794 protein-coding genes, 12 tRNA genes, 3 rRNA genes, 11 pseudogenes and 1 riboswitch (2 of these 821 only partly in view) are annotated in these 922,746 nt (G+C 71.7%); of the genes and pseudogenes, 418 read left to right on the top strand and 402 right to left on the bottom strand.

What is annotated here, in order from left to right; genetic code table 11:
• The 4 genes from rplU to proB form a co-directional block, all read left to right on the top strand.
• Positions 1 to 240 carry the 3' portion of a 50S ribosomal protein L21 gene (gene rplU, locus JYA75_RS20720; RefSeq protein WP_006937230.1) on the top strand. Its footprint begins 72 nt before the window's first position, so 240 of the gene's 312 nt are visible here — the last part of the coding sequence; its start codon lies beyond the left edge, outside the window; its stop codon occupies positions 238 to 240.
• 36 nt (positions 241 to 276) lie between these two features.
• Complete coding sequence (gene rpmA, locus JYA75_RS20715) at positions 277 to 540, top strand: 50S ribosomal protein L27 (RefSeq protein ID WP_006937229.1); 264 nt, start codon at positions 277 to 279, stop codon at positions 538 to 540.
• Between the two features lie 199 nt (positions 541 to 739).
• Entirely contained in the window at positions 740 to 2,197 is a 1,458-nt protein-coding gene (gene obgE, locus JYA75_RS20710; protein WP_203329293.1) for a GTPase ObgE, read from the top strand.
• A 32-nt stretch (positions 2,198 to 2,229) separates the two neighbouring features.
• Positions 2,230 to 3,330: a glutamate 5-kinase gene (gene proB / locus JYA75_RS20705; RefSeq protein ID WP_203329292.1), complete on the top strand. Its 1,101-nt coding sequence runs from the start codon at positions 2,230 to 2,232 to the stop codon at positions 3,328 to 3,330.
• Positions 3,331 to 3,340: 10 nt separating this feature from the next.
• On the opposite strand, the gene JYA75_RS20700 is transcribed toward proB, so the two are convergent.
• The 6 genes from JYA75_RS20700 to JYA75_RS20675 all read right to left on the bottom strand — a co-directional run bounded on the left by JYA75_RS20700 (position 3,341) and on the right by JYA75_RS20675 (position 9,739).
• Positions 3,341 to 4,174, bottom strand: coding sequence for an NAD-dependent protein deacetylase (locus JYA75_RS20700; RefSeq protein WP_203329291.1), 834 nt, complete (start codon positions 4,172 to 4,174; stop codon positions 3,341 to 3,343).
• Between the two features lie 21 nt (positions 4,175 to 4,195).
• Positions 4,196 to 5,131: a D-isomer specific 2-hydroxyacid dehydrogenase family protein gene (locus JYA75_RS20695; protein ID WP_165040652.1), complete on the bottom strand. Its 936-nt coding sequence runs from the start codon at positions 5,129 to 5,131 to the stop codon at positions 4,196 to 4,198.
• 49 nt (positions 5,132 to 5,180) lie between these two features.
• On the bottom strand, positions 5,181 to 5,576 hold the full coding sequence (locus JYA75_RS20690) for an ectoine synthase (protein WP_006937217.1): 396 nt from the start codon (positions 5,574 to 5,576) through the stop codon (positions 5,181 to 5,183).
• A 55-nt stretch (positions 5,577 to 5,631) separates the two neighbouring features.
• A complete protein-coding gene (ectB, locus tag JYA75_RS20685) occupies positions 5,632 to 6,912 on the bottom strand; it encodes a diaminobutyrate--2-oxoglutarate transaminase (RefSeq protein ID WP_203329290.1) in 1,281 nt (426 codons plus the stop codon).
• Between the two features lie 43 nt (positions 6,913 to 6,955).
• Complete coding sequence (gene ectA / locus JYA75_RS20680) at positions 6,956 to 7,387, bottom strand: diaminobutyrate acetyltransferase (protein WP_165040654.1); 432 nt, start codon at positions 7,385 to 7,387, stop codon at positions 6,956 to 6,958.
• A 249-nt stretch (positions 7,388 to 7,636) separates the two neighbouring features.
• On the bottom strand, positions 7,637 to 9,739 hold the full coding sequence (locus JYA75_RS20675) for a RecQ family ATP-dependent DNA helicase (protein WP_203329288.1): 2,103 nt from the start codon (positions 9,737 to 9,739) through the stop codon (positions 7,637 to 7,639).
• A 566-nt stretch (positions 9,740 to 10,305) separates the two neighbouring features.
• Between JYA75_RS20675 and JYA75_RS20670 the strand changes: the two genes are divergently transcribed.
• Entirely contained in the window at positions 10,306 to 11,859 is a 1,554-nt protein-coding gene (locus JYA75_RS20670) for an acetyl-CoA hydrolase/transferase family protein (protein ID WP_029543155.1), read from the top strand.
• A gap of 20 nt (positions 11,860 to 11,879) precedes the next feature.
• Here JYA75_RS20670 and JYA75_RS20665 read toward each other — a convergent pair whose 3' ends face one another.
• Positions 11,880 to 12,479, bottom strand: coding sequence for a DUF3515 domain-containing protein (locus JYA75_RS20665; protein ID WP_102800180.1), 600 nt, complete (start codon positions 12,477 to 12,479; stop codon positions 11,880 to 11,882).
• A gap of 91 nt (positions 12,480 to 12,570) precedes the next feature.
• Between JYA75_RS20665 and JYA75_RS20660 the strand changes: the two genes are divergently transcribed.
• From JYA75_RS20660 to JYA75_RS20650, 3 genes are read left to right on the top strand one after another with little or no spacing between them, the layout of a single operon-like run.
• Positions 12,571 to 13,536 carry a thiamine-phosphate kinase gene (locus tag JYA75_RS20660; RefSeq protein WP_157127620.1) on the top strand — a complete coding sequence of 322 codons (966 nt, stop codon included), beginning with the start codon at positions 12,571 to 12,573 and terminating at the stop codon, positions 13,534 to 13,536.
• A gap of 10 nt (positions 13,537 to 13,546) precedes the next feature.
• A complete protein-coding gene (locus tag JYA75_RS20655; protein ID WP_006938031.1) occupies positions 13,547 to 14,068 on the top strand; it encodes a gamma carbonic anhydrase family protein in 522 nt (173 codons plus the stop codon).
• Positions 14,069 to 14,085: 17 nt separating this feature from the next.
• Positions 14,086 to 14,763, top strand: a complete 678-nt coding sequence (locus tag JYA75_RS20650; protein WP_006938032.1) for a uracil-DNA glycosylase — start codon at positions 14,086 to 14,088, stop codon at positions 14,761 to 14,763.
• Positions 14,764 to 14,774: 11 nt separating this feature from the next.
• Here JYA75_RS20650 and JYA75_RS20645 read toward each other — a convergent pair whose 3' ends face one another.
• Together JYA75_RS20645 and rpmB are read right to left on the bottom strand one after the other, a co-directional pair.
• Positions 14,775 to 15,566, bottom strand: coding sequence for an enoyl-CoA hydratase-related protein (locus JYA75_RS20645; RefSeq protein WP_029543161.1), 792 nt, complete (start codon positions 15,564 to 15,566; stop codon positions 14,775 to 14,777).
• 114 nt (positions 15,567 to 15,680) lie between these two features.
• Positions 15,681 to 15,872 carry a 50S ribosomal protein L28 gene (gene rpmB, locus JYA75_RS20640; RefSeq protein ID WP_003939060.1) on the bottom strand — a complete coding sequence of 64 codons (192 nt, stop codon included), beginning with the start codon at positions 15,870 to 15,872 and terminating at the stop codon, positions 15,681 to 15,683.
• Between the two features lie 195 nt (positions 15,873 to 16,067).
• On the opposite strand from rpmB, the gene JYA75_RS20635 reads away from it, so the two are divergent.
• The 5 genes from JYA75_RS20635 to coaD all read left to right on the top strand — a co-directional run bounded on the left by JYA75_RS20635 (position 16,068) and on the right by coaD (position 24,732).
• Positions 16,068 to 17,708, top strand: coding sequence for a DAK2 domain-containing protein (locus tag JYA75_RS20635; protein ID WP_006938035.1), 1,641 nt, complete (start codon positions 16,068 to 16,070; stop codon positions 17,706 to 17,708).
• A gap of 60 nt (positions 17,709 to 17,768) precedes the next feature.
• Positions 17,769 to 20,066: an ATP-dependent DNA helicase RecG gene (gene recG, locus JYA75_RS20630; protein ID WP_006938036.1), complete on the top strand. Its 2,298-nt coding sequence runs from the start codon at positions 17,769 to 17,771 to the stop codon at positions 20,064 to 20,066.
• Positions 20,067 to 20,250: 184 nt separating this feature from the next.
• Complete coding sequence (locus JYA75_RS20625; protein WP_006938037.1) at positions 20,251 to 23,652, top strand: pyruvate carboxylase; 3,402 nt, start codon at positions 20,251 to 20,253, stop codon at positions 23,650 to 23,652.
• Complete coding sequence (gene rsmD, locus JYA75_RS20620) at positions 23,555 to 24,241, top strand: 16S rRNA (guanine(966)-N(2))-methyltransferase RsmD (protein WP_255326740.1); 687 nt, start codon at positions 23,555 to 23,557, stop codon at positions 24,239 to 24,241. Before JYA75_RS20625 ends, rsmD begins: the two co-directional genes overlap by 98 nt.
• Positions 24,238 to 24,732 carry a pantetheine-phosphate adenylyltransferase gene (coaD, locus tag JYA75_RS20615; protein ID WP_006938042.1) on the top strand — a complete coding sequence of 165 codons (495 nt, stop codon included), beginning with the start codon at positions 24,238 to 24,240 and terminating at the stop codon, positions 24,730 to 24,732. Before rsmD ends, coaD begins: the two co-directional genes overlap by 4 nt.
• Here the strand turns inward: coaD and JYA75_RS20610 are convergent.
• Positions 24,642 to 25,019, bottom strand: coding sequence for a hypothetical protein (locus JYA75_RS20610; RefSeq protein WP_203329287.1), 378 nt, complete (start codon positions 25,017 to 25,019; stop codon positions 24,642 to 24,644). The two genes, coaD and JYA75_RS20610, sit on opposite strands and share 91 nt — an antisense overlap.
• 97 nt (positions 25,020 to 25,116) lie before the next feature.
• Between JYA75_RS20610 and JYA75_RS20605 the strand changes: the two genes are divergently transcribed.
• The 9 genes from JYA75_RS20605 (at position 25,117) to JYA75_RS20565 (ending at position 35,503) form a co-directional block, all read left to right on the top strand.
• Complete coding sequence (locus JYA75_RS20605) at positions 25,117 to 25,878, top strand: DivIVA domain-containing protein (RefSeq protein ID WP_165042270.1); 762 nt, start codon at positions 25,117 to 25,119, stop codon at positions 25,876 to 25,878.
• A gap of 124 nt (positions 25,879 to 26,002) precedes the next feature.
• Positions 26,003 to 26,617 carry a DUF177 domain-containing protein gene (locus tag JYA75_RS20600; RefSeq protein WP_338109686.1) on the top strand — a complete coding sequence of 205 codons (615 nt, stop codon included), beginning with the start codon at positions 26,003 to 26,005 and terminating at the stop codon, positions 26,615 to 26,617.
• Positions 26,618 to 26,619: 2 nt separating this feature from the next.
• Positions 26,620 to 26,802, top strand: a complete 183-nt coding sequence (rpmF, locus tag JYA75_RS20595; RefSeq protein WP_003939052.1) for a 50S ribosomal protein L32 — start codon at positions 26,620 to 26,622, stop codon at positions 26,800 to 26,802.
• A gap of 20 nt (positions 26,803 to 26,822) precedes the next feature.
• Positions 26,823 to 27,578: a ribonuclease III gene (gene rnc, locus JYA75_RS20590; RefSeq protein ID WP_203329286.1), complete on the top strand. Its 756-nt coding sequence runs from the start codon at positions 26,823 to 26,825 to the stop codon at positions 27,576 to 27,578.
• 6 nt (positions 27,579 to 27,584) lie between these two features.
• The gene (mutM, locus tag JYA75_RS20585; protein WP_185712699.1) at positions 27,585 to 28,454 is read left to right on the top strand and encodes a bifunctional DNA-formamidopyrimidine glycosylase/DNA-(apurinic or apyrimidinic site) lyase; all 870 of its coding nucleotides are present in this window, start codon (positions 27,585 to 27,587) and stop codon (positions 28,452 to 28,454) included.
• Positions 28,455 to 28,545: 91 nt separating this feature from the next.
• Entirely contained in the window at positions 28,546 to 29,025 is a 480-nt protein-coding gene (locus tag JYA75_RS20580; protein WP_185712700.1) for a hypothetical protein, read from the top strand.
• A 194-nt stretch (positions 29,026 to 29,219) separates the two neighbouring features.
• Positions 29,220 to 30,446: a Na+/H+ antiporter NhaA gene (gene nhaA, locus JYA75_RS20575; RefSeq protein ID WP_037201635.1), complete on the top strand. Its 1,227-nt coding sequence runs from the start codon at positions 29,220 to 29,222 to the stop codon at positions 30,444 to 30,446.
• A 171-nt stretch (positions 30,447 to 30,617) separates the two neighbouring features.
• Positions 30,618 to 33,632, top strand: coding sequence for a UPF0182 family protein (locus JYA75_RS20570; RefSeq protein WP_185712701.1), 3,015 nt, complete (start codon positions 30,618 to 30,620; stop codon positions 33,630 to 33,632).
• Between the two features lie 860 nt (positions 33,633 to 34,492).
• Complete coding sequence (locus tag JYA75_RS20565; RefSeq protein WP_185712702.1) at positions 34,493 to 35,503, top strand: alpha/beta hydrolase; 1,011 nt, start codon at positions 34,493 to 34,495, stop codon at positions 35,501 to 35,503.
• Between the two features lie 686 nt (positions 35,504 to 36,189).
• On the opposite strand, the gene JYA75_RS20560 is transcribed toward JYA75_RS20565, so the two are convergent.
• From JYA75_RS20560 to pcaH, 11 genes are all read right to left on the bottom strand, one after another.
• Positions 36,190 to 38,955: a cation-transporting P-type ATPase gene (locus JYA75_RS20560; RefSeq protein ID WP_029543184.1), complete on the bottom strand. Its 2,766-nt coding sequence runs from the start codon at positions 38,953 to 38,955 to the stop codon at positions 36,190 to 36,192.
• A 50-nt stretch (positions 38,956 to 39,005) separates the two neighbouring features.
• The gene (locus tag JYA75_RS20555; protein WP_185712704.1) at positions 39,006 to 40,073 is read right to left on the bottom strand and encodes a potassium channel family protein; all 1,068 of its coding nucleotides are present in this window, start codon (positions 40,071 to 40,073) and stop codon (positions 39,006 to 39,008) included.
• Positions 40,074 to 40,289: 216 nt separating this feature from the next.
• Positions 40,290 to 41,069, bottom strand: a complete 780-nt coding sequence (locus JYA75_RS20550; protein WP_006933641.1) for an ABC transporter permease — start codon at positions 41,067 to 41,069, stop codon at positions 40,290 to 40,292.
• Positions 41,066 to 41,800 (bottom strand): ABC transporter ATP-binding protein, encoded by a 735-nt coding sequence (locus JYA75_RS20545; RefSeq protein ID WP_006933645.1) that lies wholly within the window; start codon positions 41,798 to 41,800, stop codon positions 41,066 to 41,068. The genes JYA75_RS20550 and JYA75_RS20545 overlap by 4 nt, the downstream gene beginning before the upstream one ends.
• Positions 41,797 to 42,375 carry a TetR family transcriptional regulator gene (locus JYA75_RS20540; protein ID WP_161995753.1) on the bottom strand — a complete coding sequence of 193 codons (579 nt, stop codon included), beginning with the start codon at positions 42,373 to 42,375 and terminating at the stop codon, positions 41,797 to 41,799. Before JYA75_RS20540 ends, JYA75_RS20545 begins: the two co-directional genes overlap by 4 nt.
• Positions 42,376 to 42,449: 74 nt before the next feature.
• Positions 42,450 to 44,051: a hypothetical protein gene (locus JYA75_RS20535; RefSeq protein ID WP_185712705.1), complete on the bottom strand. Its 1,602-nt coding sequence runs from the start codon at positions 44,049 to 44,051 to the stop codon at positions 42,450 to 42,452.
• Entirely contained in the window at positions 44,048 to 44,962 is a 915-nt protein-coding gene (locus JYA75_RS20530; protein ID WP_029543193.1) for an ABC transporter ATP-binding protein, read from the bottom strand. Before JYA75_RS20530 ends, JYA75_RS20535 begins: the two co-directional genes overlap by 4 nt.
• A gap of 30 nt (positions 44,963 to 44,992) precedes the next feature.
• Positions 44,993 to 45,697: a TetR family transcriptional regulator gene (locus JYA75_RS20525; RefSeq protein ID WP_029543194.1), complete on the bottom strand. Its 705-nt coding sequence runs from the start codon at positions 45,695 to 45,697 to the stop codon at positions 44,993 to 44,995.
• Positions 45,698 to 45,762: 65 nt separating this feature from the next.
• Positions 45,763 to 47,001, bottom strand: a complete 1,239-nt coding sequence (locus JYA75_RS20520; RefSeq protein ID WP_029543196.1) for a cation:proton antiporter — start codon at positions 46,999 to 47,001, stop codon at positions 45,763 to 45,765.
• A 109-nt stretch (positions 47,002 to 47,110) separates the two neighbouring features.
• Positions 47,111 to 47,776: a protocatechuate 3,4-dioxygenase subunit alpha gene (gene pcaG / locus JYA75_RS20515; protein WP_006933660.1), complete on the bottom strand. Its 666-nt coding sequence runs from the start codon at positions 47,774 to 47,776 to the stop codon at positions 47,111 to 47,113.
• Entirely contained in the window at positions 47,773 to 48,525 is a 753-nt protein-coding gene (gene pcaH / locus JYA75_RS20510) for a protocatechuate 3,4-dioxygenase subunit beta (protein ID WP_006933662.1), read from the bottom strand. The genes pcaG and pcaH overlap by 4 nt, the downstream gene beginning before the upstream one ends.
• 114 nt (positions 48,526 to 48,639) lie before the next feature.
• On the opposite strand from pcaH, the gene JYA75_RS20505 reads away from it, so the two are divergent.
• From JYA75_RS20505 to trmD, 16 genes and pseudogenes are all read left to right on the top strand, one after another.
• Complete coding sequence (locus JYA75_RS20505) at positions 48,640 to 49,587, top strand: LysR substrate-binding domain-containing protein (protein ID WP_185712706.1); 948 nt, start codon at positions 48,640 to 48,642, stop codon at positions 49,585 to 49,587.
• Positions 49,588 to 49,606: 19 nt separating this feature from the next.
• Positions 49,607 to 50,044 carry an OsmC family protein gene (locus JYA75_RS20500; RefSeq protein ID WP_006933666.1) on the top strand — a complete coding sequence of 146 codons (438 nt, stop codon included), beginning with the start codon at positions 49,607 to 49,609 and terminating at the stop codon, positions 50,042 to 50,044.
• Positions 50,045 to 50,070: 26 nt separating this feature from the next.
• Positions 50,071 to 50,997: a hypothetical protein gene (locus tag JYA75_RS20495; RefSeq protein ID WP_006933668.1), complete on the top strand. Its 927-nt coding sequence runs from the start codon at positions 50,071 to 50,073 to the stop codon at positions 50,995 to 50,997.
• On the top strand, positions 50,994 to 51,284 hold the full coding sequence (locus JYA75_RS20490) for an acylphosphatase (protein WP_006933673.1): 291 nt from the start codon (positions 50,994 to 50,996) through the stop codon (positions 51,282 to 51,284). The genes JYA75_RS20495 and JYA75_RS20490 overlap by 4 nt, the downstream gene beginning before the upstream one ends.
• A gap of 25 nt (positions 51,285 to 51,309) precedes the next feature.
• Positions 51,310 to 54,897, top strand: a pseudogene (gene smc, locus JYA75_RS20485) (chromosome segregation protein SMC); the annotation flags it as partial.
• On the top strand, positions 54,877 to 56,544 hold the full coding sequence (gene ftsY, locus JYA75_RS28885; protein WP_346778220.1) for a signal recognition particle-docking protein FtsY: 1,668 nt from the start codon (positions 54,877 to 54,879) through the stop codon (positions 56,542 to 56,544). The pseudogene smc and the gene ftsY, both read left to right, overlap by 21 nt.
• Positions 56,545 to 57,015: 471 nt before the next feature.
• Entirely contained in the window at positions 57,016 to 58,323 is a 1,308-nt protein-coding gene (locus tag JYA75_RS20480) for an ammonium transporter (RefSeq protein ID WP_029543203.1), read from the top strand.
• Between the two features lie 43 nt (positions 58,324 to 58,366).
• Positions 58,367 to 58,705, top strand: a complete 339-nt coding sequence (locus tag JYA75_RS20475; RefSeq protein ID WP_006933679.1) for a P-II family nitrogen regulator — start codon at positions 58,367 to 58,369, stop codon at positions 58,703 to 58,705.
• Positions 58,695 to 61,208, top strand: coding sequence for a [protein-PII] uridylyltransferase (locus tag JYA75_RS20470; RefSeq protein WP_050036343.1), 2,514 nt, complete (start codon positions 58,695 to 58,697; stop codon positions 61,206 to 61,208). Before JYA75_RS20475 ends, JYA75_RS20470 begins: the two co-directional genes overlap by 11 nt.
• A gap of 102 nt (positions 61,209 to 61,310) precedes the next feature.
• Positions 61,311 to 62,891, top strand: a complete 1,581-nt coding sequence (gene ffh, locus JYA75_RS20465; protein WP_006933683.1) for a signal recognition particle protein — start codon at positions 61,311 to 61,313, stop codon at positions 62,889 to 62,891.
• A 6-nt stretch (positions 62,892 to 62,897) separates the two neighbouring features.
• A complete protein-coding gene (locus tag JYA75_RS20460; RefSeq protein ID WP_065922647.1) occupies positions 62,898 to 63,992 on the top strand; it encodes an amidohydrolase family protein in 1,095 nt (364 codons plus the stop codon).
• Complete coding sequence (locus JYA75_RS20455; RefSeq protein WP_006933689.1) at positions 63,989 to 64,735, top strand: type II CAAX endopeptidase family protein; 747 nt, start codon at positions 63,989 to 63,991, stop codon at positions 64,733 to 64,735. The genes JYA75_RS20460 and JYA75_RS20455 overlap by 4 nt, the downstream gene beginning before the upstream one ends.
• 176 nt (positions 64,736 to 64,911) lie before the next feature.
• A complete protein-coding gene (gene rpsP / locus JYA75_RS20450; protein WP_006933690.1) occupies positions 64,912 to 65,352 on the top strand; it encodes a 30S ribosomal protein S16 in 441 nt (146 codons plus the stop codon).
• Positions 65,352 to 65,594, top strand: a complete 243-nt coding sequence (locus JYA75_RS20445; protein WP_006933693.1) for an RNA-binding protein — start codon at positions 65,352 to 65,354, stop codon at positions 65,592 to 65,594. The genes rpsP and JYA75_RS20445 overlap by 1 nt, the downstream gene beginning before the upstream one ends.
• A gap of 10 nt (positions 65,595 to 65,604) precedes the next feature.
• Positions 65,605 to 66,162: a ribosome maturation factor RimM gene (gene rimM, locus JYA75_RS20440; RefSeq protein ID WP_029543205.1), complete on the top strand. Its 558-nt coding sequence runs from the start codon at positions 65,605 to 65,607 to the stop codon at positions 66,160 to 66,162.
• A 6-nt stretch (positions 66,163 to 66,168) separates the two neighbouring features.
• The gene (trmD, locus tag JYA75_RS20435) at positions 66,169 to 66,870 is read left to right on the top strand and encodes a tRNA (guanosine(37)-N1)-methyltransferase TrmD (protein ID WP_006933695.1); all 702 of its coding nucleotides are present in this window, start codon (positions 66,169 to 66,171) and stop codon (positions 66,868 to 66,870) included.
• Between the two features lie 10 nt (positions 66,871 to 66,880).
• On the opposite strand, the gene JYA75_RS20430 is transcribed toward trmD, so the two are convergent.
• Positions 66,881 to 67,837 (bottom strand): hypothetical protein, encoded by a 957-nt coding sequence (locus JYA75_RS20430; RefSeq protein ID WP_006933696.1) that lies wholly within the window; start codon positions 67,835 to 67,837, stop codon positions 66,881 to 66,883.
• A 116-nt stretch (positions 67,838 to 67,953) separates the two neighbouring features.
• On the opposite strand from JYA75_RS20430, the gene JYA75_RS20425 reads away from it, so the two are divergent.
• The 14 genes and pseudogenes from JYA75_RS20425 to JYA75_RS20360 all read left to right on the top strand — a co-directional run bounded on the left by JYA75_RS20425 (position 67,954) and on the right by JYA75_RS20360 (position 82,659).
• Positions 67,954 to 70,311, top strand: a complete 2,358-nt coding sequence (locus tag JYA75_RS20425) for a Tex family protein (protein ID WP_006931083.1) — start codon at positions 67,954 to 67,956, stop codon at positions 70,309 to 70,311.
• A gap of 147 nt (positions 70,312 to 70,458) precedes the next feature.
• Entirely contained in the window at positions 70,459 to 71,364 is a 906-nt protein-coding gene (locus JYA75_RS20420; protein ID WP_006944315.1) for a hypothetical protein, read from the top strand.
• A gap of 85 nt (positions 71,365 to 71,449) precedes the next feature.
• Positions 71,450 to 71,791, top strand: coding sequence for a 50S ribosomal protein L19 (gene rplS / locus JYA75_RS20415; RefSeq protein WP_003939017.1), 342 nt, complete (start codon positions 71,450 to 71,452; stop codon positions 71,789 to 71,791).
• Between the two features lie 108 nt (positions 71,792 to 71,899).
• Positions 71,900 to 72,658 carry a signal peptidase I gene (lepB, locus tag JYA75_RS20410; protein ID WP_044476372.1) on the top strand — a complete coding sequence of 253 codons (759 nt, stop codon included), beginning with the start codon at positions 71,900 to 71,902 and terminating at the stop codon, positions 72,656 to 72,658.
• Positions 72,655 to 73,353: a ribonuclease HII gene (locus JYA75_RS20405; protein ID WP_006944319.1), complete on the top strand. Its 699-nt coding sequence runs from the start codon at positions 72,655 to 72,657 to the stop codon at positions 73,351 to 73,353. The genes lepB and JYA75_RS20405 overlap by 4 nt, the downstream gene beginning before the upstream one ends.
• A 37-nt stretch (positions 73,354 to 73,390) precedes the next feature.
• On the top strand, positions 73,391 to 73,705 hold the full coding sequence (locus JYA75_RS20400; protein WP_003939014.1) for a DUF2469 domain-containing protein: 315 nt from the start codon (positions 73,391 to 73,393) through the stop codon (positions 73,703 to 73,705).
• A gap of 218 nt (positions 73,706 to 73,923) precedes the next feature.
• Positions 73,924 to 74,280 (top strand): YraN family protein, encoded by a 357-nt coding sequence (locus JYA75_RS20395; protein ID WP_203329285.1) that lies wholly within the window; start codon positions 73,924 to 73,926, stop codon positions 74,278 to 74,280.
• Positions 74,280 to 75,704 (top strand): annotated as a pseudogene (locus JYA75_RS20390) (YifB family Mg chelatase-like AAA ATPase); the annotation flags it as partial. The gene JYA75_RS20395 and the pseudogene JYA75_RS20390, both read left to right, overlap by 1 nt.
• Before the next feature lie 35 nt (positions 75,705 to 75,739).
• On the top strand, positions 75,740 to 77,155 hold the full coding sequence (locus JYA75_RS20385; protein WP_203329284.1) for a recombinase family protein: 1,416 nt from the start codon (positions 75,740 to 75,742) through the stop codon (positions 77,153 to 77,155).
• Positions 77,156 to 77,741: 586 nt separating this feature from the next.
• Positions 77,742 to 79,262, top strand: a complete 1,521-nt coding sequence (locus JYA75_RS20380) for an AAA family ATPase (protein WP_203329283.1) — start codon at positions 77,742 to 77,744, stop codon at positions 79,260 to 79,262.
• Positions 79,263 to 79,539: 277 nt separating this feature from the next.
• Positions 79,540 to 79,830 (top strand): hypothetical protein, encoded by a 291-nt coding sequence (locus JYA75_RS20375; protein ID WP_203329282.1) that lies wholly within the window; start codon positions 79,540 to 79,542, stop codon positions 79,828 to 79,830.
• 534 nt (positions 79,831 to 80,364) lie between these two features.
• On the top strand, positions 80,365 to 80,682 hold the full coding sequence (locus JYA75_RS20370) for a hypothetical protein (protein WP_203329281.1): 318 nt from the start codon (positions 80,365 to 80,367) through the stop codon (positions 80,680 to 80,682).
• Positions 80,675 to 81,157, top strand: a complete 483-nt coding sequence (locus tag JYA75_RS20365) for a phage terminase small subunit P27 family (RefSeq protein WP_203329280.1) — start codon at positions 80,675 to 80,677, stop codon at positions 81,155 to 81,157. Before JYA75_RS20370 ends, JYA75_RS20365 begins: the two co-directional genes overlap by 8 nt.
• A gap of 269 nt (positions 81,158 to 81,426) precedes the next feature.
• A complete protein-coding gene (locus JYA75_RS20360) occupies positions 81,427 to 82,659 on the top strand; it encodes a phage major capsid protein (protein WP_203329279.1) in 1,233 nt (410 codons plus the stop codon).
• A 130-nt stretch (positions 82,660 to 82,789) separates the two neighbouring features.
• Here JYA75_RS20360 and JYA75_RS20355 read toward each other — a convergent pair whose 3' ends face one another.
• Positions 82,790 to 83,014, bottom strand: a complete 225-nt coding sequence (locus JYA75_RS20355) for a hypothetical protein (protein ID WP_203329278.1) — start codon at positions 83,012 to 83,014, stop codon at positions 82,790 to 82,792.
• A 147-nt stretch (positions 83,015 to 83,161) separates the two neighbouring features.
• Here JYA75_RS20355 and JYA75_RS20350 point away from each other — a divergent pair, with 147 nt between their 5' ends.
• Complete coding sequence (locus JYA75_RS20350; protein WP_203329277.1) at positions 83,162 to 83,371, top strand: hypothetical protein; 210 nt, start codon at positions 83,162 to 83,164, stop codon at positions 83,369 to 83,371.
• A gap of 44 nt (positions 83,372 to 83,415) precedes the next feature.
• On the opposite strand, the gene JYA75_RS20345 is transcribed toward JYA75_RS20350, so the two are convergent.
• Positions 83,416 to 84,363, bottom strand: a complete 948-nt coding sequence (locus JYA75_RS20345) for a DUF2971 domain-containing protein (protein ID WP_203329276.1) — start codon at positions 84,361 to 84,363, stop codon at positions 83,416 to 83,418.
• Positions 84,364 to 84,780: 417 nt separating this feature from the next.
• On the opposite strand from JYA75_RS20345, the gene dprA reads away from it, so the two are divergent.
• Positions 84,781 to 85,905: a DNA-processing protein DprA gene (dprA, locus tag JYA75_RS20340; protein WP_006937456.1), complete on the top strand. Its 1,125-nt coding sequence runs from the start codon at positions 84,781 to 84,783 to the stop codon at positions 85,903 to 85,905.
• A 3-nt stretch (positions 85,906 to 85,908) separates the two neighbouring features.
• Here the strand turns inward: dprA and JYA75_RS20335 are convergent, their stop codons facing one another.
• Positions 85,909 to 86,145 (bottom strand): hypothetical protein, encoded by a 237-nt coding sequence (locus tag JYA75_RS20335; protein WP_231385896.1) that lies wholly within the window; start codon positions 86,143 to 86,145, stop codon positions 85,909 to 85,911.
• 133 nt (positions 86,146 to 86,278) lie between these two features.
• On the opposite strand from JYA75_RS20335, the gene JYA75_RS20330 reads away from it, so the two are divergent.
• Positions 86,279 to 87,073 carry a siderophore-interacting protein gene (locus JYA75_RS20330; protein WP_037200801.1) on the top strand — a complete coding sequence of 265 codons (795 nt, stop codon included), beginning with the start codon at positions 86,279 to 86,281 and terminating at the stop codon, positions 87,071 to 87,073.
• Between the two features lie 6 nt (positions 87,074 to 87,079).
• On the opposite strand, the gene JYA75_RS20325 is transcribed toward JYA75_RS20330, so the two are convergent.
• Positions 87,080 to 88,240, bottom strand: coding sequence for a multidrug effflux MFS transporter (locus JYA75_RS20325; RefSeq protein ID WP_029543234.1), 1,161 nt, complete (start codon positions 88,238 to 88,240; stop codon positions 87,080 to 87,082).
• Between the two features lie 97 nt (positions 88,241 to 88,337).
• On the opposite strand from JYA75_RS20325, the gene JYA75_RS20320 reads away from it, so the two are divergent.
• Both JYA75_RS20320 and JYA75_RS20315 read left to right on the top strand, forming a co-directional pair.
• Entirely contained in the window at positions 88,338 to 89,264 is a 927-nt protein-coding gene (locus tag JYA75_RS20320) for a tyrosine recombinase XerC (protein WP_006937450.1), read from the top strand.
• A gap of 216 nt (positions 89,265 to 89,480) precedes the next feature.
• Positions 89,481 to 90,881 (top strand): AAA family ATPase, encoded by a 1,401-nt coding sequence (locus tag JYA75_RS20315; protein ID WP_152103937.1) that lies wholly within the window; start codon positions 89,481 to 89,483, stop codon positions 90,879 to 90,881.
• Positions 90,882 to 91,015: 134 nt separating this feature from the next.
• Here the strand turns inward: JYA75_RS20315 and JYA75_RS20310 are convergent.
• Positions 91,016 to 91,495, bottom strand: a pseudogene (locus JYA75_RS20310) (M23 family metallopeptidase); the annotation flags it as partial.
• A gap of 321 nt (positions 91,496 to 91,816) precedes the next feature.
• Here JYA75_RS20310 and rpsB point away from each other — a divergent pair.
• The 6 genes from rpsB (at position 91,817) to JYA75_RS20280 (ending at position 96,833) form a co-directional block, all read left to right on the top strand.
• On the top strand, positions 91,817 to 92,671 hold the full coding sequence (rpsB, locus tag JYA75_RS20305) for a 30S ribosomal protein S2 (RefSeq protein ID WP_161995301.1): 855 nt from the start codon (positions 91,817 to 91,819) through the stop codon (positions 92,669 to 92,671).
• A 159-nt stretch (positions 92,672 to 92,830) separates the two neighbouring features.
• Positions 92,831 to 93,655: a translation elongation factor Ts gene (gene tsf, locus JYA75_RS20300; RefSeq protein ID WP_006937446.1), complete on the top strand. Its 825-nt coding sequence runs from the start codon at positions 92,831 to 92,833 to the stop codon at positions 93,653 to 93,655.
• 162 nt (positions 93,656 to 93,817) lie between these two features.
• Entirely contained in the window at positions 93,818 to 94,546 is a 729-nt protein-coding gene (gene pyrH / locus JYA75_RS20295; RefSeq protein WP_006937445.1) for a UMP kinase, read from the top strand.
• A 28-nt stretch (positions 94,547 to 94,574) separates the two neighbouring features.
• The gene (frr, locus tag JYA75_RS20290) at positions 94,575 to 95,132 is read left to right on the top strand and encodes a ribosome recycling factor (RefSeq protein ID WP_006937444.1); all 558 of its coding nucleotides are present in this window, start codon (positions 94,575 to 94,577) and stop codon (positions 95,130 to 95,132) included.
• A 2-nt stretch (positions 95,133 to 95,134) separates the two neighbouring features.
• Positions 95,135 to 96,097 (top strand): phosphatidate cytidylyltransferase, encoded by a 963-nt coding sequence (locus JYA75_RS20285; protein WP_006937443.1) that lies wholly within the window; start codon positions 95,135 to 95,137, stop codon positions 96,095 to 96,097.
• Positions 96,098 to 96,134: 37 nt separating this feature from the next.
• Positions 96,135 to 96,833, top strand: coding sequence for a class I SAM-dependent methyltransferase (locus JYA75_RS20280; RefSeq protein WP_065922643.1), 699 nt, complete (start codon positions 96,135 to 96,137; stop codon positions 96,831 to 96,833).
• Positions 96,834 to 96,855: 22 nt separating this feature from the next.
• Here JYA75_RS20280 and JYA75_RS20275 read toward each other — a convergent pair whose 3' ends face one another.
• Together JYA75_RS20275 and JYA75_RS20270 are read right to left on the bottom strand one after the other, a co-directional pair.
• On the bottom strand, positions 96,856 to 97,719 hold the full coding sequence (locus JYA75_RS20275; protein WP_006937439.1) for an aldolase/citrate lyase family protein: 864 nt from the start codon (positions 97,717 to 97,719) through the stop codon (positions 96,856 to 96,858).
• Positions 97,720 to 97,896: 177 nt separating this feature from the next.
• A complete protein-coding gene (locus JYA75_RS20270) occupies positions 97,897 to 98,265 on the bottom strand; it encodes a lipopolysaccharide assembly protein LapA domain-containing protein (RefSeq protein ID WP_006937437.1) in 369 nt (122 codons plus the stop codon).
• Between the two features lie 87 nt (positions 98,266 to 98,352).
• On the opposite strand from JYA75_RS20270, the gene rlmN reads away from it, so the two are divergent.
• Positions 98,353 to 99,462 carry a 23S rRNA (adenine(2503)-C(2))-methyltransferase RlmN gene (gene rlmN / locus JYA75_RS20265; protein WP_065922642.1) on the top strand — a complete coding sequence of 370 codons (1,110 nt, stop codon included), beginning with the start codon at positions 98,353 to 98,355 and terminating at the stop codon, positions 99,460 to 99,462.
• Positions 99,463 to 99,538: 76 nt separating this feature from the next.
• Here rlmN and JYA75_RS20260 read toward each other — a convergent pair whose 3' ends face one another.
• Positions 99,539 to 99,784 (bottom strand): DUF2631 domain-containing protein, encoded by a 246-nt coding sequence (locus JYA75_RS20260; protein ID WP_006937434.1) that lies wholly within the window; start codon positions 99,782 to 99,784, stop codon positions 99,539 to 99,541.
• A 142-nt stretch (positions 99,785 to 99,926) separates the two neighbouring features.
• Between JYA75_RS20260 and dxr the strand changes: the two genes are divergently transcribed.
• From dxr to JYA75_RS20235, 5 genes are all read left to right on the top strand, one after another.
• Positions 99,927 to 101,090 carry a 1-deoxy-D-xylulose-5-phosphate reductoisomerase gene (gene dxr / locus JYA75_RS20255; RefSeq protein ID WP_065923488.1) on the top strand — a complete coding sequence of 388 codons (1,164 nt, stop codon included), beginning with the start codon at positions 99,927 to 99,929 and terminating at the stop codon, positions 101,088 to 101,090.
• A gap of 15 nt (positions 101,091 to 101,105) precedes the next feature.
• Positions 101,106 to 102,323 carry a site-2 protease family protein gene (locus tag JYA75_RS20250; RefSeq protein ID WP_006937432.1) on the top strand — a complete coding sequence of 406 codons (1,218 nt, stop codon included), beginning with the start codon at positions 101,106 to 101,108 and terminating at the stop codon, positions 102,321 to 102,323.
• Positions 102,324 to 102,368: 45 nt separating this feature from the next.
• Positions 102,369 to 103,523, top strand: a complete 1,155-nt coding sequence (gene ispG, locus JYA75_RS20245) for a flavodoxin-dependent (E)-4-hydroxy-3-methylbut-2-enyl-diphosphate synthase (RefSeq protein WP_006937431.1) — start codon at positions 102,369 to 102,371, stop codon at positions 103,521 to 103,523.
• Between the two features lie 84 nt (positions 103,524 to 103,607).
• Positions 103,608 to 104,444 carry a GNAT family N-acetyltransferase gene (locus JYA75_RS20240; RefSeq protein WP_102800115.1) on the top strand — a complete coding sequence of 279 codons (837 nt, stop codon included), beginning with the start codon at positions 103,608 to 103,610 and terminating at the stop codon, positions 104,442 to 104,444.
• A 67-nt stretch (positions 104,445 to 104,511) separates the two neighbouring features.
• A complete protein-coding gene (locus JYA75_RS20235) occupies positions 104,512 to 106,353 on the top strand; it encodes a penicillin-binding transpeptidase domain-containing protein (RefSeq protein ID WP_180987038.1) in 1,842 nt (613 codons plus the stop codon).
• A 55-nt stretch (positions 106,354 to 106,408) separates the two neighbouring features.
• On the opposite strand, the gene JYA75_RS20230 is transcribed toward JYA75_RS20235, so the two are convergent.
• Positions 106,409 to 107,269: a LuxR C-terminal-related transcriptional regulator gene (locus JYA75_RS20230; RefSeq protein WP_102800117.1), complete on the bottom strand. Its 861-nt coding sequence runs from the start codon at positions 107,267 to 107,269 to the stop codon at positions 106,409 to 106,411.
• Positions 107,270 to 107,375: 106 nt separating this feature from the next.
• Here JYA75_RS20230 and JYA75_RS20225 point away from each other — a divergent pair, with 106 nt between their 5' ends.
• The 3 genes from JYA75_RS20225 (at position 107,376) to JYA75_RS20215 (ending at position 110,579) form a co-directional block, all read left to right on the top strand.
• A complete protein-coding gene (locus tag JYA75_RS20225; RefSeq protein ID WP_065922641.1) occupies positions 107,376 to 109,034 on the top strand; it encodes an AMP-binding protein in 1,659 nt (552 codons plus the stop codon).
• A gap of 72 nt (positions 109,035 to 109,106) precedes the next feature.
• Positions 109,107 to 109,964: a type I methionyl aminopeptidase gene (map, locus tag JYA75_RS20220; protein WP_065922640.1), complete on the top strand. Its 858-nt coding sequence runs from the start codon at positions 109,107 to 109,109 to the stop codon at positions 109,962 to 109,964.
• Positions 109,965 to 110,012: 48 nt separating this feature from the next.
• Entirely contained in the window at positions 110,013 to 110,579 is a 567-nt protein-coding gene (locus JYA75_RS20215) for an alpha/beta hydrolase (protein ID WP_029543250.1), read from the top strand.
• 66 nt (positions 110,580 to 110,645) lie between these two features.
• On the opposite strand, the gene mtr is transcribed toward JYA75_RS20215, so the two are convergent.
• Positions 110,646 to 112,019 carry a mycothione reductase gene (gene mtr / locus JYA75_RS20210; RefSeq protein ID WP_102800118.1) on the bottom strand — a complete coding sequence of 458 codons (1,374 nt, stop codon included), beginning with the start codon at positions 112,017 to 112,019 and terminating at the stop codon, positions 110,646 to 110,648.
• A 31-nt stretch (positions 112,020 to 112,050) separates the two neighbouring features.
• Positions 112,051 to 113,058, bottom strand: a complete 1,008-nt coding sequence (locus JYA75_RS20205) for an alpha/beta hydrolase (protein ID WP_029543255.1) — start codon at positions 113,056 to 113,058, stop codon at positions 112,051 to 112,053.
• A gap of 234 nt (positions 113,059 to 113,292) precedes the next feature.
• On the opposite strand from JYA75_RS20205, the gene mqo reads away from it, so the two are divergent.
• The 5 genes from mqo (at position 113,293) to JYA75_RS20180 (ending at position 120,744) form a co-directional block, all read left to right on the top strand.
• Entirely contained in the window at positions 113,293 to 114,822 is a 1,530-nt protein-coding gene (mqo, locus tag JYA75_RS20200; protein WP_072635112.1) for a malate dehydrogenase (quinone), read from the top strand.
• Between the two features lie 135 nt (positions 114,823 to 114,957).
• Positions 114,958 to 116,640 (top strand): long-chain-fatty-acid--CoA ligase, encoded by a 1,683-nt coding sequence (locus tag JYA75_RS20195; protein ID WP_029543258.1) that lies wholly within the window; start codon positions 114,958 to 114,960, stop codon positions 116,638 to 116,640.
• Positions 116,641 to 116,788: 148 nt separating this feature from the next.
• Positions 116,789 to 118,039 carry a uroporphyrinogen-III C-methyltransferase gene (gene cobA / locus JYA75_RS20190; protein ID WP_006937417.1) on the top strand — a complete coding sequence of 417 codons (1,251 nt, stop codon included), beginning with the start codon at positions 116,789 to 116,791 and terminating at the stop codon, positions 118,037 to 118,039.
• Between the two features lie 11 nt (positions 118,040 to 118,050).
• A complete protein-coding gene (locus JYA75_RS20185) occupies positions 118,051 to 119,532 on the top strand; it encodes an MFS transporter (protein WP_006937416.1) in 1,482 nt (493 codons plus the stop codon).
• Positions 119,533 to 119,592: 60 nt separating this feature from the next.
• Entirely contained in the window at positions 119,593 to 120,744 is a 1,152-nt protein-coding gene (locus JYA75_RS20180) for an FUSC family protein (protein WP_168579554.1), read from the top strand.
• Here the strand turns inward: JYA75_RS20180 and yaaA are convergent.
• Positions 120,715 to 121,458: a peroxide stress protein YaaA gene (yaaA, locus tag JYA75_RS20175; RefSeq protein WP_185712709.1), complete on the bottom strand. Its 744-nt coding sequence runs from the start codon at positions 121,456 to 121,458 to the stop codon at positions 120,715 to 120,717. The genes JYA75_RS20180 and yaaA overlap by 30 nt on opposite strands.
• A 53-nt stretch (positions 121,459 to 121,511) precedes the next feature.
• Between yaaA and JYA75_RS20170 the strand changes: the two genes are divergently transcribed.
• Positions 121,512 to 123,245 (top strand): proline--tRNA ligase, encoded by a 1,734-nt coding sequence (locus JYA75_RS20170; RefSeq protein WP_006937413.1) that lies wholly within the window; start codon positions 121,512 to 121,514, stop codon positions 123,243 to 123,245.
• A 59-nt stretch (positions 123,246 to 123,304) separates the two neighbouring features.
• The gene (locus tag JYA75_RS20165) at positions 123,305 to 123,961 is read left to right on the top strand and encodes an O-methyltransferase (RefSeq protein WP_029543269.1); all 657 of its coding nucleotides are present in this window, start codon (positions 123,305 to 123,307) and stop codon (positions 123,959 to 123,961) included.
• Between the two features lie 54 nt (positions 123,962 to 124,015).
• Here the strand turns inward: JYA75_RS20165 and JYA75_RS20160 are convergent, their stop codons facing one another.
• On the bottom strand, positions 124,016 to 124,462 hold the full coding sequence (locus JYA75_RS20160) for a ferritin-like domain-containing protein (RefSeq protein WP_006937411.1): 447 nt from the start codon (positions 124,460 to 124,462) through the stop codon (positions 124,016 to 124,018).
• Positions 124,459 to 124,971 carry a hypothetical protein gene (locus tag JYA75_RS20155; protein WP_029543274.1) on the bottom strand — a complete coding sequence of 171 codons (513 nt, stop codon included), beginning with the start codon at positions 124,969 to 124,971 and terminating at the stop codon, positions 124,459 to 124,461. Before JYA75_RS20155 ends, JYA75_RS20160 begins: the two co-directional genes overlap by 4 nt.
• Positions 124,972 to 125,135: 164 nt before the next feature.
• Between JYA75_RS20155 and rimP the strand changes: the two genes are divergently transcribed.
• From rimP to truB, 11 genes are all read left to right on the top strand, one after another.
• The gene (rimP, locus tag JYA75_RS20150) at positions 125,136 to 125,744 is read left to right on the top strand and encodes a ribosome maturation factor RimP (protein WP_006937409.1); all 609 of its coding nucleotides are present in this window, start codon (positions 125,136 to 125,138) and stop codon (positions 125,742 to 125,744) included.
• On the top strand, positions 125,741 to 126,769 hold the full coding sequence (gene nusA, locus JYA75_RS20145) for a transcription termination factor NusA (RefSeq protein ID WP_006937408.1): 1,029 nt from the start codon (positions 125,741 to 125,743) through the stop codon (positions 126,767 to 126,769). Before rimP ends, nusA begins: the two co-directional genes overlap by 4 nt.
• A gap of 44 nt (positions 126,770 to 126,813) precedes the next feature.
• Complete coding sequence (locus JYA75_RS20140; RefSeq protein ID WP_080688557.1) at positions 126,814 to 127,134, top strand: YlxR family protein; 321 nt, start codon at positions 126,814 to 126,816, stop codon at positions 127,132 to 127,134.
• Positions 127,135 to 127,284: 150 nt separating this feature from the next.
• Positions 127,285 to 130,209 (top strand): translation initiation factor IF-2, encoded by a 2,925-nt coding sequence (gene infB, locus JYA75_RS20135; RefSeq protein WP_185712710.1) that lies wholly within the window; start codon positions 127,285 to 127,287, stop codon positions 130,207 to 130,209.
• A 105-nt stretch (positions 130,210 to 130,314) separates the two neighbouring features.
• A complete protein-coding gene (locus JYA75_RS20130; protein ID WP_029543284.1) occupies positions 130,315 to 130,605 on the top strand; it encodes a DUF503 domain-containing protein in 291 nt (96 codons plus the stop codon).
• Between the two features lie 60 nt (positions 130,606 to 130,665).
• A complete protein-coding gene (gene rbfA, locus JYA75_RS20125) occupies positions 130,666 to 131,124 on the top strand; it encodes a 30S ribosome-binding factor RbfA (RefSeq protein WP_029543285.1) in 459 nt (152 codons plus the stop codon).
• A 7-nt stretch (positions 131,125 to 131,131) separates the two neighbouring features.
• On the top strand, positions 131,132 to 132,115 hold the full coding sequence (locus tag JYA75_RS20120) for a bifunctional oligoribonuclease/PAP phosphatase NrnA (protein ID WP_037200813.1): 984 nt from the start codon (positions 131,132 to 131,134) through the stop codon (positions 132,113 to 132,115).
• An 86-nt stretch (positions 132,116 to 132,201) separates the two neighbouring features.
• The gene (locus tag JYA75_RS20115) at positions 132,202 to 133,536 is read left to right on the top strand and encodes an MATE family efflux transporter (RefSeq protein WP_051359251.1); all 1,335 of its coding nucleotides are present in this window, start codon (positions 132,202 to 132,204) and stop codon (positions 133,534 to 133,536) included.
• Positions 133,533 to 134,489, top strand: a complete 957-nt coding sequence (locus JYA75_RS20110) for a metallophosphoesterase (RefSeq protein WP_006948334.1) — start codon at positions 133,533 to 133,535, stop codon at positions 134,487 to 134,489. Before JYA75_RS20115 ends, JYA75_RS20110 begins: the two co-directional genes overlap by 4 nt.
• A complete protein-coding gene (npt, locus tag JYA75_RS20105; RefSeq protein WP_037200816.1) occupies positions 134,486 to 135,193 on the top strand; it encodes a 4'-phosphopantetheinyl transferase Npt in 708 nt (235 codons plus the stop codon). Before JYA75_RS20110 ends, npt begins: the two co-directional genes overlap by 4 nt.
• 38 nt (positions 135,194 to 135,231) lie before the next feature.
• Complete coding sequence (truB, locus tag JYA75_RS20100) at positions 135,232 to 136,140, top strand: tRNA pseudouridine(55) synthase TruB (RefSeq protein WP_029543293.1); 909 nt, start codon at positions 135,232 to 135,234, stop codon at positions 136,138 to 136,140.
• Positions 136,141 to 136,197: 57 nt separating this feature from the next.
• Here truB and JYA75_RS20095 read toward each other — a convergent pair whose 3' ends face one another.
• The 4 genes from JYA75_RS20095 to JYA75_RS20080 are packed head-to-tail and all read right to left on the bottom strand — an operon-like array spanning position 136,198 to position 139,468.
• Positions 136,198 to 136,872, bottom strand: coding sequence for a metal-dependent transcriptional regulator (locus JYA75_RS20095; protein ID WP_029543295.1), 675 nt, complete (start codon positions 136,870 to 136,872; stop codon positions 136,198 to 136,200).
• Between the two features lie 36 nt (positions 136,873 to 136,908).
• On the bottom strand, positions 136,909 to 137,796 hold the full coding sequence (locus JYA75_RS20090; protein ID WP_043798236.1) for a metal ABC transporter permease: 888 nt from the start codon (positions 137,794 to 137,796) through the stop codon (positions 136,909 to 136,911).
• The gene (locus JYA75_RS20085; RefSeq protein ID WP_043798232.1) at positions 137,793 to 138,560 is read right to left on the bottom strand and encodes a metal ABC transporter ATP-binding protein; all 768 of its coding nucleotides are present in this window, start codon (positions 138,558 to 138,560) and stop codon (positions 137,793 to 137,795) included. Before JYA75_RS20085 ends, JYA75_RS20090 begins: the two co-directional genes overlap by 4 nt.
• Positions 138,557 to 139,468 carry a metal ABC transporter substrate-binding protein gene (locus JYA75_RS20080; protein ID WP_006948318.1) on the bottom strand — a complete coding sequence of 304 codons (912 nt, stop codon included), beginning with the start codon at positions 139,466 to 139,468 and terminating at the stop codon, positions 138,557 to 138,559. The genes JYA75_RS20085 and JYA75_RS20080 overlap by 4 nt, the downstream gene beginning before the upstream one ends.
• 95 nt (positions 139,469 to 139,563) lie before the next feature.
• On the opposite strand from JYA75_RS20080, the gene JYA75_RS20075 reads away from it, so the two are divergent.
• The 4 genes from JYA75_RS20075 (at position 139,564) to JYA75_RS20060 (ending at position 145,079) form a co-directional block, all read left to right on the top strand.
• Positions 139,564 to 140,535, top strand: a complete 972-nt coding sequence (locus JYA75_RS20075) for a bifunctional riboflavin kinase/FAD synthetase (protein WP_006948316.1) — start codon at positions 139,564 to 139,566, stop codon at positions 140,533 to 140,535.
• 46 nt (positions 140,536 to 140,581) lie between these two features.
• On the top strand, positions 140,582 to 142,009 hold the full coding sequence (locus tag JYA75_RS20070) for a wax ester/triacylglycerol synthase domain-containing protein (protein ID WP_006948315.1): 1,428 nt from the start codon (positions 140,582 to 140,584) through the stop codon (positions 142,007 to 142,009).
• 133 nt (positions 142,010 to 142,142) lie between these two features.
• On the top strand, positions 142,143 to 142,412 hold the full coding sequence (rpsO, locus tag JYA75_RS20065; RefSeq protein ID WP_003935677.1) for a 30S ribosomal protein S15: 270 nt from the start codon (positions 142,143 to 142,145) through the stop codon (positions 142,410 to 142,412).
• A 369-nt stretch (positions 142,413 to 142,781) separates the two neighbouring features.
• Positions 142,782 to 145,079, top strand: coding sequence for a polyribonucleotide nucleotidyltransferase (locus tag JYA75_RS20060; protein WP_043798228.1), 2,298 nt, complete (start codon positions 142,782 to 142,784; stop codon positions 145,077 to 145,079).
• Between the two features lie 90 nt (positions 145,080 to 145,169).
• Here JYA75_RS20060 and JYA75_RS20055 read toward each other — a convergent pair whose 3' ends face one another.
• From JYA75_RS20055 to JYA75_RS20045, 3 genes are all read right to left on the bottom strand, one after another.
• Entirely contained in the window at positions 145,170 to 147,896 is a 2,727-nt protein-coding gene (locus JYA75_RS20055) for a LuxR C-terminal-related transcriptional regulator (RefSeq protein WP_239010472.1), read from the bottom strand.
• A gap of 91 nt (positions 147,897 to 147,987) precedes the next feature.
• A complete protein-coding gene (locus tag JYA75_RS20050) occupies positions 147,988 to 148,176 on the bottom strand; it encodes a hypothetical protein (RefSeq protein WP_043798223.1) in 189 nt (62 codons plus the stop codon).
• A gap of 50 nt (positions 148,177 to 148,226) precedes the next feature.
• Positions 148,227 to 148,466 carry a hypothetical protein gene (locus JYA75_RS20045; protein ID WP_043798219.1) on the bottom strand — a complete coding sequence of 80 codons (240 nt, stop codon included), beginning with the start codon at positions 148,464 to 148,466 and terminating at the stop codon, positions 148,227 to 148,229.
• A 258-nt stretch (positions 148,467 to 148,724) separates the two neighbouring features.
• On the opposite strand from JYA75_RS20045, the gene JYA75_RS20040 reads away from it, so the two are divergent.
• From JYA75_RS20040 to JYA75_RS20000, 9 genes are all read left to right on the top strand, one after another.
• Complete coding sequence (locus tag JYA75_RS20040) at positions 148,725 to 149,939, top strand: nitrate/nitrite transporter (RefSeq protein ID WP_080688487.1); 1,215 nt, start codon at positions 148,725 to 148,727, stop codon at positions 149,937 to 149,939.
• A gap of 24 nt (positions 149,940 to 149,963) precedes the next feature.
• Positions 149,964 to 153,653, top strand: coding sequence for a nitrate reductase subunit alpha (locus JYA75_RS20035; protein WP_203329275.1), 3,690 nt, complete (start codon positions 149,964 to 149,966; stop codon positions 153,651 to 153,653).
• A 40-nt stretch (positions 153,654 to 153,693) separates the two neighbouring features.
• The gene (gene narH / locus JYA75_RS20030; protein ID WP_006948304.1) at positions 153,694 to 155,370 is read left to right on the top strand and encodes a nitrate reductase subunit beta; all 1,677 of its coding nucleotides are present in this window, start codon (positions 153,694 to 153,696) and stop codon (positions 155,368 to 155,370) included.
• On the top strand, positions 155,367 to 156,065 hold the full coding sequence (gene narJ, locus JYA75_RS20025) for a nitrate reductase molybdenum cofactor assembly chaperone (RefSeq protein ID WP_203329274.1): 699 nt from the start codon (positions 155,367 to 155,369) through the stop codon (positions 156,063 to 156,065). The genes narH and narJ overlap by 4 nt, the downstream gene beginning before the upstream one ends.
• A 2-nt stretch (positions 156,066 to 156,067) precedes the next feature.
• Entirely contained in the window at positions 156,068 to 156,799 is a 732-nt protein-coding gene (gene narI / locus JYA75_RS20020) for a respiratory nitrate reductase subunit gamma (protein WP_203329273.1), read from the top strand.
• Positions 156,800 to 156,883: 84 nt separating this feature from the next.
• Positions 156,884 to 158,251, top strand: a complete 1,368-nt coding sequence (locus JYA75_RS20015) for a pitrilysin family protein (RefSeq protein WP_203329272.1) — start codon at positions 156,884 to 156,886, stop codon at positions 158,249 to 158,251.
• An 83-nt stretch (positions 158,252 to 158,334) separates the two neighbouring features.
• Positions 158,335 to 159,090 carry a 4-hydroxy-tetrahydrodipicolinate reductase gene (gene dapB, locus JYA75_RS20010; protein WP_170914074.1) on the top strand — a complete coding sequence of 252 codons (756 nt, stop codon included), beginning with the start codon at positions 158,335 to 158,337 and terminating at the stop codon, positions 159,088 to 159,090.
• A complete protein-coding gene (locus JYA75_RS20005) occupies positions 159,087 to 159,563 on the top strand; it encodes a hypothetical protein (RefSeq protein WP_006948299.1) in 477 nt (158 codons plus the stop codon). Before dapB ends, JYA75_RS20005 begins: the two co-directional genes overlap by 4 nt.
• A gap of 157 nt (positions 159,564 to 159,720) precedes the next feature.
• A complete protein-coding gene (locus tag JYA75_RS20000; protein WP_006948298.1) occupies positions 159,721 to 160,203 on the top strand; it encodes an NAD(P)H-dependent oxidoreductase in 483 nt (160 codons plus the stop codon).
• A gap of 40 nt (positions 160,204 to 160,243) precedes the next feature.
• On the opposite strand, the gene JYA75_RS19995 is transcribed toward JYA75_RS20000, so the two are convergent.
• On the bottom strand, positions 160,244 to 160,681 hold the full coding sequence (locus JYA75_RS19995; protein ID WP_006948297.1) for an SRPBCC family protein: 438 nt from the start codon (positions 160,679 to 160,681) through the stop codon (positions 160,244 to 160,246).
• A gap of 60 nt (positions 160,682 to 160,741) precedes the next feature.
• Positions 160,742 to 161,269, bottom strand: coding sequence for a toxin-antitoxin system HicB family antitoxin (locus JYA75_RS19990; protein WP_185712713.1), 528 nt, complete (start codon positions 161,267 to 161,269; stop codon positions 160,742 to 160,744).
• A gap of 116 nt (positions 161,270 to 161,385) precedes the next feature.
• Between JYA75_RS19990 and thyX the strand changes: the two genes are divergently transcribed.
• The 6 genes from thyX to JYA75_RS19960 all read left to right on the top strand — a co-directional run bounded on the left by thyX (position 161,386) and on the right by JYA75_RS19960 (position 169,573).
• Positions 161,386 to 162,141, top strand: a complete 756-nt coding sequence (gene thyX / locus JYA75_RS19985) for an FAD-dependent thymidylate synthase (RefSeq protein ID WP_006948294.1) — start codon at positions 161,386 to 161,388, stop codon at positions 162,139 to 162,141.
• Between the two features lie 49 nt (positions 162,142 to 162,190).
• The gene (gene dapA / locus JYA75_RS19980) at positions 162,191 to 163,099 is read left to right on the top strand and encodes a 4-hydroxy-tetrahydrodipicolinate synthase (protein ID WP_006948292.1); all 909 of its coding nucleotides are present in this window, start codon (positions 162,191 to 162,193) and stop codon (positions 163,097 to 163,099) included.
• A complete protein-coding gene (locus JYA75_RS19975) occupies positions 163,096 to 164,913 on the top strand; it encodes a ribonuclease J (RefSeq protein ID WP_006948291.1) in 1,818 nt (605 codons plus the stop codon). Before dapA ends, JYA75_RS19975 begins: the two co-directional genes overlap by 4 nt.
• A gap of 76 nt (positions 164,914 to 164,989) precedes the next feature.
• Positions 164,990 to 165,613, top strand: a complete 624-nt coding sequence (locus JYA75_RS19970) for a TIGR03085 family metal-binding protein (RefSeq protein ID WP_029543318.1) — start codon at positions 164,990 to 164,992, stop codon at positions 165,611 to 165,613.
• Between the two features lie 90 nt (positions 165,614 to 165,703).
• The gene (locus JYA75_RS19965; RefSeq protein ID WP_185712714.1) at positions 165,704 to 168,376 is read left to right on the top strand and encodes a DNA translocase FtsK; all 2,673 of its coding nucleotides are present in this window, start codon (positions 165,704 to 165,706) and stop codon (positions 168,374 to 168,376) included.
• A gap of 210 nt (positions 168,377 to 168,586) precedes the next feature.
• Positions 168,587 to 169,573 (top strand): TerC family protein, encoded by a 987-nt coding sequence (locus tag JYA75_RS19960; protein ID WP_006948285.1) that lies wholly within the window; start codon positions 168,587 to 168,589, stop codon positions 169,571 to 169,573.
• A 26-nt stretch (positions 169,574 to 169,599) separates the two neighbouring features.
• Here the strand turns inward: JYA75_RS19960 and JYA75_RS19955 are convergent, their stop codons facing one another.
• The gene (locus tag JYA75_RS19955; RefSeq protein ID WP_050035110.1) at positions 169,600 to 169,884 is read right to left on the bottom strand and encodes a YciI family protein; all 285 of its coding nucleotides are present in this window, start codon (positions 169,882 to 169,884) and stop codon (positions 169,600 to 169,602) included.
• 40 nt (positions 169,885 to 169,924) lie between these two features.
• Complete coding sequence (locus tag JYA75_RS19950) at positions 169,925 to 170,452, bottom strand: amino-acid N-acetyltransferase (RefSeq protein ID WP_170914076.1); 528 nt, start codon at positions 170,450 to 170,452, stop codon at positions 169,925 to 169,927.
• A 60-nt stretch (positions 170,453 to 170,512) separates the two neighbouring features.
• On the opposite strand from JYA75_RS19950, the gene pgsA (JYA75_RS19945) reads away from it, so the two are divergent.
• The 5 genes from pgsA (JYA75_RS19945) (at position 170,513) to JYA75_RS19925 (ending at position 174,150) form a co-directional block, all read left to right on the top strand.
• Entirely contained in the window at positions 170,513 to 171,241 is a 729-nt protein-coding gene (gene pgsA, locus JYA75_RS19945) for a CDP-diacylglycerol--glycerol-3-phosphate 3-phosphatidyltransferase (RefSeq protein WP_102799888.1), read from the top strand.
• Between the two features lie 4 nt (positions 171,242 to 171,245).
• Positions 171,246 to 171,746 carry a CinA family protein gene (locus JYA75_RS19940; RefSeq protein ID WP_050035111.1) on the top strand — a complete coding sequence of 167 codons (501 nt, stop codon included), beginning with the start codon at positions 171,246 to 171,248 and terminating at the stop codon, positions 171,744 to 171,746.
• Between the two features lie 145 nt (positions 171,747 to 171,891).
• Positions 171,892 to 172,290 (top strand): helix-turn-helix transcriptional regulator, encoded by a 399-nt coding sequence (locus tag JYA75_RS19935; protein ID WP_006948280.1) that lies wholly within the window; start codon positions 171,892 to 171,894, stop codon positions 172,288 to 172,290.
• A 194-nt stretch (positions 172,291 to 172,484) separates the two neighbouring features.
• Positions 172,485 to 173,300 (top strand): PspA/IM30 family protein, encoded by an 816-nt coding sequence (locus JYA75_RS19930; RefSeq protein WP_003935651.1) that lies wholly within the window; start codon positions 172,485 to 172,487, stop codon positions 173,298 to 173,300.
• Between the two features lie 40 nt (positions 173,301 to 173,340).
• A complete protein-coding gene (locus JYA75_RS19925; RefSeq protein ID WP_029543323.1) occupies positions 173,341 to 174,150 on the top strand; it encodes a hypothetical protein in 810 nt (269 codons plus the stop codon).
• A gap of 15 nt (positions 174,151 to 174,165) precedes the next feature.
• Here the strand turns inward: JYA75_RS19925 and JYA75_RS19920 are convergent, their stop codons facing one another.
• The 3 genes from JYA75_RS19920 to JYA75_RS19910 are packed head-to-tail and all read right to left on the bottom strand — an operon-like array spanning position 174,166 to position 176,067.
• The gene (locus tag JYA75_RS19920) at positions 174,166 to 174,771 is read right to left on the bottom strand and encodes an energy-coupling factor transporter transmembrane protein EcfT (protein ID WP_006948278.1); all 606 of its coding nucleotides are present in this window, start codon (positions 174,769 to 174,771) and stop codon (positions 174,166 to 174,168) included.
• The gene (locus tag JYA75_RS19915; RefSeq protein ID WP_029543325.1) at positions 174,768 to 175,448 is read right to left on the bottom strand and encodes an ABC transporter ATP-binding protein; all 681 of its coding nucleotides are present in this window, start codon (positions 175,446 to 175,448) and stop codon (positions 174,768 to 174,770) included. The genes JYA75_RS19920 and JYA75_RS19915 overlap by 4 nt, the downstream gene beginning before the upstream one ends.
• A 22-nt stretch (positions 175,449 to 175,470) precedes the next feature.
• A complete protein-coding gene (locus tag JYA75_RS19910; protein ID WP_006948276.1) occupies positions 175,471 to 176,067 on the bottom strand; it encodes a biotin transporter BioY in 597 nt (198 codons plus the stop codon).
• 217 nt (positions 176,068 to 176,284) lie between these two features.
• On the opposite strand from JYA75_RS19910, the gene JYA75_RS19905 reads away from it, so the two are divergent.
• Positions 176,285 to 176,458, top strand: a complete 174-nt coding sequence (locus JYA75_RS19905; RefSeq protein WP_029543328.1) for a hypothetical protein — start codon at positions 176,285 to 176,287, stop codon at positions 176,456 to 176,458.
• A 15-nt stretch (positions 176,459 to 176,473) separates the two neighbouring features.
• On the opposite strand, the gene JYA75_RS19900 is transcribed toward JYA75_RS19905, so the two are convergent.
• Both JYA75_RS19900 and JYA75_RS19895 read right to left on the bottom strand, forming a co-directional pair.
• Entirely contained in the window at positions 176,474 to 178,990 is a 2,517-nt protein-coding gene (locus JYA75_RS19900; protein ID WP_185712715.1) for a DUF2156 domain-containing protein, read from the bottom strand.
• Positions 178,987 to 180,321 carry an alpha/beta hydrolase-fold protein gene (locus JYA75_RS19895; protein WP_029543331.1) on the bottom strand — a complete coding sequence of 445 codons (1,335 nt, stop codon included), beginning with the start codon at positions 180,319 to 180,321 and terminating at the stop codon, positions 178,987 to 178,989. Before JYA75_RS19895 ends, JYA75_RS19900 begins: the two co-directional genes overlap by 4 nt.
• A gap of 57 nt (positions 180,322 to 180,378) precedes the next feature.
• On the opposite strand from JYA75_RS19895, the gene JYA75_RS19890 reads away from it, so the two are divergent.
• On the top strand, positions 180,379 to 181,098 hold the full coding sequence (locus JYA75_RS19890) for a PIG-L deacetylase family protein (protein ID WP_006948272.1): 720 nt from the start codon (positions 180,379 to 180,381) through the stop codon (positions 181,096 to 181,098).
• Here JYA75_RS19890 and JYA75_RS19885 read toward each other — a convergent pair.
• Together JYA75_RS19885 and JYA75_RS19880 are read right to left on the bottom strand one after the other, a co-directional pair.
• A complete protein-coding gene (locus JYA75_RS19885) occupies positions 181,080 to 181,985 on the bottom strand; it encodes a diacylglycerol kinase (RefSeq protein WP_006948271.1) in 906 nt (301 codons plus the stop codon). The two genes, JYA75_RS19890 and JYA75_RS19885, sit on opposite strands and share 19 nt — an antisense overlap.
• Positions 181,982 to 183,604, bottom strand: a complete 1,623-nt coding sequence (locus JYA75_RS19880) for an FAD-binding oxidoreductase (protein ID WP_044476648.1) — start codon at positions 183,602 to 183,604, stop codon at positions 181,982 to 181,984. The genes JYA75_RS19885 and JYA75_RS19880 overlap by 4 nt, the downstream gene beginning before the upstream one ends.
• A gap of 20 nt (positions 183,605 to 183,624) precedes the next feature.
• Here JYA75_RS19880 and JYA75_RS19875 point away from each other — a divergent pair, with 20 nt between their 5' ends.
• The 3 genes from JYA75_RS19875 to JYA75_RS19865 all read left to right on the top strand — a co-directional run bounded on the left by JYA75_RS19875 (position 183,625) and on the right by JYA75_RS19865 (position 187,399).
• Entirely contained in the window at positions 183,625 to 184,242 is a 618-nt protein-coding gene (locus tag JYA75_RS19875; RefSeq protein WP_065922631.1) for a TetR/AcrR family transcriptional regulator, read from the top strand.
• Positions 184,239 to 185,774, top strand: a complete 1,536-nt coding sequence (locus tag JYA75_RS19870; RefSeq protein WP_050035117.1) for a glycerol-3-phosphate dehydrogenase/oxidase — start codon at positions 184,239 to 184,241, stop codon at positions 185,772 to 185,774. The genes JYA75_RS19875 and JYA75_RS19870 overlap by 4 nt, the downstream gene beginning before the upstream one ends.
• Positions 185,775 to 185,857: 83 nt before the next feature.
• Entirely contained in the window at positions 185,858 to 187,399 is a 1,542-nt protein-coding gene (locus JYA75_RS19865) for a serine/threonine-protein kinase (protein ID WP_185712716.1), read from the top strand.
• A 117-nt stretch (positions 187,400 to 187,516) separates the two neighbouring features.
• On the opposite strand, the pseudogene JYA75_RS19860 reads toward JYA75_RS19865, so the two are convergent.
• Positions 187,517 to 187,941 (bottom strand): annotated as a pseudogene (locus tag JYA75_RS19860) (DUF427 domain-containing protein).
• A 160-nt stretch (positions 187,942 to 188,101) separates the two neighbouring features.
• On the opposite strand from JYA75_RS19860, the gene JYA75_RS19855 reads away from it, so the two are divergent.
• The 4 genes from JYA75_RS19855 (at position 188,102) to recX (ending at position 191,327) form a co-directional block, all read left to right on the top strand.
• Complete coding sequence (locus JYA75_RS19855) at positions 188,102 to 189,256, top strand: nucleotide disphospho-sugar-binding domain-containing protein (protein ID WP_044476646.1); 1,155 nt, start codon at positions 188,102 to 188,104, stop codon at positions 189,254 to 189,256.
• Positions 189,257 to 189,319: 63 nt separating this feature from the next.
• The gene (locus JYA75_RS19850; protein ID WP_029543347.1) at positions 189,320 to 189,514 is read left to right on the top strand and encodes a DUF3046 domain-containing protein; all 195 of its coding nucleotides are present in this window, start codon (positions 189,320 to 189,322) and stop codon (positions 189,512 to 189,514) included.
• 185 nt (positions 189,515 to 189,699) lie between these two features.
• Positions 189,700 to 190,740: a recombinase RecA gene (gene recA / locus JYA75_RS19845; protein WP_006948259.1), complete on the top strand. Its 1,041-nt coding sequence runs from the start codon at positions 189,700 to 189,702 to the stop codon at positions 190,738 to 190,740.
• 8 nt (positions 190,741 to 190,748) lie between these two features.
• Entirely contained in the window at positions 190,749 to 191,327 is a 579-nt protein-coding gene (gene recX / locus JYA75_RS19840) for a recombination regulator RecX (RefSeq protein ID WP_006948258.1), read from the top strand.
• A 4-nt stretch (positions 191,328 to 191,331) separates the two neighbouring features.
• On the opposite strand, the gene JYA75_RS19835 is transcribed toward recX, so the two are convergent.
• From JYA75_RS19835 to JYA75_RS19820, 4 genes are all read right to left on the bottom strand, one after another.
• Complete coding sequence (locus JYA75_RS19835; RefSeq protein WP_203329271.1) at positions 191,332 to 192,261, bottom strand: amino acid ABC transporter permease; 930 nt, start codon at positions 192,259 to 192,261, stop codon at positions 191,332 to 191,334.
• On the bottom strand, positions 192,258 to 192,938 hold the full coding sequence (locus JYA75_RS19830; protein WP_006948253.1) for an amino acid ABC transporter permease: 681 nt from the start codon (positions 192,936 to 192,938) through the stop codon (positions 192,258 to 192,260). The genes JYA75_RS19835 and JYA75_RS19830 overlap by 4 nt, the downstream gene beginning before the upstream one ends.
• Before the next feature lie 82 nt (positions 192,939 to 193,020).
• Positions 193,021 to 193,854, bottom strand: a complete 834-nt coding sequence (locus tag JYA75_RS19825; RefSeq protein ID WP_006948252.1) for a glutamate ABC transporter substrate-binding protein — start codon at positions 193,852 to 193,854, stop codon at positions 193,021 to 193,023.
• Between the two features lie 59 nt (positions 193,855 to 193,913).
• Positions 193,914 to 194,642 (bottom strand): amino acid ABC transporter ATP-binding protein, encoded by a 729-nt coding sequence (locus JYA75_RS19820; RefSeq protein ID WP_029543348.1) that lies wholly within the window; start codon positions 194,640 to 194,642, stop codon positions 193,914 to 193,916.
• Between the two features lie 260 nt (positions 194,643 to 194,902).
• Between JYA75_RS19820 and miaB the strand changes: the two genes are divergently transcribed.
• Positions 194,903 to 196,453, top strand: a complete 1,551-nt coding sequence (gene miaB, locus JYA75_RS19815; RefSeq protein WP_006948250.1) for a tRNA (N6-isopentenyl adenosine(37)-C2)-methylthiotransferase MiaB — start codon at positions 194,903 to 194,905, stop codon at positions 196,451 to 196,453.
• A complete protein-coding gene (locus tag JYA75_RS19810) occupies positions 196,450 to 197,058 on the top strand; it encodes a hypothetical protein (RefSeq protein WP_006948249.1) in 609 nt (202 codons plus the stop codon). Before miaB ends, JYA75_RS19810 begins: the two co-directional genes overlap by 4 nt.
• A 74-nt stretch (positions 197,059 to 197,132) precedes the next feature.
• Here the strand turns inward: JYA75_RS19810 and JYA75_RS19805 are convergent, their stop codons facing one another.
• Entirely contained in the window at positions 197,133 to 198,491 is a 1,359-nt protein-coding gene (locus JYA75_RS19805; protein ID WP_072635137.1) for a DUF349 domain-containing protein, read from the bottom strand.
• 151 nt (positions 198,492 to 198,642) lie between these two features.
• Here JYA75_RS19805 and JYA75_RS19800 point away from each other — a divergent pair, with 151 nt between their 5' ends.
• The 5 genes from JYA75_RS19800 to JYA75_RS19780 all read left to right on the top strand — a co-directional run bounded on the left by JYA75_RS19800 (position 198,643) and on the right by JYA75_RS19780 (position 203,741).
• Positions 198,643 to 199,359, top strand: coding sequence for a hypothetical protein (locus JYA75_RS19800; protein WP_029543353.1), 717 nt, complete (start codon positions 198,643 to 198,645; stop codon positions 199,357 to 199,359).
• Positions 199,347 to 200,282: a tRNA (adenosine(37)-N6)-dimethylallyltransferase MiaA gene (gene miaA / locus JYA75_RS19795; RefSeq protein WP_102799286.1), complete on the top strand. Its 936-nt coding sequence runs from the start codon at positions 199,347 to 199,349 to the stop codon at positions 200,280 to 200,282. Before JYA75_RS19800 ends, miaA begins: the two co-directional genes overlap by 13 nt.
• A 10-nt stretch (positions 200,283 to 200,292) precedes the next feature.
• Positions 200,293 to 201,159 (top strand): diaminopimelate epimerase, encoded by an 867-nt coding sequence (gene dapF / locus JYA75_RS19790; RefSeq protein WP_029543356.1) that lies wholly within the window; start codon positions 200,293 to 200,295, stop codon positions 201,157 to 201,159.
• Between the two features lie 102 nt (positions 201,160 to 201,261).
• The gene (gene hflX, locus JYA75_RS19785; RefSeq protein WP_102799287.1) at positions 201,262 to 202,710 is read left to right on the top strand and encodes a GTPase HflX; all 1,449 of its coding nucleotides are present in this window, start codon (positions 201,262 to 201,264) and stop codon (positions 202,708 to 202,710) included.
• Positions 202,710 to 203,741: a hypothetical protein gene (locus tag JYA75_RS19780; RefSeq protein WP_029543362.1), complete on the top strand. Its 1,032-nt coding sequence runs from the start codon at positions 202,710 to 202,712 to the stop codon at positions 203,739 to 203,741. The genes hflX and JYA75_RS19780 overlap by 1 nt, the downstream gene beginning before the upstream one ends.
• 2 nt (positions 203,742 to 203,743) lie before the next feature.
• Here JYA75_RS19780 and JYA75_RS19775 read toward each other — a convergent pair whose 3' ends face one another.
• Genes JYA75_RS19775 through JYA75_RS19760 form a run of 4 tightly spaced genes read right to left on the bottom strand, consistent with a single transcriptional unit; the run spans position 203,744 to position 207,881 of the window.
• Positions 203,744 to 204,001: an HPr family phosphocarrier protein gene (locus tag JYA75_RS19775; RefSeq protein ID WP_006935073.1), complete on the bottom strand. Its 258-nt coding sequence runs from the start codon at positions 203,999 to 204,001 to the stop codon at positions 203,744 to 203,746.
• A gap of 38 nt (positions 204,002 to 204,039) precedes the next feature.
• Positions 204,040 to 206,085, bottom strand: a complete 2,046-nt coding sequence (locus JYA75_RS19770) for a fructose-specific PTS transporter subunit EIIC (RefSeq protein ID WP_029543363.1) — start codon at positions 206,083 to 206,085, stop codon at positions 204,040 to 204,042.
• A gap of 9 nt (positions 206,086 to 206,094) precedes the next feature.
• Positions 206,095 to 207,117 (bottom strand): 1-phosphofructokinase family hexose kinase, encoded by a 1,023-nt coding sequence (locus tag JYA75_RS19765; RefSeq protein WP_185712717.1) that lies wholly within the window; start codon positions 207,115 to 207,117, stop codon positions 206,095 to 206,097.
• Positions 207,114 to 207,881 (bottom strand): DeoR/GlpR family DNA-binding transcription regulator, encoded by a 768-nt coding sequence (locus tag JYA75_RS19760; RefSeq protein ID WP_029543365.1) that lies wholly within the window; start codon positions 207,879 to 207,881, stop codon positions 207,114 to 207,116. The genes JYA75_RS19765 and JYA75_RS19760 overlap by 4 nt, the downstream gene beginning before the upstream one ends.
• A gap of 139 nt (positions 207,882 to 208,020) precedes the next feature.
• On the opposite strand from JYA75_RS19760, the gene ptsP reads away from it, so the two are divergent.
• From ptsP to JYA75_RS19745, 3 genes are all read left to right on the top strand, one after another.
• Positions 208,021 to 209,706: a phosphoenolpyruvate--protein phosphotransferase gene (gene ptsP / locus JYA75_RS19755; protein WP_006935064.1), complete on the top strand. Its 1,686-nt coding sequence runs from the start codon at positions 208,021 to 208,023 to the stop codon at positions 209,704 to 209,706.
• 73 nt (positions 209,707 to 209,779) lie between these two features.
• The gene (locus tag JYA75_RS19750) at positions 209,780 to 211,090 is read left to right on the top strand and encodes a solute carrier family 23 protein (RefSeq protein WP_185712718.1); all 1,311 of its coding nucleotides are present in this window, start codon (positions 209,780 to 209,782) and stop codon (positions 211,088 to 211,090) included.
• An 80-nt stretch (positions 211,091 to 211,170) separates the two neighbouring features.
• Complete coding sequence (locus tag JYA75_RS19745; protein ID WP_029543369.1) at positions 211,171 to 212,313, top strand: acyl-CoA dehydrogenase family protein; 1,143 nt, start codon at positions 211,171 to 211,173, stop codon at positions 212,311 to 212,313.
• A 92-nt stretch (positions 212,314 to 212,405) separates the two neighbouring features.
• On the opposite strand, the gene lexA is transcribed toward JYA75_RS19745, so the two are convergent.
• Positions 212,406 to 213,119, bottom strand: a complete 714-nt coding sequence (gene lexA / locus JYA75_RS19740) for a transcriptional repressor LexA (protein WP_006935055.1) — start codon at positions 213,117 to 213,119, stop codon at positions 212,406 to 212,408.
• A gap of 251 nt (positions 213,120 to 213,370) precedes the next feature.
• Between lexA and JYA75_RS19735 the strand changes: the two genes are divergently transcribed.
• On the top strand, positions 213,371 to 214,054 hold the full coding sequence (locus JYA75_RS19735) for a LysM peptidoglycan-binding domain-containing protein (RefSeq protein ID WP_203329270.1): 684 nt from the start codon (positions 213,371 to 213,373) through the stop codon (positions 214,052 to 214,054).
• A gap of 192 nt (positions 214,055 to 214,246) precedes the next feature.
• Positions 214,247 to 214,720 carry a transcriptional regulator NrdR gene (gene nrdR / locus JYA75_RS19730; RefSeq protein ID WP_029543374.1) on the top strand — a complete coding sequence of 158 codons (474 nt, stop codon included), beginning with the start codon at positions 214,247 to 214,249 and terminating at the stop codon, positions 214,718 to 214,720.
• A gap of 42 nt (positions 214,721 to 214,762) precedes the next feature.
• On the opposite strand, the gene hrpA is transcribed toward nrdR, so the two are convergent.
• Positions 214,763 to 218,683 (bottom strand): ATP-dependent RNA helicase HrpA, encoded by a 3,921-nt coding sequence (gene hrpA, locus JYA75_RS19725; protein WP_185712719.1) that lies wholly within the window; start codon positions 218,681 to 218,683, stop codon positions 214,763 to 214,765.
• 68 nt (positions 218,684 to 218,751) lie between these two features.
• On the opposite strand from hrpA, the gene JYA75_RS19720 reads away from it, so the two are divergent.
• Positions 218,752 to 220,014 carry an aminotransferase class III-fold pyridoxal phosphate-dependent enzyme gene (locus JYA75_RS19720; protein ID WP_006935041.1) on the top strand — a complete coding sequence of 421 codons (1,263 nt, stop codon included), beginning with the start codon at positions 218,752 to 218,754 and terminating at the stop codon, positions 220,012 to 220,014.
• Between the two features lie 49 nt (positions 220,015 to 220,063).
• Here the strand turns inward: JYA75_RS19720 and JYA75_RS19715 are convergent, their stop codons facing one another.
• From JYA75_RS19715 to JYA75_RS19700, 4 genes are all read right to left on the bottom strand, one after another.
• Positions 220,064 to 220,327, bottom strand: a complete 264-nt coding sequence (locus JYA75_RS19715; protein WP_006935037.1) for a hypothetical protein — start codon at positions 220,325 to 220,327, stop codon at positions 220,064 to 220,066.
• 111 nt (positions 220,328 to 220,438) lie between these two features.
• Positions 220,439 to 221,536, bottom strand: coding sequence for an MBL fold metallo-hydrolase (locus tag JYA75_RS19710; RefSeq protein ID WP_230304461.1), 1,098 nt, complete (start codon positions 221,534 to 221,536; stop codon positions 220,439 to 220,441).
• 52 nt (positions 221,537 to 221,588) lie between these two features.
• Positions 221,589 to 222,176, bottom strand: a complete 588-nt coding sequence (locus JYA75_RS19705) for a cysteine dioxygenase family protein (protein WP_006935034.1) — start codon at positions 222,174 to 222,176, stop codon at positions 221,589 to 221,591.
• Positions 222,177 to 222,287: 111 nt separating this feature from the next.
• Positions 222,288 to 223,337 carry an alpha/beta fold hydrolase gene (locus JYA75_RS19700; RefSeq protein WP_203329269.1) on the bottom strand — a complete coding sequence of 350 codons (1,050 nt, stop codon included), beginning with the start codon at positions 223,335 to 223,337 and terminating at the stop codon, positions 222,288 to 222,290.
• A 140-nt stretch (positions 223,338 to 223,477) separates the two neighbouring features.
• On the opposite strand from JYA75_RS19700, the gene JYA75_RS19695 reads away from it, so the two are divergent.
• Complete coding sequence (locus JYA75_RS19695) at positions 223,478 to 224,134, top strand: hypothetical protein (protein WP_029543381.1); 657 nt, start codon at positions 223,478 to 223,480, stop codon at positions 224,132 to 224,134.
• Positions 224,135 to 224,229: 95 nt separating this feature from the next.
• Positions 224,230 to 224,607, top strand: coding sequence for a VOC family protein (locus JYA75_RS19690; RefSeq protein ID WP_006935029.1), 378 nt, complete (start codon positions 224,230 to 224,232; stop codon positions 224,605 to 224,607).
• Positions 224,608 to 224,642: 35 nt separating this feature from the next.
• Here JYA75_RS19690 and JYA75_RS19685 read toward each other — a convergent pair whose 3' ends face one another.
• From JYA75_RS19685 to JYA75_RS19665, 5 genes are all read right to left on the bottom strand, one after another.
• A complete protein-coding gene (locus tag JYA75_RS19685; protein ID WP_050035129.1) occupies positions 224,643 to 225,395 on the bottom strand; it encodes a LysR substrate-binding domain-containing protein in 753 nt (250 codons plus the stop codon).
• Positions 225,396 to 225,399: 4 nt separating this feature from the next.
• The gene (locus JYA75_RS19680; protein ID WP_168579574.1) at positions 225,400 to 226,842 is read right to left on the bottom strand and encodes an amidohydrolase family protein; all 1,443 of its coding nucleotides are present in this window, start codon (positions 226,840 to 226,842) and stop codon (positions 225,400 to 225,402) included.
• A 3-nt stretch (positions 226,843 to 226,845) separates the two neighbouring features.
• Positions 226,846 to 229,350, bottom strand: a complete 2,505-nt coding sequence (locus JYA75_RS19675) for a DEAD/DEAH box helicase (RefSeq protein ID WP_168579575.1) — start codon at positions 229,348 to 229,350, stop codon at positions 226,846 to 226,848.
• 185 nt (positions 229,351 to 229,535) lie between these two features.
• On the bottom strand, positions 229,536 to 230,573 hold the full coding sequence (locus tag JYA75_RS19670) for an alpha/beta hydrolase (protein ID WP_006935025.1): 1,038 nt from the start codon (positions 230,571 to 230,573) through the stop codon (positions 229,536 to 229,538).
• 182 nt (positions 230,574 to 230,755) lie between these two features.
• On the bottom strand, positions 230,756 to 231,712 hold the full coding sequence (locus tag JYA75_RS19665; RefSeq protein WP_006935021.1) for a PAC2 family protein: 957 nt from the start codon (positions 231,710 to 231,712) through the stop codon (positions 230,756 to 230,758).
• A gap of 139 nt (positions 231,713 to 231,851) precedes the next feature.
• On the opposite strand from JYA75_RS19665, the gene JYA75_RS19660 reads away from it, so the two are divergent.
• Together JYA75_RS19660 and JYA75_RS19655 are read left to right on the top strand one after the other, a co-directional pair.
• Complete coding sequence (locus JYA75_RS19660) at positions 231,852 to 232,619, top strand: hypothetical protein (protein ID WP_065923484.1); 768 nt, start codon at positions 231,852 to 231,854, stop codon at positions 232,617 to 232,619.
• Positions 232,620 to 232,768: 149 nt separating this feature from the next.
• Positions 232,769 to 233,902 (top strand): DUF4192 domain-containing protein, encoded by a 1,134-nt coding sequence (locus JYA75_RS19655; protein WP_006935014.1) that lies wholly within the window; start codon positions 232,769 to 232,771, stop codon positions 233,900 to 233,902.
• A gap of 19 nt (positions 233,903 to 233,921) precedes the next feature.
• On the opposite strand, the gene galE is transcribed toward JYA75_RS19655, so the two are convergent.
• Both galE and JYA75_RS19645 read right to left on the bottom strand, forming a co-directional pair.
• On the bottom strand, positions 233,922 to 234,914 hold the full coding sequence (galE, locus tag JYA75_RS19650; protein ID WP_029543387.1) for a UDP-glucose 4-epimerase GalE: 993 nt from the start codon (positions 234,912 to 234,914) through the stop codon (positions 233,922 to 233,924).
• Positions 234,915 to 234,967: 53 nt separating this feature from the next.
• Positions 234,968 to 235,654, bottom strand: a complete 687-nt coding sequence (locus tag JYA75_RS19645; protein ID WP_006935008.1) for a metal-dependent transcriptional regulator — start codon at positions 235,652 to 235,654, stop codon at positions 234,968 to 234,970.
• Positions 235,655 to 235,804: 150 nt separating this feature from the next.
• On the opposite strand from JYA75_RS19645, the gene JYA75_RS19640 reads away from it, so the two are divergent.
• Together JYA75_RS19640 and JYA75_RS19635 are read left to right on the top strand one after the other, a co-directional pair.
• Positions 235,805 to 237,076 (top strand): acetoin utilization protein AcuC, encoded by a 1,272-nt coding sequence (locus JYA75_RS19640; protein WP_029543391.1) that lies wholly within the window; start codon positions 235,805 to 235,807, stop codon positions 237,074 to 237,076.
• A 184-nt stretch (positions 237,077 to 237,260) separates the two neighbouring features.
• Complete coding sequence (locus JYA75_RS19635; RefSeq protein ID WP_075288601.1) at positions 237,261 to 239,879, top strand: bifunctional GNAT family N-acetyltransferase/acetate--CoA ligase family protein; 2,619 nt, start codon at positions 237,261 to 237,263, stop codon at positions 239,877 to 239,879.
• A gap of 103 nt (positions 239,880 to 239,982) precedes the next feature.
• Here the strand turns inward: JYA75_RS19635 and JYA75_RS19630 are convergent, their stop codons facing one another.
• From JYA75_RS19630 to JYA75_RS19620, 3 genes are all read right to left on the bottom strand, one after another.
• Positions 239,983 to 240,945: a sigma-70 family RNA polymerase sigma factor gene (locus JYA75_RS19630; protein ID WP_006935004.1), complete on the bottom strand. Its 963-nt coding sequence runs from the start codon at positions 240,943 to 240,945 to the stop codon at positions 239,983 to 239,985.
• Positions 240,946 to 241,126: 181 nt separating this feature from the next.
• Positions 241,127 to 242,608 (bottom strand): methyltransferase, encoded by a 1,482-nt coding sequence (locus JYA75_RS19625; protein ID WP_050035133.1) that lies wholly within the window; start codon positions 242,606 to 242,608, stop codon positions 241,127 to 241,129.
• A gap of 54 nt (positions 242,609 to 242,662) precedes the next feature.
• Positions 242,663 to 243,022: a DUF3099 domain-containing protein gene (locus JYA75_RS19620; protein WP_006935000.1), complete on the bottom strand. Its 360-nt coding sequence runs from the start codon at positions 243,020 to 243,022 to the stop codon at positions 242,663 to 242,665.
• Between the two features lie 72 nt (positions 243,023 to 243,094).
• Between JYA75_RS19620 and JYA75_RS19615 the strand changes: the two genes are divergently transcribed.
• Positions 243,095 to 243,331 carry a DUF3039 domain-containing protein gene (locus tag JYA75_RS19615; protein WP_029543394.1) on the top strand — a complete coding sequence of 79 codons (237 nt, stop codon included), beginning with the start codon at positions 243,095 to 243,097 and terminating at the stop codon, positions 243,329 to 243,331.
• Here JYA75_RS19615 and JYA75_RS19610 read toward each other — a convergent pair.
• Positions 243,304 to 244,485 carry a YihY/virulence factor BrkB family protein gene (locus tag JYA75_RS19610; protein ID WP_029543396.1) on the bottom strand — a complete coding sequence of 394 codons (1,182 nt, stop codon included), beginning with the start codon at positions 244,483 to 244,485 and terminating at the stop codon, positions 243,304 to 243,306. The genes JYA75_RS19615 and JYA75_RS19610 overlap by 28 nt on opposite strands.
• Positions 244,486 to 244,742: 257 nt before the next feature.
• Here JYA75_RS19610 and JYA75_RS19605 point away from each other — a divergent pair, with 257 nt between their 5' ends.
• Positions 244,743 to 246,467, top strand: a complete 1,725-nt coding sequence (locus JYA75_RS19605) for a DEAD/DEAH box helicase (RefSeq protein ID WP_203329267.1) — start codon at positions 244,743 to 244,745, stop codon at positions 246,465 to 246,467.
• A gap of 118 nt (positions 246,468 to 246,585) precedes the next feature.
• Here the strand turns inward: JYA75_RS19605 and JYA75_RS19600 are convergent, their stop codons facing one another.
• Positions 246,586 to 246,786, bottom strand: coding sequence for a hypothetical protein (locus JYA75_RS19600; protein ID WP_003935586.1), 201 nt, complete (start codon positions 246,784 to 246,786; stop codon positions 246,586 to 246,588).
• A gap of 255 nt (positions 246,787 to 247,041) precedes the next feature.
• Between JYA75_RS19600 and JYA75_RS19595 the strand changes: the two genes are divergently transcribed.
• The 3 genes from JYA75_RS19595 to JYA75_RS19585 are packed head-to-tail and all read left to right on the top strand — an operon-like array spanning position 247,042 to position 249,138.
• Positions 247,042 to 247,386 (top strand): DUF952 domain-containing protein, encoded by a 345-nt coding sequence (locus JYA75_RS19595; RefSeq protein ID WP_006938152.1) that lies wholly within the window; start codon positions 247,042 to 247,044, stop codon positions 247,384 to 247,386.
• A gap of 45 nt (positions 247,387 to 247,431) precedes the next feature.
• Positions 247,432 to 247,914, top strand: a complete 483-nt coding sequence (locus tag JYA75_RS19590) for a cation:proton antiporter regulatory subunit (protein ID WP_029543402.1) — start codon at positions 247,432 to 247,434, stop codon at positions 247,912 to 247,914.
• A 3-nt stretch (positions 247,915 to 247,917) separates the two neighbouring features.
• Positions 247,918 to 249,138: a cation:proton antiporter gene (locus JYA75_RS19585; protein ID WP_029543404.1), complete on the top strand. Its 1,221-nt coding sequence runs from the start codon at positions 247,918 to 247,920 to the stop codon at positions 249,136 to 249,138.
• Positions 249,139 to 249,148: 10 nt separating this feature from the next.
• Here the strand turns inward: JYA75_RS19585 and JYA75_RS19580 are convergent, their stop codons facing one another.
• Positions 249,149 to 250,507, bottom strand: a complete 1,359-nt coding sequence (locus JYA75_RS19580; RefSeq protein WP_203329265.1) for an RNA polymerase sigma factor — start codon at positions 250,505 to 250,507, stop codon at positions 249,149 to 249,151.
• Between the two features lie 134 nt (positions 250,508 to 250,641).
• Entirely contained in the window at positions 250,642 to 251,427 is a 786-nt protein-coding gene (gene ppgK, locus JYA75_RS19575) for a polyphosphate--glucose phosphotransferase (protein ID WP_006938148.1), read from the bottom strand.
• Positions 251,428 to 251,549: 122 nt separating this feature from the next.
• Between ppgK and JYA75_RS19570 the strand changes: the two genes are divergently transcribed.
• Entirely contained in the window at positions 251,550 to 252,446 is an 897-nt protein-coding gene (locus JYA75_RS19570) for an inositol monophosphatase family protein (protein WP_185712722.1), read from the top strand.
• A 15-nt stretch (positions 252,447 to 252,461) separates the two neighbouring features.
• Here JYA75_RS19570 and cei read toward each other — a convergent pair whose 3' ends face one another.
• A complete protein-coding gene (gene cei / locus JYA75_RS19565; RefSeq protein WP_006938142.1) occupies positions 252,462 to 253,145 on the bottom strand; it encodes an envelope integrity protein Cei in 684 nt (227 codons plus the stop codon).
• Positions 253,146 to 253,512: 367 nt separating this feature from the next.
• Between cei and JYA75_RS19560 the strand changes: the two genes are divergently transcribed.
• Complete coding sequence (locus JYA75_RS19560; RefSeq protein WP_029543409.1) at positions 253,513 to 253,815, top strand: DUF4193 domain-containing protein; 303 nt, start codon at positions 253,513 to 253,515, stop codon at positions 253,813 to 253,815.
• Positions 253,816 to 253,901: 86 nt separating this feature from the next.
• On the opposite strand, the gene JYA75_RS19555 is transcribed toward JYA75_RS19560, so the two are convergent.
• Entirely contained in the window at positions 253,902 to 254,411 is a 510-nt protein-coding gene (locus JYA75_RS19555; protein WP_203329264.1) for a DUF3093 domain-containing protein, read from the bottom strand.
• Between the two features lie 19 nt (positions 254,412 to 254,430).
• On the opposite strand from JYA75_RS19555, the gene dut reads away from it, so the two are divergent.
• Together dut and JYA75_RS19545 are read left to right on the top strand one after the other, a co-directional pair.
• Complete coding sequence (gene dut, locus JYA75_RS19550; protein ID WP_029543411.1) at positions 254,431 to 254,901, top strand: dUTP diphosphatase; 471 nt, start codon at positions 254,431 to 254,433, stop codon at positions 254,899 to 254,901.
• 1 nt (position 254,902) lies between these two features.
• Positions 254,903 to 255,706 (top strand): DUF3710 domain-containing protein, encoded by an 804-nt coding sequence (locus JYA75_RS19545; protein ID WP_006938137.1) that lies wholly within the window; start codon positions 254,903 to 254,905, stop codon positions 255,704 to 255,706.
• A gap of 18 nt (positions 255,707 to 255,724) precedes the next feature.
• Here the strand turns inward: JYA75_RS19545 and JYA75_RS19540 are convergent, their stop codons facing one another.
• The gene (locus JYA75_RS19540) at positions 255,725 to 256,453 is read right to left on the bottom strand and encodes an alpha/beta hydrolase (protein WP_203329263.1); all 729 of its coding nucleotides are present in this window, start codon (positions 256,451 to 256,453) and stop codon (positions 255,725 to 255,727) included.
• 135 nt (positions 256,454 to 256,588) lie between these two features.
• Here JYA75_RS19540 and JYA75_RS19535 point away from each other — a divergent pair, with 135 nt between their 5' ends.
• Together JYA75_RS19535 and JYA75_RS19530 are read left to right on the top strand one after the other, a co-directional pair.
• Positions 256,589 to 256,966, top strand: coding sequence for an OB-fold nucleic acid binding domain-containing protein (locus JYA75_RS19535; RefSeq protein ID WP_006938133.1), 378 nt, complete (start codon positions 256,589 to 256,591; stop codon positions 256,964 to 256,966).
• Between the two features lie 69 nt (positions 256,967 to 257,035).
• Positions 257,036 to 257,716 (top strand): DUF3159 domain-containing protein, encoded by a 681-nt coding sequence (locus JYA75_RS19530; RefSeq protein WP_006938132.1) that lies wholly within the window; start codon positions 257,036 to 257,038, stop codon positions 257,714 to 257,716.
• A gap of 4 nt (positions 257,717 to 257,720) precedes the next feature.
• On the opposite strand, the gene JYA75_RS19525 is transcribed toward JYA75_RS19530, so the two are convergent.
• Together JYA75_RS19525 and JYA75_RS19520 are read right to left on the bottom strand one after the other, a co-directional pair.
• Entirely contained in the window at positions 257,721 to 258,374 is a 654-nt protein-coding gene (locus JYA75_RS19525; protein WP_006938125.1) for a TrkA family potassium uptake protein, read from the bottom strand.
• A 61-nt stretch (positions 258,375 to 258,435) separates the two neighbouring features.
• Positions 258,436 to 259,101 (bottom strand): TrkA family potassium uptake protein, encoded by a 666-nt coding sequence (locus JYA75_RS19520; RefSeq protein WP_006938124.1) that lies wholly within the window; start codon positions 259,099 to 259,101, stop codon positions 258,436 to 258,438.
• 185 nt (positions 259,102 to 259,286) lie between these two features.
• Here JYA75_RS19520 and JYA75_RS19515 point away from each other — a divergent pair, with 185 nt between their 5' ends.
• From JYA75_RS19515 to JYA75_RS19500, 4 genes are all read left to right on the top strand, one after another.
• On the top strand, positions 259,287 to 261,281 hold the full coding sequence (locus JYA75_RS19515) for an APC family permease (RefSeq protein WP_006938123.1): 1,995 nt from the start codon (positions 259,287 to 259,289) through the stop codon (positions 261,279 to 261,281).
• Positions 261,278 to 262,546, top strand: a complete 1,269-nt coding sequence (locus JYA75_RS19510) for a TRAM domain-containing protein (RefSeq protein WP_072635150.1) — start codon at positions 261,278 to 261,280, stop codon at positions 262,544 to 262,546. Before JYA75_RS19515 ends, JYA75_RS19510 begins: the two co-directional genes overlap by 4 nt.
• Before the next feature lie 114 nt (positions 262,547 to 262,660).
• Positions 262,661 to 263,119, top strand: a complete 459-nt coding sequence (locus tag JYA75_RS19505; protein ID WP_203329262.1) for a MarR family winged helix-turn-helix transcriptional regulator — start codon at positions 262,661 to 262,663, stop codon at positions 263,117 to 263,119.
• 59 nt (positions 263,120 to 263,178) lie between these two features.
• The gene (locus tag JYA75_RS19500; RefSeq protein WP_029543427.1) at positions 263,179 to 264,714 is read left to right on the top strand and encodes an MDR family MFS transporter; all 1,536 of its coding nucleotides are present in this window, start codon (positions 263,179 to 263,181) and stop codon (positions 264,712 to 264,714) included.
• On the opposite strand, the gene JYA75_RS19495 is transcribed toward JYA75_RS19500, so the two are convergent.
• Positions 264,715 to 265,554 carry an ABC transporter permease gene (locus JYA75_RS19495; protein WP_185712723.1) on the bottom strand — a complete coding sequence of 280 codons (840 nt, stop codon included), beginning with the start codon at positions 265,552 to 265,554 and terminating at the stop codon, positions 264,715 to 264,717. It lies immediately after the preceding gene.
• Positions 265,551 to 266,525, bottom strand: coding sequence for a daunorubicin resistance protein DrrA family ABC transporter ATP-binding protein (locus JYA75_RS19490; RefSeq protein ID WP_006938116.1), 975 nt, complete (start codon positions 266,523 to 266,525; stop codon positions 265,551 to 265,553). Before JYA75_RS19490 ends, JYA75_RS19495 begins: the two co-directional genes overlap by 4 nt.
• Positions 266,526 to 266,810: 285 nt before the next feature.
• Between JYA75_RS19490 and dxs the strand changes: the two genes are divergently transcribed.
• Complete coding sequence (gene dxs, locus JYA75_RS19485) at positions 266,811 to 268,784, top strand: 1-deoxy-D-xylulose-5-phosphate synthase (protein WP_006938100.1); 1,974 nt, start codon at positions 266,811 to 266,813, stop codon at positions 268,782 to 268,784.
• A 46-nt stretch (positions 268,785 to 268,830) separates the two neighbouring features.
• Here dxs and JYA75_RS19480 read toward each other — a convergent pair whose 3' ends face one another.
• The 7 genes from JYA75_RS19480 to JYA75_RS19450 form a co-directional block, all read right to left on the bottom strand.
• The gene (locus JYA75_RS19480; protein ID WP_006938099.1) at positions 268,831 to 270,270 is read right to left on the bottom strand and encodes a sugar porter family MFS transporter; all 1,440 of its coding nucleotides are present in this window, start codon (positions 270,268 to 270,270) and stop codon (positions 268,831 to 268,833) included.
• Positions 270,271 to 270,408: 138 nt separating this feature from the next.
• A complete protein-coding gene (locus JYA75_RS19475) occupies positions 270,409 to 272,514 on the bottom strand; it encodes a 3-hydroxyacyl-CoA dehydrogenase NAD-binding domain-containing protein (protein ID WP_006938096.1) in 2,106 nt (701 codons plus the stop codon).
• A 2-nt stretch (positions 272,515 to 272,516) separates the two neighbouring features.
• Positions 272,517 to 273,725 carry a thiolase family protein gene (locus tag JYA75_RS19470; protein ID WP_006938095.1) on the bottom strand — a complete coding sequence of 403 codons (1,209 nt, stop codon included), beginning with the start codon at positions 273,723 to 273,725 and terminating at the stop codon, positions 272,517 to 272,519.
• A gap of 375 nt (positions 273,726 to 274,100) precedes the next feature.
• Positions 274,101 to 275,339 (bottom strand): ribonuclease D, encoded by a 1,239-nt coding sequence (locus tag JYA75_RS19465; RefSeq protein WP_006938094.1) that lies wholly within the window; start codon positions 275,337 to 275,339, stop codon positions 274,101 to 274,103.
• A gap of 119 nt (positions 275,340 to 275,458) precedes the next feature.
• Positions 275,459 to 276,835, bottom strand: a complete 1,377-nt coding sequence (locus tag JYA75_RS19460; RefSeq protein WP_006938093.1) for a wax ester/triacylglycerol synthase family O-acyltransferase — start codon at positions 276,833 to 276,835, stop codon at positions 275,459 to 275,461.
• A 118-nt stretch (positions 276,836 to 276,953) separates the two neighbouring features.
• A complete protein-coding gene (locus tag JYA75_RS19455; protein WP_029543440.1) occupies positions 276,954 to 278,366 on the bottom strand; it encodes a wax ester/triacylglycerol synthase family O-acyltransferase in 1,413 nt (470 codons plus the stop codon).
• A gap of 76 nt (positions 278,367 to 278,442) precedes the next feature.
• The gene (locus JYA75_RS19450; RefSeq protein WP_006938090.1) at positions 278,443 to 279,018 is read right to left on the bottom strand and encodes a DUF3000 domain-containing protein; all 576 of its coding nucleotides are present in this window, start codon (positions 279,016 to 279,018) and stop codon (positions 278,443 to 278,445) included.
• A 116-nt stretch (positions 279,019 to 279,134) separates the two neighbouring features.
• Between JYA75_RS19450 and hemE the strand changes: the two genes are divergently transcribed.
• From hemE to hemQ, 3 genes are read left to right on the top strand one after another with little or no spacing between them, the layout of a single operon-like run.
• Positions 279,135 to 280,232, top strand: a complete 1,098-nt coding sequence (hemE, locus tag JYA75_RS19445) for a uroporphyrinogen decarboxylase (protein ID WP_006938085.1) — start codon at positions 279,135 to 279,137, stop codon at positions 280,230 to 280,232.
• Positions 280,229 to 281,593, top strand: coding sequence for a protoporphyrinogen oxidase (locus JYA75_RS19440; RefSeq protein WP_043798168.1), 1,365 nt, complete (start codon positions 280,229 to 280,231; stop codon positions 281,591 to 281,593). The genes hemE and JYA75_RS19440 overlap by 4 nt, the downstream gene beginning before the upstream one ends.
• A gap of 5 nt (positions 281,594 to 281,598) precedes the next feature.
• The gene (gene hemQ / locus JYA75_RS19435; RefSeq protein WP_006938082.1) at positions 281,599 to 282,294 is read left to right on the top strand and encodes a hydrogen peroxide-dependent heme synthase; all 696 of its coding nucleotides are present in this window, start codon (positions 281,599 to 281,601) and stop codon (positions 282,292 to 282,294) included.
• 49 nt (positions 282,295 to 282,343) lie between these two features.
• On the opposite strand, the gene JYA75_RS19430 is transcribed toward hemQ, so the two are convergent.
• A complete protein-coding gene (locus tag JYA75_RS19430) occupies positions 282,344 to 283,288 on the bottom strand; it encodes a lactate dehydrogenase (RefSeq protein WP_185712724.1) in 945 nt (314 codons plus the stop codon).
• Between the two features lie 147 nt (positions 283,289 to 283,435).
• On the opposite strand from JYA75_RS19430, the gene JYA75_RS19425 reads away from it, so the two are divergent.
• Positions 283,436 to 285,721, top strand: coding sequence for a molybdopterin-dependent oxidoreductase (locus tag JYA75_RS19425; RefSeq protein WP_080688482.1), 2,286 nt, complete (start codon positions 283,436 to 283,438; stop codon positions 285,719 to 285,721).
• 90 nt (positions 285,722 to 285,811) lie between these two features.
• On the opposite strand, the gene JYA75_RS19420 is transcribed toward JYA75_RS19425, so the two are convergent.
• A complete protein-coding gene (locus JYA75_RS19420) occupies positions 285,812 to 286,777 on the bottom strand; it encodes an L-lactate dehydrogenase (RefSeq protein WP_029543449.1) in 966 nt (321 codons plus the stop codon).
• A gap of 66 nt (positions 286,778 to 286,843) precedes the next feature.
• Between JYA75_RS19420 and JYA75_RS19415 the strand changes: the two genes are divergently transcribed.
• Positions 286,844 to 287,569, top strand: a complete 726-nt coding sequence (locus tag JYA75_RS19415) for an HAD family hydrolase (RefSeq protein ID WP_006938076.1) — start codon at positions 286,844 to 286,846, stop codon at positions 287,567 to 287,569.
• Here JYA75_RS19415 and msrB read toward each other — a convergent pair.
• The 3 genes from msrB to JYA75_RS19400 are packed head-to-tail and all read right to left on the bottom strand — an operon-like array spanning position 287,532 to position 290,881.
• Complete coding sequence (gene msrB, locus JYA75_RS19410) at positions 287,532 to 287,960, bottom strand: peptide-methionine (R)-S-oxide reductase MsrB (protein WP_037201669.1); 429 nt, start codon at positions 287,958 to 287,960, stop codon at positions 287,532 to 287,534. The genes JYA75_RS19415 and msrB overlap by 38 nt on opposite strands.
• Positions 287,961 to 287,970: 10 nt before the next feature.
• The gene (locus JYA75_RS19405) at positions 287,971 to 289,278 is read right to left on the bottom strand and encodes a glycosyltransferase family 87 protein (protein ID WP_006938070.1); all 1,308 of its coding nucleotides are present in this window, start codon (positions 289,276 to 289,278) and stop codon (positions 287,971 to 287,973) included.
• Positions 289,279 to 289,324: 46 nt separating this feature from the next.
• Entirely contained in the window at positions 289,325 to 290,881 is a 1,557-nt protein-coding gene (locus tag JYA75_RS19400; RefSeq protein WP_180987016.1) for an alpha/beta fold hydrolase, read from the bottom strand.
• Between the two features lie 153 nt (positions 290,882 to 291,034).
• Between JYA75_RS19400 and zapE the strand changes: the two genes are divergently transcribed.
• The gene (gene zapE, locus JYA75_RS19395) at positions 291,035 to 292,051 is read left to right on the top strand and encodes a cell division protein ZapE (protein WP_043798161.1); all 1,017 of its coding nucleotides are present in this window, start codon (positions 291,035 to 291,037) and stop codon (positions 292,049 to 292,051) included.
• Between the two features lie 43 nt (positions 292,052 to 292,094).
• Here zapE and JYA75_RS19390 read toward each other — a convergent pair whose 3' ends face one another.
• Complete coding sequence (locus tag JYA75_RS19390) at positions 292,095 to 292,655, bottom strand: GNAT family N-acetyltransferase (protein ID WP_006938062.1); 561 nt, start codon at positions 292,653 to 292,655, stop codon at positions 292,095 to 292,097.
• Between the two features lie 366 nt (positions 292,656 to 293,021).
• Between JYA75_RS19390 and JYA75_RS19385 the strand changes: the two genes are divergently transcribed.
• Positions 293,022 to 293,531: a hypothetical protein gene (locus JYA75_RS19385; RefSeq protein WP_006938061.1), complete on the top strand. Its 510-nt coding sequence runs from the start codon at positions 293,022 to 293,024 to the stop codon at positions 293,529 to 293,531.
• Positions 293,532 to 293,586: 55 nt separating this feature from the next.
• Here JYA75_RS19385 and JYA75_RS19380 read toward each other — a convergent pair.
• From JYA75_RS19380 to JYA75_RS19350, 7 genes are all read right to left on the bottom strand, one after another.
• A tRNA-Val gene (locus JYA75_RS19380) sits at positions 293,587 to 293,661 on the bottom strand.
• A 6-nt stretch (positions 293,662 to 293,667) separates the two neighbouring features.
• Positions 293,668 to 293,743 (bottom strand) — tRNA-Gly (locus JYA75_RS19375).
• Positions 293,744 to 293,804: 61 nt separating this feature from the next.
• Positions 293,805 to 293,879: transfer RNA gene (locus tag JYA75_RS19370), tRNA-Val, on the bottom strand.
• Positions 293,880 to 293,885: 6 nt separating this feature from the next.
• A tRNA-Gly gene (locus JYA75_RS19365) sits at positions 293,886 to 293,961 on the bottom strand.
• 61 nt (positions 293,962 to 294,022) lie between these two features.
• Positions 294,023 to 294,097, bottom strand: a tRNA-Val gene (locus tag JYA75_RS19360).
• A gap of 1 nt (position 294,098) precedes the next feature.
• Positions 294,099 to 294,169 (bottom strand) — tRNA-Cys (locus JYA75_RS19355).
• Between the two features lie 25 nt (positions 294,170 to 294,194).
• Positions 294,195 to 294,267, bottom strand: a tRNA-Gly gene (locus JYA75_RS19350).
• A gap of 305 nt (positions 294,268 to 294,572) precedes the next feature.
• Between JYA75_RS19350 and JYA75_RS19345 the strand changes: the two genes are divergently transcribed.
• From JYA75_RS19345 to JYA75_RS19225, 25 genes are all read left to right on the top strand, one after another.
• A tRNA-Val gene (locus JYA75_RS19345) sits at positions 294,573 to 294,644 on the top strand.
• A 168-nt stretch (positions 294,645 to 294,812) separates the two neighbouring features.
• Entirely contained in the window at positions 294,813 to 295,379 is a 567-nt protein-coding gene (locus JYA75_RS19340; protein ID WP_050035141.1) for a DUF742 domain-containing protein, read from the top strand.
• Between the two features lie 196 nt (positions 295,380 to 295,575).
• Positions 295,576 to 297,657 carry a threonine--tRNA ligase gene (thrS, locus tag JYA75_RS19335; RefSeq protein ID WP_065922612.1) on the top strand — a complete coding sequence of 694 codons (2,082 nt, stop codon included), beginning with the start codon at positions 295,576 to 295,578 and terminating at the stop codon, positions 297,655 to 297,657.
• Positions 297,654 to 298,202 carry an HIT domain-containing protein gene (locus tag JYA75_RS19330; protein ID WP_006943832.1) on the top strand — a complete coding sequence of 183 codons (549 nt, stop codon included), beginning with the start codon at positions 297,654 to 297,656 and terminating at the stop codon, positions 298,200 to 298,202. Before thrS (JYA75_RS19335) ends, JYA75_RS19330 begins: the two co-directional genes overlap by 4 nt.
• 124 nt (positions 298,203 to 298,326) lie before the next feature.
• Positions 298,327 to 298,980: a phosphatidylinositol phosphate synthase gene (gene pgsA, locus JYA75_RS19325; protein WP_006943830.1), complete on the top strand. Its 654-nt coding sequence runs from the start codon at positions 298,327 to 298,329 to the stop codon at positions 298,978 to 298,980.
• A complete protein-coding gene (locus JYA75_RS19320) occupies positions 298,977 to 299,882 on the top strand; it encodes a phosphatidylinositol mannoside acyltransferase (RefSeq protein WP_006943828.1) in 906 nt (301 codons plus the stop codon). The genes pgsA (JYA75_RS19325) and JYA75_RS19320 overlap by 4 nt, the downstream gene beginning before the upstream one ends.
• A complete protein-coding gene (locus JYA75_RS19315; RefSeq protein ID WP_065922611.1) occupies positions 299,879 to 301,006 on the top strand; it encodes a glycosyltransferase family 4 protein in 1,128 nt (375 codons plus the stop codon). The genes JYA75_RS19320 and JYA75_RS19315 overlap by 4 nt, the downstream gene beginning before the upstream one ends.
• Before the next feature lie 40 nt (positions 301,007 to 301,046).
• Entirely contained in the window at positions 301,047 to 302,066 is a 1,020-nt protein-coding gene (locus JYA75_RS19310) for an NUDIX domain-containing protein (RefSeq protein ID WP_006943826.1), read from the top strand.
• Between the two features lie 246 nt (positions 302,067 to 302,312).
• Positions 302,313 to 303,215, top strand: a complete 903-nt coding sequence (pdxS, locus tag JYA75_RS19305) for a pyridoxal 5'-phosphate synthase lyase subunit PdxS (protein WP_006943825.1) — start codon at positions 302,313 to 302,315, stop codon at positions 303,213 to 303,215.
• Between the two features lie 116 nt (positions 303,216 to 303,331).
• Positions 303,332 to 304,147 carry an acyl-CoA thioesterase II gene (locus JYA75_RS19300; RefSeq protein WP_006941032.1) on the top strand — a complete coding sequence of 272 codons (816 nt, stop codon included), beginning with the start codon at positions 303,332 to 303,334 and terminating at the stop codon, positions 304,145 to 304,147.
• 112 nt (positions 304,148 to 304,259) lie between these two features.
• Positions 304,260 to 304,880 carry a pyridoxal 5'-phosphate synthase glutaminase subunit PdxT gene (gene pdxT / locus JYA75_RS19295; protein WP_006941031.1) on the top strand — a complete coding sequence of 207 codons (621 nt, stop codon included), beginning with the start codon at positions 304,260 to 304,262 and terminating at the stop codon, positions 304,878 to 304,880.
• A 64-nt stretch (positions 304,881 to 304,944) separates the two neighbouring features.
• Positions 304,945 to 305,697, top strand: a complete 753-nt coding sequence (locus JYA75_RS19290; protein WP_006941030.1) for a YebC/PmpR family DNA-binding transcriptional regulator — start codon at positions 304,945 to 304,947, stop codon at positions 305,695 to 305,697.
• Positions 305,698 to 305,798: 101 nt separating this feature from the next.
• Positions 305,799 to 306,377, top strand: a complete 579-nt coding sequence (gene ruvC, locus JYA75_RS19285) for a crossover junction endodeoxyribonuclease RuvC (protein WP_185712725.1) — start codon at positions 305,799 to 305,801, stop codon at positions 306,375 to 306,377.
• Positions 306,374 to 306,967: a Holliday junction branch migration protein RuvA gene (gene ruvA, locus JYA75_RS19280; protein WP_006941026.1), complete on the top strand. Its 594-nt coding sequence runs from the start codon at positions 306,374 to 306,376 to the stop codon at positions 306,965 to 306,967. The genes ruvC and ruvA overlap by 4 nt, the downstream gene beginning before the upstream one ends.
• Positions 306,964 to 308,058: a Holliday junction branch migration DNA helicase RuvB gene (gene ruvB / locus JYA75_RS19275; protein WP_006941025.1), complete on the top strand. Its 1,095-nt coding sequence runs from the start codon at positions 306,964 to 306,966 to the stop codon at positions 308,056 to 308,058. The genes ruvA and ruvB overlap by 4 nt, the downstream gene beginning before the upstream one ends.
• 117 nt (positions 308,059 to 308,175) lie before the next feature.
• Positions 308,176 to 308,517, top strand: coding sequence for a preprotein translocase subunit YajC (gene yajC, locus JYA75_RS19270; protein WP_050035146.1), 342 nt, complete (start codon positions 308,176 to 308,178; stop codon positions 308,515 to 308,517).
• Positions 308,518 to 308,642: 125 nt separating this feature from the next.
• Positions 308,643 to 310,397 (top strand): protein translocase subunit SecD, encoded by a 1,755-nt coding sequence (secD, locus tag JYA75_RS19265; RefSeq protein ID WP_168579588.1) that lies wholly within the window; start codon positions 308,643 to 308,645, stop codon positions 310,395 to 310,397.
• Positions 310,398 to 310,399: 2 nt separating this feature from the next.
• The gene (gene secF, locus JYA75_RS19260; RefSeq protein WP_006941022.1) at positions 310,400 to 311,602 is read left to right on the top strand and encodes a protein translocase subunit SecF; all 1,203 of its coding nucleotides are present in this window, start codon (positions 310,400 to 310,402) and stop codon (positions 311,600 to 311,602) included.
• A gap of 1 nt (position 311,603) precedes the next feature.
• Positions 311,604 to 313,358, top strand: a complete 1,755-nt coding sequence (locus JYA75_RS19255) for an ABC transporter substrate-binding protein (RefSeq protein ID WP_006941021.1) — start codon at positions 311,604 to 311,606, stop codon at positions 313,356 to 313,358.
• Positions 313,355 to 313,912: an adenine phosphoribosyltransferase gene (locus tag JYA75_RS19250; protein ID WP_168579589.1), complete on the top strand. Its 558-nt coding sequence runs from the start codon at positions 313,355 to 313,357 to the stop codon at positions 313,910 to 313,912. Before JYA75_RS19255 ends, JYA75_RS19250 begins: the two co-directional genes overlap by 4 nt.
• Positions 313,913 to 314,003: 91 nt before the next feature.
• Positions 314,004 to 316,310: a RelA/SpoT family protein gene (locus tag JYA75_RS19245; RefSeq protein ID WP_006941018.1), complete on the top strand. Its 2,307-nt coding sequence runs from the start codon at positions 314,004 to 314,006 to the stop codon at positions 316,308 to 316,310.
• A 147-nt stretch (positions 316,311 to 316,457) separates the two neighbouring features.
• Entirely contained in the window at positions 316,458 to 316,613 is a 156-nt protein-coding gene (locus tag JYA75_RS19240; protein WP_006941017.1) for a putative ATP-grasp target RiPP, read from the top strand.
• A 95-nt stretch (positions 316,614 to 316,708) separates the two neighbouring features.
• On the top strand, positions 316,709 to 317,734 hold the full coding sequence (locus JYA75_RS19235) for an MvdC/MvdD family ATP grasp protein (protein ID WP_239010469.1): 1,026 nt from the start codon (positions 316,709 to 316,711) through the stop codon (positions 317,732 to 317,734).
• A complete protein-coding gene (locus tag JYA75_RS19230) occupies positions 317,731 to 318,810 on the top strand; it encodes a TIGR04500 family putative peptide maturation system protein (protein WP_168579591.1) in 1,080 nt (359 codons plus the stop codon). The genes JYA75_RS19235 and JYA75_RS19230 overlap by 4 nt, the downstream gene beginning before the upstream one ends.
• Entirely contained in the window at positions 318,807 to 320,951 is a 2,145-nt protein-coding gene (locus JYA75_RS19225; RefSeq protein ID WP_168579592.1) for a peptidase domain-containing ABC transporter, read from the top strand. The genes JYA75_RS19230 and JYA75_RS19225 overlap by 4 nt, the downstream gene beginning before the upstream one ends.
• 28 nt (positions 320,952 to 320,979) lie before the next feature.
• On the opposite strand, the gene JYA75_RS19220 is transcribed toward JYA75_RS19225, so the two are convergent.
• From JYA75_RS19220 to JYA75_RS19210, 3 genes are all read right to left on the bottom strand, one after another.
• Positions 320,980 to 321,774: a peptidylprolyl isomerase gene (locus tag JYA75_RS19220; protein WP_006941010.1), complete on the bottom strand. Its 795-nt coding sequence runs from the start codon at positions 321,772 to 321,774 to the stop codon at positions 320,980 to 320,982.
• Between the two features lie 112 nt (positions 321,775 to 321,886).
• Positions 321,887 to 322,681: a peptidylprolyl isomerase gene (locus JYA75_RS19215; protein ID WP_050035152.1), complete on the bottom strand. Its 795-nt coding sequence runs from the start codon at positions 322,679 to 322,681 to the stop codon at positions 321,887 to 321,889.
• The gene (locus JYA75_RS19210; RefSeq protein ID WP_043798139.1) at positions 322,681 to 323,556 is read right to left on the bottom strand and encodes a peptidylprolyl isomerase; all 876 of its coding nucleotides are present in this window, start codon (positions 323,554 to 323,556) and stop codon (positions 322,681 to 322,683) included. The genes JYA75_RS19215 and JYA75_RS19210 overlap by 1 nt, the downstream gene beginning before the upstream one ends.
• A 167-nt stretch (positions 323,557 to 323,723) precedes the next feature.
• On the opposite strand from JYA75_RS19210, the gene JYA75_RS19205 reads away from it, so the two are divergent.
• Genes JYA75_RS19205 through JYA75_RS19190 form a run of 4 tightly spaced genes read left to right on the top strand, consistent with a single transcriptional unit; the run spans position 323,724 to position 327,115 of the window.
• The gene (locus tag JYA75_RS19205; RefSeq protein WP_006940999.1) at positions 323,724 to 324,407 is read left to right on the top strand and encodes an MBL fold metallo-hydrolase; all 684 of its coding nucleotides are present in this window, start codon (positions 323,724 to 323,726) and stop codon (positions 324,405 to 324,407) included.
• A 53-nt stretch (positions 324,408 to 324,460) separates the two neighbouring features.
• A complete protein-coding gene (gene hisS / locus JYA75_RS19200; protein WP_203329259.1) occupies positions 324,461 to 325,735 on the top strand; it encodes a histidine--tRNA ligase in 1,275 nt (424 codons plus the stop codon).
• A gap of 49 nt (positions 325,736 to 325,784) precedes the next feature.
• On the top strand, positions 325,785 to 326,366 hold the full coding sequence (locus tag JYA75_RS19195; protein WP_043798132.1) for a hypothetical protein: 582 nt from the start codon (positions 325,785 to 325,787) through the stop codon (positions 326,364 to 326,366).
• Positions 326,367 to 326,410: 44 nt separating this feature from the next.
• Positions 326,411 to 327,115 (top strand): phosphodiesterase, encoded by a 705-nt coding sequence (locus tag JYA75_RS19190; protein WP_168579594.1) that lies wholly within the window; start codon positions 326,411 to 326,413, stop codon positions 327,113 to 327,115.
• A 71-nt stretch (positions 327,116 to 327,186) separates the two neighbouring features.
• On the opposite strand, the gene JYA75_RS19185 is transcribed toward JYA75_RS19190, so the two are convergent.
• Entirely contained in the window at positions 327,187 to 327,681 is a 495-nt protein-coding gene (locus tag JYA75_RS19185) for a hemerythrin domain-containing protein (protein WP_168579595.1), read from the bottom strand.
• A 98-nt stretch (positions 327,682 to 327,779) separates the two neighbouring features.
• Positions 327,780 to 329,528 carry a cytochrome c oxidase subunit I gene (gene ctaD, locus JYA75_RS19180; protein WP_168579596.1) on the bottom strand — a complete coding sequence of 583 codons (1,749 nt, stop codon included), beginning with the start codon at positions 329,526 to 329,528 and terminating at the stop codon, positions 327,780 to 327,782.
• Positions 329,529 to 329,829: 301 nt separating this feature from the next.
• Between ctaD and JYA75_RS19175 the strand changes: the two genes are divergently transcribed.
• Together JYA75_RS19175 and JYA75_RS19170 are read left to right on the top strand one after the other, a co-directional pair.
• The gene (locus JYA75_RS19175; RefSeq protein WP_029543498.1) at positions 329,830 to 330,246 is read left to right on the top strand and encodes an HSP20 family small heat-shock protein; all 417 of its coding nucleotides are present in this window, start codon (positions 329,830 to 329,832) and stop codon (positions 330,244 to 330,246) included.
• A gap of 610 nt (positions 330,247 to 330,856) precedes the next feature.
• Positions 330,857 to 331,201, top strand: a complete 345-nt coding sequence (locus JYA75_RS19170) for a J domain-containing protein (RefSeq protein WP_185712726.1) — start codon at positions 330,857 to 330,859, stop codon at positions 331,199 to 331,201.
• A gap of 65 nt (positions 331,202 to 331,266) precedes the next feature.
• Here the strand turns inward: JYA75_RS19170 and JYA75_RS19165 are convergent, their stop codons facing one another.
• The 7 genes from JYA75_RS19165 to JYA75_RS19135 all read right to left on the bottom strand — a co-directional run bounded on the left by JYA75_RS19165 (position 331,267) and on the right by JYA75_RS19135 (position 341,189).
• Positions 331,267 to 332,430: an amidohydrolase gene (locus tag JYA75_RS19165; protein WP_065922605.1), complete on the bottom strand. Its 1,164-nt coding sequence runs from the start codon at positions 332,428 to 332,430 to the stop codon at positions 331,267 to 331,269.
• Positions 332,431 to 332,460: 30 nt separating this feature from the next.
• Positions 332,461 to 334,350, bottom strand: a complete 1,890-nt coding sequence (locus JYA75_RS19160) for a prolyl oligopeptidase family serine peptidase (protein ID WP_203330199.1) — start codon at positions 334,348 to 334,350, stop codon at positions 332,461 to 332,463.
• Between the two features lie 14 nt (positions 334,351 to 334,364).
• A complete protein-coding gene (locus tag JYA75_RS19155) occupies positions 334,365 to 336,149 on the bottom strand; it encodes an N-acetylglutaminylglutamine amidotransferase (RefSeq protein WP_050036351.1) in 1,785 nt (594 codons plus the stop codon).
• A gap of 30 nt (positions 336,150 to 336,179) precedes the next feature.
• Positions 336,180 to 338,795, bottom strand: a complete 2,616-nt coding sequence (locus tag JYA75_RS19150) for a carboxylate--amine ligase/circularly permuted type 2 ATP-grasp protein (RefSeq protein WP_050035156.1) — start codon at positions 338,793 to 338,795, stop codon at positions 336,180 to 336,182.
• A gap of 116 nt (positions 338,796 to 338,911) precedes the next feature.
• Entirely contained in the window at positions 338,912 to 340,132 is a 1,221-nt protein-coding gene (locus JYA75_RS19145) for a hypothetical protein (protein ID WP_050035157.1), read from the bottom strand.
• Positions 340,129 to 340,476: a type VII secretion target gene (locus JYA75_RS19140; protein ID WP_168579600.1), complete on the bottom strand. Its 348-nt coding sequence runs from the start codon at positions 340,474 to 340,476 to the stop codon at positions 340,129 to 340,131. The genes JYA75_RS19145 and JYA75_RS19140 overlap by 4 nt, the downstream gene beginning before the upstream one ends.
• 35 nt (positions 340,477 to 340,511) lie before the next feature.
• Complete coding sequence (locus JYA75_RS19135; protein WP_050035159.1) at positions 340,512 to 341,189, bottom strand: TetR/AcrR family transcriptional regulator; 678 nt, start codon at positions 341,187 to 341,189, stop codon at positions 340,512 to 340,514.
• A 199-nt stretch (positions 341,190 to 341,388) separates the two neighbouring features.
• On the opposite strand from JYA75_RS19135, the gene JYA75_RS19130 reads away from it, so the two are divergent.
• From JYA75_RS19130 to JYA75_RS19115, 4 genes are read left to right on the top strand one after another with little or no spacing between them, the layout of a single operon-like run.
• Positions 341,389 to 342,933, top strand: coding sequence for an amino acid permease (locus tag JYA75_RS19130; protein WP_037200858.1), 1,545 nt, complete (start codon positions 341,389 to 341,391; stop codon positions 342,931 to 342,933).
• Position 342,934: 1 nt separating this feature from the next.
• The gene (locus JYA75_RS19125; protein WP_050035160.1) at positions 342,935 to 343,774 is read left to right on the top strand and encodes an urea amidolyase associated protein UAAP1; all 840 of its coding nucleotides are present in this window, start codon (positions 342,935 to 342,937) and stop codon (positions 343,772 to 343,774) included.
• A 2-nt stretch (positions 343,775 to 343,776) separates the two neighbouring features.
• On the top strand, positions 343,777 to 344,433 hold the full coding sequence (locus JYA75_RS19120; protein WP_006930633.1) for an urea amidolyase associated protein UAAP2: 657 nt from the start codon (positions 343,777 to 343,779) through the stop codon (positions 344,431 to 344,433).
• The gene (locus JYA75_RS19115; protein WP_006930635.1) at positions 344,430 to 346,400 is read left to right on the top strand and encodes a 5-oxoprolinase/urea amidolyase family protein; all 1,971 of its coding nucleotides are present in this window, start codon (positions 344,430 to 344,432) and stop codon (positions 346,398 to 346,400) included. Before JYA75_RS19120 ends, JYA75_RS19115 begins: the two co-directional genes overlap by 4 nt.
• Positions 346,401 to 346,460: 60 nt before the next feature.
• Here the strand turns inward: JYA75_RS19115 and JYA75_RS19110 are convergent, their stop codons facing one another.
• Positions 346,461 to 346,820, bottom strand: a complete 360-nt coding sequence (locus JYA75_RS19110) for a RidA family protein (RefSeq protein WP_029543516.1) — start codon at positions 346,818 to 346,820, stop codon at positions 346,461 to 346,463.
• Between the two features lie 74 nt (positions 346,821 to 346,894).
• Between JYA75_RS19110 and JYA75_RS19105 the strand changes: the two genes are divergently transcribed.
• Positions 346,895 to 347,914: an Rv2578c family radical SAM protein gene (locus tag JYA75_RS19105; protein ID WP_006930639.1), complete on the top strand. Its 1,020-nt coding sequence runs from the start codon at positions 346,895 to 346,897 to the stop codon at positions 347,912 to 347,914.
• A gap of 82 nt (positions 347,915 to 347,996) precedes the next feature.
• Here JYA75_RS19105 and JYA75_RS19100 read toward each other — a convergent pair whose 3' ends face one another.
• The 6 genes from JYA75_RS19100 to JYA75_RS19075 form a co-directional block, all read right to left on the bottom strand.
• Complete coding sequence (locus JYA75_RS19100; RefSeq protein WP_203329258.1) at positions 347,997 to 349,412, bottom strand: amino acid permease; 1,416 nt, start codon at positions 349,410 to 349,412, stop codon at positions 347,997 to 347,999.
• A 301-nt stretch (positions 349,413 to 349,713) separates the two neighbouring features.
• A complete protein-coding gene (locus JYA75_RS19095) occupies positions 349,714 to 350,139 on the bottom strand; it encodes an ATP-binding protein (RefSeq protein WP_050035161.1) in 426 nt (141 codons plus the stop codon).
• Entirely contained in the window at positions 350,129 to 350,467 is a 339-nt protein-coding gene (locus tag JYA75_RS19090; protein WP_050035162.1) for an STAS domain-containing protein, read from the bottom strand. Before JYA75_RS19090 ends, JYA75_RS19095 begins: the two co-directional genes overlap by 11 nt.
• The gene (locus JYA75_RS19085) at positions 350,464 to 352,428 is read right to left on the bottom strand and encodes a glycosyltransferase (RefSeq protein WP_065922600.1); all 1,965 of its coding nucleotides are present in this window, start codon (positions 352,426 to 352,428) and stop codon (positions 350,464 to 350,466) included. The genes JYA75_RS19090 and JYA75_RS19085 overlap by 4 nt, the downstream gene beginning before the upstream one ends.
• Positions 352,425 to 353,666, bottom strand: a complete 1,242-nt coding sequence (locus tag JYA75_RS19080; protein WP_203329257.1) for a SpoIIE family protein phosphatase — start codon at positions 353,664 to 353,666, stop codon at positions 352,425 to 352,427. The genes JYA75_RS19085 and JYA75_RS19080 overlap by 4 nt, the downstream gene beginning before the upstream one ends.
• 1 nt (position 353,667) lies before the next feature.
• Positions 353,668 to 354,552, bottom strand: coding sequence for a glycosyl hydrolase (locus JYA75_RS19075; protein ID WP_037201674.1), 885 nt, complete (start codon positions 354,550 to 354,552; stop codon positions 353,668 to 353,670).
• A gap of 296 nt (positions 354,553 to 354,848) precedes the next feature.
• On the opposite strand from JYA75_RS19075, the gene JYA75_RS19070 reads away from it, so the two are divergent.
• The gene (locus tag JYA75_RS19070) at positions 354,849 to 356,669 is read left to right on the top strand and encodes an NAD(P)/FAD-dependent oxidoreductase (RefSeq protein ID WP_203329256.1); all 1,821 of its coding nucleotides are present in this window, start codon (positions 354,849 to 354,851) and stop codon (positions 356,667 to 356,669) included.
• A gap of 107 nt (positions 356,670 to 356,776) precedes the next feature.
• Here JYA75_RS19070 and JYA75_RS19065 read toward each other — a convergent pair whose 3' ends face one another.
• The gene (locus JYA75_RS19065; protein ID WP_006930655.1) at positions 356,777 to 357,214 is read right to left on the bottom strand and encodes an SRPBCC family protein; all 438 of its coding nucleotides are present in this window, start codon (positions 357,212 to 357,214) and stop codon (positions 356,777 to 356,779) included.
• Between the two features lie 143 nt (positions 357,215 to 357,357).
• Between JYA75_RS19065 and JYA75_RS19060 the strand changes: the two genes are divergently transcribed.
• The gene (locus JYA75_RS19060) at positions 357,358 to 357,657 is read left to right on the top strand and encodes a protease inhibitor I42 family protein (RefSeq protein WP_029543529.1); all 300 of its coding nucleotides are present in this window, start codon (positions 357,358 to 357,360) and stop codon (positions 357,655 to 357,657) included.
• Here JYA75_RS19060 and JYA75_RS19055 read toward each other — a convergent pair.
• Positions 357,644 to 358,102 carry a hypothetical protein gene (locus JYA75_RS19055; protein ID WP_006930659.1) on the bottom strand — a complete coding sequence of 153 codons (459 nt, stop codon included), beginning with the start codon at positions 358,100 to 358,102 and terminating at the stop codon, positions 357,644 to 357,646. The genes JYA75_RS19060 and JYA75_RS19055 overlap by 14 nt on opposite strands.
• A 154-nt stretch (positions 358,103 to 358,256) precedes the next feature.
• Here JYA75_RS19055 and JYA75_RS19050 point away from each other — a divergent pair, with 154 nt between their 5' ends.
• Entirely contained in the window at positions 358,257 to 358,640 is a 384-nt protein-coding gene (locus JYA75_RS19050; RefSeq protein WP_203329255.1) for a VOC family protein, read from the top strand.
• 112 nt (positions 358,641 to 358,752) lie between these two features.
• Here the strand turns inward: JYA75_RS19050 and JYA75_RS19045 are convergent, their stop codons facing one another.
• The 4 genes from JYA75_RS19045 to JYA75_RS19030 all read right to left on the bottom strand — a co-directional run bounded on the left by JYA75_RS19045 (position 358,753) and on the right by JYA75_RS19030 (position 362,260).
• A complete protein-coding gene (locus JYA75_RS19045; RefSeq protein WP_203330198.1) occupies positions 358,753 to 359,754 on the bottom strand; it encodes a MerR family transcriptional regulator in 1,002 nt (333 codons plus the stop codon).
• Positions 359,754 to 360,419 carry a HEAT repeat domain-containing protein gene (locus JYA75_RS19040; RefSeq protein WP_203329254.1) on the bottom strand — a complete coding sequence of 222 codons (666 nt, stop codon included), beginning with the start codon at positions 360,417 to 360,419 and terminating at the stop codon, positions 359,754 to 359,756. Before JYA75_RS19040 ends, JYA75_RS19045 begins: the two co-directional genes overlap by 1 nt.
• A 189-nt stretch (positions 360,420 to 360,608) precedes the next feature.
• Positions 360,609 to 360,776, bottom strand: coding sequence for a hypothetical protein (locus JYA75_RS28880; RefSeq protein ID WP_231772855.1), 168 nt, complete (start codon positions 360,774 to 360,776; stop codon positions 360,609 to 360,611).
• Positions 360,777 to 361,012: 236 nt separating this feature from the next.
• Positions 361,013 to 362,260 (bottom strand): amidohydrolase, encoded by a 1,248-nt coding sequence (locus JYA75_RS19030; protein ID WP_203329253.1) that lies wholly within the window; start codon positions 362,258 to 362,260, stop codon positions 361,013 to 361,015.
• 466 nt (positions 362,261 to 362,726) lie between these two features.
• Between JYA75_RS19030 and JYA75_RS19025 the strand changes: the two genes are divergently transcribed.
• The 4 genes from JYA75_RS19025 (at position 362,727) to JYA75_RS19010 (ending at position 367,368) form a co-directional block, all read left to right on the top strand.
• Positions 362,727 to 364,055 (top strand): cyclopropane-fatty-acyl-phospholipid synthase family protein, encoded by a 1,329-nt coding sequence (locus tag JYA75_RS19025; RefSeq protein ID WP_203329252.1) that lies wholly within the window; start codon positions 362,727 to 362,729, stop codon positions 364,053 to 364,055.
• Positions 364,056 to 364,249: 194 nt separating this feature from the next.
• The gene (locus tag JYA75_RS19020; protein WP_203329251.1) at positions 364,250 to 364,852 is read left to right on the top strand and encodes an LppP/LprE family lipoprotein; all 603 of its coding nucleotides are present in this window, start codon (positions 364,250 to 364,252) and stop codon (positions 364,850 to 364,852) included.
• A gap of 111 nt (positions 364,853 to 364,963) precedes the next feature.
• On the top strand, positions 364,964 to 366,865 hold the full coding sequence (locus JYA75_RS19015; RefSeq protein ID WP_203329250.1) for an ATP-binding protein: 1,902 nt from the start codon (positions 364,964 to 364,966) through the stop codon (positions 366,863 to 366,865).
• Between the two features lie 65 nt (positions 366,866 to 366,930).
• Positions 366,931 to 367,368, top strand: a complete 438-nt coding sequence (locus tag JYA75_RS19010) for a nucleoside deaminase (protein WP_029543547.1) — start codon at positions 366,931 to 366,933, stop codon at positions 367,366 to 367,368.
• Positions 367,369 to 367,390: 22 nt separating this feature from the next.
• Here the strand turns inward: JYA75_RS19010 and JYA75_RS19005 are convergent, their stop codons facing one another.
• The 3 genes from JYA75_RS19005 to JYA75_RS18995 all read right to left on the bottom strand — a co-directional run bounded on the left by JYA75_RS19005 (position 367,391) and on the right by JYA75_RS18995 (position 371,046).
• Positions 367,391 to 368,566: a glutamate--cysteine ligase gene (locus JYA75_RS19005; RefSeq protein ID WP_203329249.1), complete on the bottom strand. Its 1,176-nt coding sequence runs from the start codon at positions 368,564 to 368,566 to the stop codon at positions 367,391 to 367,393.
• A 96-nt stretch (positions 368,567 to 368,662) separates the two neighbouring features.
• Positions 368,663 to 369,127, bottom strand: coding sequence for a hypothetical protein (locus JYA75_RS19000; protein WP_239010468.1), 465 nt, complete (start codon positions 369,125 to 369,127; stop codon positions 368,663 to 368,665).
• Positions 369,128 to 369,339: 212 nt separating this feature from the next.
• Entirely contained in the window at positions 369,340 to 371,046 is a 1,707-nt protein-coding gene (locus JYA75_RS18995; RefSeq protein WP_203329248.1) for a GAF domain-containing sensor histidine kinase, read from the bottom strand.
• 211 nt (positions 371,047 to 371,257) lie between these two features.
• On the opposite strand from JYA75_RS18995, the gene JYA75_RS18990 reads away from it, so the two are divergent.
• The 3 genes from JYA75_RS18990 to JYA75_RS18980 all read left to right on the top strand — a co-directional run bounded on the left by JYA75_RS18990 (position 371,258) and on the right by JYA75_RS18980 (position 373,833).
• Positions 371,258 to 371,680, top strand: coding sequence for a pyridoxamine 5'-phosphate oxidase family protein (locus tag JYA75_RS18990; RefSeq protein ID WP_029543553.1), 423 nt, complete (start codon positions 371,258 to 371,260; stop codon positions 371,678 to 371,680).
• A gap of 75 nt (positions 371,681 to 371,755) precedes the next feature.
• Positions 371,756 to 372,406, top strand: coding sequence for a response regulator transcription factor (locus JYA75_RS18985; protein WP_029543555.1), 651 nt, complete (start codon positions 371,756 to 371,758; stop codon positions 372,404 to 372,406).
• Between the two features lie 44 nt (positions 372,407 to 372,450).
• On the top strand, positions 372,451 to 373,833 hold the full coding sequence (locus JYA75_RS18980) for a wax ester/triacylglycerol synthase family O-acyltransferase (RefSeq protein ID WP_203329247.1): 1,383 nt from the start codon (positions 372,451 to 372,453) through the stop codon (positions 373,831 to 373,833).
• Between the two features lie 479 nt (positions 373,834 to 374,312).
• On the opposite strand, the gene JYA75_RS18975 is transcribed toward JYA75_RS18980, so the two are convergent.
• Both JYA75_RS18975 and JYA75_RS18970 read right to left on the bottom strand, forming a co-directional pair.
• Positions 374,313 to 375,752, bottom strand: a complete 1,440-nt coding sequence (locus JYA75_RS18975; RefSeq protein ID WP_065922588.1) for a lipase maturation factor family protein — start codon at positions 375,750 to 375,752, stop codon at positions 374,313 to 374,315.
• Between the two features lie 88 nt (positions 375,753 to 375,840).
• Positions 375,841 to 376,755, bottom strand: a complete 915-nt coding sequence (locus tag JYA75_RS18970) for a neutral zinc metallopeptidase (RefSeq protein ID WP_065923478.1) — start codon at positions 376,753 to 376,755, stop codon at positions 375,841 to 375,843.
• 144 nt (positions 376,756 to 376,899) lie between these two features.
• On the opposite strand from JYA75_RS18970, the gene aspS reads away from it, so the two are divergent.
• The 5 genes from aspS to JYA75_RS18945 all read left to right on the top strand — a co-directional run bounded on the left by aspS (position 376,900) and on the right by JYA75_RS18945 (position 384,539).
• Entirely contained in the window at positions 376,900 to 378,678 is a 1,779-nt protein-coding gene (gene aspS / locus JYA75_RS18965) for an aspartate--tRNA ligase (RefSeq protein ID WP_006930709.1), read from the top strand.
• A gap of 135 nt (positions 378,679 to 378,813) precedes the next feature.
• Positions 378,814 to 381,399: a circularly permuted type 2 ATP-grasp protein gene (locus JYA75_RS18960; protein WP_102799126.1), complete on the top strand. Its 2,586-nt coding sequence runs from the start codon at positions 378,814 to 378,816 to the stop codon at positions 381,397 to 381,399.
• Positions 381,396 to 382,346, top strand: coding sequence for a transglutaminase family protein (locus JYA75_RS18955; RefSeq protein ID WP_065922586.1), 951 nt, complete (start codon positions 381,396 to 381,398; stop codon positions 382,344 to 382,346). The genes JYA75_RS18960 and JYA75_RS18955 overlap by 4 nt, the downstream gene beginning before the upstream one ends.
• Positions 382,339 to 383,364: a putative zinc-binding metallopeptidase gene (locus JYA75_RS18950; RefSeq protein ID WP_006944841.1), complete on the top strand. Its 1,026-nt coding sequence runs from the start codon at positions 382,339 to 382,341 to the stop codon at positions 383,362 to 383,364. Before JYA75_RS18955 ends, JYA75_RS18950 begins: the two co-directional genes overlap by 8 nt.
• Before the next feature lie 35 nt (positions 383,365 to 383,399).
• Entirely contained in the window at positions 383,400 to 384,539 is a 1,140-nt protein-coding gene (locus tag JYA75_RS18945) for a kinase (RefSeq protein WP_168580570.1), read from the top strand.
• Between the two features lie 45 nt (positions 384,540 to 384,584).
• On the opposite strand, the gene JYA75_RS18940 is transcribed toward JYA75_RS18945, so the two are convergent.
• The 3 genes from JYA75_RS18940 to JYA75_RS18930 all read right to left on the bottom strand — a co-directional run bounded on the left by JYA75_RS18940 (position 384,585) and on the right by JYA75_RS18930 (position 388,038).
• Entirely contained in the window at positions 384,585 to 385,010 is a 426-nt protein-coding gene (locus JYA75_RS18940) for a CBS domain-containing protein (RefSeq protein WP_006944843.1), read from the bottom strand.
• Between the two features lie 86 nt (positions 385,011 to 385,096).
• Complete coding sequence (locus JYA75_RS18935) at positions 385,097 to 386,395, bottom strand: nucleotide pyrophosphatase/phosphodiesterase family protein (RefSeq protein WP_185712730.1); 1,299 nt, start codon at positions 386,393 to 386,395, stop codon at positions 385,097 to 385,099.
• On the bottom strand, positions 386,392 to 388,038 hold the full coding sequence (locus tag JYA75_RS18930; RefSeq protein WP_185713471.1) for an alkaline phosphatase D family protein: 1,647 nt from the start codon (positions 388,036 to 388,038) through the stop codon (positions 386,392 to 386,394). Before JYA75_RS18930 ends, JYA75_RS18935 begins: the two co-directional genes overlap by 4 nt.
• 148 nt (positions 388,039 to 388,186) lie before the next feature.
• Here JYA75_RS18930 and JYA75_RS18925 point away from each other — a divergent pair, with 148 nt between their 5' ends.
• The 9 genes from JYA75_RS18925 (at position 388,187) to JYA75_RS18885 (ending at position 398,201) form a co-directional block, all read left to right on the top strand.
• Positions 388,187 to 389,596 (top strand): replication-associated recombination protein A, encoded by a 1,410-nt coding sequence (locus tag JYA75_RS18925; RefSeq protein ID WP_006947018.1) that lies wholly within the window; start codon positions 388,187 to 388,189, stop codon positions 389,594 to 389,596.
• A gap of 225 nt (positions 389,597 to 389,821) precedes the next feature.
• A complete protein-coding gene (alaS, locus tag JYA75_RS18920; RefSeq protein ID WP_050035198.1) occupies positions 389,822 to 392,488 on the top strand; it encodes an alanine--tRNA ligase in 2,667 nt (888 codons plus the stop codon).
• Complete coding sequence (gene ruvX / locus JYA75_RS18915; RefSeq protein WP_170914086.1) at positions 392,488 to 393,012, top strand: Holliday junction resolvase RuvX; 525 nt, start codon at positions 392,488 to 392,490, stop codon at positions 393,010 to 393,012. The genes alaS and ruvX overlap by 1 nt, the downstream gene beginning before the upstream one ends.
• Positions 393,009 to 394,817 (top strand): endolytic transglycosylase MltG, encoded by a 1,809-nt coding sequence (mltG, locus tag JYA75_RS18910; RefSeq protein WP_185712731.1) that lies wholly within the window; start codon positions 393,009 to 393,011, stop codon positions 394,815 to 394,817. The genes ruvX and mltG overlap by 4 nt, the downstream gene beginning before the upstream one ends.
• The gene (locus tag JYA75_RS18905; protein WP_050035200.1) at positions 394,807 to 395,640 is read left to right on the top strand and encodes a shikimate dehydrogenase; all 834 of its coding nucleotides are present in this window, start codon (positions 394,807 to 394,809) and stop codon (positions 395,638 to 395,640) included. The genes mltG and JYA75_RS18905 overlap by 11 nt, the downstream gene beginning before the upstream one ends.
• Before the next feature lie 86 nt (positions 395,641 to 395,726).
• On the top strand, positions 395,727 to 396,167 hold the full coding sequence (locus tag JYA75_RS18900; RefSeq protein ID WP_006947010.1) for an SRPBCC domain-containing protein: 441 nt from the start codon (positions 395,727 to 395,729) through the stop codon (positions 396,165 to 396,167).
• Positions 396,160 to 396,501: a metalloregulator ArsR/SmtB family transcription factor gene (locus tag JYA75_RS18895; RefSeq protein ID WP_006947009.1), complete on the top strand. Its 342-nt coding sequence runs from the start codon at positions 396,160 to 396,162 to the stop codon at positions 396,499 to 396,501. Before JYA75_RS18900 ends, JYA75_RS18895 begins: the two co-directional genes overlap by 8 nt.
• 112 nt (positions 396,502 to 396,613) lie before the next feature.
• Positions 396,614 to 396,967 (top strand): YciI family protein, encoded by a 354-nt coding sequence (locus tag JYA75_RS18890; RefSeq protein ID WP_006947008.1) that lies wholly within the window; start codon positions 396,614 to 396,616, stop codon positions 396,965 to 396,967.
• A gap of 7 nt (positions 396,968 to 396,974) precedes the next feature.
• Positions 396,975 to 398,201: a sigma-70 family RNA polymerase sigma factor gene (locus tag JYA75_RS18885; RefSeq protein ID WP_185712732.1), complete on the top strand. Its 1,227-nt coding sequence runs from the start codon at positions 396,975 to 396,977 to the stop codon at positions 398,199 to 398,201.
• On the opposite strand, the gene JYA75_RS18880 is transcribed toward JYA75_RS18885, so the two are convergent.
• Positions 398,194 to 398,568, bottom strand: a complete 375-nt coding sequence (locus JYA75_RS18880) for a DUF1622 domain-containing protein (protein WP_006947006.1) — start codon at positions 398,566 to 398,568, stop codon at positions 398,194 to 398,196. The genes JYA75_RS18885 and JYA75_RS18880 overlap by 8 nt on opposite strands.
• A gap of 162 nt (positions 398,569 to 398,730) precedes the next feature.
• Here JYA75_RS18880 and JYA75_RS18875 point away from each other — a divergent pair, with 162 nt between their 5' ends.
• The 5 genes from JYA75_RS18875 (at position 398,731) to thrS (JYA75_RS18855) (ending at position 403,911) form a co-directional block, all read left to right on the top strand.
• A complete protein-coding gene (locus tag JYA75_RS18875) occupies positions 398,731 to 399,336 on the top strand; it encodes a prepilin peptidase (protein WP_049904244.1) in 606 nt (201 codons plus the stop codon).
• A gap of 47 nt (positions 399,337 to 399,383) precedes the next feature.
• On the top strand, positions 399,384 to 400,571 hold the full coding sequence (gene aroC, locus JYA75_RS18870) for a chorismate synthase (RefSeq protein WP_006947004.1): 1,188 nt from the start codon (positions 399,384 to 399,386) through the stop codon (positions 400,569 to 400,571).
• Positions 400,572 to 400,575: 4 nt separating this feature from the next.
• Positions 400,576 to 401,160 carry a shikimate kinase gene (locus tag JYA75_RS18865; protein WP_006947003.1) on the top strand — a complete coding sequence of 195 codons (585 nt, stop codon included), beginning with the start codon at positions 400,576 to 400,578 and terminating at the stop codon, positions 401,158 to 401,160.
• Positions 401,157 to 402,266: a 3-dehydroquinate synthase gene (gene aroB, locus JYA75_RS18860; RefSeq protein WP_006947002.1), complete on the top strand. Its 1,110-nt coding sequence runs from the start codon at positions 401,157 to 401,159 to the stop codon at positions 402,264 to 402,266. Before JYA75_RS18865 ends, aroB begins: the two co-directional genes overlap by 4 nt.
• Before the next feature lie 415 nt (positions 402,267 to 402,681).
• Positions 402,682 to 403,911: a threonine--tRNA ligase gene (gene thrS, locus JYA75_RS18855; protein WP_275408363.1), complete on the top strand. Its 1,230-nt coding sequence runs from the start codon at positions 402,682 to 402,684 to the stop codon at positions 403,909 to 403,911.
• A 45-nt stretch (positions 403,912 to 403,956) separates the two neighbouring features.
• On the opposite strand, the gene JYA75_RS18850 is transcribed toward thrS (JYA75_RS18855), so the two are convergent.
• The 6 genes from JYA75_RS18850 to JYA75_RS18825 all read right to left on the bottom strand — a co-directional run bounded on the left by JYA75_RS18850 (position 403,957) and on the right by JYA75_RS18825 (position 409,222).
• Positions 403,957 to 405,918 (bottom strand): cation-translocating P-type ATPase, encoded by a 1,962-nt coding sequence (locus JYA75_RS18850; RefSeq protein ID WP_203329245.1) that lies wholly within the window; start codon positions 405,916 to 405,918, stop codon positions 403,957 to 403,959.
• The gene (locus JYA75_RS18845) at positions 405,915 to 406,295 is read right to left on the bottom strand and encodes a metalloregulator ArsR/SmtB family transcription factor (protein ID WP_161996562.1); all 381 of its coding nucleotides are present in this window, start codon (positions 406,293 to 406,295) and stop codon (positions 405,915 to 405,917) included. Before JYA75_RS18845 ends, JYA75_RS18850 begins: the two co-directional genes overlap by 4 nt.
• A 39-nt stretch (positions 406,296 to 406,334) precedes the next feature.
• Positions 406,335 to 406,895 carry a hypothetical protein gene (locus JYA75_RS18840; RefSeq protein WP_102800060.1) on the bottom strand — a complete coding sequence of 187 codons (561 nt, stop codon included), beginning with the start codon at positions 406,893 to 406,895 and terminating at the stop codon, positions 406,335 to 406,337.
• 163 nt (positions 406,896 to 407,058) lie between these two features.
• Positions 407,059 to 407,202 (bottom strand): hypothetical protein, encoded by a 144-nt coding sequence (locus tag JYA75_RS18835; RefSeq protein WP_006937614.1) that lies wholly within the window; start codon positions 407,200 to 407,202, stop codon positions 407,059 to 407,061.
• Between the two features lie 166 nt (positions 407,203 to 407,368).
• The gene (locus JYA75_RS18830; RefSeq protein ID WP_006937615.1) at positions 407,369 to 408,589 is read right to left on the bottom strand and encodes a patatin-like phospholipase family protein; all 1,221 of its coding nucleotides are present in this window, start codon (positions 408,587 to 408,589) and stop codon (positions 407,369 to 407,371) included.
• 72 nt (positions 408,590 to 408,661) lie between these two features.
• Complete coding sequence (locus JYA75_RS18825) at positions 408,662 to 409,222, bottom strand: B-4DMT family transporter (protein ID WP_050035206.1); 561 nt, start codon at positions 409,220 to 409,222, stop codon at positions 408,662 to 408,664.
• Positions 409,223 to 409,255: 33 nt separating this feature from the next.
• On the opposite strand from JYA75_RS18825, the gene JYA75_RS29135 reads away from it, so the two are divergent.
• The 19 genes and pseudogenes from JYA75_RS29135 to JYA75_RS29130 form a co-directional block, all read left to right on the top strand.
• A complete protein-coding gene (locus JYA75_RS29135; protein WP_006937617.1) occupies positions 409,256 to 409,384 on the top strand; it encodes a hypothetical protein in 129 nt (42 codons plus the stop codon).
• A 4-nt stretch (positions 409,385 to 409,388) separates the two neighbouring features.
• On the top strand, positions 409,389 to 410,483 hold the full coding sequence (locus JYA75_RS18820) for an aminopeptidase P family protein (RefSeq protein WP_203329244.1): 1,095 nt from the start codon (positions 409,389 to 409,391) through the stop codon (positions 410,481 to 410,483).
• Positions 410,484 to 410,518: 35 nt separating this feature from the next.
• Complete coding sequence (gene efp / locus JYA75_RS18815) at positions 410,519 to 411,082, top strand: elongation factor P (protein ID WP_006937620.1); 564 nt, start codon at positions 410,519 to 410,521, stop codon at positions 411,080 to 411,082.
• Positions 411,083 to 411,592, top strand: coding sequence for a transcription antitermination factor NusB (nusB, locus tag JYA75_RS18810; protein WP_006937621.1), 510 nt, complete (start codon positions 411,083 to 411,085; stop codon positions 411,590 to 411,592). It begins immediately after the preceding gene.
• Between the two features lie 191 nt (positions 411,593 to 411,783).
• Positions 411,784 to 412,383 (top strand): bifunctional pyr operon transcriptional regulator/uracil phosphoribosyltransferase PyrR, encoded by a 600-nt coding sequence (gene pyrR / locus JYA75_RS18805; RefSeq protein WP_006937623.1) that lies wholly within the window; start codon positions 411,784 to 411,786, stop codon positions 412,381 to 412,383.
• On the top strand, positions 412,380 to 413,324 hold the full coding sequence (locus tag JYA75_RS18800) for an aspartate carbamoyltransferase catalytic subunit (protein ID WP_006937625.1): 945 nt from the start codon (positions 412,380 to 412,382) through the stop codon (positions 413,322 to 413,324). The genes pyrR and JYA75_RS18800 overlap by 4 nt, the downstream gene beginning before the upstream one ends.
• Before the next feature lie 65 nt (positions 413,325 to 413,389).
• Positions 413,390 to 414,709 carry a dihydroorotase gene (locus JYA75_RS18795; protein WP_006937633.1) on the top strand — a complete coding sequence of 440 codons (1,320 nt, stop codon included), beginning with the start codon at positions 413,390 to 413,392 and terminating at the stop codon, positions 414,707 to 414,709.
• The gene (locus JYA75_RS18790; protein WP_029543596.1) at positions 414,709 to 415,215 is read left to right on the top strand and encodes a hypothetical protein; all 507 of its coding nucleotides are present in this window, start codon (positions 414,709 to 414,711) and stop codon (positions 415,213 to 415,215) included. The genes JYA75_RS18795 and JYA75_RS18790 overlap by 1 nt, the downstream gene beginning before the upstream one ends.
• A 96-nt stretch (positions 415,216 to 415,311) precedes the next feature.
• Entirely contained in the window at positions 415,312 to 416,475 is a 1,164-nt protein-coding gene (gene carA / locus JYA75_RS18785; protein ID WP_006937638.1) for a glutamine-hydrolyzing carbamoyl-phosphate synthase small subunit, read from the top strand.
• The gene (gene carB / locus JYA75_RS18780; protein WP_203329243.1) at positions 416,476 to 419,865 is read left to right on the top strand and encodes a carbamoyl-phosphate synthase large subunit; all 3,390 of its coding nucleotides are present in this window, start codon (positions 416,476 to 416,478) and stop codon (positions 419,863 to 419,865) included.
• Positions 419,862 to 420,686 carry an orotidine-5'-phosphate decarboxylase gene (pyrF, locus tag JYA75_RS18775; RefSeq protein ID WP_006937640.1) on the top strand — a complete coding sequence of 275 codons (825 nt, stop codon included), beginning with the start codon at positions 419,862 to 419,864 and terminating at the stop codon, positions 420,684 to 420,686. The genes carB and pyrF overlap by 4 nt, the downstream gene beginning before the upstream one ends.
• A gap of 423 nt (positions 420,687 to 421,109) precedes the next feature.
• The gene (gene mihF / locus JYA75_RS18770) at positions 421,110 to 421,430 is read left to right on the top strand and encodes an integration host factor, actinobacterial type (protein WP_003935409.1); all 321 of its coding nucleotides are present in this window, start codon (positions 421,110 to 421,112) and stop codon (positions 421,428 to 421,430) included.
• Between the two features lie 67 nt (positions 421,431 to 421,497).
• On the top strand, positions 421,498 to 422,145 hold the full coding sequence (gmk, locus tag JYA75_RS18765; protein WP_050035209.1) for a guanylate kinase: 648 nt from the start codon (positions 421,498 to 421,500) through the stop codon (positions 422,143 to 422,145).
• Entirely contained in the window at positions 422,142 to 422,444 is a 303-nt protein-coding gene (gene rpoZ, locus JYA75_RS18760; RefSeq protein WP_003935406.1) for a DNA-directed RNA polymerase subunit omega, read from the top strand. The genes gmk and rpoZ overlap by 4 nt, the downstream gene beginning before the upstream one ends.
• The gene (gene coaBC, locus JYA75_RS18755) at positions 422,441 to 423,724 is read left to right on the top strand and encodes a bifunctional phosphopantothenoylcysteine decarboxylase/phosphopantothenate--cysteine ligase CoaBC (protein WP_050035210.1); all 1,284 of its coding nucleotides are present in this window, start codon (positions 422,441 to 422,443) and stop codon (positions 423,722 to 423,724) included. The genes rpoZ and coaBC overlap by 4 nt, the downstream gene beginning before the upstream one ends.
• Positions 423,725 to 423,895: 171 nt before the next feature.
• Entirely contained in the window at positions 423,896 to 425,110 is a 1,215-nt protein-coding gene (gene metK, locus JYA75_RS18750) for a methionine adenosyltransferase (RefSeq protein WP_006937654.1), read from the top strand.
• 21 nt (positions 425,111 to 425,131) lie between these two features.
• On the top strand, positions 425,132 to 427,150 hold the full coding sequence (locus tag JYA75_RS18745) for a primosomal protein N' (protein ID WP_203329242.1): 2,019 nt from the start codon (positions 425,132 to 425,134) through the stop codon (positions 427,148 to 427,150).
• Positions 427,151 to 427,394: 244 nt separating this feature from the next.
• Positions 427,395 to 428,372, top strand: a complete 978-nt coding sequence (locus JYA75_RS18740) for an alpha/beta fold hydrolase (protein WP_006937662.1) — start codon at positions 427,395 to 427,397, stop codon at positions 428,370 to 428,372.
• 152 nt (positions 428,373 to 428,524) lie between these two features.
• Positions 428,525 to 429,403, top strand: a pseudogene (locus JYA75_RS29130) (phosphatase PAP2 family protein); the annotation flags it as partial.
• 37 nt (positions 429,404 to 429,440) lie between these two features.
• On the opposite strand, the gene JYA75_RS28870 reads toward JYA75_RS29130, so the two are convergent.
• On the bottom strand, positions 429,441 to 429,851 hold the full coding sequence (locus JYA75_RS28870) for a rhodanese-like domain-containing protein (protein ID WP_230304554.1): 411 nt from the start codon (positions 429,849 to 429,851) through the stop codon (positions 429,441 to 429,443).
• A 290-nt stretch (positions 429,852 to 430,141) separates the two neighbouring features.
• Here JYA75_RS28870 and fmt point away from each other — a divergent pair, with 290 nt between their 5' ends.
• From fmt to JYA75_RS18720, 3 genes are all read left to right on the top strand, one after another.
• Entirely contained in the window at positions 430,142 to 431,065 is a 924-nt protein-coding gene (gene fmt, locus JYA75_RS18730) for a methionyl-tRNA formyltransferase (protein ID WP_006937666.1), read from the top strand.
• Positions 431,062 to 432,507: a transcription antitermination factor NusB gene (locus JYA75_RS18725; protein WP_006937668.1), complete on the top strand. Its 1,446-nt coding sequence runs from the start codon at positions 431,062 to 431,064 to the stop codon at positions 432,505 to 432,507. The genes fmt and JYA75_RS18725 overlap by 4 nt, the downstream gene beginning before the upstream one ends.
• 91 nt (positions 432,508 to 432,598) lie before the next feature.
• Positions 432,599 to 433,528: a 1-phosphofructokinase family hexose kinase gene (locus JYA75_RS18720; protein ID WP_006937670.1), complete on the top strand. Its 930-nt coding sequence runs from the start codon at positions 432,599 to 432,601 to the stop codon at positions 433,526 to 433,528.
• A gap of 87 nt (positions 433,529 to 433,615) precedes the next feature.
• Here the strand turns inward: JYA75_RS18720 and ppsA are convergent, their stop codons facing one another.
• Positions 433,616 to 435,895: a phosphoenolpyruvate synthase gene (gene ppsA / locus JYA75_RS18715; protein WP_050036356.1), complete on the bottom strand. Its 2,280-nt coding sequence runs from the start codon at positions 435,893 to 435,895 to the stop codon at positions 433,616 to 433,618.
• A 174-nt stretch (positions 435,896 to 436,069) separates the two neighbouring features.
• Here ppsA and rpe point away from each other — a divergent pair, with 174 nt between their 5' ends.
• From rpe to JYA75_RS18635, 16 genes are all read left to right on the top strand, one after another.
• A complete protein-coding gene (gene rpe / locus JYA75_RS18710) occupies positions 436,070 to 436,753 on the top strand; it encodes a ribulose-phosphate 3-epimerase (protein ID WP_050036357.1) in 684 nt (227 codons plus the stop codon).
• A complete protein-coding gene (ribD, locus tag JYA75_RS18705; RefSeq protein WP_235431209.1) occupies positions 436,750 to 437,793 on the top strand; it encodes a bifunctional diaminohydroxyphosphoribosylaminopyrimidine deaminase/5-amino-6-(5-phosphoribosylamino)uracil reductase RibD in 1,044 nt (347 codons plus the stop codon). Before rpe ends, ribD begins: the two co-directional genes overlap by 4 nt.
• Positions 437,794 to 437,804: 11 nt before the next feature.
• Positions 437,805 to 438,413 carry a riboflavin synthase gene (locus JYA75_RS18700; protein WP_006937678.1) on the top strand — a complete coding sequence of 203 codons (609 nt, stop codon included), beginning with the start codon at positions 437,805 to 437,807 and terminating at the stop codon, positions 438,411 to 438,413.
• A gap of 60 nt (positions 438,414 to 438,473) precedes the next feature.
• Complete coding sequence (locus tag JYA75_RS18695) at positions 438,474 to 439,724, top strand: bifunctional 3,4-dihydroxy-2-butanone-4-phosphate synthase/GTP cyclohydrolase II (RefSeq protein WP_006937680.1); 1,251 nt, start codon at positions 438,474 to 438,476, stop codon at positions 439,722 to 439,724.
• On the top strand, positions 439,725 to 440,207 hold the full coding sequence (ribH, locus tag JYA75_RS18690) for a 6,7-dimethyl-8-ribityllumazine synthase (RefSeq protein WP_006937682.1): 483 nt from the start codon (positions 439,725 to 439,727) through the stop codon (positions 440,205 to 440,207).
• A complete protein-coding gene (locus JYA75_RS18685) occupies positions 440,204 to 440,677 on the top strand; it encodes a PH domain-containing protein (protein WP_082120243.1) in 474 nt (157 codons plus the stop codon). The genes ribH and JYA75_RS18685 overlap by 4 nt, the downstream gene beginning before the upstream one ends.
• A 9-nt stretch (positions 440,678 to 440,686) precedes the next feature.
• Positions 440,687 to 442,840 (top strand): excinuclease ABC subunit UvrC, encoded by a 2,154-nt coding sequence (gene uvrC, locus JYA75_RS18680; RefSeq protein ID WP_185712740.1) that lies wholly within the window; start codon positions 440,687 to 440,689, stop codon positions 442,838 to 442,840.
• A 71-nt stretch (positions 442,841 to 442,911) separates the two neighbouring features.
• On the top strand, positions 442,912 to 443,766 hold the full coding sequence (rapZ, locus tag JYA75_RS18675) for an RNase adapter RapZ (RefSeq protein ID WP_170914089.1): 855 nt from the start codon (positions 442,912 to 442,914) through the stop codon (positions 443,764 to 443,766).
• The gene (gene yvcK, locus JYA75_RS18670) at positions 443,763 to 444,830 is read left to right on the top strand and encodes a uridine diphosphate-N-acetylglucosamine-binding protein YvcK (RefSeq protein WP_029543623.1); all 1,068 of its coding nucleotides are present in this window, start codon (positions 443,763 to 443,765) and stop codon (positions 444,828 to 444,830) included. The genes rapZ and yvcK overlap by 4 nt, the downstream gene beginning before the upstream one ends.
• Entirely contained in the window at positions 444,827 to 445,804 is a 978-nt protein-coding gene (gene whiA, locus JYA75_RS18665) for a DNA-binding protein WhiA (RefSeq protein WP_170914087.1), read from the top strand. The genes yvcK and whiA overlap by 4 nt, the downstream gene beginning before the upstream one ends.
• A gap of 177 nt (positions 445,805 to 445,981) precedes the next feature.
• Positions 445,982 to 447,001 (top strand): type I glyceraldehyde-3-phosphate dehydrogenase, encoded by a 1,020-nt coding sequence (gap, locus tag JYA75_RS18660; protein ID WP_006937692.1) that lies wholly within the window; start codon positions 445,982 to 445,984, stop codon positions 446,999 to 447,001.
• A 20-nt stretch (positions 447,002 to 447,021) separates the two neighbouring features.
• Positions 447,022 to 448,233, top strand: a complete 1,212-nt coding sequence (locus JYA75_RS18655) for a phosphoglycerate kinase (RefSeq protein ID WP_006937693.1) — start codon at positions 447,022 to 447,024, stop codon at positions 448,231 to 448,233.
• Position 448,234: 1 nt separating this feature from the next.
• The gene (gene tpiA, locus JYA75_RS18650; protein ID WP_050035214.1) at positions 448,235 to 449,017 is read left to right on the top strand and encodes a triose-phosphate isomerase; all 783 of its coding nucleotides are present in this window, start codon (positions 448,235 to 448,237) and stop codon (positions 449,015 to 449,017) included.
• 73 nt (positions 449,018 to 449,090) lie between these two features.
• Complete coding sequence (secG, locus tag JYA75_RS18645; protein ID WP_003939471.1) at positions 449,091 to 449,324, top strand: preprotein translocase subunit SecG; 234 nt, start codon at positions 449,091 to 449,093, stop codon at positions 449,322 to 449,324.
• A 70-nt stretch (positions 449,325 to 449,394) separates the two neighbouring features.
• Positions 449,395 to 452,166, top strand: a complete 2,772-nt coding sequence (gene ppc / locus JYA75_RS18640) for a phosphoenolpyruvate carboxylase (RefSeq protein WP_006936580.1) — start codon at positions 449,395 to 449,397, stop codon at positions 452,164 to 452,166.
• Between the two features lie 94 nt (positions 452,167 to 452,260).
• Positions 452,261 to 452,671 (top strand): nuclear transport factor 2 family protein, encoded by a 411-nt coding sequence (locus JYA75_RS18635; protein WP_006936582.1) that lies wholly within the window; start codon positions 452,261 to 452,263, stop codon positions 452,669 to 452,671.
• Positions 452,672 to 452,708: 37 nt separating this feature from the next.
• Here the strand turns inward: JYA75_RS18635 and JYA75_RS18630 are convergent, their stop codons facing one another.
• From JYA75_RS18630 to JYA75_RS18620, 3 genes are all read right to left on the bottom strand, one after another.
• Positions 452,709 to 454,595, bottom strand: coding sequence for an alkyl sulfatase dimerization domain-containing protein (locus JYA75_RS18630; protein WP_203329241.1), 1,887 nt, complete (start codon positions 454,593 to 454,595; stop codon positions 452,709 to 452,711).
• A 160-nt stretch (positions 454,596 to 454,755) separates the two neighbouring features.
• Positions 454,756 to 454,950 (bottom strand): hypothetical protein, encoded by a 195-nt coding sequence (locus JYA75_RS18625; protein ID WP_203329240.1) that lies wholly within the window; start codon positions 454,948 to 454,950, stop codon positions 454,756 to 454,758.
• A gap of 11 nt (positions 454,951 to 454,961) precedes the next feature.
• Entirely contained in the window at positions 454,962 to 455,450 is a 489-nt protein-coding gene (locus JYA75_RS18620; protein ID WP_006936589.1) for an SRPBCC domain-containing protein, read from the bottom strand.
• A gap of 150 nt (positions 455,451 to 455,600) precedes the next feature.
• On the opposite strand from JYA75_RS18620, the gene JYA75_RS18615 reads away from it, so the two are divergent.
• Entirely contained in the window at positions 455,601 to 455,762 is a 162-nt protein-coding gene (locus JYA75_RS18615; RefSeq protein WP_006936590.1) for a hypothetical protein, read from the top strand.
• Positions 455,763 to 455,765: 3 nt separating this feature from the next.
• Here the strand turns inward: JYA75_RS18615 and pgl are convergent, their stop codons facing one another.
• From pgl to tkt, 5 genes are read right to left on the bottom strand one after another with little or no spacing between them, the layout of a single operon-like run.
• Positions 455,766 to 456,533 carry a 6-phosphogluconolactonase gene (gene pgl, locus JYA75_RS18610; protein ID WP_006936592.1) on the bottom strand — a complete coding sequence of 256 codons (768 nt, stop codon included), beginning with the start codon at positions 456,531 to 456,533 and terminating at the stop codon, positions 455,766 to 455,768.
• Positions 456,526 to 457,428, bottom strand: coding sequence for a glucose-6-phosphate dehydrogenase assembly protein OpcA (gene opcA / locus JYA75_RS18605; protein WP_006936594.1), 903 nt, complete (start codon positions 457,426 to 457,428; stop codon positions 456,526 to 456,528). The genes pgl and opcA overlap by 8 nt, the downstream gene beginning before the upstream one ends.
• Positions 457,429 to 457,430: 2 nt before the next feature.
• A complete protein-coding gene (gene zwf, locus JYA75_RS18600) occupies positions 457,431 to 458,972 on the bottom strand; it encodes a glucose-6-phosphate dehydrogenase (protein WP_006936597.1) in 1,542 nt (513 codons plus the stop codon).
• A gap of 4 nt (positions 458,973 to 458,976) precedes the next feature.
• A complete protein-coding gene (tal, locus tag JYA75_RS18595) occupies positions 458,977 to 460,113 on the bottom strand; it encodes a transaldolase (protein ID WP_029543636.1) in 1,137 nt (378 codons plus the stop codon).
• A gap of 5 nt (positions 460,114 to 460,118) precedes the next feature.
• Complete coding sequence (gene tkt, locus JYA75_RS18590) at positions 460,119 to 462,221, bottom strand: transketolase (protein WP_029543638.1); 2,103 nt, start codon at positions 462,219 to 462,221, stop codon at positions 460,119 to 460,121.
• A gap of 184 nt (positions 462,222 to 462,405) precedes the next feature.
• Between tkt and JYA75_RS18585 the strand changes: the two genes are divergently transcribed.
• A complete protein-coding gene (locus tag JYA75_RS18585; protein WP_050035221.1) occupies positions 462,406 to 463,383 on the top strand; it encodes a heme o synthase in 978 nt (325 codons plus the stop codon).
• A gap of 87 nt (positions 463,384 to 463,470) precedes the next feature.
• Here the strand turns inward: JYA75_RS18585 and JYA75_RS18580 are convergent, their stop codons facing one another.
• Positions 463,471 to 464,436, bottom strand: a complete 966-nt coding sequence (locus tag JYA75_RS18580; protein ID WP_168579638.1) for a quinone oxidoreductase — start codon at positions 464,434 to 464,436, stop codon at positions 463,471 to 463,473.
• A gap of 22 nt (positions 464,437 to 464,458) precedes the next feature.
• Here JYA75_RS18580 and JYA75_RS18575 point away from each other — a divergent pair, with 22 nt between their 5' ends.
• Complete coding sequence (locus tag JYA75_RS18575; RefSeq protein WP_029543642.1) at positions 464,459 to 464,800, top strand: hypothetical protein; 342 nt, start codon at positions 464,459 to 464,461, stop codon at positions 464,798 to 464,800.
• Between the two features lie 79 nt (positions 464,801 to 464,879).
• Here JYA75_RS18575 and JYA75_RS18570 read toward each other — a convergent pair whose 3' ends face one another.
• Genes JYA75_RS18570 through mptB form a run of 4 tightly spaced genes read right to left on the bottom strand, consistent with a single transcriptional unit; the run spans position 464,880 to position 469,302 of the window.
• On the bottom strand, positions 464,880 to 465,845 hold the full coding sequence (locus JYA75_RS18570; protein WP_006939252.1) for a heme A synthase: 966 nt from the start codon (positions 465,843 to 465,845) through the stop codon (positions 464,880 to 464,882).
• A 54-nt stretch (positions 465,846 to 465,899) separates the two neighbouring features.
• On the bottom strand, positions 465,900 to 466,697 hold the full coding sequence (locus JYA75_RS18565) for an ABC transporter permease (RefSeq protein WP_203329239.1): 798 nt from the start codon (positions 466,695 to 466,697) through the stop codon (positions 465,900 to 465,902).
• Positions 466,694 to 467,638 carry an ABC transporter ATP-binding protein gene (locus JYA75_RS18560; RefSeq protein WP_203329238.1) on the bottom strand — a complete coding sequence of 315 codons (945 nt, stop codon included), beginning with the start codon at positions 467,636 to 467,638 and terminating at the stop codon, positions 466,694 to 466,696. Before JYA75_RS18560 ends, JYA75_RS18565 begins: the two co-directional genes overlap by 4 nt.
• The gene (mptB, locus tag JYA75_RS18555; RefSeq protein WP_230304555.1) at positions 467,635 to 469,302 is read right to left on the bottom strand and encodes a polyprenol phosphomannose-dependent alpha 1,6 mannosyltransferase MptB; all 1,668 of its coding nucleotides are present in this window, start codon (positions 469,300 to 469,302) and stop codon (positions 467,635 to 467,637) included. Before mptB ends, JYA75_RS18560 begins: the two co-directional genes overlap by 4 nt.
• 137 nt (positions 469,303 to 469,439) lie before the next feature.
• Between mptB and JYA75_RS18550 the strand changes: the two genes are divergently transcribed.
• The 8 genes from JYA75_RS18550 (at position 469,440) to JYA75_RS18515 (ending at position 476,465) form a co-directional block, all read left to right on the top strand.
• Positions 469,440 to 470,219 carry a metalloregulator ArsR/SmtB family transcription factor gene (locus JYA75_RS18550; protein WP_203329237.1) on the top strand — a complete coding sequence of 260 codons (780 nt, stop codon included), beginning with the start codon at positions 469,440 to 469,442 and terminating at the stop codon, positions 470,217 to 470,219.
• A gap of 89 nt (positions 470,220 to 470,308) precedes the next feature.
• Positions 470,309 to 471,754, top strand: a complete 1,446-nt coding sequence (gene sufB, locus JYA75_RS18545; RefSeq protein WP_006939262.1) for a Fe-S cluster assembly protein SufB — start codon at positions 470,309 to 470,311, stop codon at positions 471,752 to 471,754.
• Positions 471,755 to 472,990: a Fe-S cluster assembly protein SufD gene (sufD, locus tag JYA75_RS18540; RefSeq protein ID WP_043798812.1), complete on the top strand. Its 1,236-nt coding sequence runs from the start codon at positions 471,755 to 471,757 to the stop codon at positions 472,988 to 472,990. It begins immediately after the preceding gene.
• A gap of 44 nt (positions 472,991 to 473,034) precedes the next feature.
• Positions 473,035 to 473,835 carry a Fe-S cluster assembly ATPase SufC gene (gene sufC, locus JYA75_RS18535; protein WP_006939265.1) on the top strand — a complete coding sequence of 267 codons (801 nt, stop codon included), beginning with the start codon at positions 473,035 to 473,037 and terminating at the stop codon, positions 473,833 to 473,835.
• Positions 473,836 to 473,849: 14 nt separating this feature from the next.
• Positions 473,850 to 475,103 carry a cysteine desulfurase gene (locus JYA75_RS18530; protein WP_006939266.1) on the top strand — a complete coding sequence of 418 codons (1,254 nt, stop codon included), beginning with the start codon at positions 473,850 to 473,852 and terminating at the stop codon, positions 475,101 to 475,103.
• Positions 475,103 to 475,600, top strand: a complete 498-nt coding sequence (sufU, locus tag JYA75_RS18525; RefSeq protein WP_006939267.1) for a Fe-S cluster assembly sulfur transfer protein SufU — start codon at positions 475,103 to 475,105, stop codon at positions 475,598 to 475,600. The genes JYA75_RS18530 and sufU overlap by 1 nt, the downstream gene beginning before the upstream one ends.
• On the top strand, positions 475,600 to 475,980 hold the full coding sequence (locus JYA75_RS18520) for a metal-sulfur cluster assembly factor (protein ID WP_006939268.1): 381 nt from the start codon (positions 475,600 to 475,602) through the stop codon (positions 475,978 to 475,980). Before sufU ends, JYA75_RS18520 begins: the two co-directional genes overlap by 1 nt.
• Positions 475,981 to 476,072: 92 nt before the next feature.
• Positions 476,073 to 476,465: a MarR family transcriptional regulator gene (locus tag JYA75_RS18515; protein ID WP_050036359.1), complete on the top strand. Its 393-nt coding sequence runs from the start codon at positions 476,073 to 476,075 to the stop codon at positions 476,463 to 476,465.
• Positions 476,466 to 476,528: 63 nt separating this feature from the next.
• On the opposite strand, the gene JYA75_RS18510 is transcribed toward JYA75_RS18515, so the two are convergent.
• Genes JYA75_RS18510 through JYA75_RS18500 form a run of 3 tightly spaced genes read right to left on the bottom strand, consistent with a single transcriptional unit; the run spans position 476,529 to position 479,460 of the window.
• Positions 476,529 to 477,506 (bottom strand): Ku protein, encoded by a 978-nt coding sequence (locus JYA75_RS18510; RefSeq protein ID WP_029543658.1) that lies wholly within the window; start codon positions 477,504 to 477,506, stop codon positions 476,529 to 476,531.
• 52 nt (positions 477,507 to 477,558) lie between these two features.
• Entirely contained in the window at positions 477,559 to 478,668 is a 1,110-nt protein-coding gene (locus tag JYA75_RS18505; RefSeq protein WP_029543659.1) for a lycopene cyclase family protein, read from the bottom strand.
• A gap of 3 nt (positions 478,669 to 478,671) precedes the next feature.
• Positions 478,672 to 479,460 carry an SDR family oxidoreductase gene (locus JYA75_RS18500; protein ID WP_043798805.1) on the bottom strand — a complete coding sequence of 263 codons (789 nt, stop codon included), beginning with the start codon at positions 479,458 to 479,460 and terminating at the stop codon, positions 478,672 to 478,674.
• A gap of 125 nt (positions 479,461 to 479,585) precedes the next feature.
• On the opposite strand from JYA75_RS18500, the gene JYA75_RS18495 reads away from it, so the two are divergent.
• Both JYA75_RS18495 and JYA75_RS18490 read left to right on the top strand, forming a co-directional pair.
• Entirely contained in the window at positions 479,586 to 481,214 is a 1,629-nt protein-coding gene (locus JYA75_RS18495; protein WP_006939277.1) for an ABC-F family ATP-binding cassette domain-containing protein, read from the top strand.
• 154 nt (positions 481,215 to 481,368) lie between these two features.
• Positions 481,369 to 481,614 carry a helix-turn-helix domain-containing protein gene (locus tag JYA75_RS18490; RefSeq protein WP_006939279.1) on the top strand — a complete coding sequence of 82 codons (246 nt, stop codon included), beginning with the start codon at positions 481,369 to 481,371 and terminating at the stop codon, positions 481,612 to 481,614.
• A gap of 5 nt (positions 481,615 to 481,619) precedes the next feature.
• On the opposite strand, the gene JYA75_RS18485 is transcribed toward JYA75_RS18490, so the two are convergent.
• A complete protein-coding gene (locus JYA75_RS18485; protein ID WP_006939281.1) occupies positions 481,620 to 482,192 on the bottom strand; it encodes a TetR/AcrR family transcriptional regulator in 573 nt (190 codons plus the stop codon).
• Positions 482,193 to 482,289: 97 nt separating this feature from the next.
• Complete coding sequence (gene acnA, locus JYA75_RS18480) at positions 482,290 to 485,094, bottom strand: aconitate hydratase AcnA (RefSeq protein WP_065922572.1); 2,805 nt, start codon at positions 485,092 to 485,094, stop codon at positions 482,290 to 482,292.
• 257 nt (positions 485,095 to 485,351) lie between these two features.
• Here acnA and JYA75_RS18475 point away from each other — a divergent pair, with 257 nt between their 5' ends.
• From JYA75_RS18475 to JYA75_RS18440, 8 genes are all read left to right on the top strand, one after another.
• A complete protein-coding gene (locus tag JYA75_RS18475; protein WP_006939285.1) occupies positions 485,352 to 485,897 on the top strand; it encodes a DUF6676 family protein in 546 nt (181 codons plus the stop codon).
• A 344-nt stretch (positions 485,898 to 486,241) separates the two neighbouring features.
• The gene (locus tag JYA75_RS18470) at positions 486,242 to 488,062 is read left to right on the top strand and encodes an NlpC/P60 family protein (protein ID WP_006939287.1); all 1,821 of its coding nucleotides are present in this window, start codon (positions 486,242 to 486,244) and stop codon (positions 488,060 to 488,062) included.
• A gap of 153 nt (positions 488,063 to 488,215) precedes the next feature.
• Positions 488,216 to 489,376 carry a MoxR family ATPase gene (locus JYA75_RS18465; RefSeq protein WP_006939288.1) on the top strand — a complete coding sequence of 387 codons (1,161 nt, stop codon included), beginning with the start codon at positions 488,216 to 488,218 and terminating at the stop codon, positions 489,374 to 489,376.
• Positions 489,373 to 490,326, top strand: a complete 954-nt coding sequence (locus JYA75_RS18460; protein WP_029543665.1) for a DUF58 domain-containing protein — start codon at positions 489,373 to 489,375, stop codon at positions 490,324 to 490,326. Before JYA75_RS18465 ends, JYA75_RS18460 begins: the two co-directional genes overlap by 4 nt.
• The gene (locus JYA75_RS18455) at positions 490,323 to 491,303 is read left to right on the top strand and encodes a VWA domain-containing protein (protein WP_006939291.1); all 981 of its coding nucleotides are present in this window, start codon (positions 490,323 to 490,325) and stop codon (positions 491,301 to 491,303) included. The genes JYA75_RS18460 and JYA75_RS18455 overlap by 4 nt, the downstream gene beginning before the upstream one ends.
• Positions 491,304 to 491,382: 79 nt before the next feature.
• Entirely contained in the window at positions 491,383 to 492,132 is a 750-nt protein-coding gene (gene fabG1, locus JYA75_RS18450) for a 3-oxoacyl-ACP reductase FabG1 (RefSeq protein ID WP_029543667.1), read from the top strand.
• A gap of 52 nt (positions 492,133 to 492,184) precedes the next feature.
• Positions 492,185 to 492,997 carry an NADH-dependent enoyl-ACP reductase InhA gene (inhA, locus tag JYA75_RS18445; protein ID WP_006939295.1) on the top strand — a complete coding sequence of 271 codons (813 nt, stop codon included), beginning with the start codon at positions 492,185 to 492,187 and terminating at the stop codon, positions 492,995 to 492,997.
• A gap of 9 nt (positions 492,998 to 493,006) precedes the next feature.
• Positions 493,007 to 494,068 carry a ferrochelatase gene (locus JYA75_RS18440; RefSeq protein ID WP_185712746.1) on the top strand — a complete coding sequence of 354 codons (1,062 nt, stop codon included), beginning with the start codon at positions 493,007 to 493,009 and terminating at the stop codon, positions 494,066 to 494,068.
• 85 nt (positions 494,069 to 494,153) lie between these two features.
• Here the strand turns inward: JYA75_RS18440 and JYA75_RS18435 are convergent, their stop codons facing one another.
• A complete protein-coding gene (locus JYA75_RS18435) occupies positions 494,154 to 494,963 on the bottom strand; it encodes a hypothetical protein (RefSeq protein ID WP_050035229.1) in 810 nt (269 codons plus the stop codon).
• Positions 494,964 to 495,070: 107 nt separating this feature from the next.
• Between JYA75_RS18435 and JYA75_RS18430 the strand changes: the two genes are divergently transcribed.
• The 3 genes from JYA75_RS18430 to JYA75_RS18420 all read left to right on the top strand — a co-directional run bounded on the left by JYA75_RS18430 (position 495,071) and on the right by JYA75_RS18420 (position 497,625).
• Positions 495,071 to 495,892 carry a DUF3097 domain-containing protein gene (locus JYA75_RS18430; RefSeq protein ID WP_029543669.1) on the top strand — a complete coding sequence of 274 codons (822 nt, stop codon included), beginning with the start codon at positions 495,071 to 495,073 and terminating at the stop codon, positions 495,890 to 495,892.
• 62 nt (positions 495,893 to 495,954) lie between these two features.
• Complete coding sequence (locus JYA75_RS18425) at positions 495,955 to 496,386, top strand: NfeD family protein (RefSeq protein ID WP_029543671.1); 432 nt, start codon at positions 495,955 to 495,957, stop codon at positions 496,384 to 496,386.
• Complete coding sequence (locus JYA75_RS18420) at positions 496,387 to 497,625, top strand: SPFH domain-containing protein (RefSeq protein WP_006939305.1); 1,239 nt, start codon at positions 496,387 to 496,389, stop codon at positions 497,623 to 497,625. It abuts the gene before it with no gap.
• 12 nt (positions 497,626 to 497,637) lie between these two features.
• Here the strand turns inward: JYA75_RS18420 and JYA75_RS18415 are convergent, their stop codons facing one another.
• Genes JYA75_RS18415 through JYA75_RS18405 form a run of 3 tightly spaced genes read right to left on the bottom strand, consistent with a single transcriptional unit; the run spans position 497,638 to position 499,448 of the window.
• Positions 497,638 to 498,174, bottom strand: a complete 537-nt coding sequence (locus JYA75_RS18415; protein ID WP_050035231.1) for a hypothetical protein — start codon at positions 498,172 to 498,174, stop codon at positions 497,638 to 497,640.
• On the bottom strand, positions 498,171 to 498,752 hold the full coding sequence (locus tag JYA75_RS18410; protein WP_185712747.1) for a hypothetical protein: 582 nt from the start codon (positions 498,750 to 498,752) through the stop codon (positions 498,171 to 498,173). Before JYA75_RS18410 ends, JYA75_RS18415 begins: the two co-directional genes overlap by 4 nt.
• 39 nt (positions 498,753 to 498,791) lie before the next feature.
• On the bottom strand, positions 498,792 to 499,448 hold the full coding sequence (locus tag JYA75_RS18405; protein ID WP_185713472.1) for a TVP38/TMEM64 family protein: 657 nt from the start codon (positions 499,446 to 499,448) through the stop codon (positions 498,792 to 498,794).
• A 224-nt stretch (positions 499,449 to 499,672) separates the two neighbouring features.
• On the opposite strand from JYA75_RS18405, the gene mutA reads away from it, so the two are divergent.
• Genes mutA through meaB form a run of 3 tightly spaced genes read left to right on the top strand, consistent with a single transcriptional unit; the run spans position 499,673 to position 504,811 of the window.
• Positions 499,673 to 501,538 (top strand): methylmalonyl-CoA mutase small subunit, encoded by a 1,866-nt coding sequence (mutA, locus tag JYA75_RS18400; protein WP_185712748.1) that lies wholly within the window; start codon positions 499,673 to 499,675, stop codon positions 501,536 to 501,538.
• Positions 501,539 to 503,785, top strand: coding sequence for a methylmalonyl-CoA mutase (scpA, locus tag JYA75_RS18395; protein ID WP_185712749.1), 2,247 nt, complete (start codon positions 501,539 to 501,541; stop codon positions 503,783 to 503,785).
• A 6-nt stretch (positions 503,786 to 503,791) separates the two neighbouring features.
• A complete protein-coding gene (meaB, locus tag JYA75_RS18390) occupies positions 503,792 to 504,811 on the top strand; it encodes a methylmalonyl Co-A mutase-associated GTPase MeaB (protein WP_006939329.1) in 1,020 nt (339 codons plus the stop codon).
• On the opposite strand, the gene JYA75_RS18385 is transcribed toward meaB, so the two are convergent.
• From JYA75_RS18385 to JYA75_RS18360, 6 genes and pseudogenes are all read right to left on the bottom strand, one after another.
• Complete coding sequence (locus JYA75_RS18385; protein ID WP_029543678.1) at positions 504,756 to 506,186, bottom strand: CoA transferase; 1,431 nt, start codon at positions 506,184 to 506,186, stop codon at positions 504,756 to 504,758. The two genes, meaB and JYA75_RS18385, sit on opposite strands and share 56 nt — an antisense overlap.
• Positions 506,187 to 506,207: 21 nt before the next feature.
• The gene (locus JYA75_RS18380; protein ID WP_006939331.1) at positions 506,208 to 507,152 is read right to left on the bottom strand and encodes a sulfite exporter TauE/SafE family protein; all 945 of its coding nucleotides are present in this window, start codon (positions 507,150 to 507,152) and stop codon (positions 506,208 to 506,210) included.
• A gap of 284 nt (positions 507,153 to 507,436) precedes the next feature.
• Positions 507,437 to 508,682 (bottom strand): annotated as a pseudogene (locus tag JYA75_RS18375) (saccharopine dehydrogenase NADP-binding domain-containing protein).
• A 10-nt stretch (positions 508,683 to 508,692) separates the two neighbouring features.
• Complete coding sequence (locus JYA75_RS18370; protein WP_006939334.1) at positions 508,693 to 509,079, bottom strand: DUF2784 domain-containing protein; 387 nt, start codon at positions 509,077 to 509,079, stop codon at positions 508,693 to 508,695.
• A 47-nt stretch (positions 509,080 to 509,126) separates the two neighbouring features.
• Entirely contained in the window at positions 509,127 to 509,525 is a 399-nt protein-coding gene (locus tag JYA75_RS18365; protein WP_185712751.1) for a universal stress protein, read from the bottom strand.
• 141 nt (positions 509,526 to 509,666) lie between these two features.
• Positions 509,667 to 511,109, bottom strand: a complete 1,443-nt coding sequence (locus JYA75_RS18360; protein WP_006939337.1) for an SDR family oxidoreductase — start codon at positions 511,107 to 511,109, stop codon at positions 509,667 to 509,669.
• A 146-nt stretch (positions 511,110 to 511,255) separates the two neighbouring features.
• Between JYA75_RS18360 and JYA75_RS18355 the strand changes: the two genes are divergently transcribed.
• Positions 511,256 to 511,480 (top strand): PLDc N-terminal domain-containing protein, encoded by a 225-nt coding sequence (locus JYA75_RS18355; protein WP_006939339.1) that lies wholly within the window; start codon positions 511,256 to 511,258, stop codon positions 511,478 to 511,480.
• Positions 511,481 to 511,556: 76 nt separating this feature from the next.
• On the opposite strand, the gene JYA75_RS18350 is transcribed toward JYA75_RS18355, so the two are convergent.
• Positions 511,557 to 511,642: transfer RNA gene (locus JYA75_RS18350), tRNA-Leu, on the bottom strand.
• A gap of 225 nt (positions 511,643 to 511,867) precedes the next feature.
• A tRNA-Leu gene (locus tag JYA75_RS18345) sits at positions 511,868 to 511,953 on the bottom strand.
• Positions 511,954 to 512,066: 113 nt separating this feature from the next.
• Here JYA75_RS18345 and JYA75_RS18340 point away from each other — a divergent pair.
• Complete coding sequence (locus tag JYA75_RS18340; RefSeq protein WP_050035234.1) at positions 512,067 to 513,428, top strand: M20/M25/M40 family metallo-hydrolase; 1,362 nt, start codon at positions 512,067 to 512,069, stop codon at positions 513,426 to 513,428.
• 29 nt (positions 513,429 to 513,457) lie between these two features.
• Positions 513,458 to 513,991, top strand: a complete 534-nt coding sequence (locus tag JYA75_RS18335; protein ID WP_006939343.1) for a YbhB/YbcL family Raf kinase inhibitor-like protein — start codon at positions 513,458 to 513,460, stop codon at positions 513,989 to 513,991.
• A gap of 110 nt (positions 513,992 to 514,101) precedes the next feature.
• Here JYA75_RS18335 and JYA75_RS18330 read toward each other — a convergent pair whose 3' ends face one another.
• The 3 genes from JYA75_RS18330 to JYA75_RS18320 are packed head-to-tail and all read right to left on the bottom strand — an operon-like array spanning position 514,102 to position 516,481.
• Positions 514,102 to 515,172, bottom strand: coding sequence for a quinone-dependent dihydroorotate dehydrogenase (locus tag JYA75_RS18330; RefSeq protein ID WP_050035235.1), 1,071 nt, complete (start codon positions 515,170 to 515,172; stop codon positions 514,102 to 514,104).
• 41 nt (positions 515,173 to 515,213) lie between these two features.
• Positions 515,214 to 515,474 carry a DUF5703 family protein gene (locus JYA75_RS18325; protein WP_006939347.1) on the bottom strand — a complete coding sequence of 87 codons (261 nt, stop codon included), beginning with the start codon at positions 515,472 to 515,474 and terminating at the stop codon, positions 515,214 to 515,216.
• Complete coding sequence (locus JYA75_RS18320; protein WP_050035236.1) at positions 515,474 to 516,481, bottom strand: hypothetical protein; 1,008 nt, start codon at positions 516,479 to 516,481, stop codon at positions 515,474 to 515,476. Before JYA75_RS18320 ends, JYA75_RS18325 begins: the two co-directional genes overlap by 1 nt.
• A 138-nt stretch (positions 516,482 to 516,619) precedes the next feature.
• Between JYA75_RS18320 and JYA75_RS18315 the strand changes: the two genes are divergently transcribed.
• Positions 516,620 to 516,967, top strand: a complete 348-nt coding sequence (locus JYA75_RS18315; RefSeq protein WP_050035237.1) for a hypothetical protein — start codon at positions 516,620 to 516,622, stop codon at positions 516,965 to 516,967.
• Here JYA75_RS18315 and JYA75_RS18310 read toward each other — a convergent pair.
• The 5 genes from JYA75_RS18310 to JYA75_RS18290 form a co-directional block, all read right to left on the bottom strand.
• On the bottom strand, positions 516,920 to 517,822 hold the full coding sequence (locus JYA75_RS18310) for a heme ABC transporter ATP-binding protein (RefSeq protein WP_239010467.1): 903 nt from the start codon (positions 517,820 to 517,822) through the stop codon (positions 516,920 to 516,922). The genes JYA75_RS18315 and JYA75_RS18310 overlap by 48 nt on opposite strands.
• Positions 517,819 to 518,898: an iron ABC transporter permease gene (locus JYA75_RS18305; protein ID WP_185712752.1), complete on the bottom strand. Its 1,080-nt coding sequence runs from the start codon at positions 518,896 to 518,898 to the stop codon at positions 517,819 to 517,821. The genes JYA75_RS18310 and JYA75_RS18305 overlap by 4 nt, the downstream gene beginning before the upstream one ends.
• Positions 518,895 to 519,905 carry an ABC transporter substrate-binding protein gene (locus tag JYA75_RS18300; RefSeq protein WP_006939356.1) on the bottom strand — a complete coding sequence of 337 codons (1,011 nt, stop codon included), beginning with the start codon at positions 519,903 to 519,905 and terminating at the stop codon, positions 518,895 to 518,897. The genes JYA75_RS18305 and JYA75_RS18300 overlap by 4 nt, the downstream gene beginning before the upstream one ends.
• Positions 519,902 to 520,576 (bottom strand): biliverdin-producing heme oxygenase, encoded by a 675-nt coding sequence (locus JYA75_RS18295; protein WP_006939358.1) that lies wholly within the window; start codon positions 520,574 to 520,576, stop codon positions 519,902 to 519,904. Before JYA75_RS18295 ends, JYA75_RS18300 begins: the two co-directional genes overlap by 4 nt.
• A 108-nt stretch (positions 520,577 to 520,684) precedes the next feature.
• On the bottom strand, positions 520,685 to 521,623 hold the full coding sequence (locus JYA75_RS18290) for an aldo/keto reductase (protein WP_029543698.1): 939 nt from the start codon (positions 521,621 to 521,623) through the stop codon (positions 520,685 to 520,687).
• Positions 521,624 to 521,814: 191 nt separating this feature from the next.
• On the opposite strand from JYA75_RS18290, the gene JYA75_RS18285 reads away from it, so the two are divergent.
• From JYA75_RS18285 to JYA75_RS18260, 6 genes are all read left to right on the top strand, one after another.
• Entirely contained in the window at positions 521,815 to 522,660 is an 846-nt protein-coding gene (locus JYA75_RS18285) for an undecaprenyl-diphosphate phosphatase (RefSeq protein WP_170914091.1), read from the top strand.
• Positions 522,661 to 522,716: 56 nt separating this feature from the next.
• Complete coding sequence (locus JYA75_RS18280) at positions 522,717 to 523,397, top strand: histidine phosphatase family protein (RefSeq protein ID WP_006939362.1); 681 nt, start codon at positions 522,717 to 522,719, stop codon at positions 523,395 to 523,397.
• A 42-nt stretch (positions 523,398 to 523,439) separates the two neighbouring features.
• Positions 523,440 to 524,024 carry a DUF3090 domain-containing protein gene (locus JYA75_RS18275; protein WP_006939363.1) on the top strand — a complete coding sequence of 195 codons (585 nt, stop codon included), beginning with the start codon at positions 523,440 to 523,442 and terminating at the stop codon, positions 524,022 to 524,024.
• Between the two features lie 4 nt (positions 524,025 to 524,028).
• Positions 524,029 to 524,832 (top strand): SCO1664 family protein, encoded by an 804-nt coding sequence (locus JYA75_RS18270; protein WP_050035239.1) that lies wholly within the window; start codon positions 524,029 to 524,031, stop codon positions 524,830 to 524,832.
• A 51-nt stretch (positions 524,833 to 524,883) separates the two neighbouring features.
• Positions 524,884 to 526,125 (top strand): cysteine--1-D-myo-inosityl 2-amino-2-deoxy-alpha-D-glucopyranoside ligase, encoded by a 1,242-nt coding sequence (mshC, locus tag JYA75_RS18265; RefSeq protein WP_006939365.1) that lies wholly within the window; start codon positions 524,884 to 524,886, stop codon positions 526,123 to 526,125.
• A 460-nt stretch (positions 526,126 to 526,585) separates the two neighbouring features.
• A complete protein-coding gene (locus JYA75_RS18260; protein ID WP_158507569.1) occupies positions 526,586 to 526,777 on the top strand; it encodes a hypothetical protein in 192 nt (63 codons plus the stop codon).
• 150 nt (positions 526,778 to 526,927) lie between these two features.
• On the opposite strand, the gene JYA75_RS18255 is transcribed toward JYA75_RS18260, so the two are convergent.
• The 9 genes from JYA75_RS18255 to JYA75_RS18215 all read right to left on the bottom strand — a co-directional run bounded on the left by JYA75_RS18255 (position 526,928) and on the right by JYA75_RS18215 (position 537,516).
• Positions 526,928 to 528,274, bottom strand: coding sequence for an NAD(P)/FAD-dependent oxidoreductase (locus tag JYA75_RS18255; protein WP_144415024.1), 1,347 nt, complete (start codon positions 528,272 to 528,274; stop codon positions 526,928 to 526,930).
• Positions 528,271 to 528,966 carry a hypothetical protein gene (locus tag JYA75_RS18250; protein ID WP_050036361.1) on the bottom strand — a complete coding sequence of 232 codons (696 nt, stop codon included), beginning with the start codon at positions 528,964 to 528,966 and terminating at the stop codon, positions 528,271 to 528,273. Before JYA75_RS18250 ends, JYA75_RS18255 begins: the two co-directional genes overlap by 4 nt.
• 77 nt (positions 528,967 to 529,043) lie before the next feature.
• Positions 529,044 to 530,342 carry an FAD-binding oxidoreductase gene (locus tag JYA75_RS18245; RefSeq protein WP_185712753.1) on the bottom strand — a complete coding sequence of 433 codons (1,299 nt, stop codon included), beginning with the start codon at positions 530,340 to 530,342 and terminating at the stop codon, positions 529,044 to 529,046.
• Entirely contained in the window at positions 530,339 to 530,719 is a 381-nt protein-coding gene (locus JYA75_RS18240) for a hotdog domain-containing protein (RefSeq protein WP_050035242.1), read from the bottom strand. Before JYA75_RS18240 ends, JYA75_RS18245 begins: the two co-directional genes overlap by 4 nt.
• Positions 530,716 to 532,380 (bottom strand): NAD(P)/FAD-dependent oxidoreductase, encoded by a 1,665-nt coding sequence (locus tag JYA75_RS18235; protein WP_050035243.1) that lies wholly within the window; start codon positions 532,378 to 532,380, stop codon positions 530,716 to 530,718. Before JYA75_RS18235 ends, JYA75_RS18240 begins: the two co-directional genes overlap by 4 nt.
• 112 nt (positions 532,381 to 532,492) lie before the next feature.
• Positions 532,493 to 533,950, bottom strand: coding sequence for an aldehyde dehydrogenase family protein (locus tag JYA75_RS18230; protein WP_050035244.1), 1,458 nt, complete (start codon positions 533,948 to 533,950; stop codon positions 532,493 to 532,495).
• A 44-nt stretch (positions 533,951 to 533,994) separates the two neighbouring features.
• Positions 533,995 to 535,089 carry a Zn-dependent alcohol dehydrogenase gene (locus JYA75_RS18225; protein WP_185713474.1) on the bottom strand — a complete coding sequence of 365 codons (1,095 nt, stop codon included), beginning with the start codon at positions 535,087 to 535,089 and terminating at the stop codon, positions 533,995 to 533,997.
• A complete protein-coding gene (locus JYA75_RS18220; protein WP_050035246.1) occupies positions 535,089 to 535,883 on the bottom strand; it encodes an enoyl-CoA hydratase/isomerase family protein in 795 nt (264 codons plus the stop codon). Before JYA75_RS18220 ends, JYA75_RS18225 begins: the two co-directional genes overlap by 1 nt.
• 10 nt (positions 535,884 to 535,893) lie before the next feature.
• Positions 535,894 to 537,516: an AMP-binding protein gene (locus JYA75_RS18215; protein ID WP_231772830.1), complete on the bottom strand. Its 1,623-nt coding sequence runs from the start codon at positions 537,514 to 537,516 to the stop codon at positions 535,894 to 535,896.
• A 488-nt stretch (positions 537,517 to 538,004) separates the two neighbouring features.
• Here JYA75_RS18215 and JYA75_RS18210 point away from each other — a divergent pair, with 488 nt between their 5' ends.
• Positions 538,005 to 538,685, top strand: a complete 681-nt coding sequence (locus JYA75_RS18210; protein WP_050035249.1) for a TetR/AcrR family transcriptional regulator — start codon at positions 538,005 to 538,007, stop codon at positions 538,683 to 538,685.
• Positions 538,686 to 538,752: 67 nt separating this feature from the next.
• Here JYA75_RS18210 and JYA75_RS18205 read toward each other — a convergent pair whose 3' ends face one another.
• The 3 genes from JYA75_RS18205 to JYA75_RS18195 are packed head-to-tail and all read right to left on the bottom strand — an operon-like array spanning position 538,753 to position 541,542.
• Positions 538,753 to 539,526 carry a gamma-glutamyl-gamma-aminobutyrate hydrolase family protein gene (locus tag JYA75_RS18205; protein ID WP_050035250.1) on the bottom strand — a complete coding sequence of 258 codons (774 nt, stop codon included), beginning with the start codon at positions 539,524 to 539,526 and terminating at the stop codon, positions 538,753 to 538,755.
• Positions 539,523 to 540,878, bottom strand: a complete 1,356-nt coding sequence (locus JYA75_RS18200; RefSeq protein WP_050035251.1) for a glutamine synthetase — start codon at positions 540,876 to 540,878, stop codon at positions 539,523 to 539,525. The genes JYA75_RS18205 and JYA75_RS18200 overlap by 4 nt, the downstream gene beginning before the upstream one ends.
• Positions 540,871 to 541,542 (bottom strand): hypothetical protein, encoded by a 672-nt coding sequence (locus JYA75_RS18195; protein ID WP_050035252.1) that lies wholly within the window; start codon positions 541,540 to 541,542, stop codon positions 540,871 to 540,873. Before JYA75_RS18195 ends, JYA75_RS18200 begins: the two co-directional genes overlap by 8 nt.
• A gap of 158 nt (positions 541,543 to 541,700) precedes the next feature.
• Between JYA75_RS18195 and JYA75_RS18190 the strand changes: the two genes are divergently transcribed.
• On the top strand, positions 541,701 to 542,666 hold the full coding sequence (locus JYA75_RS18190; RefSeq protein WP_185712755.1) for an alpha/beta hydrolase: 966 nt from the start codon (positions 541,701 to 541,703) through the stop codon (positions 542,664 to 542,666).
• Positions 542,667 to 542,943: 277 nt separating this feature from the next.
• Here JYA75_RS18190 and JYA75_RS18185 read toward each other — a convergent pair whose 3' ends face one another.
• The 5 genes from JYA75_RS18185 to JYA75_RS18165 form a co-directional block, all read right to left on the bottom strand.
• On the bottom strand, positions 542,944 to 547,095 hold the full coding sequence (locus JYA75_RS18185) for a TIGR02680 family protein (RefSeq protein ID WP_006939366.1): 4,152 nt from the start codon (positions 547,093 to 547,095) through the stop codon (positions 542,944 to 542,946).
• On the bottom strand, positions 547,092 to 548,462 hold the full coding sequence (locus tag JYA75_RS18180) for a DUF2398 family protein (protein WP_006939367.1): 1,371 nt from the start codon (positions 548,460 to 548,462) through the stop codon (positions 547,092 to 547,094). Before JYA75_RS18180 ends, JYA75_RS18185 begins: the two co-directional genes overlap by 4 nt.
• Complete coding sequence (locus JYA75_RS18175; RefSeq protein WP_185713475.1) at positions 548,459 to 549,925, bottom strand: TIGR02677 family protein; 1,467 nt, start codon at positions 549,923 to 549,925, stop codon at positions 548,459 to 548,461. The genes JYA75_RS18180 and JYA75_RS18175 overlap by 4 nt, the downstream gene beginning before the upstream one ends.
• Before the next feature lie 183 nt (positions 549,926 to 550,108).
• Positions 550,109 to 551,113, bottom strand: coding sequence for a hypothetical protein (locus tag JYA75_RS18170; protein ID WP_006939375.1), 1,005 nt, complete (start codon positions 551,111 to 551,113; stop codon positions 550,109 to 550,111).
• Between the two features lie 528 nt (positions 551,114 to 551,641).
• Complete coding sequence (locus JYA75_RS18165) at positions 551,642 to 552,247, bottom strand: XRE family transcriptional regulator (RefSeq protein ID WP_006939377.1); 606 nt, start codon at positions 552,245 to 552,247, stop codon at positions 551,642 to 551,644.
• 80 nt (positions 552,248 to 552,327) lie between these two features.
• Between JYA75_RS18165 and JYA75_RS18160 the strand changes: the two genes are divergently transcribed.
• Positions 552,328 to 553,347, top strand: a complete 1,020-nt coding sequence (locus tag JYA75_RS18160; protein WP_185113654.1) for an NAD(P)/FAD-dependent oxidoreductase — start codon at positions 552,328 to 552,330, stop codon at positions 553,345 to 553,347.
• Positions 553,348 to 553,571: 224 nt separating this feature from the next.
• Positions 553,572 to 554,630, top strand: coding sequence for a tyrosine-type recombinase/integrase (locus tag JYA75_RS18155; protein ID WP_202917443.1), 1,059 nt, complete (start codon positions 553,572 to 553,574; stop codon positions 554,628 to 554,630).
• 6 nt (positions 554,631 to 554,636) lie between these two features.
• Here the strand turns inward: JYA75_RS18155 and JYA75_RS18150 are convergent, their stop codons facing one another.
• On the bottom strand, positions 554,637 to 555,722 hold the full coding sequence (locus JYA75_RS18150; protein WP_029543732.1) for a hypothetical protein: 1,086 nt from the start codon (positions 555,720 to 555,722) through the stop codon (positions 554,637 to 554,639).
• A 365-nt stretch (positions 555,723 to 556,087) separates the two neighbouring features.
• Between JYA75_RS18150 and JYA75_RS18145 the strand changes: the two genes are divergently transcribed.
• Positions 556,088 to 556,984 (top strand): DUF4436 family protein, encoded by an 897-nt coding sequence (locus JYA75_RS18145; protein WP_231385904.1) that lies wholly within the window; start codon positions 556,088 to 556,090, stop codon positions 556,982 to 556,984.
• Here JYA75_RS18145 and JYA75_RS18140 read toward each other — a convergent pair.
• The 4 genes from JYA75_RS18140 to JYA75_RS18125 all read right to left on the bottom strand — a co-directional run bounded on the left by JYA75_RS18140 (position 556,971) and on the right by JYA75_RS18125 (position 561,933).
• Entirely contained in the window at positions 556,971 to 557,306 is a 336-nt protein-coding gene (locus JYA75_RS18140) for a Rieske (2Fe-2S) protein (protein ID WP_006931155.1), read from the bottom strand. The genes JYA75_RS18145 and JYA75_RS18140 overlap by 14 nt on opposite strands.
• Positions 557,303 to 559,813: a nitrite reductase large subunit NirB gene (nirB, locus tag JYA75_RS18135; RefSeq protein ID WP_050035254.1), complete on the bottom strand. Its 2,511-nt coding sequence runs from the start codon at positions 559,811 to 559,813 to the stop codon at positions 557,303 to 557,305. Before nirB ends, JYA75_RS18140 begins: the two co-directional genes overlap by 4 nt.
• A 90-nt stretch (positions 559,814 to 559,903) precedes the next feature.
• Positions 559,904 to 561,043: an MFS transporter gene (locus tag JYA75_RS18130; protein ID WP_050035255.1), complete on the bottom strand. Its 1,140-nt coding sequence runs from the start codon at positions 561,041 to 561,043 to the stop codon at positions 559,904 to 559,906.
• Positions 561,040 to 561,933, bottom strand: a complete 894-nt coding sequence (locus JYA75_RS18125) for a PAC2 family protein (protein ID WP_006931159.1) — start codon at positions 561,931 to 561,933, stop codon at positions 561,040 to 561,042. The genes JYA75_RS18130 and JYA75_RS18125 overlap by 4 nt, the downstream gene beginning before the upstream one ends.
• 51 nt (positions 561,934 to 561,984) lie before the next feature.
• Here JYA75_RS18125 and metH point away from each other — a divergent pair, with 51 nt between their 5' ends.
• The 6 genes from metH (at position 561,985) to hisG (ending at position 569,343) form a co-directional block, all read left to right on the top strand.
• Positions 561,985 to 565,554, top strand: a complete 3,570-nt coding sequence (gene metH, locus JYA75_RS18120) for a methionine synthase (RefSeq protein WP_029543737.1) — start codon at positions 561,985 to 561,987, stop codon at positions 565,552 to 565,554.
• Positions 565,547 to 566,236 (top strand): HAD family phosphatase, encoded by a 690-nt coding sequence (locus JYA75_RS18115; protein ID WP_029543739.1) that lies wholly within the window; start codon positions 565,547 to 565,549, stop codon positions 566,234 to 566,236. The genes metH and JYA75_RS18115 overlap by 8 nt, the downstream gene beginning before the upstream one ends.
• A gap of 1 nt (position 566,237) precedes the next feature.
• Positions 566,238 to 567,098 carry a rhodanese-related sulfurtransferase gene (locus JYA75_RS18110; RefSeq protein WP_006931162.1) on the top strand — a complete coding sequence of 287 codons (861 nt, stop codon included), beginning with the start codon at positions 566,238 to 566,240 and terminating at the stop codon, positions 567,096 to 567,098.
• 2 nt (positions 567,099 to 567,100) lie between these two features.
• Positions 567,101 to 567,988 carry a pseudouridine synthase gene (locus JYA75_RS18105; RefSeq protein WP_185713476.1) on the top strand — a complete coding sequence of 296 codons (888 nt, stop codon included), beginning with the start codon at positions 567,101 to 567,103 and terminating at the stop codon, positions 567,986 to 567,988.
• 77 nt (positions 567,989 to 568,065) lie between these two features.
• Complete coding sequence (locus JYA75_RS18100) at positions 568,066 to 568,329, top strand: phosphoribosyl-ATP diphosphatase (RefSeq protein ID WP_003937712.1); 264 nt, start codon at positions 568,066 to 568,068, stop codon at positions 568,327 to 568,329.
• Between the two features lie 150 nt (positions 568,330 to 568,479).
• Complete coding sequence (gene hisG, locus JYA75_RS18095) at positions 568,480 to 569,343, top strand: ATP phosphoribosyltransferase (protein WP_006931171.1); 864 nt, start codon at positions 568,480 to 568,482, stop codon at positions 569,341 to 569,343.
• A 22-nt stretch (positions 569,344 to 569,365) separates the two neighbouring features.
• Here hisG and JYA75_RS18090 read toward each other — a convergent pair whose 3' ends face one another.
• The 3 genes from JYA75_RS18090 to JYA75_RS18080 all read right to left on the bottom strand — a co-directional run bounded on the left by JYA75_RS18090 (position 569,366) and on the right by JYA75_RS18080 (position 572,952).
• Entirely contained in the window at positions 569,366 to 571,162 is a 1,797-nt protein-coding gene (locus tag JYA75_RS18090) for an alpha/beta fold hydrolase (protein WP_185712756.1), read from the bottom strand.
• Positions 571,163 to 571,252: 90 nt separating this feature from the next.
• Entirely contained in the window at positions 571,253 to 572,074 is an 822-nt protein-coding gene (locus JYA75_RS18085) for a thioesterase family protein (RefSeq protein WP_006931174.1), read from the bottom strand.
• Entirely contained in the window at positions 572,071 to 572,952 is an 882-nt protein-coding gene (locus JYA75_RS18080; RefSeq protein ID WP_168579662.1) for a RecB family exonuclease, read from the bottom strand. The genes JYA75_RS18085 and JYA75_RS18080 overlap by 4 nt, the downstream gene beginning before the upstream one ends.
• 70 nt (positions 572,953 to 573,022) lie before the next feature.
• On the opposite strand from JYA75_RS18080, the gene JYA75_RS18075 reads away from it, so the two are divergent.
• Positions 573,023 to 573,874 carry a tRNA (adenine-N1)-methyltransferase gene (locus JYA75_RS18075; protein ID WP_029543751.1) on the top strand — a complete coding sequence of 284 codons (852 nt, stop codon included), beginning with the start codon at positions 573,023 to 573,025 and terminating at the stop codon, positions 573,872 to 573,874.
• A gap of 60 nt (positions 573,875 to 573,934) precedes the next feature.
• Here JYA75_RS18075 and JYA75_RS18070 read toward each other — a convergent pair whose 3' ends face one another.
• On the bottom strand, positions 573,935 to 574,408 hold the full coding sequence (locus JYA75_RS18070) for a nuclear transport factor 2 family protein (protein ID WP_185712757.1): 474 nt from the start codon (positions 574,406 to 574,408) through the stop codon (positions 573,935 to 573,937).
• A gap of 174 nt (positions 574,409 to 574,582) precedes the next feature.
• On the opposite strand from JYA75_RS18070, the gene arc reads away from it, so the two are divergent.
• The 6 genes from arc to prcA all read left to right on the top strand — a co-directional run bounded on the left by arc (position 574,583) and on the right by prcA (position 580,337).
• Positions 574,583 to 576,358: a proteasome ATPase gene (gene arc / locus JYA75_RS18065; RefSeq protein ID WP_029543755.1), complete on the top strand. Its 1,776-nt coding sequence runs from the start codon at positions 574,583 to 574,585 to the stop codon at positions 576,356 to 576,358.
• A gap of 73 nt (positions 576,359 to 576,431) precedes the next feature.
• Positions 576,432 to 576,863, top strand: coding sequence for a nitroreductase family deazaflavin-dependent oxidoreductase (locus tag JYA75_RS18060; protein ID WP_006931181.1), 432 nt, complete (start codon positions 576,432 to 576,434; stop codon positions 576,861 to 576,863).
• Between the two features lie 10 nt (positions 576,864 to 576,873).
• Entirely contained in the window at positions 576,874 to 578,367 is a 1,494-nt protein-coding gene (gene dop / locus JYA75_RS18055; RefSeq protein WP_006931182.1) for a depupylase/deamidase Dop, read from the top strand.
• A 139-nt stretch (positions 578,368 to 578,506) separates the two neighbouring features.
• Positions 578,507 to 578,698 carry a ubiquitin-like protein Pup gene (locus JYA75_RS18050; RefSeq protein ID WP_003937722.1) on the top strand — a complete coding sequence of 64 codons (192 nt, stop codon included), beginning with the start codon at positions 578,507 to 578,509 and terminating at the stop codon, positions 578,696 to 578,698.
• A 44-nt stretch (positions 578,699 to 578,742) separates the two neighbouring features.
• Positions 578,743 to 579,561, top strand: a complete 819-nt coding sequence (gene prcB, locus JYA75_RS18045; protein ID WP_174824802.1) for a proteasome subunit beta — start codon at positions 578,743 to 578,745, stop codon at positions 579,559 to 579,561.
• Positions 579,558 to 580,337, top strand: a complete 780-nt coding sequence (gene prcA / locus JYA75_RS18040; protein ID WP_006931185.1) for a proteasome subunit alpha — start codon at positions 579,558 to 579,560, stop codon at positions 580,335 to 580,337. The genes prcB and prcA overlap by 4 nt, the downstream gene beginning before the upstream one ends.
• On the opposite strand, the gene JYA75_RS18035 is transcribed toward prcA, so the two are convergent.
• Positions 580,325 to 581,866 (bottom strand): phosphatase PAP2 family protein, encoded by a 1,542-nt coding sequence (locus JYA75_RS18035; RefSeq protein WP_239010466.1) that lies wholly within the window; start codon positions 581,864 to 581,866, stop codon positions 580,325 to 580,327. The two genes, prcA and JYA75_RS18035, sit on opposite strands and share 13 nt — an antisense overlap.
• Before the next feature lie 31 nt (positions 581,867 to 581,897).
• Here JYA75_RS18035 and pafA point away from each other — a divergent pair, with 31 nt between their 5' ends.
• The 7 genes from pafA (at position 581,898) to JYA75_RS18000 (ending at position 590,509) form a co-directional block, all read left to right on the top strand.
• Positions 581,898 to 583,256 (top strand): Pup--protein ligase, encoded by a 1,359-nt coding sequence (pafA, locus tag JYA75_RS18030; protein WP_006931187.1) that lies wholly within the window; start codon positions 581,898 to 581,900, stop codon positions 583,254 to 583,256.
• Between the two features lie 66 nt (positions 583,257 to 583,322).
• Positions 583,323 to 584,462: a YafY family protein gene (locus JYA75_RS18025; protein WP_239010465.1), complete on the top strand. Its 1,140-nt coding sequence runs from the start codon at positions 583,323 to 583,325 to the stop codon at positions 584,460 to 584,462.
• Positions 584,459 to 585,433: a YafY family protein gene (locus tag JYA75_RS18020; RefSeq protein ID WP_050035262.1), complete on the top strand. Its 975-nt coding sequence runs from the start codon at positions 584,459 to 584,461 to the stop codon at positions 585,431 to 585,433. Before JYA75_RS18025 ends, JYA75_RS18020 begins: the two co-directional genes overlap by 4 nt.
• 95 nt (positions 585,434 to 585,528) lie before the next feature.
• Positions 585,529 to 585,789, top strand: a complete 261-nt coding sequence (gene tatA, locus JYA75_RS18015; protein ID WP_006945773.1) for a Sec-independent protein translocase subunit TatA — start codon at positions 585,529 to 585,531, stop codon at positions 585,787 to 585,789.
• Between the two features lie 86 nt (positions 585,790 to 585,875).
• Complete coding sequence (gene tatC, locus JYA75_RS18010; RefSeq protein ID WP_185713477.1) at positions 585,876 to 586,835, top strand: twin-arginine translocase subunit TatC; 960 nt, start codon at positions 585,876 to 585,878, stop codon at positions 586,833 to 586,835.
• 9 nt (positions 586,836 to 586,844) lie between these two features.
• A complete protein-coding gene (locus JYA75_RS18005) occupies positions 586,845 to 589,574 on the top strand; it encodes a DEAD/DEAH box helicase (RefSeq protein WP_029543767.1) in 2,730 nt (909 codons plus the stop codon).
• A gap of 107 nt (positions 589,575 to 589,681) precedes the next feature.
• Positions 589,682 to 590,509: a DUF4333 domain-containing protein gene (locus tag JYA75_RS18000; protein WP_006945769.1), complete on the top strand. Its 828-nt coding sequence runs from the start codon at positions 589,682 to 589,684 to the stop codon at positions 590,507 to 590,509.
• A gap of 19 nt (positions 590,510 to 590,528) precedes the next feature.
• On the opposite strand, the gene JYA75_RS17995 is transcribed toward JYA75_RS18000, so the two are convergent.
• The gene (locus JYA75_RS17995; protein WP_044476482.1) at positions 590,529 to 591,512 is read right to left on the bottom strand and encodes a 5'-3' exonuclease; all 984 of its coding nucleotides are present in this window, start codon (positions 591,510 to 591,512) and stop codon (positions 590,529 to 590,531) included.
• 27 nt (positions 591,513 to 591,539) lie between these two features.
• Here JYA75_RS17995 and JYA75_RS17990 point away from each other — a divergent pair, with 27 nt between their 5' ends.
• Complete coding sequence (locus JYA75_RS17990; protein WP_006945767.1) at positions 591,540 to 592,670, top strand: Xaa-Pro peptidase family protein; 1,131 nt, start codon at positions 591,540 to 591,542, stop codon at positions 592,668 to 592,670.
• A 6-nt stretch (positions 592,671 to 592,676) separates the two neighbouring features.
• Here the strand turns inward: JYA75_RS17990 and JYA75_RS17985 are convergent, their stop codons facing one another.
• Positions 592,677 to 593,075 (bottom strand): TIGR03618 family F420-dependent PPOX class oxidoreductase, encoded by a 399-nt coding sequence (locus JYA75_RS17985; protein ID WP_006945766.1) that lies wholly within the window; start codon positions 593,073 to 593,075, stop codon positions 592,677 to 592,679.
• A 77-nt stretch (positions 593,076 to 593,152) separates the two neighbouring features.
• Between JYA75_RS17985 and JYA75_RS17980 the strand changes: the two genes are divergently transcribed.
• A complete protein-coding gene (locus JYA75_RS17980; RefSeq protein WP_185712760.1) occupies positions 593,153 to 593,899 on the top strand; it encodes an SDR family NAD(P)-dependent oxidoreductase in 747 nt (248 codons plus the stop codon).
• A 9-nt stretch (positions 593,900 to 593,908) separates the two neighbouring features.
• Here JYA75_RS17980 and JYA75_RS17975 read toward each other — a convergent pair whose 3' ends face one another.
• Together JYA75_RS17975 and JYA75_RS17970 are read right to left on the bottom strand one after the other, a co-directional pair.
• Positions 593,909 to 595,375 carry an NAD(P)/FAD-dependent oxidoreductase gene (locus JYA75_RS17975; RefSeq protein WP_185712761.1) on the bottom strand — a complete coding sequence of 489 codons (1,467 nt, stop codon included), beginning with the start codon at positions 595,373 to 595,375 and terminating at the stop codon, positions 593,909 to 593,911.
• 77 nt (positions 595,376 to 595,452) lie between these two features.
• Positions 595,453 to 596,283, bottom strand: a complete 831-nt coding sequence (locus tag JYA75_RS17970; RefSeq protein WP_203329235.1) for a precorrin-3B synthase — start codon at positions 596,281 to 596,283, stop codon at positions 595,453 to 595,455.
• Positions 596,284 to 596,347: 64 nt separating this feature from the next.
• On the opposite strand from JYA75_RS17970, the gene JYA75_RS17965 reads away from it, so the two are divergent.
• Positions 596,348 to 596,776, top strand: coding sequence for a PPOX class F420-dependent oxidoreductase (locus JYA75_RS17965; RefSeq protein WP_102799909.1), 429 nt, complete (start codon positions 596,348 to 596,350; stop codon positions 596,774 to 596,776).
• A 70-nt stretch (positions 596,777 to 596,846) separates the two neighbouring features.
• Here JYA75_RS17965 and ugpC read toward each other — a convergent pair whose 3' ends face one another.
• From ugpC to JYA75_RS17950, 3 genes and pseudogenes are all read right to left on the bottom strand, one after another.
• The gene (ugpC, locus tag JYA75_RS17960) at positions 596,847 to 597,926 is read right to left on the bottom strand and encodes a sn-glycerol-3-phosphate ABC transporter ATP-binding protein UgpC (RefSeq protein ID WP_029543775.1); all 1,080 of its coding nucleotides are present in this window, start codon (positions 597,924 to 597,926) and stop codon (positions 596,847 to 596,849) included.
• 77 nt (positions 597,927 to 598,003) lie between these two features.
• Positions 598,004 to 598,960 (bottom strand): annotated as a pseudogene (locus JYA75_RS17955) (glycoside hydrolase family 68 protein); the annotation flags it as partial.
• A 16-nt stretch (positions 598,961 to 598,976) separates the two neighbouring features.
• On the bottom strand, positions 598,977 to 600,059 hold the full coding sequence (locus tag JYA75_RS17950) for a LacI family DNA-binding transcriptional regulator (protein WP_239010464.1): 1,083 nt from the start codon (positions 600,057 to 600,059) through the stop codon (positions 598,977 to 598,979).
• A gap of 102 nt (positions 600,060 to 600,161) precedes the next feature.
• On the opposite strand from JYA75_RS17950, the gene JYA75_RS17945 reads away from it, so the two are divergent.
• From JYA75_RS17945 to JYA75_RS17930, 4 genes are read left to right on the top strand one after another with little or no spacing between them, the layout of a single operon-like run.
• Entirely contained in the window at positions 600,162 to 601,511 is a 1,350-nt protein-coding gene (locus tag JYA75_RS17945) for an extracellular solute-binding protein (RefSeq protein ID WP_203329234.1), read from the top strand.
• Entirely contained in the window at positions 601,508 to 602,455 is a 948-nt protein-coding gene (locus JYA75_RS17940; RefSeq protein WP_050035269.1) for a sugar ABC transporter permease, read from the top strand. Before JYA75_RS17945 ends, JYA75_RS17940 begins: the two co-directional genes overlap by 4 nt.
• A gap of 2 nt (positions 602,456 to 602,457) precedes the next feature.
• On the top strand, positions 602,458 to 603,282 hold the full coding sequence (locus JYA75_RS17935) for a carbohydrate ABC transporter permease (protein WP_029543784.1): 825 nt from the start codon (positions 602,458 to 602,460) through the stop codon (positions 603,280 to 603,282).
• 50 nt (positions 603,283 to 603,332) lie between these two features.
• Entirely contained in the window at positions 603,333 to 604,982 is a 1,650-nt protein-coding gene (locus JYA75_RS17930) for a glycoside hydrolase family 13 protein (protein ID WP_006945752.1), read from the top strand.
• A gap of 164 nt (positions 604,983 to 605,146) precedes the next feature.
• Here JYA75_RS17930 and JYA75_RS17925 read toward each other — a convergent pair whose 3' ends face one another.
• From JYA75_RS17925 to JYA75_RS17915, 3 genes are read right to left on the bottom strand one after another with little or no spacing between them, the layout of a single operon-like run.
• Positions 605,147 to 606,514: a metallopeptidase TldD-related protein gene (locus JYA75_RS17925; RefSeq protein ID WP_050035272.1), complete on the bottom strand. Its 1,368-nt coding sequence runs from the start codon at positions 606,512 to 606,514 to the stop codon at positions 605,147 to 605,149.
• A complete protein-coding gene (locus JYA75_RS17920; protein WP_168579668.1) occupies positions 606,511 to 608,022 on the bottom strand; it encodes a TldD/PmbA family protein in 1,512 nt (503 codons plus the stop codon). Before JYA75_RS17920 ends, JYA75_RS17925 begins: the two co-directional genes overlap by 4 nt.
• A gap of 30 nt (positions 608,023 to 608,052) precedes the next feature.
• Complete coding sequence (locus tag JYA75_RS17915) at positions 608,053 to 608,820, bottom strand: TSUP family transporter (protein WP_161994704.1); 768 nt, start codon at positions 608,818 to 608,820, stop codon at positions 608,053 to 608,055.
• Positions 608,821 to 608,931: 111 nt separating this feature from the next.
• Here JYA75_RS17915 and JYA75_RS17910 point away from each other — a divergent pair, with 111 nt between their 5' ends.
• From JYA75_RS17910 to JYA75_RS17895, 4 genes are read left to right on the top strand one after another with little or no spacing between them, the layout of a single operon-like run.
• On the top strand, positions 608,932 to 609,480 hold the full coding sequence (locus JYA75_RS17910; RefSeq protein WP_006942494.1) for an FxsA family protein: 549 nt from the start codon (positions 608,932 to 608,934) through the stop codon (positions 609,478 to 609,480).
• Between the two features lie 19 nt (positions 609,481 to 609,499).
• Positions 609,500 to 611,110: an amidohydrolase family protein gene (locus JYA75_RS17905; protein ID WP_050035275.1), complete on the top strand. Its 1,611-nt coding sequence runs from the start codon at positions 609,500 to 609,502 to the stop codon at positions 611,108 to 611,110.
• Positions 611,107 to 612,684, top strand: a complete 1,578-nt coding sequence (gene lnt / locus JYA75_RS17900; RefSeq protein WP_050035276.1) for an apolipoprotein N-acyltransferase — start codon at positions 611,107 to 611,109, stop codon at positions 612,682 to 612,684. The genes JYA75_RS17905 and lnt overlap by 4 nt, the downstream gene beginning before the upstream one ends.
• Positions 612,685 to 612,719: 35 nt before the next feature.
• Positions 612,720 to 613,499, top strand: a complete 780-nt coding sequence (locus JYA75_RS17895; protein ID WP_006942500.1) for a polyprenol monophosphomannose synthase — start codon at positions 612,720 to 612,722, stop codon at positions 613,497 to 613,499.
• Between the two features lie 60 nt (positions 613,500 to 613,559).
• Here the strand turns inward: JYA75_RS17895 and JYA75_RS17890 are convergent, their stop codons facing one another.
• The 7 genes from JYA75_RS17890 to JYA75_RS17860 all read right to left on the bottom strand — a co-directional run bounded on the left by JYA75_RS17890 (position 613,560) and on the right by JYA75_RS17860 (position 619,699).
• Positions 613,560 to 613,985: an Hsp20/alpha crystallin family protein gene (locus JYA75_RS17890; protein WP_006942502.1), complete on the bottom strand. Its 426-nt coding sequence runs from the start codon at positions 613,983 to 613,985 to the stop codon at positions 613,560 to 613,562.
• A gap of 174 nt (positions 613,986 to 614,159) precedes the next feature.
• Complete coding sequence (locus tag JYA75_RS17885) at positions 614,160 to 614,654, bottom strand: hypothetical protein (protein ID WP_029543794.1); 495 nt, start codon at positions 614,652 to 614,654, stop codon at positions 614,160 to 614,162.
• Between the two features lie 110 nt (positions 614,655 to 614,764).
• Positions 614,765 to 615,748: a diiron oxygenase gene (locus JYA75_RS17880; RefSeq protein WP_029543796.1), complete on the bottom strand. Its 984-nt coding sequence runs from the start codon at positions 615,746 to 615,748 to the stop codon at positions 614,765 to 614,767.
• Positions 615,735 to 616,643, bottom strand: coding sequence for a prephenate dehydrogenase/arogenate dehydrogenase family protein (locus JYA75_RS17875; RefSeq protein WP_029543798.1), 909 nt, complete (start codon positions 616,641 to 616,643; stop codon positions 615,735 to 615,737). Before JYA75_RS17875 ends, JYA75_RS17880 begins: the two co-directional genes overlap by 14 nt.
• Positions 616,640 to 618,739, bottom strand: coding sequence for an aminodeoxychorismate synthase component I (pabB, locus tag JYA75_RS17870; protein WP_029543800.1), 2,100 nt, complete (start codon positions 618,737 to 618,739; stop codon positions 616,640 to 616,642). Before pabB ends, JYA75_RS17875 begins: the two co-directional genes overlap by 4 nt.
• Before the next feature lie 8 nt (positions 618,740 to 618,747).
• Positions 618,748 to 619,113: a chorismate mutase gene (locus JYA75_RS17865; RefSeq protein WP_006931064.1), complete on the bottom strand. Its 366-nt coding sequence runs from the start codon at positions 619,111 to 619,113 to the stop codon at positions 618,748 to 618,750.
• A 247-nt stretch (positions 619,114 to 619,360) separates the two neighbouring features.
• Positions 619,361 to 619,699, bottom strand: a complete 339-nt coding sequence (locus JYA75_RS17860; RefSeq protein WP_006931066.1) for an RNA polymerase-binding protein RbpA — start codon at positions 619,697 to 619,699, stop codon at positions 619,361 to 619,363.
• Between the two features lie 212 nt (positions 619,700 to 619,911).
• On the opposite strand from JYA75_RS17860, the gene JYA75_RS17855 reads away from it, so the two are divergent.
• Positions 619,912 to 620,244 (top strand): hypothetical protein, encoded by a 333-nt coding sequence (locus JYA75_RS17855; protein WP_006931067.1) that lies wholly within the window; start codon positions 619,912 to 619,914, stop codon positions 620,242 to 620,244.
• A gap of 28 nt (positions 620,245 to 620,272) precedes the next feature.
• Here the strand turns inward: JYA75_RS17855 and JYA75_RS17850 are convergent, their stop codons facing one another.
• Positions 620,273 to 620,881, bottom strand: a complete 609-nt coding sequence (locus JYA75_RS17850; protein ID WP_006931068.1) for a hypothetical protein — start codon at positions 620,879 to 620,881, stop codon at positions 620,273 to 620,275.
• A gap of 442 nt (positions 620,882 to 621,323) precedes the next feature.
• Between JYA75_RS17850 and JYA75_RS17845 the strand changes: the two genes are divergently transcribed.
• Positions 621,324 to 643,397 (top strand): non-ribosomal peptide synthase/polyketide synthase, encoded by a 22,074-nt coding sequence (locus JYA75_RS17845; RefSeq protein ID WP_239010463.1) that lies wholly within the window; start codon positions 621,324 to 621,326, stop codon positions 643,395 to 643,397.
• A 223-nt stretch (positions 643,398 to 643,620) separates the two neighbouring features.
• Here JYA75_RS17845 and JYA75_RS17840 read toward each other — a convergent pair whose 3' ends face one another.
• A complete protein-coding gene (locus tag JYA75_RS17840; RefSeq protein WP_006936832.1) occupies positions 643,621 to 643,974 on the bottom strand; it encodes a VOC family protein in 354 nt (117 codons plus the stop codon).
• A 215-nt stretch (positions 643,975 to 644,189) separates the two neighbouring features.
• On the opposite strand from JYA75_RS17840, the gene JYA75_RS29190 reads away from it, so the two are divergent.
• The 4 genes from JYA75_RS29190 to JYA75_RS17820 all read left to right on the top strand — a co-directional run bounded on the left by JYA75_RS29190 (position 644,190) and on the right by JYA75_RS17820 (position 648,832).
• Positions 644,190 to 644,558, top strand: coding sequence for an HNH endonuclease (locus JYA75_RS29190; RefSeq protein WP_029543807.1), 369 nt, complete (start codon positions 644,190 to 644,192; stop codon positions 644,556 to 644,558).
• A 1,147-nt stretch (positions 644,559 to 645,705) separates the two neighbouring features.
• Entirely contained in the window at positions 645,706 to 646,158 is a 453-nt protein-coding gene (gene soxR / locus JYA75_RS17830) for a redox-sensitive transcriptional activator SoxR (RefSeq protein WP_006936821.1), read from the top strand.
• Positions 646,159 to 646,281: 123 nt separating this feature from the next.
• Complete coding sequence (locus JYA75_RS17825) at positions 646,282 to 647,313, top strand: tyrosine-type recombinase/integrase (RefSeq protein ID WP_006936819.1); 1,032 nt, start codon at positions 646,282 to 646,284, stop codon at positions 647,311 to 647,313.
• A 145-nt stretch (positions 647,314 to 647,458) separates the two neighbouring features.
• Positions 647,459 to 648,832, top strand: coding sequence for an NAD(P)/FAD-dependent oxidoreductase (locus JYA75_RS17820; protein ID WP_050035279.1), 1,374 nt, complete (start codon positions 647,459 to 647,461; stop codon positions 648,830 to 648,832).
• 88 nt (positions 648,833 to 648,920) lie between these two features.
• Here JYA75_RS17820 and JYA75_RS17815 read toward each other — a convergent pair whose 3' ends face one another.
• Positions 648,921 to 649,367, bottom strand: a complete 447-nt coding sequence (locus JYA75_RS17815; RefSeq protein WP_006936807.1) for a PaaI family thioesterase — start codon at positions 649,365 to 649,367, stop codon at positions 648,921 to 648,923.
• A 213-nt stretch (positions 649,368 to 649,580) separates the two neighbouring features.
• A complete protein-coding gene (locus tag JYA75_RS17810) occupies positions 649,581 to 650,300 on the bottom strand; it encodes a hypothetical protein (protein WP_050035280.1) in 720 nt (239 codons plus the stop codon).
• Between the two features lie 142 nt (positions 650,301 to 650,442).
• Between JYA75_RS17810 and JYA75_RS17805 the strand changes: the two genes are divergently transcribed.
• The 18 genes and pseudogenes from JYA75_RS17805 (at position 650,443) to JYA75_RS17725 (ending at position 674,615) form a co-directional block, all read left to right on the top strand.
• A complete protein-coding gene (locus tag JYA75_RS17805; protein ID WP_029543814.1) occupies positions 650,443 to 651,861 on the top strand; it encodes an iron ABC transporter permease in 1,419 nt (472 codons plus the stop codon).
• A gap of 98 nt (positions 651,862 to 651,959) precedes the next feature.
• On the top strand, positions 651,960 to 652,955 hold the full coding sequence (locus JYA75_RS17800) for an iron chelate uptake ABC transporter family permease subunit (RefSeq protein WP_231386020.1): 996 nt from the start codon (positions 651,960 to 651,962) through the stop codon (positions 652,953 to 652,955).
• Positions 652,952 to 653,875 (top strand): ABC transporter ATP-binding protein, encoded by a 924-nt coding sequence (locus tag JYA75_RS17795; RefSeq protein WP_006936802.1) that lies wholly within the window; start codon positions 652,952 to 652,954, stop codon positions 653,873 to 653,875. The genes JYA75_RS17800 and JYA75_RS17795 overlap by 4 nt, the downstream gene beginning before the upstream one ends.
• A 9-nt stretch (positions 653,876 to 653,884) precedes the next feature.
• Positions 653,885 to 654,307 carry a BlaI/MecI/CopY family transcriptional regulator gene (locus tag JYA75_RS17790; protein WP_006936801.1) on the top strand — a complete coding sequence of 141 codons (423 nt, stop codon included), beginning with the start codon at positions 653,885 to 653,887 and terminating at the stop codon, positions 654,305 to 654,307.
• Positions 654,308 to 654,324: 17 nt separating this feature from the next.
• Positions 654,325 to 655,278: a M56 family metallopeptidase gene (locus JYA75_RS17785; protein WP_006936800.1), complete on the top strand. Its 954-nt coding sequence runs from the start codon at positions 654,325 to 654,327 to the stop codon at positions 655,276 to 655,278.
• A 70-nt stretch (positions 655,279 to 655,348) separates the two neighbouring features.
• Positions 655,349 to 656,800 carry an NADP-dependent phosphogluconate dehydrogenase gene (gene gndA, locus JYA75_RS17780; protein ID WP_029543818.1) on the top strand — a complete coding sequence of 484 codons (1,452 nt, stop codon included), beginning with the start codon at positions 655,349 to 655,351 and terminating at the stop codon, positions 656,798 to 656,800.
• A 42-nt stretch (positions 656,801 to 656,842) separates the two neighbouring features.
• The gene (locus JYA75_RS17775) at positions 656,843 to 657,712 is read left to right on the top strand and encodes a DMT family transporter (protein ID WP_029543820.1); all 870 of its coding nucleotides are present in this window, start codon (positions 656,843 to 656,845) and stop codon (positions 657,710 to 657,712) included.
• A gap of 10 nt (positions 657,713 to 657,722) precedes the next feature.
• The gene (locus JYA75_RS17770; protein ID WP_006936796.1) at positions 657,723 to 659,162 is read left to right on the top strand and encodes a GuaB1 family IMP dehydrogenase-related protein; all 1,440 of its coding nucleotides are present in this window, start codon (positions 657,723 to 657,725) and stop codon (positions 659,160 to 659,162) included.
• Positions 659,163 to 659,476: 314 nt separating this feature from the next.
• Complete coding sequence (locus JYA75_RS17765; protein ID WP_029543823.1) at positions 659,477 to 660,853, top strand: hemolysin family protein; 1,377 nt, start codon at positions 659,477 to 659,479, stop codon at positions 660,851 to 660,853.
• Positions 660,850 to 661,935 (top strand): hemolysin family protein, encoded by a 1,086-nt coding sequence (locus JYA75_RS17760; RefSeq protein WP_029543826.1) that lies wholly within the window; start codon positions 660,850 to 660,852, stop codon positions 661,933 to 661,935. The genes JYA75_RS17765 and JYA75_RS17760 overlap by 4 nt, the downstream gene beginning before the upstream one ends.
• A 91-nt stretch (positions 661,936 to 662,026) precedes the next feature.
• Positions 662,027 to 662,917 carry a hypothetical protein gene (locus tag JYA75_RS17755; RefSeq protein ID WP_006936790.1) on the top strand — a complete coding sequence of 297 codons (891 nt, stop codon included), beginning with the start codon at positions 662,027 to 662,029 and terminating at the stop codon, positions 662,915 to 662,917.
• Positions 662,918 to 663,034: 117 nt separating this feature from the next.
• Entirely contained in the window at positions 663,035 to 666,139 is a 3,105-nt protein-coding gene (locus JYA75_RS17750; RefSeq protein ID WP_029543828.1) for an AAA family ATPase, read from the top strand.
• Between the two features lie 97 nt (positions 666,140 to 666,236).
• Positions 666,237 to 667,655: an FAD-binding oxidoreductase gene (locus tag JYA75_RS17745; protein ID WP_029543830.1), complete on the top strand. Its 1,419-nt coding sequence runs from the start codon at positions 666,237 to 666,239 to the stop codon at positions 667,653 to 667,655.
• A 34-nt stretch (positions 667,656 to 667,689) separates the two neighbouring features.
• Positions 667,690 to 669,090 (top strand): NAD(P)-binding protein, encoded by a 1,401-nt coding sequence (locus JYA75_RS17740; protein ID WP_029543832.1) that lies wholly within the window; start codon positions 667,690 to 667,692, stop codon positions 669,088 to 669,090.
• 39 nt (positions 669,091 to 669,129) lie between these two features.
• Positions 669,130 to 669,322, top strand: a pseudogene (locus tag JYA75_RS28865) (3-methyladenine DNA glycosylase); the annotation flags it as partial.
• 77 nt (positions 669,323 to 669,399) lie between these two features.
• On the top strand, positions 669,400 to 671,592 hold the full coding sequence (locus tag JYA75_RS17735; RefSeq protein WP_203329232.1) for a malate synthase G: 2,193 nt from the start codon (positions 669,400 to 669,402) through the stop codon (positions 671,590 to 671,592).
• Between the two features lie 109 nt (positions 671,593 to 671,701).
• Positions 671,702 to 673,456, top strand: coding sequence for a VWA domain-containing protein (locus JYA75_RS29125; RefSeq protein WP_084648630.1), 1,755 nt, complete (start codon positions 671,702 to 671,704; stop codon positions 673,454 to 673,456).
• A 4-nt stretch (positions 673,457 to 673,460) separates the two neighbouring features.
• Positions 673,461 to 674,615, top strand: a complete 1,155-nt coding sequence (locus JYA75_RS17725) for a metallophosphoesterase (protein WP_203329231.1) — start codon at positions 673,461 to 673,463, stop codon at positions 674,613 to 674,615.
• 149 nt (positions 674,616 to 674,764) lie between these two features.
• Here the strand turns inward: JYA75_RS17725 and gcvP are convergent, their stop codons facing one another.
• The 11 genes from gcvP to JYA75_RS17670 form a co-directional block, all read right to left on the bottom strand.
• On the bottom strand, positions 674,765 to 677,617 hold the full coding sequence (gcvP, locus tag JYA75_RS17720; RefSeq protein ID WP_203329230.1) for an aminomethyl-transferring glycine dehydrogenase: 2,853 nt from the start codon (positions 677,615 to 677,617) through the stop codon (positions 674,765 to 674,767).
• Between the two features lie 170 nt (positions 677,618 to 677,787).
• Positions 677,788 to 677,882: riboswitch (glycine riboswitch) on the bottom strand.
• A 73-nt stretch (positions 677,883 to 677,955) separates the two neighbouring features.
• Positions 677,956 to 678,582, bottom strand: a complete 627-nt coding sequence (locus tag JYA75_RS17715; protein WP_006936775.1) for a MerR family transcriptional regulator — start codon at positions 678,580 to 678,582, stop codon at positions 677,956 to 677,958.
• 259 nt (positions 678,583 to 678,841) lie between these two features.
• Positions 678,842 to 679,315: a bifunctional nuclease family protein gene (locus JYA75_RS17710; protein WP_029543844.1), complete on the bottom strand. Its 474-nt coding sequence runs from the start codon at positions 679,313 to 679,315 to the stop codon at positions 678,842 to 678,844.
• A 113-nt stretch (positions 679,316 to 679,428) separates the two neighbouring features.
• On the bottom strand, positions 679,429 to 680,166 hold the full coding sequence (locus tag JYA75_RS17705) for a MerR family transcriptional regulator (protein WP_050035286.1): 738 nt from the start codon (positions 680,164 to 680,166) through the stop codon (positions 679,429 to 679,431).
• The gene (gene garA, locus JYA75_RS17700; protein WP_006936772.1) at positions 680,166 to 680,633 is read right to left on the bottom strand and encodes a glycogen accumulation regulator GarA; all 468 of its coding nucleotides are present in this window, start codon (positions 680,631 to 680,633) and stop codon (positions 680,166 to 680,168) included. Before garA ends, JYA75_RS17705 begins: the two co-directional genes overlap by 1 nt.
• A gap of 174 nt (positions 680,634 to 680,807) precedes the next feature.
• Positions 680,808 to 681,212, bottom strand: a complete 405-nt coding sequence (gene gcvH, locus JYA75_RS17695; RefSeq protein WP_050035287.1) for a glycine cleavage system protein GcvH — start codon at positions 681,210 to 681,212, stop codon at positions 680,808 to 680,810.
• 43 nt (positions 681,213 to 681,255) lie between these two features.
• Entirely contained in the window at positions 681,256 to 681,996 is a 741-nt protein-coding gene (locus tag JYA75_RS17690) for a DUF881 domain-containing protein (protein WP_044475986.1), read from the bottom strand.
• Between the two features lie 4 nt (positions 681,997 to 682,000).
• Positions 682,001 to 682,357: a DUF1290 domain-containing protein gene (locus JYA75_RS17685; RefSeq protein WP_029543853.1), complete on the bottom strand. Its 357-nt coding sequence runs from the start codon at positions 682,355 to 682,357 to the stop codon at positions 682,001 to 682,003.
• A gap of 5 nt (positions 682,358 to 682,362) precedes the next feature.
• Positions 682,363 to 683,229 carry a DUF881 domain-containing protein gene (locus tag JYA75_RS17680; RefSeq protein WP_065922544.1) on the bottom strand — a complete coding sequence of 289 codons (867 nt, stop codon included), beginning with the start codon at positions 683,227 to 683,229 and terminating at the stop codon, positions 682,363 to 682,365.
• Positions 683,226 to 683,843, bottom strand: coding sequence for a CDP-alcohol phosphatidyltransferase family protein (locus JYA75_RS17675; RefSeq protein ID WP_006936765.1), 618 nt, complete (start codon positions 683,841 to 683,843; stop codon positions 683,226 to 683,228). The genes JYA75_RS17680 and JYA75_RS17675 overlap by 4 nt, the downstream gene beginning before the upstream one ends.
• A 76-nt stretch (positions 683,844 to 683,919) precedes the next feature.
• The gene (locus JYA75_RS17670; protein WP_006936763.1) at positions 683,920 to 684,537 is read right to left on the bottom strand and encodes a CoA pyrophosphatase; all 618 of its coding nucleotides are present in this window, start codon (positions 684,535 to 684,537) and stop codon (positions 683,920 to 683,922) included.
• A gap of 131 nt (positions 684,538 to 684,668) precedes the next feature.
• Here JYA75_RS17670 and JYA75_RS17665 point away from each other — a divergent pair, with 131 nt between their 5' ends.
• Positions 684,669 to 685,607: a MoxR family ATPase gene (locus JYA75_RS17665; protein WP_050036365.1), complete on the top strand. Its 939-nt coding sequence runs from the start codon at positions 684,669 to 684,671 to the stop codon at positions 685,605 to 685,607.
• 24 nt (positions 685,608 to 685,631) lie between these two features.
• Complete coding sequence (locus JYA75_RS17660; RefSeq protein ID WP_203329229.1) at positions 685,632 to 686,600, top strand: vWA domain-containing protein; 969 nt, start codon at positions 685,632 to 685,634, stop codon at positions 686,598 to 686,600.
• 604 nt (positions 686,601 to 687,204) lie between these two features.
• Here the strand turns inward: JYA75_RS17660 and JYA75_RS17655 are convergent.
• The 43 genes from JYA75_RS17655 to infC form a co-directional block, all read right to left on the bottom strand.
• Positions 687,205 to 687,420, bottom strand: coding sequence for an SMP-30/gluconolactonase/LRE family protein (locus JYA75_RS17655; protein ID WP_082120245.1), 216 nt, complete (start codon positions 687,418 to 687,420; stop codon positions 687,205 to 687,207).
• A gap of 43 nt (positions 687,421 to 687,463) precedes the next feature.
• Complete coding sequence (locus JYA75_RS17650) at positions 687,464 to 687,901, bottom strand: SRPBCC family protein (protein WP_006936756.1); 438 nt, start codon at positions 687,899 to 687,901, stop codon at positions 687,464 to 687,466.
• The gene (adhE, locus tag JYA75_RS17645) at positions 687,891 to 690,551 is read right to left on the bottom strand and encodes a bifunctional acetaldehyde-CoA/alcohol dehydrogenase (RefSeq protein ID WP_006936755.1); all 2,661 of its coding nucleotides are present in this window, start codon (positions 690,549 to 690,551) and stop codon (positions 687,891 to 687,893) included. The genes JYA75_RS17650 and adhE overlap by 11 nt, the downstream gene beginning before the upstream one ends.
• Before the next feature lie 261 nt (positions 690,552 to 690,812).
• A tRNA-Pro gene (locus JYA75_RS17640) sits at positions 690,813 to 690,886 on the bottom strand.
• A gap of 83 nt (positions 690,887 to 690,969) precedes the next feature.
• Complete coding sequence (der, locus tag JYA75_RS17635) at positions 690,970 to 692,391, bottom strand: ribosome biogenesis GTPase Der (protein ID WP_006936753.1); 1,422 nt, start codon at positions 692,389 to 692,391, stop codon at positions 690,970 to 690,972.
• The gene (gene cmk, locus JYA75_RS17630; RefSeq protein WP_044475988.1) at positions 692,388 to 693,050 is read right to left on the bottom strand and encodes a (d)CMP kinase; all 663 of its coding nucleotides are present in this window, start codon (positions 693,048 to 693,050) and stop codon (positions 692,388 to 692,390) included. Before cmk ends, der begins: the two co-directional genes overlap by 4 nt.
• A gap of 17 nt (positions 693,051 to 693,067) precedes the next feature.
• Positions 693,068 to 694,072 carry a pseudouridine synthase gene (locus JYA75_RS17625; protein WP_006936744.1) on the bottom strand — a complete coding sequence of 335 codons (1,005 nt, stop codon included), beginning with the start codon at positions 694,070 to 694,072 and terminating at the stop codon, positions 693,068 to 693,070.
• A 12-nt stretch (positions 694,073 to 694,084) separates the two neighbouring features.
• The gene (gene scpB / locus JYA75_RS17620) at positions 694,085 to 694,714 is read right to left on the bottom strand and encodes an SMC-Scp complex subunit ScpB (RefSeq protein ID WP_202917622.1); all 630 of its coding nucleotides are present in this window, start codon (positions 694,712 to 694,714) and stop codon (positions 694,085 to 694,087) included.
• A gap of 53 nt (positions 694,715 to 694,767) precedes the next feature.
• Complete coding sequence (locus JYA75_RS17615) at positions 694,768 to 695,607, bottom strand: segregation/condensation protein A (protein WP_065922542.1); 840 nt, start codon at positions 695,605 to 695,607, stop codon at positions 694,768 to 694,770.
• Positions 695,608 to 695,610: 3 nt separating this feature from the next.
• A complete protein-coding gene (locus tag JYA75_RS17610; protein WP_006936740.1) occupies positions 695,611 to 696,576 on the bottom strand; it encodes a ParA family protein in 966 nt (321 codons plus the stop codon).
• Between the two features lie 100 nt (positions 696,577 to 696,676).
• Positions 696,677 to 697,594 carry a site-specific tyrosine recombinase XerD gene (xerD, locus tag JYA75_RS17605; RefSeq protein WP_006936739.1) on the bottom strand — a complete coding sequence of 306 codons (918 nt, stop codon included), beginning with the start codon at positions 697,592 to 697,594 and terminating at the stop codon, positions 696,677 to 696,679.
• A gap of 4 nt (positions 697,595 to 697,598) precedes the next feature.
• Positions 697,599 to 698,228, bottom strand: coding sequence for an NUDIX hydrolase (locus tag JYA75_RS17600; RefSeq protein ID WP_006936732.1), 630 nt, complete (start codon positions 698,226 to 698,228; stop codon positions 697,599 to 697,601).
• A gap of 6 nt (positions 698,229 to 698,234) precedes the next feature.
• Positions 698,235 to 700,001 carry a CTP synthase gene (locus JYA75_RS17595; RefSeq protein ID WP_006936731.1) on the bottom strand — a complete coding sequence of 589 codons (1,767 nt, stop codon included), beginning with the start codon at positions 699,999 to 700,001 and terminating at the stop codon, positions 698,235 to 698,237.
• A 159-nt stretch (positions 700,002 to 700,160) separates the two neighbouring features.
• A complete protein-coding gene (locus tag JYA75_RS17590; protein WP_006936730.1) occupies positions 700,161 to 701,111 on the bottom strand; it encodes a copper transporter in 951 nt (316 codons plus the stop codon).
• On the bottom strand, positions 701,108 to 702,292 hold the full coding sequence (gene steA, locus JYA75_RS17585) for a putative cytokinetic ring protein SteA (RefSeq protein WP_050035290.1): 1,185 nt from the start codon (positions 702,290 to 702,292) through the stop codon (positions 701,108 to 701,110). Before steA ends, JYA75_RS17590 begins: the two co-directional genes overlap by 4 nt.
• Before the next feature lie 55 nt (positions 702,293 to 702,347).
• Positions 702,348 to 704,138, bottom strand: a complete 1,791-nt coding sequence (gene recN / locus JYA75_RS17580; protein ID WP_029543875.1) for a DNA repair protein RecN — start codon at positions 704,136 to 704,138, stop codon at positions 702,348 to 702,350.
• Position 704,139: 1 nt separating this feature from the next.
• Positions 704,140 to 705,084 carry an NAD kinase gene (locus JYA75_RS17575; RefSeq protein WP_006936725.1) on the bottom strand — a complete coding sequence of 315 codons (945 nt, stop codon included), beginning with the start codon at positions 705,082 to 705,084 and terminating at the stop codon, positions 704,140 to 704,142.
• The gene (locus JYA75_RS17570) at positions 705,081 to 705,905 is read right to left on the bottom strand and encodes a TlyA family RNA methyltransferase (protein WP_029543877.1); all 825 of its coding nucleotides are present in this window, start codon (positions 705,903 to 705,905) and stop codon (positions 705,081 to 705,083) included. The genes JYA75_RS17575 and JYA75_RS17570 overlap by 4 nt, the downstream gene beginning before the upstream one ends.
• 1 nt (position 705,906) lies before the next feature.
• The gene (locus JYA75_RS17565; RefSeq protein WP_029543879.1) at positions 705,907 to 706,131 is read right to left on the bottom strand and encodes a hypothetical protein; all 225 of its coding nucleotides are present in this window, start codon (positions 706,129 to 706,131) and stop codon (positions 705,907 to 705,909) included.
• Positions 706,132 to 706,186: 55 nt separating this feature from the next.
• Positions 706,187 to 707,182 carry an HAD-IIA family hydrolase gene (locus JYA75_RS17560; protein WP_072635315.1) on the bottom strand — a complete coding sequence of 332 codons (996 nt, stop codon included), beginning with the start codon at positions 707,180 to 707,182 and terminating at the stop codon, positions 706,187 to 706,189.
• Positions 707,179 to 708,444 carry a hypothetical protein gene (locus tag JYA75_RS17555; RefSeq protein WP_185712766.1) on the bottom strand — a complete coding sequence of 422 codons (1,266 nt, stop codon included), beginning with the start codon at positions 708,442 to 708,444 and terminating at the stop codon, positions 707,179 to 707,181. The genes JYA75_RS17560 and JYA75_RS17555 overlap by 4 nt, the downstream gene beginning before the upstream one ends.
• Positions 708,445 to 708,520: 76 nt before the next feature.
• Positions 708,521 to 708,637, bottom strand: a 5S ribosomal RNA gene (gene rrf, locus JYA75_RS17550).
• A gap of 146 nt (positions 708,638 to 708,783) precedes the next feature.
• A 23S ribosomal RNA gene (locus tag JYA75_RS17545) occupies positions 708,784 to 711,921 on the bottom strand.
• Positions 711,922 to 712,214: 293 nt separating this feature from the next.
• Positions 712,215 to 713,736, bottom strand: a 16S ribosomal RNA gene (locus JYA75_RS17540).
• Together the 16S, 23S and 5S rRNA genes form the textbook arrangement of a ribosomal RNA operon.
• A gap of 463 nt (positions 713,737 to 714,199) precedes the next feature.
• Positions 714,200 to 715,477 (bottom strand): tyrosine--tRNA ligase, encoded by a 1,278-nt coding sequence (tyrS, locus tag JYA75_RS17535; RefSeq protein WP_029543887.1) that lies wholly within the window; start codon positions 715,475 to 715,477, stop codon positions 714,200 to 714,202.
• Between the two features lie 7 nt (positions 715,478 to 715,484).
• Complete coding sequence (locus JYA75_RS17530) at positions 715,485 to 716,102, bottom strand: DNA-3-methyladenine glycosylase (RefSeq protein WP_006936476.1); 618 nt, start codon at positions 716,100 to 716,102, stop codon at positions 715,485 to 715,487.
• A 2-nt stretch (positions 716,103 to 716,104) separates the two neighbouring features.
• Positions 716,105 to 716,338, bottom strand: a complete 234-nt coding sequence (locus JYA75_RS17525; protein ID WP_006936479.1) for a Trm112 family protein — start codon at positions 716,336 to 716,338, stop codon at positions 716,105 to 716,107.
• Between the two features lie 43 nt (positions 716,339 to 716,381).
• Positions 716,382 to 719,345, bottom strand: a complete 2,964-nt coding sequence (locus JYA75_RS17520) for an AMP-binding protein (RefSeq protein ID WP_203330197.1) — start codon at positions 719,343 to 719,345, stop codon at positions 716,382 to 716,384.
• A 127-nt stretch (positions 719,346 to 719,472) separates the two neighbouring features.
• The gene (argH, locus tag JYA75_RS17515; RefSeq protein WP_043799656.1) at positions 719,473 to 720,894 is read right to left on the bottom strand and encodes an argininosuccinate lyase; all 1,422 of its coding nucleotides are present in this window, start codon (positions 720,892 to 720,894) and stop codon (positions 719,473 to 719,475) included.
• A 74-nt stretch (positions 720,895 to 720,968) separates the two neighbouring features.
• The gene (locus JYA75_RS17510) at positions 720,969 to 722,168 is read right to left on the bottom strand and encodes an argininosuccinate synthase (RefSeq protein ID WP_006936483.1); all 1,200 of its coding nucleotides are present in this window, start codon (positions 722,166 to 722,168) and stop codon (positions 720,969 to 720,971) included.
• A 59-nt stretch (positions 722,169 to 722,227) separates the two neighbouring features.
• Positions 722,228 to 722,743, bottom strand: coding sequence for an arginine repressor (locus JYA75_RS17505; protein ID WP_006936485.1), 516 nt, complete (start codon positions 722,741 to 722,743; stop codon positions 722,228 to 722,230).
• A gap of 11 nt (positions 722,744 to 722,754) precedes the next feature.
• Positions 722,755 to 723,684 carry an ornithine carbamoyltransferase gene (gene argF, locus JYA75_RS17500; protein WP_006936487.1) on the bottom strand — a complete coding sequence of 310 codons (930 nt, stop codon included), beginning with the start codon at positions 723,682 to 723,684 and terminating at the stop codon, positions 722,755 to 722,757.
• Between the two features lie 4 nt (positions 723,685 to 723,688).
• Entirely contained in the window at positions 723,689 to 724,876 is a 1,188-nt protein-coding gene (locus JYA75_RS17495) for an acetylornithine transaminase (protein WP_006936489.1), read from the bottom strand.
• The gene (gene argB / locus JYA75_RS17490) at positions 724,873 to 725,817 is read right to left on the bottom strand and encodes an acetylglutamate kinase (RefSeq protein ID WP_043799644.1); all 945 of its coding nucleotides are present in this window, start codon (positions 725,815 to 725,817) and stop codon (positions 724,873 to 724,875) included. Before argB ends, JYA75_RS17495 begins: the two co-directional genes overlap by 4 nt.
• Positions 725,814 to 727,070, bottom strand: coding sequence for a bifunctional glutamate N-acetyltransferase/amino-acid acetyltransferase ArgJ (argJ, locus tag JYA75_RS17485; RefSeq protein WP_203329228.1), 1,257 nt, complete (start codon positions 727,068 to 727,070; stop codon positions 725,814 to 725,816). Before argJ ends, argB begins: the two co-directional genes overlap by 4 nt.
• Positions 727,067 to 728,140 carry an N-acetyl-gamma-glutamyl-phosphate reductase gene (gene argC / locus JYA75_RS17480; protein WP_043799637.1) on the bottom strand — a complete coding sequence of 358 codons (1,074 nt, stop codon included), beginning with the start codon at positions 728,138 to 728,140 and terminating at the stop codon, positions 727,067 to 727,069. Before argC ends, argJ begins: the two co-directional genes overlap by 4 nt.
• Positions 728,141 to 728,200: 60 nt before the next feature.
• Positions 728,201 to 728,587, bottom strand: a complete 387-nt coding sequence (locus tag JYA75_RS17475; protein ID WP_043799634.1) for a hypothetical protein — start codon at positions 728,585 to 728,587, stop codon at positions 728,201 to 728,203.
• Between the two features lie 28 nt (positions 728,588 to 728,615).
• On the bottom strand, positions 728,616 to 731,105 hold the full coding sequence (gene pheT / locus JYA75_RS17470) for a phenylalanine--tRNA ligase subunit beta (protein WP_050035296.1): 2,490 nt from the start codon (positions 731,103 to 731,105) through the stop codon (positions 728,616 to 728,618).
• A 53-nt stretch (positions 731,106 to 731,158) separates the two neighbouring features.
• Positions 731,159 to 732,229 carry a phenylalanine--tRNA ligase subunit alpha gene (pheS, locus tag JYA75_RS17465; protein ID WP_006936501.1) on the bottom strand — a complete coding sequence of 357 codons (1,071 nt, stop codon included), beginning with the start codon at positions 732,227 to 732,229 and terminating at the stop codon, positions 731,159 to 731,161.
• Positions 732,230 to 732,337: 108 nt separating this feature from the next.
• Entirely contained in the window at positions 732,338 to 733,150 is an 813-nt protein-coding gene (locus tag JYA75_RS17460) for an RNA methyltransferase (protein WP_043799626.1), read from the bottom strand.
• Positions 733,151 to 733,206: 56 nt separating this feature from the next.
• A complete protein-coding gene (gene rplT, locus JYA75_RS17455) occupies positions 733,207 to 733,593 on the bottom strand; it encodes a 50S ribosomal protein L20 (protein WP_003937964.1) in 387 nt (128 codons plus the stop codon).
• Positions 733,594 to 733,657: 64 nt separating this feature from the next.
• Entirely contained in the window at positions 733,658 to 733,852 is a 195-nt protein-coding gene (rpmI, locus tag JYA75_RS17450; RefSeq protein ID WP_006936506.1) for a 50S ribosomal protein L35, read from the bottom strand.
• An 89-nt stretch (positions 733,853 to 733,941) separates the two neighbouring features.
• Positions 733,942 to 734,601 carry a translation initiation factor IF-3 gene (gene infC / locus JYA75_RS17445; RefSeq protein WP_029543898.1) on the bottom strand — a complete coding sequence of 220 codons (660 nt, stop codon included), beginning with the start codon at positions 734,599 to 734,601 and terminating at the stop codon, positions 733,942 to 733,944.
• 357 nt (positions 734,602 to 734,958) lie between these two features.
• Here infC and JYA75_RS17440 point away from each other — a divergent pair, with 357 nt between their 5' ends.
• Positions 734,959 to 735,312: a DUF1844 domain-containing protein gene (locus tag JYA75_RS17440; protein ID WP_006936509.1), complete on the top strand. Its 354-nt coding sequence runs from the start codon at positions 734,959 to 734,961 to the stop codon at positions 735,310 to 735,312.
• 22 nt (positions 735,313 to 735,334) lie between these two features.
• Here the strand turns inward: JYA75_RS17440 and JYA75_RS17435 are convergent, their stop codons facing one another.
• On the bottom strand, positions 735,335 to 737,146 hold the full coding sequence (locus tag JYA75_RS17435) for a pyruvate kinase (RefSeq protein ID WP_203329227.1): 1,812 nt from the start codon (positions 737,144 to 737,146) through the stop codon (positions 735,335 to 735,337).
• 117 nt (positions 737,147 to 737,263) lie between these two features.
• On the opposite strand from JYA75_RS17435, the gene JYA75_RS17430 reads away from it, so the two are divergent.
• The gene (locus JYA75_RS17430) at positions 737,264 to 737,980 is read left to right on the top strand and encodes an alpha/beta hydrolase (RefSeq protein WP_006936513.1); all 717 of its coding nucleotides are present in this window, start codon (positions 737,264 to 737,266) and stop codon (positions 737,978 to 737,980) included.
• 12 nt (positions 737,981 to 737,992) lie between these two features.
• Here JYA75_RS17430 and JYA75_RS17425 read toward each other — a convergent pair whose 3' ends face one another.
• The gene (locus JYA75_RS17425) at positions 737,993 to 739,081 is read right to left on the bottom strand and encodes a lipase family protein (RefSeq protein WP_044475966.1); all 1,089 of its coding nucleotides are present in this window, start codon (positions 739,079 to 739,081) and stop codon (positions 737,993 to 737,995) included.
• A gap of 100 nt (positions 739,082 to 739,181) precedes the next feature.
• A complete protein-coding gene (gene uvrA, locus JYA75_RS17420) occupies positions 739,182 to 742,115 on the bottom strand; it encodes an excinuclease ABC subunit UvrA (RefSeq protein WP_006936517.1) in 2,934 nt (977 codons plus the stop codon).
• Between the two features lie 173 nt (positions 742,116 to 742,288).
• On the opposite strand from uvrA, the gene JYA75_RS17415 reads away from it, so the two are divergent.
• A complete protein-coding gene (locus tag JYA75_RS17415; RefSeq protein WP_006936519.1) occupies positions 742,289 to 742,978 on the top strand; it encodes an MBL fold metallo-hydrolase in 690 nt (229 codons plus the stop codon).
• Between the two features lie 134 nt (positions 742,979 to 743,112).
• Here JYA75_RS17415 and JYA75_RS17410 read toward each other — a convergent pair whose 3' ends face one another.
• On the bottom strand, positions 743,113 to 753,672 hold the full coding sequence (locus JYA75_RS17410) for a type I polyketide synthase (RefSeq protein ID WP_203329226.1): 10,560 nt from the start codon (positions 753,670 to 753,672) through the stop codon (positions 743,113 to 743,115).
• 515 nt (positions 753,673 to 754,187) lie between these two features.
• Between JYA75_RS17410 and JYA75_RS17405 the strand changes: the two genes are divergently transcribed.
• The 4 genes from JYA75_RS17405 (at position 754,188) to JYA75_RS17390 (ending at position 757,952) form a co-directional block, all read left to right on the top strand.
• Complete coding sequence (locus tag JYA75_RS17405; RefSeq protein ID WP_203329225.1) at positions 754,188 to 755,570, top strand: aldehyde dehydrogenase family protein; 1,383 nt, start codon at positions 754,188 to 754,190, stop codon at positions 755,568 to 755,570.
• 237 nt (positions 755,571 to 755,807) lie between these two features.
• Complete coding sequence (locus JYA75_RS17400; RefSeq protein WP_203329224.1) at positions 755,808 to 756,308, top strand: DUF427 domain-containing protein; 501 nt, start codon at positions 755,808 to 755,810, stop codon at positions 756,306 to 756,308.
• Positions 756,309 to 756,612: 304 nt separating this feature from the next.
• Positions 756,613 to 757,068 (top strand): universal stress protein, encoded by a 456-nt coding sequence (locus tag JYA75_RS17395; protein ID WP_080688533.1) that lies wholly within the window; start codon positions 756,613 to 756,615, stop codon positions 757,066 to 757,068.
• A gap of 239 nt (positions 757,069 to 757,307) precedes the next feature.
• On the top strand, positions 757,308 to 757,952 hold the full coding sequence (locus JYA75_RS17390) for a hypothetical protein (RefSeq protein WP_006936531.1): 645 nt from the start codon (positions 757,308 to 757,310) through the stop codon (positions 757,950 to 757,952).
• Positions 757,953 to 758,035: 83 nt separating this feature from the next.
• Here JYA75_RS17390 and JYA75_RS17385 read toward each other — a convergent pair whose 3' ends face one another.
• The gene (locus tag JYA75_RS17385) at positions 758,036 to 758,875 is read right to left on the bottom strand and encodes an alpha/beta hydrolase (protein ID WP_203329223.1); all 840 of its coding nucleotides are present in this window, start codon (positions 758,873 to 758,875) and stop codon (positions 758,036 to 758,038) included.
• 662 nt (positions 758,876 to 759,537) lie between these two features.
• Here JYA75_RS17385 and JYA75_RS17380 point away from each other — a divergent pair.
• Entirely contained in the window at positions 759,538 to 761,004 is a 1,467-nt protein-coding gene (locus JYA75_RS17380; RefSeq protein ID WP_203329222.1) for a CHAD domain-containing protein, read from the top strand.
• Between the two features lie 364 nt (positions 761,005 to 761,368).
• Here JYA75_RS17380 and JYA75_RS17375 read toward each other — a convergent pair whose 3' ends face one another.
• Positions 761,369 to 762,721: a nitroreductase/quinone reductase family protein gene (locus JYA75_RS17375; RefSeq protein WP_161995975.1), complete on the bottom strand. Its 1,353-nt coding sequence runs from the start codon at positions 762,719 to 762,721 to the stop codon at positions 761,369 to 761,371.
• Entirely contained in the window at positions 762,718 to 763,434 is a 717-nt protein-coding gene (locus tag JYA75_RS17370) for a hypothetical protein (protein ID WP_006936541.1), read from the bottom strand. The genes JYA75_RS17375 and JYA75_RS17370 overlap by 4 nt, the downstream gene beginning before the upstream one ends.
• A 646-nt stretch (positions 763,435 to 764,080) precedes the next feature.
• Between JYA75_RS17370 and JYA75_RS17365 the strand changes: the two genes are divergently transcribed.
• The 3 genes from JYA75_RS17365 (at position 764,081) to JYA75_RS17355 (ending at position 770,075) form a co-directional block, all read left to right on the top strand.
• Positions 764,081 to 765,355, top strand: a complete 1,275-nt coding sequence (locus JYA75_RS17365) for an IS110 family transposase (protein ID WP_203329221.1) — start codon at positions 764,081 to 764,083, stop codon at positions 765,353 to 765,355.
• A gap of 703 nt (positions 765,356 to 766,058) precedes the next feature.
• On the top strand, positions 766,059 to 769,529 hold the full coding sequence (locus JYA75_RS17360; RefSeq protein ID WP_203329220.1) for a serine/threonine-protein kinase: 3,471 nt from the start codon (positions 766,059 to 766,061) through the stop codon (positions 769,527 to 769,529).
• A gap of 357 nt (positions 769,530 to 769,886) precedes the next feature.
• Complete coding sequence (locus JYA75_RS17355) at positions 769,887 to 770,075, top strand: hypothetical protein (RefSeq protein ID WP_203329219.1); 189 nt, start codon at positions 769,887 to 769,889, stop codon at positions 770,073 to 770,075.
• 477 nt (positions 770,076 to 770,552) lie between these two features.
• Here the strand turns inward: JYA75_RS17355 and JYA75_RS17350 are convergent, their stop codons facing one another.
• The 4 genes from JYA75_RS17350 to JYA75_RS17335 form a co-directional block, all read right to left on the bottom strand.
• A complete protein-coding gene (locus JYA75_RS17350; protein WP_043799585.1) occupies positions 770,553 to 771,749 on the bottom strand; it encodes an adenylate/guanylate cyclase domain-containing protein in 1,197 nt (398 codons plus the stop codon).
• A 326-nt stretch (positions 771,750 to 772,075) separates the two neighbouring features.
• Positions 772,076 to 772,357, bottom strand: coding sequence for a hypothetical protein (locus JYA75_RS17345; RefSeq protein ID WP_050035304.1), 282 nt, complete (start codon positions 772,355 to 772,357; stop codon positions 772,076 to 772,078).
• Between the two features lie 154 nt (positions 772,358 to 772,511).
• Positions 772,512 to 772,730: a helix-turn-helix transcriptional regulator gene (locus tag JYA75_RS17340; protein WP_043799578.1), complete on the bottom strand. Its 219-nt coding sequence runs from the start codon at positions 772,728 to 772,730 to the stop codon at positions 772,512 to 772,514.
• Between the two features lie 162 nt (positions 772,731 to 772,892).
• The gene (locus JYA75_RS17335) at positions 772,893 to 774,470 is read right to left on the bottom strand and encodes an alkaline phosphatase D family protein (RefSeq protein WP_185712770.1); all 1,578 of its coding nucleotides are present in this window, start codon (positions 774,468 to 774,470) and stop codon (positions 772,893 to 772,895) included.
• A 263-nt stretch (positions 774,471 to 774,733) separates the two neighbouring features.
• On the opposite strand from JYA75_RS17335, the pseudogene JYA75_RS29185 reads away from it, so the two are divergent.
• Positions 774,734 to 774,850, top strand: a pseudogene (locus tag JYA75_RS29185) (hypothetical protein); the annotation flags it as partial.
• Between the two features lie 102 nt (positions 774,851 to 774,952).
• Here JYA75_RS29185 and nuoN read toward each other — a convergent pair.
• From nuoN to JYA75_RS17240, 18 genes are all read right to left on the bottom strand, one after another.
• A complete protein-coding gene (gene nuoN, locus JYA75_RS17325) occupies positions 774,953 to 776,602 on the bottom strand; it encodes an NADH-quinone oxidoreductase subunit NuoN (protein ID WP_203329218.1) in 1,650 nt (549 codons plus the stop codon).
• Positions 776,599 to 778,233, bottom strand: coding sequence for an NADH-quinone oxidoreductase subunit M (locus tag JYA75_RS17320; RefSeq protein ID WP_203329217.1), 1,635 nt, complete (start codon positions 778,231 to 778,233; stop codon positions 776,599 to 776,601). Before JYA75_RS17320 ends, nuoN begins: the two co-directional genes overlap by 4 nt.
• Positions 778,233 to 780,218, bottom strand: a complete 1,986-nt coding sequence (nuoL, locus tag JYA75_RS17315; protein ID WP_203329216.1) for an NADH-quinone oxidoreductase subunit L — start codon at positions 780,216 to 780,218, stop codon at positions 778,233 to 778,235. Before nuoL ends, JYA75_RS17320 begins: the two co-directional genes overlap by 1 nt.
• A 122-nt stretch (positions 780,219 to 780,340) precedes the next feature.
• On the bottom strand, positions 780,341 to 780,640 hold the full coding sequence (nuoK, locus tag JYA75_RS17310; protein ID WP_050035308.1) for an NADH-quinone oxidoreductase subunit NuoK: 300 nt from the start codon (positions 780,638 to 780,640) through the stop codon (positions 780,341 to 780,343).
• Positions 780,637 to 781,443, bottom strand: a complete 807-nt coding sequence (locus tag JYA75_RS17305; RefSeq protein WP_170914106.1) for an NADH-quinone oxidoreductase subunit J — start codon at positions 781,441 to 781,443, stop codon at positions 780,637 to 780,639. The genes nuoK and JYA75_RS17305 overlap by 4 nt, the downstream gene beginning before the upstream one ends.
• A 33-nt stretch (positions 781,444 to 781,476) precedes the next feature.
• Positions 781,477 to 782,070 carry an NADH-quinone oxidoreductase subunit NuoI gene (gene nuoI, locus JYA75_RS17300; RefSeq protein WP_029543953.1) on the bottom strand — a complete coding sequence of 198 codons (594 nt, stop codon included), beginning with the start codon at positions 782,068 to 782,070 and terminating at the stop codon, positions 781,477 to 781,479.
• A complete protein-coding gene (gene nuoH, locus JYA75_RS17295) occupies positions 782,063 to 783,418 on the bottom strand; it encodes an NADH-quinone oxidoreductase subunit NuoH (protein ID WP_203330196.1) in 1,356 nt (451 codons plus the stop codon). Before nuoH ends, nuoI begins: the two co-directional genes overlap by 8 nt.
• Before the next feature lie 43 nt (positions 783,419 to 783,461).
• Positions 783,462 to 785,933 carry an NADH-quinone oxidoreductase subunit G gene (locus JYA75_RS17290; RefSeq protein WP_203329215.1) on the bottom strand — a complete coding sequence of 824 codons (2,472 nt, stop codon included), beginning with the start codon at positions 785,931 to 785,933 and terminating at the stop codon, positions 783,462 to 783,464.
• On the bottom strand, positions 785,930 to 787,255 hold the full coding sequence (gene nuoF / locus JYA75_RS17285; protein WP_006931004.1) for an NADH-quinone oxidoreductase subunit NuoF: 1,326 nt from the start codon (positions 787,253 to 787,255) through the stop codon (positions 785,930 to 785,932). The genes JYA75_RS17290 and nuoF overlap by 4 nt, the downstream gene beginning before the upstream one ends.
• Before the next feature lies 1 nt (position 787,256).
• Positions 787,257 to 788,120, bottom strand: coding sequence for an NADH-quinone oxidoreductase subunit NuoE (gene nuoE / locus JYA75_RS17280; RefSeq protein WP_050035311.1), 864 nt, complete (start codon positions 788,118 to 788,120; stop codon positions 787,257 to 787,259).
• Entirely contained in the window at positions 788,117 to 789,421 is a 1,305-nt protein-coding gene (gene nuoD / locus JYA75_RS17275; RefSeq protein ID WP_170914107.1) for an NADH dehydrogenase (quinone) subunit D, read from the bottom strand. The genes nuoE and nuoD overlap by 4 nt, the downstream gene beginning before the upstream one ends.
• An 8-nt stretch (positions 789,422 to 789,429) precedes the next feature.
• Positions 789,430 to 790,113: an NADH-quinone oxidoreductase subunit C gene (locus JYA75_RS17270; RefSeq protein WP_231386022.1), complete on the bottom strand. Its 684-nt coding sequence runs from the start codon at positions 790,111 to 790,113 to the stop codon at positions 789,430 to 789,432.
• Between the two features lie 110 nt (positions 790,114 to 790,223).
• Positions 790,224 to 790,790, bottom strand: a complete 567-nt coding sequence (locus JYA75_RS17265; RefSeq protein WP_006931008.1) for an NADH-quinone oxidoreductase subunit B — start codon at positions 790,788 to 790,790, stop codon at positions 790,224 to 790,226.
• A 67-nt stretch (positions 790,791 to 790,857) separates the two neighbouring features.
• The gene (locus JYA75_RS17260; protein ID WP_003937927.1) at positions 790,858 to 791,217 is read right to left on the bottom strand and encodes an NADH-quinone oxidoreductase subunit A; all 360 of its coding nucleotides are present in this window, start codon (positions 791,215 to 791,217) and stop codon (positions 790,858 to 790,860) included.
• Between the two features lie 292 nt (positions 791,218 to 791,509).
• Positions 791,510 to 791,932, bottom strand: a complete 423-nt coding sequence (locus JYA75_RS17255; protein WP_050035312.1) for a response regulator transcription factor — start codon at positions 791,930 to 791,932, stop codon at positions 791,510 to 791,512.
• A gap of 179 nt (positions 791,933 to 792,111) precedes the next feature.
• Positions 792,112 to 793,914, bottom strand: a complete 1,803-nt coding sequence (locus JYA75_RS17250; protein ID WP_203329214.1) for a SulP family inorganic anion transporter — start codon at positions 793,912 to 793,914, stop codon at positions 792,112 to 792,114.
• 82 nt (positions 793,915 to 793,996) lie between these two features.
• Complete coding sequence (locus JYA75_RS17245) at positions 793,997 to 794,356, bottom strand: metalloregulator ArsR/SmtB family transcription factor (protein WP_029543966.1); 360 nt, start codon at positions 794,354 to 794,356, stop codon at positions 793,997 to 793,999.
• A 129-nt stretch (positions 794,357 to 794,485) separates the two neighbouring features.
• Positions 794,486 to 795,013 carry a hypothetical protein gene (locus tag JYA75_RS17240; RefSeq protein WP_203329213.1) on the bottom strand — a complete coding sequence of 176 codons (528 nt, stop codon included), beginning with the start codon at positions 795,011 to 795,013 and terminating at the stop codon, positions 794,486 to 794,488.
• A gap of 127 nt (positions 795,014 to 795,140) precedes the next feature.
• On the opposite strand from JYA75_RS17240, the gene JYA75_RS17235 reads away from it, so the two are divergent.
• The 3 genes from JYA75_RS17235 (at position 795,141) to JYA75_RS17225 (ending at position 799,102) form a co-directional block, all read left to right on the top strand.
• A complete protein-coding gene (locus tag JYA75_RS17235) occupies positions 795,141 to 796,187 on the top strand; it encodes a DoxX family protein (RefSeq protein WP_029543972.1) in 1,047 nt (348 codons plus the stop codon).
• 166 nt (positions 796,188 to 796,353) lie between these two features.
• Complete coding sequence (locus JYA75_RS17230) at positions 796,354 to 798,594, top strand: ATP-binding domain-containing protein (protein WP_155948287.1); 2,241 nt, start codon at positions 796,354 to 796,356, stop codon at positions 798,592 to 798,594.
• A 94-nt stretch (positions 798,595 to 798,688) separates the two neighbouring features.
• Positions 798,689 to 799,102 (top strand): DUF732 domain-containing protein, encoded by a 414-nt coding sequence (locus tag JYA75_RS17225; RefSeq protein ID WP_232334186.1) that lies wholly within the window; start codon positions 798,689 to 798,691, stop codon positions 799,100 to 799,102.
• Positions 799,103 to 799,110: 8 nt separating this feature from the next.
• Here JYA75_RS17225 and JYA75_RS17220 read toward each other — a convergent pair whose 3' ends face one another.
• The 3 genes from JYA75_RS17220 to uvrB all read right to left on the bottom strand — a co-directional run bounded on the left by JYA75_RS17220 (position 799,111) and on the right by uvrB (position 802,769).
• Positions 799,111 to 799,563: a universal stress protein gene (locus JYA75_RS17220; RefSeq protein WP_006948093.1), complete on the bottom strand. Its 453-nt coding sequence runs from the start codon at positions 799,561 to 799,563 to the stop codon at positions 799,111 to 799,113.
• Between the two features lie 169 nt (positions 799,564 to 799,732).
• Complete coding sequence (locus tag JYA75_RS17215; protein ID WP_006948091.1) at positions 799,733 to 800,605, bottom strand: hypothetical protein; 873 nt, start codon at positions 800,603 to 800,605, stop codon at positions 799,733 to 799,735.
• A 10-nt stretch (positions 800,606 to 800,615) separates the two neighbouring features.
• A complete protein-coding gene (gene uvrB / locus JYA75_RS17210; protein ID WP_006948089.1) occupies positions 800,616 to 802,769 on the bottom strand; it encodes an excinuclease ABC subunit UvrB in 2,154 nt (717 codons plus the stop codon).
• Positions 802,770 to 802,987: 218 nt separating this feature from the next.
• Between uvrB and JYA75_RS17205 the strand changes: the two genes are divergently transcribed.
• Both JYA75_RS17205 and JYA75_RS17200 read left to right on the top strand, forming a co-directional pair.
• Positions 802,988 to 803,581 (top strand): DUF3267 domain-containing protein, encoded by a 594-nt coding sequence (locus JYA75_RS17205; RefSeq protein WP_050035313.1) that lies wholly within the window; start codon positions 802,988 to 802,990, stop codon positions 803,579 to 803,581.
• Between the two features lie 49 nt (positions 803,582 to 803,630).
• Positions 803,631 to 804,143 carry a DUF402 domain-containing protein gene (locus JYA75_RS17200; RefSeq protein ID WP_006948072.1) on the top strand — a complete coding sequence of 171 codons (513 nt, stop codon included), beginning with the start codon at positions 803,631 to 803,633 and terminating at the stop codon, positions 804,141 to 804,143.
• 24 nt (positions 804,144 to 804,167) lie between these two features.
• Here the strand turns inward: JYA75_RS17200 and coaE are convergent, their stop codons facing one another.
• A complete protein-coding gene (gene coaE / locus JYA75_RS17195) occupies positions 804,168 to 805,385 on the bottom strand; it encodes a dephospho-CoA kinase (protein ID WP_029543986.1) in 1,218 nt (405 codons plus the stop codon).
• Between the two features lie 216 nt (positions 805,386 to 805,601).
• On the opposite strand from coaE, the gene JYA75_RS17190 reads away from it, so the two are divergent.
• Positions 805,602 to 805,817, top strand: a complete 216-nt coding sequence (locus JYA75_RS17190; protein ID WP_006948069.1) for a hypothetical protein — start codon at positions 805,602 to 805,604, stop codon at positions 805,815 to 805,817.
• A 168-nt stretch (positions 805,818 to 805,985) separates the two neighbouring features.
• Here JYA75_RS17190 and rpsA read toward each other — a convergent pair whose 3' ends face one another.
• The gene (rpsA, locus tag JYA75_RS17185) at positions 805,986 to 807,449 is read right to left on the bottom strand and encodes a 30S ribosomal protein S1 (protein WP_029543987.1); all 1,464 of its coding nucleotides are present in this window, start codon (positions 807,447 to 807,449) and stop codon (positions 805,986 to 805,988) included.
• 221 nt (positions 807,450 to 807,670) lie between these two features.
• On the opposite strand from rpsA, the gene JYA75_RS17180 reads away from it, so the two are divergent.
• From JYA75_RS17180 to JYA75_RS17170, 3 genes are all read left to right on the top strand, one after another.
• A complete protein-coding gene (locus JYA75_RS17180; protein WP_006941153.1) occupies positions 807,671 to 808,519 on the top strand; it encodes a class I SAM-dependent methyltransferase in 849 nt (282 codons plus the stop codon).
• Between the two features lie 75 nt (positions 808,520 to 808,594).
• Positions 808,595 to 809,296: a TMEM175 family protein gene (locus JYA75_RS17175; RefSeq protein WP_006941151.1), complete on the top strand. Its 702-nt coding sequence runs from the start codon at positions 808,595 to 808,597 to the stop codon at positions 809,294 to 809,296.
• A gap of 97 nt (positions 809,297 to 809,393) precedes the next feature.
• Positions 809,394 to 812,189: an AMP-binding protein gene (locus JYA75_RS17170; protein ID WP_006941149.1), complete on the top strand. Its 2,796-nt coding sequence runs from the start codon at positions 809,394 to 809,396 to the stop codon at positions 812,187 to 812,189.
• A 13-nt stretch (positions 812,190 to 812,202) separates the two neighbouring features.
• On the opposite strand, the gene JYA75_RS17165 is transcribed toward JYA75_RS17170, so the two are convergent.
• The 5 genes from JYA75_RS17165 to JYA75_RS17145 form a co-directional block, all read right to left on the bottom strand.
• Positions 812,203 to 812,964, bottom strand: coding sequence for an amino acid ABC transporter ATP-binding protein (locus tag JYA75_RS17165; RefSeq protein ID WP_006941148.1), 762 nt, complete (start codon positions 812,962 to 812,964; stop codon positions 812,203 to 812,205).
• On the bottom strand, positions 812,961 to 813,947 hold the full coding sequence (locus JYA75_RS17160; RefSeq protein ID WP_006941147.1) for an amino acid ABC transporter permease: 987 nt from the start codon (positions 813,945 to 813,947) through the stop codon (positions 812,961 to 812,963). Before JYA75_RS17160 ends, JYA75_RS17165 begins: the two co-directional genes overlap by 4 nt.
• 14 nt (positions 813,948 to 813,961) lie before the next feature.
• Complete coding sequence (locus tag JYA75_RS17155) at positions 813,962 to 814,879, bottom strand: ABC transporter substrate-binding protein (protein WP_006941146.1); 918 nt, start codon at positions 814,877 to 814,879, stop codon at positions 813,962 to 813,964.
• Positions 814,880 to 814,957: 78 nt separating this feature from the next.
• On the bottom strand, positions 814,958 to 815,287 hold the full coding sequence (locus JYA75_RS17150; protein WP_239010462.1) for an antibiotic biosynthesis monooxygenase: 330 nt from the start codon (positions 815,285 to 815,287) through the stop codon (positions 814,958 to 814,960).
• A 49-nt stretch (positions 815,288 to 815,336) separates the two neighbouring features.
• Complete coding sequence (locus JYA75_RS17145) at positions 815,337 to 816,431, bottom strand: isocitrate/isopropylmalate family dehydrogenase (protein ID WP_006941144.1); 1,095 nt, start codon at positions 816,429 to 816,431, stop codon at positions 815,337 to 815,339.
• A 19-nt stretch (positions 816,432 to 816,450) separates the two neighbouring features.
• On the opposite strand from JYA75_RS17145, the gene JYA75_RS17140 reads away from it, so the two are divergent.
• The 3 genes from JYA75_RS17140 to trxA all read left to right on the top strand — a co-directional run bounded on the left by JYA75_RS17140 (position 816,451) and on the right by trxA (position 818,727).
• The gene (locus JYA75_RS17140; protein ID WP_029544002.1) at positions 816,451 to 816,969 is read left to right on the top strand and encodes a 2'-5' RNA ligase family protein; all 519 of its coding nucleotides are present in this window, start codon (positions 816,451 to 816,453) and stop codon (positions 816,967 to 816,969) included.
• 238 nt (positions 816,970 to 817,207) lie between these two features.
• Positions 817,208 to 818,215 carry a helix-turn-helix domain-containing protein gene (locus JYA75_RS17135; RefSeq protein WP_029544004.1) on the top strand — a complete coding sequence of 336 codons (1,008 nt, stop codon included), beginning with the start codon at positions 817,208 to 817,210 and terminating at the stop codon, positions 818,213 to 818,215.
• Positions 818,216 to 818,355: 140 nt separating this feature from the next.
• Positions 818,356 to 818,727 carry a thioredoxin gene (gene trxA / locus JYA75_RS17130; protein WP_203329211.1) on the top strand — a complete coding sequence of 124 codons (372 nt, stop codon included), beginning with the start codon at positions 818,356 to 818,358 and terminating at the stop codon, positions 818,725 to 818,727.
• A gap of 65 nt (positions 818,728 to 818,792) precedes the next feature.
• On the opposite strand, the gene polA is transcribed toward trxA, so the two are convergent.
• The gene (polA, locus tag JYA75_RS17125; RefSeq protein WP_050035317.1) at positions 818,793 to 821,516 is read right to left on the bottom strand and encodes a DNA polymerase I; all 2,724 of its coding nucleotides are present in this window, start codon (positions 821,514 to 821,516) and stop codon (positions 818,793 to 818,795) included.
• 200 nt (positions 821,517 to 821,716) lie between these two features.
• On the opposite strand from polA, the gene JYA75_RS17120 reads away from it, so the two are divergent.
• The 4 genes from JYA75_RS17120 to JYA75_RS17105 are packed head-to-tail and all read left to right on the top strand — an operon-like array spanning position 821,717 to position 825,912.
• A complete protein-coding gene (locus tag JYA75_RS17120) occupies positions 821,717 to 823,063 on the top strand; it encodes a branched-chain amino acid ABC transporter permease (RefSeq protein ID WP_006941135.1) in 1,347 nt (448 codons plus the stop codon).
• A gap of 5 nt (positions 823,064 to 823,068) precedes the next feature.
• Complete coding sequence (locus JYA75_RS17115; RefSeq protein ID WP_006941132.1) at positions 823,069 to 824,058, top strand: branched-chain amino acid ABC transporter permease; 990 nt, start codon at positions 823,069 to 823,071, stop codon at positions 824,056 to 824,058.
• Positions 824,051 to 825,091: an ABC transporter ATP-binding protein gene (locus JYA75_RS17110; protein ID WP_050035318.1), complete on the top strand. Its 1,041-nt coding sequence runs from the start codon at positions 824,051 to 824,053 to the stop codon at positions 825,089 to 825,091. The genes JYA75_RS17115 and JYA75_RS17110 overlap by 8 nt, the downstream gene beginning before the upstream one ends.
• 29 nt (positions 825,092 to 825,120) lie before the next feature.
• Positions 825,121 to 825,912, top strand: coding sequence for an ABC transporter ATP-binding protein (locus JYA75_RS17105; protein WP_037201731.1), 792 nt, complete (start codon positions 825,121 to 825,123; stop codon positions 825,910 to 825,912).
• Positions 825,913 to 825,974: 62 nt separating this feature from the next.
• Here the strand turns inward: JYA75_RS17105 and JYA75_RS17100 are convergent, their stop codons facing one another.
• Together JYA75_RS17100 and JYA75_RS17095 are read right to left on the bottom strand one after the other, a co-directional pair.
• Entirely contained in the window at positions 825,975 to 827,300 is a 1,326-nt protein-coding gene (locus JYA75_RS17100; protein WP_029544011.1) for an ABC transporter substrate-binding protein, read from the bottom strand.
• A 154-nt stretch (positions 827,301 to 827,454) separates the two neighbouring features.
• The gene (locus JYA75_RS17095) at positions 827,455 to 828,069 is read right to left on the bottom strand and encodes a response regulator (RefSeq protein ID WP_006941125.1); all 615 of its coding nucleotides are present in this window, start codon (positions 828,067 to 828,069) and stop codon (positions 827,455 to 827,457) included.
• A 110-nt stretch (positions 828,070 to 828,179) separates the two neighbouring features.
• Here JYA75_RS17095 and JYA75_RS17090 point away from each other — a divergent pair.
• A tRNA-Leu gene (locus JYA75_RS17090) sits at positions 828,180 to 828,253 on the top strand.
• Positions 828,254 to 828,456: 203 nt separating this feature from the next.
• Positions 828,457 to 829,239: a serine protease gene (locus tag JYA75_RS17085; RefSeq protein WP_203329210.1), complete on the top strand. Its 783-nt coding sequence runs from the start codon at positions 828,457 to 828,459 to the stop codon at positions 829,237 to 829,239.
• A 4-nt stretch (positions 829,240 to 829,243) separates the two neighbouring features.
• On the opposite strand, the gene JYA75_RS17080 is transcribed toward JYA75_RS17085, so the two are convergent.
• A complete protein-coding gene (locus JYA75_RS17080; RefSeq protein ID WP_065922516.1) occupies positions 829,244 to 829,564 on the bottom strand; it encodes a hypothetical protein in 321 nt (106 codons plus the stop codon).
• 52 nt (positions 829,565 to 829,616) lie between these two features.
• Between JYA75_RS17080 and JYA75_RS29120 the strand changes: the two genes are divergently transcribed.
• Positions 829,617 to 829,748: a hypothetical protein gene (locus JYA75_RS29120; protein ID WP_256997108.1), complete on the top strand. Its 132-nt coding sequence runs from the start codon at positions 829,617 to 829,619 to the stop codon at positions 829,746 to 829,748.
• 14 nt (positions 829,749 to 829,762) lie between these two features.
• On the opposite strand, the gene JYA75_RS17075 is transcribed toward JYA75_RS29120, so the two are convergent.
• The 10 genes from JYA75_RS17075 to acsA all read right to left on the bottom strand — a co-directional run bounded on the left by JYA75_RS17075 (position 829,763) and on the right by acsA (position 844,012).
• Positions 829,763 to 830,146 (bottom strand): hypothetical protein, encoded by a 384-nt coding sequence (locus JYA75_RS17075; protein ID WP_203329209.1) that lies wholly within the window; start codon positions 830,144 to 830,146, stop codon positions 829,763 to 829,765.
• Between the two features lie 138 nt (positions 830,147 to 830,284).
• A complete protein-coding gene (locus JYA75_RS17070; RefSeq protein ID WP_239010461.1) occupies positions 830,285 to 834,826 on the bottom strand; it encodes a cation-translocating P-type ATPase in 4,542 nt (1,513 codons plus the stop codon).
• A gap of 177 nt (positions 834,827 to 835,003) precedes the next feature.
• Positions 835,004 to 836,791, bottom strand: coding sequence for an ABC transporter ATP-binding protein/permease (locus JYA75_RS17065; protein ID WP_203329208.1), 1,788 nt, complete (start codon positions 836,789 to 836,791; stop codon positions 835,004 to 835,006).
• 409 nt (positions 836,792 to 837,200) lie between these two features.
• On the bottom strand, positions 837,201 to 837,641 hold the full coding sequence (locus tag JYA75_RS17060) for a DUF4383 domain-containing protein (protein ID WP_050035322.1): 441 nt from the start codon (positions 837,639 to 837,641) through the stop codon (positions 837,201 to 837,203).
• Positions 837,642 to 837,809: 168 nt separating this feature from the next.
• Positions 837,810 to 838,571, bottom strand: coding sequence for a GAF and ANTAR domain-containing protein (locus JYA75_RS17055; protein ID WP_065923456.1), 762 nt, complete (start codon positions 838,569 to 838,571; stop codon positions 837,810 to 837,812).
• A 97-nt stretch (positions 838,572 to 838,668) separates the two neighbouring features.
• Positions 838,669 to 838,947 (bottom strand): phosphopantetheine-binding protein, encoded by a 279-nt coding sequence (locus tag JYA75_RS17050; protein WP_006946663.1) that lies wholly within the window; start codon positions 838,945 to 838,947, stop codon positions 838,669 to 838,671.
• 9 nt (positions 838,948 to 838,956) lie between these two features.
• Positions 838,957 to 840,180 carry a dihydrolipoamide acetyltransferase family protein gene (locus JYA75_RS17045; RefSeq protein ID WP_161995610.1) on the bottom strand — a complete coding sequence of 408 codons (1,224 nt, stop codon included), beginning with the start codon at positions 840,178 to 840,180 and terminating at the stop codon, positions 838,957 to 838,959.
• 9 nt (positions 840,181 to 840,189) lie between these two features.
• Complete coding sequence (locus JYA75_RS17040) at positions 840,190 to 841,164, bottom strand: pyruvate dehydrogenase complex E1 component subunit beta (RefSeq protein ID WP_029544022.1); 975 nt, start codon at positions 841,162 to 841,164, stop codon at positions 840,190 to 840,192.
• The gene (pdhA, locus tag JYA75_RS17035) at positions 841,161 to 842,180 is read right to left on the bottom strand and encodes a pyruvate dehydrogenase (acetyl-transferring) E1 component subunit alpha (protein WP_029544024.1); all 1,020 of its coding nucleotides are present in this window, start codon (positions 842,178 to 842,180) and stop codon (positions 841,161 to 841,163) included. Before pdhA ends, JYA75_RS17040 begins: the two co-directional genes overlap by 4 nt.
• Positions 842,177 to 844,012 (bottom strand): acetate--CoA ligase, encoded by a 1,836-nt coding sequence (gene acsA / locus JYA75_RS17030; RefSeq protein ID WP_051359192.1) that lies wholly within the window; start codon positions 844,010 to 844,012, stop codon positions 842,177 to 842,179. The genes pdhA and acsA overlap by 4 nt, the downstream gene beginning before the upstream one ends.
• Before the next feature lie 484 nt (positions 844,013 to 844,496).
• On the opposite strand from acsA, the gene JYA75_RS17025 reads away from it, so the two are divergent.
• On the top strand, positions 844,497 to 844,979 hold the full coding sequence (locus tag JYA75_RS17025; protein WP_185712776.1) for an adenosine-specific kinase: 483 nt from the start codon (positions 844,497 to 844,499) through the stop codon (positions 844,977 to 844,979).
• Positions 844,980 to 845,118: 139 nt separating this feature from the next.
• Here the strand turns inward: JYA75_RS17025 and JYA75_RS17020 are convergent, their stop codons facing one another.
• Together JYA75_RS17020 and JYA75_RS17015 are read right to left on the bottom strand one after the other, a co-directional pair.
• Positions 845,119 to 845,778: a uridine kinase gene (locus JYA75_RS17020; RefSeq protein ID WP_185712777.1), complete on the bottom strand. Its 660-nt coding sequence runs from the start codon at positions 845,776 to 845,778 to the stop codon at positions 845,119 to 845,121.
• A 65-nt stretch (positions 845,779 to 845,843) separates the two neighbouring features.
• Positions 845,844 to 846,797, bottom strand: coding sequence for an NAD(P)-dependent alcohol dehydrogenase (locus JYA75_RS17015; protein ID WP_029544032.1), 954 nt, complete (start codon positions 846,795 to 846,797; stop codon positions 845,844 to 845,846).
• Positions 846,798 to 846,877: 80 nt separating this feature from the next.
• Between JYA75_RS17015 and JYA75_RS17010 the strand changes: the two genes are divergently transcribed.
• On the top strand, positions 846,878 to 847,528 hold the full coding sequence (locus JYA75_RS17010) for a TetR/AcrR family transcriptional regulator (protein ID WP_029544034.1): 651 nt from the start codon (positions 846,878 to 846,880) through the stop codon (positions 847,526 to 847,528).
• A gap of 117 nt (positions 847,529 to 847,645) precedes the next feature.
• Here the strand turns inward: JYA75_RS17010 and JYA75_RS17005 are convergent, their stop codons facing one another.
• Both JYA75_RS17005 and pyk read right to left on the bottom strand, forming a co-directional pair.
• Entirely contained in the window at positions 847,646 to 848,518 is an 873-nt protein-coding gene (locus JYA75_RS17005) for an acyl-CoA thioesterase II (RefSeq protein WP_029544036.1), read from the bottom strand.
• Positions 848,515 to 849,936 carry a pyruvate kinase gene (pyk, locus tag JYA75_RS17000; RefSeq protein ID WP_006947055.1) on the bottom strand — a complete coding sequence of 474 codons (1,422 nt, stop codon included), beginning with the start codon at positions 849,934 to 849,936 and terminating at the stop codon, positions 848,515 to 848,517. The genes JYA75_RS17005 and pyk overlap by 4 nt, the downstream gene beginning before the upstream one ends.
• A gap of 465 nt (positions 849,937 to 850,401) precedes the next feature.
• Here pyk and JYA75_RS16995 point away from each other — a divergent pair, with 465 nt between their 5' ends.
• Entirely contained in the window at positions 850,402 to 850,824 is a 423-nt protein-coding gene (locus JYA75_RS16995; RefSeq protein ID WP_006947052.1) for a MerR family transcriptional regulator, read from the top strand.
• A 118-nt stretch (positions 850,825 to 850,942) separates the two neighbouring features.
• Here JYA75_RS16995 and JYA75_RS16990 read toward each other — a convergent pair whose 3' ends face one another.
• Positions 850,943 to 851,482 (bottom strand): DNA starvation/stationary phase protection protein, encoded by a 540-nt coding sequence (locus JYA75_RS16990; RefSeq protein WP_006947051.1) that lies wholly within the window; start codon positions 851,480 to 851,482, stop codon positions 850,943 to 850,945.
• 425 nt (positions 851,483 to 851,907) lie between these two features.
• Between JYA75_RS16990 and JYA75_RS16985 the strand changes: the two genes are divergently transcribed.
• A complete protein-coding gene (locus tag JYA75_RS16985; RefSeq protein ID WP_006947050.1) occupies positions 851,908 to 853,350 on the top strand; it encodes a trehalose-6-phosphate synthase in 1,443 nt (480 codons plus the stop codon).
• Positions 853,351 to 853,497: 147 nt separating this feature from the next.
• Here JYA75_RS16985 and JYA75_RS16980 read toward each other — a convergent pair whose 3' ends face one another.
• The 11 genes from JYA75_RS16980 to JYA75_RS16930 form a co-directional block, all read right to left on the bottom strand.
• Positions 853,498 to 853,647 (bottom strand): hypothetical protein, encoded by a 150-nt coding sequence (locus JYA75_RS16980; protein ID WP_164528073.1) that lies wholly within the window; start codon positions 853,645 to 853,647, stop codon positions 853,498 to 853,500.
• A 28-nt stretch (positions 853,648 to 853,675) separates the two neighbouring features.
• The gene (locus JYA75_RS16975) at positions 853,676 to 854,137 is read right to left on the bottom strand and encodes an SRPBCC family protein (RefSeq protein ID WP_006947046.1); all 462 of its coding nucleotides are present in this window, start codon (positions 854,135 to 854,137) and stop codon (positions 853,676 to 853,678) included.
• A 44-nt stretch (positions 854,138 to 854,181) separates the two neighbouring features.
• Positions 854,182 to 855,675: a glutamate synthase subunit beta gene (locus JYA75_RS16970; protein WP_185712778.1), complete on the bottom strand. Its 1,494-nt coding sequence runs from the start codon at positions 855,673 to 855,675 to the stop codon at positions 854,182 to 854,184.
• Complete coding sequence (gene gltB / locus JYA75_RS16965; protein WP_203329207.1) at positions 855,668 to 860,149, bottom strand: glutamate synthase large subunit; 4,482 nt, start codon at positions 860,147 to 860,149, stop codon at positions 855,668 to 855,670. The genes JYA75_RS16970 and gltB overlap by 8 nt, the downstream gene beginning before the upstream one ends.
• A 228-nt stretch (positions 860,150 to 860,377) precedes the next feature.
• Entirely contained in the window at positions 860,378 to 861,229 is an 852-nt protein-coding gene (locus JYA75_RS16960) for a TM2 domain-containing protein (RefSeq protein ID WP_185712780.1), read from the bottom strand.
• Positions 861,226 to 862,296 (bottom strand): prolipoprotein diacylglyceryl transferase, encoded by a 1,071-nt coding sequence (lgt, locus tag JYA75_RS16955; protein ID WP_065922511.1) that lies wholly within the window; start codon positions 862,294 to 862,296, stop codon positions 861,226 to 861,228. Before lgt ends, JYA75_RS16960 begins: the two co-directional genes overlap by 4 nt.
• On the bottom strand, positions 862,293 to 863,102 hold the full coding sequence (gene trpA, locus JYA75_RS16950; RefSeq protein ID WP_006936959.1) for a tryptophan synthase subunit alpha: 810 nt from the start codon (positions 863,100 to 863,102) through the stop codon (positions 862,293 to 862,295). Before trpA ends, lgt begins: the two co-directional genes overlap by 4 nt.
• Positions 863,099 to 864,358 (bottom strand): tryptophan synthase subunit beta, encoded by a 1,260-nt coding sequence (gene trpB, locus JYA75_RS16945; RefSeq protein WP_044475995.1) that lies wholly within the window; start codon positions 864,356 to 864,358, stop codon positions 863,099 to 863,101. The genes trpA and trpB overlap by 4 nt, the downstream gene beginning before the upstream one ends.
• A gap of 124 nt (positions 864,359 to 864,482) precedes the next feature.
• Positions 864,483 to 865,292, bottom strand: coding sequence for an indole-3-glycerol phosphate synthase TrpC (gene trpC, locus JYA75_RS16940; protein WP_006936963.1), 810 nt, complete (start codon positions 865,290 to 865,292; stop codon positions 864,483 to 864,485).
• A 79-nt stretch (positions 865,293 to 865,371) separates the two neighbouring features.
• Entirely contained in the window at positions 865,372 to 866,061 is a 690-nt protein-coding gene (locus tag JYA75_RS16935; RefSeq protein ID WP_043798941.1) for a TIGR02234 family membrane protein, read from the bottom strand.
• Complete coding sequence (locus tag JYA75_RS16930) at positions 866,058 to 867,641, bottom strand: anthranilate synthase component I (RefSeq protein WP_176603628.1); 1,584 nt, start codon at positions 867,639 to 867,641, stop codon at positions 866,058 to 866,060. The genes JYA75_RS16935 and JYA75_RS16930 overlap by 4 nt, the downstream gene beginning before the upstream one ends.
• Before the next feature lie 58 nt (positions 867,642 to 867,699).
• Between JYA75_RS16930 and JYA75_RS16925 the strand changes: the two genes are divergently transcribed.
• Entirely contained in the window at positions 867,700 to 868,170 is a 471-nt protein-coding gene (locus tag JYA75_RS16925; protein ID WP_043798939.1) for a peroxiredoxin, read from the top strand.
• Between the two features lie 3 nt (positions 868,171 to 868,173).
• Here JYA75_RS16925 and JYA75_RS16920 read toward each other — a convergent pair whose 3' ends face one another.
• The gene (locus JYA75_RS16920) at positions 868,174 to 868,941 is read right to left on the bottom strand and encodes a class III extradiol ring-cleavage dioxygenase (protein ID WP_037200939.1); all 768 of its coding nucleotides are present in this window, start codon (positions 868,939 to 868,941) and stop codon (positions 868,174 to 868,176) included.
• A 122-nt stretch (positions 868,942 to 869,063) separates the two neighbouring features.
• Between JYA75_RS16920 and JYA75_RS16915 the strand changes: the two are divergent.
• Positions 869,064 to 870,123: pseudogene (locus tag JYA75_RS16915) on the top strand (NAD-dependent epimerase/dehydratase family protein).
• A gap of 79 nt (positions 870,124 to 870,202) precedes the next feature.
• Entirely contained in the window at positions 870,203 to 870,697 is a 495-nt protein-coding gene (locus JYA75_RS16910; RefSeq protein ID WP_043798936.1) for a MarR family transcriptional regulator, read from the top strand.
• A 51-nt stretch (positions 870,698 to 870,748) separates the two neighbouring features.
• On the opposite strand, the gene pepN is transcribed toward JYA75_RS16910, so the two are convergent.
• Positions 870,749 to 873,241, bottom strand: a complete 2,493-nt coding sequence (gene pepN, locus JYA75_RS16905; protein WP_185712782.1) for an aminopeptidase N — start codon at positions 873,239 to 873,241, stop codon at positions 870,749 to 870,751.
• 85 nt (positions 873,242 to 873,326) lie between these two features.
• Positions 873,327 to 873,506, bottom strand: coding sequence for a 2-hydroxymuconate tautomerase family protein (locus JYA75_RS16900; RefSeq protein ID WP_029544072.1), 180 nt, complete (start codon positions 873,504 to 873,506; stop codon positions 873,327 to 873,329).
• A gap of 122 nt (positions 873,507 to 873,628) precedes the next feature.
• Between JYA75_RS16900 and JYA75_RS16895 the strand changes: the two genes are divergently transcribed.
• Positions 873,629 to 873,778, top strand: a complete 150-nt coding sequence (locus tag JYA75_RS16895) for a hypothetical protein (RefSeq protein ID WP_006936980.1) — start codon at positions 873,629 to 873,631, stop codon at positions 873,776 to 873,778.
• A 72-nt stretch (positions 873,779 to 873,850) separates the two neighbouring features.
• Here JYA75_RS16895 and hisI read toward each other — a convergent pair whose 3' ends face one another.
• The 11 genes and pseudogenes from hisI to hisD form a co-directional block, all read right to left on the bottom strand.
• A complete protein-coding gene (gene hisI / locus JYA75_RS16890) occupies positions 873,851 to 874,198 on the bottom strand; it encodes a phosphoribosyl-AMP cyclohydrolase (RefSeq protein ID WP_006936996.1) in 348 nt (115 codons plus the stop codon).
• Positions 874,195 to 874,968, bottom strand: coding sequence for an imidazole glycerol phosphate synthase subunit HisF (gene hisF / locus JYA75_RS16885; RefSeq protein WP_006936998.1), 774 nt, complete (start codon positions 874,966 to 874,968; stop codon positions 874,195 to 874,197). The genes hisI and hisF overlap by 4 nt, the downstream gene beginning before the upstream one ends.
• The gene (locus tag JYA75_RS16880; protein WP_185712783.1) at positions 874,965 to 875,792 is read right to left on the bottom strand and encodes an inositol monophosphatase family protein; all 828 of its coding nucleotides are present in this window, start codon (positions 875,790 to 875,792) and stop codon (positions 874,965 to 874,967) included. Before JYA75_RS16880 ends, hisF begins: the two co-directional genes overlap by 4 nt.
• Before the next feature lie 4 nt (positions 875,793 to 875,796).
• The gene (priA, locus tag JYA75_RS16875) at positions 875,797 to 876,531 is read right to left on the bottom strand and encodes a bifunctional 1-(5-phosphoribosyl)-5-((5-phosphoribosylamino)methylideneamino)imidazole-4-carboxamide isomerase/phosphoribosylanthranilate isomerase PriA (RefSeq protein ID WP_029544076.1); all 735 of its coding nucleotides are present in this window, start codon (positions 876,529 to 876,531) and stop codon (positions 875,797 to 875,799) included.
• A 182-nt stretch (positions 876,532 to 876,713) separates the two neighbouring features.
• A pseudogene (locus JYA75_RS28845) lies at positions 876,714 to 876,953 on the bottom strand (hypothetical protein); the annotation flags it as partial.
• Positions 876,950 to 877,585: an imidazole glycerol phosphate synthase subunit HisH gene (gene hisH / locus JYA75_RS16865; RefSeq protein ID WP_029544081.1), complete on the bottom strand. Its 636-nt coding sequence runs from the start codon at positions 877,583 to 877,585 to the stop codon at positions 876,950 to 876,952. The pseudogene JYA75_RS28845 and the gene hisH, both read right to left, overlap by 4 nt.
• A 10-nt stretch (positions 877,586 to 877,595) precedes the next feature.
• Entirely contained in the window at positions 877,596 to 878,735 is a 1,140-nt protein-coding gene (locus JYA75_RS16860) for an MFS transporter (protein WP_029544083.1), read from the bottom strand.
• 29 nt (positions 878,736 to 878,764) lie between these two features.
• The gene (locus JYA75_RS16855) at positions 878,765 to 878,920 is read right to left on the bottom strand and encodes a hypothetical protein (protein ID WP_006937015.1); all 156 of its coding nucleotides are present in this window, start codon (positions 878,918 to 878,920) and stop codon (positions 878,765 to 878,767) included.
• Positions 878,920 to 879,552 (bottom strand): imidazoleglycerol-phosphate dehydratase HisB, encoded by a 633-nt coding sequence (hisB, locus tag JYA75_RS16850; RefSeq protein WP_185712784.1) that lies wholly within the window; start codon positions 879,550 to 879,552, stop codon positions 878,920 to 878,922. The genes JYA75_RS16855 and hisB overlap by 1 nt, the downstream gene beginning before the upstream one ends.
• Complete coding sequence (locus JYA75_RS16845; RefSeq protein WP_185712785.1) at positions 879,549 to 880,673, bottom strand: histidinol-phosphate transaminase; 1,125 nt, start codon at positions 880,671 to 880,673, stop codon at positions 879,549 to 879,551. Before JYA75_RS16845 ends, hisB begins: the two co-directional genes overlap by 4 nt.
• Entirely contained in the window at positions 880,670 to 882,037 is a 1,368-nt protein-coding gene (hisD, locus tag JYA75_RS16840) for a histidinol dehydrogenase (RefSeq protein WP_029544087.1), read from the bottom strand. Before hisD ends, JYA75_RS16845 begins: the two co-directional genes overlap by 4 nt.
• A gap of 130 nt (positions 882,038 to 882,167) precedes the next feature.
• Between hisD and JYA75_RS16835 the strand changes: the two genes are divergently transcribed.
• From JYA75_RS16835 to JYA75_RS16810, 6 genes are all read left to right on the top strand, one after another.
• Positions 882,168 to 882,551, top strand: coding sequence for a helix-turn-helix transcriptional regulator (locus JYA75_RS16835; RefSeq protein ID WP_029544089.1), 384 nt, complete (start codon positions 882,168 to 882,170; stop codon positions 882,549 to 882,551).
• A 176-nt stretch (positions 882,552 to 882,727) separates the two neighbouring features.
• Positions 882,728 to 884,416, top strand: coding sequence for an alpha/beta fold hydrolase (locus tag JYA75_RS16830; protein ID WP_050035341.1), 1,689 nt, complete (start codon positions 882,728 to 882,730; stop codon positions 884,414 to 884,416).
• A gap of 84 nt (positions 884,417 to 884,500) precedes the next feature.
• Positions 884,501 to 884,917 carry a hypothetical protein gene (locus JYA75_RS16825; RefSeq protein WP_006941283.1) on the top strand — a complete coding sequence of 139 codons (417 nt, stop codon included), beginning with the start codon at positions 884,501 to 884,503 and terminating at the stop codon, positions 884,915 to 884,917.
• A gap of 76 nt (positions 884,918 to 884,993) precedes the next feature.
• A complete protein-coding gene (locus JYA75_RS16820) occupies positions 884,994 to 886,118 on the top strand; it encodes an alpha/beta fold hydrolase (protein WP_050036371.1) in 1,125 nt (374 codons plus the stop codon).
• Positions 886,115 to 887,401 carry a family 1 glycosylhydrolase gene (locus JYA75_RS16815; RefSeq protein ID WP_185712786.1) on the top strand — a complete coding sequence of 429 codons (1,287 nt, stop codon included), beginning with the start codon at positions 886,115 to 886,117 and terminating at the stop codon, positions 887,399 to 887,401. The genes JYA75_RS16820 and JYA75_RS16815 overlap by 4 nt, the downstream gene beginning before the upstream one ends.
• Positions 887,402 to 887,430: 29 nt before the next feature.
• Positions 887,431 to 888,066 carry a LysE family transporter gene (locus tag JYA75_RS16810; protein WP_006941286.1) on the top strand — a complete coding sequence of 212 codons (636 nt, stop codon included), beginning with the start codon at positions 887,431 to 887,433 and terminating at the stop codon, positions 888,064 to 888,066.
• 7 nt (positions 888,067 to 888,073) lie between these two features.
• On the opposite strand, the gene JYA75_RS16805 is transcribed toward JYA75_RS16810, so the two are convergent.
• From JYA75_RS16805 to nadA, 5 genes are all read right to left on the bottom strand, one after another.
• A complete protein-coding gene (locus tag JYA75_RS16805; protein WP_050035342.1) occupies positions 888,074 to 888,370 on the bottom strand; it encodes a DUF2470 domain-containing protein in 297 nt (98 codons plus the stop codon).
• Between the two features lie 16 nt (positions 888,371 to 888,386).
• Complete coding sequence (locus tag JYA75_RS16800; protein ID WP_072635393.1) at positions 888,387 to 889,790, bottom strand: wax ester/triacylglycerol synthase family O-acyltransferase; 1,404 nt, start codon at positions 889,788 to 889,790, stop codon at positions 888,387 to 888,389.
• Positions 889,791 to 889,952: 162 nt separating this feature from the next.
• Positions 889,953 to 890,822, bottom strand: coding sequence for a carboxylating nicotinate-nucleotide diphosphorylase (gene nadC, locus JYA75_RS16795; RefSeq protein ID WP_006941300.1), 870 nt, complete (start codon positions 890,820 to 890,822; stop codon positions 889,953 to 889,955).
• Positions 890,823 to 892,421 carry an L-aspartate oxidase gene (locus JYA75_RS16790; RefSeq protein WP_006941302.1) on the bottom strand — a complete coding sequence of 533 codons (1,599 nt, stop codon included), beginning with the start codon at positions 892,419 to 892,421 and terminating at the stop codon, positions 890,823 to 890,825.
• Positions 892,422 to 892,423: 2 nt separating this feature from the next.
• The gene (nadA, locus tag JYA75_RS16785) at positions 892,424 to 893,458 is read right to left on the bottom strand and encodes a quinolinate synthase NadA (protein WP_050035344.1); all 1,035 of its coding nucleotides are present in this window, start codon (positions 893,456 to 893,458) and stop codon (positions 892,424 to 892,426) included.
• A 79-nt stretch (positions 893,459 to 893,537) separates the two neighbouring features.
• On the opposite strand from nadA, the gene JYA75_RS16780 reads away from it, so the two are divergent.
• A complete protein-coding gene (locus tag JYA75_RS16780; RefSeq protein WP_006941309.1) occupies positions 893,538 to 894,242 on the top strand; it encodes an NUDIX domain-containing protein in 705 nt (234 codons plus the stop codon).
• An 83-nt stretch (positions 894,243 to 894,325) separates the two neighbouring features.
• Here the strand turns inward: JYA75_RS16780 and JYA75_RS16775 are convergent, their stop codons facing one another.
• The 5 genes from JYA75_RS16775 to bioB form a co-directional block, all read right to left on the bottom strand.
• On the bottom strand, positions 894,326 to 894,649 hold the full coding sequence (locus JYA75_RS16775) for a hypothetical protein (RefSeq protein WP_203329206.1): 324 nt from the start codon (positions 894,647 to 894,649) through the stop codon (positions 894,326 to 894,328).
• Between the two features lie 114 nt (positions 894,650 to 894,763).
• Entirely contained in the window at positions 894,764 to 895,465 is a 702-nt protein-coding gene (locus JYA75_RS16770; RefSeq protein WP_006941310.1) for an MspA family porin, read from the bottom strand.
• Between the two features lie 252 nt (positions 895,466 to 895,717).
• Positions 895,718 to 896,974 carry a patatin-like phospholipase family protein gene (locus JYA75_RS16765; RefSeq protein ID WP_043798931.1) on the bottom strand — a complete coding sequence of 419 codons (1,257 nt, stop codon included), beginning with the start codon at positions 896,972 to 896,974 and terminating at the stop codon, positions 895,718 to 895,720.
• 125 nt (positions 896,975 to 897,099) lie between these two features.
• A complete protein-coding gene (locus JYA75_RS16760) occupies positions 897,100 to 897,294 on the bottom strand; it encodes a hypothetical protein (RefSeq protein WP_006941314.1) in 195 nt (64 codons plus the stop codon).
• Between the two features lie 9 nt (positions 897,295 to 897,303).
• On the bottom strand, positions 897,304 to 898,317 hold the full coding sequence (gene bioB / locus JYA75_RS16755; RefSeq protein WP_044476206.1) for a biotin synthase BioB: 1,014 nt from the start codon (positions 898,315 to 898,317) through the stop codon (positions 897,304 to 897,306).
• 132 nt (positions 898,318 to 898,449) lie between these two features.
• On the opposite strand from bioB, the gene JYA75_RS16750 reads away from it, so the two are divergent.
• A complete protein-coding gene (locus tag JYA75_RS16750; protein WP_050035347.1) occupies positions 898,450 to 899,112 on the top strand; it encodes a TetR/AcrR family transcriptional regulator C-terminal domain-containing protein in 663 nt (220 codons plus the stop codon).
• 80 nt (positions 899,113 to 899,192) lie between these two features.
• On the opposite strand, the gene JYA75_RS16745 is transcribed toward JYA75_RS16750, so the two are convergent.
• The 4 genes from JYA75_RS16745 to JYA75_RS16730 are packed head-to-tail and all read right to left on the bottom strand — an operon-like array spanning position 899,193 to position 903,013.
• Complete coding sequence (locus JYA75_RS16745; protein WP_006946166.1) at positions 899,193 to 899,939, bottom strand: succinate dehydrogenase/fumarate reductase iron-sulfur subunit; 747 nt, start codon at positions 899,937 to 899,939, stop codon at positions 899,193 to 899,195.
• Positions 899,940 to 899,941: 2 nt separating this feature from the next.
• Entirely contained in the window at positions 899,942 to 901,858 is a 1,917-nt protein-coding gene (locus JYA75_RS16740; RefSeq protein ID WP_006946168.1) for a fumarate reductase/succinate dehydrogenase flavoprotein subunit, read from the bottom strand.
• A 58-nt stretch (positions 901,859 to 901,916) separates the two neighbouring features.
• Positions 901,917 to 902,732 (bottom strand): hypothetical protein, encoded by an 816-nt coding sequence (locus JYA75_RS16735; protein ID WP_029544101.1) that lies wholly within the window; start codon positions 902,730 to 902,732, stop codon positions 901,917 to 901,919.
• Positions 902,729 to 903,013, bottom strand: coding sequence for a hypothetical protein (locus JYA75_RS16730; protein ID WP_006946170.1), 285 nt, complete (start codon positions 903,011 to 903,013; stop codon positions 902,729 to 902,731). Before JYA75_RS16730 ends, JYA75_RS16735 begins: the two co-directional genes overlap by 4 nt.
• Positions 903,014 to 903,281: 268 nt before the next feature.
• Here JYA75_RS16730 and JYA75_RS16725 point away from each other — a divergent pair, with 268 nt between their 5' ends.
• Both JYA75_RS16725 and JYA75_RS16720 read left to right on the top strand, forming a co-directional pair.
• Entirely contained in the window at positions 903,282 to 903,434 is a 153-nt protein-coding gene (locus tag JYA75_RS16725) for a hypothetical protein (protein WP_006946171.1), read from the top strand.
• A gap of 35 nt (positions 903,435 to 903,469) precedes the next feature.
• A complete protein-coding gene (locus JYA75_RS16720; RefSeq protein ID WP_029544103.1) occupies positions 903,470 to 903,898 on the top strand; it encodes a hypothetical protein in 429 nt (142 codons plus the stop codon).
• 108 nt (positions 903,899 to 904,006) lie between these two features.
• Here the strand turns inward: JYA75_RS16720 and JYA75_RS16715 are convergent, their stop codons facing one another.
• The 6 genes from JYA75_RS16715 to JYA75_RS16690 form a co-directional block, all read right to left on the bottom strand.
• The gene (locus JYA75_RS16715) at positions 904,007 to 904,456 is read right to left on the bottom strand and encodes an ATP-binding protein (protein WP_006946173.1); all 450 of its coding nucleotides are present in this window, start codon (positions 904,454 to 904,456) and stop codon (positions 904,007 to 904,009) included.
• Between the two features lie 175 nt (positions 904,457 to 904,631).
• Positions 904,632 to 905,021 carry an STAS domain-containing protein gene (locus tag JYA75_RS16710; RefSeq protein WP_006946175.1) on the bottom strand — a complete coding sequence of 130 codons (390 nt, stop codon included), beginning with the start codon at positions 905,019 to 905,021 and terminating at the stop codon, positions 904,632 to 904,634.
• A 62-nt stretch (positions 905,022 to 905,083) separates the two neighbouring features.
• Complete coding sequence (locus JYA75_RS16705) at positions 905,084 to 906,370, bottom strand: GAF domain-containing SpoIIE family protein phosphatase (protein WP_043798925.1); 1,287 nt, start codon at positions 906,368 to 906,370, stop codon at positions 905,084 to 905,086.
• Positions 906,371 to 906,615: 245 nt separating this feature from the next.
• Positions 906,616 to 907,311, bottom strand: a complete 696-nt coding sequence (bioD, locus tag JYA75_RS16700; RefSeq protein WP_043798923.1) for a dethiobiotin synthase — start codon at positions 907,309 to 907,311, stop codon at positions 906,616 to 906,618.
• A complete protein-coding gene (locus JYA75_RS16695) occupies positions 907,308 to 908,447 on the bottom strand; it encodes an 8-amino-7-oxononanoate synthase (protein ID WP_043798921.1) in 1,140 nt (379 codons plus the stop codon). Before JYA75_RS16695 ends, bioD begins: the two co-directional genes overlap by 4 nt.
• 129 nt (positions 908,448 to 908,576) lie before the next feature.
• The gene (locus JYA75_RS16690) at positions 908,577 to 909,857 is read right to left on the bottom strand and encodes an adenosylmethionine--8-amino-7-oxononanoate transaminase (RefSeq protein ID WP_029544114.1); all 1,281 of its coding nucleotides are present in this window, start codon (positions 909,855 to 909,857) and stop codon (positions 908,577 to 908,579) included.
• A gap of 103 nt (positions 909,858 to 909,960) precedes the next feature.
• Here JYA75_RS16690 and glgX point away from each other — a divergent pair, with 103 nt between their 5' ends.
• Positions 909,961 to 912,360 (top strand): glycogen debranching protein GlgX, encoded by a 2,400-nt coding sequence (gene glgX, locus JYA75_RS16685; protein ID WP_050035349.1) that lies wholly within the window; start codon positions 909,961 to 909,963, stop codon positions 912,358 to 912,360.
• On the top strand, positions 912,357 to 914,717 hold the full coding sequence (treY, locus tag JYA75_RS16680; protein ID WP_044475875.1) for a malto-oligosyltrehalose synthase: 2,361 nt from the start codon (positions 912,357 to 912,359) through the stop codon (positions 914,715 to 914,717). Before glgX ends, treY begins: the two co-directional genes overlap by 4 nt.
• Before the next feature lie 78 nt (positions 914,718 to 914,795).
• Here treY and JYA75_RS16675 read toward each other — a convergent pair whose 3' ends face one another.
• From JYA75_RS16675 to JYA75_RS16650, 6 genes are all read right to left on the bottom strand, one after another.
• Positions 914,796 to 915,041: a hypothetical protein gene (locus tag JYA75_RS16675; RefSeq protein ID WP_155948131.1), complete on the bottom strand. Its 246-nt coding sequence runs from the start codon at positions 915,039 to 915,041 to the stop codon at positions 914,796 to 914,798.
• Between the two features lie 698 nt (positions 915,042 to 915,739).
• Entirely contained in the window at positions 915,740 to 915,997 is a 258-nt protein-coding gene (locus tag JYA75_RS16670; protein WP_006935401.1) for a chorismate mutase, read from the bottom strand.
• Between the two features lie 133 nt (positions 915,998 to 916,130).
• On the bottom strand, positions 916,131 to 916,922 hold the full coding sequence (locus JYA75_RS16665; protein ID WP_029544126.1) for an ABC transporter permease: 792 nt from the start codon (positions 916,920 to 916,922) through the stop codon (positions 916,131 to 916,133).
• Complete coding sequence (locus JYA75_RS16660; protein ID WP_006935399.1) at positions 916,919 to 917,704, bottom strand: ABC transporter permease; 786 nt, start codon at positions 917,702 to 917,704, stop codon at positions 916,919 to 916,921. The genes JYA75_RS16665 and JYA75_RS16660 overlap by 4 nt, the downstream gene beginning before the upstream one ends.
• Positions 917,701 to 918,663 carry a daunorubicin resistance protein DrrA family ABC transporter ATP-binding protein gene (locus JYA75_RS16655; protein WP_006935398.1) on the bottom strand — a complete coding sequence of 321 codons (963 nt, stop codon included), beginning with the start codon at positions 918,661 to 918,663 and terminating at the stop codon, positions 917,701 to 917,703. The genes JYA75_RS16660 and JYA75_RS16655 overlap by 4 nt, the downstream gene beginning before the upstream one ends.
• Positions 918,664 to 918,695: 32 nt before the next feature.
• Positions 918,696 to 922,746: the end of a non-ribosomal peptide synthetase gene (locus tag JYA75_RS16650; RefSeq protein WP_239010460.1), read on the bottom strand. The gene runs 10,709 nt beyond the window's last position; only the last 4,051 of its 14,760 coding nucleotides appear in the window; its start codon lies off the right edge, out of view; it ends in the stop codon at positions 918,696 to 918,698.

Below are 922,746 nucleotides of genomic sequence, written 5' to 3'. Positions count from 1 at the left end.
GAGAAGATCGAGGGTGAGCCCGGCACTGCTGTCTCGCTTGCTCCGGTCCTCGTCGTCGACGGAGCCGAGCTGACCACCGACGCCGACAAGCTGGCGAAGGTCACGGTCACCGGCGAGATCGTCGAGCACACCAAGGGCCCGAAGATCCGCATCCACAAGTTCAAGAACAAGACCGGCTACCACAAGCGCCAGGGTCACCGTCAGAAGCTGACGGTCCTGAAGGTCACCGGCATCAAGTAATTCGGGCTTCCGCTTCAAACCCCAGGAGGGTTCGTCATGGCACACAAGAAGGGCGCATCCAGCTCCCGTAACGGTCGCGATTCGAACGCCCAGCGTCTCGGCGTCAAGCGCTTCGGCGGCCAGGCCGTCAACGCCGGTGAGATCCTGGTGCGCCAGCGCGGCACCCACTTCCACCCCGGCGTGAACGTCGGCCGTGGCGGCGACGACACGCTGTTCGCCCTCGCTGCCGGTGCCGTCGAGTTCGGCACCAAGCGTGGTCGCAAGACGGTCAACATCGTTCCGGTCGCGGCAGACGCCTGATCTGCCGTCCGAATCGGACACCGCGGAGGTTCCCTTCGCACATACTCCCAGTAGGGGCGGACCAGGGTCGCACACCCGGGTCCGCCCCTACTGTTTTCGGGGCGACCGGTAGCGGTCGTTCCGGCACAACCCCGGTAGTCCCGGCCCAGTCGGGCTACCGGTCGACACAACAGTTCCACCATTCGACGGAGGTCCACCCATGTCCCGCTTCATCGACCGGGTGGTGCTGCACGTCACCGCCGGCAAGGGTGGCAACGGCTGCGCCTCCGTCCATCGCGAGAAGTTCAAGCCGCTCGGAGGCCCCGACGGCGGCAACGGCGGCAACGGCGGCAACGTCGTGCTCGAGGTGGACGAAGGTGTCCACACCCTCCTCGACTTCCACTTCCACCAGCACGCGAAGGCCACGAACGGCACGCAGGGCGCCGGCAGCAACCGCGACGGCGCCAACGGCGGCGACCTCGTGCTCAAGGTGCCCGACGGCACCGTCGTGCTCGACAAGGACGGCCGGATCCTGGCCGACATGGTCGGCGCCGGCACCCGCTTCGTCGCCGCCCACGGCGGCCGCGGCGGCCTCGGCAACGCGGCCCTGGCGTCGAAGGCCCGCAAGGCCCCCGGCTTCGCCCTGCTCGGCGAGGAGGGGGAGGAGCGCGAACTCGTCCTCGAACTCAAGTCTGTCGCCGACGTCGGGCTGGTCGGGTTCCCGTCCGCCGGTAAGTCCTCCCTGGTGTCGGTGCTCTCCGCGGCCAAGCCGAAGATCGCCGACTACCCGTTCACCACACTCGTCCCCAACCTCGGGGTCGTGCAGTCGGGCGACACCACGTTCACCGTCGCCGACGTGCCGGGCCTGATCCCCGGCGCCAGCCAGGGCCGCGGTCTCGGCCTGGACTTCCTGCGTCACCTCGAGCGCTGCGCCGTGCTCGCGCACGTCGTCGACTGCGCGACGCTCGAGCCGGGGCGCGATCCCGTCTCCGACATCGACGCACTCGAGGCCGAGCTGGCCGCGTACCAGCCGGCGTTGTCCGGCGACAGCAGCCTGGGCGACCTCGCCGATCGTCCCCGCATCGTCATCCTCAACAAGGTCGACGTGCCGGACGCCGCCGAACTCGCCGATTTCGTCACCGCCGAGCTCGAGGAGCGGGGCTGGCCGGTGTTCCGGATCTCCGCCGTCAGCCGGGAAGGGCTGCGTCCGCTGACCTTCGCGCTGGCGCGGATGGTGGAGGAGTACCGGAAGGCGCATCCGCCGGCCGCGCCGCGGCGGCCGGTCATCCGGCCCGTCGCCGTCGACGAGACCGGCTTCAGCGTCGTCGCCGACCCCGAGACGCCGGGCGGCTTCATCGTGCGCGGCACCCGGCCCGAGCGCTGGGTGCGTCAGACGGCGTTCGACAACGACGAGGCCGTCGGCTACCTCGCGGATCGGCTCGCCCGCCTCGGTGTCGAGGACGAACTCGTCAAGCAGGGCGCCGAACCGGGTGCCTCCGTCACCATCGGCGACGTCTCGTTCGAGTGGGAGCCGCAGACCCAGGCCGGCGTGGACGTCGTACCCACCGGCCGCGGCACCGACGCCCGGCTCGACCAGGTCGATCGGGTCGGCGCCGCCGAACGTCGCCACGCCAAGCGGGTCCGCCGCGGCCTCGCGACCGACGACGACGAGTTCTGACCGCCGCACAACGAGCCCAGAAGCAGGAGATCGTGAGCGATACCCGGGAGGCCGTCGCCGGCGCGCGCCGCGTCGTGGTGAAGATCGGCTCGTCCGCCATCACCAGCCTGGTCGGCGGCCTCGACCGGGACCGTCTCGACGGCCTGGTCGACGCCCTCGAAGAGCGCATGCGCTCCGGCTCGGACGTGGTGGTGGTGTCCTCCGGCGCGGTCGGCGCCGGCCTGGCCCCGCTGGGCCTGACCATCCGGCCCCGCGACCTGGCCACCAAGCAGGCCGCGGCCAGCGTCGGACAGCTTGCCCTGGCCCACGCATGGGGCACCTCCTTCGCGCGGTACGGCCGCACCGTCGGGCAGGTGCTGCTCACGGCCGACGACATCGCGCGGCGCACCCAGCACCGCAATGCCCAGCGCACCCTCGACCGGCTGCGCGCGTTGCACGCCGTGCCCGTGGTCAACGAGAACGACACCGTCGCGACCACCGAGCTGCGGTTCGGCGACAACGATCGTCTCGCCGCGCTCGTCGCGCACCTCGTCGGCGCCGACGCGCTGATCCTGCTCTCCGACGTCGACGGCCTCTACGACGGCGATCCCCGTAAGGGCGACGCCCACCTCATCGCGGAGGTGACGAGCCCGGAGGACCTCGACGGCGTCGTCGCCGGGTCCGGGGGCGCCCTCGGCACGGGCGGGATGGCGTCGAAGCTGTCCGCCGCGCGGCTGGCCGCGGATTCGGGTGTGCCGGTGCTGCTCACCGCCGCGTCGCAGGCCGACCGCGCCCTCGGTGCCGCGGACGTGGGCACCGCGTTCGCGGCGCGGCCCGACCGGATGTCGGCGCGGCGGTTCTGGGTGCGGCACGCCGCCGACACCCACGGCACCCTGCACCTGGACGCGGGCGCGGTACGGGCGGTGGTGGAACGGCGCCGCTCGCTGCTCGCGGCGGGCATCACGGGAATGAGCGGGCGCTTCCACGGTGGGGACGTGGTGGCGCTGGTCGGTCCGGACGGCCGCACGGTGGGGCGCGGCGTGGTGGCCTACGACGCCGCCGAGCTGGACTGGATGATCGGGTTCTCCACGCGGCAGCTGCCGGCGGACCTGCAGCGGCCGGTGGTGCACGCGGACGATCTCGTGACGCTGTAGGCGCGGGCGGTCACCGGCCGGACGTGGCCGCCGGTGTCGCGCTGAGCAGGGCCGTGAGCACCTCCGAGCAGCCCGCGTCGACCTTCACGGTGGCGAGGGGATCGCCGCGGGTGACACCACGGTTGACCACGGCCACGGGCATGCGGCGCTTGGCGGCGTGCCGCACGAACCGCAGTCCGGACATCACCGTCAGGGAGCTGCCGACCACGAGCAGGGCCTCCGCCGCCTCGACGAGGGCGAAGGCGCGGTCGACGCGCTCGCGTGGCACCGATTCACCGAAGTAGACGATGTCCGGTTTGAGCATTCCTCCGCACCGCTCGCAGTCCACCATTCGGAAGCTGCCGGTGTCGTCGACGACCGCGTCGGCGTCGGGCGCCACCTCGAGACCGGTCGTCCCCCGAACCCGTTCGAGGAAGCCCGGATTGGCGGCGGTGAGCCGCTCGGCGAGGGTGAAGCGCGAGATCCGGTGGTCGCACGCCAGGCAGCGCACCTGCGCGTAGCAGCCGTGCAGGTCGATCACCCGCCGGCTGCCGGCCTTGGTGTGCAGCAGGTCCACGTTCTGGGTCAGGACGCCGAGGACGGTGCCGCGGCGTTCGAGCGCGGCGAGGGCGCGGTGCCCGGCGTTCGGCCGTGCGGAGTCCATGTGCCGCCACCCGACATGGTTGCGCGCCCAGTAGCGGCGGCGGAACTCCGGATCCCCGACGAACTGCTGGTAGGTCATCGGGTTGCGGGGTGGCGCGCCGGGGCTGCGGTAGTCCGGGATGCCGGAGTCGGTGGAGATGCCCGCGCCGGTGAGCACGCACAACCGCCGGCCGTCGAGCAGGTGGTGCAGCGGTTCGATCACCCCGTCCAGGGTAGCGGCGGGTCAGTACCCGGCGCTCGGGTCGACGACCGCGGCGAGATCGAGGCCGGCCGCGAAGCGCGTGACGTTCTCGGTCACGTGCTCGGCGAACGCGGGGATGCGCAGTGCCGGGGGATTGGAGTCGTGCGGCGTGATCATGGCGTTGCGCAGCGACCACAGCGGGTGCCCGTCCGGCAGCGGTTCCGGATCTGTGACGTCCAGACCGGCGCCCGCGATGACGCGGCGGCTCAGGGCGTCCACCAGCGCGTCGGTGTCGACGAGGCTGCCGCGGGCAACGTTGATCACCCAGGCGGTGGGCTTCATCGCGGCCAGCTCGTCGGCGCCCACCAGTTGCTCGGTCTCGGCCGTGGCCGGGGCGGCGATCACGAAATGGTCTGCGCGGGGCCATACTTCGTCGATCCGTGCGACGGGGACGGTCTCCACGGCGCCGGGGACGGGGCGGCCGCTGCGGGTGACCGCGAGCGCCTGGGCGCCGAGCGAACCGAGCATGGGGATCAGGGCCCGGCCGATGCCCCCCGCCCCGATGATCCCGACGGTGGCGCCGCGCAGGGTGCCCAGCTGAGGATAGAACACGTTCGGCGTCCACGACGTGGCCGCCAGGTGGTCGGGGAGCGCCCGCACGCCGGCGAGCAGCAGCATGAGCGCGTGTTCGGCGACCGTCGCGGCGAACGCCCCGGCGGCCGACGTCCACGTCACCTGGGGGTGCGCGCGGATGACGCCGGCGTCGAGCCAGTCCTCCACGCCGGCGGCGGGCAACTGAACCCACCGCACCGACGCCGGCAGCACCGCGGGGAACTCGTCCGGTCCGGCGGTCCAGACCACGGCGTCGGGGCGGTCGTCGAACCCGCACACGCGACCGCCGCCGGCCCCGATCGCCCGGTCGAACACGATGTCCGGGGCGGGGCCGACGGCGATGCGCGGCTGTCGCTCGTAGGTCATGGCTCCGACTCTAGGCGCGAACGCCCGGCCGGTCACTCGCTGCGGGCTCTCAGACGACCTCGACGAGGGGGTACACGCCGTTCTCGTCGTGGACCTCCCGGCCGGTGACCGGCGGGTTGAACACGCAGAACATGCGCATCCGGGTGTCCGGCTCGACGCGGTGCCGCTCATGGCCGTTCAGCAGGTACATCGTGCCGGGCGCGAGCGGGTACACCGTGCCGGTCTCGAGGTCGGTGAGGGTGCCGGTGCCCTCGATGAGCCACACCGCCTCGATGTGGTTCGCGTAGTGGAACTCGTTGACGGTGCCGGCCTCGATCGTGGTCTCGTGGAACGAGAACCCGACCTTGTCGCCGCCGAGCACGATGCGCTTGCTGCGCCAGTTGCCGTTGTCCGACGTGATGTCGCGCTCGGTGCCGGTGATTTCCTCGGTGGTACGGACGATCATACGTAAGTCCTTCTGAAGCGTGTCTTTTCGTACGTGGTTCGACGGCGGTCGGGACTCAGGCCCGGACCACCGAGGTGGCCTCGCACAGGATGTTCAGACCGTGCTCGAGCTCGTCGTCGCCGATCGTCAGCGGCGGAAGCAGCTTGACGACCTCGTCGGAGGGGCCGGAGGTCTCCGCGAGCAGGCCTTGCTCGAACGCGAGGGCGCACACCTTCTGTGCGTCGTTCGGCTCGTCGAACACCAGGCCCTGAACCATGCCGCGACCGCGGGTGGAGACGCCGTCGAACATGTCGGACAGGTTCATGAAGGTCTGCCGGATCCGCTCGCCCTTGCGCAACGTCTCGCGCTCGAGGCGGTCGTCGGCCCAGTAGTGCTGCAGCGCCTTCGCCGCGGTGACGAACGCCGGGTTGTTGCCGCGGAACGTGCCGTTGTGCTCGCCCGGGCCCCACACGTCGAGGTCGCGCTTGAACAGCGTGAGCGCCAGCGGCAGGCCGTACCCGCCGATCGACTTCGACAGGGTCACGATGTCCGGGGTGATCCCCGCGACCTCGAACGAGAAGAACGGGCCGGTGCGGCCGCAGCCCATCTGCACGTCGTCGACGATGAGCAGGATGTCGCGCTCGGCGCACAGATCGGCGAGGGCACGGAGCCATTCGGGGCGGGCGACGTTCACGCCGCCCTCGCCCTGCACGGTCTCCACGATGACCGCCGCCGGGCGGTTCAGGCCGCTGCCGGAGTCGTCGAGCACGCGGGAGAACCAGTGGAAGTCCTCGGTGACACCGTCGAAGTAGTTGTCGAACGGCATCGGGGTGGCGTGCACCAGCGGCACGCCGGCCCCGGCCCGCTTCATCGAGTTGCCCGTCACCGACAGCGCACCCAGGGTCATCCCGTGGAATGCGTTGGTGAAGTTGATGATCGACTCGCGGCCGGTGACCTTGCGGGCGAGCTTGAGCGCCGACTCGACCGCGTTGGTGCCCGTCGGGCCGGGGAACTGGACCTTGTAGTCGAGGCCGCGCGGGGCCAGGATGTGGCTCTCGAACGTCTCGAGCAGCTCCCGCTTGGCGACGGTGGACATGTCGAGGCCGTGGGTGATGCCGTCACCCATGATGTAGTCCACGAGCGCGGTCTTCAGGACCGGGTTGTTGTGCCCGTAGTTGAGGGCTCCCGCGCCGGCGAAGAAGTCGAGGTAGTCCTTGCCGTTCTCGTCGCGGAGCCACGATCCGGACGCCGTGTCGAACACGGTCGGCCAGCCGCGGCTGTAGCTGCGCACCTCGGATTCGAGGTAATCGAAAACGCTGTGCTTGGCGGGGGTTTCGGGGTGCTCCAGGATGGTCATTCCTCGTCCTCCTGCGGCGAATTCGCTTTCGCCGGTCGTGTATTCATTCGCCGATCGTGTAGAGATCCTCGGCCATGTGTGAATCGGGAAAATCCGAAGGGGTGAACAATTCGCTCCGGGTGATGCGCAGTCCGCGTCGCCGGGCGAGCGCCGTGAACAGCGCGATGGACGCCTCGTTGTCCGGGCTGACGGTCGTCTCGAGCCGGTTCACGCCGGCGTCGGCGAGCCGGTCCCACAGGCTGTCGAGCATCCGGCCCGCGATGCCGCGGCCACGTTGGGCCTGGTCGACGGCCACCTGCCAGACGAACAGCGTGTTCGGCGACTCGGGACGGCGGTAGCCGCTGACGAAACCCACCGCCTCGTCGTCACCCGCGGTGGCGACGACCGAGGTCGCCGCGAAATCGCGGCACCACAGCACGTATGCATAACTGGAATTGACGTCGAGCACTTTCGAGTCGCGCGCGATCTGCCACATGCGAATTCCGTCGGAAATACGCGGTGTGCGGAAATTCGGCTCGGTCGGCGCGCTCGCCGTTTCGGCGGGCACACGGGGCGGGGTACTTCTCTGCGTCACAGGCGTCATAAGCGGTCTCGAACCTAACAACTTCGTGGGCGGGATTCACCCGCCTTGTCGGGATCCGTCGCCGAGTACCCCGCCTCCGCGCAGGTGAGACACCCATGTGAGAAGGGTCACTTCGCGTAGCGCCCGGGCCGAGCGCGGCGATTATTTCGGGCTCGCCAGAGCCAGCGGCAGCACCGCGGAGGCCCCGGCCCGGATCAGGGTCCGTGCCGCCATCGTCATCGTCCAGCCGGTGTCGGTGACCGCGTCGACGAGCAGGATCGGTCCCCGGGTTTCGCGGAGGTCGGGGCTCTCCCACGCGTCCACGAGGCCGGCGATCCGGTACGCCGAGTTCGCTGCCGTCACCGGGGGCCGGCCGGGCCGGGCACGCAGCACGCCGAGATCCTCGAGCCGGCCGAGCTGCGCCAGCCGCGCCGCCAGGGAACCGACCAGGCGAGGGTGGGTCGCCGACTCCACGGCCATCACCGCGGTCGGGCGGTGCGACCAGTCCCAGGCCTTGAGCACCTCCACGGCGGCCTGCACCACCGCGTCGGGCACCGGCGCGTCGGGGCCGTCCAGCAGCGCCCGCAGCCGCGGTCCCCACCCGAGGTCCGACAGCCGGCCGAGTACCCGGCCCGGCTCGGGCCCGTCGGTGATCTTCCCGGACAGTGCCACGCCGAGCTTGGCCATTCCCGTCGGCCACTGCCGCCGCGGCGGCAGGTCCACCCCCGGCCGGTCCAGCCGGGCCCGCACCCGGCCCAGCTCGGCGTCGTCGACGTCCGCCGGCCACCGCGCCCCGCAACAGTTGTCGCACCGCCCGCAGCCCGGGGTGTCGGACGTCAGGTCGGGATCGTCGAGCTGGGTGCGCAGGAACACCATCCGGCACCGGGTGGTCCGCTCGTACTCGAGCATCGCCTCCTGCTCGGCCTCGCGGGCCCGCTCGAGCGTCGCGTACCGGGCGGCGTCGTACTCCCAGGGCACGCCGGTGGCGATCCAGCCGCCCTTCACCCGGCGTACCGCACCGTCCACGTCGAGCACCTTGAGCACCATCTCCAGCCGGGACCGGTTGAGGTCGACCAACGGCTCGAGGGCCTGCGTGGACTGCGGCCGCTCCGGCTCGAGCACCTCGATCACCCGCCGCACCACCTCCTCCCCCGGGAAGGCCACCGACGCGAACCAGCTCCAGATCTGCCGGTCCTCGGGACCCGGAAGCAGGATCACCTCCGCCCGCTCGGTCGCACGGCCCGCGCGACCGACCTGCTGGTAGTAGGAGATGGGTGAGGACGGTGCTCCCAGGTGCACCACGAACCCGAGGTCCGGCTTGTCGAAACCCATGCCCAGGGCCGAGGTGGCGATCAGGGCCTTGACCCGGTTGGCGAGGAGGTCCGCCTCCAGCTGCTCCCGCTCGGCCGGATCGGACTGCCCCGTGTATGCCGCGACGGTGTGACCGTGCTCGGAGAGCAGCGCGGCCAGGTCGTGCGCGGCCGACACGGTGAGGGTGTAGACGATCCCGGAACCGGGCAGCTCGTCGAGGTGCTGGGCGAGCCACGCCGCCCGGCGCGCGGGTTCGTCGATCCGCAGCACCGACAGGTGCAGCGACGGCCGGTCGAGACCACCGCGCAGCACCAGGGTCTCGCCCGTGCCCTCCCCGACGCCGAGCTGCGCGGCCACGTCCGCCACGACCCGGTCGTTCGCGGTCGCGGTGGTCGCGAGCACCGGAATGCCCTCGCCGATTTCGGTGACGAGGGTGCGGATGCGCCGGTAGTCCGGCCGGAAGTCGTGTCCCCAGTCCGAGACGCAGTGCGCCTCGTCGACCACCACCAGTCCGGCGTCGCGGGCGAGCGCCGGCAGCACCTGGTCGCGGAAGTCCGGGTTGTTGAGCCGCTCCGGGCTGACGAGCAGGACGTCCACCGCGCCCTCGGCGACCTGCCGGTGGATCTCCTCCCACTCGGTGACGTTGCCGGAATTGATCGTGGCCGCGCGGACGCCCGCGCGCTGCGCCGACTCGACCTGGTTGCGCATCAGGGCCAGGAGCGGGGAGACGATCACGGTCGGCCCGTGCCCGTGGGCGCGGAGCAGCTTGGCGGAGATGAAGTAGACGGCCGACTTGCCCCAGCCCGTGCGCTGCACGACCAGCGCTCGCCGGCGATGCACCACCAGTGCCTCGATGGCGCTCCACTGGTCCTCCCGCAACCGGGCGCCGGGTCCCGCCAGGTCGCGGAGCAGTCGTTCGGCTTCGTCGCGCAGATCCGTGGTGGCGGTGCTCATGGGACCTATCGTGCCGGACCGCGCCGACACCGTCCGTGCCGGACGAGGACGACACCGTCCGTGCCGGACGAGGACGACACCGTCCGTGCCGGACGAGGACGACACCGTCCGTGCCGGACGAGGACGACACCGTCCGTGCCGGACGAGGACGACACCGTCCGTGCCGGACGAGGACGACACCGCCGCGCCGCCGCGAGGGGCGTCCGCGCCGGCCGTGGCGTTCGCTTCGGGGACGAACGTGCCGTGTTGCGCGACGAACGGGGTCGTTCCATCGGCGAACGACCCGTCGGTCCCGTCGGGCCGCCGCCGCCCGGCCCGGCGGCGGCGCGGCACGTCGGTCGCGCCGGAGTCGTCGGCGCCACGGTCGCCCCGACCCGGAGCCGCTGCGCTCGTTGCAATCGAACCGACTGCGAGACAGTTGCTTTCGAGGACCGGTGGGACGGCGGTTCGTTCGGCCGGGGGCCGTGGGTGCGGCACGCGGCGGGGTGAGTGGTCCGCGCCCCATCCGGTCCGCCGCTGTGACGGAGGCGTCGTCGGCCGCCGGGCGTGCTCGTACCCTGTTCGTTATGCAGACGCAGTTCCTCCGCCCCGCATCCGACTCCTCTCCGAGCCGAATCGACCATCCGGCGTTCCGGCAGAAGGTCGTGTCGGCGGAGGAAGCCGTCCGCTGGATCCAGCCCGGCCACACCGTCGCCATCAGCGGTTTCGCCAGTGCCGGCACGCCGAAGGCGATCACCCCGGCGCTCGCGGAACGCATCGGGGCCGCGCGCGCCGCCGGCACCGACTTCACGGTCAACCTCCTCACGGGCGCGTCGGTCTCCGCCGAGACCGAGCGGATGCTGTCGGAGGTGGCCGGCATCTCCCTGCGGATGCCGTACCAGGCCGAGCCCACCGCCCGCCGCAACATCAACAACGGCCGCATGGACTACGTGGACATCCACCTGTCCCACGTCGCCCAGCAGGTCTGGGAGGGCTACTACGGGCACGTCGACGTCGCGGTCGTCGAGGTCTCCGGCGTCACCGAGACCGGTGAGCTGATCCCGTCCGCGTCGATCGGCAACAACAAGACCTGGCTCGACGTCGCCGAGAAGGTGATCCTCGAGGTCAACTCGTGGATTCCGGCCGCGATGACGGGCATCCACGACGTGTACTACGGCACCGCGCTGCCGCCGCACCGCAAGCCGATCATGCTCACGGACGTCGAGGACCGCATCGGCCAGAGCACGTTCCGCGTCGACCCGGACAAGGTCGTCGCCGTCGTCGAGACCCACGCCCGCGACAGCGCCAGCCCGCTGACCCCGCCGGACGCGGTGAGCCAGGCGATCGCCGCGCACGTGCTCGACTTCTTCGAGCACGAGATCTCCCGCGGCCGGCTGCCCGCGGACACGCTCCTGCCGCTGCAGTCCGGCATCGGCAACGTGGCCAACGCCGTCCTCCAGGGTCTCGATGCCGGTCCCCACAAGGGTCTGACCTGCTACTCCGAGGTCATCCAGGACGGGATGCTGCACCTGATCAAGCACGGCACGGTCCGCTTCGCGTCCGCCACGTCGCTGGCGCTGAGCGAGGCCGGAATCGACGAGCTGGTGTCGAACATCGACTTCTACCGCGAGCACATCGTGCTGCGCCCTCAGGAGATCAGCAACCACCCCGAGATCGTGCGCCGCCTCGGCATCATCGCGATGAACGGCATGCTCGAGGCCGACATCTACGGCAACGTCAACTCCACCCACGTCATGGGCACCAAGATCATGAACGGGATCGGCGGATCCGGCGACTTCGCCCGCAACGGCTACCTGTCGATGTTCCTGAGCCCCTCCACCGCGAAGGGCGGCAGCATCTCGTCGATCGTGCCGATGGTGCCGCACGTGGACCACACCGAGCACGACGTGCAGGTCCTCGTCACCGAGCAGGGACTTGCGGACCTGCGCGGATTGTCGCCGCGGCGCCGCTCCCGGGTCGTCGTCGACAACTGCGCCCATCCGGACTACCGGGACATGCTGCACGACTACGTCGACCGGGCCGAGGCCGTGCCCGACGCCGGGCACACCCCGCACCTGCTCGGCGAGTCCCTGTCCTTCCACCAGCGTTTCCTGGAGTCGGGATCCATGCTGGCACAGTAGGTTCCGAGGGGCCGGCGCCGTCAGCCGCCGGCGACCGGCGCGGGGTCGATCGGCTGTTGCGGGAGCGACCGCGTGACCGCCGCCGATATCGTTTGCAGCGGAGTCGGACCCGAGCCGTTCGGCACTGTCAGCGCCACGTACACCGGGCGGTCCACGACGAACCACGTGCTCGCATCGATGCCCTCCGCGGCGCCGGACACCTCGAACCACTGGACGCCGTCGACCACCTGCAGCGCCGCCGCCTGATCGAACTCCGCCGGTCGCTCGAGCCCGCACCGCAGCACCACCGGCTCGCCCTCGACGGGCTGCCAGGCCGCGGCCCCCACCGGGGCCGGGTCGGCCAGCTCCGCGCGGCGGAGGTCGCCGACCTCCTCGGGCAGCGCCCCCAGCAGCGCCGCGCACTCCGGGGACTCGGCCTGCGGCGCCACCACCGGCCCCAGTGCCACGGGCGCCAGCTCCGGGGTGCGGTTCGCCAGCACCGCCGCCACCACGATGCCGATCAGCAACGCCACCGGCAGCGCGACGGCCGTGGCGATCAGGGCGGGACTGCGGTGGTGTTCGGCGTCGCCGGCGGGGGCGGGGTCGGGGTCGGGGTCGGGGGAGACTGTCGGCTCGGTCATAATCTCTCGAATTTGCGGGGACGGTAGCGTGGTCGAAACTACCGTGACCACCGACGCCCGCACCCCACCGACCCACGAACGGGAGGACCGCATCACCGCGCCCGACCGCACCGGCCCCACCGTCGCCGACCTCGGCGAGTTCCCCGTGATCGACCGTGCGGTCGCCGGGCGTCGCCAGCCCGCCACCACGCTCGTCGGACCGGGCCACGACGCGGCCCTCGTCGCCGCCGCCGACGGGCGCGTCGCCGTCTCCACGGACATGCTCGTCGAGGGTCGGCACTTCCGGCTCGACTGGTCCACCCCCCGCGACGTCGGGCGCAAGGCCGTCGCCCAGAACGGCGCCGACGTCGCCGCGATGGGCGCGCGCCCCACCGCCTTCCTCGTCGGGCTCGGCTGCCCGCCGGACACCCCGGTCGACGTGCTCGACGGTGTCTCCGCCGGGATCGGCGAGGCCGCGGAGGCGCTCGGCGCCGGCGTCGTCGGCGGCGACCTGGTGCAGGCGTCGCAACTGATCGTCGCGGTGACCGTCCTCGGCGACCTCGACGGGCGCGCGCCGCTCCTGCGGTCTGCGGCCCGGCCCGGCGACACCGTCGCGCTGGCCGGATCCACCGGGCGCTCCGCCGCCGGGCTGGCCGTGCTCACCGCCGGCCTCGCCGGCCACCCGGACCTGGTGGCCGCCCACCAGGTGCCGGCGCCCCCGTACGCCGCGGGACCCGCGGCGGCGGCCGGCGGCGCCCACGCCGCGACCGACATCTCCGACGGCCTGCTCGCCGACCTCGGGCACATCGCCGCCGCATCCGGCGTCGCGATCGACGTCTCGCGCGAGCTGCTCGAACCCGGCGCCGAGCTGCGGGCCGCCGCCGCGGAACTCGGGGCCGACGTATGGGAGTGGGTGCTCACCGGCGGCGAGGACCACGCCCTTGCCGCGTGCTTCCCGCCGCACGTGCCGCTGCCGGCGGGCTGGCGGCCCGTCGGCACGGTGCGCGAGGGCGGCGGCGTCACCGTCGACGGCCACGGCCGGCCGGGTCCCGGAGGCTGGCAGAGCTTCTCGAGATAGGTTTCACAGCATGGCTGTGTATGCGCTCGGCGACCGTGTGCCCGATATCCATCCCGACGCCTGGGTCCACCCCGATGCGGTGGTCATCGGCAACGTCACCCTCGGCGCCCGCGCCTCGGTGTGGCCCACCGCGGTCCTGCGCGGTGACTACGGCCGGATCGTCGTCGGCGCCGAGAGCAACATCCAGGACGGGACGATCATCCACTGCACCGCCGTCGACGCCACCGTCATCGGCGCCGGCACCGTGGTCGGCCACAACGCCCACATCGAAGGCTCCACCATCGGCGACGGCTGCCTGATCGGGTCCGGTTCGCTCGTACTCAACGGCTCCGCCGTCGGCGACGGGGCGATCGTCGCGGCCGGCGCGCTCGTGGCCCCGCGTTTCCAGGTGCCGCCGCGGTCCATGGCGATCGGCGTACCCGCGAAGATCCGGGAGGGTTACGAGGTGCCGGAGGGCCACGTCGACGCCAACGCCAAGATGTACGCGGCGAACGCCGAGTACTACCGCAGCGCGCTGCGCAGGATCGACTGAGGGGCCGGGCACCACCGATGGCTGTACGACCCCTGCCGGAGATCGTCGAGGAAGGCTGGGCGCGGGCGCTGGCTCCCGTTGCCGCCGACATCGCCGCGATGGGCGACTTCCTGCGCGCCGAGAACGCCGCCGGACGCGGCTACCTGCCCTCCGGCGCGAACGTGCTGCGGGCCTTCACCCAGCCGTTCGACCGGGTGAAGGTGCTCATCGTCGGCCAGGACCCGTATCCGACGCCGGGTCATGCCGTCGGACTGAGCTTCTCGGTCGCGCCGGAGGTGCGTCCGGTGCCGCGCAGCCTGGCCAACATCTACCGCGAATACAGCGACGACCTCGGCCTGCCGACACCACCCAACGGCGACCTCACACCGTGGTCGGCACAGGGGGTGCTGCTGCTCAACCGCGTCCTGACGGTGCAACCCGGCCAGCCGGCGTCGCATCGGGGCAAGGGCTGGGAGAGCGTGACCGAGCAGGCGATCCGGGCGCTCGTCGCGCGCACCGCGCCGCTCGTCGCGATCCTGTGGGGCCGCGACGCGGCCACCCTCGAACCGATGCTCGGCGACGTGCCCACCGTGAAGTCGGCGCACCCGTCGCCGCTGTCGGCCTCCCGCGGGTTCTTCGGGTCCCGCCCCTTCAGCCGCGCGAACGCGCTGCTGACCGAGCAGGGCGGGGACCCGGTGGACTGGCGCCTGGCCTGAACGGGCGTGGCTCAGCCGCGGCGAATCGACTCGAAGTCGGGGCGCCGCTTCTCGACGAACGCGTCGACACCCTCGATGCCGGTCGGGCCGTTCGCGGCCGCCGCGATCGCCGCGGCCTCCGCGTCGAGCTGCTCGGACAGCGACCGCCCCGCCGAATCGGCGAGCAGTTGCCGGATCCCGGCGTAGGCGGCGGTGGGGCCGTTCGCGAGGGTGCGGGCCACCCGCATCGCCTCGCCGGGCACCTCGTCGTCGGCGACGAGGCGGCTGAGCACCCCGAGCCGCACGGCCTCGTCGGCGTTCAGGACACAGTCGGTGAGGATGATCTCCCGCGCCCGGGCGACTCCGACGATGCGCGGCAGGGTCCACGACATGCCGCCGTCGGGGGTGAACCCGATCGACGGGTAGGCCGGCCGCAGCTTCGTCGAGGGGCCCCCGAGCGCGATGTCGGCGTGCAGCACGATGCTCATGCCCGCGCCCGCCGCCCAGCCCTGGACGGCGGCCACCACGGGCACGCGGGCCGCGTCGAGGGCGCGGACGAAGTCGTGGAACAGGCGTGCGACGTCGCCGACGAACTCGCCGCGGTCGGGCGCGGAGGCGAAGGCGCGGACGTCGCCGCCCGCGCAGAAGTTGGCACCCTCACCGACGAGCAGGACGGCGCCGACCTCGGGGCCGGCGGTGCGCAGGGCCTCGATGCCCTGGGCCATGCCCGCGGGGGAGAGGGACGTGCCGCGCTCGGCGGTCGCCACGGCGATGCGCAGGACGCCGTCCTCGAGGCGGACGTGGGACAGTACTGATTCGGTCACCCGGGGCACCCTACCGGTCGCCCCGCCCGGCGGGTACGGGGTCACGGCGACGATGGCGGAACACGACGAGGCCCCGGCGTCGCAACGCCGGGGCCTCGTATGCCGAACCGGGGATCAGCCGCGAACGACCTTGCCCGCCTTGAGGCAGGAGGTGCACACATTGACCTTACGCGTGTTGCCCGGGGCAACCTGAGCGCGCACGCTCTGGATGTTCGGGTTCCAACGACGGTTGGTACGCCGGTGCGAGTGCGAGACCGACTTACCGAAGCCGGGGCCCTTGGCGCATACGTCGCAGACGGCAGCCATAGTCGCGAACTCCTTGGTGAGTAGTGGATATTTTCGTGTCTTCGTCGGCCTGCGAACACGAGGAGGCGTCCGCCATCCGTGCGAGGCAACCCTGCAAGCGTAGCGGGTGGGGGTGGCAATGGCCAAACCGGCCGTCCGACGGGGGCACCGCTACCCTTGCGTCACCGGTTGCGTGGTGGCGAAGGGGGGAAGCAGGTGCTCGAGGTCGGGGAAGCAGTCGACGGGACTGCCCTGCGCCGATGGGTGGATCTCGGGTTGCGGGCGCTCGCCGAGCGCCGCGACGAGATCAACAGCCTCAACGTCTTCCCCGTCCCCGACGGCGACACCGGTACCAACCTGCTCGTCACCCTGCGCTCCGCGGCGGCCGAACTCGACACCTCCGCGGCGGACGCCGAGGACGTCGCCACGATCGTCGGCGCCCTGGCGCGCGGCGCGTTCCACGGCGCCCGCGGCAACTCCGGTGTCCTCCTCGCGCAGATGCTGCGGGGCCTGGCCGACGCCCTCGACGGGGCCGTGGTCGTCGACGGCGCCGCACTCGGGCGCGCCTGGCGGCACGCCGCAGACCTCGTCACCCGCGCGCTGAGCTGCCCCGCCGAGGGCACCATCGTCAGCGTGCTGCACGCGGCCGCCGACGGCGCGCACGCGGCCGGCCGCTCCGGTTCGCTCGTGACGGTGGCGACCGCAGCGGCCGACGCCGCCGCCGAGGCCCTGCAGCGCACCACCGCGCAACTCGACGTGCTGGCCGAGGCCGGCGTCGTCGACGCAGGGGGCCTCGGTCTGCTCCTGCTGCTCGACGCGTTCGTCGAGACGGTGTCGGGCCGGCGTCCGGACCGGGCACCGATCGCGACGTCGAAGCCCGGCGCTCCCGCCCGGCACGGCGGGCACAACGGGCACGAACCCCGCCACGGCGGCGATCAGGACTTCGAGGTCATGTACTTCGTCGAGGGCTCCGACACCGCCCGCATGGACACCCTGCGTACCCGCCTCGACGCCCTCGGGGACTCGGTCGCCGTCGTCGGCGACGGCGCCGGCACCTGGTCCGTGCACGTGCACTGCTGCGACGCGGGCGCTGCCGTCGAGGCCGGCCTGGAGGCCGGGCGGCTGCACCAGGTCACCGTCACGTGCTTCGCGCTGGAGGCACAGCAACGGATCGGCGTCGGCCCGGTGGCTTCCGGGGCCGGAAGCCGCTCGGTGCTCGCCGTCGTGGCCGGCGACGGGGCAGCGGAGCTGTTCGAAGCCGAGGGCGCGGCGATCGTGCGGGCGGACGATCCGATCACCCGCCGGCACCTGCTCGACGCGATCCGCCGGCTGGGCAGCCGTGACGTGATGGTCCTGCCCAACGGTGCGCTGCCCGCCCAGGAACTCGTCGCGGTCGGCGCGGCGGCCCGCGACCACCGGCGCGAGGTGATGTTCCTGCCCTGCTCGTCGATGGTGCAGGGACTGGCGTCGCTTGCGGTGCACGACCCGGGCCGCGAGGCCGCCGACGACGCCTTCGCCATGTCCGAAGCGGCCGCCGCGACCCGGTGGGGCTCGCTGCGCATCGCGAACGAGCGGGCCCTGACCTGGGTGGGAACGTGCGAGCCGGGGCACAGCCTGGGCCTGTCGGGTCATGATGTCGTAGTCATCGAGCATGATCTGGTGACGGCGGGAGCGTCGCTGCTCGACAAGGTGCTCGCCGCGGGCGGAGAGCTCGTGACGATGCTCGTCGGCTTCGACGCGCCCGACGGACTCGCCGAGCGGCTGACCCGGCACGTCAACGACCGCCACCCCGAGGTGGAGGTGCTGGTGTACCACGGGGGACAGCGCAGCGACCTGCTGCAGCTCGGTGTGGAGTAGCCGGCACAGGAACAGTCGGACGCCGGCCCCCCGGCGTCGATCGGAGCGGAGAGGACGGCAGTGGCGACACTCGCGGACCGACTCGATCATCTTCTCGGCCGCAAGACCGCGGATGCACTCGCCGACTCGTTCGGCATGACCACCGTCGAGGACCTGCTGCGCCACTATCCCCACCGGTACGCCACCCAGGGCGCCGAGCTCGGCGACTCGCAACCGGTCGAGGGCCAGCACGTGACGATCATCGCGCGGGTGGCCAGGGCCGACGAGGTGCGGATGAAGAGCCGGCCCGGCACCCGGCTCGCCGTCGTGCTCGAATCGGACCGGCAGAAGATCGACGTGACCTTCTTCAACCCGCAGAAGGTCAAGTACAACATCAAGCCCGGGGTGCGCGGCATGTTCTCCGGCACCGTCAAGTACTTCCGCGACAAGTGGAGCCTGGCCCACCCGAGCTACATCATCCTGCCCGAGCCTCGCGGCCCCGAGATCGGTGGCGCGGCCCCGCGGCCCACCCGGGTGCGCGGCGCCGGCGCGCTCGCCGGCATGGCCCGCAGTGCCCAGGGCGACGGCGGCATCGACATGTCGATCTTCGATCGGGCCCTCATCCCGATGTACCCCGCAACCCGCGACGTCGAGTCGTGGACCGTGATGCGCTGCGTGCGGCAGATCCTCGATCAGCTCGAGACCGTCGACGACCCGCTGCCCGAGTGGGTGCGTGGCGAGCACGGCCTGATCGGGCTGGACGAGGCGCTGCGCCGCATCCACCTGCCCGACGACCGGGACGACGTCACCGCCGCCCGGGAGCGCCTGCGGTTCGACGAGGCCGCGGCGGTGCAGCTCGTCCTCGCCCGGCGCCGCCACGACGTCGCGGTGCGCACGGCCCCGGCGTGCCCGCGCCGCAGCGGCGGTATCGCCGACGAGTTCGATCGCCGGCTGCCGTTCGAACTGACCGCCGGGCAGCTCGCGGTCGCCGACGAGATCGCGGCGGACCTCGCCGGATCGCACCCGATGAACCGGTTGCTGCAGGGCGAGGTCGGCTCGGGCAAGACGATTGTGGCGCTGCGGGCGATGCTGCAGGTCATCGACGCGGGACACCAGTGCGCACTGCTCGCGCCGACCGAGGTGCTCGCCGCCCAGCATGCGCGCTCGCTGGCGAAGATGCTCGGCGATCTCGCCGCGGCGGGCGAACTCGCCGCCCACGAGCTGGCCACCAAGGTCACCCTCGTGACGGGCTCGATGAGCGCGGTCCGCAAGCGGCAGGCCCTGCTCGACATCGTGAGCGGCGACTCGGGGCTCGTGATCGGCACCCACGCGCTGATCCAGCAGGGCGTCGAGTTCTACGACCTCGGCCTCGTCGTCGTCGACGAACAGCACCGGTTCGGCGTGGAGCAGCGCGACGTGCTGCGCAACCGCGGCCGCGACGGTGCCAGCCCGCACGTGCTGGTCATGACGGCGACACCCATCCCGCGCACCATCGCGATGACCGTCCTCGGCGACCTCGAGGTGTCCACATTGCGGGAACTGCCCCGCGGCCGGTCGCCCATCACCAGCCGGGTCGTGGCGGCGAAGGTGCATCCCAGCTGGGTGGCGCGCGCGTGGGAACGCATCGGCGAAGAGGTCGCGGCGGGCCGCCAGGCGTATGTGGTGTGCTCGCGCATCGGCGACGGCGACAGCGACGAGGACGCCGACCTGGTCGGCTTCGACGAGGCGGAGACGACCGGCGGGCGCGGGGGCAGGGGCAAGCCGCCCGAGACGAAGTCGGTGCTCCAGCAGTTCGAGGAGCTCGCGGGCGGCCCGCTGGCCCACCTGAGGGTCGGGTTGCTGCACGGGCGACTGCCCGCGGACGAGAAGGACGCGGTGATGCGCGACTTCGCCGCCGGAGACATCGACGTGCTGGTGTGCACCACCGTCGTCGAAGTCGGCGTGGATGTGCCCAACGCGACGGTGATGGTGATCGTGGACGCCGACCGGTTCGGGGTCAGCCAGCTGCACCAGCTGCGCGGCCGGGTGGGCCGGGGCGGGCATCCGGGGCTGTGCCTGCTCGTGTCGGATTCGAAGCCCGGCGCGCCCGCCATGGCCCGCCTCGAGGCCGTCGCCGCGACCACCGACGGATTCGCGCTCGCCCAGCTGGACCTGCAGCAGCGCCGCGAGGGCGATGTGCTCGGTGTCGCCCAGTCGGGCACCACCTCGACGCTGCGGATGCTCTCGCTCGTCGACGACGTCGAGGTCATCGCGGCCGCGCAGGACTTCGCCCGCGCCGTGACCGACCGCGATCCGCGGCTCGAGGAACACCCCGGTCTGGCCCGCATGGTGTCGGCCGCGCTCGACACCGAACGGGTCGCGTACCTCGAGAAGTCGTGAGGTTACGTTCCGCGCACGCCGGGCGCGGCGCCGTTGTGAGGTGACGCCCGCCGCACCCGCGACGTTTCCGGCACGTTAAGGATCCCTCGACCTGCATCGTTTCAGTCGGACAAAGACGTGCATCCGTCCCACGATCTGGGATGCGGACGCCGAACGGAGTGTTACGTCGCGGTACCGTCGTCCAATGTTCTCCAAAGTGCTTGTCGCCAACCGAGGCGAGATCGCGATCCGCGCGTTCCGCGCCGCCTATGAACTGGGTGCCGGGACCGTCGCGGTGTTTCCGTACGAGGACCGCAATTCCCTGCACCGGCTCAAGGCCGACGAGGCCTACCAGATCGGGGAGCAGGGACATCCGGTCCGTGCGTACCTGTCCGTGGCGGAGATCGTCGCCGCCGCGAAGAAGGCCGGCGCCGACGCGGTCTACCCCGGCTACGGTTTCCTGTCCGAGAACCCGGACCTGGCGGCGGCGTGCGCGGCGGAGGGCATCACCTTCATCGGTCCGTCGGCGCACGTGCTGGAGCTGACCGGAAACAAGGCGCGGGCGATCGCGGCGGCCAAGGCGGCGGGTCTGCCGGTGCTGGCGTCGTCGGAGCCGTCGGCCGATCTCGAGCAGTTGCTCGCGGCTGCCGAGTCCATGGAGTTCCCGATCTTCGTCAAGGCCGTCGCCGGCGGCGGCGGGCGTGGCATGCGGCGCGTGGCCGAGCGTGGCCAGCTGCGGGAGGCGATCGAGGCGGCGTCCCGGGAGGCGGATGCGGCGTTCGGCGATCCCACGGTGTTCCTCGAGCAGGCGGTGGTCGATCCCCGGCACATCGAGGTGCAGATCCTGGCCGACGGACAGGGCAATGTGATGCATCTGTTCGAGCGGGACTGCTCGCTGCAGCGCCGCCACCAGAAGGTCATCGAGCTGGCCCCGGCACCGAACCTCGCCCCCGAGCTGCGCGAGCGGATCTGCGCGGACGCCGTCGCGTTCGCGAAGCAGATCGGTTACAGCTGCGCCGGCACCGTCGAGTTCCTCCTCGATTCCCGCGGCAACCACGTCTTCATCGAGATGAACCCGCGCATCCAGGTCGAGCACACGGTCACCGAGGAGATCACCGACGTCGACCTCGTGCAGGCGCAGATGCGCATCGCCTCCGGTGAGTCGCTGACCGACCTGGGCCTGTCGCAGGACAAGGTCGCGATCCGCGGGGCGGCGCTGCAGTGCCGCATCACCACCGAGGATCCGGCCAACGGCTTCCGGCCCGACACCGGGCGCATCAGCGCGTACCGCACGCCCGGCGGCGCCGGGATCCGACTCGACGGCGGCACCTCCGTCGGCGCCGAGGTCTCCGCCCACTTCGATTCGATGCTGGTCAAGCTCACGGCCCGCGGCCGCGACCTGCCCACGGCCGTCGCCCGCGCCCGCCGCGCGGTCACCGAGTTCCGCATCCGCGGCGTGTCGACGAACATCCCCTTCCTGCAGGCCGTGCTCGACGACCCGGACTTCCGGGCCGGGAACGTCACCACGTCGTTCATCGACGAGCGGCCGCAGCTGCTGACCGCCAAGACCTCCGCCGACCGCGGCACGAAGATCGTCGAGTACCTCGCCGACGTGACGGTGAACAAGCCGCACGGCGAGCGCCCGACGACGGTGTACCCGCACGACAAGCTGCCGAAGATCGACCTCGACGTCGCCCCGCCGGAGGGTTCGCGGCAGCGGCTGCTCGCCCTCGGCCCGGACGGCTTCGCGAAGGCGCTGCGCGAGCAGAAGGCCCTCGCCGTCACCGACACCACCTTCCGCGACGCGCACCAGTCGCTGCTCGCGACGCGCGTGCGCAGCAAGGATCTGCTCACCGTCGCCGGGCACGTCGCGCGGATGACCCCGCAGCTGCTGTCGATCGAGGCGTGGGGCGGCGCCACCTACGACGTCGCGCTGCGGTTCCTGCACGAGGACCCGTGGGAGCGTCTGGCGGCGCTGCGGGAGGCGATCCCGAACATCAACCTGCAGATGCTGCTGCGCGGCCGCAACACGGTCGGCTACACCCCGTACCCGGAGATGGTCACCCGCGCGTTCGTGCGGGAGGCCACCGACACCGGCATCGACATCTTCCGCATCTTCGACGCGCTGAACAACGTCGACCAGATGCGGCCGGCGATCGACGCGGTCCGCGAGACCGGCACCGCCCTGGCCGAGGTCGCGATGTCCTACACCGGGGACCTCTCCGATCCCGGCGAGACGCTCTACACCCTCGACTACTACCTGCGCCTGGCGGAGCAGATCGTCGAGGCCGGGGCCCACGTGCTGGCGATCAAGGACATGGCCGGGCTGCTGCGCGCACCCGCGGCCGCCACCCTGGTCTCGGCGCTGCGCAGCAACTTCGACCTGCCGGTGCACGTGCACACGCACGACACCCCCGGTGGTCAGCTCGCGACGTACCTCGCGGCGTGGCAGGCCGGCGCCGACGCCGTCGACGGCGCCTCCGCCGCGCTGGCCGGCACCACCAGCCAGCCCGCGCTGTCGGCGATCGTCGCCGCGGCCGCGCACTCGGAGTACGACACCGGTCTGGACCTGCAGGCCGTGTGCGACCTCGAGCCGTACTGGGAGGCGCTGCGCAAGGTGTACGCGCCGTTCGAATCGGGCCTGCCCGCCCCGACGGGCCGGGTGTACACCCACGAGATCCCCGGCGGGCAGCTGTCGAACCTGCGGCAGCAGGCCATCGCGCTGGGTCTGGGCGACCGGTTCGAGGAGGTCGAGGCCAAGTATGCCGCGGCCGACCGGATGCTCGGCCGGCTGGTCAAGGTCACTCCGTCGTCGAAGGTGGTCGGTGACCTCGCCCTGCACCTGGTGGGTTCCGGCGTCGCCAGCGACGAGTTCGCGGCCGACCCGGCCCGCTACGACATCCCGGACTCGGTGGTCGGATTCCTGCGCGGCGAGCTCGGCACCCCGCCCGGCGGGTGGCCCGAGCCGTTCCGCTCCAAGGCCCTCGAGGGCCGCGGCGCCCCCAAGCCCGAGGTGCCGCTGACCTCCGAGGAGGAGAAGGCGCTCGACGACACCTCCAGCGAGCGGCGCGCCACCTTGAACCGGCTGCTGTTCCCCGGTCCGACCCAGGCGTTCCTCGAGCACCGGGACCGCTACGGCGACACCTCGGAGCTGTCCGCCAACCAGTTCTTCTACGGTCTGCGCCGCGGTGAGGAACACCGGGTGCGCCTGGACAAGGGTGTCGAGCTGCTGATCGGGCTGGAGGCGATCTCCGAGCCGGACGAGCGCGGCTTCCGGACCGTGATGTGCATCCTCAACGGGCAGCTGCGCCCGGTCTCGGTGCGCGACAAGTCCGTCGCCAGCGAGGTTCCGGCCGCGGAGAAGGCCGACCGCAACAACCCCGGGCACGTCGCCGCGCCGTTCGCCGGCGCCGTGACCCTCCTCGTCGCCGAGGGCGACCGCGTCGCGGCCGGTGACACCGTCGCCACCATCGAGGCGATGAAGATGGAGGCCGCGATCACCGCGCCGCGTGGCGGCACCGTCACCCGCGTCGCCCTCGCCGGCGTGTCCCAGGTGGAGGGCGGCGACCTGCTGGTCGTCGTGTCCACCGAGGAGAGCGCGGAGTGATCGGACGGTTCTCCGGGACGGTGCGATGACCCGGATCGTGGCCGGCCGGGCCGGGGGGCGGCGCCTGAAGGTGCCGCCCCGCGGGACCCGGCCCACCTCGGAGCGGGTCCGCGAGGCGCTGTTCAGTTCGCTCACGGCCCGGATGGAGCTCGACGGCGCGTCGGTGCTGGACCTGTACGCCGGCTCCGGCGCGCTCGGGCTCGAGGCGCTGTCCCGGGGCGCCGTCCACGCCTTGCTCGTCGAGTCCGACGCGCAGGCCGCCGCCGTGATCCGCCGCAACATCACCGAACTCGGTCTGCCGGCGGTGCTGCGGGCTGCGCCGGTCGCCGCCGTGCTCGGCGGTGCCCCGGACCGGGTCTACGACCTCGTGCTCGCCGATCCGCCGTACGCGGTGACCGAGCAGGCGGTGTCCGCGATGCTCACCGCCCTCGTCGACGGGGGCTGGGTGGGGGAGGGCTCGGTGGTGGTGCTCGAACGCTCCTCCCGCTCGCCGGAGACGGTGTGGCCGCAGGCCCTCGAACCGGACCGCGTTCGCAAGTACGGCGAGACCCGGATCGAGATCGCTACCTGCTACGGTTCGGACTCATGAGCAGTGCGGTCTGCCCCGGTTCGTTCGACCCCGTGACCAACGGCCACCTCGACGTCATCTCTCGGACTGCCGTGCAGTTCGACGAAGTGACGGTGACCGTCGTGATCAACCCCAACAAGCAGGGAATGTTCTCGGTTCCCGAGCGCATCGAGATGCTCACCGAAGCCACTGCCCACCTGGGCAACGTGCGCGTCGACTCCTGGCAGGGCCTGCTGGTGGACTATGCACGCGCCCACGGCATCACGGCCATCGTCAAGGGCCTGCGCGGCGCCAACGACTTCGACTACGAGCTGCAGATGGCGCAGATGAACCACAAGCTCACCGGCGTCGACACCCTGTTCGTCGCGACCAACCCGGCCTACAGCTACCTGTCGAGCTCTCTCGTCAAGGAGGTCGCCACCTACGGCGGCGACGTCGCCGACATGCTCCCCGCGACGGTGCACAAGCGGCTGCTCGCGCGGATCGCGGAGCGCACAGCGGCGAAGCGCTGATCCGGCACAGCGGCGAAGCGCTGATCCGGCACAGCGGCGAAGCGCTGATCCGGCACAGCGGCGAAGCGCTGATCCGGCACAGCGGCGAAGCGCTGATCCGGCACAGCGGCGAAGCGCTGATCCGGCACAGCGGCGAAGCGCTGATCCGGCACAGCGGCGAAGCGCTGATCCGGCACAGCGGCGAAGCGCTGATCCGGCACAGCGGCGAAGCGCTCATCCGGCACAGCGGCGAAGCGCTGATCCGGCACAGCGGCCGAGGCTGACCCCGCCTGTTCGATCGCCGACACACCGGGTCCGCGATGCGCGACTCCGGCGGCACCTGCGGCAGACTTGCATCCGGCGGCGGTCGCACCGGCCGCGCCGGGACGATGATTGGGGTTGGGCGTGTACCGGGTATTCGAGGCACTCGACGAGCTGGTCGCGATCGTCGAGGAAGCACGCAGTGTCCCGATGACCGCGAGTTGCGTGGTCCCGCGCGGCGACGTACTGGACCTGCTCGACGACGTCCGCGATGCGTTGCCTGCGGAACTGGACGACGCGCAGGACGTCCTGGACCATCGGGACAAGCTCATCGGCGACGCGCGGACCCAGGCCGACAAGACCGTCGCGGACGCCGACGCGGAGGCCCGCGAGACCCTCGACAACGCCCGCGCCGACGCGGACCGCATGCTCGCCGACGCGAAGGCGCAGGCGGACCGGATGGTGCAGGAGGCCCGTGCCCACGCCGACGATCTGCTGCGCGACGCCCAGGCCGAGGCCGACGACACGATCGCCGACGCCAAGGAGCAATACGAGTCCGTGACGGCCCGCGCGCAGGCGGAGGCCGACCGCATGATCGAGTCGGGCAAGGCCTCGTACGAGCGGTCGGTCGCCGACGGCGAGGCCGAGCAGGCCCGTCTGGTGTCGCAGACGGAGGTCGTGCAGGCCGCCCACGCCGAATCGGCGCGGGTCATCGATGCCGCCCACGCCGAGTCGGATCGGCTGCGGTCGGAATGCGACGAGTACGTCGATTCCAAGCTCGCCGAGTTCGAGGACGTGCTCGGCACGACCTTGCGGTCGGTCGGTCGCGGCCGGCAGCAGTTGCGGACGGGCGCCGGTGTGCCCGACTACACGGACGCCGAACGCCGGTCCGAGCGACGTCGCTGACGCATCCGGCACCCCCACGCCGGGCGATTTCGTCCCGTCCGGGTCCGTCGCGTATCGTGGAGTGGTTGCCCAGTCGCCCCGTGGGGGCGACGTCCGTCACCTGGAAAGAGGAAGAAGCATTCCCGTGTCTGCCCGCCGTCACAGCTCCCAGCATCCCGACCGGGATTCGGGTCTCGTGCTGGACGTACTCTCGCTCGGACGCCGTCCGGGCTCCATGCGCACGGTCCACACGGTGGTACCTGCGCCGTTGCGGATCGGACTCGACGCGATCGCGATCGAGGAAGGCACGGATGTGGAGCTCGATCTCCGGCTGGAAGCGGTGTCCGAGGGGGTCCTCGTCACCGGGACCGTGCGTGCCGATACAGTCGGCGAGTGCTCGCGCTGCCTCGAGCCCTTCGAGGACTCGGTGGAGCTGTACCTGACGGAGCTGTTCGCCTACCCGGACAGCGTGACGGAGCAGACCACCGACGAGGACGAGGTCTACCGCCTGGTGGACGACACGATCGACCTCGAGCCGGTCATCGTCGACACCGTCGGGCTGGAGCTTCCGTTGCGGCCGTTGTGTAGTGACGACTGCGCGGGACTGTGCCCCGAATGCGGCATTCGCCTGGCGATTGCGGAATCCGGGCACGGGCATGAGAGAATGGATCCTCGCTGGGCTGGGTTGGCAGCCGCTTTCGGCGCAGGCTCCGAAGAACCCAGCAGTGCATCCGACAGCAAGAACAACGAGGAGAAGTAGACGTGGCCGTCCCCAAGCGCAGAATGTCGCGTTCGAACACCCGGTCGCGGCGGAGCCAGTGGAACACCACTGCGCCGACGCTCGTCACCTGCCCGAACCGCGGCTGCGGCGAGAAGAAGCTGCCGCACGTGGCGTGCCCGTCGTGCGGCACCTACAACGGCCGTCAGGTGACCGCCGCCGTCTAGTTCTCGAATTCTGAGACATCGTGACGAGCGATTCGACCACCGCATCCGAGGGCGGCGAAGGGGAACACGCGTCCCTTCTCGCCGCCCTCGGTGTCGATGTGGATCCGGAGCTGCTGACGCTTGCGCTCACGCACCGCTCCTACGCGTACGAGAACGGCGGCCTGCCGACCAACGAGCGTCTCGAGTTCCTCGGCGACGCCGTCCTCGGCCTCACCGTCACCGAGAAGCTGTACCTGTCGCATCCGGACAGGTCCGAGGGTGAACTCGCGAAGATCCGGGCTTCGGTGGTGAACATGCACGCCCTCGCCGAGGTCGCGCGGTCCCTCGGTGACGGCGGTCTCGGCCCGCACCTGCTGCTCGGCAAAGGTGAGGAACTCACCGGTGGCCGCGACAAGCCCAGCATTCTCGCGGACGGCATGGAGTCGCTGCTCGGCGCCGTCCACCTGCAGCACGGCATCGACGTCGCACGCACCGTCGTGCTGCGTCTGTTCGCCGAACTCCTCGAGCGGGGTCCGCGCCTCGGCGCCGGTCTCGACTGGAAGACGAGCCTGCAGGAGCTGACCGCGGAGCGAGGCGTCGGCGTGCCGGCGTACAAGATCACCGCCACCGGCCCGGACCACGACAAGGAATTCACCGCGACCGTGATCGTCGCGGGCGACGCCCGCGGTGTCGGCGTGGGACGGACGAAGAAGGAAGCCGAGCAGAAGGCCGCCGCCTCGGCCTGGCAGAGCCTGTCCGACACCGATGCCACCCCCGCCGGCGCCGACCAGAACTGACCCGACGTGCCCGAACTGCCCGAGGTCGAGGTCGTCCGCCGCGGCCTGGACGCGCACGTCCGTGGCGCCACCATCGAGTCCGTCCAGGTGCTGCACCCGCGTGCGGTACGCCGTCACGAACCCGGCCCGCGGGATCTCGCGCTGCGGCTGACCGGGCAGACCGTGGCTGCCGTCCAGCGCCGCGGCAAATACCTGTGGCTCGTCTTGGGGCCCGCCGACGTCGCACTGGTCGTCCATCTCGGGATGAGCGGGCAGATGCTGGTCCAGCCGCCGGCGGTGCCGGACGAGAAACACCTGCGCATCCGCGCCGTTCTCGACAACGGCGCCGACCTGCGGTTCGTGGACCAGCGCACCTTCGGAGGCTGGGCCCTCGCCCCGCTCGTCGAGGTCGACGGTGCCGTCCTGCCGGAGCCCGTCGCGCACATCGCCCGCGACCCCCTGGATCCGGCGTTCGACGCGGCCGCCGTGGTGAAGGTGCTGCGCGGCAAGCACACCGAGATCAAGCGCGTCCTCCTCGACCAGACCGTCGTGTCCGGCATCGGCAACATCTACGCCGACGAATCGCTGTGGCGGGCCGGCGTGCACGGCAACCGCGCGGCCGACCGGCTCGGGGGGCCGACCCTGCGGTGGCTGCTCGACGCGGCCCGCGACGTGATGGGCGAGGCGCTCGCCCAGGGCGGTACCTCGTTCGATGCCCTCTATGTCAACGTCAACGGCGAGTCCGGATACTTCGACCGGTCGCTGAACGTCTACGGCCAGGAGAACCTGCCGTGCCCACGGTGCGGGACGCCGGTGCGGCGGGAGAAATTCATGAACCGCTCGTCGTTCAGCTGCCCCCGGTGCCAGCCGCCGCCACGGGGCGCACGGCGAGCCTGACTTCGGCCGTCCTCCGCGGCCGTCGAAGCGGTGAATCCGTCCCGCGATCCCTGCCGACCGTGCACAGTGGGAACGGCGGAGGAGGACGCACATGCGAACATCGAGGAGAGTCGTACCGGCTGCCGCGGCGGCGCTGGTAGTGGCACTCGCGGTCGTCGGATGCGGCACCGACGACTCGTACCCGAGCGAGTCGGCGCAGACGACCACCGAGGCAGCCCGGGAAACGGCCCCGCCGACCGGCACGGCCGAGTCCGAGCCGGCGGGTACCGAGACGCAGGGCACCGAGGCACAGGGCACCGAGACGACGGATGGAATCCCGGCCTATCAGCCGTCGACGCTCGTCAGCCGGGCGATCGGCTCGGCCGTCCTGACGACGTCCGACCCGATCGAGCAGGTCAGCACCTTCTACCTCGACTTCGTGGACCGGGAGGGCTGGCAGACGGTCTCCGAGAGCGTCACTCCCTACAGCACGAGTCTCACGATCAGGAAGCCGGGGAAGGGCGCCTCCATCTCGGTGTCCTCGGGCGGGGACGGGACGCTGGTCTCGATCAGCACCTATCCGTCACCCTGATCCGTCGCCCTGACGGGGCCGCCCGGCTGCCTCGGCTCGGATCCGCGCGCCGGGTGGGATACGGTGGAACCGGTGCGCCGGGAAGTCTGGTCGGCAGACGACGACTGCTGCCCGACATCCGAGGACATTCGATGACGACACCCTTCGCCCGCCTGCCGTTGCTCTCCCGTGGATCGTGGGAGGAATCCAAGCGGGTGGCCGAGATTCTCCGCAAGGAGACCGTCGGTGGTGTCCTGCTGCTCATCGGCGCGCTCGCGGCCCTGGTCTGGGCCAACACCCCGTGGTCCGACGCCTACCACAGCCTCCGCGACACCACGGTGGGGCCGTCCGCGCTGCACCTGGACCTGTCACTCGGGACGTGGGCGGCCGACGGTCTGCTGGCCATCTTCTTCTTCGTCGTCGGCCTGGAACTCAAGCGTGAGTTCGTCGCCGGCGACCTGCGGGACCTGCGGCGCGCCGCCGTGCCGATCACCGCAGCGGTGGGAGGGATGGCGGTACCCGCGGCGGTGTTCGTCGCGGTGAACCTGCGCGGCGGAGCGGACGCGCTGACCGGATGGGCGGTGCCCACCGCCACCGACATCGCCTTCGCCGTGGCCATCCTGGCCGTCATCGGGACGCATCTCCCGGCGGCCCTGCGCACCTTCCTGCTCACGCTCGCCGTCGTCGACGACCTGCTCGCCGTCACCGTGATCGCGGTGTTCTACACCGATGAGCTCGACCTGGCGTATCTCGGGCTCGCGATGCTCCCGCTGCTCGCGTTCGCCGTGGCGGTGCAGCGCGGCATCCGGGCCTGGTGGCTCCTGGTGCCGCTGGCGGTGCTCACGTGGTTCCTGGTCCACGAATCCGGTGTCCACGCCACCGTGGCCGGCGTCCTGCTCGGTTTCACCGTGCCCGTCGCCCGCAGGACGCGCACCGGCACGGAGGCCATGGCCGAGCAGTTCGAGCATCGGCTCCGGCCGCTGTCGGCCGGGGTCGCCGTCCCGATCTTTGCGTTCTTCGCCGCCGGCGTGACGATCGGTGGCCTCGACGGCCTGGGTGAGGCGCTCCGCGATCCGATCTCGGTCGGTGTCGTCGCGGGCCTCGTGCTCGGCAAGGTCGTCGGGATCTTCGGCGTCACCTACCTGATGGCCCGGTTCACCCGCGCCCACCTGGACGAGGGACTGAGCTGGCTGGACGTGCTCGGCGTCGCGCTGCTCGGCGGCATCGGCTTCACCGTCTCCCTGCTGATCGGAGACCTCGCCTACGGCGCCGGCACCGTCGCGGCCGACCACGTGAAGGTTGCGGTCCTCGTCGGCTCCCTCACCGCGGCGCTCGCCGCGTCGGTGGTGCTCCGCTCCCGGAACCGCGCCTACCGCAGGATCGCGGAGCTCGAGTCTCTCGACGAGGACCAGGACGGGATCCCGGACGTCTACCAGCACTGAACCCGGCGGGGCCTGCACGACCCAGTTCTGTGCGGGAGGAATCGGCGCCGGTCGGCGATTCCCTGGGCGGAGTGATGTCCCCCACCTAGAATGGGTGGACGGACATCGCGGCCGCATCGTGTGGACCCGGCCCCGTCCACCGGCCGCCGCGGTGTATGCGGGCGATCGGAGGTGGACGTGCATCCCTCCGAACCAGGGCGGTTGCTGCCGCGCCGGGCGCGTCGGGCGATCGTCGCCCTTCTGGTCCTCTTCGCTCTGCTGATCGCCGGACCCCGGCTGATCGCGGTGTACACCGATTGGCTCTGGTTTGGAGAGGTCGGCTACCGGGAAGTGTGGGGCACCATCATCGTGACCCGGTTGGTGCTGTTCGCCGCGGTCACGCTGGTGGTGACCGGTCTGCTCTTCGGGGTGACGGCGTGGGCGTACCGAGCGCGACCGTTGTTCGCCGTCGGCCCGGACGATCCGATCGAGCGGTACCGGATCGTGGTGCTGAGGCGCCCGAAACTGTTCGCGATCGGTATCCCGTTGCTGCTGGGACTGTTCTTCGGCCTGAGCGCACAGAGTCAGTGGGCCAGAGTGCAGCTGTTCCTCCACGGCGGATCATTCGGTAGCGTCGACGCGCAGTTCGGGTACGACGTCGGGTTCTACGTCTTCGACCTGCCGTTCTACCGGCTCGTGCTGACATGGGCGTTCCTCGCGCTGTTCCTGGCACTCGTGCTCTGCACGGCCACCCACTACCTTTTCGGGGGACTACGGCTGCCGTTCGCAGCCGGCGCCGGGGACCGTCGTGGTGCCACCGGCGCGGCGGGTGCGACGACGCGCGCCGCCCGAATCCAGATCGCCGTGCTCGCCGGGAGTTTCGTCGCGCTCAAGGCGGTCGCGTACTGGTTCGACCGCTACCAGCTGCTGTGGAGCGGCCGGAAGGAACCGACGTTCACCGGGGCCGGATTCACCGACATCAACGCGGTGCTGCCGGCTCGCCTGATCCTCGTGGCGATCGCCGTGCTGTGCGCGGCAGCGTTCTTCGCTTCGATCCTGCTGGACGACCTGCGGGTGCCGTTGATGGCAACCGCGCTGCTGGTCCTGTCGTCGATCGTCGTCGGCGGGATCTTCCCGGCCCTCACGGAGCAGTTCTCGGTGCGCCCGAACGCGGCCGATCGCGAGAGCCCGTACATCGAGCGCAACATCGCCGCGACCAGGCAGGCGTACGGGATCGAGGCCGATCGCGTCGAGTACCTCGACTATCCCGGGGTCGGAACCCGGCCGCCGCGCGAGATCCCGGCCGACGTCACCACGATCGCCAACGCCCGGCTGCTGGACCCGAACGTGCTCTCGAGGACCTTCACCCAGCAACAGCAGCTGAAGAACTTCTACGGTTTCACTCCGCAACTGGACATCGACCGGTACACCATCGACGGGGAGGTCGGCGACTACATTGTCGCCGCCCGGGAACTGTCCCCGAAGAGCCTGAGCGGCAATCAGACCCAATGGATCAACCGGCACACCGTCTACACCCACGGCAACGGATTCGTGGCGGCGCCGGCGAACCGGGTCAACGCCGCCGTCCGGGACGCAGCCGCGGCCGGAAGCGGCAGCGACAGTGGATACCCCATCTACACGGTCAGTGACATCGCTTCCCAGGCCTCCGGTCGGCAACTGATCCCGGTCGAGCAGCCGCGCATCTACTTCGGCGAGCTGATCGCGGCGTCGGACCCGGACTACGCGATTGTCGGCGGGTCCGCCGGTGCGGCGCCGCGCGAGTACGATACGGATACCTCGCAGTACACCTACACCGGCAGCGGGGGCGTGCCGATCGGAAGCTGGATCAACCGGCTGGCGTTCGCGGTCCGGTACGGCGAGCGCAACATCCTGTTCTCCGGCGCCATCGGAGCGGACTCGAAGATCATCTTCGATCGCGATCCGAAGACCCGCGTGGAACGGGTCGCGCCGTGGCTCCGCACCGACGGCAATCCGTACCCGGCGGTCGTGGACGGACGGATCGTCTGGATCGTCGACGGGTACACCACCCTGGCGCACTACCCGTACGCCCAGGCCGGCGCGTTGCCCGACGCCCACGTCAGCGATACCGGCCGGCTGCTTCCGGGTGAGCCCGTCTCCTACATCAGGAACTCGGTCAAGGCCACCGTGGACGCCTACGACGGCACCGTCACCCTCTACCAGGTGGACACGGACGACCCGGTGCTCGCGGCGTGGATGGGGGCCTTTCCCGGCGCCGTGCAACCGCCGGAATCGATCACCCCGGAACTGCGCTCCCACTTCCGTTACCCCGAGGACCTCTTCGGTCTTCAACGGGACCGGCTCGCCAAGTACCACGTCGACGACCCGCGGGAGTTCTTCACCAACAACGCGTTCTGGTCCGTCCCCAGCGACCCGACCTCCGAGGCCGTGGGGTCGCAGCCGCCGTACTACGTGCTGGTCGGTGACCGGGAGAGCTCGGCACCGTCGTTCCGTCTCGCCAGCGCGATGGTCGGGTTCAACCGCGAGTTCCTCTCCGCCTACATCTCGGTGAACTCCGACCCGGACGGCTACGGCCGGATGGAGGTGCTGCAGCTGCCGACCGACACGCAGACCCAGGGGCCGCAACAGACCCAGAATTCGATGATCTCCGACACCCGGGTGGCCTCCGAACGCACCCTGCTCGAGCGGTCCAATCGGATCCACTACGGCAATCTGCTGACGCTGCCGATCGCGGACGGCGGGGTGCTCTACGTCGAGCCCCTGTACACCGAACGCCTCACCAGCACCGCCGACGGTTCGACCTTCCCGCAACTGTCGCGAGTGCTGGTCAGCTATCGCGAACCCAGCGCCGGCGGCGTCCGCGTCGGATACGCACCCACCCTCGCCGAGGCCCTCGACCAGGTCTTCGGTGCGGGGACGGGCCGGATGGCGACGGCGCCCGGCGGCGACGCCGCGACCCCGCCACCCCCCGATCCTGCGGCGACCGCTCCGCCACCCGAGGAGGGCGCGACGGTGCCGCCACCCACCGCGCCGCCCGCAGAGCCGACCCCGGAGCAGCTCACCGCTGCCGTCCTCGAACTGAACAGCGCCCTGGCTGATCTGCGCGACGCCCAGCGCACCGGCGACTTCACGTCGTACGGCGCCGCACTCGACCGGCTCCAACGTGCCATCGACAACTTCCTGGCCGCCGGGGGCAGCCTCAACTGAGGTGTTGCTGTCCGACGCTTCTAACCTGTCAAGCGGCCGCGGTGCGCCGTGAGTCGGTCCGTGCGGTCTCTTCGTCGTAGGTGGTGTGATGAGCAGGGCAACCGTGGAGAATGCCGACGAGGCGGTTCGTCAAAGCACGATGTGGCGGGTGGCGCCGCCGGCACGGTGCCGGCCGTAGTAGGGGCGGGCGCCCGGCAGAGGCCTTGAGTGCAGCGAAGGCCTGCGGATTGAGCGCATCACCCAACCGTCGGTTCCGGGCGAGCACGACCCGTTTGATGCCGGAGGCTCGGGTCACCGGCGCCATGCCAGAGTAGTTTCCTCCGGGCTCGGACATCGGCCCAGCGTCCCGGATCATCCCCAATTTCTGCGAGCACCCAGGCACCGAGAACCACTCCCAGACCAGGCGGGCTCAGGTAGATCTCGGCGCCCGGGTGTCGACCAGAACCCGCCTTCACCTGTTCCTCCAGTCCGGCGATCTGTCGGGCCATCTCAGTAGTGACGGCGACCAATGCCGAGACGGCGGCGGCGTAGGTGTCGCCCGCACCGGCTCGGGCCGGCAGTTGCTCACTGCGCAAGCAGCGACGATCTCGGTGGCGCGAGTTCGGACGTATCGCTGTCGGCCGACTCTGCGGACCAGGGCCTCGACTCGCGTGACGGTGAATGCGAACCCCTGCTCCGGGCTGGGTGCGACGGACAGCACGGCGTGGGCATCACGTCCGGCCAAGTCGTCGAAAGCAGCCACCGCGACCGGGTAGTACTCGCGCAGCATCGACCCGGTCATGGACGTGTTGCGCTGCCGGGTCCAAATCGTCGCCCTCCATCCAGCCTCCGAATACCCTGGGAAAGAGGGAGGGATCACCGTGCGATACGACGACTGGGGCGCCCGGTCGCCGCAGTGGGCGGGGTTGCGCAGCGTGTCGACGAGCGTGTGCGGCGTGCCCGTGCACTATGTCCGAGCGGAGCCCGCGTCGACCGCGCCTCCCGACGCGCCGGTTCACCTGCTGGTGCCCCCGATGACCGGTAGCGCGAGCATGTGGCTCGATCTCGTTCCTCCCCTGCGCCGGCTCGGGCCGGTGATTTCCGTCGACCTCCCGGGGACGATTGTCGGCCACACCGGTGATCCGTATCGGCATGGGCCACGCGCGGACCTGGACGCTCGCTTCGTGGCGGCCTTCGCCCGGCAGCTCCGCCTCGAGAGCCAGGTGCTGCTGCACGGCTGGTCGACGGGTGGCCCGGTGGCGGCGCTGGCCGCCACGATGATGCCCGAGAAGACTCGGGGAGTCGTCTTGGTGGCTCCGGCGCTGCCGTGGCGCCGGACGTCACCAGCCGAGGCATTCGGGTGGCAGACGCTGGGACGTCTCGTCGTCGCAGCCGGCCCGCCCACGACACGCCTGGTGCTGCGACTGGCGGGCCGGCGCATACTGGACGCCAAGCGAACCGCGATCGAAGACGCGGGCTCCATCTCCGGTGGCCGGACCGACCTCCTCGGTGGAAACCGGGGCCGTGTCTCACGAGCACAGGTCGACCTGTGGCTCGATGACCTCGAGGCGGCCCGCGAGCACCCGGAACGGCTCGCGGGCACGGCCACGGCGTTCGCGTCGATCGTCAAAGCCATGTTCATCACGCAGAAGCCGACGAACGAGGCTCTCGATTCCGTGCAGATGCCCGTACTCGTGCTGTGGGGAAGCGACGATCACCTTGTCGACCCCACGTCGCTCATGCAGCACGCCCGACGGCCGGGCTGGACACCCCGCCCCATCGAGGACGTCGGCCACCTGCTTCCCGTCGAGGCGCCCGACCTCTACGCGCAGGCAGTCTGCCAGTGGCTCTCCAACAGCCTCGAGATTCCCGGATTCGGGCGTCCTACGTAGATCGGTGTCTTCCCGACCCCAGCAGAACGGCACCGCGGAGACCAGTCCCTCACGGCTCGGGGATCGGCCTACGCGAATCAGGCACTGACACGCCGTTGAGAACCCGCAGCTCGGAAGCACCGATAAGTGACACCGAGCAGTGGAACCTACATGAGGGCCCTGCCGTCGTCCGGCCCGCGGCCCGCCCGTCGTTCAGCCGGAGCCGCGCCCCATAGCCGCCCTCCGGCCTCCGTCAGGCGGCCGCCCGACGCGGTGGTCGCCGGGCAAACCCGTTCGGCGAGGTCCGTCTTGCCCCGATGCAGGCGATGCACGTCCTCTAGGGCGCATCCGCCGCGGCGCAGCGGCGCTTCGGGTGGGTCGCCGAACGCGCAAGGTGCCGGTGGGATCCGGCCGCGACGAGCGACCCGTGCTTGTCAACCGTCCGGTTGCTTGTTGTCGGCGATGCCGACGAGCCGGTCCAGTGCGTCGGTCGTGGTGGCCGCCAGTTCGAACGGGTCGAGAACGAGGTCGGCGCCGGCGGTGAGGAGCCGTTCGGAGTCCTGGCTGCCGTGGGCGGTGACGGCGACCTTGCCGTGGAACCCGTGGTGACTGCCGCAGCCGGGTCGCGAGCAAGCCTGCCAGTGCAGCGAGGGCGAGGATCGTGGCGACGAGCGGGAAGGAGTGCAGGTCCATGAGAGGTCACCTACTCACGACTCGTCCGGCGGGGCGAGGGTCCCGGCCACCGGAAGGTCCGCGCTCCCTCGTGCGGCCCGGGCGCGCAGGGACTTGTCGACGGCGACGACGAGCACCGCGAGCGTGGCGAGGCCGACGATGCGCAACCATGCTTGCGCGTCGATCGGAGCGGTCTGGAAGAGGGTGTTCATGGCGGGCACATAGGTGATGGCGAGCTGCGCGACTGTCTGGGCGAGCACCCCGACGAGGATCCACCGGTTGCCGAAGAACCCGATCCGCCATACCGACGCCGTGAGCGAGCGGCAGCTGAAGAGGTAGAACAGCTCCACCGCCACGACGAGGTTGACGGCCGAGGTTCGTGCCTCGGCGAGGTCGGCACCGATGCCGAGCTCCCACTCGAACAGCCACCACGCGCCGCCCACGATGAGGCCGGACACCAGCAGGATCCGGGTGACGAGCGCGCCGGTCAGCAGCGGCCGCGTGGGATCCCGTGGGGGCCGGGTCATCGTGTCGGGTTCCTTCGGCTCGAACGCCAGCATGAGACCCAGTGCGACGGCGGTGGTCATGTTGATCCACAGGATCTGGGTGGGCAGGATCGGCAGGGTCGTCCCGAAGACGATCGCGGCGAGGATGACCAGGCCCTGACCGAGGCTGGTGGGAAGCACCCACACGATGAACTTCGTGAGGTTGTCGAAGACGCCGCGGCCCTCCTCCACGGCGGCCTCGATGGTGGCGAAGTCGTCGTCGGTGAGCACCATGTCGGCGGCCTCCTTGGCCACTTCCGTTCCACCGTGGCCCATGGCCACCCCGATGTCGGCCTGCCGCAGGGCGGGAGCGTCGTTGACGCCGTCGCCCGTCATGGCGACGACGTGGCCACGTTCCTGCAGGGCCCCGACCAACCGGAGCTTCTGTTCGGGGGAGACCCGTGCGAACACCCGGGCCCGGTCGACCGCGTCCGCGAGTTCCTCGGCCGGGATCGCGTCGAGATCCTGTCCGGTGAGCACGAGTCCGTCGTCGGCCTCGCCGATCAACCCGAGCTGCCGGGCGATCGCCGCTGCGGTGGCCGCATGGTCGCCGGTGATCATCTTGACCGCGATGCCGGCGACGTGGCACGCACGTACGGCGTCCACGGCGGCCTGCCGGGGCGGGTCGAGCATCGCGTGCAGGCCGGCGAACACCATCTCGCCGGAGACCACCGACAGGTCGAACTCCGCCTCCGCATCGATCGCGCGGACGGCCGTGGCCAGCACACGCAGCCCTTGCCGCGCCAGGTCCTCGGCGGCCCCCTGGACCGAGTCCCGGTCCAGGGGAAGGAGGCTGCCGTCGGAACCCATGCCGTAGCGGCAACGTTCGAGGATCCGCTCGACGGCCCCCTTGGCGAGCACGACCCGCTCACCCGTGCGGGGCTCGGCGTGCAGCGTCGCCATGAACTGGCGTTCGGAACTGAAGGGGATGGTGCCGATGCGGGGGTGCCCGGCGCGGACGTCCTCGGGTGCCAGGCCGGCCTTGCCCGCGACGACGAGCATCGCGGCCTCGGTGGGATCACCGACGACGGACCACCGCCCGTCCCGCCGGTCGAGGTGTGCGTCGTTGCATCCGGCACCCGCCACGATCGTCCACCGCAGGGCCTCGTCCGAATCGGGTGCGGCCACGGCGCCGGCGGAATCGTGGACCACGCCCTCGGGCGCGTATCCCGAACCGGTCACGGAATACAGGGAGTGCACCGTCCACAGGTGGCGCACCGTCATCTGGTTCGCGGTGAGTGTTCCGGTCTTGTCCGAACAGATGACGGTCGTGCTGCCGAGCGTCTCGACGGCGGGCAGCCGGCGGATCACCGCCCGGCGCCGGGCCATCCGGGCCACACCGATGGCCATCGTGATGGTGACGACCGCGGGAAGCCCTTCCGGGATGGCGCCGACCGCAAGCGCCACCGCGGCGGTGAACGTTTCCGGCGCATCCTGACCGCGGACGAGACCGATCGCGAAGGTCGCCGCCGCCAGCACGACGATCGCCACGGTCAGAACCCTGCTGAACGAGGCCAGTTTGGCGGTGAGCGGCGTGGCCAGCACGTCCGCGGCCCCGACGAGGCGATGGATCTCCCCGAGTTCGGTCCGGTCGCCGGTCGCAACGGTGACCCCGGCGCCCGCCCCGGCCGTCACCAACGTGCCCGAGTGCACCATGTTGCGGCGATCCGCCACCGGCGTGGCAGGCGGCAGTACCACCTCGTCCTTGACGACCGGAACGGACTCCCCGGTCAGGGCGGACTCGTCGATCTGCAATTCGGCGACGCGGATCAGGCGCAGGTCTGCGGGAACCTTGTCGCCGGCCTCGAGGACGACGAGATCGCCGGGTACGAGGTCGTCCGACGGCAGGGTCTGCTGGCGTCCACCGCGGATCACGCGTGTCTGTGTGCGCACCATGGACCGGAGTGCGTCGAGCGCCGCTTCGGCCTTGGACTCCTGGACGAAGCCGACGGTGGCGTTGACCAGGACGACCGCGAGGATGACGGCCGAGTCGACGTATTCGTCCAGCCACAGCGTGATCGCCGCTGCGGACAGCAGCACATAGATGAGGGGATTGTGGAACTGGCGCAGAATCCGCCGCAGCAACCCGTGGCCCGAGGCCGCCGGCAGCACGTTGGGCCCGAATCGTTCCAGCCTGCGGGTGGCCTCGTCCGCGTCGAGGCCGCGATGCGGATCGGTCTCGTGCAGGAGGACGACCTCGTGGACCGACAGGTCGTGGTGCGTATTGACGGGCGACGGATCGACGGGCAGGACCATGATGCGACCTCCGGCATCGGTTGCGGGCGCGACGGGGGGCAGGAACGGGATCAGTCCGGCACGCGCCGGACGCAGAGCAGTCGGTCGTCGGCTCCGATGGTGGCGGCCTCCGGTGATCCGACGTGCAGCCGCCGGCCGTCACGGACGATCCCGAGCACGATGTCGGTCAGGTGGCGGGGGGATTCGCCGATCTCGGCGGCCTCGGCCGCCCGTTCGGTGATGGCGAACCCGGCCTCGGGGGTGAGCAGGTCTTCGACCATCTGCACCACGCCGGGTGTGGCCGTCGCGACGCCCAGCAGCCGCCCGGCGGTTTCGGAGGAGACGACCACGGTGTCGGCCCCGGACCGGCGGAGGACGTGGGTGTTCTCGGACTCGCGAACGGCGGCGACGATCTTCGCAGCGGGCGCGAGTTCGCGGGCGGTGAGGGTGACGAGCACCGCGGTGTCGTCGCGATCGGCGGCAACGACGATCGAGGTGCAGTGCGGAACCCCGGCCAGGCGCAGCACGTCCGATCTCGTGGCCGAGCCCTGCACCGTCACCAGACCCTGTCCGGCGGCGGCCTCGAGTATCAGTGGGTCGGTGTCGACGACCACGATCTCGGACGGCGGGACGCCGTCCCCGAGCATCGCGTCCACTGCGGCACGGCCCTTGGTGCCGTAACCCACGACGACCGTGTGGTTGCGCGCCCGGCGTCGCCACTGCTGGATACGGAACGCCTGCCGCGAGCTCTCGGTCAGAGCCGAGAGCGTGGTGCCGACCAGGACGATGAGGAAGAAGACCCGTAGCGGAGTGATGATCAGGATGTTGACCAGGCGAGCCTGTTCGGTGATCGGAGCGATGTCGCCGTAGCCGGTGGTCGACAGCGACACCGTCGCGTAGTAGATGCAGTCCAGCAGGGACAGCTCGTCGTCCTGGCTGTCGGTGTAGCCGTCGCGGTCCAGGTAGACGACGAGCACCACCAGGGCCAGGGCGATCAGGGCGTAGCCGATCCGGCGGACGATGGCCCGGCCGGGACTGGTCTGCAACTGCGGGACCCGCAGGACGCCCACCAGCGCGAAGCCCGGGCGTTCGGTGAGCACGTCGGCGCCCGTCAACCGAGCACGCCACCTAGCCGGCATCGTGAAACCTGTGCATGCGTGGTCGCGCGATGTTCGATGTGCTCATCCGCCGAGTACCCGGCTCGGAACCCGACCTGCGAACGTACCCTGGTCCACGGTGCCCTCCCTGGTCGTGAAATGCGAACGCCACTCGCCGACCAGACTTCCCGGCACTCCGGGCATCACCCTCTCGTGCGGGCGGTCCGGATCGACGGGACTTCGGCCCCTTGGGGAGTCCTAGTGCACGAGGGCGAGCCGGCGCCACGACCACAGCGTCAGGCCCGCCGAGACGGCAGGAACGACGAGGGCGAGCGCGAGTTGCGGACCGGTGACGGAACCGGCCTGCGGTCCCGCCGCCCACAGGCCCGGAGCCGAGAACGGGAACCAGCCGCCCGCTCCGGCCATGACCGCCATCTGGGCGACGACCACCACGGCGATGATCGTCCCGACCGCGGGCAGGTATCCCCGCGCAACGGTGGCGACCCAGGCGCAGGGGAATGCGAGCCCCGCGGTGAGCAGGGCGACGGCGAGGAATCTGCCCACGAGCGCCGGCGTCCCCGGGTCGAGGGGCTCGTCGTCGACGAGCGTTCCCGCCACCACCGCCAGTGCGGCGCCCAGCGCGAGGCTGGTGGCGGCCGCCCACGACAGCAGGATCAGCAGCTTTGCGGCGGCGAGGGCCGGGCGGGAGACCGGCGCGGCCCACAGACCGGTGATCGTTCCGTCGGTGAACTCGCGGCCGAAGACCCAGCCGATGACCACACCGAATCCGAGAAGCCCGCCCACCGAGACGATGGTGTCGGCTGCGGCGAACAGTCCCGCTCGGCCGCCGTCGCCGACGATGGTCTGCGCCTTACCCGCCATCACCGCGTTGGCACCGTGCACGGACTGCAGGGTCAGCACGCACATGGCCACCACCCCCGTCGTGAGAAGGGCGGTGGTGACCCATACGGGGCGTGCCCGCCGGAACTTGGCCCACTCGACCGCCAGCGCGGCCCGGATCTGCTCGGAGGTGGTCATCGTCGCGCCTCGCTGTCGCGGTACACCAGGTCGAAGAACTGCCGCTCGAGATCGATTCCGTCCGGGTCGAGGGAGCCGACGACGCGTCCCTCGTTGACGGCTGTGATGCGGTCGGCCACGCGGGCGACCTCGTCGAGATGGTGGCTGGACACCAGCGTCGCCGCGCCGCGCTCCCGGCTGCGCTGCAGCAGCGTGCGCAGCAGCATGATCCCGGCCGGATCGAGCGCATTGGTCGGCTCGTCCAGGATCAGCACATCCGGGTCCGCGATCAGCGCCGCGGCCAGACCCAGCCGCTGCCGGTTGCCGAGGGAGAGTTTCCGTGCGCTGGTCCGCGCCCACCGGGACAGGACCAGTTCCTCGATCCACCGGTCGGCCGCGGCGGTGGCGCCCGCCGCGGACAGGCCGGCGAGGCGGCCCGCGATGCGCAGGTTCTGCGCGACGGTCAGTTCGGGATAGGCCAGCGGTGTTTCGACCAGGTGCCCGACGCCCGTCCAGTGCCGTGCCGGCATCGTCGACGGCGCCAGGCCCCGCACGCGCACGATTCCGTCGTCGGGCTCGATCATGCCGAGGAACAGGCGCATCAACGTCGTCTTTCCCGCCCCGTTGAGGCCCACGAACGCGTGTACCTCGCCCGCCCGCACCTCGGTGGTGACGCCCTCGAGTACCGGCGCGGAGCCGTAGCGTTTGCACACGTTCCGGCACTCGAGCACGACGTCGCCGACCTCGGTCACGGCACCTCCCGTGACTGCCGTGAGGGACTGGCCTCCGGTGCGAGCTGGTGCAGGGCCGACGCAATCCGGTTGCCGAGAGCCTCGTCGCCGGTTTCTGCCCAGTCCGTCAGCGCCGCCATGAGTGCGCCCATGCAGGCCCCGGCGGCCACTGCGGCCTCGAGTCGTCGTGTCCCCGGTTCGGCGAGCGCGGCGGCGACGGCCTCCTGGGTGCGCAGGGTGTTCTCCCACATCCGCGCGCGCAGCCGGGGGTGTGCCGCGACGATCCGCAGGCGAGTGCGCACGTCCCCGAGATCCGTCTCGGGAATCAGCGCCCAGGCGTCGAGGATCCCCCGGCACGCCCGTTCCAGCGGGCTCCGGTCCGCCGGCTGCGCGGCCACGGCGTCCGCAATGACAGGGTCGTAGGGATCATCAAGCAGAACAGCGTCTTTGGATGGAAAGTACCGGAAGAAGGTCATGTGCGACACCCCGGCGGCGGAGGCGATCCGGTCGACGGTGACGGCGTCGTAGCCGTCCTCGGTGAACAGCTGCACCGCCGTTGCCTGGATGCGCTGCCGGGTCCGCTCGGACTTGGACACCCCATAATGTTAGCCACTAACAGTTCGGGCGATCAAGGGGTGTGCCGCCACTGCCCGGTCCACCCGGCGGGTTCTCACGTACTCACGACGTCGCGCTTCCGGAACGCGGCCAGCCCTGCCGCCGTGACGAGCGCGGTGAGAACGACGAGAGCGACGAAGGAGCCCGCGGCGAACGGTTCGAGCGGCATCTGCCGGACATGGTTCAGCGGGGAGAGGACGCCGGCGCTGTCGGGCAGGTCGAGGATCGGTCCGAAACTGCCCACCAGGTAGCCGTAGACGACCAGCACCCAGACCAGATCGAAGGCGCGGGGGGCGAGACCGAACAGCGCCGCTCCGATCGCCGCGATGCCGAGGACGGCGGGGGCGTATCCGAGATGCGCCCATACCGATGCGGGCACCCGAGTCGGCTCCCCGGTGGACGCCGCGGCCCCGAGCCCGGTCCCCACGCCGGCGAGTGCGAGGAGTGCCACCACGCCCAGAGCGGTCACGGACAGCCCCGCTGCCATCCATCCGGCACGGCTCGTAGCTGTCGCCAAAACGGGCTCGATCCGGCCCGACTGCTCCTCGCCCCGCAGGCGGCGGACGGACAGGATCGCGAAGCAGGAGGCGAGGAAGGCCGTCGTGTATCCGGTCAGGCCCAGGAAGCCGTCGACGAGATTCGCGGCCGAACCACCCATGAGCGCAAGAATGTCCTCGGGCAGGTTCGCAAAGCTCTCGGCGATCGAGCCGGTCAGGGAGCCGTAGAACGACCCCATCAGCGCCAGGCCCGCGCCCCACCCGGCGATGCTGCCGCGCTGCTGCCGTAGCGCCAGGGCGAACGGGTTCGCCAGCGCCGGTGCCGCCTCGGCCCGGCCCGGCCGTGGCGGCACCAGTCCGGCCCCGAGGTCGCGACGGTCCACGACACGGTACGCGGCCGCCGCGGCGGCCGCCGCGAACCCCAACGACAGGGCCAGCGGGCCCCATCGCGGATCGACGAATGCTCGCGTCTGCTGCGACCAGGCGATGGGGGACAGCCAGGACACCGCGCTGCCGTGCCGCTCCAGGACGTCGCCGACGCCCCGCACGACGAAGGCCGTTCCCAGCGCCGCTGCGGCCAGTCCTGTGGCGGTGCGCCCGTGTTCGCACACCTGGCACACCAGGGCGGTGAGCGCGGCGAAGAACAGCCCCAGCGCCGCGAACCCGGCCGTGAACAGCACCGCCCCGCCGGCGTCCGCCCCGGCGGCCGTCATTGCCGCGCTGCCCGCCACGACGAGGGCGGCGTTCGCGACGACTGCGGTCGCCAGGGCCGCGGTCAGCGGGGCGCGCCGGCCCACCGCGCCGGCCAGGACGAGTTCGGTGCGACCGTTCTCCTCCTCGCCCCGTGTGTGCCGGACGACGAGGAGAATGTTCATGAACGCGGCGGCGACCAGCAGGTACAGCCCGTACTGGTTCGCGACGAACGCCTCGAGCGTGGGGTCGTCCATGCCGTAGCCGGGACCCGACATCATCACCCCTGCCGGGTTGTCGGCGAAACCGGCCACGCCGCGGAGGTCCTCGGCGACCGGGTACGCCAGCTGCAGGGCGGCGACGAAGTACGCCGCCAGGGCCGAGATGCCGATCACCCACAGCGGCAGCTTGATTCGATCCCGGCGCAGGCCGAAGCGGACGAGGGACGCGGTCCCGGTGAAGGTGTTCATCGCACGCCGCCCACGCCGGCGATCTGTCGATCGCTGCCGTAGTGGCGCAGGAACAGCTCCTCGAGCGACGGCGGTGCGCTCTCGAGGCTGCGGACGCCGTACTCCGCGAGCCGGCGGACCACCTCGTCGAGGTGAGCGTTGTCGACCTCGAACACGGTGTGCCCGTGCTCGTTTCGCAGCGCGTGCACGCCCTCGGCCTGCGCCAGGCCGGACGTGTCGAGGTCGGTGCGGACCGTGATCGTCGACCGGGTGAGATGCCGCAGCTGGGCCAGCGACCCGGATTCCACGGTACGTCCGTCCCGGATGATGGTCACGGTGTCGCAGAGCTTTTCCACCTCGGCGAGGATGTGACTCGACAGCAACACCGACGAGCCGCGCTGCTTCGCTTCGGCAACACAGTCCTGAAACACCCGTTCCATCAACGGGTCGAGGCCGGACGTCGGTTCGTCGAGGACGAGGAGCTCCACGTCCGAGGCGAGTGCCGAGATCAGCGCCACCTTCTGGCGGTTGCCCTTGGAATAGGCGCGGCATTTCTTGCGAGGGTCGAGTTCGAAGCGTTCGACCAGCTCGGTGCGGCGCGCACGGTCGGCCCCTCCCCGCAGGCGGCACAGGAAGTCGATGGCCTCGCCGCCGGTGAGCGACGGCCACAGGTCGATGTCGCCCGGGACGTACGCGAGGTGCCGGTGCACTTCGACGGCGTCGCGCCACGGATCGAACCCGAGCACGGATGCGGAGCCGCCGTCGGCGCGCAGAAGCCCGAGCAGGATCCGGATGGTCGTGGACTTGCCGGCACCGTTGGGGCCGAGGAAGCCGGCCACTTCACCGCGGCCGACGTGCAGGCTGAGACCGTCCAGCGCGGTCGTGGCGCCGAACGTCTTGGTGAGGTCGTGGACCTCGACGATCGTGTTCATGATTGTGTCCTGGGGTAGGCGGGTTCCGGATCAGGAAGGGGGAGCGGCGGATTCGCCGCCCCCGGCGCCCGCCGGCGGGTCCGGGACGTACATCAGGTAGTCGTCGAGCAGCTTGCGGCTGGTGAGCAGACCCTCGGAATACAGCTCGAGGGCCGGTGCGGTGACGGTCTCGGTCAGGTGCCGGAAGAACCCGGTGAAGTCTCCGCCCCGCAGGAGTTCCGGGTGCAGGGTCATCTGCAGCAGCATCGACCCCACGCTCATGCCGGTGAGCAGGCGGGCCCGGGCGCGGTTGTCCCGGGAGGGCCGGATCAGCCCGTTGCGTTCGCCCTCTGCGAGGTAGTCGACCACGTCGTCGACCAGGTGATCGAAGAACTCCGCCGCGCTTTCGCCGCCGGCCTGGAAGGTGCGGGCGACGTAGACGGCGAGCGGGGCGTACTGCTCGGCCCGCCCGAGTTGCGCCAGCCACGGACCGGAGTCGCCGGTGGCGAGGGTCGTCCGCTTGGAATCGCGGATCTGTCCCAGGACCCACTCGTCGCACGCACGTCGCAGGTCCTTCTTGGACCCGAAATGGTGCACGATCAACGCCCCGCTCACCCCCGCGTCCGCGGCGATGGTCCGCAGGCTCGCGTCGAAGCCGTCGCGAGCGAAACGGAGGATTGCGGCCTCCCGGATGCGCGCCGCGGACGTGAGGTCCCGGCGATCGGCTGCCGAGAGGCGACCCGGCGTTGAACGCATGGTCAGTATATTAACCGCGTGTTCAATCGTCGGCAAGAGCCGGGAGGAGGCCCGCCCCGAGGCGCCTACGGCGGACCCTTCACGCGGGCGTTGTCGAGCATGCGCATCACCCTCGTCGCGCTCACCCCGTGCACGAGGACGGAGAGGACGACGGTGAAGGCGACGGCGGCCCACAGCTCCTGCTCCTGCGCGATGTCGAGCTCCGCCGCCGCGTACGCGAGGTAGTAGACGGAGCCGATCCCGCGCACGCCGAAGAAGGCCGTGACGCGGCGTTCGCGGACATCCATCTCGTCACAGCCCAGGAGCGAGACCCAGCCGACCACCGGCCGTATCACGAGGACCAGGGCGGCGCCGACGAGAACCGACCCCCACGACAACTCGGCGAGCAGGCCGGTGGTGAGGCCCGCCCCCAGCAGGAGCAGGACCGCCAGCGTGAGGACGTGCTCGAGCTGCTCGATCAGGCTGTGCATCTCGGCGTGGTACTCGTGTGCGCGTTCGATGCGCCGCATGGCCACGGCACACACGAACACGGCCAGGAAGCCGTAGCCGCCGATCAGTTCGGCGATTCCGTACACCGCGAACGTGGCGGCGAGCGCGACGATCGGTTCGCCCCGGTCGGCCAGCCGGACGTGCTCGACGGGGAAGTGGAACACCGCCCGCCCGACGAGATGGCCCGCCAGCCCTCCCACCACGGCGCCCAGGACGATCTTGCCGAGCAGCTCCCACAGCACCCAGGAGATGATCCAGTCCTCGATCGGTCCCTTCGTGAACAGGAACAGCGCGAGGTAGACGAACGGGAACGCCAGCGCATCGTTGAGGCCGGCCTCGGAGGTGAGCGCGAACCGCACTTCGTCGTCTTCGCGGTGGGAACCCTCCCCGGACGTGGGGCCCTCGACCTGCACGTCGGACGCCAGCACGGGATCGGTGGGAGCCAGGGCGGCCCCGAGCAGTACCGCGGCCGCGGGGGTGAGGGCCGCGGCCCACCAGCCCAGCACCGCGACGGCCGCGATGCCGAGGGGCATCGCGATCAGCAGCAGCCGCCGGGTGGACTTCCACGACCGCCACCCGAGGGGACGGTCGATCGCGAGGCCCACGCCCATGAGCGCGACGATCACGCAGACCTCGCTGAGGTACTCCGCCACGGCCGGGTGCCCGCCGGGAGTGAGGGCTTCGGCGTTGTCGAACAACAGCCCCAGCACCGCGCCGGCCACCAGCACGATCATGGGTGCCGAGATCGCCCGGTTGTGGAACAGCCGCGGCACGGTGACGGCGAGAAGCAGCGCGAGCCCGGCGGAAACGTAGATGATCGCGGTGTCCAGTGCCGTGGCCTTCGTTCGCTGCGACGTGGTCGGCGCAAGGATGCCCAGGCGACCGTCGTCCGAAACGCGCGCCCCCGCGCCACCCGGGTCCCGGTCAGATGTCGAAGAACACGGTCTCGATCCCGCCTTCCGGGGTGTCCTGCAGACGCACGTCGAAGGTGTAGACCACCTTGCCGTCGCGTTCGGAGCGCTTCGCGATCAGCGTGTCGCGGCGGACCTCCCACTCGATCCCGTCGAGTACGGGGTCGGCGGCGTTGGCATCGGCCTCGTCGTCGAAGTAGACCCGGGTGTGCAGGCCGATGTTGATGCCCCGTGCGAACAGCACCATGAGGATGTGCGGGGCCTGGAACCCGCCGACGTTCGCCGGCACCGGTCCCGGTTTGATCGTCTCGAAGGTGTAGACGCCGGTGTCGAAGTCGCCGCCCGTGCGGCCCCAGCCGCGGAAGGTCGGATCGATCGCCCTGTCCTGGGCGTGTCCGTCCTGGGTGTCGCCGGGGTGGGCGTACCTGCCCGCGGCGTTGGCCTGCCAGATCTCGATCAGCACGTCGCGCACGGGCGTGCCGGTGCCGTCGAAGACGCGGCCCTCGAGGGTGATGTGCTCGCCCTTCGTCTCCGGGGCGGTCAGCACGTTGCCGAAGTTGTTGTCGAAGATGTCGAACCCGGCCTGCTGCGGTGCGAGCCCGATGTGGACGTACGGGCCGCCGGTCTGCGAGGGGGTCTCCGGGCGGCGCTCGATCATGCTGTGCGGGGAAAGGCTCATCGGGGGGCTCCGGGGAGGTTGGCGTTGTCGAAGAAGGTGGCGCGGCGGCCGCGCAGGGTGAGGTCGAAGCGGTAGGTACGCGCGTCGAAGGGGGCGTTGTTGGCGGGATCCTCCTGCGCGATCAGGCTGCGCAGCTGGTCCAGCGTCGGGATGGTCTTCGCGATGGGGCAGCGCTCGATGAGCGGGTCGCCCTCGAAGTACATCTGGGTGATCAAGCGCTGCGCCCAGCCGGTGCCGTGGATCGAGAAGTGGATGTGGGCGGGCCGCCAGGCGTTGGTGCTGTTGGCCCACGGGTACGGCCCGGGCTTGATGGTGCGGAAGAAGTAGTAGCCGTTGTCGTCGGTGATCATGCGGCCGCAACCGCCGAAGTTCGGGTCGATCGGCGCGAGGTAGCGGTCCTTCTTGTGGCGGTAGCGTCCGCCGGCGTTGGCCTGCCACGCCTCGACCAGGGCGCCCTTCACCGGGTTGCCGAACTCGTCGCGGACGTAGCCGTGCACGATCAGGCGCTCGCCGATCGGCAGGCCGTCCTTGGCGAAGTTGAGGATGAGGTCGTTGTCCTTCTCGCCCAGCTCGCGACGGTCGAAGACCGGCCCGGTCGTCTCCGAGAGCGTGTTGCGCGGCGCGATCAGGGCATTGCGCGGGGAGCGCAGCACCGACGTGCGGTATCCGGGGGTGAGGGCGGGCGGGTGCTGAGTGTGGTCGCGTTCGACGAATTCGCCGGACGCGGCGCCGGGGGCGGCGATGATCATGAGGCGGTACTCCTGGGGACTGTCGCACTGCGACGGACTGGATGTGATCCACGTTATGGGTGAGCATGAGTCATGTAAATTGACGGTTTCGGCCGAATTTCATAACCTGCAGTGATGGAACGCGGTTTCGTGCCCCCGGTCGACCGGGCGTCGCTGCTCCTGGATCGCATCCGGTTGCGCCACCTCACGTGCTTCGTCGCCGTCGCCCAGGAGGGCAACCTCGGCCGGGCCGCCGGCCGGCTGCATCTGAGCCAGCCGGCGGTCACCAAGACCCTCAACGAACTCGAATCCCTGGCCGGCCTGCGCCTGGTGGACCGCGGGCGGCACGGCGCCCGGCTCACCCCCGCCGGCGAGGAGTTCCTGGGCCACGCCGTCGAGGTCACCGACGCGTTGGCGTCCGCCGCCCGCGCCCTCTCCGGGACCGGGCAGCCGGCCGTCGCCCCCGTGCGGGTCGGCGCCCTGCCCACCGTCGCGAGCACCCTGCTGCCCGGTGCGGTCACCCGGCTGCGGGACCGGCGTCCGCACGTCGGCGTGCAGATCCGCACGGCCCCGAACACCGCACTTCTGGGCGCGGTGCGCGCCGGCGAGCTCGACTTCGTCCTCGGCCGGATGGCCGACCCGGAGACCATGCAAGGGCTCTCGTTCGAACTGCTGTACGCCGAGTCGCTGGCCCTGATCGTGCGCCCGGGGCATCCGCTGGCCGGGGGTCCGGTATCGGTGCCGGCGGTGCTGAACCACCCCCTCGTCGTCGCCACCGCCGGAACCGTGCCGCGGCACCACACCGAGGGCTTCCTCGCCCGGCACGGCCTGCGGCTGCCGTCCGGCAGCGTCGAGACCCTCGACGTCTCGGTCGCGCGCGGGCTGGTGCGCGCCGGCGACGCGGTGTGGCTGACACCCGAGCGAGTGCCGCAGGACGACCTCGACGACGGCACGCTCGTGCGGCTGCCGGTACCGACCCCGGGCACCGCCGAACCCGTCGGACTGCTGCGCCGCAGCAGCGCGGACACCCCCGTCGTCGCGGACGAGCTCATCGGGATCCTGCGCGAACTGGCCGTCGGGTGATCATGGCAGGATCTCCCGCATGGCTGAACAGACTTCCGACACGCCGACGACCGAACTGTGGGTCGAGCGCACCGGCACCCGCCGCTACACGGGCCGCAGCTCCCGAGGTGCCGAGGTCCTGATCGGGTCGGAGACCGTCGAGGGTGTCTTCACCCCCGGCGAGCTGTTGAAGATCGCGCTGGCGGCCTGTTCGGGGATGAGCTCGGACTTCCCGCTGTCGCGCCGGCTCGGCGACACCTACGACGTCACGATCCGTGTCTCCGGCGCCGCGGACCGGGAGAACGAGGTGTACCCGCACCTCGTCGAGGAGATGGCGCTGGACCTGAGCGAACTCGACGAGGAGGCGCAGCAGCGCCTCGTCGCGCTCGTCGAGCGATCCGTCGACAAGGTGTGCACCGTCGGCCGTACGCTCGAGGCCGGCACCGAGGTGACGCTGAAGATCGTTCCGGACGCGTGAGCGGTGGATCTCGGCAGGGAGGGCGGATGATTCGTACAGCGGCCGGACTCGCGCTCGCCGTGGGGTTCCTGGCGGGCGGGGCGCCGGCGACGGCCGCGCCCGCTCCGGCGGACTGCGCGCCGTGGCGGGTGGACGTCGTCGCGTCCGGGCTCGGCGTGCTCGAGAATCTCGCGTTCGACGGTCGCGGCCGGCTGCTGGCCTCGGCGTCCACCCCGGCCGGCGGCGGGTCGCTGCTGGCGCTCACGCCCGAGGGACGGGCCGACGCCGTGGTGGCCGAGGTCCCGGCGCCCGGCGGCATCGTCGTCGACGACGGCACGGCGTACTTCACGACCGGCAACGGCACCGTCTCCGGACTGCTCGGCCGCACCGACGGCACCCTGGAGGCCGTCGACCTCGACACCGGGACGCGGCGCACCGTCGCGTCGGGTCTGACCATGCCCAACGGTCTCGTCCGCCTGCCCGACGGGGACTTCCTCGTCAGCCGGAACCTGGGCAGCCCCCCGGGCCTGACGCGCGTCCCGGTCGAGGGTGGGGCCCCGGAAACGATCCGCACCGACCTCGGCTCCGTCAACGGACTCGCGGTCGACGGCGAAACCGTTTATGCAGCTACGACTTTCGATCCGACTACCCGAATTCACGCGTTGAACGCCGGCGACCTCACCGGTCCGGTCCGGACCCTGGACCCGTCCGGGCCCGGGCCCCTCGAGACCGCCGACGATCTCGACGTCGGACCCGACGGCGCGTTGTACGTCCCGCTCAACGTCGCCGGGAAGATCCTGCGGGTCGACCCGGTCACCGGCACCGGCTGCGCGGTCGCCACGGGGGTGCCCTTCGTCTCCGCGGTCGCGTTCGGCGAGGGCCCCGGCTGGGACCCGGACGTCCTCTACACCACCGGCTTCGACGGCGCCGTCCACGCCGTCCGTCCGGTCCGCAGTTCGGGGGAGCAGCCATGACGCAGTCGCCGCCGGACGCCGTCCGGCTCACCGCCTGGGTGCACGGGCGCGTGCAGGGTGTGGGGTTCCGCTGGTGGACGCGGTCGCGAGCCCTCGAACTCGGCCTCGCCGGTCACGCCACCAACCATCCCGACGGGCGCGTGCTCGTCATCGCCGAGGGCCCCCGCGACGCCCTCGAACGACTCCTCGCCGCGCTGCGCTCGGGCGAGACCCCGGGAGAGGTGCGGCTCGTGGTGGAGAGCTGGGAGCCGACGCGCGGTGACCTGACCGGCTTCGTCGAGCGGTGACGGCCCGCCGGTAAGGTTTTCGCACATGTATTTGAAGGGTCTGACGCTCAAGGGCTTCAAGTCTTTCGCGTCCGCGACGACTCTGCGGTTCGAACCGGGCATCACGTGTGTCGTGGGGCCGAACGGTTCCGGCAAGTCCAACGTCGTCGACGCCCTCACCTGGGTGATGGGGGAGCAGGGCGCCAAGGCGCTGCGCGGCGGCAAGATGCAGGACGTCATCTTCGCCGGGACCGCCGGCCGGCAACCCCTCGGCCGTGCCGAGGTCACCCTCACCATCGACAACTCGGACGGCGCGCTGCCCATCGAATACTCCGAGGTGTCCATCACCCGGCGGATGTTCCGCGACGGGGCCGGCGAATACGAGATCAACGGGAACTCGTGCCGGCTGATGGACGTGCAGGAACTGCTGTCCGACTCCGGCATCGGCCGCGAGATGCACGTCATCGTCGGTCAGGGCCGCCTCTCCGCCATCCTCGAGTCCCGGCCGGAGGACCGCCGCGCATTCATCGAGGAAGCCGCCGGAGTCCTCAAGCACCGCAAGCGCAAGGAGAAGGCGGTCCGCAAGCTCGACGCGATGCAGGCCAACCTCGCGCGCCTGACCGACCTCACCGCCGAGCTGCGCCGGCAGCTCAAGCCGCTCGGCCGCCAGGCCGAGGTGGCGCGCCGCGCCCAGACCATCCAGGCGGACCTGCGCGACGCCCGGCTGCGGCTCGCCGCCGACGACCTCGTGACCCGGCGCTCCGAGTTCGCCGACCAGGACGAGCAGGAACGCGTCCTGCGCGAGCGACTCGATCACGTCTCCGCCGAGCTCGACGACGCCAACGCCGAACTCGCACGCCACGAGGAGGCGGTCGCGCGACTCACTCCCGGCGCCGAGGCCGCGTCACAGACCTGGTTCCGGCTCTCCGCGCTCGCCGAACGTCTCGGCGCCACCGTGCGCATCGCCCAGGAACGCGCCCGCCACCTCGACACCGCCCCGGCGGTCCGCGACGGCCAGGATCCGGACGAGATGGAGGCCCGCGCCGACCGCATCGCCGAAGAGGAGGCCGAACTCCTCGAGGCCGTCGAGGTCGCCCACGGCACCCTCGAGGCCGCGAAGGAGCAGCTCGCCGTCCAGGAGGAGGCCGCCGCGGCCGCCGAGCGGGCGCACCTGGCCGCAGTGCGGGCCGTCGCCGACCGGCGGGAGGGACTCGCGCGCCTGGCCGGACAGGTCGACACCGTGCGCACCCGCGCCGAGTCCATCGACGCGGAGGTGGCCCGGCTGACCGTCGCCATCGAAGAGGCCCGGCTGCGCGGTGTCGCCGCCCAGGCCGAGTTCGAGACGGCCCAGGCCCGCATCGACGACCTCGACGCCGGCGAGATCGACGCCGACGCACAGCACGAACGCGCCCTCGAGGCGCTGCGACTCGCCGACGCCCGCCTGAAGGAACTGCAGGACGCCGAGCGCGCGGCCGGCAAGGAGGTCGCCTCCCTCGGGGCGCGCATCGAGGCGCTGGCGATGGGTCTCGAACGCAAGGACGGCGCCGCCTGGCTTCTCGAGCACCGCCCCGACCTGGGATTGTCGGGTCCCCTCGCGGAACGCGTCCGGGTCGAGGCCGGCTACGAGGTCGCCGTCGCAGCGGCGATGGGCCCGGCCGCGGAGGCGCTGGCCGCGGATTCGGTCCCGGCGGCCGCCGCGGCCGTCGCCGCGCTGGTGGACGCCGACCAGGGCCGGGTCGCGTTCGTCGCCGGGGGCACCACCGCGCCGGCCGAGCCGGCGAGCCTGCCCGACGGGACGCGCTGGGTGCGGGACGTGATCGACTGCCCGCCGGAACTGCGCGGCGGACTCGACGCGCTGCTGGCGCGCACCGTCGTCGTGGACGACCTGCGCTCCGCGATCGAACTGTGCCACGTGCGCCCCGAACTGCGGGCAGTGACCCGGAGCGGTGACCTCGCCGGCTCGGGCTGGGTCGTCGGTGGATCCGGGCGCGCGCCGAGCACCCTCGAGGTCCAGGCCGCGATCGACGCGTCCCGCGCCGACCTCGACCGCGCGGTCCGGCGCTCCGAGGAACTCTCGGCGGCTCTCGCCGGCGCCCTGGCCGAACAGGCGGCCCGCGCCGAGGTGGCCGAACAGACCCTCGCGGCCCTCAACGAATCCGACGCCGCAATGTCCGCGGTGTACGAGCAGCTCGGCCGGCTCGGGCAGGCCGCGCGCGCCGCCCACGCCGAGTCCGAGCGCCTCGCGGCGCAGCGCACCAACGCCGAGACGGAGCGTGACACGGCCCGCCGCGAGGTCGTCGAGCTCGAGGAGCGGCTGCGACTGGCCGAACAGGAACAGAGCGACGCGGGCGCCGATCCGGGCACCGACTCGACGGCAGTCGACCGAGAGGTCGCCGCCGCTGCCCTCGCCGAGGTCCGGGCCGTCGAGATGGAGGCGAGGCTCGCGGCCCGCACCGCGGAGGAGCGCGCCCAGGCGCTGCGCGGCAAGGCGGACTCGCTGCGCCGCGCAGCCCAGGCCGAGCGCGAGGCGCGGGCCCGGGCCGAACGGGCACAGCGCGCCCGCAAGCAGGCCGCGGCCGTCGCCGCGGCCGTGGCCGAGTCCGGCGCCCGGGTCGCGGCCCACCTGGACGAGGTGGTCGCCGCGGCCTCCGCCCACCGGGACGAGCTGACCCGTCAGCGCGCCGAGCGGGCCGAACAGCTCGACAAGGTCAAGGAGCGGGTGCGCGACCTCTCCGCGCAGCGGGCCCAGCTCACCGACGCGGTGCACCGGGACGAGGTCGCCCGCGCGCAGGCCGCGCTGCGGATCGAACAGCTCGAGCAGGCCGTCGTCGAGCAGTACGCCATCGCGCCCGACGATCTGGTCGCCGAGTACGGCCCCGAGGTGCCGCTGCCACCGTCCGACCTCGAGATCGCCGAGTTCGAACAGGCGCGGGAACGCGGAGAACAGGTCGTCGCGCCGCAGCCGCAGCCGTACGACCGCGCCACCCAGGAGCGGCGCGCCAAGCGCGCGGAGAAGGACCTGACGACCCTCGGCAAGGTCAACCCGCTGGCGCTCGAGGAGTTCGCCGCGCTCGAGGAGCGGTACAACTTCCTCGCCACGCAGCTCGAGGACGTCAAGAACGCCCGCAAGGACCTGCTCGGCGTGGTCGCCGACGTCGACGCCCGCATCCTGCAGGTGTTCACCGAGGCGTACGCGGACGTCGAGCGCGAGTTCGAGCAGGTGTTCGCCAAGCTCTTCCCCGGCGGCGAAGGCCGCCTCGTGCTGACCGATCCGTCGGACATGCTCACCACCGGCATCGAGGTCGAGGCCCGGCCGCCGGGCAAGAAGGTCAAGCGGCTGTCGCTGCTCTCCGGCGGCGAGAAGTCGCTGACGGCGGTGGCCATGCTCGTCGCCATCTTCCGGGCCCGGCCGTCCCCGTTCTACGTCATGGACGAGGTGGAGGCCGCTCTCGACGACACCAACCTGCGCCGGCTCATCGGGCTGTTCGAGCAGCTTCGGGAGAAGTCCCAGCTCATCGTCATCACCCACCAGAAGCCGACGATGGAGATCGCCGACGCCCTGTACGGGGTCAGCATGCGCGGCGACGGCATCACCCGCGTCATCTCGCAGCGGATGCGTGGTCAGGATCTTTCTCGCCCAGAGCTGAGCGCGGCCGTTGCGCCTGACAGTATGGGGGGCGTGAGTACCGGAGCCTGGATAGCCATCGCGGCGGCACTTGCCGTCCTCCTCGTCGCGCTCGTCGTCGGCCTGACCCTGTACCGGAGACGGCGGGTGTCGCTGACGGCCGAGCAGACGCCGCAGCTCGGCACCGCCGAGCAGAAGGATCGTTCCGGCGGTTACAAGGCCGCGGGCGGCTTCAGCTTCACCCAGGGGGCGACCGCGACCGCGCCGCCCCAGCCGGTCGAGCGGCCGGTTCCGAGACCGCCGGTGGTCCCGGAACCGCCCGCGTCCCCCAAACCGCCGGTCGCTCCGGAATCGACGGTGGTGCCGGAACCGAAGGTCGTGCCGGAACCGAAGGTCGTGTCACTGCCCCAGGAGGTGTCGGAGGCTCCGGCGCCGACGGTCGAACCCCGGGTGGAGCCCGAGCGGGCCCCGGAGGCCGGTGCCGCCCCCACCGTGGAACCGGCCCCCAGGGTCGAGCCCGTCCCGGGCATCGAGCCGGAGACCGCCCCGGCGCCGTCCGAGGTCGTCCCGCCGGTCGAGGAAGTTGCGCCGGTCGAGGAAGTTGCGCCGGTCGAGGTCGTCCCGCCGGTCGAGGAAGCTCCGCCGGCACCCGCCGTCGAACCCGAGGTGGCCCCGCCGCCGACCGCCGAGCCCGAGGTAGCGGCTGTCCCGCTCGTTCCCCCGATCGAGGAGATCGCCCCGACCGAGGGCCGGCTGGACCGGTTGCGCGGCCGACTTGCCCGGTCGCAGTCGGCGGTGGGCAAGAGCCTGCTCGGCCTGCTCGGCGGCGGCGACCTCGACGAGGACTCGTGGGAGGAGATCGAGGACACCCTGCTGATCGCCGACCTCGGTGCCGCCACCACCACCCAGATCGTCGAGCGGCTGCGGGTGCAGATGGCCGCCCGCAGTGTGCGCACCGAGGCCGAGGCCAGGGCCGTCCTGCGGGACGTGCTGGTCGAGGCGCTGCACCCGGAGCTGGACCGGTCGATCAGGGCGCTGCCGCACCAGGATCACCCGGCGGTGCTGCTCGTCGTCGGGGTCAACGGCACCGGTAAGACCACCACCACCGGCAAGCTCGCCCGGGTCCTCGTCGCCGACGGCCGCCGCGTCCTGCTGGGCGCCGCCGACACCTTCCGTGCGGCCGCCGCCGACCAGTTGCAGACGTGGGCCGAGCGGGTCGGCGCCGAGGTCGTGCGCGGCAAGGAGGGAGGCGACCCGGCCGCGATCGCCTTCGACGCCGTCGCCAGGGGCACCGATCAGGGTGTGGACGCCGTGCTCATCGACACCGCCGGCCGGCTGCACACCAAGACCGGTCTGATGGACGAGCTCGGCAAGGTCAAGCGGGTCGTGGAGAAGAAGGCCGCGGTCGACGAGGTGCTGCTCGTGCTCGACGCGACGATCGGGCAGAACGGCCTGATGCAGGCGCGCGTGTTCGCCGAGGTCGTGGACATCACCGGCGTGGTGCTGACCAAGCTCGACGGCACGGCCAAGGGCGGGATCGTCTTCCAGGTCCAGCACGAGCTCGGGGTCCCCGTGAAACTCGTCGGTCTCGGTGAGGGCGCGGACGACCTCGCGCCGTTCGAGCCGGGCGCATTCGTCGACGCCCTGCTGGGCTGATCCACCGCACCACCGCCAGCTCACCACCGGCCACCCGGCCTCCGACCGGGTGGCCGGTTTTGGTCACGGAAAGGTCACAAATCGTCACTCGGTTCCCATCTGCCACTCCGGTTCGGTAGAAACAGGTGCCGGACGGATCCCGCGGGGCGGGTGGCGACGGGGAAGCAGCGACGAGAGGCTCCTGCGGGAGCTCGCCGCGCTGGCCACCCGGCCCCGCCGGGTCCGTCCCGGCTCGGGTCGCGATCCGTCCCGATCCACCCCCTCCCGGCTCGCGGGAGCACCGCCGCGAAACGCCGTGCGAGGGACCCGGTTCGGCCGCCGGCGCCGGTGGATGCGCCGCGAAACAGGAACGAAACACATGTCCGATTTGCGTTCACTCCGCCGAAACAGCGCGGCGCTCCGGCCGAAACATCACCACAGCATTCTTCTCTCGACGACGCGCTGACCGGCGCGGCCAACAGGGAGGTTGCAGTGGAGGAAGTGGTGAACACCGGCGACGCGGCATGGATGCTGATATCGGCGTCCCTGGTGCTGTTGATGACGCCCGGTCTGGCGTTCTTCTACGGCGGCATGTCGCGCACCAAGGCCGTCCTGAACATGATGATGATGTCCTTCGGGGCAATGGCGGTCATCGCGGTGATCTACGTGCTGTGGGGCTGGTCGATGTCCTACGGCACCGAGGACATCGGGGGCATCTTCGCCAACCCGTTCCAGATGTTCGGTCTGCAGGGTGCCATCTACGACGACGCCGGTGAGTTCCTGCCCGGCCTCGGCGACTACCCGCAGATCATCGACATCGGCTTCCAGGTCACGTTCGCGGTCATCACCACCGCTCTCATCAGCGGTGCCCTCTCCGAACGCGTGAAGTTCGGCACCTGGCTGGCCTTCTCCGGAATCTGGGTCACCCTCGCGTACTTCCCCCTCGCCCACATGGTGTGGGGCGGCGGCCTGCTCTCCGGCTCCGCGGACGGCCTCGCCGCCAAGATCTTCGGCACCTCCGACGACGGAGAAGGCGGGCTCGTCGCGACCGTGGCGCCCATCGACTTCGCCGGCGGCACCGTCGTGCACATCAACGCCGGCATTGCCGCGCTCGTCCTGGCGCTGATCATCGGCAAGCGCGCGGGCTTCGGCCGCACCGCCTTCCGTCCGCACAACCTGCCGTTCGTCATGCTCGGTGCCGCCCTGCTGTGGTTCGGCTGGTTCGGCTTCAACGCCGGTTCCGCGTTCGCCGCCGACGGTGTGGCCGGCCTGGCCTGGGTCAACACCACCACCGCCGCGGCCGCCGCGATCCTCGGCTGGCTCCTCACCGAGCGCATCCGCGACGGCAAGGGCACCAGCCTCGGTGCCGCCTCGGGTGCCGTCGCCGGCCTCGTCGCCATCACTCCGGCCGCCGGTGCGCTCAGCCCGGTCGGTTCGATCGTGCTCGGCGCGATCGCCGGCGTCCTGTCCGCCCTGGCGGTCGGCCTGAAATACAAGTTCGGCTACGACGACTCGCTCGACGTCGTCGGCGTGCACCTCGTCGCGGGCCTGTGGGGCACCATCGCGATCGGGTTCCTCGGCACCGAGACGGGCCTGTTCTACGGCGGCGACTACAAGCAGCTCGTGATCCAGATCGTCATCGCAGTCTTCGCCCTGGTCTACACCGGCATCATCACCGCGATCGTCGCCTTCGCGCTCAAGCCGCTCGGCTGGCGGGTGTCGGAGGAGGAAGAGGCGCGCGGCATCGACGAGGCCGAGCATGCGGAGTCGGCATACGACTTCGCCGCCGCCCTCAAGTGATAAGAAGACATCAGGGCACTGGAGACTGGGAAGGGATGAGGATATGAAGCTGATCACGGCAATTGTCAAGCCGTTCACCCTCGAGGACGTCAAGGCAGGCCTCGAGCAGGCGGGTGTGCTTGGCATGACCGTCAGCGAGGTGCAGGGATACGGTCGCCAGAAGGGCCACACCGAGGTCTACCGCGGAGCCGAGTACTCCGTCGACTTCGTTCCCAAGGTCCGCGTCGAGGTCGTCGTCGACGATGCCGCCGTCGACAAGGTGGTCGAGACCATCGTCGAGGCCTCCCGCACCGGCAAGATCGGCGACGGCAAGGTGTGGGTCACCCCGGTCGAAACGGTCGTCCGAGTGCGCACCGGTGAACGAGGCGCCGATGCACTCTGACCCGAAGGGGTCCGGAACTCGCGGCCCTGGTCCCGCTGCCTCCGCGGCGGGATCGGGGCCGCCGGTGTCTCCGGGGCCGGCCGGATCCGGCACCGCCGCCACCGACCTCGCCCGGGCTCGTACCCAGTTGCTCGCCGGCGGCACCCGCAACCGCCGGCTCGACGCCCCCGCCCTCCGTCACGCCCTCGTCGATCTCCACGAGTTCTGGCTCGTCACCAAGGGAACCGAACTCGGAATCAAGCCCGACTGCGGCTTCGCCATCGTCGCCGTCGGCGGCCTCGGCCGCCGCGAGATGCTCCCCTACTCCGACCTGGATCTGGTCCTGCTGCACGACGACATGGACCCCGCTGTCGTGTCCCGGGTCGCCGACCGGCTCTGGTATCCGCTATGGGACGCGCACATCAAGCTCGACCACAGCGTCCGGACCGTCCCGCAGGCCCTGCAGGTCGCCGCGTCCGACCTGACCGCCGCGCTCGGCCTGCTCGAAGCCCGGCACATCGCCGGCGACCTCGAATTGAGCAATCTGCTGATCGGCGGCGTGCGGCGGCAGTGGCGCACCGGCATCCGCAGCCGGTTCGAGGAGCTCATCGCCCTGACCGAGGCCCGGTGGGAACGCAGCGGGCAGATCGCGCACCGGGCCGAACCCGACCTCAAGAGCGGCCGCGGCGGGCTGCGGGACGTGCAACTGCTCAACGCACTGTCCGTCGCGCAGCTCACCGACGGCATGCCCGGGCTCGGGCCCGACGTTCCCGGCGGCGGGCTCGCGGCCGCGCACCGCCGCCTGCTGGACGTTCGCACCGAGCTGCACCGCGTCGCCGGCCGGGCCCGCGACCAGCTGCGCGCCCAGGATGCCGACGAGATCGGCGCCGCCCTGCGCATCGGGGACCGGTTCGACCTGGCCCGCGTGCTGACCGAGGCGGCCCGGACCGTGAGCTACTCGGTGGAGGTCGGGGTACGCACGGCAGGAAACTCGCTGCCCCGCAAGGGCCTGTCCCGGCTGCGCCGCGTCCCCGTCCGGCGCCCGCTCGACGAGGGTGTGGTGGAACACGGCGGCGAAGTGACGCTGGCCCGCGACGCGCACCCGCGCAAGGACCCCGGCCTGATCACGCGGGTCGCCGCGGCCGCAGCGCAGCACGATCTGCCGATCTCCGCGTCCACCCTCGGCCGCCTGGCCGACAGCGCCCCCGAACTGCGGGAACCGTGGCCGCGCACCGCGCTGAACGACCTGCTCGTGCTGCTCGGCTCGGGAACCCGCGCGATCGACCCGATCGAGGCGCTCGACCGGACGGGACTGTGGGGCCGGCTGCTCCCCGAATGGGGGGCGGTGCGGGATCTGCCCCCGCGTGATGCCGTGCACACCTGGACGGTGGACCGGCACCTGGTGGAGACCGCGGTGTACGCCGGCGGGCTGACCACCCGCGTCGCACGCCCCGACCTGCTGGTGCTCGGGGCGTTGCTGCACGACATCGGCAAGGGTCGCGGCGGCGACCACAGCGTCGTCGGCGCGGAACTCGCCACCCAGATCGGCCGCCGGATGGGCCTGTGGCCGTCCGACGTCGCCGTGCTGTCCGCGCTGGTCCGCCACCATCTGCTGCTTCCGCACACCGCGACCCGCCGTGACCTCGACGACCCCGCCACGGTGGAGTCCGTCGTCGAGGCCATCGACGGCGACCCGGTGCTGCTCGAGCTGCTGCACGCCCTCGCCGAGGCGGACTCGCTCGCGACGGGCCCGGGGGTGTGGGGCGACTGGAAGGCGGCGCTCATCCGGGAGCTGGTCCGGCGCTGCCGGCTGGTGATGGCGGGGGAGGAGCTGCCGAGACCGGACCCGATCGACCCCCAGCTCGCCGAGCAGGCGGAACAGGGCGGCATCCACGTCGAGCTCCAACCCGGCGAGAACCCGCACGCCTACACGGTGACGGTGGTCGCGCCCGACGAGCCGGGCCTGCTGTCCGACGCCGCCGGGGTGCTGGCCCTGCACGGCCTGCGCGTGCTGTCCGCCTCGGTGGGCAGCCACGCCGGTAGTGCCGTCAACAGCTTCGCCGTCGCGCCGCTGTTCGGGGCCCCGCCGCCGGCGGGTCTGCTGCGGCAGGAACTCATCCGGGCCCGCGCCGGGGACCTCGACCTGCTCGCCACGCTCGACGCGAAGGAGCAGGCGGCGAGGGAGGCGCAGCTGCCCGAACGCCCGGAGCGGGCCGTGCCGGGCACCTACGCGCAGGCGCCGCCGCACCTGATCTGGATCGACGCCCCGGATCCGGGGCAGGCGATCCTCGAGCTGCGCGCCGAGGACCGGCTGGGCATGCTGTGCCGGCTCGCGGACGCGTTCGAACGGTGCGGCACCGACGTGCGCTGGGCCCGGGTTTCCACCCTCGGCCGCACCGTCGTGGACGCGTTCTGCATCGATCTGGGAGGTTCCGACACCCGGGAGAACCGGGAGCGGGTCGAGCGGGCGGTGCTCGCAGTGGTGCCCGCTCCGGAGCCGAAGAATCCCGAGGACAAGGGCTGAGGGCGGGGCGGCCGCTCGTGCACGTGCGAGAACTCGTGCCGCGAGCGGCTACCCTGGAGCGCAGAACTGTCCGCATCTTCGCCAGACCCAGGAGCGCATTCGGTGTTCGAATCCCTTTCCGACAGGTTGACCGGAGCCCTCAAGGACCTGCGCGGCAAGGGGCGCCTCTCCGACGCCGACATCGACGCGACCGCCCGGGAGATCCGCCTGGCGCTGCTCGAGGCCGACGTCGCCCTGCCCGTGGTGCGCTCGTTCATCGCCAAGATCAAGGAACGAGCCAAGGGCGCCGAGGTACACGGCGCGCTGAACCCCGCCCAGCAGGTCGTCAAGATCGTCAACGAGGAGCTCGTCGGGATCCTCGGCGGCGAGACCCGGCGGCTGCAGTTCGCCAAGACCCCGCCCACGGTGATCATGCTCGCCGGCCTGCAGGGTTCCGGTAAGACCACCCTCGCCGGCAAGCTCGCCAAGTGGCTCAAGGACCAGGGCCACACCCCGCTGCTGGTCGCCTGTGACCTGCAGCGGCCCGGCGCGGTCACCCAGCTGCAGATCGTCGGTGAACGCGCCGGTGCGTCCGTGTTCGCCCCGCACCCCGGCACCTCCATCGGCGGCGGCGAGAACCCGCTCGGCATCACCGCCGCCGACCCGGTGAACGTCGCCCGCGACGGCGTCGCCGAGGCCCGCGCCAAGCACTACGACGTGGTCATCGTCGACACCGCCGGCCGCCTCGGCATCGACGAGGAGCTGATGGCCCAGGCCGCCGGCATCCGCGACGCCGTGCAGCCCGACGAGACGCTGTTCGTGCTCGACGCGATGATCGGCCAGGACGCCGTGAGCACCGCCGAGGCGTTCCGCGCCGGTGTCGGCTTCACCGGCGTGGTGCTCACCAAGCTCGACGGCGACGCCCGCGGCGGTGCCGCGCTCAGCGTCCGCGAGCTGACCGGTCAGCCGATCCTGTTCGCGTCGACCGGTGAGAAGCTGGAGGACTTCGACGTCTTCCACCCCGAGCGCATGGCCAGCCGCATCCTCGGCATGGGCGACGTGCTCACCCTCATCGAGCAGGCCGAGCAGGTCTTCGACGCCGAGCAGGCCGAGGCCACCGCCGCGAAGATCGGCTCCGGTGAACTCACCCTCGAGGACTTCCTCGAGCAGATGATGGCCGTACGGAAGATGGGCCCGATCGCGAACCTGCTCGGCATGTTGCCGGGTGCGGGACAGATGAAGGACGCCCTCGCGAACGTCGACGAGAAGCAGCTCGACCGGATCCAGGCGATCATCCGCGGCATGACGCCGGCGGAACGCGCCAACCCGAAGATCATCAACGCCTCCCGGCGGCTGCGCATCGCCAACGGCTCCGGCGTCAAGGTCTCCGACGTCAACCAGCTCGTCGACCGGTTCTTCGAAGCCCGCAAGATGATGGCCGCGATGGCCGGGCGCATGGGCATGCCCGGGTCCCGCAAGCCGCAGCGCGCGAAGAAGGGCAAGAAGGGCAAGAAGGGCGGCCGCGGGCCGACCCCGCCGAAGATCAAGGGCGGATTCCCCGGTGGCATGCCCGCCGGCATGCCCGGCATGGGCGGGATGCCCGCCGGGTTCCCGGACCTGTCGAAGATGCCGAAGGGCCTCGACGAGCTGCCGCCCGGTCTCGAGAACTTCGACCTCTCGCAGCTGAAGTTGCCGAAGAAGTAGTCCGCCGTGGCGTTCACCCTGCGCGGACGGTCCCTGCCGGACGGCGAACCGATCGAGCTGTGGATCGGCGACGACGGCACGTTCGCCGGCGAGCCGATCCCCGGGGCCGAGCTGCTCACCGCCGACGGCTGGATCCTGCCCGGTCTCGTCGACGCCCACTGCCACGTCGGGATCCGCTTCGGCGGCGGCGCGGAGGACGCGGACGGGCTGATCGCGCAGGCCGTCACCGAGCGCGACGCCGGGGTGCTGCTGCTGCGCGACGCGGGATCCCCGGTCGACACCCGGCACCTCGACGAGCGGGCCGACCTGCCGCGGATCGTGCGCGCGGGACGGCACATCGCCGCCCCCAAGCGCTACATCCGCGGGCTGCCCGTCGACCTCGAAGACGAATCGCAGCTGCCGGACGAGGTGGTTCGCCAGGCCCGCGCGGGGGACGGCTGGGTCAAGCTCATCGGCGACTGGATCGACCGCGGCACCGGCGATCTCGCGCCGCTGTGGTCGGACGGGATCCTCGTCGAGGCGATCGCCGCGGCCCACCGCGCGGGAGCGCGCGTGACCGCCCATGTGTTCGGGGAGGACGCGCTGCCCGGCCTGCTCGCCGCCGGCATCGACTGCCTCGAACACGGCACCGGGCTGACGGACGACACGATCGCCACCATGGCCGCGCAGGGCACGGTCCTCGTGCCGACCCTGGTCAACATCGAGAACTTTCCCGAGATCGCCGACTCGGCCACCCGGTTCCCGGTCTACGCGGCGCACATGCGGGACCTGCACGCCCGTGTCGCGGACACCGTCGGCGCCGCCCACGACGCCGGGATCCCGATCTACGCCGGCACCGATGCCGGCGGCTCGGTGCGGCACGGTCGCATCGCCGACGAGGTCGCCGCCCTCGGCAAGGTGGGGCTGACCCCGACCGAGGCGCTCGGCGCCGCCAGCTGGACGGCCCGGGCCTGGCTGGGGCATCCGAGCCTCGAGCCGGGCGCCCCCGCCGACCTGACGGTGTACGAGCTGGATCCGCGGACCGGGCCGGACGTGCTGGCCCGGCCGGGCCTGGTGATGCTCCGGGGTGCCGTCGTCACCCGCCGCGCCGCCTTCGCATGACCGTCCCCGAGCCACCCGACCCGGAGACCGCTGCGGCCCCGCCCCGGCCCGCGCCCTCGCCCCCCGCGCACCGGTGGGGCCTCCCGGCCGCGCTGGTGGTGCTGGCCGTGAACCTCGCCGGCTTCACGCTGGGACCGGTCCTGGCCGGGGAGGGCTTCGTCGCCGAGACATACGTGCTCGCCATCATGGCCCCCACCCTGCTCGCGGGGGCGGCGGCCGTGGCGTTCAGCGTGTGGCGTGGCTGCGGACCCGTCGCCGACTTCGGACTGCCGCGGTCGTGGCCCGAGTTCCGCAACCAGCTCGGAATCGGTCTGCTCGGCGGGGGAATCGCGCTGCTCGGCGCGCTGATCCTGGCAGCGATCCTCGTCGTCGCCCTCGGCATCGACGCCGCCGATTCCCCGCTCACCGCCCTGGTCGGGTTGCCCACGGTGTGGAAACTGCTGCTCGTGGCCTGGGTGTGGTTCGGCGCCCCGCTCGGCGAGGAGCTGATGTTCCGCGGCATGCTCTGGGGGGCGCTCGAACGCCGGCCCGAGCGATGGTGGGGACGCCCGATCGGCGTCCTGACGATCACCACCGTCGTGTTCGCCATGTGGCATCAGGAGTGGTGGCGGCTGCCGGTCCTGTTGTGGGGCGGAGCGGCGATGGGGTTCGCGCGGCTGCGCGGCGGGTCGGTGTTCTCCTCCTGGGTGGCGCACTCGCTCAACAACACCCTGCCCGCGCTGAGCCTGCTGTTTCTGCTCTGACCTCCCGTTTTCGTCCCGGCGGGCGGATCTGGCAGAATGGATCGCTGTCGTCGCATCCGGTTACGTACCGCGCGGCGGTCACAGGATAGAGGCAAAACCGGACGTGCCAGAAGGGCACGTCGTCCGAATTGCACGTGACAGGCGTATTTCGCATGCGCCGAAGGAGATTCACAGCAGTGGCTGTCAAGATCAAGCTCACCCGTCTCGGCAAGATCCGCAACCCGCAGTACCGCATCGTGGTTGCCGATTCGCGCACCCGCCGCAACGGCCGCGCCATCGAGACCATCGGCAAGTACCACCCGAAGGAAGAGCCCTCGCTGATCGAGATCGACTCGGAGCGGGCCCAGTACTGGCTCGGCGTCGGTGCGCAGCCGACCGAGCCGGTCGAGAACCTCCTCAAGATCACCGGCGACTGGCAGAAGTACAAGGGTCTCCCCGGCACCGAGGGCACCCTGCGTAAGGCCGAGCCGAAGCCGTCCAAGCTCGAGCTGTTCCAGGCCGCCCTCGCGCAGGCCGAGAACGCGCCGGCTGCCGAGGCCGTCACGCCCAAGAAGAAGAAGGCCGCCAAGGAAGACACCGCGGAGGAGTCCTCCGTGTCCACCGAGGCTGCCGAGTAATGAGCACCGTTGTCGCCGATGCCGTCGAGCATCTCGTCCGTGGGATCGTCGCCAACCCCGACGACGTGCGCGTCGAGCTGATCACGGGCCGTCGGGGGCGCACCGTCGAGGTGCACGTGCACCCCGACGATCTCGGCAAGGTCATCGGCCGCGGCGGCCGCACCGCGACCGCCCTGCGGACCCTCGTCTCCGGCATCGGGGGCCGTGGGATCCGCGTCGACGTCGTCGACACCGACCAGTAGGCGCGCCGCGGTGGAGCTCGTGGTGGGCCGTGTCGCCAAGTCGCACGGCATCAAGGGTGAGGTGGTCGTCGAGGTTCGCACCGACGAACCCGAGGAGCGCTTCGCCGTCGGCGCCGTGCTGCACGGCCGCAAGCCCCGCGAGCAGACCCTGCAGACGTACACGGTGGAAGCCGCCCGGGAACACTCCGGGCGGCTTCTGCTGCGCCTGCGGGGGATCGCCGACCGCAGCGCCGCCGACGCCCTGCGCGGCACCCTGTTCCTCGTCGACAGCGCCGACCTGCCGCCGTCCGACGACCCGGACGAGTTCTACGACCACGAGCTCGAGGGCCTGGCCGTACGCATCGTCGCGGGACGGCCCGACGCCGGCACCGAGATCGGTACCGTTCGCGAGGTGCTGCACACCGCCGCCGGCGAACTGCTCGCCGTCCGCCCGGCCGGCGACGAACGGCGCGAACTGCTGATCCCGTTCGTCACCGCGATCGTGCCGACGGTGTCGCTCGCGGGCGGCGTCATCGAGATCGACCCGCCGGAGGGTCTGCTCGACCCCGACTTCGGCTCGGAGACATAACCTCCCGTGCGATTCGACGTCGTCACCATCTTCCCCGAATACCTCGAGCCGCTGCGCGTCGCGCTGCTCGGCAAGGCCATCGACAAGGGCCTCGTCTCCGTCGGGATCCACAACCTGCGGGACTGGACCCACGACGTGCACAAGGCCGTCGACGACTCCCCGTACGGCGGGGGACCGGGCATGGTCATGAAGCCCACGGTGTGGGGGCCCGCCCTCGACGACGTGCTCGCCGGCCCCGACGGCGAACCCGACCCCGACGTGCTGCTCGTCGTCCCCACCCCGGCCGGCGTGCCGTTCGACCAGGCCACCGCGCAGCGCTGGGCCGGCGAGAAGCGCATCGTGTTCGCCTGCGGCCGCTACGAGGGCATCGACCAGCGCGTCTTCGACGACGCCGCCCGCCGGGTCCGGGTCGAAGAGGTCAGCATCGGCGACTACGTCCTCATCGGCGGCGAGGTCGCCGTCCTCGTCATGACCGAGGCCGTCGTGCGACTGCTGCCCGGCGTTCTCGGCAATCAGCAGTCCCACCAGGAGGACTCCTTCTCCGACGGCCTCCTCGAGGGCCCCAGCTACACCCGCCCCGTCAGCTGGCGCGGCCTCGAGGTGCCGCCGGTGCTGCTGTCCGGGGACCACGCCAAGGTCGCCGCATGGCGCCGGGAGCGGGCGCTCGAGCGCACCCGCGAACGCCGACCCGACCTGCTCGCCGACTGACCGGTCACGGTCAGTGCGCGCCGGCGCCGCCGAACACCGTGCGGACCACCTCGGTGACCGTGTCCCGCGCGTGCTGCGCACTCGCATCCCCGGTCACGTCGAACAGCGCCGTGTCCGGCAGATCGGCCCACCGGTCGTCGCCGTCGTCGTAATGCACGAGCTCGCGGGCGAGCACCACCAGCACATACCGCTCGTCCTCGCCGACGAACCCCGTGGACAGGTGGATCCAGCGCCCGTCGAGGCAGCACATCCAGCCCTGCTTCACGCCGAGTCCCGTCGTGTCGACCAGCCCGTCCGGCAACCCGAAATGCTGGTCGTACCCGTCGGCGCCGACCGGAGCGGCGGCCCGCAGGTGCCCGACGATCGTCGCGCGGCCCCACTCGTCCAGCCCGCCCGTGCCGTCGAGCAGGTCCGCGTACCAGGTGAGCAGGTCCGACGCGGTGGTGACGGTGTTCCACCACAGCCCGTCCGCGGGCGCGACGGTGCCGGTGAACGCGTGCCGTGCGGCGGTGCGCTCGACGATCTCCGAGTCGCCGTGCCGGAACCACAGGTCGTTCGCCGCCGAGTCGTCCGACGACTCGAGCATCGCGGTGATCCGGTCGTAGTCACTGCCGCCGAGCGGCAACTCGCCGGTCGCCGCCCGGTACAGCAGGTCGTCGGCGATGAACAGCTTGGCCACCGACGCGGTCTCGATCGGCGCGTCGACGCCCCCGACGACCCGGCGCCCGGTCCGACGATCGAGCGCGGCGATCGTCACGTCGGCGCCGCGTCCGGCGGCGGTCGCCGCCGCGGCCGTCATCCGGTCGGGCAGCGAACCGAACGGTTCCAGCGGGCCCGGGGACTCGACGGCGGCGGACGGCAGGGCGACCGGCGACACGACCGGCTCCGGGCCGCACGCACCCACCGTCGCCGCCGTCAGCAACGACAGCGCCAGCACCGCCCAGCGGCCGCCGCGCACCCGGGACATTCCCACGCTCCTGTAGTCGATTGTCCGGCGAGCTCGCCCCACCGTCCACCTCGGAGACGGGCGCGCCCACGCGCGTCACCGAGGGCGGAGGAAGGATAACGGTAGGGTCGACCGCTGTGACGACCGCTCTCAAGACCGTGAATCAGCGCATCGCCGAGGAACTCGACGTCCGGGAAGGTCAGGTCGCCGCGGCGGTCGACCTGCTCGACGGCGGCGCAACGGTGCCGTTCATCGCGCGCTACCGCAAGGAGGTCACCGGCGCGCTCGACGACGCCCAGCTCCGGCAGCTCGAGGAACGCCTGCGATACCTGCGTGAGCTCGACGAGCGCCGCACCGCGGTGCTCGAATCCATCGAGTCGCAGGGCAAGCTCGACGACGAGCTGCGCACGCAGATCCTCCTCGCCGACACCAAGGCCCGGCTCGAGGACATCTACCTGCCGTTCAAGCCGAAGCGGCGCACCAAGGCGCAGATCGCGCGGGAGGCCGGCCACGAGCCCGTCGCCGACGCCCTGATCGGCGACCCCACCACCGATCCCGCGCAGTACAGCGCCGAACAGCTCGACGGCGCCCGCGCCATCCTCGTCGAACGCTTCGCCGAGGACGCCGACCTCGTCGGCGAACTGCGTGACGCGATGTGGACCCGCGGACAGCTGAAGTCCACCGTGCGTCCCGGCAAGGAAACCGAGGGCGCCAAGTTCGCCGACTACTTCGACTTCTCCGAGCCCTTCACCGACCTGCCCTCGCACCGCATCCTCGCGGTGCTGCGCGGCGAGAAGGAGGAGGTACTCAGCCTGTCGCTCGAGCCGGACACCGAGGAACCCGAGCCCGGGCAGCGCACCTACTTCGAAGGCCGCATAGCCGCCCGCTTCGGCATCGCCGACGAGGGCCGGCCCGCCGACAAGTGGCTCCTCGACACCGTCCGTTGGGCGTGGCGCACCAAGCTGCTGGTCTCCCTGGCCCTCGACACCCGTATGCGGCTGCGGCAGTCCGCCGAGAAGGACGCCGTCGACGTGTTCGCCGCCAACCTGCGCGACCTGCTGCTCGCCGCCCCCGCCGGCACCCGGCCGACGATGGGACTCGACCCCGGCTTCCGCACCGGCACCAAGGTCGCCGTCGTCGACGCCACCGGTAAGGTCGTCGCGCACGACACGATCTACCCGCACCAGCCGCACAACAAGTGGGACCAGGCCCTGGCCACCCTCGCGCGGCTCGTCGCGCAGCACGGGGTGGAACTGATCGCGATCGGGAACGGCACCGCCTCCCGCGAAACCGATGCCCTCGCCACCGAGCTGATCGCCAAGTCCGGTGCCACGAATCTCACCAAGATCGTGGTGTCCGAGGCCGGCGCGTCCGTGTACTCGGCGTCGGCGTACGCGTCGAAGGAACTGCCGGATCTCGACGTGTCGATCCGCGGTGCGGTGTCCATCGCCCGGCGCCTGCAGGACCCGCTCGCCGAGCTCGTCAAGATCGATCCCAAGTCCATCGGCGTCGGCCAGTACCAGCACGACGTGTCCGAGACGATGCTCGCCCGCTCCCTCGGCGCGGTCGTCGAGGACGCGGTGAACGCCGTCGGCGTGGACGTCAACACCGCCTCGGTGCCGTTGCTCGCCCGGGTGTCGGGCATCGCCTCGTCCCTCGCGGAGAGCATCGTCGCCCATCGAGACCAGCACGGCCCGTTCCGCACCCGCAAGGCCCTCACGGACGTGCCGCGCCTCGGTCCGAAGGCGTTCGAGCAGTGCGCCGGCTTCCTGCGGATTCCCAACGGCGACGACCCGCTCGACACCTCGAGCGTGCATCCCGAGGCGTACCCGGTGGTGCGGCGTATCGTCGAACGGAACGGCGGCGACGTGCGCGAGCTCATCGGCAACACCGCGGTGCTGCGCCGGCTGCGGCCGGCGGAGTTCGTCGACGACCGCTTCGGCCTGCCCACCGTCACCGACATCATCGCCGAGCTCGAGAAGCCGGGCCGCGACCCGCGCCCGGAGTTCAAGACCGCGACGTTCGCCGCCGGCGTGGAGAAGGTCGCCGACCTGAAGCCCGGCATGGTGCTCGAGGGTGTGGTCACCAACGTCGCGGCGTTCGGCGCGTTCGTCGACGTCGGGGTGCATCAGGACGGCCTCGTGCACGTGTCCGCGATGTCCCGCAGCTTCGTCCAGGACCCGCACGACGTCGTGAAGTCCGGCGAGGTGGTCAAGGTCAAGGTGCTCGACGTGGACGTGCCCCGGCAGCGGATCAGCCTGACGCTGCGCCTCGACGACGAGATCCCCGCCCCCGGTGCCCCCGCCGGCGGTGCCGACCCGGGCGGTCCGCAGGACCGCGGCGGGCGCCGGCCCGGCGGCCAGCGGCAGGGTGGGAAGCGGCAGGGCGGACAGCGGCAGGGGCAGGGCGGCCGCCGCGGCGACCGTCGCCAGGACGCCGCGCCCGCCGCCGGATCGATGGCGGACGCGCTGCGGCGTGCCGGATTCGGCAAGTAGATGCGCCCCGGGCCGCGCCGACTACCGGCGCGGCCCGGTTCCTGACATCCTCGGGAGCATGCAGCCCACCGTGACGACCGGCCGCGCGCCGAAGGACCCGCTCCGCCTCGTCGACGGCGTTCCGAGGGCGATTGCGCGGTGACTGCGGTGACCGAGTGGCTGCAGCGCGAGATCATCGAGCGCGGGCGACTGCCGCTGCTGTTCTTCCTGCTCGGATTCCTCCTCGCGTTCCTCTTCATCCGATTCAGCGTCCGCATGATCCGCGCCCAGGTGCGCTGGTGGCCCGGCAATGTCACCCCCGGCGGGCACCACGTGCACCACGTGGTGTTCGGCGTGGTCACCATGGTGATCGCGGGCGGGTCCCTGATCGCGGTCTACGAGGACGGCACGCAGACCACCGGAGCGGCCCTGGCCACGCTCTTCGGCATCGGGACCGCGCTCGTGCTCGACGAGTTCGCCCTGATCTTCTATCTCAACGACGTGTACTGGGAGCAGGAGGGACGCGTCTCGGTGGATGCGGTCTTCGTCGCGATCGCCGTCACCGGCCTGGTGTTGCTCGGCCTGCAGCCCCTCGAGTTCGCCGACGTCACCAACTTCCGGGAGGACCCGTCGTGGGTCACCCGCACGCTGATCGCCCTCTCCGCGCTCGCAAATCTCGCCCTCGCGGCGGTCGTGCTGGCCAAGGGCAAGATCTGGACGGGCCTGATCGGCCTGTTCGTCTTCCCACTGCTGCTGATCGGCGCGGTGCGCCTGTCGCGGCCCGGCGCCCCCTGGGCGCGGTGGCGCTACAGCGGCAAGGTCCGCAAGATGCGCCGCGCGATCGAGCGGGAGAGGCGCTATCGGCGCCCGGTGATCCGGGCGAAGATCTTCGTGCAGGACCTCGTCGCGGGCAAACCGACGATGGACACCGTGCACGGGGCCGTCGAGCACTCCCGCGTCGCCGCCGAAGCCGAACTGGCCCGCACGGTGCACGCCGCGCCCCCGCCGATTTCCGCCACCCCGGCACCGTCTGGCACAATTGACGGGTTGCCCGGCTCGGGCACGCATACCTGACCTGGGCACGAACCAGTCGAGCACCGCCTTCCGGCGGCTGCCGCTCGGTTCCTCTGCTCATGCGAACAAGCGAGGATGACAACCGATGAACACCCTGGACTTCCTGGACGCCAAGTCCCTGCGCGACGACATTCCGGACTTCCGTGCCGGCGACACCCTGAACGTGCACGTGAAGGTCATCGAGGGCTCCAAGGAGCGCGTGCAGGTCTTCAAGGGCGTCGTGATCCGTCGCCAGAACGGTGGCATCCGCGAGACCTTCACCGTGCGCAAGGTGTCGTTCGGCGTCGGCGTCGAGCGGACCTTCCCGGTGCACAGCCCCAACCTCGCCAAGATCGAGGTCGTCACCCGCGGTGACGTGCGTCGCGCCAAGCTGTACTACCTGCGCGAGCTGCGGGGCAAGGCCGCCAAGATCAAGGAAAAGCGCTGACCTCGTCGCGCTGACCGCCAGGCCCCGAGTAGCCCGGTCCGGATTCGTTCCGGGCCGGGCTACTCTGATTCGGTGGCAGATTCATCGCGAGACCCGGCCGTGCCGGAGATGCAGCAGCGCAGCACCGACGACACCCCCGAACGCGATCGGAAACAGGACAAGAAGGAGAAGTCGTTCCTGCGGGAACTGCCCGTCCTGATCCTCGTCGCACTCGTGCTGAGCTTCCTGCTCCAGACCTTCGTCGCGCGGGTCTACCTCATCCCCTCGGAGTCGATGGAACCCACGCTGCACGGCTGCCCCGGCTGCACCGGCGACCGGATCGTCGTCGAGAAGATCGGCTATCGCTTCGGCGACCCCCGGCCCGGCGACGTCGTGGTCTTCCGTGGCCCCGACTCCTGGTCCACCGGCTACGTCTCCACCCGCTCCGACAACGTCGTGATCCGCGGCGTGCAGGAGGTCGGATCCCTCGTCGGACTCGTCCCGCCCGACGAGAACGACCTCGTCAAGCGTGTTATCGCCGTCGGCGGGCAGACCGTCGAATGCTGCGACGACCAGGGCCGCGTCCTCGTCGACGGCAAGCCCCTCGACGAGCCGTACATCGAGATGGACTTCCCGTTCACACCCGGCGTGGTCACCTGCGAGACCGAGGTGCGCTCGGGCCGGTGCTTCGGGCCGGTCACCGTGCCGGACGGTCACCTCTGGGTCATGGGCGACAACCGCTCGAACTCCGCGGACTCCCGTTACCACGTCGCCGACGAGAACCAGGGCACCATCCCGATCGACAACGTGATCGGCAAGGCCCGGTTCATCGTCCTGCCGCCGTCGCGGTGGGGCACCATCGATTCCCCGGAGATCCAGCAACCGTGACGTCGTGGCCGCCGCGTGCCGTGATCCGCAGGTCCGCGGGCCTGCGCACCATGGAGTCGACGCTCGTGCGGTGCGGGCTCGGGCCGGTCGCGGGTGTCGACGAGGCCGGCCGCGGCGCCTGCGCCGGGCCGCTGGTCGTCGCCGCCTGCATCCTCGATCCCAAACCGCACCCGTCGCTCGCGCGCCTCGACGACTCCAAGAGGCTCACCGAGAAGACCCGCGAGGAGTTGTTCCCGATCATCCGCCGTCGCGCGGTGGCGTGGAGCGTGGTGATCGTGCCGGCGGCCGAGATCGACGTCATCGGCGTGCACGTGGCCAACATCGAGGGCATGCGCCGCGCGGTGATGCGGCTGTCCGTCGCGCCCGGGTACGTCCTCACCGACGGCTTCCGCGTGCCCGGCCTGCCGGCGCCGTCGCTGCCGGTCATCGGCGGCGACGCCGCGGCGGCCTGCATCGCGGCGGCGAGCGTGCTCGCCAAGGTCACCCGGGACCGGATCATGGTCGACCTCGACGGCGAACTGCCCGGCTACGGCTTCGCCGTCCACAAGGGCTACAGCACCCCCGCGCACATGGCGGCATTGCGGGACCTCGGCCCCAGCCGGGAGCATCGGCTGCGGTACGCCAACGTTGCCGCCCTCCTCGGCGACGACGCCGGCCCCGGCCGATTCGGCTCCGACGAGGCGGATGCGGGATGATGGATCAACACACCAGAACGGGAGGACACCGAGACCGATGAGTGCCGAGGATCTCGAGAAGTACGAAACCGAGATGGAGCTCTCGCTGTACCGGGAGTACCGGGACATCGTCGGTCAGTTCGCGTACGTCGTGGAGACCGAGCGACGGTTCTATCTCGCCAATGCGGTCGAGCTGCTGCCGCACAACTCCGGCGGCGAGGTGTACTTCGAAGTGCGCATGTCCGATGCGTGGGTGTGGGACATGTACCGCCCCGCCCGCTTCGTCAAGCACGTCCGGGTCATCACCTTCAAGGACGTCAACATCGAAGAGCTCGACAAGCCGGACCTGCGCCTGCCCGACAAGCTGGGGTAGCGCCCCTACGACCTCCCGTACGTGGCCGAATGTCACATTCCTTCGATCTGATCGAAGCGGTGTGACATTCGGCCACGTGCCGTTCCGGGCCTCCTCCGCGTCGGCCGAAGTTGTCCACACCCGGCGAGTTCATCCACAGATTTCGTGATCCGGCCCGGTGCGGACCGCGGAGGACCTTCGCGTGGCGCACAGTGGTCGCCACACAGGGAGGGACGGGGATGGGACGCAATCAGCAGGTGGGGGCGCTGGGGGAGGACCTGGCGGCCGAGTTTCTCGAGTCGGCGGGCATAGTGGTGCTCGCGCGCAACTGGCGCAGCCGGTACGGGGAACTCGATCTGATCGCCGAGGACGGCGACACGGTGGTGTTCGTGGAGGTCAAGACCCGCACCGGCCTCGGATACGGCACGCCCGCCGAGGCGGTGACCGCGGTGAAGGCGGACCGGATCCGCCGACTGGCCGCGTTGTGGTTGTCCGGCCGGCAGCAACGGTGGCGGCGGGTGCGGGTCGACGTGGTCACGGTGCTGCTTCCACAGCGGGGCGAACCCTTGATCACCCACCGGCGGCAGGTGCTGTGATGGCGCTGGGGAAGGCGTACTCGGTGGCCGTCACGGGGGTGGACGGGCAGGTCGTGGAAGTCGAGGCCGACATCGGCCGCGGCCTGCCGGGAGTGAAGATGGTGGGCCTGCCCGACACCGCGCTGCAGGAGTCCCGGGATCGGGTGCGCGCGGCGGTGACGAATTCCGGTGGTGAATGGCCGGATTCGCGCGTGGTGCTGGCCCTGTCGCCGGCGACGCTGCCGAAGGTGGGCAGCGTGTACGACCTCGCCCTCGCGTGTGCGGTGCTCAACGCCGCCAAGTCGATTCCGCCCGAGGGTGTTTCGCGGACGGTTCTGCTCGGAGAGCTGGCGCTCGACGGCCGGGTGCGGTCGGTGCGCGGGGTACTGCCGGCGGTGCTGTCCGCCAAACGCGCCGGGTGGGAGCGGGTGGTGGTCCCGGCCTCCACGATGTCCGAGGCCGGGCTGGTCGACGGCATCGACATCTACGGGGCGGACACCCTCACCGAGGTGGTGCTGTGGCTGCGCGGAGACGGCCCCCTCGAGCGGCCCGGTCCCCGGCCGGTGGGGGAGCGGCCGGGGCGGGCGGACATGAGCGAGGTGGTCGGTCAGCACGAGGCGCGACGGGCCATCGAGATCGCCGCCGCCGGCGCGCACCACCTGATGCTCACCGGCCCACCCGGAATCGGGAAGACGATGCTCGCCCAGCGGCTTCCCGGCGTGCTGCCGGCGCTGACGGAGGAACAGGCGCTCGAGGTGACCGCGATCCACTCCGTCGCCGGAACCCTGTCGGCGGACCGGCCGCTCGTCACCGACCCGCCGTTCATCGCTCCACACCACACCGCCTCGGTCAGCTCGCTCGTCGGTGGGGGCAGCGGCATGGCCAAACCCGGCGCGGTCAGCCGTGCACACCGGGGCGTGCTGTTCCTCGACGAGGTCGCCGAGATGGGCACCAAGGCGCTCGAGGCGCTGCGGACCCCGCTCGAGGACGGCGAGGTGCGGATCGCCCGCCGCGACGGCGTCGCGCGCTATCCGGCGCGGTTCCAGCTGATCCTCGCCGCCAATCCGTGCCCGTGTGCCCCGCCGCGCGACGCCGACTGCGTGTGCCCGCCCACCGCCCGACGTCGCTACCTGGGCAGGCTGTCGGGTCCGCTGCTGGACCGAGTGGACCTGCGGGTCCGGATGGAGACGGTGGCCACCGGCGCCCTCATGGGGGAGGCGGGGGAGAGCACCGAGGACGTCCGCGCCCGAGTGGCCCGCGCCCGGGCCGCGGCGGCCGAGCGGTGGGGGGTCCACGGCTGGAGCACCAACGCCGAGGTGCCCGGCCCTGCACTCCGGCAGAAGTTCCGCCTGCCCGCCGCGGCGCTCAAGCCGGTCGAATGGGCGCTGCGGAAGGGCGCGATCACCGCCCGCGGGGCCGATCGGGCGTTGCGCGTCACGTGGACGCCACTATAGCGGAATAGATGCCTAGAATGGCAAGCATGACCCAGCGCGTAGCCGTGTATCTCCGCCAGTCACAGGACCGGGACGGTACGGAGTACGGCATCCAACGCCAGCGGGAGGACGTTCTCCGCCTCGTCCAGGGTCGTGGCTGGACCGTGGCGGCGGAGTACGTCGATAACGACACCTCCGCCACGAGCCGGAAGCCGCGGCCCGGGTTCGAGGCCATGATGGAGGCGGTGGACCGGGGAGAGGTGGACGTCATCGCCGCCCGTCACGTGGACCGCCTCGTTCGTCGTCTCGTGGACCTTGAGGGCGTCCTGGAGCGGTGCCACGCCCACGGGACCACGGTTGTCACCGCGTCGGATGGAGTGGACACCGCCACGGACGGAGGCCGCCTCGTCGTCCGGATCCTGGGGTCCGTGGCCCAGGGGGAGATGGAACGTAAGTCCGCCAGGCAGAAGTCCGCCATGGCCCAGGCCGCGGCCCAGGGGCGTTACGTAGGTGGGCGGCGGGCGTTCGGGTACGAACAGGACGGCGTGACGATCCGGCCCGACGAGGCCGCCCTCATCGTCACGGGCTACGAGGCGGTCCTGGCGGGGGAGTCGCTGGCGGCGGTGGCCCGTATGTGGAACGAGTCCGGTATCGGCACGACCCAGGGCGGGACGGAGTGGGAGCGGTCCGCGGTGAAGGACGTTCTCATCAACGCCCGGAACGCCGGTCTCCGCCGACACCGCCCGGAAGGCACTCACGCCACCTATCGGCAGGATCCCACCTCGTTCGTCGTGGGACGGGCCGTGTGGGAGCCCATCGTCCCGGAGGACACCTGGCGGGCCGTCGTGGCCATCCTCACGGACCCATCGCGGCGGAAGCCATCCCAGCGTGGCCGGAACCTCCTCACGAGCGTGGCGTTGTGCGGCGTGTGTGAGGAGGGAAACCGTCCCACGGTCCACGCCGGGGGAGCCCGCCGCCATTACCGGATCTATCGGTGCCGGGACCACCACCACCTCCAGCGGATGGCGGAGCCGGTGGACGAGTACGTGGAGGCCCTCATGGTGGCCCGTCTGTCCCGTCCCGACGCCCTGGCCGTGTTCGCTCCCAGGGTGGAGGAGGACACGCGGGACCTCTCCGCGGAGGCCGACGTACTCCGCCGCCGCCTCGAGGACCTGGCCGCGGACTACATGCACATGACCCGGGAACAGTTCCGTATCGCCAACGAGAGCGTCCGGTCCCGTCTGGCGGAGGTGGAGGCGGAGATAGCCGCCGCCGGGGCCGCGGACGTTATCGCTCCGTTGGTCACCTCCGGCGACGTGGCGGCGGCGTGGAGCGAATTGTCTACGGCCCGTAAGCGTTCCGTCATCGACACGTTGGTGACCGTGACCCTCTACTCACCGGGTCGCGGCCGGCGGGCGTTCGACCCGGAAACTGTAGGCATCGACTGGAAAACCACGGAGTAAAGCAGTCAAATTAACGGGGCCGCAACGGGTTCCAAAGCTGTCATTGTTGCCTGGTCCAAGGTGACCGTGTACCTTGGCGTCCACGGGGTTACGCGGCCCTTGCATACCGGGTGGTGATTCGTCACCACCGAAACGACGCCTTTTGGTGGATCGTGAGGTCCATCCCCAGGGGATACGTGAAGTTGAAAGCCCGATGGCCGCGCGGGAGTCCTTCCATCCGCCTGGGTCAATCTTCCGTTGACCCAGGAGCCCTACATGGCTATCTCTGTTCGATCCCGCAGCATCTCCGGCCATATCGGCGTTGCCCTCAAGCGGGACCCCAGTGCGGACTTGACGGACCTCCGTCGTGACCTGGCCGCTTCTCGGATACAGGACCACATAGAGGAGGTCCTGGCCAAGGCTCCGCCGCTCACTCCTGCCCAGGTGGACCGTTTGACCGTGATTCTCCGGGGCGGTGGCGTGGCATGAGCACAAAGAGAAACGGCCCCACCGGTAAGGGTGAGACCGCCTCCGACGTACTGGAATCCGTCACGGCCCAGCATACCGGATCCCGGCCTGGCCGTGAGGATCCCGTGGCGGTGGCGTCATGACCGCCGCGTGGGATGACGACGAGGACCTCCGGGCCAACGAGCCGCGGGCGTACGACCCCGCGGAGCCGTGGGACCTCATCGACGTGGACCCGGACGCCGTGGCCATGTTCGAGGCGGCCCTCGAGGCGGTGGACGGGGATATCGACCGTGTATCCGCCGCCGCTCTCCATGCCCTCGTGGACGGCCTGGAGCTGGACGAGTGGCTGGAGGTCCAGCTCCCCGCGGACCATCCCGTCAACCTCTGTAGGACGGAGCTGGAGTTCCGGGACCACTACCAGGAGGCCAAGGCCAGGGAACGGGCCAAGCGGGAGGAGCGGGCAGAGGCCCAGGCGGAGGCAGACCAGCGCACCGCGGAGGAGGAGGCGGAGGCCAAGGCCAAGGCGGCGGACGACTATTTCCAGAGACTCGTCAAGGCGGAGACCCAGAAACTCCGGGCCCGCCGGGATGCCCAGGAGATTCTCCGCCGTGAACAGGAGGGGGAGGCACCCCCGTTCGATGACGGCCTCCTGGAGGAGGTCCTGGCCCGTCCTCCGGAGCCTCCGTACCGGATTGAGGGCCTCATCCCGTCCGACGCGGGAACCGTCATTGTGGCCCAGCGCAAGGCCGGCAAGACCACGTTGATGCTCAACCTGGCCCGGTGTCTGCTCACCGGGGAGGAGTTCCTGGGCCGGTTCCCCGTCGTCCCGCTCACGGGCCGTCTGGGGTTCCTCAACTACGAGGTGTCCGCCGCCCAGTTGGCACGATGGGCCGACGACGCGGGCGTGGACCGCCGCCGCCTGTACCTGGCCAACCTCCGTGGCCGCCGAAACCCGTTGGGCCACAAACAGGACCGGGCGGAGCTGGCCGGGAGGATGAAGGCCCACGGCGTGGAGGCCGTGATCGTGGACCCGTTCGGGCGGGCCTACACGGGCACCAACCAGAACGACGCCGGGGAAGTTGGCGCGTGGCTTACGGACCTGGACTCGTTCGTCCGGACGGAGGTGGGAGCCCGGGACCTGTTCCTCACCGTTCACGCCGGATGGAACGGGGAACGGACCCGCGGCTCCTCCGCCATTGAGGACTGGGGAGACGCCCTCGTGTTCCTCACCAAGGACGACATGGACCGCCGGTATCTCAAGGCGGAGGGCCGGGACGTGGAGCTGGACGAGGACGCCCTGGACTACGACCCCGCCGCCCGCCGACTCATGTTGTCCGGGGCCGGGAACCGGAAGGCGGCGGCCAAGCGGGTGAAGGCGGACAAGCTCATGCCGGTGGTGGAGCGGATCGTCACGGAGACGCCCGGACTCAACTGGTCCGCTCTCCTCAAGGCGGTACGCGCCGCCCCGGACGCTGGGGAGTTCCAAGACGGGGACGTGACCCTGGCCGTCCAGCTCCTGGGCGGGACCGGACGTATCCGCCGGGAGGTTGGCGGCCCCGGAAAGCCGACGCTCCACTACCCGTGGGAGCCGTTCGACCCCGCCGCCGGGGCCTCCGATGACACCGCCCCGGCAACCTCTGCCAAGGGTTCCGATGGGTAAGGGGCGTTTGGCAGAGGTGGCAGAGGTTCACCGCCGCCCAAAGTCCCAGGTCGTAACCTCTGCCAACCTCTGCCAAACCTCTGCCAGGCAGAACTCCCCGACCTCTGCCAACCCCTATATATGGGGTTGGCAGGGGTTGGGCGGTGGTTTCGACGATTCACGTCGTCGGGGCGGCGTCCAGGAAATGGGGCGGCGGTGTCTACCTTGTCGGCCCCGTGATGGACCCGGGGCGGTGTCTGCCCTTTCCTCATCCCTTCCCCAGAACAGGACTCACCTCATGACCGCGTACCCACTTCTCCCTCTCGGATCCGTCGTCATCCCTACGACCGCGGATCTAGCACTCCTGCACTACAACGACGCCGGGGACCAGTACCGGTGTTATTCCGTCGTGGCCATGGCCTCCATCCCGGAGGCCGGCGGTGTCCGCGTCGTCCCCCTCGTCGTCAAGGGCTACCGCATCGTCCGGGCCGACGAGGTGGGCCGTCCGGATCGTTGTCTCCTCGCGGCAGACGGCCTCCCGGCCCCGGCCCGTATCGCTCCTGCCACCAGGACCGGGGCGGCGTCATGACCACGGCACCCTGGGCGGGGGAAGGTGGGAAGGCGGCGGACAACGCCAAGGCCGCCGCCGCCCTGCTCTCCCGCTCCACCACCCGCGACGAGGCCCCACTCCCACCGTGTGTGGACCGGCCCCACCTGTTCGACCATCACGAGACCAGGGCCGCCCTCGTGGACGAGCTCCCTCGTCTCCTCGAGGCCGAACGCCTCTGCCTCCAGTGCCCCCTCCTGGCCTCGTGTGAGGTCCTGGCCGATGGGTTCAAGGGCGTGGCGGCGGGGAGGCTCTACGGGTTCCCTCACGTGCCCGATGGGATCCCGCCCTCGTCGGTCCAGACCAGGCGGACGAGGCAGAGGAGGGCGGCGTAATGGCCGTCCGCTCGTCCTCGTCCGTCTCCGTGGCGTACGGAGCCGGGACGGGGCCACCCAGGGGGAGGGGGGCCGCTCCGCTCCAGGCGGTGGGGCCCTGGACACCGGCCACTCAGGTCGGCACACGCGGGCTCAGGTTGGGCCCCAATTTGACCCATCATCTGTACCAACAGGAGGAAATATGACCATCCACGATGAGCTCACCAAGGCGGAGGCCACGCTCACGGTCTCCATGGCTCTCTACGCGGCGGCGGTGGGAGACGATGAACGAGTGGCACAACTGGCCGCCCACGATGACCCCGCCGTGATACGCCAGGCGTTCGCCATGTTGGCCTCGTGGACCGCGGCCACGGTCCGGGCGGCGGTGGGGTCCCGCTCCGCGACCATTGCGCTCCTGGCGGACTCCGCGGAGGCGGCGTATCTGGAGGCGGCGTATGCCGTCCCGGAGACCGGGGCCTACGCGGTCCTCCAGGACGAGAACGGAGAAGATCATGGGTAAGGGACCGGCTCCGCGTCCGCCCGCGTTGAAACTCCTCAACGGACGCCGGGAGGGTTACGACTCCGGAGGCCGGAAGATCAACCCGGGCCCCGGATTTAAGCGGGAGCCGCTGGGACCGCCTCCGCCGGGCCTCCCCGACGTGGCGGCGGCGGAATGGGCGGCGGTGGCTCCGGAGCTGGACCGCCTCGAGCTCTCCAAGGCCATCGACCGGACGGCCTTCCGGACCTACTGCCTGGCCGTCCAGAGGCTCCACGACGCTCAGGAGGCGGTGGACCGCGACGGGCTCACGGTCTCCGGCTCCACGGGGTCCCTCGTGAAGCATCCGGCGGTGGCCATCCTCGAGGCGGCGGAGCGGTCCGTGAGGTCCTGGGCCCAGGAGTTCGGGCTCACTCCGTCCGCGGAGGGGCGGATCCACGCCCAGGCCGCCAACCCGGACGACGAGGACAACCCGTTCGCGGACGGCTCCACCGCGTAGCCGACGAGGGCAGGGGCGGCGGGAACATCGTGTCCCGCCGCCCTTCTCGTGTCACGTGACGTAATGTGAACGATGAGGTACCGGTCCGGCGTCGGGCTACAGCCGTCCGTCTCGTCACGAGGCCAGCGGAAACCACGCTCCGGTCACCCACGGGCCAGCGGTCACCAGTCCGCGGGAGCCGTCACCGCCCAGAGGCGGTGGCCATGCCCCGGACCCTCAACCCGTCCGTCCGGGAAACTAACCAATCCCGTTGAAACGGAGCACATCTCATGTACACACTCAAGGAACGCAAGGCCGCCGCCGCCAAGGCCGCCCAGGCCCAGGTGGAGACCGCCAAGGCCATTTCGGCCAAGGCCCAGGCGGAGCGTCGGGACCTCACCGCCGACGAGCGCAAGGGCTACGACGAGGCCATGGCCAAGGCCAAGGGCCACCTGGAAACCCTCAAGACGATGAACTCGGACGAGAAGATCCTGGCCGACACCAAGGCCCTGGCTGCCCAGATCGGGGACCCGGTGGACGAGCACGGTAACCGTATCGACGGGTTCACCTCCCCGGCCTCGTCCGGCGGCGTGAAGCGTCGCGGTCTGCCGTTCACCCGGAAGTCCGGGGCGGGGACTCTCGCAAAGTCCATCGCCAAGACGATGGCGTCCTCCGGCAACGGATCCAAGGCCCTGGCCCCGGCGGGGACCGCGTTCACGCCTACGCCCGTCGTCGCGGACCTCGTGGCCCTGGCGGATCCCGGAGCCACGCTCCTGGACGCGCTGGGCGTTCTCGTGGCGGCGGAACCCACCTACCGTTACCTCCGCCAGACCACCCGCGACAACAACGCCGCGGTGGTGGCCCAGGGACAGACCAAGCCCACGAGCACCATGGGTCTGGAACAGATCGACGATCGGCTCCGGATCGTGGCCCACCTCTCGGAGGGGATACACGAATACTGGCTCCGGGACTCCGCCTCGTTGAACCGGTTCGTGGAGGACGAGCTCGTTCTGGGCGTCCTCCGGGCCCTGGAGGACGAGGTGGTCAACGGTGACGGCACCGGGGAGCACTTCACCGGGTTGGCCAACGTCTCCGGTATCCAACTCCAGGCGTTCGCGGTGGACGGCCTGACAACGATCCGTAAGGCCATCACCAAGTTGGAGGTGGCAGGTCACGCCGCCGGCCTCATCGCGGTTCACCCGACCGACTGGGAAACCCTCGAACTCTCCCGGACCTCCGGAGACGGAAACCTCGAGCTCGTGGACTCCCCGGTGGACCGGGCCGCCCGCCGCCTCTGGGGCGTCCAGGTCGTGCCGTCCGTGGCGGTGGAGCTGGGTACCGCCTTCGTCCTCGACACCGCGGCGGTGGAGGTCCGGACGGACGGGGCGGTGGAAACCAAGTGGAGTGAGGCAGACGGCCTGTTCGAGAAGAACGAGACGCGGGCTCGTACGGAGACGCGGGCCAACCTGGACGTGTTCCAGCCTCTGGGCATCGTCAAGGCGTCCCTGGCCTCCACGCCGTAAGACTCCTCCGGGGCGGAGTGGTTACCCGCCCGGAGGTACGCGGTCCTCCTGCCAGGAACTCCAGGACCGCACACAAGAGGCCCCGTCCGGTTCATCGGTCCGGACGGGGCCTCTCTCGTGTTTGCGGTGGCTACTCGTTGTCGGCCTGGGCCACCATCTCTTTTTCGTCGTACGCAGCGGTCCACTTGCCTGGCGGGTACGCGCCGATGGCCCTGGAATCTGCCGCACCGGTCCCCTTGGTCGCCACCAAGAGCGTGCCGTCTGGCTGGACTTTCACGGAGTAACCGCGTTCGTAGTCGTGGACGACCTGCGCCGCGTTCTCGTCGGCGTCAAATGTATGCACACGGATAGCCATGCTCGGACCGTACCGCTGGGGACTCTCGTATATCTGGAAACGGAGCGGCTCCGCCGAACTCCCCCGGCAACGAGAGGCCCCGCCCCAGTTGGTTACTCCTGGGCGGGGCCTCTGGCATGTTCGCGGACGTGGCTACGCTTCCAGTCCATGACCGAAAACGAACCCGTCAACCTCGAACTGATCGCGCGCCAGAAGGGGCTTGAAATCATGACTAGCGGGCCGAATCCCACGGACCCAGCAGTCACGTATCACGTCTACAAGCCGATCCGTCGGGAGGACGAGCCAGACTTGTTGGCCTCGCAGTTGAACCGGGATGAGGCAATCAAGTTCGTGGTCGCGTACGAACCGAACGTGTAATCCTCCGAGCACGTCAAGCGGCCCCGTCGAACCGGCGGGGCCGCTCAACCTCGAAAAGGTGCATCCGACAGACGAATTCTCGTATCCGGAGAGCCAATCGACCCGAGGAGTCGCTCCAGGGATTCTCTGCGTAGTTCGCGTTCGCCGCCTGGTCCTACAACAATCTCCGTGATTGTGGGCCGTCCTCCGAGAGTGAGAGGGAAGTGGAGTTTTACGTAGGGGATCAGTCCGACCCCTCCCACCCGGAAATGTGTGTCCCTGCTCTGTGTATGGCGGTGAACCAACCGCCACTCCGCCTCTGCTTCGAATGCTCCGTGCTTGACCTCTGCAAGCCACCTTGCGCATACGGCGCGGAACACGTTCGGCCATTCGTAAGACTTCTTGCCCGCTGCAACGTCCTCCAAGTTCTGGGCCAGCTCCGCGGCGCATTCCTCCAGGAAAGAGTCCGAGTCTGTCGGGCCGTACTTCACGTGTACCGGCTCTTGGAGCGTCGTCATCGCAAGGTCTGGGGTGCGTTCGTAAGACTCGGTATCCAGCACTGCAAACTTTCTGAACACCTCTCGGTCGAACCCGATGGCGTACCCGCCGCCATATCCGCGCCACTGGCTCAATAAGTCTCCGGACTCACAGAAACAGGTGACGTGTGGAAGGGTCCGCTCGGTGTCGGTGCCATAGGTCAATTCGAAACGGCCGTCCCTCACGGTTGCCGCCAACTCTCGAAGACGTTCGATCACTTCCGGAGTCCGTGATTCCTCCGCGTGCCGTTCCAGTTTCTCTGCCAATGCGGCGGCCCCGAATGTCAGCTCGTGGGCGTCGTTGAGGTACCGCGCATCGGTAGCCCAGAGCGTTCCGAAGGACGCGCCCTTCTCAAAGCCGAACGGGGAACCTTCTGTCCCAGGCAAGGACAGGGGACTTCCGATTATGCCGAGTAGACCAGTGGAGTCCGTGTAGTGGTACAGAATTTCCGGCGGTGTACGCAGCGTTGTAGACATCCGGGGAATGTACTGGACGGTCCCGACAAGATGAAGCGGAGCGGGCTACGCCCGTGCTGCCCTGACCGAGCGGAGCACCCAGGGGTGCCGGTGTCGAATGCCCCATCACCGGATCCCACGGACCAGTCCCCCTAACCGCGTCGGGCCAACACGAGTAGCCCGACCGCTACATGCGGACGAGCTCGGTTGGACTCTCCACGCCATCTGGCCAGACCTACCGGGAGAGCGCCCCGCCGGTTCGGGGAGATGACCGGGCGGGCTGGGTAACGTCAAGCTCCGCGATAACGACGACGGAAACCACGTCCGCTACAAGGCGGCGTTCGGTGTCGCCTGGACGTTGGCGGACCTGGCCGAACTGGACGCACCGGGTGAGGTGCAGGTGGCGGCGGCGCTGGATTTCCGGGATCGGGGGACGGCGTGAGCGCGGCGGAGCCGCGCCGGCTGGCGTGGGCGTACCTGTCGACGGTCGCCCAGGGTGCGTCGCGGATGCTGAATGCTGCGATCGAGGCGGACGGCCCGGAGGCGGTCGCCGCGGCCGTGCGCGACGGCTCGATCGGCGGCGCGTTACGCCGTCGCACCGTCGCACGTGCCCATCTCGACTCGGCGGCGCAGGATCTCGAGCTCGTCGCGCGGCTGGGTGGACGGTTGGTGACGCCGGACGACGCGGAGTGGCCGGCGTGGCAGTTGCTGGCGTTCGACGGCCTCGACGGCGCGGACACCGATGCGGCGCCGGTGGCGCTGTGGGTGGTGGGTCGGCGGCGCATCGACGAGCTGGTCGAGCGGTCCGTCGCCGTGGTCGGCACGCGTGCGGCGAGCGGCTACGGGGAGAACGTGACCGCGGAGATCGCCGGGGACCTGGCGATGGACGGGTGGGCGGTGCTGTCGGGGGCGGCTTTCGGGGTCGATGCCGCGGCGCATCGGGCGGCGCTGGGGGTCGGCGGCGCGACGATGGCGGTGCTCGCGTGCGGGGTGGACCGGGCGTATCCGGCGGCGCACACCGGGTTGCTGCGGCAGATCGCCGAGCACGGGGCGGTGGTCAGCGAGTATCCGCCCGGGACGGTGCCGGCGCGGTTCCGGTTCCTGGCCCGCAATCGGCTGGTCGCCGCGCTCGGCGGAGGTGTGCTGGTGGTGGAGGCGGGGTGGCGCAGCGGGGCGCGGAACACGGCGGCGTGGGGCCGGCGGCTGGGGCGTCCGGTGCTGGCGGTGCCGGGGCCTGTGACATCGGCGGCGTCGCAGGGCTGTCATCGGATGATCCGGGAGCAGGAGGCGCGGCTGGTGGGCACCGCGCGCGAAGTCGTCGAGGAGATCGGCCCGATGGGCGTGAGCGACGACGGCGACGGGCGGTGGGCGCGTGCGCTCGACGGGCTCTCGGGCGACATGGCGTCCGTGTACGAGGCCCTGCCGGCGGTGGGGGCGGTGTCGGTGCAGCAGCTGTCGGAGGCGTCGGGGCTGCTCGTGGAGCGGGTGCGGGCGGCGTTGCCGCTGCTCGAGCTGGAGGGACACGTGCAGCGGGAGGGGGCCGGCTGGGCGCGCAGCGTGTGACGGTCAGGACTGCTCGTGCCCGCGCAGCTCCTCGGCCTTGGACAGGATCGGCTTGTAGTACCTGTCGCCGAGTACCTTCGTCACCTGGGCCGCGAGCTCGGTCTCTCCGGTCTGGAGCAGGACGTACTCGAGTTCGGCCAGCTGTGCGCCGATCGTTTCGCGCCGGCGGTCGGTGTCCTCGAGGGCGCCGACCAGGCTGGTCAGGTACTGCGACGTGACGGTGTTCATCGTTTCTCGCATACCGCAACGATGGCGGAATTCCGTCGTGATTTCGGCGGATCGGGCGATCCCGGTGGTGCCACGGCGAGGCGGTGCTGTGGCTGCGGCCGGACCGCACGCGTAGGCTGCCATGGTTAGGTAAGCCTGAGCAAATATGGAGGTGGGCGTGGCCCCGAAGACCCCGCGATCGACGACCCTGACAGTGACGGGCAGCGAACGCCTGACCCCGCACCTGGTGCGGGTCCACTTCGGCGGTCCCGGATTCGACGAGTTCGAACCCGGCCCGTACACCGACTCGTACGTCAAACTCGAACTGGAGGCGGGCGGCGGGACGGTCCTGCGCACCTACACGGTGCGAGCAGTGAACCCGCGGTCCAGGCAGATCGCGATCGACTTCGTCGTCCACGGCGATCACGGTGTCGCCGGACCCTGGGCGGCATCCGTCCGGCCGGGGCAGACCGTCGTGGTCCGCGGGCCGGGCGGCGCCTACCGGCCCGATCCGGAGGCCGACTGGCACCTGCTCGCCGGTGACGACACCGCGATACCGGCCGTCGCTGCGGCGCTCGAGGCGCTGGCGCCGGACGCAGTGGGCCGGGTGTTCCTCGAGGTCACCGACGCCGCCGACGCGATCGACCTCGCGGCGCCCCCCGGCGTCGAGGTCACCTGGCTGCACCGCGGCTCCGGTGCCGGGGCCGTCGGGCCGGACCTCTCCGGCGCGAACGCGCCGCTCGTCGCCGCGGTGACCGGCGCCGAGTGGCTTCCGGGAGATCCGCACGTGTTCATCCACGGCGAGGCGGAGACCGTCATGCACCACCTGCGGCCGTACATCCGCAAGACCCGCGGGGTTCCGGCGGCACGCGCGTCGATCTCCGGGTACTGGCGGCGCGGCCGCAGCGAGGAGGGCTTCCGGGAGTGGAAGCGCGAACTCGCGACGGTCGAGGCGCGGTGACGGTGCTCAGGCGCGCTCGCGGGTGAGGGTGAGCAGCGCGGTCATGGAGAGCGCGGCCGAGATCGCTATCGCCAGCGCCATCGGCAGCGCGGTGTCCTCCCCGCCGAGCCCGACCAGCGGCGACACCAGGGCGGCCAGGCCGAACTGGGACGCGCCCATGACCGCGGAACCGGTGCCCGCGGCCTTCGGTACCTGCCCCTGCGCCAGCGCCGTCGCGTTGCCCATGACGAAGCCCAGGCTGGAGACGACGAGGAACAGCAGCGGCAGCACCAACCAGCGGTTCGTGTCGGCCACCAGGACGGCGAGCACCAGCAGCACCCCGGCGGTCAGCATCTGGGTCACGCCGTAGCGCAACAGGTCCCGCACCTCGAAGCGGCCGATGAGCCGGGTGTTGACGATGTTGCCTGCGACGAGGCCCACCGAGTTGGCGGCGAAGATCAGGGAGAACTGTCCCGGCGTCATGCCCAGGACCTCCTGGACCACGAACGGTGACGCGGAGATGTACGAGAACATCGCGCCGAAGCCGAGCGCGAACGTCGCGGCATAGCCCACGAACCGTCGGTTGCCGATCACCGTGCCGAAGTTGCGGGCGAGCATCGCCAGGCCCCCGCTGTGGCGTCGCTCGGGCGGCAGGGTCTCCGGGACGACCGTGAGCACCGCGACGATCATCAGCACGGCCAGGCCCGTCAGGACCCAGAAGATGCCGCGCCAGCCGATGGGCCCCAGGAGGACGCCGCCCAGCAGGGGCGCGACGATCGGTGCCACACCGCCGATGATCATCATGACGCTGAACAGGCGGGCGGCCTCGTTGCCGCGGGCGCGGTCCGCGATCACCGCGCGCGCCAGCACGATTCCTGTGCCGCCGCTGAAGCCCTGGATCAACCGGGCCGCGATGAGCACCTCCACCGTCGGTGCCGTCGCGCACAGGGCGCTGCTCAGGGCCAGGACGACGGTGCCCGCCAGCAGCAGGCGGCGCCGGCCCCACCCGTCGGAGAGCGGGCCCACGATCAGCTGCCCGACACCCAGGCCGGCCATGAACGTGGTGAGAGTGAGCTGGATACCGACCGTGCTGGTGCCGAGGCTCTCCGACATGACCGGCAGTCCGGGCAGATACATGTCGGTGGCCAGAGGCGCGGTGGCGGAGAGCAATGCCAGTCCGAACAGCATCGGCAACGGAATCGTTTTACTCACGAACTAACCTTAGTGTGCCCTCGGTCGGCGTGTTCGGTTGCGTGGGCGGTGCCCACGGCGCACGGTGACGGCCATGGACACCGCGCTGCCGCCGCCCCTCGCCGTGCACCTCGAGGAGTTCGTCGAGCACCTCGACCTGCAGGGCGGCCGGTCGGCCCACACGATCCGCGCGTACACCACCGACATCCGCACCCTCCTCGCTCACCTCGAGGCCGGCCACCCGGATGCGCGGATCGCCGACCTCACTCTCGAGGTGCTCCGCTCCTGGCTCGCCGGCCAGGTGACGAGTGGCGCCGCCCGCACGACCCTGGCGCGGCGCACCTCGTCCGCCCGCACCTTCTGCGCGTGGCTGGCTCGCACGGGCCGGCTCGACCACGATCCCGCGGCGCGGCTGGCATCGGCCCGCACCCATCGCACTCTCCCGCCGGTACTGCGTGCCGACCAGGCCTGTGAGGTGATGACCGCTGCGGAAGCCGGTGCGCGCGAGATGGAGCCGGTGGCACTGCGGGATCGGCTCGTGCTGGAACTGCTGTATGCGACGGGTATCCGGGTCGGTGAGCTGTGCGGACTCGACGTCGACGACGTCGACACCGAGCGCAGGGCGCTGCGCGTGGTCGGCAAGGGCAACAGGGAACGGACCGTGCCGTACGGGGCGCCCGCGGCCGCCGCGCTCGACGCGTGGCTGCGCACCGGGCGGCCCGCCCTCGCGCGCCCGGATTCGGGGCCCGCCCTGCTGCTCGGCAAACGCGGCGGTCGGCTGGGCCCGCGCCAGGTCCGTACCGTGGTCCACGAGACCGTGGCCGCCGTCCCTGGCGCGCCGGATCTCGCGCCGCACGGGCTGCGGCACAGCGCCGCAACACACCTGCTCGAGGGGGGCGCCGACCTGCGGGTGGTGCAGGAGCTGCTGGGGCACTCGAGCCTGGCGACGACCCAGCTCTACACCCATGTCTCGGTAGCACGGCTGCGTGCGGCACACGAACAGGCGCATCCGCGGGCGTGACCTGTACGCGGCGACGGCCGCGGCGCGGTTTGGTACGGTCGCCGCCGCATCTGCTGTGCAATCCGGGGGGATAAGTGGCATACGACGAGTCGACGCACGCTCTGCCGGCCTGGCTTCGGGACGAGCCGGCGCCCGACCCGGCGCCGACCGGTCGCCGGGGCAGGCGACGGGGGAGTGACCGGACGGTCGGGGGGGCCCGTCGAGGCCGAGCCGCCCGTGCAGCCGCCGGCGGCTGCCGAGCCCGTTCGCCTCCCGGCTCCGGTGCCGTCGATTCCGTTCGGCATGCCACCACGACGCCGTCCCGACTCCGTGCCCGAATCGCCGGTCGTCGAACCCGCGATTCCCGAACCCGCGATTCCCGAGCCGGCGACGACCGAGCCGGCGACGACCGATCCGGCGGCGACGGAACCGGTGGTCGCCGAACCACCGGTAGCCGAAGCCGCGGTCACCGGGCCGGTAGCCGCCGAGGGTCCGGAAGAGGCCGTGCCGCCGAGTGATCCGGCGGGGCGTCGCCCCGCCGAGCCCGTGCCGGCTTCGCCGGAGTCCGGCTCGGAACCCGACGAGGTGCACCCGCGAATGTCGGAAGATGATGCGGGGCAGCGTTGTTCGACCATATCCGCGTCGTCCCGAGGGGTCTCGTCGGAGCTCGACGCGTCGGAGCCGCGGCCGTCGAACCTGGACCTGACCTCCGGTGCGCTCGTCCGGCGGTCCCGTCGCACCCCGGTGACCGGCTGGCGGCGCGGCGTGCACCGGCTCACCGGGGGAATCCTCGCGCCCGGCGAATCGGCCGACGAGGCACACAGGCGCGAGCTCGTCGACCGGGTCCGGCAGCCGATCAGCGGCGACTACCGGATCGCCGTGCTCTCCCTCAAGGGCGGTGTCGGAAAGACGACGACCACCGTCGGGCTCGGCGCCACGTTCGCCTCGTTGCGGGGCGACTGCGTGATCGCGGTGGACGCGAATCCCGACTTCGGCACGCTCGCACAGCGGGTGCCGCAGCAGACCGAGTCCACGGTGCGCGACCTGCTCGCCGCGGCCCCGCGGATCTCCCGCTACTCCGATGTCCGCGCGCACACTTCCCAGGCACCGAGCCGCCTCGAGGTGCTTGCGAGTGAACGCGACCCGGCCGTGTCGGAGGCGTTCAGCGAGGACGACTACCGCCGGGTCGTGGACATCCTGCGGGTGTACTACAACGTCGTCCTCACCGATTGCGGCACGGGCATCATGCATTCGGCCATGCGTGGTGTGCTCGCCCTCGCCCACGCCCTTGTGCTGGTCGCGTCCCCGGCGATCGACGGCGCCCGGAGCGCCGCGGCGACCCTCGACTGGCTGCAGCACCACGGGTTCGGGGCGCTCGTCGAACGCACCGTCGTGGTGATCAGCGCCGCCCGGCCCGGGGCCACCAACATCGACATGGAGGCTGTGACGGGCCACTTCCTCGCGCGGTGCCGGGCCGTGCAGGTGGTGCCGTTCGACGAGCACCTCGCCGAGGGGGCCGAGATCGACCTCGGCCTGCTCCGCCCGGCCACCCGCCGGGCCTTCCTCGAGCTCGCCGCCATGGTCGCCGACGACTTCGCGACGGTGTCGGGGCGTCACGCCGCCGGCCGTCGCGCGTAGCGGAGCGGAGCCGCGACCTGATGGGCCGTCGCGCGTAGCGGAGCGGAGCCGCGACCTGATGGGCCGTCGCGCGTAGCGGAGCGGAGCCGCGACCTGATCGGCCGTCGCGCGTAGCGGAGCCGCGGCCTACGGGAAACCGGCTGGAGACGGATCACCGACCGCACGAGCGGCAGAGGGTCGAGGTAGTCGTCGCGGTCCCGGCGCAGACCCCAGTGCAGGCAGGCCGGGGCGCGGCAGCCCTCGTGGCCCGGTTCGAGGGTGCCGAGCGGATCACCCCGTTCCACGCGCCGGCCGGCCGTCACCGTCGCGGTCACCGGCTCGTAGGTGGTGCGCAGCCCGCCGGCGTGCGCCACCGAGACGACGGGTTTGCCGGCGACGGTCCCGGCGAACACCACCACCCCGGCGCCGGCGGCGAGCACCGGCTGACCGGGCCGGCCGGTGAGGTCGGCGCCGCGGTGTCCGGGAAGCCAGTCGTGCTCGGGACCGTCGAAGGGGCGGGCCACGGTCGGCCGTGGATGCAGCGGCCAGCCGAACTCGCGCGGGGCGGCCGCGGCGGGAACCGAACCCGCGAGCGCGGTGAGCGCGGTCAGGACGGCGATCCCGGCGATCTTCATCCGCCCAGCGTGCCGGGCGGCGCCGGCGTGCGACAGGGCCTCGTCGACATTGTGGACAACCACCCGATCCATCCACAGATCGGCCGAACCGGCCTGCTGATCAGGCAGTTGTGGTTCCCGCGGGGCAAGGCCGTACACTGTTCGAGCGGTCTGTGTTCGCAGATCGACTTCGCGCGTCCGCGCGCTGATCGCCGCCCGGTGTGCCGGGCGCCATCGGAAAATGGCCGTCGGCCGGTCCCGCAAGGGTCCGACGGGCATGCGGACGCCAGGGCGGGGATCACCCGATCTCCCGCGGCAACCGAACCGAAAGAGAGAACAGCCATGGCTGTCGTAACAATGAAGCAGCTGCTCGACAGCGGCGCCCACTTCGGCCACCAGACCCGTCGCTGGAACCCGAAGATGAAGCGGTTCATCTTCACCGACCGCAACGGCATCTACATCATCGACCTGCAGCAGACCCTGACGTACATCGACAAGGCGTACGAGTTCATCAAGGAGACGGTCGCCCACGGTGGCACCGTGCTGTTCGTCGGCACCAAGAAGCAGGCGCAGGAGTCCATCGCGGAAGAGGCCACCCGGGTCGGGATGCCTTACGTGAACCAGCGCTGGCTCGGCGGCATGCTCACCAACTTCTCCACCGTCCACAAGCGCCTGCAGCGCCTGAAGGAGCTGGAGTCGATGGAGCAGACCGGTGGCTTCGAGGGTCGCACCAAGAAGGAAATTCTCATGCTCACGCGTGAGAAGACCAAGCTCGAGCGCACCCTCGGCGGCATCCGCGACATGGCCAAGGTGCCGTCGGCGATCTGGGTCGTCGACACCAACAAGGAGCACATCGCCGTCGGCGAGGCCCGCAAGCTGAACATCCCGGTCGTTGCGATCCTCGACACCAACTGCGATCCCGACGTCGTCGACTACCCGATCCCGGGCAACGACGACGCGATCCGGTCGGCCGCGCTGCTGACCAAGGTCGTCGCCTCCGCCGTCGCCGAGGGCGTGCAGGCCCGTGCCGGCCAGAGCGCCGACAAGGACGCCAAGCCGGAGTCCGGCGCCGGCGAGCCGCTCGCCGAGTGGGAGCAGGAGCTGCTCGCGCAGGCCACCCCCGCCGCCGAGGCCGAGGCTCCGGCCGCCGAGGCCGAGGCCCCCGCCGCCGACGCGGCGCCCTCCGCCGAAGCCTGATCCGATGCGCGGCCCCGACCGGTAGATCCTGAGATCATGGTCGGGGCCGTCGCACGCGACCGCGCCGCATCAGTGCACACGCACGCGACCGAGCCGCATCAGAGGAAACTCCCGCGCGAGCACCCATCGCGCACAACAGACACAGGAGGCTCGCTTCCCATGGCGAACTACACCGCCGCCGACGTCAAGCGTCTGCGTGAGCTCACCGGCTCCGGAATGCTGGCGTGCAAGAACGCGCTCGCCGACAACGACGGCGACTTCGACAAGGCCGTCGAGCAGCTGCGCATCAAGGGCGCCAAGGACGTGGGCAAGCGCGCCGAGCGCTCCACCGCCGAGGGCCTGGTCGCCGCGAAGAACGGCGTGCTCATCGAGCTCAACTCCGAGACCGACTTCGTCGCCAAGAACGACGAGTTCCAGGCTCTCGCCGAGAAGATCGTCACCGCTGCGGCCGAGGCCAAGCCCGCCGACCTCGAGGCCCTCAAGGCTGTCGAGGTGGACGGCAAGACCGTCGACACCCTGGTGCAGGAGCTCTCCGCCAAGATCGGCGAGAAGCTCGAACTGCGCCGCCTCGCCGTGTTCGACGGCCCCGTCGCCGTGTACCTGCACAAGCGTGCGTCCGACCTGCCGCCGGCCGTCGGCGTGCTCGTCGAGTACTCCGGTGAGGGCGACGCCGCCGCCGAGGCCGCCCGCGCCGCCGCGATGCAGGTCGCCGCGCTGAAGGCGAAGTACCTCACCCGCGACGAGGTCCCGGCCGACACGGTCGAGAACGAGCGCCGCATCGCGGAGGAGACCGCCAAGAACGAGGGCAAGCCGGAGGCCGCCCTGCCGAAGATCGTCGAGGGCCGTCTCAACGGCTTCTTCAAGGACGTCGTGCTGCTCGAGCAGGCCTCGGTGACGGACTCGAAGAAGACCGTCAAGGCGCTGCTCGACGAGGCCGGCGCCACCGTCTCGCGCTTCGTGCGTTTCGAGGTCGGCGCCAGCTAGATCTCTCGATTCCTCGACCCCGTCGGCGCTCGCCGGCGGGGTCGAGGCGCGTCGGCGGCTCGATATCCGGGCCGATCGGACACTCGCGCCCCCGTCTCGGTTCCACGGGGTCGGATGAGGCAGGATGAAAGGGCCGATCCACCGCTCGATCCGAGGAGAACCATGTCCGAACACGCCCAGGAACGTCCCGGTTTCCGTCGGGTGCTGCTCAAGCTCGGCGGGGAGATGTTCGGCGGGGGCAAGGTCGGTCTCGACCCGGACGTGGTGACGACCGTGGCCGAGGAGATCGCCGAGGTCGTCCGCTCCGGGGTGGAGGTGGCTGTGGTCATCGGCGGCGGCAACTTCTTCCGCGGCGCGGAACTGCAGCAGCGCGGCCTCGACCGCGCCCGCTCCGACTACATGGGCATGCTCGGCACGGTGATGAACTCTCTTGCGCTGCAGGACTTCCTGGAGAAGCAGGGCGTGGACACCCGGGTCCAGACCGCCATCACGATGGGGCAGGTCGCCGAGCCGTACCTGCCGCTGCGGGCCCGCCGGCACCTCGAGAAGGGCCGCGTGGTGATCTTCGGCGCCGGCATGGGAATGCCCTACTTCTCCACCGACACCACGGCCGCGCAGCGCGCCCTCGAGATCGGCGCCGAGGTGGTCCTGATGGCCAAGGCCGTCGACGGTGTCTACTCGGCCGATCCGCGGATCGACCCCGACGCGACCCTGTTCACCGAGATCACCCACCGCGAGGTCATCGAGAAGGGGCTCAAGGTGGCGGACGCGACCGCGTTCAGCCTCTGCATGGACAACGACATGCCGATCATGGTCTTCAACCTGCTCACCGAGGGGAATATCGCTCGGGCCGTCGCCGGTGAGAAGATCGGAACACTCGTACGGTCATGAACGGACAACGGAACATGGAGGAACTGCCGTGATCGATGAAGCTCTCTTCGAGGCCGAGGAGAAGATGGAGAAGGCCGTCACGGTGGCCAAGGACGATCTCGGATCCATCCGCACCGGCCGCGCGAATCCCGGCATGTTCTCCAGGATCGTCGTCGACTACTACGGCGCGCCCACCCCGGTCACGCAGATGGCCAGCATCAACGTCCCCGAGGCGCGCATGGTGGTCGTCAAGCCCTACGAGGCATCGCAGCTCGGTCCGATCGAGACCGCGATCCGCAACTCCGACCTGGGCGTCAATCCGACCAACGACGGGTCCCTGATCCGCATCTCCATCCCGCAGCTCACCGAGGAACGCCGCCGCGAGCTGGTCAAGCAGGCCAAGGCCAAGGGCGAGGACGCCAAGGTGTCCGTGCGCAACGTGCGACGCAAGGCGATGGAGGAGCTGCACCGCATCCAGAAGGACGGCGAGGCCGGCGAGGACGACGTCACCCGCGCGGAGAAGGAACTCGACAAGACCACGGCGAAGTACGTGGCGCAGATCGACGAACTGGTCAAGCACAAGGAAGCCGAGTTGCTGGAGGTTTAACCGTGGGTACAGCCGCCGGGTCGTCCGACCCGCAGCTCCCCTTGGGCGTCACCGACGCCGACTCGGCGGCCGAGGCCGCGAAGGCGGACCCCGAGGTCCCGCCGGTGCGGCCCGATGCCACCCCCACCGCGGAGCCGGCGAAGAAGTCCTCCCGGGCGGGCCGGAACCTGCCCGCGGCCGTGGGCGTCGGCGCCGGTCTCGGCGCCCTCGTCATCGTGGTGCTCGCATTCGCTCCCAAGGCGTGGCTCGTCGTCGTCGCGGTGGCCATCGCGATCGCCACGTGGGAGGTCACCAAGCGCCTGCGTGAGGCGGACGTCCTGGTTCCCCGGATCCCGCTCCTGGTCGGGGGGCAGGCGATGATCTGGCTCGGCTGGCCCTACGGCACCACCGGTGTGCTCGGCGCCTTCGCCGGCACCACGGTCGTGTCGATGCTGTGGCGGTTGTTCGACCGTGGACTGCGCGGCCGGCCCCGCAACTACCTGCGCGACACCGCGGTCACCGTCTTCACCGCGGCGTGGGTGCCGTTCCTCGCGTCGTTCGCGACGCTGATGGTCCTCGACGACAACGGCGCCGCACGCGTGTTCTGCCTGATGATCGTGTGCGTCGCGTCCGACGTCGGCGGGTATGCGGCGGGGGTGCTGTTCGGCAAGCACCCGATGGCGCCCGCGATCAGCCCGAAGAAGTCCTGGGAGGGCTTCGGTGGCTCGGTCCTCGCCTGCACCGTCGCCGGAATCCTCACGGTGACCCTGCTGCTCGACGCCGCCTGGTGGATCGGTGCGCTCCTCGGCGTCGTCCTCGCCGCCACGGCCACGGCGAGCGACCTGATCGAGTCACAGGTCAAGCGCGACCTCGGCATCAAGGACATGGGCACCCTGCTGCCCGGCCACGGCGGCATCATGGACCGGCTGGACTCGATCCTGCCGTCCGCGTTCGTCACCTGGCTCGTCCTCGGCGCCTTCGTCTAGGCCGGTGGCGAGGAGACAGCGGTCCGACGCGCACGGGGTGGTCCCCAGCCCCAACATCTGGCACTGGCCGGAGGTCTACGAGGAAGAGAACCGCGCCCAGGACGTCCACGGCGTGGTGTACGCGGCGCTGCGCGAGGCGTGCGACTGGGCCGGTCGCGACGTCCTCGACGTGGGCTGCGGCACCGGCTTCCACCTGCCGATGTTCGCGGCCACCGCGCGCACCGTGACCGGCATCGAACCGCACCCGCCGCTGGTGGAGCTGGCCCGCCGACGTGTGCGGGACCAGCCGGGCGTCCGGGTGGAGGCCGGTTCGGCCGAGCAGTTGCCGCTTCCGGACGGCACCGTCGACGTCGTGCACGCGCGCACCGCCTACTTCTTCGGGCCCGGGTGCGGGGCGGGCATCGCCGAGGCCATGCGCGTGCTGCGGCCCGGCGGCGCGCTCGCGATCGTCGACCTCGACGCGACCGCCCATCCGTACGGCGAATGGATGCGCGCGGACCTGCCGCACTACGACCCGGCGGCGGTGGAGGCGTTCTTCGCCGCCCAGGGCTTCGACCTGCGCCGGGTCGACACCGAATGGCGCTTCCCGGACCGTGCGACCCTCGAGCGCGTACTCGGCATCGAGTTCGGCCCGCGCGTCGCCGAGCGAGCGGTGCACGGCACCCCGGGCACCACCCTCACGGTGCGCTACCGGCTGCATGTGCGCCGCAAGCCCCGGGGCCTGGAGATCCCCTGAGCGTGCGGCGCGTGCCGCGTACCTAGCGGTGGTGGTGGGTGCCGCGGATGCGGAACACCCGCGCCAGTTCGCTGATCCTCTTCGCCTTGGCCAGGCGGGGCAGGTCGCTGCCGTCGCGCACCCCGCGGCCGTCCTCGCCGAGCGTGTCGATCACCTCGTGTGCCCAGCCGACCTCGTCGGAGCTGGGGCTGAGGGCGGCGTTGACGAACGGTGCCCGGGCCGGAGTCATGCACAGCTTCCCGGTCATTCCCATCGAGGCGGTCAGCTTCGCCTCCCGCTCGAGGACCTCGGGGTCGTCGGTCAGCGACGGCCCGTCGACGGGACCGGGCAGGCGGGCCGCCCGGCTCGACACCACCAGGCGGGAACGCGGGTAGGCCATGGCGAGGGGGGAGTCGTCCATCCCGGTGTCGCGGCGGAAGTCGCCGCTGCCGAACGCCAGCCGGAACGTACCGTCGGCGCGGGCGATCTCGGGTGTGGCCTCGAGGCCCACCGCCGATTCGATGAGCACGAGGATGCGGGTGCCGGCCGGCAGCTGAGCGGCCGTGGCGTCGACCTGCTGGCCGCTCTCGGTCTTGGCGAGCATCACGCCCTGCAGGCCGGGCACCCCGGCGAGCGCGGCGAGATCGTCGGCCCAGTGCACAGTGGTGGCGTCGTTGATCCGCACCCAGGCACGGCCACCACCGCGCAACCATTCGACGACGTCATCGCGCGCGGCGGCCTTACCGGCCGCCGGTACGGCGTCCTCGAGGTCGAGGATCACGGCGTCGGCCGGGGACGCGGCGGCCGCGGCGAACCGCTCCGGGGCGTTGCCCGGAACGAGCAGCCAGGATCGGGCGAGCTCGGGTGCGACGGTGGCGGAGGCGGGGGCATCCAGGTGGGCGGTCACGTCAGGCTCCTCGGGTGAAGGTCTTGTCTCCAGGGTGCCCTGTTGTCGCCGCCTTGGGGAAATTGGGTGCGTTGTGTTCGTCACCCGCCGCCGGGCGGCACGGTGTTACCGCCGCTGCGCGGCGCGGTGTTACCGCCGCTGCGCGGCGCGGTGTTACCGCCGCTTCGCGGCGCGTTGTTACCGCCGCTTCGCGGCGCGTTTGATCTGCAGGATCCGCACACCGCCCGCCAGTGCCATGACGAGGGCCCCGGCGATGGCCGACAGGAGCAGGCTCACCCCGAGCGGCAGGGTGAACTCCCACACGAACATTTCCATGGTGACCGGGTCGAGGTTCTGCAGGATGAACACGAGCAGCAGGATCAGCACCAGAACACCGATGACCAGGCCGGTCCACGTGGAGGCCGCCCGGCTGCGGTCGAGGGGAATCTCCGGTGCCGGGCGGACGTTGGACTCGGGCGTGGCCTTCGTCGCCCCCTGAGGCTCGAGCTGGCCCCGGACCGGAAGGTCCGGTGGCGGTTCGGGGAGATCCGCAGGGCGTTCGGTCATGGCTCGATCATCTCGCTCCGGCCGCCGGTGCACACCGCATTCGGCGAGGAAAACCGGCGTTGCCGCCCTGATGGATAATGGTTCATTATGCCCTCCTCTCTTCCCCTGGTTTTCGACGCGCCCAAACGCGGCATGCCGCCGCGCCACCTCGCCGATCTCGATGCCGAGCAGCGCCGCGAGGCCGTGCGCGAACTCGGCCTGCCGGCCTTCCGCGCCGATCAGTTGGCCCGGCACTACTACGGGCGCCTCGAGGCCGATCCGGAGAAGATGACGGATCTGCCGGCGAAGGTGCGCGAGCAGGTCGGGGCCGCGTTCTTTCCCGCGTTGCTGACCCCGGTCAAGCACGTGGCCTGCGACGGCGGCGAGACCCGCAAGACGCTGTGGCGCGCCGGGGACGGCACCCTCCTCGAGAGCGTGCTCATGCGCTACCCCGACCGTGCCACGCTGTGCATCTCGAGCCAGGCCGGCTGCGGTATGGCCTGCCCGTTCTGCGCGACGGGCCAGGGCGGCCTGAACCGGAACCTGTCGACCGCCGAGATCGTCGACCAGGTGCGCGCCGCCGCCGCGGCCCTGCGCGACGGTGACGTCGCCGGGGGACCGGGCCGGCTGTCCAACGTGGTGTTCATGGGCATGGGGGAGCCGCTGGCGAACTACAAGCGTGTGGTGGCCGCCGTGCGGCGCATCACCGCGCCGCCCCCGGAGGGACTGGGCCTGTCGCAGCGGTCGGTCACCGTCTCCACCGTCGGCCTCGCTCCGGCCATCCGCCGGCTGGCCGACGAGGATCTGAGCGTGACGCTCGCCGTGTCGCTGCACACCCCGGACGACGAACTGCGCGACACGCTGGTGCCGGTCAACAACCGCTGGCCCGTCGCCGAGGTGCTCGACGCCGCGCGCTACTACGCCGACCGGACCGGTCGCCGCGTCTCCGTCGAGTACGCCCTGATCCGCGACGTCAACGACCAGCCGTGGCGGGCGGACATGCTGGGCAAGAAGCTGCACAAGGCGCTCGGCCCGCTGGTGCACGTGAACCTGATCCCGCTCAATCCGACGCCGGGCAGCGAATGGGACGCCAGCCCGAAGCCGGTCGAGCGCGAATTCGTCCGTCGCGTCCAGGCGCAGGGGGTCTCGTGCACCGTGCGGGACACCCGGGGGCAGGAGATCGCGGCCGCGTGCGGTCAGCTCGCCGCCGAGAACTGAGCGCCACCCCCCCGGGACGCGAAGGGCCCGTCCGGACGAACCGGGCGGGCCCTTCGACGCTGCTGCGGGGGTGCGGCTACCGCCGGCGCCGCCGCTGGACGATGTCGCGCACCAGGATGGCGACGAGCGCCGCGGCGAAGCCGATCAGGAACCAGTTCTCGACGTTGCCGTTGTGGTTGCCGATGATCATCGCCAGCAGGAACAGTGCGACGAGCCAGCCCATGACGCGGAACAGGCGGGGGGCTTCGCCACTCCAACCCCACTCCGCCGACGGCACCTCGGCCGTGTCGACGCCAGTGGTCTTCAACTCGGTACCGGCCACCGCTTGTCCTCCTGCTCGCAAAGATCTTCGCTGTTGGGCCAATCGTGACATACGACCGTCCGTCGTACGAAGTGGGGGCGCTCTCGCGCGCGCCGGACGGGTGATTCAGCATCCCCTCAGGACGGTCGGGGACAATGTCGGCGTGGTCGACTCGCAACCCAGCTCCCGCACCCGTGTCCTGCTGCTCGGCAGCACCGGCTCCATCGGCACCCAGGCCCTCGAGGTGATCGCCGCCAACCCCGACCGGTTCGAGGTGGTCGGTCTCGCCGCCGGTGGCGGCAACATCGATCTGCTCGCCGAGCAGATCCGCGTCACCGGTGTCGCCGAGGTGGCCGTCGCGAACGCGCAGGCCGCCGCGCGGCTCGACGTCCCGGGTCTGCAGGTGCGCAGCGGGCCCGACGCGGTCACGCGGCTGGTGCGCGACGTCGAGGCCGACGTGGTGCTCAACGCCCTCGTCGGGTCCCTCGGCCTGGAGCCGACGCTGGCCGCATTGGCGACGGGCGCGCGCCTGGCGCTGGCCAACAAGGAATCGCTCGTCGCCGGCGGCGCGCTGGTCACCGCGGCCGCGGCCCCGGGCCAGATCGTGCCCGTCGACTCGGAGCACTCGGCGCTGGCCCAGTGCCTGCGCGGCGGCAGCCCCGACGAGGTGGCCCGGCTCGTGCTCACCGCCTCGGGCGGACCGTTCCGCGGTTGGCCGGCCGAGCGGCTCGAGTCGGTCACCCCCGAGCAGGCCGGCGCCCATCCCACCTGGTCGATGGGCCCGATGAACACCCTGAACTCGGCGACGCTGGTGAACAAGGGCCTGGAGCTGATCGAGACGCACCTGCTGTTCGGCATCGGTTACGACCGGATCGACGTCACCGTGCACCCGCAGTCGATCGTGCACTCGATGGTCACCTTCACCGACGGCTCCACCCTGGCCCAGGCGTCACCGCCGTCGATGAAGCTGCCCATCGCACTCGCGCTGGGCTGGCCGCACCGGATCGCGGACGCGGCGCCGGCCCTCGACTTCGCGACCGCCTCGACCTGGGAGTTCGAACCGGTGGCGCACGAGGTGTTCCCCGCGATCGAACTGGCGCGGGCCGCCGGGGTGGGCGGCGGATGCCTGACCGCGGTGTACAACGCCGCCAACGAGGTGGCCGCGGAGGCCTTCCTCGCCGGCGCCCTGCCGTTCCCGGGGATCGTGCGCACGGTGGCGGCGGTCCTGTCCGACGCCGACGACTGGTCCGCGGCACCCGCTACCGTGGAAGATGTGCTCGCCGCCGACGGCTGGGCTCGGGACCGAGCCCGCGCGCTCGTGAAGTAGGAGGACCGGCCACCGATGATGTTCGTTCTGGGCGTCGTGCTGTTCGCCCTCGGCATCGCCGTATCCATCGCCCTGCACGAGGCCGGGCACATGTGGACCGCGCAGCGCCTCGGGATGAAGGTGCGGCGCTACTACATCGGGTTCGGGCCGCGGCTGTACTCGTTCCGTCGCGGCGAGACCGAGTACGGCCTCAAGGCGATCCCTGCGGGCGGCTTCTGCGACATCGCGGGCATGACGGCGCTCGACGAACTGGCCCCCGACGAGCACGAGCGCGCCATGTACAAGCAGAAGGCGTGGAAGCGCGTCGTGGTGATGTCCGGCGGCATCGCGATGAACTTCGTCCTCGGCATGGTGCTGATCTTCGGGCTCGCCGTGGCGTGGGGTCTGCCCCGTCTGGGGGAGACCCCGGCGGAGATCGGGGAGCTCTCGTGCGTCGCACCGACTCAGGCCGGTGAGGCCGGGGGCTACGAGCTGGCGCCGTGCAGCGGGCCGGGTCCCGCCGCGGCCGCGGGCCTCGAGGTCGGGGACGTCGTGGTCTCCGTCGGCGGCACCGAGGTAGCGACGTTCGGGGACCTGGTCGAGGCCACCCGCGCCGCGACCGGGACGGTGGATTTCGTCGTCGAACGCGACGACCGCACGCTGACGATCCCGGTGCCGGTCGAGTCCGCCCAGCGGTGGGTGCAGGATCCCGAGACGGGCGAGATCACCTCGGAGACCGTCAGCGCAATCGGCGTCGCTGCACCGCCGTCCGTCACCGAGTACACCGCGTTCACCGCGGTGGGTGGCACGCTGCGGTTCACCGGTGACATGTTCGTCCTGACCGCGCAGGCCCTCGCCGACCTGCCGAGCAAGGTGGGGGCGCTGTGGGAGTCGGTGACGGGCGGCGAACGCGATCCCGACACCCCGATCAGCGTCGTCGGCGCGTCCGTCATCGGCGGGCAGGTCGCCGAGCGGGGCATCTGGCAGATGTTCGTCCTGCTGCTCGCGCAGCTCAACTTCTTCCTGGGCATGTTCAACCTGCTCCCGCTGCTGCCGCTCGACGGCGGCCACATCGCCGTGGTCGCGTACGAGAAGGTCCGCAACTGGATCCGGGGGCTGCGCGGGCTGCCGGTCGGGGGTCCGGTCGACTACACGAAGCTGCTGCCCGTCACCTACGTGTTCGTTCTCATCGGCGGCGCGTTCATGCTGTTGACACTCACCGCGGACATCGTCAACCCCATCCAGCTGTTCTGACCCGCATCGCTAGAATTGCCGCGTAGCTACGAAAGAAGGCGAAACGTGACCAGCCCCGTCGGTTTGGGCATGCCCGAAGTCCCCGCCGTCCTTGCGCCCCGGCGCAAGACCCGTCAGCTGATGGTCGGCGACGTCGGCGTAGGCAGCGACCACCCGGTGTCGGTGCAGTCGATGTGCACCACCAAGACGCACGACATCAACGCGACGTTGCAGCAGATCGCCGAGCTCACCGCGTCCGGCTGCGACATCGTCCGCGTCGCATGCCCGCGGCAGGAGGACGCCGACGCGCTCGCCGCGATCGCGAAGAAGAGCCAGATCCCGGTCATTGCGGACATCCACTTCCAGCCGCGCTACATCTTCGCCGCCATCGATGCCGGGTGCGCCGCCGTGCGCGTCAACCCCGGCAACATCAAGGAGTTCGACGGCCGCGTCAAGGAGGTCGCCAAGGCGGCCGGCGAGGCAGGCATCCCGATCCGTATCGGCGTCAATGCCGGCTCGCTGGATCCGCGCATCCTGAGCAAGTACGGCAAGGCCACGCCGGAAGCGCTCGTCGAGTCCGCGCTGTGGGAGGCGAGCCTGTTCGAGGAGCACGGCTTCGGCGACATCAAGATCTCGGTCAAGCACAACGACCCGGTCGTGATGGTCGAGGCCTACCGCCAGCTCGCCGCGCAGTGCGACTACCCGCTGCACCTGGGCGTGACCGAGGCCGGGCCCGCCTTCCAGGGCACGATCAAGTCGGCCGTCGCGTTCGGTGCGCTGCTGAGCGAGGGTATCGGCGACACCATCCGGGTGTCGCTGTCGGCGCCGCCGGCCGAGGAGATCAAGGTCGGCACCCAGATCCTGCAGTCGCTGAACCTGCGGCCCCGCAAGCTCGAGATCGTCTCGTGCCCGTCGTGCGGCCGGGCGCAGGTCGACGTGTACACCCTGGCCAACGAGGTCACCGCCGGCCTCGAGGGCATGGAGGTGCCCCTGCGGGTCGCGGTCATGGGGTGCGTCGTCAACGGCCCCGGTGAGGCCCGCGAGGCCGACCTCGGTGTCGCCTCCGGCAACGGCAAGGGCCAGATCTTCGTCAAGGGCAAGGTCGTCAAGACCGTCCCCGAGGCCCAGATCGTCGAGACGCTGATCGAGGAGGCCATGCGCATCGCCGAGGAGATGGAGGGTGACGCCGGCACCGGAAACCCGGTGGTCTCCGTCGGCTGAACCGGTTCGGCGGGCGCAGGACTCCCGCGCGGCCCCGGCTTCTGGCAGTCTGATTGCGTATCCGCAGTCGACAGGTGGTGGGACGTGCTCAAGCTTCTGGGAGTCCGGTCTCTCGGTGGCCGTGACACCGCACACGTGTTGCGGGTGCTGGCCCACGATCCGGTGGCGGCGTGCATGGTGGCCGGCCGGATCGAGGAGTACGGCCTCGATTCCCGCGCCGTCGGCGGCGACATGTGGAGCCGGGGCGGACCCGACGACTCGTTGTGCTTCTCGGGGGCGAACCTCGTTCCGCTGCTCGGCGACCGCGACGATCTGCACGCCTTCGCGGACCGCGCCGCCCGCGGCCCCCGCCTGTGCTCGTCGCTCGTCGGCCGGGCCGAACTCGCGTTGCCGATGTGGGAGGTCCTCCAGCCGGAATGGGGTCCCGCGCGCGAGGTGCGGGCCGAGCAGCCGCTGCTGGTACTCGACCGGGAACCGTGCGTCGTCCCCGACCCGCTGGTGCGCCGCGTGCGGCCGGAGGAGATCGACGCCTACATGCCGGCCGCGATCGCGATGTTCCGTGAGGAGGTCGGCGTCGACCCGTGCGCGGGCGACGGGGGCTCCGGCTACCGCCGCCGGGTGCAGAGCCTGATCGCCACCGGACGGGCGTGGGCCCGCTTCGAGCACGGCCGGGTCGTGTTCAAGGCCGAGATCGGCTCCCAGTCCTCGTCGGTGGGGCAGATCCAGGGCGTGTGGGTGGATCCCGGCAGGCGCGACGCCGGCCTCGGCTCGACCGGCACCGCGGCCGTCGCCGCCGCCGTCACCGCCGGCGGCCGGCTGCCGAGCCTGTACGTCAACAGCTTCAACCACCGGGCCCGCGCGGCCTACGCCCGCATCGGTTTCCGTCAGGTCGCGACGTTCTGCACCGTGCTGCTGGACTGAGGGGCCGCTCCGCCCGGCCCGTGTCGCCTCCCCGATCCGCGTGGCCGCCGGTCCTACGATGACGGCGATGAGAACTCGATCCGCCCGCGTCTCGGCCCCGCTCGTCCCGGCACCGCGTCGACTGCTGCGGCGCGGGGCGGTCCTGGTGGCCGCCGTCGCGCTGGCCGGCGGTGTCGTCGCGTGTACCCCGAAGCCGGCCGGACCCGAGCCCGCCGCACAGGAGTTCCTCACCGACTTCGCCGACCGGGACTTCGCCGCGGCCGCCGCCCTGACCGACCGTCCCGAGCCGGCCGAGGAGGCGCTGGCGGAGACGTGGAACGGACTACAGGCGGAGACGCTGGCGGTGGACACCGACGGCGTGCGGATCGACGGGGACACTGCGACGGTCACCTACGTTTACGAATGGGGCCTGCCCGGTGAGCGCGTGTGGCGGTACTCCGGCGAGATGAACATGGGCCGCAGCGGGAACGACTGGGTGGTCCGCTGGACCCGGTCGAACCTGCATCCCCAGCTCGGCGATCGGCAGCGGATGCAGCTGCGGACCAATCCCGCCCCCCGCGCGCGCGTCAACGAGCATTCCGGCTCGGATGTGCTCGTTCCGGGCATCGTCTACGGTGTCGGTTTCGACGCCACGGCGGCCGGCGACGTCCGGGGTGCAGCGCGGGCGTTGTCGGCGGCGCTGACACAGTTCGACCCGTCGCTGACCGCGCAGTCGATCGCCGAGACCGCCACCGCCGCCGAGGGCGCCCACTCGGTGGTGCGGCTGCGTGAGGAGGACTACGAACGCGTCGCCGGCACCCTCGCGGCGATTCCCGGCGTCACGATCACCGAGCAGGCCGACCTCGTCTCCACCGACCGCAGCTTCGCCCCCGATCTGGTCGGCCAGATCAAGAAGACCGTGATCGACGAGGTGGACGGCAAGGCCGGGTGGAGCGTGGTCGCCGTCAACCAGAACGGCGTCGACACCGGTGTGCTCACCGAGACCCCGCCCGAGCCGGCGCCGTCGTTCTCCATCAGCCTGGACCGTCCCATCCAGGTGGCGGCGCAGGCCGCCGTCGACGCCCGCGCGGAACAGGCGATGATGGTGGTGATCGAGGCGTCCACCGGCGCGGTCCTCGCCGTCGCCCAGAACAAGGCGGCCGACCGCGACGGACCGGTCGCGCTGGCGGGGCAGTACCCTCCCGGCTCCACCTTCAAGATCATCACCTCGGGCGCCGCCATCTCCAGCGGTCTCGCCACGCCCGGCACCATGGTGGCCTGCCCGGGACGGATCACGATCGGCGAGCGCAGCGTCCCCAACTACAACGAATTCTCGGTCGGCACCGTGCCGATGGCGACGGCGTTCGCGCGCTCGTGCAACACCTCGTTCGCCAAACTCGCCTCCGAGATGGCGCCCGACGCCCTCACCGTCGCGGCCGCGCAGTTCGGCATCGGACCCGAGTACGAGGTGGTGGGCATGCCCACGTTCTCCGGGTCGGTGCCGCCGGCCGAGGACCTGGTCCAGCGCGCCGAGGACGGCTTCGGTCAGGGCAAGGTCGTCGTCAGCCCGTTCGGGATGGCCCTGGCCGCCGCGACCGTCGCGCACGGCAGCGCACCCGTGCCCTACCTGTTGCAGGGACGCGAGACAGCCGTCACCGGCGACCGGCCGCCCGTCACCCCGGAGATGATCGACGGCCTGCGCGGCATGATGCGGCTGGTGATCACCAGCGGCACCGCCGACCGCATCCGCGACCAGGGCGAGGTGTACGGCAAGACGGGTGAGGCCGAGGTCGAGGGTGGCTCCCACGCGTGGTTCGTCGGCTACCGCGGCGACCTGGCCTTCGCCACGCTCGTCGTGCGCGGCGGCAGCTCCGACAACGCCGTCGCCGTCACCCGCGACATGTTCGCGGCCCTCCCGGAAGGGTACTGACCGGCCCGGGCGGGGGTTGCCGGCCGGCACCCGGACGAGCCACCGGCCGGGTCGCTCAGGGCAGCAGACCCAGGCGCCGCGCGGACACCACCGCCTCGTGCCGGGTGTGGGCGTCGAGCTTGCCCATTGCGCTGCGCAGGTAGCTCTTGACCGTCTCCGGGCCGACCGACAGCCGGTCGGCGATCTCGGCATTGGTGCATCCCAGTGCCACGTGCGCGAGCACGTCGGTCTCGCGCGGCGAGAGCACCACGTCGGTCGGTTGCGGGGCCGGGCCGCCGAGCGCCCCGGCCAGCCGGTCCGACAGCGCCCGCAGCTTGCGCTGCAGGCCGGCGTCGTCCACGGACTGGGCGAGGCCGCGCAGTTCCGCGTGCACGTCCCGGATCTGGGCCGCCGCGACCGGGTTCTCGGACGGCCGATCGAGGGAGCCGAGCAGCGCCAGCCGCCGGTCCACCTCGTCCCGGATGGCGATCTCGCTGCTGAGCCGGCGCGCCGCCTGCACGAACGCCCCCACCGCGCGATCGCCGAGCGGTGAGCACTCACGGATCGCGCCGTAGAGGACGGCGCGGGCCGCCCCTCCCACCATCACCGGCACCGCGAGGATCGACCGCAGCCCCTCGCTGAGCACGGGCCGGTCGAAGTGGTGGGTGATCGACGACGACCGGCCGTAGTCGGGCACCGTCGCCGGCCGGGCCCGGTCCACCACGAGGCCACCCAGGCCCGCCCGCGGCGGCACCACGACCCCCTCGAGGCCGTTCGTGCGGGTGCCGAAGAACTCGGTCAGGTGCAGGTTCCCGTCGCGGACCTCCCCGGCGAACACGACGGGAATCAGTGCCTCCGCCGCGGTGCGGCGGAGCTCGCCGCGCAGTGCGTCGCTGTCACGGGGACGAAGGAGAGGCGAGGTGCCGGCCGGCGCCATCGGTCACCCCTTTCCGGGGGTATCGGGACGTACTTGTGACTTGGATCATAAAGGAATCGATCCTCGGGACGTTCACCCCGGGGCGCTTCACGAGAGGACGGATTCGATGACCACCGAGACCACCGCGCGTGCGTATTCCGAGCAGGAGGCACGAGTGCGGGAACTGCTGGACCGCTACGACACCGCCGACGCGTGTGCCGCACAGCTGCTGTGCGACGGGCATCCCGCGGACGCCGTCGCGTTCACGGTGGTCGAGGCGGACCTGAGCGCGACCGATCTGACCTTCGGTTACCTGCGCGAGCAGTCCTCCCGCTTCGCCGCGGCCCTGGCCGACCTCGGCGTCGAGCCGGGCGACCACGTCGCCACCCTGATGGGCAAGTCCGCGGACCTGGTCGTGGCGCTGCTCGGCATCTGGCGCCGCGGTGCCGTGCACGTGCCGCTGTTCACCGCGTTCGCACCCCCGGCGATCGGTTTCCGGCTGCAGGCAAGCGGCGCGAAGGTGGTGGTCTCGGACGCCGACCAGGTGGGCAAGCTCGCGCCCGGCGAGGACATCCCCGCCGACGCGCCCTGGCAGATCGTCGTCGCAGGTCACACCGAGGGCGGTGCCGCCGGCATCGGAGTGAGCTTCGCCGACCTGGTGGCCTCGCACGACGCGGACGATCCGCGCGGTGCCGCGGTCGCCGTCGGCGGGCACGGCGGACTCGTGCAGCTGTTCACCTCCGGCACCACCGGCACTCCGAAGGGCGTGCCCGTGCCGGTACGGGCGCTCGCGTCGTTCCACGCCTACCTGGACTTCGGCCTCGACGTGCGTGAGGACGACGTGTTCTGGAACGCCGCCGATCCCGGCTGGGCCTACGGGCTGTACTACGCGCTGCTCGCGCCGCTGGCCGCCGGGGTGCGCAGCCTGCTGCTGCATGCCGGGTTCTCCGCCTCCCTCACCTGGCAGGTGATGGAGAAGTTCGGGGTCACCAACTTCGCGGCCGCGCCCACCGTCTACCGCAGCCTGCGAGCGGACTCGGCGCCCGTGCCGGAGTCGATCTCGCTGCGCCGCGCGTCCTCGGCCGGCGAGCCGCTCACGCCCGACGTCGTGGCGTGGTCGGAGCAGACCCTCGGCGCGGTGGTGCGCGACCACTACGGGCAGACCGAGCACGGCATGTTCGTCGTCAACGCGTGGGCCGACGGGCTGCGCGAGGAGGTGCGGCCCGGGTCGATGGGCAAGCCGCTGCCCGGTTGGTCCTGCGCCGTGCTGTCCGACGACTCCGACGAGATCGCCGCCCCCGGCGTGCCCGGGCGCGTGGCGATCGACACCCACGCCAGCCCCCTGCTGTGGTTCACGGGTTACGTGGACGCCCCGGAGAAGACCGCGCAGCGGTTCACGGAGGACGGCCGCTGGTACCTCACCGGCGACGCCGGGCAGGTCGACGAGGACGGCTTCTTCTACTTCTCGGCCCGCGACGACGACGTGATCATCATGGCGGGCTACCGGATCGGCCCGTTCGACGTCGAGAGCGTGCTGGTGATGCACGAGCACGTCGTCGAGGCCGCCGTCGTCGGCATGCCCGATCAGCTGCGCGGTGAGGTGCTCGAGGCGTTCGTGGTGCTGCGCGACGGTGTCGACGGCACCGACGAGCTCGAGGCGGAGCTGCAGCAGCTGGTCAAGCGCAAGTTCGCGGCGCACGCCTACCCGCGGACCGTGCACTTCGTGCCCCAGCTGCCGAAGACGCCCAGCGGCAAGATCCAGCGCTACATCCTGCGCCAGGGCTGAGCCCCCGGGTGGGGGGCGGTGCGGCCGCCGGGCCGCGTCGCCCCCCGCTGCGCGGGGCCTATTCTGGTGGGCATGCCTGTTCGCACCGCACTCGTCCCCGGAACCGTCTCGCCTGTCCGTGCCGTCCCCAACGGGATCGAGCGACCGGAGTACGCGTGGAAGCCGACGGCGAAGGAAGGTCACGAGCCGTGGGTGCAGACCCCGGAGACCATCGAGAAGATGCGGGTCGCCGGCCGCATCGCCGCGCAGGCACTGGCCGAGGCGGGCAAGGCCGTCTCGCCGGGCGTGACCACCGACGAGCTGGACCGCATCGCCCACGAGTACATGTGCGACCACGGCGCGTACCCGTCCACGCTGGGCTACAAGGGCTTCGCCAAGTCGTGCTGCACGTCGCTGAACGAGGTGATCTGCCACGGCATTCCGGATTCGACGGTGATCGAGGACGGGGACATCGTCAACATCGACGTCACCGCCTACATCGGGGGAGTGCACGGCGACACCAACGCCACGTTCCTGGCGGGGAACGTCTCCGAGGAGCACCGCCTGCTGGTCGAGCGGACCCGTGAGGCGACGATGCGGGCGATCAAGGCCGTCAAGCCGGGCCGGGCGCTCAACGTCGTCGGCCGGGTCATCGAGGCCTACGCGAACCGGTTCGGGTACGGGGTGGTGCGCGACTTCACCGGTCACGGCATCGGCGAGACGTTCCACAACGGGCTGGTGATCCTGCACTACGACCAGCCGTCCGTCGACACCGTGCTCGAACCGGGAATGGTGTTCACGATCGAGCCGATGATCAACCTCGGCACGGTGGACTACGAGATCTGGGACGACGGCTGGACCGTGGTCACCAAGGACCGCAAGTGGACCGCCCAGTTCGAGCACACCATCGTGGTCACCGACACGGGGGCGGAAATCCTCACGCTGCCGTGACTCGGCCGGGTGCCGGCGGCGGCGCCGTGTCGCGTACCGTGCTTCGGCATGGAACCGACTGACGTGGCGATCCCGGCCGGCACCTTCACCGTTCGCATCGACGGCCCCGAGAGCCGGCACGCGGTGCTGTTGCTGCCCGGCGCCGGGGAATCCGCCGACGTCTACGACGCGGTGTGCGAGCGGCTGCACCATTCGGATCTACGCACGTTCGTGCCCGAGACCATCGAGGGTCTCGACGTCGCGGGCGTGCACGCCCTGCTCGACGCCCTGAAGCTGCCGTGGGTGCACCTCGTCGGCAGCGGCGCCGGGGCGGAGCTGGCGTGGGCCGTCGCGTCGGGCCGGTTCGGCCGGTTCGCCAGCCTCGTCGTCGCCGACCGGGGCCATCCGGCGGTGCCGGACGCCGAGGGCGTCGTGCGGGACGCGAACGCCGCCCCCGCCGAGGTGCCCACCACCGTGCTCGTGGGCAGCGCTGCGCGGCGCGCGGAGGCCGACGCCTCGATGCGGTACGTCCTGTCGGAGTTCCGCGTCGTCGAGCTGAGCGGGGTGGGCAACATCCCGGCCGAGGCGCCGGCGGAGCTGGCCAGCGCGATCGCCCTGCGCACCGGCAGCTGGTAGCAGCGGGCGGCTTCGCCGCCGGTGTGTCCTTCGGGAGGCCGGAACCGCCCGAAGGACGCACGCGGCCTACAGACCCAGCAGCGCGTTCTCGACCAGTTCCGGCAGGGCCGGGTGGATCCAGTACTGGCCGGTGGCCGTCTCTCGCGCGGTGAGACCGAAGCTCATCGCCTGGATCAGCGGCTGGATCACCGACGACGCCTGGGCGCCCAGGATGTGCGCGCCGAGCAGCTTGCCCGTGGCGCGGTCGGCGATCACCTTGCAGAAGCCCTCGGTGTCCTCCATCGCCCAGCCGTAGGCGACGTCGCCGTAGTACTGGATCTTCACCGCGACGTCGTAGCCCTGGGCGCGGGCCTGCTCCTCGGTCAGCCCGACCGTCGCGATCTGCGGGTCGGTGAACACCGCGGACGGCACGAAACGGTGGTCCGAGCGGCGCAGCGCGGAGGTGTCCCCGCCCCACGCGTCGTGGAGCAGGTTGTGCTGCACGACCCGGCCCTCGTGGTTCGCGACGTGCTTGAGCTGGTGCGACGACGAGACGTCACCGAGCGCGAAGACCCCGCGCGCGGTGGTCCGCTGGAACTCGTCCACGACGATCCGGCCGTCCTCGTGCAGCGCGAGCCCGCCGGCGGCGGCGTCCAGTGCGTCCCCGTTGGGCGTGCGTCCCACCGCGACGAGCAGCGCGTCGCCGCTGACGGTGGTGCCGTCGGCCAGGTCCACCTCGACGCCGTCGCCGACGGCGCGGAAGGCGGTCGCGGGGTTGGACAGGTGCACGTCCCACCGGTCGGTGGCCAGACCGGTGAAGTGCTCGGCGAGGTCGTGGTCGAGGTGCCGCAGCAGCTGACCGGTGCGGGCCAGCACCGACACCCGGGTGCCGAGGGCGGAGAAGACGTGGGCGAACTCCATCGCGATGAACCCGGAGCCGAGGATCACGAGCGACTCGGGCAGCTTCGGCAGCCGCATGATGTCGTCGTTGGTGTAGTAACGCACCCCGCCGTCGAGTACCTCCTGCGGGATCACGGGCCGCGCGCCCGCCGCGACGACGACCTGGTCGGCGGTGATGATCTCCCCGGTGCCGGTGTCGAGGGCGCGCTCGCCGACGAACCGGGCGTGCCCGCGGTGGACGGTGACGTTCGCGCAGTCCTCCGTGCGGTAGCGCTCTCCGCCTGCCGCGATCGGGTCGATCCGGCCGAACACGCGGTCGACGATGTCGTTCCACCGGACCCCGTCGACCGTCGCGTCCACCCCGTACTTCGCGGCCTTGCGCACGGTCTGCGCGACCTCCGCCGCGTAGACGTACATCTTGGTGGGGATGCAGCCGACGTTGAGGCAGGTGCCGCCGAAGGTGCCCTGCTCGAGGATGGCCACCTTCTTGCCGTCGTATCGCTCGTCGACGATCGAGTTTCCGGATCCGGTGCCGATGATGGCCAGGTCGTAGTGGCTCACTGTTCTCCCGTAGTCAGGTTCGCGCGGACGGTCACAGGGTTCTGCTGTGACCGTCCAACCAGTCCAGCCACAGATCCAATTCCCGGAATGCCACCTCGAGGACCTCCGGTGTGGAGAGGAACACATCGTGGCGGGCACCGGTGATCGGGACGATCGTCGTGCGGTCGCCCAGGCACCCGGCCCAGCGGGCGATCTGCTTGACGTCGAGGACCGCGTCGGCGGTGTCCACCGCGGGGTCGTACGCCGGGGCCCAGCGCGTGTCCTTCGACCGCAGGATCAGCGACGGGACCCCGACGTCGAGGCCGCGGTGCAGCCGCGCGTGGCCGCGACGGACCGCGCGGAGCCAGCCGAACGTGACGGGGAACCCGGCCAGCGGCTTCCAGTCCAGGTCGTACTCCCACTGGCCGTTGGCGTTCCTGTGCAGGCTCATCCCGTAGGTGTCCAGGCTCTGCCCCGGGATGACGGCTCGGCTGCGGACCCGGCCGACGGTGTCGACGGCGACGGTGCCGAGGCTGCGCAGGATCGAGGGCCCCTGCAGGTCGAACCACGGGCTGTTGAGGATCAGGCCCTGGATCCCGGCGCCGCCTGTGCCGCCGGGCCGGCGGTTCAGCCGGTCGAGCCACAGCGGCAGGACCAGCCCGCCGGTGGAATGCGCCACGAGGAGGATGCCGCCGCCGACCTCGCTCCGGACGACCCGCAGCGCCTCCTCGAGCTCGGCGTCGTAGTAGGTCAGGTCGGTGACGAAGTGCGGCGTCTGCTCCGGTTGCCGGGAGCGGCCGCACTTGCGCAGGTCCAGGGCGAAGAAGCGGTACCCCTGGGCCGCGAAGTGCTCGGCGAGGTGCTGCTGGAAGAAGTAGTCGGTGAATCCGTGCACGTAGATCACGGCACGGTCCGGGGCGGACTCGCCGCCGGGGTAGACGGACGGCTGATAGCGGACGAGGGTGGCGGTGACCTCGCCCTCGCCGTCCGGATCGGGGCCGAGAGGCAGCGTGAGCTGCTCGTATCCGTCGCCGAGGATATCGGGCATCCAAGTAGTCACGATCACACTGTATTGGTCACTACGCGGACCTGTCGTGGGGGCACAATTGGGTGAAGACAAACGCCGGACAACGCGCGGGTAACCTGTTCGTCGCAGTCGGCGCGGCCGCGACGTCGCCGGGATCCGCGAGTGCAGCGAGACCCGGCCGACGAGCACGGACGTGCACGGGACACTCACGCGGAGCAGTGCGGAACGCAACGGCGCGTGCGAACAGACAAGGAAGTCGATCCTCCAGTGTCAGAGAACGTGGTAGAGGCCAAGACCGATGTAGTGCTCGTGGGTGCGGGCATCATGAGCGCGACGCTCGGCGCAATCCTGCGCCGGCTGCAGCCCGACTGGTCCATCACCGCCTTCGAGCGGCTCGACGCCGCCGCGGCGGAGAGCAGCGATCCCTGGAACAACGCAGGCACCGGTCACTCGGCGCTGTGCGAGCTGAACTACACGCCCGCCAAGCCGGGCGGTGGCGTGGACATCACCAAGGCGATCAACGTCAACGAGCAGTTCCAGGTCTCGCGCCAGTTCTGGGCGTTCGCGGTGGACAACGGCATCCTCACCGATCCCAAGAACTTCATCAATCCCGTTCCGCACGTCAGCTTCGTCCACGGCGCCGACAACGTGAAGTACCTGCGTGCCCGCTACGACGCGCTGGCCGGGCACCCGCTCTTCGCCGGCATGGAGTACTCGGAGAGCCCCGAGTACTTCTCCGAGCGGTTGCCGCTGATGGCGCAGGGCCGTGACTTCTCCGAGCCCATCGCGCTGAACTGGACCCAGGACGGCACCGACGTCGACTTCGGTGCCCTCACCAAGCAGCTGCTCAACAACGTCGCCGCGTCGGGCGGCACCGTGCACTTCGGCCACGACGTGACCGACCTGGACAAGCAGTCCGACGGCAGCTGGATCGTCAAGGTCCGCAACCGCCGCACCGGCCAGGCCCGCAAGGTGCATGCCCGGTTCGTGTTCGTCGGTGCCGGCGGCGGAGCGCTGCACCTGCTGCAGAAGTCGGGTATCGCGGAGGCCAAGGGCTTCGGCGGTTTCCCCGTCTCCGGCCAGTTCCTGCGCTGCACCAACCCGGAGCTGATCGCCATGCACAGCGCGAAGGTGTACGGCAAGGCGGCCGTGGGTGCGCCACCGATGTCGGTCCCGCACCTCGACACCCGCGTGATCGGCGGCAAGCAGGGCCTGCTGTTCGGCCCGTACGCCGGCTGGTCCCCGAAGTTCCTCAAGAACGGCAAGCTCACCGACCTGCCCGGCTCGGTCAAGCCCAACAACCTGCTGTCGATGATCGGCGTCGGCCTCACCGAGATGGGTCTGACCAAGTACCTGATCGGTGAGCTGATGCAGTCGCCGCGCGACCGCATCGGCACCCTCGGCGAGTTCGTGCCGCGGGCCCGCATGGCGGACTGGGAGCTCATCACCGCCGGTCAGCGGGTGCAGGTGATCCGCCGCAAGGGTGCGGGTGGAGTGCTCGAGTTCGGCACCGCCGTGGTCAATGCCGGCGACGGCACGATCGCCGGTCTGCTCGGCGCGTCCCCCGGCGCCTCGACCGCCGTTCCGGCGATGCTCGACGTCCTCGAGCGCTGCTTCCCCGACCGGTGGACGGCGTGGCAGGACACCCTCAAGGAGATGGTGCCGTCCCTCGGGGTCAAGCTCTCGGACGACACCGCGCTGTTCGACAAGGTCTGGCGCTGGGGCACCAAGTCCCTGCAGCTCGATGTCGCCTCCGCGGTGGAGGCCACCGCCCCGGCGGAGCCGGCGACGGTCTGACCGCCCGTCCTCCGATGCGGCCTGCGAGGGTCTCGGCCGGGTCCGGCCCTCGCGGGCCGCGCCGTCCGCCGGAACGCCGTGGCGCCCGCGCCCCGGCGGGATACCCTGATCCCAGTCGCTGAGAGGGGCGGGGCTGTGGGCACCGGTATGGAACGGATCTGGCTCGACAGCTACGCCGAGGGGGTGCCGTCGGACATCGCACCCCCCGAGCACTCGCTGGTCGACATGCTGGAGGCGTCGGTCGCTCGGTTCGGGCCACGTCCGGCGCTCGAGTTCTTCGGCGCGGAACTGACCTATTCGCAACTCGGCGACCGGGTGCACCGTGCCGCGGAGGGGCTGCGACGGCTCGGCGTGCGCCCCGGCGACCGGGTGGCGCTCGTCCTGCCGAACTGTCCGGAGCACGTGATCGCGTTCTATGCGGTCCTGCGGATCGGCGGCGTGGTGGTCGAGCACAATCCGCTCTACACCGGCGAGGAGATGGCCCACCAGTTCGCGGACCACGGCGCCACGGTGGCGGTCGCCTGGGACAAGGTCTGTCCGCTGCTGCAGCGGATCGCCGGGGACACGGCCGTCGAGCACATCGTGGCGGTGAACATCACTCGTTCGATGCCGTGGTCCAAGCGGCTCGCGCTCACCCTCCCCGTCCCGAGAGCGCGCGCGTTGCGGGACGCGCTGACGGGGCCGGCGCCGGGGACGATTCCGTGGCAGCGGTTGCTGGCCGACGGACCCCTCGACCCGGAGCATCCGCGCCCCTCCGTCGGCGATCTGGCGGTCGTCCAGTACACGAGCGGCACCACCGGCACCCCGAAGGGCGCGATGCTCACGCACTCGAACCTCGGCGCCAACGCCGCGCAGGGCCGCGCCTGGGTGCCGGGGCTGGTCGACGGCGCAGAGGTCGTCTACGCGGTGCTGCCGATGTTCCACGCCTACGGGCTCACCCTGTGTGTGACCTTCGCGATGAGCATCGGCGCCCGTCTGGTGCTGTTCCCCAAGTTCGACGTGGATCTGGTGCTCGCCGCCGCGAAGAAGCACCCACCCACGTTCATGCCCGCGGTGCCGCCGATCTACGAGCGCCTCGCCCGCGCGGCCCGGGAGCGGTCGGTGGATCTGACGTCGGCGCGCTGGTCGATTTCCGGGGCGATGCCCTTGCCGACGGAGACACTGGAACTGTGGGAGGCGGTCACCGGGGGCGTGCTGGTCGAGGGGTACGGGCTGACCGAGACGTCGCCGGTCGCGGTCGGCAATCCCATCGGACTCGCCCGCCGGCCCGGTGCGGTCGGAGTTCCCTTCCCGAGCACCGAGATCCGGGTGGTCGATCCGGCCGACCCTGAGCGCGACGTCGAACCCGGGCAGCGGGGAGAGCTGCTGATCCGCGGACCGCAGGTGTTCTCCGGATACTGGAACAAGCCCGAACAGACGGCGGAGGCGCTGCTCGACGGCGGCTGGTTCCGGACCGGTGACATCGTCCAGGTCGACCGCGACGGATTCGTCACGGTCGTGGACCGGATCAAGGAACTGATCATCACCGGTGGCTTCAACGTCATGCCGTCCGAGGTCGAAGCGGCGCTGCGGCTGTTCCCGGGAGTAGTCGACGCCGCCGTGGTGGGTCTGCCGACCCCTGACGGCAGCGAGGAGGTGGTGGCGGCGGTGCTGGTCTCGGGCGACGACTTCGACCCCGAGGCGGCGCGGGAGCACTGCCGTTCGCGCCTGGCCGCCTACAAGGTCCCGCGGCGTGTGGTGGTGGTGGACGACCTGCCGCGGTCCCTGATCGGGAAGGTGCTCCGCCGGCAGGTCCGCGAGTCCCTCCTCGTCGGCTGAGTCCTTCGGACGCCGTGCGTGCCGGGCCTGCGGCGTCCCTCACGATGTTCGTACGGCGGATGGCGCCGCGATCGGCCCGGCCCGTAGTGTTTGTGCGTTCCCCGCAGCGTGATGCGCGTTGCACAGTGCCGAAAGATGGGAAGTGCCGGTGTCCAGTGCTGCCGATGACGAGACCAACTACCTGGTCGGGCTCAATTTGCGGGGCCGGCGAGTAGTGGTGGTCGGGGGCGGTACCGTCGCACAGCGACGGCTCGGTCTGCTCGTGGCCGCCGGTGCCCACGTGCACGTGATCACCCGTGCGGCGACGCCCGCGGTCGAGGGCATGGCCACCGCCGGGCAGGTCACCCTGGAACTGCGCGACTACCGTGACGGGGATCTCGACGGCGCCTGGTACGCCATCGCCTGCACCGACGAACCGGACACCAACGCCGCGATCGTCGCCGAGGCCGAACGTCACCGCATCTTCTGCGTCCGGGCCGACAACGCCCGCCGCGGCACGGCCGTCACCCCGGCCACCGCCCACTACGACGGGATGACCGTCGGTGTGCTGGCCGGCGGCGACCACCGCCGCTCCGCGGCCGTGCGCACCGCGATCCGCGAGGCCCTGCAGTCCGGTGCCGTCGTCGCCGACGCCGAGCCCGCCCGCCCCGGGGTCGCGCTGGTCGGTGGCGGCCCGGGCGATCCCGACCTGATCACGGTCCGCGGGCGGCGCCTGCTGGGTCGCGCCGACGTCGTCGTCGCCGACCGGCTGGCCCCGCCGGAACTGCTCGCCGAGCTCGGCCCGCACGTCGAGGTGATCGACGCGGCCAAGATCCCCTACGGCCGGGCGATGGCGCAGGAGGCCATCAACCAGGCGCTGATCGACGGCGCCAAGGCCGGAAAGTTCGTCGTCCGGCTCAAGGGCGGCGACCCGTACGTGTTCGGCCGCGGCTACGAGGAACTCGAGGCGTGCGTCGCCGCCGGAGTGCCCGTGACCGTCGTCCCCGGCATCACCAGCGCCATCTCGGTGCCGTCCGCGGCCGGGATCCCCGTCACCCACCGCGGCGTCACTCACGAGTTCGTCGTGGTCAGCGGCCACGTGGCGCCCGACCACCCGGATTCGCTCACCGACTGGGGTGCGCTCGCGCGCCTGCGCGGCACGCTCGTGCTGCTGATGGCGGTCGAGCGGATCGAGCAGTTCGCCGCCGCCCTGCTCGAGGGCGGCCGGCCCGCGCAGACCCCGGTCACCGTGATCCAGGAGGGCACGCTGCGCACCCAGCGGGTGCTGCGCGCCGACCTGAAGACCGTCGCCGCCCGCGTCCGGGAGGAGCAGATCCGCCCGCCGGCCATCATCGTGATCGGGCCGGTGGCCGGGTTCGACATCGGGCCGGTGGCCGGGGTCGCCCCGGGCGCTCGGTAACGTTGATCCACATGGCCGAAACCTCCTCGCCCGTGAGCTACCCCGTCACCACGCGTGCGCTGGGCCTGGCGATCATCGTCCTCAGCGGTCTGCAGTTGATGGTCGTGCTCGACGGCACGGTCGCCAATCTCGCGCTGGCGCCGCTGCAGGAGGACCTCGGTCTGAGTGACGCGGGCCGCAACTGGGTGCTCACGTCGTACGCCCTGAGCTACGGGGGGCTGATGCTCCTCGGCGGACGTCTCGGCGACGCCTTCGGCCGCAAACGCATGTTCATCGCCGGCGTCGGCCTGTTCACCGTCGCGTCGCTGCTGTGCGGCCTCGCCGTCAACGAGGGCACCCTCGTCGCGGCCCGCGCGCTGCAGGGCGTCGGCGCCGCCGTGGCCTCGCCCACGGCCCTGGCGCTGGTCGCCACCACCTTCGCGCCCGGACCGGCACGCAACCAGGCGATCGCCATCTTCGCGGCCATGACGGGCGTCGGATCGATCGCGGGGCTGATCATCGGCGGCGCCCTCACCGAGGTGTCCTGGCGCTGGATCTTCCTGATCAACGTGCCGATCGGGATGCTGATCGTGAGCCTGGCGGTGGTCGCGCTGCGCGAGACCGCGGCCGAGCGGCTGCCGCTGGACGTGCCGGGCGCGGTGCTCGCCACACTCGGCTGCACCGGTCTCGTCTTCGGGCTCACCGAGGGCCCGGAGATGGGGTGGACCAGTCCTGCGGTGGTCGGCGCGCTGATCACCGGTACCGCGCTGCTCGCGGTGTTCCTCGTCGTCGAGCGCCGCGCCGAGAACCCGCTGCTGCCGTTCGTGCTGTTCCGCAACGCGGACCGGGTCGCGACGTTCGTGTCCATCTTCTTCGCCGGTGCCGTCATGTTCAGCCTCGCCGCGTTCGTCGCCCTGTTCGTGCAGGACATCCTCGGCTATTCGCCGCTGCAGGCCGGCCTGGCGTTCGTGCCCTTCGCCTTCGGCCTGGGCGCCGCCGCGGCGGTCGCGTCGAAGCTGGCGGTGCGGGTGCGGCCCCGCTGGCTGGTCGTCACCGGGGCGCTGATCATGGCGGTCAGCCTCCTGTACGGCTCGACGATGTCGCACACCGTCGCCTACCTGCCGACGCTGTTCGTCCTGGTGCTCGTCGTCGGGTTCGGGGTGGGCCTGGCCGTGGTGCCGCTGCCGCTGTGCGCGATCGCCGGCGTCGGCTCGCACGAGATCGGCCCGCTCGCGGCGATCGCCCAGGTGGCGCAGACCCTCGGCGGCCCCATCGGCCTGGCCGTGATCGGCGCGATGGCCACGTCGCGGACCCTGTCGCTGGGCGGCACGTCCGGCGCCGTCGCCGACATGGATCCCGGCCAGCTCTACGCGCTGGGGGAGGGCTACCTCTTCGCCCTCGTCGGCTGTGCGGTGTGCGCCGTGATCGCGGGTGCCGCGGCGCTGTTCATCCGCTTCACCCCCGAGCAGGTGGCGCAGGCCCAGGTGGCGGAGAAGGCGGCGCAGGGCGCGTAGCCCCGTACCGGCCCTGCCGCCGAGGTGTGCCCGGCCCCAGCGGCGGGGTAGCCGACGGACATGTTGTCGACCATCACCGAGTGGATGCGGTTCCCGGCGACGTGGACCGCACGCGCGGTACGCGTGCGCGGGCACGAGCGGTACGTCGCCGCGCAGGCGCTGAAGTCGGCCCTCGCGGCGGTCCTCGCGTGGCTCGTCGCCGCCGAGTGGCTGACGCTGCCGCAGGCCTTCCTCGCCCCCTACGTCGCGGTGTTCCTCGTCGAGACCACGGTGTTCAGGTCCCTCCGGCAGGCGGTGGTGCAGATCGGAACGGTCGTCGCCGGCGTGCTGCTCGCGGCAACGGCGGAATGGCTGGTGCCGGGGCAGACGGCGGCGATCGGCGTCGTGGTGCTCGTCGGCTGGTTCGTCGGCCGCTGGCGGCGGTTCGGTTCGAACGGGATCTGGGTGGCGATCACCGCGTTGCTGGTGATCGCGACGGGCGCCGCCGGCAGCCCCGTGATGCTGGGGGAGCGGCTGCTCGAGACGGCGATCGGGGCAGCGTGCGGACTCGTGGTGACCGCGGTGCTGTTCCCGCCGGTCTACCCGGTCGGGGACGAACTCGGGGTACTCGCCCGTGAGGCCCGATCCCTGCTGTGTGACATGGCCGCCGGGCTGGGCGACGAGGCGGGTCCGGGGCCCGGGGGCTGGGTGCGTCGCACGGGGGAGATCGACCGGATGATGGACCGCGCGGCGGAGTCGTCGCAGTGGGCACGAGAGAGTGTGCGGCTCAATCCGCGCCCGATCGCGGCCCGGGTCCGGGATCAGGCCTCGGCCTCCGACGACGTCCTCGACCGGCTGTGGTACGCCGTGCCGGCGCTCCGCGAACTCGCCCGCGTGGCGGAGGCGGCGTCGGACGGCGTTCTCGACGGGGCGGACGATGCGGCGCGCTGCTCGGTGCCTGCTCTCCTGACAGCCCTGGCCGAGCTCGTGGACCGGATCGGGGACACCGCTGCCGACCCCGTCCGATTCGCCGAACCCGTCCGATTCGACGACGCCTGCGGCGAGTGCGCCGACCGGCTGGCCGAACTGCAGCGATCGGCCGCCGGGTCCGCCGATCCTCGGGTGGCGGCCGTGCTCGGTAGCTTCTGGCACCCGGCGCACCGGTTCCTCACCGCGGTGCAGGACACCCGGCGCGTGCCGCAGTCAGGTCAGGATCACCAGTTCGGTGGCTGACGCCACCTCGACCCGCAGGCCCGCCCGGGCCGCGACGCGGGCGGCACCGTCGACGTCGGCCGGCTCCGCGCGGGTCAGTACGAGCGCGCGGGCCAGCAGGCCCTTGTGGTGCTTGTTGAAGTGACTGACCACCTTGCGGCTCCCGTCGGGCTGCTCGGTGAGCACGGTCGCGGTGACCGCGCCGGGGACGGGCCCGAGCTCCCGGTACACCCCCGACCGCAGGTCCACCACGAGCTGCCCGGCGGCCTCGGCGGCCAGGGCGCCGCTCAGCTCCGGCCGCCACAGCGACGCGAGGGTCCCGACGCCGGGCAGCTTCGATCCGCCCGACAGGCGATAGGCCGGGATGGGATCGCCCGCGCGCACCGCGCCGAACAGGGCCGATCCGATCGCGAGTCGCCGGTGGGCCTTCTCCCGCTGCGCCCGGGTGAACGAGCCGGCGTCGAGGGCGTCGAACAGCACCCCGGTGTAGCGCGCGAGAGCCGGCCGGGTGGGCGAGACCCACAGCTTGGCGTTGCGTTCGATCTCGTCCGCCTGCGTGGGACCCAGGCCCAGGGCGAGGCTCGACGCCTCCGGATCCGCGGCCAGGTCGACGAGCGCCTGCACCAGCTCCTCGCGGGTCGCGGTCAGTTGCGGCATCGACAGCTCGCCCAGGTCGAGGGGCGCACCGTCGCCGCCGTCGGACTTGGTTTCGGAGGGAGGCAGAAGCACCAGCACAAGCGGTAACCGTACCGAGGTCGGTTCCGGGGCGGCAGGTAGGCTGCTCTCCCGTGATCACCCGCATGTCGCACCTGTTTCTCCGCACCCTCCGCGACGACCCGGCCGACGCCGAGGTCGCCAGCCACAAGCTGCTCGTGCGCGCCGGCTACGTCCGCCGCATCGCCCCGGGGGTGTACTCGTGGCTGCCGCTGGGTCTGCGGGTACTGCGGCAGGTCGAGCGTGTCGTGCGCGAGGAGATGAACGCGATCGGTGGGCAGGAGATCTCGCTGCCGGCGCTGCTGCCGCGCGACCCCTACGAGACCACGAACCGGTGGACCGAGTACGGCGACGGGTTGTTCCGGCTCCAGGACCGCAAGGGCGCCGACTACCTGCTCGGCCCCACCCACGAGGAGATGTTCGCGCTCACCGTCAAGGGTGAATACAACTCGTACAAGGATTTTCCGGTCACCCTGTACCAGATCCAGACGAAGTACCGCGACGAGGAACGTCCCCGTGCCGGCATCCTCCGCGGCCGCGAGTTCGTGATGAAGGACTCCTACAGCTTCGACCTCACCGACGAGGGCCTGGCCGAGTCGTACCGGGCGCATCGTGACGCCTACGAGCGGATCTTCGCCCGACTCGGCGTGAAGTACGTGATCGTCTCCGCGACGTCGGGCGCCATGGGCGGCAGCGCGTCGGAGGAATTCCTCGCCGAGAGCGACGCCGGCGAGGACACGTACGTGCGCTGCCTCGAGTCGGGCTACGCCGCGAACGTCGAGGCCGTCGAGACCCTGGCCCCCGAGCCGGTTCCGTTCGACGGGCTGCCCGAGGCGGTGGTGCACGACACCCCGGACACCCCGACCATCGACACTCTCGTCGAGTGGGCCAACGGTGCGCTCGACCGCCCGGTGACCGCCGCCGACACCCTCAAGAACATCCTCGTCAAGACGCGGCGACCCGGCGGGGAGTGGGAACTGCTCGGCATCGGCATCCCCGGCGACCGGGAGGTCGACGACAAGCGGCTCGGCGCGTCGCTCGAGCCGGCCGAGTACGAGCTGCTCACGGACGCCGACTTCGCGGCCAACCCGTTCCTCGTCAAGGGGTACATCGGTCCGAAAGCGTTGCTCGACAACGGAGTTCGTTACCTCGTCGATCCGCGCGTCGGAAACGGCACGTCGTGGATCACCGGCGCCGACGAGCCCGGCAGGCACGTCGTCGGACTCGTCGCCGGGCGCGACTTCACCCCGGACGGGACCATCGAGGCCGCCGAGGTGCGCGACGGTGACCCGTCCCCGGACGGTGCGGGCCCGCTCGTGTCGGCGCGCGGCATCGAGATCGGCCACGTGTTCCAGCTCGGCCGCAAGTACACCGACGCCTTCGCCGTCGACGTGCTCGGCGAGAACGGCAAGCCGGTGCGCCCGACCATGGGTTCCTACGGCGTCGGTGTCTCCCGGCTCGTCGCCGTGATCGCCGAGCAGCAGCACGACGACAAGGGCCTGCGGTGGCCCGCCGAGGTCGCCCCGTTCGGGGTGCACCTGGTGATCGCGAACAAGGACGAGGCGGCCCGGGAGGGTGCCGAGAATCTGGCCGCCGAGCTCGACAAGGCGGGCGTCGAGGTGCTGCTCGACGATCGCAAGGCCTCGCCCGGCGTGAAGTTCAAGGACTCCGAGCTGCTCGGCGTGCCGCTGGTCGTCGTCGTCGGCCGCGGCTGGGCCGACGGCAAGGTCGAGCTGCGCGACCGGTTCAGCGGCGAGTCCCGCGAGGTGCCGGCCGATGCGGCCCTGAAGGAGATCCTCGGCGCGTAGTAGCACCCCCGGTGGCCCTCGGGATCGCGTGCGGGCCACCGGGGCACCACACTGATGCCATGGACGACTGGGAGCGCACCGACGCCTACCTGACCGACACCCTGATCGGGGCCGACCCTCAGCTCGAGGACGCGCTCGCGGCGAACGCCGCGGCGGGCCTGCCGCCGATCGACGTCGCACCCGTGCAGGGCAAGTTCCTGCATCTGCTGGCGCGGATCCGCGGTGCGCGGCGCATCCTCGAGATCGGCACGCTCGGCGGGTACTCCACCATCTGGCTCGCGCGGGCCGTCGGCGACGACGGGCGCGTGGTCACCCTCGAGTACGAGCCCCGGCACGCCGGGGTCGCGCGCGCCAACCTCGATCGCGCCGGCGTGGGGGAGCGGGTCGACATCCGGGTGGGCGCCGCCCTCGACACCCTGCCGTCCCTCGAGGGCGGGGCCCCGTTCGACCTGGTGTTCGTCGATGCGGACAAGGAGAACAACCCGCACTACGTGCGGTGGGCGCTGCGGCTCGGCCGCCCCGGCACCGTCATCGTCGTCGACAACGTGATCCGCGGCGGTTCGGTCACCAACGCCGATCTCGACGACGAGCGGGTGCGCGGCGCCCGAGAGGTGCTGGAACTCATGGCCACCGACCCTCGGCTCGACGCGACCGCGCTGCAGACCGTCGGCGCAAAGGGCTGGGACGGCTTCGCGATAGCGGTCGTGACCGACTGAGCACTTCGCCCGCGGCGGTCGGCGCGAGCGGATGCCGCGGCGTCCCGGTCGAGGTCAGGGCTGCCCGGGCAGCGCGACGGACGGCGGGACGACCCCGAGGTTCGCGCGCCACCGGGCCGCCCGCATCGCGGACTCGGTGAGGGCCTCGATCGCCGCCCCGCGGGTGTGCTCGCTGCGTGCCCGCTCGACGACGGAGCGCCACGCCACCGCGACATCGGTCTCGATCTGCACCGCCAACTGTGCGGCGGAAACCGCGTCGGTCACCGGGAAGGGCGTCGTGTACCCGGCGGCCGCGGTGGGCGGGGTGACGGCGGCGGCCCGCAGCGCGTCCGTGGTGGCGTCGCGCCGGGCCCGGTGGGCGGCGGTGTCCGCCGACACCTCGGCCGCGCGGGCGGGATTGGAGAACGCGGCGACGATGCCGTAGCCGAACACCGCGGCGTACTCGGCGTTCAACGCGTCCACGAGGGCCTGCTGCTCGACGCCCAGCGACTGTGAACTCACGGCAGCAGCACCCCCTTGTGCACGGCGCACGCGGCGCTGATCGAGGCGAGCAGGCCCGCCCGGTAGCCCTGCAGGGTGCGGGCCAGGTCCGCGGCGGCCCGCTGGGAGCCGTTCAGTCGCTCGCGCAGCAGGTCGAGGGTGGGTGGATCCGCGGCCGGGGCCACGGTCGTCGTCGTGGTGGTCGACGCCGTGGTGGTCGACGCCGGGTCGGCCCCGGCGAGCCGGGCCACCTCGGCGTCGAGGACCTGGGCGTGGGTCGTGCGCTCGGCGCCGACGGCATTCAGGGCGCCCGCCCGGTCGGGGAGCAGCGCGACGAGCAGACCGGCGGTCGCGGCGTCGACGCGCGCCCGCTCGGCCTGGGCGATCAGGGGATCGACCTCCCCGGCGCCGTCGTCCGTGCCGGCGCCGCACCCGGCGACGGCGAGCGCACCGACGCCGCCGAGCGCGGCGCCGGACCAGCGCAGCACGGTGCGTCGGGACACGGGCGGTGAGGATGCGGGCGTCGGCACCGCACCATCGTGCCAGCCCGGTCCGGGCGGATCCGACGGTGGTCGGGCCGCGGGGGGTTGGTCACGGGAGCGCCGGATGCGCGATACCCTTGAATACCTGCCGGTCCGCTCGTGCGCCGGCATGACGTCCGCTGCGATCACAACTGAACGAGGAGCCTGTCGCGATGCCGGTGCCGCCCCCGGAGAGAATTGCCGAACTCGTCTCCGGCCCGATCGAGCGCGAGGGATACGACCTCGAGGACGTGGTGATCACGTCTGCGGGCAAGCACAGCACGGTGCGGCTGTTCGTCGACAGCGACGCCGGGTTGAGCCTCGACGAGGCCGCCCGCCTGAGCACCCTGGTCTCCGAGGCGTTCGACGCCGTCTCCGATTTCGGCGAGTCGCCCTACGTGCTCGAGGTGACCAGCCCCGGCATCGGCCGCCCGCTCACCCGCGAGCGGCACTGGCGCCGGTCCCAGGCCCGCAAGGCCCGGATCGAACTGGACGACGAGACGATCGTCGGCCGCATCGGCGAGCTCGTCGGGGACGAGGTCCGGATCGTCGTTCCCGGCCGCAGTGGGCCCTCGGTGCGGGCGATCCCGCTCGCGGAGGTGCGCCGCGCCGTCGTCGAGGTGGAGTTCAACGCGCCGAATCCGCGCGAACTCGAGCTCGCGGGCGGCCTGCCGGACGGCCGGGTGCGTGCCGGCGAGATCGCCGAGGGCGACGGCGACGACCCGGACGACGAGAGCGGCACGGACTACAACGGCACGGACGAAGTGAAGGTGGACAAGTGAATATCGACATCGCAGCCCTGAAGGTCCTCGAGGCCGACAAGAACATCCCGTTCGATGCGCTGATCGAGACGATCCAGACGGCCCTGCTCACGGCCTACCGGCATACCGACGGGCACCAGCCGCACGCGAGCGTCGACGTGGACCGCCGGACCGGTGCCGTGCGGGTGATGGCGCAGGAGTTCGACGCGGACGGCAACCTCGTCTCCGAGTGGGACGACACCCCGGAGGGCTTCGGTCGCATCGCGGCGACCACCGCCCGCCAGGTGATCATGCAGCGCATCCGCGATGCCGAGCACGAGCAGCGGTTCGGGGAGTTCGCGACGCACGAGGGCGAGGTCGTCGCCGGCGTGGTCCAGCGCGACACCCGCGCCAACGCCCGCGGCATGGTCGTGGTGAAGATCGGCGCCGAGACCACCGGCACCGAAGGGCTGATCCCGCCGGCCGAGCAGGTGCCCGGCGAGACGTACGAGCACGGCGACCGGATCCGGTGCTACGTCGTCGGGGTGTCGCGGGGGCAGCGCGGCCCGCAGATCACCCTGTCGCGGACGCACCCCAACCTGGTGCGCAAGCTCTTCGCCCTCGAGGTGCCGGAGATCGCGGACGGGTCGGTGGAGATCGTCGCCGTCGCGCGGGAGGCCGGCCATCGCTCCAAGATCGCCGTCCATTCGCGGGTGCCGGGACTGAACGCCAAGGGCGCGTGCATCGGCCCGATGGGGCAGCGGGTGCGCAACGTCATGCGCGAACTCGGTGACGAGAAGATCGACATCATCGACTTCGACGAGGATCCGGCGAAGTTCGTCGGTAACGCGCTGTCCCCCTCGAAGGTGGTATCCGTCACAGTCGTCGACCCCGACGCGCGCGCCGCGCGGGTCGTCGTTCCCGACTACCAGCTGTCCCTCGCGATCGGCAAGGAAGGGCAGAATGCCCGGCTGGCCGCGCGGCTGACCGGGTGGCGGATCGACATCCGCAGCGATGCCGCGGCCGGCGGTCCGGCGTCGGCGGGATCGCCCGCGACAGGCAGATAGGCGTGGAATGCACGGTTCCGGCCCGATCAGCGGTAGAGTGGTCGATGGCTCAGCATGAGCTGCCCTCGGTCGACCGAGAGCGCACCGGTCCGGTGCGCACCTGTGTCGGGTGTCGGCAGCGGGTGCTGGCTGCCGATCTGCTGAGGGTTGTGGCGCGGGCGACGGAGCCGTCAGGCTTCGTGCTGGTGCCGGACCCGGGGCGGAGGATGCCCGGTCGGGGCGCGTGGATGCACCCCGATCCGGAATGCCTCGGTCAGGCGGAACGGCGTCGAGCATTCGGCAGAGCGCTGCGGGTGTCGGGAACAATCGACCCGTCTGCGCTTGTTCAGCTGGTCGGGGTCCGGAACGAGGAGGACTCGGCGTAGCGATACGCGCCGGACCGGGGACACCAACTCTGAGAAGAACAGGTACAAGCACTCATGAGCACACCGTGAAGCACCAGCGATGAACGTCCATCGGAGATAACCCGAGGTCGTGCGGGCACCAGCCGCTCGACCTCATCAGTGAGGAGAGCAGTGGCAGGCAAGGCCCGTGTACACGAGTTGGCCAAGGAACTCGGTGTCACCAGTAAGGAACTTCTCGCCCGTTTGAAGGAACAGGGCGAATTCGTGAAGTCGGCGTCCTCGACGGTCGAGCCGCCGGTCGCGCGTCGACTGCGCGAATCTTTCGCGAAGGCGAACGGCGACGGCGCAGCTCCGTCGGCGGCAGCCCCCAAGCCCGGGGCGCCGCGCCCCGGTCCCCGTCCGGCAGCGCCCGCCCAGGCCGCGCCGGCACCCGCCCCGGCCCCGAAGTCCGAGGCCGCAACCCCCGCGCCGAGTCCGGCTCCGGCTTCGCGCCCCGCCGCACCCGGCCCCAAGCCCGGCGCTCCGCGCCCGGCTGCCCCGAAGCCGGCCACCCCGCAGGCTCCGGCCGCGCAGGCCGCGCCGCAGGCTCCGGCCCCGCAGGCTCCGGCCCCGCAGGCTCCGGCCCCGCAGGCTCCGAGCGCCGGCCCCAAGCCGGGCGGTCCCCGTCCCGGCCCGAAGCCGCCGCGCGTCGGCAACAATCCGTACTCGTCCGCACCCGCGGAGCGGCCCGCGCCGCGTCCGGGCGCGCCGCGTCCGGTTCCCGGTCAGGGTCGCCCCGCGGCCGGTCCCGGCGGTGCCCGTCCGGCTCCCGGTCAGGGTCGCCCCGCGGCCGGTCCCGGCGGTGCCCGTCCGGCTCCCGGTCAGGGTCGCCCCGCGGCCGGTCCCGGCGGTCCCCGTCCGGCTCCCGGCCAGGGCGGTCCCCGCCCGTCCCCCGGCTCGATGCCCCCGCGTCCGAACCCGGCCGCGATGCCGCAGCGTGCTGCGCGTCCCGGCCCGACCGGTCGTCCCGGCCGTCCCGGCGCGCCCGGCGGACGTCCGGCCGGCGCTGGTGGCGGCGGCGGTTACCGCGGTGGCGGTGGCGGTGCTCCCGGCGCCGGTGCCGGTGCCGGTGCCGCCGGTGGTTTCCGCGGTCGTCCCGGTGGCGGTGGCGGTGGCGCCGGCCGTGGTGGCCGCGGCGGAACCGCGGGTGCCTTCGGTCGTCCCGGTGGCGCTCCGCGCCGTGGCCGCAAGTCGAAGCGGCAGAAGCGGCAGGAATACGATTCGATGCAGGCACCGTCGGTCGGTGGTGTGCGGCTGCCGCGCGGCAACGGCGAGACCATCCGTCTCGCCCGTGGCGCGTCGCTGTCCGACTTCGCGGAGAAGATCGACGCGAACCCGTCGGCCCTGGTCCAGGCGCTGTTCAACCTCGGTGAGATGGTCACGGCCACTCAGTCGGTGAACGACGAGACCCTCGAGCTGCTCGGCTCGGAGATGAACTACAACGTTCAGGTCGTCAGCCCCGAGGACGAGGACCGCGAGCTGCTCGAGTCGTTCGACATCACCTACGGCGAGGACGAGGGCACCGAGGAAGACCTCGTGCAGCGTCCGCCGGTGGTGACCGTCATGGGTCACGTCGACCACGGCAAGACCCGCCTGCTCGACACGATCCGCAAGGCCAACGTCCGCGAGGGCGAGGCCGGCGGCATCACCCAGCACATCGGCGCCTACCAGGTGATGACCCACCTCAACGGCGAAGACCGGCTGATCACCTTCATCGACACCCCGGGTCACGAGGCGTTCACCGCCATGCGTGCCCGCGGCGCGAAGTCGACCGACATCGCGATCCTCGTGGTCGCGGCCGACGACGGCGTCATGCCGCAGACGGTGGAGGCGATCAACCACGCGCAGGCTGCGGACGTGCCGATCGTGGTCGCGGTGAACAAGATCGACAAGGAGGGTGCGAACCCCCAGAAGATCCGCCAGCAGCTCACCGAGTACGGACTGGTCACCGAGGAGTACGGCGGCGACACCATGTTCGTCGACATCTCGGCGAAGCAGGGCCTGAACATCGACCAGCTGCTCGAGGCCGTGCTGCTCACCGCGGACGCGTCCCTCGACCTGCGGGCCAACCCGGACATGGAGGCGCAGGGCGTCGCGATCGAGGCGCACCTCGACCGCGGCCGCGGCCCCGTGGCCACCGTCCTGGTCCAGCGCGGCACGCTGCGCGTGGGCGACTCGATCGTCGCGGGCGACGCGTACGGCCGTGTCCGCCGAATGGTGGACGAGCACGGCGACGACGTCCTCGAGGCGTTCCCGTCGCGTCCGGTCCAGGTCATCGGCTTCACGTCGGTGCCCGGCGCCGGTGACAACCTCGTCGTCGTCGAGGAGGACCGCATCGCACGGCAGATCGCGGACCGCCGCAATGCGCGCAAGCGCAACGCGCTGGCCGCCAAGAGCCGCAAGCGGATCAGCCTCGAGGACCTCGATGCCGCGCTCAAGGAGCACAACGAGCTCAACCTCATCCTCAAGGGCGACAACGCCGGTACGGTCGAAGCCCTCGAGGAGGCCCTCATGGGCATCGAGGTCGGCGACGAGGTGCGCCTGCGGGTCATCGACCGCGGTGTCGGTGGTGTCACCGAGACCAACGTCAACCTGGCCGCCGCGTCGAACGCCGTGATCATCGGCTTCAACGTCCGCGCCGAGGGCAAGGCCACCGAGCTCGCCAACCGCGAGGGCGTCGACATCCGCTACTACTCGATCATCTACCAGGCGATCGACGAGGTGGAGAAGGCCCTCAAGGGCATGCTCAAGCCGATCTACGAGGAGGTCGAGCTCGGCCGCGCCGAGATCCGGGCGATCTTCAAGTCGTCCAAGGTCGGCAACATCGCGGGCTGCATGGTCCAGTCGGGTGTCGTCAAGCGCAATGCGAAGGCCCGTCTGCTCCGCGACAACAACGTGGTCGCCGAGACGGTCACCATCTCGTCGCTGCGGCGCGAGAAGGACGATGTGACCGAGGTGCGGGAAGGCTTCGAGTGCGGTCTGACGGTCACCTACTCCGACATCAAGATCGGTGACGTGATCGAGGCGTACGAGCTGCGCGAGAAGCCGCGCGACTGACGCAGCCGGACACAACCGACGGCCTCGTCGGCGGCGGTGGGCGAGATGATCGCCCGCCGCCGTCGGCGTGCCGGAGGACCGGCACCGGACGACACCGGAGGGTGGATGTATCTCGGGGCACTGGAACTGGACGTCCTGCTCGGTGACGTGCGCTCGCTCAAGCAGAAGCGGTCCGTGATCCGGCCCGTCCTCGCCGAGCTGCGGCGGATGGCGGTCAGCGCCGCCGAGACCGGCGACCAGGACCTCTACCGTCGCGCCGAGATCGGCGTGGCGGTGGCCGCATCGGCGGTGCCCTATCTCAACGAGGTGCTCGACACGTGCGAGCGGCTCGTCGCCGGCCGCCCGGAGTTGCAGCTGCTCTCCGTGCGGCGAAGAATTTTCGGTCCGGAGGACTGACCGGACCGGTGGAACAAACATGTGGTCGCCGCCGGCGGCCGGGGAGAGGAACCGACTGACATGGCCGATCCAGCACGGGCACGTCGACTGGCCAAGCGCATCGCCACGATCGTCGCCACGGCCATCGATCACGAGATCAAGGATCCGCGGCTGGCGTTCGTCACCGTGACCGATGCGAAGGTCACCGCAGATCTGCACGACGCCACCGTCTACTACACGGTCCGCGGCGAGGACCTGGACACCGAACCCGACCTGGCCGCGGCCGCCGCAGGCCTGGAGAAGGCCAAGGGCGTGCTGCGCTCGAAGGTCGGGGCGGGCACCGGGGTGCGGTTCACCCCCACCCTGACCTTCGTCACCGACACCGTGCCGGACACCGCCCGGCACATGGAGGAACTCCTCGAACGGGCACGGGCCGCCGACGAGGAACTCGCCAAGGCCCGCGAGGGCGCCGCTCCCGCCGGCGAGCCGGATCCCTACAAGGAACCACGGGTGCGTCCCGACGACGGTGACGACCTGTAGCGCACCGATGGCCGAGTCGATCCAGGCCGCCACGGCGGTCGATCTGCGCGACGCCGTCGCGCTCCTCGAGGACGCCACCTCGGTGACGATCCTCTGCCACGTCCAGCCCGACGCCGACACCTTCGCCAGCGGCCTGGCACTCGGCACGGTGCTCGAGCGGCGCGGCATTCCGGTGCAGGTGGCGTTCGCGTCGCCGGCCGCCGTCCCGGCGTCGATGCGCGACCTGCCCGGCGGGCACCTGCGGGTGCCCGCCGGGCAGGTGCGCCGCGAGGTCGACCTGCTCGTCACCGTGGACTGCGGCACGGCCGGCCGGCTCGGGCATCTCGCGGACCGGCTGGCAGGCGCGAAGCACACCCTGGTGATCGACCACCACCGCTCCAACACCCGGTTCGGCACCCACAATCTGATCGACGAGGCCGCCGAATCCACCACCGCCGTGCTCGCCGAGCTGTTCGACGAGTGGGGCGTGGAGATCGACGCGGACCTCGCCCACTGCCTGTACGCGGGGCTGGTCACCGACACCGGCTCGTTCCGGTGGGGACGCGCCGGGGGACACCGTCTGGCCGAGCGCCTGCTGGCCACCGGCATCGACGGGGCCGCCATCACGCGACGGCTCCTCGACACGCACCCCTTCGGGTGGCTGCCGATGCTGTCGCGGGTGCTCGCGTCGGCGACGCTCGTTCCCGACGCCGCCGGCGGACGCGGACTCGTCCACGCGACGGTGCTGCGCGCCGATTCGGCGCACCTCGGCGCCGAGGAGGTCGAAAGCGTCATCGACATCGTCCGGACCACCGCCGAAGCGGAGGTCGCCGCCGTGTTCAAGGAGTGCGGCCCGGACGTGTGGACGGTATCGCTGCGCTCGAAGAACGCCGTCGACGTCTCCGTCGCCGCCACCGCCCTCGGCGGAGGTGGGCATCGGTTCGCATCCGGATACACCGCGTACGGCGACCGCGACCGGGTCGTCACGGCGCTGCGCGCGGCCCTGGACTGACGGTGCCGGCGCCGCAACCGCGGGACACCGCCGGCCCGGAACCGGACGCGCCCCCGCACGTCGTCCCCGAGGCCACCGCCCGGCGCATCCTCGGGCTCGCGGTGCCGGCCCTCGGGGTGCTCGCCGCCGAGCCGCTGTACCTCCTGTTCGACATCGCCGTCGTCGGCCGGCTCGGCGCGCTCGCGCTCGCGGGCCTCGCCATCGGCGGCCTCGTCCTCGCCCAGGTCAGCACCCAGCTGACCTTCCTGTCCTACGGGACCACGGCCCGCGCCGCCCGCCTCCACGGCGCCGGCCGGCGTGACGCCGCCGTCGCCGAGGGTGTGCAGGCCACCTGGCTCGCGCTCGGTGTCGGCACCGCGATCCTGCTCGTCGGGCAGGTACTGGCGGAACCGGTGGCCGCGCTGATCGCCGGGGACCCGGAGATCGCCGACGCCGCAGTGTCGTGGCTGCGGGTCGCCCTGTTCGGCGCACCGCTGATCCTCGTCGGGCTCGCCGGCAACGGCTGGATGCGAGGCGTGCAGGACACCGCCCGCCCGCTGCGGTACGTGCTCGCCGGGCTCGCGCTCTCGGCGGTGCTGTGCCCGGTGCTCGTGCACGGCCTGCTCGGCGCCCCCCGCTGGGAACTCGCCGGTTCCGCCGTCGCCAACGTCGCCGGACAGGGTGTCTCCGCGGCCCTGTTCGTCGGGGCACTGCTCCGGGCCGGTGTGCCGCTGCGGCCTCGTCGCGCGGTGATCGTGGCGCAGTTGCGCCTCGGCCGCGATCTGATCGCCCGCAGCCTCGCCTTCCAGGCGTGCTTCCTGTCCGCGGCCGCGGTGGCGGCCCGCTTCGGTGCCGCGGCCGTCGCGGCGCACCAGGTGGTGCTGCAGCTGTGGAACTTCGTCGCGCTCACCCTCGACTCGCTCGCCGTCGCCGCGCAGGCCCTGGTGGGTGCGGCGCTCGGGGCGGGGGCCCGGTCCGGCGCGAAGCGCCTGGCCTGGCGGATCACCGCCTGGTCCACGGTGTTCGCCGCCGGCCTGGCCCTGGCGTTCCTGCTCGGCGGCGACGTGATCCCGGCGCTGTTCACCGACGACCCGGCGGTCCTCGAGCAGATCGACGTCGCCTGGTGGTTCTTCGTCGCGCTCATGCCCGCCGCCGGAGTGGTGTTCGCGCTCGACGGGGTGCTGCTCGGCGCCGGTGACGCCGCCTTCCTGCGCACCGCCACGCTCGCGTCCGCGCTGTTCGGCTTCCTGCCCGTCGTCTGGTGCTCGCTGGTGTGGGGCTGGGGGCTCGCGGGTATCTGGACGGGGCTTACGGTGTTCATCGTGTTCCGCATGGCGGCCGTGGTCTGGCGGACCCGGTCGGGGCGGTGGGCCGTCGCCGGTGCGGACCGGCAGATCCGGCGCGAGACGGTACGGGACGAGACAGAAGGGCAGGACCGGTGACGGGGAAACTCTGGGCGGTCAGCGACATCCACGTCGGGCATCGAGGCAATCGCCCCGTCACCGAGGATCTGCACCCCGAATCCCCGGACGACTGGTTGATCGTCGCCGGCGACGTCGCCGAGAAGTCCGACGACATCCGCTGGGCGCTGTCGCTGCTGCGCAGCCGTTTCGCCAAGGTGATCTGGGTTCCCGGCAACCACGAGCTGTGGACCACCGCCAAGGACCCGGTGCAGATGCACGGCGCCGCCCGGTACGACTACCTCGTGACGATGTGCCGCGAACTCGACGTGCTCACCCCGGAGGACCCGTATCCCGTGTGGCACGGGGAGGGCGGGCCGGTGACGCTCGTGCCGATGTTCCTGCTCTACGACTACTCGTTCCTGCCCGAGGGCACCACGACGAAGGCCGAGGGCCTGGCGCTCGCCCGCGAACGCAACGTCGTCGCCACCGACGAGTTCCTCCTCTCACCCGACCCGTACGTCACCCGCGACGTGTGGTGCCGCGTGCGGCTCGACGACACCCGCAAGCGCCTCGACGCCCTCGACCCGGCGCTGCCGACGGTGCTGATCAACCACTTCCCACTGGTCCGCGAACCCACCCGGATGCTGTTCTACCCGGAGTTCTCCCTCTGGTGTGGCACCACCGAGACCGCCGATTGGCACCTGCGCTACCGCGCGTTGTGCGCCGTGTACGGACACCTGCACATCCCGCGCACCACGTACTACGACGGCGTCCGCTTCGAGGAGGTCTCCCTCGGCTACCCACGGGAATGGCAGCGCCGGGGTCTGCCCGAGCCGCTGCTGCGCCAGATCCTGCCGGTGCCGGAGTATCCGCCGGGATCGCTGAACAAGTGGGGCGGGCACTTCCGGGTGACCCCCGAGATGGAAGCCGAAGTCGAGAAGATGCGCGCTGAGCGCGCTGCACAGAACACGCGCACTGGGGAGCTGCGATGACCGACCCGACGACCTCGACCCGCACCGGGCTGATCACCCGGATCCTGCCCGACGGCATCGCCGCCGCGGAGTTGTTCGAGGACCCGCCCGGCCTGCGACCGCACCCGCAGGAGGAGGCGCTCGTCGCCCGTGCGGTGGACAAGCGGCGACGGGAGTTCGCGGGGGCGCGGCACTGCGCGCGGCTCGCCATGCGGCAGCTCGGGATGGAGCCCGGGCCGGTGCTCAAGGGCGACAAGGGGGCGCCCGTATGGCCGCGGGGAGTCGTCGGCAGCCTCACCCACTGCGACGGTTACCGCGGCGCCGTCCTGGCCTACGCGCTGCAGGTGCGGTCGCTGGGGATCGACGCGGAGCCGCACGGTCCCCTGCCCGACGGGGTGCTCGAGGCGGTGTCCCTGCCGCAGGAGCGCACCTGGCTCGCCGGCACCGAGCCGAGCCTGCACTGGGACCGCCTGCTCTTCTGCGCGAAGGAGGCCACCTACAAGGCGTGGTTCCCGCTCACCGGGCGCTGGCTGGGCTTCGAGGACGCCCACATCACGTTCGAGCGCGACGGCGCGGCCGCCGTACCGAGCGCGGCCGCGTCGGGCACGTTCCGTTCCGACCTGCTCGTACCCGGCGACACCCGCGACGGTGCGCCGCTGTCGGCGTTCGACGGGCGGTGGTTGATCGCCGACGGGCTGGTGCTCACCGCGATCGTCGTGCACTGACACCGGGGCCGCCGCGGCAGGTGGCAGAATCGGGCCCCGTGTCTGCCTCCGAGAACCCCGCCCTCGCCCGTGCCGGCCTGCTCGTCGTCGACAAGGACCCGGGTATGACCAGCCACGACGTGGTGGCCCGCTGCCGGCGGCTGCTCGGCACCCGCAAGGTCGGTCATGCCGGCACCCTCGACCCGATGGCGACGGGCGTGCTCGTGCTCGGGGTGGAGCGCGCGACGAAGATGCTGGGCCTGCTCGCCCTCACCACCAAGGCGTATTCGGCGACGATCCGGCTCGGGCAGAGCACCGTCACCGACGACGCCGAGGGTGAGGTGCTCGCGACCACCGACGCCTCCGCCGTCGCGGACGAGGCGATCGCGGCGGCCGTTGCCGCGCTCACGGGGGAGATCTCCCAGGTGCCTGCCAGCGTCAGCGCGATCAAGATCGACGGCAAGCGCGCCTACGCCCGGATGCGCGAGGGGGAGACCGTCGAGCTCGCGGCCCGGCCGGTCACGGTCTCGCGGTTCGAGGTGCTGTCCCGGCGGACCACCTCGGACGGGTTCGTCGATCTCGACGTCGAGGTGGAGTGCTCGTCCGGCACCTACATCCGGGCGCTGGCCCGGGATCTGGGGGCCGCCCTGGGCGTCGGCGCGCACCTGACGGCGCTGCGGCGCACCCGGGTCGGCCCGTTCGGGCTCGAGCACGCCCGCACGCTCGCCCAGCTCGAGGAGAGCCCGACCGTGAGCCTGGACATCGATGCAGCCGTCCGCACCGCGTTCCCGTGCCGCGACGTCACCGCGGCGGAGGCGGAACTGCTGGCGAACGGCCGGTGGCTGGATCCGGTGGGGATTCCCGGCGTGTACGCGGCGATCGACCCGTCCGGCCGGGCCGCGGCGCTGCTGCAGGAGAAGGGCAAGCGGGCCTCGGCAGTGTTCGTCGTGCGCCCGGCCACCATGTAGCGGTGTGTCCTTCGGGCTGCTCCCGCCGCTCGAAGGACACACCGGCGGCGCAGCCGCCTACACCAGCCAGATCGCGTCGGCCGCGGGATGCCCGAGGTCGACCGTGGTGCCGCCGTCGCCGCCGATGCGGACCGAGACGGTGCCCGCGAAGTCGCGGCGTTCGACGACCCGGATGTCGGTGTCGAGGGCTATGCCCACGTCGTCGAAGTAGCGCAGCATCGCCGGGTCCGCGTCCGAGATACGGGCGACGCGGCCGTGCTCGCCGTCGACGAACGCGCTGAGCTGCCGGGCCGGGGGAGTGGGGATCGTGCCGTCGTCCGCCGGGATCGGGTCGCCGTGCGGGTCCCGCTCGGGATGGCCGAGCTTGGCGTCGATGGCGGCGACGAGCCGGTCGGAGACGGCGTGCTCGAGGACCTCGGCCTCGTCGTGCACCTCGTCCCAGCCGTAGCCGAGTTCCTGGACCAGATACGTCTCGAGCAGACGGTGCTTGCGGACCATGGCCACGGCGGCGGCGCGCCCGGAGTCCGTGAGGGAGATCGCGCCGTAGCGGGCGTGGTCGACGAGGCCCTGATCGGCGAGCTTGCGGACGGCCTCGGAGACGGTCGACGCCGACACTCCGAGCTTCTCCGCGAGCAGCTTCGTCGAGACCTTCTCCCCCGACCATTCCCGCACGGTCCAGATGATCTTGAGGTAGTCCTGCGCGACCGGCGTCAGCGTGTCCGCCGTCGCCACCTCGGTCGTCCCGCTTCTCTCGCCCACGGGGACAGCTTAGGCAAGTCTCACCGCGGATTCATCCGCGTCGCGCAGCCGTGCCCGCCGCCGCAGCGCCCCGGTGATCAGTCCCTGGTGCGGCGAGAAGAGGTAGGCCACCGTGAACACGACGGCCTGCGCCAGGACGACGACACCGCCGGTGGAGGCGTCGGTGTAGTAGCTGACGTACACCCCGGCCGCCGATGTCAGCGCGGCCAGGGTGGGGGCGAGCACCAGCATCCGCGACAGCCGTTCGGTGAGCAGGTACGCCGTCGCACCGGGGATGATCAGCATCGCCACGACGAGGATCACCCCGACGGCCTGGATGGCGGCGACGATGGTGACCGCGAGGAGAGCGAGCAACAGGGCGGACAGCCGGGCCGGGGAGATCCCGAGGGCGTGGGCCTGCCCCCGGTCGAACGCGAACAGGGTCAGGTCGCGGCGCTTGGCGATCAGCACGACGAGCACCGCCACCGCGAGGGCGGTGACCTGCCACATGTCCTCGGTGGCCAGGCCCAGCAGGTTGCCGAAGAGCACGTGGTGCAGGTCCACCTGGCTCGGGTTCTTGGAGATCAGGACGACGCCGAGGGCGAACAGCGTCGTGAACACCACGCCGATCGCGGCGTCCTCCTTGACCTTGGTGGTGCTGCGCACGAGCCCGATCAGGGCGACGGCGGCCCCGGCGAACAGCAACGCGCCCAGGGCGAACGGTGCCCCCACCAGGTAGGCCAGCACCACCCCCGGCAGCACGGCGTGGGAGACGGCGTCGCCCATCAGCGACCAGCCGATGAGGACGAGCCAGCAGCTGAGCAGGGCACACACGACCGTGGCGGCCACCGCGACGACGAGCGCACGCTGCATGAAGCCGTACTGCAGCGGTTCGACGATCAGTTCGACGAGGTTCACCGCGCCTCCTGGGGAACGTAAGGGGTCGGCACCAGCGGGTCGACGCCGAAGGCGCGGGCGAGGTTCTCCGGCCGGAGCACCTCCTCCGGGGCGCCGTGCACGAGGATGCGACGCTGCAGCAGCGCGGCCTCGTCGCACAGCGTCGACAGCCCGGCGAGGTCGTGGGTGGCGACGAGGATCGTGTGCCCGGAGCCGGCGAGGTCCCGGATCACGCCGGTCAGCGCCGCCTCGGTGCGCTTGTCCACCCCGGCGAACGGCTCGTCGAGCAGCAACAGGGGAGCGCCCTGGGCGATGGCGCGGGCGACGAAGACCCGCTTGCGCTGACCGCCCGAGAGCTGCCCGATCTGCCGCTGCTCGTAGCCGGCCATGTCGACGCGTTCGAGCGCGGCCCGGACCGCGGCGTGGTCGGCAGGCCGCGGCCGGCGCAGCCAGTTCTGGTGGCCGTAGCGGCCCGTCATCACGACTTCGCCCACGCTGATGGGGAAGTCCCAGTCGACGGCCTCGCTCTGCGGCACGTACGCGACGGCTCCGGCCTTGCGGGCGGTGACGGTGTCGGCGCCGCCGATGGACACGGTGCCGGCGCTCGGCCGCACGATGCCCATGATCGCCTTGAAGAGGGTCGACTTGCCCGAGCCGTTGGTGCCGACGAGCCCGCACACCCGGCCGGTGGCGAGGGTCAGGTCGACGCCGTCGAGCGCGGTGACGGTGCGGTAGTGCACGCTCAGGCGGGAGACGGCCAGTGCGGGGGCGGGTGTCGCGGTCATGGGCGCAGCCCTTCGGTGATGGTGCGGACGTCGTGCCGGAGCAGCTCGAGGTAGGTCGGCACGGGGCCGTCCGGCTCGGAGAGCGAGTCGACGTACAGGGTTCCGCCGAACCGGGCACCGGTGTCCTCGGCGACCTGCCGCTGGGCCTTGTCCGAGACGGTGGACTCACAGAACACGGCGGGCACGGCGTTGGCCCGGACGAAGTCGACCGTACGGGCGATCTGCTGGGGGGTGCCCTGCTGGTCGGCGTTGACCGCCCACAGGTACGCCTCGCTCAGGCCGGCGTCGCGGGCCAGGTAGCTGAAGGCGCCCTCGCAGGTGACCAGCGCTCGGTGATTCGGCGGCAGCACGGCCAGGTCGGCGACGAGCTGTTCGTGCACCGCCTGCAGTTCGGCGCGGTACGCCGCGGCGTTGGCGGCGTAGTCGGAGGCGTGCTCGGGGTCGAGCTCGGCGAACGCGGCGGCGATGTTGTCGACGTACGTCTGGGCCGCCAACGGGGACATCCACGCGTGCGGGTTGTGCCGCCCCGCGTAGGCGTCCTCGCCGATCGGCAGCGGCGGCACGCCCTCGCTGAGGACGGCGTGGGCGGCGTCGGTGTCGGCGAGGAACTGTTCGAACCAGCGCTCGAGGCCCAGGCCGTTGTCGAGGACGAGGTCGGCCCGGGTGGCGTAGCGCAGGTCGCCCGGGGTGGGCTCGTAGCCGTGGACCTCGGCACCGACCTTGGTGATCGACTCGACCCGCAGGTGTTCCCCGGCGACGTTGCGGGCCATGTCCGCGAGCACCGTGAAGGTGGTCAGCACCAGGGGGCGGTCGTCGTCGGAACTCTGCGCCGAGCTGCAGCCCGCCAGGATCGCCGTGGCCGCGAACGCCACGGCGATTTTGCGGAGTCCAACGAAAATGTTCGGCATACCGAAATTATGGCGGTGTGCCGTCGGCGTTGTCCATGCGACGCCCCGGGCGAGCCGGAGATGACCGTCCGGCCGCCGGGTCGTAGGCTGCGCTTGTGCAGAGATGGCGAGGTCTCGACGAAATTCCCGCGGATTGGGGTCGTTGTGTCCTGACGATCGGGGTGTTCGACGGTGTGCACCGCGGGCACCAGCAGCTGATCGCGCGGGCAGTGAAGTCGGCGAAGGAACGCGGCACAGCCAGCGTCCTGATGACGTTCGACCCGCACCCGATGGAGGTCGTGCGGCCGGGCAGTCACCCGGCGCAGCTCACGACCCTCGCGCGGCGGGCAGAACTGGCCGAGGAGCTCGGCATCGACGTCTTCTGCGTCATGCCGTTCACCCCCGAGTTCATGAAGCTGTCCCCGGAGCGGTACGCCCACGAGATCCTCGTCGAGCGGCTCCACGTCGCCGAGGTCGTCGTGGGCGAGAACTTCACCTTCGGCAAGAAGGCCGCCGGCAACGTCGACCTGCTGCGCACCATCGGCGAGCGCTTCGGCTTCGCCGTTCAGGGCCTGACCTTGCTCAGCGAACATGCGGTGACGTTCTCCTCCACCTACATCCGCTCGTGCGTCGACGCCGGCGACGTCGCCGCCGCGGCCGACGCGCTGGGCCGCCCGCACCGCGTCGAGGGCGTCGTGGTGCACGGGGACGGCCGCGGCCGCGATCTCGGCTTCCCCACCGCGAACGTCGCGCCGCCCATGTACTCGGCCATCCCCGCGGACGGCGTCTACGCCTGCTGGTTCACCGTCCTCGGCCCGGGCACCGGGGGGCTCGGCACCGTCACGCCGGGGGAGCGGTACCTCGCGGCGGTGTCGGTGGGCACCAATCCGACCTTCTCCGGGCGCACCCGCACCGTGGAGGCGTTCGTCCTCGACGAGGAGGCCGACCTGTACGGCCAGCACGTCGCGGTCGACTTCGTCGAGCGGCTGCGCGGCATGGAGCGGTTCGAATCGGTGGAGGCGCTCATCTCGGCGATGCACCGCGACGCCGAGCGGGCCCGCGAGGTGCTCGAGCGCACTCGCGGCTAGGGCCGTTCCGGTCCGGGCCCCGCCCGGATCGGGGACAATTCCCGGTGTGTCGATACGTCAGTGGCGACACGCGCGCCTGACCTGGGCGGACGCCGCGAACTATCACGAGTCGAAATCGGACCGGCCGACCGACTGGTCCGCCTTCGTCGTGTTCGACGAGCGGGACGGTGCGATCCGCGGCCCCGAGGACGCGTCCGCTCACCTGCGCTCCCGGGCGCATCTGCTGACCGTGCTGGACCGGCGGATCGTCGAGGCGCCCGGCCGGCTGGACTATCCGTACTGGGTGCGGGCGCAGCTGCCGCCCGAGGAGCGCATCGAGTACCACGAGTGGGCCGGCGGCTCGTTCACCGCGTGCATCGACGCCATCGCCGACCTGTGCGCGGACCCGCTGGACGTCCGGCGGCGCGCGTGGTGCCTGCACGTCTTCGTCGCGGTGTCCGACCCGGACGATCCGGGCGCGACCGTGACGGTCGTCGTGCTGCAGGTCAGTCACGCCGTGATGGCAGGCTCGGCGCTGCCCGCCTTCCTCGGCGCGCTGTTCGGCGCGGACGGGCAACCGCTGCGCGTTCCCGGCCTGCCGCCGGCCGCGGCGCGACCGCAGCACGTCGCCGCAGCGGTCTCGGGTGTGGCGCGCTTCGCCCGCTGGTACCTGCGGCTCGGCTACCTGACGCTCGGCGCGGTCCTGGTGCGGCGCGCGGCGTCGGCGCGGTCCGCGGACGCCCCGACGGTCCCGTCCCCGGCGGCGCGGCCCGCAGCGGTGCTCGCCGGGGCGCCCGGCCCCGACCGGGTGATCCGGATCGTGCGGCCCGACCTGGGCAGTCTCGTCGGCCGGACCTACACCGTGACGGCCATGGGCCTGGCGGCGGTGTCCCTCGCGATGCAGCGTTACTTCGGCGAGCGCGGCCGGCCCGTCGTGGGCGCCCACGTCGCGGTTCCGGTCGCGGTCGGCGCGGCCGGTGCCGCGCTGGGCGTCAATCGGCTGACCGCCGCGATCGTTCCGTTGTGTACCGAGGTCGCCGATCCCCGCGACCGGGTGGCGGCCGTGGCCGACGCGCTCGCCGGCGAACGGCGGGTCGCGACGTCCCCCGAGGTGCTGCACCGCCTCGCGGGTGCGGGCGCGGTGCCGTATCCGCTGTACCGCCGGGCGGCGGACCGGCGCGACCGTGCGGCGGCGGCGGGCGGGTTCGCGGCACCCGCCGAGACCGCGGTCACCAGTGTCGACTGTGGCGCCGACACCGGCTGGACCTACCACGGCGGAACGTTCCGTTTCGTCGCGGGCATCCAGTCCCTCCGCCCGGGGATGGGTCTGGTGCACTCCTTCAGCCGGGCCGGCGAAGCGTTCGCCGTCACGGTCATGAGCTCGCCGCTGCTGATGCCGGATCTCGATCGGTACGCGACCCTCCTCGAGGAGGCGTTCGCCGAGGTGATCGAAGCCACCGGAGGCCGCCGATCCGGCACCGGATCCCGCGGCTGAGGGTGGCCGGGGCCGGCACCTGCCCCTCTGGTACGCTCATCCGCTGGTGTGTGCTGCGGTTCGCGGTGGCCGCACCGACGGGCATCGGCCCGTTCCACGAAGCGCGCGGACGTCATCGATCAGGAGTATCCCAGTGGCATTGACCACCGAGCAGAAGAAGCAGATCCTCGGCGAGTACGGCCTCCACGAGACCGACACCGGATCGCCCGAGGCGCAGGTCGCGATGCTCACCAAGCGCATCCAGGACCTGACCGAGCACCTGAAGCAGCACAAGCACGACCACCACTCCCGCCGCGGCCTGCTGCTGCTGGTCGGTCGTCGTCGCCGGCTGCTCAAGTACGTCGAGAAGGTCGACGTCAACCGCTACCGTTCGCTGATCCAGCGTCTGGGTCTGCGCCGATAGGAGCGCGGCGAAGCGACGACGCGATCTGCGTTCGCTGATCTTTCCGATAGCCAACGAGGCAATGCTTAGACTGAGCCTCGTTGGCTATCGGTGTTTGGCCGCTGCGCGGCCGGAGGTGGGTGACGTGCCCACCGGACACCGGCAGCGGCACCCGCGGACGGCGACACCGCCCGCGGAACCGTATGCACCGACGGTGTCGGTCTTCGGTAGTGACCTTCCGGACCCGGTCCGGACGGTTTCGATCGACGACCGCCTCCGCACGCTCGGCCCGTGAGACGCGGGCACGGGCGATCGGTGCGCAGCCGCAGCCACGAGGGTTGTGGCGCCCGCGCGGGTACGGCGAAGACGAGAGGGAAGAGAAGAGTAGAGATGACCAGCAATTCAGCAGTCGAGGTCGACGAGGGCGTGTTCGAGTCCGTCGCAGTCCTCGACAACGGGTCCTTCGGCACCCGCCAGATTCGTTTCGAGACCGGCCGCCTCGCCCAGCAGGCCGCCGGCTCCGTCGTCGCGTACCTCGACGACGAGACCATGCTGCTGTCGGCGACGAGCGCCAGCAAGCAGCCCAAGGAGCACTTCGACTTCTTCCCGCTGACGGTGGACGTCGAGGAGCGCATGTACGCCGCGGGCCGCATCCCCGGCTCGTTCTTCCGTCGCGAGGGCCGGCCCTCCACCGACGCGATCCTGACCTGTCGCCTCATCGACCGGCCGCTGCGCCCGTCCTTCGTCGACGGCCTGCGCAACGAGATCCAGGTCGTGGTGACGGTGCTCAGCCTGAACCCGAACGACCTGTACGACGTCGTCGCGATCAACGCCGCGTCGGCGTCCACCCAGATCGCCGGCCTGCCGTTCTCCGGCCCGGTCGGCGGCGTGCGGGTCGCGCTGATCACCTCCGAGGAGAACAAGACCGGCCAGTGGGTCGCGTTCCCGACGGTCGAGCAGCTCGAGAACGCCGTGTTCGACATGGTGGTCGCGGGTCGCATCGTGGGTGGCGGCGACAACCCCGACACCGCCGACGTCGCGATCATGATGGTCGAGGCCGAGGCCACCGAGAACGTCGTCGAGCTGGTCGCCGGCGGTGCGCAGGCGCCGACCGAGACCGTCGTCGCCGAGGGTCTCGAGGCCGCCAAGCCGTTCATCGCGCGGCTGTGCGTCGCCCAGCAGCAGCTTGCCGCCGCGGCCGCGAAGCCTACCGGTGACTTCCCGCTGTTCCCGGCCTACGAAGCCGACGTGTACGAGGCCGTCGAGGCCGCCGCGTCGACCAAGCTGGCCGAGGCGCTGACCATCGCCGGCAAGCAGGAGCGCGACGAGCGGACCGACGAGGTCAAGGTCGAGGTCCTCGAGCAGGTCGCCCCCAACTTCGAGGGCCGTGAGAAGGAGATCGGCGCGGCGTTCCGCTCGCTCACCAAGAAGCTGGTCCGCCAGCGGATCCTGCGGGACAAGTTCCGCATCGACGGCCGCGGCATCACGGACATCCGCGCCCTGTCCGCCGAGGTCGCGATCGTGCCCCGGGCCCACGGCTCGGCGCTGTTCGAGCGTGGCGAGACCCAGATCATGGGTGTCACCACGCTGGACATGGTGAAGATGGCGCAGCAGATCGATTCGCTCGGTCCCGAGACCAGCAAGCGGTACATGCACCACTACAACTTCCCGCCGTACTCCACCGGTGAGACCGGCCGCGTCGGCTCGCCGAAGCGCCGCGAGATCGGCCACGGCGCCCTCGCCGAGCGGGCCCTGATCCCGGTCCTGCCCAGCCAGGAGGAGTTCCCCTACGCGATCCGTCAGGTCTCCGAGGCGCTCAGCTCGAACGGCTCCACCTCGATGGGCTCGGTGTGTGCCTCGACGCTGTCGCTGCTCAACGCCGGTGTGCCGCTCAAGGCCCCGGTCGCGGGCATCGCGATGGGCCTGGTCTCCGACGAGGTCGACGGTGAGACCCGCTACGTCGCGCTGACCGACATCCTCGGCGCCGAGGACGCGTTCGGTGACATGGACTTCAAGGTGGCCGGCACGAAGGATTTCGTCACCGCGCTGCAGCTCGACACCAAGCTCGACGGGATCCCGTCGCAGGTGCTCGCCGGGGCGCTGTCGCAGGCGCACGACGCCCGCGCCACCATCCTCGAGGTGATGGCCGAGGCCATCGAGACCCCGGACGAGATGAGCCCGTTCGCGCCCCGGATCACCACCATCAAGGTGCCGGTCGACAAGATCGGCGAGGTCATCGGCCCCAAGGGCAAGATGATCAACTCGATCACCGAGGAGACCGGCGCGAACATCTCCATCGAGGACGACGGCACGGTGTACGTCGGTGCCGCCGACGGCCCGTCCGCGCAGGCCGCGATCGACAAGATCAACGCCATCGCGAACCCGCAACTTCCGAAGGTGGGCGAGCGCTTCCTGGGCACCGTGGTCAAGACCACGGCGTTCGGCGCGTTCGTCTCGCTGCTGCCGGGCCGCGACGGCCTGGTGCACATCAGCAAGCTCGGCAACGGCAAGCGCATCGCCAAGGTCGAGGACGTCGTCAACGTGGGCTCGAAGATCCGCGTGGAGATCGCCGACATCGACAACCGGGGCAAGATCAGCCTGGTGCCGGTGCCCGACGAGGACACCGCCGACGCTTCGGGCGAGACACCCGCGGCTCCGGCCGAGTCCGGCGACATCGCCGAGAGCTGACACTCGGCCTCCGACCGCCCGCGTCTCCGTCTGTCCTTCGGGTGGACGGGGCGCGGGCGGTCGCGCGTCCTCCCGCCGGTGCGGCGCGTGCTACGGCCCCCCTGGTGTCGTCCGGGTGCCGGCGCCCGACAACAGTCCGAGTTCCCGCGCCCGCACCACCGCCTGGCGGCGACTCGTGGCACCGAACTTGCGGTACAGAGACTTCAAATGTGCCTTGACGGTGTTCACGGACACGAAGAGCTCGTCGGCGATCTCGGCATTGCTCATCATGGTGGGCAGGAGCAGGAGGACAGCCCGTTCGCGATTGGTCAACGGCTCGAGCAGTTGCGGAGCCTCGGATCGGTCGGCAGTCCCGCCCAGCTTGCCGACCAGCATCGAGACGAATTCGTGGTGGGCGTCGTCGACGCGGTTGTGTCGTTCCAGCAGTGCTCGGACCCGGTCACCGGCCAGTAGAAACGGCCGTGCGATTCCTTCGGGTGCGGACACCGCGAGGGCATGTGCCAGGGCAACCTCGGCTTCGCCCTCCCCGCGTAGCCGGTCGTGTGCGAGTGCGGCCAGCAGCCAGGCATCGACGGTGGGCCCGTTGTCGATCGGCGCTCCCCCGAGCAGCGGTGCCACCAGTTCCAGGCATCGGCGCGGTTCGTCCGTCGCCAGGTACGACCGCGCCAGAAGGACCACACGGTGCGCACCGGGGCGCGCGAGGTCCGGTGGTCCCTTTTCGGCGGACAGCAGCGCCGCAACCTCGTGGGCCCGTCCTTCGGCCAGCAGAATCTCTGCCTCGACGAGTTCGTACCACTCGGCAAGGAAGCGCGGGATGACCCAGTCGGACATGCGCTGCCGCAACTGCCCCAGGTGCGCCCGTGCCGCCGGCGGGTTGTCCGCCGAGAGAGCGAGCCGTGCCTGTACGAGCCCGAAGCTGGTTTCGGTGTAGCGGTCGCGGAACTCGCCCAGGCTCGTGTGTCCCCGCTCAACCGCAACCGAACAGGCCTCGATGTCCGCCTCGAGCAGGCGGATCATGGACTCGGCCAGCAGCACCGTGGCCGACGGCGGCAGGAAGGTCCATCCCAGCTCGTCGGCGACGGCCAGCCCGAGATCGACCTCTCTGCGTGCCGCCCGCAACCGGCCGGCCATCGCCATGAGCACGGCTGTGTTGCCGTGCAGATGCAGCGCGAGTACCGGAGTCATCGCCGACCTGGCGGCCAGCGCCGATATCGTGGACGCGAGCATCGCCTCGGCGGCGTCGAGTTCTCCGGACCACAGCTTTCCCATCGCGAGGACGGTGCCGGCGGCGATCCGGTACACGGGCGCGGCCGGCATGTCCGCCGGTGAGACCCCCTCGAGTTGTCGGATCGCTTCTCGTGCGGCACCGACCTGCCGCGACGGATCTGCCTTCATCCAGGCGAGCACCGCATCGAGAGTGACAAGGACCGTCTCGGTGAGCCGCGCGTCGGCGGGCGGGAGAGGATCGAGCAACTCGCGGGCGCGGGCCATGTGGGTGGCGACGCCGACCGGATCGTACTCCGCATACGCGGCGACCGCGGCGGCCGCCGCCACCTCGGCATGCCCCCCGACCAGGTCGGCGGGTGCGTCCCGCAGCAGTGCCACCAGCGCCGGACGTTCCGGACCCAGGATCTCTGCTCCCGCCGCTCGCAGGACGAATCGGGCAAGTCCGAGCCAGTCCTCGGCGGCGCGCAGGTGGCGCGCCGCCTCGAGGAGTTCGCCGTGGTCTGCGAACCACCGGGCGGCACGCCGGTGCAACACGCGGCGGCGCTCGGGATCCTGGGTCTTGAGGCGGTGTCGCAGCAGGTCTCCGAATAGTTGGTGATAGCGGTACCACGCCCGCCGGTGGTTCAACGCGACGACGAACAGGTTGTCCCGTTCGAGCCGGACCAGAAACTGCTGGCCGTCAGTACGCCCGGTCAGGGCGTCGGCCAGTTCGGCGGAAATCCGTCCTACGACGCACGTGTCGAGCAGGAACCGGCGCAGTGCCGGATCCTGGTTGGCCAGCACCTCTTCCGCGAAGTAGTCGGCGACCGACCGTTCGTCCCCCGCAAGTGCCTCCACGGTGGCCTCCACATCGTTCGAGGTCCGGAGCGACAGGGCCGCGAGCCGCAGGCCGGCCGCCCATCCCTCGGTCTTGGCGAGGAGGGTCTGCATCTGAGCGGGTTCGAGGATGACATCGTGGTCGGCCAGAAGCTGTTTCGCCTCGGCGGCATCGAACCGCAACGCTTCCGAACGGATCTCGGTCAGCTGACCGCTCAGGCGGAGTCGTTGCAGTGGCAACGCCGGATCGCTGCGAGTGGCGATCACCAGTCGCACGTTGCCGAGCCCCCTGCGGACGGCCGCCGCGAGCGACTGCACGGCCGGCGTCCCGGCGAGCAGATGCATGTCGTCCAGCACCAGGACGACGGGATGGGGAAGGCGGCCACACGCATCGGCGAACACGGAGACGAACCGGGGGTCGAAACTGGGTGGGACCCGCATCGTCGCCAGCAACGAACCGGCGGGGAACCCGCCGACGGCGCGGAGCGAGTCCAGGACCCGGCTCCAGAACTGCGTCGGTTCGGCGTCCTCACATTCCACCGAGAGCCATGCCACAGGCCCGGGGTGTGACGCTGCCCAGGATGCCAGCAACAGCGTCTTGCCCGACCCGGCCGGCGCCGACACGAGCACGGTGCCGGCGTTCACCCCGTCTTCGAGGATGCGTTCGAGACGCGCGCGCCGCACCACCCGGCCGGGAAGCCGAGGCACGAGGGAGCGCACCATCGACAACGTGGGAGCATACTCGTCCTGCGTGCCGGCCGGTGGCCCCGTCATGGGGCGAGAGTAGTCCTGCGCGGCGGCCGGTGCCCTCGTCATGGGACAAGTTCGGTGATCCGCGGTGAACGGACGCGGATCGGAAGCCGGGTCACGCGCCCGGCGACCCGGTGACGGATCGACCGCGCTCCAGCGCCCGCGACGGTTCCTCCGCCGCGCGGTCGGACCCGGGAACGGTGTCGTTCCCGTAGTCGAACATCGCGGTGATCCGGGTCTTGATCTCTTCGGTGGTCATCGTGCCGGTCGGGGTGAGGCCACCCGCGGCCTGTCGTGTCCTCATGGGGTCCTTCACGAGTTACTGGTAGAGGTCGTCGAGTGCCGAGGGTCGGGTCAGGCCCGGATCATCAACGCGGCGGACGCCAGGGCCGCAGTCGTCGCCGCCGCAGTGAGGACGCCGGCGAGAACGGAGCCGGTGTACGCTCCCACGGGTGCCGAGGCGACCGCTGCGGCGCCGAGGACGATGGCGGGAATCGGCAGCGGCCAGGGCATGTCGTGGCCGGACGCCCCGACCCTGCGTGATGTCGCGTTCTGCGAGCGGGTCCGGACGGTGGGGCGAGTATGTGCGGTCATCGTCGATCCACTTCGTTCGATCGGGACGCGGGTACGCCTGACATTTGGCCGCGAGTGACTCCGCGGTCGATTCCGACGGTAGGTCGCGCCCCTGTGCGGCGCCTCACCCCTGGAGGGTGAAACCGCAGGCCGAGGGTGAATATCCGGCCGCGAACAGGAGAGGAGCACCCGTTCCTGCCGCGGCTCCGGGCGGAACGGACCGTCGGCATTTTTCCTCGAATTCACCCCGCGTGCGCGTGTCGATGATTCGCTGGAGCCGTGACAGCTTCAGCGGGTGTTACCGGAACGCGGCGGAGCTCGAACCTCGCGCTGGCAACGTGGGTCTCGGCGATCAACTTCTGGGCATGGAACATGATCGGCCCCTTGTCCACGACGTATGCGGGCGACCTCTCGCTCAGCAGTACGCAGGCCTCGATCCTCGTCGCGACGCCCATCCTCGTAGGATCTCTCGGGCGCATCGTGGTGGGCTCGCTCACCGATCGTTACGGCGGCCGCGTCATGTTCATCGCGATCTCGCTGGCCTCGATCATCCCGGTGCTCGCTGTCGGTGTGGCCGGCAGCGCAGGCTCCTACCCTCTGCTGCTCGTCTTCGGCTTCTTCCTCGGCATCGCCGGAACGATCTTCGCGGTGGGTATCCCGTTCGCGAACAACTGGTACGAAGCGTCCAGGCGGGGCTTCGCGACCGGTGTCTTCGGGGCCGGCATGGTGGGGACGGCCCTGTCCGCGTTCTTCACTCCGCGGTTCGCACAGTGGTTCGGGCTGCTGGCCACCCACGTCATCGTCGCCGCGGCGCTCGCCGTCACGGCGGGGGTGTGCCTCCTCGTGATGCGTGATTCGCCGCAGTTCCGCCCGAACACCGACGCGGTCGCGCCCAAGCTTGCTGCTGCGCTGAAACTCCCCGTGACCTGGGAGATGTCGTTCCTCTATGCGGTGGTCTTCGGTGGCTTCGTGGCCTTCAGCAACTACCTCCCCACCTACATCAAGACGATCTACGGTTTCTCTGCTGTCGACGCCGGCGCGCGGACAGCGGCCTTTGCTCTGGCCGCAGTGCTGGCCCGGCCGATCGGGGGTGCCCTGTCCGACCGCATCGCCCCGAAGTACGTCGTGCTCGTGTCGTTCGCCGGGACGGCAACGATGGCCGCGATCGCGATCACCCAGCCGCCGCCGGATGTGTGGTCCGCGGCGACGTTCATCCTGCTCGCGATCTTCCTCGGCATCGGCACCGGTGGTGTCTTCGCATGGGTGGCGCGCCGCGCGCCCGCCACGTCCGTGGGATCGGTCACCGGCATCGTTGCGGCTGCCGGCGGGCTCGGCGGGTACTTTCCGCCGCTCGTCATGGGCGCCACCTACGACTCCGTCGACAACGACTACACCGTCGGTCTGCTGCTGCTCGTGGCGACCGCGCTCATCGCGCTCGTCTACACCGCGGTGAAGCTGCACGCGCACGAGTCCGTGCAGGCCGACAGCCGCTGACGATTCCGTCCCGAAGGAGTGCATGTGACCATCCACCACACCGGCGGCCCGGTCGAGGACCTGCTGCGGCGCAGCGGGCGGTTCTTCGTCCCGGGTGACGCCTCCGACGACGGCCGGACCGTCACCCGCCGCGGCGGACGCGAAGGCGACATCTTCTACCGGGACCGGTGGAGTCACGACAAGGTGGTCCGGTCCACCCACGGCGTCAACTGCACCGGTTCGTGTTCGTGGAAGATCTACGTCAAGGACGGGATCATCACGTGGGAGACGCAGGAAACCGACTACCCCACGGTGGGCCCCGACCGCCCCGAGTACGAACCGCGCGGCTGTCCCCGCGGCGCTGCGTTCTCGTGGTACACGTACTCGCCGACGCGGGTGCGCTACCCGTACGCCCGCGGCGCGCTCGTCGAGATGTACCGCGAGGCCAGGGCGCGGCTCGGCGATCCCGTTCTGGCGTGGGCCGACATCCAGGGCGATCCCGAACGGCGCCGCCGTTACCAGCGGGCCCGCGGCAAGGGCGGCCTGGTCCGGGTGACGTGGGCCGAGGCGACCGAGATGATTGCGGCGGCGCACGTGCACACCGTCCGGGAATACGGACCCGACCGGGTGGCCGGCTTCTCGCCGATCCCCGCGATGTCGATGGTGTCCTTCGCTGCCGGTTCCCGGTTCGTCGAGCTGATCGGCGGCGTCATGACGTCCTTCTACGACTGGTACGCCGACCTTCCCGTCGCCTCTCCGCAGGTGTTCGGGGACCAGACCGACGTGCCCGAATCCGGCGACTGGTGGGACGCGGCCTACCTCATGATGTGGGGATCGAACGTGCCGGTCACGCGCACACCCGACGCGCACTGGATGGCCGAGGTCCGCTACCGCGGCACGAAGGTCGTGACCGTGAGTCCCGACTACGCCGACAACACGAAGTTCGCCGACGAATGGATGCCGTGCGCGGCGGGCACCGACGGCGCGCTGGCGATGGCGATGGGCCACGTGCTGCTGACCGAGTTCTACGTCGAGCAGCGGGTCCCCTTCTTCGTCGACTACGTCCGGCAGTACACCGACCTGCCGTTCCTCGTGAAACTCGAGGAACGCGACGGCCGGCTCGTCCCGGGCAAGAACCTCACCGCGGCCGACCTCGGTCGGGACGTGGAGAACGCGGCGTTCAAGCCGGCGCTGCTCGACGGTGCGACCGACACCGTGGCGGTTCCGCACGGTTCGCTCGGCTACCGGTACGGCGACGACGGCATCGGCAAGTGGAACCTCGATCTGGGCGACCTCGTGCCGGCACTGACCGTCGCGCATCCCGGCGGCATCGCCGGCGAGGACGCGGTGACGGTGCACCTGCCGAGCTTCGACACGGTCGACGGGCACGGGGCGAGCATCGAGCGCGGAGTGCCGGTGCGGCGCGTCGGAGGACACCTGGTGTGCACCGTGTTCGACCTCATGCTTGCGCAGTACGGCGTCTCCCGTCCGGGCCTACCGGGCGTGTGGCCGACCGGCTACGACGATCCCGCCGTCCCCTACACCCCGGCGTGGCAGGAAGGCATCACGGGAGTTCCCGCCGCCCAGGCGATCCGGATCGCGAAGGAGTTCGCGCGCAACGCGGAGGAATCCGGCGGCCGGTCGATGATCATCATGGGTGCCGGCATCTGCCAGTGGTTCCATGGTGACGCGACCTACCGGGCGGTGCTGGCGTTGCTCCTTCTCACCGGGTCGATGGGCCGCAACGGGGGTGGCTGGGCCCACTACGTCGGGCAGGAGAAGTGCCGGCCCGTCACCGGCTGGGCTGCGATGGCGATGGGCACCGACTGGAGCCGGCCGCCGCGGCAGATGGCCGGTACGTCGTACTGGTACGTCCACACCGACCAGTGGCGCTACGACGGGTACCGCGCCGACGCGCTGGCGAGCCCGCTGGGCCGCGGCCGGTTCCGGGACAAGCACACGATGGACGTGATGACCTCCGCGGTCGCGATGGGGTGGACTCCGTTCTACCCGCAGTTCGACCGCAACACCCACGAGATCGCCGACGAGGCGCGGGCTGCGGGCGTGGACATCCCCGCGTACGTCGCCCGGAAACTCGCGAGCGGCGAGGTGAAACTGTCGGTCACCGACCCGGACAACCCGCGCAACTGGCCGCGGGTGCTCAACGTGTGGCGGTCCAACCTGCTCGGCTCGTCCAGCAAGGGCAACGAGTACTTCCTGCGGCACCTGCTCGGGACCGACTCGAACATCCAGGGCGTGCCGACCGGTCCGGACCTGCGCCCGCACGACGTCGCCTGGCCGGACGACCTGCCCGAGGGCAAGCTCGACCTGCTGATGTCGATCGACTTCCGGATGACGTCGACCACGCTGTTCTCCGACGTGGTGCTGCCTGCCGCGACGTGGTACGAGAAGGGCGACCTGTCGAGCACCGACATGCACCCCTACATCCACGCCTTCAGTCCCGCGATCGACCCGCCGTGGGAAACGCGTTCCGACTACGAGGCCTTCGGCGCCATCGCGAAGGTGTTCAGCGCGCTGGCGGCGAAGCATCTCGGAACCCGCACCGACATCGTGCTCGGCACACTGCAGCACGACACGCCGGGCGCGATGGCGTATCCGTCGGGCACGGAGAAGGATTGGCGCGTCACCGGGGAGGTGCCGGTGCCGGGCCGGACCATGGGCCCGCTCGCGGTGGTCGAACGGGACTACACCGCGATCGCCGACAAATGGTCGACCCTCGGGCCGCTCGTCGACACCCTCGGCCTGACCACCAAGGGCGTCACGACACGTCCGGTGCAGGAGGTCGCGGAGCTCGCCGCGACGTTCGGTGTGATGAATTCCGGTGCCGGGGAAGGCCGCCCGGCGGTCACGAGCGCCGAACGGATGGCCGATGTCATCCTCGCGCTGTCGGGCACCTCGAACGGCCGGCTCGCCGTCGAGGGCTTCCGTGAACTCGAGAAGCGCACCGGCCGCCGGCTCGTGCACCTCGCCGAGGGCAGCGAGGAACGCCGCATCACCTACGCCGACACCCAGGCCCGGCCGGTCCCGGTGATCACCAGCCCGGAATGGTCCGGCAGCGAGACCGGCGGGCGCCGCTACGCGCCGTTCACGGTGAACATCGAGGAACTCAAACCGTTTCACACGCTCACCGGCCGCATGCACTTCTACGTCGATCACGACTGGATCGAGGAACTCGGCGAGCAGTTGCCGACCTACCGTCCGCCGCTGGACATGTCGCGCCTGTTCGGCGAGCCCGCCGTGGGCAGCGGCGACGGCGTCGGACTGACCGTGCGGTACCTCACCCCGCACTCGAAGTGGTCGATCCACTCCGAGTACCAGGACAACCTGTTCATGCTGTCCCTCTCGCGGGGCGGTCCGACCATGTGGATGAGCCCGGGGGACGCGGCGAAGATCTCGGTGCGTGACAACGACTGGGTCGAGGCCGTCAACCGCAACGGCGTCGTGGTGTGCCGCGCGATCGTCTCGCACCGCATGCCCGACGGCGTCGTGTACGTCTACCACGCGCAGGAACGCACCATCGACGTGCCGCTCACCGAGACCACCGGCACCCGCGGCGGCATCCACAACTCGCTCACGAGGATCCTGATCAAGCCCACCCACCTGGCGGGTGGCTACGCGCAGACGTCGTTCGCGTTCAACTACCTCGGCCCCACCGGAAATCAACGCGACGAGGTGACGGTCGTACGCCGCCGGTCGCAGGAGGTCACGTACTGATGTCGACACCCACGACCACGATCCGGGAAGCGAGGCCGGCATGAAGGTGATGGCCCAGATGGCAATGGTCATGAACCTCGACAAGTGCATCGGCTGCCACACGTGCTCGGTCACCTGCAAACAGGCCTGGACCAACCGCTCCGGCACCGAATACGTGTGGTTCAACAACGTCGAGACCCGGCCCGGCCTGGGATATCCCCGTATGTACGAGGACCAGGAACGCTGGCGCGGCGGATGGATCCGCGACCGGAACGGCCGGCTGCGGCTGCGCGACGGCGGCCGGTGGAACAAGCTGTTCCGGATCTTCTCGAACCCGAAGATGCCGGCGATCGGCGACTACTACGAACCGTGGACCTACGACTACGAGAACCTCACCACCGCGCCGCTCGGCGACCAGATCCCCGTGGCGCCGCCGCGCAGCCTGATCAGCGGCAAGCCGATGAAGGTCGAATGGTCGGCGAACTGGGACGACGACCTCGGCGGCTCGCCGGAGATCGTCCCCGCCGACCCGGTGCTGAAGAAGGTCGGCGAGCAGGTCCGGCTCGAACTCGAACAGACCTTCATGTTCTACCTGCCGCGTATCTGCGAGCACTGCCTGAATCCGTCGTGCGTCTCGTCGTGCCCCTCGGGAGCGATGTACAAGCGTGTCGAGGACGGCATCGTTCTCGTCGACCAGGACCGCTGCCGCGGCTGGCGGATGTGCGTGTCCGGCTGCCCCTACAAGAAGGTGTACTTCAACCACAAGACCGGCAAGGCCGAGAAGTGCACGCTGTGCTACCCGCGCGTGGAGGTAGGCCTGCCCACCGTGTGCGCGGAAACCTGCGTGGGCCGGCTGCGGTACATCGGGCTCGTGCTCTACGACGTCGACCGGGTGCTCGAGGCCGCGTCCGTCGAGGACGAGAAGGATCTCTACGAGGCACAGCGGCAGGTGCTGCTCGACCCCCACGACCCGGAGGTGATCGCCGGCGCCCGCGCCGAGGGCATCTCCGACGAGTGGATCGAGGCCGCCCAGCGGTCGCCCGTGTACGCGCTGATCAACACGTATCGGGTTGCGCTGCCGCTGCACCCGGAGTACCGCACGATGCCGATGGTCTGGTACGTGCCGCCGCTCTCGCCGGTCGTCGACGCCGTGACCCGCGACGGCCACGACGGCGAGGACATCGGGAACCTGTTCGGTGCGCTCGAATCGCTGCGCATCCCGATCGAGTACCTGGCGGGACTGTTCACGGCGGGCGACACCGACGCCGTCGAAGCGGTGCTGCACCGGCTCGCCGCGATGCGCTCGTACATGCGCGACATCAACCTGGGCCGGGACACGCGGCCGGACATCCCCGACGCCGTCGGCATGACCGAGGAGCAGATGTACGAGATGTACCGATTGCTCGCCCTTGCCAAGTACGACGAGCGGTACGTGATCCCGACCGCCTACGCGGCCGAAGGCCACCAGCTCGAGGAATCCGCCACCGACTGCGCGTTGTCGTTCGAGGGCGGCCCCGGCATGTACGACTCCGGGCCGTTCGGCGAGGCCAGCGGAGGTCCCGTTCCCGTCGCGGTGGAAACCTTCCACGCGCTCCGGCAGCGGCAGACCTCCGAGGGGATGGCGGCGAACGCGTCGAATCCCTCCCGCGTGAACCTGCTCAACTGGGACGGCAAGGGCGTGCCCCAGGGCCTGTTCCCGGCCGGGCATCGAGTCGAGAACCGGGGGAGCGGGCGATGAGGGGGCTGCTGCGCCGTGGCGCGCGCGACACCGCATCGCGGCACCTGCAGCACCGGCTGATCCGGCAGGCGGCGTCGCTGCTGTTGGCGTACCCCGACGAGCGACTGCCGTCCCGTCTCGCGACCGTCGACCGGCTTCTCGGGCACATCACCGGGGAACCGGCGGAGCTGCTGGGCCGGACCCTCGCCGCCCTGCGCGACGGCGATCCCTTCGCCGCGCAGGCCAACTACGTCGACACGTTCGACATGCGCCGGCGCTCGACGATGTACCTCACGTACTGGACCGGCGGCGACACCCGCAACCGGGGCGCGGCGATCCACGCGTTCGCGCAGGCCTACCGCGACGCCGGCGCGGAGCCGCCGCCCGGGGAGGCGCCCGATCACCTCCCGGTGGTGCTCGAATTCGCCGCGACCGTCGACCCGGACGCGGGGGAGCAGCTGCTCGCCGCGCACCGCATCCCGATCGACGTGCTCCGGGTCGCGCTCGGCGAACGCGATTCCCCGTATGCGGCGACGATCGAGGCGGTGTGCGCGACGTTGCCCCCGGTCGGCGATCAGGAAGAGCGCCGCGCCCGGCAGCTCGCGGAGGCCGGGCCGCCGGCCGAGGCGATCGGCCTCGAACCGTTCACCCTCACCGTCCCACCGCGCCGGACCGCAACCGTCTCGGCCCAGACCCGAGCCGAAGGAGTCGACTGACCATGTCCGCAGGGGAGATCTTCTGGGACGTCGTGCCGTACGTCACCATCGCCGTGGTGGTCGTCGGCACGTGGTGGCGCTACCGCTACGACAAGTTCGGCTGGACCACCCGCTCGTCGCAGCTCTACGAGAGCAAGCTGCTGCGCATCGCCAGCCCGACGTTCCACTTCGGCATCCTCGTGGTGATCGTGGGGCACGTCATCGGTCTGCTCATCCCGCAGTCGTGGACCGATGCGATCGGTCTGAGCCAGCACGCGTACCACGTGCAGGCGGTGACGCTGGGCACCGTCGCCGGGATCGCCACCCTCGTCGGGATCCTGTTGCTGATCTACCGCCGCCGCACCCGCGGACCGGTCTTCATGGCCACCACCGCCAACGACAAGCTGATGTACGTGGTGCTCGTCGCCGCGATCGTCGCGGGACTCGCCACGACCCTGATGGGCTCGGGTGTGGTGGGGGAGGAGCACAACTACCGCGAGACCGTCTCGCCGTGGTTCCGCTCCATCTGGATCCTGCAGCCGCGCGGCGACCTCATGGTGCAGGCACCCCTGTCGTTCCAGCTCCATGCGCTGATCGCCCTGGCCCTGTTCGCGCTGTGGCCGTTCACCCGCCTGGTGCACGCCTTCAGCGCACCCGTCGGATACCTGTTCCGCCCCTACGTGGTCTACCGCAGCAGGGACGTCACCCCCAAGGGGCAGCTGGTCGGGTCGCGGCCGCACCGCCGCGGGTGGTGACCGGAAGGGGTGCGCGGCGGCGCGTGTAGTGTGAGATGTTCCGTCCAGCACACCCACTCGCCTGTAGGACCGTCGAACATCTTCATGGCCGCCACCCGCCGCTCCGCCGCCGCTCCGTCCGCCGCCGTTTCGTCCGTCGTCGCCTCCGCGTCGGCACCCACCGAGCCCGACTCCGGAGTTCGGCGCACCCACCTGCCCGGGGGGCTCCGCGTCGTCACCGAGCACGTGCCCGGCGTGCGCTCGGCCGCCGTCGGCGTCTGGGTGGGCGTCGGCTCCCGCGACGAGCAGCCCTCTGTCGCCGGTGCCGCCCACTTCCTCGAGCACCTGCTGTTCAAGGCCACCCCGACCCGGACCGCGCTCGACATCGCCGAACTCGTCGACGGAGTCGGCGGCGAGCTCAACGCGTTCACCGCGAAGGAGCACACCTGCTTCTACGCCCATGTGCTCGACGACGATCTGCCCCTGGCCGTCGACCTCGTCGCCGACGTCGTGCTGCGCGGCCGTTGCCGCAGCGCCGACGTCGATGTCGAACGGCAGGTCGTCCTCGAGGAGATCGCAATGCGCGACGACGATCCCGAGGATCTGCTCGGCGACGCGTTCCTCACCGCCCTGTACGGCGACCACCCGATCGGCCGTCCGATCATCGGCTCGGTCGAATCGATCGAGGCGATGACCCGCACCCAGTTGCACTCGTTCCACGTGCGGCGGTACACGCCGGACCGCATGGTCGTCGCCGTCGCCGGTAATGTCGATCACGACCACACCGTGGAACTGGTCCGTCGCGCGTTCGCCGGGCACCTCGACCTCGCCACGACCGCCGCCCCGCGCCGCGAGGGCAGTCTCCGCCTGCGTACGACGCCGACGCTGAGCATCACCGACCGCGACGGCGAGCAGGCCCACCTGGCGGTCGGCGTGCGATCCTTCGGCCGCCACGACCACCGGCGCTGGGCACTGTCGGTGCTCAACACCGCCGTCGGCGGCGGCTTGAGCTCACGGCTGTTCCAGGAGATCCGGGAGAAGCGCGGCCTCGCCTACTCGGTGTACTCGGGTGTGGACACCTTCGCCGACACCGGCGCGTTCTCCGTCTACGCCGGCTGCCAGCCCGAGAACCTCGGCGAGGTCGCCGCACTCGTCCGCGAGGTGCTCGCCGATGTCGCCGAGAACGGCGTCACCGAGGCCGAGTGCGCCCGCGCCAAGGGTTCGCTGCGCGGGGCTCTGGTCCTCGGCCTCGAGGACACCGGGGCCCGGATGAACCGGATCGGACGCAGCGAACTGAGCTACGGCACGCACTGGAGCGTCACCGAGACGCTCGAGCGGATCTCGTCGGTGAGTGCGGCGGAGGTCCGCGCCGTCGCCGCCGAGCTGCTGCACCGGCCGTTCGCCGCGGCTGTCGCCGGACCGTACCGCCGGCCCCGGGACCTGCCCGCCTCGGTGCGCGTCCTCGTCGCGTGACCGCGGGCTGAGCACGGTCGAGGTCGTCCGGTTGCGTAGGCTGCTGCGGGACGGCGATCGGACGAGGAAGCGTGGAGAGTCAAGTGAACGCAGCAGCAATTCGGGTGGGTGTGCTCGGCGCCAAGGGCAAGGTCGGGCAGGCGATCTGCGCGGCCGTCGAGGCGGCCGCCGACCTCGAGCTCGTTGCTGCGGTCGACCGGGGCGACAGCCTCGACGACTTCGTCGCCTCCCGGGCGCAGGTGGTGGTGGACTTCACCCACCCCGATGTGGTCATGGGCAACCTGCAGTTCCTCGTCGAGCACGGCATCCACGCCGTCGTCGGCACTACCGGATTCGACGACGCACGACTGGACCGGGTCCGCGGCTGGCTGGCCGCGCAGCCGGAGGTCGGCGTCCTGATCGCGCCGAACTTCGCGATCGGTGCCGTGCTGTCGATGCGCTTCGCGCAGGCCGCCGCGCGGTTCTTCGACTCCGTCGAGGTCATCGAGCTGCACCACCCCAACAAGGCGGACGCGCCGTCGGGCACGGCCTACCGCACCGCGGCGCTCATCGCGCAGGCCCGCGCCGCGGCCGGTGTGGGCCGCAGCCCCGACGCCACCAGCACCGAACTCGAGGGTGCCCGCGGCGCCGACGTGGAGGGGGTGCGGGTGCACTCCGTGCGTCTGGCCGGGCTCGTCGCACACCAGGAGGTGCTGCTCGGCACCCAGGGCGAGACCCTGACCATCCGCCACGACTCGATCGACCGGTCCTCCTTCGCGCCCGGCGTGCTGCTCGGCGTGCGCGAGATCGGGGGCCGGCCCGGCCTCACCGTCGGCATCGACCCCCTCCTCGACCTGTGAGGGGCGACCTGGTCAAGGTCCTCGCGCCGATCGCCTTCATCGTCGTCGCGCTGGGGTTCTACTTCGTGCTGCTCGGCGGGCGCGGGCTCGAACTGGTGCGCTCCGGCAACGCCGCGGCCGTCGGGCTCGGCATCGGCGTGCTGCTGCTGCCGTTGGTGGGCGTGTGGATCGTCTACGCCACCGTGCGGGCCGGTTTCCAGCACCAGCACCTGTCCCGGCGGATCCACGAGGAGGGCCTCGAACTCGACGTGCGCGACCTGCCGCGCCGGCCGTCGGGCCGGATCGACCGCGACGCCGCCGACGCCCTGTTCGAGCGGGTCAAGAAGGAGTGGGAGGCCGACCCGGACAACTGGCGCAACTCCTACCGTCTCGCCCGCGCGTACGACTACGCCGGCGACCGCGGCCGGGCCCGGGAGACCATGCGCCGGGCCGTCGCGCTCGAGAAGCTCGAGCGCACGCAGTCCGCCGATTGATCATGCGCCCCGGCGTCGAGCGAATGTATCGTTCATCTCCTCAGCGGTAGCGGGCGATACATTCGCTCGGTCCACGCCCCGGCCGAAGCCTGATCGCGGTTGCGGTTGTCGTTGCGGGGCAGGGACACCGATCGGTCGGCGACGTACCCTGCAGGGTGTGACCGAGGCCCCCGCCGACGGTGAGCGCACTCTGCTCGTCGTCCACCACACTCCGTCCCCGTCGACCCGCGAACTGCTCGAGGCGGTGCTGGCCGGGGCGCGTGACCCCGACATCGTGGGCGTGCGGGTGCGGACGGTGCCGGCGCTGGGTGCGACCGTGCCGGACGTGCTCGCCGCCGACGGTTACGTGTTCGGCACCACCGCGAACTTCGGATACATGTCGGGGGCACTCAAGCACTTCTTCGACACCGTCTACTACCCGTGCCTCGACGCCGTCGCGGGCCGGCCGTACGGGTTGTGGGTACACGGCAACAACGACACCGCGGGCGCCGTCGCCTCGGTGCGCAAACTCGTCACCGGACTCGCCTTGGCGCAGGTCACGGAGGATCTCGAGATCACCGGGCCGATCGACGCAAAGGTCCGTGAACGCTGCTACGAACTCGGGGCGACCGTCGCGGTGTCCGTGTCGGAGGAGTGCTGACCGTCCGGGACGTCGCAGGCACCGGACACCGCGCGGTGCGTCAGAGCTGCTGCTCGACGAACTTCGTCAGGCCCCGCTCGGCGGTCTCCATCGCCATCTTCTGCGCCTTCTTGACCATGAAGCCGGGCAGCGGGATCTTCGGATCGATCGTGAGGGTGAAGTCGACGCGGGTGCCGCTCTCGGTGGCGGTGAGGGTGTAGGTGCCGTCCTGCTGGTGCTGCTGGTGGCTCTCGACCAGGGTCCAGGACATCGATTCGTCGCCGTTCCAGTAGTAGTCCACCACCTGCTCGTCGTGGAGACCGATGATGGAGACGGTCATGCGCACGCGGTGCGGGCGGCCGTCCGGGTGGGTGGTCTCGACGACGACGGTCTTGTGGGGCCCGGACCACTCCGGCAGCCGGTCGACCGCGGCGATTCCCGCCATCACGCGACCCGGGTCGGCCTTGATCTCGAAACTGCTGGAACTGCTGACGGCCATGGGCTCACTTCCTCGTCTTTCGGGTGACGTGCGTCGGCAATGTACCGCACGGCCTCCCGCTCAACCGTCCTCGCGCTCGGACGGTTCCGACGTAGCGGACGGGCCGGGCCCGGTCTCCTCGGCGCGACGCGTCGCGGCGCGCTCGTCGGCGCGGCGCTGATACCGCATCTGCTCGCGCAGCGCCCCCTGGACGGCCTGCGACACCCACGAGTTCAGTGACACGCCGTTCTGGGCCGCCGCCTCCTCGGCGCGTGCCTTGATCTGCTCGACGAGGCGCAGCGTCACCCGGCTGATGTCCCCGGTGACGTCCTCGAAAGTCGTTGTGGTGCCTGTGGTTTCGGTGGGCGCATCCGTGTGCACCTCGAGCACCGCCGCGCTGCCGTCGAGACGCACGGTGACCACCCGGTCGCCGAGCTCCTTCGAGACCTCCGCCGCCATGTCCGACAGTGCCCGCAGCACGGCCAGGCGGGCGGGCGCGGCGACCGCTGTGGCGAGGGCTGCCGCGGTCCGGCGGGTCTGTTCGTCGCCGAGCTCCGCGGCGGCGACGAGGGACTCGGTGATCGCGTCCAGGTACGGGTCCAGGTTCATGACGCCATACTGATGTCAACGATGATGTCAGTCAAGACGTCAACACGCGGCCCGCGTCCGGTGCCGCCCGCGGCGGCGCTACGGTTCGACTGGATCGACAACCTGGAGGAGAACCGATGGCGCCCGAGCCCGTCACGCTGAAGGTCAGGCTGGTGGCCAAGACCGAGTTCGTCCCGCCCGCCGACGTGCCCTGGGAGACCGACGCCGACGGCGGGGAGGCACTCGCCGAGTTCGCCGGCCGGGCCTGCTACCAGAGCTGGTCCAAGCCCAACCCGCGCACGGCCACGAACGCCGGGTACCTACGCCACCTGCTCACCGTCGGGCACCTGTCCGTGCTCGAGCACGGTTCGGTGAGCTTCTACATCACCGGCATCTCCCGGTCGTGCACCCACGAACTCATCCGGCACCGGCACTTCTCCTATTCCCAGCTGTCCCAGCGGTTCGTCCGCGGCAGCGACGCGCCGGTCGTGGTCCCGCCGGCCGTGGCGGGGGATCCGCGGCTCGAGGAACTGTTCCTCGCCGCCGCCGAGTCCAGCCGGGCCGCGTACATCGAACTGCTCGACGCGCTCGACGCGAAACTGTCCCACCTGCCCGAGGGGCCGATCCGCGCGAAACAGGCCCGCGAGGCCGCGCGATCGGTGCTGCCCAACGCCACCGAGACCCGCGTCGTCGTCACCGGCAACTACCGGTCCTGGCGGCACTTCGTGGCCATGCGCGCGACCGAGCACGCCGACGTCGAGATCCGCCGCCTCGCCGTCGAGTGCCTGCGTCAGCTGCAGGACGCCGCGCCGAACATCTTCGGCGACTTCACCATCACCCGCCTGCCCGACGGCTCCGAGGTCGCCGCCAGCGCCTTCGCCGCCGACACCTGACCGGCAGGTGTGTGTGGAACAGCCCCCGTCACGCGGTAGCCTTCTGACCATGACCAACGGTGATTCCGCTTCTGCTGTCGAGCTTCCGTTCGGCACCATCGCCACAGCGATGGTGACCCCGTTCACCGCCGACGGCAAGCTCGACGTGGACGCGGGTGTGCGTCTTGCCGCCTACCTGGTCGACGGCGGCTGCGATGCGCTGGTTCTCGCGGGCACCACCGGCGAATCGCCGACCACCACCGAGAACGAGAAGCTCGAGCTGATGCGCGCCGTGCTCGCCGCGGTGGGGGACCGCGCGAAGATCATCGCCGGCGCCGGCAGCAACGACACCGCCCACAGCGTCGAACTCGCCCGCGACGCCGCGCGGGCCGGCGCCCACGGCCTGCTCGTCGTCACTCCGTACTACTCGCGGCCGCCGCAGGCCGGGCTCTACGCCCACTTCACGGCCGTCGCGAACGCCACCGACCTGCCGGTCATGCTCTACGACATCCCACCGCGCTCGGTCGTGCCGATCGAAACGGAGACGCTGCGCCGGCTCGCGGAGCATCCGCGCATCGTGGCGGTCAAGGACGCCAAGGGCGACCTCAACGCCGGTGCCGAGCTCATCGGCACCACCGACCTGAAGTTCTACTCCGGCGACGACCCGCTGAACCTGCCGTGGCTGTCCGTCGGCGCCGTCGGATTCGTCAGTGTCATCGGGCATCTCGTTCCCGGCCGGCTGCGCGAGCTGTACGACGCCTTCCAGGCCGGCGACCTCGTCCGCGCCCGCGCGGTCAACCTGAGCCTCATGCCGATCCTGCGCGCCGTCTCCCGCCTCGGCGGGGTGAGCGCGTCGAAGGCAGGTCTGCGGTTGATGGGTCTCGACGTCGGCGAGCCGCGCCTGCCCCAGGTGGCGCCGACCTCTGCGCAGATCGACGCGCTCGCCGCGGATCTGCACGCCGCGGGGGTGCTCGCGTGAGCCGCCCGTCGCGCGGCCGGGGCCGCGCCACCCGCAACGCCGGACCGCCCAGCGGCCGGCCCGCGCGCCGGACCGTGCAGACCTCGGCCAACACCCAGCGGCCCGATCCGCGCAAGGTGGCGGACATGTCGGGGCGCCTCGGCACCCCGCCGAAGGCGCCGCCGAAGGGCCTGCGCGTCGTCGCGCTCGGCGGCATCGGCGAGATCGGCCGCAACATGACGGTCTTCGAGCATCAGGGCCGGCTCCTCGTCATCGACTGCGGCGTGCTCTTCCCCGAGGACCAGCAGCCCGGCGTCGACCTGATCCTGCCGGACTTCCGGCACATCGAGGACCGCATGGACGACGTCGAAGCCGTCGTCCTCACCCACGGCCACGAGGATCACATCGGGGCGGTGCCGTTCCTGCTGCGCCTGCGTCCCGACATCCCGGTCGTGGGCTCGAAGTTCACCCTCGCGCTCGTCGCCGCGAAATGCCGCGAGCACCGGCTGCGGCCCAACCTCGTCGAAGTCGTCGAGGGGGACAAGACCACGCACGGCCCGTTCGAGTGCGAGTACTTCGCCGTCAACCACTCGATCCCGGACGCGCTCGCCGTCGCCGTCCGCACCGAGGCCGGGCTCGTGCTGCACACCGGCGACATCAAGCTCGACCAGTTGCCGCTCGACGGCCGCCTCACCGACCTCGCCGGATTCTCCCGGCTCGGCGACGAGGGCGTCGACCTGTTCCTCGTCGACTCCACCAACGCCGAGGTGCCGGGCTTCGTGATGCCCGAACGCGAGATCGGCGGCGTCCTGGACAACGTCATCGGCAAGGCCACCCAGCGCGTGATCGTCGCGTCCTTCGCCAGCCACGTGCACCGCATCCAGCAGGTCGTCGACGTCGCCGGGCGGTACAACCGCCGCATCGCCTTCGTCGGACGGTCGATGGTGCGCAACATGCAGATCGCGCAGGACCTCGGCTACCTGCGGGTGCCGGACGGGCTCGTCGTCGATCTCGACACCGCCGCGACATTGCCCGACAACCGGCTCGTGCTGATCTCCACCGGCTCGCAGGGTGAACCGCTGTCCGCGCTGTCGCGCATGGCGCGCGGCGAGCACCGCCAGATCAACATCAAGGCCGATGATCTCGTCATCCTGGCTTCCTCCCTGATCCCGGGCAACGAGAATTCGGTGTTCGCGGTCGTCAACGGCCTCGCCAAGCGAGGCGCCACCGTCGTCACCCAGCAGAACGCGAAGGTGCACGTCTCCGGCCACGCCTCCGCGGGCGAGCTGCTGTACCTGTACAACGCGGTGCGCCCGACGAATGCGATGCCGGTGCACGGCGAATGGCGGCACCTGCGGGCCAACGCGGCGCTGGCCGAGGCGACCGGGGTGCCGCGGGACCGGATCGTGCTCGCCGAGGACGGCGTGGTCGTCGACCTCGTCGACGGGCTCGCGGAGATCGTCGGACAGGTACCCGTCGGCCACGTCTACGTCGACGGCCTGTCCGTCGGTGACGTCGGCGAATCGACCCTGTCGGACCGGTTGATCCTCGGCGAGGGCGGCTTCATCTCCATCTCCGTCGCCGTGGACGAGAACGGTCGCGCCGTGAGCACCCCGGGGGTGTCCGGCCGCGGCTTCTCCGACGACCCGGGAGCGCTCTCCGAGGCCGCGCAACTCGTGGACAAGGTCCTCAACGAGCTCGCCGCCGAGGGTATCGACGACGCCCACCGCATCGCCCAGGCGATCCGCCGTGTCGTCGGGCGCTGGGTGTCCGACACCTACCGTCGCCGGCCGATGATCGTGCCGACGGTGATCACCGTCCCGGGCCCGGCGTAGCCGCGCCGGCGCAACCGCACCCTGCCGTGCCGGACGGTCCGGCGCTACCGGACGGTCCGGCACTACAGTGGGCCGCGTGAGCCTCGCCCGTGACGAACGACACGCACTCGTCCGCACCATGACACAGACCGGTCCCGACGCCCCCACCCTGTGCGGGGACTGGACCGCCCGGGACCTCGCCGCCCACCTCGTGGTCCGCGAACGCCGGATCGACACGATGCCGGGCATCGTCCTGCCACCCCTGGCCGGGCACACCGAGCGGGTGCGCGCCGAGGCGGCGGGAGGGTCGTGGGAGCAACTGCTCGCCGACATCGAGTCCGGACCGCCGATCTGGTCGCCGCTGTACCTCGTCGACGGACTCGCCAATGCCGCGGAGATGTTCGTCCACCACGAGGACGTGCGGCGCGCCGCGCCCGGGTGGGAGCCGCGACCGCTCGACCCGTCGACCCAGGACCGCCTGTGGCAGATGGCCCGGCAGGTCGGCCGGCGCGGCTATCGCGGCACCGACGTCACGGTGGTGTTCGAACGCCCCGACGGCACCCGCGCGACGGTCCGGCGTCGCGGGCCGCGCACCGTGGTCCTGCGCGGCGAACCCGCCGAGCTGCTCCTGCATGCGTTCGGCCGTGACGAGGTGCGCGTCGAGACGTCCGGGGAGGCGGCCGACGTCGCGGAGGTCGCCGCATCCGGTCGCGGCATCTGATCCGTCCCGGCGCCGGTGTGACCACCGCGTGCGGCTGATGCCGGTGTTGCGGATGGTTCGGTTGTGGACATTGCGACTAACCTGACGGGTATGGCAGGAAAGTCGGGTGCCCGCGGATCGTCGTCAACGACCTCACGGTCGAGGTCGGGCGCGCGCGGCTCGTCCGCCGCCGCGGGCTCGTCGTCGCGGACGAAGAGCAGCACCCGCAAGCCCGCCACAACGACCCGCCGGCAACCGGCCGCGCGGCGCCCGGCCCGCGCCACCACCCCCCGGCGCAAGGCGCCCGCCCGCTCGTCGCGGGGCAGCGTCCTGCACACGCTCGGTCGCGGGATCGGGAGCGGCTGGACGATGATCGCCCGCGGTGTGGGCGCCACCACCCGCACGATGGGCAGGGTGACGGAGGTCGAGCACGGCCACCGCCGCGACGGCATCGCCCTCGGGCTCATCGCCGCGAGCGTCGTCGTCGCCGGCACCGTCTGGTTCGCGGTCGGTGGCCCGCTCGGGGGCTGGCTCGAGACCGCAGTCCGCGCGGTCGTCGGCGGCGCCAGCGCGGTGCTGCCGCTGGCCGGCCTCGTGATCGCCGTCGTCCTCATGCGCACCGAGCCGCGGCCGGAGATCCGGCCCCGGCTCGTCCTCGGGTCGCTGCTCGTCGCGCTTCCCGCACTCGGCCTGTGGCACATCGCCTCGGGTATGCCGGACGACGGCCCGGGCCGCGAGGGCGGCGCCGGGTTCGTCGGCTACCTGGTGGGCGGACCCCTCACCGACGGTCTGACGGTGTGGCTGTCGGTTCCGTTGCTGCTGATGGCGGCCGGCTTCGGGATCCTGCTGCTCACCGGCACGACGATCCGGGAACTGCCCGGCATGTTCCGCGACTACTTCGGTCTGCACTACCGAGCCGACGACGAGTACGGCGAGTACGACCCGGACCCTGCCGGCGGCTACGACCCGGAGCGCGACCCGACCCTGTTCGACGCCGACGGCTATCCCGTCGAGCGGCGCACCCGGACCCGGCGGCGCACCCCGGTCGAGAACTACCCCACGGACGAGTTCGACGGCGACGCCCGCACCGAGGTGCTGCCCCTGTGGGAGCCGGATCCGGCGCCCGCCACGTCGCCGGCACCCGAACCCGAACCGGCGCCGGAACCGGCGCCGGAACCGCCGCGGGCCCGCACCCGGCCCAAGGCGGCCCCCGCACCGGTCCCGCCGGCGGAGGAGCCACCCGCCGACGACAAGCTCGAGCCGCTCGTGCCCGATCGGGTGGTCGAGGGCGACTACACCCTGCCGTCGCTCGGGCTGCTGCTCGAGGGCGACCCACCCAAGCAGCACAGCTCGGCGAACGATCAGATGATCGAGGCCATCACCGAGGTGCTCGAGCAGTTCAAGATCGACGCCGCCGTCACCGGCTTCACCCGCGGCCCGACGGTCACGCGGTACGAGGTGGAACTCGGCCCGGGTGTGAAGGTCGAGAAGATCACCGCACTCGCCCGCAACATCGCCTACGCCGTGGCCACCGACAACGTGCGACTGCTCGCGCCGATCCCCGGCAAGTCCGCGGTCGGCATCGAGGTCCCGAACTCGGATCGTGAGCTGGTGCGTCTCGCCGATGTGCTCGCCGCACCGTCGACCCGCAAGGACCACCACCCGCTGGTGATCGGGCTCGGCAAGGACATCGAGGGCGACTTCGTCTGCGCGAACCTGGCGAAGATGCCGCACCTGCTGGTCGCCGGCTCCACCGGCTCCGGCAAGTCGAGCTTCGTCAACTCGATGCTGGTGTCGCTGCTCGTGCGCGCCACGCCGGACGAGGTCCGGATGATCCTCATCGACCCGAAGATGGTCGAGCTCACGCCCTACGAGGGCATCCCGCACCTGATCACGCCCATCATCACCCAGCCGAAGAAGGCGGCCGCCGCCCTCGCGTGGCTGGTGGAGGAGATGGAACAGCGCTACCAGGACATGCAGGCCAACCGGGTGCGGCACATCGACGACTTCAACACCAAGGTCAGGTCCGGCGAGATCACCGCGCCGCTCGGCAGCGAGCGCGTCTACCGGCCCTACCCGTACATCCTGGCGATCGTCGACGAGCTCGCCGACCTGATGATGACGGCCCCGCGCGACGTGGAGGACGCGATCGTGCGGATCACCCAGAAGGCCCGCGCCGCCGGCATCCATCTGGTGCTCGCCACGCAGCGGCCCTCGGTGGACGTCGTGACCGGCCTGATCAAGACGAACGTGCCGTCGCGGCTCGCGTTCGCCACGTCGTCGCTGACCGACTCCCGGGTCATCCTCGACCAGCCCGGTGCCGAGAAGCTCATCGGCATGGGCGACGGCCTGTTCCTGCCGATGGGCGCCGGAAAGCCGATCCGGATGCAGGGCGCGTTCATCACCGACGAGGAGATCGCGGCCGTCGTCGACTTCGCCAAGAACCAGAAGGAACCGGAGTACACCGAGGGCGTCACGACGGCGAAGGCGGGCGAGAAGAAGGACGTCGACCCCGACATCGGCGACGACCTCGACGTTCTCCTGCAGGCGGTCGAGCTGGTGGTGTCGAGCCAGTTCGGTTCGACGTCGATGCTGCAGCGCAAGCTGCGCGTCGGCTTCGCGAAGGCGGGTCGGCTGATGGATCTGATGGAGACCCGCGGCGTCGTCGGTCCCAGCGAGGGGTCCAAGGCGCGGGAGGTCCTGGTCAAACCGGAGGAACTCGACGGCCTGCTGTTCTCGATCCGCGGCGGCGGGGACGGGGCGGCGCCGGCGCCGGCGGAGTAGGGCCGGCGGCACGGTTCGATGCCGCGACCCGCGTGTGGTTGAATGGGAGACGTGGAGGGGAGTATCCCCTAACCCGCGGCAGTTCCGTCAACACGTGCGACACCGATGTCGTTCCGGGGCTGCCGACCTCGAAGCCGCACCGTCGAGCTGCGATCCGAGGTGGGAGAGACCTCCGGTGGTTAGCTGTACCTACCGGAGGAATATCTGCCGATGCATGTCACCCCGCTCACCTGGATCGTCACCATCCTGGTGATTCTCGGGCTCTTCGTCTTCGACTTCTACGCCCACGTCCGCAAACCGCACGCGCCGTCGCTGCGCGAGTCAGGCTTCTGGTCGGCGGTGTTCATCGGCCTCGCCGTGGTGTTCGGCGTCGTGGTGTTCGCGATCTGGGGGCCGACGTACGGCGGTGAGTACTTCGCCGGTTACGTCACCGAGAAGGCCCTCAGCGTCGACAACCTGTTCGTGTTCGTCATCATCATGTCGACCTTCGCGGTGCCGCGCGAGTACCAGCAGAAGGTGCTCACGATCGGCATCGTCCTGGCGCTCGTGATGCGCGGGGCGTTCATCGCCGTGGGTGCCGCGGCCATCAACGCCTACAGCTGGGTGTTCTACCTGTTCGGGGCATTCCTCATCTACACCGCGATCAAGCTGATCCGCGAGCACGGAGACGAGGTCGAGCACGAGAAGGAGCGGGAGAACCGCATCGTCTCGCTGGTCCGCAAGGTGTACCCGACCACCGACGAGTACCACGGCGACAAGCTGTTCACCCGGATCGACGGCAAGCGCTTCGCCACCCCGATGCTGCTCGCCCTCGCCGCCATCGGCTTCACCGACATCCTGTTCGCGCTCGACTCGATCCCGGCGATCTACGGCCTCACCAGCGAGCCCTACCTGGTGTTCACCGCCAACGCGTTCGCCCTGATGGGCCTGCGGCAGCTGTTCTTCCTCATCGGCGGTCTGCTCGAGCGGTTGGTCTATCTGTCCTACGGCCTGTCCGTGATCCTCGCGTTCATCGGTGTCAAGCTGGTGCTGCACGCGCTGCACGAGAACACCCTGTCGTTCGTCAACGGCGGTGAGCACGTCGCGGTGCCGGAGATCTCGACCTGGCTGTCGCTGGGCGTGATCGTCGGCGTGCTGGTGGTGACGACCGTCGCGAGCCTGCTCAAGACGCGCAGCGAGAAGGCCGACCTCACCTGACCTTCCCGCCGCGCCGGTGACGGGCGTCAGTCGTTGAAGACGCCCATCACCGGGAGCCACTGCGTGATCCGGACCTCGTCGAGCAGCCCCTGACGGGCGAACGGATCCTGAGCCATGACCTCCCGCACCGCGGGCTCGTCCGCGGCCTCGACGAGGATCAGTGCGCCGGACCCGTCGGCCCACGGGCCGGTCGCGCGCACCGTCCCGGCCTCGACGAGTTCGCCGAGCCAGCCGCGGTGGGCGGGCCGGTGCTCGTTGCGGCCGCTCGCGGTGGCCTCGGAGTAGGTGTACTCGACGGCGAACAGGGGCATGGGTCCTCGCATTCGTGACAGGTGGGCGGAAGGGGGCGGCTCAGAGCGTGAGCAGCATCCGGGTGTTTCCGAGGGTGTTCGGTTTGACGTAGCTCAGATCCAGGAACTCGGCGACACCGGTGTCGTACGAGCGGCACATCTCCGCGTACACCTCGGCGGTGACGGGTGTGCCGTCGATCTCGGTGAATCCGTGCCGGCCGAAGAACTCGACCTCGAACGTGAGCACGAACAGCCGTTCGAGTTCGAGTTCGCGGGCGACGTCGATCAGGCGGGACACCACGAGATGGCCGACCCCGCGACCCTTGACCCGGGGATCCACCGCGACGGTCCGGATCTCGCCCAGGTCGGACCACAGCACGTGCAGGGCCCCGCAGCCGACCACGGTGCCCGCCGTCTCGGCCACCCAGAACTCCTGCACGGCCTCGTACAGCGTGACGAGGTTCTTCTCCAGGAGGATCTTGCCCGAGTAGATGTCGACCAGCCGCTTGATCTCCGGAATGTCGCCGGTTCGCGCACGTCGTACGAGGATGCGGTCGTGAGTCTCCTGGTCCGTCGTCCGCGAAGTCATAGTGGTGAACAGTAGCCGGTCGCTCTACCGATATTGTGTCCGTGTGCCGGTCGGATCCCCATGCTCACGTGTCGCCCCGGCGGACCCGGGTCCGCCTCGTCCTGCGGCGACGTCCGTGGCGCGGAGGCCGGCGTGAGCGCGCCGCATCCGGAGGTGGCCGGAACCGGCGGTGCGGCGGCGGCTCCCGGGCCGCATGCCCCCGCGGCCGCGGAGCCGGTCCCGCTGTGGAACATCGCCAACATCCTCACCATGCTGCGGATCGTTCTGGTGCCGGTCTTCCTTCTGGTGCTGTTCGTCGGCGACGGTCACGACGTCGCGTGGCGCATCGCCGCGACGGGTGTGTTCGCCGTCGCGGCGATCACGGACCGCATCGACGGACAGCTCGCCCGCAAGTACGGACTCGTGACCGATTTCGGCAAGCTCGCCGATCCGATCGCCGACAAGGCGCTCATCGGCGCCGCCCTCGTGGGCCTGTCGCTGCTCGGTGACCTGTCGTGGTGGGTGACCGGCATCATCGCGGCCCGCGAGCTCGGCGTCACGGCGCTGCGCTTCTTCGTGCTGCGGCACGCGGTGATCCCCGCCAGCCGCGGCGGGAAGGCCAAGACCCTGGTCCAGACGCTCGCGATCGTGCTGTACCTGCTCCCGCTGCCGGAGGCGGCGATGCCCTTCGCCGTCGCCCTCATGGGACTCGCGGTGATCCTGACGGTGGGCACCGGCATCGACTACGTGGTCCAGGCGGCGCGACTGCGCGCCGGGGTGCACCGCGTCGAACAACAGCACGGGGAGTGAGGCGGTGCCCGACCCGCTCGTTCCCGGCACCGCGGCCGCGGAACTGGTCGCGACCCTGGCCGCGCGGCGGCAGACGGTGGCCACGGCCGAATCACTCACGGCCGGGCTGATTGCGGCGACGATCGCCGGGGTACCCGGCGCCAGCGTGGTGCTGCGCGGGGGGCTGATCGTCTACGCCACCGACCTCAAGTCCACCCTGGGCGGCGTGGACCCGGAACGGCTCGTGGCGGACGGGCCGGTCTCCGAGTCCACCGCCGCGGCCCTGGCCGAGGGCGCAGCGGCTCGCTGCGGAGCGACGTGGGGCGTGGGCATCACCGGCGTGGCCGGACCGGACCCGCAGGACGGGCACCCGCCGGGCACGCTGTATCTCGGGATCGCCGGGCCGGGCGGCACGGTGGTCACCCGCCCGCCGGTGCGCGGGGACCGGTGGGACATCCGGGCCGGGGCTGCCCGTGCCGCCGTGTCGGGCCTACTCACCCGCGTGCGCGGCGCCGCGGGGATGTAGTGTCTTGACACCGCGGTACCGGTGGCAGCCGGACCCGTGCGGAGCCGCGCCCGGCAGGGTTTTCGTGCCCGGGCGGGGAGCCGGGAACCCGGCGACGTGCGTCGTGCGTTGACGGGTTGAGCGACGACGGACGAAGGAGGATGGGATGGCGCTGTTGTTGCGTGAGGCAATCGGTGACAGTCTTCGGCGCACCCGCGTTTCGCAGAGCCGCACCCTGCGTGAGGTCTCCAGCAGCGCCCGGGTCAGCCTCGGCTACCTCTCCGAGATCGAACGCGGGCGCAAGGAGGCGTCGAGCGAACTGCTCGCCGCGATCTGCGACGCCCTCGACGTCCCCTTGTCCGACGTGCTCTTCGACGTCAGCGAGTCGCTTGCCGATGCGGTTCCCGCCCGCGGCCGGACCCCGGTCGGGGCGGCGGCAGGTCTCGGGGCCGAGCCGAAGTCCCGGGACTCGGACGCCCGCGCCGCCGAGCACGCGGCGCTCGTGGCGCAGGACACGCGTGTGGTGATCCCGCCGCCGGCGGCACGCGCGCTGGCCGCCGCATAACATGGAGGACGGACCGCGCCGGCCTGGCCGGACGCGGCCGAAAGCGACACAATTCGGGTCACCACCGGGGGGTGGCTCGGGACACACGGCGGCCGGGTACGCGGGGATCACACGGCCGACCGGAAACGGTGCGCGAGGGCCGCGCACCGGGTCGCGTTCGCCGCGGCGTACCAGATGGAGGCAGGATCACTCCCATGGCTAATCCGTTCGTCAAGGGTTGGAAGTACCTGATGGCGCTCTTCAACTCGAAGATCGATGAGAAGGCCGATCCGAAGGTCCAGATTCAGCAGGCGATCGAGGACGCGCAGCGCCAGCACCAGGCACTGTCCCAGCAGGCCGCGTCCGTCATCGGCAATCAGCGTCAGCTCGAGATGAAACTCAACCGTCAGCTCGACGAGGTCGAGAAGCTCAACGCGAGCGCGCGGCAGGCCGTGCTCATGGCGGATCAGGCCAACGCCGCCGGCGACACCGAGAAGGCCATCCAGTACACGAACGCCGCGGAGGCGTTCGCGGCCCAGCTGGTGACCGCCGAGCAGTCCGTCGAGGATCTGAAGGTGCTGCACGATCAGTCCCTGCAGGCCGCGGCGCAGGCGAAGAAGGCCGTCGAGCAGAACGCGATGGCTCTCCAGCAGAAGGTGGCCGAGCGCACCAAGCTGCTCAGCCAGCTCGAGCAGGCCAAGATGCAGGAGCGCGTGAGCGAGTCCCTGCGCTCGATGGACTCGACGCTCGCCGCGCCCGGCACCACGCCGAGTCTCGACGCGGTCCGCGAGAAGATCGAGCGTCGTTACGCCACCGCGCTCGGATCCGCCGAGCTCGCGCAGAACTCGGTGCACGGCCGGATGCTCGAGGTCCAGCAGGCCACCGTCCAGATGGCCGGCCACAGCCGTCTCGAGCAGATCCGGGCCTCCATGAAGGGCGAGGCGCTGCCCGGCGCGGCGGCACCCGCGACCCCCGCGGTCAACCCCACCAAGGAACCGCCGTCGGCGGCGGGAAGCGCCGGCTCGCAGTAGCGCCGGGGTCGATGGCAGACGGCAGAAACGCGGCAACGCAATGAACACACCCGCACGCGGCCGGACCGGACAGTTCCCCGGTCCGGCCGCGGCTGCGCTCCGGGACATGACCGGCAGCGTGGTCGAGGCGGCGCGCCGCTGGAACGACCCCGCGGCCCGGGTGCGCCGCAAGAAGCGCCGCGCCCGCCGGCGTGCCCGCCTGTTCGGCGCAGCCTCCGGAATGAGCGGTGTCGGCACCGCGACGCTGGTGGCCGCGTCGGCCCCCGACTGGACCATCGTCGCCACCGGCGGGACGACCGCCGCGCTCGTCGTGCCCGCCGTGCTGGCGGTGCGTACCTTCCGGCGCCTCGACGCCGTGCCGCTGCCGCCGCCGGCACCCGCCCGCCGGGCCCTGCCGCCGTCGGGTTCCGTCGCGCGGGCCCCGATGGCCCGGCTGGCGAGCGACGAACAGAGCCTCGCCCAGCTGCTGTCGGTGCTGGCTCGTTCCCGCACCGTCGCCGCCGACGACCTCGAGGAGATCGCCGCGGCCGCCCGGGAGGCCTCCGACGCGCTCGAGGCCGTCGCGGTGGATGTGGTCGCGCTCGAATCCGCCGCCCGGGACAGCGCCGCCGCCGGGGCGCACCTCGGGGCGGCCGTCGCGGCCGCCGGACAGCGACTCGACACGGGCGTCGACCAATTCGAGGAACTCGTCGCCGCCGCGGCCCGGCTCGCGGCGGCCCCCGACGGAACCCGTTCGATGGCCCTGCTCGACCGGCAGCGCGCCGAGCTGATCTCGGCCTCGGACCGGCTCGAGAGCTGGGCCCAGTCGTGGCGGGAGATCCGGCAGATCGAGGGCCGCTACCGGTACTGACGTCGCCCCGGTGGCTCAGTCGTCCAGGCCGCGGGCGACGAGGGCCTCGCCCATCGCCTCCGCGGTCAGCAACGCCCCCACGACGACGGGCACCGCCAGGGCCCGCAGCGAGAAGCCGAGCCCGCGGGCCTTGCGTGCCTCGGTCACCTGCGCGACGATCCCGCCGAGCATCGGGACGGCCCGGACGGTCATCACCAGCACGAGGCCGACCCGCTCCGGATCCACGCCGACCCGCCGGAACGGGCCCAGCCCCGCCACGATCGCATCGAGCATGTCGCTCACCCGGGTGGTCAGCGTCACCAGCGCGGCGAGGGCCACGGCAACCAGCAGCTGACCGGACACCACCACCGCCCGCTCCCAGCCGGCGAGCAGCACCTGGAACGCCGCGATCACCACGAGCATCCACAACAGCGGCCGGAGCTGTCGCAGCGCGGGCCGGGGCGGGATCCGCGCCAGCAGGTAGAGCCCGAGCACGACCGCCCCGGCCACCGGCACCTGCCACGGTTGCCGCATCCACACCGTGAGCGCGACGATGAGCACCGCGGTGACCAGCAGCTTCGGGCCCGCGGGCGCCCGGTGCAACGGCGACGCCGCGCGATGGTACAAGCCCAGGGTGCTCACGCGACCAGCCTGCGGTAGTAGTCGATCGCCGGGCCGGGTGTGTCGTCGGCGACGACGCGCCCACCGTCGACGACGAGCACCCGGTCGAAGCCGGTCAGCAGGTCCAGATGGTGGGTGACCACCACCAGTTGCTGCTCGAGGGCGGCGAAGGTCCGCGCGATCAGCCGGGCGTTGCGCAGATCCAGCAGCGTGGTGGGCTCGTCCGCCACCAGCACCTGCGGATCGGTGACCATGATCGCCGCGAGGGCCAGGAGCTGCTTCTGCCCGCCGGAGAGCAGGTGACTCGGGTGGTCGTGGTGCCCGGCCAGCCCGAAGTCGGCGAGCACCCGCCGTACCCGCTCCGCGCGCTCGGCCTTGCTCAGTCCGCTGCGGCGCAGGGAGAAGGCGACGTCTTCCGCGACCGTGGGCATCACGATCTGATGGTCGGGATCGGTGAAGACGAATCCCACGCGCCGGCGCACCTCGCGGGCCTTGCGGGCGGTGTCCAGGCCGTCCACCGTGACCGTGCCGGAGGTCGGGATCACCAGACCGTTGATCATCCGGGCCAGGGTGGACTTGCCGCTGCCGTTGGCGCCGACGATCCCGACGCGGCGCTCGGTGAGGGTCACGTCGATGCCGTCGAGGACGGTGCGCTCACCGTAGGCGTGGCCCACCTGCCGGAAGCGGATCTCGCTCATGCGGTCGTGCCCGGCCCGGCGCTCAGCGCGCGGGGTCGGTGGCCGGGCGTGCCGGTGCGCTCGGGCTGAGCAGGGCCGGGTAGGCGCGGTGCACCTGGGCGGCGACGACCGCCGCGACGACGGCCTTGAGCAGGTCACCGGGCAGGAAGGTGGCGTTCGCGCTCAGCGCCGCCCACAGCGTGAGATCGGTGCGTGCGAGCATGCCGGCGATACCGAAGACGTAGAGCACGACGATGCCACCGAGGACGTTGACGGCGATGCCCGGCAGCACCCGGTAGCGGGGCAGCATGCGCGCCGAGAGCCAGCCGATCACCGCGACGGCGGGAAGCCAGCCGAGCAGGAAGCCGACCGTCGGGCCGGCCAGCGCCGTGAGGGTCGTGCGTCCCCCGGCGAGCACCGGCAGCGCCAGGCCCAGCACGATCACCGTGGCCACCGACAGCACGCCCTTGCGGACGCCGAGCAGCGCCCCGGCGAGCATCACGCCCAGCGTCTGCAGCGTGATCGGCACGCCCGACGAGCCGACGGTGATCTGCCCGGGCAGACCCAGAGCGATGATCAGGGCGGCGAACACGGCGATCTGCGCCAGGTCGCGGGCGGGCGTGCGGCGGGTCGAGGACACGATTCTCAGCCTTCTGACGAGGGGACCGAACCTGTCGAGGGTATGTCGCCGCGGCGTGCTCCTTCTCACCACCCCGCTCCGGGCCGGCCCCCGAACAGGGCCGCACCGGCCTCCGGGTAACCACCCATCTTTCCCTGATCTCTGCGTTGACCTGGTGTTTTTCCGACCGTGGGGTGTCACGATCGACAACGAACGGCAACGACGCAAGGAGAAGACGATGTTCTGGAAGATCGTGGGTGTGGTGGCGCTGGTGTGGATCGCCCTCGTGGTGGTCGGGGCGCTCGCGGAGCACCTGTTCGGGATTCTCGTGGTGAGCGCGCTGATCTTCGGCGGCTACATGCTGTACAAGGCCGTGGCCGGCAGCAAGGACGACCACATCACCCACGTGTGATGTGGTCGCGGCGGCTCAGCGCCGCAGCAACTGTGCGAGCAGCCGGCGACCCTGCCCGAGCGACACGTCGGGCAGGTACGCATGACCGACGGCGATGCCGATCGTGGGCAGGGCCGCGGCGTCCGGGAACACCATGTACATGGGCCGGTGCTGCGGCTGGAACTTCGCCTTGAAGGCGAGCAGCGACCGGAAGCCGTAGACCGGCTCGAGGGTGCGGCCCAGCAGGTCGAGCAGCGCGTCGAGCGCGCCGCGGTCGAGCGCGCCGCGGTCGAGGGCGCCGCGGTCGAGGGCGCCGGCCGACGGGTCGGCGCCGGCGAGCGGCGCGCCGGACAGGCTGAGGAACTCGAGGCCCTGTTCCTGCGCGGACATGGCGGCCGAGGCGATGAGGAACTCCATCGCGGGACGGAAGCCGTCGGAGCGGCGGCGCATGAAGTCGAGGGTCAGGCCGACCAGGGCGCCGTCCCGGTAGACCGGCATCCACGACGTCACGGCGTGCACGTGGTCGTCCGCGTCGATCGCCAGGAGCAGCCGCACCTCGGGGTCGCGCAGTTCCTCGAGCCCACCGAGGGTGAAGCCCATCTCGGGGAGGCCCTTGTCGGCGACCCATTCCTCGGAGATCTCGACGATCTGCTCCGTCATCGGCAACGGCGCCTCGGTGAACGTCGTCCACCGCGCCTCCACGCCGTCCTTGGCGGCGCGGTTGAGGGCGGTGCGGACGTCCTGGAACTTCTTGCCCTTGAACGCGAGGCCGGGAAGCGCGACGACCGTCTCCTCGGCCACCCGCAGACAGCTCCAGCCGTGGTCCCGGGCGATCGCGGCGGTGTCCTCCCCGACGGAGTAGAAGCACGGGGTCCAGCCGTTGCCGAGGCAGTACGCGGCGAACTCGTCGATCGCGTTCTCCAGGCCGGCCGGATCACCCACCGGGTCGCCCGTGGTCAGGGCGACACCCGAGTGCACGCGGTAGGCCACGGCGTGCCGGCCGTCCTCGCCGAACCAGTAGTGGTTGCCGGGCCACGTCGTCATCCACGACAGCGAGGTGCCGCCGGGGGAGTGCAGCAGTGCACGCACCCGGTGTTCGTCGCCGGGATCGTGTCCGAGAGCGGGGACCAGGAAGCTCCGGACCATCAACAGGCAGAACGCGGCCCACACCAGCACCCCCACCCACTCGAACAGCAGCGTGGCGGCCGGGGTCAGCGGCAGTACCGGCGGCTCGAACAGCTGCAGATACACGGGTGGGACGAGACGTCGCGGCGCGTCGCGCACCAGCGTGGCGGCGCCGGGGTCGCGGTCGAAGCCGTCGGCGAGCAGCGCCCCCACCACCACGTAGGTGACGAGCGCGGCACCCGCCGCGGCGGCGGTGCCCAGCCACACCCGCGGATACGTCCCGCGCGGGGCGCGCACCCCGAACAGCCGGCGGGTCATCAGCAGCAGCACGAGCACCGCGACGAGGGCCAGCAGCGGAGCGAGTTCCATGTACACCGAGCTGGTGCGGCGGGTGCCGTACAGCAGCGACCGGGTCTCCTCCTGCTCGGTGATCTGCACGACCGCGCTGACGGCGGCCACCGCGATCAGGGCGACGTGCCCCCACACCGAGAGCAGCCACGCGGCGCGGCGGCCCCGGCGCAGTCCCTCCGCTCCCACGAGCAGCACCGCCGACGGCATCAGGTTCATCACCAGCGGTCCGATCCCGGACAGGCGCAGCGCCTGCCGCCCCTTGCGGCACTCGTCGCGCAGGGCCGGGTCGGCGCAGATGTCGACCAGTTCCCGTGCGCTGTACGGGACCTGGTCGAACAACTCCCGCAGCGCCGAGAGCGGCCCGATGGCGTGGGGGGAGAACGCCGCCAGGATCGGGCCGAGGACGCTGGCGGCGACCACCAGCGCCACGAGGGTGCGACGCTCCCGCACGGTGCCGCCGAGCGCCGGGCCCCGGGCCGCGCGGCCGAACAGCACGGGTCCGAGGAACAGGCCTGCCAGCGCCGCGCAGAGCCGCACCACGTCCTGCAGGTGCCCCGCGAACAGGGCGCTCGTCACGAGGAACACCAGCACCAGGGTGCGGATGCGGCGCCGCCACAGCGTGCCCATCGCCGCGGTGGCGGCGAGCAGGGTGCCGAGCACCCACGGCAGGGGATCCTCGGTCAGGTGCCCGTGCAGCTCGAAGCCCCACGAGTTCGGCACGGTCGACGCCAGCAGCGCCACCAGCAGGGCGAGCGCGGCACCCGCACCCTGCGAGAGCGCCGCGGCGAGTGCGAATCTGCGGCTGCCGAGGCGGTTCTCCACCGGCACCGCGACGGCGAGGATCGCCACGCTCGACAGGACGTACTCGCCCAGGCCGGACGCGAAGAGCCCGGACGTCCAGAGCACCCACGGATGCCCCTCGCCGAAGCTACGGGTGCCGAGGGAGACGTCGAGGGCCAGGTCGTGGGACGGCCCGCGCCACACGGACCCGGTGGCGATCGCGAGCACCCACATCGCCGCGAGCAGGGTCAGAGCGACGGGGGCCCGGCGCAGCGCCGCGCCGCTGCGCGCGATCACGGGGCGACGAGGCCGAGTCGGCGGCTGAGCCACGGCAGCTCCTTCTCGAGTCCGGCGGACCACACCGCGAAGCTGTGCGCTCCCGGCAGTTCCGTGAGGTGGACGTCCATGCCGGCGGCCCGGGCCGCCGTCGTGAGTTGTTCGATTCCCGAACGGTATTCGCTGTCGTCGAGGCCCACGACGAACGCCCCTGCCGAGCCGGGGTAGCGGTTGCGGGCCAGCAGGTCGGCAGGGTTGTTCCGCGCGAACGCCTCCGTGTCGCCGCCGAACACCTCGCGGATCGTGCGGTCCCGATCGCCGAGGGTCGGCTCGGCCTGGCCGGAGAAGTCGAGGAACGTGGGGTACACCTCGGGGCGGGCGGTCGCGAGCTGCAACGCGCACGTGCCTCCGTACGAGAGCCCGCCGATCGCCCAGCCCGCCGGATCGTCGTCGACCTGCAGGTGCTCGCGGACCCAGGCGGGCACGTCGAGCGCCAGGTAGGTCGCGGCGTTGCCGAGGCGGGAATCGGCGCACAGCGGGTTGTCGAACTGGCCGCCGGTGCCGTCGGCGAGCACGACGACCGGTGCCAGCCCCTCGTGCCCGGCCGCGAACGCGTCCATGATCTGCGGCAGCCGGCCCCCGATCAGCCAGTCGTCGGTGCTGCCGGGCTGGCCGGCGAGCAGCACCAGCACCGGGAGTTCGGGGCGCGGGTCGGCGAAGTAGGCGGGTGGCAGGTAGATCCGCGCGTCGCGGGCGCGGAATCCCGAGACTGCGCCGGGGATCGGGGTGGTCGTCACCGCGCCGGTCGCGGGCAGATCGGCCGGGGGCGACCAGGTCTCGGACAGCGGCCGCCGAGCGACCGTCGCCGTGGCCGGTGCCAGGGCCGCGTCGAGCGGCACGGTGCGGTAGTCGGTCATGCCGAGGGCGGAACGCACGGTGGGGTAGGCGTCGAACACCGCGTTGATCCGCCCCGCGCCCGCCACCACCACCGCCAGTGCGGCGACGACGAGGCCGGCCGCGACGAGCGGACGCGCCCGGTCCCGGCGGCGGACGAGCCACCGGCCGGCCAGGAGCGCGACGGCGAGGACGGCGACGGCGGTCCACGCGTACACATCCCGAGGCAACCGATCCGGGAACGGTCGCCACACCTGCTCGACGAGCACGGCGGCGAGCACCACCAGCACCAGGGTCAGCGCGACGGCCGTCGGAATCCCCGTCAGGAGCCAGCGGCGGTGCCGTCGCGCGGCCAGGGCGGCCAGGCCCGCGACGGTGAGGACGGTGAACACCACGGCCGCCGCCGTCGTCGTCAACCGCACGTCGAGCGCTGCTTCGACGAGCCCGGACCACGACACGCCGTCCAGTATGCGCGAGGCCCCCACCCCCGCATCGTGATCGGCGATAGTGGACGAATGGAACCGGTACCGGAGGACTGGCAGCGGGCGCTCGTGATCGCCGCGCACCCCGACGACATCGAGTACGGCGCGGCGTCCGCGGTGGCGCGGTGGACCCGACAGGGCAAGGAGGTGCGCTACGTCCTGGCGACCAGCGGCGAGGCCGGCATCGCGGGCCTGCCGCCGGCGGCGTGCGGGCCGCTGCGCGAGCAGGAGGAGCGGGCATCCGCCCGGGTCGTCGGGGTCGAGGTGGTCGAGTTCCTCGGGCATCCCGACGGCCGCCTGGTGGCGGGGCCGGACCTGCGCCGCGATCTTGCGGCGGCGATCCGGCGGCACCGACCCGAGATGGTGGTGACCGGCAATTTCGGGCTCACGTGGTTCCCCGGCGTCCTCAACAGCGCCGACCACCGTGCCCTGGGGCTGAGCGTGCTCGACGCGGTCACCGACGCGGCGAACGAGTGGATCTTCCCGGACCTGGCCGAGCAGGGTCTGCCGCCGTGGCCGGGGGTGCGGTGGGTGGCGGTGAGCACCACGTCTCCCACTCACGGAGTGGACGTCACCGACACCGTCGAGGACGGCGTCGCGTCCCTCGCCGAGCACCGCCGCTATCTCGAGGCACTCGCGCCCACCCCCGTGCTCGACCAGGCCCGGGCGCAGGTGGAGTCGGCCACGGCCGCTCTGCCCGGGTTCGCGGCGGAACGGGCCGCCGGGTTCGAGCTCTACACGTTCGGGGGCTGACCGCCGGGTACGAGGACGACTCCGGCACCGGGCACGGCCTCGACGTCCACGGGCAGCGGTCCGAGCGGTTCGCCGTCCGCGTAGGCGGAGATGCCGGGACACTCGAGCCGCACCCGCCGGGCGCGGTGCACCCTCACCTCGTCCAGGTCGACGTGGGTGCCGCGGTAGACGGTGGGGAACAGGCGCAGCAGGCGGGTCCGGTTGGCCGAGGTCACGATCACGACGTCGAGGAGGCCGTCGTCGAGACGCGCGTCCGGCGCGATGCGCATGCCGCCCCCGTAGGTGGAGGCATTGCCCACGGCCACCATCGTCGCCGCCACGTCGAGGTCGTCGCCGTCCAGCGTGATGCGATACGGCAGCAGGCGGAGATTCGCCAGTTCCGCGACCATCGCGACGTTGTAGCGCAGCCGGCCGCGCGGCCGGCGCATCCGGTTGGCGCGGTCGGTGACCAGGGAGTCGAATCCGCTGGCGAGCACGGTGCCGAACCAGTGGTCCGGCCGCCCGGGCGCCCGGACCCTTCCGAGGTCGATCGTCCGCGTGGCCCCGTCGGCGATCACGTCGGCCGCCGCCACCGGATCCGACGGCACGTGCAGGACGCGGGCGAGGTCGTTGCCGGTCCCGGCCGGGACGATGCCGAGCGGAATCCCGGTCTGCGCGAGCGCCTGCCAGGCGAGCCAGACGAGCCCGTCCCCGCCGACCGCGACGAGTGCCCCGGTTCCCTCGCCGACGGCGTGGCGCACCAGTTCGAGGGAGTGTTCCGGGGTGTCGCCGGCGATCTCGGTGACGCGCAGGCCCCGTTCGCGCAGCCGGGCCGTGGCGGACCTCGTCGCGCGCGCGGTGTGCGGGCCCGCGGCCGGGTTCGTCAGGACGGTGACGGATTCGATCACGGCAGCAGCTTTCCAGGGTTGAGGATGCCGAGCGGGTCGAGTGCGTCCTTGACCGCGCGGAGCAGGCCGGTGCCCAGAGTCCCGATCTCGTCGGCCATCCACGGCCGATGGTCGCGCCCGACCGCGTGGTGGTGGGTGACGGTGCCGCCGGCCGTCATGATCGCGTCCGTGGCGGCGCGCTTGGCCGCCGACCACTGCGTGAGGGGATCGTCCGTCTGCGCGCACACGACGGTGAAGTACAGGGACGCGCCGGTGGGGTAGGTGTGCGAGATGTGGCACAGCACCAGTGGCGGGGTGCCCTGTTCCTGCAGGGAGGCGGTGAGCGCATCGGTCACCGCCGTCCGCAGCCGCGCCAGATTGCTCCACGTGGTGGCGGTTTCGAGGGTCTCGGCGAGTGCCCCGACCCGCAGCAGGGCGTCGCGCAGGTGCGGCGCGTCGAACCGTCCCTGCTCCCAGGCGCGGGCCGGCTCTTCTCCGAGGTCGGTGCCGCCCAGGGTCGAGAGCAGGGCGTCGACCTCCGCGGCGCGGGCTCGTACGTGTTCGGCGGTGCCCTCGACGGTGGTCACGGCCAGGCATCCGGTGGGGGCGGTCGCACCGATGTGTTCGTGCAACGCGAGGTTCGTCGCGGTCTCGGTCTCGTCCGACAGGCGCAGCACGGTGGGGACGGCGCCGGTCTGCACGAGGGTGCGCAGGGCGTCCGCACCCGTGGCGAAGTCGGGAAACGACCAGGCGCGGTGGGCGGTCGCGGCGGGAATCGGGTGAATTCGCACGCCGACCTCGGTGACGATGCCGAACAGGCCCTCGGACCCGAGGAACAGTTGCCGCAGGTCCGGGCCCGCGGCCGAGGCCGGGGCGCGGCCCGCCCGGACGGTACCGCGCGGGGTGGCGACGACGAGGTGCTCGACCATCTCGTCGAACCGGCCGTGGCCCGCGGAGGCCTGGCCGGAGGATCGGGTGACGGCGAACCCGCCCACGGTCGCGTGGCGGAAGCTCTGCGGGAAGTGCCCGAGCGAGAAGCCGTGGGCACCGAGCAGCTCCTCGGCCTGCGGTCCGGTCGCGCCGGCCTGCAGCGTCGCCAGACCGGAGACCGGATCGAGATCGGTGAGCGCGTTCATCCGTTGCAGGTCCACTGCGACGACGGCCTCGAAGCCGTCGCGCACCGGATCCAGCCCGCCGACGACGCTGGTGCCGCCGCCGAACGGCACGACGGCGATCCCCTCGCCCGTGCAGTAGTCGAGTACGGCGAGCACCTCGTCGTGGCTGCCGGGCCGCAGCACCGCGTCGGGACCGTCCTGCGGGCCGGGGTTCTGTCGCCGCAGCAGGTCGAGGGTGCTCTTGCCGCCGGCGTGACGGAGCCGGGCCGCGTCGTCGTCGGCGACGTGTTCCGGACCGACGATGCGCCGCAGGCCCTGGTGGTGCCGGGTGCCCAGCCGGGACGGGGTGAGCCGCACGGCGGTCTCGGGCAGCGAACGGGCGCGCTCGGTGTCCACGCCGAGAGCCTGTCGAAGCAGTGTGCGGACGCCCTCGCCGAGTTCCTTCCGGCGGTCCGCCGTGCCCCACGCGTCCCACTCCATCTCGGCTGCGGCGGTGGGGTGTTGCGGTGTGAACCTCACAGTCATGCGTTACAGTGTTACATACAATGTCTATTCGTAACGATGAGATCCGGTCTTCCGGCCCGCCGGCGGCAACCGTCGAGAACCAGATCCTCGACGCCACCCGCTCGTGCCTGCTCGACTTCGGACTGCGGCGCACCACCCTCGCCGAGGTGGCGCGGCGCGCCGGTGTCAGCCGCCCCACGGTCTATCGTCGCTGGCCCGACACCCGTGCCCTGGTCGCGGACCTTCTCACCCGTGAGATCCGCGCCGTCCTGCCCGATCTCCGCGAAGAGGGGCCCGTCCGGCCGCGCGTCGTGCGGGCCGTCGTGACGGCCGTCGACGAGATCGGCACACATCCGCTGTTCGAGAAGATCCTGCGGTCGGACCCGGACCTGCTCATGACGTACATCGTGGACCGGCTCGGGACCAGCCAGCACGCAGTGCTCGAGGTGCTGACCGGGGCGCTCGTCCTCGGCCAGCGCGACGGCACCGTCCGCGCCGGCGACGTCCGCGCGCTCGCCGCGTTCGTGCTGCTCACCGCCCAGTCCGTGGTGCAGTCCGCCGGGATGGTCACCGAGGTGGTCGACCGGGCGGCCCTGCTGGCCGAGCTGGCGCACGCCGTCGACACCTATCTCGCACCCTCCGGGGAGGATCGCCCGTGACCGGACCCGCCTCCAGTGCCCTCGACGCCGCCCGCCGCCGCCGGGAACTCGACGACCTCGCCGCCCGGCCCACCGTCGACGTGCTCGTCGTCGGCGGCGGTGTCACCGGCGCCGGCGCCGCGCTCGACGCCGCGTCGCGCGGCCTGAGCGTCGTCCTCGTCGAACGGCACGATCTCGCCTTCGGCACCAGCCGGTGGAGTTCGAAGCTCGTCCACGGCGGCCTGCGCTATCTCGCCACCGGGAACATCGGTATCGCCCGCGAAAGTGCCGTCGAGCGGGGAATTCTCATGACCCACACGGCGCCGCACCTGGTGCGCGCGATGCCGCAGCTGGTGCCGCTGCTGCCGTCGGTCGGCCGCGGCGAGGCCGCGCTCGTGCGCACCGGGTTCCTCGCCGGCGACGCCCTGCGGGTCTCCGCGCACACGCCGTCCGCGGTGCTGCCGCGCTCGCGCCGCATCGGCGCGGGGCGCGCCGCCGACCTGGTCCCCGCCGTCCGGCGCGACGGGCTGCGCGGGGGACTGCTCGCCTACGACGGCCAGCTCGTCGACGACGCCCGGCTCGTCGTCGCCCTCGCCCGCACCGCCGCCTCCTACGGCGCCCGCATCCTCACCCGCGTCGACGCCCACTCCGTCACGGCCGACGGCGCCGCCCTGCGCGACACCCTCACAGGCACCGAGGTGCGGGTGACGGCCCGCGCCGTGATCAACGCGGCGGGCGTGTGGGCGGGACAGGTGGATCCGTCGATCCGGCTGCGACCGAGCCGCGGCACCCACCTCGTGCTCGCCGCCGCCGCCCTCGGCAACCCCACGGCCGCGCTCACCGTGCCGATTCCCGGCGCCACCAACCGGTTCGTCTTCGCGCTGCCCGCCCAGCTGGGCCGCATCTATCTGGGACTGACCGACGAGGAGGCGCCCGGCGCGCTGCCCGACGTCCCGCAGGCCACCGACGGTGAGATCGACTTCCTCCTCGACACCGCCAACACCGCCCTCGCCGTGCCCCTGACCCGCAACGACGTCCTCGGCACCTTCGCGGGACTGCGGCCGCTGCTCGACTCCTCCGCGCCGGGTACCGACACCGGCGGCGGCACCGCGGACCTGTCGCGCCGGCACGCGGTCGTGCGCTCCGAGTCCGGTCCGATCGGCATCGTCGGCGGCAAGCTCACCACCTACCGGCGGATGGCGCAGGACGCCGTCGACGCGGCCGTCGAGACGGCCGGACTGCGTGTCGGGCCGTGCCGCACCCAGCGGCTCCCCCTCGTCGGCGCCGCGACTCCTGCCGTGCTGCGCACCGTCGCCGCCCCGGCGAACCTGGTGCGGCGCTACGGCACCGAGGCGGCCCTGCTCGCCGCGGACCCGCGCCGGCTGGAACCGATCGTCCCCGGGCTCGACATTAGCCGCGCCGAACTGGAATTCGCCGTCACCCACGAGGGCGCCCTCGACGTCGACGACATCCTCGACCGCCGCACCCGGATCGGGCTCGTGCCCGGCGACCGGGCCCGGGCGCTCGACGCCGCCGGGGATGTGTCGGCCTGACCGCCGGAGCGTCCGGCCCGGCACTCTTCACGTGCGCGATATTCTGAGACGGCTGTCGGGCGGGCGCCGCGACGGACTCGGGAGTGGACGACACCGTGGGAGAACTGCAGACCGGCTCCGTGTTCGCCGGGTACCGTATCGAACGCCGCCTCGGCACGGGAGGGATGGGCAGCGTCTACCTGGCGCGGCATCCGAACCTGCCGCGTTTCATCGCGCTGAAGCTGCTCGACCCGTCGGCGACCGCGAACCCGGGAAACCGCAGCCGGTTCCTCCGGGAGGCCGACCACGTGGCGCGGCTCGAACATCCCAACATCGTCACCGTGTACGACCGCGGCAATGTCGGCGACCAGTTGTGGATTGCGATGCAGTACGTGGACGGCACCGACGCGGTGGGTGCACTGCGCAGGGGACCGATGCCTCCGGGGCGCGCCGTGCATATCGTGTCCGAGACCGCCCGCGCGCTCGATTACGCGCATGCACACGGGATACTGCACCGCGACGTCAAGCCCGCGAACATCCTGCTCACGCCGAGCGGGGCGAGCGAACCCGAGCGCGTCCTGCTCGCGGACTTCGGGATCGCGAAGAGCCTCGACAGCACGGCGGTCACCGAGACCGGCATGCTCGTCGCCAGCCTGCAGTACGCGTCCCCCGAACAGATCGAGGGGCGGCCCCTCGGCCCCCGGACCGACGTCTACGCCCTCGGGTGCACGCTCTATCAGCTGCTCACGACGCGGCCACCGTATCCGGGGTCCGAGCCGGCCCATCTGGTCCACGCGCATCTGCATCTGCCCCCGCCGCGCCCCACCGCGGCGCGGCCGGACCTGCCGTCCGCGTTCGACGATGTGATCGCCCGCGCGATGGCCAAGCGCCCCGAGGACCGCTTCCCCACGTGCGGTGCGCTGGCCGCGGCCGCGCGTGCCGCTCTCACCGAGCCGGTCACCGAGCCCGTCACCGCGCCGACCCGGGCGTTCACCGCCGCCGAACCCGCCCCCGTGTCCGCCGGTCCGACCGCCCCGCCCGGACACCCGACGTCGCGTTCCCGTCGGCCGCTGCTCGTGCTGCTGGGCGCCGCGATCGTGGGCCTCGCGCTCGTCGGATCGCTGACGTGGATCCTGCCCGGCCGCGGCGAGGCGCCGGAGCCGGATGTGCGGGCCGACACCTCGGCCACCGGGCAGATCGACAGCCCCGGTCCGGTGGTGCCGCCCCCCGCGACGGTCACGGCGGAGGTCACCGACCTCCTCACCACTTCGTCCGCACCGACGACCACGGCCCCGCCGCAGAGCCGCCCGGACCGCATCCCGGTCGCGCAGGCGGACACCCGGGGCTTCGACGACGACATCGGGCCGCGCTGCAACTCGACCGACGAGGCCGTCGCGGTGGCGCGCACGTCGGAGTCGCGGGTCCTGGTGTGCCGCAACGACTTCGATCGCCTCTACTACAAGGGCCTGCGGCTCAGCGACGGTGCCGACATCGAACTGGCCGACGCCGCCCCGGCCGCCGCCGGATTCACCGTCGTGGCCGGACCTGTTCGCTACACGTTCGACGAGGACGAACTGCTGATCATCGACAACGGAACGGTCACCACCCGCGAGCAGGTGCTCCAGTTCTGGTCGGCGTATCCGTGACCGCCGGCGCCGCGGAACGGCCACGCCGTGGGACTGTTGCCGCCGATCTCCGCGCCGATCGGTGGCCGTCCCCGGATTCGGGCCCGTCGCCGCGGCCGTGCCCGCCCCTCCCTGCGATCACCAGTAGCGACTGCCGGGCCCGCCTTTGAAGGGGCCGACCACCCGATCGGTGATCCAGCCGCCGTAGAAGCCCCCCGCCTGGGGACGCACCCGCTCGCCGTCGACGAAACAGCCGTCCATCGGACCCGGCATGACTGCCACATGCCCGACGAGTGCCTCGTATCCGGCAACCGGCCGGGGATAGTGCCACGCCGCACGCTCGGCGACGTGTCCGCCTGCCACGACGTCGAAATAGTCGGCCCGTCCCTTCCACTCGCACACCGTGCTCCCGGGAACCGGCCGCAGGACCCCTTCGGCGAAGCATGTCCGAGCCACACCTCGACCAGCTCGTCGCTCCGTCGGACCACGGGCGGCCGTGGGTAGTCCCACACCGACTCCTGCCCCGGACCGACGGGGTCCGGCACCGGATGGCCGCTCCTCACGGGACACCTGCCGACATCGTCATGCTTCCAGGCTCGCACGTACGACGCGGTGGGCACAGCCCGGGCGAGCCCCACCGCCGAGGCGCTGCAGCGGCGGCCGGTACTCCCGGCGTCGCCTCCACAACCGGGCAGCGCGGAGCGGGTGTGGCAGTCTGAGCCGATGCGAGTGGCGGTGGTGGCCGGGCCCGACGCCGGGCATGCGATCCCGGCGATAGCCCTGAGCCTGCGTCTGGCCGAGGCGGGCGACGAGCCCGTCCTCTTCACCGGCGAGCGGTGGCTCGGCCTCGACCTGGACGGGGTGACGCTCGCGCCACTCGCCGGGCTGGCCCCGCGTCCGGAGGACGACGATGCCGATGCCGGTGCCCGCATCCATGCCCGCGCCGCCCACATCGCGTCCGAGATGCTGCCCGGGCTCAGCGCCTTGCTGCCCGACCTCGTCGTCTCCGACGTGCTCACCGCGGGCGGCGGCATGGCCGCCGAACGCCTCGGTATCCCCTGGGTGGAGCTGTCGCCCCATCCGCTGTATCTGCCCTCGCGGGGGCTGCCCCCCATCGGCAGCGGTCTCGCCGCAGGCACCGGGCTGCGCGGGCGCGCGCGGGACACGGTGCTGCGCGCGGCGACCGCCCGGTCGATCCGGCAGGGGGAACGCGAACGGTCCGCGGCGCGCGTCGGGATCGGCCTGGCCGCCCGGGATCCGGGGCCGGCGGCCCGGCTCGTCGCCACCCTGCCCGCCCTCGAGGTGCCGCGACCGGACTGGCCCGCCGGGGCGCACGTCGTCGGGCCGCTGCTGTGGGAGCCCACCGGCGACGTCCTGGCGCCGCCCTCCGGCGACGGACCGCTGGTGATGGTGGCCCCGTCCACCGCGGCTACCGGCGTGCCCGGCCTGCTCGACGCCGTGTGCACGGGCCTCGGCGGATCCGGGATGCGGATCGTCGTCGCGATGCTCGAGCCGCCCGAGCGGGACTGGCCGGACGGCGTCGTGGCCGGGCACGGCCGGCAGGACCTGCTGCTCGAGCAGGCCGACGTGGTGGTGTGCGGCGGCGGCCACGGGATGCTCGCCAAGGCCCTGCGCGCCGGGGTGCCCGCGGTCGTGGTGCCCGGCGGCGGCGACCAGTGGGAGCTGGCCAATCGGGCCGCCCGGCAGGGCAGCGCGGTGGTCGTGCGGCCACTCGACTCCGACGCGCTGCGGGCGGCCGTGGACACCGTGCTGACCGAGCCACGCTTCACGCGCGCGGCCCGCCTGGCCGCCGCGACGGCAACGCAGGTCGAGGACCCGGTGACCGTCTGCCGCAGCGTCGTGGCGCCGATGCGGTGACGTGCCCCGCGTCCGCGCCACCGGCCGCTGTCGGGGGTCCGGGAAGCGACTACCGTGGCGCAGGTGCGACTGACGGAATTTCACGAGTGTGTCCGCAACGAGTTCGGGCAGCTGCGCGGCGACGCCCTGCTACGTGACCACGTGCTGCTCTCGCTCGGCGGGCGGACCGCCGCCGCGGCCATCGAGGCCGGCCGGGAACCCCGTGAGGTGTGGCGGGCCCTGTGCGAGGAGTTCGACGTCCCGCCCGCGCGCCGGTGAAACCGCCGCGCCCGTTCCGTTCGAACAGTTGTTCGCCTATGCTGGTCCGCGGGTGGTGAAGAAGTAGTCCACAGGCGTCCGATTCATCCACAGATCCGGCCGCTCGCCGGTCGGGACGGCGAACTTGTCGGTGCCGGACTCTAACGTCATCGGCAAGCAAGACGAGACTCGAAAAGGGGACCACGATGGCACCACAGGCACACGATCGCGACAAGGCGCTCGAGCTGGCGCTCGCGCAGATCGACAAGAGCTTCGGCAAGGGCTCGGTGATGCGCCTGGGGGAGGAGTCCCGCCAGCCCATCGCCGTGATCCCGACGGGCTCGATCGCGCTCGACGTCGCGCTCGGCATCGGCGGCCTCCCGCGCGGCCGGGTCGTCGAGATCTACGGCCCGGAATCCTCCGGTAAGACGACGGTCGCGCTGCACGCCGTGGCCAACGCCCAGGCCGCCGGCGGCATCGCCGCCTTCATCGACGCCGAGCACGCGCTCGATCCCGAGTACGCGCGCAAGCTCGGTGTCGACACCGACGCCCTGCTCGTGTCGCAGCCGGATACCGGTGAGCAGGCGCTCGAGATCGCGGACATGCTGATCCGTTCCGGCGCGCTCGACATCATCGTGGTCGACTCGGTGGCGGCCCTGGTGCCGCGCGCCGAGATCGAGGGCGAGATGGGTGACAGCCACGTCGGCCTGCAGGCCCGCCTGATGAGCCAGGCGCTGCGCAAGATGACCGGTGCGCTCAACAACTCGGGCACCACCGCGATCTTCATCAACCAGCTGCGCGAGAAGATCGGTGTGATGTTCGGCTCGCCCGAAACGACCACCGGCGGCAAGGCTTTGAAGTTCTACGCCTCGGTGCGCCTGGACGTGCGCCGTATCGAGACCCTCAAGGACGGCTCCGACGCGGTGGGCAACCGCACCCGCGTCAAGGTCGTCAAGAACAAGGTGTCGCCGCCCTTCAAGCAGGCCGAGTTCGACATCCTCTACGGCCACGGCATCAGCAAGGAGGGCTCGCTCATCGACATGGGGGTCGAGCAGGGCTTCATCCGCAAGTCCGGCTCCTGGTACACCTACGAGGGCGACCAGCTCGGTCAGGGCAAGGAGAACGCCCGCAAGTTCCTGCTGGAGAACACCGACGTCCGGGACGAGATCGAGAAGAAGATCAAGGAGAAGCTCGGCATCGGGGCGGACGTCACCGCCGAGCCCGCCGACGAGCCCGCCGACTTCTGAGTCGAGCGTTGGGCAGCGACTCCCGTCGCGGTGACCGGCGCGGCGGCGACCTGCCCGGCGGCGGAACGGAGGCACAGGCCAAGGACCTGTGCCTCCGTCTGCTGACCGACCGGGCTCGCAGCCGCGCCGAACTCGCCGCGAAACTCGAACAGAAGGGCTTCGCCGCGGACGTCGCCGAGCGGACCCTCGACCGGCTCACCGAGGTGGGCCTCGTCGACGACGCCGAGTTCGCCCAGCAGTGGGTGCGCTCCCGTCATCGGCATGCCGGCCGGGGCAAACGTGCTCTGGCAATGGAACTGCGCCGCAAGGGGATCGGGCAGCACGAGGCGGCTGAGGCGCTGGAGCAGATCGACGGCGACGACGAACGCGCCCGCGCCGCCGAACTGGTGCGCAAGAAGCTGCGCACCCAGCCCCCGCTGCCCACGGAGGGGGATCGGCGCGAGATCGCCGCGGAACGGGACAAGGTGGTGCGACGGCTGGTCGGCATGCTCGCCCGCCGTGGTTACCCGCAGGGCGTGGCCTTCGACGTGGTCCGCGGCGAACTCGCCGGGCTCGATCCCGAGCCCGGCGACGTCGCCACCGACTGACGGGTTACCGGCGCTTGTCGTGATCGCTGGTGATGTCCACCCCCGGGACGGTCATGCCGGAAAGCACGTTGTCGGGGGCGTTCTCGTCGGCCTCCGGCATCGCGGCACGGTTCTTGCGTCCGGTCCGCAGACGCCGCTCGAGCCGCGTCGTGACGACCGTCAACGCGCCGTTGAGCACGATCATGATCGCGGCCACCACGAGCAGCGACGGCAGGTAGTTGCCGAAGAACGCGCCGAGCTGCTGACCGGCGCGCACGACTTCGACGTACCCGATGAGATAGCCGAGCGCGGAGTCCTTCAGGGCCACCACCATCTGCGAGACGATCGCCGGCAACATCGCCGTGACGGCCTGTGGCAACAGGATCAGACGCATGATCTGGCCCTTGCGCATGCCCAGCGCCGCGGCGGCCTCGGTCTGCCCGCGGGGCAGCGACCGGATGCCGGCGCGGACGATCTCGGCGATCACCGAGCCGTTGTAGAGGGTCAGGCCGGTGACCACCGCCGCCAGCGCCAGGTACTTCGACCGGAAGACCTGGTATTCGGCGAACAGCTGGTAGGCGAAGATCATCAGGATCAGTACCGGGATGGCCCGGAACAGTTCGACGATGAAGCCGCACACCGCGCGCACGGGCCGGTGATCGGAGAGCCGGCCGATGCCCAGCGCGGCCCCGAGGATCAGGGCGAGCACGATGGATACCGCGGCCGCGATGAGGGTGCCCCGGATGCCGGGGATCAGATACGTGGTCCACGAGCTCGATTCCAGGAACGGCTCCCACTTCGCGGTGGTGAGCTGCCCCTTGTCGTCGAGAGCCCGGTAGACGAAATAGCCGACGGCGACGAGCAGCACGGCCACCGCCGCCGAGGCGACGTGGTAGATCGTTCGCGCCCGGGGGCCGGGGGCGTCGTAGAGGACGGTTGCGCGGCCGGTGCTCACCGGGACACCTCGAATCGCGTGCTCAGCCAGCCGAACAGCAGGCCCGTGGGCAGGGTCAGGATCACGAAGCCGAGGGCGAAGATGCCGCCGATGACGAAGATCTGCGCCTCGTTCTCGATCATGGTCTTCATCAGCAGGGAGGCCTCCGAGACGCCGATGACGGACGCGATCGTCGAATTCTTGGTCAGGGCGATCAGCACGCTGCCGAGGGGTGCGATCACCGCGCGGAACGCCTGCGGCAGCACGATCAGGCGCAGATTCTGGCCGAAGGTCAGCCCGAGGGAGCGGCCCGCCTCGGCCTGCCCGACGTTGACGGTGTTGATGCCCGAGCGCAGCGACTCGCAGACGAACGCCGCGGTATAGACGCTCAGGCCCAGCACCGCGAGCCGGAAGTTGTTGTCCACCAGGAACGTCGGCGACGACTGGGGGGCAAGGCTGATGCCCAGCGTCTGTGACAGGCCGAACAGGCAGAAGATGATGATCAGCGTCAGGGGGGTGTTGCGGAAGATCCCCACGTACACGGTGCCGACCGCCCGTGCCACCGGCACCGGGGACACGCGCATGCCGGCGAGGATCGTTCCGAGGATCAGCGCGCCGATCGCCGAGAACACCGTCAACTGCACGGTGGTCCAGAAGGCGTCGATCAACTGATCGCCGTACTTGCTCAACAGATCCACAGGTCAACTCCACCGATCGGGGACTGGGATCCGGCCGGCCCGTGACGAGTCGTCGAACGGGCCGGCCGGACGGCGGGGACGGTCAGTAGCGGTCGACCTGCGGCGGTTCCGGCAGGGGGTATCCGGACGGGCCGACAGTGGATTCGAGGGCGGCCTGCCAGGCCCCGCTCGAGATCATCTCTTCGATCGCGTCGTTGATCTGGTTGCGGGACTCGGTGTCGCCCTTGGCCAGACCGATACCGTAGCGCTCTTCCGTGAACGGCTCGCCCACGACCTTCAACTGGCCCGGGTACTGGGCCGCGTAACCGGCGAGAATGATGTCGTCGGTGGTCACGGCGTCGACCGCACCGTTGCGCAGCGCCTCGACGCAGGCGGAGTAGGTGTCGAACTCCTGCAGCTGCACGTCCTGCGCGTAGGTGTCCTTGACCTTCTGTGCGGGGGTGGAGCCGGCCACCGAGCACAGCCGCTTGCCGCCGTTGAGCGACTCCGGTCCGGTGATGTCGGTGTTGTCGGCACGCACGAGCAACGACTGGCCGGCGACGAAGTACGGCCCGGCGAAGTCGACCTTCTCCTTGCGCGTGTCGGTGATCGAGTAGGTGGCGACGATGTAGTCCACCTCACCGTTCTCGATGAGGGTCTCGCGCTGCGGGGACGGGGCTTCCTTGAACTCGATGTTCTCCGGCGCCACTCCCAGCTGCTGCCCGACGTACTTCGCGACCTCGACGTCGAACCCGCTGAAGGTACCGTCGGGGTTGCGCAACCCGAGCCCGGGCTGGTCGAACTTGATGCCGACGACGAGGGAGCCGCTCTCGGCGGACTGCGACACGCTGCGCTGCTCGTCTCCGCCACACGCGGTGGCGAGCACGGCGACGGCGATCGCGCCGATGCCCAGGCGAACCGAGCGGGTGATTCTCATCGAGTACCTCCGTGTTGTGGGTGATGCCGCCCCGGTTCCGGTGCGGCAGCGACGCCGGATCAGTGACTGAGGATCTTGCCGAGGAAGTCCTGGGCGCGGGCGGACTTGGGTGCGGTGAAGAACGTGTCGGGGTCGGTGTCCTCGATGATCTGCCCGTCCGCCATGAACAGCACGCGGTTGCCGGCCTTGCGGGCGAAGCCCATCTCGTGGGTGACGACGAGCATCGTCATGCCCTCCCGGGCCAGCGACGTCATGACGTCGAGCACCTCCTGGACCATCTCGGGGTCCAGCGCCGAGGTCGGCTCGTCGAACAGCATGACCTTCGGGTTCATCGCCAGTGCCCGCGCGATCGCGACGCGCTGCTGCTGGCCGCCCGAGAGCTGCGCGGGATACTTTTCCGCCTGATTGGCGATGCCGACGCGGTCGAGAAGTTGCAGCGCCTGCTCCTTGGCCTCGGTCCTGCCCTTGCGACGGACCTTTACCGGGGCGAGCATGACGTTCTCGAGGATGGTCTTGTGCGCGAACAGGTTGAACGACTGGAACACCATTCCCACGTCGGCTCGCAGCGCCGCGAGCGCCTTACCTTCTGCGGGAAGCAGCTTGCCGTCCACCCGGATCTCGCCCGAGTCGATCGGCTCGAGCCGGTTGATGGTCCGGCACAGGGTGGACTTGCCGGACCCGGACGGCCCCACCACGATCACGACCTGACCCGCCGATACTTCGAGGTTGATGTCCTGCAGCACGTGCAGGGCTCCGAAGTGCTTCTCCACCGCCGACATCGAGATCATCGGGGGTGCGCCGCCTGCCGAGCCGGAGGGCTTCTCGAATTCGACCGCCGCTGGTGTCATGGACAGAACCCTATGCTGCCCGCGCCGCCGTGCCGCAATTTTCGCAAGCCGAGTTCGGACTGCGTAATGGAAAATTTACGGTCGGCCCCGAAAGGCCGGTTCCGGTTCGCCCCGCCGGGTCGCGCGATGGACTAGTTTGTCTCTCTCGGCCCACTTCAGGAGCGGTCCGGCCCCGTGAGCTAGGCTGGGACGTGTCATCGATGGACCATGAACCCCCCAGCGCCCCGGCCGCCCTCGACGCGACCGCCGAGGTCGGCGCCCGCACCTACGAGGTGCGCACCTATGGCTGCCAGATGAACGTGCACGACTCGGAGCGCCTGTCCGGGCTGCTCGAGGACTCCGGGTTCACCAAGGCAGGGCCGGGTGCGCCCGCCGATCTCGTGGTCTTCAACACCTGCGCGGTGCGGGAGAATGCCGACAACAAGCTCTACGGCAACCTGAGCCATCTGCGGCCCGTCAAGGACGCCAACCCGAACATGCAGATCGCCGTCGGTGGGTGCCTTGCCCAGAAGGACCGCGAGGTCGTCGTGAAGAAGGCGCCGTGGGTCGACGTCGTGTTCGGGACGCACAACATCGGCAACCTGCCGGCGCTGCTCGATCGTGCCCGGCACAACCGCCGCGCCGAGGTCGAGATCCTCGAATCGCTCGAGGCGTTCCCCTCGACCCTGCCCGCCCGGCGCGAGTCCAGCTACGCCGGCTGGGTGTCGATCTCCGTGGGCTGCAACAACACCTGCACCTTCTGCATCGTGCCGTCGCTGCGTGGCAAGGAGGTGGACCGCCGGCCCGGTGACATCCTCGCCGAGGTCCGCGCGCTCGTCGACGAGGGCGTCCTCGAGGTGACCCTGCTCGGGCAGAACGTCAACTCCTACGGCCGCTCCTTCGCCGATCCGGAGCAGCCCCGCGACCGCGGCGCGTTCGCCGCGCTGCTGCGCGCCTGCGGCGGTATCGAGGGTCTCGAACGGGTCCGCTTCACCTCCCCGCACCCCGCGGAGTTCACCGACGACGTCATCGAGGCGATGGCGCAGACCCCGAACGTGTGCCCGCAGCTGCATATGCCGCTGCAGTCCGGCTCGGACCGCGTCCTGCGCGCGATGCGCCGCTCGTACCGCAAGGAGCGGTTCCTCGGGATCATCGAGAAGGTGCGCGCGGCCATGCCGCACGCGGCGATCACCACCGATATCATCGTCGGGTTCCCCGGCGAGACCGAGGAGGACTTCCAGGAGACCCTCGACGTCGTCGAGAAGGCCCGGTTCACCAGCGCCTTCACCTTCCAGTACTCCAGGCGACCCGGCACGCCGGCCGCGGAGATGGACGGCCAGCTGCCCAAGGCGGTGGTGCAGGAACGGTACGAACGGCTCATCGCGCTGCAGGAGCGGATCACCCTCGAGGAGAACCTCGCGCTCGTCGGCAGGGAGGTCGAGTTGCTCGTCGCCGCGGGGGAGGGCCGCAAGGACTCCGAGACCGCCCGGATGAGCGGCCGCGCCCGTGACGGCCGGCTCGTGCACTTCCGGCCCGAGGGCAACATCGACCGTGCGGTTCGCCCGGGCGACGTCGTCACGATCGTGATCAGCGAGGCCGCCCCGCACCATCTGGTCGCGGACACCCCGATCCTGACTCATCGGCGCACCCGCGCCGGCGACCGGTTCGAGCAGGGCCGCACCCCCAAGACGCCCCCCATCGGGGTGGGGCTCGGTCTCCCGCAGATCGGTGTGCCCGAGCCACTTCCGGCACAGACGGGATGTGACGCATGACCGCGAGCGGCCCCGACGAGGGCAGGACGCCCGGCGACGACGCCGGGGACGACGGAAGGGATCCGATGGACGAAGTCCGCGCCGACCTCGAGGCAGCCGAACGCAAGATCGCCGGCGAGATCGACCCCGGAGCCCGCGCGCTCGTCGTCGCGGTCGCGGTGCTCGTGCTGCTCGGCTCGTTCAGCCTGCCCCATGCCGGGGCGGCCAACGGGTGGGAGGTGCTGTCCTTCGCCCCCGACGCGACCGCCGAGTCCATCGCGCTGCCCTCCCGCATCTTCGTGTGGCTCGCTCTGGTGTTCGGCGCGATCTTCTCCATCCTGGCGCTCGTCACCCGCCGGTGGGTGCTGGCGTGGCTGGCGCTGGCCGGCTCCGCGGTGTCGATCGTGTTCGGCATGCTCTCGATCTGGTCGAGGCAGACCCTGCCGGTCGGCGACCCGGGCGCGGGACCGGGCATCGGCCTGATCCTGGGCTGGATCACCGTCATGGTGCTCACCTTCCACTGGGCGAAGGTGGTGTGGACGCGCACCGCGCTTCAGCTCGCCGCCGAGGAGGAACTCCGCAACGCGGCCGCCCAGCAGGAGAACAAGGGCCTGCTCGACGACTGACCGCCCGGGACCGGACGAACGACGGTGCCCCCGGCTCGAACGAGCCGGGGGCACCGTCGTGTCCGGAGGGGCGCTCAGCGCTCCCCGACGGCTCCTTCCGCGGCGTCGGCCCATTCCCGCCACTGCTGCGCCTGCGCGAGCGCACTCTCGGCGTCCTTCGGGCGGCCCGCGGCGGTGGCCTTGGCGGCCTGCTCCTCGAACTGGCGCACGCGCTCCCGGAACTGGGCGGCACGGGCGAGCGCCTCCGGGTCGGTGCGCCGCCATTCGGACTCGGCAGCCTCGCGGACCCGCTTCTCGATCGCCCGCAGACGGCTCTCGAGGTCGTGCATCCGCTCCCGCGGGACCTTGCCGATCTCCTCCCACCTGTCCTGCAGCTCGCGCAGCCGGGCCCGGGCGGCGTCGATGTCCGCCGCCGGATCGATCGACGCCGCCGACTGCAGCAGCGCCTCCTTCGCCTGCGCGTTCTCCTCGAACTCCGCGTCCCGCTCCGAGGCGGCCGCGTTGCGGGCGGCGAAGAACACGTCCTGGGCGCCCTTGAACCGCTTCCACAGCTGATCGTCGGCCTCGCGCGGCGCCCGACCGGCCGCCTTCCACTCGGCGAGAAGTTCCCGGAACGCGGCCGCCGTCGCACCCCAGTCGGTCGAGTCCTGCAGTTCCTCGGCCTGCGCCACGAGATCCTCCTTGCGGGCCCGGGCGGCGGCGCGCTCGCGGTCCAGTTCGGCGAAGTGCGCGCCGCGCCGGCGGTTGAACGCCTCGCGGGCCTTCGAATAGCGCCGCCACAGGGCGTCGTCGACCTTACGGTCCACGCCGCGGATCGTCTTCCACTCCTCGAGGATCTCCCGCAACCGGTCGCCGGCAGCCTTCCACTGGGTCGACTCGGCGCCGATCTGCTCGGCCTCGGCCGCGAGGGCCTCCTTGCGGGCGGTGGCCGCCGCCCGCTGGTGCTCCTTCTCCTGTTTCGCGGCGACCGCCGCCTTCTCCGAGTCCGCGACGATCGCCGCGAGCCGCTCGGCGAGGGTGTCGAGGTCACCGATCACGGCGGCGGTGGGCAAGGACTCCGCGAGCGCCTGGGCGGCCGCCCGGGTCTTCTTCGCGTCCCCGGTGCCCGAGCTCAGCCGCGACTCGAGGATCGCCACCTCGGTCGCGAGGTCGTCGTACCGGCGGCCGAAGTGGGCAAGCCCCTCGGCGGCGTCGCCCGCCTGCCAGGACCCGATGCACCGCTCGCCCTCGGCGGTCTTCACCCACGCCGTGCCGTCCTCGTCGACGCGGCCCCACCGGCTCGGATCGCTGGCCGGGACCGTGGGCTGCGGATGGGGATGGGCGGCCGGGTGCGGCTTGGGTGCCGACGACTCGGGGGCCGGCCGCTGCCGACCCGGTTTGGGAGCGCCCGGCTTCGGAGCGCGGGATTCCTGCGTTGCGTTCGGGTCGGTCATCGGTCCTCATCTCTGCCGCGCGGCACGGCTGCCTGGTCGCACTGGTTCGCGTGGTCGGGCCGCGGAGGTCGCTCCGAGACCACGCCCGCCCACTATTGAAACAGGTCGCACGGCCGGGAGGCGGCGGGTCGGGTCGACTACGGTGGCCCGTGTGTTGATCGCCGCGGCGTTCGTGCCGTCCCCACCCCTGCTCGTTCCCGAGTTGACCGGCTCCGCGGCCGCCGAGACCGCCGACCTGCGCGCCGCCGTGCTCGACGTCGGGGCGGAACTGCGCGCCGCGGCGCAGTGGGTCGTCGTCGGTACGGGCACGGAGGCTGCGCACCTCCCGGACACGGCCGTCGGAACGTTCCGCGGCTTCGGTGTCGACCTGGCCGTATCGCTCGGGCCGGCGACCGCGGGGACGCCCGATCCGCAGCTGCCGCTGCCGGCCCTGATCGCGGGCTGGTTGCGCGACCGGACGGCGCCGGTCGTGCGCGCCACCACGCACGTCGTGCCGGCCGACACGACCCCGCAGGACTGCGCCCGCTTCGGGCGGCGGCTGCGCGGCGCCCTGGACGCGGACCGCACCCCGACGGCCCTGCTCGTGGTCGCGGACGGCCCGGCCACGCTCACCGCGAAGGCACCCGGGGCCTACCACCCCGGGGCGCAGGAGGTGGACGAGGCGCTCGGCGCCGCCCTCGCGGTCGGCGACGCCGCCGCGCTCGCCGCGCTCGACCCGGCGCTCTGCACCGAACTGGTCCTCGACGGCCGCGCCGCATGGCAGGTGCTGGCCGCGGTGTTCGGCTCCGACGGACCGGCGGCGGCCGCCACGACCCACAGCAGCGCGCCGTACGGCGTGGGATACCACGTCGGGATGTGGCGACCGTGACCCGTGAGCCCCTCCCTCCGGTGGCCGTCGTCGGCCCGACGGCCACCGGCAAGTCCGATCTGGGTCTCGATCTCGCCGAGGAGCTCGGCGGGGAGATCGTCAACATCGATGCGATGCAGCAGTACCGCGGCATGGACATCGGCACCGCCAAGCTGCCCGTCGACGAGCGGCGCGGCATCACCCACCATCAGCTCGACGTCCTCGATGTCACCGAGACCGCCACGGTCGCCCGCTACCAGCAGGCCGCGACCGCCGACGTCGAGGCGATCCGGGACCGCGGCGCCGTGCCGATCATCGTCGGCGGCTCGATGATGTACGTGCAGGCCCTCCTCGACGAGTGGCAGTTCCCCGCGACGGATCCGCAGGTACGGGCCAAGTGGGAGGCGCTGCTCGCCGACGAGGGGGTGGCCGCGGTGCACGCGGCGCTGCAGCGGGCCGACCCGGTCGCCGCGGCGACCATCCTCCCCACCGACGGCCGCCGCATGGTCCGCGCCCTCGAAGTGGTCGAGCTCACCGGGGCGCCGTTCGCGGCGTCGCAGCCGCAGATCGGCGATCCCAGGTGGGGGACCGTCGTGCTGGGGGTGGACCGGGACACCGTGGCCCTCGACGACCGGATCGCTCGGCGCACGGACCTGATGTTCGAGCGCGGACTGGTCGACGAGGTGGCGGCGCTGTGCGAACAGGGGCTGCACGAGGGGGTAACCGCCCGTCGGGCGATCGGGTACGCGCAGGTGCTCGAGTACCTGGCCGGTGAGTGGGACCTCGCCCACGCCCGCGAGCGCACCTTCATCGGGACGCGGCGCTACGTGCGCCGGCAACGCTCGTGGTTCCGCCGGGATCCGCGGGTGCACTGGCTCGACGGTGCCGATCCGGCGTTGCGGGACACGGCGCTGCGGGTTCTCGCCGATGCGAACCGTCGTTAAGGTGACGGGCATGGACTTCAGCAAGGGCCACGGCACCGAGAACGACTTCGTGATCCTCCCGGATCCCGACGTGCGGATCTCCCTCGAGCCGAAGCGGGTGGCGGCGCTGTGCGATCGCCGTCGCGGCCTCGGGGCGGACGGGGTCCTGCGCGTCGCGCGCGCCGGGGCGCTGGTCGACGCCGGGGTTCTGCCGGCACTGCCCGAGGGGACGGACGCCGACGACTGGTTCATGGACTACCGCAACGCCGACGGCTCGATCGCGGAGATGTGCGGCAACGGGGTGCGGGTGTTCGCGCACTTCGTCACCGCCAGCGGGCTCGAGTCGCGCGGCGAGTTCGTCGTCGGCAGCCGCGCCGGCGGCAAGCCGGTGCAGGTGCACAGCGCCGACGCCACCCACGGCGAGGTCACCGTCGACATGGGTGTGGTGCGGGAGCTGGGGGAGTCGACGGCCACCATCGAGGGCCGGGTGTACCGCGGGCTGGGCATCGACGTCGGCAACCCGCACCTGGCCTGTGTCGATCCGCACCTGACCGCGGCGACCCTGGCCGCCCTCGACCTTTCCGGTCCGGGTTTCGACCCCGGCTTCTTCCCGCAGGGGGTCAACATCGAGTTCCTCACGCCCATCTCCGCGGGCGCGGTGGACATGCGGGTGTACGAGCGGGGCGTGGGGGAGACCCGGTCCTGCGGCACCGGCACGGTCGCGGCCGCCGCCGCGGCGTTGCGTTTCGACGGGTCCGGCTCCGGTACGGTCCAGGTGCACGTCCCCGGCGGGACCGTGCAGGTGCGCCTCGAGGACGGCCGGGCCGCGTTGCGCGGCCCGTCGGTGCTGGTGGCGTCGGGCACGATCGGCGACGACTGGTGGGGCGGCCTGGACTGACTCCCGGCCCGGCGGCGCCGGTGCGCCGCGCGGGTTTCGCCCTGCGCGGACACCCGGAAAGTCGCATGCGTCGGCGCGTCCGACGTGGGACGATGGTCGTGTATGACGAACACACGACGAAACGAATCGGCCACCGACGACGCGGACCGCGTCGCGGGCTGGGTCCCCGCCGACCCGTCGGTCGGCGAGATGCAGCTCGAGGACCGCAGCGCCCTGCGCCGCGTCGCCGGGTTGTCCACCGAACTCGAGGACATCACCGAGGTCGAATACCGGCAGCTCCGCCTCGAGCGGGTCGTGCTGGTCGGGGTGTGGACCGGCGGCACCGCGGCCCAGGCCGAGGCCAGCCTCGCCGAGCTCGCCGCACTGGCCGAGACCGCGGGCTCCGAGGTACTCGAGGGCCTGATCCAGCGCCGGGACCGTCCCGACGCCGCGACCTACATCGGCTCCGGCAAGGCCGAGGAACTGCGCCAGGTGGTGCTGGCCACCGGTGCCGACACCGTCATCTGCGACGGCGAGCTCACCCCTGCGCAGCTGACCGCCCTGGAGAAGATCGTCAAGGTCAAGGTCATCGACCGCACCGCACTGATCCTCGACATCTTCGCCCAGCACGCCACCTCCCGTGAAGGCAAGGCGCAGGTATCGCTCGCGCAGATGGAGTACATGCTGCCGCGACTGCGCGGCTGGGGCGAGTCGATGTCGCGGCAGGCCGGCGGCCGTGCCGGCAGCAACGGCGGCGTGGGCCTGCGCGGTCCCGGCGAGACGAAGATCGAGACGGACCGTCGCCGCATCCGCGAACGGATGGCCAAGCTGCGCCGCGAGATCAAGGCGATGAAGTCCGTTCGCGACACCAAGCGCACCCGGCGCATGCGCAACCGCATCCCGTCGGTCGCCATCGTCGGCTACACCAACGCCGGCAAGTCCAGCCTGCTCAACAAGCTCACCGGTTCCGGTGTGCTGGTGCAGAACGCGTTGTTCGCGACGCTCGACCCGACCACCCGCCGGGCCGAACTGCCGGACGGACGGGAGTACGTGCTCACCGATACCGTCGGCTTCGTGCGGCACCTGCCGACCCAGCTCGTCGAGGCGTTCCGCTCCACCCTCGAGGAGGTCACGGACGCGGACCTGCTGCTGCACGTGGTGGACGGGTCCGATCCGTTGCCGACGGACCAGATCAAGGCCGTGCGCGAGGTGATCACCGACGTGCTGCGCGAGTCCGACGCTCCGCCGCCGCCCGAGCTGATCGTGGTGAACAAGGTCGACGCCGCCGACCCGCTGACCCTCACCGAGCTGCGCGCCCTGCTGCCCGACGCGGTGTTCGTCTCGGCGCGCAGCGGCGAGGGACTCGACGAACTGCGCGAGCACCTCGCCGCGCTGCTCGAGCACCCGGACGTCGAGGTGAAGGTGCTGCTGCCGTACACGCGGGGCGACCTGCTCGCGCGGATCCACTCGGACGGGCAGGTCCTGAACTCCGCGCACGAGGTGGACGGTACGCGCGTGCATGCCCGCGTGCCGCAGGCGCTCGCGTCGGCCCTGGTCGAGTACGCCGCCTAGTGCGCGGGGCCCTCGTCGGCCTGGTGGCCTCGGCGGCCGTCGTGTCGGCGCCGGCCGCCGCGGCGCAGACCTCCACGGTCCCGATCGCCGAGGTCGACGGTGGCGTGCTGTGCACCCCCACCGATCCCGCCCTCGCGGAGCTGTCGGGCCTCGTCGCCTCCGGTGATCGCGTGTTCGCGGTGCCGGACGCCGGGGCCGACGAGGCGGTGTTCGAGCTCGGGGCCGACTGCGCGGTGGTGCGCCGCATCCCGCCGCCCGTCGACCCGTACGACGTGGAGGACCTCGCCGCCGGTCCGGACGGCCGGCTGTGGCTCGGCGACGTCGGCGACAATCGCGCCGCGCGCGACACCGTCGCGCTGATCTCGGTCGACCCGCAGACCGGCGCGGGCAGCCTGCACCGGCTCACCTATCCCGACGGCCCACGCGACGCGGAGACGCTGCTCGTCCCGCGCGACGGGGTGCCGCTGATCGTCTCCAAGCCGCTGTTCGGCAGTGCCGGGATCTACCGGCCGGCGGGCGGGCGGAGCGTGGACGACCTGCCCGACCCGGGGCCGGTCCCGCTCGAACGCGTCGGATCCCTGACCCTCGGCCCCACGGACACCCCCGGCGGACCCGTCGGCGGGGCCTCCTCCGCGCTGGTCACCGGTGGCGCGGTCAGCGCCGACGGCACCGTCGCCGCAGTGCGCACGTACACCGATGTCTACCTCTTCCACGCCCCCGACGGCGACGTCGCGGCGGCGCTCGCGGCGGGCCCGGCCCTGCGGGTGCCGGTGCCCCACGAACCCCAGGGCGAGGCGGTGGCCTTCACCGCGAGCGGGGACCTGCTGACCGCTTCCGAATCCGCCGACGGCGCCCTGCCGGGAGTGCGGGTGTGGCGCGACGTGGTGGGCCTGTTCCGGCCCACGCCTGCGGAGGAGCCGGCGCAGACCCCGGACGGGGCGATGCCCGCGGCGATCGCCGCGGGCATCGTGGTGATCGCAGCCGCCGCAGGCGGGCTGTGGCGACGGGCCGCGCGCCGCCGCCGGGGCTGACGTCAGGCGTCGAGGTCGGCGGCCACCAGCTCGGCGACCCGGGCGAGCACGTCGGTGTCGTCGCTGGTCACGGTGACCTCGGTGCCCTGGGTGGCGCCGAGCGTCATGATGAGCAGCGCCGAGCCCGCGTCGACGGGTTCGCCGCCGTCCACGGCCAGGGTCACCGGGACTCCGGAGGCGACCACGGCTTCGGCGATGATGCCGGCCGGCCGGGCATGCAGGCCGATGGACGAGCCGACGGTGACGGTGGTGCTGGGCATGGGAACTCCTTCGGGGTAGGGACGGTCGTCGGATCCGATCAGGCGACGGCGGGCTGGGCCGCGGTGTCGCTGCTGCGCAGGTGGGCGGGCCGGTGCACCTCCTTGGCGAGGGTCACGCACAGCGCACCCACGACGGTGCCGGCGGCGAGGGCGACCAGGAACCACAGCAGGTTGCCGATGGCGAAGAACACGAAGATGCCGCCGTGCGGGGCGCTGAGGGTCGTCCCGGTGGCCATCACGATCGCGCCGGTGACGGCGCCGCCGGCCATCATCGACGGGATCACCCGCAGCGGGTCCGCCGCCGCGAACGGGATCGCTCCCTCGGAGATGAACGAGGCACCGAGCAGCCATGCGGCCTTGCCGTTCTCCCGTTCGGCGGTGCTGTAGATGCCCGGCCGCAGCGTCGACGACAGTGCCATCGCCAGCGGCGGCACCATGCCGGCGGCCATCACGGCCGCCATGATCTGCAGCGAGGCGTTGTTCGAGACGTCGAGCCCGGCGACGGCGAAGGCGTAGGCGGCCTTGTTGACCGGGCCGCCGAGGTCGAAGCACATCATCAGGCCGAGGATCACGCCGAGGATGACGACCGAACTCCCGGACAGGCCGTTGAGCCAGTTCGTCAGGCCCGTGGTGATCGCGGCGAGGGGCTTGCCGAGGACGAGGAACATGAGGGCGCCGACGATGAGGGTGGCGAACAGCGGGATGATCACCACCGGCATCAGCCCGCGGGCCCACACCGGGACCGGGATGCGACCCACCCACAGCGCTGCGAAGCCTGCGATGAGGCCGCCGACGAGGCCACCGATGAAGCCGGCCCCGACGAACACGGCCACCGCGCCGGCGGTGAAGCCGGGCGCCAGGCCGGGCCGGTCCGCGATCGCGAAGGCGATGAAGCCCGCCAGGGCGGGCACCAGGAAGGAGAACGCCAGCGAGCCGAGCTGGAACAGAACCGCGCCGAGATAGGTGGTCAGGCCGCCGTCCGGGAGGTCGGTCAGCGAGTTGCCGACCACGATGTCGGCGGCGGGCTCGGTGATCTCGTACCCGCCGAGCAGGAATCCGAGGGCGATGAGCAGGCCGCCCGCGGCGACGAACGGGATCATGTAGCTCACGCCGGTCAGCAGGATCTGACGCAGCCGGGTGCCCCAGCCGACCTCGCCCGCCGAGGGTTCGTCGGCGGCCGCAGCCACGGCGGCCGCGTCGACGGTGCCCGCGGACGGGTCCTTCGCCGCGCGCATCGCCTCGGCGACCATCACGTCGGGCTCGTTGATCGCCCGCTTGACGCCCGAGGCGACCACCGGTTTGCCGGCGAACCGTTCGCGGTTCTTCACGCCGACGTCGGTGGCGAAGATGACGGCGTCGGCGCCGGCGATCACGGACGCCGGCAGGGGGGTGCTGCCGCTCGAACCCTGGGTCTCGACCCGCACCGTGACCCCGGCGCGTTCGCCCGCGGCCTTGAGGGCATCGGCGGCCATGTAGGTGTGGGCGATTCCCGTCGGGCAGGCGGTGACAGCGACGATGGTGCGCTCGGCGGCCGGGGTGGGTTCGGGCGCCGGGGTGGCCGGCGCGGACTCGGCGGCCGGGGCCGCGGTGGTGGCCGGGGCCGGTTTCGGCAGAACCCCCTCGACCAGCGCGATCACGTCCGCGGGTGTGGCCGCGTCGCGCAGTGACCCGACGAAGTCCGGCCGCACGAGTGCCCGGGCGAGCGACGAGAGCAGCTTCATGTGCTCGGCTCCGGCCCCCTCCGGGGCGGCGATGAGGAACACGAGGTCGGCGGGTCCGTCGGGGGCGCCGAAGTCCACCTTGGGGGACAGTCGCGCGAAGCCGAGCGACGCGGTGGCGACGGCGTCGGCGCGGCAGTGCGGGATGGCGATCCCACCGGGCAGGCCGGTGGCCGACTTGGCCTCCCGGTCCAGGGCGGCGGCCGTCAGTGCCGCCGCGTCGGTGGCGCGGCCGGCGGCGGCCAGCCGCGAGGCCAGCGCGGCGATGACCGACTCCTTGTCGGCGCCGAGGTCTGCGTCGAGCGCGATCAGGCCGTCGTCGATGATCGCGGGCCCGGAGGTGGCGCCGGAAGCGATGTCTGGCATGGCGTGTCCTTACTGGTGGTGAGGGAGGGCTGGGGACGGGGTGTCCAGGGGAACGGGGTGGAGCGGAGCGACCTCGACGGCGCCGGTGTCGACGTCGTCGGGTCCGGGAAGCGTGGTGCCGGGCAGGGCTACGGCCGCCGAGCCGTACGCGACGGCGTGGCGGAGGCGCTCGGCGGGACCGAGCCCGGCCAGCTCCGCGACGAGATAGCCGGCGAGGGAGGAGTCGCCGGCGCCGACAGTGCTGCGCGCGGTCACGGGTCCGGGCACCGCGTGCCAGGCACCCTCGGCGGTGATCAGCACCGCGCCGGCCGCGCCGAGCGTGGCCAGCACCGCCCCGACGCCGCGCTCGACGAGCCGGCGCCCGGCGGCGACGACGGGTCCGGTGTCGCCGGCCGCCGCCGCGGATTCCAGGGCGGCGGCGTCCGCGCCGGTGAGCTGGGCGAGCTCGTCCGAGTTCGGTTTGAGCAGGTCGGGGGCGGCGTCGGGGAACCGGGCCGCGAGCGACAGCAGGGGAGACTCGGAGGTGTCCACCGCGATGCGGCACGCGACGGACCCGTCGACGGCGGCCGCGCGGACGGAGCGGACGAGATCGGCGTACCAGTCGGCGGGCACGCCGGGCGGCAGCGATCCGGATATCACCACCCAGCGGGCGTCGGCGGCGGCATCGACGACGGTCCGGCGCAGCGCATCGAGTGTCCCTTCGGTATACGCCGGGCCGGGCTCGTTGAGCTTGGTGGTGGTGCCGTCGGGCTCGGCGACGGTGATGTTGCTGCGCGCGAAGCCCCCGGTCGGAACGGCGCGGTAGCCGATGCCGTGGTCGTCGAGCGCGGCGAGCAACGGGTCGCCGGTGTTTCCCGGCAGGACGGCCAGGACCGGCCGGCCGGCCGCGCGGAGCACGCGGGCGACGTTGACGCCCTTGCCGCCCGGGTCCACGCGGGTGGCGGCGGCGCGGTGCACGGCGCCGCGGACGAGCGGGCCCGTCAGTGCGACCGTCCGGTCCAGGCTGGGGTTGGCGGTCAGCGTGACGATCATGCCGTCACCACCTCGATTCCGTTGTCGGTGAGCTCTTTGCAGTCGGTGTCGTCGATCTCGGTGTCCGTGACGAGCACGTCCACGGCGTCGACGGGGGCGAAGCTGATCAGGTGCTGTCGGCCGATCTTGGAGGAGTCGGCGACGACGACCACCCGGTCGGCGCATCGGACCATCGCGCGCTTGACGGCGGCCTCGTCCGGGTCGGGAGTGGACAGGCCGTGGCCGACGCTGAGCGCGTTGGTGCCGATGAAGGCGACGTCGACGTGCAGAGCCCGGAGGAATCGCAGCGCGTCCTCGCCCACGCTGGCCTGCGTGATCCCGCGGACCCGGCCGCCGAGCATGTGCAGGCGCACCGATCCGAGGCCGGCGAGCCGCGCGGCGATCGGAACCGAGTTGGTGACCACCTCGAGGTCCACGTCGGCGGGCAGCGCCGCCACCAGCCGGCCGGTGGTGGTGCCGGCGTCGAACACCACACTGCCGCCGGCGGGGGGAAGGTACCGGGCCGCCGCGGCGGCGATCCGGTCTTTCTGTGCGGCGTGGGTGTGCTCGCGCTCGCTCAGCGCGGGTTCGGTCACCGTGAGCGCTGCGGTGGGGATCGCGCCGCCGTGCACCCGGCGCACATGGCCGAGCCGCTCGAGCAGGGCGAGGTCCCGGCGGACGGTCTCGGTGGTGACGCGGAAACGGGTGGCCAGATCGGCGACGGACATCCGTCCCCGTCGGCCGATCAGCTCGGCGATCGCCTGCTGCCGTTCCTCTGCGTACACGCCGGGCTCCTCACCGCCGAAATGTTGGTTTATGTTGTTTTACGCCCGTATGTGTTGACATGTCAATGGTTCGGAGTAATCTCGATCACAGAATTACCCCGGAGGCCCATCCCGACACACCGGGCGGCGAGGAGGAGACATGGAGAAGGTGATTCCCGCAGCGGCGGAGATGTCGATCGTTCGGGGCACGCCCGTCGTGCCCGGGGTTGCCTACGGCCCAGTCGTGCGCCCCGCGCCGCGGCCGCAGATACCCGCCACGTTCGAGAGCATCCCGGACACCGCGCGCGACGCCGAGGCGGAGCGTTTCCGGGCGGCCGCCACCACCGTCGCGGACCGGCTGCGCAGCCGCGCCGGCCAGGCCTCGGGCGCCGCCGCCGAGGTCCTGCTCGCCAACGCCCAGCTCGCCGAGGACCGCGGCTGGCTCGGTGCCGTCGCCGCGAAGATCCGCAGCGGAGCCGGCGCGGTCGAGGCCGCCGTCGGCGCCACCGACCAGTTCGCCGACATGTTCACCAAGCTCGGCGGGCTGATGGCCGAGCGCGTCACCGACCTCCTCGACATCCGCGACCGCGTGCTCGCCGAGCTCAGCGGCCACCCCGAACCCGGTCTCGACCTGCCCGAGGAACCGTCGATTCTCTTCGCGGAGGACCTCGCCCCCGCCGACACCGCCGGCCTCGATCCGACCCGCGTGATCGGGCTCGCCACCACCCTCGGCGGGCCCACCAGCCACACCGCGATCATCGCCCGGCAGCTCGGCATCCCCTGCGTGGTCGCGGCGGCCGACCTGGACACCGTTCCCGCCGGCACCCGCGTCCTCCTCGACGGGGCCGCCGGTGAGATCCGTCTCGACCCCGACCCCGAAGGCGCGGCCGCTGCGGTCGCAACCGACCGCAGCGAGCGTGCGCGCATCGCGTCCTGGGCCGGCCCCGGCACCACCGCGGACGGTCATCGTGTCGAGATCCTCGCGAACGTGCAGGACGGCGCCGGTGCCCGTGCCGCCCGCGAGACCCCGGCCGAGGGGGTCGGCCTGTTCCGGACCGAGCTGTGCTTCCTGGACCGGGAAACCGAGCCGACCGTCGAGGAACAGGCCGTGATCTACGCGGAGGTCTTCACCGCCTTCGCCGGCCGGAAGGTCGTCCTGCGGACCCTCGACGCGGGCTCCGACAAGCCGCTGCGCTTCGTCAACCACCCCGACGAGCACAACCCCGCACTCGGGTTGCGCGGCATCCGGATCGCGACCGCCACCGAAGGACTGCTCGACCGGCAGCTCGACGCCGTCGCCGCCGCGGCCGCCCGCACAGGCGCCGCGCCGTGGGTGATGGCGCCGATGATCGCGACCGTCGCGGAGGCCGCGCACTTCGCCGCCGCCGTCCGCGCCCGCGACCTCGTGCCGGGGGTGATGGTGGAGGTGCCGGCTGCCGCGCTGCTCGCCGAACGCCTCCTCGAACACGTCGACTTCCTGTCGATCGGCACCAACGACCTCGCGCAGTACACGATGGCCGCGGACCGCATGTCGCCGCACCTCGCGGCCCTCACCGACCCGTGGCAGCCGGCCGTGCTGGCCCTGGTCGCCCGCACCGCCGCCGCCGGGCGCGCGGCCGGCAAGCGGGTCGGGGTGTGCGGGGAGGCGGCAGCCGACCCGTTGCTCGGCTGTGTCCTGACCGGCATGGGGGTCACCTCGTTGTCCTGTGCGGCAGCAGCCGTCGCCGGCGTCGGCTCCCGCCTGGCCACGGTCACCCTCGATCGGTGCCGCGAGGCCGCGGACGAAGTGCTCCGCACCGTCGACCCCGGCGAGGCGCGCGAGGCGGCGGCCCGCGTGCTCGCCTGACCGAGGTGATCCGCGTCGGGAGCGACCCCCGCGACCTGCTCCCGGAGCCGGCCGGCGCCTACCATTCCCCGTTGTGAACGAACAACTGAGGACGCGGACGGCCGGGTTCGGCTGGACCCTGCACGGCGACGGACGTCGCGTTGCCGACGGCGAGGTCGTCGCCCCGGACGAACGACTGTCCTGGCCCCGCACCGTGGGCATCGGCATGCAGCACGTGATCGCGATGTTCGGCGCCACGCTGCTCGTGCCGACGATCACAGGCTTCCCGGTCACCACGACGCTGCTCTTCTCCGGTGTCGGCACCGCCCTGTTCCTGCTGATCACCCGCGGCCGGGTGCCCAGCTATCTCGGCTCGTCGTTCGCGTTCATCGCGCCGCTGGCGGCCTCGGCCGGCGAGGGCCCCGCCGCCCAGCTCGGCGGCATCGTCGCCGTAGGAGTCGCCCTCGCGCTCGTCGGTCTCGTCGTCAAGGCGCTGGGGTCCCGCGTCGTCGACGCGCTGATGCCGCCCGTCGTGACCGGCGCGATCGTCGCCCTCATCGGCCTGAACCTCGCGCCGGTCGCGGTCGGATCCTTCGAGGCCCAGCCGCTCGTCGCGGCGATCACGCTGGCCGCGATCCTGCTCGTCACGGTGCTCGGCCCCGGCCTCGTCGGCCGCCTCGGCATTCTCGTCGGCGTGATCGTCGGCTGGCTCTTCGCCGCCGTCTCCGGCGGCCTCGCCGAGGAACGCGTCGCGGCCCTGCGCAACGCGGCGTGGTTCGGCCTGCCCGAACTGCGCGCCCCCGCGTTCGAGCTGTCCGTGGTGCTGATCGCCCTGCCCGTCGTGGTGGTTCTCGTCGCCGAGAACGTCGGCCACGTCAAGGCCGTGGCGGCCATGACCGGCCGCAATCTCGACGACGTCGCCGGCGACGCGCTGCTCGCCGACGGCCTGGCCACGACGCTCGCCGGGGTCGGTGGCGGCTCGGGCACCACCACCTACGCCGAGAACATCGGCGTGATGGCCGCGACGCGGGTGTACTCGACCGCGGCGTACTGGGTGGCCGCCGCGACGGCCGTGGTCCTCGCCTTCTCCCCGAAGTTCGGTGCCCTCGTCTTCACCGTCCCGGACGGCGTGCTCGGCGGCGCCACCCTGGTCCTGTACGGCTTGATCGGCATCCTCGGCGTGCGGATCTGGATGGAGGCGAAGGTCGACTTCACCGATCCGGTCAACCTCACGGTGGCCGCCGCCGCGCTCGTGGCCGGGATCGGCGACCTCACCCTCACTGTGGGCTCCGTCGAACTCGGTGGCATCGCGTGGGGCTCGATCGGCATCCTGATCGCCTACCCGCTCCTGCGGCGATCGGCGGACCTGCGCCGCCGGCCGCCCGGCGTGTCCGGTCACAAATAACGCTCGTTCCTGTCAGCGTCAGACCCGTCCTCCGATGTCTACCGTGAGCGTGACGTACGTCATCGGATACAGGAGCGCACATGGAACGCACCCTCTTCGAGCCCGAGCACGAACTTTTCCGCGAGTCGTACCGGAAGTTCCTCGAGCAGGAGGTGGCTCCCTTCCACGAGCAGTGGGAGCAGGACAAGATCGTCGACCGTGAGGTCTGGAAGAAGGCAGGCGCGCAGGGCTTCCTGGGCATGGCCGTGCCCGAGGAGTACGGCGGCGGCGGTGTCGAGGACTTCCGCTACAACACGATCGTCACCGAGGAGACCACGCGCGGAGGTTTCAGCGGCATCGGTTTCATGCTGCACAACGACGTCGTGGCGCCGTACCTGCTGAAGCTGGCGAACGAGGAGCAGAAGCGGCGATGGCTGCCGGGATTCTGTTCCGGCGAGATCATCACCGCGATCGCGATGACCGAGCCCGGCACGGGCAGCGACCTGCAGGGCATCAAGACCCGCGCGGTGCGGGACGGCGACGAGTGGATCCTCAACGGTTCCAAGACCTTCATCACCAACGGCATCAACGCGGACCTGGTGATCGTCGTCGCCTGCACCGACCCGGACAAGGGGGCGCAGGGCTTCTCGCTCCTCGTCGTCGAGCGCGGGATGGCCGGCTTCGAGCGCGGCCGCAATCTCGACAAGATCGGCCTCGCGGCGCAGGACACCGCCGAGCTGCACTTCACCGACGTGCGGGTGCCCGCCGCCAACCTCCTCGGTGAGGAGGGCCTGGGCTTCATCTACCTGATGCAGAACCTGCCGCAGGAGCGCCTGTCGATCGCCGTGGTGGCGGCGGCGGCGATGGAGGCCGTGCTCGAGGACACGATGCAGTACTGCCGCGACCGCAAGGCGTTCGGCAAGTCGATCGGCAGCTTCCAGAACACCCGGTTCGAGCTGGCGGAGCTGGCCACCGAGACCACCCTCGCGCGCGTGTTCGTCGACAGGTGCATCGAGCAGCTCAACGCCGGAACCCTGAGCGTGCAGGAGGCGGCGATGGCCAAGTACTGGACCACCGACAAGCAGGTCGAGCTGATCGACCGGTGCCTGCAGTTGCACGGCGGTTACGGCTACATGCGCGAATACCCGGTCGCGAAGGCGTATCTCGATGCCCGCGTGCAGAAGATCTACGGCGGCACCAACGAGATCATGAAGGACATCATCGGCCGCGGCCTGAATCTCTGACCGGCCCCGGGGCACCGGTCCCGGCCCGGAACGAGCACGGGCGGCGCCGCGGATCGCGGCGCCGCCCGTGCTCGTTCCGGGGAGGAGCGAGGTCAGAGCTTGCGGATCACGGTGACGACCTTGCCCAGGATGACGGCGTCGTTGCCCGGAATCGGTTCGAACATCGGGTTGTGCGGCATCAGCCACACGTCCTTCTTCACGCGCTTGAACGTCTTCACGGTCGCTTCGCCGTCGAGCATCGCGGCGACGATATCGCCGTTGTCCGCGACGTTCTGCTGGCGCACCACCACCCAGTCACCGTCGCAGATGGCGGCATCGACCATCGATTCGCCGACCACCTTGAGCAGGAACAGCGAACCCTGCCCCACCAGTTCTCTCGGGAGCGGGAACACGTCCTCGACGGACTCCTCCGCCAGGATCGGACCGCCCGCCGCGATCCTGCCCAGCACGGGAACCATGGCGGCCGGCGTGGCGGACTCGGCGGCGGTGTCGACCCCCTCCGCCGGCTGCGCCTGCGGGGCCGCAGGCTGCGGATCGTCGAGGCCGCGCACGTCCACTGCCCGGGGGCGGTTCGGATCGCGCCGGAGGAAGCCCTTGCGTTCGAGGGTGCGCAACTGGTGCGCCACCGACGAGGTGGAGTTGAGGCCCACCGCGTCGCCGATCTCGCGGATGCTCGGAGGGTAGCCCCGTTCGGTGACCGATTCGCGGATCACTTCGAGGACGCGGCGCTGGCGTTCGGTCAGGCCGGCGGCCGGATCGGCGGTGGTCGTCCGGCTCCGCCCGGCCCGGGGATGGCCGTCCGTCATGATCGTGACCTCCGTGCGTCGTGTGTCGGATGTGCTGGATGTGATGGATCGAATCTAGCTCTCCGATGGCCGGTTATCAAACATCTGTTCGAGATTTTCGGCCGGTAGTGCTGACTTTGTCGGAGCGGCGTGGTACACATCGAACACACGTTCTTTCGAACAGGTGATCGAATTACTCTCGCCGTCGATCGAGCGGTGACCGAAGTTCCGCCGCGGGCCCCGTCCCGCGGACGAGCGACACGGAGGCCTCGATGAGGACATCAGCAGTTCGCCGCACCGAATGGAACGACACCCGGCACCACCCAGGCCAGTGCGACGACACCGGGCAGTACGACACGGGACACTACGACGACACCGGGCAGTGCGACACAGGGCCGTGCAACGACACCGGGCAGTTCGAGGACCCAGGGCAGTTCGAGGACCCAGGGCAGTTCGAGGACCCAGGGCAGTTCGAGGACCCAGGGCAGTACGACACCGGACGGGACGGCGAGGGCCGGGCACGACGCTCCGCGGCGACGCACCTCGCCCGGCGGCCGCACGAGGCGCCGGACCGGCGGCTGCCGGTCCGCCCGGATCCGGGGGTGGTGGACTATCGGCGCGCTCCGGTCCGGGTCTCGCGCGTCCCACACCGGCCCGCCGGGACCGCGCAGCCCGGCCTGCGCACCGTACTGGCGACGGCCCTGCTGACCGCGGTCGCGACCGCGGGACTGCTCGGGATTGCCCACCTGCGCACCAGCCAGGTTGCGGCCGGGGCCGCACGTACCGACGTCACCGTCGTGCAGGCGGGGGAGTCGCTCGGCGACGTCGCGGCGCGGGTGACTCCGGGTTTGCCCCGCCCCGAGGCGATCGAGCGGATCCTCGAACTCAATGCCATGTCGGACGGCCGTCTGCGGGACGGCCAGACCCTGCTCGTTCCGGCCTCCGCGCCGCGGTGAACCGGCATGGACGGGCGGGTACCGGATCCGGCCGACGATCCGGGTATGCAGGTATTGTCGACTCTTGTCAGTCACACCACCTCGTGTGGTCGCGCCGAGAGCGATTCGCCTGCCGGTGAGTCCGGTCTCGGGAGGACGGCATCGGTTCGACGCCGACGTCGCGGCCAGCACGGCTACGACGAAGGAATCGACATGTACTGCCCGTATTGCCGGCACCCCGATTCCCGCGTCGTCGATTCCCGCGAAGCCGACGAGGGGGCCGCGATCCGTCGCCGAAGGGCATGCCCCCAGTGCGGCAGGCGTTTCACCACCGTCGAGACGGCGGTGCTGTCGGTCGTCAAGCGCAGCGGCGTCACCGAACCGTTCAGCCGGGAGAAGGTGGTGCGCGGGGTGGCCCGTGCCTGTCAGGGCCGCGACGTCGACAACGACGCCCTCAACCTCCTCGCCCAGCAGGTCGAGGACGCGGTGCGGGCCAAGGGTTCCCCGGAGATTCCGAGCAACGAGGTCGGTCTGGCCATCCTCGGCCCGCTGCGGGACCTGGACGAGGTGGCGTATCTGCGATTCGCCTCCGTCTACCGGTCCTTCAGCTCCGCAGAGGATTTCGAGCGCGAGATCAAGGAACTGCGCGAGCACCAGCACCGACGCGAGACCGAGTCCCCGGACTGAGCGCCGCGCCGTTCGGCGCGCGCCGGGATCCTCGTCGCCGGATCAGCGAATCGCCGCGACGGCCTTGAGGATTCGCGTCTCCGAGATCGGCCCGCGGGTGCCGAGGTGCTGCGCGAACAGGCTGACCCGCAACTCCTCGATCATCCACGAGACCTCCACCACGTCGGCAGCCGTGGCCCGCTCCTCCGGCAGCCGGGCGAGCAGTCGGTCGTACTCGGCGTAGACCCGGTCCAGCACGTCCATGCCCTGCCGGTCGCGAAGCGCGCTCGCCGGCAGCGATTCGAGCCGGTGTGCCGCCGCCGCCAGGTAGCGGGGCAGGTCGGCCAGCCGGGCACTGCCGAGTTCGGCGACGAAACCCCGGAACAGCAGCGAGGTCAGCTGTTCACGCACGTCCTCGGCGGCCTCGCCGCGCACCCGTTCGAGCAGCACCTCCACCTCGTGTGCCCTGGCCAGGGCGGGGACGACGAGCTTCAGCAGCGCCGCCACCCGGCCCGGCAACTGGGCCCGCACCACCTTCGCCAGCGCGGTGAACTCGTCCGGTGTGCGCACCGGCTTGCCGTGCCGGGCGATCAGCTCGTCCACGGCGCACGCCCGGCAGTCCTCGAGCAGATCCTCGAACGAGCCGTCCGGATTGCGGCCGAGCGCCAGCCGTTCGCCGTTGCTCAGGCCCGACGTCGCGGCGCGCGCCTGCATCGGGACCGCCTCGAGCAGCAGAGCCCGCAGCCCGGTGCGCATCGCGGCCTGCTGCGCGTGCGGGGTGCTGAGCACCCGCACGGCCACGCCACCATCCTCGGCGACCAGCGTCGGATATCCGGTCACCTGCTGGCCGGCGACGGTGCGTGTGACCGTGGGCTCGAGGGTGCCGAGCGTCTCGGCTGTCCATACCAGTGCCGGCGCGCGCTCGGTGCTCGACGCCGCCCGGGAGACCTCGGCCTCGACACGGTTCGCCAGCTGCCTGCGCAGCGCGGTCAGGCTCTTGCTGCGCGCGAGTACGGCGCCGCGTTCGTCGACGGCCGCGAACGTCATCCGCAGGTGGTCCGGCAGGGCGGTCGGGTCGAAGTCGCTCGGCTCGATCCGCGCCGCGCCGAGCCGCGACAGCTCCCGCGCCATCGCGTTGACGAGCGGCTCGGAGCGCGGCTGCACGGACGCGAGGGCTGCCGCAGCGAAGTCCGGTGCCGGAACGACTTGGCGGCGAAGATGCTTGGGAAGCGTCTTGATCAGGGCGGTGACCAGCTCGACCCGCATACCGGGTACCGACCAGTCGAAGCCGACCGGCCGGACCCCGGCCAGCAGCGCGACGGGAATGCGGACGGTGACGCCGTCCTCCTCGGTGCCGGGCTCGAACTGGTAGGTGAGGGGGAACTGCAGATCGCCCTGCCGCCACGCGTCGGGGTAGTCGCCGCCGAGGACGGTGGGCGCCTCCTGGTTGACCACCGTTTCCGGGGTGAAGGTCAACAGGTCGGGATTCTTCTGCCGCTCCTTCTTCCACCACGCGTCGAAGTGCCGCGCCGAGACGACCTCCGGTCCGACGCGCTGGTCGTAGAACTCGAACAGGGTCTCGTCGTCGACGAGGATGTCGCGCCTGCGGGCCCGGTGCTCGAGCGCCTCCACGTCCTCGAGCAACTCACGGTTGGCGTGGAAGAACCTGTGGCGCGTCCGCCATTCGCCTTGGACGAGGGCATGCCGGATGAACAGCTCGCGTGAGGCCTCGCGGTCGATCGGGCCGTACTGCACGGGCCGTTGCGCGACCAGGGGAATGCCGTAGAGCGTGACCCGCTCGTAGGCCATGGCGGCCTCGCGCCTGGTGGACCAGTGCGGTTCGGAGTAGGTGCGCTTGACCAGGTGCGGGGCGAGCTTCTCGGCCCATTCGGGTTCGATCCGCGCGGTGACCCGAGCCCACAGCCGCGACGTCTCGACCAGCTCGGCGGCCATCACCCAGCGCGGCGGCTTCCTGGACAGCGACGAGCCGGGGAAGATCGCGAACCGGGTCCCGCGCGCGCCGAGGAAGTCCCGCTTCTCGCCCTCACGCACGCCGACGTGCGAGAGCAGCCCGGCCAGCAGCGACTGGTGGATCGCGTCGTGGCCGACGTCCTGATGCCGCGTCTCCCACCCGAGGTTGAGGGTGATCTGGCGCAGCTGGCCCTGCAGATCCTGCCATTCCCGGATCCGCAGCCAGTGCAGGAACTCGTCGCGGCACATCTTGCGGAACCGGCTGGACGACAGTTCCTTCCGCTGCTCCTTCAGGTAGTCCCACAGCTTCAGGTACGCAAGGAAGTCCGAGCCCTCGACGGCGAACCGGGCGTGCTTCTCGTCCGCCGCCTGCTGGAACTCGGCCGGCCGTTCGCGCACGTCCTGGATCGACAGCGCCGCAACGATGATCAGGACCTCGCGCAGGCACCCGTTGCGGTGACCCTCCACGATCATCCGCGCCATGCGCGGATCGACCGGCAACAGCGCGAGTTCGCGTCCGGTGCCGGTCAGTTTCGGTGGTTCGTCCTTCGACGGCGGTTCGAGCGCACCGAGTTCCTCGAGCAGCGCGACACCGTCGCGGACGGCCCGCGGGTCGGGGGCCTCGACGAATGGGAACGAGGCGAGGTCGCCGAGCCCGAGCGCCGTCATCTGCAGCACGACCGAGGCGAGGTTGGTGCGCAGGATCTCCGGTTCGGTGAACTCGGGGCGGGCCTCGAAGTCCTCCTCGGAGTACAGCCGGATACAGATGCCGTCGGCGACGCGGCCGCAGCGGCCGGACCGCTGCCGGGCGGAGGCCTGCGAGATCTCCTCGATGGGCAGTCGCTGGACCTTGGTGCGCACCGAGTAGCGGGAGATCCGCGCGGTGCCGGGGTCGACGACGTAGCGGATACCGGGCACGGTGAGCGAGGTTTCGGCGACGTTGGTGGACAGCACCACTCGCCGGCCGGTGTGTGGGGTGAACACCCGGTGCTGCTCGGCGGCGGACAGCCGCGCGTACAGCGGCAGGATCTCGGTGCCCCGTAGCTTGCGGTCGCGCAGCGCGTCGGCGGTGTCGCGGATCTCGCGTTCACCGGAGAGGAACACGAGGATGTCCCCGTCTCCCTCGGCGCAGAGTTCCTCGACCGCCTCACAGACGGCATCCACCGGGTCGCGGTCGACGAGCGCGTCGCCCACCTCGACCGTCAGGGGACGGTACCGGATCTCGACCGGATAGGTGCGGCCGGAGACCTCGACGATGGGCGCGGGCGTGCCGTCGGCCGCTGCGAAGTGGTTCGCGAACCGTTCCGGGTCGATGGTCGCCGAGGTGATGATCACCTTCAGGTCCGGCCGCCGGGGCAGCAGTTCCTTGAGGTAGCCGAGGATGAAGTCGATGTTGAGGCTGCGTTCGTGGGCCTCGTCGATGACGAGGGTGTCGTAACGGCGCAGCAGCCGATCGCGCTGGATCTCGGCGAGGAGGATGCCGTCGGTCATCAGCTTGATCAGCGTCGAGTCCGACACCCGGTCGGTGAACCGGACGGTGTAGCCGACGGTGTCGCCGAGTTCGGAGTCGAGTTCCTCGGCGATGCGCTCGGCGACCGCCCGGGCCGCGATGCGGCGCGGCTGCGTGTGCCCGATCAGGCCGCGGACGCCGCGGCCGAGTTCGAGGCAGATCTTCGGGATCTGCGTGGTCTTGCCGGAGCCGGTCTCGCCGGCGACGATCACCACCTGGTGGTCGCGGATCGCGGCGGCGATGTCGTCCCTGCGCTGCGAGACCGGGAGGTTGTCGGGGTAGGTGACCGTCGGCACGCCGGCCGCCCGCGCCGCGAGCCGCAACCGCGCCTGCTCGATCTCGTCGGCGATCTTCGCCAGCGCCTCGGGTCCGCGGGCGCGGTCGAGCCGCCGGCGGATGCGGTGCTCATCGCGCAGCGATACCTCGGTGAGGCCTGCCTTCAGGTCGCGACGGGTCGCCCCGGGCGGGGCGGGGGAGCGCGGGGTCTCGGGTGAGGTGGACATGCTGAATCAACAGCCTAGCGAAGCGCGGACCGTCGCCGCGCGGCACCCGCGGACCGTCGCCGCATAGGATGGCAATTTCATCGCCGTTCGTGGAACAGGAGCAGATCGTGGGCGCGTTGTGGCACGGGTTCGCAGACATGGGTGTCGTCGAGCGGGACGGTGCGTTCGTCGTCGCGCGCGGAGAGGGCGCCTACATCTGGGATTCCGCCGGCACCCGCTATCTCGACGCGACCGCCGGCCTGTGGTTCGCGAACGTCGGCCACGGCCGCTCCGAGATCGGTGACGCGGTGGCGGCGCAGCTGGCGAAGGTGGCGCACTACTCCAACTTCGGTGACCTCGCCGCGGAGCCGACCGTCGAGCTGGCCGAGCGGCTCGCGACGATCGCTCCCGTTCCCGGCAGCAAGATCTTCTTCACCTCGGGCGGTTCCGATTCGATCGACACCGCGGCCAAGCTGACGCGCCGCTACTGGCAGGAGATGGGCCGGCCGGAGAAGACCCTCGTCGTCAGTCGCGAGAAGGCTTACCACGGCATGCACGTCGGAGGCACGTCGCTCGCCGGGATCCCCGTCAACGCCGAGGGGTACGGGAACCTGTGGGACGACGCCGCGAAGGTGGCCTGGGACGACGCGAAGTCGTTGCTCGCCCTCATCGAGCGGGTCGGCGCGGACCGGATCGCGGCGTTCTTCTGTGAGCCGATCATCGGCGCGGGTGGGGTGTACCTGCCGCCGGAGGGCTATCTCGCCGAGGTCCGCGACATCTGCCGCGAGCACGACGTGCTCTTCGTGGTCGACGAGGTGGTCACCGGCTTCGGCCGCATCGGCGGGTCGTGGTTCGCCTCTGGCCGGTTCGGACTCGAACCCGACCTGATCACCACGGCGAAGGGCCTCACCTCGGGGTACGTGCCGATGGGCGCGGTGTTCGTGGCGCCGAAGGTGGCCGAGCCGTTCTTTGCCGGCGGGGTGTGGTGGCGGCACGGCTACACCTACGGCGGGCACGCCGGTGCCGCCGCGGCTGCCCTGGCGAACCTGGACATCATCGAGCGCGAGAACCTGCTCGACGAGTCGGCGCGGTTGGAGCGGACCCTGCACGAGAAGCTGTCCCCGCTGGCCGAGCACCCGCGCGTCGCGGAGGTCCGCAGTGGTCTCGGCGCCGTCGCCGCAGTGCAGCTCGCCGACCCGGGTGAGGCGCTGGAGTTCGTGAAGGCGCTTCGGCGGCACGGGGTTTCGAGCCGGGCGGCGGGACAGGGTGCGCTGCAGATCTCGCCGTCGTTCGTGATGACGGACGAGCAGGTGCAGGGCCTCGTGGACGGGTTCTCCTCGGCCCTGGGTTGATCGACGATCGAGCGGCGCCGACCGTTCGGCACCGGCACCGCGGGTCGCGTCAGCGGCGGGGGCGGAGCCGTTGCAGCACAGTGCAGATCCGCTCGCGCAGTCCCGTGGGCACGTCGTCCAGCGGTACCGCGCCCTGCGTGTCGTGCGCGGCGGCGACGCGGGCGTAGCGGTCGTGGAGCACCGTGCGTACCTCGTCGGGCGTGTGGGCGCGTCGTCTGCGCTCGTCGCGCGCGACGACTGCGCCCGTCGCCGCGACGCCGACCACACCGGCGAGTCCGACGAGCTTCCACCACTGCCTGCCCTTCAATGCCATGGACGCGAGCCTAGACGGTAGGGATTGGGCTGGGGCCGCGCTCACCTGGGACCGATGCTCGCCACCGTCGACCGGCGCGATCGCCCGGACGCTCCGGCCGAACAGTGTGCCTCAGGGCCTGTCCGGTACTCCGTTGCGTCCCTGCGCGGCCGTATCCGGCTGCGGGCTTGTCCGGAATTCGAATCGGCTGCCGACGGCATTGGGGTGGAAGGCGTCCGGGAGGGCGGTGAACAGCGCGTGCTGCGCCTTCCACGACGTGCAGTGGGCGGGCACGACCACGGCCGGATCCGCCGCGGCGAGGGCGGTCACCGTCCGGGGGACGATCGGGCCGTCGCGGAGATGGAACCCGCCGAGGACGGCATGGAGCCGGCCGACCCCGGTGAGCCGCTCGGCGTGCTCGAGGATGTTGATCAGCCCGGCGTGCCCGCATCCGGTGAGCACGACGAGTCCCCGGTCGCGTAGGTGCAGGACGACGGCCTGGTCGTCGTGGATGAGCGGGTCGGGCCGCCAGCGGCCGTGCCGGTGGGCTTGATGGCCCGGCATGCCGGTCTCGTACTCGGTGGTCCGGGCGATCCGGCCGGTCACCAGGAGCATTCCGTCCAGCAGGAAGGAGGGGCGCCGGTTCTCGACGACGACGAATCCCGCGCCCTCGATCGCCGCGCGGCTCGGCGTCGGTAACTCGAAGGCGCCGTCGGGACCGACGATGCGCCGCCTCGTCCAGAAGTCGGGGTGCACGAGGATCGGCAGGTGCCGGGAACCGAGCCGGCGGGCGAGGCCCTGCAGACCCATGACGTGGTCGAAGTGGCCGTGGCTGAACACGATCGCCTCGATGCCGTCCGGGGAGATCGCCAGCCGATCGAGATTCGCCATCAGACCGTCCGGCGTGGCCCCCGCGTCGTAGAGCACGCGGTGCGTGGTTTCGCCGACCCGGACCTCGATCAGTACGGAGAACCCGTGCTCCGCTCGGAGGAGGTCGACAGTCCGGAATCCGACCGCCAGATCGCTGGGGACGATCGGGAGCGGACCTGCCGATCCGGCCGGCCCCCAGCGGCGGACGGGCCCCACGTCGGGCAGCAGCACGTCGGAGGAGTTGTCCACCAGCGTCGTCACATCGACCGCGTCGACCGGCCGGAGCTCCACCCGTACCGGGTCCCGCTCCGGCAGCTGTCCGGCGGATCGTCGATCGCGGGTCTCCGCTCCCGTCCTCACGCCCTCCTCCTTCCGGTGGATACGGTGAAACAGCCTTCGGCCGGCCGGGCCGTCAGTGCTCGGGGCCGAGGTCGGTGAAATCGGGACGGAAGGGCGCCTCGCTGCCCGTCCGCAGATCGAACGTGCTGCGGTTCTGCGTGAGAATGTCCGTGCCGTAGACGTGGATCGAGATCGCATCGGTCCCGTCGAGTGCCTCCACCGAGTGGATCGTTCCGTCGGGAACGACGGTCACCGTGCCCCGCGGGTTCACGAAGGTGTCGGCAACCTGGAGCCGGGCCCTGCCCGGCACACTCCCGTCGTCGAGCCGGCGATACCACGTCTCCCGTTCCCGGCCCCGATACACGCCGACCACGGCCCACGCGCCGTGATTGTGCGCCGGAGTGCTCACTCCGGCCTTGAACACCGCCACCAGGATCGACAGGTGCCCGTCCGAGGCCCGGTAGAGGGGGTACAGCACCCAGTCCCGCGTCTCGGGACGCTCCTGGTACTGCGGGTCCAGCCAGTCGCTGTCGTCGGCGACTGCTGCGGCCAGAACCGCACGGACCGCCTCCGGTCCGTCGCGCAGTGCGGACGCCTGTCGGAGGCGGGGGATCAGATCGTGGATCGACTGCCGGTGGCCGACTTCGGTGTGCCTGTTCATGATGCACCTCCTGCAACCGCTCTCGAAGAGAACGGTATGCGCACAACAGTGATGAATGCATCGGTACCAGTACGGACGTCGCGCGCCGTCCCGGTGGTGCCGGGCGTCGGCTCACAGACCGAATTCGACCGCCCGCCGCACCAACTCCACCCTCGAGTTGATGCCGAGCTTCGCGTAGATGTTGGCGAGGTGGGTCTCCACGGTTCGCTCGCTGATGAACAGGCGCCGGCCGATCTCGGGGGAGCTGAGTCCGGCGACCGCCAGCGCGCCCACCTCCCGTTCGCGGGTGCTCAGGGCCTCCGGCCCCCAGGCCGGGCGGTCCCGGCGGCCCCGCCGTACCCCCGTCAGGAAGGCCTCGATCTCGATCAGCACCGCGTCCATGTCGCCGATCCAGGGCCAGTGATCGATCCCGGGCAGTTCGACGAGTGTCGCGCCCGGAACGCGCGCCGCGACGTAGCGGGAATGCTCGACCGACAGCCACGGATCGTCGACGTGGTGGAGCAGGAGCGTCGGCACCCGAATCTCGTGCAGCCTCGGACGAAGATCGGTCGCGGCGCAGAGCCGGAACAGGTCCCGTGCCTGCGCCGGGCCCGCCGCCCCCAGGGCGTGACGCGCGAACCAGGATCGATACCGCTCGTCCCCGGCCAGGGTCGGATTCATCGACGCGATGCCGGAGCCCGTCGCCCACCCCTCGTCGATGCCGGCCAGGACCGACGAGAAGAACTCCTCGCTCCACCCCGCCGCATACCCGTCGTCCTCCAGGAGCCGGGCATGGGCGTCCCACAGGATCATCGAACGTGTGCGGCCGGGGTACTTCAACGCGAACGAGGTGCAGATCCCGGCGCCGACGGCGACCCCGAACAGGGTCGCCCGCCGGGACCCGGCGGCGTCCATCACGGCGCGGATGTCCTCGACGCAGGCGTCCATGGACACCTCCTCCCGCGGCACGTCCGACAGGCCGGTGCCCCGCTTGTCGAACCAGATCAACCGGGCGAACGACGCCAGGCCGCGCAGGAAACGCGCGAAGAACCGCTCCTCCCAGGCGAGGTCGAGGTGCGAGACGAATCCCGGAACGAAGACGAGGTCGGGTCCCGCCTTGCCCAGCACCTGGTACGCGATGCTGACATCCCCGCTGGCGGCGTACCGGACCTCGTGGTCCATCCCTGCACCGTAGCGCCGTCTGCCGCGCTGTCAACCTCGGGTGAGGCGCAGCGAGGCGGGGCAGCGACGGCGGGCCGGCCACCACCTCCCGTGCTCGGCGGCCGGATCCCGTTACCTCCCCGCGTGAGAGGCTGTCGGTCATGCAGCAGCGGAGCTCAGCGCAGTCCCGGATCACCCTCGACGAGGCGGTGGAACTGACCCGCACCGGCGACCTCTGGATCTTCCGCGGCAGCAGCCACGCCGACCGGGCGATCCAGACGCTGACCAACGCCCCCGTCAACCACGTCGGCATGGCGGTGGTCCTCGCTGATCTGCCACCGCTGATGTGGCATGCCGAGCTGGGCAGGAGCCTGCCGGACATGTGGACCGGCCGGCACCACCGCGGTGTGCAGCTGCACGACCTGCGCGAGGCGGTGCAGGTGTGGAGTGCCCGGTACGGGCAGCGCGGCTGGCTGCGCCAGCTCGGCGTCGAGGTGACGCCGGAGCAGGAGGATCAGCTGCTGCGCACCGTCGCCCGGCTGGACGGCACGCCGTTCCCCTCGACGGGCCGGCTGGCGGGGCGCTGGTTCGCGGGCCGGCTGCCGTGGCGGAAACGCACGTCGGATGCGGGTCTCGAGCGCGCGTACTGCGCCGAGGTGGTGGGCGCGACCCTGGAGGCGATGGGGCTGCTCGAGCAACGCGGGCGCGGCAGCAACTGGTACGACCCCGGACGGTTCTGGAGCGGGGACCGGTTGCCGGCCGCGCCCGGGGTCGCATGGGGGCGCGAGATCGAGGTCGTGCCTCCCGAAAACGGGTGAGGGGCTGGTGCGCTCGGTCGCCCCGCCGAAGGCCCACGCCGCCGGATAGGCCCGTTTGCCGGGCCCGCGCGACGACTTCGCGGGATCATGAGCCCATGTCGCGTCCCGCCATCGCACTGCAGGTCTACGTCCTCGACACGCCGGACCCGTCCGGGCTGGCCTCGTTCTACGCCGTGCTGCTCGGCTGGGACATCGACGACGCCGCCACCGACGACGACTGGGTCCAGTTGCGCGCCCCGGCCGGCGGGGGCCTGGCGTTCCAGCTGGCCCCCGAGTTCACCCCGTCGACGTGGCCGGACGACCGGGTCGGGCTGCAGGCACACCTGGACCTCGAGGTCGACGACCTCGACGCCGCGGAGGAGTGGGTGCTGCGGCACGGCGCAACCCGCGTCGTCGGGCCCAACCCCAGCCCGACCTTCCGCACCTACCGGGATCCGAGCGGCCACCTCTTCTGCCTGGTGCGGTCCGCGTGAGCGGTCCGTGTTCCGGCCCGGGGCCTCCCGGGCGGCTACCGGCGCCGGCGCGCCCGTCCGGCGCTCTTCGGCCGGCCCGCGTTTCCGCGGCGGGTCTTCGGCTTCTTGTCGCCGACCACCTTCTTCGGCTGCGATCCCTGCCGCTCCCCGCGCCGTTTCTGCTTCGGCTGGGACTCGTCCTGCCGGCCGCGGGAGCTGTTGGCGGTGCGGCCGCGCACGATCCCGACGAACTCCTCGACCAGATCGGTGGTCCGCTCCGAAAGCCACACCAGGCCCACCTGCGACTGCGGGGCATCGGTCACCGGCCGGTACGTCAGATCCTTGCGGTGGTACAGCCGGGCCAGCGACTGCGGCACGACCAGCACCCCCACCTCGGAGGCGACGTACGACACGGCCGTCTCCGTCGTGGCCGGGCGCTCGAACGCCGCCTCTCCCGGCAGGCGCGCCCAGTCCAGCACGTCGTCGCGCGGATGCAGCACCGTTTCCTCCGCGAGATCGGCGACGCTCAGTTCGTCGACGGCCGCGACGGCATGCTCCTCGGGTACCACCACCACCGATACCTCGGTGTAGAGATTGATCACCGACAGCCCCTCGCGCGGCAGCGGCAACCGCAGCACCGCCGCGTCGACCGTGCCGTCGCGCACCGCGGCCTCGCCGTCGGCGGCGTCCACGGGCACCAGCTCGAGGGGGACGTCGGGTATCCGCTCCGCCCACACCCGCACCCATTTCGCGGGGGTGACCCCGGGGACGTAGGCCAGCCGGAACACCGGGGCGGACTCTTCGCTCACCCGCTCAGGCTAGCGGCCCGTGCGTCCAGCGTCCGCCGAGCATCGTGCCCCACACCGGCATCGCGGCCAGCTCCGCACCGGAGCGGGGCAGCGTGTCCGCGTCGAGCACCACCAGGTCGGCGACGTCGCCGACGGCGACGCGGGCACGACCACCGGTGGACGCGGCCAGCGCCACCTGCAGGTCCAGTTCGTGCTCGCGGTGCCAGACCCGGCCGTCGGGCAGCGTGCGGTCGATCGCGGCGGCCAGCGTCCGCCACGGATCCAGGGGCGCGACCGGCGCGTCGGAGCCCAGTACCAGCCGCGCCCCGGCCGCGTGCAGCGTCCCGTACGGGAAGGCGCGGTGCGTGCGGCCGGGCCAGTACCGTTCGGCCAGGTCCACGTCGTCGTACACGTGCGCCGGCTGGATGCTCGCCGTGACACCCGACCGGGCGAACCGCGGGAAGTCGCGCTCGGCCACGAACTGGGCGTGCTCGACGCTGCCGCGCGCCCCGGTGGCGGCGAACGCGTCGAGCACGTGCTCGCAGGCGTGGTCACCGATCGCGTGGATCGCGCTCTCGACCCCGTGTTCGTGGGCGTGGCGCATCAGCGGCTCGAGCCGTTCCGGCGGCACCGACAACACCCCGTGCCCGCCGTCGGGATACGGGTCGTGACAGTAGGCGGTGCGGGTGCCGAGCGATCCGTCGACGATCACCTTCAGCGGACCCACCGTCGCCAGCCCCGCGGTGCCGGGTACCACGTCGCCGGTGCGCATGCCCGCCGCGATCGCCGCGTCCAGCCACCGGGGCCAGATCCCGCACCGCACACGCAGGTGCCGCGTCCCGGCGCCGATGCGGCGCCTCCACGCGGCGAGAGTGTCCGCGATCTCGAAGTCGACGACGCCCACCACGCCGCGGGCGGCGGCCGCCCGGGCCGCGGAGTCCACGAGGCGATCGCGCACCTCGGGGTCGACGCGCTGGATCTCGTTCATCAGCGGCATGAACTCGGTTTCCCGCAGCAGCCCCGTGGGGTGTGGATGCAGCGAGAAACGCTGTAGCGCAGCAGTATTGAACCAGGCGCTGTGCAGGTCCGCGCTGAACGCGACGACCGGCCGGGCGGGGGCGATCGCATCGAGCGCCGCAGCGGTGGGCGTGTCCGGCCACAGCCCGTCGCGGAAACCGTGCGCGACCACGACGGGGGCGGGGTCACCGGCCAGGCGGGCGGCCACCAGCGCGACCGCGTGCGCGGCCGACGTCGCGCCCGACAGGTCGAGCGCGGCCTGCGCGAGGGTCCACTGGTCGAAGTGCACGTGCGCGTCCCACAGGCCCGGCAGCACCAGTCGCCCGCCGGCGTCGACGACCTCGGTGCTGCCCGCGATGTCACCGCCGATGCGGTCGCCGGTGATCGGCAGGTCGACCGGGCCGGCACCGGGCGCCGTGCGGGCGCCACGCAGGACGAGGGACGGCGGCACCGCTCAGCCCTCGACGATCTCGAACTCGTCGAACACCACCTCGCCGGCCGCGTCGGACTCGGCGAGGTTCACCTCGCCGAGCAGCGCCCAGCCGTGGTCCCCGGCGGGGTCGGCCAGGGTCTGCCGGACCCGCCACAGATCCTTCTCCTCGACCACGGTGAACAGCTGCGGGCCCCGCGCGTCGGGGCCGGTGCCGATCTCGTCGTACTCCTCGAAGTACAACTCGAGCAGGTCGGCCCAGTCCTGGGCCTCGAGCCCGTCGCCCAGCTCGGCGAGCTCGTTCCACCGTCGCCGCGACGCCAGTTCCACCCGCTTGAACATCGCATTGCGCACCATCACCTTGAACGCCCGCGTGTTCGCCGAGATCGGTTTGGGCACATCCGCGCCGAATGCCACCTGCTGATCGTCGGATTCGACGCCGGGGTTGGTGAGCGACTCCCACTCGTCGAGCAGGCTCGAATCGACCTGGCGGATCAGCTCGCCCAGCCACTCGGTGAGGTCTTCGAGTTCCTCGGTGCGGGCCGCGTCCGGAACCGTCTGGCGCAGCGCCCGGTAGGCGTCCGCGAGGTAGCGCAGCACCAGTCCCTCCGAACGGGTCAGGCCGTAGTGACCGACCAGTTCGGCGAACGTCATGGCCTTCTCGACCATGTCCCGCACCACCGACTTGGGGGACAGCGGGAACTCCGAGACCCACGGATGCCCGGCGCGGTACGTCTCGAACGCCGGCTCGAGGAGTTCCGCCAGCGGCTTCGGCCAGGTGATCTCCTCGAGCAGCTCCATGCGCTCCTCGTACTCGATGCCGTCGGCCTTCATCTGCTGCACGGCCTCACCGCGCGCGGCGTGCTGCTGCGCCATGAGGATCTGCCGCGGATCGTCGAGCGTGGACTCGATCACCGACACCACGTCCAGCGCATAGGCGGGGGAGTCGATGTCGAGCAGCTCGATCGCGGCGAGCGCGAACGGCGACAGCGGCTGGTTCAGCGCGAAGTCGCGCTGCAGGTCCACGGTCAGCCGCGCCGTCCGGCCGAACTCGTCGGGCTCGTCGAGCTGCTGCACCACCCCGGCCTGCACCAGCCCCCGGTACAGCGAGATCGCCTTGAGGATGTGCCGGCGCTGGGCGGGGCGCGCTTCGTGGTTGTCCTCGAGCAGATGGCGCATCGCCTCGAAACAGCTGCCGGGGCGGGCGATCACGTTCAGCAGCATCGAATTGCTCACGGAGAAGCGCGAAGTGAGCGGCTCGGGGGATGCGGCGACGAGCTTGTCGAACGTGCCCTCGCCCCACGAGACGAATCCCTCGGGCGGCTTCTTGCGCTGCACCTTGCGGCGCTTCTTCGGGTCGTCACCGGCCTTGGCGAGGGCCCGCACGTTCTCGATCTCGTGCTCGGGCGCCTGCACCACGACGGTGCCCATCGTGTCGAATCCGGCACGGCCGGCGCGGCCGGCGATCTGATGGAACTCGCGGGCCTTGAGCTGCCGGGTCCGGGTGCCGTCGAACTTCGTCAGGCCGGTCAGCAGCACCGTCCGGATCGGCACGTTGATGCCCACCCCGAGGGTGTCGGTCCCGCAGATGACCTTCAGCAGCCCGTCCTGGGCCAGCCGCTCGACGAGCCGCCGGTACTTCGGCAGCATCCCGGCGTGGTGCACGCCGATGCCGTGCCGCACCAGCCGCGACAGCGTCTTGCCGAAGCCGGTGGAGAACCGGAACGCGCCGATCGCCTCGGCGATCGCGTCCTTCTCCCCGCGCGAGCACATGCTCACGCTGGTCAGGGCCTGCGCCCGCTCCAGGGCGGCGGCCTGGGTGAAGTGGACGACGTAGACGGGGGCCTGGTGCGTGGTGACCAGTTCCTCGATCTCTTCGCCGATCGGCTTCTGGGAGTAGGTGAACGACAGCGGCACCGGCCGCTCGGAGCCGGACACCTCGGTGGTGGTGCGGCCGGTGCGCCGGGTCAGGTCCTTCTTCAGGAAGGTGACGTCGCCGAGGGTCGCCGACATCAACAGGAACTGCGCGCGGGGCAGTTCCACGAGGGGCACCTGCCACGCCCACCCGCGGTCCGGCTCCGAGTAGAAGTGGAACTCGTCCATCACCACCTGGCCGATGTCCGAGCCGGCGCCCTCCCGCAGCGCCAGATTGGCGACGATCTCGGCGGTGGCGCAGATGATCGGGGCACCGGGGTTCACCGAGGCGTCGCCGGTCATCATCCCGACCCGATCGGCGCCGAACACCTCGCACAACGCGAAGAACTTCTCGCTGACCAGCGCCTTGATCGGGGCCGTGTAGAAGGTGCGCGTACCGGTGGCCAGGGCGAAGAAGTGCGCGCCGAGCGCCACCATCGACTTGCCCGACCCGGTGGGCGTCGCGAGGATCACGTTCGACCCGGAGACCAGCTCCAGCAGCGCCTCCTCCTGCGCCGGATACAGCGAGAGGCCGCGCCCGGTCGTGAAGGTGGTGAAGGCGTCGAACAGCGAGTCCTCGTCGACGATGTCGGGGGTCAGATCCGGAAGCAGCACCGCTCCAGGCTAGTTGTTGCCGCCGTGACCGCGCCGACGCGCCGTGTGCGGCAGGCCGGCGCGCGGCGGCCGACGGGTCCTGCCGCCCGCGCCGGTCTCGACGGCTGCACCTGCCGGAGCGGGCCGACGGCGACGTGTGACGGCGTTCGAGGACTCGGCGCGGGACGTCGTGGGCGGCGGGTCGCTCAGGTGGCGCTGCGTTCGTCGGCGCCCATCGCGCCGAGCACGGCCCTGCGGGTGGCCGGACCGCCCGTGATCTGGTTCTCGCTGACGCCGTTGATCAGCAACTCGCGCCAGCGTTGCTCGTCGAACACGAGGGGTGCGGTCGAGTCGAGGAACTCCTCGACGACCCGCAGGAACCGGATGGGGTCGTCCCGGAACGGGAAATGGCCGGCGCCGCGGAAGACGTCGAGCCGGGAGTTGGGCATCGCCGAATGCGCCAGGTAACCGTGACTGACCGGGATCACGCTGTCGTGATCTCCCCAGATCAGCTGCACGGGCAGGTTCTCGGTCAGGTAACAGCGGTCGAGCATCGTCACCACCTGGCCGCGCCAGTCCACGACGGCCCGCAGCGTGCGCAGGAACGCCTCGTACGCGGTGGGATCGGGCAATCCGCTCAGGACCCGGATCAGATCCGAGGTGTCGTGCAGGAAGGGGCCGGGCCGCAGCGGCGTGTCGTGCAACTGTCCGAGCAGGCCGCCGGCGATGCGTACCGCGGGCAGGGCGCCGGGCAGCCGCAGCAGCTTGAGGACCTCGCTCAGGCCGGGCATGGACAGCAGGCGCAGCGCCGGGTGGACGTCCTTGGTGACGCCGCCGGCCGAGACCAGGATGAGCCGGTCGACCATCTGCGGGAACTGGTACGCGAACTGCATCGCGACGCCGCCGCCGAGGGAGTGCCCGACCACGGTGACGTGCTCGATGTCCAGGACCGAGAGCAGGTCGCGGACGCCGTTGGCGTACGCGGCGACCGAGTAGTCGGCGCGCGGCTTGTCGGAGCGGCCGTGGCCGAGCAGGTCCGGTGCGATGACCGTGTACTTGCGGGCCAGGTGCGGGATGACCTCCTGCCAGGTCGAGGAGTTGTCGCCGATCCCGTGGATCAGCAGCAGCGCGGGGCCCTCGCCGGCGAGTCGGAAGGCGCGACGGTAGCCGTGGATGGTGCGGAAGACCATCCGCGTCTCCGCGTCCGGCACCGGCCGGAGCGTGCGTGTGCGCGGTGTACCCATGTGCGTCTCCTGACCGCCGGTTCCTCGTCTACCTGTGGTGTCCGAGGCGCCGGACCGTCTCCGGCCCGACCCTTCAGCTCAACTCGTCGAACTGAGCGTACTGACTGTATGTGACCTGCACAACGCGAAGTGTAACGAGAGAGTAATGATCCGGGGTCGGACAGGCGGCGATTCGAACCCGGTCAGGCGGAGGGGTCCGCGTCGCCGGGCTGTCCGTTCCCGCCGCGATCCTCGTATTCGGCGAGGAAACGCTCGAACTCGGCACCGATCTCCTCGCCGGTCGGCAGGTTCTCGTCCGTCGGCAGCTGGGCGGCCTGCTGCTCCTGGGCCGCCACATAGCTGTCGTACTGCCGCTCGAGTCCGCGGACCACCGCCTGCACCTCCTCGTTCTGGGCGATGTGCTCGTCGATCTGCTCACGCACCCGTGCGGCGGCCTCGCCGAGCGCGGCCAGCGGCAACCCGAGGCCCCCGGCTTCGGCGACGTTCTCGAGCAAGGTCTCGGCAGCGCCCGGGTACTCGGTCTGCGCCAGGTAGTGGGGCACGTGGACCGAGAACCCCACCGACTCGTGCCCGTGCTGCGCCATCCGCAGCTCGAGCAGCGACGACACCCCCGCCGGCACCTGCAGCTCGCCCGTCCAGCGGTGGTGGTCGGCGATCAGGTCCTTGTTCGTCGAGTGCGCCGTCACGCCCAGCGGACGGGTGTGGGGGATCGCCATCGGGATCGCGCTGATCCCGATCGTGCGCCGGACCCCGAACTGCTCGGCGAGCAGGCGCACCGCCGTGATGAACCGCTCCCATTTCAGGTCCGGTTCCGCGCCGGCCAGTAACAGGAAGGGGGTTCCGGCCGTGTCGATCAGGGCGTACAGGTTGAGTTCGGGGGCGGCGTAGTCGGAGAAGTGATCCGCCTTGAACGTCATGGTCGGCCGCCGGGACCGGTAGTCGATCAGCTCGTCCACGGCGAACGACGCCACGAGTTCGCTTTCGAGGCTCTCGCGCAGGTGCGTGGTGGCGAGCCGCACCGCATGCCCGGCGTCGGCGAACCCCTCGAGACCGTGCACCAGCACGGGACCCTCGCCGTCGGCAGACGTCAGCTGCGGAGCGGGGAACTCGAGCTCGTACATGCGGGACTGGTCGTCCATGCGAACATCCTCCGTTCGATCCGGGGCGCCGTGATACCGCCGGGTCACCGGCGTGGCATGGTGGAGTTCGAGTCTAGTTGAACTGGTGATCAGCTTCCGCCGGGGCACGACCCCGGCGGGACGCGACAGCGGAGGTCCGGTGGCAACCCACAGCGCAGGAGACGACGTCCGGACGCCGCGCCGCCCCCGGACCCCGCCGGTGCCCTTCCGCCGGCTGGGCGCGACCGTGATCGGGGGCGCGTTGCTGCTCGCCGCCGGGTGCTCGTCGACCGTCGACGGCACGCCACAGCCCGAGCCGGCTGCACTGGCCACGACGGACGAGGCCGGCACCGCGGGCCGGCCCCTCGCCGAACTGCTGCTGCCGCCCGAGCAGTTCCCCGAGCCGTACGACGCGGTGGTGCTACCGCCGCAGGCGGTCGCCCAGGCCGCTCCCGACCTCACCGGAGTCCCGGAGGGGGCCAAGGTGGATCCACCCGGATGCCTGCCGCCGCCGCAGAACTACGGCCCGGACGGGACCGCGATGGTGGTCGGCACGGACAACGACAGCCGGGCCACGATCTCGGTCGAACTCGTCGCTGTCACCGACGACCTGGCCGCCTACCGCGACCGTCTCGTCGAATGTCCCGTCGTCGCGGCGACCCGCCGGGGCGTCACCGCCACGGTGACGACCACGGTCGACCCGTCGGCGCCGCCGGCCGCCGCGGGGGTGGCGACCCTCGCGTTCACCCGCACCGTCCGCTCGGGCGAGGGCCGGGAGGTGGTCACCCAGTCGATGACCAGCCGGATCGCCCAGGTCGACGACGTGCGGGTGCTGGTGACGTACATGTCCTTCGGTGCGGGGCCCGCCGACACCGCCACCCTGGGCCGGGTGTTCGAGGCGAGCGTGGAGCGCGTGCGCGTCGGCTGACGCGGCACGCTACCAGCCGGCACCGACATCGGGCGGCCGGAACTCCTGCGGCCGCAGTACTTGTCCACAACCGGAGCGCTCGTCCCCAGATTCCGCGGATCCGGGTCGCGCGGCCCCCGAGGGCACCGGTCGTCGGGGACAGTCGGCGCATGACCACATCGACTTCCTCGCCCCGGCCGCTGCGACTCACCGATCCGGGGGATCTGATCGCCGCCGTGCCGGCCATGCTCGGCTTCCTGCCCGCACGGTCGCTGATCGTGCTGAGCCTCGCGTCCGATGCCGGCGGCGGGCGCGACGGTGCCCGGTCCGCGACCGTCGGCGCCGTCATGCGCCACGACCTGATCCTGCCGCCCGGCGAGGACGATCCGGTGCCGGCTGCGATGCGCGACGTCTTCGACCGATTCGGTGCGCTCTGCGATCGGGAGGGCGCCGACGCCGTGCTCGTCGTCCTCGTCGACGACCGTCTCGACCACCCCGACGCCCCCGCCGTCGCCGCGGCCTGCCGACTGCTCGACGACTTCGCCGTCCGCCTCGACCGGCGCGGGGTTCGCATCGCCGGAGCACACGCCGTTTCCGAGGTCGCTTGCGGCAGAACATGGTTTGCGCTCGTCGGCGGTGCGCGCGGGACGGTCCCGGACCCGCAGGCCTCGCCCGTCGCCGCCGCCCGCGTCTTCGAGGGCGGGGCGATCCGGCGGTCCCGCGCCGAACTCGCCGATCTGCTCACCCCGCTGCCGATGCCCGGGCGCATGCAGGTTGCCGACCACATCGACGAGGCGATCGACGCGCGTGACCTCGCCTACGAACTCGCCGTCCGCGCCGGCGGCCGCGACCGCGCCGACCGTCAGGAACTCGAGGCCGTGCTGGCCCACATCGCCCGGCACGACGACGGCGCCGAGCTGCTCGCCCCCGAGCTTGCCGAACTCGCCGTCCTGCTGTCCAATTCGACCGTGCGCGACGCCGTGATGGCCCTCGCGGCGGGCGCCGAGGCCGACACCGCCGAACGGTTGTGGGTCACGCTCACCCGGCGTCTCCCGGACCCGGAACGAGCCGAGGCCGCCGCCCTCGTCGGCTACAGCGCGTACGTTCGGGGCGACGGACCGCTCGCCGGGGTGGCCCTGGGGGTCGCACTCGAGTCCAACCCGCGGCACCGGCTCGCCGACCTCCTCGACCAGGCCCTGCAGGCCGGGCTGCGGCCGCACACCGTGCGCGGCCTCGCCGACACCGGCTACGAGATCGCCGCGCGGCTCGGGGTGCGAATGCCCCCGCCCGCACCGGCGGCGTGACCGCCGGGACGGCGCCGGCTCAGCGCCGTGCCGCGTGCGACCGGTCGCCGAGTTCCTGCAGGTAGACCCACGCGTCGGCGACGATCTCGTCGAGGCTCGTGTGCTGCGGCTTCCAGCCCAGTTCCTCGACGGCGCGGCGGCTCGACGCGATCAGCACGGCCGGATCCCCGGCGCGCCGGGGTGCATCGACCACCGTGATCGGCAGGCCCGTCACTCGGCGGCACGCCTCGATGACCTCCCGGACGGTGAAACCCTCGCCGCTCCCGAGGTTGTAGACGGCGTGCTCGCCGGGCCGGGCGGCCGCCAGTGCCAGCAGGTGGGCGTCGGCGAGGTCCTTGACATGGATGTAGTCCCGCACCGCCGTGCCGTCCTTGGTCGGCCAGTCGGTGCCGAACACCGAGATGTGCTCGCGCTGGCCGAGAGCCACCTGCAGCACGAGCGGAATCAGGTGCGTCTCGACCACGCGGTTCTCGCCGGCACCGTGGTATGCGCCCGCGACGTTGAAGTAGCGCAGGCTCGTCGCGGCCAGACCGTACGCCCGCGTGTACGACGAGATCGCATGGTCGATGGCGAGTTTCGTGGCGCCGTACGGGTTGGTGGGCCGGGCGGGTGCATCCTCGGTGATCGGTACCCGGTCCGGCTCGCCGTACGTCGCCGCCGTCGACGAGAACACCAGCCGCGGTGTTCCCGAGGCGCGGATCGCGTCCAGCAGGGCGAGGGTCGCGACGACGTTGCCGTGCCAGTACTTGTCCGGATGCTCGACGGACTCGCCGACCAGGGACTGGGCCGCGAAGTGCAGTACCCCGTCGAACCGGGGCTGTGCACCGCCGCCGAGCACCTCCGCGGCCGCGGTCGCGATGTCGCCCTCGACGAACTCCGCGCCGGCCGGGACGGCGTCGGCGTTGCCGGTGGACAGATCGTCGAGGATCACCACCTCGTGACCCTGCTCGAGCAGCACCGTGCTGCAGACGCTGCCCACATAGCCGGCACCGCCGGTAACCAGAAGCCTCACGCTGGGACCCTTCTTCGCCGGCCCGCGCGGGGCCGGCGAAGAAGGGGCCTGTCTCAGACCTGCTTCACCTGCACCGCGTGGGCCATCTCGTCGGAAAGTTCGAAGCCGTCGTGGCCGGGCACGTTGATGACCACCGACCCCGGCTTCGTCTCGACTGTAACGCGTGCGTCGGGGACGATCCCCGCCTCACGCAGCCGCCCGATCACCTCGTGATCGGACTGCACGTACTCCGCCAGCCGGCGCACGACCACGGCGGTCGGCTTGCCCGGCGGGATCTCGGTGAGCCGCACCAGCCGCTCGTCCGCCGCGGCCGGGCGGTCCAGGCCGAGCTGGTCCAGTCCCGGAATCGGATTGCCGTACGGCGAGGTCGTGGGGTTGTGCAGCACCTCGACGAGGCGGCGCTCGACCTCCTCGCTCATCACGTGCTCCCAGCGGCATGCCTCGGCGTGCACGTTCTCCCAGTCGAGACCGATCACATCCACGAGCAGCCGCTCGGCGAGCCGATGCTTGCGCATGACCGACACCGCCAGGTCGCGGCCCTTCTCGGTCAGCTCGAGGTGCCGGTCGCCTGCCACGCGCAGCAGCCCGTCCCGCTCCATCCGGGCGACGGTCTGGCTCACGGTCGGTCCGCTCTGTTCCAGGCGTTCGGCAATGCGCGCACGCAGCGGCACGACGCCCTCTTCCTCCAAGTCGTAGATCGTCCGGAGGTACATCTCCGTGGTATCGACCAGGTCCTTCACTCTCACACCCCTTCGTCTGCGGCCGATTCTAACCGGGCGAAACCCCCGGCGGGCGCACCTCGCGCGGCGCCGCCCGGCGGGGCCTGCGGCAGGCGCGCCGGGGCCCTGCGGCACTCGCATCGCCCCGGACGGCGCAGTAGCTTTGTGGCCATGACCACGACCTCCGCCGCGACGGGCGATCCGACACATCCGAGCGGCGACCGAGTGGTGGTGTGGAGCCCGGACTTCCTCGACTACCGGTGGGGCCCGACTCATCCCATGAATCCCACCCGGCTCGATCTCACGATGGCACTGTCCCGCGGCCTCGGCCTGCTCGAGGGGGTGGAGACCCTGCGTCCGCCGGCCGCGACCGACGCCGAGCTGCTGCGCATCCACACCCCTGCCTACGTCGAGGCCGTCAAGCACGCCGGCAGCCTGCCGCCAGGTTCGACCGCCGGGGCGGAGGCCCCGCACGGTCTCGGCACCGAGGACAATCCGATCTTCCCGCGCATGCACGAGGCCAGTGCCGTCCTCGCAGGCGGCACCCTCGCCGCCGCCCGGGAGATCGCCGCCGGCCGCACCCGGCGGGCGGTGAGCATCGGCGGTGGGATGCACCATGCGATGGCGGACTGGGCCGCCGGATTCTGTGTGTACAACGACGCCGCCATCGCCATCTCGTGGCTCCTGGACAACGGCTTCGACCGGATCGCCTACATCGACGTCGACGCCCACCACGGCGACGGGGTGCAGCACGCCTTCCTGAGCGATCCCCGGGTGCTCACCGTCTCCATCCACCAGCACCCCGCGACGCTGTGGCCGAACACCGGCTGGTCCAGCGAGGTCGGCACCGGCGCCGCCGAGGGGACCGCGATCAACCTGCCGGTCCTGCCCGGCACCGTCGACGCGCTGTGGCTGCGCGCATTCCACGCCGTCGTCCCCGCCGCGGTCGCGACGTTCCGGCCGCAGATCATCATCAGCCAGTGCGGTGCCGACAGCCACCGGGAGGATCCGCTGGCCGACCTCTCGTTGACCGTCGACGGCCAGCGCGCGGCGTATCTCGCCATGCGCGAGCTCGCGGACCGGCACTGCGAGGGCCGGTGGCTCGCGGTGGGCGGAGGCGGCTACGGGCTGGTGCGGGTGGTGCCGAGATCCTGGACCCACCTGATCGCAGCCGTACTCGACCGCGAGATCGACCCCGCCACCCCGATCCCCGACGAGTGGCGCGAGCGGGTCGCCGCGATGGCGCCGGGGGTCGATCTGCCGACCGTGATGGGGGAGGGCGGCGACGTGGCGTATCTGCCGTGGGACGGCCCCGGCGGTACCCCCGAGACCGGCGTCGCATCGTTCGATCGTGCCCTCAGCCGCGTCGACTCGGCCATCGTCGCCACCCGCCGGGCCTGCTTCCCGCTGCTCGGCCTGGACCCGGAGGACCCGCGTGACTGAATCCGAGAACACGGCCCACGGCCCCGCGGTCACCGCGGGGCAGACCCCCGACGGCGACGCCGCCGGCGGGCCGGCCGACGCGGCCGCCGGCGAGCCGGTCGATGCCGCCGCCCGCGCACAGGCGGAGAAGGAGGCCGCCCGCGAGCGCGCACTCGCTGTCGCCCGCAACTACCCCAAGCACTGGGTGGCGGACGTCCTCGCCGCCGACGGCAAGGCCGTGCACCTGCGTCCCATCGTCCCCGAGGACGCGGACCTGCTCGTGGACTTCCACAGCAAACTCTCCGAGCGCACCCGCTATCTCCGCTACTTCGGCCCCTACCCGACGATGTCGAAACGGGACCTGTTCAACTTCACCGTCGTCGACCACCACCGGCGGGTCGCGTTCGTGGCCCTGCTCGGCGGGGAGATCATCGCGGTCGGCCGCTACGAGGGTCTGCCCGAGGGCGACGGCCTGTCCGCCGAGGTCGCATTCACCGTCGCCGACGCGCACCAGGGCCGCGGCCTCGGTCCGATCCTGCTCGAGCACCTCGCCGGGGCCGCCGCCGAGAACGGCCTCCACACCTTCGTCGCGGAGGTGCTGGCCGAGAACCGCAACATGGTGACCGTGTTCCGGGAGGCCGGCTACCAGGTCAGCCGCAGTTTCGAGGGCGGCGTGGTGCGACTCGAGTTCGCCATCGACCCCACCGAGGCGCTGGTGTCGGTGCGCAACGCCCGCGAACGCGCCGCCGAGGCCCGCAGCGTCCGCAACCTGCTCAGCCCGGGCAGTGCCGCCGTCATCGGCGCGTCCACCGACAGCCGCAAGGTCGGCAACGCGGTCCTGGTCAACATGCTGCGCAGCGGCTTCACCGGCCCGGTCTATCCGGTCAACGCCGAGCACCGCTCGGTGCGTGGCGTGCGGGCCTATCCGACCGTCCGTGACATCCCCGACGACATCGACCTCGCGATCGCGGCGGTCCCGGCCGACGCCATCGACGCGGTGCTCGACGACTGCCTCGCCAAGGGCGTCAAGGCGTTGCTCGTCGTGTCGTCCGGCTTCGGCGAGACCGGTCCGGAGGGCCGGGTCGCGGAACGCCGCCTCGCCCACGCGGCCCGGGCGCACGGCATGCGGCTGATCGGGCCGAACGCGCTCGGCGTCGCCAACAACGATCCGGAGATCCGCCTCAACGCCACCCTCGCGCCCGTGCTGCCCGCGGCCGGCAACGTCGGCTTCTTCTGCCAGTCCGGCGCGCTGGGCATCGCGATCCTCGACGAGGCGGCCAAGACCGGCGTCGGCCTGTCCTCGTTCGTCTCTGCCGGCAACCGCGCCGACCTGTCGGGCAACGACCTGCTGCAGTACTGGGACACCGATCCGGCCACCGAGGTGGTGCTGCTGTATCTCGAGAGCTTCGGCAATCCGCGCAAGTTCTCGCGTATCGCGCGGCGCGTGGCCCGCAGCAAGCCGATCGTCGCCGTCAAGAGCGGCCGCCACGCCGTGCCCCCGGTCCTCGCGGCCCGCACGGGGGAGATGGACGACACCATCGTGCGGGACCTGTTCGAGCAGGCCGGCGTCGTGCAGGTGGGTTCGATCGCGCAGTTGTTCGACTCCGCCCTGTTGTTCGGCTACCAGCCGCTGCCCGCCGGCCCCCGCGTCGCGGTGGTGGGCAACTCCACGGCCCTCGGCGTGCTCGCCGTCGACGCCGCCCGCAGCGAGGGCCTGCACGTCGGTGAACCCGTCGATCTGGGGGCGGCGGCCTCGCCGGAACAGTTCGCGGCAGCCGTCGCCCACGCGCTCGAGGCGGCCGATGTCGACGCGGTGATCGCGGTGTTCGTGCCCCCGGTCGCCGTGACGGTCGAGCCGTACGCGCAGGCCCTGCGCGACGCCGTCGCCGGCACCGACAAGCCGGTGCTGACGACGTTCCTCGCCACCGAGGGCCTGCCCGACGTGCTCGCCGTGCGCGGACCGGACGGCCACCCCACCCGGGGTTCGGTGCCGTCGTATCCGGGGCCCGAGCGGGCGGCGCTCGCGCTGGCCCGGGCGTGGCGGTACGCCAAGTGGCGCAGCCGTCCGGCGTCCCAGGTCGTCCGTCCGGCGGGTATCGAAGCCGACAAGGCCCGCACCCTGGTCGAAGGGTGGCTGGCGACGTCGCCGGAGGGACGCTGGCTCTCGGACACCGAGGCGGCGCTGCTGCTCGCGTGCTACGGCGTGCACATCGCCGAATTCCGGGCGGTGACCACGGCCGACGAGGCCGTCGCCGCCGCGGAGGAGATCGGGTTCCCCGTCGCGGTGAAGGCGACCGGCGCCCACTGGCGGCACCGGCCGGACCTGAGCGGGGTGCGGCTGGATCTGCTCGGGCCCGAGGCGGTGCGGATCGCGTACCGTGACCTCGCCGCGGTCTCCGGGGAGCCGTTGCTGCACGTGCAGAAGATGGCCACCAAGGGCATCGGTTGCGTCGTGCAGGTGCAGGACGACCCGTCGTTCGGGTCGCTGATCTCGTTCGGTCTCGCCGGGGTCATCTCCGACCTGCTCGGCGACCGCGCTTTCCGGGTCCTGCCGGTCACCGAGGACGAGGCGGTCGAGCTGATAGACGCACCCAAGGCGGCGCCGCTGCTGTCCGGCTACCGCAACACCGAGCCGGTCAGCAAGGCCGCGCTCGTCGACCTGGTCCAGCGCATCTCCGCTCTCGCCGACGATCTGCCGGAGGTGCGGGAGATCGCGTGCGAACCGGTCCTCGCGTCTCCCACGGGCGCGGAGATCACCGACGCGCACCTGCGGATCGGCCCCGAGCCGCACCCCCTAGACCTCGGCCCCCGCCGGCTGCGCTGACCTCGGCCCCCGCCGGCTGCGCTGACGGCCGCGGCGGTCCGCGGACGCGAAGATCCCCGAGAACCCAGCCCGGTTCTCGGGGATCGTCCGGCCGACTGCCCGGTCAGCTGGCGTAGGCGCGGAGGCGTTCGGCGCGATCGCCCTCGCGGAGCTTGCCCATCACTTCCCGCTCGATCTGGCGGACCCGCTCACGGGAGAGGCCGAACAGCTTGCCGATCTGGTCGAGGGTGCGGGGCTGGCCGTCGTCGAGGCCGTAGCGCAGCCGGATCACCTGCTGCTCGCGCTCGTCCAGGGTGGCTAGGACGCTGCGCACGTCGCTGTGCAGCAACCCGGCGATCACCGCGTTCTCCGCGGACGTCGCCTCGGCATCCTCGATGAAGTCGCCGAGCGGGGCCTCCTCGTCGTTGCCGACCGGCATGTCCAGGCTCACCGGGTCGCGGCTGTGGTCCAGCAGGTCGCCGATCTTCTCGACCGGGATACCGGACTCCGCGGACAGTTCCTCGTCGGTCGCCTCCCGGCCGAGCTGCTGATGCAGTTCCCGCTTGATCCGGGCCAGCTTGTTGACCTGCTCGACGAGGTGGACGGGGAGCCGGATCGTGCGGCTCTGGTCGGCCATGCCGCGGGTGATGGCCTGCCGGATCCACCAGGTGGCGTAGGTCGAGAACTTGAAGCCCTTGGCGTAGTCGAACTTCTCCATGGCGCGGATCAGGCCGAGGTTGCCCTCCTGGATCAGGTCCAGCAGGGGCATGCCGCGGCCGGTGTAGCGCTTGGCCAGGGACACGACCAGACGCAGATTCGCCTCGAGCAGGTGACTGCGGGCGGCCTGACCGTCACGCACGACGATCGCCAGGTCGCGCTTCTTCGCGGCGGTGAGCCGCTTCTTGGTCTCCAGCAGATGCTGGGCGTACAGGCCGGCCTCGATCCGCTTGGCCAGTTCCACCTCGTCCGCAGCGCTCAGCAGGGCCGTGCGGCCGATCCCGTTCAGATAGACGCGGACCAGGTCCGCGGCCGGGCTCTGGCTGTCGAGGTCGGAATCGACGCGGGCGGTGGTATCGGGGCGTGCCATGACGTGCCTCCTCATCGGTGGTGTCTCGATGCGTTCAACGCGCAGGACCCCTGGGAAAGTTCCCGGAGTTCCTCCGTGGGAACCGCCCTGACCTGCGTATATGGCGAACAGGTCCTGAGAAGTTGCTGAGAACACACCACCGGGGGAACCGGCGGGTAACTTTCCGGCCCGCCGGGCCGCCCTACCGGACGGGTTCGACGAGTCCGTGCCGGACGAGCGCCTGCACCAGGGGGACCGCCTGCCCGGCCAGCGCCTGCTCGTCCTCGTCGTGCGCGGCGGCGAGCAGCGCCACCAGCTCCGACAGCGGCAGGCCGTCGGCCCGCATCCCCGCCAGCAGGGCCGCTGCGGGATCGTCCACCTCGTGCTGCCAGTTCGGGCCGCCGCCGCGGTGCACGCGCGTCACCACCTGCCGCCAGCCGTCCGCACCCGGCAGGTACACGCGCTCCAGGGCGGTGTCGGGCCGGACGACGAACCGCGCCTCGAGGACATCGTGGTCGCGCAACCACGCCAGCCGCTCGAAGTAGCCGACGGCCTCCGCCCCGAGCGGGTCGGTGAAGCCGTGCCGCAGGTCCTCGGCGAGCACGTCGCTGGGCGCGTCGGTGCGCCGCAGGTAGACGAACCCGAAGCCGATGCCCTCGACCCGGTGCCGCTCGAAGTGGTCCAGCCAGGCCTCGGCGCGCGCCGCCACCGCCGGATCCCGCGGGTCGGCGTCGCCGTCACGCAGCCACGTCCCCACGTAGAGGGCCGGGTCGGCGACGTCGCGCTGCACGATCCACGCATCGACCCCGTGGGCGGGCAGCCAGGAGGCGATCCGGCGTCGCCAGTCCTCGTCCTCGACGTGCACCCACGAGGCCAGCATCGCCGCGGTCCCACCCGGGTTCAGGTGCTCGGCGGCGCGGGAGACCATCAGCTCGCTCGCGCCGTCGAGGTCCAGGCCCGAGTCCCGGTAGGTGTGCTCGACCCGTCCGGTGCTCACCACGAACGGCGGGTTCGCGATGATCCGGTCGAAGCGGCGGCCGGCCACCGGCTCGAACCACGATCCCTCGAGCAGTTCGACCTCGACCTCGTTGAGCGCGGCCGTGGCGGCGGCCAGATCCAGTGCCCGCGGGTTGACGTCGGTGGCGGTGACGGTGCCGGCGAAGTCGGTGGCGCGCACGGCCTGTACGCCGCAGCCGGTGCCCAGGTCCAGCACCGAGCCGACCGGGTCGGTGGGCATGGCCTGCAGCAGCGACAGCGAGGCGTGCCCGACCCCGAGCACGTGGTCCTCGCGGGTGGGCCGGGGGCGCATCGCCCCGTCGAGGTCCGACAGCATCCAGCGGGTGCCGGTGCCGGCGTCGAGCGGTCGCAGATCCAGCGCCGCGCGCACGCCGTCGCCGTCGCGTTCGAGCAGCCCGGCCGCGATCGCCGTCGCCACGTCGACCGGGGCGAGCGCCGCGGCCACCTCCGCGGCAGGCAGCGTGTCGCACACCAGGAACAGGCGCACGAGGGTGCCGAGATCACCACCGCCCGTCGCGGCCCGCCGCACCGGCACGGGCTCGCCCCGGCCGAGCGCGGCGTGCGCGTCGGGGCCGAGCAGCTCGAGCAGCGTGTCGGTGTCGAACCGGGCGCGCGTCAGCGCCGTGCGCAACGGGGGGCAGATCGAAAGCAGCAGGTCGCGGTCCACCCCCGCATTCTGGCAGCACCCCGAGGCCGCGTCGCCGGGGACCGGGGAGCCGGGTCAGCCCTCGATGATGCGGGGCTGCGGGCCCTCCAGGGCGGTGGTCCCGTCCCCGCGGCCGTCCCAGCGGCTGGGCTCGTCCTTCGACCGCGGTGGCCGATCGTTGGCGATGAGCACCGCCACCCACGGCAACGGGACGGACAGGGCGAGGATGCCCACCGAGAGCCAGGGATTGGCGAACGCCGCGTACGCGAGGGCGGCGAGGATCATGGCGGGGATGCGGAAGGACATGAGCGTGAGGTACTTGCGGACCCGCGCACGGTGCTGGTCCTCCAGCGACAACGCCGCCTCGGTGATCAGAACCGGTTTCTCGGGTGACCCGTCGTCGTAGTCCCCATTGAAACCCGGAGTTCTCGACATCCCTCTACTGTCCCACTCGCGCGCGCGGAATGCACATGCGCATCTGCACCGGGGGTGCGGCATCATGTAACGGTGAGCACCGACATCAAGGAACGGCCGGATACCACCACCGACGAAACCACCGACGACGACACTCCCAAGTTCTTCCACTACGTCAAGAAGGACAAGATCGCCGAGAGCGCGGTCATGGGCACCCACGTCGTCGCGCTGTGCGGCGAGGTCTTCCCGGTGACGCGCTCCCCGAAACCGGGGTCACCGGTGTGCCCGGAGTGCAAGAAGGTCTACGAGGGCCTGCGCAGGGGCGACTGATCGACGGTCTCGTCCGGAGCCGCCGGGACGTGTTCGCCGGCGGCCTTCTCCGCTGCGCGCGGGTGCGGAGCGTCCACGGGGCACGACTCCGGTTCCCGCTGGTCCGGCCGCATGATGTCCGGTAGCCGGATCGGGATCGGCGCCGTCCCGAGCCGCCGGGTCAGGCCGGTCACTGCGGCCGCCGCCGGCGAGGGCGCCGCGGCGGCCCGTTCGGCCAGCCACCGGCGCATCTGCTCGATGCGGGTCTCGCGGGCGGGCCAGAACTCCTGCACGGTCGCGTTGAACTCGGCACCCAGCACGACGGCGAAGCCGAGGAAGAAGGTGAACAGCAGGAACGCGATCGGGGTGGCGAGCGCGCCGTAGGTGTAGCCGGTCCCGGAGACCCACCGCAGATACCAGCGCAGTCCCGCGCTCGACGCCATGAAGAACGTGCCCGCGAGGATCGCGCCGCCCAGCAGCCGATGCCACGGCAGCGATCTCGGCAGCGCCACCTTGTACAGCGTCGTCAGGCCCACGAGCAGCAGCAGTCCCACGCCGGGGTAGTAGAACGTGTCCAGCAGCCGGGTGCCGAGGTCGTACCACGCCGCCGGCAGCGCGCGTCCGATCATGGTCGGCCCGAGCGCGACGAGTGGCAGCGTGAACACCGCCAGCACGAGGAACACCACGTACAGCAGCAGCGCGAAGAACCGCTGCCAGACGGGATGCCGGTGATCGTGCTGGTCGTGTGCCTCGTCGATCGAGTCCACGAACGTCGAGATCGCCGACGAACCCGCCCAGAGCGACAGCAGGAACCCGAGGGACATCACGTCGGCGCGTCCCCGCAGCAGCACGTCCTGCACCGTGGGCCCGATGATGTCGTCGACGACGCTCTCGCTGAACATCGTGCGGCTGAACGTGACGATCTTGGACTGGATGATCTCCACCGTGTCCGGCCCGAACCACCCGGCCACGTACCCGAGACTGCCCAGCAGGCCCAGCAGCAGCGGGGGCAGCGACAGCGTCTGCCAGAAGGCGGCGGCTGCGGCCTTGCTGAAGATGGAGTCGTCCCACGCCTTGGTCGCCGTGCGGGCGATCACCTGTAGGCCGCGATGCACCGGCCGCCGTCGCGGGCTCGATGCGGCGGTGGATCCGGCCGGTGGGGATATCTCGCTCATGGGTACTTCCAGCATTCCTGACGACACGCCGCGGTGCGCGGCGGCGGGCCGACGGGACCGCGAATTCTGTCATGATCGTCTCCTGTCGCCCGCGTCACGGACGGCGGTTCGGATGCGGGCCGGGCTCGCGGGCCGGGATAGGCTGCTCGACGGCCGTCGCCCGCCCGGCGACCGCACGGCGGTGCCCGTTCGCCGCCCGGCGACGTCGCCGTAGAGCGAAACCACCTGCACGACCGGAGAAGGAGCACGAGTAGCCGGTGAGCACCGAGACCCTCGGAACAGCGTCCTCCGCCCCCGCCGGACAGCTGCGCGCCTGGCAGCGCCGGGCCCTCACGAAGTACCTCGCGACGGGTCCGCGGGATTTCCTCGCCGTCGCGACCCCGGGCGCCGGTAAGACCACGTTCGCGCTGCGCGTCGCGAGCGAGCTGCTGCGCGACCGCACCGTCGACCAGGTGACGGTCGTCGCCCCGACCGAGCACCTCAAGCACCAGTGGGCCGCCTCGGCCGCCCGCTCCGGCATCGCGCTGGACTCGAACTTCACCAACTCCACGGGCCAGACGTCGAGCGACTTCCACGGCGTCGTGGTGACCTATGCACAGGTCGCCTCGCATCCGTTCAAGCATCGGGTCCGCACCGAGGCGCGCCGCACCCTGGTGATCCTCGACGAGATCCACCACGGCGGCGACGCCAAGAGCTGGGGCGAGGGCATCCGGGAGGCGTTCGGCGACGCCACCCGCCGCCTCGCCCTGACCGGAACACCGTTCCGCAGCGACGACAGCGCCATCCCGTTCGTGGTGTACGAACCGAACGCCGACGGTCTCATGCAGTCCAGGGCCGACCACGCGTACGGCTACGCCGACGCACTCGCCGACGGCGTCGTGCGCCCGGTGGTGTTCCTCGCGTACTCCGGTGAAGCCCGGTGGCGCAACAGCGCGGGGGAGGAGTACTCGGCGCGGCTCGGCGAGCCGCTCAGCGCCGAGCAGACCGCCCGGGCGTGGCGGACCGCGCTCGATCCCGCCGGCGACTGGATCCCGGCCGTCCTCACCGCCGCCAACACGCGGCTCGAGCAGCTGCGCCAGGGCGGGATGCCCGACGCGGGCGGATTGGTCATCGCCAGCGACCAGACGGTGGCCCGCGCGTATGCCAGGATCCTCGAGCAGCTCACCGGCGAGGCGCCCGCACTCGTCCTGTCCGACGACCCGACGGCCTCCGGGCGCATCTCGGAGTTCGATGCGAGCACCCAGCGCTGGATGGTGGCGGTGCGAATGGTGTCCGAAGGCGTCGACGTGCCGCGGCTCGCGGTGGGCGTGTACGCCACCAGCGCGTCGACGCCGCTGTTCTTCGCCCAGGCCATCGGCCGGTTCGTGCGATCGCGCCGCAAGGGCGAGACCGCGAGCGTGTTCCTGCCGTCCGTGCCGGTGCTGCTCGATCTCGCCAGCCAGCTCGAGGCCCAACGGGACCACGTGCTCGGCAAGCCCCACCGCGAGAAGGAGGGCTTCGACGACAACCTGCTCGCCGACGCCAACCGGCGCAAGGACGAACCCGGCGAGGAGGAGAAGGCGTTCACCGCGCTCGGCGCCGACGCCGAGCTCGACCAGGTGATCTACGACGGCTCCTCGTTCGGCACGGCGACGTTCGCCGGCAGCGAGGAGGAAGCCGACTACCTGGGGCTTCCCGGGCTGCTCGACGCCGAACAGATGCGGGCGCTGCTGCGCCGCCGCCAGCAGGAGCAGCTGGACAAGCCGGCCTCCCCGCCCACCCCCGTCCCGCCGCCGCAGGTGGCCGAGCGGGTGGCGACCGCCGACTCGCTGGCCCGGCTGCGCAAGGAACTGAACTCGCTCGTCGCCATGCACCACCACCGCACCGGCAAGCCGCACGGGGTCATCCACGGGGAGCTGCGGCGGCAGTGCGGCGGCCCGCCGACCGCGATCGCCACCGCCGAGCAGCTCGGCGACCGCATCGCCCTGCTGCGTCAGTGGTGAGCCGGCCGACGGTGAACCGGCCGACGGCACACTCCCGGAACGGCGAAACGGGCGACCACTCGCGGTGGTCGCCCGTTTCGGGTCGGGTCTCGGAGTCGGTCGGCTCCGGAACGGTGGATCAGACGGCGGCTTCGGCGTCGGACTCGGTCACGATCGTGGCGCCGAGTTCACGCAGCCGGTCGGTGTGCTCCTTGGCGTGGTGGCCGCAGAAGAGCAGCTCGCCACCGGTGGCAAGGACGGCACGGACGCGAGCGGCTGCACTGCACCGATCGCAGCGGTCTGCGGCGGTCAACTTCGGGCTGGTCAACGTTCCGGGCATGACTCCTCCAAACTGGCCACCACTGTCGTCGGTTGCCTGGGGTCTGGTCCGCCGCACCGGGCCGGCGCGGTGGATCTACTGTGTCAGACGATTCCCGTTCATGCGTTGTTCCAATCCTCCGGAAATCGTGTCGCGTTTCACCCCGGAACCGGCCGAATGCCGACGACGTGCGGTTTCGCGGCTGCGGGTGTTCGCTCACAGCGCAGAGCCCTCGGCGCCGTCGCGGGCCCGGAACGGCCGTCGAGAGGGGTCGCGGTGACGGATCGGCTGGTACACATCTGCGCGCGGGCCGACTGGGAGCGGGCGCAGCACAGCGGGGCGTTGACCCCCGAGTCGCTCGCCGCGCAGGGGTTCGTGCACCTGTCGGCCCCGGAACAGGTGCACCTGCCGGCGAACCGGTTGTTCGCCGGCCGCACGGACCTGGTGCTGTTGCACATCGACCCGGCCCGGCTCGTGGACGAGGTGCGGTTCGAGCCGGGCGTGCCGGGCGATCCGGCGGGGATGGCGTTCCCGCACCTCTACGGCCCCCTCCCCGTTGCCGCGGTCACCGCAGTCGTCGACTACCTCCCCGACGAAAACGGACGGTTCGGACATCTCTGACGGTGCGCCGTCACCCGTGTCCGCCGTGAGCCCTACTCTGGCGGCATGAACGTCGAAGTGACGCCGCTTCCCGGGATCGGTGTGCGCAAGGACTTCGAGCTGGCGTCGGGTCGTCGGATCGGGGTCATCACGCATCGGGACGGCCATTCGGACCTGATCATCTCGAAGGCGGACGATCCCGACGCCTGCGCCGCCTCGCTGCCGCTGACCGTCGAGGAGGCGGCCACACTGAGCAACCTGCTCGGCGCGCCCCAGCTCGTCGCCCAGCTCCAGGAGGACCACCGGGAGCTGCCCGGGATCATCACCCGGCAGCTGCACATCCACGACGGCTCCCGCTTCGACGGGGCGGTGCTCGGGGACACGGCGATGCGGACCCGCACGGGCGTGTCCGTCGTCGCGGTGATGCGCGCGGGGCAGGTGACGCCGTCGCCGGGACCGGACTTCGTGCTCACCGGGGGAGACATCCTCGTCGCCGTCGGCACCGCCGACGGGCTGGACGCCGCGGCCAGGATCCTGCGCAACGGCTGACGGATGAACTCGACCACGCTCGCCCTGATCGAACTGGGGGCGGTGTTCTTCGCCCTGGGGGTGCTCGGACGGGTCGCCGCGCGATTCGCCATGTCGCCGATCCCGTTCTACCTCCTCGGCGGTCTGGCGTTCGGCACCGGCGGCTTCGTCCAGCTCGGCGACATCAGCGAATTCAGTCACGTCGCCAGTGAGATCGGCGTGGTCCTGCTCCTGCTGCTTCTCGGGCTGGAGTACACGGCCTCCGAGCTCATGACCGGGCTCAAACGTTCCCGCGCGGCGGGTCTGCTCGATCTCGTGCTCAACGCCGCGCCGGGGGCGGCGATCGCGCTGCTGCTCGGTTGGGGTGCGACGGGGGCGTTCGTCCTCGGGGGCATCACCTACATCTCGTCCTCGGGCATCATCGCCAAGACGCTGACCGACCTCGGCCGTCTGGGTAACCGGGAGACTCCCGTGGTGCTGTCGATCCTCGTCTTCGAGGACCTCGCGATGGCGGTGTACCTGCCGATCCTGACCGCGGTGCTCGCCGGGGTCAGCCTGATCGGTGGACTCGAGGCCGTCGCGATCGCCCTGGGCCTGGTCACGATCGTGCTCGTGCTGGTGCTGCGATACGGGCGTTACGTCTCCGCGGTGCTCGACAGCCCGGACAGCGAGACGCTGCTGCTCAAGCTGCTCGGGGCCGCGCTCCTCGTCGCGGGCGTCAGCTCGGCGATGCAGGTGTCGGCGGCGGTCGGTGCGTTCCTGCTCGGCATCGCGATCTCGGGGTCGACCGCCCACAATGCGGCTCGCGTCCTCGAGCCCCTGCGGGACCTGTTCGCGGCGATCTTCTTCGTGTTCTTCGGCCTCAACACCGATCCGACCGCGATCCCCCCGGTGCTGGGGTGGGCGGTGCTGCTCGCCGTCGTCACGGCGCTGACGAAGATCGCCACCGGCTGGTGGGCGGCCCGCCGGCACGGCATCGGCACCATGGGCCGGGCCCGCGCGGGCGCCGCACTCATCGCCCGCGGCGAGTTCTCCATCGTCATCGCCGGACTGGCCGTCACCTCCGGCCAGGTGGACGCCGAGCTCGCCGCCCTCGCCTCGGCGTACGTGCTGATCACGGCGGTGCTCGGACCCGTCGCGGCACGGATCGTCGAGCCCGTCACCCGCACCGTGGTGCCCCGGCTACGCGAACGGCCGTCGGCTGCGGAGCCGACGGCCGATCGCCGTGAAGCGGAAGAGTTCTAGACGTCGATCCTCAGTCGAGGTAGTCGCGCAGCACCTGCGACCGCGACGGGTGCCGCAGCTTCGACATGGTCTTCGACTCGATCTGCCGGATCCGTTCGCGGGTGACCCCGTAGACCTGCCCGATCTCGTCGAGGGTCCGGGGCTGACCGTCGGTCAGGCCGAACCGCAGCCGGACGACGCCGGCCTCGCGCTCGGACAGGGTCTCGAGCACCGACTGCAGCTGGTCCTGCAGCAGCGTGAACGACACCGCGTCGACGGCGACCACGGCCTCGCTGTCCTCGATGAAGTCGCCGAGCTGGCTGTCGCCCTCGTCGCCGATGGTCTGGTCGAGGGAGATCGGCTCACGCGCGTACTGCTGGATCTCCAGCACCTTCTCCGGCGTGATGTCCATCTCCTTGGCCAGTTCCTCCGGGGTGGGCTCGCGCCCGAGGTCCTGGAGCAGCTCGCGCTGGATGCGGCCGAGCTTGTTGATCACCTCGACCATGTGCACCGGGATGCGGATGGTGCGGGCCTGATCGGCCATCGCGCGGGTGATCGCCTGGCGGATCCACCACGTGGCATACGTGGAGAACTTGTAACCCTTCGTGTAGTCGAACTTCTCCACCGCACGGATCAGACCGAGGTTGCCCTCCTGGATCAGATCCAGGAATGCCATGCCACGGCCGGTGTAGCGCTTGGCGAGCGAGACGACGAGACGCAGGTTGGCCTCGAGCAGGTGGTTCTTGGCGCGGTTGCCGTCGCGGCAGATCCAGTTCAGGTCGCGGCGCTGCGCGACCGGCAGCTTCTCGCCCTTGTCGGCGTACTCCTGCAGCCGGTAGGTGGCGTACAGGCCGGCTTCGATGCGCTTGGCGAGCTCGACCTCCTCCTCGGCGTTGAGCAGCGCGACCTTGCCGATCTGCTTGAGGTAGGCGCGCACCGAGTCGGCGGAGGCGGTCAGCTCGGCGTCCTTGCGGGCCTGCCGCAGCGCCTCCGACTCCTCCTCGTCCCAGACGAAGTCGCCCGACGCCTTGTCCTTGTCGCTGGGCTCGTCGTCGGCTTCCGTCACCTCCACGACCACGTCCTCGGCACCTTCGAGGTCGGCCTCGGCGACGTCGAGATCCTCGAGCTCGGCTTCCTCGCCCTCGAACTCGTCGCCGGCAGGCTTGCCCGCCTTCTTGGCGGCGGCCTTCTTGGCGGCGGCCTTCTTGGCGGCGGCCTTCTTGGCCGGGGCCTTCTTGGCGGCCGCCTTCTTCGCCGGGGCCTTCTTGGCCGCGGCCTTCTTCGCCGGCCGCTTCGTGGCGGGTGCGGTACCGGTCGTGGTATCCGCGGCGTCCGCGGAGGCTGCCGATTCGTTCGGGGAATCAGCCGTGTGGATTTCGGTGGCTGCCACGTACGCCCTTTCGTGACGAGGTAGTGCGGCGTCGCGCCAGAGTGGTTCCGGCGGAGAGGTCTGTCGGGATCAGGCCGGTTCGCAGCCGGCTGTGCACCATTGTAACGATCGCCGCCGCGCGCGATGTGCAGGACTCAGGGGAGTACACCTGTTTTCGCAGCATAGGCGGCCCCGATGATGCCGGCCGCGTTGCGCAATGCGGCCGGAACGACGGGTGTGCGGTTGGTCAGCAACGGGATCCACTTCTCGTGCTTGCGGCTGATCCCGCCACCGGCGATGAACAGGTCGGGCCACAACAGGGCCTCGAACCGCGACAGCACCAGCGAGACCTCCTTCGCCCACCGCTTGTACGTCCACTCGTTGTTCTCCTTGACCGACGACGCCGCGCGGTGCTCGGCCTCCATCCCGTCGATCTCCATGTGCCCGAACTCGGTGTTCGGCAGCAGATCGCCGTTGTGCAAAACCGCCGAGCCGATCCCGGTCCCGAACGTGAGCAGGATGACCACCCCGGACGCGTCCTTGGCCGCACCGAAGCGGTCCTCGGCGAGGCCGGCGGCGTCCGCGTCGTTCAGGACACTCACCGGGCGGTCGCCCAGAACCGACGAGAACAACGTCCGGGCGTCGGTGCCGATCCACGCCGGATCGATGTTCGCGGCCGTGCGCGCCACGCCGCCCGTCACCACGCTCGGCAGGGTGACCCCCACCGGTCCCGTCCACTGCGCCTCGTCCACGATCCGGGCGACCGTGTCGGCGACGGCCTGCGGGGTGGACGGCTGCGGGGTCAGGATCTTGATGCGCTCGCCCACCAACCGGCCTGTGGACAGATCGACGACGCCGCCCTTGATGCCGCTGCCGCCGACGTCGACACCGAATCCGAGAAGGTCCGGGTCCGGCGTGGCCGGGTGCATCGTCTGCGTCATCTCGCGCTCCCTCTCGTCACCGGAACAGTCACCGCGGGCGACCGCTGTCGTGACGTCACCCTAATCCGAACGTGGCCGCCGCGCGGGTGGTGCCGTGCCGCACAGTGTGTTCGGATACTCGGGTGCCCGACACCCCGGACTCCCGCCCCTCTACGCTGTCCCCCGACGTCACCACGGACCCGGCCCTGCTGCGCGAGATCGCCGTGTCCGTCGCGGCCGAGGCCGCCGGTCACGTGCGCGCCCGGCGGCCCGACCTGTTCCCACCCGCCGACACGGGTACCGGCCGCGTCGGCGCGGTGCGGACGAAGAGCACCGACACCGACCCCGTGACGGTGGCGGACACCGAGACCGAGGACCTGATCCGTCGGCTGCTGACCCGGTTGCGGCCGGGCGACGCGATCCTCGGGGAGGAGGGCGGCGCCCACACCGGATCGAGCGGCGTCCGCTGGGTCGTCGACCCCATCGACGGCACGGTGAACTTCGTCTACGGCATCCCGGCCTACGCGGTGTCGGTGGCGGCCCAGGTCGGGGGGCGGTCCGTGGCGGGAGCGGTGGTCGACGTCGCCGCCGGGGACGTCTACTCGGCCGCGCGCGGGCGCGGAGCCACCCGCACCGACGTCGGCGGAGCGGTGACGCGCCTGCGCTGCAACCCGGTCGACGACGTCGCCCGCGCCCTCGTCGCGACGGGCTTCTCCTACGCGCCGCACCGTCGCGAACGGCAGGGCGCGCTGGTGGCCGGGCTGCTGCCGAGGGTGCGGGACATCCGCCGCATCGGTGCGGCCGCCCTGGATCTGTGCATGGTGGCGTCGGGGCGCGTCGACGCCCATTACGAACACGGCCTGCAACCGTGGGACTGGGCCGCCGGTGCGCTGATCGCCGCGGAGGCGGGCGCGTGGGTGCAACTCCCGGCCGGAGCCGGCGACGCCGGCGAGATCACCGTCGCCGCCGCGCCCGGCATCGCGACACAGCTCGCGGACCTGCTCGCCGCGCTCGGCGCCGACGCGCCGATCCCGGCCTGACGGTCCGCGGCGCGCTCAGCAGCGGGCGTCGCGGGCCGCGGCCAGCAGGTCGATGTCGAGCGGCGCGGCGGCCGCGCCCACCGGCGCCTCCCGCAGCGACTGCAGCACCTCCTCGGCGTCGGCGTTGGGCGCGATCTCCTTGGAGTAGGTGCCCAGGGCCAGGTCGACGGTGTCGTCGGCGCGGTCGTCGCGGACGAGTTCGGCGCACGGCGCGACCAGCCACACCGTGCTCGCCGCCGCGGTCCCGGCCGCCCCGAACCTGATCTGGCCGTGACACTGCATGTTCTGGTCGATGTAGACCGGGTCGTTGCCGGCCTGCACATCCGGTGCGCTCGCGAATCCGTATTCGGCCAGCTGGGTTGCCACGTGGGTGGCCTGGCCACGTTCGCCGTTGGCGTTGAACACCCGTACCCGCGTCGCCGCCAGGGGAGCGGGCTCCACGTCGAGCAGGACGGAACGGTCGACCACCTCGCCGAGGGGGGCCGGTTGGGGTCCGCCGGGCTCCGACGGGACGGTCGGCGGGGCGTTGCACGCCACGGTCCGGGACACCGGGTCCGAGCCGGCGAACACCGACGTCCACACCACGATCCCGATCGTCGCCAGGACCGCGAACAGGGCCGCGGCGGGCACGACGCGGCGCCGTGGGAACGGCCGGCCGCGTTCGTCCCGCGCGCGGCCTTCGGTGATCAGGGAAACCACGGCGCCCTGCCTCTCGCATCTCCAAGGGTTGTGTGCGACCACTGTAGAGGGCATCCCGGTGGGGTCCGGGAAGGTGGGCGACCGGTGGAATGTCTCGAGTTGCTGTGGTGTTGGTGACAATTGACCGACAATTCCCCGGACCGGGTGTATCGGTTACGGCTTCCGTGGGTACTTCCGCTATTGTTCGGCGGCCCAGGTCGTCGAAAGAGGCGACGGCGAGGCTTTCGACAGCGGAAGGCCCGGGTCGTGTCCGGGACCCGGATACGGCCGGTGGGAACTTCCGGAGACGGTCGGGCGTTGCCCGGGCCGAAGGACATGAACAGTGTCCTTCGGCAGGGCACCTGCACGAGGACTAGAGGTAGAGGAAATGGCGACTGACTACGACGCACCGAGGCGAACCGAAACCGATGATGTGTCGGAGGATTCACTCGAAGAACTGAAGGCGCGACGCAACGAGGCGCAGTCCGCCGTCGTGGACGTCGACGAGTCGGACACCGCGGAGTCCTTCGAGCTGCCCGGGGCGGATCTGTCCGGCGAGGAGCTGTCGGTGCGGGTGGTGCCGAAGCAGGCCGACGAGTTCACCTGCTCGAGCTGCTTCCTGGTGCACCACCGCAGCCGGCTCGCGAGCGACGAGAACGGAGTGATGATCTGCCGGGACTGCGCGGCCTGAGTCCCGGAGGGACGGCGCGGCCTGAGTCCCGGAGGGACGGCGCGGCCTGAGTCCCGGAGGGACGGCGCTGACCGGCCGCCCCCGGTTCAGCGTTCGGTCTTGTCGGCACACCTCAAGGCGGCCAGCAGCTCTGCCGGCCGCCTTGTGCTGATCAGCCAGTAGGGGGTGGGGTCGTCCGGGTCGTCCAGCACGACGAGCACCATCGTCCCGATCCACGGGCGGTGCTGGACGTACGCCGCCGGGTCGAGCTGGCGCCCCAGGGCGGCGCTCTTCGCCGACGCCGGCACCACGACACCGCGGGAGATCACCTCGAGCGGCAGGTGCGCCCGGCCGACGATCAACTCCCCGCCCGTCACCTCCAGCCGCAGCCGGGACAGCCACACGAGCGCCCAGACAGGGAACGGCAACAGCAGCACGTACGGCAGCCAGGCGTACAGGCCGGGCGCCCCCATGTGCAGTTCCGCGGCCAGCAGCGCCGCGACGCCCAGGCCGAGGGGCCACCACCACAGCGGCACCCACATCCGTTCGGAATAGACCGGTGCGCCGGTCGTCTGCTGCGCATCCGCATCGGGTCGAGAGGTTCGAGACACGTCCATCAGAGTAGTCTCGGTGCACGTGACCGATCTTCCAGCCGTCCCCCTGCTCCGCCTGGACCCGGGGATTCCCTTGCCCGCGCGGGCACACGCCGGCGACGCCGGTGTGGACCTGTGCACCACGGTGGACGTGACCATCGAGCCCGGGCGGCGAGCGCTGGTGGGGACCGGCATCGCGGTGGCCCTGCCCGTCGGCACGGTGGGTCTGATCCATCCGCGCTCCGGTCTGGCCGCGAAGTACGGGCTCTCCGTGGTCAACACTCCCGGGACGGTGGATGCGGGCTACCGCGGGGAGATCAAGGTGTGCCTGATCAACCACGACCCCGACCGCGCGGTCGAACTGCGTCGTGGTGACCGCATCGCGCAACTGCTCGTGCAGAGGGTCGAGCTCGTCGACTTCGTCGAGGTCGGCTCCCTCGACGACACCAGCCGCGGCGCCGGAGGATACGGGTCGAGCGGTGGGCACGCCGGTCTGGTGAAGGAAGGTTCCTGACATGTTCGGACGACGCCGGAAGAACCGGGACGCCGAGGCTCCGGGCCTCGCGGACGAGGGCGACTTCGACTCCGCGCCCGTGGACGACGAGGTTCAGGCGGCCGAGGGCGGTCCCTACGACATCGACGACATCGGCGAGGACGCGGTCGGTAGCCGGCTCGACCTCGGGTCGGTGCTCGTCCCGCTGCCACCGGGCGGGCAGATCCAGGTGGAGATGGCACCGAACGGCCAACCGCAGGCCGTGCATCTGGTGACCCAGCACGGCCGGATCACGGTCTCCGCGTACGCGGCACCGAAGTCCCCGGGGCAGTGGCGGGAGGTGGCCGCCGAGCTGGCCGAGTCGCTGCGCCGCGACAACGCGACGGTGAGCATCGAAAGCGGACCGTGGGGCCGGGAGCTGCAGGGCAGCACCCCGAACGCGGACCTGCGCTTCCTCGGTGTCGACGGCTACCGATGGATGATCCGCTGCGTCGTCGCCGGACCGGCAGGTTCGGTGACGGCCGACTCGCCGCTGGTGGAGACGGCCCGTGCCATCGTCGCCGAGACCGTCGTGCGGCGCGGCCAGGATCCGCATCCGGTGCGGACGCCGCTGCCGGTGGTGCTCCCGAAGGCCCTCGCGGAGCAACTGGCCGCCGCGCAACAGCAGGCGGCAGCCCAGCAGGCGGCCCAGCAGGCGGCGGCCCAGCAGCCCCTGCCGCCGCAGCAGTCCGCGCAACAGCAGCAGCCCGCGCCGCCCCAGCAGCCCGCGCCGCCCCGGCCGCGGCACGGCGAGTCGGGTTCGGCGATGCAGCAGCTCGGCTTCTGACGGTCCGGTCCGCCGGGGTCAGTCCCCGACGCGGCGCAGTGCCTCCAGACAGGTGGCTCCGAGCACGGCGGGATCGGCGCCGATCCCGGCGAGGGTGACGGTGCCCAGCGCGGCCCGCCTCAGGTGCGCACACCATTCCTGCGCGACCGCGAGGGGATGGACCGGGTCGTCCACGGCGGCGGCGATGCCGACCGGCACCTCGACGGTCCGCAGCTCGTCCCGGTCCGGCGCCCGGTAGCGGGACGCCTCGTCGAGCGCCGCCGGCAGGCCCGGCCACTGCGACCGCCAGGAGCGGGCCAGTTCGACCCCGAGCCAGGCGGGGCTGGACGCCACCATCGCCGCGGTGACCGCAGCAAGTCCGTGGGCGCGCAGCTCGCCGGCCGTCCAACGGGCGCTCGCCGCCGCCGGCGCGGCCTCCGGCGAGCCCGTCCACGCCGGCAGGGCTGCGAGCACGCCGACGGTGCGCCCCGGGTGCTCGGCCGCCCACCGCAGCGCGACGGCCGCCCCGAGCGACACCCCGCCCACCAGCACGGGACCGTCGGCGGCGGCGCGGTCGAGTGCATCGACGTAGCTGCCGACCACGCGTGCCGGGTCCGGGTCGACCGCGACGGTGCGTATTCCGGCAGCGGCGAGCGGACCGCCGAACGCCCGCTCCACGAAGCGGGCGTCGGAGCCCGTCCCGGGCAGGACGACGGCGACGAAAGTGCTGGCCCCGGCGTGTTCGGGGGACGTGTTCGCGGAGCGCATGGTCCGATCCTGCCGGACCCGTCCGAGCAGGTGGGAACCCGAGTGGTTGCCCTGTGCGGATAGGTCTACAGTGGCCCTCAGGAAAGCCCCATGCGCGGCCCGCGATCCGTGCCGCGCCCTTCTCAGGAGCACGCTATGGCACCCGCCGCAGCCGGTTACTTCCGCCGACTCACCCGTCGGCTCACGGAAGATCTCGAGCAACTCGACGCCGAGGAGATCGCCGAAACCGCCCAGGCGACGGGTGCCCGCCGCGCCTGCGACTGTGCGCGCGGCGAAGAGGTGACCATGTTCGGTCGTCTCCGCAGTGTCGAGGCGTGCCCGAAGGCCGCCAGCGCCGCCGTCGAGGCGGAACTGTTCGACGGCACCGAGGCCGTCAAGCTCGTGTGGATCGGACGTCGCCGCATTCCGGGCATCGAGCCGGGCAAGACCCTGCTGGTGCGCGGGCGCGTCGGCGAGCGTGACGGCTCGAAGGTCATCTACAACCCGTATTACGAACTGCGCGAGCGGGCCTGACCCGAGCGCCGGTGCCCCAGCGCCCGGCGCCGCCCCGCGCCCGCGTGGGGCTGTGGCACCCTCGTAGGAGTGAGCGACAAGCAGCAGACGGTCCTGGAACAACTCGGTGGACTCAGCGGGTTGGTCTACTCGACCGTGCCCGTGCTGGTGTTCGTTCCGGTCAACAGCATCTGGGGCCTGACCGCCGCGATCTGGGCGGCCCTCGCCGTGGCCACCGTCATCCTCGTGTGGCGGCTCGTCCAGCGCACCCCCGTCCAGCCGGCGGTCTCGGGGCTCCTCGGTGTGGGCGTGTGTGCGTTCATCGCCTACCGCACCGGCGACGCCAAGGGCTACTTCCTCTTCGGCATCTACACCAGCCTGCTCTATGCCGCCGGTTTCGTCCTGTCCATTCTGGTGCGGCGGCCCCTGGTCGGCGTCATCTGGGGCATGCTCAACGGGCAGGGATCGTCCTGGCGGCGGCATCGCGTCGCCGTGCGCGCCTACGACATCGCGACCGCGGCGTGGGCGCTGGTGTTCGCGGCCCGCTACTTCGTGCAACACGAGCTGTACGACGCCGACCGGACCGGCTGGCTCGCCGTGGCCCGGATCGGTATGGGATGGCCGCTGACCGCGGTGGCGTTGCTCGTGACCTTGTGGGCGGTCCGCCGCGCCGATCGGCTGGTCGAGCCGGCGCCCGAGGCTGTCGACGAGCCTGTCGAGACCGGCCCGGGCCGGGCCGCCGAAGCCGGCCCCGACCAGGACGCGCGGTGACCTGCTAGAGGCCGATGGCCGCCCGCAGTTCCTGCTCCACCTCGGCCGCGGCGACGAACAGCAGTTCGTCGCCGCCTTCGAGCGGATCGTCGGGCTGCGGGACGATGACCCGGCCGCCGCGCAGGATCGTCACCAGGGCCGCGTCCCGGGGCAGTTGCAGCTTGCGCACCGGCTTGCCGGCCAGCACGGTGGTGTCCGGCAGCGTGATCTCGACCAGGTTCGCGCCCTTGCGCAGCGTCATCAGCCGCACCAGGTCGCCGACCGAGACGGCCTCCTCGACCAGCGACGCCAGCATGCGCGGCGTGGACACGGCGACGTCGACGCCCCAGGACTCGTCGAACAGCCACTCGTTGCGCGGATCGTTGACGCGGGCGACGACGCGGGCGACGCCGAACTCGGTGGTGGCGAGCAGGCTCAGCACCAGGTTGGCCTTGTCGTCGCCGGTGGCGGCGATCACCACGTCGTACTGCTCGAGCTGTGCGGCCTCGAGCAGGCTCAGCTCGCACGCGTCGGCGTGCACCCACTTGGCGTCGGGCACGGATTCGGGCTCGACGTGCTCGAGCTTGCGTTCGAGCAGCATCACTTCGTGGTTGTTGCGGATCAGTTCGCGCGCGATGGAGCGCCCGACGGCTCCCGCTCCCGCGATGGCCACCTTCATCGGCGTTCCTCTCGGTGATTCCGGGTCGTGTGTTGCGGCTGCGCCTGCGGGCGCGGCACGGTCAGTCGTCGGCCGCGGGGGGCTGTTCGGCGAGGGCGATCGCCTCGGCGACGGTGCCCGAGACAGCCGCGATGTAGACCTGGTCGTCCGCCTGCAGCACGGTCTTGCGGTCGGGTAGGACCCCGGTGCCGAATCGGATGATGAACGCGACCCTCGAGTGGGTCGCGGCCTCGAACTCGGTGACGTTGCGGCCGATCCAGTCCTCGTGCACCGACACCTCCGCGACGGCGACGGTGCCGGTCGGATCCCGCCACTTGGCGGTCTGGCTCTCATGGGTGAGGTTGTGCAGGAACCTGTCGGTCGTCCACGGCACCGTCGCGACGGTCGGGATCCCGAGTCGCTCGTACACCGCGGCGCGCTTGGCATCGTAGATGCGGGCGACGACGCGCTCGACGCCGAAGGTCTCCCGGGCCACACGGGCGGAGATGATGTTCGAGTTGTCCCCGGAGGAGACGGCGGCGAACGCGTCGGCCCGCTCGATGCCGGACCGCACCAGCACGTCCCGGTCGAAGCCCATGCCCACGATCGTGTGCCCGGGAAAGTCCGGACCCAGCCGCAGGAACGCGCTCGGGTCGCGGTCGATGACGGCCACCTCGTTGCCCAGCCGGACGAGCGCCGCGGCCAGGGAGGAACCCACCCGGCCACAGCCCATGACCACCACGTACACCGTTCGCTCCGTTCCGCTTCTTTCCGTGTCGCCGCGCGTCCCGATCGCGACGCGCAGAACCGAACCGTACCGCCCGCGCAGGACCGGCGTGCGGTGCCGGCCGAACGGGCTCCCCGCAGAGGTGCATTTCGGACACGGCCACGGGTGCCCGGCGGGTGGCCGGTGGGACGGCTTAGGCTTTGCGAGTGTCCAAGCTCTCGACCGCCACGAAGCGGTTGTTGTTGGGTAGGCCGTTCCGCAGCGACACGCTCGGTCACACGTTGCTACCCAAGCGAATCGCCCTGCCGGTGTTCGCATCCGACGCGTTGTCGTCGGTGGCGTACGCCCCGGAGGAGATCTTCCTCGTCCTGTCCGTCGCGGGTCTGTCGGCGTACGTGTTCACGCCGTGGATCGGCGTCGCGGTGGCGCTCGTCCTCGCCGTCGTCGTCGCCAGCTACCGGCAGAACGTGCACGCGTACCCCTCCGGCGGCGGCGACTACGAGGTTGCCACCGTGAACCTCGGTCCGACCGCGGGATTGACCGTCGGCAGCGCCCTGATGGTCGACTACGTGCTCACCGTCGCGGTGTCGATCTCCTCGGCCGCGGCGAACATCGGATCGGCGGTGCCGTTCGTGGCGCAGCACAAGGTGCTGTTCGCGATCTCCGCGATCGTCGTGCTGACCGCGGTCAACCTGCGTGGCCTGCGGGAAGCCGGCACCGCGTTCGCCGTCCCGACCTACGCCTTCATGATCGGCATGATCGTCATGCTGGGGTGGGGTCTGGTGCGCGTCTTCGTGTTCGGGGACGACGTCAAGGCCGAGTCGGCCGGGTTCGAGTTGGTCGCCGAGCAGTCGGATCTGGCCGGGATCGCGTTCGTGTTCCTGCTGGCCCGTGCGTTCTCGTCCGGGTGTGCCGCGCTGACCGGCGTCGAGGCGATCAGCAACGGGGTGCCTGCGTTCCGCAAGCCGAAGTCCCGCAACGCCGCCACGACCCTGCTCATGCTCGGCGGGATCGCGATCGTCCTGCTCCTCGGCATGATTCTGCTCGCGAACAAGCTGGGGGTGGTCATCGCCGAACATCCCGAGACCCAGTTGCGCGGTGCCCCGGAGGGCTACCAGCAGAAGACGCTCGTGGCGCAACTCGCGCACGCGGTCTTCGACGACTTCCCGCTCGGGTTCCTGCTGATCACCATCGTGACCGCGTTGATCCTGGTGCTGGCCGCCAACACGGCGTTCAACGGCTTCCCGGTGCTGGCCTCGGTGCTGGCGCAGGACCGCTACCTGCCCCGGCAGCTGCACACCCGGGGCGACCGGCTGGCGTTCAGCAACGGCATCCTGTTCCTGTCGGGCGTGGCGATCGTCTTCGTGTGGGCCTTCGATGCCGAGGTCACCAAGCTGATCCAGCTCTACATCGTCGGGGTGTTCGTCTCGTTCACCCTCAGTCAGACCGGCATGATCCGGCACTGGACGCGGCATCTGGCGTCCGAGACCGACCCCGAACAGCGGGCCCGCATGCGACGGTCGCGGATCGTCAACACGATCGGCCTGATCATGACCGCATCCGTCCTGGTGATCGTGCTGGTGACGAAGTTCGCGGCGGGCGCGTGGATCGCGATCGTGGCGATGGTCGCGATCTTCGGTGTGATGAAGGCCATCCACCGTCACTACGACAGCGTGGCCGAGGAACTGGAGAACACCGAATGGGACGGTGTGCTGCCCAGCCGCACCCATTCGATCGTGCTGGTGTCCAAGCTGCACATGCCGACCCTGCGGGCGCTGGCGTACGCGCGGGCCACCCGGCCGGACACGCTCGAGGCGGTCACCGTCAACGTCGACGAGGCCGACACGCGGATGCTGGTGCGCGAATGGGAACGCAGCGACATCACCGTCCCTCTCAAGGTCGTCGAGTCGCCGTACCGGGAGATCACCCGCCCCGTCCTCGAATACGTCCGGCGGGTGCGACGGGACTCGCCGCGCGACGTGGTGACCGTGTTCATCCCGGAGTACGTGGTGGGTCACTGGTGGGAGCAGATCCTGCACAACCAGAGCGCGCTGCGGCTGAAGAGCCGGCTGCTGTTCCAGCCCGGTGTCATGGTCACCAGCGTCCCGTGGCAGCTGAGCTCGTCGGCCCATGCCCGCGGCGAACGATTGGACTCCGCGCCGGGATCGGTGCGGCGGGGATTCGAGGAGGAGGAGCGGTGAGCATCGACTGGTCCGGCCGTCGGCTCGAGGTGACGCTGGGCAACCCGGCGCACGGGGGCTTCTGCGTCGCCCGGCACGAGGGGCGGGTCGTGTTCGTCCGGCACGGTCTGCCCGGGGAGCGCGTCGTCGCGCTGGTCACGGAGGACCGTGGCGGCTCGTTCTGCCGCGCCGACGCCGTCCACATCCTCGAAGCGTCGCCGGACCGGGTGGAGCGGGTGTGTCCCATCGCCGGTCCCGGCGGATCGGGGTGCTGCGACCTGTCCCACGCGACGGTGCCGGCCCAGCGGGCATTCGGGGCTGCGGTGGTCGCGGAGCAGTTGCGCCGTCTCGGCGGCATCGAGCGCGAGGTGGTCGTCGAGGAGGTGCCGGGCGGGGCGGCGAACGGCACCCGCTGGCGCACCCGGGTGCGGCTGGCCGTCGACGCCGCCGGGCGAGCGGGGTATCGGCGCTACCGGAGCCACGAACTGGAGACCGAACTGGCGTGTCCGCAGATCGAGGCGCGCGCCTACGAGGGGCTGGCCGAGCGGGTGTGGCAGCCCGGTTCCGAGGTCCAGGTGGTCCTCGATGCGGACGGGACGCGGCACGTGGTCGAGATCGCACCGCCGCCGGTCTCCCGCACGGGACGTCGCAGTCCGGGCCGGCGGGGAGCGTCCGCCCGCCGCGCGGCGGCCGGTGCGCCCCGCGCCGAGAAGGTGATCGAGGGCTCGGGGCGGGCGGTGGAGCGGGTCGGCGGCCGGGACTGGCACCTGGCCGCGACCGGCTTCTGGCAGGCACACCGCGGCGCGGCGCAGACCTATTCGGACACCGTGGGGGAGTGGGCCGCGGCGTCGCCGGGGGCGACGGCGTGGGACCTCTACGGCGGTGTCGGGGTGTTCGCGGCCGTCCTGGCCGATCAGGTCGGCGACGGTGGCCGGGTCGAGTCTGTGGAACTGTCGCGCCGGGCGGTGCAGGACGGCGCGGAAGCGCTCTCGGATCTCGGGCAGGTGCGGTTCCATGCGGGCCGGGTGGAACGGCTGCTGCCGGATCTCCCCGCCCCGCAGGTCGTGGTGCTCGATCCGCCTCGGGCCGGCGCCGGGCGCGAGGTGGTGGCGGCCGTCGCGGCGGCCGGGCCGGAGCGCGTCGTGCACGTCGGATGCGATCCGGCGTCGTTCGGCCGGGATGTCGGCCTGTACCGGGAGCACGGGTTCGAGCTGGCCGAGCTGCGCGTCTACGCGGCGTTCCCGTCGACGCATCACGTGGAGTGCCTGGCGTTGTTCACCCGCTGAGCAGGCCGATCACGGATTCAGGGCGTCTCGCGCGTCCTCCGCGGTTGCTTGCGGCATGCAACTAAATGTATAGTTGCGTGTCGCAAGCAAATAATTTCGATTCGGAGGTGTTCCGTGGCTGTCCAGCCCGACACCGCGCACGCGCTCGTCGACGCGATCTTCCTGTTCAGTCGCACGCTGCGCACGACCCTGGCCAACTCGACGGGTGACCCGTTGCCCAACGCGCTGACCGGCGTCCTGTTCGTCCTGTGGCGAATGGGGGAGTGCCGCCCCACCGAACTCGCCGCGGAGCTGTGCATGAGTCAGTCCGCGTTGAGCCGGCAGCTGGGGGAGCTCGTCGAACGGGGGATGGTGGACCGCCACCGTGACCCGGACGACAGGCGTGCCCACCGCGTCAGCGTGTCCGAGACCGGGCAGAAAGCCCTGCGCGAGATCCGCGACCGGCGCGCCTCCCGATTGCACGAGCTGCTCGGCGGCTGGGACCAGGCGCAAGCCGAATCCGCCCTCGACGCGCTCGCGCACCTGAACCACACCCTTTCCGTACACGAACCCCCCGGAAGGAACTGCCTGTGAGTGCCGCAGCTGTCAGTCCCCCCTCCTCGGCGAGCGGACCCGGCGCCGCCGAGACCACCATGACGCACCGCGAGATCCTCGAGGCTCTCGCCGGCCTGCTCGCCGCCCTCTTCACGGCGCTGCTCAGCAGCACCATCGTGGCGGTTGCGCTCCCCACGATCATCGCGGACCTGAACGGCACCCAGACCCAGTTCGCGTGGATCATCACCACCGCGCTGCTCGCCAACGCCGCCTCGACGCCGATCTGGGGCAAGCTCGCCGACCTGTTCAACAAGAAGCTGCTGGTGCAGACGGCGATCGTCGTCTTCGTGGCCGGCTCGATCCTCGCCGGCTTCGCCACCAACGTGCCCGTCCTGCTCGCCGCCCGCGTGATCCAGGGCATCGGCATGGGCGGTCTCACCGCGCTCGTCGTCGCGGTCATCGGCAGCATCATCCCGCCCCGCGAACGCGGCCGGTACTCCGGCTACATGGGCGCGGTGATGGCCGTGTCGATGTCGGGCGGACCGATCCTCGGCGGCATCATCGTCGACAGCCCGCTCGGCTGGCGCTGGTGCTTCTTCATCTCGATCCCGATCGCCGTCGCGGCCATGCTGTTGCTGCAGCGCACCCTGCACCTCGTGACCGAACGCAAGCAGAACGTGAGCATCGACTGGCTGGGCGCCACCCTGCTGACCGCCGGTGTCAGCGTCCTGCTGATCTGGGTGTCGTTCGCCGGCAAGGCCGGCTACTACGAGTGGCTGTCGTGGGAGACCCTCGCGTACGTCGGCGCCGGCGTCGGACTGCTCGCCGCCACCGTCGTGGTCGAGTCCAAGGTCGCCGACCCGATCATCCCGCTGAAGATCGTCACCGAACGCACCACTGCGCTCGCGATCATCGCGTCCGTCGCCGTCGGCGTCGGAATGTTCGGTGCCACCGCGTTCCTCGGCCAGTACTTCCAGACGGCCCGCGGCTACAGCCCGACGGCCGCCGGCCTGCTCACCATCCCGATGGTGCTCGGCTCGCTCGTGGCCTCGGTGGTCTCCGGCCAGCTGATCACCCGCTTCGGCCGGTGGAAGCCGTTCCTGGTGCTCGGCGCCGTACTGCAGGTGATCGGTTTCGGGCTGCTCGGGTTCCTCGACCACGCCACCCCGATGTGGCTGATCGGGGTCTACATCGCGATCGTCGGCCTCGGCACCGGCATGCTCATGCAGAACCTGGTGCTCGCCGTGCAGAACACCGTCAGCGTCCGCAACATCGGAGCCGCGAGCAGCTCGGTCGCGTTCTTCCGTACCTTCGGCGGCGCGATCGGAGTGTCCGTGCTCGGATCGATCCTCGCCACACGCGTGACGACGCTGTCCGCGGACGGCTTCGCCGCCCTCGGCATCGACACCGGCTCGGCCGGCGGCGGAGGCAACCTCGACCTCGCGGCCCTGCCCGAACCGGTCGCGGAGATCATCCGCCACGCCTACGGCGACGCCACCGGCCTGCTGTTCCTCGTCGCCGCGATCATCGCGCTGGTCACCGTCGCGGCGGTCGCGTTCATCCCGAACCGCCCGCTGCGCAAGACCATCGACATCGTCACCGAGGAGAAGGTGCCCGCGCCGGCGGAGCACTGATCAGGACCGGCGGTTGTACAACCACATCGTCGCCGGCCCGAACAGCACGATCAGCGCCGCGCACCACGCGAACACGATCGCGAGGTGCGCGGCGTCCGGCGTGCCCGCCGTCAGATCCCGGATGGCGGTGACGAGCCGGCTGATGGGATTGACCGTCACGAAGCCCTGCAGCCAGCTCGGCATCGTCGCGGGGTCGACGAACACGTTCGACGCGAAGGTGAGCGGGAACAGGATGGTCATGGACACACCCATCACCGCCTGCTCGGTGCGCAGCAGCATCGCCAGCATCGTCCAGACCCACGAGAGACTGAACGCGAACAGCAGCACGAGCGCCACCGGCCCGATCGTGCCGATCGGGCCGCCCGTGGGCCGGAACCCGAGCATCATCCCGAGGGCCAGCACGATCACCGACGCCAGCGTGTAGCGGGCGAGATCACCGAACAACGCGCCGACGAGGGGAGCGGGCCGCCACACCGGCATCGAGCGGAACCGGTCGAACACGCCCTTCTCGATGTCGCGGTTGAGCGTCATGCCCGTGTACATCGTGATGGTGCACACCGTCTGCACCAGGATGCCGGGGATCAGGAACTGCACGTACGCGGTGGTCGAACCGGCCAGCGCCCCGCCGAACAGGTACGTGAACAACAGCGTGAACATCAGCGGGAAGACGGTCACGTCGAACAACTGCTCGGGAACGTGCTTGATCCGCAGCAGTGCCCGCCACCCGAACGACAGCGACGCGGCGAACGCGGACGCCGGCGTCGGACGCGGCCCGGGGACGTGGAGGACGTCCACGACGGCGGCGGGGGTGCCCGCCCGTCGGTCGGCGGTCGAGGTCACGACGCGATCTCCTCGTCTTCGTCGGGAACTTCCGTGGGATGGCCGGTGAGCGCGAGAAAGACCTCGTCCAGGCTCGGCTGCCCGAGGGCGAACGTCGTGACCGGGATGTCCGCCGCGGCGAGGGCCGTCAGCGCCCCCGCCGCGGCCCGCGGATCGTCCACCCGCGCGGTCAGCGCGGCCGGATCGGACGCGGCCGTCACCGCCACCCCCAGCGCGGCGCCCAGCACCGCCGCCGCCTCGTCCCGGCGCGCGGGATCGACCACCCGCACGTGCAGCGAACCCGACCCGACGGACGCCTTGAGCTCGCCCGGGGTGCCCTCGGCGATCACCCGGCCACGGTCGATGACCGCGACCCGGTCGGCGAGCTGGTCCGCCTCGTCGAGGTACTGCGTCGTCAGCAGCACCGTCGTCCCCGCGGCCACGAGCGCCCGCACGATCTCCCACACCTGGTTACGGCTGCGCGGGTCGAGCCCCGTCGTCGGCTCGTCCAGGAAGATCAGTTCGGGAGCGACGATGATGCTCGCGGCGATGTCGAGGCGCCGCCGCATGCCCCCCGAGTACAGCTTCACCTGACGGCCCGCGGCCGGCTCCAGATCGAACGCCGCCAGCAGCTGTCCGGCCCGGGACCGGGCACCCGCCCTGGAGAAGCCCAGCAGCCGGGCGAGCAGTACCAGGTTTTCCGCGCCGGTCAGATCCTCGTCGAGCGACGCGAACTGGCCGGTGAGCGAGACCCGGCGCCGCACCAGCTCGGGCTGAAGACGCACGTCGTGCCCGAGTACGGTCGCGGTCCCGCCGTCCGGTGCGAGCAGGGTGGCCAGCATCCGGATCGTGGTCGTCTTCCCGGCGCCGTTCGGGCCGAGGACGCCGTAGACGCCGCCGGCGGGGACGGCGAGGTCGATTCCGGCCACGGCGGTCTCCGCGCCGAAACGCTTGATCAAGCCCGAGGTCTCGATGGCCAGTGCAGGGGGCATGGGTCCAGCCTCGCCCACGGTGCCGGGCCCGGCAATCGGTTTTGTCGGATTCGACCGGCCTGGGGTCGCCCCGCGCAGTGCCCACCGCCCGCTCGGCGGGGTCAGGCGCGCCACACCGGCGCCACCGTGGGCGACGTCACATCATCGGCATAATGAGGTGAGGGACACGGTGTGAGACGGGGCGGCGGCACGACGAAGCGAGTCGACCACCTCCGACGCTCCGTAGACTGGGTGGAACCGCTCGCGCGGAGACGCGCGGGTCCGAGCCGGAGGGAGCAATTCCAGTTGGGTGTCCTGTCCCGCATCGAGTCGCCCGAGGACCTGCGTCGGCTCAGCCAGCCGGAGATCAGGGAACTCGCCGGGGAGATCCGGCAGTTCCTGGTCGAGAAGGTGGCGGCGACCGGGGGACACCTCGGCCCCAACCTCGGCGTCGTCGAACTGACCATCGCCATGCACCGGGTCTTCGACTCCCCCCACGACCCGATCATCTTCGACACCGGGCATCAGGCGTACGTCCACAAGATCCTGACCGGTCGTAAGGACGGCTTCGACACGCTGCGCAAGCAGGGCGGCCTGTCGGGCTACCCCTGCCGCGCCGAGAGCGAGCACGACTGGGTCGAGTCCTCGCACGCCTCGGCCGCCCTGTCCTACGCCGACGGCCTCGCCAAGGCCTACGAGCTGTCGGACCAGCAGGACCGGACCGTGGTCGCCGTGGTCGGCGACGGCGCGCTCACCGGCGGGATGTGCTGGGAGGCGCTGAACAACATCGCGGCCGGCAAGGACCGGCGGCTCGTGATCGTCGTCAACGACAACGGCCGCTCCTATGCCCCCACTATCGGCGGACTGGCCGAGCACCTCGCGGCGCTGCGGCTGCAGCCCGGCTACGAGCGTGTCCTCGACAACGGCCGCCGCTTCGTGAAGCGGCTGCCGTGGATCGGTGCGGCCGCGTACTCCGTGCTGCACGGGATGAAGGTCGGCATCAAGGACGCGGTCAGCCCGCAGGTGTTGTTCACCGACCTCGGCCTGAAGTACCTCGGACCGGTCGACGGCCACGACGAGGCCGCTCTCGAGGCCGCCCTCCGCCGCGCCAAGTCTTTCGGCGGACCGGTGATCGTGCACGCCGTCACCCGCAAGGGCGCCGGGTACGCCCCGGCCGAGAACCATGTCGCCGATCAGATGCATGCCACCGGTGTCATCGACCCGGTCACCGGCCGCGCCACCGCGGCGGCGTCGGCTCCGGACTGGACGTCGGTGTTCTCCGACGAACTGCTCGTGCAGGGCGGCCGCCGCAAGGACGTCGTGGCGATCACCGCGGCGATGCCGGGACCGACCGGGCTGTCGGCCTTCGGCGAACGCTACCCCGACCGGATGTTCGACGTCGGCATCGCCGAGCAGCACGCCGTCACCTCCGCCGCCGGCCTCGCGCTCGGCGGAATGCACCCGGTGGTCGCGGTGTACTCGACGTTCCTCAACCGCGCCTTCGACCAGTTGCTGATGGACGTGGCGCTGCTGAGACTGCCCGTGACCGTGGTGCTCGACCGGGCCGGCATCACCGGTGCCGACGGCGCCAGCCACAACGGTATGTGGGACTTCTCCCTGCTCGGCGTGATCCCGGGGATCCGGGTGGCGTCGCCGCGCGACGGCGCGACCCTGCGCGAGGAGTTCGGCGAGGCGCTCGCCATCGCCGACGGCCCGACCGTACTGCGGTTCCCGAAGGGCGCGGTCGGCTCCGACATCCCTGCGGTGGAGCGCATCGACGGCACCGTCGACGTGCTGCGGATGCCGTCCGAGCGTCGCGGTGACGTGCTGATCGTCGCGGTCGGCGCGTTTGCGGGCCTGGCGCTCGACGCAGCGGAGCGGCTCGAGCAGCACGGCCTCACCGCCGCCGTCGTCGACCCGCGCTGGGTGCTGCCCGTCCCGGCGGCCCTCGCCCGGCTGGCGCGGGACTTCCGGCTCGTCGTCACCGTGGAGGACGGCGGCATGCACGGCGGTGTGGGTTCGGCGGTCTCGTCGGCCCTGCGGGCGGCCGGAGTCGACGTTCCCACCCGTGAACTCGGTGTGCCGCAACGGTTCCTGGATCATGCGTCGCGGGAACAGATCCATCGTGAGCTGGGGCTGACCGCGCAGGACGTCGCGCGTCAGGTGACCGGCTGGGTCGTCGGGCTCGGTGCCGCGCAGAAGGCGGAGCAGGCCGTGGACGGGACCGCCGGGGAGGAGTCCGCGGGCGACGTCGTCGTCCGGCGGGACCCCGGCCTCTGACGCTGCGACGACGGGCCGGCCGCACGTGCGGCCGGCCCGTCGTCGCTCAGCCGGCTTCCTCGAGGGTCCGTCCGCGTGTCTCGGGCACGAACTTGATCACCACCAGCAGAGACAGCGCGGCCATCACCGCGTAGCCGGCATAGGTGAACGACAGGTTCCAGTCCGCCAGCGCCGGGAACGTCGCGGACACGAGGAAGTTCGCGATCCAGTTGGAGGCGGTCGCGATGCCGACGGCGACGGCACGCACCCGGTTCGGGAACATCTCGCTGATGAGGACCCACACCACCGGACCCCACGACAGGGCGAAGAAGAACACGAAGGCGTTGGCCGCGAGCAGGGCGATCATGCCGTAGGTGTCGGACAGCGTCGCGACCTTCTCCCCGTCCTCGTTGACGACGAAGGTCGCCGAGTGGAAGCACACGGCGGCGGTGCCCAGCGACGCCGCCATCCCGACGGATCCGACGAGCAGGAGCGGCTTGCGGCCGATCTTGTCGATCACCGCGATGGCCACGAAGGTACCGACGATGTTGACCAGTGCGCTGACGACGCTGATGAGCAGGGACCGGTCTTCGCCGAATCCGACCGCCTGCCACAGCGTCGACGAGTAGTAGAAGATCACGTTGATGCCCACGAACTGCTGCAGCGCGGCCAGGGCGATGCCCACGTAGATCAGCGCAGCCACGCCCAGCCGCCGGGAGAACACGTCCCGCACACCCGGCCGGGCGGACTCGAGGTGCAGGGTCTCGCGGATCGTGGCGATCCGCTCGGCGACGGCGACCTCGTCGCCGCCCTCGACCGTGGCGATGATGCGGCGCGCGGCGTCCTCCCGGCCGATCCGCACCAGGTACCGCGGCGATTCGGGGATGGGGAAGGTCATGATCAGGTACAGGGTCGCGGGGACCGCGCCGAGTGCGAGCATCCACTGCCAGGCCTCGATGCCGAGCAGCTCTTCGCTGGCCCCGCCGGCGGCCGCGGCGAGGGCGTAGTTGACGAGCTGGGAAATTGCGATGCCGAGGACGATCGCGAGCTGGTACATCGAGCCGAGTCGGCCACGTATGGCGGCGGGCGAGATCTCGGCGATGTAGGCCGGGGCGATGACCGAGGCGAAGCCGACGCCCACGCCACCTATGGAGCGCCAGAACGTCAGGTCGTAGATGCTGAAGGGGAACGCCGACCCGAGTGCGCCGACAAGGAACAGGACCGCGGCGATCTGCATGACCCGGATCCGGCCCAGCCGATCGGCGATGCTGCCGGCGATCCACGCACCGAGCGCCGCGCCGACCAGCGTCAGCGACACGGACAGGCCGATGGCCCCGGCGCCGACCTCGTAGCGCTCGCGGATGGCGCCGACGGCGCCGTTGATGACGGCGGTGTCGTATCCGAACAAGAATCCGCCGAGCGCGGCCACGGCGGCGAACAGCACCGCGCGGGCCACCGTGTGCTGCTGCTCGATCCTCGAATGGGGGAGGTGGGAACTGTCGGTCACAGGCTGGACGGTACGCCTGACACCGCGTCGGGGGGGCCGCTTCGGTGGGCACCGTGGCCGGGGTGATACGCACGGACGCGCCCCAGGGCCCACGACGGTTACGCGGGTCCCGGGGCGCCGTGCGGAGCTACCGGTTCGTCAGACGCCGGCCACGCCGGGGGCGAGGAAGCGTGTGCCGTTGACGGCCTCCGAGGTGCCGGTGCGATCGAGGTACGGCGTGATGCCGCCGTTCCAGAATCCGAAGCCGCCGCCGAGGATCAGGCACAGGTCGATGTCCTCGGGGGCGGCGACGACGCCCTCCTCGAGCATGATCCGGATCTCCTCGGCGAAGGCGCGACGGGTCCGCTCGAGCACCTCCTCGGCGGTGGAGGGCTTGTCGCCCTGCGGCCACAGCGCCGCGACCTCCGGGTCGACGACCTGCTTGCCGTCCGCGTACGTCCACACGCCCGGCTTGCGGGCCTCGACGAGCGCCTCGAGTCCGGGGGAGGACACGAAGCGGTCGGGGTAGGCGGCCTGCAGGGTCTCGCCGGTGTGTAGCGCGACGGCCGGGCCGACGAGTGCGAGCAGCGTGAAGGGGCTCATCGGCATGCCCAGCTCGCCGACGGCGTTGTCCGCGACCTCGAACGGGGTGCCCTCGTCCACGGCGGTCATCACCTCGCCGAGGGTGCGGGTGACGAGCCGGTTGAACACGAAGCCCGGCAGGTCCCCGCACAGCACGGCCGACTTCTTCAGCGCCTTGGCGGTGGCGAAGGCCGTCGCAAGGGTCGCGTCGTCCGTCTGCGCGCCCCTGATGATCTCGAGCAACGGGAGCACGGCGACGGGGTTGAAGAAGTGGAAGCCGACGACGCGCTCGGGGTGCTTCAGGTCCGCGGCCATCGTGGTGATCGACAGCGACGACGTGTTGGTCGCCAGGACGGTTTCCGGCGAGACGTACTGCTCGATCTCGGCGAACACCTGCTTCTTGACGTCCATGTTCTCGAACACAGCCTCGATGACGAAGTCGGTGTTCGCGAACGCGGCCTTGTCGAGGGAGCCCGACACGAGCGCCTTGAGGCGGTTCGCGGCGTCGGGCGACAGCCGGCCCTTGCCCTGCAGCTTGTCGATCTCGGTGTGCACGTAGCCCACACCCTTGTCGATGCGCTCGGAGTCGACGTCGGTGAGGATCACCGGCACCTGCAGCTGGCGCACGAACAGCAGCGCGAGCTGGCTGGCCATCAGGCCCGCCCCGACGATGCCGACGCCGGTGACCTTGCGGGCCAGGGACTTGTCCGGCGCACCGGCGGGACGCTTGGCACGCTTGTTGACCAGGTCGAAGGCGTAGAGCCCGGCCCGCAGCTCGTCGGACATCAGCAGGTCGGCCAGCGCCTCGTCCTCGGCGGCGAAGCCCTTCGACAGCGACTCGGGATCGGCGATGTCGGTGTTACGGGCCAGCTCGAGCAGCTCGACCGCCCGGGCCGCTCCGGGCGCGAAGCCGCGGGTCTTGGCCGCGACGAGCGCCTTCGCGCGGCCGAGCGCCGCGTCCCAGCCGGCGCCGCGGTCGATCTCGGGGCGGGCCGGGGTGATGTCCCCGGCGAGGACCTTCGCAGCCCAGGCGAGGGACTGCTCGAGGAAGTCGGCCGAGCCGAACACCGCGTCGGCCAGGCCGAGTTCGGCGGCCTGCTTCGCGCGGATGACCTTGCCGTTGTTGAGCGGGTTCTCGAGGATCAGCGTCACCGCGTGGTCGGGCCCGATCAGGTTCGGCAGCAGCTGGGTGCCACCCCAGCCGGGGACCAGACCCAGCATCGTCTCGGGCAGGCCGAGCGCCGGCACGTTGTCGGCGTAGGTCCGGTAGTGGCAGTGCAGCCCGACCTCGAGGCCGCCGCCGAGGGCGAGGCCGCCCACGAAGGCGAACGTCGGCACCTGCGAGTCGCGCAGGCGGCGGAACACGCGGTGGCCGAGGCGGCCCAGCTCGAGCCCCTGCTCGCGGCTGGTGATCGAGGGAACGCCCTTCAGGTCGGCGCCGGCGGCGAAGATGAACGGCTTGCCGGTGACCGCGACAGCAGCGGGGTTCGCGGCGAAGGCCTCGTCGAGGGCCTTGTCGAAGGCCTCGAGGCCGGCGGGGCCGAACGAGTTCGGCTTGGTGTGGTCGAACCCGTTGTCGAGGGTGATCAGCGCGACGGGGCCGTCGATGCCGGGCACCTCGACGAGCTTGGTGTAGGCGTTCGTGACGACCTCGTCGGCGAACAGGGACGAAAGCTCGCTCATGACTACTTGTCTCCCTCGAAGTTGGGGTTCTCCCAGATCACGGTGCCGCCCATGCCGAGGCCGATGCACATCGTGGTCAGGCCGTAGCGCACCTCGGGGTGCCGGGCGAACTGCCGGGAGAGCTGGGTCATCAGGCGCACGCCGGACGACGCGAGCGGGTGGCCGCAGGCGATGGCGCCGCCCCACTGGTTGACCCGCGGGTCGTCGTCGTCGATGCCGAAGTGTTCGAGGAACGCGAGCACCTGCACGGCGAAGGCCTCGTTGATCTCGAACAGACCGATGTCGTCGATGGTCAGGCCGGTGCGGGCGAGAACCTTCTCGGTCGCCGGCACCGGGCCGATGCCCATCACGGCCGGGTCGACGCCCTGGAAGGCGAAGCCGACCATGCGCATGCCGATCTGCAGACCGAGTTCGCGGGCGGTGTCCTCGCCGGCGAGGAGGCAGGCCGTCGCGCCGTCGTTGAGGCCGGCGGCGTTGCCGGCGGTGATGCGGCCGGCGGGGCGGAACGGCGTCTTGAGCTTCGCGAGATCCTCGAGCGTGGTGCCCGGGCGCGGCGGCTCGTCCTCGGTGGCCAGGCCCCAGCCGGTCGCCGACCGGGTGGCGACGGGCACGAGGGTCTCGGCGATGTAGCCGGCCTTCTTCGCGGCGTCGAACTTGTTCTGGCTGGCGACGGCGTAGGCGTCGGTGCGGGCCTTGGTGATACCGGGGAACCGGTCGTGCAGGTTCTCGGCGGTGTTGCCCATCACCAGGGCGCTGGGGTCGACGAGTTTGTCGGCGAGGAACCGGGGGTTCGGATCGGCGCCCTGACCCATCGGGTGGCGGCCCATGTGCTCGACGCCGCCGGCGATCACCACGTCGTACTGACCGAAGCCGATTCCGGAGGCGGTGGTGGTGACTGCGGTCATCGCGCCGGCGCACATGCGGTCGATCGCGAAGCCCGGCACGGTCTCCGGTAGGCCGGCGAGGATCGCGGCAGTGCGGCCGATGGTCAGGCCCTGGTCGCCGGTCTGGGTGGTCGCGGCGACGGCGACCTCGTCGATGCGCGCGGGGTCGAGCTGCGGGTTGCGGCGCAGCAGCTCCCGGATGGTCTTGACGACGAGGTCGTCGGCGCGGGTCTCCGCGTAGATGCCCTTCGGGCCCGCTTTCCCGAACGGGGTGCGTACGCCGTCGACGAAGACGACATTGCGTTGAGTTGTGGTGGTTGACGCCACGCGTATTCCTCCCGATGGAGCGATGCTCGCCGACGCCGGCGAGGCCAGGGTTCCGGGAACATCCCGGCGCCGGGCAGCCCGGACGCCAGCGTGTTACCGACCAGTAACTTACCATCCGCGCCGGGCGTCACCGGAGGGGTGCGCGCGCCGGGCAGCCACCGGTCTCGCCGGCGGTCGGGGCGTCCTGCGGCGAGGCCGGTGGTCGCCGGGGTTGCGGGGCGCGCTCGTGACCATCAGGGGAACTCGCCGCGCTGGTCCCGAGTACGTTGCTCTGAACAGCGGGTATGCGGAAGCGCTCGACACCGAGGCGGTGGCGAATGCAGGGATCGGGCGTGACGCGACCGTGGGTCCGCGGGCCGGGACGGTGGGAACGGGTCAGTCCGCGGTCAGCGCCTTCGCCAGGCGCGGCGCCGTCAGCTCCCGCTGCCAGGGCCGTGCCCCGTCGGTGGCGAACCGTTCCTCGATGTACGCGACGACGTCGGTATCCGCCGACACCCGCCACTCCCAGCACAACCGGCGCACCAGTTCGGGGCCGACGAGATTCTCCACCGGCACCTGGACCTGCTCGCTGAGCTCGGCGAGCGCGGCACGGGCCGCGGTGAGCCGCGCGGCGGCGTCGGGATCGTGCCGGGCCCAGCGGTTGGCCGGCGGCGGGCCGGTGAACGGCTGTGTAACGGGTGGCAGCTCCGATTTCGGCAGCGCCCGGGCCCGCTCGATCGCTCCCAGCCACACCCGCGACGACCGGCGCTGCCGCGGCCCCCCGAAGACCGGCAGGGCGCGCAGCTCGTCGACGGTACGGGGGGCGGCCTCGGCTGCGGCGACGATCGCGGAGTCCGGCAGCACCCGGCCCGGGGCGATGTCCCGGCGTGCCGCGAGTTCGTCTCGCGCCGTCCACAGCTCGCGCACGATCGCGAGCCGCCGCGGATCCTTGAGGGTGTGGATGCGGGAGGTGCGGCGCCAGCGGTCGGGCTTGGGGGCCGGAGGCCCGGCGCGACGGATGTGCTCGAACTCCTGCGCGGCCCACTCCGACTTGCCCTGCTGCTCGAGCTCGGCCGCCATCGCGTCCCGCAGCTCGACGAGGATCTCGACGTCGAGAGCCGCATAGTTCAGCCAGGCGTCGGGGAGCGGCCGGGTGGACCAGTCGGCCGCCCCGTGGCCCTTGCGCAGCTCGAAACCGAGGGTGCGTTCGACGATGGCGGCCAGCCCCACCCGATCGAAGCCGGCGAGACGCCCGGCCAGTTCGGTGTCGTAGAGCACCGCGGGCCGCAGGCCCAGCTCGTCGAGGCCGGGCAGGTCCTGGTCGGCGGAGTGCAGCACCCACTCGAGATCGTTGATCGCCGCCGCGAGCGGCGCGAGCGCGTCGGCCGTCGGGATCGGGTCGAGCAGCACCGTGCCGGCGCCGGCGCGACGCAGCTGCACCAGATAGGCGCGCGCGGAGTACCGGAAGCCCGAAGCCCGCTCGGCGTCGACGGCGAGCGGCCCGCTGCCCGCGGCGAGCGCTTCCGCCGCCGCGGCCACCCCGGCTGCCGTGGTGACGACCTCGGGGACGCCGTCACGCGGGGTCAGCAGCGGGACCGTCGCCCCTGCGGGCTCGTGTTCGTTGGCTACCGACATGGTTCGTGACTCTATCCGGGTGGCGGTGGTCTGGGCGTCGACCCGGTCAACCGCGCGGTCGACGTGCCGATTCCCGGTGTGACGAGTGGCACACGACCGCGCGGGCTGCTGCGCGGATTCTACGGTGCGGTGTCGAGTTCGTCGAGCGCCGAAGGGAAGGCGTCGACGAGCGCCCAGACGTCGGGAACAAGTTCGGGGCACGTGAGCACGCCGACATCGAGCGCGCCGTCCAACGACATCACGGTGATGTTGAGTCCGACCCCGTGGAAGATCGGTCCCAGCGGGTACATGGCCCGGATCCGGGCCCCGAGGAAGTACAGGGGCATCGCAGGGCCGGGCACGTTCGAGACCACCAAGTTGTGGACCACGGGGTGGCGTTCCGCGAGCCGCAGCGACGCGTACGTGCGCATCGCCGCGCCGAACACCGCGGGCGCCATGAACTGCGTCCAGTCCTGCAGCAGGCTTGCGCCCAGGGCCGAATTATGTTCTTTGGCACAGGCATTCGCATCCGCGATCGCGTGCAGTCGCTCGATCGGATCGGCGATGTGGGTGTGCAGGCTCGCGAACATCGGCGAGACCTGGTTGCGTCCGGGCCGGTCCGACTTGCCGCGCACCGACACCGGGACCATGCCGATCAGCGGAGAGTCGGGGAGCTCGTCGCGGTCGGCGAGGTAACGGCGCAGCGCACCGGCGCACACGGCCATGACCACGTCGTTGACCTTCACCCCGTGCTCGTCCTTCACGGACTTGACCCGGCCCAGGTCGAACTGCGCGAATCCGACGCTGCGGTGGCCGGTGATCGTGCCGTTGAAGGAGGTGCGCGGAGCGGTGAACGGTGCCGGCATGGCCTCGCCGCGACGGGCCCGGGTGATCCACCGGGGCACCAGCTCCACGGTCTTGGGCAGCGCCCGCACCAGCCCCAGCGGGCGGGTGGCGACGTTGAACAGGCCGCCGAGGGCGATCCCGAGCGCCGAGCCGCCGCCGGCCCCGTCGGTGACGGGCTCGGGCCGTGGCGCGTCCGGTTCGAGGCTGCACAGCTGCGCCACGAGGTCCGCGCCGGTGACGCCGTCGGCGCCGGCGTGGTGGATCTTCGTCATCACCGCGACCGATCCGTCCTCGAGGCCCTCGATCACCACCATCTCCCACAGCGGCCGGGAGCGGTCGAGCGGCTGTGCGGCGATGTGCCCGCACAGGTCCGCGAGCTCCTCCCGGCGCCCGGGCGCCGGGACCGCGACCCGGTGCAGGTGGCGGTCGAGGTCGAAGTCCGGATCGTCCACCCATACCGGATGGTCGAGGTTGAACGGGCTGTCGGCGATCTTCTGGCGGAACAACGGTACGGCCGTGAGGCGGGCCGCGAGTTCCGCGCGCAGTGCCTCGTAGCGGTACCCGTCCGGAACGGTCGTCGTGTCGAGGACGATCAGTCCGCACACGTGCAGCAGCTGCGTCGGCGTCTCGAGGTACAGGAATCCGGCGTCGAGGCCGCTGAGTCGATGCATGGCCACATTCTAGAACAGGTTCTAGTATCGGCGGGGGAACCTGGTCCACCTGCCCGAGCGGGTCTTCGTCGCCCCGGCGGTCCGGAACCCGTTCCCCGGGCGCCGCGACGGGCGCCGGTCAGCTCGGCGCGGCGAGCGGGGCCGGCGGAGCGCCCGGCACCCGGTCGGCCAGCTCCGCGAGAGCAGCCGGGAAGCCGTCGGCCAGCCGCCACAGGTCCGGCAGCAGGTCGGGGCACGACTGCAGGCCGAAGTGCAGGCCGCCGTCGAGCGACAGGACGGTGATGTTCAGGCCCGCGCCGTGGTAGATCGGCCCGAACGGGTACAGCGCGGTGATCCGCGCGCCGAGGTAGTACAGCGTGTCCGTCGGCCCGGGGATGTCGGAGACCACGAGATTGTTCAGCACCGGGAGCACGTTGGGCAGCCGCAGCGCCGAATACAACCGCAGGGCCGCCCCGAACGCCGCGCCCGGAGCCACCTGGCCCCAGCTGCCGAGCAGGTCGGGGTCGAAGGTGGCGTGGTGGGCCTTGGCCGCAGTCTCGTCCGCCGCGACGGCGTGCAGCCGCACGACGGGATCGGCGATCTCGGTGTGCAGCCGCCCCATCAGCACCGAAATCTGGTTGCCGGCGTCCCCCCGGGCGCGTCCGTGCACCGAGACCGGGACGGCGGCCACCAGGGGAGAGGCCGGCAGTTCGCCGCGGGCGGCGAGATATCGGCGCAGAACCGAGGCGCACAGGGCCAGCACGACATCGTTGACCGTGACGCCGAACGCGCGCTTGACCGCCTTCACGGCCGCGAAATCCAGCGTCACGAACGCGACGTTGCGACGGCCGGTGACGCGGCGGTTGAACGACGTCCGCGGCGCCGTGAGCGGCACCGCCATCGCCTCCCCTCGCCGCGCCCGGCCCACCCACCGGGGCACCATGGCCGCGCTGGACCGCACCGCGCGGGCGAGGTCCAGCGGCCGGGTGGCGAGATCGGCAACGCCGCCCGCGGCGACGGTCAGGCGGTTCGCCCCACCGACGCCGGGCGACTCGGGCCGCGGTGGCGGGGCGCCGGGTTCGCGGTCGCACAGCTGCGCCAGCAGGGTCGCCCCGGCGAGGCCGTCCACGACGGCGTGGTGGATGCGCGTCAGCACCGCGACCGAGCCGTCGGCCAGTCCCTCGAACACCGCGGTCTCCCACAGCGGCCCGGACCGGTCGAACCGCTGGGCGAAACGCTGCCCACAAAGCACGGCCAGTTCGGCCGCGGTGCCCGGGGGCGGCACGGTGAACCGGCGCACGTGCCGGCCGACGTCGAAATCGGGGTCGTCCACCCACACGGGATGGCCGGGATTGAGCCGGGAGTCGACCACTCGCCGGCGCAGCAGCGGCACCGCCGCAACGCGCGCCTCCAGGTCGGAGCCGAGCCGTTCGAAGGAGTAGCCGCCCGGCACGGTCGAGACGTCGAGCAGGGCCAAGCCGCCGATCTGCACGGGCAGCCCCGGCGAGTCGGTGTAGAGGAGCGCGGCGTCGAGCCCGCTGAGCCGACGCATGCCTCGATCATAGGACCGCGGGGTGCGCCGGTGCACCGCTCTCCGTGCCGTCGGCGACTCGGGACTCGGCGACGGCTCAGTGCTGCAGGCGCGTCACGCCCGCCGGGGGCAGGCCCGCCGCATACGCGAGCACCTCGCAGAACGCCTCCACGTGCGGTCCGAGCTCGCCGGACTGTGCGGTCCACGACGCCCGTAGCTCCAGCTGATGCGCCCGCGCCGGGCCGGCGATGTCGCCGAAGCGCACCGAACTCGTCGACGTCACGGTGCCGCCGAGCGCCGTCAGCGGCTCGCCGTGCGCGTCGAGCGCATCGACCAGCCAGCTCCAGGCCACCTCCGGCAGCAGCGGATCGGCAGCCAGGGTGGCGTCCACGTCGGCCTGGATGTAGGCGACGAGCCGCATGGTGCCGTTCCAGGCCTCGTCGCCCTCCGGGTCGTACAGCAGGATCAGCCTGCCGAACGCGTCGCCCTCCGATTGCTCGGGCACCAGGTCGGTGTCCGGATGGAGCACCTCCGCGCCCAGCGCATAGCTGTACGGAGCCAGCCGCTGCGGCGGCCGGATCGGACCCACCTCGATCTCCGGCCGCACGGTGGCCGCGTTCATCGAGTCGATGGCAGCGCGGAACTGGGCCGGCTCGGCGGGCGAGGTGGTCACGACAGCGGACGTTAGACCGGGTGACCGGGACCACGCGGGAGGCGCGCCGATTCCGGAGGGGTGGCCGGGCGTGGCAGCATGGGCAGCGACCCGTGCCCTTGGACGAACGAGGATCAATGACCGGCCTGGAGAACACGAACGTCGGCTCCACCCCGCGTGTGGATTACCCGACGCGGCGCCAGCTCCCGCAGGCGCCCCTGCTCGCCGCCGCGCGGGGACTCGAGCCGGCGCACCGGCCCGTGTGGTTCATGCGGCAGGCCGGCCGGTCGCTGCCGGAGTACCGCGAGATCCGGGCGAACATCGGCATGCTCGAGTCCTGCTTCGATCCCGAACTGGTCTGCGAGATCACCCTGCAGCCGGTGCGCCGGCACCGGGTGGACGCCGCGATCCTGTTCTCGGACATCGTCGTTCCGCTCAAGGCCGCCGGGATCGACCTCGACATCGTGGCCGGGACCGGACCGGTGATCGCGAACCCCGTGCGCACCGCGGCGGACGTCGCGAAGCTGCCCACCCTCGAACACGACGAGGTCGGTGCCGTCGCACGGGCGGTGGGGCTGCTCACTCGCGAACTCGGCGACGTCCCGCTCATCGGCTTCGCCGGGGCGCCGTTCACCCTCGCCTCCTACCTCGTCGAGGGCGGACCCAGCCGCAACCACGAGCGCACCAAGGCCCTCATGCACGCCGATCCGCGCACCTGGCACGCCCTGCTGGGGCGGCTCGCCGACATCACGATCGCGTTCCTGCAGGCTCAGCTGCACGCCGGCGTCGACGCGATCCAGCTGTTCGACTCGTGGGCCGGCGCGCTGTCGCTGGCCGACTACCGCGAATTCGTGCTGCCCCATTCGGAACGCGTGTTCGCCGAGGTCGAGTCCGCCGGCGTGCCGCGCATCCACTTCGGTGTCGGCACCGGCGAACTGCTCGGCGCCATGGGCGAGGCCGGCGCCGATGTGGTCGGCGTGGACTGGCGGGTGCCGCTGGACGTCGCCGTCACCCGGGTGGGGGCCGGAAAAGCGTTGCAGGGCAATCTCGATCCCGCGATCCTGTTCGCCGGACCCGAGGTGGTCCAGGCCGAGGTGCGCCGCATCGTCGCCGAGGGTGACCGCGCCCGCGCCGCGGGGGCGACCGGGCACATCTTCAACCTCGGGCACGGCGTCCTGCCCGACACCGATCCGGACGTCCTCACCGCCGTCGTCGAACTGGTGCACTCGCTGTGAGCGGTGCAGGAGCACCGAGCGTCGCCGTCGTCGGCGGCGGCATCACCGGGCTCGTCGCGGCGTACCGGTTGCGTCGCCTGCTCGGCGCGCACGCCCGGATCATCCTCCTCGAGGGCTCCGAGCGGCTCGGCGGGAAGCTGCGCACCGTGCCGCTCGCCGGGGATCCGGTCGATGTGGGGGCGGAGGCGTTCATCGGCCGCCGCCCCGAGGTCCCCGCGCTGCTCGAGGAGCTGGGCCTGAGCGACCAGCTCGTGCACCCGTCCGGGGCCCGGCCGCTGATCTACGCCGGTGCCGCGCTGCATCCGCTGCCCAGCGGCACCCTGATGGGGATCCCCGCCGACGCCGGGTCGCTGACCGGTCTCGTCGACGCCGACACCCTTGCGCGGATAGCGGCCGAGCCCACCGTCCCGCTGTACTGGGACCGCGCCGGCGACGTCTCGGTGGCCGACCTGGTCGCCGACCGGTTCGGCGAGCAGGTGGTGCGCCGCTCCGTCGACCCCCTCCTCGGCGGCGTCTACTCCGGGCTCTCCGACACCGCGGGCGTGCGGGCCACCCTGCCGACCCTGGCCACAGCCCTCGACGCGGGTGCCCCGAGCCTGAGCGAGGCGGTCACCCGTGCGCTGCCGGAGCCCTCGGACGCGCCGGTGTTCGGCACCCTGCGCGACGGCTACGGCACGCTGCTCGACGCGCTGGAGAAGGCCGCCGACGCCGAGATCCGGCACGCCGCCGCGAGCGGTCTGCGCCGCGCCGGCGGCCGCTGGAACCTCGACCCGATCGGACCCGTCGACGGTGTCGTACTCGCGGTGCCGGCCGACCGTGCCGCCGAGCTGCTCGCCGACGCCGTCCCGGCGGCGGCCGCGCAGGCGTCCCGGATCCCGCTCGCCTCGTCCGCGGTGGTGGCGCTGGCACTGCCGAGCGGTGCCGCGTTGCCGCAGAACTCCGGGATCCTCGTCGCCACCGGTGAGGACCTGTCCGCCAAGGCGTTCACCCTGTCGAGCCGCAAGTGGCCCCACCTGGCCGGGCGCGACGTCGCGCTGGCCCGCGCGTCGTTCGGCCGTTACGGCGAAGCCGCGATCGTCGACGCCCCCGACGACGAGCTGATCGCCCGCGCTCGCGCCGACCTCGCCACCGTCACCGGGGTCACCGACGAGCCCGTGGCCACGTTCGTCCAGCGCTGGCACGGCGGCCTGCCCCAGTACCGGGCCGGGCACCTCGACGTGGTCGCCGTCCTCGAGGACGCGATCGCTACCGTCGACGGCCTCGAGGTCGCCGGCGCGATGCTTCACGGCGTCGGAGTCCCCGCCTGTGTCGCATCAGGCACGACGGCCGCGACGCGGCTCGCTACGCGAGTGGCAGGATGAGCGGCATGGCACGTCTCGACTTCGACAAGCTCAACTCCACCCTCCGCTACGCGATGTTCTCGGTGTTCCAGGTCCGGCCCGGTGTCCTCGGCGAGGACCGCACCGCGGCGATCGAGGACGCGCAGAAGTTCTTCGCGTCCTTCGAGAACACCGATGTGATCGTCCGCGGCATCTACGACGTCGCCGGCGTCCGCGCCGACGCCGACTTCATGATCTGGACCCACGCCGAGCGGCTCGAGGATCTGCAGAAGCTCTACTCCGATTTCCGGCGCACCACCGTCCTCGGCCGCGCCAGCGCTCCGGTCTGGTCGAACGTCGCGCTGCACCGGCCGGCGGAGTTCAACAAGAGCCACGTCCCGGCCTTCATCGCCGGCGAGGACCCCGGCAACTACATTTGCGTCTACCCCTTCGTGCGGTCGTACGAGTGGTACCTGCTGCCCGACGCCGAGCGCCGCAAGATGCTCGCCGACCACGGCAAGGCCGGCCGTGGCTACCCGGACGTGCGCGCCAATACCGTCCCCGCGTTCGCGCTCGGCGACTACGAGTGGATCCTGGCGTTCGAGGCGCCCGAACTGGACCGCATCGTCGATCTCATGCGTGACCTGCGCGCCACCGAGGCCCGCATGCACGTCCGGGAGGAGACCCCGTTCTTCACCGGTCCTCGCGTCGACGTCGAGAAGCTGATCACCGCGCTGCCCTGACCCGCGCCGCGGCGCCGCCACCGGGGACGGCGCCGCAGCCCGGGCGTGCTCAGGCGGGCAGCCCCGCGATCCGCTCACCGATCCGTTTCGCCGCCTCGCGCAGCAGTTCCAGTTCCTCCGGTGTCAGGTCCAGCTCGACGATGCGCCGCACGCCGCGGCGCCCCAGGACCACCGGGAGACCGACGAACACGTCGCCGATGCCGTACTCGCCGTTCGGGCGCACCGTCGCCGACACGACCGTTCCCGAGTCGGCGACCATCGCCAGCACCATGTGCGCGGCGGCGGTGCCGGGACCGAAGAACGCGCTGCCGGACTTCAGCAGCCCCAGAACCTCCGCGCCCGAGGTGCGGGTGCGGTCGACCAGCTCGTCGAGGCGCGCGGCGTCGAGACGCGCGGCGATCTCCGGTGCCTGCGACAGCGGGATCACCATCTCCTCGCCGTGGCTCCCGAGCGCCACGGCGCCGAGCTCCCGCGCCGCCCCGGCCCCGTCCGCGACGGCCAGCGCCCGGAACCGCCCCGCGTCGAGCAGCCCGGCCATGCCCAGCACCTGCTCCGCCGGCAACCCCGAGCTGCGCCACGCCTGGTACGTCATCTCGTCCAACGGGTTCGTCACCACGACGAGCACCACGTCGGGGGAGACCGCCGCCGCGCGCCCGGCCACGTCGCCGACGATCCGGGCGTTCGTCGCGGTGAGGTCGCTGCGACTCATCCCCGGCCGGCGGGCCTTGCCGGCGGTGATGATCACGTAGTCCGCGGGACCGGCCTCCTCCAGCGACACCGCCCCCCGTACCCGCGTCCCGGAGCCCGTCAGCGCGCCGGTGTGGGTCAGGTCCAGAGCGATCCCCGCCGCCAGGCCGGGTTCGAAGTCGACGAGCACGACCTCGTCGAACACGTCCGCGTCGGCCAGGCGCATCGCCGAGATCATGCCGACGTGCCCGGCTCCGACCACCACCGCGCGGGCCGGGGCCCCGCCGGATTCGACACCTTCCGCCATCAACGCCTCCCTCTCGTCGGGTACGGCTGTCGCCGTCCGTCGATGCCCACGCTAGGTCCCCGGGCGCCGCTCGGCTCGCCGATCGGACGCTGCGCGCCCACTGGCAGACTGTGCCCCATGAGTTCTCGAGCCGTGCGACACCAGCACATGGCGCACTGGGGGATGTTCGAGGTCGAGACGGACGAGGGCGACGTCACCGCCGTGCACCCCTTCGAAGGCGACACCGATCCGTCGCCGATTCTCGCCAACGCCGTCGGCTCGGTGCGGCACCGGTCGCGCGTGGCCGGACCTGCGGTGCGCCGGGGCTGGCTCGAAGCAGGACCGGGCCCCAGCGACCGACGTGGGGTCGACGAGTTCGTCGCGGTGTCCTGGGACGAGCTGACCGAGCTGCTCGCCGGTGAGCTGCGGCGCGTGGTCGACACGCACGGCAACCGGGCGATCTTCGGCGGCTCGTACGGCTGGTCGTCGCCGGGCCGGTTCCACCACGCGCAGAGCCAGGTCCACCGGTTCCTGAAGATGCTCGGCGGTTACACCCGATCGGTGCACAGCTATTCGCTCGGCGCGACCGGCGTGATCATGCCGCGCGTGGTCGGCACGCACTGGAAGTTGTTCGCCCGCGCCACGAACTGGGACGTCATCGCCCGCGAGACCGACCTGATGGTGTGCTTCGGTGGGGTGCCGCTGAAGAACACGGCGGTCAACGACGGCGGCACCAGCCACCACCCCACCCGCGGCGCGCTCGACGCCCTGCGCGCCCGCGGCGGGACCGTGGTGTCGATCAGCCCCCTGCACGACGACCTGCACGGCGCCGCCGAGCGGCTCGCGCCGCGGCCCGGCACGGACGTCGCGGTCATGCTCGCCCTCGCCTACGTGCTCGCCACCGAGGACCTCGCCGACCGCGACTTCCTCGACCGCTACTGCGTCGGCTACGACCGGTTCGAGGACTATCTCCTCGGCCGCACCGACGGCGTCGCCAAGACCCCGCGGTGGGCAGCCGGCCTGTCCGGCCTGCCCGCAGAGGCCATCGCCGCGCTGGCCCGGCGCATGGCCGCGGGCCGCACCCTGATCACGGTCACCTGGTCGCTGCAGCGGGTCCGGCACGGCGAGCAGGCGCCGTGGGCGGGGGTGACCCTCGCCGCGATGCTCGGCCAGATCGGTCTGCCCGGCGGCGGCTTCGGGCACGGCTACGGCTCGATGAACGAACCCGGCATCGCGCCCGTCCCGTATCCGCTGCCGACCCTGTTCCAGGGCGACAACCCGGTCGACGACCTGATCCCGGTGGCCGCGATCTCCGACCTGCTGCTGCGGCCGGGGCAGGAGTACGACTTCGACGGCCGGCGCCTGACGTACCCCGACATCCGGCTCGTGTACTGGGCCGGCGGCAACCCGTTCCACCACCACCAGGACCTGGGCCGGCTGCGCCGCGCTCTGACCCGGCCGGACACGATCGTCGTGCACGACCCCTACTGGACCGCGACGGCCAAGCACGCCGACATCGTGGTGCCGTCCACCACGTCTCTCGAACGCGAGGATCTCAGCTGCACCCGCAACGACCCGCTGCTCGTCGCGATGCACGCCGCCGCCCCCCGATTCGCCGACGCCCGCGACGACTACGACACGTTCGCCGCCCTGGCGCACCGGCTCGGCTTCGGTGAGCGGTTCACGGAGGGTCGCAGCGCCCGCGAGTGGCTCGAGCACCTGTACGGGCAGTGGCGTGGCTTCGTTCTCGCCGACGAGAACCGCGTCGAGACACCGCCCGAGTTCGACGAGTTCTGGCGGCGCGGCCACGTGCGGATGCGCAGCGAGGACGGGCTCACCCTGTTCGAGGAGTTCCGTGCCGACCCGCAGCGCAATCCGCTGGGCACCCCCAGCGGGCGCATCGAGATCTTCTCCGCCGATATCGACGGCTTCGGATACGACGACTGCGCCGGGCATCCCGCCTGGTTCGAGCCGGAGGAGTGGCTCGGGGGCCCGCGGGCGCAGCATTACCCGCTGCACCTGATCGCGAACCAGCCGAAGACCCGCCTGCACAGCCAGCTCGACCACGGCGCCACCAGCCAGGCCTCGAAGATCCGCGGGCGTGAGCCGATCCGGATGCACCCGGACGACGCGGCGGCACGCGGCGTGGCGGCCGACGACGTTGTGCGGGTCTTCAACGATCGGGGCGCCTGCCTGGCCGGCGCCGTCCTCGACGACGGCCTGCTGCCCGGCGTGGTGCAGCTGGGCACCGGCGCCTGGTACGACCCCCTCGACCCGGCCGACCCCGGCTCGATGTGCGTGCACGGCAACCCCAACGTGCTCACCGCCGACATCGGCACGTCCCGTCTCGCACGCGGTTGCACGGGCCAGCACGTGCTCGTGCAGATCGAGCGCTTCGACGGGGAACTGCCGCCGGTCCGGGCCTTCGACCCGCCGGTGATCCGCACGCGCTGACCCTCCCGGCTTCCCGTGCGCCGAGCGAATGTATCGCTCGCTACCGCTACGGAGATCGACGATACATTCGCTCGGAGCCGGGCCCGGCGGTCACAGCCCCAGCGAGCGCTGCACCTCCCGCAGCGTCTGCGCCGACGCCCGCAGCCCGGCGGCCTCGTCGGGCGACAGCGGGATCTCGAGCACCCGGCCGGCCCCGCGGCCGTCGACGATCGTCGGCAGCGACAGGCACACCCCGTCGATCCCGTGCACGCCGCGCTGCAGCGTCGAGACCGGCAGCACCCGGTGCTGGTCCCTCAGCACCGCCTCCACGATCCGGGCGGTGGACAGGCCGATGGCCAGGTTGGTGGCCCCCTTGCCCAGGATGATCTCGTAGGCGCTGCGGACCACCCGCGTGGAGATCTGCTCCCGGATCGCGGCGTCGAACGCCGCCGCACCGTTCTCGTCCCGGTACTCCGTGGCCGGCACCCCGCCCACCGTCGCGCTCGACCACAGCGTGATCTCGGAGTCGCCGTGCTCGCCGACGATGAGGGCGTGCACGTTCTCCACCGCGATGCCGACGTGCTGCGCGACGAGGAAGCGCAACCGCCCGGAGTCGAGAACCGTGCCGGACCCGAGGATCTGTCCGGCGGGGGCGTCGGTCGCGCGGATTGCCGCATACGTCACCACGTCGACCGGGTTGCTGACGAACAGCACCACGGCGTCGGGGGAGAGCGCGAGGAGGGCGGGCGTGAGCTCCTGCACGATGCGCACGTTCGCCGCCGCCAGCTCGAGCCGTGACTGGCCCGGCTTCTGCTTGGCGCCCGCCGTCACGACGATCAGGTCGGAGCCGGCGGTGACGGCGAGGTCGTCGGCGCCGTCGATGCGGCACGCCGGGGCGAACTGGGTGCCGTGGTTCAGGTCGAGCACCTCGGCCCGCACCTTGTCGGTGTTCGGATCGAACAGGGCCAGCGAATCCGCGGAGCCACGGATCAGGCACGCGTAGGCGACGGCGGTGCCGACGCTGCCGGCACCGACGATCGAAACCTTGGACTTGCGGGACGCACGGGTCGTCGACATGGACTCGATCGTCGTCGCTCCGCGCGCGATCCGCAGCCCGACCCCGCGGCCGCTAGCCTTCGAACCATGAGCGTTCCACCGTTCGACGCCGTGCTGTTCGACTTCTCCGGCACGTTGTTCCGGCTCGAGGAGGACGAATCCTGGCTGGCCGACGTCACCGACGACCGGGGCCGACCGTTCGACGTGCACCGGCAGGCCGAGCTGATGCGCCGGATGACCGCCCCGACCGGCCAGCCCGTCGAGATGGATGCCGCCGAGCATCACGCCTGGATCAACCGCGACCGGGATCCCCGCTGGCACCGCGACGCCTACCTCACGGTGCTGCGCCGCTCCGGGGTCGCCGACGAGGAGCAGGCCCTCGGCCTGTACGCGAAGCTGACCGATCCGCGGTGCTGGACGGTGTACCCGGACACGGTCCCGGTGATCGAGGCCCTCGCCGGCGAGGGCCTCGCCGTGGCGGTGCTGAGCAACATCGCCTTCGACATCCGGCCGGCGTTCGCGGCGCTCGGCATCGACGACCTGGTGTCGGAGTTCGTGTTGTCCTTCGAGGTCGGCGCGGTCAAGCCGGAGCCGGAGATCTTCCGCCACGCCGTCGATGCGCTCGGTGTGTCCCCGGAGCGCACGCTGATGGTGGGCGACAGCGAGGAGGCCGACGGCGCGGCCCGACGCATCGGCTGCTCGTTCGCCCTCGTGGAGCCGCTGCCCACCGCCGAGCGTCGCCGGGGGTTGTGGCGGGCCCTGTTCGCGGCCGGCCTCAGTCCTTCGGAACCAGGCGCAGGGAGATCGAGTTGATGCAGTACCGCTGATCGGTCGGGGTCGGGTACCCCTCGCCCTCGAACACGTGCCCGAGGTGGCTGTGGCAGGACGCGCACAGTACCTCCACCCGGCGCATGCCGAGGGAGTCGTCGGACCGCAGGATCACCGCGTCGCTCGTCGCCGGATCGAAGAAGGAGGGCCACCCGCAGTGCGAATGGAACTTCTCGGTGCTGCGGAACAGTTCGGTCCCGCAGGCGCGGCACTCGTACACGCCCTCGGTCTCCGTGTCGGTGTACTCGCCGACGAAGGGCCGCTCGGTGCCGGCCTGCCGCAGCACCGCGTACTCCTCGGGGGTGAGGCGCGCGCGCCATTCGTCGTCGCTCAGGGACACCTTCGGCGCGGGTTCGGTCGGGACAGGGTCAGCCATGCGCTCCACGCTAGCCCTCACCACGGTTCGTCGCCACGAGCTCGGCCTGCGGCGCGGTCTTGCGTTCCGGCAACAGGAACGACGGCTCGATGCCGTCCGCCAGCCGGCCCTCCCGCCGGGCGGCCAGATACCGGTCGAGCAGCACCGCGAAGATCACGATGAGCAGCAGCGACCAGCCGAACGTCGTCTTCATGTACTCGGCGGCGCGCCCGGCCTCCGGCCACCGCCCCGACAGCCAGCTGTCGTAGCTCATGAAGCCGTAGACCGCGAGCCACGCCGGCCAGTTCCGCATCACCGAGTTGGGCAGCACCACCGTCATCAGCAGCGGGAACAGCATCATCGAGTAGTACATCTGGCCGAGCGAACCGAGCAGGAACGACGCGGTGAGCAGCACCCCGGTGCTCGTGCCGACGAAGAACAGCTCGTCGTGGCGGCAGTACCGGTACAGCAGCCACAGCGAGACGACGACCATGACACCCAGCACGACGCGCAGCGCGAGGATCAACCACGCCGGCAGGCCGTAGTACATGCCGTTGCCGACGATCGCGCTGTTGAAGTAGTCGCGCGCCTCGAACAGGTACGGCGTGGTGCGCTCGACGAACGCCCACGCATCCACCGAGAGCGGCCACGCGACGAGCGTCAGTCCGAGGGGGACCGCCGCGGCGGTGGCGAACACCTTCCACTGCCGCCGCACGAACGGAATCAGCAGCAGCGGCGCGAGGATCGGTTTGACCGCGAACGTCAGCCCGATCGCGACGCCCGCCCACAGGTCGCGCCGCCGGAGCAGCAGCGCCAGGAAGGTGACCTCGCCGAGCAGGACGAGGCCGTTGATGTTGGTGAACACCAGGGTGTTCGTCACCGTCTCGGAGCTGAACGCCGCGAGCAGCAGGATCGGCGCGAGCACCGAGTCGAGGCCGTAGCCGAACATCCGCAGCAGCAGGTACAGCGCCACGATGATCGCGATCGCGTTGGCGATGATGAACAGCCACCGCGATCGCTCCGGGTCGATCACCGCGATCGGGGAGATCAGCAGGGTCCCGGACGGCGGGTACAGGTAGTGCGGGTCCACCCACTCGAAGTTCGCGGTGTACACGGGCCGGCGGTTGAGAAACGCCAGGGCCGCGTTGTAGACGGGGGTGAAATCGTCGGTGCGGAATCCGTTGACGGCCTTGACCGCCACACGGTGCAGCACCGTGAGCACGGCCAACGGCCACACAACGCACTTGACCACCTCCGCGGTGGTGCGGGCGGTGCGGGGCTCGAGGCGGCTGAGGAACACTACGGCACGGTACACCGGGAGCCGGTGGTGGCCACCCACCGTCCCCTCCTCGCGGCGCCGGGCCCGGGCCACGTCGGACGCGGGGTCACGCCGGGCACAGGCTGCCGTTCGGCGGTAGCGCACCGGTGTCGAGATACTCCGCCACCCGTGTCTGGATGCAGCCGGAGTGCAGGGCCGCGGAGTATCCGGCGCCCTGCCACGACAGCGCCGCCCACCGCGCCGAGACGGCGGTGAGGGCTCCGGTGACCGAGTCGAGCCCCGCGCTGCCGACGAGCGGGTCGGCGGCGCCCGTCGTCACCAGCACGGGCACGCGGACCTCCGCCGGCAGCGGCGGGGTCGGCATGCTCGGCCAGGCGCTGCACGCGGTGAGACCGATCGCCGCGTCGCCACCGAACAGTGGGTAGTTCGCCGACCACGTCCGCTGCAGTTCGGCGGCCCGTGCCGTCGTGGGCCACCGCTGCCCGTCGCTGCAGCGGGAGACGAACTGCCCGTCGGACAACAGCACGGCCTCGGCGGCGCCGACGAGCTCGAGCATCGGCGTCACGTCGCCCGCGCCGGCCGCGGACAGCGCGTCGGACAGCTCGCGGACCCGGGTCGGCGCGTCGCTGCGGGGAGTCCCCAGGAACCACGTCACCGCGGTGAGCAGGGAGTTCGACGACAGCGGGGCGAGCGTGCCGGCCGCGGCCCGGGCGTGCAGATCCTCGAGCGCGGCCCGCGGATCCGGGCCCAGCGAGCACGCCAGCGCAACGCACTGGCGGGCGAATGCGTCGACCGCCGACTCTGCGCCGCGCACCCGGCTCTCGGCGAGCATCTCGGCGTCGGCGGTGGCCGCGGCGGGGGAGTCGAGGACGAGACGGCCGAGGGTCGTCGGGTACTTCGACGCGTAGGCCAGGGCGACCGTGGCGCCGTTGCCGATGCCGAGCACACCGATCCGCTCGACCCCCCACGTGGTGCGCAGCTGCTCGAGATCGTCGGCGGCGTGGGCCGCCCCGAACAGCAGTTCCTGCGGCTGCAGGTAGTCGGTGCATGCGATGGTGGCCTGCCGGCCGAGCTCGGCGACCCGGTCGGGTCCGTCGCCGGTACGACCGAACTGTCCGTGGTCGGCCAGGGCGCGTCGGTCCGCTCCGAAGATGCACTCGATCGGCTGGGACGCACCGAGGCCGCGCCGATCCACCGCGACGACCGGCCGGGAGGCCACGAGCTCGGCGAGCGAGCCGGTCGACAGCGCGGCCAGCGCCCGGGTGGAGGGCAGGTCCGCCCCCGTCGTCATGACGAGCGGGGCCGCATCGGCGGGGGTCTGCGCCAGCCGGGCACGCAGCACGTCGAGGGGGAACGAGCCCGGCACGGTGCCCGCGGCGTCGATCGCGGCCGGAATCTGGGCGCACTCGAGGACGAGACCCGTCGGGCCCGGCGGCAGGGCCTGCGCGGCGAGGGTGTCGGCGGTGCAGTCGCGCCAGTCCAGGTCCCGGGCGGGCACCGGCAACTCGGGCGCGGCGGCCGGGTCCTCGCCGGTGGGGGTGGCCCGGCCGTCCGCCTCCTGCACCACGGCGACGTCGGGACGCACCGAGGGGCCCGCCCCGCACGCGGCGGTCATCGCTCCGAGCACGACGATGCCCATCGTGAGCACACCGGTTCTGCGCATGGGCACAGCCTGCCAGGTCGGTGCGGCGGGCCGCGCACGTGACCGGATCGTCCGATCCGCCGGACGTGACGATCAGGTGTACGTGATGTGAAGTAGGTCGCAATCTGCCCTCGGTGTACCGGTCGCCTCGAGCTCCGGCCCTACCCTGGAGAAATGCACGAACGTCTCGTCGATCGCAATCCCGTGGTGCCGTCCGACCAACTGGTGGCCCAGATGGTTCCGCCCGCGATGTTCGACGACGTGAGCTTCGCGTCCTACATTCCCGATCCGAACGAGCCGAGCCAGGCGACCGCCGTCCGGACGGCGGAGGAGTTCGCCCACAAGATCGCCAAGATCCGGGGCGGTGGCCGGCGCGGCCTGTTCGGCCGCAAGGCGCCGTCCACCGGCGCCGGGCTCTACCTCGACGGCGGCTTCGGCGTCGGCAAGACCCACCTGCTGGCCTCGATCTTCCACGCGGCGCCGTCGCCGAAGGCGTTCGGCACGTTCGTGGAGCTGACCCACGTGGTCGGCGCTCTCGGCTTCAACAAGGCCGTCGAGGAGCTGTCGAACCACAGCGTGCTGTGCATCGACGAGTTCGAGCTCGACGACCCGGGCGACACGATGCTGGTGTCCCGGCTGCTGACCGAGCTGTCCGCGCGAGGCGTGTCCATCGTCGCGACGTCCAACACCCTGCCCGGGCAGCTGGGGGAGGGCCGGTTCGCGGCGCAGGACTTTCTGCGCGAGATCAAGAAGCTCGCCGCCATCTTCGAGACCATCCGTGTGGACGGACCCGACTACCGGCACCGCGACCTGCCGCCGGCACCGGACCCGATCAGCTCCGAGGACCTGCTCGATCGAGCCGATGCGGTGGCCGGCGCCACCCTCGACGACTTCGACGAATTGTGCGCGCACCTGAGCACGCTGCACCCGTCGCGGTACGGCAAGCTCGTCGAGGGCGTCCCGGCGGTCTTCCTCAACGGGGTCCATCCCGCCCACGACCAGTCGGTGGCGCTGCGCCTGGTGGTTCTCGCCGACCGGCTCTACGATGCGAGCATCCCGGTGACCGTCGCCGGCGCGAAGCTGGACGAGATCTTCACCGCCGAGATGCTTGCCGGCGGCTACCGCAAGAAGTACCTGCGCGCGACGTCGCGCCTGCTGGCACTGTCGCGGTTCGAGACCGCGGCCAGCTGAGTCACGCTCCCGGCGGACGCCGCCGGGAGCGCAGGACCTCGCGTCAGAGGGTGCGTTGCATGACGTAGTCGTGGTGGGTCTGCGAGCCGACCTGGAACGTCCGTGTCCCCACGACCTCGAACTCGTTCTTGGCGTAGAACCGCCGGGCGCGTGAGTTCTGTTGGTTGACCCCCAGCCACAGCCCCCGGCAGCCGGTCGCCCGGGCGTGGTCGACGATGGCAGCCATCAGTGCCGCCGCCACACCGGTGCCGTGCTTGCCCGGGAGCACGTAGAGCTTGCTGATCTCGGTGGTCGGCAGCGCCGTCACGGCTTCGCGGACCGCCGGGTCGGCGGGTTCGGCATCGATTGCCATGAGGTAGCCCACGATCTCGCCACCGACCGTCGCCTTGAGGACGATGCGGGTCGGGTCGGTGAGGTACTCGCTGAACCGTTCCGCGGACAGGGTCTCGTCGATGAAAGCGGCGATGTCCTCCTGGGAGGCATCGGACGGGCAGGCCAGGGGGAACGTGGTGGCCGCGACGTCGGCGATGGTCTCGGCATCCCAGATCCCGGCCTGCTCGACGGAGACGTTCGCGGTGGATTCCTCGAGTGACGGCGTTGGCATAGCAACCAGTAGATCACTCGGCGCTCCGCCGCGGCGACGCTCGGGGAACGGAGCACGCCCGAGGTCCGGAAATGGCTGAACCCCAGCCTTGGATGGGGGGTCATGGCTGGGGTTCATTACCATCGGGGGGATGGCACCTCCGACAATACATGAGGGATTCCTCAGGTTCCAGCCGGGTGGGTCACGGTTCGGTCACGCGCCGGTTACCGGGGTGGTTGCCTTCTGCGAGCCGACGCTCTACTGTGGGCTCTCATGAAGCGCGTACTCGTAGTTCACCGCCGTAGCGGGGTCTGATTCGGACCGACCCCTCGCTGCGGGTCGTTGAGCTACCTGTCGGTCCTCCCTTCGCGCGGAAGACCTCCTTCGATGAACGCCTTCACCTCCACCGCTCTGATTCCTGCCGCCGGCTGCACGGACACTCCCCGCTCGGCGCCGATCGATCCCTTCGCCGCACGCTACGGTCGGTTCCTGCCGCGCGAGCTGCGCGCCGAGTCCGCCGGCATGAGCTGGGCCGAGTTCACCGCCACCTATGCGCCGCAGCACGGGCCCGTGCGGCTCGGTGGCTGGTACGCCGAGGCTGCGCGCGCCGGCCGCTGCAACTACGAGGCCACCTTCGGCGTGGGGGAGACCATCCACACCGCCGCGGCGACCGCCACCGGCCCGGTGTCTGCGATGACCGCCATGATGCACACCCTCGGGATGCCGCTCGAGATCCTCTCCTTCCACCAGTTCGACCTCGGTGACACCCACGCGACGTTCCTGCTGTGCGAGGCGGACGGCCGCCGGCTCTGGAGCATGGGAATCGCGGCGACCGGGACCGAATCGGCACTGCGCGCGATGACCGCCGGCGCCAACCGGCTGCATGCCTCCCGCTGACGGGGTGGCGATACGGCGAAGGCCCTCCCGGTCGGGAGGGCCTTCGCCGTGTGGATGGTGCGCGATACTGGGATTGAACCAGTGACCTCTTCCGTGTCAGGGAAGCGCTCTCCCGCTGAGCTAATCGCGCGGGTGGTGGAGCGGATGACGGGATTCGAACCCGCGACCCTCACCTTGGCAAGGTGATGCGCTACCAGCTGCGCTACATCCGCATGTGCACCTCTCTTCCCGGTGGCCCGGGTCGAGAAGTGCGGGGTGAAACCTGGTCGATCGTGGTGCGCGATACTGGGATTGAACCAGTGACCTCTTCCGTGTCAGGGAAGCGCTCTCCCGCTGAGCTAATCGCGCGGGTGGTGGAGCGGATGACGGGATTCGAACCCGCGACCCTCACCTTGGCAAGGTGATGCGCTACCAGCTGCGCTACATCCGCATGTGCACCTCTCTTCCCGGTGGCCCGGGTCGAGAAGTGCGGGGTGAAACCTGGTCGATCGTGGTGCGCGATACTGGGATTGAACCAGTGACCTCTTCCGTGTCAGGGAAGCGCTCTCCCGCTGAGCTAATCGCGCGAGGTGGAGACGGGAATCGAACCCGTGTGCACGGCTTTGCAGGCCGTTGCCTCACCACTCGGCCACTCCACCGTAAAAGGTCGAGTCCAACCTCTCGAGCGGATGACGGGATTCGAACCCGCGACCCTCACCTTGGCAAGGTGATGCGCTACCAGCTGCGCTACATCCGCATCGCACCGTCCGGCGTCGTGCTCTCCGTGGTGCGGTTGAGAACATTAGCCGACCATCGTCAGAACACACAAATCTGCAGGTGAGGGCGCGGACGAGGCGTCCTCGTGGGTCGTGAGGGCCCTCACCGGCGCCGGCGTGCGGGCTCCGGCGGATCCGGCGTGCGCGGCACGGGCTCCCGCGCCGGGGCCGATGGCGGTGCGCCCGGCCTCCGTCGCCACCGAAAACGGGGGTCGACCAGGCGATTCGTGTTCACCCGGTGGGCGTGTTAATGTTCCTTCTCGTTCGAGCCGCTGCGAAGCGGCCCGGTCCCGTGGCTCAGTGGAAGAGCGTCCCGTTCACACCGGGGAGGTCGCTGGTTCGATCCCAGCCGGGACCACAGCACCGACGAAGGGCACCCCCACGGGGGTGCCCTTCGTCGTTTCGGGCGCGGCTCGATGCGCGCCCGGACGGAACAGCCGTCGGCGGAGCGGTCGTGACCTGCGCGTTCATCGGACCGCACTGCGCAGATGGCAGGATTGCGGTCGGTGTGAGGAGGATGCGGCTGATGAGTGTCGCCGACAACAACTGGCCCCTGGTCGGGGCCACAGGAGCACGATTCGGATCTGCCGGCCGACGGCGGAAGGACCGCCCGGCCCCGGCCCCCGGCGCGACCGACCGGCACGAGGCCACGCCCGCGGTGGACCCGCCGGCGACGGGTGCCTTCGCGACCGTCGCCGCCCCGGCGTCGACCCCGATGCCCGCCGCCGTGACCGCGGTCCCGAGGGAAGAGGAGCCGAGCGGGGCGCAGCCGTCGTTCGTGCGGCCCTTCGTGCGCAGCCAGGGACGGACCCGCGCCGAGGTGGATCTCCCGCTCGAGGTCCTCGTCTCGGCCGTGCCCGACGCCGTGGGAGCCGCGGGCCTCGAAGAACACCGCACCATTCTGGCGCTGTGCGCCGAACCCCGCTCCATCATGGAGATCGCGGCTCTGGCCAAGCTGCCCCTGGGGGTCGCGCGGGTCCTGGTGGGCGACCTCGCCGCCACCGGGGAACTCACCGTCCACCGGACCGTCGACGGGGTCGGCCCCGACGCCCAGCTCCTGTCGCGGGTTCTCGGCGGACTGCGCCGCCTGTAGCCTGCACCGCTCCAGCCTGCACCGCTCCAGCCTGCACCGCTCCAGCCTGCACCGCTCCGGCCCGCACCGCCCCGGCGGTGCCCGGGTGAACGGGCGACCGGGGTGGTGTCGATAGCATGGTCTGGTTGCCGACGCGTGGCATGCCCCGCGGCGTCGGTGCACCCATCACCGGCACGAGCCCGAGGAGCCCACCACAGTGACGACGCCCGCATCCGTAGACCCAGCCGTGCTCGTCCGGGTGCCCGCGGGGACCACTGCCGGTGCCGCCCTCCGGGAGGCCGGCCTACCCAACAGCGGACCCGACGCGATCGTCGTGGTCCGCGACGGCGAGGGCCGGCTGCGCGACCTGTCGTGGACGCCGGAACAGGACACCGAGATCGAGCCGGTCGCCGCCGGTACCGAGGACGGCCGCTCCGTCATCCGGCACTCCGCGGCACACGTCCTCGCCCAGGCCGTGCAGCAGGAGTTCCCGGAGGCCAAACTGGGCATCGGGCCCCCGATCAAGGACGGCTTCTACTACGACTTCCAGGTCGACCGACCCTTCACCCCGGAGGACCTCGCGAAGCTCGAGAAGCGCATGAAGCAGATCGTCAAGGGCGCGCAGCGGTTCTCCCGCCGCGTCGTCGAGAACCTGGACGACGCACGCGAGGAACTGAAGAACGAGCCGTTCAAGCTCGAACTGATCAGTGAGAAGTCGGCCGGAAACAGTTCCCTCGACGAGGACCCCGAGATCATGGAGGTCGGCGGCGCGGAACTGACGATCTACGACAACCTCAACCCTCGGACGGGCGAGAAGATCTGGGGCGACCTGTGCCGCGGCCCGCACATCCCCACCACCAAGTACATCCCGGCGTTCAAGCTCACCCGCAGCTCCGCCGCCTACTGGCGCGGTGACCAGGACAACGCCGGCCTGCAGCGCATCTACGGCACCGCGTGGGAATCCCCGGAGGCACAGGAGCGCTACCTCGAGCTGCTCGCCGAGGCCGAGCGCCGCGACCACCGCAAGCTCGGCAACGAGCTCGACCTGTTCAGCTTCCCCGACGAGCTCGGTTCCGGTCTGCCGGTGTTCCACCCCAAGGGCGGCATCATCCGCCAGGAGATGGAGAACTACTCGCGTCGGCGGCACGTCGAGGCCGGCTACGAGTTCGTGTACTCCCCGCACATCACCAAGGGGCACCTCTACGAGGTGTCCGGTCACCTCGACTGGTACCGCGACGGCATGTTCCCGGCGATGCACATCGACGAGGAACTCAACGAGGACGGCACCGTGCGCAAGCCGGGCCAGGACTACTACCTCAAGCCGATGAACTGCCCGATGCACAACCTCGTCTTCCGTTCCCGCGGCCGCTCCTACCGGGAGCTGCCGCTGCGGCTCTTCGAGTTCGGCTCGGTCTACCGGTACGAGAAGTCCGGCGTCGTCCACGGCCTGACCCGGGTGCGCGGTATGACGCAGGACGACGCGCACATCTACTGCACCCGCGAGCAGATGCGCGACGAGCTGACCACGACGCTGAACTTCGTCCTCGACCTGCTGAGGGACTACGGCCTCGAGGACTACCACCTGGAGCTGTCGACGAAGAACCCCAAGAAGTTCGTCGGCGACGACGTCCTGTGGGAGGAGGCCACCGACACGCTGCGCGAGGTGGCCGAGGGCTCCGGGCTCGATCTCGTGCCGGACCCGGGTGGCGCCGCCTTCTACGGGCCGAAGATCTCCGTCCAGGTGCAGGACGCGCTCGGGCGCAGCTGGCAGATGTCGACGATCCAGCTCGACTTCAACCTGCCCGAGCGGTTCGAGCTCGAATACACCGGTCCCGACGGCAGCAAGCATCGGCCGGTGATGATCCACCGGGCCCTGTTCGGCTCGATCGAGCGCTTCTTCGGCGTGCTCACCGAGCACTACGCCGGCGCCTTCCCGGCGTGGCTCGCCCCCGTGCAGGTCGTCGGGATCCCCGTCGCGGAGGCCTTCGAGGATCACCTGTTCGACGTCACCCGGCAGCTGAAGGCGGCCGGGGTGCGTGCGGAGGTCGACACCAGCGACGACCGGATGCAGAAGAAGATCCGCAACCACACCACGCAGAAGGTGCCGTTCATGCTGCTCGCGGGCGAGCGTGACGTCGAGGCCGGGGCGGTCAGCTTCCGGTTCCGGGACGGCAGCCAGGTCAACGGTGTGCCCGTGGCCGACGCGATCCGTCTGGTCACCGAGTGGATCGGACGGCGGGAGAACGCCTCGCCCACCGCGGAGCTCGTCGCTCCCGTCGACCGGGGCGGCGCCGCGTGAGCGGCGACTGCTCCGACGACGCCCTCGTCGATCGCGGTGCCGGAGAACCCGACCACCTGCAGCGGCTGTGGTCCCCGCACCGGATGTCGTACATCGCGGAGGCACCGCGATCCAAGGAGGCGCCGTACGAGCCCTTCACGGACATCCCGAAGATGCGGGACGAGGAGGGTCTCGTCGTCGCGCGCGGCGAGCACGTGTACGCGGTGCTCAACCTGTACCCGTACAACCCCGGTCATCTGATGGTCGTGCCGTACCGCCGGGTCGCCAACCTCGAGGACCTGACCCCCGAGGAGAGCACCGAGTTGATGGCATTCGCGCAGCGGGCGATCCGGGTCATCAAGAGCGTCTCGCGGCCGCACGGCTTCAACGTGGGCCTCAACCTCGGGGCCGCCGCCGGCGGCTCGCTCGCCGAACACCTGCACCTGCACGTGGTGCCGCGGTGGGGCGGCGATGCCAACTTCATCACCGTCCTCGGCGGCGCCAAGGTCATGCCGCAGCTGCTGCGGGACACCCGCGCGTTGCTCGCGGCGGCCTGGAACGAGTGACGCCGCACCGGGCCCCGGCCCCGGTGTCCGTCGCCGCCCCCGCCTGTATGTTTGTCGCCGTTCGCGGGCGTGGCAGGATCGTGTCCCGGACGCAACGGTGTGAACGGAAGACGGGGGTCGGTGGATGCTGAGCTTTTTCGGGCGTGCGTCGGTGTCGAAGGTCACCGCCCCGCTCGGCAGGGCCTTGATCCGCACCGGCCTCACGCCGGACGCGGTGACACTCATCGGCACCGTTGCCACGATCGCCGCCGCCGTGACGCTGTTCCCGATGGGGCAGCTGTTCTGGGGTGCGATCGTGATCTGGCTGTTCGTGATGTTCGACATGCTCGACGGGGCGATGGCCCGCGCCCGCGGCGGCGGCACCCGCTTCGGCGCCGTCCTCGACGCCACCTGTGACCGCCTCGCCGACGGCGCGATCTTCGCCGGGCTGGCCTGGTGGGCCGTCTACGGGGAACAGAGCCGACCGTTGCTGATCGCAACTCTGATCTGCCTGGTCACCTCCCAGGTCATCTCGTACGCCAAGGCCCGCGCCGAAGCGAGTGGCCTGTCCGCCGACGGCGGCCTGATCGAGCGGCCCGACCGGCTCGTCATCGTGCTGGTCGGCGCCGGCGTCACCGGACTCGGCGTGTGGTGGGCGATCCACGCCGCCATGTGGCTGCTCGCCGCCGGCTCGGTGATCACCGTGTTCCAGCGGGTGCTCGCCGTGCGCCGCTCCCCGGACGCCCGCGAGCTGCTGCCCCTGCCGTCGTCGACCCCGGCCGACGGAGAAGCCCGATGAGCGCGACCGAACGTGCCTCCGACCTCGGCTACGCCGCCGGGTGGCGGCTCGTGCGGGCGCTGCCCGAGTCCACCGCCTGCCGCCTGTTCGACCTCGGCGCCGACGTCGCCGCCCGGCGCCACGGTGGCCCACAGCAGTTGCGCCGCAACCTCGCCCGGGTCCTGGGCGTGCCCGCCGCGCAGGTCCCGGACGAGCTGATCCGGCAGTCCGTGCGGTCCTACGCCCGCTACTGGCGGGAAGCGTTCCGGCTGCCCTCGATGGACCTGACCGTGACGGCCGCCGCCCTCGATCACGCCGTCGAGGGCCGCGAGCACATCGAGCAGGCACTGGCGGCCGGGCGCGGTGTGATCCTCGCGCTGCCGCACAGCGGGAACTGGGACATGGCCGGCGTGTGGTGCACGCAGACCTACGGTGGCCTGTCGACGGTGGCCGAACGCCTGCGCCCCGAATCGCTCTACCAGCGGTTCGTCGCGTACCGCGAGAGCCTCGGCTTCGAGATCTTCCCGCTCAGCGGGGGTGAGTCGCCGCCGTTCGACCGGCTCGCGACGCGGCTGCGCGAGAACCGGATCGTCTGCCTGCTCGGCGAGCGCGACCTGGCCCGCAAGGGCGTGCCGGTGACGTTCTTCGGGGAGCCCACCCGCATGCCCGCCGGCCCGGCGAAGCTCGCCGCCGAGACCGGCGCGCCGCTGCTGCCGGTGCACTGCTGGTTCACCGACGGCGGCTGGGGTTTCCGGGTCCACCCCGAACTCGACGTCACCGGCGGGATCGGGCCGGCGACACAGGCCCTCGCCGACTGCTTCGCCGCCGACATCGCCGAACACCCCGCGGACTGGCACATGCTGCAACCGCTCTGGTTCGACGACCTCTCCGAGGCCCGCCTGGCCCGAATGGAGGCGCGGTGAAGATCGGGATGGTGTGCCCGTACTCGTTCGACGTACCGGGCGGGGTGCAGGCGCACGTCGTGGACCTGGCCCACGTGCTCATCGAACGCGGCCACAAGGTCAGCGTCCTCGCCCCGGCGTCCGACCGCACGGAGCTGCCGGACTTCGTCGTCTCCGCCGGGCGCGCCGTCGCCATCCCCTACAACGGGTCCGTGGCGCGCCTGAGCTTCGGCCCCGTCTCCTATGCGCGGGTCCGGCGGTGGATCAACGACAACGACTTCGACGTCCTGCACATCCACGAGCCGAACGCGCCGAGCCTGTCGATGCTCGCGCTGAAGATCGCCGAGGGCCCCATCGTCGCGACGTTCCACACGTCGACGACCAAATCGCTGGTGCTGAGCACCTTCCAGGGTGTGCTGCAGCCGTATCTCGAGAAGATCAGCGGCCGCATCGCCGTGTCCGAACTCGCCCGGCGCTGGCAGGTGACGTCGCTCGGCTCGGACGCCGTGGAGATCCCGAACGGTGTCGACGTGTCCTCGTTCGCTCACGCCCCGACGCTGCCCGGCTATCCCCGCGCCGGCCGCACCGTGCTGTTCCTCGGCCGGTACGACGAGCCGCGCAAGGGCATGGCGGTGCTGCTCGGCGCGTTGCCGCTGCTCGTCGAGCACTACCCGGACCTCGAGATCCTCGTGGTCGGCCGCGGGGACGAGGACCGGTTGCGCAAGGAGGCCGGCCGGTACGCCCGGCACCTGCGGCTGCTCGGCCAGGTGTCCGACGCGGAGAAGGCCTCGGCGATGCGCAGCGCCGACGTGTACTGCGCCCCCAACCTCGGTGGGGAGAGTTTCGGGATCGTGCTGGTGGAGGCGATGGCCGCCGGTACCCCTGTGGTGGCCGGCGAACTCGACGCGTTCCGCCGGGTACTGCGCGACGGGCGCGCCGGCGTGCTCGTCCCGCTGGGCGACTCGGAGGCGCTCGCCGCCGCGATCCGCGGCCTGCTCGACGACGGTGCCCGCCGTCGCGCCCTGGTGGCGGCGGCGAACGAGATCGTCGGCTCCTACGACTGGCCGGTGGTGGCCGAGCAGATCCTGCGCGTATACGAAACCGTCACCGTCGGCGCCGGGCCGGTTCGGGAGGTCCGGTCGTGAGGTGCGGGCCGGCGACGGCACCGCGTGAGGGGAGTGGGACGTGACGCTGTCCGCGGTCACCGTTCTCGTCCTGGCGCTGATCTCCGCGATCATCGTCGCGCTCGGGTTGTGGGCCTACGGCACGGCCAACCGGCTGGACCGGCTCCACGTGCGTTCGGACCTCTCCTGGCAGGCGCTCGACGCCGCCCTGGCCCGTCGCGCCGTGGTGGCGCGCGGCATCGCGGCCTCCACCCCGGTCGCCGAGGGCCGTCGGCTGGCCGCGCTGGCCGACCGCGCCGAACGGGCGGACCGTGCCGAACGGGAATCGGCGGAGAACGCGCTGTCGGCCGCGTTGGCCGCGGTGGACACCGAGCGGCTGCGCCCGCAGTTGGTGGCCGAACTCGCCGATGCCGAGGCGCGGGTGCTGATCGCACGGCGGTTCCACAACGACGCCGTCCGCGACACGCTGACGCTGCGCAGCCGCCGGCCGGTGCGCTGGCTGCATCTCGGCGGCACGGCGCCGTTGCCGAACTACTTCGAGATCGCCGAGCGCACGAACCCGGCTGCGGCGACGGGCCTGTCGCTCGACGAGACGCGCACCTCGGCGCGGGTGGTGCTGTTCGACCACGAGGGACGGGTGCTGCTGCTGCGGGGCCACGACCCGACCACGCCGGACGTGCACTTCTGGTTCACCGTCGGCGGTGCGGTCGAGGTGGGGGAGACGCTGCGCGCGGCCGCCGTCCGCGAGGTGGGGGAGGAGACCGGGTTGCCGGTCGCGCCCGAGCAGCTGTGCGGGCCCATGTGGCGGCGGGTGGCGGTGTTCCCCTTCAACGGCGAGCTCATCCGCTCGGAGGAACTGTTCTTCGCGCTGCAGACGCCCGCCTTCGAGCCGGGCGACGGCGGATTCACCGACCTCGAGCGCCGCATGAGCCTCGAGCACCGCTGGTTCGCCGAGGGCGAGATCCGGGACCTGCAGCGCCACGGCGAGGCCGTGTATCCGCAGGATCTCGCAGACCTGCTGGGGGAGGCGCGCGACGTCGCCGTGCGTCGTGTGGAGCCGGAGGTCCGCGCCATCCGGTGAGCGCCGGCACTCGAGGCAGGCGGAGTCGATTGCCTGCGAGGCAGGCGGAGTCGATTGCCTGCGAGGCAGGCGGAGTCGATTGCCTGCGAGGCAGGCGGAGTCGATTGCCTGCGAGGCAGGCCAGGGCCTCGCGACTGGCTATGGGACGGTCCCCGTGGTGCCCCTAGAATCGGGAGCGGCGCCGCGACGTGCCCGATTCCGTCCGCCGCGTCAGTTTCTGCAGGCCATACCCCAGGAGTTCTTGCTGTGAGCAGCCCCGAGTCCGTTCCCACCACCGGCACCGCCCGCGTCAAGCGCGGTATGGCCGAGATGCTCAAGGGCGGCGTGATCATGGACGTGGTCACCCCCGAGCAGGCGAAGATCGCCGAGGACGCGGGTGCCGTCGCCGTCATGGCGCTCGAGCGCGTCCCCGCCGACATCCGCGCCCAGGGTGGCGTGTCCCGCATGTCCGACCCGGACATGATCGAAGGCATCATCGAGGCCGTGTCCATCCCCGTGATGGCCAAGGCCCGCATCGGTCACTTCGTCGAGGCACAGATCCTGCAGGCCCTCGGCGTGGACTACGTCGACGAGTCGGAGGTGCTCACCCCCGCCGACTACGAGAACCACATCGACAAGTTCGCCTTCACCGTGCCGTTCGTGTGCGGCGCCACCAACCTCGGTGAGGCGCTGCGCCGCATCAACGAGGGCGCGGCGATGATCCGCTCCAAGGGCGAGGCCGGCACCGGCGACGTCTCCAATGCCACCACCCACATGCGGAAGATCCGCCAGGAGATCCGGCGGCTGACCTCCCTGCCCGAGGACGAGCTGTACGTCGCGGCCAAGGAACTGCAGGCGCCGTACGACCTGGTGGTCGAGGTCGCGAAGGCCGGCAAGCTGCCGGTGACGCTGTTCACGGCCGGCGGCATCGCCACCCCGGCCGATGCGGCGATGATGATGCAGCTCGGCGCCGAGGGTGTGTTCGTCGGCTCGGGCATCTTCAAGTCCGGCAACCCCGCCGAGCGTGCCGCCGCGATCGTCAAGGCCACCACCTTCTACGACGACCCGGACGTGCTCGCAAAGGTCTCGCGTGGCCTGGGCGAGGCCATGGTCGGCATCAACGTCGACGACATCCCGGTTCCGCACCGCCTCGCCGAGCGGGGCTGGTGACCCCACCGCCGCCGGCATCCCCGCGTGCGACGGGAGCCTCCGACCGTGTCGGAGGCTCCCGTCGCTTCTCGCCGGGCCCTGCGGATAGCCTGTCGCAGGACCGGGAAGGAGCCCGCATGGCGAAGATCGAGGAGATCCTGGCGCTCGAACACCTCGAGAAGAACATCTTCCGGGGCGTGGCGACGGAGACGTCGCTGCAGCGCACCTTCGGGGGGCAGGTCGCCGGACAGGCGCTGGTATCCGCGGTGCGCACCGTCGATCCCGCGTACTCGGTGCATTCGCTGCACGGGTACTTCGTCCGCCCCGGCAACCCCGAGAAGCCGATCGTGTATCTCGTCGACCCGATCCGCGACGGCCGGTCGTTCGGCACCCGGCGGGTGACCGCCGTGCAGGACGGGCAGGCGATCTTCACCATGTCCGCGTCGTTCCACGTCCAGGACGACGGCATCGAGCACCAGGACGAGATGCCCCAGGTGCCGGATCCCGACGACCTCGCCGACCTCGCGGACTCGGACGACCCGGGGAACCTGTGGGCCAGGCGCGAGTGGCCGGAATGGGACCTGCGACGGGTGCCGGAGGATCGCCTCTTCCGGCGCGCCGGCATCGTGTCACAGCAGCAGGTGTGGTTCCGGGTCCGTGACCCGCTCCCGGACGACAACGTGCTGCACGTGTGCACCCTGGCGTACATGAGCGACATGACGCTGCTCGGCTCCGCGAGCGTCGCCCATCCCGACGAGCAGACGCAGGGCGCCTCCCTCGACCACGCCATGTGGTTCCTGCGCTCGTTCCGCGCCGACGACTGGCTGCTGTACGACCAGACGTCCCCGTCGGCAGGTTTCGGGCGGGCCCTGACGCAGGGCCGCATCTTCGACCGGAACGGGCGGATGGTCGCCGCGGTGGTGCAGGAGGGACTGGCCCGCTACCTGCGCTGATGCGCCGGCATCCGGCTCGCGGTCCGTGAGCCGGGACACCCCGCCGCGGCTGCTAGCGTTGATATCCAGGCTTCGGACGGGTGTCGTCCCGTCCCCGACAGAACAGGCGACAGTGGGAAGTTCTCCGACCATCGGCGTGCTCGCGCTCCAGGGCGATGTACGCGAGCACCTGACCGCACTCGAGGCGGCCGGCGCCCGCGCGATCGGGGTGCGCCGGACCGCCGAACTCGACGCCGTCGACGGCCTGGTGATTCCCGGCGGGGAGTCCACCACGATGAGCCGGCTGCTGCAGGTGTTCGACCTGCTCGAGCCGCTGCGCGCCCGGTTGAAGGCCGGCCTGCCCGCCTACGGGTCCTGCGCGGGCATGATCCTGCTCGCCTCGCAGGTGCTCGACACCCGCCCCGACGCCGAGCACCTCGACGCCCTCGACATCACCGTCCGGCGCAACGCGTTCGGCCGGCAGGTCGACTCGTTCGAGGCCGACCTCGACGTCGCGGGCATCGAGGGGGATCCGGTGCGCGCGGTGTTCATCCGAGCGCCCTGGGTGGAGGAGGTCGGTCCCGGCGTGCAGGTCCTGGCCACCGTCCCCGAGGGACCGGCCGCCGGACGGGTGGTCGCGGTGCGGCAGGGAGCGGTGCTGGCGACGTCGTTCCACCCCGAGGTCACCGGTGACCTGCGGGTGCATCGGCTGTTCGTCGACACCGTCCGTTCGGGGCAGGTCGGCGCGGAGTAGAATCGACCCTCCGAACCAGTCGGACCCGGTCCGACCTCACCTCGCCGGAAGGGGCTCCAATCGAATGAGCGGCCACTCCAAATGGGCCACCACCAAGCACAAGAAGGCGGCCATCGACGCCAAGCGCGGCAAGATGTTCGCGAAGCTGATCAAGAACATCGAGGTGGCGGCCCGGACCGGCGGTGGTGACCCGGCGGGCAACCCGACGCTGTACGACGCCATCCAGAAGGCGAAGAAGAACTCGGTCCCCAACGACAACATCGAGCGGGCCCGCAAGCGCGGCGGCGGCGAGGAAGCCGGCGGCGCGGACTGGCAGACCATCACCTACGAGGGCTACGGCCCCAGCGGTGTCGCCATCCTCATCGAGTGCCTCACCGACAATCGCAACCGAGCGGCGGGCGAGGTCCGCACCGCGATGACCCGCAACGGCGGCAACATGGCCGACCCCGGCTCGGTGTCCTACCTGTTCACCCGCAAGGGCGTCGTCGTGCTCGAGAAGAACGGCCGCACCGAGGACGAGATCCTCGAGGTCGTGCTCGAGGCCGGCGCCGAGGAGATCAACGACCTCGGCGACAGCTTCGAGATCGTTTCCGAGGCCGGCGATCTCATCGCTGTGCGCACCGCGCTCGTCGAGGCCGGCATCGACTACGAATCTGCCGACCCGGACTTCCGGGCCTCGGTCGAGGTCCCCGTCGACGCGGACAGCGCCCGCAAGGTGTTCAAGCTCGTCGACGCCCTCGAGGATTCCGATGACGTGCAGAACGTCTACACCAACGTCGACGTCTCCGACGAGGTCCTCGCCGAACTCGACGCCTGAGACGGACGGCTCCCGGCCGGGGTTGCGTGTCGATACCGCGACGCGCCGCCCCGGCCGCTATGCTCTCGAACAGTTGTTCGTAGCGGTCGAGAGGTGAACGGGTGCGCGTGATGGGTGTGGACCCGGGACTGACGCGATGCGGCTTCGGCATCGTGGACACCGGCCGCGGACGCGAGGTCGCCGCCGTGGCGGTGGACGTGATCCGCACACCCCCCGAGCTGGAACTGCCGTCGCGGCTGCTGCGCATCTCCGCGGCCGCCGAGGACTGGCTCGACCGATTCCGGCCCGATGTCGTCGCCGTCGAGCGGGTGTTCTCCCAGCACAACGTCCGCACCGCGATGGGCACCGCCCAGGCCGGGGGAGTGGTGGCGCTCTCCGCTGCCCGACGCGGCATCCCGGTGGCGTTCCACACCCCCAGCCAGGTGAAGTCCGCCGTGACCGGGAACGGCTCGGCCGACAAGAAGCAGGTCACGGCCATGGTCACCAAGATCCTGGGCCTCGCCACCGCGCCGAAGCCCGCGGACGCCGCGGACGCCCTCGCCCTCGCGATCTGCCACTGCTGGCGTGCGCCCATGCTCGCACGCATGGCCGCCGCCGAGGCCGCCGCGGCCGAACAGAAACGACGATACGAAGCGCGGCTGCGGGAACAGGCCGCCGCGCGGAAGGCAGGTGCACGGTGATCGCCTCGGTGCGCGGGGAAGTGCTCGAGATCGCACTCGACCACGTCGTCATCGAATCCGCGGGGGTCGGTTACCGGATCCACGCCACGCCCGCCACCCTGGCCACGCTCCGCCGTGGCGAGGACACCCGCCTGGTGACGGCGATGATCGTGCGCGAGGATTCGATGACGCTGTACGGGTTCCCCGACCCCGACGCCCGGGATCTGTTCGGGTTGCTGCAGACGGTTTCCGGTGTCGGACCCCGCCTCGCCATGGCCACCCTGGCCGTGCTGGATCCGGATTCGTTGCGTGCGGCCCTCGCCGACGGCAACACCGCCGCCCTGACCCGGGTCCCGGGCATCGGCAAGCGTGGCGCCGAACGCATGGTCGTCGAACTGCGGGACAAGGTCGCCGCGTTCGCCGGAACCTCCGCCCCGGCCGCGGTGGTCGGCTCGCCGATGCGCGACCAGGTGGTCGAGGCTCTCGTCGGACTCGGCTTCCCCGTCAAACAGGCGGAGCAGTCCACCGACACGGTCCTCGCGGGTGACCCGCACTCCGACACCTCCACCGCGCTGCGTTCGGCGCTGGCCTTGCTGGGCAAGAGCCGATGATCGAGGACTTCCCCCCTGCGGGTGCCCCCGACGAGGCGCCGATGACCGCCGAGTACACCCCCGCCGACGGCGACGTCGAGGCGAGCCTGCGGCCGAAGAACCTCGACGACTTCATCGGCCAGCCTCGGGTGCGGGAACAGCTGCAGCTGGTGCTGCGCGGGGCGAAGCTGCGCGGCGGCACCCCGGATCACATCCTGCTGTCGGGCCCGCCGGGCCTGGGCAAGACGTCGATGGCCATGATCATCGCCGCCGAACTCGGGTCGTCGCTGCGGCTGACGTCGGGCCCCGCGCTCGAGCGGGCCGGCGACCTGGCCGCGATGCTGTCCAACCTCGTCGAAGGCGATGTGCTGTTCATCGACGAGATCCACCGCATCGCGCGTCCCGCCGAGGAGATGCTGTACCTGGCGATGGAGGACTTCCGGGTCGACGTCGTCGTCGGCAAGGGCCCGGGCGCGACGTCGATTCCGCTCGAGGTCGCCCCGTTCACCCTCGTCGGCGCCACCACCCGTTCCGGCGCGCTGACCGGACCCTTGCGCGACCGGTTCGGTTTCACCGCGCACATGGACTTCTACGACCCGGCGGAACTGCAGCAGATCCTGCTGCGCTCGGCCCGGATCCTCGGCATCGACCTGGGCGAGGAGGCGAGCACCGAGATCGCCGGCCGTTCCCGCGGCACCCCGCGCATCGCCAACCGGCTGCTGCGCCGGGTCCGCGACTACGCCGAGGTCCGCGCCGACGGCATCATCACCCGCGAGATCGCGCAGGCCGCCCTGGCGGTCTACGACGTCGACGCGCTCGGCCTGGACCGGCTCGACCGTGCCGTGCTCGGCGCGCTGGTCCGCAGCTTCGGGGGCGGGCCGGTGGGCGTGTCCACGCTCGCGGTGGCCGTCGGTGAGGAACCCGGCACCGTCGAGGAGGTCTGCGAACCGTTCCTGGTACGGGCGGGGATGATCGCGCGCACTCCGCGCGGGCGGGTCGCGACCCAGGCCGCGTGGCTGCAGCTCGGGCTGACACCGCCGCCGGAGGCTGCTACCGGCGGCATCGAGGTGCGGGCCCGCGAACCGCAACCCGGCCTGTTCGACGACGAATGACCGGTCGGCCACCGGCGCCGGTACAGGAGCCGCGCCGGTAATGGCACACTGGTCTACTGCGCCGGTCCACGACCGCCGGCGCCCGATACCGGACGACTTCGAGGACTGACTTCAACGATGGAACTGCTCTTCCCGCTGCTGATCCTTGCCCTGCTGGTGCCGACGTTCCTCGGCATCCGGCGCCAGAAGAAGGAGATGCAGAAGACCGCGGAACTGCAGGACGCGCTGCGGGTCGGTGACCGGGTGATGACCACGGCGGGGCTGCACGCCACCATCGTCGCGCTCACCGACACGACCGTCGATCTCGAGATCGCTCCCGGCGTGGTGACCACCTGGGCCCGGGTCGTGGTCCGCGAGCGGGTCACCGAACTCGGCTCGGCGACGGACGAGACCGGTGGCCTCTCGCTGGACAAGGGCGACGACACCGAGCCGCCCGCCGGCCGGCCGACCGAGCACTGAACGGTCGGACACCGACCGGTCGACACCCCGGCCGATGTGCGGGCCGCGCCGGGGGCCGCGCCCGATGGGTGCGGTGGCCCCGTGACCAGCGCATCACTCACTCGCATCGAGGAGACTGACAGACCGTGGCACCTTCCAACGGATCGGTGCATCCAGTTCGCTCCCTCGCCCTGTTCGGGGCGATCCTGGTGGCGCTGTATGCCCTGATCTTCTTCACCGGGGACAAGTCGGCGACGCCGAAACTCGGCATCGACCTGCAGGGCGGCACCCGGGTGACCCTCACCGCCCGCACCCCGGACGGCAGCGCGCCCAGCCAGGACAGTCTCCGGCAGGCCCAGCAGATCATCGAGACCCGCGTGAACGGCCTCGGCGTGTCCGGCTCCGAGGTGGTGATCGACGGTGACAACCTGGTGATCACGGTTCCCGGCGACGACAGCTCGCAGGCCCGCACCCTCGGCCAGACCGCACGGCTGTACATCCGGCCCGTGATCGGTCAGCCCATCGCCAGCGCTAACGCCGCGCAGCCGGCGCCCGCGCCCACGGACCCGCAGGCTCCCGCCCCCGCGACGCCGGCGCCCGACGCCGCCACGCCCGCTCCCGAACCGCAGGGCCGGCCCTTCCCGGCGCAGGATCCCACCGACACCCCGGCGCCCGCCACCGACGCCCCGGCGCCCGCCACCGACGCCCCGGCGCCCGCCACCGACACCCCGGCGCCCGCCACCGACACCCCGGCGCCCGCTCCCGCTCCCACGGAGGACCTCGACCCGCAGGCCCGGGCCGCCGCAGACATCGCCGCCGCCAAGGAGACCCGGCAGAGCGAGGACCCGGCCGTCCTGCAGCAGGCCATGGCCACCCTGGACTGCTCGGCCGCCGACCCGCTCGCCGGCAACGACGATCCGGCAAAGCCGCTCGTCGCGTGCTCCACCGACGGCACCGCCGTCTATCTGCTCGGCCCGAGCATCATCGACGGCCAGCAGATCACCGACGCCTCCTCCGGCTACAACACCCAGCAGTCCCGCTACGAGGTCAGCCTCACGTTCGACTCCGAGGGCAGCAGCACCTGGGCGCAGTTCACCGCCGCCAGCATCGGCCAGCAGGCCGCGTTCGTCCTCGACTCCAAGGTGGTCAGCGCGCCCGTGATCCAGGGCGCCACCCCCGCCGGCAGCGCGACCTCGATCACCGGCAACTTCACCAACACCCAGGCCACCGAGCTCGCCAACACCCTCAAGTACGGCTCGCTGCCCCTGTCGTTCGCCGCATCGGAGGCCGAGACGGTGTCCGCGACCCTCGGCCTGGCATCGCTCGAGGCCGGGCTGATCGCCGGCGTCGTCGGCCTGGTCCTCGTGCTGCTCTACAGTCTCGTCTACTACCGCATGCTCGGCGTGCTCGTCGCGCTGTCGCTGGTGATGTCCGGGCTCGCCGTGTACGCGGTGATGGTGCTGCTCGGCCGGTACATCAACTTCACCCTCGACCTCGCCGGCATCGCCGGCCTGATCATCGGCATCGGCATGACCGCCGACTCGTTCGTGGTGTTCTTCGAACGCATCAAGGACGAGATCCGTGAGGGTCGGAGCTTCCGCTCCGCTGTGCCCCGCGGCTGGGCCCGGGCCCGCCGGACCATCCTGTCCGGCAACGCCGTGAGCTTCATCGCCGCCGCGGTGCTCTACGTCCTCGCGGTCGGTCAGGTCCGCGGCTTCGCCTTCACCCTCGGCCTGACCACCATCCTCGACGTCGTGGTGGTGTTCCTGGTGACGTGGCCGCTGGTGCACCTGGCGTCGACGTCGAAGTTCTGGTCCAAGCCGAGCGTGAACGGTCTCGGCGCCATACAGCAGGTCGCCCGTGAACGCCAGCTCGCGGCTGCCTCGGCGAAGGAGGCGTGACGATGACCGACACCACCACGACCGCACCCCGGCACAGCGTCCTCTCCCGCCTCTACACCGGCACCGGCGCGTTCGAGATCGTCGGCCGCCGCAAGTTCTACTACCTGCTCACCGGCGGCATCGTGCTGGTGGCGCTGCTGAGCATGCTGATCCGCGGCTTCACGTGGGGCATCGACTTCGAGGGCGGCACCCGCATCCAGCTCCCGGCCGCCGAGGGCGTCACGACCGAGCAGGTGGAGACGGTGTACTCCGACACCCTCGGCACCGAGCCCGTATCGGTGCAGACCGTCGGGTCCGGCGCGGGCGCCTCCATTCAGATCCGTTCGGAGGCCCTCGACCTCGAGCAGGTCCGGACCCTGCAGAACGCGCTGTACGACGAGTTCCAGCCGACCGGGCCCGACGGCGTGCCGTCGCGCGACGCGATCAGCGTCGCCGACGTCAGCGAGACGTGGGGCGGACAGATCACCCAGAAGGCCCTCATCGCGCTCGCGGTGTTCCTGGTGCTCGTCAGCATCTACATCGCGGTGCGCTACGAGCGGGACATGGCGCTCGCGGCGCTGGCCGCCCTGTTCTTCGACATGATCGTCACCGCGGGGGTGTATTCGCTCGTCGGATTCGAGGTCACCCCGGCCACGGTCATCGGCCTGCTCACCATCCTCGGCTTCTCGCTGTACGACTCCGTGGTGGTGTTCGACAAGGTCGAGGAGAACACGCGCGGCATCCTGCACCTGCATCGTCGGACCTACGCCGAGCAGGCCAACCTCGCCGTCAACCAGACCCTCATGCGGTCGATCAACACCACGGTCATCTCGGTGCTGCCGGTGCTCGCGCTGATGGTCATCGCGGTGTGGCTGCTCGGCGTCGGCACCCTCAAGGACCTCGCCCTCGTCCAGCTCGTCGGCATCGTGGTCGGCGCCTATTCGTCGATCTTCTTCGCGACTCCGCTGCTGGTGACCCTCAAGGAATGGCGCGGGCCGGTGGCCGCACACACCCGCAAGGTGCTCGCCAAGCGCGGCGCCGCCGAATCGCGGACCGTGCCCCCCGCCGGGGAGGCCGTCGGCGCGCACGCCGGCGCGACACCCGTGTCCGTGACCAAGCGCATCGGAGCGACCACGACGGCGGGCGCCGGCGCCGCGCCGGTGGCCGAGCGCACCCCCAGACCGGGCGTCCGGCCCACCGGAAAGCGCGCCAAGAGAAGGCACTGACATGTCGGCACCCGAGCACACACGTCGAGCCCGGCGCCGCCGGTCCGTCCGCGCGGCGATCGCGGGCGCGGCCGCCGCGGCGGCGCTCGCCGCGACCACCGTCGCCTGTGGCACGACGGAGGAGTCCCTGCCCTCCATCGGGTATGCCGTCGACAACACGGTGACCACCTACAACGCCAACACCGTGGACGGCGCCGCCTCGGGAGCCCGGCAGGCCCTGGCCCGCGTGCTGCCCGGCTTCGGCTACGTCGATCCGGCCGGTCAGGTGATCTCCGACACCGACATCGGGGCGGCCACCGTCGTCTCGCAGGACCCGCTGACCGTCCAGTACCGGCTGTCCCCGGACTCCGTGTACTCGGACGGGGTGCCGATGTCGTGCGACGACCTGGTGCTCGCCTGGGCCGCCGCCAGCGGCCGATTCACCGCGCCCGACGCCTCGGGTGCTCCGGCGAACCTGTTCTCCGCCGCCCGGCGCTCCGGCTACGTCGACATCGAACGGATCGACTGTCAGACCGGGTCCAAGGACGCCACCGTCGTCTTCCGCGCCGGCCGCGCCTACGCCGACTGGCGAGCCCTGTTCGGCGCCACCGAGCTGATGCCCGCGCACGTCGCTGCCCGGGTCTCGGGGGTGCCCGACGTGGTCGCCGCCATCGGCGGTGGCGACGTCGAGGCGCTGCGCCGGCTCGCCGACTTCTGGAACACCGGGTGGAACCTGACCCCCGGCCGGCTGGACCTGTCGCTGCTGCCGGCCTCCGGCCCCTACCGGATCGAGTCGTTCACCGCCGAGGACGGGCTCGTCCTCGTCGCGAACGAACGCTGGTGGGGCAACAAGCCCGGCACCGACCGGATCGTGGTGTGGCCGCGCGGCACCGACGCCTCCGCGGCGGCCGCCGACGGCCGCGTCCACGTCGCCGACACCGGCACCGGGGCACTCGACCTGTCCCTCGGGGACGACGTGGAGACGACGGCCGCGGCGTCGCGCAACGTCGAGCAGCTCGTGCTGGGCACCGGCGGGGGCAGCCTCGGCGCCGCCGCCGCGCGCCGGGCGTTCGCGCTGTGCGTGCCCCGCTCGCAGTTGTTCGACGAGTTCGGCCGGGTCGGGGACGTGCCCGCCACCGGACTCGGTTCCGGGACGACGTCGTCGCGGCTGCTGCCCGCCGACTCGCCGCTGTACCCGGGCGTGTCCGGGCCCGCAGCCCGCTACGACCGGGCGGACACGACCGCGGCGCAGGCCGAGCTCGCCGCTGCGGGGACGGACCGCATCACCGTGCGGATCGGGTACCTCGGCCCGGACCCGCGCCGCGCCCGTACCGTCGAGCTGATCGCCCAGTCCTGTCGCGAGGCGGGCATCGAGGTGGTCGACGCCGCCTCGGACACGTTCACGCCGTCGCAGCTCACGGCGGGACAGGTCGATGCCGTCCTGGCCGGGACCGCCGTCGCGGCAGGGGCGGGAGGCACGGCCGACATGCAGGACGCGCGCGGCGCCCTCAACTCCGCGGCCGGCAGCAACGTCGGGCGCTTCGCCGACGCCCGCGTCGACCAGATCCTCGACGCCCTCGCCGTCACCACCGACGACGCCACCATCTCCGGTCTGGTGGGTGAGGCCGAGACGATCCTGTGGACCGCGATGCCGACCCTGCCGCTGTACGCGCAGCCCCGGGAGACGACCTTCGCCGGCGGCCTGCGTGCCGCCGTCGCCAACCCCAGCGCTGCCGGTGCGGGCTGGAACATGGACAGGTGGATCCTCAACAGATGAACAGCAATCCCGCCGGAGCGCACGCTCTGATCGAACGTGCCGCCACGGCGGTCACCGCCCGTACCCGCTGGGTCGACGACTTCCCGACGCCCGGCGTCCGCTTCGCCGACCTGACCCCGGTCTTCGCCGACGGCGAGGCCTTCGGGGCGGTCATCGCCGCGCTGGCCGCCACCGCGCCGGACGCGGAACTGGTGGCCGGCGTCGACGCCCGCGGCTTCCTGCTCGGCGGCGGCATCGCCCACGCTCTGGGTGTCGGCGTCCTCGCGGTGCGCAAGGCCGGCAAGCTGCCTCCGCCGGTGGACACCCGCGAGTACTCCCTCGAGTACGGCACCGCGGCGATCGAGATCCCGCAGGATTCGGTTCGGTTGCGCGGGCGGCGGGTACTCGTCGTCGACGACGTGCTCGCCACCGGCGGCACCCTCTCGGCGACGGCGGAGCTTCTCGACGCGGCCGGTGCCTTGGTCGTCGCGGTGGCGGTGGTGACCGAGATCGAGGCCCTCGGTGGGCGGGCGCGGCTGGAAAAGTACCCGGTGACGTCATTGGTTCGGCTCTGAGAGCTAGAGTTGGCGCAGGTGCCGGTGGTTCCGGACGACGAGGAATGTGCGGCGGTGCGTCCGGTGTGCATCGGCGACGGGAGGTGTGGGCATGACCCAGAATCTTGATCGGTCCCAGAATTCCGGTCCGACCCCGACCTCGGCGTCCACGTCGGCCTCCCGCCGGGTGCGGGCGCGGCTGGCGCGCCGCATCACCGGGCAGCGCGGCACCACTCTCAAGCCGGTGCTCGAGCCGCTGGTCACGATCCACCGCGAGCTGTACCCGAAGGCCGACCTGTCGGAGCTGCAGCGCGCCTACGACGTGGCGGAGGAGCGGCACGCGTCGCAGAAGCGCAAGTCCGGCGACCCGTACATCACCCATCCCCTCGCGGTCGCGACGATCCTCGCCGAGCTCGGCATGGACACCACGACGCTGATCGCGGCGCTGCTGCACGACACCGTCGAGGACACCGGTTACAGTCTCGAGCAGCTCACCGCCGAGTTCGGCGAGGAGGTTGCCCACCTCGTCGACGGCGTCACCAAGCTGGACAAGGTGGTGCTCGGCACCGCCGCCGAGGGCGAGACCATCCGCAAGATGATCATCGCGATGGCGCGCGACCCCCGGGTCCTGGTGATCAAGGTCGCCGATCGGCTGCACAACATGCGCACCATGCGCTTCCTGCCGCCGGAGAAGCAGGCCCGCAAGGCGCGCGAGACCCTCGAGGTGATCGCGCCGCTCGCGCACCGTCTCGGCATGGCGACGGTCAAGTGGGAGCTCGAGGACCTGTCCTTCGCGATCCTGCACCCGAAGAAGTACGAGGAGATCGTGCGGCTCGTCGCCACCCGGGCGCCGTCGCGCGACACCTACCTGGCCAAGGTCCGCGCCGAGATCAACGCGACGCTCGCAGCGTCGCGGATCGATGCCACCGTCGAGGGCCGGCCGAAGCACTACTGGTCGATCTACCAGAAGATGATCGTCAAGGGCCGCGACTTCGACGACATCCACGACCTGGTCGGCGTGCGGATCCTGTGCAACGAGATCCGCGACTGCTACGCCGCCGTGGGCGTCGTGCACTCGCTGTGGCAGCCGATGGCGGGCCGGTTCAAGGACTACATCGCCCAGCCGCGGTTCGGTGTGTACCAGTCGCTGCACACCACCGTGATCGGCCCTGAGGGCAAGCCGCTCGAGGTGCAGATCCGCACCCGCGAGATGCACCGCACCGCCGAGTTCGGCATCGCCGCGCACTGGCGGTACAAGGAGACCAAGGGCAAACACTCGGGCGACGTCGCCGAGCTCGACGACATGGCGTGGATGCGGCAGTTGCTCGACTGGCAGCGCGAGGCCGCCGACCCCGGCGAGTTCCTCGAGTCGCTGCGTTACGACCTCGCCGTGAAGGAGATCTTCGTCTTCACCCCCAAGGGCGACGTGATCACGCTGCCGTCCGGGTCGACGCCGGTGGACTTCGCGTACGCCGTGCACACCGAGGTGGGGCACCGCTGCATCGGCGCGCGGGTCAACGGCCGGCTCGTCGCGCTCGAACGCAAGCTCGAGAACGGCGAGGTCGTCGAGGTCTTCACGTCCAAGGACCCCAATGCCGGGCCGAGCCGCGACTGGCAGTCGTTCGTGGTCTCGCCGCGCGCGAAGGCCAAGATCCGGCAGTGGTTCGCGAAGGAACGCCGCGAGGAGGCGCTCGAGGCCGGCAAGGACGCCATCGGCAAGGAGGTCAAGCGGGTCGGGCTGCCGCTGCAGCGCCTGATGAACGCGGACCTGATGCAGGCCGTGGCCAAGGAACTGCGGTACGCCGACGTGTCGGCGCTCTACACCGCGGTCGGTGAGCACCACGTCTCGGCGCACCACGTCGTGCAGCGCCTCGTCGCGCTGCTCGGCGGGGTCGGTGGCGTCGAGGAGGAGCTCGCGGAGCGGTCCACCCCGTCGTCCATTCCGACCCGGTCCCGGCAGAGCGGTGACTCCGGCATCCTCGTGCCCGGCGCGCCGGGCACGGTGTCGAAGCTGGCCAAGTGCTGTACGCCGGTCCCCGGCGACGAGATCATGGGCTTCGTGACCCGCACCGGCTCGGTGAGCGTGCACCGCACCGACTGCACCAACGCCGGATCCCTGCAGCAGCAGTCCGAGCGGATCATCGAGGTCAAGTGGGCGCCGTCCCCGTCGTCGGTGTTCCTCGTGGCCATCCAGATCGAGGCGCTCGACCGGCACCGGCTGCTCTCGGACGTCACCAAGGCACTCGCCGACGAGAAGGTGAACATCCTCTCGGCGTCGGTGACCACGACCGGCGACCGGGTCGCGGTGAGCCGCTTCACGTTCGAGATGGGCGATCCCAAGCACCTCGGGCACGTGCTCAACGTCGTCCGCAACGTCGAGGGCGTCTACGACGTGTACCGGGTGACCTCCGCGGCATAGAAGGTCCGCGGCGTAGCAGGATCGGCGACCCCACCTCGCCCATCCGCACGTCGCGGTCCGTCAGCCGACGCTAAGCGCATGCTAAGCGCGCTGCGCGATCGTTCTCCTCGCCGGACGGTCCGGCACATCCTGACAGAGGAGAACGCATTGCGTAACACCGTCATCACCGCCATTTCCGCCGAGGGTGCGGAGCTCGACGAGGCGCGCCTCGCGACCGTGTCCGGCGGTCGCGCGTGCGAGGATCGGTCGAGCAAGACGATCGACATGTCGACCGGCGCGGTCGGTACCGATCAGGACTTCTGACGGACCGAGGACGCCGGGTGGGGAGGCGGCTCGCCTCGCCCGCCCGGCGCTCGTCCGTCGACCGATCCGATCCGATCCGCCCCGAGGAACAGCTCATGAGCGCGCATCCCGCCCGCATCCTGGTGCTCACCCAGCCGGGTGACCCGCACGCAGACCACGTCGTCGACCTGTTGCGCCGGCGCGACGCCCGGGTCGTCGTGTTCGACCCCGCCGATTTCCCTGTCCACGCGTCGATCTCCGTCGGCTACACCGCCGGCGGTGCGGTCCGCCGCACCCTCGACCACCGCGGTGGGCGGATCGACCTGTCCGCCGTCGACGCGGTCTGGTTCCGCCGCCCACGCAACCCGCGGGCGCACCCGGAGGTCACCGCCCCGGCGGTCCGCGAGTACGTCGAAAGGGAATGCGAGGCAATGACCTCCGCGCTCTGGGACGATCTGGACTGTCTCGCGGTGCCGGGAACGCGGGCCGCGATCCGGCAGGCGGCCCGCAAGACCGCCCAGCTCACTCTGGCCGGCCGTCTCGGGTTCGAGCTTCCGCCCACGATCGTGACCACCTCCCCGGACGAGTTCCTCGATTTCTGGGACCGGCACGAGGGGCAGGTGATCAGCAAACCGCTCGACCGGCCGTTCCTGATCGACGGTGACGACGGCTACTTCCGCATGTGCGAGCCTGTCACGACGACGGACCTGGGGTACGCGGAGGCGATGCGCCTGTGCCCGATGATCGTGCAGGGCTATGTGCCCAAACAGATCGAGGTGCGGGTGACGGTGGTCGGGCAGCGGGTCCTCGGCGCCGCCATCCACAGCCAGGACAGCAACCACACGCGGCTCGACTGGCGCAGCTACGACCCTTCCACGACCCGCTACAGCCGGCACGAGTTGCCGGACGCGCTCGCCGCGTTGTGCCGCAGTCTGGTGGCTGAGCTCGAATTGCAGTACGGGACAATCGATCTCATACTCACTCCGGACGGCCGCTACGTGTTCCTCGAGATCAACCCGTCGGGACAGTGGTTGTGGATCGAGGACGCGACGGGTCTGCCCATCTCCGACGCACTGTGCGAGCTGCTGCTCGACGGTGCCCGCCGCTCCCGGCGCCCCGCCGTCCAGGAGGTGCCCGCATGATCGCCCCGGCCGGCGCGGCGCTCGACGACGCTGCTCTCGGGCAGGCGCTGACTCTGCTCGCGCGCCTCAACACCGACCCGGTAGCGGCCGGGTCCGCGGAGGAACTGCTGGCGGCCCTGCGGGCGGAGCACCCCGGACTGCGCCTTCGCCTGCTCCGGCACCGGGAAGCCTACGGGGACACCGTGCAGTTCGGCCTGCTCGTCTCCGGGCCCCGCGGTGGCACCGTCACGCTGTCCTGGGCGCCGCCGTCGGAGGTGCCGTGGATGTTGCGCGGCGCGCAACGCAGCGCCGAATCGATGCTGCTACGCGTCAACGGCGAGGCGCTCGACATCCAGCACGCGATGGCGTATCTGGACGTGATGTGGGAGCAGACGGCCCTGCTCGACCGACTCGTCGACGTGTGTCTCGTCCAGCAGGAACTCGCCGAGAACCCGGTGACGCTGGCCGACGGTGAGCTGCAGGACGCCATGGACGCCTTCCGTCGCGCGCGCGGCCTGCTGACCCCGGCGGCGACCGCTGCATGGATGGCACGGCGGCACCTCGACCACGCGGCGCTCGAGGAGATGGTGGCACGCGAGGCCGCCGTTGCCGCGCTGCGCACGCGGGTGACGGTCGACCGCGTCGACTCGTGGTGCGCGGCGCACCGATCGACGTGCGACCGGCTCCGGATCGCCCGCGTGCGCTTCGCCGACCGCGCCGCCGCCGAGCGGTTCGTCGCCGCGTTCGCCGAGCGGCGACGCACCTGCGGCACAACGGCCGACGCGTTCGGCGCGGCGCTGACGGCTGTCGCCCCGTCCCGTCCGCTGGGGGCCGAGCTGATGGAGCGGACCGTGGCCGACCTCGACCTCGGCCTGGGCTCCGGCCTGGCCGATGCGGTCGCGCCCGGTGCGCTGCTGCCGCCGCGGGCGGTCGGAACGGAATGGGAAGTGGTACAGGTGCTCTCGCGCGCCGCCGCGTCCGAGTCGGACCTGCTGGAGCAGGCCTCGAGGCGGTTGTTCGACGAGTGGCTCGCCGACCGGCGCCGCACCGCCCGGATCGAATGGTTCTGGGGCGAGGCGGAGAAGACGCCGCGGTGACGCGCCGCATCCGGCCGCTCGCTCAGACCGGGATGTCCGATTGCGGCGCGGCGTGCCTGGCGATGATCTTCGCCTACTTCGGCGTCCCACGCGGCGTCGCGGACCTCGTCGACGAGCTGGGGGTTTCCCGCGACGGACTCACCGCCCTGGCGCTCGTGCGATGTGCCCGCGGCCACGGGCTCGACGTCCGCGCCTTCGGCCGCTCCGCCGACGCCGTCGCCGGGGGCGGTGCACAGCTGCCCGCCGTCGTGCACTGGGACGGCAACCATTTCGTGGTGGTCGAACGGTGCACGGAGCGGCACGTGCACATCGTCGATCCGGCGCGGGGGCGCCGGCGCCTGACCCGGGCACAGTTCCGCGACGGGTACTCGGGCGTGAGCATCGAGTTCGGCCCCGGCGACCCGTCGGTCTATCCGCCGCCGGCCCTGCCCGCCTCCCGGCGACGAACGATGCCGGCCCGGTTCCTGCACGGCCACCGCGCACTGCTCGCGTCGGTCGTGGTGGCCTCGATCGCGTTGCAGGCGATCGGGATGACGCTTCCGGTGGTCTCGGCGATTCTGGTGGACCGGGTCCTGCCGAGCGCCGACCGCCCGCTGCTGTACGCCGTGGTCGGTGCGACGGTCGTCGCGTGCCTTGCGCACGGTGCGGTCGGGGTGGTGCGCAGCCGGATGCTGGAGGCGCTGCGCCGGCGCGCCGACGGTGAGCTCACCGGCGCCGCCGTCGCGCACCTGCTGGCATTGCCGTATGCATACTTCGCTCGCCGGGGAACCAGTGACGTGGTGCAGCGGGTCTCGAGCGTCGGGGCGATTCGGGAGCTGCTCACCGGACCCGTCGTGGCGGCGGTGCTCGACGGGCCGTTGGCGCTGACGTACCTCGCTCTGCTGCTGTGGTGGGCGCCGATGCTCGGCGTCACGCTGATGGTGCTCGCGACGGTGCAGATCGTCCTGATCGTGGGCACCGGCCGCCGGGTCGGTCAGCTCGGTCAGGAAGAGTTGCGCGCGCACGCCCTCGCCGAGGGACGCCTGCTCGAGACCGTGAACGGCATCGAGACGGTGAAGGCCTCCGGTTCCGAGGCGGCTGCGGCCGCGCAGTGGCACGCTCTGTTCACCACCGCCCTGGACGCGGCGTCGCGCAGCGGCCGCCTCGAGGGTGTGGTCGAATCGCTGGTGGCCGGTCTCAGGGTGGCGGCGCCCGCGGTCCTGATGATCGTCGGCGTCGTCGGCGTGCTGGACGGACGGCAGACGCTCGGCGCCATGATCGCCGCGAACGGGGTCGCGCTCGCCGCGCTCGCCCCGCTCGGCTCGGTAGTGTCGGTGCTGCAGCGGCTGCAGTTCGCGGCGGCCCACCTGGCCCGGCTGCGGGACATCGTCGACAGCGACGTCGAACAGCACGGCCGGAGCGTGCGGCCCGCCCCGGCACTCAGCGGCGCGATCTCGCTGCGCGGTGTCGGATTCCGGTACGACCCGCGCTCGCCGTGGGTGGTGCGCGACATCGACTGCGACATCCCCGCCGGGTCGACGGTGGCGCTGGTGGGACCGTCCGGCTCCGGCAAGAGCACCCTCGCCCGCCTGCTGCTCGGACTCTACGAGCCGACGGAGGGACGGGTGCTGTTCGACGGACACGACGCCGCGGACCTGGAATCCCGTTCGCTGCGCGCTCAGTTCGGGGTGGTGACGCAGAACAGCGCCCTGTTCACCGGGACCGTCGCGCAGAACATCGCCGCGGGACGGGCGGAGGCCTCCCTCCCCCGCATCGTCGAGGCCGCGAAACTGGCGCACATCCACGACGCGATCGTCGCCATGCCGATGGGGTACGAGACGATGCTGCGGGACGGGTCGGGCCTGTCCGGTGGGCAGTGCCAACGGATCGCGCTTGCGCGGGCGGTGCTCGGCGCGCCCCGAGTGCTGTTGCTCGACGAGGCGACCAGCGCCCTCGACGCCGCGACGGAAGCGTCGGTCGTGGCGTCGCTGGGAGGGCTGCGCCAGACCCGGATCGTCATCGCGCACCGGCTCAGCACCGTCCGCACCGCAGATGTGATTCTCGTGCTCGACGACGGCAGGATCGTCGAAAGGGGCGGCCATCACGAACTGCTGAGCCGGGACGGGCGGTACGCGGAACTCGTCGCCCTGCAGACGCGGTAGGTGGCCGGCCGCACTCACCCGGCCGCACTCACCCGACCGCGACGATCCGCATCGGGATCAGGGGGCGCCCACCGCCCAGGGGACTCGATCCGTCGTCGCCCGCCGCGGCGACCTCCTCGAGCGCCCGCAGGCCGGGTTCTCCGACGGTGCCGAACACCGAATACTGCGGCTGCAGCAGGGAATCGCCGAACACGAGCAGGAACTGACTGCCGTTGCTGTCCCGGTGCCCGGCGTTGGCCATCGCGACGGTGCCGCGCGGATACACGACGGGGGACGGCAGATAGCCGTTCTCCCCGCGGACGACCGTGACGGGGTACTCGTCGGCGAACGTGTAGCCGGGCCCTCCCGTCCCGGATCCGGTGGGGTCGCCGCACCGGAACATCTGCATCCCCGGTTCGTCGGTCACGTGATGGCACTCGGTCCCGTCGAAGAAGCCCTGCCGGGCGAGGCCGACGAAACTCTGCACCGCACACGGCGCTGCGGCGCGTTCGAGGACCAGCGGGACCGGACCCGCGGAGGTCGTCAGCGTCAGCTCCACCGTCCCGGTCGCGGGCACGGACGTCGACGCGGGCACGGTCGCCGTCCTCGCGGCCGGCCCGGCGGCACGGAACGCGCAGGCGACGGTGGCGGCCGCCGGTTCCGGCCGCGGCGGCATCGCAACATAGGCGGACGGGTCGAACCCGGGGGAAGTGGCGGCCGCGGTGGTCGTCGCCCGCAGCGCGGCAGGGGCGGGCCCGGTGTCGGAAGCGGCACACGCCGCAGCCGCGAGTGCTGCGCCGAGGGTCGCGGCCAGGCGCGCAGCAATGGAGGTACCAGAGGTCACAGACACGGCACAGTAGACGATCCCGTCACAATCCGACAGACCCCTGCCGGCGGCGGGGACGCGAACGCCCCGCCCACCGGCGGGTGGGCGGGGCGTTGGGAGACGCGCAGGATCAGTCCGAGCGGACGGCGGTCAGCGTCGTCGGCGCCGCCGGTGGTCCGTCGGGTCCGCCGCCGTCCACCCCGGCCGCGGCGATCTCGTCGAGGGTCGCCAGGCCGGTCTCGTCGATGGTGCCGAACACGGTGTACTGCGGCGGCAGGATCGAATCGCCGTAGACCAGGAAGAACTGGCTGCCGTTCGTGCCGGGGCCGGCATTGGCCATCGCGAGCGTGCCCCGTGGGTAGATCATCGGATTCTGCGCCTGCGGATCTCCGGCCGCGTACTGGTCGGTGGGGAACTCGTTGGCGAACTCGTAGCCCGGTCCGCCGGTACCCGTGGCGGTGGGGTCGCCGCACTGCAGCACCGACAGCGTCGGGTCGGTCGTCAACCGGTGGCAGTCGGTGTCGTCGAAATACCCCTGGGAGGCCAGCGACAGGAAGCTGCCGACGGTGCACGGGGACAGCTCGCCCCGCAGGGCCAGCCCGATGTCGCCCTGGGTGGTCGCCACGGTGACGTCGGTGTCGGTGGTGGGGACGGCCTCGGCGCGCGGCGGCTGCACCGGCTTCGCGGCCGGTCGTCCGTCGGACGGGTACGCGCAGCTCACCGTAGCGGGCAGCGGCTCGGCCCGCTGGGCGGGCAGGGCCGGGAAGTCGGACAGCGACGGTGCGGACGTCGGTGCCGAGGCCGCGGTGTTCGACGTGGACGTCGCGGACCCGTCGTCCGGGTCGCCGGAGCAGGCGGTGAGCAGCAGCGCCACACCGACCCCGGCCACGGCCGCCCGGGCAGCGCCGGATCGGGTACGGGTCATCAATCCATCCTCACACTGGTCAGGGAGATCGGCTGGGCCGGCGCGCCGTCCTGGCCGCCGCCCTCGACCCCGGCGGCGGCGACCGTGTCGAGGGTCGCCAGGCCGGTCTCGTCGATGGTGCCGAACACGGTGTACTGCGGCGGCAGGATCGAGTCGCCGTACACGAGGAAGAACTGGCTGCCGTTGGTGCCGGCGCCGGCGTTGGCCATCGCGACGGTGCCGCGCGGGTACGTCAGCGGCTGCGTGGCCGCCGGATCCTCGGGCGCGTACTGGTCGGTGGGGAACTCGTTGGCGAACTGGTAGCCGGGGCCGCCGGCGCCGGTGCCGGTCGGGTCGCCGCACTGCAGCACGGCGAGCGAGTCGGACGTGGTCAGGCGGTGGCAGGCGGTGTCGTCGAAGTACCCCTGCGACGCCAGGGACAGGAAGTTGTTGACCGTGCACGGGGAGGTGTCGTTGTGCAGGACCAGGCCGATGTTGCCCTGGGTGGTCTCCACACTGACGCTGATGTCGGTATTGCCCTCGCCGGTGGTGAGGATGCCGTCGGTGCGCGGCGGCTGCACCGGCCTGGCCGGTTCGCCGCCGGGCGGGTACGCACAGTTCACCGATTCGGGCAGCGGTTCCGACCGGCCCGCGGGCAGCGCCGCGAACTCGGTCTGCGCCGGGTCGGTCGTCTCCGACGCCGCGGTGGAGGCGGCGTCGTCGCCGCCGCGGCCGAGCACCCAGATGCCGACGCCCGCCGCGACGACCGCGGCCACACCGAGCGCCGACAGACCGATGGTCAGCTGGCGGCGCTTGCGCGCCCGCTGCGCCCGCCGTTCGAGTTGCCGCTCGAGTTTGCGTTTGGCGGCCTGGCGCCGCTGTGCGTTGCTCGGCACTGCAGTAGTCCTCCCGTAACCGATCGTCGTTGCCGGTCCCAGCGTCGCCGCTGGAACCCGGCTCGAGCCGGATCGAGTCTGCCACCCCAACCTGAGAACCGGGCGACGGGGAGCCCGGCCTAGGCTGTAGGGGCCACGCGAAGGCCCACACCGTAGGAGCGATGCCCGTGCTCGTCACCGGATTCCCCGCCGGGATGTTCCAGACCAACTGCTACATCCTCGCGCAGGACGACGCGAAGGAATGCGTCGTCGTCGACCCCGGGCAGGATGCCGCCGAGCCCCTCGCCGACTTTCTCACCCGGTCCGGACTGACGCCGCGCGCGGTGCTGCTCACCCACGGGCACCTCGACCACATCTGGTCGGCGCAGGCCGTCGCCGACCGCTACGACATCCCGGCCTATATCCATCCGGACGACCGCTACATGCTGACCGATCCCGGGCGCGGCATCGGCCCGACGTTGAAGCCGTTCCTCGAGGGCGCCGAATTCGCCGAGCCGCGGACCGTGATCGAACTGGCCGACGGGGACGAGATCGAGCACGCCGGCATCCGGTTCGCCGTCGATCACACCCCGGGGCACACCCAGGGCTCGGTGGTGCTGCGCACCCACGCGACGACCCCCGACGGCGACGACGTCGAGATCGCCCTCACCGGCGACACCCTGTTCCAGGGGTCGATCGGCCGCACCGACCTGCCGGGTGGCAACCACGAACAGCTGCTCGCGTCGATCGCGGCGAAACTGCTCGTGCGCGACGACGCCACCGCGATCCTGCCCGGCCACGGCCCGTCCAGCACCATCGGCCAGGAGCGGGTGTCGAACCCGTTCCTGGTGGGGCTGGCCGGCTCCCGCTGACCCGGCCCGGGCCGGCCCGCCTCCGATCCACCGACGAGAGAAAGCAGCGACAGTTGAGCAAGCCCTCCACGTTCTCGGCGCCCAAGGGTGTACCCGATTACGTCCCCCCGCAGTCCGCGGAGTTCGTCGCCGTGCGCGACGGGCTGACCCGCGCGGCGCGGCTGGCCGGCTACGGGCACATCGAGCTGCCGATCTTCGAGGACACCGGACTGTTCGCGCGCGGCGTCGGCGAGTCCACCGACGTCGTCAGCAAAGAGATGTACACGTTCGCCGACCGCGGCGACCGGTCCGTCACGCTGCGCCCGGAGGGCACCGCGGGTGTGATGCGGGCGGTGATCGAGCACGGCCTCGACCGTGGCCAGCTGCCCGTCAAGCTGAGCTACTCGGGCCCGTTCTTCCGGTACGAGCGCCCCCAGGCCGGCCGGTACCGCCAGCTGCAGCAGGTGGGCGTCGAGGCGATCGGCGTCGACGATCCGGCCCTCGACACCGAGGTCATCGCCGTCGCCGACGCCGGATTCCGCAGCCTGGGCCTCGAGGGGTTCCGCCTCGAGATCACGTCCCTCGGCGACGAGACGTGCCGCCCGCAGTACCGGGAGTTGTTGCAGCAGTTCCTGTTCAAGCTGGACCTGGACGAGGAGACCCGCCGCCGCGCCGAGATCAACCCGTTGCGGGTGCTCGACGACAAACGCCCCCACGTGCGGGAGATGACGGCCGACGCGCCGCTCATGCTCGACCACCTTTCCGACACGGCCAAGGCGCACTTCGACGAGGTGCTGTCGCATCTCGACGCGCTCGGCGTGCCGTACACGATCAACCCGCGCATGGTGCGCGGCCTCGACTACTACACGAAGACGACGTTCGAATTCGTCCACGACGGGCTCGGCGCCCAGTCCGGGATCGGTGGCGGCGGCCGCTACGACGGCCTGATGGCGCAGCTCGGCGGCCAGCCGCTCTCCGGTATCGGCTTCGGGCTCGGCGTCGACCGCACGGTCCTCGCGCTCGCCGCCGAGGGCAGGACCGCGGGCAGCCCCGCCCGCTGCGAGGTGTTCTGCGTGCCGATGGGCGAGGCCGCCAAGTCGACGCTGGTGCCGATCGCCCACCGGCTGCGCGCCGCCGGCATCCGCGTGGACCTGGCGTACGGCGGTCGCGGCGTCAAGGGCGCGATGAAGGCCGCCGACCGTTCCGGTGCCGTGGTCGCGCTCGTGCTGGGGGAGCGCGAACTCGAGGCCGGCGAGATCGTCGTCAAGGACCTGCGCACCGGCGAACAGCACACCGTGCCGCTCGACGGCGTGGTCGCCCGGGTCGGGGACGTCGTTGCCCGCACCTGACCCGTCGGCCCGTCCCGCGCCGACCCGTCTGGACCTGATCCCCACGCGGGTGCTCGCGCCCCGCGCCGGGAGAGTCGCGGTGTTCTCCCTCCTGATCGGCGTGGTGGCCGGTCTGCTGGTGTACCTGGTGTCCAGCCCGCTGGTTGCGGTCGTGTTCGGTGTGCTCGTCGGGGTGCCGCCCGCGGTGGGCGCCCTGGCGGTGCTGCGCCGGCACCGCTGGATCGACGGCACCACGGTCACCGCGAAGGGGGCGCTGCGCACCCGGCGGGTGGAGCTGCGCAACCTCGCCGGGGTCGAGCTGGTGGTGTCGGCGCTGCGGGTGAGTCAGGTGGTGTTGCGGCTCAACGACGGGGATCGGCTCGTGTCGGTTCCGCTGGCGTTGTACGCGAACGGCGGCTGCCGAGAGCTCGACGTACTGGCGTTGCGCCGACTCGCCGACGCGCTGGCGGCGAGCGAGCTGGCCTCGGCCGCCGCGATGTCGTCGGTGCTGGTGGAGCAGCTGCGGGCGGAGGCCCGCGACGCCGGGCTCGAGCAGCGGCCGCTGTACCGGGCGGTGCTGCTGGCCCGTGACGCCGGGCGCGTGCCGCAGACCACGCTCACCGACCACGAGGTGGCCTCGCTCGTCGAGTGAGCGCAGACCGATTGGGCTGTGGGTACCCCGGGTATGCGGGGCGCATGATCTCGCTGCACTCGGTGTTCTCCGGGCCGTTCCGAGCCGCCTCCGCGCTGCGCGGGGCGCGGGTGTTCCATCCGCACGGGGTGCTCTTCCGGGGCGTCGCGGAACTGGATTCGCGGTGGTGGCCGGTTCCGTCCCCGGCGCGGGTGCCGGTCACCGCGCGGCTGTCCGGCGCCGTGGGCACGCCCGACGGCGTGCCCGACATCCTGGGTCTGGCGTTGCGGTTCTCCCTCGAGGACGGCCCGTGGGACATCCTGCTCGCCACCCTGCACGTGCCCACCAGGGCGGTCCTGCTGCCGGCCCGGGGCTGGTCGACCGCGCGGTACGGCTCCCTGATGGCCTATCGCACGAATGTCGACCTCGCGCCGCGGTGGATCTTCGCGTTCCCGGAGGGCGACCAGCCGTCCTCGACGTCCGTCCTGGAACTGGCCCGGCACGGCGTCCCGTTGCTGTTCTCGTTGCACGTGGCCTCGGCCCGAGGGCCGCTCGTGCCGGCCGGCCGCGTCACGCTCGAGTCCGCGGTGCCCGCCTCCGACGAGGCCCAGCCGTCGTTCGATCCGGTGCTCAACCACCCGGCGGCCGTCGAGCTGTGGCCGCGCTGGCTCGTGCCGTTCCGCCGCGACGCATACCGCGGCAGCCGCTCGGGACGCGGGGCATCCGACGCGTCCGCGCGGAGCGGTTTCCTCGACACCGCCGGAACGTAGTAGCCGGGGGTGCAGAGCAACTCTGCACCCCCGGCCTTCGTGGGCCGGACCGGAGCCGGTCCGGCGACGCGTCAGCTCACGACGGCGTCGATCGTCTTCTTCAGGGCCGAGGGCTGCGCGGGGGAGTGCGGGGCCTTCTCCTTCAGCTCGAGCATCCGCGCCCCGATCTCCTGTAGCTGCTTACGGCCGAGTGCCTCCCGCACCTTCGGGAACCACTCCTCTTCCTCCTCCTCGATGTGGTGCTCGACGTTCTCGATGAGGACGGTCGTCTTCGCGTCGAACCGCTCGGCGTCGGGTTTCATCCCCGCCAGTTCCGTCACGAGGACGTCCGCGACGTGGTGTTCCTCGAACGATTCGAGGATGTCCGATTCGAGGTCGGGCAGCAGCGCGCGCACCTCGGGGTACATGCCCTCGTTCTCGATGTAGGTGTGCACCGTCAGCAGTTCGATGATCCGGCCGACGATCCGGCCCTTCTCGTCGCCGTTGTCCGCTCCGCGGAACTCGCGGAACAGCTTCCGGATCTCCTTGTGGTCTTCCTTCAACAACACGATCGCGTCAGTGGACACCAGGCCTCCCGCCGAAGTGGTTCTCGAATCCCCGCCGTCGTGAGGGGCGTGCGCTCCAGATACCCCGGCGGGAGCCCGATTACACCGATCCGTCCGATTCAGGTGCTCGGCGGTGTCCGCTCGGCGGTGTCCCGGACGTGGGGCTCCTCGGCCACCTCGGCGGCGTGGCGCCGGCCGACGCCGACGTGCGCCTCCGCCCGCATGGTCTCCACCATGTGCGGGTAGTGCAGCTCGAACGCCGGGCGCTCGGAGCGGATGCGTGGCAGCTCGTAGAAGTTGTGCCGCGGCGGCGGGCAGGTGGTGGCCCACTCGAGGGAGTTGCCGTAACCCCACGGGTCGTCGACGATCACGACCTGCCCGTACCGGTAGCTCTTGAACACGTTCCACAGGAACGGCAGGGTCGACACGCCGAGGGTGAAGGCCCCGATTGTGGAGATGGTGTTGAGGGTGGTGAACCCGTCCGACGGCAGGTAGTCGGCGTAGCGGCGCGGCATGCCCTCGTTGCCCAGCCAGTGCTGCACCAGGAACGTGGTGTGGAAGCCGAGGAAGGTCAGCCAGAAGTGCCACTTGCCGAGACGCTCGTCCATCAGCCGCCCGGTCATCTTCGGGAACCAGAAGTAGATGCCCGCGTAGGTGGCGAACACGATGGTGCCGAAGAGCACGTAGTGGAAGTGCGCGACGACGAAGTAGGAGTCGTGGACGTGGAAGTCCAGCGGCGGGCTGGCGAGGACCACGCCGGTCAGGCCGCCGAACAGGAAGGTGATGATGAAGCCCACTGCGAACAGCATCGGGGTCTCGAACGTCACCTGCCCCCGCCACATGGTGCCGATCCAGTTGAAGAATTTCACGCCGGTGGGCACCGCGATCAGGAACGTCATGAACGAGAAGTACGGCAGCAGCACGGCGCCGGTGGCGTACATGTGGTGCGCCCACACGGCCATCGACAGGGCACCGATCGCCAGGGTCGCGTAGACCAGGCCGGTGTAGCCGAAGATCGGCTTACGCGAGAACACCGGGATGACCTCGGAGATGATGCCGAAGAACGGCAGCGCGATGACATACACCTCGGGGTGGCCGAAGAACCAGAACAGATGCTGGTAGAGCAACACCCCGCCGTTGGCCGGGTCGTAGATGTTGCCGCCGAGCACGCGATCGACCAGCACTCCCATGAACGCGGCGGTCAGCAGCGGGAAGATCAGCAGGATCAGGATCATCGTGATGAAGATGTTCCAGGTGAAGATCGGCATCCGGAACATCGTCATACCGGGGGCACGCAGGCACACGACCGTGGTGATCATGTTGACCCCGCCGAGGATGGTGCCGAGACCGGCGACGGCCAGACCGGCGAACCACAGGTTTCCGCCGACACCGGGGCTGTGCAGGTCGTCCGCGAGCGGAACGTAGGAGGTCCACCCGAAGTCCGGGGCGCCACCCGGGGTGACGAGGGAGAAGGCCACGACGGAGGCGCCGAACAGGTACAGCCAGTAGCTGAACGCGTTCAGCCGGGGGAACGCGACGTCGGGCGCACCGATCTGCAGCGGCAGGATGTAGTTCGCGAACCCGAACACGATCGGGGTCGCGTACATCAGCAGCATGATGCCGCCGTGCATGGTGAACAGCTGGTTGTACTGCTCGTTGGACAGGAACTGCATGCCCGGGACGGCGAGTTCGCTGCGGATCAGCAGAGCCATCAGCCCGCCGATCAGGAAGAAGGCGAACGAGGTCACGATGTACATCAGCCCGAGCATCTTCGGGTCGGTCGTGGTGACCAGCTTGTAGAACGTCGAGCCCTTGGGCGCATACCGCGGCGGATACGGGCGAACAGCCTTCGTCTCGGTGACAACCATGGTGCCTCCTTGCGCCTCCCCCGAGGGCGGCGATGTCGCTGCGGCGCCGGGCGCTCCGCTCGGCCTGAGACGGCACCCCGGAACGACCGCGGCATCATGCGGTAGGTCGAGCGTAACCGGCACCGGCCGCGCGCGGGAGGTTTTGCGAGGCGGATTGTCGTCCGTCCGCGCGGAATTCGAGGGGTTTCCGGGAACAATTCCTTGCCCCGCTGTGTTGTGAGTGGTACAAGAAAGGTGTAGCGGCCAGCATAGATCGACCGCTCTCCTCAACCGGCACGAAGAGTCTGTGGAGGTGGAAACGATGTTGATGCGCACCGATCCGTTCCGCGAGCTCGACCGCTTCGCGCAGCAGGTTCTCGGCACGGCGGCCCGTCCCGCGGTGATGCCCATGGACGCCTGGCGTGAGGGCGACAAGTTCGTCGTCGAGTTCGATCTGCCCGGCGTCGCCGAGGATTCGCTCGACCTCGACGTCGAACGGAACGTGCTGACGGTGCACGCAGAGCGGCCGGCACGCGACCAGAGTCAGGAAATGGTGGCGGCCGAGCGCCCGCGCGGTGTGTTCAGCCGGCAGCTGTTCCTCGGCGAGAACCTCGACACCGACAACATCGAGGCGACGTACGACGCCGGCGTGCTGAGGCTGACGATCCCGGTCGCGGAGAAGGCCAAGCCGCGCAAGATCGAGATCGCGGTAGGCGACAAGAAGGCGATCGACGGCTGATCCGTCCGAGGCGTGTCCCCGGGAGACGACCATGGACGAACTCGACCTGATTGCCGAACCGCCCGTCGGGCAGCCGCCCACCGCCGACGGCGTGGACCTCGAGCTGCTCCTGCTCGATCTCGAGCTGGAGATGCTCGAATGGCCCCGGCCACGACGACCGGTGGAGGACCCGAGGTGCCGGACCGCCGCGGTCCGTCGTCCGCGGGGCGCCGCGCGCACCGCGGGACCGCCGGGTCGAGCCGGGACGCGGGCTCCGGGGGAAGTGGTTGCCACGCAGCGCTCTCCTCCGGTCCGTACCGGATCGGCGCGTCGAAGCCACGTAGCGAAAGGACGGTGATACGACATCGCAGCAGAGTCGCCAGGCGTTGACGTGCGTGCCGCCCGCCCGGACGGCAGCCACGAGGCGCTGAGCGGGGCACCGGCCCGGAGCCGGTGACCGGGCAGCGCACCGCCGGTATTCGGCACACACAGTGCGGGCCGCACCCGATCATCGCCGACGCCCGGCCACCCGCCGTTCGTACCCATCCACGAGGCGGGTGGCCGGGCGTTCGCTCCTGTCACGCGCCGTCACGCCGTTCGGGCGGCGACAACGGAAGAGAAGGGCGGGGCCGTGTCCGGCAGGGAACCCGATCTCTACGCCGTGCTGGGCCTGCCCGGATTCGCCGGGCAGGCGGAGATCACCGCGGCCTTCCGTCGCAAGCTCCGTGAGCACCATCCCGACCTCCGCCGCCCGGATGTCCCTTTCGGCCCGGATCCGGACGAGCAACTGCGCAGGATCGTCGCGGCCTACGCCGTCCTGCGCGATCCGCACCGCCGCGCGGAGTACGACCGGCGCCGTGCCGACACGGCCCCCCGGCCCTCCGCGCGGTCCGTCCGGGTGACCGTGCGTCGCTCGGACCCGCCTCCCGCGGCGGATCCGCCCATCCGGGCCGGACCCGTCCGTCGCCACCGGTGACGGCGCCGCGCGGGCGCTTCCCCCGAGCGAATGTATCGCTCACTCGATCAGTCCGACAGCATGGTTCATTCGCTCGCGTCAGGCGTACGAGGTTCGTACTTGCCTCCGTAGGCGAGGGCCAGCAGGGTGCGCGCCCCGTACACCAGGGCTCGTTCGTCCAGTTCGAAGTCGGGCTTGTGGAGATCGTGTCGCGGACTCGTCCCGTCCCAGACTCCCAATCGAGCCATGGCTCCCGGGACGTTCTCGAGATACCACGCGAAGTCCTCGCCGCCGCTGGACTGTCCCGCCTCGGCCAGATTCTCGAGGCCCACCACGGACTCGATCGCGGCGAGCATCTCGGCGGTTGCCTCGGCGTCGTTGACCACCGGCGGCACGCCCTGCACGTAGTCCAGTTCGTGGTCCACCGCGTAGGGCGCGAGCAGTTCCGCGACGCTGCGCCGCACCAGCGGCTCGACCGTCGCCCACGTCCGATGGGACGCGCTGCGCAGCGTGCCCACCAGTTCACCGGACTCGGGGATGGCGTTGCCGACGTGGCCGGCGTGGATCCGGCCCCATGTCAGCACGGTGGCGGTGCGGGCGTCGAGGCGCCGATCGAGCACCGACGCCAACCCGGTCACCAGCACGCCCGCCGCGTGGATCAGGTCGCCGGTCAGGTGCGGGCGGGCCGAGTGGCCGCCGGGGGAGGACAACCGCACCGTGAGAACGGCCCCGGACGAGGTGATCGGCCCGGCGCGGGTGGCGAGCTTGCCCGCCTCGAGCTGGGGGGCGCAGTGCAGGGCGAAGATCCGGGACACCCCGGCGAGGCCACCCGCGGCGACGACCTCGAGGGCACCACCGGGGGTGGTCTCCTCGCCGGGCTGGAAGATCAACCGCACCCGCTGCGGGGGCGGATCCGCCGCGAGCACGGTGGCCGCCTCCAGCAGCATCGCGGTGTGGGCGTCGTGCCCGCACGCGTGACACACGCCCTGCACGGTCGACGCGTACGGCAACCCGGTGGTCTCGGTCAGCGGCAACGCGTCGAGGTCGGCCCGCAACCCGATGCATCCGGTGGTGTCCGGGCCGACGTCGCACCACAGGCCGGTGCCGCCGGGCAGCGTCACCGGGTCCAGCCCGAGCGAGACGAGCTGATCGCGCACCAGGGCGGTGGTCCGGAACTCCGCGAACGACAGCTCCGGGTGGGCATGCAGGTCCCGTCGCCAGGCGACGAGGCGGTCGTGGTCGATCGTCATCCGTCGAGAACTCCGTCGGTTCGGTGACATCTACGGGCCGGCCGTACCGAGCCGGCTCGTCAGCCAGTTCACCATGGCCTCGGCGAGCACGTCCCTGTTCTCGCGTTTGACGATGTCGTGGCCCTCGTCGTCGAACAGGAGGAACTCGGCGATCCCACCCCGGTCCCGTACCGCGGCGACGATCTGCTCCGACTCGCTGACCGGCACGTTGGTGTCGTGCGCCCCGTGCACCACGAGCAGGGGTGCCTGCAGTTCCGCGATCCGGTGGATGGGGGAGAGCTCGCGCAGCAGTTCCCGGTCGTGCACCGGATGCCCGTACTTGGGGTAGGCCGCCGCCGCGATCCACGGCTCGGTGTTGGCGTAGAAACTCTCGAGGTCGCTCATCCCGCAGATCGCTATCCCGGCGGCGAACAACTCGGCGTGGAAGGTCAGCGATGCCAGCGTCAGGTAGCCGCCGTACGATCTGCCCGCGCACGCCACCCGGGCGGGATCGGCGATGCCGTGGTCGACGAGGTACTGCACGCAGTCGGCCACGTCGTCGATCCCGGCGAACCGCCCGTAGCGGTCGTCGGCGTGCATGAACGTCCGCCCGAAACCGCCGGACCCGCGCACGTTCGTCCCGAAGACCGTGAATCCCGCCGCCACGATCGCCGGGTAGTAGTCGCTGTATCCGGGCCGTTCCTGGGCTTCCGGTCCGCCATGGAAGTACAGCAGCACCGGGCCCGGGCCGCCGCCCTGCGCCCGATACAGCCAACCCGAGAGCGGCGTCCCGTCCCCTGCCGGGAACTCGAGCAGCGTCGGCAGATCGTCGTCGTCCATCCGGGTCCGCGCGGCCTCCGCGGGGCCCCACTCCCCGGTCCGCGGATCGACGATCTCCACCGAAGGCGGCATTCCGGGACCCTGCACGGTCACCGCCAGCAGCGAGCCGTCCGCGCTGATGCTCAGTTCGGACGCCACCAGTCCGGGCAACCCGAGAGGGTCGTCGAGCGAGCCGTCCGCCAGGTGCAGGATCTGCAGCTGGCTCAGACCCTTGTGGTTCCACAGCAGGGCTACCGTGCTGTGGTCGTCGCTCACGGCGAACTCGTCGAGATCGCCGTCCTCCCGCTCGGCCAGCACCCGGTACGACACGCCCTCCGACGACACCGCCACGCCCAGCAGCCGCGCGAACTCCGCGCCGTTGTCGCTGCGCACCAGCGAACGCAGATATCTCTCCGGTTCGCCGTCGCTGGACGCCCACGGCGAACGAAGCTGGTCCACCATGCCGAGCAGCCGATGGTCGTCGAGAATGACCCCGGCGTCCGTGGTGGAACCGACGTCGTTGGGTAGCAGCGCAATCCGCGTGCCGTCCTCGTGCAGCAGCAGCAACTCCCGGTGGCCGCGCGGACCGACCCGCAGCAGCGCCGACCCCGCCCACGCGTCGACGAGGTGACCGCCGACGCGGCGATCGAGCACCACGGTGTCCTGGGTGTGCGGGTCCACCAGCCGGGATTCCGCCACCCCCTCCTCGTCGGTGGCGACCGTCGCCACCCGGTTCCCGTCCCACCCGACGAGTTCCGTCGACGAGTCCCCGGCCGACCCGAGGCGGCGGGCGCCGCGGTCGTCGGGGTCGGTGCTCACCACCCATACCTGGGTGCGCGTACCGGCGTCGGGCGCCACCTCGCACGCCAGCCAACGGCCGTCCGCCGAGTACATGATCCGGGTGACCGGCCCGTCCACCGGCAACTCGACCCACCGCGCCGCGCTCGTGGCGCGGCCGGACAGGAACCGCTGCACCGCACGGGGATAGCCGCCGTCGTCGACGAGATGAGCGATCGCCGTGCCGTCCGGCGCGACCGACGCACCCGACGTGAAGCGGATGTGGCGGGGCTGTGCCGCCGCGGCGGTCGTCGCGGCATCCGGTGTTCGCGCCACCGAGGTCATCTCCGTCTCGCCGCTCACAGCTGTTCCATTTCCTGGAGCCACATTTCCAGCAGGGCCACCTGCCACAGGGCGTTCGCCCCGAGGGTGGTGCGATGCCGGTTCGGGTCGGCGAGCAGCGCGTCGAGTGCTTCGGGCCGGTACAGCCCGCGGTCGCGGGCGCTCCGGCTGTGCACTGCGTCGCGCACCAGGGTCAGTACGTCCCCGTCGAGGTGCCGGATGCCCGGCACCGGGAAGTAGCCCTTGGTCCGGTCGATGATCTCCGCCGGCAGGTGCTTGCGGCTCGCCTCCTTGAGGACGCCCTTGCCGCCGGAGGCCAGCTTCAGTTCGGGCGGGCAGGTCGCGGCCAGTTCGACGAAGTCGTGGTCGAGGAACGGCACCCGCCCCTCGAGGCCCCACGCCATCGTCATCGTGTCGACCCGCTTGACCGGGTCTTCGATCAGCATGACCGTCGTGTCGAGACGCAGCGCCGCATCGACCGCCGTCGCCGCCCCCGCCGCGGCGTGCTGCTCGGCCAGGAACTCGCCACTCGCGTCGTGATCGAGGGAGTACCGAGGGTCGAGCAGCGCGACGATGTCGGCGTGGGTACGGTCGGCGAACACCTTCGCGTACGCCTCGGCGGACCGTTCCCGGGCCACCTCCATCAGCGGCGGATACCAGTCGTAGCCGGCGAGGATCTCGTCGGCGCCCTGCCCGGACTGCACCACCTTCACCGACTTGCTCACCTCCTCCGACAGCAGGTAGAACGCCACGCAGTCGTGGCTGACCATCGGCTCGCTCATCGCCGCCACGGTCTTCGGCACCGCCGGCAACAGCCGGGACGAGTCGATGTGGATCTTGTGATGGACGGTGCCGAACCTCCGCGCCACGAGATCGGAGTAGACATACTCGTCCCCGGATTCGCCACCGGCCGGATCGAATCCGATGCTGAACGTGGCCAGGTCTCGCTGGCCCTGCTCCGCGAGCAACGCCACGACCAGGCTCGAGTCGATGCCTCCCGAGAGCAGCACCCCCACCGGCACGTCGGCGACCATTCGCCGGCTCACTGCGGTCCGCAGCGAATCCAGCAGTGCTTCCTGCCAATCCACGGCCGTCCACGTCGTCCGCGCGGGGTCCCGCGTGAATGCGGGCTCCCAATAGCGGTGCTCGGTGCTGCCACCGTCGGGCTCGATCACCCGCACGGTCGCCGGCGGCAGCTTCCGGATCCCCCGCAGCATCGTGTGCGGTGCGGGCACCACCGAGTGGAAGCTCAGGTAGTGGTGCAGCGCGACGCGGTCGACGGTGGTGTCGACCTCGCCGGCGCGGAGCAACGCCGGCACGGTGGAGGCGAAGCGCAACCGTCCCGGGCCCTCCGCCAGATAGAGCGGCTTGATGCCGAGCCGGTCGCGGGCCAGGGTCACCGCGCCGGTGTCGGTGTTGTGCACGGCGAATGCGAACATGCCCTTGAAGTGCTGCACGCATTCCGCGCCCCAACAGTGGAAGCTCTTGAGCACCACCTCGCTGTCCGCCGTCGAGAAGAACCGGTAGCCGGCCCCCTCCAGTTCCGAGCGAAGCTCCCGGTAGTTGTAGATGCACCCGTTGAAGACCAGTGCCAACCCGAGCTCACTGTCGATCATCGGCTGGCTGCCGCGCGCCGACAGGTCGATGATCGTCAGCCGCCGATGCCCGAACGCCACCGATCCGCGCGCGTGGAGGCCGGCCGCATCGGGGCCCCGGGCGCTCATGGCGTCGGTCATCCGCCCGACCGCGGCCACGTCCGGGGGAGCCCCGTCGAAGCGCATCTCCCCACACACACCGCACATCGTGCTCTCCTTCCGGCTCACGCCCTCCGGTTATTCGTCGCTGCCCGCGCCGCGTGGGGGACCGAGCACCCAGGTGTCCTTCCCCCCGCCGCCCCGGGACGAATTGACGACCATGCTCCCGATGGGGGCCACCCGGGTCAGCGCCGCCGGAGCGACGTGGGCACGCACCGACGGCCCCTCGGCCCGCAGATGAACGAATGCGCGCAGGTCGATGTGGTGCGGAAACAGGCCGCTCCCGTCGAACGTCGGATGCGTCGACAACGGCACGACCTCCTGCGCGACGTATCGCTCCGGGTGGGTGAGCAGGTCCCGCCGCCGCTCCAGCAGTTCGTGTCGCGACGCTTCCGGGCCGATGGTGATTCCGGCGCCGCCGAACCCGTCGATCGGCTTGACCACCAGCTCCGCCAACCGGTCGAGGACGTAGTCGCGTTGCTCACGCTCGGCGCACACCCACGTGGGCACCTGCTCGAGGATCGGCTTCTCGCCGAGGTAGTACTCGATCATTGCCGGCACATACGAATAGACGGCCTTGTCGTCCCCGACCCCGTTCCCCAGGGCGTTGGCGATCGTCACGTTGCCGGCCTGCAGCGCGGCCCGAAGCCCCCTGCGCAGCGGGTGCCCGTCGTGCCCGATCGAGGACAGCAGCATGTCCTCGTCGAGGCGGACGTACAGCACGTCCACTCGCGTGGCCTCGTGGCCCCGGTGTCGGTACACGACGTCGTCGCGTACCGACAGTTCCCCGGTCAGCACGAGGGGCAGTCCGGACTTCTCGGCGAGCAACCGGTGCTCGAACCATGCCGAGTCCTTCCACCCGGCGCTGAGCAGCGCCACGGAGACGTCCGGTCCCGCGGCCGCGGCGGGCGCCGCCGCCTGCAGCGTCTGCCGAGTCATCTCCGGCATCGAGTCCACGGACATCACGTCGGCCGGCATACCGAGGGCCCCGAGGAACCGGGTCGTCATCGCGCGATGCGCCATCGCATACCCCACGCCCGACGGCACCCGCAGGTTGTCCTCGAGCACCACGAAGTCGCCCGGGCCCGTGCTGACGAGGTCGATCCCGCAGATGTGGGCGCGCACCGGGGGATTTGCTGCGGCGGCCCCGGTGGCCCGATAGCCGGGTGCACGGTCGAGCAACTCGGAGGGAATCACCCCGTCCCGCACCGCGGCCTGCTCGCCGTAGATGTCGCCGAGGAAGGCGTTGAGAGCCAGGGCGCGTTGCTGCAGACCCGGGACCAGGTGCGACCATTCGGTGTGCGGGACGATGCGCGGAACGATGTCCATGGGAAAGACCTGGGCACGGTCCTCGCCGCTCACCCGGAACGTCACGCCGTCGACGCTCTGTTCCCGGTCGATGGACTCCTGGATGCGGCGCAGTTCGGCCGCACCGATCCGCGCCACCGCGGCCAGGACCGCCTCGTACTCGCGACGGGGACGCCCGCCGACCTCGACGGCCTCGTCGTACCGGTCGTCCACGTCGCCCGCTCGCAGCGGAACGTAGCCATGGAGCAGGGTTGCACCGGGATCGGCGATCTCCGGCACCGCGCGCACGCGCCCCGCGGTTTCGTCGAGAAGCAGATCCACCACGTCGGTCAGGCGGCCCCGTCGGCGCAGCACCCGCCGCTGGCGGGCGGCCGAACTGCCGACCTGCAGGGCGGTCTCCGCGAGCTCCGACACCAGGGCCCAGTCGTCGTTCCCCTCGAGCTGGGGCCGGAGCGACCGGATCAGTCCGTCGACGATCTCCCGTGCCGGCCGCGGGGTGGCCGACCGCACGTCGACCAGAGGACCCTCGAGGCCGGAGCGCGAGGCGCGCCACATGGCGGCGCGCACCAGGGTCGGCGAGACGTCGAGCCCTGGGACACCGGCCCGAAGGTCGGTCACCTCCCGATCGACCAGGGCGCGGAACAGCCCGGCTATCAGCGTGATCGTGTCCACCGACGGGCAGCTGTCGCACACGCGCAGCTCGAGGGTCGGATACCGGTCCGACGGGCGGAGATCGAAGTACACCATGCCCGGGTCGGTGATCACGCCGGTCGAGACCAGGTCCGCGATGAGCTTGTCGTACTCGGCGGCCGACGACACCGGCGCGGCCGGCCCGGTACTCGGCCACCGGATCCACACCAGGTTGCGGACGCTGGCATATCCGGTGTCCGTGCCGTCGGCCCAGAACGGCGAGCTCGCGCTCAGGGCGAGGAAGATCGGAAGGAACGGGGCGACCCGATTGGCGACCTGCACCGCCTCGTCCCGGTCGGGAATGTCCACGTGCACCTGGGTGCCGCAGATCAGCTGCTCGCGGGCCAGGAGCTGGTAGTCGGCCAGCATGCGGCGATACCGCGGCGTCTCGGTGACCTGCATCTCCGCGGGCACGGCCAGTGGGACCGCGCCCGCGGCGGCGATGCCGAGGCCGAGCTCGGCGGCGGTGTCGACGAGAACGGACCGGCGGTGCACCAGATCTGCGCGGAGACCCGCGAGATCCGGAAACACGCCGCTGTTGACCTCGACGACGCAGCGCTGCAGTTCCTCGACGTAGACGTCGCCGGGCAGGCGCGCGAGCAGTTCCGGGGCGCGCGGCGTGAGACGCCGGGTCTTCGCGTCGATGAGGTGGAATTCCTCCTCGACACCAAGCTTGCGGGCACCGCCACCGAACATGCGTTTACACGCTACGCGGCCCGGATCGTCCTCGCAGAAGGAAACCGCGGGTCACGGACACCAGCGTGGCCGTCGACCGTGTCCCCGCCCCGCGCGCCGGGGCGGGGGACTCGGAATCACCAGTCGTCGCCGGCCCCGATCACCGGGGCGGTCGCCGGCGGCACCTCGCCGATCACGGCGGTGGTGTTCGCCGCGGTCACCAGGATCGTCGGACGCGCCCGTCGCGGAGCGTCCTCGTCGGCGCGTCCGGTGCCCGGGACGGCGGCGGGGAGCGGATGACGTGCGGCCGCAGCTGCGGCCGTCACCGGAGCGGACGTGGGCGGTCGCGGGCCCGACGGCGTGCCGGCGAGACCCCCGCCCGCGGTCCCCAGCGCCACGGCGCCTCCCGCGCCCAGCGCCACGGCGCCTCCGGCGCCCGGTGCAACGGCGCTTCCGGCGCCCAGTGCAACGGCGCCGGTGCTCACCGGTGCGGTCGCGGCGGTCATCGTGGGGCCGGCGGTGACGGTGCCACCCCCGAACGCCGCGGCGTGCGTCTGCGCGGGAAGGTCGTCGGACACACCGACCGCGCCGGCGACGGTGTCCACGGCTCCCGTGGCCGCCGCTGCGACGTCGGCCGGAGCCGGCAGGCCGGGCGCGGCGACGGGGGCGGGCACGGCGATGGGTGCGGCGAGGGCGTTCATCGCCGTGGTGTAGCCGAGAAGCTCACCGCGGGTGCGCGCGACCACCGCCAGTGCCGCGGATACATGCTCGGCGGCGGAAGTGAGCAGCGCGATCTGACCCGGCGGCGTCAACGCGACGGGCGCGGTCGCGGTGGCGAAGGCCAGGAAGGACTGGGCGATCCCGCCGAGTTCGACGTTGCCCCGCTCGACACTCGCGGTGGCGGCGCGCGTGACGGCCCCGATCTCGTCGCCCCGTTCGCTCAGCTCGACCGCGCTGACCTGGGCCTGGCGACCCTTGTCGAGCGCCGCCTCGGCGGGTGCGCCCGCCCACGAGTCCGGCAGCGCGTGCAGTGCCGTGCGGGCCAGCGACGCCGCGCCGTCGAGCATCCGCGACGACTGCTGCAGGACCGCCGACGGATCGAGCGCGTCGACGATGCCGGTACCGAACAGGTCGCCGAGGTCGCGCAGTGGACGCAGCATTTCGTCGATTCCCGGCACTGCCGGAACCGGAAGAGACTGCAGCACTTCGGTTATCGCGTCGAGCTCGGGTTCGGGCAACCACGTCGGCGGGGCCGGTGGCGGCGCGGGCAGCGGCAGGTCGAGGACCGGGCCGGCGGGGGACGCGCGCAGCGCGTCGAGGACGGTGGGCGAGGCGACCGGCGTCTCCTGTGCGATCACCGCGCGCCCCCGAGTCCCGCGGCGACCGCGGCGTCGAGCGCCTCGTACCGGGCGGCGGCGTCGTGCGCGGCGACACCGCCGGACGCGTAGACGTATGCCAGCTGCGCGACGGTGCGGGTGTGCGCACCCTGTGTGACGGCGAACGCCGCGACGAAGTCCGCGCCGATCAGGCCCATGGCGGGGCTCAGCGACGAGACGTTGGCCTGCAGATCCATCGCGCCCGCGCTGGCGACCTCCTCCGCGGCGCGCAGGGATGTGCTGCCGAAGGCCCGGACCCCGTCGGGTACGACACGGACGCCGCCTCCCGTCGAGAACGAACCGACAGCGTCGAGTAAACCGCTCATGATGACCCCCCAATCAGATTCGCGTGGGCAGCACTCTAACTCGAGTCGGCGACACGGGCGACGAGCGTGCGGGCGACGTCGCGCACGGGCTCTGCGGGCGCGGTGAATCCGAGCACGCGCAGCGCCGCCTCCGCCAGCACGTCGGGCAGGTCGGCGACGGCGTCCGTGCCCCGGTCCGCGCGGATGTTGATGGCGGATTCGACCAGCCGGAACGGCAGATCGGCGCGCGGGTCGTCGGCGTCCGCGCCGGCGCCGAGGGGGTCGAGGACGGCGACCGTGAGCCGCCGGTAGCACTCGCGCAGACCGGTCCGGGCGGTGTGGAACTGTGCGAAGCGCTCGGTGCGCACCTCCGGAAGCAGGTACAGCGCACCGAGATTCCAGCGTCCCGCGACGAGCTGCGCGGTGTCGAACAGCGCCAGGGCGTACAGCCGCGCCTCGGCGGGCGCGTCGTCGCCGAGGCGCTCGCAGAACGACAGGGTGGGGGCGACGGTCTGCTCGAGCAGCGCCGCGAGGATGTCGTCCTTGGTGGCGAAGTGGTTGTACAGGGAGGCCTGCCGGACGCCGACCGCCTCGGCCACGAGCCGCGTCGAGGTCGACGCGAATCCACGGGTGGTGAACAGTTCTGCTGCGGCGTCGAGAATTTCGGCGCGCGCGGTGGAACCGGGCCGGCGTGGCCGGTGCAGTCGGGGGCGTCCGGGACGGGCGTGGGTCACGTCCTCGACGATGGCACAGATCGGACGGTGACAGCGCCCCGGGCGGGCGGTGAGCAGACCGTCACACGGAGGAAACGTCGGTCACGAACTCGTTACGCCGCGGTCATTCGGACAAGACGTGACCTCGCGAAAACTGTCACTCGACAGTTTTTCGACGGTCACCCGGCCGCCGCCACCGCGCACAGAAACGGACACCGCCATGAGCCTGACGCTCACCCGGCCGGCTGCCGCTGCACCGACCGCCTCGCACCAGGACGCGGGCGACCTGGGCGAATTCGGCTACCAGCAGCAGCTGCACCGCAACCTCGGCAAGTTCGCCTCCTTCGCCGCCGGTTTCTCGTTCGTCTCCATCCTGACGACCATCTTCCAGCTGTTCGGCCTCGGCTTCGGCTTCGGCGGCCCCGCCTTCTTCTGGACGTGGGTGGTGGTCTTCGCCGGTCAGTTCATGGTCGCCCTGAACTTCGCCGAACTCGCGGCGCGCTACCCGATCTCCGGGGCGATCTATCAATGGGCCCGCCGGATGGGCGGCGAGGTGGTCGGCTGGTTCGCCGGCTGGTTCATGATCCTCGCCCAGATGGTCACCGCCTCAGCCGCCGCGATCGCCCTGCAGGTGGTCCTGCCGAACATCTGGAGCGGATTCCAGATCATCGGCGACGACCCGTCGCTGACCTCCTCCTCCGGCGCCGCCAATGCCGTCCTGCTCGGCTCGGTGCTGCTCGTGCTCACCACGATCATCAACAGCATCGGCGTGAACTGGATGTCGCGGATCAACAGCATCGGCGTCACCTGCGAGATCGTCGGTGTCGTCGCCGTGATCGGCATGTTCTTCACCCACGCCGTCCGCGGCCCGCAGGTCGTCCTCGACACCGGCGTCACCGGGGAGGCCCCCGGCTACGGCTGGGCGTGGATCGTCTCGGGCCTCATGGCCGCGTACGTCATGGTCGGCTTCGGCTCGGCCGGCGAACTCGCCGAGGAGACCCGCAACCCGCGGCGCGTCGCACCCCGCACCATCCGCCTCGCCCTGTCGGTCTCCGCCCTCGGCGGCGGCCTGATGATCCTCGGCGCCCTCATGGCCGCCCCCAGCCTCACCGACGGCCGCCTCGCCGCCGAGGGCCTGCCCTACGTGCTCGGCGCCATCCTGTCCTCACCGTGGGGCACGCTGCTCCTCGTCGACGTCGCCATCGCCGTGTTCATCTGCACCCTCGCCATCCAGACCGCCGCGTCGCGCCTGATCTTCTCGATGGCCCGCGACGAGCGCCTGCCCGCGTCGAAGATCCTCTCGCACGTCAACGCCCGCACCGGCACCCCCATCGCGCCGGCCGTGCTGATCGGCGTGGTGTGCATCGGCATCCTCGCGGTCAACATGGGCAACAGCGCGATCTTCGCGACTCTGTCGAGCGTGTGCATCGTGCTCATCTACCTCGCGTACCTGATGGTCACCGTGCCGCTGCTGCTGCGCCGGCTGCGCGGTTGGCCGCACGACGGCACGGCGACCGACGCCGACGGCGACCCGCTGTTCTCCCTCGGCCGATGGGGCCTGCCCGTCAACGCCCTCGCCGTCGCGTACGGCCTGCTGATGGTGATCAACCTGTCCTGGCCGCGCGCCGAGATCTTCAACCCGGACGGCACCATGCCGCTGCTGCAGTGGGCCGCACCGCTCACCGTCGCCGCCGTCGTCGCTCTGGGCGCCCTGTGCTTCCCGCGCCGCGCCGCGCACCCGAACCCCGTCACGATCGGAGCCTGAGATGACCGGCGTCCTCGACACCGCCACCACCCACGCCGCCAAGGCGCACGCCCGCGCGCAGGCCGGCACCGTCACCGACGGCATGCCCACCGTGCCCGCCACCGCGTACCCCACCCCGCCCGGCGGCCGCACCGCCGCCATGACCTGGGCGGAGACCGTGCCCGGCGGCCGTTACACCGCCAAGGTCCTCGCCCGCGGCACCCGGCTGCGGCTGCGTGACATCGACGGCGCCGCCTGCGCCCACCTGCTGCTCTTCCGCGCCGACGCCCCGCACGAGCGGCTCAACGTCGCCGACACCGTCAAGGTGCCGTGGCAGGCCTACCTCGGCGTCGGGCACCCGCTGCTGTCGGACCAGGGCCGGGTGCTCGCCACCGTCGTCGCCGACACATCCGGCCGCCACGACGCCCTGTGCGGCACCACGAACCTCGCCGGGAACACGGCGAAATACGGGGCGGGCAGCCTGCATTCGCACGCCCCCGCCGGGCGGGAGCTGTTCACCGTCGCCGCCGCGAAGCACGGCCTCGCCCCGCGCGACCTGCCGCCGTCCCTCTCGTTCTTCCACGGCGTGCGCGTCGCGGCCGACGGGGCCCTGACCAGCACCGGCACCGCCGGCGCCGGAGCCTGCGTCGAGCTGCTGATCCACCTGCCGGTGATCGCACTCATCGCCAACACCGCCCACCCCCTCGACCCGGCACCCGGGTTCCCCACCACCACCCTCGAGGTGCTCGCCTGGCACGCCCCGCGTGACCTCGACACCCTGCCGAACACGGACCCCGAATACCGGCGCGCCGTCCTCAACACCGAGGACGCCTGGACTGCCGCCACCGGAACGGAGCACTGATCATGACCTCGACCCTCGACCTGCCGGCGCTCGTCCCCGGGACCGTGATCCGCGACGAGATCGCCGGCGCCCGCGGACCGTGGTCGGCCGTCGTCGCCGCCGGCGACGTGCTCACCATCGTCGATCTGCACGGCAACCAGGCCGTCGACACCCTGATCTACGACGCCCACGACACCACCGTCCGCTACAGCGCCGCCGCCACCGTCGCCGCGCAGGGCAACCTGTTCCTCACCGCCGGCTCGGTGCTGCGCGCCGCCGACGGCGAGGAACTGATGACCCTCGTCGCCGACGAGGTCGGCAACCACGACACCGTCGGCGGCGCCTGCTCGCAGGAGTCGAACACCCTGCGCTACGGCCACCACACCAAGCACCAGCACGCCTGCGTCGAGAACTTCCTCGTCGAGGGTGCCCGGTGGGGCCTGGGCAAACGCGACCTGGTGTCCAACATCAACTTCTTCATGAACGTGCCCGTCGACCCCGACGGCACCCTCGGCATCGTCGACGGACTCTCCGCGCCCGGCAAGCGCCTCGCACTGCGCGCCGACCGCGACGTGCTCGTCCTCGTCTCCAACTGCCCGCAGATCAACAATCCGTGCAACGGTTTCGACCCCACCACGGTGCGGATGATCGTCACCCGACCGGAGGCCCGACCGTCATGACCACCAAGATCACCGTCGACCGTCCCGGCATGCTCACCACGGTGCAGGACTATCCGGGCCGCACCGGGTACTGGCAGATCGGGGTCCCGCCCTCCGGCCCGATGGACGACCTGTCGTTCCGACTCGGCAACGCCGCACTCGGCAACCCCGAGGGCGCGGCCGGCCTCGAATCCACCATGGCCGGGCCGGCCCTGCGCTTCACCGATGCCACCGAGGTGTGCGTCACCGGCGCCCCGGCGACCGTGACGGTGAACGGCACGGTGGTCCCGCAGTGGCGTCCCGTCACCGTCCCCGCCGGCGGCGTGCTCGACGTCGGCGCCGTCGCCGGCCCAGGCCTGCGCGTGTACGTACTCGTCGGCGGCGGACTCGACGTCCCCGAATTCCTCGGCAGCGCAGCCACCTTCACCCTCGGAAGGTTCGGCGGCCACGAGGGCCGCACCCTCACCGAGGGCGACGTGCTCGTCGTCGGGGAGGTCGCGACCGGCGCGGCCGTCCCGGTGCCGGCCGAACACGTGCCAGCCATGACCGCCCGCTGGGAGATCGCCGTCACCGAGGGCCCGCACGGCGCTCCGGAGTTCTTCACCCGCAGCGACATCGACACGCTCTACGCCACCGACTACGAGGTGCACTTCAACTCCGACCGCACCGGCGTGCGCCTGACCGGGCCGAAGCCGCAGTGGGCACGCACCGACGGCGGGGAGGCCGGCCTGCACCCGTCCAACATCCACGACAACGCGTACTCCGTCGGTGCGCTCGACTTCACCGGTGACACCCCCATCCTCCTCGGGCCGGACGGCCCGAGCCTGGGCGGATTCGTCTGTCCCGTCACCGTCGTCGCCGCGGACCGGTGGAAGCTCGGCCAGCTCGCGCCCGGGCACACGGTGCGGTTCGTGCCTGTCCGCGCCGAGCACGCCGCGTCGCGCCGCGCGCTCGGCGTCGCCCGTCGCGCCGGGCTGTCGCTGGTGGTCTCGCCCGGCGGCGACGGCGACGACGGCGTCCTCGCCCGCCGCGACGGCGACACCGCCGTCACCTACCGGCGCAGCGGCGACGACAACGTCCTGGTCGAATACGGTGACATGACGCTCGATCTCGCGCTGCGGGCCCGCGTGCACGCGCTGCACCGGCGGCTCGACACCGAACGCCCCGCGGGCCTGCTCGAACTCACCCCCGGCATCCGGTCGCTCCAGGTCAAGGTCGACCCCGACGTGCTGCCGGTGCCGACGCTGCTCGATCTGCTCGCCGAGGCCGAGGAGCAGCTCCCGGCGAGCGACGAGCTCGTGGTGCCGAGCCGGCGGGTGCGCCTGCCCCTGTCGTGGGACGACCCGGCCACCCGCGAGGCGATCCAGCGGTACATGCACGGGGTGCGGGCGGATGCGCCGTGGTGCCCGTGGAACATCGAGTTCATCCGCCGGATGAACGGCCTCGATTCGGTGAACGACGTGTTCGACACCGTCTTCGCCGCCGACTACATGGTGCTCGGTCTCGGCGACGTGTACCTCGGGGCGCCGGTCGCGACCCCGCTCGACCCGCGGCACCGGCTCGTGACGACCAAGTACAACCCGGCCCGCACGTGGACGCCGGAGAACGCCGTCGGCATCGGCGGGGCGTACCTGTGCATCTACGGCATGGAGGGCCCGGGTGGCTACCAGTTCGTCGGCCGCACGACCCAGGTGTGGAACCACCGCCACCCGCAGGCCGCGGGCCCGTTCGAGGCCGGCACACCGTGGCTGCTGCGCTTCTTCGACCGGATCTCCTGGTATCCCGTCGAACCGGAGGAGCTGATGGACCTGCGCGCCGACCTCGCGGCGGGCCGCGGCGGGGGAGTGGACATCACCGACGGCACGTTCTCCCTGGCCGAGCACCAGCGGTTCCTGGCCGGCAACGCCGCGTCGATCGACGCCTTCCAGCAGGTGCAGTCGGTGGCGTTCGCCGCCGAGCGCGCCCGCTGGGAGGCCGCGGGCGCGTAGCACCGGTGTGTCCTTCGGGCTGTTCCTGCCGCCCGAAGGACGCACCGGCGGCGCAGCCGCCTACACGACGGCGTCGGCCTCGATCTCGATGAACAGGCCCTTGTCGATGAGGCTCGAGACCTCGAGGATGGTGGAGGCCGGGCGGATCTCGCCGAACACCTCGCCGTGCACGAGCGCGGCCTCCTCCCATGTCGACATGTCGGTGAGGTACATGCGCGTGCGGATCACGTCCGTCAGCGAGGCGCCGGCCTCGCCGAGCGCGGCCTCGATGGTCTTCAGTGCGGCGCGCGTCTGGTCGGCGAGCGTGTCGCCGGCGCCGGTGGTGCCGGACACGGCGATCTGGTTGCCGATGCGCACGGCGCGGGAGTAGCCGATCCTGGGCTCCCATTCGGAGCCGGACGAGATGTTCACACGGGTCATGGCCCGGAATTCTGTCAGGCCGCCCCCGCTGCCCCGCGCTTGACTGTCGTTAGCACGTATGTTCGACTGGCTGCATGCGGTGGGCGGCACAGACTCTCGACGTCGACGACGGCGCGCTCCCCGGCCTCGAACGGGCCGGGCTCGTCCGCAGCGTCCAGACCCCCGAGTTCGAGGGCATCACCTTCCACGAGGTGCTGTGCAAGAGCGCGCTCAACAAGACCCCCGAGGCGTCGAACCTGCCGTTCCGCTTCACCGTCAACACTTTTCGCGGCTGCTCGCACGCGTGCCGATACTGCTTCGCCCGACCGACCCACGAGTATCTCGACCTCGACGCGGGCCGCGACTTCGACAGCCGGATCGTGGTCAAGACCAACGTCGCGGCCGTGCTGCGCCGCGAACTCGCGCGACGGTCGTGGAAGCGCGAGCACGTCGCCCTGGGCACCAATACCGACCCGTACCAGCGGGCCGAGGGCCGCTACCGGCTGATGCCCGGCGTCATCCGGGCCCTCGCCGAATCCGGCACCCCGTTCTCGATCCTGACCAAGGGCACGCTGCTGCGCCGCGACCTGCCGTTGCTCACCCTCGCCGCCGGGCAGGTCGACATCGGCGTCGCCGTCTCCCTCGCGATCGGCGAGCCCGACCTGCAGAAGCAGATCGAACCCGGCACCCCGTCGCCCAAGGCACGTCTGGACCTGATCCGGGCCGTCAGCGACGCCGGGCTGCCCTGCCACGTCATGGTCGCCCCGGTCATCCCGTGCCTCACCGACTCCACCCGGCACCTCGACGATCTGCTCGGTGCGATCTCGGCGGCGGGGGCGACCGGCGTGACGGTGCTGCCGATGCATCTGCGCGGCGCCACCCGCGGCTGGTTCCTGTCGTGGCTGGGTCAGGAGCACCCCGCCCTGATCCGGCGGTACCGGCAGATCTACGGCCGCGGCGCGTACGTCTCACCGGAGTACAAGACGTGGTTGAAGGACCGCGTCGATCCGCTGGTGTCCCGCTACGGGCTCGGCGCGCGCGTGGCCGAGCACCGGCGCCCGGTCGCAGCGCCGCCGCGGCCGGCAGCCGAGTCGGCGGACCCCACCCTGTTCTGAGCGGCGCTGCGGAACTCGGGACACGACGTCGCCCCCCCCCGGGGTGAGGCAGGTACCCGCGAGGGCGACACCGGCCGGTCGGTCAGGTGGTTTCCGGGACCACGTCGGCGACGCCGGCGTTCGCGTCCACCGGCGCAGCCGGAGCGGCACTGCGGCGCTGCCGGTAGACGCCGACTCCGACGACGACGGCGGCGAGGGCCGCGGACGTCAGCATCTGGCTGCGCGTGCTCTCCAGGGCGATCATGCCGGCGCACAGCGCGACGATCGCCGCGATGGTGAACCAGGTGAGGTACGGGAAGAACCACATCCTCGGCGACAGCTCCCGGCCCTGGGCCTCGAGCGAGCGGCGCATGCGCAGCTGGGACGCGGCAATGACGAGCCACACGAACAGGGCGATCGCTCCGGAGGAATTGACCAGGAACAGGAACACCGTTTCGGGGTAGAGGTAGTTCAGGCCCACGGTGAGGAAGCCGACCACGGTGGAGACGAGAACCGCGTTGCGGGGCACACCGGACCGCCCGATGGTGGCCAGCGACGGCGGGGCGTCACCGCGGCGCGACAGGGAGAAGATCATGCGGCTGGCGGTGTACAGGCCCGAGTTCAGGCACGAGAGCACCGACGTCAGCACGATGACGTCCATGATGGTGGCGGCCGCCGGGATGCCGAAGGAGTCGATGACCGCCACGTACGGGCTCAACGCCACCGAGGCGTCGTCCCACGGCAGCAGGGTGACGACGACGGCGATCGAGCCGATGTAGAAGATCAGGATCCGCCACACGACCGACCGCACCGCCTTGCGCACCGCCTCGGCCGGGTTGGCCGACTCGCCGGCGGCGATGGTCGCGATCTCGGCTCCGAAGAAGGAGAACACCACGACGAGGACCCCGGCGAGTACGGCACCTGTCCCGTTGGGGAAGAAGCCGCCGTGACCGGTGAGGTTGCTCAGTCCCGGCGCCTCGACGCCGGGCAGAAAGCCGCAGATCGCGAGGACGCCGAGCACGAGGAACGCCACGATCGCCGTGACCTTGATGGCGGCGAACCAGAACTCGAACTCGCCGAACGACTTCACCGACGCGATGTTGGTCAGCGTCAGCACGACCATGAGCACCAGCGCCCACGTCCACTGGGGCACGCCGGGAATCCAGCGGTTCATGATCACCGCGCCGGCCGTCGCTTCGATGCCCAGGACGATGATCCAGAACCAGGCGTAGAGCCATCCGATGGAGAACCCGGCCCATCGGCCGATGGCCCGGTCGGCGTACGCCGAGAACGACCCCGTCTGCGGATTCGCCGCCGCCATCTCGCCGAGCATGCGCATGACGAGCACGACGACGACTCCGGCGAGTGCGTAGGCGACCAGCACCCCGGGACCGGTCTCCCGGATCGCAGCGCCCGAGCCGACGAACAAGCCTGCACCGATGACACCCGCGATCGCGATCATCGACAGGTGCCGCTTCTCGAGCGTGTGCCTCAGCTCGGGCTGATCGCTGTTCGACATGGGAACCCCTTCACAACCAGGTTTGGTATCGAGTGTGATGTACCTCTCGACCGCCTGAGTCTGAGGTTCCCGCTCCGCCGCTGTTATAGACACATCGGCGAGCCGTCGATCCCGACGTTCGACGAAACGGCAGATGCGCGGCGCCGGCCTGGGATTTTCCGGCGGTCCGAGCGGTCGCGTGGGAGTCGACTTAACGGGAAGTTAACGGGGGTGGTCCGGACAAAGTCGGCATCTCGGTCGCCGCGGCGAGGGCGGACGCCGGGCCGGTCGCGTGGCCGGCCCCGGGCGGACCGGTGCGCGGTTATGCCGGGTCGGCCCGTTCCCGCACGAGGATCCACCGGTTGCTGCCGCCCCGCCTGCGGTAGGACAACTCGTCCAGCGCCGCCAGGGCGATCGCCAGGCCCCGGCCCCGCTCGGCCATGTCCCCGGGCATCCGGACCGTCTCGAGGTCGACGCGCGCGGGCCGGCCGTCGTCGTGGAAGCAGGCCTCGATCCGGTCCGGGGACAGGCGCAGCTCCAGCCGCATCGTGACCGGAGCGCCGTCGCCTGCGTGCTCGACGATGTTGGCGGCGATCTCGGCCACCGCGATCTCGAACGGGAATCGATCCTCGTCCTCCACCTGCCCCGCGCACATCATCTTCTCGATCAGCGCGTGCACGTCGGTGAGCGTGTCGGCGCCCGTGACGGTCGTCAGGGCCCAAGATCCCGCGCCGGGGTCAGTCGCCATCGAACGCGGCGTCCGCGGAGTCGTACGTGCGCAGCACGCGGTCGAGGCTCGTCAGCGACAGCACGCTGCGCACCTGCGCCGTGGGCGCCGCCAGCCGCAGGTCCCCGCCGGCCTGCCGGGCGGCCTTGAGCCCCGACACCAGCGCCCCGAGCCCCGACGAGTCGATGAACTCGGTGGCGCCGAGGTCGACGACGACGCGGGCGGACCCGCTCTCGACGAGGCCGCGCAGCTGTTCCCGCAGCCGCGGTGCGGCGACCATGTTCAGCCGGCCCTCGGGCCGGACCACCACCACGTCCGAGCCGGTGGTGCGGGTTGCGAAGTGCGTCATCGTCTTCCTTCCATGTCGGGCCCGCGGTAGCGGACCGCCGGTATCACCACACTCAGGATCGCCAGGTCGAACAGCACCCAGAACAGGTTGACGCCGACGCCCAGCACCGAGCTCGCGCCCAGATACAAGCGCACCACGCCCACCACCGACGCGATCACCAGCAGCGCCATGGCCGCGATCTGGTACCGCACCTTGCCCCACGGGAGCGTGGCGCGGCCCTGCCGCGTCTTCGGGGTCACCGCGAAGTCGAGGGGCTTGTGCAGGTACACGTTGCGAAACGCCGTCCAGCACGCCTTGATCCACACCGGGAACAGCGCCAGGCTGTACTGCTGCCCCCGCCAGGTCGGGGTGCCCCGACCGACCACGAAGAACAGCATCTGGTTCAACAGCAGGAACGGGATGAGCCGGCCGAAGAAGTCCCAGCTGTAGGCCTGCACGGGCAGCACTCCGAAGATCAGGTAGATCACCGGCGCGGCGATGTAGGCGACGGCCGCGAAACCCGCGAGGTAGCTCCACATCGTCGCCCAGTACATCAGCCGCTGCGGGATCGTCAATCCTCGCTGCACGAGCGGATTCTCCCGCAGCATCACCTGGATCGTGCCCTGCGCCCAGCGCAGCCGCTGGGTGAGCATCGTGCCCACGTCCTCCGGCGCGAGACCGTGCGCGAGCACCTCGTGGTGGTAGACCGACTTCCAGCCCATCCCGTGCAGGCGCATCGACGTGGCCATGTCCTCGGTCACCGAGATCGTTGCCAGCGCCAGCGTCGGTTCGGCCTCGTCGTCGCGGCTGACGTCGACGGCGCGGATCATCGTGCGGATCGACTCGAGCGCCCCGAGCGGCGACCACTCGCGGTCTGCGAGGCGCGACAGTGTCGTCTCGTCGAGCAGAACTCCGTCGGCGTCGGACCCGGGGGTGGCGGTCAGGGCGGCGATCGCCTCCAGGTCTGCGCGGATCGATCCGGCGTCCGCGTCGACCACGGCCCGCGCGGCCTCGTCCACGCTCTGCTGGAACCGGTAGGTCACCTCGGCGAGCGGCTGTCCCTGCCGGACGGCCGCGCGGGCCGTGCGCACGGCCACCCGCACCGAATCGAGGGCGGCGAGAACCTCCGGCTGGTTCGCACCGACCTCGGATCGCGCCCGGTCGAGCACCTTGCCGGCCGTGCGCAGCGCCCGCACCACGCCCTCCTCGACGGCACGGACGTAGCCGGTGATGCCCAGCTGCATCAGCGCCTCGCGGCGCAGGATCGCGTTCGAGCCGCAGAAGAAGGCGGCGTTCCAGCCGTCCTTGCCCTGCTGGATCGGGCCGTAGAACAGCGGGGCCTGGCTGCCCAGCGGATCGGAGTCCGGCACGTTGACGAAGTACTGCGGTGTCTGCACCAGGGCCGTCCGCTCATCCTCGAAGTAGCCGAGGGTGCGGTGCAGGATCTCCGGGTCGGGCACCTGGTCGGCGTCGAGGACGAGGATGAACTCGCCGTGCGTGTGCAGCAGGGCGTTGTTGAGGTTGCCCGCCTTGGCGTGCCGGGGCTTGTTCGTCCAGCTGGCCGCCCGCGTCATGTACCGGACCCCGAGTTCGGCTGCGGCGCGCTCCAATTCGGGCCGCTCCCCGTCGTCGAGGATCCATGTCTCGTGCGGATACCGGATGCGTGCCGCCGCCTCGGCGGTCCCGATCACCAGGTCGACCGGCTCGTTGTAGGTGGTGATGAAGACGTCGACGGTCAGCCCGTCCGGCGGGACCGGCGGCGCGGCCCGCCGGCGCCACCGCCACATCGTGAGCCCGAACAGCATCGAGTCGATCAGGCTGTACGTCTCGGCGACGACGAGTGGCACCGCGATCCACCACGCGGACCAGTTGACGGAGAACAGCCAGCGCCACACCACGTAGTTCACGCCGAGCAGCACCGTCGCGGTGATCAGGATCCGCAGGCCCGGCGACGGGTAGCGGTCCGCACCGGCCGCACTCATGCGTCCTCGCAGCGACGGACGGCGACGACGGTGACGTCGTCCATCGGTGGGTTGCCTTCGGCCAGCGCCCGCGCCGCCTCGGTCAGGTCGTGCGGCGTCGCATGGTCGGCCACGAACCGGTACAGGGCCTCCCGGTCGCTGTGCTCGTCGAGCAGGTCGAGCAGCCCGTCGGAGCAGATCACCAGCGTGTCACCGGGTTCGAGGCGCGTGCACTGCGCCTGCCACGACGTCTCGCGGAGCACGCCGACGGGTAGCCCGGTGCCGGTCAGCGGCACCACGGAGCCGTCGCGACGGCGGATCGCGGCCAGGCCGTGCCCGGCGTCGACGTAGTCCACCGACCCGGTGGCGAACTCGACGGCGGCATGGAACACGGTGACGAAGGTGCCGGTGTGTTCGCAGTCGTCCGTGAGGTTCTCGGCGGCGGCGCCGAGCGCGGCGCCCGTGTCCAGGACGCTGCACGCCTCGGCGTGGCTGAACCGCTCCATCACCCGGGACGCGCCGCGGAACGTGGAGCGCACCGCCGAGGACAGGATCGCCGCGCCGAGGCCCTTGCCCATCACGTCGGCGACGGTGACGACCAGCCCGCCGCGCAACCGGTAGTGGTCGTAGAAGTCGCCGCCGACCACGAACGCCGGAATGCACACGGCCTGCACCTCGAATCCGGGCAGCCCGGTCAACGGGCGCGGCAGCAGCTGGGCCTGCATCGCGGCGGCGCGATCGAGTTCGTCGGCGCGCTGCAGTTCCCGCTGCGCCCATTCGGCGAGTTCGGCGAACGCGTCGAGCTGGTCGGGGTCGAGTGTCCGCGGCTCGGTGTCGTAGATGCAGAACGTGCCGACGGGATGACCCGCGGGACCGTACAACGGGTAGCCCGCGTAGAAGCGGACGCCGTCGGCGCCGCCGACCCCGGGAATGCCGGCGAACCGGGGGTCGGCCGAGGCGTCCTCCACGATCAGCGTCGGATCGCCGGGATGGTGGTAGGTGCGCGCAATCGTGGTCTTGCACATGCTCTCCTCGCGCGGCACCTGTACGAGGTCGAGCCCCTGGAGGGACTTGAACCAGAGCCGGTCCCGGTCGAGCAGTGCCACACTCGCCATGGGCACCCCGAACACGTGCCGGGCCATGCGGGTGATCTGCTCGAACCGGTCTTCTCGGGGCGTGTCGAGGATCTCCAGCCGTTCGAGGTCGCGGACCCGCTGGTCCTCGAGGTCGTCGGGGAGGTGCGAGGCGTCGGTCGTCACGTCAGCGCTGCCCCCTCTGCAGGGCTTCCGCCAGCGCGGCAGCCGCTTCCGGGGTGCTCGCCAGCCGCCAGTCGGTTTCCTTGTCGTGATCGAACCAGACGAACGCCGCCACATCCGTCCGGTCGTCGAGGAAGGAGATCAGGTCGCCGACCCAGTCCGGCTTCGACCCGCCGACATCGGTGCTGCCCACCTCGGTGACCACGATCGGCTTGCCCGGCGCGATCCGGCCGAGCTCGTCGAGGGTCTCCTCGAACAGCTCCCGCGGCGACGTCCAGCGGCTCCACGGCTGCGTGGCGCCCCAGTTGTATCCGTCGGCCCCGACCACGTCGACATACTCCGCCCCCGGGTACAGGTCCGCGATCATGCTGCTGCCCTCGAACGAGACGTTCGGAGCCCACACCCATTTCACGTTGGCCACCCCTTTCGACGCGAACAACTCGTGCACGTGACGCCACGCGGCGACGTAGACGTGCGGCGGTGTCCCCCCGGCCGGACTCCAGGGGTACCAGGTCCCGTTCGGCTCGTGCGCGAAACGCAGGTAGACGGTCGAACCCCACGCGGCGAGCTCGTCGGCCCAGCGGTAGAGGTAGTCGTCGTGCACGCCCGCGGCGATCGACGCCATCGTGAACTCGCCGCGCTCGTACCGCCCGTCGCCGAGCCAGCGCCACGGCTCCCACGTGACGATCGGGTCGGCGCCCAGCCGCCGCACGGCGGCGAGCCCCGCGACGGGCGGCGGCGAGGCGAAGTCGGAGAACGACAGCACCACGGTCGGGGGAGTGCCCGCGATCTCGGCGACCCGTTCGAACTCGTCGACGGCGGTCGGGCCGCCGGGCGTGCTCACGCCGAATCGCAGGCACGCGCCGACCGGCTCGTGCAGCGGCGTGATCGCGGCGCCGCAGTCGATCGCCGGCGCGCATCCCACGGCGGTCGACACCGCGACGGCGAGGCCCGCCGCGACCGCCGCCGGGCGAGGATGTCCGTTTCTCACCGCTCCACCCTCGCATCCCGGGCGAACCGTCGCCGGGTTTGTGACGGTTCGTCCGGGATGCGAGCGGGGTCTATGCCGGACGTCCGGGTCCGTGCAGCGGTGTGCCGCAGGGTGCAACACGATGCAACGCTGGCCGCACCCACCTGCCGTGCGGTGTGCTCTGTATCACAACAGTTCAGGACGAGGAGCACGCAATGACCGACACACTGACCCCACCCGACGCCGCGATCACCGGACCGCAGGAGAGGGTCGACGCGTGGCTGGCCGACTTCGAGGCCGCCCTCGCCGCGCGCGACGTCGAGGCCGCCGCGGGCATGTTCGCCACCGACAGCTTCTGGCGCGACCTGGTCGCCTTCACCTGGAACCTCAAGACCGTCGAGGGCCGGGAAGGTGTCGCCGACATGCTCCGTGCGCGGCTGCACGACGCCGACCCCAGCGGGTTCCGCACCACCGAGCCCCCCACCGAGGACGGCGGCGTCGTCAGCGCCTGGATCGCGTTCGAGACCGCTGTGGGCCGCGGCGTCGGGCACCTGCGGCTGAAGGACGAGGGTGCCTGGACCCTGCTCACCACGATGCAGGAGCTGAAGGGGCACGAGGAGAGCAAGGGTGTCCGCCGGCCCAAGGGCGTGCAGCACGGCGCCGACCGCAACCGCGTCACCTGGTCCGAGAAGCGCGAGGCCGAGGAGCGCGAACTCGGCTACACCACCCAGCCGTACGTCGTGATCGTCGGCGGCGGCCAGGGCGGCATCGCCCTGGGCGCCCGCCTGCGCCAGCTCGGCGTGCCCGCGCTCGTGCTCGACAAGCACGACCGGCCCGGCGACCAGTGGCGCGGCCGCTACAAGTCGCTGTGCCTGCACGATCCCGTCTGGTACGACCACCTGCCGTACATGCCGTTCCCCGAGAACTGGCCGGTGTTCGCGCCCAAGGACAAGATCGGTGACTGGCTCGAGATGTACACCAAGGTCATGGAGGTGCCCTACTGGTCCAAGACCACGTGCACCTCGGCGTCCCACGACGAGGCGACCGGCGAGTGGACCGTGAACGTGGTCCGCGACGGCGAACCCGTCGTGCTGAGGCCGAAGCAGCTGGTGCTCGCCACCGGCATGTCCGGCAAGCCCAACATCCCGACCTTCCCCGGCATGGACCGGTTCCGCGGGGACCAGCACCACTCCAGCCAGCATCCCGGGCCGGACGCGTATGCGGGCAAGAAGGCCGTGGTGATCGGCGCGAACAACTCGGCGCACGACATCTGCGCCGCGCTGTGGGAGGTCGGCGCCGACGTGACGATGGTGCAGCGCTCGTCCACGCACATCGTCAAATCCGACTCATTGATGGACCTCGGCCTCGGCGACCTGTACTCCGAGCGGGCCCTGGCCGCGGGGATGACGACGGCCAAGGCCGACCTGACGTTCGCGTCGCTGCCGTACCGGATCATGCACGAGTTCCAGATTCCCGTCTACAACGCGATCCGGGAGCGCGACGCCGACTTCTACGCCCGGCTCGAGAAGGCCGGGTTCATGCTCGACTTCGGGGACGACGGCTCCGGGTTGTTCATGAAGTACCTGCGCCGCGGGTCCGGCTACTACATCGACGTCGGTGCCGCCGAACTCGTCGCCGACGGCGAGATCAAGCTGGCCCACGGCGGCGTCCGCGAACTCACCGAGAACAGCGTGATCCTCGAGGACGGCACCGAACTCGAGGCCGACCTGGTGGTCTACGCGACCGGCTACGGCTCGATGAACGGGTGGGCGGCGGACCTGATCGGCCAGGACGTCGCCGACAAGGTCGGCAGGTGCTGGGGCCTGGGGTCGGACACCACCAAGGACCCCGGCCCGTGGGAGGGCGAGCAGCGCAACATGTGGAAGCCCACCCGGCAGGAGGGCCTGTGGTTCCACGGCGGCAACCTGCACCAGTCGCGGCACTACTCGCTGTACCTGGCGTTGCAGCTCAAGGCCCGGCACGAGGGGATCCCGACGCCGGTGTACGGGCTTCAGGAGGTCCACCACCTGAGCTGATCCCGGAAAGCGACGAGCCGCCGGCGCGCACGACGCGCCGGCGGCTCGGCGTGCCGAGACTGTGGGCGGGTGGCGTGCCGGACCTGGTGCCGGGTCAGGCTGCCGGGTCAGGCGTAGTGCCGCAGGACGAACTCGGTCAGACCCTTGCGGATCGTCTTCACCGCGTGCTTCTGGCCCTGCTTGAGCATGAAGCCCGGCACCGGGATCTTCGGGTCGGTGGACATCGTCACCCGCACGCGCGTCCCGCGCTCGGTGCGGGTCAGGCGGTACTCGCCGTCCTGGGAGTGCTGCATCTCGCTCTCGATCAGCGTCCACGAGGTGGACTCCTCGGTCCACTCGTGCTCGATCACCTGCGTGTCCGAGATGCCGAACAGTGCGAGCGTCATGCGCACGACGCGGGGCCGGCCGTCGTCGTGCCGCGATTCGACCTGCACGTCCTTGTGGGAGGACGACCACTCCGGGATGCGCTCGATGTCGGTCAACGCGCGCATCACCTGCTCGGGCGTCGCCTCGATCTCGAACTCGTCTGACACCGATGCGGCCATATGACTTCCCACTCCCTGGTCGATTCCCATGCCGGTGGTCCGGGTACCCGCCTCACGGACCCCCGACACGTGTTCCGACGAACGAGGCCCCCGGATCGCTCTCGATAGTGACATAGATCACAAAGCCGCCGTACTCTGGTCCAATGAGGCACGTGACGACCGGACCCCGGGACCTGCAGGTCGCCGTGGGCGACACCATCGAACTGCACCTGCCGGAGAACACCTCCCGCGACTACACCTGGTGCCCCACCCACATCGGCAAGGGTCTCCTGCTCAGCGACGTGCGATTCGTGCCGTCCCGGAATCCGCTCCCCGGCGCCGGCAGCGAACGCATCCTCTACCTGCGCGCCAAGCGGCCCGGCACCTGGCCGGTGTCGCTCCAGTTGCAGCGGGCCGAGCACAGGTCGGCGGACGAGCGGAGCATGACCGTCACCGTGACCTGACGGACCACTGCTCGTCGCCCCCGGCCGGTTGCGGTTCGCCCAGGCTCCGGCAGTGCGCCAGGTAGCGCCGTGCCCAGTAGTGCACCGGCCGATGGTCGCCGGCCGCGGTGAGTCGAGCCAGCGCCCGGGTGCGGTCCACCAGCTGCTCGTGCAGGACCCGTTCCAGCACCGCCACCCGGCGCCCGTCGCCGGACGTCGCAATCTGCTCCACGCAGCGACTCAGGCGCGCGGCCCGCGCCGACGGGCGCTCGGCCGGCGCGCCGCCATCCTGGAGGGCCTGCTCCAGAGCGTCCCGGTAGCCGAGCGCGTGCTCCAGATCGTCCGCGATCTCCCGCAGGCGCACCGGGTCGGCCGTGCGCTCCCGGCGCGCCGCCAAGATCTGGATCTGCGTCTGCGTCAACTGCAGCACCGCCCGGAGGTGGACGGTCAACGTGCTCTCGTGCATGGTTCTTCCTCGCTCGACCGGTCTGTCACGGTCGAGTACACCCGCATCCTCTTAGCGATGGCTTAGCGCCGATCGGCCTCGATCGGGCGGGTCCACCAGTTCGCGGAGGCTACGCTGAAACCCGGTCGTTCCGGTCGCACAGGAGGCGAACGTCATGGCAGGACGCATCGTGCACTTCGAGCTCCCCTACGACGACGGTGACCGCGCCCGGTCCTTCTATCGCGACGCATTCGGATGGTCGCTCGCGGACGTCCCCGGCATGGACTACACCCTCGTCACCACCGGTCCCGTCGACGAGACCGGCACCTCCACCGAACCCGGGTACATCAACGGGGGCATGTTCCGACGCGACGAGTTGAAGAGTCCCGTCGTGACCGTCGACGTCGAGGACATCGACGCCGCGCTGCAGAGGATCGAATCCCTCGGCGGGAAGACGGTGACGGGGCGAATGCCCGTCGGCAACATGGGATTCGCGGCGTACTTCGCCGACACCGAGGGCAACGTGATCGGGTTGTGGGAGTCGAGGCGCGGCGTGTAGCGGCCGCGTCGGGGGCTGTTCGACGTCGACTGTGAACGCACCCTGCGAGGAGGGCCGGGGCGGATCGACTCGGCCCGTGCACCCCGCGGGGTGCTGGGCGCACCTCAGCCGTTCACGGTGACTCGCGCCTGTCCAGGATCACGGACGCGGTCGTTGCGACCACCCGGTCGTGGTGGTCGGTCAGTGCGATGAGGACGTCCCGTGCCGCAGGTCCGGGGATCTCGGCGAGCGCTTGCGTGACGCGCAGGCGTGCAGGCGCGTCGAGCGTCCCGTCGAGTACTTCCTGCACGGCTCGGACGACGTCGACCGTGGACACCGACACGGCGGCCAGCATGCCGAGAACCTCGGCGGCTTCGACGTCGGCCCGGCCCTCGACGACCATCTCCAGCAGGATCGGCACGGCCTCCCCGGCACCCCGGGAGCCGCGGGCCACGGCGGCGCGGTCGCGGACGGTGACATCGCTGTCGTCGAGAGCCTTCGACGGCAGCGCGGTCGCGGCTGGGACGTGCACCTCCGCGACAGCAGCGATCGTCCTCCGCCGGACGTCGATGTCTGCCGAGTCCAACCCGGCAGCCAACTCCGCCAGCCCCGCAGCCCCTGCCCTCGCCAACGACCAGCGCAGCGCCCCGGCGACATTCGGGTCGTCCTCTGCGAGTGCTGCCTCGGCCAGAGCCTCGACGGGCAGCGCCGCGTTCTCGTGCTGCGACAGGACGGCCTGCTGACGGCGGGACCCGGACTCCGATTCGAACGCGTGTAGCAGTGTGACGATGCGCAGGACGTCCTCCCACGCTTCCGGCGCGGCCGAGTCGACCCGCTCGAGTCGCGCAAGCAGTTCGGTCTCGGCAGCGATCCGCGCACGGGTGTGCCGGATCAGGTCGTGCACCAACTCGGCCGGCGCGAAGTCGAGTTCGTCCAGCGCGCGTTTGGTTTCGTGCAGCGACAAGCCCAGACTCCTGAGGCTCTCCACATGGAAGAGGCGACGGATGTCGTCGGTGGTGTACTCGCGGTAGCCGCCGGAGGTGCGACCCGTCGGCGTCACCAGACCCAGGGCGTCGTAGTGGCGCAGCATGCGGGTGCTGACACCGGAACGTCGCGAGACCTCACCGATCAACATCACGTCACTTCCCGGTCCGGTGCGGTGGCGGCGACACGTTTCGCCAGCTCCAGCGACAGTGTGAACCCGCTGTCGGGATCGAGGCGGAGCCGTTCGGTAGCTTCCGCATGCGCCCGGACGCCGGGGTCGGAGCTCACCATGGCCGCTTCCAGGACCGGCGTCGCCGCCTCGTCGAGCATCGCCAGTGCACGGCTGAGGCTGAGTTGCAGGTCGTGGTCGCCTCGGCCGAGTGCGGTCCCCAGAGCCGCGGCGAGCCGGCCCTCGCTGCCGGCCGGCACGAGCGTGACAGCCGCCCGCCAGGCACTGCGGGCAACGTCGTCGTCCCCGTCGTGCAGCATCGCCGACACCGCAGGCCAGGCCTTCCGATCGCCGATCTTGGACAGCGTGTGCAGGGCCTGACTGCGGGCCTGCGCGCTGCCGGAGCCGAGTTCCTCGAGCAGTCTCGGCACGGTGACGTCGGCCGGGAGCCGGCACAGCGCCCACGTCAGCATGTCGCGGACGAAGAAGTCCGGTTCGACGCCGCACCGGCCGACGAGGATGGTCGTGAGCCGCACGTCGGCGAGGGTGCCGGCCTCGAGCGCCGACCGCAGCCGAGTTGCCGGATCGGCACTGACGAGGGCGGCGACGAGGCGAGCATCCGGCTCGCCGTGGCTGGCTGTGTTCATGGGATACACCTCCTTCGTCGACCATTCGAGCGCTTGTCACAGTGTGAAGGTCAAGTGATGCTCGCCGTCGGCGCAGCGCCTGGCGTCACGATCCGCGCGCACCGACGAAAGCATCTCCCTCGGCCGCATCCGTCGTGCGGGGAATCGGCGCTGTTCGAGGGACCGTCCGGCCCCGGATTCACCGCTCGTTCACGCGGCGTGCCAGGTGGGGGCGCCCGACTGCAGCGTGATACTTGCCCCGTCGATGGTGACGGTAGCGGTGATCGCGTCCGCAGCGGTCTGCACCGGCAGCAGGTCGGTGTGGGCTTTGCGGTGCCGGGGGCGCCGGTCGTCTCGTTGCGCCAGTGAACCGTGCACGGGCAGTAGTCGAAGTCCATGGTCCACCCGCGAAGCGGCGGGGTGCTCGGATCGGTGCGCAGGTACACCGCCGCATTGATCAGGGGGTGATGTTGCCGGCCGAGCCGGTGTTGCCGGTCACCAGACCCCAGTCACTTGACGTAAGGTCGCTTGTCGTCCAGCAACTCGGTATGGGTCGATGCGGTGCAGCCGGTAGCGGGTGATTGCGGACGCATCGAGACCGGTGCTGCGGACGGTCAGTGAGTCGACGGCAGCCACGTCCGGGCAGCGGTCACCAACGCGGCGACCCCGATCGGCAGCGTCGGTTCGATTACAGGGGCGTAGTGGGGTGAATGGTTGGACGGCACGGTGAGCAGCGCGGGATCGGTCATGTCACCGGTGGTGAAGAGCGACGGATCGGCGCCGCCGAGAAGCCAGTAGGACAGCGGCGCCCCGGCGGTGGTCGCGAGAATGCCGACGTCCTCGCTTCCGGCGCCGGCTCCCGGATCGAGAATGTTGTCCTGCCCCAGCCAGGTCGCGAAGGCCTCGAGGCTCGTGCGCAACGCGTCCGCGTCGTTGGTGACGACCGGAAAGCGCTCGATCTCGGTGATGGTCGGGTCCTCCGGCGCGCCGGCCGTGGCAGCTTCGCCGCGCACGATGCGTTCGACACTGTCGAGGATGCGGCGGCGCACGGCGGTGTCGTAACTGCGGATGTTCAACTGGATCTCGGCGTGCCCGGGAATCACGTTCGCGGCGTCACCGGCATGGATCGACCCGACGGTGAGCACCGCGGTCGCGGTACTCGGAATCTCCCGGGAGACGACGGTCTGCAGACGCAACACCGTGGCGGCGGCCAACACGATGGGATCGACCGACGCCTCCGGCATCGATCCGTGCGCGCCCCTTCCGACGAGCCGCACCCGCAGAGAATCCGAGCCCGCGTACGACGGGCCGGGATGTCCGGCGATCTTGCCGGCCGGCAGGGGCGCCACGTGCTGACCGAGCACGACGTCCGGCTTCGGGAATCTGTCGAACAGCCCGTCGTCCACCATGGCCTGCGCACCCGCGCCCAGCTCCTCGGCGGGCTGGAACACCAGCAGTAGGGTGCCGGTCCAGCCGGACCGGTCGGCAGCGAGAATTCGGGCCGCGCCCAGCAGGCAGGTGGTGTGCAGGTCGTGGCCGCACGCATGAGCGACCGGCACCGTGCCGCCGTGCTCGTCGGTGGCTGTGGCGGTGCCGGCGTAGTCGAGCCCGGTGTCCTCGCGGACGGGAAGGGCGTCCATGTCCGCCCGCAGCAGCGCGGTCGGCCCCGGCCCGTTCTTCAGGACGCCGACCACGCCGGTCTTCCCTACGCCGGTGGTGACCTCGAATCCCGATGCCCTCAGCCGGTCGGCCACGATCGCGGCGGTGCGGTGTTCTCGGAATCCGAGCTCGGGATGCCGGTGCAGGTCCTTGTACAGATCGACGAGTGCCGGATCGATCGTGATACCGCCGGGTGCGGTCATGGTTTTCCTTCGATTACGTCTTCTGCTGGGCAGACGACTCGACCTTCGAGTTCCATGAGGCTGGCTGTGCACACGGAGCGCGGTTGTGCGTGAGGCCATCCTTCCACGCCCTTACTCGGCGCGGGGTGACTTCATGCGACCCGGCTCGAACGGGTTGCGCACGAATACGTTCGGCCACCGCCTCGCCCGAAGCGCTATCGGCCACAGCCGGCGCGGGTCGAGGGCTGCCCTGGCGAAGCCTGGGGCGCCGGACCGGTGGTCGACGAGGTGTGCAAGCTCGACGAAGCCGGTGTGGTGACACGGAGACTGGTGTAATGGTGTGCGGCGAGGGGGGTTCCATCGATACTGTCGACGAGGCGGCGTTGCGGGACGCGGGTGCGGGTTGACAGGCCCTGAGCGTCACGGCGAGCAGCGGGAACCGCGCAGTCGCGATGGTGGTCGGGCCCGAACTGTGACGGAGGTGCGTATGACAGTCGCTGACACGGTGGCGCCGCTGGTTCGTGCGGTGCTGGGCGCGCAGGCTCCGGTCGGGATCAGGTGTTGGGACGGCAGTCGGAGTGGGCCTGCGGACGCGCCCTGGCGGGTGCACCTGGTCAATAGGCGTGGTCTACGGCGATTGCTGTGGGCGCCCAACGATCTCGGTTTCGCTCGGGCCTACGTCTCCGGCGACATCGACATCGAGGGGGACCTGCTCGCCGGTCTGGACGTGTTGGAGCAGGTGTCGGACCCGAGCCGCGGCCCGGGTGTCCGGATCGACGGGCACACGAAGAAGGCGCTGGTGAAAGCGGCGCTGCGCCTGGGGATCCTCGGCCCGCCCCCGCGGCCGCCGGCGGAGGAGATGAAACCGGTGCGCGGGCGCCGGCACGACAAGGGGCGTGACGCCGCCGCGATCAGCCACCACTACGATGTCGGCAACGACTTCTATCGACTCGTGCTCGGAGAGTCGATGACCTACTCGTGCGCATACTGGGCGGCGCAGAGCGAGGATCTGGACGCCGCCCAGTACGCCAAATGCGATCTGGTGGCCCGCAAACTCGGCCTGACCGCGGGGATGCGGGTACTCGACGTCGGCTGCGGGTGGGGGACCTTCGCGCTGCACGCGGCACGTCACTACGGCGCGCACGTCGTCGGTGTCACCCTGTCCCACGAACAGGCGGACTACGCCCGCAAACGGATGGTCGACGCGGGCGTGGGCGAGTTGGTGCAGATCCGGGTCCAGGACTACCGCGACGTCACCGATGGCCCCTACGACGCGATCTCGAGCATCGGCATGGCCGAGCACGTCGGTGCTGCGATGCTGGCGACCTATGCCGCGGACCTGTTCGCGCTGCTACGCCCGCAGGGGCGATTGCTCAACCACGCGATCTCGCGGCGACCGGGCAAATCCCTCGCCGAGTTCTCGAAAACGTCGTTCATCGATCGCTATGTGTTCCCCGACGGCGAGATCGTGCCGCTCGCGACGATGATCGAGGCGATCGAAGGGGCCGGTTTCGAGGTGCGCGATGTCGAGTCGCTGCGCGAGCACTACGCGACGACCCTGCGGGCCTGGGTGGCGAACCTGGAGTCGAACTGGGACGAGGCGGTGGCCCACAGCAGCGCCGGGCGGGCACGAGTATGGCGGCTGTACATGGCCGGCTCGGCGTTGGCATTTGCGGCGAACCGGCTCGGGATCAATCAGGTTCTGGCGGTCAAATGCACCGAACGGGGTCACAGCGGCATGCCCGGCACCCGCGCCGAACTCTTGCGGCCACCCGAACCGGACCCCTCTCCGCCGGGCCACAGTCACACGCAGTGATGTCGGTCCTCTGCCGGCACACGGACACGATGCGGAGTTCTACCGGCTTCTGACGAGGTAGCCGGAGTTTGCTCGGCTCGACCGAGCTGACCATTCCGCGACCTTGCCACGGGCCTCGACTGGGATGATCCGAACTGACACCATTCGTACCCGTCGCGGCGACCGCCGTCGCACCCGAGAGTCCGAGGAGCCCCATGCCGAGTCGCACAGCCGGTGTCACCCTTGTGTCGGCCCTTGCGATGGCGATCCTGGCCGGGTGCGCGCAGCCGCAGGACGGGCAGCCGGTGGCCGAACCGACCACCGCGACGTCCTCCCGTCAGGCACCCACCGGCGGGGCCGCCGTGTCCACGACGGTGGGCGAACAGCCGTGCGACCCGGATGTCGACCTCGACGCACCCGAGGTCTTCGCGGTGGTCGAGCAGCTACCCCCGCCGCAGCAGATCCCCGATGCCACGTGGCTGCAGGCGTACAACGGCAACTACAACCGCTGCAGCGACCTGAGCTACGCGCAGGTCGGGATCGTGGGGGCGACGGGATCGTCGCCGACCCACCTGCTGTTGTTCCACCGCGGCGACTACGTCGGCACCGCTACGCCGTGCGCGCTGAACCCGGCGGTGGTCGCAACGGCCTTCGACTCCATCGACGTCGAATACAACTACCCGCGCGAGGGCGAGCCGAACGCGGCCGCTACCGGTTTCGCGGAGCTGACGTTCACGTGGTCCGACGGCGGGGTCGTCACCGTCGGGCGACTGCCGGACGAGTACCTGGAGTCGACGGGATGCGACGAAATGCGGTGACATCGCCGGGCACTTCGATTGCCGCGGCATCGACGCGAACGTCGGTACGATCGCGGCAAGGTCGGGAAGCCACCCTCAGGACTGCCCGACGGAACAGACAAGGCAGAAACGATGGCAGTCGCCCCCATTCCGGTGGACCAGCGTGTGATCGGGATCGATTCGCGGCGCTTCGCCTCGATCGAGAAGGCGCTCGTCGAACTGATCACCAACAGTGACGACAGCTACTCCCGGCTGGACAACGGCCGCGCACAGGCGAACGGCCGCATCGACATCACCTACGAGCGCCACCAGTCGGGCGCGGTCCTGCAGGTCACCGACCATGCCGAAGGTATGCCGTTCGATCAGGCCGCCCGCATCCTGGCGTACGGGGCAGCCCACAGCCCGCTGTCGCGGGGCGAGGGCCATGGGCGGGGCTACTTCGGGCGCGGCCTCAAGCAGGCCGTGTTCGGTGTCGGCGCCGGAACGGTCGAGACCGTCAAGGACGGCCGGCTCACCCGCATCGACCTCTTCCGCGGCGAGAACGGCGGCTACCTCTACGACGACCACGGCGGCGACCGGCCGGTCTCCGACGACGACCGCGAACGCCTCGGCATCCCCGGGAACGGTACCCGGGTGACGTTGGTCGTGGAGAACCCGCACGTGGTCATCTCCCGGTACCAGACCGTGGTGCAGGCGCTGTCCGACAACGTCTACCTGCGTGAGGTGCTGTCGCGGCGGAGCGTGGAGGTGGTGCACGTCGCCGGTCGGCACGAGATCCAGCGCAGCGGCCGGGTGCTCTTCGACGAACCCCCGGCGCTCGTGCTGATCGGTCCGGACGCGCCCGGCAGCTTCGACTTCGACGGCGACGAGTACACCTTCACCCTCACCCTGAAGCGGGCCGAAGGTGCCGAGCTGGCCATGTCGGGGGACGAGCGCACGAACGGTCTCGTCGTCGTCTCGGGCCTCGCCGTGCTCGACTGTCAGATGTTCGAGTACGAGAACCAGGTGGGCGCCGAGTACCTGTTCGGCACCGTGCACTGCGCGGCCCTGATCGAGCGGCTCGGGCAGGGTGAGCCGATCATCAGCGACGAGCGTGAGGGTCTGAACCACAAGGACCGGTTCGTCGCCGCATTCTCGCATGCGGTCAGCGTTCGGCTCGCCGAATATGTGCTGGCCGAACGCGATCAGCTCAGACACCTCGAGCACGCGATAACCTCCGAGCACACCGCGCACATGATCGACCGGCTGCTGCACCGGATGAGCGAGTCGGCGATCCGGGATCTCGGGATCGGGCCGGCGCCGACATCGGCACCGCTGACGACCGCGACCGGCACGGGGAAGTCGGTCGTCCTTGAATTCACGACGCCCTTCTACTACCGCAGGCCCGGCCATCGGTTCCACGTCACTCTGGAAGTCGACACCGAGCGCCTGCCCGGCGACGACAGGCTGACGATCACGTACACGCTGCCCGACTCGATGCGGATCGACCCCTGGCCCGCCGAGATTGCCGTGGAGCAGAAGGCCGGTGTGCAGCGGCTGGAATGGACGGTCGTCGGCGAGGCGGCCGGGGAGCGCGGCGAGATCATGGTGCGGTCCGGGGCGTTCTGGGCGTGGTGCGAGATCGTCATCGCCGAGAACGCGCCGTCGCCGCACCATGTGCCGCGCCCGCACACCCCGCCCCATCCGGAGGAACACCGACGGCCGCCACGCGACCACGGCGAGGACATGTTCGTCGGCTACGACCTGCGCTATCTCGGGGACGACGGTGGACGTGCCGTGTACGACCCCGAGCAGCGAACGATCCTCATCAACACCGGCGACCCCACCGTGCAGCTGTATCTGGACGGCCGGGGCCGGTTCCGGGATGCGGCACGACTGCTGCTGGCCGAGTTGTTCCTCGACGTGATCGCCGGCGAGTTGGCACGCCGATCGCTCGAGAACAGGGGCTTGCAGGACGACGTCCACGCCTACACCGCCGCCAAGCAGAAGATCATCCGCCGCTACGGCGCGCAGATCCACAAGTCGTTCGCCTGACCGCGATTCGGGGTGGTGCCGTGACGAATGCACGCGGACCGGCCGGGAGTCCGTCCCCGGACGCGATGCTCGAGGTCGCGCTCGCGGAGGCCCGGCTCGGCCTCGCCGAGGGCGGCATCCCGATCGGCGCGGCCCTGTTCGCCGCCGACGGGACGCTGCTCGGCCGCGGCCACAACCGGCGGGTGCAGGAGGGGGACCCGTCGCTGCACGCCGAGACCGCCGCCTTCCGGGCCGCGGGCCGCCGGCGCGACTACCGCTCGACGATCATGGTGACGACGTTGTCGCCGTGCTGGTACTGCAGCGGCCTGATCCGGCAGTTCGGCATCGGCGCGGTGGTGATCGGGGAGAGCGTCACGTTCACCGGCGGCCACGACTGGCTCGCCGAGCACGGGGTCGAGGTGACGGTGCTGAACGATCGACGCTGCATCGACATGATGGCGACGTTCGTCGCCGAGCACCCGGACCTGTGGCACGAGGACATCGGCGTCACACCCCCCGAGTAGGGCGATCACCGAGTAGGAGCGATCACCGGGCCGTCGGTGGGGGAGCGGCCGGCTCGCACCCCTCGACGGTGATGCGGGCCAGTTCCGCGACGAAGTCCGCCGTGCTCCGGGACTCCGCGAGCGCTCGCCGCTGACGGCGCGCGCCGTTGCCCCGGCGCAGGATCCGCCGCACCGATGCGCGCGCGGACGGGAAGTCGCCGGCCTCCTCGAGGCCGGGCCGCACGTGCTCGAGCAGCGAGCCCAGCAGCCGGGCTGCGGGGACGGGCCGTTGCGTCAGCGGGTCCATCCCGTAGCCGTCGATGCCCTCCCGCGCGGCGCGCCAGCACGCGGCCTTCAGTCGGTCGGCCTCGAGCCGGGGCGCCGGGTCACCGCGGTGGACGGCGGTGAGCGCGGTGGACACGAGTCCGCGGACGAGGGTGGCGGCGGTGACGGTCTCCTCGATCGTGGCGGGCACGTCGCAGACCCGGATCTCGAGGGTGGGCAGGTGCGGCGAGAGCCGGATGTCCCAGTAGACCATCGCGGGGTCGAGGACGGTGCCGGCGTCGAGCATCATGGCGACGACGTCGTCGTAGTGCCGGGCGGACCGGAAGAAGGGCGGCGGCCCCCCGCTGGCCCAGCGCCCCCACTGGATGTGACGCCAGCTGGCGTAACCGGTGTCGGCGCCGGCGGTGACGGACGAGTTCGCCGTGAGCGCGAGCAGGGCGGGCAGCCAGGGCCGCAGGTGATTGCAGACCTGCACCGCGACGTCGCGATCGGGCACCCCGACGTGGACGTGACAGCCGCAGATCACCTGATCGGTCACCACCCCGAAGTGCTCGGCCATCCGCCGGTACCGGGCGGCGTCCGTGAGCGCCCCGGGCGGGGTGGTGTCGAACGGGGGCACTGCCGCCGCGAGCAGGCGGGACCCGGCGCGTGCGGCGGCCGCCGCCGCCACCGTGCGCGAGACGCGCAGTTCCTGCCGCAGGTCGTCGATCCGGGTGCAGACCGGTGTGGCGGTCTCGACCTGGCAGCGCGACAGCTCGAGCTGGAGGTCGAGCCCGGACTCGCGGGCATCGGCCACGACGGCGGCGTTGCTCAGCCGGGGCCGGCCGGAGTCGGCGTCGACGAGCAGCAACTCCTCCTCGACGCCCATGGTCAGCAGCCGGCCCGGGACATCGCCACGGTCGGATTCGGCACGGCGCGGCAGCGTGGACGTCATCGTCTCCTCCAACCGGAACGGCCGAAACAGCTCGGCAGGACCGTGGCTCCAGCCTGGCACGCGTCCCGGGCAGGTGGGAAGGAAACGGGAGGGAAATCAGGCGGCGCCGACGGCGTGGATGCCGCGTGCCCACTGCTGCAGCGGCCGGTCTCCGAGTGCGATCGCGAGGGATTCGAGGGTGCGGACGCGGTCGGCCAGCTGGTCCGCGAGGACGTGTTCGAGGGCGGCGACGCTGCGCCTGTCCGCCGAGCCGGCGATGGTGGCGATGCAGTCGCTCAGCCGCGCCGCCCGAGACGACGACGACTTCGCGGATGTCGTGTGCGAATGCAGAATTCGTTCGAGGGCGTCGCATCGTTCCGACAAATAGCGAATGTCCGCCGCAATTTGCTGCTTCGCCATCGGATGTGAGCTGCGCTCGTGGCGAATTTCGAGTATCTGCAGTTGCGTCCGCACCAATTGGTGTACGGCCCGAATCTGGTCGCTCAGTGCGCTCGTGTTCGTGTTCATCGGGTTCCCTCTGCCGAATTCGATGATAGCCCCGCACCGGGCGATCCGGCGCATACCGGAGAATCTCGACTTCCGGCCGAGAAAGGACAGAAACGGCGATTCGGAATTGGGATCGGCACGGCCGCGAAGGGAAACGGCGACGAGGAGCGCCGCAGCAATTGTTGCCGCCTTCCCCCACCGAGCCGGTCACCGCCTCGGTGCGGCCCGCTGCCGCGCCCGCGGCGAGATACCGGGGCCGGGAGCCGTCCGCCGCCGGCGGTGCGAGCTCAGTCCTCGGGCAGCGGCGCCGACCAGAGCAGGCGGGTGCCGCCGGTGTCGACCGCGGTAGCGGTGAAGGTGCCCGCGACCTCCTCGGCGCGGGAGGCGAGGTTGTGCAGTCCGCTGCGCGCGACGGTGGCGGGAATGCCGACGCCGTTGTCGGTGACGTCGATGGTGAGGTAGTCGTCGACCGACACGGTGACGGTGACGTTGTTCGCGCCGGAGTGGTGCACCACGTTGCTCATCGCCTCCCGCAGCACCGCCTCGGCGTGATCGGCGAGGGTTCCGGTGACCACGTTGAGCGGCCCGGACATGCGCACGACGGTGCGCAGGCCGACGTCGGCGGTGTGTTCGGCGACGATGTCGTGCAGGGCCTGCCGCAGTTGCCGGGTGCCCTCCATCCCGCCGTGCAGGTCGAAGATCGCGGTGCGCACGTCGGTGATGATGCTCTGCACGTCGTCGATCATGTCCGCCAGGCGCCCGCGGATCTCCGGCGCCCGGGTGCGGGCGTGGGTGCTCTGCAGGTTCAGGCCGTGGGCGAACAGCCGCTGAATGACGTGATCGTGCAGGTCCCGCGCGATGCGGTCCCGGTCGGCGAGCACGGTCAGAGAGTTGAGCCGTCGCTGGTCGTCGGCCAGCTTCAGCGCGAGCGCCGCCTGATCGGTGAAGGAGGTGGCGAGGAAGAGCTGACGGTCGTCGAACGGCTCCCGCCCCGGATCGCGAATGACCGACAGCACCCCCGAAATGGTGTCGGTCGACGCGCGCAGCGGCAGCAGCAGCGCGGGCCCGTGCCGGTCGCCGTCACCGTCGAACTCCGTGACCTGCAGCGGCTCACCGCACCGGTACACGGTTCCGGTCGCGGTCCCTTCGACCCGGATCCGCTTGCCCCCGAACCCGGACGGGTCCGAACCGGCGTATGCGGTGACGATCAGGGCCGCGACGTCCTCCGGCGGCACGTCGGGATCCTCGGGTTGGGCGATCTGCACGTGGTCCGCCTCCGACAGGGCCAGCGCGCGTCGGGCGATCAGGCCGAGCACCTCCTCCGGGTCGGTGTCGGCGAGCAGCTCGGCGCGGATCTCGCTCGTGGCCTCCTGCCAGCGCTGCCGCAGCCGGGCCTCCTCGAACAGGCGCGCATTGTCCACCGCGATGCCCGCCGCGGCCGCGAGGGCCTGCACGATCACCTCGTCGTCCTCGGTGAACGACTGACCGTTGGCCTTCTCGGTGAGATAGAGGTTGCCGAACGCCTCACCGTGCACCCGGACCGGGACACCCAGGAAGGTCCGCATGGGCGGGTGGTGGGCCGGGAAGCCGGACGAGGCCACGTGCTGGGCCAGATTGTCGAGGCGGATCGGTTTCGGCTGTTCGATCAGCAGTCCGAGCAGTCCATGGCCGGTGGGGAGGTCGCCGATCAGCGCGCGGGTGTCTGCGTCTATGCCCTCGTACACGAAGTTCTGCAATCCGTCGCCGCGGCGGTTGAGGACGCCCAGGGCGCCGTAGCGGCAGTCCACGAGCTCGATCGCGGCGTGCACGATGCGCTCGAGGGTCGCCTCGAGCTCGAGCCCGGACGCGACCGTGAGCACGGCCTCGAGCAGACCGTCGATCTGATCGCGCGCGACGATCACCTGGTCGATACGGTCCTGGACCTCCGCGAGCAGCTCCCTCAGTCGCAGCTGCGAGAGGGTCCCCGCGAGCAACGTTTCCTCGTCGGCGGCCATCGCTCACCCCTTCGGTGGATTACGTCCCGTGCGCCGCGTGCCGGGCCGCTTCGAAAGGCCCGGTTTTTCCCATTGTGCCGAGGGTAATCCGTGGGTCACCCCCGGCGCGGTGACTTGCGCCCCGGTGGTGACGACTTTGGACCCTGCCGCGGGCCGCCTCGACGGGCGAGGGTGGAGTGCGGAGATGTCTTTGCAGGAGGGAAAGCCCAGGATGACGACGGGTCCGGAAGCTCCGCTGGCACCGGGTCGATGCATGGCGTTGCTGCGGTCGGTGCCGACCGGCCGTCTGGTCTACACCGACGGGGCGTTGCCCGCGGTGCACCCGGTGACCTTCGCGGCGCCGAACGGCGAGATCGTCGTTCCCACCGGCGACGACGGGTGGTTCGAGCGTTTCGACGGCAGGCTGCTCGCCTTCCATGCCGAACAACTCGAGGCGCCGACCCGCTCGGGGTGGAGCGTGGTCGCGATCGGCCGCGCCCGGCTCGCGCGCGGCACGGACGGTCTCCGCGGATTCGACGGCGCCGGCGGCCTGCCGTGGGGCATCGGCACGGAGGATCCCCTCCTCGTCATCGACGTCGAGCACATCAGTGGGCGTCGTGCCACGCTGCCGTGGTGGCCCGGCGAGCGCGGTTGACCATCCAGTCCCCGAGCCGACCGTGAGCCGGCACACCGTGCGGTACCGTGCTGACCGGGGATTGGAGGCTGGCGCATGGTCAAGGTCTTTCTCGTCGACGACCACGAGGTCGTCCGCCGTGGCATCGCGGACCTGCTCACCACGGATCCCGAACTGACGATCGCGGGGGAGGCGTCGTCGTACGGCGAGGCTCTCGTGCGGGTTCCTGCCGTAGAACCCGACGTCGCCGTGCTCGACGTCCGGCTCCCCGACGGCAACGGCATCGAGCTGTGCCGGGAACTGCTCTCGCAGATGCCGCGACTGCGCTGCCTGATGCTGACCTCGTTCACCGACGAGCAGGCGATGCTCGACGCGATACTCGCCGGCGCGAGCGGCTACGCGCTCAAGGACATCCGCGGCACCGAGCTGATCCAGGCCGTGCGGGACGTCGGGGCAGGCAAGTCCCTGCTCGACAGCCGCGCCGCGACCACGCTGATGGCGAAGCTGCGCGCCGACACCAGCAACGACGGCGGACCGTATGCGAACCTGACCGATCAGGAACGGACCCTGCTCGCGCTGCTCGGCGAGGGGCTGACCAACCGTCAGATCGCCGAACGGATGTTCCTGGCCGAGAAAACGGTGAAGAATTACGTGTCGCGGCTGCTGGCCAAGCTCGGGGTCGAACGCCGCACCCAGGCCGCGGTACTGGCGACGAAGGTGCCGCCGAGACGCCCCGGCGGCCGCTGAACGTTCCGCGCCGCCCGGGCGTTGCGGACGGCAGGGCGGGCACCATGACGGACGACCGGCCCCGATTCGAGCGGCTGAGCCCGCTCGACGTAGGGAACCTGCGCGTCGAGGACCGCGGGGTGCCCATGCACGTGGCCGCGCTCGCCGTCCTGGACGGAGCGCCGCTGCGCGATGCGGCCGGACGCCTCCGGCTGGCGGCGATCCGCGAGCACGTCGCGCGGCGCATCCGCCGCGCGCCCCGGCTGCGCCAGCGGCTGCACCGCCCGCCGCCGGGTGCCGGACCGCCCGTGTGGGTCGACGACCCGCACTTCGACATCTCGTGCCACGTGCGGACCCGCGCCCTGCCCGCTCCCGGCGACGAGGCCACCCTGTTGCGCACCTGCGCGGAACTCGACGAACCACGCCTCGACCGGTCCCGGCCGCTGTGGGAGATGTGGCTGCTCACGGACCGGGACGACGGGACGATCGCGCTGCTGCTGCGGCTCCACCACGTGGTCGCCGACGGCATCGCCGCCCTCGAACTGTTCGGCGCCCTGCTCGACACTGTCGCGACCGCGCCCGACGAGGGCCCCGGTCCCGTGCCCACCCCGGTTCCGCCACCCTCCGTGCGTACGCTCGTCCGCGACAACCTGCACCGCCGGCCCGGGGCCGCGTGGCGGTGGCTCCGGGCAGTGCGGCCGACGGTGGCGGCGCGACGTGCCGCCCTGCGGGTGCGGCAGCTGCGCTCGCTCGCCCGGCAGGGCCGGGCCCCGCGGGTGTCGTTCGACGGTCCCGTCGGGCCGCACCGCCGGCTGAGCCTGGTGCGCTGCGACCTCGCCGAGGTCAGGCGCGTCGCACACGCGCACGGTGCGACGGTCAACGACGTCGTGCTCGCCGCCGTGGCCGCCGGCGCGCGGCGGCTCCTCGCGGCGCGCGGCGAACTCGACCCGGACCTGATCCTGAAGGCGTCGGTGGCGGCGTCGCTGCGCACCGCCGACGACCGGAGCCCGGGGAACCGGGTCGGGATCCTGCTCGTGCCCCTGCCGGTGGGGCCCGGGTCGGTGGCCGCCCGGGTCGCGGCCGTCGCCCGGGAGACCGCGCGGCTCAAGCGGGAGCCGCCGCTGCAGCCCGGGGGACGGCTGCTCCAGCGGTGGACGGTGCGGGTGATGCGGCGCCAACGGCTGGTCAATCTGTTCGTCAGCAATCTGGTCGGCCCGCCCGTGCCGCTGTACTTCGCGGGTGCCCGCGTGCGCGAGCTGTTCCAGGTCGGCGTGGTGCAGGGCAACGTCGGTGTCGCCGTCGGCGTGCTGTCCTACGCGGGCCGGCTGAACGTCGACGTCGTCGCCGATGCCGATCTCGTCCCGGACGTCGACGAGTTCGCCGGCGGGATCGTCGACGGTCTCGCGGAGCTGGGCGTCGCGGCGGTCGGCGGCCCGCCGCGTCGTTGACACGGCCCTTCAGGCGCGATCGCGCCGACCGTGCGCGCCAGCGAATTGCGTGCGCGGAGTGCTGAGAATTTCGCGAACCCGATTTCCCGTACCGCGTGCGGCAGCCGGGTCCGCGCTCGAATTGCGGGACCCGGCGCGTTTGGTAACAATTGGGTTCGGTGCACGGCACCGGTACGGTATGTACAAGATCAGAAATGGAGCTCCAGCATGGACTTTGGAACGTTGGCCGACTTCTTCGGAGCGATCGCCGACCTCTTCGGCGCGTTCGACTTCTTCTCCGGTTCCGCCGAGGACATGAACCTCAGCTGATCCGGGGGAAATAGAGGGGGCCTGCGGGTTGAGGACGCAGGCCCCTTTTCCTGTCCGGGTCCCGGATACCGGTCGCCCGGTCGATCTCATTCTTTACCCGACGTTGATGTTCGATAAAGGTGAGATAACGCGAGATTGAATTTTCGAAAGCGCCGCCGGCTCCGGGGACCTCATTCGGCGTCGCGTTCGGCCAGGGCCACCGGCCGCATGTAGTCGGTGATGTACTCGCGCACCCACCACGCGCCGGTCTCGCGGCGCTCGCGCCACGTGGTGTACCGGTAGCTGAAGTACCGCGCCCGCACCCAGCGGGGCGGCGCGTCGGGGAACGGGTTACGCCGCAGCAGTGCCGTCACGTGCTCGTCGTTGGTCAGCAGCTTTTCGAGCAGTCGCCCGAACCAGGAGCGCGCGTAGTCGGGGGACAGCGCGGCGAACCACATCAGCCAGTCCAGCCGCAGGTGATACGGCGCGTACTGGCGGGGCCGGCGGCGCACGTCGCCGGGCTTGCCCTTGAACTCGTACTCGCGCCACACGGTGCCGGGGCCCACCTCCCGATCGGAGGTGCCCTCGACGATCACCTCGTGCCGGTGCCGGGTGATGCTGCCGAACGCGCCGTAGGTGTTGACGAAGTGCCACCGGTTGAACGAGGCGTTCATCGCCTGCCGGTGGGAGAGCATGTTCCGCACCGGCAGGTAGCTGAGCACCGCGACCGTCCCGGTCAGCGCCACGACCACCGCCACGAACACCGTCGGCGTCGTCCCGTACCCCGGACCGGGTTCGAGCGGCAGCAGACGCTCCCACCAGCTGTCCGGGATCACCGACAGGCCCAGCACGATCGCCAGCCAGTTCAGCCAGGAGAAGTTGCCGCTGACCACCAGCCACAACTGGGTGACGATCATGATCGACGCCGCGATCCCCGCGATCGGCTGCGGCGCGAACAGGAAGAAGGGCACCACGAGCTGGGTGACGTGGTTCCCGGCCACCTCGACCCGGTGCAGGGGCCTGGGCAGGTGGTGGAAGTACCAGCTCAGCGGGCCCGGCATCGGCTGGGTCTCGTGGTGGTAGTACAGGCACGTCAGATCCCGCCAGCACCGGTCGCCGCGCATCTTGATCAGGCCCGCCCCGAACTCGAGCCGGAACAGCAGCCAGCGCAGCAGGATCAGGACGAGCAGTGGCGGGGCGGTGTCCGCGTTGCCGAGGAAGATCGCCAGGAAGCCGGTTTCGAGCAGCAACGATTCCCAGCCGAACGAGTACCAGACCTGTCCGACGTTGACGATCGACAAGTACAGCAGCCACAGCAGGAACCAGACGAGCATCGACGCGATCAGCGGCAGCCGGTCCGTCACCCCGAGCGCGGTGGCGGCGGCCAGGACCGCGCCGAGACCGGCGACCGCCGCGAAGAGACGGTCCGAGTAGCGCAGGTGGAACACGCTCGGGGCCCGGCCGAACGACGTCGCCTTCAGGAAGCGGGGGATCGGCGTCAGGCCGGTGCTCCCGAGCAGCGCCCGGAACTGGTTGAGCGCCACCAGGAACGCGACGAGGTACACCAGGGCCAGCGCGCGCGTGCACAGCAGCCGTCCCAGCGAATACCCGTCGGCGTCGTACCATTCCACGGCAGGTCACCTCGTACCGGTGCGGACCCCTCGAGCATGGCACGCGCACCGCGTTTCGGAAGTGGATTCCCCGTGGTGGGCGGCGGGGTCAGCGCAGCGCCGGCGGGTTGTCCAGATCTCGCGCCGTGTACGTGTCGCACGCCGCGATCTGCCCGGTGGTGTACCCGGCGAGGAACCACTTCTGCCGCTGGTCGGACGACCCGTGCGTCCAGCCCTCGGGGTTCACCCGCCCGCCGGCGGAAGCCTGGATCCGGTCGTCGCCGACGGCGGACGCCGCCGACAGCGCGTCGCGGATGTCCTGCTGGGTGAGGGGCTGCAGGAACGGCTCCCCGGTGTTCGGATCCGCCTGCTTGTCGGCGTGGTACGCCCACGCCCCGGCATAGCAGTCGGCCTGCAGCTCGGTGCGGACGGCCCCGGAGTCGGCACCGCGCGGATCGGCCTGCGCGCGACCGAGGTCCCCGAGCTGGTTCTGCAGGTGGTGACCCACCTCGTGCGCGACGACGTACTCCTGCGCGAGCGGGCCGGCGTTGGCGCCGAACCGGGTGACCAGGTCCTGGAAGAAGCTGGTGTCGAAGTACGCGGTCCGGTCGGCCGGGCAGTAGAACGGTCCGACGTCGCTCGTGGCGTTACCGCAGCCCGTCGCGACCGCACCGGAGAACAGCACGACCGCGGGCCGGACGTACTCGACGCCGGTCTGCGGCCCGAGCTGCTGTTCCCACACCGCGTCGAGGCTGCCGACGGTGAACTGGACGCGGCAGTCGACGCTCGCGTTGGCGTCCGCTCCGGTCTCACAGCCCTCCAGGGTGCCCGAGCCGTACTGCCCGGACTGCTCCGGGGCGCCGCTGCCGAGGAGCGAGCCGGGATCACCTCCGAGCAGCAGTGCCAGGATCAGCACCAGCAGGCCGCCGGCGCCACCGCCGATCGCGATCTTCCCGCCCGGTCCGCCTCCGCCGCCGACCCGGATGCGGCCGCCCTCCATCCGAGCGCCCTCGTTGAACGTCATCGCCGCCTTCACTTCCTCGTCGCAGGGGGACCGATCGGTTCAGCTTGGCACGGCCGATCGGGTACGGGTGTCCTCGGCGGATGTGTGTCTTTCGTAGGATTGCAACGACGACGTCCCTCGTTAGGTTGTTTCGAAAGGAATTCCGTGCTGCGCACCCATCTCGCCGGCTCGTTGCGAGCCGAGCACGCCGAGCAGACCGTCACCCTCACCGGCTGGGTGGCCCGGCGCCGCGACCACGGCGGGGTGATCTTCATCGACCTGCGCGACGCGTCGGGTGTGTCGCAGGTCGTCTTCCGTGAGGGCGCCGTCCTCGAGCAGGCACACCGTCTGCGCGCCGAGTACTGCATCAAGGTCGTCGGAGTGGTCGAGGTCCGGCCGGAGGGCAACCAGAACTTCGACATCCCCACCGGCGCCGTCGAGGTCAACGCCTCGACGCTCGAGGTTCTCAACGAGGCCGCGCCGCTGCCGTTCCAGCTCGACGACCAGGTCGGCGAGGAAGCCCGCCTGAAGTACCGCTACCTGGACCTGCGCCGCGAGGGCCCGGGCAAGGCGATCCGGCTGCGCAGCAAGGTCAACGCCGCCGCCCGCGGCGTGCTCGCCCACCACAGCTTCGTGGAGGTCGAGACCCCGACGCTGACCCGCTCCACCCCGGAGGGCGCCCGCGACTTCGTGGTGCCGGCGCGGCTGCAGCCCGGCAGCTTCTACGCACTGCCGCAGTCGCCGCAGCTGTTCAAGCAGTTGCTGATGGCCGGCGGCATCGAGCGGTACTACCAGATCGCCCGCTGCTACCGCGACGAGGACTTCCGCGCCGACCGGCAGCCGGAGTTCACCCAGCTCGACATCGAGATGGCGTTCGTGAGCCAGGACGACGTGATCCTGCTCGCCGAGGAGATCCTGCACGCGCTGTGGCGCCTGGTCGGGCACGAGCTGACCACCCCGATCCCGCGCATGACCTACGCCGACGCGATGCGCCGCTACGGCTCCGACAAGCCCGACCTGCGTTTCGGCCTCGAGCTCGTCGAGTGCCGGGAGTTCTTCAAGGACACCACCTTCCGGGTGTTCCAGGCCGAGTACGTCGGCGCGGTCGTCATGCCCGGCGGCGCGAGCCAGCCGCGGCGCCAGCTCGACGCCTGGCAGGAGTGGGCCAAGCAGCGCGGCGCGAAGGGCTTGGCGTACGTGCTGGTCGGCGAGGACGGGGAGCTGTCCGGACCGGTCGCGAAGAACCTCACCGACGCCGAGCGCGAGGGCCTGGCCAAGCACGTCGGCGCCCAGCCCGGGGACTGCATCTTCTTCGCCGCCGGCGCCACCAAGCCCATGCGCGCGCTGCTCGGTGCCGCTCGCGGCGAGATCGCCCGCAAGCTCGATCTCATCGATCCCGACGACTGGAAGTTCGTGTGGGTCGTCGACGCCCCGCTGTTCGAGCCGGCCGCCGACGCCACCGCCTCCGGCGACGTCGCGCTCGGCAGCTCCGCATGGACGGCGGTGCACCACGCCTTCACCTCGCCGATGCCCGAGCACCTCGACACGTTCGACACCGATCCCGGCTCGGCCCTCGCCTACGCCTACGACATCGTGTGCAACGGTCACGAGATCGGCGGCGGCTCGATCCGAATCCACCGCACCGACATCCAGCAGCGCGTGTTCAAGGTGATGGGCATTTCCGAGGAGGAGGCGAACGAGAAGTTCGGCTTCCTGCTCGAGGCATTCAAGTACGGCGCTCCGCCGCACGGCGGCATCGCCTTCGGGTGGGACCGCATCACCGCCCTGCTCGCCGGCGCGGACTCGATCCGCGAGGTCATCGCGTTCCCGAAGTCCGGCGGCGGTGTCGACCCGCTGACCGACGCTCCGGCGCCGATCACCCCCGAGCAGCGCAAGGAGTCCGGGATCGACTTCAAGCCGGAGCCGAAGAAGGCCGAGAAGTAGAGCACCGACAGGACCTCGTCGGCGGCGCCTGCCCACGGGCCGGCGCCGCCGCGGTGTCAGGGGCAGCGCGCACGGCGGGGCACGGCCTGGCACAGTGACAGCAGGCGCCGGACGGACGGAGAGGGCGGCAACGGCATGACCGACATGGTCGCCACACAGTCGCTGCGGGCGCGGTACGCCCACCGCGGACCGGAATTCGACGAACTCTTCGACCCCGCGGGCGACGTCCGCGAGCACTGGGCCGAACTGGCGGAGGGGTTGCAGGCACGTGGCCCCCAGGCGCTGGCCCGCTACCGGCAGCGGGTGCGCCGGCTCGTCGACAACCACGGCATCACCTACACCCCCGTCGACGCCCGCACCGAGGAGACCGGTCCGGCCGCGCCGCACCGGTGGGAACTCGACGGGGTGCCGTTCGTCCTCTCCGCCGACGATTGGGGCACCCTCGAGCAGGGTCTGCTGCAGCGCTCACGGCTGCTCGACACGCTGCTCGCCGACCTGTACGGGCCGATGCGCACGCTCCGGGAGGGACTGCTGCCCCCGCAACTGGTGTTCGGCCATCGCGGCTACGTGCGGGCCGCGCACGGGCTCTCGCTCCCCGGGCCGCATCAGCTGTTCGTCCACGCAATCGACGTCGCCCGTGCCCGCGACGGCCGGTTCCGGGTGGTGCGGGACCACACCCAGGCCCCGTCCGGCGCCGGGTACGCCCTCGCCGACCGGCGGGTGACGGCACGCGCCATGCCCGACCTGTACCAGGCGACGAACCCACGGCCGCTGTCGCCGTTCGTCGAGGCGATGCGGCTCGCGCTGCGCGAGGCCGCACCCGCCGGCGCGGAGGACCCGGTGGTGGTCGTCCTCGGCCCGGGCGCACACTCGGAGACCGCCTTCGATCAGGCCCACATCGCGGGCGTCCTCGGGTTCCCGCTGGTCGAGGCCGCCGACCTGGTGGTGCGCGAGGGCCGGTTGTGGATGCGCTCGCTCGGCTCGCTCACCCGCGTCGACGTCGTGCTACGCCGCGTCGACGCCGCCTACGCGGACCCGCTCGACCTGCGGCCGGACTCGCGGCTCGGCGTGGTCGGGCTCGTGGAGGTGGTGCGGCGCGGCGCCGTCACCGTCGTCAACACCCTCGGCAGCGGGGTGCTCGAGAATCCGGCCCTGGCGGAGTTCCTGCCGTCGCTGTGCCGGGCCCTGCTCGACGAGGACCTGCTGCTCGAGCCGGTCCCCGCATACTGGGGCGGCACCCCGGCCGGGGTCGCGGCGCTGACGGAGAGGTTCGAGCAGCTGGTGCTGCGGTCGGCGGTCACCGCCCGGTCGGTGATGGTCGGCAGCCTCGACGCGCAGCAGCGCGAGGGCCTGCTCGCCCAGGTGCGAGCGCAGCCGGGGCGGTGGGTCGGCCAGGAGATTCCCGACCACTCGTACGTCCCGTCGCTGTCCGGAATCTCCGGCGGGCTCGGTGCCGCGCCGGTCGGCGTCCGACTGTTCACCGTCGCCCAGCGGGTTGGATTCACCCCCATGCCCGGTGGGCTCGGCGAGATCGTCGTCCCGGGCGCGACGCCGCGCACGCGGCCGCCGATGCGCGTCGTCGCCAAGGACGTATGGGTGCGCACCGCCGCGCCCACGGCCACCACCGGCGCGACAGGCGTTCCGGCCGGGGACGAGGTGTCCACCTTCGCCGTGCCCCCCGTCGACGTCGTCGCCTCGCCTCGGGTGCTCAACGACCTGTTCTGGCTGGGCCGCTACGGCGAGCGTGCCGAGGACACCGCCCGCCTGCTCGTCGCGGTCCGCGAGCGCTACCAGGACTACCGCTTCCGGCCCTGGCTGCCGGGCAGCGAGTGCCTGCCCGTGCTGCTGTCGGCGCTCACCGCCGCGGCCCCCGGACCGGCGATCGCGGCGCAGCACACCGGTGCCGACGTCATGGACGACTACCACTCCGCCACAGCGGAATTCCGCTCCATGACCGTCGATCCGGAACGGCTCGGCTCGCTCGCCCAATCGTTCGCCGGACTCGACCAGGCGGCCCGGGCCGTGCGCGACCAGCTCTCCAACGACACGTGGGCCGTGCTCGCCGACGTCCAGCGCGCCCTCGACGCGCTCACCGAGGACCCCGACGACGACGGCTCCCTGCTCGGCGCCACCCAGTCCGCCGTCCTCGCCGGGATGCTCGCCCTGTCCGGGCTCGGGGCCGAATCGATGGTCCGTGACCTGGGCTGGCACGTGATGGACCTCGGCAAGCGGATCGAGCGGGCGCTGTCGCTGACCACCCTGCTGGCGACCACCCTCACCGTCGCCCGCGACGCCGCCACCGACCGGGCGCTGATGGAGACGGTGCTCGGCGCCGCGGAGAGCTCGGTGACCTACCGCCGCCGCAACCACCGGGTGCGCCCGGCCGCCGTCGCGCAGCTGCTGCTGCTCGACACCACCAACCCCCGCTCGCTGGCGTGGGTGCTCGAACGCCTGCGCGAGAACCTGCGGGCGCTGCCCGACGCCTCCGGCTCGACCCGGCCCGAACGCCTCGCCGACGAGCTGCTGACCCGGCTGCGCCGGGTGGACCCGGTCGACCTCGAGACCGCCACCGACGGCGTCCGCCGCGAGCTCGCCGATCTCCTCGCGGCCGTCCACACCGGACTCGAGCAGCTGGCCGAGCAGCTGCTGCGCGGGCCGCTGTCGCTGCCCGGCGGCACCCGGCCGCTGTGGGGCGGCGCCCAGCGGAGGACCCTGCCGTGACCGATCCGCTCGACCCCGCCCGGCGCCGGTACCGCATCGTGCATCGCACCACCTACCGGTACTCCGGCGTGGTGACCTCCTCGTACGGCCGCGGCTACCTGCTGCCCCGCGACACCGACAACCAGCGGGTCGTCTCGAGCAGCGTCACCGTCGACCCCGCCCCGGCCGACACGTCGGTGGGGGCGGACCTGTGGGGCAACCGCGACGTCTACTTCCACGTCGCCGAGCCCCACGACACGCTCGTCGTCACCGCGGAGTCCGAGGTGGCGGTGACCCCGCCGGATCCGGCGCGGCTGGTCGCCGGTCCCGCCGTCGCGCCGTGGGAGTCGGCGCGGCCGGTCGGCACGGCCGGCGCCCTGGCCACCGACTTCGTTCTGGACCTCGACCCGCCCGAGGTCGACGCCGAGGTACTCGCCTACGCCGCGCCCACCTTCCCTCCGGGCCGGCCGCTGGTCGAGGCGATCGCCGAACTCACCCACCGCATCTTCACCGACTTCGCCTACCACTCCGGATCGACGTCGGTGTCCACGCGCGTCGCCGAGGTCCTGGTCGCGCGCTCCGGCGTGTGCCAGGACTTCGCGCGCCTGGCCCTCGCCTGCCTGCGCGCGCACGGCCTCGCCGCCCGCTACGTGTCCGGCTACCTCGCCACCGATCCGCCCCCCGGACGCGAACGCATGGTGGGCGTCGACGCGACGCACGCCTGGGCGGCGGTGTGGCTGCCCGGCGACACGTGGCTCGCCTTCGACCCGACCAACGACCAGTTCGTGGACGAGCGGTACACCACCGTCGCGTGGGGCCGCGACTACGCCGACGTGCCGCCGCTGCGCGGGGTGATCTACACCGAAGCCAAGGACAGCACCATCGACGTGTCCGTCGACGTGGCGCCGCTCGCGCCCACCAGCGGCGACCGCACCGACCCCGAACCGACAGGAGCGGCCGATGCGTGACTTCTCGTGCCCGATGTGCGGGCAGCAACTGACCTTCGAGAACTCGGTCTGCCTGCGCTGTGGCAGCGCAATCGGCTTCGACCTCGGCACCGTCTCGATGGTCGCGATCCTGCCCGAGGACGACGCCGACGGTCCGGCCTCCGGTGCGGTGCCGGCCCGCCGCTACCGGCTGTGCGACAACCTGCACCTGGCCCGCTGCAACTGGATCGTCGGCCGCGACGAGCCCGGCCTGTGCCGGTCGTGCCGGCTCACCCGCACCCGCCCGGCCGACGACGACACCGACGCGCTGGCCGCGTTCGCCGACGCGGAGGCCGCCAAGCGCCGGCTGATCGTCGAACTCACCGAACTCGGCCTGCCGCTCACCGGCCGCGACACCGACCCGGACACCGGCCTCGCGTTCGACCTGCTGTCGAGCCGCGACGAGCAGGTCCTCACCGGACACGCGTCGGGAGTGATCTCCCTCGATCTCGCCGAGGGCGACGACGTGCACCGCGAGCAGCTGCGGATCGAGATGGGCGAGCCGTACCGCACCCTGCTGGGCCACTTCCGGCACGAGATCGGGCACTACTACCAGATGGTCCTGATCGCCACCCCCGCCGTGCGGGCCCGGTTCGAGGCGCTGTTCGGCGATCCCGACGCGGACTACCAGGCGGCGCTGGACCGGCACTACTCCGAGGGAGCACCCGACGGGTGGGAGGACGAGTTCGTCTCCTCGTACGCGACGATGCATCCGGCCGAGGACTGGGCCGAGACGTTCGCGCACTATCTGCACATGCGGGACGCGCTGGACACCGCCGCCGGATTCGGGTTCGCACCCGCCGGCGCCGCCCTGGACCGCCCCCAGCCCGGCCCGGCCGGCTTCGACAAACTCCTCGAGCGCTGGCTGCCGCTGGCCTGGTCGCTGAACATGGTCAACCGGTCGATGGGTCACACCGACCTGTATCCGTTCGTGCTACCCCCGCCCGTTTTGGTCAAGATGCGGTTCGTGCACGAACTGATCGTCGCCCGAACCGGGTAGATTGTCAGACGATGACTGCAACATTGGCGGAGCCCATGTCGGAAGTGGTGGAGGCGGCCGAAAAGCTGCTGACCCGGCGCACCGGCGCACCCGTGACCTTGGCCGATCCGGTGGATCTCGGCGGCAGTGGCCGCTCGGTGGTTCTGCGCGTGCGGGTCGCGGCGAACCCGTTCTCCCTGCCGCGCACCCTGGTGCTCAAGCAGGTGCCCCCGCGCGCCGAACGGCGGGTGGGCTTCCGTGGCGTCGCCACCGACGACGAGGTCGCGTTCCTGCGCGAGGCGGTGTCCTACCAGTTCGCCACCGCCCTGGCCAAGGACGACCGGCCGGGCGCCGAACTGCTGGCCTACGACTTCGAGTCGCGGCTGCTGGTGCTCAGCGACCTCGGCGACGCCACCCCGATCGCCACGCTGCTGCGCAGCGACGACACCGACACCGTCACCAACACCCTCATGGCGTTCGCCCAGGCCCTCGGCCGGATGCATGCCGCGACCGTCGGGCGCGAGGAGGACTTCGCCGCCCTGCTGCGCCGTGCCGAGGTGGCGCACTTCGCCGACGCCGTCGTCGAGCAGGCCACCGGCGCGCTGCGCGTCGTGCCCGACCGCTTCGCCACCGAGTTCGGCCTCGAGGTGCCGCAGAGCGTGATCGACCGCGCCGAGCGGGCCGCGAAGCTGTTCACCGCCGGCCGGTTCCGGGCCTTCAGCCCCTCGGACCTGTGCCCGGACAACATCGTCGTCGGCGACGAGGGCGTGCAGTTCCTCGACTACGAGTGGGGCGGCTTCCGCGACGCCACCCTCGACATCGCCTACGCCCTGACCTCCTTCCCGGCGTGCCTGTGCAAGGCGCCGCTCACGCTCGAGCGGGCCCGCGCGATGGCCGACGCGTGGCGGGCCGAGGTGGTGGGCATGTGGCCCTCGCTCGGCTTCGACGAGGTGCTCGCCGAGCGGCTGCTCGACGCGCAGCTCGCGTGGGTGTGGCTGAGCACCTACCTGTTCGTCCCCGAGGACCATGCCCGCATCGCGGCGGTGCGGGACCACCACCTGTCCGTGCCGTGGTCCGACGCGCTGCGCAGCCGCTGGTCGCTGCTCGCCGACTACGCCGCCGACACCGGACACGACGACGTCGCCGGGCATGCCCGAGACGTCCTCGAACGTCTCGAGCAGCGCGTCGGCGACTGACCGCGCTATGCCCGGGCCGCTTACAGCGCGGTATGCCCGGCCCGCCTACGGCGCGGTACGCGCGCAGATGGCCTCGACGAACCGGCCCACCTCCGACTCGGGCAGATGCGTGGCCAGGTCGGCCTCGCTGATCATGCCGATCAGCCGATGCTCCTCGACCACCGGCAGCCTGCGGATGCGGTGTTCCTCCATCATCGTCAGGACCCGGTCGACGTCCGCGTCCGCGTCGACCACGTAGGGCTTGCCCTGGGCGAGCTCACCGGCCGTCATGGAACTCGGGTCGCCGCCCGCGGCGACGCACTCGAGCACGATGTCGCGGTCGGTGATGATGCCGTGGAGCCGGTCGTCGTCGCCACAGATCGGCAACGCGCCGATGTCCAGTTCCCGCATCCGCTGGGCCGCGGTCTCGAGGGTGTCGTGTTCGCCGATGCAGACCGCGTCGCGGTGCATGATGTCGCGTGCAGTGGTCATCACTGCCTCCTCCGTTGAAAACGGTTACTGCACTTCCATTGTCACGCGCGACGGCGACCGGCGGAAGGGCTGCGGAGGCATCGGGCTCACCCGGCGAAGGCGTGCGTTGCCGCGCGGCCGTCCCAGCCACCCGCCGGCCCGGCCAACCCGAACAGCGCCGCGACCGTCGGGGCGACGTCGAGGGTGCGCACGGGGTCGGCGACGGTGAGGCCGCGGCGGATACTCGCATGCCCGCCGGCGACGAAGAACGGGATCTCGACGGTCGCGGCGTGACCGTGATTGCCCGGAATCGGATTCGACAACGGGCTCGGATCGGAGAACCGCCACCCCGCGTCGCACAACGCCACCAGATCACCCGCGGCGGCGCCGAGACCCAGATCCGCACCCGCGTACAGTGCGGCCACGCCCGGGACGGCGGCGGCGACCTCCCGCATCCGCGCCACCGCGTCCACCCGGGCCGCCGGATCGCCGACCCAGTACAGCAGGTTCGCACCGCCGTTCTGGGCGGTGCGCACCGATCCGGCGAGCAGCGGGTCGGCGCCGAGCACGTCGACGAGGCCGATCAGCTGGTCCGGCGCCGACCAGTCCATCCCGTGGTCGGCCAGCACCATCAGCACCGACCGTTCCCACCGTCCCGTCGCGCGCAGGAACTCCACGAACCGGGCCACCTGCTCGTCCGCCGAGCGCAGCGCCGCGGTACGCGCGAGCCGCAGCGACGCGCCGAGCACGTCCAGGTGCCCGACGCGGTCCACGTCGCCGAGATTGGTGAACGTGAACCGCGGCGACCGCTCCTCCACCACGGAGATCAGCGCGTCGACCGTGAACCGATCCGGCGCGTGTTCGGTGAGCGGCAGCAGCGGCACCGGATCCCACGCCACCGACGCGCGGCCGCCGAACAGGCCGTGCAGGTACCGCTTGGACAGCACGCTCGCGGTCGTCAGCCCCAGCTCGCGGGGCAGCCGGTCGAGCACCGTCCCGGCGCGCAGGTCGGTCGGCCGGTCGAGGTCCCGGGTGCGGCCGAGCACCGGGTCGAAGATCGAGTTGGCGGGCACGCCGGAGCGGTGCGGCAGCACACCGGTCATCATCGCCGCATGGTTCGGCAGCGTCTCGGCCACCGAGATCGCCCGGGCCGCGGTGTACCGGGTGCCGGCGTCGGCGAGCGCGAGCAGATGCGGCGTGAGACCCGGCGCGAGCTCGTCCGGGCGCATCCCGTCGACGACGAGGACGTGCACGTCCGCGTCCGGTAGCAGCGCCGACGGCGTCGCCGCCCGGGCCGGAGCCGTGCCGATCAGGGCCGGAGCCGTGCCGATCAGGGCCGCGCCGGCCAGCACGGCCGTGCCGGCGAGCATCGTGCGCCGATCGATCGCTCCGGCGGGTGGCGTCACGGCCGGGCCTGCCGGCCGTGCGCACCCGGATCGAGCGCGGCCGCCGGCTCCAGCCGCGGCGTGCCGGCGGCGACCCGCCGGCTCGTGCCGTACCGCACGCCGGTGCCCGGGTCGGTCGGATCGAGCACGTACAGCCAGTCCATCTGCACCGCGTCGGGTGTCACGTCGAGGACACCGAAGCCGTGCGAGTCCAGTTCGACGTACCGGATGTGGTGGTTCGTCGCCAACACCGCCGCCTCGATCGACGGGGTGACGGTGCGGGGCGCGACGCCCAGCATCTCGTCGATATTCGCCGAGGTCACCGACGGCACCACCAGTTCGGTGGCCACGGTGCCCGCGCCGGGGTAGTTCGCGGCGTCGACGGGGATGTCGGCGGCCCACGACGAGTGGATGTCGCCGGTGAGGAACACCACGTCGCGGCCGGAGGCACGAATCGCGTCGAGCAGCCGTCGCCGGTCGGCGGGATAGCCGTCCCACTGGTCGACGTTGAACGGTGCCCCCGCCGCGGGGAGCCCCGCAACTGCGGTCAGCGCCGCCGTGGTCCGCTCGTCCAGGGGCGGCAGCAGCACCGGGGCGATCATCACCGGGTTCCCGATGAGCTGCCATCGCGTGCCCGAACTCGTCACGCCCGCGGTCAGCCACGCCATCTGCTCCGCGCCGGTGATGGTGCGCGCCGGGTCGTCGATGCGGCGCCCGTGCACCTGCTCGGTGCGATAGCTGCGCAGATCCAGCATCGACAGCTCGGCCAGGTCCCCGAACTGCAGCCGCCGGTACAGCCGGGGCGCGTCGGCGGTGCCGCCCGGCCGGAGGGGCTGCCACTCCAGGTAGGCCTGCAGGGCCGCGGCCCGTCGCTCCGCCCAGGCTCCCTCGACGGCGGGGTCGTGGTTCTGGGCGCCGCCGGACCACGCGTCGTTGGCGCTCTCGTGGTCGTCCCACACCACGATCCACGGCAGCAGCGCGTGCAGCCGCTGCAGATCGGGATCGCTCTTGTACTGGCCGTGCCGGATCCGGTAGTCGGCGAGGGTGACGATTTCGTGCCGCGGGTCGTGCGGGCGCACCACCCGGTTGCCGCCGGAGGCGTATTCGCCCGTGCCGTACTCGTACAGGTAGTCGCCGAGGTGCACGACGGCGTCGAGGTCCGGGCGCGCCGCCAGGTGCCGGTAGACGCCGAAGAACCCGGCCTCCCAGTTCGAGCACGACACCACCGCGAACCGTAGCCGGTTCAGCTCGGACCCCGGCCCGGGCGCGGTGCGGGTGCGGCCGACCGGGGAGGCCGCGTCGCCGGCGGTGAAGCGGTAGAAGTAGGCGGTGTCCGGCTCGAGGCCCGTCGCATCGATCTTGACCGTGTGGTCGGACGCGGGGGACGTCGTCACGGACCCCGAGGCCACCACGTCGCGGAGGTCGCCGTCGGTGGCGATCTCCCAGCGGACCGTCGTCGCGGCGCCGAGGCCGGAACCGGGCACGGCGTCCGGGGCGGGCGTGACGCGGGTCCACAGGATCACCCGGTCGGGTAGGGGATCGCCGGAGGCCACGCCGTGCGCGAACACGACGCTCTCCGCCGCGGCGGGGGAGACGGAGACGGCCGCCAGGGCCGCGGCGCCGAGGGCGACGCCGCCCGCGCGCAGCGCGGTCCGTCGCGACACGACACGGGTTTCGGTGGGAGGCACCGGACGATCAGACCAGCGTCCCCCGCGATGAGCAAGTACCGCGACGGAATGTCCCGAACGTTCACGGCCGGTTCACGCGCCGTCGGCCCGACCCGCCGTCGGGCCGGGACGGTAGCGTCGTGGGGTGAGCACCTTCTTCGGAGCGGAGGAACCAGCCGGACCGGACGCCCTGTTCGAGACCCCCCGCCCGACCGAGCCCGACCCCGCACCCGTACCACCGGCGTCGCGCCCGTCCCGCGGTGCCGGACCGAACGCGCCGCTCGCCGCGCGGATGCGCCCGGCCGACCTGAGCGAAGTCGTCGGCCAGCAGCACCTGCTCGCCCCCGGTGCGCCGCTGCGCCGCCTCGTCGAGGGCTCCGGCGCCGCGTCCGTCGTGCTCTACGGCCCGCCGGGGACCGGCAAGACCACCCTGGCCTCCCTCATCTCCGGTGCCACCGGCCGCCGCTTCGAGGCGCTGTCCGCGCTGTCGGCCGGCGTCAAGGACGTGCGGGCCGTGATCGACCTGGCCCGTCGCCGCCTGGGCGCCGGTGAACAGACCGTGCTCTTCATCGACGAGGTGCACCGCTTCTCCAAGACCCAGCAGGACGCGCTGCTCGCCGCGGTGGAGAACCGGATCGTGCTGCTCGTGGCGGCCACCACCGAGAATCCGTCGTTCTCCGTCGTCGCCCCGCTGCTGTCCCGCTCGCTGGTGCTGCAGCTGCAGCCGCTGGGCCCGGACGACATCCGGGCCCTGCTCGAGCGGGCCCGCACCGACGAACGCGGTCTCGGCGGCGGTGTGGAGATCACCGACGACGCGCTCGACCACCTGGTGCGCCTCGCGGGCGGAGACGCACGTCGCGCGCTGACCGCGCTCGAGGCGGCGGCCGAGACCGCGCTCGACCGCGGCGGTACGGGCGCGACGATCGACCTGCCGACCGTCGAGTCGAGCATCGACAAGGCCGCGGTGCGCTACGACCGCGACGGCGACCAGCACTACGACGTCGCGAGCGCGTTCATCAAGTCGCTGCGCGGCTCCGACGTCGACGCGGCGCTGCACTATCTCGCGCGGATGATCGTCGCGGGGGAGGACCCGCGGTTCATCGCGCGGCGGCTGATGATCCAGGCCAGCGAGGAGGTCGGCATGGCCGATCCCACCGCGCTGCAGGCCGCGACGGCGGCCGCGCAGGTCGTGCAGCTCGTCGGCATGCCCGAGGCGCAGCTCGCCCTGGCGCAGGCCACCATCCACATCGCGACCGCGCCCAAGTCGGGTGCGGTGACCGCCGCGCTCGGCGCCGCGATCGCCGACGTCAAGGCCGGCCGGTCCGGGTCGGTGCCGGCGCATCTGCGCGACGGTCACTACGCCGGCGCCCAGAAGCTCGGTAACGCCGTCGGCTACCGCTACCCGCACGACCACCCCGACGGCGTGCTGGCGCAGCAGTACGCGCCGGACGAACTCGTCGGCGTCGACTACTACACCCCGACCGGCCACGGCGCCGAGCGCGAGCTGGCGCAGCGGGTGCCCAAGCTGCGACGGATCGTGCGCGGCGAACGGTAGGGCACCGCGTGCGCCGCAGGTCGCGCGGCAGGCGCCGAGCGAATGAACCATGCCGTCGGACTACGGAGGTGAACGATACATTCGCTCGCCCCCCCGGCGGGGGACGGAGCGGCGCGGGTGGCGAGAACGGCCACCGTCGCCCGCGCGATAAGCTGAACGATGGCCGATTCGCCGTGCCCGCGCGGGTTCGGCAGCCCACACCGTCAGACAAAGAGGACCATCGACGTGCAGACCCACGAGATCCGCAGGCGCTTTCTCGACCACTTCGTGAAGGCCGGCCACACCGAGGTGCCCAGCGCGTCGCTGATCCTCGCCGACCCGAACCTGCTGTTCGTCAACGCCGGCATGGTCCCGTTCGTGCCCTACTTCCTCGGCCAGCAGACCCCGCCGTTCAGCACCGCGACATCGGTGCAGAAGTGCGTGCGCACCCTCGACATCGAGGAGGTGGGCATCACCACCCGGCACAACACGTTCTTCCAGATGGCGGGCAACTTCTCGTTCGGCGACTACTTCAAGGAAGAGGCGATAGGCCATGCGTGGTCGCTGCTGACCAGCCCCGTCGAGGACGGCGGCTACGGCATCGATCCCGAGAAGCTCTGGGCGACGGTGTATCTGGACGACGACGAGGCGTACTCGATCTGGCACGACAAGATCGGTGTCCCCGCCGAGCGCATCCAGCGTCGCGGCATGAAGGACAACTACTGGTCCATGGGCATCCCCGGCCCGTGTGGCCCCTGCTCGGAGATCTTCTACGACCGCGGCCCCGAGTACGGCGCCCCGGGCGGCCCGGAGGCCGACGAGGACCGCTACATCGAGATCTGGAATCTCGTGTTCATGCAGAACGAGCGCGGTGAGGGCGGCGCCAAGGAGAGCTACCCGATCCTCGGGCCGCTGCCGAAGAAGAACATCGACACCGGCATGGGCGTCGAGCGCGTCGCGTTCCTGCTCCAGGGCGTCGAGAACGTCTACGAGACCGACCTGCTGCGCCCGGTCATCGACAAGGCCGCCGAGCTGACCGGCAGTGTCTACGGCGCCGACCACGCCTCCGACGTGCGGTTCCGCGTCATCGCCGACCACGCCCGCACCGCCGCGATGCTCATCGTCGACGGCGTCAACCCCGGCAACGACGGTCGTGGCTACGTGCTGCGCCGCCTGCTGCGCCGGATCGTGCGCTCGGCCCGGCTGCTCGGCGCCGACACGCCGACGATGGCCGAGTTCATGGCCGTCGTGCGCGACACCATGAGCCCGTCCTACCCGGAACTGGCCACGGACTACTCGCGCATCGAGACCGTCGCCGTCGGCGAGGAGACCGCGTTCCTCAAGACCCTGGGCACCGGCAGCAAGCTGTTCGAGGGCGCGGTCGAGACCGCGAAGGTGCAGGGCAGGTCCGTCCTCGGCGGCACCGAGGCCTTCACCTTGCACGACACCTACGGGTTCCCCATCGATCTGACGCTGGAGATGGCCTCCGAGGCGGGCCTGACCGTCGACGAGGACGGGTTCCGTTCCCTCATGGCCGAGCAGCGCCAGCGCGCGAAGGACGACGCCCGCGCCCGCAAGCACGCCCACGCCGACCTGACCGTCTACAAGGAGCTGCTCGACCGCGGCCCCACGGAGTTCACCGGCTTCACCGAGCTGGTGACCGAGGCGACGGTGCTGGCCGTCATCACCGGCGGCGAGCGGCTGCACGCGGCGCAGGCCGGCCAGGACGTCGAGCTGATCCTCGACCGCAGCCCCCTCTACGCCGAGTCCGGCGGCCAGATCGCCGACGTCGGCACCATCACCGCCGGCGGCCTGCGCATCAAGGTCAACGACGTCCAGAAGATCGCCAAGCAGCTGTGGGTGCACAAGGTGACCGTGCTCGAGGGACAGGTCACCGAGGGCGATGCCGTGCTCGTGCAGGTCGACCCGTCCTGGCGCAAGGGCGCCACCCAGGGCCACTCGGGTACCCACCTGGTCCACGCCGCGCTGCGTGAGGTCCTCGGCCCCAACGCCGTGCAGGCCGGCTCGCTGAACAAGCCGGGCTACCTGCGGTTCGACTTCTCCTGGCCCGGCGCGCTCAGCGAGCAGCAGAAGACCGACATCGAGGCCGTCACCAACGAGGCCGTCGCCGCGAACTACCCGGTGAACACCTTCGTCACGGACCTGGACAAGGCCAAGAAGATGGGCGCGATGGCGCTCTTCGGCGAGAACTACGGCGACGAGGTCCGCGTCGTGGAGATCGGCGGCCCGTTCTCGATGGAGCTGTGCGGCGGCACCCACGTCGAGCACTCCTCCCACGTCGGCACCGTCACCCTGCTCGGCGAGCAGTCCGTCGGTTCGGGCGTGCGCCGCGTCGAGGCGTACGTCGGCCTGGACTCGTACCGGCACCTGGCCAAGGAACGGGCGCTGCTCGCGGGTCTCTCCTCGACGCTGAAGGTGCCCTCCGAGGAGGTGCCCGCACGGGTCGAATCCCTGATCGAGCGGCTGAAGGTGGCCGAGAAGGAGCTCGAACGCACCCGCGCCGCCGCGGTGCTCGCCTCGGCCGGCACCTTCGCCGAGAAGGCGCAGCGCACCGGGGATCTTCTCGTCGTCGCCGAGACCGCCCCCGAGGGCGTGGCCGGGAACGACCTGCGCAGCCTCGCCTCCGACGTCCGCGGCCGGCTCGGCAGCGAGCCCGCCGTGGTGCTGCTGCTCGGTTCCGCCGACGGCAAGGTGCCGTTCGTCGTCGCCACCACCAAGGCGGCCCAGGCGAGGGGCATCAAGGCCGGCGACCTGGTGTCGAGCTTCGGGCCCGCCATCGGTGGCCGCGGCGGCGGCAAGCCCGACATGGCGCAGGGATCCGGATCCGATCCGGCCGGGATCCCTGCGGCGCTGACCGCGTTCCGGGCCCGGCTGAGCGAGCTGGCCGGCTGATCGTGGCCGACTTCGCCGGTCCCGACCGTCCGGGCGTCGACGACCCCGGCCGCGGCCGCCGCATCGGCATCGATGTCGGAAGTGTCCGAATCGGGGTCGCCTCGTCCGACCCTGACGGCATCCTGGCCACTCCGGTCGAGACCGTGCCCCGCTCGAAGGAACGCGGGTCCGACGCGCCGGATATCCGGCGCATTGTGGACATCGTCACGGAGTACGAGGCCGTGGAGGTTATCGTCGGACTGCCGCAGACCCTGCGCGGGGAGCCCGGCAAGGCCGCGAAACTGGCCCGTGATTTCGCGGGACGGCTGCGCCGGCGCCTGACCGGGATCCCTGTGCGGATGGCCGACGAACGATTCACGACGGTCACTGCGGCGCGGGCGCTCCGCGAGAGCGGAGTCAGCGCGCGCGGTGCGCGGCCGGTGATCGACCAGGCCGCCGCCGTCGCCATCTTGCAGGGTTGGTTGGACGAGCGGAGTGCAGTTGTGAACGTGGCCGAGGACGGCAAGCCGGGGAGCGGGCAGTGAGCCGGCACGGGCGGCCGGACGACGAGTCCACCGGGGCGGACCACGACTTCCCCGGGGGGCGCTCCGGCTTCGGACCCGCGCAGCAGGACGAGTGGTACCGGCCGCGGCACGGTTCTCCGGGGCCCGACGTCCCGGAGCCGCCGGCCCCGGCCGGGGACGGCTACCGATACGAGCACCCACCGCATCCGGCCGCCGGACATCCCTTCGACGACGCGCCGACCACCGAGCACGTCTACCGGCTCGACGACTACGCCCCCGGCGCCCCGTCGCAGCCCGACCCCCGCCACGACCGGCAGGACCTCGATCCCCACGGCCGGACTCCCACCGACGGCCCGGGCCACGACACCTTCGAGGCCCGGGCCCACGAGACGCAGGGCTACGAGACGCAGGGCTACGAGCCCCGGGACTACGACCCCCGCGACCACGACGGGTACGACCCCGAGCCGGGGGCCTACCGGTACGACGACTACGAGCAGCGGCCGGCCTACGACGAGGCGGGCTACGACCAGTTCGGCTACGCCGCGGTGGACGACGACCCCCGCGGATACGCCGAGACGCCGGCCGCAGGGCGGGACTGGACCGACTCCGCCGACCGCGCCGCCCCCGAAACCGTCGGAGTGTCCCCGGCCCGCCGGGCCCACGCCCGCTCGGCCCGGGCCCGCCGCACCCGCGGCCGGATCGTCGGGATCCTCGCCGTCGCGGCCGTGCTGGTCCTGCTCCTCGGCGGCGGATTCTTCGCCTACCAGAAATTCACCGGCCCGGACCTGCCGCCCGACTACACCGGTGCGGGCGGTCCCGCCGTCGTGGTGCAGGTGCACCCGGGCGACACCGCCGAGCAGATCGGCGCCGCCTTCAAGGAGGCGGACATCGTCGCCAGCTCCGATGCCTTCTACAACGCCGCCGTCCAGGACCCCGGCATGAACTCGCTGCAGCCGGGCTTCTACTCGATCGCCAGCCGGCTTCCCGCCCGCGAGGCCGTCGCCGCCCTGGTCGACCCCGCGAACCGGGTGGGGGCGGTGGTGATCTCCGAGGGCCGGCAGTTGCACGACATCCGCGACGTCAACACCGGCGCGGTGCGCAAGGGCATCTACACCCTCATCGCGGAGGCCAGCTGCCTCGACCGCGACGGGCAGCGCACCTGCCTGACGTACGAGGAGCTCGACGCGGCCGGCGCGAGCACCGACCTCGCCGCGCTCGGCGTGCCGGAATGGGCGCGGGGCGCGGTCGCGAACGTGCCCGACCGCAACCGTCAGCTCGAGGGGCTCATCGCGGCGGGCCGCTGGGACTTCGACCCCAGTGCCGGGGCCGCCGAGATCCTGCGGTACCTCGTCGCCACCAGCGCGCAGCGCTACGACGAGACCGGCATCACCCAGGCCGCGGCGAAGGTCGGGCTGACCCCGTACGAGATGCTCGTCGCCGCGTCCCTCGTGGAACGCGAGGCGCTGCCGGACGACTTCGCGAAGGTCGCGCGGGTGATCCTCAACCGCCTGAAGATCGGGCAGCCGCTGCAGTTCGACTCGACGGTCAACTATGCCCTCGACGAAACCGAGCTGGCGACCACCGACGCCGACCGGGCGCAGGTCACCCCCTGGAACACGTACGCGAGCCCCGGACTGCCCGCCACGCCGATCTCGTCGCCGAGCATCGAGGCGCTGCAGGCCGTGGAGAACCCGGAGGCGGGGGACTGGACGTACTTCGTGACCATCGACGCCCAGGGCACGACCCTGTTCACCAACAGCTACGACGAACACCTGACGAATACGCAGCAGGCTCTGGAAAGCGGAATCCTCGACAGTGGCAGATGACATCGTGACCGGCGGCCGCAAGGCCGCGGTCCTCGGCAGCCCCATCGCGCATTCGAAGTCCCCGCTGTTGCACCTGGCGGCCTACCGGGCGCTGGGGCTGACGGACTGGACGTACGAGCGCATCGAATGCACCGGCGAGCAGCTGCCGGCGCTGGTGGCCGGGCTCGGCCCCGAGTGGGTCGGGGTGTCGGTGACGATGCCCGGCAAGTTCGCGGCGCTCGAGTTCGCCACCGAGCGTACCGACCGGGCGGTGCTGATCGGCTCGGCCAACACCCTGGTGCGGACCGCGGACGGCTGGCGGGCCGACTGTACCGACGTCGACGGCGTCACCGGCGCGCTGCGCGCCGCCGGCGTCGGGGATCTGACCGGCGCCTCGGCGGTGGTGGTCGGGGCCGGGGGGACGGCGCGCCCGGCCCTCGTGGGGCTCGCCGAGCTCGGGGTCACGTCGGTGACCGTCGTCGCCCGCAGCGAGCTCCGGGCCGCCGAGACATTCGACTGTGCCGAGGCGGTGGGCATGAAGCCGCGCTGGCTGCCGTTCGACGCCCCGGAACTCGGGGAGGTGTGCGCGTCCGCGGGCGCGCTGGTGAGCACCGTGCCGGCGGCGGCGGCCGCGCCCTACGCGCAGCAGCTCGGCCGCGCGCCGTTCGTCCTCGACGCGATCTACGACCCGTGGCCCACGCCGCTCGCCGAGGCCGCCGCGGCGCACGGCTCGGTCGTCGTGGGTGGCCTGCAGATGCTGCTGCACCAGGCGTTCGGCCAGGTCGAGCAGTTCACCGGCCGGCCGGCCCCGCGGGAGGCGATGGCGGCGGCCGTCGCCGGCTGAACCACCGGTAGGTGCTACCGTCCGGTTGCACATCGTCCGGGTAGGTGCAACCATGAAGTTGCATGTCATCGGACGAGGAGGTTCCCATGGACACGCCGGACCGCATCGAACGGGAGATCCGCATCGAGGCGCCCGCCGCTCGGGTGTGGCAGCTCGTCGCCCGGCCCGGCTGGTGGATCGGCGACGGCGACCGTTCCGGGCACACCGTGACCACCGACGGCGACCTGATCGTCGTCCACGACCCGCGGTACGGGAAGTTCCCGATGTACCGGGTGGCGTCCGATGAGCCCCGGTACCTCGCGTACCGCTGCTCGGCGGTGATCGACGAGCCGCCCCGTGACGGCGCCGCCACCCTCGTCGAGTTCTTCCTCACCGAGGTGGGCGGCGGCACCGTCCTGCGCGTCGTCGAGAGCGGGTTCGGCGCCCTGGACGGGACCCCGGCACAGCGCCGCGGGGCGTTCGAGGGCAACACCGACGGCTGGCGGCAGCAGCTCGACATCGCCAAACGGGACGTCGAGAGTGCCTGATCCCGCCGATTCCGCCGTCGGCGCGGTGCTCGCGGCGCTGGCCGACCCGACCCGCCGGCTCATCCTCGGCACGCTCGCCGAACTGGGGAGGGCCAGCGCCACCACGCTCGCCGGGCGGGTCCCGGTCTCGCGCCAGGCGGTGGTCAAGCAACTCCAGATCCTCGAGACCGCGGGCCTGGTCGACGCCGCCCGCGCCGGCCGGGAGGTGCTCTACACCCCGCGCCCCGAGACCCTGGACGGCTCGGCCCGGTGGCTCGCCGAGCTGGCCGACGCCTGGGACCGCCGTCTCGGGGCGGTGAAACGCGCCGCCGAAGAGGGCCGGCCCTCCCGCTGACCGGCGGAGGAAGAAAATTCCGCGCCGGATGTCGATCCACCCGCCGGCCGTTCGTGTACAGGTTGGATCACCGGCACCGGGCCGGGGACCGCCACCGCGAGGAGGATCGGCCATGACCCAGTACCTGCTGAGCATCTACCAGCCCGACGGTGACCCGCCGCCGCCGGAGTTCCTCGACCCGATCATGCGCGACGTCGAGGCCGTCGATGCCGAGATGCGTGCCGCCGGCGTCTGGGTGTTCGCCGGGGGACTGCACCCCCCGAGCACCGCCACCGTGCTCCGGCTCGCGGGCGACGGCATCCTCACCACCGACGGCCCGTACCTCGAGGGCAAGGAACACATCGGCGGGTTCACCGTGATCGAGGCGCCCGACCTCGACGCCGCCCTGGAGTGGGGCCGCAAGCTCGCCCGCGCGATCACGCTGCCGATCGAGGTGCGGCCGCTGCAGGGCGGGCACTGCGGGTGACACGCCCGTGCCCGAGGTGACGGACGCGGAGATCGCGCGCGTGTTCCGCGCCGAACACGGCCGTGCGGTCGCCGCGCTCGTCCGCGCCTTCGGGGACATCGACCTGGCCGAGGAATCCGTGCAGGACGCGTTCGCCGTCGCCGTCGCCCGGTGGCCGGTCGACGGGCTGCCGCCGAGCCCGGCCGGGTGGATCGTCACCACCGCCCGGCGCCGCGCGATCGACCGGATCCGCCGGGAGAAGGCCCGCGCCGGCAAGCACGCCGACGCCGCCCGGCTGCACGAATCCGGGGACACCGCCGTCGACGGCGAGGAGACCGTCGTGCCCGACGACCGGCTGCGCCTGATCTTCACGTGTTGCCATCCCGCGCTGGCGCCCGCCGCCCGCGTCGCCCTCACGCTGCGGTTGCTCGGCGGCCTGACCACGGCCGAGATCGCCCGGGCCTTCCTCGTCCCGGAGACGACCATGGCGCAGCGGCTGGTGCGCGCCAAGGGCAAGATCCGCGACGCCCGCATCCCGTACCGCGTTCCGGACCCCGGTGAGCTACCCGCCCGCCTCGGCTCCGTGCTCGCCGTCGTCTATCTCGTCTTCACCGAGGGGCACACCGCGGCCGGTGGGGACCGGCTGGTCCGCGACGACCTGTGCACCGAGGCGATCCGGCTCGCCCGCCTGCTGGCCGAGCTCATGCCCGACGAACCCGAGGTGCTGGGCCTGCTCGCGTTGCTGCTGCTCGCCGACGCGCGACGACCGGCCCGCACGAACGCCGCCGGGAATCTGGTGCCCCTCGCCGAGCAGGACCGCGGGCTGTGGGACCGCGACCGGATCGCCGAGGGACAGGCCCTCGTCCGGCGCTGCCTGCGGCTCGGGCGGCCCGGCCCGTACCAGATCCAGGCCGCGATAGCCGCCGTCCACGGCGATGCCGCCACGGTCGAGACGACCGACTGGCGGCAGGTCGTCGCGCTCTACGATCAGCTGCTCGTCGTCGCACCCACCCCGGTCGCCGCCCTGCACCGGGCAGTCGCGGTGGCCGAGGTCGACGGCCCCGCCGCGGGTCTCGCCCTCGTCGATGCCCTCGACCTGGACCGCTACCACCTGTTCCACGCGGTGCGCGCCGACCTGCTCCGCCGGCTCGGCCGCATCCCGGAGGCCACCGCGGCGTACGACGCGGCGCTCGCGCGGACCGCCAACGCCGCCGAGCGCGGCTTCCTGCAGCGCCGTCGCGCCGAGCTCAGCTGACCGGCGACTCCTCCGCCGGCGGCCCGGTCCTGCCGTTCTGCCACGGCCACCGGCCGGAGATCTCGAGCTGCAGGGACCAGCTCAAGAAGGTCCGGATGAGGACGATGACCGCCAGTACCCCTACCGAGGTGAAGGTGGGGGTGACGGCGACCGTCTTGATGATGTCCGCGGCCACCAGGAATTCGAGACCGAGCAGGATCGACCGCCCGAGATCGCGCCGGTAGCGTTCGTAGATCGGTGCGGCGGCGGAGCGGCGCCAGGACCGCACGGCGACCCAGCTCGCCACCGCCGCACCGACGACGATCACCGCCACCCCGACCACGTCGACGGCGCCGCCGACGGTCTCGAGCACGCGGGACAGCTCCATGCGAACCTCCGGGGTGCGGACGGGACGATTCGGTCATGTTCGCAGGTCCGGCTCGATCCGTCCCGGCAACCGGTTGTCCACACCCGGACCGGTTATCCACAGATTCCGCCTGCGGGCGGCGAGATCGCCGTGCCGGCGCCGCGCGCGCGGCACGCTGCCGCCATGACCGTATTGCTGTTCGCCGTGCTCGGCGCCGCGGCCGGTGCCGGCGCGCACCGCCTCGTCGCCCGCCTCGCCGGGCGCCACCCACCGCGCGGGGTGTGTGAGGCCGCCGCCGCGGCCGGCGGCGCCGTGGCCGTGCTCGCCACCGCCACGGCACCGGGTGCGGCCGCCGTCGCGGCGCTGATCTGGTGGTGTGTGTGCCTGAGCGCGGCCGACCTGTCGGCGCGGCGGCTGCCGAACGTCCTGACGGTGCCGGGCGCCGCCGTCGTCCTCGCGGTCGCCGCAGGAGCGGGACACGCGGCCCCCGCGCTCGCCGGGGCGGTCCTGCTGGCCGGGCCGTACCTGCTCGCTCACCTGGCCGCCCCGCGGAGTCTCGGCGCGGGCGATGTGAAGCTCGCCGCCGGGCTGGGGGCGGCCGCGGGCGCGAACGGCGCGGCCGCGTGGACGACGGCGGCCCTGCTGCCACCGCTGCTCACCGCCGCGGCGGGCGCCGTCGTCGTCGGCGCGGGTTGGGTACGGGCACATCGCCGCCCGCGCGGTGTGGTGCTGCCGCACGGGCCGTCGATGTGCGCGGCGGCCGTCGCCGCGGTCCTGGCGGCGGGTTGACCGGGGCGGCGTCCTGCCGGTGGCGGTGCACGTGGAAGGATGGGATTGTGCTGCGCTGGATAACTGCTGGAGAGTCCCATGGTCCCGCCCTCGTCGCGATGCTCGAGGGGATGGTCGCCGGTGTCGAGGTGACGTCGAGCGACATCTCGGAGCAGCTGGCGCGGCGCCGCCTCGGCTACGGCCGCGGCGCGCGCATGAAATTCGAGGCCGACAAGGTCACCATCCTCGGCGGCGTCCGGCACGGCCACACCCTCGGCGGCCCGGTGGCCATCGAGATCGGCAACACCGAGTGGCCCAAGTGGGAGACCATCATGTCCGCCGACCCGGTGGACGCCGAACTGCTCGCCGGGCAGGCCCGCAACGCGCCGCTGACCCGTCCGCGACCCGGCCACGCCGACTACTCCGGCATGCTCAAGTACGGCTTCGACGACGCCCGGCCCGTCCTCGAGCGCGCCAGCGCCCGGGAGACTGCGGCCCGCGTCGCCGCCGGCACCGTGGCCCGCAACTTCCTGCGCCAGGTGTTCGGCGCCGAGGTCGTCTCGCATGTGATCTCCATCGGCGCGTCCGAACCCTACGTGGGGGTGGAGCCGACCGGCGCCGACCTCGCCGCCATCGACGCCAGCCCGGTGCGGGCCTTCGACAAGTCGGCCGAGGAGTCGATGATCGCCGAGATCGAGGCCGCCAAGCGCGACGGTGACACCCTCGGCGGTGTCGTCGAGGTCGTGGTGCACGGCTTGCCCGTCGGTCTCGGCTCGTTCATCAGCGGTGCCGACCGGCTCGACGCCCGGCTCGCCGCGGCCCTCATGGGCATCCAGGCCATCAAGGGCGTCGAGGTCGGCGACGGCTTCGAGACCGCCCGCCGCCGCGGCAGCGTCGCCCACGACGAGATGCGGCCCGGCCCCGACGGCGTGCTCCGCTCGACCAACCGGGCCGGCGGCCTCGAGGGCGGCATGACCAACGGCGAGGCGCTGCGGGTGCGGGCCGCGATGAAGCCCATCTCCACGGTGCCGCGCGCCCTCGCCACCGTCGACATGTCGTCCGGCGAGGAGGCCGTCGCGATCCACCAGCGCTCCGACGTGTGCGCCGTGCCCGCGGCCGGCGTCGTGGCCGAGGCGATGGTGGCGCTCGTCGTGGCGCAGGCCGCGCTCGAGAAGTTCGGGGGCGACTCGATCGACGAGACCCGCACCAACGTCCGCAACTACCTCGAGGCCGTCGCGGCCCGGGTGCCACGGTGACGACATGACGCCACGCGCAGTTCTGATCGGGCCGCCCGGGGCCGGCAAGTCGACCATCGGCCGCCGGCTCGCCCAAGCCCTCGACCTGCCGTTGCTCGATACCGACGCCGAGATCGAGCGCACCACCGGGCGCACGATCCCGGACATCTTCGGCACCGACGGCGAACCGGCGTTCCGGCGGATCGAGGAAGAGGTGGTGGCCGACGCGCTCGCCCGTCACGACGGGATCGTCTCGCTCGGCGGCGGCGCGATCCTGTCCGAGCGCACCCGCGCCCTGCTCGAGGGGAGGACGGTGATCTACCTCGAGATCAGCGTCGCCGAGGGCCTGCGCCGCACCGGGACCAACACCACGCGGCCGCTGCTCGCCGGGGCGGATCCCGCGGCGAAGTACCGGGAGCTGATGCGCCGGCGCCGCCCGCTGTACCGGCAGGCGGCCACCATCCGGGTGCGCACCGACGGGCGCAGCCCCGGCCGCGTGGTGCAGCAGGTCCTTGCCAAACTGGAGGCGCAGACGGATCTGGCCGCCACCGGTGCCCACCCGTCCGCTGCCAGCGGGACCAGTACAGAGAATCGGAGCAATCAACCGTGACCGAACCGGTACGCGTCGACGTCCAGACGGCCCAGCCCTACCCGGTGATCATCGGCCGAGGCCTGCTCGGTGAGCTCGTCGACGAACTCACCGGCACCCGCACCGTCGCGATCCTGCACCAGCCGCCGCTCGCGGAGACCGCCGAGGCGGTGCGCACCGCGTTGGCGGAGAAGGGGATCGACGCCCACCGGGTCGAGATCCCCGACGCCGAAGACGGCAAGGACCTCGCCGTCGCGGGATTCTGCTGGGAGGTGCTCGGGCGCATCGGGTTGACCCGCAGCGACGCGATCGTCAGCCTCGGCGGGGGAGCGGCCACCGACCTGGCCGGGTTCGTCGCCGCGACGTGGATGCGCGGGGTGCGGATCGTGCACGTGCCCACCACGCTGCTCGCGATGGTCGATGCCGCGGTCGGCGGCAAGACCGGCATCAACACCGACGCCGGCAAGAACCTCGTCGGCGCCTTCCACGAGCCGTCCGCGGTGCTCGTCGATCTCGCGACCCTCGAGACGGTGCCGCGCAACGAGATCGTCGCCGGCCTCGCCGAGGTCGTCAAGACCGGCTTCATCGCCGACCCGAAGATCCTCGAGCTGATCGAGGCCGACCCGGAGGCCGCGCTCGACCCGGCGGGAACGGTGCTGCCCGAACTGATCCGACGCTCGATCGAGGTCAAGGCGAAGGTCGTCGCCGCGGACCTCAAGGAGTCGAGCCTGCGCGAGATCCTCAACTACGGGCACACCCTCGGGCACGCCATCGAACGGCGCGAACGCTACCGGTGGCGTCACGGCGCCGCTGTCGCCGTCGGCCTGGTCTTTGCCGCCGAGCTGGGCCGCCTCGCGGGGCGCCTGGACGACGCCACCGCCGACCGGCACCGCAGCATCCTCGAGCTCGTCGGGCTGCCCACGACCTACGACGCCGACGCCTTCCCGCAGCTGCTCGAGGGCATGCAGTCCGACAAGAAGAACCGCGCGGGCATGCTCCGGTTCGTCGTCCTCGACGGCCTCGCCAAGCCCGGCAGGCTCGAGGGACCGGATCCGTCGCTGCTCGCGGCGGCGTACTCGGCCGTCGCGCGGGAGGGGACCGCCGACCCGGGCACCGTGCTCCTGTGATCCGCTGAGCCCCCTCGACGGGCCGGCGCACCGAAGGGTGCGCCGGCCCGTTCCATTTTTCCGGGATCCCTCGGCTTACTCGGCCAGAGGTAATTCGAACCGGACGGAATCAAAGAATTTTCCGAATCAAAGGTCGCGGCCCCACCGGACGGCCGACCGCGGCCACGGAAATGAAAGACTTTTCGCCGCAACGTGTTCGGATTCGCCCTCGGCTCTTCGTTGATTTCCGGGTGGTACCGGCCGTACGATTCCCGTCATGATGAACGCTCAGCAGGTCACGACGACGCCGGATGCCTTCCGGCGCCGCGTCGCTCACTGCTGACCCACCACGCGAGCCCCGGGAGTCGACGTCCCGGGGCTTTCGTCGTGTTCGGGCACGTCGCTTCCTCTCGCCGACACGAGAGTCGAGGAACGGATCATGAACGGTGCAGATCACCGAGTGCTCGGTCGCGAACTCGAAATGTTCGCCACCGCACCGATAGTGGGTGCGGGCCTTCCGCTGTGGCTGCCGGACGGTGCGGTGATCCGTGCCGAACTCGAGGCCTTCGCCGCCGAGGTGGCGGCCGAAACCGGCTGTCGCCGCGTCTACACCCCGGTGCTCGCCAAGAAGGAATTGTTCGTCCGGTCCGGCCACTGGTCCAAATTCGCCGACGACATGTTCCCCGAGATGCGGGTCGGAGGCGAGAGTTTCGTTCTCCGGCCCGCCAATTGCCCCCACCACGCCCAGATCTTCGCCTCGCGGGGCCGCAGCTACCGCGACCTGCCGATCCGCCTGTCGGAGCTGGGATCGATGTTCCGCAGCGAACTGTCCGGCGTGCTCGCCGGCCTGAGCCGGGTCCGGCAGATCAGTCTCGACGACGCGCACGTGTTCTGCGCGCCCGAACAGGTCGGCGCGGAGGTGGAACTCGCGCTGAGTGCGATCGAGCGCTGCTACGGGGTCCTCGGGCTCGACGACCGGCGTTACCGCCTGTCCCTGGGTGACGCCGGCGGGCGGTATCTCGGCACCGGCGCGCAGTGGGCGCACGCCCAGGATCAACTGCGCGGAGCGCTCGAACGGCGCGGGCTGGACTTCTTCGAGGCCGAAGGGGAGGCCGCGTTCTACGGTCCGAAGATCGACATCCAGGTCGCCGGCGCGCACGGGCGCGAGGAGACCGTGTCCACCGTCCAGCTCGACTTCACTCAGCCCGAGCGCTTCGCCCTCGAATACACCGGCGAGGACGGGCGCAGGCATCGGCCCGCGATGATCCACCGGGGTGTGCTCGGGTCGATGGAGCGGCTGATCGCGATGCTCGTCGAACGCTTCGAAGGGCGCATGCCGCCCTGGCTGTCGCCCCGCCAGGTGGCGGTCCTGCCCGTCGGGGACGGCCACGGCGACGGGGCCGGCAGGCTGCGGGACAGGTTGGTGGCCGAGGGGATTCGCGTCGACGTGCTCGCCGGGGGTTCGTTGGGCAGCCGTATCCGGGCCGCGCGCCTGCACCGCGACCCGTACATCGCGATCGTCGGCGACGAGGAACTCGCGGACGAGACCGTCAGCGCACTGGTGCCGCAGTCGGGGCAGCGGGCGTGCCTCGGGCGCGAGCAGTTCGTGCAACGGGTGCGGGCCGACGTCCGGGGCCGGGTCCTGCGTCCGTCCGCGCTGCCGTGAACGCCCCCTCGTGGACGCCGGCCGAGGGGGAGCCGGCGTCTCGGGTCATGACCGGGTTCCGGCGATCGGCTCGGCCGCCGTCGGCGCTGGTCGTGCCGTCGCAGTCGGGCTCCGCGCGCGCCCGGCCCGGACTCCGTTGGCGATCACGACGATCTCGGCGACCTCGTGGACGAGGACGACCGCGGCCAGGCCGAGGACTCCGAACAGGGCGAGTGGCATCAGAACGGTGATGATCGCCAGGGACAGTCCGACGTTCTGCAGCATGATCGTCCGCGACCGTCGAGCGTGGCGGAGCGCTCGGGGCAGGTGCCGCAGGTCCTCGCCCATCAGGGCGACGTCGGCGGTGTCGATGGCGACGTCGGAGCCCATCGCGCCCATCGCGATGCCGAGGTCGGCGGCCGCGAGCGCAGGGGCGTCGTTGACCCCGTCGCCGACCATCGCGGTCGGCCGTGTGGCGTGCAGGGTCTCGACGAGACGGGCCTTGTCCTCGGGGCGCAGGTCGGCGTGCACCTCGTCGATACCGGCGTCGGCGGCCAGGGCTCGGGCGGTGCGGTCGTTGTCGCCGGTGAGCATCGCGACGGTGTAGCCGTCACGGCGCAGCCCGGCGACCACCTCGCGCGCTTCCGCGCGGAGCTCGTCGCGGACGGCGACCGCCCCGATCGCGGCGCCTTCGCGTTCGACGAGGACCGCGGTGGCCCCGGCGTGCTGCATCCGCTCGATGTCCGCGGCGAGCGGACCGGCGTCGATCCAGCCGGGCCGGCCCAGCCGGACAGGAGCGCCGGCGATGCGGCCGGTCAGGCCGGCACCGGGGACCGCGTCCACCTGTTCGGCCGGCACGTAGTCGTCGACGGCGGCGAGAATCGCCGGGGCGAGGGGGTGTTCGCTGCGGGCCTCCAGAGCGGCGGCCACGGCGAGAACGTCGTGGGGGGTCGTTCCCTCCGCGGTGGCGACGTCGAGCACGGCGGGCCGGTTCCGGGTGAGGGTGCCGGTCTTGTCCAACGCGATGCCGCGGATGCGGCCGAGAGCCTCGAGGGCGGCGCCGCCCTTGACCAGGACGCCGAACCTGGATGCGGCGCCGACCGCGGCGACGACCGTGACCGGGATCGCGATCGCCAGCGCGCACGGCGACGCGGCGACCAGCACCACCAGGGCGCGTTCGATCCACACGCGCGGATCCCCGGCCAGGCTGCCGACGACGGCGATGGCCGCGGCCGCGACCATCACGGCCGGGACGAGTGGGGTGGCGATCCTGTCGGCCAGGCGTTGCGCGTCGCCCTTGCGGGACTGCTCGGCCTCGACGATCCGCACGATCCTGGCCAGCGAGTTGTCCTGCGCGCCGGCGGCGACCTCGACCTCGAGGACACCGGTGCCGTTGATCGACCCGGCGAACACCTCGTCGCCCGGACCGGCCTCGACGGGCATCGATTCCCCGGTGACGGCGGAGGTGTCCAGGGCGGTGCGCCCGGATCGGACGATCCCGTCGGTGGCGATCCGCTCCCCGGGTTTGACGATCATGACCTCGCCGAGCGCGAGGTCGGCAGGCGGAACGGTCTGCTCGCGACCGTCGCGCAGCACCGTGGCGGTGTCCGGGACCAGGGACAGCAGTGCGCGCAGGCCGCGGCGGGTGCGGGTGACGGCGTACTCCTCGAGTCCCTCGCTGATCGCGAACAGGAACGCGAGCATCGCGGCCTCGCCGACCTCACCGAGCAGCACCGCGCCGAGGGCCGCGCTCGTCATCAGGGTCCCGACGCCGATCCCGCCCCTGGCCAGGCGTTCGAGCGTGGCGGGGACGAAGGTGTAGCCGGCGACGATCAAGGCCACCGCCTCGAGTCCCACACCGAGAGCGTCGGGTCCGCCGCCGACACGGACGATCAGGGCCGCCACCAGCAGGACGCCCGCGGCGGCGGCCGCCCGGATCTCCGTGATCTGCCACAACTTCTCGGGCGCGTGCTCGTCCTCGCCGGGGAGGCGGGGTTCGGCGTGGCCGCAACCGCAGGCGTCGCTCACGACGCGCTCCCGGTGCCGGTGCCGTAGTTCGGGCACAACGCGACCGCGTTCCCGGTCGCGGCCAGCAACGTCTCGGCCGAGGCGAGTAGGTCCATCAACTCGGGTCGGGTCAGCGAGTAGAACACCTGCCGGCCCTGGGGGCGGCCCTCGACGAGGTTGCAGTCCCGCAGGCACGCCATGTGCGCAGAGACCGTCGACTGCGCCAACCGCAGCTCACCGACGAGGTCCGCCACCCGCGCCTCACCCTCGGCGAGCCGTCGCACGATCGCCAATCGGGTGCCGTCCGAGAGGCTGTGGAACAGCGCCACCGCGGCGTCGAGGTCCGGCACCGGCCGGGTCGACGTCGGGACCGCACCACCGTCACGATTGATCGTCATACGGCGATGATAGCGGTTTCAGGCGATGTAACGCTGCGACTACTCGGCGCCGCGCACGACCTGCAGGCCGGGACGGCCGGCACGCGCCGGCACGGGCGTTCCGCGGCGGCCCCGGTTGTCCCGGACGGGATGGGAGAGCCGGTGGGCGTGCAGGTAGGCGACGCCCACGCGGGAATACCAGGCGGCGGTCCAGGACGGGATGCCGCCCAGCATCGACAGCGCGAACCCGTGGTGGCGGTCGACGAAGTCGACGGTCACCGCGTACAGATCCACCCCCGGGCACTTCCTGGCCGCCGCCTCGATGTCGAGGTCGTCGGGCCACCAGCTCGCGGGCAGGACGGGGTCGGCCGCCTCGGGGGTGCCCGGGTGGCGGCGACCGAGCACTCGTCCGCGCACCACCGCGGCGGCGGCGCTGCACGAGCCCTTCGCGAGGCCCCACGTCGTGGACCACAGGCCGGCGGGGTGCGTCAGCGGCAGGATCGCCCCGAGCAGTCGTCCCAGCTGCGGTTCACCACCGGTCCGGGAGCACCAAGGCCCACCCTCGTCCGAGCCGTTCGGGGCCGTCTTCCCGTCGGGGCATACCGGAGCGCGCTCTCCCATGGTTCCCTACTCTAAATGTATTGGGCGCCAGTCGGATTGATTTTCGGTGATCGCATCGCGGCAGGGGGATCCGACCGGGCGGCTCCGCCTGCCCGGCGTCCGGGTCGCGGACGGGCGGTGCTGGGGCGGTCGCTGCGCGTGGGGACACTGCCGAGGATCGGTCTCATCCGCCGTCGAGGCTCCGGTGGGCCAGTTCCTCGCGCGCGGCGGTCTCGACGCCGACCGGGAGGGCAGGGGTGCGGCCCAGTTCGAGGTCGGCCACGAACTCGGCGAGCAGGTCGGTCGGCCATCGATCGAAGTCGGCCATCGCAATCCCCCTCGGTGCGTCCGATCGGGCGAGCGGCTTTCCCTCGCCTGCTCCCGATTCTCGATCCCGATGCTTCACAATTACACCACCGGCACGTCGTGTGACACGACTCCTCGCATAATCGGTCCGTTCCGCCCGTCCCGTCCGATTCCGGCCCGGGCGCGGATCACGCCCGGATGCCCTCCACGGCCGGCGCGGAGCTCGGTTCGGCGCCGTGTTCCCGGCCCAGGTCGGCGATCGCGGAGGTGAACTCCGGGTCGAACAGCAGGAAGCTGAGCAGGTCTCCGCGATCCTCGTCATCGCCGCCGACCAGCCGCGCGACGACGGACGGCGCGGGGTTGCGCAGGAACCGGCGCACGGCGGGCCGGCGACGCACCACGTCCTCCGCGATCTCGGCGATCCGGCCGGCCTGGCCCGGTGGTGGGCCGGCGAAGTCGATCCCGATGGGACGGTCGGTCGGGGACACCGCGCGGGTCTGCGCGATCCGTGCGTTGCGGAATTCGAGCGTGTGCAGATCCTCGATCATCCGGTAGCCGAGCATCGCGCGCAGTGCCAGGGCCGCGACGCCGGCCACGTCGGGAGGCGCCGGCCGGTGCCTCCCGGTGCGCGCCGCGACCGGCGGGGGCCACACCCGCGGCTGCGTCGCCACGACGCCGACGTCGTTCGCGCCCAGCAGCAGCGCGGGTTTGATCGGGGTGTTGAGCAGCAGTCCGCCGTCGATGTACCAGCCGGAGCGCTGCGGGGCGCATCGGTCGGTGACGTGGATGGGCCGGAACAGGATCGGGACCGCCGAGGAGGCCAGCAGGTGGTCGACGGTCAGCGTCGTCTCGACGTAGCTGATGTTGCGGCGGATGTCGTACTCGGGCAGGCGCACCGAATCGTTCTTCTCCACGAACACCACCGTCCCGCCGGTGGCCACGGACGTCGTCGCGACGGCGACCGCGTCCACCAACCCGGCCCGGATGTTCTCGTGCAGCCGGGTCCACGGGACGAGGCGCTGCAGGGTTCCCCGGATCGGGGTCGTATCGAGCAGGCTGACGAGACGCGTGCGGGGAAAGCCGATCGCCTGGCCCAGGAAGGCCGCGCCGGTGCCGAGAAGGCTGTGCACCGACGAGTACACGTCGGACGAGACCACCCCGGTCCACAGGTCCACGACCCGTTCCGCGGCCGTGGGCAGTCCCTCGTCGGCAAACGCGGCGAGCCCGAGCACGTTGATCGCGCCCGCGCTGGTCCCGACGAGGATCGCGGGCGCTGCGCCGTGCCGCGTCATCCGGGGAAGCAGGGAGGTGATCGCCCCGGCCTGATAGGCACCGCGCGCGCCCGCGCCCGCGACGACCAGCGCCGTCCGCCGGCGTCCGTGGGTACCGCGCGCCCCGCGTCCGGCCATGGGCGGAACGGTACCTGCCGGCCTCCGGCCACGGACCCGATTCCGCAACCGGCCCGGTCCGATCGGGAGACGCTAGGGGCGGCGGTCCGGATCGATCCGCTCGAACACCTCGGTCGGGGCGTCGTCGTCGCGCCACCCCGGATCCGGCGCCGCGGCCGCCCCGACCGGCGCCGGCCCGGCGTCGGGCTTCGCCGCCGGCGCGGACTTGCGCTGCTCCCGGCGCACCAGGAACCGCCCGAGCATCACCGCGGCCGTCGCGGGGACGTACACCAGCAGCACGGTGAACGCCGCACCCGAGGTCAGTTCGAAGAACAGCGACTTGACCCCGACCTGGATCGGGCTGACCGTGTCGATCAGCCAGGTGAGCAGGCCGGCGACGAGGCCGGTGACCGCCGCCGCCTTCAGCCACAGCATCGTCAGGTCCGCACCGTCCTCCGACTGCGGGTGCGCCCGCTGGTCGCGGATCCCGTCGAGCCCGGCCCACACGATCGCGGCGAGCACGACGACGGCCAGCGCGACCATCCGCAGCACCGAGCCTTGCAGCGGCCATTGCACCAGGGCGGCCCCCAGCAGGACCCGCACGAGCACGTGCACGAGGGTCAGGCCGAGCCCGCGAAGCAACCAGGGTTTCATGTACCTCAGAGTAACGTCTGGATCGGCGGAAGTGTGTTCCGCCCCACATGGTCTCCGCTCCTCATCGTCCTGCCCTTCGTCGTCCTGCCCTTCGTCGTCCTGCCCTTCGTCGTCACCGCCCGGGCGGCGGCCGTTCCGGCCGCCGCCGCGGGAGTACGTTGAGCCCATGCCCGCCGATCACGCCTCCCGCCGCGCCGCGCTGCGCCGGCTGCTCGCCGACCGGGACCTCGATGCGCTCCTGGTGACGGACCTGCTCAACATCCGCTACCTCACCGGCTTCACCGGTTCGAACGCCGCGCTGCTCGTCACCGCCGACGACGACGCCGACGAGTCCCGCACCGTCGTGTGCACCGACGGCCGCTACCTCACCCAGATCGCCGCGCAGGTGCCCGACCTGCGGGCCCGGATCGCCCGCGCCAGCGCCGATCACCTGGTCGGTTCCGCGGCCACGCCGGCCCGGTGGGGCTTCGAGAGCCACATCGTCACCGTCGAACAGCACGTGCGCTGGGCGGGGCTGGGCAGCCCGCTCACCCTCACGCCCGCGCCCCGGCTGGTCGAGCAGTTGCGCATGGTCAAGGACGAACACGAGGTCGGGCTGCTGAAGGCGGCGTGCGCCGCCGCGGACCGGGCGCTGGCCGATCTCGTCGCCGCCGGCGGGCTGCGCCCGGGCCGCACCGAACGGCAGGTCGGCCGCGATCTCGAGGCCCGCATGCTCGACTACGGCGCCGACGGCATCTCCTTCGAGACGATCGTCGCGACCGGGGCGAACTCGGCTGTGCCGCACCACCGGCCCACCGACGCGGTGCTCGCCGCCGGGGACTTCGTCAAGCTCGACTTCGGCGCGCAGGTCGGGGGATACCACTCCGACATGACCCGCACCTACGTCCTCGCGCGGGCCGCCGACTGGCAGCGGGAGGTGTACGACCTCGTCGCGCGCGCCCAGGCGGCCGGGCGGGCGGCGCTCGTGCCGGGCGTCGACCTGGCCGCCGTGGACGCCGCGGCCCGCGGCGTCATCGCCGACGCCGGGCACGGTGATCTGTTCCTGCACGGACTCGGCCACGGGGTCGGTCTGGAGATCCACGAAGCACCCGGAATCGGCCAGGCGGCGACCGGTACACTTGCCTGCGGTGCGGCGGTGACCGTCGAACCGGGCGTGTACTTCTCCGGGCGCGGAGGCGTGCGGATCGAGGACACGCTCGTGGTGCGTGAGCAGGGACCGGAGCTGCTCACACTCACCGACAAGACATTGACCGTCGTATGAGGGCGGTACCTCGACTCTAGGAGACGCGAAACCAAGTGGCCGATACCAGCGATTTCAAGAACGGGCTCGTGCTGAAGATCGATGGTCAGCTGTGGCAGATCATCGAGTTCCAGCACGTCAAGCCCGGCAAGGGGCCGGCGTTCGTCCGTACGAAGATCAAGAACGTGCTCTCCGGCAAGACCGTCGACAAGACCTGGAACGCCGGGGTGAAGGTCGAGACCGCCACCGTCGACCGCCGCGACATGACGTACCTGTACCACGACGGCACCGACTACGTGTTCATGGACGGCGAGACCTACGACCAGATCTCCATCAACGAGGAGACCCTGGGCGACGGCGCGAAGTTCCTGCTCGAGAACATGCAGGTGCAGGTGGCCACCCACGAGGGCACCCCGCTGTTCGTCGAACTGCCGGTCACCGTCGAACTCGAGGTCACCCACACCGATCCCGGCCTGCAGGGCGACCGCTCCACCGGGGGCACCAAGCCGGCGACCCTCGAGACCGGCGCCGAGATCCAGGTCCCGCTGTTCATCAACACCGGCGACAAGCTCAAGGTCGATTCGCGTGACGGCAGCTACCTCGGGCGAGTGAATTCCTGAGTGTCCGGTACGCAGAAGAAACTCGGAGCCCGGCACAAGGCGCGTAAGCGCGCCGTCGACCTGCTGTTCGAGGCCGAAGCCCGCGACATCGACCCGGTCGGTCTCGCGGCCGACCGCATCGCGCTCGCCGTCACCGACGACCAGGTCGCCCAGGTGCCGCCGTACACGCAGACCGTCGTGCGCGGCGTGGCGGAGCATCTCGACGAGCTCGACCAGGTGATCGCCGAGCACCTGCACGACTGGACGCTCGAGCGGCTGCCCGCCGTGGACCGGGCGATCCTGCGCATCTCGGTGTGGGAGCTGTTCCACGCCTCCGACGTGCCGCCGGTGGTGGCCGTCGACGAGGCCGTCGAACTGGCCAAGCAGCTGTCCACCGACGACTCGCCCGCCTTCGTCAACGGCATCCTCGGCCAGATCGTGGCGCTCGCCGACCAGGTCCGTGCCGCCGCGGCGGCCACCTCGTCGCGCGCCGCCGAGCCGGCCGAGCAGCGGGAGTCCGAGCGGCCCTGACATCGCAACGTGAGCGGGCCCGGCCGGGGACGGAAGTCGCCGGCCGGGCCCGCTCGTCGCTACCGGGACGGCGGCCTGTGGCACGCCTCACCCCGCACCCGTGTCTGGGGGTCACCGGCCGCTGCTAGGCTGATGCACCGTCAGGCATCCTTTAACGATCCGTCCAGCGAGGCGGAGAAGGAGGTCGCAGTATGGCCATGTCCGAAGACGGGTCGCCGGTATCCACGCCCGGTCCGGCCCGCGAATTGCTCTCCGCAGCCGACGTCGGCCGCACCGTCGCCCGCATCGCGCACCAGATCATCGAGAAGACCGCGCTCGACGCCCCCGAGGGCGAGGCCCCCCGCGTCGTCCTCGTCGGTATCCCCACCCGCGGCACCACCCTCGCGCACCGGCTCGCCGAACGCATCGCCGAGTTCTCCGGGGTGACCGTGCCCGTCGGCTCCCTCGACATCACCCTCTACCGCGACGACCTGCGCACCAAGCCGCACCGGCCGCTCGAGCGCACGTCGGTGCCCGAAGGCGGCGTCGAGGACGCCCTCGTCGTCCTCGTCGACGACGTCCTGTTCTCCGGCCGCTCGGTGCGCGCCGCGCTCGACGCCCTGCGCGACCTCGGCCGGCCCCGCGCCGTGCAGCTCGCCGTCCTGGTCGACCGCGGCCACCGCGAACTGCCGCTGCGCGCCGACTACGTCGGCAAGAATGTCCCCACCGCCCGCGCCGAGGACGTGCGGGTCCTGCTCACCGAGCAGGACGACCGCGACGCCGTGGTGATCTCCGGAGGCAAGATTTCGTGAAGCACCTGCTCTCCATCGCGGACCTGACCGAGGCGTCCGCGACCGAGCTTCTCGACGAGGCCGAACGGTTCGAGCAGGCGCTGCTCGGCCGTGAGGTGCGCAAGCTGCCGACCCTGCGGGGCCGCACCGTGATGACGGTGTTCTTCGAGAACTCCACCCGCACCCGGGTCTCGTTCGAGGTCGCCGGCAAGTGGATGAGCGCGGACGTGATCAACGTCAGCGCCTCGAGCTCGTCGGTCGCCAAGGGCGAATCGCTGCGCGACACCGCGCTGACCCTGCACGCCGCCGGCGCGGACGCGTTGATCGTGCGGCACCCCGCCTCGGGCGCCGCGCACCGCATCGCCGACTGGACCGGCGACGGCAACGGCGGCGGGCCGGCGGTGATCAACGCCGGCGACGGCACCCACGAACACCCCACGCAGGCCCTGCTCGACGCGCTGACCCTCCGGCAGCGGCTCGGGTCGATCGCCGGCCGGCGCATCGGGATCGTCGGCGACATCCTGCACAGCCGTGTCGCCCGCTCCAACGCGCTGCTGCTGTCCACGCTCGGCGCCGAGGTGGTGCTGGTCGCGCCCCGCACGCTGCTGCCGGTGGGCGTGGAGACCTGGCCGGTGACCGTGTCGCACTCGCTCGACGCCGAACTGCCCGGCCTCGACGCGGTGCTCATGCTGCGGGTGCAGGCCGAACGCATGAACGGCGGGTTCTTCCCGTCGGCGCGCGAGTACTCGATCGGATACGGGTTGTCGGAGAAGCGGCTGGCGATGCTCGGCGAGCACGCCGTGGTGCTGCACCCCGGTCCGATGCTGCGCGGCATGGAGATCGCCTCCGCGGTCGCCGACGCCCCGCAGACCGCGGTGCTGCAGCAGGTGAGCAACGGCGTGCACGTGCGCATGGCCGTGCTGTTCCGTCTGCTCGTCGGCACGGAGAGCGCGATCGCATGACCGGCTCGCACGTGGACCGCGCAGCCGCGCAGGATACGAAGAACACTGGGACAGGAGAAGATTCGGTGTCGCCGCAGGTGCTCATCCGCAACGTGCTCGTCTACGGGGAGGGCGCGCCGACCGACGTGCTGCTCGGCGACGAGCAGATCCTCGGGATCGGGACCGACCTCGATGCCGGCTCCGACGCCGAGGTGATCGACGGCGCCGGACGGGTCCTGCTGCCCGGCTTCGTCGACCTGCACACGCACCTGCGCGAGCCCGGCCGCGAGGACACCGAGACCATCGACACCGGATCCGCCGCGGCGGCGCTCGGCGGCTACACCGCGGTGTTCGCGATGGCCAACACCGACCCCGTCGCGGACTCCGTCGTCGTCACCGACCACGTGTGGCGGCGCGGGCAGGAGGTCGGCCTCGTCGATGTGCACCCCGTCGGCGCCGTCACCGTCGGCCTCGCGGGCAAGCAGCTCGCGGAGATGGGCACCATGGCCGCCGGCGTCGGCCGCGTCCGGATGTTCTCCGACGACGGGCACTGCGTGTACGACCCGCTCATCATGCGCCGGGCGCTCGAGTACTCGAGTTCGCTCGGGGTGCTCATCGCCCAGCACGCCGAGGAACCGCGGCTGACCGCCGGAGCCGTCGCCCACGAGGGCCCCACCGCGGCGCGCCTCGGCCTGGCCGGCTGGCCGCGCGCGGCCGAGGAGTCCATCGTCGCGCGCGACGCCCTGCTTGCCCGGGACGCCGGAGCCCGCGTGCACATCTGCCACGCCTCCACCGCCGGCACCGTCGAGCTGGTGAAATGGGCCAAGGCGCAAGGGATCCCGATCACCGCCGAGGTCACCCCGCACCACCTCCTGCTGGACGATTCGCGGCTCGAGACCTACGACGGCGTCAACCGCGTCAACCCGCCGCTGCGTGAGCGCTCCGACGTCGAGGCGCTGCGCCGCGGCCTGGCCGAGGGCGTGCTCGACTGCGTCGCCACCGACCACGCCCCGCACGCCGAGCAGGACAAGTGCTGCGAGTTCTCCCAGGCCCGTCCCGGCATGCTCGGCCTCGAGACGGCCCTGTCGATCGTCGTCGAGACGATGGTCCGCCCCGGGCTGCTGGACTGGCGCGGCGTCGCGAAGGTGATGAGCGAACGGCCCGCCGAGATCGTCGGCCTCGACGACCAGGGGCGGCCCCTCGAGGTGGGGGAGCCGGCCAACGTGGTGCTCGTCGACCCCGACGCCGAGTGGACGGTGCGCGGACCGGAGCTGGCCTCGGTCGCGCACAACACGCCGTACGAGGCGATGACCCTGCCCGGCAAGGTCGTCGCGACCGTGCTGCGCGGCCGGATCACCGCGCTCGACGGCACGGTCCGGCCGGCCACCGGAAGCGGGGTGCGGTGATGGACCGCGTGTTGCTCACGCTCGGCTTCGTCGCCCTGTGGGTGGTGCTGGCCCTGCTGATGTGGAAGGGCTGGCGCGGCCGCGGCCGACGCCAGGCCGATGCCGTCGGTGCCCTCCCGCCGGTGCCGGCCGAGCTGGGGGAGCAGCTGGTGGCCCCGAGCACAGGCCTGTACGTGGGCAGCACCCTCGCGCCGAGCTGGCAGGACCGGATCGCCGTCGGCGACCTCGGCCACCGCGCGGCCGGCGAGCTCAGCCGCTACCGCGCCGGAGTGCTGCTCGAACGCGACGGCGCCTCGCCGATCTGGATCCCGCAGGACTCGATCCGGGCGATCCGCACCGAACGGGGCCTCGCGGGGAAGGTGATGACCAAGGACGGTGTGCTGGTGATCCGCTGGCAGCTGCCCTCCGGCACCGAGATCGACACGGGATTCCGCGGCGACGACAAGACCATCTACCCCCTGTGGGTGCAGGAGACGAACGAGAATTACCGGGACAGTGAAAGCTAGGACGACAGCCTGGACGGCTGGTACAGCGACGACGGTACGCGAGATTTCGGCTGATGCGGCGAGCTCCGGTGAGGTCGAGCAGAACGGAGAGAACGCATGAGCGGCAACAACTTCGACACGGACACCGCGATCCTGGTGCTCGAGGACGGGCGCACGTTCCGCGGCACCGTCTTCGGTGCGGTGGGGCAGACCCTCGGCGAGGCCGTGTTCAGCACCGGCATGACCGGCTACCAGGAGACCCTCACCGACCCGAGCTACCACCGGCAGATCGTGGTCTCCACGGCCCCGCAGATCGGCAACACCGGGTGGAACACCGAGGACAACGAGTCCGTCGGACCCACCGGTGACCCCGCCGGCGCGAAGATCTGGGTCGCCGGCTACGTCGTGCGCGACCCGGCGCGCCGCACCTCGAGCTGGCGCGCGTCCGGCTCCCTGCAGGACGAGCTCGAGCGGCAGCACATCGTCGGCATCGCCGGGATCGACACCCGTGCCCTGGTGCGGCACCTGCGCACCCGCGGCTCGATGCGGGCGGGCGTCTTCTCCGGTGATGCCCTCGCCGACGAGCAGACCCTGCTGGATCGGGTGCGGAGCCAGCCGTCGATGCTCGGCGCTGACCTGGCCGGTGAGGTAACCACCACGAGCGGCTACGTCGTCGAGCCCGACGGCGAGGCCCGCTTCACCGTCGCCGCGATCGACCTCGGGATCAAGACCAACACCCCGCGGATGTTCGCCCAGCGCGGCATGCGCGTGCACGTGCTGCCGTCCACCGCGACGCTGCACGACATCCTGGACCTGAAGGCCGACGGGGTCTTCCTCTCGAACGGCCCCGGCGACCCGGCCACCGCGGACGGCGCGGTGCACCTGACCAAGGAGGTGCTCGGGCAGGGACTGCCGCTGTTCGGCATCTGTTTCGGCAACCAGATCCTCGGCCGCGCCCTCGGCCTGGGCACCTACAAGATGAAGTTCGGCCACCGCGGCATCAACATCCCCGTGATCGAGCACGAGACCGGCCGCATCGCCATCACCGCCCAGAACCACGGCTTCGCGCTCGAGGGCGAAGCCGGGCAGGAGTTCGACACGCCCTACGGCCGGGCCGTGATCAGCCACACCTGCGCCAACGACGGCGCCGTCGAGGGCGTGCGCCTGCTCGACGGGTCCGCCTTCTCCGTGCAGTACCACCCCGAGGCGGCGGCCGGCCCGCACGACGCCTCCTACCTGTTCGACCGGTTCACCAGCATGCTCGAGGGAGAGAAGAACTAAATGCCACGCCGTACCGATCTCTCCCACATCCTCGTCATCGGCTCCGGCCCGATCGTCATCGGCCAGGCCTGCGAGTTCGACTACTCCGGCACGCAGGCGTGCCGGGTGCTGCGCGAGGAGGGCCTGCGGGTCTCCCTCGTCAACTCCAACCCGGCGACGATCATGACCGACCCGGAGTTCGCCGACTCCACCTACGTCGAACCGATCACCGCCGAGTTCGTCGAGAAGGTCATCGCCGCCGAGCAGGCCAAGGGCACCCCGATCGACGCGGTGCTGGCCACCCTGGGCGGGCAGACCGCGCTCAACACCGCAGTCGCCCTGCACGAGCAGGGCATCCTCGCCAAGTACGACGTCGAGCTCATCGGCGCCGACTTCGACGCCATCCAGCGCGGCGAGGACCGGCAGAAGTTCAAGGACATCGTCGCCAAGTGCGGGGGCGAGTCCGCGCGCTCGCGGGTCTGCTACACGATGGACGAGGTGCGCGACACCGTCACCGAACTCGGCTACCCCGTCGTGGTGCGCCCGTCGTTCACCATGGGCGGCCTCGGCTCCGGCATGGCCTACGACGAGGCCGATCTCGAGCGCATCGCCGGCGGCGGCCTCGCCGCCTCGCCGACCGCGAACGTGCTCATCGAGGAGTCCATCCTCGGCTGGAAGGAGTACGAGCTCGAGCTCATGCGCGACGGCCGCGACAACGTCGTGATCGTCTGCTCGATCGAGAACGTCGACCCGGTCGGCGTCCACACCGGCGACTCGGTCACCGTCGCGCCGGCGATGACCCTGACCGACCGCGAGTACCAGGAGATGCGCGACCTGTCGATCGCGATCCTGCGCGAGGTCGGCGTCGACACCGGCGGTTGCAACATCCAGTTCGCGATGGATCCGCGCGACGGTCGCCTCGTGGTGATCGAGATGAACCCGCGCGTGTCGCGCTCGTCCGCGCTGGCGTCGAAGGCCACCGGCTACCCGATCGCGAAGATGGCCGCCAAGCTCGCCATCGGCTACACCCTCGACGAGATCGTCAACGACATCACCAGGGAGACGCCGGCCTGTTTCGAGCCGACGCTCGACTACGTCGTCGTCAAGGCCCCGCGGTTCGCGTTCGAGAAGTTCCCCGGCGCCGACGGCACCCTGACCACCACCATGAAGTCGGTGGGTGAGGCCATGTCCATCGGCCGCAACTTCACCGAGGCGTTCGGCAAGGTCCTGCGGTCGCTCGAGACCAAGCGGTCCGGGTTCTGGACCGGCCCCGAGGTCGAGACGGAAGATCTCGGCAGCCTGCTCGAGGAGCTGAAGGTCCCGCACGACGGCCGCTTCTACGGCATCGCCAAGGCCTTCGAGCTCGGCGCCACCGTCGAGCAGCTGTTCGACGCCACCAAGATCGACCCGTGGTTCCTCGACCAGATCCAGCAGATCGTCGAGCTGGGGGAGAAGGTGCGCGCCGCCGGGACGTTCGGTGCGCGGGAACTGCGCTTCGCCAAGCACCACGGTTTCTCCGACCGGCAGCTCGCGGCGCTGCGCCCCGAACTCGGCGACGAGGACGCGGTGCGTGCCCTGCGCGAGCAGCTCGGCGTGCACCCGGTGTACAAGACCGTCGACACCTGCGCCGCCGAGTTCGAGGCCAGGACCCCGTACCACTACTCGACGTACGAGCTCGACCCGGACGCCGAGACCGAGGTCGCCGAGCAGCACGAGCGGCCGAAGGTGCTCATCCTCGGCTCGGGCCCCAACCGCATCGGCCAGGGCATCGAGTTCGACTACTCGTGCGTGCACGCCGCCCTGACCCTGTCGCAGGCCGGCTACGAGACCGTCATGGTCAACTGCAACCCCGAGACGGTCTCGACCGACTACGACACCGCCGACCGCCTCTACTTCGAGCCGCTCACCTTCGAGGACGTCCTCGAGGTGTACCGGGCCGAGTCGCAGTCCGGCACCGTCGCCGGCGTCATCGTCCAGCTCGGCGGCCAGACCCCGCTCGGGCTCGCGCGGCGGCTGAAGGCTGCCGGGGTGCCGATCGTCGGCACCAGCCCGGAGGCCATCGATCTGGCCGAGGACCGTGGCGAGTTCGGCCGGGTGCTCACCGAGGCGGGCCTGCCGGCGCCGAAGTTCGGCACCGCCACCACCTTCGAGGGCGCCCGTGAGATCGCCGCCGGCATCGGCTACCCGGTGCTGGTCCGCCCGTCCTACGTGCTCGGCGGGCGCGGCATGGAGATCGTCTACGACGAGACGGCGCTCGAGAACTACATCTCTCGCGCCACCGAGATCTCCGAGGACCGCCCGGTGCTGGTCGACCGCTTCCTCGACGACGCGGTCGAGATCGACGTCGACGCTCTGTGCGACGGCACCGACGTCTACATCGGCGGCATCATGGAGCACATCGAGGAGGCCGGCATCCACTCCGGCGACTCGTCGTGTGCGCTGCCGCCGATCACCCTCGGCCGCTCCGATCTCGAGAACGTGCGCCGCTCCACCGAGGCCCTCGCGCGCGGCATCGGCGTCAAGGGCCTGCTCAACGTGCAATACGCCCTCAAGGACGACATCCTCTACGTGCTCGAGGCCAACCCGCGCGCCTCCCGCACCGTGCCGTTCGTCTCGAAGGCCACCGCGGTACAGCTCGCCAAGGCCTGCGCCCGGGTCATGATGGGCGAAACCATCGCCGACCTGCGCGCCGAGGGCATTCTGCCCGCCCACGGCGACGGCGGGCACGCCCCGGCCGACGCTCCCGTCGCGGTGAAGGAGGCGGTGCTGCCGTTCAACCGGTTCCGCCGCGCCGACGGCACCGGCATCGACTCGCTGCTCAGCCCGGAGATGAAGTCCACCGGCGAGGTCATGGGCATCGACGACGACTTCGGCACCGCGTTCGCCAAGAGCCAGACCGCCGCCTACGGGTCGCTGCCCACCTCCGGCTCGGTGTTCGTCTCGGTCGCCAACAAGGACAAGCGGTCGCTGATCTTCCCCGTCAAGCGGCTCGCCGACCTCGGCTTCCGGGTGCTCGCCACGATCGGCACCGCGGAGGTGCTGCGCCGCAACGGCATCCCGTGCGAGCACGTGTACAAGGTGTCGGAGGAGGAGCGGCCCGAGGGGGCACACACCATCGTCGAGAAGATCCGCGCCGGCGAGGTCGACATGGTGATCAACACCCCGTGGGGCAATTCCGGGCCGCGCATCGACGGCTACGAGATCCGCACCGCCGCCGTCGCCGCGAACATCCCGTGCATCACCACCGTGCAGGGTGCCTCCGCGGCCGTCCAGGGCATCGAGGCCGCCATCCGTGGCGACATCGGGGTCCGCTCGCTGCAGGAGATGCACGCCGGGCTCCGCGAGGACGCGGCGGCGGAGTCCGCCGGCGTCGGCGGCCTGCCCGACGGCACCACGGGCCCGGCGTCGTGACGACGTTCGGGCAGCGCCTGCACGCGGCCCTCGCCGAGCGCGGGCCGCTGTGCGTCGGCATCGACCCGCACCCGGAACTGCTCACCGACTGGGGGCTGACGGTCGACGTCGCGGGTCTCGAGCGGTTCGCGGAGGCGTGCGTCGACGCCTTCGCCGGGCAGGTGGCCGTGGTCAAGCCGCAGGTCGCGTTCTTCGAGGCGTTCGGTTCCGCGGGCATCGCGGTGCTCGAACGCACCGTCGCGGCGCTGCGGGGCACCGGCACCCTCGTCCTCGCGGACGCCAAGCGCGGCGACATCGGTTCGACGATGGACGCCTACGCCCGCACGTGGCTGACCGACGCGTCCCCGCTCGGCTCCGACGCGGTCACCGTCTCGCCGTACCTGGGGTTCGGGTCGCTCGAGCCGGCGCTGCGCCGCACCGCCGACGGGCGCGGGGTGTTCGTCCTCGCGGCCACCTCCAACCCGGAGGGGGCGCAGGTGCAGCACGCGCGCGTCGCCGACGGGCGCAGCGTCGCGCAGGTGATGGTCGACGAGGCCGCGGCCCGCAACGCCGGCGCCGACACCCTCGGCTCGGTGGGTGTCGTCGTCGGGGCGACCCTCACCCGGGCGCCGGACCTGAGCGCGCTGCACGGGCCGATCCTGATGCCCGGCGTGGGCGCCCAGGGCGGCACCGCCGACGACGTGCGACGTCTGGCGGGCGAGCACCTCGACGCCGTCGTGCCGAACGTCTCCCGCGAGGTGCTGCGGGCGGGCCCGACGGTCGCGGCGCTGCGCGGCGCCGTGGCCCGCACCGTGGACTCGTTCGCCTTCCTGCGGGCCTGACCGGCCCCGCACCGCCACCTCCGGCTCGGCCCGGATCCGATTCCCGGATCCGGGCCGAATGTCCGTTCCGATGCAGGTGGGAGCGCTCCGACACGCTCGCGCGCGGAAATTTTTCGGATCCGTTTCCGGCCGGGACGAGCCGGCGTCGGCGTCGCCTCGCAGGCGGACGCCCGCACCGGCCCGCCACGCCGTGCGCAGCGCCTCTACCTGCGGTGATGCCGTGTTCACCGAGGTGGTGGACGGTGCCCGCGGGGCCCGGCCGGACCGGGCCGGGGACGGCGATCAGGGCGCACTACCGCACGTGTTTTCGAGCCGAAACGGCGGGGGGTGGGTTCGCAATCGTCGTCCGGCGTGAGTACGGTCGCTATCGCCGCTGGTTAACCGGCGGATGAGACTGTTTGCCAACGATGAGACGGAGGAACCGTGGCCCTTCCCCAGCTGACCGACGAGCAGCGCGCCGCTGCTCTGGAGAAGGCGGCTGCTGCCCGTCGCGCCCGGGCTGAGCTCAAGGACCGCCTGAAGCGCGGCGGCACCGACCTCAAGCAGGTCCTGGCCGATGCCGAGAACGACGAGATCCTCGGCAAGATGAAGGTGTCCGCCCTGCTCGAGGCCCTGCCGAAGGTGGGCAAGGTCAAGGCGCAGGAAATCATGACCGAGCTCGAGATCGCCCCGACGCGTCGCCTGCGCGGCCTGGGTGACCGTCAGCGCAAGGCGCTGCTCGCCAGGTTCGACTTCGACGCCTGAGCGACCGGTGGTAGCTGACGCACACACCGTGTCGGACAGCGGTTCCACGACGCGGAGGGGCCGGCTGGTGGTGCTGGCCGGCCCCTCCGCCGTCGGGAAGTCGACCGTTGTCCGCCGGCTCCGCAGCCGGGTGCCCGACCTGCTGTTCAGCGTGTCGGCCACCACCCGCGATCCCCGGCCCGGCGAGGTGAACGGGGTGGACTACCACTTCGTCAGCCGCGACGACTTCGATCGGATGATCGAGTCCGGGGACCTGCTCGAGTGGGCCGAGATCCACGGCGGTCTGCAACGCTCGGGCACTCCCGCGGGGCCCGTGCGGGACGCGCTCGCCTCGGGGCGCCCCGTGCTCGTCGAGGTGGACCTCACCGGCGCCCGGTCCGTGCGCGCCGCCATGCCGGAGGCCGTGCTGGCCTTCCTGGCGCCGCCGAGCTGGGATGTGCTGGTCGCCCGCCTCACCGGCCGTGGCACCGAATCGGACGAGGTCGTCCGCCGCCGGCTCGAGACCGCCCGGACCGAACTCGACGCGCGCGACGAGTTCGACACGGTGATCGTGAACGAGGACGTCGACCGCGCGTGCGACGAATTGGTATCCTTGTTGGTCGGTCCCCGCGACGATCCCGCCGACCGTCCGCGGCCGATCACCACATCCCCGGCCTCGACCCCGAACCCCGGACCCCACCAGAGCTCCGGAACGACACAGGAGAATACCGAGTGAGCAGCACCCAAGCAGCCGTGTCCGACACCGCCGGGCACGACCTGCCGGCCTACGACACCCCGCTGGGCATCACCAACCCGCCCATCGACGAGCTGCTCGAGCGCACCTCCTCGAAGTACGCGCTGGTGATCTACGCGGCCAAGCGCGCCCGGCAGATCAACGACTACTACAACCAGCTCGGCGACGGCATTCTCGAGTACGTCGGCCCGCTCGTCGAGCCGGGCCTGCAGGAGAAGCCGCTGTCGATCGCGCTGCGGGAGATCCACGCAGACCTGCTCGAGCACGCCGAAGGCGAGTGAGCCAGCGCGCCGCGGGCACCGCGGACCACTCGGAATTCGGGCAGCGCCGCCGCGTCGTCATCGGCGTCGGCGGCGGCATCGCCGCGTACAAGGCCTGTGCGCTGATCCGCGCCTTCACCGAGAGCGGACACCACGTACGGGTCATCCCGACCGACTCGGCGCTCGAGTTCGTCGGCCGCGCCACCTTCGAGGCCCTGTCCGGCAACCCCGTGCACACCGGCGTGTTCGCCGACGTGCCGCAGGTGCCGCACGTGCGGCTCGGGCAGGAGGCCGACCTCGTCGTCGTCGCCCCCGCCACCGCCGACCTGATGGCCCGCGCCGCCCACGGCCGCGCCGACGACCTGCTCACCGCCACGCTGCTCACCGCGCGGTGCCCGGTCGTGTTCGCGCCGGCGATGCACACCGAGATGTGGGAACACCCCGCGACGGTGGACAACGTCGCCACCCTGCGCCGTCGCGGCGTCGTCGTCGTCGAGCCCGCCTCCGGCCGGCTCACCGGGCACGACACGGGCGCCGGCCGGCTGCCCGAGCCCGACGAGATCTTCGGCCTGGCGTCGCTGCTGCTCGAACGGCCCGACGCGTTGCCGCGGGACCTGACCGGCCGGCGCATCGTCGTCTCCGCCGGCGGCACCCGCGAACCGCTGGACCCGGTCCGGTTCCTCGGCAACCGCAGCTCCGGCAAGCAGGGCTACGCCCTCGCCCGGCTGGCCGCCCAGCGCGGCGCCGACGTCACCCTCGTCGCCGGGGCCGTGGCCGGCCTGGCCGACCCCGCCGCGGTGGACGTGGTGCGGGTGCAGACCGCCGCCCAGATGCAGGCCGCGGTCACCAAGCACGCCGCCGGCGCCGATGCGGTCGTCATGTCCGCGGCCGTCGCCGACTTCCGGCCCACCACCTTCGCCACCAGCAAGATCAAGAAGGGCCGGGGTGAGCCGGACGCGATCGCGCTGACCAAGAACGAGGACATCCTCGCCGGGCTGGTGACCGCCCGCGCCGAGGGCACGCTGCCGGCGAGCACCGTCATCGTCGGCTTCGCCGCCGAAACGGGCGACGCCGAGGGCGACGTCCTCACCCACGCCCGCGCCAAGCTGGCCCGCAAGGGCTGCGACCTGCTGGTCGTGAACGCCGTCGGCGACGGGAAGGCGTTCGAGGTCGACCACAACGACGGCTGGTTGCTGGCCGCGGACGGTTCCGAGACCGCCCTCGCGCACGGCTCCAAGGCGCTGATGGCCAGCCGTGTCCTCGACGCACTGCGGCCGCTGCTGGCGCCGGAACGTCCGTGAACCCCGGGGCGGCGCGCCCGTGACCCCCGGGGCGGCGCGCCCGTGACCCCCGGGGCGGCGCGCCCGTGAGCGAAAGTCTCGCGCCGGCGCGACCGGAACAGTAGCGTCGCCCATATCGTTGACATCAGTTCGTTCGTTCGAGCTAGACACAACCAGTCGAGAGGGAGTTCCGTGAGCAAGACCGGCGGTCGGCTTTTCACCAGTGAGTCCGTGACGGAGGGGCACCCGGACAAGATCTGTGACGCGATCAGCGACTCCGTCCTCGACGCGCTGCTCACCGAAGACCCTCGCGCCCGTGTCGCGGTCGAGACCCTCGTGACCACGGGGCAGGTGCACGTGGTCGGCGAGGTCACCACCTCGGCGTACGCGGACATCCCGAAGATCGTGCGCGACCGGGTCCTCGAGATCGGGTACGACTCGTCCTCGAAGGGTTTCGACGGCAACTCCTGCGGGGTGAACATCGCCATCGGCGCGCAGTCCCCGGAGATCGCCGGCGGCGTCGACGTCTCGCACGAGGCGCGTTCCGGGGTGCTCACCGACGACGAGGTGGCGCTGCAGGGCGCCGGCGACCAGGGCCTGATGTTCGGCTACGCCTGCTCGGACACCCCGGAACTGATGCCGCTGCCCATCGCGCTGGCGCACCGGCTCTCGCGCCGGCTCACCGAGGTCCGCAAGACCGGGGTGCTGCCGTACCTGCGGCCGGACGGCAAGACCCAGGTCACCATCGAGTACGACGGTGACCGGCCGGTGCGGCTGGACACGGTGGTGATCTCCACCCAGCACGCGGCGGACATCGACCTGAACAACCTGCTCACCCCGGATCTGCGCACCCACGTCGTCGAGGCGGTGCTGGCGGATCCGAGCCTGGCCGGGCTCGACACCGCCGAGGTGCGGCTGCTGGTGAACCCGTCCGGGTCGTTCGTGCTCGGCGGCCCGATGGGCGATGCGGGCCTGACCGGCCGCAAGATCATCGTCGACACCTACGGCGGCATGGCCCGTCACGGTGGCGGCGCGTTCTCGGGCAAGGACCCGTCGAAGGTGGACCGCTCGGCGGCCTACGCGATGCGCTGGGTGGCCAAGACCGCCGTGGCAGCGGGCCTGGCCGGCCGGCTCGAGGTGCAGGTGGCGTACGCGATCGGCAAGGCCGCCCCGGTGGGGCTGTTCGTCGAGACCTTCGGCACCGAGAAGACCGACCCGGCGCGGATCCAGCAGGCGATCACCGAGGTGTTCGATCTGCGGCCCGGCGCGATCATCCGGGACCTGGACCTGCTGCGTCCGATCTACGCGCAGACCGCCGCGTACGGGCACTTCGGCCGCACCGACATCGACCTGCCGTGGGAGAACACCGACCGGGCCGAGAAGCTGCGCGCCGCCGCCGGTCTGTAACCCGCCCCGTCAGGGGTCCGGGTGGCCACCGACAGGACCGCCGCCGAGACGGATCCGGTGGCGCGGATCCTGCCGCTGCTGCCGTTGCCGCATCTCGACCGCGAGTTCGACTATCTGATCCCGCGTGAGCTCGATGCCGAGGCGCGGGTGGGCGTGCGGGTGCGCGTCCGGTTCGCCGGCCGGCTCGTCGACGGCTTCCTGCTGGCCCGGGCCCCGAGCAGCGAGCACACCGGCCGGCTCGGCTGGCTCGACCGGATCGTCTCCCCGGAGGTCGTGCTGACCCCGGAGATCGCCGCCCTCGCCGACGCGGTCGCCGCCCGCTACGCCGGCACCCGCGCCGACGTGCTGCGGCTGGCGGTGCCGCCGCGGCACGCGCGGGTCGAGGCGGAGGACCCGCCGCCCGCCGCACCGCCCGCCGCGCCGGAGGTCGACCGGGCCGCCTGGGCCCGGTACCGGCACGGCGAGAACTTCCTCGACGCCCTCGCCGCCGGCCGCACCCCCCGCGCGGCCTGGCAGGCGCTGCCGGGGGAGGGCTGGCCCCGCCGCCTGGCCGAACTCGCCGCGTCGGTCGCCGCCACCGGGCACGCCGCGGTGCTCGTGGTACCCGATCAGCGCGACCTCGACCGGGTCGTGGCGGCCTGTACCGACCTCGCCGGCGCCGACTGCGTCGTCGGGCTCGCCGCAGGGCTCGGTCCGGCCGTGCGCTACCGGCGCTGGCTCGCCGCGTTGCGCGGCACCGCCCGCATCGTCGTCGGGACCCGGGCCGCGGTGTTCGCCCCCACCCCGGCCGTCGGGCTGATCGTGGTGTGGGACGACGGCGACGACCTGCACTCCGAGCCGCGCGCGCCGTACCCGCACGCGCGGGAGGTGGCGCTGCTGCGGGCCCATGCCGCCGGCGCCGCCGTCGTCCTGGCCGGGCACGCCCGCACCGCCGAGACCCAGGCCCTCGTCGACGCCGGGTGGGCCCACGACCTCGCCGCGCCCCGCGACGTCGTCCGGGCCTGCGCTCCGAAGATCACTGCGCTCGCCGACAGCGACCAGGCGCTCGCACGCGATCCCGCCGCCCGCGCCGCCCGCCTGCCGGCCATCGCGTTCGCCGCCGCCCGCGCCGCCCTGAAGGCCGACCGGGGGGTGCTGGTGCAGGTGCCACGCCGCGGCTACGTGCCCGCGCTGGCGTGCGCCAAGTGCCGGACCCCGGCCCGCTGCCGGCACTGCAACGGCCCGCTCGCGTTGCCGCAGGCGGCCGGCCCGGACGGCGCCGCGACGCCCGCCTGCCGGTGGTGCGGCATCACCGACGCCACCCATCGTTGCCACGCGTGCGGCGCCCGCGCGCTGCGCGCCGTCGTGGTCGGCGCCGGGCGCACCGCGGAGGAACTCGGCCGGGCCTTTCCCGGTGTCCCGGTGGTCACCTCCGGCGGGGCGGAGGTCAAGGCCACCGCCCCGGAGGGGCCTGCGCTCGTCGTCGCCACCGTGGGTGCCGAGCCCGTCACCGCCGGCGGGTACGGCGCGGCGCTGCTGCTCGACGGGTGGGCGCTGCTCGGCCGCGCGGACCTGCGGGCCGCCGAGGAGACGATGCGCCGCTGGCTCACCGCGTCGTCGCTGGTGCGGCCCTTCGCCGACGGCGGCCAGGTCGTCGTCGTGGCCGACTCCGGCATTCCCACCGTGCAGGCGCTGGTGCGGTGGGACCCGATCGGGCACGCGCAGTCCCAGCTCGCCGAGCGCGCCGAGGTCGGTTTCCCGCCCGCGGTGCACATGGCCGCGGTCGACGGCACCGCGGCCGCGGTCGCCGACCTGCTGGCCGCCGCGACGCTGCCGCCGGAGGCGGAGGTGCTCGGTCCGGTGGCGTTGCCGCCGGGGGAGCGGTTACCGTTCGGGGCCGACGATCCCGAGCCGGACGAGGTGCAGCGCATGGTGATCCGGGTGCCGCGCGGTCGGGGCCTCGCCCTCGGCCGGGCGTTGCGCGAGGCGCAGGCCGCCCGCAGTGCCCGCCGTGGTGAGGGCGCGCTGCGGGTGCAGATCGATCCGCTGCGCATCGGGTGACGGCCGTCGTCTCTCCCGGCCGGGACGGTGCGCGCCGGCTGTGTCCCGCCCGGCCGGGTGCCCCGAGAGGGCGAGGACCCTGCCGTGCGACAGGACGGCAGAACCGCCCGCCACCTGCAGAAAGACGGCATGCCGCGAGAGGGCGACTGTGTCACGATAAATCACAGGGGCAGGGTCGATCCTGGTGAACCGAACCAGTGGCGGACGGTGCGGACCGGCACGGGCGGACCGGAAGGGAGGGGCCGTGAACGGCACACGCAGGATCGTTGCAGCGCTGGCCGGTGCGGCGGCCGTGGCCGCCGTGTCCGTCACCGGCGCGGGCGCCGCGCCCTCGGGATCGACAGCGTTCGTGCCCGTCACCCCGGGCCCCGTCGCCACCACGCATGCCCAGGCCGCCGGCTACGCCGAAGACCACCCCGGGGCGGCGCCGGCGCGGTCGAACGACTTCGGGTGCGTGCCCGCCCCGGACCATCCGCGGCCGGTGGTCCTCGCCCACGGCACCGACTCCAACTCCTACTCGGACTGGGCCGCGGTCGCCCCGATGCTCGCCGACGCCGGCTGGTGCGTCTTCGCTCTCGACTACGGAAAGGCCGACGGTGCCGACGACTACGGCACCGGGGACATCCGGGTCAGCGCCGCGCAGCTCGGCGGGTTCGTCGAGCGTGTGCGCGCCGACACCGGCGCCGACAAGGTCGATCTCCTCGGCTACTCGCAGGGCGCCACCGTCGCGCGGTACTACGTCAACCGCCTCGGCGGATCGGCCGTCGTGGACCGCTGGGTGGGCGTGGCCTCGCCGAGCTACGGTGGCACCTTCTACGGGCTCGGCACCGCGGCCGTGGCCGCTCCCGGCGCCACCGACGCGGTCGAGGACTTCTTCTCGGTGGCCCTCGCGCAGCAACTGCAGGGTTCGGAACTGCTCACCGAACTCAACACCCCGGTCGACACCGTTCCCGGCGTCCGCTACACCACCATCGGATCCCGCGTCGACGAGGTCATCCAGCCGTCCACCAACGTGGCGCTGCGCGGACCCGGGGCGGTCAACCTGATGATCCAGGACCTGTGCCCACCGGATCAGACCGGGCACTTCAACATGGTGTACGACCCGTTCTCGCTCACCGTGATCCGGCACGCGCTCGCCCCTGAGCGGTACGCCCTCGGCGAGTGCGTCCCGGTGCCGCTCGGCACGGGCATCCCCGAACTGATCATCGAGAGCAACTCCTGACCCGATCCGCCCCCGGGGCGTGCCCGGTGCCCCGATCATGGGTATGCGGGCGGCACGAGCCCCTGCGGACGACGGTCACCGGCGCCCGGGACAGCGCGCCGAAGGGAGGTAGCGGTGAACCCCCCTCGCTTCCGGGACGCGCTCTCGCGGTGATGCGGGCGCCGCAGCTGGTGTCGCCGCGCCAGTACCTCCGGGTGGCCGCGCGGTGCGTGTACCTCGCTGCGCTGATCGGCACCGTCGTCACGATGGGCATCCCCGCCGACCGGGTGTACCAGGCGGCCTGGATCGTCGCCGGGCTGATCGCCTTCGCGATCGACCGGCCGTGGCGCGGGCACGTGCGCGTCGTCGTCGACTGGCTGCCCCTGGTCGCGGCGCTCGTGGTCTACGACCACACCCGCGGCATCGCCGACGAACTCGGCCTGCCCGTGCGGGTACACGAACCGGTCGCCGTGGAGAGCTGGCTGTTCGGCGGCACGGTCCCGACGGTGTGGCTGCAGGAACGCCTGCTCGGCGCGGACGGGGAGCGGCCCGGCTGGACCATGATCACCGCCGTCGTCTACACCAGCCATTTTCTCGTGCCGTGGTTGCTCGCGGCCCTGCTGTACCTGTACTCGCGGTCACGCTGGGCCGGGTACATGCGACGGGTGCTGCTCCTGTCGTACTTCGGACTGATCACCTACATCCTCGTGCCGGCGGCCCCACCGTGGTACGCCTCCGAGGTGGGCGTGCTGCCGGACGGCGTCGGGCGGGTCACCGGCTTCGGTTTCGGGGTGGTGCCGATCGACGTCGGCACCCGATGGCTGGAGGCGCAGGGCAACCCGGTCGCCGCGCTGCCGTCGCTGCACTCGGCGTTCGCGCTGCTCGTGGCGGTCGCCCTGTGGCCGATAGCGCGGCGCGGCTGGATGCGGGCGCTGCTGGTGGCGTTCCCGCTCGCCATGGCCTTCACGCTCGTCTACGGCGGCGAACACTACGTGGTCGACGTGCTGCTCGGCTGGGGCTACGTCGGTTTCGCCGCGCTGGCCGCCCGGGCCTGGGAGGCGCGCCGCGGAGCGCGGCTCGCCCCGCAGATCAGTCCACCTGCTCGAGCGGCATCGCCAACGTCACCCAGTCGTGCAGGCCACCGCGGTAGTACGCCAGCGAGGACGCCGGATATCCCGCCTCGAGCAGCTCCCGGATCGCCATCGGGGACTGCGGGCACTGCGGGCCGTTGCAGAACAGGATCGACACCCGGGACGGATCGAGCCGGTCCCGCAGCTCCGTGATCCGGCCGTGCGGCAGGTTGACCGCGCCCGGAATGGACCTGCCCTTGCGCGAGTCCGGGACACGGGTGTCGACGAGCACGGCTCCGTTCGCGACCAGCTCCGTCAGTTCCAGCTCACCGACGGTCACCACCCCGGGCGCGCACTGCAGCGGCTGCAGCTCGCCCCACGTGGTGTCCACCAGGACCACGTCCTGCTCCTGCGCCGCCGGCCAGGGCACGCCCGCGGGGTCCGCCGAGCGCACACGGGGGGACCGTGCCATCCGTTCTCGCGTCTCTGCCATCGGCTCAGCCTATCGACGCTGCACGGCGGTTGCCGGGATTCGTCACGTCCGGCCCGACCCCTCGGGTTCGCGGACGGCTGTCACCGCCCGCAGGCCCGGTCCCTAGACTGAGGGCACCATTCGTCGTCGAGATCCGGGAGCAGCATTCGTGAACAGTTCGGTCGGCCCAGCGCAGTCCGCCTCCCGGGGCCGGGGCCTCGCTCCTCGCGCGCGGACGGGCCGCTGACGTGCGGCTGGTGTTCGCCGGGACCCCCGAACCGGCCGTACCGTCGCTGCGCCGCCTGCTCGACTCGCCGCGCCACGAGGTGGTCGCGGTGGTGACCCGGCCCGACACCACCGCCGGCCGCGGGCGGCGTGTCGTCCGCTCGGCCGTGGGGCGGCTCGCCGACGACCACGGCATCGAGGTCCTCACCCCGGAGCGGCCGCGCGACCCCGACTTCGTGGCCCGGCTGACCGAACTCGCCCCCGACTGCTGCCCGGTCGTCGCCTACGGCGCGCTCATCCCGCAACCGGTGCTCGACATCCCGAAGTTCGGCTGGGTGAATCTGCACTTCTCGCTGCTGCCCGCGTGGCGCGGCGCCGCGCCCGTGCAGGCCGCGCTCGCCGCGGGGGACGAGGTGACCGGCGCGAGCACGTTCCGGCTCGAGGAGGGCCTGGACACCGGCCCGGTCTACGGGGTGGTCACCGAGACGATCCGGCCCGCCGACACGGCGGGGGATCTGCTCGCCCGGCTCGCCGATTCCGGTGCCGCGCTCCTCGAATCGACTCTCGACGGTCTCGAGGACGGGGTGCTCACGGCCGTGCCGCAGCCCACGGACGGCGTCTCGCACGCCCCCAAGGTCACGGTCGAGTCGGCCCGCGTGAGCTGGGACCGGCCCGCGCACCTCGTGGACCGCCACATCCGTTCGGTCACGCCCGCACCCGGTGCCTGGACGATGATCGGCGACCTGCGCGTCAAGCTCGGGCCCGTGACCGGCACCGAGGAGACCCTCGCGCCCGGGCAGATCCTGGCCCGCAAGGACGGTGTCCTCGTCGGCACCGGCAGCACCGCCGTGCGGCTCGGGCAGGTCCAGCCGCCCGGCAAGAAGACGATGGCGGCCGCGGACTGGGTTCGCGGCGCCCGGCTCGACCCGGAGGTACGCGCCCAGTGACCGAGTCCCGACGCCCCGCCCGCCGCTCGCGCCGCGGACCCGGCGACCGCAACAACAAGCCTCGGCAGGCCCGCCGGCCGTCCCCCGCGGAGGCCGGCCTCGACCAGGCCCGTCTCGCCGCCCGCGACGTGCTGCGCGCGGTCCGGGAGCGCGACGCCTACGCCAACCTGGTGCTGCCGGCGCTGCTGCGGGAGCGGCGTCTCGACGGTCGCGACGCCGCCCTGGCCACCGAGCTGACGTACGGCGCCGCCCGCGCCCAGGGTCTGCTCGACGCCGTGATCGCCGCGTGCGCCAACCGGCCCGTCACCGAGATCGACGGGGCGCTGCTGGACACCCTGCGGCTGGGCACGTACCAGCTGCTGCGCACCCGCATCGCCCCGCACGCGGCCGTCGCGACGAGCGTCGACATCGTCCGCAGCGAATTCGGCCACGGCAAGTCCGGATTCGTCAATGCGGTGCTGCGGCGCGTCGCGGAGAAGCCCGAGGAACAGTGGATCGTCGAGCTCGCCCCCGACCCGGCTCGTGACCCCGTGGGACACCTGGCATTCCGGTATGCGCATCCGGAGTGGATCGCGAAGGCCTTCGCGGTCGCGCTCGGTCCCGACGCCGGGGAGCTCGAGGAGGTGCTCGCGGCGGACGACGCCCGGCCGGTGGTGCACCTGGTGGCTCGTCCGGGGGTGATCACCGCGGAGGAGCTCGCGCTGGCCACCGGCGGGGAGATCGGCCCCTGGTCGCCCTACGCCGTGCATCTCGACGGCGGCGGCGACCCCGGCAAGCTCGACCCCGTGCGCGAGGGCATGGCCGGCGTGCAGGACGAGGGCAGCCAGCTGGTGGCGCGGGCGCTCACGCTCGCCCCGCTCGACGGACCCGACCACGGCCGGTGGCTGGACCTGTGTGCCGGTCCCGGCGGCAAGGCCGCCCTGCTCGGCGCGCTGGCGGACATCGACGGCTTCACCGTCGACGCCGTCGAGCCGGTCGAGCACCGCGCCGAGCTGATCCGCAAGGCCACCCGCGGCCTCCCGGTCACGGTGCACGTCGCCGACGGTCGCGATCCCGGCCTCGGGTCCGGCTACGACCGCATCCTGGTCGACGCGCCGTGCACCGGGCTGGGCGCCCTGCGGCGCCGGCCCGAATCGCGGTGGCGTCGCAGCCCCGGCGACGTCGCCGAGCTGGTGCGGCTGCAGAAACAGCTCCTCGCCTCGGCGATCGGCCTGCTGCGGCCCGGCGGCGTGGTGCTGTACGCGACGTGCTCCCCGCACACCTCCGAGACCCTCGCCGTCGTCGCCGACGCCGTCCGTCGGCACCAGGTCGAGCAGCTCGACACGCGCGAGCTCGTGCCCGGCGTGCCGCGTCTCGGCGACGGCCCGTCCGTGCAACTGTGGCCGCACCGGCACGGCACCGACGCGATGTTCATGGCCGCGCTGCGCACACCGGCGGGCTGATCCGCGAGCCTGTGGCGCGAACGCCGGAAGAATCGGTCCGCGCTCGGATACGGTCGGACGCAACCCGGCCGCTCCCTGCAGGAGGCACGTCGTGCCCGACATCGTCACCCTGACCATGAACCCGGCGCTCGACGTGACCACCTACACCGCCGAGGTGCGGCCCACCAGCAAACTGCGCTGCGAGGCGCCGCGGCTCGAGGCCGGGGGAGGCGGGATCAACGTCGCGAAGGTCGCCGGGGTGCTCGGCGTGTCGGCCGGGGCGGTGTATCCGGCCGGCGGTCCGACCGGGGATACGCTCTCGGCGCTGCTGGCCGCCGGGGGTGTCGACAGCCGGCGCATCGACATCGACGGCATGACCCGCGAGTCGTTCACGGCGATCGAACGCAGCACCGGCCACGAGTACCGGTTCGTGCTGCCCGGCCCGGAGCTGAGCGTGGAGGACCAGGAACGGTGCCTGGACCTGCTCGTCGAGACCGCCACCGGCGCACGGTACGTCGTCGCCAGCGGCAGCCTTCCGCCGGGCGTGCCGGGCGAGTTCGTCCAGCGCGTGGCCGACGCCGCCACCGACGCCGGTGCGCGCTTCGTCCTCGACTCGTCGGGGGACGCACTGCGCCGCATCAAGTCGGGCGTGCACCTGGTCAAGCCGAGCCTGCGGGAGCTGCGCGAATGGGTGGGCCGGGAACTGCGCACCCCGCACGAACAGGCCGCGGCCGCCCACGAACTCGTCGACGCCGGCGTCGCCGAGGTCGTGGTGGTGTCCCTCGGGCCGGAGGGGGCGCTGCTCGTCTCCGCCGACACCACTGCCCGGCTGAAGGCCCTGGACGTGCCCGTGCGCAGCGCCGTGGGCGCCGGCGACAGCATGGTCGCCGGGCTGGTCGTGGGCCTGCTGCGGGGCCGCTCGCTGCGCGACGCCCTGGCGCTCGGCATCGCGGCGGGCTCGGCGGCCCTGCTCACCCCGGGCAGTCAGGTCTGCCGCCGCGACGACGTCGAGCGGTTCGACGTCCTCGCGCGGCAGCGGTGACGCCCCGAGCGACCGGATCGTTCCCCCCGTCAGGGCGGTCCCGAGCGGCCGACGGCATGGTCCGCTCGCTCGGAGCGCACGACGCGGTCAGTGCTCGTGCCGTGCGCGGTCCAGGACGATCCGTTGCTCGGCCTGCGCCACCGTGCGCCGGGTCTGCGCCGCCGCGTCCGGCGTCACCGACACCGACGTGATGCCCCGGCGCACGAGATGCTCGGCCAGTTCCGTGCTGGTGGAGACGGCCTGCCCGCACAGCGACGTGGTCAGGCCGGCCGCCGACGCCCGCTCGATGATGTGGTCGATCGCGTCCAGCACCGCCGGGTCGAGCGTGTCGAACAGGTCCTTGCACACCTCGGAGTCGCGGTCGACGCCGAGTACGAGCTGGGTCAGGTCGTTGCTGCCGATCGACACGCCGTGGATGCCGAGCTTCGCGTACTCGGGCAGCCAGTACACCACCGACGGCACCTCGGCCATGATCCAGCGCAGCATCCGGCGATCCGTGCCGAGCGGATGCGCGTCGAGCTGGGCCAGGCACTCCCTCAGTTCCCAACGGGTGCGCACGAACGGGATCATCAGGTGCACGTTGGGGTGCTGCGCGCGCACGCGGTGCAGGACGTCGAGGTCGAGCGAGAACAGCTCGGGATCGCGCACGTAGCGGAAGCAGCCGCGGTACCCGATCATCGGGTTCTCCTCGTCCGGCTCCACCTCGCCCCCCTTCAGGTTCGCGAACTCGTTGCTGCGCAGGTCGATTGCGCGGTACACCACCGGCCGCGGGGCGAAGGCCGCCGCGATCCGCGCGACGCCCTCGGCCATCTTCGACACGTACTCCTCGCGCCGGCCCTGCGCGATCATGTAGGCGGGATGCTCCCCGGCGAGCGCCTCGGTGATCATGAACTCCGCCCGCAGCAGCCCCACCCCGTCGACGTCGGTGGCGGCGACGGCCTGCGCGGCGTCGGGGGTGGCGAGATTGACGTACACGGCCGTCGCGGTGACGGTCGGGGAGGGGGCCGCGGCCACCGGGGCGGCGGTCTGCGCCGCGGTCGGCCGGTCGGCGCGGACCTCCCCGTCGAACACGACGCCGGCATCGCCGTCCACCGTGATCACCTGGCCGTCCCGCAGGTCCTGCGTCGCGGTGCGGGCGCCGACGACGACGGGCTTGCCGAGTTCGCGGCCGACGATCGCGGCGTGACAGGTGATGCCGCCACCGTCGGTGACGATGCCCCCGGCGCGGCGCAGGATCGGCAGCCAGTCGGGCCGCGTCATCGGGGCCACGAGGATCTCCCCCTCGGTCAGGCGCTTGCCGTCGACCAGTTCCTGCAGCACCCGGACCCGTCCGGTCGCCCGGCCGGGGCCGGCGCCGAGCCCGGTCAGCAGCGGTGTCGCCTGCCCGTTGCCGGACGCCGCGGCGGCCCCGGGCATCCCCAGGGTGGTGATCGGGCGGGTCTGCACGATCCACAGCTCACCCTCGGCGAACGCGAACTCGAGGTCCTGCGGCCGGCCGTAGTGCTGCTCGACGCCCGCGGCGAGCCGCGCGACCTTCTCGAGCTGCTCCTCGTCGAGCACCCGCGTCTGCCGCGACGAATCGACCGCGACGCGGCTGTCGCCGGTGTCGGTGGAGGCGATCTGGAACTCCTGATGCCCGAGATGCACGTCGAGCACGGCGAAGCCGTCCTTGGCGACGACGTAGGTGTCCGGCTCGACCTGGCCGCCCACGACGACCTCGCCGAGGCCGAGGGCGGCCTCGACGACGATGCGGTCGAGCTCGCCGGTGCGGGGGTCGGCCGTGAACGCCACCCCCGAGGCCTCCGAGCGCACCATCACCTGCACCACGACGGCGATGGACGGTTCGTCGGTCACCCCGCGCAGGCCCCGGTAGGTCCGGGCCCGCTCCGACCACAACGACGCCCAGCACGCCTGCACGGCGCGCACCACCGCGTCGGCGCCGGCGATGTTGGTGTACGACTCGTGGATCCCGGCGAACGAGGTGTCCGCGGCGTCCTCGGCGGGCGCGGAGGACCGCACCGCCACCGGCACGTCCACGCCCAGCTTCTCGTAGGCGGCGACGATGTCGGCGCGGATCTCGTCGGGCACCGCGGCCCCGGTCACCAGCGCGGCCAGTTCCGCGGAGGTGCGGATCAGCGTCGCGTCGTCGATGTCGGAGGCCGGGACGGCCTCGGCGCGCAGCCGGTCGCGCACCCCCGCGGCGGCCATCGAATCGAGATAGGCGGCGGTGGTGATCGCGAAGGCGGGCGGCACGGGGAACCCGGCCCGGGTCATCTCCCCGAGGTTGGCGGACTTGCCCCCCACGGTCGGCGCATCCTCCGCGCCCACCTCGCCGATCGGTCGAACCCACACCGTGTGCGTGGCCATCGTCGCTCCCCACTGCCGCTTCGGGCCCAGCGGATCCGGGCCCGCCACCGTCCACTCAAGCATCGCCCAGAGGGTCGAACCAGGGGTCGAAAGTCATGAAAACCTGTCCCCCGGGTGGGCGGGCGCCGCGACGCGCGGCGGGCCCCGCCGGCGGGACCGTTAAACTCGGTGGACGTGGCCCACCCGATGATCGCCCCCTCCATCCTCTCCGCGGATTTCGCGCGCCTGGCCGACGAGGCCGCCGCCGTCGCGGACGCGCACTGGCTGCACGTCGACGTCATGGACGCGCACTTCGTGCCGAACCTGACCCTCGGCCTGCCGGTGGTGCAGTCGCTGCTGAAGGCAACCGACATCCCACTCGACTGTCATCTGATGATCGAGGACCCGGGCCGCTGGGCGCCGCCCTACGCCGAGGCGGGCGCGCACAATGTCACCTTCCACGTCGAGGCCACCGAGAATCCCGTCGCCGTCGCCCGCGACATCCGGGCCGCCGGCGCCAAGGCCGGCCTGAGCGTCAAGCCCGGCACCCCGCTCGGGCCCTACCTCGAGATCCTGAAGGAGTTCGACACGCTGCTGGTGATGAGCGTCGAGCCCGGCTTCGGCGGCCAGTCGTTCATCCCCGACGTGCTCGACAAGGTCCGCGCGATCCGCCGTCTCGTCGACGCCGGGGAGCTGACCCTGCTCGTCGAGATCGACGGCGGCATCAACGCCGACACCATCGAGGCGGCCGCCGAGGCCGGTGTGGACTGCTTCGTCGCCGGGTCGGCCGTGTACGGGGCCGACGACCCGGGCGAGGCGGTGCGCAAGCTGCGTGAGCGGGCCGCCCACGCCTCCCCGCACCTGACCCTGGCCACGTGAGCGATGCACCGCTCGAGGCGGCCGTGAGCGGTGCCCCGCTCGAGGCGGCACTGCGCCTCGCGCTCGACGCCGGGGAGTCGGTGCGCGGCACCACCAGCCCCAATCCGCCCGTCGGCGCGGTGATCCTCGACGCGGCGGGACAGGTCGCCGGGGTCGGGGCGACCCGGCCGCCGGGCGGCCCCCACGCCGAGGTCGTCGCACTCGAGGCGGCCGGGGAGCGGGCCCGCGGCGGTACCGCCGTCGTGACCCTGGAGCCGTGCAATCACACCGGCCGTACCGGTCCGTGCGCGCAGGCCCTGCTGCGCGCCGGCGTCGCCGCCGTCTACTACGCGGTGGCCGATCCCCACCCGGCGGCGGCCGGGGGTGCGCGGACGCTGCGGGACGGCGGCGTGCGGGTGGACGGCGGGTTCGGCGCCGAGCCCGCCGAGGCGGGAGCGCTGCGTGCCTGGCTGCACCGGCAGCGCACGGGACGGCCCCACGTGACGTGGAAGTACGCCGCGAGCCTGGACGGGCGCAGCGCCGCCGCCGACGGCACCAGCCGCTGGATCTCCAGCCCGCAGTCACGCGCCCGCGTGCACGCCGAGCGCTCGCGGCTCGACGCGATCGTCGTCGGCACCGGCACCGTCCTCGCCGACGACCCGTGGTTGACCGCCCGGCTGCCGGACGGCTCGCTGGCCCCGCACCAGCCCCTGCGCGTGGTCGTCGGCAGGAGCGAGATCCCGAAGACCGCAAGAGTTCTCGATGATGCCGCGCCCACCCTGGTGCTGCGCACCCACGATCCGGACGAGGTGCTCGGCGCGCTCGCGGACCGGGTGGACGTGCTGCTCGAGGGCGGCCCGCGCCTGGCCGGTGCGTTCCTCGCCGCGGGCCGGGTCGACCGCATCCAGGCCTATCTCGCGCCGGTGCTGCTCGGGTCCGGACCGTCCGCAGTGCGGGACGCCGGCGTGCGCACGATCGCCGAGGCGCTACGGTTTCGTCGGGAGCGCGTCGAAACCGTCGGCGCCGACGTGTTGCTGACCCTGGTCCCCGACCGGGAGTGAAGGAGCGAGCTGTGTTCACCGGGATCGTGGAGGAACTGGGCGAGATCGTCGCGCGGGAGGACCTGGCCGACGCGGCGCGGTTCACCGTCCGCGGACCCGTCGTGACCTCCGACGCCGGCCACGGCGACTCCATCGCCGTCAACGGTGTGTGCCTGACCGTCGTCGACGTCCCGGGCGGCGACTCCTTCACCGCCGATGTGATGAAGGAGACCCTCGACCGTTCGAGCCTGTCGCAGCTCGGTCCCGGCAGCCGCGTCAACCTCGAGCGGGCCGCCGCGCTGAACAGCCGCCTCGGCGGGCACCTGGTCCAGGGCCACGTCGACGGCACCGGCACCGTGCTCTCGCGCACCCCGTCGGAGAACTGGACCGTGGTGCGGATCTCGTTGCCTGCCGACGTGTCCCGGTACGTGGTGCACAAGGGCTCGATCACGGTGGACGGGGTCTCGCTGACCGTCTCCGCGCTCGGCGGCGAGCCCGGCGACGAGTGGTTCGAGATCTCCCTGATCCCGACCACGCTGTCGCTGACCACCCTGGGCAGCGCCGCCCCCGGCACGCTCGTCAACCTCGAGGTCGACGTCATCGCGAAGTATGTGGAGCGGCTGCAGGCCGCCGGCCGCTGAGTCGTACTGTTGAACTCGGCAATCAGTTTGTCCGTACACGAGATTTTGGAGCCCACGCAAGTGACGAGGTTCGACACCATCGAGCGCGCGATCGCCGATATCGCAGCCGGCAAGGCGGTCGTCGTGGTCGACGACGAGGACCGCGAGAACGAGGGCGACCTCATCTTCGCAGCCGAGAAGGCCACTCCCGAACTGGTGGCGTTCATGGTGCGCTACACCTCCGGGTACCTGTGCGTGCCGCTGGCCGGGGAGGACTGCGACCGCCTCGGCCTGCCCCCCATGTACTCGACCAACCAGGACAAGCACGGCACCGCCTACACCGTGACGGTCGACGCGCGGGAAGGGATCGGCACCGGCATCTCCGCCTCGGACCGGGCCACCACGATGCGGCTGCTCGCCGATCCGAACAGCACCGCACAGGACTTCACCCGCCCCGGGCACGTGGTGCCGCTGCGCGCCAAGGAGGGCGGCGTGCTGCGCCGGCCCGGCCACACCGAGGCCGCCGTCGACCTCGCCCGCATGGCCGACCTGCGCCCGGCCGGCGTGATCTGCGAGATCGTCTCGCAGAAGGACGAGGGCCATATGGCTCAGACCGAGGAACTGCGGGTCTTCGCCGACGAGCACAAGCTCGCCCTGATCTCCATCGCCGACCTGATCGCCTGGCGCCGCAAGCACGAAAAGCACGTCGTGCGCATCGCCGAGGCCCGCATCCCCACCCGGCACGGCGACTTCACCGCCGTCGGCTACCAGAGCGTCTACGACGAGGTCGAGCACGTCGCGCTGGTGCTCGGCGACATCCCCGGCCCGGACGGTGAGGGTGCCGACGTGCTCGTGCGGGTGCACTCGGAGTGCCTGACCGGCGACGTGTTCGGCTCGCTGCGGTGCGACTGCGGCCCACAGCTCGACGCCGCACTCGAGATGGTGGCCATGGAGGGCCGCGGTGTGGTGCTGTACATGCGCGGGCACGAGGGCCGCGGCATCGGCCTGATGCACAAGCTGCAGGCCTACCAGCTGCAGGACTCCGGCTCGGACACCGTGGACGCGAACCTGCAGCTCGGCCTGCCCGCCGACGCCCGCGACTACGGCATCGGCGCGCAGATTCTCGTGGACCTGGGCATCTCGTCGATGCGGTTGCTGACCAACAACCCCGCCAAGCGGGTCGGCCTCGACGGCTACGGGCTGCAGATCACCGAGCGGGTGGCGATGCCGCTGCGCGCGAACTCCGAGAACATCACCTACCTGCGCACCAAGCGGGACCGCATGGGCCACGACCTGATCGGCCTGGACGACTACGAGGCGGGGGACGCGTAGATGAGCGGCGAAGGACTGCCCGAGCTGCAGCTGTCCGAGGCGGCCGGGCTGCGGCTGGCCATCGTCGCCGGCCGCTGGCACGCCGAGATCTCCGAGGCGCTCGTCGCCGGGGCGCAGCGCGTCGCCGAGCAGGCCGGCGTCACCGACGTCACCCTCGAACGTGTCGCCGGCGCGATCGAGCTGCCGGTCGTCGCCCAGCAGCTGGCCCGCACCCACGACGCGGTCGTCGCCCTCGGCGTCGTGATCCGCGGCGGGACCCCCCATTTCGAGTACGTGTGCGACGCCGTCACCTACGGGCTCACCCGCATCGCGCTGGACGAGGGCACCCCCGTCGGCAACGGGGTCCTCACCACGAACGACGAGCAGCAGGCGATCGACCGGGCCGGACTGCCCGGCTCCGTCGAGGACAAGGGCGGGCAGGCGTGCGCTGCCGCCCTCGACACCGCCGTGACCCTGCGGCGGCTGCGCGGGGCCGCGCGGTGACCTCCGCCGCCGACACCCGCTGGGACCTCGAGGTCCGCAGCCGCAAGATGTCCCGGTGGGCGATCGTGGCGGCGATCGTGCTCATGCTCGGCCACATCGGGGCCGCGCTCGTGCTGCGCGCCGGCGGCGACACCGGCGTGAACCTGCGCGTCGCCGACCAGATCGCCATCGTCTGCGTCGGCGTCGTCGTCTCCGGCAGTGTGCTGCTGCTGACCCGGCCCCGGTTGCGTGCCGGGGCGTCCGGCGTGGTGGTGCGCAACGTCCTCGGTGAGAAGGCGTTCGGCTGGGACCAGGTGCGGGGCATGACCTTCCCCCAGGGCAAGCCGTGGCCCCGGCTCGAGCTGCCGCAGGACGAGTACGTGCCCGTCGTCGCTGTGCAGGCCCGCGACGGGGAGCACGCCGTCGCGGCGCTGACCGCGTTCCGCGAGCTCGAACAGCGGTACGGCGGGGGTGTCGGCTCGGCCGACTAGCCTGGACCCGTGCCCGACCCCTCGACCTACCGCCCTGCCCCCGGCACCGTCCCGGTGGAGCCGGGGGTGTACAAGTTCCGCGATCCGCACGGCCGCGTCGTCTACGTCGGCAAGGCCAAGAGCCTGCGGTCGCGGCTGAACTCGTATTTCGCCGACGTCGCGTCGCTGCACCCGCGGACCCGGCAGATGGTGACCACCGCCGGGTCCGTCGAATGGACGGTCGTGGGCACCGAGGTCGAGGCGCTGCAGCTCGAGTACAACTGGATCAAGGAGTTCGATCCCCGGTTCAACGTCCGCTACCGCGACGACAAGACCTACCCCATGCTCGCGGTGACGTTGAACGAGGAGTACCCACGGCTGTTCGTCTACCGCGGGCCGCGCCGCAAGGGCGTGCGGTACTTCGGTCCCTACTCCCACGCCTGGGCCATCCGCGAGACCCTCGATCTGCTGCTGCGGGTGTTCCCGGCCCGCACCTGCTCGGCCGGAGTGTTCAAGCGGCACGCGCAGATCGGCCGCCCGTGCCTGCTCGGCTACATCGACAAGTGCTCGGCACCGTGCGTGGGCCGTGTCGACGCGGCCGGGCACCGGCGCATCGTCGAGGACTTCTGCGACTTCCTCGCCGGCCGCACCGACAAGCTGGTCCGCGACCTCGAACAGCGCATGCAGGCCGCCGCCGAGGACCTCGACTTCGAGACCGCCGCGCGGCTGCGCGACGACCTCGGTGCGCTGCGCCGCGCCCTGGAGAAGCAGGCGGTGGTGCTCGGCGACGGCACCGACGCCGACCTCGTCGCCTTCGCCGGCGACGACCTCGAGGTGGCCGTGCAGGTGTTCCACGTGCGCGGCGGCCGCGTGCGCGGCCAGCGGGGCTGGGTGGTGGAGAAGTCCGGCAACGTGGTGGACCGGCCCGAGGACGCGGCGGGTGCCTCCGGCACCGCCGAGACGGAACTGTCGCTGCTGGTCGAGCAGTTCCTCACCCAGTTCTACGGCGAGGAGGCCGCCCTGTCGGCGGCCGGCGCCGAACCGGCGGGCAGCGCCGTGCCCCGCGAGGTGCTCGTGCCCGCCCTGCCGCCCGAGCCGGAGGAGATGAGCCGCTGGCTCGGCACCCTGCGCGGCGGCCCGGTGCGGCTGCGGGTGCCGCAGCGCGGCGACAAGAAAGCCCTCGCCGAGACCGTGCAGCGCAACGCGCACGAGGCCCTGACCCAGCACAAGCTGCGCCGCGCCGGCGACTTCACCGCCCGCTCGGCCGCCCTGCAGGGCATCCAGGAGGCCCTCGACCTGGACTCGGCGCCGCTGCGCATCGAGTGTGTCGACATCAGCCACGTGCAGGGCACCGACGTCGTCGCGTCGCTGGTGGTGTTCGAGGACGGCCTGCCCCGCAAGGCGGACTACCGGCACTACGCCATCCGCGAGGCCGCCGGCGACGGCCGCTCCGACGACGTCGCCTCCATCGCCGAGGTGACCCGGCGCCGGTTCCTGCGGCACAACCGGGACCTCGCCGCGGCCGGCGGTGACCCGGCCGCGGCCCGCGACGGTGACCCGGTCGCGGCCCGCGACGGTGACGGCGGCGACCTCGCCCCGGAGGCCGCGCTCGATCCGGCCACCGGGCGGCCCCGCCGCTTCGCGTACCCGCCGAATCTGTACGTCGTCGACGGCGGTGCCCCGCAGGTCGCCGCCGCGGCGGAGGTGCTCGACGAACTCGGCATCACCGACGTCGCGGTGATCGGACTGGCCAAGCGGCTCGAGGAGGTCTGGGTGCCGGGGGAGGAGGACCCGGTCATCCTGCCCCGCACCAGCGAATCGCTGTACCTGCTGCAGCGGGTCCGGGACGAGGCGCACCGCTTCGCCATCACCTACCACCGCAGCAAGCGGTCCCGGCGCATGACCGCTTCCGCGCTCGACGGGGTGCGCGGGCTCGGGCAGGCCCGCCGCAACGCGCTCGTCGCGCACTTCGGGTCGGTGGCCCGGCTGCGGGAGGCGACCGTGGAGGAGATCACCGCGGTCCCCGGCATCGGCGTCGCCACCGCTCGCGCCGTGCTCGACGCCCTGCGCGGCGACGTCCCGGACACCGCGCCGGCCCCGGCGGGTGAGGCTGCGCCGGACACGCCGGTGGGTGATGATGGCACCGTCGGCGTGTCGGGCGGACGAACGGAGTCGGAACTGTGACACACGAGGCGGAGACGGCGCAGCCTCGGCCCCGGCCCCGGGACGACCACCGCCCGCGGGCGGAGGTCGCCCTGGTCACGGGCCTGTCCGGGGCCGGTCTGAGCACCGCCGCGACGGCCCTCGAGGATCTCGGCTGGTTCGTCGCCGAGAACCTGCCCCCGCAGCTGGTCACCTCGATGGTCGATCTCGCGGTGCGGGCCGACCCGCCGCTGCAGCGCCTCGCCGTGGTCATGGACGTACGCAGCCGCCTGTTCACCGGCGACCTCGGCTGGGTCGTCACCGAACTGGCCGCCCGGCCCGTGCGCACCCGCGTGCTGTTCCTCGAGGCCACCGACGAGGTCCTCGTGCGTCGTTTCGAGCAGGTCCGCCGCAGCCACCCGCTGCAGGCCGACGCCGCCGACCGCACCCTCACCGACGGCATCGCCACCGAACGCGCCCAGCTCGCCGCGGTCAAGGCCGCCGCCGATCTGGTGGTCGACACGTCGTCGCTGTCCGGTCCGGAACTGCGCCGCAAGATCGAGTCCGCGTTCGGCGACGGCGACGCCGACTCGATCCGGGTCACCGTGGAATCGTTCGGATTCAAGTACGGTCTGCCGATGGACGCGGACGTGGTGTGCGACGTGCGGTTCCTGCCCAACCCGCACTGGGTGCCCGAGCTGCGTCCGCACACCGGCCAGGACGTCGACGTCCGCGACTACGTGCTGAGCCGGGACGGGGCGCAGGAATACCTGCAGACCTATCATCGGCTGCTCGAACTGACCACGGCCGGTTACCGCCGGGAGGGGAAGCGTTACATGACGATCGCGGTGGGCTGTACCGGTGGCAAGCACCGCAGCGTGGCGATGAGCGAGGCGCTCGCCGCGCGGCTCGACGCCGACCCGACGCTGTCGGTGCACGTCGCGCACCGGGATCTGGGGCGCGAATGACGGGGCCCGGTTCCGCGGCCCCGGCGCCCGGGACCGGCGGCCCGGCCGGCGGGCAGGGCACCGCGCCGAATCCGTCGATCGTGGCCCTGGGCGGCGGCCACGGCCTGTACGCCACGCTCAGCGCCGTCCGCCGGCTCAGCGACCGCGTCACCGCCGTCGTCACCGTCGCCGACGACGGCGGTTCCTCCGGCCGGCTGCGCGCCGAACTCGGCGTCATCCCGCCCGGCGACCTGCGCATGGCGCTGGCCGCGCTGGCCGCGGACACCCCCGGGGTGCACACCTGGACCGAGACGGTGCAGCACCGGTTCGGCGGCACCGGCGCGCTCGCGGGCCACTCGGTGGGCAATCTCATCCTGGCCGGGCTGACCGAGGTCCTCGGCGATCCCGTGGCCGCCCTCGACCGCGTCGCCGAACTGCTCGAGGTGCGCGGCCGGGTACTGCCGATGTCGCCGATCGCCCTCGACATCGAGGCGGACGTGTCCGGCCTCGAATCGGATCCGCGGGCCAGCCGCATCATCCGGGGGCAGGTCGCCGTCGCCACCACCCCCGGCAAGGTCCGGCGCGTGCGGCTGATCCCGGCCGACCCCCCGGCGTGTCCCGACGCGCTCGACGCGGTGGGCGCCGCCGACCTCGTCGTGCTCGGGCCCGGCTCGTGGTTCTCGAGCGTCATCCCGCACGTGCTCGTCCCCGACCTGCTCGAGGCGCTGGTGACGGCGCCGGCCCGCAAGGTGCTGGTGCTCAATCTGGCCGCCGAACCGGGGGAGACCGCCGGGTTCTCCTCCGAGCGGCACCTGCACGTGCTGGCCCAGCACGCCCCGGAGTTCCGGGTCGACCACGTGGTGGTCGACTCCGCATCGGTGCCCGAGGGCCGGGAACGCGAACACCTGTGCCGGGCCGCCGCCGGATTCGGCGCCCAGGTGGTCTACGCCGACGTGGCGGAGACCGGCACCCACCGACACGACCCCGCCAAGCTGGCGGCGGTCCTGGCTCAACACCTGCCCGACGCGGCCCGCCCCCGGGACCTCGCGCAGCGGGACGGAAGGGAGATCCCCACGTGGCAATGACAGCGGAGGTCAAGGACGAGCTGAGCCGGCTGGCGGTCACCCGCACCAGCAGCCGCAAGGCCGAGGTGTCCGCCCTCCTGCGCTTCGCCGGCGGGCTGCACATCGTCGGGGGCCGTGTCGTCGTGGAGGCCGAGGTGGACCTCGGGTCGATCGCCCGCCGGTTGCGCCGCGAGATCTTCGAGCTCTACGGCTACTCCGCGGAGGTGCACGTCCTCGGCGCCGGCGGGTTGCGCAAGAGCTCGCGCTACGTGGTGCGCGTCGCCAAGGAGGGCGAGGCCCTGGCCCGCCAGACCGGTCTGCTCGACGTGCGCGGCCGCCCGGTCCGCGGCCTGCCCGCGCAGGTCGTCGGCGGCAGCATCGCCGACGCCGAGGCGGCGTGGCGCGGCGCATTCCTCGCCCACGGCTCGCTCACCGAGCCGGGCCGCTCGTCCGCCCTCGAGATCAGCTGCCCGGGCCCGGAGGCCGCGCTCGCGCTCGTCGGCGCCGCCCGGCGCCTCGGCATCGCCGCCAAGGCCCGCGAGGTGCGCGGCGCCGACCGGGTCGTCGTCCGCGACGGCGACGCCATCGGCGCGCTGCTCACCCACATGGGTGCCCAGGACACCCGGCTGACCTGGGAGGAGCGCCGGATGCGGCGGGAGGTCCGCGCCACCGCCAACCGGCTCGCCAACTTCGACGACGCCAACCTGCGCCGCTCCGCGCGCGCCGCGGTGGCCGCGGCCGCCCGCGTCGAGCGGGCCCTGGCGATCCTCGGCGACGACGTGCCCGACCACCTCGCCGCGGCCGGTGCCCTGCGCGTGCAGCACCGGCAGGCGTCGCTCGAGGAACTGGGCCAGCTCGCCGACCCGCCGATGACGAAGGACGCCGTCGCCGGACGCATCCGCCGGCTGCTGTCCATGGCGGACCGCCGGGCCAAGGATCTCGGCATCCCGGACACCGAATCCGCGGTGACCCCGGAGCTGCTCGACGAGGCCTAGCCGGCCGGCCCCGGGCGGCGGCCGCGCCGCCCCGGGCCTCCTGCCGCGCCCCGCCGGCCCCGCAGATAGGGTAGGGGTCACATCGACCGATGAGTCCTGCCGACCGGCGCCGATGTCTCCGGCACCGCGGTGGGCACCACTGGCACAACCAGCAGAGATGGGCAAAGGAGCGTAATTGTGACTGTCCGGGTAGGCGTGAACGGCTTCGGTCGTATCGGACGTAACTTCTTCCGGGCTGTCGAGGCGCAGAGGGCGCTCGGCACCACCGACATCGAGATCGTCGCGGTCAACGACCTCACCGACAACGCGACTCTGGCCCACCTGCTCAAGTACGACTCGATCCTCGGCCGCCTGCCGCAGGACGTCAGCCTCGACGGTGAGGACACCATCGTCGTCGGTGACCACCGCATCAAGGCGCTCGAGGTCAAGGAAGGCCCGGCCGCGCTGCCGTGGGGCGACCTGGGCGTGGACGTCGTCGTCGAGTCGACGGGCATCTTCACCGACGCGTCGAAGGCCAAGGGCCACCTCGACGCCGGCGCCAAGAAGGTGATCATCTCGGCGCCCGCCAAGGGTGAGGACCTCACCGTGGTGATGGGCGTCAACGACGACAAGTACGACGGCAGCCAGAACATCATCTCCAACGCCTCGTGCACCACCAACTGCCTCGGCCCGATCGCCAAGGTCCTCGACGACAGCTTCGGCATCGTCAAGGGCCTGATGACCACGGTCCACGCCTACACCCAGGACCAGAACCTGCAGGACGGCCCGCACAAGGACCTGCGCCGCGCCCGCGCCGCCGCCCTGAACGTCGTGCCCACCGGCACCGGCGCCGCCAAGGCCATCGGCCTCGTCCTGCCGCAGCTGGTCGGCAAGCTCGACGGCTACGCCCTGCGCGTGCCGATCCCGACCGGCTCGGTCACCGACCTGACCGCCAACCTCGCCACCCCCGCCTCCATCGAGGAGATCAACGCGGCGATGAAGGCGGCCGCCGAGGGCCCGCTCAAGGGCATCCTCAAGTACACCGAGGACGAGATCGTCTCCTCCGACATCGTCACCGACCCGCACTCGTCGATCTACGACGCCGGCCTGACCAAGGTCATCGACGACCAGGTCAAGATCGTCTCCTGGTACGACAACGAGTGGGGCTACTCCAACCGCCTGGTCGACCTCATCGGCCTGGTCTCGAAGTCCCTCTGACCGAACAGGACAGTCGAACAGTGGCAGTTCAGACCCTGAAGGATCTGCTCGACGCCGGCGTCGAGGGTCGTGGCGTGCTGGTGCGCTCGGACCTCAACGTCCCGTTGGACGGCGCGACGATCACCGACCCCGGCCGCATCGTCGCGTCCGCCCCGACGATCGCCGCGCTCGCCGAGGCGGGCGCGAAGGTCGTCGTCACCGCCCACCTGGGCCGGCCCAAGGGCGAGCCCGATCCGAAGTTCTCCCTCGCCCCGGTCGCGGCGAAGCTCGGTGAGGTGCTCGGCCGCAACGTCCAGCTCGCCGGCGACGTCGTCGGACAGGACGCGCTGGCCCGCTCGGAGGGCCTGACCGACGGCGACATCCTCCTGCTCGAGAACATCCGTTTCGATCCGCGCGAGACCAGCAAGGACGAGGCGGAGCGGCAGGCGCTGGCGCGCGAGCTCGTCGAACTCGTCGGCGAGGACGGCGCGTTCGTCTCCGACGGATTCGGTGTGGTGCACCGCAAGCAGGCGTCGGTGTACGACGTGGCGAACCTGCTGCCGCACTACGCGGGCAACCTCGTCGCCGCCGAGGTCGAGGTGCTGGCCAAGCTCACGGCCGATCCGGAGCGGCCCTACGCGGTGGTGCTCGGCGGCTCGAAGGTCTCCGACAAGCTCGCCGTGATCGAGGCCCTCGCCCCCAAGGTCGACACCCTCGTCATCGGCGGCGGCATGTGCTTCACCTTCCTTGCGGCGCAAGGTATCTCGGTGGGCAACTCGCTGCTCGAGGAGTCGATGACCGAGACCTGCAAGGGCCTGCTCGAGCGGTTCGGCGACGTCATCCACATCCCGCAGGACGTGGTCGTCGCCGACGCGTTCGCCGCCGACGCCGAGGCCGAGACGGTGCCCGTCACCGAGATCCCGGACGGCTGGATGGGCCTGGACATCGGACCCGAGTCGGTGGCCCGGTTCGCCCAGTACCTCACCGGCGCCAAGACCGTGTTCTGGAACGGCCCGATGGGCGTGTTCGAGTTCGAGAAGTTCGCGGCCGGCACCAAGGGGGTCGCCGAGGCGATCGTCGAGGCCACCCGCGCCGGCGCGTTCAGCGTCGTCGGCGGCGGCGACTCGGCCGCGGCGGTGCGCCTGCTCGGCCTGCCCGAGGACGGGTTCTCGCACATCTCCACCGGCGGCGGCGCCTCCCTCGAGTACCTCGAGGGCAAGGAACTGCCCGGCATCGCTGCACTGGAGGCCTGAGATGACCCGTAAGCCGCTCATCGCCGGCAACTGGAAGATGAACCTCAACCACCTCGAGGCCATCGCCCTGGTGCAGAAGATCGCCTTCGCGCTGCCGGAGAAGTACCTCGAGAAGGTGGACGTGACGGTGCTGCCGCCGTTCACGGACATCCGCAGCGTCCAGACGCTGATCGAGGGCGACAAGCTGCTGCTCACCTACGGTGCCCAGGACGTCTCCGCCCACGACTCCGGCGCCTACACCGGCGAGATCAGCGGTGCGATGCTGGCCAAGCTGGGCTGCGCCTACGTCGTCGTCGGCCACTCCGAGCGGCGCACGCTGCACGGCGAGACCGACCAGAGCGTGCTCGCCAAGACCAAGGCGGCCCTGCGGCACGGGCTGACCCCGATCGTCTGCATCGGCGAGGGCCTCGACGTCCGCGAGGCCGGCCGGCACGTGTCCCACAACGTCGCCCAGCTGCGCGGGTCCCTCGCCGGGCTCTCGTCCGACGAGATTGCGAAGATCGTCGTCGCGTACGAGCCGGTGTGGGCCATCGGCACCGGGAAGGTGGCCTCGGCCGCCGACGCCCAGGAGGTGTGCGCCGCGGTGCGCGCCACCCTCGCCGAGCTCGCCTCCCCGGAGGTCGCCGACGCCGTCCGCGTGCTCTACGGCGGCTCGGTCAACGCCAAGAACGTCGGCGAGCTCGTCGCTCAGCCCGACATCGACGGCGGTCTCGTCGGCGGCGCCTCGCTCAAGGCCGACGAGTTCGCACAGCTCTCCGCGATCGCCGCGGGCGGCCCGCTGTAAGCACCCGCGGCGCCCTTCCGGATCCCCCCGAGGCCCGGAAGGACGCCGCGACGGCGCCCTGTAGTCTGGCGCCATGGCACTGTTCCTCGACATCCTGCTGATCACCACCAGCCTGCTGCTGATCCTGCTCGTGCTGCTGCATCGCGGTAAGGGCGGCGGTCTGTCCACCCTGTTCGGTGGCGGTGTCCAGTCCAGCCTGTCCGGCTCCAGTGTCGCCGAGAAGAACCTCGACCGGCTGACCGTCTTCACCGGCATCGTCTGGCTGATCGCCATCCTCGGCATCGGCCTGCAGATCAAGTTCAGCTGATCGCTCCGCACGACGGCGCGACCCGGAATTCCGGGTCGCGCCGTCGTGCGTCGGCCGCGATACTGACCGGATGACGGATACCGCCCGCCCGGCCGACCCCTCCGGGTCCCGCTCCGCGACCGAGCCCCTGCGCCAGGACATCCGGCTGCTCGGCGGGATGCTGGGCCGCATCGTCCGGGAACAGGCCGGCGAGCACCTCTTCGCCCTCGTCGAACGCGCCCGCGTCGAGAGCTTCCGGGTGCGCCGCTCCGAGATCGACCGGGCCGAGGTCGCGGCGATGTTCGCCGACGTCCCCACCGACGACACCCTCCCCGTCATCCGCGCCTTCAGCCACTTCGCGCTGCTGGCGAACCTCGCCGAGGACCTGCACCGCGAACGCCGCCGCGCCGTGCACGTGCGCGCCGGGGAACCGGCACAGGACAGCTCGCTGGCCGCCACCTACCGCAAACTCGACGCCGCCGAACTCGACCCCGCCGAGGTCGCCGCCGCGCTCGACGGCGCCCTCGTCTCCCCGGTGATCACCGCCCACCCCACCGAGACCCGCCGCCGAACCGTCTTCGACGTGCAGAGTCGCATCACCGACCTCATGCGCCGCCGCGAACGCGCCGAGCCCGACGAGCATTCCGACATCGACCTGCAGCTGTGGCGGCAGATCCTCACCCTGTGGCAGACCGCCCTCATCCGGCTCGCCCGCCTCCGCATCCAGGACGAGATCGAGGTCGGCCTGCGGTACTACGACGCCTCCCTGTTCCGCGTCGTCCCGGCCCTCAACGCCGAGGTCCGGCGCGCCCTGCGCGAACGCTGGCCCGGCGTCCCCCTGCTGCCGGACCCGTTGGTGCGCACCGGAACCTGGATCGGCGGCGACCGCGACGGCAACCCCAACGTGACCGCCGAGGTCGTCCACCGCGCCACCGACCGGGCCGCCGCGACCGCCCTCGGCCACCACCTCGCCGAGCTCGAACAGCTCGAGCGGGAACTGTCGATGTCCGCGCGCCTGGTCCGCATCACCGACGACCTCGGCCGGCTCGCCGACGCCTCCGGTGACGACGCCCCGTCGCGCGCCGACGAACCGTACCGCCGCGCGCTGCGCGGCATCCGCGGCCGCCTGACCGCCACCGCGGCACGACTGCTGGACGAACCGCCCCCGCACGCGCTGCCGAGCCCACTGGCCGGCTACGACACGCCCGCCGACCTGCTCGCCGACCTCGACATCCTCGACATCGCCCTGCGCGCCGGCGGCGGCGCCGCCCTCGCCGACGACCGGCTCGCGCACGTCCGCGGCGCCGTCGAGGCCTTCGGCTTCCACCTCGCCTCCCTCGACCTGCGGCAGAACTCCGAGGTGCACGGCCGGGTGATCGCCGAACTGCTCGCCTGGGCGGGCGTCACCGACGACTATCCAACCCTGCCCGAGGACGAGAAGGTCGCCCTGCTCGCCGCGGAGTTGCGCACCCGCCGGCCCCTCAGCGCGCCCGGCGCGCGGCTCGGCGCCGACACCACCCGCGAACTCGGCGTGCTGCGCGCCGCCGCCGACGCCGTCGCGCGCCTCGGACCCCAGGCGGTGCCGCACTACATCGTCAGCATGTGCGGGTCGGTGTCCGATCTGCTTGAGGCCGTGATCCTGCTCGACGAGGTCGGTCTCGTCGAGCACGACGTCGCGGGACCGCGCTGCCCGGTCGCGGTGATCCCGCTGTTCGAGACCATCGACGATTTGAGGCACGGCGCCGAGATCCTCACCGCCGCCCTTGCCGTCCCCGAGTTCCGCAACCTCGTCGACGCCGCCGGCGGCGTGCAGGAGGTCATGCTGGGCTACTCGGATTCGAACAAGGACGGCGGGTACCTCGCCGCGAACTGGGCGCTGTACCGGGCCGAACTCGACCTGGTGGAGGCCGCGCGCACCGCCGGGATCCGGCTGCGCCTGTTCCACGGCCGCGGCGGCACCGTCGGCCGCGGCGGTGGCCCGAGCTACGACGCGATCCTCGCGCAGCCGCCCGGGGCCGTCGCCGGCTCGCTGCGGCTGACCGAGCAGGGCGAGGTGATCGCCGCGAAGTACGCCGAGCCGAAGCTGGCGCGCCGAAACCTCGAATCACTCGTCGCCGCGACCCTCGAGTCCACCCTCCTCGACGTCGAGGGACTCGGCAGCGACGCCGCCCCGGCGTACGCGGTGCTCGACGAGCTCGCCGAACTCGCCCGCACCGCCTACAGCGACCTGGTACACGAGACCCCCGGCTTCGTCGAGTACTTCCGGACCGCCACGCCGGTCGCGGAGATCGGGGCCCTGAACATCGGCAGCCGGCCCACCTCCCGCAAGCCGACGTCGTCGATCGCCGACCTGCGGGCGATCCCCTGGGTGCTGGCGTGGACCCAGTCCCGGGTCATGCTGCCCGGCTGGTACGGCACCGGCACCGCCGTCGAGACCTGGATCGGCGGCGACGACGAGCGTCTGGCCACCCTCACCGGCCTGTACCGCCGCTGGCCGTTCTTCCGCACCGTGCTGTCCAACATGGCGATGGTGCTGGCCAAGTCCGACCTCGGTCTCGCGGCGCGCTACGCCGAGCTGGTGCCCGATCCCGATCTGCGGCACCGGGTGTTCGACAAGATCACCGCCGAACACGACCGCACCGTGCGCACCTACCTGGCGATCACCGGTCACCCCGACCTGACCGCGGACAACCCGGCGCTGGCCCGATCGGTGCACAACCGCTTCCCGTACCTCGAGCCGCTGAACCACCTGCAGGTCGAACTGTTGCGCCGATTCCGCGCGGGCGAGGACACCGACCGGGTCCGCCGCGGCATCCAGCTGACGATGAACGGGCTCGCGACCGCGCTGCGCAACAGCGGCTAGCGGCGGGGTGACAGCGGCCGAACGCCGGGGCCCCGTGCCCGCTCAGCGGGAAGACGGCGCCCCGAACGGCCGTGAGCCCGCTACAACGGGACAGGTGACACACGACCGCGAACAGATCATCGAACGGCTCGCCGAGCTCGCCGCCGCCCTCGACCGCCGCGACTGGGAGGCCCTCGGGGCCGCCTTCACCGACTCTGCCACCGGCTACGGTGCCGCGGGCCGCGACGGCATCGTCGCCGTGGTCCGCGCGCACCTCGGTGGCTGCGGACCGTCGCAGCATCTGCTGGGCAACCACCGTGTCGAGGTCGACGGCGACCGGGCCCGGTCACTGACGTATGCCCGCGTCCACCATCAGGGCGCGGGTCCGGCCGCCGGAGCGAGTTACGAGTGTTTCGGCGAATACGACGATCGGTGGACCCGCACCCGGGACGGCTGGCGCCTGACCTCCCGCACCTTCACCGTGTCCCACGACCTCGGCGACGCCGCCGTGCTCAGGCCCGGCTGACCTCCGGACCGCGCCGCGGTCCCGGCAGCGGCGGGAGTCAGGGCGTGACGATCGCGAAGTCCGGATCCACCGGTGCGAGCACCTCGAAGAGCCGGCCCGCCACCGTCGGGTCGCCCGTCACCGCGATCGTCCCGTCCGCGAGGGCCGTCGCCGGATCCAGCTGCCCGGTGAGCGCACCGATCAGCGTGCGGCGGGTGAGGGTGAACACCGTGCTGCCCGGCAGCGGCGCGTCGACGGTCCGGTGGTTGAGCACGCCGTGCCGCAGCTCCGTGAGATACGTGATCCCGAGGTCGGTGAGGATCCACGAGATCACGAGCCGCAGGTCCCACGCACGCGGCCCGTCCACCCGCACGGCCAGGCTGTCGAAGAGCTGCGGGACGGTCAGCGCATCGAGGAAGTCGCCCGAGGACTGCACGGGCGAGCCGAAGATCCCGTCGCGGAGCTCCTTCGCGCCGGCCAGGTAGATGCAGCGCCAGGTGCCGTTCTCGGAGCCGTACGCGAGTTGCTCCATCGCGTCGGCCTGCAGGGCCCGGGCGGCCTGGTCGGTGTCGTCGGTGAACAGCAGATGCTTGCAGACCTCGAGCACCCAGCGGTAGTCGCCCTCCTCGAAGGCGTCCCGCGCGACGGCGAGGGCGGCGTCGGCGCCGCCCATGGCGTCGACGTACCGGCGGGCTGCCTCGACCGGGGGATGGGCCCACAGGTTGGCGGGATTGCCGTCGTACCACCCCATGTACCGCTGGTAGATCGCCTTGACGTTGTGGCTCACCGAGCCGTAGTAGCCGTGGGTGTGCCACGCGGCCGCCAGGGCCGGGGGCATCTCGAACCGCTCGGCGATCTCCGCGCCCACGAGCCCCTGGTTCATCATCCGCAGCGTCTGATCGTGCAGGTACAGGTACATGTCGCGCTGCACGGACAGGAATTCGAGCGCACATTCGCGGCCCCACGTCGGCCAGTGGTGCGAGGCGAACACGACGTCGAGTGCGTCGCCCCACAGGCCGATCGTCTCGTTGAGGTAGTGGCCCCAGGCGTGCGCGTCGCGCACCACCGCGCCGCGCAGCGTGAGGATGTTGTGCATGGTGTGGGTGGCGTTCTCCGCCGCGCACAGGGCTCGCCGATCGGGGAACCAGATGTTCATCTCGGCCGGGGCCTCGGTGCCGGGGGTGAGCTGGAAGACCATCCGCACCCCGTCGACGGTGAGTTCCTGCCCGGTCGCGGTGATGTCGACGGTCGGCGCGATGAGCGTGACGGTGCCGGCCGAGGTGGTCTGGCCCAGCCCGGCCCCGATCTGACCGGCCGGACCCTTCTCGAGCGCCGCGCCGTACATGTAGCCCGAGCGGCGCGACATCGCCGTGCCGGCGAAGAGGTTCTCCGCCACCGCGTGTTCGAGGAACCCGGCCGGGGCGACGACGGGGACCGTCCCGGCCTCGACGAGCCCCGGGTCGAGCACACCCTTGACACCGCCGAAGTGGTCGACGTGGGAGTGGGTGTAGATCATCCCGGAGACGGGTCGGTCGCCGCGGTACCCGCGGTACAGGGCCAGGGCAGCCGCGGCGGTTTCCGCGCTGATCAGGGGGTCGATCACGATCACCCCGGCCTCACCCTCGACGACGGTCATCACCGACAGGTCGAATCCGCGCAGCTGGTAGATCCCCGGCACCACCTCGAACAGGCCGTCCTCGGCGAGCAGCCGTCCCTGCCGCCACAGGCTCGGATGCGCCGTCTCCGGCGCGGACCCGTCCAGGAACGCGTAGGCGTCGAGGTCCCACACCACCCGCCCGTCCGCGCCGGTGATCCGCCGCTGCTCGCTGCGGCCGACGAACCCGCGCGTCACGTCCTCGGAATCCTGCCCGTCGTCCGCGGGCAGCGCGGCCGCCGCGGCCTGCAGGTTCCGCCGGGTCGTCTCGCTGGCACCGCCTGCGTTCATGACGCCGCCCTCCTCGGAATCTCGGCTGTGTCGAGGGTACGGTCGGCCCGTCGCGGCGGGTGCACGGAATCGGGGAATCCGCCGCCGGCGCTGCCCGCCGCCGGCGAGGCGGCCGGACCCGTGCAGACGGAGCGTGCGGCTCCGGCGTGCGCGGGCGCAGTCACCGATCCGGACCGTCGGCCTCGTCCAGTTCGACGCGGGCAGCGGTGCCCGCCGCCTCCACGGTCGGATGCGCGGGCGCGAGCAAGGCCTCGTCCCCGGCGGCGACGAGCACGTCGCGGACCACCCCGCTGTCGCGGGCCGGGTACAGACGGATTCCGCGGTGGCCGAGGGCGTCGGCGAGCCGGCCCAGCACCTGTGCGGTGTTCAGCGGTACTCGTCGGCGAGGTCGAGGTAGCCGTCCCAGCGGGGCAGGGCGCGGCCGGCGAGCACGGCGTCGAGCCGGTCGAGATAGTACTGCCAGCCGGGACCGACCTCCGAGGTCTCCGACCGCGGTACGTGCCGGTGGGAGAACTCGAGCGTGGTGACGACACCGACCTGCTTCACGGTGACCTCGAGATGCCACCCGTCCTGGTCGACGCCGAGCTCGTGGGGTGGATCGCAGCGCAGGATCCGCACGTCCGTCGTCGCCGTGTCGTGCTCGTCGGTCATCGTCAGCCGCACCCGTCCGGAGGTGGGGTCGCCCGTCCACCGTCCGTACCAGCGTTCGAGCCGGTCCGACTCGGTCAACGCCGCCCACACCTCGCCCACCGGCAGCGCGAAACTGCGCACGTAGTGCAGGGTCACGAGCGAGGACCCGTCCGGACAGCCGTGCTCGGGACGGATCTCGCCGAGGACGGTGGTCGGGGTGCTCATCGAACGCTCCTTTCCACGCAGTGCTGTCCCCATTGTGATCCGCCGGGTGTCACCCTGCCGGGTTCGGGGTCGGACCGACTCGGCGGGGAACCGCCGGGGCGGCCGCGGCGTCGAACGAGGCAGGGAACACCACAGGGGAGGAGCCCCACCATGGACCGTAGGACGGTGCGCTGCAGCCGTGCCCGCTTCACCGGGCTGCACACGACCCGCAACCCGAGCTGGACCGCGCGCCTGCGCTGCGGCGTGACCGACGGCTGCCGGCCCCCGGATCCACGGGCGGGCGAGCCCGACCGGGACGGACCGTGGCGGTGACGGTCAGTCGGCGGGCAGTGCCGCGGCGGCCTCCGCATCGAGGAACCACACGGTCTGCTCGCGGCCCCGCGCCCCGGCCGCCGGGACGTCCACCGGGGCGGCGCCGCCCACCGCGGCCGCGACGGCCTCGGCCTTGGCCGCACCGGTGACGAGCAGCCACACCTGCCGGGCGCGACGGATCGCGGGAAGGGTGAGCGTGACCCGCGCGGCGGGCGGCTTGGGGGAGTCCTCGACGCCGACGACGAAGCGGTCCTGCTCGCGCACCGCGTCGGTGTGCGGGAACAGGGAGTTGATGTGGCCCTCGCCGCCCATGCCCAGCAGGTGCACGTCGAACTCGGGGGTCGTGCCGTCGGGGGAGTTCGCGGCGAGCACCTCCTCGTACGTGTGCGCCGCCGAGTCGGGGGAACCGGCCCCGGCCTCGTCGAGGGTGGGCATCGCGTGCACCCGCGCCGGATCGAGCGGCACGTGGTCGAGCAGCGCCGCGCGCGCCTGGACCTCGTTGCGCTCCGGGTCGCCCGGCGGCAGATATCGCTCGTCGCCGAAGTACACGTCGACCGCGGACCAGTCGATCCCACCGGGGGCACGCAGGACCGCATCGAGCACGGCGATGCCGGTGCCGCCCCCGGTGAGCACCACCGACGCGCGGCCGCGGGCGTGCTGCGCGGCGACCACGGCCTCGACGAAGGCTGCGGCGGCCGCTCGCGCGACGTCGTCGCCCGTCTCGCAGCGCCGCACGCGGACGTTCTGGGAAGTGTCGTGCACGTCAGACATACTCCACCTTGGACAGTGCGGTCAGGGCCGAGTGGTACACCTCGTCGGGGTCGAGCCGTCGCAGTTCCTCGGCGAGGCATTCCGAGGAGTCGCGGCGTGCGAGCGTGATCAGCGAATCGGGTTTACCGGTGCGCCGCAACGTCGCGACACGCCCGTCCTGGGGCCGCTCGAGCGAGATCGTCTGGGTGCGGGTGCGCAGTTCGACCCGCAGATCGCCCACCGCGCGCTGGACCGGGCCGTCGATCCGGCTCGCGAGCCAGCCCGCGAGCAGATCCACCGCGGGTTCGCTGCCGAGCCCCGACACCAGCGCCGACTCGATCGGCTCGAACGGCGGCTGGTCGAGCGCGGAGACGAGCAACGCCCGCCAGTAGGTGATTCGGCCCCACGCGAGGTCGGTGTCGCCGGGGGTGTAGCCGGGCAGCCGGGAGACGATCTCGGCCATGGGGCGCGAAGAGTTCGTCGCGTCCGTCAGGCGACGCACGGCGAGCCGGCCCACCGGATCCGCCGCGGGCACCTCCGGGGGCGTGTTCGGCCACCACACCACCACCGGGGTGTCCGGCAGCAGGAACGGCACGATCACCGATTCCTGGTGGTCGGCGAGCGGGCCGTGCAACGCGAGGATCAGCACCTCCGAGGCGCCGGCGTCGCCGCCGATGCGGATCTCCGCATCCATGCGCGGTTCGCCGCCCGCGCGGCCGCGGCCGACGACGATCACACGGCACGGATGCTCCCGCGACGCCCCGATGGCCGCGGTGATCGCGGCCTCGAGTCCGCGCGGACCGTCGGTGCACACCACCAGCGTGAGCACGCGCCCCTGCGTGACGATGCCCCCGGTCTGCCGCAGCTGGACCAGCTGCTTGCTGATGTCGATCGCGGTCGCGTTGCGCAACTGCATTCTCACGGGCGTCTCCATTCGCGGCCCGAGCGACGGAGCATCTCGTCGGCCGCCGACGGTCCCCAGGTGCCGGCCTCGTACGGTTCGGGCTTACCGTGTGCCGCCCAGTGCTCGAGCACGGGGTCGAGGATCTTCCACGACAGCTCGACCTCGTCGTCGACGGGGAAGAGGGACGGCACGCCGAGCAGCACATCGAGGATGAGCCGCTCGTACGCCTCGGGGGAGGACTCGGTGAACGCCTGGCCGTAGCTGAAGTCCATGTTGACGTCGCGGACCTCCATGCCCGACCCGGGTACCTTGGAGCCGAAGCGGAGGGTGACCCCCTCGTCCGGCTGCACCCGGATCACGAGTGCGTTCTGGCCGAGCTCGGTGGTCATCGTCTGATCGAACGGCAGGTGCGGGGCCCGCTTGAACACGATCGCGATCTCGGTGACGCGCCGGCCCAGGCGCTTGCCGGTGCGCAGGTAGAACGGCACTCCGGCCCAGCGGCGGGTGTCGATCTCGCACGTGATCGCCGCGTACGTCTCGGTGGTCGAGTCGGCCGCGAAGCCCTGCTCCTCGTGCAGGCCGACGACCTGACCGCCGTTCTGCCAGCCCGCGATGTACTGGCCGCGGGCGGTGGTCTCGTCGAGGGGCTCGGCGAGCCTGGTCGCGGAGAGCACCTTGATCTTCTCCGCCCGCAACTCGGCCGGGTCGAAGCTGATCGGTTCCTCCATGGCGATGAACGCGAGCAGCTGCAACAGGTGGTTCTGGATCACGTCCCGGGCGGCGCCGATGCCGTCGTAATAGCCGGCGCGGCCGCCGAGGCCGATGTCCTCGGCCATCGTGATCTGGACATGGTCGACGTAGTGCGCGTTCCACAGCGGGTCGAACAGTTGGTTCGCGAACCGCAACGCCAGGATGTTCTGCACCGTCTCCTTGCCGAGGTAGTGGTCGATGCGGAACACCGCCTCCTCGGGGAACACCTCGGCGACCAGCCGGTTCAGCTCCCGGGCGCTCGTCAGGTCGTGGCCGAACGGCTTCTCGATGATCACGCGGCTCCACGTGCCCTCCCGCGCGATCGCGAGCCCGGACTGCTTCAGCTGCGCCGACACCACCGGGAACGCATTCGGCGGGATGGAGAGGTAGAAGGCGTGGTTGCCGCCCGTGCCGCGGGCCTTGTCCAGTTCGGCGAGCGTCGACGCGAGTTCGGCGAACGCGGCGTCGTCGTCGAAGCTGCCCTGCACGAAGCGAATGCCCTCGGCCAGGCGGTTCCACACCTCCTCGCGGAATTTGGTGCGCGAGTTGGCCTTCACCGCGTCGTGGACGACCCGGCCGAAGTCCTCGTCGACCCAGTCCCGCCGGGCGAAGCCGACGAGCGCGAACCCGGGCGGCAGCAGGCCGCGGTTGGCCAAGTCGTACACCGCCGGCATCAGCTTGCGGCGGGCCAGGTCACCGGTGACCCCGAAGATCACCAGGGCGCACGGCCCGGCGATCCGGGGCAGCCGCCGATCGCGCTCGTCCCGGAGTGGGTTGACCCACGCCGCCGTCTCGGGTTCGCGCACCGCGTCAGCTCTTCGCGCCGTGCGCGATCAGCTGCTCGGAGGTGGCGGCGAGCAGCTCGTTCCAGGACACCTCGAACTTCTCGACGCCCTCGTCCTCGAGCTTGCGGAACACCTCGGGCAGGTTCACCCCGATCGTCGACAGCGCGGAGAACACGTTCGCGGCGGCCTTCTCGGTGCCGGTGACCGTGTCACCGGTGACTTCCCCATGGTCGGCGACGGCCTCGAGGGTCTTCTCCGGCATGGTGTTGACCGTGTGCGGGGCGACCAGCTCGGTGACGTACAGGGTGTCCGAGTACTCCGGGTTCTTCACCCCGGTCGACGCCCACAGAGCGCGCTGCGGCCGCGCCCCGGCGGCGGCGAGCTGCTCGAACCGGGCACCCGACTCGAACGCCCGGCGGTACGCCGCGTACGCCAGGCGGGCGTTGGCGACGCCGGCCTTACCGCGCAGCGCGAGGGCCTCGGGGGTGCCGATGGCCTCGAGCCGCGCGTCGATCTCGGTGTCGACGCGGGAGACGAAGAACGAGGCCACCGAGTGGATCGTCGACAGGTCGTGGCCGGCCGACTTGGCGGCGGTCAGGCCGTCGAGGTAGGCCTCGATGACCCGCTCGTAGCGCTCGACCGAGAAGATCAGCGTCACGTTCACGCTGATGCCCTCGCCGATCACGCGGGCGATGGCGGGCAGGCCGGCCACCGTCGCGGGGATCTTGATGAGCAGGTTGGGGCGGTCCACGATGCGCCACAGCTCGATCGCCTGCTGCACGGTCGCGTCGGTGGAATGCGCCAGCCGCGGGTCGACCTCGATGGAGACGCGGCCGTCGACGCCGCCGGTGGCCTCGAACACCGGGGCCAGGACGTCGCACGCGGCGCGCACGTCGTCGGTGGTGACGGTGCGGATGGTGGTGTCCACGTCGGCGCCGGCCAGGGCGAGCTCACGGACCTGGGCGTCGTAGACGTGACCCTTGCTGAGCGCGGCCTGGAAGATCGACGGGTTGGTGGTCACGCCCACCACGCTGCGGGTGGCGATCAGCTCGGCAAGGTTGCCGGACTCGATGCGGTCCCGGGAGAGGTCGTCGAGCCACACGGACACACCGGCGGCCGAGAGCTGGGCGAGGTTCTCGTTCTGGGTTACCTGCTGGGTCATCGGGATCATCCCTTCACTCGGGTCAGCGAGCGGCGGGCGGCGTCGACGACGGCCTCGGCGGTGATGCCGAACTCGCGGAACAGGGTCTTGTGGTCGGCGGAGGCGCCGAAGTGCTCGAGCGAAACGGCCTCACCGGCGTCGCCGAGCAGGCGGTACCACGGCATCGCCAGGCCGGCCTCGACGGAGACGCGGGCACGCACCGCCGGCGGCAGCACCGCGTCGCGGTACGCCTGGTCCTGCTCGAGGAACCAGTCGAGGACCGGCACCGACACCACGCGGGTGGGGACGCCGTCGGCCTCGAGGACCTCGCGGGCCGCGACGGCGAGCTGCAACTCCGAGCCGGTGCCGAGCAGCACCACCTCCGGGGTGCCGCTCGACGCCTCGGCCAGCACGTACGCGCCGCGGGCCAGGCCCTCGGCGGCCCTCTCGCGGGTGCCCTCCAGCACCGGCACGTCCTGGCGGGTCAGGGCCAGGGCGGTCGGGCCGGTCTTGTTCTCCAGCGCGGCGGCCCACGCGAACGAGGTCTCGTTCGCGTCGCCGGGGCGGATCACGGCCAGGTTGGGGATGGCGCGCAGCGCCGTGAGGTGCTCGACCGGCTGGTGCGTCGGGCCGTCCTCGCCGAGGCCGATCGAGTCGTGGGTCCACACGTAGATCGCCGGGGTCTGCATGAGCGCGGCGAGCCGCACCGCGGGACGCATGTAGTCGCTGAACACCAGGAAGGTGCCGCCGTAGGGGCGGGTCGGGCCGTGCAGGGCGATGCCGTTGAGGATCGAACCCATCGCGTGCTCGCGCACGCCGAAGTGCAGCGTCCGCCCGTACGGCTGGGCGTTCCAGTCCTTCGTGGAGATCGACACCGGGCCGAACGAATCCGAGCCGGGGATCGTGGTGTTGTTCGAGCCCGCCAGGTCCGCCGAACCGCCCCACAGCTCGGGCAGCACCGGACCGAGCGCGGCGAGGGCGCTGCCGGACGCCTTGCGGGTGGCCGGGCCCTTGGCGGCCGGCTCGTAGGTGGGCAGCACCTCGGTCCAGCCGGCCGGGAACTCCCCGGACTGCAACCGGTCGAACAGCTCCTTGCGCTGCGGCTCCCGGCCCGCCCACGCGTCGAACTCGGCCTGCCATGCGGTGCGGGCCGCCGCGCCGCGCTCGACGACGGCGCGGGTGTGCTCGATCACGGCCGGGTCGACGTCGAAGTGCTTGGCGGGGTCGAAGCCGAGGGCGGTCTTGACGGCGGCGACCTCGTCGGCGCCGAGGGCGGCGCCGTGCACGTCGCCGGTGTTCATCTTGGTCGGCGCCGGGTAGCCGATGATGGTGCGCAGCACGACGAGCGACGGCTTGTCGGTGACGGCCTTGGCGGCCTCGACGGCGTCGAGGATCGCGGTGACGTTCTCGCCGCCCTCGACGGTCTGCACGTGCCAGCCGTACGCCTCGTAGCGCTTGGCGACGTCCTCACCGAGCGCGATCGCCGTGTCGTGCTCGATGGAGATCTTGTTGTCGTCGTAGAAGACGATCAGGTTGCCGAGCTGCTGCACGCCCGCGAGGGACGAGGCCTCCGACGTCACGCCCTCCTCGATGTCGCCGTCGGAGGCGAGGACGTAGACGTGGTGGTCGAACGGGCTCGCGCCGGTCGCCGCGTCCGGGTCGAACAGGCCGCGTTCGCGGCGCGCCGCCATCGCCATGCCCACGGCGGAGGCCAGGCCCTGCCCGAGCGGGCCGGTGGTCATCTCCACCCCCGCGGTGTGCCCGAACTCGGGGTGGCCGGGGGTCTTCGAACCCCACGTGCGCAGCGCCTCGAGGTCGGCGAGCTCGAGCCCGTAGCCCGACAGGTACAGCTGGATGTAGAGGGTCAGGCTCGAGTGCCCGCACGAGAGCACGAACCGGTCCCGTCCCACCCAGTGCGGGTCTGTCGGGTCGTGCCGCATCACCCTCTGGAACAGCGTGTAGGCCACCGGGGCCAGGCTCATCGCCGTGCCGGGGTGTCCGTTACCCACCTTCTGGACCGCGTCGGCGGCGAGCACGCGGGCGGTGTCGACGGCCTTGGTGTCGAGGTCGGTCCAGTCGGCGGGGTGCACTGCCTGGGTGAGAGAGCGGATCTCGTCTGTGATCGACACGAGCAGAAGTCTCCTGACATGGGTATACGGGGAGCGTGCGGGCGCGAAAGCCTCGAGCGCCCCTCCAGAGTAATGTGCTGCGCTTTGCGGGTCGATTCGGTCCGGGCCTGCGCGACGTCTACCATCGTTCGTAGTAGGGCGACGGCGAGCGAAGGTGCGTAATCGCGTGGTGCAAGGAGACAGGGTGCGGACAGGGCAACGGCCGGGAGGACACGGCTTCGGCGCCCCCGAGACACCCCGGGCGCCTCGCCCCGACACGGTGTGGGGACGCGTTTCGGGCACGGTGCTCGCCTATATCGCGCTGACCAAGCCGCGCGTGATCGAGCTGCTGCTGGTGGCGACCATCCCGGCGATGCTCTTCGCCGACCGCGGCGAGGTCGACCTGGTGCTCATCCTGAGCACCCTGTTCGGCGGGTGGATGGGCGCGGCCAGCGCGAATGCGCTGAACTGTGTCGTCGACGCCGACATCGACAAGGTGATGAAACGGACGGCGCTGCGGCCGCTGGCCCGGCAGGCCGTCCCGACCCGGCACGCGTTCGTGTTCGGCATGGTGCTCGGCGTCGTGTCGTTCCTGTGGCTGTGGTGGCGGGCGAACCTGCTCGCCGGCCTGCTCGTCGTTGCCACGATCGCCTTCTACGTGCTGGTCTACACGATGGTCCTCAAGCGCAGGACCTGGCAGAACGTGGTGTGGGGCGGGGCCGCCGGGTGCATGCCGGTGATGGTCGGCTGGGCCGCGGTCACCGGCTCGCTGAGCTGGGAACCGATCGTGCTGTTCCTGGTGATCTTCTTCTGGACGCCGCCGCACACGTGGGCCCTGGCGATGCGCTACAAGGAGGACTACAAGGCCGCCGGCGTGCCCATGCTGCCCGTGATCGCGAGCGAGCAGCACGTCACCAAGCAGATCCTGCTCTACACGTGGGCGACCGTCCTGGCGACGCTGGTGCTCGTGCCGGCCGCCGGTCTGGTGTACGCGGTGGTGACCGTCGCCGCGGGCGCGTGGTTCCTGCTCGTCGCGCACCAGCTGTACCGCAGCGTCCGGGGCGGAGCGGCGGTCAAGCCGCTCAAGCTGTTCCTGCAGTCCAACAACTACCTCGCCCTGGTGTGCCTGGGCCTGGCCGTGGACTCGGTGCTCGACCTGCGCACCGTCGCCTCGTTCTTCTGATCCGCGTCAGCGTCCGCGCCGGGGCCGAGCGAATGTATCGTCCGCTGCCGCTGAGCGACGGAACGATACATTCGCTCGGGGCGGGTCTCAGGGGACCAGCACAATCGAGCCGGTCGTGCGGCGGGCCTCGAGGTCCCGGTGTGCCTGCTCCGCTTGCGCCAGCGGATACCGGGCGCCGACACGGACGGTCAGGGTGCCGTCGGCGACGGCGGCGAACACGTCGCCCGCCCGCCACATCAGCTCCTCGCGCGTTCGCACGTGGTGCGCGAGGGTGGGGCGGGTGACGTACAGCGAGCCGGCCGGGTTGAGTCGCTGCAGGTCGAACGGCGGCACCGGGCCGCTGGCGGCGCCGAACAGCGCCAGCGTGCCGCGGATGCGCAGCGATGCGAGCGACGACTCGAACGTGGCGGCGCCGACCCCGTCGTAGACGGCCGCGACGCCCTCCCCGCCGGTGAGGTCACGGACCCGCTCGGCGAGGTCGTCGGTGTAGCGCAGCACCTCGGCCGCGCCCGCCTCCCGCGACAGGGTCTCCTTCTCGTCGGTGGAGACGGTCGTGATCACCCGCACGTCCTTCGCGGTGGCGAGCTGGGTGAGCAGCAGGCCCACGCCGCCGGCGCCCGCGTGCACCAGCACCGTCTCGCCGGGCTGCGCCGGATACGTCGAATTCAGCAGGTAGTGCGCGGTCATGCCCTGGAGCAGCGCCGACGCGGCCTGCTCGGCGGGAACGGGGTCGGGCACCGGTACGGCCACCGCCGCCGGCACGAGCACCTGTTCCGCGTAGGAACCGTCGGCCGACGCCCAGCTCACCCGGTCGCCGACCCCCACGTCGGCCACGCCCTCACCCACCGCGACGACGCGGCCGGTGCCCTCGGTCCCGGGGACGTACGGCAGCTCCCGCGGGTACAGCCCGGTGCGGAAGTAGGTGTCGATGAAGTTGATGCCCACGGCGTCGGTCCGTACCAGCAGCTGACCTGGGCCGGGCTCGGGAGCCGGGAGGTCGACGAGGGTGAGCACCTCGGGGCCGCCGAACCGTGCCACTTCGATTGCGCGCATGCGTTCACAGTATTCTGCAGGCATGAGCGCCGATACTCAGGTCGTGGCCGCACCGGCCGACATCGTGAAGTCCTTCCGCAGCTTCGTCGCCGCGCACGGTGGCTCCGCCAAGGCGGTGCTGCAGCCGGTCGCGCGGGGCGCGGTGCGCATCACCCTCGTCGCCGAGGACGGGGTGCTCGGCGACCGGGTGGTGCGGGATCTCGCCACCGCGCACGCCGTGGTCGAGGCGTTGCCGGACGTCACCGTCTCGGAGTGGGACCGGGAGGTGACCAGCATCGCGACCCCGCAGCAGGGCCACTGGAAGAAGATGGCCGGCTGGGTGGCCAACCAGACCCGGTTCCCGCGGGCGCGCAACGAGCGCTGACCGATCCTCGAAATGGCTCCGGGGGCCGCCCGTCACGGGCGGCCCCCGGAGCCGTTTCGCCGTATCGCGTGCGCCGGCGTCAGACGGTGACCGGTTCGCGGACCGGTTCGGTGGTGCGGACCCGCCCGGCTGCCCACACCGCCGCCGTGGCGGCCGTGCACAGCCCGGCACCGGCGACGTGCACGGCGACGAGTGCGGCGGGCACGTCGGTGAAGTACTGCACGACCCCGACCAGGGCCTGGGCGACGACGAGAGCGAGCAGCACGTGCAGGCGCTTCTTCACCGGATGGGGGGCGGCGACGGCGTACAGCGCGAAGGCCAGGCCGACGAGCAGGCCGAGGTATCCGACGAGCAGCTCGGCGTGCAGGTGCACCAGCGACTCGATGTCCATCTCGAGGCGCGGCACCGGCCTGTCGGCGCTCTTGTCGCCGGCGTGCGGGCCGGCGCCGGTGACCATCGTGCCCGCGACGAGCACCCCGGCGAGCAGCGCAGCGGACAGGGCGGTGAGGGTCCGCAGCGGGCGGGGGATCGTCTCTACGACCACCCCGTCGTCGGGCTCGCCGACCTTCGCGTACAGCAGCACCGCGAGCCACACCATCAGCATCGACGCCAGCAGGTGCACCGCCACGGTCCACCAGGCCAGGCCGGCGAGCACGGTGATGCCGCCGATGACGGCCTGCAGGACGGTGCCGGCGGGCATCAGCCAGGCATAGGTGAGGACCTCGCGGCGGCGCCGGGCGCGGGTCACGGCCAGCACGACCGCCGCGGCGGAGGCGACGACGACGAAGGTCAGCAGCCGGTTGCCGAACTCGACGACCTGGTGCAGGGTGGCGACCTCCTCGGACACGCCGACGGGCACGAAGCTGCCCGGGAAGCACTGCGGCCAGGTGGGGCACCCCAGGCCGGACGCGGTCACGCGGACGATCGACCCGGTCACGGCGATACCGCCCTGGGTCAGGATCGCGATCAGCGCGAGCAGCCGCTGGGTCCGCAGGGACGGCAGGGGCAGACGGTCGACAAGGCTCAGAAAGCCGCGATACAGCACATGACGATGGTACGGGCCGGTCCACTACAGGCTGTAGTGGGGTGGGGTGCCGGGTCAGACGAAGCGGAACAGCCGGCTCGCCAGGAAGCCGCCGACGGCCGCCCACGCGCCGAGGATCGCGACGGCCAGCCAGTCGATGCCGCCGCGCAGCGCGTCGTCGAGGGCGAGGGCGAGCGCCCCCGACGGAACCAGGCGGGCCACGTGCACCACCGCCTCGTGCAGGCCGTCGCCGGCGAGGACGACGCTGCCGATGCCGAGCAGCACGAACCAGATGATGTTGGCCAGGGCCAGCACGATCTCGGCGCGCAGCGTGCCGCCGAGCAGCAGGCCCAGCGTCGCGAACGTCACGGTGCCCAGCGCGATGACGACGGCCCCGAGGAGCAGCCCGACCGGCTCGGGGCGCCAGCCGAGGGCGAGGCCGATGCCGCCCAGCAGAATCGATTGCAGCGCCACGACGAGCGCGACCGCGCCGCTCTTGCCTGCGATGATGCCCCACTTCGGCAGCGCGGTGGCGCCGAGTCTTTTCAATGCACCGTATCTGCGGTCGAATCCGACCGCGATGGCCTGCCCGGTGAACGCCGTGGACATCACCGCGACCGTCATCACGGCCGGCAGGACCCGGTCGACCCGGGTGGCGCCGAGGTCGCCGATCGGGAGCAGGGTGAGCCCGATCAGCAGGGTGATCGGGATGAACATCGTCAGCAGCAGCTGCTCGCCGTTGCGCAGCAGCAGCAGCAGTTCCATGCGGGTCTGCGCGGCGAGCATCGCCGCCGGGGCGTTCGGCCGGGGCCGCGGGCTGAAGGTGCCGGGGGCGAACCGGTTGGCCGCCAGCCGCTCGTGCGACATGCTCATCCTCGGATCTCCCGTCCGGTCAGGTCCAGGAACACGTCCTCGAGGCTGCGCTGGTCCACCCGGATCTCGCTGGCCAGGACGCCCTGGTCCGCGCACCACGACGCGGCCACCGCGACGACCTGCGGATCGATGGGGCCCTCCACCAGGTACCGGCCGGGACCGGCCTCGCGCACCCGGAACGTGTCCGGCAGGGCGGCGCGCAGGGGAGCGAGGTCCAGACCCGCGGCGGCGGTGAGCCACAACTGGCCCTCCGCGCCGGTGCGGGCGACCTCGGCGGGGGTACCGGCGGCCACGATCCGGCCGTGATCGATGATGACGACCTCGTCGGCGAGCTCCTCGGCCTCGGCCATCAGGTGCGTGGTGAGCAGCACCGCGACTCCGTCGCGTCGCAGGGCGTCGATCAGTTCCCAGACCAGCAACCGCGCCTGCGCGTCCAGACCTGCGGTCGGCTCGTCGAGGAAGACGAGTTCCGGCCGGCCGACGAGCGCGCACGCCAGCGCGAGCCGCTGCTGCTGCCCGCCGGACAGCCGCCGGTACGGGGTGCGGCGGGCCTCCTCGAGCCCGAGGCTGCGCAGCAGCCAGGCCGGATCCAGCGGATCCGCGGAATAGGCAGCCACCAGGTCGAGCATCTCCCCGGCCTTGGACCCCGGGTAGGCGCCGCCGCCCTGCAGCATGACCCCGATCCGCGGGCGCAGGGCCTCGGAGTCGGCGATCGGGTCGAGCCCGAGGACGCGCACGGTGCCGGAATCGGGTGCGACGAAGCCCTCGCACATCTCCACGGTGGTGGTCTTGCCGGCACCGTTGGGGCCGAGCAGCGCGAGTACCTGGGCGCGTTCGACGGTCAGGTCGAGACCGTCGACCGCGGTGAGGTCGCCGAATCGCTTGACGACGCCCTCCAGGCGTACGGCGGGTGGCGCAGCGACGGGGGATCTCGAGGTCACGAGGTTCCAGCGTAGGCGCCGGGCGAATCGGCGGGACGCGGTGGTGCGTCCTCCTCGTCGCGCCAGGGCAGCCGGTTGCGGGTGGCGAAGATGGCCAGGCCCACGACGACGACCGTCGCGATGGCCGCCTGGACGATGATGAACGGCTGGTACTCGCCGCCGTTGGGCATGAGGATCACGCTCACCAGCGACGAGAACGCCACCGTGGGGAGCCGGAAGATCGGCCGGGTGGCCCACGCGGCCAGGGGGATCACCGCCCACAGCAGGTACCACGGCTGCACCACCGGGAACAGCAGCACGATCGCGCCGAGGGACACGCCGAGCGCGCCGACGGGATGCAGCCGGCCGGTGAGCACCGCCAACATCATCCGCACCGTCACCAGCGCCGCGATCAGCGCGGCGACGGGTCGGGTGAGCGACAGGATCGCGGTGGTGTGGTCGCCGAGCCCGAGCAGCACCCCGGCCAGGCCGGTGCCCAGGCCGAGCAGCGTCGGGATGGACATCCAGCTGCGCACCTCGGTTGCGGTGCCGAGCGTCTGGGTCCAGCCGAAGCCGAGGCCGCTGCCCCAGCTGACCGCGCCCACGACGACGGCGGCGACCACGGCGAGCAGTGCGGCGGCGGCGGCCACGGCGCGCAGGGTGCCGCCCCAGCGGTGCGCGAGCGCCATCCCGACGAAGCCGAGGGCGAGCAGCGACGGGACCTTCACCATCGACGACAACGCGATCACGGCGGAACCGGCCAGCAGCCAGGCGAGTGCCCGGCCGCGCAGCGGCCCCGCCGGATCGGGGGTGTGGATGCCGCGCAGCGCGAGCTCGAGGCCGGCGAGCATGAGGCCGAGCATCAGGGCCTCGTTGTGGATGCCGGCGACGAGGTGGAACAGCAGCAGCGGGTTGGCCGCGCCGAGCCACAGGGCGCTGACGGAGGCGACGCCGCAGCGGCGCGCGAGCCGCGGCAGCGCCCACACGATCAGCGCGACCCCGGCGAGCGCGGAGACGCGGTGCAGGAAGACCCCGGCGACGATGTTCTCGCCGGTCAGGTCGGTGATGCGCTGCCCCAGCCACAGGATCGCCGGTCCGTAGGGGGCGGGGGTGTCGCGCCAGATGTTGGGCACGGTACGGGTCAGGACGTGGTCGACGCCCAGGGCACCGGCCGGGCCGATCCCGTACGGGTCGAGTCCGCGGGCGGCGATCTCGCTCTGCGCGAGATACGAGTACACATCCTTGCTGAACATCGGGGGTGCCACGATCAACGGCAGGATCCACAGCAGCAGCGTGCGGTCGAGCTGGGAGCGGGTGAGCCGGCGGGGCACCCCGTCCGGGTCGCGGCGGCCGATCGCGAAGCGGCCGAGCAACAGCCACGCGAGGACCACCAGCACGGTGCCGGTCATGGTGAGGGTCAGCGCGGCGCTGGGCATGCGCGCGGGCAGCCCGAGCAGGCGCAGACCCTGGACGGGATTCTGCAGCACCGGCTGCGCGCCGGCGCCGAGCGCGCCGACCGCCATGAGCACGGTGCCCGTCGCGCCGAACAACCGGATCCGGTGCAACTGGGTGGTCTCGGTGGCGTCGAGGCCGCGGCCCTCGAGTTCGTCGCCGTGCAGGATCGCGGCCACGGCCGGGTCGCCGCCGCGGCCGTCGAGTCCGAGGGCACGGCGGCCGAGTTCCACGGCACGGGCTCCGAGGTCCGCGGCGCGGCGGCTCGGCGCCGGGCCGGTCGGGTCGGGTTCCACGGTGGGCGACGGCACCCGAGCAGCGTAGCGGGGGCGGAAACCGGGCCCCGCCGCAGTTAGGTAGGGCACCCTTTGTGGACCGGCCCGGGGAATTCCGTCACACTGGTGTTGTGAAAACGACGTCCGCTGCCCGGGTGCACGAGGAACGCGCAGGTCACACGCCTGTCGCCGCGTTCCCGGTCACCCAGGCGCCGGGCGCGCACGAGGGCCAGACCCGGGCGGCGGTGGTGCAGCTGCTGCTTGAGGAGGGTCCGATCACGGCCACCGAGATCGGTGCCCGGCTCGGCCTGAGCGCGGCCGGGGTGCGCCGCCACCTCGACGCCCTCATCGACACCGGCGAGGCCCAGGCCGCTCCGCCGCCGCGGCGGGAGGGCCGGGGACGGGGACGGCCGGCGCGCCGATTCCAGCTCACCGCGGTGGGCCGGGCCCGGCTGGGACACTCCTACGACGACCTCGCCAGTGCTGCGATGCGGCACCTGCGGGAGGTCGGCGGCGAGGCCGCCGTCGAGGACTTCGCCCGGCGGCGCGTGCAGTCCATCCTCGGCGGGGTCCCGCCCGCGGAGTCCGGGAGCGCCACCGAGATCGAGGCCACCGCCGAGGACATCGCGGCGGCGTTCACCGACGCCGGGTTCGCGGCGTCGACCCGGCGGGTGGGCACCGGCGTGCAGATCTGCCAGCACCACTGCCCGGTCTCGCACGTGGCCGAGCAGTTCCCGGAGCTGTGCGAGGCCGAACGGGAGGCGTTCACCGAGATCCTGGGCACCCATGTGCAGCGGCTGGCGACCATCGCCAACGGCGACAGTTTCTGCACCACCCACGTCCCGGTGCTGCCGCCGGACATCGGCAAGACCTGAGCACGACCCGCTTCCCCCGACAGAGCAACACGTTGTCCGCCGGCGATCAGCCCTCGCCGGCACCGAACAAGACTCCGGAAGGAGCTCACATGACCGTCACATCGGATCAGGCGTCGGCCGGCGCGCCGCTGACACAGGAGGAGACCATCGCGTCCCTCGGTCACTACGGCTACGGCTGGTCGGATTCCGACGCCGCCGGCGCCACGGCCCAGCGAGGCCTGTCCGAGGCGGTCGTGCGCGACATCTCCGCGAAGAAGGACGAGCCCGAGTGGATGCTCGACATCCGCCTCAAGGCGCTGCGCACCTTCGAGAAGAAGCCGATGCCGGTGTGGGGCTCGAACCTGGAGGGCATCGACTTCGACAACATCAAGTACTTCGTGCGCTCCACCGAGAAGCAGGCCGCGAGCTGGGAAGAGCTGCCCGAGGACATCAAGAACACCTACGACCGGCTCGGCATCCCCGAGGCGGAGAAGCAGCGCCTCGTCGCCGGTGTCGCCGCGCAGTACGAGTCGGAGGTGGTCTACCACCAGATCCGTGAGGACCTCGAGTCCCAGGGTGTGATCTTCCTCGACACCGACACCGGCCTGCGCGAGCACCCGGAGATCTTCAAGGAGTACTTCGGGTCGGTCATCCCGGCCGGCGACAACAAGTTCTCCGCGCTGAACACCGCCGTGTGGTCGGGCGGCTCGTTCATCTACGTCCCGCCCGGCGTGCACGTCGACATCCCGCTGCAGGCCTACTTCCGGATCAACACCGAGAACATGGGCCAGTTCGAGCGGACCCTGATCATCGTCGACGAGGGCGCCTCCGTGCACTACGTCGAGGGCTGCACCGCCCCGATCTACAAGTCGGACTCGCTGCACTCGGCGGTGGTGGAGATCATCGTCAAGAAGGGCGGGCACTGCCGCTACACGACCATCCAGAACTGGTCGAACAACGTCTACAACCTCGTCACCAAGCGCACCAAGGTCGAGGCCGGCGGCTCGATGGAGTGGATCGACGGCAACATCGGTTCCAAGGTCACCATGAAGTACCCGGCCGTATGGATGATGGGTGAGCACGCCCGCGGCGAGGTGCTGTCCGTGGCGTTCGCCGGCGAGGGCCAGCACCAGGACACCGGCGCGAAGATGCTGCACCTGGCGCCGCACACCTCCTCGACCATCGTGTCGAAGTCGGTGGCCCGCGGCGGCGGTCGCGCCTCCTACCGCGGCCTGGTCCAGGTCAACAAGGGCGCCCACGGGTCGAAGTCGACCGTCAAGTGCGATGCACTGCTCGTCGACCAGATCTCCCGCTCGGACACCTACCCGTACGTCGACATCCGTGAGGACGACGTGACGATGGGCCACGAGGCGACCGTCTCCAAGGTCTCCGACGACCAGCTGTTCTACCTGATGAGCCGCGGACTGACCGAGGACGAGGCGATGGCGATGGTGGTGCGCGGCTTCGTCGAGCCCATCGCCAAGGAACTGCCGATGGAGTACGCGCTCGAGCTCAACCGCCTGATCGAACTGCAGATGGAAGGGGCAGTCGGCTAAATGACTGCGGAAGCGAAGAACACCCCCACCGCCACCGGGGTGCAGGGAGCCGTGCGCTCGGAGAACGCCGCCGGGCCCGCGATCAAGACCGCCCGCGGGCCGGCCGTCAACAAGGGGGAGGTCTTCACGTCGTTCGACGTGAACGCCTTCGAGATCCCCTCCGGTCGCGACGAGGCCTGGCGGTTCACCCCGCTGCGCCGGCTGCGGGGCCTGCACGACGGCACCGCGGTCGCCGACGGCGCCCCCACCGTCGAGGTCACCCCCGTCGAGGGGGTGCAGGTCGAGACCGTCGGCCGCGACGATGCCCGCCTCGGCCAAGGCGGCGTGCCGGCCGACCGTGTCGCCGCCCAGGCCTACTCGGGCTTCACCACCGCCACCGTCGTCACCGTCGGCCGCGAGGTCGAGGTCACCGAGCCGGTCACGATCACCGTCACCGGCCCCGGGGAGGGGAAGGTCGCGTTCGGACACCTGCAGGTGCGGCTCGAGCCGTTCGCGTCGGTCACCGTCGTCCTCGACCAGCGCGGTTCCGGCACCTACGCGGAGAACGTCGAGTTCGTCCTCGGCGACAGCTCGCGCCTGAACATCGTCGCCATCCAGGACTGGGCCGACGATGCGGTACACGTGACGGCCCACCACGCCCGCCTCGGCCGCGACGCCGTGCTGCGGCACTTCACCGTCGGCCTCGGCGGTGACCTCGTGCGCGTGTCGCCGACCGTCAGGTACGACGCGCCCGGTGGCGACGCCGAAATGCTCGGTCTGTACTTCGCCGACGCCGGCCAGCACCTCGAGCAGCGCCTGCTCGTGGACCACGCGCAGCCGCACTGCAAGTCCAACGTGGTGTACAAGGGTGCCCTGCAGGGCGATCCGGGCTCCGGCAAGCCGGACGCGCACACCGTGTGGATCGGGGACGTGCTCATCCGCGCCGAGGCCGAGGGCACCGACACCTTCGAGCTGAACCGCAACCTGGTGCTCACCGACGGTGCCCGCGCCGACTCGGTGCCCAACCTCGAGATCGAGACCGGCGAGATCGTCGGCGCCGGTCACGCCAGCGCCACCGGCCGGTTCGACGACGAGCAGCTGTTCTACCTGCGTGCCCGCGGCATCTCCGAGGAGCAGGCGCGCCGCCTGGTGGTCCGCGGATTCTTCCACGAACTCGTCGAGAAGATCACCGTGCCCGCCGTCCGGGAGCGGCTCGAGGCCGCCATCGAGGCCGAGCTCGCCGCCGTCGGCGCCTGACCCCCACCCGTTCTCCCCATCTTCGCGAAGGAACCGTTACCGACATGTCCCCCGAGCAGAACGTCCTCGAGATCAAGGACCTGCACGTCCGCGTCGCCCAGACCGACGACAACGCCGAGCCGATCAACATCCTCAAGGGCGTGAACCTCACCGTCCGGTCCGGGGAGACGCACGCCATCATGGGCCCCAACGGGTCGGGCAAGTCCACCCTGTCGTACGCCATCGCCGGCCACCCCAAGTACGAGGTGACCTCCGGGTCGATCACCCTCAACGGCGAGGACGTGCTCGCGATGAGCGTGGACGAGCGGGCCCGCGCCGGCCTGTTCCTGGCCATGCAGTACCCCGTCGAGGTTCCGGGCGTGTCCATGTCGAACTTCCTGCGCACCGCCGCGACCGCGGTCCGCGGCGAGGCGCCGAAGCTGCGGCACTGGGTCAAGGAGGTCAAGTCGGCGATGACCGAACTCGACATCGACCCGGCGTTCGGTGACCGCTCCGTCAACGAGGGCTTCTCCGGTGGCGAGAAGAAGCGCCACGAGATCCTGCAGCTGGGCCTGCTCGCGCCGAAGATCGCCATCCTCGACGAGACCGACTCCGGCCTCGACGTCGACGCGCTGCGCGTGGTGTCCGAGGGCGTCAACCGCTACCAGGAACGCGAGCACGGCGGCGTGCTGCTGATCACCCACTACACCCGCATCCTGCGCTACATCAAGCCGCAGTTCGTGCACGTGTTCGTCGGCGGCCGCGTCGTCGAGTCCGGCGGCGCGGAGCTGGCCGAGGAACTCGAGACCAACGGTTACGTGCGCTTCACCCAGGCCGCCGCCGCGGCCGCGGGTGCCGACAAGTAAGGAGCAGTGAGCCGATGACGGTGCAGGTGCCCACGGTGGACGTCGCCCGGATCCGGGCCGACTTCCCGATCCTCGGGCGCACGGTGCGCGACGGAAAGCCCCTGGTCTACCTCGACTCCGGGGCCACCTCGCAGCGCCCGACGCAGGTCCTCGACGCCGAACGCGCGTTCCTGACCACCTGCAACGCGGCCGTGCACCGGGGAGCGCACGAGCTCTCCGAGGAGGCCACCGACGCCTACGAGGGCGCCCGCGCCGTGATCGCCGACTTCGTCGGCGCGGATCCCGACGAGGTGGTGTTCACCAAGAACGCCACCGAATCGCTCAACCTCGTCGCCTACGCCTTCGCCGACGCCCGGTTCCCGCGGCGCCTCGGGCCCGGCGACGAGATCGTCGTCACCGAACTCGAACACCACGCCAACCTGGTGCCCTGGCAGGAACTCGCCCGGCGCACCGGCGCGACGCTGCGCTGGTTCGGCGTGACCGACGACGGCCGCATCGACGTCGACTCCCTCGAACTCACCGACCGGGTCAAGGTCGTCGCCTTCACCCACCAGTCCAACGTCACCGGGGCCGTGGCGCCGGTCGAGGAGCTGGTACGGCGCGCGAAGGCCGTCGACGCGATCGTCGTCCTCGACGCCTGCCAGTCCGTGCCGCACATGAGCGTGGACTTCCACGCGCTCGGCGTCGACTTCGCCGCGTTCTCCGGCCACAAGATGTTCGGCCCCTCCGGCGTCGGCGTCCTCTACGGCCGCCGTGAGCTGCTCGCCGACGTGCCGCCGTTCATCACCGGCGGCTCGATGATCGAAACCGTCACCATGGAGGCGTCGACGTTCGCGCCGCCGCCGCAGCGCTTCGAGGCCGGCTCACCGATGTCGTCGCAGGCCGTCGGTCTCGGCGCCGCGGTGCGGTACCTGCAGCAGATCGGCATGGACGCCGTCGCCGCGCACGAGCACGAGCTCACCGCGGCGGCCCTCGCCGAACTCGCCGGCATCGACGGTGTGCGGATCGTCGGCCCCACCACGGCCGAGCAGCGCGGCGGGGCGGTGTCGTTCGTCGTCGACGGCATCCACGCCCACGATCTCGGGCAGATCCTCGACGACGAGGGCGTCGAGATCCGCGTCGGGCACCACTGCGCGTGGCCGCTGCACCGTCGATTCGGGGTCGCGGCGACCGCCCGCGCCTCCTTCGCCGTGTACAACACGCTCGACGAGGTGGCCGCGCTCGGCGCGGCGATCCGCCGGGCCCAGGCCTTCTTCGGAGCGCGCTGATGCGGATGGAGCAGATGTACCAGGAGGTCATCCTGGACCACTACAAGCACCCGCACCACCGGGGTCTGCGCGAGCCCTACGGCGCGGAGGTGCACCACGTGAACCCCACCTGCGGCGACGAGGTGACGCTGCGGGTGCATCTCGCCGACGACGGCACCGTCGCGGACGTCTCCTACGACGGGCAGGGCTGCTCGATCAGCCAGGCGTCCACCTCGGTGCTCACCGACCAGGTGATCGGGGAGCCGCTGGACCGGGCCCTGGCCACCGTCGACGCGTTCGCGGAGATGGTCGGCAGCCGCGGGACCGTCGAGGGCGACGAGGACGTACTCGGCGACGGCATCGCCTTCGCCGGCGTCTCGAAATACCCGGCGCGCGTGAAGTGTGCGCTGCTGGGCTGGATGGCCTTCAAGGACGCCGTCGTGCAGATCGCCGACAGCATCCACAGCACCCACAGCACTCACAGCACCGCACCCGTAGCCAGCGGAGGACAGAACTGATGACCGAACCCGTGACCCCGGCGGACGAGACCACCGCCGCAGCCCCGGACGCGGCTCCCACCCTCGACCCCGAGCGGTTCGAGGAGCTCGAGGAGGCGATGCGCGACGTCGTCGATCCCGAGCTCGGAATCAACGTCGTCGACCTGGGCCTGGTCTACGGCATCACCGAGGACGACGAGGCCGTCACCATCGACATGACGCTCACGTCGGCGGCCTGCCCGCTCACCGATGTGATCGAGGACCAGTCCCGCAACGCTCTCGTCCGCAGCGGCCTGTGCGACGAGCTGCGCATCAACTGGGTGTGGATGCCGCCGTGGGGGCCGGACAAGATCACCGAGGACGGTCGCGAGCAGCTGCGCGCGCTCGGCTTCACCGTCTGACGCGGCCGGTGACCCGGCCCAGCTCCCAGGCGCCCCCGGATCCGGGGGCCGGCAGCTCCCCGGATCCGATCACCGCCCTCGAACACGAGTTCATGGCGCTGATGCGCCGCGGCCGGGCACAGATGGGGGAGCGGGCCCGCGCCGTCCACCCCCGGCTGGATCCGGCGTGCTACCCGCTGCTGGTGCTGCTCGGCCGCGCCGACGCGGTGGCGATGTCGGAGCTGCTCGCGGATCTCGCCATCGAGAAGTCGACGTTGACGCGGCGCATCGACGCCGCCGCCCGGCTCGGCCTGGTCGAGCGGACGACGGACCCGCAGGACGCGCGGGCGCGGCTCGTGGCGCTCACCCCGGAAGGCCGGGAGCGGCTGACCGCGTTGCAGCGCGAGCAGACGGCGCGGTGGCGTCGCCGGCTGTCCGCATGGGACACGGCCGACGTGGAGCAGCTCACGGCGCTCCTGCGCCGCCTCGGCGACGGACTGGACTGAGATGTGGTGCCGGCCGCGGCCGGCACCCATCCGACACCTGAGGCCCCGGCCGGTGCCGGGGCCTCAGGCCCGCTTGCGCGCGGTGGACTTCTTCGCGGGGGCCTTCTCGGTGGTCTTCTTCGCCGCCGTCTTCTTCGCGGTGGGCTTCTCGGCCGTGGTCTTCTTCGCCGGCGTCTTCTTCGCGGCGCTCTTCCTGGCGGGCGTCTTCTTCGCCGCCGCGCCGCGGGCGGGCGCGGCCGCGCCCGACTCGTCGCCGGCCGCGGCGGCGTCCACGCTGCGCTGCAGCGCAGCCACCAGGTCCAGCACCTCGGCGTCCTCGGCGGCGGGTTCCCCCGCCGGGGTCACCGGCAGCACCTTCTCGCCGCCCCGGGCGATGATGTCGTCGATCAGCGACCGCAGCTCGACCTGGTACTCGTCGGTGAACTCGTCCGGACGGAAGTCGTCGGCCATCGACTCGACGAGCATCTCCGCCATCGCCAGTTCCTTCTGCTTCGGCGGCTCCGCGTCGTCGAGCACCGGGAACGCCACCGACCGCACCTCGTCCGGCCACAGCAGGGTCTGCAGCACGAGCACGCCGTCGCGGTTGCGCAGCGCCGCCAGCCGGGTGCGCTGCCGCAGCGTGAAGTGCACCAGTGCGGTGCGATCGGTCTGCGTGAGCGTCTCGGCCAGCAGCGTGTACGCCTTCGGCGACGACGAGTCCGGCTCGAGGTAGTACGACTTCTCGAACAGGATCGGGTCGATCTGCTCGGTCGGGACGAACTGCAGCACCGGGATCTCGTGTTTCTCCGCGACAGGCAGCTTGTCGAAGTCCTCGTCGGCGAGCACGACCCGCACGCCCTCGTCGGAGTCGTAGGCCTTGTCGATCTCGGCGTAGGGCACCGACTCGTCGCACTCGGTGCAGATCCGGTCGTACTTGATCCGCCCGCCGTCCTTCGCATGCACCTGGTGGAACCGGATGTCGTGGCTCTCCGTGGCCGAATACACCTTCACCGGCACGTTCACCAGCCCGAACGCGATGGAACCCTTCCAGATCGAACGCATGGTTCCATCATGATCGAGATCGGCGCCCGCCGCGCGGAACCGGGCGAACTCCTCACCACAGGGCGCGCAGCATCGCCCCGCGCAACGCCGGCGAACCCGTCGCGAACATCCGGGTCATCGCCGCCACCGTCCCGCCGAGGTCGGTGCGGCCCGACAGGTAGGAGCGCTGGCGTTCCGGTGGCAGCGTGAAGAACCCCGCGAAGAACGCCGGGGTCTGTTCCGGGTGTAGTCCCAGCAGCACCCGCAGCCCCGAGGCGCGCAGCTGCGCGACCGCACGCGCGGACGGGGACCACAACGCCGCCGTGGCGCTGCGGCCCCCGGCGAGCGCGTGCGCCACCGGATCGGCCGCCGCCAGCGACGCCGCCACCGCGTAGCCGGTGCCCGGGTGCATCAGCCCGCCGCGGGCGCCGAACCGGGCCACCCCGCGCGCCGACCCCGGCGGGGGTTGCACGGCGAACCGCACCCGCTCCACCGGCTCCGTCCCGCTCAGCGTGACCCCGCGCGCGGCGAGCCGGGCCTCGAGGCGGCGCCGCAACTCGGCGAGCGGAATGGCGGGCCGCCCCACCAGGCAGGTCTCCTCCAGCAGCACCCGGCCGCCGCCGAGCGGCACCGCGTACAGGAACGACGGCGCATCCCCGGAGCGGGTGCGGTTGTCGCGCCGCCAGTCCATGAACCAGGCGGCGCGGCCCTCCAGCACGGGTGCGGCAGTGGCGGCGTCGACCGTGACCCCGAAGGCGGTCTGCTGGGCGCGGGAGCGGTCGGCGGGCACCCCGCGCGCGTCGATCACGCTCCGGGCCCGCAGCACGCTTCCGTCCGCGAGGGTGACGCGATCCGGGGCGACGGCGTCCACCCGGCCGGCCCGTACCCGCGCCGGCTCCAGCGCCAGGCTTCGCTGCAGTGCCGACGCATCGAACACACCGTAGGGGCGCTCGATCCGGTGTGGCCGCACCGTCCACGCCGCCGGCTCGTCCACCCGCGCCGCGAGCACCGAGGGGGGCAGCCACGACGGCAGCTCGTCGAGCCACGCCGCATACGTCGCAGTCCACGGCCGATCCGGCTGCGGGTCCACGGCCAGCACGTCGAGACCCGCGGCGACCGCCCGGTGTGCCACCGCACGCCCCGCCGGCCCGAGCCCGACGACCAGCACCTCCGCGTCTATCACCCGCTACATCGCTCCCGTCGCCAGCAGTCCACCGTCCACCCGCACAGTCTCCCCGGTGATCCAGCCGGCCGCATCGGAGACCAGGAACGCGACCAGCTCGGCGACGTCCTCGGGCGTGCCGAGGCGGCCCATCGGGTATCGGGCGGCGGCGGTGTCCTCACCGCCGGCGACGAGCGCGGCCGCGAACCTCGTCTTCACCACCCCGGGCGCGACCGCGTTGACGCGCACGCCCGGCCCCAGCTGCCAGGCCAGCTCCTCGGTCAGCCGGATCAGCGCCGCCTTCGACGCCCCGTACGCGGCGATCACGCCGGTCGAGCGCAGGCCCGCCACGCTCGCGACGTTGATCACGGAACCGCCGTGCTCGGCCATCCACGCGCGGTAGGCCTGCTGCACGAATCCCAGCGCGGCGACGACGTTGACGTCGAAGATCTTGCGGACGGCGTCCAGGTCGGCGTCCATCAAAGCCCCGTAGACGGGGTTGATGCCGGTGTTGTTGATCAGGATGTCGAGCCCGCCGAGCTCGGCGACGGTGCGGCGCACCGCCTCGGCGCGGGTGTCGGCGTCCCCGGCGTTACCGGGCAGCTCGAGCACCTGCCCGCCGTGTCCGAGGGCGCGCAGCTCGCCGGCGGCCTCGGCGAGCGGCTCGGCGTGGCGGGCCGTGAGGGCCACGCTCGCGCCGCGGGCGAGCAGCGCCGCGGCGATCGCCTTGCCGATCCCGCGGCTCGCTCCGGTGACCAGCGCCGCGCGGCCCGTGAGGTCGGAGCCGGGGGAGGTGTCGGGGGAAGTGGTCATGCCGGCGAACGTAGCGCATCTCACCCCGGCATCCCGGGGTGGACACGGTAAAATGAATGGTTCGTGCGCCTGCCCCCGCGGCATTATTGGCAGCCAATCCGAGTCGTCCCCGAGGAGCCTCACGCGTGATCACCGCCACCGATCTGGAAGTCCGCGCCGGCGTGCGGACGCTGCTCTCGGCGCCGGGCCCGGCGCTGCGGGTGCAGCCCGGCGACCGGATCGGGCTGGTCGGGCGCAACGGTGCCGGCAAGACCACCACCCTGCGCATCCTCGCGGGGGAGGGCGAGCCGTACGCGGGCGCCGTCGTCCGCTCCGGCGACCTCGGCTACCTGCCGCAGGATCCCCGCGAGGGCAACCTGGACGTCCTGGCCAAGGACCGTGTGCTCTCCGCCCGCGGCCTCGACGAGATCCTGCGCGCGATGGAGAAGCAGCAGGCCGTCATGGCCGAGGCCGTCGACGAGAACGTCCGTGACCGGGCGGTACGCAAGTACGGGTCGCTCGAGGAACGCTTCTCGGCGCTCGGCGGGTACGAGGCCGAGTCCGAGGCCGCCCGGATCTGCACGAGCCTCGGACTGCCGGACCGGGTCCTGGGCCAGCCCCTGCGCACCCTGTCCGGTGGTCAGCGCCGCCGCGTCGAACTCGCCCGCATCCTGTTCGCCGCCTCCGACGGCTCCGGCAAGTCCACCACCACCCTGCTGCTCGACGAGCCCACCAACCACCTCGACGCCGACTCGATCACCTGGCTGCGCGGATTCCTGCAGAACCACGACGGCGGCCTGGTCGTCATCAGCCACGACGTGGACCTGCTCGCCGACGTCGTGAACAAGGTGTGGTTCCTCGACGCGGTGCGCGGCGAGGCCGACATCTACAACATGGGCTGGAAGAAGTACCTCGACGCGCGGGCCACCGACGAGGCGCGCCGTCGCCGCGAACGCGCCAACGCCGAGAAGAAGGCGTCCGCGCTGCGGCAGCAGGCGGCCAAGCTCGGCGCGAAGGCCACCAAGGCCGTCGCGGCGCAGAACATGGCCAAGCGCGCCGACAAGCTGCTCGCCGAGCTCGACGAGGTGCGGGTGGCCGACAAGGTGGCCAAGATCCGGTTCCCGGAGCCGGCGCCGTGTGGCAAGACCCCGCTCATGGCCGAGAGCCTGACGAAGGTGTACGGCTCGCTGGAGATCTTCACCGGTGTGGACCTGGCGATCGACCGGGGCAGCCGCGTCGTCGTGCTCGGTCTCAACGGTGCCGGAAAGACCACGCTGCTGCGCCTGCTCGCGGGGGTGGAGACCCCGGACGCGGGCCGGCTGGCGCCCGGCCACGGCCTGAAGATCGGCTACTTCGCCCAGGAGCACGACACCCTCGACGACGACGCGACGGTGTGGGAGAACATCCGGCACGCGGCGCCGGACGCGGGGGAGCAGGACCTGCGGGGGCTGCTCGGGGCGTTCATGTTCACCGGCCCGCAGCTCGACCAGCCGGCCGGGACGCTGTCCGGCGGTGAGAAGACCCGGCTGGCGCTGGCCGGACTGGTGTCGTCCGCGGCGAACGTGCTGCTGCTCGACGAGCCGACCAACAACCTCGATCCGGTCTCGCGGGAGCAGGTGCTCGACGCGCTGCGCAGCTACGCCGGTGCGGTCGTGCTCGTCACCCACGATCCCGGCGCGGCCGAGGCGCTCGATCCGGAGCGGGTGATCCTGCTGCCGGACGGTTCCGAGGACCACTGGTCGCAGGAGTACCTGGAGCTGATCCAGCTGGCGTGAGGTCCGGCCCTGCGTGACCGTGCGCGGGAGTACCCGGAGCCGATCGTGCCGGCGCGGGGTGCGGCCGCGGCCCGGACCTGCGCGATTCCTCCCGGCACCTCGCCCCGTCCACTAGCCTGGAAGCGGGGCCTTGCCGAGCCGACGGGAGGATCCGATGGCACGCAAATCCGGGCACGCCGGGAATGTACTGACCAAGGGCACACGGGTCACGGGGGAATCGCGTGACCGTCTCCAGGCAGAACTGAAACGCCGCTACGAGGCCGGGGCGAGCATCCGGACGCTGGCGCAGGAGACGGGCCGTTCCTACGGGTTCGTGCACAACGTGCTCGTGGAGTCCCATGTAGCGCTGCGTGGCCGGGGCGGACCGAACCGGCGGAGCGCGGCGCGCGCCTCGACCTGAGCGGGTCAGCCGGCGGCGGTCCGTCGCACGGACTCCTCGACCAGGTCCAGTACCGCCGACAGTTCGCTGTCGGCGGTGCCCGAGGCGAGCCGCGCGATGAGGCCGTCGAGGACCAGGTCCAGGTAGCTGAGCACCACCTCGGTCGGCACGTCGTCGCGCAGCCGGCCGGCTTCGCGTTGCCGCTCGAGCCGGCCCACGGTCGCCTTGGTCAGCTCGGCGGAGTGCTGTGTCCACGCCTTCGCGAAGTCCGGGTCGGTGCGCAGGCGCCGGGTGATCTCCAGCCGGGTGCCGAGCCAGTCGAACTGCTCCGGTGAGGCGAGCATGTCCCGCATCACCTGCACGAGGCCCTGCTCGGCGGCGACGTCGGCCATCCGCGCCGCATCCTCCTGGGCCAGCGCCAGGAACAGCCCGTCCTTGTCCTTGAAGTGATGGAAGATCGCGCCGCGGGACAGTCCCGTGGCGTCCTCCAGGCGGCGCACCGTGGCGCCGTCGTAGCCGAACTCGGCGAAGCACCGTCGCGCGCCGGCGAGGATCTGACTCCGGCGTGCGGCGAGGTGGTCCTCACTGACCTTGGGCACCGCGAACGTCCTTTCGGGGAAGAGACGGCGGGCCCGAGACGAGACGTCCCGAGCCCGCCGCCGGTGCACTGCGTGTGCGGTGAACCGATCTCGGACGTCAGCCCTTGATCATGTTGCGCAGCACGTACTGCAGGATGCCGCCGTTGCGGTAGTAGTCCGCCTCACCGGGGGTGTCGATCCGCACGACCGCGTCGAAGACGACCTTCTCGCCGTTCTCCCGGGTCGCGGTGACCTTGACGGTCTTCGGGGTGACGCCCTCGTTCAGCTTCTCGATGCCCTCGATGTCGTAGACCTCGGTGCCGTTCAGCTTCAGCGAGGCGGCCGACTCGCCGGCGGGGAACTGCAGCGGGACGACACCCATGCCGATGAGGTTGGAGCGGTGGATCCGCTCGAACGACTCGGTGATGACGGCCTTGACGCCGAGCAGGCTGGTGCCCTTGGCGGCCCAGTCCCGCGAGGAACCGGAGCCGTACTCCTTGCCGCCCAGCACGACCAGCGGGATGCCGGCGTTCTGGTAGTTCTGCGACGCGTCGTAGATGAACGCCTGCGGGCCGCCGTCCTGCGTGAAGTCGCGGGTGTAGCCGCCCGAGACGTCGTCGAGGAGCTGGTTGCGCAGCCGGATGTTCGCGAACGTGCCGCGGATCATCACCTCGTGGTTGCCGCGCCGCGAGCCGTAGGAGTTGAAGTCCTTGCGCTCGACACCGTTGGCCTCGAGGTACTGCGCGGCCGGGGTGCCCGCCTTGATGTTGCCGGCGGGGGAGATGTGGTCGGTGGTGACCGAATCGCCGAGCAGCGCGAGCACCCGCGCCCCCTTGATGTCCGTGACCGGAGCCGGGGTCTTGGGCATGCCCTCGAAGTACGGGGGCTTACGCACGTAGGTGGACTGGGGATCCCACTCGAAGGTCTTGCCCTCCGGGGTGGGCAGGCCACGCCAGCGCTCGTCGCCCTTGAACACGTCCGCGTAGCCCTTGACGTACATCTCCTGGCTGATCGCGGAGCCGATGGTGTCCTGGATCTCCTGGGCGGAGGGCCAGATGTCCTTCAGGAACACGTCGTTGCCGTCGGCATCCTGGCCGAGGGCGTCGTGCTCGAAGTCGAAGTCCATCGTGCCGGCGAGGGCGTAGGCGATGACCAGCGGCGGGGACGCCAGGTAGTTCATCTTCACGTCGGGGGAGATGCGACCCTCGAAGTTGCGGTTGCCGGAGAGCACCGCGGTGGCCGTCAGGTCGTTGTCGTTGATGGCCTTGCTGATCGCCTCGTCCAGCGGGCCGGAGTTGCCGATGCAGGTGGCGCAGCCGTAGCCGACGAGGTAGAAGCCGAGCTTCTCGAGGTACGGCCACAGGCCGGCCTTCTCGTAGTAGTCGGTGACGACCTGCGAGCCGGGGGCCATGGAGGTCTTGACCCACGGCTTGGCCGACAGGCCCTTCTCGACGGCGTTGCGGGCGAGCAGCGCGGCGCCGAGCATCACGGACGGGTTCGAGGTGTTGGTGCAGGAGGTGATGGAGGCGATCACGACGGCACCGTGGTCGAGGACGAACTCGCCCTTCTCCTCGGAGACGACCTTGACCGGCTTGGTCGGCCGGCCCTCGGAGCCGTTCGCGGCCGACTGGACATTCACGGCACCGTCGTCGGCGAAGGACAGGGCGACCGGGTCGGACGCCGGGAAGGACTCCTCGACGGCCTCGTCGAGCTGGGTGTGGTCGGCCGGGTGGTGCTCCTCCACGTAGTTGTGGATGTCCTTGCGGAAGGCGCTCTTCGACTCCGACAGCAGGATCCGGTCCTGCGGGCGCTTCGGGCCGGCGATGGACGGAACCACGTCACCGAGGTCGAGCTCGAGGTACTCGGAGTACTGCGGCTCGACATCCGCGTCGTGCCACAGGCCCTGCTCCTTGGCGTAGGCCTCGACGAGGGCGAGCTGCTCGTCGCTGCGGCCGGTCAGGCGCAGGTAGTTCACGGTCTCCTCGTCGATCGGGAAGATCGCCGCGGTGGAGCCGAACTCGGGGCTCATGTTGCCCAGGGTGGCGCGGTTGGCCAGCGGCACCTCGGCGACGCCCTTGCCGTAGAACTCGACGAACTTGCCGACGACACCGTGCTTGCGCAGCATCTCGGTGACGGTGAGGACCACGTCGGTGGCGGTCACGCCCGGCTTGATCTCACCGGTGAGCTTGAACCCGACCACGCGCGGGATGAGCATGGAGACCGGCTGGCCGAGCATCGCGGCCTCGGCCTCGATGCCGCCGACGCCCCAGCCGAGCACGCCCAGGCCGTTGACCATGGTGGTGTGCGAGTCGGTGCCGACGCAGGTGTCGGGGTAGGCCTGGCCGTTCCGGACCATGACGGTGCGCGCGAGGTGCTCGATGTTGACCTGGTGCACGATGCCGGTGCCGGGCGGGACGACCTTGAAGTCGTCGAAGGCGCCCTGGCCCCAGCGCAGGAACTGGTAGCGCTCCCCGTTGCGCTGGTACTCGATGTCGACGTTGCGCTCGAAGGCGTCGGCGCGGCCGGCGACGTCGATGATCACGGAGTGGTCGATGACCATCTCGGCGGGGGCCAGCGGGTTGACCTTGTTCGGGTCGCCGCCGAGGGTCTCGACGGCCTCGCGCATCGTGGCGAGGTCGACGATGCAGGGCACGCCGGTGAAGTCCTGCATGATCACGCGGGCGGGCGTGAACTGGATCTCGACGCTCGGCTCGGCCGACGGATCCCAGCTCGCGATGGCGCGGATGTGATCGGCGGTGATGTTCGCACCGTCTTCGGTGCGCAGCAGGTTCTCGGCGAGAACCTTCAGTGCGTAAGGGAGTTTCTCGGTGCCCGGAACGGCCGAGAGGCGGAAGATCTCGTAGGAGTTCTCTCCGACCTCCAGCGTCCCCTTGGCGCCGAACGAATCAATACTGGTGCTCACGTCAGCTCCACTCGTCGATGAGGCTCGCCGCCGACGGGGCTGTGTCGACGGCCGAAGCGAGGCCCCGGAGCCGAGCCGGGCCGCAGAACAGGGCCGGACGGCGTCGGAGGCGTCTCGCGGCAAGTCTAACAGTACGCTTGTCCTGTGAACCGATGGGACACAACCGCCGATCCGGCGTCCGGCCGCCGCCGCGGCGCCGTCGCGTAGGGTACGAACGGCGCCGCACGAGCGGCGGCCGTCGAGCCCCACGGAGAGAGATGTCTGCGCCCCTGTCACGTGTCCTGACACCGTCGGCCACCGACCTCCCCCCGGGTGTCTCGCTCGAGCAGGTCCTCGCCGATCTCGCCGACGACCAGGTCTCGGCACCCCCGGACCGCGTCGACGACCTGGTCGCCGTCGTCGAACGCGCGCAACAGCACGGCATCGACCTGAGCATCGTCGTGCTCGACCGCGATCCCCGGCTCGACTCGCAACTGCGCGACCTCGCGACCGACGTCGCCGGCGAGGACGGCGGCACCGTGCTCGTGCTGAGCCCCGGCTGGGCCGGCGCCCACAGCGACAGCATCGACCGGGTGCTCCTCGAGTCCGCGCAGGACCGCACCTACACCGGCGATCCGGTCGTCTCGGCGTCCAACTTCGTCGACGCACTCACCGAGCCCGCGCCGCCCTGGACGCTGCTGACGGTGCTGCTGCTGCTCGCGGTCGCGGGCGCGGCGGGGGCCACGTACCTCGCCAAGGCGGTCCGTCGCCGCGGCGACACCGGCGGGGCGGAGACGGTCGCTGCCGACCGGCCCGCCCGCTGACCGGACCGCACCGAGAATTTTCCCGGCCACCACTGTGGCCGTCGTCACAGTTCAGGGCGTTGACACAGGTCGAATTACCCTTCTGTTATTTGTGACTGGAGTTTCCTCGGGGTGCAAAGTGTCGTACGGTGCACTTGGCGCTCTTGGGGAAGGGGTGTCACACATACCCGGAGTCGGGTCGCGGTGCGAACCGTGAGGCGACGCCGGGCTGCCGAGCGATGCAACCGCGGCCTCGTCCGCGGTGGATCGCTGCTGCGGCGACCCCTTTCCAGGTTGCGCTCGGGTGCGTCCCGCCGGCGCGACCGAGGGAGGGCGATGTGAGGCGTAGCGGTATACGGCAGGCGATGTCCCGACAGCCGTCGCGGACGCCCCGAAGACGCCGACTGTCCCGCACGACCCGGCTGGTTCTCGGTCTCGGCCTGGCCGTCTCCCTGATCGCGGGTACCGCCGCGTCCGCCGGCGCGGTACCGTCCCCGCCGCCGAATCCCAGCGATGCCGATCTCGCGGCCGCCGGGGTGGCCGTCGCCGCCGGGGTGGACCAGGTGGGCAGCCTCATCCTCCGGATCGCCACCGCCGACCAGCAACTCGCCGAACTCGAGAATCAGGTCGCGGTCAAGCGGGAGAACGTCAACCGTGCCCTCGTGGACCTGCAGTCCGCCCGCGACGCCGCCGACGCCGCCGCCCACGCGGTCGCCCTGTCGCAGCAGGCGCTGAAGGACGCGGGCACCCGGATCCGGCAGGCGCAGCAGGACTTCGACGCGTTCGCCCGCGACAGCTACGTCCAGGGCACCAATGTCGCCTCCCTCGCCTCGTTCATCGGCTCCACCGGTCCCGACGACCTGCTCGACCGCGCCCAGATCATGCGCCTGCTCTCCGCGGGCCGCACCGTCGTCCTCGACGCCCTCGAACGTGCCCGCACCGAGCAGGCCAACCGGGACTCGCGGGCGCGGGCCAGCAAGCAGGAGGCGGACGCCGCCGCCGCCGCGGCGGAGGAACGCCGGGCCGCCGCCGAGGCGGCGATCGCCGAGGCGCGCACCGCGCTGGCCGCGCAGACGGCCGAGAAGCAACGCATCGAACAGGACCGCGCGCAGGCGCAGGCCGAACTCGACCGGGCCCGCGGCACCGTCACCGGGCTCGAGGGCCAGCGCGCGCAGTACGCGGAGTGGGATCGGCAGCGGCAGGCCGAGGAGGCCGCGGCGGCCGCGGCCGAGACCGCCGCCCGGCAGGCTGCGGCCGACGCCGCCCGGCGCGTCGCCGCCGACGCCGACGCCCGCGCCCGCGCGGCCGAACTGGCCAACGGGCAGCGGCCCCACACCCAGATCGACGACTACGTGCGGCCCCGGCCGGCGGCCGCCGAATCCGGCGAGTCCGAGGTCGGATTCGAGTCGCCGCTGCCACCCACCTCCGACGCGACCACCACCCGGCCGGGCCGCACCACGCCCGAGCAGGACGAGTCGGGTACCGACGGGTCGGGCACCGACGGATCCGAGGACGGCACCGGCGGGTCGGGCACCGACGGATCCGGGGACGGCACCGGCGGATCCGGGGACGGCACCGACGGATCGGGGGACGGCACCGACGGAGCGGGCGAGCCGACGACCGACGGCAGCGGCGAGTCCGACTCGGAGGACTCGACGATCCCCGACCGCGCCGACCCGGTCGAGGAGGAGGGCACCACCACGTCTCCGCCGACCCGCAGCCGGCCCAGGACCACTCCCAAGCCGGGCTCGACCCTCGGCGGCACCGCCGCCGTCGAAACGGTGATCGACCGGGCGATGTCGCAGATCGGGGTGCCCTACGCCTGGGGTGGTGGCGACGAGAACGGTCCGACCCTCGGCATCCGCGACGGCGGCGTCGCCGACAGCTACGGGGACTACAACAAGGTCGGCTTCGACTGCTCCGGGCTGATGATCTACGCATTCGCCGGGATCGGGATCTCGCTGCCGCACTACACCGGCTACCAGTACACCGCGGGCGAGCAGGTGCCGTCGGCCGAGATGCGCCGCGGCGACATGATCTTCTACGGCCCGAACGCCAGCCAGCACGTGGGCCTCTACCTGGGCGACGGGCAGATGATCGAGGCGCCGCAGTCGGGTTCGCACGTGAAGATCTCACCGGTACGCTGGGACGGCATGACCCCGTACGTGGTACGGATGGTGTCCTGAGGCACCGCTTCGGCCCGGCCGGAGGCGGGCTCGCTCGACACCGGTGACCGCGGGCGTCGGCTCGGCGACGGCGGGGGCGTCCGGCACCTGGAATAGTGGTGTGGGTAGGTGACTTCGAGCAGGAACGACCTAGGCGAAAGCGGTGGATTCTTGGTGACCTCACGCGAGGGTGGCACGTCGGGCACGGCAACGTCGGACGCGAAGACCGCCACGGCGGCCGCGGCCGCCCCGGCCGGGGACGCGGCACGCACGTCGGACCAGGCACACGATGTGCGCCTGCTCGAGCAGGCGATCTACGAGGTCAAACGGGTGATCGTCGGTCAGGACCGGCTCGTCGAGCGGATGCTCGTCGGCGTCCTCGCCCGCGGCCACGTGTTGCTCGAAGGTGTTCCCGGCGTGGCCAAGACCCTCGCGGTCGAGACGTTCGCGAAGGTCGTCGGCGGCTCGTTCTCCCGCGTGCAGTTCACCCCGGACCTGGTGCCGACCGACCTCGTCGGCACCCGCATCTACCGGCAGGGCCGCGAGGCGTTCGACACCGAACTCGGGCCCGTCGTGGCGAACTTCGTGCTCGCCGACGAGATCAACCGGGCCCCGGCGAAGGTACAGTCCGCGCTGCTCGAGGTGATGGCCGAACGGCACGTCACGATCGGTGGCAGGACCTTCCCCATGCCCGACCCGTTCCTGGTGATGGCCACCCAGAACCCGATCGAGAACGAGGGCGTGTATCCGCTGCCGGAGGCCCAGCGCGACCGGTTCCTGTTCAAGGTCCTCGTCGACTACCCCACGGTCGAGGAGGAACGCGAGATCGTCTACCGCATGGGGGTGGCCGCACCCGAACCCAAGCAGGTCCTCGACAGCGACGAGCTGATCCGCCTGCAGCAGGTCGCCAACCGCGTGTTCGTCCACCACGCCCTCGTCGACTACGTGGTGCGCGTCATCTTCGCCACCCGCGCCCCCGGCGAGATCGGCCTGACCGAGGTCGACGGGTGGATCGCCTACGGGGCCTCCCCGCGGGCGACCCTCGGCATCATCTCCGCCGCGCGCGCCCTGGCGCTGCTGCGCGGTCGCGACTACGTCGTGCCGCAGGACGTCGTCGACATCATCCCGGACGTGCTGCGGCACCGGCTGGTGCTGTCCTACGACGCCCTCGCCGACGACGTCACGCCCGACCAGATCATCGCCCGCATCCTGCAGACCGTCGGCATGCCGCAGGTCGCCCCGCAGGCCAACCCGCCCGCCCCGGTCCCGGTCGGGGCCGCGGCCGCGCCGGCGGCAGGCGTGACCGGGCCGGAGGCGGGTGCGGGGCAGCGGTGAGCCGACGCCCCCCGGTGACCCCGCCGACCTTCCGTTCCGGCGAGCTGCGTGACCCCGCCCTCACGGCGGCGCTGCGGACCCTCGAGCTGACCGTGCGGCGCCGCCTCGACGGGGTGCTGCACGGCGACCACCTCGGGCTCATCCCGGGGCCCGGCTCGGAGCCCGGCGACGCCCGCGAGTACCAGCCCGGCGACGACGTGCGGCAGATGGACTGGTCCGTCACCGCCCGCACCACCCACCCGCACGTGCGGCAGACCGTCGCCGACCGCGAACTCGAGACCTGGTTGGCGATCGACCTCTCGCCCAGCCTCGACTTCGGCACCGGGGTCTGCGAGAAGCGGGACCTCGCCGTGGCCGCCGCCGCCGCGGTCGGCTACCTCGCCGGCGGCGGCGGCAACCGGATCGGTGCCGTCGTGAGCACCGGGGCGCGCACCCACCGCGTGCCCGCCCGCGGCGGCCAGTTGCACACGCAGGCGATGCTCCGCTCGATCGCGACGACCCCGCACGCCCCCGACGGCACCCGCGGGGACCTGCGCGGGCTGATCGAGTCGCTGCGCCGCCCGCAGCGTCGCCGCGGCCTGGCCGTCGTCGTCAGCGACTTCCTCGGCCCCATCGACTGGGAGCGTTCGCTGCGCGCCCTGTCCGGCCGGCACGACCTGCTCGCGGTGGAAGTCCTCGACCGCCGCGACCTCGAACTGCCCGACCTCGGCGACGTCGTGCTGCACGACCCCGAGACCGGGCACACCCGCGAGTTCACCACCAGCGAGCAGTTGCGCGCCGACTACGCCCGGGCCGCCGCCGAGCACCGCGCCGCCGTGCGCAAGGCCGTCCGCGGCTGCGGCGCCCCGCTGCTGAGCCTGCGCACCGACCGCAACTGGATCGACGACGTGGTCCGGTTCGTCGCCGCCCGCCGCCACAGCTTCGGCGCCCCGGTGAAGGGGGGCCGGTGAGCATCTCCGACTTCACCGCGCCGTGGTGGTTGCTGTTCCTGTTCGTCGTCGGGGCCCTCGCCGCCGGATACGTGGCGGTGCAACGCCGCCGGATGCGGCACACGCTGCGGTTCACCAACCTCGAGCTGCTCGAGAAGGTCGCCCCCCAGCGGCCCGGCCGCAGCCGGCACGTCCCGGTCGCGTTGCTGCTGGCCGGGCTGGCGCTGCTCACCGTCGCCGCTGCCGGGCCCACCGCCGAGCAGCGGGTTCCGCGCAACCGCGCCACCGTTGTCCTGGTGATCGACGTGTCGCTGTCGATGCAGGCCACCGACGTCGAGCCCACTCGCCTCGCCGCCGCGCAGGCCGCCGCCAAGTCGTTCGCCGACGACCTGACTCCCGGCATCAACCTCGGCCTGGTGGCGTTCTCCGGCACCGCGTCGGTGCTCGTCTCGCCGACCACCAACCGGGAGGCCACCAAGACCGCGATCGACAACCTGCAGCTGAGCGAGCGCACCGCCACCGGCGAGGCGATCTTCACGGCCCTGCAGTCCGTCGACACCCTCGCCGCGGTGCTCGGCGGCGGCGACCAGGCGCCCCCGGCGCGGATCGTGCTGCTCTCGGACGGCAAGCAGACCGTCCCGGAGAGCCCCGACGACCCGCGCGGCGGCTTCACCGCCGCCCGGCAGGCCGCGGACAAGGACGTGCCCGTCTCGACCATCTCCTTCGGCACCGAGTACGGCACCGTCACGATCGAGGACGAGCGCATCCCGGTGCCGGTGGACGACCCGTCCCTGAAGGAGATCGCCAACCTCTCCGGCGGCACCTTCTTCACCGCATCGAACCTGCAGGAACTCGAGGACGCCTACAACACCCTCGAGGAACAGATCGGGTACGAGACCACCCGCGGCGACGCCAGCCGCCCGTGGCTGATCCTCGGTGTCCTCGCCGTCGCCGGGGGTGTCGCCGCCGCCCTGCTGCTGCGCCAACGCCTGCCCTGACCTGCGCCGCGGACCGCGTGCCCGCCGCCGCGGGCGCCTTGTTACCGACCCGTACCGCCACCAGATAGGGTTTGACCCCATGACTGACGCAAGCAGCCCCGCCGGATCGCCGCGCCCCGCGGCCACCCCCCGCTCGGTTCTCGTCACCGGCGGCAACCGCGGCATCGGCCTCGCCGTCGCTCGCCGCCTGCAGGCGGACGGCCACAAGGTCGCCGTCACCCACCGCGGCTCCGGCGCCCCGGACGGACTGTTCGGCGTCCGGTGCGATGTCACCGACAGCGCGTCCGTCGACGCCGCGTTCAAGGAGGTCGAAGAGCACCAGGGCCCGGTCGAGGTCCTGGTCGCGAACGCCGGCATCACCGACGACACGCTGCTGATGCGGATGACCGAGGACCAGTTCGCGAAGGTCATCGACGCCAACCTCACCGGTGCGTTCCGGTGCGCGAAGCGCGCCAACCGCGCGATGCTGCGGGGGCGCTGGGGTCGGATGATCTTCCTCGGCTCGGTCGTCGGCATGGCCGGTCAGGCGGGGCAGATCAACTACGCGTCCTCGAAGGCCGGCGTCATCGGCCTGGCCCGCTCGGTGACCCGCGAACTCGGCTCGCGTTCGATCACGGCGAATGTCGTCGCGCCCGGATTCATCGAGACGGACATGACCGCCGAGCTCTCCGACGACGTCCGCGACACCGCGAAGAAGTTCATCCCGCTGCAGCGTCTCGGCAAGCCCGAGGACGTCGCGGCGGTCGTGAGCTTCCTCGCGTCCGACGACTCCGCCTACGTCTCCGGAGCGGTCATCCCCGTCGACGGCGGCCTCGGCATGGGGCACTGACGCCGGCACGCACGCCACCACATCCGAAACTCACTGGAGGACCGACACACTCATGGGCGGACTGCTCGAGGGCAAGACCATTCTCGTCACCGGCATCATCACCGACGCCTCCATCGCCTTCCACACCGCGAAGGTCGCGCAGGAACAGGGCGCGAAGGTCGTCGTCACCGGCTTCGACCGGCTGCGCCTGATCGATCGCATCGCGCAGCGGCTGCCGCAGCCGGTGCCCCCGGCCCTCGAACTCGACGTGCAGAACACCGACCACCTCGACACCCTCGCCGGCCGGGTGCGCGAGCTCGCCCCCGAGGGCCTCGACGGCGTCGTGCACTCCATCGGCTTCGCCCCCCGCTCCTGCCTGGGCAGCCCGTTCCTCGACGCGCCGTGGACCGACGTCGCCGTCGCCCTCGAGGTCTCCGCCTACTCCTACGCCGCGCTCGCCAAGGCCCTGCTGCCCGTCCTCAACGACGGCGCCTCCCTGGTCGGCATGGACTTCGACCCCGCCCGCGCCGTCCCGTTCTACAACTGGATGGGCGTGTCCAAGGCCACCCTCGAGTCCGTCAACCGGTACGTCGCCAAGGAGGTCGGCGGCCGCGGTATCCGCTCCAACCTCGTCGCCGCCGGCCCGATCAAGACCCTCGCCGCCAAGGCCATCGCCGGCGACGCCACCGGCCCCGGCGCCGAGATGAACCGGCTCAACGAGGGCTGGTCCGCGGCGGCCCCGATCGGCTGGGACGTCGATGACCCCACGCCCGTCGCGAAGACCGTGTGCACGGTGCTGTCCGACTGGCTGCCCGGCACCACCGGGTCGATCGTCTACGTCGACGGGGGATTCCATTCCCAGGTCGGCTTCGGTGCCGGCGCCTAGGGTCGAGCCATGACCCGTACCTCCGAGCCGTACGACGCACTGCTGGTGCTCTCGTTCGGCGGTCCGGAAGGGCCGGACGACGTGCGCCCGTTCCTCGAGAATGTCACCCGGGGCCGCGGCGTGCCGCCCGAACGCCTCGACGAGGTCGCCGAGCACTACCTGCACTTCGGGGGTGTCTCACCGATCAACGCCCTCAACCGCGACCTCATCGCGCGCCTCGAGGCGGACTTCGCCGCCGCCGGGCTGGACCTGCCGATCTACTTCGGCAACCGCAACTGGCACCCGATGATCGAGGACACCGTCGCGGCCATGCGCGACGACGGGGTGCGCAACGCGCTGGTGTTCCCCACCTCGGCGTGGGGTGGCTATTCGGGGTGCCGGCAGTACCACGAGGACATCGCCCGCGCCCGCGCCGCCGTCGGCGACGACGCACCCGTGCTGACCAAGCTGCGGCACTTCTACGATCACCCGCTGTTCCTCGACGCCGTTGCCGACGCCGTCGCCGCGGCGCGGGCACAGCTGCCCGCCGACCGCCGCGACGCGGCGCGCCTGGTGTTCACCGCCCACTCGGTGCCCACCGCCGCCGACGCCACCGGCGGCCCACCCGAGCTGGGCGGGCACCTGTACAGCCGGCAGGTCGCCGAGGCGGCCCGCCTGGTCGCCACCGCCGCCGGCAGCGCCGACCACGACCTGGTGTGGCAGTCCCGATCCGGGCCGCCGCAGGTGCCGTGGCTCGAGCCGGACATCGTCGACCACCTCGAGGCCCTGCACGCGCGCGGCGTCGACGCGGTCGTCGTCGTGCCCGTCGGCTTCGTCTCCGACCACCTCGAAGTCGTCTGGGACCTCGACACCGAAGCCCGCGACCGGGCCGCGGAACTCGGCATGGCGTTCGCCCGCGCCGCCACCGCCGGCCCCGACCCGCGGTTCGTGCAGATGGTGCGCGAGCTGGTGCGCGAACACCTCGACGGCGCCGCCCCCGTGCGGCGCGGCACCCAGCCGCTGCTGGGCGTCGGCTGCAACGGCGTGCTGTGCGCACCGGAATGCTGCCGGCCACCAGCCCGGCCCCGCTGACCGGGCGGGCTCAGCCCACCACCCCGGGCTCGGGGTAAGAGAACGAGGACGCCGGGCCTCTCCGAGGCGTGTCCGCGGCATCGGGTCAGGCGTGATGCCCCGCCCGGACCGCGGCCGCCACCGCCCCGAGCCGGGCGGCCCGCACCGCGGCCCACAGCGGACGCAGCGCCTCCTCCCGCGCGGCCTGCCCGCTGGCCGAGGCGGCCCTCGGTTCCACACTGCGGCCGGCGACCGTGAGGATGGCCGCGACCTGATCGGCCGAGTCGAGGATGCGGGCCGCGCGCCCCGGCATCGACTCCGGATACCGGTGCCGCGCATGTTCGGCGACCTCGGCCGCGATCTGCTCCCGGGGGTCGGCGGTGCGGCCGTCCGCGCCGACGGTCAGCACCCGGCCCACCCTCGCCGCGGCGTCCCGCACCGCCTCGCGCATGGCGAACTCGGCCTCCCCGAGGCCGGGCTCGGCGGGCGGCTCGGGCACCGCCGGGACCGCGAACAGCGTCCAGCGCAGCACGTCGGGCCCCTCCACCGAGGGGACGAAGCCGAGACCGGGGGTCCCGGGTGCGCCGGCGAGCACCGCCTCGCCGGCCGCGACCGCGGCGCGCGCCAGCTCGGTGCCCGGCGGCAGGCCCCGCACGTCGCCGGGCACGGGCAGCACCAGCCGGATCCCGTCCACGCCGGCCGGATCGGCCCGGCGCAGCGCGGACAGCAGCACGGCGGCGCCGTCCACGGGCGAATGCTCGGGCACGGCGGAGAAGTCGGCGGCGGGCTCGTCGCGGGAGACCACCAGATGCATCGGCGCCCAGGCGTGCAGGGCGTCGATGACGTCGTCCGGTGCGGCGTGCCCGGCCAACCAGGAACCGGCCCACACCGTCAGGGTCTGACCGGGTGAACTCACGGTTTCCGAGCATAGGCGCCGTCCCGGCAACGGGGCCACGGCCGGTCGGCGTGCCCTCCCGCCGCGGCGGCCGCGGCGGCCCTAACGTGGCGGGCGTGAGTCCCGACATGTACGGCGGCGACATCTTCGCCGGCCATCCGCGCGCCCGTAAGCCCACGATCCCCGAGGTGCCCGCCGAGAAGGACCTGGTGGTCGAGGACGTCGCGTCCGGTTGGTGCGGTGCGATCGTCGGCATCGAACGCACCTACGACGGCGACTTCGTCCGGCTCGAGGACGCTTCGCGGTGCACCCGGCTGTTCGCGCTGCGCCCCGCCGCGTTCCTCCTCGACGGCCGGCCGGTGACGCTGGTGCGGCCCGCGCCGCGGCCGAGGGCGGGCGGCCCCACCCGGTCCGCGTCCGGGTCCACGAAGGTCGAGGGGTTGCGGGCGCGGGTCGCGCGCGGCAGCCGCATCTGGGTGGAGGGCGTGCACGACGCGGCCCTCGTCGAACGCGTGTGGGGGCACGATCTGCGCGTCGAGGGGGTCGTGGTCGAGCAACTCGAGGGCCTGGACAATCTCGGGGAGCGGCTCGCCGGGTTCGCGCCCGGTCCCGGCCGCCGCGTGGGGGTGCTCGCCGACCATCTCGTCGCCGGATCCAAGGAGGAGCGGCTGACCGCGAACCTCGGGCCGCACGTGCTCGTCACCGGGCATCCGTTCGTCGACGTGTGGCAGGCGGTGCGGCCCAAGGCGCTGGGAATCGAGGCGTGGCCGACGATTCCGCGCGGGCAGGACTGGAAGACCGGGGTGTGCCGGGCGCTGGGGTGGGGCAGCCCGCAGGACGGGTGGCGCCGCGTCTACTCGGCGGTGTCGAGCTTCCGGGATCTCGAGGCGCCGCTGATCGGGGCGGTCGAGCGGCTCGTCGACTTCGTCACCGAGCCCACCGGGGACTGACCGCGCCGGGGCCGTGACCTGCGGAGCCACCCGCGATGTCCGATTTGTGGTTGGATGGCGTCGTGTCGGCATTGATATGGCTGATCGCCGGGCTGGTGCTCGCCGCCGCGGAGGCGCTGACGGGTGATTTCGTCCTGCTGATGCTCGGCGGCGCGGCCCTGGCCACCGCCGGGGTGTCCGCCGCGACGGATCTGCCGGTGTGGGCCGACGCGGTGGTGTTCGCGGTGTCGTCGCTGGTGCTGCTGGGCGGGGTGCGGCCGGTGCTGCGCCGGCGCTACGCCCTGCCGCCGGCGAAGGCGACGAACGTGGACGCCCTGCCGGGCAAGCAGGCACTGGTGCTCGAGGAGGTGGCCGCGCACTCCGGGCAGGTGAAGCTGGACGGTGAGGTGTGGACCGCGCGTCCGCTGGACGTCACCGAGGTGTATCCGCCCGGCACGACCGTGACCGTGATGCAGATCGACGGCGCGACGGCCGTCGTGTGGAAGGGGCCGTAGATGGAAGCGCTGATCGTGCTCGCCGTCGTCGTGGCGTTCGTGGCGCTGGTGGTCGTCAAATCGGTGGCGCTGGTGCCGCAGGCCGAGGCCGCGGTGATCGAGCGGCTCGGCCGCTACTACCGGACCGTGTCGGGACAGCTGACGTTCCTGGTGCCGTTCGTCGACCGGATCCGCGCCAAGGTGGACCTGCGCGAGCGGGTGGTCTCGTTCCCGCCGCAGCCGGTGATCACCCAGGACAACCTCACCCTGAGCATCGACACGGTCGTGTACTTCCAGGTGACGAATCCGCAGGCCGCCGTGTACGAGATCAGCAACTACATCGCGGCGGTGGAGCAGCTGACGGTGACCACGCTGCGCAACGTGGTCGGCGGCATGACCCTGGAGGAGACGCTGACGTCCCGCGATTCGATCAACGGGCAGCTGCGCGGCGTGCTCGACGAGGCGACCGGCCGCTGGGGACTGCGCGTGGCCCGGGTGGAGCTCAAGAGCATCGATCCGCCCCCGTCGATCCAGGAGTCGATGGAGAAGCAGATGAAGGCGGACCGGGAGAAGCGGGCGATGATCCTCACCGCCGAGGGGCACCGGGAGTCGGCGATCAAGACCGCCGAGGGCGACAAGCAGTCCCGGATCCTGTCGGCCGAGGGCGCCAAGCAGGCGGCCATCCTCGAGGCGGAGGCCGATCGCCAGTCGCGGATCCTGCGCGCCCAGGGTGACCGCGCCGCGAAGTACCTCGAGGCGCAGGGCCAGGCGAAGGCCATCGAGAAGGTGTTCGCGGCGATCAAGTCCGGTCGGCCGACGCCCGAGTTGCTCGCGTACCAGTACCTGCAGACGCTGCCGCAGATGGCGCAGGGCGACGCGAACAAGGTGTGGATGGTGCCGAGCGATTTCGGGGACGCCCTCAAGGGCTTCGCCCGGCACCTCGGTGCGCCGGGCGAGGACGGGGTGTTCCGGTTCGAGCCGAGCCCGGTCGACGAGAGGCTCCCGCGGCCGGAGGACGACACCGACGAGGTGGCCGACTGGTTCTCCACCGCGCGCGACCCGGAGGTCGCGCAGGCCGTCGCCGCCGCCGAGGCCGTCGCCCGCAAGCCGGTCGATCCGGCGCTGCACAACCCGACCGGCGCCGAACGCCGGGGCGGGGAGCCGGCCGCGTCCCCCGCGACGGCGTTGCCGCCGTCGGAGCCGATCACGGGCGGATGGGTGCAGCCGCAGCCGGGGCAGCGGCACGGCGAACCCCGGTGACCGGAGGGCCGCTCAGGTGAGCAGGCCCCGCCCGACCCCGCACACCGCGATCGCCCACAGCACGCTGGTGAAGGTGCCGATGATGAACTGCTCGGAGGCCTGGGGTTCGCGCAGTTCGGGGTAGCGGGCCAGGCCCTTGACGGCCAGCACGACGGCGATGCCCTCCGGCCAGCCGGACAGGATCGCGGCGGCGACCGCCGCCCGCTCGAGCAGGCCGATCACCCGCCCGCCGCGCAGCGGCCCGGGCGGCGGTTCGGGGCCGGCCGGCGACGGGGAGGGGGTCGGTCCCGCGTCGGGCTGGCGGCGGGCGATGCGGAACGAGGCCAGCACGGCGGGGGCGCCCCCGGTGACCGCCGCCAGGGTCGTGAGCACCAGGGTCGCGGCGAGGGCGACGCCGTGCACGGCGGGCGTGGCCGTCGCGGTGAGGGCGGCGCCGGCGAGCGCCGCCGTAGCGAGCCCGGCGACGAGCCACACCGGTGCGCCGCGGCGCAGGCTCAGGGCCGGAGCCAGCGCGGCGACGGCGAGCAGAACCAGGGTGACGACGGTCAACGGTCGGCCCTTTCCAGGAGGCGGCGGGCGAGGTCGCGCCCGGCCGGTTCGGCCTGCCAGCCGGCGGCGGCCAGGCGCTGCGACACCGCCTGGGTGCTGATGCCGAGCCGCGCGGCGGCCTCGGCCTGCGTCAGCCCGCCCCGGACGAGGTCGACGGCCTCGTGCCCGGCGTCGGACCGGCGGGTCACCAGCAGCGCCACCAGGGTGAGGGCGGCATCCGCGTCGGCGGCCGCGGCGGCGTCCGAGCCCTCCACGGCGACCCGCGCGGGGGCGTTCTTGGCGCGGTCGACGGCGCGGCGGGCATGCTCGAACGCCGGTCCCCGGCCGGCGCGGGTCTGCGCCGGCAGGGGCTGCTCGACGGCGCCGGCGCCGATGCCGACGCTCCAGCAGCCGCGGCGGACGAGGTCGAGTGCGAGATCGACGACGACGGCCGGGTCGTCGGCGACGGCCTGGACCTCGTCGCCGGCGGTGCGTTCGAACGGGCGCAGCAGCTGGGCGTCGCGCAGCTCGGTGAGCAGGTCCGCGACCCGGTCGACGTCGCGACGGCTGCCGCGCTGGTCGACGGTCAACACGAACATGGCTCAAGGATGCAGACTTGAATATGGAAAATCAAGGTTTCAGACTTGACCGGTCGGGCGCGGGGCGGGCGCCGGGAGGCGCGACTCGAGCCACAGTCCCGACGCGCCGAGAGCGATGCACACCGCCGAGACCGCCAGCAATGCGGGATCGGTCCGTCCCGTCAGGGCGTCGCCGAGCAACACCACGCCCACCGTGCCCGGCAGGATGCCGGCGACCGTGCCCAGCGTGTACGGGACCAGCCGCACCGACGAGACCCCGCAGCAGTAGTTGACCACCGCGAACGGCAGCGGCGCGATCAGCCGCAGCGACCCCACCGCGAGCCAGCCCCGGCGGGCCAGCCGCTCGTCGACCGCCTGCGCCGTCGGATGATTCAGGTGGGCCTCGACCACGCCGCGGCCGATCGCGCGCACCAGCAGCAGCGCCAGCACGGCGCTGACGGTCGTGGCGGCGACGGTCACCGCGATCCCGGTGGCCGACCCGAACAGCACCCCGGCGCTGAGGGTGAACACCGTCCGCGGGAACGGGGCCACGGTCACCACCGCGTGGATCAGGAAGAACAGCAGCGGGAAGAGCGGCCCGGCCGACTCGGCCCACGCACGCACCTCGGCGACGGACGGGTGGGGGAGCAGCACCGCGACGACCGCGAGCGCGGCCAGTACGGCGAGGGCACCGAGGATCCGGCGGTCCCGCAGCATCCTCGTCACGAACGGTCACGATACCGGGGCCGGGGGCCGGACGAGCGGTTGCCTCGGCACGCGGTAGATTCCTTAGGCGACGACATTATCGATCGCTAGGGAAACTGTGGTGATCCCCACAATAGGGCCGGCGTGTATGCGGCTAGCATCACATCGGAATCGGTTTAAGGTTTCCCACGGCCGTGTTCGGCGAGCCCGCCCGCTGCGTACGAGAGGACCCTCACGTGTCATTAGCTTCAGAAGCCGAGGACGCTGCGCGCGCCTATGCGCAGTGGCAGGAGGCGGTGGCGGGGGTGCTGGCCAAGTCCCGCCGCGTCGACCCCGCGGAGCTCGGACCGGAACCGCAGCGGCTGCTCGCGACCACCACCTACGACGACGTCGCCGTCGCCCCCCTCTACGGCGTGCGCGACGAGCGTCCCGAGGCGCCGTTGCCCGGCTCCTTCCCGTTCGTCCGCGGCGGTTCCGCGACCCGCGACGTCAACACCGGCTGGCTCGTCAGCGCCCGCTTCGGCGACACCGCCGGTGACGTGAACGAGCGCATCCTCGATGCCCTCGAGAACGGCGTCAGCGCCCTGTGGCTGCGCGTCGGCGCGGACGGCATCGCGATCGCCGACCTGCCCGCCGCGCTCGACAAGGTCCTGTTCGACCTCGCGCCGGTCACCCTCGACGCCGGCGCCGACACCGCCGCCGCGGCGGCCGCCCTCTACGCCCTGCTCGATGCGCGCACCGACGTCGCCGACCGCGGTGCCGTGCGCCTGCACCTCGGTGCCGCGCCGCTGACCAGCGCGTTCTCGGGTCGGGCCGACGTCACCGTCGCCCAGGCCGTCGAACTCGCCCACGCCGCCGCGGACCGCGCCGAGACCGTGCGGGCCCTCACCGTCGACGGCACCGCGTTCCACAACGCCGGGGCCGCCGACGCCGAGGAACTCGGGGCCGCCGTCGCCGCCGGCCTCGAGTACCTGCGCGAGCTGACCGGCAGCCGCCAGTCCGCGGCCCGTGCGCTCGGCCAGATCGAGTTCCGGCTCGCCGCCACCGACGACCAGTTCCAGACCATCGCAAAGTTCCGCGCCGGCCGGCAGCTGTGGGCCCGCATCGCGCAGGTCGTGGGCGCCGCCGACGCCGGCCACGCCCCCCAGCACGCCGTCACCTCCGCCGCGATGATGACCCAGCGCGACCCCTGGGTGAACATGCTGCGCACCACCCTCGCCGCGTTCGGCGCCGGCATCGGCGGTGCGGACGCGGTCACCGTGCTCCCGTTCGACACCGCCCTGCCGACCGGTGCGCTCGGCGTGTCGGAGGCCTTCTCCGCGCGCATCGCCCGCAACACCCAGCTGCTGCTGCTCGAGGAATCCAACCTCGGCCGCGTCCTCGACCCGGCCGCCGGGTCCTGGTACGTCGAGGAACTCACGGCGCAGATCGCGGCCAAGGCGTGGGAGTTCTTCCAGCAGATCGAGGCGGCCGGCGGCTACCGCGCCGCCCTCGACGACGGCCTGATCGGCGAGCGCATCGCCGCCACCCGCGCCCGCCGGGACTCCGACATCGCCCACCGCCGGACCGCGGTGACCGGCGTCAACGAGTTCCCGAACCTCGCCGAGGCCCCGCTGCCCGCGGAGACCGCCGACGCCGGCGCCGATGTCGCCCGGTACGCCGCGGCGTTCGAGGCGCTGCGCAACCGCTCCGACGTCCATCTCGCCGCGCACGGCACCCGGCCCAGGGCGCTGCTCGCCCCGCTCGGCCCGATCGCCGAGCACAACATCCGCACGACGTTCGCCGCGAACCTGCTCGCCTCCGGCGGCATCGAGACGGTCAACCCCGGCCCGCTGTCCGTCGACGACGACAGCATCGCCGCCGCCGTCCGCGACTCGGGCGCCACCGTCGCCGTCGTGTGCGGCACCGACAAGCGCTACGGCGAACAGGCCGCCGCCGCGGTCACCGCGCTCCGCGGCGCCGGGATCGGTACCGTCCTGCTGGCCGGGCCGGAGAGGGCCGTGAGCGAGACCACCGGCGCCGAGCGCCCGGACGGGTTCCTCACCGCCAAGATCGACGCGATCGCCGCGCTGACCGACCTGCTGACCACCCTGGGAGCGTAAGTGAGCATCGAACACGAGATCGGCAGCTTCGCCGACGTCCCGCTGACGGATCCGGCGGCGCCGGCTCCCGCCGCCCCCACCGAGGAGCAGGCCACGGCGCTCGTCGAATCGGTCGCCGCCGCCAACCACTACACGACCGATCAGGTGGTGTGGTCCACGCCCGAGGGCATCGACGTCAAGCCCGTCTACACCAAGGCCGACCGCGACCGGATCGTCGCCGAGGGCTACCCGCTGGGCAGCTACCCGGGCCTCGAGCCGTTCGTGCGCGGCCCGTACCCGACGATGTACGTCAACCAGCCGTGGACCATCCGCCAGTACGCGGGCTTCTCCACGGCCGCCGAGTCCAACGCCTTCTACCGGCGCAACCTCGCGGCCGGGCAGAAGGGCCTGTCGGTGGCGTTCGACCTGGCCACCCACCGCGGCTACGACTCCGATCATCCCCGCGTGCAGGGCGATGTCGGCATGGCCGGCGTCGCGATCGACTCGATCCTCGACATGCGGCAGCTGTTCGACGGCATCGACCTGTCGCAGGTGTCGGTGTCGATGACCATGAACGGCGCCGTCCTGCCGATCCTGGCGCTGTACGTCGTCGCCGCGGAGGAGCAGGGCGTCAAGCCCGAGCAGCTGGCCGGAACCATTCAGAACGACATTCTGAAGGAGTTCATGGTCCGCAACACCTACATCTATCCGCCCAAGCCGTCGATGCGGATCATCTCCGACATCTTCGCCTACACCAGCGCGAACATGCCGCGCTTCAACTCCATCTCGATCTCCGGCTACCACATCCAGGAGGCCGGTGCGACCGCCGACCTCGAGCTGGCCTACACCCTCGCCGACGGCGTCGAGTACCTCCGCGCCGGCCTCGACGCGGGCATGGAGATCGACAAGTTCGCCCCGCGCCTGTCCTTCTTCTGGGCCATCGGGATGAACTTCTACATGGAGATCGCCAAGATGCGGGCCGGCCGTCTGCTGTGGGCCGAGCTCGTCGAGAAGTTCCACCCGAAGTCGGCCAAGTCCAAGTCGCTGCGCACCCACTCGCAGACCTCCGGCTGGTCGCTCACCGCGCAGGACGTGTTCAACAACGTCGCCCGCACCTGCATCGAGGCGATGGCCGCGACCCAGGGCCACACCCAGTCGCTGCACACCAACGCCCTCGACGAGGCGCTGGCACTGCCGACCGACTTCTCCGCCCGCATCGCCCGCAACACCCAGCTGCTGCTGCAGCAGGAATCGGGCACCACCCGGCCGATCGACCCGTGGGGCGGCTCGTACTACCTCGAATGGCTCACCCATGAGCTCGCCAACCGCGCCCGCAAGCACATCGCGGAGGTCGAGGAGGCCGGCGGCATGGCCCAGGCCATCTCCGAGGGCATCCCGAAGCTGCGCATCGAGGAGGCCGCGGCCCGCACCCAGGCGCGGATCGACTCCGGCCGCCAGCCGGTGATCGGCGTCAACAAGTATCAGGTCACCGAGGACCACGAAATCGAGGTCCTCAAGGTCGAGAACTCCCGCGTGCGGGCCGAGCAGATCGCCAAGCTCGAGCAGTTGCGCGCCGACCGTGATCCCGAGGCCGTGCAGGTCGCGCTGGACGCGCTGACCCGCGCCGCCGGCTCGGCCGGCGGCGGCCCGGACCACAACCTGCTGGCCCTGGCCATCGACGCGGCCCGCGCCAAGGCCACCGTCGGCGAGATCTCCGACGCCCTCGAGAAGGTGTACGGACGGCACCAGGCCGAGATCCGCACCATCAGCGGGGTCTACCGGGACGAGGCCGGAAAGGCAGGCAACATCAGCACCGCAACCGAACTCGTCGAGAAGTTCGCCGAGGAGGAGGGCCGCCGGCCGCGCATCCTCGTCGCGAAGATGGGGCAGGACGGTCACGACCGCGGGCAGAAGGTGATCGCCACGGCCTTCGCCGACCTCGGCTTCGACGTCGACGTGGGACCGCTGTTCCAGACCCCCGAGGAGGTCGCGAACCAGGCGGCCGACAACGACGTGCACGTCATCGGCGTGTCGTCGTTGGCCGCGGGACACCTGACCCTGGTGCCCGCGCTGCGGGAGGCCCTCGCCGAGGTGGGCCGCCCGGACATCATGATCGTCGTCGGCGGCGTCATCCCGCCCGGCGACTTCGACGAGCTGTACCAGGCCGGGGCCGCGGCGATCTTCCCGCCCGGCACCGTCATCGCGGACGCCGCGGTGGGCCTGCTGCACAAGCTCGCCGACCAGCTCGGTCACGACCTGGGAGCCTGACCCGGCATGGGCAGCACCCCGGTCGGCAGTCCCACCCGTCGGCCCGCGGTCGACGTCGACGCCCTCGCCGAGGCCGTGCTCGCCAACCGGCGGGCCGGCCTGGCGAAGGCGATCACCCTGGTCGAATCCACCCGGGACGACCACCGGGAGCAGGCACAACAGCTGCTGCTGCGCCTGCTCCCGGAGGCGGGCGGAGCGATGCGCGTGGGCATCACCGGCGTCCCCGGCGTCGGCAAGTCCACCTTCATCGACGCGTTGGGCATGTACCTGCTCGGCAAGGGCCACCGGGTGGCGGTGCTCGCGGTGGACCCGTCGTCGACCCGCACCGGCGGCTCCATCCTCGGCGACAAGACGCGCATGGCCCGGTTGTCGGTGCAGCGCGACGCCTACATCCGGCCGTCCCCCACGGCCGGCACCCTCGGCGGCGTCGCCAAGGCCACCCGCGAGACGATGGTGCTGCTCGAGGCCGCCGGATTCGACGTGATCCTCGTCGAGACCGTCGGCGTCGGGCAGTCCGAGGTCACCGTCGCGAACATGGTGGACTGCTTCACCTTCCTGACCCTCGCCCGCACCGGCGACCAGCTGCAGGGCATCAAGAAGGGCGTCCTCGAACTCGCCGACCTCGTCGCGGTGAACAAGGCCGACGGGCCGTTCGAACGCGACGCGCGGGTGGCGGCCCGGGAACTCGCCGGCGCGCTGCGGCTCGTGCACCCGCACGACGCGGTGTGGAAACCCCCGGTGATCACCATGAGCGGCCTGGAGGGCGCCGGCCTGGACACGTTCTGGGACACCGTCCTCGAACACCGCCGGGTGCTCACCGAGGCGGGCCTGTTCGAGGAGAACCGGCGCCGCCAGCTGGTGGACTGGACCTGGACCATGGTGCACGACCAGCTGCTGCGCCGGCTCGAGACCAACCCGCGGGTGCGTGCGCTCCGCGGCGATGTCGAACGCGCCGTGCGCGACGGCTCCCTCACGGCAGCCCTGGCCGCCCAGCAGATCCTCGACGCGTTCGACGCCGCACCCTAGACACCGGAGCCGGGGCCCAGGCCGCCGGATCGGCGCCCCACGCGCGGGCCGGGAACGGATAGTCCGGATACTCGGCGAGCGCGGGCCGGGCCGCGGTCACCGCCGCGTGCGTGGCCACGGTGCCCGCGCCGGGGCTCGCCGGCGTCGCCGGGTGCGGGTTGCGGCCGGGCGCCTGCAGCAGCCACGCCCCGGTGCGGGCCAGCGCGACCGCTGCGTCGCGGCCCCGCCCGTCCCGGAGCCGCGCGGTGAGCGCGTCGAGCACCCCGGCCGCGAGCAGGTAGCCGCTCGCGTGGTCGAGAGCCTGCACCGGGAGCACTCCCGGCGCGTCCGGGCGGCCCTCGACGACGGCGATCCCGGAGGCGGCCTGCACGATCGAGTCGAAGCCGCGACGGGGCGCCCACGGCCCGGACCATCCCCACGCGCACACCCGGCCGTGCACCACGCCCGGCCGGGCCTGGTGCACGGGTGCGCCGATCAGCGCGTCGAGCGCCCCGGGCCGGTAGCCGGTGAGCAGCACGTCGGCGTCGGCGAGCAGGCGGCGGCACGTCTCCCGGCCGCGGGCGGTGCGCAGGTCCAGCAGCGCGGTGCGCTTGCCCTGCCCGTTCTCGGCGTGCTGCCAGGCGATCTCGGGCAGCGCGGGCGGATCCACCCGCAGCACGTCCGCCCCCAGCATGGCCAGCGCCCGGGCGGCGACGGGGCCGGCGATCACCCGGGTCAGATCCAGCACCCGGATCCCGGTCAGTGGCCGCGCCGGATCGCCGCCCGGCCGGGTCTCGCCGGCACTGTCGGACCGGGCGAGGATCCGTACCAGCGGGCCCGCCGCCGCGCCCCGGCCCTGCGCGCTCGTGGCCCACTCGTGCTCGGTGCGCACCCGCACCGCGATCGCGTCGTGCGCGGCGGCCGCGTCCTCGACCGCCGCGGCGGGCAGCTGCCGGATCCGGGCGGCGCAGTCGTCCCGGCCCGCACCGTCCGGCAGGTCGAGTGCGCGGAGCAGACGCACGCGGTGGTGCGGGTAGTTGGCGTGGGTGCGCACCCACCCGTCGGCGGCGGCGAAGAACCCGGACAGTGCCGCGAACCCGTGAACGGGCCGGCCGGCCAGGCGCAGCATCCGGTCCCCGGCGAACGAGGCGGCGATGCGCTCCGGGTCGAGCCGCGCCCCCTGCGGCTCGAGTCCGCGGGTGTGGCGGTATCGGTCGGCGGCCGACGCGAAGGCCGCCACGGCCCCCGTGGCGAGGTCGCCCACCGGCAGCCGGGCGGCGAGGAAGTGCCCGGCCGGGGCGCAGCGGATGCCGGTGGCCGGGTCGGCCGGGACGTCGAGGCCGGCGTCGGCGAGGGCGGCGCTGTAGTCGTCGAGCAGGGCGAGGGGGCGCGTCATGCGCCGAGCCTAGAGCGAGGTTCAGCTCGTGCGGTCCGCGGCCGGCTCGCGCAGTTCGGGGCGGGCCGGCTCGAGGCGTTCGAGCGCACCGGCGGATTCGGCGCGGGTGAGCCGGGAGCGGCGCCACGAGACCGTGAGCAGCGCGATCCATCCGGCCACGATCAGCAGGTACAGCAGGGTGGAGGCCGTGCCGGAGATCTCGAACGCCGTGAACAGCTTCTGCGCGTTGGTCAGCACGATGACGCCGCCGACGGCGGTGCCGAGCAGGGTGGCCGGCACCCGGCTGACCAGCCATGCCGCGATCGGCGCGGCGATCGCCCCGCCCAGGGCGAGACCGGCCACGACGAGGAGGTTGCCGAGCGATTCCCGGCCGAGACCGACGAGGAAGCCGATGCTGGCGGCGAGCGCGACGAGGAACTCGGAGGCGCTGACCGAGCCGATCACCGTCCGCGGGGCCGTCTTGCCGCGGGAGAGCAGGGTGCTCGTGGTGATCGGCCCCCATCCACCGCCGCCGCTGGCGTCGATGAACCCGCCGAACAGGCCCAGCGGAGACAGGAACCTCGCCGAGTGCGGCGAGGTGCGGGCGTGCGCGACGGCGGGCGGCCGGACGGAGAACCGCAGCGCCACATAGACACCGATGGCCAGCAGGATCGTCGATGTCACCGGAATCGCGGCCTCGGTGGACAGGCTGGAGAGCACGGTGGCGCCGAGGAATGCGCCGACCGCGCCGGGCACGCCCAGCTTCGCGACCACCCCCCAGTCCACGTTCCGGAACCGCCAGTGCGAGGCGCCGGAGACGAGGGTGGTGCCGACCTCCGCGAGGTGCACGGCGGCGCTGGCGTGTGCGGGGCCGATCCCGCTGAAGATCAGGAGGGTGGTGGCGGTGACACCGAAGGCCATGCCGAGGGCACCGTCGACGAGCTGTGCGCCGATACCGACGAGCGTGAACACCAGGAGAGCGAACATGCAGAAGACTCCGACCACGAAGGAGCGAACCGGGGGAGGGTGGGCGGCGGACGCCGCTCAGCAACACTCCTGGTCGAAGCACGCGCCCCGTCGGGTGGGCCAGAACGCCATCAACGCGAGCAGGGTGGCCGGAGCCGCCGCGATGCTCGTCGCCTGCACGTTCGTGTCCCTTCGCCGGTCTGCTGTCCGCCGCGCTCGCGACGATCCGTCCGAGCATAGCCGGTCGTGCGCGGCGGCGGCATCTTCGGGCGGCGTGTCGCGCCCGGGGATGCCGCCGCGGCCGGTCACGGCAGGCGCCGGGCCGTGATCTCGAATCCGGCGGCGCGCAACCGGTCGGTGAGCACGTCCCCGAAGGCCGTCGCGGGGGTGAGCACCCCGCCGCCCGCGTGGAGACGGTCGCCGCCGAGGATCAGCGACAGCGCCGACTCGCCGAGCATCACCGCGGTCGCCTTGTACCCGGGATCGCCCTGGGCGGCGACGCGGGCGGTGTAGCGGGCGCCGGTGCTCGTCGTGGTGTACAGGTCGATGGTGAAGAAGCCGCGTTCGCGCGCCGACTCGGACGGGCCCTGCCCGGGCGCGGGCAGCACCTTGTCGAGCAGGAACCGGGTCGGGGGGGAACGCCAGGCCCGCCACCAGCGCCCCGAAGCCGGCCGCGACACCGGTCGCCACAAGGGGCGACAACCGCGACGAGCCGACGTTCATCACCTCCCGGTAGCGGAACCGCGGCCCGTACGTCCAGCCGGTGAGCGCGTTGCTGCGGCGCACCACCCGCGTGTTGTAGGGGCCCATGAAGAACGGTGCGAGCCGGCCGGACAGCTCGGGGGCGACGGACTTCCCGTCGACGGTCGCCAGGTCGTTCTGCCGCCCGAGGTCCGGCTCGCGGGACCGGTCCGGCGACAGCGAGTACGGGGCGAGGGCGACCTTGCGGGCCTCGGCGTCCCGGCGCACCACGTCCACCTGGGTGCGCATCGAGTCGATCGTGCCGCCGCTGACGCCGCCCCGCATCGCACGCACCACCAGGGTCGTGTCGGTCAGGTCGCCGGCGCCGTCGGCCTGTACGGCCCGGTGCAGCGCGTGCACGCCGAGGTCGGAGGGGATCGAGTCGAATCCGCAGGAATGGACGATGCGGGCGCCGGTGCGGCGGGCCACGTCGTCGAACCGGTCGATGCTCTCGCGGTGGAACAGCACCTCGCCGGTGAGATCGACGTAGTCGGTGCCCGCCTCGGCACAGGCCTGCACCAGCGGCAGCCCGTACTTGGCGTAGGGCCCGACCGTCGTGACCACCACGCGGGTCCGGGCGGCGAGGGCGGCGAGCGACTGCGGGTCGCCGGCGTCCGCCGCGAGCACCGGCCAGGCCGCCGCGGCGGCGCCCAGCCCGGTGCGGATCCGTTCGAGGCGCTCGGCGGAGCGGCCGGCGAGCGCGATGCGCACCCCTTCGGGGGCGTGCTCGGCGAGGTAGGCGGCGGTGAGCCGGCCGACGAAGCCGGTGGCGCCGTAGACGACGATGTCGAGATCGCGGGAGGCAGTCATGCGCCACACCCTACTGCCGGGTAAGTCGGGATGCGACGCGGCTCACACGACGGCGCCGCAGCCACCAGCCGAGCCAGGACACCACGATCGTCACCGCCACCGCGGCCCGCACGAGCCCCACCGCCGATTCCGGGTAGATCACCCCGGTCAGGTAGTGGTCGATGAACCCGCTCGGCGGCAGGCCGGCGATCCCGGCGCGGCGCCGCGCCCAGTTCTCCAGATCGGTCAGCGGGCAGTCGAACCCGACGAGGACGGTGGCGAACCCCCACACCACCGCCACGACGTGCAGCACCAGCGTGCGGGGCCACCGCCACGCCAGGAAACCGCCGAACGTCACATACAGCAGGAAGGCCAGGTGCACGACCACGGTGACGTCGGCCAACAGCCGGTACGCCATGCCGCCAGCCTATCCGGATCGGGCGGGGGAGCGGCAGTTCCGGGCTTCTATCCTGCGTCCGCGTCGGTGCCCTTGACGACGAGGACGGGCACCGGCACCTCGAGCAGCAGCCGCTGCAGGCGTCGTTCCAGCAGGAACTTGCCGAGCGCGTTGCGGTCGCGGGTGCCCACCACGAGACGTTCCGCGCCGGACCGCTCCACCAGGTCGACGAGGGCGCCGACCGGGTCCCCGTCGTGCACCGCCGTCCGCAGCTCCCACCCGTCGGCGCCGAGGGTGGCGGTGACGTCCGTGCGGACCGACTCGAGTTCCCGCTGCCCGGACGGGCCGTCGTCGTCGACCGCGACGAGCACGAGGGTCGTGCCGTCGCTGTGTGCGGCCTCGCGGGCGGCCGTGGTGAGCGCGGCATGTCCTTCCGGGGTCGCGGCGTGGACTACGGCAACGGGCATGGGGTCCTCCGGGGGCGGCGGTGACGTGTGCCTTCCAGTATCCCCGTCCGGGGGTCTCCCTGGCCGCTCCCGGCGGTGTGGAACTGGTCTCCACCTGCGGGGACGTGTCGGATGGATCTCAGCTGCCGGGTGCCGGCGCGCTCACCACGGGGCCGGGCGGTAGTCCTTGAGGAAGCAGCCGTACAGGTCCACCCCGGCCTCGCCCTGCACGATCGGGTCGTACACGCGGGCCGCCCCGTCGACGAGGTCGAGCGGGGCGTGGAAGCCCTCGTCGGCCAGGCGCAGCTTCGTGTGGTGGGGCCGTTCGTCGGTGATCCAGCCGGTGTCGACGGCGGTCATGAGGATCCCGTCGGCGCGCAGGTCCTCGGCGCTGGTGCGGGTGAGCATGTTCAGCGCGGCCTTGGCCATGTTGGTGTGCGGGTGCCCGGCGCCCTTGTACCGGCGCCCGCCGAACTGCCCCTCCATCGCCGAGACGTTCACCACGTACGTGCGGCGGGCCGGGGACGCCGCCAGGGCCGGTCGCAGGCGATTGACCAGGATGAACGGGGCCACGGAGTTGCACAACTGCACCTCGAGCAGTTCGAGCGGCTCGACCTCGCCGACCGTCTGCACCCAGCTGTTGGTGTGCACCAGGTCGGGCAGCAGGCCGCCGGCGTCGACCGCGACCCCGGCGGCGATCCGTGCGGGAGTCGCCGACCCGGCGACCAGCGCGAGCGAGGTGAGCGACTCGGCGGTCAGCTCGGACGGCAGCGACCCGGCCAGCGCGGCCGGATGGGCGTCCGAGGGTTTGCCGAAGGTGAGCACCTCCGGCAACGGACCCGCCGGCAACGGGCCGGACTCGGACTCGGCGAGGGCGGAGTACGCGCCGGGGGAGCGGCGCACGGTCTGCGCGGCGTTGTTGACGAGGATGTCCAGCGGGCCCTGCGCGGCCACGTCGTCCGCGAGCGCCACGACCTGGGCGGGGTCGCGCAGGTCGATGCCGACGATCCGCAGCCGGTGCAGCCAGTCGGGGCTGTCGTCCATGGCGGCGAAGCGGCGGATCGCGTCGTTCGGGAAGCGGGTCGTGATCGTCAGGTGGGCGCCGTCCCGCAGCAGCCGCAACGCGATGTACATGCCGATCTTGGCGCGGCCGCCGGTGAGCAGCGCCCGCCGTCCCGTCAGATCGGTACGGGCGTCCCGTTTCGCGTGGTTCTCCGCAGCGCAGCGCGGACACAGCTGGTGGTAGAACGCATCGACCCGGGTGTACTTGTCCTTGCACACGTAGCAGCCCCGCGGCCGGATCAGGGTGCCCGCGCTCGCCCCCGGTGCGTTCGAGCTCAGCGCGATCCCGGCTGTCTCGTCGTCGATGCGGGTGGGCGATCCGGTCGCCGTCGCCGCGAGCACCTGCCGGTCCGCGGCGACCTTGGCCCGGCGGGTCTCGTTGCGGCGCAACTGCTTGAGCTTTTTGAACATGCTCCCGACGGCGCGCTGCACCGTCACCGAATCCGGATGGTCGGCGTCGAGCTCGTCCACGAGGGACAGGACGCGGAGGCAGGTGGCGAGGTCGGCCGGGTCGATGCCCGACGCGTCGGTGTGCGAAGTCATGGGCCTGTTCGTCGTGTGGTGCGGTACCGACCGATGGTATCCGGCGGTGCGCGCGGGGCCGACCCCGCGGGACCTGTGGCCCTGCCCACGGCGCCCGAAACCTGGCAGGCTCGGGCCGGAAGGATCCCCGACCCCAGGAGACGACGATGACCGCACGGCGCCGCCCGAAGTTCCGCGACCTGTCCCCGTGGCAGCAGACGCTCGTTCTCACGCTCGCCTGCGTGCAGCTCTCGCTCGCGGCGACGGCATGGATCGATCTGGCGCGGCGCCCGGCGGACAAGGTCGCGGGCAGCAAGGCGAAGTGGGCTGCGATGATCGCCGTGAACTGGATCGGTCCGATCGCGTACTTCCGCCGCGGCCGGATCGGCTGAGCGGCTCCGGCGCCGCAACGGCGAAGGCCCCGAACCTGATCGGTTCGGGGCCTTCGCCGTCTGTCTCGACTCGGAGTGTCCGAGGGGGGACTTGAACCCCCACGTCCGTTAATAGGACACTAGCACCTCAAGCTAGCGCGTCTGCCATTCCGCCACTCGGACATGCTGATGCTCCCCGCTCCCGCGGGTGCCGTTTCAGCGTAACCCACCCGGGCGCGCGGTCCCAATCCGCTGGTCAGCGGCCCGCGTCCGGCCGCCCCGGCGTCCGGGGGGGAACGCTCCGGCGGTGCGCGCCGCCGGGCCCGACGGACGGCCGCGCGGCGCCGCAACGGCGAAGGCCCCGAACCTGATCGGTTCGGGGCCTTCGCCGTCTGTCTCAACTCAGAGTGTCCGAGGGGGGACTTGAACCCCCACGTCCGTTAATAGGACACTAGCACCTCAAGCTAGCGCGTCTGCCATTCCGCCACTCGGACCTGCTCCGCTCCCACTTCCGCGGGCGCTGTGAAAGAGTAACCCACCGCGTCGCGGCGCCCAAATCGCCCCGCCCACCTGCGTGTTTGCCGAGATCGATGGTAGACAGGGGACCGTGTCCACAACATCGAATCCCGCCCAGCCGGCCGGCGGATCCCGCGCCGAGGCCGAAGTCGTCGACCTGGTGTCGCAGCTGATCCGCTTCGACACCTCCAACACCGGAGACCTCGCCACCACCCGCGGCGAACGGGACTGCGCGATGTGGGTGGCGGCGCGGCTCGAGGAGGTCGGCTACACCACCGAATACGTCGAATCCGGGGCTCCCGGCCGGGGCAACGTGTTCGCCCGCCTGCCGGGTGCCGACCCGTCCCGGGGCGCACTGCTGCTGCACGGGCACCTCGACGTGGTCCCCGCCGAACCGGCCGACTGGAGCGTGCACCCCTTCTCCGGCGCCGTCGAGAACGGCTACGTCTGGGGTCGCGGCGCGGTCGACATGAAGGACATGGTCGGGATGATGCTGGCCGTCGCCCGCCGATTCAAGGCCGAGAACATCGTGCCGCCGCGCGACCTGGTCTTCGCGTTCCTCGCCGACGAGGAGGCCGGCGGCACCTACGGCAGCCACTGGCTCGTGCGGCACCGCCCCGACCTGTTCGACGGCATCACCGAGGCCGTCGGCGAGGTCGGCGGATTCTCCCTGACCGTGCCGCGCCGGGACGGCGGGGAGCGCCGCCTCTACCTCGTCGAGACCGCCGAGAAGGGCCTCGGCTGGATGCGGCTGACCGCCAAGGGCCGCGCCGGCCACGGCTCGTTCCTGCACGAGGACAACGCCGTCACCGCCCTCGCTCGGGCCGTCGCCCGGCTCGGCACCCACACCTTCCCGCTCGTGCTGACCGACTCCGTCGCCGAGTTCCTCGCCGCCGTCGCCGAGGAGACCGGACTCGACTTCGATCCAGCCTCGCCCGACCTCGACGGCACCCTCGCCAAACTCGGGTCCATCGCCCGCATCGTCGGCGCCACCCTGCGCGACACCGCCAACCCCACCATGCTCGACGCCGGGTACAAGGCGAACGTCATTCCCCAGACGGCGCAGGCCGTCGTCGACTGCCGCATCCTGCCGGGCCGGCGCGCCGAGTTCGAACGCACCGTCGACGAACTGATCGGCCCGGACGTCACCCGCGAGTGGATCACCGACCTCGACTCGTACGAGACCACATTCGACGGCGAACTCGTCGAGGCGATGAACGCGGCGATCCTGGCCCACGATCCCCTCGGCCGGACCGTGCCCTACATGCTCTCCGGCGGCACCGACGCGAAGGCCTTCGCCAAGCTCGGCATCCGCTGCTTCGGGTTCGCCCCGCTGCAGTTGCCCCCGGAGCTGGATTTCGCCGCGCTGTTCCACGGGGTGGACGAGCGTGTCCCGGTCGACGCGCTGCGTTTCGGCACCCGCGTCATGGAACACTTCCTGCTGCACGCCTGAGCACACCAGCACCCAGAGAAAGGACCGGTATGGCCCACGACCCGTACGCGCCGCTGCCCGACCTGCCCACGTTCGAGCTCACCAGCGAGGACATCACCGACGGTCGGCCGCTGAAGCCGGCACAGGCCAGCGGGATCTTCGGGGTTCCCGGCGGGCAGGACATCTCCCCGCAGCTGTCGTGGTCGGGCTTTCCCCCCGAGACCAAGAGCTTCGTCGTCACCGTGTTCGACCCCGACGCGCCGACCGCGTCCGGGTTCTGGCACTGGGCGGTGGCGAACATCCCGGCCTCGGTGACGTCGCTGCCCGCCGGCGCCGGCGACGACACCGGCTCCGGCCTGCCCGAGGGCGCGGTCACCCTGAAGAACGACGGCGGCCTGCACCGCTTCCTCGGCGCGGCCCCGCCGGCCGGGCACGGCCCGCACCGCTACATCGTGGCCGTGCACGCCCTCGACGTGGACAAGCTCGACGGGGTGGGCACCGGCTCGACGCCCGCGTTCCTCGGCTTCAACGTGTTCTCGCACGCGATCGCGCGCGCGACGCTGCACGGCACGTTCGAGCAGTAGACCGCGTTCCGCGGATCGCCTCCGCACCGGAATCGGACAGGCACACCCGTCCGGACGGGTGTGCCTGTCCGGACGGGCGTGTCCCGGCCCGCCGATCCGGGCTCGGCGGATCAGACGCGGGCGTCCGCGCCGACCGCCTCGGCGACCGAACCGAAGCCCGCGGCCCGCACCTTGCGGGCGAGGCCCTTGTGGATGCGGCGCGCCCAGAACGGGCCGCCGTAGATGAAACCGGTGTAGCCCTGCACCAGCGACGCGCCGGCGAGGATCCGCTCCCACGCCTGCTCGGCGGTCTCGACGCCGCCGACCGAGATCAGCACCAGCCGGTCACCGACCCGCGCGTGCAGCCGGCGCAGCACCTCGAGCGAGCGCTCCGCGACCGGCGGACCGGACAGGCCGCCGGCGCCGATCTCCGCGATCCGGGCCGGGTCGGTGCGCAGCCCGTCCCGCCGGATGGTGGTGTTGGTGGCGACGATGCCCGCCAGCCCGAGCTCGACGGCGAGGTCGGCCACCGCGTCGATGTCGGCGTCGGACAGGTCGGGGGCGATCTTCACCAGGACCGGCACGTGCACGGTGTCCAGCACCGCCGCGAGCAGCGGCCGCAGCGACTCGACCGCCTGCAGGTCCCGCAGCCCGGGCGTGTTGGGGGAGGAGACGTTGACGACGAGGAAGTCGGCGAGCGGGCCGAGCAGCCGCGCGCTGGCGGTGTAGTCGTCGGCGGCGTCTCCGGGCGCGACGATCTTGGTCTTGCCGATGTTCGCGCCGATGGGGACGGTGTGCACGCGGGTGCGCAGGCGGTTCGCGGCCTCCCCGGCCCCGTGGTTGTTGAAGCCCATCCGGTTGATCAGCGCCCGGTCCGCGGGCAGGCGGAACAGCCGGGGCGCCGGGTTGCCGGGCTGCGCCTGGGCGGTGACGGTGCCGATCTCGGCGAACCCGAAGCCGAGGGGGCCCCAGGCGTTCACCCCGGCGGCGTCCTTGTCGAAGCCGGCCGCAAGGCCGAGCGGGGCCGGGAACGTCACCCCGAACACCGTGTTGCGCAGCACCGGATCGTCGACGACGAGGATCTTCGCGATCAGCGCCCGCAGCGGCGGGACCCGGGTCGCGAGCCGCATCGCCGTGAACGCGATGTGGTGGATCCGCTCCGGCGGCAGCAGGAACAGCAGTCGAAGGAACAAGCGATACACGTAACACTCCCTGCAGGCCCGGGCGGTGCCCGGGGTCGGCGTCAACGAACGGTGGGTTCGGGAACGTGGTGGCCGGTCTTGCGGCGACGCAGCAGCACCCGGCGGCTGCCGTCGGGATACAGCCGCACCCGCGTCAGCTCCCAGCCGTGGAACTCGGCCTGGATGGCGAGCCGCAGCGACGCGCTGACCCGGGACACGTCGCGCGGCAGCCGCAGCGGCACGTACTCGTACTCGTCGTTGCTGGTGTCCCAGCCCACCGGCAGCCGGGTCCACCGGCCGCCCACCTCGCGTGCCCCTGCCATCACACACCCCCGATCGGGATCCGCTGCAGTCCGTCCCCGGTCGCGGACCCGATCACCAGGACCGCGTCGGTGGCGTCGACCGCCACCGAGTTCGGTTGCCGCACCGTCGCGTACCGGCCCCGCTCCTGCGGAATCCCGGTCGACAGATCGTAGCCGATGACCTCGTTGCTGCCGGTCGAGGTGACCCACACGAGATCGTTCGCGGTGTCGTAGGCGACGCCGTACGGGGCGTTCGGCACCGGGTAACGCTGGCGCAGCACCAGCGGGTCGAGGGTGTACACATGCAGTTCCCCGCCGCGGGTGTCGGTCACCAGCACCCGGCCGAACGGATCGGTGGTCAGCTGCGTGGCGCCTTCCCCGGCGCGCAACGCCAGCCCCAGATCACCCTCGGCGACGTCGACCTCGGTCAGCGAGGTCTGGCGACGGTCCAGGGCGGCGAGCGACGTGCCCACCGCGGCGAGCGCGTCGACCGAGGCCAGGCCGGGGACGGTCTGCGTCGCACCAGACGGGTCGACGACGTGGGTGACACCGTCGGCGGTGCCCACGGCGAGGCGGCCGTCCGCCAGCACGGCCGCGGCGCGGGCGTCGCCGTCGACCGGCACCTCGGCGACGGTGCCCGCCCGCACATCCACCCGCGCGACGACTCCGGGACCGGGGGCCAGGACCTCGCCGTCGGCCCCGGGAACCACGGTCACGGCCGCGGCTGGCAGCGCGACCTCGCGGGGCGTCGCGGCCGGATCGGCGGCCCCGAGCAGCAGTAGCCGCGACCCGTCGTCGGTGAGCGCGGCGACCGTACTCGTGCCAGGATCGACGGTGAGGGCGTCGACGGCACGGCCCAGCGCCTGCACCGTTCCCGCCGGCGGGACGGCCGGCGCCGGAGCCACGGCCGGCGTGGCCGCGTCGATGGTGGGCAGGTTGTCGCCGCTGTTCGAGGAGGAACACCCGGTGACCAGCGCCAACGCGAACCCCACCGCCGCGGCGGCGCCACGTGCTGCCGGTCTGCCCATCGTCTCGCTCCTCGTACTCGTCCACGGTCGGTCCGGGGCGGCACCGTCGCCGGCCCCGCACCCGACCCCCAGTGTTCCTGATCGCCGCGGCGCCGCCGCAGGCGCCTCGCCCGCCCTCCACCCCGCGAGGAGACCGATGTGACCTGGCCCACCGGCTCGGCCGACGTGCCCGCCGACGGCTTCGCCGTCGAATACGTCAGCCCGGGCGTCCACGCGCACGGGTTCGGTCGCACCGACGAGGGACAGCCGTTCTCGTTCCGGGTGCGCCGCAAGACGCTGCGGGTGGAGGTGTACCGGCCCGCGGGCCGTGTCGCCGTCCCCACCGCGGCGGACGTGATCGCCCGGGCCCGGGCGTCGGTCGCGGAGATCGACCTCGCCGACGAACGCAGCGTGGTGGCGGCGGTGCGGGACACCGTCGCGCGCGCCCGGCCGTGCCGGTCACCGACGCTGCTCGACCGCGTGCTCGGGATGCTGCCGGGCCGCTGACCCCGCCGCACCCGCCTCGCGGTGCCGCGGCGGCCGGTGCGGCAGCACCAGCGGTGCGCCGGTCTCGGGATGGGCGTGGACCCGCACCGGGTAGTCGTACACGCGGGTGAGCAGCTCGCCGGTCAGCACCTGCGCGGGCGGGCCGTCGGCGGCGACGCGGCCCCGTTCGAGCACGCAGATCCGGTCGGCGTACGCCGCGGCCAGGTCCAGGTCGTGCAGCACCACCACGACGGCGGTGCCCGCGTCGGCGCGGGCCCGCACCACCTGCATCACCGTCTCCTGATGGCCCAGATCGAGCGCGGCGGTGGGCTCGTCGAGCAGCAGCGTCTCGGTGTCCTGGGCCAGTACCCGCGCCAGCGCCACCCGGGCCCGTTCGCCGCCGGAGAGCGCGGGGAACGGCCGGTGCGCCAGGTGCGTGACGTCGGCCTCGGTCAGCGCGGCTGCCACCAGGGCGTCGTCGTCCCGGCTGCGCCCGGTGCGCGCCCACGCCGCGCGACCCATCCGCACCACCTCCAGCGCGGTGAACGCGAAGCCGACGGCGTGCTGCTGCGGCAGCACCGCCCGTCGACGTGCCAGGGCGGCGGCCGAGAACTCCGCCAGCGGGCGGTCGCCGACCGCCACGCGGCCCGCGGCGACGGGATGGTCGCCGGCGAGCGCGGCCAGCAGGGTGGACTTGCCGGCGCCGTTGGGGCCGACGAGCGCGAGCACCTCCCCGACCCGCACCTCGAGGTCGACGCCGTCGAGGACGACGCGGTCCCCGCGGCGGACCCGCACCCCGGCGGCGCGCAGCGTCACCGCGCCGCGGCCGGCACGGGCCGGCACGTGCCGGTCCGGCCACGGCAGGCGCGGGCTCACGCCCAGCCTCCCTGGCGCGCCCGGGTGCGGCGCAGCATCCAGAAGAACACCGGGCCGCCGACCAGCGAGGTCAGCATGCCCAGCGGCAGGTCCGCGTTCTCCACCAGGGTGCGGGCGCCGAGGTCCGCGGCCAGCAGCACCACCGCGCCGCACAGCGCGGCGGCGGGGATCAGCACGCGGTGCGCGGGCCCGAGCGCGATCCGCATCAGGTGCGGCACCACGAGGCCGACGAACAGGATGATGCCGGTGAACGCGACCCCGGAGCACACCAGCACGGCGACGATCACGATGGCGGCCTGCCGCACCCGTTCGACGTCGACACCGAGATGCCGCGCGACGTGCTCGCCGAGGGCGAGCAGGTCCAGCTTCGGGGCGAGCACGACGGCCGCCGCGATCCCGCCCAGCGCCAGCGGCGCGACCACCGCCACGACGTCCCACGTGGCCCCGCCCAGGCTGCCGAGCTGCCAGAAGACGATCTGGTCGCGGGCGGCGGGGGTGGCGACGAAGGTGAACAGGGCGATCAGGCCGCCGGTGAACGCGTTGACCGCCACGCCGGTGAGGATGACCGTCACCACCTCGGTGCGGCCCTCGGAACGCGAGAGCACGTACACCAGGCTCGTGGTCAGCAGACCGGTGGCGAACGCGGCGCCGGCCAGGGCCCATCCGGCGGTGAACGCGCCGCCGAGCACGATCGCGGCGCACGCGCCGACGGCGGCGCCCGCGGACACGCCGATCACGCCGGGCTCGGCCAGCGGGTTGGCGAACACCCCCTGCAACAGGGCCCCCGCGCAGCCCAGCGACGCGCCGACCAGGACGGCCAGCACCACCCGCGGGAACCGCACCTCCCACAGCGTGACCTCCCCGGCCGGGTGGGCGGGCAGCGGCCCCAGGTCGAGCCCGGCGCGGTGCAGCACGCTGCCGATCACCTCGGCCGGCGACGTGGGCACCTGCCCGAGGCACGCCGAGAGCACCGCCAGCACCAGCAGCGCGACCGTCAGGCCCGCGACCACCGCGGCGGTCCGGCCGCGGTGCGCGGCGGGCAGCCGGGCGGGCGCGGCGGTGTCGACGGCGCTCATGCCGGCGCGGCGGGGTAGAGCGCAGCGGCGAGCGCGGCGAGCACCCGCCCGGTGTCCGGGCCGAAGCTCAGCAGCACCGAGTCGGCCATGTCGACGACGTTGCCGTCGCGCCCGGCGGGGGTCTGCGCGACGCCGGGCAGCTGGGCGAGCCCCGCGGGTCCGCCGACGGAGGCGAGGCTCTCGGTCATGATCAAGATCACATCGGGGGCGGACGCGATCATCGCCTCGCTGGTGATCGGGGTGAACTCGGAGGTCAAGCCGGCGACGGTGCCCGCGTCGCGGCCACCGAGGGCCTCGACGAGCGCGTCGGCGCCCGACCCGGGACCGCCGAGCATCTTGATCGCCGACCCGCGCAGGTACAGGAACGCCACGGTCGGGCGGTCGCCGTCGTCCGGCACGGCCGCGCGGGCCGCGGCGATCTCGTCGTCGGTGCGCTGGGCCAGGGCCTCACCCGCCGCGGGCACGCCGAGGGCCCGGGCCACGAAACGGATCTGCTCGCCGACCGTCGCCAGCGTGCGGCGCGGGTCGACGAACACCACCGGCACGCCCGCGGCCCGAAGCTGCTCCTGCACCGCCAGCGGGCCGACCGACGTGTCGGTCAGCACCACCGTCGGGGCCAGGGCCAGGATCGCCTCGGCCGAGAGCCCGTGCCCACCGGGGGTGACATTGGGCACCTGCTCGACGGCGGGGAAACCCGCCGTCGACCGCCCCACCAGCCGGTCCCCCAGACCGAGGGCGAACACGGTCTGCGCGAGGGTGCCCGACCGATCGGCGGTGACGATGCGGGCGACGTCGGTGACGGTGACCTCGGCGCCGTCGACGCTGCGGACCGTCACCGGCAGCGCCGGGGCGGGAGCCTCGGTGATCGGCCGCGGGTTCGGGTCGTCCACCACCGCGGTGCGCGCCCCGGTCCCGGCACCCCCGGTCGGGGCGGCCGAACAGCCGGCGACGAGCGCGACGAGCGCGAGCGCCGCGGCGAGGAACGCGAAGAGGCCGCGCCGCGTCATGGCAGGGGAGGGGTCGTGCGGTACCGATCGAGGTCGGCGGCCAGGTCGGCGAACAGGTCGCCGTTGAGCCCGAACACGAGGTTGGCCTCGTCGATCACCGTGCGCTGCTGCACCTCGTCGAGCGGCGCCGCGTCCAGCTTCGCCCGGTAGGCGTCCTTGAACGGTTTGGGCTTGGGAATGTCGTCGAAGATGTAGAACCGCAGCCCGTCCCGGTCGAACCCGTAGGCCCGCTCGAGCATGCGCCGGATGATCTGGCCGCCGGACAGGTCCCCCAGATACCGCAGGTAGTGGTGGGCCAGGAACACCTCCGGCCGCGCCGCGGCCACCCGCTCGAGCCGCGCGACGTACCGCTCGGCCGCGGGCAGCGGCGCGATCGTCTCCCGCCACCGCGGGCCGAGCAGGAACGTCAGATCCGCCTCGAGCGCCGGGGTGCGCAGCAACGCGTCGTCCAGGAAGGGCCCGGCGATCGGGTCGCCGGCGTGGCCCCGGCCCACCCGCTCGAGCGCCTCGTAGACGAACCACGACTGGGCGAGCAGCGCCGCGTAGCCCTCCCGGGTGAGCCGGCCGGCCAGCAGTTCGGTGACGAACTGCGCGTTCTCGGTATCGCTGTGCGCCTGCGCCGTCTCGCGCCGGAGCCGTTCCGCGAACCCCGTGACCTCGATCGCGGTCATCGACCGGTTCCTCCTCGTGCCCGACGTCCACCGTCGGCGCACCCACGCCGACCTAGAAGACAGGCTAACCTGACCCGGCGGCGGATCCGGGGGGCGACGTGTCCGAGGTCACGCACTGACGTCGTCGAGCGCGGCCGCGATCGCGGCCGGCAACTCCAGCTCCTCGGCCACCAGCACCCCGGTCAGCTGCGCCAGATCCCGCGCGCCGACCACCGTGGACGCCACCGCCGGCCGGTCCCGCACCCACGCCAGCGCCACCGCCAGCGGCGACGTCCCGAGCCCGTCCGCGGCCGTCGCCACCGCCTCGACCACCCGCGCCGCCGGCTCGGTCAGATAGCTGCGCACCTCCTCGGTGTGCACGTCGTCGGCGCCGCGCGAGTCCGCCGGGATGCCGTCGCGGTACTTGCCCGTCAACACCCCGCCCGCCAGCGGCACCGCCGCGAACACCCCCACCCCGTGGTGCAGCGCCGCCGGGATCAGCTCCTCCTCGACCCCGCGCGCGAGCAGCGAGTACTCCACCTGCGTCGCCACCAGCGGCGCGTGGCGCGTCGCCACCGCCGCGGCCGTCGCCAGCTGCCAGCCCAGGTACCCACGCACCCCCACGTACCGGGCCCGGCCGCTGGTCACCGCGAACTCCAGCGCCGCCGCGACCTCGTCGACCGGCGTCCGCGGATCCCACGTCGCCACCTGCCACAGGTCCAGGTGGTCGGTGCCCAGCTCCCGCAACGTGCGGTCCAGCTGCGTGAGCAGGCCCGCACGGGAACAGTCCACCCGGCCCGCCCCGACCTTCGAGGTGTCGATGCCCGAGCTGCCGGACACCACCAGCTGATCCCGCGGCACCACGTCGTCGAGCAGCTCCGCCAGGATCCGCTGTGCCACCCCGTCGCCGTAGGCGGGGGACGTGTCGACCAGGGTGCCGCCGGCGTCGACGAACGCCGACAGCTGCGCCGCCGCCTCGTCCCCGTCCGTGCCGCGTCCCCAGCTCAGGGTGCCCAGACCGAGCCGCGAGACCCGCAGCCCGCTCGCACCCACCGTTCTGTGTTCCATATCCGCCCGCGCCTCGTGACCATCCGACCGACGGGGCCGATCCGCCGCAGCCGCGACCGCCGCCCCTGACCCAGCACCCTAGTGCCGCGAGGCCGCGAAAACCGTTCCGCCGCGCCGCGTACCCTCGCCCAGGTGAAAATCGACCCCACCCCCGGCGACCGTCCCCACGATCACCCGGAGGTCGCCGCGTGATCGGCGAATCCATGACCTGGCTCCAGACCCTCGTCCTCGGCCTCGTGCAGGGTCTGACCGAGTTCCTCCCGATCTCGTCCTCCGGCCACCTGCGGATCGTCTCGGAGATCTTCTTCGGCACCGACGCCGGCGCGTCCTTCACCGCCGTCACCCAGCTCGGCACCGAGGCGGCCGTCCTGGTCTTCTTCGGCAAGGACATCGTCCGCATCGTCGCCGCGTGGTTCCGTGGCCTCGCCCACCGCGAACACCGCAGCGACCTCGACTACCGCATGGGCTGGTACGTGATCGTCGGCACCATCCCCGTCGGCGTCCTCGGATTCCTGTTCAAGGACCAGATCCGCACCGGCGCCCGCAACCTGTGGCTCATCGCCACCATGCTCATCGTGTTCGCCCTCGTCATCGCCGCCGCCGAACGCTACGGCCGCAAGACCCGCAAGCTCGACGAACTCACCCTCCGCGACGGCATCCTCATGGGCAGCGCGCAGGCGCTGGCCCTGATCCCCGGGGTGTCCCGCTCCGGCGGCACCATCAGCGCCGGCCTGTTCCTCGGCCTGACCCGCGAGGCCGCCGCCCGGTACTCGTTCCTGCTCGCCATCCCCGCCGTCGTCGCCTCCGGCCTGTTCAGCCTCCCGGACGCGTTCGAACCCGCCGGGGAGGGCCTCAACGCCTCCGGCGCCCAGCTGTTCGTCGCCACCGCCGTCGCATTCGCCGTCGGCTACGCCTCGATCGCCTGGTTGCTCAGGTTCGTCGTCAACCACTCGATGTACTGGTTCGTCGGCTACCGCATCGCCCTCGGCGCCGTCGTCCTGGCCCTGCTCGCCACCGGCACCATCTCGGCCACCTGACCCCGGGACCCACGCCGGGCCCGCTCGTCGGGCGCCCGGCCCATTAGGCTGGCTTCATGACGGTCATCCTGCTGCGGCACGGGCGCTCGACGGCGAACACCTCCCGGGTCCTCGCCGGCCGCACCCCCGGCGTCGAACTCGACGAGATGGGCCACATCCAGGCCAAGGGCCTCGTCGACCGGCTCGCCGGCCTCACCATCGCCGAGATCGTGCACTCGCCGCTGCTGCGCTGCCGCCAGACGGTGACCCCCCTCGCCGCCGACCGCGGCCTGACCCCCCTCGTCGACGACCGCCTCGTCGAGGTGGACTACGGGCAGTGGACCGGCCGCGAACTCGGTGACCTGCTGAAGGAACCGCTGTGGAAGGTGGTCCAGCAGCACGCCTCCGCCGCGGTGTTCCCCGACGGCGAAGGCCTCGCACAGGTCCAGGCCCGCGCCGTCACCGCCGTCCGCGAACACGACGGCCGCCTCGCCGCCGCCCACGGCGGCGACGTCGTCTGGATCGCCTGCACCCACGGCGACGTCATCAAGGCCGTCCTCGCCGACGCGCTCGGCACGCACCTCGACGGCTATCAGCGCATCGTCGCCGAGCCCGCCTCCCTCAGCGTCGTCCGCTACACCGAGACCCGCCCGTTCGTGCTGCGCGTCAACGACACCGGCTCGGACCTGTCCGGGCTCGCGCCGCCGGCGCAACCGGCGCCCGTGCCGGGCGGGGAGGTCGGTCCCCGCGGCGGATAATGGGAGAGCGACACCGGATGGATTCGACAACGAGGAGGTGCGATGGCCCGCGCGATACATGTCTTCCGGACCCCGGACCGGTTCGTCGCCGGCACCGTCGGTGAACCCGGCGACCGGGTGTTCTATCTGCAGGCCGTGCACGCCTCCCGGGTGGTGAGCGTGATGCTCGAGAAGCAGCAGGTGCAGATCCTCGCCGACCGCATGGGCCTGCTGCTCGAGGAGGTGCACCGCCGCTTCGGCACGGACCTGCCCGAGGACGCGGACGTCGACATCAGTCCGCTCGTCACCCCCATCGACGCGGAGTTCCGCGTCGGGACCATGGGCCTGGGCTGGGACGCCGACAGCGGCAACGTCGTCGTCGAGCTGCTCGCCGTCACCGAGACCGAAGTCGACGAGTCCGTCGTCCTCGACGACGCCGAGGAGGGCCCGGACGCGGTCCGCGTCTTCCTCACCCCCCAGCAGGCCCGCGAATTCGCCGCCCGGTCCGAACTCGTCGTCGCCGCCGGCCGCACCCCGTGCCCGCTGTGCGGCGAACCGGTCGGCGGCGGCCACATCTGCGTACGCACCAACGGGTACCTGCGCACCGAGGGCTTCGACCCCGCCGCCTGGCTCGGCGAGGAGACCTGAGCCGGTGGGCAGCCCCGACGTCCGCACCGTGCTCACCGACGGCGAACTCACCGTGGTCGGCCGCGTCGTGCACGCCAGCAACGCCACCCTGGTGTGCGACGCCACCCTCGACGCGACCACCGTGCGCTGCGTGTACAAGCCCGTCCGCGGCGAACGGCCCCTGTGGGACTTCCCCGACGGCACCCTCGCCGGCCGGGAGGTGGCCTCCTACCTCGTCTCCGAGGCCCTCGGCTGGGGCGTCATCCCCACCACCGTGCTGCGCGAGGGACCCTTCGGGACCGGCATGGTGCAGCGGTGGATCGACACCCCCGACCCCGCCGACCCGCCCGGCCGCCTCGACCTGGTCGACCTGTGCCCGATCGACGCCGTCCCGCCCGGCTGGCTGCCCGTCCTGCGCGCCCGCGATCTCGACGGCACCGACGTCGTCCTCGTCCACGCCGACGACCCGCGACTGCAGCGCATGGCCGTGCTCGACGTGATCCTCAACAACGCCGACCGCAAGGGCGGGCACGCCCTCGAGGGCGTCGACGGCGGCGTGTACGGCGTCGACCACGGCATCTGCCTGCATCGGGAGAACAAGCTGCGCACCGTGCTGTGGGGCTGGGCCGGCAGCCAGGTCGACCCGTCGCTGCTCGTCGACCTGGACAAACTCGCCCGCGAACTCGACGGCGAACTCGGGCAGCGGCTGGGCACCCACATCACCGCCGGCGAGGTCGCCGCCCTGCGGGGCCGCGTCGGCGCCCTGCTCCGCCGCCCCGTCATGCCCCGCCCGGTCGGAGAGCGGCGCATCCCCTGGCCGGCGTTCTGAGGACCCGGCCTCCGTCCGGAGCCGCCCGCGCCCTCTACTAGGCTCGTGCGCATGCTGTCATGGTCCGACATCGCGCTCCCGTCCGTCCCCGGTCAGGGCCCCCCGCTCCGGCTGTACGACACCGCCGATCGCGCGGTCCGCCCCGTCACCCCGGGCCCCACGGCCACGATGTACGTCTGCGGCATTACCCCCTACGACGCCACCCACCTCGGTCACGCCGCCACCTACCTCGCCTTCGACCTGGTCCACCGCGTGTGGCGCGACGCCGGCCACGACGTGCACTACGTCCAGAACGTCACCGACGTCGACGACCCGCTGTTCGAACGGGCCGCCCGCGACGGCGAAGACTGGATCGTCCTCGGCATGCGCGAGACCGCCCTGTTCCGCGAGGACATGGAGGCGCTGCGCGTCCTGCCGCCCCGCGACTACATCGGCGCCGTCGAATCCGTCGGCGAGGTCGTCGAACTGGTCGAGAAACTCGTCGCCTCCGGCGCCGCGTACATCGTCGACGACGCCGAATACCCCGACGTGTACTTCCGCGCCGACGCCACCGAGCAGTTCGGCTACGAATCCGGCTACGACCGCGCCACCATGGAGCACTTCTTCGCCGAACGCGGCGGCGACCCCGACCGGCCCGGCAAGCGCGACCCGCTCGACGCCCTGCTCTGGCGCGCGCAGCGGCCCGGCGAACCGGCCTGGCCGTCCCCGTTCGGCGACGGCCGCCCCGGCTGGCACATCGAATGCGCCGCCATCGCCCTCAACCGCATCGGCAGCGGCTTCGACGTCCAGGGCGGCGGCAGCGACCTGATCTTCCCCCACCACGAATTCTCCGCTGCCCACGCCGAGGCAGTCACCGGCGACCGCCGCTTCGCCCGGCACTACGTGCACACCGGGATGATCGGCCTCGACGGCGAGAAGATGTCCAAGTCCCGCGGCAACCTCGTGTTCGTCTCCAAGCTCCGCGGCCAGGGCGTCGACCCCGCCGCCCTCCGCCTGGGCCTGCTCGCCGGGCACTACCGCACCGACCGCGCCTGGACCGATCAGGTCCTCGCCGACGCCCAGGCCCGCCTCGCCCTGTGGCGCGACGCCGCGGCCCTGGGCTCGGCCCAGTCCGCCGACGACACCATCGCGCGGCTGCGTCAGCACCTCGCCGACGACCTCGACACCCCCAAGGCCCTCGACGCCCTCGACGCCTGGGCCCGCTTCGCCGTCGACCGCGGCGGCGACGACACCTCCGCGCCCGTCGCGTTCGCGAACGCCGTCGACGCCCTGCTCGGCATCCCGCTGCGCTGAAGCTGGTTTGTCGAACGTGCACATTTCGTCACGACAGGCCAAGGCAGATGTGCACTTTCGACTCATAGTGTGGAGCGTGCCGGTCCAGGAGTGCGTCGCTGCGGCCCGATAGGTTCAGGAAGGTTGTTGCGATGTGACGGCGGATCCATCGGAACGACCACGGCGAATGGACGCTTCTTCCGCGTCACGCATTACTCGCACGCAGCATTCGGTGCGTGCGGTCGTGGGCGGAGCGAGGTTCGGCGCGCCTGCGTGCGCTCGGAACTCCGAGGGGTGTTACCGGCCGCTCGAATCCGGTGCGGCGGCAAGGGCGGCGAACCGCTCTGCCGAGTTCGTCGTCGGGAAGCCAGCCGTACTCGTCGCAATTGCCACAGGTAGGTGGAAGTTTCGGTCGTGGTAGATGCAGTTCCTGCCAGGTCGGGATCCACGCCGCCGCTGAGCGGGCTGGATCGTGTGGTCGATGGCGTTCGATCCCGCACCGAGGCACCCCGACCCAGTGGCGGAGCGTGACCACACCGGCGCCGTCGCCTCAACCACAGCCGACACCGAACATGGCGAGGGCACCTATCTCGATCCGACCGGCACCGACGCCGACGCCGCAGAGGCCAGCGCCGTGCTGGCCGACGCCGGCACAGTGCTTCGGGTGCACTGAGCCCGGCGGCAGCCGCCAGCGCCGCAGTGCGGCATCTTGCGCCAGCCAACCGTCGCGGTGTCGACGAACCGATGCGGTTCGTCGGCGACCTACCCCGCACCCCGGGAGTCTGGGGAAACGACTGATCACGCTGGGCTGCCGGGTCCTCGTCTATCGCGGTCGGTTCAGATTCGCCAGTACGGCGTTCGCCGCTCGTTCGCCCGACGTGGCTGCGTCGGCGAGCGACGGCAGATCGAGCTGGTAGTCGCCGGCGAGGTAGATGGGTCCGAGCGGATCACGCAACGTCGGAAGCGAGTTCCTCCGCCCGGGCGCCCAGAAGGGCACGACCCGGCGGTGACGTCGCACGATGCCCTCGCCCAGTTTCCCTTCCAGCTCGGGGAACACGGCGAGTAGGTCCTCGGCGAATCGCGCCACGATCTCCTCGTCGGGCAGGTCGAGCAAAGAGTCGGCCTGAGCCCCGCCGGCGAAACAAGCCAGGGCGCCACCCGGTTTACGCTCGCCGCCGCTCCGCATCGCCGCGGCGTGATTGAACATCGCCTGGAATGACAGTTGCGGCGTAGAGATGCCGAGGTGGTCGTCCCAGCGCTGCGGCCCGACTTCGTCGGTGAAGAATCCGACGATCACGTACCGCCCGTAGGTGATGTCGTTGAACGCGTTCCGGTGCTGCTGGGGAAGGTCCGGGATGATCCGCTCGGCAATGTCGGCGGGGGTGGTCACGATCGCGCGTTCGGCCCGCAGCCGCACCGGTCGGTCACCGTCGTGGTAGTCGACGACCACGCCGTCACCGTCCTGCCGCACCGAGTGCACCGCCGAGTTCAGCCGGATCCGGTCACCGAGATCCTCCGTCAGCACGTCGGTCAGCGTCTGGTTGCCACCCACCGGCAGCGAGAAGTTCGGGATCTTCTCCGGGTCGGCCAGCGCGAGGCCCACCGACGTGACGAACTGGGTGGCGGCCGTCTCCTCCACCTCGCATCCCATCCACTGCGCCGACCACGACCGGACGACAGCGGCGGCCAGCTCCGACCGGACTCCCGTGAGTAGGTACGACGCCAGCGTGGTGTCGAGCCTGGCGCGAACCCGTTGCGCGATCCGGCGCTGCGACTCCAGGAACGGCATCACCGCCAGGATGCGTGCACCGACCATGGCCATCCCGAGACGGTCCAGGATGGTCATCCGGGTGCGGAACATGAGCGCGACGGGATTCGAGGTGTCGATCACCCCGCCGTTCAGGTACAGCGCGACGCTCTTGCCTGCGAGCGAACCCATCTCGATGCCGTGCCGGTTGAGCGCATCGATCAGCGTGCCGGTGCCCTCGGTGAACTGGGTGCCGACATTGATCCAGTAGTCGCCCTGCCGCACGGTCTCGACTCGCCCGCCCGTGCGATCGGTGGACTCAAGCACAACCACGTCGATCTCCGGCGCCAGCGTGGTCGCCGCCGTCAAACCTGCCATTCCGGCGCCGACGACGACTACCTCGGTGGTCTCTTCGTGGCTCAAGCCGTGGCTGGAGCGTCGCTGCTGACCGCCTGGGCGTCGACGCACTTGTTGTGGGCGTCGAACGCCCGGTAGGCGCGGTAGTAGACGAACATCTGCAGGCCCCAGGTGGACAGGGCGAAGATGTAGAAGATCGTGTGCTCCGCGTCGTCGCCCGAGATGTGGACGAAGTCGTAGGTCGCGGCGATGACGAACCCGCAGGCGGTGGCCACGGCGGCCCACACAGCATGCCCACGCTCGCCGATGTTCCACAGGCGCTGGACGAAGTAGATCAGGAACATCGTGGTGAGCACGTTGGCCACGAGGTAGAAAATCTTGCCGGGGGTGCCGATCTCCTCAGCGAACTGGCTGAGGACGATGCCCACCACGGTCGCGAGAGCGAACGCACCGATGTCCACCGCCGCGGACGGCTTGTACCGGTGGGTGACCTTCATCAGTCCGAGCACCAGGATCAGCGTGATACCGATGGACCGGGAGAAGGCGTCCAGGAAGTATGCGGCGGCGTACATCGGGCTGTCGTGACCAGCCTCGACGAGGCCGTAGATCAGGAAGTTCGTACCCGACGTCGCGACGATGATCCACTCGATGCCGAGCAGATAGTTCTTGTAGTTCCGAAGGAACTTGATTCCGTAGGTGAATCCGACGGTGATCATCCAGATGTCCGCGGCCGCGAAGAGCAGTTCTCGGATGGACATGGCCTTCTCCTTGCGTGATGACATCAGCCGTTCGGATGAGCGATGAAGAATCCGAGCAACCGGGTCGGGGCGATTTGTTATTTCGTCAGGGCTGCCAGGCGGTCCGAGGCGCGATCGGCGAGCCAGCCTGCGTACAGGGCGGGGCCGCTGACGAAGCTGCGTCGGAAGTGCTTGCGGCCGTGCCAGATCGCCGCCAGATCGTCGTGCAGCGCCGCGCCGCTGATCCGATCTGCCAGCAGATGGCCCACGTACTGTGCCTGGGCGAAGCCGTGGCCGTTGCAGGCGAGCGAGTAGAGCACGTTGTCGGAGGCCTCGCCGGCGACGGGGAGCCACGTGGAGCTCATGCCGATCCAGCCACCCCAGGCCTGCTGTAGCGGGACGTCGCGCAGGCCTGGGAATCGCTCGTGGAATCCGCGGACGAGGTCGTCGGCGACGTGCTGGTCGGGGGTGCGGTCCGGGAGGGGGGTCCGGCCGGTCTGTAGGCGGCGGGTGCCGAACACGATGGTGCCCCGGGGGGTGAGGCGGTAGCTTTCGAGGATCATGTGCAGCGTGACCATCGGGGCGCGGCTGGTCCAGCCGATCTCGTCGAGTCGCTCGGGGGTGACGGGTTCCGTCTCGACCAGGGAGGTCCACACCGGGGTGGCGAGGTTCTTCGGCGCGATGGACAGGCCCGCGCTGTCGGCGTTCGTGGTCAGCAGTGCTTTGCGAGCCCGAACCCGTCCGTCCGGGGTGTCGACGGTGACCCCGCCGCCGGTGTCCGTGACGTCGCGGGCGGGGGTGTGCTCGTAGACGCGCACACCGGACGTGATCGTCGCGGCCCGCAGGCCGAGGACGAACTCACCCGGGTTGAGCGTGCCGCCGACGCCCTCGCGCACTCCGCCCAGGAAGCCGTCCGGAAGGCCCGCGGCACGACCCTCGACGAACTCGGCCGACGATCCGGCCTCGGCCAAGACCTTCGCGTTGCGGCGCGCGCGCCGCAGCTGCCCCTTGGACACCGCGGCCATCACGATGCCGGCCTGCTGGTAGCCGCAGTCGATCCCGTGGTGGGTGATGGCGTCCTCGGCGAAGTGCACCGCGTTCTCGGCGAACCGGTACAGGTGGCGCAATCGCTCAGCCTCGAGCAGTAGACCCAGCAGCTCCGGGTCGGCGGCGACCGAGTTCGTGATGTATCCGGCGTTGCGGGAGCTGGCGCCCCAGCCGAGGGTCTGTGCCTCGAGGAGGACCACGTCGACGCCCTTCTCGGCGAGGCGGAGGGCGGCCGACATGCCGCCCCCGCCGCCTCCGATCACCACGACATCGCAGTCGATGTCACCGGTCAGGGGTGGTGCGACGGTGGCGGGCGGTGGGGCCCAACCCGTCTCGTGGATCAGTTTCATGACGCTCGCTCCTTCCCGGCAGGGATGACCGCGGTGCCGCGAGCGCGCACCGCGACCAGCGGCGATTCGAGGACCTCGGACCGGCCGGAGTCGTCCGCCGCGCGGCAGATCACCCGGAGCTCGAAGTCGACCGTGCGGCTGCGGTTGCCTTTTTTCACCAACGTGGCCTCGGCCTCGACGACGTCGCCGCCGCGGACCGGGGCGAGGAACTCGACGGACGAGTAGCCGGCGAACAGGCCCTCGTGGCCGTCGATCTCGATCGACAGGTTCGTGCCGACGTCTCCGAACAACTTCAGGGCGAAGGCGCCGTCGACCAGATTGCCCGCGTAGTGCGCGTCGGAGAAGGCGACGTAGCGTCGGTGGACTGCCGTGCTCACGAGATCTCCTGATGGATCGGGCCCAGGTGGCGGGACTGTGCCTCGCCGTCGAGCTGGATGCCGGGGTAGCCGCGTTTGGCGATCTCGGTGCACATGCGGCGGTACTTGCCGACGCCGCCCACGTAGCCCATGAAGGTGTTGGGCTTGCCGGCGACGTTGGAGCCGCGGTACCACGAGTCGGTGGTGGCGTACAGGGTGGCAGCGACGGTCTCCTCGGTGATGTTCACCCAGTCGTTCTGGCCCTCGGCGGTGGCCTCGACGACGGTGGCGCCGCAGTCGCGGGTGTGCTCGAGCAGGTCTGCGATCCAGTCGACGGCCTGTTCGATGGTCATCACCACGTTGCTCGCCAGCGCGGGACTCTGCGGGCCCCCGACCATGAAGAAGTTGGGGAAGTCCGCGGTCATGATCCCGAGGTACGTGCGGACACCGTCGTGCCAGGCCTCCTGCAGTTTCCGGCCGGAGGCACCGGTGAGGTTCAGCCCGTACAGCGGGCCGGTGAAGGCGTCGAACCCGATGGCGAGCACCACGGCATCCGCCTCGTACGTCCCCGTCGAGGTGACGATTGCGTTCGTGGTCATCGTCTCGATCGGCTCGTCGCGCAGCGACACCAACGACACGTTGGGCCGGTTGAAGGTCTCGTAGTAGTCCGTTCCGAAGCAGCTGCGCTTGGCGCCTAGAGAGTGGTACTTGGGCACCAGCAGTTCGGCGGTGGCCGGATCCTTGACGATCTCCCGGATCTTGTTGTGGATGAATTCCGACGCGGTCCGGTTCGCCTCGACGTCGGTGAGCAGGTCGGCGAACTCGGCACCGACGCCGTTGAATCCACTGAGCTCGTAGGCCGCCTCGTAGCGCCGCTGACGCTCCTCGTCCGACACGTCGAAGGCCCTGTCGACCGCGGGACGATCGGGGATGCCTCCGGGGGAGTGCCGGCATTCCTCGCGGATCGTCGGGTAGTTGCTTTTGATGGAGTCGATCTGCGCTGGGGAGAGGTCGGTGTTGCGGGCCGGCATCACGTAATTCGGGGTACGTTGGAAGACCGTGACGTGCTCGGCGACCTGTGCGATCAGGGGGATGGCCTGCACGCCCGAGGATCCGGTGCCGATCACGGCGACACGCTTGCCGGCGAGGTCGTCGAGCGAGATGTTCCACCGGCTGGTGGACACCTGGAGACCGGTGAAGTTCTCGAGGCCCGGCACGTCGAAGTCCTTGGGGGTGGACAGACCGCCGGCGCCCGAGATCACGTAGCGGCTGCGGCGGGTCTCGCCGTTGTCCAGCTGCACCTCCCACAGCCGGTCGGCCGCGTTCCATCTCGCGCCGACCACGCGGGTATTGAACGTGAAGTGCCTGCGCAGGTCGAAGCGGTCGGCCACGTGGTTGATGTAACCGAGGATCTCGGCCTGCGGCGCGAATCGCTGACTCCACGTCCATTCCTGCTGGAGTGCCTCGTCGAACGAGTACGAGTAGTAGATGCTCTCGACGTCGCAGCGGGCCCCCGGGTAGGTGTTCCAGAACCAGGTGCCGCCGACGCTGCGGCCGGCTTCGAAACCGGAGAAGGTCCACCCGGCGGTGGTGAGCCGGTGGGAGAGGTAGAGCCCGGAGAATCCGGCGCCGACACCGATGACATCGACGACCGCGGTCGTCGAGGAGGGGGTGGGGTTCATGGCATGTGTCGCTTTCATCGAAACGGTCAAATGACTGGATCAAATGACTTAGAAGAAGTAGACCAGTGGTCCCGGTCACAGTCGAGGGGTGTGGCGAATGCAGCCGCGGTCGCTACATCGGAAAATCGGGTGCGTCGACGCCGACCACGCGGTCGCCGCAGAACACCCGGACGGACTCCCCGGGGGCGTGACCGCCGATTCCGGAAGTACCCCAGAAACTCTGGGCCGAGCCGTCGGCGAGATCGGCGATCTTGGCCCCGTTGACACGCACCTCACCCGCCAGCACCCGGGATCCGACCTCGATCGCGCGGTCCAGATCGCCGCCGAACACGTACGCGTCGAGACCCGAGGGGTCGGCGTTGGCAACGCGCAAAGCGTCCTCATCGGACTCCACGGCATGCAGACTGATCAGCGGCCCGAACAACTCGGCGGTCGCCACCGACGCGTCGACTCCCGACGCGACGGTGGGCGAAAGGAAGAACCCGTCGAGGGTGGGCAGCTTTGCGGGCTGATGGATGCTCGCACCGTGGGCCCGCAGCTCGTCGATCCGGCTCTGCAGCGTGGCGAAATGCGGGGCGTTCGAGATCGGACCCAGCTGCGTGTTCTCCTCGAGCGAGTGCCCGATGTCGATACGGGAGATCCGATCGAGCAGCGCGTCGAGCAGCGGCTCGACGAGACTCTTGTGCGCCAGCACCTTTCCGGGGCCCTCGCACCACTGACCGTTGAGCTTGGTCATCCCGTCCAGGATCGCGTCGGCGGCCACGTCGATGTCGGCGTCGTCCAGCACGAGGGCCGGGTTGTTGCCGCCGAGCTCGAGCTGGAGCACCTTGAAGTCTTCGGCCGCCGCGCGGGCGATCGCGCGGCCGGCGTTCGGGCCGCCGGTGAACGAGACGATTTTCACGCGGTGATCGCCGGTGAGTGCCGCGCCCACGTCGCCCGCGCCGTGGACGAGCTGCAGCGCACCGTCGGGCAGGCCGGCCTCGACGAAGCACTCGACGACGATCTGGGCGCTGCTCGGCGCGTACTCGGACGGTTTGAGGATGACGGGGCAGCCGGCGGCCAGCGCGCTCACCATCTTCGCGGCGGGGATGAAACTAGGGCCGTTCCACGGGGTGAGGATGGCTGCGGGGCCCCACGGAACCTTGTACAGCCGCACGTCGCGGCCCCCGGCCTCCAACGCCGTGCGACGCGGGATGGTGCGCAGGTCCGCCGCCGACGAGCGGATCCGGTGCGGAAGGAACTGCGCGACCATCCGAGCCTGTGCGATCGGGACGCCGCTGGTGAGAGCATCGGTCCGGGCGATGTCCTCGATCCGGGCCTCGACGACGTCGGCCGCACGCTCGATGACCGCCGCGCGTTCCTCGCTCGCCGCGTCATCCCAGCGTCGGAAGCCGTAGGACCGCTCGGCATGGCGCAGTGCGCGCTCCACATCGTCCGAGCTGGTGGTGACGGCGCGGTGGACGGGTTGGCCGGTGTTGGGATCGAGATTCCACGCCTCCGGGATCGTCCGGCACTCGGACCACTCGTCGGCGATGTAGTTGGTCGGCTGGGGCAGGTGCAGCTTCGACATCTGCGGCTTCCTTCGGTGCGTCGGTGGGGGCGGGGCCGGTGTGCTCACACGGTGAGGTCGGCGACGATGCGGGTCACCTCGCCCGACCCCATCGCCTCGAAGCCCTTGTCGATCTCGCGGAACGGGATCACGTCGGTGACCATTTCGTCGAGCAGCAGGCGGCCCTGCAGGTACAGACGGGCGAACTGGGTGATGTCCTCGCGGGCGTGGCCCGAGCCCATGTAGGAGCCGATGAGGCGCTTCTCCCCGAAGAAGAAGTCCGAGGCCGGCACCGTGAGGTCGGTGCCGTCGGGGGCGATGCCGACCAGGCATGCGGTGCCCGTGGCCCGCAGGACCGACAGTGCGGTAGCCGCGGTACGCGCGGAACCGACGGCCTCGAACGAATAGTCCACGCCGTCGCCGAGCGTCTTCCGGATCTCGGTGGCGACATCGACTGCGCCGTTCACCACGTGGGTGGCACCGTATGTACGGGCCGCCGCGAGCCGGGCATCGTCGAGATCCACGGCGACGATCGCCGAGGCACCGGCGAGCCGCGCCCCCTGGATGATGGCGGACCCGACATCGCCGCAGCCGATCACGGCCACGGTGGCGCCAGGGCGTACCTGCGCGCCGCGGAAGACGGCGCCGACGCCGGTGATGATGCAGCACGACAGCAGGCACCCGACGTGCAGCCCCACCTCGTCGGGCATTTTCACCAGCGCGTTCTCCCGCATCAGGGTGTGGCGGGAGAACGCGCCGACGTCGCCGAGCCGCTCGACGACTTGACCTCCCGGCAGCTGGAAAGCGGGGCGGGGCCGCTGCCGGATCTGCCGGACACGCTGGCACTGCGTCGAGTGCCCGGCCTGGCAGTTGCGGCACAACCCGCACGAGGGCGTGAGGGCACCGACGACGCGGTCGCCCGGACGCAACGAGGTCACCGCGGAGCCGACCGACTCGACGACGCCCGCCACCTCGTGCCCGACCACCACGGGCAGGTCGGCGCCCACGGTTCCGGTCATGTAGTGCAGGTCGCTGTGGCACAGGCCGACATTCGAGACCGCCAAGCGGACTTCGTTGGGCTCCGGGTCGTCGACCCGGATCTCGGTGAACTCCAGCGGTTCGTTCACCGCGGTGAGAAGTGCTGCTTCGGTGGTGATCATCATCGTCTCCGCTCTCGAGTGCTCTGTGCGGGCGCCGACGGCGCCGCGTTCTTCGATGTCCAGAAGCTCCCGATGCCCTCGGTGAAGGCGCCGGACTCCCAGGCCTGGCGGGCGGCGTCGTCTTCGCGGGCGAACGCGGCCTCGATGTCTTCCGGGCACGGCCGCAGCAGACCCAGATGCAGTGCGGTGATGCGAGGATCGCAGTTCCACTGCCGGATCACTTCGACCGCGCGGTCCAGCAATGTCTGCGGGGCCACGATCTCGTCGAGCAGCCCGATCCGCAGGGCTTCGTCCGCGCCGATCCGCTCGGAGCCGAGGATGATGCGCATCGCGTGGTTGCGTACCAGGCGGCCCATCAGGACGCTCGAGGCGTTCGAGATGATGATTCCGCGGTGGTTTTCCGGCTGGAAGTACTCGGCCTCGGGGGTGCCGATCCGCGAGTCGCAGCACAGGGTGACCTCCGAGGCGCCGCCGACCGCGATCCCGTTCACGGCCGCGATCACGGGAACCTTCGTCTCGAGAATTGCGCGGGTGATGTCGTGGAAAGTCGCGAAGGCCTCGCGAATCTCGTCGTAGCCGGTCGGCACGGTCTGCAGGTCCTCACCGGCGGAGAAAGCCCGCGCGGTGCCCGTGAGGACGATCCCGCGGACGAGCTCACCCGTTCCGAACCGGCGGATCGTCTGCGCGAGCAGCACCCGCGTGGCCACGGTCATCGCGTTCAGCTTCGCCGGGCGGTTCAGGGTGAGCACCGCGACGTCGTGGTCGAGGTGGGTGTCCAGGTAGTTGTCGGTCATGTCCGGTTCCTCAGTTGCCGTTGCCGGCGGTGCGCGGCGGCTGCAGGTCGTAGGTGGTGCCGGGATGCTCGGCGGACCGTGCCTGGAGCGCCGGCTTGGACACACGCTCGGACGGGGTGCGCGGAAGATCGGCGACGAACTCGACGTAGCGCGGAATCTTGAACCGCGCCAGTTGGGTTCGCGTGCCGCCGATGATTCGCTCTGCCGTCGCGCGGCTCTCTTCCACGCCGGGAGCCAGCTGCACAAAGGCCTTGACTTCCTCGCCGAACAGCTCGTCCGGGACGCCGACCACCGCCGCCGTGACGACGGTGTCGTCGCGTTCGAGGACGCGTTCGACCTCGGCGCTGGCGATGTTCTCCCCGCCGCGGCGGACCATGTCCTTGACCCGACCCACCAGGCGGTAGCCGTCCTCCTCGCGGACCGCGACATCGCCGGTGTGCAGCCAGCCGTCGCGCAGGACCTGCGCGGTGTCTTCGGGCCGGTTCCAGTAGCCGAGCATCATCGGTCGGCCGGAGGTGATCAGCTCACCGGATTCTCCCTCGGCAACCTCTCGGCCCTGCGGATCGACTATCCGGACCTGCTTGGTCGGAACCGGCCGCCCCAGCCGCCCACCGCCGACGTCCGCGGTGTCCTCGGGGAGGCTGACCAGGTCGACCCCGCTTTCGGTCATCCCGAAGATCTCCCGCCAGGGTGCGCCCCAACGCTGTTCGAGCTGCGCGTGCAGCGCGACGGGGATGGCCGAGCACAGCACGAGGCGCAGGTCGTTGTCCCGGTCCTGCGGGCTCGGCGGTTGCTTGAACAGCAGCGTGGGCATCGAGCCGAGCACGTAGCAGAACGTGGCCCGGTGTCGGCGGACGTCGGCCATGAAACCCGAGGTGGAGAATCGGGGGAGCACCACCAGCGGCGCGCCGATCGTGAGGCACAGCGAGGTGTTCCACTGCGGGTCCATGTAGGAGAACGGCTGCGAGGTGAGTGCTACGTCGTCGGCCCCCAGGTCCGCCGCGCTCGCGCAGACCCATCCCAGCCGGACCCAATAGTCGTGGGTCAGCATGCACGCCTTCGGGAATCCGGTGGTCCCCGAGGTGTACTGGAGGTTGGCGAGCGTCTCGCCGGAGATGGCGACCTGCGGCCGGTCGGCCGGATACTGCGCGAGCTCGTCACACGATGTGGCTTCGACGATCCGGACCTCGGTCAGATCGCCGTTCGCGGCGCGTACCTCTTCGGCGAGCGTGGTGTGGGCGGCGTCGGTGACCATCACCTGGGCGCCGGAGTCTCGGAGCACGAAGTCGAGGTCTGCGCGCTGATACGACGAGTTCACCGGCACCGCGACGCCGCCTGCCTTGAGGATCGCGAGCCAGGCGATGGGCCACTGCACCACGTTGGGCAGCATGATCGCGACACGGTCACCGACGTGGACGTCGTCCTTGTCGATCAGTCGGTGGGCCAGTCTGGACGTCCACTCATCGACCTCGCCGAAGGTCCAGGATTCGTCGCCGAACCGGAGAAACTCCCGGTCTGCGGAACGCTCAGCTCGAGTCGCGAGCAGGTCGACGAGGTTGCCGATCGGCGGGTCCTGCGCCATCCGGGTCAGGGTGGGCGCGCGTTCTGGTCGAACTGCTTCGACTCCGGTCATGGTCATCCTCTTCGGGCTGTCGGGTGTGATGCGGCGCTGATGCGGGGTGCAGCTTCCGAGCTCATGTCGTGAGGGCGCATCCGCGATGAGCGCGTGGCCTGGGACCCTCCGATCGCGGACGGCGCCGGACTGTGGGTTCCGTCATAGTGTAGAAGAACATGGTCATATGATCAAGACGAACGACTGTAAAAGATGTCGGGTGCCTCTTTTTGCTGGCCGGACCGGCCGGCACGGCTATTTCTTTCGGCCCCGCCGCGGCCCAGGTGATCACTACGCTGGTGAGACGGCTCCTGCTGGACTGACCCGCCCGATCGCCCCACTCTGGCCGAGCGTGCTCATTCGATCGTTCCCACTGCTCTTCGGGTGCGGGTCGCACCGAGAGGAGGCCGACGTCGATGGACGTGTAGTCGGCGCGCCCGAGCAGATCGGGCTGGTAGCGTCGGATTGACTTGATCATTCGTTCGTATTTGATTCGCCAGGAGGCACGAATGGCTCGCATTCCCGCCGCTGAACGTCGCGCCGAACTGGTGGCGGCGGCCGTGCGCATGATCGCCGCCCACGGGGTGGACGGCGCCACCACCCGCCGCATCGCACAGGAGGCAAACGCTCCGCTGGCCACGCTGCACTACTGCTTCGCCACGAAGGAGGCGCTGTTCGCGGCGGTCTTCGATCACGTCGCCAGTCGATACCGAGAAGTGCTGACGCACAACGATATCCGTGGCGATGTGGCGACCACCGCGCGCACTCTGTTGCGCGGCCTGCTGGAGTGGTACGTGGCGAATCCGGACTTCGGCGCGGCGATCGTCGAGCTGATCAGCTGGGCCCAACGTCAGGAGGACAACCAGGCCGAGATGGTGTACAACGAAGCATTCGCGACCATGCGGCCGATCCTCCAGGCCGCCGCGGCCGCTGCAGATCAGTCGGTCGACCCGAAAACCCTCGACGAACTGACCTACATCGTGTCCGTCTTGTCGGACGGATTCGCGCTGAACTGGCTGGTGTTCACCGACCGCACAGCGGCGGAGCCACAGATCGACGTGGTCCTCGGCGTGCTCGACGCCTGGATGGCCGCACACCTCGGCGAGGCCGCCGGTCCGCCGGTCCGGGCCTCGAAGACTTCGCCCGAGCAAACCGTGCGTGCGCTCGTGTCCTGGGTGAGTGTGGATTGATACCGCGCCGACCGAAGGACAACTGTCGGCCGCCATCTTTCGGTGGCGGCCGACAGTCTTTCCCGGGTCAGATCCGTTGGTTGCCCTCGGCGACGATCCAGCTCAGCGCCGGATCGTCGCGCTCCATCCACTCGGGGTGCCACTGGACACCGAGCACCGCCGAGCCCGGCAGCTCGACCGCTTCGACGACGCCGTCGGCCGTGCGCCCCGTGACCACCAGGCCGGTACCGCAGCGCTCGACCGCCTGGTGGTGCCACGAGTTGGTCACAGCGCTGGCGCCGAACAGTCGTTCCGCGATCGAGCCGGGCGCGAACGCCACCTTGTGGTCGTCGGCACCGTCGGTGAGCGGGCCCGAACCCGACAGGTGCTCGACGGAGCCGGGCGGAAGGTCTGCGATGAGCGTGCCGCCCAGGGCGACGTTCAGGATCTGCAGGCCCCGGCACACCCCGAGGACCGGGATGTCTCTGGCAAGTGCGGCATGCACGAGCGCGATCTCGTACGCGTCCCGGTCGGGGTCGTGGACCATCGGATCGTCCCGCGGATCCACCTCGCCGACCACCGACAGATCGCCACCCCAGCACGCGGGGTGAACGTCCTGGCCGCCGGTGACGACCACGCCCGCCAGCCAGTGGCACAGTGCCTCAGAGTCGGCATCGTAGGGCAGGTTCACCGGAATCCCACCGGCCCTGGCAATTCGGTCCGAGAAGTCGGACATGAAGGCGTCAGCGAACAGGTGACCGTAGCGCTGGTCCAGGCCGCCCACCAGCCCCAGCCGGAACCGCCGGCCGGTGATGCCGATCAGCGGCCGGACGGTGCCCGGTGTCGCGTTCCCCGCGCTCACGGGAACTCGAAGTATCGCGCCGACTCCCATTCGGAGAGCTCGGCGAACGGATCGCCGCCCGTGGTGTGGAACTGCATCCACTCCCAGCGGCGCGTGCCCACCCAGTAGTCGACGAACTCGTCCCCGAGCTGTTCGCGCAGGATCGGGTCCATCTCGAGAGCGGCGGCCGCCTTGGTGATGGTGTCCGGCAACCGCTCGAGGTCGGGCACACACCACGCCATGTCGGTGACCGGCTCGGGCGGCTCGATCGCGCCGTCGAGGCCGGCGATCACCCCGGCGAGAATGGCCGCGACCGCGAGGTACAGGTTCGCGTCGGCGCCGGGAACGCGGTACTCGAGGCGGGAGTACGCCGGGTGTCCGCACACCGCGCGCACCGCGGTGCTCTTGTTGCCGATGCCCCACGTGACCGTCGTGGGCGGCCCGCTCAGGTCCACCAGGCGGCGGTACGAGGTGATCTGCGGCAGCATGATCGACGTCGCACCCCGCATCGTCGCAAGGAGCCCGCCGACCGCATGCCGCATCGTCGACGACGGCCCGTCCGCGGCGTAGAACGCGTTGGTCTCGTCGCGCTGCAGGGACAGGTTGACGTGCGAGGCCTGGCCGTACCCGGCCGTCGGCTTGGCCATGAAGGTCACGGTGTGACCGAGTTCGAAGGCCACCTCGCGCATCACCTGCCGGGTGCGAGCCCAGGCATCGCAGACCGAGATCGGGTCACCGGGAATCAGGTTGAGTTCGACCTGGCCGGCCGCATCCTCGTCGCTCCACGCCTCCCACTCGATGCCGATCTCGCCGAGGCGACGGGAGACCGCCGACATGTAGTCGACCCAGTCCTTCGACTTCGCCAGGTGATACGCGGTCCCGGCGGAACCACCGAGCGGGGTCAGGTCGCGATATCCCTTGGCGCGGGCCTCGTGGATGGACTCCTCGAACAGGGTCGCCTCGATCTCCACCGCCACGGTGGCCGTGAAACCGCGTGTTGCGAGTCGGTCGACCAGCTTTCGGGCCAGATTTCGCGGACAGGTCCCGACCGGGGTGCCGTCCGCCTGCCAGTAGTCACCGATCACGGACTGCAGACCCGGTTCCCACTGCACCAGGGTCGACATGTCGGGCCGGAACTGCAGGTCGGCGAGGTGCCCACGCCAGTCGGGGTAGGCGAATCCGAACGTCGGCGCGTTGCCCAGGTCGAGACCGAACAGCAGATCGGCGAACGCGAAGCCCGAGGCCGCGCCCGCGGCGAACTTCTTGGGCGCCAAGCTCTTTCCGAGGAACGAGCCATCGTGATTGGTGGCCTCGAGACGGACCGTGTGGACGACGGCGTCGCGGTCCGTTGCGGTGGCGGCGATTTCAGACATCGTAACGAACCTTCCAGGATGCGGCGACCAGCACCGACAGCTGAGAGAGCGTGCCGCGCACGCCGATCAGACCGGTCGACAGGGCGGCGATCAGGTCGTCGGCGCCCGTGAAAATGCCGGCCAGCAGTTCCGGGGGGCCGGCGATCGCATAGTGGGTCTCGCCCTCGCCGACGACCAGCTGGGCCACACCGTCGGGGCCGTCGGCAATGGCGACGAGCACGTCGGGGATCCCCGGTATCGATCGGGCCGCGGCCCAGAACGTCTCCGCGGCGACCCGCCAGTCCGGTAGCGGCGGCGACAGCAGTGCCAGCGCCCTGGCGGGGAAATCACCGTCGCCTGCGACAACAGGCGCGCCGACGAGGGCGAGCCGCGCGTTCAGGTCGACGGTCAAAGCGAGGTCGGGCTCGACGAACACACCGCTCGACACCGCGACGACACCGTCCGAGATGCGGATCGTCGCAGCCTGCGGGGTGTCGTGGGAGCGGACGGCGACTGTGCCTGCCACCCCCGCCACCACGGCGTCCGCACCGTCCGCGCGGACGGAATCGGAGATGGTCCGACCGATCAGCCGGACGATCGGACTTGCATCGTCCTCGATCCGAATGTCGACCCCGCCGACCGCGTCGTCCCCGCGTGTCGCGGGGACGATCGTCGTTTCGGTCATCCTTCTGTCCTTTCGATTCGACGAGATCGTGTGCGCGGTACACCGTCGGCAGCGGATCCCGGTGGGAATGTGACCACTCATAGTCAAACGTCTTGGTCATCTGACTATGATGATGAGGCACAGATCACTTCTTGTCAAAGACCTGCGAGGTTCCCGAGATGAACGACAACGCACCCGCCTGGTGGAATCTGCTCGACGACGATGCCAAGGCCGCGGCCCGGATGATCACCCAGGTCCTGCGGAAACCCATCCGACAGCTGGGACCGGAGCGGACCCGGGCGCTCCTGAACACGGCTGCACCCGCCGAGCCGCTCACGCCGCTGGATCAGGTCCGACAACTGACCGTCCCGACCCGTGCAGGTACGATCCGGGCTCGCCTGTACCGCGCAGACAGTGCCGCTCCGAACGGTGGCAGGCCCGCCCTCGTCTACCTGCACGGCGGCGGTTTCGTCCTGGGCACCCTGGACGGAGCCGACAAGCTGTGCCGCGCGATCGCCGCCGGGTCCGGCTGGACCGTCCTATCCCTGGACTACCGCCTGGCCCCCGAAAACCCATACCCGGCAGCACTGGAAGACTGCATCGACGGTTACGGGTGGCTGACCCGGACAGCACCGGAGCTCGGCATCGATCCGGGGCGCCTCGCGGTCGGGGGCGACTCCGCGGGCGGCAATCTCGCCGCCGCCCTGTGCCTGTACCGACGCGACGAGCGCAGCCCCCTCCCGGTCACCCAAGTGCTCGCCTACCCCGCCGTCGACGGGACATTCACCGCGCCGTCGTGGTCGGACTTCGCCGACGCACCGCTGTTGAGCACCGCGGATGCGCGCTGGTGCTGGGACCAATACATCGGCCCGGAACACCGGATGGGCGACCACCTCGCGGCACCCCTGCGCGCCGAGTCGCTGCGCGGCCTGCCGCCCGCCCTCATCCTGACCGCAGAGGTCGACCCGATCCGGGACGACGCCGAGGCATACGCGGCACGGCTGCGGCGTGACGGCGTCCCCGTCTCGCTTACCAGGTATACCGGCGTCTTCCATGGCTTCTTCACCGAGATCGGCATGTTCGCGCAGACGAAACAGGCGATCGACGAGGTGTGCCTGTACCTGCACGAGATCGCGCGGACATAGCTCCGCACGGTTCTGCGCACTGTGGGCGGCGGACCTGCGCCCTACGCGCATCGGTATCGCACCTGCGCCGACTCGACGTCGGGGGCCTGCTGTTTGCGACGCATCACAACGTCACCAGAAAAATCCGAGCATTACGGAATACCATGAAATGCGAAACACATACCACCCGAAGACCAAACTCACGCCCAGCCCAGAGACAGCACCCGCCGCCGGCACATCAGAGCAGAGGTGGATACACCGACTCCCGCATCGATCCGGTAGGGGAGCGCCCGCACGCCTACGCGAACTCGAGCGCCCCCTCCACCGGCACCGGCACCCGCCGCGTGCCCGGCGACCCCAGCGCCGCCGCCAGATCCGACCCGTCGTGCTCGGCGAGCAACCCGCCCTCCGACCACACCAGCAGCGTCGCCCCGACCGTGTGCTCGGCCACCGAATGCGCCAGATCGTAGTGCGCACACGCCGGCACCCCGGCATACGTGATCCACAGGTCGTAGCCCGTCATGAACAGATCCAGGTCGAACTGCACGCTCAACCCGAGCAGCTCCGCCCGGCCGTTGTCGTCCACCCCGGCGAACGCCTCGTCCAGCGCCAGCAGCCGCGGCGCCTGCGGATCCGCCGAATCCAGCATCACATGCGCCGCCGCGAACAACGGCAGATGCAGCGACACCGACTGCTCACCCCCCGACAACGCCGAATGCCGCGCCACCGTCAGCCGGTCCTCCGCGCCGTCCGCCCCGATCAACCCGAACGCGAACACCCGCCACCGCCGGTAATCCAGCGTCGTCGCCAGGATCTCCGGATACGACCGCTCCGGATGCGCCGCCCGCTCCGCCCGGATCCGCGCCGCGAAATGCGCCCGGACGCTCGCCAGCTCCACCGGCCCCAGCGCCGAGACCTCCCGGTCCAGCAGCCGGCACACCGCCCGCGCCTGATCGTCGAGATGATCGGCCGGCACCCACCGCACCCCCACCGTCGTACCCGACGACATGCGCCGCTGCCGCATCTCCGCCCCCATCCGGGCAATGAGATCCCGCGCGTCCTCGGTGCGCTCGTGGATCTGCTGCGCCAGCCCCGCCAGCAGCGCATCCTCGAGGATGCGCCGCTCCGCGTCGGTCAGCAGTAGCTCCTGATCCCGCCGCGCCGCCGAGATCCGCACCGCGAACTCCGCCACCGACGAAAACCCCTGCTCGTCCTGCACCCGCACCACCGTCAACCCGTCCGGCGCGTCCCACTGCAGCCGATAGTCCTGACCGGCCGCCGCGAGCTGCCCGTCGAACTCCTGTAACGCCGACGTCAACGCCGACCGGGCCGCCTTGCGGGCACCGTCCCCGCCCTTGATCGTCGCCGTCGCCGCCGCCAGCGCCGCGTACAGCGCCCCCACCTCCGCGGGCACCGCAGGCACGTCCCCGCCCGCCCGGGCGAGCCGGTCCACCACCTGCTCCGGCGCCGGCCACGCCGCCGCCGACGGCCACCGCAGCTCCTCCGAGATTCCCAGCAGCGACAGCACGTCCGGCCGCGCATACGGCGCCAGCTGTGCGGCGTCGGCCCGCGTCTCGGTCAGCGCCGACCGCAGCGCCTGCTCCGCCGCGACGTGCGCCGCCTCCGCCTTCCCGAGCCGCTCGACCGCGTCGTCGTGCGCGCGGCGCGCGGCGCGCTGCTCCACCCGCGCCGCCTCGATCCGCTCGCGCGCCTGCGCGAGCTGCGCGTCGATCTGCTGCGCGTCGGCACCCAACGCCTCGCGCAGCGTCCCCAGCCGCTGCTGTTGCTGCCCCAGCGACTCCTCGGCCGTCACCGCCCGCTCGGCGGACTCCTCCGCCGCCAGCCGGGCGTCGTCGCGCCGCACCTGCGCCTCCCGCGCCCGCTCGGCCGCGGCGACGTGCTCACGCCGGGCGCGCAGCACCGCCTGGCCCTGCGACTCGAAGAACCGGATCGCCGCCGCCAGATGCTCGAGCTCGCGGGCCGTGTGCGGCGCCCGGTGCCGGGCCGCGACCGAGCGCACCCGCTGCTCCTTCACGGCGCACTCGGCGATCACCTGATCGAGGTCCCGGTCCGCCGCGGCCGCCGCCTCCCCGGCAGTGCGCAGCGCACCCGCGCACTCGCTGACCTTCCGCAGCGCCGCCAGCACCGCGCCGGTGCGCGGCACCGCCGCCGCGGCCCGCTCCAGCTGCGCGAGCCGTCCGTCGAGCTCCGCCCGCTCCGCCTCCGCGCCCGCCATCCGGTTCTGCGCCGCGGCGATCTCCGCGTCGAGCTCGGTCACCCGCAGGCGACGGCGACGGGCCCGCGCGGTGGCCCCGATGTACTCGACCTCCGCCTTCGTGTGCCGACCCAGCTGCACCCCCTGGCGGTAGCCGCCCCGCTCGTCGACGGCCGGGCCGGTCTCGTCCGTCACCGCATCCCGCACCGCGACGGACGCCAGCACCGCCCGCACCCGCTCGGCCGGCACCCCGGTGTCCGGCTCCACCACCAGCACGTCGGCCAACGTCCGGCCGGTGGGGCGCTGCGCCGGCGGCACCGGCATCAGCGCGACCGCCCCCGCGGGCACGTCCCCCGCACCGCCGCACACCCAGCCCGTCAGCAGGTTCGCCGCCTCCAGCGCGGCCTCGAGTCCCGCGGCCGCCTCCGCGCTCACGTCGTCCGCGAACCGCACCAGCCGCCACAGCGGCGCCCCCGACGGGTCCGACGACCCGGTCGGCCGCATCGGGAACGACGGGGGAGCGTCGTCGCGCTCGGCCTCGACCAGGTCCCGTTCGGCCCGCAACACCGCGATCCGCTCCCGCGCGTGCGTGATCTCCGCCTCCAGGCCGCGGCCGCGGAACCGCAACTCCTCGACCACCGGGGCCGTGCGCTCGGCCAGCGCCGCCGCCGGCGTCGCGGCCTCGTCGTCGCCGGCCGCCGCGATCGCCGCGGCCAGCGCCTCGACCAGCTCCTCCGGCAGGCCGAGCACCGACCACGTGTCCCGGTGACCGACCCACCACTCCCGCAACAGGTTCGACGCCTCCGCGCGGGCCAGCTCCACCACCGCGTCCGCCGTGGCCACCGCCGCCCGGGCCGACTCGAGCTGCGCCCGGCCCCGCTCGGCGGTCGTCTCGGCCCGCACCCGCGCCGCCGCCGCGCCCTCCGCGGCCGCCACCGCCGCCCGCACCGCCCGCACATCCGCGGCCCGCTCCTCCGCACACGCCGCCACCGTCGCCGCGATCTGCTCGCCCGGCGCGTCCTCGGCCGGCGGCGCCCACTCCACACCCGCATCCCGCGCCGCCGCGGCGAGTGCGTCCTCGGCGCGGCCCACCGCGGCCGCCGCGTCCGTCGCCGCGGCCGCGGCCCGCCGCGCCTCCTCGTCGCGCTGCGCCAGCTCCGCCCTCGCGCGCTGCGCCTGCTCCGCCTGCCCGGCCGTGGTGCGCTCGAGGTCCGCCACCACCTGCGCCAGATCGTCGAGCTGCTGCTTGCCCTCGTACGCGCTCGACCGCTGCAGCGCCTCGAGAGTCGCCCGGGCCTGCTCGAGGTCCCGCTCCGCGAGCTCGAGCCGCTCGTGGGCCTGCGCCCGCTCCGCGCCGGCCCGGTCGAACGCCGTCACCGACGCCGTCCACTCCGCACTCCCGCTCTCGACCGCCGCCAACCGCGCCCCGAGCCGGTCGACGTCGGCGCGGGCCTGCTGACCCAGGTAGGTCGCATACACCGCGACGAACCGCTGCGCCGCCTCGTCCGCCGCCGCCAGCGACTCCAGCGCGCGCGAGACCTCCTCCATGTCGGCGAACGACCGCGCCGCCTCGAGCACCAGCTGCTCGTCCAGCGGCCGCAACCCGTCGGTCAGCGCCTGCGATAACCCCTTCGGGTCCAGGTTCTTGGCCAGCTGCGGCCGGCGCAGCGTCAGGATCAGGTTGATCAGCTGGTCGTACCGCTCGATCCCGAGCCCGAACAACCGCGCATCGATCGCCGCCCGGTAGTCCACCGGCCGGTCCGTGACCGCGTCGGCCCCGACCTCCTCGATCAGCTGCCGTCGCGTCAGCGGGCGATCGGCCGCATCCAGCAGCGAGAAGTCCACACCGACCCGGCCGTCGACGACGAAATACCACCGCGTGACCTTGTCGTTGCCGCGCGCCGCCCGCATCCCGACCCCCACGGTCACCGCCTCCGGATCGTCCCGGCGGCCGCGGCAGAACTCCATCCACACATACGAATACGCGCTGTCCTGCCCCTGGTACAGCAGGTTGGACCGCATCGTGCGCTCCTCGCCGGCGAACGGGTTCAGCCGCCGCGGCTCGATACGCCCGTCGAACACGAACGGGAACAGCACCTCGAGCGCCTTGGTCTTGCCCGACCCGTTGGGCCCGCGCAGCACCAGCCGGCCGTCCGCGAACGAGAACTCCTGGTCCCGGTAGTCCCACAGATTGATGATCCCGGCACGTGTCGGCCGGAAACGGGCACTGCTCACGACATCTCCGCTTCGTTCGAATCCTCACCGGCCGGCGCGAGGCGCGGGTCGCGTTCGCGCACCGTCACCACCACTCCCCGGAACCGGGCCAGCGCCGGCAACGCCAGCACCCCACCCGGCACCCGTGCCACCAACCGTTGCCGCTGCAACAACGTCACCGCCGCCTCCAGCAGGCCCGCCGGGTCGGCCTGCCACTGCGCGGCGAAGGTACGGCCGAACTCGTCGACCAGCCTCGCCGCCGTCTCCGCCAGCCAGCTGTCCTCGACCAGCGGATGCGTCGGCGCCGGCTGCTGCGCCGGTGTCGTGTCCGCCGGCCCGGCGCCGGCATCACCGGCCAGCGACGCGAACACCCCGGCCGCCGGAATCGCCGCGTCCAGTCCCGCCTCGAGTTCCGCCTCCGCATCCGCCGGCCTCGGCAACCGCACCGGCACCGACTCCGGATCCGACACCCGCGCGCAGATCTCCCCGGCCAGCAACAACGCCACCTGCGGAACCGTTCCCACCCCCGGGAACCGCAGATCCGACATCCGCCCCGACGAATCCACCAGCGCGACGCCCTCCGCGCGCCGCTCGGCCACCAGCCCCGTCAGCAGCTCGATCCCCGCGGTCGTCCGTGGCAGCGCCAGCTGCAGCCGCGCGTCGTCGTCGAGTTCCTCGGCGTACACCACCGGTCGCTGCACCAGCGCCCGCCGTACCCGCCGTGCCACCTCGGCGGTGTCCGCGATCCGGTCCCCGTCGCGGCCGTCACCGGCGGCGAGCAGGCCCCGCACCGAGCGCAGGTGCTGTAGCGCGCGCGGCGGCCGGAACAGCGCCGCCACCACGGGCCGGTCGATGTCGTAGAGCGCCTCACCCCGGTCCGGATCCGACACCCAGCCGCCGGCGTCGCCGTCCGCCAGCGTTATCGCCCCCCGCGCGGCGAGCCACGCCACCGCGTCGACGAACGCGTCCCGGTCGGTCGCACGCTCGGTGGCCAGCTCCACCCCGGGCACCTGGCCGGCCTCGGACGCGACCTGCTCGGCCAGTTCCGACAGCGTGATCTGCCCGCCGGCGCGTCCCAGCGCCGCCAGCGCCAGCGCCAGGTAGGCGTACCGGCGACGGTCGAAGGGCCGGTCGGTGACCGTGCGCGCGCCGCCCCCGGGATCGAGCCGGTCCGCGACGGTGAACAACCGCGCGGTCGTCTCGGTCACCTCCAGCCGGTATCCGAACAACTCGAGCAGGTCCTCCCGCAGCTCCGTCGCCCACCGGCGCAGCAGCGGCAGCGCGGCCCGGTCCGGGTACTGCGCGGTCACCAGATGGTGCGACAGGATCAGGCGCGCCGCCCGCTGGTACGAATCCCGGTCGAGCGGCGAGATCCGCCGGGCCCTCACTGCACGCTCACCCGCAGCCCGTCCAGATGCAGCCGGCCCCGCGCCGTGCGTACCACCGTGCCCTCCGCGGCCGGGCTCAACGTCAGCCGCACCCCGTTCTGCGTGCCCGTCGCCCCCGGCACGGTGCCGCTGACCGGAACGCGCGCCGACAGTGCCGCGTCGAGCAGGCTCAACAGCACCTCGGTCTCCGGCTCGGACAACTCCCGCTCGTCCACGCCGCCCGCCGCCAGGGATCGCGCCGCCTCGGCCCGCGCCCGCTGCGCCGCCAGCTGCCGCTCCCGCAACCGCCGGATCCCGGATTCGTTGCGCTGCACCCGCGCCGGCGCCCCCGCCGACGGGGTGCGCCCGGTCTCGGCCAGCGTCCGGGCGATCGGGACGGGTGCCGCTTCCCACCACGACGTCGTGACCGGGATCGTCTCCGGGTCGGGATGCACGGCGGAGAAGTGACGCGGGCGGCCCAGGTCGAACACCGCTCCGAACAGCGCGTGCGCCGACTCCTCGCTCGGCGCGGCCGCGAACCAGCCGGCCAGGTGCCGCAGCTGCGACTCGCGGCTCACCCCGCCGCGCCGGGTCTCCGTCACCCGGCGCAGCAGCGCCAGCACCGCCGCGATCGCGCTCATCGTGCCCTCCCGCAACCGCTCCGACTCGCTCGGCACGTCCCCGGCGCCGACGAACCACCGCTCGAGGCCGCGCCATCGGGCTCGCCAGTCCGCCTGCCGTTCGGGTGCGGGCAGCAGCACCCGCTCGTCGTGCGCGGCGGCGAACCCCAGCATGCGGTCGATCCCCGTCTCCTGCACCCGTGCCAGCGCGGCCGCCAGCTTCGGTGCGTAGCGGGCCAGGTCCGTGCTGAACTCGCGCATGTGCGCCAGCACCGCATCCTTGTGCGCCAGGAACGACTCGGGCGTGACCTCGGTGGTGCGCACCAGGTCACCGAGCATCAGATAGAACCCCGCGGCCCGCTCGGCCATGTCCGACAACGTCGTGTCCAGCCGCGACAGCTTGCGATAGATGAGCTCTCCGTCCCCGGCCGCGTTCGCGGCCGCCAGCTCGGTCAGGTCGGCCAGCAGATCCGCCAGCGCGAGACGCGACAGCGACGCGTCCTCGCCGCGCGCCCGCAGCACATCCTCCACGGCCCGGAAGGCGTGATAACCGGCCCGGCCGAACTGATACACGTAGTGCCGGTTGCGGTACTCGGCCAGCGACGCCGCCCGGGTGCCGTCGTAGCTGCGCTCGAGCACACCCCAGGCGTGCAGCTGCTCGAGCAGCGGTGCGAGGTCCTGGGCCGACAGCGCCGCCGCCGGATCCGCCGAGCCGGTCCGCTCGAGGATCGCCGCGACCTCGGCGGCGTGCAGCAGCACCACGTAGTTGGCGCGGGCGAGGTCGAAAGCACGCAGCACCCAGAGGTATTCGGCCCGCTTCTCGGCCGTCGCGAACGAGAACAACCGGAGCCGGTCGTGCTGCACCCCGGCCCCCGGATCGGTGGGCCCGGCGGGCGGCTGCGTTTCGTTCACCGTGACAGGGTAGGCGGGGGCGGCCCTCGTGCCGCGCAACCCCCGGTGCCGTGCGCGCCACACCCGGGCGGAGGTGCAGCCCGTGCCCTTCATGGGCGTCCGGCCGCCGCCGGGGTCGGGGATCCCGCCGCCCGGTCAGCTCTCGGCCGGCGCCGTCTGCGTCGTGTCCGCCTCGTGGCGGGACTCGGCCGCTGCGGCGCGCGCCGCGGTGAGGTCGACCCGTAGCCGATCCCGCTCGCCGCGCAGGTCGACGATCTCGGCCCGAAGTTCGTCGCCCCGGTCGCGGGCCGCGGTCTCGGCGGCCTGGGCGGCCGCCGCCGCGATGCGGGCCTCTTCCAGGGCGCCGCGCAGCTTCTCGACGCGGGCGCGTTCCGCGGTGAGATCGGTGTCGAGCCGGGCGGTGGCCGCGGCGGCCGTGGCTGCCTCTTTCTCCGCGGCGGCGCGGGTGTGCACCAGATCGTCACGCAGGGTCGCGAGTTCCGATTCGAGCCGGGCGAGCTGCTGTTGCTGGGTGGTGACGGTCGACCGGTACTCGGCGAGCTCCGCGGCGTGCGCGGCCGCGGTGGCATCGATGCGTTCCTGCCAGGCGCGCAGGGTGTCCGCGTGCTCCTGGGCCGCTCGCGTCGACTCGTCGCGATGTGCGGTCTCCAGTTCCCGGATCCGGGTGTCGTGCGCCGCGCGGGCGTCCGCCAGCTCCCGGTCGACGGCCTCTACGGCGGCCTCCGCGTTGTCGCGGTCCTCGGTCGCCTGGGCGAGTTGCTCGCGCAGGCGGGCGATCCTGGCGTCCGCGTCCGCCTTCACCTTCGCCAGTTCCGTGGTGGCCCGGTTCATCTGCGCCTCGAGCGCGTCCGGGTCGGTGAGCTTGTCGACGGCGGCGGTGATCTGCGCGGCGACGGCGCTGTACTGCTCGAGCGTCGTCGCGCTCAGGGTGCGGAGTGCGGCGACGGCGGACGCCAGGTTGGTGGCTGCTTCGGCCGGACCCGGGGGAGTGGTCGGCTCGGCCAGCGAGGCCGCCTCCCTCTTCTGTCGTTCCCGTTCCCGGTAGGCCCTGACCCGGTCGGCGGCGGACGCGTACTTCCGCGGTCGTCCCGGCTTCGGGCGCTCGTCGGGTAGGGATTCGCCGGTGCTCGCTTCGCTCACGGAGTCCTCGTCTCGGGCAGTGGTTGCAGCCATATCTATCAGGTGGGGGAAGGGGCCGAAACACGGTTACGGAATCGGATTCATACGGAACCCAGTAATTTACCGAATACTCCATCCCAGTCGCTTCTCGAACGAAACCATCCGCCACACCCACGAGGAGAGGGGGCCTTCCGCCCGGGCCTTCGCGGGCCCGATATCGGACTCCGGAGTGTTCATCCGGGTTATCCGTACGTATCACAAAATGAAAATAATTATGAAATGAAATGAATTAAATATAGTAATGCCAGTTCAAGAGGTTAGTGAGGCGATGCGAAACTCGAAACGTTACGAGCAATCGGTCCAATCGTTGCTCGGGAGAGGCAGAGGTACGCACATATGCATGGGTTGGCTTGATCGTCATAACTCCCCCTTATGGTGAGTCAGGGGTGCGGGGGGTTCGAAAAGTGGGGAGGGTGCCACGACGGACTCGGCGGTGGCCCGTCGGCCCTTCCGGGCCCACCGCCGGGGCGGGGCGCACCGGGTGCCCGGCTACGGATCAGGCTGGTGCGGAACGATTTTCGAGGCCGGTCGGGCACGAAGGTGCGCCCGTTCGCCCTGCTTGCCGAACAGGCTGTGGAACTCGACCGGTGCGGCATCGGCGGCGCCGAACCAATGCGGCACGCGAGTGTCGAACTCGGCCGCCTCCCCGGGCACGAGAACCAGGTCGTCCTCACCCAGGACGAGTCGCAGCCGTCCGTTGAGGACGTAGAGCCACTCGTAGCCCTCAGGGGTCTGGCGATCCGGTTCCCCGCGGCCGCTGTCGGCGGGGATCACCAGCTTGTACGCCTGGATGCCGCCGGCGCGCCGGGTGAGCGGCACCATGGTCATGCCGTGACGAGTGATCGGACGCAGATGAATGCGCGGGTCGCCGGTCGGTGGGGCGCCCACCAGCTCGTCGAGCATCACCCCGTGCACGCGGGCCAGGGGCAGCAACAGTTCGCGCGTCGGTCGGCGGGTGCCGGACTCGAGTCGGGACAGGGTGCTCACTGAAATGCCCGTCGCTGCCGAGAGATCGGCCAACGTGGTCTCGCGTTTGCGCCGCAGCGCGCGAAGCCGGGGCCCGACCGTCTCGAGCGCTCGGTCGAGGTCGTCCATGCCCCACGCTTTGCCATATCGGCAAACAACGTTGCGGGTTCTTCCCGTCGGCTCGCATAGTCGTCGTGGAGGTGATCGAGATGAGCGATCTGCTCGGAAACAAATACGACGTGGTGGTGATCGGCGGCGGGGCTGCCGGGCTGAATGCGGGGCTGATGCTCGCCCGGGCGCGGCGGTCGGTGGTCGTCATCGATGCGGGCGCCCCACGCAACGCTCCGGCTGCGGGCGTGCACGGATTGTTGGCCCGGGACGGGATCCCGCCGGCCGAACTGCTCGGCCGCGGCCGAGACGAGGTCCGCGGCTACGGCGGTGACGTGGTGCACGCGGACGTGACCGCCGTGACCCGCCGCGAGAGCGGGTTCGAGGTGACCCTGTCCGACGGCCGGGTGACCCGCGCCCGCCGGCTGCTGGTGACCACCGGGCTGGTCGACGAGCTTCCCGACGTGCCCGGGCTGCGGGCGCGCTGGGGGCGAGATGTGCTGCACTGCCCGTACTGCCACGGCTGGGAGGTCCGCGACCGGGCCATCGGTGTGCTGGCGAGCGGACCCATGTCGGTGCACCAGGCCCTGCTGTTCCGGCAGTGGAGCGCCGACGTCACATTCTTCACCCACATCGCGCCGGCGCCTGCCGCCGAGCAGGCGGAGCAGCTGGTCGCCCGTGGCGTCTGGGTGGTCGACGGCGAGGTGACCGCCGTGGAGATCGTCGACGACCGCCTCACCGGGGTACGGCTGAGCAACGGCGGGACGATCGCCCGGGAGGCGCTGGTGGTCGCGCCGCGGATGGTGGCGCGCGCCGGTTTCCTCGCGGCGCTCGGCCTGCGGGCCGTGGAGCACCCGGCCGGGGTCGGAGAGCACATCCCCGCGGATGCAACCGGCCGCACCGACGTCCCCGGAGTGTGGGTGGCGGGGAACGTCACCGATCCGGCCGCCCAGGTCGGCGCGGCCGCAGCGGCGGGCGCGGCCGCCGCTGCCCAGATCAACGCCGACCTGGTCGCCGAGGAGACCCGCCGGGCGGTCGACGCCTACCGGGAACGGTTCCCGGCCCGGTCGCAAGCGCGCGTGCCCGAACCCGCGGAGGGTGACCCCCGCTGCGGCGTGTGAACCGCAACGGACCGGTCCCTCGCGCGGCGCGCCCGAGCCGGGCGCGCCGCGCTGATCGGCGTCGCCGAGGCGGGGTTTCCGGCCGAGGCGCGTATCGTCCGTTCCGCGAAGGCGGTCGACTCGGCATGAGGAGTGGTGTCACCGTGACGAATCAGTTGCCGGGCAACGCGTCCCTCGAGGCGTCGATCACCACGCCGGTACTTCCCGCCGGGGTGGAGGAGGCGATGCGCCGACTCCGAGCCAAGGCCGCGTCGGACAACACCCGAGCGGCCTTGACCAGCGACTGGAGCAAGTTCGCCCGGTGGTGCGACGCCGTGGGCCACGTGCCGCTACCGGCGCCACCCGAACTCGTGGGCTGGTACCTGACCGAGAAGGCGGGCGAGCTTCGACCCGACGGGCGCTGGGCCTACGCCCCGTCGACCCTCGCGCGGTGGGTCGCGACGATCAACAAGGTGCACGCCCTCGCGGGCCTGCCGAAACCGGGACACCACGAGGCGGTGCGCGACGTGGTGCGCGGCATCCGGCGGACCCGTGCGACGCCCCCGGCACGCCGCACCCCACTGCTCACCGACGACATCCGTGCGATCGTCGGAGCGATGCGCGCCGGCGCCACCGAGTGGCCGGACCGCGTAGCCGAGCGCCGCGACTCCGCCCTGCTGCTGCTCGGACTGGCCGGCGCGATGCGGCGGTCGGAGCTGTCCGCCCTCACCACCTCCGACGTCGTCGCCCATCGGTCCGACGGGCTGTACGTGACGATCCGCCGATCGAAGGCGGACCGCGACGCACGCGGACGTACCGTCACGCTTCCGTACGGCCGCGATCCGCGGACCTGTCCGGTGTGCGCCTACCGGCGCTGGCGCGAGGTGCTCGACGTGTGGGACGCGGACGGTGGGGCCGCAGTCCGGGAGCTGTTGACCGACGATCGTGCCGCCGGCGACGAGCACTGCTGCCGCGGTGTGGCGCCGGGGGAGGGGCGTGCCGAGCGGCCCCTGTTCCGCACGATCCACCGCACCGGTGCCGTCGGGAGCGGTGCCCTGAGCGGGCAGTCGGTGCACTCGATGATCCAGCGGCGGGCGCGGCAGGCCGGGTTCGCCGCCGAGGTGGTCGCCACGCTCGGCGGGCACAGCCTGCGCGCCGGGTTCGTCACCCAAGCCGTCCGCAACGGAGCCACGACTCAGACGATCATGACGCAGACGGGGCATTCCGACGAGCGGATGGTGGCGCTCTACAGCCGCCAGCACGCCGGACTCGTCGGCAATGCCGTCACCACGCTGGGCCTCTGACCGCGGTCAGGTGCGACCGACGGGTCGGCGCCAGGCGCTCTGGTCGGCGGTGAGCGCCGCCAGTAGATGTTCGGCGGCGTTCAGGTTGCGGAACGGTCCGGCCAGCAGGTCTGCATAGACCTGGGACGGTGCCGCGAAGCGCAGGCCGTCGCGCCGCTGCATCCGCTCGAACACCACCGACGACCACGGCGTGGCCACCACGACGTCGGCTCCGCGATCGACGGGGCGCAGACCGAGTGCCTGGGCGAACGCATCCGGGTCGTCGGCGTACACCTCGAGAAGATCGGCGGCCGCGTAGTCGGTGGCGCCGAGGCCGGTGATCGCATAGCTCAGGTCGAGCGGTTCGGAGAGATCGGCCCGTACGGTGCCGACGCCGTCCGGTGCGGCGAACCCCCTTGTGGTACAGGGTTTGCGGTCCGCTGCCCAGGCTCGCAGCATCTTCTCCCAGTGCACCATGGTGATCGGACCGCGCGGAATGCGGCGGATCAGCTCCCGCTCCCCGAGTACCTCGACGACACGGTAGGTGGCGCCGGTGGAGGCGCCCGACAGCCGGATCAGTTCCGGCACCGACATCTCGCCGGTGAAGTCGGCAAGTGCCCGGACGACTCGCTCGGACGGTTCACCGGTGAGCACGCCCGACGGACGGCCGGGCCCGCGCCACGGGTCGGCGTCGGCGCCCCGGTTGCGCACCCAGATCGCCGGCCGGGACGCGACGAGCGTGAGATTCCCGGTCGCGTCGGAGTACGAGATGCCGTGCTGGTCGAGCTGGCGCCGCACCGGATCGGAAAGGTAGTGCGCGCACACGAATCCCCGGTCGGACTCGGACAGTTCGGCGGCGATGCGCGCGACGTCCCCGCTGAGCACTCCGCGGGACGCGATGACGGCGTACGACACCGACTCGCCGTCGGGTGCGGTCACGAGGATGCGCTCGGGGGCGGCAGGGGAGCGGGGGCGGTCGGACGTGGCAGTCCAGCCCAGGGGCAGACACGCTTCCACCACGGCGATCGAGCGACGGTAGATGTCGATGGGGCGCTCCGGGCGGGGCCCCAGCGCGCTGTCGACCGGTTCTGTGGGCTGGGCGGATGCTGTCATGTCTTCACAATAGGTAATCGGTACGACACGGAAGCTCTTCAATTCACGAACACACCGCCATCCGGCCGACCCGGCCAGGGGAGGAGACCGCGACACGCACCCCACCACGACATCTTGATCCGGAGGGCAACCCGATTCGATCGGGGGAGACGGAACGGCGGAACGGACGCGTGAGGAGGGGGTCGGGCCGCCGGCTGGGGTGAGTCGAGGGGTCCTGCTCTCGACTGGCGCTTTGTAGTATCCATATTCTGAGTCTGACGGAAATAAAAAAAATACCGAAATCACCCTCACTTCACGACAAAACCGCACCCAAATACGCCAAGAACAAACGAGTCGGCAGCGGCCCAGCGGGCTACAGTCCGGGAATGCCTGCGCCACGTCCGAATCGCCCGTCTCGCCGGACTCTGCTGGTGTCGCTCGGGGCGGCGGTGACGGCCGCATACCTGGGCGTACTCGTCCTGTTCGGGGTGAGCACGCACGAGTCGCGGGAATGGCGGCCGGTTAACGTCGATGCCGACTCGGTGCTCGTGGTGGTGACGATGAAGTCGCTGCAGCCGACGGTCGACCGGGTGCATGCGGAGGTCACCATCTATCCCGGGGACTCGTTTCTCGATGCGAACGGGGCCACGCTCGCCGTGCCGCTGAGTGTGTTGCTCGTGCCGGCCGTCTCACAGTCGGAGTTGTTCTTCCCGGCCCATTCCGTGCCCGTCGGCTACCCGGTGGAACTGCTTGCGCGCGGCCAGGCGATCCGCTGGCCGTTCGACACCTTCGATGTCACGCCGGTCGTCGTGGAGGCCGATGTGGGGGAGGGGTCGGAGCGAGAACCGGTGCCGTCGGACGTGTTGATCGACGGCCGCATCGACGGGTGGGCGATCGACCAGGGGACCGTCGTCGCCGCTCCGGAGCTCGGCTTTCCCGATGGCGTCGACGGCACCGAGGTGGTGTTCACGCGCACCGGAGGCACTCTCGTGTACGCGGCGATCCTGCTGCTGATGATGGTTGTCCTCGCGGTCCTGGCCGCGTTCGTCGCGGTACAGACGTTCCGGCGGCGCCGCGCGGTGGAGACCGACATGCTGGCGTGGATGGCGGCGATGCTGTTCGCGGTGGTGCCGCTGCGGGGCATCCTGCCGGGCTCACCGCCGATCGGGTCGTGGGTCGACGTGGCGGTGACCATGTGGGTGGTCACCGCCCTCGTCGCGGCTCTGACGCTGTACGTGTTCTGCTGGTGGCGCGACAGCCACCCCTCGCTCACCCGACGGTGACGACGATCCGCCCGTCGTGCACGCGCGCCGGGTAGGTGCGGACCGGGTCGATGCCGGGCGCGGTGCATCGGCCGGTGTCGAACACGAACGCGTACTGGTGCAGGGGGCATACGACGAGGTCGTCGTCGATCTGTCCGTCGGCGAGCGGTCCGCCCCGGTGCGGGCACACCGCGTCCAGGGCTCGGACGGCGCCGTCGCCGAGCAGGAACACGGCGATCTGCCGTCCGCCCACCGTGTACGTGCGGCCTTCGCCCGGGGTCAGGTCGGTCAACGCGCCGACCGCGTACTCCATTGCGGTGGTCCGGCTTTCGGTCGTGGTCATCGGACCGGCACCTGCGGCAGCGGGAGCAACGGCAGCGCGGGGCTGAACTGCGCCGGCGACTTCGGGGTGGTCCGTTCGAGCCAGGGGTCCCGGTATCCCGCCACGGCCGTGGCGACGCGTTCGTCGAGTCCGGTCACGATGTCCTCCTCGTCTCGGACCAGCAGTGCCTGGAGCCGGTCGATGCCGATGCGGGGCACGAAGTCGTAGGTCCGTTCGAGCCACTTGGCGTTCTCGCGGTAGTGCTGGATGAACCGGCCGGCGAGGGCGAGGACTTCTTCGCCGGAGCCGACGGTGGCGAGCAGGTCGCCCTTGCGGACGTGGGCGCCGGCGGCGCCGCCGACGTAGATCTCCCAGCGGCCGTCGCCGACCGCGACGACGCCGAAGTCCTTGCACAGCGCCTCCGAGCAGTTGCGGGGGCATCCGGCCACGGCGAGTTTCAGCTTGGCGGGTGTCTCGAGCCCCTGGAAGCGCTCCTCGAGCGCGATGCCGAGGGCGGTCGAGTCGCCGAGACCGAACCGGCAGAAGTCGCTGCCGACACAGGTCTTGACGGTGCGGAAGCTCTTGCCGTAGGCGTATCCGGAGGGCATGTCCAGGTCGGCCCACACCTTGGGCAGGTCCTCCTTGCGGATGCCGAGCAGGTCGATGCGTTGGCCGCCGGTGACCTTGACCATGGGCACGCCGTACTTGTCGGCGACGTCGGCGATGCGGCGCAGCTGGTCCGGGGTGGTGACCCCGCCCTTCATCTGCGGCACCACGGAAAAGGTGCCGTCGCGCTGGATGTTGGCATGGACACGGTCGTTGATGAACAGCGCACCCCGTTCGTCGACCCAGTCGGGGCCCCACACGGTACGCAGCAGCGACGCGAGCGGCATCTTGGCAGTGGCATCCTCGCGACCGCCGGTGGCGAGTTCGGCGAAGACCTGGGAGACCGCGCGCAGGTCGCGGCGGCGGATCTCGGCGATCAGGTCCGGTTTGGCGAGCGGGATGCACGGCACGTACCAGTTCGCGGCGGGGTCCTCGGCGAGGGCCCCGCCGGCGGCGCAGGCGACGATGTCGGCGACCAGGCCCTTGCACGAGCCGCAGCCCTTCCCGGCGCGGGTGCGGGCGCACACCTGCACGAGGGTGTCGGCGCCGTCGTGGACGCACGCGACGATGTCGCCCTTGCTGACGCCGTTGCAGTTGCACACCTGGGTCTCGTCCGGCAGATCGGCGGCGACGTCGGCGCCCTGCGGGTCGCCGAGGTCGAACAGCAGCACCGCGCGGTCCGCCGGGATCTCGAGCTTGCCGTCGAAGGCCTGGGCGAGGGTGGCGGCCTTGCTCACGTCGCCGAGCAGCATCGCGCCGACGAGCCGGCCGTCGCGCACGACGATGCTCTTGTAGATGCCGCTGCGCGGATCGTAGAACTGGACGAACTCGTCGTCCTCGTGCTCGGGTTCCTTGACCCCCATCGAGGCGACGTCGATGCCGGCGACCTTGAGCTTGGTGCTGGTGCGGGATCCCTGGTAGGCGGCGTGCGCATTCGCACCGGTGAGGTGCTCGGCGAGGACGACCGCCTGCTCCCATACCGGGGCGACGAGGCCGTACACCTCGCCGCGGTGCTGGGCGCACTCGCCGACGGCGTAGATGCTCGACTCCTCTTCGCAGCGCATCTGGTCGTCGACGACGATGCCGCGTTCGACGACGATGCCGCCGGCACGGGCGAATTCGGTGTTGGGGCGGATGCCGGCGGTGACCACGACCATGTCGGTGTCGACGACGGTGCCGTCGGCGAACTGCACGCCGGTGACCCGGCTGTGGTCGTCGCGCAGGACGGCGGTGGTGCGGGTACCGGTGTGGACGGTGATGCCGAGTTTCTCGATCTCGGTGCGCAGCACCCGGCCGCCGCGTTCGTCGAGTTGCTGGTTCATCAGGTGGGTGGGCGAGTGCACCACGGTGACGGTCAGGCCCTGGGTGCGCAGCCCGTAGGCGGCTTCGAGGCCGAGCAGGCCGCCGCCGACGACGACGGCGCGGACGTCGTCGTGGGCGTCGGCCATCTGCAGCATGCCGTTGGTGTCGGCGAGGGTGCGGAAGCCGAAGACGCCGCGGCCGAGCCGGCCGTCGGGTTCGCGCAGGCCGTCCATGTTGGGGAAGAAGGTGTTCGACCCGGTCGCGACGACGAGCAGGTCGTAGGGGACCTGCCGGCCGGATTCGCACGTGACGACCTTGCCGAACCGGTCGAGGTGGGTCGCGCGGTCGCCGGCGTGGAGTGTGACTCCGTTCTCCCGGTACCAGCTCATGGGGTTGAGGACGAGTTCGGCGTCGTCGACGTCGGCCTGGCCGGCCAGCACGTGGGAGAGCATGATCCGGTTGTAGTTGCCGTACGGCTCGTCGCCGATCATTGTGATCTCGAACTGGTCCCGGCCGCCGCGCGCGAGGATCTCCTCGACGGTGCGGGCGCCGGCCATGCCGTTGCCGACGACGAGCAGCCGTCGGCGCGGGCCGTAGGGGTGCGACGCGGTTGGGGTCATGCGTCCAGGGTTGCCGGGGGCGGTGACGGATCGGCGGCACCGGGGTTACGCGGCGGTCAGGAAGTGCTCACCGCCGCCGGGGTGGGGGTGTCAGCCGGGGGCGGTGTCGCGGCGTGGCATCGCCAGCGGGGCGACGACGGCGAGCACGAGGGCGGGCACGACGAAGCTCGCGACCGGCGCCGCGGCATAGAGCGGCGTCAGCGCCAGCGGGGCGACGGCGCCGCCGGAGAACCGGAAGGCCTGCACCACGGAGACGGCGCCGCCGCGGTTGCGGCCCCGGGCGCCGAGGACCGCGGCGTTGACACCGACGAGCACGCACTGCGAGGCGATGCCGGCGACGAACCAGGCGGCCGCGACCAGCCACAGCAGTCCGGCGGTGCCGGCGACGACGACGAGGGCGGCGCCGGCGAGTGCGCCGAGCAGGACGGTGCGGCGGGCGCCGATGCGGTCGATGAGGGTGCCGACGCGGCGGGCGGTGAGGATGCCGGCGACCCCGAATCCGGTCAGGAGCAGGCCCCGCTGGGTGGGGGTCAGGCCGAAGACGTCCTCGGCGCGGAAGGCGAGCAGGAAGTTCAGGCCGCCGAGGGCGCCCCAGCCGAGCAGTGCGACGACACCGATGCGCAACACGTCGGGGCGCAGCGCGTCGCGCAGCCGCGGCGGCGGCTCTCCGGTGGGGGCGGTCAGCTGTTCGGGCAGCCCGATCACGGCGAGGACGGCGGCGGCGGCGGCGATCACGACGAACGCCCACCGCCAGTCGACCTCGGCGGCCAGGCCCCCGACGAGCGGGGCCGAGGTCTGCCCGGCGGCCTGCATCGCCCCGAACAGGCCCAGGGCGCGGCCCAGCCGCGCCCGCGGCACGATCGCGGCGAGCGCGGCGAGCAGCAGCGGGGTGGTGAAGGCGTTGGCCACGCCCTGCAACGCGCGGGACGCGAGCAGCAGCCCGAGGGTGGGGGCGAGCGCGGACGCCAGCGACGCGCAGGTGTACGCGATGTACGCCGTGCGGACGGTGCGGACCCGTCCCCACCGTGCCCCGAGGGTGCCGGAGACGAGCATGGTCAGCGCGAACGGCCCGAGGTACGCGGTGAGCGTGCTCGCGGCCGCGCCGGCGCTCACGCCGGTGGCCGCGCCGATCTCCGGCAGCACGGACGCCACGACTCCACCGCCGAAGGGTCCGAGGAATCCTCCGGCGTAGAGGGCGGCACGCTGCAGCGAGGCGCGTGCCGCGCTCACTGGGTGAAGCCGCCGGGGCCCCGTCGCCGCAGGTAGCGTTCGAATTCGGCGGCGAGGGCGTCGCCGTCGATCTTGGCGATGACGTCGGAGATGTCGGATTCGGCGTCGCCGCGTTCCTCGAGGGCCCGCACGTATTCGGCGATCTCCTCGTCGTCCTCCGTCATCGCGGTGACGGTCTGTTCCCACTCCTCGGCGAGGATCGGCAGTTCGCCGAGAGGCACCTCGAGGTCGAGGACGTCCTCGACACGGCGCAGCAGCGCGACGGTGGCCTTGGGGTTGGGGGGTTGCGACACGTAGTGGGGGACGGCGGCCCAGAACGACACGGCGGGCACGCCGGCGCGGACACACGCGTCCTGCAGGACCCCGGCGATGCCGGTGGGGCCCTCGTACCGGGAGCCTTCCAGGTTGAAGCGTTTGGCGGCGTCGGTGCTGTAGGCGGTGCCGGTGACGGGGACGGGCCGGGTGTGCGGGGTGTCGGCGAGCAGGGCGCCGAGGATGACGACGGTGTGCACGCCGATCTCGTCGGCGAGCTCGATGATGGCGTCGCAGAAGCTGCGCCAGCGCATGTTGGGTTCGATGCCGCGCAGCAGCACCACGTCGCGGTCGCTGCCGGGGGGTGAGCACACCGACAGGCGGGTGGCGGGCCATTCGATCTCGCGGGTGACGCCGTCGACGAGACGCACCATGGGGCGGTTGACCTGGTAGTCGTAGTAGTCCTCGGAGTCCAGTTCGGCGAACGGTTCGGCGTCCCAGATGAGCTCGAGGTGTTCGACGGCGCCGCTGGCCGCGTCCCCGGCGTCGTTCCACCCTTCGAACGCGGCGACCAGCACCGGGTCACGCAGGGTCGGCACGTCCGGTTCCGGGGTCTCGGCGAACTCGCTTGCACTCACCTGTCCAGCCTACGGCGAGAGCCGGACGGGCCGCCCACTAGTCTGGAACGCATGTCCACCCCATTGCACTCTGCCTTGCTCGATGCGCTTTCGCAGCGCGTTGTCGTGGGAGACGGGGCGATGGGCACGATGTTGCAGGCCGCGGATCTGAGTCTGGACGACTTCCGCGGCCTCGAGGGGTGCAACGAGATTCTCAACGACTCCCGGCCCGACGTCATCCGGGGGATCCACCGGGCGTACTTCGAGGCCGGGGCGGATGCCGTCTCCACCAACACCTTCGGCTGCAACCTGCCCAATCTCGCCGACTACGACATCGCCGATCGCATCCGTGACCTGTCCGAACGCGGCGCCCGCCTGGCCCGGGAGGTGGCCGACGAGATGGGTCCCGGCCCGGACGGCATGGGCCGGTTCGTGCTCGGCTCGATGGGTCCGGGCACGAAGCTGCCCACCCTCGGTCACGCCCCGTTCGCCACGCTGCGCGACGCCTACACCGAGTCGGCGCTGGGCATGCTCGACGGCGGCGCCGACGCCATCCTCGTCGAAACCTGTCAGGACCTGCTGCAGGCGAAGGCCGCGATCGTCGGCAGCCGCCGCGCGATGGAGCGGGCGGGCCGGCGCATCCCGATCGTCACCCACGTGACGATGGAGACGACCGGCACGATGCTGCTCGGCAGCGAGATCGGGGCGGCCCTGACGGCGCTCGAACCCCTGGGCATCGATCTGATCGGGCTGAACTGTGCGACCGGCCCGGAGGAGATGAGCGAGCACCTGCGGCATCTGTCCAAGCACGCCCGGTTGCCGGTGTCGGTGATGCCGAACGCGGGCCTGCCGGTGCTGGGAGCGAACGGCGCCGAGTACCCGTTGACGCCGGAAGAGCTGGCGGAGGCGCTGAGCGGATTCGTCGCCGAGTTCGGTCTGGCGCTGGTCGGCGGCTGCTGCGGCACCACCCCCGAGCACATCCGGCAGGTCGCCGAGGCGGTGCACGCGACCGAGCGCGCCGAGCGCGGCCCCCGGCCGGAGCCGGGCGTGTCGTCGCTGTACTCGGCGGTGCCGTTCGAGCAGGACTCGTCGATCCTGATGATCGGGGAGCGCACCAATTCGAACGGGTCGAAGGCGTTCCGGGAGGCGATGCTCGCCGGGGACCACCAGAAGTGCCTGGACATCGCGAAGGACCAGATCCGCGACGGCGCGCACCTGCTGGATCTGAACGTGGACTACGTGGGCCGCGACGGCGCCGTCGACATGGCGGACCTGGCGGGCCGGCTGGCGACGGCGTCGACGTTGCCGATCATGATCGACTCGACGGAGCCGGACGTGATCCGGGCCGGCCTCGAGCATCTCGGGGGCCGGTGCGCGGTGAACTCGGTGAACTACGAGGACGGCGACGGCCCCGGTTCGCGGTTCGAGCGGATCATGGAGCACGTCGTCGAGCACGGCGCCGCGGTGGTGGCGTTGACCATCGACGAGGAGGGCCAGGCCCGCACCGCCGAGCACAAGGTGCGCATCGCCGAGCGGCTGATCGCGGATCTGACCGGCAGGTGGGGGCTCGGCGAGGAGGACATCATCGTCGACGCCCTGACGTTCCCGATCTCCACCGGTCAGGAGGAGGTCCGCCGGGACGCCATCGAGACGATCGAGGCGATCCGCGAGATCAAGCGGCGGCATCCGCGGGTGCACTTCACCCTGGGCATCTCGAATGTGTCGTTCGGCCTGAACCCCGCGGCGCGGCAGGTGCTGAACTCGGTGTTCCTGCACGAGTGTGTGCAGGCGGGGCTGGACACGGCGATCGTGCACGCGTCGAAGATCCTGCCGATGGCGCGGATCCCGGACGAGCAGCGCGAGACGGCGCTGGATCTGGTGTACGACCGGCGGCGCGAGGGCTACGACCCGCTGCAGAAGCTGATGGCGCTGTTCGAGGGGGTGTCGGCGGCGTCGTCGCGGGAGTCCCGCGCGCAGGAGCTGGCCGCGCTGCCGCTGTTCGAGCGGCTCGAGCGGCGGATCGTCGACGGCGAGCGCAACGGGCTCGAGGCGGATCTGGACGAGGCGATGCAGACGACCCCGCCGTTGGCGATCATCAACGACACGCTGCTGTCGGGGATGAAGACGGTCGGGGAGCTGTTCGGCTCGGGGCAGATGCAGCTGCCGTTCGTGTTGCAGTCCGCCGAGGTGATGAAGGCGGCGGTCGCGCATCTCGAGCCGCACATGGAGTCCACCGGCGACGAGGGCAAGGGCCGGATCGTGCTGGCCACCGTCAAGGGCGACGTGCACGACATCGGCAAGAACCTCGTCGACATCATCTTGAGCAACAACGGCTACGAGGTGGTCAACCTCGGCATCAAGCAGCCGATCGCGACGATCCTGGACGCGGCGGTGGACAAGAACGCCGACGTGATCGGCATGTCCGGGCTGTTGGTGAAGTCGACCGTGGTGATGAAGGAGAACCTCGAGGAGCTCAACCATCGCGGGGTGGCGGAGCGGTTCCCGGTGCTGCTCGGGGGTGCCGCGCTGACCCGCTCCTACGTGGAGAACGACCTGGCCGAGATCTACGAGGGTCAGGTGTCCTACGCGCGTGATGCGTTCGAGGGCCTGCATCTGATGGACCGGGTCATGGCCGTCAAGCGCGGCGAGGGCCCGGCGGCGGACAGCCCGGAGGCGATCGCGGCGCGGGAGAAGGCCGCCGAGCGCAAGGCCCGGCACGAGCGGTCGCGGCGGATCGCGGAGAAGCGTAAGGCCGCCGAGACGCCGGTCGAGGTCCCGGAGCGCTCCGATGTGGCCGCCGACCTCGAGGTGCCCACCCCGCCGTTCTGGGGCACCCGGGTGGTCAAGGGGGTGGCGCTGGCCGACTACGCCGGCCTGATCGACGAGCGGGCGCTGTTCCTGGGGCAGTGGGGGCTGCGCGGGCAGCGCACCGGGGACGGTCCCACCTACGAGGAGCTGGTGGAGACCGAGGGCCGGCCGCGGCTGCGGTACTGGCTGGACCGGCTGTCCACCGAGGGGATCCTGGCGCACGCTGCGGTGGTGTACGGGTACTTCCCGGCGGTGTCGGAGGGCGACGACGTGGTGGTGCTGGCGGAGCCGCATCCGGATGCCGCCGAGCGCTACCGGTTCACGTATCCGCGGCAGCAGCGCGGCCGGTTCCTGTGCATCGCCGACTTCGTGCGGTCGCGGGCGGATGCGCGGGCCGAGGGGCAGGTGGACGTGCTGCCGTTCCAGCTGGTGACGATGGGGCAGCCGATCGCGGACTTCGCGAACGAGTTGTTCGCGTCGAACTCCTACCGGGACTATCTGGAGGTGCACGGCATCGGTGTGCAGCTGACCGAGGCGCTGGCCGAGTACTGGCACCGGCGGGTCCGGGAGGAGCTGGTGCTCGCCGGCGGCCACACCCTGGCCGAGGAGGATCCGGCGGACGTGGCCGAGTTCTTCAAGCTCGGCTACCGCGGGGCGCGGTTCGCGTTCGGGTACGGGGCGTGCCCGAATCTCGAGGACCGCGTCAAGCTGGTCGAGCTGCTCGAACCGGGCCGGATCGGGGTGGAGCTGTCGGAGGAGCTGCAGCTGCATCCGGAGCAGTCCACCGACGCGTTCGTCCTGCATCACCCGGAGGCGAAGTACTTCAATGTCTAGTGCGGTGACCACGTCGACGCTGCGGGCCGTCCTGTGGGACATGGACGGCACCCTGCTCGAATCGGAAACGCTGTGGGACACCGGGATCCGGGAGCTGTCGCTGCGCCTGGGCGGGCCGATGACGGACGAGACACGGCGGGCGACGATCGGGGCGTCGAGCGCGTTCGCGTTGCGGACGGTGTTCGCGGCGCTGGATCTCGAGCCGGATCCCGACGCCCTGGCCGCGGCGAAGGCGTGGCTGTACGGGCGCATGGGGGAGCTGTTCGCGCAGGGGCTGCCGTGGCGGCCCGGGGCGCGTCGGACGCTGGGGGCCGTGCGCGCCGCCGGGCTCGGGTCGGCGCTGGTCACCAACACCGACCGGACGTTGTGCGAGTTCGCCCTGGACACGCTCGGGCGCGAGCACTTCGACCATTCGGTGTGCGGCGACGAGGTGCCGGCCGGCAAGCCGGATCCGGCTCCGTACCTGCGGGCGGCGCAGCTGCTGGGGCTCGAGCCGGCGCAGTGCCTGGCGGTGGAGGACTCGCCCACCGGGGCGGCGGCGGCGGAGGCCGCGGGCTGCACGGTGCTGGTGGTGCCGTCGCTGACGGAGGTGCCGACCTCGCCGCGGCGGGTGTTCCGCGAGACCCTGGACGGGCTGACCGTCGCGGACCTGCACGCGCTGCACCTGCCGGGGGTGTGCTGAGGTGGCGATCCCGAAGATCGTGTTGTTCTACCGGTTCACGCCGCTGGCCGATCCGGAGGCGATCCGCTTGTGGCAGCACACCCTGGCGGCGTCGAACGATCTCACCGGTCGCATCCTGATCTCCGAGCACGGCATCAACGCCACCGTCGGGGGCGACATCGCCGACGTCAAGCGGTACGTGCGCGGCACCCGCGCGTACGCGCCGTTCGCCGACGCCGACATCAAGTGGTCGGACGGCACCGGGCGGGATTTTCCGCGCCTGTCGGTGCGGGTACGGCCGGAGATCGTGACCTTCGGGGCGCCGCACGAGCTGAAGGTCGACGAGCACGGGGTGGTCGGCGGTGGGGTGCACCTGTCGCCGCACGGGCTGCACGAGCTGATCGGCGAGCGCGGCGACGAGGTGGTGTTCTTCGACGGGCGCAACGCGTTCGAGGCGGAGATCGGCCGGTTCCGCGGGGCGGTCGTGCCGGATGTGGGGACCACGCGCGAGTTCGTGTCGGTGCTCGACAGCGGCCGCTACGACCACCTCAAGTCACGTCCGGTGGTGACTTATTGCACGGGCGGGGTGCGCTGTGAGGTGCTGTCCGCGTTGATGCGCAACCGCGGGTTCGAGCAGGTGTATCAGCTCGACGGCGGCATCGTCCGGTACGGGGAGACGTTCGGCGACGACGGGCTGTGGGAGGGTTCGCTGTACGTCTTCGACGGCCGCACGAACGTCGAGTTCTCGGACGCGGCGGCGGTGTTGGGCCGGTGCACGCTGTGCCGGGCGCCGACCTCGCGCTACCGCAACCACCCGGACGTCAACGGCCGGGAGCTGAGCCTGGTGTGCGAGGCGTGCGTGCCGGACCCGGTCGGGCCCTGACGGTGGCTGCGTCGCCGCTGCCGGTACGCGACGGTCTCGGCCCGGACCGGCTGCGGCTGCCCGTCACCGATCCCGCCCCCACGATCCTCGGGTTCCTGCGCGGCGCCGAGCCCGGCGAGGACTGGCACCGCCACGTCGCGGCCGGTGAGCTCGTCGACGAGCACGGCCGGCCGGTGACCGCGCAGACCCGGTACCAGCCGGGCCGGTTCGTGTACTTCTACCGGGAGCCGCCGCCGGAGGTGCCGGTGCCGTTCCCGGTGACGGTCCTGCACCGCGACGAGGGGCTCCTCGTCGCGGACAAGCCGCACTTCCTGGCGACGATCCCGCGGGGCGCGCACATCCGGGAGACGGTGGTGGTGCGGCTGCGCCGGGAACTCGGGCTGCCGGACCTGGTTCCGGTGCACCGTCTGGACCGGATGACGGCGGGCGTGCTGCTGTGCACCACCGATCCGGGATTGCGGGGGCCGTACCAGCAGCTGTTCGAGCGGCAGCGGGTGCGCAAGGTGTACGAGGCGATCGCCCCGTTCCGGCCGGGACTCGAGTTCCCCCGCACGGTGCGCAGCCGGATCCGTAAGCGGCACGGCGAGCTCACGGCCGTGGAGGAGCCCGGCGAGCCGAACTCCGAGACGCGGATCGAGCTGCTCGACCGGCGCGGGGACCTGGCCCGGTACCGGCTGCATCCGCGGACCGGGCGCACCCATCAGCTGCGGCTGCACCTGAGCTCGCTGGGGGCGCCGATCGTCGGGGACAACTTCTATCCGCGGTTCCGGCGCCGCGCGCCGGACGATTTCTCGGATCCGCTGCGGTTGCTGGCGCGGACCGTCGAGTTCGACGATCCGCGCACCGGGCGGCGCCGCCGGTTCGACAGCGGCCTCGCCCTCGAGTTCTGACGGTCCGGGCCGGGCGCCCGGGGCGGTCGCGGCACTGGGTGCGGGAGCACGCCGCGGTCATGAAACAATGAACCCCCGTGAAGACCTTCGATTCCCTGTTCGCCGAGCTGTCCGAGCGTGCCGTCACCCGTCCCGAGGGGTCCGGCACCGTTGCCGCCCTGGACGCCGGCGTCCATGCGCAGGGCAAGAAGGTGATCGAGGAGGCCGGCGAGGTGTGGATCGCCGCCGAGTACCAGAGCGACGAGCAGCTGGCGGAGGAGATTTCGCAGTTGCTGTACTGGGTGCAGGTGCTGATGGTCGGGCGGGGTCTGAAGCTCGAGGACGTCTACAAGCATCTGTGACGGCTCGCCGTCGGGCATCTGTGACGGCTCGCCGTCGGGCATGTGTGACGGCTCGCCGTCGGGCAGCCGCCCCGGGGCCGGCCGTCGTGCCCGCGAGACCTTCCGCCTGTTCCTTCCCTGCTCTTCGCACCGTTGCCGAAAGGACCGTCCATGCTGCGCGTCGCAGTTCCGAACAAGGGCTCGCTGTCCGAGTCCGCCGCCGAAATCCTGCGCGAGGCCGGATACCGGCGCCGCACCGACTCGCGCGACCTGACCGTTATCGACCCGGTCAACGACGTCGAGTTCTTCTTCCTGCGCCCGAAGGACATCGCCATCTACGTCGGTTCCGGCGAGCTCGATCTGGGCATCACCGGCCGTGACCTGGCGCTGGATTCGGCGGCGCCGGTCACCGAGCGGCTCGCTCTGGGGTTCGGGTACTCCTCCTTCCGCTACGCGGCGCCGAAGGGCCGGGACTGGAAGATCGAGGACCTCGCCGGCCTGCGGATCGCGACGTCGTACCCCAACCTGGTCCGCCGTGATCTGACGGCGCGGGGGATCGAGGCGACGGTCATCCGCCTCGACGGCGCGGTGGAGATCTCCATTCAGCTGGGGGTGGCCGACGCGATCGCCGACGTCGTCGGCTCCGGCCGGACGCTGCGCCAGCACGATCTGGTGGCGTTCGGGGAGTCGCTGTGCGACTCGGAGGGCGTGCTGATCGAGCAGGAGGGCGCGAGCCGCGGCGATTCGGCGCGCAACCAGCTCGTCGCCCGCATCGAGGGCGTGGTGTTCGCGCAGCAGTACGTGATGCTCGACTACGACTGCCCCAAGCCGGTTCTCGACGAGGCGGTGCAGATCACTCCGGGTCTGGAGTCGCCGACGATCTCACCGCTCGCCGACGACTCGTCGGTGGCGGTGCGGGCGATGGTGCCGCGCAAGGGCCACAACGCGGTGATGGATCGGCTCGCCGAGATCGGGGCGCGGGCGATCCTGGCGACGGACATCCGGTCGTGCCGCGCGATGCGCGGCGCCGAGTAGCCGCGGCCGAGCGTCCGGCGCGTCAGCGCCCGGGGCAGGTGCCGGGGGCGGCGATGCCGGCGAGACGCTGTTCGGTCCAGGTGAGTAGTTCGGGTACGAGCGGGGAGTCCTCGGCGACGAGCCCGAGGTGGTCCCGGCCGGGATAGCTGCGGTAGTCCAGGGCCCAGTTCTCGGCGCAGCGGTCGCGCACGTAGCCGTCCTGCACGGCGGCGGTGACGAGGGAATCGGTGGCGCCCTGCGCGAGCAGGACGGGCACGGCCGTCGTGCCGGTGGGGACGTTCTCCGCGAGGCGGCGGCCGAGGGGTCCGGTGGTGGGGTCGGTGCGCAGCACGGACCGGTCGCGACTGAGCGAGAGTGCCGACAGGACCGAGACGTAGACGGCGGGTTCGGACAGGCACCTTGTCGCCATCTCGCGCACGAGGGTGCGGGCGGCGGGCCCGACGTAGGTGTCGCCGTCGACGTCGTCGTAGACCGCGGTGTAGGCGGCGAGGACGTACGAGGCGAACACGCTGCCGCCGGGAACGGTGTCGAGTCCGGTGGTCAGCGCGACGGTGTCGCTGGCGGGGGCCATCGCGGCGATCCCGGCGACGGGTGTGTCCGGGGCGTAGGTGGGGGCGAGCAGCCCCGCCCACAGGGCCGCGTGCCCGCCCTGGGAGTGCCCCCAGACGACGGTGCGGTCGGCGAGGTCGAAGTGGTCGAGGTGGTGGGCCGCACGCACAGCGTCGAGCACCGAGCGTCCTTCGCCCTGCCCGATCAGGTACGGGTGCGGGCCTGCGGTGCCCAGGCCGACGTAGTCGGTGGCCACCAGGGCCCAGCCGCGGTCGAGGAGCGCGGACGCGGCGGGCAGGGCGCCGGCGCCGAGCGGGTCGTCGAGGAGGGTGGGCGCGCAGGGTTCGGCGAAACCGGTGGTCCCGTGGGCCCAGGCGATCACCGGTCGAGGTCCGGGCGGGGCGTTCTTCGCGACCACGACCAGGGCGCTGGCCACGGCGGGCTGGTCGTCGTCGCGGGTGGTGGTGTAGAGGATGCGCCAGGCCTCGGCGCCGTCGGGGACGGCGCGGGTGAACGGTTCGGCGCGCAGCAGCGCGCCGGGATGATCGGGCATCCGGTGCGGTGCGGTGTAGAACGCGTCGACGACGGGGGAGCCGGCGCGCAGGCGGACCGCCACGCCGGCTGCGGCGACGGCCACGAGCAGCGCGAGAACCGCCACGGCCGGTCGCCGGTACCGGGCCGGGGTGCGGCGGGGCGCCGTCGGGGTGGGTCCGGGGGTGCGGTCGTCGAGGGCGGCGAGTCCGTCGCCGATGCGGGCGAGGCCGAAGAACACGGTGCGGATGCCGAACAGGAAGGCGACGACGAGGACCGTGACGTCGGGCCAGCGCCAGGCGAGGACACCGAACACGATGTCGGCGAGGCCGAGGACTGCGGTGGTGAGTCGCTCGTCGAGGTCGCCGCGGGCGGCGCGGACCAGACGCAGGGCGCCGCCGACGACGAGGGCGAGCGCGACGGCGGGGGCGAGCAGATCCAGGGCCCGGCCGAGCCAGGCGAGGACGGCGATGCCGAACCCGATCCAGGCGAGGGCGGTGGCGGTCGCCACCGCCCCGGCGTGGGAGCGGTACGCGGCGAGCAGGTCGGCGGTGCCGGCGGTGATCGCGGCCAGGCCGATGAGCAGGCCCAGCGCGGACAGTGAGGTCAGCGGTCTCGTCGTGAGCAGCAGGCCGAGCAGCAGGCAGACGAGTCCGAGGAGCACGGACGTCCACCACGGTGCCGTGCGCAGCGCGGCGGTGGCGGCGCGGGCTCTGCGGTGGGGACCGGTCGCGGGCATGTCGTCCTCCCCTTGGTGCCGACCGAAATGTCCGGTCGAGTGTGGCACGGTCCGCCGGCGCCCGCCCGGTGATCGGTGCCCGCGGCGGGGTCAGCGGGGGCGGACCTGCACGGTTTGCGCGATCCGTCCGACGGCGCCGTCCTCGTCGTACAGCACCCCGGCGGTCATGCCCACCCCGTCCGGGCCGGTGGACGTCTCGGCGCTGATGCCGACCCACTCGCCGACCGGTTCCCGGAACAGGTGCACCGTCAGGTCGGTGTTGAGGAAGGTCCAGACGGCGGGGTCGAGTTTGGAACCGACGCCGTTGGCGACATCGGCGACGGTGAACAGCCGCTCGACCGGGGTCGGGGCCTCGCCCTCGACGAGCGCCAGGTCGGTGCGCAGCCACGCCGCCGACGGCCCCGGCGCCCCGATCGGGGTGATCGTGCGCCAGTCCAGGGTGCGCACGAATCCGGTCTGCCAGAACGCCGAGCCGGGGTGTTCGACGACGCCCTGCGCCGGCGGCGGCAGCGGCGCGTCCGCGGCGTGGGCGACCTCGGGCAGGTCGGCGGTCTGCATGCGCCAGGCGGTGCCACGGGCCACCGCTCGGGGGGTGCCGTCCGGGCCGGCGGCCCACAGCTCGGCGACGACGAGTTCGACCTTGCGGCCGGGGCGGTCGATGCGGGTGCGGACCTCGATCTCGGTCAGCGGCACCGGGCCGAGCAGTTCGACGCAGATGCGGGTCAGTCGGGCGTCGGGGCGGCGGCCGCAGCGTTCGAGGGCGCGGGCCAGCAGCGCCGACGGCGGGGCGCCGTGCTGCATCGTCGGTGCCCACGTGCTGACCGTATGGGCGGTGGGCCGAAACCGTTCGACGGCAGTGCCCCCGTCGCCGGGGCCGCCGTCGATCGGCACGAAGTACGCCGCGTCGCTCACTCGCTCGTTTCCTCCTCGGGACGGGCCGCGCCGGCGGGCTCGTCCGGCCGGCCCGGATAGGGCGGGGCGGTGCCGCCGAATGCCGGGCACCGCACCCGATGATCGCACCACCGGCACAGCGGCCCCGGGTTGGGCCGGAAGTCCCGTGCGTCGGTCGCGGTGCGCACGGCCGCCCAGAGGGCGCGCACGGTGCCCTCGAAGCGGCGCAGTTCGTCCCCGTCGGGGGTGTAGTCGAGTACCTGTCCGTCCGCCAGGTACAGCAGCCGCAGCCGCGCCGGCACCACCCCGCGGGTGCGCAGCACCATCAGCGCGTAGAACTTCAGCTGGAACAGCGCCGCCGCCTCGCCGGTCTCGCGGGGTGCCCGGCCGGTCTTGTAGTCGACCACGCGCACCAGCCCCTGGGGGGAGATGTCGATCCGGTCGACGAAGCCCCGCAGCCGCAGCCCGTCGTCCAGCTCGGTTTCCACGCGCAGCTCGCACGCTTGCGGGGTGAACCCGGTGGGATCCTCGAGTGCGAAGTAGCGGGCGACGAGGGCGCGGGCCTCGGTGAGGAACCGGTCGCGCTCGCCTGGGCCGATCACGTCGGCGAGGTCGGGTGCCTCCTCGAGCAGCCGCTGCCACGCCGGTGCCACCAGCTCGCCGGCGGGTCCGGGCCGCCGCTCGGCGGCCGGCAGCGCGAACAACGCCTCGAGGGCTGCGTGGACGACGCTGCCGCGCAGCTGGGCCCGCGACGGGACCTCGGGGATCCGGTCGATCGCCCGGAACCGGTACAGCAGCGGACAGCGTTTGAAGTCGGCGGCGCGCGACGGCGACAGCGCCGGCGTCCGCGGGGCCGCGGGCCGGTCGTCGGTGGGGGGCGTCGTCGCGGCTGTGCTCACACCTGGCAGGGTATGGCCCGGGACCGACACGGTGTCGGTACCGGCGGAGCGGACGAAGGTGGATACGGCGATGGCAGCAGGTGGACTCGGGCGCAGCGGACCGTTCGAGGTCGGTGACCGGGTGCAGCTCACCGACGCCAAGGGCCGCAAGTACACGGTGGTGCTCGAGGCGGGCAAGGAGTTCCACACCCACCGCGGCGGCATCCTGCACGACGCGCTCATCGGCACGGACGAGGGCAGCGTCGTCACCTCCACCAACGGCACCCCCTACCTGGCGCTGCGGCCGCTGCTGACCGATTACGTGCTGTCCATGCCGCGCGGGGCGCAGGTGATCTACCCCAAGGACGCCGCGCAGATCGTGCATGAGGGCGACGTGTTCCCCGGCGCCCGGGTGCTCGAGGCGGGCGCCGGTTCGGGTGCGCTGACCTGTTCGCTGCTGCGGGCCGTGGGGCCGACCGGCCGGGTGATCTCCTACGAGGTGCGCGACGACCACGCCGAGCACGCGGTGCGCAACGTCGAGACGTTCTTCGGGGAGCGTCCCGGGAACTGGGATCTCACGGTGGGCGACGTCGCGGACTACGACCTCGACCGGCACGGTCCGGTCGACCGGGTGGTGCTGGACATGCTGGCCCCCTGGGACGCGCTGCCGACGGTGGCGAAGGCGCTGGTACCCGGTGGGGTGCTGATCGTGTACGTGGCGACGGTGACTCAGCTGTCGAAGGTGGTCGAGGCGCTGCGTGAGCAGACCTGCTGGACCGAACCGCGGTCGTGGGAGTCGATGGTGCGCGGCTGGCACGTGGTCGGCCTGGCCGTGCGTCCGGAGCATCGGATGCAGGGGCACACCGCGTTCCTGGTCAGCGCCCGCCGCCTCGCCGAGGGCACCGTCACACCGAAGCCGCAGCGCCGGCCCAGCAAGGGCTGACCGCTCCGGTCCGCACGGCGGCCGAGCCGCCTGATCTCCACGGCGGCCGAGCCGCCCCGGTCACGAGCAGTTCAGCGACCCCATCGCCAGGAGCTGGCAGGTGCTCTCGTCCTCCAGCCGCCAGGTGCCGTCCTCCCGCTCGAACGTCAGCGGCATCGGGGCGCCGCCGTGCGGACCGGTGACCTGCACGGTTGCCGAGACCGTGTCGTCGTCGACGGCGTTCACGGACTCGACGTCGGCGGTGAGCGGGTAGCCGGCGAGCACCCCGTTGAACTGCTCGAGCAGCGCGCCCCGGTCGTCGCCGTCCTCGACCACCACGGCCTTGTCCGCCGCCGACACCGCCGGGTCGAAGAACGTCGTCAGTACCGCTTCGAGCTCGCCCTCGGTTGCCGCGGCGGCGGGGCCGGCCGCGGACGTCGTCGCGGCGGAGGATGTGGGCGACCCACCGGCGGAGTCGTCGGCGGCGCAGGCGGGCAGCGCGGTCAGTGCGGCGACGGCGACGGCGGCAGCGGCCCGTCTGGTGCGAGTGGTCACGGGAATCCTTTCGACCCGGCAGAGAGAAAGGCAAGGCTAACATCGGTATCGGGGATTCGGGCCCGCGGCCGTGAGGAGTCCGACACGCATTCGCAGCATGCCGATTTCGCGTCGCACCACACAGTCGGCCGTCTGCCGGTAGCGTGGAAAGACCGATAGTGGAGGGAGTCGCACATGAGCTCGACAGAGAACCCGGATTCGGTTGCGGCGGCACAAGAACTCGAAGCGCTGCGCGCCGAGGCGACCGCCCTGCGGCGGCGGCTCGTCGAACCGTCCGAACAGGTCCGTGACCTCGAGGCCCGGATCGACTCCCTGACCGTGCGCAACGGCAAGCTGATGGACACGCTCAAGGAGGCGCGCCAGCAGCTGATCACCCTGCGCGAGGAAGTCGACCGGCTCGGTCAGCCCCCCAGCGGCTACGGGGTGCTGCTCGGCATCTACGACGATCAGACCGTGGACGTGTTCACCTCCGGCCGCAAGATGCGGGTCACGGTGTCCCCGAACCTCGAACCCGATGGTTTCGTCTCCGGCCAGACGGTCCGGTTGAACGAGGCGCTGACCGTCGTCGAAGCCGGCGGATTCGAGCGGGTCGGAGAGATCACCACCCTGCGCGAGGTCCTCGACGACGGCACCCGCGCCCTCGTCGTCGGACACGCCGACGAGGAGCGCATCGTGTGGCTGGCCGCGCCGCTCGCCGCCGCGGCCGCCGCGGCGGCCGGCACCGTCGAGGTGAGCGAGGACGCCGAGCCGTCGTTCAAGCTGCGGCCGGGTGATTCGCTGCTGGTCGACAGCAAGGCCGGCTACGCCTTCGAGCGCATCCCCAAGGCCGAGGTCGAGGACCTCGTCCTCGAGGAGGTTCCCGACGTCGACTACAACGACATCGGTGGCCTCGGCCGGCAGATCGAGCAGATCCGCGACGCGGTGGAACTGCCGTTCCTGCACAAGGACCTGTTCCGTGAGTACGCGCTGCGCCCGCCCAAGGGCGTGCTGCTGTACGGCCCGCCCGGCTGCGGCAAGACCCTCATCGCCAAGGCCGTCGCCAACTCGCTGGCCAAGAAGATCGCCGAGGCCCGCGGCGAGGATTCGAAGGAAGCGAAGTCCTACTTCCTCAACATCAAGGGCCCCGAGCTGCTCAACAAGTTCGTCGGCGAGACCGAACGCCACATTCGGCTGATCTTCCAGCGGGCCCGCGAGAAGGCCTCCGAAGGCACGCCGGTGATCGTGTTCTTCGACGAGATGGACTCGATCTTCCGCACCCGCGGCTCCGGTGTGTCGTCGGATGTCGAGACCACGGTGGTGCCGCAGCTGCTGTCCGAGATCGACGGCGTCGAGGGTCTCGAGAACGTCATCGTGATCGGCGCGTCCAACCGCGAGGACATGATCGACCCGGCGATCCTGCGGCCCGGCCGACTCGATGTGAAGATCAAGATCGAGCGGCCCGATGCCGAGGCGGCGCTGGACATCTTCTCCAAGTACCTCACCGAGGGACTGCCGGTGCACGCCGACGACCTCGCCGAGTTCGGCGGGCACCGCGGGGCGTGCGTGCGCGCCATGATCGAACGGGTCGTCGACCGGATGTACGCCGAGAGCGAGGAGAACCGCTTCCTCGAGGTGACGTACGCCAACGGCGACAAGGAGGTCCTGTACTTCAAGGACTTCAACTCCGGCGCGATGATCCAGAACATCGTCGACCGCGCCAAGAAGTACGCGATCAAGTCGGTACTCGAGACCGGCGCGCCCGGTCTGCGGGTGCAGCACCTGCTCGACTCCATCGTCGACGAGTTCGCCGAGAACGAGGACCTGCCCAACACCACCAACCCGGACGACTGGGCCCGGATCTCCGGCAAGAAGGGCGAACGCATCGTCTACATCCGCACCCTGGTCACCGGCAAGAACGCCAGCGCCAGCCGGGCGATCGACACCGAGTCGAACACGGGCCAGTACCTGTGACGCCGCGCCGGTGGGGTCGCCGCGTCCCGCGGCGGCCCCACCGGCGTGCGACGCGACCGGCAGGAGGCTGACCGTGCCGCTGCCCCGCGCCCTGGCCCGGTTCAACAGGGTCGTCACCAACCGGCTCGCCCGGCCGGTGGCCGGACACCTACCGCTGACGGCGGTGATCGAGCACCGCGGCCGGCGTACCGGGCGCCGCTACCGCACCCCGGTGCTGGTGTTCGGTCGCGACGGCGGCTACCGCATCGCCCTGACCTACGGCCCCCGCACCGACTGGGTGCGCAACGTCCTCGCCGCCGGCGGCTGCACCCTGCACACCCGCGGCCGCCGCATCGACCTCGTCGACCCCGTGCTCGGCCGCGACCCGGCCGTGCGGTGGGCGCCGCCCGGCGTCCGCACGGTCCTGCGCGCGACCGGCTCGGTCGAGTATCTCGACGCCGCCGTCGCCCCGTCCGCCGCCCGCCCCGGCCCGCCCGGCCCGGCCGGACCGGCACCGATCACCTAATCTCGACGTCATGCAGCGGATCATCGGCATCGAGGTCGAGTACGGGATCTCCTCACCCAACGAGCCCACAGCGAACCCGATCCTCACGTCCACCCAGGCGGTCCTGGCGTACGCGGCCGCCGAGGGGGTGCCGCGCGCCAAGCGCACCCGCTGGGACTACGAGGTCGAATCCCCACTGCGCGACGCCCGCGGATTCGACCTGGGCCGCTTCAACGGTCCGGCCCCCGTCATCGACGCCGACGAAGTCGGCGCCGCCAACATGATCCTCACCAACGGCGCCCGGCTGTACGTCGACCACGCCCACCCCGAATACTCGGCGCCGGAGGTCACCGACCCCCTCGACGCGGTGATCTGGGACAAGGCCGGCGAACGGGTGATGGAGGCCGCCGCCCGGCACGCCTCGAGCGTGCCCGGCGCGCCGCGCCTGCAGCTGTACAAGAACAACGTCGACGGCAAGGGTGCCTCGTACGGCACCCACGAGAACTACCTCATGGCCCGCGACACCCCGTTCTCGGCGGTGGTGGCCGGGCTGACCCCGTTCTTCGTCTCCCGCCAGGTGATCACCGGTTCCGGCCGGGTCGGCATCGGCCAGTCCGGCGACGAGGCAGGATTCCAGCTGTCCCAGCGCGCCGACTACATCGAGGTCGAGGTCGGGCTCGAGACCACCCTCAAACGCGGCATCATCAACACCCGCGACGAGCCGCACGCCGACGCCGACAAGTACCGGCGCCTGCACGTGATCATCGGCGACGCCAACCTCGCCGAGATGTCGACCTACCTCAAGGTCGGCACCACTGCGCTGGTGCTGGACCTGATCGAGGCCGGGGTGGACCTGTCGGACCTGCAGCTGGCCCGGCCGGTCACCGCCGTGCACCACATCAGCCACGACCCCACGCTGCGCAAGACCGTCGCCCTGACCGACGGCCGTGAGCTGACCGGCCTGGCGTTGCAGCGGATCTACCACGAGCGCGTCGCGAAGTTCCACGACGGCACCGACGACAAGCGGGTGCGCGACATCCTCGACAAGTGGGCGATGATCCTCGACCTGCTCGAACGCGACCCCATGGAGTGCGCGCACCTGCTGGACTGGCCGGCCAAGCTGCGCCTGCTCGAGGGCTTCCGGAACCGGGAGGGCCTGGCGTGGTCGGCGCCGCGGCTGCACCTGGTGGACCTGCAGTACTCCGACGTGCGGCTGGACAAGGGCCTGTACAACCGGCTCGTCGCCCGCGGCTCGATGGAGCGCCTGGTCGCCGAGCAGGATGTGCTCGACGCGGTGCACACCCCGCCGTCGGACACCCGCGCTTTCTTCCGCGGCGAGTGCCTGCGCCGGTTCGGCGCCGACATCGCCGCCGCCAGCTGGGACTCGGTGATCTTCGACCTCGGCGGCGAATCCCTGGTACGCATCCCCACCCTCGAGCCGCTGCGGGGCAGCCGCGCGCACGTCGGCAAGCTGCTCGACTCGGTGGATTCGGCGGCCCAACTGGTCGACGAACTGACCAGCTGACCCGTCCCGGGCGGGCGCGACACGCGCGTAGTCGCGCGGAGTGTCGCATCTGCTCGGTAGGGTGGAGGTCCGAGCAGTCGGAGCTCGCACCGGCCGAGGCCGGAGCGGGCCCCACGAACGAACGAGGAGGTCGACCGCTATGGCTCAGGAGCGGACCACACGCGGTGGCGGAGGCGACGACGACGAGGTCGTCGGCGACGGCGGTGCCGGTCAGGAACGACGCGAGAAGCTCGCGGCCGAGACCGACGACCTGCTCGACGAGATCGACGACGTGCTCGAGGAGAACGCCGAGGACTTCGTGCGTGCGTACGTGCAGAAGGGCGGCCAGTGACAGCGGAGCGTTCGCCGATCCCGTTCCCCGTCCACCCGCCGCGCATGCCGTTCGGTTCCCCGCTGTCCTCGTTCTCCGACCACCTGCGCATGCATGCGCCGGAACTGCTGCCGGAGAACCGTCCCGGGCTGCGGGGCGCCGACGCGGACATCGCCCCGCACGGCACCACGATCGTCGCCGTGACGTTCGCCGGCGGCGTGCTCATCGCCGGTGACCGGCGCGCCACCATGGGCAACATGGTCGCCAGCCGCGACGTGGAGAAGGTGTTCGTCACCGACAGCTACTCCGCGGCCGGTATCGCCGGCACCGCCGGCCTGGCCATCGAACTCGTGCGCCTGTTCGCGGTCGAGCTCGAACACTACGAGAAGATCGAGGGTGTGCCGCTGACCTTCGACGGCAAGGCCAACCGGCTGTCGTCGATGGTGCGCGGCAACCTCGGGGCCGCGATGCAGGGCCTGGCGGTGGTGCCGCTGCTGGTCGGCTACGACCTCGAGGCCCCGGAACCGCAGCGCGCCGGCCGGATCGTGTCCTACGACGTGGTCGGGGGCCGCTACGAGGAGCGCGCCGGCTACCACGCGGTGGGCTCGGGATCGCTGTTCGCCAAGTCGTCGCTGAAGAAGCTCTACCGCGCCGACGCCGACGAGGCGGCCGCGCTGCGCACCGTCGTCGAGGCGCTCTACGACGCGGCCGACGACGACACCGCCACCGGCGGCCCGGACACCACCCGCGGCATCTATCCCACCGCGGTGGTCATCACCGCCGACGGCGCCACCGAGGTGCCGGAGCAGACCTTGTCGGCGCTGGCCCGCACCGTGGTCGCGGACCGCACCGTCGCCGAGCACGGGCAGGGAGGTGCGCAGTGACGCTGCCGTACTATGCGTCCGCCGAGCAGATCATGCGCGATCGCTCGGAACTGGCGCGCAAGGGCATCGCGCGGGGCCGCAGCGTGGTCGTGCTGATCTACGCCGACGGGGTGGTGTTCGTTGCCGAGAACCCGTCGAAGGCGCTGCACAAGGTCAGCGAGCTCTACGACCGCATCGGGTTCGCCGCGGTCGGCAAGTACAACGAGTTCGAGAACCTGCGGCGCGCCGGGATCGTGCACGCCGACATGCGCGGCTACTCCTACGACCGGCGCGACGTGACCGTGCGGTCGCTGGCCAACGCGTACGCGCAGACCCTGGGCACCATCTTCACCGAGCAGCCCAAGCCGTACGAGGTGGAGATCTGCGTCGCCGAGGTCGGCCGCGCCGACTCCGCCGACACCGCGCAGCTGTATCGCATCACCTACGACGGCTCGATCGTCGACGAACCGCAGTTCGTGGTGATGGGCGGGCACACCGAACCCATCGCCACCGCCCTGCGCGAGTCGTACCGGCCGGGTCTGTCCCTCGCCGAGGCGGTGCAGGTCGCGGTGCAGGCGCTGCAGCAGGTGCCCGCCGCCGGGGCCGAGATCGGCACCCGGGTGCTCGGCCGCGCCGAGCTCGAGGTGGCGGTGCTCGAGAAGCCGCGCCCGCGTCGCGCGTTCCGCCGCATCACCGGCGCCGCGCTCGACCAGTTGCTGCCCGGCACCGGCGAGCGGTCCGGCGACGACACCGGCACCACCGGGCCGGACGGGTCGGGGCCCGTTCAGGGTTCCTGATCGAGGGGCCGGTAGAGGGTGAGCTCGCCGGGGACGCTGCGGAACTCGAACAGCGCGCCCTCGGCGAGCACCTCACCGTCGGTGGCCAGGGCGACCCGGCCGCTGCGCACCCGCACCGACAGCGCCGGCGCTTCGCGCCGCACGTGGATCGGGGATCCGGCGAGGCTGCCGGTGACCGCGGCCGCGAGCAGCCGGGTCCGCGACCAGTGCAGGTCGGCCCGCAGATACCGCACGTCCAGGGTGCCGGTGTCGATGCGGGGCCGTGACATCGGCACCCGGTCGTCCGGCGCGTACCGGCCGCTGCCGACGAACAGCAACCACACCGCGGTGGGCACCCCGTCCAGCGACACCCGCAGCGGGCTCGCGGTCGCGAGGACCGCGGCCAGCGCCGCCGCCGCGGCCGGCCACTTGCCGATCCTCGGCTCCCACCGCTCACGCAGCCGCACCGAGTCCGGATAGCCGCCCACGCTGGCGGTGTTGACGAACACGTGTCCACCCCGGTCGGCACCGTCCGGGCCGGACCGATCGGGACCGTCCGGGCCGGTGCCGTCCACCCACACCCGGCCGAGGTCGACCCGCAGCGCCTGCCCCCGCTCGACCGCGCGCACGGTCTGCTCCAGGTCGAGCAGCCCGGCGTCGCGGGCGAAGTGGTTCAGGGTGCCGCCCGGGAACACCGCCAGCGGCAGCCCGTGCGCGACGGCCGCGCTCGCCGCGGCTCGCACGGTGCCGTCCCCGCCGTGGACGCCGAGCGCTGCGGGGGTGTGCTCGGCGACGAACCGGTCCAGCTGGGCGGTGAACTCCTCGTCCGGGTCGAGGGTGACCACCCGTGCCTGGGGCAGCGCCGCCGCGATCACGCCCGCGTCGTCGTCGCGACCGGCGCCGGGGTTGACCAGCACCAGCAGGTCCCGGCCCTGCGGCAGGGCCGGGGCCGGGCCGGGCGGGCCCAGCCGGGCGGGCTCGTCGGGGCGCACCGCCCACCAGCGGCGCGTGGCCAGGGCCACCGCCGCACCGACGGCGACGCCAGTGACCACGTCGGCCGGCCAGTGCACCCCGGTGTGCACCCGGGAGTAGGCGACCGCCGCGGCCACCGGCGCGAGCAACGCCCCCGTCACCGGGGATTCGAGGGCCATCCCGGTGGTGAACGCCGCCGCCGACGCCGAATGCCCGGACGGGAACGACGACGAGCGCGGCGTCGGCAGCGAGCGGCGCAGCGGGCCGTCCTGCCGGGCCGGGGGCCGGCGGCGCGGCAGCAGCGGCTTGAGCACCCCGTTGGCCAGGGCACTGGCCCCGGCCAGCGCCAGCATGCCGCGGACGGCGCCGCGGCGGGGCCGGCCGCCGATCGCGGCGCACGCCGCCGCGCAGCCCATCCACAGCCGACCGTGGTCGGCGGCGCGGCTCAGGCCCCGCAGCACGGGGTCGGCGGGGGAGGGACGCAGGGCGGCGCTGCCGGCGAACAGGGACCGGTCCAGGCGCGTCAGCGGGGCGGGAGCGAAGATCACGGGTACAACCGTAATCTCGTTGCGGCTCATGCTCGGTGGTTCCGCGCGGTACTGTCGAAGTGTGCAGCGACGAATCATGGGCATCGAGACGGAGTTCGGCGTCACGTGCACCTTCCACGGGCACCGGCGGCTGAGCCCCGACGAGGTCGCCCGGTATCTGTTCCGTCGGGTGGTGTCCTGGGGCCGCAGCTCGAACGTGTTCCTCCGCAACGGGGCGCGCCTGTACCTGGACGTGGGTTCGCACCCGGAGTACGCGACCGCCGAATGTGACGACCTTCTCCAGCTCGTCGAGCACGACCACGCCGGGGAGCGGGTGCTCGAGGAATTGCTGATCGACGCCGAACAGCGCCTCGCCGAGGAAGGCATCGGCGGCGACATCTACCTGTTCAAGAACAACACCGACTCGGCCGGCAACTCCTACGGCTGCCACGAGAACTACCTCGTGGTGCGGGCCGGGGAGTTCTCCCGCATCTCGGACGTGCTGCTGCCGTTCCTGGTGACGCGGCAGCTGATCTGCGGCGCCGGGAAGGTGCTGCAGACCCCCAAGGCCGCGACCTACTGCCTGTCGCAGCGCGCCGAGCACATCTGGGAGGGCGTGTCGTCGGCGACCACCCGGTCCCGGCCGATCATCAACACCCGCGACGAGCCGCACGCCGACGCCGAGAAGTACCGGCGGCTGCACGTGATCGTCGGCGACTCGAACATGTCCGAGCCCACCACGATGCTCAAGGTCGGCTCCGCGTCGCTGGTGCTCGAGATGATCGAGGCCGGCGTGGCGTTCCGCGACTTCGCCCTCGACAACCCGATCCGGGCCATCCGGGAGGTCAGCCACGACCTGACCGGGCGGCGGCCGGTGCGCCTGGCCGGGGGCCGGCAGGCCAGCGCCCTCGACATCCAGCGCGAGTACCACGGCCGGGCGGTGGAGTACCTGCGCACCCGCGAACCCGATCCGCACGTCGAGCAGGTGGTGGATCTGTGGGGCCGGGTGCTCGACGCGGTCGAGTCGCAGGACTTCGCGAAGGTGGACACCGAGATCGACTGGGTGATCAAACGCAAGTTGTTCCAGCGCTACCAGGACCGCTACGACCTGGAGCTGTCCGACCCGAAGATCGCCCAGCTGGATCTGGCGTACCACGACATCAAGCGCGGGCGCGGGGTGTTCGATCTGCTCCAGCGCAAGGGGCTGGCGGCGCGGCTGACCGACGACGAGTCCGTCGACGCGGCCGTGCACACCCCGCCGCAGACCACCCGGGCGAAGCTGCGCGGCGACTTCATCGCCGCCGCGCAGGACGCCGGCCGGGACTTCACCGTGGACTGGGTGCACCTCAAGCTCAACGACCAGGCGCAGCGCACGGTGCTGTGCAAGGACCCGTTCCGCTCCGTCGACGAGCGCGTCGAACGGCTCATCGCCTCGATGTAGCGTGCCGCGGGTCGTCCGCGTCCGGTAACCGGGTCGGCCGGCGGGCGGGGGATTAGGCTGCACCGCGTGGCGAATTCCAAAGTCGAGCGGCTGGTGAACCTGGTCATCTGCCTGCTGTCCACCCGCCAGTTCCTCACCGCCGAGAAGATCCGCGCCTCCGTCGCCGGATACGACGAATCGGGCAGCGACGAAGCGTTCAGCCGCATGTTCGAACGCGACAAGAACGAGCTGCGCGACCTGGGCATCCCACTCGAGACCGGCATGCCGTCGCGGTTCTCCACCGTCGAGGGCTACCGCATCAACCGCGACGCCTACGAACTGCCCGAGATCGAGCTGACCAGCGCCGAGGCGGCCGCCGTCGCGGTGGCGGCGGCGCTGTGGGAGTCGCCGGAGCTCACCTCCGCGGCGCAGGGCGCGCTGCTCAAGCTGCGCGCCGCGGGGGTGCAGGTCGATGCCGACCCGGCGGGCGCGATCACCGCGATGCCGACCCGCAGCCGCGGCTCCGAGCCGGTGCTGGGGCAGGTGCTCGCCGCCGTCGACACGCGCCGCGCGGTGCGCTTCCGGCACCGCAGTTCCCCGACCGACCCGTGGACCGAGCGCACCGTCGAACCGTGGGGCGTGGTCACCGTGCACGGCCGCTGGTACCTGGTGGGGTTCGACCGGGACCGGGGGGCGCCGCGCACCTTCCGGCTCTCCCGCATCGACGACGACGTCACCGCGTTCGGCCCCGCCGGGGCCGTGCGGATCCCCGACGGGGTGGACCTGCGGGCACACGCCCTGACCGCCACCACCTCCGGCGACGTGACCGGGCACGCCCGCGTATGGGTCGCGGACGGGCGCGCGTTCGAACTGCGCCGGCTCGGCACCGAGCACGAGCGCCGCGCGGTCGGCGACCGTCCCGGCACCGTCCTCGACGTTCCGGTGCGGTCGTGGGAGTGGATCGGGCGGGTGATCGCCGGGCAGGGCGCCGACGCGCTGGTGCTCGACCCGCCGGAACTGCGCGCGGAGGTGCGCCGCATCCTCACCCGGGTCCTGGCCACCACCACGACGGCCACCGTCGGTGCCGTCTCGAACAGCGGCGGCGGTGCCGTCTCGAACAGCGGCGGCGGTGCCGTCTCGAACAGCGGCGGCGGTGCCGTCTCGAACAGCGGCGGCGGTGCCGTCTCGAACAGCGGCGGCGGTGCCGACCGGGGGGAGAGCCGATGAGCACACGACTGTCCGGGCGGTTGACCCGGCTGCTGAACCTGGTGCCGTACTTCACGGCCCATCCGGGGATCAGCGCCGCCGAGGCCGCCCGCGATCTCGGGGTCACCCCGAAACAGATCATGGACGACCTGAACCAGCTGTGGGTGTGCGGGCTGCCCGGCTACGGTCCCGGCGACCTGATCGACCTCTCGTTCTCCGAGGACAGCATCGTCGTCACCTTCACCGCCGGGATCGACCGGCCGTTGCGGCTGACGTCCACCGAGGCCACGGCGCTGCTGGTGGCGTTGCGGTCGCTGGTGGAGATGCCCGGCGTGGTCGACCCCACCGCGGCGCTCGGGGCGATCGCGAAGATCGAGGCCGCCGCCGGCACCGCGGCCGCCGCCGACCGCACGCCCGCCCCCGCGCAGCCCGTCGCCGAGGATCCGGTCGCGGCGACCGTGCGCTCGGCGGTGCAGCACCGCCGGGTGCTGCACCTGACCTACTACTCGGCCTCCCGCGATGCGGTGTCCGAACGCGACGTCGATCCGATCCGGATCGTGCTGGTCGGCGAACACACCTACCTGCAGGCCTGGTGCCGGGCCGCCGAAGGGGTGCGGCTGTTCCGGTTCGACCGCATCGACGCCGCCACCGAACTCGACGAACCGGCGGACCCGCCCGAACGGGCGCTGCGCGAGGACGACCACCTCGACCTGTTCGCCGGCGACCCGACGCTGCCGGCGGCCCGGCTGCGGATCGACCCCGGCTACGGGTGGCTGCTCGACTACTACCCGCTGACCGACGTGCGGGTGCACGACGACGGGGTCATCGACGCGGTGATGCACTACGCGTCGCTGGACTGGATGGCGCGGTTGACCGTCGGCCTCGGCGCGGGGGTCAGTGTGCTGGGTCCGCCGGAGCTGGTCGCGGCGGTGCGGGACCGGGCGCAGGCCGCCCTGGCCGCGTACGACGCCCCCGCCGGGAACGGGCTGTGAACCTGCTCCGAACTCGTCGTGAACGCCCCTGTGCGGCGCGCCGGTGCAGGGTCGGTCCGGTAGCATCGACGCCAGCAGATCAGTGGAGGTTGATAATGGGTGCAATGAGCCCCTGGCACTGGGCCATCGTCGCGATCGTCGTGATCATCCTGTTCGGTTCGAAGAAGCTGCCCGACGCGGCCCGCGGTCTCGGCCGGTCGCTGCGCATCTTCAAGAGCGAGGTCAAGGAGATGCAGAACGACGACGCGCGCCCCGCGCAGCAGCAGGCTCCGAGCCCGTTGCCGCCGGCCCAGCCGGCCCCGGCCCCCGTGGAGCCGCAGCCGCAGACGCCGCAGCCCGAATCACGTTCGGCCTGACCGTATTTCCCTGACCGGGGCATCCATGCGGATGTCCCGGTCCTCCGCTGATCCCGGCGGCCGTGACAGGAGCTGAGAACCGCACCGTGCGCATCCCGTTCGATCCGCGTCGAAGCCGGCGCAAGACCAATCCCGACGGCACCATGTCGCTGGTCGAGCACCTCTACGAACTGCGCACCCGTCTGCTCATCGCCCTCGCCGCCGTGGTGCTCACCACGATCGTCGGGTTCGTCTGGTACAGCGCCGGCCTGTTCGGGCTCCCGAGCCTCGGCGAGATCCTGCGCGGCCCCTACTGTGATCTGCCGGCGTCCGCGCGCGCCGACATCAGCGCCGACGACAGCTGCCGGCTGCTCGCCACGGGACCGTTCGAACAGTTCATGCTGCGGCTGAAGGTGGCGCTGACCGCGGGCATCGTGCTGGCCTGCCCGATCTGGCTGTACGAGCTGTGGGCGTTCATCACCCCCGGCCTGTATGCCAAGGAACGCCGTTACGCGATCGGCTTCGTCGTCTCCGGCGCGGTGCTGTTCGTCGCCGGCGCGGTCCTGGCCTACCTGGTGGTCTCGCACGCGTTGTCGTTCCTGCTCACCGTCGGTAACGACGTGCAGGTCACCGCGCTGTCGGGCTCGGAGTACTTCGGGTTCATCATCAACCTGCTCGTGATCTTCGGGGTGTCCTTCGAGATTCCCCTCGTCATCGTCGCGCTCAACGCCGTCGGGGTGCTCAGCTACGCCAAGCTCAAGTCGTGGCGGCGGGGGCTGATCATGGCGATGTTCGTCTTCGCCGCCATCGCCACGCCCGGCCAGGACCCGTTCTCGATGCTGGCGCTGGCCGCGGCCCTGACCCTGCTGCTCGAACTCGCCATCCAGCTCGCCCGCCTCAACGACAGGCGCCGCACCCGCCGCGACCGGGAACAGGGCTGGGGCGACCTCGACGACGACGAGAGCTCCCCGATCACGGCACCCACCCCGGTGCCCGCGCCCACCTCGACGGTGCCGCCCGGCCCCACGGCCCGGCCCGCGCCGCCCGACTACTCCGACACCCTCTAGCCGCCGCCTGTGACCGACTCCACCGACACCGGATCCACCGCGACCGCGCTGCCGCCCCGGCTCGCCGAATTCGCCGCCGAGCTGTCCTTCCCGCTCGATCCGTTCCAGGTGCAGGCCTGCCGCGCCCTCGAGGGCGGGCACGGCGTGCTCGTGTGCGCCCCCACCGGCGCCGGCAAGACCGTCGTCGGTGAGTTCGCCGTGCACCTGGCGCTGCGCGCCGGCAGCAAGTGCTTCTACACCACCCCGATCAAGGCGTTGAGCAACCAGAAGTACGCCGATCTCGTCGCCCGCTACGGCAAGGCCTCGGTCGGCCTGCTCACCGGCGATCAGTCCGTCAACCCGGATGCCCCGGTGGTGGTGATGACCACCGAGGTGCTGCGCAACATGCTCTACGCCTCCTCGACCACCCTGATCGGGCTGACCCACGTGGTGATGGACGAGGTGCACTTCCTCGCCGACCGGTTCCGCGGCGCGGTGTGGGAGGAGGTCATCCTGCACCTGCCCGAGGACGTGCGCCTGGTCAGCCTGTCCGCCACCGTCTCCAACGCCGAGGAGTTCGGCGACTGGATGGAGACCGTGCGCGGCGACACCACCGTCGTCGTCGACGAGGTGCGGCCCATCCCGCTGCACCAGCACGTCATGGTCGGCCCCCGCATCTTCGACCTGTTCGAATCCACCGCGCACCCGGACGCCGCGGACGGCACCGGCCGCCGCGGCGTCGTGGTCAACCGCGAACTCGTCGAGCAGGTGCGCCGCCGCGCCGCCCTCGACTCGACCGGCCGGTGGGGCGGTCCCCGCGGGCGCATCGGGTTCCGGCCGCTGCCGCGTCCGGAGGTGGTCGCCCGCCTCGACCGGGAGGGGCTGTTGCCGGCGATCACCTTCGTGTTCAGCCGTGCCGGCTGCGACGCCGCCGTCGGCCAGTGCCTGCGCGCCGGTCTGCACCTGGCCTCCGACGCCGAGACCGCGCAGATCCGGGCCATCGTCGACGAACACACCGGCGACCTGCCGCGCGCCGACCTCGAGGTGCTCGGCTTCCGGGAGTGGCGCGCCGCCCTCGAACGCGGCATCGCCGCCCACCACGCCGGCATGCTCCCGGCCTTCCGGCACACCGTCGAGGACCTGTTCGTCCGCGGCCTGGTGCGGGCGGTGTTCGCCACCGAAACCCTCGCCCTGGGCATCAACATGCCGGCCCGCACCGTGGTGCTCGAGAAGCTGGTCAAGTACAACGGCGAAACCCATGCCGAGCTCACCCCCGGCGAGTACACCCAGCTCACCGGGCGGGCCGGGCGCCGCGGCATCGACGTCGAGGGCCACGCGGTGGTGCTGTGGCAGCCGGGCCTCGAGCCCGCCGACGTCGCCGGGCTCGCCTCCACCCGCACCTTCCCGCTGCGCAGCTCGTTCCGCCCGTCGTACAACATGGCGGTCAACCTGATCGACGCGGTCGGCGCCGAGCACTCCCGGGCGCTGCTCGAACGGTCCTTCGCCCAGTTCCAGGCGGACAAGTCGGTCGTCGGCCTGACCCGCGGCATCGAACGCAACGAGAAGGCCCTCGCCAAGCTCCGCGATCAGCTCGGCGGCGAGGACGGCGACATCATCGACTACCTGCAGCTGCGTGAGGAACTCACCCAGCTCGAACGCCGACGCGAACGCCAGGCCCGGCAGGACCGCCGGCAGGCCGCGGTCGCGTCGCTGCTCGCGCTGCGCCGCGGCGACATCGTCGCCATCCCCGGCGGCCGGCGCACCGGACTGGCCGTCGTCCTCGAAACCGACACCGACGTCACCGACCCCCGGCCCCTGGTGGTCACCGCGGACGCCTGGTCCGGGCGGGTCTCGGCCGCGGACTTCCCGGCACCGGCCACCGCGCTCGGCAAGCTCCGGCTGCCCCGGCACGCCGACGCCCGCACCGCCCGGGCCCGCCGTGACCTCGCGTCGGCGCTGCGCAGCACCGGGATTTCCGCGCCGCGCCGCCCCAAGCACGCCAAGAACGGCGACACCCGCGAGATCGACGACCTGCGGCGGCGCCTGCGCCGGCACCCGGCCCACCAGCATCCCGACCTCGAGCGCCTCGCCCGGCTCGGGGAACGCTACAACCGGCTCGGCCGGGAGGTCGCACAGATGCGCCGCCAGTCCGCGGCCACCACCAACTCCCTCGCTCGCACCTTCGAGCGGATCGTCGCGTTGCTGACCGAGCGGGGCTACCTCACCGCCGGCGACGACCCGTCGACCACCGAGGCGGGGGAGCGGCTCGCCCGCATCTACAGCGAGAGCGACCTGCTCGTCGCCGAATGCCTGCGCCACGGCGTGTGGGCGGGACTCTCGCCCGCCGAGCTCGCCGCGGTGGTCTCGGCGGTGGTGTACGAGGCGCGCGTCGAGGAGGGCGCCACCGAGTACGGGCCCACCGGGCCGCTGCGCCGCGCGCTCGCCGACACCGTCCGCCTGTGCGGGCAGCTGCGCGCCGACGAGGTTCGTTTCAAGCTGCCCCCCACCCGCGAACCGGATCCCGGGTTCGTCGATGCCATCTACACGTGGGTGAGCACCCAGTCGTTGACGGAGGCCCTGATCGCCGCCGGGGCCGCCGGACGCGACCTGTCGGCGGGCGACTTCGTGCGCTGGTGCCGGCAGGTGATCGATCTGCTCGACCAGATCCGCACCGGCGCGGTCGACCCTCAGATCGCGAAGACCGCCGCCCGGGCGATCGGCGCGATCCGGCGCGGTGTCGTCGCGGTCGATGCGGCGTGACGACACCGCGTGTGGTTTGATACGCGCGCTGCCACACGGCTTTCTCGTGGTGGGTGGGGCGCTACGGCTACGGTAATTGGACACAGCGAAGGCAGGTGGAGGCGACAATGAGCGGTCCGCACGACCCGCAGGATTCCGACGATTCGACCAAGCAGTGGGCGCCGTCCCCCCCGCCGTCCTCCGGAGCCGAGCAGGGGCCGGCCCCGACGCAGGCGTTCGGCACGCCGCAGCAGGGGCAGCCCGCCGGCCAGCAGTGGGGCCAGCAGGGCCAGCAGACCCCCGGCCAGCCGCAGCAGGGCCAGCCGCAGTGGGGGCAGCAACCCGGCCAAGGCCAAACCCCCGGCCAGCAGTGGGGCCAGCAGCCCGGCCAGGGCCAGCAGTGGGGACAACCCCAGCAGGGTCAGCCCCAGTGGGGGCAGCCCGCCCAGGGGCAGCAGTGGGGCCAGCAGGGTCAGCAGACCCCCGGCCAGCCGCAGCAGGGCCAGCCGCAGTGGGGGCAGCAGCCCGGCCAGGGCCAGCAGTGGGGACAACCCCAGCAGGGTCAGCCCCAGTGGGGACAGCAACCCGGCCAGCAGTGGGGGTCGACCGGCGCGAGCCAATGGAATGCCGGTGCGCCGCAGCAGAAGTCGAAGACCGGGCTGATCGTCGGCCTGGCCGTCGCCGGGCTCGTGGTGATCGGCGCGATCATCGGCGCCGTGCTGCTCCTCGGCGGCAACGACACCCTCGACCCCGAGGCCGCGCAGGCCGGCGTCGAGAAGGTCCTTACCGAGTCCTACGGCGCCACCGACGTCTCCGACGTGCAGTGCCCGGACGGTGAAGAAGTCAAGGCGGGCAACAGCTTCGAGTGCACCCTCACGGTGGACGGCCAGTTCCGGTCGGTGACGGTGACCTTCACCGACGACGAGGGCACCTACGAGGTCAGCCGCCCCAACTGAGCGCGCCGGTCCGTCGCCCTCACCCCGCGGCCAACGCCGCGGTCAACCGGGCGACGGACCGCCCGATCCCCAGCTCCTGCGCCAGCCGCTCCAGCGCCTGCGGATCGACCGGGGTGGACGGCACCGTGTCCGGCCGCGACACCCGGACGGGGGCGTCGGTGGCGACCCGCACCACCGGCACCGCCGCGTCGAGATACGCGCCGGCGTCGATCAGCTTGCCGCGCACCCCCTTCGCCAGCCCCGACTCCGGGTCCACCGCTGCCGCGCGCAGCGCCGTCAGCGACCCGTACTGCAGCAGCAGGGTCGACGCGGTCTTCTCCCCGACGCCCTTCACCCCCGGCAACCCGTCCGACGGGTCCCCGCGCAGCGCCGCCAGCTCGGCGTAGGCCGCGCCGGCCCGCTCGGGTGGCAGCCCGTACCGCGCCGCCACCTCGGGCGGCCCGAACAGCTCGGCCTTGGCCAGGCCCCGCCCGACGTACAGCACCCGCACCGGCACCGAGCCGTCGCGCACCACCTGCAGCAGGTCCCGGTCCCCGCTGACCACCAGCACCGGATCCCGGGACTCGCCGGCGGCGAGAGTACCGATCACGTCGTCGGCCTCGAACCCGGCCGCGCCGGCGGTGGCGAGGCCGGCGGCGGCCAGCACGTCGGTGATCATCGGCACCTGCGACGGCAACGCCGCCGGCACCTCCTCGACGGTGCCGTCCGAGCCGGCGGCCACCCGGTGCGCTTTGTAACTCGGCACCGCCGCCACCCGGAACGCCGGCCGCCAGTCCAGATCCAGGCACACCACCAGCCGCGCCGGCCGATGCTTGGTGATCAGCGACGCCACCATGTCGGTGAACCCGCGCACCGCGTTGACCGGGCGGCCGTCCGGGGCGGTGAGCGACTCGGGCAGCGCGTGGAACGCGCGGAACCACAGGCTCGCCCCGTCGAGCAGCATCAACGGGCCGGTGGGGGGCACGGGGGCGGCGGACGCCGGCGTCGCAGTCACGACGATCATCCTGCCAAACGCCACTACGCTGTCCGCATGAATTCCCCCGCGCGCCGCTTCCCCGCCTCCGCATACGCCGACCGTCTCGCCCGGGCCGCCGCCCTCGGCCGCGACGCCGGCCTCGACGCGCTGCTCGTCACCCCCGGCCCGGACCTGCGCTACCTCCTCGGTTCGCGGGCGGAATCGTTCGAACGGCTCACCTGCCTGGTGGTGCCCACCGACGGCGCCCCCGCCTCCGTCGTCGTGCCGCGGCTCGAGCTGGCCGCCCTCACCGACTCCGCCGCCGCGGACCTGAACCTGCCGGTGCACGACTGGGTCGACGGGCAGGACCCGTACGCGCAGGTGGCGGCGCTGCTGCCGGAGCGCCCGCGCACTGCGGTCGCCGACGCCATGCCCGCCCTGCACCTGGTGCCGCTCGCGACCCGGTTCGCGGTGCCGCCCGTGCTGGCGACGGAGGTGGTGCGGCAGCTGCGCATGATCAAGGACGACGCGGAGGTCGAGGCGCTGCGCCGCGCCGGCGCCGCCATCGACCGGGTGCACGCGCAGATGGGACGGTGGCTGCGGCCCGGGCGCACCGAGGCGCAGGTCGCGGCCGACATCACCGCCGCGATCGTCGCCGAGGGCCACACCGAGGCCGCGTTCGTCATCGTCGGCTCCGGCCCGCACGGCGCCGACCCCCACCACGAGGTCTCCGACCGGGTCCTCGAACCCGGCGACGTCGTGGTCGTCGACATCGGCGGCCCGGTCGAGCCCGGCTACTACTCCGACTCCACCCGCACCTACAGCCTCGGCGCGCCCGCCGCGGACGTCGCGGCGAAGGTGGCGCTGCTCGAGGCCGCGCAGCAGGCGGCCGTCGACGCGGTCCGGCCCGGGGTCAGCGCTGCCTCGGTCGACGCCGCCGCCCGCGACGTGCTCGCCGCGCACGGCCTCGCCGAGGTGTTCGTGCACCGCACTGGGCACGGCATCGGGCTGTCCGTGCACGAGGAGCCGTACATCGTCGACGGCAACACCGATGTGCTGCGGCCCGGGATGGCGTTCAGCATCGAACCGGGCATCTACTTCCGCGGCGCATGGGGTGCGCGCATCGAGGACATCGTGGTGGTCACCGAGGACGGCTGCGAGCCGCTCAACCACCGGCCGCACGGGCTGACCGAGCTGCCGGGATGACCGGCCCTACCGGTCCAGCACCGAACCCATCACCCGTTCGACGGTGATCTCCACCACCACGCGGGTCGGGTTGGGCCGCGGCGGCCGGTACCGCGCGGTGTAGCGGCGCACCCCCTCGGCGACGGCCTCCGGGTCCGTGCGCACCCGGGCCGGACCCTCGAGGGTGAGCCAGCGGCCGCGCTCGACTTGGCTGACAGCGCCGTACCCGCCGCGCTCGGCGTTGAGCGCCTTCTGCGACGTCGCGTTGGTGATCACCCGCACCACCGCGGCGTCCGGGTCCCAGGTGAAGCCGACGGCCACCACGTGCGGGCTGCCGTCCGTGCGCAGCGTCGTCAGGGTGCCGAGATGGTATTCGGTGAGGAACTGCAGCGCGGCATCGCCGAGCGCGGCGGGGGTTCGGGCCATGCCTGCGACGGTAGCCGAACCCGGCACCGCCGGACCCGCCCCGGACGGCCCCGGCGCCGCCCGGGCACACTGGTGCGGTGAGCAACGAGCAGGGTTCGATCGTCGTCTTCGGGGGCCGCAGCGAGATCGGGGCGGCGGTGGCCGTGCGGCTGGCCCGCGGCCGCACCGTGGTCCTGGCCGCGCGCCGCGCCGGGGACCTCGAGCCGCAGCGCCGCGCCGTGCTCGACGCCGGGGCCGCCGCCGTGCACACCGTCGAGTTCGACGCCGACCGGCTCGACACCCACGAGCAGGTTCTCGCCGACATCCGGGCCCTGTACGGCCCGATCGACGTCGCGGTCCTCGCGTTCGGCATCCTCGGCGACCAGCGCCGCGCCGAACACGACGCCGCCCACGCCGTCGCGATCGTGCACACCGACTACGTCGCCCACGTGGCGCTGCTCACGCACCTCGCGGCGCAGCTGCGCGCCCAGGGTTCGGGCCGGATCGTGGTGTTCTCGTCGGTGGCGGGGGTGCGGGTGCGCCGGGCGAACTACGTGTACGGCTCCGTGAAGGCCGGCCTCGACGGATTCGCCGCCGGCCTGGCCGACGCGCTGCACGGCAGCGGCGTGTCCCTGCTGCTGGTGCGGCCCGGGTTCGTGATCGGCCGGATGACCGAGGGCATGAGCCCCGCGCCGCTGTCGAGCACCCCGGACCGGGTCGCCGATGCGGCGGTGCGGGCGTTGCACCGCGGCCGCGGCGAGGTGTGGGTGCCGGCGGTGCTGCGGCCGGTGTTCTTCGGGATGCGGCTGCTGCCGCGCCCGATCTGGCGGCGGCTGCCGCGCTGACCGGCGCGGTCAGCGGCGGCGCGACTCGAGCAGCCGCAACCACACCTCGCCGACCGTCGGATATGCCGGTACCGCATGCCACAGCGTCTCGAGCGGCACCGCCCCGACCACCGCGACGGTGGCCGCATGCAGCAGCTCGGCCACTTCGGTGCCCACGAACGTCGCCCCCACCGCGGTGTCGGTCGCGCGGTCGACGACGAGGGCGGCGCGGCCGGTGAAATCGTCCCGGGCCAAAGCGGATCCGGCCACGGCGATGTCGACCTCGAGCACCTCGACGTCGAGGCCGTCGGCGCGGGCGCCGGCGGCGGTGCGGCCCACCGACGCGACCTCCGGGACGGTGAACACCACCTGCGGCACCTGCCCGTGGTCGGCGCTCGCCCGGTAGCGCGGCGCGTCGAGGTCGCGGCCCTCGGCGCGGGCGGCGATCACGTCGCCGCACACCCGGCCCTGGTACTTGCCCATGTGCGTCAGCGCCGTCCGGCCGGTGACGTCGCCGACGGCGTAGAGCCAGCGTCCGTCCGTCCCGGCGACGGTCATGTGGTCGTCGGTGCGCAGCGGGCCGTCCCCGGCCACCCCGACCGCGTCGAGACCGAGGTCGGCGGTGGCGGGCCGGCGTCCGGTCGCGACGATCAGCTCGTCGACCTCGAGGTCGCCGCCGTCGTCGAGACGCAGCCGCACCGGGCCGCCGTGGAGGCGCCCCACGCCGGTGTCCGCGACGTCCGGGCGGGACACCTCCGCCACCGTGGTGCCGAACCGCAGCCGCACGCCGTGCTCGCGCAGCGCCGCGGCGACCGCGTCGCCGGCGAACGGTTCGGTGCGGGCGAGCAGCCGCTCCCCGCGCACCAGCATCGTCAGGTCCTCGGTGCCCAGCTCGCGCAGCCACGTGGCGACCTCGCAGGCGACGACGCCGCCGCCGACGATCGCGGCGCGCCGCGGCACCTGCTGCAGGTTCGTCGCGTCCCGCGACGTCCACGGCCGGGCGGCGCGCAGCCCGGGCAGGTCGGGGACGACGGCGGTGGTGCCGGTGGCCACCACCACCGCGTGCCGTGCCCGCAGCCGGCGCGGCTGCGGGCCGTCCACGGTGACCTCGCACGGCCCGCTCAGCCGGCCGTGCCCGCGCACGACGTCGATCCCGGCGCCGCGGGCCCACTCGACCTGCGCGGCGTCGTCGCGGCCGCTGGTGAACGCGTCGCGGCGGGCGAGGACGTCGGCGACGTCGACGCCGTGCGCGGCGACCTTGGCGGCGACGCCGGGCATGTGCCGGGCCGCGCCGAGCACCTGCCCCGGTCGCAGCAGCGCCTTGCTCGGCATGCACGCCCAGTAGGAGCATTCGCCGCCGACCAGTTCGTGTTCGACCAGCACCGCGGTGCGGTCGCTGCCGGCGATCGCATAGTCGGCGGCATTCTCCCCGGCGGGCCCGCCGCCGAGGACGATGACATCGAACACGTCGGACTCGGAACCGGCACCGATGGTCATGACCTCACGGTAGGCCGCGCCCGGACCGCGCGACCCCGGAATGCGGCGACCCCGGAATGCGGCGGCCGCGGCGCGGATCAGCGCAGGGCGGGGGAGTCGGCGTCGAAGATCAGCCCCATCGGGGCGAGCACCCGCACCACCTGTTCGGCGGCCCACTCGTCGAGGTCGCACAGCAACAGCACCGGCCACGGCGTCACCACCAGGGGGCGGTCCACGGCCGCGAGGAACTCCGCCATCCGCGCCGCCAGCACCGCCCCGGGCAGACCGCCGCCGAGGGTGACCGCCCCGTCGGTCTGGTCGAGCCATCCCACGGGCCGGGCCGGGGCCGGCGGGTGCGGCGCCGCCGGCTCCGACGGCTCCAGGCCCAGGGCCGCGAGGGTCGCGGCGACGCCGGCGCGGCGGGGCCGCTGCGCCGCCGCGACCAGCGCCTCGACGACGTCGCCGGGGGGCAGGCGCACCCCCGAGTCGGTGCCGTCGAGCAGCAGCGCCCACCGCCCGTCGGGCAACGCCAACGCCCCCACCTCGGGGGCCAGGGCCGCGATGTCGCCGGTGCCGTCGTCGATCCCGACGACGATCTCGCGGTCCGGTACGGTCCCGTCGAGGCGGTCCTGCACCCCGGCCAGCGTCTCCCACACGTCCACGTGCCCGCCGATGCGACCGGACAGCGGCGAGACGAGCAGGCGGTGCCGGTGCTCGCCGGGCAGGTCGAAGCCGTGACCGGTCAGCCGCGCGGTGAGCTCGGTGCGGTCCCCGCGCATCCCGAGGCCGCCGGCGGTGAGGACGAGGGTGCCCCCGGCGTGCTCGTGGGCGAGTTCGGCGAGGACCTGCAGCTGCGCCGCGGTCAGCCGGCCCCCCGAGAGGGGCACCTCGACCAGGTCGGCCACGGCGGGATCATGGGCATGCGGCATGCCCTCCAGGCTAGACGGCGCCGGTCGGCGCGCCGGCGGCGCGGTTTTCCGTAGGGTGTGCCCCATGACCCCGACCTTCGCCGACCTCGCCGCCGCGAAGTACGTGCTGCTGACCACGTTCCGCAAGGACGGCACCCCGGTGCCGACCGCGGTGTGGGCGGCCGCCGACGCCGACCGGCTGCTGGTGTGGACCGTCACCGACTCGTACAAGGTCAAGCGGCTGCGCCGCGATCCGCGGATCACCCTCGCGGTGTGCGACGTGCGCGGCAACCCGCGCAGCGACGCGGTCCCCGGCACCGCCACCGTGCTCGATGCCGCCGGCACCGAGCGGGCGCGGGCCGTGATCGCCCGCAGATACGGGATCCTCGGGTGGCTCACGGTCAAGGGCAGCGTGCTGCGCCGCGGCCGCGCCGGCACCGTCGGCATCGCCTGCGCCGTCGACGCGGGCGCCACCGCTCCGGAGACGGGCACCCCGGCCCCCGGGCACGGCTGAGAGCGCGTCGGCGCACATCCGATGCCGGCCGTCCGGGGTGCGAGGCACGAAGCCCTCGACAGCTGTGCTGCTAGTGCGGTAGCCGGGCGCCGCCGGGGGTGGTGGCGAAGACGTGGGCGTGCGACGGGTCGATGCGGACGTGCACGACCTGGCCTTTCTCCGGTGGATTTCGCCAGTGGACCCTGGCCACCATTGGCTCGTGCCGTCCGCCCACCTGAGTGCGTCCGAAGATGAACGCTTCCGAGCCGAGTTCTTCGACCACGTCGACCTCGAGTTTCAGTCCGCCGGAGTCGGCGATCTCGACGTGCTCGGGCCGGATCCCGAAGACAACCTCCCGGCCGGCGGCCGCCAGGGTGTCCCGCGGCACCGGAATCACCTGCCCGCCGAAGCGGATTCCGCCGTCGGTGACGGGCACGGTGAACAGGTTCATCGACGGTGAACCCATGAATCCGGCGACGAAGACGTTCGCGGGCCGGTGGTAGAGCTCGCGCGGTGACGCGCACTGCTGCAGCACCCCGCCCTGGAGGACGGCGACCCGGTCGCCCATCGTCATCGCCTCGACCTGGTCGTGCGTGACGTAGACGGTGGTCGTGCCCAGGTGGCGCTGCAACTGGGCGATCTGCGTCCGGGTCTGCACCCGCAGCTTTGCGTCGAGATTCGACAGCGGCTCGTCCATGAGGAACACCTGAGGCTGGCGGACGATGGCGCGGCCCATGGCAACTCGCTGCCGCTGGCCCCCCGACAACGCCTTCGGCTTGCGGTCCAGATACGCGCCGAGGTCGAGCATGTCGGCGGCCTCGGCGACGCGGCGGCGGATCTCGGACTTGTCGGTACCGGCGAGTTTGAGCGCGAAGCCCATGTTCTCCGCGACGCTCATGTGCGGGTAGAGGGCGTAGTTCTGGAACACCATCGCGATGTCGCGTTCCTTGGGTTCGGCGTGCGTGACGTCGCGGCCGCCGATGGTGATGCGACCGCCGTCGACGTCCTCGAGGCCGGCGAGCATGCGCAGCGACGTCGACTTACCGCAGCCGGACGGGCCGACCAGGACGAGGAATTCGCCGTCCTCGATGTGCAGGTCGAGTTGGTCCACCGCGGGGCAGTCCGAACCGGGGAACAGTCGGGTCGCGTGGTCGTACGTGATGGTTGCCATGAGAAAAGAGAGTCCCTCCACCGGCAGGAACGTGCCGGACGATCCGAGTGAGGTGAGTGGTGTGGGTATCGGTGCTGTCAGGGCGTCGTGGTCGAACTGTCGGTACCGGTGAACGGCACGTAACTCGAGGAGGAGATGGTGCCGAATTGCGGTCCGTCGCCGTTGTCGAAGCCCCACGTCGTCCAGTTGCCGTCCCGTGTCCGCCGCATCTGCACCGCGTACAGGTCGGCGGTGTCGATGTTCGCCGCCTCGGTGATCTTCCACGGCCCGAGCGGGGACTGTCCTTCGGCGATCCAGGTCCCCGCTTGGTGCCCGGCGTGAACGCTGGTGTTCTTGGGCGCGCAGGAGAACACCAGGACCGGTTTCCCGTTGACGGTGTGTGCCTGCAGGACTTCCATCTCGCCGAATCCGGCGGGCATCGAGAGTGGGGGGTGGATGTGCCAGTGGCTCAGGTCCTTGCTGGTGGCGTGGCCGACGACGGCGCGGCCCTCGGGATCGCCGGAGTTGGCGCGGGCGGTGATCAGCATGTGCCACCGACCGGCGTGTTCGAAGACGTAGGGGTCGCGCCAGGCTTCGTCCGGCCAGGTGCCCTCGCCGAGGCGTTCGTACCAGCGGCCGTCGGCCTCGAGGACGAGGTCGGGGTCCTTGGTCCAGGTGACCAGGTCCGAGGAGGTTGCGCGGCCGATGCGTTGTACGAGGCCGTTCTCGGCCCGGCTCACGCCGGTGTAGAACATGCTCCAGCGTCCGCCGGTGTCGCGGACGACGGAGCCGGTCCAGGTCGCGAGGTCGTCGAACGCCGGGGCGTCGGAGGCCGCCACTGCGTCGGCGGTCAGGGTCCATTGCTCGCCGTCCCGCGAGGTCGCGTGTCCGATGGCCGCACGGTAGTGGCGGCGTTCGCGGTCCTGCAGGGCGCGCGAGGCGCGGAGGAAGAACAGGTGGTAGTCGGTGCCGTCGTCGGTCATCCAACTGTCCCAGACCCAGTGGTCGGGAAGGGCGAGGCGCATCAGGTCTCCTGGGGTGTTCGGCAATCGGGGCGCGACCGTCGTGCTCTCAGCGCGGAGAGTCGTCTGCGGTCGCCGCTGTCGGCCGCCTTCGGTCCGGCGCCGGTCCGGTGCTGGCGCGGACGGTGAGTGTCACCGGGGCCGTGACGGCGGTGGGTACGCCGCCGTCCGCGGTGGGGCTGGGATTCAGCGTTTCGAGGACCAGGCGGGCGGCGATCTCGCCCTGCTCGCGGACGGATTGGTGCACCGTGGTCAGGTCGGTGAGTGCGGCGAGGGGGTGATCGTCGATCCCGACCACGGAGACGTCGTCGGGTATCCGCAGGCCCCGGCGGCGCAGGGTTCTGATCGCGCCGAGGGCGAGTTCGTCGCTGTGCGCGAACACCGCCGTCGGGGCGCGCTCCGGGGCCGCGTCGAGAATGTCGGCCATCGCCGATGCGGCGTTGAGGCCGCCCCAGTCGACGTCGCGGATGAGAGCGTGATCGACCGCGATCCCGGCCTCGGTCAGGGCGTCGACGTACGCCGCCGAGCGGCCCGGGCGGGCCGGCCAGCCCGGCTGGTCCGGGTCGTGGGCGGCGATCATGGCGATGCGCCGGTGGCCCAGTTCCAGGAGGTGGTCGACGGCCAGGCGGCCGGCACGATAGTCGTCGATGCAGACGTAGGGGTAGTCGGCATTCTGCCCGCCGGCGGCGATGATGCTGACGCCCATCAGGGCGAGCCGTTCCTGCTCGTGCTGGTCGACCGGGAATGCGACCACCACGACGGCGTCGACCTTCCGGCGGGCGGGCAGCCGGGTGAAGAAGTCGTGGCGGTCGTCGGGGCCGCCGACCTGGTACAGCAACAGGTCGAAGTGGGCCGCGGAGAGCACCGTTTCGATGCCGCTCACCATCTCGCCGAAGAACCAGCGCTCGAGGTGGGGGACGGCCAGCGCCACCCGTCGTGTCGGGCCGCCGGCGAGGCGGACCGCATCCGGGGAGACGACGTAGTCGAGACGGCGGGCGGTGGCGAGGACCTTCGCCTTCGTCGCCGCGGACACACCGTACGAGTCGTTGAGGGCGCGTGAAGCCGTCGTCAGTGAGACCCCGGCTTCCCGGGCGACGTCGCTGAGGCTCAACGCTGCAGGTCGATTGGACACAAGCCCGATGGTAGACCGATCGACCTTGATTTCGGAAGCGCTTCCGACATACGCTTCGGAAGCGCTTCCGAAATGTGATGCGCATCTCAACGCGGAGGAGTTATGGACTCACACCACTCGACCCCGGCCCGGCGGGCACGCAGATTCGCCGCCCTCGCAGGCGCCGCGGTCCTGCAGACGGTGGTGGCGTGCGCGCCGCCGGGCAGCGGTAACACCGCGACCGTCCCGACCGACCCGGTGCCGGTGAACATCGATCTCGGCACCGACCCGATCGAGTTGACCCTGTACGACGGTGCGGGGTTGAAGAAGATCGACGAGGCCCTGATCGCGGCGTTCACCGAGCGCCATCCGAACGTGACCATCACCCCGCGCTACGACCCGGACGAGGTGCAGGCCGTCAACGCCCCCCGGGTGCTCGCGTCGGAGAATCCGCCGGACATCGCGCGGATCATCGCGCTGCCCGCCGCGGTAGCCAACCACCAGCTCACGGCCCTCGATCCGTGGGCCGACGCCTACGGCTGGAACACGCTTCCGCCGGGGCAGAGTGCCATGTACCGGGTCGATGCGAACGGAATCCGCGGCACCGGCCCGCAGTACACGATGGCCAGCGGGTTCACGGTGACCGGGCTCTACTACAACAAGGAGCTTGCGAACCGGATCGGAATGGTCGAGCCGCCCACCACCGTCGCGGAATTCGAGCATGCCCTGGCGTCGGCGAAAACTGCCGGACTGATCCCGATCATGGCCGGCAACAAGAGCGCGCAGGTCACCTTCCTGGTCCAGATGATGCTGAACACCGCCCTCGGCCCGGACGCGGTCAACGGCTGGGTCTTCAACGCGCCCGGCGCCACCCTCGACACCCCCGCCGCGGTCGACGCGGCCGCGGTGGTGGCCGGCTGGGCAGCGAAGGGCTACTTCCCCGCGGACACCAACGGCACCGACGCCACCGCCGCCGCCGGACGGTTCGCTGCGGGCGAGGCCCTGTTCTATGTCTCCGGGAACTGGGATGCCGCGACCCTACAGGCCAAGATGGGCGAGAACGTCGGCTTCACCCTTCCACCCGCGCCCGCCGGGTCACCCGTGCTCGCCATGTCCGACCCGGTGTCGAACTTCGCAATACCCTCGGGGTCGGACGACAAGAACGCCGCCGCAGCCTTCCTGGACTTCCTCCGCTCCGACGCGGGCCGGCAGGTCGTGGTCGACGCCGGCTTCGCCCCGTCCGGTACCGGCCCGGTCCCGGCCACCGCACCCGGATCGCTGGGCGCCCAGATCCAGGCGGCCTTCGACATACTGGTCGCCGCCGACGGCCAGGTCCAATTCGTCCAGAACGCCACCAACGGCATGTCCGGCACCTGGCTACCGCAGGTCCAGATGCTCGTCGCCGGCCGAACCACGCCCGGCGAGATGATGGCCGCCGTCCAATCCGCATACGAGCAGGACCTCCTGAGATGACCTCCACCGCACACGCCCCCCAGACATCCCCCACCCGGGCGTTCCCGCATCGCGTCGCAACCCGGCCGGGGCGGGGCCACCGCGCCAAACGGGCCCTGACCGGATGGCTGTTCGTCCTGCCCGCCGCGGCGGTGTACACCGTCTTCGTCCTCCGGCCGCTGCTGAGCACCCTCTGGTACTCCCTCTACAACTGGGACGGCATCTCCGTCGGCAGCTGGGTGGGGCTCGGCAACTACCGCCGCGTGCTCACCGACCCGCAGCTGCTGTCCTCGATCGGGCACGCGTTCTTCCTCATCCTGTTCTTCACCGTCCTCCCGGTGATCGGCGGCCTTCTCGTCGCTGCCCTGCTCCAGGAGATCCGCATACGCGGCCTCGGAACCCTCACCCGCACCCTGCTGTTCCTACCGCAGATCATTCCCGGCGCGGCCGCGGCGGTCGCGTGGGTGTGGATGTTCTCGACCAACGGCACCGTGAACCAACTGCTCTCGGCCGTCGGCCTGGGCGGGCTCACCCGCTCCTGGCTCGGCGACTTCGACTGGGCCCTGCCCGCCGTCGGCGTCATCGGCACCTGGCTCGGCCTCGGATTCTGCACCATCCTGCTGATGGCCGGCATCGGGAAGATCGACATCTCGATCTACGAGGCCGCCCGGCTCGACGGCGCCAGCTTCCTCAGCACCTTCCGATACGTCACCGTTCCAGCCCTGCGGGCAGAGATCGGGGTCTGCGTCACCGTCACCATCATCGCCGCCCTCGCCAGCTTCGACATCGTGTTCATGTCCACCCAGGGCGGACCCGGCTACGCGACCACCGTGCCCGGCGTCCTGATCTATCAACTCGGCTTCACCGAATCCCGGGTCGGTCTCGCCAGCGCCCTCGCTGTCGTCCTCACCGGCCTGATCCTGATGGTCATCCTGCCGATCCAGCGCTTCTTCAGAGAGAAATGATCATGAAAACCTCCGCTCGCCAACGGATTCCCGGACTCGTCCTGCTGCTCGGCACCATGATCTTCTCGATCCTGCCGTTGCTCAGCATGCTGTCGGCGGCACTGCAACCGCAGGGCACCGTCCCGCTCGGGCTGTCGTGGCCGTCGAACCCGCACTGGCACAACTTCCTCGACGCCTGGCGCGTCGCGGAGGTGACACCGCTGATGGTCTCGAGCATCATCCTCGTCGCCGGCGTCGTCCCCGTCGCAGCGCTGTTCGCTGCTATGGCCGGTTACGGGCTCGGGCAGCTGCACGTGCCCGGAGGCACCGTCGTCTTCCTGCTCCTGCTGCTGGGGTTGACTCTCCCGAAGGAGGCGACGATCGTGCCGCTCTACTACCAGCTGCGCGAGATGAACCTGCTCAACACCCGCCTCGGACTCATCCTGGTTCTCATCGGCACGTTCACGCCCTTCGCCGTCTTCTGGATGCGAGCCCATTTCCTGTCCATGCCGAAAGAGCTCACCGAGGCTGCGGCCCTGGACGGGGCGGGCCCCTGGCAGGCCTTCCGTCACATCCAGATCCCGCTCGCGGTCCCGGCGCTGGCCTCGCTGTGTCTGCTGCTGTTCCTGTGGACCTGGAACACCTTCCTGCAGGCCATCGTCCTCATCGACGACCCCGGTAAGCGGACCATGGCGGGCGCACTGCAGAACTTCGTCGGCCAATACTCGACCGACGTCGTCCTTCTCAACGCCGGATCCCTGCTGATCATGGCCCCGACCATCGTGGTGTTCCTGCTGTTCCAGCGCCACTTCGTCAAGGCGATGATCGCCGGCGCCGTCAAGGGCTGACCGTGCCCGCCCACACCACCACCACGCCCACACCACCCGCAGGGGAAACCATGCCCACATCACGACAGTGGTGGCACGACGCTGTCATCTACCAGGTGTATCTGCGCAGCTTCGCCGACGGCACCGGCGACGGCATCGGCGACCTCGCAGGGCTCGCCGAGCGCCTGCCGTACCTCGTCGACCTCGGCGTCGACGCAATCTGGATCACCCCCTGGTATCCGTCACCGATGGCGGACGGCGGCTACGACGTCGCCGACTTCCGCGACATCGACCCGCTCTTCGGCACTCTCGACGACGCGGACACCCTGCTGGCCGCCGCCCACGCTGCCGGACTCCGCATCATCATCGACCTGCCCGCCAACCACACCTCCGACACCCACCCCTGGTTTCGGGAGGCGTTGCGCAGCGCCCCCGGTTCGCGGGAGCGCGCCAGGTACTTCTTCCGCGCCGGCCGCGGCGACACGGGCGAACTCCCGCCGAACGACTGGATCAGCGCATTCGGCGGACCGGCCTGGACCCGCACCACCCGAGAGGACGGACAAGCCGGCCAGTGGTATCTGCACTTGTTCGCACCCGAACAACCCGACCTCGACTGGACCAACCCCGAGGTCCGCACCGAATTTGCTGACGTTCTGCGCTTCTGGTTCGACCGCGGCGTCGACGGCATACGCATCGACGCCGTGTCGGCGATGGCCAAGGTTCCCGGACTGCCGGATGCCGGCCACGCACCGGGAGCCCGGTTCGAATCCAGCACGTGGGTCGACAATCCGCACTGGGATGTCGACGAACTTCACGACATCCTGCGCGAGTTTCGCACCATCGCCGACGAATACGGCCCCGACCGCATGTTCGTCGCCGAGGCGATCGTCCGCAGCCCCGAACGTCTGGCCCGCTACGTGCGTCCCGGCGAGTTGCACACCGCCTTCAACTTCGACTTCCCCAGAGCCGGCTGGGACCCGGCAGCACTGCGCGAGGCCATCGACCGCAGCCGCGAGGCGCTCCGCGAGGTCGGTGCGCCGACCACCTGGGTGCTCTCGAGCCACGACGAGACCCGCCACCTCACCCGATTCGGGCGCGCCGAAACCAGCACACTGCCGATGACCCTGACCGCCGCCACCGACTCCGATCTCACCCTCGGCACCCGCCGCGCCCGCGCGGCGGCCCTGCTCATGCTCGCCCTGCCCGGCGGTGCCTACCTCTACCAGGGCGAAGAACTCGGCCTCGAGGAAGTCACCGACCTCCCTGCGGAACTGCTGCAGGACCCGACCTGGGAACGGTCCGGGCACACCATCCGCGGCCGCGACGGATGCCGGGTCCCGCTGCCCTGGAGCGGTGACCACCCACCCTTCGGGTTCGCCGCCGACCACGTCCAGCCGTGGCTACCCCAACCCGACAACTGGAAGTCGAAGACCGTCGCCGCCGAATCCGACGACCCCGATTCGATGCTCACCCTCTACCGCACCGCACTACGACTCCGACGCACACTGCCCGCCCTGCGCGATGACTCTTTCGGCTGGCAGCCGTCGGCCACCGATGCCCTCGTCTTCGACCGCGGACCGACGTTTCGGTGCGTCGTGAACCTGTCCCGTCAACCGGTTGCGATCGACCCGGACGCAACCGTCCTGCTCGCCTCCGCCGCCCTGACCGATGCCCGTTCTCTGCCACCGGACACCGCAGTCTGGCTGCGCACCAACCGATAGGGCCGTGACACAGCCACTCCATCGAAGAACTTGTCGGATCCGGCGGTGACCACATCGAACGAGCCTTCTCGCCCAAATCCGCCCGATTTTCGGGGGACACTACGTCGAGCCCGTAGGTCGGCAGCCCGGCCCGGTTCCACCGCGCCCTGCCCTGAGCGCCGGGCTCAGCGAGCGCGGCTGACCGACGACATGTGGAAGTCGGGGACCCGCAGCGGCGGCATCGCGGTGCGGGTGAACCAGTCCTTCCATTCCCGCGGCAGGGTCCGCTCCGTGCGGCCCGCCTCGGTGGTGCGCCGCAGCAGATCCAGCGGGCTCTCGTTGAACCGGAAGTTGTTCACCTCCGCCGTCACCGCACCGTCCTCGACCAGGTACACGCCGTCGCGGGTCAGACCGGTCAGCAGCAACGTCGCCGGGTCGACCTCCCGGATGTACCACAGCGTCGTCAGCAACAGTCCCCGCTCGGTGCGGGCTACCATCTCGTCCACGTCGGCCGCGCCGCCGCCGGTCAGCACCAGGTTCTCCCCGGGCGCCGCCACCGGCGCCCCGAACTCGGCGGCCGCGGCCCGCGGGTACGCCAGCGCGTGCACCGCGCCCCCGCGCACCCAGTCGACCCGCCCGGCGTCCATCCCGTTGTCGAACACCGACACCGAGTTCGACGAGGCGGTGGCCGCGACGAACGGCGCGTACTCCAGGCCGGGGGCGGCCGGATCGGAGAACAGGGTCAACGGCAGCGCGGTGAGCCGTTCGCCGACGCGGGTGCCGCCGGGCCGCGACAGCGCGGTGTGCCCCTCCTCGGCGCCGCGGCCCTCCATCGACCACATCAGGTAGATCATCAGGTCCGCCACCGCCGACGGCGGCAGCAGCGTCTCGTAGCGCCCGGCCGGGAGGTCGACCGTGCGGCGCGCCCAGTCCAGCCGCCGCGACAGCTCCGCGAGCAGGGACGGTGTGTCGACGTCGGTGAAGTCGCGGGTGCCGGCCCCGGCCCACGCGCTGGCCCCGTTCAGCCCGCCCCGCTTGCCGTTGATCTCCACCGATCCTTCCGGCTCGGTGAACCGGCGCCGCACCCCGTTGGAGGTGCCCAGCCAGGTCGTCGACACCCGGTGGTGGGCGAAGCCGTAGAGCTGATCGGCGCCGTCGAATCCCGCGGCGAGATCGTCGACGAGCCGCCCGAACACCGAGATGTCCGTCCCGGCCGCGGCGTCGGCCCAGTCGCCGGGCACGCCGTCGCCGCCGACGAGCGGCATCGCGTCCTCGGCCGGGGACGCCGCCGCGGCCGCCGCCCCCGCCGCCCGCACGGTCGGGGCGATGTCGGCCGGGTCGACGCTGCTCGACGTCACCACCCCGACGCGGGGGGTGTCGCCGCGCTGCACCGCGATCACCGTCCAGCTGCGCGAGCGCGAGATCCCGTTGGTGGTCATCGAATTTCCGGCCCACCGCAGCGACGCCTCGCCGGTGTCGGTGACCAGCACGATGGTCTCGTCGGCGGTCGAGCAGCGCAGCGCCCGCTCGAGCAGTTCCTGCGCCTCGATCATCGCCCGCCCTCCGCGCGTGTGTTGAGCACGTTCACCGACCGCAGCAGCGCCGACGGGCAGCCGTGGCTGACCGGGGCGACCTGACCGGGCTGGGCCTTGCCGCAGTTCACGGCGCCGCCGAGCTGCCAGGTCGACGGCCCGCCGACCGCCTCGAGCGACCCCCAGAAGTCCGTCGTGGTGGCCTGGTACGCCACGTCGCGCACCTGCCCGGCGAGTTCGCCGCCGCGGATCCGGTAGAACCGCTGACCGGTGAACTGGAAGTTGTAGCGCTGCATGTCGATCGACCAGGACTTGTCACCGACGACGTAGATCCCGTCGTCGACCCGGGCGATGAGGTCGGCGGTGGTCGTGTCGGCCGACGGGTCCGGCTGCAGCGACACGTTCGCCATCCGCTGGAGCGGTACGTGATGCGCCGAGTCGGCGTACGAGCAGCCGTTCGAGCGTCCCAGGCCCAGCCGCGGCGCGAACACCCGGTCGAGCTGGTAGCCCACCAGGATCCCGTCCCGCACCAGGTCCCAGGACTGGGCGGCGACCCCGTCGTCGTCCCAGCCGACGCTGGCGAGCCCGTGCGCGACGGTGCGGTCCGCCGTCACGTGCATGACGTCGGTGCCGTAGCGCAGCGTGCCGAGCCCGTCCGGGGTGGCGAACGAGGTGCCCGCATAGGCCGCCTCGTACCCGATGGCCCGATCGTATTCCGTTGCGTGCCCGACCGATTCGTGGAGGGTCAGCCACAGGTTGGTGGGGTCGATCACCAGGTCCGTCGGCCCGGCCTGCACGCTGGGGGCCGCCGCCTTCTCCGCCAGCCAGCCGGGGATCCGCTCCAGCTCCTCGTTCCAGTGCCAGTGCGCGTCGCCGGCCAGATACTCCCAACCCCGCCCCACCGGCGGGGCGAGGGTGCGCATCGTCTCGAACTCGCCGGTGCGCCGGTCGACGGCGGTGGCCTCGAGCTGCGGTGCCACCCGCACCCGCTGCTGGGTGATCGTCGAGCCGGCCAGGTCCGCGTAGAACGTCTGCTCCTTGATCTGCAGACAGCTCGCCGTCACGTGATCGACCCCGTCGGTGTCGAGCAGCCGCCGCGAGAAGTCCGTCAGCCGCGCCACCTTCTGCGCGGTGGGCACCGTGAACGGATCGACCTCGTACGGTGACACCCACACCGCGTCCGGGTAGACCGGTTCGTCGGCGAGCTCGACCCGTTCCCGGTTCAGCGCCCGCAACGCCCGGGCCACCTCGATCGCCTGCCCCGCGGTCGCCGCCGCGACGGCGGGACTCAGCTCGGCGTGCGAGGCGAACCCCCACGTGCCGTCGACCACCACCCGCACGGCCAGCCCCGTGTCGACACTGTCGACGGCCGCCTGCACGGCGCCGTCCCGCAGGCTCAACGACTGGCTGTGCACGCGATGCACCCGCAGATCCGCGTGGGAGGCGCCCGCAGCGCGGGCGACGGACAGCGCGGCGTCCGCGAGCGCCCGCAGCGGCAGGGCGAGGAAGTCGGCGTCGACGGTGCTCACCCGCAACACCGTAGCGGCCCGTGCGCCGGCTCAACCGAACTGCTGCCATCCCAGCCGCACCACCATCACCAGCACCACGGTCAGCAGCACCACCCGCACGAACCCCGAGCCGCGCCGCAGCGCCGTCCGCGACCCGGCCACCGCGCCCGCGATGTTGCACACCGCCAGCGCCAGCCCCAGGGACCACCACACGTGCCCGGTCGCCGCGAAGTACACCAACGCCCCGAGGTTCGACCCGAGATTGATCACCTTCGCCATCGCCGCCGAGCGCACGAACTCGGTGCCGAGCAGCGTCGCGAACGCGATGATCAGGAACGTGCCGGTGCCGGGGCCGAGCAGCCCGTCGTAGAAACCGATCACCGCGGCCGCCAGCAGCACCACCAGCACCGTGCGCCGCAGCGTCGGGCGTTCGTGCGCCAGCGTCGTGCCGACCTGCGGTCGCAGCGTCACGAACACCGCGACCGCCACCAGCACCACCATCACGATCGGAATGAACAGGTCCCTGTCGATCCGCGAGACCGTCGCCGCACCCGCCGCGGCCGCGACTGCGGCCAGCGCCGCCGCCGGAGCCAGGACCGGCCACTGCAGCCGGATCCGACGGGCGAACGTCACCACCGCCGCGCCGGTGCCGCAGATGGCGGTGAGCTTGTTCGTCGCCAGCGCGGCCGCCGGCGTCAGTTGCGGGGCGACGACGAACAGTGCCGGCAACAGGATCAGCCCACCCCCACCGACGACGGCGTCGACCCACCCCGCGGCGGTCGCCGCCACCATCAGAACCGCCCAGTCGCCCGCACCCACGCGGCCATTCGATCACAGCGGTCGGGAGCAAAACCGCCGCGCCGTTCGTTGACCGGGTGTGACCGTCGCATCCGCATTCGTGCCGCCCCCGGCGCCTGGGAGGATCACCCCATGATCGCGCTGCTGTTCCTGGCCTACGTCGTCGTCGAGATCGGGGTGCTGGCCTGGCTCGGCTCCACCCTGGGCATCGGCGCGACGATCCTGCTGTTCCTCGGGGTGAGCGTCCTCGGCTACCTCGTCCTCGGCGCGCAGGGCCGGCGTGCCCTGCAGAACCTGGGCCGCGTCCGCAGCACCGCCGCCGACCGTGCCGGATTCGCCGGCGCCGCCGACCGTGCCCTCACGGACGGCGCCCTGATCGGTGTCGGTGCCGCCCTCGTCCTCGTGCCCGGCCCGGTCACCAGCGCCGCCGGAATTCTGCTGCTGCTGCCCCCGACCCGGGCCCTGCTGCGGCCCGCCGTCCGGGCCGTCGCCGCCCGCAAGGTGGCCGCGGCCGCCGCCCGCGGCGGCGGATTCCGCGGCGAACGGCTCGTGGTCGTCGACGGCGAGGTCGTCGAGCACACCGTCGTCGGCACCCCGCGCCTCGGCGCCGCGACACCCGGCGCGGGCACCGTGCTCGAGGGGGAGATCGTCGACCCCCCGCAGCGCCCGCACCTGCCCTGACGGGGCACACTGGGTAGCCGTGAGTTCCCCAGCCCCCCGCACCCAGCTTCTCGTCGGCGGCCGCATCTACAGCGCCAGCGCCCCCGACGCCACCTCGATGGCCGTCACCGACGGGCAGGTCGTGTGGGTGGGGGAGGACCGGCCCGGCCGCGCCCTGCACCCGGACGCCGAGACCGTCGACCTCGACGGCGCGTTCGTCGCACCCGCGTTCGTCGACACCCACGTCCACGTCACCGCGCACGGCCTGGCCCTGACCGGCCTCGACCTGTCCGGCACCCCCTCCCGCGAGGACGCGCTGCACCGGCTGCGCGACCACGCCGCCCGGCACGCCGACGCCCTCGTCTGGGGCCACGGATGGGACGAGACCCGCTGGCCCGACCCCACCGCACCGACGACCGACGACCTCGACGCCGCCGCCCCGGGCCGCGCCGTCTACCTCACCCGCGTCGACGCCCACTCCGCGGCCGCCTCCACCGCGCTGCGCGCCGCCACCGACCTCGTCGGACTCGACGGCTACCACCCGCAGCGTCCGCTCACCGCGGCCGCGCACCACACCGTCCGCGCCGCCGCCCGCGCCCTGCTCACCCCCGCCCAGCGGGCCCGCGCCCGCGCCGCCGCCCTCGACGACTACGCGGCACACGGCATCGTCGCCGTCCACGAGTGCGGCGGCCCGGACATCGCCGGCCGCGACGACTTCGCCGAACTGCTCGCCACCGACCACGCCGTGCAGGTCCGCGGCTACTGGGGCGAGGCCGTCACCACCGCCGACCAGGCCCGCGCGCTCCTCGCCGCGACCGGCGGCCACGCCCTCGGCGGCGACCTGTTCGTCGACGGCGCCCTCGGGTCGCACACCGCGTGGCTCGCCGCGCCCTACACCGACCGCCCCGACTGCTGCGGCACCGCCTACCTCACCGTCGAGCAGATGGCCGCGCACCTGCGGGCCTGCACCGAAGCCGGCATCCAGGCCGGCTTCCACGTCATCGGCGACGCCGCCGTCGACGCCGCGGTGCAGGCGTTCGCGGCCGTCGTCGCCGAGCTCGGCGGCCCGGCCGTCGCGGCCCGCGGGCACCGGCTCGAACACCTCGAGATGGTCACCGCCGAGCAGACCGCCCGGCTCGGCGGCTGGGGTGTGATCGCCAGCATGCAACCGGCCTTCGACGCGCTGTGGGGCGGGCCGGACGGGCTGTACGCCACCCGCCTCGGCGCCGACCGCGCCGCCGGGCTCAACCCGTTCGCACCGCTCGCCGCGACCGGCATGTCGCTCGCCTTCGGCTCCGATGCACCGGTCACCGCGGCCCGGCCGTGGCCGATGCTGCGCGCCGCCGTGCACCACCGCACCCCGGGCAGCGGAATCTCCCCCCGCGCCGCGTTCGCCGCCGCGACCCGCGGGGCGTGGCGCGCCGGCGGGGTGCGCGACGGAGTCGCCGGCACCCTCGACCCCGGCGCGCCCGCGTCGTACGCGATCTGGGAGGCGGACGAGCTCGTGGTCAGCGCCCCGAAGGACAGCGTGCAGCGCTGGTCGACCGACCCGCGGTCGCGGGTGGCGCCGCTGCCGGACCTCGAGCCGGGCACGCCCGACCCGGTGCTGCTGCGCAGCGTGCACCGCGGCCGCGTCGTGTACGCACGGTGATCGGGCCGCGCGCCGCCGCCCGGCCGGTGGTGGCCCGCAGCGTCGCCGCCGTCGCGGCGGGGCTGCTGTTGTTCACGAGTTTCCCGCCGCGTCCGCTGTGGTTCCTCGCGCCGCTGGGCATCGCGCTGCTCACCACGATCCTGGCGGCGCCGACGCGGCGCCGCCGTGCCGGCTTCGGCTACGGCTACCTCGCCGGCCTGGGGTTCTTCGTGCCGCTGCTGCCGTGGATCGGCGAGTACGTCGGCCCGCTGCCGTGGCTGGCGCTCGCGGCCGCCGAATCCGTGTTCGTCGGCCTGTTCGGGGTGATCGCGGTGCAAGTGCGTGCCCTGCCCGGTGCCCCGGTGTGGATCGCGGCCGGCTGGAGCCTGACCGAATACCTGAGGGCGAGCGTGCCCTTCGGCGGCTTCCCCTGGGGCCGGCTCGCGTTCGGGCAGCCGGACGGGCCGCTGGTCGGTCTCGCCGCGGTCGGCGGGGCGCCGCTGGTGTCGTTCGCCGTGGCGCTGACCGGCACCGGCCTGTGGGCGTGCGGCCGCGCCGGCCTGCGCTACGCCCGCGGGCACCGGGAGCGGTCACCGCTGCTGCGGGCCGCCGCGGTGACCGTCGCCGCGCCGCTGCTCGCGCTGGCGACCTGGCCGGCGCTGCCCGCCCCCGAGTCGGGCGAACGCATCGTCACCGTCGCCGCGATCCAGGGCAGCGTGCCGCGGCTGGGACTGGACTTCAACGCCCAGCGCAAGGCCGTGCTGAACAACCACGTGGCCCGCACCCTGGAGCTGGCAGACCGGGTCCGGGCCGGCACCGCGCCGCGCCCGGACGTGGTGATCTGGCCGGAGAACGCCTCCGACATCGACCCGCTGCGCAACCGCGACGCGGCCGCCGACATCGGCGCCGCGGCGGCCGCGGTCGGCGCCCCGATCCTGGTGGGCGCCGTGCTGGTCAACGGGGACGGCACCACCACCAACTCGGTGATCGTGTGGGACGCGGCCGGCGGGCCGGGGGAGCGGCACGACAAACGCATCATCCAGCCGTTCGGCGAGTACCTGCCGTACCGCTCGTTCTTCCGGTTGTTCTCCGACTACGCCGATCGGGCCGGGCACTTCGTACCCGGCGACGGCGACGGCACCGTCCACGCCGCCGGCATCCCGATCGGCGTGGCCACCTGCTACGAGGTGGCGTTCGACCGGGCGCTGCGGGACTCGGTGCGCGCCGGCGCGCAGCTGCTGGCCGTGCCCACCAACAACGCCACCTTCGGCGACACGGAGATGACCTACCAGCAGCTGGCGATGTCCCGGGTGCGGGCCGTCGAGCACGGCCGTGCCGTGGTGGTGGCCGCCACGAGCGGGGTCAGCGCGATGGTCGCGGCGGACGGTACGGTCACCGAGCGCAGCGCCCTGTTCGTGCCCGAGGTGCTGGTGGCGCAGGTGCCGCTGCGCACGACGGCTACGCTGGCTACTCGGCTCGGACCGATTCCGGAGCTCGTGCTCTGCGTCGGTGCCGTCGCCGCCGTCGGCGTGGCGCTGGTGCGCTCGCGCGGGCGGGGCACCACCGTGCCGGCCGCAGCCGGCACCGCGAGATGACCGGTCCACGGCCGGTTCGACAGGAAGGACCTTCGATGGCAGCGGCGACGCCGGCCGGGAACGACAGTGCGCCGAGCGCCCGGACCCTGGTGATCATTCCGACGTACAACGAACGCGACAACATCGGCCTGATCGTCGGCCGGTTGCACGCCGCGCTGCCGCACACGCACGTGCTGATCGTCGACGACGGCAGCCCGGACGGCACCGGGGACGTGGCCGATCGTCTCGCCACCGCGAGCGAGGGCCGCATCCACGTGATGCACCGCACGGAGAAGAACGGTCTCGGCGCCGCGTACATCGCCGGGTTCCGTTGGGGACTCGAGCGCGGCTACACCGTGCTGGTGGAGATGGACGCCGACGGCAGCCACGCCCCCGAGCAACTGCACCTGCTGCTCGAGCGGATCGACGCGGGCGCCGACCTGGTGCTGGGCTCGCGGTACGTGCCCGGCGGCACGGTCGTGAACTGGCCGTGGCACCGGGAGGTGCTCTCCCGCGGCGGCAACATCTACTCGCGGCTCGCGCTGGGGGTGAGGATCCACGACATCACCGGCGGCTACCGCGCCTACCGCCGCGAGGTGCTCGAGAAGCTCGATCTCGCCGCGGTCGCCTCGCACGGCTACTGTTTCCAGGTCGACCTCGCCTGGCGGGCCGTGCAGGCCGGGTTCACCGTCGCCGAGGTGCCGATCACCTTCACCGAGCGGATCATCGGCGAGTCGAAGATGAGCGGCAGCATCGTGCAGGAGGCCCTGATCAAGGTCACCGTGTGGGGTGTGCGCAACCGGTGGACGAAGCTGCGCGGTCTGCTGCGCCGCTGAGCAGCGGCCGGGGGGAGGGGTGGACGCCGACGGGCGTGCACCCCTCCCGGCTGCCGGGGCTCATTCGACGTTCTTGACCTCGATCTTCTTCCCGGCCTCCTGCTGCTCGGCGAGACCGATCGACACGGTCAGGATGCCCTTGGTGTAGGACGCCTCGACGTCGTCGTCCTTCGCACCCGGGGGCAGGGTCACCGAACGGCGGAACGAGCCGTAGTGGAACTCCGAGCGTCCACCCTCGGACTTCTCCTCGGTGCGTTCGGCCGTGATCTCGAGCTGCCCGGCGTTGATCGAGACGTTGATGTCCTTCTCGGGGTCGAGCCCGGGCAGTTCGGCCCGCAGGACGTACCGGCCGTTCTCGACGCGGTCCTCGACGCGGATGAGGTTGCCGCCGAGGGCGGGACGCAGGCCGGTGAAGGGGAAGGCGTCGAAGAACTCGGACAGGTCCGGGAACACCGAACGGGGACGGCGCGCTGGCACAGTGGACATGTCTGCTCCTCTCTGGGAGTCGGATCGATGGGGAGGTCGTTCCGACTCCATTCGACTCCTCTCGACGAGGTCCCGACAGGGCCGGAAGTCCCGGACCCGGCGGCGCCGAACGTTCGAAGAAGAGGTACTAGGGCAATCGATCGTTCGGCACCGAGCAGGACCGCCGAACGTTCGTCAGGCCGGGTCCGCGGTGCGACGATCGCGTTCGCGCCGCAGCTCGGCGACCTGCACCTGCAGCTCGGCGATGTGCGCGCGCGCCTCGCGCAGCTGGGTTGCCCGCTCGTCGGCCAGTTCGGCGCGCACCATCGCCAGATCCGCCTCGAGTTCGGCGACGCGCTGCCAGGCCTCGGCCGCGGCCCGCAGCGCCTCGTCGCGTTCGGTGCGCAGCCGTGCCGCCTCGAAGTCCACCGCCCCCGTCCCCGCCGCCCGGGGGGCTGCCGGCACGGCGCCGATCCGGGCCGCCGCGGCCTCCGGTGGCCCCGGATCCGGTACCGCCGGGGGCGGCGCCGGATCCGGGGAGGGGGTGGCACCGGCGGGGGCGGAGGTCCGGCGTTGACGCTCGCGCCAGGCGCGCGCACGTTCGGCGCTGTTGGCGTACTGCTTGCGGCGGCCGCCCGTCGCCGGGGTGTCCCCGATCGGTGTGCCGCCCGACGAGGCTGCATCGCTCACGACCGCAGGTTACCAGGGCGAACACCTCCGAACGTTCGAAACAAACGTTCGGAGGTCACGAATGGGTCATCTTTGCGAACGTTCGAATCGTTCGTTCGGTTTCGGTCGTTCTACCAGGTGACGGACAGATCGTCGGCGACACCCAGGTCGGCGCACAACCGGCGGATCGCGCTGCAGTCCTGCACCACCCGCCGCGGATGCGGCGCCGCCGCGGTGTCCGCGAGCATCTCCCGCCCGCCCGGAACGCGCTCCGCCTCCACGATCGCCGCCCAGGTTCCCAGATCGCTGCCGGTGAAGGCCTCGATGCCCGCCGCCAGGGCCTCGACCAGCTGCGCCCGGTCGCCGGGCCCGAGATCGGTGAACACCATCTTCAGCAGCTCGGCCGCGAGGGAGGCGTGGCTGAGCTCGTCGCGCCGGTGCAGGGCCACCGTCGTGCGGTTGACCGGCTGCAGATCCTCGTCCTCGGTCATCAACCCGAGAAACGCGCTGATGGACGTCTCCGCGACGGTGGTGAACGCCAGCCGGATCAGGGCCTGCGCCCGCGGATCCGGCGCCGCGTCGACGGCGGCGCGGTGCTCGCGCACGGTCCGGCACGGCGGCAGCGCCGACTCGGGCATCCGCCAGCCGCGACGCCGGCGGATCACCGCGCTCGCGTTGAGATGCATCAGGGTGTGGTACTGCTCGTCGACCATCGCCTGCAGCACCCCCGCGGTGACGGTGTCCGACGGTCCGACCTCGAAGAAGTCCGTCGTGATCAGCGCGAAGCCGGGGTTGACCACGTACTGCTCGATGTCCATGACGTTCTTGTTGTACGCGATCCACCCCCAGCCCCGCAGCCGGGCCCGGCGCTCCTCGTCCAGGGCACGGTACGCGGGGTGGGCGTGGAACGGCACGAGTTCGTCCGGGAAGTCCAGCCGGGTCGGATCGAACAGCTCGTCGAGATCGGGTTCGCGCTTCTTGACCGTGGCGCGCCGCCCCCATGACCGCGCCAGGCCCCGCACGACGGCGCTCTCGACGACGTCGTGCGGATCGTGGTCGGGCAGCGCGGGCGCGAGCAGCGGGCCCCGCGCCCCGGACAGATCAGGCTCGGCCATGGCGGCTCTCCGTTTCCTCGTGCGTCAGCTCCGCGAACAGTCCCGCACACAGCTCCCGATACCGGTCGGCGTCCGCGCCCAGCGGCGTTCCGGCCCGGGCCAGCAGGTCCGCGAACCCGGCCACCGAACCGGCGCCGACCACTGCGTCGAGTTCGTCGAGGGAGGCGCGCAGCGCCGCCCGGGCGGCGGCCGCGTGCGGATTGCCGGCCTGCACGTCGAGATACACCTCGGGCGCGCCGGCGGTGATCCGCGCGAGCAGCGCCCGCAGCAGCACGTGCGGCGGCGGTGCCGTCGCCCCCGCCACCGACGGGGACACGTCGAGCCGGCCCAGCGCCAGCCCGAACGCCAGAACGGCCGCGTGGGTGGCGGCCTGGGTGGCCGCCGCGACCCGGTCGTGCTCGTCCGCCGTCAGCCGCACCACCTGCGCACCCCACCGGCCCAGCGCCCCGACCAGCGACTCGACCGCCGGGCCGGGCCGGTGCTCGACCACCGCCACCGGCCGGCCGGCCATGCCCAGCGCCGGCGCGAACATCGGGTTCAGCCCCACGCACTGCGCGGACCACCCCGGCTCGCGCACGGCCCGCGCCCACGCCGACTTCACCGACAGCGTCTCGACGAGCACCGCGGCCGGCGACAGCAGCGCACCGAGCGGGGCGGCGGCGGCGAGTGCGGTGGTCTCGGGCAGGGCCAGCACCACTGCCGGAGCGACCCGGACCGCGTCCCGCATCGCCGCCGTGGGGGCGGTGACATCGCCGCGCAGCGCGGCCGGGTCGTCGCCGGCGGCCGGGTCGATCACCACCACGGCGGTGCCGTCGCGACGGAACGCCTCGACCAGCATCCGGCCGACCGCGCCGGCACCGCCGGCGACGACCACGGGACCGGCCGCGGCGTTCACGCGCGGGGGCCGTCCTCGGGCGACTCGTTCACCGACAGGGTGCGGCGCATCGCCACCGCCTTGACCATCGTCTCCTCGAGCTCGTCCGCCGGATCCGACAACGCGACGATGGCGCCGCCGATTCCGAACCCCACCTCGTGCTCGGTGGCGACCATGGTGCGGATGACGATCGACAGATCCGCCGCCCCCGTCGGGGACAGATATCCCAGCGCCCCCGAATACACGCCGCGGGGGCCGTCCTCGAGCTTGTCGATGATCTCCATGGTGCGCAGCTTCGGAGCCCCGGTCATCGACCCGCCCGGGAACGCGGCCCGCACGCAGTCCACCGCGGTCGCATCCGGGCGCAACGTGCCCCGGACCGTGGAGACCAGTTGGTGCACGGCCGCGTACGTCTCGACGTCGAACAGCTTCGGCACGTGCACCGAGCCGGGTACGCACACCCGCGAGAGGTCGTTGCGCACCAGGTCGACGATCATCAGGTTCTCCGACCGGTCCTTCTCGCTGTCGAGCAGGCTCTGCCGCAACGCCCGGTCCGCGTCCTCGGTGGTGCCGCGCGGCCGGGTGCCCTTGATCGGCTTCGACTCGACCACCCGGTCCGGGCCGATCCGCAGGAACCTCTCCGGCGAGGCGCTGAGCACCGACACCTCCGGGAAGCGCAGCAGGGCGCTGTACGGGGTCGGGCTGAGTTCCCGCAGCGTCTCGTAGGTACGCAGCGGATCCACGCTGCGCTCCACGGTCGCCGCATTGGTCAGGCACACCTCGTACGTCTCGCCGCTGCGGATCTCGGCGATCGACTGGGCGATCAGCTCGAGGTACCGCTGCGGCTCGTGCCGCAACCGCACCTGCGGATCCTGCTCCGCCCGCACCAGCGGCGCCGTGGCCGGCGCCGTGGCGGACTCCGGCAGGGACTCGAGCACCGCGGCGGTCTCGTCGAACCACGCGGTCGTGGCCGGCTCACCGGTCCGCTCGCTCAACGCCAGCAGATAGCAGCAGCGCGCCTCGTGGTCGAGCACGACCGCGCGGTCGGCGAACACCATCGCCGCGTCCGCGATGGGGGACGTGTGCACCAGCTGGCCGCCGGTGTCGGCCTTGAGCTCGTACCCCAGGTAGCCCACGTACCCGAGAGCGAACGCGAACGGCAGGTCGTCCCGCCGGGCGACCGTGCGCTCGGCGAGGCGACGGTCGACGTGGTCGAAGAAGGTGGTGTGGAACTCGGCGACCGGTTCCCCGGCCCGCTGTTCGCGCACCAGGGTCTCGGCGACGCTGTAGGTGACGAACTCGGCGCGTGGTCCCGATCCGTCCCCGAGGATGGAGAACCGCGAGTTCGGCTCGGTGGCGGCACTGCCGTCCAGCCAGAAGCTGTGCGGGCCCTCGGCGAACAACGCTTCGAACACCCGCTGCGGGTCCGGGTTGTGTGCGATCCGGCGGCTCTCGAGCACCAGCGCCGGGGGCGGGGCCGTCGGCGCTGGCGGTAGGGCCGGCTCCGGCGGGTGGGGCCGGGCCGGGGTCGCGTCGCGGAAGTTCGCCAGCAGTTCGCGGCCGTACTCGGTGCAGATCGATTCGGGGTGGAACTGCACCCCCCACAGCGGACGGGTCCGGTGGGCGACCCCCATGAGCAGCCCGTCCTCGGTCCAGGCGACGGCCTCGAGCTCGTCGGGCACCCGGTCGACGACCAGCGAGTGGTATCTCACCGCCGCGAACGGCGAGGGAATGCCGGCGAACAACCCGGTGCCGGTGTGCCGGATCCGCGAGAGCCGTCCGTGCACCGGTTGCGGGGCGCGCACCACGTCGCTGCCGAACAGGTTGCACAGGCCCTGGTGGCCCAGGCACACCCCGAGCACCGGCAGACCGGAGTCGAGCAGGGCGTGGGAGCTGATCCCGAAGTCGCGGGCCCGGTCGGGCCGCCCCGGCCCGGGGGAGACGACGACGTTGTCGAACCGGTCCAGGTCCAGGCACTCCCACGGGGTGTCGTTGCTGACGACCGTGGGCGCAACACCGTTGACCTCCGCAAGCAGGCTGTAGAGGTTGTAGGTGAACGAGTCGTAGTTGTCGATCAGCAGGGTGCGGATCGAACCGGCGGGCGGCGGCGCGGCCATGACCGGCCTCAGGTCCGGGTCTCGCGCAGCTCGGCCGACGCCGAGCCGGTGCCGTCGATGATGAGGTCCTCGACCCGGCACGCCTCAGCGATGAGCAGCGCGTACAACGAGTGCAGGAACTCGGGCGACATGGCGTTGCGGTGCGCGTAGGTCTCCGCGCGGTCGTGCACGACCTGCATCCGCCCCGGCTGCAGCATCGGGATGGCGTGCCGCTGTTTCAGGTGCGCGATGCGGGCGCAGATCCGCAGCCGGTCCCGGACGTCGTCGAGGAGCCGGGCATCGACGCGGTCGAGTTCGGTGCGCAGCCCGTCGAGCAGGCGGTCCGGCGTGGATTCGGCGGTGCCGCCGGCCCTGCGGTCGTTGCTGTTGTCCATTGCTTCTCGCCCCCTGTACCACGTCCCGAAACCCCAGTGGGTCATTCCGTTTCGCGTCGTCCGAGGTCGCCGGTCCGAGAATCCGGCCGGTGTTCGATCATGATGACACGCGCGCGAAGGCGCTGTCGGCGTTTGATCTTTTTGTGCCGTGCGCGCAACACGGCCGACCCCTGGGGGCCCGTGATACGCGATGCCGCCCCCGGGACGGATCCCGGGGGCGGCATCGTGAGGTGCCGGTGGGGGCGGGTCAGGCGCCGCGCCGCTTGGTCTTGAGCAGTTCGAGGCGCTCCTTGAGCAGTTCGTCGAGCTCGTCGATGGAGCGGCGCTCGAGCAGCATGTCCCAGTGGGTGCGCGGCGGCTTGACCTTCTTAGTCTCCGGTGCCGCGCCCTCGACCAGGGAGCCTTCCAGGCCGTTCTTGCAGATCCAGGTGCCGGGGATCTCCGCGTCGTCGGCGAACGGAACGTCGAACTCCTCGCCGTTGTCACAGCGGTAGCGGGCGATCCGCCGCGGCGCCAGATCGTGGTCACGGTCGGTCTCGTAGCTCACCGCCCCGAGCCGGCTGCCTCGCAGTACACGATCTGCCATGGTGGTGTCCTCTCTTGTGTGCTCCGCCCGGTGCGCTCGCCTCCGAGGGAAGCGAGCGTCCACAGTGCGGTCGACATCGGCGGATGCCGACCACTCTTGTCAACGCCCGCGCGGTCGAATCGGTTCCCGACCGCCCCGGGGCCGTGGGCGCGGGTCATTCTACCGGGCTGCCCCGGCCGCTCCGGCGCCGCGGGCCGGTAGGGTGTGCGGCCATGACCGGACGTACCCGTAAACCGGAGAACTGCCTCTGGTGCGGCCGGCCGGTCGCCGACGCCCCGCTCGGGCGCCGCCGCCGCTATTGCCGCCGCTCGTGCCGCCAGCGGGCCTACGAGCACCGCACCCTCGCCCGGGAGGCGGGCCTGCCGGAGGACGCGGTGGTCCTGACCGCCGACGAGGCGAGCGCGGTCGCCGACCGCGCCTTCGAGGTGCGGTGCGCGGCCGAGGACGTCGCGACCGCGGTGGGCGAGGGCGCGGGTCCGGAGGAGCTGGCGCCGCTGTGCGCCGACCTGGTGCGCCTGGCTCGCGCCGCCGAGCGGCTCCGCTGAACCGGGCTCCGCCGAGCCGGCGGCGGCCTCAGGCGAAGAACGCCCCCATCGTGTACACCACCTGGCAGAAGGTGCCGTCGACGTACTGCACGGAACCGAACAGTGCCGACAGCACCGGCCCGGTGCCGGTGTCGAGGGTCTTCGACAGCTGCGGCACCCCGCCGACGGTGTCGTCGAGGGTGGCCACGCCGCCGCGGAAGTTCTCCATGTTCAGCCATACGAACTTCAGGTCGGCCCGCGCCGGCAGGGTGGGGATCGTGGGGGAGACGAAGATCTTCAACTGCCCGATCTGCACGGGCGGCACCGCGTTGGGGCCGGGCTGGGCCCAGCCGGTGGTCATCGCGTACGGGGTGAAGCCGCCGCCGCAGCCGAGCCCGAACGTGGGGGCGGGCTGCATGAACGGCTGCGGCGTGTTGCGCGGCGGCGGCTCGAACAACGCCGGGGTGCGGGCCGCGTCGAGCAGGGACTCCACCGCCCGCAGCGCCTCGGGGGAATCCGCGGCGGCCGCCGCCCGCAGCGCATCCGGCGGCAATCCCGGGGGTGCCGGCTCCGCGACGGCGTGGGCGGGCACGGCCACGGCGACAGCCGCGGCCGCCGCGGCGGTGAGCGAACGAACGGTCCATCGACGCTGCTGCATCCAGAGCTCCTCGAGGATGGGGCGGGCACGGGCGACGGCGTGGTCGGCTCGACAATAGGGGGACCGGGTCCGCCGCGGGGCGTTTCCGGGGTCCGGTTCGAAAAGCGGTTACCGAAACTGTGATTCGAGCGCATCCGGTGACCGGATCGCGATCGAACGGTAACAAATCCTCGTCGATTCGCCGCGAGCGCCGCGACAGGTCCCCCCTCCGGTCTCGACTCGGGATCGATGCGGCCCGAGGGGTCGATTTTTCGGTCCGGTTTCGGGCCGAGACGTCGTCGCGGTGGTCTAGCTTGAGGGAGCGCTCCTGTCACACATTCGAGGGCGCGGACGATCGAAGGGGAAAGAGCTACAGCCACGTCGATCCGACCGAGGGGTTTTCCTGCACGGTGCCGGGGGGTGCCAGGACATCACTGGAATCACTTTCGTGAAGGGGAGTTCGTTGCAAGAGCGGCTGCACATTCCGCCCGGGGCCTTCCCGTTGTCCTCTGCCCAGCGCTCGATCTGGTTCGCACAACAGCTGGCACCCGAGGTGCCCGTCTGCATCGCCCAGTACGTCGACCTGCCCGGGGACCTCGATCTGGATCTGCTGCGCGAGGCCGCGCACGAGGCCGCCCGCGAGTTCCAGTCGCCGTACCTGCGGGTCGTCGAGGTCGACGGTGAGCCGTACCAGTACGTCGATCCCGACCTCGACCTCAGCGACATCCCGCTGCTGGACTTCTCCGATGCGCCCGATCCGATGGCCACGGCGCAGCAGTGGATGAACACCGACTACGCCACCCCGGTCGATCTGGCCGACGACTCGCTGGTGAACATGACGATCCTGCGGATCGGTGAGCGACGGCACCTGTGGTACAGCCGGATCCACCACGTCGCCCTCGACGGCTTCGGTGCCATGACGATGGTCAACCGGATCGCCGCGCTGTACTCGGCGGCCCACGAGGACCGCGTCCCCGAGCCACCCACCGCCGCCGACCTGCACGACCTCTACCAGTCGGATCTCGACTACCGCGGTTCGAACCGGTACGCGAGCGACCGGGACTACTGGATCGGGCGGGTCGCCGGGCTCGAGGATGGATCGACCCTGGCGCGGCGGGCGGTGCCGACCGCCGCGCGCAGCACCCTCGAGAGTGTCACCCTGCCCGACGACCTGGTCGCCCGATTGACCGACGCCGATGCCACGAGCGGATCCTCGGCCGCCGCGACGGTGGTCGCGGCGGCCGCGTGCTATCTCTCCCGGCTGACCGGCCGCGCCGACGTGATGCTCAATCTGCCGGTGTTCGCGCGCACCACCGCGGCGGCGAAACGCTCCGGCGGCATGCTCGTCAACACCGCACCGCTGCACATCCGTCTCGAGGACGACGACACCCGCGCCGACCTGGTGCAGCGGGCCCAGCTGGAACTGACCGGTGCGCTGCGCCACCAGCGGTTCAGCCTCGAGGACCTCCGCCGCGAGACCGGCACCGCCGGCCGGGCCCACAGCTACGGCGGACCGATGATCAACGTGATGCTCTTCCGGCAGGAGATCACCCTCGGCCCGGTCCGCGGCGAGTTCCACATCATGACCTCGGGTCCGGTCGACGACCTGCTGGTCAACATCTACCAGAGCGGCACCCCCGCGCGGACGTTCCTCGACTTCCGCGGCAACCCCAACCAGTACGAGCCGGACGAGCTGCGCGCACACCACGGCAGCTTCGTCGAATTGCTCGCCGAGTTCCTGCGGGCCGACCCGGACACGCCGGTCGCCCGCATCCACCACGCGACCGCCACCGTCGCCGAGCGCCTGCGGCGCGATGCCGACGTCGAGCGGTTCTGGCGTGCCGCCCTGGCGGGGGCGCCCGAGCACCTCGAGCTGCCTGCCGACCGCCGCCGCACCGGCCCGCGCGCCCCCACCGCCGCCCACCTCGAGGTGCCGGTCCCCGCCGCGCTCGGGGACCGGGGCACCGAGCTCGCCCGGCGTCACGGCGCCACCTCCACCGAACTACTGCACGCCGCCGTCGCGGTGCTCGTCGGCCGGCTCACCGCCGGCACCGACACTCTCGTCGGCGTCCCCGGCCCCGCCGGGGCGCTGCCGCTGCGGGTGCAGTTCGACGAGAGCGAGCCGTTCGCCGCGCTCCTCGGCCGGGTCACGGCGATACACGCCGCCGCGACCGCCCACGCCGACGTGCCGGCGGACCGGCTCGCCCGAACCTTCGACGGGCAGCACGTGCCGATCCTGCCGGTGCTGCTCGACAGCGGCGAGCCCGCCGGGGGCGGCGGGCTCCTCGCACACGCCGAAGTCGCGGTGCACACCGCGACCGGCCCCGAGGGCACCCGCCTGAGGTGTACGTACGCCGCCGACCTCTTCGACGCCGATACGGCGCGATCGTTCTGCGAACGTTTGCTGCGGATCCTCGACGCCGTCACCGCCGACCCGACGGCACCGATCGGGGACGTCGACATCGTCTTCCCCGACGAAGCCGCGGAGCTGAGCCCGGTGCGCGGACTGCCCGGCTCGTCCCCGCAGCTGTGGCCCGAGATCCTCGCCTCCGTGGCCGCGCACGTGCCCGACGCGACGGCCCTGGAATTCGAGGGCCGCACGATGACGTACGGGGAGCTCGACGCCTGGTCCAACCGGGTCGCCCGGGTGCTGATCGACGCCGGCGCCGGCCCGGAGACGTTCGTTGCCCTCGGCATCGCCCGGTCCCTCGAATCCGTGGCCGCGATCTGGGCGGTGGCCAAGTCCGGCGCCGCGTACATGCCGGTCGACCCCGCCTACCCGGCCGAGCGGATCGAGTACATGCTCGCCGACTCCGGGGCCGTCCTCGGCGTGACCACCACCGCCCACCGCGACGGCTTGCCCGCCGACGTGCCGTGGCTGGTGCTCGACGACGCGGAGTTCGTCGCGGCGCTGGACTCGGTCTCCGACGGGCCGCTGTCGGACCTCGACCGTCACGGCGCGCTGCATTTCGACCATCCCGCCTACCTGATCTACACCTCCGGGTCCACCGGCCGCCCGAAGGGCGTGGTGGTGCCGCACCGCGGGCTGGCGAACCTGTGCGCCGAACTGCACGGCCGGCACAGCCCCACCCCGCACTCGCGGGTCTCGCACTTCTCGTCCCCGAGCTTCGACGCCTCGGTGTACGAGTACATGACCGCGTTCGCGATCGGCGCCACCCTCGTCGTGGTGCCCCCGACGATCTACGGCGGCGAGGAACTGGCCCGCTTCTTCCGCGAGCAGCGCATCACCCACGCCTTCTCCACCCCCGCGGCGCTGGCCTCCGTCGATCCGGAGGGCGTCGCCGCCGAGTCGGTCACCGTCGCCGGCGACGCGTGCCCGCCCGAACTCGTCGCCCGCTGGTCCCGGGGCCGGCGGATGTTCAACGCGTACGGCCCGACCGAGTGCACGATCGTCGTCAACATCTGCGGTCCGCTCGCGCCGGCCCCCACGATCCCGATCGGCACCCCCGTGCGCGGCACGCACGAGGTCGTCCTGGACTCCCGGCTGCGGCCGGTGCCGATCGGCGTCGCCGGCGAGCTGTACATTGCCGGCCCGGGTATCACCCGCGGCTACCGCGGCAAGCCCGGGCTCAGCGCCGGCCGGTTCGTCGCCGACCCGTTCGGGGCGCCGGGGGAGCGGATGTACCGCACCGGCGACGTGGTGCGCTGGCGGCGCGACGGCGCCCTCGAATACCTCGGCCGGTCCGACTTCCAGGTCAAGGTCCGCGGCTTCCGCATCGAACTCGGCGAGATCGACGCGGTCCTGACCGCCCACGAGGACGTCACGTTCGCGGTGACGATCGGGCACACCGCCCCGTCCGGCGACACCGTGCTGGTGTCCTACGTGCTGCCCGCGACCGGGCGCACCGCCGAACCCGCCACCCTCACCGCGCACCTGTCGCGGAGCCTGCCGGCGCACATGGTGCCCACGGCGATCGTCGTCCTCGACGAGATCCCGCTCACCCCGGTCGGCAAGCTCGACCGCCGCGCCCTGCCCGTGCCCGTGTTCGCGGCGGACGGCACCACCTACGTCGCGCCGTCCACCGACGCCGAGAGGACGGTGGCGCAGGTGTTCGCCGAGCTCCTCGGCGTCGACCGCGTCGGTCTCGACGACAGCTTCTTCGACCTCGGCGGAAACTCGCTGATCGCCACCCGTGTCCTCGCCCGCATCAACGCCGCCCTCGGCACCGACCTGGGGGTCCGGGCACTGTTCGAGGCCCCCACGGTGCGGACCCTCGCCGCCCTCACCGCCGACGTCGGCACGGGCACCCGGGTGCCGCTGGTCGCCGGACCCCGTCCGGGGGTGCTGCCGGTCTCCGCGGCCCAGCAGCGGATGTGGTTCGTCAACCAGCTCGACACCGCCTCGCCGGCCTACAACATCCCGATGGCGATCCGGCTGCGCGGCCGGCTCGACCGGGACGCGCTCGCCACCGCCGTCACCGATGTGCTCGCCCGCCACGAGGCGCTGCGCACCGAGTTCCCGGCCACGGCCGACGGTCCCGTCCAGCGGATCCGCCCGGTCGAGCAGGTGCGCCTCGATCTCACCGCGACGACCGTCGCCGCCGAGGAGCTGCCGCAGCGTCTGGCCGCCGAGGTCACGGCGGGGTTCGACGTGGCGGTGCAGGTGCCGGTGCGGGCGCGGTTGTTCGCGCTCGGCGACGGGGAGCACGTGCTGGTGTTCGTGGTGCATCACATCGCGGCGGACGGGGCGTCGATGGCGCCGCTGGCCCGGGATCTGATGACCGCGTACGCCGCCCGCACCGGCGGCCGCGCCCCCGACTGGACGCCCCTGGAGGTGCAGTACGCCGACTACGCGCTGTGGCAGCGGCAGGTCCTCGGCGATCCGGCCGACCCGGATTCGCTCGCCGCCGCCCAGCTGCGGTACTGGCGCGAAACCCTTTCCGGCGCACCGGAAGTGCTGGCGTTGCCCACCGACCGGCCCCGCCCGCCGCAGCAGTCGTTCCGCGGCGCCACCGTCCGCTTCGAGGTCGGCGCCGAACTGTACCGGGCGGTCGGCGACCTGGCCCGCACGCACGGCGCCACCCCGTTCATCACGGTGCACGCGGCCCTGGCGGTGCTGCTGGCCCGGCTCTCGGGCAGCGACGACGTCACCGTCGGCACCCCGGTCTCCGGTCGCGGCGACCGCGCCCTCGACGATCTGGTCGGCATGTTCGTCAACACCGTCGTCCTGCGCACCCCCGTCACCGCACAGCACACCTTCGCCGAGCACCTGACCCGCATCCGCGACCGCGACGTCGACGCCCTCGCCCACGCCGACCTGCCGTTCGACGCCCTCGTCGACGCCGTCACCGACCACCGATCCGAGGCCTACGCGCCCCTGTTCCAGGTGATGCTGGCCTTCCAGAACACCGAGTCCGCCCACTTGCGGCTGCCCGACCTGACCGTCGACGTCTCCGAAATCGACACCGGCACCACCAAATTCGACCTGCACCTGATGCTGGCCGAGGTCCCCGGCGACGACGGCGCCCCCGCCGCCCTCACCGGCGCCCTGTCCTACGCGACCGACCTGTTCGACGCCGGCACCGTCACCGCCCTCGCCGACCGCTTCGTGCGGCTGCTCACCGCCGTGACCACCACCCCGCACGTGCCCGTCGGCGACCTCGACCTGCTCGAGCCGGGCGAACGCGAGCTGATCCTGCGGCGCTGGAACGCCACCGACGCCCCCCGCGACCCGCACACCCTCGCCGACCTGTTCGCCCGGCAGGCCGCCCGCACCCCCGACGCCGTCGCCGTCGTCTTCGGCGACGAGGCCCTGACCTACGCCGAGTTCGATGCCCGCACCAACCGGCTCGCCCGGCGGCTGATCGCCGAGGGCGTCGGCCCGGACCGCCTCGTCGGGCTCGCGATGCGCCGCTCGATCGAGCTGCTCGTCGGAATGTACGCGGTGATCAAGGCCGGCGGCGCCTACCTGCCGCTCGACCCCGACCACCCCGCCGACCGGCTCGAATACGTTCTGGGCAACGCCCGTCCGGTGTGCGTGCTCACCACCGCCGCCGACCGGACGGCGCTGCCCACCCCGGCCCCGATCCTCGAGGTCGATCGCCTCGACCGGACCGGCGCCTCCGACGCCCCCGTCGCCCCGGAGGAGCGCACCGCCCCGCTGACGGGGGACCACCTCGCCTACGTGCTGTACACCTCCGGCTCCACCGGCCGGCCCAAGGGCGTCGCGGTCGCTCACGCCGCGATCGTCAACCGGTTGCGGTGGATGCAGCACGCCTACCCGCTCACCGCCGAGGACACCGTCCTGCAGAAGACACCGTTCACGTTCGACGTGTCGGTGTGGGAGTTCTTCTGGCCGCTGCAGACCGGGGCGCGCCTCGTCGTCGCCGCACCCGACGGGCACCGCGATCCCGCCTACCTCACCGCCGTCGTCGAGCAGCAGCACGTCACCGTGGCGCACTTCGTGCCGTCCATGCTCGCGGTGTTCGTCGCCGCCACCGACCCGGCCCGCTGCACGTCGCTGCGGTTGCTGTTCTGCAGCGGCGAGGCGCTGCCCCCGGCCACGGTCGCCGCCGCCGACGCCGCGTTCCCCGCCGCGGACCTGCACAACCTGTACGGGCCCACCGAGGCCGCCGTCGACGTCACGTTCTGGGCCTGCACCGACGACGACGTCGACGTCGTCCCGATCGGCGCCCCGGTGTGGAACACCCGCGTCCACGTCCTCGATGCGCGGCTGCACCCGGTTCCCGTCGGCGCCGTGGGGGAGCTGTACCTGTCCGGCATCCAGCTCGCCCGCGGCTATGTCGGGCGCGGCGACCTGACCGCCGACCGGTTCGTCGCCGATCCGTTCGGTCCGTCCGGCACCCGCATGTACCGCACCGGCGACCTCGTGTCCTGGCGCCGCGACGGCAATCTGATCTACCTGGGCCGCACCGATTTCCAAGTCAAGCTCCGGGGCCTGCGGATCGAGCTCGGTGAGATCGAGCAGGCGTTGCTCGCCGACCCGGCCGTCGCGCAGGCCGCGGTCGTGGTGCACCGGCACCCCGCCGGCGCCGCCGACGGCTCCGACGGGGTGCTCGTCGCGTACGTCGTGCCCGAACCCGGCCGAAACAGCGATACCGCGGCGAGCCGCGCATCCGATACCGCGGCGAGCCGCGCATTCGATACCGCGGCCCTGCTCGGGGCCGCCGCGGCCCGGCTGCCCGGCTACATGGTGCCCGCCCACGTCGTCGTCCTCGACCGGTTCCCGCTCAACCCCAACGGCAAGCTCGACCGCAAGGCACTGCCCGCCCCGGACCTCACGGCCGTGCGGGCGGCGGAGCACGTCGCGCCGCGCACCCCGGTCGAGCAGGTCCTGGCCGAGGTCTTCGCCGGCCTGCTCGGGGTGGAGCGTCTCGGCGTGCACGACAGCTTCCTGGATCTGGGCGGCAACTCGCTGCTGGCCATGCGGCTGGCCGCGCGGATCGCCGCGGCGACCGGCACCGACGTGGGCGTGCGTGATCTGTTCGACGCGCCCACCGTCGCCGCCCTCGCCGAGCGGCTCCGCGACCGCGATGCCGCGGCGCGGCCCGCGCTGACCGCCGCCGCGACCCGGCCCCCCACGATCCCGCTGTCGCCGGCCCAGCAGCGCATGTGGTTCATCAACCAGTTCGACACGACCTCCCCGGCCTACAACATCGCCGTCGCGCTGCGTCTGACCGGGGAGCTGGACCTCGCGGCGCTGCGGGCCGCTGCCGCCGATGTCGCCGCGCGCCACGAGACGCTGCGCACCCGCTACCCGCTCACCGACGACGGCCCGATCCAGGTCGTGCTGCCGGTCGCGGTGGCGCAGCCCGACTTCACCGTCACCCGCGTCGAGACCGAGGACACGGTGCCCGCGCACATCGACCGGATCGTCGGCGCCGGGTTCGACGTCGCCACCGAGGTGCCGGTGCGGATCCGGCTGCTCACCCTCGCCGACACCGACCACGTGCTGGTCCTGGTCGTGCACCATATCGCCGCCGACGGGTTCTCGATGGGACCGCTGGGCCGGGATCTGATGACCGCGTACGCCGCCCGCGCCGGGGGCCATGCCCCCGGCCGGTCGCCGCTGCCGGTGCAGTACGCCGACTACACGCTGTGGCAGCACACCGTGCTGGGCGACGAGTCCGATCCCGCCTCCACCGCCGCCCGGCAGCTCGCGTTCTGGCACGACGCGCTGGCCGGGGCGCCGGAACTGCTCGAGCTGCCGTGGGACCGGCCCCGCCCGGTGCAGCAGTCCGGGCGCGGTGCCCGCGTGGCGTTCGAGATCGACGCCGACACCCACCGCGGCATGCTCGCGCTGGCCCGCGAGCACGACGCGTCGTTGTTCATGGTCGTGCATGCGGCGCTGGCGGTGCTGCTGGCCCGGCTGTCCACCAGCGACGACATCGTGGTCGGCACCCCCGTCGCCGGGCGCGGTGACCGCGCCCTCGACGATCTGGTCGGCATGTTCGTCAACACCGTGGTGCTGCGGGCCCGGGTGGACGAACGCGAACGGTTCGACTCCCTGTTGCGGCGGGTCCGTTCGGCGGACCTGGCGGCGTTCGGCCAGGCCGACGTCCCGTTCGAGCGGCTCGTCGAGGCCCTCGACCCGCCCCGGTCGACGTCCTACCCCCCGCTGTTCCAGGTGCTGCTCGAGTTCCAGGACATCGAGCGCCCCGAGATCGCGCTGCCGGGGGCGACGGCGCGGGTGCTCGACCTCGATCCCGGCCTGTCGCCGTTCGACCTGCAGCTGTCGATCGCCGAGCGGCCCGGCGGCGGATCCGGCGTGCGGGCGGCGTTCACCTACGCCACCGACCTGTTCGACGCGGACACGGTCGCCTCGTTCGCGGACCGGTTCGTGCGGATCCTCGACGCGGTCACCGCGGATGCGTCCGTGACGGTGGGGGACGTGGAGATCGTCACCCCGCGTGAGCTCGCCACCCTGGCCCCGGCGCGGGGCCGGCCCGCGGTTTCCCCGCAGCTGTGGCCCGAACTGCTGTCGTCGGTGGCGGCGATCGTGCCGGAGGCGGTCGCCCTGTCCTTCGAAGGCCGCACCGTCACCTACGGTGAGCTCGACGCCTGGTCCAACCGGCTCGCCCGCGTCCTCACGAGCCACGGGGTCGGACCGGAATCCTTTGTGGCCCTGGGAATTTCGCGTTCGATCGAGTCGGTCGCGGCGGTGTGGGCGGTGACCAAGTCCGGGGCGGCGTTCGTCCCCGTCGACCCCGGCTACCCGCCCGAGCGGATCGCCTACATGCTCGACGACTGCCGGGCCACCCTCGGCCTGACCACCACCGCCCACCGCGACGTGTGGCCCGCGGACGCGGTGTCGTGGCTGCTGCTCGACGACCCCGGCCTGCGCCGCCGCCTCGACGACGTCTCGCCCGCCCCGGTCACCGACGACGACCGCCGCACCCCGCTACGGTACGACCATCCGGCATACCTGATCTACACTTCCGGCTCGACCGGCCGCCCGAAGGGCGTCGTCGTCACCCACCGCGGCCTGACCAACCTCAACGCCGAAGTGCGCGAACACTTCTCGATCACCCATCGGGCCCGCGTCTCGCACCTGGCGTCGCCGAGCTTCGACGCGTCCCTCTTCGAGCTGACCAAGGCGTTCTGCGCCGGCGCCACCCTCGTCATCGTGCCGCCCAGCGTCTACGGCGGCGAGGAACTCGCCCGCATCCTGCGCGAGGAACGCATCACCCATGCGTTCGTCACCCCCACCGCCCTCGCGTCGCTCGATCCCGCGGGCCTCGACGAGCTGCGCGTGCTCGTCGTCGCCGGGGAGGCCTGCCCGCCGGAACTGGTCGACCGCTGGGCGCCGGGCCGCCACATGTACAACGGCTACGGCCCGTCCGAGGCCACCATCGAGACCAGCGTCAGCCCCGACATGCGCCCGGACACCACCGTCACCGTCGGTGGCCCCGCCATCGGCTTCCACGAGGTCGTCCTCGACGAACGGCTGCGGCCCGTCCCCATCGGGGTCGCCGGCGAGCTCTACATCGCCGGCGCCGGCCTGGCCCGCGGCTACCACCGCCGACCCGAGCTCACCGCGTCCCGGTTCGTCGCCGACCCGTTCGGGGCGCCGGGGGAGCGGATGTACCGCACCGGCGACGTGGTGCGCTGGCGCACCGACGGCACCGTGGAATACCTCGGCCGCTCCGACTTCCAGGTCAAGGTCCGCGGCTTCCGCATCGAACTCGGCGAGATCGACACCGCCCTCGCCGCTCACGACGACGTCGCCTTCGCGGTGACGATCGGGCACACCGCCCCGTCCGGCGACACCGCCCTGGTCGCCTACGTCCTGCCGGAGACCGGCCACCACGTCGATGCCGCCGCGCTGCGGGGGCACGTCGCCGGGCAGCTGCCGGCGCACATGGTGCCCGCCGCGATCGTCGTCCTCGACGAGATCCCGCTCACCCCGGTCGGCAAGCTCGACCGCCGCGCCCTGCCGGTACCCGACCTGTCGGCCACCGGCGAATACCGCGCCCCGGCCACCGACACCGAGGCCACCCTCGCCGACATCGTGGCCGAGGCCCTCGGCCACGAGAAGGTTTCCGTCGACGACAGCTTCTTCGACCTCGGCGGCAACTCGCTGATCGCCACCCGTGTCGTCGCCCGCATCAACGCCGCCCTCGGCACCGACGCCGGCGTGCGGGTGCTGTTCGAGGCCCCGACCGTGCGGACCCTCGCCGCCCGCATCCTCGACGACCACGCCGGTGGCACCCGCGTCCCCCTCACCGCGGGCCCGCGCCCCGACCGGATCCCGCTGTCCCCACCCCAGCAGCGGATGTGGTTCGTCAACCAGTTCGACACCGCCTCGGCCGCCTACAACATCCCGATGGCGATCCGGCTGACCGGCCGCCTCGACCGGGCGGCGCTCACCGCCGCCGTGCACGACCTGATCACCCGCCACGAAACCCTGCGCACCTGGTACCCGAACGAGAACACCGGCCCGGTGCAGCTGGTCACCGACCCCGCCCAGGCCACCCCCGACCTCGATCCGGTCCCGGTGTCCGCCGAGGAGCTGCCGCAGCGTCTGGCCGCCGAGGTCACGGCCGGGTTCGACGTGGCGGTGCAGGTGCCGGTGCGGGCGCGGTTGCTCGCGCTCGGCGACGGGGAGCACGTGCTGGTGTTCGTGGTGCATCACGTCGCGGCGGACGGGGCGTCGATGGCGCCGCTGGCCCGGGATCTGATGACCGCGTACGCCGCCCGCACCCGGGGACAGGAGCCGGCGTGGGCGCCGCTGCCGGTGCAGTACGCCGACTACGCGCTGTGGCAGCGGCAGGTCCTCGGCGATCCGGCCGACCCGGATTCGCTCGCCGCCCGGCAGCTCGAGTTCTGGCGCACCGCCCTGGCCGACCTGCCCGAGATCCTGTCCCTGCCCACCGACCGGCCCCGCCCGCCGCACCAGTCGTTCCGCGGCGCCACCGTCCGCTTCGACGTCGAGCCCGAGCTGCACCGCCGGCTCGCCGACCTCGCAGCCGCCCACGGCGCCACCGTGTTCATGGCCGTGCACGCCGCCCTCGCGGTGCTGCTGGCCCGGCTCTCCGGCAGCGACGACATCGCCGTGGGCACCCCCATCGCCGGCCGCGGGCACCGTGCCCTCGACGATCTGGTCGGCATGTTCGTCAACACCCTGGTGCTGCGCACCCCCGTCGCCCCCGGCCTGCCGTTCGCCGATCACCTCGAACGCACCCGCGAGGTCGACCTCGCCGCCTTCGGGCACGCCGACCTGCCCTTCGAGAAGCTCGTCGACGCCCTCGCCCCCACCCGCGCCACCGACCACGCCCCGCTCGTGCAGGTGGTCCTCGAATTCCAGAACAACGAACGCGCCCACCTCGCCCTGCCCGACCTGACCGTCGACGCCCTCGACGCCGACGCCCCCGTCGCCAAGTTCGACCTGCAGCTGACCATGGGGGAGAACCCGGCCGCCGGCACCGACCCCGCCGGCATGACCGGGGCCTTCACCTACGCCACCGACCTGTTCGACGCCGACACCGTCACCGCGTTCGCCGACCGGTTCCTGCGGGTCCTCACCGCCGTCACCGCCGACCCCGCCCGACCCGTCGGCGACCTCGACCTGCTCGACCCCGCCGAACGGCCCGCCGCCGCGCGACGCCCCGACCCCGACCGGCACGCCGAGACCCTCCCCGCCCTCTTCGCGCGGTCCGTCGCCGCAGCACCCGACACCGTCGCGATCACCGCCCCCACCGACCCGGCCACCCCGGCGCTGACCTACCGCGAACTCGCCGCGCGGGCCCGCCGCCTCGCCCGCGCCCTGATCACGCACGGCGCCGGACCCGACCGGCTCGTCGCCGTCGCCGTGCCCCGCTCGACCGACCTGATCGTCACGCTGCTCGCCGTCCTCGAGACCGGCGCCGGATACCTGCCCGTCGACGTGTCCTACCCGCCGGAACGGCTCGCGTTCCTCTTCGCCGACGCCCGGCCGGTCTGCATCGTCACCACCGGCGCCGACGCCGCCACCCTGCCCGCGGGGGACGCCCCGGTGCTGCTGCTCGACACCCCGGACACCGCCGCCCGGCTCGCGGAACTGCCCGACGGCCCGCTCACCGACGCCGACCGGCTCGGTGCGCTGCACCCCGACCACACCGCCTACGTCATCTACACCTCCGGCTCGACCGGCCGCCCCAAGGGCGTCGTCGTCCCGCACCGCAACGTCGTCACCCTCCTCGCCGAAACCCACGACCGGTTCGGATTCGACGAGCACGACGTGTGGACCATGTTCCACTCGTACGCCTTCGACTTCTCGGTGTGGGAACTGTGGGGCGCACTCGCCTACGGCGGCCGCCTCGTCGTCGTCGACCACCACACCGCCCGCTCCCCGGAGGCATTCCTCGACCTGCTGCGCCGCGAGCACGTCACCGTGCTCAACCAGACACCCACCGCGTTCTACCAGCTGATCGAGGCCGACCGCGCCGCCGGCGAGCACACCCTGTCGCTGCGCTACGTCGTCTTCGGCGGCGAAGCCCTCGACCTCGCCCAGCTCGAACGCTGGTACCGCCGCCACCCGGACACCGCGCCGGTGCTGGTGAACATGTACGGCATCACCGAGACCACCGTGCACGTGACCTTGCAGCCGCTGGACCGGCAGTTCGCCGCGACCGCCTCGGCCAGCGTCATCGGCGACGCCATTCCCGGCCTGACGGTGCACGTCCTCGACCGGCGGCTGCACCCGGTGCCGGCCGGCGTGATCGGCGAGATGTACGTCTCCGGCGGGCAGGCCGCCCGCGGCTATCTCGGCCGCCCCGCCCTGACCGCCGCGCGCTTCGTCGCCGACCCGTTCGGCGGGCCCGGCGCCCGCCTGTACCGCACCGGCGACCTCGCCCGCCGGCGCCGCGACGGCCGGCTCGAATACGTCGGCCGCAGCGACTTCCAGGTGCAGCTGCACGGTTTCCGCATCGAGCTGGGGGAGGTGGAGGCGGCGCTGCTGCGCTGCCCCGGCGTCGCCCGCGCCGTCGTGGTGCTCCACCGCGACGACCGCGCCGCCGACCGCCTCGTCGGGTACGTGGTTCCGGAGACCGCCGCGACCGTGGATGTGGCCGCCACGCTGAACCGGGTCGCCGGTGACCTCGCCGCCTACATGGTCCCGGCCACCCTCGTCGTCCTCGACACCCTGCCGGTCACGGCCACCGGCAAGCTCGACCGCAAGGCCCTGCCCGACCCCGACTTCGGGGCGCTGGCCACCGAGACCCGTGCCCCCGCCGGCCACCTCGAAAAGCAGCTCGTCGAGCTGTTCGCGCAGGTCCTCGGCCTCGAGACGGTCGGAGTGGACGACTCGTTCTTCGCGCTCGGCGGCGACAGCATCATGTCCATCCAGCTGGTCTCGCGCGCCCGGGCCGCCGGGATCGAGCTGACCCCCCGGGATGTGTTCGAACGCAAGACCCCCGCCGCGCTCGCCGCCGTCGCCACCCTCGGCGACGGCCCGGCCGTCCTCGCCGAACTGCCCGGCCGCGGCGTCGGCCCCGTGCCCCTGACCCCGATCGTGCGGTGGATGCTCGAACGCGGCGGCAGCATCGACCGCTACTCCCAGGCCGCGCTGCTGCGGCTGCCCGCCGGCCTGGACCGCGTCACCCTCGCGGCCACGCTGCAGACGGTGCTGGACCGACACGACATGCTCCGCGCCCGCCTCGTCCCCGACGTGGACGACCCCGCCGGGGTCGGCCTGCAGGTCCGCGGTCCCGGCGCGGTCACCGCCGACACGCTCATCCACCGCGTCCCCGTCACCACCGCCGCCGACACCGACGACTTCTTCGCCCTCGCCGCCGCCGAACTCGACGCCGCCGCCGACCGGCTCGACACCGCCGCCGGAATCCTGCTGCAGGCGGTGTGGTTCGACGCCGCCGCCGGCTCCGGGCGTCTGCTGCTGGTCGTACACCACCTCGCCGTCGACGGCGTGTCCTGGCGCATCCTCGTTCCCGACCTCGCGGCCGCGTGGGCCGCCGCCCTCCACGGCACCGCGGTCGAGGAGCCCCCCGCCGGCACCTCCGTGCGGCGCTGGGCGCACGCCCTCGTCGAGGCCGCGCACCGGTCCGACCGCGTCGCCGAACTCGACCGCTGGACCGCGATCCTCGACGGTGACGACCCGCTGCTCGGGGACCGTCCCCTCGACCCGGTCGTCGACACCAACGCCACGGTCCGCACCGTCTCCACCGACCTGCCCGCCGACGTCACCGCCGCGCTGCTGACCGCGGTGCCCGGCGCCTTCCACGGCACCGTCAACGACGGCCTGCTCACCGCCCTGGCACTGGCGGTCACCGCCTGGCGCCGCGACCACGGCACCGACGTGGACGACGTGCTGGTCGGCCTCGAGGGACACGGCCGGGAGACCGCCGTCGCCCCGGGCGCGGACCTGTCCCACACCGTCGGCTGGTTCACCACCATCCATCCGGTCCGGCTCGACCTGAGCGGTGTCGACCTGCCGGACGCGCTGCGCGGCGGCGACGCCGCCGGTGCCGCGATCAAGGCCGTGAAGGAACAGCTCGCCGCCGTCCCCGACCACGGCCTCGGGTTCGGCCTGCTGCGCTACCTCAACGCCGGCACCGCCGTCCGGCTGCGGACCCGCCCCGCCCCGCAGATCAGCTTCAACTACCTCGGCCGCCTCACCCCGGCCCTCACCGAAGCGGACACCCCGTGGCTGCCGGTCGACGCCTTCGACCGCGGCGGCGCCCAGAGCCCGGACATGCCGGCCGCCGCCGCCGTCGACATCAACGCCGTCACCGTGCCCACCCCCGACGGGCCGGTGCTGCGCGCCACCTTCTCCTACCCGCAGCACCTGCTCGCCGACGCCGACGTCGCCGCCCTCACCGACCGGTGGGCGGCCGCGGCCGCCGCCCTGGCCCGGCATGCAAGCGACCCGCACGCCGGCGGCCTGACCCCGTCCGACGTGCCCCTCGTCGCCCTCGACCAGCCCACCCTCGACCGCCTCGAACGCCACTACCGGGCGGCCGGGCACGACACCGGCCTGGCCACCGTGTGGCCCGTCGCCCCGCTGCAGGCCGGGTTGCTGTTCCACGCCCTGCTTTCCGCGCAGTCCGCCGACGCCTACGTCGTGCAACTCGTCCTCGACCTGCACGGCACCGTCGACCCGGACCGGCTGCGCCGCGCCGCGCAGCTGCTGCTCGACCGGCACCCCAACCTGCGGGCCGCGTTCGCCGACGACGGCTCCGGCGGCTTCGTCCAGGTCGTCCCCGCCCGCGTCGAACTGCCCTGGACGGTGCTGGACCTGACCGGCCTCGACGATCCGGACCGTCAGGCGGCGCGCCTGCTCGACGAGGACCGCCGCACCCGATTCGACACCGCCGTCGCCCCGCTGCTGCGCGCCACCCTCGTCCGGGTCGCCGCCGACCGGTACCGGCTGGCCCTGACCAATCACCACATCCTGCTCGACGGCTGGTCCACGCCGCTGCTGGTCAAGGACCTGCTGCTGCTGTACGCCACCGACGGCGACACCGCCGCCCTCGACCGGCCCCGCAGCTACGGCGACTATCTGCAGTGGCTGGCCGGGCAGGACCCCGACACCGCCGCGGACGCCTGGGCCCACACCCTCGCCGGTCTCGACGAGCCCACCCTGCTCGCCCCCGCGCACCGCCCCGGCCGCACCGCCGCGGTCTCGCAGGACCTCGACCTGGACCTGCCGTCCGGTCTCGCCGCGCGCCTCGACGCCGTCGCCACCGACCGCGGCGTGACCGTCAACACCGTGGTGCAGACCGCGTGGGCGCTCGTGCTCGGCGCGCTGACCGGCCGCCACGACGTCGTCTTCGGCGCCACCGTCTCCGGCCGGCCCCCACAGGTCGCCGGCATCGAGTCGATGGTCGGGCTGTTCATCAACACCGTCCCCGTCCGGGTCACCGTGCGGCCCGCCGAGACCCTCGGCGCCCTGCTCGACCGGGTGCAGGCCGAGCAGGCGGCCATGCTCGACCACCACCACATCGGTCTGAGCGCCATCGAACGCCGCGTCGGCGCCGCCGCCGGCTTCGACACCCTCACCGTGTTCGAGTCCTACCCGGTGGACCGGGCCGGGTTGACCGAGGACACCGACATCGCCGGGATGCGGGTGGCCGGCATCAGCGGCCACGACGCCGCGCACTACCCGCTGAGCATCGTCGCGCACCCGGCCGGCACCGGCGACACCGCGACCCTGCACCTGCGGCTGAAGTACCTGCCCGAGGTGTTCGACCGCCCGGCCGTCGAGACCGTCGCCCGCCGCATCGAGCGGGCCCTGACCACCCTGGCCACCGATTTCGACGCCCCGGCCGCGGCCGTCGACGTGCTCCTCGACGACGAACGCGCCGTCCTCGCCCCGGTCCGCGGTCCCGCCGGCGGCACCACCCGCACCCTGCCGGAGCTGTTCACCGCGACCGCCGCCGCCCATCCGGACGCCGTCGCGATCGTCGACGGCGCCGCCCGGTGGACCTACCGCCGGCTCGACGAATGGTCCACCCGCGCCGCCCGCGTCCTGCTCGACCTCGGCGTGGGTCCGGAAACCTTCGTGGCCCTGGGGATTTCGCGATCGTTGCACTCGGTGGCCGCGATGTGGGCGGTCACCAAGACCGGCGCCGCGTTCGTGCCCGTCGACCCGAACTATCCCACCGACCGCATCGCCTTCATGCTCGCCGACAGCGGCGCCACCCTCGGCGTGACCACCGCCGCGCACCGCGACACGCTGCCGGACACCGCCCGCTGGCTCACCGTCGACACCGACGCCTTCGCCGCCCGGCTCGCCGACGCCTCGACCGACCCGATCGGCGACGCCGACCGCCGCAGCCCGCTGCGCCTGGACCACCCCGCCTACCTCATCTACACCTCCGGCTCCACCGGCCGCCCGAAGGGCGTGGTGACCACCCACCGCAGCCTCGAGAACTTCGCCCTCGACCAGCGCAGCCGGTTCGGCGCCGGCCCCGGCGCGACCGTCATGCACTTCTCCTCGCCGAGCTTCGACGCCTCGATCTTCGAATACCTGCTCGCGTTCGGTTCCGGTGCCACCCTGGCGGTCGTACCGCCCACCGTGTACGGCGGCGACGAACTCGCCCGCGTCCTACGCGCGCACGGCGTCACCCACGGCTTCATCACCCCCGCCGCCCTGGCCTCCCTGCCCCCCGACAACCTCGACGCCTTCGCCGAGCTCGCCGTCGGCGGCGAGGCATGGCCGTCGGAACTGCGCGACACCTGGGCGCCCGGCCGGCGCCTGGTCAACGCCTACGGCCCCACCGAAACCACGATCATGGCCGCCATCAGCGCCCCGATGACCGTCGCCGGCCCCATCACACTCGGCGGCCCGCTGCGCGGCGTCCGCGCCCTCGTCCTCGACGCCGCCCTGCGCCCCGTGCCCGCCGGCGTCGCGGGCGAGCTGTACCTCGGCGGCCTCGGCCTGGCCCGCGGCTACCACGCCCGCCCCGACCTGACGGCCGGCCGGTTCGTCGCGGATCCGTTCGGGGCGCCGGGGGAGCGGCTGTACCGCACCGGCGACGTGGTGCGCTGGACCGACGCCCTCGAACTCGAATACGTGGGCCGCTCCGACTTCCAGGTCAAGGTCCGCGGCTTCCGCATCGAACTCGGCGAGATCGACGCCGCGCTGTGCAGCCACCCGGGCGTCGCATTCGCCGCGACCCTCGGCCACACCGCCCCGTCGGGGGAGACCGTACTCGTCGCCTACGTCCTGCCCACCCCCGGACACGACATCGACGCCGACGCCCTGCGCGCGCACGTCGGCGACCGGCTGCCGGCGCACATGGTGCCCGCCGCGGTCGTCGTCCTCGACGAGATCCCCCTCACCCCGGTCGGCAAGCTCGACCGCCGCGCCCTGCCCGCACCGGACCTGTCCGGCGGCAGCGGCGACTACGTCCCACCCGCCGACGCACTCGAAACCGCCGTCGCCGGGGTGTTCGCCGACGTCCTCGGCCTCGACCGGGTCTCGGTCACCGACAGCTTCTTCGACATCGGCGGCAACTCCCTCGTCGCGACCCGCGCCGCCTCCCGCCTCGGCGCCGCCCTCGGGGTCGACCTCGGGGTGCGGGCCCTGTTCGAGGCCCCCACCGTCCGCGCCCTCGCCGCCCGCCTCGCCGAAACCCCGGGCGCCGAACCCGCCATCGGCACCGGACCGGCCCGGCGCCCGCGTCCCGACCGCATCCCGCTGTCCCCGGCCCAGCAGCGCATGTGGTTCGTCAACCAGTTCGACACCAGCTCCCCGGCCTACAACATCCCGCTCGCGATCCGGCTGACCGGCCATCTGTCCGTCGCCGCGCTCGACACCGCCGTCCGCGACGTCCTGGCCCGGCACGAGAGCCTGCGTACCGTCTACCCGGCCGGCCCCACCGGGCCCGTGCAGCGGATCCTCGACGCCGACGACGTCGGCCTCACCGTCGACGTCGTGCCCGCCACCGAGGAGACCGTCGTCGCCGCCGCCGCAGAGTTCGCCGCCACCGGATTCGACGTCACCGTCGACGTGCCGCTACGGGCGCGGGTGTACACCCTCGGCCGCGACGACCATCTCGCCGTCCTCGTCGTCCACCACATCGCCGCCGACGGCTTCTCCACCGCCCCCCTGGCCCGCGACCTGATGACCGCCTACCAAGCCCGCACCCGCGGCGACGCCCCCGCCTGGGCGCCGCTCGAGGTGCAGTACGCCGACTACACCCTCTGGCAGCTCGGCCGCCTCGGCGACGCCGACACCCCCGGCTCCCTCGCCGCCACCCAGCTCGACTACTGGCGCACCACCCTCGCCGGCCTGCCCGAGGTCCTCACCCTCCCCACCGACCGGCCGCGGCCCGCGCAACGGTCCTTCCGCGGCGACGTCGTCCGCTTCCCGATCGACGCCGCCCTGCACGACCGCCTGACCCGCCTCGCCCACGCCCACGGCACCACCGTGTTCATGGCCGTCCACGCCGCCCTCGCGGTGCTGCTGGCCCGGCTCTCCGGCAGCGACGACATCGCCGTGGGCACCCCCATCGCCGGCCGCGGGCACCGTGCCCTCGACGACGTCGTCGGCATGTTCGTCAACACCCTCGTGCTGCGCACCCGCGTCCCCGGGCAGATCACCTACACCGACCTGCTCACCGACGTCACCACCACCGACCTCGACGCCTTCGCCCACGCCGACGTCCCCTTCGAACAGGTCGTCGACGCCGTCGACCCCGCCCGCTCCACCGCCCACGCGCCGCTGTTCCAGGTCTCCCTCGAATTCCAGAACACCGAACGCCCCCGCCTGGAACTGCCGCACCTGACCGTCACCGGCCTGCCCCTGGATCCGACGGTGGCCAACTTCGACCTCGAACTGTTGCTCGGCGAGAACCACGACGACACCGGCGCCCCCACCGGCTTCGACGCCGCCCTCGTCTACGCCACCGACCTGTTCGACGCCGACACCGTCGCCGCCGTCGCCGACCGGTTCGTCCGCCTCCTCGACGCCGTCACCGGCGCCCCCGGCACCCCCGTCGGCGACCTCGACCTCGTCACCGCCGACGAGACCCGCGCCCTGGTCCCCGCGCACGGCCCGCACACCCTCGGCACCCGGCTGTGGCCACAGATCCTCGCCGACGCCGTCGCCGTCGATCCCGACGCCCTCGCCGTCGTCGACGGGCCCCGCCGCGCCACCTACCGCGATCTCGACGCCCACTCGAGCCGCCTCGCCCGGATGCTCGTCGACTACGGCGTCGGCCCCGAGACCGTCGTCGCCCTCGGCCTGCCCCGCAGCCTCGACTCCGTGACCGCGCTGTGGGCCGTGACCAAGACCGGCGCCGCCTTCGTGCCCGTCGACCCGAGCTACCCCCGCGACCGCATCGAATACATGCTCGCCGACAGCGGCGCCGCCCTCGGCCTCACCGTCACCGCCCACCGCGACGGGCTGCCCGCCACCGTGCCGTGGTTCGCCCTCGACTCCGCCACCACCGTCGCCGAACTCGCGCCGTACCCGCCCGAACCCCCGACCGACACCGACCGCACCGCGCCCCTCGAACCCGACCATCCCGCCTACCTGATCTACACCTCCGGTTCGACCGGCCGGCCCAAGGGCGTCGTGCTCACCCACCGCGGCCTGTCCGACCTCGCCGTCGAGGAACACCTCCACCTCGACGTCCGGCCCGGCAGCCGCGTCTCGCACCTGGCCTCACCGAGCTTCGACGCCTCGGTGTTCGAACAGATGATGGCCCTCTCGGCCGGCGCCACCCTCGTGATCGTGCCCCCGACCGTGTACGGCGGCGACGAACTCGCCGACGTCCTGCACACCGAACAGGTCACCCACGCGTTCATCACGCCCACCGCGCTGGCCTCCCTCGACCCGGACGCCGTCGACAGCCTGGAGGTGCTCCTCGTCGCCGGCGAGGCGTGCCCACCCGAACTCGTCGCCCGCTGGGCCCCCGGCCGCCGCATGGTCGACGCCTACGGCCCCACCGAGGCGACCATCATGACCTCCGTCAGCGACCCCCTGACCCCGGGCGAACCCGTCACCATCGGCCGGCCGACCCGCGCCTTCCACGCCGTCGTCCTCGACACCCGGCTGCGCCCCGTGCCCGTCGGCGTCGCCGGCGAACTGTACGTCGCCGGGCCGGGCCTCGCGCGCGGCTACCACGCCCGACCCGACCTGACCGCCGCGCGCTTCGTCGCCGACCCGTTCGGAATGCCGGGGGAGCGGATGTACCGCACCGGCGACGTCGTGCGCTGGACCAAGGAGCACGACCTCGAGTACGTCGGCCGCTCCGACTTCCAGGTCAAGGTCCGCGGCTTCCGCATCGAACTCGCCGAGATCGACGCCGCACTCACCGGACACCGGGACGTGGCGTTCGCCCACACCATCGGCCACACCGCCCCGTCGGGGGAGACCGTCCTCGTCTCCTACGTGCTGCCCGCCCCCGGCACCGCCCCCGGCCCCGCCGACATCAGAGAGCATGTGTCGCAACACCTTCCGGCGCACATGGTGCCCACGGCCGTGATCGTGCTCGACAGGATCCCGCTCACGCCCGCCGGCAAACTGGACCGGCGCGCCCTGCCGGAGCCGGACTTCTCGGCGCTCGGCGGCGCCTACCGCGCCCCGGCCACGGACCTCGAGCGCACCGTGGTGGGGGTGTTCGTCGAGCATCTCGGCCTCGACCGGGTCTCGGTCGACGACAACTTCTTCGACCTCGGCGGCACCTCGCTGCTCGCCACCCGGATGCTGCCGGCGCTCGGCGAACGTCTCGGCCGTCCGGTCCCGCTGCAGTCGATCTTCGTCCATCCGACCCCCGCCGGCCTCGCCGCCCACCTCGGCGGCCCGCAGGAACGCACCGGCATCGACGAGGCCCTGCAGGTGCTCGTGCCGCTACGTGAAGGCACCGGCGCACCGCTGTTCTGCCTCCACCCGGCCGCCGGCCTGTCGTGGGCGTACGCGCCGCTCGCACAACGCATCGGCGGCGACCGGCCGGTCTACGGGCTGCAGCTGCCCACACTCAGCGGCGGCCCCGCCCCGGAGTCCGTCACCGCGCTGGCCCAGCGGTACGTCGAGGAGATCCGGCGCATCCAGCCCCACGGCCCCTACCACCTGCTCGGCTGGTCGCTCGGCGGCGTCGTCGCCCACGCGGTCGCCGTGGACCTGCGCCGGGCGGGGGAGCGCGTGGACACCCTGGCCCTGCTCGACAGCCACCTCAGCGTCCGGGGCGCTGGGTCGGTCGGGGTCCGCGACATGCTCCGCGACCTCGGCGTGCCGGTCGACGCCGAGCAGGACCCGACCTACGACCAGGCGTCGGCGCTCCTCGACGCCGCGCTCGGCGGCGGCACCGGCCTGACCGCCGCGCACCTCGAGCGGATCCACCGCGGCTCGGCCGCCGCGTTGCGGGCCGCCCGCCGGCACACGCCCGCCACCTTCGACGGGGACGTGCTGTTCTTCACCGCCACCCGGTCCGCGGCACCGGCGCCGGCGGTCGCGGCCTGGCACAACGTGGTGTCGGGGGAGATCCACCAGTACCGGATCGACTGCGACCACCACGAGATGGTGGCCCCGCACGCGGTCGAAGCGATCGTGCGGGTCCTGTCGGCGCGGCTGGCGGACACCGCGATCACCGGCGCGGGCCCGCGGGGCTGAGACCACCGCCCGGCACATCGGGGCGGACCGGATCGACCTCCCGGTCCATAACGTCAGAAGGCGACCGCGCTTGCGCGGCCGCCACGTCCCGGCGATCTCGCCCTCGATGAGCACTGCGCGCGGCCCTGACGAGCTGCCGCCGGCCCCTCCGGTCATATATCCGATCCGGCGCGTCGACCCAGAACAGGTCGGCACGCGGCGGGGACGTGGGGTCTGCGACCGATCACCGCCCGAGCGGGCTGTAGAAGACCAACCCGTTGCCCTTGTTGTCGTACACCACGGCGCGGCGCTCGTGCGCGTCGTCGTACGGGCCCTTCACGATGCCGCCGCCGGCTTCTTCGATGGCCTTCGCGGCGGCGTCCACGTCGGCGGTCTTGATGCCGACGACCACCTGGCCGTGGATCGGATGGTCGATTGCGGTCGCGAGTGCGAGGGTGACCCCGCCACCGTCGAGGGCCGCGAAATGAGCGCCGTCGCGGAACTTCAACGCCATGCCCAGGGTCTCGCTGTAGAACTTGATCGACTCGTCGAGATCGTCGGTCGACAGCACGATCATCTTCACTTCATGGCCGCTCACGAAAGTCCTCCTTCGGCGAATGTCCGGAAAGCCTAACGGGATCGACACCAGGGCAGCGAGAGTCGATCGTCCCTTCGAGCGCCGCCGGTCGACCCCTCCCAGTCCGATTTTTGTCACAGTGACGTATTAGGGTCGATGAATTTTGTGCGGCGCGAGGGGAGGGGAGGCGGTTCGAGGCCGGCGGTGTCGGCAGCGCCGCTGGTTACCATCGACGAGTGGACCGTGCCGCCAGACTCGTGCTCGCTGTCGACCGTCAGGGCGGCCGATGCCTGTGGTGCGGCAGACGGTTCGGGCCCCTGGTACCACCGACCACCGAACACCTCGTGCCGCGAGTCAAAGGCGGTCCCAGCATCGCGGCCAACGAGGCTGCCGCGTGCCCGCGGTGCAACGCGGATCGCGGACACATGGGCCCGATCGACTGGCTCGCACAGTGCCGACACCGACACGGATGGACCCCTCAGGCGAGTCTGCTGGCAACGCTGCTGAACGAGTTGAACCTCGAATTCGACAGCGCGGGTGGACATCGCCGCGCCAAGCGCTACCTGTCCGGCCAGCTGCGGCGTTGCCGACCCGGCGACCGCTGAGGGACGCTGACCGGGATTCACCCCAGCAATCGTCACTGTGACGAATTCCTTCGCGAGAGGCCCGCAGGGGGCGAGGGCACGCCACGCCGGAGCACGTGGTCGATTGCTGATCCCGGGGTGGCATCCGGCCGCTCGGCGGCAGGCATGTCCGGGCTCTGGGCGGCGCGGTTCGGCAGCGAGCCCGCGATACAAAGTGCCCGACGTTGCGCCGCGACGCCGAAAGCCGAGCAGATGAACGTCGTCACGACGGGCAGGCCCGCGACATTCTCGACACCCGACCGGATCCCGCGTCGGCGAAAAGGCTGGTCGAGGCCGGTACTCGTATTGCCGATAATCCACATTATGTCAATTAACGGATCGGAGAACTCCCCAGCCGGGATCGAATACAGTGCCGAGGTGGTCGACGCCCCGCGTCGCGACGGCGGAGGTGATCGAGCCGACGGCGGATTGGATCCGCTCCGGCAGCGACGCCCGCCGCCTCGGCAACGCCGGGAACGGCGGGAACGGCGGGCCGCCCCATGGAACGGCCGGTGCGCTGCTGCGACGTTCTTCGGCGCGACGGCCGATCGCCACATACGGGATCACGACATCTCGCAGACGATCCGACCTGCCGTGAAGATATACCGCACGGACCCGTCCCGACGCCCCTGCGGCGCGCGACGTTCGGCATGGACGAGGCCTCCTCCCCGATGCCCGAGCACCCCGACGGCCGGGAATGTCCCGCGCCGCCGGCGACCGGCCGGCATGCCCGGCCCCACGGCGCACCGCGTCGATCCTCTCGTCGGGGTCGGCGCCGCACTCCTCGCCATTTATAATAACGATTATGATGGATAATCACCGTTATCCATCATGCGCGGCAGAGGTCGCGGCGGGACGCTCCCGGATGCCGGCGGAACGCCGCCGTGTGGGCAATCCCGGGGTCGCCGCCCTCCTCCCTTGCGCCCCGGGCGCGACGAACCGGCCCGCGTGCGGGTGAGCGCCGGGAAGGCAACCCTCGCGCTCGTCCCCGGGCGGCGATACGTCTCGCCCACCCCCTCCCGTCCCGGACCTCTCCCCGCACGGCACCCCCTTCCGCGTCGACGTAGATTCGGGTTCGACAGGTATGGTCGGTTCCGCCGGGCCGGCCCGGGGTACGGGAGGGACGTCGATGCGGCCGAGCGTGTGGTTGACCCCGGGCGAGCTGTCCGCCCGCTCCGGGGTGGCGGTGTCCGCGCTGCACTACTACGAGGCCCGCGGCCTGATCGACAGCAGGCGCACCTCCGGGAACCGGCGCACCTACCGGCGCGACACGCTGCGTCGCCTGGCGTTCATCCGGGTCGCCCAGGGCGTCGGAGTCTCCCTCGACGAGATCCGGGAGGCGCTCGATTCGTTGCCGGACAGCCGGGTGCCCACCGCCGCGGACTGGGCCCGGCTGTCGCGGCAGTGGCACGACCGGCTCACCGAGCGGATCGAGGCGCTCACCGCCCTGCGGGACAGTTTCACCGACTGCATCGGTTGCGGCTGCCTCAGCCTGGCCTCGTGTCCGCTGGCCAACCCCGGCGACGTGCTGGGCGCGCAGGGGCCGGGACCGCACCGGCTCGGCAGGTCCGTGCCCCGATAGGAGTCCGGCACCCGCGCCCCGCCTCGGGTCCCCACTCCCCTTTCCTGTTGTCACACCGTTCCCGTCGGTCCCGGATGTCACACTGGTATCGCACAGGTGTACGACCGGTACGTGAGGAGGGGCATGACGAGCCGGGTGGATCCGGGGTTGCTGGACTGGGTCGCCGCGTATCTCGAGACGTTGCAGACGGCGAAGCGGTCGGCGCACACCGTCAAGGCGTACCGACTGGATCTGCAGGCGGTGTGCGAGGAACTCGGCGTCAAGCTCTCGGTCGCCCCGGAGGACCTGTGCGTGCAGGACATCACGATCCGGGCGATGCGCTCGGCGTTCGCCGCGTTCGCGCGGGAGCGGCAACCGGCGTCGGTGCGGCGGGCCTGGTCGGTGTGGAACAGCTTCTGCAACTTCCTCGTCTCCGAGGGGGTGTCGGAGGGCAACCCGATGGCCTCGATCGCCCAGCCGAAGCGGCCGCAGCACACCCCGAAGTCGTTCACGCCCAAGGCGATCGGGCAACTCGTCGACACCCTCACCGTCGAGGCGCAGCGCCCCGCCGCCTCGGGCCGGGAGTGGCCTCAGCGCGATCTGGCGCTCATCGCGACCCTGTTGCTGACCGGCATCCGCTCGGAGGAGCTGATCCGCCTCGATCTCGGCAGCGTTCTCGGCGGCACCGAGGCGCCCGTGCTGCGGGTGATGGGCAAGGGATCGGTGGAACGGCGGATTCCGCTCGAGGAGAGCTGGACGGCGATCGTCTCCGGGTACCTCGAGGAGCGCTACACGCGGTTCCCCCCGTCCCAGCGGTCCCGGCGCGGCGACGACGAGACGCCGGCGGTGTGGGAGCGCTATCCCCCGTCCGATCCGTTGTTCGTCGGCGCCGACGGCCGGCGCATCACCCGCGGCACGCTGCAGTACCGGGTGCGGCGGATGTACCGGATGGCGGGCATCGAGGGTGAGCGCAAGCGGGGCGCCCTCGCGCACGCGCTGCGGCACACCTTCGCCACCAGTCTGGCCGACGGCGGCGCGACGATGGTGGAACTGCAGCAGTTGCTCGGACACCGGTCGCTGCAGACCGTGCAGATCTATACGTCGGCGACGGACGACGCGGTCCGGCACGCCGCGCGGCACAATCCGGTCTACGGGCTGCTCGACCGGCGCGAGTGAGGCCCGGCGCGCGGGGGCCGGCCGGTGGCGGACGCGTAAGCCTGTGGTGAGCGGGTATTGCTGACAGACTGGGGGCGGCGCGGGAGCCCCGTCGCTCGTCCCGCCACCGGTTGCCCGGTCGACCCGAGACATCGAGGAGCACGGAATGAGCATCCAGTCGGTTGAGCCACGTCGTCACCATGTCGTGGTGATCGGATCCGGATTCGGGGGCCTGTTCGCCACCAAGGCCCTCGCACGTGCCGACGTGGACGTCACCGTCGTCGCTCGGACCACGCACCACCTCTTCCAGCCGCTGCTGTACCAGGTGGCGACGGGCATCCTGTCGGTGGGCGACATCGCGCCCCCGACCCGCCTGGTGCTGCGCAAGCAGAAGAACGCGCAGGTGCTGCTCGGCGACGTCGAGTCGATCGATCTGACGCAGCAGACCGTCACGTCCCGATTCCTCGAGCACGAGACGGTGACGCCGTTCGACAGCCTGATCGTCGCCGCCGGTGCCGGGCAGTCGTATTTCGGCAACGACCAGTTCGCCGAGTTCGCGCCCGGCATGAAGACGATCGACGACGCGCTCGAGCTGCGCGGCCGGATCCTCGGGGCGTTCGAGCAGGCGGAACTGTCCGAGGATCCGGCCGAGCAGCGGCAGCTGCTCACGTTCGTGGTGGTCGGGGCGGGCCCCACGGGGGTGGAACTCGCCGGGCAGATCGCGGAGCTGTCCCATCACACGCTCCGGGGCGCGTTCCGCACCATCGATCCGTCGTCGGCGCGGGTGGTGCTGCTCGACGGGGCACCGGACGTGCTGCCGGTGTACGGGGGCAAGCTCAGCGCCAAGGCCCGTCAGACCCTCGAGAAGCTCGGCGTGGAGATCCAGCTCAACGCGATGGTCACCGACGTGGACGCGACGGGCCTGACGATCAGGGAGAAGGACGGCACCGAGCGCCGGATCGAATCGCAGTGCAAGGTGTGGTCAGCGGGCGTGTCGGCGAGCCCGCTGGGCCGGCAGCTCGCCGAGCAGTCCGGCGCCGAGGTCGACCGGGCGGGCCGGGTCCAGGTGAATCCGGACCTGTCGCTGCCCGGTCACCCGAACGTGTTCGTCATCGGCGACATGATGTCGTTGGACAAGCTGCCCGGCCTGGCGCAGGTGGCGATGCAGGGCGGTAAGTACGCGGCGCGGCAGATCGTGGCGGGCCTGTCCGGTCACAGTCCGGCCGAACGCAAGCCGTTCAAGTACTTCGACAAGGGTTCGATGGCCACGATCAGCCGGTTCAGCGCGGTCGCGAAGGTCGGCAAGCTCGAGATCAGCGGGTTCGTCGGCTGGGTGGCCTGGCTGGGGATCCACCTGCTGTACCTGGTGGGGTTCTCGAACAAGCTGTCGACCCTGCTGTCGTGGGCCACGACGTTCCTGACCCGGGGCCGCAACGAGATGGCCTCGACGGAGCAGCAGGTGTTCGCCCGCAACGCGATCGATCGGCTGCAGCGGCACACCGAGGAGGCCGAACGCGGCAGCCGCCGCGCCGCGGGCTGAGTCGCGGCCGCCGCCGCGCCGCGGGCTGAGTCGCGGCCGCCGCCGCGCCGCGGGCTGAGGCTGGTTCCGGTGGCCCCCACCGCTGTGGTCAGCCCCCCAGGGCGTCGGGATCGAGGATGTTGGCGAGGCGCACCTGCCCGTGGGCGACGGTGCGGTCCTGTTCGTCGGTGATGGCGACCTGCCACAGCTGCTGGCTGCGCCCGCGCTGGATGGGGGTGGCGGTGGCGGTGAGCACACCCTCGCGGGTGGCGCGGATGAAGTCGGTGTTGTTGTTGACCCCCACCACCTTGCCGCGGTCGCCGAGCCAGATGCTGCCGGCAAAGCTGGCGACGGACTCGACGACCGCGCAGTAGACGCCGCCGTGGACGATGCCGAACGGCTGGTGCTGGGTCGGGGTGACGGTCCAGTGCGCGCGGACCCGGTCCGGGCCGAGTTCGGTGAACTCGAGGCCGAGGACGGAGCCGAAGCCGTTGTTGTGCTGTTCGGTGACGGCCGCGGGGTCGGTCAGGTGCTCCTGCGTGGGCAGATCGGTCATGTGTCACTCCGTCCGGGTCGTGCCAGCTCCCTGGCGCGGGCCCGGCGGCGGTCGCCGGGTCTGGAAGGGATGCTAGGACATCGCCGGTGGCACGCAGTGCCGGGACGAGCCGGCGGGCCTCGCGTCGTGGACGCGAGGCCCGCCGCGGGAAGGACCGGGAGTCTCTGCAGCCCTCAGGACTCCGGCGCGGTCCGGCGGTCGCAACACTCTCGACTATAGGTAAGGCTTGCCTAATTTGGCAAGCCCTCGGACCGGCAGGCCCAGCGTCAGGAACGCATCCAGCAGAAGCTGGCCGCGACGCGCCGCGACGGAGCGGGAGGTGCCGGCCAGCAGGGGAATCTGGGCCGCACCCGCCACGACGGCGCGGCCCAGGAGGGACCAGAACCGCAGCGCGTCGGTGGGGGCGCACAGTGCCAGCGAGGCGTGCGCGGCATGCAGCGCGGTGCCGGCCCGGTGGGCGGTCCACCGCGCGAGCGCCTCCTCGCACGGCAGCACGACGACCGTGTCGTCGGCGGCCGCGGGGTCGTCGGGCAACACGCGCAGGGTGTCGTCGGCGACCGCGGCCCAGTCGATGCCTCCGTCGCTGTCCTGGTGGATCCACAGGTTGTCGAGTCCGGGGTCCCAGCAGCGTGCCTCGAGCAGGTAGGGGGCGAGCACCCGGCCCGCGACGACATGGACGAGGGCGCCGGCCACCTGGTCGGCGGCGATCCGCGGGTCGGCGACGTCCTCGAGCGCGCGGGCGTGGAGCAGCGCGATCCGCCGGTCCCGCTCGGCGTCGGCGAGCCGCCACCAGCGGCGGCGCGGCTCGTCGTCGATGCGGGCGACGGCGTAGACGCGCGGGGCGTGCGGCGTCAGCAGGCGCAGGCGGGCGTCCGTGTCCACGAACGCGCGGACCTGCGCTGCGGTGGATCGGGGTGGCAGCAGGGTTGTCATCCACACCTCCTGATCGGCGAGCTGCTGTGGTTAGGTAAGCCTAACCATTACATTACGGGCCGGCGGATGCAACCCGGAAGATAGGGTTCGGTAACCTAACCTCCGTTCGGCCGAGTTCGCGTCCCCCGAGGAGCCCGCCCCTGTGACCACCCTCCGCCCCCCGGACACACCGGCCTCCGCCGCTGTACCTCCCTCCCTGGCCCGACGCCTCGTCGCCGAGGCCCTCGACCTGGCCCTGCTCGCCGTTCCCGCCGGCATCGGCCTGCTGCTCGTGCAGGCACTCGCCGACGCCAACGGCGGCGGGCAGACCGACCGGGTCGTCTTCGGGGGCACCGCACTGGCCGCCACCGTCGGCCTGCAATGGTGGAACCGCGGGCACCGCGAGGGCAGCACCGGGTGCAGCCTCGGCAAGCAGTGGACCGGCCTGATCACGCGCGACGCCGCGGACGGCGGCCCGGCCGGCACGCGGCGCAGCCTGCTGCGGCGCGGCACCGAGGTCGTCACCGACCGCGTCGCCGCCGCCGCGGGCTTCACCCCCCGCGCCGCCGACACGAGCCTCGCGGCGCTCCGCCGTCGCCGGCTCCTCGGCCTGCTCGCCATCGGCGGCGTCCTGGGGGTGGTGCTGCTCGCCGGGATCGCCGTCGGCGCGCGACCGATGACCATCGCCGAGGTCGTCCACGCGCTGACCGTCGACGACGGCTCCGACACCGACGTCATCGTGCACACCCTGCGGATCCCGCGCACGGTCCTCGGACTCGTGGTCGGCATCGCACTCGGCGTCGCCGGCGCCCTCATCCAGGGCCACACCCGCAATCCGCTGGCCGACGCGGGACTGCTCGGCCTCAACGCGGGCGCCGCGTTCCTGGTGGTGCTCTCGATCTACCTGCTGGGCATGTCCACCCCCGCCCAGTACCTGTGGTTCGCCTTCGCCGGGTCCCTCGCCGCCAGCGTCGTGGTCTTCGGGCTGTCCTCCCTCGGCGGTGGCCGCGCCGGGCCGCTGAGCCTGGCCCTGGCCGGCGCCGCCGTCGCCTTCTTCCTGCAGGCCATGACGCATGCGGTGGTGCTGCTCGACCAGACCACCCTCGACGGATACCGGTTCTGGATCGTCGGCTCCGTCGCCGGACGCGACCTCGAGGTGCTGTGGCAGGTGCTGCCGTTCCTCGCGGCCGGGCTCGTCATCGCGGTGGCCAACACGCCCGGCCTCAACGTCCTCGGACTCGGCGAGGACGTGGCCCGCTCCCTCGGCACGAACGTCGTCGCGGCCCGCACCGTCGGCATCGTCGCCATCACCCTGCTCACCGGCGCGGCCACGGCGGCGTGCGGGCCGATCGCGTTCATCGGGCTCGTGGTCCCGCACGTGGCGCGGGCCGTCACCGGACCCGACTATCGCTGGCTGGTCCCCTATTCGGGCCTGCTCGGCGGCGCGCTGCTCGTCCTCGCCGACGTGATCGGCCGGATCGTCGTGCGGCCCGGCGAACTGCAGGTCGGCATCGTGCTCGCGCTGATGGGGGCGCCGTTCTTCATCGCCCTGGTCCGCCGGCGCCGGCTGGTGGCGCTGTGACCGCGCCCGCGACGACGCACCCCGCACCGGACCGGCCGACGGTCCCGTCCCGTCCGGCCCTGCGGCTCGGCCCGGTCTCGCTCGTGTGGCGCCCGCGCATGGTGGTCGTGTGCCTGGCGCTGGTGGTGGCGACGTTCCTGCTGCTGTGCGTGGGCCTCGGCCGGGGCGACTATCCGTTGTCGGTGCCGCAGGTGCTCGCCGTCCTGGCCGGCGGCGGGGAACAGCTCGACCGGTTCATCGTGCTCGAGTTGCGGCTGCCCCGTGGCCTGGCGGCGGTGCTCGTCGGGGCGGCCCTGGCCGTCTCCGGGGCGCTGACCCAGACGGTCTCGCGCAATCCCCTGGCCAGCCCCGACATTCTGGGCATCACGGCCGGGGCGAGCGCGGCCGCCGTCGCCCTGATCGTCGCCACCGGGTCCGGAGTGCTCGGCGGGGCGCTCGGCGCGCTCGGCCTGCCGCTCGCGGCGCTGCTGGGGGGCCTGCTCACCGCGGCGGCGGTGTACGTGCTGGCCTGGCGCGGCGGCGTCGAGGGCTTCCGGCTGGTGCTGATCGGCATCGGCGCCAACGCCCTGTTCGTCGCGCTGACCAACTGGATGCTCGTCTCGGCCGACATCAACGACGTCTCGCAGGCCCAGGTGTGGCTCACCGGGTCGCTCAACGGTGCCGGGTGGTCCCAGGTGGTGCCCACGGCGCTCGCGCTCGCCGTGCTCGGCGGCTGGCTCGTCACCGGCGCGTTCACGATGGGCGCGCTGCGGCTCGGGGACGACACCGCCCGCTCGCTCGGGGTGCGGCTGCAGACCCAGCGGGCGGTGCTGCTGCTCTCCGCGTGCGCGCTGGCCGGGATCGCCACCGCGGCGGCCGGCCCCATCGGGTTCGTCGCATTGGCCGCCCCTCAGGTCGCGTTGCGGCTGGTCCGCTCCCCCGGCCCGCCGCTGATCGCCTCGGCCCTGACCGGGGCGGCGCTCGTCGTCGCGGCCGACATCCTCGCCCGGACGGTGCTGCCGGTGGCCCTGCCCGTCGGGCTGGTCACCTCCGCGCTCGGCGGCCCGTTCCTGCTGTACCTGCTCGTGCGCTCCAACCGAAAGGTCTCCGTATGACCGGCATCTCCCGCGACATCGGCGCGCCCGCAGCCCAACCGGCGGCGGCCGCGTCGCCGCGGCTCGTCGCCGAGCACCTGGCCCTGGGCTACGGCGACCGGCTCGTCGTCGACGACCTGGATCTCACCGTGCCCACCGGCGTGATCACCACGGTGATCGGTCCCAACGGTTGCGGCAAGTCCACCCTGCTGCGGGCCCTGGGCCGGCTGCTGCGCCCGCGTCGCGGCACCGTGCTCCTCGACGGGCACGCGATCTCCTCGATGCGCACCCGCGACGTCGCGCGGGTGCTGGGGATGCTGCCGCAGGCCCCCGTCGCGCCGGAGGGCCTGACCGTCGCCGACCTCGTCGCACGCGGACGGCATCCGCACCAGTCGTGGCTGCGCCAGTGGTCCGCCGACGACGAGGGCGAGGTCGCCGTCGCGCTGGAACGCACCGGCATCGCGGATCTGGCCGACCGCCCGGTCGATCAGCTCTCGGGCGGGCAGCGGCAGCGGGCGTGGATCTCGATGGCGCTGGCGCAGGGCACCGACATCCTGCTGCTCGACGAGCCGACCACCTATCTGGATCTGGCGCATTCGGTGGAGGTGCTCGACCTCGTCGACCGCCTGCACTCGGAGCTGGGGCGCACCGTGGTGATGGTGTTGCACGATCTGAATCTCGCGATCCGCTACAGCGACCATCTCGTGGTGATGAAGGACGGGCGGATCGTGCGGTCGGGGGCGCCGGCGGAGGTGATCACCGAGGAGTTGCTGCGGGAGGTCTTCGCGCTCGACGCCGCGGTGATCGACGATCCGGTCTCGGACCGGCCGCTGATCGTGCCGATCGGCACCCGCCACGTCGTCGGCACCGCGGGCGGCCCGGCGGCCACGAGAACACGTACTACTTCGGGTAGTACGACACGTACGTCGGAGACCCGGTAAACTCGTGTCATGGCAGCACTCGGAGAACTCGAACGCGCAGTGATGGACCACCTGTGGTCCTCCACCGAACCCCAGACCGTCCGGCAGGTCCACGAGGCCCTCGCCGCCCGGCGCTCCCTCGCGTACACCACCGTCATGACCGTTCTCCAGCGCCTCGCGAAGAAGAACCTCGTCATCCAGCAGCGCGACGACCGCGCCCACCGCTACGTGCCGGTGCACGGCCGCGAAGAACTCGTCGCCAGCCTCATGGTCGACGCCCTGGATCAGGCCGACGAGTCCGCCGGCCGGGTCGCCGCCCTCGTCCACTTCATCGGGCGTGTCAATCCCGACGAGGCCGCCGCGCTGCGCGAGGCCCTCGCCGCCCTCGAGGCCGAGGAGGAAGGGCACGCCCGTCCCGCCGTCGCCGACCCGGGTACCGGTCGGGCGAGCTGACTGGCACACTCGGTGCCATGAACGCGACCACTGCGCTGGTCTTCGGCATCCTTGCGCTGCTGCTGGCAGGACCGGTACCGGCCCTGCTCAGTCGTGCCACCTGGCCGTACCGCAACCCCCGCGCCGCCCTGGTGCTGTGGCAGGCGGTGGCCCTCGCGGCCGTGCTGTCCGCGTTCAGTTCCGGCCTGGCCATCGCGTCGCTGCTGCTCGTCCCCGGCGAGGACGGCCGCCCCACCACCGCCCCGCTGCAGGAGATCGACGCGCTGGGCCTGCCCCTGTGGCTGACCTACGTGGTGGTCTTCGCCCTCACCCTGCTGATCGGTGCACGGTTGATGTATTCGATTCTGCGGGTCGGCGTCCGAACCCGCCGCCGCCGGGCCCGGCACCGCATGCTCGTCGACCTGCTCGACCGGCGCGACAGCGGCGCGTCGGTACGCCAGCTGTCCTACGTGCGCGTCCTCGACACCGCCGAACCCGTCGCCTACTGCCTGCCGGGCCTGCGGCACCGGGTCGTGCTCAGCGAAGGCACCCTCGACCACCTCGGCGACGACGAGATCCGCGCCGTCCTCGGCCACGAGCACTCGCACCTGCGGGCCCGGCACGACCTCGTGCTCGAGGCGTTCACCGCCGTCTACGAGGCGTTCCCCCGCTGGGTGCGGTCCAAGTCGGCGCTCGGCTCGGTGCAGCTGCTCGTCGAGATGCTCGCCGACGACTCCGCCGTGCGCGTCACCGGACCCACCCCGCTGGCCCGGGCCCTGGTGGCCTGCGCCGGCGCCCGCACCCCCCAGGGCGCCCTCGCCGTCGGTGGCCCCTCCACGCTGCTGCGGGTCAAACGCCTCGCCGAACCCGGACCGGACCTGCGCACCGCCGTCATCGCGTACGCCGCCGCCGTCGCGATCCTCGTCGTGCCCACCATCGCGGTCGCCGTGCCGTGGCTGACCGAACTCGGCCGCCTGCTGCGCGCCTGGTGAACCGGCGCCGGCCCCACCCGTAGCACGCCCCCGATTTCGATCCCGTCCGGGTTCGGGGGAAGCTGTACCCATGACCGTCGAACGCACCGAGAATCCCCGCGCCCAGATCGGCGTGACCGGCCTGGCCGTCATGGGATCGAACATCGCCCGTAACTTCGCCCGCCACGGCCACACCGTCGCGCTGCACAACCGCAGTGTCGCCAAGACCGACGCCCTGCTCGAAGCCCACGGCGACGACGGCGACTTCGTGCGCACCGAAACCATCGAAGAGTTCGTCGCCGCCCTGCAGAAGCCGCGCCGGGTGCTCATCATGGTCAAGGCCGGCGAGGCCACCGACGCGGTCATCGAGGAACTCGCGAACGCGATGGAACCCGGCGACATCATCATCGACGGCGGCAACGCCCTCTACACCGACACCATCCGCCGCGAAGCCGCACTGCGCGAACGCGGCCTGCACTTCGTCGGCGCCGGCATCTCCGGCGGCGAGGAAGGCGCCCTCAACGGGCCGTCGATCATGCCCGGTGGCCCCACGGAGTCCTACGAGGCCCTCGGCCCCCTTCTCGAGTCCATCTCCGCCCACGTCGACGGCACCCCGTGCTGCACCCACATCGGCCCCGACGGCTCCGGCCATTTCGTGAAGATGGTGCACAACGGCATCGAGTACGCCGACATGCAGCTCATCGGCGAGGCCTACAACCTGCTGCGCGACGCCCTCGGCTACGACGCCACGACGATCGCCGACGTGTTCTCCGAGTGGAACACCGGCACCCTCGAGTCCTACCTGATCGAGATCACCGCCGACGTCCTGCGCCAGACCGACGCCACCACCGGCAAGCCCCTCGTCGACGTCATCGTCGACGCCGCCGAGCAGAAGGGCACCGGCCGCTGGACCGTCAAGTCCGCCCTCGACCTCGGCGTCCCGGTCACCGGCATCGCCGAGGCCGTCTTCGCCCGCGCCCTGTCCGGCTCCCGCACCCAGCGCGCGGCGGCCCGCGGCCTGGCCTCCGGCGCCCTCGGCGACAAGCCCGCCGACGCCACACAGTTCACCGAGGACATCCGCCGCGCCCTGTACGCGTCGAAGATCGTCGCCTACGCCCAGGGCTTCGACCAGATCGCCGCCGGCAGCGCCGAATACGGCTGGAACGTCGACCGCGCCGCCCTGGCCACCATCTGGCGCGGCGGCTGCATCATCCGCGCCCAGTTCCTCAACCGCATCAAGGAGGCCTACGACGCCGACCCGCAGCTGCCCAGCCTGATCCTCGCCCCCTACTTCCGCGAGGCCATCGAAGCCGGCATCGACAGCTGGCGCCGCGTCGTGGCCACCGCCACCATGCTCGGCATCCCCGTCCCCGCGTTCGCCTCGTCGCTGTCGTACTACGACGGGCTGCGCGCCGAACGTCTGCCCGCGGCCCTCACCCAGGGCCAGCGCGACTTCTTCGGCGCCCACACCTACGAGCGCATCGACGCCGACGGCAAGTTCCACACCCTCTGGAGCGGCGACCGCAGCGAGATCCGCGCCTGACCGCGCCCGCACCGACGCCGACGTAGGGCATAGTTTGTGCCCATGAGCGGCACCGTCACGGCGTCCGTCGTGTGCGCGCTGGCCGCCGCGATCCTGTTCGCGGCGGCCAGCGTCGCCCAGCAGCGCTCCGCCGAAGCCGTCCCCGCCGGCGAGTCCCTCGTCGCCGCCCTGATCCGCAGCCCCCGCTGGTGGGCCGGGGTACTCGGTGACGGCGGCGGCTACCTGCTGCAGGTCGCCGCGCTCGCCCTCGGGCCGGTCCTGGTGGTCCAGCCGCTGCTGGTGTCGTCGCTGCTGTTCGCCCTCCCCCTGTCCGCGGCGTTCTCCGGGTCTCGCATCACCCGTCCCACCTGGCTGACCGCGGCGGCACTGTGCGCGGCTCTCGTCGTGTTCCTCGTCGTCGGCGACCCCACCGCCGGGGAGATCGACGCCCCCGGGCACGAGTGGGTGCTCCCGCTCGGCGTGGTGTGCGCCGTCGTGCTCGCCGCCACCGCGATCGGGCTGTTCGGCCGCGACCGCGGCACCCGGGCGCTGGCCCTCGGCGCGGCCAGCGGCCTGCTCTACGGGGTGGCGGTGGCGTTCACCAAGTACGTCACCGACCTGTTCGAGCACGGCCTGCGGCCCGTGGTCGGCGCCTGGCAGACCTGGGCCCTGGTCACCGCCGGCCTCCTCGGCGTCTACCTGCAGCAACGCGCCTTCCAAGCCGGCCCGCTCGCCGCATCCCTGCCGGCCGTCACCATCGGCGAGCCCCTCGCCGCCGTCTTCCTCGGCATGACCGTCCTCGACGAACGGCTCCGGGTGGACGGCCCGGGACTCGCCCTCGTCGTCGCCTCGGTCGGCGTGATGCTGATCGCCACGGTGGCGCTCTCACGCAGCCAGGCCCGGCTCACCGCACCCGCCGGCGCCGGCGCGTAACATTCGCCGGGTGCGCTTCCTCGACGGTCACCAGCCCCCGTACGACCTGACGTACGACGACGTGTTCCTCGTCCCGGACCGATCCGCCGTCGCATCCCGGTTCGACGTGGACCTGTCCACGGTCGACGGCTCCGGCACCACCATCCCCATCGTGGTCGCCAACATGACCGCCGTGTCCGGCCGCCGCATGGCCGAGACCGTCGCCCGCCGCGGCGGGCTCGTCGTGCTCCCCCAGGACCTGCCGGCCGGCACCGCCGCCGAGACCGTCGCGTTCGTCAAGAGCCGCCACCTCGTCGCCGACACCCCCGTCACCCTCGGCCCCGAGGACTCCGTCTCCGACGCCCTCGCCCTGCTGCCCAAACGCGCCCACCGCGCCGTCGTGGTGGTCGACGAGAACCGCCGCCCCGTCGGCGTCGTCACCGAGGCGTCCTGCCGCGAGGTGGACCGGTTCGCGCGGCTGCGGTCGGTCGCCATCCGCGACTTCGCCACCGCCCCCGTCGGCTCGTCCCCGCGGGAGGCGTTCGCGCTGCTCGAGGCCAAGCACGACCCGTTGGTTGTCCTCACCCACGACGACGGCACCCTCGCCGGGGTCCTGACCCGCACCGGCGCCGTCCGCGCCGGCATCTACAGCCCGGCCGTCGACGCCGACGGCGCCCTGCGCATCGGTGCCGCCGTCGGCGTCAACGGCGACGTCGCCGCCAAGGCCGCCGGACTGGTCGACGCCGGCGTCGACCTGCTCGTCCTCGACACCGCGCACGGGCACCAGGAGAAGATGCTCGACGCCCTGAAGCGGATCAAGGCGCTCGATCTGCCCGTCCCGCTCGTCGCCGGCAACGTCGTCTCCGCCGCCGGCACCCGCGAACTGCTCGACGCCGGCGCGGACATCGTCAAGGTCGGCGTCGGCCCCGGCGCCATGTGCACCACCCGCATGATGACCGGCGTCGGGCGCCCCCAGTTCTCCGCCGTCGCCGAATGCGCCCACACCGCCCGCGACCTCGGCGCGCACGTGTGGGCCGACGGCGGTGTGCGTCACCCCCGCGACGTCGCGCTCGCCGTCGCCGCCGGCGCCGCCAACGTCATGATCGGGTCCTGGTTCGCCGGCACCTACGAATCCCCCGGCGAGCTGCGCTACGACGAGACCGGACACCCCTACAAGGAGAGCTTCGGCATGGCCTCCAAGCGCGCGGTGGCCGCCCGCACCGTCGACGACTCCGCCTTCGACCGCGCCCGCAAGGCCCTGTTCGAGGAGGGCATCTCCACCTCCCGGATCCGCATCGACCCGCAACGGCCGGGCGTGGAGGACCTGATCGACCACATCTGCTCCGGGGTGCGCAGCACCTGCACCTACGCCGGCGCCCGCACCCTCGAGGACCTGCACGAGCGGGCCGTGCTCGGGGTCCAGTCGGCGGCCGGCTTCGCCGAGGGACGGCCCCTGCCCACCGGTTGGTGACCGCGCCGCCGCTGCGGAGCCGGACACGGCCCGTAGAATGAGGCCTCACCGTGAAACGCCCGCCCCTTTTCGATGATCGGGCCCGACGAGAGGAACCCGGTGCCCGCGGCACCCACCACCACTTCGACAGGACCCCTGGCCACCGCGGCCGACGCGGAGTCCGACTCCGCCGGTTCGGAGGGCTCCCCTAGCGAGCCGGGTGACAAACCCGGCGGGACCTACTCGACACCGGAGCGCAGCTTCCATTCGGCACCGGAGCGGAGCTCCCGGTCGGCACCGGAGCGGAGCTCCCGGTCGGCACCGGGACGGTGCTGATGTCCGTCTTCCTGTCCATTCTCAGCCTGGTCGGCTTCATCGCCCTCACCGCGGGCACCGCCGTGTTCGTGGCGGCCGAATTCTCCCTGACCGCCCTCGAACGCAGCACCGTCGACGCCCACGCCCGCGACGGCGACCTGCGCGCGCGACAGGTGCAGCACGCCCACCGCACCCTGTCCTTCCAGCTCTCCGGCGCCCAGCTCGGCATCACCATCACCACCCTGATCACCGGCTACCTCGCCGAACCGGTCCTCGCCCGGTTTCTCGACCCGCTGCTGCGCGCGGCCGGGCTCGGCGCCGGCGTGGCCTCCGGCATCTCCCTGGCCCTGGCGCTGATCATCGCCACGTCGTTCTCGATGATCTTCGGTGAGCTCGTGCCGAAGAACCTCGCCATCGCGCGGCCCCTGGCCACCGCCCGCGCCACCGCGGGCCTGCAGGCCGGCTTCTCGCTGGTCTTCAAGTGGGCCATCGTCGGGCTCAACGGCGCCGCCAACCGGATCGTGCGGCGATTGGGCATCGAACCGGCCGAGGAACTGCGCTCGGCGCGCTCCCCGGAGGAACTCGGTTCCCTGGTCCGGGCCTCGGCGGAACGCGGCGCCCTCGACGAGAACACGGCGCTGCTGGTCGGGCGCTCGCTGCGCTTCGGGGAACGCACCGCCGAGGACCTCATGACCCCCCGCGTGACCATCGAGTCACTCGACGTCCACGACACCGTCCTCGACCTCATCGACGCCTCGTCACGCACCGGCTACTCCCGCTTCCCCGTCGTCGACGGCGATCTCGACGCCACCGTCGGCGTCGTGCACGTCAAGCACGCGTTCACCGTGCCCGCCCGGCGCCGCGCCCACACCCAGCTGCGCACCCTCGCCCGGCAGGTGCCCGTCGTGCCGTCCACCCTCGACGGTGACGCGGTCATGGAACGGGTCCGCTCCGACGGCATGCAGGTCGCGCTCGTCGTCGACGAGTACGGCGGTACCGCCGGCATCGTCACCATGGAGGACCTGATCGAGGAGATCGTCGGCGACGTCCGCGACGAGCACGACGAACCCGAGCCCGAGGCGCAGCGCGTCGAGCAGGGCTGGTCCTGCTCCGGGCTGCTCCGCATCGACGAGGTGGCCCACCTGACGGGATACCTCGCCCCGGACGGCGAGTACGAGACCCTCGGCGGCCTGATCCTCACCGAGCTCGGGGAGATCCCCGCATCCGGCGACGAGGTGCTGCTGCCGCACCGGCCCGGCGACGCCCATCACCGGTGGCGTGCCCACGTCCTCGAGATGGACGGGCACCGCATCGACCGGGTCCTGCTCGTCCCCGTCGACGAGCCCGCCGGCGAGGACGACCACGCACCGGACGACGAGAGGGGGGACCGGCGATGAACGACTGGCTCGCGGTGCTGCTCACCGTCCTGCTGCTCGCCGGCAACGCCTTCTTCGTCGGCGCCGAGTTCGCCCTCATCACCGCCCGCCGCGACCGGCTCGAAACCCTCGTCGGGCAGGGCAAGAAGAGGGCACGGACCGTCATCGACGCGGGCGAGCACCTGTCGCTGATGCTCGCCGGGTCCCAGCTCGGCATCACCATCTGCTCGATCCTGCTCGGCCGCGTCGGCGAACCGGCGATCGCCCACCTGATCGAACAACCCATGCATGCGCTCGGCGTCCCGGACTCCCTGCTGCACCCGATCGGCTTCGCGCTCGCCCTCGCGATCGTGGTGGTGCTGCACATCCTGCTCGGCGAGATGGTCCCGAAGAACATCGCCATCGCCGGACCGGAGCGGTCGGCGATGCTGCTCGTGCCGGCACACCTGCTGTTCATGAAGGTGGCCCGGCCGCTGATCGCCTTCTACAACCTGTGCGCCAACGTCAGCCTGCGGTTGCTGCGGGTGGAACCGAAGGACGAACTCGACGTCACCGTCACCGAGATCGAACTGTCCGAGATGATCGGTGAGTCCCGCTCCGAGGGGCTGCTGGACGAGGAGGAACACCGGCGCCTGACCAAGGCACTCGCGACGAGCGGACGAACCGTCGCCGACGTGACGATCCCCCTGTCCGGGGTCCGCACCGTTCCGCTCGGCCCGGCCGGCACCACCCTCGGGGCCGTCGAGCGGGCCGTCATCGAGACCGGCTACTCCCGGTACCCGGCGGAGACCCCGGCCGGGGAACTGGCCGGCTATCTGCACCTGAAGGACGTGCTCGACCTCGTCCGCGACGAGTCCGCGGGACCGGACACGATCATCGCGACCGCGGAGATCCGGCCGTTGCCGCCGGTGCCGGTCGACGCCCCCCTCGACGACGCCCTGTCGCTGCTGCGGCGCACCAGTTCCCACCTCGGCGGAGTCGTCGACGAGCACGGCAGGGTCATCGGCATCGTCGCGCTCGAGGACCTCGTCGAACAATTCGTCGGCACCGTGCGCGACACCACCCACCGGATCGCCGACCCGGGACCGGGACCCCGGACGTGAACCCCGCCCCGACCACCCCGGCGCCCGCCGGCCGGCGCAGCACCGCGATGGAATCATTGCAGCACCGATGCAGTCGTTACGGGCGGGAACCATGAGTGCGGTCCTGGCACCCGAGCAGTGGCTGCCGCGCCGGGAGCGGCACCGCCACCGGCTGACGGCGCTGCTCGGCCCCTACCTCGACCGGCGAGCGCGCGGCGCCACCCACCCGGTGATCGACTTCCTGTTCACCTACTACAGCTTCACGCCGTCCCAGCTCATGCGCTGGCACCCCGGCTTCGGATCCACCCTCACCGGCTCCGCGTCGGCGGAGTACGCCACCCTGCGGGGCTACCGGACCACCGGCACCGGGGTCACGGTCGACCCCACCCACCTGGCCCGGCGGCGCGAGACCGTCCGATACGTCGCCGGCCTGCTCGAGGCCACCGCATCCCGGCCCGCGCACTTCGGCTGCTTCGGTCTCCACGAATGGGCGATGCTCTACCGCACTCGGCCCGAAGACGTCCGCCACAGCTCCGTACCCCTGCGCCTCGGCCACACCGGCACCGACACCGTCGTCGAGTCGTTGCAGCTGCGCTGCACGCATTACGACGCGTACCGGTTCTTCACCCCGGACGCCGGCCCCCTCAACATCGAACCGCTCACCCGCGACGACCAGGTACGGCGGGAACAACCGGGCTGCCTGCACGCCGCCATGGACCTGTACAAATACTGCTACAAGCTCACCCCGCTGCTCGACACGGACCTGACGGTCGACTGCTTCGAGCTGGCCTACGCCGCCCGGGAACTCGACATGCGGGCCAGCCCGTACGACCTGAGCGAGTACGGCTACCCCCCGGTACCGATCGAAACACCCCGCGGACGAGCGGAGTACGTCCGCGAGCAGACGGTCCTGGCCGAGCGGTCCACCGCGCTGCGCGCGGCGCTGCTCGACCGGTGCCACCGGCTGCTCGACGCCGACCGGGAGCACGCCGGCCGCCGCTGAGCGGACACCGCCGCCTGCCCTCTCCCCGGGACGTCCCCGGCGCGCGACTCGGCACCCGCGACGATCGATATCCCTCCCCGCCGGGTCTACGCTGAAGTCTGGAGAGGCCACGACCCGATGCTGTACGTCTCCGTCCTGGGTGAGCAGTCGATCACCGACGACACGACCGGTGCCGTCGTGACGCGGTCCCCCCGCGGCACGACCCTGGTCGCCTACCTCGCCCTCCACGCCGGAGTTCCACAGCCCCGCCAGCTCATCGCCCCCCTGTTCTGGCCCGACTCGACGACCGCCCAGGCCCTGACCAACCTGCGCCGCGAACTGCACCACCTGCGCCGCGCCCTCGACGACGACCCGGCCGTCGGAGTGACCTCCCGGGATCTGTGCTGGCGCGACACCGAGACCAGCCGGGTGGACCTACGGACCTTCACCGTCGAGTACCACGCCGCCCTGGCGGCCGCGACGAGCGGCGACGACGAGGCGGCGCTGCGGCACGCCACCACGGCGCTCGCCGAATACCGCGGCTCCCTGCTGCCCGGCATGTACGACGACTGGATCCTCGAGGCCCGTTCGGATCTCGAACGGCACTGCGTCGACCTGTGCGATCTGCTGTGCCGGCTCCGGGCCCGCACCGGCGACCTCCCCGGGGCGATCGACGCCGCCCGCCGCCGGATCCACCTGCGGCCCCTGGAAGAGGGCGGATACCGCACCCTGATGCACCTGCAGGCCGAGCACGGCGACCGCGCCGCCGCGGTGAGCACCTATCACCGCTGCGCCGCCCTCCTCGAACGTGAACTCGGGGTGGCACCGGACCCGGCGACGCGCACACTCGCCGACCGCCTGCTCGCCCACGCGGCCCCCACCGCGGCCGCCCGCCCGACCGCCGAGCCGGCGGCCCGGCGGCCCGGACTCGCCGCCCCGGCACTCGTCGGACGCTCACGCGAACTCCGTCGGCTGCACGAGGCGTGGCGCACGGCGGCCGCCGGCCGCCCCACCCTCGTCCTCGTCACCGGCGGCGCCGGCGTCGGCAAGACCCGCCTGGTCGCCGAGATCGCCGACACGGCCCGCGCACAACCCGCAGTGGTGGCGAGCACCCAGTGCTTCGGAACGTCCGGACGGCTCGCCCTCGCCCCGGTCGCGGACTGGCTCCGCACCCCCGCGGTCCAGCCCACGCTCGCCGCGCTCGACCCGCTCTGGCGCGCCGAGGTCGACAGGCTCGTACCGTCCGGCACCACCCGCCCGGAACCCGGCGCCGGCCTCCGGGCGATGGTCGACGCCTGGCAGCGCCTCCGGTTCTTCGAAGGCCTGGCGCGGGCCCTGATCGGCGGCGGCCGCCCGGTCCTGCTGACCCTCGACAGCATCCAGTGGTGCGACCCGGAGACGCTGACGTTCCTGACGTTCTGCCTGTCCCTGACCCCCGACGCGCCCCTGATGGTGGCCGCGACAGCCCGCACCGACGACACCGACGAGAGCCGGGACCTCGAGCAATGGGCCGTCCGGATGCGGACCGCCGGTCTGCTCACCGAGCTGCCACTGCAGCCCCTGGGGGTCTCCGGCACCGCCCGCCTGGCCGAGGCGCTCGGCGGGTGCCCGCTCGACCTGCAGGACGCCGAACTGCTGCACGCGACCACCGGAGGCTTCCCGCTCTACATCATCGAAGCGATGCACAGCGGACCGGACCTCGCCCCCGCCGGCAGCCTGGCCGACGTGCTGCACGACCGGATCGAGCAGGTGAGCCCCGCCGCACGGGACGTCGCCGGACTCGCCGCGGCGGTAGGCCGCAACTTCACCCTCGACCTGCTCACCGAGGCCAGCGACCTCGACGCCGACGCCGTGGTGCGCGCCGTCGACGAGCTGTGGCAACGCAGAATCCTGCGACAGTTCCGCGACGGCTACGACTTCTCCCACGACCTGCTCCGCGACGCCGCCTACGCCCGGATCAGCCCGCCCCAGCGCTGGCTGCTGCACCGCCGTCTCGCGCAGAGCCTCGAATTGCTGCACGCCGACGACAGCGACAGCGTCTCGGCGCAACTCGCCGAGCAGTACGCCCGCGGGGGACGACCGGACCGGGCAGTGGCCTACTACCGTCGCGCGGCCGATGTCGCCTCGAGCACCTTCGCCCACACCGAGGCGATCCGACTGCACAAGAAGGCGCTCGTCATCGCCCGCACCCAATTCGAGGGGCGCAGCGCCGCCGTACAGGAACTCGCCGTCCGCGAAGCGATGGCGGCGCCGCTCAACGCCAGATACGGCTACTCCTCCCCCGAACTGCAACAGACCCTCGAGCGCTCGATCCGGCTGGCCGCATCCCTCGGCCGCAAGGACTCCCTCCTGGCCGGCCTCGTCGGGCTCTGGTCGTCGCGGTTCGTGCAGGGAAACATTGCCGGCGCCCACGAGGTGGCGACCCGCGCCCTGACCCTCGTCGACCCCGGCTCCCCGCTGAGCGGATCGGCCCACTTCGCATTCGCCGGTTCGGCGGTCGAGCTCGGCCGCCCCGAGGAGGCGCTCCACCACTTCGACCGCGCGGCCGCACTGACCCGGGGCGCTCCCTCGTTGACCGTCGGCACCCGGCCCGACGTGCACGGCAGCGCCTGGGCGGCACACGCCCACTGGCTGCTCGGCCACAACGACGCCGCACTGACCTGCTGCAACGAGGCCGTCCGGCTGGCCCGGACGATCGATCATCCGTACAGCCTGGCCGTCGCCCTGGCCTACAGCGGCATCACCCACCACCTGCGGGCAGACCCCGCCGCCCTCGACGTCGCCGTCGCGGAACTGACCGACCTGTGCGTCCGGTACGGATTCGCCTACTACAGCGAGTGGGCGCTGATTCTCGGCGGTTGGTCCCGCGGCGGCGAGGCCGGCCTCACGCAGGCGCGGCGCGGCATCGACACACTCCGAGCGGCCGGTTCGTTCGCCCGGATGCCGTACTGGCTCTCGCTGCTCGCCGACCTGTCGGTGCGGGAAGGAGATCCCGGCGCCGCCCGCGCCGCGCTCGATGCCGCCCTCGTCGCCGGACAGGCCCGCGACGACCTGTGGTGGCTGCCCGAGGTGATGCGGATGCGCGCGGCGCACGACGACCACGACGCCGCGATCGCGCGGCTGCGCGCCGCCGCCCGGACCGCGGCCGCCCACGGCAGTGCCGCCCTGCTCCGGCGCTGCGCGCGGGACCTCGCCGAACACGGCGTTCACCTGCCGCTCCCGGGCGTTCCCCCGGCCCCGTGACCGGCTGCGCGCACTCGAACGCTGCGCGAACGCCCCCTTCCTAGGGTCGACGGTACAACGCCCGCACCGGCGAGCGACCGACCCGAAAGGGACTCCCGTGACCACCATCTCGACCCGGTCGGCCGGCGCCGTGCCGTACGACGACCTGGCCGCGGCCCTGCGCGGCGACCTGATCACCCCCGGCGACACCCGCTACGACACGGCGCGTGCCGTCTACAACGGCATGATCGACAAACACCCCGCGGCGATCGCACGCTGCCGGGACGCCGCCGACGTCGTTTCCTGCGTCCGCTTCGGCCGCGCCCACGCCCTCACCCTGGCCGTGCGCGGCGGCGGGCACAACGCCGGCGGCCTCGGCGTGTGGGACGACGCGCTCGTCGTCGACCTGTCCCTGATGCGCAGTACCACGGTCGATCCGGCACACCACACCGTCCGCGTCGACGGCGGATGCACCTGGGGCGACGTCGACCACGCCACGGTCGCCTTCGGCATGGCCACCCCGTCCGGCTTCCTCTCGTCCACGGGTGTGGGCGGGCTGACCCTCGGTGGCGGCATCGGCTATCTCTCCCGGCGCTTCGGGCTGACCGTAGACAACCTTCTCTCCGCCGACGTGGTGCTCGCCGACGGCACACTCGTGACGGCCGACGAGAGCTCGCACAGCGACCTGTTCTGGGCGCTGCGCGGCGGCGGCGGGAACTTCGGCGTCGTCACCTCCTTCACCTTCCGCTGCCACGACATCGGCGAAGCCGGCATGATCGTCGGCGGCCCGGTGCTCTACGACCTCGCCGACACCGCCGACGTCATGCGCTGGTACCGGGAACTGCTGCCGGCGCTCCCGGAGGAACTCAGCGGCTGGATCGCGCTGCTCACCGTCCCACCCGCCGCCCCGTTCCCCGAGGACCTCTGGGGCCGCAGGTGCTGCGGCATCGTCTGGTGCTACACCGGACCGCACGCCAAGGCCGACGAGGTGCTCGAGCCCATCCGGACCTACGGCTCGCCGCTGCTGGTCGGCCTGCACGACATGCCGTTCACCGTGCTGCAGAGCGCATTCGACGCCCTCTACCCGCCCGGCCTGCAGTGGTACTGGCGGGCGGACTTCTTCGACGAGATCACCGACGCCGCGATCGACGTGCACTGCCGGTACGGGCAGCAGCTGCCGACCGGTCACTCCACCATGCACCTCTATCCCATCGACGGCGCCACCAGCCGCGTCCCCGAGGACGCGACCCCCTTCGCGTACCGGGGCGGCGGATGGGCGGGAGTCATCGTCGGCGTCGACCCCGACCCCGCCAACGCCGACCTCATCACCCGGTGGGCCCGCGACTACTGGGAGGAACTGCACCCGACCTCCGCCGGCGGCGCCTACGTCAACTTCCTGATGAGCGAGGGACAGGACCGGGTCGAAGCCGCCTACCGCGGGAACTACGACCGGCTCACCCGGATCAAGCGGCGCTACGACCCGGACAACGTCTTCCACATCAACCAGAACATCCGGCCCGCCGCACCCGACCGGTAGCCCGGAACCGCACCTGCGCGGAGAGGAACGGGACATGCCCACCCACAGGCTGGAAACGGACTATCTGGTGATCGGCTGCGGCGCGGCCGGCATGGCGTTCGCGGACGCATTGATCACCGACTCCGACGCGGACGTCGTCATGGTGGACCGGCGGCACGCACCCGGCGGACACTGGCAGGAGGCCTACCCGTTCGTCCGGCTGCACCAGCCGTCCGCGTACTACGGCGTCAACTCACTGCCGCTCGGTACGGACACCATCGACGACGTCGGCCCGAACCGGGGCATGTACGAGCAGGCGGGCGCCCCCGAGATCTGCGCGTACTACGACCGGGTCATGCGCCGGCGTCTCCTGGCATCGGGATCCGTGCGGTACTTCCCGATGAGCGAGTACGTCGGCGGCCACCGCTTCGTCTCCCGGGTCGCCGCCGACCGGTACGAGGTGACGGTCCGAAAGGCGCTCGTCGACGCCACCTACCTCGAGCCGGCGGTCCCGGCCACGTTCGCCCCGCCGTTCGACGTCGCCCCCGCCGTCCGCTGTGTCCCCGTGAACGCGCTCGCGCGGGTCGCCGAGCCTGCCGAGCGGTACGTCGTCATCGGCGCCGGCAAGACAGCGATCGACGCATGCCTGTGGCTGCTGCAGATGGGGGTGCCACCGGACGCCGTCCGCTGGATCAAACCGCGCGAGGCCTGGCTGCGCAACCGCTGGTTCGCGCAGGGCGGCGAACTGGTCGGCAACCTGATCGACGGACTCGCCCGGCAGATGGAAGCCGCAGCGCAGGCGACGAGCACGGACGACCTGTTCGCCCGGCTCGAGGCGAGCGAACAGCTGCTGCGCGTCGACGAGCGAGTCACCCCCACCATGTACAAGGGCCCGACGGCGAGCACCGCCGAACTCGCCCAGCTCCGGCGCATCGACGACGTCGTCCGCCTCGGGCACGTCCGGCGCATCGCACGCGACGAGATCGTGCTCGACCACGGAACGATCGGTACCGGGCCCGACCACCTGCACGTGCACTGTGCCGCCCCGGGCCTGAACCCGGCCCCGGCCGTCCCGATCTTCGAGGAGGGCCGTATCACGCTGCAACCGATCCGGACCGGGCTCATCCCGTTCAACGCCGCCCTCGTCGGATTCGTGGAGGCCACCGGCCGGGACCTGGCCGAGAAGAACCGGCTCTGCCCACCGAACCGGCTACCGGACGTCCCCCTCGACTGGATCCGCGGAACGCTCGTCGAGACGAGCGCCGAGTACGCGTGGTCGAAGGAACCGGACATGGCGGACTGGCTCGAGCGTTCCCGCCTCAACACGTCCCGGGGGCTCCGGCACCGCGCCGACCGGCCCCTTGTCCGGGAAGCGACGAGGCGATTCGGCACCCACGTCCGCCCCGCCCTCGCCAACCTCACCGGACTGCTCGACGACGCCCGGCGGGCCGCGTGAGCGCCCGGCCGCCCGGCCCGCCCGGGCGGGCCGGGTTCGCGGGCCACCCCGTATGATCTGAGCGATTACGGCTACTCGCCGATCACGATCGAGACCGCTTCCGGGCGCGCACAGTACGCCCGCGAGCGGTCGGCGCTCACCATCGCGCCGCGGCCCTGGAGAGGAGCTGCTGAATCGATGTACCGCCCCGGCGGCGGGTCGAACCGACCTGCCCGAAACTACCGGCGGGTAACGTGAGTGCTGTTCGTCGTGCTGCCCGTCGGCACCGCCGACGCGAGCGCACAGGTCCCGGAAAGAGTGAGGCAGGTAATGACTGAACGCGTGCAAGTCGGTGGACTCCAGGTCGCCAAGGTGCTCTACGACTTCGTCGTCGACGAGGCGATCCCCGGCACCGGGGTGGACGCGGCCGAGTTCTGGGCCGGCGCCGACAAGGTGATCCACGACCTCGCCCCCCGCAACCGCGCCCTGCTCGCCGTGCGCGACGACCTCCAGGCGCAGATCGACACCTGGCACCGCGACCGCAAGGGCCAGCCGCACGACGCCGCTGCCTACAAGGCGTTCCTCCAGGACATCGGCTACCTCGTCCCCGAACCCGCCGACTTCCAGGTCACCACCGGCGGTGTCGACGCCGAGATCGCCACCACCGCCGGGCCGCAGCTCGTGGTGCCCGTCCTCAACGCCCGCTTCGCCCTCAACGCCTCCAACGCCCGCTGGGGCTCGCTGTACGACGCCCTCTACGGCACCGACGCCATCTCCGAAGAAGGCGGCGCCGAGAAGGGCACCGGCTACAACAAGGTCCGCGGCGACAAGGTCATCGCCTGGGCCCGCAACTTTCTCGACACCGCCGCCGCCCTCGCCACCGGATCGCACGCCGACTCCACCCGGTACTTCGTCGACGGGAAGGAGCTGAAGGTCGAACTCGGCGACGGCACCGTCACCACACTCGCCCAGCCCGAGAAGTTCGTCGGCTACCTCGGCGAGAAGGACGCCCCGACGTCCGTGCTGCTGCGCAACCACGGTCTGCACGTGGAGATCCAGATCGACCCCGAATCCCCGATCGGCAAGACCGATGCCGCCCGTGTCAAGGACGTCGTCCTCGAATCGGCCATCACCACCATCATGGACTTCGAGGACTCCGTCGCCGCCGTCGACGCCGACGACAAGGTCATCGGCTACCGCAACTGGCTCGGCCTCAACCGCGGCGACCTCGCCGAGGAGATCTCCAAGGGCGGCAAGTCCTTCACCCGCGCCCTCAACGCCGACCGCGTCTACGTCGCCCCCGACGGCTCCGACCTCACCCTGCACGGCCGGTCCCTGCTGTTCGTCCGCAACGTCGGCCACCTCATGACCAACCCCGCCGTGCTCGACTCCGAAGGCAACGAGGTCCCCGAGGGCATCCTCGACGCGCTGATCACCAGCCTCGCCGCCGTGCACGGCCTGTCCGTCGGCGAGGACACCGGGCCGCTCGCCAACAGCCGCACCGGCTCGATCTACATCGTCAAGCCCAAGCAGCACGGCCCCGAGGAAGTCGCCTTCACCACCGAACTCTTCGGCCGGGTCGAAGAGGTGCTGGGCCTGCCGGCCAACACCCTCAAGGTCGGCATCATGGACGAGGAACGCCGCACCACCGTCAACCTGAAGGCCTGCATCAAGGAGGCCAGCGAGCGCGTCGTGTTCATCAACACCGGATTCCTCGACCGCACCGGCGACGAGATCCACACCTCCATGGAGGCCGGCGCCATGGTGCGCAAGGCCGAGATGAAGAAGCAGAAGTGGATCCTCGCCTACGAGGACTGGAACGTCGACACCGGCCTGGCCACCGGCCTGCAGGGCAAAGCCCAGATCGGCAAGGGCATGTGGGCCATGACCGACCTCATGGCCGACATGCTCGAACAGAAGATCGGCCAGCCCAAGGCCGGCGCCAACACCGCCTGGGTCCCCTCGCCCACCGGCGCCACCCTGCACGCCACCCACTACCACCAGGTCGACGTGTTCGCCGTGCAGGACGAACTGAAGGGCAAGCGCCGCGCCACCGTCGACGACATCCTCACCATCCCCCTCGCCCCCAGCACCGACTGGACCGACGAGCAGAAGCGCGAGGAGCTCGACAACAACTGCCAGTCGATCCTCGGCTACGTCGTGCGCTGGATCTCCCAGGGCGTCGGCTGCTCCAAGGTGCCCGACATCCACGACGTCGCGCTCATGGAGGACCGCGCCACCCTGCGCATCTCCAGCCAGCTGCTCGCCAACTGGATCCACCACGGCATCGTCACCGCCGACGACGTCGTCGCCGCCCTGCAGCGCATGGCCCCCGTCGTCGACCGGCAGAACGCGGGCGACTCCACCTACCTGCCGATGGCCCCCGACTTCGACGGCAGCATCGCCTTCCAGGCCGCCAAGGAACTGATCCTCGAAGGCACCACGCAGCCCAGCGGCTACACCGAGCCGATCCTGCACCGCCGCCGCCTCGAGTTCAAGGCCGCCCACGGCTGCCGAGCCTGAGCCACGGCCCACGGCCCCCGATCCACCGGATCGGGGGCCGTGGCGTCTCACCGGCCGATCACTAGACTCCGGGAACGGCGGGGCAGGCACGACGACAGGCAGGAAACACGTGGGTCGACATCGCGGCACGGGCCGCGCCAGAGGCGTCAGCAAGGGCCCGATCATCGCCGTCGCCGTAGCACTCGCACTCGTCCTCGCCACCGTCGGCTGGTTCCGCCTGCGCGAACGCATCGACGCGCAGGCCACCGAAGCCGCGCATACCTGCGTCGAAGGCGACGCGCTCCTCGACGTCGCCGCCGATCCCGCCGTCGCCCCCACACTGACCACCCTCGCCGCCCGGTGGGTCACCGACACCCGCCCCGTCGTCCGCGACCACTGCATCGACGTGCGCGTCACCCCCGTCGCCACCACCCCGGCCACGACCGCCCTCACCGCCGATCCCCGCTGGGACCCCACCCTCGGCCCCCCACCCGCACTCTGGGTCCCTTTCAGCAGCGACGCCACCGCGCGCGCGGCACAGGCCCTCGACGGCCAGACCCGCTCCCTCGCCACCTCCCCGGTCGTGCTGGCCGTCCCGGCCGAGCTCGAGCGCGCCCTCAGCACCGCCGGCACCGGATGGCGCCAGCTGCCCTCCCTCCAGTCCGACGGCAGCACCCTCGCCGGCCTGGGCCTCGACGGCTGGGCCGGCCTCCGCCTGGCCCTGCCCACCGGCACCGACGCCGACGCCACCACTCCCGCCCTCGAGGCCGTCGCCGCCGCAGCCACCGACGCCGGAACCGGTCCCCTGACCGCCGAACAGGCCGCCTCCCCCGCAGCCACCTCCGCCGTCGGTGCGCTCGCGCTCGGCGCCGACGCCCTCGGAGACGGCGCCGGACCGACCACCGCCGCAGCCCTGACCACCCTCGCCGACGGGCCCGGCGCCGACGGGGCGGTGCACGCCGTACCGATCACCGAGCAACAACTGCACACGGCGGTCGCCTCGGGTGGCGCCGCCGGCCTCGTCGAATTCGTTCCCGCCGGCCCCACCCCCACCGCCGACTTCCCCGCCGCCGTGGTCGACGCCCCGTGGGTCGACGAGACCCTCTCCCGCGCCGCCGCCGAACTCGCCGGCCACCTCCGCGAACCCGACGCGGCCCGCGTCCTCGCCGACGCCGGCTTCCGAGTCGACGGCCAGCCCGTCCCCCGCACCGACGCGGTTCCCTTCCCCCGCATCGAACAGAACCTGAACCGCGCCGCCCCAGCCGTGGCCGACATCCTCCTCGACCACCGGCGCGCACCCGTCGCACCCCGCGCCACCACGATCCTCCTCGACACGTCCACGTCCATGGGAACCGTCGAGGGTGACGACACCCGTCTCGCCCACATCGCCACTGCCCTGGACCAGCACGTCTCCCGCTCGCCGGATGCCTCGACACTCGCCGTGTGGGTCTTCGCCCGCGACCTCGACGACACGACTCCGTACCGCGCCACGGTGGCGCGCGGCACCCTCACCGCGGACCAGCGCACCGCGCTGACCGCCGCCCTGACCGGTGCCGACACCACCGACGGTTCCGCCGTCTACCGGTCTCTGGCCGCCGCCTACGTCGACGCCGTCCGCAACCACACCCCCGGCAGGCCCAACTCCGTCCTCCTGATCACGGACAGTGCCAACGACGACGACACCTCCCGCCAACGCATCCTCGACCTCGTCGCCGCCGCCGGCGACCCCGATCGACCCGTCCGGATCGACGTCGTGGCGCTCGGCGACGACACGAACCGCAACACCTTGCAAACACTCGCCGACCGCACCGGCGGTGCGCTCGTCCCCGTCGCCACGACCGACGGACCCGATCTCGCCGCCGCCATCCGAAAGCTGATGTCCTGACACCGTGATCCGCCTTCTCGTCGCGGGGACGTTCCTCGCCCTCGTCACCTTCTGGCTCCACCGCCGTCTCGTCCGAGCCCCCGGCCTGCGCGGCCGCTCGGCAATCGCTGCGAACACCGCGCTCGGCGTCCTCCTCGTCGTCGCTCTGATCGGCGCGCAGAGCGGCACGTCGCTCGACCCGCGCTGGGCCCGCCCGTTCGGATTCCTCGGCTGGACCTGGCTCGGCGTCGTGCTGTACCTGGTCCTCGGCACGCTCCTGATCGGGATCGTGTGCCTCGCGGCGCGAGCGGTACGCCGTTTCCGGCGCGGCGACGCCCACCCCCCGGATCCCTCCAGGCGGCGCGCCCTGCAGATCGCGACGGGCACGCTGATCGTCGCCGCGGTCGCCGCGGTCGGCTACGGCACGGTCGAGGCCGCTCGGCCCCGGGTCGTGCACACCCGGATCCCGTTGCGCCGGCTTCCGGCCGGATTCGACGGGATGCGGGTCGCCCTCGTCACCGACCTGCACGTCGGCCCGTCCCGCGGCCGCGAATTCACCCGTCGCGCGGTGGACCTCGTCAACGCGCAGCAGCCGGACCTGATCGTTCTCGGCGGGGACCTCACCGACGGCACGATCGCGTTCGTCGGGCAGGATCTCGCTCCCCTCGCCGACCTGCGGGCTTCCCTCGGGGTCTACGGAGTCAGCGGCAACCACGAGTACTACGCCGACGACGCGCTGTCCTGGCTCGATTTCTGGGAAACCCTCGGCGTACGCACCCTCCGCAACGAACGAGTCGCCCTGGAGCGCGGCGGCGATGTCATCGATCTCGCGGGCATTCACGATTACTCGGCACCGGCCCCGAACGAAGCGGATCTCACCGCAGCGTTGCAGGGCCGCGATCCCGAGCGCTTCGTCCTCTTGGCCGCCCATCAGCCCCGGCAGGTGTTCGAGGCCCGCGACCACGGCGTCGACCTGCAATTGTCCGGCCACACGCACGGCGGACAGATGTGGCCGCTCGGATACGTCGTGCCTCTGCAACAGCCGACGGTGACGGGACTCGACCGGTTCGGCGACACTCTCGTGTACACCTCCCGCGGTACCGGCGCCTGGGGTCCGCCGGTACGGATTGCCACCCCTCCGGAAGTGGCAATCCTGGAACTGAAGACCTTCCCGGGCTGACCTTTTCGTCTGGGCTTTTTCTGCGGTTGTTTCGCGGTTGAGGTGACGTGGGGTCTTGTTCGGTTATTTATAAAGTTCCGTTAGGCTCGGAATACTGTCCGTAGTCTTTCGGGGGCTGGGCTACCGACACCCAGCCCCCGAAAATGCGCTCAGCTGCTGTAGGCCTCCAACGGCGGGCACGAGCACACGAGGTTCCGATCCCCGTACGCCCCGTCGATGCGGCGCACCGCGGGCCACACCTTCGCGCGGCTCTGCCCCAGCGGATACACCGCGATCTCACGGCTGTAGGGGTGGGTCCACTCCCCGACCAGGCACTGGGCGGTGTGCGGTGCGCCGCGCAGTGGGTTGTCGTCCACCGGCCACTCCCCTGCCCCGACGCGATCGATCTCGCCGCGGATGGCGATCATCGCGTCGATGAACGCGTCGAGTTCGGAGAGATCCTCGCTCTCGGTGGGTTCGACCATCAGGGTGCCCGCGACGGGGAAGCTCATGGTCGGCGCGTGGAAGCCGTAGTCCGCCAGGCGCTTGGCCACGTCGTCGACCGTGACCCCCGTATCCTTCGTCAGGGGGCGCAGATCGAGGATGCACTCGTGCGCCACCATGCCGTTCTCGCCCGTGTACAGGACGGGAAAGTACTCGTCGAGCCGGCGCGCGATGTAGTTCGCCGACGCGATCGCCGTCAGCGACGCCCGCCGCAGGCCTTGGGCCCCCATCAGCTTGATGTACGCCCACGTGATCGGGAGGATGGAGGCCGATCCGAACGGCGCCGCCGACACCGGCCCACCGCCCCCGAGACCCGGTTCGGCCGGGTGGCCGGGCAGGAACGGCACCAGGTGCGCGCGCACGCCGATCGGCCCCACGCCGGGGCCGCCACCACCGTGCGGGATGCAGAAGGTCTTGTGCAGGTTCAGATGACTCACGTCGCCTCCGAACTTGCCGGGACGCGCCAGACCGACGAGGGCGTTCAGGTTGGCGCCGTCGATGTACACCTGCCCGCCGGCGTCGTGCACGGCACCGCAGATGTCGGCGATCTCGTGTTCGTAGACCCCGTGGGTCGACGGGTACGTGATCATGATCGCGGCGAGACGTTCGGCGTGGTCGGAAATTTTCGCACGCAGATCGTCGAGGTCGACGTCACCGTTGGACCGGCACGCCACGACCTCGACGCGCATGCCGGCCATGACCGCGGAGGCGGCGTTGGTGCCGTGTGCACTCGACGGGATCAGGCAGGTGTCCCGATGCTCGTCACCCCGGCTCAGGTGGTAGTGGCGGATGGCGAGCAGCCCGGCGTACTCGCCCTGGCTACCCGCGTTCGGCTGCAGACTCACCGCGTCGTACCCGGTCACCGCGGCCAGCCACCCTTCCAGGTCGCCGATGAGCCGGCGGATGCCCGCGGTCTGCTCTGCAGGGGCGAAAGGATGCAGCGCCGAGAACTCGGGCCAGGTGATCGCCTCCATCTCGGTGGCGGCATTGAGCTTCATCGTGCACGAACCCAGCGGGATCATGGTGCGGTCGAGCGCAAGGTCCATGTCCGACAGGCGGCGCAGGTACCGCATCATCGCGGTCTCGGTGCGGTACCGGGTGAACGCCTCGTGCTGCAGGTACGCGCTCGTGCGCGCGAGCTGCCGCGGCACGGCGGGTGTGGCTGCGGCCGAGGTGTCCTCCGCCCCGAACGCGGCCAGGACCGCGGCGACGTCCGCGTCCCGGGTCGCTTCGTCGCACGAGATCCCCACGTGGTCCCCGTCGACGCGACGAACGTTGATGCCGGCCTCGAGAGCCGCCGCGACGACCGCGTCGGCGCGGCCGGGAACGCGGGTCAGCACGGTGTCGAAGAAGCTGTCGTGCACCACGTCGATACCGGCCGCCTTCAGCGACGCCGCGATACGGGCGGCCTGGCCGGCCACGCGGGTCGCGATCCCGGCCAGGCCCTCGGCCCCGTGGTACGACGCGTACATGGCAGCGAGCACCGCGAGGAGAACCTGTGCGGTGCAGATGTTGCTGGTCGCCTTCTCGCGCCGGATGTGCTGCTCACGCGTCTGCAACGCCAGCCGATAGGCCGGTGCGCCGTCCGCGTCGACCGACACACCGACGAGCCGGCCCGGAAGGTTGCGGGCATGGGCGGCGTGCACGGCGAGATAGCCGGCGTGCGGCCCGCCGAACCCCATCGGCACGCCGAAGCGCTGGGTGGTGCCGAAGCACGCGTCCGCGCCCTGTTCCCCGGGCGGGGTGAGCAGAGTGAGCGCCAGCAGGTCCGCGCCCACCGCGACGAGCGCCCCACGCTCGTGCGCCGCCCCGACGAGGGGGCCCGCGTCGAACACCCGGCCGGAGGCACCCGGGATCTGCAGGACGACGCCGAAGAACTCTCCCTCGGGCAGGCCGTCGTCGACGAGGTTCGCGGTGACGATCTCGATCCCCAACGGTTCTGCCCGGGTCGCCAGGACCGCGGCGGTCTGGGCGAACAGGTCGGCGTCCACGACGACCCGCGCACTCCTGGACTTGCGGTTGGCGCGCTTGAGCAGCGTCATCGCCTCCGCGGCGGCGGTCGCCTCGTCCAGCATCGACGAGTTGGCGACCTCCATACCGGTCAGGTCCGAGACCATGGTCTGAAAGTTGAGGAGCGCTTCGAGGCGCCCCTGGCTGATCTCCGGCTGGTACGGGGTGTATGCGGTGTACCAGGCGGGATTCTCGATGATGTTTCGCAGCAGTACCGGCGGGGTCAGCGTGCCGTAGTACCCCTGGCCGATCATCGATGTCGCGACGGTGTTCCGGCCCGCGAGTTCCTGCAGCGCCGTCAGTACCTCGTGTTCCGACATCGGCGCGTCGAGCGACTCGAGTCCGTCCGCGACTCCGTCGGCCCGGGCGTCGAGGATGCCGGCGGGCACCGCCTTGACGGCCAGCTCGTCGAGGGATTCGACGCCGATGACGTCGAGAATGCGGCGCAGTCCCGCCGCGTCGGGGCCGACGTGGCGGTCGGCGAAGGTGTACGTAGCGGCGTCGGTCATCGCGACTCCCTGAGGTCGGAGGTCCGCATCCGCGCAGGGGGTCGCACGGTGCGTGTCCTCCCCCTCTGTCGCGAGCTCGCCGGGGCGAGCGCCTGAGAGATTCGGTACCGGAGCGAGCCGGCCCTTTCCCCGTGGGCGGGTGGGTGCTCCCACCGCTTTCCAGAGACGTCGGTGCCCGCACGGTCCTCGATGCCTGAGAGATTGACGGGGAGGTGCTGCTCCTTCGGCGTCCGGAACAGGTCCGGAACTCTCCCGCACGGCGGCGACGTATCACCGATTCTAGGGCACGGGGACACCCGGGCAGCACCGAGGCCGCAGGTGTTTCGTGTGACGAGCGTCTAGCCGATCCGCCGATTGACACGTTCGCGACGGCGGGAGGCCAGTTCGTCCTCGGGACGCTGCTCGATGTCGCCGCCGTCCGCCCGCTCGGCCGGGAAGTCGGCGATGCTGCCCGTCAACTCCCGCATCGCGCCGCTCACCGCGATCCCGAACACGCCCTGTCCGCCCTGCAGTAAATCGACCACCTCTTCCGGTGAGGTGCACTCGTACACGGTGGTGCCGTCGGAGAACAGGGTGATCTTCGCCAGGTCCCGCACTCCGCGTTCCCGGAGGTGGTCGACCGCTACCCTGATGTTCTGCAGGGAGATGCCCGTGTCCAGCAGACGCTTGACGATCTTCAGGACCAGGATGTCCTTGAACGAGTAGAGCCGTTGGCTGCCCGAACCCGCCGCGCCCCGGATGGACGGAACGACCAGATTCGTCCGCGCCCAGTAGTCGAGCTGACGGTAGGTGATGCCGGCGATCTGGCAGGCGATCGGCACGCGGTAGCCGACGAGCTCGTCAGGCACCGAATCGTCCGGGAACAGACCCGGCTGCATCTCGTCGGCGTCGAGAGATGCCCGTGACGGGGCCTCGCGGTCGACGGCGTCGAAGCTGAGCTGCTGTCCCTGCGGCCGATCTCCCACTGTTGTGACTCCCTCTCGCGTGCACAGGCGTGCCCCGGAACGAACGACGGGCGGATCCCCCACCCCATCCGATCGTCGAGCGCCCGCTTGACCCACCGAGTCGATCCGTAGCGATTCACTCAGCGTACGCCCCGTGCGAAAAGTTGGGCAGCAACACGCCGACCGGACAACGATCTTCCGGTCCTGTACCACTCGTCGCAGAGCGCGCCCCGGCCACCGTGACCGGGAGTCGCGACAGAACCTCGGCGATGGTCGACGATCAGCCGTCCGTCGCCTTGAAGTCGTCGGGGGACACGGATTCGAGAAACTCCTTGAACTTCTCGACCTCGTCCTCCCGCTCATCCGGCATGACGAGGCCCGCTTCCACCAGCACCGGCTCCTCCACGAAGACCGGCGCGCCGATGCGCAAGGCTACAGCGACCGCATCGGAAGGACGGGACGACACGCGCAGACCACCGTCGAAGACGAGATCGGCGTAGAACGTCCCCTCTTTGAGATCCACGATCCGGACCTCCTGGAGGGTGCGGCCGAACGCATCGACCAGATTCTTGATCAAGTCGTGCGTCAGAGGCCGGACCGGCTCGACACCCTGCTGTTCCAGCGCTATCGCCGTGGCCTCCATCTGGCCGATCCAGATCGGCAGATACCGATCACCGTCGACCTCGCGCAGCAGAAGGACAGGCTGATTCTGCGGTTGCTCGACCCGAATCCCCACTACTCGCATCTCGCTCATCGAGCCGCCTCCCATCCCTGCTGTGCGTCGGTGGCGAACCGTCCGCCGATATCCCCCTGAATTCTAGTGCCAACGAGCCGCCGTCGTCAGAGTCGTTGCCACCGCTGCCACACTCACCGATCGAGAGCGCCCCGAACGGCCGCCTTGACGAGGCACGTGTGCATCGTCAACGACAACGCCGCCAATTCCCGCACCATTTCCTCGGCCCGGGCGCGCGCCCCGACGTCCCGGCCCTTCGCGACCGGACCGGCGATCTGCGCCACCAGGCCCGCCTCCCGGTCGGCCGCGAGCTTGAAGGCACGCAGGTGCCGGACCTCGAGGCCGAACTCGGCCATGGCCTTGGCGGTGCGAGCCAGTAGCACCGCATCCTCGTCGAAGAAGCCGGCCGCGCCGGGCACGATGAGCCCGGCGCGGATCAGCTCCGTGAGGAAGGACGATTCGATGCCCGCCTGCCGGCACAGGTCCTCCCGGCCGACCCGCACCTCCCGGTCCGTGCGCAGATCCTCCGGCGACACCTCGCCCGGCGCCACCGCCAGGGGCCGGGGCCGCTTCGGGCGGCTCTCCACCGAGCCCACCGTCGCGACACCACGGTCGATCGCCTCGAGCTGTTCCTTGATCACCTTCAGCGGCAGGTACTGGTCCCGCTGCGCGGTTAGCACGTACCGCAGGCGCTCGCAGTCCGCGATCGAGAAACGTCGATAACCCGACGGGGTGCGTTCCGGACTGATCAGTCCCTCGGATTCGAGGAAGCGGATCTTCGAGATCGTCACGTCCGGAAACTCGGGACGGAGCCGATCGAGCACGGACCCGATCGACATTCCCCCCGGTGACGGCTGGCGGGCAGCGGTCATCAGCTACCCGTGCCCTGCGAACCCCGCGGGCCGGTGAGGAACACCAGCCGGAACTTTCCGATCTGCACCTCGTCGCCGTTCGCGAGAACCGCCGAGTCCACCGGCTCGCGGTTGACGTAGGTGCCGTTCAGGCTTCCCACATCGACGACCTGGAACTCGCCCTCGTCCTGACGGAACTCGGCGTGCCGGCGGCTCACCGTCACGTCGTCGAGGAAGATGTCGCTGTCCGGGTGACGCCCGGCCGACGTCGTCGGCTGATCGAGCAGGAAACGCGACCCGGCGTTCGGGCCGCGCTTGACGACGAGCAGCGCCGATCCTGTGGGAAGCCCCTCGACCCCCGAGACGGGGGCCTCGGTCGTCCCCGTGCCCGCGCCGGTGGTATCGAGTTCGTTCAGGAAGTCGGCACGAAACACCGAAGTGGTTTCCGCAGGGGTTTCCTCGTAGCCCGCGTTGCCGTTCTCGCTCACCGTATCTCCTTATCCGTTCGACCCTTCGGGATCGCTCCCCCTGGGCCGCAGTTTCGTTCAGCCACGATCACTTCCGGTACGGACCCGCGCCCCGACCCGGCACACGCCTACCGTTGACCGTACCCTGCGCAACGTCCTTCGTGCAGGCAGACGCGGTCCCGGCCGGACGCGGCGTCAGTTCTGCGTGATCGCGCGGTACCCGTCCGCGTCGAGCGTGCTCGCCAGAGCGGCGTCGAGCTCGTCCTTGCTGCCGACCTCGAGGTCCACCAACCAGCCGGCCTCGTACGGGTCGCTGTTGACGAGCTCGGGATTGGCATCCAGATCCGGGTTCACCCCAACGACTTTCGCCGTGAGCGGCGCGTACACGTCGGAAACGCTCTTGGTCGACTCCACCTCGCCGAACGAGTCGCCCGCGGTGATCTCCGCTCCCGTCTCCGGCAATTGCACGAAGACGACGTCGCCGAGCTGTGACTGGGCGTAGTCCGTGATGCCGACGCGCGCAGTCGCGTCACCGGTTCGGCGAACCCACTCGTGCTCCGCCGTGTAACGCAGATCGGCGGGTGTTCGGAACTCACTCACGACAGGTCCTTTCGGGCAGCGACATTCGCGTGGAACGCCGGGTTCAATTACCGGGCTGAGAGTATTGTCGCGGCTCGATCTCCCGCAAGGCGGGTACCTCGACCTGCGGCGACTGTTCGATCTGTACCGACCCGCCCGCGCGCGCCACCGTGTCGACCACGCCGCCGGGGATGTTCAGAGCCGCCGCCAGCGTGGGCGCGTCCCCGATCGCGGCGACGGCGTAGGGCGCTGCGATCGATCGATCGTCGACGACCAGCGCACCGGCGGTGCCGCCCACCCAGGAGTCCACGCCGATACGGACGGCGGGGCCGCCGGTTCCGGCGACCTGGACGGCCTCCGCCCCCGCGGCGCGCAGCTCCTGGATCGTGTCGAGGAGGACTTCCGGTCCCACGCCGCGCCGAGGGTCGGCAATGGTCAAGATCACTCCCGGACCGGCCGCCGGGGCGGTACCCACCTGGATCTCCAGGGCCGAGAGGCGCTGCTGCGCCTCCGCGAGTGCGGCTTCGGAGCCGTTCCGTTCCAGGCTGGCCAGCGTCTGTTCCAGTGTGGTGATCTCCTGCCGCAGCTCCGCTTCGCGGCGGTTGAGGTTGTCGAGCACCACCAGCAGGTCGGCCGGCCGAGCGGAGTCGAGCGCGTCGCCCGAACCGGTGTTCCTGACCTGCGTGGCGATTCCCACGCCCAGCACCACCATGAGCAGCGCCGCCAGGGCGGAGAAGACGATCCGCGAGCGGCGCGCCGCGCCGCTCTCGGCCGGTTCGTGCCATTCGTGCTTGCCCTCATGCATCCGGCTACGCCCCGAACAGTCTGCGTCGCAGCGCGGATGCATTGCCGAAGATCCGGATACCGAGGACCACGACGACCGCGGTGGAGAGCTGGGTGCCCACCCCGAGCTGGTCGCCGAGCCAGACGATCAGTGCGGCGACGAGCACGTTGAAGGTGAAGGAGACGACGAACACCTTGGCGTCGAAGATCTCGTCCAGATAGGCGCGTAGTCCCCCGAAGACCGCGTCGAGCGCGGCGACCACCGCGATGGGCAGGTAGGGCTGGACCACGTCGGGCACCTGGGGGCTGAAGATCACACCCACGGCGATGCCCACGCCGAGGGCCAGCACCGCATAGAGGGCGTATCCGCGCTTGGTCGCCACAGTCTTCACCGCTCTCCCGTTTCCCGTGCCGATGCGACGTCGCGTACCGAGGCGCCCGGCAACGCGAGGTCCGTCGCCTCCGTGATGGTGAAACCTACCCCGTACAGCTGTTGCACCCCCGACATACGCAGGTAGGCGTCGCTGACGACGAAGCCGGTCTGCAGTTCGGCCGGTGACCCGACGGCGGCGACCGTGTAGGGCGAGAAGACCGGCTGGTTGTCCACGAGCATCGCTCCCCCGGCCTGCCGGACGGTGACACCGGGACCGACCCGTACCCCGTTGATCGCGACGGCCTCGGCCCCGCCGGCCCAGAGGGCGTTGACGACCGACTGCAGGTCGCGGTCGAGGATCACCGAGGTGCTGCGGGCGCGGTCCTTCTCCGCGGAGTCCGTCAGGTCGGGACGCGAGGTCGGATCGGCGAGGGTGACTGTGATGCCGGGGCCGCGCACGGGAGCCGCGGCGGCGGCCTCCTCGGCTCGGGCGAGCCGGTCGAGCACCGCCGCACCCTGTTCGTCGTCGGCGAGCACCTCGATGCGGCGCTGTTCCACCTGGGTGGCCACGTCGTCGCGGGTGGCCGCGAGTACGTCGTTGCGGTCCTCGGCGGTGCGGACGGTGGCGAGGATCTCGTTGCGTGCCTGGTCGGTACCGGATTCCCGCTCGATGTTCTGGGCGTAGGCCACTCCGAGGACGAGTCCGGCGAGCAGGCCACCGAGGACCAGCCAGAGCCCGATGCCGACCCGGGTCGGCCGGGCGTGGCCGGCGGCGCGGTCGTGCGCCGCGGCCGCGTAGCCGGGGTCGAGGTGGTCCTCGAGAAGCGCCTTGAGCAGCGACGGCACGGGGTTGCGGCGGATCTGCTCCCAGTTGCGGCTCATTCGGTGGCAGGCCCTCCCGGGGTGGGTACCGCACGGGCCGTCCGCACCGCCTGCGACAGGTAGAGCACGCCCGTCCACACGTAGAGGGCAGTACCCCAGAGGAGGGCGGCCCACCCCGCGGGCGCGAGGACGCCGGCCGCGGCGGGAAGCGCTTCCGCGGCCAGCAGGAGCGGCAACGCGAACATCAGCAGGAAGGTGGCGCCCTTACCCAGGTACAGCACCTCCGGGGGCGGCAGGCCACGGCGACGGTAGACGGCCAGGGTCGGAGCGAGGACCAGCTCCCGGCCGATCAGAACCACGGCGATCCACCACGGCACTATGCCGCGGGCCACCAGGGCGAGGAGGGTGGTGACGACGTAGAGGCGGTCGACGAGCGGATCCAGCACCGCGCCGAGCCGCGAGGCCTGGTCGAGCAGCCGCGCGAGCTTGCCGTCGGCCCAGTCGGTGATTCCGCTGAGCATGAGGACCGCAAGCGCCCATCCGTCGGCGTGCCGGACGAGGACCAGATAGAGGAAGATCGGGATGCCGACCAGGCGGACGACGCTCAACACGTTGGGGACGGTGACGATGCGGTCGGATCGAGCCGGCGCACCGGCCGTCGTCGCGTCGTTCATCGTCCGTCCTGTCGTTCGGGTGGGGTCGGTTCCGACAGCCTTGCACACACCTCGTCGCCGCCGGCCGGCCGACTCGTCACCTCCACGCGAACACGGGCTGTTCCAGGTCGTCGATGCGGGTGCTGCGACGGTGGAGCACGACTTCCCGGAACTGGTACACCACCGCCGCGGTGGGGGCGTGGACGAGATGTCCCCGGAACGGCCACTGGATCACCGGCTTGTCCGATTCCGGTATGGCGACGAACCGGGGTTCGCTGTCGAGCTCGGATGCGGTGACGGCATAGAGTGCGGCCACCTCGTCGGGGTTGGGCACGAGATCGTCGATCGCGGCATCCGCCCAGACGACGTACGGGGAGATGACGTAACCCGAGCGGGTGATGTAGTCGTCGAGGCGGCCGAGAATGCCGCCGGGGTCGGTGCGCAGGCCGAGTTCCTCGTGCAGCTCGCGCAGCGCGGCCACCTCGGGTGTCTCCCCGTCGTCGAGACGTCCGCCCGGCAGGGCGAACTGGCCGGGGTGCGCTCGCAGACGGGTCGGGCGGCGGGTGAGCGGCACGACAGGGTTGCCGTGCCCGTCGTCGAGTACGGCGACGACCACCGCCGCGTGACGCCGGCCTTCCAGCGGCAGGGAGCGGGGTTCGAACGCGGCGAGCGCCGACCCGATCTCGGTCGGGTCCAAGGGGTTCGGGACGGTCATTGCGTCGACATTAGGGGGTGGGGACTGCGATTCTGCGCATGGATCGCCGAATCGGTCCGCCCCGTGGGTCCACCCGGTGCATAGTTGTCCGAGGAAACGAACGGATCCCAGGGGTACACGAGGACGTGAGCATGCAGCGCACCACCCGACCGATGGCCGAGGTCCGCCGGGGAGTCGCGGACCGGGTGGTGGGCCGGGCCCGGGAAACCGACCTCCTGCTCGCTGCCATCGGCGCGGGGCGCGACGTGCTGCTCGAGGGGCCACCGGGCACCAGCAAGTCCACCCTGCTCGGCGCCATCACCGCCGAGCTCGGCAGTCCGCTGATGTTCGTCGAGGGGAACGCCGATCTCACGCCGGCACGCCTGGTCGGCTATCACGATCCGGCACGGGTGCTGTCGGAGGGCTACCACGAGGACAACTTCGTGCCCGGCCCGCTGGTGGCGGCGATGCGGGCCGGCGGGGTGCTCTACCTCGAAGAGTTCAACCGCTCGCCCGAGGACACACTGAACAGCCTGCTGACCGCGATGGCGGAGCGGCGGATCACGGTGCCGCGGGTGGGCACGGTCGAGGCCGATCCGGCGTTCCGCGTGGTGGCCTCGATGAACCCGTTCGACAACATCGGCACCGTCCGGTTGTCGATGAGCGTGCACGACCGGTTCTGCCGGCTGGCGGTGGACTATCAGGACACGCAGGCCGAACGTGAGATCGTCGTCCGGCGCACCGGGTGCGGGTCGGCGCGGCTCGTCGCCGACGCGGTAGCCCTCACCCGCGCCACGCGCGGGCACCCTGACCTGCGCGGCGGGTCCAGCGTCCGCGGCGCGATCGACCTGACGCTCGTCGCGATGCAGCTGATCGACATGCGGGACGTGCGCGGCGAGCTGCCGGACTCGGCCGACCCGCCGCGCGATCTGCCGCCGGCCTACACCGGCGCCGTGCTCGACGCCCTGCTGGTGGCTTTGTCCGGGCGGATCGCGGTGGACGAGGTCGCCGAGACCACACCCGAGGCGGTGTTGCGGGAGATCTGGCAGGACCACTTCCTCCTTCGCCCCAGCTCCGCGGCCCCCGGTTGAAGAGCCGTCCCCGCGGACGGCCCCGTGCACCGGCGCGCCCAGCGTCACTCCACCGGTCGGGGAAAGCCTTTCCGGCGCAAGCCGAAGCAGCTGTCGACGGTCCCGACGCTGTACGAGAACCGAGGCAGCGGCCAGGGTTTGGCGATGGTCGGCGGTCCGCATCGTCAGGGGCGCAGCCCCGGAACGGGTCCCGGTGCGGGTCCCGGGATGACCGACGAGCCGGCCGAGGTGCTGACACTGGGCGAACTCGATGCGTCGGGCCCTGCCCGCGACGCCGAGGTCCGACGCCGGGCCCGCGAGATCGCTGCGCGCCTGTCCGTGCCGCGCCCGCGGCACCGTCGCCTGCCTCGGCGGGGCGTCGGCAGACTGCGAACCCTGCCGTATCAGGACGGCGCCGAGGAACTCGATCTCGACCGCACCGTCGAAGTGCTCGCGGAGGACCCGCTCGCGCGGTCGACCGATCTGGTGATGCGGGACCGGATCCGCGACCGCCGGAAGGTGGTGCTGGTCGTCGACATCTCCGGGTCGATGCGCGGCGAACGCATCCGCACCGCCGCGGCCGCGGTGGGTGCCGTGGCCGGCGAGCTCGGCCACGACGATCTGGCGGTGGTGGCGTTCTGGTCCGAAGCCGCCGTGCTCAGCGCTCTCGGTGAGCCGGTCTCCCCGGCTCGGCTCGTGGACCTGCTGCTCCGGATCCCGAGCAAGGGTCTGACGAACGTCGGCTTCGCGCTCGAGGTGGCGGCGCGTCAGCTCCGGGACGTACCCGCCGACGAGGGACGGGTGCTGTTGCTGTCCGATTGTGTGCACAATGCCGGGCCCGATCCGCGGACCGCCGCCTCCCGGCTCTCTCGGCTCGACGTGCTCGCCGACATCTCCGGCGAACACGATCTGCTCACCGCCCGCGATCTCGCTCATGCCGGCCGTGGGCTGGCCCTGCCGATCCGGGGCCACCGCGACGTCGCTGCGGCCATCTCCCGCGCGTTCGGCGCCTGACTGTGCGCGGTGCCTCTTGGGGGGTTTCGGTGGGGAGCGTGGAGTCGTGATGAATTTCGGAAAATACTTCTGTTCCGTACTGGTCGGATAATGTAAGCCGGACTTGGGTGCGCCGAGCGGTCTTCTTCTTGAAATTATTGTGTTCCGTTTGCTTCGAATTCGGATGCGGCGGTGTCAGCGGGGGCCCGCGCCCCTCCCCTCTCGTGCCCGAGGGGGCACCGCTCGGAACGGGCGGGAGAACCGCGCCGTCGTGGCTCGCTCATCGCGCCCGGTCCACGTCCACGCACAGGATCGCCGAGTCGCTCAGGGGCTTCCCAGGTACAACCGCCCGGCATGCTCGACGACGCCCGTCACCTCGCCGAAGGGCACATCCCGGCACCCGAAGTCGTGCAGCAGGCGGCCGTCCTCCCCCACCCCAGCACCCAGGTCGTGCGAGCGGGACGAGCCAGTCGCGCCACCGGCAGCCGCCACAACGCCCGGCGTACCACGGGTCAGCTGCCTCCGAGCCGGTCGAGGACACCATTGCGGGGCGCAACCATCGCCACCCACATCCGGCCGCCGCGCGCCCGGGAGACGTTGTCCGGCATTCCCGGAAGGTTCGTCATCAGCGGCCGCGGGGCGTGGGGGCACGGACCGGCAGTCCGGTCAGGCAGTAACCGCCGGTTTCGGCGAACAGGACAGTGGATTCGTCCTCCGTGAGAGTGATGCCATTCGGGAAGTGGAGCCGGTCGAGTACGACAGGGACCGAACCGTCCGGGTCACGGCGCAGCAGCCGGCCGCTGCCGCGGTGCTCGGGCAGGGCGCCCACGTAGTGGTCCAGACCGTGGCGGGTGTGGACCGGGTGGGCCCCGCGCCGCCCGCGTTCAGCTCTCCAGGCGCTTCTTCAGACCGGTGAGCGTACTGTCGACCAGGCCCTTGATCACCCGATTCCGCAGGAAACCGGGCAGCGGCAGGTTGTGGTGGATGGTCAGCTCGTACGTGACGGAGGTGCTGGCCGGACCGACCGCGTCGAGTTGGTAGCGCCCTTCCTGCCCGGTCTGCAGGCGTCCTTGGAGCATCGACCAGCTCATGCCGTCGTCGCGGTGCCGGTAGGTCAGGGTGTAGCTGTCGGTACCGACGGTGGCCGACGCCTTGAACCGGGCGGTGCGCGGCAATCCGGTCTCCTCGTCGACCTCGAGCACCTCGGCCTCGAGGATCTCGGGGATCCACTCGGTCTGGCTCTCGAGGTCACGGATGGTCGCGAGCACGGTGCCCAAGGGCGCCTCGACCTGGACGGTCTTGGTGGCGCTGTCAGTGGGCATGCTCGCCGTCCCCGTAGTAGCCGAGCCGGAGCAGGGTGGTGATCTCGCTGATCAGCGGCATCCGCGGGTTGGTGCGGTTGCTCAGGTCCTGGAACGCGGTCATCGCCAGCTCCGGCAGGGCGGCGAGGAACTCGTCCTCCGCGATGCCGATCTCCTTCAGGGTGCGCGGCACCCCCATGCGGCGGAGCAGGTCCTCGACACCCTGGAAGAGCCGGCGGCGGCTCTCCTCGGGTTCGTGCCCCCCGAAGACGATCCGCCCGAGCTGAGCGTACTTCTCGGGCGCGACGTACGCGGAGTAGCCCGGGGCCGGCATGAACTTGGTCGGCAGGCTGGCGTTGTAGCGCAGGGTGTGGGGCAGGAACACGCCGTTCACCCGGCCGTGGGCGATGCCGAACCTGGCGCCGACGGAGTGCGCGAGGGCGTGGTTCGTGCCGACGAAGGCGTTCGAGAAGGCGAGTCCGGCAAGAGTGGCGGCATTGGACATGTCGGTGCGGGCGGACAGATCGTTCGGGTCGTCGTACACCCGCGGCAGCGCCTCGAAGATCAGGCGCGCGGCCTGGACACAGAACGCATCGGTGTAGGGCGAGGCGAAGATGGAGGCTACCGCTTCCAGCGCGTGGGTCAGCGCGTCGATGCCGGTGTCGACGGTCAGGGTGCGCGGCATCGAGAGGGTGAGCATCGGGTCCACCACCGCCATATCCGGAACCAGCGAGTAGTCGACGAGGGTCTCCTTGCGGCCGGCGACGGTGAGGACGGCCGCGGGTGAGACCTCCGATCCGGTGCCGGCGGTCGTGGGGATTGCCACCAGCCGCAGCTTGTGTGGATCCTGCGGGTATTCCGCCATGCGCTTGCGGGGGTCGAGGAACGGCAGCGTCAGCTCCGCGAGATCCTTCTCCGGGTGTTCGTAGAACAACCGGATCGCTTTCGCCGCGTCGATCACCGACCCACCGCCGATGGCGATGAGCAGGTCCGGCGGGTACCCCTCGAGCAGCGCAACGCCGCGGCGGATGGTGGCCTCGTCCGGTTCCGGTTCGACCTCGCTGAACACCTTGATGTGCTCCGCGCGCAGGTGGGCGCGGAGCTCGTCGACGACTCCCCGCTGTTCGCTCAACGCGTCGGTGACGACCACAACGCTCGTACACGGGACCTCGCGGAGGTTCTCGAGGGCACCGGCATTGAAGTAGGTGTTGGAGGGCACGCGGAACCACTGCGGCGGGGTGCGCCGGTGCGCGACGGTCTTGATGTTGAGCAGCTGCTGGTAGTTGACGTTCTCGGTGGTGCTCGATCCGCCCCAAGTGCCGCAACCCAGGGAGAAGGTGGGGGTGAGGTTGTTGTAGATCCCGCCGAGCGCGCCGACCGCGGTGGGGGCGTTGACGAGGATCCGTCCGGTGCGCACGGCCAGACCGTAGGCGTCGATGACCGCCGGATCGGTGGCGTAGATGGCGGAGGTGTGGCCGAGGCCGCCGTGTTCGGTGACGAGCACGGCGGCGTCGATGCCGTGCTGGACGTCGCGGGCGCGCACGAGACCGAGGACGGGCATCAGCTTCTCCTGCACCAGAGGGTGCGCGGCGAGCTGGTCGAGGTCGGAGGGCAACGGCGCCAGGAGCACCTTGACCGCTGGATCCACGGTGAAGCCCGCGCGGGCGGCCAGTTCGGGAGCCTGCTGGCCGAGAGCGGCGAGGTTGACCTTGTCGCCGCAGCCGAAGGCGAATTCGGCCACCGCGGCGGCCTGCTCGTCCGTGAGTACGTGCGCCCCCATCCGCTCGAACTCGGCGACGGTGGCGTCGTAGATCTCGTCGTCGATGATGCAGGTCTGTTCGGCGGGGCAGATCACGGAGGCATCGAAGGTCTTCGAGATGAGGATGTCGACGACGGCGCCCTTGATGTCGGCCGTGCGGTGCAGATAGATGGGGGCGTTGCCGGGTCCCACGCCGAGCGCGGGTTTGCCGGCCGCGTTGGCGAGGGAGACGATCTTCTGCCCGCCGGTGACCCAGATGAAGTCGACCCGAGGATGCTTGAACAGGTAGTGGGTGACCTCGTGGGCGGCGTCGGGAATGACCTGCAGCGCGCCGGGGGGCATACCGGCCGCTTCGGCTGCCGCACGCAGGATCTCGACCGTGCGTTCGCACGACCGCACGGCGAAGGGCGAGGGCCGGAAGATGACGGCGTTGCGGGTCTTTGCCGCGACGATCGCCTTGTACAGCACCGTGGAGGTGGGGTTGGTGACCGGGGTGATCGCCAGGACCACGCCGATGGGTTCGGCGACGCGGACGATGCTGCGCTCGACGTCCTCCTCGATCACGCCCACGGACTTCTTGTCCTTGAGGTAGTCGTAGAGGAACTCGGTGGCCACGTAGTTCTTGACGACCTTGTCCTCGAAGACGCCGAATCCGGTCTCCTCGATCGCCACCGATGCCAGTTCCGCGGCCGCCCGGATGCCGGCCTGCGCCATGGCTTCGACGATCGCGTCGACCTGTTGCTGGTCGAGGGTGCGGAACTCGGCCGCCGCGGTGGTCGCCGTGTCGACGACCGCGTCGATCTGCTCGTGCCGGACCGGGCCGGTGTCGACGGCGGGAGTCGCCTCCGCCGTGGCGGCGTCGCCGGTGCTGTTGGTGGCCTGGGATTCGGTGCCGATCCGGGTTTCGGTCATGTTGTCTCCTCGGACTGGAGATGCCCGTCGCGCCTCGGTGTGGCCGCGGCTCCTGTTCGCGACAGTACTCGCGGCTCGAGGTGTTGACTGCGGTCTTTGGACCCTGACCGTGGGCCTTTCGCGGAGCTGCCGCTGCCGCACCCTGGGCGGCTGGTTCCGGGGTGGGCCGGAGCAGCACGGCAGTCCTGGAACCGGGCCGCGGAGGGTGGCCCGCACGCGAACGAGGCGGTCCCGGTGAATTCGGGACCGCCTCGTCGTGGGTCGGGCTGACAGGATTTGAACCTGCGACCACTTGACCCCCAGTCAAGTGCGCTACCAAGCTGCGCCACAGCCCGTCCGCGCTCTCGTCGAGCGCTCGTTGAGATTACAACAGGGACGGACCGATTCACCAATCGCCTGGTCAGGACCGTTTCGGGTGCTACTTGCCGCGGCGGTCCCGTTTCTCGCGCACGCGCACGGAGATCCGCACCGGGCTGCCCTCGAAGCCGAACTCCTCGCGCAGCCGCCGCTCGAGGAATCGGCGGTAGCCGGCCTCGAGGAAGCCGGTGGTGAACAGCACGAACGTCGGCGGCCGGGTGCCGGCCTGGGTGGCGAACAGTACCCGCGGCAGGCGGCCGCCGCGCATCGGCGGCGGAGTCGCGGCGACGACCTCCTTGAGCCAGGTGTTGAGCCGGCCGGTGGAGATGCGCTTGTCCCAGGACTCGAGGGCGGTCTCCATGGCCGGCACGAGCTTCTGCACGGCCCGGCCGGTCTTGGCGGAGATGTTGACGCGCGCCGCCCACGGCACGCGCAGCAGATCGCGTTCGATCTCCCGGCTCAGCTCGTAGCGGCGATCCTCGTCGACGAGGTCCCACTTGTTGAAGGCGATGACGAGGGCGCGGCCCGCGTCGGCGACCATCGAGATCACCCGTTGGTCCTGCTCGGTGATGGGCTCGGAGGCGTCGATCAGCAGCACCGCCACCTCCGCGGCCTCGATGGCGCCGCGGGTGCGCAGCGAGGCGTAGAACTCGGCCCCGGAGGCGGTGTTGACGCGCTTGCGCAGGCCGGCGGTGTCGACGAACCGCCAGGTCTTTCCGCCGAGCTCGACGAGGGAGTCCACCGGGTCGACCGTCGTGCCGGCGACGTTGTGCACCACCGACCTTTCGTCGCCGGCCAGCTTGTTGAGCAGGCTGGACTTGCCGACGTTGGGCTTGCCGACCAGCGCGACACGACGCGGGCCTCCCCCGCCGGTGCCTTCGCGCGGGGTCTGCGGCAGCACCGAGAGCAGCTCGTCGAGCAGGTCCCCGGTGCCGCGACCGTGGGTGGCCGACACCGAGTACGGCTGCCCCAGGCCCAGCGACCACAGGGCGGCCGCTTCGGACTCGACGCGGTCGTCGTCGACCTTGTTCGCGACGAGCAGCACCGGCGTCTTGGAGCGGCGCAGGACCCTGGCGACCGCCTCGTCGACGGCGGTGGCGCCGACGGTCGCGTCGACGACGATCAGGATCGCGTCGGCTGTGCGCATCGCAATCTCCGCCTGCCGCGCGACGGACTGTTGCAGGCCCTTCGCGTCGGGCTCCCAGCCGCCGGTGTCCTGCACCATGAATCGGCGGCCGTTCCAGTTGGCCTCGTACGAGACGCGGTCGCGGGTCACGCCCGGCACGTCCTCGACGACCGCTTCGCGGCGGCCGATGATGCGGTTGACCAGGGTCGACTTGCCGACGTTGGGTCGTCCGACCACGGCGACGGTCGGCACGGGCACGAACTCCTCGAGTTCGTCGTCCCCGACGAGCTCGAGGTCCCAGTCCGCTTCCTCCGACCAGGTGCCGTCGCCGGCGAATTCCGTCACATCCTCGCTCACAGGGTCGCTCCCGTCTGCTCGGCGACCACGGCGGCGAGCGCGGCGATCACTTCGTCGATGTCCATGTCGCTCGTGTCGACGACGACCGCGTCGTCCGCCGCGCGCAGCGGGGAGACCGCGCGGGTGGAGTCGAGGTGGTCGCGGCGCTGCACCGCGGCGAGCACCGCCTCGTAGTCGTCGCCGCGGCCTTCGGCGATGTTCTGCCGGTTGCGCCGCTGTGCCCGGGCCTCGGCGGAGGCGGTGAGGTAGATCTTCACATCCGCGTCGGGGAACACGACGGTGCCGATGTCGCGCCCCTCGACGACGATGTGCCCGGCGTCGCGGCCGATGCTCTGCTGCGCTGCGACGAGGGCCCGACGCACCGCGGGGACGGCGGAAACGGCGGAGACGGCGCCGGTGACCTCGCCGCCGCGGATGATCTCGCGGACGTCCTCCCCGGCGAGCCGGATGTCCTCGACTTCCGGGTCGGTGCCGATCGACCAGGGCAGGGACGCGGTGGCGGCGGCGATGGCGGCGGGATCGGTCAGGTCCGCCCCCGCTCGCAGGGCGTGCAGGGTCGCGACCCGGTACATGGCGCCGGTATCGAGATAGGCGGCGCCGAGGCGGCGGGCGAGCCGCTTGGAGACGGTGGACTTGCCGGTGCCGGACGGGCCGTCCATGGCGACGATCAGGGAGCTCACAGGCCCACCGCCTGGTAGAGGCCGCCGACTTCCTTGCGGCCGAGCACCCGCAGGGTGCCGGGTCGCTGGTCGCCGAGCGCGACGGGTCCGATGTCGGTGCGCACCAGGCGGATCACGGGGTGGCCGACGGCGTCGAGCAGGCGGCGCACGATGTGCTTGCGGCCCTCGTGCAGTTCGAGGCGGACGAGGGACTGGCCCTCGTTTACCTGCAGGAGCGCGAAGGAATCGACCTTGGCGGGGCCGTCGTCGAGTTCGACGCCGGCGCGCAGCTGCTTGCCGATACCGCGCGGGAGGACGCCCTTGACGGTGGCGAGGTAGGTCTTGGTCACCTCGTAGGAGGGGTGCATGAGCCGGTGGGCGAGCTCGCCGTCGTTGGTGAGCAGCAGCAGCCCTTCGGTGTCGGCGTCGAGCCGGCCGACGTGGAAGAGGCGTTGTCCGGCGGCGACGCGTTCGGAGACGATGTCGCCGACGCAGGGGCGCCCGAGGTCGTCGGACATGGTGGACTGCCAGCCGCGCGGCTTGTTGAGCACGAGGTGGACGAGGTCCTTGTTGACGACGACGCGCACGCCGTCGACGCGGACGACGGCGTTCTCGGGGTCCACGCGCAGGCCCTGTTCGGTGACGATGGAGCCGTCGACCTCGACGCGGCCGGCGGCGATGAGTTCCTCGGCGGCGCGGCGGGACGCCACTCCGGCCTGGGCGAGGACCTTCTGCAGGCGCATGCCTTCGCCGGCGGGCAGTTGGGGGCGCTCGGCGGCGTGCTGGTGCCGGGCGGGTTTGGCGTTGCTGATCTTGGGGAGGGCCGCCGGGCGCTGGGCCTGGGGCTTGGGGGCGGCGGGACGGCCGCGCTTGTTGAGCGGGGTGTCGCCCTTGCGGTGTGCCTTCTTGGGCGTGGCCGCGCGGGCGGCGGGTTCGCCCCGTCGTTCGCGCGGGGGGTTCCCCGCGCGGGAGGTGGTCTTTCTGCGGTCCGGTGTGCCATCACGGCGAGCGGGCTTGTGCACTTTTTTCCTGTCTCAATCGGGATCGAACGGCGCGGGCGAGGTGGACTCGGTGCGCGGGTTCCTTCCCATTCTCGCAAATCGTGGGTCGGCCTCGAGACTTTCGCTGATGTCGTCGATCACATCGACGTCCGGGAGCAGCGGCGCGAGGGGCGGCAGGTCCTGCAGGGAGGCCAGGCCGAGGCGTTCGAGGAACAGTTCGGTGGTGACGTAGCGGGTGCCGCCGGTCTCGGGGTCGGTGCCGTCCTCGGCGATCAGGTCGCGGGCCAGGAGGGTGCGCATGACGCCGTCGACGTTGACGCCACGGACGGCGCTGACGCGGGCGCGGGTGACGGGCTGGCGATAGGCGACGACGGCGAGGGTTTCGAGGGCGGCACGGGTGAGCTTGGTGCGGGCGCCGCCCTGCAGGAGCCGTTCGACGTACGGGGCGTAGTCACGGCGGGTGTAGAAGCGCCAGCCGTCGCCGGCGTAGCGCAGGTCGATGCCCGAGCCGCGCGCGTCGAGGTCGGCCGCCATGCGGTGCAGGGTGGTCTCGACGCGGGTGGCGGTGACGCCGATCGCGTCGGCGAGCTGGGCGTTGGGGGCGGGGGTGTCGACGACGAGGAGCAGCGCCTCGAGGGCGGCGGCGAGTTCGTCGTCGGTCATCTCGAGCAGTTCGGCGTCGAGTCCGCGCGGGTCGGGGTCCGGCGTGTCGCTGCTCACCCGTAGTCCTCCTCGAATGTGGTGACGGCGTCGTCGTTCTCGCCGGTCCAGGCCACCTGGAGCGGCCCGAGCGGCTCGGGTTGGTCGAAGGTGACGGCTCGTTCGCGGTAGAGCTCGAGCAGCGCGAGGAACCGGGCGACGATCTGCAGGCTGTTGTCGCATTCGGCGACGAGTTGGCCGAAGGTGGCCCAGGTGCCGGCGCCGTGGGCGCGCAGCAGGGTGAGCAGGCGGGCGGCCTGCTCGGGGACGGAGACCCGGGGGGTGTGGAGGTGGTCGAGGCCGACGCGGGGTGGCGGCTTGGGCCGGAAGGCGGCGGCGGCGATCTCGGCGAACCGGGCCGCGTCGACGCCGAGGACGACCTCGGGCACCAGGTTCTCGTACTGCGGTTCGAGCGAGACCGCGCGTGGGTAGCGGCGCAGGGCGGCGGCTTCGAACTCGGCGAACAGGTCGGCGATCTGTTTGAAGGCGCGGTATTGCAGCAGGCGGGCGAAGAGCAGGTCGCGGGCCTCGAGCAGGGCGAGGTCCTCGGGGTCGTCGACGTCGCCGGAGGGCAGGAGGCGGGCGGCCTTGAGGTCGAGCAGGGTCGCGGCGACGACGAGGAACTCGGTGGTCTGGTCGAGTCCCATCTCGGGGCCGCGGGCGCGGGTGTAGGCGATGAACTCGTCGGTGACCTCGTGCAGGGCGACCTCGGTGACGTCGAGGCGGTGCTGGGAGATCAGGGTGAGCAGCAGGTCGAAGGGGCCCTCGAAGTTGCGCAGCCGTACCTGGAAGCCCGCGGGGGGCGGGGCGGGGCGGGCAGGGTCGGGCGCGGCCGGGCCGGGGGTGTCGACGGTCACGGGCTATCGGCCGGAGCGGTGGATCACTTCGCGGGCCAGGGCCCGGTAGGACTCGGCGCCGGCGGACTTCGGCGCCCAGGTGGTGATGGGTTCTCCGGCGACGCTGGTCTCGGGGAACCGGACGGTGCGGGCGATGACGCTGTCGTAGACGAGGTCGCCGAAGACCTCGACGACCCGGGACATCACCTCGCGGGCGTGCAGGGTGCGCGAGTCGAACATGGTCACGAGGATCCCGGCGAGGCTGAGCTTGGGGTTGAGCCGGTCGCGCACCTTGTCGACGGTGTCGTTGAGCAGGGCCAGTCCGCGGAGGCTGAAGTACTCGCATTCCATCGGGATGATCACCGCGTCGGCGCAGGCAAGGGCGTTGACGGTGAGCAGGCCGAGGGACGGCTGGCAGTCGACGAGGATGTAGTCGTAGCGGTCGAGGACGGGGTACAGGGCGCGGCCGAGGGCTTGTTCGCGGCCGACCTCGGAGACGAGCTGGATCTCGGCGGCGGACAGGTCGATGTTGCTGGGCAGCAGGTCCAGGCCTTCGACGCGGGTGTGCAGCAGTACGTCGTCGACGGAGACGCCGCGTTCGACGAGGAGGTTGTGCACGGTCAGGTCGAGGTCGTGGTGGGCGACACCGAGACCGGCGGACAGGGCGCCCTGCGGGTCGAGGTCGACGAGCAGGACGCGGCGGCCGTATTCGGCGAGGGAGGCACCGAGGTTGATGGTCGAGGTGGTCTTGCCGACCCCGCCCTTCTGGTTGCACATCGCGATGATCTTCGCGGGCCCGTGGCTGGGCAGCGGCTGCGGTTCCGGGACGTGCCGGCGGGGCCGGCCGGTGGGGCCGAGCTCGGCCTCGGGTTCCGCGGTGTGGGTGTGCTCCGGGCCGGCGTGTGCCGCGTCGGCGCCGGGGCGGCCGTGGAGCAGGGCGTGCTGTGCTGCCGGCGCTGTGTCCGCTGCGGGCGGTTGTGGTGTCCCCACTATCCCCTGCTCCCCCTGTCCTGCTCGCTCGGCTGTCGGATCAACGCTACCGCTTCGGGTGGTGCGATGGCGCCGTGGACACGCCCTGCCGTCGCGGGCGCTATCGGGCGCGGGGGTGGGCCCCGGCCCACACCTCGCGCAGCGCACCGGCTGTGACCTGCGTGTAGATCTGTGTGGTGGTCACCGAGGCATGGCCGAGCAGTTCCTGCACCACGCGCACGTCGGCGCCGCCGTCGAGGAGGTGGGTGGCGAAGGAGTGGCGCAGGGTGTGCGGGGAGACGGCGGCGGTGACCCCGGCGCGGGTGGCGGCGGTCTGCAGCACCTGCCAGGCGCTCTGCCGGGACAGGCGGCCGCCGCGGGCGTTGAGGAACAGTGCGGGGGTGCGGCCGGTGGCCAGCGCGGGCCGGCCCCGCACGAGATAGGCGTCGACGGCGGCCAGGGCGGGACGGCCGACCGGCACGACGCGTTGCTTGCCGCCCTTGCCGCGCAGGAGCACCGACCGGTTGGTGGTGTCGAGGTCGTCGACGTCGAGGCCGACGGCCTCGGAGATGCGTGCCCCGGTGGAGTACAGCAGTTCGAGCAGCGCCCGGTCGCGCAGGTCGCGCGGCCCGTCGGCGCTGGTGCCCGCGGAGCCGAGGATGGCCAGCACGTCGGCGACGGACAGGGCCTTGGGCAGGCGCCGGCCCGCGGCGGGGGGTTTGACGGCGCGGGCGACGTCGACGGGGGTGCGGCCTTCGGTGGTGGCGAAGCGGTGCAGTCCGCGCACGGCGACGAGGGCGCGGGCGGCGGAGCTGGCCGCGAGGGCGGGCCTGCCGCGGTCGGGGTCGCCTCGGCGCAGCGCGGTGACGAAGTCGCCGACGTGCTCTTCGCGGACGTCGGCGAGGTCGTCGATGCCGCGGTCGGTGAGGTGGTCGAGGTAGCGGGTGAGGTCGCGCCGGTAGGACGCCAGGGTGTTGGGGGCGGCGCCGCGCTCGACGGTGAGGTGGTCGAGGTAGGCGTCGAGCTGGCGGGCGAGCACCGCGTCAGTTCCCGTCGCGCTTGGTGCGCAGCAGGGCGCGGGGCCGGTCGGGCCACTCGGCCTCGGCGGGGCGCAGGGCGCCCGCGTCGCGGCGGGTGGCGGCGAGGGCGAGGATCCCCGACACGGCGGTGGCGTTGACGATCCGGCCGCCGAGCACCATGGCGACGGCCTCGTCGACGGGGACGCGGCGGATCTCGAGGTCCGCCTCCTCGTGTTCGGGGTCGGGCCGGTCGGCCTCGGACAGGCCCCGGGCCGCGTACACGCGCACGGCCTCGTCGGTGAATCCCGGCGAGAGGGCGAGGTCGACGAGCAGGTCCCAGCGGGCGGCGGCCAGGCCGGTCTCCTCGGCGAGTTCCCGGCGGGCCGCGTCGAGCGGGTCCTCGCCGGGCGCGTCGAGCAGCCCGGCGGGCAGCTCCCAGAGGCGGTGGCCGAGCGGGTGGCGGTACTGGTGGATCAGGATCAGCCGGTCCTGCTCGTCGACCGCGGCGATCGCGACGGCGCCGTGGTGTTCGACCACCTCCCGTTCGGCCTCGTGCCCGTCGGGCATGGCGACCCGGTCCACACGCAGCGACACGATCGCGCCGGTGTAGATCCGGCGCGTGGACAGCGTCCGGAACTCGTGTCGCTGCGTCACGGTCGGCTACTTGCCGCCGGCGGTGGCGTTCTCGGACGTGGTGACCACCGCGTCGCCGCCGTCCACGTCGACCTCGTCCGCGTCGTCGCCGTGCACGTCCACGGGCAGGCGCTCGGCGGCCTTGTACCGCAGCGCGGCTGCGATGAACGCGGAGAACAGCGGGTGCGGGCGGGTGGGGCGGCTCTTGAGCTCGGGATGCGCCTGGGTGGCCACGAAGAACGGGTGCAGGTCGGCGGGGTACTCGACGAACTCGACGAGATGCCCGTCCGGGGAGGTGCCCGAGAACCTCAGGCCCGACTTGGCGATCCGGTCGCGGTAGGCGTTGTTGACCTCGTAGCGGTGGCGGTGCCGCTCGGAGACCTGCTCGCCGCCGTAGGCGCGGGCGACGACCGAGCCCTTGGCGAGTACGGCCGGGTAGGCGCCGAGCCGCATCGTGCCGCCGAGATCGGCCTCGCCGGCGACGGCCTGCTCCTGATCGGCCATCGTGGAGATCACCGGATGGGTGGTGTCGGGATCGAACTCGGCGGAGTTCGCGTCGGTGATGCCCACCGAGCGGGCCGCCTCGATGACCACGCACTGCAGGCCCAGGCACAGGCCGAGCAGCGGGATCTTGCGGGTGCGGGCGTAGCGGATCGCGCCGAGTTTGCCCTCGATGCCGCGGATGCCGAAGCCTCCGGGGATCAGGACCGCGTCCACGTCGCCGAGCGCGGCCTGGGCGCCGGCCTCGGTCTCGCAGTCGTCGGAGGGCACCCAGCGGATGTCGACCTTGGCGCGGTGCGCGAAACCACCGGCGCGCAACGCCTCGGTGACCGACAGGTAGGCGTCGGGCAGGTCGACGTACTTGCCGACGAGCGCGACCCGCACGGTCTCACGCGGCTGGTGCACCCGGTCGAGCAGGTCGCCCCACACGGTCCAGTCCACGTCGCGGAACGGCAGGCCGAGCTGGCGGACGACGTAGGCGTCGAGTCCTTCGCGGTGCAGGACCTTGGGGATGTCGTAGATCGACGGGGCGTCGGGGCAGGAGATGCAGCCGTCGACGTCCACGTCGCACATCAGCGCGATCTTCGCCTTGAGGGCGGCGGGGACCTCCCGATCGCAGCGCAGCACCAGCGCGTCGGGCTGGATGCCGATGTTGCGCAGCGCCGCCACCGAGTGCTGGGTGGGCTTGGTTTTCAGCTCACCCGACGGGGCCAGATAGGGCACGAGGGAGACGTGCAGGAAGAAGACGTTGCCGCGGCCGACGTCGTGACGGACCTGACGGGCCGCCTCGAGGAACGGTTGGGACTCGATGTCGCCGACGGTGCCACCGATCTCGGTGATGATCACGTCGGGAACGTTGCCGTCCTTGTCGGGGCCGGCCATCGCCATGATCCGGTTCTTGATCTCGTCGGTGATGTGCGGGATCACCTGGACGGTGTCGCCGAGGTATTCGCCGCGCCGCTCCTTGGCGATGACCGTGGAGTAGATCTGGCCGGTGGTGACGTTGGCGGCGGCGTTGAGATCGCGGTCGAGGAAGCGTTCGTAGTGGCCCACGTCCAGGTCGGTTTCGGCGCCGTCCTCGGTGACGAAGACCTCGCCGTGCTGGAAGGGGTTCATGGTGCCGGGGTCGACGTTCAGGTAGGGGTCGAGCTTCTGCATGGTCACGCGCATGCCGCGCGCGGTGAGAAGAGCGCCCAGGCTCGATGCCGTCAGCCCCTTGCCCAGTGAGGAGGCGACGCCCCCGCTGACGAAGATGTGCTTGGTGGCGGTACGCGAGTGGCGTGACTGTGGCAAAGAAGCTCCCGTGACGTCTGGTGCAGGACTTCGGACTGATGACGGAACTGCTGGGGCCTGCACGACCCACGGAACTTCACGGTAACACCTGTCGTGGGTCCCGCGTGCACGACTCGCCCGGATCGGACGGGGATCACACCGTTCGCCGCGCCGCGCCCGTCAGCGGGCGGCGGTTCCGACGGTGACGGCGCCGGCGTTGGGGCCGGTTCCGTACCGGCCCGACACCCCGGCGAGCTGTTCCTGCAGCGCCAGCACCGTGGTGATGCGGCCGGATTCGCGGTCGACGGTGTCGACGGTGGACAGACCGGCCGACAGCGCCGCGTCGGCCCGCACCACCGCGACGGCCCCGTTGCCGACGGCGGCGCCGGGCCGCCCGGCCAGGACCGTGCCGGCACCGCGGGAGTCGAACGCGGCGGCGAAGCGGGCCAGCAGCGCACCGCGGTTGCCGCCGCCCTCGGCGCCGGCTCCCCCGTCGCCGGTGACGACGATGGCGGTCTGGGCGGGTTCGACGGTCCCGTCGTCGTACGCGACGAAGCCGCCGCCCCGCAGCGTGGAGAGCGCGAGGTCACGTTCCTGGGGGGTGCTGCGCGGCTGCCCGCTCGCCGGCTCGACGAGCAGCACGGCTCCGAGCAGGTCCCCGGCCAGGCTGCCCTGATCCACGGCGCCGGTCTGCAACTGCACCCCGGCGGGGACGACGTTGGTGACGGTGGTGCGCAGCTGGTCGGCGCCGGCGGCGTCGACGAAGGGCTCGGTCAGCGAGATCCGGCCGGTCACGGCGGCGCCCGCCGCCTCGACCGTGCGGATCACCGCGTCCAGGTCCGCCGGGTCGGTGTCGGGAGTGGCGATCATGAGCACCGTGCGGCCGGCGAGCGCGTCGCGCACCACACGCCCGGACACCGCGGCGTCGAAACCGTCGGCCGCGTTGAGCTGCTCGGTGAGCACGTTGGTGCGGTCCTCGGCGTCCTGCAGCCGGCCCTGCAGTTCGGACCGGTCGTCGCGGAGCCCGGCGACGACGCTGTCCGACAGCAGCCCGGAGCCGAGGACGATGCCCACGGCGAGGGCGAGGAAGACCGCTGCGATCGAGATTGCGTGGTGACGCAACGAGATCACGCGGTCAGCCCCTGCACCCACACCACGAGACTGTCCCAGCTCTGCACGGCCCAGTCCACGACGTCGCCGCCGAGGTTGGACACGATCAACGCGACGATCACGGCGATCAGCGCGGCGAACACCAGCAGGGCGATCACCCCGCCGGAGACGCGGCTGCGGTAGAGGGTGGCGACGGCCTTGGCGTCGACCAGTTTCGGCCCCACCTTGAGCCGGGTCATGAACGCCGACGGGTTGCTGTCACGGCGGCCCTGGTCGAAGAACTCGTCGAGCGAGACGGTGCTGCCGACGGTGACGATGAGGGCGGCGCCGTGATGGTCGGCCAGCAGCAGCGCCAGGTCGGCGGGGGCGCCGGTGGCGGGGAACGTCATCGCGCCGATGCCCAGGTCCTGGATGCGTTCGAGACCGGGGGCGTGGCCGTCGTGATCGGCGGGCAGCACCACCTCGGCGCCGGACTTGAGGGTCTCGGTGCCGATCTCGTCCGGGTCGCCGACGATCAGATCCGGCCGGTATCCGGCCCGGACGAGGGTGTCGGCGCCGGTGCCGACGCCCACGAGGATCGGCGAGTACTCCTTGATGAACGGCTTGAGGTTCTTCAGGTCCTGCTCGTGGTCCGGCCCGTCCGCGACCACCACCACGTGCCGGTCGCGCAGGTCCACGTCGACGTCGGGCACTCCGACCCCGTCGATGAGCAGCGGGCTCTCCGAACGGATGAACTCGATGGTGTTGCCCGAGAACGCCTCGAGGTGGTCGACCAGGCCGGTCTTCGCCTCGATCATGCGGTCGGAGATCTCGGTTTCGGTCTGCTCCTCGCCCTGGATCAGCAACCGTTCCCCGGAGTAGACACCGCCCTCGTGCAGGCGGACCTTGGCGCCGTCCTTGACCTTCTTGAACACCTCGGGACCGGTGTTGTCGATCAGGGCGATGCCGTTGGCGACGAGCACCTCCGGGCCGAGGTTCGGGTAGCGGCCGGTGATCGACGTCGAGGCGTTGACCACGGCGGTGACCCCGGCCTCGACGAGCGCGTCGGCGGTGACGCGGTCCATGTCGACGGCGTCGAGAACGACGATGTCGCCGGGACCGACCCGGCGCAGGAGCCTGGCCTGGTTCTTGTCGACCCGGGCAATGCCGCTCACTCCGGGCAACGTTTCGTTATTGCGTGACAGCAGCGCCGGCATCTTCATGGCATCGATGATGAACCCGGGCCGGGGCCGGGCAACGGAGGCGCGCCGGGCGGGATCAGCCTCGTCGTTCGGCGTGCGCGGTGGCGAGCAGTTCCTCGGCGTGGGCCCGGCCCGTCTCGGTGTCGCCGAGGCCGGCGAGCATGCGGGCGAGCTCCGCGACCCGCTCGGTATCGGTGAGCGCGCGCACCCCGCTGCTGACGACGCCCCCGGCATCGTCGACTTTGTCGACGACGAGGTGGGTGTCGGCGAACGCGGCGACCTGCGGCAGGTGGGTGACCACGATGACCTGATGGGTGCGCGACAGGCGGGCCAGGCGCCGGCCGATCTCGACCGCAGCCCGACCGCCCACCCCCGCGTCGACCTCGTCGAACACCATCGTGGCGCCGCGTTCGGACCCGGCCAGCACCACCTCGAGCGCGAGCATGACGCGGGAGAGCTCACCGCCGGAGGCGCTGCGCGCGATGGGCAGGGACCGGGCCCCGCTGTGCGCGGCGAGCCGGAACTCGACGTCGTCGACGCCCGAGGTGCCGGCGTGCAGCACCCGCCCGCCGACCTTCAGCGGTGCGGTGTCCTGCGGCCCCGCCTCCCGGTCCCGCACCTGCACGTCCAGACTCGCCCGGCCCATCGCCAGGCCGGACAACTCCTTGCTGACCGCCTTCGCGAGCTTGTCGGCGGCCTTCCTGCGGGCGGCGGAGAGGGCGGTCGCGGCCTCGGCGGCGGCGGCCGCCTCGCGATCGGCGCGCGCGGCGAGGTCGGCGACCGCATCGGCGGACACGTCGATCCTCGACAGCCGGTCGCGGGCCTCGCGAGCCCACTCGAGCACACCGTCGATGTCCGCGGCGTACTTGCGGGTGAGCGATTTCAGCTCCGCCTGGCGGTTCAGCAGCGTCTCGAGGGCCCCCGGGTCCGACGGCAGGTCCGACAGGTATCCGGACAGCTCGCCGGCGACGTCGGTGACCACCGCGATGGCCTCGTCGAGCCGGGGACCGAGCTCACGCAGGGCCGGGTCCTCGGCCGCCTCGAGCCGCGCCCGCGACTCCCCCAGCAGATCCAGAGCCGCCGCGGCCACGTCGTCGCCGTCCCCGCCGGTGAGCGCGGCCTGCGCGCCCTGCGCGGAGTCCCGCAACGAATCGAGGTCGCCGAGCCGGCGCACCTCGGCCACGATCCGGGTGTCCTCCCCCGGCTGGGGGTCGACGGCGTCGATCTCGTCGAGCGCGAACCGCAGGCGGTCCGCCTCCTGCGCGAGCTCCCGGGACCGCTCGGTGCGTTCGCTCAGCTCGGCCCGCGCGGTCAACCACCGCTGGCGGTGCTCCTGGTACGCCGCCAGCAGCGGCGCGATCGCCTTGCCGGCGAACCGGTCGAGGGCGGCGCGCTGCTGGTCGGGCCGCAGCAGCCGCAACTGGTCGTTCTGGCCGTGCACGGTCAGCAGCGGATCGGTGAACTCCGACAGCACCCCCACCGGGACGCTGCGCCCGCCGAGGTGGGCGCGGGAGCGGCCGTCGCTGCCGACGGTGCGGACCGCGATGATGCTGCCGTCGTCGTCGCGCTGGGCGCCGGTCGTCTCGAGCAGGCGTGCCACTTCCCGCTCGACGTGGCTGGGCACCCCGCCCGCCGCGCTCGACCCGGCGTCGGCATCGATGCAGAAGCGACCCTCCACGACGGCGCGGGAGGCGCCGACACGGACGCGGGTGGGGTCGGCGCGCGCCCCCGACAGCAGGTGCAGGCTGGTCACGACCATGGTCTTGCCGGCTCCGGTTTCGCCGGTCAGGACGGTCAGCCCGCCGTGGAACTGGGCGCCGGCCTCGGAGATGACCCCCAGATTGTCGATCCGGATCTCGGCAAGCACCTCACAGTCTCCTTCCCCGCCAGCCCTTCACCGGAAGATCGAACTTGCGCACCATGCGGTCGGCGAACGGCGCCGAGTCCAGCCGCACCCACCGCACCGGGTGCTTGCCGCGCACCACCTCGAGTCGGCCTCCGGCGGGCAGGTCCAGGGTGCGGCGGCCGTCGCAGAACACCAGCCCGTCGTGGCTGCCGGCGAGGGTCTCCACGGCGATCAACGACTCCGGGCTGGTCACCATGGGCCGGGCGAACAGGGCGTGCGCGTTGCTGGGGATCACCAGCAACGCCTCGAGTTCCGGCCACACGATCGGGCCACCGGCGGAGAACGCGTACGCGGTCGATCCCGTCGGGGTGGCGATCAGCACGCCGTCGCACCCGAACGCCGACACCGGCCGGCCGTCGACCTCGAGTACCACCTCGAGCACGCCCAGACGGGACTTGTTCTCGAGGCTGGCCTCGTTCAGCGCCCACCCCCGGTCGACGATCACGTCGTCGACCCGGATCGCGACGTCCAGCGTCATCCGCTCCTCGACCCGGTACTCGCGGCGCACCACCTGCGCCAGTGCCTCCTCGAGATGTTCGGCCTCGGCCTCGGCGAGGAAACCGATGCGGCCCAGGTTGATTCCGAGCACGGGCACCCCGGCGCGCTGGGCCAGTTCGGCGGCGCGCAGGAAGCTGCCGTCCCCGCCGAGCACGATCACCATCTCGCAGCCCCGGGCGGCGTCCGGTCCGGGTTCGACGATGCGGACCCGTCCGTCCGGGCCGGCGAGCGGACCCAGACCGGTGCTGGCGACCTCGTCGTCGAGCACCCGCAGCCCGATGCCGGCCTCGCCGAAGATCTTCGCCATGCGCTGCGCCGTCGCGGCGATCTCGACCCGCCCCGAGTGGGACACGAGCAGGACCTCGCGGGTCGCCCGCTCCGGGCCGGTCGCTGCACTATCTGCGGTCACTGGGGTCCTTCCTGCACGGCTCGTTCGACGAGTTCGACCACGTCCGCGCCCAGTTCGACCGGGCCGGGTTCCCCGGCGCGCAGCCACAGGAAGTACTCGACGTTGCCGGACGGGCCGGGCAGCGGACTGGCCACCACCCCGAGCGTACGCAGCCCCAGAGCCTGGGCCTCCCGGGCGACACCGAGGACCGCCTCGGTGCGCAGAGCCGCATCCCGGACGACGCCGCCGCTGCCGACCCGCTCCTTCCCGACCTCGAACTGCGGTTTGACCATCGGCAGCAGATCCGCGCCCGGAGTCACGCACCGCACGAACGCCGGGAGCACCAGCTTCAGCGAGATGAACGACAGATCCGCCACCACCAACTCGACCGGCCCTCCGATCGCGTCCGCACCGATGTTACGCACGTTTGTTCGATCGATCACGTGGACGCGCTCGTCGGACTGCAGCCGCCACACCAACTGGCCGTAGCCCACGTCGACGGCGACGACCTCGCGGGCGCCCTCGTGCAACAGGACGTCCGTGAAGCCGCCGGTGGAAGCCCCGGCGTCGAGGCACCGCCGTCCGGTGACCCGCAATCCCTGGGGGGTGAACGTCTCGAGGGCGCCGAGCAGCTTGTGGGCCCCTCGCGAGGCCCACGCCACCTCCTCGGCGACCTCCGTGACCAGCAGGGGCGCCCCCGGATCGACCTGGGTCGCGGGTTTCGTCGCGACGGTGCCGTTGACGAGGACCCGCCCAGCCGTGATCAGTTCACCGGCGTGCTCGCGGGACCGGGCGAGGCCCCGGCGCACCAGCTCCGCGTCGACTCGCGCTCGCCGGGCCACGTCAGATCTTGTCCACGGTCGCGAGCGCCTGGACCAGCAGGTCGTGCGCCTGTTCGAGCAGCTGCGCCTGCCGCGGGATGATCTCGGACGGATCGGGCTCACCGTCGGCGGTGACGTCGCGGGCGCGCGTGAGCAGACCCTCGACCTCGATATGGATCGACGCGGGATCCACGCCCGGATGGGGGCGTGGAAGGTGGTCGCCTGGGCGTGGAATCGACGTGCTCATCGTCGACCACGCTAGTGCATGCCGGTGACGAACCGGCACACCACGCAGACCCGACTCAGCGGGATATTCCCCACCGTGCCAGCAGGTCGTCCGCCGCCACGACCCGACCGAAACCGGGGTTGGCCCAGGCGACGTCGAGCACGGCCCGCAGCGCGGCCATCGGGTCCGCCGCGAACTCCGAAGCCAGGTGCACATCCCGTCCGTCGAACGACACCGCTCCCGGCTCGCGCGGTCCCACCCGCAGCGCGGCCGCCTCGGCGTCGAGACCGGCGAGCGAGTCGGCCACATAGGTGGGGCGCTGATCCTGCGGCGCCCGGAGCAGGTCCGCGACCGTGCTGACGCCGGTCAGCACCAGCAACGAATCGGCGCCCACGGCGTTCGCACCGGCGATGTCGGTGTCGAGCCGGTCGCCGACCACGAGCGGACGCGAGGCGCCGCTGCGCACGACGGCGTCCTCGAGCAGCGGCGCGGCCGGTTTGCCCGCCACCAGCGGCTCACAGCCCGTCGCCGACCTCAGGGCCGCGACCATGGAACCGTTCCCGAGCACCAGGCCCCGCTCGGTGGGCAACGTCGAATCGACGTTCGTCGCCACCCACAGGGCGCCGGAGCGCAGTGCGAGCGTCGCCTCGGCGAGGATCGCCCACCCGGTCTCCGGGGAGTGTCCCTGCACGACCGCCACAGGCTCGGCGTCCGCGGAACGCACCGGAGTCAGACCGACCGCGGCGACCTCGTCGACGAGGGCCTCGGTACCCACAACCAGCACCGGGGCGCCGACCGGGACCCGCTCGGCCAACAGCCGGGCCGCGGACTGGGAACTGGTGACCACGTTCGACTCGTCGGCCGCGAAACCGAGTTCGCGCAGGTGTTTGGCGACCTCCGCCGGGCGACGGCTCGCGTTGTTGGTGACATAGAACAGCCGCTCGGCACCCTCCGACAATGCCTCGCGGGCCCCGGGCACCGCCTCGGCGCCGCGGTAGACGGTGCCGTCCAGATCGAGCAGGAGTACGTCGTAGAGCGCCCGCAACGACGCGCCGCCGGATGTACCGGTCACTGATCCTCTCCGGTGAGCTCGGCGACGCGTTCCTCGGCGTCGGTGTCCCCCTCGAGATCCGCCGCGGCGGCGTTGAGGAACCACTTCAATCCGTCCTCGGTACGTCCCGCGGCCACGAGTGCATCCGCGTACGCATAGAACAGGCGCGCGGCGGACGGGCCGGTGCGCGAGGCATCCAGGTCCGGGGTCTGCAGGGTGACCACCGCCTGGTCGAACTGTCCCAGATCCATCCGGGCGCCCGCCACGACGATGCGCAGCTCGGTGGCCTCGTCGCCGGTCAGCGCCCGAGCCTCGTCGCTGCGGCCCAGCTCGATCGCGCGCTCCGGCCGGCCGAGACCGCGCTCGCAGTCCGCCATGACCGCCAGCAATCCCGGTCCCCCGGCCATTCGTCGGGCGGCCCGCAACTCGGACAGCGCCTCCGCCCATTCGCCGGCGTGGTAGGCCGTGATGCCCGCTGCCTCACGAACCACGGCGATACGGCCGGCGCGCTGCCGCGCAGCACGAGCGTGCGCCAGCGCCAGACGGGGATCGTCGTCGATCAGGCGGCCGGCCATGACCAGGTGCCGGGCCACTGCGTTGGCGTTCGACTTGTCGAGACTCAGCAGGTCCCGGCGGATGGTCGGATCGAGGTCCGACGCTTCGACGTCCTCGGGCAGGTCCGGCTCGTCCGGCCGGGCTTCGCGACGCGGAGCCGGAGCACCCTCGCGGCCACGGCTCGGGCCGAATCCACCCTCGCCGCCACGGCGACGTGGAGCGCCCCCGTCTCGCCGTTCGGGTCCGTGGCCGGCACGGGACGTGCCCGTGCGCCGATCGTCACGGCCCCGATCGTCGCGCCGGTCACCGGTGCGCCGATCGTCCCGACGGTCGTCGTTTGTGCCTCGATGCGGGCGCTCGCTGCGGGAACGGTCGTCGCGGGAACGGTCGTCGCGGGAACGGTCGTCGCGGGAACGGTCGTCGCGCCGCTCACCGTAGGGCCGATCTCGCCGGTCCCCCGACGGGCGATCGCTGTGGGGTCGCTCCGAGCGGCTACTCCCGCGGGAGTCGTCCGCGGAGCCCTTCGCCGGCTCGCTTCGCCGTTCCCCGCGGAAAGTGCGGTCCTCGCCGCGACGATCCGGTCGGCCGGCGACTCCCTGCCGGCGATCCTCGCCGCGGGCCGGGCCCCGGTCGCCACCCTGGCGGCGCTCGCCGCTGTCTCCGCGTCCCGACCTGGGAGTGGACCCTCCACTCCGGAAGGATCGACGCTCACCATCGTTGTCGGACACAGAAAAATCCTTTCATGAAAAACCAGAAAAACCACGAGAGGGGACCCAACTGGTGGGTCCCCTCTCGTAAACGGGTGTTCGGCGGTGTCCTACTCTCCCACACCCTGTCGGGTGCAGTACCATCGGCGCTGGAGGGCTTAGCTTCCGGGTTCGGAATGGGACCGGGCGTTTCCCCTCCGCTATGGCCGCCGTAACTCTGTGAAACTGTCCACACTCCTTCGGAGTGAATGGAGTGAACGCCGCCCTCTTTCACGGGGGCTGCGCCCACTCGATTCCCCGAAGAACATGGTGAATCGAGTGTGTTGTTTCAGATACCGCACAGTGGACGCGTAGCTTCTTTGTGGTAAGTCCTCGGCCTATTAGTACCGGTCACCTGCATGCGTTACCGCACTTCCAGTTCCGGCCTATCAACCCGGTGGTCTGCCGGGGGCCTTACCCCCTCGAGGGGGTGAGAAACCTCATCTTGGAACAGGCTTCCCGCTTAGATGCTTTCAGCGGTTATCCCTTCCGAACGTAGCCAACCAGCCGTGCCCCTGGCGGGACAACTGGCACACCAGAGGTTCGTCCGTCCCGGTCCTCTCGTACTAGGGACAGCCTTCCTCAAGTTTCTAACGCGCGCGGCGGATAGAGACCGAACTGTCTCACGACGTTCTAAACCCAGCTCGCGTGCCGCTTTAATGGGCGAACAGCCCAACCCTTGGGACCTACTCCAGCCCCAGGATGCGACGAGCCGACATCGAGGTGCCAAACCATCCCGTCGATATGGACTCTTGGGGAAGATCAGCCTGTTATCCCCGGGGTACCTTTTATCCGTTGAGCGACACCGCTTCCACATGCCGGTGCCGGATCACTAGTCCCGACTTTCGTCCCTGCTCGACCTGTCGGTCTCACAGTCAAGCTCCCTTGTGCACTTGCACTCGACACCTGATTGCCAACCAGGCTGAGGGAACCTTTGGGCGCCTCCGTTACATTTTGGGAGGCAACCGCCCCAGTTAAACTACCCACCAGGCACTGTCCCTGAACCCGATCAGGGTCCGAGGTTAGAGGTCCAATACGATCAGAGTGGTATTTCAACAACGACTCCACCCACACTGGCGTGCGGGCTTCCCAGTCTCCCACCTATCCTACACAAACCGAACCGAACACCAATACCAAGCTGTAGTGAAGGTCCCGGGGTCTTTTCGTCCTGCCGCGCGTAACGAGCATCTTTACTCGTAGTGCAATTTCGCCGAGTCTGTGGTTGAGACAGCAGAGAAGTCGTTACGCCATTCGTGCAGGTCGGAACTTACCCGACAAGGAATTTCGCTACCTTAGGATGGTTATAGTTACCACCGCCGTTTACTGGGGCTTAAATTCTCAGCTTCGCGGAGTGAACTCCGCTGACCGGTCCTCTTAACCTTCCAGCACCGGGCAGGCGTCAGTCCGTATACCTCGTCTTACGACTTCGCACGGACCTGTGTTTTTAGTAAACAGTCGCTTCTCTCTGGTCTCTGCGACCACCCCCGGCTCACGGAGCAAGTCCGGTCACCGGGACTGGTCCCCCTTCTCCCGAAGTTACGGGGGCATTTTGCCGAGTTCCTTAACCACAGTTCTCTCGATCGCCTCGGTATTCTCTACCTGACCACCTGTGTCGGTTTGGGGTACGGGCCGTGTGAAAGCTCGCTAGAGGCTTTTCTCGGCAGCATAGGATCATGGAATTCGCCTCATTCGGCTACGCATCACCTCTCAGGCTGTGTGCGACACGGATTTGCCTGTGTCACGCCCTACGGGCTTACACCGGTACAACCACTGACCGGCCCCACTACCTTCCTGCGTCACCCCATCGCTTGGCTACTACCACCGAAGGTCCCGTGCAGCAGGCTCTCGGCTCCCGAAGGAACTCGATCACCCTTTGGACGGTTAGTACCGATGATTCACCAGGGGCGCGTTCACACGGGTACGGGAATATCAACCCGTTGTCCATCGACTACGCCTGTCGGCCTCGCCTTAGGTCCCGACTCACCCTGGGCGGATTAACCTGGCCCAGGAACCCTTGGTCATTCGGCGGACGAGTTTCTCACTCGTCTTTCGCTACTCATGCCTGCATTCTCACTCGCGCAGCCTCCACACCTGGATCACTCCGGCGCTTCCCCGGCTGCACGACGCTCCCCTACCCACCCACACACCTGGCTCGCCCCCCGCAGGGAACGAGCGGGCTAATGTGAGTGCCGCGGCTTCGGCGGTGTACTTGAGCCCCGCTACATTGTCGGCGCAGAACCACTTGACCAGTGAGCTATTACGCACTCTTTCAAGGGTGGCTGCTTCTAAGCCAACCTCCTGGTTGTCTCAGCGATCCCACATCCTTTTCCACTTAGTACACGCTTAGGGGCCTTAGCCGGCGATCTGGGCTGTTTCCCTCTCGACTACGAAGCTTATCCCCCGCAGTCTCACTGCCGCGCTCTCACTCACCGGCATTCGGAGTTTGGCTGATTTCGGTAAGCTTGTGGGCCCCCTAGACCATCCAGTAGCTCTACCTCCGGTGAGAAACACGCGACGCTGCACCTAAATGCATTTCGGGGAGAACCAGCTATCACGGAGTTTGATTGGCCTTTCACCCCTACCCACAGCTCATCCCCTCAGTTTTCAACCTAAGTGGGTTCGGGCCTCCACGACGTCTTACCGTCGCTTCACCCTGGCCATGGGTAGATCACTCCGCTTCGGGTCTAGAACATGCCACTACAGACGCCCTGTTCGGACTCGCTTTCGCTACGACTACCCCACACGGGTTAACCTCGCGACATGCCACTAACTCGCAGGCTCATTCTTCAAAAGGCACGCCGTCACCCCCAGCAGACCAAACTGCTCGAAGGCTCCGACGGATTGTAAGCGCACGGTTTCAGGTACTATTTCACTCCCCTCCCGGGGTACTTTTCACCTTTCCCTCACGGTACTAGTCCGCTATCGGTCACCAGGGAGTATTCAGGCTTATCGGGTGGTCCCGACGGATTCACAGCAGATTTCACGGGCCCGCTGCTACTCGGGTATTCGAATCGACAGTCACCGCGTTTTCGTCTACGGGATTCTCACCCTCTACGACAGGCCGTTCCAGACCATTTCGACTAACACAGGCGATTTCTCACTGTCGGCCGGCGCGGCAGCACCGACACATCGAACCCCACAACCCCGAACACACAACCCCTGCCGGGTATCACATGTATCCGGTTTAGCCTCTTCCGTTTTCGCTCGCCACTACTCACGGAATCACATGTTGTTTTCTCTTCCTGTGGGTACTGAGATGTTTCACTTCCCCACGTTCCCTCCACACGCCCTATATATTCAGGCGCGGGTAACACGACATCACTCGTGCTGGGTTTCCCCATTCGGAAATCCTCGGATCACAGCTCGGTTGACAGCTCCCCGAGGCATATCGCAGCCTCCCACGTCCTTCATCGGCTCCTGGTGCCAAGGCATCCACCGTACGCTCATAAACACTTACAACAAAGATGCTCGCGTCCACTGTGCAGTTCTCAAACAACACACAACAACCGGTACCGGAAGAAGAAACAACCCCTTCGTTCCCGATCATCGTCGCTGACAAAACACTCGCGTGTTCTCTCAGGACCCAACAGTGCACCGATATAACCACCGCAGAAGGACACTCGGGTCCTTCCCGCGCGGTGATGACTGTCAGCGTTCCACCCATGAGCACCACCGGATTACGTGTGAATCCGAAATGGCTCTGCCCGTGGCGGAGTCACCTGTGTGACCCACCGACGGGAGTTGCTCCTTAGAAAGGAGGTGATCCAGCCGCACCTTCCGGTACGGCTACCTTGTTACGACTTCGTCCCAATCGCCGATCCCACCTTCGACGGCTCCCTCCCACGAGGGGTTAGGCCACCGGCTTCGGGTGTTACCGACTTTCATGACGTGACGGGCGGTGTGTACAAGGCCCGGGAACGTATTCACCGCAGCGTTGCTGATCTGCGATTACTAGCGACTCCGACTTCACGGGGTCGAGTTGCAGACCCCGATCCGAACTGAGACCGGCTTTAAGGGATTCGCTCCACCTCGCGGTATCGCAGCCCTCTGTACCGGCCATTGTAGCATGTGTGAAGCCCTGGACATAAGGGGCATGATGACTTGACGTCGTCCCCACCTTCCTCCGAGTTGACCCCGGCAGTCTCCTGCGAGTCCCCAACCGAATTGCTGGCAACACAGGACAAGGGTTGCGCTCGTTGCGGGACTTAACCCAACATCTCACGACACGAGCTGACGACAGCCATGCACCACCTGTACACCGACCACAAGGGAAACCCCATCTCTGGGGCGGTCCGGTGTATGTCAAACCCAGGTAAGGTTCTTCGCGTTGCATCGAATTAATCCACATGCTCCGCCGCTTGTGCGGGCCCCCGTCAATTCCTTTGAGTTTTAGCCTTGCGGCCGTACTCCCCAGGCGGGGCGCTTAATGCGTTAGCTACGGCACGGATCCCGTGGAAGGAAACCCACACCTAGCGCCCACCGTTTACGGCGTGGACTACCAGGGTATCTAATCCTGTTCGCTACCCACGCTTTCGCTCCTCAGCGTCAGTTACTGCCCAGAGACCCGCCTTCGCCACCGGTGTTCCTCCTGATATCTGCGCATTTCACCGCTACACCAGGAATTCCAGTCTCCCCTGCAGTACTCAAGTCTGCCCGTATCGCCTGCAAGCCCGCAGTTGAGCTGCGGGTTTTCACAGACGACGCGACAAACCGCCTACGAGCTCTTTACGCCCAGTAATTCCGGACAACGCTCGCACCCTACGTATTACCGCGGCTGCTGGCACGTAGTTGGCCGGTGCTTCTTCTGTACCTACCGTCACTCGCGCTTCGTCGGTACTGAAAGAGGTTTACAACCCGAAGGCCGTCATCCCTCACGCGGCGTCGCTGCATCAGGCTTGCGCCCATTGTGCAATATTCCCCACTGCTGCCTCCCGTAGGAGTCTGGGCCGTGTCTCAGTCCCAGTGTGGCCGGTCGCCCTCTCAGGCCGGCTACCCGTCGTCGCCTTGGTGGGCCGTTACCCCACCAACAAGCTGATAGGCCGCGGGCCCATCCTGCACCGGAAAACCTTTCCACCCCGGAACATGCATCCCGAGGTCCTATCCGGTATTAGACCCAGTTTCCCAGGCTTATCCCGAAGTGCAGGGCAGATCACCCACGTGTTACTCACCCGTTCGCCACTAATCCACCCAGCAAGCTGGGCTTCATCGTTCGACTTGCATGTGTTAAGCACGCCGCCAGCGTTCGTCCTGAGCCAGGATCAAACTCTCCGTTGAAGACTCACAATCAAACCCCGAAGGGCCGATCAGTCATAGACATCGAGCCAAATCACCAGCAAAAAACTCAAACCAGCAAAAAACACTGACCACCACAGACGGAAGAATGCGGCAGCCAGCAACAACCACCCCCCGAAAAGAGAGGCGGTCGCACCAAAAATATTTTGGCACTGACATTCATCGGCACACTGTTGAGTTCTCAAAGAACACGCACACACCATCGCTCCGCGCCTTCGCGCCTTGCTCCGGGGCAACCGTTCTAGCCTAACACTCTGAACTCGCGGACGCAAACACTGTCTGCGATCTTCGTGTTGGCTGCTCGACCGATCAGGGCACAACCGCTTTCCGTACCTCTCGGTCCGGGTCGGCGTCCGTGTCGCTCGAACGACGACAAAGTTACGCCACCGCTAACGGGCCGTCAAATCCGCAGGTCAGCGGCCCGTCGGCGGTGGCGGCAGTGCGCTCAGCCGCGTTCGACTCGCACGCCGGCAAAGTTGCGCTTGCCTCGCCGCAGGACAAGCCAGCGGTCGTGCAGCAGATCCGCGCTCGACGGGGTCCACTCCTCGGATGAGATCCGTTGGTTGTTCACGGAGGCACCCCCCTCCTTGATCGTGCGTCGGGCAGCGCCCTTGCTCTCGCACAGGCCGGTCGCGACGAGCAGGTCCACGATCGTGCCGGGCTGCCCGTCGTGCACTTCCGCGACGGAGGCCTCCGCCAGCGCGGCCGAGAGGGTCGCTTCGTCCAGGTCCGCCAACTCTCCACGACCGAACAGCGCCCGGCTCGCAAGTTCGACCGCCCGGGTGTTGGCCTCGCCGTGAACGAGGGTCGTCATTTCGGCCGCAAGGCGGCGCTGCGCCTCGCGCGCCTGCGGCCGCTCGGCCGTCGCCGTCTCGAGTTCGGCGAGTTCGTCCTGATCCAGGAACGTGAACCACCGCAGGTACTTCACGACGTCGGCGTCGGCGGCGTTGACGAAGTACTGGTACCAGGCGTACGGCGTGGTCATCTCCGGGTCGAGCCAGAGGCTTCCGCCGCCGGTGGATTTCCCGAACTTCTTGCCGTCGGCCGAGGTGACGAGCGGGACGGTGAGCGCGTGCACGGCGGCACCGTCGGTCCGTCGGTTGAGCTCGACGCCCGCGATGATGTTGCCCCACTGGTCCGACCCCCCCACCTGCAGCGTGCACCCGTGCTCGCGACGCAACTGCACGTAGTCGTTGGCCTGCAGCAGCATGTAGCTGAACTCGGTGTACGAGATGCCGTCGCCCTCGAGCCGGCGCTTCACCGTGTCGCGAGCGAGCATGACGTTGACGGAGAAGTGCTTGCCGATATCGCGGAGGAAGTCGACGACGCTGAGCGAGGAGGTCCAGTCGGCGTTGTTCACGACGATCGCGCTGGTCGGCGACTCGTCGAAGTCCACGAACCGCTCGAGCTGACCGCGGATGCGTTCGGCCCATTCGGCGACCGTGTCCGCCGAGTTCATGGTCCGCTCCCCTACCTCCCGCGGATCTCCGATCATGCCGGTAGCGCCGCCCGCCAGCACGATGGGCCGGTGGCCCGCTCGCTGGAAACGCTTCAGGGCCAGCAACGGCACGAGGTGACCGGCATGCAGACTCGGCCCGGTGGGATCGAATCCGGCATAGAGCGTGACCGGGCCCGCGGCGAGATCGCGGCGGAGTGTGTCGAGGTCGGTCGATTGGGCGATCAGTCCACGCCAGGTCAGTTCGTCGAGGATGTGCTCAGTCACCGCTCGATCATCCCATCCGACGGGGAGCGGCCGGCGCGCGCGGGCTGCGCCGGTACGCCGACACCCCCACGGCGCCGGGGATCCACAGCCGCCACGGTCGTTCGGCCGCGACACTGATGCCCACGCGTGGGCCCGACGCGACCCGGTCGACGTCACCCAGAGTGAGTTTCGCGGTTGCGCCATCGTCGAGCACATCGATCCCGTTGTCCGCCAGCGTCAATCCCAAGGCGGCCGCGAGGTTGCCGGGTCCGCGGGCAAGGTTCGGTGCGGGAGTCCCGGCCGTTCGCCGGGAACGGACGATCTCCTCCCCCGCGACTACTTCGGCACCTCGCAGCAGTACCGCCGCGGCCACTCCGTCGGGCCCCACGGAGATGTTCGCGCAGTGGTGCAGCCCATAGCTGCGGTAGATGTAGAGATGGCCGGCAGGGCCGAACATCACCGCATTCCGCGGCGTACGTCCCCGGTAGGAGTGCGCCGCCGGATCGGGCCAGGGACCGTCCTCGGGCCCGCCGTAGGCCTCGACCTCCGTGATCCGCAGGACCACCTCGCCCGCGCACAGCGTGGCGCCGAGGATCGTGTGCGCCGCAGTCAGCGGGTCGACCCCGGTGAGCCGCTCGAACGCCACGCTCAGTCCGCCACCCGGTCCTCGGTCCAGCCAGCCACGCCGCGCGCGACGAAGTCCTCGTGTTCGGCCTCGGTCACCGCTCGGGCCTCGTCGACGAGGAGGACGGGGATGCCGTTCTCGATCGGATACGCGCGGCGCAACCGCGGGTTGTAGAGAACCGAATCGTCCACGAGGAGCAGCGGCCCCTTGTCCTGCGGGCAGGCCAGGATGCTCAGCAGCGTGGGATCGACAGCCACGGTGGTCCTCTCGACGGTGGTGCGGGACTCGGACGGCCCCAGGCTACCGTGCGCCCGGTGCCGGACCTGTGCCGACGCCGGTGAATCTCGCCGCGACCGCTTTGGTGAACCGCTTGTAGGTTCCGGTCGCCGGGTCGGCGAACCACGACCGCACGGTCGGCTTCGGCAGGCCCCGCGCCGGCAGGTCACCGGACATCGGCCGATACGTGGGCCCGAGTGCGATGAACGGCACGACATGGACCAGGTCGGGCCGTTCCGGAGCGGGAACCGCGTCGAGTGCCGCCGTGATCTCGGCGGCGCTCGGCGCGCGGTTCTCGCGCAGGGTGCACGCGGCCACGGCGACTTCGGTGTCTCCGGTGCGCACGCCGTATACGACGCAGAGATCGACCCGCGGGATACCGCCGAGGGCATCCACCACCGGCTGGCCGTACACCGGTCCGTGCGGGGTGCGGATGACACTGTGCTTGCTGTCGAGCAGCCAGTAGTCACCGTCCTGGTCTCGTCGGAAGAGGTTCTCGGTGGGCACCCACACGTCGCCGAGTTCGAACACTCCCCGCATGACGCCGGGCAGCGCTTCCGTCGACGCGCTGGGCCGGCCGAGCAGGAGGCCGACCTCGCCGGCGGCGCTCTCGCGGACGAAGCCCCGCGCGTCCTCCACCAGACGACCGGTGGTCGGGTCCCACGCCGCCAGGCGTGCCTCGGCGCTGCCGGGCAGCGGCCGTCCCTTGCATCCGATCTTGGCACCCGAGACGTTGGCCAGGACGATCTCGCCGTCGGTGGAGGCATAGAACTCGAGCACCTGGGCCGGAGCGAAGCGTTCGAGGGTCCGCCGCCACAGGCCGGGCGTCATGCCCGAGCCGATGAAGAGGCGGACGGGGTGGATCTCGTCGATGTGCAGTGCCGGGCTGTCGAGGACGTCCCGCATCATCGCCCAGGTGTAGGTGACGACGGTGACGCCGTAGCGGTGCACTTCCTCGCTGAAGCGGGCGGGGTCCAGGCCGTGGGACAGGGCTATGCGGCAGCCGCCGGCGAGCGCGCCACCGAAGCTGACCAGGAGACCGGACGAATGATGAAGCGGAGCAAGGCAATACACCGTGTCACCACGCCCCAGTGCGGCGGCGGTGGCGGTGCCGAAGGCCGAGAGCGCCCATCGGTGGTTGGAGATCTGACGCATCTCCAGGGTGTCGCCGCTCCCGGTGAACAGGAGGAAGGCGAGTTCGCGCGCGACGCCGGGGTCGGGCGCATACCAGCCGGGGAGTTCGACCGTGGTGATGTCGAGGTGTTCGAGATCGACGACGTCGGCGCCGGCCGGGATGTCCAGTTCGCGGATGCTGCCACCACCGAGGACCAGGGCCGGGATGCCGGTGGCGATCGCCTGCTGGAGGTTCTCGGGATCGGTGATGATCTTCTGGACGGCGCCCAACCGGATGGCCTCGTCGAGGTCGGGGCCGGGCGGGAGCAGGACCGACACCGCGCCGATGCGGGAGACGGCCGTGACCGCGGCCATCGCACTGGGACGGGTGTCCATGAGGACACCGATGTGGGCGGCGGGGCGGACACCGGAGTGCACCAGCCCGCGCACCACGTTGTCGATCCGCCGATTGACGTCGGCGAAGGTGTAGACGCGGTCCTCGTAGATGAAGCACTCGCGGTGCGGCCCCTTGCGGCACTGCTCCGTCAGGACGCCGGCGAGCGAGATGCGGGTTCGTGGCTGAATCTGCCCGAGCCGGGCCAGGCGCGGAAGGGCCCGGGCCGCCTCCCCCGACAGCTCCCGGGCCCCGCGCACCGTTTCGGAGGCCAGGTCGGCGATGCCCTTGCCGACCTCCACACCGACCTCGGCGATGGTGGCGACGGTGTGGGTGAGGCGGGCCGCGACGGACACCCCGGTCTCTCCTTCTGCGTGGAGCTCGGGGATCGCCATCCGGCCGACGCCGACCGGCCGGTCGCCGTGCCCTTCCCGCCACTGCACCCATTCGCCGACGGCGGGCCAGGTCTGCCGCGCCGCGGTGCCGCCCACGACGAGCCCGAAATGGCCTGCGCGCAAGGAGTATTCGAACACCTGAGCCCGGGGGGCGGCCTTGCGTATGCCGCGCACCGCGAGGGGCTGCCCGATGTCGTCCACCTCGCCGACGAACGCGAGGATGGGGCAAGTGATCTCGGCCAGGCTCACGGCCCGGTCGTTGATGACGAAGCCGCCGCTGACCATGCGGTTGTGCACGATGAACTGGCGAAGCAACTCGGCCACTGCAGGACCGGACCAGGCCACCCACCCCTCCGTGTCGAGGAAGCGGCGCTGAGGTTCGCGCGGCAGGAGGGCTTCCCGGTCGTGCAGCTGCATGAGGAACTCGATGCGCGAACGCACGGTCTTGACGGGGTCGACGAACTGGAAGCCGGTCTTGGCCATCCACCCGGTGATGGCGAGCCGGTTGAAGACGTGGTCGGCGAGGAAGTCGGCGGCCCGGACGGCGACGCCCTCGGGAATCCCGAACGGCAGGGCGGCCAGGGTGTCCACGGGGCTGCCGAAGGTGATCAGGCTGGCGACGTGCCGACTGCGGCGGTAGGCCGCGGCCTGATAGCAGAACATGCCGCCCTGCGAGTACCCGGCCAGGTGGATGTCCCGGCCGGTGTATTCGTGCACGTGATCGATGATCTCGTCGAGGGCGATGATGTGGTCGGTGAGGGTGCGGTCCCACCCGCCTTCTTCCCGGTCCGGGGAGCCGAAGTCGACCACCCAGGGGTCGAGACCCATCGAGTGCAGGATGCCGACGGCTCCGGTATCGCGGGTGACGTCGTAGACGTCCGCCGACATCATCATCGGGGGGACCAGCACCACCGGAGCAGCATTCTCGGCGGCGTCGGATTCCGGGTAGTAGTGCCGCAGCCTGTACATGCCGGTCCGCTCGACGATCTGGAACGGCGACGGTGTCGCCCCCGTTTCCAGACCGCCGTGACGGACCACCTCGAGGCCGTTCTGCGCGGTCGCCACCACGCGCCGCAGGGGCCCCATCACCGATCCACCGCCCAGTGCCACGAACCTCTTCCCATCCGCCGAGTTCTGCGTGTGTCCACCCTGTCAGGAATGACAGCCTGCCACATTACGTCGAGGCGATGGCCCTGTTCACCGAGCGGGCCGGTCAGCTGCGCACCCAGTCCCGCAGCGCGCGAGCGGCGGCACGAACTCCGTCGAGCTGTTCACCTACCCGGGCGCCCGCGGTGCCGCCGCGGGCGTTGCGGGAAGCGATGGAGCCCTCCACGGTGAGCACCTCGCGGACCTGCGGCGTCAGCGCGGGGTCGACCGCCGTCAGCTCGTCGTCGGTGAGTTCCTCGAGGCCGACGCCGCGCGCCTCCGCCGCGCGCACGCACGCCCCGGCCGCCTCGTGTGCGACGCGGAACGGGACACCCTGGCGCACCATCCACTCGGCGATGTCGGTGGCGAGGGTGAATCCGGCGGGTGCCAACTGGGCCATACGATCGGTGTGGAAGGTCAGGGTGGACACGAGACCGGTGATCGCCGGCAGCAGCAGCTCGAGCTGCAGGACCGAGTCGAACACCGGCTCCTTGTCCTCCTGCAGGTCCCGGTTGTACGCCAGCGGTTGGGCCTTGAGGGTGGCGAGCAGGCCGGTGAGGTTGCCGATGAGGCGACCTGCCTTGCCCCGGGTCAGTTCCGAGACGTCCGGGTTCTTCTTCTGCGGCATGATCGACGATCCGGTGGACCACTCGTCGGCGAGGGTGATGTAGCCGAACTCCGGGGTGCTCCAGAGGATGACCTCCTCCGCCATGCGGGAGAGGTCGACCGCGATCATGGCGAACACGAACGCGGCCTCGGCGGCGAAGTCGCGCGCGGAGGTGGCGTCGATCGAGTTCTCGGCGGCGGAGTCGAAGTTCAGTTCTGCCGCGATCGCGTCGGGGTCGAGGCCGAGGGAGGAGCCGGCGAGCGCTCCCGAGCCGTACGGGGACACCGCCGCACGCGCGTCGAAGTCCCGCAGCCGCTGCACGTCGCGCAGCAGCGGGTGGGCGTGCGCGAGCAGGTGGTGCGCGAGCAGTACCGGCTGTGCTGCCTGCAGGTGGGTCTTGCCCGGCATCACCGCGGCGGGATGCGCGGCGGCCTGGTCGGCGAGGGCGTCGACGACGGCGAGGACACCGTCGGCGATACGTCGCGCCGCGTCGCGCAGCCACATCCGGAACAGGGTGGCGACCTGATCGTTGCGGGAGCGGCCGGCTCGCAGCCGGCCGCCGACGTCGGGACCGACCCGCTCGATGAGCCCACGTTCGAGGGCGCCGTGGACGTCCTCGTCGGACTCGGCCGGGGCGAACGCGCCGGAGGCGACGTCGGCGCCGAGCCGGTCGAGGCCGTCGAGCATGGTGGCGAGGTCGGCCTCGCTGAGCAGGCCGGCCTTGTGCAGCACGCGCGCGTGCGCCTTGGAGGCCCGGACGTCGTAGGGGGCGAGCGCCCAGTCGAAGTGGGTGGACTTGCTCAGTGCCGCCATGGCGGCGGCCGGTCCGGATGCGAACCGGCCGCCCCACAGGGCGCCCTCGTTGGTGCCGTGACTCTGGATGCCTTCGGCATCGTGACTCCGGATGCCTTCGGCAGCGTGACTCCGGATGCCTTCGGCGTCGTGGGCGGTCATGACTACAGGCCCAGGTCCCGCTTGGCGGCGACCTTGGAGGACAGGCCGTGGATCTGGACGAAGCCCTTGGCGTTGGACTGGTCGAAGCTGTCGCCCTCGTCGTAGGTAGCGAGGTTGAAGTCGTACAGCGATTCGGCGCTGCGGCGGCCGTTGACGGCGATGTGGCCGCCGTGCAGGACGAGCCGGATGTCGCCGGAGACGTGCTCCTGGGTGTTCTGGACGAACGCGTCGAGCGCGTACTTCAGCGGCGAGTACCAGAGACCGTCGTAGACCAGCTCGCTCCAGCGCTCCTCCACGCGGCGCTTGTACCGGCCGAGCTCGCGTTCGAGGGTGACGTGCTCGAGCTCCTGGTGGGCGTGGATGAGGGTGAGAGCGCCGGGGGCCTCGTAGATCTCGCGGCTCTTGATGCCGACGAGGCGGTCCTCGACCATGTCGAGGCGGCCGACGCCTTGGGCGCCGGCGCGGCGGTTCAGTTCCTGGATGGCCTCGAGCACGGTGACCGGCCTGCCGTCGATCGCGGTGGGCACGCCCTTCTCGAAGGTGATGATCAGCTCGTCGGGGGCCTGCCAGTTGAGGCTGGGGTCCTCGGTGTAGTCGTAGACGTCCTTGGTGGGGGCGTTCCACAGGTCCTCGAGGAAGCCGGTCTCGACGGCACGGCCCCACACGTTCTGGTCGATCGAGAACGGGGACTTCTTGGTGACGTTGATCGGCAGGTTGTGCTCGCCGGCGAAGGCGATGGCCTTCTCGCGGGTCCAGGCGTAGTCGCGGACGGGGGCGATGACCTCGAGGTCGGGGGCGAGGGCGCCGAATCCGACCTCGAAGCGGACCTGGTCGTTGCCCTTGCCGGTGCAACCGTGCGAGACGACCGTGCCGCCGTGATCGCGGGCAGCCTTGACGATGTGCTTGACGATCAGGGGGCGGCTGATCGCGGAGACCAGCGGGTAGCGGTCCATGTAGAGGGCGTTGGCCTGGACGGTCGGCAGGCAGTACTCCTCCGCGAACTCGTCCTTGGCGTCGACGACGACGGATTCGACCGCGCCGCAGTCGAGGGCGCGCTGGCGCACGACCTCCATGTCCTCGCCGCCTTGGCCGAGATCGATGGCGACGGCGACGACCTCCTTGCCGGTCTCCTTGCCGATCCAGCTGATGGCGACGGAGGTGTCCAGCCCGCCCGAGTAGGCGAGTACGACGCGATCGGCCATTGTGTTTGTGCTCCTTCTTGATTGAACTTGCGTCTATCAGTGCTCGGTGCGCGATCGGATCAGGCCAGGGATTCGATCTTCGCGGCGAGGTCGGCTCCGGTGAGGGGCTCGCGCGCGATCACCGCGATGGTGTCGTCGCCGGCGATGGTGCCGACCACTTCGGGTAATGATGCCCGATCGAGTGCGCTGGCCAGATAGTGCGCTGCTCCGGGTGGGGTGCGGAGCACGGCGATGTTGCCGCTCGAGTCGGTGGAGACCAGCAGTTCGCCGAGGAGGCGGGAGAGCCGGTCGGTGCCTCCGGACACGCCGCGGACGGGGCTCCCGTCCTCGGGGACGACGTACACGCCGGGCCCGCCGTCGGCCCCGCGGAGCTTGACCGCTCCGAGCTCCTCGAGGTCGCGGGAGAGGGTGGCGTTGGACACCTCGATGCCTTCGGCGGCCAGCAGCGCGGCGAGTTCCGGCTGGCTGCGGATCGCGTGGGTGGCGACGAGCGCGGTGATCCGGGCCTGCCGGGCCGCGCGGGTCGGGGCCGCGGCGGCGCCAGCCGGTCCGGCGCCGCTCGACGGTTCGGCCACGCTGCTCACGGTTACCGTTCGCGCTGCTCGAGCAGCCACACGAGCAGCGCCTTCTGTGCGTGGAGGCGGTTCTCGGCCTCGTCCCACACCACCGACTGCGGTCCGTCCAGGACCTCGTCGGTGACCTCGTCGCCGCGGTGGGCGGGCAGGCAGTGCAGCACGACGGCGTTCGGGTCGGCGAGCGCGAGCAGCTCGGCGTTGACCTGGTACGGGCGGAAGGGACCGACGCGGTCGAGTCCGTCGTTCTCCTGGCCCATGGAGGTCCAGGTGTCGGTGACGAGGGCGTCGGCGCCGGCGACGGCGGCGCGCGGGTCCTCGGTGAGGGTGATCCGCGCGCCGGTCTCGGCGGCGCGGGCGCGGGCCGCGTCCACGACGGCGGGGTTCGGGACGAAACCGGCGGGGGCGGCGATCGTGACGTCGATGCCGGCGGTGACACCGCCGAGCAGCAGCGAGTGCGCCATGTTGTTGGCACCGTCGCCGAGGTAGGTCAGCTTCAGCCCGTGCAGCTCACCCTTGTGCTCGCGGAGGGTGAGCAGGTCCGCGAGGACCTGGCAGGGGTGGTACTCGTCGGAGAGGGCGTTGACGAGGGGCACGGTGGCGCCTTCGGCCATCGCCTGGAGCCGGTCCTGGCCGAAGGTGCGCCAGACGACGGCGTCGACGTAGCGGGACAGGACGCGGCCGGTGTCCTGCAGGGTTTCCTCGCGTCCGAGCTGGGTGGTGCGGCCGTCGACGACGACGGCGTGGCCGCCGAGCTGGGCGATACCCATCTCGAAGGAGAAGCGGGTGCGGGTCGAGTTCTTCTCGAAGATGACTCCGACGCCGCGCGGGCCCTCGAGGGGACGGGCCGAGAACGGGGCCTTCTTCAGGGCCGCGGCGAGGTCGAGGACCTCGCTCTGCTGCGCGGGCGTGAGGTCGTCGTCCTTGAGGAAGTGCTTCACCATGGGTCTAGTTTCCTTCCTGCTGGGCGGCGTCGAGCACGCAGGGCAGCGTCGCGACGAAACCGTCGGCCTGTTCCTGGGTGAGGATCAGCGGCGGCGCGAGGCGGATGACGTCGGGGGCGGCGGCGTTGACGAGATAGCCGGCGTCCCGGGCGGCCGCTTCGACGGCGGGTGCCTTGGTGTCGGTGAGGACGATGCCGAGCAGCAGGCCGGCGCCTCGGACGTGGTCGACGAGGGGGTGCCCGAGCGCTTCGATTCCGGTGGCGATGGATTTGCCGACGGCGTCGACGTGGGCGAGCAGGTGCTGTTCGTCGATGGTGCGCAGGACGGCGAGCGCGGCGGCGGCGCACACCGGGTTGCCGCCGAAGGTGGTGCCGTGCTTGCCGGGCTGGAAGAAGTCGGCGGCCGGTCCGGTGGCGACGACGGCGCCGATGGGCAGGCCACCGCCGAGCCCCTTGGCGAGGGTCATCACGTCGGGCACGATGCCGACGGCCTGGTGGGCGAAGAACGTGCCGGTGCGGGCGATGCCGGTCTGCACCTCGTCGAGGACGAGCAGCGCCCCGCGTTCGGCGGTGATGCGGCGGGCGTGGGCCAGGTAGCCCTCGGGGGGCACGACGACGCCGGACTCCCCCATGATCGGTTCGAGGAACACGGCGGCGGTGTTCTCGTCGACGGCGGCGTCGAGGGCGTCCGCGTCGCCGTAGGGGACGAATTCGACGCCGGGGGGCATGGGTTCGAACGGGGCGCGCTTGTCGGGCTGGCCCGTGAGTGCCAGGGCGCCCATGGTGCGGCCGTGGAAGGCCTTCTCGGCGGCGATGATCTTGGGGCGTCCGGTGAGCCGGGCGAGCTTGAACGCAGCCTCGTTGGCTTCGGTGCCGGAGTTGCAGAAGAACGCCCGGCCGGGGTGCCCGAAGTGCGCGAGGAGACGCTCGGCGAGTTCGACGACGGGTCCGCTGGCGTAGAGATTGGACACGTGGCCGAGCGTGTCGAGTTGCGCGGTGACGGCCTCGCGGATGGCGGGATGGCGGTGACCGAGGGCGTTGACGGCGATGCCGCCGAGCAGGTCGAGGTACTGCTTGCCGTCGGCGTCGGTGACGACGGCACCGTCGCCGGCGACGAGGGCGACCTTGGGGACGCCGTAGTTGTTCATCAGCGACCCGGCCCAGCGCTGCTGGAGTTCGGAGGTGCCGGTCATGAGGTGCCTTCCTGGGTGGGTGCGGTCGTCCGGGGGTGGGTGGGAGTGACCATCGTGCCGATGCCTTCCTCGGTGAGGAGTTCGAGCAGCACCGAGTGCGGCTGGCGTCCGTCGATGACGTGGGCGGTGGGCACGCCGCCGCGGACGGCCCGCAGGCAGGCCTCCATCTTCGGGACCATGCCGGCGTCGAGGGACGGCAGCAGATCGGCCAGGGCGTCGGCGTCGATGCTGGTGGCGAGGGAACTGCGGTCGGGCCAATCGGTGTAGAGGCCCTCGACGTCGGTGAGGACCACGAGCTTCTCCGCGCCGAGGGCCTCGGCGAGGGCGGCGGCGGCGGTGTCGGCGTTGATGTTGTGGACCACGCCGTCGGCATCGGGGGCAATGGTGGAGACGACGGGGATGCGGCCGGCCGCGATGAGGTCGTGGACGGCGGCGGGGTCCACGGTAGTGACGTCGCCGACGAGACCGATGTCGGTGTCCTCGCCGTCGACGACGACCGTGCGGCGGGTGGCTGTGAAGAGGTGGGCGTCCTCGCCGGAGATGCCGACGGCGTACGGGCCGTGGGCGTTGATCAGGCCGACGAGTTCGCGGCCGACCTGGCCGAACAGCACCATGCGGACGACGTCCATCACCTCGGGGGTGGTGACGCGGAAACCACCGCGGAACTCCCCTGCCATGCCCAGTCGCTTCAGCATGGCGTTGATCTGCGGTCCGCCGCCGTGGACGACGACGGGATGGACGCCGACGGTGCGCAGGAACGCCATGTCGGCGGCGAAGGCGCGCTTGAGGTCGTCGTCGATCATGGCGTTGCCGCCGTACTTGACCACGACGATCTTGCCGCGGAACTTCTGCAGCCACGGCAGGGCCTCGGCGAGGACGTACGCCTTCTGGTGGGCGGTGAGCTGCGCGATGGGATCGGTGGCCATATCGGTTCCGGTCATGACGAGTAGGCCGAGTTCTCTTCGACGTAGCCGTGGGAGAGGTCGGTGGTACGGATGGTCACCTCGACGTCGCCGACGCCGAGGTCGATGTCGAGGGCGATGTCGGGGCCGGAGAGGTCGACCTCGCGGGCGCCGGGGGCGCCGACACCGTCGATGCACACCGGGGAGCCGTTGAACGTGACGGAGATGCGGTTCGGGTCGAGGTCGATCGGGGCGATGCCGATCGCGGCGAGGACGCGACCCCAGTTGGGGTCGGAACCGAACAGGGCGGTCTTGACGAGGTTGTCGCGCGCGACGGTGCGCGCGCCGACGAGGGCGTCCTGTTCGCTTGCGGCGCCGCGGACGGTGACAGTGACCCGCTTGGTGACGCCCTCGGCGTCGGCCATCATCTGCCCGGCGAGGTCGTCGCACACCGCGAGGACGGCGGCGTCGAGCTGTTCCTGGGTGGGGGCGATGCCGCTGGCACCGGACGCGAGCAGCAGCACGGTGTCGTTGGTGGAGGTGGACCCGTCGACGTCGAGGCGGTCGAATGTCAGCCGGGTGGCGGCGCGCAGGGCGCGGTCGAGCTGCTCGGCGGTGGCGACGGCGTCGGTGGTGACGACGCACAGCATGGTGGCCAGAGCGGGGGCGAGCATGCCGGCGCCCTTGGCCATGCCGCCGACGTTCCACTTGTCGGCGTGGTGCAGGGCCGCCTGCTTGGGCACCGTGTCGGTGGTCATGATGGCGTAGGCGGCGTCGGTGCCGCCTGAGATGCCGCCGGCGAGTTCGTGGACGATCTCCTCCACCCCGGCGAGGACCTTGCCCATGGGCAGCCGGTCGCCGATGAGCCCGGTAGAGCACACGGCGATCTCGCCCGCACCGGTCTCGGTGCCCCAGTTGCTGAGGGTTTCGGCGACCTTCTCCGCGGTGGCGTGGGTGTCCTGGAACCCGCCGGGGCCGGTGCAGGCGTTGGCGCCGCCGCTGTTCAGGATCACCGCGCGCAGGGCGCCGGAGGTGAGGACCTGCTGCGACCACAGCACGGGTGCGGCCTTGATCTTGTTGGTGGTGAACACGCCGGCGGCGGTCAGCTCCGGACCCTCGTTGAAGACCAGCGCGAGGTCCGGGTTGCCGGAGGCCTTGATGCCGGCGGGGATGCCCGCGGCGCGGAACCCGGCGGGCGACGTGACGCCCTGGGTGCGGATCAGGCGTCCGCCGGCGATGTCGACGGCGTCGGCGTAGACGTGCTCGTCGGTGGAGTGTCTGTCGATGCTCACGGGGCGACTCCCACGGTGGACAGGCCGGCGGTCTCGGGCAGGCCGAGTGCCAGGTTCATGGACTGCACCGCCGCGCCGGCGGTGCCTTTGGTCAGGTTGTCGAGCGCGGCGATGGCGACGAGGACGCCGGCGTCGGGGTCGACGGTGACGGCGAGCTGCACGGCGTTGGAGCCGAGCACCGCACCGGTGGTGGGCAGCACCCCTTCGGGCAGCACCTGGACGAACGGCTCGTCGGCGTAGGCCTTCTCGTACACGGCCCGGGCCTCGTCGGCGGTGGCCGTGGTGGGGGCTGTGCAGGTCGCGAGGATGCCGCGGGGCATCGGCGCCAGCACGGGGGTGAAGGAGACGGTCACGGCGGCGTCGGTCAGGGCGGCGAGGTTCTGCTTGATCTCCGGCGTGTGCCGGTGCGCTCCGCCGACGCCGTAGGCCCGCACCGAGCCCATCACCTCGGAGCCGAGGAGGTCGACCCTGGGGGACTTGCCGGCGCCGGAGGTGCCGGACACGGCGACGACCTGGACCCTCGGCTCGACGATGCCGGCCGCGACGGCGGGGGCCAGGGCGAGGGTGGCCGACGTGGGATAGCACCCGGGGACCGCGATGCGGGTGGCGCCGATCAGGTGCTCACGCTTGCCGGGCAGCTCGGGCATGCCGTAGGGCCAGGTTCCTGCGTGGTCGCCGCCGTACCAGCGTTCCCAGTCGGCCGACTCGGACAGGCGGAAGTCGGCGCCGCAGTCGATGACGACGGTGGTGTCGGGCAGTTGCTCGGCGATGACGGCGGAGTGGCCGTGGGGCAGGCCGAGGAACACGACGTCGTGGCCGGCCAGGGTGTCGAGATCGGTGGCGCCGAGGATGCGGTCGGCCAGCGGAAGCAGGTGGGGATGGAACTCGCGGAGCGTCGCGCCGGCGTTGCCGCCGGCGGTGAGCGCGCCGACGACGAGCCGGCCGTCCTGATAGGCGGGATGACCGAGAAGCAGGCGCAGGATTTCGCCGCCCGCGTACCCGCTGGCCCCCGCGACGGCGACCCGAATCGGTGACTGTGCGGTCGCCGTGAATTCCGGTGAGTTACCCATACGATTGATTATGCATCATCATGCAACTTCATTCATACGGGTGGGTCGGACCGGACCGGCTCACCCCTCGGCCAGCGAACGGCGGATCTCGGTCAGCTTGTCGGCGGCGGCCCGTCGGCGCTCGTCGAACTGTTCCTCGAGCGTGCGCCCCGCCGCGCTCTCGCGGGCGAGTTCCTCCGCACCGATCGCCGTGCCTGCGCGGCGTTCGATCTTCTCACGCACCGAGTCGAACGTGGGCACTCCGGCCGAGGTGTAACCGGCGGCCGCCCCCTCGGCGGGTGTCACGTCCGGCCCGACCGGGGACGGCGGGACGTCCGGCACCGACGGCGAGCCCGGTTCCGCCGGTGTCACGTCCGGGACCGACGGAGAACCGGGCTCGGCCGGGGGGACGTCGGGCACGGGCGTGTCCGGAGCGTCGGGGTCGGGGGACGACGGATCCGTGGTCATGCTCCCAGGCTACGTCCGCAGGCCCGGGTCAGTGCCGCAGTTCGGCACCGACGGCGGCGGACGCCGACGCGACGGCGGCGGCGCGGGCGGCGCTGGCCTCGTCCTCCGTGAGCGTGCGGTCTGCCGCCCGGAACCGCAGCGCGAAGGCGAGCGACTTGCGGCCCTCCCCGACCTGCGCCCCCTCGAACACGTCGAACAGGCGAATGTCCTCGAGCAGCTCGCCGCCACCCGCGCGCAGCGCTTCCTCGACGTCGGCGGCCGGGACCTCCTTGGCCACGACGACGGCGACGTCCTGCAGGACGGCGGGGAACGGGGAGACCTTGGGCGCCGGCAGCGACTCCATGATCGGCAGCGCGTCGAGGTCCAGTTCGAACGCGCACGTGCGGGCGGGCAGGCCGCCGCGCTCGAGCACCGCCGGGTGCAGCTCGCCGGCATGGCCGACGACGACACCGTCGACGAGCAGCTCGGCGCAGCGGCCCGGATGCCAGGGCAGGTACTGCGCCGCGCGGCGCTGCAGCCGCACACCGGCGGCGGCCGCGACGGTCTCCGCCGCGGCGAACGCGTCGGTCGCGTCCGCGGGCCGGCCCGGGCCCCACGGCCCGGCGGGCTCCCGCAGGCCGCACAGCACCGCCCCGACATGGACGGGCTGCGCGGGCAGCGATCCTTCGAGCAGCGCGATCTGCTCGTCGGTGGGACGCCGGTCCACCGGCAGCGGCGGCACGGGCCGGGTGCCGGGTCCGGGCAGGACGACCTGCGCGATCGCATAGAGCGACAGGTCGCGCTGGCCACGGGAGACGTTGCGGGCGAGCACCTCGAGCAGGCCGGGCAGCAGCGTCGTCGCCAGCTCGGGGCGGTCGGCCTCGAGCGGGTTGAGAACCTTGGTGGTGGTGCGGCGCGGGTCGTCGGAGTCGAGACCCCACGTGTCGAACACGTGCGCCGGCAGGAAGACGGGGGCGAGGACCTCGACGTGGCCGTCGGCGGCCAGGGCGCGGCCCACGGCGCGGCGGCGCTTCTGGCTCGGGGTCAGTCCGCGTCCGGCGGGGGCGGCGGGGAGCACGGACGGGATCTGCTCGAGTCCCTCGAGCCGCAGCACCTCCTCCACCAGGTCGGCCGGCTGGCGCAGGTCGGGTCGCCACGTGGGCGGCGTGACCACCAGCTGGCCGTGCCCGTCCGGGCCGACGCCGACCTCGACGCCACATCCGATCTGGGTGAGCCGGCGGGCGGCGGTGCCGGTCGGGTAGGAGACCCCGGCCATGCGGTCGGGCAGGTCGATGTCCATGCGGATCGAGACCGGCTCGACGGGGACCGAGATGTCGGTCAGGACCGGCTCGACGCGGCCACCGGCGATCTCCACGAGCAGCGACGCGGCCCGGTCCAGCGCCGGCAGCGCCACTTCGGGGTCGACGTTGCGCTCGAACCGCTTGCCCGCCTCGCTGACCAGCTTGTGGCGCCGCGCGCTCCGGAACACGGCCAGCGGATTCCAGGTGGCGGCCTCGAGGAGGACGTCGGTGGTGGTGCCGCTCACCTCGGTGGCGACGCCGCCCATGATCCCGGCCAGGGAGATCACGCCGGAGTCGTCGGTTATGACGACGTCCTCGGGGTCGAGGTCGCGTTCGATGCCGTCGAGGGTGGTCAGCTTCTCCCCCGCCTTCGCGCGCCGCACGACGAGCTCACCCTGGAGGGTGGCGGCGTCGAAGGCGTGCAGCGGCTGGCCGAGTTCGAGCAGCACGTAGTTGGTCACGTCGACGGCCGGGGAGATCGGGCGGATGCCGGACAGCAGCAGCCGCCGCTGCAGCCACCACGGGGACACGGCCTTGGGGTCGATGCCGGTGACCTTGCGGGCGGCGAAGCGGGTGGCGTCGGTCTCCGGCTCGAGCCGGATCGGGTAGGCCTGGCCGCCGTCGGCCGGATTGGGCACGACGTGCGCGGGGTCGGCGAACTCGAGGTCGAAGCCGCACGCGAGTTCGCGGGTCAGGCCCCGCAGCGAGAAGCAGTAGCCGCGGTCGGGGGTGATGTTCAGCTCGATGACGGTGTCGCCGAGGCCGAGCAGGTCGTTGGCGTCGGTACCCGGTTCGGCGGTGCCATCCTCGAGGACGAGGATGCCGGAGTGGTCCTTGCCGATGCCGAGCTCGGCGACGGAGCAGATCATCCCGTCGGAGACCCTGCCGTAGGTCTTGCGGGAGGCGATGGCGAAGCCGCCGGGCAGCACCGCGCCGGGCAGCGCGACGACCACGAGGTCGCCCTCGGTGAAGTTGCGGGCGCCGCACACGATGCCGCGCGGGGCGTCTTCGCCCACCTCGACCTGGCAGAAGCGGATGGGCTTCTTGAACTCGGTGAGCTCGGTGATCTCGAGGACGCGGCCGACGACGAGGGGGCCGTCGAGGCGCGCGAGGGTGTCGACCTCCTCCACCTCGAGTCCGACCCGGACGAATCCCGCATCGAGTTCCTCGGCGGTGACGTTCCACTCGGGGGTGGCCCGCTGCAGGATCTCGGTCAGCCAGGACTGCGCTACTCGCACTTGTGCTCAGCTCTTTCGGTCGGTTCGGTGGTCGGGTCTCGGGTCGGGCGGCGTCAGCCCTGCACGCCGAAGGGCATGGTGAATCGGACGTCGCCCTCGACGATGTCGCGCATGTCGGAGATGCCGTTGCGGAACTGCAGGGTGCGCTCGAGGCCCATCCCGAACGCGAAGCCGGTGTACTCGTCGGGGTCGATGCCGCTCGCGCGCAGCACGTTGGGGTTGACCATGCCGCAGCCGCCCCATTCGACCCAGCCGGCACCGCCCTTCTTGTTCGGGAACCACACGTCCACCTCGGCGGACGGCTCGGTGAACGGGAAGTAGTTCGGGCGCATCCGGGTTCGGGTCTCGGGTCCGAACAGGGCACGGGCGAACGCGTCCAGGGTGCCGCGCAGGTGGGCCATGGTCAGACCCTTGTCCACGGCCAGGCCCTCGATCTGCGAGAACACCGGGGTGTGGGTGGCGTCGAGCTCGTCGGTGCGGAAGGTGCGGCCGGGGCACACCACGTAGATCGGGATGTCGCGGTGCAGCATGGTGCGCACCTGCACCGGCGAGGTGTGGGTGCGCAGCACCTGCCGTGAGCCCTCCGGCGCGATGTGGAAGGTGTCCTGCATCGTGCGGGCGGGGTGGTCCGGCAGGAAGTTCAGCGCGTCGAAGTTGAAGTGCTCGGTTTCGACCTCGGGGCCCTCGGCCACCTCCCAGCCCATGCCGACGAACACGTCGGCGATCTGGTCGGAGATGATCGTGATCGGGTGCCGCGCGCCGGCGGGCCGGCGGTTGGCGGGCAGGGTGACGTCGATGGCCTCGGCGACGAGGACCGCGGCGTCGCGCTCGGCGAGGAGCTCGGTGCGGCGTTCGTCGAAGGCTGCGGTGACCGCGCCGCGGGCCGCGTTGACCCGCTTGCCGGCGTCGGCGCGCTGGTTGCCGGGCAGGCCGCCCAGGGCGCGCTTGGCGAGGGAGACGGGGGCCTTGTCGCCGAGGTGGTCGATCTTGGCCTGCGCGAGCGCGTCGAGGTCGGGGGCGGCGGCGAACGCGGCCAGCGCGGCCTGCGTGGACGCGGCGAGCGACTCCTCGCTCAGGGCGCTCGGATCGACTGCCGGCGGGGTGCCGCCCTCATTCTTGGCCACGACCGGTGCAACTCCTTCTTCGGGCGAACGGTGGGTGTGGTGCCACGTTCGGCGTCGAACGGATCGCGCCAGCGCAGCACCCAAATCCTAGGCGATGGCCGGGCCGCGCTAGGGCACGGCCCTGTCGGCGCGATGCTGCACGCGGGCGCTTGCGTACAGGCAGATCGACGCGGCGGTGGCAAGGTTCAACGATTCGGCGCGGCCGCGGATGGGGATGCGCACCCGGTGGTCGGCCCGCGCCGCGACCGCCGGGTCGAGGCCGTGGGCCTCGTTGCCGAACAGCCACGCCGTGGGGGCGGCGAGCAGCTCGTCGGCCTCGTCGAGATCGACCTCGCCGTCGGCGGCGGTGGCGAGCACCTGGAGTCCGGCGGCGGCGAGCGCGTCGAGGACGGTGCCGGTGTCGCGTTCACGGGCGAGCGGGAGGTGGAACACGCTGCCCGCGGAGGCGCGGACGCACTTGCCGTTGTGCGGGTCGACGCTGTCGCCGGCGAGGACCACCGCGTCGGCGCCGACCGCGTCGGCCACGCGGATGACGGTGCCGGCGTTGCCGGGCTCGGCGATCTCGACGGGCACGGCGAGCAGCCGCGGCGGCGGGGTCAGGGCCCGGGCGAGCGGCACGTCGAGCAGATCGCACACGGCGACGATGCCGGGCGGGGTGACGGTGTCCGACAGCCGGGCGGCCGCGCGCTCGGTGACGGTGGAGACCCGCACGTGTCGGCGCCGGGCGGCGCCGAGCAGATCGGGGTAGCGGGCGGCGGCGGCCTCGGTGACGAACACCTCGTGCACGACGGCGGTCGTGAGGGCCTCGCCGACGGAGTTCTCGCCCTCGGCGAGGAAACGGCCGGCCTTGCGGCGGTCGGAGGTGCGCAGGAGTTTGACAGCAGAAACGACCCGTGGGGTGCGCTCGGTGAGCGGGTCCACGGGTCGTTCCTGTGCTGGTCGGTCGTTCAGCGTCGTCTCGGCGTTCGGCGCTGCGCTCAGGCGGCGTCGGCCGGCGCGTTGACGTCGGCGGGCAGCGCGGCCTTGGCCACGGCGACCAGGCCGGCGAACGCCTCGGCGTCGGAGACGGCGAGCTCGGCGAGGATCTTGCGGTCCACCTCGACACCCGCGGCCTTCAGGCCCTGGATGAAGCGGTTGTAGGTGATGTCGTTGGCGCGGGCAGCGGCGTTGATGCGGCTGATCCACAGCTTGCGGAAGTCACCCTTGCGCGCGCGACGGTCGCGGTAGGCGTAGGTCAGCGAGTGGAGCTGCTGTTCCTTGGCCTTGCGGTACAGACGCGAGCGCTGCCCGCGGTAGCCCTTGGAAGCCTCGAGGATCGAACGGCGCTTCTTCTGGGCGTTGACGGCCCTCTTCACGCGTGCCACTGATATGTCCTGTCAATCTCGGGGGGCAGTCGATCGCCCCCGGGGGTCGGTCGGGGAAAGAAGCTCAGATGCCGAGCATGCGCTTGACGCGCGGGGCGTCGACGTCGGAGACGGCGGCCTTGCCGTCGAGGCGACGCGTCACCCGGGAGGACTTGTGCTCGAGCAGGTGGCGGCGGCCGGCCTTCTGGCGCAGGATCTTTCCGCTGCCGGACACCTTGAATCGCTTCGCGGTGCCGCTGTGGGTCTTCGACTTGGGCATGGAGTCCTCAGTTCGTCGGGAATTTACTCGTGTTCGTCCGGCTTGCGCGCAGCGGCCGGCGGGGCGGTGAGCCCAGTCGACCGGCGGAGCTACGCGGTGCCGTCGCCTGCCGCGGGCTTGTCCGCGGCAGGAGCCGGCCTGGCGACGGAGGCCTGGGCGGTCTCCTGCGCCTTGGCGCGGGTCTTGGCGCCCTTGTGCGGGGCCAGGACCATGGTCATGTTCCGACCGTCCTGCTTGGGGGCGGTCTCGATGAAGCCGAGATCGGCGACGTCGGCGCCGAGGCGCTGCAGCAGCCGGAACCCGAGCTCGGGGCGGGACTGCTCGCGGCCGCGGAACATGATCGTCACCTTGACCTTCGACCCCGCCTCGAGGAAGCGCACCACGTTGCGCTTCTTGGTCTCGTAGTCGTGGTCGTCGATCTTCGGCCGGAGCTTCTGCTCCTTGATCACGGTCAGCTGCTGGTTCTTGCGCGACTCGCGCGCCTTCTGGGCAGCCTCGTACTTGAACTTGCCGTAGTCCATGATCTTGCAGACCGGCGGACGGGCGTCAGGGGCCACCTCGACCAGATCGAGATCGGCTTCGAATGCCAGGCGGAGTGCATCTTCAACACGCACGATTCCGACCTGTTCCCCACCCGGTCCGACGAGTCGGACCTCGGGAACTCGGATGCGTTCGTTGATGCGGGTCTCAGCGCTGATGGGGCCTCCTAGGTAGAGCGGTGCGGTCCGGGTGACCGCGCCGCAGCACATGGGGCCGACTTCCGACGAAAAACCCCGCCGACGGTGCTTGCGCACCGGGCGGGGTCCGAATACCGACCGGCCCGACGGACCCCACGACGCGAAGGCCGTGCGCTCTCGCCCCCCGATCACTCGGGGTGCACGCTCCCCGGATACCCCGGTGGGCGGCGGACCGGACCACTGAGCGAAGGTCATGACCAGGTCATGTGCCGCGCAGAGGTGGGAGTCGGACTCCACTTTGCTGCCCACGCGCAGAGCACGCGGACGGTCGTGACTCACAGCCTAGCAAACTTCGGGCCGTCGATCGAATCGCCGGCCGCGGCCCGACCCGCCCCAGCGGCAGCGAGGCGCGGGTGGGATCGTGGACCCATGACCGACACCCCCGATCCGACCGTGGCCGGTGACGTCCGGCACCTGGGCGAGATCCCGGCCGTCGAGGTGATCAGCCGCGCCGCCGTGATGCTCATGAGTTCCGCCGCCGAGAAGCTCGGCCTGGCCGACGAGGATCCCGAGGCCGGCACCCACCGCGACCTGGACGAGGCGCGCCGGGTGATCACCGCCCTCGCCGGGCTGGTCACCGCGTCCGTGGAGTACCTCGGCCCGCACGCCGGGCCGCTGCGCGAGGGGCTGCAGGCGCTGCAGCGGGCCTTCCGGGAGGCGTCGGCCTACCCGGACGAGCCGGGCAAGGGCCCGGGCGAGAAGTACACCGGCCCGGTCTTCTGACCCGGCCTCGGCCACCCCGGTCTCAGCGCAGCGGCACGCCCGGCTCCTCCCAGGCCCGCAGGCGCCGCAGCAGCGAGTCCTTCTTGCGTTGGTGGTCGGCCATCCGGCCCAGCACGTCGTCGAGGAAGCGCACCGCGTGGTCGACGTACGGGCCCTTGTTGAGCATCACGCACTCGGCCCGGCCCGACGCCGCGGCGTCGGTGATCTCCGCGCGCGACGGCCGGCCGGTCCGGGCGAGGGTGTCGAGGACCTGCGTCGCCCAGATCACCGGGACGTGCGCCGCCTCGCACACCCACAGGATCTCCTCCTGCACCTCGGCCAGCCGGCCGTAACCGGCCTCGACGGCGAGGTCGCCGCGCGCGATCATCACGCCGACCCGCGGCGAGTGCAGGGCCGCGAACAGGATGGACGGCAGGTTCTCGAACCCCGCCACCGTCTCCACCTTGAGGATCACCCCGAGCCGCGCGCCGCCGAGTTCGGCGAGCCGGTCCTGCAGGCGCGCGACGTCGGCGGCACCGCGCACGAAGGACAGGCTGACCGCGTCCGCGTGCGCGACCACGAACGGCAACCGGTCCAGGTCCTCGTCGGTGAGCGCCGGCAGCCGCAGCTCGGTGTCGGGCAGGTTGATGCCCTTGGCCGTCCCCAGCCGGGAGCCGCGCAGATCCGCGTCGGTGATGCGGATCCGCAGCCGCCCCGGAGCGGCCTCCTCGACGATCCCCCCGATCCGGCCGTCGTCGAAGAAGATCCGGTGCCCGATCCGGGTGTCCTCGAACACCCGGGGCAGGGTGCAGCCGATGCGGGGCGGGTGGGCGTCGGGGTCGGCGGGCGTGAGGTCCGGATCCAGGATCAGCTCGTCGCCGACGTGCAGGGTGAGCCGCCGTTCGCGCGGCGGGAGGGCCGCGACGGCGGTGGCGTCGCCGTGCGCGGTCAGCCGGGTGCCGGGCACGAGGTAGGCGGTGTCGGTCAGCTCGGTGCGCACGTCACCGGCGGCGGTGCCGGTGACGACCAGCATGCGCTTGGAGCCGCGGGTGTCGCGGAAGGCGATGCGGTCGCCGGGTCGGCGCCGGGCCAGCCACAACTCGTCGGTGACGGGGACGACGACCTCGCCCGCGGCGGCCGCAGAGCCCGGGCGGGTGAGCCGCACCTGGACGGGTGCGACGGTGCGGCCGAGCGCGTCCCGTTCGGGTTTGGCGTGCACGACCGCGGGACCGGGCGCGACGGGGCCCGTGCGCAGCTTCGGGCCGGCGAGGTCCATGGTGACGGCGACGTGCCGGCCGTGGGCCCGTTCGGCGCGGCGCACGTGGTCGATCATGGCGGCCCACGCGTCCGGGCCGTCGTGCGCGCAGTTGATCCGGACGAGTTCGGCGCCGGCGCCGACGATCCGGTCGACGAGTTCGGCGTCGGTGGCCGCCTCGCTCGGCAGCGTCACCATGATGCGGGTCCGGCGGCCGCCGTGGACGGGACCGAGCAGTGCGGTGGCGTGGCGTTCGAGCAGGCGCTCGCCGGTGACGAAATCGACCGGACAGGGCCGGGCATCGATCTCGGGCAGGTCGGCGAGGCTGCCCACGGCCCGGCGCACCGCGTCGACGGAGGCCAGCACGTGGGCCTCGGCGCGCCCCAGGGACGAGAGCCCCCACGCGGCGAGGTCGGACTGCAGGTCGCGGATGTCCCGGCGCCGCAGGGCGACGTAGTGCGCCAGGTTCTCCGCGCCGGGCCGGTGAGCGGGGTGGGCCTGGGCCCAGCGCTCGTCGGCGTCCGCGGCGGCGACGAGCCCGTCCCGCAGCTCGTCGAGCGCGGCGGCGAGGGCCGCGAGGTCGCCGTGCGCACCGGTCATGCGCCCACCGTAGGGGCGCGGAGTTTCGCGAGGTTTGCGCCCGGTTGAACAATGTCGTTCCGGCAACGACCGTGTCGGTGACCCGCACCGTCGCCTGCATCCCCGAGGATGGGTGTCGTGGGCGCACACGTGATCCTCGTTCCCGGATTCTGGCTCGGCGCATGGGCATGGGAGGCCGTCGCCGAGGACCTGCGGGCGCGGGGGCACAGGGTCGACGCCCTGACTCTGCCCGGGCTCGGGTCCGTCCGGACCGACCGCTCCGGCATCACCCTCGACGACCACGTCGGTGCCGTCGTGGATGCGGTGGCGGGCGGTGCGATCGTCGTCGCGCACAGCGGCGCCGGCCCGGTCGCGTACGCGGCGTCGGACCGGGTCCCGACGGACGTGGCCCGCCTGGTGTACGTCGACTCCGGTCCGCTGCCGGATGCCGCTGCACTGCGACCGGATCTCGATGCCGCCGTGGCGGAGATCCCGCTACCGCCGTGGGCGGAGCTCGAAGCCGACGGCAACAGCCTGCACGGGCTCGACGACGCTGCGCTGCAGCGGTTCCGGGAGCGGGCGGTGCCGCATCCGGCCGGTCCGGCGCGGACTCCGCTCGCCCTGCACGACGACGCCCGCCTGAGGGTGCCGACCACCGTCGTGTGCAGCAGCTTCCCGTCCGGGGCAATCCCGCGGATGGCGCAGTCGGGGCATCCGGTGGCGTCCGAGCTCGGCCGGTTGACCGACGTGGAGTACGTCGACCTGCCGACCGGTCACTGGCCGATGTGGTCCCGTCCCGCCGATCTCGCGGCGGCGATCGATACGGCGACGATCGATACGGCGGGGCGCCGCTGACGCGGTCGCTCGCTACCGGCCCGCGGCGAACAGGTCCTCAACGAACGCTGTGACGTCGTCCAGGGACGCCCGCATCGTCTCCAGGTGGCCGACGGGATACGACCGGAACACGAACCGCTCCCCGGCCGCGGTCAGGTCGGCGACGAGCTTGAACGTGAACGGCGCCGGGGTGACGGTGTCCGTCAGGCCCTGGCCGAGGAACAGTGGACGGTCGTAGCCGCGGGTGGGGATCTCGAGCATGTCGCGGGCGGCCCGGACCAGGGCCGGATCGTCGGTGCGTCGCGCCAGCAGGTCGCCGATCGACAGATCCCCGACCTCGGCCGCCGCCTCCTGGTAGCACAGGTCCTCGAGCCGGGCGAGGACCTCGCGGCCCCGCGGGCTGAGGAAGCGGTCGACGTCGACGTCGGGGCGGGTCGCGCGCATCCCGGCCAGCAGGTAGGCGATGAACACGGTGGTGCCGGTCAGCGGCAGCGGCGGAAGGCGCGGGTCACCGAACGGCACGAGGTGCTCGATGTTCGACGGCACGCCCAGCGCGACGGCGCCGCGGTAGTCGAGCTCGGGTGCGTACCGGGTCGCGAGGGAGGCCGCGACCATCGCGGCTTGACCGCCCTGCGACTGGCCGAGTGCGACCCAGCGGGACCCGAGGGAGGGTTCCACCGCCCGCGCGGCGCGCACCATGTCGATCAGGGCGTGGGCCTCCGACGGCCCGTCGAGGTAGGCGTGGAGGCCGGGGGTGCCGAGACCGGGGTAGTCGGTGGCGACGACCGCGTATCCCTGGGCGAGCCAGTGCGCCAGGTATCCGTTGTCGATGCGGCCGTCGACGGTGGGGGCGCACCGGTCCGCGATTCCGACCGCGCCGTGTCCCCACGACACCACCGGCCAGCCGCCGGTGGGCGCGGCGCCCGACGGCACGAAGACCGCGCCGGTGCTCAGGGCCGGCACCCCGCGCGGTCCGGTGGTGCGGTAGGTGAGCACCGACGCGGCGGACGCACCCGGCAGCCACCACTGCCGCGGCAACGGATCGACCCGGACGACGGTGCCCGGCGGGTCCGCCTCGCTGCCTGCGGGCCGGGCCGCCGCAACCCCGGCCGTGAGCAGCATCGCCGTCACGAGCGCGGCGACGATCCCGCGGACACGACCACCGGAGAACGTCCGTGCCACCCCATCCCCCTTCGCGGTCCGCGGCGCGTCGGCGCCGAGGTCAGCTCGCGGCCGCCACCTTCCGCGGCGCGCGCTTGCGCGCCGGCTTGCGGGCGGGCGCGGGCTCCTGGGCGACGGACTCGGCGAGCGCCTCGCGCAGGAACGTGCCGGTGTAGCTGCCCTCGACCGCCGCGACGTCCTCGGGCGTGCCCTGCGCGACGACGGTGCCGCCGCCGGAGCCCCCTTCGGGGCCCATGTCGATGATCCAGTCCGCCGTCTTGATCACGTCGAGGTTGTGTTCGATCACGATCACCGTGTTGCCCTTGTCGACGAGCCCGTTGATCACGCCGAGCAGCTTGCGGATGTCCTCGAAGTGCAGACCGGTGGTCGGCTCGTCCAGCACGTACACGGTGCGGCCCGTCGACCGCTTCTGCAGCTCCGCGGCGAGCTTGACGCGCTGCGCCTCGCCTCCCGAAAGGGTCGGGGCCGGCTGGCCCAGGCGCACGTATCCGAGGCCGACGTCGACAAGGGTGCGCAGGTAGCGGTGGATCGAGGTGACCGGCTCGAAGAACTCGGCGGCCTCCTCGATGGGCATGTCCAGCACCTCGGCGATGGTCTTGCCCTTGTAGTGCACCTCGAGGGTCTCGCGGTTGTAGCGGGCCCCGTGGCACACCTCGCACGGCACGTACACGTCGGGCAGGAAGTTCATCTCGATCTTGAGCGTGCCGTCACCCGAGCAGGCCTCGCATCGGCCGCCCTTGACGTTGAACGAGAACCGGCCCGGCTGATAGCCGCGCACCTTCGCCTCGGTGGTCGCGGCGAACAGGGTGCGGATCTTGTCGAACACGCCCGTGTAGGTGGCCGGATTCGACCGCGGGGTACGGCCGATCGGCGACTGGTCCACCTGCACGAGCTTGTCGAGCTGGTCGAGCCCGTTGACGCGGGTGTGCCGGCCGGGCACCTGCCGCGCGCCGTTGAGCTTGTTGGCCATGACCGTCGCGAGAATGTCGTTGACCAGGGTCGACTTGCCGGATCCGGAGACACCGGTGATGGAGGTGAGCACGCCGAGCGGGAAGGCCACGTCGATGCCGCGCAGGTTGTTCTCGCGGGCGCCGACGACGGTGACCTGACGCTTGCGGTCCACCGGCCGGCGCTGCTCCGGCACCTCGATCCGCTGACGTCCGGACAGGTACGCGCCGGTGAGCGACTCGGTGCACTCGAGCAGTTCCTTGTAGGGGCCGGTGTGCACGACGCGACCGCCGTGCTCGCCGGCGTACGGCCCGATGTCGACGACCCAGTCCGATGCGCGGATGGTGTCCTCGTCGTGCTCGACGACGATCAGGGTGTTGCCGAGATCACGCAGCCGCGTGAGGGTTTCGATGAGCCGGCGGTTGTCGCGCTGGTGCAGGCCGATGGACGGCTCGTCCAGGACGTACAGGACACCGACCAGGCCCGAGCCGATCTGGGTGGCGAGGCGGATGCGCTGTGCCTCCCCGCCGGACAGGGTGCCGGCCGCGCGGGACAGGGTGAGGTATTCGAGTCCCACGTCGAGCAGGAACCCGAGACGCGCCTGGATCTCCTTGAGCACCTGCCCTGCGATGGCCTCCTCCCGCGCCCCGAGGGTCAGGGCGTTCAGGAACTCGGCGCACTCGGCGATGGACAGGTCGGAGACCTCGGCGATGGACTTGTGTCCGTGCTCGCCCGCGGCGATCGTCACCGCGAGGATCTCCGGACGCAGCCGCGCGCCCTCGCACGTGGGGCACGGGATCTCCCGCATGTACCCGTCGTAGCGTTCCTTCATCTGCTCGGACTCGGTCTGTTCGAGCCGGCGGTGCAGGAACGGCATCACGCCCTCGAACTCGGCGTAGTACGACCGTGTCCGGCCGTACCGGTTCTTGTAGCGGACGTGGACCTGTTCCGGGCTGCCCTCGAGGATGGCCTTGCGGGCCTTGGCCGGCAGCTTGTTCCACGGGGTGGACATCTCGAAGCCCATGATGTCGGCGAGCCCGGACAGCAGCCGGGTGAAGTACTCGGAGGTCTGCCCCATCGACCAGGGCGCGATCGCACCGTCCTCGAGGCTGAGTTCCGGGTCCGGCACGACGAGCTCCGGGTCGACCTCCTTGCGGATGCCGAGGCCGGTGCATTCGGGGCAGGCGCCGTACGGGGAGTTGAACGAGAAGGACCGGGGTTCGAGTTCGTCGATGGACAGGGGGTGCCCGTTCGGGCAGGCGAGCGTCTCGGAGAAGCGACGCTCGCGGTCGGCGGCGTTCTCGTCCCGGTCCACGAAGTCGAGGACGACGATGCCCTCCGCCAGGCGCAGTGCGGTCTCGATCGAATCGGTGAGCCGCTGCTTGGCGCTCGCCTTGACCGCGAGGCGGTCGACAACCACCTCGATGTCGTGTTTCTCCTGCTTCTTCAGCTTCGGCGGATCGGTGAGGGGATAGACCACTCCGTCGACCCGCACGCGGGCGTACCCCTGCACGGTCAGCTGCTCGAACAGGTCGACGAATTCCCCCTTGCGGGTGCGCACGACCGGGGCGAGCACCTGGAACCGGGTGCCCTGCTCCATGTCGAGGACCTGGTCGACGATCTGCTGCGGCGTCTGCCGGGCGATCTGCTCCCCGCACTGCGGGCAGTGCGCCGTGCCTGCGCGGGCGTAGAGCAGGCGCAGATAGTCGTAGACCTCGGTGATGGTGCCCACCGTCGAGCGCGGGTTCCGGTTGGTGGACTTCTGGTCGATGGACACCGCCGGCGACAGGCCCTCGATGAAGTCGACGTCGGGTTTGTCCATCTGGCCGAGGAACTGGCGCGCGTAGGCGGACAGCGACTCGACGTAACGGCGCTGCCCCTCGGCGAAGATCGTGTCGAACGCCAGGCTCGACTTGCCCGACCCGGACAGGCCGGTGAAGACGATCAGGCTGTCACGCGGCAGGTCCAGGTCGATCCCCCGCAGGTTGTGCTCCCGCGCGCCACGCACGATCAGGCGATCCGCCACGCCACGTCCCTCCTCGTCGGATCCCCTGGACGGTCGGATCCGGTCGCATCTCGATTCACCGACGTCACGTCGCGCAACTCGGCCCTGGACCATGGTAGGCGCGCCCACCGACACGTTCCGGTTCCCGACCGCCGCGCACGCGGGCGACGGGCCTCGGCGGTAACGTGCCTCACATGTCGCAGCAGCCCTTGGTCATCGACGACGACTACACCGGCGAGGTCACCCCCGGCGGTCCCGCGCAGCGCCGCACCGTGCCCGGCGCGACCATCGTCAAGCTGTCCGTCGGACCCATGGACAACAACACGTACCTGGTCACGGATTCCGCCACCGGCAGATCTGTGTTCCTCGATGCAGCGAACGAGCCGGAGTTGCTGACCCGGTTCCTCGCCGAGCACGCCCCGAAACTCGAGCTGATCGTCACGACCCACCAGCACTGGGACCACTGGCAGGGCCTCGAGGCGGTCGCGGCGTCGACCGGGGTTCCCACGGCGGCGCACCCGCTCGACGCCGAGCAGCTCCCGGTCACGCCCGATCGGTTGCTCATGGAAGGCGACACCGTCGCCGTCGGCGAGCTCGGTCTCGAGGTGATCCACCTGTCCGGGCACACCCCCGGCTCGATCGCGCTGGTCCTCACCGAGGCCGGCACCGGACGGCACCACATCTTCACCGGTGACTCCCTCTTCCCCGGCGGCCTGGGCAAGACCGCGGACGCCGAGAAGTTCACCTCGCTGTACGACGACGTCGACACCAAGCTCTTCGGCCGCTTCGGTGACGACACGGTGATCTACCCCGGCCACGGCAAGGACACCACCCTCGGCGCCGAGCGCCCGCACCTCGCGGAGTGGCGCGAGCGCGGCTGGTGACCGGGTGGGCTGCGGGAGGCCGCCGTTCTCACGCGGCGCGTTCGCGCAGCTGCGACGGCGGCAGCTCGATGGCCGGGGCCGGTGTCCACTGCGCAGACCGCTTCCCGGCGGTCACCGGGAGATTGCTCGTCGGCTCACAGACCCCGGTCGATGATGTCGAGGATCTCGTCACCGGTCGCGGCGTGAATCCTGTCCACCGTGTCGGCGCGGCCCCGCTCGGCTCCCGCGAGGTCGGCGAGCAGGGCTTCGAGCCGCTGCGCGACCGCCGCGCGTGCCTCGTCGTCGGCGCCGAGGTCGGCGACGACCGCCTGCAGGCGGTCGATCCCGGCGACGGCCACCGACACCGGGTCCGGGACCAGCTCCGCGCGCAGGAACTCGGCGACGGCCCGGGGACTGGGGTGATCGAACACCACCGTCGGCGGTAACCGCAGACCGGTCGCGGCACCGAGATGGTTGCGCAAGGCCACCGCCGCGAGCGAGTCGAAGCCGAGTTCCTTGAACGCCTGGTCGGGATCGACCGAGTCCGACGCGTCGTGGCCGAGGACTGCGGCAGCTCCGGCTCGCACCAGCTCCAGCACGAGGTGCCGCTGTTCGGGCACCGACCGGTCCGTGAGCCGCTGCGCCCACTCCAACGGCCCTGATCCGTTCGGTCCGGACAACGCCGACCCCGAGCCGGCCGCGCGCGGCCGCGCTTGCCGCACCAGTCCCCGCAGCGGAGCGGGAACGGACGTCGCGGCCGCACCGGGGTGCTCGAACCGAGCCCCCACCACGGCGGAGAGGTCGGACGCCAGGGCGCTGTCGAACAGGTCCAGGCCCTCGGCCTCGCTCATCGGAACCAGGCCGCTACGGCGGGCCCGGGCGAGATCCACCGCGCCGAGCCTGCCGGTCATGGCGCTCGGCGGTGCCCACATGCCCCACGCGATCGAGACCGCGGGCCGGCCGTGGGCTCGCCGATGCTGGGCGAGGGCGTCGAGGAACCGGTTCGCCGCTGCGTAGTTGCCCTGCCCGGGCGCGCCGAGCACACCGGCGAGCGACGAGAACAGCACGAAGGCGTGGACCCCGGCGGTCAGCCGGTGCAGGTGCCAGGCCGCGTCGACTTTCGGCCGCAGCACCGCGTCGAGCCGGTCGGGGGTGAGCGAGGTGAGGGTGGCGTCGTCGAGGACTCCGGCCGCGTGGATCACCGCGGTCAGGGGGTGCTCGGCGGGGATCCGGGCCAGCAGACCGGCCAGTGCCGCCGCGTCGGCGGTGTCGCAGGCGACGATGCGCACCTCGGCGCCCGAATTGCGCAGTTCGCGGCGTAGCCGGTCGCTTCCGTCGGCGTCGGGTCCGCGTCGGCTGGTCAGCACCAGATGCCGCGCCCCGTGCGTGCTGACGAGATGGCGCGCCACCGACCCTCCCACGGTGCCGGTGCCGCCGGTGACGAGCACGGTGCCGCGGGGGTCGAACAGCGGACCGGATCGCTGCACGGCCGGTATGCGCCGCAGGCGGGGCACGAGCACGGCCCGGCCCCGGACCGCGACCTGCGGTTCCCCGCTGGCCAGGGCCGACGTGATCGCCGTGTCGACGTCCGTCTCCCGGTCGAGGTCGAGCAGCACGAACCGCCCGGGGTTCTCGTTCTGCGCGGAGCCCACCAGACCCCACACGGCGGCGGCCGCGAGGTCGATGTCGACCCCTTCGCCCTCCTCGCCGGTGGCCGTCGCGTTGCGGGTGACGACCACCAGCACACTGTCGGCGAACTCGGCGTCGTCGAGCCAGTCCTGCAGCAGTCGCAGCGTCCGGGCGCACAGGTGGTGGGTCGCCTCCGGGCCCGGGTCGCCGTCGGTGCCGCACCCCACCAGCACCGTCCAGGGCCGCCCGTCGTCGGGCGTGGCTGCCCTCGCGGTGCGCAGCGCCGCCGCGTCGGGACAGCGCGACAAGCTCGATTCCAGATCCGCGGCGCCGAGTACCACCATCGGGCCGGGCGGCGGCTCGGACGGGAGGTCGTCGATTCGGGTCCATGCCAGGCGGTGCAGTCGCCGCGCGCCGGACGGGCCCGCGCCGTCCCCATCGCCCGTCCGGGGCACCACGTGCAGCGCCTCGACGGTCAGCACCGGCGCGCCGTCGGCATCGGTGGCGTCGACGCGGTACCGCCCGTCCTCGCCCGTCGCGCACCGCACCGACACCGCCTGCGCACCGGTGCGGTGCAGCCGGGTTCCCGACCAGGTCAGCGGCCAGTCGTCCGGCCCGAAGACGGAGTCGAGCGCCGCCTGCAGTAGTTGCGGATGGATCCCGAAGCCGCTCGGGTCGACGCCGTCGTCGAGGCGCACCTCGGTCGTGGTGTCGCCCGGGAGCCGGTCCGGCTGCGCGGCGAGCCCGTCGTCGACGGTCGCCGACGCGTTCCGCACCCAGGGGCCGTCGGCCGGTCCCATGTTCGACGAGACGGTGACGGTGCGCGCGCCGTCCTCACCGGCCGGTGACACGAGCACCCGGATCGGCAGCGACCCCGCGGCCGGCAGGCCCAGCGCGTGGTGCAGCGTGAGAGCGGCGATGCGGTCGCACGCTGCGTGGTGGGCGGCGTGCAGGGTCAGCTCGACCAGGACGGCCGGTACCAGGGTCTGCGGAGCGTCGGTCGGCGGATCGCCGGGCTGCGGCGCCGCGAGCGACGAATCCCGGTGCCGGGACAGCGCTCCGGTGAACACGGTGGTGTCGTCGTCGAGGGTCACGGCCGCGCCGAGCAGCGGATGGTCCGCCGGGCTCAACCCCAACTCCGTCGGATCACCGCTGGTGCGTGCGGGCGCCGACGGCCAGAAGGAGCGACGGCGGAAGGCGTACGTGGGCAGGTCCACCCGGCGGCGGCCGGGCAGTACCCGATCCCAGTCGATCGCCAGGCCCTGCACGGACGCAGCGGCGACCGCCTCGACGAAGCCCCGTGCGTCGTCCCCGCGCCCGGGCAATGTGGCGATCGGGTGCGGGACGACCTCGGCAGCGTGAGCGGCCAGGGCCGCGCCGGGTCCGATCTCGACGCAGCGGGAGACGCCGAGTTCGGCGAGGGTGCGCATGCCGTCGTGGAAGCGCACGGCTCGGCGGATGTGCCGGCGCCAGTACTGCGGCGACGTCAGTTCCTCGGCCGTGGCGACGCGCCCGGTGAGAGTGGAGACAACGGGGATCGTCGGCGGCTGCGCCGCCGGCCGCGACACGACGGTGGTGAACTCGTCGAGGACGGGGTCCATCAGCGCCGAATGGAACGCGCGTTCGACCTGCAGCGTGGTGACCGCGATTCCCGCGGTGGACAGTTCGGCGGCGACGGCGTGCACGTCGGCTGCAGCTCCCGCGAGCACCACGGATTCGGCGCCGTTCACCGCGGCAAGGTCGACTCGGCCGTCGATCCGCGACCGGACGTCCTCCGGGCGGGCCCGGACGGCGATCATCGCCCCGGGGGCGGTGGCCTGCATCAGCCGTCCGCGCGCGGCCACCAGGGCGGCGGCGTCGGGCAGGCTGAACACGCCCGCGACGTGGGCCGCGGTGAGTTCTCCGATCGAATGTCCGATCAGGTAGTCGGGGGTGAGGCCCCATTCCCGCAGTAGTCGGTAGAGGGCGACCTCGACGGCGAACAGGGCCGGCTGGGTGTACTCGGTGCGGTCGAGTCTCGCGGCGGCTTCGTCCGCGTCGCCCCAGATCACCTGCCGTATCGGGGTGTCGACGTGCTCGTCGAGGGCGGCGCAGGTCTCGTCCAGGGCCCGGGCGAACACCGGGTAGGTGTCGTAGAGGCCGCGGCCCATTCCGATCCGCTGCGCGCCCTGGCCGGTGAACATGAATGCCGTCCTCCCGCGGGCGCTCGTCCCGGCGACGGCGTTGCCGCCTGCGCGTCCCTCGGCGAGGCGGGCCAGGCCGTCGCGTAGGTCGGCGAGCGTCTCGCCGGTCACGGCGGCGCGGTGCGTGAAGCCGGACCGGGTGGTGGCCAGCGAGTAGGCGAGATCGGCCGGATCCGGCGGGGCCCCCGTGTCGAGGGCGTCCCTGTCGAGGACGTCCGTCAGCCGGGCGGCCTGCGCGCGCAGCGCCTCGTCGGTCTTGGCGGAGAGCACCCACACCAGGGGCGACGCCGACCGCGGCGGGGCCGCCGGTGCGGCGACGTCGGGCGGCTCCTCGAGGATCATGTGGGCGTTGGTGCCGCTGATGCCGAACGAGGAGACGCCGGCGCGGCGGGGGCGCCCGGTCTGCGGCCATGCCACCGCCTCGGCCAGCAGCGCGACCTCGCCGGAGGTCCAGTCGACGTGCCGGGTCGGGGCGTCGCTGTGCAGGCTCGGCGGCAGCACACCGTGTCGCATCGCCATCACCATCTTGATCACGCCGGCCACCCCGGCCGCCGCCTGGGAGTGGCCGATGTTCGACTTGACCGACCCCAGCCACAGCGGCCGGCCGTCGCGTTGCTGCCCGTAGGTGGCCAGCAACGCCTGGGCTTCGATCGGGTCGCCGAGTGTCGTGCCGGTGCCGTGGGCCTCCACCGCGTCGATGTCGGCGGGGTCGAGGGCAGCGTCGGCCAGCGCCTGCCGGATCACCCGTTCCTGCGACGGACCGTTCGGGGCGGTCAGGCCATTCGAAGCGCCGTCCTGATTGACCGCGGAGCCGCGGATCAGTGCCAGCACCCGGTGGCCGTGGCGCTGGGCGTCGCTCAGCCGCTCGAGCACGACCATGCCCGCGCCCTCGCTGAGCCCGGTGCCGTCCGCTCGATCGGAGAACGGTTTGCACCGCCCGTCCGGGGCGAGTCCGCGCTGGCGGCTGAATTCGATCAGCACGCCGGGGGTCGCCATCACCGTCGCCCCACCGGCCAGCGCGAGGGTGCATTCGCCGTCGCGCAGGGCCCGCGCCGCCAGGTGCAGCGCCACCAAGGACGACGAACACGCCGTGTCGACGGTGACCGCGGGACCGGTGAAGCCGAGCGAGTAGGCGATCCGCCCGGAGGCCACGCTGTTGCTGGTGCCCGTCATGAGGTAGCCCTCGGCGTCGGTGCTCCGGCGGGTCATGAGGTGGAATCCGTAGTCGCCGCCCATCATTCCGACGTACACGCCGGTGTCGGTGAGCCCGGGCGAGTTCGGCGGGATTCCCGCGTATTCCAGTGCTTCCCAGGCGCTTTCGAGCAGCAGTCGGTGCTGCGGATCCATCGCGACGGCCTCGCGGGGGCTGATCCCGAAGAACGCGGCGTCGAACCGGTCGGCGTCGTAGAGGAATCCGCCGGCCCGCATGTAGGTCGTGCCGCTGCGCTCGGGATCCGGGTGGTACACCTCGTCGAGGTTCCAGCCGCGGTTGTCGGGGTACGCGCCCACCGCGTCGCGGCCGTCGCGGACGAGGCGCCACAGCTCGTCCGGGCAGGAGACCTGGCCGGGGTATCGGCAGGCCATCCCCACGATCGCGATCGGGTCGTCGTCGTGGCGCCGGCGCGCCGTGCGGGTCGGTTGCGGGGCGTCCTCGGGGCCGAGCAGCCGTGCCGCGATCTCGCGGGCGAGCGCGTCCGCGGTGGGGTGGTCGAACACCACCGTCGCGGCCAGCCGCACCCCGGTGGCCGTCGTCAGCTGGTTGCGTAGCTGCACCGCGGTGAGCGAGTCGAAGCCGAGTTGCTTGAAGGCCCGATCCGGATCGATGGCCTCCTTCCCGTCGTGGCCGAGTACGGCCGCGACGTGCGTGGTGACGATTTCGAGGACCCGGGCGTGCCGCTCGGCGGGGTCGAGCGCCCGCAGTTCGTCGGCGAGGCCGGGGGCCGACGGGGCGGCCGCGGCGCGCCGACGGGACGAGCCGAGCACTCGGCGCAGGATCGGGGGGAGGGCCTCGCCGTCGGAGCGGCGGGCGGGCGCCGAGAGCCGTATCGGCACCGTCAACGGACGGTTCGCGGCGAGCGCCGCATCGAACAGGGCCAGCCCCGCTTCGGGGGTGAGGGTGTCTATGCCGGTGCGCTGGAGCCGATCCAGATCGGCCGCATTCAGATGGGAGGTCATCCCGCTGGGGCGGTCCCACAGTCCCCAGGCCAGGGACAGTCCCGGCAGGCCCTCGGCGCGGCGGTGCTGCGCGAGCGCGTCGAGGAAGACGTTGGCCGCCGCGTAGTTCGCCTGGCCGGCGCCGCCGAGCACACCCGCCGCGGAGGAGAACAGCACGAACGCCGCGAGACCGCGATCGCGGGTGAGCTCGTGCAGATGCCACGCACCGTCCACCTTGGGGCGCAGGACGGCGTGCAACTGGTCCGGAGTCAAGGTGGCGGCGGTGGCGTCGTCGAGCACCCCGGCGGCGTGGACGACACCCGACAGGTCGGGGACGGCGTCGAGCAGGGCCGCCACCGCGGCTCGATCGGCCACGTCGCAGGTCACGGCGCGGATCTCGGCGCCCGCCTCGGCGAACTCGGCGCGCAGGTCCGTCGCCCGCTCGGCGCGGACCGCGTGTCGGCCGGTCAGCACGAGCCGGCGCACCCCGTACCGCCGCACGAGGTGACGGGCGACGAGCCGGCCGATGGTTCCGGTGCCGCCGGTGACGACGACGGTGCCGTCGGGGCCGAACGGCACCGGATCCGCGGCTGCGTCGGTGGCGGTCGGCCCCGCCGCGAGCACGGGCGCGAGGAGTGTCCCGGCGCGGACCGCCAGTTGTGGTTCGTCGCAGGCCAGGGCCGCGGACAGCACGGTGGGATCGGGCAGGTCACCGGGCGGCCGGTCCAGGTCCACCAGGGTGATCCGGTCCGGGTGTTCGTTCTGCACGGCACCGATCAGCCCCCACACGGGCGCGGCGCCGACGTCGATCGGTTCGTCGTCGGTGACCGCCACGGCGCGGCGCGTCGTCACCAGCAGTCGGGTCTCGGCGAGCCGCTCGTCGGCGAGCCAGGCCTGTACCGCCCGCAACGCCGCCTCCGCGGCGGCGTGCGCGCGCGTCGGCACGTCGGATTCGTCGTCCGGTTCCCCGGCCAGCAGCAGGGTGCGGCCGGCGGGATCGCCGCCGGTGAGTGCCTCCCCGAGCGCGGCGAGGTCCGCCGTCGGGGCCGCGCCGGCCTCGACCGGGATCCATTCCACGCGGTAGAGGCCGGTGCCGGTCGTGGCGGCCGGCGCCCGCGGACCTGCGAACGGCCGCAGCGCCAGCGAGCGCGCGGTCAGCACGGGCTTGCCGGCGGTGTCGTACGTGGCCACCCGGTACCGTTCGGGTCCGGCCGGGGCGATGTGTACGCGCAGGGCGGTGGCACCCACGGCGTGCAGTTGCACGTCGTCCCATGCGAACGGCAGTCGCAGGTCGCGGGCGCCGGCCTCGGCGGCGGCGAACGCGATCAGGTGCAGCGCCGCGTCGAACACCGCCGGATGGATCCCGTACCCGGCGACCGCCGCGGCGGGGTCCTCTCCCCCCAGGCGCACCTCTCCGTACAGGTCGTCACCGCGGCGCCACGCCGCGCGCAGGCCCCGGAAGACCGTCCCGTACCCGTATCCGGTCTCGTCGAGCGCGTCGTACAGACCGCTCACGTCGATCGGCGTCGCATCGGCCGGGGGCCACTGCCGGATCGGAACCTGCGCGGTGTGCACCGCGCCCGTGAGTGCGCCGACGGCGTGCCGGGTCCACGGTGTCCGCGCCGGGGCGTCCGCCGGGCGGGAGTGCACCGACACCGTGCGGTGCCCGGCGTCGTCGGCGGTGAGGACGGCGACCTGCACCGCGAGCTCCCCACCGGTGGGAACCGGCGCGGGCGTCTCGAGGGTGAGCTCCGCGAGGCGGCTGCAGCCGGCGCGATGCCCGGCGTGCAAGGCGACTTCGACGAACGCCGTGCCGGGCAGCACCACGGTGCCGTCCACGGCGTGCTCGTTCAGCCACGGCAGTCGGTGCGGCGACAGCACGCCCGTGAACACCGCGCCGCGACCGTCGCCGAGTTCGACCGAGGCGGCGAGCATCGGGTGGTCCCCGGCATCCATGCCGGCTGCGGCGGCATCACGTTGCGGCGCGCCCCCGTCGAGCCAGTAGCGGCGATGCTGGAAGGCATACGTGGGCAGGTCCACCCACTGCCGGTGACCGGCGCGGCGAGCCCACCCGACCCGCTCCCACTCGATGTGCGCCCCGGACACGTGTGCCTCGGCGAGGGCGGTGGTGAACTGGCGTAGGCCTGCCCGGTCGCGCCGGAGGGTGCCGAGGGCGCGACCCGCGATGCCGGCCGCGTCCAGGGTCTCCTGCAGCGGCACGGTCAGGACCGGATGGCTCCCCGACTCGACGAACAGCCGATACCCGTCGCGGGCCAGAGATCTCGTCGCGTCCTCGAAGCGCACCGGCCGGCGCAGGTTCCGGTACCAGTAGTCGGCGTCGAGTGCGGTGCCGTCCATCATGTCCCCGCTCACCGTCGAGTAGAACGGGATCCGCGAACGCTGCGGGGTGATCGGGGCGAGAGCGTCGAGAATGGGCCTGCGCAGCACCGAGACGTCCGCGCAGTGGGAGGCGTAGTCGACGGTGATGCGCCGGGCCTGGACACCGTCGGCCTGCCACCGCGCGACCAGTACCTCGAGGGCGTCGCCAGGGCCGGACACGACCGTGGCGGCCGGACCGTTGATCGCCGCCACCTCGACGGTCCCGGCCCAGGGTTCGATCTGCTGCCGCACCGCGTCCGCCGGCAGACCCACCGACGCCATGCCACCGCCGCGCCGGGCCGATTCCGTGATCACCCGGCTGCGGGCCGCGACGACGAGCGCCGCGTCGGGCAGGGTCAGCGCGCCGGCGACGTGGGCGGCGGCGATCTCGCCCTGCGAGTGCCCGACCACGGCCGCCGGTTCGACGCCGTGTGCGTGCCACAGCCGCGCAAGACCGACCATCACCGCGAACAGCGCGGGTTGCATGACGTCGGCCCGGTCCAGGGCCGCCGGATCGCGGTCGCGGAGCACGTCGAGCAGCGCGAACCCGGTGTGCGGGGCCAGGGCGTCGGCGCACTCGCGCAGGCTGTCGGCGAACACCGGGGAGGACTCCAGCAGTTCGGTGGCCATGCCCACCCACTGCGCGCCCTGCCCGGGAAAGACGAACACCGGCCGGTCGCCCGCCTCGACCGCCTCGCCGGTGATCACACCGGGGTCGGGGGCGCCTCGGCCGAGCGCGTCGAGACCGGACAGCAGGGCCGTCCGGTCGGTACCGAGCACGGCGGCACGGTGGTCGAAGGTCGCGCGGGAGGTCAGCAGCGGGCCGGCCACCTGGGCGGGTGTCAGCTCGGGGTGGTCGGCGACGTAGTCCCCCAGCCTGTGGGCCTGCGCGCGCAGCGCCGGTTCGGTGTGGCCCGACACGAACCAGGCCACGACGTCGTCCGATCCGTCGATCCCGTCGGTGGGCGCAGCGTCCGGCGGTGGGGTCGGCCGCTCCAGCACGACGTGGGCGTTCGTGCCGCTGATGCCGAACGAGGAGACCGCCGCCCGGCGGGGCCGGTCGGTCGCCGGCCATTCCCGGTTCTCGGTGAGCAGGGACACCGATCCGGCGGACCAGTCGACGTGGGGGGTGGGGCGGTCGACGTGCAGCGTTCTCGGCAGCACACCGTGCCGCATCGCCATGATCATCTTGATCACTCCGGCCACTCCGGCGGCGGCCTGGGTGTGCCCGAGGTTCGACTTCACCGAACCGAGCCACAACGGCCGGTCGGGGGGCCGATCGCGGCCGTAGCCGGCCAGCAGGGCGGACGCCTCGATGGGATCGCCCAGTGTGGTGCCGGTGCCGTGGGCTTCGACCGCGTCGACGTCGGCCGGGCCGAGTCCGGCGTCGGTCAGGGCCTGCCGGATCACCCGTTCCTGGGCCTGCTTGTTCGGGGCGGTCAGGCCGTTGCTGGCGCCGTCCTGGTTCACCGCGCTGCCGCGGACGACGGCGAGGATCCGGCGGTCGTTGCGCTCGGCGTCGGACAGGCGTTCCAGCGCGAGGATCGCGGCGCCTTCGCCCCACGCCGTACCGTCGGCCGCGGCGGAGAACGCCTTGCAGCGCCCGTCGTGGGCCAGTCCACGCTGCCGGCTGAACTCGACGAACACCGCGGGCGTCGACATGACGGTCGCCCCGCCGGCCAGGGCGAGTTCGCACTCGCCGTTGCGCAGTGCCTGCATGGCGAGGTGGACGGACACCAGGGACGACGAGCATGCCGTGTCGACGGTGATCGCGGGTCCGTTCAGTCCGAAGCTGTATGCGACACGGCCGGAGGCGACACTCATCGCGGTGCCGGTGATGAAGTAGCCCGCGAGTTCCTCGGGCGGGGCGCCGCCCGCCCGTGCCGAGTAGTCGATTCCGGACAGACCGGTGAAGACGCCGATCTGCCTGCCGTGCACGGACCGCGGATCGATGCCGGCGTGCTCGAAGGTCTCCCAGCTCGTCTCGAGCAGGAGTCGCTGCTGCGGGTCCATCGCCAGTGCTTCGCGAGGCGAGATTCCGAAGACCTCCGGGTCGAAACCCGCTGCATCGTCGAGAAAGCTACCTTGCACCGTGTACGTCCTGCCGGCCTGCCGGCCCGTCGGATCGTAGAGATCCGCCGCTTCCCAACCCCGGTCCGTGGGGAACCCGGAGACGGTCTCCGAACCGGATTCCACCAGGTGCCACAGATCCTGTGGGGAGCGGACGCCGCCGGGGAACCGGCACCCCATCCCGACGACGGCGATCGGTTCGCGACTCACCCCCTCGACCTCGCGAAGCTTCTCCCGGGCCTGATAGAGCTCTGCGGTCACCCGTTTCAGATAGTCGAGGAGTTTCGCGTCATCGGCCATAATCGAGCTCCAATCCGAGAGCCGTCGTGCCAGCGCCGAGAACTCGATGGTATCCGCCGCCCCCACCCGGACACAGCGATCTGCTCGTGCGATCGTGACCGGTGCGTCGTGCGAGACGACTGTGGGCACGCCACGGACGAATACCGTCCGGAGCGCTCGGCGACCTCCGAGGCCTTCCGATCGAGTTGCTCGTCGGGCTCCTGCCGTGCACTGAACACGTAACCCGGCCGACACGTATCCGCAGGCACCAGCGGGTCCTAGACTGTGGCGATGGGCATCGCTCCGGATGTCGGGGCACCGCGTCGGCGCGGCACCGCCCGATTCGGTGCCACCCGCCGCCGCGGGCTCGGGCCACCGTCCGGGTGCCGCTTGCGCCGGCGCATCCCGACGACCCGCGCCCGAGGCTCTGTCGTCGACGACCTCGCCCCGGCCCCCGTGCCGCCGTCCGCCCATTCGCCGTTCCGCCGCGACAGGCCGACCGCACATCCACTCTCGACTTCCGCCTGGAGGACCACATGACCGTCACATCCACCGACACATCGACCGAACTCCTGACCCGACTGCGGAAGGCCTACGCGACCGGACGCACGCGCGATGCCGGATGGCGCATCCGCCAGCTCCGCGGCATCGAGAAACTCGCCGACGAGCGCGAAGCCGAGATTGCGGCCGCCCTGCAGGAGGACCTGGGCCGAAACGCGGTCGAAGCCTGGCTCGGCGACGTCGCTTCCACCCGGGCCGAAGCCGCCTACGCCCGCAAGCGGGTCCGGCGATGGATGCTTCCTCGACCGAAGTCCTTGTCGATCAACCAGTTTCCCGCACTCGGCTGGGTGCAGTACGAGCCGATGGGAGTGGTCCTGATCATCGCACCGTGGAACTACCCGGTGTATCTGACGCTCGGTCCGCTCGTCGCGGCAGTGGCCGCCGGAAACTGTGCCGTGATCAAACCGTCGGAGCTGGCCCCCGCCACGTCCGCGCTGCTCGCCCGGCTGATTCCGCAGTACCTCGACCCGGAGGCCGTCGTGGTCGCCGAAGGCGATGCCGATCTCACCCAGAGCCTGCTCGCGCAGGGTTTCGATCTCGCCCTGTACACCGGCGGCACCGAGGTGGGCCGCAAGATCATGGCCGCCGCCGCCCCGCAGCTCACGCCGGTGATCCTCGAACTCGGTGGCAAGTCTCCGGTCATCGTCGCCGAGGACGCCGATCTCGAGGTCACCGCGCGGCGCATCGCCTGGATCAAACTCCTCAACTCCGGACAGAGCTGCATCGCGCCCGACTACGTACTGGTCGAGCGGTCCGTCCGCGACGGGCTCGTCGACAAGATCGTCGACACGATCGCCCTGTTCCGCAGCGAGGAACCGCAGCCGGGGATGCGGGTGGTCAACCACCGTCACTTCGATCGGCTCGAGGCGTATCTGGAGTCCACAACCGGACGCATCGTCACCGGCGGCAGGTGCGATCGTGACACTCTCACCGTCGAACCGACCGCGATCGTCGATCCGGCACCCGACGACCCGGTCATGACGGACGAGATCTTCGGGCCCATCCTGCCGATCCTCACCGTCGACTCGGTCGACGCAGCCCTCGACTTCATCGGTGCCCGCCCCAAACCCCTTGCAGCGTACGTGTTCTCCAAATCACTGAACACCCAGAAGAAGATCACGCAGCGAATCAGCGCGGGTGGCGTGGTGGTCAACCACGTCGGCATGCACGTCCTCGCCCCACAACTGCCGTTCGGTGGCGTGGGCGCCAGCGGAATGGGGGCGTACCACGGGCGCTACGGTTTCGAGGCGCTCAGTCACCGCAAGGCGGTGCTCGTCAAGCCGTTCCGCCCGGATCCGGCGATGAACTACCCGCCCTACACCCAAGCTGCGCTGAAGATCATGCGGCGCCTGTTCTGAGCGGTCCACCGACACCGTCGGGAGTGGAGGGCATCGGCACGGCCGAGGAGGGATCGGCCGGTAGCGTAGTGGACGGCCTCGACGACTCGGAACCGACGAGCCGCGCATTGCTGCGGTCCCGACTCGTCGCCCACGGACGCAGGGGCCGCAACTCGGTTACCCGGCACCCTCGGTCCCGACAGCCCCGGCCCCGCGGTCGTGCCCGTACCCTGGGGAGGTGACCACGAGGAGGTCGCCGTGACAACCCGTCCGAGACCCGTCGACCCTGCCGCCGGGCAGGAGTCGGTGTGGGACTACCCGCGCCCGCCCCGCGTGGAGACCTTCACCGGCTCGATCACCGTGGAACTGGGCGGCCGGACCATCGCGTCGAGCACGCGCGCCTGGCGGGTACTGGAGACCAGCCATCCGCCGACCTACTACCTTCCCGCCGACGCCTTCGCCGAAGGGGTGCTTCGGGAGACGCCGGGCTCGTCGTGGTGCGAGTGGAAGGGCAGGGCGAGCTACTACGACCTGGTGACCGACTCGCGGGTCGCGCCGAAAGCGGCATGGACCTACCGTGATCCCACCCCCGCCTTCCGCGCCATCGCCGGGGCCGTCGCGGTGATGGCCGCCCAGGTCGACCGGTGCACCGTCGACGGCGAGGAGGTCGTCCCGCAACCCGGCGGGTTCTACGGCGGCTGGATCACCAGCTCGGTCGTCGGCCCGTTCAAGGGAATCGCCGGATCGGCGGGCTGGTAACCGCTCCGCAGTACGTCGACGCCGATGCGCACCTGCGGGCGAGCGCGAGCATAGACTGGGTCCATGGGCATCGTTTCCGATGTCGATACGCACCGCGTCGGTACAGGGCACTCCCGCTGCGCGGTGGTCGAGTCCAGCTTTCCTTCCGGCACAAGCTTCGAGAGTTCACCCGGGCGGTCACGCACCGGCCCGCACGAAGCCGTACCACCCAGATGCGGCGGCGAACGACCGTCCCTCGGCGCCGCCTGCGTCGAGGATCCCGGCGCCGACCGTTCCGACCGCGCCGGGCAGGAGAGGAGTCGTCGTGACCGATGACGGAATGACCGGCCGCGTCGTGGTCGGAGTGGACGGTTCGGAGCCGTCGAAGGGGGCACTGCGCTGGGCACGATTCGTCGCCCGCTCGGCAGGGTTCGAGGTCGACGCCGTGGCGGCATGGGAGATTCCCTGGGCCGCCGCGGAAGGCTGGCCGAGCGATTGGGATCCGGAGCGGGAAACGTCCGGGATGCTGCACGAGACGGTCACCGGGGTCCTCGGGAGCGAGCCCGGCGTGTCCGTGCAGGAACTGGTTCGCCGCGGCGGAGCCGCGCGCGTCCTGCTCGACGAGAGCCGCGACGCGCAGTTCCTGGTGGTGGGAAGCCGGGGGCACGGCGGCTTCAGCGGCCTGCTGCTCGGTTCGGTCAGCGCCGCATGCGCCGAGCACGCACACTGCCCGGTGCTGGTCATCCACGGCGATACCCCGCCTCCGCCCGTCTCGCCCTGAGGCGATCGCGGCGACGATCCCGCGCCCCCGTCGCACCGCTGTCCCCGATCTGCCGGTCCGGTCGTTCCCTTCCCCGGATCGGTCCCCGCCGCGTGTTCTCGTCCCGGAAAACGCTGCGAACAGCACCCGGTGCGGCGGATGATCGAGAAACAGCGCCCGAGGGCGGTGGATCGTACGCGCGACCCTCCCGTTCCTGCGCGTGTCCGACTCGTTCGCTCGACCTTCGGGAGAGGCCCGCCATGAGACTCGGCATCCTCGTTCTCGCCGTCGGCGCGTCGCTGCTCGCCGGCACCGGTGTTGCAGCGGCCGCCGATCCGGCCGTCCTCGGCGGCGGTTCCGGTATCGTCATGGACGGCCGGAACTACTGCACCCTCACCACGATCGGCCCCGATTCCGGGGGCCGGCTGGTCGGATTCACGGCGGGGCACTGCGGAAACGCCGGGTCCACGGTCGCCTCGGAGGCCGATCCGGACGCCGGTGTGGTCGGCACGATCGCCTACACCGATGCGGACTTGGACTACGCGGTGATCGTGTTCGAGCCGGCGAAGGTGGCGCCCGTGAATCGGGTGGGAAACACGACGATCACGGGGATCGGGGGACCGGCGCAGTTCCCGGACATCGTCTGCAAGCAGGGCCGCACCACGGGGCATACCTGCGGGGTGGCCTACGGCGATGTGTTCGGTTCGGGGCAGACCTGGACGCAGACGTGCGTCGACCTCGGCGACTCGGGAGGTCCGGTGGTGGTCGGAACCACGCTCGTGGGCATGGTGAACGGCTATCTCAGCGTTGCCTGCCTCGGTCCGGAGGTCGGCACGAGCATGACGGCCGTCGTCGGTGACGCCGATGCGCGGGGCGGCGCCGGGGCGGGGTTCCGTCCGATCTAGGAGGCGCAGGTCGAGACGATGTCGCCCGGGTGAGGGGCGGACCTGTCGGACCGGCGGCCACGCACCCCGGGGGTTCTCCTCGGTCAGCCGACCTCGGCGAGAAAACGCTCCAGGATGCCGGTGACCCGGGCCGGGTCTTCCAGCGTCGAACTGTGGCCCACCCCGTCGAGTTCCACCAGTCGCGAGCCCGGGATCAGCGCGTGCATTTCGCGGGAGAGATGCGGCGACATCTCGACATCCAGTTGTCCCGCGACGATCAGCGTCGGCACGCTCACCGCGGGGAGCTCGTCCCGGATGTCGGGGCGGACCATCATGCCGAGCATCGTGTTCGCCAGTGACGACCGGTCGGCCTGCACCCACCGCCTGCGCCACGCCTGACGCTCGGGTTCCCGGGTGGGGTCGGTGCGGAACGGTGCGCCGTAGAGTTCCTTCTCGATGCCGCGCAGCACGAGGGCAGGTGACGGCCCGAGGAGCCGGGCCACGGCCGTCAGGGCCAGGTGCAGCGGGTACTTCGCGGGCGGGTGCGGGGTTGCGCCGGTGTTGAGCAGGGTCAGCGAGCGCACCTGGTCCGGTTCCCGCGCTCCGATGCGCATCCCGACGAAGCCGCCCATCGACAGCCCCACCAGATGCGCGGGTGCGAGGTCGAGCCGCCGGATCACGGTGAGCACGTCGGCGGTCAGTTGCTCGAGCTGGTAGCCGCCCCGGGCGTGCCCGGAGCGGCCCTGTCCCCGGAAATCGAGGGTGAGGCAACGGTATCGATCCCTCAGCGCCGCGATCTGCGCCTCGTACATTCGCCCGTCGAAGAAGAACCCGTGCAGGAACAGGATCGGCTCGCCCGCACCGCCGGTGTCCTCGCAGTACAGGTCGACGTCCCGCACCCGCAGGTACGACTGGCGCATGTCCGGAACTCGGGGCGTTGTCATGGCATGCTCCGTTTCGAGCTGTGACGGGGACCGTCGCGGAATGAGGTCGAGGATCGGTTCCGAGCACCGCCGGTGTCAAGGGGGGCCGCAGCAACCGCAGTGGCGCCGTGGATCCGTGTGCCCGCGATCTCGCGACACCACTTCAGCACGTGCAGTTGTGCCTCGGTCAGATTCGTGAAAGCCTGATCGGCCCAAGAGCTTCCGCGCACATACTGCACCGCGCGTTCGACCCGGGGTTTACGCTTCGGTGACCGCACCCGCGCCGGATCGGGCCGGGCCGTCCGGTCCGTCGCCGGCGTCGGCAGGGGCCTCGGTGCGACCGTCGCCGCATTCTTCGGCTGCGTCGACGACCGCGCCGGCGCAGCAGCGGTGGTGGTACCGGACTGGACTCGGGTGGTGGGCCGGTACGGGATCAGCCGTTTCGCGGCCGGTGCCCCGTCCCCGACGGCGGCCGGCACCGGCCAGTCCACCAGCCCGGTGCTGCCGAGGGCGGCCAGCGTCGCCGCGGCCGCCGGGGTCGAGTCGGTGACCAGACGAGCGGATGTAGCACGTATTCCCGGAGATCCTCGACCGTCGATTGGCCCACCGCCGAAGACCATCCTGCGGCGGGAACCCGGCGCGTTCACTGCCGAAGCCCGGCCGGATGCGACAGACTCGAAGTCATGGCCTCGTCCGCGCCCGCCCACACCACGTATCTCGCGTCGTCCCGGGGGGACCTGCCGCGATGGCAGGACATCCTGCCGAAGGCACGGCACGTCGAGCACCCCGGCCCCGAGCGCCACAGCATCTACCTCGACACCGACGACCGCGATCTGCGGCACTGGGACAGCGTCCTCCGGTACCGAAATCCCGGCCCCGACGACGAGCCCGGCTGGGAACTGGCCGTTCCCGGCGGCACGCTCGGTACCGAACTGCACCTCGCCTCCCCCGACAGCGACCTCGTGCCCGACGAACTCACCGCGGCGGTGGCGGGCCTGACGGGCGGGCGGCCGCTGCGACGCTCGGTCACCCTCGGCATCGGCGAGCACCGGCACGAGTGGTACGACCGCAAGGACCGGCTGCTCGCGCAGATCATCGTCGAGACGGTCCAGGCCACCGTGATCGGCCGGGTGGCAACCGTCGAACAGTGGCACCAGCTCCACCTCGACCTCGGTACGGCGGCGACGAAGAAGCACCGCACCGCCGTCACCGCGGCCCTGGCCCGCGCCGGCGCCGCACCGGCCCCGCACCGCAGCGAGCTCGAGCACGCCCTCGCCGCAACCGACCCGGCCCCGGGCCCCCACACCCCCACCGGGAAGGCCCCCACAGCGCGGCGGATGCTCGGTGCCTACCTCGACGCCCAGATCGAGGCGATCGGCGCGGGGGACGTGTGGCTGCGCCGCGGTCTGGACCCGATATATCCCACCCGGGTCGGTATCCGGCGGCTGCGCAGCACCCTCCGGGTGTGGCAGGACCTGTTCGAACCCGCGCAACGCACCTGGCTCGATTCCGAATTGTCTTGGTATTCCGGGCTGCTCGGTCATGTTCGGGATCGGCAGGTGCAGCGCGCCCGGCTGGCCGCCGCGCTCGAGACACTGCCGCCGGAAGTGGTGATGGGCCCGGTGGCGTCCCGGCTCGACACCGATCTGCTCGCCGACGAGCGCCGCCACCTCGACGAGGTGCTGCGCGCCCTGGACTCCGACCGGTATCGCATGCTGCTCGCCGCGCTGGCACGCTGGCGCACGCAGCCACCGCTGACCGACCATGGGGACGGTGCGCGGGTGATCGAGAAGGCGGTGCGCACCGCCGAACGCACGGCCCTGAGCCGGGTGCGGGCCGCCGCCGACGAGGACGAGGCGGCGCCGAGTCGGGCCCGCAAGGCCGCCGAGCGGGCCCGCTATGCCGTCGAGTTGGCTGCCCCGCTGCTGGGCCGCACACGCGCGAAGCGCAAGATCGCCCGCTACACGAACATCCAGCAGGTCCTCGGCGAACATCGGGACAGCGCCGTCGCCACCGACCTGCTGCGCGAGTTCGGTGCCCGGGCCGGGACCACACCCGGGGAGAACGGGTTCACCTTCGGGTTGCTGTACGGGCTCGAGCTGCAGGCGGCCGAGCGGGCCCGTCGCCACGCCGCCGACCTGGCCACCTGAGCGGCACCCCCTGGTCCGGTCGAGGCGGCGGCGCGCCTCGTCGAGGCTGCCGGCCTCGGTCACCGTGTGCACCACCGCGCCGATCCCCGGGAGCCGTCACTGCACCACCGCGGCGAGGGTCGGTCGATCCATGATCCGAGCAAGGTCGTGATCGACCTGGCGATGGCGACGACCGCCGCGATGCCGCACAGCACCCGCATGGCGGCGTATGCCGCGATGGGGGTCCGACCCCCGGCGGAGCACAGGGCGGGTGCTCGACGTCGAGCAGGCTGCGACGGTAGCCGGCCATGGGCCGCCAGGTCCCCCGGAGGTGGGCGAATGTCGGGGAACGCAGTACCGGGCGGGGCCGCCCCTCGGGTGACGGTCATCGCGGTGCTCTCGTCTGGTGGGCCGGCTGTCCGCTGTCGGCGACCCGGAACACCGGGTAGCGCGGTGCCACAGCCGCCAACTCTTCCAGGGTGGGTGCACCGGCCAGGCCGAAGTACATGTCCGCCTCCCGGGCGATCCGTCGGTTGCCGGGTTGCCGTCCGCCCCGCAGCAAGTAGGCGCGGAGGAGGCCGGCCCGGTCGGCGACCGGCACCTCGACCAACGTGACAGCCCTGCGTCGGCGGCCGCGGGCCAGCACCGCGCGCCCGCCGGCGGCCCCCACGTTGCGGGCCCACTGGGACTGCCCGGCCAGCGACAGCAGGTACTGCTCGCCGTCGTGGTCCAGCAGCACCAGGTTGGTCCGGCGCACGACACCGGAGCGGCGCCCGGGAACCTCGAGCGTCACGACATATCGCGGGCTGAGCCGCAGCCGGGTCAACGCGTGACCCAGCCACTGCAGCCGGGCGTACACCAGCGGTGGGGGCCGATACCGGCCCGCTCCGCCGTACCGGGGTGCGGCCACAGCGACCCGGAGCGTGCGCAGCCCCCGGCGCAGCCGACCGGCCCGAGGCCGGTCCAGTTTCCGGGCCAGGTGGTGCAGTGCCTCGGCCGCTGCGGTGGCCAGCGGCAGCCCGTGCCCGGGAGCGAGCACCCGCGGCTCCAGCGCCGCCAGGGCAGCGACGGACCGCACCGCCGCCGGCTGGTCCCAGGTGGTGTACCGGGGTGGTCCGGCGAGCCGCCGCCGGCCGGTCAGCGTCCCGAGGACCGAGTTCAGGTCCACGGTCACCGCGGCGTCCCCGGCGATCAGCACGCCGTCGCTGCGTCGCAGGTAGGCCACGTGACCCGGGGTGTGCCCGGGGGTGTGCACCCATTGCCAGTCGGGCAGCGCCGGCACCACGCCGCCCGGCCCCAGCGGACGCACCACGTCGGTGAGGCTGCCCGCCTGTTCGATCCGGGCCCGAGTCCGCCGGGGCAGCAGCCGCATCAGCGGGATCACCACCCACCGGTCCAGCGGCATCGTGTACTCCGGCAGGTACCGGCCCGGGGCCATCGGCAGCTCAGCGGGGTGGACGTACACCGGCACCCCCCAGGTCCGGGCCAGGGCCCCGGCGGCCCCGGAGTGATCCGGGTGGAGGTGGGTCAGCAGAATCGCCGCCGGCTTCGTGCCCGTGCCGAACAGCGACTCCGCCGCCGCGGTGATGGTCTCGGCGCTGCCGGCCCAGGCCGCGTCCACCAACACCCACGTCGACCCCGACGCGATCAGGTAGACGTTGGAGGCGGCGGCGCTCCGGCCGGCCCGGAGCAGGTGGACGCCGGGGGCGATCTGGTGCGGTCGGGCACGGAAGGTCATCGGGTGCCCCTGCTGCGGTGGCCGCTGCCGGGTTGCGCGTGTGCGACGCCGCGCCCGGCCTCGAGCCGGTCGCGGGCCCGGGCCGCCGGCAGCGCCAGGATCACCCCGCCGAAGGCCAGCACCATCAGCCCGTACACCCCGGCAGGACTCGTCGAACCCCACACCGCGTGCATCACCAGAGTGCCCGGGACCAATCCCAGGTAGCCGACCACGCCGGCTCCCAGCGCCCACGGCCACATCCGTGCCAGGGAGCGCCTGGCTGCGCCGAAGTGCTGCGGGGATACGGCCGGCCAGGCTGCGCCCAAGCCCAAGACGATGCCCAGCAGGGGCGGCCCGAACCCGCCGCCCACGGCCAACAGCAGCAACGACAGCCCGAGCAGCAGCGGCCCTGCGTGCCGGCGGTGCACGCCGACGATCGCCCAGGCACCCAGCGCGGTCGCCACCACCACGGTGACGACCCCGGAGACCAGCAGGTCGGGGAGCACGGTCAGGGCGGGCTCGCCGCCGAGGGCCTCGAACGCCGCGTGCTCGGGCCAGGACCGGATCACCCACCCCGGCGGTGGGCCCGAGCCCTGAAGCATCTCCCCGACCCCGTGCTCGATGCCGGCCAGGGCGGCCAGCGCCCCGAACACGGCGACCACGGTCCCGGTGGCGGCACCCGGCCGGACCTGCTGCCGGCTGCCGCCGGACTCGGCGTTCTCTGCGGTGGTCACCCGAATCACCCCGGGGCGGTCACGGGGGCGCCGGTCGACTCGACTACGTATTCCGCGGAACCGGCTTCGGATGCAGTCATCTCTCACCTCGGATCCTCGAAGGTGTGCACGGCGCCTTCTCCGACCGCGGTTGCGGTGGGTGCACCCACTGTAGGTGCGCATCGCGGCAGATCGGCACGAGATCTCGTGCCGATCTGCCGAAGAAGCCACACGACCCCAGAAACCGCCACTACAGGCGGCGAGCGGGAACGCCGCCCAGCTGCGGGCCGGTCCCGCCTTCCACCGCGGGAGTGCGGTGTGCGCAGGCGCGGTCATGACTGCCGCGGTGGGTGAAAGTCCAGTTCCTGCAGCGTGGTCAGGGAGGTCGACGGCAGGTCGGGGAAGCGAATCGCTCTCATCGAAAGAGATCCCGGTGGACCCTGGCGGGCCCGTTCGCGGTGGGGTGAGAATCTTTGTGCGCCCGTCGCCTTCCGACGCCGATTTGGCTTGGTCTTTCGAGACCGTCGAAGAGATTGGCGCTGGAGCCTCCACCGTCGGGTGTTACCCGGTTGCCGCCCTGAGCGCGAGTACCAGCCTCCAATTTGATATGCGGGGCTCCGGAGGCGGCGCGCGTCCCACGAGTGAGCATAGGGAGAGGGCGAGGCAGATGCAGGTTCTCTACCAGCGGTGCGCGGCGATCGACATCGGCAAAGACGTCATTGCGGTAGCGGTCAGGGTGCCGGGCGACGGCCCCGACCATCGGCACACCGTCAAACGCATGTTCAAAACGTTCTATGGCGTGCTCGTCCAGGCCGCCGCGTGGTTGACCGAACAGCAGGTCACGCACGTGGCGATGGAGGCCACCGGCATCTACTCGATGCCCGTCTACCATGCGCTGGTCGAGCACGGGGACTTCGAGGAAGTCCTGGTCTGCAACGCCGGGCACGTCCGCAACGTGCCCGGCCGTAAGACCGACCTGTCCGACGCCGAGTGGCTGGCGCATCTGCTCGAATGCGGGCTGGTGCGGGGCAGCTTCATTCCGCCGGCCGAGATCAAAGCGGCACGCGATGTGATCCGGTACCGCCGCAAGCTCACCGAATCCCGTACCAGCGAGCTGCAGCGACTGGGCAACGTGCTCCAAGACGCCGGGATCAAGGTCGATTCGGTGGCGTCGACGATCACCACGGCCTCGGTACGGGCAATGGTGGAGGCGCTGATCGATGGCCAGCGCCGACCGGCCACGCTCGCCGATCTGGCCAAGGGAAAGATGCGCGCGAAAATTCCCGATCTGCAACGAGCCCTGGAGGGCCGTTTCGACGATCATCACGCCTTGATGTGCCGGCTTCATCTCGACCATATCGATCACCTCGAACAGATGACCCGCAGGCTCGATGAGCAGATCGAGGACATGATGCAACCCTTTCGCGCCGAACGCGAGCTGTTGACCACCATCCCCGGGATCGGTCCCGGCGCGTCGGCGGCGATCATTTCCGAATCAGGTGTGGCGGTCGCCGACTGTTTCCCGACGGACGCACATTTCGCCTCCTGGATCGGCCTGTGCCCGGGCAACCACGAGTCGGCCGGCAAGCATCACTCCGGTGCCCGACGTAAGGGCAACCCGCAGCTGCAGCATGTGCTCGTCGAATGCAGCTGGGCTGCCGTGCGGACACCGGGCTACCTGCAGAGCCTTTACCGCTGGCACGTCCGCAAGTTCGGCGGCCCGCGAAGTCCCCACGCCAAGAACAAAGCCATCGTCGCGGTCGCCCACAAACTGGCGATAATCGTCTGGCATATCCTCGCCACCGGGCGCCCCTACCGGGACCTCGGAACCGACTACCTCGACCGCAGAATCGACCCGGCCAAAGAAACTCGTCGACTCCTGGCCAGGCTTCAAGCACTCGGTCACCAGGTCACCATCGAACCCACACAACCAGCGGCCTGACCACTCGAACGCCGCACCCGGCTGCGCCGGGTGGCTTCGCCCTGCCGGTCACCTCAGATTCACGTACTAGCCATTGAGGTTCGACGTCGAGTTCCACACCCTCCTCGCACACGCCGCCCAGAATCCGCTGCGGGTGACGCTGCACGGTGCCCTCCGAGCCTCGAGCGGCGTCAAACCCGCCCGACGCCCGGACCCGGTCCCCGCCGGCCCCGAACTGCCGGATACACCATCGCCGGCCAAGACGAGGTGAACAGTCTTGTCCCCGGCTACCCGATCATCCTCGAGGACCCGTTCCGCGCCGAATCCTGGCGACAGACGAGGCCCCTCGTACCAGCTCCAGCTCTGGGGTGCAGCAACACACCGACGTCGCCGCCGCGCGGCCAACCGCTCGCTGAGCGTCCGCCGAGAAGACGGTGCGTCACGCGTATCGGCGAATGGCCAACCGGGGCCGACAACCGGCCGACAGCCGACTTCGGCGTCGCGGCCGACGCCGCCGCGACGCGGACGCGTAGGTCGGCGAGTCGGGTTCTGCTGCCGCACAATGGTTCTCGGGGAACATGCGACCCCAGGCGTGGGTGCCCGCCGACAATGCCCACTCCCTCGATGGACAGGCCGCTGGTCGTCCGTTCGATCGCCCCGCCTCCGATCCCACGGGGATATGATCAGGGCATTCGACCAACCCCGGCTATGAGTGAGGCAGCCGATGGCCGAGAGCGATCCGCTGGCGACGCAGCGGGAGACCCCGCCGCGCATCGTGGCCGAACTTGTCGCGGCCGGGTTCGAGGACGTGCACGAGATCGGCCGGGGTGGTTTCGGCGTCGTCTACCGGTGTCGGCAGCCCGCCCTGGACCGCACCGTGGCGATCAAGGTGCTGACCTCGGAACCGGACCCCGACAACCTCGAACGCTTCCTGCGTGAGCAGCGCGCAATGGGGCGGCTGTCCGGCCACCCGAATATCGTCACCGTCCACGAGGTCGGCGCCACCGCATCCGGTCAGCCGTACATCGTGATGGAGTACCACCGCCGCAACTCGCTCGAGGCCCGGATCCGGGAGCAGGGCCCACTGCGGTGGGAGGACGCACTCGGGATTGGCGTCAAGATCGCCGGCGCGTTGGAGACCGCGCACCGCATGGGCATGCTGCACCGGGACGTGAAACCGGCGAACATCCTGCTCACCGACTATGGTGAGCCGCAGCTGACCGACTTCGGAATCGCTCGGGTCGCCGGGGCTTTCGAGACCGCCGCCGGCGCGGTCACGGGATCTCCGGCGTTCACCGCCCCGGAGGTGCTCGCCGGACAATCCCCCTCCCGCTCGGCGGACGTGTACGGGCTCGGCGCGACCTTGTTCTGTGCCATCACCGGGCACGCGGCGTACGAGAGGCGCCGCGGCGAATCCGTGGTCGCGCAGTTCCTACGGATCACCCGCGGGCCGGCACCTGACCTGCACGGCGGCACCGGCATCCCGGATGATGTCGGCGAGATGCTCGAGCGCGCGATGGACCGGGATCCGACCTCACGCACCGGCACCGCCGCCGCATTCGGCGAGCAGTTGCGTGCGGTCGAGGAACACCACGGGCTGCCGGTGGACGAGCTACCGGTGCCCGATGCCAGCGAGCCCACCGACCTCGGCGCCGCGCACCCCCGCGCCACGACCGGCACCGGCCGCCGGCGGCGGACCGGATCCGGCCGGCTGACCCCACCGGTGCCTGCCACGCGGCTGCGCCCACCGACGGCGACCCGCCCCCTGGTGGTCCGCGAGCGCCTGCTGCGGCTGCTGCGTGTGGGTGGGCGGCGCATCCTGACGGCCATCACCGCCCCGCCGGGCTTCGGCAAGACCACCCTGGCCGCACAATGGTCGCGCGAACTGGCCGACAACGGCGTCCAGGTGGCCTGGCTGTCCGTCGACAGTGACGACAACGGGGCCGTGCGGCTTCTGGCGCATCTGCTCGAATCCCTCCGACAGGTGCGGCCGGCCCTGGCCCAGGATCTCGGCGCGGTCCTCGAGGAGTACGGCGACGACGCCACGCAGTATGTGCTCACCGCGTTGATCAACGAAATCCAGGAGTCCGAGGAGCACGTCGCTCTGATCATCGACGACTGGCACCGAGTCTCCGACTCCGCGACCATCGCTGCGATGGCGTACCTGTTGGACAACGCCGACCCCGATCACCTGCAGATCATCGTGACCAGCCAGGCGCGCACCGGACTGCCGCTGAGCCGCATGCGGCTGCGCGACGAGCTGATCGAGGTGGACGCGGCCACCCTGCGGTTCGACCCTCCGGAGGTACGACGGCTGCTGGTCGAGCTGGCCGGACTCCGCCTGACCGACAACGACGTCGACGCACTGACCCGCGCCACCGGCGGCTGGGTGGCCGCGCTGCAGCTGGTTTCGCTGTCGCTGCGCGACAGCGACGATCCGGCAGGGCTGATCCGCGGAATCACCGGCCGCCACCATGTCATCGGGGAATACCTCGCCGAGAACGTCCTCGACACCCTCGAACCCCGAATTCTCGAGTTCCTGCTCGCCACCTGCATCTGCGAGTACGTCTCTGCAGAGCTGGCAACCGTGCTCACCGGAACGACTCGATGCCAGTCGTTGCTCGAGGAGATCGAGGACCGGGGCCTGTTCCTGCGCCGGATGGACGAGGACCGCACCTGGTTTCGCTACCACCACCTGTTCCGAGAGTTCCTGCAACGCCGAATCGAACGCGAGACCCCCGAACGCGTGACGCAGCTGCACCGCACCGCGGCCCAATGGTTCGCCGAGCACGCGATCATCCGCGACGCGGTGACCCACGCCCAGGCCGCGGGGGATCAGGAGATGGCCGTCGACCTGGTCGAACGGCACGGCGCGAGCCTGCTCGAGCACTCCCAGGTGACGTCCACGCTGGCGCTTCTCGACAAGCTACCCCCGGCGGTGCTGTCCAACCGCCCCCGCTTGCAACTGATGGTGGCATGGACCACGATCCTGTTGAACCGCGTTCGCCCCGCCGAACAGGCCCTCGAGGCCGTCGAATCCCTTTTCACCACCGCGCCTCTCACCGCCGACGAGACCGAGGACCTGCGAGCCGAAGTCGGGGTGGTGCGTGCCGTCGTAGCGGCCCGGTGCGACCGCTTCGACACCATCGACGAGCTGGTCCGCCCCAGCCTGGCCCGGGCCGACTCGCTCTCACCCTGGGTAGTGTCCGCGGCCGCGAACCTCGCCAGCATGGCCGCGATCTACCGGTTCGATTTCGACGCGACGGAGCGGCTTCAGGAGTGGGCCGCGCCATACCACGCCCGCAACCACGGGCCATACGCCCACATGCACAGCTATTGCTGCCTCGGCCTCGCCGCGCACGAACGACTCGACATCGCCACCGCCGAGGAGCGGTTCCGGCAGGGTCTGCGGGTATCCCGCAGCCGGGGCGACGGGCACTCTCTCGCCGCCCGACTCGCGGCGTCACTGCTCGGCGAGCTGCTGTACGAGCAGGACCGCCTCGACGAGGCGGAACGACTCCTCGACGAGGCCTACCTGCTCGGTTACGAGGGCGGTGCCGTGGACTTCAAGGTGGCCCGGTACGCGATCGGCGCCCGGATCAAGGCGGTGCGGGGCGATCGCGCGGCGGCCGCGCAGCGCCTGGATGCGGGCGCTCGGGCCGCGCACACGCTGACGTTACCCAGGCTGCGGGCCCGGATCGAGGAGGAACGCGTACGGTTGCGGCTGCCCCCGACCGCCGGCATTCCCCCGCGCCCCCCGATCGCCTATGCGGAGCGGCGCCGGCCGGTGCACGGGGTCGACGCGATCACCGCCCAACTCGACGAGACCGTCGCCATCTGGGCACTGCTCGACGACGACACACCGGCGGCGACGGAGTTGGCCTGCACCTGGGCGCAGGAATGGGTGGACATGCTCGCAGACGCCGGCCGGCCGCGGGCGCTACTGCAGGCACGGCGGCTGCTGGTCGACACCCTCGCCGCGGCCGACCGCGCCGACGAGGCCAAGGAGTTGCTCGCGACGATCACCGCGCAATGCGCCACGCTCGGCATCGTGCGCTACCTGCTCGACGGCGGGCCGCACCTGGTGGCGCTGCTCGCGGATCTGCGCGCGGACTGGGAGGCCGGGCGGTGGCGAGACGAGTGGCCCGCGGTGCCCGACCGATTCTGGGACGCGGTCACCCCGACAGAACCGTGATGCCCCGCCCATGCGCTCATCGCATCGTCCACAACCTCAGCGGCGCATCCACCCGCATCCCGCGGCCCCACTCCGACCGCGGGAGGGCGCGAACCTGCGGACCAACGCCCGGCCTCGTCGCGCCACCCGCCAGACTGGTCGATGCGTTGGTCAGAATCTGCCGCGCGGGGTGTTCGGCCGACGATCGGGTGTGCGAGAGGATGAAGCGTTCCTGACGCTCTCCGTCACGGTGCGTTGTTCGAGGTAAACCGCCGCAGTGGCCGAATCCGAATTCCGGCATTCTGCCCGATGCGGTCACCGATGCCGTGGACGCAGCGCACGGCCACATCCGGGCCCTGCTCATCCGTCGTCCTCCACGTGGGCGGGGATCGCTTCGCGGCCACCATGGTGGTCCTGCCGGAAGGGCTGTACTTCGGCCGGCTGGGCACCGACAGCGCCCACGACCTCGTCGACACGTATCCGGCCGGCACCCTGGCCCTGCCCCACGTGCGCGGCCGCGCCGCGTTCTCGCTTCCGGCGAAGGCCGTCGAGCACGCCGCACGCTAGGCCGGCGGCATCACCGCCGTCGACGCGCTCGAACACCTCCGCGAGACCGTCGGACCCGATTCGGACAGCCCCACGGTCGACGCGCATCTGGCGCAGCGCCGGTACCGGGTGGTGGTGCGCGCAGGGAAGCCGCAGACTCCGTCCACCACGGATACGGAGCCGGCGCACCGGTCGCCTGGAATCGGTGGATCGTCGAGGAACGACACACGATCCCGTCCGAGCCGACTTGTCCACGCCGCTCCCCTCACCGGCGCGGTCCACCTACAGAAAAAACTCTGCGGCTCAATTACATCCGGTTGGTGAACATGGTGGATCTCGTCTACCTCGCCGTGGCAGCGGAAGTGCCGGCAGCAGACCTGCTGCAGCCGCGGCCCAATTATTGCCGGATGACCGGGGAACTCCGACTTCGCGGGCGGCCGCGGGATTGCTCCAACCGCGGGCGCAACTCACCACCCGATCCTCTATCGGGAGGAGCCGCTACGGGGAGTGCTCGAGTCCCGTCTCGCTCGGTGACCTTCGGACCGCATGGACCCGATAAAGCTCATGCTCGCCGGCGAAGCCTTTCAGCGTGTACCTGCCCGCCGGCTCCGCGGCCACTGCCGCGCTGTCCAGCCGACGCATCGCTGCGACGTCGACAAGCACCTCGAGTGGTTTGGCGATCGAAGCGATGCGGCTCGCCCGGTTGAGCGGTCGACCGATCCAATCACCGGCACTGCGCACGGCAGTGCCCCATGCGATCCCGGCATGCAGCGGCGGAAGACCCTGCCGGTGCGCGGCAGCAAGGAGCTCCAGCACCACCGTGGCCAGACTCGTCGGGTCCGGGGACAGCAGCAGCACCGCGTCCCCGACGGTCTTCACGAACCGCACCGGCGGGGCCACCACATCCGTGGTCAGAGCATCGAGTCGATCGGCCAACTCACCGAGCTCCGATGGCGACAGTTGCTCCCCGAGACCGGTGAACCCGACCAGATCGGCGAAGCACACCGCGACCTCGTGTGCCCCGGGATCACGGTGATCGACCGTGTCGGCGTGGATCTGCTGACGCAGATACTGCCGAAGGCGCGTCGTGACGGCGCGACCGAGCAAGCGGGATTGAAACTCCGCGAACCGTCGTAGCTCGCGGGCATAGCGCAGTGCCATCTCGGGGTGATCGGCGTCGGCATCGAGCTGCCGCTGAATCAAGGACACGGTCGCGCCGGCGAGGGTCGCGGTATTTCTGCCCACAATCCGGGCGAACGCGAACAGGTCGGCGTCCGCGCCGCCGAGAGCGCGGTACTCGGCCAACAGCCGGGCCAGACGCAGGTCGTCCTCGCTGTAGTCCGCCGCCCCCGCGGTCGACACCCCACGGCCCATCGAGCGAAACCACCGCTCCACATCCGACCTGGAGAGGCCGGTCCGCCCCGAGATCTGTTCGATCGTGTAGGTGACCCCGCGGGGAGTCAACGCATCGTCGAACAGCAGATATCCCAGCTGGCCTCGCCGGGTGGCCTCGGTCAGCGCTGCCACGTTTGCGCCATGGTCGGCGAGGTGCAGCAGGACGCGGATGCGGCGTGCTCTGGCTACTCCCCCCAGCCCGTCCAGCAAGCCGGCCGCCGCGAACTCACGAACGCGACGTCGGCGGCGGCACAGCCGGGACGGCGCGGACAGCAGACGCCTCGCCAACGAAAGGAGCACTTCTGGATTGTCCCGGCTCGCGCCGCCTCCTGTCCCAGGAGTCTCGCGTCCATGACGACGACGTCGAAACGACCGGCGTCGGACATGGCCACTGCTGCCGCAAACGTCGCTCGGTACCTCGGGGTGACCAGGACGCCCTTCAGGATCAGCACTCGGTACCGGTGCCTCATGCAGCACACAGAACCCGGTCGGTCGATCGGGGCGATCGCCTCGACGTCGACGAGCCGTGCCTGAACGCCGTGGGCGAGCGCACCGAGAATCCGGGGCACCGCACCGCCGGAGGACGCGATCGCTCGCGCTGCCGGCTCCGGCCGACGGCCGGTGCTCTAATTCCTCCCCGACTCACACGGCCGCAACCCCCGAAAAAGCCTGTCCGGGTCGAGTTCGGCGGCGGGGGGAACGACCACACCGATCGCCCGGGCCTCGGTCACCGCCCGGGCGAGCAACAGGCGGGCCTGCTCGTAGCGGCACCGAAGGTCCTCGGGCAACGCAACATGGCGCAGTGCGACTCCGGCGGGGACCTCGTCGAGCGCCTCTGCGACCAGGGATCGCACGATGAGAATTCCTGTCTGCACACCCTCGACCGCCCAGCGTTGTTGCCAATCCATGCCGACCGCCCTCGACTCGGCTCAGCACCGATTTCACCTGCCGCAATTATCCGCCCCACAAGTCCCTGTAGTCACGCCTCGAAACTGGGCATCGCCGTCGGCGTCGGTGCACATCGTCCGTAGCTGCTCGAGGGGGACCGCTTCCGCGAGGGGTCTACTCCGCTTCGGCAGTGAAGTACCCCGCCAGGCGCGCCTCCGCGAGAGCGCGCCTCAACAGATCCGTTGCCTGCACCTCCAACACCAGGCCGATACAGACGAGATCCACCATGTCGGTGATTCCTTCGCCTCGTTCCAGGCGCAGGATCGTGTGGTGGCTGACGCCGCTCGCCTTGGCGAGAGCGCCGTGAGTCAGGTGCCTGCGGAGTCGCTCCACTCGAAACTCCTCGGCAACCGGTCGCTGAGGTCGATTCCGCGGTCGTCGGGACAGATGACCCGGCCATGACTCGAACCTACGTCACCGAACGTGCAGGCGACAGAAGTGCGGGCGACGAAAGGGGCCCGCCGCCGACCGGCCGAGGATCAGTGCTGAACCCCGTCAGGCTTCGGTGACACTGGGCTTCTGATCCTCGACAACAAAGCTGGCACGGGTGTGGATGGGCGCGCCCGGGCGCCGGACATAGGGAACGACGCGGAAGTCGTTCCGCCACACCTGATGATCCAGGGCGACGCGCACGTATCCACGCTGCGCGTTGAAGAACTTCATGTCGGGATTGGCGGCCAGCAGGCGGCGCCCGGTGTCGTTCATGTCGGCGCCGTCGCCAGCTGAGGTGATCGACGTTCCCGAGAATTCCGCCGCAACGACCGGTGATTCCGGATCGGCGTAGTCCCGGCGCAAGTCGGCGACGATGTTCTGGTGGCGGTCCCCGGTGATCACCACCAGATTGCGGACGCCGCGATCCGCCGCAGCGCCGAGGACGGTGTTGCGATCGGCGACGTACCCGTCCCAGGAATCGGACGACACGACCGTCTCCGGCCCGGGATCGTTGTCGGTCTGGCCCATCGCCACCTGATTGCCGATGATCTGCCAACGGACCGCCGAGTCGATGAATCCATCGATCAGCCAGTCCCGTTGCGGTGCACCCAATATCGTGCGGTCGGTGTCAAGCCGGTCGGCGCAGTTCGCGGTGACGTCCTCCCCGCAGGCCTGCCGGTCCCGATATTGCCGTGTATCGAGCATGGTGATCTGCGCGAGATCACCGAAGCGATAGCGACGGTGCAGGCGCATCCCCGGCCCGGAGGGCCGCTGCGCGAGTCGCAGCGGCTGATGCTCGTACAACGCCTGGAAGGCAGCGGCTCGGCGCCGACGGAACAGCGCGGAGATGCGATAGATGTCGATGCCCAGTCCCGGCGCATCGGCGGCCCAGTTGTTGTCGACCTCGTGATCGTCCATGGTCACAATCCAGGGAAAAGCTGCATGCGCGTCCCGCAGCGGCTGCTCCGCTTTGTACTGTGCGTAGCGCAACCGGTAGCCGGGCAGATCGACGGCTTCGTCACGGTCCACTCCCATCGACATTCCCTCACGGCCGCGCCTCCACCCGCGTTCGTAGATGTAGTCGCCCAGATGGACGACCAAATCGAGGTCCTCATCGCTCATGTGCTCGTATGCGGTGTAGAACCCCGAACTCCACGATTGACAGGAGGCGAACGCAAACCGCATCCGCGAGGTGGATTGTCCCGGAGCAGGGGCCGTGCGGGTCCGGCCCACCGGAGAGATCGCCGAGCCGGCACGAAACCGGTAGAAGTACCAGCGAGAGGGCTCCAAGCCGTGGATCTCCGGGTGCACGCTGTGGGCGAGTTCGCGCGTCGCGACAGCCGTACCGCGCGTCACCACCTGCCGGAAGCTCTCATCGTGCGCGACTTCGTATTCGACGGTCACCGGATCCCACCCCATGCCGCCGCGCCCGCCGGGGGCAAGCGGGTCCGGTGCCAGACGGGTCCACAGGACGACACCGTCCGGTGTCGGATCTCCCGATGCCACACCGAGTACGAACGGGTCATCTCCTCGCCACCGCGGCGCCGGCAAGCGCGCGCTGCTCACCCCCGACGTACCCACCAGCACCGCAGCCGCTCCGGCCATACCGACTCGCAACACCTGCCGACGGGAGAGGGACATACACCACGGTATATCCCGGCTGCAGTCAGCGAGCCGGACGACGGGGTGCATCACTATCGAGACTGCTCCAGGCCCGCTTCGGCCGCCGGTGCCGCCCTGGCAGCCCGAACCTCACCCGCCTGCCCCCGCACCGGCGCAGTACACGTCGCTCGTCGCCCCCGGCCCCGATTGGCTGGCCGGGCGGCTGTGCGACCGACGGATCGTCCGGCTGACGGGTCGTCTCGACCACGCTCGCGCTGCTCGACACCTCCGGCGACGACCCGGTGCAGCTGTGGCCGCACGACGTCGAGGCCGACCGGCAGCAGTTGCGGGCACTGCAGCAACACCTCGCGGACGTCTGCCGGCGCCCCGTGGAAGAGATCGCCGAGAACATGCGCGCACACCGGATCCTGACCGCCGAGCAGGCCCGTGACTACGGCCTGATCGACGCGGTCGGCGGGAACCGGACGCCGCCGCGCCGCGACCGCCGGGTGACGCGGCGGTCAGCCGAGGAACACCGCGACCCGATCCGCGAGATCGAGCAGCGGCTGCGGGAAGACGCCGAGCACCACCGTCATCACCGCCCCGGCGGCGACCGCGACGGTTGTCAGCACACTGGGGACCACGACCGTCGGGGCGTCGCGGTCCGGCTCGTCGAAGAACATCAGCACGATGACGCGCACGTAGAAGTACGCCGCGATCGCGCTGCTGACCACGCCGACGATCACGAGTGGAACGGCTCCGCTGCCCGCCGCCGCCCCGAATACGGCGAACTTACTGACGAACCCGCTCGTGAGCGGGATGCCGGCGAACGCGAGGAGGAACAGGGCGAAGACCGCGCCGACGAGGGGTGAGCGCCGGCCGAGCCCCGCCCAGCGGGACATGTGGGTCGCCTCCCCGAGATCGTCGCGGACCAGGGTCACCACGGCGAACGCGCCGAGGGTGCTGAATCCGTAGGCGAACAGGTAGAACATCGTCGACGCCAGCCCCGCCCGGTCGGCGGCGATCAGGCCGGTGAGGATGAAGCCGGTGTGGGCGACCGACGAGTAGGCCAGCATCCGCTTCACGTCGTTCTGCGTCACGGCCAGCACCGATCCCGCCACCATCGTCAGGATCGCGACGCCCCACAGCAGGGGACGCCAGTCGTCGCGCAGCCCGGGCAGCGCCACGTAGAACACCCGCAGCATCGCGCCGAACGCCGCGACCTTGGTGGCCGCCGCCATGAAGGCGGTGATCGGTGTGGGCGCCCCCTGATAGACGTCGGGGATCCACGAGTGGAACGGCACCGCCCCGATCTTGAACAGAAGGCCCACCGCGAGCATCGCCGCGCCGATCAATGCCAGTGTGTCCCCGTCCGCGCGGCCCGCGACGGCGTCGGCGATGCCCGCCAACCGGACCGTGCCCGCGTAGCCGTACAGCAGCGCCACGCCGAAGAGGAAGAAGGCCGAGGAGAACGCGCCGAGCAGGAAGTACTTCAGTGCCGATTCCTGCGAGAGCAGGCGCTGCCGCCGGGCCAGGCCGCACAGCAGGTACAGGGGCAGCGACAGGACCTCGAGCGCGATGAACATCGTGAGCAGGTCGTTCGAGGCCGGGAACAGCAGCATCCCGCCGACCGCGAACAGCACCAACGGAAAGACCTCGGTCTGCGACATCCCCACCGCGGCGGCCTCGCGCTCGGCGAGGCTGCCCGGCACCGCGGACGCCTGCGGGGCGAATGCGTCGGCACCGCCGGCGCCCGTCGCCGCCGCCGCGCCCGGTCCCCCCGCAGTGGCGCCGCGGGCGCCCGGCTCGATTCCGCGTTCGGCGACGAGCAGCACCGCGAGGATCGAGACGAGCAGGATGGTGCCCTGCAGGAACAGAGTGGGCCCGTCGACCGCCACCGCGTCCACCGCGGCGGTGTACCCGGGCGCGGCCTCGGCGGAGAAGTCCAGCCCCGCGGCGAGCACGACGACGGCCACGAACGCGGCCACGAGACCACCGAGCGCGAGCAGCAGCTGGCTCGCGTACCGGCCGCGGCGGGGAACGAACGCCTCGACGAGCACTGCGGCGACGGCCACCCCGAACACGATCAGCATGGGGGAGAGCGGGCCGTATTCGAGGTCGGGGGCCGGAATCGCCTGAGCGAGAACGGTGGTGCCGTCCGAGAGAGTCACCTGTGCGTCCCTCCGTGAGTGTCGGGCCCGGTCCCGCCGCCCGCGACGGGCTCGGCCGGCGCGGGCGGCGCCGGATCGGGCTGGTCGACCGTGACCAGGACCCGGCTCACCGCCGGGGTGATCACGTCGAGGGCGGGTTTCGGATACACGCCCAGGACGAGGAGCAACGCGATGAGCGGCACCACGACGGCGAGTTCGCGGGGCACCAGATCGGACACGTGCTCGTTGCCGTCGGTGACCGGTCCGGTCATCATGCGCTGGTACAGCCACAGCACGTAGATCGCCGAGAGGACGAGTGCGAGCACTGCGAACACGGCAGCGACCTGGTAACGCGGATACGTGCCGATCAGCACCAGGAATTCGCTGACGAACGGCGCCAGGCCGGGAAGGGACAGGGTCGCCAGTCCCGCGACGAGGAACGTGCCGGCCAGGACGGGGGCGACCTTGCGGACGCCACCGTAGGCGGCGATCGCGCGGGATCCCCGCCGGGAGACGAGGAACCCGGCGATCAGGAACAGCGCCGCGGTGGAGATGCCGTGGTTGACCATGTACAGCGTCGAACCGGCCTGCCCCTGGCTGGTCATCGCGAAGATGCCGAGGATGATGAACCCGAAGTGCGAGATGGAGGTGTAGGCGATCAGGCGCATCACGTCCGTCTGGCCGATGGCGACCGCCGCGCCGTAGACGATGCCGATCACCGCGAGCGTGACGATCACCGGCGCGAAGTACACCGACGACTCGGGAAACAGTTGCAGGCAGTAGCGCAGCATGCCGAACGTGCCGACCTTGTCGACCACGGCCATCATCAGCACCGCCCCGGCCGGGGTGGCCTGCACCGCGGCGCCGGGCAGCCAGGTGTGGAACGGCCACAACGGTGCCTTCACGGCGAAGGCGAACATGAAGCCGAGGAACAGCGCGTGGAGCACCACGGCGTCGGCGCCGAGACCGCCGCCGGTCACGGCGGCGACGATGTCCCGGAAGTCGAAGGTGCCGGCGCCCTGCCGGGCGGTGACCACGTACAGCCCGATGACCGCGGCCAGCATGATCAGTCCGCCGAACAGGTTGTAGAGCAGGAACTTCACCGCCGCGCGGGAGCGCTGCGTGCGATCCCCGAGACGATCCCCGAATCCTCCGATGAGGAAGTACATCGGAATGAGCATCGCTTCGAAGAAGATGTAGAACAGCAGCACGTCGAGGGCGGTGAACGACACCATCACCATCGCCTCGACCGTCAGCATCAGCGCCATGTACAGCTGCGTGGTGCGCCGCGGCGCGGATCCCCGGGCGGTCGCGGCGGACTCGGCCTGTGTCGCGTCGTTCCAGCCCGCCAGCATCAGCAGCGGAAGCAGCACCGCGGTCAGCAGCACCAGCACGAGCGCGATACCGTCCACGCCCAGCGTGTATCGGGCGCCCAGGGCCGGAATCCACTCGTGGGATTCGACGAACTGGTACTGCTCACCTGCCGGATCGAATCCGACCGCCAGTGCGCAGGCCAGTACGAGCACCACGGCCGCGACCGCCAGCGCCGTCGTCTTGGCGAGGCTTCGCATGCGGGCGGGAAGCGCCAGCACGACGACGGCACCAACGAGCGGAACCACCCACAGGGTCGTCAACCAGGGAAAGTCGTCCACTACAGCCTCCCCAGCACCATCGTCGCGACCACGACGGCCGCGCCTACCAACATGGACAAGCCGTAGGACCGCACGAAACCGGTCTGCAGGTGCCGCATCCGGGCGGACAGCGCGCCGACCGTGGCGGAGATCCCGTCGACCGCGCCGTCGACGCCCTTGTCGTCGACGGTCACCAGGGTCGAGGTCAGGGACCGTCCGGGCCGCATGAACACCGCCTCGTTGACCGCGTCGCCGTAGAGATCCCTGCGGGCGGCGACGGTGAACACCGATACCTCGGCGGGGGCGACCTCGGGAATGTCGCGCCGAGCGTACTGCCGGTAGGCCACCGCGGCACCGGCGAGCACGACGGCGAGGGTGAGGGCGGTGGTCACCCACACCGGCAGCAGGTGTTCGGCCTCGTACGTCCCCACCACCGGCTCGAGCCAGTTCTGCAGCGCTCCCCCCAGGCTGAGCGCAGCACCGGCGCCGACCGAACCCACGGCCAGCACGATCATGGGCACCGTCATCACGGCCGGCGCCTCGTGGGGATGGACGTCGGCGGCCCAGCGACGCCGGCCGAAGAAGGTCATCAGCATCACCCGCGTCATGTAGAACGCGGTGATGCCGGCACCGAGCAGGGCGGCCGTCCCGAGGACGACGCCTTCGGCGCCGCCCGCTCCGAAGGCGGCCTCGATGATCTTGTCCTTGGAGAAGAAGCCGGCGAACGGCGGGATGCCGATGATCGCGAGGTAGCCGAGGCCGAAGGTGACGAACGTGACGGGCATGACGGTGCGCAGACCGCCGTAGCGGCGCATGTTCACCTCGTCGTTCATCCCGTGCATCACCGATCCGGCACCGAGGAACAGTCCGGCCTTGAAGAAGCCGTGGGTGAGCAGGTGCATGATCGCGAAGGCGTACCCGGCGGGACCGAGGCCGGCGGCGAGGACCATGTAGCCGATCTGGCTCATCGTCGACGCGGCGAGCGCCTTCTTGATGTCGTCCTTGGCGCAGCCGATGACGGCCCCGAACAGCAGGGTCACCGCGCCCACGAGCACGACGGCGAGTTGCGCGGTGGGGGCGAGGTCGAAGATCGCATCGGACCGGACGATCAGGTAGACGCCCGCGGTGACCATGGTGGCGGCGTGGATCAGCGCCGACACCGGTGTCGGGCCTTCCATCGCGTCACCGAGCCAGGACTGCAGCGGCACCTGCGCGGACTTGCCGCAGGCGGCGAGCAGCAGCACGAGGCCGAGTGCGGTGAGCACGCCGTCGCTCGCACCCTCGGCCCCGCCGAAGACGTCGTCGAAGGTGACGGAACCGAACGTCGCGAACATGATCATCATGGCGACTGCCAGGCCCATGTCGCCGACGCGGTTGACGACGAACGCCTTCTTCGCGGCGGTTGCGGCGGACGGCTTGTACTGCCAGAACCCGATGAGCAGGTACGAGGCGAGACCGACACCCTCCCAGCCCACGTACAGGCCGAGGTAGTTGTCGGCGAGGACGAGCAGCAGCATCGCCGCAAGGAAGAGGTTGAGGTAGGCGAAGAACAACCGGCGCCCGGGAGCGACGGAGCGACCCGACGCATCCGGAGCGGAGCCGGCGGAGCGACCCGACGCATCCGGAGCGGAGCCGGCGGAGCGACCCGAGGGGTCGGGGCCGTGTGCCATGTACCCGACCGAGTAGATGTGGATGAGTGAGCCGACGCCGGTGATCAGCAGCACGAAGCACATCGACAGCTGGTCGAGCTGGAGCCCGAAGTCGATCTGCAGGCCCGCGACCGGTATCCATTCGAAGAGGCTCTGGTTCACGGCACGGTCGGCGGCGTCGCGGCCGAGCATGTCGACGAAGAGGGCGACCCCGAGCGCGAACGAGGCGAGTGCCGTCGCGCATCCGAGCAGGTGTCCCCACGTGTCGCTGCGCCGGCCGGCCAGCAGCAGCACGGCCGCGCCGAGCAGCGGCAGCGCGGGCAGCAGCCAGACGGTGGACGAGATTCCGCCGTTCATGCCGGTCCGCCCGTCGGGGCGCCACCGGCGCGGGCCGTCGTCTCGGGCGCGGTCGTCTCGGGCGCGGTCGTCTCGGGCACAGTCTCCTCCTCGTGCGTGTGCGGACGGGCTGTCCGGGGTCGTCAGTACTTCAGGAGGTTGGCGTCGTCGACGGACACCGAACGCCGGGCGCGGAAGATGGTCATGATGATCGCCAGGCCGACGACGACCTCGGCGGCGGCGACGACCATGGTGAAGAACGCGATGACCTGACCGTCGAGGTTGCCGTGCATGCGGGCGAACGTGACGAACGCCAGGTTCGCGGCGTTGAGCATGAGCTCGATGCACATGAACACGACGATCGCGTTGCGGCGCAGCAGGACACCGACCGCACCGATGGTGAACAACAGGGCGGACAGGTACAGGTAGTTCTCGGGGTTCACCGCGATCCCTCCTCACCGGACGAGCCGCGTCGGGGTGCGTCGCCCGCGCGTGGGCCGGCTGCTCCGTCGGCGGACATCGCCCGCCGCCGGAGCACCTCGCTGACCGACAGGTCCGAGTACGATCCGTCGGGCAGCCGGGCCGGCACGTCGACCGCGTTGTGGCGGGCGTAGACCCCGGGACTCGGCAGCGGGGTGGCGCGGCCGCCGGCGCGGAAGCGTTCCTGCGACAGTTCCTGCTGGGTCTTGCGCAGCCCGAAGCGTTCCCGATGGGCGAGGACCATGGCGCCGATCGTGGCGGTGATCAGCAGGGCTCCGGTGAGTTCGAACGCCCAGACGTACCGTACGAAGATCAGCTCGGCCAGGCCGGCGATGTTGCCTGCGGCGTTCGCGTCGTCGAGGCCGGCGAACTCCCCGACGGCGGCGTTGCCGAGACCGCCGACGAGCAGCAGCCCGAATCCGAGGCCGGCCGCGATCGCGGCGACCCGCTGGCCGCGCAGGGTCTCGACGAGCGCGTCGGAGGAATCGACGCCGACGAGCATGACCACGAACAGGAACAGCATCATGACCGCCCCCGTGTACACCACGATCTGCACGACGCCGAGGAACAACGCGTCCTGGGCGATGTAGAACACCGCGAGGATGATCATGGTGACGGCGAGGAACATCGCCGAGTACACGGCCTTGGTCGCGGTGACGACGCCCAGTGCGCCGATCACCGCGAGTGTTCCGAGGATCCAGAACAGCACGGCCTCACCGGTGGACGTGCGGGTGAAGGCCTCGGCCGCCAGCAGCGCCGGAGTCATCGGGTCCATCGAGACCACTCCCCTCTCCGCCGGTCACGCCACATCGCGGCCGCCTCGCGGCTGCGTCGGTTCCCGGTCGGCTTCGACGGTTCCGTCGGCGGCCGACGTGGTGCCGGGCGCGGCCTCGGTCACCGTGCCGAGGTAGTAGTCCTCGTCCGTCGTGCCCGGGTACATGTCGTGGGGCGGGGCGGCCATGCCGGGCGCGAGCGGCGCGAGCAGCCTGGTCTTGTCGTAGATCAGGTCGGTCCGGTTGTCGTCGGCCATCTCGTACTCGTTGGTCATGGTCAACGCCCGCGTCGGGCAGGCCTCGATGCACAGCCCGCACCCGATGCACCGCAGGTAGTTGATCTGGTAGACGCGTCCGTAGCGCTCCCCCGGCGAGTATCGCTCGGTGTCGGTGTTGTCCGCACCCTCGACGTAGATGGCGTCGGCGGGGCACGCCCAGGCACACAGTTCGCACCCGATGCACTTCTCCAGTCCGTCGGGATGGCGGTTGAGCTGATGTCGGCCGTGGTAGCGCGGTGCGGTCGGTTCCTTCTGCTCGGGGTAGCGCTCGGTCTGGGCCTTGTGGAACATTGCCCTGAAGGTCACTCCGAATCCCGCGATGGGATCGAGGAAGTCAGGCATCGCGGTTCTCCTCGGTGGTCGGATCGGAACGGCGCCCGACGCCGGCTGCGGCGACGGGGGTGCGTCGCTGCCGCGGCGGCAGCGTCTGGCCGGGCAGCGGCGGGACGGGGAAGCCCCCGGCCATCGGGTCGAACGGCTCGGCGGTCGCCGCAGACGGAGGGGCCGCCGTCCCGCCGGGGGTCCCGGTGGGCCGGGGGCGGCCGGCGCGCATGCGGTTCCACATGAGCGACGGCACCGCCAGGGCGACGACGACACCCGCCGCGGCGAGGACGAACTGCCACCGGTCCAGGCCCTCCGTGCGCAGGACGCGGATCACGGCGACGACCATGATCCAGGCGAGCGCCACCGGAATCAGCACTTTCCAGCCCAGGTTCATGAACTGGTCGTACCGCAGCCGGGGCAGTGTGCCGCGCAACCATACGAACAGGAACAGGAATCCCCACACCTTGAGGACGAACCAGAGCAGCGGCACCCAGCCGGAGTTCGCGCCCTCCCACATGTTCAGCGGCCACGGCGCGCGCCAGCCGCCGAGGAACAGGGTGGTGGCCAGCGCCGAGACCGTCACCATGTTGACGTACTCGGCGAGCATGAACATCGCGAACTTCAGCGACGAGTACTCCGTGTGGAAGCCGCCGACGAGTTCGCCCTCGGCTTCGGGCAGGTCGAACGGTGCCCGGTTGGTCTCGCCGACCATCGCCGTGACGTAGATCAGGAACGAGGGCAGGAGCAGGAAGACGTACCAGACGCCGTCCTGGGCGGCGACGATGCCGGAGGTGGACAGCGTGCCCGACAGCAGGAAGACGGCCGCGAACGAGAGGGCCATCGCGATCTCGTAGGAGATCACCTGCGCCGTCGAGCGCAGACCGCCCAGCAGCGGGTAGGTGGACCCGGACGCCCAGCCGGCGAGCACGATGCCGTAGACGCCGATCGAGGTGGCCGCGAGGATGTACAGCACGGCCACGGGCAGGTCCGTCAACTGCAGCGGCGTGCGCTGGCCGAACACGGAGACCACCGGCCCGAGCGGGATGACGGCGAACGCCATGAACGCCGGCACTGTCGCGATGATCGGCGCGAGGACGTAGATGGGTTTGTCCACGCCCGCGGGCACGATGCCCTCCTTCAGGGCGAGTTTGACGCCGTCGGCGAGGCTCTGCAGCAACCCGCGCGGGCCCACCCGGTTCGGGCCGACCCGCATCTGCATGCGCGCCAGGATCTTTCGCTCCGCAAGAATCGCGACGAGCACCGTCAACACCAGGAAGGCGAAGACGGCCACCGCCTTGACGACGACCAGCCACCACGGATCCTGACCGAACGACGCCGGATCGGGGTACCCGGACTGCGCCGACAGGGCACCGGGAACCGGCACCGCCGCGGCGCCGAACAGAACGGCGTCACTCATCGGTCACCTCCTGCGACCGGGCGTCGCCCCGGCGGATCCGGACGGTGTCCCCCACGGACGCGGCCAGTTGCCGATGCACCGCGCATCCCGGCGAATTGAGCGGCACCCACACGACCCGGTCGGGCATGTCGGCGATCGCCAAGGGCAGCGTGATCGAGCCCCGGTCCGTCGCGACGGTCACCGGATCCCCGGCGTCGGCGCCGATCTCGGCGGCGGTGACGGCGGACAGCCGGGCCACCGGCCGGCGGGCGGTCCCGGCGAGATGCGGTTCGCCGTCCTGCATCCGTCCGCGGTCGAGGAGCATCCGCCATCCCGCGAGCACCGCCTCACCGGGGCCCGGCTGCGGGCGGTCCCGCGGCGCGACGTCCGGTGGACCGGCAGGTGCGCCGTCCCAGGAACCCAGCGCCACGAGCTCGTCGAGAGCCGCCGCGGCGTCGACGAGGCCGAGGCGGACGCCCATCTCGTCGGCGATCGCGCCGAGGACCCGCTGATCCGGCAGGGCGCCGGTGTTGCGCAACGCGGCGGCGAAGGGGCGCGCCCGGCCCTCCCAATCGAGGAAGGTTCCCGGTTTCTCCACCGCGGGTGCGACGGGGAAGACGACGTCGGCCCGGTCGGTGATCGCGCTGCGCCGCAGTTCCAGGCTGACGACGAAGCCGGCGGCGTCGACCGCGGCGACAGCGGCGTGCGGGTCGGGCAGGTCGTCGACGTCGACCCCGCCGATCACCAGGGCTCCGAGCGTGCCCGACGCGGCGTCGGTGAGGATCTGCGCCGTGTCCCGGCCGGCGGACGGCGGCAGGTCCGGCACGCCCCAGACGGCGGCGACCTGGCGTCGGGCGTCGGCGTCGGTGACCGGTCGGGCGCCGGGCAGAAGTCCCGGCAGGGTCCCGGCCTCCAGCGCACCGCGTTCACCGGCCCGCCGCGGGATCCACGCCAGCCGCGCGCCGGTGTCGTCGGCGAGACGGCCGACGGCCGACAACGCCCCCGGCACCGCGGCCAGCCGCTCCCCCACCAGGACGACCGCACCGGGTCGGCGCAGGAGCTCGGCGGTCTCCGCTTCGTCCCGGTGTCCGGGCCGACCGGCGAGGCGGAGGGTGTCGAGCAGGTCCGGTTCGGCGCCCGGGACGGCCGGCAGGAGCCGGCCGGACAGCTTCTCGAGGCCACGGCTCGCGAACGGTGCGATCGCGCGCACCGCCAGCCCCCGCCTGCGGACCGCCTTGCGCAGCCGCAGGAACACGATGGGCGACTCGTCCTCGGGCTCGAATCCGGCGAGCAGCACCGCGGGGGCGTTCTCGAGGTCGTCGTAGGTCACGGCGCCGGCGCCGGGCCACCGCCCGGCGACCCGGGCCGCCAGGAATTGTGCCTCCTCCGCGGAATGCGGACGCGACCGGAAGTCGATGTCGTTGGTGTCCAGGCCGATACGCGCGAACTTGCCGTACGCGTACGCGTCCTCGACGGTGACGCGGCCGCCGACGAGCACGCCGGTACGGCCGCGCGCGGCGGTGAGTCCGCGGGCGGCGACCCGCAGGGCGTCGCGCCACGAGGCGGGTGCGAGCGTGCCGTCGTCGCCCCGGACCAACGGGATGGTGAGGCGGTCGGGCTGGGTGGCGTAGGTGAAGGCCCACCGGCCCTTGTCGCAGTTCCATTCCTCGTTGACCTGCGGGTCGTCACCGGCCAGCCGGCGCAGCACCGTACCGCGCCGGTGGTCGGTGCGCTGGGCGCAGCCGCTGGCACAGTGTTCGCACACGCTCGGGCTCGACACCAGGTCGAACGGCCGGGCGCGGAACCGGTAGGCCGCCCCCGTGAGCGCGCCGACCGGGCAGATCTGCACGGTGTTGCCGGAGAAGTAGGACTCGAACGGTTCCTTCTCGTAGATGCCGACCTGCTGCAGGGCGCCGCGTTCCATCAGTTCGATGAAGGGGTCGCCGGCGATCTGCTGGGAGAACCGTGTGCACCGGGCGCAGAGCACGCATCGCTCGCGGTCCAGGAGGATCTGCGAGGAGAGCGAGATCGGTTTGGGGAACGTGCGTTTGACCTCGGTGAAGCGGGACTCGGCACGCCCGTTCGACATTGCCTGGTTCTGCAGGGGACATTCGCCGCCCTTGTCGCAGACCGGGCAGTCCAGCGGATGGTTGATCAACAGCAGCTCCATCACGCCCTTCTGCGCCTTGTCGGCCACAGGCGACGTCAGCTGCGTGTGCACGACCATGCCGTCCGTCACCGGGGTTGTGCACGAGGCGACGGGCTTGCGCTGGCCCTCCACGTCGACCAGGCACTGGCGGCACGCGCCGACGGGTTCGAGCAGCGGGTGGTCGCAGAATCGGGGAATCTGGACGCCGAGCAGTTCCGCGGCGCGGATGACGAGGGTGCCCTTCGGGACGCTGATCTCGACGCCGTCGACGACGACGGTCACCAGATCGGGCGGGGTCGGCAGGCCGGTGGTGTCGTGGTTGGTGTGGACGCTCATCGCGTACCCCCGTCGTTCGGTCGGCCCGCACCGGCCCCCGCCATGAGGGTGGACAGGTGCGGGTCGAACGGGCAGCCGCCGTGCTCGAAGTGCGCCAGGTACTCGTCGCGGAAGTATTTGATCGACGACGTGATGGGGCTGGTCGCGCCGTCGCCGAGTGCGCAGAACGACCTGCCGAGGATGTTGTCGGAGAGGTCGAGCAGCTTGTCCAGGTCGGCTCCGGTTCCGTCGCCTCGCTCGAGCCGCCGCAGGATCTGCACCAGCCAGTAGGTGCCCTCCCGGCACGGTGTGCACTTGCCGCACGACTCGTGCGCGTAGAACTCGGTCCAGCGCAGCACCGCGCGCACCACGCAGGTGGTCTCGTCGAAGATCTGCAGTGCCTTGGTGCCCAGCATGGAGCCGGCCCCGGCGACGCCTTCGTAGTCGAGCGGGACGTCGAGGTGCTCGTCGGTGAAGAGCGGCGTCGACGAGCCGCCGGGGGTCCAGAACTTCAGCCGGTGCCCGGCCCGCACGCCGCCCGCGTAGTCGAGCAGTTCCCGCAGGGTGATTCCCAGGGGCGCCTCGTACTGGCCGGGTGTCGTCACGTGACCGGACAGGGAGTAGAGCGTGAAGCCCGGTGACTTCTCGGTGCCCATGGAGCGGAACCACTCGATCCCGTTGTGGAGGATCGACGGCACGCTCGCGATCGACTCGACGTTGTTGACGACCGTCGGGCGCGCGTACAGGCCCGCGACGGCGGGGAACGGCGGGCGCAGCCGGGGCTGGCCGCGTCGGCCCTCGAGGGAATCCAGCAGCGCGGTCTCCTCACCGCAGATGTACGCCCCGGCGCCGGCGTGCACGACGAGTTCGAGGTCGTAGCCGCTGCCGAGGATGTCGCGGCCGAGGAAGCCCGCGGCGTAGGCCTCGGCGACCGCGGCCTGCAGCCGGCGCAGCACCGGCACCACCTCGCCGCGGACGTAGACGAAGGCGTGCGCGGCGCGGATGGCGTACGCCGCGATGACGGCGCCTTCGACGAGCGCGTGCGGTGTGGCCAGCAGCAGGGGCATGTCCTTGCAGGTGCCCGGCTCGGATTCGTCGGCGTTGACCACCAGGTAGTGGGGTTTGCCGTCACCCTGGGGGATGAAGCTCCACTTCACGCCGGTGGCGAAGCCGGCGCCGCCGCGGCCGCGCAGGCCCGCCTCCTTGACGGTGGCGATCACCTCGTCCGGGGGCATGCGCAGTGCCTTGCGCAGGCCCTCGTATCCGTCGTGGCGGCGGTAGGTATCGAGTGTCCAGGACTCGGGCTCGTCCCAGTACCGGCTCAGGACAGGGGTCAACGGCACGTCAGCCTCCTTCGGATCGGGGTCCGGCGACCGGGCCCGGGTCGGAGGACTGTTCCGGCTCCGGCGCGGGGGCCCGCATGCCCCGCTCACGGGCGATGCGCAGGCCCGCGAGCGATGCCGCACCCGCGCTGCCGCCCGCCGCCAGGGCGCCGGGACGCTCGTCCGGGAACCCGGCGAGGATGCGGGCGGTCTGCCGGAAGGTGCACAGCGGTGCGCCCCGGGTGGGCGTGACGGGGCGGCCGGCGCGCAGGTCGTCGACGAGCGCGCGGGCCGAGTCCGGGGTCTGGTGGTCGAAGAACTCCCAGTTGACCATCACGACGGGTGCGAAGTCGCAGGCGGCGTTGCATTCGAGGTGCTCGAGGGTGATGGTGCCGGCCTCGGTGGCGTCGCCGGCGGCGTCCTCCGCGGTGCCGGCGGCTGCGGTGCGCAGCCCGAGGTGTCCCTCGAGCGCTTCGAGGATCTCGTCGCCGCCCATGATCGCGCACAGGGTGTTGGTGCAGACGCCGACGAGGTAGTCGCCGGTGGGCTCGCGCCGGTACATGGAGTAGAACGTGGCCACCGCGCCGACCTCGGCGCCGGTGAGCCCGAGCCGGTCGGCGCAGAACTCGACGCCGGCCGGGGTGATGTACCCGTCCTCGGACTGCACCAGGTGCAGCAGCGGCAGCAGGGCGGAGCGTGGCTGCGGGTAGCGGCCGATGATCTCCGCGGCGTCGGTCTCGAGGCGGGCCCGCACGTCCGCCGGGTACCGCTCGCGGGCGCCCGGCCGCACCAATCGGGTCCGCTCCTCGGGTCGTGGGCCGAATTGGATGAACACCGGGCCGGGGGCCGGGTCCGGCTCGATCGCTACTCGCTGCTCCTGCGTCAACGGTCCACTCCCCCCATCACGGGATCGATGCTGGCGACCGCGGCGATGACGTCGGCGACCATGCCGCCCTCGCACATCGCGGACACCGCTTGCAGGTTCGTGAAGGACGGGTCCCGGAAGTGCACCCGGTACGGCCGGGTGCCGCCGTCGCTGACCATGTGCACGCCCAGTTCCCCGCGCGGGGACTCGACGGCGGTGTACACCTGGCCGGGTGGGACGCGGAAACCCTCGGTGACGAGCTTGAAGTGGTGGATCAGGCCCTCCATCGAGTTGCCCATGATCTTCCGGATGTGCTCCGGGGAGTTACCGAGACCGTCCGCGCCGAGGGACAGGTCGGCCGGCCACGCGATCTTCTTGTCCTCCACCATGACCGGCCCGGGTCGCAGCCGGTCGAGACACTGCTCGACGATCCTGATCGACTGCTTCATCTCGTCGATCCGGATCAGGTAGCGGCCGTAGGCGTCGCATCCGGTGTCGGTGCACACGTCGAACTCGTAGGTGTCGTAGCCGCAGTACGGTTGCGACTTGCGCAGGTCGTGCGGCAGGCCGGTCGAGCGCAGGACGGGGCCGGTGATGCCGAGGGCCATGCAGCCGGTCAGGTCGAGGTAGCCGATGCCCTGGGTGCGGGCCTTCCAGATGTGGTTCTCATTGAGCAGGTCCGCCATGTCCCGCAGCCGCCGGGGCAGCAGGTCGAGCAGGTCGCGGATCTTCTCGACCGCCCCGGCCGGCAGGTCCTGCGCGAGCCCGCCCGGACGGATGTAGGCGTGGTTCATGCGCAGACCGGTGATCGTCTCGAACACGTCGAGGATCAGTTCCCGCTCCCGGAAACCGAGGAACATCGCGGTCATCGCGCCGAGTTCCATGCCGCCGGTGGCCAGGGCGACGAGGTGCGAGGAGATCCGGTTGAGCTCCATGAGCAGCACGCGGATCACGGTGGCCCGTTCGGGGATCGCGTCGGTGATGTCGAGCAGCTTCTCGACGCCGAGGCAGTAGGCGGTCTCGTTGAAGAACGGCGACAGGTAGTCCATCCGGGTGACGAAGGTGACGCCCTGGGTCCAGGTGCGGTATTCGAGGTTCTTCTCGATGCCGGTGTGCAGGTAGCCGATTCCGCAGCGGGCCTCGGTGACGGTCTCGCCCTCGATCTCGAGCACGAGCCGCAGGACGCCGTGGGTCGACGGGTGCTGGGGCCCCATGTTGACCACGATGCGTTCGTCGCCGCGGTCGGCGGCCGAGGCGCGGGCGGCCTCGACGATGCTGTCCCAGTCCTCGCCGACGACGGTGTGGACCGGCCCCTCGGTGATGTCGGTCATCAGCTGTACGCCCTCCGCTCGTCGGGCGGCGGGATCTCCGCCCCGTGGTACTCGACGGGGATGCCGCCGAGCGGATAGTCCTTGCGTTGCGGATGCCCCGACCAGTCGTCGGGCATCTCGATGCGGGTCAGCGACGGGTGGCCGTCGAACACGATCCCGAAGAAGTCGTAGGTCTCGCGCTCGTGCCAGTCGTTGGTCGGATACACCCCGTACAGCGACGGGATGTGGGGGTCGGCGTCCGGGGCCGACACCTCGAGCCGGATGCGGCGGTTGTGGGTGATCGACATGAGCGGGTACACCGCGTGCAGTTCGCGGCCGGTGTCCTGCGGGTAGTGCGCCCCGTCGACGCCGAGGCACAGTTCGAAGCGCAGGTCCGGTTCGTCGCGCAACCGCCGGGCCACCTCGGGAAGGTGCTCGCGACGGACGTGGAAGGTCAGCTCACCGCGGTGGACGACGACCTTCTCGATCGCCGCCTCGACATCCACCCCGGACTCGGTGACGGCGGCGTGCAGGGCGTCGGCCACGTCGTCGAAGTACCCGCCGTACGGGCGCGGGGTGCTCCCGGGCAGGGTCACCGGGCGTACGAGCCGCCCGTAGCCGGAGGTGTCGCCGCTGCCGCGGACCCCGAACATGCCCGTGCGGACGCCGATCACCTCGGCGCCGCCGTCGGGCCGCGCCGGCAGCGTTCCCTCGGGGCCGGTGGTGGCCGCCCGGTCCACCGGCAGTGCGGTGTCCTGCGCGCGCGTCGCGGGATCCGTAGGGCGCGAGGACCGTTCGTTGTCGGAGGAGGAGGTCACCGGGCCGACCCCCGCACCTGGAGGGTGGGCACGACGGGCCGGGCGGCAGCCAGGGCCGCCTCCTCGGCGGCCTGCACGGCCTTCTCCCGGTCCACGCCGAGCGGCATCTGCTGGATCTTCTCGTGCAGCATCAGGACGGCGTGCAGCAGCATCTCCGGCCGGGGCGGGCACCCGGGTAGGTAGATGTCGACGGGAACGATGTGGTCGACACCCTGGACGACGGCGTAGTTGTTGAACATGCCGCCCGAGGAGGCGCACACACCCATGGCCAATACCCATTTCGGCTCGACCATCTGGTCGTAGACCTGCCGCAGCACCGGGGCCATCTTCTGGCTGACCCGGCCGGCGACGATCATGAGGTCGGCCTGTCGCGGCGAGGCGCGGAACGCCTCCATCCCGAACCGTGCGATGTCGAACCGCGGCGACACGGTGGTCATCATCTCGATCGCGCAGCACGCGAGCCCGAAGGTCGCGGGCCACAGCGAACCCTTGCGCGCGAAACCGGCGAAACTCTCCACCGTGCTCAGCAGAAAGCCGCTCGGCAACTTCTCCTCGAGACCCATGTCCGACTCTTATCACTTTCGGTCGGTGTTCGAATCCATTACGGCACAATCCCATTCCCTGTCGCAGTCATTCCCAGCCGAGACCACCCCGCCGCCACTCGTAGACGTAGGCGACGGCGACGTTGAACACGAACAGCGCCATCGCGGCCAGCCCGAAGACCCCCAGGGCATCGAGGTGCACGGCCCACGGATAGAGGAACACGATCTCGATGTCGAAGATGATGAACAGCATGGCCGTCAGGTAGTACTTCACCGGGAACCTGCCGCCGCCCGGCGGCTGCGGCGTCGGGTCGATCCCGCACTCGTAGGCTTCGAGCTTGGCTCGGTTGTAGCGGCTCGGGCCGATCACCGAGGACACGACGACCGAGAACACCGCGAAGGCGACCGCGATCCCTCCGAGCACGAGGATCGGGATGTAGACGTTCATGGCGCCTGGCTCCTCTCCGTGCGAGCCGGCCACCCGCGCCGACCCCGTTGCCCTTGCCGACCTCCACCGGCCGCTGGGGCCGAACGATCACGATACGGAGACAGTGCCGTGAGTCACTTCAACCGCATCATTGTGATGTACGGCTCAGCCTACCGGCGCGGTGTCCCGCCGAGGCGGATACGACGCGGCGTGATTTCTCCGTTTCGCCCGACCCTTGCGGGGGTGCCGGGACGCCGGGACCGGCAGATCGCCCGGACCGTGGGCCGATGCCGGCGCCCGCTTCGCGCCGCCCTCAGGTGGTGCCGCGGCCGCGCAGCAGCGCGACGACCGTCTCCGCGAGGCGGAACGGGTCGAGAGGCCGCGGCACCGCGGCCTCGGCGCGGGACCAGTCGGCCAGCCACGCGTCGTCCGCCCGGCCGGTCAGCACGACGACGGGCGGGCACTGTTCGAGTTCGTCCTTGAGTTGCTTGGCGATCCCCATCCCACCGGCGGGGGCCGCCTCGCCGTCCAGGATCGCGAGGTCGATACCACCGGCGTCCATGCGGCGGATCACCATCGGCTCGGTCGCCACCTCGACGAAGTCGAGTTCGGGGAGTTCGGGATCGGGTCGCCGGCCCAGCGCCCGGGTGACCTGCTCGCGCGTGTCGGCGTCGTCGCTGTAGACGAGAACGCGCAGGGCGGCAGGACGGCTGGTACTCGCGGTCGAGTCGGTCACGGAGCAGATGCTACTGGCCGGAACGGAGGGCCCCCGGGAGGCGAGCCGCGGCACGCACGGCTCGCGGCCGCCCGCGCCCCGCCGGTCCCGCCGACGGCAGGCGACCGGTCCCCGTGCTCACCTGGCGTTACCGGGTGAGGAGAGCCAGGCTGCCACGAGGGCCGGTCACACCGCCGATTCTACTCGCCCGGAAGAGCTTCGGAATCTCCCGGCCCCTTCCCCTCGGAACCGGCGGCGGCCTGGGCGTACCGGTGTTCCGGCAGCACCAGCATGCGGGCGTACGCGATCGCTCGGGGCGTGGTCGCGAAGACGTGCCGCTCCTCGCTGTCCTTGGTGGTGAAGACACCCAGCGCGGACAGCGGCCGCAGGTGCTCCGGTTTGGCCCCGGAGATCAGGACCGTGATGTGCCGGTGCTCGAGCTTGGTGATGGCGTCCTTGAGGACGAGGGCGCCGGTGGCGTCGATGGCCGTCACCCGGGACATGCGCAGGATCACGACCTTGACGTCCGTGACGTCGGCGAGCTCGAGCAGGAATCGGTGGGCCGCGGCGAAGAACAGAGCACCGTCGATCCGGTACGCGACGATGTGCTCACGCAACAGCTCGTGTTCCTCGGCGGCGTGATCCCCTTCCTCGTCGAGGGGAACCTGCTCGATCCGGGCGGACTTCGCGACCGCCCGCAGCGCGAGCACCGCAGCGAACCCGACACCGATCGCGACCGCCGTCACGAGGTCGAGGGCGACGGTGACCAGGAACGTCACCGTCATGACGATCGCATCCGCGCGGCTCGCCCGCGTGATCGCGACGATCGAGGCGGTCTCGACCATGCGCACCGTGGTGGCGAGCAGAACGCCGGCGAGCGCGGCAAGGGGGATCTGGGCGACGAGCGGCGAGGCGAGGTAGACGATCCCGGCGAGGATGACGGCGTGGGTGAGGGCGGACAGCCGGGACCGCGCCCCCGAGCGGACGTTGACGGCCGTCCGGGCGATCGCGCCCGTGGCCGGAACGCCGCCGAACAGGGGGGCGGCGATGTTGGCCAGGCCCTGCCCGAACAACTCCCGGTCCGGGTCGTGCCGGGTGCCGACGCTCATCGAATCCGCGGCGGTCGCGGACAGCAGCGATTCGAGGGCCGCGAGCGCGGCCACCGCGAGCGCCGGCGCGAGAAGCGACGTCAGCTCACCCAGGTCGAGGAATCCGAGGCTGGGGGCGCTGAAGCCGGACGGGATGGACCCGATCCGCGTGACGTCCAGATGGAACAGCTGTGCGACGACGGTGGCCACCACCACCGCGACGAGCGAGAACGGCAGCTTCGGCAGGTACCGGCCGCCGATCAGGATGGCCGCCGCGACAAGCACCGCCACGACCGTGGGCAGAAGGGACGGCTGGTCGACGAACTGCCGGGCGGCGTCGAACGCGCTCTGCCACACCTTCTCCCCCTCGGCGTGGGCGATGCCGAGCGCGGCCGGAACCTGCTGCAGGGCGATGACCACGGCGATCCCGGCGGTGAAGCCCTCGATCACCGGGGCGGGCATGAACCGCACCGCCCGGCCGATGCCGGCGAAGGCGAGGACGACGAGAACGACGCCGGCGACGAGTCCCACCGCGAGGACGCCGGAGGCGCCGTGCTCATGGAAGATCGGCACCAGGACGACGGTCATCGCGCCGGTCGGGCCCGACACCTGGAAGCGGGAGCCGCCGAACACGGCGGCGACCGCTCCCGCGACGACGGCGGTCGCGAGGCCCGCCGCGGCCCCGAGACCGGAGCTGATGCCGAAGCCGAGCGCGAGGGGCAACGCGACGAGGGCGACGACGAGTCCGGCGGTCAGATCGGCGCGGGGCGAGCGCAGGGCCGGTTTCCACTCGACCCAGCGCGGCATCAGCGCGGCGACCGACCGCGCGGCGCGAGCCACGACGGTGCCGGCTCCCGCCGCCTCTTCCTCGGTGCGCCCGGTCACCGCATCCTGCTGCTCTGTCGACATCGACATCGTGCCTCCACCACAAACAATAAATAAGCACTTAATAAAGTCTGCAATCAATGCGCGCGAAGCGCCCCGGTGCGCGACCGGCTCAGCGGCGCGCTCGGCCCGCCGGTTCGGCTACGTCGTCCTCGAGCAGCTCCGCCTGTCCGGCGACCACCCCCGTGAGGATGGCGCGGGCGACGCCCAGCAGTTCCGCGACCCGCGGCGACGTCAGCGCGTACGTCACCGACAGCCCCTCCCGGCGCGCGGTGACCAGGCCTGCGCGCCGGAGGATCGCCAGTTGCTGGGAGAGATTGGCGGGTTCGATCCCCACCTCGGGCAACATCTCGGAGACGGCATGCTCACGCTCGCTGAGCAGCTCGAGGACGCGGATGCGCGCCGGATGTCCGAGCGTCTTGAAGAAGTCGGCCTTCATCCGATAGAGGGGCTGACGCGCCTGCGCGACCATCACCGTTCCCGTCGTCCGAGCCACCGCCGGCGGGCGATGCCACTACTTGCGTAGTTTAGCAATCAAAAAGGCAGGGCGTGCGTGACATGCGACACACCGGACACCGACACCGTCGGCACCCGGCGCGGTTCAGGAACGCGCCGCACGCCCGAGCCGGGCGAGGCTCGCGGACATCTGCGCGGGCGAGACCCGCGGAAGCCGCACGCGACGCAGGTACGCGGGGTCGGTCACCGCGGACCAGTCGCAGGTCTGGCTCACCGCAGCGCCCCCGGTCGTCCCGGTGAAGGACCACTCCCACCGGATGCCGAGCGGCGGCGTGTCCGGGTTGGCCGGCAGCCACGCCAGCAGCCGGTCGGATTCGAACGCCACCACGTGGTTGACCACCGGATACGCGCTGCGCCCGGGCAAGTGCACCTGCACGGAGATGCGCTGGCCGACGGCGGTGATCGGGGGCTGCCCCGCGGGCACCTGCACCGTGCCCGAGCCGTCGATCTCGCTGTGCCGCAGCGGGTCCCGCATCACCCCGAACAGCGCCGCGGCCGACACCGGTATCGTGGCCTCGACCCGGACCGATGTCGGCGTGCGCACCACGTGCACCCCGGCCCCACCGATGTTGCCGACCCCTGCCGCTTCTCCCCCATCGTTCACGCCGCACATCGTGCCACCTCGGCGCGCAATCGCTGCGCGGCGTCCGGAGCGTGATCCGGGTCGAACGCGCATATCGCGCCGGGCGGCGGGGTATGCGTGCAAAGGTGGAACCGCCACCGATCACGGGAGGAAGCACATGATTGTCCGCAGAATTGCCCGCCCCATGCTCGCGTCGGTCTTCGTCGCCGGGGGCATCGACGCGCTGAGAGACTCGTCCACCAAGGCGGCGGCAGCGCAGCCGGGACTCGACCGGGCGGTGGGCATGCTGCCCGACACGGTGACGCAGAAGCTCCCGGACTCGGTGAGCGAGAAGCTCACGAACGATCCGGAGACACTCGTGCGGATCAACGCCGCCGTGCAGATCGGGGCGGGTGCGCTGCTCGCGGTCGGGAAGGCACCGCGGCTGGCGGCTCTTGCCCTGGCCACCACGCTCGTGCCCACGACGGTGGCGGGTCACGACTTCTGGAACGTCGAGGATGCGGAGGCCCGGGCCATCCAGCGCACCCAGTTCCTCAAGAACGTCAGCCTGCTCGGCGGGCTGATCATCACCGCGGTGGACACCGAAGGCAAGCCGTCGCTGGGGTGGCGCGGACGGCGGGCCGCACGGCGCGCCCAGGAGGCCGTCGCCGGTGTCCTGCCTCATCAGGACGACGGCGCGGGCGAAGCGGTCACCGAGAGCCTGCACAAGGTGGCCGAGCGGGTCCGGGTCCTGTCGGAGGAGGCAGCGGAGGTGGCCGGCACCGCCCGTGAGCGTGGAAGCCACCTGCTGGGCGTTGCCCGCGAGCGCGGACCCGAGCTCGCCGAGGTCGCCCGCGAGCGCGGCACGCACCTGCTCGACGTCGCCCGCGAACGCGGCCCCGAACTCGCCGACGTCGCCCGCGAACGCGGCACCGAACTGCTCGACGTCGCCCGCGAACGCGGACCCGAACTCGCCGACGTCGCCCGCGAACGCGGCACCGAACTGCTCGACGTCGCCCGCGAACGCGGACCCGAACTCGCCGAGGTCGCCCGGGAACGGAGTTCGCTGCTGTGGGGCACGGCCCGTGAGCGCGGCCCGGAGCTGGCGAAGGTCGCCCGCGAGCGGGCGCTGACGGCGGAGGAGCGTTCCCTGTTGCTGGCGCAGCAGGCCCGTCACCGCGCCGAGGAGGCCCTCACCCGCGCCCGCCTGCAGTTGCAGCGCTGACAGCACGGTCCCGCACCCGGCGATTCTGCGCCGGTGCGGGACCGCCACTAGACTTCTTGGGCACTTCGTGGCGACGCACCCGCCGCCCGTCCGACCCCGAGGAGACCCCTTGCCGGCCGATGGCCTGTCCCACCCCGACCATGAGCGTGAGCAGGTCTACCTGTCGATGCTGTACGGCCACCTCGACTCCATGCGGGCCTACGCCAAGACCCGGCTGAGCCGGGTGCTGCTCGACACCGGCGGCACTCCGCAGGCCCGCAGCGAGCGGGAGTCCTTCACGCAGCTGTACACCGAGGACATCGCGAAATACGACGCGGCCGAGCACGGGCTGTGCTTCGGCCGGATCGACGTGCGCGACGGCGAGGACGGCGACGGGACCGAGGTGCGGTACATCGGCCGCATCGGCATCCTCGACGAGGCGAACGACTACGAGCCGCTGCTGCTGGACTGGCGGGCGCCGTTGGCCCGGCCGTTCTATCTGGCGACGCCGGCGGCGCCGGAGGGCGTGACGCGGCGCCGGCACATCCGGTCGCGCAGCCGCGCGATCACCGCGCTCAACGACGAGTACCTCGATCTCGACGCGGCCCAGGCGCACGACGCCACCGTCTCGGCGGGGGGTGTCGCCGGCGAGTCGGCGCTGCTGGCCGCGCTGAACGCCGCGCGGACCGGGCATATGCACGACATCGTCGCGACGATCCAGGCCGAGCAGGACGCGATCATCCGGTCCGAGCACAAGAGCGTGCTCGTCGTCCAGGGCGGCCCGGGCACCGGGAAGACCGCGGTGGCCCTGCACCGGGCGGCGTTCCTGCTGTACACGTACCGTCGGCAGCTCGCGAAGAGCGGTGTGCTCATCGTCGGACCGAACTCGACGTTCCTGGACTACATCGGGCAGGTGCTGCCGTCCCTCGGCGAGACCGGCGTGTTGCTGTCCACGATCGGTGACCTGTACCCCGGGGTGCGCGCGAGCGTCGAAGACTCCCTCGAGGCAGGCGCCATCAAGGGCTCGCTCGGCATGATCGAGGTGCTGAAGAAGGCGGTGCGGGACCGTCAGGAGATCCCGACGACGCCGATCCCCCTGGTCTTCGACACCTACCGGCTGACCCTCGACCGCAAGACGGTCACGCGGGCGCGGGGCCGGGCCCGGTCGTCGCGCCGGCCGCACAACCTGGCTCGCCCGATCTTCGTCTCCGCGGTGGTGGACGCGCTCGCCGACCAGCTCGCGTCGATCATCGGTGCGAATCTGGTCGACGGCGGAAACCTGTTGAGCCGGGACGACATCGACGACATCCGGGCCGAGATGCGGGCGGACCGCGACATCACGGCGGCGATCGACTCGCTGTGGCCGCAGCTGAGCCCGCAGCAGGTGCTCGCGGAGCTGTTCGCGTCCCGGGAGCGGCTCGCGTCGGCGGCGCCGGAACTCGACGAGGACCAGCGCGCACTGCTGCTGCGCCCCTCGGCGACGCGGGTGTTCAGCGCCGCGGACGCGCCACTGCTCGACGAACTCGCCGAGTTGCTCGGCGTCGACGACGCGGCCGAGCGGGAGCGCGTCGCGCGGCAGTGGCGCAAGCAGATCGCCGACGCGCAGGGCGCCCTGGACATCCTGACGGGGTCGGCCCCGCAGGATCTCGAGGACGAGCTGGATCCGGAGATCCTGATGGCGTACGACCTGATCGACGCCGACCAGCTCGCGCAGCGACAGAGCCGCTCGAGCCACGAGACCACGGCCGAACGGGCCGCCGGGGACCGGACCTGGACGTACGGGCACGTGATCGTCGACGAGGCGCAGGAGCTGTCCGAGATGGCCTGGCGGATGCTGATGCGGCGCATCCCGAACCGTTGGATGACCCTGGTCGGCGACACCGCGCAGACCGGGGATCCGGCCGGCAGCTCGTCCTGGCAGCGGATCCTGGAGCCGTACGTGGCCAACCGGTGGAAGAAGGCCGAGCTGACCGTCAACTACCGCACGCCCGCGGAGATCATGGAGATCGCACATGCGGTCCTCGCCGAGATCGATCCGCACCAGGTGCCGCCCCGCTCGGTGCGCGAGTCCGGGTTCACACCGTGGGTCCGGAACGTCGACGCGGACGGCCTTCTCGAGGCCGTGCACGGCGCCCTCGCGGCCGAGGACGGCCCGGGCCTCACGGCGGTGATCGTGCCGCACGATCTCGCGGCGCAGTGGGCGCATCTGCGGTCGGATTCGGTGCGGGTGTCCACCGTGAAGGACGTCAAGGGACTGGAATTCGATTCGGTGCTGCTGGTGGAGCCGACCGCCATCGTGGCGGAGTCGCCTCGCGGGCTCAACGACCTGTACGTGGCGCTCACCCGCGCCACCCAACGGCTCGGGGTGCTGCACACCGGGGAACTGCCCGAGGCACTGGCGGCGCTGGTGGCGCCGGCCCGGCTGTGACAGGTCACCGATGTGCCGTTTCACCGCCTGCGCCGTTCGGCCGGGCGGTATGTTGCGGACGAACGTGCGACCGGTCGGAGCGGGAGGCGGGGCGGTGAGAGCGGTGTGGCCTCGGGGGCGCTGGGCGCGCATCCTGGCAGGGTTCGGGGTCCTCGCCACCACCGCGGGTTGTGCGGGGACCGCGGCCTCGGAGGACTCCGCGGCCGCCATCCCGGTCACGGTCCCGATGGCGGCCGCACCGGTCGAGGCGGAGGCGCTGGACGGGCCGGCCCTGCGGTTCAAGCAGGCCCTGGCCGAGGCCGGGCTGGCCGCCGGGGTGCCCGACGAGACGCTGGTGGCACTGGTCCGGGGGACGTGTGCCCAGCTGGCCGCCGGCCTGCCGGAAGAACAGATCCTCGGCTCGGTCCGGTCCGTCGCGGCCTTCGCGGCGTCCGTCTCGCGGGCGGAGTTGCAGGGCGACGACGCCGCCCGGTTCTACGTGGGTGCCGCCCGCGAGACCTACTGCTGATCGACGCGTCAGCGGACGGTGTGCACGATGAGCACGTCCGAGGTCGACTTGCGGGCCAGATCCGAGGGTACGGAGCCGAGCAACCGGCCGGTGAGGGTGTTCAGGCCCCGGTTGCCCACGACGAGCAGGTCCGCCTCCACCTCGTCGACCAGTTCGAGGAGCGAGTCGACGGGAGCCCCGACGACGGCCCGTTCGAGGACGTTCTTGGCGCCGGCTGCGTGGGCCTTCTCCCGGGCGGTGCGCAGGATGTCGTAGGTGGGCGCCGATCCGGTCACCTGGTAGGCGTCCTCACCGAGCACGTCGGCGGCGCGGGCACTGTCCTTCGGATCCACCGGGTAGTAGGCGCACGCGATGACGAGACGGGCCTCGGCGTCACCGGCGAGAGCTGCTGCCTTCTCGACGGCGCGGTACGACGACTCGGAACCGTCGGTTCCGACGACTACGGTCCGGTAGGCGCTCATGCATTCCTCCATGAAATTGGTCGGGTTTCGCCGGCGGGCGACCGTCGTTGCGTCCCCCTTCCGACTGCTGCGTCGACAGTAGCGGCCGACCGGACGGGGTTGACGACCTTTGGGGTGGATCCCACAGGGCCCGCCGCCGCGCGCTCGACGCCACTGACGACCGTTGACGTTACCGTGCGTCACCGTAACGCGGGCCGAACATCTGCGCGGGGAACACGCCGGACTCCACGATGGCGTCCCGCCACGGCAGCGCGAGCTCCGTCAGCCGGTCGGCCTTGTCTTCGCCCAGCGCCGCCCACGGCACCGCCGCGAGGTCGTCGGTCAGGTCCTCGACGAGTTCGCGGACCTCGAAGCCCTCGTCCGTGAGCGCACCGGAGCGGTCGAGCAGTCCGCGCGAGCGCAGCGCCGTCTCCGCGTCGGCCCACTCCTCCTTGCTCCAGCCGCGGCGCGCGCGGGCGAAGTCCTCGCTGAACCCGATCCCCGCGGCGGTGTGGGTGACGAGGGCCTCGATCCCGGTCAGGCCGGCGGTCTGCAACGCCGCGACGTGCCCGTCGCCCCGGTATTCGCGCAGCAGGGTCAGCGCGTGCCACAGGATCAGGTGCGGGGCGTCCGGCCACGGCAGGTCGGCGTGCCCCGCGTACAGCGGCCGGCCCTCCGGTCCCGGGACGGCCCGGGCGGCGCTCGCGGCGAGGTCCGCCGCCTCGCGCATCTCCGGCGAGTCCAGCACCTCGGGCCCGAGGATTCGGGCCAGCGACTCGTCGATGCCGCGCAGCCGGGCGGCCACGACGGCCTCCGGGGTGGCGAGCCGCCAGGCGTGCGGGATCGCGGACGCGACGAGACGGGGACTGAAGTTGTAGAAGGTGGCGGTCACGACGCCCGCCCCGACCGCCCCGAGCGCGGCGGAACGCGCCGCGAAGTACCGCATCCGGCCGGCCTCGAGGCCGGTGTCGCCGAGCGCGGCGTCCACTTCGGGGGCGAAGTACCCGACGGAGTGGATCAGTTCGAGGGCACGGGCGATGCGGCCGGCAGACTGTGGGTCCATGCCGCAGACGCTACGCGAGGCCGGCGGCGTCCATCCCGCGCAGTTCCTTCTTCAGGTCGGCGATCTCGTCGCGCAACCGCCCGGCCAGTTCGAACTGCAGCTCGCGGGCCGCGTTCATCATCTGGTCGGTCAGTTCCTGCACGAGGTCCGCGAGTTCGGCCCGGGGCATGGACTTCACGTCGCGGCCCTCGTAGACGCCGGCGCTCACGGCGCGACCGGATTCCCCCTGGGCGCGGCGGCCGCGGGAGGCGTTGCGGCCCGAGCCCCCGACCTCCACGGTGTCGTCGGCCTCCTCGTAGACCTGGTCGAGGATGTCGGCGATCTTCTTGCGCAGCGGCTGCGGGTCGATGCCGTGCTCGCGGTTGTACGCGATCTGCTTCTCGCGGCGCCGCTCGGTCTCCTCGATGGCACGCGCCATCGAGTCGGTGACCTTGTCGGCGTACATGTGGACCTCGCCGGAGACGTTGCGGGCGGCCCGGCCGATGGTCTGGATGAGGCTGGTGGTCGAGCGCAGGAACCCCTCCTTGTCGGCGTCGAGGATCGCCACGAGCGAGACCTCGGGTAGGTCGAGGCCCTCGCGGAGGAGGTTGATGCCGACGAGGACGTCGTACTCGCCGAGCCGCAGCTGCCGGAGCAGCTCGACGCGCCGGAGGGTGTCGATGTCCGAGTGCAGGTAGCGCACCCGGATGCCGAGCTCGAGCAGGTAGTCGGTGAGATCCTCGGACATCTTCTTGGTGAGGGTGGTGACGAGCACCCTCTCGTCCCGGTCGGCGCGCTCGCGGATCTCGTGTACCAGGTCGTCGATCTGGCCCTTGGTGGGCTTGACGACGACCTTCGGGTCCACCAGTCCGGTCGGCCGGATGACCTGTTCGACGAACTCGCCGCCGGCCTGCCCGAGCTCGTACGGGCCGGGGGTGGCCGACAGGTAGACGGTCTGGCCGATGCGGGCGGCGAACTCCTCCCAGGTCAACGGGCGGTTGTCGACGGCCGAGGGCAGCCGGAACCCGAATTCGACGAGGTTGCGCTTGCGCGACATGTCCCCCTCGTACATGGCGCCGATCTGCGGGACGGTGACGTGGGACTCGTCGATGACCAGCAGGAAGTCCTCCGGGAAGTAGTCGATCAGGGTGGCCGGCGCGGAACCGGCGGGACGGCCGTCGATGTGCCTCGAGTAGTTCTCGATGCCGGAGCAGAACCCGACCTGGCGGATCATCTCGAGGTCGTACTGGGTGCGCATCCGCAGGCGCTGCGCCTCGAGCAGCTTGCCGCGGTTCTCGAGGTCGGCGAGACGGTCCTCGAGTTCGGCCTCGATGTCGGTCACAGCCCGTTCCATCCGCTCCGGCCCGGCGACGTAGTGGGTGGCGGGGAAGATCCGCAGCGAGTCCACCTTGCGCACCACGTCCCCCGTCAGGGGGTGCAGGTAGTAGAGCGCGTCGATCTCGTCGCCGAAGAACTCGATGCGCACGGCGAGTTCCTCGTACGCGGGGATGATGTCGACGGTGTCGCCCTTGACCCGGAACGAGCCGCGCGTGAACGCCATGTCGTTGCGGGTGTACTGCACGTCCACCAGCAGGCGCAGCAGGGCGTCGCGGGGCACCTCCACCCCGACCTCGAGCGCGATGGAACGGTCCAGGTAGGACTGCGGCGTGCCCAGGCCGTAGATGCACGACACGGACGCGACCACCACGACGTCGCGACGGGAGAGCAGCGCGGAGGTGGCCGAGTGCCGCAGCCGTTCCACGTCGTCGTTGATCGAGGAGTCCTTCTCGATGTACGTGTCGGTCTGCGCGATGTACGCCTCGGGCTGGTAGTAGTCGTAGTACGACACGAAGTACTCGACGGCGTTGTGCGGCAACATCTCCCGCAGCTCGTTGGCGAGCTGCGCGGCGAGGGTCTTGTTCGGCGCCATCACCAGGGTGGGGCGTTGCACCCGCTCGATCAGCCACGCGGTGGTGGCCGACTTGCCGGTGCCCGTGGCGCCGAGCAGCACCACGTCCTTCTCCCCCGCCTGCAGGCGGCGCTCGAGTTCGTCGATCGCGGCCGGCTGATCCCCGGCAGGCTTGTGGTCGCTGACCACCTCGAACCGGCCCTCGGCCCGTTCGATCTCCCCCACGGGGCGGAACTCGGAGTGGGCGACAACGGGATGCTCGCTTGCGAACGCCATGGGAACCAGGGTAGGCGGCGGCACCGACAATGCCGATCGGCGGCGGCAGGGACCCGGTGCCTGGCCGCCGGGACACGGAGTCATCCGCCGGGACACGGAGTCGTCCGCCGGGACACGGAGTCGTCCGCCGGGCATGATCGGTCGGACCGGCCCGCCCGTCCACCGTCGGCTCTCGTCGGACCGTCCGCCCGGGAGACCGCGAAATCCAGGGGGTACACGTGAACGCTCGCAACGACCCGAAGCCCGCGGTGGCGCCCCCACCGGACTATCGGGTCCACACCCGGCTGGACCTGAAGAACGACACGCGGGCGGCCGCGGCCGTCCGGACCGTCCTCGTCCTCACCGTCGCCGTGCTCCTCGGCGCGGCAGTGGTCCTGGGCCTGCCGCTGCGGAGCGGGTGGGGCACGGCGCCCACGGTCGTCGTCACCGTCGTGGCGTGCCTCGGCTACCTGGCGGTGCACGAACTGACCCACGGCCTGGTCTCCCGGATCCTCTCCGGCGTGCGCCCGACGTACGCGGTGCGGTTCCCCTTCCTTACGACGGGCAGCGACGCCTGGCTCACGCGGAACGCGGCCGTGACCGTCACGCTCGCCCCCGTGGCGCTGTGGGGCGCGGTCCTGGTGGCCTTGCTGTTCGCCGTGCCCGTCGACTTCGTCCTCACCGTCTTTGTCGTCACGGTGGTGAACTTCGCGGGGTCGGCCGGCGACTACGTCCAGGCCGGCGCGCTGTGGCGGCTGCCCGCCTCCGCGCTCGTGCAGGACAACGGGCACGAGACGACGACGGTGGTGCCGGCCGGGCCGGCGGGCCGGTAGGTCCGGCACCGGCGGGTTTACCGGCCCGGACCGCAGTAACGTTCAGCCCATGCCCGAGGCGAAACTTCACCACGTAAAGGTCGAGACCTTCGATGTGGCCGCGCACACGAACGTCGACCCGAAGGGCATCGTGCGGGAGGTGGAGGTGTACCGGGTCGAGCGGTGGGGCCTGTACATGGCGCGGCCCGCCGACCACCCGCAGTTCGGGTATCTCGAGTCGTGGCTGCTGCCGGACCTCGGCCTGCGCGCGTCGATCTTCCACTTCCGGCCCGGTTTCGAACGCGACCAGGACCGGTACGTCGACGTCGGCGAGTTCTGGTGCGAGGGGAACGTGTGGCACTCGCGCGACCACTACCTCGATCTCGTGGTGCGCACCGGCCGCGACACCGCCGTCGAGGACGTCGACGAACTGCTCGCCGCCGCGGCGGCGGGACTGCTGGATCCGGGGACCGCCGAGCGCGCGGTGCAGCGGGCGTTGCGGGCGGTGGACGGCATCGCCACGCACGGCCACGATCTCGATGCCTGGCTGGCCGCGCTGGCCATGCCGGTCAGCTGGCGCTGAGCGGGTCCCGCCTCGGTCCGGGCGTCAGGCCGACCAGCCGGTCTTCTCTGCCCACTCCCAGGCACGCGTGTAGGCGCCGTCGAACCAGGGGGCCTTCTCCCCGGCGTAGACGGCGGCGGCCTCGGCCGGGTCGTGCCGGGCGGCCGCGTCACGGGCCGCGGCCTGCTTGATCTCGGCGAATTCGGCGACGGCCTCGGGGTTCGCGCGCAACCAGTCCCGCAGCAGCAGGGCGAACTGCTGGCCGGGCCAGCCCTGCACCCGCAGATGCACGTACGCGGGCCGACCGGGGTCGGCGCTGCCGTGCAGGCGCGCGCCCCACACGGCCGGGTCGGTCTCGCCGCCGGCACCGTACGACGGCCGCGGGTCGTCGTGGTCGACGTGGGCGATGCGGGGGAATCCGGCGCCGGCGAGGGGGTCCTCGAGTGCGTCCGCCGCGGCGAGGTCCGGCACGGTGATCTGGAGGTCGAGCACATCGACGGCGGCCAGCCCGGGCACGGCGGTCGAGCCGATGTGGTCGATCCGCACGGCGCCGCCCCCGGCGGCGAGCGCGAGCCGGCCGATCAGCCGCTGCGCCTGCCGGTGCCAGTCCGGATTCGGGTCGCGGAGCACCGGCGCCGGCTGCACGGGGGTGCGGCTGCGCAGGTTCGCCTCGAACGGCACGAGCCGCTCGGTCCACAGGGCGCGCACGGCCGCCGCGAGGGCGTCCCGGTCGCCGTTGTTGTCCAGCCAGACGTCCGCGGCCGCGCGGCGCTGTTCGTCGGTGGCCTGGGCGGCGATGCGGGCACGCGCGTCGCCCTCGGGCATCGCCCGCAGTTCGACCAGGCGGCGCAGGCGCTCGCCGGCGTCGGTGTGCACCACGGCGACGAGATGGAACGCGGGCGCCATGCCGCCCTCGACGAGGAGCGGGATGTCCTGGACGACGATGGCGTCGGCGGGTGCGGCGGCGACCAGTTCGGCGGTGCGCGCCCCCACCCGGGGATGGGTGATCGCGTTGAGCACCGCCCGCGCCTCGTCGCTGGCAAAGGCCTTGGCGGCCAACGCCGGTCGGTTCAGGGATCCGTCCGGCAGCAGGATGTCGTCACCGAAGGCCGCGGCGAGTTCGGCCAGGCCCTCGGTGCCCGGCGCGACGACTTCGCGGGCGATGGTGTCCGCGTCGACGAGCACCGCCCCCAGCGCGACGAGTTCGTGGGAGACGGTGGATTTGCCCGCTCCGATGCCTCCGGTCAGTCCGAGTCTCAGCACGTCGAACAGTGTCGCATCACCGATCCGGGTGCCGGACACCGGTCGGTCGTCACACTGCAGTCACAACGGGGTCACGGACTGGTCGCGACCTGGGATTTCGTCGGCAACACGCCCATCTCACCCGCCTCGCCTGCCCCAGTATCATCGGCGCGTCGGATATCGTCGGACCGAGCGTCCGACCATCGTCATTACCCGCCCCACTCGAAAAGGCACCGCATGCGATCCTCCCCTCAGCTGCCCGGTCGGCATCGCCTCGGCATGGAGAACGGTGTTCACTGCATCCTCATCCCCGAGGTCGCCGCCGCGCTCGCCGAGCACCGGCGTAACTGGTTCACCATGCTGCTCAGCAACGCCCGCCACAGCCAGGCGGCGATCCGCAAGCGCGCCGCCGAACTGCCGGCCCAGTGGGCCAGCACCCCGGCGGTGAGCTGAGCACCTCCGGCATCCGGTCGGCCCCCGGAAAAGGCCGCGGCCCCGCTCCTCGAGGAGCGGGGCCGCGGCCTTTTCCGGGGGGACCAGCGTCCGGTGCAGGCTGTCTGCCGGCGCGGAGAACGCGAGGGGCCCCGCACCGGCAGGTGCGGGGCCCCTCGATCGAACGTGTCAGGCGTTGCCGGACAGCTTCTCGCGCAGCGCGGCGAGCTGCGCGTCGCTGGCCAGCGAACCACCGGTCGACTCGGCGGTGCCGGTCTCGGCACCCGTCTCCGACGAGTAGTTGGTGCCGGAGACACCCGCGGCAGCCTCGGCGGCCTCGTCGGCAGCCATCTTCTCGATCTGCGCGGTGTGCATCTTGTGGCGACGCTCGGCCTCCGCGTAGCGGGACTCCCACTCCTCACGCTGCTTCTCGAAGCCCTCGAGCCATTCGTTGGTCTCGGGGTCGAAGCCCTCGGGGAAGATGTAGTTGCCCTGCTCGTCGTAGCTGTCGGCCATGCCGTACTTCGACGGGTCGAACTCGGCGTTGTAGTCCTCGTTCGCCTGCTTCAGCGACAGCGAGATGCGGCGACGCTCGAGGTCGATGTCGATGACCTTGACCATCGCGTCGTCGCCCACGGCCACGACCTGGTCCGGAACCTCCACGTGGCGCTCGGCGAGCTCGGAGATGTGCACCAGGCCCTCGATGCCCTCCTCGACGCGGACGAACGCGCCGAACGGAACGAGCTTGGTGACCTTGCCCGGGACGATCTGACCGATCGCGTGGGTCCGGGCGAACTGACGCCACGGGTCTTCCTGGGTGGCCTTGAGCGAGAGCGACACGCGCTCCCGGTCGAGATCGACGTCGAGAACCTCGACCGTGACCTCGTTGCCGACCTCGACGACCTCGGACGGGTGGTCGATGTGCTTCCAGGACAGCTCGGAGACGTGCACCAGACCGTCGACCCCGCCCAGATCGACGAACGCGCCGAAGTTGACGATGGAGGACACGACGCCCTTGCGGACCTGGCCCTTCTGGAGCTGGTGCAGGAACTCGCTGCGGACCTCGGACTGGGTCTGCTCGAGCCAGGCGCGACGCGACAGGACCACGTTGTTGCGGTTCTTGTCGAGCTCGATGATCTTGGCCTCGATCTCCTTGCCGACGTACGGCTGCAGATCGCGGACGCGGCGCATCTCGACGAGCGACGCGGGCAGGAAGCCACGCAGGCCGATGTCGAGGATCAGGCCGCCCTTGACGACCTCGATGACGGTGCCCTTGACGGCCTCGTCCTTCTCCTTGAGCTCCTCGATCGTGCCCCACGCGCGCTCGTACTGCGCACGCTTCTTCGACAGGATCAGGCGGCCTTCCTTGTCCTCCTTGGTGAGAACCAGGGCCTCGACCTCGTCGCCGACGGAGACGACCTCGTTGGGGTCGACGTCGTGCTTGATGGAGAGCTCGCGGGACGGGATGACGCCTTCGGTCTTGTAACCGATGTCGAGCAGCACCTCGTCGCGATCAACCTTGACGATGGTGCCTTCCACGATGTCGCCATCGTTGAAGTACTTGATCGTGGCGTCGATGGCGGCGAGGAAATCCTCGGCGGAGCCGATGTCGTTGACGGCTACCTGCGGCGAGGTGACGGTGGTGGAGGGCATGTGTTGAGTTGCTCCGGACGGGTTGGTATCGGTTGATGAAGTTCGGTCGGACAAGCGGCCCGCGCGCCGCGCGAACGCCACGCACACTCCGCCGCGGGCGCCCGCGCCGGATCCTTATCGGGCCACGGGCGGACACTCGCGATCATCAGGCTACGCGTCCCGGTGCTAGCTGGGCAAACCCGGCCCGGGCGCGGCGGGCCCGCGGCTCTACGCTGAACGACATGTCCGACGACCGTCACGCCCACGCCCAGTCCGTCCTGGGAGCCACCCGCGCAGGTCGGGCCCGCCTCGGCACGCGGGACAGTGAGCGCGCGAGCCGCACCTGGTGGGACGCCGACGCCGCGGACTACCACCGCACCCACGGCGAGTTCCTCGGCGTGGACTCGGCGGAGGGCGAGTTCGTGTGGTGCCCGGAGGGGCTGCACGAGGGCGACGTGCACCTGCTCGGCGACGTCGCCGGCAAGGACGTCCTCGAGCTCGGCTGCGGGTCGGCGCCGTGCGCCCGCTGGCTCGCGGGCCGGGGCGCCCGGGCGGTGGGTCTGGACATCTCCATGGGGATGCTCGCGCGCGGGCTGACCGCGATGGACCGCGGCGGGCCGCGGGTACCGCTCGTGCAGGCCGGCGCGGAGGACCTGCCCTTCCCGGACGAGAGCTTCGACATCGCGTGCTCGGCGTTCGGGGCGGTACCGTTCGTCGCCGACTCGGCGCGGGTCATGCGGGAGGTCGCGCGGGTACTGCGCCCGGGCGGGATCTGGGTGTTCGCGGTCAACCACCCGATCCGCTGGATCTTCCCGGACGACCCCGGTGAGCGGGGACTGACCGCGATGCTGCCGTACTTCGACCGCACCCCGTACGTGGAGGTCGACGAGGCCGGCGTCCCCACCTACGTCGAGCATCACCGCACCGTCGGGGATCGGGTCCGAGAACTCGTCGCGGCCGGCCTCGAGGTACGCGACATCGTCGAACCCGAATGGCCGGAGGGGCTCGACCGCGAGTGGGGCCAGTGGAGCCCGCTGCGCGGGGAACTGTTCCCCGGCACCGCGATCTTCTGCAGCCGTAAACCGGACTGACCCGCCCGCGACCGCCCGCCCGGCCGATCACCCGTCCGGCCGATGCCCGGTCCCTGCCTGTGTCATGGTCGTGGGGTGACGCCCGCCGAGGACGACTCCGGCGCACCGCGAGCGCCCCGCGCCGATCACCGCGACCCGCCGCGGCACGGCGGCCGGTTGCTGCCCACCACGCGGCTCGACGCGTTCTCCGACGGCGTCTTCGCGATCGTGATCACCCTGCTCGTCCTCGAACTGGACGTACCCGAATCCGCAGCCCGGCTGCTCGAGGACCTGCGCGCCGAGTGGCCCTCCTTCCTGGGATACCTGGTCAGCTTCGCCTTCATCGGTGGTGTGTGGGTCGAGCACAGCAACCTCACCCGGTTGCTGCGGGCGACCGACGGGGTCTTCCTGCGCCTGAATCTGCTGCTGTTGCTGTTCGTGACCTTCCTGCCGTTCACCACCAGCCTGATGGCGACCCACCTGTCCGACGCGGCGCGAAGGCCGGCCACGGTGGCGTTCGGCCTGAACCTGACCCTGGCGATACTCATGAGCAACGTGCTGATCGCCTACGCCGTGCGCAACGCCGACCTGACCGACGAGGCGGGCCGGGCCGAACTGCCGGCGCTGGCCCGGGAACGATGGTCGGTGGCGGTACTCATGGCCGCATCGACCCTCCTGGCGGCGTTCCTGCCGCAGCTCGCGGTGGCGTTCTACCTCGCGGTGGCGATGCTTCTGCTCGTCGAGCCGTTCCGGCTTCTCCGGGCGCCCCGGCACCGAGCAGGCACCGGGTCCGCGTGAACCGGCACCCGGGGGCCTTCGGCCCTTCTGGTCGCCGGAGCGGCCGCCTATGTTGGGCAGCAGGACGACCCGTCCCTCCCACAGACGGGAGACGACCGTGAGCGAGCCTGCGACCCCGGGGCAGGACGATGCCCTGCTGCTCTCGGTGGTCCGGGATCTGGTGGCCGAGAGGTACACGGTCGATCGCGCGGCCGGCACACGGCTCGACAGCGTCTTCGATCGTGATCTCGGGCTCGACAGTCTCGCGGTCACCGAGCTGATCTCCCGCGTCGAGGATGCGTTCGGGGTGAGCCTGGAGCGTGGGGTGCTCGGCACCGTGACCACCCCGCGTCAGCTGCTGACGGCGGTGCACCACGCACCCGCGCGGGAGCGCCGCCGGCCGGTGCCCGCGCGACGGGCGGCGCCCCCATGCACCGACCGGACGCCGGACGCGACCGCGACCCTGACCGAGGCGCTCTCGTGGCACGCCCGCACCCATCCGGATCGGGTCCACCTGCGCATTCTCACCGAGGGACACCAGAGCGAGATCAGCTACGGCGAGCTGCATTCCGCGGCTGCCACGGTGTCCGCCGCGCTGCTCGCCCACGATCTCCGGCCCGGTGACGCGGTCGGCCTCATGCTCCCCACCAGCCGGGACTACTTCACCACGTTCACCGGCGTGCTCCTGGCCGGGGGCGTCCCGGTACCGGTCTATCCGCCGGCGCGTCCCTCCCAGCTCGCCGAGCACCTCCGTCGGCAGGTGCACATTCTCGACAACGCACGGACCCGTGTGCTGGTCACCGACCCGGAGGCCGCCCGCCTGGCCCGGTTGACGCGCGGCCAGGTGGAGACGGTGCGCCACGTCCTGACCCCGGGCGACCTGGCCGGCTGCGGGGAGGCGACCGGCGGACCGCGCGGCGCCGGCGACATCGCCCTGTTGCAGTACACCTCCGGCAGCACCGGCGACCCCAAGGGCGTGACCCTGACCCACGCGAATCTGCTCGCCAACATCCGTGCGATGGGCAAGGCAGCCGAGGTCTCCACCTCCGACGTCTTCGTCAGCTGGCTGCCGCTCTACCACGACATGGGCCTGATCGGCGCCTGGTTGTCCGGCCTGTACTTCGGGGTGCCGCTGGCGGTGATGTCCCCGCTGGAGTTCCTCGCCCGCCCGGCGCAGTGGCTGTGGGCGATCCACACCCACCGCGGCACCCTGTCGGCGGCTCCGAACTTCGCCTACGAGTTGTGCCTGCGCCGAATCGCCGACGCCGACGTCGAGGGGCTCGACCTCGGCTCGCTGCGCATGCTGTTCAACGGCGCCGAGGCCGTGAACGCGGACACCGTGATCCGGTTCGGCGAGCGGTTCGCCGCCTACGGACTCCGCCGCGAGTCCCTGGCCCCGGTCTACGGGCTGGCCGAAGCATGTGTCGGCCTCACCTTCCCGCCTGTGGGACGGGGACCGGTGATCGATTCGGTCGCCCGCGAACGTTTCCTGCGCACCGGCCGGGCGGCCCCCGCCACCGACGAGGACCCGAACCCGCTGCGCTTCGTCGCCTGCGGCCGGCCGATCCCGGATCACCGGATCCGGGTGGTCGACTCGGCTGCGAACGTGCTCGGCGACCGGCGCGAGGGCCGGATCGAGTTCCGCGGCCCCTCGGCCACCGCGGGGTACTTCCGCAACCCGCAGGCGACCAAGGCGCTGTCCCGGCACGGCTGGCTCGACACCGGCGACCTCGGCTATCTCGACGACGGCGAACTCTACGTCACCGGCCGCATCAAGGACCTCGTCATCCGCGCGGGCCGCAACCTGCACCCGGAGGAGCTCGAGCGGGCGGTGGGCGAGATCCCGGGACTCCGGAAGGGCTGCGTGGCGGTCTTCGCGACCTCCGCGCAGACCGCCGGCACCGAACGCCTGGTCGTGCTGGCCGAGACGCGCGAGACCGAGACAGCCACCCTGGACCGGCTCCGGGAGCGCATCGTCGGGGTCTCCGTGGATCTGCTCGGAACACCGCCGGACGACATCGTGCTCGCCCCACCCGGAACGGTGCGCAAGACCTCGAGCGGCAAGATCCGGCGTTCCGCCACCCGGCAACGCTACGAGCAGGGCGACGTGCGGGCCCGTCCCCGGCCGGTGTGGTGGCAGCTGACCCGCTTCGCGGTCCGCGGCGCGATCCCGAGCCTGCGGCGGGCGGCGCAGCTCGTCCGGACCGGTGCGTTCGCCCTGTGGTGCTGGTCGATGGTATTCGCGGTCGGCCTGCCGACCCTGATCGCCATGGCGGTGCTGCCCCGCCTCCCGGCGCGCCGCGCGGCCGCGCGCAGGGCCGCCCGCGGTCTCGCCCGCCTGACCCGCACCCCGGTGACCGCGCAGGGGGCCGAGCATCTCGTGCGGCTGCCGAACTGCGTAGTGGTCGCCAACCACGCCAGCTTCCTCGACGGCATCGCGTTGTCGACGATCCTGCCGGGCCGCTACACGTTCGTGGCCGGGGAGGTCTTCGAGCGCAAGCCGTTCGTCGGTTTCCTCCTGCGGCGGATCGGTACGCGGTTCGTCGAACGGACCGAACGTGAGCAGAGCGTGGCCGACGCCGATCGGCTGGTCGAGGAGGCACGCGCCGGGGGCCGCCTGGTGGTGTTCCCCGAAGGCGCGCTGTCGCCGGTGCCCGGGCTCCGGTCCTTCCACCTGGGTGCGTTCGTGATCGCCGCACGGGCGGGTCTTCCGGTGGTCCCCGTCGCGATCACCGGCACCCGCGCGATGATGTGGCCCGATCACGGCAGGATCATCCACCGCGGAGCGATCCACCTCGTCGTCGGCGAGCCGATCCTCCCGTCCGGAGACGGCTGGGACGCGGCCGTCGCGCTGGAGCGCGCAGCGCGGGCCGTGATCGCCGAACACTGCGGAGAGCCCGACAGCGGCCGCTGAGGAGGCCCGACCGCTAGAGCAGCTTGGACAGGAACGACTGGGTTCGTTCGTGCTGCGGATTGCGCAGCAGTTCCCTGGGAGCACCGGCTTCGACGACCACGCCGCCGTCCATGAACACCAGTTGGTCGGCGACCTCGCGGGCGAAGCCCATCTCGTGGGTGACCACCATCATCGTCATCCCGCCGGCGGCGAGGTCCCGCATCACCGCGAGAACCTCGCCGACGAGCTCGGGGTCCAGGGCGGAGGTGGGCTCGTCGAAGAGCATGAGCTTCGGCTCCATGGCCAGGGCGCGGGCGATGGCCACGCGCTGCTGCTGGCCGCCGGAGAGCTGGGCCGGGTAGGCGTCGGCCTTGGCCGCGAGCCCGACCTTGTCGAGCAGTTCCCGCCCCAGCGCGACGGCGTCGGCGCGGCGCATCTTCTTCACCAGCATCGGCGCCTCGATGACGTTCTCGAGGGCCGTGCGGTGCGGAAACAGGTTGAAGTGCTGGAACACCATGCCGATCTCGCGGCGCTGCTTGGCCGCCGCCCGCGGGCTCAGCTCGTAGAGCTTGCCCCCGCGTTCGGCGTAGCCGACGAAATGGCCGTCGACGTGCAGGCGGCCGGCGTCGATGTTCTCGAGGTGGTTGATGCAGCGCAGGAAGGTGGACTTACCGGAGCCGGAGGGCCCGATCAGGCATGCCACGGTGCCGTCGGGCACGTCGAGCGACATGCCGTTGAGCACCCGCAGGGCACCGTAGCTCTTGTAGACCCGGTCGGCCTGGACCATCGGTGTCATCGGCGTTCTCCTCCGGGGATGTCGGGTGCCTGCGCCGCGCCGGGCTCGACGGGGACGGGCTTGCCCTGCGCGTCGGCGAGAGCCTGCAACTGCCGCGCGGTGAGCTGGCGGCTCAGGCCCTTCGAGTAGTGCCGTTCCAGGAAGTACTGGCCCACCATGAGCAGGCTCGTGATGGCCAGGTACCACGTGGCGGCGACCAGCAGCAGCGGGATGGGCTGGAAGTTGGCGCCGGAGATGTCCCGGGCGCGGCCGTAGAGCTCGAGGCTGTACGGCACCGCCGCGACCAGCGAGGTGGTCTTGAGCATGCTGATGAGCTCGTTGCCCGTCGGCGGAATGATCACCCGCATCGCCTGCGGCAGGACGGTGCGGCGGATGGTCTGCGACCACGACATGCCGAGCGCCACCGAGGCCTCCGTCTGGCCTTCGGGGACCGAGCCGATCCCGGCGCGCACGATCTCGGCCATGTAGGCGGCCTCGTTCAGCCCGAGGCCGATCACGGCGAACAGGAAGGCGGCGTTGATGCCCTGCAGGTCGATGTGCACGAACTGGTGCACGAACGGGATGCCGAGGTCGAGCTGCTTGTAGATCGAGGGGAACAGACCCCAGAACACCAGCTGCACGTAGACGGGGGTGCCGCGGAAGATCCACAGATACACCCACGAGACGGTCTTGAGCACCGGGTTCGGTGACAGGCGCATGACCGCGAGGAGCACGCCGAGGAGCACGGCGAGCAGCATCGCCAGCACGGTCAGCTGCACGGTCTTCCAGGCCGCCTCGGTGATGCGGCGGTCGAACAGGTACTGCGCGTACACGTCCCAGCGGTACGCCTCGTTGGTGGCGGCGCCGTAGAGGAACAGCGCCAGCAGCACGGCGACGACGATGCCGGCGATCCAGCGGCCGGGCCGGCGCAGCGGCACGGCCTTGATGGTTTCCGGTTCGGTCTGCGGTTCCGGTCCGGTGACGGATGTCGAGCGGTCGCTCATCGCACCCCTTTCGCTCAGCTCGTCGCCGCGTTGATCTGCGCGGTGTCGATGGTTCCTTCTTCCATGCCCCACCGCTGCGCGATGCGCGCGTAGACGCCGGAGTCGATGAGGTGCTGCATCGCCTGCTGCAGCACGGGTCCGAGGGGCGAGCCCTTCGCGACGACGAAGCCGTAGGGGGCGGCGTCGAACACGGCTCCGGCGGTTTCGAGCCGGCCGTCGCTACGGGCGATTGCGTACGCGGTGATCGGCGAGTCGGCCGAGAGGGCGTCGACACGGCCGAGGATGAGGGCGTTGGTGGCCTCGTCCTGGCTGTCGTACTTGACCTTGTCGATCGGCGGTTTGCCGGCGGCGACGCACGCCTCGCTCTTGGCGGGCACCTCGTCGATGTCCTCGTAGGTGGTGGTCTGCACCGCGACCCGCAACCCGCAGGCGTTGTCGGGGTTTACGTCGTCGCCGACGCGCTGGGCCCATTGCACGCCGGCGCTGTAGTAGGTGACGAAGTCGACGGACTGTTCGCGTTCCTCGGTGTCGGTGAACGACGACGAACCCATGTCGAACGTGCCGGCCTGGACTGCGGGGATGATGCGGTCGAAGTCGGATTCGCTGAACACCGGACGGACGCCGAGGACGTCGCCGAGGGCGTCGACGAGTTCGACCGCGAAACCGACGATGCGCCCGTCGTCGTCCTTGAACTCGTTCGGGGCGTACGGCACGTTGACGCCCACCTTCAGCTCGCCGGTCGCCGCGACGGGCGCCGGCAGCTGGTCGGCGATCGCCTCGACCCGTTCGGCGCCGACCGGTTCGCCGGGCGGCACGGTCGACTCGGTGTTGACGACGCAGCCGGACAGGACCGCGGCCGTCAGCAACGTCCCGAGCAGCCCCGCGACGAGGCGTCGGCGGCCGGTCGGTCCGGTAGGTGCTGGTTCGTCCACAACCGCACAGTATCCATCGGCGGGCCCGGATTACGGAATCCGCCCCGGACGGCCCTCGGTGTCGACGGCCGCACCTGCCTACCGGTCGCCGGCGGCGACCGGTACGTAGTTGCCGACGTCGGCAACGACGCCGAGCTCGAGCCGGAACGCGGCCGGGTCGAACCCCCGGCGTGCGTGGCTCTCCTGCAGGGCCGCCCGGGCCCGCTGCAGTGCCGAGTGGTCCGCCCAGCGCACCACGGTGACGATGTTGTATTCGCTCGGGCCGGAGCACAGTTCGACGACGTCGTCGCCGTGGAACCCGGGCTGGGTACGCAGCTCGCGGTGCGTCTCGTGGACCGCGGCGAGGAAGGTCTCCCGTGCGGCCGCGGGCACGGAGAACTTGTCGATGTGCAGGATCTCGGTCGTCATGGCGGCCACGGTAGGACCTCGAGCCGACTCGAGGTCAAGAGCTGCGAGCTCAGCGGCGACGAGTGCGGGCGACGACGGCCTCGGTGAATTCGGCGGTCGAAGCGAGGCCGCCGAGATCCGCGGTGGCCACGCCCGCCTCGACGGTCGCGTCGACGGCGTGCTCGATCCGGCGGGCCGCGGCGGCGAACTCCGGCAGGTCGTGGGCGGTGCCGAGCCGGTCGAGGAGCATCGCGGCGGACAGGATCAGTGCCGTGGGATTGGCGCGGTTGCGGCCGGCGATGTCCGGGGCGGCGCCGTGTGCGGCCTGCGCCATGGCCTGGGTGTCGGATGCGTTGATCGACGCCGCGGTGCCGAGCGAGCCGGACAGTTCGCCCGCGAGGTCGGAGAGGATGTCGCCGAACATGTTCTCGGTGACGACGACGTCGTAGTCGGCACCGTGGCGGACGAGGTGGGCGGCCATGGCGTCGACGTGCTCGTCGTCCACCGTCACCGACGGATACTGTGCGCCGATCTCGCGGCAGACGTCCCGGAACAGGCCGGTGGTCAGGGACAGGACGTTGGCCTTGTGCACGATCGTGACGCGGCGGCGGCGACGGGTGGCGAGCCGGAAGGCCGTGTGGGCGATGCGTTCGCAGGCCGCCCGGGTGACGACGCCGACGGCGAGCGCGACGTCGGGGGTGGGCATGAATTCGCCGCTGCCGACGACCATGTTGCGGTCCGCGTAGAGCCCTTCGGTGTTCTCCCGCACGATGACGAGATCCATGCGCGGGGACACGGCGCGGACACCGGGCAGGGCGCGGGCGGGACGGATGTTGGCGTACAGATCGAACCGCTTGCGGATCTGTCCGCCCGGGGTGAGCTGCGCGCGGAACGGGTCGGGATAGGCGGCGCTGTCGTGCGGTCCGAGGATCCACGAGTTCAGGCCCGCGAGTGCGTCGAGGGTGGATTCGGGGGTGGGTGTGCCGTGGGTGGCGATCGCATCGGCGCCGAGCGGCAGCGGCACCCAGTCGATCTCCGGGCCGTGCACGGCGGCGACGGCGGCGTCGACCACCCGGCGGGCGGCCGGGACGATCTCGTGACCGATCCCGTCTCCTTCGAGCAGTCCGATGCGGTGCGGGGCGGGGATTGCGACGGCGTCGGTCATGCGGCAATCATTACCCACCATGGTGCAGTCGGTGGAACTGCTCCTCGACGACCGTCTGGATCAGGCGGTCCGCGAGGAATGGTCGCGGTTGCTGGACGTGGGACTGTCCAGTCAGGCCCGCAATCGGTCCGAGTCGAACCGCCCGCACATCACGCTCGCGGTCGCCGCGTCGATTCCGCCGGGCGTGGAAGGGGCGATGCGGGAGCAGATCACGGGCGAGCCGTTGCCGGTGCGGCTCGGGGGGATGGTGCTGTTCGGCTCGCGTACCGCGACGGTGGCGCGGCTGGTGGTGCCCACGGCCGAACTGCTCGAGCTGCAACGGATGGTGTTCGCGCTGATCGACGGTTGTCCGGGTGTCCCGGCGCACATCCGGCCCGGCGAGTGGACCCCGCACGTGACACTGGCCCGCCGGGTGCCGCCCGGCCGGCTCGGATCGGCGCTGACGGCGACCCGAGCGGGCACCCGGGAGCTGACGGGCGTGTCGGCCGGCATCCGGCGGTGGGACGGCGAGGCGCGACGCGAGTGGCGGGTGGTGTGACGCCGCGCCGCCGCGGCCCGGTGCCGGGTCAGACGCGGTAGTCGCCGAACTGGGTTTCCTCGCGGTGGGTATCGGGCGTCCGGCCGGCCAGCGCCAGGGCGTCGAGCGCCACGAACACGACGAGGACGAACAGGAGGACGGTCATGGTCTCAGCCTGGTCCGCGGACCGACCCGCCGACAGCGGCAGAAACGACACGTATCGTCGATTTCCGGCCAACCTGGTGGCAGACTGGGCGGCATGCTGACGACGGTGGTCGTGCCGCTGTTGCCCCGCACCGAGGCCTTCGAACTCGGCGTCGCCTGCGAGGTGTTCGGCTTCGACCGATCCGACGACGGGCTGCCCGTGTACGACTTCAGCCTCGTCGCGGGCAGCCCCCGCCCGGTCACCACCCGGTTCGGGTACACGATCGACGTCCCCTACGATCTCGATCGCCTCGACGACGCGGATCTGATCGTGATTCCCGCCGGCGGCACCGGAATCGCCGACCTGGACGAGTCGTTCGTGTGCGGCGTCGCCGACGAGATCGCCGACCTGCAGCCGCTGTTCGCCAAGCTGCGGGCGGCGGTGGACCGTGGCACGCGGGTCGCGAGCCTGTGCACGGGAGCGTTCGTGCTGGGCGCCGCCGGCCTGCTCGACGATCGCCGCTGCACCACCCACTGGCGCCACGCCCCGCGGCTGGCCGAACGCTTCCCGGCCGCGAAGGTCGATCCGGACGTGCTCTACGTCGACGACGACCCGGTGTTCACCAGTGCCGGCACCGCCGCCGGAATCGACCTGTGCCTGCACATCGTCCGCAAGGAACAGGGCTCCGACGTGGCCAACGGCATCGCGCGCCGGATGGTGGTCCCGCCGCACCGCGACGGCGGGCAGGCCCAGTACGTCGCCATGCCGCTGCCCACGGCACCCGCCGAGACACTCGCACCCCTGCTCGACTGGATGACCGAGCACCTCGACGAGGATCTGCCCGTGGCGGCGCTCGCCGCGAAGGCGCACATGTCCGCGCGGACCTTCGCGCGGCGGTTCCTGGCCGAGACCGGGACGACGCCCGCCCGCTGGCTGCGCGATCAACGGGTCCTCGCGGCCCAACGGTTGCTCGAGACCACCGACCTGCCCGTCGACGTCATCGCCGACCGCGTCGGCTTCGGGACGGCCGCGGTCCTGCGGCAGCACTTCCTGCGCCTGCGCCGCACCACCCCGCACAGCTACCGTCGCACCTTCCGCACCGAACCCGCCCGCGTGCGGTGACCCACCGGGTGCCCACGGACGCGCTCGGAGCCGGCGCAGCAGGTATCGACGGGGGTATCGACGGGCAGAACGGGTACCCGCGGGAAGAAACGGTCGCGACACGACGTTGACGCGTTCAGTACCCGACCGAAAGGATCCCCGTGGCCACCCAGACTCTCACGCAGCAGAACGTCGACGACATCATCACCGGTAACGACGTGGTTCTCGTCGACTTCTGGGCATCGTGGTGCGGGCCGTGCCGCTCCTTCGCCCCCACCTTCGAGTCGTCGTCGGAAAAGCATCCGGATGTCGTGCACGCCAAGGTGGACACCGAGGCCGAACAGGGCATCGCGGCGGCGGCGAACATCCGGTCCATCCCGACGATCATGGCGTTCCGCGAAGGCGTCCTCGTGTTCAACCAGGCCGGCGCCCTGCCCCCGGCCGCGCTCGAGGACCTCGTGACCCAGGTCAAGGCCCTCGACATGGACGAGGTGCGCCGCCAGATCGCCGAACAGAACCAGAAGCAGGGCTGAGCGACCCCGGGTGCGCACGTCCCGCCGCGACAGGGCGACGGGACGTGCGCACCGCCGTGTCGGGATCAGTGCGCGGCGGCGTCCCAGCTGCGCCCGAAGCCGACCGAGACGTCCAGCGGAACCGACAGGTCGATGACCGAGGCCATCTTGTCCCGCACCAGCTGCTGCACCTGTTCGCGCTCGTCGGCGGTCACCTCGAGCACCAGTTCGTCGTGCACCTGCAGGAGCATGCGCGACCGCAACCCGGCCCCGCGCAGCGCCGCCTGCACGTCGATCATCGCGACCTTGATGATGTCGGCGGCGGTGCCCTGGATCGGGGCGTTGAGCGCGGCCCGCTCGGCGACCTCCCGGCGCTGACGGTTGTCGCTGTTCAGATCCGGCAGGTAGCGCCTGCGGCCGTAGAGGGTGGAGGTGTAGCCGTCCTTGCGGGCCTGCTCGACGACGGCGTGCAGGTAGTCGCGCACGCCGCCGAAGCGGTTGAAGTAGGCCTCCATCTGTTCGCGGGCCTCTTCGGTGGAGATCTTCAGCTGCTGCGCCAGCCCGTACGCGCTGAGCCCGTAGGCCAGCCCGTACGACATCGCCTTGACCCGTCGCCGCAGCTCCGGAGTGACCTCCTCGATCGGCACCCCGAACGCCCGGGAACCGACGAAGCTGTGCAGGTCCTCGCCGGTGTTGAACGCCTCGATCAGGCCCTCGTCGCCGGAGAGGTGCGCCATGATCCGCATCTCGATCTGGCTGTAGTCCGCGGTGAGCAGCAGGTCGTAGCCGGGGCCGACGACGAACGCGTCGCGGATGTGCCGGCCCGCCTCCGTGCGCACCGGGATGTTCTGCAGGTTCGGCTCGGTCGAGGACAACCGGCCGGTGGCGGCCACGGTCTGGTTGAAGGTGGTGTGGATCCGGCCGTCGTCGGCGATGGACTTGACCAGGCCGTCGACCGTGGTCTTCATCTTCATCGCTTCCCGGTGCGCGAGCAGGTGCTCGAGGAACGGGTGCCCGGTCTGCTCGAACAGATTCTGCAGCGCCTCGGCGTCGGTGGTGTAGCCGGTCTTGGTCTTCTTCGTCTTCGGCATCCCCAACTCGTCGAACAACACCACCTGCAGTTGCTTCGGTGAGCCGAGGTTGATCTGCTTGCCGATCACGTCGTAGGCGGCCGACGCCGCGGCGGCGACGTCCGCGGCGAAGCCGGACTGCAGGTCGTCCAACCGTCCGGCCTCGACCGCGATTCCGGTCGTCTCGAGGTCGGCGAGCACACCCAGCAGGGGCAGTTCCATGTCGGTCAGCAGGGCGGTGGACTCGATCCCCTCGAGCTCGGTGTCCAGGGCCGCGGCGAGGTCCACCACCGCCCGGGCCCGCAGAATCGCCGCCTCCGCGGCCTTCGCGTCGGCGGCGTCGGCGTCGTCGAGCAGCGAGAGCTGCTGCTCCCCCGACTCCTCCACCCGAAGCTCCCGCTTGAGGTAGCGCAGGGACAGGTCGTCGAGGTTGAAGGTGCGCTGGCCGGGACGCACGAGGTAGGCGGCGAGGGCGGTGTCGCTGGTGACCCCGGCCAGCGTCCACCCGCGGCCCCGCAGTGCGTGCAGGGCCGCCTTCGCCTCGTGCAGCGCCTTGGGCACGGCCGCGTCGGCCAGCCAGGCGGCGAGCGCCGCCTCGTCCTCGGGCGTGAGGGTGGTGGTGCTCACGTACGCGCCCTCACCGTCGGCCGCGGCGATCGCCACGGCCGTGGCGTCGCCGCCGTACGGGACGCAGGAACCGAGCACCGCCATGCCGTGCCGCACGCCCGGCACGGCGTGCGCGGCGAGCCATCCGGCGAGCGTGCCCGGCTCGAGCACGCCGCCGCGCACCTCGAAGCCCTCCTCGGCCTCCGGCTCGACCGAGCTGAGGGTCGCGAACAGCCGGTCGCGCAGCACCTTGAACTCGAGGTCGTCGAACAGCCGGTGGATGCGGTCACGGTCCCAGGGGGTCAGGGCCAGCTGATCGGGGGTGTAGGGCAGGGCCATGTCCCGCACCATCTCGGTGAGCTGACGGTTGAGCAGCACGCTGGACAGGTGTGCGCGCAGGGCGTCACCGGTCTTCCCGCGGACCTCGTCGACGCGGTCGACGAGCTCGGTGAGGCTGCCGAACTCGCGGATCCATTTGGCGGCGGTCTTCTCCCCCACCCCCGGGATCGAGGGCAGGTTGTCGCTCGGATCCCCGCGCAGCGCCGCGAAGTCGGGGTACTGCTGCGGGGTCAGGCCGTACTTCTCCTCCACCGCCCCGGGCGTGAACCGGGTCAGGTCCGACACCCCGCGCCGGGGATAGAGGACGGTCACGTCGTCGGTGACCAACTGCAGCGAGTCCCGGTCGCCGGTGACGACGAGCACCCGGTACCCCTGGGCGGCGGCCTGCGTGGCCAGGGTCGCGATGATGTCGTCGGCCTCGTAGCCGGGCTCGGCCATCACCGGGATGCCCAGCGCCTCGAGCACGTCCTTGGTGATGTCGACCTGACCGCGGAACTCGTCGGGCGCCGAGCTGCGATTGGCCTTGTACTCGGGGTACGCCGCCGCCCGGAACGTGTCGCGGTTGACGTCGAAGGCCGCGGCGACGTGGGTGGGCTGCTCGTCGCGCAGCAGGTTGATGAGCATGGAGGTGAACCCGTACACCGCGTTGGTGGTCTGGCCGCTGTGGGTCTTGAAGTTCTCCGCCGGCAGGGCGTAGAACGCGCGGAACGCCAGGGAATGCCCGTCGAGCAGCAACAGGGTCGGTCGGTCGCCGGCGGTGGCGGCGGGCGCGGAGGAGGTGGATGCACGAGTCACGGTTCCTCAGTCTAGGGACCGGCTCGGACAACCCGGGCCCCTCCGCGACCGTGCGCTCGGCGCGGCACCCGAAACAGAACAGATACGCGGCGGAAATCGCAGAGCCCCGTGGAAAGCGGTTGCAGCCGCTAAAGTCCGGTTCCACGACGCCGGTCCCCCGGCGCCGCGCTCGACGACCCGACGTGATCCGGAGGACCTGCGTGGCCCCATCCGTGCCGCTCCGGGGGCGACCACCGATACCTCGGCTCGCCCCGACGCTCCTGCTCCTGCTCGTCGCACTCGCGCTCGCCGGTGTCGGAGCCGGGGCGGCCTCCGCGCAGGAACCCACCCCACCCCCGGCGCCGACCACCACCGCGCCGCAGCCGAGCGAGGAGGTGCGGGTCAGCGGCAGTCTCAACAACGCCGGGCAGCGCCTCGGCGGGGTCACGGTCCGGGCCCGCGACGCCGCGGGCGCCGAGGTCGCCCGGGCCACCTCGGCGCCCGACGGGCGCTGGCAGATGACCGTACCCCCCGGCACCTACACGTTCGAGGTGGACGAGCAGTCCCTTCCCGAGGGGGTGAGCGTGCAGGCCGCCGTGCAGCGCGACGTCGCCGCCGGCCGGGCGAACACGGTCATCTTCTCGTTCGGCGAGTCGCGGTCCGGGTTCGCCACCTCGGGGTGGGAGACGCTGATCCGCACCGTCGTCGACGGACTGCGGTTCGGCCTCGTGATCGCGATCGCCGGGGTCGGGCTGAGCCTGATCTTCGGAACCACCGGCCTGACGAACTTCGCGCACGGCGAGCTCGTGACCCTCGGCGCGGTGGCCGCGTGGATCTTCAACGTCAGCCTGGGTATCCAGTTGATCCCCGCGACGCTGCTCGCGATCGTGGTGGGCATCGTCATCGGCCTGCTCAACAACGGGCTGATCTGGGCGCCCCTGCGGCGCCGGCGCACCGGCCTCATCGCACAGCTGGTCGTGTCCATCGGCCTGGCGATCTCGCTGCGCTACCTGATCCTCGCGCTGTTCTCCGACCGGGCCGAGGCGTTCGCCGACTATCAGGGCCAGCGCCAGCTGGAATGGGGTCCGATCGCGATCACCCCGGTGAACCTGGCCTGCATCGTGGTCAGCCTGGTCGTGCTGGTCGGGGTGGCCCTGCTCATCCAGCGCACCCGCATCGGCAAGGCGATGCGGGCGGTGGCCGACAACCGGGATCTGGCGGCCGCCTCCGGCATCGACGTCGAACGCGTCGTCCGGTTCGTGTGGGCCCTCGGCGGTGGGCTGGCCGCCCTGGGCGGCGTGCTCTTCGGCCTGTCCGAGCTCGGGGGCCGCGTGCAGTGGGAGATGGGCTTCAAGCTGCTGCTGCTGATGTTCGCCGGGATCACCCTCGGCGGCCTCGGCACCGCGTACGGGGCGTTGCTCGGCTGCGTCATCGTGGGCCTGCTGGTGCAGTTGTCGACGCTGGTCATCAACCCCGACCTGAAGTACATCGGCGGCCTGCTCGTGCTGATCCTCATCCTCGTCGTCCGGCCCCAGGGCATCCTGGGCAGCCGGGCAAGGGTCGGGTGACCGCCGTGGACATCGCTGCCGTTCTTCAGGTTTCCTTCGCCCAGTTGATCGGGCCGTCGGCGATCTTCTACGCGCTGCTGGCCATCGGGCTGAACCTGCACTTCGGGTACGCCGGACTGCTCAACTTCGGCCAGATCGGGTTCGCCCTGCTCGGCGGGTACGGCGTCGGGATCATGACCGTCACCTACGACCAGCCGCTGTGGCTCGGCATCCTCGTGGGCCTGGCCGCCTCGGCCCTGCTGGCCCTGGTGCTGGGCATCCCCACGCTGCGGCTGCGCGCCGACTACCTCGCCATCGTCACCATCGCCGCCTCCGAGATCCTGCGGCTGGTGTTCCGGTCCACCGCCTCGGATCCGGTGACCGGCTCGACCAACGGCCTGTTCGGGTTCGCCGGGCCGTTCACGCAGCTCAGCCCGTTCGACTCCGGGCGGCAGTACTCGCTGCTCGGGATGCGGTTCTACGGCGACGACCTGTGGGCGATGGTCGTGGGCTGGACCCTGGTGCTGATGCTGTGCGGGCTGGTGTATCTGCTCAGCCACAGCCCGTGGGGCCGGGTCCTCAAGGCCGTCCGCGAGGACGAGGACGCCGCCCGATCGCTCGGCAAGAACGTGTTCGTGTACAAGATGCAGGCGCTGGTGCTCGGCGGCATGATCGGCGGGCTCGGCGGCGTCTTCAACGCGCTGCAGACCAAGTCGATCAACCCCGACTTCTACTCCACCGCGCAGACGTTCTTCGCCTTCGGCGCCCTGATCCTCGGTGGCGCCGCCACCGTGTTCGGTCCCGTGCTCGGCGCGATGCTGTTCTGGTTCCTGCTCACCGTTCCCGATGCCCTGCTACGCCAGTCCATCTCGGGCCCGGACCCGCTGCTGGCCCTGTCCGAGCAACAGGTCGGGGCGATGCGCTACATCCTCCTCGGTGTGCTCATCGCAGTCATGATGGTGTTCCGGCCCCAGGGCATCCTCGGCAACAAGCGGGAGGTGCAGCTCGATGCCTGACGCGACCCTCTCCGCGGCGCAGCGCTCCGCGCTGTTCGACTCCGTGGCACGCGAGCCCGGCGCGGACAAACCGGATCCGATCCTCGTGGTGGACGGGCTCTCCCGCACCTTCGGCGGCCTCAGAGCGGTCGACGTGGCGCACCTCGAGATTCAGCGGGGGTGCATCACCGGGCTGATCGGGCCGAACGGCGCCGGCAAGACCACGCTGTTCAATCTGCTCACCGGCTTCGACCGCCCCGACACGGGGACCTGGAGCATGGACGGGATGCCGCTCGGCGGCCTGCACCCGCACCAACTGGCGCGCCGCGGGATCGTGCGGACGTTCCAGCTGACCAAGGCGCTGTCGAAGATGACGGTGCTCGACAACGTGCGGCTCGGCGCGACGGGCCAGCGCGGGGAACGGATGCTCGGTGCGCTGCTGCCGTGGATGTGGCACCGGCAGGAACGCGCCGTCACCGAGCGGGCTCGCGAACTGCTGGCGCGGTTCGCCCTGGACGCGAAGGCCGACGACCTGGCCGGCTCCCTGTCCGGCGGGCAGCGCAAGCTCCTCGAGATGGCGCGGGCCCTGATGACCGAGCCGACGGTGGTGATGCTCGACGAGCCGATGGCCGGGGTCAATCCCGCGCTGACGCAGAGCCTCCTCGGGCACATAAAGGCCCTGCGCGACGACGGGATGACCGTGGTGTTCGTCGAACACGACATGGACGTCATCCGCGACATCTCCGACTGGGTGGTGGTGATGGCCCAGGGCTCGGTGATCGCCGAGGCCCCGCCGGACCAGCTGTCCTCGAGTCCGGCCGTCGTCGACGCCTACCTGGGCAGCCACCACGACCAGGCGCTCGAGTTCGACGACGAGGGCAACCCCGTCGGCGCCACGGCCGCGCTCGCCGTGGCGATCGAGGAGGCCGAGGCCCACACCCTCGAGTCCGGCGGCGACCTGTCCGAACCGAGCGCCACCGTCCTCGCCGACATGCCCGGCGCGGCCGGGCAGCCCGAGACCGGTACCGAGCCTCCGACGCAGGAGAAGCCGTGAGCGAGACGCCCTCCCCCAGCCCGGCGCAGATGACCGCGGCCGAGCGCGCGGCCACTCCCGAGGAGCACGCCCGTCTCGCCGAGGGGGCGCTGGTGCGCGCCGACGACATCGTCGCCGGGTACTTCCCCGGTGTCGACATCCTGCGCGGCTGCAACTTCTTCCTCCGCGACGGCGAGATCGTCGGCATCATCGGACCCAACGGCGCCGGCAAGTCGACCCTGCTCAAGGCGCTGTTCGGGTTGATCCCGGTGCGCCGCGGCACGGTGACGCTGCGCGGCGACGACATCACCGCCGCGCCCGCGCACGTACTGGTGCGCAAGGGTCTCGGCTACGTGCCGCAGACCCGTAACGTGTTCCCGTCACTGACCATCGAGGAGAACCTCGAGATGGGAATCTACTTGCGGCCCAAGAAGTTCGAGGAACGTTTCGCGTTCGTCGCGGAGCTGTTCCCGCTCCTCGGTGAGCGCCGCAAGGTCAAGGCCGGTGCCCTGTCCGGTGGTGAGCGGCAGATGGTGGCGATGGGCCGGGCGCTGATGATGGATCCGTCCGTGCTGCTGCTCGACGAGCCGTCGGCGGGCCTGTCGCCGATGTTCCAGGACGAGGTGTTCATCCGCTGCAAGAAGATCAACGCCGCGGGGGTGTCGATCATCATGGTCGAGCAGAACGCGCGACGGTGCCTGCAGATCTGCGACCGCGGCTACGTGCTCGACCAGGGCCGCAACGCGTACACCGACACCGGGCCGAATCTCATGCACGACCCGAAGGTCGTCGAGCTGTACCTCGGGACGCTCGCGGGCAGCCAGGAGAAGAAGCGCAGCTGACGGGTGGCCGACGGACGGGGCCGGGAACCGATCGGTTCCCGGCCCCGTCCGCGGGGCCCTCGCTACTCACCGACCACGATGTAGTCCTCGGTGGTGAGCCTGTTGTCCGGCCCGAACACCAGGTGCCCGTAGGACCCGATGCCGGGCTCGCCGGCGTCGGTGAAGTTGAGCCGGCCGGTGACACCGTCGTAGTCGATGTCCTGGCCCCCGCGCAGCAGATCCAGGCACTGCTGGTAGCTGGTGCACGTCGTGCCGTCCTTGGTGACGCTGTTGATGTTCGCGGCGATGTCCACCCCGGCGGTGGAGCCGGCCTGTTCCGCGGCGAGCGCCGAGATCACCACGGCGTCGTACGATTCGCCGGCATAGTTGAAGTCGATCAGCGCGGGATCGATGGCCTTGAGCCGATTCTGGAAGTCCGGGCCGACGTCCGTGAGCGGAGTGGTGCCGCGCATCGTGTCGACCAGCCCGGGCGCGACGGCCTCACCGAGGGCGTTGCCCATGTTTCCGTCCACGCCGTAGACGAGCATGCCGTCGGACGGCCCGATACCCACCTCGTGCATGCGGGTGAGGATCTTCGCGGACTCCTCGAACCCGATGATCGCCACGGCGTCGGGGCCGAAGTTCTTGATCTGGTCGACCTCGGCGTTGAACGACTGCGCGTTGGGGTCGTAGATGATCTTCTGGACCTGGTCCTCCGGCACGCCGGCCTCGACGAGGTTGTTCTGGGTGTTGGTGGCCAGGCCGGTGCCGTACGGGTCGTTGAGCGCGATGATCGACACCCGCTGGGCACCGTCGTCCGAGATCAGCTGCGCCAGGGCCTGCGCCTGCAGCACGTCGGTGGGGGCGGTGCGGAAGTACAGCCCCTTGTCGGGATAGCAGACGAACTGGTCGGAGGTGTTCGCCGGCGAGAACATCACCACCCCGGCGCTGGCGATCTTGTCGAGCACCTTCAGCGACACCGACGACGAGGCCGCCCCCACGATCACCTGCGTTCCCGCCGCGAGTTCCCGGTCCACCGTGGAGTTCGCGGTGTCGGTCGTGGTGTCGCCCGAGTCGCCGGTGATCAGCTCCACCGGCTGGCTCAGCACACCGCCGGCGGCGTTCACGTCGTCCACCGCGAGCCGCACCGCCGCCACCTCCGGGGGCCCGAGGAAGGCGAGGCTGCCGGTCTCGGGAAGCAGGGTGCCGATCTTCAGCGGGGTCGTCACCGGCGTGGCACCGGCGGTCGCCTGCGCGGGTTCGCAGTCGGTGGTCACGGTCGTCGCGGACGCCGCGCTGTCACCGGAACCGCCCGCGGCGGAATCGTCGCTGTCCGAGCTACAACCCGCGAGGGCGAGAGACGCTGCTCCGAACACCGCAGCGGCGCGGACGAAGGTCCGTCTGGCCATCCAACTCTCCTTCGATCGGCATGCACACCGTCCCGGATGCGTCACCGGGACGTGGCCAGAAACCTATCCGTCCCGCGCCGTCCGTGAACCCGGGCGAAATCCTTGTGACGCGACCGTTATCGAAGAATTAACGCCGGTGTGACGGGGAGCTCCGTCATCCCGCCGCGGCACCACCCAGCGTCTCGATGACCACCTCGGCGACGTGCTTCATCGTGGTGCGCCGATCCATTGCCGCCCGCTGGATCCAGCGGAACGCCTCCGGCTCCGTCATCGCATGCTTGTCCATGAGCAGGCCCTTGGCTCGGTCGACGAGCTTGCGGGTCTCGAACCGCTCGGTCAGCCCCGCCACCTCGCGCTCGAGTTCACGGATCTCCGCGAACCGGCTCGCCGCCACTTCGATGGCCGGAACGAGATCGGACTTGGAGAACGGCTTGACGAGATACGCCATGGCGCCGGCGTCCCGGGCACGTTCGACAAGTTCGCGCTGACTGAACGCCGTGAGGATGACCACAGGCGCGATGCGGCGGGCGGCGATTTCCGAGGCGGCGTCGATGCCGTCGCGCCGGGGCATCTTCACGTCCATGATGACCAGGTCGGGCTTCAGCTCCTCCGCCAGCTCGACCGCCCGCTGCCCGTCGCCGGCCTCACCGACGACCTCGTAGCCTTCCTCGCGGAGCATCTCCACCAGATCGAGCCTGATCAGCGCCTCGTCCTCGGCCACTACGACGCGCCGCGGCTGAGCGGGATTCTCGTGCGGGGCGGCTGTCATCGTCGGCCATCTCCTGTCGCTCGGGCGGCCCCCGCGGAGGGGGTGGAACGTTAGAAGGGTACCGGTGGTCGACGGCAGTTACCGATCTTCTACAGTGGTCTCCGCACGACGCCCCCGTATCCCAATTGGCAGAGGAAACGGATTCAAAACCCGTACAGTGTCAGTTCGAGTCTGACCGGGGGCACCCACAGTGCGCCGCCTCATCGGAGCGGCGCCCCGAGCGACCCGCGGGCCCCCCACCCCGTCGCCCTCTCGACCGGTGCGCCGCGCCGACGTCCGGGACCGCTGGTAAGGTGCCGATTTCGGTTGCGCCGGCCGGTGTTCCGGTCGGGACCACCGCCGACCGTTCCCGGGCCCTGCGGAACGCGGATCGAGATCGGAGAAGGCATGGGACGCGCCCTTCCCGTCGTGGCGGCCTGCGCGGCTGCGCTGCTCGCCCCGGCTCCGGGTGCGGCCGCGCACGTGCCGGACGATCGGATCGTGCTGCGCCCGGGCGACGGCATCACCTTCACCGCCGCCGATCCCGCGCCGGGTTGGTGCTCGGTCGCCGCGGTCGGCCACGACCGCGCAGGGCGGCTCGTCGCCATCACCGCCGGCCACTGCCGGCAGACCGGCTCGGCCGCCGTGTGGAAGGCCGGCGAGCAGAGCCGCGGGCCTGTCGGCACCGAGACCTCCGTCCACAGCCCCGGGTCGGTGGACTGGCTCGGAATACCGACCGACGCGGTGCCGGACTATGCGGTGCTCCAGCTCGACGAGACGAGGGTACGCGGCTCGAACACCTCGGCGCCGGACGCCGACGGCGAGGTCGTGGTGCTCGAGTCGATCGGCTCGCTGCCGGACGGCGATCAGGACATCGGCAGGCACTGCGCGGCCGGGCACACGACCGGGATCGCGTGCGGGCCCGCCCCGCTCGTCGACGCGCTGGACGTCGCCGGCACCCGCGACGTGCTGGTGAACCCGAACTCGGTCAACTCGTGGCTCGTGATGCAGCAGGGCGACTCCGGCGGCCCGCTGGCCCGCACCGACACCCACGAGTGGCTCGGCCTCGCAGTCGGATACCGGCCGAACGACGTGCGCTTCGCGGTGTACCAGCGGGCCGACCGGATCATCGCGGACCTGGACGCCCGGGGCGGCATCGGCGCGGGATTCACGCTCGTGTGCACCCCGTGACGAGTCAGGTCGTCGCCTCCGCGGACGTCGTCGCCGTGCCTGCGCCGGCGGCGGTCGGCGTCCCGGGGCGGTGCGTCGCGGCCGCGGCACCGCGGTGGTTGTGCTCGGTGACCACCACCTGGCCCGCGGCGATGGCCACCGCCACCGGCCACTCGATCAGATCCAGCGCCACCAGCGCCGCCAGCCCGGCGAAGTAGGCGAGCTGGTCGGGCCGTGGGATCCCGACTCGGCCGACGAGGGGCAGGTGCACGGCGAAGCGTTCGGCGTCGCGGGCGAGCCGCGCCATCGTTCGGTGGGATTCCCAGAAGGACTGTTCGTCGGCCATTCTTTCCTCGCTCGTCAACTTCGGTTCACCTGACGTCCCTACCGTCGGGGGCATGTCGAACCCGATGGCCGCCGTGGGCCCGGATGCGGTGGTCGGCGCCGTGGTCCGGCTGCTCACTCCCCCGCTGTGCGAGCTGTACGCCGTGTTGATGCGCGCCGGCGTGGTGGTCGTGGTCGACGACTGACACCACCGGCCGAACTAGCTCGTCGCCACGGGGGGAGTCTTCCGTGCCGGCTGCGCCGTCGGTGCGGGTGCGGTGACCGCCCCGGGGGCGGCGGCGGTCGCACCGGGACGCGCCGGGTGGGGGCGGGGCGCGAGGAGCCGGACGGCGAGCGCGCCTCCGCCGACGGCGACGACGACCGGCCATTCCACGAGCCCGGAGAGCCCGAGCGCCGCGAGGGTCAGCGCCGCCGCCGGGGTGGAGCCGGAGCCGCTGCTCACACCGGAGCGGGCGCCGTCGAGTGCACCGCGCACGCTGCCGACGAGCCCGCCGACAGCGGCGCCGCCGACGGCTCCCGCGGCGCTGGTGGTGGCGTACGCGGTGCGGGTGACCAGGTGGCCGGTGGTGTCCAGTAGCTGCATGGCACGTCCTGCTCTGCTTTCGGTCGCCAGCGTGCGCGGGGTCTCGGCGGGACGGTGGCGCGGGGGTCTGCGGCGAGCTCGGCGCCTCGAGGAGCCGTCGTTCCCGGGGCACGGCGGCCGTGACGGTCGGACTCGCCCCTACTGTAGTCCCGATGTCGGCGAGAGCCGAGCGGTCGGCGCCGACGTTTTCCCGGAAGCGCCACCGGCATCCCGGGACTCGAGCACCGATGTCACCACCTCCCCGATCGCCGGCAGCCGGAGCGCGGCGGTCGGTGCGACGGCGGCGGCCACGGTGGCCGCCACAGCGCACCCGAGTGCCTGCGTCCATCCGACCGGACCGACCGGCACGCAGCCCAGCAGCCCGCTGACCCCCGGCGTGCTGATCAGCACGGCCATGGCGGCGAGCGAGCCGAGGACGGTGGCGACGACGAGGGGGCTGCGGGACTCGAGCAGTGTCTGCCCGAGCTGAGCGCCGACGAGCGCGACGAGCGCCACGGTCGACGCGCGCGGGTTCGAGCCCGTGACCCTGGCCATCGCCCACGCCGCGGTGGCCGCGGCCGCGGTCGTGGCGCCGCGGGCGGCCATGGCGTGCAGCAGCACGGACTCGTCGGGCCGGGGCGCGGGGCCGGAGCCGTCGGTGCGGGGGGTGCTGACGGCGAGGGCCGCCGCGGGCAGCGCGTCGGTGAGCATGTTCACCAGCAGCAGCTGGCGGGCATTGAGCGGCGAGCGGCCGGTGATCAGGCTACCGAGCAGCGCGAAGGCGACCTCGCCCGCGTTGCCGCCGAGCAGGACCGACACGGCGGCCTGGACTCGCTGCCACAGCACGCGGCCCTCGTCGAGCGCGTCGAGCAGGCCCGCGACGCGGCCCTCGAGCAGCACGACGTCGGCCGCGCCGCGCGCGGGGTCGCTGCCGCGGGAGGCCACGCCGATGCCGACGCTCGCGGCCCGGATCGCGGCGGCGTCGTTGGCGCCGTCACCGACCATGGCGCACACGTGTCCGGTGTGCTCGAGGGCCTGCACGATCTGCACCTTGTGCTCGGGGGACATCCGGGCGAAGACGAGGCGCTCCTCCACGGCTCGTTCCCGTTCGGTGTGCGAGAGTCCGTCCCATTCGGCACCGCTGAGCACCTGATCCGCCGTGACGGGCAGGCCCAGTTCGCCGGCGATCGCGACGGCGGTCACCGGATGGTCGCCGGTGACGAGCCGGACGGCGACGCCCTGCTCGAGCAGCGCGGGCAGCAGTCCGGCCGCGTCGGCCCGCGGTGTGTCGGACAGCCCGATGAGGCCGACGTGCCGCAGCCCGTTTCCGGACAGCTCCGCGAGGGCGTCGGGATCGTCTGCCGCCCCAGCGGTTTCGGCATCGGTCAGGTCGCGCTGTCCCACGGCGATGACCCGCAGTCCGTCGGCGGCCAGGGCGTGCACCCGCTCGCGGACGTCGGGATGGTCGTCGCCGTAGGCGCCGAGCATCATCTCCGGCGCACCCTTGACCGCGAGGTGGTTTCCGGCGATCGCAGCCGCGTAGGCCCGGCCGGACCGGAACGGCAGGTGGGCCGTCCGTTCGGCGGCCCGGTCCGCGACGGCGGCGGCGTGCGCGGACTCGACGATCGCGACGTCGGTGGCGTGCTCGGGTGGTCCCCCGTTTGCCGGAATGCCGGTGCGGGCGGCGCAGGCCAGCACGTCCTCCCGGGTGAAGCCGGGGGCGGGTTCGACCGCCGCGACCCGCAGGCGGTTCTCGCTGAGTGTGCCCGTCTTGTCGAAGCAGACGACGTCGACCCGGCTGAGGGCCTCGATCGAGCGGGGCGCCCGCACGAGGGTCGAGCGCTTGGTGAGCCGGCGGGCGGACGCGACCTGCGCGAGGGTGGCCACGAGCGTCAGCCCTTCCGGCACGGCCGCGACGGTGACCGCGACCCCGCTGGTCACCGCCGCGCGGACCCCGGTGCCGCGGAGCAGGCCCAGCGCGGCGACGAGGACGCCGCCGCCGAGGCTGACGGGCAGCGCCCGGCGGGTGAGGGTGCTCAGCCGTGCCTGCAGGCCCACCTCCCGGACCCGCGCGGGCGCCATCGCGGTGGCGCGACGGGTCTCGGTGGCCCCGCCCACCGCCGTCACGACCGTCACCGCGGTGCCGGTGAGCACGGTGGTGCCCGCGTAGAGCATGCAGGCGCGTTCGGCCAGCGGGGCCCCCGGCGTCGAGTCGCTCTGCTTGACGACCGGGAGCGACTCCCCGGTCAGTGCCGACTCGTCGACCTCGACCCCGTCGGCGTGGAGGATGCGCCCGTCCGCGGGCACGACCTCGCCGGGACGGACCTCGACGACGTGCCCGGGACGCAGCCGGGCCGCGGGGACTCCGACGTATCGCCTGCCGCCGCGTGGTCCGGCGACGCGGCGCGCGGGCGGATCCTGCACCGCCAGAAGCCTTTTCAGAAGTCGCTCGGCACGCAGGCGCTGGGCGGCCGAGATCGCGGCGTTGAGCAGCAACACCGATCCCACGAGCACGGCGTCGAGCGGCGAACCGAGCACCGCACTCGCCGCGGAGCCGGTGGCGAGGACGGGGGTCAGCGGGTCGGACAGCTCGGTGCGTACCGCACGGGTGAAGTCGACGGCGGAGCCGACCGGGCGGGTGCCGACCCGCCGCACCACCCGCACCGCCCGCGTGCGGGTCCGCACCCGCCAGCCGGAATCCTCCGCGGGCAAGAACAACTCGTCCGGCGACGGCGCGGGGAGGAGCGCGCACACCTCGGCCACCGACAGCGCATGCCAGTCGTGGGCCGAACGCGGCGGCGGCAGCGGCGCGGCGAGCGCGGTGCGGGCCGCCGACGTTCCGGCCCACAGCCCGGCCGCGGCACCGGCGGTGACCGATTCCGGACCGGTGCCCGGCACACCGGGCAACATGAGCAGCGCTCCGAGGGCGGAGGCGTCGCGGGCGATCTCCACGCCGCGCCGGCTCGCGGTCCGGGCGGCCGGGAGCGCGTGCAGGATCCGCCACGCACCGGTGAGGTCGCGGACCATCAGGTCCGCCGGCCAGGGCGGCCGGCTGCCATCGCGCAGGACACCGATGCCCACGTCGGCCAGGGCGAGGGCCTGCGCCGCCTCGGCGGTGAGGACCACGACGGTGCCGCCGCCGCGCTGCAACCTCTCGACGATGCCGAGCAGTGCGGCGTCCATCGACTCGACGAGAGGTTCGAGGCGATCGAATCCGTTCCGCAGGGAGCCCGCCCCCTCGTCCTCGACGGAGACCACGACGATCCCGGCGCGCCGGGCGGCGGCGAGCACGGCGGACGCGTAGCGGTCGTGGACGGGACCGATCAGCACCCGCGCGTCGGCGGGAAGGTGCCCGGGCACGTCCGGCACGGCGGAGACGGGGTGCCAGCCGGGGGTGAGGACGCCGCGTTCGACCGCCGTCCGCGCCCGGTCCCACACCACGCTGCGGTCGCGGTCGGGCACGCCGTTCAGGCGCGTCACCGCGAGCCCGGGGGTGTACAGGGCGCGGGGGTCGACGACGATCGCGTCGACCCGGTCGAGGCGGCGCAGCACGGCCGGTCGCAGGGTCAGCACGCCGCGGGCGGCGAGCCCGCGCGCGAGGGTGGCGGCGAAGGATTCCCGCGCGGTGCGGGTGGCCTTGGGGACGGCGACGAGCGCCGCGGAACCGGCGGTGGTGGGTCGGCCGGTCAGGAGCCCGGCCGCCGCCGCGCCGGCGAGGCCGGCCCAGCCGGCGCGGTCGGTGTAGCGCTCGACCGGACCGGCCGGGGGTTCGGTGGGACGGACCGGCCGGCGCGGGCAGCGGGCCGTGGCCGCGTGGGGGGCGAGGTCCGGTTCGAAGTCGCGCCAGGCGCGCCGCATCGCCAATGTCTCGCCCACGAGGACGGTCCGGGTGGCGGCCTCCACGGCGGAGGAGGCAGGCGAGAGGGTCAGGGTGTGCAGCACGGAGGTCCCGGCGGCCAGCAGCAGGTCGGCCCTGCCGGGGCCGAGCGCGGACTCGACGAGAGCGCGGATCCGCGGGTGGTAGTCCGACACGAGGACCGGAGCGGCTGCGCCGCCGTGCAGGCGCGGCAGGCGCAGGTAGCGCCCCGCCGCGGTCAGCGCCAGTCCGGTGCCGGCGGTCGCCGCGGACACGCCCCGCCGGACGAGCAGGACGTCGTCGCCCGGCAGCTCGTGCGGAACACCGCGGGGTGCGGTTGCGGCGCCCTCCGCCTCGGCGTGTTCGACGACGCGCCGGAGCGTGCCGGCCGTCGGTCCGGCCGGGTCCGTGGACACCACGAGACGGCACCAGGGGCGGTGCAGTTCGGCTGTGGCCACGCCCGGTGTGTCTCGGATCGCTGCGAGCACCCGGTCGCCGAGCGCCTCCCCGTCCGGGCCGTCGAGGCCGCGGACCTCGATCCACGTTCGGGCACCGTTCGCTGCGCAGCGCCGGGCGGGGCGCCCGCCGGCCGCCTCCCGGGCGACGTCCGCGACGAGCTGGACAACGGCCGCGGGGGCGGGAGCCGCGGCCGCGGTGACGGGTGCGCGCAGCAGGGCCGCCCCCACGCCGGCCGCCGTGGCGGCGCCGACGATCGCGGTGTCGAGGGCGACGCCGGCACCGGCGGCCGCCACCCGCACGCCGGCCCGCAGGGCGGATCCGGGAAGGGCCACGAGGGTGGCGACCGAACCGCGCGGACGCCGCCGGTAGGAAGTGCTGTGGTGCATGGTGTCCTCCTCGGCTGCCGCACGAGCATCCCGGCTCGGGACCGGACACCGGGTGCCGACCCTCGGACATGCCCGCCGGCAGTCGCCGGCATCGAGGTCACCGCGCTTTCAGCGTAGTTCCGCCGTCGGGCGGTGGACACGTCTCGGGGTGATTCGCCCGGTGACCTCGCGTGGAGTTCAGCGGACGCTCTCGGTGACCGTCCAGCGACCCTCCCCCTGCAGTTCGAGCACCCGGTCGTGGAAGCTGTCGAGGGTGCTGCGGTGCCCGACGCTGACGATGACGCTGTCCGGCAGCGCCTCGCGCACGGTGCGATAGAGCGCGTGCTCGAGTCCCTCGTCGACGGCGGCGGTGGCCTCGTCGAGGAACACGGTCCGCGGCCGGGCCAGCAGCACCCGCGCGAACCCGAGGCGCTGCTGCTCCCCGGGGGACAGCACGCGCGCCCAGTCGGTGTCGTCGTCGAGGCGTTCCCTCAGGTGCCCGAGGTGCACGCGTTCGAGCACCTCGCCGAGTTCCGCCTCGTCCCGTACGGGCGGACGAGGATACGACAGCGCTTCGCGCAGCGTCCCGAGCGGCACATACGGGTCCTGGGACAGGAACAGCGCGTCGCCGTCCGGACGCGCGATCCGACCGTGGGCGTACGGCCAGAGCCCGGCGAGGGAGCGCAGCAGTGTCGTCTTGCCGCTGCCGGACGCGCCGCGGACGAGCAGCGCCTCGCCGGGGGACACGTGGATGTCGAGGCCGGTCACGAGCGGCCGGCCGGCCGGGGTCCGCACGTCGAGACCGCGCAGGTCGAGGGTGTCACCCTGCTCGGTCGCGACGAGGACGGGCAGCTTCGCGGACTGGTCGGTGGCGTCGACCAGGCCGTTGAGACGGATGGTGGTCGCCCGGAACGCGGCGAAGTCGTCGTAGGACTCGCGGAAGAAGGACAGCGATTCGTGGACCTGACCGAAGGCGTTGCCGGTCTGCATCACGTCACCGAGGGTGACCTGACCGGCGAACAGCCGCGGCCCCTGGATGAGAAACGGGAAGATCACCGCGATCTGGTTGACGGTCAGGTTGAAGCCGTCGAACTTCAGGATCCGGAACACGATGCGCCACCAGTTGCGGATCACCGCGGCGAATCGGCCCAGCAGGCCACCCCGCTCGACGTTCTCGCCGTGGTAGAAGGCGATGTTCTCGCCGTACTCGCGGACGCGGACCAGGGCGTAGCGGTAGGTGGCGCCGAGCTTCTCGTTGAGGAAGTTCAGCCGGATCAGCGGCCGGCCGATCCAGAACGCCACCGCGGTGGTGACCAGCACGTAGATGTAGACCAGGAACACCATTCCGCGGGGGATCTCGGTGCCGAACACGGTGATCGGGCCCGACAGGTCCCACAGGATGCCGGTGAAGCTGACGATGGACAGCACCGCGGTGACCGCCCCCATCGACAGGACGCGGGTGGTGGTGACGAAATCGGTGACGTCGACCTGGATGCGCTGGTCGGGGTTGTCCACCGGCTTGTCCACGAACCGGTCCCGGTAGAACGCCCCGGTGTCGAGCCAGGTGTCGACGAGCCGGTTGTTCAACTGGGTGCGCCAGTGGATGTCGAGGGTCTGACCGAGCAGGTACGCGACCAGGCTGCGCGCCACGTGGATGATGGCGAGCACGGCGAAGACCCGCATGAACCGCCAGAACGCGGCCTCGTCGAGGTCCTGGATCGCGGTGTAGAAGTCGTTGTACCAGTACGAGAACAGCACGTTCATCCGCACCGCGAAGACGGTGAACAGCAGAACCAGGGCCACGAGTCCGAGCGGGCCGAGGCCCCGACGCGGATCGAAGTAGGGCCACGCGATGCGCCACCACTGCCGTCCCCAGTGGGTCGTTCGCGCGAGCAGCGCCACCACGACGACGAACACCACCGTTGTGATCACATACGCCTTCAGCGTCCACCAGACGCTGTCGACGAGCACACTTCCCCATTCCATCCGTCGCCGCTCCCGTCTCCCGCGCGATCGCGCGGTCCATGCGAGAGATTGTGGACCCCGCCCCGGGGTGCGCGACGCCGATTCCGCGACCGATCGTGGGGCTGCCCCCGCGGCGGAGCCGGTGGCCGGGGTGCGCCGGGCACCGGACCGCTGCTTCGTCACGGGTTCTGCGGGTATCCGACGGTCATGGAGGTTCTGGGCATTCTCATTCTCGTCGGGGTGGTCGTCTACGTGGTGGTCCAGCGTCGCAGGAGCGGGCCACGGAGGTGACCACGGCTCGGCCGGGCTCGCCGTGCGGTCGAGCCCGGCCGGGCCGTGCCCGCAGGACGGAACGATTCGCGGGTGCACACGAACGTCGCCGGTCCTCGCTCCTGGCGGCGAGGACCGGCGACGGGTCGGTGGGTGGCTGTCAGCGGGTGCCGGGCACGGTGCGGTGCGTCGTGGTCCGGCGGGTGAGCAGGAAGCCGAGGGCGATCATGGCGGCCCCGAGCACGAAGTGCAGCCAGTCGTCGGCGGAGTTGACCGGCACGAAGTTCGCCGAGCTGTCCTTGTCGACCACCAGTCCGTAGAGCCACAGCACCAGGTAGATGATGCCGCCGCCGATGAGGTAGGACCGAGCGGCACCGACTGTGCGGGCCATCGCGACGCCTGCCACACCGAAGAGCAGATGCACGATGTTGTGGAGGATGGAGACCTCGAAGATCCCGAGCAGCAGCGCCCCGGACTCGTGCCCGGCGAACGTCATGGTGTCGTAGTTGGTCGTGATTCCGGGAACGAACCCGAGAATGCCGACGAGGAGGAACACCACACCGACAGCGAGGGCCGCTGTCTGCACCGGTGTCCGGGTCATAGTTCGTCCTGCGTGCTCGGCCATGGCCGGCTCCTTTCGTTCGAACAGGTGACCGGAGCGGAGTGGCTGCGGCTGCCGGAGAGATACCTCCGTGGGCGTTCGTGAAACCTTGCCCGCGAGGATTTTCGTGGGACGGCGACGGGCCGTGCGTGCTGCCGATAGGAACGGTCACCGGTCCCGGGTCATCGGCCCCGGCCGCGGGTCGGTTCCGGCGGGGGTGAGCTGGGCGACCAGTCGGGCAGCGACGTCGCGCAGCTTGACGTTCTCGTGCTGGGACTGGCGCACCAGCACGGCGAAGGCCTCCTCGGCGGTCAGACCGCGCGCGGCCATGACGATCCCGACGGCGTGGTCGATGGTCGGACGCGAGCGCAGGGCCCGATCGAGTTGCGTGATCTCCGCCCGGGCCCGGGCACAGCGACGGGCCTGCCGCAGTGCGGTCTCCACGGCCGTCGTGAACACCTCCACCAGCGTCTCGTCCAGAGAATCGAACCCGTGGTCGTGTTCGCTGTAGAGGTTGAACGATCCGGCCGTCTCGTCGTCGATCCGCAGCGGCGCGGCCAGCGAACTCGCCGTCCCGAACCGTTCCGCGCGCTCGGCGAACGCCGGCCAGCGTCGCCGCATCTCGGCGCGGTCCGCGCGCACCACCTGGCCGGTCCGCACGGCGTCGAGGCCCGGACCGGCGCCGGCGAGGTACTGGGCGTGGTCGAGTTCGTAGAGCAGCGGATTGCTGCAGGCCTCCGTCTCGGGGCGGCCGCCCCGCAGGACCGTCACCCCCGCCATGCCGGTCTCGGGCACGATCTTCACGACGTTGCCGACGAGCAGGTGCAGCAGCTCGGGCAACTCGTCGCCCTCGTCGAGCGCGGCGGACAGCCTGCGCAGCGCCACGACGATCTCCCCGACTCGTCCACACAGTGGATCGTTCCCGGCCATGTCCCCGTCCACGACTGCATCCCCGTCGGTCGTTCTTCTCACAGAATGCACCCGGTGAGACCGGCCGGGCACAGTTCTCGGGTCATCTCGTGTGACCTCACCGCCCGAGGCGCTGCGCCAGGTATCCGACCAGGCCGTCGAGGGTGCTCAGGTGCGCGTAGTCCGCCTCGGGGATGTCCACCCCGAGCGACGAACGCAGTCCGATCAGCACGTTCAGCCAGTCCATCGAGTCGAGGTCGACCTGCTGGCGCAGCGGCCGGTCCCCCGCCAGTTCGATGTCCTCGATCTCGGGGGCGACGTCGGCGATCGCGGCGACGACGGCGGCGCGGATGTCGGCACGGGCGGTCTCGCCGGTATTGGTCTCGTCGGTGGTCACGATCTCACCTCACAGTCGTTCCGGGTGCTGGAGCAGTTCGGCGATCTCGGCCAGGAACAGGGCGCCGCGCCGGCCGTCGCTGACCCGGTGGTCCGCGGCGAGGGTCGCGGTGACCACCGGGACGGGCCGCACCGCGTCGCCGTCGACCCACGGGCGCCGGGTCGGCTTGCCGAAACCGACCAGTGCGACCTGCGGCGGGTAGATCACCCCGTACACCGAGTCCACGCTTTCCTCCCCCAGGTTGGTCACGGTGACGGTGGGGTCGGACATCTCCGAGCTGCGCAGCGAGCCCGCCCGGGCGCGCTTGACGAGGTCGGCGAGGGCCGCCATGAGCTGGGGCAGGGCGAGGTCGGCGACGTCGTGGATCGCCGGGGCGATCAGCCCGCCCTGGCGCAGGGAGACCGCCACCCCCACGTGCGCGGCCGGGGCCGGGTGGAACTCGCCGTCGGTCCAGAATCCGCTCATTTCGGGGTACCGGCGGGTGGCCAGGGCGACCGCCTTGAGCAGCAGCGCCGCAAGCAGGACGCGCTCGGTGACCGGGCGTTGCGCGTTGTACTCGGTGAGCCAGTCGAGGGCCCGCGCGAGCGGGATCTGTTCCGACAGGTAGTAGTGCGGAATCTCCCGCTTGGAACGTCCCATCGCGGACGCGATGGCGCGGCGCATCTCGGCGGCCTTGTCGATCGGGGCCCTGGCCGGTGCCGCCGCGGCGGCAGGTGGCGCCGGCGCCGGCGCGGCGCCCGCACGAGCCGCCGCCCGATCGACGTCCTCGATCGTCACCGACTCCCAGGGTCCGGTGCCGGTCACGGTGTCGAGGTCCACGCCCAGCTGCCGGGCCTGCCGGCGGGCGGCCGGCGAGACCCGCCGCCGCGCGGCCGGGGCGGCCGGAGCGGGCGCCGGCGGCGCCTCGGTGACGGGGGCGGCGCCGCCGGCCGCGGCGACGGGGGCCACCACCGGGGCCGCGGCCGCCGGGGCCTCGGCGACGGGCGGAGCGTCCTCCCCGGGCTCGAGCAGGGTTGCCATCACCGCGCCGACCGGCAGCGTGACACCCGGTTCCGCGACCAACCGGTGGACGACCCCGTCCCGCCAGATCTCGACCTCCACCTCGGCCTTGGCGGTGTCCACCGAGGCGATCACCTGGCCGCGCTCGACCGTGTCACCGGGCGCGACGCGCCATTCGGTCAGGGTGCCCTCGTCCATGTCGGCGCCGAGGGACGGCAGGGTGAACTCGAACACGTCGCCTCCTCAGCTCTCGCCCATCAGGGCCTGCACGGCGGCGACGATCTTCTCCGGCTGGGGAATGGCCGCCTGCTCCAGGTGCCGGGCGTAGGGCACCGGCACCTCCTCGCTGCACACCCGCGCCACGGGTGCGTCGAGGTCGTAGAACGCCTCCTCGGCGATCCGGGCGGTCACCTCTGCGGAGAGGCCGACGCTGCGCCAGCCCTCGTCGACGACCACCACCCGGTGGGTGCGACGGACGGAGTCCACGACGGTGGCCGTGTCCAGCGGGCGCAGCACCCGCAGGTCGACGACCTCGGCCTCGATTCCGCTGCCCGCCAGGGTTTCCGCCGCGACGAGGGACTTGCCGACGGTGCCGCCGTAGGCGACGAGGGTCACGTCGCCGCCCGGCCGGAGCACCCGCGCGCTGTCGATGTCGACCGGTTCGTCGGGGTCGATGTCGGCGGTGGTGTTGTAGAGCAGTGCGTGCTCGAACACGACGACCGGGTCCGGGTCCGCGAGAGCGGGGGCGAGCATGCCGCGGGCGTCCCGCACGGTCGCCGGGGCCAGCACCCGGATGCCGGGGATGTGCGCGTACCACGCCTCGAGGCTGTGCGAATGCTGCGCGGCCAGCTGCCGCCCGGCGCCGGTGGCCATGCGGATCACGATCGGCACGGAGAACTGGCCGCCGGACATGTGGCGCAGTGCGGCGGCGGTGTTCACGATCTGATCGAGGGCCAGCAGGCTGAAGTTGACGGTCATGATCTCGACGATCGGCCGCATCCCGCCGAGTGCCGCACCGATGCCCGCACCGACGAAGCCCAGCTCGGACAGCGGGGTGTCGCGGATGCGTTCGGGTCCGAACTCGTCGAGCAGGCCCTTGGTCACGGCGTACGTGCCGCCGTATCGCCCGATGTCCTCGCCCATGAGGAACACCCGCGGATCGGTGCTCAGGGCGTCGTGCAGCGCGGCGCGCAGGGCCTCGCGGTAGCTGAGTTTCACGATGCCTCCCCGGCCGGTGTGGTCACGTCGCGGAGCAGGTCGGACTCCGGCTCCCAGGTGCCGGCCTCGGCGAAGGCGACGGCGTCGTCGACCTCGGCCACGGCCTGGGCGTCGAGCTGCCGGAACTGTTCCTCGGTGAGCAGAGTCAGCGCCTTCAGCCGCGCCGAGAACGTGTGGATGGGGCCGCGTTCCTTCCACCGTTCGACCTCGGTCTTGTCGCGGTAGAGCTCGGGGTCGAACATCGAGTGGGCACGGAATCGGTAGGTCTGGAACTCGAGGAACATCGGTCCGCCCGTGCTGCGGACGTGAGAGACCCCGGCCCGGGCCGTCTCGTGGACGGCGAGCACGTCCATCCCGTCCGTCCGGAGTGTGGGCACCCCGAACGCGGCGGCCTTGGCGCACAGGTCGGTCTGCGACTCGGACCGGGCCAGGGCGGTGCCCATGGCGTACAGGTTGTTCTCGCAGCAGAACAGCACCGGCAGCTGCCACAGGGCCGCGAGGTTGAGCGCCTCGTGGAACGCGCCCTCCGCCATCGCCCCCTCACCGAAGAAGCACGCGGTGACCCGCGGGATCTTCTGCATCTTGTCGGCCAGCGCGAGGCCCACCGCCAGCGGCAGGCCCCCGCCGACGATCGCGTTGCCGCCGTAGAAGCGGGTCGCGGCGTCGAACAGGTGCATCGAGCCGCCGCGCCCGCGGGAGCAGCCTTCCTGCTTGCCGAACATCTCCGCCATGATCGCGTTCATGGACAGCCCGTGGATCAGGGCGTGCCCGTGCTCACGGTAGGTGCCTACGACCGTGTCGCCCGGGTCGAGCGCGTGCAGCGCGCCGACCGCCACGGCCTCCTCCCCCACGTACAGGTGCAGGAATCCGCGGATCTTGCCGGCGCCGTAGAGTTCGGCGGCCTTCTCCTCCATCCGGCGGATGCGCAGCATGTCGGCCAGCAGCGCGAGCGCGAAGTCGCGGTCGTAGGGGAATCCGGCGGCGCCCCCGCCGGCCTGCTCGGTGTCGCTGGTCATCCGGCCACCTCCGGGGTCTCGAGCGTCGACGTGTCGCCTTCCGCGAGGCCGAGTTCGCGGGCCTTGAGCAGCCGGCGCAGGGTCTTGCCGCTGCGGGTGTGCGGCAGCGAGTCGACGAACGTGAGTTCCTTGGGGGCGACGGCCGCACCGAGCCGGACGCGGGCGTGCCCGATCAGCTTGCGGCGCAACGCGTCGTCGGGTTCGACGCCGCGCTCGAGGACGACGAACGCCTTCACCCGTTCGCCGAGGATCTCGTCCGGCACACCGATCACGGCGGCTTCGAGGACGGCCGGGTGTTCGGCGAGCGCGCTCTCGACCTCGAACGGTCCGATGAGATGGCCGGCGGACTTGATCACGTCGTCGGCGCGGCCGACGAACCAGAAGTACCCGTCGGCGTCGCGGCGCGCGAGGTCCCCGGTGAGGTAGAGATCGCCGGCGAAGCACTTGCGGTAGCGCTCGTCCTGGTTCAGGTAGCCACGGAACATCGACGGCCAGCCCGCCCGCAGCGCCAGTTCACCCTCGGTGTCGGCGGCGGTGACCTCGTGCACCGTGCCGTCCTCGTCGCGGCGGACGATCCGGGCGTCGACGCCGGGCAGGGGCCGGCCCATCGATCCGGGCTTGATGTCGAACGCCGGCGTGTTGGCGATCATGATGCCGCCGGTCTCGGTCTGCCACCAGTTGTCGTGGATGGGCAGCCCCAGCACCTCGGTGCCCCACCACACGGCGTCGGGTGCCAACGGCTCGCCGACGCTGGCGACGAACCGCAGGTTCGGGAACCGGTAGCGTCCCGCGACCTCGGGTCCGGCGCGCATGAGCATCCGGATGGCGGTGGGGGCGGTGTACCACACGCTGATCTGCTGGTCCTGCAGGATCCGGTACCACCGTTCGGCGTCGAACTCGGCTTCGTCGACGATCGAGGTGACGCCGTGCAGCAGCGGCGCGACGATGCCGTACGACGTGCCCGTCACCCAGCCGGGATCGGCGGTGCACCAGTAGATGTCGTCGGGATGCAGGTCGAGGGCGTAGCGGCCGGTGGCGTAGTGGGTGACGACGGCGCCGTGCACGTGCAGCGCCCCCTTGGGGGTGCCGGTGGTGCCGCTCGTGAAGTGCAGCAACGACGGGTCGCCGGCGGTGGTGGGTGTGGGATCGGCGACCGGCTCGGCGGCGTCGAGCAGGGCCCGTAGGTCGAGGGTGCCGGGAACGTCGGTGGCGGCGTCGTCGTCGCCGACGAGCAGCACGTGCTCGAGGGTCGGCACCCGGTCGCGCACCCCCGCGACGCGCCGGTGGTACAGCGCCTCCGTGGTCACCAATACCTGTGCGGAGCCGAGTTCGAGGCGGGTGAGCAGGGGTTCGGGACCGAAGGCCGAGAACAGCGGGGTGACGACCGTGCCGTTGCGCAGGGCACCGAGGACGGCGATGTACAGCTCGGGGATCCGGCCGGAGAACACGAACAGCCGGTCGCCCTTGCCGATTCCGAGGTCGCGCAGGACGCGGGTGAAGCGGCGGACGCGGTCTGCGAGGTCGCCGTACGACAACTCCGTGACGTCGATACGGCCCGTCGCGTCACCGGCACCGAGGAACCGGAGGGCGGGACGGTCCCGCAGCGGGCCGTCGGCGTGCCGGTCGACCGCCGACCAGGCGATGTTGCACCCCCCGCCCGGGGGGCCCGGCACCTGCGCCGCCGCCTCGTCCCACGTGAACCGGGCACAGGTGGCCTCGTAGTCCGACAGGTTCGGCGGGACCCGCAGGTCGTCGGCCGTCTTGCGGATCACCGCGTCGCTGCTGGTCGTCACGGCCGCTCCCTCCGGTGCAGATCGCGTCGAGCCGATCATGCGCCGCCCGGAACGGCCGGCATAGGGGCATTGGTCCCTCGGGCATCCGCCGCACGGGCGTGCGGGTGCTGCCGCGGACCCGCACGGACACGACGGGGAGCCCTCCGGGCCTTCGACCGTCCCGCGTTGCCGGCGCGCGCAGCGGTGCATGCCGGTGTGACTCACGGTGACGGCGATCCTGCCGAGGACCCCGTCGACGCAGGCTTCGGCTTCGGGCAGCCCCACCAGCCGAAGTCCGCGCCGGCGTCGGTCGCTGACGCGGTGCGGGACCGGCTGGGCGAGAACACCATCCGGGATGTTGCGTGCCGAGAACCCGAGCCGGTCCGATCCCGGATCCGGCCCTGCCAGCGCCGCACCCCAGCCGGTTCGGCAGATCCGCTCCGGTCCTCTCCCGTTCTCCCGTCGTTGCCCCCGGGTTGCCCAGCGGGGCAGACTGTCTGTCGACGCTGGCCTGCCGAGCCGCAGGGCATCCGAGGAGGCGATCGTGGAGCTGCACATCGTGGCGATCGACAAGCCCGACGACATGAACGTCGTCGTCGGGCAGGCCCACTTCATCAAGACCGTCGAGGACCTGCACGAAGCACTGGCCGGGGTGAGTCCCCACCTCCGGTTCGGAGTCGCGTTCTGCGAAGCCTCCGGACCTCGCCTCGTGCGCTTCTCGGGCAACGACGACCGGCTCGTCGAATTGGCCAGGCGCAACGCCCTGGCGGTCGGCGCAGGCCACTCGTTCTTCGTGTTCGTGGAGGACGGCTATCCGGTGAACATCCTGAACACGCTGAAGCAGGTACCGGAGGTATGCGGCATCTTCTGCGCCACGGCCAACGCCGTCGAGATCATCGTGGCCGAGACGGAGCTCGGCCGAGGCATTGCCGGGGTGATCGACGGGAACCCACCCCTCGGCGCGGAGACGAGCGCCGACGTCGCCGACCGCAAGGCACTGCTGCGCACGATCGGTTACAAGCTGTGACCGCCCGTGCGCCCCATGACGCGCACAGGGCCCCCGGGGCGAGGATGTAGCGCTCGTTGACCGGTCGAGGCTCGACGTCGGGGCCCGGTGTGCGTGCGATCGCCCGCCGCCCGGGATCGGGACCCACCCGCCGACCGGCTCATTGCCGCTGACCGGATCGCCGGTCCCCGTTCCCGGACCGGATCGCACCGGCGGCGTGCATCGCCGGGCGATCCGGATGGTCGTACCGCACGACGATGTCGGCCTCCGCGGCCGCGGCGGCGTCGTGCTCGAGCAGCGGCGGGATCGTCCAGCGGTCCTCGTCGGGCGTCAGCCGGCCCAACGCGGCCCGCGACATCGCCAGGTGCACCGCGACGTCGAAGGCGAGTCCGCGACCGAGCAACATCGGGCCGGCGACCACGAGCACCTGACCGTCGGGAGCGTCCACCCGGCGGGCACGAGCCGACCGGTCCCCCGCCTCGTCCCACAACCGCGGCAGCCATCGCTTCTTTTCGTGAAGTCCCCGAACGACTTCGCGGTCGAGCGCGCCGTAGTCGAACCAGTTCGTCCGGTAGCTCTCGTAATCGGTGCGTCCGTGCTCGAAACGGAGCGAGGCCGGGCGCACGAAGTCGTGGAGCGACAGCACTGCCGCCGGCCGGCCCTCGACGCGCAGGCGCGCGGCGACCTCCTCCGCAAGGTTCAGCGGTGCGGCCGCGTCGGCGGCAGAGATCCCGACGCACACCCGTCGGCGGTGCCCGGCTGCGCGTTCGGCGATGACGCCGGCCAGATCGGCCGGGTTGATCGGGGTGAACATCGTCATCGGCCCAGTTTCCGCCATCGCAGGGCCACCCGCTCGACAGAATCCTCGGCTTCGGCGTGGTGCCGTCACCCCGCGGGCCGGACGATGATGTTGCCGACCTTGTGGCCGGAGTCCACTCGCGTGTGGGCCGATACGATCTGGTCGAGACCACCGATGTCGTCGGTGACGGCGACGAGCCGACCGGCGGCCGACAACTCCAGGAGGAACTCGACGTCCTCGGGTCGCTCGGGCGCAGCACCCGTCTTGACATCGGCGCCGGGGCGCATGGTCTCCCATAGGTTTGCCACCGCAAGCAACAGAACGCCCCCGTCGGTGAGGAGCTTCCGTCCGGACGAGGGGGTGAGGTTGCCGACAGTGTCGAGTACGACGTCGAAGCGGTCGGTCAGGTCGGACACATCGGTGACCGTGTAGTCGATGACCTTGTCGGCGCCGAGGTCGGAGACGAGGCCGAGGTTGGCGGTGCTGGTGACGGCCGTGACGGTGGCGCCGAAATGCTTGGCCAGCTGAACGGCGTTGGTTCCGATCGCGCCCGACGCCCCGTTCACGAGCACAGAATCGCCGCGTCCCGGTGAGGCCTTGTCTCGCAGGAAGTGCAACGCGGTGGTCCCGCCGAAGAGCAGCGCCGCCGCATCCGGGTGAGTGACCGCTGCCGGTTTGCGAACCACCCGCTCCGCCGGGACCGTGACGTATTCCGCGTGCGCCCCCATTGCGAGTCCGGTCATGCCGCACACTTCGTCGCCACGGGTGTACCCGCCGGCCCTCGCGCCGACCGACTCGACGACACCGGAGAAGGTGCCGCCCAGGATCTTTCGCCTGGGCCGGAACACGCCGAACATCAGCCGGGCGAACGGGCCGAATCCGCGGGGGAAGCGGGCCGCGCGGATCCGCGAGTCCGCGGCCGTCACGGCCGCGGCGACGACGCGGACGAGGACTTCCGTGTCCCGGGGGACCGGAATGGGCACCTCCGCGACGCGGACGACGTGCGGTGGCCCGTACCTGTCGACGATTGCGGCCTTCATGAGCCCTCCCTTACGGATGTAAGTCTTGTCCGGGAAGACTAGGCTTACGCCTGTAAGTACGCAAGAGTCGTGAGGGAGACATGAACGAACGGCCGGGGCTGAGCCGCATCGGGATCATCGAGGCCGCGGTTCGCGTAGCCGACCGCGGCGGCCTCACCGCGGTGAGCATGCGCAACGTCGGCAAGGAACTCGGCGTGGAGGCAATGTCTCTCTACCACCACGTCGCCAACAAGGACGATCTGCTCGATGGGCTCGCGGACTGGATCTTCGCGGGAATCGTGCTGCCCGGACCGGGCGAACCGTGGCGGCCTGCGATGTTGCACCGGGCGACCTCGGCGCGGAACGTGCTCGCCCGGCATCCCTGGGCGCTGACCTTGATCGAGTCCCGCCGTTCGCCCGGTCCGTCGCTCTTGCGGCACCACGACGCCGTGCTCGGTTGCCTGCGCACGAACGGCTTCCCGGTTGCCCTTGCTTCCCACGCCTTCTCGGTGATCGACGCATACGTGTACGGCTTCGTGCTCACCGAACTGAAACTGCCCTTCGCGTCGGCGGACGGCGCCGAGGAGTTCGCCTCGGAGATCGACGTGCCGGCCGACGCCTACCCCTACCTGGCGGAAATGGTCGGCGAACTGGTGATCGGAAAGGACTACTCGTTCGCGGACGAGTTCGACTACGGACTGGGGCTGATCCTCGACGAACTCGACCGCCGCCGTCGCCGGGTGGAGGAATGAGAAGCGCCCCACGCGGGACGAGGGACTGCGCGGCAGGCGGCGGACCGGGCGGTGACGGCGAGGGCGCGTGTGTCCGCGCCCCCGCGGCCGGCGGGGGCGCGGACACGGTCGCCCACGTCAGCCGCGGCGCGGGAAATGACGGATCAGTCCCTCCTGCACGACCGTCGCCACGAGTTCCCCCTCGAGGGTGAAGTAGCGGCCCGTCGCCAGCCCGCGCGATCCCGCCGCGACCGGGGACTCGGTGGCGTACAGAATCCACTCGTCGAACCGGACCGGCCGGTGGAACCACATGGAGTGGTTGACGGTGGCGGCGACGATCCGGTCCAGCCCCCAGGACAGCCCGTGGGTGGTGAGGATCGAGTCGAGCACGGTGGTATCGGAGCTGTAGGCCAGGGTGGCGGCGTGCAGGAGCGCATCCTCGGGCAGCGCGCCGTCGGCGCGCATCCACACCCGGTTGTGCGAGAGACGTTCCCCGGTGCCCTTGAGGATCCAGGCGGGGTCGTTGGCGTACCGCATGTCGATCGGCTTGAGGGCGTTGACGAAGTGCGGCAGGTGATCCTCGAACCCGGACAGGTGGTCCCCGAGCGGCGGCAGCACATCGGGGTAGGGCACCTCGGGAACGCTCACCGCATGTTCGAGCCCTTTGCCCCACCGCTGGAAGGCGGCGAGCATGACGAACAGCTCCTGGCCGTTCTGGGAGGCGGTGACCATGCGGTTCGCGAAATCCCGGCCGTCGCGGTGCCGGACCACCCGGTACTCGATCGGCGCCTTGACGTCGCCGCCGCGGATGAAGTGGGCGTTGAGCGCGTGCACCGGCCGGTCCCCGACCGTGCGGCCGGCCGCGATCAGGGCCTGAGCGACGAGCTGGCCGCCGAAGGTGCGGCTGCCCACCTGGATCGGGTGCTCACCCCGGTAGAGGTCCTCGTCGACCTGCTCGAGATCGAGCAGGTCGACGAGGACCTCGAGATCGGTCGCGGTGCGACGGCTCAATGGGTGTCCTTCTCCCCGATCCGGTGCACGTGGATCAGGTTGGTCGACCCGGAGCGGCCGGGCGGGGACCCGGCCACGATGACCACGAGGTCGCCGCGCTGGTACCGGCCGAGCGAGAGCAGCGCCGCGTCGACCTGCTGCACCATCACGTCGGTCGTGTCGACCGGCTCGACGGAGAAGGTCTCGGTGCCCCATGTCAGCGCCAGCTGGCTGCGGATGTGCGGGACCGGGGTGAACGCCAGCAGCGGCAGCCGGGTGTGCAGCCGCGCCAGGCGCCGCACCGTGTCGCCGGACTGGGTGAACGCCACCAGCGCCTTGGCGTCGAGCCGCTCGCCGATGTCGCGCGCCGCGTAGGAGATCACCCCGCGCTTGGTGCGCGGCACGTGGGTCAGCGCCGGCACCCGGGTGGGATCGGACTCCACGGCCGCGATGATGCGGGCCATCGTCCGCACCGTCTCGACCGGGTACTTGCCCACCGACGTCTCGCCGGAGAGCATCACCGCGTCCGCACCGTCGAGGACCGCGTTGGCGACGTCGGAGGCCTCGGCGCGGGTCGGCCGGGAGTTCTCGATCATCGACTCGAGCATCTGCGTGGCCACGATGACGGGCTTGGCGTTCTCGCGGGCGATCTGGATCGCCCGCTTCTGCACCAGCGGCACCTCCTCGAGCGGCATCTCGACGCCGAGGTCACCGCGGGCGACCATCACCGCATCGAACGCCAGCACGACCGCCTCGAGATTCTCGATGGCCTCGGGCTTCTCGAGCTTGGCGATCACCGGCACGCGGTGGCCCACCCGATCCATCACCTCGTGCACGAGCTCGATGTCGGCCGGGGAGCGCACGAACGACAAGGCGACGAAGTCCACGCCGAGCCGCATGGCGAACTCGAGATCCTCGATGTCCTTCTCCGACAGCGCCGGAACCGAGATGTTCATCCCCGGCAGGGACACGCCCTTGTTGTTGCTGACCGGCCCACCCTCGGTGACGCGGCAGACCACATCCCTGCCCTCGACGTGCTCGACGACCAAGCCGACCTTGCCGTCGTCGACGAGCAGGCGATCCCCCGGGCGCGCGTCGTCGGCGAGCTGCTTGTAGGTGGTCGAGACCCGGTCGTGGGTTCCCTCGACGTCGTCGACGGTGATCCGGACGATCTCGCCGGTATTCCACACCGTCGGCCCCTCGGCGAACCGGCCGAGGCGGATCTTCGGGCCCTGCAGGTCGGCGAGGATGCCGACGGCATGCCCGCTGGTATCGGAGGCCTCCCGCACGCGGCGGTAGTGGGCCTCGTGATCGGCGTGTTCGCCGTGGCTGAAGTTGAGGCGGGCCACGTCCATCCCGGCGTCGACGAGTTCCCTCAGGACCTCGGGGTCTGCCGTGGCCGGGCCCATGGTGCAAACGATCTTGGTGCGTCGGGTCACGCGGTCGAGCCTAGTACCCGTGCGGCGGTGGCGGAGCACAGCCGACGCCGTGCCCGCTCGGCCGAGGGCCGACGTCCGGTTGCCCCGGGCATCGGTCCGGCCGTCCCCGTACCTCCGCCGGATGCGGCGCCCGATCTCGTCGGTGCCGGAGCGGCCCGCGGAACCCCCTGTGACGGAGACGGATCCGGCGGGGTGCGCCCGCGGCGCAGGACGGCACTCCCGTCCGGACGGCGGGGGCGGGGCACGGAAACGGCGCGGCATCGATCGCGGCCACCCCACGCGATGCATAAAATGTGTGTCATACAAGAGAGATATTCGTACCGGAGAGCCCGCTTCCCGGCGGTCCGAGCCCGCGCCGGCGTCGCCCGGGAATTGTCTCCGGCACGGAAGGTTTCCTGTGGCGATCGGGTAGATTCGGCACACCGGAGGCCATGGCAGCGAGGACACCGAACGAGGGAATCTGAAATGGAGAAAACGAGGAAGGAGCCGCTACCGCACTCCCGCCGCGGTGTCTACGGCATTTCGGTGGCCTCCGAGCTGTCCGGGGTCGATCCGCAGTCCATGCGCCTGTACGAACGCCGCGGACTGCTCAGCCCCGCGCGCACCGAAGGCGGCACCCGCCGCTACAGCGACGAGGACGTGGCGCGCCTGCGACGCATCGGCGAACTCCTCGCCGAGGGCATCAATCTGGCCGGCATCGCCCAGATCTTCCGCCTCGAGTCGAACCACGCCGAACTGGCGTCCCACAACGCACGTCTCGAATCCCACAATGCCCGGCTCGAATCGGACAAGGCTCGCCTGGAATCCGACAAGGCCCGGCTCGAGGATGCCAATGCGCGACTCGAGTCGGACAACGCGCGCCTGCGGGCGGACAACGGCAACAGCTGAGCGACCTCCAGCGGACACCCCCGGCCGCCGGACGGCGCGGGGGTGCAATGCGCTGTCCGGCGGCCGGTGATGTCTGCGCGCAGCGGCGGGCGAAGGACCCGGCCGGCGGCTCGCCCGCTCAGCGGGCTTCGTCCGCGGCCTGCCGTTCGGTGCGCGCGCCCTCGTGCGCGAGGGTTCCGGCCGAGTTCTCGAGATGTGCCCGGACGAACCACTGGAACTTCTCGAGGTCGCGCGTCTGCCCGATGAGCAGGTCCTCGGTGATCGGATCGATCTCCCCGACCTCAGAAATCGCCTTGCGGCAGTCCCCGATCACGCCGTCGTACACCAGGTCGAGGGCGGCGAGGTGGGCCTGGGCGGTGTCCCGCCCCACCGAGTAGTCGTCCCACGAGCGGTCCTTCTCGATCGCGCCCGCGGTCCCCTTCGGGGACGACCCGAGCGCGGCGATGCGTTCGGCGACGTCGTCGGCGAATCCGCGGACCGCGTCGACCTGCGGATCGATCATCTCGTGCACGCCGATGAAGTTCGGTCCCACGACGTTCCAGTGAACGTGCTTGAGGGTGAGGTGCAGGTCGTTGTAGGCGCTGAGCCGATTCTGCAGCACTTCGGCCACCCGGACGCCCTCGCTGTCGCTCAGGCCGGGGACGGTGAACTTCGCCATCTTCGATTCCTCCTACAGGCTCGTGTGTAGTACCTCCGCGGGCCGTCTCGCCGGCCCGCCGGTGTCGGCACGTAGGTGCCGGGCACCCCGCAGCCGGATTACCCCGGCACCCGGGCGCCGAAACCGCCGGCAAGCAAGCCCGTGCCACCCTCCGCGGGAAGGACATCGTCGATACCCTCCCCGTCGCACCGCACCGGGCCGGTGTTCCGCGGTAATTGCATCTTCCATTTGACAAAATTTCTATTGTGCGAGACAGATTATCTACCAGCGGGGTGCGGGGGCGTCGCTTCCCGGGATACCGAGCGCGGCGAAGTGCCTCCGCGCCCCGCCCCGAGTGATACACAAAAACTACTTGTCATAAGTACGAGTTCGACGGCAGTTGCCGGAGCGACCGGCCCCGGTGTCGAGCAAGGAGGCGCGACGCGATGACCGCAGCGGACCTGGTGGTGGTGGCCAATCGGCTCCCCGTGGACTACGACCCGTCGGCCGACGACGGGCGCGGCGGGTGGCGCCGCAGCCCGGGCGGGCTCGTCACCGCCCTGGAGCCGGTGCTGCGCGCCGCCGACGGCGCGTGGGTGGGCTGGCCCGGCGCCCCCGACGTCGCCTTCGATCCGTTCACCGAGGACGGCATCACGCTGCATCCGGTCTCCCTCACCGAAGGCGAGGTCGCCGGCTACTACGAGGGATTTTCCAACGCGACGCTGTGGCCGCTGTACCACGACGCGATCGTCGCTCCCGCCTACGACCGCACGTGGTGGCGGACATACGTCGCGGTCAACCGCCGCTTCGCCGAGGCCGCGGCCGACGCGGCCGCCCCGGGCGCGACGGTGTGGGTGCACGATTACCAGCTCCAGCTCGTGCCCAAGATGCTGCGCGACCTCCGGCCCGACCTGAAGATCGGCTTCTTCCTGCACATCCCCTTCCCGCCCACCGAGCTGTTCCTGCAACTGCCGTGGCGAACCGCCGTCGTGGAGGGCCTGCTCGGCGCCGACCTGGTGGGCTTCCACCTGCCCGGCGGCGCCCGCAACTTCCTGTTCCTGGCACAGCGGCTGCTCGGTCTGCACACGAGCGCGCACTCCGACCTGGACTCGTGCGTGGGCACCGTCGACGTCGGCGACCGGCGGGTGCAGGTCGGCGCCTTCCCCATCTCGATCGACTCGGCCCACTTCGCCGAACGCGTCCGGTCCCCCCACATCCGCGAGCGGGCCGCGCAGGTTCGCGAGGAACTCGGCAACCCCGAGACCCTGCTGCTGGGCGTGGACCGGCTCGACTACACCAAGGGCATCGACATTCGGCTCGAAGCGCTGCACGAGCTGCTCGACGAGGGCACCCTCGACCCCGAGAAGGTCGTCATGGTGCAGCTGGCCACCCCGAGTCGCGAGCGCGTGTCCGCCTACGCCCAGTTGCGCGAGGACATCGAGCGCAAGGTCGGCCACCTCAACGGCGAGTACGGGCAGCTGGGCCGACCGGTGGTGCACTACCTGCACCGGCCCGTCGACCGCGACGAGCTCATGGCCCTGTACAGCGCGGCGGACGTCATGCTCGTCACACCCCTGCGCGACGGCATGAACCTCGTCGCCAAGGAGTACATCGCCTGCCGGACCGACGGCACCGGTGCCCTCGTTCTGAGCGAGTTCACCGGGGCGGCCAGCGAGCTGCGCCGCGCTCATCTGGTCAACCCGCACGATCTCGACGCCGTCAAACGCGCGATCGTCATCGCCGCCACCGAGGAACCGGCGACGGCGGCGCGCCGGATGCAGTCCCTGCGCACCCAGGTGCTCCACCACGACGTCGACCGGTGGGCCAACGCCTTCCTCACGGACCTGCGCGCGAGCGGATCCGGCACCACCGCGGCCGCGAGCGCCTGAATCACAGCCGGGCGCGGGCTCGAAGCCGGGTCGGGCGGCGCCGACGGAGGACGCCCTCGACCCCGGCACGCCGTGACCGTCGACAGCCCGTGCGACGGCGGAAGGGGCGATGCGGTTCGGCCGCATCGCCCCTTCCGGCCTCTGCGATCAGTCGTCGGTGGAGTTCTCGGCGGTGGGGTTCTCGGCGATTTCCGGGGCGTGCTCCCGAGTCGCCATGCCGCCGTTCTTGCCCTCGTCCACCGGGCCGGGCCGGCCCCCCTTGGGCCGGTTGCCGTCGGTCGGCTTCTTCTCCGTCACGGGGTCTCCTTCGGCCGGAAGTCCACGGTCACGGGCCGGGACGATCGACCTCACCGCGCCATGCGCCGTCGGCGACGCCGCGTTCCTCGATGAACTGCTTGAAGTGCCGCATGTCGCTCTTCACGCGGCGATCGAGGAGGCCGAGCTTGTCGGCGACGTTCTCGAAGAAGCCCTCGGGGTCGATGTCCATCTGCGCGGTGACCCGCGTGGTGGTGTCGTCGAGCCGGTGGAAGGTGATCACGCCGGCGTGGTCCGGCCCGGCGTCGGACCTCCATGCGACGCGCTCGTCGGGATGCTGCTCGGTGATCGTGGCGTCGAACTCCTTCGTCCCGCCGGCGACCTTGACGACCCAGTGGGTGTGGGTGTCGTCGATCTGGCGGATCCGCTCGACGCCCTCCATGAAACGGGGGAACTCCTCGAACTGCGTCCACTGGTTGTAGGCCGTACGGATCGGGACATGGACGTCGACCGACTCGGTGATCGTGCTCATGACGCTCCTTTCCTGCGGCGACGGGTGCGCCGCTCCCGGGTGGCCTACCCGGGCGGCCGAGCCGGGAAACGCCGGGGGTCCAGATGCAGCGACCGGGGATGGACCGGCGCCGGCAGCGCCGACTCGCCCGTGAGGAACGCGTCCACACCGCGCGCCGCCGCGCGTCCCTCGGCGATCGCCCACACCACCAGCGACGCACCGCGGTGGGCGTCGCCGCACACGAACACCCCCGGGGCCGAGGTCTGCCAGCGCTCGTCGCAGTCGAGAGTGCCCCGGACGCCGGGGGTCAGGCCGAGAACGTCGAGGAGCGGTCCGCGCTGGACCCCCTCGAAGCCGACGGCGAGGAGGGCGAGGTCGCAGGGAATCTCGAAGGGGTCCCCGAGGGGGAGGCGGCGCGCGTCGACCTCGGCCAGTTCGAGCGCCCGCACCCGCCCACGGGAACCGACGAAGTGCTGCACCGTCACTTCGAACCGGCGGGTCCCGCCCTCCTCGTGCGCGGGCGCCGTTCGCAGCACCCACGGCGCGAGCGGCCACGGCGTGACGTCCTCGTCGCGGCGTCCGGGCGGCCGGGGCCGATAGTCGAGCTGGGTGACGGAACGCGCGCCCTGACGCAGTGCGGTGCCGAAGCAGTCGGCGCCGGTGTCCCCGCCGCCGACGATCACCACGTGCCGTCCGGCGGCGGTGAGGGCCGCGGGCCCGTCGCCCTCGCACTCGTGGTTGGCGGCGACGAGGTACTCCATCGCGGGGTGCACCCCGCCGAGTTCCCGCCCCGGGACGGCCAGGTCGCGGGCGCGGCCGGCCCCGACCGCGAGGACCACCGCGTCGAAGCCGGCCCGCAGCGTGGCGACATCCGGGTCGATCCCGGCCTCGGTGCCGGTGCGGAAGACCGTGCCCTCGGCGCGCATCTGCGCGAGGCGCCTGTCGACGAGGGCCTTGTCCATCTTGAACGCCGGGATGCCGTAGCGCAGCAGTCCGCCGAGCCGGTCGGCGCGTTCGAGGACGGTCACGGCGTGTCCGGCGCGGGTGAGCTGCTGGGCCGCGGCGAGACCCGCCGGTCCGGAGCCGACGACGGCGACGGATCTCCCGGTGCCGCGGGCCGGGGGGCGCGGCGGCACGCGGCCGTCGGCCCAGGCCCGGTCGGCGATCGCCCGCTCGATCCGTTCGACGGTCACGCCCGCGGTGTGGTCGTCCCGGGCGAGCACGCAGGCGGATTCACAGGGTGCCGGGCACAGCCGGCCGGTGAACTCGGGGAAGTTGTCGGTGGCGTGCAGCCGGTCGGCGGCCTCGGCCCACAGGTCACGACGCACCAGGTCGTTCCATTCGGGGATGAGGTTGCCGAGCGGGCAGCCGGTGCCGGCGCTGTGGCAGAAGGGGATACCGCAGTCCATGCAGCGGGCGGCCTGCTCCCGGATCGAGAGCGCCTCCTCGTCCGGGGGCTGCGCCCGGTGCACCTCCGCCCAGTCGCGGACGCGCTCGGCGGCGGGCCGGCGCGGCGGTTCGCGTCGGTCGTAGCGCAGGAATCCGCGGGGATCAGGCACCGTCGGCTCCCACCGGGGTGGGGCGCTCGCACGCCGCGGCGCGGACGCGGATCAGATCCTCGGGCACCACCGCGGTGAACCGGACCGCACTGCCGGGCCATTCGGCGAGGATCTCCCCGGCGACCGCCGATCCGGTGCGCGCGTGGTGGCGGGCGATCAGGTCACGCAGCGGAGCGAGGTCGCCGTCGTCGACGGGCTGCAGTTGCACGGAGGCGGTGTTGACGCGGCCGGGCTCGAGGTCGAGGACGTAGGCCAGCCCCCCGGACATGCCGGCGCCGAGGTTGCGGCCGGTGGCGCCGAGGATCACGACGCGGCCCCCGGTCATGTACTCGCAGGCATGGTCGCCGGTGCCCTCGCACACGGCGTCGGCGCCGGAATTGCGCACCGCGAAGCGCTCCCCCACCCGGCCGTGCAGGAACAACTCCCCGGAGGTGGCCCCGTACAGGACGGTGTTGCCGGCGACGATCTGCTCGTGCGGGTCGAACGGCGCGGCCGGGTCGGGGCGCACCACCACCCGTCCGCCGGACAGGCCCTTGGCGACATAGTCGTTGGCGTCGCCGGTGACGGTGACGGTGATGCCGACGGGCAGGAAGGCACCGAGGGACTGCCCGGCGCTGCCGTACAAATCGATCCGCACCGTGTCGTCGCTCAGGCCGGTGGGGCACCGTCGACCGGTGGTCCAGCCGAGCAGGGTGCCGACGGCGCGGTCGCGGTTGGTGACGGCGGCGGTGAGATGCACGGGACGGCCGTCGTCGAGGGCGGGGGCCGCGCGGGCGATGAGGTCACGGTCCAGCGGCGCGTCGGGCGGTCCGGCCGCGGGGCGGGTACGGCGGCGCTGCGGGGGTGCCCCGAGGGCGTCGGCCGGCGGGGTGAACAGGGGTGCGAGGTCGAGTCCCCGGCGACGCCAGTGCTCGAGTGCCGCGTCGGGTTCGAGCAGGTCGACCCGGCCGACGGCGTCGTCGAGGCGGGACAGGCCCAGCGCCGCGAGCCGCCGGCGCACGTCCCCGGCGACGAACCGGAAGAACTGCTCCACGAATTCCGCTCTGCCGGTGAACTTCTCCCGCAGTTCGGGGTTCTGGGTGGCGATGCCGACGGGACACGTGTCGAGGTGGCACACCCGCATGAGGATGCAGCCGAGGACCACCAGGGGTGCCGTGGCGAACCCGAACTCCTCGGCGCCGAGCAGCGCCGCGATCATCACGTCGCGGCCGGTGCGCAGCCCGCCGTCGCACTGCACGGTGATGCGGTCGCGCAGGCCGCTCAGCACGAGGGTCTGCTGGGTTTCGGCGAGCCCGATCTCCCACGGGGTGCCGGTGTGCTGCAGGGCGGTGAGCAGGGCCGCCCCGGTGCCGCCGTCGTGGCCGGAGATCAGCACCACGTCGGCATGGGCCTTGGCGACGCCGGCGGCGACGATGCCGACGCCGACGCCGCTGACGAGCTTGACGTGGATGCGGGCCTGCGGGTTGGCGCACCGCAGGTCGTGGACGAGCTCGGCGAGGTCCTCGATGGAGTAGATGTCGTGGTGCGGCGGCGGGGAGATCAGTCCGACGCCCGTGGTGGCGTGCCGGGTACGGGCGATCCACGGGTACACCTTGTGGCCGGGAAGCTGGCCACCCTCACCGGGTTTCGCTCCCTGCGCCATCTTGATCTGCAGGTCGGTCGCGTCGGCGAGGTAGGCGGCGGTGACACCGAAGCGGCCGCTGGCGACCTGCTTGACGGCGCTGCGGCGCAGCGGGTCACCGAGGCGGTCGGGATCCTCCCCGCCCTCCCCCGAGTTCGACCGGCCGCCGAGGCGGTTCATCGCGACGGCGAGGGTCTCGTGCGCCTCACCGGAGATCGAACCGTAGCTCATCGCCCCCGTGGCGAAGCGGCGCACGATGTCCTCCACCGGCTCGACCTCGTCGAGCGGGATCGGATCCGCGGCGACGGTGCGCAACAGCCCGCGCAGGGTTCCGCCCGCGGCGGCGAGCCGGTCGATCTCGGCGCAGTACCGCGCGTAGACGTCCACCCGCCCGGTGCGGGTCGCGTGCTGCAGCAGGAACACCGTCTCCGGGGTGAACAGGTGAGGTTCGCCGTCGCGTCGATACCGGTAGACGCCCCCACTGTCGAGAGCCGTTTCGGCGCACCGGTTCTCGAAGGCGGTCCGGTGCCGGCGACGGGCGTCGCGGGCCAGGTCGGCGAGGCTCGCGCCGCCCAGCCGGGAGACGGTGCCGGGAAGATACGCGTCCACGACCTCGCGGGCAAGGCCGACGGCCTCGAATGTCTGCGCCGCCGTGTACGAGGCGAGGGTGGAGATTCCGAGCTTGGCCATCACCTCGCGAACCCCGGAGACGACGGCGCGCCGGTAGTTCGCCGCGGCCGTCGCCGGGTCCGTGCCGGGGATGCGCCCGGCGGCCGCGAGTGAGCGCACGGTGTCGAGGGCGACGTAGGGGCACACCGTCGCGGCGCCGAATCCGACGAGCGCGGCCACGTGGTGGACCTCGCGCGCATCCCCGGATTCGGCGATCAGCGCGACGCGGGTGCGCCGCCGCGTGCGGACGAGGTGGTGGTGCACGGCGGAGACGGCGAGCAGGGAGGGGATGGGGACGCGGTCCGGCCCGCAACCGCGGTCGGTGACGATCAGGATGCCCCGGCCGGCGTCGATGGCGGTGTCGGCGGCGCGGCGCAGGTCCGCGAGCCCGGCGGCGAGGGCCTCGCCGGGGTCGCCGCCGGCCGCGAAGTGCGCGGGCAGTACCCGGGAGGCGAGGTCCGGGCGCGGCCCGTCCGGGCCGAGTGCCGCGACGGCGGCGAGTTCGTCGGTGTCGAGAACCGGGCCGGGGAGCACCAGTTGCCGGCACGACTTCGGGGACGCGTCGAACAGGTTGTCCTCCGGGCCGGCGACGCGCCGCATCGAGGTGACGACCCGTTCGCGGATCGCGTCCAACGGCGGGTTGGTGACCTGCGCGAACAATTCGACGACGTAGTCGTAGAGCAGCCGGGGACGCGGCGACAGCACCGCGGGGGCGATGTCGGCGCCCATCGAGCCGAGCGGTTCGGCACCGGTCGCGGCCATCGGTTCGAGCAGCACCTCGAGGTCCTCGCGGGTGTACCCGAACAGCCGGTGCGTCCGGCCCTGGTCGTGGTCCGGGGCGGGGTGCCCGCCCGGGCGGGGCAGATCCGCCAGGTCGATCTGCCCGTCACGCAGCCACCGACCGTAGGGGTGGGCGGCGGCGAGGGTGTCGAGCAGTTCGTCGGGCGGCACGATGCGGCCGGCGACGGTGTCGACGAGGAGCATCCGGCCCGGCTCGAGCCGGCCCTTGTGCACGATGTGTTCCGGTGGCAGGTCGAGGATTCCGGTTTCACTGCCGAACAGGACGCGGTCGTCGGCGGTGCGGCACCACCGGCCGGGTCGCAGCCCGTTGCGGTCGAGCACGGCACCGAACAGCCGTCCGTCGGTGAAGGGCAGGCACGCCGGCCCGTCCCACGGTTCGAGCAGCGCGGCGTGGAAGCGGTGGAAGGCGCGTCGCCGGGGATCGAGGTCGGGCTCGTTCTCCCATGCGGGCGGGACGAGCATGGTCACCGCGTGCGGCAGCGAGCGCCCGGCGAGGTGGAGCAGTTCGAGGACCTCGTCGAGGGAGGCCGAGTCCGACATGTCGGGGGCGCAGACCGGGAACAACCGGGTCAGGTCGCCGGGCAGCAGGCCGGTGCGCAGGAGTCCCTCGCGGGCGTGCATCCGGTTGCGGTTGCCGCGGATCGTGTTGATCTCGCCGTTGTGGGCGCTGTACCGGAACGGTTGGGCGAGCCGCCACGACGGGAAGGTGTTGGTGGAGAAACGGCTGTGCACGAGCGCGATCGGGCTGGCGCAGCGCGGATCGCGCAGGTCGGGGAAGAACGCCGGCAACTGCTGTGCCGTGAGCATGCCCTTGTAGACGACGGTGCGGGCGGACAGCGACGGGAAATAGACGTCGCCGGTGTGCTCGGCGCGGCGCCGCAGCGGATACACCCGCCGGTCGAGGTCCACGCCGGCGGGCCGGGCGCCGCCCGTGCGCGGGGCGGCGACGAACAGCTGGCTGATGTGGGGTCGGCACGCTCCGGCGGTGCGCCCGAGGCCGGACGGGTCGACGGGAACCTCGCGCCAGCCGAGGATCTGGAGATCCTCCTCGGCCGCGAGCGCGTGGATCCGCCGTCGCGCCGTCGCCCGGCGCCGCGGGTCGCGGGGCAGAAAGCACAGGCCGGTGGCGTAGTACCCCGGCGGCGGGAGCTCGAAGCCGGTGACGGCGTCGAGGAGCGCGGCGGGGACCGCGAGGGTGATGCCGGCGCCGTCACCGCTGGCGGGTTCGCGACCGCAGGCGCCGCGGTGGCCGAGGTTGCGCAGCGCGGTGAGTGCGTCGGCGACGGTGCGGTGGGTGCTGCGGCCGCGCAGGTCGACGATCGCGCCCACGCCGCAGGAATCCGATTCGCGGTCGGGGTCGTAGAGTCCGCGGGGCTCGGGCATCCCGGAATGCCGCACCGGTCCACCTCCACGTCGCCGGTGTGGCGGCGACGTCGCGCGTCGTCGGATGGGCGGCCCCGACGGGGTCGCCACGACGGGCGTGCGCTGCGGTATGGGTGGCCGGACCAGTTCCGCCCGACGATCGAACCGGGGATCGGTCCCGGTGGCGGCCAGTCTACGCGCGCGACGGCCGGCCGCGCGAGAGGCGCGACCGGCCGTCGGGTGGGTGGGTCAGGGCCGCAGCGGGCGGCCGTCGGAGTCGCGGACGCTGCCGGTGAGCATCATGATCCCGTCGATGACGGACCACACCCAGATCACCGGGATGATCACGAAGCCGACCAGGAGGATGGTCAGCAGTCCGCCGATCCACAGCCCCAGGAGCTGGATGAGGCCGACCGCGGTGCTTCCGAGGTAGAGCCGCCCGACCCCGCAGATCCCGACGAAGGGCAGCAGCAGCTGCAACAGGCCCGCGGTGGTCTTCGACTTGTCGGAGTAGGGCTCGCCCGTCGCCGGATCCCGTCCGTACGGCGCGGAGGGATCGCCGTAGGCGCCGTAGCCGGTGGGACCGTAGCCGCCGGTGGGACCGTAGCCCGGCCCGCCCGGGGACGGGTACTGCGGCCCGCTCTGGAACTGCGGGTCGGGGGCCCCGTAGACGGGTCCGCTGCCGGCGTACTGCCCGCCGGTCGGCGCCTCGGTCCCGCCGGTGTGTGCGGTGCCGTATTGCGCTTCGCTCGACGGCGGTGGATAGCTCGGCGTGGTGCCCCAGCCGGGACCGTTGCCCATTCCGGAGTAGGTGTCCCAGCCCGGTCCGGCCGTGCCCCATGTGGGCGCGGTCGACTCGGTGGTGGGCGGCGGAACGGACAGCGACGCCTGGGCGGTCGGATCGTAGTCGGCGGTGCCGCCGAACGTGGGCAGCTCCGCGGTGGGGGCCGGCTCGCCGCCCTGCGGCGCGGCGCTCGACCCGGCAGCGGGGGCGGCCTCGGCGTCGGACTGTTTGCGCAGGTCCGGTCCGGCGGACGTCTCGTCCTTCTTCCGCAGATCCGGGCCCGTGGGGTCCGGGGATCCCGCGTCGGATGTGGTCACGACTTGTCCCCTCCGTTCTCGCTGCGCCTACCTGTCTCGACCTTACCGCCGGCCTCGGCCGATGCCACGGGCCCGGATGCGCCGTCCCGCTTCTCGTCGTCGGCCGCCCCACCGTCTCCGATCCCGTCGCCGGTTGCGGTGGCATCGGCTGCAACTGCGGCTGCGGTGGCGCCGTGCGGGTGACGGGACTTCAGTTCCTCCGGCGCTTCGCGACCCTTGCGGGCGAAGACGACGTAGGCGACGGCGAGGACGAACACGATGGCGGAGGTGAAGGAATTGATCCGGATACCGGCGATCTCGGTGGCCGGGTCGGACCGCATGAGTTCGACGAAGAAGCGGCCCGCGCTGTAGCCGGCCACGTAGAGCGCGAACAGCCGGCCGTGTCCGATACGGAAGCGCCGGTCGACGAACACGAGCAGCAGCACGACGAGCAGGTTCCACACCAGCTCGTACAGGAACGTCGGATGCACCACCGCCGCGACCTGCCCGGTGGAGATCCCGTCGATCAGGTCCGGGCTGGTCTGTCCCGCGTCGTTGCGACGCTCGTAGATCTCGAGGCCCCACGGCACGGTCGTCTCCCGGCCGTAGAGTTCCTGGTTGAACCAGTTGCCGAGCCGGCCGATGGCCTGCGCCAGCAGGATCGCCGGGGCCACCGCATCACCGAGGGCGGGCAGCGGCACACCGCGGCGCCGGCACCCGATCCAGGCGCCGACGCCGCCGAGGGCGACCGCCCCCCAGATCCCGAGTCCGCCCTGCCAGATCTTCAGCGCGTCGACCGGGTCGGCGCCCGCGCCGAAGTACTTCTGCCAGTCGGTGGCGACGTGGTACAGGCGCCCTCCGATCAGGCCGAACGGCACCGCCCACACGGCGACGTCGAGGACGGTGCCCGGCTCGCCGCCACGGGCGACCCAGCGGCGGTCGCCCCAGAAGATGGCGACGACGATCCCGACGATGATGCACAGGGCGTAGGCCCGCAGCGCGATCGGCCCGAGGTACCACACCCCCTGCGGTGGACTGGGCAGATACGCCAGGACGGTAGCGGCGGCGGGTACGGCGGTGGAGGTCACGTGGCCACGCTAGCCGAGCGCACGCCCTCCGCGAGTTCCGTGGTGAGCGTGCGCAACGCGTCGGGGCCCTGCGCCACGGCGGCCACCAGCGCCGAGCCGACGATCACCGCGTCCGCGTAGGCGGCGATCTGCGCGGCTTGTTCCCGGGACCGCACGCCCAGGCCGACACCCACGGGGATCTGCGAGTGCTCCCGCACCCGGGCGACGAGTTCGGGCGCCATGTCGGAGACGGCGTCGCGGGCGCCGGTCACGCCCATCGTGGAGGTGGCGTAGACGAACCCGCGGCAGGAGTCGACGGTCATGACGAGGCGCTCGGCGGTCGACGACGGGGCGACCAGGAAGATGCGGTCGAGCCCGTGCCGGTCCGCCGCCGCGATCCACTGCTCGGCCTCGTCGGGGATGAGGTCCGGGGTGATGATCCCCAGTCCCCCGGCGGCAGCGAGGTCGCGGGCGAATTCGTCGATCCCGTACTTGAGGACGATGTTCCAGTAGGTCATCACGACGGCGTGGCCGCCGGCCGCGGCGACGGCCTCGACGACGCGGAACACGTCCCGCACCCGGAAGCCCGCGGTGAGCGCCTCGTCGGCGGCGGCCTGGATGGTGGGTCCGTCCATCACCGGGTCGCTGTAGGGGATGCCGACCTCGACGATGTCGCAGCCGGCCTGCACGAGCGCTTCGAACGCCTCGATCGAGCGCGGCAGGTCGGGGTATCCGGCGGGCAGGTAGCCGACGAGCGCGGCGCGGTTCTCGGCCTTGCATCGGGCGAAGACCTCACCGAGGCGGGACTGCGGCTGCTGGGCGCTCACTGCGCGGATCCTTCCGTCGTGTCGGAGGTGGCGGGGTCGGCGGGAAGGAGCCCGAACCACCGCGCGGCGGTGTCGACGTCCTTGTCGCCCCGGCCGGACAGATTGACCAGCACGACGGCGCCGGAGCCGAGTTCGCGGCCCAGCTTCAGGGCCCCGGCGACGGCGTGCGCCGACTCGATGGCGGGGATGATGCCCTCGGTGCGCGAGAGCAGCGAGAACGCCTCCATGGCCTCGGCGTCGGTGACGGGCCGGTAGTCGGCGCGGCCGATGTTCTTGAGGTAGGAGTGCTCGGGTCCGACGCCGGGGTAGTCCAGGCCGGCGGAGATCGAGTGCGACTCGATGGTCTGGCCGTCCTCGTCCTGCAGCAGGTAGGAGTAGGCGCCGTGCAGCGCGCCGGGCGTGCCGCCGGTGATGGTGGCGGCATGCCGCCCGGTTTCCACCCCGTCGCCGCCGGCCTCGAAGCCGACCAGGCGGACACCGGGGTCGTCGATGAAGGCATGGAAGATGCCGATGGCGTTGGATCCGCCGCCGACGCAGGCGGTGACGGCGTCGGGCAACCGGCCGGTGAGCGCCTGCACCTGCGCGCGCGCCTCGAGGCCGATGATGCGCTGGAAGTCGCGCACCATCATGGGGAACGGGTGCGGGCCGGCGGCGGTGCCGAAACAGTAGTAGGTGTTGTGGGCATTGGTGACCCAGTCGCGCATGGCCTCGTTGATCGCGTCCTTGAGGGTGCGCGAACCGCTGGTCGCGGCGACGACCTCGGCGCCGAGCAGGCGCATCCGGGCGACGTTGAGGGCCTGCCGCTCGGTGTCGACCTCGCCCATGTAGACGACGCAGTCGAGGCCGAGCAGGGCGCAGGCGGTGGCGGTGGCGACGCCGTGCTGCCCGGCACCGGTCTCCGCGATGACCCGGGTCTTGCCCATCCGCTGGGCGAGCAGGGCCTGCCCGAGCACGTTGTTGATCTTGTGCGAGCCGGTGTGGTTGAGATCCTCGCGCTTGAGCACGATCCGGGCGCCGCCGGCGTGTTCGCTCAGCCGCTTGGCCTCGTACACCGGGGAGGGCCGGCCGGTGTAGTCGCGCTGCAACCGATCGAGTTCGTCGAGGAATCCGTTGTCGACCCGCGCCTTGTCGTATTCGGCGGTGACCTCCTCGATCACCGCCATCAGCGCCTCGGGGACGAACCGGCCGCCGAAGACCCCGAAGTGGCCGCCGGGGTCGGGTTCGTGCGCGGTGTGCTCGGCCACTGCGGCGCTCATGCGGGGCAGACCGCGGCCCTTGGCGGAAAGTACGGGATCGTCTGTGCTCACCCGTCCAGTCTGCCCCAACGGCGGCCCCGGCCCGTCGCCGGGTCCGGCCCGTCGGCGCCGCGCCGGAATGCGGTCAGCGTGCGGGCTTCGGGCAGGACGGATGGGTGCCGGCGGTGACCAGTTCGGCGACCGCGTGGCGCGGGTCGCCGCTGGTCACCAGTCCCTCGCCGACGAGCACCGCGTCGGCACCCGCGCCGGCGTAGGTGAGCAGGTCGGAGGGACCGCGCACGCCGGACTCGGCGATCTTGACGACCTCTGTCGGCAGTCCCGGCGCGATGCGGGCGAACGTGCTCTTGTCGACCTCGAGGGTCTTGAGGTTGCGGGCGTTGACCCCGATGACGGTGGCGCCCGCCTCGAGGGCACGGGTCGCCTCCTCCTCGGTGTGCACCTCGACGAGCGCCGTCATGCCGAGAGATTCGACGCGGTCGATCAGCGACGTCAGCACGGGCTGCTCGAGCGCGGCGACGATGAGCAGCACGATGTCCGCGCCGTGGGCACGCGCCTCGTGGATCTGGTACGGGCCGACGATGAAGTCCTTGCGCAGCACCGGGATCCGCACCGCGCGCCGCACGGCGTCGAGATCGTCGAGACTGCCCTGGAAGCGGCGCTGCTCGGTGAGCACGCTGATCGCGCGGGCACCGCCGGCCTCGTAGGCCTTGGCGAGTTCGGCGGGGTCGGTGATGTCGGCGAGCGCCCCCTTCGACGGGCTGGCCCGCTTGACCTCGGCGATGACGGCGATTCCCGGCTCGAGCAACGCGGCCTTGGCGTCGATCGGCGGGGGCGCGGCGGCAGCGGCGGCCTTGACCGCGGCGAAGTCGAGGACCGCCTCCCGGGCGGCGACGTCGGCGCGCACCCCTTCGAGTATCGAGTCGAGAACTGTCATCGTGGCTCGAAGTCCTTTCGCCCCTGTCAATCCGATGTGAGAAAACTCATCGGAGTTTCTTGAAGAGTAGTGTGCGCGCTCACCGGCCCGTGCGGCGGGTCCCCGAATCGTCGGCGCCGCCCTCTCCCCCTCGATCGGCGGCCGGGTCGTCGGCGACGTCCACCGTGGGGTCCTCGCCCGCGTCGAGCGCGTCCCACAGGGTGCGTTCGGTGACCGACTCGTCGGCGGTGTCCCGGCGGGCGGTGGCCTCGCGGCGGGCGGCCGGGCTGTCGTACTTCGACGACAGTCCGGCCTCGGCCCGCGGGGTGCGCCACAGCTGCACGGCGGCGGCCAGCGCGGCCACGGCGCCGGCGAGGGCGAGCACGGCCGGCCCGGCCGCGACGGTGAGGGAGGTGACCTCGGCGCGTGCGGGCAGCTCCGCGATGCGCGCCGCGGTCGCGTCGTCGGCGCCGCCGGCGAGCAGCCCCACCGCCGGGACGGCGGCGGCGACCGCGACGACCGCGACGAGCACGGCCAGTATCCGCAGCGCCCATCCGCGCACCGCGAACGACGCCGCGACGGCCGCCAGCAGCGTCAGCGCGAGCGGAGTCAGCGCCGCCGCCCAGGTGCCGCCGACGAGGGTGGTGACCCGGTCCTCGCCGAGGCCGTCGGAGGACGTGACGGTCACCCAGGTCAGGCGGCTCGCGCCCCACAGCGCGACGGCGCCGATCGCGAGCAGCAGCGCGGCGACCGCGCCGGCCCGCCGCCGGGGCGCGCGGGTGGCGCTCACCTGCGGTCCCCCTCGTACGAGGTGAGGGTGCCGGCCGCGGCGACGGCGGAGAGCACGGCCATGGCCTTGTTGCGGGCCTCGGTGTCCTCGTAGACCGGATCGGAGTCGGCGACGACGCCGGCACCGGCCTGCACGTAGGCGACGCCGTCCTTGACCAGGGCCGAGCGGATGGCGATGGCGGTGTCGGCGTCGCCGGCGAAATCGAGGTAGCCCACGATGCCGCCGTAGATGCCGCGGCGGGTCGGCTCGAGTTCGTCGATCAGTTCCATCGCCCGGACCTTGGGCGCGCCGGACAGGGTGCCGGCGGGGAAGCACGCGGTGACCGCGTCGAGGGCGTGCCGGCCCGCGGCGAGGCGGCCGGTGACGGTGGAGACCAGGTGCATGACGTGGCTGTAGCGCTCGATGTGCCGGTAGTCGTGGACCTTGACGGTGCCGGGCTCGCACACCCGCCCGAGGTCGTTGCGGCCGAGGTCGACGAGCATGAGGTGCTCGGCGTTCTCCTTCTCGTCGGCGAGGAGGTCCTTCTCGAGGAGGATGTCGTCCTCCTCGCTGGCGCCGCGCCAGCGCGTCCCGGCGATGGGATGGGTGGTGGCGACCCCGTCGGCGACGGTCACGAGCGCCTCCGGGCTCGAGCCCACGATGGAGAACGCCGTGCCGCCGGAGCCGTCGGGGACGTGCATGAGGAACATGTACGGACTCGGGTTGGAGGCGCGCAGCATCCGGTACACGTCGATCGGCGCCGCGTGACAGTCGATCTCGAAGCGCTGGGACAGCACCACCTGGAACGCCTCGCCGGCCTCGATCTCGCCGATGAGCCGGCGCACGTCGGCGCCGAAGCTCTCGGTCGTGCGCTGGCGCCGGTAGTCGGGGGCGGGCCGGGCGAACGTGGAGACGGTCGACGGGGCGGGCGCGGCCAGGGCCGCCGTCATCCGGTCCAGCCGGGCCACCGCGTCGTCGTAGGCCTCGTCGACGCGTTCGTCGGAGCCGTCCCAGTTGACGGCGTTGGCGATGAGCGTGATCGCACCCTCGTGGTGGTCGACGGCGGCGAGGTCGGTGGCGAGCATCATCACCGTCTCGGGAATCTGCAGGTCGTCGACGGCGTGCTCGGGCAGCCGCTCGATCCGTCGCACGACGTCGTAGCCGAGATAGCCGACCATGCCGCCGGTCAGCGGCGGCAGGCCGTGCAGCCGCTCGGTGTGCAGCAGCTCCAGGGTCCGGCGCAGCACGTCGAGCGGGTCGCCCCCGGTGGGGGCGCCGGCGGGCACGTGGCCGTACCAGGTGGCCTCCCCGTCGACGACGGTGAGCGCGGCCGGGCTGCCGGCTCCGATGAACGACCACCGCGACCACGACCGGCCGTTCTCGGCGGACTCGAGCAGGAAGGTGCCGGGCCGGTCGGCGGCGAGCTTGCGGTACGCCGACAGCGGGGTCTCCGCGTCGGCGAGCACCTTGCGGGTCACCGGAACGACGCGGTGCTCGGCGGCGAGCAGCCGGAACTGCTCGCGGGTGGTGGTGGAGTCGGGTCGGCCGCCCTCGGTGAGGTCGGGGGCCGCTGCGGGGATGGTGGTGGGCTCGCCGGACATGGCGCCCATCATCCCAGGGCCTGCCGCGGCGGGCGCGGCCGCGGTAGCGTCGCCGGACATGAGAGCCGGTGACATCGCCCCCGATTTCACGTCGAGCGACCAGGACGGCCGTCCGCGGACGCTGTCCGCGCTGCTGGCGGACGGGCCGGTGGTGCTGTTCTTCTACCCGGCCGCGTTCACCCCGGTCTGCACGGCCGAGGCGTGCCACTTCCGGGATCTGGCGGCCGAGTTCGCCGCCGTCGGCGCCACCCGGGTCGGGATCAGCACCGACCCGGTGGACCGGTTGGGCGCGTGGTCGACGCGGCAGTCGTTCGACTACCCCCTGCTGTCCGATCCGGACGGCGCGGTGGCGGCGCAGTTCGGGGTGCGCCGGGGGCTGCTCGGCCGGCTCTCGCCGGTCAAGCGGACCACCTTCGTGCTGGACACCGACTGCACCGTCCTCGAGGTGATCGCCAGCGAGGTGCGCCCCGGCGTGCACGCGGATCGCGCGCTCGCGGTGCTGCGGGCCCGGCGCGCGAGCCGGGACTGACGGTCAGTCCACCTGGACGGAACGCTTGGCCAGGCCCATCCAGAACCCGTCGATCACCTGCCGGGGCGCCTGCTCCGGGTCGCTCGACGCGCCGAGGGTGACGAACAGCGGGGCGAAGTGCTCGATCGTGGGGTGGGCGTACGGCATGCCGGGCGCCCGGGTGCGGAAGTCGAGCAGGCCGTCGACGTCGCCGGCAGCGAGCCGCTCGGCGGCCCAGGCGTCGAACTCGGCGGACCAGCCGGGCGCGACGGCCTCGGGGCGCGGGTCGCGCAGGAACGGCAGGCCGTGCGTGGTGAAGCCGGAGCCGATGACGAGCACCCCCTCCTCCCGGAGCGGGCGCAGCCGCCGGCCGAGCGCGAGCAGGCGCTGCGGATCGAGGGTGGGCAGCGAGATCTGCAGGACCGGGATGTCCGCGTCCGGGTACATGACGGTGAGCGGCACGTACGCGCCGTGGTCGAGACCGCGGTGCGGCTGCTGCACGACCGGTTCGCCGTCGGGCATCAGCGCGGCCACCTTGCGTGCGAGGTCGGGGGCGCCGGGCGCAGGGTAGGTGACCTCGTAGAAGCGGCGGGGAAAGCCGCCGAAGTCGTACACGAGCGGGGTGCCGGTGGTGGTGGCACCGATGGTCAGCGGCGCGGACTCCCAGTGCGCGGAGACCACGAGGATCGCGGTGGGGGTCGGCAGGTCGGCGGCCCAGCGTTGCAGCTGCGCCACCCACGTCGCGCTGTCGACCAGGGGCGGTGCGCCGTGGCTGAGGAACAGGGCGGGCATGGGGCTCACACGGACTCCTAAGGTTGAAGCTTCAACAATACTACCCGATACAGCACCGGCACCGTCCGAAATGTTCCCGGCCTGCGGGGATGGATCGGCGCGGGCGCGGGTATCCGCCCCCCATGACCGGAACAGAGGGCCTGAAGGTGGTCGTCACGGGCGCGACCGGAAACGTGGGCACCAGCGTCACGGCGGCGCTCAGCGCCCAGGACGCAGTCGGATCGGTGGTCGGCATCGCCCGCCGCCCCACCGACTGGCGCTGCCGCAAGACCGAGTTCGTCGTCGCCGACGTCGCCGACGACGACCTGCACGAGCTGCTGCGCGACGCGGCGGCCGTCGTCCACCTCGCCTGGCTCTTCCAGCCCACCCACAAACCCGAGATCACCTGGCGCAACAACGTGCTCGGATCGATCCGGGTGTTCGAGACCGTCGCCGAGGTGGGCGTGCCCACCCTCGTCCACGCGTCGTCGGTCGGCGCCTACTCGCCGGGACCGCAGGACGAACGGGTCGACGAGCGCTGGCCCACCCACGGCTGGCCCGGCGCGGCGTACCCGCGGGAGAAGGCGTACCTCGAACGCTGGCTCGACACGTTCGAACTGCGGCACCCCGACATCCGGGTGGTCCGGATGCGTCCCGGCTTCCTCTTCAAGCGCGAGTCCGCGACCGCGCAGCGCCGGTTGTTCGCCGGGCCGCTCCTCCCCGGCCGCCTCGTCCGGTCCCTGCCGATCGTCCCCCGCACCGCCGGACTGCGGATGCAGGTGCTGCACACCGACGACGCCGCCGACGCCTACGTCCGGGCCGTGCTCCGGCCGGTGCGGGGCGCATTCAACCTCGCCGCCGAACCCCCCGTCGACGCCGAGGTCCTCGCCGAGATCCTCGGCGCCCGCACGGTGCCCGTCCCGCCGGCGGCGCTGCACGCGGCCGTCGCCGCGGCCTGGCACGCACGGCTCGCCCCCCGCCTCCCCCGGCCTGGTCGACACGGTGCTGCGGCTGCCGCTCATGGACTGCACCCGCGCCCGCACCGACCTCGAGTGGATTCCCCGGTTCTCGCCGCGCGCCACCCTCGAGGAGTTCCTCACCGGGCTCCGCGACGGCGCCGGGCTGCCGACACCGCCGCTGGCGGAGGACAGCGTGGGCCGCCGGCTGCACGAGGTCGCCACCGGCATGGGACAGCGCCCCTGACCGCCCGCCCCGACGGACGCCCGGCGTCCCGCGCCGGCCGTCCCGATAGGGTGGACGATCGAGAAAGGACGGTGCATCAGTGGGCTCCGCACAGATCGACGACACCGAGTGGCTGACCGCATCCCAGCAGCGGGCCTGGCGGAAGCTGGTGGCGCTGATCACCCGCCTGCCGGCCGCGCTGGACACGCAGCTGCAGCGCGACTCCGCGCTCACCCACTTCGACTACTCGGTCCTCGCCGAGCTGTCCGAGGCACCCGAGCGGCGGCTGCGGCTGTCCGAGCTGGCACAGCTGTCGAACGCGTCGCTGTCCCGGCTGTCGCACGTGGTGACCAAGCTGGAGAACGCCGGATGGGTGTGCCGCCGGAGCGTGCCCGGCACGCGCGGCTCGTACGCGGTGCTCACCGAGGCCGGCATGACCAAGCTCGTCGAGGCGGCACCCGGTCACGTCGCGACCGTCCAGGCCCTTGTGTTCCAGGGCCTCGACGACGATCAGGTCGCCGCGCTGACCGACCTCGGTACCGCGCTGCTCACCCAGCTCGACAAGGGCATCGCCGCCGGCACCGGGAAGGCCTGACCGGGCAGGGTGCACCCCCGCTGTGGCCGCGGCCGCTCACCCGTCGAACCCTCACCCGTTGAAACCCTGGGCCCGCAGATCGCGGGCCAGATGGTCGCGCTGCTCGATCACCAGGCGCCGCAACGCCGCCGGGGCGTCGGCGTGCGCGTCGAGCCACCGGTCGCACGGCCCGAGCGTGTTTCCGGCGGGGAACAGACCGACCACGATCCGGCGCGCGATCTCGATGCTGCGCTCGGACCACACCGCCCGGAGCGCGACGAAGTAGTCGTCGTCGTACGGGGCGATCAGATCCCGGTGCGCCCCGGCCCGGAACCCCGCGATGGTGGCGTCGAGATGCTCGTTCGACAGCGCCGTGTCGGAGAAGACCGCACTCCAGGCCTGCGCCTTGACCGCGGCGAGCGGTCGCGCGGCCAGGGCGCGCAGGTGCGCGGTCCGTCCGGAACCGGTGTCGTCGCGGGCGAGTTCGCCGTCGAGATCGGCCGGCTCCGCGTGCCCGGTCGCCGCCAGCGCGGTCCACATCTGCCAGCGCAGATCCGGGTCCAGCGGCAGCCCCACGGGTGCCGGACCGGTGCCGTCGAGGATCGCGCGCAGGTCGGCGGCGTGGGCGTCGTCGACAGTGGCGGCCGCGGCGACCGCGCGGGCCCAGGCGAGCTGCTCACCCGATCCCGGGGTGGCGGCGAACACGGCCGTCCATGCCGCCTCGAGCCAGACGCGACGCTGCCGGGACCGGCTCGCGGCGGGCAGAAAGTGCTCGATCGCGTAGGGTGCGTTCGCCAGCAGTGCGGCCAGCAGGGCCGGATTCGGTTCGGCCACCGCGAATCCGCGGACCATGGACAGGTACCGCGCCGCGGTCAGCTCGCTGTCGCGGGTGGCGTTCCACAACGCCGACCAGATCAACCCCCGGGCCAGCGGGTCGACGACACGATCGAGCGAATGCTCCACCGTCTCCAGCGACCGCGGGTCGAGCCGCACCTTGGCGTAGGTCAGGTCGGCGTCGTTGAGCAGGATCAGCGGCGCGGCCGCCGACTCGATCGGTGTGCGCTCGGCCTCCAGGTCGACCTCGACCCGCTGCCGGCAGACCAGGTCGCCGGCCTCGTCGAAGTCGTAGTGGCCCACAGCCAGCCGGTGGGGCCGCGCCGGCGTCTGGACGATCGCGGACCGTCCCTCCCCCGCGTCCTCGAGCATCAGGGTCGACACGCCGGTGGTCTGCAACCAGGCGCGCGCCCACCCCGAGAGGTCTCGTCCCGAGGTCGCCGACAACTCGGTGAGCAGATCGGCGAGGGTGGTGTTCCCGAAGGCGTGCCGGCGGAAGTAGCGCCGTGCACCCTCGAAGAAGGCGTCCCGCCCCACGTACGCGACGAGTTGTTTGAGGACTCCCGCGCCCTTCGCGTACGTGATGCCGTCGAAGTTCAGTTTGGCGGCCTCGAGGTCGACGATGTCGGCGACGATCGGGTGGGTCGTGGGCAACTGGTCCTGCAGATAGGCCCAGGCCTTGCGCCGGTTGGCGAAGGCGACCCAGGCGTCGGTCCACTCGGTGGCCTCGGCACTGACCAGCGAGCCCATGTAGTCGGCGAACGACTCCTTGAGCCACAGGTCGTCCCACCACTTCATGGTGACGAGGTCCCCGAACCACATGTGGGCCATCTCGTGCAGGATCGTGTTCGCGCGGGCCTGGTACTGCGCGGCGGTGGCGGCTCCGCGGAACACGTACGCCTCGGTGAAGGTGACGCACCCGGGGTTCTCCATGGCACCGAGGTTGTATTCGGGGACGAACACCTGGTCGTACTTGCCGAACGGGTAGGGGTAGCCGAAGTGGTCGGCGTAGAAGTCCATTCCCTGCCGGGTCACCTCGAAGATCGTGTCGGCGTCGAGGTACCGCGCCAGGGAGGCGCGGCACAGCACGGCGAGCGGCACGGCGAGTTCGTTCCGGCTCCAAGAAGATTCGGCGTGGTGGTACGGGCCCGCCACGATCGCGGTGATGTAGGTGGAGATCGGCAGCGTCGGTGCGAACACCACCTTCTGCGCGTCGCCGATCGACTCGCGTTCGGCGACATGCTGATTGGACAGCACCTGCCATTTCGCCGGGGCGGACACGACGAACGTGAACGGCGCCTTCAGATCCGGCTGCTCGAAGCACGCGAACACCCGTCGCGCGTCCGCGGGTTCGTACTGCGTGTACAGGTAGGTCTGCCCGTCGGCCGGATCGACGTACCGGTGCAGGCCCTCACCGGACCGGCTGTACTCCGCGGCGGCGACGACGGTGACGACGTTGTGCTCACGCAGGCCGCTCAGCGCGATGCGCGCGCCGTCGTAGCGGACGGGCACCGGCTCGCCGTTGAGCACGACCGACTCGACGCCGGCGCCGAGGAAGTCGAGCCACGTCGCGTCCGCGGCTGCCGTGAACTCGAGCGTCGTCGTGGTCGCGAAACAGGTGCTCCCGGCATCCGGGGCGCCGCGCAGGTCGAGTTCCACCCGGTAGCTGCGGACCGTCACCGCCCGGGAACGCTCGGCGGTTTCGGCTCGGGTCAGATTCGCGGACGCCATACGCCGATCCTGCCAGGATCCGCTCGCCGAGATCGACGGCCGGCAGCGCCCGTCGCGGGGCGCCCTGTCCCGGGGGCGGTGCACCTCACCCGAGCGGGACACCCCCGACGCCCCACTGCTCCCGCGGCACCTCGGTGATGGTCACCCACACCGACGTCGCATCCTTGCCGGTTGCCTCGGCGTAGGCCTTGGTCACCGCCTCGATGGTGGCGCGCTTCTGTTCGACGGTGAGACCGGGGGTCTGGCTGATCTGGATGAGAGGCATGGGGAGATTGTGCCGCACCGCCGACGGAGCGGGCACCGGGAGGTGTAACGAAACAATCCGGTCGGTCGATTTGGTTCACGACCGCCGTTCACGACCTGCCTCGCCTCTCGGAAGGATGCAGCATGGGATCCTCGGAACTGTTCACGGAGTTCGTCGGTTGGGCCGCAGAAGGTTTCCTCACGGACGATCCGATCCGGTCCGCCATCGGCACCGTCGTGTACCTCGGCCTGGGTCTCTGGAGCCTGCTCACCGGCGCGCCGATCGTCATCTGACGCCCGCGACACCGCCGGTGTGTCCTTTGGGCGGCTGGAGCCGCCCAAAGGACGCACCGGCGCCGAAGGCGCCTACTCGCCGGCGAGCAGGACGTCGGCGTCGAAGCACGTGTGGGTGCCGGTGTGGCACGCGGCCCCGACCTGGTCGACGACGAGCAACACCGTGTCGCCGTCGCAGTCGAGCCGCACCTCGTGCACGTACTGGGTGTGGCCGGAGGTCTCGCCCTTGACCCAGTACTGGCCGCGCGAACGCGAGAAGTAGGTGGCGGTACGGGTCTCGAGGGTACGGGCGAGCGCCTCGTCGTCCATCCACGCCATCATCAGCACCTCGCCGGTGGCACGTTCCTGGGCGACGGCGGCGAACAGCCCCGCCTCGTTGCGCTTGAGCCGCGCCGCGATCGCCGGATCCAGCCTGCTCATCGCACCTCGATCCCCTCGGCGCGCATCGCCGCCTTGACCTGCGGGATGGTGAGTTCCCCGAAGTGGAACACGCTGGCCGCGAGGACCGCGTCGGCGCCGGCGTGCACGGCGGGGGCGAAGTGCTCGACAGCTCCCGCGCCGCCGCTGGCGATCACCGGCACGTGCACCGCGGCGCGCACCGCCTGGATCATCGGCAGGTCGAAGCCGGACTTGGTGCCGTCGGCGTCCATCGAGTTCAGCAGGATCTCCCCCACGCCGAGTTCCGCGCCGCGGCGTGCCCATTCGACGGCGTCGATGCCGGTGCCGCGGCGGCCGCCGTGCGTGGTGACCTCCCATCCCGACGGGGTGTCCTCCTCGCCGTCGGGCACGGTGCGGGCGTCGACGGACAGCACGATGCACTGCGACCCGAACCGCTCGGACATCTCGCGCAACACCTCCGGGCGGGCGATGGCGGCGGTGTTGATGCTGACCTTGTCCGCGCCGGCCCGCAGCAGCCGGTCCACGTCCTCGACGGTGCGGACGCCGCCGCCGACGGTGAGCGGGATGAACACCTGCTCGGCGGTGCGGCTGACCACGTCGAGCATGGTGCCGCGATCGCCGCTCGACGCGGTGACGTCGAGGAAGGTCAACTCGTCCGCGCCCTGCAGGTCGTACGCCGCGGCGAGTTCGACGGGATCACCGGCGTCGCGCAGGTTCTCGAAGTTCACCCCCTTGACGACGCGGCCGGCGTCGACGTCCAGACACGGGATCACCCGGACTGCCAGGGTCATGGAATTCGGTCCTCCTCGGGGACGGGACCGGGAAGCGATCCCACGATGTCGAGTATCTCCTCGTGCACGCCGGGGGCGCCGGCGACCACAGAGCCGGAGCCGATGCGCCAGGGCTTGCCGGCGAAGTCGGTGGCGAGACCACCGGCCGCCCGCACCAGGGCCACGCCGGCGGCGTTGTCCCACGGGTGGTGCCCGAAGACGACGGCGGCGCCGAGCACCCCGGCCGCCGTGTACGCCAGGTCCACCCCGGTGGAACCGTGCATGCGCAGGCGCGACACCCGGCGGCTCAGCTCGGTGATGACCTCGAGCCGGCGCCGGCCCGGGATACGCCCGCGGCTGTCGATGTCGAAGCTGCCCACGCCGACCATCACGTCCGCCAGCGCCGCCGGCTGCAGCGGCGGCTGGGGACGACCGTTGCGCAGCAGCGGCCCGTCCGCGGCGGCCGCGAACCGGTCGCCGACGAACGGCAGCCAGGTCAGCCCGAGGATCGGGTCGCCGTCGCGGACGAGTGCGAGCAGGATTCCGGCGGTGGGCAGCCCGGCGGAGTAGTTGACGGTGCCGTCGATCGGGTCGAGCAGCCACACCGTGCCCGAATCGGCTTCGGGACCGCCGAACTCCTCACCGTGCACGGCAATGCCCGTGCGCCGCTCCAGTTCCGTGGAGATGCGCCGTTCGAGTTCGAGGTCGAGGTCGGTGGCGAAGTCGTTGGGCCCCTTGTCCACCGAGCGCGGCGCGCCGCGACCGGCGACGAAACGCTGCGACGCCGCGTCGAGCACCTCACCGGCGACGGCGAGCAGGCTGGACAGATCGGCGGGCGCGGTCATCGGATCAGCGTGAGACCGCGTCGAGGGCCTCGGTGAGCGTGAACCGGCCCGCGTACAGCGCCTTGCCGACGATGGCGCCCTCGACGCCCCGGTCGACGAGGCCGGCGATCGCCCGCAGATCGTCGAGGGCGGACACGCCGCCGGAGGCGACGACGGGAGCGTCGGTGGCTGCGCAGACCTGGGCGAGCAGATCGAGGTTGGGGCCGGTGAGCGTGCCGTCCTTGGTGACGTCGGTGACGACGTAGCGGCTGCAGCCGTCGCGGTCGAGCCGCGCGAGGACCTCCCACAGGTCGCCGCCGTCGGAGACCCAGCCGCGGCCGCGCAGGCGCCACTGCCCGTCGATGAGCTTGACGTCGAGCCCGACGGCGATGCGGTCGCCGTACTCGGCGATGGCGCGGGCGCACCAGTCGGGATCCTCGATGGCGGCGGTGCCGAGGTTGACGCGAGCGCACCCGGTGGCCAGCGCCGCCTCGAGGGACTCGTCGTCGCGGATCCCGCCGGAGAGCTCTACCTTCACGTCCAGTTCGCCGACGACCTCGGCGAGGAGTTCGCGGTTGGAGCCGCGTCCGAAGGCGGCGTCGAGATCGACGAGGTGCACCCATTCAGCGCCGGCGTTCTGCCACTCGAGGGCGGCGTCGCGGGGAGAGCCGTAGCTGGTCTCGCTGCCCGCCTCTCCCTGGACGAGGCGAACTGCTTCACCGTTGGCGACATCGACTGCAGGCAAAAGGACCAGGCTCACTGCGCCCATGCTAGTGGGTCGCGGCGGTCGCCGAGAACCGGCCCCGACGGTCACCCCGCACCGTCGCCGCGCGGCGTGTCGCTGCCGTCGCCGCGCGGCGTGTCGCTGCCGTCGCGGCCCGGCGTGTCGCTGCCGTCGCGGCCCGGCGTGTCGCTGCCGTCGCGGCGCGGGGTGTCGTTGCCGTCGGGACCGAAGGCGCGGCGCGTCGTCCGGGTCGAGACGACGCCCATCGCGGCGATCGCGCCGGCCACGCCGGCGAGGGCGACGATCAACCCGACGACGGGCCCCGGTCGCAGCACCACGATGACGACGGTGGCGAGCAGGAGCACGCCCGTGGCGGCGCCCAGTGCCGTCAGCGCGAGCCGGCCGAGCGAGAACTCCGGCCGGGCCGGGTCGTCGCCGCCGGCCCCGCCGCGGTTCACAAACTGCCGACCCAATTGCGCAGCAGCTCGGCCCCCGCGTCGCCGGACTTCTCGGGATGGAACTGCGTCGCAGACAACGGGCCGTTCTCGACCGCGGCGAGGAACCGCCCGCCGTGCTCCGCCCAGGTCAGCGCGGGCGGAGCGAACAGCTCCGACGGCGGCAGCTCCCACTTCTGCGCGGCGTAGGAGTGCACGAAGTAGAACCGGGTGTCGCGGTCCATGCCGGCGAACAGCACGCTGTTGTCGGGGGCCTCGACGGTGTTCCAGCCCATGTGCGGCAGCACCGGCGCGTCGAGACGTTCGACGGTGCCGGGCCATTCGCCACATCCGTCGGTCTCGACACCGAATTCCACGCCCTTGTCGAAGAGGATCTGCATGCCGACGCAGATGCCGAGCACCGGGCGGCCGCCGGCGAGGCGCTGCCCGATGATCCGGTCCCCGCGCACCGCCTTCAGTCCCGCCATGCACGCCGCGAACGCGCCGACGCCGGGCACGACCAGGCCGTCGGCGGCGAGCGCGACCTGCGGGTCGGCGGTCACCTCCACCTGCACGCCGGTGCGCGCCACCGCGCGCGTCGCCGAATGCAGATTGCCGGAGCCGTAGTCGAGGACGGCGACCTTGGTTGCGCTCATGGGCTCGATTCTATGGGGCCGCGGCGGGCCGCTCCGACGGCCCGGCGATCCGGGCGAGCAGCGGCAGGATCGGCACGAGCAGCGCGGCGGTCGCGAACGCGGCGGGATAGCCTGCGACGGTGGCGATCCCGCCGAGCAGCAGCGATCCGGCCCCGGTGCCCGCGTCGAAGCCGATGTTCCAGGCGGCGCTCGCGGCGCCGACATGGGCGGGCCCGGCGCGACGGAACGCAAGCATCAGGGCGTCGTTCTGCACGACGCCGAAGCCGAGGCCGAATGCCACCGCCGCACCGAGCAGGACCGCCGCGCCGCCGCGATCGTCCGCGGCGAGCGCGAACGGCACCATCGCCACGGCGGCCAGGCCGAGCCCGGCCGGCAGGAGCCGGCCCGCGCCGATCCGGTCCGCGACCGCACCGGCGCCGTAGCGGCCGACGAGGGTGGACGCGCTGATCAGCGCCAACGCGAGCGCCACCTGGCCCGAGGCCGCGGGCACGGCGATCGACAGCAGCGAGGTGAGGCCGCCGTAGGCGACGGCACCCGCGGCGATCGCCACCGCCGGCAGGGCCAGAGCCCGCAGCGGCGTGCGGCTTCCGGCCGCGCCGGTCTGCCGGGTGACCACCTGCGGCAGGCGCGCGATCGCGACGAGCGCGAGCGTGGGCACCGCCGCGCCGAGCACGAACACGGGTGCGGTGGAGGCCCGCTCGGCGACCGCCAGTCCGAGCGGCAGTCCGACCATCTGCGCCGCGGCGATCGCGATGCCCTGTGCGCCGGTGGCGCGGCCGAGCAGCCGGGCGGGCGCGAGTTCGGCCACGAGGGCGGCGCTGGCCACGGTGATCATGCCGAAGCCGATCCCCCGCACCGCGGAGGTCGGCAGCACCACGGCCGGGTGCAGCGACAGCAGGAGCAGCAGCGACGGCAGGCCCAGCAGCAGGCATCCGGCGGCGAGCACGGGCCGGTAGCCGCGGGCCCGCACCAGGCGCGGCACCGCCGGTTGGGTGAGCACCGTCGCACCCATGAACACCGCCGTCACCGCGCCGGCGAGGGTGCCGCTGCCGCCGGCGTCGGCGACGGCCCGGGGCACTACGGGCAGCAGCAGGGAGAACCCGGCGAACGCGCCCGCCGCCATCGCCCAGGCGGCGGGCAGCCCCGGCACCGCGAACAGGCCCGGCCGATCCGACGACGTCAGAGCAGCCTCAGCACACCGGCGATCGCGGCGAGCAGGGTCAGCGCCAGCAGCACCCCGGCGAAGAGGGTGTTGCCGCCCCGCCACGTCGACCAGGTGCCACCCGCGGCGAGGCCGGCGAGCATGAACAGGCCGTACGTCAGGACGACGTCCACTACAGGGTGCCCTTGGTCGACGGCACGCCGCTGACCCGGGGATCCGGTTCGACGGCCTGGCGCAGCGCCCGCGCGACGGCCTTGAACTCGGCCTCGGTGATGTGGTGCTGGTCGCGGCCGTAGAGCACACGTACGTGCAGGGCGATGCGGGCGTGGAAGGCGAGGGATTCGAACACGTGCTTGTTGATCACGGTCGAGTACGGCACGCCGGGGTAGCCGCCGATCACCGAGTGCACCATGTAGTCCGGTTCGCCGGTGTGCACGCAGTAGGGCCGGCCGGAGACGTCCACCGCCGCATGCGCGAGGGTCTCGTCCATCGGAATGAAAGCGTCGCCGAAGCGGCGGATGCCCCGCTTGTCCCCGAGCGCCTGATTCAGCGCCTGACCGAGGACGATCGCGGTGTCCTCGACGGTGTGGTGCGCCTCGATCTCGATGTCGCCCTGGGCGCGCACGGTCAGGTCGAAGCTGGCGTGCTGACCGAGCGCGGTGAGCATGTGGTCGTAGAACGGGACACCGGTGGTGATGTCGGTGCGGCCGGCGCCGTCGAGGTTCAACTCGACGACGATGGACGACTCCTTGGTAGCACGCTCGATCCGCGCGGTGCGCGGGGTGGGGGTGGTCTGCTCGCTCATCGCCCGTCCTCGATCTCGGTGGCGGCGAGCTTCTCGCTCACCCGTAGCAGTTCGTCGTTCTCGTGGGCCAGGCCCACGGTGGTGCGCAGGAACCCGGGGATACCGACGTCCCGGATCAGCACACCCTCGTCGAGGTAGCGCTGCCAGGTCGCGGCGGCATCGGCGAAGCGCCCGAACAGGATGAAGTTCGCGTCCGAGGGCACCACGTGGTAGCCGAATCGGGTCAGCTCGGTCGCGATGCGGTCGCGTTCGGCGCACAGCCGCGCGACCGAGCCGAGGGTCTCGTCGGCGTGCCGCAGCGCGGCCCGGGCGGCAGCCTGGGTGATCACCGACAGGTGGTAGGGCAGCCGCACGAGCAGCAGTGCCTCGACGAACGCGGGCGCGGCGGCGAGGTAGCCGAGCCGGCCCCCGGCGAACGCAAACGCCTTGCTCATGGTGCGCGAGACGATCACCTTGGCCGGGAACTCGTCGATCAGCGCGAGCGCGCTGGGGGCGGCGGAGAACTCGGCGTAGGCCTCGTCGACGATCACGATGCCGGGCGCGGACGCGCAGATCGCGCGCAGCTCGTCGAGCGGGATGCTGTGCCCGGTGGGGTTGTTCGGGCTGGTGACGAACACCACGTCGGGTTGCTGCCGGCGGATCGCGGCCACCGACGAGTCGAGGTCGAGGGTGAAGTCCTCGCCCCGGTAGGTCGGCAGCCACTCGGTCTGGGTGCCGTCGGCGATGATCGGGTGCATCGAGTAGGACGGCACGAATCCCATCGCGGATCGGCCCGGCCCGCCGAAGGCCTGCAGGATCTGCTGCAGGATCTCGTTGGACCCGTTGGCGGCCCAGACGTTCTCGACGCTCACGCCCACCCCGGTCTGCCGGGTCAGGTAGGCGGCGAGGTCGGTGCGCAGCGCGACGGCGTCACGGTCGGGGTAGCGATGCAGCTGCGCGGCGGCCTCGCGCACCGACTCGGCGACGTCGTCGATCAGGGCGCGGGTCGGTGGGTGCGGGTTCTCGTTGGTGTTGAGCTGCACCGGCACCGTCAGCTGCGGCGCACCGTAGGCGGACTTGCCGCGCAGGTTCTCCCGCAGCGGCAGGTCGTCGACGGTGATGCCGGATCCCGGGGCGCTCACTGCAGGTCCTCGAAGCGCAGCCGCACGGCCTCGCCGTGCGCGGGCAGGTCCTCGGCGGTGGCGAGGGTGATCACGTGCCCTGCGACGTCCTCGAGCGCCTCGCGGCTGTACTCGACGACGTGAATGCCGCGCAGGAACGTCTGCACGCTCAGTCCGGACTGGTGCCGGGCGCAGCCGGCGGTGGGCAGCACGTGGTTCGAGCCGGCGCAGTAGTCACCGAGGCTGACCGGCGCCCAGGGGCCGACGAAGATCGCGCCCGCGGCCCGTACCCGCGCGGCGACCGCGGAGGCGTTCTCGGTCTGGATCTCGAGGTGCTCGGCGGCGTAGGCGTCGACGACCTTCAGGCCCTGGTCGAGGTCGTCGACGAGGACGATCCCGGACTGGCTGCCCGACAGCGCGGTCCGTACGCGTTCGCGGTGCTTGGTGAGCTCGAGCTGGGCGGCGACGGCGGCGTCGACGGCGTCGGCGAGCTCGGCGCTGGTGGTGACGAGGACCGACGCGGCCATGACGTCATGCTCGGCCTGGCTGATCATGTCGGCCGCGACGTGGACCGGATCGGCGGTGTGGTCGGCCAGGATCGCGATCTCGGTGGGGCCGGCCTCGGCGTCGATGCCGACGACGGCGCGGCACAGGCGCTTGGCGGCGGTGACGTAGATGTTGCCCGGGCCGGTGATCATGTCCACGGGCGCGAGTTCGGCGTCGTCGACGGCGGTGCCGTCCGGTGTCACGACGGCGGTGCCGTCCGGTGTCATATCGGTGCCGCCGTAGCTGAGCAGCGCCACGGCCTGGGCACCGCCGACGGCCCACACCTCGTCGACGCCGAGCAGGGCGGCAGCGGCGAGGATGGTCGGGTGCGGCAGGCCTCCGAAGTCCGCCTGCGGCGGGGACGCGACGACGAGCGACTCGACGCCGGCGGCCTGGGCGGGCACCACGTTCATCACGACCGACGACGGGTAGACGGCGTTGCCGCCGGGCACGTACAGCCCCACCCGCTCGACCGGCACCCAGCGTTCGGTGACGGTGCCACCGGGCACGACCTCGGTGACGGTGTCGGTGCGGCGCTGGTCCTGGTGCACCGTGCGGGTGCGTTCGATCGCGACGACCAGCGCCGAGCGCACGGCGGGATCGAGTTCCTCGAGGGCCCGGTCGAGTTCGGCCTTCGGCACCCGCACGCGGTCGGGGCGCACCCCGTCGAACTTCTCGCTGTAGTCGAGGGCGGCGGCGGCGCCTCGGTCGCGCACGTCCTCGACCACGGGCCGCACCTGATGCAGCACCGCGTCCACATCCACTCCGCCGCGGGGCAGCGCGCCCCTCAGCTCCGCAGTGGTGGGGGTTCGACCACGCAGGTCGGTGCGGGCAAGCATGAGGTGTCCTCTCTCGCGAACGGGGGTCCGTTCCATTATCCGTGATGGCGGCGATCGCCCTCGACGGCAGTCCCCGAACGCGCCGTCCGTGCGCCTCGGGGCGGCCGGCGGCCGGACCTATGCTGACCACATGGAGGACGATGTGTCGCACCCCCCGACGTTGGGGGAGCTGATCCGCCGGCAACGTGAGCTCGCCGAGTTGCCCATGCGGCAGCTCGCCGCGATGGTGGGGATCTCGAACCCGTATCTGTCGCAGATCGAACGGAACCTGCGGGCGCCGAGCGAACGCGTGCTGCAGGCCATCGCCGAGCAGCTGCATCTGTCGGCGGATGCGTTGACGGCCGAGGCGGGGCGGCCGGATCCGGGAGAGTCCGCGGTGGTGCACGCGATCCGGGAGGATCCGGATCTGACGAACGCGCAGCGGCGGTCGCTGGTGGAGATGTACGAGGCGTTCCGGGAGGTGACCGTGGGTAAGCGGCGCCGGGGTGCGCGCTCCGACGACGATGCGGAGTGAGTAAGGTCACATCGGACGGCATAATGTGAGCCATCCTCAGGTTTCGGCTGGTGGGGCGCCGCGTCCCCGCCCGCCCGCCCCACGTGCAGCTCGCATGTACTTCGCGGTAAGATGCGCGACCCGGCACGCGGTGTCACCCTCGGGGCACACCCCTCTTCCCCATCTGGAGATGTCCCTTGCTCGACCACGTGCACAAGAAGTTGAAGTCGACCCTGGACCCGATCGGCTGGGGTCCCGCGGTGAAGTCGGTGGCCGGACGCGCCGTCCGCAACCCCCAGGCCGTCACCGCCGCCACGACGGAATACGCGGGCCGGCTGGTGAAGATCCCCGCGGCGGCCACCCGCGTGTTCAACGCCGACGATCCCAAGCCGCCGATGCCGCTCGACCCGCGGGACCGCCGTTTCTCCGACACCGCCTGGCGGGAGAACCCCGCGTACTTCTCGCTCCTGCAGAGTTATCTCGCGACGCGGGCCTACGTCGAGGAACTCACCGACGCCGGCGCCGGCGATCCGCTGCAGGACGGCAAGGCCCGCCAGTTCGCGAACCTGATGCTCGACGTGCTGGCCCCGTCGAACTTCCTGTGGAATCCGGGCGTGCTCACCCGTGCATTCGAGACGGGCGGGGCAAGCCTGCTGCGCGGCGCCCGATATGCCGTGCACGACGTGCTCAACCGCGGCGGCCTGCCGCTGAAGGTGGACTCGGACGCGTTCACCGTCGGCGAGAACCTCGCGGCCACCCCGGGCAAGGTGGTCTATCGCAACGACCTGATCGAGCTGATCCAGTACACGCCGCAGACCGAGCAGGTGCATGCGGTGCCGATCCTCGCCGCGCCGCCGTGGATCAACAAGTACTACATCCTCGATCTCGCACCCGGTCGCAGCCTCGCCGAGTGGGCGGTCCAGCACGGCCGCACCGTGTTCATGCTCTCGTACCGGAACCCGGACGAGTCGATGCGGCACATCACCATGGACGACTACTACGTCAACGGCATTGCCGCCGCGCTGGACGTGGTCGAGGAGATCACCGGGTCGCCGAAGATCGAGGTGCTGTCCATCTGCCTCGGCGGCGCGATGGCCGCGATGGCCGCCGCGCGCGCATTCGCCGTCGGCGACAAGCGCGTGACCGCCTTCACCATGCTCAACACCCTGCTCGACTACAGCCAGGTCGGGGAACTCGGGTTGCTGACCGATCCGTCCACGCTGGACCTCGTCGAGTTCCGGATGCGGCAGCAGGGCTTCCTGTCCGGCAAGGAGATGGCCGGCAGCTTCGACATGATCCGCGCGAAGGACCTCGTCTTCAACTACTGGGTCTCGCGGTGGATGAAGGGCGAGAAGCCTGCGGCCTTCGACATCCTCGCGTGGAACGAGGACAGCACGAGCATGCCCGCGGAGATGCACTCGCACTACCTCCGGTCGCTGTACGGCCGCAACGAGCTGGCCGAGGGCCTCTACGTGCTCGACGGACAGCCCCTGAACCTGCACGACATCACGTGCGACACCTACGTCGTCGGCGCGATCAACGACCACATCGTGCCCTGGACATCGTCGTACCAGGCGGTGAACCTGCTGGGCGGCGACGTGCGCTACGTGCTCACCAACGGCGGGCACGTCGCCGGCGCGGTGAACCCGCCCGGCAAGAAGGTGTGGTTCAAGGCCGTCGGGGCGCCGGACGCCGAGACCGGCTCGCCGCTGCCCGCGGATCCGCAGGTCTGGGACGACGCGGCCACCCGCTACGAGCACTCGTGGTGGGAGGACTGGACGGCCTGGTCGAACAAGCGCGCCGGGGAGCTGGTGCCGCCGCCGGCAATGGGCAGCGCCGCCCACCCGCCGCTCGAGGACGCTCCGGGCACGTACGTCTTCAGCTGAGGACTTGCGCGTTAGCATTCATCTTGCTAACCTGCTAACAGCGTCCTCCGAGGCGCCCTCACACACCCGAACGGAAGGTACGCCATGACCACCGCCAAGACCCCCGTCGACGCCGCTGTCGCCAAGACCACCGCCGACACAGCCAAGGCCAACGAGGCTGCTGCCAAGGCCACCGCGGACGCCACCGCCGCCGCTCAGAAGATCGCCGAGTCGGCCACCACCGCCGCGAACCAGGCCACCGCCGAGTTCACCAAGGCTCTCGACGAGAGCGCCGCCCGCCTGAGCGAGTTCAACGACAAGGTCGTCGACGCTGCCAAGCAGAGCGGCAACCTCACCGTCGACACCTACGAGCGCGCCGTCACCAGCCTGCTCGACCTGCAGGAGAAGATCGCCTCCGCCACCCCGATCGCCTGGGTCGAGGACCTCACCAAGGCGCAGGTCTCCTTCGCCCGTGAGCTCACCACCACGGTGACCACCACCGCACGCGATCTCCTCAAGTGATCGATTGTGCGTCTCTTCCGACGCGATCGCGTCGGAAGAGGGGCACCACGCACCGGGCGCCGGTTCAATGAACCCCATGAACGCCCTGCAGACCGTCGCGATCGCCGCCGCCCCGTTCCGTCTCGGGGCGGCGGCGATCGCCGGCTGGAGCACCTACCTGGCCACCCTGAGCCGACGCGGCGCGCACCCGCTCGACGTCGCCGGCGACATCGCCGACTGGTGGCGCGTGCTCACCGACCGCGAACCCCCGCGCTGGGCCCACCCGTGGCCCGTCGCGCACTCCTGGCCGCTCGCCCGGCTGCGTGACTGCAGCGACCCCGACGCTCCCGCCCCCGAGGCCGTCCCCACCCTGCTGCTGCCGCCGCAGTCCGGATCGCACTCGTGCATCGTCGACCTCTCCTCCGACCGCAGCCAGGTCTCCGCCCTGCGCAGCGGCGGGTTGTCGCGGCTGTACTGCCTGGACTGGGCGCCCGCCGGCCCGGTCACCGACGGCGCCTCCCTCGACGACCATCTCGCCGTCCTCGCCGAGGCCGTCGAACTGCTCGGCGGACGGGTCAACCTGGTCGGCGGCAGCCAGGGTGGCTGGCTCGCGGCGATGCACGCCGCACTGCATCCGCGGACCGTGCACAGCCTCACCGTCGCGGGGGCCCCGATCGACTTCCACGCCGACCGTCCCGGTGCCGGAGCCCTCGAACACGTGCCACGCTCGGTGTCCGCGTCCGTGCTGAACCTGTGGTACGACGCCTCTCGGCTGTTCGGGGTGCTGCCCACCGACCCGGTGAGCGAGGTCCAGCGCAGCCTCGAACTGCTGGGCCTGCTGAACGACCCCGACACCCTCGGACAGGCGATCGACGAACGACGGTGGTTCCTCTGGCGCCAGGAGATCCCCGCCGCATTCCGCACGTGGATCCTCGAGCACCTGTTCGTCGGCAACGACCTCGTCGCCGGGGCCGTCACCACCGCGGCCGGTCCGGTGGACCTGGCCGCGATCGAGTGCCCCGTGCACATCGTCCTCGGCCGGCACGACCTCGTGGTGCCACCGGGACAGGTCCTCGCCCTCGCCGACCACGTCAGCACCCCCGCCGGCGACATCACGGTGCACGACGTCGACGCCGGCCACCTCGGCTTGTTCGTCGGCCGGCGCGCCCTCACCGAGCTGTGGCCTCGGCTCGCGGCCGGGATCGCCGCGCACTCCCGATGAGGACCGCCGACGCGGCGGTGCGGAGGGCCGCCGTCGCGGCGGTGCGGAGGGCCGCCGTCGCGGCGGTACGGAGGGCCGCTGCCGCGGTGGTGCTGACGGCCGCCCTCGCGGCCGCCGCCGCGGCGGGGTCCTCCCCGCCCGCCCACGCCGCGGGAAACGAGTTCCTGTGGGGCGTGTCGAGTTCCGGCTTCCAATCCGAAGGCTCCCCGCCGGACAGCAACTGGACCAGGTACGCCGCGTCGGGCCGCACCCACGAACTCGTCGGCACCTCGGTGGATTTCCGTCACCGCTACCGGGAGGACATCGCCGCGGCCGCGGACCTCGGGGTGGACGTGTTCCGGTTCTCGGTCGAGTGGTCCCGCATCCAGCCCACCCCGCACGGCTGGGACGAGGCCGAACTGCGCTACTACGACGACGTCGTCGCGACGGTGCGCGGACACGGCATGATCCCGATGATCACCCTCGACCACTGGGTGTACCCCGGGTGGATCGCCGACCGCGGCGGTTGGCGCGATCCCGCCACGGTCGGGGCATGGCTCGCCAACGCCGAGCAGGTCGTCGCCCGGTACGCCGGGCTGGGCGCGATGTGGGTGACGATCAACGAACCGACGATCTACGTCCAGAAGGAACTCGCCTTCGGCGGGATCGACGCTGCCGACGTCCCCCGCATGTTCGACGCCCTGGTCGCCGCGCACCGCTCGATCTACGCCCGGATCCACGAACTGGACCCGGGCGCGCGCGTGACGTCCAACTCCGCGTACATCCCCGGGGTGCAGACCGGACTCGACGCCCTGTTCGTCGACCGGGTCCGCGACACCCTCGACTTCCTCGGGCTCGACTACTACTACGGAGCCACCCTCGCCAACCCGAGCGCGATCCACGCGCTCACCGACGACTTTGCCTCGATCGTCCCGCATCCCGACGGGATGTACGAGGCGCTGATGCACTACACCCGCCGTTTCCCGGGGCTGCCGCTGTACGTCGTGGAGAACGGAATGCCCACCGCCGACGGGACGCCCCGCGCCGACGGCTGGACCCGGGCGCGACACCTGCGCGAGCACGTCGACCGGATGCGCCGCGCCGCGGCCGACGGCGCCCCCGTCTTCGGGTACAACTACTGGTCGATCACCGACAACTACGAATGGGGAAGCTACACACCACGTTTCGGCCTTTATACCGTCGACGTGCGCACGGATCCGAACCTGACGCGCCGTCCCACCGACGGGGTCGACGCCTACCGGGCCGTCACCGGTGAGCCGTGGCCGGTGCCGGTGCCGTGCTGACCGGCCCGGCCCGGTCGTAGAATCGCCCGATGACCTGGCAGACGTGGGTGGCCCTGCTCGGCGCCGCCTGGGTGATCAGCCTCTCCCCCGGCGCCGGCGCGATCGCGTCCATGTCCTCGGGCCTCGCCCACGGACTGCGGCGCGGCTGGTGGAACATCGTCGGGCTGCAGTTCGGCCTGCTGCTGCAGATCGTGGTGGTCGCCGCCGGCGTCGGCGCGGTCCTCGCCGGGTCCGCGGCGGCATTCACGGTGATCAAGTGGTTCGGCGTGGCCTACCTCGTGTACCTGGGGGTGCGCCAGTGGCGCACTCGCCCCACCGAGGTCGACCCCGGCGCGGCGCCGGGACTCGGCTCGGCGCCGGCGCTGGTGGCGCGCGGGTTCCTGGTCAACGCGAGCAACCCCAAGGCGGTGGTGTTCATGCTTGCCGTGCTGCCGCAGTTCCTCGATCCCGCAGCCCCGCTGCTGCGGCAGTACCTGATCATCGCGGCGACGATGGTGACCGTCGACATGATCGTCATGACCGGCTACACGGGCCTGGCGGCGCGGGTGCTGACGCTGATGCGCTCGCCGCGCCAGCAGCGCATCACGGGCCGGGTGTTCTCCGGGCTGTTCTTCACGGCCGCCGCGTTCCTGGCCACCGTGCGCCGCGCAGCCACCGCGGCATAACGGCCGGTCAGTGCGGCCGCGGCGCCACCCCGAGCCGCTCGCACGCGGCGTGATACAGGGCGACCACCGCGGCGCGGATCCCCGCCCGGTCGGAGACGGGCTCGAGCCACGGCACCCGCACCGTCGTCTCGATGCCGCCGACCTCGACGACCCACTCGCCGAACTCGGTGTGCACGCCGGTCATGCGGGCGGCGCCCGCCGTGGGTTCCGCGAACGCGCGGACCACGAGCAGGTTGTCGTCGGCGTGGTCGTCGTTCATGTGCCCGGTCACGGCCGCGACGACGGCGGCGTCGAAGGAAGTCACGCCGGCGAGCCTAGCCTCACCGATCGCCGTCGGCGCCCGCCACCCCGACGGTGCGTTCGAGCGCGGCGAGCTCGTCGTCGAGGTGCGCGATCAGGCGATCGAGCTGCGGGACGCTGCGGCTGCACGAGGTGAGCCCGAACGCGATCCGGTCGTCGGTGCTGGTGCAGGTGATGTTCAGGGCCTGCCCGTCGACCGGCACCGACAGCGGGTACAGGGCGTCGACGCGGGCGCCGTTCCAGTACAGCGGCTCGACCGGGCCCGGCACGTTGGAGACGATCACGTTGAACGGCGGCCGCACCACGGCCCGGTTGCCGGTGAGCACCCCGACCGCGAGCGGAGCCATGCCGAGAGCGCTCGTGGCCAGCAGCGCGGTCTGGGACCGGCCCCGCATGGACTCCTTGCCGTCGACCATCGCGTCCCGGATGGCGGCCAGGCGGGCCGCCGAATCGTCGACGTGGGTGGCGAGCGGGCACATCAGCACGCCCACGTCGTTGCCGCCCTCGGTGGTCTTCCCGCGACGCAGCGACACCGGCACCATCGCGACGAGCGGATCGTCGGGCAGGGCCTCGTGGTCGAGCAGGTAGGCGCGCAGCGCTCCCGCGGACATCGCGAGGACGACATCGTTGACGGTGGCGCCGGCGGCCTCGGCGACGCGCCGCAGCCGCGTCAGCGACCAGTCGTGCGCGGCGAAGCGGCGGCCACCGGCGATGGACACGTTGAGCATCGTGCGCGGCGCCGTGAGCGACACCGCGCCGCCGCGGCCCCGCAGGGCCCGGTCCACGGTCCCCACCAGCGCGGGCACCATCCCGGCGGCCTCGTCGACGACGCCGCGCACGGCCCGCACGGTCATGCTCGGCAGGTCGAGCGCGGTCCCGACCGCGGAGTGCGGCGGGTCGGCGGACGGGAAGCGCGCCCAGGGCGCCGGCATGTCGGTGCGGTCCGCGTCGGTGCTCAGGGCCCGGTGCAGCAGCCGCATCGCGCCGACACCGTCGGCGAGAGCGTGGTGGATCTTCGTGTAGATCGCGTACCGCCCGTCGGCGAGGCCCTCGATCAGGTGCATCTCCCACAGCGGCCGGCTGCGGTCGAGGAGGGTGCTGTGCAGCCGCGACACCAGGGCGCGCAGTTCGGCGATGCCCCCGGGGCGTGGCAGGGCGTCGCGACGGACGTGGTGTTCGAGGTCGAAGTGCGGGTCGTCCTCCCACGCCCACATCCCCAGGGTGGCGAGGGAACGGACCGCGCGCCGGCGCCACAGGGGCGCGACGTCGTCACCGGCGAGGGCCGCGTCGAACAGCGCGCGCAGGGAACGGGCGTCGCCGCCCGGCGGCGGCTGCAGCAGGATCAGTCCCCCGACGTGCATGGGATGCTCGCGCGACTCGCCGAGCAGGAACATCGAGTCGATCGGGGACATCGGCAAACGCATGCGAGGTCTCTCCGTTCCCCGGTGACGGGGAACTGGTTAGTGGCGGACCCCCTGTGACCCGCCGGACGCGCGCCGCCGCCGTGAGGTGCCTCACGGCGGCGGATACGTAGCCAGTTGTACGCGATCGATGCGGCCGGTGCCAAGCGCGGCCCCGGCGTGGCGTCACATGTCGAGACCGAGGTCGAGGACGGTCACCGAGTGGGTCAACGCACCGACGGCGAGGTAGTCGACCCCGGTGCGGGCGTAGTCCGCGGCCACGTCGAGGGTCAGGCCCCCGGAGGACTCGAGGCGGGTCTGCGGCGCGTGCGTGTTGCGCCGTTGGACCGCGATCTGCGTCTGCCACAGCGGGAAATTGTCGAGCAGGATCAGCTCGACGTTCTCGGCGAGCACCTCGTCGAACTGCTCGAGGCTGTCGACCTCCACCTCGCACTCGAGGTCGGGGGCCTGGGCCCGCACGGCCCGCAGCGCCGCGACCACCGAACCGGCGGCGACGACGTGGTTGTCCTTGATCAGCGCGGCGTCGCCGAGACCCATCCGGTGGTTGACACCGCCGCCGACCCGCACCGCGTACTTCTGCAGCGCCCGCAGGCCCGGCAGCGTCTTGCGGCTGTCGCGGATCTTCGCGTCGGTGCCGGCGACGGCGTCGACCCACTGCGCGGTGGCGGTGGCGATCCCGGACAGGTGGCACATCAGGTTCAGCATGGTGCGCTCGGCGGTGAGCAGGCCCCGGGTGGGGGCCTGCACCGTGAGCACCGCCTCCCCCGCCGCGGCACGATGCCCGTCGACGGCCCGGTCGAGCACCTCGTAGTCGCCGGCACCGAGGACCTCGTCGAGTACCAGCAGACCGATGTCGATCCCGGCGACGGTGCCGGGGCTGCGCGGCACCACCGACGCCGTGGCCACGGCGTCGGCCGGCACCGTGGCGGCGGTGGTCACATCCGGGCCGTAGCGCAGGTCCTCGTCGAGGGCGACGCGCACCAGCGCGAGCGTCTCGTCCCGATCGAGTCCGGCGGGCAGCTCGGTGCTGGCCATTCAGTGTGCTCCTGTGAGTTGTGGTGTGCGCAGCGTGATCTCGCCGTCGGCGTCGAGACGCGTCTCGAGGCTGCGACGCTGCGCGGGGTCGGATTCGGGATGGTCGTCGCGGGTGTGGCACCCGCGGCTCTCGGTGCGGGCGCCGGCCGCGAGGGTCAGGGCCCGGGCCGCGACGGTGAGCGCGGCGTCCTCGAGCGCCGCCGCGTCGGTGCACCGGCCGGTCGGGGCGGCGGTGAGGCCCGCCCCGGCGACGGCGAGCCCGGCGGCGTCGCGGACGACGGAGGCGTGCCGGGTCATCAGCTGCTGCAACGCCGCCCGGTCCGCGCGGGGCCGGACGGGCAGGTCGGCGTCGGCGGTCTCGACGCGCAGCCCCCCGCGCTCCTCGGCCGCGGCCAGACCGGCGCGCTCGCCGACGACGAGGCCCTCGAGCAGGCTGTTGGAGGCGAGCCGGTTGCCGCCGTGCAGGCCGGTGCGGGCGACCTCGCCCGCCGCGTACAGCCCGGGTACACCGGTGCGGCCGCACACGTCGGTGACGACCCCGCCGCACGAGTAGTGCGCGGCCGGAGCGACGGGAATCAGGTCGCGGGCCGGGTCCAGGCCCACCTGCGCCAGGGAGGCGGTGACGGTCGGGAAGCGCCGCGCGAACCCGTCCAGGTGCCGGGCGTCGAGCAGGACGTGGTCGTCGCCGAGCTCGGCGAGCCGGGTGGCGATGGCACGGGAGACGACGTCGCGCGGCGCGAGGTCGCCGAGGGGGTGCACCCCGGCGGTGACCGGGCGGCCGGCACTGTCCACGAGTCGGGCACCCTCGCCGCGCACGGCCTCGCTGACGAGCGGGCGGCGGCCGACGGATCCGGCCGCGAACAGCACGGTCGGGTGGAACTGGACGAACTCGAGGTCGGCGACGGCGGCACCGGCGTGCAGGGCCAGCGCGATACCGTCGGCGGTGGCGCCGGGCGGGTTGGTGCTGCACGCGTACAGCTGCCCGAGGCCGCCGGTGGCCAGCAGCACGGCCGGGGTGTGGACGACACCGAGGCCCCGGTCGTCGAGGACGAGCAGGCCGGTGACGCCGCGCGTGTCGGTGAGGACGCGGGCGGCGGCGGCACCGAAGAGCACCGGCAGTCCGGCCGCGCCCAGGGCACGCTGGATCTCGGCACCGGTGGCGTCGCCGCCGGCGTGGATGATGCGGCGGGTGCTGTGGCCGCCCTCGCGGGTGCGGGCGATGCCGCCGTCACGGCCGCGGTCGAACACGGCTCCCAGGTCGGTGAGGGCCGCGACGGCGTCCTGCCCGCCGGAGACGATGGACCGCACGGCCGTCTCGTCGCACAGGCCGGCGCCGGCGGCGCAGGTGTCGGCGACGTGGGAGTCGACGGAATCCGCCGGCCCCGGGGCGACGACGGCGATGCCGCCCTGCGCGTACTGGGTGGCGGTGTCGGTGGGGCCGCCCTTGCTGACGGTCAGCACCCGCAGTCCGCGCCGGGACGCGGCGCGGGCGGCGGTGAGGCCGGCCACGCCGCCCCCGACCACCACGAGGTCGGCGCGGGCTTCCCAGCGGATCGTGTCCCGCCGCTCCGCTCGACCCGCGCCGACGCCGGAGGACATCGTCACTCCCCGCCGCCGGGGTTGCCGATCGCGATCATCCGCTGCACCGACTGCCGGGCCCGCTCGGCGACGGCCGGGTCGACGTGGACCTCGTCCTTGCCCTCCTGCAGGCAGCGCAGCAGCGCGGCCGGAGTGATCATCTTCATGTAGGGGCAGGACGCGCGGTCGTTGACGGCCTGGAAGTCCACGCCGGGCGCCGCCTTGCGCAGCTGGTGCAGCATCCCCACCTCGGTGGCGACGAGGACCTGCTTGGCGCCGGTGGCGCGGGCCGCGTCGAGCATGCCGCCGGTGGACAGGATCTTGACCTTGTCGTCGGCGACGAAGCCCTCACCGGCGAGGTACAGCGCGGAGGTGGCGCAGCCGCACTCGGGGTGGACGAACAGCTCGGCGTCGGGGTGCGCCTTGGACTTGGCGGCGAGCTCGTCGCCGTTGATCCCGGCGTGCACGTGGCACTCGCCCGCCCAGATGTGCATGTTCTGCCGGCCGGTCACGCGCTTGACGTGGGCGCCGAGGAACTGGTCGGGCAGGAACAGCACCTCGCGGTCGGGGTCGATGGAGGCGACGACGTCGACCGCGTTCGAGGAGGTGCAGCAGATGTCGGTCAGGCCCTTGACCTCGGCGGTGGTGTTGACGTACGAGACGACGACCGCGTCGGGGTGGTCGGCCTTCCATTCGCGCAGCTGGTCGGCGGTGATCGAGTCGGCGAGCGAGCACCCGGCCCGCTCGTCCGGGATGAGGACCGTCTTGGCGGGGCTGAGGATCTTCGCGGTCTCCGCCATGAAGTGCACGCCGCAGAAGACGATGGTGTCCTCCTCGGCCTCGGCGGCGATGCGCGAGAGGGCGAGGGAGTCGCCGACGTGATCGGCGACGTCCTGGATGGCGGGCAGCTGGTAGTTGTGCGCCAGCAGCGTGGCGTTGCGTTCGCGCGCCAGTCGCCGGATCTCCTCGGCCCACTCCGGGGTCGCCTCGACGCCGGTGTAGCCGCCGGGTCCGTCCTGGATCGGGGTGTGCGCGCCCGCCCACGTCGTAGTGGTCATGGCCTGCTCCTTCGCCGTGCACCGGGCGGGCTTTGCCCGGATTTCCGTATTCGGGGGTTTTCGACTTAGGATCGAAAACATGACACATGGTAGCACCCTTCACGAAGTGCTCATCGTCGTGTTCCAGGTTCGCCGATTTCCGGACACCCAGGGCGGCACGAAGACCGAGCTCGGGGTGCTGTTGTGGCAGCGCGCCCTCGACCCGGAGGCGGGCACCTGGTCGCTGCCCGGCGGCCGCCTCCGCGACGACGAGGACCTCACCACCTCCGCCCGTCGCCAGCTCGCCGAGAAGGTCGACGTGCGCGAGGTGGCGCACCTCGAGCAGCTCTCGGTGTTCTCCGATCCGCACCGGGTGCCGGGACCGCGCACGATCGCCTCGACCTACCTCGGGCTGGTGCCGATCACCTCCGATCCCCACCTGCCCGAGGACACCGCCTGGCATCCCGTGTCGGACCTGCCGGCGATGTCCTTCGACCACGGGGTCATGGTCGAGAACGCACGCACCCGCCTGGCCGCCAAGCTCTCGTACACCAACATCGCCTTCGGGCTGGCCCCCGCCGAGTTCGCCATGTCCACGCTACGTGAGATCTATTGCGCGGCACTCGGATACCAGGTGGATGCCACGAACCTGCAGCGCGTGCTCAAGCGCCGCGACGTCCTGACCCCCACCGGCACCACCGCCCCGCCGGGGCGTGCCGGCGGCCGTCCCCCGGCACTGTTCCGCTTCACCGAGTCGCGCCTGCGCGTCACCGACGAGTTCGCCGCCCTGCGCCCGCCGGGCTGACGGTTGGTGTGGTTCTCTGCTTCGGTATCGGCAACTGCAGGACGGCCCAGCCGAGTGGACGGTGGCGGCGAGCGCGTAGTGAGCTACCTCGAGGAGGTCGGTGCCGGCAAACGCGCCGAATCCGCGGAGCCGCTCGTCGCGGTGGCACAGGGCTGCGGCGAGCCGGCCGAGCCGGTTCGGGGGCTCGGCGAAGAATCGCGGGCGCGCGCCTCGCGTTCACCGAGATGTTCGGCGCCGTCGCCGTCCGTTGGGGGCTCCGGCGGCAGACGGCGGCGTCGGCCGGCAGCGGGTGCCCGCAAGTGGGCCCGCTCGAAGGCCTGAGAGTCGTCCGGGCTGATGCGGACCGCGTCCCCCTCAGGGGCGACATCGAGAATCCGGTAGGTGTCGTCGATCAGCGTCATCGCCACGGCAGTGCACGGTAGAAGCTCGACGTCAACGCTCGGTCACACGCCGATGAGCATCGCCTCCGCCTCCGTCGGTGGTGACCCGCTGGGATCCAGGGCCACCACCGACGGAGTCCGTCAGTTGAGGCGCTGCGGGACGCCGTAGGTGACCACGGTGTCGTTGTTGGCGGTGATCGCGCGGGCGAACGGCCGGACCGTCACCGGCCCGACGGCACCGGAGACCGAGCCGTGCACGCCGGCGATCCGGACGGTGACCGAATCCCCGTCGAACTCGTGATCCTCGACGATGGCGACCTCGGTGATGCCGCCGGGGGCGAGTTCGACCTCGATCTCCTGCTCGGGAATGATCGAGCCGCCGATCGTCGCGCCGGTGCTCGCGTCGAGGCCCAGCGCGAATTCGGGTGCCAGTTCGACGTTGACGCCCACCTCGTTGCCGACCTCCCAGTCCAGGCTGGGGGTGAAGATGTGCACCACCGCACCGGGCACCGCGACCGGGTAGCCGATCTGATATCCGAGGGTGAGCTTGGTGCCGGTGTAGTCGGCGGCACCGGGCCCGGTGATGTTCACGGTGGCGGAACCGTCGTGGAAGAACTCGACACTGAGCGGGGAGCTGTCGAGCGGGAGAACGCCCTGGATGGAGGTGTCGGCCTGCAACACCTCGATCGCGTTGCCGTCCGCGAGGGGCAGCACGCGGGCGTTGTCGACGGCGGCGGTGGCGGCGCCCGGGCCGACGAGCACGCTCAGCGCCACGGCTGCGGTGAGCGCGGTGCCCCGGACGACATTCGGACGGAATCGGTTGCCGGAGAAGCGGTGGACCATCGTGACGACCTCGTTCCTGGAGGGTGGGAAGTGGCGTGACCTCCGACACGCACGCACAGCCTAGAAGCAGCACACGCGATTTCGCCGGACGAACCGGGGCGCGGCGTGTCCTGAACGTGACGCCACCACGGGCGGGCAGGCAGGATCACAGCACTCCGGCAGCGCCTGGTTCACACCGCTGTGGCACCGACCGGCCGCCCATAGATGACAAGTTCCGCGAAAACCTACAGCGAGGTCCGGCACATGCCGGCCTTACGTATACCGGGCGTCGGCCGGGTACCGGGGGAAGCCGTCGCCGGCCGCGCGCCAGTCGGCCAGCCACCGCTCGGTGAGTTCCGTGCCCTCGGCCCGCAACGCCGCCAGGTGCCGCGGACTCCGGTCGAGTTTCGAGGCGTGGTCCAGCGTCCACGCCGAGTCCCGGCTCATCTTGATCGTGCGGACCACGACGGTCTTGCGGTCCGTCAGGGGCGGGGCGTCGTTGCCGTACTTGTCGATCCACCGGTTGACGGTGAGGATGTGGTCGAGTTCCTGGTTCAGCGACAGGTTGCCGGCCAGATCGTTCTCCCGGTCGCGGATCTCCTCGAGACCGACGCGCAACGAGGTCGGCGAGTACTCCTGCGGGTTGATCCGCACCACCCAGATCTCGTCGGGCTTGTCGTCGCAGGTCTCGGTGTCCAGCAGGTCCCGCACCGGCGGGTTCTGCGAATACAGGCCGTCCCAGTAGTAGCCGGTGCGCCGGATGGTGGTGCCTTCGTCCGCAGTGGGGAACTCGAGGTTCTCGATCGGTTGTGCGGGCAGCAGCTCGGGCAGCGTGCCCGACGCCGCCACCCCGTCGAGCGACAGGGCGCGGCGCATCCGCCACCGCGTCGCGCCGTACTGGTCGCGCTCCGGCGGGGGCTTGAGCCCCAGTTCCTCCAGGGTCTTGTCCGAGTCGAAGGTCTCGAAGTTGCCGCTGAGCACCTCGATCGCGCCGGCGATGACCCGGACATTGTTCTGGGCGAGGAGCTTCCAATCGACCGAGTCGAAGTCCGGGCAGAGCGAGGCGAGCAGGCCCTGGAATCCGAGGTACTCCGGGCGGGCACCCACCGATCCCAGGCCGAGCAGCCCGAGGCGGCCCGCCGCGGCGTACGGACTCGATTCGGGGAGGGCCACGCCCGCGGCCTTCCAGCGCAGCAGCACCTGCCCGGCCAGGTTGTGCAGCGTCTCGGCGGGGTTGGTCGCCGCGAACACGGTCCACAGGTGGTCGAGTCGTTCGACGGCCTTGTCGACGGTGCCGCAGTCCGGGTCGGATCCGTTGGGGGCCAGGCCGTACCAGGTCGCAAGCGCGCACAACGCGCCGGCGGACGTGCCGCTGAGCGAGACCAGATCGAAGGAGGTGCCGCCGTCGGCGTCCCATCGCTGCTTGGCCCGCAGGATCGAGGTGAGCGCACCCCAGGTGAAGGCGACGTGCGTACCTCCACCCTGACAGGCGATGGCGATCTTCTTGCGCCGCACGGACTGCACCGACACGTTGATCCTTCCGGAGGGGACGTCGCGCTGATTGTGTCGCATCTCCGGCCGCCTGTCCGCGCGGGCCCCGGGCGCGGCGGTCGCTCCCCGGCCGCACCCGCTACGCGCGGCGGGCGCGGCCACGCTCAGCGACGTTCCGTCAGGCTCGAGTCGAGCGTCCCGTGCCGGGAGCACCGGGCCCACCAGCCGTCGGGGGCGACCTGCACGATCATCCGGCGCCCGCACTGCTCGCAGAACCGGGGCGGCTCGAGACCGAGCCGGGCCGCGGCCGGGACCGGGGCGTTCTCGTCGACGGGCCGGCCGGTGAACGGGTTGAACACGCCGGCCTCCTAGAGGGTCTCGCCGAGCGCCTTGATCGGCATCTTCAGCTCGCCGAGCAGGTCGATGTCGGACTCGGCCGGCCGGCCGAGGGTGGTGAGGTAGTTGCCGACGATGACGGCATTGATGCCGCCGAGGATGCCCTGCTTGGCGCCGAGGTCGCCGAGGGTGATCTCGCGGCCGCCGGCGAAGCGCAGGATCGTGCGCGGCAACGCGAGCCGGAACGCGGCAACGGCCTTGAGCGCCTCCGCCGCCGGCAGGACCTCCAGATCCCCGAACGGGGTGCCCGGGCGCGGGTTGAGGAAGTTCAGCGGCACCTCGTCGGGCTCGAGCGCGGCCAGGTCGGCGGCGAATTCGGCACGCTGTTCGAGGGTCTCCCCCATGCCGAGGATGCCGCCGCAGCACACCTCCATGCCGGCCTCGCGGACCATCCGCAGGGTCTCCCACCGCTCCTCCCAGCTGTGGGTGGTGACGACCTGCGGGAAGAAGGAGCGGGCGGTCTCGAGGTTGTGGTTGTAGCGGTGCACTCCCATCGCGGCGAGCTGGTCGACCTGCTCCTGGGTGAGCATGCCGAGCGAGCAGGCCACCTGGATGTCGACCTCGTTGCGGATCGCTTCGACCCCGGCGGCGACCTGGGCCATGAGCCGCGCGTCGGGCCCCCGGACGGCGGCGACGATGCAGAACTCGGTGGCACCGGTCTTGGCGGTCTGCTTGGCGGCCTCGACGAGGCTGGGGATGTCGAGCCATGCCGAGCGGACCGGGGAGGCGAACAGCCCCGACTGGGAGCAGAAGTGGCAGTCCTCGGGGCAGCCGCCGGTCTTGAGACTGATGATGCCCTCGACCTCGACCTCGGGGCCGCACCAGGTCATGCGGACCTCGTGGGCGAGGCCGAGAAGATCCTCGAGTCGCTCGTCGGGCAGCCGCAGCACCTGGAGGACCTGCTCACGGTCGAGTCCCTCGCCACGCCCCAGCACCTGTTCGCGGGCGAGGGTGAGGATGTCGGCACGGGCGGGGGCCTGGGTCACGGTGGTCTCCTGGAGGGTGCGGGTCACGGCGAACTTGAACACCGTTCACTTGAACGCTGTTCAGGCTAGGGTGGCGGTGGTCTACTGTCAACGCGACGAATGGTCGGGAACCAGGTACGACGGGAGCGAACGGTGCAGTTGCGACGCGGCGACGTCCTCGACGGCGCGATGGCGATCCTCGACGAGTACGGTCTCGGCGACCTGACGATGCGCAAGCTCGCCACGTCGCTCGGCGTCCAGCCCGGGGCCCTGTACTGGCACTTCCCCAACAAGCAGACCCTGCTCGGCGCGATGGCCGACCGCATCCTCGACGGCGTCGACGCCCCGTCCACCTCCCCCGCCTGGGACGGCGCACTCACCGAACTCGCGCACCGCTTCCGCGCCGCACTGCTCGCCCACCGCGACGGCGCGGAACTCGTCGCCGCGACCTACGCGTCGCGCCTGACCACGTCGCGCGTGCGGGAGGCGTTCGTCGCGGCGGGCCTGCGGGCGCGGTTGTCCCGCGCCCACGCCGAACTCGCCGGGTACGCGCTGCTGCACTACGTCCTCGGCCACACCGTCGACGAGCAGTCCCGTCTGCAGCTCGCCGAACTCGGGGCGCTGACCCGCAAGCCCGTCTCCCCCGACGTGTCCACCGAGACCGCGGCCGGCCCGGACGTCGACCTGCTCGACGGGGATCCGTCCGTGCGGTTCGACTTCGGCCTGACCCTGTTCGTCGACGGCATCCGCAGCCGCCTGCGCGAGGGCGATCCCGCTGCGTCGCGGCCGAATGTCACACCGGTGCAACCCACCTGAACGCATGTGACATTCGGCCACCAGGACGGACGGGGGTCGGCCGCGCGGTGGCCTGCTACCGGTGGGCCGAGCGGGTGGGGTCAGCGCCGGAACAGCTTGTTGCCGAGCCAGACGATCGGGTCGTACCGACGGTCGACGACGCGTTCCTTCATCGGGATCAGCGCGTTGTCGGTGATGTGGATGTTCTCCGGGCACACCTCGGTGCAGCACTTGGTGATGTTGCACAGCCCGAGTCCGTGCTCCTCCTGCGCGGCGGTGCGCCGGTCGGCCACGTCGAGCGGGTGCATCTCGAGTTCGGCGATCCGCATCAGGTACCGGGGACCGGCGAACGCCTCCTTGTTCTCCTCGTGGTCGCGCACCACGTGGCAGACGTTCTGGCACAGGAAGCACTCGATGCACTTGCGGAACTCCTGCGACCGCTGCACGTCGATCTGCTGCATCCGGTACTCCCCCGGCGCCAGGTCGGGCGGGGGCGCGAACGCCGGTATCTCCCGGGCCTTCTCGTAGTTGAAGGACACGTCGGTGACCAGATCGCGGACCACCGGGAACGTGCGCAGCGGGGTCACGGTGACCACCTCGTCCTCGGCGAAGACCGACATCCGGGTCATGCACAGCAGCCGCGGACGGCCGTTGATCTCCGCCGAGCAGGACCCGCACTTGCCGGCCTTGCAGTTCCACCGCACCGCCAGGTCGGGAGCCTGGGTCGCCTGCAGCCGGTGGACGATGTCGAGGACGACCTCGCCCTCGTTGACCTCGACGGTGTAGTCACGCAGTTCACCGCCACCGCCGTCGCCGCGCCAGATCTTGAATGCCGCCCGGTACCCCATGGCTACGGCCTCCGTCCCGGATGTTCCGCGAGTTCGTCGTCGGTGTAGTACTTGGCGAGTTCCTCGAAATCGAACAGCGCCAACAGGTCCGGTCGCATGGGCACCTGCTGTTCGGGTGCCACCGTGACATCCGGGATCGACTCGTCACCACCGTCCGTGCGGCACACCAGCAGCGTCCGGCGCCAGTTCGGGTCCATCGACGGATGATCGTCGCGCGTGTGCCCGCCGCGGCTCTCGGTGCGCAGCAACGCCGCCCGGGCCACGCACTCGCTCACGAGCAGCATGTTGCGCAGGTCCAGGGCGAGGTGCCAGCCGGGATTGAACTGCCGATGCCCCTCCACGGCGACGTTCCGGATCCGCGCCCGCAACGCGCCGAGGACGTCGAGGGCACGGGCGATCTCGTCGGCGCGCCGGATGATGCCCACCAGGTCCTGCATGGACTGTTGCAGCCCGGTGTGCAGGGTGTAGGGGTTCTCCGCCGTCGCGGGCTCGGCGGGATCGAACGGGGCCAGCGCCGTGCGCGCCGCGGCCGTGACGTCCGCCTCGGCGACGCGCGGGCGGTGCCCGAGGCCCTGCACGTAGTCGGCGGCGCCGAGGCCGGCGCGCCGGCCGAACACCAACAGATCCGACAGGGAGTTGCCGCCGAGCCGGTTCGACCCGTGCATGCCGCCCGAGCACTCGCCGGCGGCGAACAGTCCGGGCACGGACGCGGCACCGGTCTCCGGATCGACCTCGATGCCGCCCATCACGTAGTGGCAGGTGGGGCCGACCTCCATCGCCTCCGCGGTGATGTCGACGTCGGCGAGCTCCTTGAACTGGTGGTGCATCGACGGCAGCCGCCGGACGATCTCCTCGGCGGGCATGCGCGAGGCGATGTCGAGGAACACCCCGCCGTGCGGGGTGCCGCGACCGGCCTTGACCTCGGAATTGATGGCGCGGGCGACCTCGTCGCGCGGCAACAGGTCCGGGGTGCGGCGGTTGTTCTCCTGGTCGGTATACCAGCGGTCGGCCTCCTCCTCCGTCTCCGCGTACTGGCCTTTGAACACCGGTGGGATGTACGAGAACATGAACCGCTCGTTCTCGGAGTTCTTCAGGACCCCGCCGTCGCCGCGCACCCCCTCGGTGACGAGGATGCCCTTGACGCTCGGCGGCCACACCATCCCGGTGGGGTGGAACTGGACGAACTCCATGTTGATCAGGGCGGCCCCGGCCCGCAGCGCGAGAGCGTGACCGTCGCCGGTGTACTCCCACGAGTTCGACGTCACCTTCCAGGACTTGCCGATCCCGCCAGTGGCCACGACGACGGCGGGCGCCTCGAACAGCACGAACCGGCCGGACTCGCGCCAGTACCCGAACGCACCGGCGATGCGGCCCTCGGCGTCCTTCAGCAGTTCGGTGACGGTGCATTCGGCGAACACCCGCACCCGGGCGTCGTAGTCGCCCGTGGCGGCGTGGTCCTCCTGCTGCAGGGACACGATCTTCTGCTGCATCGTGCGGATCAGCTCGAGGCCGGTGCGGTCACCGACGTGCGCCAGCCGCGGATAGGTGTGACCGCCGAAGTTGCGCTGGCTGATCCGGCCGTCGGGGGTGCGGTCGAACAACGCACCGTAGGTTTCGAGTTCCCACACCCGGTCGGGCGCCTCGCGGGCGTGCAGTTCGGCCATGCGCCAGTTGTTGAGGAACTTGCCTCCTCGCATGGTGTCCTGGAAGTGCACCTGCCACGAGTCGTGCGGGTTGGCGTTGCCCATCGCGGCGGCGCAACCGCCCTCCGCCATGACGGTGTGCGCCTTGCCGAACAGCGACTTGCACACGACCGCGACCCGCAGTCCGCGTTGACGCGCCTCGATGACGGCGCGCAGCCCCGCCCCGCCCGCGCCGATGACCACCACGTCGTAGCTGTGCCGTTCGACGTCCGCCATCCAGTCCTCCTTCGCTGCCGAGTCGGCCCGGGGCCGGCGCCCGGGCCGTCGTCGTGGCTCAGCCGACGAACCGCAGGTCCGAGATGGTGCCGCTCGCCACGAGCATGATGTAGAAATCCGTGATCATCAGGGTGCCCAGCGTGGTCCACGCCAGTTGCATGTGCCGGGTGTTGAGCCGGGAAACCGCCGTCCAGATCCGGTAACGCAGCGGGTGTTTCGAGAAGTGCTTGAGCCGGCCGCCGGTGACGTGCCGGCACGAGTGGCACGAGACGGTGTACGCCCACAGGAGCAGCACGTTCCCCACCAGGATGAGGTTGCCGAGGCCGAAGCCGAACCCGCCGCCGGAACCGTGGAACGCGACGATCGCGTCATAGGTGTTGATCGCCGAGATGACGAGCGCAACGTAGAAGAAGTAGCGGTGCGAGTTCTGGATCAGCAGCGGCAGCCGCGTCTCCCCCGTGTACCGGGCGTGCGGCTCGGCGACGGCGCAGGCCGGCGGCGCCAGCCAGATCGAGCGATAGTAGGCCTTGCGGTAGTAGTAGCACGTCAGCCGGAATCCGAGCAGGAACGGCAGCGACAGGAACGCCAGGGGGATCCACATGGGCAGCTCGCCCACCCACGTCCCGAAGTGCCGGGCGCCGGGCACGCACGACGCGCTGACGCACGGCGAGTAGAACGGCGTGAGGTAGTGGTACTCCTCCACCCAGTACGCGGTGCGCACGAAGGACCGAATCGTCGCGTAGACGACGAAGACGGCCAGCCCGAGCGTGGTGAGCACGGGCGGTTGCCACCACCGGTCGGTGCGTAGCGTGCGCGCCGCGATCCGGGCCCGCGTCGAGGACCGGACGCCGGCGCCTGCCGCGGGGGCGCTCACCGCGAGCCGTGCAGGCCGCCGAGCCCCTCGTCGTCACAGTCGACGCCGCGGAAGATCTCGTCGTACGGGGTGTCGGGGATCGGAATCCGCTCGCCGGCCGGCCGGGACGTCTCGCGCGGCGGCGAGGCCGCCAGATCCTGCGCGTCGATGTCGAGCCGGTCCACGTCGTTGATCAGGCGGCGCACCGCAGCGGCGTCGCCGTACCTCGACCGGAGCGAGGTCAGGCAGTGCCGAAGGTGACCGATGGTGCGGTGCAGTTCCTGCATTTCGGTGGTGGACATTCGTACCTCCGAGAGGGCGGTCGGCACGTCGACACCTGCCGACTCGATGTGACAGCTATCACAGTACGACATTCGCGCGGCAACACATGCGAATCCGGCGATCGGCGCGTAAACGCCCCGCCGGGCGGCCTATCCGCCCCGGATCCGGACATTTCAGTCCAGGAAATGTGAAATCTCTGCTACAGGTTTCGAAAATCCCGCATCCGGGAAAGCTTTGGTGCCAGTGTGAAAACAGCTCGCGCTGAAGAGAGTAAGGACCGAAACCGTCATGCAGACCACCTTGTTCGCCTCCGCCGCTTCCCGTCGCGCCACGGCCTCGGCCGGCTCGGCCATGAGTACCGAGGAGATCAAGCGCCGCATCGAGGCGATGTTCGCCGAACCACGCACCGACGAGCGGTCGGCGAGCACCGGGCGCGCATGAGGTCGACGACGTCGATGTGGAAAGCAGGGGATCAGATGAGTTCAGGATCGATCGAAGGGGTACCGGCCGGCGAACTGCTGATCGTCGGTGACTGCTCCCGGGTGCTCGACGGCGCCCGCGGTGCCGAGCTGCGGACGTGGGCGCGTCACCACGGACTCGGTTTCACCGACACCTTCGCCCCGGGCCGGGTGGTGTGCGCGATCGTCACCGAGGAGGTGCTCGACGGCGCCTGCTCTCCCGCCGAGGCGATGACGATGCAGTCCGTGCGCGCCGCCGGCATCCCCTGCGTCTGCGTGCACGACGCCCCCGAACGGATCCTCGAGGCACTCGTCGAACACGACCTGCTCGGCGACACCGTGACCCGGTCCCGCGGGGACGTCACGGTGCCCGCCGGGACCGTGTGCACCTCGGTGTTCGCCCTGAACGGTGACGCCGGGGCCCGCCGGGACCCGCAACCGGCCTGACTCCGTCCACGAAATCGACTCCGGCCCCGGCGCGTCGTGCGCCGGGGCCGGAGTCGTTCGGTCGACCAGCCGTCGGGCGAGCAGGAGACGCCGCCCCGGCGGCCCGGATCAACCCGAGAAGGCCGAGGCCTCCTGCGGCAGGTGCCAGCGCATCGCCACCACGGTGCCGTCGGAATTGACGGCCAGGTCGGTGTCCGCGGCCAGGTTCCGGATCAGCGTCAGGCCGTGCCCGCGCGAGCTCCCGGCGGTCGGCACGGCCGATTCCCGCCAGTGCCCGCGATCGGTGACGACGATCTCGACGCACCGGTCCTGAGGCGAGTACTTCGCCTCGAGGTCGACCGTGCCGTCACCGTCGGCGTAAGCGTGCTCCACCGCGTTCGCGAGCGCCTCGTAACTGGCCAGCAGCACATCCTGGCCACCGACCTCGGCGAGCCGCAGGCCGCTGAGCCACCGATCGAGAGCCTGCCGCAGCATCGTCACCTGCGAGGCCTCGGCGCGTACGCCGCGGTAGTACAGTCCGGTCGTCAGAAAGGCTGGTGCTACGCCTCGCGTCTGCATCCTCGTTCCCTCGTCGTCGACAGGTCCCCGACCGGTTCGTGTCCGGCGTGCCAGGTCTCCGCCCGGCGCATGCCTCCCTGCCGCCCTTGTCGGCTCATGCCTCCCTGCCGCCCTTGTCGGCTCATGCCTCCCTGCCGCCCTTGTCGGCTCATGCCTCCCTGCCGCCCTTGTCGGCTCATGCCTCCGTGCCGGCCTTGTCGGCCTGCAGGGCGGCCAGCGCCTCGTCGAGGCGGCTGTGGATCGGGAACACCTCGTCGAGCCCGAGCAGCGACAGGGGCCGCGCGGTGGCCGAGCCCTGCGCGACGACGGCGTAGGGGATCGTGCCGGCGGTCTTCTTCGACAGGTCCACCAGCACGGCGATGCCCACCGAGGCAAGGAAGTTGACGGCACCCAGGTCCACGATCAGACCCCGGCACTTGTCGTTACCCAGGGTGGCGACGGCTTCCTCCTCGAGCTGCGGGGCGCTGACCAGATCCACGTCACCGGCCACCGACAGCACCGCGATGTCGCCGCTCCACGTCTGGGATACGGCCATGATCGGCTGTTCGGAAGTCGCTTCGTTCATCTGTCCATCATGCAAGACTCTGTCCTCCTGTGCGATAGCGGGTCCGATCCGGGGATCGGAAGTCAACGGGGTACACCCACGGCGAGCAGGGCGATGTCGTCCTGCGCCCGCAGGCTGGGAATCAATTCGGAAAGCTCGGCGACGAGGCTGATCGGGGTGGCGTCCGGCACTCGCGCGGAGAGGAATGCGACGACGTTCTCCTCCCCGAAGATCTCCCGCCCGTCGGGGCGGGCCTCGGTGAGTCCGTCGGTGTAGAGCAGCAGCGTCTCCCCCGGCTCGAGGTCGACGGTGCACGCTCCGAAGCGGGCCTCGGACAGCGCGCCCACCAGCATGCCGCGCACGCCGACCGCAGCGCAGACCGCCCCCGAGCGCCGCAGCAGCAGGGCGGGCGGATGCCCGCCGGTGGCGAGGGTCACCCGGGCGCCCTCGCGACCCTCGAGGTTCGGTTCGATGATCCCGAGCATCACGGTGCAGAACCGGTGCTGCTGCGGGTCGAGCAGCAGGACGGTGTTGAGTTCGGCCAGCGCCAGCCGCGGGTCGGAGAATCGCACGGCGGCCGCCCGCAGCGTGTACCTGATCAGCGAGGTGACCGAGGCCGCGACGGGCCCGTGCCCCTCGACATCCCCGAGGAAGAACGCCCACCGGTCGTCACCGAGGTGGAACACGTCGTAGAAGTCGCCGCCGACCTGCTGGGAGGACGCCGCATGGTAGTGGCACGCGAGCTCTATGCCCTCGATGGCCGGCAGCGACGGCGGCAGCAGGGTCCGCTGCAGGGTCGTGGCGAGTTCGGCGAGCACGTGCCGGTCGCGCTCGGCCTGCAGCCGCAGGTCCCGTTCGGCCCGGACGGTGGCCAGCGCCGACAACCGCAGCTCCAGCTGATCCATCACCACCGACGCGAGGTCCTCGAGGACGGACAGGTCCGCGGCGGAGACCTCCCGGGGCCGGGTGTCGAGGACGTTGACCGTGCCGAGCCGGTAGCCGTCCGCGGTGGTGATGGGGGCGGCGGCGTAGAACCGCACCCCCAGCTCGCCCTGGACGAGGGGATTCTGCGCGGTCCGCGGGTCGGTCCGGGCATCGGCCACCACATAGGGACGGTCGCAGAGAATCGCGGAGGCGCACAGGCCCGGGTCGCGGTCGATCTGCCGCACCCCCTCGAGGCCGTGGGCGGCCTTGAACCAGATGCGGTCCTCGTCGACGATCGTCACCGTGGCGATCGGGGTGCCGAACCAGGACGCAGCCAGTCGGGCGATCCGGTCGAACGTGCCGTCGGCCGGGGTGTCGAGAATGTTGTAGCGGGAAACGGCCCGCATGCGGGCAGTCTCCCACTGCTGGTGATCGAGCACCGTCATCGCCTGCGCTGTCTCCTACACCGACTTCCGGTCCTGCCTCGGTCGGTGAAACGCAGCAGTCGACACCCAACGCGACGAGCACTGCGTAGCACTGACGTAGGGACGCGTAGTCGGAACGCGTACCTCACAGGCACTACGGCTGGTGTCTCAACCGCATCGGACACCCTACCCGAACTCGCCGTCTTCGCACATTCGTTCACCTGCAGGAAACGTGCCGGGGCGCCGACCGGGGGCCGCGACGGGCGTCAGGATCGCATCGGCAGCCCGGTCCGGTCGGCCGGCAGCCAGCGTGCGGCCTGCTCGCCGAAGGCCACGGCGTCGAGGGCGCCACTGTCCGCCGGGATACGCCCGAGGACGGGCACGCCGGTCACCTCGGGCAGGTCCTGCAGATTGCACCGCTCGGCCAGACCGGGCTGCTCCGGCCACGCGCCGATCACCAGGCCCGCGCACTCGACGCCGCCGGCCTGCAGCGCGGCGACGGTCAGCGCGCTGTGGTTCAGGGTGCCCAGGGCGGGGGCCGCCACCACGACGGTGGGGGCGCTCAGCGCGGCGGCGACGTCGAGGAGGGTGAACCCGTCCGCACCCAGCCGGACGAGCAGCCCGCCGGCCCCCTCGACGAGCACCAGGTCGTACGCGTCCGCGAGTGCCCGCACGGCGGTGACGACGTCGGGCAGGTGCAGCGGCGACCGCCCGCTGCGCCGCGCCGCGGTGTCCGGTGCGAGCGGCTCCGGGTAGCGGGCCAGTTCGACGGTGTGGACCCGGTGCCCGGTGAGCCGGGCGATCTCGGCGAGGTCGCCGGGTGCGTCGTCGGCGACGCCGGTCTGCGCCGGTTTGCACACGGCGACCCGCAGGCCCGCCGCGGCGGCCACGGCGGCGTAGGCCGCCGTGACGACGGTCTTGCCCACCTCGGTGGAGGTGCCGGTCACACACAGGACGGTCATGCCCGCACCCCGGCCAGCACGTCGGTGAGGACGCTTTCGATGCGGGCGAGCTCGTCGGCGCCGAGATTCGCGCGCGCGGTCAGCCGCAGCCGGGACGTGCCCTCGGGGACGGACGGCGGCCGGAAGCAGCCGACGTGGACGCCCCGGCTGCGGCACGCCTGGGCGGCGTCGAACGCGACCTGCGGGTCACCGAGGATCACCGACACCACCGCCGACGTGGGGGCGGCGACGCCGGTGATCCGGGCCAGGTCGGCGGCCCGTTCGAGCACGGCGGTGGCCCGTTGCGGCTCGTCGCGCAGCACGCGCAGCGCACCGCGGGCGGCGCCGACGGCCGCGGGCGCGAGACCGGTGTCGAAGATGAAGGTGCGGGCGGCGTCGATCAGGTGGGCCCGCACGCGGGTGTCGGCGAGGACCACGCCGCCCTGCGAGGCCAGGGACTTCGACAGCGTGGCGGTGACCACGACGTCGGGTTCGCCGGCGAGACCCGCCTCGTGGACGAGTCCGCGGCCCCCCTCACCGCGGACTCCGACCCCGTGGGCCTCGTCGACGAGCAGCAGTGCGCCGTGCGCGCGGCACGCCGCATGCAGTTCCGGCAGCGGCGCGAGGTCTCCGTCGGCGCTGAACACGGAGTCGGTGAGCACGAGGGCGCGCCGCTCGGTGCGGGTGGCGAGGGCCGTCCGCACGAAGTCGACGTCGGCGTGCGGGGCGACCTGCACCCGCGCGCGGGTCAGCCGGCATGCGTCGACCAGGGACGCGTGGCAGCCCGCGTCGGAGACCACGAGGGTGTCGCGGTCGGCGAGGGCGGTGACGGCGCCGAGGTTGGCGGCGTAGCCGCTGGCGAATACGAGGCCGGACTCGGCGCCGGTGAACTCGGCGAGTTCACGCTCGAGCAGTTCGTGCTCGCTGGTGGTGCCCGTGACGAGGCGGGATCCGGTGGCGCCGCCGCCCCACCGGCGCAGCGCGGCGGTCGCGGCGGCGAGGACCTCGGGGTGCCGGACGAGCCCGAGGTAGTCGTTGGAGGCGAGGTCGACGGTGCCCGGTGCCGGGGTGCGCGGATGCAGGGTGCGGCGCAGGCCCGCCGCGCGACGGGCGTCGGCGACGTCGTCGAGCCACTGGAGGCTGGCGAAGGCGGTCATGTCGGCAGACCATACCTGAACACTGTTCAAGTGACGCTTCGGGCGGCCGATTCCTCCCCGTGCGGTGGCTGCCGGCGGTGACCGCCGCCCCGCGAGTTCCCCGCTCGTGACCCGGCGTGCCGGGCCGGATCAGGCCCGGGCCGCTGCGCACATCCCCGCGGCGATCCTCTGCACGTCGTCGGCGCTGCAGACGTAGGGCGGCATCGCGTAGATCAGGTTGCGGAACGGGCGCAGCCACACTCCGGCCGCGACGGCGGCCGCCGTCGCGGCGCCCATGTCCACCGGCCGGTCCAGTTCGAGCACGCCGATGCCGCCGAGCACCCGCGCGTCCACCACGCCCGGCAGCTCCCGCGCCGGCGCCAGGCCCGCCTCGAGGCCGGCGGTCAGCGCGGCCACTTCGCCGCGCCAATCCCGTGACAGCAGCAACTCCACGGCAGCGACGGCAACCGCGCACGCGAGCGGATTGCCCATGAACGTCGGGCCGTGCATGATGCCGCCGCCCTCGCCCGCGCTGACCACTTCGGCGACGGCCGATGTGCACAGCACCGCGGCCAGGGTCAGATAGCCACCGGTCAACGCCTTGCCGACGCACATGACGTCCGGCGCGACGGCCGCGTGGTCGGCGGCGAACAGCTCCCCGGTACGGCCGAACCCGGTGGCGATCTCGTCGAAGATCAGCAGCAGCCCGTGTGCGTCGCACATCCGGCGCAGCTCGTTCAGATAGCGGGGGTCGTGGAAGCGCATCCCGCCCGCCCCCTGGACCACCGGCTCGACGATCACGGCGGCCAGCTCGTCCGTATGGGCTTCGAGCAGCGCTTCGAACTCGGCGACGTACGCCGGATCGAACTCGCGGGGCGGCGCCGGGGCGAACACCTGCCGCTGCAGCACGCCGGTCCACATCGAGTGCATGCCGCCCTCGGGGTCGCACACGCTCATCGGCGCGAACGTGTCGCCGTGGTAGCCGCCGCGCCACGTCATGAGCCGGTGACGTCCCGGCCTGCCGGCCGCGCGCTGATACTGCAATGCGAGTTTGACCGCGACCTCCACCGACACCGACCCGGAATCGGCGAGGAAGACCTTGTCCAGACCGTCGGGGGTGATCTCCACGAGCAGCTCCGCGAGCCGCGCGGCCGGCTCATGGGTGAGGCCCCCGAACATGACGTGGCTCATCCGGCCCAGCTGCTGCGTGACCGCCGCGTCGAGGACCGGGTGGCGGTATCCGTGCACGGCGGCCCACCACGAGCTCATGCCGTCGACGAGTTCCCGGCCGTCGGCCAGCCGCAGCCGGGTCCCGTGCGCCTCGTCGACCACGAGCGGCGCGGTCGATGCAGGGACGGCTCCGTAGGGGTGCCACAGGTGCGCCGCGTCGAGCGCGGCGACCCGGTCGGGACTCAGACGACGAACGGTCACGAGGATCGACTGTAGGCGTCCCCGCCCCGGGGCCGATCGTCGCCTGTGCCGGGGAGGATCGCTCGCCCCGTACGCGACCGTCGATCCGGTTAGGGTTGCGGTCATGGAACCCACCGAGCCGAGCACGTCCACGGAGGCCCTCCCGGCCGACATCCCGGTGTGGCCGGGGAGCGCATATCCGCTCGGCGCGACCTACGACGGGGCGGGCACGAACTTCGCCCTCTTCTCCGAGGTCGCCGAGAAGGTCGAACTGTGCCTGATCGCCAAGGACGGCACCGAGACCCGCGTGCCGATCGAGGAGGTCGACGGCAACGTCTGGCACGTCTACCTGCCCACGGTGACCCCCGGCCAGCGCTACGGCTACCGGGTGCACGGCCCCTACGACCCGGCGCAGGGTCTGCGCTGCGATCCGAGCAAGCTGCTGCTCGACCCCTACGGCAAGGCCTACGACGGCGCGTTCGACGGCGATGCGTCCCTGTTCTCGTACGCGATGGTCGGGGCCGAGGACGCACCGTCCGAACCGGAGCATTCGGCAGGAGCCGAGGAGGCACAGTCGGCACCGGAGCCGGCGGCCCGGGCCGCGGAGGACGCCGGCGCCGAGGCCGCCGGGGACACGACCGCCGACGAGGCGGACGACTCGGACGGGACCGGGTCCGGCGAGACCGAGGGCGACGGGACCGGGGACGACGGGACCGGGGACGACACGGCGGCCGAGTCCGCCCCCGAGCCCGCCGCACCGGCGAATCCCGATTTCCCGCAGCTCGATTCGCTCGGGCACACGATGACGACCGTGGTGATCAACCCGTTCTTCGACTGGGCCTCCGACCGGCACCCGCGCCGGCCCTACTACGAGACCGTCATCTACGAAGCCCACGTGAAGGGCATGACCGCGACCCATCCCGGCGTGCCGGAGCAGCTGCGCGGCACCTACGCCGGACTGGCGCACCCGGTGATCATCGACCATCTGCAGAGCCTCGGGGTCACCGCGATCGAACTGATGCCCGTGCACCAGTTCATGCACGATCAGGTCCTGCTGGACCGTGGGCTGCGGAACTACTGGGGCTACAACACCTTCGGCTTCCTGGCCCCGCACCTGGACTACTCGTCGGCGAGCAACCCGAGCGGCGTCGTCGCCGAGTTCAAGGCGATGGTGCGCGCCTACCACGAGGCAGGCATCGAGGTGATCCTCGACGTGGTCTACAACCACACCGCGGAGGGCAACCACCTGGGACCGACCATCTCGTTCCGCGGCATCGACAACGCCGCCTACTACCGGCTGGTCGACGACGACAAGTCCTACTACATGGACTACACCGGCACCGGCAACAGCCTCAACGCCCGCCACCCGCACACCCTGCAGCTGATCATGGATTCGCTGCGCTACTGGGTGACCGAGATGCACGTCGACGGCTTCCGCTTCGACCTGGCCTCCACCCTGGCCCGCGAACTGCACGACGTGGACCGGCTGTCCGCGTTCTTCGACCTGGTGCAGCAGGATCCGATCGTCTCGCAGGTCAAGCTGATCGCCGAACCGTGGGACGTCGGCGAGGGCGGCTACCAGGTGGGGAACTTCCCCGGCCTGTGGACCGAGTGGAACGGCAAGTACCGCGACACGGTCCGCGACTACTGGCGCGGTGAACCGGCCACTCTCGGCGAGTTCGCCTCCCGGCTCACCGGCTCGTCGGACCTGTACGAGGCCACCGGCCGCCGCCCGAGCGCCTCGATCAACTTCGTCACCGCGCACGACGGCTTCACCCTCGCCGACCTCGTCTCCTACAACGAGAAGCACAACGACGCCAACGGCGAGAACAACATGGACGGCGAGTCGCACAACCGGTCGTGGAACTGCGGCGCCGAGGGCCCCACCGACGACCCGGAGGTGCTGGCCCTGCGGCAGCGGCAGAGCCGCAACATCCTGGCGACGCTGATGCTCTCCCAGGGCACCCCGATGATCGCGCACGGCGACGAGTTCGGGCGCACGCAGCAGGGCAACAACAACGTCTACTGCCAGGACAACGAGCTGTCCTGGATGGACTGGTCGCTCGCGGAGACGAACGCGGACCTGCTGGACTTCACCCGCAACGTGATCGCCCTGCGCCGGTCGCACCCGGTGTTCCGGCGGCGGCGGTTCTTCGAGGGCCGGCCGATCCGCAGCGGCGAGCAGTCCCGCGACATCGCCTGGCGCACCCCGGCGGGCGAGGAGATGACCCCGGAGGACTGGGACAGCGGGTTCGGCAAGTCGCTGTCGGTGTTCCTCAACGGCGAGGGCATCCACGAGCCGAACCAGCGCGGCGAACGCGTCGTCGACGATTCGTTCCTGCTGTGCTTCAACGCCCACGACGAGCCGATCGACTTCGTCACCCCCGACGGTCCGCACGCACAGGAATGGTCGGTGGCGCTGGACACGGACGTGCCGGACGGACTGCGCGAACAGGTCGTGACCGCCGGGGGGTCGGTGCGGGTGCAGGCCCGTTCGCTGCTGGTGCTGCGGAGGACCGCATGAGCCCGCGCCCGGTGTCGTCGACGTATCGGCTGCAGCTCACCGGCGACGGGACGACCTTCGCGGACGCGATCGCGCTCGTGGACTACCTCGAGGCGCTCGGGGTCTCACACGTGTACCTGTCCCCCGTGCTCAGCGCCGCGGCCGGATCGACCCACGGCTACGACGTGGTGGACCCGACCACGGTGTCGGCGGCGCTCGGCGGCCGCGCGGGCCTCGAGGCCCTCGCCCGCGAGGTCCGCTCCCGCGGGATGGGTCTGCTGATCGACATCGTGCCCAACCACGTCGGTGTCGGCGATCCCTGCGAGAACCCGTGGTGGTGGGACGTGCTGCGGCACGGCCGCGACTCGCGGTACGCGACCTACTTCGACGTCGACTGGGCCGCGGACAACGGCACCGACGGCCGGATCGCCCTGCCCGTGCTGGGTTCGGCGGCCGACGTCGAGGAGCTGACCGTCGACCGCACCGGCGACGAGCCGACGCTGGCCTACTACGAGCGGCGCTTCCCCGTCGCCCCGGGCACCGACGCCGGGACCGGAGCGGAAGTACATGCGCGGCAGGCGTATCGGCTGGTGCCGTGGGACAGCGGCCTGATCGGGTACCGCCGGTTCTTCACCGTCGACGACCTCGCCGCGGTGCGGGTGGAGGATCCCGCGGTGTTCGACGCGGTGCATGCCCAGGTGGCGTCGTGGATGGACGACGACCTCACCGACGGCGTCCGCGTGGACCATCCCGACGGCCTGGCCGACCCGACCGGCTACCTGCGGCGGCTGCGCGGGCTCGTCGGCCCGGACCGGTGGCTGGTGATCGAGAAGATTCTCGGCGACGGCGAACCGCTCGACCCGACCCTGCCCGTCGACGGCACCACGGGCTACGACGCGCTCGGCGAGGTCGGTGCGGTGTTCCTCGATCCGCGGGGCGAGAAGGACCTGAACGCGCTGTCACTCGACCGCACCGGCACCCCCGGCGACGCGGAGTGGCTGCACGCGCAGGAGAAGCAGATCAAGCGCGCGGTGCTGCAGACGGGGCTGGCGCCGGAGGTGCGCCGGCTGGTGCGGGCCGTGCGGCGAGATGCCGCCGATGCGACCTGCCCGGACGAGCGGCTGCGCGACGCCGTGATCGCGGTGGCGGCGGAACTGCCCGTGTACCGGTCGGACTATGCGTCGCTGGGCGGGATGCTGCCCCGCATCCTGGGTGACCGCGCCCGCGCCGACGTCGCGCTCGAACCCGCCCTCGAGGTGCTGGCCCGGGCCCTGGCCCGCGGCGGAGAGGCGGCGGCCCGGTTCGGCCAGGTGTGCGGCGCCGCGACGGCGAAGGCCGTCGAGGACTGCCTGTTCTACCGGGCGGCGCGGCTGGTGTCGCTGCAGGAAGTCGGTGGCCACCCGGGACGGTTCGGGTTGCCCGTCGCCGAGTTCCACCTGGCGTGGGCGGAGCGGGCGCGGCGGTGGCCGCGGGCGATGACGTCGCTGTCGACGCACGACACCAAGCGAGGCGAGGACGTCCGCGCCCGCATCGGGGTGCTCTCCCAGGTGCCGCAGCTGTGGGCGGCGTGCCTGTCCGAATGGGAATCCGTCGCCCCGCCGCCGGACGCCGCCACCGGGCTGTTCCTGTGGCAGAACCTGTTCGGCGCGTGGCCGCGCGACGGCGTGGTGACCGGGGAACTGCGGTCGCGGCTGCGCGAGTACGCCCGTAAGGCGTTGCGGGAGAACGGCTTGCGCACCACCTGGACCGAGGTGGACGAGGAGTTCGAGGGCGCGGTGGCGGCCTGGCTCGACGCAGTGTGCGACGGGCCGGTCGGCGCGTCACTGACCGAGTTCGTCTCGTCCCTGACCCCTCATTTCTCCGCGGATTCGCTCGGGCAGAAGCTGCTGCAGCTGCTCGGACCCGGCATCCCCGACGTGTACCAGGGCACCGAACTGTGGGAGGACTCGCTCGTCGACCCGGACAACCGGCGGCCCGTGGACTTCGCCACCAGACGCCGGCTGCTCGCACAGGACGCACCGCCGGCCGTGGACGACGCCGGCACCGCGAAGCTCGCCGTGGTGCGGAGGGCGCTGCGCCTGCGCCGCGAGCGGCCGGCGAGCTTCGTCGGCGGGGCCTACGTTCCGCTGTCCGCGTCGGGGCCGGCCGCCGGTCACCTGATCGGGTTCGGGCGGGGCCCGGCGGCCGAGGAGGTCGACGTGGTGGCGCTCGCGTCGCGGCACACTGTCACGCTGGAGGAAACCGGGTGGGGCGACACGACGCTCGACCTGCCGCCGGGACTCTGGGTCGATCGGCTCACCGGGCGGCGGCTGTCGGGAACGGTGTCGCCGGCGGAGGTGTTCGCGGATCTTCCCGTTGCGGCGCTGGCCCGCGATTAGGAATTCTCCTCCTGGGGGTGGACGGCCCTCGGCCGGCGACGCCGGCCGAGGGACCCGGCGACCGGACGAGCCGGCGGTTCAGCCCACACCGGTCGGCGGTGGCCCCGTGGGGGTCTCGAGGCCTTTGCGCCCTTGCGCGAGGAGGACGCGCGTCACCTTCCGCAACAGCCATCCCTTGATCCCGGGAAGACTCGCGGCGATCTGCTCTTCGATGGCCAGCTTGTCGTAGTACGAGCGGAGCCGGTGGATCCGGGCCGACCCATCGAACTCGTAGACCGTGACCACCGGAGCTCGATATGCGATCCCCCGGTACGTCTGGGTCATCCGACCTGGGGTTACCCCAGGGTCGTGTGGCGGGAGGGGTCCCCCCTTCGGCGTGGCGTGGCCCGGACCGAGCGGTGCTTGTCACCGGTCGGGGCTACCGCCGAGGTACTGCGCGACAGGGGCGCTACAGCGTTGGTAGAGGAGCTGACGGAGGACGTCGTGGCAGTGTCGGCCTCGCTCTCCGGCAGGGGCAGGAGGTAACCGATGAGTACCACGGGAGATCGTCGGTCTGCCCGGAAAGCGAAAGCCCGTGCCGATCGCGCGTTGTGCCCGGTCGCGGTATCAGCCACCTTGGGGCTTCGGGTCGCTGATGTGGCGGAGGCGATGCGCGCCCACGCCGTCGCGAGGCCACTCGACGTCGCGACCGCCGGGCGCCGGCTCCGCGGCGCGGAGCCCATGCCGGACCGGGTCTGTCAGCTGCTCGCCCGCAAGGCCGTACGAGCAGCTCGGCGGTGCGCCGGCAACGGAGCCGGGCGTTTCGAGGAGGAGCATGCGAACCTGCTCCGGTCCGAGCGGGTGCACCGGCTCCTCGAATCCGGCAGGCGCCGACGCTTCGACGAGCCGGCGATGATCACGGTGCGGGACGTCGCCTTCCGGGCGGCGAGACCTTGCGCGCGGCGCGACGGCGGGCGATCTCTCGGACGGCGAGCGGGCGGCTCTGCGGATTGTGGGTGTGGACCCGGGACTGCCCCGCACCGCTAACGCAGGCGCAGCAGGACCAGGGCCAGGGCCGTGCCGTCCTCGCCGAGCTCCGCGGCGTATCGGCGGATCACGCTCATGTCGTGGGCGTGGGTGACGCGGGGCGCGCCCGTCCCGACCCGGAGCTGCCCGATCCGTCGTTCGAGCGCGATGCGGCGCCGCACCACGGCGAGGAGCTCGGCGTCGAGGCCGTCGATGTCGGCGCGCAGACGGGGCAGTTCGGAGTCGGTGGTGCCTGGTTCGGCAACGGCGGTCATGATGCCTCCCTTCGGGATTCGGTGTGTTCGCTGCATCGATACTCCCGCGCGGGCGCGGCGGGTAACAGCCACCCCAGGTGGCGGATTCGCCACCCCGACGGGGTCACTGTCACCGACGCGCCGTCGGATCCGGTCACAGTGCCCGCCGGTAACCGCGGATCACCGGCACGGCGCACACCGCGAGCAGGGCGACCGACCAGGCCACGGTGCGCAACAGCGGCCCCTGGACGGCGCCACCGAGGGCGAGCGCCTGCATCGTCTCGACGGCACTCGTCATGGGCTGGTTGCGGATCACCGGCGCAAGCACCTCCGGGTACGCACCGATCGGCACGAACCCCGGGTTGAAGAACAGCATCAGCGTGCACAGAAGCGAGATCGATTCGATGACAACGGTTTTCGCGGCCATGAGCGCGGCCGCGGTGACCAGCGCGGCGAACGCCACCCCGAACAGCACCGGCACCGCCAGGAAGCCGATCGCGGCGAGCGGGCCCCGCTGGAAGCGGAAGCCGAGGACGAAGCCGGCGGCGACGATGACGACGGTGGTCACGGCGATGCGCACCGCCTCGGCGAGGAACCGCGACGCCAGCGCCGACGCCCGGTGGACGGGCAGCACCCACAGCCGCGCGGGCAGCCCGGCCGCGCATTCGCGGCCGAGCGTGACGGCGCCGGCCAGCGAGCCGAGCAGGGCGCTCATCACGACGACCATCGGCACCGTCCCATACAGGGCGTCGTGCCCGGCGAACGCCGAGACCTGCCGGCCGAGCACCGCCTCGAGCATGAGCAGCAGCAGCACCGGGTAGGCGAGGCTCTGCAGCATCGTCATCGGATCCCGGCGCCACCGGGTGAGCAGGCGCCCCGCCTGCAGCCAGGTGTGCCTGACGAGAGCGGGTACCGAGTTCTCGGGTGCGGTCACGGTGGTGCTCATCGCTGTCTCCGATTCGTGCGGGCCGCCAGGGGGACCACGACCAGAAGGATCCCGCCGAGCCACAGCAGCGTCGGCGTCAGCGCGGTGGCGGTGGCGGTGCCGTCGGCGAGACCGCGCAGGCTCGACGCGAACTGTGAGACGGGCTGGTTGCGGACGAACGGCTGGATCCAGGCCGGAAACTGGTCGATCGGGACGAAGCCGCAGGAGAGCATCCCGAGCACGAGCTGCGGCAGCATCAGTGCCTGGGTCGTGGCTTCCGGGCTGCGGAACAGGGTGCCGATCACGTCGGCGCCGAGCGTGAGGACCATCCCGACGGTCAGCGCGAGTGCGCAGAACCCGACGGCTGCGGCGGTTCCGGCGAACCGGAACCCGATCACGTGCCCGCAGCCGATCGCCGCCGAGAGCGACAGCGCGCACTTGACGGCGCTCGCGGACAGGCGCGCGGCGAGCGGCACGGCCGCCGCGATCGGCATCGTCGCGAAGCGGCGGTCGATGCCGTGCACCGCGTCGGTCGCGGCCAGGAAGGCGGCGGAGATCGCGGTGAAGGACACAGCCTGCAACGCGATCAGCGGCATCAGGAACTGCCCGTAATCGACGGTTCCGCCGGTGAACAGGGCGATCACGCGTTGCAGCGGCACGTAGAACCCGACGGTGAACACGAGCGGCGCGACGAGCGCGGTGACGAGTTCGCCGCCGCGGATCGCCGGGATCAGGGTGCGTACGGACAGCACCCACCACTGGTAGAGCGGCGAGGGAACCGGTGCGACGGTCGTCGTGGTCATGCCACCACCTCGAATCGCGGCCGGGCGGCGGTGAGGGCGAGGAAGACCTCGTCCAGCGACGGTCGCCGCAGCGCGATGTCGGAGACGGCGACGCCGTGGGCGGCGACGGCGGTGGCGACCTGCGCCAAGGTGCCGGCGCCGTGCGGCGCGGGGATCGTGACACGGTCGGCGGCGACCTCGATCGCCGCGGCCGGCGCGAACCGGCCGAGCACGTGCGCCACGGCCGGCACGTCGGCCACCCGCACCGGGACGACCTCGCAGAAGGTGGCGCCGACGCGCTGCTTCAGCTGGGCGGGGGTGCCCTCGGCGACGACGGTGCCCCGGTCGATGACGACGATCCGGTCGGCGAGCAGGTCGGCCTCCTCGAGGTACTGCGTGGTGAGCAGCGTGGTGACGCCCTGGGATTTGAATCCGGCGATCAGGTCCCAGACCCGTTGGCGGCTGCGCGGATCGAGCCCGGTGGTCGGCTCGTCGAGGAACACCACCTGGGGCGGGACGACGAGCCCGCAGGCGATGTCGATGCGGCGGCGCATGCCGCCGGAGTACTTGCCGACCCGCCGGTCGGCGGCGTCCTCGAGGTCGAATTCGGCGAGCAGTTCCCGCGCCCGGGCGCGGGCCGCGCGGCGCCGCAGCCCGAGCAGCCGGGCGAACAGGACCAGGTTCTCGAAGCCGGTGAGCATGTCGTCGAGGGCGGCGTACTGGCCGGTGAGCATCACCGCGCGGCGCACCCCGGCCGCGTCGGCGACGACGTCGTGGCCGGCGACGACGGCGCGACCGGAATCCGGCCGCAGCAGGGTGGACAGGATGTTCACGGTGGTGGTCTTGCCGGCGCCGTTGGGGCCGAGGACGCCGAGGACCTCGCCGGCCTCGGCGGTGAAGCTCACGCCGCACAGGGCCGGGACCGGCCCGAAGCTCTTGGTGACGGCGTCGACGAGGACGGCTGGGGTCGAGGGGGACATGGTGCTCCGTTCGGAAGGGGTGGACTGCGGGATCAGGACGCGGCGAGGTACCGGTCGTCGCCGAGGTGCCGATCGAGCACCGCGGCCAGGGCGGGCACCGCGTCGGGTGCGGTCATCCGGTCGTGCTCGACGTCGAGCAGGTGGTTGTGCATCGCGCCGGTGACGTAGGGCCCCCAGCCGGCGAAGCCCCCGGCATGGTGCGTCTTGTCGGCCGTCGCGGTGACGAAGACGAGATCGCCGTCGTAGAGCGGCGGCCGGTACCCGGCGAGCAGCGATGCCGAGCCGTTGTAGGCGGCGGTCATCCGGTCGAGGTGACCGGCGTCGACGGGGGCCCCGGTGTGGGTCCGGATCAGCGCGGCGGCCTCGGCCGCCGTCAGCGCCGGATCGGCGTCGGGCAGGCCCAGCGACGAACCGAGGGTGGCGACGAGTTCGCCGACCGTCAGCGGTTCCGGCGCGGCAACGTCGCGGGCGATCAGGTCCGCGTCGAGCAGCGCGAGCAGCGCCACCTCCTCGCCGGTCTCGCGCAGCCGCGCGGCGACGGCGTGGGCGATGAATCCGCCGAGGGACCAGCCGAGCAGGTGGTACGGGCCGCTGGGTTGGACCGCGCGGATCTCGTCGACGTATCGCTCGGCGTACGCGGCGATCGTTTCCGGGGCGTCCTCGAGGCCTTCGAGATGCGGGGACTGCAGTCCGTACACCGGCCGTCCGGGGGCGAGTTGCGCGGCGAGCCCGGCGTAGCACCAGGCCAGTCCGGCCGCCGGATGCACGCAGAACAGCGGGGCGCCGTCGCCCTCGGTGCGCAGCGGCAGCCGCACCGCGAACGGTGAGTCCGGCTGCCCGGCGGTGTCCGCGGCCTCGATGCGGGCGGCCAGGGCCACCGGGGTGGGCGCCGAGAACAGCTGGATCACCGGCACGGTGGTCCCGAGGGCGGCGCCGAGCCGATCGCAGACCCGGGTGGCGTCGAGGGAGTTGCCGCCCAGGTCGAAGAACGAATCGTCGATCCCGACCTGCGCGAGGCCGAGCACCTGCGCGAACGCGGCGACCACCGCCTCCTCCGTCGGTGTGCGCGGAGCGCGCCCCGAGCCGGCCGCGAACACCGGCTCGGGCAGCGCCGCCCGGTCCAGCTTGCCCACCGGGGTCAGCGGCACCGCGTCGAGCACGACGACCGCCGCCGGCACGAGATGGGCGGGCAGCAGCTCGGCCACCTGCGCCCGCAGTGGCTCGGCCTCGAGCTCGCAGCCCGGCGCCGCCAGCACGTACGACACCAGCACCGGCGACCCGGCCGGACCGGTCCGGCCCACCGTCACCGCATAGTCCACCTGCGACAACCCGGCCAGCACCGCGTCGATCTCCCCGACCTCGACCCGCATCCCGCGGACCTTGACCTGATGATCACCCCGGCCGAGGTACTCGAGTTCGAGCCGGCCCCCGGCCCGCACCCACCGCACCAGGTCGCCGGTGCGATACATCCGCGCCCCCGGGACCTGCGGATGCGCCACGAACCGGCCCGCGGTCAACCCCGCCCGCCCGTGATAGCCCCGCGCCAGCCCGTCCCCGGCCAGGTACAGCTCCCCCACCACGCCCACCGGGGCCGGCCGCAACCGCCCGTCGAGCACCAGCGGCGTCACTCCGCGCACGGCCGATCCGATCGTCACCGCCCGTCCCGGCGCCAGCGGTCCCGCCGTCGCCCAGATCGTCGCCTCCGTCGGCCCGTACAGGTTCAGCATCGTCCGCCCCCCGGCGAACCGCTCGACCAACTCGGCTCCGACCGCCTCCCCGGCCACCGCCAGCACCTCGACCGACGTCAATGCCGCCGGCTCCAGCGTCGACAACGCGGCGGGGGTGACGACGAGGTGGCTGACCTGGGCCGCGCGAAGCCGGTCGGCGAGTTCGGCGCCGCCGACCACCGTGGGCGGTACGACCACGAGCCGCGCGCCGACCGCGAACGCGGCGAGCTGTTCGAACACCGCGGCGTCGAAGCTCGGCGAGGCGATGTGCGCGATCCGGGCCTGCGCGGTCAGCGCCAGGGTTTCCCGCTGCGCGGCGACGAGGTTGCCCAGTCCGCGGTGGGTGACGGCGACCGCCTTCGGGGTGCCGGTCGAGCCGGACGTGTAGATCAGGTAGGCGGGATCGTCCACGTGCACGGCCGCGGCGCGCGGCCGCTGCGGGACGAGTGCGAGACGCGTGTCGGCGTCCGGGCCGTCGAGCACCAGCCACCCGACCGAGCCGGGCAGGCGGTCGTGGTGCGCGGTCACGGTGACGCCCAGGACGGCCCCGGAATCGGCGAGCATGTACTCGATCCGTTCCTGCGGGTGCCGCGGGTCGACGGGCACGAACGCCGCTCCGGTCCGTGCGACCGCCCAGACCGCGAGCACCGATTCGAACGATCGGGTCAGTGCCAGGGCGACGAGGGTGCCGGGACCGGCGCCGCGCGCGGTGAGCGCGTCGGCGAGCAGCGCCGCGCGGGCGTCGAGCTCGCGATAGGTGACCTGCCGGTCGTCGGTGACCACGGCGACGGCGTCGGGTCGCGCGGCCGCGGCGGCGTGCAGCAGCTCGGGCAGGGTCACCGGGGTGACGGGCTGCGGGCCCGCGCTGGTGCGCAGGTCGTCGGCCTCCTGCGCGTCGAGCAGGTCGACGTCGCCGATCGCGGCGTGCGGGTTCTCGGCGACCGCCGTCAGCAGCCGGCCGAAGCGGGCGGCGAGGGTCCGCGCGGTGCCGTCGTCGAACAGGTCGGTGGCGTAACCGAGCGTCACCTCGAGACCGGCGGGTTCGCCGTCGGCGGTCGTGCGTTCGCGCAGTGTCAGGCTCAGGTCGAAGGGTGAGGCCTCGTGGGCGACGTCCTGCAGCTCGATGCGCAGGCCCGCGACCTCGAGCTCCGGCTCCTCGAAGTTCGCCAGCGCGAGCGAGACCTGGAACAGCGGGTGGTGCGCGGTGGACCGGGCCGGGCGCACCGCCTCGACCACCTGATCGAACGGCAGGTCGGCGTGGGCGAACGCGGCCAGGTCGGCCTCGCGCACCTGCGCCACCAGGTCGGCGAAGGCGACGTCCGGCCGCACCGGGGTGCGCAGGACCACGGTGTTGACGAACATCCCGACCAGGTCGTCGAGTTCGGCGGCGCCGCGGCCGGCCACCGCGGTGCCCACCGCGATGTCGTCGCCGGCGCCGAGGCGGGACAGCAGCGCCGCGAGCGCGGCGTGCAGGGTCATGAACATCGTGGCGTGTTCGGTGGCGGCGACGGCCCGCAGCCGGGCGTGCACGTCGGCGTCGACGGCGAGGTCCACGTCGGCGCTCGCCATGGACTGCACGGCCGGGCGCGGCCGGTCGGTGGGCAGGGTGATGCGGTCCGGGAGCCCGGCGAGGGTCTCCACCCAGAATTCGCGCTGTTGCGCGGCCGTCGATTGCGGATCGGTCTCGTCGCCGAGGATGTCGCGCTGCCACAGCGTGTAGTCGGCGTACTGCACCGGCAGCGGCGCCCACGCCGGGGCCGCACCCGCGGTGCGGGCGGCGTACGCGGCGATCAGGTCCCGGGCCAGCGGCGCCACCGACACCCCGTCCGCGGCAATGTGGTGCAGCACCAGCACCAGCACGTGCTCCTCCGCGCCCAGACGCAGCACCCGGGCCCGCACCGGCAGGTCCACGGTCAGGTCGAAGCCGGCCCCGGCGAAGCCCGCCACGGCGGCATACACGTCGGCAGGTGCCTCGGTGAGGTCGAGGGGGACGCCGGCGTCGACGGCCACCTGGTGCGGGCCTTCCGCGTCGGCGGGGAACACGGTGCGCAGGCTCTCGTGCCGGTCGGTCACGTCCCGCCATGCCGTGGTCAGGGCCGCGGCGTCGAGGGGCCCGGACAGGCGCAGCGCCACCGGGATGTTGTACGCCGCGGAGGTGGGGTCGAGCTGGTTGAGCACCCACATGCGCTGCTGCGCCGGGCCGAGGGGCACGCGGGCCGGCCGGGGCCGGGCCGTGAGGGCGATCCGCGGGGCGGGACGCTCGAGCAGCCGCACGGCGAGCCCCGCGGGGGTGGGCGCCTCGAACAGGTCGCGCACCGCCAGGGCGGAGCCCGCGGAGTTCAGGCGGGCGACGACG

The organism is Rhodococcus sp. PSBB066 (assembly GCF_017068255.1).
In the GTDB taxonomy this organism is placed as follows: domain Bacteria; phylum Actinomycetota; class Actinomycetes; order Mycobacteriales; family Mycobacteriaceae; genus Rhodococcus; species Rhodococcus aetherivorans.
This window is presented reverse-complemented; position numbering and strand designations above follow the sequence as displayed.

Excerpts from the sequence above, each read along its gene's own strand:
- JYA75_RS20165 (WP_029543269.1), top strand. The coding sequence starts at position 123,305 with ATGGACGACTGGGAGCGCACCGACGCCTACCTGACCGACACCCTGATC.
- metH (WP_029543737.1), top strand. The coding sequence starts at position 561,985 with ATGTCCACCCCATTGCACTCTGCCTTGCTCGATGCGCTTTCGCAGCGC.
- JYA75_RS20060 (WP_043798228.1), top strand. The coding sequence starts at position 142,782 with ATGACCAGCAATTCAGCAGTCGAGGTCGACGAGGGCGTGTTCGAGTCC.
- JYA75_RS19420 (WP_029543449.1), bottom strand. The coding sequence starts at position 286,777 with ATGTCGACGACCCGTGCGTCCCGCAAGTCCAAGGTTTCGATCGTCGGT.
- JYA75_RS19915 (WP_029543325.1), bottom strand. The coding sequence starts at position 175,448 with ATGAGCGAGATCCGCTTCCGGCAGGTGGGCCACGCCTACGGTGAGCGC.
- JYA75_RS18250 (WP_050036361.1), bottom strand. The coding sequence starts at position 528,966 with ATGTCCATCCGAGAACTGCTCTTCGCGGCCGCGGACATCTGGATGATC.
- JYA75_RS19525 (WP_006938125.1), bottom strand. The coding sequence starts at position 258,374 with ATGAAGGTGGCCATCGCGGGAGCGGGAGCCGTCGGGCGCTCCATCGCG.
- JYA75_RS16715 (WP_006946173.1), bottom strand. The coding sequence starts at position 904,456 with ATGCAGACGCGAGGCGTAGCACCAGCCTTTCTGACGACCGGACTGTAC.
- JYA75_RS19880 (WP_044476648.1), bottom strand. The coding sequence starts at position 183,604 with ATGACTGTGAGGTTCACACCGCAACACCCCACCGCCGCAGCCGAGATG.
- JYA75_RS19290 (WP_006941030.1), top strand. The coding sequence starts at position 304,945 with ATGAGCGGCCACTCCAAATGGGCCACCACCAAGCACAAGAAGGCGGCC.
- JYA75_RS17105 (WP_037201731.1), top strand. The coding sequence starts at position 825,121 with ATGACCGCGGCCGAGCGCGCGGCCACTCCCGAGGAGCACGCCCGTCTC.
- argB (WP_043799644.1), bottom strand. The coding sequence starts at position 725,817 with ATGACCGGAACCGATATGGCCACCGATCCCATCGCGCAGCTCACCGCC.
- secG (WP_003939471.1), top strand. The coding sequence starts at position 449,091 with ATGGCACTGTTCCTCGACATCCTGCTGATCACCACCAGCCTGCTGCTG.
- JYA75_RS18325 (WP_006939347.1), bottom strand. The coding sequence starts at position 515,474 with ATGGCAGGGGCACGCGAGGTGGGCGGCCGGTGGACCCGGCTGCCGGTG.
- JYA75_RS19070 (WP_203329256.1), top strand. The coding sequence starts at position 354,849 with ATGACCGACACACTGACCCCACCCGACGCCGCGATCACCGGACCGCAG.
- JYA75_RS19005 (WP_203329249.1), bottom strand. The coding sequence starts at position 368,566 with ATGACGTCCACGCTGCCGCGCCGTGCCGAATCCGACCGTGGCGATGTC.
- JYA75_RS18840 (WP_102800060.1), bottom strand. The coding sequence starts at position 406,895 with ATGGGAGAGCGCGCTCCGGTATGCCCCGACGGGAAGACGGCCCCGAAC.
- JYA75_RS20670 (WP_029543155.1), top strand. The coding sequence starts at position 10,306 with ATGCAGACGCAGTTCCTCCGCCCCGCATCCGACTCCTCTCCGAGCCGA.
- hisG (WP_006931171.1), top strand. The coding sequence starts at position 568,480 with ATGCTGCGCGTCGCAGTTCCGAACAAGGGCTCGCTGTCCGAGTCCGCC.
- JYA75_RS19965 (WP_185712714.1), top strand. The coding sequence starts at position 165,704 with ATGGCAGGAAAGTCGGGTGCCCGCGGATCGTCGTCAACGACCTCACGG.
- JYA75_RS20505 (WP_185712706.1), top strand. The coding sequence starts at position 48,640 with ATGGAACGCGGTTTCGTGCCCCCGGTCGACCGGGCGTCGCTGCTCCTG.
- JYA75_RS17990 (WP_006945767.1), top strand. The coding sequence starts at position 591,540 with ATGAATTCCCCCGCGCGCCGCTTCCCCGCCTCCGCATACGCCGACCGT.
- bioD (WP_043798923.1), bottom strand. The coding sequence starts at position 907,311 with ATGACCGTCCTGTGTGTGACCGGCACCTCCACCGAGGTGGGCAAGACC.
- JYA75_RS19735 (WP_203329270.1), top strand. The coding sequence starts at position 213,371 with ATGAGGACATCAGCAGTTCGCCGCACCGAATGGAACGACACCCGGCAC.
- JYA75_RS18050 (WP_003937722.1), top strand. The coding sequence starts at position 578,507 with ATGGCTCAGGAGCGGACCACACGCGGTGGCGGAGGCGACGACGACGAG.
- treY (WP_044475875.1), top strand. The coding sequence starts at position 912,357 with ATGAGCCCGCGCCCGGTGTCGTCGACGTATCGGCTGCAGCTCACCGGC.
- JYA75_RS18210 (WP_050035249.1), top strand. The coding sequence starts at position 538,005 with ATGGCTCGCATTCCCGCCGCTGAACGTCGCGCCGAACTGGTGGCGGCG.
- JYA75_RS16825 (WP_006941283.1), top strand. The coding sequence starts at position 884,501 with ATGACCACCGCCAAGACCCCCGTCGACGCCGCTGTCGCCAAGACCACC.
- dapF (WP_029543356.1), top strand. The coding sequence starts at position 200,293 with ATGGACTTCAGCAAGGGCCACGGCACCGAGAACGACTTCGTGATCCTC.
- JYA75_RS18970 (WP_065923478.1), bottom strand. The coding sequence starts at position 376,755 with ATGACGTTCAACGAGGGCGCTCGGATGGAGGGCGGCCGCATCCGGGTC.
- JYA75_RS17410 (WP_203329226.1), bottom strand. The coding sequence starts at position 753,672 with ATGGCCGATGACGCGAAACTCCTCGACTATCTGAAACGGGTGACCGCA.
- JYA75_RS17665 (WP_050036365.1), top strand. The coding sequence starts at position 684,669 with ATGCAGCGCACCACCCGACCGATGGCCGAGGTCCGCCGGGGAGTCGCG.
- JYA75_RS19715 (WP_006935037.1), bottom strand. The coding sequence starts at position 220,327 with ATGGCATTGAAGGGCAGGCAGTGGTGGAAGCTCGTCGGACTCGCCGGT.
- JYA75_RS19555 (WP_203329264.1), bottom strand. The coding sequence starts at position 254,411 with ATGGACGTGTCTCGAACCTCTCGACCCGATGCGGATGCGCAGCAGACG.
- JYA75_RS18845 (WP_161996562.1), bottom strand. The coding sequence starts at position 406,295 with ATGACGATCAATCGTGACGGTGGTGCGGTCCCGACGTCGACCCGGCCG.
- JYA75_RS20045 (WP_043798219.1), bottom strand. The coding sequence starts at position 148,466 with ATGACCGCACATACTCGCCCCACCGTCCGGACCCGCTCGCAGAACGCG.
- msrB (WP_037201669.1), bottom strand. The coding sequence starts at position 287,960 with ATGGCTGACCCTGTCCCGACCGAACCCGCGCCGAAGGTGTCCCTGAGC.
- JYA75_RS20550 (WP_006933641.1), bottom strand. The coding sequence starts at position 41,069 with ATGACCACCTCCGAGCAGATCCGGGCCGCGCTGGCGGTCGAGTGGGCC.
- secF (WP_006941022.1), top strand. The coding sequence starts at position 310,400 with ATGACCGACACCACCACGACCGCACCCCGGCACAGCGTCCTCTCCCGC.
- pyrH (WP_006937445.1), top strand. The coding sequence starts at position 93,818 with ATGTCCGAACACGCCCAGGAACGTCCCGGTTTCCGTCGGGTGCTGCTC.
- JYA75_RS19130 (WP_037200858.1), top strand. The coding sequence starts at position 341,389 with ATGAGCCTGACGCTCACCCGGCCGGCTGCCGCTGCACCGACCGCCTCG.
- pgl (WP_006936592.1), bottom strand. The coding sequence starts at position 456,533 with ATGTCTGACGTGCACGACACTTCCCAGAACGTCCGCGTGCGGCGCTGC.
- JYA75_RS17435 (WP_203329227.1), bottom strand. The coding sequence starts at position 737,146 with ATGACCGGTGCGCACGGCGACCTCGCGGCCCTCGCCGCCGCGCTCGAC.
- JYA75_RS19100 (WP_203329258.1), bottom strand. The coding sequence starts at position 349,412 with ATGTCGAACAGCGATCAGCCCGAGCTGAGGCACACGCTCGAGAAGCGG.
- JYA75_RS20120 (WP_037200813.1), top strand. The coding sequence starts at position 131,132 with ATGGCCGAGTCGATCCAGGCCGCCACGGCGGTCGATCTGCGCGACGCC.
- rplS (WP_003939017.1), top strand. The coding sequence starts at position 71,450 with ATGAACACCCTGGACTTCCTGGACGCCAAGTCCCTGCGCGACGACATT.
- zapE (WP_043798161.1), top strand. The coding sequence starts at position 291,035 with ATGCACGAACGTCTCGTCGATCGCAATCCCGTGGTGCCGTCCGACCAA.
- JYA75_RS18440 (WP_185712746.1), top strand. The coding sequence starts at position 493,007 with ATGACCCGTACCTCCGAGCCGTACGACGCACTGCTGGTGCTCTCGTTC.
- JYA75_RS17995 (WP_044476482.1), bottom strand. The coding sequence starts at position 591,512 with ATGATCGTCGTGACTGCGACGCCGGCGTCCGCCGCCCCCGTGCCCCCC.
- JYA75_RS19390 (WP_006938062.1), bottom strand. The coding sequence starts at position 292,655 with ATGCCAACGCCGTCACTCGAGGAATCCACCGCGAACGTCTCCGTCGAG.
- JYA75_RS20015 (WP_203329272.1), top strand. The coding sequence starts at position 156,884 with ATGGCCGCCACCCGCCGCTCCGCCGCCGCTCCGTCCGCCGCCGTTTCG.
- JYA75_RS19340 (WP_050035141.1), top strand. The coding sequence starts at position 294,813 with ATGAGTGTCGCCGACAACAACTGGCCCCTGGTCGGGGCCACAGGAGCA.
- JYA75_RS19030 (WP_203329253.1), bottom strand. The coding sequence starts at position 362,260 with ATGACCGCACCCGGCGGTATCACGATCGATCCGGCACTCGTCGATCTG.
- JYA75_RS17250 (WP_203329214.1), bottom strand. The coding sequence starts at position 793,914 with ATGTCGATGTCGACAGAGCAGCAGGATGCGGTGACCGGGCGCACCGAG.
- gltB (WP_203329207.1), bottom strand. The coding sequence starts at position 860,149 with ATGCCCGAGCCCCGCGGACTCTACGACCCCGACCGCGAATCGGATTCC.
- JYA75_RS19300 (WP_006941032.1), top strand. The coding sequence starts at position 303,332 with ATGGCGAAGATCGAGGAGATCCTGGCGCTCGAACACCTCGAGAAGAAC.
- JYA75_RS16985 (WP_006947050.1), top strand. The coding sequence starts at position 851,908 with ATGACCGCAGCGGACCTGGTGGTGGTGGCCAATCGGCTCCCCGTGGAC.
- JYA75_RS19245 (WP_006941018.1), top strand. The coding sequence starts at position 314,004 with ATGACCCAGAATCTTGATCGGTCCCAGAATTCCGGTCCGACCCCGACC.
- JYA75_RS19545 (WP_006938137.1), top strand. The coding sequence starts at position 254,903 with ATGTTCGGACGACGCCGGAAGAACCGGGACGCCGAGGCTCCGGGCCTC.
- JYA75_RS17160 (WP_006941147.1), bottom strand. The coding sequence starts at position 813,947 with ATGAGCGACCGCTCGACATCCGTCACCGGACCGGAACCGCAGACCGAA.
- ruvB (WP_006941025.1), top strand. The coding sequence starts at position 306,964 with ATGATCGAGGACTTCCCCCCTGCGGGTGCCCCCGACGAGGCGCCGATG.
- JYA75_RS18565 (WP_203329239.1), bottom strand. The coding sequence starts at position 466,697 with ATGAGCATGTCGCACGAGCGGCTGGCGGCCAACCGGTTCGCCCCCGGC.
- JYA75_RS17405 (WP_203329225.1), top strand. The coding sequence starts at position 754,188 with ATGACCGTCACATCCACCGACACATCGACCGAACTCCTGACCCGACTG.
- JYA75_RS16995 (WP_006947052.1), top strand. The coding sequence starts at position 850,402 with ATGGAGAAAACGAGGAAGGAGCCGCTACCGCACTCCCGCCGCGGTGTC.
- cmk (WP_044475988.1), bottom strand. The coding sequence starts at position 693,050 with ATGGACGGCCCGTCCGGCACCGGCAAGTCCACCGTCTCCAAGCGGCTC.
- JYA75_RS19775 (WP_006935073.1), bottom strand. The coding sequence starts at position 204,001 with ATGCCCAGCACCACCGTCACCGTCGGCTCGTCCATCGGCCTGCATGCC.
- JYA75_RS19890 (WP_006948272.1), top strand. The coding sequence starts at position 180,379 with ATGGAACCGGTACCGGAGGACTGGCAGCGGGCGCTCGTGATCGCCGCG.
- JYA75_RS29120 (WP_256997108.1), top strand. The coding sequence starts at position 829,617 with ATGTCGAACCCGATGGCCGCCGTGGGCCCGGATGCGGTGGTCGGCGCC.
- JYA75_RS19020 (WP_203329251.1), top strand. The coding sequence starts at position 364,250 with ATGCCGAGTCGCACAGCCGGTGTCACCCTTGTGTCGGCCCTTGCGATG.
- JYA75_RS18575 (WP_029543642.1), top strand. The coding sequence starts at position 464,459 with ATGAGCGCCGATACTCAGGTCGTGGCCGCACCGGCCGACATCGTGAAG.
- JYA75_RS17910 (WP_006942494.1), top strand. The coding sequence starts at position 608,932 with ATGATCGCGCTGCTGTTCCTGGCCTACGTCGTCGTCGAGATCGGGGTG.
- JYA75_RS19320 (WP_006943828.1), top strand. The coding sequence starts at position 298,977 with ATGAGCGCGACCGAACGTGCCTCCGACCTCGGCTACGCCGCCGGGTGG.
- JYA75_RS18880 (WP_006947006.1), bottom strand. The coding sequence starts at position 398,568 with ATGGAGCTGTCCCGCGTGCTCGAGACCGTCGGCGGCGCCGTCGACGTG.
- JYA75_RS18075 (WP_029543751.1), top strand. The coding sequence starts at position 573,023 with ATGGCAGCAGGTGGACTCGGGCGCAGCGGACCGTTCGAGGTCGGTGAC.
- JYA75_RS18900 (WP_006947010.1), top strand. The coding sequence starts at position 395,727 with ATGGACACGCCGGACCGCATCGAACGGGAGATCCGCATCGAGGCGCCC.
- JYA75_RS19250 (WP_168579589.1), top strand. The coding sequence starts at position 313,355 with ATGAACAGCAATCCCGCCGGAGCGCACGCTCTGATCGAACGTGCCGCC.
- JYA75_RS17095 (WP_006941125.1), bottom strand. The coding sequence starts at position 828,069 with ATGACAGCCGCCCCGCACGAGAATCCCGCTCAGCCGCGGCGCGTCGTA.
- JYA75_RS20235 (WP_180987038.1), top strand. The coding sequence starts at position 104,512 with ATGAGAACTCGATCCGCCCGCGTCTCGGCCCCGCTCGTCCCGGCACCG.
- JYA75_RS19995 (WP_006948297.1), bottom strand. The coding sequence starts at position 160,681 with ATGGCCGTCAGCAGTTCCAGCAGTTTCGAGATCAAGGCCGACCCGGGT.
- pyrR (WP_006937623.1), top strand. The coding sequence starts at position 411,784 with ATGGCCATGTCCGAAGACGGGTCGCCGGTATCCACGCCCGGTCCGGCC.
- scpB (WP_202917622.1), bottom strand. The coding sequence starts at position 694,714 with ATGACCGACGACGAACTCGCCGCCGCCCTCGAGGCGCTGCTCCTCGTC.
- JYA75_RS19155 (WP_050036351.1), bottom strand. The coding sequence starts at position 336,149 with ATGTGCGGTGTGTGTGGGGAGATGCGCTTCGACGGGGCTCCCCCGGAC.
- infC (WP_029543898.1), bottom strand. The coding sequence starts at position 734,601 with ATGTGCTGCGGCGCGGTCACCCGGACCGCACCGCTCTACCTAGGAGGC.
- pabB (WP_029543800.1), bottom strand. The coding sequence starts at position 618,739 with ATGGCCGCGCCGCCGCCCGCCGGTTCGATCCGCACCCTGCTGATCGAC.
- JYA75_RS16710 (WP_006946175.1), bottom strand. The coding sequence starts at position 905,021 with ATGAACGAAGCGACTTCCGAACAGCCGATCATGGCCGTATCCCAGACG.
- JYA75_RS18420 (WP_006939305.1), top strand. The coding sequence starts at position 496,387 with ATGGAAGCGCTGATCGTGCTCGCCGTCGTCGTGGCGTTCGTGGCGCTG.
- JYA75_RS20530 (WP_029543193.1), bottom strand. The coding sequence starts at position 44,962 with ATGAACACGATCGTCGAGGTCCACGACCTCACCAAGACGTTCGGCGCC.
- JYA75_RS17415 (WP_006936519.1), top strand. The coding sequence starts at position 742,289 with ATGTCGCAGCAGCCCTTGGTCATCGACGACGACTACACCGGCGAGGTC.
- JYA75_RS18260 (WP_158507569.1), top strand. The coding sequence starts at position 526,586 with ATGGCGTTCGATCCCGCACCGAGGCACCCCGACCCAGTGGCGGAGCGT.
- tal (WP_029543636.1), bottom strand. The coding sequence starts at position 460,113 with ATGACCCAGCAGGTAACCCAGAACGAGAACCTCGCCCAGCTCTCGGCC.
- JYA75_RS20085 (WP_043798232.1), bottom strand. The coding sequence starts at position 138,560 with ATGACCGCGACACCCGCCCCCGCACTGGCCGTCTCCCGCCTGAGCGTG.
- JYA75_RS20270 (WP_006937437.1), bottom strand. The coding sequence starts at position 98,265 with ATGACCGAACGCCCTGCGGATCTCCCCGAACCGCCACCGGACCTTCCG.
- ctaD (WP_168579596.1), bottom strand. The coding sequence starts at position 329,528 with ATGGTTGTCACCGAGACGAAGGCTGTTCGCCCGTATCCGCCGCGGTAT.
- JYA75_RS18510 (WP_029543658.1), bottom strand. The coding sequence starts at position 477,506 with ATGCGTTCGATCTGGAAGGGTTCCATCGCGTTCGGGCTGGTGAACGTG.
- JYA75_RS18380 (WP_006939331.1), bottom strand. The coding sequence starts at position 507,152 with ATGTTCGCTCTCCTGGTGTTCACGCTCGTCGGTATCGGCGCACAGCTC.
- JYA75_RS17520 (WP_203330197.1), bottom strand. The coding sequence starts at position 719,345 with ATGGGGCCCCTGCGGCGCGTGGTGGCGACCGCGCAGAACGGCCTCGAG.
- JYA75_RS17060 (WP_050035322.1), bottom strand. The coding sequence starts at position 837,641 with ATGACCCGGACACCGGTGCAGACAGCGGCCCTCGCTGTCGGTGTGGTG.
- JYA75_RS20355 (WP_203329278.1), bottom strand. The coding sequence starts at position 83,014 with ATGGCTATCCGTGTGCATACATTTGACGCCGACGAGAACGCGGCGCAG.
- JYA75_RS17075 (WP_203329209.1), bottom strand. The coding sequence starts at position 830,146 with ATGCAGCTACTGGACACCACCGGCCACCTGGTCACCCGCACCGCGTAC.
- JYA75_RS19540 (WP_203329263.1), bottom strand. The coding sequence starts at position 256,453 with ATGCGCTCCGCGAACACGTCCCCCGAACACGCCGGGGCCAGCACTTTC.
- JYA75_RS16820 (WP_050036371.1), top strand. The coding sequence starts at position 884,994 with ATGAACGCCCTGCAGACCGTCGCGATCGCCGCCGCCCCGTTCCGTCTC.
- JYA75_RS18355 (WP_006939339.1), top strand. The coding sequence starts at position 511,256 with ATGACCGCACGGCGCCGCCCGAAGTTCCGCGACCTGTCCCCGTGGCAG.
- JYA75_RS20375 (WP_203329282.1), top strand. The coding sequence starts at position 79,540 with ATGACCGCGTACCCACTTCTCCCTCTCGGATCCGTCGTCATCCCTACG.
- JYA75_RS19600 (WP_003935586.1), bottom strand. The coding sequence starts at position 246,786 with ATGCCCGGAACGTTGACCAGCCCGAAGTTGACCGCCGCAGACCGCTGC.
- JYA75_RS16725 (WP_006946171.1), top strand. The coding sequence starts at position 903,282 with ATGCAGACCACCTTGTTCGCCTCCGCCGCTTCCCGTCGCGCCACGGCC.
- JYA75_RS18160 (WP_185113654.1), top strand. The coding sequence starts at position 552,328 with ATGAGCGATCTGCTCGGAAACAAATACGACGTGGTGGTGATCGGCGGC.
- JYA75_RS20365 (WP_203329280.1), top strand. The coding sequence starts at position 80,675 with ATGGGTAAGGGACCGGCTCCGCGTCCGCCCGCGTTGAAACTCCTCAAC.
- JYA75_RS19500 (WP_029543427.1), top strand. The coding sequence starts at position 263,179 with ATGACGCACCGCGAGATCCTCGAGGCTCTCGCCGGCCTGCTCGCCGCC.
- JYA75_RS18515 (WP_050036359.1), top strand. The coding sequence starts at position 476,073 with ATGGCGCTGATGCGCCGCGGCCGGGCACAGATGGGGGAGCGGGCCCGC.
- recA (WP_006948259.1), top strand. The coding sequence starts at position 189,700 with ATGGCACCACAGGCACACGATCGCGACAAGGCGCTCGAGCTGGCGCTC.
- JYA75_RS20335 (WP_231385896.1), bottom strand. The coding sequence starts at position 86,145 with ATGCGAGAAACGATGAACACCGTCACGTCGCAGTACCTGACCAGCCTG.
- rbfA (WP_029543285.1), top strand. The coding sequence starts at position 130,666 with ATGGCCGATCCAGCACGGGCACGTCGACTGGCCAAGCGCATCGCCACG.
- JYA75_RS20690 (WP_006937217.1), bottom strand. The coding sequence starts at position 5,576 with ATGATCGTCCGTACCACCGAGGAAATCACCGGCACCGAGCGCGACATC.
- arc (WP_029543755.1), top strand. The coding sequence starts at position 574,583 with ATGAGCTCGACAGAGAACCCGGATTCGGTTGCGGCGGCACAAGAACTC.
- JYA75_RS20475 (WP_006933679.1), top strand. The coding sequence starts at position 58,367 with ATGAAGCTGATCACGGCAATTGTCAAGCCGTTCACCCTCGAGGACGTC.
- hemQ (WP_006938082.1), top strand. The coding sequence starts at position 281,599 with ATGGCACGTCTCGACTTCGACAAGCTCAACTCCACCCTCCGCTACGCG.
- JYA75_RS18200 (WP_050035251.1), bottom strand. The coding sequence starts at position 540,878 with ATGTCTGAAATCGCCGCCACCGCAACGGACCGCGACGCCGTCGTCCAC.
- JYA75_RS17650 (WP_006936756.1), bottom strand. The coding sequence starts at position 687,901 with ATGCCCACTGACAGCGCCACCAAGACCGTCCAGGTCGAGGCGCCCTTG.
- JYA75_RS19455 (WP_029543440.1), bottom strand. The coding sequence starts at position 278,366 with ATGCGTCGGCTCAGCGGGCTCGACGCCGCGCTCCTCTACACCGACTCG.
- JYA75_RS17085 (WP_203329210.1), top strand. The coding sequence starts at position 828,457 with ATGGGACGCGCCCTTCCCGTCGTGGCGGCCTGCGCGGCTGCGCTGCTC.
- JYA75_RS19700 (WP_203329269.1), bottom strand. The coding sequence starts at position 223,337 with ATGGACCACGAGGTCCGGTACGCCGCCAGCGGGGATGTCAGCATCGCG.
- JYA75_RS18580 (WP_168579638.1), bottom strand. The coding sequence starts at position 464,436 with ATGCGCGCAATCGAAGTGGCACGGTTCGGCGGCCCCGAGGTGCTCACC.
- JYA75_RS16695 (WP_043798921.1), bottom strand. The coding sequence starts at position 908,447 with ATGACCGCCTTCGCCAGCCTCCAGTGGCTCGACGACGTCGCCGACGCC.
- JYA75_RS17145 (WP_006941144.1), bottom strand. The coding sequence starts at position 816,431 with ATGACCGACGCCGTCGCAATCCCCGCCCCGCACCGCATCGGACTGCTC.
- JYA75_RS17800 (WP_231386020.1), top strand. The coding sequence starts at position 651,960 with ATGGTGGTCGTGTGCCTGGCGCTGGTGGTGGCGACGTTCCTGCTGCTG.
- JYA75_RS16815 (WP_185712786.1), top strand. The coding sequence starts at position 886,115 with ATGAGGACCGCCGACGCGGCGGTGCGGAGGGCCGCCGTCGCGGCGGTG.
- JYA75_RS17380 (WP_203329222.1), top strand. The coding sequence starts at position 759,538 with ATGGCCTCGTCCGCGCCCGCCCACACCACGTATCTCGCGTCGTCCCGG.
- JYA75_RS18275 (WP_006939363.1), top strand. The coding sequence starts at position 523,440 with ATGGCCCGCGCGATACATGTCTTCCGGACCCCGGACCGGTTCGTCGCC.
- sufU (WP_006939267.1), top strand. The coding sequence starts at position 475,103 with ATGCGGATGGAGCAGATGTACCAGGAGGTCATCCTGGACCACTACAAG.
- hisB (WP_185712784.1), bottom strand. The coding sequence starts at position 879,552 with ATGAGCGAGCAGACCACCCCCACCCCGCGCACCGCGCGGATCGAGCGT.
- tsf (WP_006937446.1), top strand. The coding sequence starts at position 92,831 with ATGGCGAACTACACCGCCGCCGACGTCAAGCGTCTGCGTGAGCTCACC.
- JYA75_RS18820 (WP_203329244.1), top strand. The coding sequence starts at position 409,389 with ATGCCCGCCGATCACGCCTCCCGCCGCGCCGCGCTGCGCCGGCTGCTC.
- JYA75_RS20580 (WP_185712700.1), top strand. The coding sequence starts at position 28,546 with ATGCGAACATCGAGGAGAGTCGTACCGGCTGCCGCGGCGGCGCTGGTA.
- JYA75_RS19400 (WP_180987016.1), bottom strand. The coding sequence starts at position 290,881 with ATGCGCAGAACCGGTGTGCTCACGATGGGCATCGTCGTGCTCGGAGCG.
- JYA75_RS19585 (WP_029543404.1), top strand. The coding sequence starts at position 247,918 with ATGAACTCGACCACGCTCGCCCTGATCGAACTGGGGGCGGTGTTCTTC.
- JYA75_RS17810 (WP_050035280.1), bottom strand. The coding sequence starts at position 650,300 with ATGACAACCCTGCTGCCACCCCGATCCACCGCAGCGCAGGTCCGCGCG.
- JYA75_RS19015 (WP_203329250.1), top strand. The coding sequence starts at position 364,964 with ATGGCAGTCGCCCCCATTCCGGTGGACCAGCGTGTGATCGGGATCGAT.
- JYA75_RS19460 (WP_006938093.1), bottom strand. The coding sequence starts at position 276,835 with ATGCATCGACTCAGCGGCCTCGACGCCGGATTCCTGTACCTCGAGACG.
- JYA75_RS18835 (WP_006937614.1), bottom strand. The coding sequence starts at position 407,202 with ATGGCCGACTTCGATCGATGGCCGACCGACCTGCTCGCCGAGTTCGTG.
- JYA75_RS20535 (WP_185712705.1), bottom strand. The coding sequence starts at position 44,051 with ATGAACACCTTCACCGGGACCGCGTCCCTCGTCCGCTTCGGCCTGCGC.
- JYA75_RS20525 (WP_029543194.1), bottom strand. The coding sequence starts at position 45,697 with ATGCGTTCAACGCCGGGTCGCCTCTCGGCAGCCGATCGCCGGGACCTC.
- rpmA (WP_006937229.1), top strand. The coding sequence starts at position 277 with ATGGCACACAAGAAGGGCGCATCCAGCTCCCGTAACGGTCGCGATTCG.
- JYA75_RS19560 (WP_029543409.1), top strand. The coding sequence starts at position 253,513 with ATGGCGACTGACTACGACGCACCGAGGCGAACCGAAACCGATGATGTG.
- JYA75_RS17735 (WP_203329232.1), top strand. The coding sequence starts at position 669,400 with ATGACTGAACGCGTGCAAGTCGGTGGACTCCAGGTCGCCAAGGTGCTC.
- JYA75_RS17345 (WP_050035304.1), bottom strand. The coding sequence starts at position 772,357 with ATGGATTGGCAACAACGCTGGGCGGTCGAGGGTGTGCAGACAGGAATT.
- dop (WP_006931182.1), top strand. The coding sequence starts at position 576,874 with ATGCAGCGGATCATCGGCATCGAGGTCGAGTACGGGATCTCCTCACCC.
- JYA75_RS17080 (WP_065922516.1), bottom strand. The coding sequence starts at position 829,564 with ATGGCCGACGAACAGTCCTTCTGGGAATCCCACCGAACGATGGCGCGG.
- JYA75_RS20215 (WP_029543250.1), top strand. The coding sequence starts at position 110,013 with ATGGAACCGACTGACGTGGCGATCCCGGCCGGCACCTTCACCGTTCGC.
- JYA75_RS16990 (WP_006947051.1), bottom strand. The coding sequence starts at position 851,482 with ATGGCGAAGTTCACCGTCCCCGGCCTGAGCGACAGCGAGGGCGTCCGG.
- JYA75_RS19820 (WP_029543348.1), bottom strand. The coding sequence starts at position 194,642 with ATGATCTCGATGTCGGCGGTGGAGAAGCACTTCGGAGCCCTGCACGTG.
- JYA75_RS18225 (WP_185713474.1), bottom strand. The coding sequence starts at position 535,089 with ATGATCACCACCGAAGCAGCACTTCTCACCGCGGTGAACGAACCGCTG.
- pgsA (WP_102799888.1), top strand. The coding sequence starts at position 170,513 with ATGCTCACGTGTCGCCCCGGCGGACCCGGGTCCGCCTCGTCCTGCGGC.
- JYA75_RS19160 (WP_203330199.1), bottom strand. The coding sequence starts at position 334,350 with ATGACCTCGGTGGCGCGAACACCGGATGCCGCGACGACCGCCGCGGCG.
- JYA75_RS17880 (WP_029543796.1), bottom strand. The coding sequence starts at position 615,748 with ATGGCCGAGCCTGATCTGTCCGGGGCGCGGGGCCCGCTGCTCGCGCCC.
- JYA75_RS18220 (WP_050035246.1), bottom strand. The coding sequence starts at position 535,883 with ATGACCGACAACTACCTGGACACCCACCTCGACCACGACGTCGCGGTG.
- JYA75_RS19000 (WP_239010468.1), bottom strand. The coding sequence starts at position 369,127 with ATGCGCCGGATCGCCCGGTGCGGGGCTATCATCGAATTCGGCAGAGGG.
- prcB (WP_174824802.1), top strand. The coding sequence starts at position 578,743 with ATGCCGTTCGGTTCCCCGCTGTCCTCGTTCTCCGACCACCTGCGCATG.
- JYA75_RS17305 (WP_170914106.1), bottom strand. The coding sequence starts at position 781,443 with ATGACTCCGGCGCTGCTGGCGGCCGAGGCCTTCACCCGCACGTCCACC.
- JYA75_RS19610 (WP_029543396.1), bottom strand. The coding sequence starts at position 244,485 with ATGAGCGAGATATCCCCACCGGCCGGATCCACCGCCGCATCGAGCCCG.
- JYA75_RS17740 (WP_029543832.1), top strand. The coding sequence starts at position 667,690 with ATGCCCACCCACAGGCTGGAAACGGACTATCTGGTGATCGGCTGCGGC.
- JYA75_RS17760 (WP_029543826.1), top strand. The coding sequence starts at position 660,850 with ATGAACGACTGGCTCGCGGTGCTGCTCACCGTCCTGCTGCTCGCCGGC.
- JYA75_RS16835 (WP_029544089.1), top strand. The coding sequence starts at position 882,168 with ATGGAGGACGATGTGTCGCACCCCCCGACGTTGGGGGAGCTGATCCGC.
- map (WP_065922640.1), top strand. The coding sequence starts at position 109,107 with ATGCCTGTTCGCACCGCACTCGTCCCCGGAACCGTCTCGCCTGTCCGT.
- JYA75_RS19430 (WP_185712724.1), bottom strand. The coding sequence starts at position 283,288 with ATGGCGGAAGGTGTCGAATCCGGCGGGGCCCCGGCCCGCGCGGTGGTG.
- rlmN (WP_065922642.1), top strand. The coding sequence starts at position 98,353 with ATGCCCTCCTCTCTTCCCCTGGTTTTCGACGCGCCCAAACGCGGCATG.
- JYA75_RS19665 (WP_006935021.1), bottom strand. The coding sequence starts at position 231,712 with ATGGACGACCAGTCCCGCATGTACGAGCTCGAGTTCCCCGCTCCGCAG.
- JYA75_RS18830 (WP_006937615.1), bottom strand. The coding sequence starts at position 408,589 with ATGGCCGGACGCGGGGCGCGCGGTACCCACGGACGCCGGCGGACGGCG.
- JYA75_RS18620 (WP_006936589.1), bottom strand. The coding sequence starts at position 455,450 with ATGAGCACCCCGACCACCGTCCTCGGCGAGATCCGTCCCGAGCACGGC.
- JYA75_RS16745 (WP_006946166.1), bottom strand. The coding sequence starts at position 899,939 with ATGGGGTACCGGGCGGCATTCAAGATCTGGCGCGGCGACGGCGGTGGC.
- tpiA (WP_050035214.1), top strand. The coding sequence starts at position 448,235 with ATGACCCGTAAGCCGCTCATCGCCGGCAACTGGAAGATGAACCTCAAC.
- hisD (WP_029544087.1), bottom strand. The coding sequence starts at position 882,037 with ATGCTTGCCCGCACCGACCTGCGTGGTCGAACCCCCACCACTGCGGAG.
- JYA75_RS18865 (WP_006947003.1), top strand. The coding sequence starts at position 400,576 with ATGACGCCACGCGCAGTTCTGATCGGGCCGCCCGGGGCCGGCAAGTCG.
- JYA75_RS18035 (WP_239010466.1), bottom strand. The coding sequence starts at position 581,866 with ATGAGCCGCAACGAGATTACGGTTGTACCCGTGATCTTCGCTCCCGCC.
- JYA75_RS19810 (WP_006948249.1), top strand. The coding sequence starts at position 196,450 with ATGACCGCGAGCGGCCCCGACGAGGGCAGGACGCCCGGCGACGACGCC.
- JYA75_RS19140 (WP_168579600.1), bottom strand. The coding sequence starts at position 340,476 with ATGAGCGGTTTACTCGACGCTGTCGGTTCGTTCTCGACGGGAGGCGGC.
- JYA75_RS16810 (WP_006941286.1), top strand. The coding sequence starts at position 887,431 with ATGACCTGGCAGACGTGGGTGGCCCTGCTCGGCGCCGCCTGGGTGATC.
- JYA75_RS19045 (WP_203330198.1), bottom strand. The coding sequence starts at position 359,754 with ATGTTGATCGGTGAGGTCTCGCGACGTTCCGGTGTCAGCACCCGCATG.
- JYA75_RS17135 (WP_029544004.1), top strand. The coding sequence starts at position 817,208 with ATGCTGACGACGGTGGTCGTGCCGCTGTTGCCCCGCACCGAGGCCTTC.
- obgE (WP_203329293.1), top strand. The coding sequence starts at position 740 with ATGTCCCGCTTCATCGACCGGGTGGTGCTGCACGTCACCGCCGGCAAG.
- narI (WP_203329273.1), top strand. The coding sequence starts at position 156,068 with ATGTCCGCAGGGGAGATCTTCTGGGACGTCGTGCCGTACGTCACCATC.
- JYA75_RS17495 (WP_006936489.1), bottom strand. The coding sequence starts at position 724,876 with ATGACCGGCACCTCCGAACTCCAGCAGCGCTGGGCCGGGTCGCTGATG.
- steA (WP_050035290.1), bottom strand. The coding sequence starts at position 702,292 with ATGAAGATGCCGGCGCTGCTGTCACGCAATAACGAAACGTTGCCCGGA.
- JYA75_RS19090 (WP_050035162.1), bottom strand. The coding sequence starts at position 350,467 with ATGACGCACTTCGCAACCCGCACCACCGGCTCGGACGTGGTGGTGGTC.
- JYA75_RS20655 (WP_006938031.1), top strand. The coding sequence starts at position 13,547 with ATGGCTGTGTATGCGCTCGGCGACCGTGTGCCCGATATCCATCCCGAC.
- JYA75_RS19955 (WP_050035110.1), bottom strand. The coding sequence starts at position 169,884 with ATGCCCCTGTTCGCCGTCGAGTACACCTACTCCGAGGCCACCGCGAGC.
- JYA75_RS18370 (WP_006939334.1), bottom strand. The coding sequence starts at position 509,079 with ATGGCGTACCGGCTGTTGGCCGACGTCACCGTGGTCGTGCACCTGGCC.
- JYA75_RS18280 (WP_006939362.1), top strand. The coding sequence starts at position 522,717 with ATGACGGTCATCCTGCTGCGGCACGGGCGCTCGACGGCGAACACCTCC.
- tatA (WP_006945773.1), top strand. The coding sequence starts at position 585,529 with ATGGGTGCAATGAGCCCCTGGCACTGGGCCATCGTCGCGATCGTCGTG.
- JYA75_RS20400 (WP_003939014.1), top strand. The coding sequence starts at position 73,391 with ATGAGTGCCGAGGATCTCGAGAAGTACGAAACCGAGATGGAGCTCTCG.
- JYA75_RS19095 (WP_050035161.1), bottom strand. The coding sequence starts at position 350,139 with ATGGCGACTGACCCCGGCGCGGGATCTTGGGCCCTGACGACCGTCACG.
- JYA75_RS20330 (WP_037200801.1), top strand. The coding sequence starts at position 86,279 with ATGGAGGTGGGCGTGGCCCCGAAGACCCCGCGATCGACGACCCTGACA.
- JYA75_RS18385 (WP_029543678.1), bottom strand. The coding sequence starts at position 506,186 with ATGACGCGCCCCCTCGCCCTGCTCGACGACTACAGCGCCGCCCTCGCC.
- JYA75_RS18165 (WP_006939377.1), bottom strand. The coding sequence starts at position 552,247 with ATGGACGACCTCGACCGAGCGCTCGAGACGGTCGGGCCCCGGCTTCGC.
- pepN (WP_185712782.1), bottom strand. The coding sequence starts at position 873,241 with ATGGCGTCCGCGAATCTGACCCGAGCCGAAACCGCCGAGCGTTCCCGG.
- JYA75_RS19590 (WP_029543402.1), top strand. The coding sequence starts at position 247,432 with ATGAACGTCGAAGTGACGCCGCTTCCCGGGATCGGTGTGCGCAAGGAC.
- JYA75_RS17475 (WP_043799634.1), bottom strand. The coding sequence starts at position 728,587 with ATGACCACGGATCCGTCGTCCCCCGACCCCGACGCTCCGGACACGCCC.
- JYA75_RS19990 (WP_185712713.1), bottom strand. The coding sequence starts at position 161,269 with ATGAACCTGGACCCGTACCTGGACGCGATCACCGAGTCCCTCGTCGCC.
- JYA75_RS16925 (WP_043798939.1), top strand. The coding sequence starts at position 867,700 with ATGAGAGCCGGTGACATCGCCCCCGATTTCACGTCGAGCGACCAGGAC.
- JYA75_RS19120 (WP_006930633.1), top strand. The coding sequence starts at position 343,777 with ATGACCTCGACCCTCGACCTGCCGGCGCTCGTCCCCGGGACCGTGATC.
- rpmI (WP_006936506.1), bottom strand. The coding sequence starts at position 733,852 with ATGCCCAAGTCGAAGACCCACAGCGGCACCGCGAAGCGATTCAAGGTG.
- ectA (WP_165040654.1), bottom strand. The coding sequence starts at position 7,387 with ATGTGGCAGATCGCGCGCGACTCGAAAGTGCTCGACGTCAATTCCAGT.
- JYA75_RS18530 (WP_006939266.1), top strand. The coding sequence starts at position 473,850 with ATGACGGTGCAGGTGCCCACGGTGGACGTCGCCCGGATCCGGGCCGAC.
- acsA (WP_051359192.1), bottom strand. The coding sequence starts at position 844,012 with ATGATCGGCTCGACGCGATCTGCACCGGAGGGAGCGGCCGTGACGACC.
- nadA (WP_050035344.1), bottom strand. The coding sequence starts at position 893,458 with ATGACCACTACGACGTGGGCGGGCGCGCACACCCCGATCCAGGACGGA.
- JYA75_RS19825 (WP_006948252.1), bottom strand. The coding sequence starts at position 193,854 with ATGAGAATCACCCGCTCGGTTCGCCTGGGCATCGGCGCGATCGCCGTC.
- JYA75_RS20560 (WP_029543184.1), bottom strand. The coding sequence starts at position 38,955 with ATGGTCCTGCCCGTCGATCCGTCGCCCGTCAATACGCACCACGACCTG.
- JYA75_RS16930 (WP_176603628.1), bottom strand. The coding sequence starts at position 867,641 with ATGTCCGGCGAGCCCACCACCATCCCCGCAGCGGCCCCCGACCTCACC.
- JYA75_RS18215 (WP_231772830.1), bottom strand. The coding sequence starts at position 537,516 with ATGACCGGAGTCGAAGCAGTTCGACCAGAACGCGCGCCCACCCTGACC.
- JYA75_RS18360 (WP_006939337.1), bottom strand. The coding sequence starts at position 511,109 with ATGACTTCGCACACCGACGCGTCGGGCATCGACCCGGCCGACCTCGCC.
- JYA75_RS19230 (WP_168579591.1), top strand. The coding sequence starts at position 317,731 with ATGATCGCCCCGGCCGGCGCGGCGCTCGACGACGCTGCTCTCGGGCAG.
- JYA75_RS20430 (WP_006933696.1), bottom strand. The coding sequence starts at position 67,837 with ATGTCCCGGGTGCGCGGCGGCCGCTGGGCGGTGCTGGCGCTGTCGTTG.
- yajC (WP_050035146.1), top strand. The coding sequence starts at position 308,176 with ATGGAACTGCTCTTCCCGCTGCTGATCCTTGCCCTGCTGGTGCCGACG.
- JYA75_RS17020 (WP_185712777.1), bottom strand. The coding sequence starts at position 845,778 with ATGACGATGTTCACCCCGATCAACCCGGCCGATCTGGCCGGCGTCATC.
- JYA75_RS19175 (WP_029543498.1), top strand. The coding sequence starts at position 329,830 with ATGTTGATGCGCACCGATCCGTTCCGCGAGCTCGACCGCTTCGCGCAG.
- JYA75_RS17670 (WP_006936763.1), bottom strand. The coding sequence starts at position 684,537 with ATGACCGTCCCGAACCCCTTGGACCCGACCGAGATCGGGTCGGCGCTC.
- JYA75_RS17065 (WP_203329208.1), bottom strand. The coding sequence starts at position 836,791 with ATGGAATGGGGAAGTGTGCTCGTCGACAGCGTCTGGTGGACGCTGAAG.
- pdhA (WP_029544024.1), bottom strand. The coding sequence starts at position 842,180 with ATGACCAGCGACACCGAGCAGGCCGGCGGGGGCGCCGCCGGATTCCCC.
- JYA75_RS18000 (WP_006945769.1), top strand. The coding sequence starts at position 589,682 with ATGAGCGGTCCGCACGACCCGCAGGATTCCGACGATTCGACCAAGCAG.
- JYA75_RS20625 (WP_006938037.1), top strand. The coding sequence starts at position 20,251 with ATGTTCTCCAAAGTGCTTGTCGCCAACCGAGGCGAGATCGCGATCCGC.
- JYA75_RS19855 (WP_044476646.1), top strand. The coding sequence starts at position 188,102 with ATGCGAGTGGCGGTGGTGGCCGGGCCCGACGCCGGGCATGCGATCCCG.
- JYA75_RS19770 (WP_029543363.1), bottom strand. The coding sequence starts at position 206,085 with ATGCCAGACATCGCTTCCGGCGCCACCTCCGGGCCCGCGATCATCGAC.
- JYA75_RS17775 (WP_029543820.1), top strand. The coding sequence starts at position 656,843 with ATGAGCGGCACCGTCACGGCGTCCGTCGTGTGCGCGCTGGCCGCCGCG.
- JYA75_RS18290 (WP_029543698.1), bottom strand. The coding sequence starts at position 521,623 with ATGGAACACAGAACGGTGGGTGCGAGCGGGCTGCGGGTCTCGCGGCTC.
- JYA75_RS17795 (WP_006936802.1), top strand. The coding sequence starts at position 652,952 with ATGACCGGCATCTCCCGCGACATCGGCGCGCCCGCAGCCCAACCGGCG.
- nrdR (WP_029543374.1), top strand. The coding sequence starts at position 214,247 with ATGTACTGCCCGTATTGCCGGCACCCCGATTCCCGCGTCGTCGATTCC.
- JYA75_RS17200 (WP_006948072.1), top strand. The coding sequence starts at position 803,631 with ATGCCCGAGGCGAAACTTCACCACGTAAAGGTCGAGACCTTCGATGTG.
- JYA75_RS19960 (WP_006948285.1), top strand. The coding sequence starts at position 168,587 with ATGCATGTCACCCCGCTCACCTGGATCGTCACCATCCTGGTGATTCTC.
- hisH (WP_029544081.1), bottom strand. The coding sequence starts at position 877,585 with ATGAGCGCAACCAAGGTCGCCGTCCTCGACTACGGCTCCGGCAATCTG.
- JYA75_RS18875 (WP_049904244.1), top strand. The coding sequence starts at position 398,731 with ATGACCGTATTGCTGTTCGCCGTGCTCGGCGCCGCGGCCGGTGCCGGC.
- ppsA (WP_050036356.1), bottom strand. The coding sequence starts at position 435,895 with ATGGCCACGCACACGGTGTGGGTTCGACCGATCGGCGAGGTGGGCGCG.
- JYA75_RS19935 (WP_006948280.1), top strand. The coding sequence starts at position 171,892 with ATGGCGCTGTTGTTGCGTGAGGCAATCGGTGACAGTCTTCGGCGCACC.
- JYA75_RS20345 (WP_203329276.1), bottom strand. The coding sequence starts at position 84,363 with ATGTCTACAACGCTGCGTACACCGCCGGAAATTCTGTACCACTACACG.
- sufD (WP_043798812.1), top strand. The coding sequence starts at position 471,755 with ATGACTGCGGAAGCGAAGAACACCCCCACCGCCACCGGGGTGCAGGGA.
- JYA75_RS16720 (WP_029544103.1), top strand. The coding sequence starts at position 903,470 with ATGAGTTCAGGATCGATCGAAGGGGTACCGGCCGGCGAACTGCTGATC.
- JYA75_RS17165 (WP_006941148.1), bottom strand. The coding sequence starts at position 812,964 with ATGACACCGATGGTCCAGGCCGACCGGGTCTACAAGAGCTACGGTGCC.
- carB (WP_203329243.1), top strand. The coding sequence starts at position 416,476 with ATGCCACGCCGTACCGATCTCTCCCACATCCTCGTCATCGGCTCCGGC.
- JYA75_RS17070 (WP_239010461.1), bottom strand. The coding sequence starts at position 834,826 with ATGCACCACAGCACTTCCTACCGGCGGCGTCCGCGCGGTTCGGTCGCC.
- argC (WP_043799637.1), bottom strand. The coding sequence starts at position 728,140 with ATGGGTAACTCACCGGAATTCACGGCGACCGCACAGTCACCGATTCGG.
- JYA75_RS18230 (WP_050035244.1), bottom strand. The coding sequence starts at position 533,950 with ATGTCGAAGCTGCACCTGCCCCAGCCGACCAACTACATCGCCGACGAG.
- uvrB (WP_006948089.1), bottom strand. The coding sequence starts at position 802,769 with ATGGCGTTCGCAAGCGAGCATCCCGTTGTCGCCCACTCCGAGTTCCGC.
- JYA75_RS18790 (WP_029543596.1), top strand. The coding sequence starts at position 414,709 with ATGGACCGCGTGTTGCTCACGCTCGGCTTCGTCGCCCTGTGGGTGGTG.
- JYA75_RS16670 (WP_006935401.1), bottom strand. The coding sequence starts at position 915,997 with ATGACCGCCGTTGCCGAACCAGGCACCACCGACTCCGAACTGCCCCGT.
- JYA75_RS17985 (WP_006945766.1), bottom strand. The coding sequence starts at position 593,075 with ATGGCCCGAACCCCCGCCGCGCTCGGCGATGCCGCGCTGCAGTTCCTC.
- JYA75_RS16740 (WP_006946168.1), bottom strand. The coding sequence starts at position 901,858 with ATGGCGGACGTCGAACGGCACAGCTACGACGTGGTGGTCATCGGCGCG.
- JYA75_RS20225 (WP_065922641.1), top strand. The coding sequence starts at position 107,376 with ATGACCACCGAGACCACCGCGCGTGCGTATTCCGAGCAGGAGGCACGA.
- JYA75_RS18320 (WP_050035236.1), bottom strand. The coding sequence starts at position 516,481 with ATGGGCAGACCGGCAGCACGTGGCGCCGCCGCGGCGGTGGGGTTCGCG.
- JYA75_RS18140 (WP_006931155.1), bottom strand. The coding sequence starts at position 557,306 with ATGACCACGACCGAAAGCCGGACCACCGCAATGGAGTACGCGGTCGGC.
- JYA75_RS19475 (WP_006938096.1), bottom strand. The coding sequence starts at position 272,514 with ATGAGCGAGCTTTCGTCCCTGTTCGCCGACGAGGTCGTCACGAACGCC.
- JYA75_RS17015 (WP_029544032.1), bottom strand. The coding sequence starts at position 846,797 with ATGAAGGCCGCAATCGTCGACAGGTACGGGCCACCGCACGTCGTCCGC.
- JYA75_RS19630 (WP_006935004.1), bottom strand. The coding sequence starts at position 240,945 with ATGGCACGCCCCGATACCACCGCCCGCGTCGATTCCGACCTCGACAGC.
- ppgK (WP_006938148.1), bottom strand. The coding sequence starts at position 251,427 with ATGACGCAGACGATGCACCCGGCCACGCCGGACCCGGACCTTCTCGGA.
- sufB (WP_006939262.1), top strand. The coding sequence starts at position 470,309 with ATGACCGTCACATCGGATCAGGCGTCGGCCGGCGCGCCGCTGACACAG.
- JYA75_RS20370 (WP_203329281.1), top strand. The coding sequence starts at position 80,365 with ATGACCATCCACGATGAGCTCACCAAGGCGGAGGCCACGCTCACGGTC.
- JYA75_RS18020 (WP_050035262.1), top strand. The coding sequence starts at position 584,459 with ATGAGCACACGACTGTCCGGGCGGTTGACCCGGCTGCTGAACCTGGTG.
- JYA75_RS19535 (WP_006938133.1), top strand. The coding sequence starts at position 256,589 with ATGGCACCCGCCGCAGCCGGTTACTTCCGCCGACTCACCCGTCGGCTC.
- JYA75_RS17860 (WP_006931066.1), bottom strand. The coding sequence starts at position 619,699 with ATGGCAGATCGTGTACTGCGAGGCAGCCGGCTCGGGGCGGTGAGCTAC.
- pcaG (WP_006933660.1), bottom strand. The coding sequence starts at position 47,776 with ATGAGCCTTTCCCCGCACAGCATGATCGAGCGCCGCCCGGAGACCCCC.
- ectB (WP_203329290.1), bottom strand. The coding sequence starts at position 6,912 with ATGACCATCCTGGAGCACCCCGAAACCCCCGCCAAGCACAGCGTTTTC.
- JYA75_RS19465 (WP_006938094.1), bottom strand. The coding sequence starts at position 275,339 with ATGTCGGTAGCCAACGAACACGAGCCCGCAGGGGCGACGGTCCCGCTG.
- JYA75_RS18405 (WP_185713472.1), bottom strand. The coding sequence starts at position 499,448 with ATGCTGCGGGACCGCCGGATCCTCGGTGCCCTCGCCGTACTGGCCGCG.
- JYA75_RS16900 (WP_029544072.1), bottom strand. The coding sequence starts at position 873,506 with ATGCCTCTCATCCAGATCAGCCAGACCCCCGGTCTCACCGTCGAACAG.
- JYA75_RS19950 (WP_170914076.1), bottom strand. The coding sequence starts at position 170,452 with ATGACTTCGCGGACGACGGACCAGGAGACTCACGACCGCATCCTCGTA.
- JYA75_RS19705 (WP_006935034.1), bottom strand. The coding sequence starts at position 222,176 with ATGAACAGGCACACCGAAGTCGGCCACCGGCAGTCGATCCACGATCTG.
- JYA75_RS19110 (WP_029543516.1), bottom strand. The coding sequence starts at position 346,820 with ATGACCCGTGTGAACATCTCGTCCGGCTCCGAATGGGAGCCCAGGATC.
- ugpC (WP_029543775.1), bottom strand. The coding sequence starts at position 597,926 with ATGGCAACCATCACGTACGACCACGCGACCCGACTGTTCCCCGGTTCG.
- ppc (WP_006936580.1), top strand. The coding sequence starts at position 449,395 with ATGACGGATACCGCCCGCCCGGCCGACCCCTCCGGGTCCCGCTCCGCG.
- trpC (WP_006936963.1), bottom strand. The coding sequence starts at position 865,292 with ATGACAGTTCTCGACTCGATACTCGAAGGGGTGCGCGCCGACGTCGCC.
- JYA75_RS17365 (WP_203329221.1), top strand. The coding sequence starts at position 764,081 with ATGCAGGTTCTCTACCAGCGGTGCGCGGCGATCGACATCGGCAAAGAC.
- JYA75_RS18410 (WP_185712747.1), bottom strand. The coding sequence starts at position 498,752 with ATGTTCGTGTTGACCGTCGACCAGCGCGGCAGCCGTCGCGACGTCGAC.
- JYA75_RS17110 (WP_050035318.1), top strand. The coding sequence starts at position 824,051 with ATGCCTGACGCGACCCTCTCCGCGGCGCAGCGCTCCGCGCTGTTCGAC.
- JYA75_RS18490 (WP_006939279.1), top strand. The coding sequence starts at position 481,369 with ATGGCACGCAAATCCGGGCACGCCGGGAATGTACTGACCAAGGGCACA.
- JYA75_RS18145 (WP_231385904.1), top strand. The coding sequence starts at position 556,088 with ATGCCTGCGCCACGTCCGAATCGCCCGTCTCGCCGGACTCTGCTGGTG.
- JYA75_RS16705 (WP_043798925.1), bottom strand. The coding sequence starts at position 906,370 with ATGACGGTGCTCGATCACCAGCAGTGGGAGACTGCCCGCATGCGGGCC.
- JYA75_RS17140 (WP_029544002.1), top strand. The coding sequence starts at position 816,451 with ATGGTGCAGTCGGTGGAACTGCTCCTCGACGACCGTCTGGATCAGGCG.
- adhE (WP_006936755.1), bottom strand. The coding sequence starts at position 690,551 with ATGACCGAAACCCGGATCGGCACCGAATCCCAGGCCACCAACAGCACC.
- JYA75_RS18825 (WP_050035206.1), bottom strand. The coding sequence starts at position 409,222 with ATGAAACCCTGGTTGCTTCGCGGGCTCGGCCTGACCCTCGTGCACGTG.
- lepB (WP_044476372.1), top strand. The coding sequence starts at position 71,900 with ATGCAGCAGCGCAGCACCGACGACACCCCCGAACGCGATCGGAAACAG.
- mshC (WP_006939365.1), top strand. The coding sequence starts at position 524,884 with ATGCTGTCATGGTCCGACATCGCGCTCCCGTCCGTCCCCGGTCAGGGC.
- JYA75_RS20350 (WP_203329277.1), top strand. The coding sequence starts at position 83,162 with ATGACCGAAAACGAACCCGTCAACCTCGAACTGATCGCGCGCCAGAAG.
- hisI (WP_006936996.1), bottom strand. The coding sequence starts at position 874,198 with ATGAGCAGGCTGGATCCGGCGATCGCGGCGCGGCTCAAGCGCAACGAG.
- inhA (WP_006939295.1), top strand. The coding sequence starts at position 492,185 with ATGGGCGGACTGCTCGAGGGCAAGACCATTCTCGTCACCGGCATCATC.
- JYA75_RS17245 (WP_029543966.1), bottom strand. The coding sequence starts at position 794,356 with ATGGTCGCGCAGGCGCGTCAGCCCCTCTATCGGATGAAGGCCGACTTC.
- JYA75_RS18305 (WP_185712752.1), bottom strand. The coding sequence starts at position 518,898 with ATGAGCGCCGTCGACACCGCCGCGCCCGCCCGGCTGCCCGCCGCGCAC.
- JYA75_RS19150 (WP_050035156.1), bottom strand. The coding sequence starts at position 338,795 with ATGTTCGGTGGCGGTGCCCGCAAGCTTGGTGTCGAGGAGGAATTCCAC.
- JYA75_RS17945 (WP_203329234.1), top strand. The coding sequence starts at position 600,162 with ATGGACTCACACCACTCGACCCCGGCCCGGCGGGCACGCAGATTCGCC.
- JYA75_RS18430 (WP_029543669.1), top strand. The coding sequence starts at position 495,071 with ATGTACGGCGGCGACATCTTCGCCGGCCATCCGCGCGCCCGTAAGCCC.
- JYA75_RS18500 (WP_043798805.1), bottom strand. The coding sequence starts at position 479,460 with ATGACCACTTCCCCCGACACCTCCCCCGGCTCCGACCTCACGGGCCGC.
- npt (WP_037200816.1), top strand. The coding sequence starts at position 134,486 with ATGACCGACCCGACGACCTCGACCCGCACCGGGCTGATCACCCGGATC.
- JYA75_RS19620 (WP_006935000.1), bottom strand. The coding sequence starts at position 243,022 with ATGTCGAGAACTCCGGGTTTCAATGGGGACTACGACGACGGGTCACCC.
- JYA75_RS16895 (WP_006936980.1), top strand. The coding sequence starts at position 873,629 with ATGGGATCCTCGGAACTGTTCACGGAGTTCGTCGGTTGGGCCGCAGAA.
- JYA75_RS18475 (WP_006939285.1), top strand. The coding sequence starts at position 485,352 with ATGTCTGCGCCCCTGTCACGTGTCCTGACACCGTCGGCCACCGACCTC.
- JYA75_RS18630 (WP_203329241.1), bottom strand. The coding sequence starts at position 454,595 with ATGAACGCAGGCGGTGCCAGCGAGACGACCCGGCGGAACCTGCAGGCC.
- ribH (WP_006937682.1), top strand. The coding sequence starts at position 439,725 with ATGAGCGGCGAAGGACTGCCCGAGCTGCAGCTGTCCGAGGCGGCCGGG.
- JYA75_RS19060 (WP_029543529.1), top strand. The coding sequence starts at position 357,358 with ATGAGGCACGTGACGACCGGACCCCGGGACCTGCAGGTCGCCGTGGGC.
- JYA75_RS17785 (WP_006936800.1), top strand. The coding sequence starts at position 654,325 with ATGAACGCGACCACTGCGCTGGTCTTCGGCATCCTTGCGCTGCTGCTG.
- JYA75_RS17375 (WP_161995975.1), bottom strand. The coding sequence starts at position 762,721 with ATGACCTTCCGTGCCCGACCGCACCAGATCGCCCCCGGCGTCCACCTG.
- JYA75_RS19125 (WP_050035160.1), top strand. The coding sequence starts at position 342,935 with ATGACCGGCGTCCTCGACACCGCCACCACCCACGCCGCCAAGGCGCAC.
- JYA75_RS19235 (WP_239010469.1), top strand. The coding sequence starts at position 316,709 with ATGAGCGCGCATCCCGCCCGCATCCTGGTGCTCACCCAGCCGGGTGAC.
- JYA75_RS17935 (WP_029543784.1), top strand. The coding sequence starts at position 602,458 with ATGAAAACCTCCGCTCGCCAACGGATTCCCGGACTCGTCCTGCTGCTC.
- lexA (WP_006935055.1), bottom strand. The coding sequence starts at position 213,119 with ATGACGGACGGCCATCCCCGGGCCGGGCGGAGCCGGACGACCACCGCC.
- JYA75_RS19040 (WP_203329254.1), bottom strand. The coding sequence starts at position 360,419 with ATGAACACAGCCAGCCACGGCGAGCCGGATGCTCGCCTCGTCGCCGCC.
- JYA75_RS17260 (WP_003937927.1), bottom strand. The coding sequence starts at position 791,217 with ATGAACGTCTACATCCCGATCCTCGTGCTCGGAGGGATCGCGGTCGCC.
- JYA75_RS19695 (WP_029543381.1), top strand. The coding sequence starts at position 223,478 with ATGCAGCAGCGGAGCTCAGCGCAGTCCCGGATCACCCTCGACGAGGCG.
- JYA75_RS17150 (WP_239010462.1), bottom strand. The coding sequence starts at position 815,287 with ATGACGACCGAGATCCTGCACATCGACAAGTTCTCCGTGCCCGCGGCC.
- ptsP (WP_006935064.1), top strand. The coding sequence starts at position 208,021 with ATGGAGAAGGTGATTCCCGCAGCGGCGGAGATGTCGATCGTTCGGGGC.
- JYA75_RS20555 (WP_185712704.1), bottom strand. The coding sequence starts at position 40,073 with ATGCCGGCTAGGTGGCGTGCTCGGTTGACGGGCGCCGACGTGCTCACC.
- JYA75_RS17215 (WP_006948091.1), bottom strand. The coding sequence starts at position 800,605 with ATGGACCCACAGTCTGCCGGCCGCATCGCCCGTGCCCTCGAACTGATC.
- JYA75_RS20490 (WP_006933673.1), top strand. The coding sequence starts at position 50,994 with ATGACGCAGTCGCCGCCGGACGCCGTCCGGCTCACCGCCTGGGTGCAC.
- JYA75_RS16880 (WP_185712783.1), bottom strand. The coding sequence starts at position 875,792 with ATGACCGCGCCCGCCGATCTGTCCAGCCTGCTCGCCGTCGCCGGTGAG.
- JYA75_RS20395 (WP_203329285.1), top strand. The coding sequence starts at position 73,924 with ATGGGACGCAATCAGCAGGTGGGGGCGCTGGGGGAGGACCTGGCGGCC.
- JYA75_RS20470 (WP_050036343.1), top strand. The coding sequence starts at position 58,695 with ATGCACTCTGACCCGAAGGGGTCCGGAACTCGCGGCCCTGGTCCCGCT.
- coaD (WP_006938042.1), top strand. The coding sequence starts at position 24,238 with ATGAGCAGTGCGGTCTGCCCCGGTTCGTTCGACCCCGTGACCAACGGC.
- JYA75_RS20325 (WP_029543234.1), bottom strand. The coding sequence starts at position 88,240 with ATGCTGTTCGGACTGGCATTGCTCTCCGCCACCGCGCCTCTGGCCACC.
- JYA75_RS19930 (WP_003935651.1), top strand. The coding sequence starts at position 172,485 with ATGGCTAATCCGTTCGTCAAGGGTTGGAAGTACCTGATGGCGCTCTTC.
- JYA75_RS16800 (WP_072635393.1), bottom strand. The coding sequence starts at position 889,790 with ATGCGTTTGCCGATGTCCCCGATCGACTCGATGTTCCTGCTCGGCGAG.
- JYA75_RS17190 (WP_006948069.1), top strand. The coding sequence starts at position 805,602 with ATGCGATCCTCCCCTCAGCTGCCCGGTCGGCATCGCCTCGGCATGGAG.
- JYA75_RS17385 (WP_203329223.1), bottom strand. The coding sequence starts at position 758,875 with ATGACAACGCCCCGAGTTCCGGACATGCGCCAGTCGTACCTGCGGGTG.
- JYA75_RS19490 (WP_006938116.1), bottom strand. The coding sequence starts at position 266,525 with ATGCCCCCTGCACTGGCCATCGAGACCTCGGGCTTGATCAAGCGTTTC.
- JYA75_RS17710 (WP_029543844.1), bottom strand. The coding sequence starts at position 679,315 with ATGAGCGAGATGCGAGTAGTGGGGATTCGGGTCGAGCAACCGCAGAAT.
- JYA75_RS17235 (WP_029543972.1), top strand. The coding sequence starts at position 795,141 with ATGATTGTCCGCAGAATTGCCCGCCCCATGCTCGCGTCGGTCTTCGTC.
- nuoL (WP_203329216.1), bottom strand. The coding sequence starts at position 780,218 with ATGAACGGCGGAATCTCGTCCACCGTCTGGCTGCTGCCCGCGCTGCCG.
- JYA75_RS19010 (WP_029543547.1), top strand. The coding sequence starts at position 366,931 with ATGCTCGAGGTCGCGCTCGCGGAGGCCCGGCTCGGCCTCGCCGAGGGC.
- JYA75_RS17675 (WP_006936765.1), bottom strand. The coding sequence starts at position 683,843 with ATGAACGACGCGACGACGGCCGGTGCGCCGGCTCGATCCGACCGCATC.
- JYA75_RS19215 (WP_050035152.1), bottom strand. The coding sequence starts at position 322,681 with ATGACCCGTACCCGATCCGGCGCTGCCCGGGCGGCCGTGGCCGGGGTC.
- sufC (WP_006939265.1), top strand. The coding sequence starts at position 473,035 with ATGTCCCCCGAGCAGAACGTCCTCGAGATCAAGGACCTGCACGTCCGC.
- JYA75_RS19670 (WP_006935025.1), bottom strand. The coding sequence starts at position 230,573 with ATGGGTACACCGCGCACACGCACGCTCCGGCCGGTGCCGGACGCGGAG.
- yvcK (WP_029543623.1), top strand. The coding sequence starts at position 443,763 with ATGACGGGGCCCGGTTCCGCGGCCCCGGCGCCCGGGACCGGCGGCCCG.
- carA (WP_006937638.1), top strand. The coding sequence starts at position 415,312 with ATGAGCGGCAACAACTTCGACACGGACACCGCGATCCTGGTGCTCGAG.
- thyX (WP_006948294.1), top strand. The coding sequence starts at position 161,386 with ATGGCGCCCGAGCCCGTCACGCTGAAGGTCAGGCTGGTGGCCAAGACC.
- JYA75_RS17510 (WP_006936483.1), bottom strand. The coding sequence starts at position 722,168 with ATGGCCGATCGCGTCGTACTCGCCTACTCGGGCGGGCTGGACACCTCC.
- JYA75_RS20665 (WP_102800180.1), bottom strand. The coding sequence starts at position 12,479 with ATGACCGAGCCGACAGTCTCCCCCGACCCCGACCCCGACCCCGCCCCC.
- JYA75_RS19415 (WP_006938076.1), top strand. The coding sequence starts at position 286,844 with ATGAGCGTTCCACCGTTCGACGCCGTGCTGTTCGACTTCTCCGGCACG.
- JYA75_RS16655 (WP_006935398.1), bottom strand. The coding sequence starts at position 918,663 with ATGTCCCCCTCGACCCCAGCCGTCCTCGTCGACGCCGTCACCAAGAGC.
- JYA75_RS16975 (WP_006947046.1), bottom strand. The coding sequence starts at position 854,137 with ATGAGCACGATCACCGAGTCGGTCGACGTCCATGTCCCGATCCGTACG.
- JYA75_RS19255 (WP_006941021.1), top strand. The coding sequence starts at position 311,604 with ATGTCGGCACCCGAGCACACACGTCGAGCCCGGCGCCGCCGGTCCGTC.
- JYA75_RS19085 (WP_065922600.1), bottom strand. The coding sequence starts at position 352,428 with ATGAGTGCGGCCGGTGCGGACCGCTACCCGTCGCCGGGCCTGCGGATC.
- JYA75_RS19905 (WP_029543328.1), top strand. The coding sequence starts at position 176,285 with ATGTTCTGGAAGATCGTGGGTGTGGTGGCGCTGGTGTGGATCGCCCTC.
- JYA75_RS20380 (WP_203329283.1), top strand. The coding sequence starts at position 77,742 with ATGACCGCCGCGTGGGATGACGACGAGGACCTCCGGGCCAACGAGCCG.
- JYA75_RS17815 (WP_006936807.1), bottom strand. The coding sequence starts at position 649,367 with ATGACCGATCTGCCCACGCAGGAGCACCTGACCGACCCCGCGGCCGTC.
- JYA75_RS20185 (WP_006937416.1), top strand. The coding sequence starts at position 118,051 with ATGGCCGAAACCTCCTCGCCCGTGAGCTACCCCGTCACCACGCGTGCG.
- JYA75_RS17230 (WP_155948287.1), top strand. The coding sequence starts at position 796,354 with ATGCTGTACGGCCACCTCGACTCCATGCGGGCCTACGCCAAGACCCGG.
- JYA75_RS17940 (WP_050035269.1), top strand. The coding sequence starts at position 601,508 with ATGACCTCCACCGCACACGCCCCCCAGACATCCCCCACCCGGGCGTTC.
- JYA75_RS19190 (WP_168579594.1), top strand. The coding sequence starts at position 326,411 with ATGATCTCGCTGCACTCGGTGTTCTCCGGGCCGTTCCGAGCCGCCTCC.
- JYA75_RS20320 (WP_006937450.1), top strand. The coding sequence starts at position 88,338 with ATGGACACCGCGCTGCCGCCGCCCCTCGCCGTGCACCTCGAGGAGTTC.
- JYA75_RS19065 (WP_006930655.1), bottom strand. The coding sequence starts at position 357,214 with ATGGCCGCATCGGTGTCAGACGAGTTCGAGATCGAGGCGACGCCCGAG.
- JYA75_RS18995 (WP_203329248.1), bottom strand. The coding sequence starts at position 371,046 with ATGGCCGCCGACGAGGAAACGTTGCTCGCGGGGACCCTCTCGCAGCTG.
- JYA75_RS17290 (WP_203329215.1), bottom strand. The coding sequence starts at position 785,933 with ATGAGCGTCCACACCAACCACGACACCACCGGCCTGCCGACCCCGCCC.
- nirB (WP_050035254.1), bottom strand. The coding sequence starts at position 559,813 with ATGACCCCAACCGCGTCGCACCCCTACGGCCCGCGCCGACGGCTGCTC.
- JYA75_RS20250 (WP_006937432.1), top strand. The coding sequence starts at position 101,106 with ATGATGTTCGTTCTGGGCGTCGTGCTGTTCGCCCTCGGCATCGCCGTA.
- JYA75_RS17850 (WP_006931068.1), bottom strand. The coding sequence starts at position 620,881 with ATGCAGCAGCGTCGATGGACCGTTCGTTCGCTCACCGCCGCGGCGGCC.
- rpsB (WP_161995301.1), top strand. The coding sequence starts at position 91,817 with ATGGCTGTCGTAACAATGAAGCAGCTGCTCGACAGCGGCGCCCACTTC.
- JYA75_RS16920 (WP_037200939.1), bottom strand. The coding sequence starts at position 868,941 with ATGCCCGCCCTGTTCCTCAGCCACGGCGCACCGCCCCTGGTCGACAGC.
- JYA75_RS17010 (WP_029544034.1), top strand. The coding sequence starts at position 846,878 with ATGAACGAACGGCCGGGGCTGAGCCGCATCGGGATCATCGAGGCCGCG.
- gndA (WP_029543818.1), top strand. The coding sequence starts at position 655,349 with ATGACCGTCGAACGCACCGAGAATCCCCGCGCCCAGATCGGCGTGACC.
- JYA75_RS20130 (WP_029543284.1), top strand. The coding sequence starts at position 130,315 with ATGTATCTCGGGGCACTGGAACTGGACGTCCTGCTCGGTGACGTGCGC.
- JYA75_RS20445 (WP_006933693.1), top strand. The coding sequence starts at position 65,352 with ATGAGCACCGTTGTCGCCGATGCCGTCGAGCATCTCGTCCGTGGGATC.
- JYA75_RS17100 (WP_029544011.1), bottom strand. The coding sequence starts at position 827,300 with ATGGCCAGACGGACCTTCGTCCGCGCCGCTGCGGTGTTCGGAGCAGCG.
- JYA75_RS16770 (WP_006941310.1), bottom strand. The coding sequence starts at position 895,465 with ATGGTCCACCGCTTCTCCGGCAACCGATTCCGTCCGAATGTCGTCCGG.
- JYA75_RS18300 (WP_006939356.1), bottom strand. The coding sequence starts at position 519,905 with ATGACGCGGCGCGGCCTCTTCGCGTTCCTCGCCGCGGCGCTCGCGCTC.
- JYA75_RS17820 (WP_050035279.1), top strand. The coding sequence starts at position 647,459 with ATGAGCATCCAGTCGGTTGAGCCACGTCGTCACCATGTCGTGGTGATC.
- narJ (WP_203329274.1), top strand. The coding sequence starts at position 155,367 with ATGAGGGGGCTGCTGCGCCGTGGCGCGCGCGACACCGCATCGCGGCAC.
- JYA75_RS17335 (WP_185712770.1), bottom strand. The coding sequence starts at position 774,470 with ATGTCCCTCTCCCGTCGGCAGGTGTTGCGAGTCGGTATGGCCGGAGCG.
- JYA75_RS19385 (WP_006938061.1), top strand. The coding sequence starts at position 293,022 with ATGAACGCCTTCACCTCCACCGCTCTGATTCCTGCCGCCGGCTGCACG.
- JYA75_RS18155 (WP_202917443.1), top strand. The coding sequence starts at position 553,572 with ATGCGCCGACTCCGAGCCAAGGCCGCGTCGGACAACACCCGAGCGGCC.
- JYA75_RS19640 (WP_029543391.1), top strand. The coding sequence starts at position 235,805 with ATGACCACGACCTCCGCCGCGACGGGCGATCCGACACATCCGAGCGGC.
- JYA75_RS19925 (WP_029543323.1), top strand. The coding sequence starts at position 173,341 with ATGAACACACCCGCACGCGGCCGGACCGGACAGTTCCCCGGTCCGGCC.
- JYA75_RS19765 (WP_185712717.1), bottom strand. The coding sequence starts at position 207,117 with ATGATCGTCACGCTGACCGCCAACCCCAGCCTGGACCGGACGGTCGCA.
- opcA (WP_006936594.1), bottom strand. The coding sequence starts at position 457,428 with ATGCAGTTGCGCAACGCGACCGCGATCGACATCAGCAAGCAGCTGGTC.
- JYA75_RS17055 (WP_065923456.1), bottom strand. The coding sequence starts at position 838,571 with ATGGCCGGGAACGATCCACTGTGTGGACGAGTCGGGGAGATCGTCGTG.
- JYA75_RS18890 (WP_006947008.1), top strand. The coding sequence starts at position 396,614 with ATGACCCAGTACCTGCTGAGCATCTACCAGCCCGACGGTGACCCGCCG.
- dapA (WP_006948292.1), top strand. The coding sequence starts at position 162,191 with ATGACCAACGGTGATTCCGCTTCTGCTGTCGAGCTTCCGTTCGGCACC.
- JYA75_RS18980 (WP_203329247.1), top strand. The coding sequence starts at position 372,451 with ATGACGGACGACCGGCCCCGATTCGAGCGGCTGAGCCCGCTCGACGTA.
- soxR (WP_006936821.1), top strand. The coding sequence starts at position 645,706 with ATGCGGCCGAGCGTGTGGTTGACCCCGGGCGAGCTGTCCGCCCGCTCC.
- JYA75_RS16780 (WP_006941309.1), top strand. The coding sequence starts at position 893,538 with ATGACACATGGTAGCACCCTTCACGAAGTGCTCATCGTCGTGTTCCAG.
- rpmB (WP_003939060.1), bottom strand. The coding sequence starts at position 15,872 with ATGGCTGCCGTCTGCGACGTATGCGCCAAGGGCCCCGGCTTCGGTAAG.
- JYA75_RS18150 (WP_029543732.1), bottom strand. The coding sequence starts at position 555,722 with ATGACAGCATCCGCCCAGCCCACAGAACCGGTCGACAGCGCGCTGGGG.
- narH (WP_006948304.1), top strand. The coding sequence starts at position 153,694 with ATGAAGGTGATGGCCCAGATGGCAATGGTCATGAACCTCGACAAGTGC.
- JYA75_RS17965 (WP_102799909.1), top strand. The coding sequence starts at position 596,348 with ATGACCCCGACCTTCGCCGACCTCGCCGCCGCGAAGTACGTGCTGCTG.
- hrpA (WP_185712719.1), bottom strand. The coding sequence starts at position 218,683 with ATGTCCACCTCACCCGAGACCCCGCGCTCCCCCGCCCCGCCCGGGGCG.
- pgsA (WP_006943830.1), top strand. The coding sequence starts at position 298,327 with ATGCTGAGCTTTTTCGGGCGTGCGTCGGTGTCGAAGGTCACCGCCCCG.
- JYA75_RS17765 (WP_029543823.1), top strand. The coding sequence starts at position 659,477 with ATGTCCGTCTTCCTGTCCATTCTCAGCCTGGTCGGCTTCATCGCCCTC.
- JYA75_RS19165 (WP_065922605.1), bottom strand. The coding sequence starts at position 332,430 with ATGACGATCGACCACGACCGCCTCGTCGCCTGGCGACGGGACCTGCAT.
- JYA75_RS19105 (WP_006930639.1), top strand. The coding sequence starts at position 346,895 with ATGCGGTGGGCGGCACAGACTCTCGACGTCGACGACGGCGCGCTCCCC.
- JYA75_RS20180 (WP_168579554.1), top strand. The coding sequence starts at position 119,593 with ATGTTGTCGACCATCACCGAGTGGATGCGGTTCCCGGCGACGTGGACC.
- JYA75_RS16790 (WP_006941302.1), bottom strand. The coding sequence starts at position 892,421 with ATGTCCTCCGGCGTCGGCGCGGGTCGAGCGGAGCGGCGGGACACGATC.
- JYA75_RS17680 (WP_065922544.1), bottom strand. The coding sequence starts at position 683,229 with ATGAGCCGCAACTGGGAGCAGATCCGCCGCAACCCCGTGCCGTCGCTG.
- JYA75_RS16730 (WP_006946170.1), bottom strand. The coding sequence starts at position 903,013 with ATGTCCACCACCGAAATGCAGGAACTGCACCGCACCATCGGTCACCTT.
- hflX (WP_102799287.1), top strand. The coding sequence starts at position 201,262 with ATGACGAACACACGACGAAACGAATCGGCCACCGACGACGCGGACCGC.
- JYA75_RS20230 (WP_102800117.1), bottom strand. The coding sequence starts at position 107,269 with ATGGCGCCGGCCGGCACCTCGCCTCTCCTTCGTCCCCGTGACAGCGAC.
- JYA75_RS18520 (WP_006939268.1), top strand. The coding sequence starts at position 475,600 with ATGACCGAACCCGTGACCCCGGCGGACGAGACCACCGCCGCAGCCCCG.
- JYA75_RS17265 (WP_006931008.1), bottom strand. The coding sequence starts at position 790,790 with ATGGGTCTCGAGGAGAAGTTGCCGAGCGGCTTTCTGCTGAGCACGGTG.
- JYA75_RS17865 (WP_006931064.1), bottom strand. The coding sequence starts at position 619,113 with ATGGACAACAGCAACGACCGCAGGGCCGGCGGCACCGCCGAATCCACG.
- ftsY (WP_346778220.1), top strand. The coding sequence starts at position 54,877 with ATGCGTGGTCAGGATCTTTCTCGCCCAGAGCTGAGCGCGGCCGTTGCG.
- JYA75_RS17755 (WP_006936790.1), top strand. The coding sequence starts at position 662,027 with ATGAGTGCGGTCCTGGCACCCGAGCAGTGGCTGCCGCGCCGGGAGCGG.
- JYA75_RS17705 (WP_050035286.1), bottom strand. The coding sequence starts at position 680,166 with ATGACCGCTGCCCGCCAGCCGTCACCGGGGGGAATGTCGATCGGGTCC.
- JYA75_RS19690 (WP_006935029.1), top strand. The coding sequence starts at position 224,230 with ATGTCGCGTCCCGCCATCGCACTGCAGGTCTACGTCCTCGACACGCCG.
- JYA75_RS16660 (WP_006935399.1), bottom strand. The coding sequence starts at position 917,704 with ATGACCACGACGACCGTCGCACCGGTTCCCTCGCCGCTCTACCAGTGG.
- JYA75_RS17975 (WP_185712761.1), bottom strand. The coding sequence starts at position 595,375 with ATGACCATCGGTGCCGGTTCCGAGTCCGACGTGTTCGATGTCATCGTC.
- JYA75_RS20385 (WP_203329284.1), top strand. The coding sequence starts at position 75,740 with ATGACCCAGCGCGTAGCCGTGTATCTCCGCCAGTCACAGGACCGGGAC.
- JYA75_RS20650 (WP_006938032.1), top strand. The coding sequence starts at position 14,086 with ATGGCTGTACGACCCCTGCCGGAGATCGTCGAGGAAGGCTGGGCGCGG.
- JYA75_RS16665 (WP_029544126.1), bottom strand. The coding sequence starts at position 916,922 with ATGAGCACCACCGTGACCGCACCCGAGAACTCGGTACCCGCTCTCGTC.
- argF (WP_006936487.1), bottom strand. The coding sequence starts at position 723,684 with ATGGTGAAGCACTTCCTCAAGGACGACGACCTCACGCCCGCGCAGCAG.
- JYA75_RS17790 (WP_006936801.1), top strand. The coding sequence starts at position 653,885 with ATGGCAGCACTCGGAGAACTCGAACGCGCAGTGATGGACCACCTGTGG.
- JYA75_RS17925 (WP_050035272.1), bottom strand. The coding sequence starts at position 606,514 with ATGATCGAGGCGCAGGAACTGCTCGAGCGGGCGCTGCGCTGCTCGACC.
- JYA75_RS17240 (WP_203329213.1), bottom strand. The coding sequence starts at position 795,013 with ATGTGCGGCGTGAACGATGGGGGAGAAGCGGCAGGGGTCGGCAACATC.
- JYA75_RS20050 (WP_043798223.1), bottom strand. The coding sequence starts at position 148,176 with ATGAGGACACGACAGGCCGCGGGTGGCCTCACCCCGACCGGCACGATG.
- JYA75_RS18365 (WP_185712751.1), bottom strand. The coding sequence starts at position 509,525 with ATGCCCGTTGCCGTAGTCCACGCCGCGACCCCGGAAGGACATGCCGCG.
- whiA (WP_170914087.1), top strand. The coding sequence starts at position 444,827 with ATGACAGCGGAGGTCAAGGACGAGCTGAGCCGGCTGGCGGTCACCCGC.
- miaB (WP_006948250.1), top strand. The coding sequence starts at position 194,903 with ATGGACCATGAACCCCCCAGCGCCCCGGCCGCCCTCGACGCGACCGCC.
- JYA75_RS18940 (WP_006944843.1), bottom strand. The coding sequence starts at position 385,010 with ATGACCACTGCACGCGACATCATGCACCGCGACGCGGTCTGCATCGGC.
- JYA75_RS20675 (WP_203329288.1), bottom strand. The coding sequence starts at position 9,739 with ATGAGCACCGCCACCACGGATCTGCGCGACGAAGCCGAACGACTGCTC.
- JYA75_RS18960 (WP_102799126.1), top strand. The coding sequence starts at position 378,814 with ATGACCGACATGGTCGCCACACAGTCGCTGCGGGCGCGGTACGCCCAC.
- JYA75_RS18950 (WP_006944841.1), top strand. The coding sequence starts at position 382,339 with ATGCGTGACTTCTCGTGCCCGATGTGCGGGCAGCAACTGACCTTCGAG.
- rimP (WP_006937409.1), top strand. The coding sequence starts at position 125,136 with ATGCCGGTGCCGCCCCCGGAGAGAATTGCCGAACTCGTCTCCGGCCCG.
- hemE (WP_006938085.1), top strand. The coding sequence starts at position 279,135 with ATGACCGGCCTGGAGAACACGAACGTCGGCTCCACCCCGCGTGTGGAT.
- JYA75_RS19055 (WP_006930659.1), bottom strand. The coding sequence starts at position 358,102 with ATGCACGAGAGCACGTTGACCGTCCACCTCCGGGCGGTGCTGCAGTTG.
- rpsA (WP_029543987.1), bottom strand. The coding sequence starts at position 807,449 with ATGCCCTCCACCACCGTCACCTCGCCGCAGGTAGCCGTCAACGACATC.
- JYA75_RS18245 (WP_185712753.1), bottom strand. The coding sequence starts at position 530,342 with ATGAAACTGATCCACGAGACGGGTTGGGCCCCACCGCCCGCCACCGTC.
- meaB (WP_006939329.1), top strand. The coding sequence starts at position 503,792 with ATGGGCAGCACCCCGGTCGGCAGTCCCACCCGTCGGCCCGCGGTCGAC.
- JYA75_RS18990 (WP_029543553.1), top strand. The coding sequence starts at position 371,258 with ATGACGACGGGTCCGGAAGCTCCGCTGGCACCGGGTCGATGCATGGCG.
- JYA75_RS19115 (WP_006930635.1), top strand. The coding sequence starts at position 344,430 with ATGACCACCAAGATCACCGTCGACCGTCCCGGCATGCTCACCACGGTG.
- JYA75_RS19875 (WP_065922631.1), top strand. The coding sequence starts at position 183,625 with ATGTCTATTCGTAACGATGAGATCCGGTCTTCCGGCCCGCCGGCGGCA.
- JYA75_RS17440 (WP_006936509.1), top strand. The coding sequence starts at position 734,959 with ATGACCGACACCCCCGATCCGACCGTGGCCGGTGACGTCCGGCACCTG.
- JYA75_RS20360 (WP_203329279.1), top strand. The coding sequence starts at position 81,427 with ATGTACACACTCAAGGAACGCAAGGCCGCCGCCGCCAAGGCCGCCCAG.
- JYA75_RS17970 (WP_203329235.1), bottom strand. The coding sequence starts at position 596,283 with ATGCCGCATGCCCATGATCCCGCCGTGGCCGACCTGGTCGAGGTGCCC.
- JYA75_RS18985 (WP_029543555.1), top strand. The coding sequence starts at position 371,756 with ATGGTCAAGGTCTTTCTCGTCGACGACCACGAGGTCGTCCGCCGTGGC.
- JYA75_RS17360 (WP_203329220.1), top strand. The coding sequence starts at position 766,059 with ATGGCCGAGAGCGATCCGCTGGCGACGCAGCGGGAGACCCCGCCGCGC.
- JYA75_RS16675 (WP_155948131.1), bottom strand. The coding sequence starts at position 915,041 with ATGACCCAGACGTACCGGGGGATCGCATATCGAGCTCCGGTGGTCACG.
- JYA75_RS17390 (WP_006936531.1), top strand. The coding sequence starts at position 757,308 with ATGAGACTCGGCATCCTCGTTCTCGCCGTCGGCGCGTCGCTGCTCGCC.
- JYA75_RS19805 (WP_072635137.1), bottom strand. The coding sequence starts at position 198,491 with ATGACCGACCCGAACGCAACGCAGGAATCCCGCGCTCCGAAGCCGGGC.
- JYA75_RS19720 (WP_006935041.1), top strand. The coding sequence starts at position 218,752 with ATGGCAATTTCATCGCCGTTCGTGGAACAGGAGCAGATCGTGGGCGCG.
- nadC (WP_006941300.1), bottom strand. The coding sequence starts at position 890,822 with ATGGCCAGCACCGAGCTGCCCGCCGGACTCGATCGGGACGAGACGCTC.
- JYA75_RS17220 (WP_006948093.1), bottom strand. The coding sequence starts at position 799,563 with ATGAGCGCCTACCGGACCGTAGTCGTCGGAACCGACGGTTCCGAGTCG.
- JYA75_RS17895 (WP_006942500.1), top strand. The coding sequence starts at position 612,720 with ATGGCAGCGGCGACGCCGGCCGGGAACGACAGTGCGCCGAGCGCCCGG.
- gcvP (WP_203329230.1), bottom strand. The coding sequence starts at position 677,617 with ATGACCGACGCCGCTACGTACACCTTCGCCGACCGCCACGTCGGCCCC.
- JYA75_RS17565 (WP_029543879.1), bottom strand. The coding sequence starts at position 706,131 with ATGAGCACGTCGATTCCACGCCCAGGCGACCACCTTCCACGCCCCCAT.
- JYA75_RS18115 (WP_029543739.1), top strand. The coding sequence starts at position 565,547 with ATGTCTAGTGCGGTGACCACGTCGACGCTGCGGGCCGTCCTGTGGGAC.
- JYA75_RS19025 (WP_203329252.1), top strand. The coding sequence starts at position 362,727 with ATGACAGTCGCTGACACGGTGGCGCCGCTGGTTCGTGCGGTGCTGGGC.
- JYA75_RS17930 (WP_006945752.1), top strand. The coding sequence starts at position 603,333 with ATGCCCACATCACGACAGTGGTGGCACGACGCTGTCATCTACCAGGTG.
- JYA75_RS18335 (WP_006939343.1), top strand. The coding sequence starts at position 513,458 with ATGGCCCACGACCCGTACGCGCCGCTGCCCGACCTGCCCACGTTCGAG.
- JYA75_RS19425 (WP_080688482.1), top strand. The coding sequence starts at position 283,436 with ATGGCGCACTGGGGGATGTTCGAGGTCGAGACGGACGAGGGCGACGTC.
- JYA75_RS18190 (WP_185712755.1), top strand. The coding sequence starts at position 541,701 with ATGAACGACAACGCACCCGCCTGGTGGAATCTGCTCGACGACGATGCC.
- JYA75_RS17690 (WP_044475986.1), bottom strand. The coding sequence starts at position 681,996 with ATGCATGAGGGCAAGCACGAATGGCACGAACCGGCCGAGAGCGGCGCG.
- fabG1 (WP_029543667.1), top strand. The coding sequence starts at position 491,383 with ATGACTGACGCAAGCAGCCCCGCCGGATCGCCGCGCCCCGCGGCCACC.
- JYA75_RS17750 (WP_029543828.1), top strand. The coding sequence starts at position 663,035 with ATGCTGTACGTCTCCGTCCTGGGTGAGCAGTCGATCACCGACGACACG.
- JYA75_RS20695 (WP_165040652.1), bottom strand. The coding sequence starts at position 5,131 with ATGACCTACGAGCGACAGCCGCGCATCGCCGTCGGCCCCGCCCCGGAC.
- JYA75_RS20080 (WP_006948318.1), bottom strand. The coding sequence starts at position 139,468 with ATGCCGAACATTTTCGTTGGACTCCGCAAAATCGCCGTGGCGTTCGCG.
- JYA75_RS18470 (WP_006939287.1), top strand. The coding sequence starts at position 486,242 with ATGTCCCGACAGCCGTCGCGGACGCCCCGAAGACGCCGACTGTCCCGC.
- trpB (WP_044475995.1), bottom strand. The coding sequence starts at position 864,358 with ATGAGCGCCGCAGTGGCCGAGCACACCGCGCACGAACCCGACCCCGGC.
- JYA75_RS17855 (WP_006931067.1), top strand. The coding sequence starts at position 619,912 with ATGACCGGACGTACCCGTAAACCGGAGAACTGCCTCTGGTGCGGCCGG.
- hisF (WP_006936998.1), bottom strand. The coding sequence starts at position 874,968 with ATGACCCTGGCAGTCCGGGTGATCCCGTGTCTGGACGTCGACGCCGGC.
- JYA75_RS19050 (WP_203329255.1), top strand. The coding sequence starts at position 358,257 with ATGGCAGGACGCATCGTGCACTTCGAGCTCCCCTACGACGACGGTGAC.
- JYA75_RS20455 (WP_006933689.1), top strand. The coding sequence starts at position 63,989 with ATGACCGTCCCCGAGCCACCCGACCCGGAGACCGCTGCGGCCCCGCCC.
- JYA75_RS18195 (WP_050035252.1), bottom strand. The coding sequence starts at position 541,542 with ATGACCGAAACGACGATCGTCCCCGCGACACGCGGGGACGACGCGGTC.
- JYA75_RS20055 (WP_239010472.1), bottom strand. The coding sequence starts at position 147,896 with ATGACGGGGCCACCGGCCGGCACGCAGGACGAGTATGCTCCCACGTTG.
- JYA75_RS19745 (WP_029543369.1), top strand. The coding sequence starts at position 211,171 with ATGGAACGCACCCTCTTCGAGCCCGAGCACGAACTTTTCCGCGAGTCG.
- pcaH (WP_006933662.1), bottom strand. The coding sequence starts at position 48,525 with ATGATCATCGCCGCCCCCGGCGCCGCGTCCGGCGAATTCGTCGAACGC.
- JYA75_RS18090 (WP_185712756.1), bottom strand. The coding sequence starts at position 571,162 with ATGCCCGCGACCGGTCCCCACCGCAGAGCCCGCGCCGCCACCGCCGCG.
- JYA75_RS18295 (WP_006939358.1), bottom strand. The coding sequence starts at position 520,576 with ATGACCGCGATCGAGGTCACGGGGTTCGCGGAACGGCTCCGGCGCGAG.
- JYA75_RS19655 (WP_006935014.1), top strand. The coding sequence starts at position 232,769 with ATGACCACATCGACTTCCTCGCCCCGGCCGCTGCGACTCACCGATCCG.
- JYA75_RS20495 (WP_006933668.1), top strand. The coding sequence starts at position 50,071 with ATGATTCGTACAGCGGCCGGACTCGCGCTCGCCGTGGGGTTCCTGGCG.
- JYA75_RS18945 (WP_168580570.1), top strand. The coding sequence starts at position 383,400 with ATGTCGGAAGTGGTGGAGGCGGCCGAAAAGCTGCTGACCCGGCGCACC.
- JYA75_RS18615 (WP_006936590.1), top strand. The coding sequence starts at position 455,601 with ATGGACCGTAGGACGGTGCGCTGCAGCCGTGCCCGCTTCACCGGGCTG.
- JYA75_RS17180 (WP_006941153.1), top strand. The coding sequence starts at position 807,671 with ATGTCCGACGACCGTCACGCCCACGCCCAGTCCGTCCTGGGAGCCACC.
- nuoI (WP_029543953.1), bottom strand. The coding sequence starts at position 782,070 with ATGCCTGACTTCCTCGATCCCATCGCGGGATTCGGAGTGACCTTCAGG.
- JYA75_RS17890 (WP_006942502.1), bottom strand. The coding sequence starts at position 613,985 with ATGTCCACTGTGCCAGCGCGCCGTCCCCGTTCGGTGTTCCCGGACCTG.
- JYA75_RS18235 (WP_050035243.1), bottom strand. The coding sequence starts at position 532,380 with ATGAACCCCACCCCCTCCTCGACGACCGCGGTCGTCGATGTCATCGGT.
- JYA75_RS20500 (WP_006933666.1), top strand. The coding sequence starts at position 49,607 with ATGGCTGAACAGACTTCCGACACGCCGACGACCGAACTGTGGGTCGAG.
- JYA75_RS20140 (WP_080688557.1), top strand. The coding sequence starts at position 126,814 with ATGGCTCAGCATGAGCTGCCCTCGGTCGACCGAGAGCGCACCGGTCCG.
- JYA75_RS17825 (WP_006936819.1), top strand. The coding sequence starts at position 646,282 with ATGACGAGCCGGGTGGATCCGGGGTTGCTGGACTGGGTCGCCGCGTAT.
- JYA75_RS17425 (WP_044475966.1), bottom strand. The coding sequence starts at position 739,081 with ATGCTGCTCACGGCCGGGGTTGCGGCGGCCCGGCCCGCAGGCAGCGAG.
- glgX (WP_050035349.1), top strand. The coding sequence starts at position 909,961 with ATGGAACCCACCGAGCCGAGCACGTCCACGGAGGCCCTCCCGGCCGAC.